This window comes from Stenotrophomonas rhizophila, assembly GCF_003651185.1.
GTDB lineage: Bacteria > Pseudomonadota > Gammaproteobacteria > Xanthomonadales > Xanthomonadaceae > Stenotrophomonas > Stenotrophomonas maltophilia_Z.
On record NZ_RCDC01000004.1, the window covers coordinates 1,770,699 to 2,619,287 of the forward strand.

Here is an 848,589-nt window from a genome sequence, read left to right on the forward strand (position 1 = left end):
GAAACCGAAACCGATCTGTTCGGCGAGCAGGCCGTGCTGTGCGGTGGCGCTTCGGCCCTGGTGCAGGCCGGTTTCGAAACCCTGGTCGAAGCCGGCTACCAGCCGGAAATCGCCTACTACGAAGTACTGCACGAACTGAAGCTGATCGTGGACCTGTTCTACGAAGGCGGCATCACCCGCATGCTGGAATTCATCTCCGAAACCGCGCAGTACGGCGACTACGTCAGCGGCCCGCGTGTGATCGACGCCGGCACCAAGGCGCGCATGAAGGACGTGTTGACCGATATCCAGAACGGCACCTTCACCAAGAACTGGGTGGCCGAGTACGAAGCGGGCCTGCCGAACTACAACAAGTTCAAGCAGGCCGACCTGGAGCACCCGATCGAGAAGGTAGGCAAAGAACTGCGCGCCAAGATGGTCTGGTTGCAAAGTCAAGCCGCGTAAACGCGCGGCTCCCCCACCCGCTTTCGTAAAGGTCACCGCATGAATACCTCCGCTCACAGCACCGCGCCCCGCAACGGCGCACGCTGGTTGACGCAGGCCCTGGAAGCCGAGGGCGTGCATACGCTGTTCGGCTATCCGGGCGGCACCATCATGCCGTTCTATGACGCCCTGGTGGACTCCGGGCTGAAGCACATCCTGGTCCGCCATGAGCAGGGCGCGGCCCTGGCCGCCAACGGCTTCGCCCGTGCCAGCGGCCGGGTCGGCGTCTGCGTCGCCACCTCCGGCCCGGGCGCCTCCAACCTGGTCACCGGCATCGCCGATGCGATGCTCGATTCGGTGCCGATGGTCTGCATCACCGGCCAGGTCGCCACCCCGCTACTGGGCACCGACGCGTTCCAGGAACTGGACGTGTTCGGGCTGACCCTGCCGATCGTCAAACACAGCTGGCTGGTGCGCTCGGTCGATGACCTGCCGCAGGTGGTCGCCGATGCGTTCCGCATCGCCCGCGAGGGTCGCCCGGGGCCGGTGCTGATCGATCTGCCCAAGGACGTGCAGGTGGCCGATGCGTCGCACCTGCCCGACCACGTGCCGTCCACGGTGGTCGCACCGCCGGCGCCGAATGACGACGCCATCGCGCAGACCATCGCCGCCATCGCCGGGGCCGAGAAGCCGGTGATCTATGCCGGGGGTGGCGTGGCGCTGGGCGATGCGGTGGAGGACTTCCGTGCCTTCGTCGAGGCGACCCGTATTCCGACCGTGCTGACCCTGCGCGGCCTGGGCGCGCTGCCGCCGCAGCATCCCCACTACCTGGGCATGCTGGGCATGCACGGCACCCGCGCGGCCAACATGGCCGTGCAGGAAAGCGATCTGCTGGTGGTAGTCGGCGCGCGTTTCGATGACCGCGCGACCGGGAAGTTGAACGAGTTCGCCCCGTTTGCCCGCGTCGTGCATATCGATGCCGATGCGTACGAGATCTCCAAGCTGCGCACCGCCGACATCGCGGTGCCGGGCAATGTCGGTACGGCGCTGCGCGCACTGACCGCCGCGGCCACCGCCCCGGCCACGCAGGAGGCCTGGGCCAAGCGCTGCCAGGGCCATCGTGAACGCTTTGCCCCGCGCTACGACGCACCGGGCAAGCACATCTACGCCCCGGCACTGCTGAAGCGCCTGAGCGAGCTGGCGCCGAGCGATGCGATCATCGCCTGCGATGTCGGCCAGCATCAGATGTGGGTCGCCCAGCATTGCCGCTTCACCCACCCGCGCAACCACCTGACCAGCGGCGCGTTGGGCACCATGGGCTTCGGCCTGCCCGCGGCGATGGGTGCGCAGTTCGCCTGCCCGGATCGCACCGTGGTGCTGGTCTCCGGCGATGGCAGTTTCATGATGAATGTCCAAGAGCTGGTCACCATCGCCCGCTGCCGCCTGCCGGTGAAGATCGTGCTGCTGGACAACAGCTCGCTGGGCATGGTCCGCCAGTGGCAGGAGCTGTTCTTCGCCGAGCGCTACAGCGAGATCGATCTGTCCGACAACCCGGATTTCGCCGCGCTGGCGCAGGTGTTCGGCATTCCGGCCACGCGCATCGAAGCGCGTGACGATGTCGAAGGTGGCCTGGCCGCGATGCTGGCCCAGCCCGGCCCGGCCCTGCTGCATGTGGCCATCGATGCGCGTGCCAACGTGTGGCCGCTGGTGCCGCCCAACAATGCCAACAGCACGATGCTGGAAAGCAACCCCGCTCATCAGTCCCAGGAGTTCCCCAATGCAATACCGGCTTGACCTGGTGCTGACCCCGGCCGAAGGCGCGCTGCTGCGCGTGATCGGCATGGCCGAACGCCGCGGCTTCGCGCCGCGCGCGATCGCCGGTGCGCCCAATGCCGCCGACGATGGTCGCTGGCACCTGCAGCTGGTGGTGGACAGCACGCGTCCACCGGAGACGCTGCGCCGCCAGATCGAGAAGATCTACGACTGTGTGTCGGTGCGCATCAGCGCACTGGAGCCCGGTACTGGAGTATCCGCATGAACGCCCGCACCGTTGCATCGGTGCCGGTACGGAGGTGCCTTCTTGGTCGTACGTCGCACCGTGCGCCGTGGCAGCGCGCGTCGCTCTGGAACGATCACCATGGCCGGGTGCGTGATGCCGGCTAGCCGTACCCCGCAGGAACCGGACGTAGGCGATGTAAGCGTCGCCGATGTGCTGGCCGCGCAGGCACGGCTGCGCCGCTTCCTGCCGCCCACGCCGCTGCATTACGCCGAGCGTTTCGGCGTGTGGCTGAAGCTGGAGAACCTGCAGCGCACCGGCTCCTACAAGGTGCGCGGTGCATTGAACGCCCTGCTGGCCGGGCGTGAGCGCGGCGACGACCGCCCGGTCATCTGTGCCTCGGCCGGCAACCACGCTCAGGGCGTGGCGTGGGCCGCCTACCGCTTGAACATTCCGGCGATCACGGTGATGCCGCACGGTGCACCGGCCACCAAGATCGCCGGGGTCGCCCACTGGGGCGCCACCGTACGCCAGCACGGCGAGAGCTACGACGAGGCCTACGCCTTCGCCCGTGCCCTGGCCGAACAGCACGGCTACCGCTTCCTGTCCGCCTTCGACGACCCGGACGTGATCGCCGGCCAAGGCACCTTGGGCATTGAGCTGGCCCCGCATGCGCCGGACGTGGTGATCGTGCCGATCGGTGGCGGTGGATTGGCGTCCGGCGTGGCGCTGGCGCTGAAATCGCAGGGCGTGCGCATCGTCGGTGCACAGGTGGAGGGCGTCGATTCGATGGCCCGCGCCATCCGCGGCGACGTGCGTGAGATCGCCCCGGTCGCCACCCTGGCCGACGGCGTCAAGGTGAAGATTCCCGGTTTCCTGACCCGCAAGCTGTGCAGTGCACTGCTGGACGATGTGGTGATCGTGCGTGAAGCCGAGCTGCGCGAGACGCTGGTGCGGCTGGCGCTGGAAGAGCACGTCATCGCCGAAGGTGCCGGCGCGCTGGCACTGGCCGCCGGTCGCCGCGTCGCCGGCAAGCGCAAGTGCGCGGTGGTCTCCGGTGGCAACATCGATGCGCTGGTATTGGCCCAGCTGCTGGCCGACATCCGTCCCCGCCCCCCGCGCAAACCGCGCCGCCGCGCCAGCGAGCGAACACGCCCGCCCCTACCAACCGTGCTCGCGACATCCCCGATTTCCGCTTCGAATCCTACCTCTGCCATCCCATCCGACCTTGCCGTCGAGGAGACCTCCTGGTGACCATGCCCAACTCCCCCCGAATCAGAATTTTCGACACCACCCTGCGCGACGGCGAGCAATCGCCCGGCTGCAGCATGAGCCCGCAGCAGAAGCTGGTGATGGCCCGCGCACTGGACGAACTGGGCGTGGATGTCATGGAAACCGGCTTCCCGGCCAGCTCCCAGTCCGACCGCGAAGCGATGGCGATGATCGCCCGCGAAGTGCGACGCCCGACCCTGGCCGTGCTGTCGCGCTGCCTGGCCGCCGATATCGAAACCTCGGCCAAGGCGCTGGAGGCCGCGGCGAACCCGCGCCTGCATGTGTTCCTGTCGACCAGCCCGCTGCACCGCGAGCACAAGCTGCGCATGACCCGCGAGCAGGTACTGGAGTCGGTACACAAGCACGTCAGCCTGGCCCGCAGCTACGTGGGCGATGTGGAGTTCTCCGCTGAAGATGCCACGCGTACCGAGGAAGACTTCCTGATCGAGGTCGCCCGCGTGGCCGTGGCCGCCGGCGCTACCACCATCAACCTGCCCGACACCGTGGGCTTCACCACGCCGGAAGAGATCCGCGGCATGTTCCAGCGCGTGATCGCCGGCGTGCCGGACAGCGACCGCATCATCTTCAGCGCGCACTGCCACAACGATCTGGGCCTGGCCGTGGCCAACTCGCTGGCTGCCATCGAAGGCGGCGCGCGTCAGGTCGAATGCACCGTCAACGGGATCGGCGAGCGCGCGGGCAACTGCTCGCTGGAAGAAATCGCGATGGTGCTGAAGGTCCGCAATGCCTTCTACGACGAAGACACGCGCATCAACACCCCGCGCATCGTGGCCACCTCGCAGCTGCTGCAGCGCCTGGTCGGCATGCCGGTCCAGCGCAACAAGGCGATCGTCGGCGCCAACGCCTTCGCCCACGAGTCGGGCATCCACCAGCACGGCATGCTGCGCCACCGCGGCACCTACGAAATCATGCGCCCGGAAGACGTGGGCTGGGAGTCCTCGCAGATGGTGCTGGGCCGCCACAGTGGCCGCGCCGCGGTCGAACAACGCCTGCGTGCGCTGGGCTTCTTCCTGTACGAGGAGGAACTGAAACACGTTTTTGAACAGTTCAAGGCGCTGTGCGAACAGCAGCGCGTGGTCACCGACGCCGACCTGCAGACCCTGATGCAGGGCAGCGCGACCCAGAACGGCTATCGCCTGGCCTCGATGACCATCAGCGATGTGGGCAGCCGCGCCAACGCGCTGGTCGAGCTGTCCGATCCGGAGGGCAACCGCGTTGCCGAGACGGCGCAGGGCGATGGTCCGGTCGATGCACTGTTCGGCGCATTGTCGGCCGCCACCGGCGTGCAGTTGATGCTGGACAGCTACCACGTGCACAGTGTGGGCATCGGCGCCGATGCGCGCGGCGAAGCCAACCTGAGCGTACGCCACGAGGGTGTGGAGTACGAAGGCACCGGCACCAGCCGCGACATCATCGAAGCCTCCGCACTGGCGTGGCTGGAGGTGGCCAACCGTCTGCTGCGCCAGCGCAATGCGACGGCCGAGCAGCCCGCGACCACCGCCGCGGCCTGAGCACCCCATTACGTATCCCGAACTGCAGCAAGGCCAGTCCATGACCCCAGCTCCCCGCACCCTGTACGACAAACTGTGGGATGCCCACGTCGTCGTTCCCGAGACCGACAGCGCGCCCGCCGTGCTGTACATCGACCTGCACCTGATCCACGAAGTGACCTCGCCGCAGGCCTTCACCGAACTGCGCGAGCGCGGCCTCTCCCCGCGCCGACCGGACCGGACCAAGGCCACGATGGATCACTCCACCCCCACCCTGCCAGCCGGCGCCGACGGCAAGCTGCCCTATGCCAGCGCCGCCTCCGAAGCCCAGGTGGCGATGCTGGCCGACAACTGCGCCACGCACGGCATCGAGCTGTTCGACCTGCAGTCGGCCAGCCGCGGCATCGTGCACGTGATCGCCCCCGAACAGGGCTTCACCCAGCCGGGCATGACCATCGTCTGTGGCGACAGCCACACCTCCACGCATGGTGCATTTGGCGCGCTGGCCTTCGGTATCGGCACCAGCGAGGTCGGCCATGTGCTGGCCACGCAGTGCCTGCTGCAGCGTAAAGCCAGAACGATGGCGATCACCGTCGATGGCGCGCTGGCCCAGGGTGTCGGCGCCAAGGACGTGGTGCTGCACATCATCGGCGTGATCGGCGTCAACGGCGGTACCGGTCATGTGCTGGAGTTCCGTGGCAGCGCGATCGACGCGATGGACATGGAGCAGCGCATGACGTTGTGCAACATGTCCATCGAAGCCGGGGCACGTGCCGGCATGGTCGCCCCCGACCAGATCACCTTCGACTGGGTGGCCGCCACCCCGCGTGGTCCCAAGGGCGCTGACTTCGATGCTGCCGTGGCCGCGTGGTCGCAGCTGCGCAGCGATGAAGGTGCGCGCTTCGATGTCGAGGTCCACATCGAGGCCGCCGACATCCGTCCCACCCTGACCTGGGGCACCCACCCCGGCACCGCCATCGCCGTAGACCAGCCGATCCCGGCGGCCAACGACGCGGCCGCGCAGAAGGGCCTGGACTACATGCACTTCCATGCCGGGCAGACCCTGGCCGGCACCCCGGTGGATGTGGTGTTCGTCGGTTCCTGCACCAACGGCCGCCTGAGCGACATGCGCGAAGTGGCGCAGGTGCTGCAGGGCCGCCGCGTCGCCCCGAGCGTGCGCATGCTGGTGGTGCCGGGCTCGGAAATCGTCAAGCGCCAGGCCGAAGCCGAAGGCATCGATGTGGTGGTGCGCGCGGCCGGTGCCGAATGGCGCGAGCCGGGCTGCTCGATGTGCATTGCCATGAACGGCGATCTGGTCGCGCCGGGGCAACTGGCGGTCAGCACCAGCAACCGCAATTTCGAAGGCCGCCAAGGCCCCGGTTCACGCACCCTGCTGGCCTCGCCGATGACGGCCGCCTGGGCGGCGGTGAACGGCCGCGTGGCCGACCCACGCGAACTGTATGCCACGCTGGAGGTGGCCTGATGAGCGGCTTCCGTACCCTGACCTCGACCAGCGTGGTGCTGCGCGAGACCAACATCGACACCGACCAGATCATTCCGGCGCGCTTTCTGTCCACCACCGAGCGCGTCGGCCTCGGCAAGCACGCCTTCAATGATTGGCGCTGGCAGAGCGAGGGCGTACCAAACCCGGCGTTCGCCTTCAACCAGCCGCACAACGCCGGCCGCAGCATCCTGCTGGCCGGCCGCAACTTCGGCTGCGGCTCCTCGCGTGAGCATGCGCCGTGGGCCCTGACCGACCTGGGCCTGCGCGCCATCGTCAGCAGCGAGATCGCCGATATCTTCCGCGGCAACTCGCTGAAGAACGGTCTGCTGCCGATCGTGCTGGACGAAGCCGATGTGCAGACGCTGATGCAGCGCCCGGATGACGCATTGACCATCGATGTAGCCGCGCGCGAACTGCGCACCCCCGATGGGCGCGTGTATGCCTTCCCGCTGGACGGCTTCTCACAGACCTGCCTGCTGGAAGGCGTGGACCAATTGGGGTATCTGTTGGGCCGTACCCCTGACATTGAACGTTACGAGAGTGAACATGCACGCTGAGATTGTCGTATTGCCGGGTGACGGCATCGGTCCGGAAGTCGCCGCTGCCGCCGTGGCGGTGCTGGAGGCCGTCGCCACCCGTTTCGGGCACAGCTTCGGGTTCCAGGAACACGACATCGGTGGCATCGCCATCGATCGCCACGGCGAGCCGCTGCCGGCCGTCACGCTGGACGCCTGCCGCAAGGCAGACGCCATCCTGCTCGGTGCGGTCGGCGGGCCGAAGTGGTCCGACCCGAATGCCAAGGTCCGCCCGGAGCAGGGCCTGCTGGCAATCCGCAAGGCGCTGGGGCTGTATGCCAATCTGCGCCCGGTGCGCACGCATGCGGCCGCGCTCGGTGCCTCGCCGATCAAGGCCGAGCTGCTGGAGGGCGTGGACTTCGTGGTCGTGCGTGAGCTGACCGGCGGCATCTACTTCGGTGAGAAGACCCGCACTGCCGATACCGCCAGCGACCTGTGCAGCTACAGCGTGGGCGAGATCGAGCGCGTCATGCGCAGCGCATTCCGGCTGGCACAGACCCGCCGCGGCAAGGTCACCTCGGTGGACAAGGCCAACGTGCTGGAGACCTCACGCCTGTGGCGTGATGTCGCTGCGCGGATCGGCCGCGAGGAATTCCCGGACATCGCCTTGGAGCACCAGCTGGTCGATTCGATGGCCATGCACCTGCTGGCCAAGCCGCGCGAGTACGACGTGATCGTGACCGAGAACATGTTCGGCGACATCCTCACCGACGAAGCCTCGATGCTGGCCGGCTCGCTCGGCCTGCTGCCGTCGGCCTCGCTGGGCGAGCCGGGTGCGGTCGGCATCTACGAGCCGATCCACGGCTCGGCGCCGGACATCGCCGGCAAGGGCATCGCCAATCCGTACGCCACGATCTTCAGCGCCGCGATGCTGCTGCGGCATTCACTGGGGCTGGACGACGAGGCTGCTACGGTCGAGGCAGCGGTGTATGCCGTGCTGGATGACGGCGTGTTCACCGCCGACCTTGCAGCCAAGGGTTTCGCGGTGAGTACCGCCGCAGCGACCGACGCGGTCCTTGCCAAGCTGCAATGATCGCAAAGGACGCGGCCTGAGGGCCGCGTTCCTGTATTTACATCCCGCACGGCCTCCCTGTCCCGTCGGTCACGCCGCTGCCAGCGGCCGGCCCCCAACAAGGAAAGCCCTTGAATCATCGTTCCTCAGACGACTTTCTCAACCACGTGGCCCAGCGTGATCCGCATCAGCCGGAATTCCTGCAGGCCGTGAAAGAAGTGATCCAGAGCCTGTGGCCGTTCCTGCAGCGTCACCCCCGCTACCTGGAACACGGCCTGCTGGAGCGTCTGGTAGAGCCGGAGCGGGTGATCCAGTTCCGCGTGGCCTGGGCCGATGACGCCGGCAAGACCCATGTGAACCGCGGCTGGCGCGTACAGCACAGCTCGGCGATCGGCCCGTTCAAGGGCGGCATGCGCTTTCATCCGTCGGTCAACCAATCGATCCTGAAGTTCCTGGCGTTCGAGCAGACCCTGAAGAACGCGCTGACCACCCTGCCGATGGGCGGTGGCAAGGGCGGCTCGGATTTCAATCCCAAGGGCCGCAGCGACACCGAGGTGATGCGCTTCTGCCAGGCGCTGATGCTTGAACTCCATCGCCACCTGGGCGCAGACACCGACGTACCGGCTGGCGATATCGGCGTGGGCGCGCGCGAGGTCGGCTACATGGCCGGCATGATGAAGAAGCTCACCAACAATGCCGCCTGCGTGTTCACCGGCAAAGGCCTGTCCTACGGTGGCAGCCTGATGCGTCCGGAAGCGACCGGCTTCGGTACGGTCTACTTCGTCGAGCAGATGCTGCACCACGCGCGGCGCGATACGGATGGCGCGAAGGTGTTGATTTCCGGCGCTGGCAACGTGGCCCAGCATGCCGCGATCAAAGCCATCGAACTCGGCGCGAAAGTACTCACGCTCTCCGATTCGGGCGGTACCCTGTACGCGCGCGGGGGCTTCGATGAGGAGGCGCTGCAGGAGGTGATGGACCTGCGCAACGAGCGCCGTGGTTGCCTGTCCGAACTGGCCGATGACGCACGCTTCGAGTACCTGGACGGCAAGCGCCCCTGGCACATCCCTGCCGAGATCGCCCTGCCCTGTGCCACCCAGAACGAGCTGGACGAAGACGATGCCCGCGCCCTGGTCGACAACGGGGTGCTGTGCGTGGCCGAAGGCGCCAACATGCCATCGACACTCGAGGCCATGGAGGTCTTCCTCAAGGCGGGCACCCTGTATGCGCCGGGCAAGGCCAGCAACGCCGGCGGCGTGGCCACCTCGGGGCTGGAAATGAGCCAGAACGCGCAGCGCCTGTCGTGGCATCACGCCGATGTCGATGAGCGTCTGCACGGGATCATGAAGGACATCCATGCCAACTGCGTGCGCCACGGCAAGCGCGCCGATGGCAGCGTGAACTACGTGGATGGCGCCAATATCGCCGGCTTCGTCAAGGTGGCCGATGCGATGCTGGCGCAGGGCGTTTACTGAGGGCAGGTGGGTGAAGCGGTGCAGCGGTGTTCATCCGCTGCGCCCTGCAGCATTTCCCGCCGCAGCGGTCAATGCGCCGAGCGGACCTCGCTCGTCATGCACCCAGCCAGCACGGCGCCGCCATCGGTGGATATCACGCTGAATGCCTGCACGCGCGTGTATCCGGACGACGCCTCCCGGGATGCTTCGCGCATCCAATGCCCTTCCGCCTGACGATCCGCCGCGCCCAGGCCAATGGCATCGAGCACCGCCTTCAGCCGCGCATCGCCCATGTCGGCTGCGAGATAGCCGCCATACGCGAGGACGAGCGACGTCGCAGCCAAGCCCTTCAACGCCGCCGGCTGCTCCAGGGTGATGACCATGACCGGCATCTCCTGGCCATCGGCAAGGTACTCATGCTCGGCCACCGCGCGGACATTGTCCGGCCATGCGAGCGGCGACAGTTCCGACACACGCTCCCACAGGTTGGCGATGCGCTGCATGGCAGCGTCGTCAGCCCGACATTCGAGCGCGGCGCCAACATCACTTGCCGTGGCCGTCTCGCGCAATCGCGGTGGAACACGCGCCTCGCGCATCGGACCGGGGTAGTCACATCCCACCCGATAGCCCTCACCATCGCTGCTCACCACGATGGCGCCCGGCGATGACGCATCGCCGGATGCCTCTGGTGGCGACCAGACCTGGAACGGCTCACGCAACGTATTCGACCGGTGCCGAAGTCCGTTCTCGCCAACGATGCGCGCACGCTGCCCTGCATCGATGGGGATCGAGAAGCCCATGTCATCCGCCACCACGCGGTGCGTTGTGATGCCGTGTGCCGTCAACGTCACCGGCATGTCGATGAGGGTCGTCGCGTGCTCCTCGTCACCGCTGCGCGTGAAGCTCCAGCCCTTCAGATGGGCCGGTCGTTCCTGCGGTGTGCCATACCGTGCGCCACGCAACGCGGTCGTCACCGCCTGCATCGTTGCCGGTGAGGCACGGCACTCCAGCAGCTCGACGAGATCGCGCTGGAAACTGGCAGCGGGGTTCGCCTGCGCTGGCAACGCGGAAACCATCAGCAGAACGATCGCCGCCGCAGTGGCGAACCGAGAAGAGGAACGTGAAGACATCATGCGCGACCGAAGAAATCCGGTGTGCATTGTGCGCTTGCAGGCACCGCAAAGACGACAGGCATTCGCGTCGCACTGAAAGCATGAAGCCGGCCATCGGCCGGCTTCATCGTCCCTCAGCCTTCGCTGGTCTTGGCCTCGTCCGGCTTCACCCGGAACCACGCCGCATACAGTGCCGGCAGGAACACCAGGGTCAGCACGGTACCGACGATCAGGCCGCCCATGATCGAGATCGCCATCGAGCCGTAGAACGCACTGCGCGACAGCGGGATCATCGCCAGCACCGCCGCCAGCGCGGTCAGCACGATCGGGCGGAAGCGGCGCACGGTGGCATCGATGATCGCGTGCCAGCGGTCATGCCCGGCGTCGATATCCTGCTGGATCTGATCGATCAGGATCACCGAGTTGCGCATGATCATGCCGGCCAGCGCGATCGTCCCCAGCAACGCCACGAAGCCGAACGGCGCGCGGAACAGCAGCAGGAACAGGGTCGCGCCGATGATGCCCAGCGGTGCGGTGACCAGCACCATCGCCGCACGCGAGAAGCTGCGCAGCTGCAGCATCAGCAAGGTGGCCACCACGATCAGGAACAGCGGCATGCCGGCCTTGATCGAATCCTGGCCACGGGTGGAATCCTCCACCGTACCGCCGGTTTCCAGCAGGTAGCCGGACGGCAGCTCGGCACGGATGCCCTCCAGCGTCGGCAGGATCTGCTGCACCACGTCCAGCGGCTGCTTCGCGTCGGCAATGTCGGCGCGCACGGTCACCGTCGGCAGGCGGTTGCGGTGCCAGATGATGCCGTCCTCGAACACGTACTCCAGGCGCGCCACCTGCGACAGCGTCACCGAGGTCCCGCTGGCGGTCGGAATGGCCAGGCTGCCCAGCATGTCCAGCCGCACACGTTCGTTGTCCGGGCCACGCAGCAGCATCTCGATCAGGCGGTTGCCCTCCCGATAGGTGCTCACGCTCATGCCCGACAACGACGTGCCCAGCAGCTGGCTCACCTGCGCGCTGCTCACACCCAGTGCGCGTGCACGGTCCTGGTCGATCACCAGCCGCACCACTTTGCTCGGCTCGCTCCAATCCAGGTTGACGTTCATCACGTGCGGGTTTGCGCGCACCTTGGCTTCCACCTGCCGTGCGATGGCCTGCACCTGCTCGATGTGCTCGCCGGAGATGCGCATCTGCACCGGGTAGCCGACCGGCGGGCCGTTCTCCAGACGGGTCACGCGCATCTGCACGTCCGGGAACTGCGGAATCACGTCCTTGAGCAGCCAGTCGCGGGTCGCCTCACGTGCGGTGGCGTTCTCGGTCAGCACCACGAACTGCGAGAAGTTGGTGGCCGGCAGCTGCTGGTCCAACGGCAGGTAGAAGCGCGGCGAGCCGGTGCCCACGTAGGCCACGTAATTGCTGATGCCTTCGCGGTCCTTGAGCAGCTTTTCCAGCTTGGTCGCCTGCGCCTGGGTGGCCTGCAACGAGGCACCCTCGGCCAGTTCGATGTCCACCATCAGTTCCGGGCGGGTCGAATCCGGGAAGAACTGCTGGGGCACGAAGCGGAAGATCAGCAGCGAGAACACGAACAGCGCGGCCGTGGCGGCGATCACCCACCAGCGATGGCGCAGGCAGACATCCAGGAAACGGCGGAAGCGCACGTAGAACGGACGCTGATACGGATCATGGTCGTGCGCATGCACCTTCGGCGCGATCCAGCGCGCGAACGCGGGATGGCGGTCGGCCCACTGCAGGCGGCGGGCATGCCAGCGCCCTGCCAGGCTGTCCGGCTTGGGCGGCTGCGGGTTGAACAGGTCCGGCAACATCTTGTCGCCCAGGTACGGGATGAACAGCACCGCGGCGATCCACGACACCACCAGCGCGATGGTCACCACCTGGAACAGCGAGCGGGTGTATTCGCCGGTACTGGAAGCGGCCGTGGCGATCGGCAGGAAGCCGGCCGCGGTGATCAGCGTGCCGGTCAGCATCGGGAACGCGGTCGACTCCCACGCGAAGCTGGCCGCGCGCAGGCGGTCGTAGCCCTGCTCCATCTTGGTGGCCATCATCTCCACCGCGATGATCGCATCGTCCACCAGCAGGCCCAGCGCCAGCACCAGCGCGCCGAGGGAAATCTTGTGCAGGCCGATGCCGAAGTAATGCATGACGAAGAAGGTCATCGCCAGCACCAGCGGAATGGTCACACCCACCACCAGGCCGGTGCGCAGGCCGAGCGAGAAGAAGCTCACCAGCAGCACGATCACCACCGCTTCAGTGAGCACCTGCACGAACTCGCCGACGGACTCCTCCACCGCATGCGGCTGGTCGGAGACCTTGCGCAGCTGCATGCCAGCCGGCAGCGTTTTCTGCAGGCGTTCGAATTCGGCATCCAGGGTACTGCCCAGCTTGAGGATGTCGCCGCCGTCTTTCATCGCCACGGCGATGCCGATCGCGTCTTCGCCCATGAAGCGCATCTTCGGCGACGCCGGATCGGCAAAACCACGTTTGATCTCGGCAATGTCGCTCAGGTGCACGGTGCGGTCGCCGGCCTGGATCGGGAAGCTGCGGATGTCCTCCACGCTCTTGAACTGGCCGGTGACGCGCAGCTGCACCCGGTCGGTCGGGGTTTCAAAGAAGCTGGTGGCGGCAATGGCATTCTGGTCGGCCAATGCCTGCTGCACCTGCTGCAGCGACACGCCCAGCGTGGCCAGCTTGGTGTTGGACAGCTCGATCCAGACCTTCTCGTCCTGCAGGCCTTCCAGCTCGATCTTGCCGACATCCGGCACGCGCTGCAGTTCCAGCTGGATGCGGTCGGCGTAATCGCGCATCACCGCGTAGTCGAAGCCTTGGCCGGTCAAGGCGTAGATGTTGCCGAAGGTATCGCCAAACTCGTCGTTGAAGAACGGGCCGACGATTTCGCGCGGCAGGGTCGGCTTGATGTCGCCCACGCGCTTGCGCACCTGGTACCACAGGTCGGGAATCGCCTTGGAGCGCAGGCTGTCGCGCGCCACGAAGATCACCTGCGATTCGCCCGGGCGCGAGTAGGAGCGGATGAACTCGTACTGCCCGGTGTTCAGCAGTGCCTTTTCGATCGGCTCGGTGACCTGGCGTGAGACCTGTTCGGCGGTCGCGCCGGGCCAGTTCGTGCGCACCACCATCACCTTGAAGGTGAACGGTGGATCCTCGGACTGGCCCAGGTGCTTGTACGACCACGCGCCGATGATCGCGAAGGCCAGCATCGCAAACAGCACCAGTGGCCGGTTGCCCAGCGCCCATTCGGAGAGGTTGAAGCGGCGCACGGGATCAGTTCCCCTTGCCGGTGGCAGGCGCGGCAGGCTTGGCCGCCGGTGCCAGCACCGGGCGGTTCTGGCGGTCCACCGCGGTCACCGGCTGGCCCTCGCGCAGCAGATGGCCGCCGGCGGCAACCACCCAGTCGTTCGCGTTCACCCCGCTCAGCACCGGAACGGATTCAACGCCATACGCACCGACCGCCACCGGCGTGGCTTTCAACGTGCGCTTGGCCGGATCGACCACCCACACGCTGCTGCGCCCATCGGCACCGCGCTGCACCGCCGCCAGCGGCAACTGCAGGGTGCCCTGGCGCCCGGCCGCGGCGAACACGCGCGCGCTCTGGCCCAGCTCGACCTCGGTCAGCGCTTCCGGTGCCAGGCTGACGCGGGTGGCATAGGTACGCCCCTGCGCATCGGCAGCCGGGGCGATCTCACGGATCGTGCCGGCCAACAGCTGGCCCGGGCGGTTCCACAGTTCCACCTGTACCGGCTGGCCCACCTGGTAATCGCGGATGGTGCTTTCCGGCAGGGCGATCACGACTTCGCGGCCGCCATCCGCAGCCAGGGTGAACACGGTCTGCCCGGCACTGACCACCTGCCCGGCTTCGGCCTGGCGGCTGGCGATCACGCCGTCGGCCGGCGCGCGCAACTGGGCGTACTCGGCCTGGTTGCGGGCCACGGCCAGATTGGCGCGGGCGGCATTGGCCTGGCCCTGCGCGGCCTTGAACGCGGCGGTCTGGCTGTCGAGTGCGGACTGGCTGACCAGTTGCTGCTCGGCCAGCGTGGCGTAGCGCTTCTGGTCATCACGGGCGCGGATCAGATCGGCTTCGGCAGCGGCCAGCTGGGCCTGCGAGGCGCTGGCCTGGGAGGCGTAGTCGGCAGCATCCAGCTCGGCCAGCAGTTGGCCCTTGCGCACGCGCTGGCCGGCATCGACATGCCGCTTGATCAGGTTGCCCCCGACGCGGAACGACAGCGGGCTTTCCTCGCGGGCGCGGATCTCACCGGGATAGGCAGCCACTTCCTGGCCGGTCACGGTGCCCGGGTGGACCACCAGCACCGGAATCGGCGCAACCGGCTCGGCGTCCTGCTTGCCACATGCTGCCAGCGCGATCGCCAGCAACCCACCACCCATCCATCGCATGTTTTTCATGAGGTCCTGGACCTGAAAAGTAACCCGGAAAAAGCCGCTGGAAACGCTCTGTTCCAGCCGCCTCAATATTGAACCAGCCGGTATAGTATAAATATCGAACCGATTGGTCTAGTATTGATTGGATGACTGATCCGACCTCCTCCACATCGCCTTCCAAGCCGGCCGCCAAGGCCGCCGGGCCGGGGCGCCCGAAGGATCTGGGCAAGCGCGCGGCCATTCTGGAAGCCGCCAAATCGCTGTTCGTCGACCAGGGCTACAACGGGGTCAGCATGGACAGCATCGCCGCGCAGGCGGGCGTATCAAAACTGACCGTTTACAGCCATTTCGGCGATAAAGAGACCCTTTTCACCGAAGCTGTGCAGTCCAAATGTGTCGAGATGCTGCCCGACGAGCTGTTCGTCACCGACATCGAGGGCCCACTGCGCGATCAGCTGATGGGCATCGGCCACGCCTTCTTCAGCCTGATCACCTCCGATGCGGCCGTCGCCGTGCAGCGGGTGATGATGTCGCCCGATACCGATGACCGCATCCGCGAAATGTTCTGGCTGGCCGGCCCGCAGCGGACCACCGATGCACTGGGGGACTTCCTGCGTGCCCGGGCCGCCCGTGGCGAACTGGAGATCACCGACTTCCAGACCGCCGCCCTCCAGTTCCTGACCTTGATCAAGGGCGAGCTGCATACGCATATGATGTGCGGGTTGCGGCCGGCCCCGGCCGAGTGCGATGCCGACGCCCACGTGTGCGCCAGCGTCGACTTTTTCCTGCGGGCGTATGCCCGGCGGCACTAAACTGAATGGACCGGAGGTCGCGGTGACTTCCGGCACTGCGACCCCGGCGCGACGGCAGCGATGCTTTCAGCGCGCCGCCGGCTCCCGGCACCGGTAAAATGGCCGGCCCACTGCGCTGGATATAGAACCTCATGACGATCGATTACTCCCACGCCCGCGAACTGATGGTTGAACAGCAGATCCGCCCCTGGGATGTGCTGGAAATCCGCGTGCTCGATGTACTGGCACGCTTGCCGCGGGAGGCGTTCGTCGCTGAATCGCACCGGGCTCTGGCTTACGCTGATATCGAGCTGCCGCTGGGCAACGGCCAGAAGATGATGAAGCCGGTTATCGAAGGCCGCACGCTGCAGGCGCTGGATCTGCAGCCGGGCGATGAAGTGCTGGAAATCGGCACCGGCAGCGGCTACCTGAGCGCCTGCATGGGCGAACTGGCCCGCGAAGTGCTGAGCCTGGAAATCGATGCCGAGCTGGCCACCACCGCGCGCGCGCGTCTGGACGCTGCCGGCCTGGGCAACAACGTCCGTATCGAAACCGCCGACGCCCTGAGCTGGGACACCGAGCGCCGCTTCGATGCGATCTGCGTCACCGGCGCGGTGGATGTCATTCCGTCACGTTTCGCCCAGTGGCTGCGTCCCGGCGGTCGACTGTTCGTGATCCGTGGCCGGTCGCCGGTCATGGAAGCGGTGCTGGTCAAGGCGGACGGCACCACTGAATCGCTGTTCGAAACCGATATCGATTACCTGCGCGGTGCCGCCCCGGCACCCCAGTTCCAACTCTGAGTCCAAGGAAGCCGCAATGATCCGCCGATCCCTCGCCTTTGCGCTGGCCGCCGCCCTGCTGCCGATGACCGCCTCTGCCGCCGACCTGCTGCAGGTCTACGAAATGGCGCGCAACGGCGATCCGCAGCTGTCGGCTGCCGAGTCGACCCGTCTGTACGACAAGGAAGGCGCTGTGCAGGCACGTGCCGCCCTGCTGCCGCAGCTCAACGGCGAGGCCTCGCTCAACCGCAGCCGCACCAACCCGAACCATGATCTGACCTCCAGCTCGTTCACCACCAAGAGCCGGAACTACACGATCAACGGCAGCCAGACCGTCTTCAACTTCACCCAGTTCGCCAATCTGCGGTCGCAGCGCGAGCTGAGCCGTGCAGCGGATTTCACCCTGGATTCGGCCAACGACGACCTGATCGTGCGCACCTCGGCGGCGTACTTCAACGTGCTGGTGGGCATTGAATCGCTGTCGGCCGCGCAGACCAACGAAGCCGCTGCCAAGAAGCAGTTCGACTTCGCCGACAAGCGCCTGGAAGTGGGCCTGGCCCCGATCACCGACGTGCACGAAGCCCGCGCCCAGTACGACCAGGCGCGCGCCAACACGATCATCGCGCAGAACACGCTGGCCGACGCCTACCAGGCGCTGACCGAACTGACCGGCCAGCCGGTCACCGACCTGCGCGCTCTGCCGGCCGATTTCCGTCCGGAGCTGCCGGCCAAGTACGCCACCATCGATACGCTGGTGAACGAGGCTGTTGCGCAGAACCCGGCGCTGAAGGCGCAGGAACTGAAGGTCAACGCTGCTGAATCCGGCGTCTCGGCCGCCCGCGGCGCGCACTACCCGACCCTGTCGCTGGGTGCCACCGCCGGCAAGTCGGCCAGCTGGGGTGATGTCGTCGGCGACGGCGGCAGCAGCTTCAGCCCGGACCGCCGCACCAACAGCGTCGGCCTGACCCTGAACGTGCCGATCTTCTCCGGCGGCGCCACCCAGTCCGGCGTGCGCCAGGCCCTGGCCCAGCGTGACATCGCCCAGGACGGCTACGAGCAGCAGAAGCGCGCCCTGGACCGCAACACGCGCAATGCCTACCAGACCCTGGTGGCCGGCATCAGCGAAGTGGAAGCGCGTCGCCTGGCCGTCGTGTCGGCACAGAGCGCCTATGACGCCTCGCAGGTCGGTCTGGAAGTCGGTACGCGTACCGTGCTGGACGTGATCCAGAACCAGCGCATCCTGTTCTCCGCGCAGCTGGACTACGCCAACGCCCGCTACACCTTCCTGCAGAACCGCCTGCAGCTGGGCCAGGCGGTCGGCACGCTGGACATCGCCGAACTGCAGGACATCAACCGCCTGCTCACCCAGAAGGCGGCCACGCCGAGCACCACCGTCAACTGATCGACGGCGCAGCGCGTGACAGAAAACCACCCGCATGCGGGTGGTTTTTTTATGCGCGCAGGTTGTTGATTCCGACACATCGTGGGCGTCACACACGCGATCACTGCCGCGGCGATTTCATCGCGTAATGCCTACCCGCGCACAGTCTCCACCGTGAACCGGTCCACAGTCCGGCACGTCGCATGGAAAATGGCTTGACCCCTCGGCATGGGCCGACTAAGGTCCGCCCCGCACCACCTTCCCTTTCCCTCCAGAGGCCCCCTCCTTGGACAGTCATAGTCGATCTCGTTGCTGCTCCTGAGCCGACGGACCCACTGACCCCAAGGTCGGTTCCGTCCGCACAGGACGGGGCCCACCGGCGCAGCTGACACGCTCGCCCGCCTCGCATCATCCGTATCGCCGTTCCACCGACCCCAAGAAGGGTGCCGCTGGCGTTTCCGTTTGCCTGGAGATTGCCCATGCACGTTTCCCGTGTGTTCGCCCTGCCGCTCGTGGCCGTGGCGATGCTTCCGTTCGACACCCGCGCCGCCGCCAGCCTGATGGTGGATGACGCCTCGATCACCGATGCCGGTCGCTGCCAGCTGGAAAGCTGGGGCCGGCATACCGATGCCGGCAACGAATGGACGGCCGTGCCGGCCTGCACCATCGCCGGGACCGAGTGGTCGCTCGGCGTCAGCCATCAACGTGCCACTGCCGCCACGCAGTGGGCCGTGGGCGCCAAGCGCGTGCTGCGTGATCTCGATCAGCGACGCTGGGGGGTGGCGGTCAGTGCGGGCGTAGGCAGCGACTGGCACCGCCCGCGCGCCAACGATTGGAACCTCAATGCCCCCCTGACCGTGGCGCTCGGTGCCTCTGATCGCACGCTGCTGCACCTCAACCTGGGCTGGGCACGCACGGCAGGGGCACGGGGCCGCACCGATGGCGTCGGCCTGGAAATCGTGGCCGCACCGCACTGGTCACTCCTGGCCGAAACCGCCCGCGATGCAACGCGCCAGCGCAGCAGTCAGTTCGGCGTGCGCCACGAACTCTGGCGCGGCGCCAGCGTGGATCTGCTGGCCGGCCGCATGCATCACCAGCGCGATGGTCGATGGCTGACGCTCGGCTTCAATCTCGCGGCCGCACCGTAGTGCCATGCGTGCCGGCTGACGGCAACGATTGACCTCACCCGCCGCCTGCACGCTGCACGCGGCCCACGCCCTGTACCTGCCGCGCCGGACGCAATCCGGTGCGCTGGATGCCTGTACCTCATCACCGCGCGTTGCTCCGTCACGCGCCGCTTTCTGCTGGAGAACCACCATGAACCGCGAAGACCTCCTGTTCTCGATCCGCACCCTCTCGCTCTCCCTCGACGCGGCCGGCTTTGTCAGCATCGCCGCCACCACGCATCCGTCCGACCTCGTCGATGCGCTCGACGCGCTGAGCGTGGACAAGACACTCCCGTTGCTGATGATGCTCGACCCGCAGGCACGCGCCGAGCTGTTCGCGCACTTCACCGAGATACGCCAGGATCAGCTGCTGGCGGCGATGCCGCGCGAGGCGGTGGTGCAGCTGTTCGAACACATGCCCTCGGATGACCGCGCCGATCTGTACAACCGGCTCGGCGATGACGCCAAGCAGAAACTGCTGCCGGCACTGACCAAGGTCGAGCGCGACGACATCCTCAAGATGGCGTCCTATCCGGAGGGCACGGTCGGCTCGGCGACGACGTCCGATTATGTCTGGGTGTCTCCGGAGATGACCGTGGCCCAGGCGCTGGCACATATCCGCGCCACTGCGCTGCACAGCGAAACGGTGAACATCCTGTTCGTGCTCGACCACACGCTGCGGCTGCGCGGCACGGTGGCCCTGCGTGATCTGGTGTTGGCCAACGAGAACCGCACGGTCGCCTCGATCATGCATGAGCAGCCGGTCGCCGCGAAGGCGCACTGGCCCAGGCTGCAGGCCGCCGAACTGATCCGTCGCTACGACCTGCTCGCGCTGCCGGTGACCAATGGCGGGGATCGCATGATCGGCATCGTCACCGTGGACGATGCGATGGATATCGAGAAGGAGCAGGATGCCTCGCAGCTGGCACGCTTTGGCGGCACGGTCAGCGGAAACGGGAACGATCTTGATGTGCGCAGCACGCCGCTGAAGCAGATGTTCCGGGTGCGTGTGTTCTGGCTGGCGATCCTGACCTGCTTCGGCATCGTCACCAGTACGTTTGTCGCCGCGCAGGAGGAGCTGCTGTCGCAGGTGATCGTGCTGGCCGCCTTCATCGCCCCGATCGTGGACATGGGCGGCAACACCGGCAGCCAGTCGGCCACGCTGGTGATCCGCAGCATGGCGCTGGGCGAGCTGAAACTGAGCTGGCGCGATGTGGGGTTCGTGATCCAGCGCGAACTGCCGGTGGCCGCGGCGCTGGGCATCAGCATCGCCGTGCTGGAGGCGATCCTGGCTTACTTCAGCAAGGGTGTGGGCATGGACGTGCTGCTGGTGGTGGGCTCGAGCATGCTGGTGTGCACCGCGCTCGGCGGCATCATCGGCGCGTTGCTGCCGTTCGCCGCACGCCGCATCGGGGCGGATCCGGCCACCCTGTCGGCCCCGATGATCACCTCGGTCATGGATCTGATCGGCGTGTTCATCTACTTCGGGTTTGCGTACGCCTTCCTGGGCGATCTGCTGGTCGCTGCGGGCTGATGGATCGGCAGGCCTGGTCGCCGCGCGTGGCGGCCAGGCGGGCCGCGATCACGCCACCGGCGGCGGCAACTGCGGGGCGATCAGGGCCACGGTGCGCTTCAACGCGCCACGGCCGTTGCTCACCAGCGCACACCCCGCGCGGGCCATGTCTTCGCGTGCCTGCGGATCGCGCAACAGGGTCAGCAGTGCATCGCCGACCCCGCTGGCATCCTCGGCGATCACCACCGCACCGGCTTCGCGCATGCGCCGGGAAATCTCGGCGAAGTTGTGCAGGTGCGGGCCGGTGACAGCGGCCGTGCCCATCGCCGCCGGCTCCAGCAGGTTGTGCCCGCCGATGGCCTGCAGGCTGCCCCCGACGAAGGCCACCTGCGCGCAGCCGTAGAACGACATCAGCTCGCCGAGCGTGTCGATGACGAAGACATCCGTATCGGCCAGCGGCCACTGCTGCTGGCGGCGTGTGGCGACCTTCCAGCCCTGCTCGCGGGCCAGTGCTTCCACCCGCGGGAACCGCTCGGGATGCCGCGGCGCCCACAACAGCAGCACCCCCGGCATCGCCTCGCGCAGGCGACGATGCAGATCCAGGGTGGCCTGCTCTTCGCCCTCGTGCGTGCTGGCGGCGATCCAGACCGGGCGCGTGGCGGGCACCAGAGCATGGAAGCGCGCGATGAAGTCCTGCACGTTCGGGGTGGCGATATCGAATTTCAGGTTTCCCAGCGGCTGCACCTGGTCCGGGCGCGCCCCGAGCTGGATGAAGCGCTCGGCATCATCGTCCGACTGTGCGGCCACGCAGGTCACGGTGCGCAGTGCGCGGCCGATCAGCGGCCGCAGCAGCCGATAGCCACGCAGTGAGCGCGCCGACAGCCGGGCATTGAGAATGTAGACCGGGATCCGGCGGTCGCGGCAGCCGAACAGCAGGTTCGGCCACAGCTCGGTTTCCAGGATCAGCGCCAGGCTGGGCTTGAAGTGGCCCAGGAAGCGGCCGACGCTGCCCGGCACGTCGTAGGGCAGGTACACGTGGTCGACCGCATCCCCCCACAGCGCGCGGACCCGTTCGGAGCCGGTCGGGGTAATGGTGGTGATCACCCAGCGGATGTCCGGGCGCAGCGCGCGCAGGGCATTCACCAGTGGCGCGGCAGCATTCACCTCGCCCACCGAGACCGCGTGCAGCCAGACCCGCGGCTGGCCGCTGGAGTGCGGATAGGAGGCATAGCGCTCATCCCAGCGCTGGAAGTACTCGCGCACCCGGAAGCCCCGCCAGACCAGGTGGTACACGGTGATCGGCAACAGCAGGTACAGCACGGCCGAGTACAGGCCGCGCAGGATCCATTCGACAGGGCTTTTACGCATGCGCAAAGGATACGGGAGCGGCGCGGGGAAGACACGCCGCGCCGCCGTGATGGCCGCGCCGGGACGCATCCGGGCGCATCCATTAGAATCGAGGCATGTCCGATAACGCTTCCACCGCCACCCGGCCGTCCCTGCGCAATCCGCGCCACTGGCCGACCTTCGCCTTCATGTTGGTCGCCTTCGCGATCGCCCGCCTGCCGTGGATGCTGCAGCGCGCGCTCGGGCGCGGCGTCGGCACGGTCGCCTACCGGCTGGCCAGCAGCCGCCGGCGCGCCGCCGAGGTCAACCTGAAGCTGTGCTTCCCGGAGAAGGACGACGCCTGGCGCCAACGCCTGCTGCGCGACAGCTTCGACGCGTTGGGCGTCGGTATTTTCGAATTCGCGCGGGCCTGGTGGGGCAGCATCGACAGCATCCGCCCGCAGGTGCAGATCGAAGGGCTGGAACACCTGCACCGCATGCAGGCCCAAGGCCGCGGTGTGCTGCTGGTCTCCGGCCACTTCATGACGCTGGAGATGTGCGGCCGCCTGCTGTGCGACCACGTGGAGCTGTCCGGCATGTACCGCAAGCACCGCAACCCGGTCTACGAGTGGGCGGTGAAGTTCGGCCGCCTGCGCTACGCCAAGGCGATGTACGCCAACGAAGACATCCGTGCCACGGTGCGGCACCTGAAGAAGGGGGGCTTCCTCTGGTATGCACCCGACCAGGACATGCGCGGCAAGGACACGGTGTTCGTGCCGTTCTTCGGCCATACCGCCTCGACCATCACCGCCACGCACCAGCTGGCGCGGATGACCGGCTGTGCGGTGATCCCGTATTTCCACCGTCGCGAAGGCGGCAAGTATTTTTTGAAGATCGGCGCACCGCTGGAGAATTTCCCCAGCGAGGATGTCGAGGCCGATACCGCCCGCGTCAATCAGGCCATCGAGGCCATGGTGCGCGAGGCGCCGGACCAGTACCTGTGGATCCACCGTCGGTTCAAGCGCCAGCCCGGTGGCCGGAGCGATTACTACCAGTGATGGATGACGCGGATGCCTCCGGGCATCTCAGCAGGCGGCGTGGATCTACCTGCTTGACGGGCCCCTGCGACGCTACTGGGCCTCATCCTTCGCCAACAGACTGCCCGCATACAGCGCGGCCAGCAGCAGCGTGAGGCCGCCCCAGAAGGTCGAATAGAACGCCAGGTGGGTGTTGAGCGGGAACACCGTCACCGCCAGCGCGAGCATCGCCGGGCGCGCGCGCTCACGCGCCTCGGGAGGTGCAAAACGCCACGCGCGCCACGCCTGGGCCACGGCCGCCAACCACAGCAGCAGGCCGAGGATGCCCGTTTCGGCGAGGATCTCGAGCACGATCTGGTGCGCGTGCAGGGCCGGGCCGGCGCCCCACACTTCCCGGGCGGCCGGGTCCGGATTGCACGCGGGGTAAGCGTCGCGGAAACCACGCGCACCGACGCCGTTGATCGGATGCTCCTCGATCATGCAGGTTGCTGCGGCCCATATCTGGGCCCGGCCGGACAATGCCTGATTGACGCCGTCGTTCTCGCCTTCCCACGCCATTGCGGTACGCGCGATGCGGTCCCCTACCTGCGGCACGGTCACCGCCAGTGCCACCGCCGCCACCGCGCCGACCGCAACGCAGGCCAGCAGCCCGCGCACACCGATCAGCCGCCAACCGGAGAACACCAGCACCAGTGCATAGGTCAGCCACGCCGCGCGCGAACCGGCCAGGACCAGCACGACACCCACCGCGGCGGCCACCAGTGACCAGCCGAGAATGCCGGCACGCCGTGCGGCGGCGAACAGCAGGAACGGTGACAGGCTGGCCAGCACCTGGCCGAACTTGAGGTTGCACGGGCCGAGCACGCCGCTGAGGCGATCGACCGCCGCCATCTCCTGCGGTGAGCACAGCCCGTGACCGCTGACCGCCCACTTGAGCTGGTCCATCGACCAGAACAGCGGGCTGCTGCCGATGATCGCCTGCGCCAATGCATCCACGGTCCACAGGCCGGTGATCAGCGCCAGCCCGCCCAGCGTCAACGCGCGCCGCTGCGGGGTCGCCACGGCAATGGCCACCAGCCACATGAACGGCAGATAGCGCAGGCCGGCAGCCGCCTTGCGCCACGCGGTGCCGGGGTCGATCGCATCGAAGGCGGAAAACGCCTGCGGCAGCCAGTAGCCCAGGAACAGGATGCTGGTCAGTGCCCACGCAGGGCTGCTGAGCAGACGCTGTTTACCCTGCAGGCGCAGTTGCACCATGCGCACCGCCGCGTACAGCGCACCCAGCACCAGCACGCCCTCGGCGATCCCGGGCAGCGGCCACAAGGCGACGAACGCAATCACCCACCACGGCGCCCAGCGGCCCGCGCGGGAGCCCGGCGAACCGGGAAGGACGGTGGGCTCAGCCGATGAGGGAGGTATAGAGCTGGAGCGTGTCACGCTGCATCGCCTGCAAGGTAAACGGGATCCGCGTCGGCAGTGAGGGCGGCTGCAGCAGCAACTGCTGCGCGCGCGCCAGCAGTGCATCGGCGTCGCCCAAGGGTACCGCGCCGGAGGGTTGCAGCTGAGTCAACAACTCGCCGACGCCGCCATGGTTCCAGCCCAGCACGGGGCGGCCCACCGACAGCGCTTCGACCACGGTGCGGCCAAACGCTTCGGCTTTGTCCGACACCTGCAGTACCAGGTCGCTGGCCGCATAGGCCTGCGCGATGCGTGAGGTCGGTGCAGTCATCAGCACCGCATCGAACACGCCGAGACTGCGCGCCTGGGCGTCCAGCTCGGCGACATAGGATTCGCGGCCGGGCTCGCGCGTGCCTGGCATCCACAGCGTGGCCGGCACGCCGGCAGCGTGCAGCCCGGCCAGCAGCGTCAGCGCGTGGCGATGCCCTTTCAGGCGGGTGCCACGGCCCGGCAGCAGCAGCAACGGTGCCTCGCCGGCCAGCGCGGGATGCTGCTCGGCCACGGCCAGGCGCGCACGCCGATCCTGCCGGCCCACGCGCGGGAACTGCGCGACATCGACACCACGGGGTATCACCTGCAGGCGCTCGGCCGGCACGCTGGGGTAGTGCGTGCGCACGAACTCACGCACGCTGTTGGACACGCAGATCACGCGCTCGCCGCTGGTCATCACCGCGCTGTAGCGGCCCGGCGAGTTGAGCCCGTGCACGGTGGTGACCCAGTGCGGGCGGGTGGCCGCCGGCAGGTTGCGCACGGCGTACAGGCCCAGCCAGGCCGGCAACCGCGAACGCGCGTGCACGATATCCGCGCCCACCTCGTTGAACAGGTTACGCAGGGTCAGCACGTGGCGCAGCGTCAGCAGCGACTTGCGGCCGATGTCCAGGGTCAGGTGTTCGGCGCCACTGGCGAGCAACGGCTCGACCAGGCGCCCACCGGCGGACACGACGATGGCCCGGTGGCCGGCGGCAACCAGGGCGGAGGCGATCTCAAGGGTGGAGCGTTCGACCCCGCCGGAGTGCAGCGCCGGCAGCAGCTGCACCACGGTCAGTCGGCGCACAGTGTGGTCCGCGGATCAGTCGGCGAGCACGAACACGGCGCCGCAGTACGGGCACGCGGCCTCGCAGTTGGGCTCGTCTTCGATCGGCAGGTACACGCGCGGGTGCGAGTTCCACAGCGCCATTTCCGGCGTCGGGCAGCTCAGCGGCAGGTCGCTGCGGTGCACGGTGTAACGCTTCTCGGCATTGGCGGGCGCGGTGGCGGTATGGCTCATGGCGTGGACACACAAAGGGGGTTGCGAGACCGCCGATTCTAGCATCTGGCGACCGCCGAAGGCCGCTGGAGCGGAGGGCACCAGGTTGAAGCGCTGGCCATCCGGGGGGAGAACCACCGGACCTTTTAAATCGATCCAAATCCATTGTCAATATTTCGAAATGAAACGAATTTGCCGTATTTAGATCGAACTAATTGCACTTGTCACAGCCAGTTGTCGTGATGCAGGATCAGCGGGTACCGATCATCGACCCGATCGCCTGCCCGACCCCACCGGACATGCATCGCCTCTTTCCTGCCGTCCACGATGGCTGGGGCGACGCCGTCCGCCGTGGCCATCGATGCGGGTCCTGCCTGCCGCCTGCCCTCCCCGGGAGACCCTTGCATGACCCTGTCCGACCTGCGCCCCGTCCGCCGCGCCCTTCCCCTCGCCCTGGCACTGGCCTGCGTATCGATCGCCCTGCCGGCCGCCGCGCAGGGCCTGCAGACCTCCTTCGAGCCGGGCCAACCGGCCCCGGCCGCGGCGGCCGGCGACGGCGCCCTGCAGGTACGGATCGGCAGTGGCCCAGCCGCCCCCTATGCCGCCAAGCCCGGCGTCGGCTACAGCGGCCTGCACGCGCTGCACTACGCCAGCGCCGGCGGCCAGGCGCGCCGCCAGCTGTTCACGACCGACCTGGCCATCGAAGCCGATACCACCCTGTCCTGGCTGGTGCTGCCCGAGATCGTCGGCAAGGACACCGTGGCCTCGACTTACGTCTCGCTCGATCTGGTGCTCGACGACGGCACCCGGGTCTCGGCGAGCGCTGCGCGCGATCATCACGGGGTGGCACTGGGTGCGCGTGCACAGGGCGACTCGAAGACGCTGTACCCGCAGCAGTGGGCACGCAAAGCCGTTCGTCTGGGCGATACCCCGGCCCTGCGCGGGCGTCGCGTGGTCGCGCTGGAGGTGGAGGTGGCCAGCGCCGATGGCGCACCGGTGGCCGGCTGGATCGACGATGTCCGCCTGGACACGCAACCGCGCAGTACGCCGCAACGTCCCTCGGATTGGGTGCTGACCACCCGCGGCACGCAGGCCAATGGCACCTTCTCGCGCGGCAACAATTTCCCGGCCACCGCCGTGCCGCACGGCTTCAATTTCTGGACGCCGGTGACCGATGCCGGCTCGCTGACCTGGCTGTACCGCTGGAACGAACAGAACGACGCAGCCAACCGCCCTGCCCTGCAGGCGCTGGCGCTGAGCCACCAGCCCAGCCCGTGGATGGGCGACCGCCAGACCTTCCAGGTGATGCCATCGGCGACCCGTGGCGTGCCCGAAGCCGACCGCAGCAAGCGTGCGCTGAGCTTCTCGCGCGAGAACGAGCAGGCCCGCCCGTACCGCTATGACGTGCGCTTCGACAACGGCATCGCCGCCTCGATCGCACCGACCGACCACGCCGCCGTCTTCCGCTTCGCGTTCCCCGAAGGCGGTGATGCCAATCTGCTGTTCGACAACGTCGACGCACGCGGCGGGCTGACGCTGGATGCGGCCACCCAGACACTCTCCGGCTATACCGATACGCGCAGTGGCCTGTCCACCGGCGCCACGCGCATGTATGTGGTGGCCAGCTTCGACCGCCCGTGGCGCAGCAGCGGCACGGTGAAGACCGGCCGCCCGACCGGCTACATCAAGTTCGATGCGGGTGCCGAGCGCCGCGTCACCATGCGCATCGCCACCTCGTTGATCTCGGTCGAGCAGGCCCGTCATAACCTGGCCCTGGAAGTGGCCGCTGCCGACGATGTGGATCGCGTGGCCGCGCGTGCGCAGGAAGCGTGGGACCAGCGCCTGGCCCGCTTCGATGTGGGCGATGCCAGCGACGACCAGAAGACCACCTTGTACTCCAACCTGTACCGCCTCTACCTCTACCCCAATTCCGGCCATGAAAACGCCGGCACCGCAGCGGCGCCGGACTGGCGCTATGCCAGCCAGGCCAGCGCCTCGGATGAGAACACCGACGGCAGTGCCACGCGCAGCTTCGCGCCGGTGCGCGATGGCAAGGTGTACGTCAACAACGGCTTCTGGGATACCTTCCGCACCACCTGGCCGGCCTATGCGCTGTTCACCAAGGACGACGCCGGCGCGCTGGTGCAGGGTTTCATCGAGCAGTACCGCGCCGGTGGCTGGGTCGCGCGCTGGTCCTCGCCCGGCTATGCCGATCTGATGGTGGGCACCAGTTCGGACGTGGCCTTCGCCGATGCGTGGCTGAAGGGCATCGGTGGCTTCGACCCGCAGGAGGCCTACGCTGCCGCACTGAAGAACGCGACCGTGGTGCCGCCGGACCGCCATGTCGGGCGCAAGGGCATGGACCGTTCCACGTTCCGTGGCTATGCCACTGCCGACGTGCATGAGGGCATGTCGTGGACGATGGAAGGCGCACTCAACGATTTCGGCGTGGCCAACATGGCCGAGGTCCTGGCCAAGCAGGCCGATACGCCGGCTGCGCGCGAACGCTATGCGACCGAGGCCGACTACTTCCGTCACCGCGCCGGCACCTACGCCACGTTGTTCGATCCCGCCGCAGGCTTCTTCCAGGGTCGCAAGCCGGATGGCAGCTGGCGTCTGGACGCCAAGGACTACGACCCGCGCGTGTGGGGCCATGACTACACCGAATCCAACGGCTGGACCTTCGCCTTCACCGCCGCGCACGACGGTGAAGGCCTGGCGGCCCTGTACGGCGGCCGCGCGCAGTTGGCGGCCAAGCTGGATACCTTCTTCGCCACGCCGGAAACCGCCGATGCGGCGTTTGCAGGCTCCTACGGCGGCACCATCCACGAGATGACCGAAGCGCGCGATGTGCGCATGGGCATGTACGCGCACAGCAACCAGCCGGCCCACCACATCCCATGGATGTACCTGTATGCCGGGCAGCCGTGGAAGACCCAGCAGCATGTGCGCGAGATCCTCTCGCGCCTGTACCTGGGCAGCGAGATCGGCCAGGGCTACCCGGGCGATGAGGACAACGGCGAGACCTCGGCGTGGTACCTGTTCGCCTCGCTGGGCATCTACCCGCTGCGCATGGGCGCACCGGAGTACGTGATCGGCTCGCCGCTGTTCCGCCATGCCCGCGTGGCGCTGCAGGGCGGCGCGGTGCTGACCGTCAACGCGCCGGAGAACTCGGCCACCAACATCTACGTGCAGTCGCTGAAGGTCAACGGCACGCCGTGGACCAAGACCTGGCTGCCACACGAGCTGCTCGCCAAGGGCGCCACGTTGGACTTCGTCATGGGCCCGGAGCCCTCGCGCTGGGGCACCGGCCCGGACGATGCGCCGCGCTCGCTCACCGCGCGCGGCCAGCAGCCGTCCCTGCTGCATGATCTTCTGGGCAGCGGCGCGACTGCCCAGCTCGGCGATGGCCGCGCGGCCGCCGCGGTGATCGATGACGATGCGGCCACGGCACTGCCGTTGGGCGTCTCGAGCACGATCACCTTCAGCAATGTCGCAGCGGGTACGCCCGCGATGTACACACTGACCAGTGGCAACGGCCCGATCCGCGGTGGCGAGTGGACGCTGGAGGCACGCACCACCGGTGGCCGCTGGGTGCAGGTCGACCAGCGACGTGGCGAAGCCTTCGCCTGGGCAATGCAGACCCGACCGTTCCGCATCGCCCAGCCGGGCCGCTACGCCGAGTACCGGCTGCGCATCGGTGCACCGGGTCGCCTGCAACTGGCGGAAGTCGAACTGCTCGCACCGGCGGCGACGCGATGAGGACTGCCCTGCCGATCCCCCGTTGCCTGCTGACCGCCGTGCTCGTCACCGCCGGGCTTGCCGATGCGCACGCGTTCGAGACCACGCAGACCCGCGAGGACGTGACCCTGCACTACCGCGACGCCAGCGATGCGCTGGCCGCGCCGGTGCGCGAGCGCATCATCGAGACCTTCTTCGGCGCGTATCTGCGCGAGCGCGCCGATTTCCATCCGGCCGCACCGACGCAGGTCGGCATCGTGATCGACCCGGCTTACGACGGCATCGCCTTTGTCGGTGAGAAGGCGCAGGCGGCGACGATCACGATCAACCCGGCCTGGTTGCACACGCACCCGGGCGACATCGATCTGGTCACCCACGAGGCGATGCACATCGTGCAGGGCTACCCGGAGTACGCCAATGCGCGCGTGCCGGGCTGGCTGGTGGAAGGCATCGCCGATTACGCCCGCGACCGCTACGGCAAGGACAACGCCGCAGCCGGCTGGGCATTGCCGACGCAGGTCAAACCGGAGGAGAACGTCGATACGGGCTACCGGGTGACCGGTGCGTTCCTGGCCTGGAGCGAGGCACAGCATCCCGGGCTGGTGAAGGCGCTGGATGGTGCCCTGCGTGAGGGCCGCTATACGCCGGCGCTGTGGGAAACACTCAGCGGCGTGGCGTTGCCGGCCTTGTGGGCGCAGTACGTGCAGACACGCTGATTACTGTCTGTGGCCGGTCGGCGTCTGCCAGGAGCCGGCCAGCGGCCGGCACTACCGGTCCCAACGGTGCCGTCTTCAGCGCGCGCCGACCAACCCGGCGTAGAGCGCGAATAGCTGCTGGAAATACCGCTTCGTGCGTCGATGGCGCATGACACCGTTCCCGTGGCTGATCGTGGAGGATCTGGTCGGGCCCAGGGTGGCGACGCCCCCACCGGAGCGCCGCCACGGCCGGGCCGCGTAGGGGTATTGGGCGCTTGGGACGTTGCAGGACGGTGACCGCCGTGCGGCGCGTGTGTGGCAGATGCATGCACCACAACGACCGCAGGCCGAAGGCAAACATGGCCTGCCGACCAACGGTCGGCAGCTACCGGTTTCGCTGCCCGAAACGAGAACGCGCCCCGAAGGGCGCGTTCTGGCAACTCAGAGGAGGAAAGAACGCCTTACGCGTTCTTCTCCGCCTCCAGCTGCTTGCGGATCTGCGCATCCACGGCCGCGATGGCGGTCATGTTGAGCACGCGGCGCGAGGTCGCGCTGGTGGTCAGGATGTGCACCGGCTTGGCCACGCCCATCAGGATCGGGCCGATCGCCACGCCGTCGGTGAACACGCGCACCAGGTTGTAGGCAATGTTGGCCGCTTCCAGGTTGGGCAGCACGAACAGGTTGGCACGGCCCTTCAGCGTGCTGTTGGGCAGCAGCTTCTGGCGCAGGGCTTCATCCCATGCGGTATCCCCCTGCATTTCGCCATCCACGTTCAAGCGCGGGTTGCGCTTGAGCAGCATCTCGCGGACCGCCCGCATCTTCAGCGCGTCCTTGGAGTCGTGGCTGCCGAAGTTGGAGTGCGACAGCAGCGCCACCTTCGGTTCGATGCCGAACAGCTTCATGCGGTAAGCCGCCTGCAGCGTCGCCTCGGTGATCTGCTCGGCGGTCGGGTCTTCCTGCACGTGGGTATCCACGAAGAAGAACACGCCCTGCTGGTTGATCACGCCGGTCATCGCCGAGGTCGAGGTCACCTTGGCTTCCAGCGGCAGCACGCTGCGCACGTAGCCGAGCTTCTTGTGGAAGCGGCCGACCACGCCGGTCAGCATCGCGTCGGCTTCGCCACGCGCCACCATCACTGCGGCGATCAGGGTCGGGCGCGAGCGCATCAGGTTCTTGGCCGCAGCCACAGTCACACCACGACGGCCGGTGAGGTTGTGGTAGTACTGCCAGTACTCGTTGAAACGCGGATCGTCGTTGATGTTGGTGATGTCGAAATCGACACCGGCCTTCATGCGCAGGCCCAGGCGTTCGACGCGGGCCTCGATCACGTCCGGGCGGCCGATCAGGATCGGCTGCGCCAGGCCTTCATCGACCACGTTCTGCACGGCGCGCAGCACCACTTCTTCCTCGCCTTCGGCGTACACCACGCGCTGCTTGTCCGAACGCGCGCGGTCGTAGACCGGCTTCATCATCAGGCTGGTGCGGTAGACGAACTGGGCCAGCTTCTCGCGGTAGGCGCCCATGTCGGCGACCGGACGGGTAGCCACGCCGGAATCCATCGCGGCCTGCGCCACGGCAGCCGACAGCTCCACCAGCAGGCGGCGGTCGAACGGACGCGGAATCAGGTAGTCACGGCCGAAGCTCGGGGTCTCATCCCCATAGGCCGAGCCCAGGTCGCTGGCCTCGCGGCGTGCCATCGCGGCGATCGCGTGCACGCAGGCGATCTTCATTTCTTCGTTGATCGCGGTCGCGCCGACATCCAGCGCACCGCGGAACAGATACGGGAAGCACAGCACGTTGTTGATCTGGTTCGGGTAGTCCGAACGACCGGTACCGATCAGCGCGTCCGGGCGGACCGAACGGGCCACTTCCGGCATGATTTCCGGGGTCGGGTTGGCCAGCGCGAAGATCACCGGATCCTTGGCCATGGTCTTGACCATGTCCGCGGTCAGGATGCCCGGGGCCGACAGGCCCAAGAAGATGTCCGCGCCATCGACGATCTCGGCCAGCGTGCGCTTGTCGGTATCACGCGCGTAGCGCGCCTTCTCCGGGTCCAGATCGGTGCGGCCGGTGTGGATCACGCCGTCGCGGTCGAAGGCCAGGATGTTCTCTTTCTTCAGGCCCAGCGAGACCAGCATGTTGACGCAGGAGATACCCGCTGCGCCCATGCCGGTGGTGGCCAGCTTCACGTCTTCGATCTTCTTGCCGGTGACGAGCATGGCGTTGAGCACGGCCGCGCCGACGATGATCGCGGTGCCGTGCTGGTCGTCATGGAACACCGGGATGTTCATCCGCTCGCGCAGCTTGCGCTCCACGATGAAGCACTCCGGCGCCTTGATGTCTTCCAGATTGATGCCGCCGAAGGTCGGTTCCAGCGAGGCGATGATGTCGACCAGCTTGTCCGGGTCGTTTTCATCGATCTCGATGTCGAACACATCGATGCCGGCGAACTTCTGGAACAGCACGCCCTTGCCTTCCATCACCGGCTTGCCGGCCAGCGGGCCGATGTTGCCCAGGCCCAGCACGGCGGTACCGTTGGAAATGACGGCGACAAGATTGCCGCGGGCGGTCAGTTCACTGGCCTGCTGCGGGTCGGCCATGATCGCCTCGCAGGCGTGCGCCACGCCCGGGGAGTACGCCAACGACAGATCGCGCTGGGTCAACATCGGCTTGGTCGCGGTGACCTTGATCTTGCCGGGCGGCGAGAGCCGGTGATAGTCGAGGGCTGCCTGTTTGAAATCTTCGTTGGACATCGCTTTCTGCAGATGAATGGGCGAGAGGAACAGGGGATCATACCCCCGTTGGCGTGGACGGACCTGTCGCTACGCTGTCGCGGTCATGCTGCAACCGCACATATTCCAGCACCGCGCACCGGGCCTTCAAAATAAAACATGGCCGTGACGCCCCGGCAGGAACGGCACGACCATGCACCACACAATCAGGTCATCGGGCTCAATGCGCCGGGGCCGGCAGCGTGTCCGGCAGGTCGGCCACGACCAGCGGCGGCAGCTCGGCCTCACGGCCATCGAGCACCATTGCCAGGCGGTCGCGATCCAGCGCGTTTTCCCAGCGCGAGACCACCACGGTGGCCACCGCATTGCCGATGAAGTTGGTCAGCGAGCGGCATTCGCTCATGAAGCGGTCCACGCCCAGGATCAGCGCCATGCCGGCCACCGGCACTTCCGGCACCACCGCCAGGGTGGCGGCCAGGGTGATGAAGCCGGCACCGGTGACGCCAGCGGCGCCCTTGGAGCTGAGCATCGCCACCAGCAGCAGGGCGATCTGGTGGCCCAGGGTCAGTTCGGTGTTGGTCGCCTGGGCGATGAACAGCGCCGCCAGGGTCATGTAGATGTTGGTGCCGTCCAGGTTGAACGAGTACCCGGTCGGGACCACCAGGCCCACCACGGACTTGCTGCAGCCGGCCTTTTCCATCTTCTCCATCAGCGAGGGCAGCGCCGATTCCGAGGAGGAGGTACCCAGCACCAGCAGCAGCTCGGCCTTGAGGTAGCGGGCCAGCTTGAACACCGAGAATCCGCACAGGCGGCACACCACGCCCAGGATCACCGCCACGAACAGGAAGGCGGTCAGGTAGAACGAGCCGACCAGCCAGGCCAGGTTGACCAGCGAGCCGACCCCGTACTTGCCGATGGTGAAGGCGATCGCGCCGAACGCACCGATCGGGGCGGCCTTCATCAGGATGTGGACCAGGCGGAACACCGGGGCGGTCAGCGCCTCCAGGAAGGTCAGCACCGGGCGGCCCTTGGCGCCGGTCAGGGCCAGCGCGATGCCGAACAGCACCGCCACGAACAGCACCTGCAGGATGTTGCCTTCGACGAAGGCGCTGACCAGGGTGGCCGGGATGATGTCCAGCGCGAAGCCGACCAGGGTCAGCTCATGCGACTTCTGCACATAGCCGTTGACCGCGGTCTGGTCCAGATCGGCCGGGTTGATGTTCATCCCCGCGCCCGGCTGCACCACGTGCGCCACCACCATGCCCACGATCAGGGCCAGCGTGGAGAAGAACAGGAAGTAGGCCATCGATTTGGCGAAGACCCGGCCCACGGTGCGCAGGTGGGTCATGCCGGCGATACCGGTGACGATGGTCAGGAAGATCACCGGGGCGATGATCATCTTCACCAGCTTGATGAAGGCGTCGCCCAGCGGCTTGAGCGATTCGGCGAAGGCCGGCTCGTAATGGCCGAGGATGGCACCGAGAACGATCGCCACCACCACCTGGAAATACAGTTGGCGGTAGAACGGCAGCGGCTTGGCCGCCAGCGGGGCGGTGGTGGGAACGTGCATGGAAAGCTCCGGCAGTGTCACGAAGGATGCCGGACGCGCTGGGCGGCATCTGGCGTGGCCTTTTTACGCCCGCATCTCGCCAACGCAGATAACCTATTGGTACTAGCCCCCCGGTTCAGCTGGCCGGACTGCCTACACTGCCCAGGCACCGCGCCCCCACGGCGGCGGGTGGCCCGGCAGCGGATCAGGGGGAGAGACCCACAGATTTGCCGTCCGCGGCCGTTGTTGTTCTGCCCCACCCTTATCTAGCAGCTACCGCCCATGCGCCCTACGCCCCTGTTCATCGCCCTGGCCCTGACCACCGCCCCGCTCGCCGCCACCGCGGCCGACTGGGACAACTGGCCGACCAAGACCACCTTCAGTGACGGTACCGAGCTGGCAGCCACTGCCAACATTGCCTACGACCTCAACGACTTCTCCGGCGGCAGTGGCATCGACGATGCCGACGCCGTGCGCCGCAAGGAATTCGGCGCGACCCTGAAGAAGAAGGGCGTGTACGACGCCATGGTCTATTACGACTTCCAGGCCGACACCTGGCTCGACGTGTTCGTGCGCTTGGAAAGCAAGGCCTTCTTCGGCAGCGACATCGGCCGCTTCCGCTTCGGCTACATGAAGACCCCGGTCGGCCTGGATGCCGGCACCTCCTCGCGCGCCGGCAGCTTCCTGGAGACCGCCCTGCCCGTGCAGGCGTTCTACGAAGGCCGCCGCACCGGTGCCGAATGGGTGCTGGAGCGCCCGCAGTACCTGCTGCAGGCCGGCGCCTATGGCGGCAAGGACCTGCAGGGCGACAACCCCGGCACTACCCAGGCCGTGCGTGCGGTGTGGACCCCGGTCAAGGCCGCGGGCGACGTCGTGCACTTGGGCCTGGCCTATTCGCAGGAAAACCCGCGCGGTTACCGCGATGGCCGCGATGTTTCGCACCCGGCCAGTGCCCGCCTGCGCGCGCGCCCCGAAGCCGGCTTGACCGATATCCGCCTGGTCGACTCCGGCGCACTGACCACCGCCGACAAGATCGTGCGCACCGGCCTGGAAGGCATCTGGATCCGCGGCCCGTTCTCGCTGCAGGGCGAAGCGCTGCAGACCACGGTCAGCCGTGACGGCAAGCCGGATTACACCGGCAACGGCCAGTACGCGATGGCCAGCTGGATCCTGACCGGCGAATCGCGCCCGTACAACGCCGGTGCCGTGGCCAACGTCAAGCCGGCCCACGACTACGGCGCGGTGGAGCTGGTAACGCGCTACAGCCGTATCGATCTGGACGATGCCGACGTGTTCGGCGGCCGCCAGCACGATTGGACCATCGGCGCCAACTGGTACCTGACCTCGCACTTCAAGTTCCAGGCGAACTACGTCAAGGTCGACGCCAGCCGTCGCGGCGTGCGCAGCCAGCCGGAGATCTTCGAGCTGCGTGCCCAGATGCACTTCTGAGCCCGCCCGGCGGACGCGTTGATGCGCGTCCGCCCTGCCCTGCCTAGACTGACGGCATGTACCGCGTCTCCCGCTATCGTCCCTGGCTGCTGCTCATCGTCCTGATGCTCGGCGGCACGGCGCTGTGCGCGCTGCTGGCCGGGCGCTATGCCCAGCAGCGGGCACTGGACGATGAAAGCCTGCAGGTCCGCCGCCAGCTCGGGCTGTATGCCCAGACCCTGCAGCAGCGCATTGATCGTTTCGGCACCCTGCCGCAGGTGCTGGCGCTCGACCCGGACCTGCACCAGGCGGTCTCGCACCCCTTGAGCGCCGCCGAACGACAGCGGCTCAATCTCAAGCTGGCCCAGGCCAACAATGTCACCCGCGCCTCCACCCTGACCCTGATCGACCGGCACGGCATTGCCGTGGCCGCCAGCAACTGGGACCAGCCGACCAGCAACGTCGGCGAGGACTACAGCTACCGCCCCTATTACCAGCAGGCGATGGCACACGGCAGTGGGCACTTCTACGGCATCGGCATGACCACGGCCGTGCCGGGCTACTTCCTCTCCCAGGCGATCTACGACGCCGGCGGCAGCGTGCTGGGCGTGGTCGCGATCAAGATCGAACTGCGCGCGCTCGAACAGGAGTGGCTGCAGAGCCCGGACATCGTGCTGGCCACCGATGCCCACGATGTGGTGTTCCTGGCCAATGGCGATGCCTGGCGCTACCGGCTGCTGCGCCCGCTCGGCCCGCAGGAACGCAACGAGATGCTCGCCACCCGCCAGTACGCGGACCGCTCACTGCAACCCCTGCAGGCACGCACCGTGGAAGTACTGGCCGATGGCGGGCGCATGGTCCGCGTGGAGCAGCCTGCGCTGCCACGGCCGGTGCTGTGGCAGACCCTGGCGCTGAACGAGCCGCAGTGGAAGCTGCACCTGCTGCATGACGCCAGCGCCAGTGCCGCGGTCGGCCGGAGTGCTGCGCTGGCCGCCGGCGGCATCTGGCTGGCACTGTGTTTCCTGGGCCTGTTCGTGCAGCAGCGCCGGCGCCTGGCCGCGCACCGGCAGCGCAGCCGGCGCGAGCTGGAGAGTGTGCTCAAGCAGCACGCGCAGGAACTGCGCACCGCCCAGGATGGCGTGCTGCAGGCAGCGCAACAGGCCGACAGCGGTCTCAGCCGCAGCCTGGCGCACCTGCCGCAGGGCGTGGTGGTGATCGACAACGAGCAGAAGCTGGTCGCCTGGAATGCACGGTATCTGGAGCTGTTCCGCTTCCCGACCGGGTTGATCCGGGTCGGCCGGCCGATCGAGGAGATATTCCGCTACAACGCACGCCGCGGCCTGCTCGGCCCGGGGCCGATCGATGAAGCCATCGAGCGTCGCCTGAACCATCTGCGCAGCGGCCGCCCGCACATGCGCGAGAGCGAAAAAGACGACGGCACGGTGCTGGAGATCCGCGGCAACCCGCTCCCCGATGGCGGCTTCGTCACCAGCTATGCCGACATCACTGCCTACAAGAACACCGCACGCGAGCTGCGCTCGCTGGCTGATGCGCTGGAACATCGCGTGGCCGAGCGCACCCGCGATCTGGATGAAGCGCGCCGGGAAGCCGAGCGCGCCAATCGCTACAAATCGCGCTTCGTGGCCTCGGCCGTGCACGACCTGCTGCAACCGTTGAACGCGGCGCGGATGTTCGTCTCAGTGCTGCGCGGCAAGCTGCAGGGTGACGCCCGCGAGCTCAGCGAGCACGTGGATGCCGCACTGGCCGCGCAGGACGGCATCCTCAACAGCCTGCTGGACATCTCGCGGCTGGAATCGGGCGCGCTGCAGACCCATGTGCGCCCCTTCGCACTGTCACCGCTGCTGGAAACGCTGGCCCGCGAGTTCGGGCTGGCCGCCGACAGCCGCGGCCTGCAGCTGCACTGGGTGGATACGCGTGCCGTGGTGGTGAGCGATGAAGCGCTGCTGCGCCGCATCCTGCAGAACTTCCTCTCCAACGCGCTGCGCTACACCCCGCGCGGCCGCGTGTTGCTCGGCTGCCGCCGCGATGGCGATCAGCTGCGCATCGAAGTGCACGACCAGGGGCCCGGTATACCGGAGAGCCTGCAGAGCGAGATCTTCGAAGAATTCCGCCGGTTGGATGACGGTGTGGACCAGGAACGCGGGGCCGGGCTGGGTCTGGCGATCGTGGAGCGGATCGGCCGTCTGCTCGGCCATCCGATCCGGCTGCGTTCCACCCTGGGGCGCGGCAGTGTGTTCTCGATAAGCCTGCCGTTGGGGGCGGCAGCGGACGTGGTGGCCGCACCGGCGCCCGCGGTCGCCCCGGTGGTCGATAGCGGCGATGACAGTCCGTTGCGCCACTGCCGGGTCTGGAGCATCGACGATGATCCGCGCGTCTGCGCCGCCACCCGCGCGCTGTTGGAGCGCTGGGGCTGTGAGGTGGAACTGGCCGATGGGCCGCAGGCCGCGCTCGAGATCGCCTCGGCGTTCAATGTGCCCAAGCTCCTGCTGCTGGATGTGCGCATGGGCCAGTGGCACGGACCGGACCTGTACGAACAACTGTGCGACCTGTGGCACGCGCGCCCGCCGGTGATCCTGGTCACCGCAGAGCGCGACGATGCGCTGCGCGCGCAGGCCGCGGAAAACGGCTGGGGGTTCCTGTCCAAGCCGGTGCGCCCGCCCGCGCTGCGGGCCCTGATGACACAGCTGCTGCTACGGCATCGCAGCTGAGCACGCGCCGCTAGACCCCTGCGCCCGCATCCCCTTCCGGCTCCAGGGCCTTCACCAGCACCGCCGCCTGTGTGCGGCTGTGGCATTCCAGCTTCTTCAGAATCGCGGTGACGTGCACCTTGACCGTGTTCTCGGCCAGGCCCAGCTCGTAGGCGATCTGCTTGTTGAGCAGGCCATCGGCCAGGCACAACAGCACGCGGAACTGCTGCGGGGTGAGCTGCGCCAGGCGGGTGGCCAGCAGCGCATCGGATTCGGACCGTTCTGCCGCCATCGCCGGGAACCACACCCCGCCATCGAGCACCGCCGCCACTGCCTGGCCCAGGGTCTCGGCCGGGGCCGACTTGGGAATGAAGCCGGCTGCGCCGAATTGCTGCGCACGCCGGATCACCCGCGGGTGGTCATTGGACGACACGATCACCACGGGCACATCCGGATGCCCGCCGCGCACGTGCAACAGCGAGGAGAACCCGCGTGCGCCGGGCATGGTCAAATCCAGCAGGACCAGCTCGATCTCCGCATGCTGGTCCAGCGCTGTCTCCAGCGTGGCGGCGCTGGCCACTTCGATCACAGTGACCTGTGGCAGCGCCTGGCGAAGCGAATGCACGACCGCGGCACGCAGCAGGGGATGGTCGTCGGCGACCAGAACGGTGATGTCACTCATGCGCCGATTGTAATGAGGTTAAACGGCCAGCGGAGGCATCCCCAGCATCCCCGAGGTGCCAACCCAACCCTGCCTACACACGTTGAGCGTCTGGAGAAAAGCCCCCTTCGTGTTGAAGGGGGCGCGCCAGCGGCGCGGGGTTGAGGTGGAATGCGAGGGCAGCAGGGACGGCGAGGCCGTTGTCGGCCTCACCGTCCCTGCTGCATGCTGCCGCGCCACGCGTCCAGGAACTGGCGCCGCTTGAGCCCGTCCAGGTACACCAGCAAGCCCGGGCCGAGCTGGATCGGGCGGTAGCTGCGCTCTGGCGACGCCCCCCGGCGCTGGCCCGCCGCCGGCAGGATCGGCATCAGCCGCGCCTCGCGCGAGAGCACCTCCTGCCCGCGGGGCGACAGCAGGTAGTCCAGGAACCGGCGGGCTTCCCCGGGGTGCTGGCCGCCACGCGGAATCACCGCAGTACGCAGCATCACCAGGGTGTAGTCCTCCGGCTCGATGATGCCCAACGGTGCACCGGCATCGATGCGGGCCTGCGCATACGATCCCAGCACGTTGTAGACCAGCGAAAGTTGTCCGCTGCTGACCCGGTCCAGCAGCACGCCGGTGCGCTCCTCCAGCTGCACCCGGTTGTCGCCGAGTGCGCCCAGCAGCGCGCCGGCCATGCTGCCGCGCTGACCATCCTGGGTAGCGAGCAGATACCCGACGCTGCTGCGCTGCACGTCGTAGGTGCCCACCCGGCCCAGCAGCGGTGCATCCGGCGCACGCAACAGCTCCAGCAATTGGCGGCGCGTGTGTGGCACGCGCGCCGCCGGCAGCATGCGCGTGTTGTAGACCATCGCGACCGGCTCGTAGCTGATCCCGAACGCCTCGTGCCGCCACTGCGCCCACGCGGGCAGCGCATCAGTCTGTGCCGAGCGATGCGACAGCGCATGCCCGTCGTTGACCAGCTTGGTCTGCAGGTCCATGCCGCTGCTGATCAGCATGTCCGGTGCGGTCGAGCTTCTGCGGTCACGCAGGTAGCGCGCGTACATCTCCTGCGCGATCACGTCCTCATAGACGATCTCGGTGCCCGGGTGCAGCCGCTGGTAATCGGCAATGACAGTCGCAAACACCTCGATATCGGTGGAACCGTGGATGCGCAGCTGCGCGGTCGGCGTGCCCTGCGCGGGAAAGCGCTGCACGTCGCCGGGATCGGCGGATGCAGTGACAGCGACCACCATCAGCAGCAGACCGGTCAGAACGTTCATGCGTGCCTCCTCGGCAGCCGGATGGTGGCGATCAGGCCGCCGTCCACCCGGTTGGACAGATCGATGCAGCCGCCATGGCTGTCCACCACCCGCTTGACGATCGCCAACCCCAGCCCCGCCCCTCCGGCCGCCGCGCCTTCGCCCCGCGCGAAGCGCTCGAACACGCGCTCGGCATCGGCGGGTGCAATACCGGGGCCATGGTCGGCAATGGTCAACACGCAGTGGCGCTCCTCGGTGGTCAGGGCCACCTGCAACGCGCCGTCACCACCGTATTTGAGCGCATTGTCGATCAGGTTCTTGATCGCTTCGCGCAGCAGCAGTGCATCGCCGCTGACCCACGCCGGATCGCTGGTCACCGCCAGCTGCACGCGGGGGGCCGGCAACGCCTGTGGCACCGCCTCGTGCAGGGCCTGGTGCGCGATCTCGGCCAGGTCAACCAGCGCGAAATGCTGCAGGTTGGCGCGATGGATCACGCTGGCATCGCTGAGCAACTGATTGAGCAACCGGCTCATGTGCGTGGCATTGCGCTCGATGGCCTCCAGGCTGCGGCGCATGTCCTCAGGGTCTTCGTCGTCCAGCGCCAACTGCGCCTGCGCACGCAGCGCGGCCAGCGGGGTGCGCATCTGATGGGCCGCCTCGGCCATGAACGCCCGCAGGGTTTCATTGCTGTTCGAGAGCCGGCCCATGAAGTGATTCAGCGCGCCGACCATCTGGTCCATCTCCTGCGGTGTGGTCGCATCCAGTGGGCGCAGGTCGGAGGGTTCGCGTCTGGACAACTCGCGTTCGACCCTCACCAGCGGGCGCAGCGCACGGTGCACCCCCAGCGCGACCAAGGCCAGCGACAACAGCGACAACACCACGATCGCCACCAGCGCGCGGGTCACCATATCTTGTGCCAGCGCCTCGCGCGCCCGCCGGGTCTGCCCCACCTGCACACGCACCTCCGCCTGCGCGGAGGGTGATGAGACCCGTCGTGAGACCACCACGAAGCGCACCGTTTCACCGCTGTAGGGGGCGTCGAACAACTGCGGGCGATCGGTCGGCGTGCGCGGCGGCGCGGGCAGGTCGTCGTAGCCGGTCACGGTCTGGTTGCGCGCATCGAAGACGCGATAGAACACGCGGTCTTCCGGTGCCATCGCCAGCAGGTCGAGCGCGGCATACGGCAGATCGACCTGCCACTGCGCGTCCACCAGCGCCACCGAATCAACGATCGACAACGCCGAGGACACCAGCAGGTGATCGTAGGAGCGGTTGGCGGCACGCTGGCCATAGTCACGCGCACCAAAGAACAAGGCGACGGCGAACAGCGCCATCAACCCGCCCAGGTACAGCCACAGCGTGCGCCGGATCGAGGATGGCGCGCGGGCCTCAGTCACCATCGGGACTGCCCTCGGCCGCCGCATCGTGCGCCTCAAGCAGATAGCCACTGCCGCGCACGGTCACGATGCGCAGGGGTGCCTGGGCCAGCTTTCGGCGCAGGCGCCCGACATACAGCTCGATGGCGTTGGGTCCGGCCTCGTCATCGAAGCCGAACAGCCCGTTGCCGATCTCGTCCTTGCCGACCACCTGCCCGAGCCGGCCCATCAGGATCTCCAGCAGCCGGTATTCGCGGTTCGGCAGCTCGATCGGCTGACCGTCCAGGCTGACCCGGTGCGCGGCGTTGTCGAACTGGAAGCCACCGATCTGCACCACCTCGCTGGCCTGCCCACGGGCACGCCGCAACAGCACACGGCAGCGCGCTTCGAACTCGCGGAAATCGAACGGCTTGCCGAGGTAATCATCCGCGCCCACGTCCAGTGCCTGCACGCGGTCCTCGATGCCATCACGTGCGGTGAGCATCAATACCGGCGTGCTGTCACCGCGCTCGCGCATGCCGGCCAGCACGCGCAGCCCATCCAGTTTCGGCAGGCCGATATCGAGCACGACCAGATCGAAGGTCTGGTAACGCAGCACGCTCGCCGCGGCCAGTCCATCGCTCTGCCAATCCACGGCATGGCCACTGCGGCGCATGCGGCGGACGATCGCGTCGGCCAGGTCCGGGTTGTCTTCCACCAGCAGGATGCGCATCGGTCGGGATCGGAAAAGGTGCGGGAATGCTAGCGCGTGCGAGCCCCGCCGTGCGCTTCGCTGCGGTGCAGCACTGGCTGACAGGTGGATGACAGCATCCCGGCACTAGGCTGCGCCATCGCGTCATCACCGAACATCCGGTACCTGGGAGGGTCCATGGAACTGAACGCACTGCGCTGGTGCCTGCCGGCCGCCTGCACGCTGTTGTGGGCCGCGCCCGCCTGGGCCGCCGACGACGGCGATGACGACCGGCCGGTCACCGCGACCCTGGGCGGCCGCCTGCACCTGGATTTCGCCGACTTCGACAACGACCGTCGCGGCACCCCGAACAAGGACGACACCGAGATCCGCCGCGCCTGGGTGGATGTCTCAGGCAGGTTCTTCGCCGTCGACTACAAGCTGGAAGCGGATTTCTCCGGTGACCGGGTCGAGGCCAAGGATGTGTTCGTCAGCCGCAGCTTCGGCGATGCCGGCAAGCTCACGGTGGGCCAGTTCAAGCAGTTCTTCTCGCTGGATGACCGCACCAGTTCCAACTACGGCAGCTTCCTGGAGCGCGGCAATGCCGGCACCACGCTGGCGCCGCTGTACCGGCTGGGCGCGTCCTGGCAGGCTGCGCGCGGCGACATGACCTGGGCTGCCAGCGCGTACAGCCTGGAAAGCATCGACGCATGGCAGGTCAAGGGCCGCGCCGCCGGTGGCCGCGCCACCTGGGCACCCGGCGCCACGGCCGGTGATGTCCTGCACCTGGGCCTGTCGCTGGCGCATGAGCGCTACGACAACCCGGGCACGGACGGCGTGCCTGCCCTGCGCATCCGCCCGCGCCCGGCCGGTCATCTGTCCGACAACAGCCGCCTGACCCTGGTCGATTTCTCGGCCGGCCGCGACACCGACGTCAACAAATGGTCGCTGGAATACGCGCAGGTGCGTGGCCCGCTGTCCTGGCAGGGCGAGTTCAGCGGCGCCACGTTCGATGACGGCAGCCAGCGCGGCAAGGTCCTGGCCGGCTACGGGATGCTCAGCTGGTTCGTCACCGGCGAATCGCGCGTGTACGACCGCAAGACCGGGCGCTTCGGGCGGGTCAAGGATTTCCAGCACGCCGCCGGCGCGTTCGAACTGGCACTGCGCTATGACCAGATGCGCGGCGACCAGCACCTGATCGGCCAACCCGACCTGCGCGACGGCCAGACCGAGGCGTGGACGCTGGGTGGCAACTGGTACATGCGCCCGAACCTGCGCTTCATGCTCAACCTGATCGAAAGCCGCAACCGCGACCGCCTGGCCGAGGCCACCGTGGACCGCACCCGCGCGGTCACCGGCCGCCTGCAGTACGACTTCTGATGCCCACTTTCCGCACCGTTTCTTCTGGAGAATGCAGATGATGCTGAGCATCCTCGGCTTTGGCATGGTCATTACATTCATGTACTTGATCATGAGCAAGCGGCTCTCGCCGCTGGTCGCCCTCATCACCATTCCGATCCTGTTCGCGCTGATCGGCGGCTTTGCGGCCGGCATCGACGACATGATGCTGGAAGGCATCAAGAAGATCGCGCCGACCGGCGTGATGTTGATGTTCGCCATCCTGTACTTCGGGGTGATGATCGATGCGGGCCTGTTCGATCCGCTGGTGCGGATCATCCTGCGCTTCGTCAAGGGCGACCCGATGAAGATCGTGCTCGGCACCGCCATCCTGGCGATGCTGATCTCGCTCGACGGTGATGGCTCGACCACGTACATGATCACCGTGTCGGCGATGCTGCCGCTGTATCAGCGCCTGGGCATGAACGCGTTGAACATGACCTGCGTGACCATCCTCGCCGGTGGCGTGATGAACCTCACCCCGTGGGGCGGCCCGACCGCCCGCGCCGCCACCGCGCTGCATGTGGACCCGGCCGACGTGTTCGTGCCGCTGATCCCCTCGATGGTGATCGCCTGTGCCGGCGTGCTGGTGTTGGCCTGGTACCTGGGCATGAAGGAGCGCCGTCGTCTGGGCGTGGTGACCCTGCCGCAGGGCGGCAGCTGGATGGACAACAGCGTCTCCGATGATGGCAACACGCTGCCGACGGTGGAAGACGCCGAAGACACCAAGCGCCCGAAGCTGCTGTGGGTCAACCTGGGCCTGACCATCGCGCTGATGACCGCGCTGATCCTGGGTGTGCTGCCGATGCCGGTACTATTCATGGTCGGCTTCGCGATCGCCCTGGTGATCAACTACCCGAACCTGGCCGAGCAGCGCCGCCGCGTGGTCAACCATGCCGGCAACGTGCTGTCGGTGGTCTCGTTGATCTTTGCGGCGGGCATCTTCACCGGCATCCTCAACAACACCGGCATGGTCGAGGCGATGTCGCACAGCTTCCTGGCGATCATCCCCGACAGCTGGGGGCCGTACCTGGCGGTGATCACCGCGCTGGCCTCGATGCCGTTCACCTTCTTCATGTCCAACGACGCCTTCTACTTCGGCGTACTGCCGATCCTGTCCGAAGCGGCCGGCAACTACGGCATCACCCCGGTGGAGATGGCGCGCGCCTCGCTGGCCGGCCAGCCGGTGCATCTGCTCAGCCCGCTGGTGCCCTCGACCTACCTGCTGGTCGGCCTGGCCAAGGTGGAGTTCGCCGACCACCAGAAGTTCACCCTGAAGTGGGCGATCGCCATTTCGATGCTGCTGATGTTCGGTGGGCTGCTGTTCGGCCTGTATCCGCTTGCGTCCTGACCCGCCTACCAAGGAGCGTTCCGCCATGACTCTTCGCATCGCTTACGTCACCAGCGCCATGGGCAGTGTCGGCACTGCCATCTGCCAGAAACTGGCCCGCAACGGCCACACCGTGGTGGCCGGCTGCGCACCCAATTCCCCGCGCAAGGCCGCCTGGCTGCGCGAGCAGCGCGAACTCGGCTTTGATTTCATCGCATCGGAAGGCAACGCGGCGGACTGGTCGTCGACCGTGGCGGCGTTCGCGAAGGTGAAGGCCGAGGTCGGCGAGATCGATGTGCTGGTCAACAACGCCGGGGGCAGCCGCGATGTGCTGTTCCGGCAGATGAGTCCGGACGATTGGAACGCGGTGATGGGCTCGAACCTGCATGCGCTGTTCAACATCACCAAGCAGGTGATCGATGGCATGAGCACGCGCGGCTGGGGCCGGATCGTGAACATCGGCTCGGTGAGTGCGCACAAGGGCCAGATCGGCCAGGTGAACTTCGCGACGGCGAAGGCGGCGATGCATGGCTTCAGCCGGGCGTTGGCCAATGAGGTGGCGACGCGGGGTGTGACGGTGAATACGATTTCGCCGGGGTATATCGCGAGTCAGTCGATCAGCAGTTTTCCGCCGGATGTGTTGGATCGTCTGGCAGGTTCGGTGCCGATCCGGCGGTTGGGCAAGCCGGAGGAGGTGGCGAGTCTGTGTGCGTGGTTGGCATCGGACGATGCGGCGTATGTGACGGGTGCGGATTATGCGGTGAACGGTGGTCTGCACATGTTCTGATGGTTTTGCGCATCCCACGTGATGCGTGGCCTCCCCCACGAGGTGAGCCGCGATGCTGGTTGGCATCGCGGCTTTTTTTCTTCCGGGATTTCGGGAACGTTGGGCTACTTGCAATGGCAATGGCAATGGCAACAGAAACAGCAACTGCAACTGCAACTGCAACTGCAACGGTGGGGCAAAAGCCGGACTGCAGGCCCGTGTCGCGCTGGGCAGGCACGGGTGGGTTGGCGGGACCCGCTGCAAGTACGTCCATGTAAGCTCGTGTGTTGCCATCCATGGCAACACACGGTCCCGCCAACCCACCCGTGCCTACCCTTTGACAGTGAGCTGGTGCGCAACGAAAAAGCCGGCGCTTGGTGCCGCCGTTGCATTGGCTTGGCTTGCTTGGATTCGTTCGCTTCGTTGACTTCCTTGGACCGCTTGCCCTGCTTGGACCGCTTGCCCTGCTTGGTCCGCTTGCCCTGCTTGGTCCCTTGGTCCGCTTGGCTCGCTCGGTTCGATTGATCTGCGTAGCTTTCCCAGCTGAGGTGGCTCAGCTCGAGTAGCCTCGGCCTTGTCCGTCTGCGGCGTTGCGTTGCTTCGCCATGGCCACCAACCAACTGTCGGAGGCGTGGGGTGTGTGGGTTGGCGGGACCGTTGTGCCGCATGGATGCGGCTCACGAGCCCCCATGGACGGGCTTACGGCGCGTCCCGCGAACCCACACACCCCACGCCTGGCCCAGTCATCTGGGAGGCAAAGCCACCGACCAACGGTCGGTGGCTACCCATGCCCAAGCAAGCGGAGATCAGAACTCCGCAGCCACCGTCATGAACACCTGGCGCGGCGCGCTCGCGTGGATCGCATAGCGCGTGCCGGACGGATCCGTCGGCGCGAACGAACTGAGCTGGCCGGCATACCGCTTGTTCGTCAGATTGGTCGCATTGAGCGACACCTTGATATCGCGCAGCCCCATGCCCGGCCCGAACGAATACCCCATCCCCGCATCGAACGTCGTCACACCCGGCACCGACTGATCGTTGGTGTAGGTGTAATAACGCTTGCCCGTGTACTTCGCGCGCAGACTCGCGAAGAAGCCATCGCGGTTCCAGCTGATCTCACTGGAGGCCATGCGCTCGGGGGTGTCCACCGTGATCTTGCCGGCCACCGGCACGATCGCACCGCCCGAGGTGTAGTCGTCCTCGTAGGTGGTCTTGTTCCACGAGAGCGCGTTGTACCACTGCAGGCCATCCATCGGCTTGAGGATGAAGGTCAGTTCCGCGCCGCGGCTTTTCACCGAGCCCACGTTGATGAAGCGCGTGATGCACTCCGGGCGCGTGCCCACTTCGATGCTGGTGCAGGGGTTGAGCGAGAGCAGGCGGTTGTCGAACGTCACGTGATAGGCCGCGAGGGAGGCCTGGTACTTTTCGCCGAAGGTACGGAAGCCGGCTTCCAGCGTCTTGGACTTCTCCGGTTCCAACCCGGCGCTGGCCGCGAAGGACTCTGGCGAGACCTGCAGCGGGCCGCCGCTGCCACCACCGACGAAGGCGGCGATGTTCTCCGAGTAGGAGGCGAAGACTTCCTGGTTCGGGCTCAGCTTGAAGCCGATGCCGGCCTGCGGCAGTACCGATTCCTTGGCGGTCAGGGTGCCGGAGGCGTAGCTGGCTTCGGTGCCCGGCTTGGCGTTGGCGGTCATGCGCGTGTTCGGGCTCTTGATGCCCACATCCACGGTCAGGCGGTCGTCCAGGAAGCGCATGCGGTCCTGCACGTAGAACTGGCGCGTGCGGATGTCGAAGTCCTGGTCGAACAGGCGGCGGTCCGGATGGTTGAGGTAGCCGTCATCCAGGAACGGGCCGGTGATGTAGTAGAAGTTGCGCTCCACGTTGTGGTCGTTGCGCTCGTACCACAGCCCCGCTTCCAGCGAATGGATGCCCCATTGCCAGCTCAGTGCGGCGGTGATGCCCTGGCGGTTGATGGTGTAGTTGGTGCTGCGGATGGAGATCGGGAGCATCTCCGGCGTCCCCGGGTTGGAGGGCTGGCCCGGTGCCCACCAGTGGCCCTGGCCGCGGTTCTCGTGGTGGTAGCCAAGCAGCTTCAGGCGGGCGCTGTCGCCCAGCGCGAGGTCGGCATCCAGCGAGTACAGGTTGTCGTCGCGCAGCGCGCGGCTCTGGTAGTACGCGTCATCGATGCTGTTGACGCCACCGGTGAACGCGCACTTCTGCGCGTTGTAGGTGCCCGGTGCGCAGTAGGCGGCGGCGACCGCGCGATCCCAGTCCGGCGCATAGATGTTCCAGTCCCAGCCGAGGCCACGCGCGAGCATGCTCTTGGACAGGTAGGCGTAGTTGGCCTGGCTCACGCGCGAGGTGGCAGCGAAGGCACCGAAGCGGTTGTCACCCACGGTCCAGATCGCCTTGGCGTTGAACTGGCGGGTGGTCTGGTTCTGGTTCGGTTCGGCCCACATGTCCGAATCCTGATGCACGCCGGACACATAGGCCGAGAAGCCGTTGATGTCGCCGGTGTCCACGCGCAGGTAGCCGCGGCGCTGGTTGTCATCGCCGACGGTGACGCTGGCCTTGCCGCCGAACTCGGTGGACGGGTCCTGCGAGAAGTACTGGATGGTGCCGCCGAGGTTGCTGGTCGAGGCGACGCCCAGCGAGCCGATGCCCTGCGACAATTCTGCGCCGGCGAGATTCTCGGCGATCAGCGCACGGGCGATGCTCAGGCCGTTGTAGTTGCCGTAGCTGTTGTCGCCCAGTGGAATGCCGTCCAGCGTGTAGCCCAGGCGGCTCTTGTCGAAGCCGCGCAGGCTGATCGTCTGCGACTCTTCGTTGGCGCCGAAGGCATCGTTGGACTGCACGGATACACCCGGCAGGCGATCGAGGATCTTCTGGCCGCTGGTGCCGGGCGGCAGCACTTCCTTGTCCACGGCCGTGATGCGCTGCACCTGGCGGGTCTCGCCCTGGCCGATCACCGAAACGGTATCCAGGGTCTGCGCGCTGAGCGCGACGTTGGCAGCGGCGGTGGCGTCTACATCGGTAGCGTGGGCGTTGGCAGCGCACAGCGCGAGCGCCACCGCGATCGTCAGGGGTCGGGTAAGCATGGTCGTCCGTTACATGGGGGAAGATGACCTGCGCAACGCAGGTGCATGACCAGCATGCGAGCGGAAGATGAAAGGATCTTTACGATGCGGGTCATCGCAGATGAATTGCGATGCAGTGCTCACTAACGCATGGGAGCGCGCGGAGGGAGCGCGAGGCAGCCGGCCAGCGGCCGGCACTACTCTGGGGCGAGCTGATCCATGCGGATGCGGTTGGCGAACAGTGAGAATGCGAGCATGCCGGCCAATCCGTTCGCGCGGCTGACCCAATGCGGCAGCCAGCGCGGCGGGCGCAGGATGCCTTCTTCAAACAAGGGGGCGAAGGCGATCGCGTCGGTCAGCGACATCTTGCCGGCGAACAGCCACCGGCAGACCTGCAGGCGGTCTTCGGCGAGCATGTGGCGGAAGAAGGTATGCACGGAGACCAGCCCGCGCAGATACACCGTGTCCTTGGTGAAGGCCGCGCCGCCGCTCGGGGGTACCCCGCGGAACACGCGCTGGGCGGAGGCGAAGCTCTCTTCGTTGTTCTGGCCGGCCTCGCAGAAGTAGCGGAACACCTCGATGAAATCGGCCCCTTCGCGCGCCATGGCGATGGCTTCGGTGCGCAGGCTGATGCGCTTGAGGCGCTCGATGTCGATGCTGCCGGTGATCTGCTCGGCAAAGGTCGCCAGCCCTTCCTGGGTGGCGGTGACCCGCGGCGAGGACAGCGCCAGGCTGGGCAGGTGCGGCTGCTCGCGGCCGTTGAGCGCGGTCAGCGAATGCACCAGCGCCTCGTGGTGGAACAGCTGCGCACGGTCGTAGGCGCTGAAGCGTGCGCTGGTGCGCAGGCGAATCCGGTTCGGGCCGGCCGCCGCCTTGGAGATCAGGTCGGGATCCAGCTGGACGCTGATGATGCGTGACTCAAAGAACGCATCCAGATCACTCTGCAGCTGCAGTTGCAGCGCGGTGGCCGAGACCGGCACCTGTTCTTCCGGCGCGAGCAACTCGTGGTCCAGTTCCTGCGCGATCTGGATGAAGTGGCGGGCGGCATCGCGGGTGCTGGGGCCGTTGCCCGGCAGCGGCTGCTCGGGCGCGCCGAACAGCTCCACCGAGTAACGATCCACCTCGGCGGTGCCCAACGATTCCAGCAGGCCGGCGGCCTGGTCCCAGCTGTGCGCCGAGCGCTGCACGTACAGGCCGATGGGATGGTCGGGATCGCATTGCGCGCTGATCGCGGCCAGCCGATGGCGGGTATCGGTGAAATCGAGCTTGGGGTAGTCGACCTGCGGCAGCACCGGCTGACCGCGGGCGACGCTGGCCAGGAACGGCGCCTGCAGCGCGGCCGGCCAGCTGGTCAGTCCCAGCAGTTTGATCCCGCCCACCGCCTCGACCAGTTGGGCATCGAGCGCGGTGTGGTGGGCGACGTCACGATCCACGGTCATTGGCGTGTCCATGGGCGGACAGTAGCAAAAGCTATCGCCGGCCGCCCTTCCCGCCCGGGCGCCATTGCGCACCCTTGCCGACGTGCTTGCGCTCGATGGCCTGCTGCGCCTGGCGCACGGCCAGCTTGGCCGCGGCGGCAGCCACTTCTTCTTTCAGCTTGAAGTAGTTGAGCAGGCGCTCTTCATCCAGCGTGCCGTCATCGATGGCCGCGCGGATCGCACAGCCCGGCTCACGCTGGTGGGCGCAGTCGCGGAAACGGCATTGTGCCGACAGGGCTTCCACGTCGGAGAAGCCGCCTTCGCTCAGGGCCTCCTCGCCGGTCGGCTTGAGCTCGCGCATGCCGGGTGTATCGATCAGGCAGGCCCCGGCCGGCAACGGAATCAGTGCACGGTGGGTGGTGGTGTGGCGGCCGCGCGAGTCGTTGACGCGCACATCGGCCGTCTTCATGCGCTCATGCCCAAGCAGCGTATTGGTCAGGGTCGACTTGCCCGCACCGGAGGAGCCGACCAGTACCACGGTCTGGCCAGCGGCGAGCCACGGCAACAGGGCCGAGGCGCTGGCCGGGTCCTTGCCGTTGATCGCCAGCAGCGGAATGTTCTGCGCAGCCAGTTCTTCCAGCACGTCCAGAGCATCCTGGCTGTACTCGGTCTGGTCGGCCTTGGTCAGCACCACCACCGGCTGTGCACCGCCCCCGCCGACCAGCAGCAGGTAGCGCTCGATCCGGCGCGGATTGAAGTCCGCATCCAGCCCGCAGACGATGAACACCGTATCGATGTTGGCCGCGATCACCTGCTGGTGGTAATGCTCGCCGGCCGCGCCGCGCTTGATCGCGGTGCGCCGGGGCAGCAGGGCAACGATCTTGATGCCCTCAAGCAGCACCCAGTCGCCGACCGCCGCGCGCTCGTGGCTGGGGAAGCGTGGGCGCTGCCATTCCGGCGGGGATTCGGTCTTGATCGCCGCTTCCGGCGCATCGGAGACGATGTACCCGGTGCGATGCTGCTCGATCACCCGGCCCGGGCGCGCCTGCGGGAACTGCTCGAACAGGGCCTGCCAAGCCGGCAGTTCGGGGCCGCCCGGCCAAGGCCAGCCAATGGTCTGCAGGGCAAGGTAATCACTGGGTTCGCTCATCGTGCCCATTCTAAAGGGTGTGGCCACCAGGCGTCGCCGCGGGGGACCGGCGCAGGCGTGGACGGACGGAAATCCTTTCATCTGCAACTGCCTTGCAGGGCCGGGCGTTGGGCCGGAAACGCTTGCCCTGCAACGCAACAATTCCGCTACCATGCGGTTTCCATGCCTGAATGACGGCCCGTTCATGTCCACGCCCCCGCTGAAGCCGCTCGCCACTCGCGAGCGCCTGTCCGAAGTCCGCTACGAGATCCGGGGCGAACTGGCGCGACGAGCGCGGGAGCTGGAGGCCCAGGGCCGCAAGCTGATCAAGCTCAACATCGGCAACCCGGGCAACTTCGGGTTCCGCGCGCCTGAGCACCTGCAGCGTGCGATCGCCGATGACATGGGCCGCACTGATCCGTACACCCACCAGCAGGGCCTGCCGGAGGCGCGCGAAGCCATCGCCGCCGCCTACGCCCGTCGCGGCGCACCCGATGCGCACCCGGACCGGGTGTTCATCGGCAATGGCGTCAGCGAGCTGATCGACCTGTCGCTGCGCGCCCTGCTCAATCCGGGCGATGAAGTGCTGGTGCCCTCGCCGGATTACCCGCTGTGGTCGGCCGCGACCATCCTCAACGATGGGCGCCCGGTGTATTACCGCTGCGCACCGGAGAACGGCTTCCAGCCAGACCCGGTCGAGATCGAGGCGCTGGTGTCCTCGCGCACCCGCGCGATCGTGCTGATCAACCCGAACAACCCCAGCGGCGCCAGCTACTCGCGCGAGCTGCTGGAGCGCATCGTCGCCATCGCCGCCAAGCACAACCTGCTGCTGATGGTCGATGAGATCTACGACCAGATCCTCTACGACGACGCGCAGTTCCATGCGGTCGCGCCACTGGCCGGCGAGCATCCGTGCATCACCTTCAGCGGCCTGAGCAAGGTGCATCGCGCCTGTGGCTGGCGCGTGGGCTGGGCGATGCTGTCCGGCGCGGCCGAACGGCTGGGCGAGTTCCGTGCGGCGATGGACCTGCTCAGCGCGCTGCGCCTGTGCGCCAACGTGCCGGGCCAGTACGCCATCGATGCGGCGGTCAACGGGCCGGACACCATCTCGCCGCTGTGCGCACCCGGTGGCCGTCTGTATGAAACCCGCCGCGCGGTGATCGAGGCCTGCAACGCCAGCGAGCATCTGTCGCTGGTGGCTCCGGCCGGCGCGCTGTACGCATTCCCGGCGGTGGTCGGTGCGGCGGCACGCAGCTTCGATGACCATGATTTCGCGCTGGAACTGATGAACGAAGAAGGCGTGCTGGTGGTCCCGGGCTCGAGCTTCAACGTGCCTTACCGCCACCACTTCCGCGTGACGCTGCTGCCCGAGCCGGAGGTGATGCGCGATGTGTTCGCCCGCATCGACCGCGCCCTGGCACGCCGTGCCGAGGCCAACACCAAGGTGGTGCCGCTCAAGCCGCGCAGCGCGGTGGCCTGATGGGCCTGCCGTACCTGGCGCTGGGCGATTCCTACACGATCGGCGAAGGTGTCGAGCCGGCCGGGCGCTGGCCGATGCAGTTGGCCGCGGCCCTGCGCGATATCGGCGTGCCTGTGGATGACCCGACCATCATCGCCACCACCGGCTGGACCACCGATGAGCTTGAGGCCGGCATCGACGCCGACGCACCGCAGGGGCCCTTCGAGCTGGTGAGTCTGCTGATCGGGGTCAACGATCAGTATCGCGGGCGCAGCGTGGACGAGTACCGCCCGCGTTTCACCGCCCTGCTGCAGCGCGCGCTCGCCTTCGCCGGCGACCGTGCACCGCGCGTGCTGGTCCTGTCGATCCCGGACTGGGGCGTGACCCCCTATGCCATGGCGTCCGGCCGCGACCGCGTGCAGATCGGGCAGGAACTGGATGCCTACAACGCTGCCGCTGCAGCGATCTGCGCCGAGCATGACGTGGCCTTTGTCGACATCACGGACCTGAGCCGCCAGCTGGGCGGCGAGAGCGTCATGCTGGCCGAAGATGGTCTGCATCCGTCCGCCGCGATGTACACGCTGTGGCACCAGCGCGCGTTCGAAGTGACGCGCGTGCTGTGGGCGGAGCCGACCCGCTGAGCGAGGCCGCGCTGCCGCTGGGCAGGGAGCAGGCCCGCCGGATCGCCACGGCGTTCCTGCCGGCACAGTGGTTCGGCAACCGTCGCGATTATTACTACAGCCGCGGCAAACTCGGCAGCGATCCACTGTATCCCGGCGTGCTCGGCGCATTGAACGATGCCCCTGCCGTGCCCTTGCTGGATATCGGCTGCGGCCTCGGGCTGCTGGCCCACGTGCTGCGCGAGCATGGCAATGCATTGCCGTATCACGGCCTGGACATCGACGCCGGCAAGGTCGCACGCGCCGAACAGGCCAGCGCCCGCGCCGCGCTGCCACAGGCACGGTTCACCTGCATGGATGCCAGTGCCGCCCTGCCCGCCCACCTCGGCAACGTCGCGTTGCTGGACGTGCTGCAGTACCTGCCCGCGCCCGCGCAGGCGCAACTGCTGCACGATGCCGCCGCGCGCGTGGCCCCCGGGGCGCGGCTGGTGATCCGCACCACGTTGGCTGACCACAGTGGCCGCGACCACGCCACGCGGATCACCGACATGCTCGCGCATCTGGTGGGCTGGATGGGCACGCGCCCACGCCACTACCTCGACGCCGAGAGCCTGCACACCCCGCTGGAAACCGCCGGGCTGCACCTGCGGATGACACCGCTGTACGGCAATACCCCGTTCAACAACTGGCTGATCGTCGGCGATCGTCCGCTCGCTGCGTAGTCGCCGTGGCTCGCGCCGCCGACCGCACGCGCGCATACTCGCCCCCCTTTCCGGCACGGAGCCGCCCATGCAAAGACAGACTCGACATTCCGCGCTGGGCATCGCCGCGCTGATCGTCAGCGCCTGTGGCCTGGTGATGCTGCTGCTGAGCATGCATTACGCGCATGCGCCCGAACACGCGGCCATGCGCGAGCTGCCGTGGTCGCTGGCGGCGCTGCTCGGCAGCAGTGTCGGCCTGGCCATCCTGGCCCTGCTGCTCGGCCTGGGCAGCGTGCTGCAGCCGCGCCGGCGCCGCCTGTTCGGCATCATCGCGCTGCTGGTGACGCTGGGTCTACTGATCGCACAGCTGTCGCTGGGCGGTTGGATCCGCGACCAGTGGCATGCCTCGCATCCGCCAACAGACGCCGCGGCCGCGCAGCCCCTCGCCCCCTGATTCCCCGTTTCATCGCATCGACAAGGAGCCCTGATGCACCCCCCTCATTCCGGCATGGGTATTGCCGCGTTCATTACCGCCCTGTGCGGTGCCGTGTTGATGCTGGGCCTGATCGTCGTGGCCGGCGTTATCGAAACCACGACCCCCGGCGGCATGGAGGAGACCTCGATGTCGGCGATCCTGGTCGGCCTCAGCCTGATGTGCACCGCGCTGATGCAGCTGGTGGCCTTCGGCCTGGGCGTGGCCGGTGCATTGCAGGCAGACCGCCGCCGTGTGTTTGCGATCCTCGGCCTGGTGATCTCGATCGGCAGCATCCTCGGTGTGGTGCTGCTGATGATCATCGGCTCGCTGAGCTGATCCCGGCCTGCGCCGGGTACCGAGCTGGCGTCAGTCCGGCAGACCCGCGTGCAGGCCACGTGCCTGCACCGCCTGCAGCACCGCCTCGATGATGGCCAGGTTGTGGCCATGAGCGGCGCCCTCGTGCAGCAGCACGATACTGCCCGGCGCCAGATCACGGGTGATCCGTTCGACCACCTGATCGGGCCTGCACTCCACCCCGTCGAAACCGCGCGCGCTCCAGCCGACCCGGGTCAGCTGCCACTGTTTCAACGCAGGGGCCACGAATGGATTGGTCATCCCGACCACCGAGCGGTACCAGCGCGGTGGCGTGCCGGCGATTGCGGTGAGGGCCTGCTGGCATTGCGCGATCTCCGCGGCCATGGCCTGTCGCCCCAGCCGCCAGAAACGCGCTTGCGGGTGGCGGTGGCTGTGGTTGCCCAGGCTGTGCCCGCGGGCCAGCATCGCGCGGACCAGGTCCGGCTGCGCCTGCGCGCGTTCACCGACCAGGAAAAAGGTCGCCCTGGCCTCGTAGCGGTCCAGCAGATCGAGCACCGCCGGGGTGTCCGCCGACGGGCCATCATCGATGGTCAGCCAGACCTTGCGGGCATCGCCGGGCAGGCGGCTGAGCACGGGGGCGTAGAAGCGGCTGTTGGGGAGGAACACCGGCACCATGAACAGGGCATGGGTCGCCACCATCAGCGGCAGGCCGTAGCGCCAGCCCCAGGCGGCCCAGACCAGCACCACCAGCAGCTGCGACAGCACCAGCCACGGCAGCCAGCGCCAGGGGCGGCGGGGAATGCGATACAACGTTTCCGGTACGGTCATGCCCCATGATGCCATGCCGCGTAGAATAGGCGGTTCGCATATCCGGACCCTGACCGTCATGTCCCTTGATCCCGCCCTGCGCTCGCGCATCGAATCCATTCTCAACGCCAACCGCGTCGTGCTGTTCATGAAGGGTCAGCCGAGCATGCCGCAGTGCGGTTTCTCGGCTAAAGCCGTCGGCGCCCTGCAGGACCTCGGGGTGGAGTTCGACCACGTCAACGTGCTGGCCGACGCGGACATCCGCGAAGGCATCAAAGCCTATGGCGAGTGGCCGACCATTCCGCAGCTGTACATCGATGGCGAGCTGATCGGTGGCAGCGACATCATCCTGCAGATGGCCGGCAACGGTGAGCTGAGCAGCGTGCTCGGGCTGGCCGCACCGGACCGCACCCCGCCGCGCATCACCGTGACCCCGGCCGCCGTGGAAATGCTGCGTGGCGCGCTGGCCGATTCCCCGGGTGCCTCGTTGCAGCTGGGCATCGACGCGCGCTTCCAGCCGAACTTCCAGCTGGCCCCGCACGATGACAACGCGATCGCCGCCGAGTCCAACGGCCTGCGCGTGCAGTTCGATCTGGCCAGCGCCCGCCGCGCTGAAGGCATCACCATCGACTGGGTCGACGACATCCGCGGCAAGGGCCTGGCGATCGACAACCCGAACGCGCCCAAGGCCGTGCAGGAACTGAGCGTGCGCGACGCCGACGACCAGCTGCGTGCCGGCAGCATCACCGTGGTCGACGTGCGCCCGGCCGACGAACGTGCGATCGCGGCGATCAACGCGCCGTTCGAGACCTTTGACGGCGACAACCGCGCCCGCCTGGAAGCCCTGCCCAAGGACACCGCGCTGGCCTTCCTGTGCCACCACGGTGGCCGCAGCGCACAGGCCGCCGAGCAGTTCCGCGCCCTGGGCTTCACCAAGGTGTCCAACATCACCGGCGGCATCGACGCCTGGTCGAACGAGGTGGACAACGGCGTGCCGAAGTACTGATCTTCAGCATGTTGCGGGAAAGAAAAACGCCGGCATTGCCGGCGTTTTTTTGTTCGTGGCGCCGGTGGCGTCCATCCACCGGTCAACCCGCAAACCCACCCTCGGCCAGGTAATCCAGCTCCTCCGGCGTCGGCATCCGCCCCAGCACCGCATTACGGTGCGGGAAACGGCCAAAGCGGCGGATGATGTCGCGATGCAGTTCGGCGAACTGCAGGTATTCCTTGTCGCCCAGCGCATCGAACATCGCCACCGAACGCTCCTGGTCCTGCGGATCCTCGGAGTGTTCGAACGGCAGGTAGATGAAGGCCCGCAGCTTGGGCACCAGCTGCAGGTCCAGCCCTTCCTCTACCGCACGCATGGCGTAGTGTCGCGCCAGGCCATCGGTGGCATAGGCGTGCGCCGTCTCGCGGAAGCAATTGCGCGGGAACTGGTCGAGCAGAATCATCAGCGCGAGTGCACCGTCGGCACTGCTCAGCCAATGCTCGCGGGCGCGGCGCGCGGCGGCGAAATGCTCTTCCTGGAATTGCTGGCGAAACCGCGCATCGAACGCGTCATCGCGCGCGAACCACTGCTGCGGTCCGGCGTCTCGCCAGAACTCCACTACTTGTGCCGCCACGTCCATTCACTACCCCTGTGGATGACACGCCCCAAGACGTCCATCCGTTCCATTGCCGTTACTCGTCAAAACGCAGGTGGCGGACCGACTTGCCGTTGCGCCGTATCAGCTTAAGCGCCTCGATACCGATCTGGATATGGTTCTCGACGAACTGGGAGCTGACCTTGGCATCGGAGACCTCGGTCTTCACGCCGTCGGGAATCATCGGCTGGTCGGACACCAACAGCAAGGCCCCGATCGGAATGTGGTTCGCAAAACCGGCCGCGAACAGGGTCGCCGTCTCCATGTCGATGGCCATGCAGCGCATCACCCGCAGCTTCTCCTTGAAGGCCTCGTCATGCTCCCAGACCCGACGATTGGTGGTGTAGACGGTGCCGGTCCAGTAATCGTGGCCGAGGTCGCGAACCATGGTCGAGACTGCCCGCTGCAGCGCAAAGGCCGGCAGGGCCGGGACTTCCGGCGGCAGGTAGTCGCTGGAAGTGCCCTCGCCGCGGATTGCAGCGATGGGCAGGATCAGGTCGCCCAGCTGGTTTTTGCGCTTGAGCCCACCGCACTTGCCCAGAAACAGCACCGCCTTGGGCATCACCGCCGACAGCAGGTCCATGATGATGGCCGCGTTCGGGCTGCCCATGCCGAAGTTGATCAGGGTGATGTCGTCGCTGGTGACGCTGGCCATCGGCCGGTCCGCGCCCTGGATGGGGGCGCCGGTCAGCTGGGAAAACGTATGCAGGTAGCCACCGAAGTTGGTCAGCAGGATGTGCTGCCCGAACTGCTCCAGGGGCACGCCGGTGTACCGCGGCAGCCAGTTTTCGACGATGTCCTGTTTGGTTTTCATGGGGCTGTTCCGACAAACGACAGGCGACAATTCTGCGAGACCAGCCGGGCGGCGTCGAGCGTTGCCGCTCAATCGGGGTGGTCGATCCCATCGGCCCTGCCCTTGAGGACAAGGCAGGCCAGCAAAAGCACGGCGGCCGGTATGGCAAGCAGCAGGACAAGGGCCGTCGGCGCACCAAAGGCCCAGAGCGAGGCGGCAAAGGATATGGACGATATGCCGACCAACGGAAAGGCGTACTGGATCCGTTTGATCACCAGGTAGCTGGCGGTGGCCGTCAGCAGGGAGAGTGCTGCGAGGAGGATGCGCGCTTCTTTGGGCAGCCCGCTGGGCGACTGCTCGAAGAATCCGGCCACCAGCATGAGGCCGGACGCGAACGCCAGAACGACGAGCAACAGGTAGTAATGCCTGGCGTGCTTGCGATCAAAGCCTTCGGTTACGTTCATCGACACTTCCTTGTGAATGCAGGGTCGCACGGGTGACCTACGCGAGCCGCGCCAGTCCGACCATTCCACGTTGGACGATCGCGGCGCAAGTGGCGATCGCGATCTTGCAGCGGCGGGCAGGAAAAAGGCGGCCAATGGCCGCCTTTTTCCGTTTACCGGTAGCGCTGGGTCAGAACTGCACGGACCAGCGCGCGGTGACGCTGCGGTCGCGGGCGTCATCACCGAAGGTGCCGTTGTAACCCAGTTCCAGCTGGTTGCGCGGGCTCAGCCAGGCCGACAGGCCGAGCTCGGCCACCACGGCGTTGTCGGCGATCGCCGCACCGCTGACAGCAAAGCTGCTGCCGCCCGTCCAGGCCAGATCGGCGACCTGGCTGCGGTCACCGGAGGCACGACGGTAGCCGAGGCCACCGCGGACGTGCAGCCAGCTTTCCTGCTGCCAGGACGTCTTCAGGCCCTTGTCAAAGCGAACACCGGCGGTCGCCACGTTGGTGCGGGTGTCGGCGACCTGGCCGTTCAGTGCCGCAGCGCCGCCCTGTTCGGAGATGCGGTCCACGTCCACTTCAACGCGCGCGAACTGCAGGTACGGCTCCAGGCCAGCTTCGCGCCCACCAAAGCGGTACGCGCCTTCGATGAAGCCCTGGCGGGTGGTGGCGTCGTACGTGGCCGACAGCGCGTCCTGGTAGCCGGCAAACGTCAGCTGACGCTTGCTGTCCACGTCATGACGGGAATAACCCAGACCGGCGCGCAGACCGAACGCCCCCCACTGGTTGCCCACGTAGGCGCCAAAGTGGGTGTTGTCGATCTCCGAACGGGCGCCGCGACCGGCCGCCTGCTTGATGTCGGTCCGGCCGGTACCGACCAGCCCGCCGACCTGCCAACCCCCGCCGAACACATGATCGGCACCGACCAGCAGACCGTTGCTGTTGGAATCGGTGCGCGCGGCATTGGCATCGCCATCGAGCTTGCCGCTGCCGCCGATCGCCTGCACCCACGCCCCGCCACCGGCGGCCTCATCAGCGGCGCCGGGCGAGCGCGCGCCCACGGCACGGCTCAGCGCCGCATCACGCAGGTAGCGGCTGCTTTCCACCAGCGCCATCGGCGTGGCGGCATGGAGCTCACCACTCAGCGCATCCAGTGCCGCACCAACCTGGGCCGGGAACAGCTGGGTCAGCGGCTTGGGCAGGCCCTGGTTGATGGCCAGGCCATCGGCGCTGGTGGCCACGGCGATCTGGTTCGGCGTGACCGCGGCGCTGGACAGTGCGTTGCCGCGGGCGACGTCGATGCGCAGGCCATTGGCGCTGTAGCCCAGACTGAACGTCAGGAACGGCGAGAAGGCCGAGAAGTCGGTCGTGGCGAACTGGCCGTTGATGCCACCGGCGGCCTGCAGGAAGTTGAACTGCTCGCCGAGGTAGTACACGCCGGCTTCCGGCAGGGCCTTCAAGGTGCCATCCAGCGTGGCGGTGCCGGTGACGCGCAGCAGATCGCTGCGGCTGCCCGGGGCCAGCTCGGCCTGGTAGACGCCACTGGCGGTCTGCACATAATCGCCGTTGATGGTCAGCGTGCCGATCGAGTTGCCCGGCGCGATGATGCCCTCGACGCGCGTGCTGCCCAGCGTACCCACGCCCTTCAGCGTGCCCTTTGCGCCGACCACGGTCGAGCCATCCTGCTGCACGCCGTTGAAGGACACGGTGCCGGCGGTGACGAGCAGGTCTGACCCGTCCAGCAGCGCACCGGCATTGACACCAGTGGTGCCGGCCGAGGTCAGCGTACTGTCGACCAGACGGCCATTGAGCACGAAGCTGCCGCCGCTGCCGACGGTGGTGCCGGCGTCCTGCTGCAGGCCATTGAAGGTGACCGAACCACCGGTCACATTGAGTGCCGAACCCTCGAGCACGCCGGTGGTGGAGATCACGCTGCTGCCCCCCAGGCTGTTGAGCGTGGTGGACACCAGGCTGCCGTTGAGCAGGAACTGGCCGCCCTGCACGTCGACCGACCCTGTCAGTGCGTTGGCGCCGTCCAGCTCCAGCATGCCGTCACGCACGATGGCGCCGTTGAAGCGGTTGTCGCCGCTCAGACGCAGCCAGCCGATGCCGGACTTGGTCAGCTTGCCCGGGCCGCCGATGTCATTGGTCCAGTCGTCCCATGCATCGCCTTCCCACACCTTCAGGCCGCCGGCCTTCTGGTTCATGACCACGTCGGTGTCCACGCGCAGCATGCCGTAGCCTTCGATGGCGGTCTTCAGATCGACCATGCCCCAACCGTAGATCGCATCCACGCCCGGCGCGCCCAGATCACGCGCGGTGGTCAACAACACGTCGCGTACCTGCGCGTTGTCCAGGTACGGGAAGCGCTCCATCAGCAGACCAAGCGCACCCGTGATATGGGGTGCCGCCATCGAGGTACCGGTCTTGTAGCCGTAGGTATATTCGGGCGCTTCGCTTTCGATCAAGAAACGCAGGTAGTCCTCGGTCAGCTCCATGCGACCGTTGATCTCGCCGGACACAATGGTGCTGGCGATGTTGGTACCCGGCGCGGACAGGCACCAGTTGGCAGCAGCACCGCAGATGCTGGAACTGGCATCAATGACGTAGTCCGTTTCCCCAACAGTGGGGCGACGGACGTTCGCAACGGCCAGCCAGTACGGCTCGATCTCAGGGTTCCAGCGCGGCAATGCTGCCGTGATGCCGGCCATGCCCCCGGCTGAGTTGCCTGCCGACCATACCTGGATCAGCTTGGAACCCGATGCACCCTCCGTCTCACCATAGATACTGCCGTAAACACCGTAGTCCGCACCGATTGCAGCGTACTGCGTGTCCAGACTGCCTACCGTCGCGTGCCGGGTCGAGATGCCCCAGCTGTGGTTGAGAACGCGCACGCCCTGTGCCTCGGCTTGTGCGTACATGTCCAGTGTCGCCACATCATCCGGGTCCGTGCGATACAGCGCACGTGGCCTGTAGAAGTTGTCCGGGTCAAGGCGCCATTCGTAATACGTATCGCCGAAGACACGGGCTGCCGTCAGGTTGGCACCAAATGCCACACCATGCATTCCGGTGCCATCGCGGTTTGCACCCACGGTCCCCAGCACGTGCGTGCCGTGGTCGGCGTAGCTGAAACCATATGGCTGGCCCGCGGCGATCAGGCGGTCGGCAAGCGCTGGAGGCACGCCGGGCCCCAGGCCGTAGTAGTTGTACCCGGGCTGGTCGCCGCGGGTGCTGCCGCAGGCACCTTCGCCGGCCACGATGCTCGGGTCGGCGCAGCCGCCGTTGCCGATGGTGATGCTGGAGGTGTTGCGCCCGGCGAACTCGTCATGGGCAAGAGCAGAGCCCGAATCGAACACCCCCAGGCGCACGCCCTGACCGGTCAGCCCACGTGCGTAGGCGTAATCGGCCCCCATCGCAGCCAAGCCCCAATCGGCGTTGAATTCATCGCTATGCCAACTTGCCACATCACCCGGCTTGCCCAGGATAGGGCTGGCGGCCTCGGCGCTGACGCGCGGACTGGGAAGGGACATGTTCTGGCCAGGAGCGCCGATCGGTGCGGCGAACATGGCCGCGAGCGAGGTGCTCTGCTGATTGCGGCCTACCGCGGCCTGCTCGGCGCGCTGCTGCTGGTAACGGTCCAGGACATCGCTGGCGGGACTGGCCATGGCCGGGGCGACGATGGCGGCGAAAAGGGTGCCGGTGATGGCCGAGGCCAGCAGGGTCGGCGACAGGCGACGAGAGGCCGCGCGGGACTTCGAGTGCAGAGTCATGAACAGGAAACTTCCTTGATCTGGTTCTAGGTACAGGGTCTGAAACTAGGTGGCACCACCACGTTGCCGCCGGTGCAGGTCGGCCCAACGCTCTCTTTGAGCCTACCCGAAAAGTTCATGAAAAGTTCACAATTGCTTCTCATAACAGTGCTAGGTCTCATTTGCTAAAAATATGCAAAAGGTCACTTGGCAAAGCACCCGCGTCCCGGATAGCGTCGAGGAATTGTGTCCATGCGGCTTGGGGGAGAACCATGCAGAAGTTGTTGAGCGTCGGCGTTGGCCTGGCGTTGATGTCGATCGTGTCCGCGCCGGCGCCCGCCGCGTCGCGTTTCCTCCAGGATCCCTACCCCAGCACCTACGCACCGATCGCCTCGGCGCCGGTGCTGATCAGCAACGCCACGGTGCTCACCGGCACCGGCGTGCGCCTGGACAACGCCGATGTGCTGTTGCGGGGCGGCCGCATCGCAGCAGTCGGCACCGGCCTGAGTGCACCGGCCGATGCGGTCCGCGTCGACGGCCAGGGCAAGTGGGTCACCCCCGGCATCATCGATGTGCACTCGCACCTGGGCGTGTATCCCAGCCCGGGCGTCAGCGCGCACAGCGACGGCAACGAGATGACCGCGCCGGTCACCGCCAATGTCTGGGCCGAACACTCGGTGTGGCCGCAGGACCCCGGCTTTGCCGCGGCACTGGCCGGCGGCGTGACCTCGATGCAGGTGCTGCCCGGCTCGGCCAACCTGGTCGGCGGCCGCGGGGTGACGTTGAAGAACGTCCCCGCAACGACCTACCAGGCCATGAAGTTTCCCGGCGCGCCGTGGGGCCTGAAAATGGCCTGCGGCGAGAACCCCAAGCGCGTCTACGGCGGCAAGGGCACCGCGCCGGGCACGCGCATGGGCAACGTCGCCGGTTACCGCGCGGCCTTCATCGATGCCAGCGAATACATCGCCAAGAACACCCCCAAGCAGCCGAAGAAGAAGCGCTGGTTCAGTGGCGATGACAAGGGCGACAGCGCCGGTGACAGTGGCGGCAAGCGCGATCTCAAACTGGATACGCTGGCCGGCGCCATCCAGGGCGACATCCGCGTGCACATCCATTGCTACCGCGCCGATGAGATGGCCACGATGCTGGATCTCTCCAAGGAATTCGGCTTCAAGATCGCCGCGTTCCACCACGCGGTGGAGGCCTACAAACTGGCCGACCGGCTCGCCGAGGAAGGCGTGTGCGGTGCGCTGTGGGCCGACTGGTGGGGCTTCAAGATGGAAGCGTTCGATGGGATCCAGGACAACATCGCCCTGGTCGACCGACCGGCCAACAGCTGCGCGATCGTGCATTCCGATTCCCCGGAGGGCATCCAGCGCCTGAACCAGGAAGCGGCCAAGGTGATCGCCAACGCACGCCGCGCCGGCATCGAGATCGCCCCGGAGCGCGCCATGATGTGGCTGACCTCCAACGCCGCGCGCTCGCTGGGCGTGGAGAAGCAGACCGGCAGCCTGGAGGCCGGCAAGATGGGGGATGTGGTGGTCTGGAACGGGAGCCCCTTCAGTTCCTACGCGCTGGCCGAAAAGGTCTACGTCGATGGCCATCAGGTCTATGACCGGCAGGATGTGAGGCGGCAGCCGCTGTCGGACTTCATGCTCGGCCAGGAGGCACGCCCATGAGCCGCCGCGTCTCCATGCGCCTGCTTCCGCAGGCTCTGCTGTTGCTCGCCGGTGCCTGCATCGCACCGGCGTTGTTCGCGCAGGATCTGCTGATCCGCAACGCCACCGTGCATACCGCCGCCGCGCGCGGCAGCCTGGAACACAGCGATGTGCTGATCCAGGGCGGCGTGATCCGTGCCGTCGGTCCGGGCCTGTCGGCGCCGGCGGGCGTGGCCGTGGTGGAGGCCGCGGGCAAGCCACTGACCCCGGCGTTGTTCGGCGGCATCACCGACATCGGTATCGAAGAAGTGTCCGGGGAATCGGCCACGGTCGACAGCACGCTCAAACTGGAAGACCAGCCGCTGCGCCCGGAATTCGACGTCACCCTGGCCTTCAATCCGGACTCGGTGCTGATCCCGGTGGCGCGGCTGGATGGCATCGGCTTCACCCTGCTCGGGGCGAACACCGGCGGCGGCTTCATCGCCGGCCAGGGCGGCGTGATGCGGCTGGACGGCAGCGCCGATCCGGTCGGCCCGCAGGCGCTGTTCATCCGCCTAGGTGCGTCCGGCGCAGAGTTGACCGGCACCTCGCGTGCCGCGCAGTGGATGCTGCTGGAACAGATGGTCAGCGAGGCGCGTGGCCGCGTGCCCGCAGACTCTCCGCATGCCCTGCTCACACCTGCCGGACGCGCCACGCTGGCGCGCTACCTGGCCGGCCACGGCCGGATCGTGGTGCAGGTCGACCGCGCGGCCGATATTCGTCAGCTGCTGCGCTGGGCCGCCCGCGAGAAGGTCAAGATCGCGATCGCCGGCGGTGCCGAGGCGTGGCGTCTTGCCCCGCAGCTGGCCCAGGCCGGCGTGCCGGTGTTCGTGGATGGGCTGGGCAATCTGCCGAGCAGCTTCGACCAGCTCGGCGCGACCCTGCAGAACGCGGCGCGACTGAAGGCGGCCGGCGTGCCGGTCAGCTTCGCCCAGCGCGATGATGCCTCGCACAACGCGCGCAAGATGCGCCAGCTGGCCGGCAATGCAGTGGCCAACGGGTTGCCCTGGGAGGATGGCCTGGCGGGCCTGACCCGGGTGCCGGCGCAGGCGCTGGGCATCGGCGACCGGCTTGGCACCATCGAGCCGGGCAAGCTGGCCGATCTGGTCCTGTGGGAAGGCGATCCGCTGGATGTCGGGCATTACGCCGAGCAGGTCTGGCTGGGCGGCCGCGCGATGCCGATGCGCTCGCGCCAGACCGAGCTGCGCGACCGCTACCAGGCGCCGGCGTCGAGCGAACCGCGCGCATACTCGCGCTGAGTCCCTGCACAGGGCCGCTGCCTGCGGCGGCCCTGCATTCGGCGGCACTACCGTCCGCAACGTGAGCACCCGATCATGGCCCTGCGCTGGTATTTCGATTTCGTCTCACCGTTCGCTTACCTGCACTGGCAGCAGCTCAAGGCCCTGCCGCAGTTCAAGAGCATTGTTCCGGTGCCGATCGCCTTCGGCGCGGTGCTGCACCACCTGGGCAATCTGGGCCCTGCCGAGATCCCCGCCAAACGGCTGTTCACCTATCGGCAGGCGCTGTGGCAGGCCCGCAGCGCCGGGGTGACGCTGCGCTTTCCGCCGGGCCACCCGTTCAATCCACTGGCTGCCCTGCGCCTGTGCCTGGCCGCCGGGGCCACTCACGAGACGGTCGACCTCCTGTTCAACTGGATCTGGCGCGACGGCCACGCCGGTGACAGTGCGGCCGCGCTCGCCCTGCCCGGCGCGATGCTGGACATCGCCGATGTTGCCGCGGCGATCAGCGAGCCGTCGGTCAAGGAAGCGCTACGCCGCAACACGGATGCGGCTTTGGCGGCCGGCGTGTTCGGCGTCCCGACGCTGGCGATCGGCAGCGAACTGTTCTGGGGCAACGATGCCCACCCGCTGATGCAGGCGGTGCTGGCCGATCCAGGCCTGCTCGAGACGGGCGAATGGGCGCGGATCCAGCACCTGCCGGTGGCCGTGGAACGCAGCCGTTGAGCCCGGGTCGGCTCCCCGGTCAGGCAAGGCGAGCCGTTTTGCGATAGCGTTCACGTTTCCGAACCTACAACCTGCCGGAGGGGCACAGGATGCGCATCGGAATCGTGGTCGACTCTGCGTGCGATCTGCCGCAGGATTTCATTGAACAACACAACATCGTGCTGCTGCCGATCACCGTCCGCATCGGCGAGGCCGTGCTGGCCGACCATCGCGACGAACAGGCGACACTGAGCTTTCTGCATGCCCATGTGGCCGAGCACGGCGCCGAAGCGGAGACCATTCCGTTCAGCGTCAACCAGATCCGGGACCTGTTCCTGGGCAAGCTGGTGATCGATTACGACCATGTGTTCTGCATGACGATCACCAAGACCCGCAGCCCGATCCACGACAACGCGATGCAGGCCAGCTTCGCGATCCTCAACGACTACAAACCGGTGCGGCAGGCGGCAGGCTTCAACTCGCCGTTCGCGCTGCGCGTGCTCGACACCCAGAACCTGTTCGCCGCGCAGGGCGTGACCGCGGTGGAAGCGGTGCGCCTGCGCGACAGCGGTGCAAGCGTGCAGCAGATCCGCGAGCGGCTGGAGCTGCTGGCCAACAACGTACACGGCTACATGATCACCCGCGATCTGTACTACATGCGTGCGCGTGCGCGGCACAAGGGTGACCGGAGTGTGGGCCTGATCAGCGCGGCATTGGGCAGTGCGCTGGACATCAAGCCGGTGCTGCATGGCTACCGCGGCGAGACCGGCCCAGTGGCCAAGATCAAGGGCTTCGACAACGCCGTGCAGAAGCTGTTCGACTTCGTCGGGCAGCGCGTCAAGACAGGCCTGATGACGCCAACGGTGTGCATCAGTTACGGCGGTGAGCTGGCCGACCTGCAGGCCCTGCCCGGTTATACCGCGCTGCGCGAGACGTGCCAGGCGCATGGCGTGGATGTGTTCGAGGCGGTGATGAGCCTGACCGGCATGGTCAACGTGGGCAAGGGCGCGGTGACGATCGGCTTCGCCGACGGCCCACATACCTTCAGCGGCTGAGCGCACTGGTCAGCATCGCAGCGGCCATGCCACGATCCGGGCACGGCCGCTGGTTCTGCACGCGGATTGCACCGCGTCTCTGCCAGCCTTGCCGCATTCAATGGAGGTAACCATGCCAGTTAGTTATGACATCAGCCTGCCGGACCCGGCCAAGGCACGCGGCAACGATCCGGACTTGTCCTTCCACGCCCAAGGCGCGGCAGGGTTGGCCGAGGAACTTCAGACTGCCCTGCGTACCACGGTGCTGTTCGACCGCTGGCGCGCCAAGCAGGACGATCCCGACGCGGTCGACCCGCAGTGGGGCGTGACCGATCCGGCCGCTACCGTGACCGGCGCGCAGGATGATCTGCGGATCAACCTCTGCGCCACCACCAGCATCGACAGCGACGTGTTCAAGCAGCGCCTGCGCATGCTGGCCGGCAGTCACTGGGAACTGCGCAACGTACGTTGAGCCATGTTGCCCGCCCCGCTGGCAGCCGACGCGCTGCCAGCGAGCGCCGCGCCGGCATCGCCATCGTCCCACCCACCGCCCAGCGCGCGATACAGATCCACCCGGGCGATCGCGGCCGCCGCCTGGCTGCCGGCCAGCGCCGCCTGGTTGTCCAGCGCAATGCGCTGGGTGGTCAGCACGTCCAGCATGTCGATCACACCGGCCTGGTACTGACGACGCGCAGCGACCAAGGCACGATCACTTTCCTCCACCGCCACCTGCAGCGCCTGCCCGCGTCGCTGCTCCGCGCTGTACCCGTCCATCGCATCGTCCACATCGTGCCACGCCTGCAGCACCGTCTTCTGGAACTGCAGCGCGGCCTGGCGTTGCTGCAACCGGCTCAGAGCGAGGTTCGCTTTCAACCTGCCGCCCTGGAAGATCGGCAGACTGATCGCCGGACCGATGCTGAAACGATGGGCGTTCCAGCCGTCCAGGTCGTCGAGCTGTTTGGCCTGGAAGCCGGCATCGCCAGTGAGGGTGATGCGCGGCAGGAAGTTGGCCTTGGCCACACCGATGCCAGCCGTCGCCGCGTGCAGGGCCGCTTCGGCGCGGCGGATGTCCGGGCGGCGCTCGACCAGGTCGCTGGGCAGGCCAGCCGCCATGCCGGGCAATGCCGGCCAATCGCGCCGTGCGTTTTCCAGCTGTGCGTCCAGCGCCTGCGGTGAGCGCCCCAGCAGCAGGGCCAGCGCATTGCGCAGCTGCGATTGCCGATGCTGCAATGGCGCCACCCGCGCCTCCAGCGCTGCCACCTGTGCGGCCGCACTGGCCACCTGCAGGGTGGTCGCCACGCCCTGCTGCTGGCGGGCCAGGGTCAGCCGCTGCACGTCACGGGCGATGTGCAGGTTGTCCTCGGTGATCGCCAGCAGCTGACGCGTCGCGCGCAGCTGCAGATAGGTACCGGCGGTTTCGGCCATCACCGCGGTCTGCACCGCGTGCCAGTCTTCGTTGGCGATCTGCACGCGGGCATCGGCGATCTCCACCTGGCGCCGCACACGACCCCAGAGATCCAGCTCCCAGCTCAGGCCGATACCGGCCTGGAACAGCCCGTAGTCTTCGCGCCCGGCATTGCCGGACGGATCGTTCAACCCCACTTCGCTGTTGCGCGCACGGGTGGCACCGACCGTCGCGCCGACGGCCGGGGCGCGGTCGGCGGCACTGATTCCGCGCAGCGCGCGGCTCTGCGCGACGCGGTTGGCGGCCAGCTGCACATCCAGATTGGCCTGCATGGCCTGGCTCGCCAGTGCCGCCAGCAGCGGATCCTCGAAGCCGTTCCACCACGCCGCGTCATCAGCGAAGGCCGCCGAGGTGATCACTCTGCCCTCCCACTGCGCTGGCAGGTTGGCCTCGGGCCGCACGAAATCCGGGCCGAGGGTGCAGGCGGCCAGTGCGGTGCACAGCGCGCTGCCCGCCATCAGGCGCAACGTCTGCCGCATCATCATGCGCCCTCCCCCGGCAGCCCACGCGCGCCGCTGTCCAGATCCACGCGCGCCTCCACCGACATGCCGGCGCGCAGCTTGCCGGCCAGCGGTTGGCCTTCGTCGAGCACGATCTTCACGGGTATCCGCTGTACCACCTTGGTGAAGTTGCCGGTGGCGTTCTCCGGCGCGATCGCAGCGAAGGTCACCCCGGTTGCCGGGGCGATGCTGTCGATCCGGCCGTGCAGCGGCTGGCCGGGGAACACATCCACCTGCACGTCTACGCGCTGTCCAGCGTGCATGCGCGTCATCTGCGTTTCCTGGAAGTTGGCGACGACGAATGCCTGCTGCAGCGGCACCACCGCGAGCACCGGCGTGCCCGGGGTGAGGTAAGCGCCCACGCGCACCGCGCGGCGGCCGACCATGCCATCGATCGGCGCACGCAGCTCGGTATGCGACAGATCCAGTTCGGCACGGGCCTGTGCGGCGTCGGCCCGCTGCACGGCGGCCTGCGCGGACTGCACGCTGGCGGTCAGCAGCGCGGTGCGTTGACGCGCATTGAGCACGGCGGCCGTGCCCTGCTGCAGATGCGCGCTGGCCACCGCCTGGCGCGACTGCGCCTGCTGTGCGTTCTGCACGGTGCCGGCACCGTCGCTGGCCAGCGCGTGATAGCGGCGCTGATCGGCCTGGGCGAGGCTGAGCTCGGCGCGGCTGACGTCCACACTGGCCTGGGCCTGATCGATCACCGAACCCTGCTGCGCCAGCGCGGCCTGCGCATTGGCCAGTTGCGCCCGTGCATTGGCCAGATCGGCACGCGCGGCCGCCAGCGCTACCTGATAGTCGCGGTCATCGATGCGCGCGAGCACATCGCCGGCCTTGACCGTCTGGTTGTCCTGCACGCAGACCTCGCTGACGAAGCCCGCGATCTTCGGCGCGACCACGGTGAAGTCCGCGGTGACATAGGCGTTGTTGGTGGATTGATGGCGGCCATCGTGCAGCAGCCACCCGGCGCCACCGGCGAGCAGCAGCAGGCCGGCAGCGATGACGAAGGGAACGGAGTTGCGATGCAGGGACACAGGGGAATTCCTTGAATTCAAGCCACGGGACGTGGCGGATACATGCGTGTGGGCAGCCACGGAATCAGCGCGATCAGCGCCACCGCCACCCACGCGACGAGGAGATAGAGATCGGCCGAGGTCAGCGCGACCACCTGCGCATGCAGGCGTGCGCCCAGCCCTGGCACAGTGGTGACATCAAGCCAGGTCGCGTTGCCGATCCGGTCAACCAGCGCGGTCGAGTGCAGATGGCTGCGCGCGGTGGTGACCGCCTCGAGCAGGCCACCGGCGAGCACCGCGGCGAAGCCTTTGACGGTGTTGAACCACGCTGAGGCGAAGGGGCCATCGGTCGGCGCCAGGCTGCCGGTGGCGAGCATCAGCAGCGGCAGCACCGCCATCGGCTGGGCGATGACCTGGATCACCTGCAGCCACACGAAGTTGTCGCGGTGCCAATCGGTGGTCAGCTGCGCACCCAGGCCACAGGCCAACGCCAGCAGGCCCAGGCCGACCGCCTGCACCCAGCGGCTGTCCACCCGGCGCTGGTTGAGCAGGGTCGCCACCAGCGGCAGCGCGATCAGCTGCGGCAAAGCGACCCACAGCAGCATCGGCGCGGTCTGCAGCGGCCGGTAGCCCTGCACCTTGGCCAGGAAGCTGGAGGGAATCATGATCACCGCCAACAGCACGAACAGCACGCCACCCAGCGTGATCAGCGCGTAGCTCAGATTGCGGTTGGCCAGCAGCTGCAGCTTGAAGAACGGCAGCGGGTGCGACCATTCGTTGTAGAAGAACAGCGCCAACAGGCCGGTACCACCGCCGAGCAGCAGGCAGATCAACGGCGAGGCGAACCAGTCCAGGCGCGGCCCCTGCACCAGGCCGATCACCAGCATCACCAGCGCAGGGAACCCGAGCGCCAGGCCGACCCCGTTGAACTGCGCGAAACGCTCCCACCGCAGCGGGTCCTGCGGCAGGCCCCAGGCCACCATGCCCAGCGCGGCCACACACCACGGCACGATCTGCCAGAACGCCCAGTGCCACCCCACGTAGTCCACCCACAGCGCGGCCATCGGTGTGCCCAGGCTCGGCCCGAACGTGGCCGTCAGCGCATAGCCGGCCAGGCCGTACAACTTGATGCCCGGCGGCAGGAAGCGCAGCGCCACGCTCATCAGCAGCGGTGGCAGCGCGCCGCCCGCCAGCCCCTGCAGCGCGCGCAGGATCAGCAACGAGGGCAGATCCGGTGCGAACGGACACAGCACGCCCAGCACCATGAAGGCGCCGATCATCACCAGTGCGAAGCGGCGCAGCGAAAAGGTCACCGCACACCACGGCGCAAACGCCATCGCGCTGACCGACATCGCCGTGTACAGCGCGATGATCCAGCTGCCGTCATCGACACTGAACCCCATCGCGCCCCGGATGTCGGCCAGCGCGACCTTGGTGACGTTTTCGTTGATACCGGAGATCAGTACAGCCAGCAGCACGCCGCACAGGCCCACGGCCAGACGCAGGCCGAACACCGCCTGCGCAGGCGGTGCAGCTGGCACGGCAGTTGCTGCCGGCAACGGGGCGGCAACAGCAGTCATCGAACACCACCCGGGTATCGGGGATGCAGCGGGAACAACACGGACATGGGGCCACTCCACGACGGGGAGCGGCAGTCTAGGCAGCGCCGATGCTGCGAAAAATGCTGCGCCGGCCATCGCTGGCGTGCATCCCACGCACGCCTCACCGGTTGCCGTGCAGGCGGCCGTGGCCGCAGTGCGTCAGGCCTGCGTGGACTCCGCGTCGCACATCGCCTTGATGCTGCGACGCAGCCAGCGATGCGCCAGATCGCTGTCCAGGCGGGGATGCCATGCCTGCACGACAATCGCGCTGCGGACCGGAATCGGCAGTTCGAACAGGCGCAGCGGCACCCCGAGGCGTTCCAGCCGGCCCAGCATCACGCTGGGCATCTGCGGCAGGATCAGGTCCGAATCGGCCGCGGCGAAGATCGCCGAGTGGAAGGTCGGCATGATCTGCGCGACGCGCCGGGTCAGCCCCAGTGCTTCCAGGTCCTCATCGATCGGGCCATACCAGCGGCCACGACGCGATACGGCGATGTGGTCGAAGGCCACGAAGCGCTCGGCAGTGATCTCCCCGGCAAAGATCGGGTGGCCCTCATGGGCGGCACCGAAAAACGAGGTACTGAACAGGTTCTGCACCTTGGTATCGGCGCTCAGCTTGCTGACAGCACTGATGTGCAGATCGATCCGGCCCTGCGCCATCGCATCGTCGTCCCCATCGCCCTCGGGCACGAACCGCAGCACCGAACACGGCGCCTGCGCCTTGAACAGCTCGCGCATGCGGCCCCCATAAGTGCCGACAAACACATCGTTGGCGCGGATGCTGAAGGTGCGCTCCAGCGTCAGCATGTCGACCTCGCGGCCGGCGTTGAAGACCAGGTGGGCCTGCTCGATCACCCCGCGCACCTGCTCACGCAGCTGCAGCGCGCGCGGGGTCGGGGCCAGGCCACGGCCGGCGCGGACCAGCACCGGATCGCCGATCGCCTCGCGGATGCGGCCCAGGGTACGGCTCATCGCCGGGGCACTGAGGTTCATCCGCCGCGCCGCGCCCACGACGCTGCCCTCCTCGATCAGGGCATCCAGGGCAATGAGCAGGTTCAGATCGGGCATGGTCACGGCAGTATCACCTTCAACGTGTGGCGGTGACTTTACTGCAATCCAAAACCCGGATTGGTGCGCCAAACGCACGGCTCCGCTGCGGCGCACGGCATGGGTCCAGCGCCGACGGTGCGCCACCCTAGCGCCCCCTCTGCCGAGAATGCCGATGTTCACCAAGATCCTCGTCGCCCTGGATGGCGGCCCACAGCACGCCCAGGTACTGGCCCTGGCCGGGTCGCTGGCAGGGCCTTCCACCCGGTTGCACCTGCTGTGCGTGCTGGACCCCGCCTTCGCGCTGGCCGATGACGCGCCGCGCGCCGACCATGCCGAATATCCGGCCGCCGATGACCAGGTCCACCAGGCGCAGCGCCTGCTTGCCACCGCCCTGAACAGCCTGCGCGAGCGCGGTATCGACGGCATAGGCCACCACCCGGCCGGCGAGCCGGCGCAGGTGATCCGCGACCATGCCCGCCAGCACGGCTGCGACCTGATCGTCATCGGCCATCGCCACCTGTCGCGGCTGGAACGCCTGCTGGACCGCTCTGTCGGGCAATGGACGGTGGACCATGCGCCCTGCCCGGTGCTGGTGGAAGTGCGCGGTGGCGATGCCTGAGCGAACCCCGGCGTGCGGTCAACCATCGGCCGCGGCCGTGCCCTGGCCCGGCGGCGGGCGCTGATCGCGCTCAGCCCGGTTCGCCGCCCGCGTCCACCCGATTGCGCCCGCCCCGCTTGGCGGCGTACAGCGCGGCATCCGCCGCCGCCAGCAGCTCGGCAGGATCAGCTTCCAACACCCTCGGCACGGTCCCGACGCCGATGCTGATCGTCACCGGTCGTCCCGGCTCAGCCGATGGCAACTGCAGCTGCTCCACCGCATGGCGCATGCGCTCGGCGAGTGCAGGGGCGCCCTCCAGCGGCGTCGATGCCACCACCACGGCGAATTCCTCACCGCCATAACGGGCAACCAGATCCGTGCTGCGCACCGCGCACCCCGCCAACGTTGCAGCGACCAGGCGCAGGCACTGATCGCCGGCCGGGTGCCCGAAGCGGTCGTTGAACGCCTTGAAGCAGTCGATATCGACCATCAGCAGCGCAATGCCCTGCCCGCTTCGCCGCGCCCGCTCCCACGCGTCACGCAGACTCTGGTCGAACTGGCGTCGGTTGGCCAGGCCGGTGAGGCTGTCGATCCGCGACAGCGCATCGAGCTGGTCCTGCCGCGCGAACGAACGCATCTGCATCAACACGCTGCGCAGGCCCGACCCCACGGTGGCCAATGCAAACCCGGCCACGGCCAGATAGGGATGCTCGCGGACCATCAATGCCGACACCACCATCAACGACAGTGCCAGGATCAATGGGCTCCCGGCGCGAACGGCCATCACCAGCGCGCGCGGCACACGCACTTCACTGCCTCGGGAAGGCCGCAGCGCCATGATCGCCAGCAACAGGAACGGCACATCGATCAGCAGATCGCCCAAGCCGCCGTAGCTGTCCTCGGTCTCGACATGGTTGATGTACGCGGCAACGCCCAGGTACACCCAGGCGAACACGCACAACGTGCGGAAGAACACGCGCCGCGAGGGATCTTCGCTCGCCCGCCAGCGCAGCAGTGCAAAGCCGGCGATGAAGATGTTCTCCACATCGAACATCAGCCGCAGGTGTGCGATCCCGTCCTCGCCCGCATCGCTGAGCGTGGCGAACGAGAAGGTGTAGACAAAGAACAGGTAGCCCAGCAGCAGCGCGAGCAGCGCATCGATCAGACTGAGATACCACGGCTCCTGCCGGGGATGGGCCATCGCGAACGTGAGCGGCACGCCGTACAGCACATACAGCAGCATGCTCAGCCCCGGCGTCGCATCGGCATTGCCGCGCCCGACCTCCTGATACATGTTCAGCACCATGCCGGCCGCCCACAACCCCATGCCCAGCGCCATCGCGACCCAGCCGACGATCGACGCGCTGCGGCGCCCCCGCCACACACAGGCCAGCCCTGCCAGCAGGGGCGCCCCGATCAGGAACGCATAGGACACCGGCAGCGCATGCGCGGGCAGCAGCACCAGCGCGATGCCATGGCACAGCAGGTACAGCACCGACAGCCAGACCACCATGCGGCGTCCCATTCCGATGCGGCGTTGCGACCAACATACAAGGTTGCCCGGCACCTGGGGATCAATTCATCCCGCGTTGACGGCGTGCGCGCGGCAGGGCGCCGGGCAGCGGCGGCTATTCTTCCTCGAGCTGCTGGAAACGTTCCGCCAGGAAATCGATCAGCGCGCGTACGGAGGGCAGCAGTCCGCGCCGTGAGGGGAACACCGCATGGATGATCTCCCGCCGTGGCGCCCACGCGGGCAGCACATGCACCAGCGTGCCTGCGGCGATCTGGTCGCACACCATCATCCGCGGCAGCTGCACCACGCCCACGCCCGCCACCGCGGCTGCGCGCAGGGTCAGCATGCCGCGGGTGACCAGACGCGGCCGATGATGGATGTCCGCGCGCGTGCCGTCCGGGCCGAACAGATTCCAGACGTGCTCGTTCTGCGGCAGGCCCAGTTCCATGCTCGGCAGTGCGGCGAGATCGGCCGGCACCTGCGGCAGGCCCAGCCGCTCAATCAACGACGGGCTGGCGACCAGGCACTGGCTGCGCTCGGCCAGCACCCGCATCACCAGCTCGGTGTCCTGCAGCGGCGGTGGCCGCACCCGGATCGCGATATCGATGCCCTCGGCAATCAGATCGACCCGGCGGTTGGTGGCATCCAGCTGTATCTCCACCCCTGGGCACTGCGCCAGGAAGGCCGCGATCATCTCGCCGACACGCGTGTCCAGCAGCGCGACCGGGCAGGCCACCCGGACAATGCCGCGCGGCTCGCTGCGGGTGAGTTCGATCGCTTCCTGGGCGGCTTCGGCTTCCACCAGCATCGCCTTGCAGTGCGCGTAGAACGTCTGGCCGACCTCGGTAACCGAGAAGTGCCGCGTCGAACGCTGGATCAAGCGCACCCCCAGCCGCGCTTCGAGCAGCGCCACCCGGCGGCTGAGTTTCGACTTGGGCACGCCCAGCGCCCGCCCCGCCGGCGCGAAACCGCCGTGATCGACCACCTGGGCGAAATAGTAGAGGTCATTGAGATCCTGCACGGCCGCCACCAGCGTTCACCAGATAGGACTATGAGGATAGATTCTGCCGACTACCGGCGCCAGTGTCCTGAATCCATCATCTCCTCCATCAGACAGGGGCCTGGCCCCGGAGGAGTACGACATGAAGAAGATTCTCGGCATCTACAGCGCCCCGAAGGCGCATTGGGTGGGCGACGGCTTCCCGGCCCGGACCCTGTTTTCCTATTCCAGCCACGGCCAGCAGGTCAGCCCGTTCCTGCTGCTGGACTACGCCGGTCCGATGGCGTTCACCCCGGCCGCGCAGCCCCGCGGCGTTGGCCAGCATCCCCACCGCGGCTTCGAGACGGTCACCATCGTCTATGAGGGCGAGGTCGAGCATCGCGACTCCACCGGCGCTGGCGGCACCATCGGCCCGGGCGATGTGCAGTGGATGACCGCCGCCTCCGGCATCCTGCATGAAGAGTTCCACTCCCACGCCTTCACCCGCACCGGCGGCACGCTGGAGATGGTGCAGCTCTGGGTGAATCTGCCGGCCAAGGACAAGATGGCCGCGCCTGGCTACCAGACCCTGCTGGACGCGCAGATTCCGTCGGTGGCCTTGCCGGACCAGGCGGGCCGCGTGCGCGTGATCGCCGGTGAGTTCGACGGCCAGCATGGCCCCGCGCGCACCTTTACGCCGATGGATGTGTGGGACCTGCGGCTGCTCCAGGGGCACAGCGCCCACCTGCCGGTGCCCGAAGGGCGCCACGTCGCCCTGGTCGTGCTGCGCGGCAGCGTGCAGGTCAATGGCAGCCAGACCGTGCACGAGGCGCAGCTGGTGATGCTTGATCGCGATGGCAGCGCCCTGCGGATCGAGGCCAACAGCGATGCCACGGTGCTGGTGCTCAGTGGCGAACCGATCGACGAGCCGATCGTCGGTTATGGGCCCTTCGTGATGAACAGCCAGGACGACATCCGCCAGGCCTTCGCCGATTTCAATGGCGGCCGCTTCGGCCAGATCGCGCACACGTAATCCCGGCGAAGTGCTGGATTCACAGCGCGATTGACGCATCCCCCGTCCTCCGTGGCGATGGTCGTTGCCATCGCCATGACCCGGCCGCCCAGCGGCCTCCCCACGCCCAGGAGTATTCCCATGGCAAGCGAACCCATCCGTGACCCTGTCACCGATCACCTGCTGACCCCGCAGAACGCCGCCTTCATCATCATCGACTACCAGCCGGTGCAGGTGAACTCGATCGCCTCGATGGACCGGCAGTTGCTGGTCAACAACATCGTGGGCACCGCCAAGGCCGCCGTCGCCTACGGGCTGCCGCTCGTGCATTCCACGGTCAATGTGCGCAGCGGCCTCAACAAACCGCCGATTCCGCAGCTGCGCAAGGTGCTGGCCGACCATCCCACCTACGACCGCACCACGATCAATGCGTGGGAAGACACCACGTTCCGCGAAGCGGTGCAGGCCACCGGGCGCCGCAAGCTGATCATGACCGCCCTGTGGACCGAAGCCTGTCTGACCTTCCCCGCCCTGGATGCCCTGAAGGAGGGCTACGAGGTGTACGTCGTGGTCGATGCCGTTGGCGGCACGTCCCTGGCCGCGCATGACGCCGGCCTGCGCCGCATCGAACAGGCCGGCGGCAGGATGATCAGCGTCCCGCAGCTGTTCTGTGAGCTGCAGCGCGATTGGCAGCGCCAGGACACGGTGCCGGCGTTCATGGATCTTTTCATCCAGACCGGCGGCACTGCCGGCATCCAGTTCTCCTACGATCGCCAATGAGCGACGCAACGGCCACGCTCCTGCGTGGCCGTTGGGCGGGCATCACCCGTGCAACGCCTTGGCGTGATGCGCGATGTGCTCGCCGATGAAGCTGCTGATGAAGTAATAGCTGTGGTCGTAACCGGGCTGCAGGCGCAGCGTCAGCGGATGACCGGCCGCCGTGCAGGCCGCCTGCAACCATTGCGGCTGCAGCTGGGTGTCGAGGAACTCATCACCACCGCCCTGGTCCACCAGCAACGGCAGGCGCTCGGTCGCGGTGGCGACCAGCTCGCTGGCATCCCACGCCGCCCAACTGGCGCGGTCCTCGCCGAGGTACGCGGCAAAGGCCTTCTGGCCCCACGGCACGCGGGTCGGCGCGACGATCGGCGAGAACGCCGAGACGCTCCTGTAGCGGCCCGGATTCTTCAATGCGATCACCAGCGCACCATGACCGCCCATCGAGTGGCCACTGATGCTGCGCGCGCCCGTCGTCGGGAAATGCGCCTCGATCCATGCCGGCAGTTCCTCCACCACGTAGTCGTACATGCGGTAGTGCGCCGCCCACGGCTGCTCGCTGGCATTCAAATAGAAGCCAGCGCCCTTGCCCAGGTCGTAGCCTTCGGCATCGGCGACGTCATCGCCGCGCGGGCTGGTGTCCGGCACGACCAGGATCACGCCATGCTCGGCGGCGTAGCGCTGCGCACCGGCCTTGGTGATGAAGTTCTGTTCGTTGCAGGTCAGCCCGCTGAGCCAGTACAGCACCGGCAGTGGCTGCGTGGCAGCCTGCGGCGGCAGATACACGGCGACGTTCATGTCGCAGCCCAGCACCTGCGAGGTGTGGCGGTACACGTCCTGCCAACCGCCGGATGCGGCGCGATGTTCGATGCGTTCCATGGTGATTCTCCGTAGGGGCGGCGCGGACCACGCGCCGCCCGTAGTGGCTCAGAAATGCACAACCGAGCGGATCGACTTGCCTTCGTGCATCAGATCGAACGCGTCGTTGATCTCGTCCAGGCCCATCGTGTGGGTCACGAACGGGGCCAGCTCGATGTCACCCTTCATCGCATCTTCGACCATGCCCGGCAGCTGGGTACGGCCCTTGACGCCACCGAAGGCCGTGCCCTTCCAGGAGCGGCCGGTGACCAGCTGGAACGGACGGGTCGAGATTTCCTGGCCCGAGCCAGCCACACCGATCACCACCGACTGGCCCCAGCCACGGTGCGCGCATTCCAGCGCCGCGCGCATCACGTTGACGTTGCCGATGCATTCAAAGGTATGGTCCACGCCCCACGTGGTCATCTCCACGATGACCTGCTGGATCGGCTTGTCATGGTCCTTCGGGTTGATGCAATCGGTCGCGCCGAACTGCTTGGCCAGTTCGAACTTGGAGGGGTTGGTATCGATCGCGAAGATACGGCCGGCCTTGGCCTGGCGCGCGCCCTGGATCACCGCCAGGCCGATGCCGCCCAGCCCGAACACCGCCACCGAATCGCCTTCCTGCACCTTGGCGGTGTTGTGCACCGCGCCGATGCCGGTGGTCACGCCGCAGCCGAGCAGGCAGACGTGTTCCGGGTTGGCTTCCGGATTGATCTTGGCCAGCGACACTTCAGCCACCACGGTGTACTCGCTGAAGGTGGAGCAGCCCATGTAGTGGTAGATCGGCTCGCCGTTGTAGCTGAAGCGGGTGGTGCCATCGGGCATCACGCCCTTGCCCTGGGTGGCGCGCACGGCCACGCACAGGTTGGTCTTGCCCGAGGTACAGAACAGGCACTCGCCGCACTCGGCGGTGTACAGCGGGATGACGTGGTCGCCCGGCTTGACGCTGGTGACGCCCTCGCCCACTTCGACCACGATGCCGGCACCTTCATGGCCGAGCACGGCCGGGAACAGACCTTCCGGATCGTCGCCGGACAGGGTGAACGCATCGGTGTGGCAGACGCCGGTGTGGGTGATCCTGACCAGCACTTCGCCCTTCTGCGGCGGAGCGACGTCGATCTCGACGATCTTGAGCGGTTCGCCAGCGGCGAAGGCAACGGCAGCACGGGATTTCATGGGGAGCACTCCAAGGCAGGGAACAGAATGTGGCAGCACGCGGTCGTCCGCGCACTCATTTGAGGTAGGACCGGATCAGCATGCTCATCTCGCGCACGCGCTCGTCGCGCTGCGCATCGGATTGGGCCGGCTGCCCGAACTCTTCGCGCAGATGCGCTTCCATCACTTCGGACATCAGCCCGTTGACGGCACCGCGGATTGCGGCGATCTGCTGCAGCACCGGCCCGCACTCGGCCCCGGCCTCCAGCGCGCGGTCCAGCGCATCGCACTGACCACGGATCCGACGGACCCGGGCGAGAACGCGCTTTTTTTCCTGCGGTGAATGGGGCATGGGAGCAAGGCCGGTTAACTATACTGGGGGTGAGTATACAGGATCGAAGCATCCAGGCCATTGACAGGCGTTCCGCTTGACATGAACAATCCAGGCAGAACGCCGCACGTGCCAGCCGGCGTCATGGACGACATCACATTTGCCATGCAGGTTCACCTTCGGATGCCAACGCGACGCGCAGTGTTCCCTTACCTTTTCCTCCTTGCCGGCGGTGCGTTGCTGCTTCGCGCCATGCATGTGCTGTCATCGCCGCTCGCAGGCACCACGGGACAGGCAGCGGCCTATGCCGATGGATACGCGGCCGGACAGACGGTTGCCGGCGCGCTGCTCGTGGCTGCTGCCGTGAGTCTCATTGCACTGGGTTGGCGCAGGCTGCGCTGCTGACCCGTTCGTGGCATCAGCCTGGCAGGCCCAGGCGCTGACCTACCCGCGCAGCAGATCAATGAACGCCCGAAGCGCGGATGACATCTGCCGCTGCCGCGGGTAATACACCGCAAAGCCCGCGAACGGTTCACTCCAGTCCTCCAGCACGGCGACCAGCCGACCGTCGTCCAGATACGGACGCGCGGAATCCTCCAGCACGTAGGCCAACCCTAGCCCGTCCACCACCGCCTGCAGGATGGTGTTCTGATCGCCGAGGGTGAGTCGCCCCGGCACATCGATTTCCAGCGCCTGGCCATCGCGTTCGAACTGCCACTTGTACAGATGGCCGCTGGCGAAGCGGAACCGCACGCACTCGTGGCGGATCAGATCGCGCGGATGCCGGGGTATCTCGCGTCCTTCAAGGTAGGCCGGCGCACCGACGATCAAGCCGCGCAGTGCCGGCCCGAGCGGCACGGCGACCATGTCTTCGGGTACCGATTCATGCAGGCGCACACCGGCGTCGTAACCGCCGGCGACGATATCGACCAGACCGTCATCCTGGGCCAGCTCCAGACGCACATCCGGATGGGCCAGCAGGAACTTCGCCAAGCGCGGGCCGAGCTGGGTCTGGACGGCGGCGCGGGTGGCATTGATGCGCAACAGGCCGGCCGGTGCGGCACGGAAATGGTTCATCTCCTCCAGCGCGTCATGCACCTGCCCCAACGCAGGCTGCAGGCGTTCGAGCAGGCGCTGGCCGGCTTCGGTGAGGGCGACGCTGCGGGTGGTGCGGTGGAACAGGCCCACGCCCAGGCGCTCTTCCAGCGCGCGTATCGCATAACTGACCGCCGAGGTGGACAGAGCCAGCTCGGCCCCCGCCTTGCGGAAGCTGCGGTGGCGGGCCACGGCGGCGAAGGCTGCCAGATGGGTCAGGTTGTCAGTGGCCATGATTATCCAGTCTTACTTGATGAATCATGCCGATATCCTGACTTTTTGTGCACGGGATCGGGGCGTATTGTAAAGCGCCTTTCTACAAACCTGCCAAGGATTCCCCCATGTCCCTCGCCCATGGTTATGCGGTGCACGACCAGACCGCGCCGCTGGTACCGTTCTCCTTCGAACGTCGCGCGGCCGGTCCCGATGACGTGCGCATCGAGATTCTCTTCAGTGGCATCTGCCACTCCGATCTGCACCAGGCCCGTGACGACTGGGGTGGTTCCAAGTTCCCGATGGTGCCGGGCCACGAGATCATCGGCCGCGTGACCGAGGTCGGCGCCAACGTCACCGGCTTCAAGGTCGGCGACTTCGCCGGCGTCGGCTGCATGGTCGATTCCTGCCGCCACTGCGCCGCCTGCGATGAAGACCTGGAGCAGTACTGCGAGAAGGGCGCGACCTTCACCTACAACAGCACCGAGCGCGAGAGCGGCCAGCCGACCTTCGGCGGTTACTCCGACCACATCGTGGTCGAGCAGCGCTTCGTGGTGAAGGTGTCCGCAACGCTCGACCTCAAGGCCGCCGCGCCGCTGCTGTGCGCCGGCATCACCACCTATTCGCCGCTGCGCCACTGGAAGGTCGGCCCCGGCCAGAAGGTGGGCGTGATCGGCCTGGGTGGCCTGGGCCACATGGGCGTGAAGTTCGCCAAGGCGATGGGCGCCACCGTGGTGATGATCACCACCACCCCGGAAAAGGGTGCCGATGCCAAGCGCCTGGGGGCCGACGAGGTGCTGGTCTCGCGCGATCCGGCGCAGATGAAGGCACATGCGGGCAGCTTCGATTTCCTGCTCAACACCATCCCGGTCAGCCATGACACCAACCCGTACATGTCCCTGCTCAAGCGCGATGCCACGATGTGCCTGGTCGGCGTGCTGACCGAGCTGGATCCGCCGCTGATGGGCGCTTCGGTGATGTTCGGCCGCAAGCACATCACCGGCTCGGCGATCGGCGGCATGGCCGAAACGCAGGAGATGATGGACTTCTGTGCCGAGCACAACATCGTCAGCGATGTGGAAGTGATCGACATCAAGAGCGTCAACGAGGCCTGGGAGCGCATGGCCAGGAACGATGTGCGCTACCGCTTCGTGATCGATATGGCCACGCTGGAAAAGGCGGGCTGATCCCGGCGCAGCCACACATGAAAAACCCCGGCAATGCCGGGGTTTTTTTGTCAGCTGTACGCGTGTGCCCTTGGCAAATGTCCCCAGGCCGCGGAGCGGCCTCCTCCTGTGCTTTGCCCAGGGGCATACCGGCCGCTACGGGCCTCGGCGTGCGGTAAGCAGGGGGAAGCCAAGCGTGGGGCGCTGGTCGGTGGGTCGGGCGCTGGGCGCCCATGCCCTTGGAGGCAAAATAAAGGAGGAGGGGGCGGCCGCAGGCCGACGCCGGGGGACATTTGCCGGAAAGGGCATGGGCGCCCAGCGCCCGACCCACCGACTACCGCTTTCGCCCGCTCAGTACGCAAATTCCTTGAACAGCGGATCGATGTTGCCGCCCCACTCGCCATGGAACAGCGCCAGCTTGCGATCGGCCGGGGTCAGCCCGGAATCGACGATCTCCTGCAGCACCTCCAGGAACTTGCTTTCGTCCTGACCATCGGCATTGCGCGCGGCGCGGCGCTTGAGGCCGGCCACGGCGATCTTCAACGCTTCGCGCGACAGATCCAGCACGGTGCCGTTGCGGAACGGCAGCTTCAACCCATGGCGCGGTACGCCATCGCGCAGGACGTTGCGCTCGACCAGGCTGAAATCACGGACCAGATCCCACGCGGCATCGAGCGCGGCATCGTCATACAGCAGGCCTACCCAGAACGCGGGCAGCGCGCACAGGCGGCTCCACGGGCCGGCATCGGCGCCGCGCATTTCCAGGTACTTCTTCAGGCGCACTTCCGGGAAGGCGGTGGTCATGTGATCGGACCAGTCGCGCAGCGTGGGCAGCTGGCCCGGCAGCACCGGCAGCTTGCCGACCATGAAATCGCGGAAGCTCTGGCCGCTGGCATCGTGGTACTTGCCCTCGCGGTAAGAGAAGTACATCGGCACATCGAGCAGGTAGTCGACATAACGCTCGTAACCGAAGCCGTCTTCGAAGACGAAGTCGAGCATGCCGGTGCGGTCGTTGTCGGTGTCGGTCCAGATGTGCGAGCGGTAGCTCTGGTAGCCGTTCGGCGCACCTTCGGTGAACGGCGAATCGGCAAACAGCGCGGTGGCGATCGGCTGCAGCGCCAGCGACACGCGGAACTTCTTCACCATGTCCGCTTCGGTGGCGTAATCCAGGTTGACCTGCACCGTGCAGGTGCGGGTCATCATGTCCAGGCCGAGCGTGCCGACCTTGGGCATGTACTCGCGCATGATCTTGTAGCGGCCCTTGGGCATCCACGGCATTTCATCGCGCGTCCACTTCGGCTGGAAGCCCATGCCAAGGAAGCCCAGCTGCAGTTCGCCAGCGACCTGCGCCACTTCATTGAGATGGGTGCCGGTTTCCACGCAGGTCTGGTGGATGGTCTCCACCGCCGCGCCGGACAACTCCAGCTGGCCGGCCGGTTCCAGGGTCACCGAGGCGTTGTCGCGCAGCAGCGCGATGGTGCGTCCGTCTTCCTGCACCGGATCCCAGCCGAAGCGGGTCAGGCCGTTGAGCAGCGCTTCGATGCCGCGGTCGCCGTCGAAGGTGGGCGGGCGCAGGTCATCCAGGCGGAAGCCGAACTTCTCGTGCTCGGTGCCGATGCGCCACTGCGCCTGGGGCTTTTCGCCGGAGGCCAACGTGGCGACCAGTTCATTACGGTCGGTGATCGGCGTCTCGGCGACGTGGCTGGGGCTCGACAAGGGGAGGCTCGCAGAATTCTGGTCAGGGCGGGGATGTGGGGTTCACGCCCCCGCATCGCAAGGGCGCACTATATCGTGGCGTCCCCTGCCGTCGTGTCACCGTGACGGTTTTCTGCATCCTACTGGCATGGGCTTGACGCTGCGCCGGCCCCGCCGCGGCTGCGAGTCATTCCGCCGTTGGCCGCCGCCAGCCCCTACACTGATTCGATGAGTCGATCCCGACATCCGGAAGTCCATCGCTCCGACCGCGTCGGTTGGCTGCGCGCCGCTGTGCTCGGCGCCAATGACGGCATTGTCTCGGTGGCCGGCCTGGTGGTCGGCATCGCTGCCAGCGGCGCCTCGGCTTCCACGATCCTGGCCACCGGCATCGCCGGGACCGTGGCCGGCGCGATGTCGATGGCGGCCGGCGAGTATGTCTCGGTGCAGTCCCAGGCCGATACCGAGCGGGCCGACCTGGCCGTGGAGAAGCGCGAACTGCACGACGACCCGCATAGCGAGCTGGAAGAGCTGGCCGCGATTTACCGCCATCGTGGGCTGAGTTCCGACCTGGCGCATGAAGTGGCCACCCAGCTCACCGCGCACGACGCGCTGGGAGCGCATGCCCGCGATGAGCTGGGCATCACCGAGGAGCTGCGGGCGCGCCCGATGCAGGCGGCCCTTGCCTCGGCCGGCGCCTTTGTCAGTGGCGCCGCGCTGCCGGTGCTGACCGCCCTGCTTGCACCGCATGCGCTGGTCGGCCAGGCCACCACCGTGGTGACGCTGTTGGGGCTGTGCCTGACCGGCACCCTGGCCGCGCATGCCGGCGGTGCCTCGCGCCTGCGTGGCGCGCTGCGCGTGACCTTCTGGGGCGCGATCGCGATGGCGGCGGCCGCCTTGGTCGGCCAGCTGTTCAACGTGGCAGGCTGAGTCATGTCCGCACCCATTGATACCACCACCTCGCTGCTGGCGACCCTGGCCAGCCTGGCCGACTGCCAGCGCGCGGATGGCTATGCGTGCATCACCGCACGCCGCGAGCATGGCGCCTCCTCCGTGGAGATTCCGCAGCCGCAGTTCGCGATCCTGCTGCAGGGGCGCAAGCAGGTGCGTACCGCGCAGCAATCGCTGGAATTCGCACCGGGCGATCTGTTTCTGATCACGCGCCGCTGCCGCATCGATGTGGTGAACATCCCCGATCCGCACAGCGGGGTGTACCTCAGCGCGATCGTGCCGATGTGCGCCGAGGCACTCACGGCCGCCCGGGCGCTGTGGAACGAGCCGCTGCCGCAGGCCGGTGATGCACTGGCCAGGCTGCCCCTGGCCGAGCATGGCGCAACCCTGCTGCAATGGCGGCAGGCGCTGGAACACGGCCACTACACCGAAGCACGCCTGGCCCTGGCCTCGCTGGCCTTGGCGTTCTGCCGGCGCGGGCACGGCAGCCTGCTGGTTCCCCCCGAACCCAGCGTGGGGGAGCGCATCCGCGATCTGATCGCTGCCCAGCCCGAGCGCGATTGGCAGTCACGCGATTTCGAAGCGCACCTCGGCCTCAGCGGTGCCACGCTGCGGCGGCGCCTGGCCAGCGAGCAGTCCAGCGTGCGCGAACTGATCACCGATGCGCGGCTCGCGCATGCGATGAGCCTGCTCTACACCACCCGGCTGCCGTTGAAGACCGTGGCCGCGCGCGTGGGCTACCGCTCGCTGGGCAGCTTCAACAAGCGCTTCGCCGAACGCTATGGGCTGGAACCAGCGGCGATCGGCAACAGCTGAGCGCGAGCGGATCGCGCGGCATTCTGAGCGGAACGCAGCAGACAGGACGCGCAGCATGGAGGCACCGCGGCGCAGCCGCCCTGTCCGGAACCTGTCATGCCCTTCCCCCGCGTTCGCACGCTCGCCTCCGCCGTGTTGCTGGCCGTTGTCGCCAGCCCCGCCTGGGCCACCACCACGCACACCCCGCGCGAGCAGGTACCCGGCGTGTATCACCAGACCATCGGCACGCTGCAGGTCACCGCGCTGTTCGATGGCACGGTCGCGCTGGGCCGGCAGGAACTGGTCGGGATTGCCCCCGGAGCAGTCACCCGCCTGCTTGATCACCGCTACGTCCCCGAGGATGGCAAGGGCCTGCAGACCGCGGTCAATGCCTACCTGGTGCAGCGGGGCGATCACCTGACCCTGGTCGATACCGGCACCGCGCAATGCTTCGGCCCCGGCCTGGGCCAGGTGCTGGGCAACCTGCGCAAGGCCGGCTACGACCCGGCGGATGTGGATGAAGTGGTGCTGACCCACGCGCACCCGGATCACCTGTGTGGCCTGCTGGATGCGCAGGAGAAGATCGCCTATCCGAATGCCACGGTGTGGCTGTCGGCCGCGGACGCGGCGTACTGGCTGGATCCGGCCAGCGAGGCAACCGCGCCGCAGGGTGTGCGCTTTGCCTTCGCCTTGGCGCGCAAGGCGGTGGCGCCGTATGAGGCGAGCGGGAAACTGAAGCGCTTTGCACCTGGCGACACATTGCCGGCGGGCATCACCGCATTGGACAGCCACGGCCATACGGTCGGCCATGTGTCTTACCGGATCGATGGTGGCACCGGCCAGCAGTTGCTGGTGTGGGGCGACATCGTGCATTTCCACGCGGTGCAGTTCGCGCAGCCGCAGGCCTCATTCGAAGCGGACAGCGACCGCGTGGCCGCGATCGCCAGCCGGCGCCGGATGATGGCGCAGGCCGCGGATCAGGGCTGGTGGGTAGCCGGCGCGCACCTGCCGTTCCCGGGGTTGGGGCATGTGCGCCGCGAGGGAGAGGCATTCGCCTGGGTGCCGGGCGAGTTCGCGCCGTTGCCGGCACGATGACAGCGGAATGGCGGCAGAGGGACGGCAAGGATCCGCCCGGATGGCGGCGACGGTAGATCCACGCATGGCGTGGATCTACGGGCGAGCGGTCAGCTCGCTTCCGGCGCCGGCTTGTTCAGGCCCAGCCAGCCGCCGATGATCCCACGGGCTTCATCCACGCCCTGGCGGGCGGGGCCGGAGAAGGTCTGCACGCTGACGGTATCGCCGAAGGAGGACTGCAGCTCCTTGCGCACCTTCTGCAGCGCGATGCCCTGCTGGCCACGGCCGAGCTTGTCGGCCTTGGTCAGCAGCGCGTGCGCCGGCAGGCCGCGCTGCACCGCATAGGCGAGCATCTGGCGGTCGTAGTCCCTCAGCGGGTGACGGATGTCCATCACCACCACCAGGCCACGCAGGGCCTCGCGGGTACGGAAGTACTGGTCGATGAAGGCCTGCCAGTGCGCCTGCAGGTCCAGCGGGACCTTGGCGTAGCCGTAACCGGGCAGATCGACCAGTTTGGCCTCCGGGGTGACCTCGAAGAACACCAGCTGCTGGGTGCGGCCGGGGGTCTTGGAGACCCGGGCCAGGCTGTTCTGGCGGGTCAGGGCGTTGAGGGCACTGGACTTGCCGGCGTTTGAGCGACCGGCAAAGGCGACTTCCGCGCCCACGTCCTCCGGCAATTGCCGGGTGTTGTGGGCCGAAAGCAGGTATTGGGCGCGTTCGAGGAGCAATGACATGGGCATAGGATCGCATGTCCGGGCCCGATCCGCGCTGTCTGCGCTCGGTTTTGCTGCACCCTGCGTTGACCGTGGCGGGAAACGGCGTTGATAATCGGGCGATCCCCGTGGTTGCGGTCCCGCAACCGCCAGGCCGGTCCACACGGAGCTTCCGCATGCGCCATGCTCGCGTTCTTGCCGTTTCCGCACTTGCTGTCTCGCTGCTCGCCGCCGTTGCCGTTGCCCAGACCTCGATCACCCCGTTGCCGGACAACGGGCCGATCAAGACCGCCTCGCTGGAGGTCGATTTCAGCAAAACCACCTGGGGCGATCCCAAGGCCGGGCAGACCAAGGCCGCGGCCTGCGCGGCCTGCCATTCGGCCGACGGCAACTCGACAGTGGAGATGTACCCGAGCATCGCCGGCCAGAGCGAACGCTACAGTGCCCAGCAGATGGCCCTGATCGCCAATGGCCAGCGCACCTCCGGGGCCTCGGCGGCGATGGTGCCGTTCGTGCAGGACCTCACTCCGCAGGACATGCGCGACATCGGCGCCTACTTCGCCACGCAGAAGGCCACGGCCGGCATCGCCGACGATGGTGCGGTGACCGAGGGCCCGTACGCCGGCAAGAAGTTCTACGAGATCGGCCAGCAGCTGTATCGCGGCGGCGACGCCGAGCGCGGCATCCCGGCCTGCATGGCGTGCCACGGCCCCACCGGCGCCGGCAACCCCGGCCCGGCCTACCCGCATATCAGTGGCCAGCACGCGGCGTATGTCGCACGGCGGCTGCAGGAGTACCAGGCCGGAACCACCCAGGAAACCGACAAGGCCCACTTCCAGATCATGGCCACGATCGCCAAGTCGTTGACCGAGCAGGAGATCCAGGCTTTGGCCAGCTACCTGCAGGGGCTGCACAACCGGGCAGATGACGTCGCCGCTGCGGCCACGCCGCTCGCCGGAGGCACGCAGGCACCACCGTAACGACCGCCCACGCCGCAGCGCATTCCCTTGGTCGGATGACGGATGCGGCCACCCCGGCCGGCGGGGTATGTTCACTGGCACGCCGGCGACTGGGCCGGCGTCGTTTTTTCTGTATGGAGATGGATGTAGATGACGTTGATGCCCCGCCTGATGTTGTTGCTGCTGGCCCTGAGCCCGTTGACCACCCTCGCCGCCACCCCGACACCGCTGGTGGAGGGCAAGGATTACGAACGGATCGCCGACGCCGGTCCGTTCGCGCCGCTGGCCGGCAAGATCGAAGTCGTGGAGATGTTCGGCTACACCTGCCCGCACTGCGCGCACTTCGAACCGCAGCTGGAAGCCTGGGCCGCCAAGCTGCCCAAGGATGTCCGCTTCACCCCGGTGCCGGCCGCTTTCGGGGGCGTGTGGGATTCGTTTGCCCGCGCCTACTACGCTGCCGACCAGCTGGGTGTGGCCAAGCGCAGCCACCGCGCGATGTTCGATGCCCTGCATGAGAAGGGATCGCTGCCGATGCAGAACGTCTCGCCGGATGAACTGGCCGCGTTCTACCAGGGCTTCGGCGTGGCCCCGGCGCAGTACATCACCGCGCTCAAGAGCGACGCCGTGGATGCCAAGGTCAAGGCCGCCCGTGCCTTCGCCCTGCGCACCAAGGTGCCCGGCACGCCGACGCTGATCGTCAATGGCGTGTACCTGGTCAAGGGCGACTCGTTCGAGTCGATGCTGCGCAACGCAGATGCCCTGATCGCCCGTGCGCGCAGCGGCAAGGCGCTCTAACAGCGCTCGCTGAACCATCACGCACCGTGCACGCGGGACGCTCGTTTCCGCGTGTCATCATGCTTCCCTGGCCGGTGCTCCCAGCATCGGCCCCACCATGCTCATCCGCTGGAGATGCTTCGATGAAGACCCGTTTCGCCATTACGCTCATGGCCCTGCTGCCGATCCTGGCTGCCTGCAAGGCCCAGGACGGTACCGCCAACACCACCGCCCCGGCTGAGCCGGCCGCACCGAGCAGCACCCCGGCCACCGAAACGGCCCCCCCGAGCGAGCAGGCCCCGGCCGCCAGCGGTGAAACTGCCGCCGCCGAGACCGCCGCTGCCGAAGCCACCACCCCGGCGCCGGCGCCGGCCTCGTCGCGCCCGACCGGCCCGGAGCCGGTTGCCGGCACCGACTATGTGGTGATCGAGAACGGCCAGCCGTTCCAGCCGGCCACCGGCAAGATCGAAGTCGCCGAAATCTTCGGTTACGTATGCCCGGCCTGCGCCGCGTTCCAGCCGCTGATCGGGCCGTGGAAGGCCGGTCTGCCGAGCGACGTCAATTTCGTCTACGTGCCGGCCATGTTCGGCGGTACCTGGGATGACTACGGCCGTGCGTTCTATGCCGCGCAGGCGATGGGCCTGCAGGAAAAGACCCACGAAGCCATGTACGCCGCGATCCATGCCGAGCAGAGCCTGAAGGGCGAGCGCGGCCGTGATTCGGTCGAGGACATCGCCAACTTCTACGGCAAGCACGGCGCCGACCCGAAGCAGTTCGCCGCGATGATGGGCAGCTTCGCCGTCAACGCCAAGACCAACTCGGCCAAGCAGTTCGCCCAGCGCAGCAAGATCTCCGGCACCCCGTCGGTGATCGTCAACGGCAAGTACCTGGTCAAGGGCAAGGGCTTCCCGGACATGCTGCGCATCGCCGATCACCTGATCGCGCGCGAACGCGCCGGCAAGGCCAACTGAGCCAGCGATAGCGAACCGTCGTGACCTTCCCCCACACGCGGACCCTGCGCCTGCTGACGGCCAACATCCAGGCCGGTTCGAGCACCCGCCGCTACAGTGACTACGTGACCCGCAGCTGGTCGCACGCACTGCCGGCCGGGCGCAAACGAACCAGCCTGGATGCCATCGCGCAGATGGCCCGCGAACACGACATCGTCGGCCTGCAGGAAGCCGACCCCGGCAGCCTGCGCTCGGGCTTCACCAACCAAACCCACTACCTCGCCGAGCGCGCGGGCTTCAATTACTGGAGCCACCAGCCCAACCGCCGCATGGGCGGGGTGGCCTCCAGCGCCAACGGCCTGCTCAGCAAGCTCGAGCCGGTCGAGGTCCAGGACCACGCCCTGCCCGGCCGGATCGGCGGGCGCGGCGTGCTGCTGGCCAAGTTCGGTGAAGGCAGCCAGGGCCTGGCGGTGGCGGTGGCGCATCTGTCGTTGGGGACCAATTCGCGCATGTCGCAATTGGCCTTTATTGCCGATCTGCTTGCCGACCACCCCAATGCCGTGCTGATGGGCGATTTCAACTGCCTGGCCGAACGCCCGGAAATGCAGGTGCTGTACCAGAAGACGACGCTGCAGCCGCCGGGCTGCGTGGTGCCGACCTTCCCCAGCTGGCGCCCGGACCGGGCGATCGACCACATCCTGCTCAGCGACGGCCTGCAGCAACGCAGTGCCGAAGCCGTACCGGCCGCGTTCTCCGATCACCTCGCCCTGGCGATGTCGATCGACGTGCCCAGCAGCGCGCTGCGCTGACGCAGGTATACCCGCCGCCCTTGCGCGGCGGGGCTGATGGCGGTGTAAACAGGCTGTCCACAGCGCCTGTGCGATAAATCCCGCCGTCTGCCGCTCCGGCACCGGGAGTATCCCCCACCCCATGAGTACCGTGGAGCCGCCTCTGCCCGAGGTGCGCACGCTTCGACCCGTGTTCCTGCTTGCCGCCACGATCGTGGCGGCATTCGCCATTCTGGTCACCGTGTTTCCCATCGATGCCGGCGTGATGCTGCTCGATGCCCAGACCTGGGCCTCGCGCAATGTCGGCTGGTATTACCTGCTGGCGATGACCGTGTACCTGGTGTTCGTGGTCGGCGTGGCGCTGTCCGGCTATGGCAACGTCAAGCTGGGCGCGGACCATGACGAGCCGGAGTTCAGCTATCTGTCCTGGGCCGGCATGTTGTTCGCCGCCGGCATCAGCATCACCCTGTTCTTCTTCTGCGTCTCCGAGCCGCTGACCCACTACCTGTTGCCGCCGCAGGGCGGCACCGGCAGCGGCGAGGCCAGCGCGCGCCAAGCGATGCAGCTGCTGTTCCTGCATTGGGGCCTGCACGGCTGGGGCGTGTTCGCGCTGGCCGCGATGGCGCTGGCCTACTTCGCCTACCGCCACAACCTGCCCCTGGCGCTGCGCTCGGCGCTGTATCCATTGATCGGCAAGCGCATCAACGGGCCGATCGGCTACACCGTGGATGCCCTGGGCATCGTGGCCACCGTGTTCGGCCTCGGCGCGGACATGGGCTTTGGCGTGCTGCATCTCAACGCCGGCCTGAACACTTTGTTCCCGGTGCCGCACGCCGCCTGGGTGCAGGTCGGGCTGATCGTGCTGATGATGGGCGCGGCGATCACCGTGGCCGTGTCCGGGGTGGAAAAGGGCGTGCGCTGGATGTCCAACATCAACATGCTGCTGGCGATCTCGCTGCTGCTGTTCATGCTGTTCGCCGGCCCCACCCAGTACCTGCTCAATGCCTTCATGCAGAACATGGGCGACTACCTGGGCAACGTGGTCGGCAAGAGCTTCGATGTGTACGCCTACGGCGGGCGCCCGGACTGGCTGGGCAACTGGACGGTGTTCTACTGGGCCTGGTGGATCGGCTGGGCGCCGTTCGTAGGCTTGTTCATCGCGCGCATCTCGCGCGGCCGCACCATCCGCGAGTTCGTGCTCGGCGTGCTGCTGATCCCGCTGGGCTTCACCCTGGCCTGGCTGTCGATCTTCGGCAACAGCGCGCTGGATCAGATTCTGCACCACGACCAGGTGCACCTGGCGCAGATGGCGGTGGAGAACCCACCGACCGTGTTGTACGCGCTGCTGGAAAGCTACCCGTGGAGCCGCACCGTCATCGCGGTCACGGTGATCGTCAGCTTCATCTTCTTCGTCACCTCGGCCGATTCCGGCACGGTGGTGCTGTCCACGCTGTCCTCGCAGGGCGGCAATCCGGAAGACGACGGTCCGCGCTGGCTGCGTGTGTTCTGGGGCGTGATGACCGGTCTGGTCACCGCCGGGCTGCTGCTGGCCGGCAGCATGGATGCGCTCAAATCCGCGGTGGTGCTGGCCTCGTTGCCGTTCTCGGTGGTGTTGCTGCTGATGCTGTGGGGCTTGACCCGTGCACTGGGCGAAGAGTCGCAGCGCAAGAAGGCCTCGCAGTACTCGCCGATCCCGTTGATCGGGCAATCGCGGCATCAGCGCGGCTGGCGCCAGCGCATCACCCAGGCGGTGCATTTCCCGGTCCGCGACGAGGTGTACCGGTTCATGGATACCGATGTGAAGCCGGCGATCGAAGCCGTCGCGGCGCAGCTGCTCGAACAGGGCCTGGATGTGCAGACGAAGTTCGAGCCGGGTCACATGGAGCTGCTGGTGGACCATGGCGAACAACAGGTCTTCACCTACCAGGTGATCATGCGCGGCTACCTCACGCCTTCGTTCGCCGCGCAGCGCTTCCGCAACCAGCGTTACTACCGCGCCGAAGTGCACCTCTATGAAGGTGGACAGGACTACGAGCTGTTCGGCTACAGCCGCCAGCAGATCATCAACGACATCATCGATCAGTACGAGCGTCACCTGCAGTTCCTGCATCTCACGCGTTGACGCACTGATCTCCCGCTGCAAAGGAGTCATCGACATGCCTACCCTCCCCGACCAGCTGCTGTACATCGGCGGCCGCTACGTTCCCTCCCAGGGCGGAAAGACCTTCCAGGTCATCAACCCGGCCAACGGCGAGCTGCTCGCCAATGTCCACAGCGCCAACAGCGACGATCTCGACGCTGCCGTGGAGAGCGCCCAGGCCGGCCAGAAAGTGTGGGCCGCGCTGACCACCGTGGAACGCTCGCGCATCCTGCTGCGGGCGGTGGCACTGCTGCGCGAGCGCAACGATCCGCTGGCCGAGCTGGAATCGCGCAACACCGGCAAGGCCCTGAGCGAAACGCTCAGTGTGGACGTGGTCACCGGCGCGGACGTGCTGGAGTACTACGCCGGCGTCATGCACGGTCTCGAAGGCAGCCAGGTGCCGCTGCGCGAGGCGAGCTTCTTCTACACCCGGCAGGAGCCGTTGGGCGTGGTCGGCGCGATCGGCGCTTGGAACTACCCGATCCAGATCGCGCTGTGGAAGGCCGCCCCGGCGCTGGCCGCCGGCAACGCAATGATCTTCAAGCCCAGCGAAGTGACGCCGTTGACCGCGCTGAAGCTGGCGGAGATCTTCACCGAGGCCGGTCTGCCCGATGGCGTGTTCAACGTGTTGCCCGGCGATGGTGCCGGCGTCGGTTCGGCCCTGACCGAGCACCCGCTGATCGAGAAGATCTCCTTCACCGGCGGCACCGCGACCGGCCGCAAGGTGATGGCCAGTGCCTCCAGCTCCACGCTCAAGGACGTCACCATGGAGCTGGGCGGCAAGTCGCCACTGATCATCTGCGCGGACGCCGATCTGGACCTGGCCGCCGACGTGGCGATGATGGCCAACTTCTACAGCTCCGGCCAGGTGTGCACCAACGGTACCCGCGTGTTCGTTCCGCGCAGCGCGCTGGCCGCGTTCGAAGCCAAGCTGCTGGAACGGGTCCAGCGCATCCGCATCGGCGACCCACTGGCCAAGGACACCAACTTCGGCCCGCTGGTCAGCGCCGCCCACATGCAGCGCGTGCTGGAGCACATCGGCAGCGGCAAGGCCGAGGGTGCACGGCTGGTCTGCGGCGGCGAACGGTTGACCGACGGCGCGTTGGGCAAAGGCTGCTATGTGGCACCGACCATCTTCAGCGATTGCCGCGATGACATGCGCATCGTGCGCGAAGAGATCTTCGGGCCGGTGATGAGCCTGCTCGCCTATGACGACGAAGACGAAGCCGTGCGCCGCGCCAACGACACCGATTACGGTCTCGCCGCCGGTGTGGTGACGCCGGACCTGGCGCGCGCGCATCGGGTGATCCACCAGCTCGAGGCCGGCATCTGCTGGGTCAACAGCTGGGGCGAATCGCCGGCGCAGATGCCGGTGGGCGGCTACAAGCAATCCGGCGTCGGCCGCGAAAACGGGCTGGCCACGCTGCGCGCCTACACCCGCACCAAATCCATCCAGATCGAGCTGGACCGCTACGCGTCGGTGTTCTGAGCCGGCCTTACCAGGAGACACCGCGATGAAGCGCGAATACGACTACATCATCATCGGCGCCGGGTCGGCCGGCAACACGCTGGCCGCGCGCCTGACCGAAGACGCCGGGGTCAGCGTGCTGCTGCTGGAAGCCGGTGGGCCGGACTACCGGATGGATTTCCGCACCCAGATGCCGGCCGCACTGGCTTATCCGCTGCAGGGCCGCCGCTACAACTGGGCGTATGAAACCGAGCCGGAGCCCTACATGGACAACCGGCGCATGGAGTGCGGCCGCGGCAAGGGCCTGGGCGGTTCCTCGCTGATCAACGGCATGTGCTACATCCGCGGCAACGCGATGGACTTCGACCAGTGGGCCAGCTTCGACGGCCTGGAGGACTGGAGCTACCACGACGTGCTGCCGTACTTCCGCAAGGCGGAAACGCGCGACATCGGGGCCAACGATTACCACGGCGGCGACGGGCCGGTCAGCGTGGCCACGCCGAAGAACGGCAACAACGTGCTGTTCCACGCGATGGTCGAGGCCGGTGTGCAGGCTGGCTACCCGCGTACCGATGACCTCAACGGCTACCAGCAGGAAGGCTTCGGCCCGATGGACCGCACGGTGACCCCGCGCGGACGCCGCTCCAGTACCGCACGCGGCTATCTGGACATGGCCAAGGACCGTGAGGGACTGGAGATCGTGGTGCACGCCACCACCGACCGCATCCTGTTCGCCGGCAAGCGCGCGGTGGGCGTGCGCTACCTGGCCGGCAGCAGCGCCGAGCCGATTGACGCCACCGCCCGCCGCGAGGTGCTGCTGTGTGCCGGTGCGATCGCCTCGCCGCAGATCCTGCAGCGCTCCGGCGTGGGCGCGCCGGCATTGCTGGCCGCCCTTGGGGTGCCGCTGGTGCACGACCTGCCCGGCGTCGGCGAGAACCTGCAGGATCACCTGGAGGTGTACATGCAGTACGCCTGCAAGAAGCCGGTCTCGCTGTACCCGGCGCTGCAGTGGTGGAACCAGCCGGCGATCGGTGCGGAATGGCTGTTCGCCGGCACCGGCATCGGTGCCAGCAACCAGTTCGAAGCCGGTGGTTTCATCCGCACCCGCGAGGAGTTCGACTGGCCCAACATCCAGTACCACTTCCTGCCGGTGGCCATCAATTACAACGGCACCAATGCGGTCAAGGAACACGGCTTCCAGGCGCATGTGGGCTCGATGCGCACGCCCAGCCGCGGCCACGTGCATGCCAAGTCGCTGGACCCGCGTGAGCATCCCTCGATCCTGTTCAACTACCAGTCCACCGACCAGGACTGGCAGGAGTTCCGCGATGCGATCCGCATCACCCGCGAGATCATCGCCCAGCCCGCCCTGGACGAATACCGCGGGCGCGAAATCAGCCCGAGTGCCGAGTGCCAGAGCGATGCCGAACTGGATGCCTTCGTGCGCGCCCATGCGGAGACCGCGTATCACCCGTCGTGCTCGTGCGCGATGGGCACCGATGCGATGAGCGTGGTGGATGGCCAGGGCCGCGTGCATGGCATGGAAAGCCTGCGTGTGGTCGATGCCTCGATCATGCCGCGGATCATCACCGGCAACCTCAACGCCACTACGATCATGATCGCCGAGAAGATCGCCGACCGGATCCGCGGGCGTGCACCGCTGCCGCGCAGCACGGCGGCCTATTACGTGGCCGGGGACGCACCGGCCAGGCGCTGAGGGCATTACGCCGGCGCACCCGGCAACGGCACCACCACCCGCTTCGCCGTCAACGTGCTCCCTACCGAGGCCACCACGGTGCAGCCGATCGCCGCCCATTGCAGCGTGGTCAGGTGCTCGGCCAGCAGCCCCATCGCCAGCAGCGCCGCGACGGCCGGCTCCATGCTGATCAGGATGCCGAAGGTCTCCTTCGGCAGCCGCTTGAGCGCCATCATCTCCAGCGACATCGGGATCGCGCTGGAGACGATCGCCACGCCGAGGCCGAACAGCAGGATCTTCGGATCCAGCAGTGCCATGCCCGCGTGCGCCACGCCCACCGGCACCACCACCAGCGCCGCCGCGCACAGCCCCAGCGAGACCGTGTGCCCGGCCGGCAGATGCCCGGCGCGCTTGCCGAAGATGATGTACATCGCCCAGCACACCGCCGCGCCCAGCGCGAACATCACCCCGACCGGGTCCAGTGGCTCACCATGGCCCAGCGGCAGCAGCAGCAACAGCCCGACCAGCGCGCAGCCGACCCAGACGAAATCGACCGGCCGCCGCGAGGACCACATCGCCACCGCCAACGGCCCGCAGAATTCGATCGCCACCGCGATGCCGAACGGAATCGTGCGCAGCGCCATGTAGAACAGCAGGTTCATCACCCCGAGCGTGATGCCGTAACGGACGATCGCCCCGGCATCGGCGCGCGAGGTGGTCCAGCGCCACGGCCGGAACACCATCAGCAGCACCAGCGCCGAGAAACCCACGCGCAGCGCGCTGGTGCCCTGCGCACCGATCAGCGGGAACAGCTGTTTGGCATACGAGGTGCCCACGGCCAAGGAGGTGACCGAGCCGAGCACGGCAAGGGCGGGGAAGAAGCTGGAGAGGCGGGAGGTCGACATCCGCACAGGATATTGCGCAACGGCCGAAGGAGATGCTCAATTGCAGGGGCCTTCCTGCATGTTTCACTCACCATGTCCGCCTTCCCCTACCCCCCTGACAGCTTCGACCGCGCCATCCTGGCGATCCTGCAGCGCGACAACGCCACCCCACAGCGCGAGATCGCCGAGGCGGTGAGCCTCTCTGCCCCGGCGGTGCAGCGACGGATCAAGCGCCTGGAAGAGACCGGCATCATCCGTGGCAACGTCGCCGTGCTGGACCAGGCCCGGCTGGGCCGGCCGCTGACGATCATGGTCGAGGTCCGGGTCGCCAGCGAGCAACCACATCGGGTCGCGCCGTTCCGTCGCCGCGTGCAGGAGGACCCCGCCGTGCAGCAGTGCTACGCGATCACTGGCGACGCCGATTTCCTGCTGATCCTGACCGCCACCTCGATGGAAGAATACGAAGCGATCAGCGAGCGGCTGTTCGGCAACGACGACAACATCGAGCGCTTCCGCACCGCGGTGGCGCTGAGTACGCTCAAGCGCAGCCTGGCGGTTCCCCTCGCCGAGTGATCCGGGTCAGCGCGTGGCCGCCAGCGCGGCATCGAACAACGCCGTCGCTTCCGTGATCGCGGCCCCGTGGGTGGCCTGCTTGTCCGCCACCACCTGGCAGAGTGCACCGACGCGGGTCTGGCCCAGGGCGGTGCAGCTGGACAGGAAGTCGTAGTGCCCGACCGCGGGCAAGGTGGTCAGCCTCGCCTTCGGCAGTCCTGCGGCCGCGATGTCGCTGTTGGTGGCCGGTGAGGCCACCGTGTCGGCCGCACCGACGATGATCGATACCGGCTGGCTCACCTTCTCCAGTTCCTCCGGGGCGAAGGCCTGCACCATGGCCGGCGCGATCAGCACTACCGCACGTACCCCGGCAATGGCGCGGTCCTCACCGGCCTTGGCCACCCACGGGGCCAGTTCCGGTGTCGCCGCGGCGGTCATCCGACGCGCCAGGGTCAGTGACGGAGTCTCGGCCTGCGGCGCGCAGACGCCGTCGTCAGGATGCGCGCGGCAGAACGCCAGCAGCCGCTGCAGATCCGGGCGTGCGCCCGCGGCAACCAAGGCAGTGAACCCGCCAGCCGAATAGCCCGCGATGCCCAACCGCGTGGCATCGATCTCCGCCGCCAGCGCGGGGTCGGCCTGCACGGCAGCCAGCGCGGCAGCCAGGTCATCCACACGGTTCCACATCAGGATGCTGCCGGCCTCGGTCATCGGGTCCACCCCGTTGTTGCCGGGATGATCCACCGCGATCACCACATATCCGGCCCGCGCCATCGCGGTACCGAACCAGCCCATCATCCGTGCGCTGCCGCCGTTGCCGTGCGAGAGCAGCAGCACCGGCCAGCGTCCGTTGGCGATGGCGGCATCGGCGGCGGCCGTGCCCACCTCGAACAACGGCGCATCGGGCGGGCCGATCGTCAGCGCGGTTTCCTGCGCCCCGGGCTGTGCCGGGTACCACACGGTGTAGCGCACGCTGTCGCGGTGGTCGGCATCGCGCACGGCCGCACTGGGCGTATGTGCAACGCCGTGCCGCTCGCCGACGGGCGGCACGGCCCCAGCGGCAAACAGGGGCAGGCAGAGCGCCAGCAGCGCGGCACAACAACGGGCGGTCATTCGCATGGGTCACTCTCCTTGGGGTGCAACGTGTCGGCCAGCGGCAGCCAGATCTCCACACCGCCGTGGCCACTGCGGTCATCGAAGCGCGTGTCGTAGCGCTCCAGGTCCGGTGCGTCGGCCAGGGTCAGGCCGGACGCCGGCAGATAGTCATTCAACAACCAGAACCAGGTGGAGCGGATCGCGGAAATGTGCGCGGCATGCCAGGCCACCAGGTACTCGCGGGGCGCGATCGATATCGCCTGGCAGCCGGCGGGCACGGGCGCGGATGCACTGATCTCCACGCCGGCGATGTAGTCAAAGCCACCATCAACGTCATTGTTGCCGCACACACCAAAGGCGATCTCCGCGCCCAGCCCATGCGCCTCGTCCAGGCGCTGCCATTGCGAAGGAATCGATGCGACGATCGCGGCGGTGTGGCGCGCACCGATCCCGGCCACGCGCAGTGCGCCACGGTGCACGCGATGCGGTTCGATCATGCAGGGTGTCGAGGAGTCGATCAGTTTCAATGCCTCGACCAGCACCACTCCGCCCAGCCCCTGCTCCCGCACCTGCTCGGGCGATCGCCCAAACTGCTCGGAGAATGCGCGGGTAAAGGCTGCATGCGAGGCGTAACCAGCAGCGATGGCCACCTCCAGGATGCCATCAGCCCCGGCCGCCAACTGATATGCGGCGTGGGTCAGCCGGCGGCCACGCAGATAGCGCACCACCGAGGTGCCGGTGCTGAGCTGGAACAGCCGCGAGAGATGGAACGGCGACACCCCCACCACGCGGGCGATATCGGCCAGCGACGGGTTTTCAGCGAAGTGGCTTTCGATGTACCACAGGGCCCTGCGTGCCGCACCCATACCGCCAGATCCATGCCGATGAACGGGACCGCAGCGTAACCCAGCGCGCGCTACGCCATTTGATCGTTCTTGCTGTCCGCGGCAACGCGCCGCGCGTGTTGTCTCAGCCCCTCACCGCCGCTTCGATGGCCGCCACGTCGATCCTGCGCATGGTCATCATCGCCTCGAACGCGCGCCGGGCCACGGCGGGGTCCTTGCTGGTCACCGCGTCGGTCAGTACCCGCGGCGTGATCTGCCAGGACAGACCCCATTTATCGCGACACCAGCCACACGCACTTTCCTCGCCATCGTTGCCGACGATCGCAGCCCACAACCGGTCCGTTTCGGCCTGGTCATCGGTGGCGATCTGGAAGGAGAATGCTTCGCTGTGTTTGAACGCCGGCCCGCCGTTGAGCCCGATGCAGGGGATGCCGGCGACGGTGAAATCGACGGTGAGCACATCGCCCTGTTTGCCGGAGGGAAAATCGCTCGGCGCGTGGTGCACCGCGTGCACCGCACTGTCAGGGAAGGTGGCGGCGTAGAAGCTGGCGGCGTCCAGCGCGGTACCGTCGAACCAGAGGCAGATCGTGTTCTTGCTGACCATGGGCGTCTCCTGGAGCAGAGGATGGATTGCGCCCGCTTACGGTAGGCGCGCCGGTGTTAAGCCTGCGCGCGGGTGCCGCGTGGGTGTGCCGTGGATAGCGACGGCCCATGCTGCTCGCCCCCGCGTGCTGACCCCCGCCAAGATGAATACGCAGATACCCTGCCCACCATCATCGGGATCGATGAGATCGAATGCGGTTGATGATGCGAATGATTGCCATTACCATAGTGTGATCCGGGTCGCGCAAGGGATGCGTACCCGTGAACAGTTATCGAGCCCGCGCCGGGTCACCGCCCCCGCCAGCCGCTTCCTGCCCCCACCCCGCTCCGCCGCAGGCCACCCAGGACGCCGGCCATGCCCGTTGCCGTCTTTCTGGAAACGCCGATGCCCCGCTACGCCCACGTGCTGTCCCGCCCGTCGATGCACCGTCGCCCGCTGCCGCAGGCCTTGATGGTGGCCCTGTGCGCCCTTGCCGTTGCGCCTGCGTTCGCGCAGGATGCGACCCCTGACGCCACCACCACCCTGGACAAGATCGTGGTCAAGGGCGAGCGCGCCGAAGGCTATTCGGTCCGCAGGACCTCGGCCGGTACCCGCTTCGATCTGGCCCCGCGCGAGATCCCGCAGTCGGTCAGCATCATCAGCCACCAGCGCATCGAGGATCAGAACCTCGATGACATCATCGACGTGCTGGCCAACACCACCGGCGTGAGCAGCACCCAGTCCGATACCGAGCGCACCGAGTTCTACGCGCGCGGTTTCTACATCGACAGCTACCAGTTCGACGGCCTGCCGACCCAGATGGTGCAGAACTGGAGCTACGGCGATTCCGGCCTGGATTTGGCCCTGTACGACCGCGTGGAAGTGGTGCGTGGCGCCACCGGCCTGCTGTCCGGCGCCGGCAACCCGTCCGCCTCGGTGAACCTGATCCGCAAGCACGCCGACAGCGCCGAGCTGACCGGCAACCTGTCGGTCAATGTCGGCAGCTGGGGCCGCACCCGCAGCACGGTGGATGTGACCACCCCGCTGAACGCCAGCGGCTCGGTGCGTGCGCGCGTGATCGGCAGCTACCTGGATACCGAATCGCAGATGGACCGCTACGACCAGCACAAGACGCTGGGCTATGCGGTGATCGATGCCGACCTGACCCCGGATACCCAGCTGAGCGTGGGCTATGACTACCAGCAGAAGCGCGCGAACGGCGCGACCTGGGGTGGCTTCCCGATGTGGTACTCCGACGGCACCCCCACACCGTACGACAAGACCTTCAGTGCGAACCCGGGGTGGACCTACTGGGATACCACCAGCAAGCGCCTGTTCGCCACGCTGGAACATGCTTTCGCCAATGACTGGAAGGTCAAGGTCGGTGCGACGCACGACAAGACCAATGCCAACGACAAGCTGTTCTACCCGTCCTACACCGCCTTCGACAAGGTCACCGGCAGCGGCATCACGCCAATGGCCGGCCTGTACAACACCGAGCGCAAGGTCGACAGCGTGGACGGCTTTGTGGAAGGCCCGTTCCAACTGTTCGGCCGCGAACACCAGTTCATGGCCGGCCTGAGCTACAACAAGCGCGAGTACGCCAACTACGGTGACTTCCAGGTCGGCGGCACCAATACCGCGTGGGGCCCGATCGACAACTATCTCAACTGGACCGGCAACATCCCGGAACCGAACTGGAACCCGCTGAGCCTGGCCAGCCAGGGCACCATCACCCAGAAGGCCGGCTACGCGGCGACCCGCCTGTCGTTGGCCGATCCGTTGAAGCTGATCCTGGGTGCTCGTTACACCGATTGGAAAAGCGAGGGCGAAGACGCGGACCGCTCGCACAAGGTCACCACGCCGTATGCCGGCCTGGTCTACGATCTCAACGACACGTATTCCACCTACGCCAGCTACACCGAGATCTTCCAGCCACAGACGCTGCGCACCAAGGCGGGCAGCTATCTGGACCCGGTCGATGGCAAGAGCTACGAGGTGGGCGTCAAGGGCGCGTGGTTCGATAACCGCCTGAACGCCTCGCTGGCCGTGTTCCGCATCGAGCAGGACAACGTCGGCCAGGCCACGATGGACAAGGTAGACGGTAACGAACTCGAAACGGCGTACATCGCCGCGCGCGGCACCGTCAGCCGCGGCGTTGAGTTCGAACTCAACGGTGAGCTTGCCCCGGGCTGGAACGCAACGTTTGGTGCGTCGCGCTACGTGGCCAAGGACATCAACGACGCGGACATCAACACCAACCTGCCGCAGACCACGCTCAAGCTGTTTACGAGCTACACCCCGCAGTCGCTCACCGCACTGACGGTCGGCGGCGGTGCCAACTGGCAGAACCGTATCTACTACCCGATCCCGGGGCTTGGCCGCTTCGAACAGGAAGGCTACGCGCTGGTGAGCGCCTTCGTGCGCTACCGCATCTCCCCGGAGTTCAGCGTGCAGGCCAACCTCAACAATCTGCTGGACAAGAAGTACCTCTCGCAGATCACCGGCTACGGTGCCTACGGCGATGGTCGCAACGGGTCGATCACGTTCAACTGGTCGTTCTGATCGGTCATTGATCGTAACGCTTCAACAAAGGAGAACCGGGCATTGCCCGGCTCTCTGCGTTTTGCACGATGCGCAACGGACGCGCGGCGCCGCACGGCCAGACCTCGGTAGTGCCGGCCGCTGGCCGGCAGCCTCATGAACGATGAAAGTCCTGCCTGGTTGCCGGCCAGCGGCCGGCACTACGGCCTGGCGCGCAGCAGCGCCAACCCGAACCCGATGAAGATCGTGCCGACCACGCGGTCGAACACCTTGCGCAGCCCCGGCTTGGCCAGATAACCGGCCAGCCCGCGGCCGCCGGCGGCGTACACCCCGTACCAGAACATCTCCATCACCGCGAAGGTGCCCACCAGGATCACGAACTGCGGCAGCTGCGGCTGGGTGAGATCGACGAACTGCGGCAGGAACGCCGAGGCGAACAGCAGCAGCTTCGGGTTGCTGATGCCGATGATGAATCCATCGCGGAACAGCACGGTGCGTGAACTGGGCACCAGCGCCGAGGTGCTGCCGACGTCGATCGGCGCATCACCGCGGCGCCAGGCCTTGATCCCCAGGTACACCAGGTACGCCACGCCGGCGTAGCGCAACACGTCGAACACCATCGGCGAGGCCTTGAGCACCGCGCCCAGCCCGGCGGCGGAGATCGCCAGGGCCAATACCAGCGCGGTCAGGCAGCCGGCCATCGCCGCGATACTGCGGCGGAAGCCGACGCGCACGCTGCGGGTCATCACGTGCAGCATGTTCGGGCCGGGCGTGCCGCACAGGACGAACACGGTCACGGCGAAGATCCACCAGGTATGCAGGTTCATGGCAATACAGTTCGAGAGAGAGGTAGTGCCGGCCGCTGGCCGGCAGCGCAATGATGCCTGACGGAAACAGCATCGGCAGGCCGGACTCGCGAGATGGCCGGTCCTCGCAACCGGGTTGTCCGCCCGGAACGCACCGGGGCGCCCTCACGGCGCCCCGGCGTGTCATCTCCGCATCAGCCCGCGATCAGAACCGCAGGTCCGCGCGTACGTACCAGTAGCGCCCGCGCGGGATGTCGTAGGTGGAGGCGTCATAGCCGTTGAGCGAGCACGACAGGCAGATCGGCGGATCCTTGTCGAACACGTTGTTCAGGCCGGCGCTGAGTTGCAGGCCCTTCATCCAGTCGATCTTGTAGCCCACCTGCATGTCGTGGAAGGTGGTGGCCGACAGTTCGTTGGTGCCTTCGGCCTGGTTGCTGCAGATCGGGAAGGCGGCCACGTCGCCGCACGCCTCGGTGAGCTTGGAGATGTGGCGCACCGTCCAGGAGGCGTTCCAGTTGGACAGGTTCCAGCTCAGCGTGGCATTGCTGGTCCATTCCGGGATCGAGCTGTCGGCCACTTCCACGCCGGGCTCCTGCGGCTGCTTCTGCCCGGCGGCCCCCAACGCCTCATAGCGGCCGACGAAGGTGTTCTGCCAACCGAGCTTGAACTGCCCGATCTCCGTCTGCGGCAGCGTCCAGAACAGATCCACATCCCAGCCATCGGTCTTGATCGAACCCAGGTTGGTCAGCCGGTTGTTGAAGCTGCTGACCGCCCCGGTGGAGGCGCGCGTGATGCCACTGCAGTACAGCGGGTCCAGCGTGTCCACGCACAGATCAAGCTGGGTCTGCGCGTTGATCGCCTGGATCGCGCCTTCGATGTGGTGGCGGTAGAACGTCAGCTCGACATCGAAGCGCTCCGACCAGGACGCATTGCTGCCGAACCACGGGCTCCACACGAAGCCGGCGCTGAAGCTGCGCGAGCGCTCCGGATCCAGTTCCGCGTTGCCGCCGGTGGTGACCGAGATCTGCGAGTTGGCCTGCTGGAAACCGCCCGGCACGCCGAGTGCGGCACAGTTGGCGGCACTGCCGCGCGGCGGCGTGCCCCCCAGCCCGACCGAGCAGGGATCGAACAGCTGCAGATCGGCACGCGCGGCCGAGCCATACAGCTCGCCGATGGACGGTGCGCGGAAGCCTTCGGCGTAGCTGGTGCGCAGCACGAAGTCATTGGTCACCTGCCAGCGCAGGCCGTACTTCGGGGTGAACTCGCCACCAAACGTGGAGTAATCCGAGTAGCGCCCCGCAAGGCTCAGGTCGAGTTTTTCGCCGAGCGCGCTCTTGGCGAAGATCGGCACGCTCAGCTCCAGGTAGGCCTCGTTGACATCGTAGGAACCGGCGGTCGGCAGCGAGGGCACGCCGTTGTAGTGGCCGATCACGGTCAGCGGATCCGGATCGTAGCGGCCCTCGTACTTGCGGTACTCATAGCCGGTGGCGAACGAGACCGGGCCGGCCGGCAGGGTGAACAGCTCGCTGCTCAGGTTGGCGGTGAACAGGCTCAGCTCGTTCTGGCTGCGGTCACGCACTACTGGCTGGATCCAGCGCAGCATCTCCGGGGTGATCGAGCCGACCCCACCGAAAATGTTCAGCGGTACGCAGCCGGGGGTGGCCGCACAGATCGCCGGATCGCCCAGCGCCATGTTGACCTTGTAGATGTCGTAGCTGCCGTAGTTGGTCTGCTCGGCCTTGTTCTTGCTGTACATGCCGTTGAGGTCCCAGAACCAGCTGCGATCCGCGGCCTGGAACTGGCCGACCAGGCCGGTGGCGAAGTACTGGGTGTTGACCTCCTGCTCGAACACGCGCGCGCCGCCTTCAACAGGGCGACGGCCGATCAGGCTCATGTTGCCCGAGGCGGCCAGATCGAAGCCGAACGGGTTGTACGGGTTGAGGCCGGAGACCACGATGTTGTCGGCCAGCGGGTTGCCGGTGGCGCCATCGGGGCCGAAGAACAGCGGCTCCGGACCGGCCTGGTTGGTGGACTCGCGGCGATTGCCAAGCGCCTTGATATACCACTGGATGTCGTCGGTGAGATCGAAGCGGAACTGGCCGAAGATGCCTTTCCGCTCGGACGGGGTGAGCACCAGGTTGTACTCGGCGAAGTTGAAGCGGTCGGCCGAGGTGAAGCAGTGATAATCATCACTGCGGTCGCAGCCGGCGCTGCCGTCGTAACGCGGGCTGCTTACGCCGGTATTGGGTACGATGTCCTGTACCGCCCCGGTGGCGGGATCGACGAACTTGAAGCGCCCCTGCGGAATGCCACCACTGCCGAAGGCCAGCCCGGTGCCGGGAATCGGGAAGCGCGACTGCTCGCGATCGCGCGCATACACCGGGTCCTGCTTGGTCCAGCTCGCCCCCAGGAACAGGGTGTAGCGGTCACCGCTGGTGCCCCAGGCCAGGTCCACGCCCTTCTGGGTGCCATCGCCCTTGGTGTACTCGCCATAGTTCATCGTCACCTGAGCGCCGTCGAATTCACGGCGGGTGATGATGTTGACCACACCGGCGATCGCGTCGGAGCCATACAGTGATGAAGCGCCGTCTTCGAGCACTTCGATGCGCTCGACGATGGCCAGCGGAATGGTGTTCAGATCGGTCGCCGCGCCCACGCCGGACGCGGAAGATTCATTGACCCAGCGGATGCCATCGACCAGCACCAGCACGCGCTTGGCGCCCAGGTGACGCAGATCGACCTGGGCCGACCCCGCACCCACGCCACTGCCATCGGGTGGGAAGCCGAAGTTGCCCGAGGAATTGAATTTCGCATTGAGCGCCGAGCCGGAGCCGGTCAGCTGCTGCAGCACGTCGCCGATCGAGGTCAGGCCGGTGCGCTCGATCTCGGTGCGGGTCAGGGTCTGGATCGGCACCTGCCCTTCCACTTCGGCCCGCTTGATACGGCTGCCGGTCACTTCCACCCGGTCCAGATCCGTCGTACTGCGTGGCGCGTCCTGCGCGCTGGCCAGGGCCGGTGCAGCCAGCAGCAGGCACAGCGATACGGCGACCGCCAACGGGCGGTGATGCAGGTTGTTCATTCGCTCTCTCTCCAAAGGAATGTTGGGCGGGACTGCCGCTCCCCCCTGCATGGCGGCAGTGTCTCCTTTGTAAACAACCTGTAAATGTGAAGGAGTGACGTGCGCCTCGCTTTCACGGGGAATCGACAAAGCCGACTGTGCGCGGGCGCGGCTATGGGGCAGCATGTGTGCGGTCTGTGCGAGCGCACATGCTGCTGTTTTCGAGGGATATTGACGGCATCCGGGGCGGTCGTCGTGCCGCTGCTGCGCGAACGCCGTCCGCGTGATGTCGGGAATCTGGTGACGACTGGGAACCTCGGCGATTGCGCTGGCCAGCGCTTCGGAATCGGCTTCCGTGCGCAGCCGTCGAGGGTCGTTGGCATGGCGTCCAGATGCGCCGCCGCACGTCGATGCGATGGGGTTTCGAGCGGCGCGTGTTTCCAACGTCCCTGGTCACCGGGGGAGCGATGGACCGGTGTGCGAATGGACCGCCCCAGCGGCGCCCGTTCATCCTCGAGTCGGATTGCCCTCACCGCCTTTCACCGGCCCCCGTTATGCTTTCCGCATGACTCGACTTCCCCTCTATTTCTTCAGCGCGACCGTCCTGCTGGCCTGCACCGGGGTCAGCCCGGTGGCCGATGCCCAGAACCTGGATGCCCAGCGCGCGCAGCTCAAGGCCGTGATCGACAATGCCGAGCGCGGCCAGTTCGATCCTGCCCAGGCAGCGGCACTGAGCAAGCACCCGCTGTATGGCTGGGTGGAGTTCGCCAATCTGCGGCGCAACATCGATACCGTCAGCAACGTGCAGGCGCAGGATTTCCTGAAGCGCTACAACGGCCAGGCGGTAGCCACCAGCTTCCGCAACGTATGGCTGCCGGCGGTGGCGCGGCGCCAGGACTGGCCGACCCTGCTGGCCAACTGGACCGACACGACCAACGTCGGCCTGCGCTGCGCCCAGCTCAATGCACGCCAGGCTACCGGCAAGGCCGATACGCAGTGGGTCAGCGAGGCACAGGCGATCTGGCGCAGCACCGGCAAATCCTTGCCTGATGCCTGCGACCCCGTGTTCGCGGTGCTGGATGCCAAGGGCGGCATGAATGCCGAGCTGCGCTGGGCACGCATCGATGCCGCTGCCGATGAGCAGCAGCCGGCGGTGATGCGCAGTGCCGCGCGCGGGCTACCGGCCGCCGATCTGACCCTGGCCAACACCTATGCCGCCTTCGTCGACAAGCCCAATGCCAGCGCGCTGAACTGGCCGCGCAATGAGCGCAGCCGGCGGATCGCCACCGATGGCTTGGCCAAACTAGCCAAGGCCGACCCGGGGGCCACCGAACAGCAGCTGCCGCAGTACGCCGACGCGCTGCAGCTGAGCGCCGCGCAGCGCGCGCAGGTGCTGTACCAGATCGCGCTGTGGACGGTGGCCTCCTACGGTCCGGACTCCGCCCGTCGCCTCAATGCGGTGCCCGAATCGGCGTATGACGAGCGTCTGCACGAATGGCGTGCGCGCGAAGCGCTGTCGCGCGGCGACTGGCCGGCGGCGCTGACCGCGATCCGCAAGATGGGCCCGACCCAGCGCGCCGACTCGCGCTGGCGCTATTTCGAAGCGCGCATGCTGGACAAGACCGGCAAACGCAGCGAAGCGCAGGCGGCCTTCCGTGAGGCCGCCCGCGCGGCCACCTTCCATGGCTTCCTGGCGGCCGACCAGCTCGGCCAGAACTACACGCTGTGCCCGTGGGAACCCAACGACAGCGCCCAGGCGCAGGCGGCGGTCGCGCGTGACCCGGCGATCGTGCGGGCGATGGAACTGTTCAAGATCGAACGGGCGGGATGGGCCGTGGCCGAGTGGAACGATGCGCTGAGCCGCTATGACAACACGCAGCGCCGCCTCGCCGTGGAAGTCGCCCGCGACAACGGCTGGTTCGACCGTGCGGTGTTTTCGCTCGGCAAGACCCCGGACGAGCAGCGCCTGTATTCGCTGCGCTTCCCGCTGCACCACGACGACAGCATCCGCCGCGAGTCCGCACGCAATGCCATCGATCCGGCCTGGGTGGCCGCGGAAATCCGCGCCGAGAGCATCTTCAACCCGAAGGCCCGCTCACCGGCCAACGCCATGGGCCTGATGCAGGTCCTGCCCGCCACCGGTGCGGCAGTGGCCAAGTCAATCGGCCTGACCAACTACGGCGGCGCTGCCAGCCTCTACGACCCCGATACCAACATTGCCATCGGCACGGCCTACCTGCGCCAGCTGATGAACAAGTACGAGGGCCTGCCCTACGTCACCATTGCCGCCTACAACGCCGGCCCGACCCCGACCGCCCGCTGGCAGTCGCAGCGTCCGGGGTTCGATCCGGACATCTGGATCGAGACGATCAGCTACAAGGAAACCCGCGAGTACGTCGCGCGCATCCTGGCCTTCAGCGTGATCTACGACTGGCGCTTGAACGGTGACGCGCTGCCGGTGACCGACCGCATGAACGGCCGCCTGCAGGCCAAGCGCAAGACCTTCGCCTGCGCGGCCAACGCCGACAAGGGCGGGGATTGAGCGGACTGACGATTATCATGGCCGCATGAAGATCTATCTGGTGGGCGGCGCCGTGCGTGACCGCCTCTTGCAGTGTCCACCCGGCGACCGCGACTGGGTCGTGGTCGGGGCCACCCAGGCGCAGATGGACGCGCAGGGGTACAAGGCCGTGGGCCGCGATTTCCCGGTATTCCTGCATCCGGATACCGGTGAGGAATATGCGCTGGCCCGCACCGAGCGCAAGTCCGGCCGCGGCTACCGCGGCTTCGTGGTCGATGCCGATCCCGCTGTGACGCTGGAGGAGGACCTGCAGCGTCGCGATTTCACCATCAACGCGATCGCCTGCGATGAAGCCACCGGTGCGTTGGTGGATCCGTATGGCGGCGTGGGTGATATCCAACAGCGCGTGCTGCGCCACGTCGGCCCGGCCTTCGTCGAGGATCCCCTGCGGGTGCTGCGTGCGGCCCGCTTCATGGCGCGCTTTGCGCCCCTCGGCTTCACCGTCGCCGCCGAGACGATGGCCCTGATGCGGGAGGTCGCCGCCAGTGGCGAGCTCGATGCGCTGGTGCCCGAACGCGTCTGGCAGGAGCTGAGGCGTGCCCTCGCCTCCGCGCGGCCGTCCGCGTTCCTGCGCACCCTGCATGACGCCCAGGCACTGGGTGCGATCCTGCCCGAGCTGGAGGCCCTGTACGGTGTGCCCCAGCGCGCGGAGTTCCATCCGGAAGTCGATACCGGCGTGCACCAGGAAATGGTCAGCGACATGGCCGCGCAGCTGGCCCCGGGCGATGACCTGATCGGCTTCGCCGCGCTGACCCACGACCTCGGCAAAGGCCTGACCCCACCGGCCGAATGGCCGCGGCACATCATGCATGAGCAGCGTGGCGTCGCCCCGCTGCGTGGAGTGGCCGAACGCCTGAAGGTGCCGGTCGATCACCGCCAGCTGGCCGAAGCCGTCTGCCGCGACCATCTCAACGTGCACCGCATCGATGAGCTGCGCGATGCCACCGTGCTGGAGCTGCTCGGCCGCTGCGATGGGTTCCGCCGGCCCGAACGCATCGCGCAGATCGCGCTGTGCTGCGAAGCCGACAAGCGCGGCCGGCTGGGCTTCGAGGCCAGCGACTACCCGCAGGGTGAAACGCTCAAGCGCCTGCACCAGGCAGCGCTTGCCGTGCAGGCGCGCGATCTGGATCTGACCGGGCTGAAGGGGCCGGCGGTGGGGGAAGCGCTGGCCAAGGCGCGGGTGAAGGCCATCAGCGCGGTGCGTACACGCTGATCGACGGCTGGGATGACGCCTCAGGTGGCGCTGGCGCACGCCGGTTGCGCCAGCAGCCAGTCCCTTGCGGCCGCCGCAGCATCCTCGCCCTCACCGATCACCACATCCGGCGCGATCTTCCTGCCATCGCCCTGGCCGTTGCGATCGACCATGACGTTGCCGGTGACCAGCAAGGCGCTTCCATCAGGCAGCAGCTCGGTCCGGTTACCCGTGGAGACGCCTGCCGTGGGCTGGCCGAAGCTTCGGGTGTTGGCACGCCCACGGAACGCCAGTGCCGTCGCCTCTCCCGCGCTGGCGGTGCGCGGCCCGAACAGCACCGCCACCGGTGCGCCGGGATGACGCAGCCGATACGCGGCCGCGCCAACATCCAGCAGGTTCTTCTGCTCCAACCACACCGCGCCGCCGTGCAAGAACCAGGACCGCTCCGAGCCGGCCGTGGTGAACGCACCTACCCGCGGTGCATTGCCGCCCGCGTCTTCCAGCAAGGGCGCCAGGCCGAGCAACATCGGCCACATGTTGCCGCCGGTGTTGCGCCGCAGGTCGACCACCCAGCCGCATCGCTCCGCGCGGTCCTTGCTGCGGATGGCGTCCTGCAGCGTGCCTGCAAACGCAACACTCGCCCGCTGCCAGGCCACGCTGTCGCCCGGTCCACCACCGCTGAAGGCGCCCACCGTCATCCAGCCGATGCGCCGGCCGACCGTATCCATATCGCGCTGCTGGTCAGTGCGTTGCTGCTTGGCGCGGTGCTCGTGTGTGCGCTGCGTTGCCGGCGGTGGCTGGGATCCCGCCACGGTGGCGCGGCTTGAAGAGGACTGCAGCAACGGGTAGCTCGCCGGCAGCCACCGCCCATGCCCCCCACTGCTCACGGCAATGGCATCGCGCAACAGCGGCCAGGTCTTGGCGGGATCAGCATCGGGAGCCTGCAGGCGGGTGCGCAGCGCCTGCCAATCGACCTTGTCGCCGTACAGCGCCTCGCGCTCCAGCACCGCCACGATCCGCAGCTGTACCGGTGGCGCAGGCATCTCCTGTGCGTTCGCCATCGGTGCAAGCAGCACACCGGCCAGCAGCGCCGGGCGCGTACAACGAGACCGCAGGAACATCACCATCGCGCTACATCCGTGTAGTTGAGCAGGCCGCAGCATATCGCTGCACACGGCCACAAGAACAGCGCGCGTCCTCCGCCCTGGCGACCGGTCAGCCCGAAATGAGGGCACGCCACCCGTGGCGGGCAGCGTGCCGGGGATCAGCCAGCGCCCACAACCGCCTCACCAATCAAACCGCACGCCGATATTCCCCTCGATGCTCTTGCGCTCCTTCTGCGCGCTGCTTTCCAGATCGCGCGTGTAATCGGCCACCGCAAACGCGCTGACATTGGCATTGAAGCGCGCGACCACACCGACGCCGACTTCCAGTGCGCGCGAGCCCTGCTGGTTGGTGAGCCGGTTGTCGCCGAAGTCGATGCGATCTTCGCCGTCCAGGGTCTGCCAGTAATTGAGCTTGGCGTACGGCTGCCACCCATTGCCGGCGATATCGTAATCGGCGGCGAGGCGAAGGCCGACGCGCCCGGTCCAGGCATTGTCGGCCTTGAAGCGGACCGCCGACACCCGGTCACCGGCATCGTCGATCGAGGTGCGCTGCCAGATCACCTGTGCCTGCGGCTCCAGCCACCATACGGACTGCCCGAGCTGCAGCAGCGGCTTGCCCACTTCCAGCGACGCGGTGGTGCCATCGCCACGCACGTCGATGCCCAGCCCGCGCGCCGACGTGGCCTCACCGTCGTAGCGGCTCTGAAGGACCACCGCATCCAGATACCCGCCTTCGCTGCCGACGCGGGTCCAGTACAGGCCCACGTGCTTGTCATCCAGGCGGGTACGGCCGACGGCCACGTTGTCCCAGCCGATCGCAAAGCCGTTGACGTTGCCCTGCGCGCGGGTGCGGCCGACGAATACACCGACCTGATCGCGGTGGTTGTCATCGCCGTTGGCGTACAGGTCCAGGCCGGCCTGGATGCCCTGGAGATCACCGTCGAAACTGGGCTTGGCATCGCCCTCCCAGTGCTGCTCATGACTCTGCCCGATCATGCGTGCCCAGGCCGAGCGGAAGCCGCCCTGCCCGGCCTGCACGCGCTGCTCGCCCTGGCGCTCGTGGAAGGTGCCCAGGCTGGCCAGGCTCGTCTCGCGCAGCAACGGGGGCACCACCGAGTAGACCGGGGTTTCCACCCGGTACAGCGGAATGATGTCGCCCTCTGCCGGACGCGCGTCCGGCGTTGGCGGTACCGCCAGCGGACCGGGCACCGGTGGCACTTCGGTAGGCACCGGCGGCGGCGCCTCCGGCTGCGCGGGTGCCACCGGCGCAGGAGCCGGCGGCGGGGCCGGGGGCGGCGGCTCTGGCGCGACCGGATCCGGATCATCCGGCGGGTTCACGTCCGGGGGCGGCGGCGGTGCCGGCGGCACTGCCGGCGGCGGGGTGCCGATGGCTTCGGGCGGCGGCGGCGGCGGTGGCACCTCGATGGTCGGCGCCGGCGCCGGCGCCGGGGTCGCCGAGGCGGTAACCGTGGAGCGCAGGTACCAGTTTTCACCGCTGCCTCCACTCACACCGCCCTTGAACAGGTAGTACTCGTAAGCACCTGCGGCGACCGGGCTGTACAGCGCGAACGCGTTGGCGGCAGTGCTGGCCCCGTTGGTCGCCTGCACCACCATGATGCCGTCGGCGACCGTGGCCGCGCCGGTGCCGCCAACGTTGAGCACGCCGATACCGGTGGTGCCGCTGGCGCTGCCGTTGGCGATCACCAGCTTGTCCGACAGCGAACTGTCATCGCCCAGCACGGTCTGCAGGTACAGCGCGCCTCCGTTGCCCACGTAGTTGCCCACGATGGTGAAGGCATCACCCACGCGGCTGCCGCCGTTGCTCAGGTCGATGCGACCGGCGTTGGTCACCGTGGCCAGCTGGCCGGCGGTGAACGGCACGATGCTCGCGTCCAGGCCACCGGCGAACAGCGTGCTGGTGGCATCGATGTCCAGCGTACCGGTGCCCGTGCCGCTGTCACCCAGGGTCAGGTTGCCGTCGAAGGTGAGCTGGGAATCGTTGGCCAGGCCGATCTGCTCCCAGTTCGCGAAGCGCGCCACACCATCGGTCTTGACGTTGTCCATGCTCAGCGCGTCGGTGCCGTTGCCGCCGTCGAACAGGGGCAACGCCCCGAGATGGGACGCGTTGAGGTTGGCCAAAGTGGCAACGTCACTGCCTTCGCCCATGTCCACCGCGCCGTAGACCACACCGCCGCCGGACCAGGCCAGCCGATCGTTGCCGGTGCTGGCACGGATTTCGCCGCGCACGGTGCCGCCGGTGATGGTGATCGAATCATCGCCGCCGCTGACGCTGATGTTGCCGCCGATGTAGCCCTCGGAAAGGATGATGGTGTCGTTGCCGAAGCCGGTGACGAGGTTGCCGTCGATGGTGCCGCCGGACATGTCGAAGGTGTTGTTCTCCAGCTTCATGTTGACCCGGCCGATGCGCCCGCCGGTCATCTCGGCATAGTCACCATCGTCGAAGCCGCCGATGATCTGGCCGCCGGTCATACGGAAGCGGTCGGTGCCATCGCCCTGCAGCAGTGCGCCGATGGTGCCGCCGGTCATGACGAACACGTCCCGGCCGCCGCCCTGCTGCACCGTGCCGGTAATGGTGCCGCCACTGATTTCGATCTGGTCGACATCGTCGCCCTGGTCGACCGAAGCCAGCGTGCCGCCGGTCATCAGCAGCACATCATTGCCGGCGCCCTGGCTGACCGCGCCGACGATCTGCCCGCCTTGCATCTCCAGGCGATCATCGCCCAGACCCTGCGCGAGCGTGCCACCGATGCTGCCTCCCGGCCGCATGATCGTGGTGTCGTTGCCGGCCCCCTGGTCGACGTTGCCGACGATCACGCCGGCAACATCCAGCAGATCATCACCGTCGCCGAGCAGCGCCGCGCCGTTGAGCCGGCCATTGACGATCAGCGACTGTGTGCCACTGGCACCGATCACGTTCGCCGTGCCACCGCCCTGCCGTTGCAGCACGCCATCAATCTGAAGGGTGGTGGCGTTGGCCATGGTCAGGCTGGCGGTCTCCAGCGTGTTGCCCAGCACCAGGGTGCCGCCGTTGAGCCTGCTGGCGCCCCCCACGCTGTTGAGGCCGGTCAGGGTGAGCGTGCCGCCACCGGTCTTGTCCAGCGCGCCGGTGCCGTTGATGCTGCCGGCATAGGTGCCATCGTCGGGCTGGGTGAAGCGGACCAGACCATTGTTGGTCACGCCGGGCGGCAGGCTCTGCGCCCGCGCTTCCAGGATGCCGGCCGGATCGACGATCACCGGGCCGGTGTAATTGGCGTTGTTGCCGGTCAGCGCCAGGGTGCCCTGCGCCACCGTGGCCACGGTCACCCCGGTGATGGTGCCGGTCAGTGTCCACTTGCCCGCATCATTCTTGGTCAGCGACTCGAAACCGACGAAATTGCCCGGCAGCGTGGAATCACCCATGCCGCTCAGGAAGATCGCGTCGTTGCCCGCTCCTCCGCTGAAATTGCCGGTGATCGACGAGCCGGTATACAGGCGCAGGATGTCATTGCCACCGGCCAGCGAGATGTTGCCGATCACCTGGCCACGGTTGGTGAAGTCAAGCGCGCCGTTGCCGGAGCCACCGATCACCGTGTCCGGTGCCTGGATGATGCCGGTCTCGGTGTTGATCACGGTGTTCAGCCCAGTGGTGTTCTGCGACCAGATCGCCACGGCGTTGTTGGCGCGGATGGTGCCGCTGTTGACGATGGTGTTGCCCGCGCCCTGGAAGTTGATCACTTCGGCACTGCCTTGGCTGCCCAGCGCCAGCACTTCGCCGCCGGCATCGACGGTCAGGGTGCCGCCGGTGCGGAATTCCAGTGTGTCGCCGCCCGCGCCGAACAGTCCCGGCGCGCTGACTGCAGTGGCGCTGACGGTCGCACCGGTGCCGACGTGGATGTTGGCGTTGTCGCGCAGCGAGATGGCGTTGGCGTCACCCACCACCAGCTTGGCACCGGCCTGGACATCCACCGTGCGTCCATCCTCGATGGCGATGTTGCCGTTACCGACGCGGGTCACATAGGGATTGGGTGCGGCCGTGGTGCAGGTGGTGGTGGTGCCGACGGTAACGCAGTCCGCCTGTGCGCCGAACGAGGCCAGGACGATGGCGCTGCCCAGCAGGCCGCGTGAACGGAGCAGCACGGCGATGCTGAGCGCGAGGGGGTGGAGAGTGGACCTGGGCATGCGGCTTCCTCTGGACATCACGGAGGGCGGCGGCGGCATGACAGGTCATCGAAGCCCCCTGCTCCTGACTGCACGCATCACCATGAAATTCACGACGGCAGCGGACGCTGCCTGGGACTGCATTTCCGGCGGGACAACATCGAGGAGGGGACAGACGGCGCGCGGCAAATGGGCCACGGCCAGGAACAGGCGGTTTCGTGAAGTACGCAGATGTGTGCCGGTACTTTTACTGGTCAACCGTGATGTGAACGTAAAATTCAGGCAGGGGATCGCCCGCATTCGCCGCGCGGTGAGCGAGTCTGCAGAGATCGCTCAGATCTTCAGATAGACACGCCGGCGATCCAGCACCCACACCACACCCCACCAGATCGTCACGAAGCCCACCGCGCACGCGAGCGAGGCCAGCTTTGGTGCCTCCGGCAGCGCGCTCTGCAGGGCATGGAACGCCCAGGCCCACGCACCGGTTGCAGCGAGCACCAGCGCCATCGCCGAGGAGCCAAGATAGGCGGCGATCGCATTCACACCAAAGCGTCGCCCCAGCGCAGGCATGCCCCAGCGATCGATCAACAGATGGGCCAGCAGCAGCGCAGCCGCGGACAGACCTGCGGTCCACAGCACGAAGCTGGGGGTCCACAACTGCTTGTTCAGGGGCAACCACAGCGTGGCCAGGCCGCCGACCGCCAGGCAACCCGCCGCCAGCAGCGTCAGCTGCGGTGCCCTGCCGGCACGCAGCCACGCGCCGGCGCGCAGGCCCAGCAGGGTGGTGGCGATCGCCCCGAGGCTGCTCAGCAGGCCTTCCGGGTCATGGCCCAGCCCGGTGAGCGCGGAATACTTGTAGAGGAACGGGGCGAACAGCGCCGTATCCAGGCGGCTGGCCGGGTTGACCCACGGCGCCATGGAGGTGGCCGACAGCAGGATCACCGCATAGGTGGCCAACAGCCCGACGATCAGCGCCCATTGCGTGCGCGCCCGCGTGTAGACCGCCAGCACGCCGACCACCGCCACGCACAGGGCGATCCGCTGCAGCACGCCCCACAGGCGATACGCCGGCAGTTCGAACAACCACCACGCCAGCAGGTGCAGCAGCGCGCCGGCGATCAGGATGCGCAGTGCGCGTTGCAGCACCCCGCGCACCAGCGCCGGACGCGTGGCCGGCTCGGCCGCGCGTGGCGCCAGACTGAACGCCATCGAGACACCGGCAATGAACAGGAACAACGGGAAAATCAGGTCGGTCGGGGTGAAACCATGCCAGTCCGCGTGCAGCAGCGGTGCGTAGACATGGCTCCAGTCGCCCGGGTTGTTGACCAGCAGCATCGCCGCGACGGTCAGGCCGCGCAGTGCGTCGATCGAGCCCATCCGCCCCGACGGTACGGCACTCATACGTCTTCGCGCTGTCCGGCGATCCATGTGCTGCGCACCTGCAGCGCGTCATCGAGCAGCACCAGATCGGCGTGATGTCCTTCGGCGATGTGCCCGTAGCGGTCATCCAGATTCAGGAACTGCGCAGGGTAGGTCGACGCCATGCGCGCCGCTTCGGCCAACGACACGCCCAGCAGCTGCACGCTGTTGCGCACCGCCGTGGCCATGTCCAGCGCCGAGCCGGCCAGCGAGCCGGCAGCATTGCGCACCACCCCATCCACCGCAGTGATGACCTCGCCGTACAGTTCGTAACTTGGGTCTGCCGCACCCACCGGCGGCATCGCATCCGTGACCAGCATGACCTTGCCGCGCGGCTTGGTCGCCAGCGCCACACGCAGGCTGGCCGGGTGCACATGCACACCGTCGGCAATGATGCCGACCCAGCTGTCGCGGTCTTCCAGTGCCGCGCCGACCGCACCCGGCTCGCGACCGGTCAGCGGTGACATCGCGTTGTACAGATGGGTGAAGCCACGGATACCGGCCTCCAGGCCGGCACGTGCCTGCTCGTAACTGGCGGCGGTATGACCTGCCGCCACCACCACGCCGCGTTCCACCAGCGCGCGGATGCTCTCCAGCGGCACCCGCTCGGGCGCCAGCGTGAGCAGGGTGACGCCGTTGTCCAGCGAGGCGGCCAAGGCGATCTCGGCGGCATCGGGCACGCGGAACTTGTTCGCGTCATGCGTGCCCTTGCGCGCCGGGGCGATGTACGGGCCTTCCAGATGGATGCCGAGTACGCCTGGCACGCCCTCGCTGATCGCCTGGCGGGTCGCCGCGATGGCCGCGCGCATCACCTGCACGTCGTCGCTGATCAGAGTCGGCAGCAGACCGGTGGTGCCGAAGCGGCGGTGCGCCTGGGCCAGCGTGCGCAGCGTGGCGACATCCGGGCTGTTGTTGAACAGCACGCCGCCACCGCCATTGACCTGCGCATCGATGAAGCCGGGCAGCAACCAGCCGCCGCCCAGGTCCACCTGCTCATCGGCCTGGCCGAGCATGGGCGCGGCATCGGAGACCAGCGCGGTGATCCGGCCGCTTTCGATCACCACCGCCAGATCATCGCGGAAGTCGTCACCGGCCAGGATGCGGGCATTGCGCAGGACAGTTTTCATCAGACGGTTTCCGTCACCTTGTTCAGATGCGGCGGCAGGTCCGGGTTGTGACCACGGCGCAGCGCCAGCGCATTGATCGCACGGTAGAAACTCTGGATGGTCAGCAGCGGGGCGCACGCCGGGTGCGGCGCGACCGGTAGCGGCAGGTCACCGCCGACATCGGCCAGCCACACCTGCGCATCGCGCGCGGCGAACTCGCTCAGCACCGCGCGGGTGCCAGCGCCGGTTTCATCCGGCTGGGCGAAGGCCAGCACCGGGAAGCCCGGGCCCACCAGCGCCATCGGGCCATGCTTGACCTCGGCCGAGCTGTACGCCTCGGCGTGCAGGCCACAGGTTTCCTTGAACTTCAGCGCCGCTTCCTGCGCGGCGGCCAGGCCAAGACCGCGGCCAAGCACGAACAGATTGTGGGCCGGCACCAGGCCGTCGGTCAGCGACGACCAGTCGCTGTTCCAGGCCTGACGCAGCGCATCGGGCAGCGCGCGCAGCGAAGCGATCAGCCCCACATCCTGGGTCCAGTACGCCACCAGCTGCAGGATCGCCGACAGCGAGGCCAGGTAGCTCTTGGTCGCCGCGACGCTGCGCTCGGCACCGGCGCCCAGCGGGATCACCGTCTCGGCCAGCTGCGCCAGCGGCGAATCCTCGACATTCACCAGCGCCACCACGCGTGCGCCGGCCGCACGCGCGGCCTCGGCGTTGCGCAGCAGGTCCGGGCTTTTGCCCGACTGCGAGATCACGATGTACAGCGCGCCGCGCAGCTTCAGGGGTGCTTCGTAGACCGAGCCCACCGAGGGCGACGCCGAGGCGGTGACCAGCCCGAGGCGCGTTTCCAGCAGGTACTTGGCATAGGTGGCGGCGTGGTCGGAACTGCCCCGTGCGCAGGTCACCACGAACGGCGGCGGCGCCGCGCGCAGGCTGGCGGCCAGCGTCTCCACGGCCACCTGGTTGCGCGCGAACTGCGCGGCGATCACATCGGCAGCCTCGGCGGCTTCGCGGTACATCAGGGTGTCGTGGGGGGCAGGCAGGGACATGGGGACTCAGGTCGTTTCAGGAGAAGGAAGCCGTGCACCCTGTGGGCGCATCGGCGCGGTGGAACCACGCACCACCAGCTGCGGCACGAAGCCCTGGTTCTGCAGCTGCAACGGCGCGTCGTCGTAGGCATCGCTGCGCAGCTGCGCGATCAGCAGGCGCGCGGCATGCCGGGCGATGTCTTCAGTGGCCTGCTTGGCAGTGGTCAACGGCGGCCAGGACTGGCGCGAGAACGGGCTGTCCTCGAAACCGGCGATGGACAGGTCGTAGGGCACGTTCATGCCGGTGGATTTGGCGGCCGCCAGCACGCCGGCGGCGATTTCATCGTTCGAGCCGAAGATCGCGGTGGGCGGTTCGCGCAGCGCCAGCAGGCGGCGCGCCCCACGGAAGCCGTCGTCGAAGGTGTAATCGCCCTGCACCACCAGGTGCTTGTCGATGGTCATGCCGTAGTCGCGCAGCGCGGCCTCGTAACCGGCATAGCGCTCGCCACTGGAGCGGTGCGAGGTGCCGCCCCAGAGAAAGCCGATGCGCTGGTGACCCAGCTGGATCAGATGCTCGGTGATTTCATAGGCGGCCTCGCGGTCGTCGACGAACACACAGGCGCCGTCCTGCGGATCGGCCGTGGCGGCAATGATGCGCACCAGCTTGATCCCGCGCGCGGTGAGCGCGGCCACCAGATCCTTGCGCTCGGACATCGGTGCGGTCAGCACCAGCCCGGCCAGGCGCGAACGCTGCACCCAGTCGGCCAGTTCCTCGGCCAGCATCGGCGAGCTGGAGTCGCAGGGATGGATCTGCAGCCCGAACCCGGTCTCTCGGCAGGCCGCGAGCACGCCGTTCTGCACGCCGATGATGTGGTACGGATTGGGGTTGTCGTAGACCAGCCCAACCACCAGCGTGGTGCCGGTGCGCAGGTTGCGCGCGGCCGGATCGGGCTCGTAGTCCAGCTCGGCGATCGCACGCAGCACCCGCGCACGCGTGGCCTGCATCACCGAGGGCTCGTTGTTGATCACCCGCGAGACCGTCTTCAGCGATACCTTGGCCCGTTCGGCGACATCCTTGATGGTCGCTCTACGCATCGTCTTTTCCTGGCTGACCGGTTGAGCGTCCATGATCGCCGATCACTGCCCGTCGCGGGACAGCCCGACGCGGTGGCCGCGCATCGAATAGAACAGGATGTACAGGTAGCAGGGCACCATCAGGCCGGCGAACACCCACTGGAAGTCGAAGTGCTGCTTGAGCACGGCGAACAGCTGGGGAATGATCGCGCCACCGGCGATGGCCATCACCAGCAGGGCCGAGCCGGTCTCGGTGAAGCGGCCCAGGCCGCGGATCGCCAGCGGGAAGATCGCCGGCCACATCATCGCGTTGGCAAAGCCCAAGGCCGCCACGAAACCGACCGAGACATAGCCGTGGGTCAGCAGCGCGCCGATGCAGAACACCACGCCCAGCACCGCCGAGATGCTCAGGTAGCGCGACTGTGAGACCAGGTGCGGGATCAGCGCCAGGCCGGCCAGGTAGCCGATCAGCATCGCGCCCAGGGTGATCGAGGTGAACATCTTGGTCTGGTCCAGCGGCAGGTCGAAGCCGTGGCCGTAAGTGCCGATCGCATCGCCGGCCATCACTTCCACGCCGACGTACACGAACAGGCACAGTACGCCCAGCCACAGGTGCGGGAACTGGAAGATGCTGGTGCGCTCGGCCACCCCTGGCGCGCGGGCCGGCGTGGCATTGGCTTCGGCGGTCTTCAGTTCGGGCAGCGGCGAGAACAGCACGCCCACCGCCAGCAGCACCAGCAGCCCGGCCATGGCCATGTACGGCAGCTGGATCTTGGCGGCGAAGTCATTGAGCAGCACCGTCTTGGCGGCCGCATCGGCGACCTTCACCTGGGCATCCAGATCGCCGATACCGTGCAGCACCAGCGTGCCGATCAGCACCGGGGCGAGCATGCCGGCGATCTTGTTGCAGATGCCCATCAGTGCGATGCGCCGGGCCGCGGTCTCGATCGGGCCGAGGATGCTGATGTACGGGTTGACCGCCGTCTGCAGCAGGGCAAGGCCGCTGCCGATGATGAACAGGCCACTGAGCGCGCCCGGGTACCAGCGCTGCTGGGCGAAGTGGGCGAACACCACCGCACCGGCCGCCATCACCAGCAGGCTCAGGCTCAGGCCCTTCTTCATCCCGGTGCGCTTGAGGATCCACGAGGCCGGCAGGGCCAGGAAGAAATACGACAGGTAGAAAACCATCAGCACCAGGAAGGCGCCCACCTCATCCAGCTCGAAGGCGAGCTTGACGAAGGTGATCAACGGGCCGTTGAGCCAGGTGAAGAAGCCGATCAGGAAGAACAGCACGCCGATGATCAGGATCGAGGTAAGCACGCTCGAACGCGCGGAGGCAGCAGGCACGGCAGACATCAAGGAGGCTCCTGCATCGACGGCGCCGGAGCGGCATCGGAAGAGTGGCTGGGAACAACGTTGTCACATTTATTCGTTGCAGCCGCCAGGTTTGTCAACAACTGGTTCACGCCAGCGCCGCGCATTTTCCGTTGCTGCACCTGCGCAATCTGGCGGCAGCGCTCGCCGCGGGCGGAGCGGAGCCCGTATTAACGGCAGTTTGCGAAAACATGACGGCAGTGTGATGAAAACGTTTTCCCGCGCAAACCCACGTTGCGGCGCAGCATCGAAAGTGTGAGGTTATCGTTGACATCGTTGTCAGAACGATTACAGACTCCGCCTCAATCGCCGGGGCAACCCTGGCCACGCCCAACCGATGGAGTCCGTGTGACCAACGCCGCCCACGCTGTTCCGGCCCATGCCCCGCCCGCCGCGACGCCGCCGTTCCTGGCCGCCGACGTGGGTGGCACGCATGTCCGGGTTGGCCGGGTCCAGGCCAGCGCCGATCCGGCCCATCCGGTGGAGCTGCTGGACTACCGCAAGTTCCGCAATGCGGATTACGCCGGCCTCAGCGCGATCCTGTCCGACTTCCTGGCCGATGGCCCGCGCCCGACGCATTGCGTGGTCGCCACCGCCGGCTATGCCCGCGACGACGGCACGGTGATCACCGCCAACCTGCCCTGGCCGTTGTCGGCACGGCAGATCGAGCGCGATGTCGGCCTGGACCAGGTGTACATCGTCAATGACTTCGAGGCCGTGGCCTATGCCGCCGCCCAGGTCGATGCCAGCGGCGTGCTGCAGCTGACCGGCCCGGCCACCGCCCCGCGCGGCCCGACCCTGGTGGTCGGCCCCGGCACCGGCCTCGGCGCGGCGGTGTGGATCCCGACCCCGCACGGCGCCGTCGTGCTGGCGACCGAAGCCGGCCAGCCGACCCTGGCCACCACCACCGAACTGGAGATGGCGATCGTGCGGCAGATGCTGCGCGACCGGTCGCATGTCTCGGTCGAGCAGGCGCTGTCCGGCCCCGGCCTGATGAATCTGTATCGCGCCCTGTGTGCGTTGAGCGGCCAATCGCCAGCGCTGACCACCCCCGATGCGATCACCGCCGCCGCCATGGCCGACCAGGACCCGCTCGCGCGGCAGAGCCTGGATGTGTTCTGCGGCCTGCTCGGCAGCACCATCGGGGACATGGCGCTGCAGTACGGCGTCACCGGCGGTGTCTACCTGGCCGGCGGCATCCTGCCGCAGATCCGCGACTTTCTGTTGAACAGCACCTTCGTCGAGCGGTACCTCAACAAGGGCCCGATGCGCGAGGCGCTGGAACGTATTCCCGTGAAGGTGGTCGAGCACGGGCAGCTGGGCGTCATCGGCGCTGCCAGCTGGTACCTGGGCCATAGGGACCACCCGACCGCCTGACGGCGCGCCGGGAAAGGCATTACGTAGTACGCAGCACCCATGGCACGCCCCGGTTTAGGGCGCGCGGAAAAGTCGTACCAGACGCAAGAAGACACGCCGTCGCCGGCGAACCATCGGATTGATGAGGAGAGACATCATGAACCATCGCAAGAGTCTGCTTTCGGCAGCCATTTTCAGCTGTCTGGTGTTCGGCGCGCAGGCGCAGGAAACCTCCAGTACCCCCACCGACCTGGACACCGTCAGCGTCGTCGGCATCCGCGCCAGCCTCGAAAAGTCGCTGGATACCAAGCGCAACAACGTGACCATTTCCGAGGCGATCACCGCCGAGGACATCGGCAAGTTCCCCAGTACGAACGTTGCAGAAGCGCTGTCTCAGCTGCCCGGCATCTCGCTGGACCGCCGCTTCGGCCAGGGTGAGCGCGTCAGCATCGACGGCACCGACCCCAGCCTCAACCTGTCCTTCCTGGACGGCCACCCGGTCGCCCAGGCGATCTGGCTGTACGGCGAGCAGCCCAACCGCGGCTTCGATTACACCCTGCTGTCGCCGCTGATCCTGGGTCGCATGGAAGTCATCAAGTCCTCCGAAGCGCGCCTGACTGAAGGCAGCCTGGGCGGCACCATCCTGATGCACACCCGCCAGCCACTGGACATGCGCGCCAACGAAGTGGCCGCTTCCGTGGGCTACAGCTACAGCGACCAGGCCAGCAAGGGCAAGCCGAACGCCTCGGCCATCTACAGCTGGAAGAATGACGAAGAAACCTTCGGCATCAACGTGGCCGCGCAGCACTATGAAGAGCGCGTGGACCGTCAGGGCATAGAAGTGTTTGGTTACGCCAAGGCGTCCACCTTCACCAACGCGTCGGGCGTGGACCCGAATGCGGACGTGCCCAATTCGGTCAACGCGGCGTGGTTCCAGCAGGACCGCAAGCGCGACAGCGCCGTGGTCAATCTGCAGTTCAAGCCGACCGACGAACTCGAGTTCAACCTGAGCGGCCTGTACATCAAGGAGAACTTCGACAACTACAACCAGTCGATGTACTCCTTCCTGACGTGGAATCCCGGCACCGTAGGTGCGGTGAACCAGCTCGGCGACGTGCGCAACGGGGTGGTCACCAGCGGTCACTCCAACGCCAGCGCGACGGCCAACAGCGGCACGGTGATCTACGACAACAACGTGCGCGAATCCGAAGTGACCACCAAGGGCCTGGACCTTCGCGGTGCCTGGAAGGGTGAAGGCTGGGGTATCAGCGGCCAGGCTGGCCAGAGCAAGTCCGAAAACAAGGATCTGGCCCAGTACTTCATCGAACCGTTCTACAACGGTGGCTTCAGCTGGAACCTGGACAAGGGCATCACCTTCGACAACCCCGATGCCGCCCGCAATCCGGCCAACTGGGGCTCGGCCGGCGGCTGGTTCGGCAACAACGGCATCTTCTCCACCGACAGCAAGGACACCTACGCACAGCTGGACTTCAATGTGCAGTTCGACAGCATCTTCAACCAGCTGCAGTTCGGCGTTCGCCACGGCAAGCACGAAGAGAGCTTCGATCTGAACGTGTATGGCGGCGTGCGTCCGGGCACCCTGGCCGACGTCGGCACCATCGGTCTGACCGACATCCAGGGCTTCGCCGATGGCCAGGGCCGTCATATCCAGGCCGGCCGCGACAACGTGCTGAACTGGGTCAAGGGCAGCCCGCTGGACTTCGCCAACCCGGATCCGGCCAGCTATCTCAACAACAGCTGGGCGCTGGAGCAGACCAACAATGCCGCCTATGCGCAGTTGAACTTCTCCAATGGCCCGGTACGCGGCAACGTCGGTGTGCGCTACGTGGATTCCAAGACGGCCGGCAGCGGCTTCGTCTACGGCGGTACCCCCACCCTGACCGATCTGGACAGCAAGTGGCAGACCCAGACCAAGAAGGAAGACTTCCTGCTGCCCTCGGTCAACCTGGTCTACGACACCGACAGCGACTGGGTGTTCCGCTTCGGCGCCAGCAAGGTCATCGCGTGGGCGCCGTACAACCAGATGGTGAACAACACCTTCCTCAACGACACCACCCTGACCGGCAGTGGCGGCAACGCGGCCCTGTCGCCGTATGAGTCCTGGAACTACAACCTGTCGGCCGAGTACTACTTCGCTCCGCAATCGGTGGTGGCCTGGTCGCTGTTCTACAAGAAGATCGACAACTACATCGATACCAGCGCCGTCACCGAGCGCCAGTACAACTCGATCCGCGATACCTCGCCGGCCACCTGGGCCAACGTCGTGGGCACCAACGGCTGTGCGGCCGACGGCTATTGCGACTACAGCATCCAGCGTCCGCGCAATGCCGGCAGCGGTCACGTCAAGGGCTTCAACCTCAGCTACCAGCAGCCCTTCGGCGAAAGCGGCTTCGGCCTGACCGCCAACTACACCTACGCCAACGGCGAAAACAATTCCGGTGATGCGCTGCCCTACCAGTCGCGCAACTCGGTTGCGTTCAGCCCGTACTACGAAAAGGGTCCGATCAACGCCCGCCTGACCTACAACTGGCGTGACAGCTACCTGGCCGGCGGCTACGTCGCAGGCTCGGCACCGGCCAGCGTGGACGACTACGCCGAGCTGGGCGCCAGCTTCGGCTACACCTTCAACGAGAACTGGTCGGTCACCGTGGACGCCCAGAACCTGCTCGATGAAGAGTACTTCCAGTACCTTGGCGACAAGGATCACCTGGCCTCGCGTTACAAGAGCGGCCGCCGCTACATGGCCACCCTGCACTTCAAGTTCTGATCGCCTTGGCACTATGCTGAATGCCTGAAACGGGCCCGGATTTCCGGGCCCGTTTTCACAGGTGGAACCCGATTCGCTACAAAGGAATGACCCGATGCACACCCGCACCCGTCGTACCTCGCTGTCGCTGCTGTCCTTCGCACTGGCACTCTCCCTCGCACCGCTGGCCCAGGCCGCCGACGCACAGGCACCGGCTGGCCCGAAGGCCCTGCCCGGTTCGCTGATGCTGATCCCCGCGCCCGCCAGGGTCGATCGCATCGACGGGGCCGGCTACACCGTGACCACCGCCACCCCTGTGCATGCACAGGGCCAGGCCGCCGCCCGCGTGGCTGCACAGTTCGCCACCCTGCTGCGCGACAGCGGTGGCCCGGCGGTAACGGTCAGCGAAGGACGCGGCAAGGACGGCATCCGCTTCGTGCTCGACGCCACGCTCAAGACCGGTGCCGAAGGCTACCAGCTGCGTTCGGACGCGCGTGGCGCTACCGTGCAGGCCGCCACCGAGGCCGGTCTGTTCTACGGTGCGGCAACGCTCTCGCAGCTGCTCACCGGCGGCAGCGATGGCACGCTTCCGGCGCTGCGCATCGATGATGCGCCCCGTTTCAGCTGGCGCGGCCTGATGCTCGATTCGGCCCGCCACTTCCAGAGCCTGGATGAGATCAAGCAGGTCCTCGATGCGATGGCCGAGCAGAAGCTCAACACCTTCCATTGGCACCTCACCGATGACCAGGGCTGGCGCATGGAGATCAAGCGCTACCCGAAACTGACCGGCGTCGGCAGCTGCCGCATTCCGGCCGGCGACGGTGGCCGCGATCCGGTCACCGGCGCCGAGCGTCCCTACTGCGGGTTCTACACCCAGGAACAGATCCGCGAGGTGATCGCGTATGCCGCCGCGCGCCATATCCAGGTGATCCCGGAGATCGACGTGCCCGGTCACGCTACCGCGGCGATCGCGGCCTATCCGGAGCTCGGCACGATCGACACCCCGCTCAAGCCGCTGAGCGAATGGGGCGTGTTCCCGAACCTGTTCAACACGGAAGACAGCACCCTCGAATTCCTTGAGAACGTGCTGGAAGAAGTCATCGCGTTGTTCCCGGCCAAGTACGTGCACGTCGGTGGCGACGAAGCGGTCAAGGACCAGTGGGAAGCCTCCGCGCGGGTGCAGGCGCGCATGCGCGAAGTGGGCGCCGGCGATGAGATGGAAATGCAGAGCCACATCATCAAGCGCCTGGAGACCTTCCTGGAACACCACGACCGGCGCCTGATCGGCTGGGATGAAATCCTCGAGGGCGGCCTGCCGCCGGAAGCCACGGTGATGTCCTGGCGCGGCACCGAAGGCGGCCTCAAGGCCGCCAGCGAGGGCCACGACGTGGTCATGTCGCCGGTGACCGACATGTACATGGACTACCTGCAGACCAACTCGGAGAACGAGCCGCCGGGCCGCCCGGCGACGATTCCGCTGGCCCGCGTGTACGGCTTCGAGCCGGTGCCGGACGCGCTGGCCAAGGACAAGCAGCACCACATCCTCGGCCTGCAGGCCAACATGTTCACCGAGCACACGCGCAGCTACGCGCGCCTGCAGCACAACCTGTTCCCGCGCTTGGCCGCGGTGGCCGAGACCGGCTGGTCGCCGCGCGAGCGCCGCGACTATGCGGATTTCCTGGCGCGTCTGCCGGCGCAGCTGAAGCGTTACCAGGCGATGGGCATCGCGTATGCGCAGACGCCATTCCAGGTGGAACTGGACAGCACGGACGACCGCGCCGCCGGCACCGCGACGCTGGCCCTGCGCACCCCGCTCGGTTACGACATCCACTACAGCGTGGACGGCAGCGCGGTCACCGCGCAGTCACCGCGCTACACCGCCCCGCTGCAGCAGCCGCTGCCGGTGGCACTGCAGGCGGCGACGTTCTTCAACGGCGAGGCGTTGGCCAAGGCGGCCAGCCGCTTCGACATCACCGCCGGGTCGCTGCTGTCGCGGACCGACGAACATCTCGCGCAGTGCCCGGGCGAAGGCCAGCTGCTGCTGCGCCTGGAAGACGACGGCCCGGCCGATGGCGAGCGCGCGATCTTCAACGTGGACATCTTCAACCCGTGCTGGTTGTGGAAGGACGCGGATGTGGATGGCATCGCCACGCTCCGCATCCGCGCCGGACAGATCCCGTACTACTTCCAGCTGGCCCACGACGAGCCGAACCGCCGCTTCGCGCCCAAGCGCAGCGCGCATGGGGAAATGGACATCCTCGGCGGCCAGTGCGATGGCAAGCCGCTGGCCAGCGTGGCACTGCCGGCCGCGCCGGGCGCCGATGGGTTCATCACGCTGGAGGCGGCGCTGCCGCGCTCGCTCAAGGGCACGCAGAATCTGTGCGTGCGCTTCACCGGTGATACCCGGCCGACCATGTGGGTGCTGGATGAGATGACGCTGTTGCCGCGGTAATCGGGGCACCGGGGTGCCGGCCAGCGGCCGGCACTCCCCGTCTTGGGTCGCCGGCGTCACACGCATCAACCGCGCAGGCGCACCAGCAGATCGCGCAACGGGGTGAACACGATCGCCATGCCGGCCAGCACGCCGACGCTGTTGGCCAGCGCGTCCATCGGGTCGGCCATGCGGTTGACGGTCAAGGCGCCCTGGGCGAACTCGATGCCGATGCCCAGCGTGACCAGGCCGAGCGCGGCCCAGACCAGGGCCGCGCGACGCTGGTAGATCTGCACGGCGGATGCGGCCAGCAGAAAATACGCGAGGAAGTGCTCGACCTTGTCGCTGTTTTCCGGCAACGGGATCGGCGGCGGCGGGATCAGGCAGACCACGATCGTGCCCAGCACCGCCAGCCACCACAGCGCCAGCCAGAACCGTGGCCAGCGCAGCGGTTTAAGCACGGGTGTCGCCGCCACCTTACAGACGCCAGGTCAGATCGCCGAGTTCGAAGGCGGGTTCGAAATCGACATCGCGCTGGAAGCCCATCACCTGGAAGCGCTCGCCCATCTCGGTCGGCAGCGTCAGCTTTTTCACCTGATCGCGCAGGCGTACGCGGCCGATCTCGTCGGTGCGCGCGTCGGCTTTCTCCAGCAGCGTATCCAGCCCGTTCCCGAGCAGGAAACTGGCCTGCGTGCAGTAACCGGCCAGTTCGAATCCGGCCCCGGTGCCCGACTCGGCCAACGCGGTGAAATCCACCGAGGCGGTCAGGTCCTGCAGGCCCGGCCAGCGGTACAGATCGTTGTGCACGTGGTGGCGATAGAACGCGCGCACCGTGCCGTCGTCGCGGTCGTCCTGGTAATACTCGTTGCGCGGGTAGCCGTAATCGACGAACAGCATCGCGCCGCGCCTCAGGCCGCCGGCGATCGCCTGGATCCAGTACGGCAGCTGCGGCAGCAGTTCGGAACGGTACCCATCGGCGAAGGGCTTCTGACGGTAGTGCTCCACATGCCGCACCGCCGCGGTGAGCATCGCATCGGCCGGCTGCGCGCCGCGCACGAAGGCGCCCTGCGCATCCAGCTCGACGGTTTCCTCGTAGACCATGCCATCGCGCGCGAGGAAGCGCGGCGTCGGCAAGGCATCGATCACTTCATTGGCAAACACCATGCCGTCCCAGTCGTCATCGAACGGGCCGTCCAGCCATTCCACCAGGGCGAACACCGGCGGGATCAGCGCCATTTCCAGGCGCTCGCGCTGGCGCTCGCGCAGGTCCGCGCTGGGCTCCAGGATCGCGTAGCGTTCAGGCAGTGCATCCAGTTCCAACATGCGCTTGAGCAGCACTTCGGCGAACGCGCCGCTGCCGCCACCGACTTCCATGAAACGCGCTTCCGGGCCGAGCTGCTGCATTATCGGGGCGATCGCATTGGCCAGGGTCGCGGCGAACAGCGCGCCGATCTCCGGCGAGGTGGTGAAATCGCCGGCGGCACCGAACTTGCTCGCGCCGGCGCTGTAATAGCCCCAACCGGGGGTATACAGGCTCAGCTCCATGAAACGGGAGAACGGCATCGCGCCGCCGTTGGCGAGGATTTCAGCACGCAGCGCCGCAGCCAGCTCGTCGCTGTGGGCCAGGGCGTCGGATTCGGGGGTGGGCAGTGGGGAATGCATGGCGCGGGCGATTGCGGTGACAATGCACAGCATAGCCTGAGCAGGGAGTACCCCCGATGACCGATACCGCGCCCGTGGCGCTGATCACCGGCAGCGCGCGCCGGATCGGCGCGGCCATCGCCCGCCAGTTCCACGCCTGTGGCTGGTCGGTGGTGCTGCATGCCCACACCTCCACCACCGAGCTGCAGCAGATGGCCTTCGACATGGACATGCTGCGGCCGGGCAGCGTGCTGGCCCTGCAGGCGGATCTGCGCGATGCCGATGCCCTGCCCGACCTGATCGACCAGACCGTGGCCCAGTTCGGCCGGCTGGACACGCTGGTCAACAACGCCTCCAACTTCTACCCCACCCTGCTCGGCCAGATCACCGCCGCGCAGTGGGACGACCTGTTCGCGGTCAATGCGCGCGCGCCGCTGCTGCTGGCCCAGGCCGCCGCGCCGCACCTGCGCCGCCAGCAGGGCAGCATCGTCAACCTGACCGATCTGCACGGCACCCAGCCGATGCGCGACCACCCGGTGTACGCGGCCGCCAAGGCAGCCCTGGAAATGGTCACCCGCTCACTGGCGCTGGAGCTGGCGCCCAAGATACGGGTCAACGCGGTCGCCCCTGGGGCCATCCTGTGGCCGGAACAGGGCAAGGACGATTTCGCCCGGCAGGCGCTGCTGGCGCGCACGCCGCTGGCCCGCACCGGCACGGTGGAGGAGATCGCCGAGGCGGTGTACTGGCTGGCCACCGAGGCCGCGTTCGTCACCGGGCACACGCTGCGCGTGGATGGCGGGCGGACGTTGTCGTAAACGCCGATTGCCCCGCCCGGTAGTGCCGGCCGCTGGCCGGCTCCGCATGAACCGAGCGTGGGCGCAGTGCCGGCCAGCAGCCGGCACCCCCCGGTGCATCGATCAGCCGGGCAGCAGGTCCATCGTGTCGAACGGCTCGCCGAACTGCCGATGCGCGCGCCACAGCGCCTCCAGGGTCAGTCCGCTGACCGGATCGCGGAAGTCCGGGGCGATGTCGGCCAGCGGCTTGAGCACGAAGGCGTGCCTGAGCTCCGGGCGCGGGATGCGCAGGTGGCCGGGGCCTTCCACGATCAGGTCGCCGTAGAACACCACATCGATATCCAGGGTGCGGTCGCTGAAGCGCGGGCCGCTGCGGTCGCGGCCGTGGGCATCTTCCAGCGCGTGCAGCCAGTCATCCAGCGTCTGCAGCGGCAGCTCGGTCTCGATCGCCACGGCGTTGTTGAGGAAGTCCGGGCCGTCGAAGCCGACCGCGGCAGTGCGGTAGGCCGGCGATACCGCGATCGCGCCGAAACGCGCGCGCAGCGCCTCCACCGCGGCGTGAAGGTGCTGTTGCGGCTGCAGGTTGCTGCCCAGGCTCAGGAGCGCAGTGGTCATGGTATTCAGCGTACGTGGGGCGATTCCACACGGGGGCAACATGCCCAGCGCATAGAATCGGGGTGCACATCATAGGACACCGACATGACCTATTGCGTCGGCATCGAGGTGGACGAAGGCCTGGTCTTCGCCGCCGACACCCGCACCAACGCGTCGCTGGACGACGTGCGCGTGCACCGCAAGCTGCACGAGTTCGAGTTTGCCGGGGAAGCCGCCTTCGTCATCATGGCCGCGGGCAACCTGGCGACCACCCAGCTGCTGATCTCACGGCTGCGCCGTGATGTGGAGGAACAGCGCCCGGAAAACCTGCGCGCCTACCGGCATCTGTTCGAGGTGGCCGAGTACGTGGGCCGGGTGCTGCTCGACAGCCAGGTCAAATCCAGCACGCATGAGGCGGGCCAGGATGGCATCGTGACCCAGGCCACGCTGATCCTGGGGGGCCAGATCGGCGGCGAGCATCCGGGGCTGTACATGATCTATCCGCTCGGCAATGCGATCGCGGCCTCGCCGGAAACCCCGTTCCTGCAGATCGGCGAGTCCAAGTACGGCAAGCCGATCCTCGACCGCATCCTGCGCCCGCAGACGCGGCTGGAAGACGCTGCGCGCACCGCCATCGTCTCGCTGGATTCCACCATCCGCTCCAACCTGTCGGTCGGGCTGCCGGTGGATCTGGTGCTGATCCGCAAGGATGACCTGCGCATCACCCAGCGCATGCGCCTGGCCGGCGACAGCCCGCTGTACGCGGAAATCCACGGCAACTGGTCCTTCAAGCTCGAACAGGCCGTGGCCAGCCTCCCCCGGTTCCCCTGGGAGGCCTGATCAGGCGGTTTCCAGCGCCTCGGCGACCGAACGGAACACCTGCTGCATTTCCAGCGGCTTGCGCAGCACGTGCACATTGATGCCCGGCGGGAACACTGCCAGCGGCACGGTCACCTCGGCTTCTTCCAGCACCAGCGCCGGCCCGCGATAGCCCAACGTAGCCATCTCGCCCAGCAGGTGGCTGGCCGAGAGCAGCTTGGAACCGGCATCGGCGATCACCAGTGCCGGCATGCTCTCCTGCTGCATCCAGCGCAGCGCGGCCGCACCATCGGAAGCCAGCTGCAGGTGATAGCCCTGGCTGGACAACGCGTTGCCCAGCAGCGACAGCCGCGTCGCCTCACCGTCCACGACCAGGATGGACTGGCCGGTACCGGCGGCGATCGGCCCATCGACCGTAGCGGCGGTGTCGGCGATCTCGCGCATCGGCAGCAACAGATCGAAGCGGGTGCCGACACCCGGCTGGCTGTCGACGTGGATGCTGCCGTGTGCGCCTTCAATGATGCGCTTGCACGAAATCAGGCCCAGGCCGGTGCCGGTGGCCTTGGTGGTGAAGAAGGGATTGAACAGATGCGACAGGGTATCGGCATCCATGCCGATGCCTTCATCGGTCACCGAGATCCGCAACCAGTCCTCGCCATGCGTATCGGCGGCGGATGCCGCGCGCAGGGTCAACCGGCCGCCGTCCGGCATGGCCTGGATGGCATTCAACGCAAGGTTGAGCAGGACCTGCTGCAGCTCGGTGTAGTTGGCATCCACCGCCAGGCCGTCGGCCACCTCCAGGTGCAGGGTGACCTTGGCGGGCAGGTTGCTGCGCAGCAGCAGCTCGACCCCTTCGAACAGGTGGACCAGGCAGATGTGTTCGCTGCTGTTGCGCGAACCGCGCACGAAGGACAGCATCGATTCGGCCATCTCATGCCCGCGCCGGCCACACTCGGCGATGATGTCGGCCAGATGGTGCAGCTGCGGATCGTCGGTGCGTGCCTTCATCAGGTCCGGCATGATCAGCAGCGGCTGCAGGATGTTGCGCAGGTCGTGGCTCAGGCCGGCTGCCAGCAGCGACAGGCTTTCCAGACGCTGCGCGCGCATCAGCTCGGCTTCCACCCGCTGACGGTCGATCGCGCTGCGCGCTTCGCGCACGGCACGCGCCACCGCCGAGGGCAGGCGCGCCGGCTGGTGCTTGATGATGTAATCGTTGGCGCCCTGGTGCAGGGCGGCCACCGCGTTTTCCTCACCCATCGTGCCGGACACGAAGATGAAGGGCACCTCGGGCAACGCGGCGCGCACGATCTGCAGCGCTTCATTGCCGGAAAAGCCGGGCATGCTCAGGTCGGACAGCACGATGTCCGGCGCGGCGCGCTCGAGCGCCTCACGCAGTTCCTGCGCGCTCTCGACCCGCTCGAAGCTGGCCTCCAGGCCAGCGTCGAGCATCTGCTCGCACATCAGTTCGGCGTCTTCCGGCGAATCCTCGATCAGCAGGATCCGCAGGGCACCCAACGCAGGGCCGGTCAGCGGCATGGTCTTACTCGACCTCCGGTGCCTGGTTGATCAAACCCCAGAACTTGCCCAGGGTCTGCACCGCGCCGAAGAACTGGTCCACGTCCACCGGCTTGACCACGTAGGCGTTCACGCCCATGTCCCAGCTGCGCGCCAGATCGCTTTCCTCGCGCGAGGATGACAGGATCACCACCGGCAGCCGCTTGAGCTCCTCGGTGTTGCGGATTTCCTTGAGCACTTCCAGGCCATCCATGCGCGGCATCTTGATATCCAGCAGCAGCACGGCCGGCAGGCCTTCGTCGCGGTTGGCGAAGGCACCACGGCGCAACAGGTAATCCATCGCTTCCACGCCGTCTTCGACGTGCACGATCGGGTTGGCCAGGCGAGCCTCCTTCAATGCGTCGATGGCCATCTCGGCGTCGGCGGGGCTGTCCTCGGCAAGGAGGATGGTACGGAGAGCGGTCATGCGGCGGAGCCCTTGTTGATTGCGTCGAGCGCGGGTGGAAGAACGAAGTGGAACGTGGCGCCCTGATCGACCACCGACTCGGCCCAGATGCGGCCCCCGTGGCGGGTCAGCACCCGGCGGACACTGGCCAGGCCGATGCCCGTGCCGGGGTAGTCACTGGCCTTGTGCAGCCGTTGGAACACCCCGAACAGCTTGCCGGCGTAAGCCATGTCGAAGCCGGCGCCGTTGTCGCGCACGGTGAACAGATGGCTGCCGTCCGGCTGCAGTTTGTAGTCGACCTCGATCCGGGCCGGCTCGCGGTTGGAAGAATACTTGATCGCGTTGCCGAGCAGATTCAGCCAGACCTGCCGCATCATGTTTTCATCGGAAACAATGATCGGCAGCGGCGCGATCTTCCAGTCGATATGGTGCGGCACCCCGCTGCTCTCCGACTCGCTCTGCTGGTTGGCATCGAGCATGGCGCGGGTGTCGGCCACCAGCGACTGCATGTCCACGGCCTGCAGCCGCATCGCCGCCCGGCCCAGGCGCGAATAGACCAGCAGGTCGTCGATCAACGCGGCCATGCGCTTGGCCGAATTGGAAATCACGCCCAGGTAATGCAGGGACTTTTCGTCCGCGCCCTCGCCCAGGTGACGGGTCAACTTGTCCGAGAAGCCGGCCACGTGACGCAGCGGCGCGCGCAGATCGTGCGAGACGGAGTAGCTGAATGCTTCCAGTTCGCGGTTGACCTCGGAGACCTGCTCGACCTTCCCTTCCAGCTGGCGGTTGAGCTCTTCCACCCGCAGCTGCACGGCGCGCTGGACGGTGACATCGCTGACCGTCATCAGCACCACTTCGTCATCCTTGTCCGGCAACGGCATGCGCCGCGCGTTGATCAGCATGATGCGGACCACGTCATCGGCGGTGCGCTGTTCGTGCTCGTAGTCCCACAGCTCGCGGCCGCGCAGCAGCACATCGGTCAGGCGCTGGCGGACCACCGCATCGGCCCAGGCACCGTCGCCGATGCTGTCCAGCGGCAGTCCTTCGGGCGAGGCCTCCTCGTCCAGCCCATACAGTTCGGCGAACGCGGGGTTGTGCATCTGTACCCGCAGGCTGCGGTCGAGCAGCACGATCGGCTCGCGCACGGTATGCAGCACCGAGGCCGCGCGCTCGGCCGCGCGCAGCGAGGCACGTTCGGCAGAGAGGCGGTGGCGGATCTGCCGCTGCAACAGCCACAGCACCAGGCCGAGCAACAGCAACTGCACCACCAGCGCCGACCAGGACACGAACTCACCCTGGCGCTGCTGTGCGGCAAACAGCGAGGAGCGCTGCTTGAGCAGCTGCTCCTCGGTGGCCTGCAGTTCTTCCACCAGGCTGCGGATCGGGTAGCGCGTGGTCAGGTCGGCCACCAGCTGGCGCTGATCGGCATCGGGCGAGGAACGGGCCAACTGTTTGGCCAGTTCCATCCGGCGCTCGAGCATGGACTGGATGCGACCGATCCGGACCAGCTGATCGGGATTGTCGCGGGTCAGCTCCGCCAACCGCGCCAGCCGCCCGGGAATGTCGTCGGCCTGGGCCAGCCGCTCACGCAGGCCGGGGGCATCGATGCCCTTGGACATCGTCAACGCCGCGGATTCGACATCGCGGACATCGGCCTGGAGCTGGTAGACCGCCACCCCGACATCCTGGGTATGGGTGACCCAGTTCATCGCATCGATGTTGTCATTGGCCAGCTTGCGCAGGGTGAGCCACGGCACCACGATGATGGCTACCGCCGCCAGGGCCAAGGCCGGCAGACGCCAGCGGTCCCAGATTTGATCACTGAACACCAGCGCCATAGTCCCTCGTCAGCTCGATGCCATCGACGACCCGGCCCAGGCGGCAGCGCCGGCCCGCGCAGCCCCATCGGCAATGGCGAAGCGTTGAATATACTCCACCCCTTTGTGAATACGGGGCAGGCGGCCTGCCAAAAAAAAAGCGCGCCCGAAGGCGCGCCCTGTTCAGCGATGTAGCGATGGGGCTCAGCGTGCGGCGGTCGCAGCCACCTTCAGGTTGGCAGCATCGACGCGCTTGACGCCCTTGATCTGCTGGGTCACGCGTACGGCCTTGTCATGCTCGGCCTGGCTGGCCACGGTACCGGTCAGGGTGACGACGCCATTGACGGTCTCCACCTTCACTTCAGTACCCGGGACGTTCTTGCTGGTCAGCAGGTCGGTCTTGACCTTGGTGGTGATCCAGCTGTCGGTGACCGGCTCGGCCGAATCGTGCTTGTCGGCATGGGTCATCGCGGCATGATCGGTGGTCTTCGGCGGATCCTTGGCCATGGCAGTCGAGGTGCCCAGCACCATGCCCAGGGCCAGCGAAGCAGCAAGCAGATTACGGGTCGTGTTGGTCATGTTCGAATTCCTTTGCGGATGTGCAGCCAGTGTCCGTGCACGGCCGTGGACGGGACGTGGGCGCCGCATAACGTTGCCGTGAACCACTCAGGTTGGCGCCCGATCGTTCAGATTTCCGCCGCGCGCGCGCAGCCGTTACGCTGTCCTGCCCCGTTATGTTGGAGCGCACCATGGCCGCCACACTTCAGGTCGCCTTGATCGGCTACGGGCTGGCGGGCAGCGTGTTCCATGCGCCGTTGATCCTGCATACGCCAGGGCTTGCACTGCACAGCATCGTCAGCTCGCAGCGGGATCGCCTGCTGCGCAGCTTCACCGATGTGCGCATCTGCAATGACCCGCAGGCGGTGTTCGATGACCCGGCGGTGGATGCGGTGGTGATCGCCACGCCCAACGATGCGCATGCCCCGCTGGCGCGCGCCGCACTGGCGGCCGGCAAACATGTGCTGGTGGACAAACCGTTCGCACTGTCCGTGGCGGAGGCCGAATCGGTGGTGCAGGCCGCGCACGACGCCGACCGGGTGGTGACGGTGTTCCAGAACCGCCGCCACGATGCCGACTTCCTCACGCTCAAGCAGGTGATCGACAACGGCAGGATCGGCCGCGTCGCCGAATGCCATTCCCACTTCGACCGCTTCCGCCCACAGGTGCGCGAACGCTGGCGCGAAAGCGATGCGCCCGGCAGCGGGCTGTGGATGGATCTGGGGCCGCACCTGCTGGACCAGATGCTGCAGCTGTTCGGCGGGCCCGGCGCGATCAGTGTGGACCTGATGGCGCAGCGCGAGCACGCGCTGGGCAACGACTACTTCCATGCGGTACTGCATTACCCCCGGCATCGCGCGATCCTGCATGCCGGCTCGCTGGTGGCCGCCTCCGGCCCGCGCTTCATCGTGCATGGCGATGCCGGCAGCTATCTGAAGGACGGGCTGGACGTGCAGGAAGATCAGCTGCGGCGCGGCATTGCCCCGGGCGCCCCGGGCTGGGGACTGGATCCGCAGCACGGTCACCTGGTGCGGATCGATGCCGACGGGCACACCCGGCGCAGCACCGTGGACAACGTGCCCGGCGATTACCGGGCGTTCTATGCGGCCTTCCGCGATGCGATGCTGGGCGTGGGCGAAGCGCCGGTCAGCACTGCGCAGGCGCTGCAGCTGATGCGCCTGCTGGAGGCGGGCGCAGAGAGTGCACGCAGCGGGCGGCGGGTGACCCTTTGAGTCGGCCACGCCAGCCCACGCAGATCTCCGCCATGCGTGGATGCGGGCCGGACGATGGGGTTCGGCCCGCATCGATGGGTCTTACGTGGTCTTGATCGCGTGACCGCCGAACTCGTTGCGCATCGCCGCCAGCAGGCGGTCGCTGAAGGAGTTCTTCTCGCGCGAGCGCAGGCGTTCGAGCAGTGACAGCGTGATCACCGGGGCCGGCACATCCAGATCAATCGCCTCGGCGACGGTCCAACGGCCTTCGCCGGAGTCTTCGACATACGGTGCGATGCCGTCCAGCTGCGGGTTGCGGCCCAGTGCGTCGGCACTGAGATCAAGCAGCCACGAACGCACCACGCTGCCGTGCTGCCAGGCCTTGGCCACCTGCGCCAGATCGAGGTTGAACTCGGTCTTGTGCTGCATCAACGCGAAGCCTTCCGCATAGGCCTGCATCATCCCGTACTCGATGCCGTTGTGGACCATCTTGCAGAAGTGCCCTGCCCCGCTTGGCCCCACATGCGCCCAGCCACGGTCCTCGCCCGGCGCCAGCGTGCGGAAGATCGCCCCGATCCGTTCGACCGCCGCCGTGTCACCGCCGATCATCAGGCTGTAGCCCTCCTGGAGGCCCCACACGCCACCGCTGGTGCCGCAGTCGATATAGGTCACCTCCTCGCCCTGCAGCTGTTCGCTGCGGCGCATGGAATCCTTGTAGTACGAGTTGCCGCCGTCGATCACCACATCGCCTTCGGACAGATGCGGCGAGAGTGACGCCAGGGTCTGGTCGACCACGCCGGCCGGCACCATCAGCCACACCACGCGCGGGACCGGCAGCGCGGCGAGCGTCTCGGCGATCGAGGCACTGACCTGGAACCCACGCGCGGCCGCCGCGCTGCGGGCGGCCTCACCCGGATCGACGCCGATCACGTGGTGGCCGCCCCGGTGCAGCCGCTCGGCCATGTTCGCGCCCATGCGGCCCAGCCCGATCATTGCAATATCCATGAATCACCTTTGCTCAGTTGTCGTGTTGTCTTGCAGGAACGCTGGCGGCGGGGCATCGCACTGGCGAAGGCGTGCGTCGATCCAGCGCCGATACAGCGTGGTATGCAGGTTGTGCAGCCCCAGTTCGATCGCGAACGGTGTACGCGGATTGCGATCGAGCAGGCGTGCGATGTGGTACCCGATAGGACGTATACCCCGAGGATGCACGTAAATCAGGAACCCCTGGTAGAACGGATCGTCCAGCAAGGCATCCAGTTCCTTCAGCAACGGTTGCTGCTCGGCCGGTACCTCGCGCCGCCAGATCGGATCGCGCTCGATCAGCAGCCGCTCGAACCGGCGCGGTCCCGGGCCCGGCATGCGCTGGGCCAGCGCCCAGATGCGCCGGTTGATCCGGTCGTAGTAGGCAAAGCCCTCGTGCTCGCGCAGCGCGCGTGCCGCCGCATCACTGACATCGACCACCACGAAGTTCTCGGCCTGGTTGTTGATGTCGTCCAGGTACTTCCGCTCGAACACGTGCTCGATGAAGCCGGGCGTGCCGACGAAGGCCTGCCGCCCGCGCAGGGCGGTCTTCTTCGCCTTGCCATCGGCCAGGAACTCCCCGGCATGCCGGCCGAGCAGGATGCTGTCGGTCTCGTGCAGGGTCAGGAAGGTGCCGATGGAGAGCTCATCGGCCGAGAACTCGCGATCGAACGCGGCATCGCCGTACAGCTCGCGCTGGGTCGCCAGTTGCGCGACCTGGCGGCCGACCCCGCACTCGGCCCGCACGCGGCCCTCGTAGAAGGTCTGCAGCGCCGCACTGTTGGCCCCGGCCGGCTGATAGCCGCGGCCGAAGCTGCGGAAGCGCTCCCAGCCCTTGGCCTGCGCGCCGCCGGCACCGAAGCCGATCCAGCCCAGCTGCAGCGCCGAGAAGCGGAAGCCGTCGTTGTCCTGCAGCGCGGTGGTGGCGCGGCGGGTAGCGGCGCCAAGCTGGAAGGCGTACGCACATACGGTGGCCGGGTCATCGAACAACGTGGGCAGCCAGGCCTGCCGCTGGTCCGCCGACCACTGCCGCGGCAGCTGCACACGCAGGTCGCCGGCGCTCTGGGCCTGGCGCAGATCGGCGCGTTCGCAGACCGGACCACCGTGCACCTTGGGGGCGTCGATGTCGGCTGCAGCGATCTGCCAGCCAAGCTCCTCCAGCACGCCCTGCGCACAGGACGACGCGCTCCACGCGCTGCCCGCCGGGATCAGCCCCAGCAGGAACGCAAGCGCATGGCGGCGCCAGCGCCGCGATCCTGTTGCCATGACCTGCCGCACCGCCGCCCGCTCAGCGCAGCGATGCCGGGGTATCGCTCACCACCGTGGCAGGCGTGGCCTCCACCGCCGCAGCCGGGGCTGTCGCGGGCGCCGCGGCCGGCGTGGGCTCGGGCACGGCCGCGGCCGGCAAGTACTGCTGCAGGCGCTCGAAGAAGCGGCGGTAGAAGGTGGCGTCCTGCACGGTGCTGCTGGCCACTTTCACCAGCGAGTCGTCATTGCTGCCGAACGGCAGCGACACCGAGCCCAGCGCGCCCACGCCGACGCTGGCCGAGGTCGGGCTCTTCTTGAGCGCGTAGCGATCCTGCACGGCACTGACGAATACCAGCGCCTGGTCGCCGCGCGGCGCACAGGAGATGCGCAGCACCAGTTGCTCGTGCTCTTCATCCTTGGGCTGGAAGTTCTTGTTGCCCTCCACTGCGTCATCGCCGGCGCGGGCGATCGCGTAGCCCTGGCTGAGCAGGGTACGGCGTGCGGCCTCGCAGGCCTGGGCAGGCGGGCCGGGCACGGTGCGCGAATAGGTATCGCCGGAGTCGAAGGACTCCCGGATCAGCGTGCTGTCAGCGGCGCGGCCGCCACAGGCGGTCAAAGCGGCGAGCCCCGCCAGCAGCGGGATCGAACGTACACGACGAAAGCGCATGGCCGCTCCTGCGGAAATCCAGCCTCCAAGGATAGACCTGCGCACGTTGGCAGGAGGTGGATACGCACAGGCCGCCCCGAAGGGCGGCCTGTGGAGTTGTCACCGGTTCAGCTGCGGCAGCCGTGGCGGTCAGTCCGCCCAGCGGCCCACACCGGTCGACTGCGGCAGCACCTGGGCCGACAGCGGGCGGTCGGCTTCCAGCAGGTTGACCGCATCGGCCAGGATCGCGGCCGACTCGCGCAGCAGCGGATCCGGACGCTTTTCGGCCGCCTTCTCACGGGCGGCATCCTTGACGATGTCGCGCTCGTTGCCGGTCAGACCGTCGTCATTGCTGTCATCGGCCAGCGGATCCAGATCCAGGCCCAGTTCCTTGCGGATGGCCTGGCGGTCGGTGCGCTGCTTGTCCTGCTTCTCACGCTCGGCGCGGCGCTCGGCCTCGTTGAGCGAGATGTACTTCTTGGCCTTCTCGGCGCGGAACTGCTCGACATCCTCGTTCCACCACTGGAATTCCTTGTCGGCAGCGATGCGCGTGTCGTGGCGGCTTTCCAGCTTGGGCAGCAGCGGGCCGAAGTTGCCGTACTGGGTGTGCGGCACGGCGGCGATGCGGGTCCACGGCAGCGCGTTGTCGTAGGTGCTTTCGCCGTACTCGCTGGCGTCCACGCTGGCCGGGAAGGCCAGATCGGGCACCACCCCCTTGTGCTGGGTGCTGCTGCCGCTGACGCGGAAGAACTGGGCGATGGTCAGTTTGACCTGGCCGAAGCGCTGGGTCTCGCCACTCGGCCAACGGTCGAGGTCGACGATGTTCTGCACGGTGCCCTTGCCGAAGGTGGTCTCACCGATCACCAGGCCGCGGCCGTAATCCTGGATGGCGCCGGCGAAGATTTCCGAGGCCGAGGCCGAGCCACGGTTGATCAGCACGGCCAGCGGGCCGTCCCACGCCACCACTTCGCTGCGGTCGCTGTTGACGGTGACGCGGCCACCGGACTCGCGCACCTGGACCACCGGGCCCTGTTCGATGAACAGACCGGTCAGTTCGATCGCTTCATCCAGCGAACCACCGCCGTTGTTGCGCAGGTCCAGCACCACGCCATCGAGTTTGTCGGCCTTGAAGCCGGCCAGCAGCTTGGCCACGTCACGGGTCGCAGAGGCGTAGTCGGCGGCGTTGCGGCGGCGGCCTTCGAAATCCTGGTAGAAGGTCGGCAGCTTGATCACGCCCACCTTGCGCTCGGGCTCCCCATCCTTGGCCGGGATGGTCAGGGTCTCGCCCTTGGCGGCCTGTTCGGCCAGGCGCACCTTCTGGCGGGTCAGCACCAGGGTGTGGTGCTTGCCGTCGACGCCCTCTTCGGCCGGAATGAATTCCAGGCGCACCTGGGTATCGCTCTTGCCGCGGATCTTGGCCACCACATCATCGATGCGCCAGCCGATCACGTCTTCCAGCGGACCGGACTTGCCCTGGCCCACGCCGACGATGCGGTCGCCCGGCTTGAGCGTGCCGTTGACGGCGGCCGGACCACCGGCGATGACCTCGCGGATCACCACCATGTCGTCCTGGCGCTGCAGCTGCGCGCCGATGCCTTCCAGCGACAGCGACATCGCCTGGTTGAAGTTCTCGGCGGTGCGCGGAGTGAAGTAATCGGTGTGCGGGTCCACCGCGCTGGTGTAGGCGTTGAGGAAGAACTGGAACACGTCCTCGCCCTTGAGCTCATTGACCGACTTTTCCAGCGTGGCGTAACGCTTGTCCAGCGTCTTGCGGATCTCGGCCGGCTGCTTGCCGGCCAGCTTCAGGCGGAGCCAATCGTTCTTGACCGACTTGCGCCACAGATCGTCCAGCTCGGCGCTGCTCGCGGCCCACGGCACGTCCTTGCGGTCGTACTCGAACTTCTCATCGGTGCTGAAATCGAAATCCGTCTTGAGCAGCTTGCGCGCATAGCCGACACGCTCACCTACGCGCTGCTTGTAGACCGCGAACACCTGGAACGCCGGCTCCAGCTCGCCGCCGCGGATGGCGGTGGCGATGTTGGCCTCGAACGGGGCGAAGCGGGTGATGTCGGCCTGGGTGAAGAACTGCTTGCTGCTGTCGAGCGACTCCAGGTAGCGCTTGAAGACGTCCTTGGAGGTCGCGGCATCGAGTGCACGCGGCCGGTAGGCGTATCGGCTGTCCGAAAGCAGTCCGTAGACCAGCTTGGAGGTGGTCACCTGGTCGGCCGTGGCCGCCGAGGGCAGCGCGGGCGAATCGGCGTAGGCGGCCAGTGCCATCGGCGCGGTGAGCGCCAGGGCCATCAGGAATGCGGGGGCTTTGAATTTCATGGACTAGCTCGTGGCACCTTGCCAAGGGAGAGACTGCGTGCATTACAGACACCACGACAGTGCCGAAAGTTGCCGCGTTTGTCACCGGGGCCTTCAGCCTACCGAGGCCGTTGGAGAAATTTGTGAATACCGGGCAGAACGGCGGGCAGGCACAGGCCTGCGGCCATCCGCGGTTCAGGGCCGCGGCCGGGGAAAGACGGGAGGGATTGGCAGAACGGGCCCCGAAGGGCCCGCTGGATCAACCGGCGACGCCGGCGTCGGCCGCCTGGCGGTCGGCGTGGTATGACGAGCGCACCATCGGCCCGGAGGCGACGTGGCTGAAGCCCAGCGCATTGCCGTACTCCTCCAGCGCCTTGTACTCCTCGGGGGTCCAGTAACGCAGCACCGGGTGGTGATGTGCGGTCGGCTGCAGGTACTGGCCGATCGTGATCATGTCCACGTCGTGCTCGCGCAGGTCGCGCAGCGTGGCCTGCACCTGCTCCAGGGTCTCGCCGAGGCCGAGCATGATGCCGGACTTGGTGGCGATCTCCGGGTGCTGGGCCTTGAACTTCTTGAGCAGGGTCAGGGACCACTGGTAGTCCGCGCCCGGGCGCACATTGCGGTACAGATCCGGCACGGTTTCGATGTTGTGGTTGAACACATCCGGCGGGTTGGTCGCCAGGATCTCCAGCGCGCGCTCCATGCGGCCCTTGCCGCGGAAGTCCGGGGTCAGCACTTCGATCTTGGTCTTGGGCGACTTGGCACGGATGGCACCGATGCAGTCGGCGAAGTGCTGGGCACCGCCGTCGCGCAGGTCATCGCGATCCACGCTGGTCACCACCACATACTTCAGGCCCATGTCGGCCACGGTCTGGGACAGGCTGGCCGGTTCATTGGCGTCCGGCGGCTTGGGCCGGCCGTGGGCGACGTCGCAGAACGAGCAACGGCGGGTGCAGACCTCACCGAGGATCATGAAGGTCGCGGTGCCGTGGCTGAAGCACTCGTGGATGTTGGGGCAGCTGGCTTCCTCGCAGACCGTGACCAGGCGGTTCTCACGCAGCTTGGCCTTGAGGTTCTGCACGGCGTTGCCGGAGGGAATCCGCACGCGGATCCACGACGGCTTGCGCAGCACCGGCACGTCGGCGAACTGCACCGGCGAGCGGCCGATCTTGTCACCGCCGATCTGTTTGACGCCCGTCTGCAACGGGGCGGCGGACGGCGTGTCGCCCTGCACAACCTGCAGGGGAATGAGGCGAGCGGTGGTTTCAGTCATGGCCTTGGTCGGCGGCGTTCACGCCGCGTCAGTCAAATCGGGTAGTTCAGCGGCCGGCTCGAGGTCCAGGCCGAACTGGCGGGCCAGATGGCCCAGCAGCACCGGCGTGACGGCCGCCATGCCGGACGGTCCCCCCAAGTCTACCACCGAGGTCACCTGCAGCCCTTGATAGCCACAGGGGTTGATCCGGCGGAACGGTTCCAGGTCCATGGCCACATTGAAGGACAGGCCATGGAAGGTGCAGCCGCGGCGGACGCGGATGCCGAGCGCGGCCACCTTGGCCCCGCCCACGTAGACCCCGGGCGCGCCCTCCAGGCGCTCGGCGCCGATGTTCCAGTCGCCCAGGGTGTCGATGATGGCCTGTTCGATGCGGCACACGTAGTCGCGCACGCCGATTCCCAGCCGCCGCAGCTGCAGCAGCGGATAGATCACCAGCTGGCCGGGGCCGTGGTAGGTCACCTGGCCGCCGCGGTCGACATGAAGAACCGGAATATCGCCGGGGGCGAGCACGTGCTCGTCCTTGCCGGCCTGGCCCAGGGTGAACACCGGGTCGTGCTCGACCACCCACAGTTCATCGCGGGTGGCATCGGTGCGGGCATCGGTGAAGCGCTGCATGGCGTGCCAGACCGGGGCGTAGGGCTGGCGGCCGAGGTCACGCACGATGGCCGGTTGCGGCGCCCGGTCGCCCGGGGCCGCGGCAGTGGCGCAGCTGGCTACAGCGTCCACTTCACTTCCGGGTGGTCGCGCAGCGCGTTGTGGGCGGCATCGTACTGTTCGCGGTTGTCGGCCTTGAACACCAGTCGCACGGACACGTACTTGCCGTTGGACGAGTGTTTCCAGCTGACCCGTTCGGTCAGTACTTCCAGCCCGGCGAGCTCGAGCAGGCGTGGCAGTTCGCGTTCCAGGTCGTTGCCGGCCGCGCCCATGGCGCTGAGTTCGAACTGGCCGGGGAACTGGAAGCCGTGGTCGGGGTTGTCAGACTTGATCTCCATGACCGGGATTATGGGGATGCCCGCGCCCGAACCCAAGCGTTGCTTGATCGTGCGCACAGCGGTACCGAACGGCACGTGAAAAGGCCTGTATCGCCACTGATACGCAGCAGTGCGTGCGCAGCGCTGTTCACGACATCACGCTCTGACTACGCTGTATCGGCTTAAGAAAGCATAAATCCCTGTCTGGTATCCCATGTCCCTGAAGCCCTTCGCGCTGCCGGCCGCCCTTGCCGGTCTCCTGGCCTTGGCCGCCCCTGCCGCCCATGCCGCGACTCAATGCGGGCCCGATGCGATGCGCGAGCATCCGCCCCAGGTCAACTTCCGCGTCGACAACGATCTGTTCGGCGGCAAGGACCAGGATCAGGGCTATACCAATGGCGCCCAGATCACCCTGGTCTCGCCAAATCTGGTCGATTACACCGACGATCCCTGCCTGCCGCGCCTGGCACGCTGGGTCAACAGCCATCTGGAGCGGCTGCACCCGGGCGAGTTCGAGCAGCAGAACATGATCTTCAGCCTGGCCCAGGGCATTTTCACCCCGACCGATTTCACCCGGAAGGACCTGATCGAGGACGATCGCCCGTATGCGGGCGTGCTGATCGCCAGCTTCGGGTACAACGCGCGCCGCGGCGACCGGCTGCAGACGACGCAGCTGGCGGTGGGCGTGGTGGGGCCGTGGGCGCTCGGCGAGGAGGTGCAGAACGCGGTGCACGAGCTGCTGGGCGACGAGAAGTTCCAGGGCTGGGACAACCAGCTGCACAACGAACCGGTGTTCATGCTGACGCATGAGCGGATGCGACGTTGGCCGGCCGATGCCAGCGAGAACCTGGGCGGCTGGGGCTGGGATGCGATCAGCCATTACGGCGGCGCGGTGGGCAACCTGGCCACGCACGTCAACGCCGGTGGCGAGGTGCGCTTCGGCTGGAAGCTGCCGGACGATTTCGGCAGTACCCCGCTGCGCCCCGCCGGTGAGAACACGGCGCCGACGCGCGGCGGCAAGCCGAGCGGGTGGTCGTGGCATCTGTTCGCCACGACCGATGCAGCGTGGGTGATCCGCGATATCACGCTGGACGGCAATACGTTCCGCAACAGCCACAGTGTCGACAAGCGGCATGTGGTCGGCCAGGCCGGGTACGGGCTGGCGGTGATGCGTGGGCGCTGGAAGTTCGCGCTGGCGCGCTACCACAGCACGCGCGAGTTCGATGGGCAGCGCGAGGCGCCGGTGTTCGGCAGCTTTACGATCAGCCGGTCGCTGTAACGCCAGAAATGAAAAGACCGGCTTTCGCCGGTCTTTTTTCTTAGTGCGGTCGAATCGGATTACTCCGATTCCCACCACATCCAGAAGCTGTCCCACAGGCGCTTGAAGAAGCCGGCTTCTTCCACGGCGGCCACGGCCACCAGCGGGGCCTGGGCGACGACCTGGTTGTCCAGCATCACCTTCAGGGTACCGACCTGCTGGCCGGCGGTGAACGGGGCTTCGAGGGTCTTGGGCACATCGATGCTCGGCTTGAGATCGTTGTAGCGGCCACGCGGGACGCTGACCAGCATCGGCTGGGCCACGCCCAGCTGCAGCGTGGCGGTCTTGCCCTTCCACACCTTGTGCTCGGCCACGACCTTGCCCGGCTCGTACATGCGGTGGGTTTCGAAGAAGCGGAAGCCCCAGTTGAGCAGCGCCAGGCTGTCATCGGCGCGCTGCTTTTCCGAGCCGCCACCGAGGACCACCGCCACGAGACGCTGGTCGCCGCGCTGAGCCGAGCTCATCAGGCAGTAGCCGGCTTCGGAGGTATGGCCGGTCTTGATGCCGTCCACGCTCTGGTCGCGCCACAGCAGCAGGTTGCGGTTGGGCTGGGTGATGTTGCCGACGGTGAATTCCTTCACCTTGTTGTAGGCGTAGGTTTCCGGGTAGTCACGCACCATCGCGCGACCCAGCAGCGCCAGGTCGTAGGCGGTGGTGTGGTGGCCCGGGGCGCTCAGGCCATGGGCGTTGACGAAGTGGGAATCCTTCATGCCGATCTTGGCGGCATAGCTGTTCATCAGCGAGGCGAAGGCCTCTTCGCTGCCGGCCACGTGTTCGGCCAAGGCGATCGCGGCATCGTTGCCGGACTGGATCGCCATGCCCTTTTCCATGTCTTCCAGGCGCGCGGTCTGGTTGACCGGGAAGCCGCTGTAGCTGCCGTCGGTGCCGGCGCCGCCCTCGCGCCAGGCGCGTTCGCTCATCATCACCTGGTCGTCGGTACGGACCTTGCCGTTCTTGACCTCGGCGGCCACGACATACGAGGTCATCACCTTGGTGATGCTGGCCGGGGCCAGTTGTTCGTGCACGTTTTCACCGGCCAGGACCTGCCCGGTGGCGTAATCCATCAGGATCCAGGCCTTGGAGACGCTGGGCTTCGGAGCCGGCGGCGTGGCCACGGTGGCCGGTGCGGCGGCGGCGGGAGCAGGCGCCGGTGCCGGGGTCGGGGTCGGCAAGGGGGTCTGGGCGGAAACCATGCCCACGAACAGGGTCGTGGCCATGGCAGCGGCGGCAAAGCGGAATTTCATCGGACAGCAAGCTCCTGGAGGGGCGCCAAGGGGTGGATGAGGGATAACGGGCATTGTAGGCCCAAGGAGCGGCGGCACGCGCTGGCGTGCCGCGGGCAGCGGAAGGCTCAGTCCTTCACGATCTGCGGCGCCCCGAAGCCCAGACCGGCAATCCGGCCGGCAAGTTCCGAGGCACTGGCGTGGTCGGGGGCCGGCACGCGCAGGCGCCACAGGGTGCGCCCGCCACTGACGATGTCACTGATGCTGGCCCCGGCGATACCCGCCGAGGACAACTGGCCAAGCGCGCGGGTGGCGTTGTCGCGGCTGGCGAAGCTGGCGACCTGCAGCAGCACGCTGCCGAGCACCTGCTGGGAGAGCGTCGCACTGGGCGCCGGTGCCGGGCGCGCTGCAGGTGCGGCGGCGGGCAAGGCGGCCACCGCGACCGGGGCGCTGTTGACGCTGGCGGCCTGGGTGGTGGCAGGCTTGCCGGTCGCCACGCGCACGCCGTTGTCGCGCATCCAGTGATCGAAGTTGTCGGCGTTGCCCGGCTTGGCCGAGTCGGCCACGCGGTAGCGGTACTGCTCGCCGGCCGGCTTGGCGGCGGCGGCGGGCGTGGCCGTGGCGGCCGGCAGCTTGCCGACCAGGGCATCCATATCGCTGGCGCGGCGTGCCGCGGCAGCGCTGGCCGTGGTGGCGGCTGCCGCAGCGGCGGCGACCTCGCGGCGCTCGCGGCGGCTGGGCTTGTCGGCCAGCAGGTTGTCATCCCCCGGGGCCAGCGCGCGTACTTCAACGTTGCCGGTGCCACGCTGGGTGATGCCCAGGCGCACGGCGGCGGCATAACTGAGGTCGACGACGCGGCCATCGTGGAACGGGCCGCGATCGTTGACCCGCACGATCACCGATTCGCCGTTGTCCAGGTTGGTGACCCGGGCGAAGCTCGGCAGCGGCAGCGTCTTGTGCGCGGCGGTGAAGGCATACATGTCGTACACCTCGCGGTTGGAGGTCAGGCGGCCGTGGAACTTGGCGCCGTAATACGAGGCGGTGCCCTTCTCGGCATAGCCGCGGGTCTTGTCCATCACCTGGTATTGCTTGCCCAGCACCACATACGGCGATTTGTTGCCGATCGGCGAGCGCGGCAGATCGACCACGTCCGGCTCGGGGATGCAGGCCACGTTCGGGATGTAGGTGGGGGTGCTGTCATTCACGCCGGGCTTGTACAGGCCGCCGGCGCGGTAGTCACCGCGCGTGCTCGGATCTTCCGCGGCCGCCTTGTAGGGCGACCCGTCAGGACAATGCGCCGGGCGTCCGCCCTTGCCCTGCACCACCGCGCCGGACGGTTTGCTGCTGCTGGCGGTGCTGCCACCCGGTTTCTTCGGCGCACTGCTGCAGGCGGCCAGTGCCAGTATCAACAGACCCGGGATCAGCCATCTGGAGCGTGCGATCGTGTTCATGCCGGCGGCAACTCCTGTCCGGCGATGGCCTGGGACAACTGGTACACGGCCATCGCGTACATTTTCGAGAGGTTGTAGCGGGTAATGGCGTAGTAATTCTGGAAGCCCAGCCAGTACTGCTTGCCGGTGCTGCCTTCCAGCGTGATCGGGGTCGCGGTCAAGCCGGCCGCGACCGGGACGCTGGGCTGGTAACCGCGCTGGGCCAACTGGGACAAGGTCCAGGTCGGCGCCCATTCGGTCGGATTGAATTCTTCACGACCGGCCTGCAGCCTGGCCGGCACGGCAACCGGGCCACCGCGCACCCAACCGCCCTTCTTGACGAAGTAATTGGCGATCGAGGAGAAGACGTCGTCGTAGCTGTTGAACAGATCGCGACGGCCATCGCCGTTGCCATCCACCGCATAGTCCAGATAGCTGGACGGCATGAACTGGCCCATGCCCATCGCGCCGGCGTAGCTGCCCTTGATCGCAGTGATGTCGAGCTTCTCGTCGCGGGTCAGCGCGAACAGGCGCGCCAACTCGTCGCGGAAGAACAGCTCACGGCGCACTTCGCGCTCCAGCTTGGCCGGATCGCCGCTGCGCGGGTACTTGAAGGCCAGCGTGTACAGCGCATCGAGCACACGGTAATTACCGGTATTGCCGCCGTAGCTGGTTTCCACGCCGATGATCGCCACGATCACTTCGGCCGGCACGCCGGTGCGCTGCTGCACGCGCATCAGCTCTTCGCGGTGCTGGGCGAGGAATTTCTTTCCCCCCTCGATCCGCGCCTGGCTGATGAACATCGGCCGGTATTCGTTCCACGGTTTGACCCGCTCGGCCGGGCGCGACATCGCGGCGATGATCGGATCACGGATCTGCGCCTGGGCCAGGGTTGCCTGGATCTGCGCGGCGGGAATCCCGTAGCGGGCGGCGGTGTCACGCACGAAGTTGGCGCGGGCCACCTCGAAGGACACTGGGGTCAGATCGACCGGGGCAGCATTGGCACCGGCGGCTTCGGGGGCGGCTTCGGCGGGCCCCTTGTTGCCGGCGGCCGGCGTAACCGGGACACCCGAGGCCTGCGGCGTCGGTGAAGGAGTCTGCGGCTGGGTCGCACAAGCGACCAAACCGAGCGTGAGCATGCAGGCCAGGGAGCGTCGAATCATCGCGGCAGGTTAGCAGGTCATGGATGAATTAAAACCCCTAAGGCCATGAATCTCAACGGATTGCCTGAGTTTCTTTGCGACCGTTAAGCCCGCGTGTAGAGAGGCCCTGCCTCCCCTGCCCATTCATAGTCTGACGAAGGTGCCGTCGCCGTCTCGAACGCGCGGCGATGCGGCAAGGCGCATGGCTGGCTCACCGCAGCCGCCCGGCGAAGGGCCATCGAGCAACGCACGTCTCACTTTTGAGAAAGACGCAGAACGCACAAGAGGTCCGCCGGTTGCGTCCCCATCCCCGCAGACGCAACCGGCCAAACCGGACCCGATCGGCAGCGGCGCGGCGCGCATCTCCCCAGCGCGTGCCTCGCCCCTCTGCCTGTTGGGTCAACTACTCCCCGCCAGACTCCCCCTCCGCGATGCTTGGCTCAGCGCGTCGTTGTTGGCGGGCCGCCATTGTGCAGGCCGTTTACGACAAGTCCATTGATCGAGATCAAGTCACTTCATATCTGTGCGCCACTTCTCACTTTTATCTCCGCGCGTTGACAACGTTTGCACCTGAAACCGTTTTCGTGTGCTTGGGGTGCGCAATCGCGGCCGCACCGGCAACTCACGTCGCGTGCACCGGCTGATGCTGGCGCGCCGCCATCACCAGCCCGAAGCTGGCCAGCAGTGAGACCGCCGAGGTGCCGCCATAACTGATCAGCGGCATCGGCACGCCGACCACCGGCAACAGGCCGGAGATCATGCCGCCGTTGACCAGTACATAGACGAAGAACACCAGGCCGGTGGTGCCCACCAGCAGGCGCGAGTAACCACAACGCGACTGGCTGGCGATCCACAGGCAGCGCGCAGTGACGAACAGGAACAGGCTGAGCACCACCGCCACGCCGACCCAGCCGAACTCCTCGGCCAGCACCGAGAAGGCGAAATCCGTGGTGTATTCGGGCAGGAAATCCAGCGTGGCCTGGGTGCCCTGCCCCCAGCCTTTGCCATGCAGGCCGCCCGAGCCGATCGCGATCTTGGACTGGATGATGTTCCAGCCGGTGCCCAGCGGATCGTTCTCCGGATACAGGAAGGTCAGCACGCGATCCTTCTGGTATTGCCGCAGCAGGCCGAACCAGGCCAGCGGCGCGGCCACCGACAACCCCCCCAGCGCGACGGCCATCCACCACCAGCGCAGGCCGGCCAGCAACAGCGCGAATACCCCGCTGGCGGTCACCAGCGTGGCGGTGCCCAGGTTGGGCTGCAGCAGGATCAGCACCGCCGGGCCGCCGATCAGCAACGCGGCGGTCAGCACCGCGCGCGGCCGTGGTGGCAACGGCTGCTTGTGCAGGTACCAGGCCATCATCATCGGCAGGCTGAGCTTGAGCAGCTCGGAAGGTTGCAGGTAGAACACGCCCAGGTTCAACCAGCGCTGGCCGTACTTGCCGGTGCCGACCACATACACGGCCAGCAGTGGCAGCAAGGACAAGGTGTAGATCCAGGGCGACCACGCGCGCAGCGTCACCACCGGCAGCCGCGACAGTCCCCACAGCGCGGCAAGCCCGGCGCCGTAGCGCATCGCCTGCGCATGCACGGGCCCGTCCACGCTGTGCAGGACGGCCAGGCCGGCCACCATCAGCAGGCACAGCGCGCCCACCAGGGGCAGATCCAGGGTTTGGAAAAAGAAATGGAACACGGCGCGTGCGCGCTGCAGTAGTTCGACCATGCGGACGACTCCTGTGGATGACGCGACGCACAGCAGGAGGCGACACGGCGAACAGAAAGCGGACCCGCTAGGCGGGCCGGCGCGAGCGCAGGACCGTAACACGCGCGGGCGACGCAATCCTTAGCCGATACGTACCGCCGGGCCACGGCGCACGCATCGCGTGCGCTCAGCCGTAGCCGCCGTGTACCGGATTGTGGCGACGCACCGCCATCACCAGCCCGAAGCCGGCCAACAGCGAGACCGCCGAGGTACCGCCGTAACTGATCAACGGCATCGGCACGCCGACCACCGGCAGCAGGCCGGAAATCATGCCGCCGTTGACCAGCACGTAGACGAAGAACGCCAGCCCGGTCGCGCCGGCCAGCAGCCGCGAATAGGTATCGCGCGACTGCGAGGCGATCCACAGGCAACGCCCGATCACCACCAGGTACAGTGCCAGCACGATCGCCACGCCGATCCACCCGAACTCCTCGCTGAGCACGGAGAAGGCGAAGTCGGTGGTCTGCTCGGGAATGAAGTTCAGGTGCGACTGCGAGCCCTGCCCCCAGCCCTTGCCATCGAAGCCACCCGAGCCGATCGCGATCTTGGACTGGATGATGTTCCAGCCCGCGCCGAGCGCGTCGCTTTCCGGATCCATGAACATCATGATGCGGTCCTTCTGGTACGGCCGCAGCAGCCAGAACCAGGCCACCGGCGCGGCCGCGGCCACACCGCCGACCGCCACGCCTACCCACCACCAGGGCAGGCCGGCCAGCAGCAGCACGAACGCGCCGCTGGCAGCGATCAGCACACCGGTGCCGAAATCCGGCTGCAGCATCACCAGCCCGGTCGGCACGCCGATGATCACCGCACTGGTCAGCACGGTGGAGAAGCGCGGCGGCAGCGGCATGCGGTGCAGATACCAGGCCACCATCATCGGCAGGCTGACCTTGAGCAGCTCGGCCGGCTGCAGGTAGAACACTTTCAGATCCAGCCACTGGCGGCCGTACTTGCCGGTGCCCAGCACGAACACGGCCAGCAACGGGATCATCGAGACTGCGTAGATCAGCGGCGTGGCCGAACGGATGCGCAGGATCGAGATCCGCGAGATCGCCCACATCGCGCCCAGGCCAACCGCGAAGCGCGCCCCCTGGGCGAACACCAGGCCGTCGCCTCCGGCGCTCTTGAGTACGGCCAGGCCCATCAGCATCAGCGCGGCCAGGGCCAGGCACAGCACCCAGTCCAGCGAACTGCTGAAGCGGACGGCCATGTCGACCGCCCAGCGCAGGAAGACCTTCATCGTGGCCGCTCCGGTGCGGTCGGGGGTGGAGTGGCACTGGGGACGGGTGCAGCGGGGTCCGGCGCGGGCGCAGGCGCAGGCAGGCCCACCACCACCGGCATCAACTCCAGCGCAGCCACGGCGGCATCGCCCGCCTCGCGCACGGCGCCATCGCCGCCATCGAAGGCGGTGATGCCGATCGCGGTGGTACCGCGCTCGCTGTCCAGCGGCTCCAGGCCGTCGGGCATCTTGCCCAGCAGCCAGGCATCGAAAATCTTGCGTGCGATCGGTGCAGCGGCCGAGCCACCGTAACCGCCGCCTTCGACCGCGATCGCCACGGCGATCACCGGATGGTCGGCCGGCGCGAAACCCACGAACAGCGCGCGATGGCGCAGATGCAGCGGCAGGCTGCGCGGATTGACCGCCGCCGTACCGCGCCGGCTGATCACCTGTGCGGTACCGGTCTTGCCCGCCATCACGTACGGCGCGCCCGCGGCTGCCCGCGCGCCGCTGCCGCCCGGCTGCATGGTGCCCATCATGCCCTCGCGCACCGCCTGCAGATTGCCCGGCGTAGGGCTGATCGGCTTGCTCTCGCCCGGCGGCGTCGCCGTCCAGTCGGCATCGAAACCGGCGCGCTGCTGCATCACCAGGTGCGGCTGGCGCAGCTGGCCATCGGCGATGCCCGCCACGCCATGCACCAGCTGCAGCGGGGTGACCTTCCAGTCGCCCTGGCCGATGCTGACATTGACCGTATCACCGGGATACCAGCGCTCTTTGCGTGCCTTGAACTTGGCCGCCGGCGAGGGCAGGATGCCGCCGATCTCGCCGGTCAGATCGATGCCGGTCGGTGCGCCGAACCCGTAGTAGCCCATGTAGTGGTCGAAGCGATCGATGCCCAGATCCAGCGCCAGCCTGTAGTAGTACGTGTTGACCGACTGGGTGATCGACTTGCGCAGATCGGTCCAGCCATGGCCGCCACGGTTGGCATCGCCCCAGCCGCGCGAGGTGCCCGGCAGATAGAACATGCCGGTGGACAGGATCTTGTCTTCGGGCTTGCGCACGCCACTGTCCAGGCCGGCCAGGCCGATCAGCGGCTTGATCGTCGAACCCGGCGCGACGCCACCCAGGACCAGGCGGTTGAACTGCGGCCGCGAGGGATTGTCGTTGAGCGCCTTGAAATCGGCATGCGAGATGCCGTTGACGAACAGGTTGGGGTCGTAGGACGGCAGGCTGACCATCGCCAGCACTTCGCCGGTGCGCGGGTCCATCGCCACCGCCGCACCTTCAAACTCGCCGAAGGCGGCGACCATCGCGCGCTGCAGATCGGCATCGATGGACAGCCGTAGATCGCTGCCCGACTGCGCCGCGACCCGGCCGATGGTGCGGATCGCGCGGCCCTGCACGTTGGTTTCGACCTGCTCGTAGCCGACCTTGCCGCGCAGCTGCTGCTCGTAATAGCGCTCCAGCCCGGACTTGCCGATATGGGTCAGCGCGGCATTGCCCTCGCCCAGCATCTCCAGATCCTTGTCATCGACCCGGCCGACGTAGCCGATGATGTGCGCGAACAGATCGCCGTACGGGTAGCGGCGGGTCAGGTACGGCTCCAGCTCCACGCCGGGGAAGCGCCAGCGGTCCACCGCGAAGCGCGCCATCTCCTCATCGGTGACACGCAGCTTCAGCGTGACCGGCAGGAAACTGCGACGTGCCTTGCGCGACTTGTTGAAGGTCTCGATATCTTCCGGGCTCAGCGCGAGGATCTTGGACAGGCCCGCCAGCGTGGCGTCCATGTCCTTGACCTTGTCCGGGGTGATGTCCAGGCGGAACGCCGGCACGTTTTCGGCCAGCAGCCGGCCGTTGCGGTCGTAGATCATCCCGCGCCCCGGCACCACCGGCCGCGGCTTGATCCGGTTGGCCTCCGAGCGCGTGGCGTAGATGTCGTGGTCCATCACCTGCAGCTTGAAGTACCACCCTCCCAGGCCGAACAGGCATACCAGTACACCGAGGAAGCCCAGCGCGGCACGGCGCCGGAACTGTTCTGCCTCGGCATGCGGATTCTTGGCCTGGCGGCGCATGTACATGTCAGCGCCCGCGTCGCCCGAAACGCAGCGCATCCAGCAGCACGAACACCAGCGGCCACAGCGCCATGCCCAGCAGCGGGGCCCACCAGTACGACCACGGCAGGGTCGGCTCGCCGACCACGATGTGCACCACCGCGCTGACGATGCGGTCGTTGAACAGCAGGCCACCGATCGCCAGGATCTGCTGGGACATCGGGAAGAAGCGGATCCGCGCGCGGAAGCGCTGCAGGATGAAGGTCAGGATCACCAGCCGCAGCGCCTGCTCGCCGAGCACGCCGCCGTAGAGCAGATCGGCGATCACGCCGCTGGCGAAGGCGATGCCCAGCCCGACCCGGTCCGGTGTTTCGATCACCCAGTAGGCCAGCACCAGTGCCAGCCAGTAAGGACGCAGCGGCTGCAGCAGCGCCGGAAGCGGCAACAGGCCCAGCAGCAGCGCCACGACCAGACTCACCGGCAGCACCCAGGGTTTGTCGCGCAGGCGGCTCATCGTTGTTCCTCCGGCGGCGCGGCGCCGGTTTCAGGCGCGGGCGCAGGCGAGGCTGCGGGGCGACGCGGAGTCACCGGTACCGGCGCGGATGGACCGGGCCGGTTGGCCTGCGGTGCATTGGCGGGCGCCGTCGCAGGTGCCGTGGAGCCCGGGGATGAACCCGCCGGGGTGGCACTGGCCGGCGCTGCGGTGCCTGCCGGCGCGCCGGCCTGCAGCGGCAGCGCGGCCGGGCCACCGGCTTCGCCCGCATCACGGCGCAGGTTCGGCGGAATGCGGATCGCCTCGCCCGGGCGCAGCAGCAGCACATCGCGGCCACGGTCGAGCTGGGCGGCCGGCTTCAGCACACCGACCAGGAAGGCGTGGGTGTCATCCGGGCGCAGCGCGGTGATGCTGCCGACCGGGAAGCCGGCCGGGAAGCGCCCGCCCAACCCCGAGGTGACGATCTCATCGCCCACTTCCACCCCGGCACTGAGCGGAATGTCGCGCAGTTCCAGGGTGTCGCCGCGGCCGTAGACGATCAGGCGCACGCCGTTGCGGGCCACGGTGACGGGCACGGCATGGTCGGGATCGGTGAGCAGCAGGACGGTCGCGCTGTTGCCGGTGGTGGCGATCACCTGGCCCATCAGGCCACCGGCATCGATCACCGCCTGGCCGACATGCACGCCATCGCGGGTGCCGGCCGCCAGCACCAGGCGCTGGCGCACCGGGTCCAGGTCGATATCCAGGATCGGCGCGAGCTGCACATCCAGGCCACTGCGCTCGGCCACGTTGAGCAGTTCGCGCAGCTGGGCGTTGTCCAGCGCGGCGGTCTGCAGCCGGGTCAGGCGCGCATTGGCGATCAGCAACTGGTTGCGCAGCTCGCGGTTCTCGGTGACGAGCTGGCCGTGGCTGGCCGCGTTGTCCTTGACCTGGGTGCCGAGCCGTCCCGGCAGACCGGCCAATGCCCATACCGGCTGCACCAGCACGTTGGCCTGCGCGCGCAGGCGCGACAGCCAGCCGGCCTGGTCATCAAGCACGATCAGGGTGATGGCCAACGCCAGGTAAGCGAGCAGGCGCAGCGGACTGGCGGCATCGCCCTGGCGGGAGGCTACGGGAGGACCGGCGTAAGGCGGCACAGGCGTCGACTGGAAATAGTGTGGATGAAGCGCGCGGAACAAGAGCGCAGCGGGAACAGCATGCGACAACGCCCCGGCGAGGTGACGCCCGGCAAGCGAAGCTTGCTGGAGGCATCACGCCGCAGAGGCGCGTCTACGATACACGGCCGGTACGGCTTACTCCGGCGCAAAGAACTCGTTGCCGTGCATGTCCACCAGCTCCAGCGCACGACCACCACCGCGGGCCACGCAGGTCAGCGGGTCATCGGCCACCTGCACGTGCAGGCCGGTCTCCTCGGAGATCAGGCGGTCCATGTCACGCAGCAGGGCGCCACCACCGGTCAGCACGATGCCGCGCTCGGCGACGTCGGCGCACAGTTCCGGCGGGGTCTGCTCCAGCGCCAGCTTGACCGCGCTGACGATGCCCGAGAGCGGCTCATGCAGGGCTTCAAGCACTTCGTTGGAGTTGATCTTGATCATCTTCGGCACGCCCTCGGCGAGGTTGCGGCCGGAGATTTCCATCTCGATCACTTCCGCCTGCGGGTAGGCGCAGCCCAGCTCGACCTTGATCCGCTCGGCGGTCGCTTCACCGATCAGCATGCCGTGGTTGCGGCGCACGTAGTTGGTGATCGATTCGTCGAAGCGGTCGCCGCCGATACGCACGGAGGCCGAGTAGACGATGCCGTTGAGCGAGATCACCGCCACTTCGGTGGTGCCGCCGCCGATGTCGATGACCATCGAGCCGCGCGCTTCGGTGACCGGCATGCCGGCGCCGATCGCAGCGGCCATGGGCTCTTCGATCAGGAACACATCACGCGCACCGGCCTCCTCGGCCGATTCCTTGATCGCGCGGCGCTCGACCTGGGTCGAGCCGGCCGGCACGCAGACCAGCACGCGCGGGCTCGGGCGCAGGAAGCGCGACTTGTGGACCTTCTTGATGAAGTGCTTGAGCATCGCCTCGGTGTAGGTGAAGTCGGCGATGACGCCATCCTTCATCGGGCGGATGGTGGTGATATGGCCCGGGGTACGGCCGAGCATCTGCTTGGCCTCGGCGCCCACGGCAGCCACGGAACGGGTACCACCGATGGCACGGTCCTGGCGCACGGCCACGACCGACGGCTCGTTCAGCACGATCCCCTGCCCACGCACGTAGATGAGGGTGTTGGCCGTGCCCAGGTCGATGGACAGGTCATTGGAGAACATGCCACGCAGTTTCTTGAACATCTGGGAGTTGATCCTGAGGGGTGTCGCGCCCAACGCGGGATGGCGAAAAAATGGGCAGAATTCGAGGCCGACAAGCCTAGCAATCCCCCTGTGCGCGAGCAAGGACAAATCTGGCCGAAAGCCAGCCTTCACGGCCATTCAGGCCAATCCGGACAGCCCGGGTTCTGGCCCAAAGCCGCCCTACCCGTTAACCTTTGCGCCGCAGGGCGCCGCAGGGCGCCGTTTCGTTGCCCGCCCAACGGGCCTCAAACCCCCTTCCGCATAGGCCTTACTCGATGTCCGCTTTGATCTGTGGTTCTCTTGCCTTCGACACCATCATGGTGTTCCCGGACCAGTTCAAGAATCACATCCTGCCGGACAAGGTGCACATCCTGAATGTGTCGTTCCTGGTGCCGCGCATGCGTCGTGAATTCGGCGGTTGCGCCGGCAACATCGCCTACAACCTGTACCTGCTGGGTGGCGAGCCGATCCCGATGGGCACGGTGGGTTCGGATTTCGGCCCGTACCGCGAGTACTTCCAGGGCCTGGGCATCGACCTGAGCCGGGTCAAGGTGATCGATGAACTGTTCACCCCGCAGGCGTTCATCACCACCGATCACGACAACAACCAGATCACCGCCTTCCACCCGGGCGCGATGATGCGGTCCTACGAGAACCACGTGAAAGACGTGCCGGGCGTGACCCTGGGCCTGGTCGGCCCGGATGGGCGCGAGGGCATGATCCAGAACTCGCAGGAATTCTTCGAGGCCGGCGTGCCGTTCATCTTCGACCCGGGCCAGGCCATGCCGCTGTTCAACGGCCCGGAGCTGCGCACCTTCATCGAGCAGGCCGACTACGTCGTCGTCAACGACTACGAATCCAACCTGCTGCAGGAGCGCACCGGCTGGGATGAAAAAGCGATCGTGAGCCGGGTCAAGGCCTACATCACCACCCGTGGCCCCAAGGGCGCGGTCATCCACACCCCGGAAAAGACCTATGACATCCCGCCGGCGCACGAGCGCCGCGTGGTCGATCCGACCGGCTGTGGCGATGCGTTCCGCGCCGGCCTGATCTACGGCATCGAGAAGGGCTACGACTGGCTGACCATCGGCCGCATGGGCAACCTGATGGGCGCGCTGAAGGTCGAGCACCCGGGCACCCAGAACCAGCGCTTCACGTTCGATGAGTTCAATGAGCAGTTCAAGCAGCAGTTTGGTTACGCGTTAACCGCGTAACCAAACTGCCCGCGCATTCCACCTGATCCCCGCGCCTTCGGCGCGCCCCCTTGAGACGACTGCGCCTGTGGCGCAACCGTCCCGCGCATTCCACCTGATCCCCGCGCCGCTGGCGCGCCCCCTTGAGACGACTGCGCCTGCGGCGCAACCGTCCCGCGCATCCCACCTCATCCCCGCGCCGTTGGCGCGCCCCCTTGAACACCAAGGGGGCTCTCCACCAGACGGGGATCGGGGGGATGAGGGTAGAGCCAGGCCATGCCTGGCTGCTTTCCGGCTCCATCGCCCGCGGATCATGCGGCAGGCACTTGCCGCTGCAGTCAGGCCGAAACCCGGCTCTCTTCCCATGTCGCCAGCACCTGCCCGCAATCGGCCAGGTGCCAGCAGGCCATGCCCGGCCAAGGGTTGTCCGGGGTGTTGACCAGCAACGTGCGGGTGCCGGCGGCACGGCCGCATTCCAGGTCGAAGCGATGGTCGCCGACCATCACCATCTGGGCGGGAACGGCCTGCCAGCGCGCAACGAAGTACTGCAGCCCGGCCGGTGATGGCTTGGGCTCGGCTTCGTCACGGCCGATGATGTCATCGGTGGCGAACACCCCCCCGACACCGATCGCCTGCAGGGTCACCTCGGCGAGTTCGCGCGCGTTGCGGGTCAGGATGCCCAGCCGGCAGCCCGCGGCGTGCAGGGTGCGTACCAGGGCCACCGCGCCGGGGGCGGCCTGTGCCTGCTCGGCCAGCGTACGTTCGTGTGCGAGCAGCCACGCATGCTTGGCCGCGGCCTCCTCGGCAGGCAGCGCGGCCAGATGGGTGAGGATGTCATCGTCCGGTGGAATCGCGAGGTCACGCTTGATGCGCTGGAAATCGTGCACCGCCACGGTCAGCGTGCCGTCCAGGTCAAACACCCAGTGACGGATCGCCGGCAGGCCCCTCACTGCCACCACGACGGCATGCGGCTGGCATCCACACCACCGGTTTCGAACACGGCCGTGCGCGTGCCACCGGCCTTGACCGGGAACTCGATGCTGATCACCTTGGCCTTGCGCGCCAGGTTCCACAGCGCTTTCTGGTCGGTGATGAACATCGCGATCGCTTCATCGGTATCCGGGCGCCAGGCGGCCATGGAGACCGGCTTGCCATCGTCGACGGTCACCTTGACCTGGCACTTCGGGCAGCGGAAATCGCCGGCCTGCAGCACGAGGTACGCATGGCGCTTCCATTCGGGATGATCGCGGAACACCAGCTGCACCGGCTTGGCACCGCTGCCATCCACGTCCACGCGCTCCTTGCTGTAGATCTGCGCCGAGGACTGGATGCCCTTGGTGCCGACCGGGATCTGGTTGTACTGCCACAGGGCCTGCAGACGGCGCGTTTCGCGCGCGGCCTCGGCCTTGGCCTTGACCTCGGCGTAGCCCGGTTCGATCCGGGCGGCGACGTCGGTGTCCTTGTACTGGTCCAGCAGCGAGCCACCGTGGATGCGGGCACGTTCCCAATCCTGCGCGGCGACCGCCATGTCGTACTGCTTGGCTACGCCTTCGGCCTTTTCTTCCTGCTGCGCCTTGGCGGCGGCCGCAGCGGCCTGCTGCGCCTGGCGCTCGGCTTCGGGGTTGCTGCACGCTGCCAGCGCAAAGGCGCAGGCCGCTACCAGGATCAGTCGCTTCATTGGGTGCTCCGTGTTGGACGATGGCGCGCAAGGCGCCTGCGCCTACTTTATCGCCAAGCGGCGCACGCCGGTGTGGCACCGATGGGCAGCGATTTCACTCCGTGCTCGGCTGTCCTTCGCGCCACCAGTGGGTGGACGGTGCCGGTGCGCGGATATCCAGACGTTCGCCCATGTGCGGCGCGGTCAGGGGCACGCCCTGTTCCTGCGCCAGCGTGGTGATGCGCTCGAACGGTTCCGTCCATGGGTGCAGGGCCAGATCGAAGGTGCCGTTGTGGATCGGCATCATCACCTTGCCGCGCACGTCCAGGTGCGCCTGCAGGCTCTGTTCGGGCTGCATGTGCACGTCCGGCCAATCCTCGCCGTAGGCCCCGGTTTCGATCATGGTCAGATCGAACGGGCCATAGCGCTCACCGATCCGGGCGAAGCCGTCGAAATAGCCGGTGTCACCGCTGAAGAAAATCCGGGTACGCCCGGTGTCGATCACCCACGAGGCCCACAGCGTCCGGTTGCCGTCGGCCAGGGTGCGGCCGGAGAAGTGCTGGGCCGGCGTCGCGACGATCTTCAGGCCTTCCACGCGGGTGTCCTGCCACCAGTCCAGCTGCACGACCTTCGCCGCCGGCACGCCCCACGCGATCAGGCGGTCGCCCACGCCGAGGGCGGTGACGAAGTGCTGCACCTTGGGCGCCAGCGCCTGGATCGCGTCGTGATCGAGGTGGTCGTAATGGTCATGCGAGACGATCACGCCGGTGATCGGCGGCAGTTCGTCGATGGTGAGCGGGGGCGCATGGAAGCGCTTGGGGCCCATGAACGACATCGGCGAGGCACGCTCGGAGAACACCGGGTCGGTCAGCCAGAAGTGGCCGTCCAGCTTCATCAGCATCGTCGAATGCCCCAACCGCCACAGGCTGTCGTCCGGTGCCTCGAGCAGGGCTTGGCGGGTCAGCGCCTGCACCGGGATCGGCGCCAGCGGGCTGGCATCGGCCGGCTTGTTGAACAGGAAACGCCACATCACCCCGACGGTGCGGAAGAAGCCGAGGTCGGTCTTGCCGGTGGGGTTGTGGAAGCGGCCGTCGCCGAATTGCGGCGACTGGTCATAGGCGGCCGCCGGGCGGGCACCGCAGGTCAACAGGCCAATGGACATGGCGATCAACACCGTCAGAAGGAGGAGGACACGAGGCAGGCGACGTTTCATGCGGGGCTTGCCCTGGAAAGTACACCGGCGAGTTTACTTGCCTTTTCCGAAAAGTAAACTGAACGGTGTAAAATAATCCGCATGACCGCCCCCGACCGCCCCAGCCGCCTCACCGACCGTAAACGCGAGGCCATCCTCCGCGCCGCGGTGGCCGAGTTCCGCGAATTCGGTTTCGCCGGCACCAGCATGGATCGCATCGCGGCCACGGCCGAGGTGTCCAAGCGCACCGTGTACAACCACTTCGCCAGCAAGGACGAGTTGTTCGCCGCGATCCTGTGGCAGCTGTTCGAAGCCAGCCAGGCGCTGGATGTCGTGCCGTACGATCCGGCGCAGTCGCTGCGCGAGCAGCTGCTGGTCTTCGCGCAGCGGAAGATGCGCCTGCTCGACGACCCCGGCTTCATCGATCTCTCCCGGGTCGCGATGGCCGAACTGGTCCATGCCCCCGAGCGCGCGCGCGCGATGATGGACAAGCTGGCCGAGAAGGAAGAAGGCCTGACCGGCTGGATCCGCGCGGCCCAGGCCGATGGCCGGCTGCGCACGGACATGCCGCCGGCCGAGGCTGCGCACCAGTTGCAGGCGATGCTCAAGGCCTTTGCGTTCTGGCCGCAGATCACCTTCGGCCAGCCACCGCTGGCGCCGGCGCAGCAGCAGCAGGTGATGCACGATTGCGTGGACATGTTCCTGGCGGTGCGCGCGGTGTGACATAGGCTTCCACGCAAAGAAGCATGCCTTATCCAGTCGCGGAGGCTAGTTGGTCGGGCTCGGCTCGCGGTACGCAGGCAGGCATAAAAAAACGGCGGGTTTCCCCGCCGTTTTTCGTTCAACCGATGCGTCGGGCGATTACGGCTTGGCCGTGCCCGCCTCGGCCTTGTCCAGCATGTCCTGCACCGAGCCCGTGGTGATCGGGTGGTAGCCCGGCTTGGCCTTGGCGAAGGCCGCCTTGGCGAAGGCCAGGCCTTCCGGCGTCTTCACCAGTTCGGCGTAGATCGGCATGATCAGCTTGCGACGGCCAACGCGCTCGATGAACGCGCCGGCGGCGTCGTTCGCTTCGCTGTAGCCGCTGCGGATCGTCAACGGATACCAGCGCATCGCGATCTCGCCGTTGGCAGTACCGGTGAAGTGGTAGGCCTTGTCCAGCGCGGCCAGCTTCTCCACCGGCAGGGTCTTGCCCAGGCCGTCGATGAAGTGCACCCATTCCTGGGTGCCCCACTCGCCGGTGATCTGTGCGTTGGGCAGCGTGTTGCTGCCCTGCCAGGCGATGCGGGCGGTATCGACGATGGAGAAGTTGCGCGAGCGGGCCTTGGTCGCGAACGTCGGAATGCCCGGCTCGTCCAGCCATGCCTTCAGCTCGGCGTCGCTGACGGCGCCGGGCTTCTTGGACAGCAGGTTCTTCTTCAGGTACTCGACGAACTGGTCGGTGTTCGCGCTCTGGAAAGCATGGTCATCGAACCAGCCCCGCAGGAACGGATCGAAAGTCTCGCGGCCGAAGCGCTGTTCCAGGAACTGCAGGAACCATGCGCCCTTGACGTAGGCGACCTGGCTCAATGCCTCGTCCGGGTCACGCTCGCTCAGCGGCGGCAGGGCGAGGGCCTGGTCGGCCGCGCTCATGTCCTTCACTTCGGCGAGCAGATCGTTCTGGTCGATCTCGCGCTCCATCTCGGCCATTTCCTGGCCGTACAGCGCCTCGGTGATGCGGCCCTGCACGTAGGTGGTGAAGCCCTCGTTGAGCCAGATGTCCTTCCAGCTGGCGTTGGTCACCAGGTTGCCCGACCAGCTGTGCGCCAGTTCGTGGGCCACCAGCGAGACCAGCGACTTGTCGCCGACGATCACGGTCGGGGTAGCGAAGGTCAGGCGCGGGTTTTCCATGCCACCGAACGGGAACGACGGCGGCAGCACCAGCATGTCGTAGCGGCCCCAACGGTATTCGCCGTAGAGCTTCTCGGCAGCGCCGATCATTTTCTCGGTGTCTTCGAACTCCTTGGCGGCCTTGCCGACCATGGTCGGTTCGGCCCACACGCCGGAGCGGCCGGAGATCGGCTCGAACACCAGGTCGCCGGCGGCGATGGCCAGCAGGTAGGACGGGATCGGCTGCGGCATCTTGAAGGTGTAATCACCATCACGCGCGGCCTTGGGATCGTTGTCGGCGCTCATCAGCACCATCACGTCCGGGCGCGAGACCACGTGCGCGCTGTAGGTGAAGCGCACGCTCGGGGTGTCCTGCAGCGGCACCCAGGAACGGGCGTGGATCGCCTGCGACTGGCTGAACATGAAGGGCAGCTTCTTGCCCTCGGTCATCGACGGCTCCAGCCACTGCAGGCCCGAGGCGGTCGGTGCGGTGTGATAGGTGATCACGACCTTGGCCGGCTGATCCGGGGTCTCGATGCTCAGCTTGCTGCCGAACACCTTGTCGGCCGGCGCCAGCACGAACGGCAGCGGGGCAGCCTTGCCGTCGGCGGCGATCGCCTCGACCTTCTCCACCGTCAGCTCGCGGGTGTCCAGCACCAGCTGCTTGGCGGCCTTGTCCTTCCACTCCAGCGTGTAGGTCGCGGTGCCGCCGATCTGCTTGCTGTCGAAATCCAGCTTCAGGTCCAGCGCGATGTCCTTGACGACGACCTTGTCCGGCTCGGCGTACGAGCTTTCATCGTGGCTGCGGCTGTCGGCTTTCATGGCAGTGCTCGCCGGGGCGGTGGCAGTGGGATCGACGGTCGGAGCCGCCGGTTCTTTGGAACAGCCGGACGCCAGGGCGACGGCCAGGGGAATCAACAGGAACGGAGATCGCATGAACGGGACCGATCAGGGTGAAACGACCAGTTTACCCCCTGTCCCCGGCGCCCGCGCAGGCCATGCGTGCCGGTTCGCGCATTCAGTCCTCGGCGCGCAGCAGGCGCCCGCCCCCGGCGTACTTGGCCCGGTACATCGCCGCATCGGCGCGCCGGTAGGCCTCGCGCAGGTCATCGCCGGGGCGATACCCGGCCGCGCCAGCGCTGGCGCGTACCGGCGGGTCACCGGCACGCGCGGGCGCGGCCAGCTGCGCCAGCCAGCGCGTCACCCGCTCGCCGGCCTCGTTGCCATCGGCGTGCACGGCCAGCAGGAACTCATCACCGCCCCAGCGCCCGATCCAGTCGGGGCCGCGCAGCCACTGTCGCGCGGTCTCCACCAGCCGCACCAGCACCTGGTCGCCGGCCAGATGGCCGTGGGCGTCGTTGATCGGCTTGAGGTTGTCCAGATCGACCACGAACAGGGTCAGCGGACGCGCCTTCTCGCTGGCCCAGGCGGCGGACTCAGCCAGCGCCTGCTCGCAGCCGCGCCGGTTCAGGGCCTGGGTGAGCGGATCGAGCAGCACACTGCGGCGCAGATCACGCAGGCCGGCGTCCACGCCATGCAGATTGCGGTTGATGCTGCGCAGCAGCCGGCCGATCTCATCGTGGCCCAGATCGGGCAGATGCGGCAGGCGCTGCTCGTCGTAGTAGGCCTCCAGTGCATCGGCGGCCTGGCGCAGCGGCGCCATCAGGCGGTACAGCGCCATCATCGCGATCGCCGTGCCGAGCAGCGTGGCCAGCAGCACCACCCCGACCACGGTCCACATCATCCCGCGCTCATAGTGGCCGGTGGCGGCCATCCACAGCAGCAGGACCAGCAGCGGAACGTGCAGGCCAAGGAACACCACCGCCATCAGCTTGGCGGTGAACGAGCGGGGAAACACACGGGCAAGCCCGCGGTACAGACGCATGGCAGGCCCTCTTCGACAGCCTGCGTGCAGTGTGGCCGAGCTCCCTCAGCGGGAACCGGACCTCTGTCTCAAAGTTTGTAGCCGGAGTGAATCGAAACGATGCCACCGGTCAGGTTCTTGTAATGGCAGCGCTCGAAACCGGCCTCGGCCATCATTGTCTTGAGCTGCTCCTGCGGCGGATGCTTGCGGATGCTCTCGGCCAGGTACTGGTAGCTGTCGCCATCCCGCGCGAACAGCTGGCCCAGCTTGGGCAGGATCTTGAACGAGTGGAAATCGTAGATCGGCTTGAACCAGTCGGCGGTGACTTCGGAGAACTCCAGCACGCGCGCCTGGCCACCCGCCTTGAGCACGCGATGCATCTCGCGCAGGCCGGCTTCCTTGTCGGTGACGTTGCGCAGGCCGAAGGCGATCGTGACCAGATCGAAGCTCGCATCCGGGAACGGCAGCGCCTCGGCGTTGCATTGCACGTAGTTCAGGCCTGCAACCAGGCCACGGTTGGTCAGCCGGTCACGGCCGACGGAGAGCATGCCGGCGTTGATATCGCCCAGCACCACTTCACCCTCATCACCCACCCGCTCCTTGATCAGCGCGGCGATATCGCCGGTGCCGCCGGCCAGATCCAGCACGCGGTCGCCCGGCTTCACCTGCGCGGTGGCGACGTAGTAGCGCTTCCACGCCCGGTGGATGCCCAGGCTCATCAGATCGTTCATCAGGTCGTAGCTGCGCGCGACCGAGGTGAACACTTCGCCCACCAGCTTCTGCTTGTCCTTGGCAGCGACATCGCGGAAGCCGAAATGGGTGGTGCCAGTCTTGTAGGGGGATTCGCTCATGGGGACGATTATCGCACCGCCGGCGCCGTTGCGGCAGGCCGCCCACTATCATGGGGGCCTTCACGTTCCTGGATTGCGCATGATCACCACCCCCGACTACGCCGCCCTGCTCGAAACCGCCATCGCCGAAGCCCGCCAGGGCCTGGCCGAAGGCGGCATCCCGATCGGCGCCGCGCTGTACCACAACGATGGCCGCCTGCTCGGCTGCGGCCACAACCGCCGCGTCCAGGAAGGCGACCCCTCGGTGCACGGCGAAACCGATGCCTTCCGCAAGGCCGGCCGCCAGCGCCGCTACCAGGACACCATCATGGTCACCACCCTGGCCCCGTGCTGGTACTGCAGCGGGCTGGTGCGCCAGTTCAACATCGGCACCGTGGTGGTGGGCGAGTCGGTCACCTTCCAGGGCGGCATCGCGTGGCTGCGCGAGAACGGGGTCAAGGTGATCGACATGCAGAGCCAGGCATGCATCGACCTGCTTGGCGGCTTCATCAGCGCCCATCCCGAGGTCTGGAACGAAGACATCGGCGAGTAAGAAAGGCCACCGTTCCGCGCGGATCCGCCCGGAACCCGCCCGCGTGATGCCGATACGCAGCGCGCGGGCGCTGCAACGTTCTGAATGCTTCAGTGAGCGAGGCGGGGCGCAACGCCCTGTGCCACGGATGTATGCGTGCGACACCCTCACGTGCCGCACACCGCCGTGGGACATCGCCAACACGCCGCACTAACAACCGCGCTGCATGAACGCCTTAAGGTGGTTGCACAGGGGGCACCATCGTCGAGGAGACGTCATGCATGCCCAAACCCGCCGCACCTCCTCCGTCGAACCTGCGTTGATGGACGCGTGGGAAAGACTGCAGGTGCACTACGCACGCCACCACAACGCCGCGCCTTTCTGGGATGCCTACCAGGCGATCCAGGATGAGTTGACGCGGTCCCATCCGCATCATCGCGTCGCGGTCTGCAACCGGCTGGCGACCCTGGCCGAACGCCTGGGCGTGGTCCACCACGCGCAGCTGCTGGGCGAGCCACGGGGCGAACGCCGCCACACCGGCTCCACATCGCCATGACATCACATGCACCGCGCCCTACGCCATCATCCAGATTCCCTTCTTCCCATATTGAAGTGACCATGTCCTCCGCCCAGATCTCCATCCCTGCCGTCATCGATGTCGACGCCGAAGTCAGCTACTGGCGCCAGCGTCACGCCGACGGCAACCTCGGGACGGGCTCATTCGGCCATTACGTGCCGTGGATCAAATTCGCCTGCGATTCGCTGATCACGCAACCGCGTGCCAGCGATGAGCAGCGCGATGAAATGTTCCAGACCCACTACGCGCTGCAGATCATGCCGCGCCTGTCCGAAGAACAGGCTCGCCAGTTCGTCGACCAGTGCTGGGAACACGTCTACCATGCCGGCCGCCAGGACCTGTCCTCGCGCCCGCGGCTGCATGCCCGCGTCTGACCCGCGCCGGCTGCACAGCGCCTGCACGGCGCCCCTCCAATGATGCAGGCACCTCGGCTCCCACCTGTCGTGCCTCATGAAACTGCGCAGTCTCTTCAACCTTGTCGCCAAGAAGGCGTCCTATGCGGCGGGAACGCCGTGGACCTTCCTGGCGGCGGTCACCATTGTGGTCGTCTGGGCCCTGAGCGGGCCGATCTTCACGTTCAACGACACCTGGCAGCTGGTGATCAACACCGGTACCACCATCATCACCTTCCTGATGGTGTTCCTGATCCAGCACAGCCAGAACGCGGATACCGCTGCGATCCAGATCAAGCTCGATGAGTTGATCCGCGCGACGAAAGAGGCCAACAACGAACTGCTCGATCTGGAAGAGCTGGACGAAGAACGCCTGGAAGAAATCCGCCGCGAGTACGAACGGATGGCCCGCGAAGCCGGCAGCGCACTGGATCGCGCGCGCCGCTGCCACGGCGATGGCCGGGCAGACGATCCCTGAGCGGCACAGGTGCGGCAACGTGGCCGCACCCGCGTGGATCATTCACCCGCGCTCGTGCCAACCGCCGCCGAGCACCTTGTACAACGCCACCTGGTTGGATTGCTGGGCCAGCTGCGTGCTGACCAGCGACTGCCGTGCGGTGTACGCGGTACGGCGTGCATCCAGCAGGGTCAGGAAGCTGTCCAGGCCGGCGTCATAGCGTGCCTGCGACAACTGCTGCGCCTGCTCCGCGGCAGCCACCAGCGCCTGCTGCGACGACAACTGCGCATCCAGACTCTCGTTGAGCGCCAAGGCATCGGCCGCCTCGCGGAAACCGACCTGGATCGCCTTCTCGTACTGCGCCAGCGCGATATCGCGGTCCGCCGTGGCCATGCCCAGATTGGCGCGCAGCTTACCGCCCTGGAAGATCGGCAGGGTGAGCTTGGGAATGAAGCTCCACACGCGTGTGCCGCTGTCGAACAGACCCGACAGCTCCGACGAGGCCGACCCGATGCTGCCGGTCAGGCTGATCGACGGGAAGAACGCCGCGCGCGCCGCACCGATGTTGGCGTTGGCCGAGAGCAACACGTGCTCGGCGGCCATCACGTCCGGCCGCTGCAGCAGCACATCGCCCGGCATCCCGGCCGGCAGCGGCCGCACGCTGGCGACCTCGGTCACCTCCGCCTGCGGCAGCAGCGCGGCATCGACCGGCCCACCGGCCAGCAGCACCAGTGCATTGCGGTCCTGCGCGACCTGCCCGGCAAAGCGCGCCACATCGGTGCGCGCGGTTTCCACCAGGGTGCGGGTCTGGCTCAGTTCCAGCGCCGAGGCGCCGCCGAGCTGGCGGCGGGCCTCGGTCAGGCGCAGCGAGTCCTCATAGGTCGCCAGCGTCGCTTGGGCGATCCGCAGCTGCTCGCTGTCCGCGCCCAAGGTCAGCCACGCATTGGCCACCTCGGCCACCAGCGACAGCTGCGCACTGCGGCGGTTGGCCGCTTCGGCGAAGTACTGCTGCAGCGCCGCCTGGCTGAGGTTGCGCACGCGGCCGAACAGATCCAGTTCGAACTCGACCACGCCGAGGTTGGCACTGAACTGCTCGGTCACCGGGGCATCGCCGCCACTGCGGGTCATCTGCCCCTGCACACCGACCGCCGGCACGCGGTCAGCGCGCTGGATGCGGTACTGCGCCCGGGCACGCTCGACATTGAGCACGGCCACGCGCAGGTCGCGGTTGTTCTCCAGGGATTGAGTGATCACCGTCTGCAGGCGCGGGTCGACGAAGAAATCGCGCCAGCCGATGTCGGCCACCTCCATCGGTGTGGCGGTCTCCGCCCCCGCGGTGGCCGTGCCCGGCCACTGCGAGGGAATCGCCGGGGCAACTTCGGTGCTGCGTGGCTCCAGCGTCGAGCAACCGGACACCACCAGGCTCACCCCCAGCGCCAGGCTGGCCATCATGAGCTTACGCATCGGAACCTCCGGCGTTCTTGCCGTACTTCTTGCGATTGAACACGCGCTGCACCACCACGAAGAACAGCGGGATGAAGAACACACCCAGCACCGTGCCGACCAGCATGCCGCCCAGCACGCCGGTACCGATGGCCTGCTGTGCGCCGGAACCGGCACCGGAGGCGATCGCCAGCGGCAGCACGCCCAGGCCGAAGGCCAGCGAGGTCATGATGATCGGGCGCAGACGGTCACGCACGGCGTGCATCGTCGCCTCGATCAGGCCCGCGCCCTTCTCCAGGTTTTCCTTGGCGAACTCCACGATCAGGATCGCGTTCTTACTGGTCAGACCCACCGTGGTCAGCATCGCCACCTGGAAGTAGATGTCGCGCTCCATGCCACGCATGGTGTTGGCCAGCACTGCGCCGAGGATGCCCAGCGGCGCCACCAGCAGCACCGAGGTCGGTACGCTCCAGCTTTCATACAGCGCGGCCAGGCACAGGAACACGATCAGCAGCGACAGCGTGTACAGCAGCGGCGTCTGCGAACCGGCCTGGCGTTCCTGGTAGGACAGCGCGGTCCACTCGATGTCGAAACCGGCCGGCAATTGCTTGGCGAGCTTCTCCACTTCGTTCATCGCATCGCCCGAGGCCACCCCTTGCGCCGGCTCGCCCTGGATTTCCATCGCGGACACGCCGTTGTAGCGCTCCAGGCGCGGCGAACCATAGTCCCAGCGCTGGCTGGCGAAGGCCGAGAACGGCACCATCTCACCGGCGGTGTTCTTGACCGACCACAGGTTGAAGTCTTCCGGGTTCATGCGGAACGGCGCATCGGACTGCACGTACACGCGCTTGACCCGGCCACGGTCGATGAAATCATCGATGTAGCTGCTGCCCCACGCCGCCGCCAGCGTGGTGTTGACCGCCTCCAGCGACAGGCCCAGTGCACTCGCCTTGCCGACGTCGATGTCGATGCGCAGCTGCGGGGTGTCTTCCTGGCCGTTGGGGCGCACGTTGGCCAGCAGCTTGCTCTGCCCAGCCATGCCGAGCAGCTGGTTGCGTGCGTCCAGCAGCGCCTGGTGACCGGCACCGCTGGTGTCCTTCAGGAAGAAGGTGTAGCCCGACCCGATGCCCAGTTCCGGCATTGCCGGCGGCGGGAAGGCGAAGATGAAGGCATCCTTGATTCCGCCCAGCGCCGCCATCGCCCGCCCGGTGATCGGCATCGCGCCCTGATCGGCATCGCGGTCCTTCCAGTCCTTGAGCTTGACGAAGGCCATGCCCGCGTTCTGGCCCATGCCCGCGAAGCTGAAGCCCTGCACCGAGAAGATCGACTCGATCGCGTCGGCCTCGTTCTCCATGAAGTGCTTTTCGAGCTTGTCGATCGATTCCAGCGTACGTTCCTGGGTGGCACCGACCGGGGTCTGCACCAGCGCCATCAGGATGCCCTGGTCTTCATTGGGCAGGAACGAGCTGGGCAGGCGCATGAACAGCAGGCCCATCACCAGGGCGAGCGCAGCAAACACACCCATGAAGCGCCACGGACGGCCGAGGATGCCGCGCACGCCACGCTGATACTTCGCGCTGGAGCTGTCGAAGCCACGGTTGAAGGCGTTGAAGAAGCGACCCGACCAGCCCTTGTGGGCCACGTGGTGCTCGCCCTTCTTGAGCGGCTTGAGCATGGTGGCGCACAGCGCCGGGGTCAGCACGATCGCAACCAGCACCGACAGCGCCATCGCCGAGACGATGGTGGCCGAGAACTGGCGGTAGATGACGCCGGTGGCGCCGCTCATGAAGGCCATCGGCACGAACACCGCCGACAGCACCAGGCCGATGCCGACCAGTGCGCCGGTGATCTGGGTCATCGATTTGCGTGTCGCTTCCAGCGGTGACAGGCCCTCTTCGGACATGATCCGCTCGACGTTCTCCACCACCACGATCGCGTCATCGACCAGCAGGCCGATCGCAAGCACCATCGCGAACATGGTCAGCATGTTCACCGAGAAGCCCAGCGCGGCCAGGATGCCGAACGTGCCCAGCAGCACCACCGGCACCGCGATCGTCGGGATCAGGGTCGCGCGGAAGTTCTGCAGGAACAGGTACATCACCAGGAACACCAGCACGATCGCTTCGATCAGGGTCTTGATCACGCCCTTGATCGAGACCTGCACGAACGGCGTGGTGTCATACGGCACCACCGCCTTCAGGCCGGCCGGGAAGTTCGGGGCCATTTCATCCAGGGTGGCCCGCACACCGTTGGCGGTGGCCAGCGCGTTGGCGCCGGTGGCCAGGGTGATCGCGATACCCGAGGAAGGCTTGCCGTTGTAGCGGGTGACGAAGTCGTACGATTCCGCGCCCAGCTCCACGCGGGCCACGTCGGCCAGGCGCAGTTCGGCACCGTCCTGCGCGCTGCGCACGATGATGTTGCGGAACTGCTCCGGGGTCTGCAGGCGGTCCTGCGCGTTGATGGTCGCGTTGAGCTGCTGGCCCTTGATCGACGGCGCGCCGCCGAGCTGGCCGATGGCGACCTGCGCGTTCTGCGCGGTGATCGCCGCGATCACTTCGGCAGTGGACAGCTTGTAGGTGTGCAGCTTGTTGGGGTCCAGCCAGATGCGCATGGCGTACTTGCCACCGAACACCTGGATGTTGCCCACGCCCGGCACGCGGCTCAGCGGATCGACGATGTTGGAGCCGACGTAATCGGAGATGTCGTTGGCATCCATGCTGCCATCTTCAGAGACGAAGCCGAGCACCTGCAGGAAGCCGCTGCTCGATTTGGCCACGTTGATGCCCTGGCGCTGCACTTCCTGCGGCAGCAGTGGCATGGCCAGCTGCAGCTTGTTCTGCACCTGCACCTGGGCGATGTCCGGGTCGGTGCCGCTCTGGAAGGTCAGCGTGATCGTGGCCTGGCCATTGGAGGAGCTGTTGGAGGAGAAGTAGATCAGGCCATCCAGGCCCTTCATGTTCTGCTCGATGATCTGCGTCACCGAATCCTCGACCACCTTGGCCGATGCACCCGGATAATTGGCGCTGATCTCGACGGCCGGCGGTGCCACTTCCGGGTACATCGACACCGGCAGCTTGAGCACCGCCAGGCCACCGGCGAGCATGATGATGATCGCAATCACCCACGCGAAGATGGGGCGATCAATGAAAAAACGTGCCATGGAATTCTCCGGTTACTGCTGGGCGGCGGGAGCCGCCGGCGCGGCGGCCGGCTTGGCCGGGGCCGCGCCCATTTCGGTGGCCTGCACGGGCATGCCCGGCTGGATCTTCTGCAGGCCTTCGACGATGACCTTGTCACCCGCCTTCAGCCCGTCTTCCACCAGCCACTTGTCGCCGAGCGAACGGCTGACCTTGACCTGCCGCACTTCGACCTTGTCGTCCTTGCCGACCACCATGGCGCTGGTATCGCCCTTGGGATCGCGGGCGATGCCCTGCATCGGCACCAGGATCGCGTTGTCGCGCACGCCGCTGCCGACCTGGGCACGCACGTACATGCCCGGCATCAGCACCTGGTCCGGGTTCTCGACCTTGACCCGCAGCGCGTAGCTGCCGGTGGTCGGGTCCACGCTGACTTCGGAGAATTCCAGCGTGCCCTTGTGGTCGAACTCGGTGCCGTCATCGAGCAGGATCGTCACCGGCAGGGTCTGGTTGTCCTGCAGGCGGCCGCTGGCCAGCTCGCGGCGCAGCTGCAGCAGCTCGCTGGCGGACTGGGTCAGATCGACATAGATCGGGTTCAACTGCTGCACGGTGGCCAGTGCTTCGGCCTGGCCGGCGCTGACCAGTGCGCCCTGGGTGACGGACGACTTGCCGATGCGGCCGCTGATCGGCGCGGTGATGCGGGCATAGCCCAGCGTCACGTTGGCGGCGTCCAGCGAGGCACGCGCGGCGCCCACATCGGCCTCGGCCTGCTTGAGCGCGGCGATCGCGTTCTCGTTGTCCTGGATGCTGACCGCCTCGACCTTGGCCAGCTCGCCGATGCGCTTGGCGCTCAGGCGTGCGGCATTGGCGGTGGCTTCGGCGCGGGCCAGCTGGGCACGGGCGCTGTTGGCCTGGGCGCGATAGCTGGCGTCATCGAGCTGATACAGCGGCTGGCCCGCAGTGACCAGGCCGCCTTCGGTGAACAGCCGCTTGGCCACGATGCCATTGACCTGCGGGCGCACTTCGGCGACCAGGAAGGCATTGGTGCGGCCCGGCAGTTCGCGGGTCAGGCCGACCTGCTCGGCCTTGAGGGTGGCCACGGTCACCTGGCCGGGGCCGCCCTGCGGACCCTCCTGCTCACCACCGCCACAGGCGGACACGGTCAGGGCGATCGCGAGGGACAGCGCGAGAAGACGGTACGGGGTTCTGGACATGGCGGTAGGGGCTCGCAGACGGAAAAAGGGCGCGCCTGCAGCCCAACTTCCGATAAAAGCGAAGAATGACGACAAACAGGCAGCAAATGACGGCAAATATCCGAAACGAGACCCGCCGGCGCGCGCAGGCAGTCCTCGCTGAGGATCAGTGGGGCGCAAATATACATACATGCATGTTTGTTTGTAAAGCGGTACAATTCAGGCCGGTTTCATCCAGCAACTGCACAGCGCAATGGCCAGAAAAACCAAAGAAGAGGCGCAGGCCACCCGCGAGGGCATCCTCGATGCGGCCCAGGTCTGTTTCCATGAATACGGGGTCGCCGGCACCAGCCTGGCGATGATCGGCGCGCGCGCCGGATTCACCCGCGGCGCGGTGTACTGGCACTTCAAGAACAAGGCCGAAGTGCTGACCGCGATGATCGACCGTGAGCGCGTGCCGTTCATCGAGCGGATGCGTCGCACCACCTCGGCCAAGCGCAGCACGCCGATCCTGGACCTGCGCTCGGCGCTGCTGGTCTCCTTCCGGGAGCTGGCCGAAGACGAACGCCTGCGCAATATGATGGAAATCATGCTGCGCAACGATCTGTCTGTGGAAAGCCAGGCAATGCAGGCGCTGCAGCTGGAGGCATCGCGTGAGGAGCTGGGCATTTTCGCGGCCGCGTTCCAGCGCGCGCGGGAGTTGGGACAGCTGCGCGAGGGGGTGGACGTGGACACGGTGGCGCGCATCGTGAGCACCAGCCTGACCGGGGTGCTGTATAGCGCGATGCTGGAACCGGAGCTGTTCGAGATCCAGCGCGATGGCGCGCAGACGCTGGATGCGATCCTCAGCGCATTCGTGCAGCCGGGTGTATTCACCCCGGGCGCCCCGCCGACCGCCCTGCCAACCGACGACGACGCCTGAGGCGAAGGACGGGTTGGTCGAGCGCTGGGCAAAATCAAGGAGGAGGCCGTCGCCGCCAGGCGGCGGCCGGGGGACATTTGCCGAGGGGCCTGCCGGCCGCTGCGGCGCCCTCACGCTCGCGGCAGCCCCAAACGGAGACAGCGTTTGACAGAAGAAGCAAAAAAAACGGCGACACCGAAGTGCCGCCGTTCTTCCTACCACCCGATCGTTGCGTGCCGTTACAGGATGTAGCGGCTCAAGTCCGGATCCTGTACCAGCTCACCCAGGTGCGCGTCGACGTAGGCTTGGTCGATGCTGATGGTCTCACCATCGCGGTCCGGGGCTTCATAGCTCAGCGTATCCAGCAGGCGCTCCAGCACCGTGTGCAGGCGGCGCGCGCCGATGTTTTCCTGGCGCTCGTTCACTTGGAAGGCGATCTCGGCCAAGCGGTCCACCGCATCGACCGTGAACTTCATCGAGACGCCTTCAGTCTGCAGCAGCGCTTCGTACTGCTTGGTCAGCGCGGCCTTCGGCTCGGTCAGGATGCGCACGAAGTCCTGCTTGCTCAGCGCGCCCAGCTCCACGCGGATCGGGAAACGACCCTGCAGTTCCGGGATCAGATCGCTGGGCTTGGCCAGGTGGAACGCACCGGAGGCGATGAACAGGATGTGGTCGGTCTTGATCGTGCCGTACTTGGTGGACACGTTGGAGCCTTCCACCAGCGGCAGCAGATCGCGCTGCACGCCTTCGCGCGAGACATCGCCACCCCCGACGTTGTCACCGCGCTTGGCGACCTTGTCGATCTCATCGATGAACACGATGCCGTGCTGCTCGCAGGCTTCGATCGCCGCGCTGCGGATGTCGTCTTCGTTGACCAGCTTGCCGGCCTCTTCCTCGATCAGCAGCGGGCGCGCGGCCTTGATCGACAGCGTGCGCTTCTGCGCCTTCGCGCCGCCCATGCTGGAGAACATCTGGCGCAGCTGCTGGCCCATTTCTTCCATGCCCGGCGGGGTCATGATGTCCATGCTGACATTGGCCGACACTTCCAGTTCGATCTCGCGCTCGTCCAGCTCACCGTTGCGCAGCATGCGGCGGAACTTGATGCGGGTCTCGTTGTCCTGCGCGGACGGCTCATTGCGCGCGGCTTCGGCATCGAAGCCGATACCGGTGCTGCGGCGCGGCAGCAGCGCATCGAGGATGCGGTCTTCGGCGCGCTCTTCGGCCTGGGTGCGCACGCGCACCTTGGCCTGCTCGCGATACAGCTTGACCGCGGTATCGGCCAGGTCGCGGATGATCTGCTCCACGTCCTTGCCGACGTAGCCGACCTCGGTGAAGCGGGTCGCCTCGACCTTGACGAACGGCGCATTGGCCAGCGTGGCAAGGCGACGTGCGATCTCGGTCTTGCCGACGCCGGTCGGGCCGATCATCAGGATGTTCTTGGGCATGACTTCGTTGCGCAGTTCGGCCGGCAGCTGCATGCGGCGCCAGCGGTTGCGCAGCGCGATGGCGACCGCGCGCTTGGCATCGTGCTGGCCAACGATGTGCCGGTCCAGTTCCTGCACGATCTCGCGCGGGGTCATGGTGGCGGAAGAAACTTCAATCTTGTGCGGCATGGGTGTGCTCACGAGGATATGGGGTGGAATGACGTATCACCGGCCTGCCTGGCAGCGACGTAACGCTGATGTGGAGCCACGCCATGCGTGGCTGACCGAATACCGCAGCCACGCATGGCGTGGCTCTACCGAGCGTTGACCCTCCGGGTCAAAGCTCCTCGACCACCACGTTGCGATTGGTGTAGATGCAGATGTCACCGGCGATGTTGATCGACTCGGTGGCGATCGTGCGGGCATCCAGTTCGGTATGCGCCATCAGCGCGCGGGCGGCCGAGAGGGCATAGGAGCCGCCGGAACCGATCGCGATGATGCCGTCTTCCGGTTCGATCACATCACCGGTGCCGCTGATGATCAGCGAGGTGTCCTTGTCGGCGACGGCGAGCAGCGCTTCGAGCTTGCCCAGGCGGCGCTCGGTGCGCCAATCCTTGGCCAGTTCCACCGCAGCGCGCTGCAGCTGGCCGTGCTTTTCCAGCTTGGCCTCGAACAGCTCGAACAGGGTGAAGGCATCGGCGGCAGCGCCGGCGAAACCGGCCAGCACCTGGCCCTCGCGACCCAGCCGGCGTACCTTGCGGGCGTTGCCCTTCATCACCGTGTGGCCGAGCGTGACCTGGCCATCGCCGGCGACGGCGACATGCCCATTGCGCCGCACCGAGATGATGGTGGTGGCATGAAATACGTTGGGGTTCTGACTGGGGTCCATGGAGCCTCCGGGGTGACAAAGACTGAGGTGGGGTCGCTGCCCGACGCTTCAACCCGCCCTGCCCTGCGCCCGGATGCCGCAGCGGATCGATTCAGCTTTCGTTGCCGCTCTTGCGGCGCTTGGCACGCGGGTGCGCAGCGTCGTAGACCTTGGCCAGATGCTGGAAATCCAGGTGGGTGTAGATCTGCGTGGTGGCGATATCGGCATGGCCGAGCAGCTCCTGCACACCGCGCAGATCACCGGAGGACTCCAGGATGTGGCTGGCGAAGCTGTGCCGCAGCATATGCGGGTGTACGTGTTTGAACAGGCCCTGGCGCTGGGCGAGCTGGCGGATGCGGATCTGCACGGCGCGCTGGGTGATGGGGCCGCCTTTGCGCCCCGGAAACACCGGTGCGGTGGCCGCGCCGCCGCTGTCGGCCCGCCAGCCCTGCAGCGCGGTGCGCGCGTGCGAACCGAACGGCACGCGGCGCTCGCGGTTGCCCTTGCCCAGCACGTTGACCAGGCCCGTATCGAAATCCAGGTCGCGCCAGATCAGCGCGCACAGTTCGCTCAGGCGCAGCCCGGAGGAATAGAACAGCTCCAGCAGCGCGCGATCGCGCAGGCCGAGCGGTGCATCGGTGGGCAGTTCGACCAGCTGCACGGCTTCATCGGCATCGAGCACCTGCGGCAGTTTGCGCGGCGCCTTGGGTGCTTTCAGGCCCGTGGCCGGATTGGCGGCGATGCGGTGGTGCTTGAGCAGCCACGCGTAGAAACTGCGGCACGCCGAAAGCCGGCGCTGCAGCGAGGTGGGCGACAGCCCGCGGCGGTGTTCGGCAGCGATGAACTGGCGCAGCTGCGCGCTGTCCAGCGTATCGATCACCGCCCCCTGGCCCTCCGACCACGCCGCGAGTGCATCCAGATCGCGACGGTAGGCATCCAGCGTGTGCGCCGACATGCGGCGCTCCACTTGAAGGTGCGACAGGAAGTCCTGCGCGGTGCTCACGACGACTCCGCTCAACGGGCTGTCAGGGCGACGGGAAACGCTGCAGCGCAACGACCAGCGATTCACCCATCATGCGCAGGAACAGCGTGCCCATACCCGGGTAGAACCGATTGCCGTCATGGCTGCCGACCGCGATCAGGCCGACACCCGGCAGCGGCAACAGCGCGCTGGACTGCACTTCCTCGGCGCGGCCGGCGTACAGCACGGTGTTCTTTTCCGGTTGCAGGCGGCCGCAGATCGGTTCGCCATCCTTGAGGCAATCGCGGAACACACCCAGCAGCGGGCTACTCTCCTCGATCACCTGCAACCACGGCGCCTGTTCCAGCCCGGCGACGGGATGCAGCACGATCAGCCGGACCAGATCCCCGGCGAAATCCTCTTCCAGCGAGGCGGCCATCGCCCGCAGAGTGTCCGCCGCCGAGTCCTGTTTCATCAGTGCCAGGGTCAGCTGGTGCGTGCGCACGGCCAAGCGCTCGTTGATCTGCGCGTTGGCGGCCAGATCGGCCAGCCGTCGCGACAGCTCACGGTTCTTGTCGCGCAGCACCTCCAGCTGATAGCTGGCCAGTGACGCGGTGGGGCCGTCATCGCGCGGCACCACCAGGGTCAGGGCCAGGTCCGGGAACTGCTTCAGGAAGGTCGGATGCCGACGCAGCCAGGCGGCTACTTCGTGCGACCCGATTTTCTCGGCGGTCTCGCTCATGCGTTCCACTCTCCATCAAAGACGAAGGCTGCGGGTCCAGACATCACGATCTGTGCATCGTCGGCCGGCCAGCGGATGCGCAGGTCGCCGCCGGGCAGCGACATCGTGGCATCGCGCTGCAGGCGACCGCGCTGCATCATCACCACGGCCGCGGCGCAGGCGCCACTGCCGCAGGCCAGGGTTTCGCCGGCGCCGCGCTCGTACACGCGCAGGCGCGCGTGCTGCGGACTGAGCACCTGCACGAAACCGACGTTGACCGATTTCGGGAACGAGGCGTGCTGCTGAAGCAAGGGACCCAGACGCTCGACCGGGGCGGCATCCACCAGGCCCACTTCGATCACGGCGTGCGGGTTGCCCATCGAAACCGCGCCGAAGCGCACCGTGTCGCCCTGCAGCGGCAGCAGATATTCCTCGCGGGCGCGGGCGAAGCCGATCAGCGGCACGTTCTCCGGCTCGAACCGCGGCACGCCCATGGCTACCGCGTACTGGTCTTCGCCCAGCCGTTCGACTGCATGGGTGGTGACCGGGCTATCGATCGCGAAGGTGCTGCCGGTGGCGGCGCCATCGCGCACCAGCCAGGCCGCCACGCAGCGCGCGCCGTTGCCACATTGCTCGGAGCTGCTGCCATCGGCATTCCAGATCCGGTACGAGGCGACCGAGCCGTCTGCCTTGGCCGGCTCGATGGTCAGGATCTGGTCGCAGCCCACGCCGGTGTGGCGATCGGCCAGACGCGCGGCCAGCGCAGCATCCGGCGGCGCGCGGCCATCGCGCAGGTCCAACACCACGAAATCATTGCCGGCGCCATGCATCTTGGTGAAGCGCAGCGCCGCGGCGGTGTTCGACTTACTCATTCCCGTCATTGGCCTTCAGCGCCGGGGCTTGAACGGGATCAGGAACCACCGGGGAATCGGTATCGGCATCGGCGGCCGGCGGCGTGGCGTCGTCGGCGGCCGGTTCAACCAGCTGTTCTTCGACCGGGACCGGCTTCTGCGGCAGGACCAGCGGGCCCTTGTTGCCACAGGCCGACAGCACCAGCAGCGCCGAGGCGGCCAGCGTCAGGGAGATGAGGGTACGGGGAGATGTCTTCATCCTCCGAGTATAGCCGCGGTGTTTGGGCGCTTGGGTGCCGGCTGGATGAACGGGCAGCGCAGCAATCACACCCTTGGCGGCAGCGGCCGGGACCACAGCCACAGCGCCACGCAGGTCATGCTGCCGATGGAGAGCCACTTCACCCAGGCGATCGGCACGCACCACAGCATGATGCCCGCGCACACCGCCATGGTCAGGGTCGCCATTCCTTTGCCGCGGCGGCTGACCGCGCCGTGCGCCTGCCAGTTGCGGATCGCCGGGCCGAACTGCGGGTGCGCCAGCAGGCGGTTGTGCAGGCGCTCGGAGCCACGCGAGGCGGCCCAGGCCGAGATCAGGATGAACACGGTGGTGGGCAGGCCCGGTACGAAGATGCCAACGATGCCGGTGCCCAGGCTGACATAGGCAAGCAGCCACCACGCCCAGCGGAAACGCACCCGTCGCCGCTCAGCCGGCGCGTCGGAAACCATGGGGCGTTCGGACCGGGACATGGTGCCAGCATAGCGACCCGGACGGGCCGCCGCGATGGCGGCCTCACTACGCTGGCCGACGACACCGGATCGCCGGCCAGCGACCGGCATTACCGGCCCTGGGTCACGCCAAGCTGGTCGAGCACGAACGCGTACGACTCGGCCAACTCGTGGTACCGCTGGAAGCGGCCGGATTTGCCGCCGTGGCCGGCGTCCATGTTGGTACGGAACACGATCGGGAAGTGGCCGGTGTTGTCATCGCGCAGCTTGGCCACCCACTTGGCCGGCTCCCAGTACTGCACCTGCGAATCCCACAGGCCAGTGCCGACGAACAGGGCCGGGTACGCCTGCTTGCTGACGTTGTCGTACGGCGAGTAGGTGAGCATGTAGTCGTAATACTCGCGCTGCTCCGGGTTGCCCCACTCGTCATACTCGTTGGTGGTCAGCGGGATGCTGGCGTCGAGCATGGTGGTGACCACATCGACGAACGGCACCTGGGCGACCATCACGCGATAGTCCTGCGGCGCCTGGTTGGCCACCGCGCCCATCAGAAGGCCACCGGCGCTGCCACCGGAGGCGGCGACGCGATCCTTGGCGGCATAGCCCTGGCGGACCAGTTCGCGGGTGACATCGACGAAATCGTTGAACGTATTCTGCTTCTTGAGCAGCTTGCCGTCCTCATACCACGCACGGCCCATTTCCTGGCCGCCGCGGATGTGGGCGATGGCATACACCACGCCGCGATCCAGCAGGCTGACCACGGTCTGGTTGAAGCCCGGGTCCATCGACATGCCGTAGCTGCCGTAGGCGTACTGGTACAGCGCGCCGGTGCCGTCCTTCTTGAAACCGTTGCGGTACACCAGCGACACCGGCACCTTGACGCCATCGCGGGCCGTCACCCACACGCGCTCGGTGGTGTACTGCGACGGGTCATAGCCGATCACCGGCTGCTGCTTGAGCTGGCGGCGTTCACCGGTGACGGTGTTGAGCTCGTAGGTGGTGGTCGGCGTGGTCAGCGAGGTGTAGGCGTAACGCAGCCACGGGGTGTCGTGCTCGCTGTTGGCGGCCAACCCCATCGAGTAGGCGGGCTCATCCGCCTTGACGTAATCCTGGCGGCCATCCGGGAACAGCAGGCGCACGCGTTCCAGGCCGTTGGAGCGCTCGGCGATCGCGGTGAAGCCGTCGAACAGTTCGAAGCCTTCGATCAGCACGGCGTCATCGTGCGCGACCCAGTCTTTCCACTGGCTGCGCGCGGTGGCATCGCTGGGCGCGGTGACGATCTTGAAGTTCTTCGCGTCCGCAGCGTTGGTGCGGATCACCCAACGGCCGTTGAAGTGGTCGGCATCGTATTCCACGTCGCGCGCACGCGGCGCCAGCACCGTGAACGCCTGCGGATCGGCAGCCGGGGCGTAGCGGGTTTCCGAGCTCACCGTGCTGTGCAGCTCGATGGTCAGGAAACGATCATCGCGGGTGCGGCCGACGCCCATGTAGAAGCTGTCGTCCTTCTCTTCATACACGAGCACGTCGCTGCTGGCCGGAGTGCCCAGGACGTGCTTTTTGACGCGCACCGTGAGCAGGGTGTCCGGATCATTCTCGACATAGAACAGGGTGCGGTTGTCATCGGCCCAGACCACGTTGGGCGAGACGTTCTCGATGCGATCCGGCAGCACCTCACCGGTACGCAGGTCCTTGAAACGGATCACGTACTGGCGGCGGCCGACATCGTCTTCGACCCAGGCCAGCAGGTGGTTGTCCTGGCTGACATCGGCATCGCCCACGTTGAAGTAGCCCTTGCCCTCGGCCATCGTGTTGATGTCGAGCAGGATTTCTTCCGGCGCTTCCATGCTGCCCTTGCGGCGCGCCTGGATCGGGTAATCCTTGCCGGTTTCGAAGCGGGTGTAATACCAGTAGCCGCGGTCACGCGAGGGCACGCTGGCATCGTCCTGCTTGATGCGGGCGACGATCTCCTTGTACAGGGTGTCTTCCAGCGGCTTGAGCGGGGCCACCACCTGATCGGTATAGGCGTTCTCCGCATTCAGATAGGCCAGCATCTTCGTGTCTTCGCGCTTGTCGTCGCGCAGCCAGTAGTAATCGTCGCTGCGGGTCGCGCCAAAGGGAGCCTTCACCGTGTGCGGGTGCTTCTCGGCGTCGGGCGGGGTCAGCGCGGGGGCGGCGTGCACGTTGGAGGTCATGAGGCTGGCAACCAGTAAACAAAGGGCGGGTTTCACGAGATAAGGCTCCTGGCGGGGGAATGCAATGGCGTCCGTGTCCGTGCAGTCTGTGCTGGCGAGTAGGCCAGCAGCAAGCCTGTCGTTGGTCACTGCGCCTATCATCAGGCCATGGATACTTCCCGCACGCCCCCGACCGGCACCGGCTACAGCCGCCGCAGCCAGGACATCGAACCCTTCCACGTGATGTCGCTGCTGGCCCGCGCGCAGGCGCTGGAGCAGGCCGGCCACGATGTGATCCACCTGGAGATCGGCGAGCCGGACTTCACCACCGCTGCACCGATCGTGCGCGCCGGCCAGGCCGCCCTGGCAGCCGGCCACACCCGCTACACCGCGGCCCGCGGCCTGCCCGCGCTGCGCGAGGCGATTGCGGGCTTCTACCAGGACCGCTACCAGGTGCAGATCGACCCCGAGCGGATCCTGGTCACCCCGGGTGGCTCGGGCGCGCTGTTGCTGGCCAGCAGTCTGCTGGTCGATCCCGGCAAGCACTGGTTGCTGGCCGATCCCGGCTACCCGTGCAACCGGCACTTCCTGCGGTTGGTGGAAGGGGCCGCGCAGCTGGTGCCGGTCGGGCCGGAGACGGCCTACCAGCTGACGCCGGAGCTGGTGGCACGGCAGTGGAACGCGGACAGCGTCGGTGCGCTGGTCGCCTCGCCGGCCAATCCGACCGGCACCGTGCTCTCGGCGGCGCAGCTTGCCGCGCTGTCGCAGTCGCTGAAGGCACGCGGCGGGCATCTGGTGGTGGATGAGATCTACCACGGCCTCACCTACGGCATGGACGCGGCCAGCGTGCTGCAGGTCGATGACGAGGCGTTCGTCCTCAACAGCTTCTCGAAGTATTACGGGATGACCGGCTGGCGCCTGGGCTGGCTGGTCGCGCCGCCGCAGGCGGTGCGTGAGCTGGAGAAGCTCGCGCAGAATCTGTACATCAGCGCCTCCAGCATCGCCCAGCATGCCGCGCTGGCCTGTTTCGAGCCGGCGTCCATCGCGATTTTCGAACAGCGCCGCGCCGCGTTCCGCGCGCGTCGCGATTACCTGCTGCCGGCGCTGCGTGCGCTCGGCTTCCGGATCGAAGTGGAACCGGAAGGCGCGTTCTATCTCTACGCCGACGTGAGTGCGTTCACCGATGACGCGCAGGCGTTCTGTGCGCATTTCCTGGAAACGGAGCATGTGGCGTTCACCCCAGGCCTGGACTTTGGCCACCACCGCGCCAACGCGCATGTGCGGCTGGCCTACACGCAGGACGTGCCGCGCCTGGAAGAGGCGGTGCGCCGGATCGCGCGCGGGCTGGAGACATGGGTGCGTTGAGCGGCCCATAAAAAAACGCCACGCATCGCTGCGTGGCGCTGAAAATGGGGTGGAGCCAACCTGACGCCCCACCACCCGGAGTCCACCCCAGGGGGCTACAACGTCCGCGGCAGGCTCACTCCCTGCCGGCTGCTCGACTGCCCCTGGCTGTCGAGCACCCCGAGCTTACTTGGAGAGTTGCTCCCACAGGAAGCTATAGGCCAACGCCGACATATGCGCGGCCTGCGCATTGTTCGCCGCGCCGCCGTGACCGCCTTCGATATTCTCGTAGTAGGTCACGTCCTTTCCGGCGTCGATCATCATCGCCGCCATCTTGCGGGCATGCGCCGGATGCACGCGGTCATCGCGGGTGGAGGTGGTGAACAGCACCGGCGGGTAGGTCTTGCTGGCGTCGAACAGGTGGTACGGCGAGAAGGTCTTGATGAACGCCCAATCGGCCGTGTCTGGATTGCCGTATTCGGCCATCCACGACGCGCCGGCCAGCAGGTGGCTGTAGCGCTTCATGTCCAGCAGCGGCACCTGGATCACCACCGCGCCGAACAGTTCCGGGTACTGGGTCAGCATGTTGCCGGTGAGCAGGCCACCGTTGCTGCCGCCCTGCACGCCCAGGTGCTTGGCCGAGGTGATCTTGCGGCTGACCAGATCGCGGGCGACCGCGGCCATGTCTTCGTAGGCCTTGTGACGGTTCTGCTTGAGCGCCGCCTGGTGCCAGCGCGGGCCATACTCGCCACCGCCACGGATGTTGGCGACCACGTATACACCGCCCTTCTCCAGCCACGCGCGGCCCATGCCACCGGAGTAGGACGGGGTCAGCGAGATCTCGAAGCCACCGTAGCCGTACAGCAGGGTCGGGTTGGAGCCGTCCAGCTTCATGTCCTTGCGGTGCACCACGAAGTACGGCACGCGGGTGCCATCCTTGCTGGTGGCGAAGTGCTGCTCGATCACCTTGCCGTCGGCGTTGAAGAACGTCGGCATGGTCTTGAGCACTTCAGGCTGCTTGCCGATCTCGGCGATGGCCAGGGTGGTCGGGGTCAGGTAATCGGTGACGGTCATCCACACCGCATCGCTGTCATCGGCGTCGACCGCACTGACGGCCACGGTGCCGAACGACGGCGCGCCGGTGAAGGCCGTCGTCTTCCAGCCGCTGTCGCCCGGCGTCAGCACGCTCAGGCGGCTTTTGACGTCGTCCAGCACGTTCAGGACCAGATGGTTCTTGGTCCAGCTGGTGCCGGCCAGCGAGGTGGTGTCGGTCGGCGCGAACAGCACGTCGAAATCACGCTTGCCGGCGAGGTAATCGTCCAGCTTGGTGGCCAGCAGCGAACCGGCGGTGTAGGTCTTGCCGCCAACGGTCCACGGCTCACGCAGCTCCAGGGTCAGCCATTGTTTGCGCAGGCCCTTCTCGGCCGAGTTCGGCGCATCGATCTTGGTCAGCGTGCCATCGTCGGCGCGCAGGTAGATCTCGTTGTTGTAGAAGGCCAGCGTGCGGCTGACCAGGTTGCGCTCGTAGCCGGGGGTATCGTCGTGCATGGCCGCGATGTACATGTCATCGGGCTTGCCCTCGTACACCATCGAAGCGGAGGCCATCGGGGTGCCGCGCTTCCACAGCTTGGCCACGCGCGGATACCCCGAGGTGGTCATCGTGCCGGCACCGAAATCGGTATAGACGAACACGGTGTCACGGTCGATCCAGTTCAGGCCACCCTTGGATTCGGGGCGGAAGAAGCCGTCCTTGATCCAGGTCTTGTTGGCCAGATCGAACTCGCGGGTGACATCGGCATCGGCGCCGCCGCGCGACAGCGCGATCAGGCAGCGCGAATAATCCGGGCGCAGGCAATCCGCGCCGTGCCAGACCCAGTTCTCGCCCTCGGCCTTGTTCAGTGCATCCAGATCCAGCACGGTTTCCCACTGCGGCGAGGCCTTGCGGTACTCGGCCAGGGTGGTGCGACGCCAGAGGCCGCGCTCGTGCTGCTTGTCCTTCCAGAAGTTGTAGTAGTAGTCACCGATCTTCTGCACGCCCGGAATCTTGGCGTCGGAATCGAGCACCTCGCGGATGCTGGTCTCCATCTGCTTGAACGCCGGGGTCGCGGCCAAGCGGCCTTCGGAACTGGCGTTCTGTTCCTTGACCCACGCCAGCGGCTTGTCGCCGGTGACGTCTTCAAGCCAGGCGTACTTGTCCGCCGGGGCGTCAGCGGCCATGGCAGTTCCCGCCGCCCCGGCGGAGATCAGACCTGCCACCAGGCAGGCGGAAGCGAATCGTGACATTGGAGCTCCAGACAGTCATAGCCTTGGGACGCTATCACACCGGCTGGCCGCGGCTCACGTGTCGAAGGTCAGGCCGCGCCGGACGCGCGAGCGGGCGGCTGCGACGTCGCGCCTGCGGGCCCCGGCGGCGGCGCGCGCCGTGGGTGAGCAGGCCGGCCAGCGGCAGGCGGAAGCGATGCAGGCTCCACCAGGCCATCAGCGGCATGCCGATCAGCCACATCGGCAGCCAGCCGATCCACTCGCTATGCCCCCGCGCGGCGGGCCAGACCAGGACCAAAGCCATCCCGGCAAGGACGGCCTGCCTGACGCAGCGCAGCACGCGGGGATCGGGACGGTCGGACGAACGTGGGGAAGACGACAGGGTCATGACACAGCTCCGTGCGAAAGTGATGCGTCACCTTGCCGCGCCGCCATCTCAAGGGCTGCGACCTTGCAGGGGACGCGACAGGTGGGATGTCCGGCGAGCGGCTGCATGAATCGGTCACACAACCGCTGCGCCGGCATTGACGTTCTCCGCTGTCCCACCCACCATGCCTCTGCCAGCCACTGGAGCCACCCGCCGCATGTCTTCGAACCGCCCGCTTCGCGCTGTCCTGTTGGTCTCCTCGCTGGCATTGCTGTCAGCCTGTGCGTTCCGCCATGAGACCAAACCGGAACCCGCGCCGACCCCGGTCGCGGTCGACAGCGCCAATGCGCCGATCGACCTGCAGCGGTTCATGGGCACCTGGTATGTGATCGGCCGCGTGCCGAACCCGGTCGAGCGTGGCCACGTCGGCAGCGTCAATCAGTTCCGCCTGCGCGGCGACCAGAAAGTATCCATCACCTACCGCTACCGCGATGGCTTCTCCGAGCCGCAGCAGGAACTGACCGTCCGCGCCTCGGTGGACGAGAAGAGCGGCAACCACAACTGGCGCACCTGGTTCTACAAGATCGTGCCGACCCATACCCGCGTACTGGAAGTGGCGCCGGATTATTCGTGGGCGATGCTCGGCTACCCGGGCCGCGAGATGGCCTGGATCTTCGCGCGCCAGCCGGACATGGACAAAGAGCTCTACAAGGAGCTCGCCACCCGCCTGCGTGACGATTACGGGGTCAACACCGACAAGCTCAAGCGCGTGCCGCAGCACCCCGAGCAGGTGGACCGGCTGGGCTTTGAAGTGCCGAACGTCCGGTAAGGGCGGCGGTCAGGCCGCCTCGCGCGGCTGCACCCTGCGCTCGATTTCCTGACGGGTCGGCAGCGTCTTCAGATCGTACTCGGCCTGGAGGGCCAGCCACGACGCGGCGTCGAGGATGGCGTACCGACCAACGGTCGGTACCGAGCGGTTATTTCCGGCTGTAGTGCGAGACCAGGCGGTCGCCGATCATCTGCAGGATCTGCACCAGCACCAGCAGCAGGACCACGGTGACCAGGGCCACGTCGGTGTGCGAGCGCTGGTAGCCATCGCGGAAGGCCAGGTCGCCCAGGCCGCCCGAGCCGATCGCGCCCCCCATCGCGGTGAAGCCGATCAGCGCGATCACCGTGACCGTGGCGCCGGCGATCAGGCCCGGTCGCGCTTCGGGCAGCAGCACCCGGGTGACCAGCTGCCACGTGGTGGCGCCCATCGCCTGGGTTGCTTCGATCACGCCACGGTCCACTTCGCGCAGCGCGGTTTCGACCAGGCGCGCATAGAACGGCGCCGCGCCGATCACCAGCGGCACGATCGCGCCGCGGACGCCCAGCGAGGTGCCCATCATCCACAGCGTGAGCGGGATCAGCACGATCATCAGGATGATGAAAGGCACCGAGCGCAGCAGGTTCACCAGCAGCGCCAGCGCCCCATACAGCACCGGCTTGCGGTGCAGCTGCGGCGAGCCGGTCAGGAACAGCAGTACGCCCAGCGGCAGGCCGATCAGCAGCGTCAGCGGCAGTGAGCCGCCGAGCATCAGCAGGGTATCCAGCGTGGCCTGGCCGATATCGGCCCATTTGCCGGCGTCGAGATGGCGGAAGAACCCGCCTGCGGTGGCCAGGATCATCGGCGCAGCTCCTCAAGGTGGACACCGGCAGCGACGAAGCCCGCCTGCGCGGCCTGCACATCGCCCCCGACCAGCGACACGGTCAGCTGGCCATACGGGGTGTCCTTGATCCGGTCGATGCGGCCGGACAGGATGTTGTAGTCCACGCCGGTCTCGCGCGCGATGCGCCCCAGCAACGGTTCGTAGGTGTCGGCGCCGAGGAAGGTCAGGCGCACGATGCGCCCGGCGACAGCCTCGAAGTCCTTGTGCAGTTCGCCCTCGTCGACCTGCTCGGACTCGCTGACGAAGCGGAGGGTGGTCGGGTGCTGCGGGTGCAGGAACACCTCGGTGACCGGGCCGGTTTCGACCAGGTGGCCGGCATCGAGCACCGCGACGCGGTCGCAGACGCGGCGGATCACGTCCATCTCGTGGGTGATCAGCACGATGGTCAGGCCCAGCTCGCGGTTGATCCTGCCCAGCAGCTTGAGCACCGAGGCGGTGGTCTGCGGGTCCAGCGCACTGGTGGCCTCATCGCACAGCAGGATCTGCGGGCGGGTGGCCAGGGCGCGGGCGATGCCGACGCGCTGCTTCTGGCCACCGGACAACTGCGCCGGATACTTGTTGGCGTGCGCTTCCAGGCCGACGGTACGCAGCAGTTCGTCCACGCGCGCGTCGATCTCCGCGCGCGGCGTGCCGGCCAGCTCCAGCGGGAAGGCGACATTGGAGGCTACGGTGCGCGACGAGAGCAGGTTGAAGTGCTGGAAGATCATGCCGATCTTCCGGCGCAGCACCCGCAGGCCCTCGGCATCGAGCGCGGTGACATCCTCGCCGTTGATCAGCAGCCGGCCGCCGGTGGGCTCCTCGAGCCGGTTGATCAGCCGGATCAGGGTCGATTTGCCCGCACCGGAATGGCCGATGATGCCGAACACTTCGCCGGCCTCGATGGTCAGGTCCAGCGGCTGCAGCGCGGCAATCGCGCGGCCGCCGACGGCATAGGATTTGTGCAGGCGCTGGAACTCGATCACTTCGCGGTCAACCGGGCATCGACGGGAGGGGGCGTGCAGCCTACCAGCGCGGGGCGGCCCTGACCCGTGCGGTTGCGCGGAATGATATTCCGTTTGGTTCTAAGAGGCCGTGATCCGGCCAGCCAGCGGGCGCCGGCCGGGCTCAGGGGTGGTCCAGCGGCCGGGGCGGCTGGACCCGGCGCACCCGCTCACGGTGCAGCAGGTACAGGCCCGAGGCGACGATGATCGCCGCGCCCAGCCAGGTCACCTGGTCGGGCAGCACGCCCCAGAACAGCAGGTCCCAGCCGATCACCCAGACCAGCCCGGTGTACTCCAGCGGCGCGATCATCGAGGCTTCCCCCAGCTGGAAAGCACGGGTCAGGGCGACCTGCCCCCCTGCCCCGGCCAGGCCCATGCCGGCGATCAGCGCGGCATGGCCCAGTTGCAGCGGCTGCCAGTCCGGGATCGCCAGCAGGCCGGCGCCGACGGCCATGATCACCAGGAACCACACCACCATCGACTGCGGGGTGTCGGTACGGGTCAGCATGCTGACCGTGATCGCGGCCAGGGCATAGGCGGTGGCGGCCAGCAGCACCATCAGGCCCGGGAAGGAAATGATCCCGCCGACACCGGGGCGCAGCACGACCAGCACGCCGACCAGGCCGATGCCGATGGCGATCCAGCGGCGCGGGCCCACGTGCTCGCCGAGCAGCGGCACCGAGAGCGCGGCGATCAGCAGCGGGGCGACGAAGTAGATGGTGTAGGCGGTGGACAGCGGCAGGCTGCGCAGGGCATAGACGAAGCAGCCGATCATCACCATGCCGAGCACGCCGCGCAGCAGGTGCAGGACCCAGCGCCTGGGCACCAGCGAGCGCGGGCCGGCGGTGGCCAGCACCCAGACCAGCACGAACGGCAGCGAGGCCGCGCCGCGCAGGAAGGTGACCTGCAGGGTGGGATAGCTGGCCGACAGCTGCTTCATGCCGGCATCCATCAGCGAAAAGCAGGCGACGGCGATCAGCATCCAGGCGACGGCGCGGGTGGGGGATTTCTGCGTGTTCATGGCCCATTATCGCCGGCTTGGCCGGCCCGTCCATGGCGGCTTGATAGAATGGGGGCATTCACCCGTTGGAGTTTGCCCATGCCCTCTTTTGACGTTGTTTCCGAAGTCGACACCCACGAGCTGACCAACGCGGTCGACCAGGCCAACCGCGAGCTGTCCACGCGTTTCGATTTCAAGGGCGTGGACGCGAAGTTCGTGCTGGAGGACAGCGTGATCACGCAGTCCGCGCCGAGCGATTTCCAGCTGCAGCAGATGACGGACATCCTGCGTCAGCGCCTGACGGCGCGGAAGATCGATGCGGCGTGCCTGGAGTTTGGTGATATCGAAAGCAATCTGGCCGGTGCGCGGCAGAAGATCACGGTGAAGCAGGGGATCGAGCAGAAGGTGGCCAAGAAGATCGCAGCGACGATCAAGGAGGCCAAGTTGAAGGTGGACAGTCAGATCAATGGCGACAAGCTGCGGGTGACGGGCAAGAAGCGCGATGATCTGCAGGATGCGATGGCGCTGTTGCGGAAGGAGACCTTCGAGGTTCCGCTGCAGTTTGATAACTTCCGCGATTGATCTTGGCCGGACGGCTGTAGCGAAGGGCGCCAGCGAAGGGCGCCGCTGTTTGTTGCCGAGGGGCTTTCGTTGTCTTTGGCGCTGGCAGCTCATCGCAGAAGGCTGGCGATTCATTGGCGAGGGCTGCGGCGGGTAGGGCCTGGCCTTGCCCGGACCCGCCGAACCCATCCATGGGGGCTCATGTCGCGGCATCCATGCCGCTCATGGTCCGGGCAAGGCCAGGCCCTACCCGCCGCCCCGACGCTTTCTCGGCGGACGGGCGAGCAAAGCGGTAGTGCCGGCCCGTGGCCGGCAACCTCGTTGCGCAGATCGAAAAGATGCGGCTTCCGGCGTGTTTACCGCCGGGCGCTGGTTACTACGCGCGAATCAGCTTGTACAGCGTCGTGCGTGAGATGCCGAGCTGACGTGCGGCGGCACTGACGTTGCCCTGGTGGGCAGCCACGGTCTCGCGGACGTGCTGTGTGTTCTGCGCGCGCAGTGATGCGTTCGTGGCGTTGGCATGCTGCACATCGAGCTTCACGCCGGCATGCGGTGCGAGCGGTCCGCGCAGGTACTGGACGTGCACGGCGGTGTCGTCATCCAGGCGGACGCGGTGGGCGGGGCCGCTCTGCAGCAGGCGGCGGCGCTGGTGGATGCTGGCGCCGGCGAACAGGCCCTCGAGGGTGAGCAGGGGCAAGGCTCCGCGTCGTGGGAGTCCGAACAGGCGGCGGGCCACGCGGTTGGCGGCACGCACGCGGCCGTCTTCTTCGATGGCCAGCAGTCCCTGCAGCGGTGAGTGCAGCCAGCGGGTGTCGTGTTGCACGGCCAGCAGGTGGCAGGGACGGTGGTCCTGCATGAGGCGGTTCTCGGCCGACAGCGCGGCCTGGCGGAAGTAGCCGTGCAACAGCTCGGCATCGCGCTCGCCGGTGCCGGTGATATCCAGTGCGCCCAGCACTTCGCCATCCAGCCCATGCAGCGGGACGCTCAGGCAGAACACCGAGGCGAAGCGGTCGAGATAGTGCTCGTTGCCGCGCACCAGGGCGGGCGCGTCTTCGGCCAGGCTGCAGGCCGGTGCGGTGGTGCCGATGTCGATTTCGCGAAGGCGGCGACCGATCTGGATCGGGCGCAGTACCGGGACGTCGGCCAGGCCGTGTTCGCGCTGGGCGATGACCAGGCCATCGGCGTTGACGCAGAACAGGGTCCATTGGCGGCCACCGAAGGCGGCCCAGAGGTGGTCCATGTCCTCGCGCACACAGCGTGCGAGGCGGCGGTCGGCAGGGTCGTCCAGGCGCGTGGCAGCCGCGGCAAGAGGCGCGTAGTACGGCTCCTGCCGCGGCTGCACCCCGGCCTGGCGCGAACGCTCCCAGGAGCGCTGCACCGGCGGGCTGACCACGCTGTCCATCAGCGCGCCGCCCTCGGCGAAGCGCTGACGGGCGGCGGCCAATACCTGCTGCTGTTCCAGAACCATCGCGGCCATCGGTCGATCTCCACCTCGGACCGACAGCCTACTCCCGCAAAGCTGACTGGTACGTCGTCGCAGGCATGCACGCCTGCGACGGACCGTTTCACCCGCCGATGGTCAGGATCGGCTTGAGGGTGACACCGCGGGTGCTGTCCTCGGCGGCCTGGTTGATCTGATCCAGCGGGTAGAACTTGACCAGCTTGTCGAACGGGAAGCGGCCCTGCTGGTACAGCTGCACCAGCTGCGGAATGAACACCTTGGGCACGCTGTCGCCTTCGACGATGCCGCGGATGCTGCGCCCGCCGAGCAGCAGGTTGTTGACGTCGAACTCGGCCTTGGTGCCCAGCTTCGGCGCGCCGACCACGCCGATCACCCCCAACCCGCCGAGTGCCTCGATGCCCTGCGCGAGCACCTCCGGACGACCGGTGGATTCCAGTGCGAAGTTCGCGCCGCCGCCAGTGATTCCGCGCACCGCTTCAACCACATCGACCTCGCGGCTGTTGATCACGTGCGTGGCGCCCAGTTCCTTGGCCAGCTCCAGGCGCGAAGGCACCACATCGATGGCGATGATGGTGGTCGCACCGGCCACGCGTGCGGCCATTACCGCGCTCAGCCCGACCGCGCCGGCACCGAAGCTGGCGAAGCTGCTGCCGGCGGTCACCTTGAGCGAGTTGATCACCGCACCGGCACCGGTCTGGATGCCGCAACCAAGCGGGCCAAGCAGCTCTATCGGCGCATCATCGGGCACCTTGATCGCGTTGTTTTCGCGGCTCAGTGCGTAGGTGGCGAAGGAGGACTGCGCGAAGAAGTGATCGTGCAGCGGGTGGCCGTCCGGATCCTGGATCGCGGTGGAGCCGTCCAGCGCACCGCCACCGAAGTTCAGGCCGAAGAAATCCTTGCAGTAGGCACCGTGGCCGCCGCTGCAGGGGTTGCAGTGGCCGCAGGCGCCGTAGGTCAGCACGACATGGTCGCCAACCTTGAGGTCCTTCACGCCCGGGCCGAGTGCTTCGACGATGCCCGCGCCTTCATGGCCGAGCACCGCCGGCAGCGGCACGGGGTAGTACTGGTCCCGCACGATCAGGTCGGTATGGCACAGGCCGGTGGCGACCACGCGGACCAGCACTTCATCGTCCTGTGGGCCACGGATGCGCGCCTTCTCGATCGTGAAGGGCTGTTCTTTTTCGCGCACCACGGCCACGGTGATGTCGCGCAGTTCTGCTGTTGCAGTCATGAGGTTCTCCTGGATCAGATCGGGTACGCGGGGGCTTCGCCCTTGACGGTCATCCACTGCCACTGGGTGAACTCGTCGATGTTGGACGGGCCACCGATGCTGGTGCCGTTGCCCGAGGCGCCGACGCCACCGAAGGGATTGATCACTTCATCGTTCACGGTCTGGTCGTTGATGTGCAGCAGGCCGGTGCGCAGCCGTTCGCCCAGCTTCAGCGCGCGGCCCACGTTGCTGGACACGATCGCCATCGACAGGCCGTACTCGCTGTCGTTGGCCAGCTCCACCGCCTCGTCATCGGTATCGAACGGCACCACGACCGCGACCGGCGCGAAGATCTCTTCGTGGAAAGCCGGGTTGTCGCGGCTCACATCGCTGAGCACGGTCGGCTCGAAGTACAGATCCTTGTAGCCACCACCGGTTGCCAGGGTGGCACCGGCGGCCTGCGCCTGGGCAACGATGCGCGCGGCGTGGTCGCGCTGCTGGGCATTGATCAACGGCCCGATCGCCACCTCGCCGTCGGCCGGATTGCCGACCTTGAGCGATCTGGCCTTGGCCACCAGCTTTTCCAGGAAGCGCGCATGGATGCTGCGCTGGACCAGCACGCGGCCGGTGGCCATGCAGATCTGGCCCTGGTGCAGGTAGACGCCCCACGCCGTGTTGGCGATGGCCAGATCCATGTCCGCATCGTCGAGCACGATCAGCGAGTTCTTGCCGCCCAGTTCCAGCGACACCTTCTTCAGGTGTTTACCCGCCGCTTCACCGACCTTGCGCCCGGCAGCGGTGGAGCCGGTGAACTGGATCATCGCAATGTTCGGGTCACTGGTCAGCGCCGCGCCGGCCGCGCCATCCCCCGGCAACACGTGCAGCAGGCCAGCAGGCAGGCCAGCCAGTTCGAACAGGCGTGCGATCACGAAGCCGCCGCACACGGCGGTGCGCGGATCGGGCTTGAGCACCACCGCATTGCCCAGCGCCAGTGCCGGCGCCACCGCACGCATGGCCAGATACAGCGGGAAATTGAACGGCGCAATCACACCCACCACGCCCAGAGGGCGGCGGCGCGCCAGATTCAGACGGCCCGGTTCGGACGGCAGCACTTCGCCGATGCTGCGCGAGGGCAGTGCCGCCGCTTCATGCAGCGCCTTGGTGTTCACCTTGGCCTCGAAGCCGGCCTTGAGCTGGGTGGAGCCACTTTCGCGGACCAGCCACTGCACGATCTCGTCATTGTGCTCTTCGGCCAGTTGGGCGGCGCGGCGCAGGATCTGCGCGCGGGTGTCATACGGGGCACTGGCCCAGTCGCGCTGTGCGTTGGCGGCGGTGGCGGCGGCGCGCGCGATCTGCGCCGGGTCGGCCATCGCGATCTCGCCGAGGCGTTCGCCGGTGGCGGGCTCGACCACGTCCTGGGTGCCAGCACCCCGGCTCCACTGACCCTCGAACAGCTTGCCGGACCACGTGGCCGTCGGCAGGAATGCGTGTGTTGCCATCACTGAGAACTCCTTGCGTCGTGTACCCGGCCATTGGATACCTGCGGCGGGCCACTGCCTATTGGCCGTTGGCTCGATCACTGCAAGTGATTGCCGGATAAGGATTTATCAGGATGACGGGTGTCCAGTTAATGGACAGTGGAGCCGAGCATCCGCCCGCTTCACCGCCGCGCCGTACAATCAACGGCCCCAGCCAGCGACACCGCCCGCCATGAACGATGCTTCCCCCACTGCCACCCACGACCCCATTGCCGAGACCCGGAAATGGCTGGAGCAGATCGTCATCGGCCTGAACCTGTGCCCGTTCGCCAAGGCGGTGTACGTGAAGGACCAGGTGCGGTTCGTGCTCAGCGATGCGACCACCCCGGAAGCCCTGGTGGAAGAGCTGGCCGAAGAGCTGATCCTGCTGCGCGATACGCCAGCCGAACAGATCGACACCACGCTGATCGTGCATCCGGACGTGCTGACCGATTTCCTGGACTACAACGACTTTCTCGACAACGCCGATGCCGCGATCGAGGCACTGGATCTGCAGGGCATCCTGCAGGTGGCCAGCTTCCATCCGCAGTACCAGTTCGCCGGCGCGGCGCCGGATGACGTGAGCAACTACACCAACCGTGCGCCCTACCCGACCCTGCACCTGCTGCGCGAAGACAGCGTCGAGCGCGCCGTCGCCGCGTTCCCGGATCCGGACGTGATCGTGGAGCGCAACATCGACACGCTGGACAAGCTCGGCATCGAAGGCTGGACGCGCCTGCTGGGCCGCAACGACATGCCGCCGTGCCACTGACTCCGGCCATTCTCGACTGGCCGGCACAGCCGCTGCGCGATCGCGTGGTGCTGATCACCGGTGGCGCGCAGGGCGTGGGCCGCGGCATCGCGCAGTCGGTGCTAGGCGCCGGCGGCAGCGTGATGATCGCCGACCTGGATGCCGATGCCGGCAAGGCGTGTCTGAAGGAGTGGGCACTGCCGGAGCGCGCGGCGTTCCAGCGCGCGGATGTGGCCAGCGAACGCAGCGTGCAGGCGCTGATCAAGGCGACGCTGAAGCGCTTCGGCCGCCTGGATGGCCTGGTCAACAATGCCGGCATCGCCAGTGCCCACGGCACGCCCTTGGCGGAGATGCCGCTGGCCGAGTGGCAGCGCCGCCTCTCCAGCCTGCATGGCGCTTTCCTGTGCAGCAAGCACGCCCTGCCCGCCCTGCGCGAGCATGCCGGCGCGATCATCAACATCGCCTCGACGCGTGCGTGGCAGTCCGAACCGGACAGTGAAGCGTATGCCGCGGCCAAGGGCGGGCTGGTCGCCTTCACCCATGCGCTGGCGTTGAGCGAAGGCCCCGCCGTGCGGGTCAACAGCATCAGCCCCGGCTGGATCACCACCGACGCCTGGCAGGCGCCCTCACGGCGGCGCACGCCAACGCTTTCCCGCCGCGATCATGCGCAGCACCCGGTCGGCCGCGTTGGCCAGCCGCCGGACATCGGCGCGCTGGCGGTATTCCTGCTCTCGGACCTGGCCGGTTTCATCACCGGCCAGGACCACATCGTCGACGGCGGCATGAGCCGGAAGATGATCTACGCGGAGTGAGCCACGTGCCGCCCGATCACGCGGCCGCAGTCACACCATCCCGTTATGCCGCAGCAGCGCGTCCACCGTCGGCGCGCGCCCACGGAACGCGGCGAAGTTCTCGGCGGCACTCCGGCTGCCACCCCGCGAGAGCACCTCATCGCGGAACCGTTGACCGGTCTCGGTCACCTTGTCCGGCGCTTCCTCGAACGCGGCATAGGCATCGGCGCTGAGCACCTCGGCCCACTTGTAGCTGTAGTAGCCCGCCGCATAGCCACCGGCAAAGATGTGGCTGAACTGATTGGGGAAGCGATTCCAGGCCGGCGGCCGGTTGACCGCTACTTCATCGCGCACCCGCTCCAGCAGCGCCTGCACACTGTCCTGGGTCGGGTCGAACTCGCTGTGCAGCTGCATGTCGAACAGCGCGAATTCCAGCTGACGCACGGTGAACATGCCGCTCTGGAAATTGCGTGCGGCCAGCATGCGGTCAAACAGCGCACGCGGCAGCGGCTCGCCGGTGCTCACGTGTGCGGTCATCGCCTGCACGCGGTCCCATTCCCAGCAGAAGTTCTCCATGAACTGGCTCGGCAGTTCCACCGCGTCCCACTCCACGCCGTTGATGCCGGCCACGCCAAGCTCACCGATGCGGGTCAGCAACTGATGCAGGCCATGCCCCATTTCATGGAACAGCGTGGTCACATCGCTGTGGCTGAAGGTGGCCGGCTGGCCCTCGGCACCCTTGCCGAAGTTGCAGACCAGGTACACCAGCGGCGTCTGCACACCGGCCGCGGTCTCGCGGCGGTTGCGGCAATCATCCATCCACGCGCCACCGCGCTTGCCTTCGCGCGCGTACAGGTCCAGATAGAACTGCCCCACCAGCGCGCCCTGCGCATCGACCACCCGGAAGAAACGCACGTCCGGATGCCACACCGGCGCACTATCCGGCTGCACCTCCAGGCCATACAGGCTGCGGATCACACTGAACAGGCCATCGAGCACCTTCGGTTCGGTGAAATACTGCTTCACGTCCTGCTCGGAATAGCTGTAACGCGCCTGCTTCAGCTTTTCCGCAGCAAAGGCCAGGTCCCATGCCTCCAGCGCCGGCATGCCCAGTTCGTCGCGGGCGAACGCCTCCAGCTCGGCACGGTCGCGCTGCGCGTACGGCTTGGCGCGCGCGGCGAGATCGCGCAGGAAGCCCAGTACCTGAGGCGCATCCTCAGCCATCTTGGTGGCGATCGAATACTCGGCGTAGTTGGCGAAGCCCAGCAGTGCGGCCAGCTCCGCACGCAACGCCAGCACGCGATCGATGTTGCCGCTGTTGTCCAGCGCGGCATCGCCGAACTCGGAGGCGCGCACCGCGTTGGCGCGATACAGCGCCTCGCGCAGCGGGCGATGTTCGGCGTAGGTCTGCACGGGGATGTAGCACGGCATCTGCAGCGTCAGCTTCCAGCCGGCCAGGCCGTCTTTCTCCGCCGCGCTGCGGGCAGCGGCGATCACGTCGTCCGGCAGGCCAGCCAGTTCGGCGCGGTCGTCCACGTGCAGCGACCAGGCATCGGTCGCATCAAGCACATTCTGCGAGAACGTCGCCGACAGCGCGGACAGCTCCTCGCGGATCGCGCTGTACCGCGCCTTGCCGGCGTCATCGAGTTCAGCGCCACCCAGGCGGAAATCGCGCAGCGCGTTCTCCAGCACCTTGCGACGTGCCGGGCCGTATTGCGTCGCTTCCGGCGTGGCGGCTAGGGCGCGGTACTGTTGGTAGAGCGCCAGGTTCTGGCCCAGTGCGCTGCCGAAGCGTGTCACCTTGGGCAGGGTTGCGTTGTAGGCCTCGCGCAGCGCCGGGGTGTTCACCACGGCCTGCAGGTGGCCGACCTGGCCCCACGCGCGCCACAGGCGCTCGGTAGCGTCGTCCAGCGGCTCGGCGAAGCTTGCCCAGGTCACCGGGGAGACGGTCTCGGCGGTTTTCACCGCGGCCTCGGCGTCGGCCAGCAGGGCATCGATCGCCGGGGCGATGTGCTCGGGCTGGATCGCATCGAAACGCGGCAGGCCGGAAAAATCGAGCAGGGGGTTGGTGGGGGTCACAGGCATCTCCAGACAACGGGGCCGCTGCAGCGGCATCACCCCACGATATGGCATTGCCCCCCGCCCCGCACAAGGCCCCGGCGTACGCCGATGGGCCAGGTTCACGCCAGAGCCGGTGCCGCGCTCAGTACAGCGTTTCCAGCGAGACGCAGGGCAGCACCGGCAGCCCCTGCCCGGCCACTGCGGCCGCGAGCACCGTATCGGCGCCATCCACGTCGATGCCCTGCGTCGGATACCACGCGGGGTTGTAATAGCTGTGTGCGTAACGATCGCCGCTGTCGCACAGGATGGTCACGATCGAGCCGCTGCGGCCTGCCTGACGCATCAGCTGCGCGGCCTGAAGCACGCCGATGAAATTGGTCCCGGTCGAGCCGCCGACACGACGGCCCAGCTGGCGGGTGACGTGGCGCATCGCGGCCAGGCTCAGCGCATCGGGCACCTTGACCATCGCATCGACACTGGTCGGAATGAAGCTCGATTCCACCCGCGGCCGGCCGATGCCTTCCACCCGCGAGCCCCCATTGCAGGTCAGCTCGCGCCAGGGCTGGCCGGCCAGCGCGGCGCAGTAGCCGTCGTAGAACACGGAGATTTCCGGGTCCGCACACAGGATGCGGGTGTCATGCCGGCGGTAGCTCACATAGCGGCCCAGCGTGGCCGCCGTGCCGCCGGTACCGGGGCTGCACACGATCCACTCGGGCACCGGATGCGGCTCCTCGGCCATCTGCTTGAAGATCGATTCGGCGATGTTGTTGTTGGCGCGCCAGTCAGTGGCACGCTCGGCGTAGGTGAACTGGTCCATGAAGTGGCCACCGGTTTCGCGGGCCAGCGTTTCCGAATCGCAGTTCAGGTCGCAGGCGCGCTCCACCAGATGGCAACGGCCGCCGTGGAATTCGATCGCCGCGATCTTCTCCGGCGAGGTGGTGGCCGGCATCACCGCGATGAAGGGCAGCCCCAGCAGGCGCGCGAAGTATGCCTCGGACACCGCCGTGGAACCGCTGGACGCCTCGATCACCGGGCGCCCCTCGCGCAGCCAGCCATTGGCCAGCGCATACAGGAACAACGAGCGCGCCAGGCGATGCTTCAGGCTGCCGGTGGGGTGGCTGGACTCGTCCTTGAAATACAGGTCGATGCCCTCGAACCCGGGCAGGTCCATCGGAATCAGGTGGGTATCGGCCGAACGGTTGAAATCGGCGTCGATCTTGCGGATGGCCGCGGCTACCCATTCACGCTGGGACATGGATGAACACTTGAAGGAAGGCTGAGCAGATTCTACTGCGTCCGTCCCGGCGGTACCGGAATGGCCGGGTTTGCCGGGCGGCGATGCTATGGTGAGCGCCGGTCCCGAACCTGCCTCCGCCCTGCGCTTGCCTCGCTCCCTGACGCTCCTGCTGCTGTGCCTGACGCTGATCGCCAGTGCGGTCGGTTCGGCGTGGGCCGCCACGGCCATGGCGATGCCCACCGCGGTGGCCTGCAGCAGCGCTGCCGAGCGCAGCTGCCATGACACGGCCCCGGGGCTGCACGCCGACGAAGACGTCGGGCAGCCCGGCCCTGCCGCCGGGTGTGTGGACGATGATCACTGCGACTGCCCACAACAGGGCACAGTGCTGCTGCCCGCCGCGCTGCCGTTGCTGATGGGCCTGCCGCGATCCACGGCGCCCCTGCCCGCCATTGCCGGCCGGAGCAGCCTCGCACCCGACCGGCGGATCCGCCCTCCCATCGCCTGATCCGCCGCTGACGGCCGGCCACCTCACGGGCGACCGATGCCGACGCTGCCTGCCTCGTCTGCCGCCCGCCGCACAGCGCGAGGGTGGCGACCGCATGCACCTCGCCATGGCGAAACCGTCAGCAGCGCGCCACTGCAGTCATCGCATCGCCTCCCCACCCCGACCGCGATGTCTGCGACGTGGCCCGGCCCTCCGTCTGCAGCCCCGTCTCCGTCCACCTTTTCAATCATCTTCTCGAAGGATTCCCATGCGCCTGTTCACCCTGCTGCCCGTAGTCGCCCTGCTTGCCGCCGCGCCGACCGCACTGGCCCAGTCGGCCCACGCCGGACACGATCACCACGCCGGCCACGCCAAGCCCCCCGCTGCGACACCGACCAGCAAGCACGCGGCCGCGTTCAAGCAGCTCGACCGTGACAACGACGGCTTCATCCGCCGCAGCGACCTGCCTGCCGAGCATCCCTTGCTGCCGCACCTGGACATGAGCGATCGCAACCGCGATGGCAAGCTCGATGCGAAGGAATTCGACACCGGCATGAACATGCTTTGACCCCGGCGACCGCGCACGGCAACGCTGCCGTGCGCGGCCATCTCCATAGAAAGGAAACGTCATGAACTTCTTCAACAGGACCGCGCTGCCGGCCCTCGCGCTGTTCAGCACCACCCTGCTGGTCAGCGCCTGCCAGGCAGCGCCCGGTACCACCACCGCAGGCACAGCGTCGGTGTCGCCGCCCTCCGTCGCGGCGGCAACGCAGGACCTGCCCCTGATCACCGTGCACAAGAGTCCGGACTGTGGCTGCTGCGGCGTATGGGTCGAGCACGGCCGCGCCGCCGGCTTCCCGGTGCGGGTCAACGACACCGAGGACATGCTCGCCATCAAGCAGCGCCTGGGCATTCCCGACGAGATGCTCTCCTGCCACACCGCCGAAGTGGAGGGTTACGTGGTGGAAGGCCATGTTCCGGTCGCCGATATCCAGCGCCTGCTGAGCGAACGCCCCACGGCGCGCGGCCTGGTGCTGCCTGGCATGCCGATCGGCTCGCCTGGCATGGAATCGCCGGATGGCTACCGGCAGTCGTTCACGGTCGGATTGCTGGAACAGGACGGCAAGGTCAGCGGGTTCTCGCAGCACCCCTGATCCGCATCGCCCTGCCGGCACACGGCCGGCAGGGCCTGACCGATCAGATCTTGAAGTCGTCGTAGGCGATCCGCGCCTCGTCGACGCCCAGCCGCTGCAGCAGTTGGCGCGTGGCCGCCAGCATCGCCGGCGGTCCGCACAGGTAGAACTCGCAGGCGGACAGCTCCGGATGCGCCTGCAGCAGATGCGCATGCATCACCTCGTGCACATGAGCCGCCGCGCCATCCCTGCCTGCCCACGCACCGCCGGCCTGCTCCGACCACACAGGGTGCCAGCTGAAGTTGGCATGCCGCTGGGCCAGCGCCTGCATCTGCAGGTCATACGGGCAATCGCGTGCGTTCCGGGCGCCGTACCAATAGTGGATACGCTCCTGCCCTCCTTCGCCGAGCCGCTGGTGAATCATCGCCCGCAGCGGTGCCATGCCGGCCCCGGCACCGATGAACACCTTCTCGCGCGCGGCCCCACTCAAGGCGAAATCACCGAAGGGGCCGCTGTAGCGCACACGGTCACCCTCGCGCAGCGTGTACAGATACGTGGAGCCCTTGCCCGGCGGATGCCGCTTGTTGTCCTGCCAGCCGGGACTGAACCGTGCAAGCAGCAGCAGCCGCCCCTGCACATCGCCCACGGGCGAGGACAGCGAGTACGACCGGCGCACCTCGCTGCGGTTGTGCAGCGTCGGCGGCAGCGACAGCCTGTCCCAGTCCTGCCGGTGTTCGGCGGGATGCCACAGCCCGCTGCGCGCCACCGTGTACTCGGGGACATGCAGCTGCAGATAGCAGCCCGGCTGGAACTGCGCATCGGCCGGATGGTCGGGGCGCAGATGGATCTCGCGCAGGAACGGCGTCACCGCCTCCACCTTTTCAACGGTTGCCCAGTGCTCGGTCCAGAGGCTGGCACCACCGGCGACTTCGATCTCCAGATCCTCATCCACCGCCAGGTTGCAGGCCAGTCGGCTGCCCACCTTGAGCTTGGCCGCCGGCAGGTGCGCACGATCGGCCGCGGTGGCCCGCGACGCCGCCCCACGCACGCGGACCTCGCACAACCCACAGCTCTGCCCACCGCCGCAGTTGGAGGGGAGGTGGACACCTTCGCGGGCCAGCGCCACGTACACACTGTCGCCGCTGGCCGCGGTGACCGTGCGCAGATGCGTGCCACCGGGCGCGAACACCGCCAGCTGGCGTCGGCGCCGCCAGCGCCGCGGGATGAACTCGCGCAGGTGAACGCTGGCCACCAGCAGCCACAGACCGGTCAACGACAGCCACAGCCCCCCGATGCCCATGCCGACCACAAGGGGATTGTTGAAGTTGGCGCGCTCGGTGTAATCCATGATGTGCAACATCCAGAAGATGTCGAACAGGCGCCAGGTATCGTTGCGGTGCTCCAGCACCTGGCCGCTCTGGGCCGAGACGTACACCGAGGTACCGGCCTCATCCCCGAAATCCACGCGCCAGACCGGATCGGGATGGGCGCGTGTTTCCAGCGTTTTCTCGAGATGGACCGGATCGGCCGGCACGCCACTGCCGCGATACGAGGCCTGTGCCAGCCGCAGGGCCCAGCGCGGGTCGATCTCGATGCGCTTGCCGCTGTGCGCATCGATCAGCTCGGTGCCCTGGGGTGACAGCAACCGGTACACCGGCTGGTCCAGCAGCCAGCCGGTATCCAGTGTGGCCGCCTCGTTGCGTGCGGCCCGCAGCGCCTCGGCCGGCGCCAGCGTCGTGGCCGGCCAGGCCGGCAGCGCGGGCTCGGCCGCGCGGTGCGCGGTGCCGTTGATCTTCTGCGGGTCCAGCAGGCTCATCATCAGGCCGCTGCCGAGCCAGAGCAGGAACTGCAGGCCGACGATCAACCCGAGCCATCTGTGCAGCGTGCGCATCCACGGTGTCATGCCGACCTCCGCGAACCGAAGCTGTAGAACAGCAGCCACACGCCACTGAGCGCGAAGCCAAGCCCGGCGATGGCAGCGATGCGCAGCAGCAGGTTGTTGACGTCCGTGCGGTTTTCGTAATCCATGATGTGGAACATCCACAGGAAGTCGAACCAGCGCCACAGGCTGTGCCGGCGCGCCAGCAGATCACCGCTGGCCGGCGACAGGTAGAGCGTGGTGTCGCCGCGGTCGGCAAAATGCACCGCCCACATCGGCACCGGCCGGGTCTTCGCTTCGGCGGGGGCCCGGGTGATCCATTCCACGCGGCTGACCTGCCCGTCTCCCTGATACAGCGATTGCGCCAGTGCGATCGCCTGGTCCCGGTCCAACGGCGGCAGCCGCTCGCCGGTCCGCGCGTCCACCAGGAATCTGCTGGTGGCGTCGCGTACATCGAACACCTCTCGCTCCAGGACATGCGTGAGCCGGAACGAACGCAGCCCGGGATAACGCGTGGTCAGCTCGGCCGGGGCGACCCGTTCGCTGGCGCGTGGCAGGACCTCGCCATGCGCATGCGCCAGGTGATCGCCATGGATCACGTCCAGCGGCACCACCGTCATGTAGACGCCACTGAGCATCCACAGCAGGGCCTGCACGCCCACGATCAGGCCGATCCATTTGTGGGCACGTCGTGCCCAGAATGCGGGTTTCATCGTCTTCATCCTCTCTCAGGAACGGCGCCCCGCCGGCGAACCGGCGGGGCGCACGCAATCACCAGCGATAGCCGATGCGGGCATACCAGCGACGACCCAGCAGGTCATAGGTCATCGTGTCGGTATTGGCGTCGGTGTAGCTCTGGATGAAGGGCGCCTTCTTGTCGAACGCGTTGTCCAGACCCACGGTCAGGTCCAGGGCGGGCGTCGCGGCGTACTTGGCCTGCAGGTTGTGATACACCACGCTCGGCGCGTGGTCGCCAATCGCGCCACGCGCGGCATTGATGTCGTCGGTGCGGCCGATGTACTGCGCGGTCCAACTGCCCGACCATGCCTCACGCGAGAGATTCACTGCGCCCAGCGCGCGCCATTTCGCATAGCTGCCACGGCCACCGGTGATCTTGCCGGCGTACTCGATCACCGCCGCGCCGGCGTAGGGACGCACGTCGTAGCGATGCAGGTAGGAGGCATCGATGCTGACGCTGGCATCGACCCCGGCCAGCCCGAACTCGTACAGCGCGCCGAGGTCGACGCCGGTGGCGCGTTCGTTGGCGGCATTGACCGGCTGCGAGGACAGGAAATCCACCTCGCCGGTGCGCGGGTTGCGGGTGAAGTTGCTGGCATCGCAGAACGGATGCGCCAGGCCTGGCGTGTTGTAGCAGATCGCCAGCTTGGTCGAGCCCGCCACGCGCTGGATCGCATTGGTGATACGGATGTTGTAGTAGTCCGCGGTCAAGGTGAGCCCGGACAGGAACGTCGGTGTCCACACCACGCCCGCGGTGACCGAGGTCGCGTCTTCCGGGCGGAGCTGCGCGTTGCCCCCGGAGGTGGTCAGGATGGTATTGCCCGGCTGCACGTAGTTGGCCGGCACCCCTGCCGCCTGGCAGTTGCCCCGCACTACCGAGTCGGCCGGCAGGCTGCTCCAGCGGCTGCACGGATCGGTGGTGGTCAGATTACCTTCGGAGATGCCCCCGAAGAGTTCGGGAATGTTCGGAATACGGAACGCGGTCGCATAGGTACCGCGCAGTTTCAGCGTGGAATTGACCTGCCAATCCAGGCCGACCTTGTAGTTCATGTCACGGCCGAACAGGTCGTAATCGGACAGGCGTGCGGCCAGGTTGAGGTACAGCGAATCGGCGATCACGCTGTCCTGCAGCAGCGGCACCGCCAGTTCCACGTACGCCTCCTTGGCGGTGTACTCGCCGGAGATCGGGTCCTGCTGGTTGGTGTTGCCGATGCCCAGGGCGGTCAGCACATCCGGGTTGCGCCAGCCACGCTCCTTGCGCACTTCCACGCCGGTGGCCACGCCCACCCAGCCGGCGGGCAGCTCCACGAGCTGGCCGCTGAGGCTGGCGGTGAAACTCTTCTGTTCGTTGCCACCGGTATCGCGCGAGGTGTAGAGGATGTAATCCAGCACCTCCCTGGAGAGATTCCCGTAGCCCAGGTAGTTGCCGCACGGAATCGCGGCCCCCGGCAGGGGGCTGCAGATGGCCCGGTTCAACGTCTGCTCGACGCGATCCAGGTTGGCCACATTGTCCGAGCCGTCCACACCGGTGTTGCGGCCCAGGTTGAAGGCCGTCGACCAGTCCCAGCCCACGCCGAACTGCCCCTGCAGACCCACGACGGCGCGGTAGGTATTGGTCTCCTGCGAGAAGTGTCGCGGGCCGGCTTCTTCCAGGCGCCGGCGTTGCAGCAGCAGATCCTGCCCGGTGGGATTGGTCGGGTGGTTGGCAGCGATGTTGATGGGGCGATAGACCCCCAGCGAACCGGCGGTGGCCAGCTGAACGGACTGGCGGTTGGTGTACATCAGTTCGGTGAACACCCGCACGCTGTCACTCAGCTGATTGTCGCCGAACACACTCAGGCTCAGCCGCTTGATCGGGTTGACCGCGTTGAGCGTGGGATTGCCGTTGTAGTTGTGCTTGGCCGCGTTGTAGGTTTCAAACAGCGGATCACCCGGGTTCTGGCGGAAGTTGATGCGCGCGCCATCGGCCAGCAACGCGCGCCCGCCGATCGTCGCCGAACTGCCCGAACAGACCAGCTTGCCGCCCGATTCGATCAAGCCACACGGCGCGCGCGAGGCCATGTTCACGGTGCCGCCTTCGGCGTAGTTGATCCCGGCAATCAACGAGCCACGCTCGCCGGTCACGCCCCAGGCCAGATCGACCGCCGTGTCATCCCCATCGCCCCGGGTGGTTTCGCCATAGCGTACCGAGGCCTGCACCCCGTCGAAGCCCTTCTTGGTGATGATGTTGACCACGCCGGCCACCGCATCGGCACCGTAGATGGCCGAGGCACCGTCCTTGAGCACTTCAACGCGCTCGATCAGCGCCACCGGAATGATGTTCAGGTCCACTGAACTGTTGGCCCCGGTGCCGCCATTGACGATACGGCGGCCATTGAGCAGCACCAGCGTGCGGTTGATGCCCAGGCCGCGCAGGTTGACCTGGGTCGTGCCGTAGCCGTTTTCGGCCCAGTAGGCGTTGCTCTGGCTGCCCGCGAAACCGGCCGAGGCCGGCAGGCGCTGCAGCAGGGTATCCACCGAGGTGGCGCCCGAGCGCTGGATGGTTTCGGCATCGATCACGCTGACCGGGCCGACGCCGGACAACTGGGCGCGCTTGATGTGGCTGCCGGTCACCTGGACCGTATCCAGGGTGCGTGCGCCGGCCTGGCCGGGCTGGCTTTCCTGCGCGTGCAGCGATGGGGTGACGGCCGCACTCAGCAGCGTGCCGATGGCCAGGGCCAGGGCATGGGTCTTGACGTACATGTTCTCTCTCCCGCTTGGGGTCTTGTCTGGTGGCAAGATCCGCGGGCCACGATGGCCACGGCGGATCACATCAGGCGCCGTATCGACGCCGGAACGACAAGATCAGGCGATGGGAGGTCGGAAGACGCGCGAGAGCTTCCGGGGCGGAACCTCCAGCGGCGGGAACAGCGTGTCCATCGAAATCGGCGAATGCCGCGTGGCGAACAGCGTGGTGGCCGAAGGCGGATAGAAGGTCAGCACGCAGACGCAATCGCAGGCCGCGCGGTCCGCGCAGTCGGCATCCCCGCGGTGTTTGCTGCGCTCGTGGTTGCCATGCGCGGCCAGCGCCGGTGCGGCGTCCTGCGGGGGAAGGTCGCAGGCCTCGCCCGCCGTACCGTCCTGCGCGGCCACCAGTGAACCGCTGCCGCTCATCGCATGCAGGGCCATGCGCGTGCTCGCCCACGCACCGAGGACGCCATCGGCACCCAGCAGAGCGATCAGCAGCAATGGCAGCATCAAGCGGTAGGACATGGGGCGCTCAACAGCCTCGGTTTATTTGTATATACAAAACATTGAATAGCGCGTCGGTCGGGGCGCGTCAACTCCCCTCCCCCCTTTACGACGTCGGCGTCTCCCTTGCCGGCTGCGCGTTTCCCCACGCAGATATCCGTCCTGTCGGCCTCTGCCAGCTCCCTTCCCGCCGATGCCACCCGCATCGACCCGGTTCACGCGCCAGCGTCCATCCTGCGTTGCAGCATAGCCAGCGCGCACGTCGCCGCCAAGCGCCACCATGCCTGTTCGGGTGCGATGTCGCCTCTATTTTTACAAGCAACGATGGATATCGATCGCTCGTTACACATGCAACTTTTTGCGTGGCCCTGTCAGGCGCTTGTCCAGACCTCACCCGCGTTCCGTAAACTTGTCCGCACGCGCGTCATCGCGCTTCTTTTCATCGTGACAGGACCTCTCCCATGACCCTTCCCGCCTCCCTCCGCGAGCACCCCGGCGTCGCTGCCGACGTGCCTGCCGAGACCGCTGGCTTCGTGTTCAACCACACCATGCTGCGCGTCAAGGACGCCACCGCCTCGCTGGATTTCTACACCCGCGTGCTCGGCTTCCGCCTGATCGACCTGCGCAACTTCCCCGAGGCCGAGTTCAGCCTGTACTTCCTGGCGCTGCTGCCGGCCGGCACGCAGATCCCCGAGGGCGACGACGCGCGTCGCGTGTGGATGGCCGGCCTCCCCGGCGTGCTCGAACTGACCCACAACCATGGCACCGAAAACCAGGACGGCCCGGTCTATCACAACGGCAATACCGACCCGCGCGGCTTTGGCCATATCTGCGTGTCCGTGCCGGACATCCAGGCCGCCTGCAAGCGCTTCGATGAACTGCAGGTGCCTTACCAGAAGCGCCTGGAAGACGGCCGCATGAAGCACCTGGCCTTCATCAAGGATCCGGACGGCTACTGGGTGGAGATCATCTCCAACACCCCGATCGCCTGATCCCGAACGCACCGCGACGCGCCTGCCTCCATCGGCGCGTGGCGGGCGCTACGGCTGGACCTGGAACTCGAACGCCGCATAGAACGGCGCCTGCGGTGGTATGAACAGGGTTTTCCCCGCAAACCCTGCGTCCACACAACGCGCGACAGCCGCGTCGCCTTCGCGCCACGTCCGCACCACTTTGCCCTGCGCATCCAGCTGCAACACCACGGTGAATGCGGCAAGTGTCTCCGGCGCGGGGGTCGGCATGCAGCGCGTGAAGGCGGCACCCCCAACCTCGCTCATGCTGTCCAGCATCTCCGTGTAGGCCGCCGGGGTCAGGCTGGCCTCATCGCGCTGCGCCCATGCACGCACCTGGTCGTAGCCCGCGTCGCCGGCGACCGCCTGCGCCATCATCACCATCCACAGCATCGTGCCTCCTCCGCCTGCGCGTTCATGACACCAGCGCGCAGCGTAGGTCAGCGCGCGGGCGGGCGGAAGGGCCTGGGCCGACACAGGCCGGCGCCTGGTCAGCAAGGTCGACACCGCGCCCATGCCACGCGGGGCCTGCGGTGGTATACCTGCGCCCGTCCCACTACCCAATGGAGTCGGTATGGAAACGATGGAACTGCACCGCGGCCGCCTGATCGATCACCTGCAACTGGTGGTCAGGGATCTGGCCGCCAGCCGCCGCTTCTACCAGGCCGTGTTCGACACGATCGGCATCCCGATCGCCGGTGAAGGCGATACCTATTTCTGGGCCGATGAGCTGTTCGTTTCCACGCCGGACAGCGAGGCGGCGCTCGGCCAGCTCACCGGTCGCCACCATCTCGCCTTCCAGGCCCGCGACCGCGCCACCGTCGAGGCCTTCCACCGGGCGGCACTGGCCAACGGTGGCAAGGACAACGGTGCGCCGGGCGAGCGGCCCTACCACCCCGGCTACTACGCCGCCTTCGCACTGGACCCGGATGGCAACAACATCGAAGTGGTGTTCCATGGCCCGGCCATCTACAGCGCGGACTCGGTGAAGGTGACCTTTGAAGGCTGAGGCGTAACCTGAATTCTTCAGGGAGTATCTGATGCGTCTCACTGGATGAGATCGTGCCCCGGTACGGTCTTTCCATGGAGACGATCCGCAAACTGGCCATCCTTGCCGATGCCGCGAAATACGATGCGTCCTGCGCCTCCAGCGGCGCGGGCAAGCGTGATTCGCGCGCGTCCGGCGGCATCGGCAGCACCGAGGGCATGGGCATCTGCCACAGCTACACGCCGGATGGCCGGTGCGTGTCGCTGCTGAAGATCCTGCTCACCAACTTCTGCATCTACGACTGCGCGTACTGCGTCAACCGCGTCTCCAGCAACGTGCAGCGGGCGCGCTTCAGTGTGGAGGAAGTGGTCGCGCTGACGGTGGATTTCTACAAGCGCAACTACATCGAAGGCCTGTTTCTCTCCAGCGGCATCATCCGTAATGCCGATTACACAATGGAGCAGATGGTGGAGATCGCGCGGGTGCTGCGCGAGGAGCACCGGTTCGCCGGGTACATCCATCTGAAGACCATTCCCGAAGCCTCGCCGGAACTGCTCGCCGCCGCGGGGCGCCATGCCGATCGGCTGTCGATCAATATCGAGCTGCCGACCGAGGCCGGGCTGGCCAGTTTCGCCCCGGAGAAATCGCTGCCATCGATCCGGGGGGCAATGGGCGAGCTGCGCTGGCGCATCGAGGAGGCCAAGGAGGCGGGCAAGTCCGATGCAGGTACCGCCGCGACATCGGCCGCTTCACCGATGCCGGCACCCGCTGCGCGTGGCCGCCGGGCGCGCGCACCGCGCTTCGCGCCGGCCGGCCAGAGCACACAGATGATCGTCGGTGCCGACGGTGCCAGCGACCAGCAGATTCTCGGTGCAGCGGACAACCTCTACGGCAACTACCGGATGCGCCGGGTCTACTACTCCGCCTTCAGCCCCATCCCCGATGCCAGCAAGGCACTGCCGCTGCAGGCACCGCCGCTGGCACGCGAGCACCGCCTCTACCAGGCGGACTGGTTGCTGCGCTTCTACGGGTATGGCGTGGACGAGATCACCAGTACCACCCAGGGCGGCATGCTCGATCTGGACATCGACCCGAAGATAGCTTGGGCGATCCGCCATCCCGAGCGCTTTCCGGTCGATCTCAACCTCGCGCCCAAAGAGCTGCTGCTGCGCGTGCCGGGCCTGGGCGTGCGCAACGTCAAGCGGGTGTTGATGGCACGCCGCCATGGGCGCTTGCGGGTAGCCGATGTGGCACGCCTGCGCGCGCCGATGAGCAAGCTGCTGCCGTTCGTGCAGCTGGCCGACCACCACCCGCGCAAGCAGCTGGATGACCCGGTCACGCTGCGCGCGCGCCTGGCGCCGCCGCCGAAGCAGGGCTCGCTGTTCGATGCGGTTGCCGCACACTGAAATGGCGCGATGGAGCGTTCGCATTGACCCGCCGTGGTCGCTGCAGGCGTGGCGCGATGCCGCGCGCCTGGCCTTGCGCCACGCCGTGGCACCCGAGCAGCTGGACTGGCTGCACGGCGAAGAAGCCTCGCTGCTGGATGCCCCGTCGCTGCAAGGCACCGACGCAGAGGCCGGCGCACCGCACGACGCTCCTACCTATGTGGCCAAGGTGTTCGTCGAACTGGCCGCTACGTGCCTGTGCCACCGCGACCCGCAGCGCTTGTCGCTGCTGTATCGCATGCTGTGGCGCATCGCCCACGGCGAGCGCAGCCTCCTCTCCAACCCCACCGACCCGGACGTGCTGCGCGCGATGGCGCTGAGCCAGGCAGTACGCCGCGACTCGCACAAGATGAAGGCCTTCGTGCGCTTCCGCGAGGTGCCGGGTCAACAGGATGCGTTCATCGCCTGGTTCGAGCCGGAGCACCACATCGTCGATCGCGTCGCTCCGTTTTTCGCGCGCCGCTTCGCCGGGATGCGCTGGGCGATTCTCACGCCGGGGCGCAGCGCGCACTGGGATGGCCAGGCGCTGTCATTCGGCCCCGGCGGCCGGCAGAGCGATGCGCCAACCGAGGATGCGCGCGAGGAGTTGTGGCGGACCTATTACGCCAACATCTTCAATCCGGCACGGCTGAACACCCGGATGATGCAGCAGGAGATGCCGGCGAAATACTGGAAGCATCTGCCCGAAGCCACGTTGCTGCCGCAGCTGGTGCGTGATGCCGGTGACCGCGTGCAGGAGATGCACGATCGGCAGGCGCAGGCACCGCGGCGACGCATTCCTGTACCCGCCACCGGCGCGCCAGCAGTCACGGACACTGCACCGGCCACGCTCGGCGCACTGCGCGATGCTGCCTCGGCATGCCGCCGCTGCCCGCTATGGGAACCGGCCACGCAGACGGTGTTCGGTGAAGGGCCGCCGAACGCATCGATCATGCTGGTCGGCGAGCAACCCGGCGACAGCGAGGACCTCAGCGGCCACCCGTTCGTAGGCCCGGCAGGACAGCTGCTCGACCGTGCGCTACGTGAGCTCGGCATCGAGCGCAGCGCGCTGTACCTGACCAATGCGGTCAAGCACTTCCGCTTTGAACGGCGCGGCAAACGGCGCATCCACAGCAAGCCGCAGCTCACCCACGTCAACGCCTGCCGGCCGTGGCTGATGGGGGAAATCGAGAAAGTGCGCCCGCAGGTGATCGTCTGCCTGGGCGCCACCGCGGCCACGGCCGTGTTCGGTGCGGGCTTCAACCTGATGGCGAACCACGGGCGCTGGCACGTCCTGGATGACGGCACGCGCGCCTTTGCGACGGTGCATCCATCGTGGGTGCTGCGGCAACCGGACGGTGAGGCGCGCGATGGCGCCTATCGGTTGCTGAAGAATGACCTTGAGCAGCTCGTCGAGATCAACCGCAAGCACTGACCTCGTACGGGGTTGCCGGCCAGTGGCCGGCAATGCCCGTCAATGTCGATGGCGCTATCTCAGTGCGCGGCCATGTAGATGTCCTGCAGCACCGCCTTTTCCAGCTCCAGTTCGCTGAGGAGATTCTTGACGATATCGCCCAGACTCAGGATGCCGACCAGCTTGGCGCCCTCGGTCACCATCAGGTGACGATGGCGGGAGTACGTCATCAGCGCCATGGCCTGTTTGAGCGTCGCGTCCGGACCGATGCCTTCCAGCCCGGCCGACGGCAGGCTGGAAATGACCCGGCGGCCCGCCTGGGGGCCATCTTCCGCAAGGCTGCGCACGATGTCCTTCTCGGACACGATCCTTACCGGCGCATCATCTTTCATGACCACCAGGGCGGCGATCTTGTGCGCGCTCATTTTGTGCGCGGCCGCACCGATGGTGTCTTCCACATCGATGGTGACGATGGCTTCTTTCTTGGATTGCAGGAGTTCGCGGACGTTCATTCTTGTTTCCTGTTACAGGTTACTGAAGTCGAGAGATGCGCCTGGTTGCAGCGAGGTCGGTGGCAGTGCCACGCGGTCCTCGGTCACTCGATTCTACGACCGCACCCTGGGCCAGGAGTTTGCAAATCTGGGACGGTTCGTCGTGGAAAGCGTGAACGACCCTGAGAATGGCACCGTGACTAAAACCGTCGCTGAATGCCGCCGCAGGGTGAGACTAAAGTTCCGGTACCGATTGCCGGGTAGCCACCCCATGGGGTGGCTCTGCAACAGGCTGATCGCACAAAAAAAAGGGTGACCCCGCAGGGCCACCCTGGATACGTGTCAGCGCCGCGTCGGCGGCGGACACATCACTCCACCGTCACGCTCTTGGCCAGGTTGCGCGGCTTGTCCACGTCTGTCCCGCGGGCCAGTGCGGTGTGGTAAGCCAGCAACTGCACCGGGATGGTGTGCACGACGGCGCTCAGCGCGCCCACATGGCGTGGGGTGCGGATCACATGCACGCCGTCGGACTCGACGAAGTTGCTGTCCTGGTCGGCGAACACGAACAGCTCACCACCGCGCGCACGCACTTCCTGCATGTTGGATTTGACCTTCTCCAACAGGCTGTCGTTCGGGGCGATCACCACCACCGGCATGTCCTCATCCACCAGCGCCAGCGGGCCGTGCTTGAGCTCACCGGCCGGATACGCCTCGGCGTGGATATAGGTGATCTCCTTGAGCTTGAGCGCGCCTTCCAGCGCGATCGGGTAATGCAGGCCACGCCCCAGGAACAGTGCACTGCTCTTGCGTGCGAAGCGTTCGGCCCATGCGGCGATCTGTGGCTCCATGTTCAGCGCGTGCTGCACGCTGCCCGGCAGGAAGCGCAGCTGCTCCAGGTAGTCCGCTTCCTGCACGGCATCGATGCGGCCATGCAGCTTGCCCAGCACCACGGTGAGCTGGAACAGTGCCGCCAGCTGCGTAGTGAAGGCCTTGGTCGAGGCAACACCGATCTCGGCACCGGCACGGGTGTAGCAGACCAGTTCACTGGCGCGCGGAATCGCACTCTCGGGCACATTGCAGATCGAGAGCGTATGCAGATGGCCGAGCGACTTGGCGTACTTGAGCGCTTCCATCGTATCCAGCGTTTCGCCGGACTGGGAGATGGTGACGATCAGGTGCTTGGGATTCGCATAGGCGGCGCGGTAACGGTATTCGCTGGCGACTTCCACGCTGCACGGCAGGCCGGCAATCGCTTCGATCCAGTAACGCGCGGTCAGGCCGGCGTAGTAGCTGGTGCCGCAGGCAAGGATCTGCACGCCTTCGATACCCGACAGCACGGCTTCGGCATTCTTGCCGAACAGGGTCGCCGGGAAGCCACCGGCGTCGATCGCCGCTTCGATGGTGTCGCCCAGCGCGCGCGGCTGCTCGTGGATTTCCTTCTGCATGAAGTGGCGGTACGGGCCCAGCTCCAGCGACGCCAGCGACACATCCGACAGGTGCACCTCACGCACGATCGGCTGGTTGTGCTCGTCGTAGACCTGCACGCCGTCGCGGCGGATGTCGGCGGTGTCGCCCTCTTCCAGGAAGATCACCGTGCGGGTGGCCTGGAGGATCGCCGAGACATCGGAGGCGACGAAGTTCTCGCCCTCGCCCACGCCGACCAGCAGCGGGCAGCCCATGCGCGCGCACACAAAGTGCTCCGGCTCGGCACGGCTCATCACCGCCAGCGCGTAGGCACCGGTCAATTCCTTGACCGTGCGCTGCAGCGCCGCCAGCAGGCTGTCGCCTTCCTTGAGGTGATGGTGCATCAGGTGCGCGATCACTTCGGTGTCGGTCTGCGACTCGAAGGTGTAGCCCAGCGCGCGCAGCTTCTCGCGCTGTTCTTCGTGGTTCTCGATGATGCCGTTGTGGACCAGTGCCACGCCGTGGCTGATGTGCGGGTGCGCATTGGCCTCGGTCACGCCACCGTGGGTGGCCCAGCGGGTGTGGCCGATGCCGAGCAGCGATTGGAAACCTTCGCTCGTGGCGGCCTTCTCCATCTCGGCCACCCGGCCGGTACGGCGCACACGACGGACATCAGGCTCGGCGGCGGCGGTATCGATCACGGCAATGCCGGAGGAGTCGTAGCCCCGGTATTCCAGTCGCTTCAGGCCTTCGATGAGGACCGGTACCACGTCGCGATGCGCGATCGCTCCCACAATGCCGCACATAGATTCAGATCCCAGCTGGTTAGCCTCGCATTCTAGCGTGGCCGCCCCGGCGGCTTGGGCGCTGTCGGCTTAACGAAAGTGTCCGGTCCGGTGTCCGCGGACACGCGGACACGCCGCCCCGATCGCAAGCCCTTGTTTTGAAAGGGTGAAAAGTTGGCACGAAGTCTGCTTTGGTACTTCACAACCCAACCGCGAACGAGCCCCATGATCCGCGACACTTCCGCCCAGGACCAGACCCTTTCCTCGCATGCCGCGCCCGCCCCGTGGAAGCGCTGGCTGTGGCCGGCGGTCGCCGCCCTGGTCGTGCTGCTGGCGATCGGCTTCGCCGCCCGCGCCTGGCTCGGCGCCAGCCGCTCGTTCGACAGCGCACGTGTCCGCGTGGCCGAGGTCACCCGGGGCGACATGGTCCGCGACATCGCTGCGGACGGCCGTGTGATCGCGGCCAACAACCCGGTGCTGTATGCGATCTCCGCCGGCAACGTGGATCTGAAGGTCGTGGCCGGTGATGTGGTCAAGCAGGGCCAGGAGCTGGCCGTGATCGACAGCCCTGAGCTGCGCAGCAAGCTGGCCCAGGAACAGGCCACGCTGGCCGGGCTGCAGGCCGAGGCGAGCCGCGCGAGCCTGGATGCCACGCTGGCCCGCGCCACCGCCCAGAAAGACACCGACCAGGCCGTGATCGAACGCCAGGCCGCGGTGCGCGACCTGGAGCGCTACAAACGCGGCTTCGATGGTGGCGCGGTGCCGCAGGTGGATGTCGCCAAGGCCGAGGACACCGTCAAGAAGAGCGACATCCAGCTCGAGCACGCCCGCAAGGACGCCATGCTCAAGGCCCAGGGCGCCGATCTGGATGCGCGCAACAAGCGCCTGCTGGCCGACCGCCAGCGCGCCGTGGTCACCGAAGTCGAACGTCAGGTCGACGCGCTCACCCTGCGCGCGCCGTTCGATGGCCAGGTCGGCCAGGTGCAAGCCACCCAGCACACCAACGTCGTCGCCAATGCGCCGATCCTGGGCGTGGTCGACCTGTCCCGCTTCGAGATCGAGATCAAGGTGCCGGAGAGCTTCGCGCGCGAGCTGTCGATCGGCATGCCGGCACAGCTGACCGGCGGCAGCGGCCAGTTCGCCGGTGAGATCTCCGCGGTGTCCCCGGAAGTGGTCGCCGGTGAGGTCAACGCCCGCATCCGCTTTGCTGACAAGCAGCCACAGGGCCTGCGCCAGAGCCAGCGGATGCAGGCACGCGTGCTGCTCGATACCCGCCGCAACGCACTCAAGATCGAACGTGGCCCGTTCGTCGAACAGGGCAACGGCTACGCCTACGTCATGGACGGCAGCAGTGCGGTCCGTCGCCCGGTCAAGCTCGGTGTGAGCAGCTTGGGCGAAGTGGAAATCCTCTCTGGCCTGCAGCCCGGCGATCGCGTCGTGGTGTCCGGCAGTGATCTGTTCGGCGACGCCGAGCGCGTCTCCATCAACTGATTCAGTCCCTTTCGATCTTCTCGACCCTCAAAGGAAAACAGCCATGCTTGAAATGCGCTCGGTCGCCAAAGTCTTCCGCACCGAACAGGTGGAAACCCATGCCCTGCGGTCGCTGGACCTGCATGTCCGCGAAGGGGAGTTCGTCGCCGTGACCGGTCCGTCCGGTTCTGGCAAGACCACCTTCCTCAACATCGCCGGCCTGCTGGAGACCTTCACCAGCGGCACCTATCTGCTCGATGGCCAGGACGTCAGCCAACTCGGTGACGACGCCCGCAGCCGCCTGCGCAACCAGAAGATCGGCTTCATCTTCCAGGGCTTCAACCTGATCTCCGACCTGAACCTGTTCGACAACGTCGATGTGCCGCTGCGCTACCGCGGCATGCCCGCGGCCGAACGCAAGCAGCGCATCGAGCACGCGCTTGGCCAGGTGGGCCTGGCCTCGCGCATGAAGCACTACCCGGCCGAACTGTCCGGTGGCCAGCAGCAGCGCGCCGCGATCGCACGTGCACTGGCCGGCAGCCCGCGCCTGCTGCTGGCCGATGAACCGACCGGCAACCTGGACAGCCAGATGGCCCGGGGCGTGATGGAGCTGCTGGAAGAGATCAATTCCAAGGGCACCACGATCGTGATGGTCACCCACGATCCGGAACTGGCCGCGCGCGCCAAGCGCAACGTGCACATCGTCGATGGCCAGGTCACCGACCTGCTGCGCGATCCGGTGCTCGCCACGCCGCGCCCCGCGGTTGCCGCCGCCATCGCCAACGACTGAGGCCGGCCATGATTGCTTACTACTTCCGACTGGCCCTGCGCAGCTTCCGGCGCAACAAGGTGCTGACCGCGCTGATGGTGATCGCCATCGCGCTGGGTATCGGCGCTTCGATGACCACGCTGACCGTGTTCCATGTGTTGTCCGGTGATCCGATTCCGCAGAAGAGCGACCGGCTGTTCAGCGTCCTGGTTGATCCACAGCCCCTGCTCGGTTATCAGCCCGGAGAAGAGCCCGCCGATCAGCTGACCCGATTCGATGCGGACAAGCTGCTTCGTGAGAAGCATGCCAAGCGCCAGGCGATGATGACCGGCGGTGGCGTCACCATTGAGCCGGACAGCAGCACGCTGCGCCCGTTCAGCACCGATGCGCGCTACACCTCGAGCGATTTCTTCCCGATGTTCGATACCCCGTTCCTGTACGGCCAAGGGTGGAAGGAGACTGAGGATGAAGGTCGCGGCCGGGTCGCGGTGATTTCCAAGACACTCAACCAGAAGCTGTTCGAGGGCGCCAACAGCGTCGGCAAATCGGTGCGCGTCAACGGCAACACCATGACCGTCGTTGGCGTGCTCGGCGACTGGCACCCCAATCCGCACTTCTATGATCTGTATACCGGTCGCTACGGCGACAGCGAGGACGTCTTCCTGCCGTTCTCCACGGCGATCGAGTTGAAGTTCGACCGCAACGGCAGTATCGACTGCTTCGGTCGTCGCAACGAGACCGATCCCACCGGGCCCAGCGCAAGCTGCACCTGGATCCAGTACTGGGTGGAGCTGGAAAACCCCGGCCAGGCCGCAGAGTACCGCCGCTACCTGGAGAACTACTCCGATCAGCAGCGTGCTGCCGGTCGCTTTGAACGACCCAACAACGTGCGCCTGCGCAATGTCATGGAATGGCTGGACTTCAAGAAGGTCGTCCCCGGTGATGTGCGCCTGCAGTTGTGGCTGGCGATGGGCTTCCTGCTGGTCTGCCTGATCAACACGGTGGGCCTGCTGCTGGCCAAATTCCTGCGTCGCAGTGGTGAGATCGGGGTACGCCGTGCGCTGGGTGCCAGCCGTGGCCAGATCTTCCTGCAATCGTTGATCGAGGCCGGCACGGTCGGCCTGGCCGGGGGCCTGCTCGGCCTGGTACTGGCGATGGTCGGGCTGTATGCAGTGCGCCAACAACCCGTGGACTACGCCAAGTTGGCCACGCTGGATGGACAGATGCTGCTGATGACCTTCGCGCTGACCCTGGTCGCCAGCCTGCTGGCTGGATTCCTGCCGGCGCTGCGCGCCATGCAGGTCACGCCCGCCATCCAACTCAAATCGCAGTAAGGATCCGGAGCACACCATGGATATCCGTCCCATCCTCTCCACCCTGCGCCGGCACAAGACCGCCGCGGCACTGATCGTGCTGGAGATCGCCCTGACCTGCGCCATCGTCTGCAATGCGCTGTTCCTTATTGGTCAGCGCATCGAAAAGATCAACCAGCCCAGCGGCATCGCCGAAACCGAACTGATCGAAGTCAGGCTGGGCGGCATCGGCCCCCAGGTCAACGCCGTGGCACGTACCCGCGAGGATCTGGCGGCGTTGCATGCGCTTCCCGGCGTCAAAAGCGCAGTGACGCTGAATCAGATCCCGTTCCGCAACAGCTCCTGGAATACCAGCCTGGGCCTGGTCCCCGACCAGGAGCGCCCAACGCTGAGCTCCTCCCAGTACTTCGCCCGGGAAGGTGCGCTGGATACGCTGGGCGTGGAGCTGATCGCCGGTCGCGATTTCCAGCCCGATGAATATCGCGATCTGGAAGAGGTCAAGAACGACGAAGTCGCGGCGGACAAGGGCTCGGCGGTGGTTGTCACCAAGGCAATTGCCGACAAGATGTTCCCCGGCGGCGATGCACTGGGCAAGACGATCTACAGCGGCTCCATGCCGCTGCGCATCATCGGCATCGTCAAGGTGCTGGCCCGCCCGACGGCACGTGATGGTGACACGCAGTTCTCGATCGTGCTGCCGCTGCGGACCACCTATGACGAGGGCTTCTACCTGGTGCGTGTCACCGATCCAACCCGCCGCGACGAAGTGCTCAAGTCCGCCGTCGCAGCCCTGGAGCGGGTGGACGCCAGCCGCCTGGTGCACGGCAAGTACACCTACGAGGAACAACGCAACAAGTACTTCGCCAATGACCGCGCCATGGTCGGCCTGCTCATCACCGTGTGCGTGGCATTGCTGGTCGTCACTGCACTGGGCATCGTCGGCCTGGCCAGCTTCTGGGTGCAGCAGCGCACCAAGCAGATCGGCATCCGCCGTGCGCTGGGGGCAACCCGCAGCCAGATCCTGCGCTACTTCCAGACCGAGAACTTCCTGTTGGCCACCGTGGGGATCGTGTTGGGCATGTTGATGGCCTACACGATCAACCTGTGGCTGATGAACAACTACGAGCTGCCGCGCATGCCCATCAGCTACCTGCCGATCGGCGCGGTGCTGCTGTGGCTGCTCGGCCAGATCGCTGTCTTCGGCCCGGCCCGTCGTGCCGCCGCCGTCCCCCCTGCCGTTGCCACCCGGAGTGCCTGAAATGCGCCAGACCAAACTCGCTACCCTGTTGTTCTCCCTCCTGCTGGCCAGCGCTCCCGCGCTGGCCGCCACCCAGACCGATACCGCGCGCCTGGAGTGGCGCGATGACAGCCACCACCTGGTGGTGGATGCCCGGGATGGCATCGTGCGCGTTACCACCACCGAGCCAAGCACCTATTTCGGCGTGCGCAGCGGCGATCGGATTCTGCGTGTGGATGGCCAGCCCGTCCGGCGCATGGCCGACCTCACCCATGCACTGGTCGGCAACAAGGCCACCCGGGTGCCCGTCGTCGTGCTGCGCAAGGGCGACCAGGTGACCGTCGATGTCAACACCGCCGCCTGGAGCGACGTCCTGGCAGTGCAGACCCCGCCCATCCCCCAGGCGCCTGGCGCCGGCAACTGAGCCAAGCGCGCCGGGCCATCTGCCCCTTGGCCCGGCGCTCCGGTACTCTTGATTCCACTTCCGGCCCTACGCTGACGCATGCCCTCGATCCTGATCATTGACGACAACGCCAGCGTCGGCACCGCCCTAGACGTGCTGTTCTCGCTGCACGACATCGAGGCGCTGCATGCGATCTCGCCCGAACAAGGGCTGGCGATCCTGGAACAACAGCCGGTGGATCTGGTGATCCAGGACATGAACTTCACCGAAGACACCACCTCCGGCGAAGAAGGCGAAGCATTGTTCCAGCAGATCCGCGCGCGCCATCCGGATCTGCCGGTGATCCTGTTGACCGCCTGGACACATCTGAGCAGTGCGGTCGATCTGGTCAAGGCGGGCGCCGCGGACTACCTGGCCAAGCCATGGGACGACCGCAAGCTGCTGATCACGGTCAACAACCTGCTGGAGCTGTCGGAAACCCGCCGCGAACTGGACCGCCGCCGCGACCGCGAGCAACGGGATCGCTCGGCGCTGGAGGCCCGCTACGATCTGCGCGGCGCCGTGGTGGCCGATCCGGCCAGTGAGCGTGTGGTCAACCTGGCCTGCCAGGTGGCACGCTCGGCACTGCCGGTACTGATCACCGGCCCCAACGGCGCAGGCAAGGAGAAGATCGCCGAGATCATCCAGGCCAACTCGCTGGTAGCCAAGGGGGCGTTCGTCGCGCTCAACTGCGGCGCGATTCCGTCCGAGCTGATCGAGGCGGAGTTGTTCGGTGCCGAGGCCGGTGCCTACACCGGTGCCAACAAGGCACGCGAAGGCAAGTTCGAGGCCGCCGATGGCGGCACCCTGTTCCTGGATGAGATCGGCAATCTCTCTGCCAGTGGACAGATGAAACTGCTGCGCGTGCTGGAAACCGGCCGCTTCGAACGACTGGGCTCCAACCGCGAGCGGCAGGTCAAGGTGCGCGTCATCAGTGCGACCAACGCCGATCTGCCCGCGATGATCCGCGATGGCCAGTTCCGCGAGGATCTCTACTACCGCCTCAATACCGTCGAGCTGGCGCTGCCACCGCTGGCCGAGCGGCCCGGCGACATCCTGCCGCTGGCCGAACGCTTCCTGGACAGTGGCAAGCCACTGTCCACCGCTGCGGCCACCGCGCTTCAGCGGCATCCCTGGCCGGGCAATGTGCGCGAGCTGCGCAACGTGCTGCAGCGCGCCCAACTGTTCGCCACCGGACCGCGCATCGAGGCAGGCGACCTCAACCTGCCGCGCGCCGCGGCCCCGCGCGCGGCCAGCCCGACCGTGGACCCGGACCGCAGCCGCATCGAAACCGCACTGGCCCACAACCACGGCATCATCGCCCAGACGGCGGCCGAGCTCGGGCTCAGCCGCCAGGCGCTGTATCGGCGCATGGACCGTTACGGCATCCCGCGCGAATGAAGCGGCGCTCGTTCACCTTCCGGCTGTTCCTGCGCCTGCTGCCGGTGCTGGCACTGGCGGCTGCATTTCCGTGGTATCTGGCGTTCTGGCTGGACCATGGCTGGGCGGTTACGTGCATCTCGGTTGTCGTGCTGCTGGCGCTGATGTGGTGGAGCCTGCGCCGCGCGACGGCGCCGATCCGCTCATTGCTGCGCGCCCTGTCCGGCACCACCAGCAGCTACCGCGACGGCGAATACAACTTCGGCATCTATTGGCCCTCCAATGATGAGCTGGGCGATCTGGTCCAGGCCCACCGCGAACTCGGCGATGTGCTGCGTGCGCAGCGCCAGGACCTGGTCCAGCGCGAGCTGCTGCTGGACACCATGGTGCAGAACACGCCGGTGTCGATGCTGTTGCTGGCGCACGGCGGCGACGGCGTGCAGCGCGTGGTGTTCTCCAACCTGGCGGCGCGCAAGCTGCTGCACAACGGTTGGAAGCTGGAAGGCCAGCGCATGGACGACGTCATGGCGACGATGCCGATCGAGCTGCGCGATGCCATCGCCCGCGGGGGCGACAGCCTGTTCGCGGTGCGCGGGGAAGGCCAGGACAATGATGATGAACGTGATGAAGACGACGAGCAGATCTATCACCTGTCCCGCCGCAACTTCCATCTCAACGGCCGCCCGCACGACCTGCTGTTGATCCGCCTGCTGACCGCTGAGCTGCGCCGTCAGGAAGTGCAGACCTGGAAGAAGGTGATCCGGGTGATCAGCCACGAGTTGAACAATTCGCTGGCCCCGATCGCCTCGTTGGCGCATTCCGGTGGCGAGCTGGTCCGGCGCGGCAAGACGGAACGGCTGGAAGAAGTGTTCACTACCATCGAAGAGCGCGCCCGCCACCTGGAAGGGTTCATCCGGGGCTACGCGCGCTTCGCCAAGCTGCCGCAGCCGCAGTTGCAGACCGTGCAGTGGAACCTGTTCCTGACCGGCCTTCAGCACCAGATCCCGTTCCGCATGGCCGGAATTCCCGATGATCTGCACAGCCGGGTGGACATCGCCCAGCTCGGGCAGGCGCTGTTGAACCTGCTCAAGAACGCGCATGAAGCCTGCGCGGACGCCGAACCACCGAATGAGGATGTCGAGCTGCGCCTGACCCGCCTGCCGCAGTGGCTGCGGCTGGAGGTATTGGACCGCGGCAAGGGCATGAACGAAGCGGTGCTGCAGAACGCGTTGATGCCCTTCTATTCCACCAAGCGCAACGGCACCGGCCTCGGCCTGGCGCTGACGCGCGAGATCGTCGAAGCGCACGGCGGCCGCATTTCATTGCAGAACCGCCGCGAAGGTGGCCTGTGCGTGGCGGTGTTCCTGCCTGCCGACACCCGCTAGCGCCGGCCGCAGGCCGGCACTACTTCTTCGTGGGGCGCTTCCAGCCGTCGATGGTTTCCTGGCGTGCGCGTGCGACGGTCAGCTTGTCCGCAGGCGCGCCACGGGTGATCACCGAGCCGGCCGCCACCGTGGCGCCCTCGCCGATCACGACCGGCGCAACCAGCGAGCTGTTGGACCCGATGAAGGCACGGTCGCCGATGGTCGTCTGCGATTTGTTTACGCCGTCGTAGTTGCAGGTGATGGTGCCCGCGCCGATGTTGACCTTGCTGCCGATCACTGCATCACCCAGGTAGGTGAGGTGGTTGGCCTTGCTGCCCGCGCCGAGCACGACCTTCTTGGTTTCCACGAAGTTGCCGACGTGCGCGCCCTCCGCGAGGACGGTACCTGGACGCAGCCGGGCGAACGGACCGATCTCCGCCGCGCCTTCGCTGATCACCCCGTCCAGATCGCAGTGCGGCTTGACCACGGTGCCCGCGGCCAGGCTGACATCCTTGAGCCGGGTGAACGCACCGATGCTGACGCCATCGCCCAGCACCACGCGTCCCTCCAGGATCACGTTGACGTCGATCTGCACGTCACTGCCCACGGTCACCGTGCCACGGATATCCAGCCGTGCCGGGTCCAGTACGCGCGCGCCCTGTGCGCACAACGCACGCACTTCACGCAGCTGCCAGGCGCGTTCGAGCTGGGCCAGCTGCCACGGGTCGTTGGCACCCTCGGCGTCCTGCGGATCCTGCACGAACGCCATCTCGGCCGGGGTGTAATCGCTGGCTGCCGCAGCAAAGATGTCGGTCAGGTAGTACTCGCCCTGCGCGTTCGCATTGGAGAGCTGGGACAACCAACGGCGCAGTGCCGTGGATTCGGCGGTGATGATGCCGGTATTGATGGTGCGGATGCTGCGCTGTTCGTCGGTGGCGTCTTTCTGCTCGACGATCGCGCCGACCTTGCCCTCGGCATTGCGCACGATGCGGCCATAGCCGGTCGGATCGGCCACCTCGGCCACCAGCACGGCCAGGCGGCCCGGCTGCGACAGCAGGTGGCGCAGCGTCTCGCCGCGGATCAACGGCACGTCGCCGTACAACACCAGAACGGTTGCCGCATCCGGCACTTCCGGCATGGCCTGCAGCACGGCATGCCCGGTGCCCAACTGCTCGCCCTGCTCGGCCCAGCGCAGGTCAGGCTGATCGGCAAATGCCTGGCGCACCGCTTCGCCGCCATGGCCGTACACCACGTGGATCGCTTCAGGCTGCAGCTGGCGTGCGGTGTCGATGACGTGGGCGAGCATCGGGCGCCCGGCGATCGGCTGCAGCACCTTGGGCAGGGCCGACTTCATGCGCTTGCCGGCGCCGGCGGCCAGGATGATCACGTGCAGGGGCTGGGTCATGGGTAGATCACGTTCCGGGAATCGTTGATGGGAATTCTAGTGCGACGCTCGTTAACATGTGGGATTGTCCGCACCCGGAGTGCACGTGAGTCTCCTCCGCCAAGGTAGCCGCTATCTCGTCGTGGGCCTGATCCAGCTGGTGTTGGACTGGGCCGTGTTCGTGGCTGCCACCGCATTGGGAATGCCAGCCGCACCCGGCAACCTGCTGGGGCGCGTGAGCGGCATGCTGCTCGGCTTCTGGCTCAACGGCCGCTACACGTTCGCCCACGATGGTGAACACCGTCTGGGCTGGCCGCGGTTCGTGCGCTTCGCGCTGCTGTGGGCGGTGCTGACCGGGATCAGCACGCTGCTGGTGACGCTGACCGCCGAGCACATGGGGCTACGCTATGCGTGGCTGGCCAAACCCTTGGTCGAAGGCGCACTGGCCGGTCTGTCGTTCCTGCTGATGCGGACCCTGATCTTCCGCTGATCCGGCGTACCGGGAGGCAGGCAAAAAAAACGCCGGCAAGCCGGCGTTTTCCCCTTCGCGGATGGCGCCGTCGCGCCGCCCCGCTTAGTGCTTGAGGTTCTTGCGCAGGCGCTCAAGCGCCTGCAGCTGGGCGGACACTTCCGCCAGGCGCTGCTGCGCTTCGGCCACTTCCATTGCTTCACCACGGTTGGCCAGGATGCGCTCGGCTTCTTCCTTGGCCTTGCGGACCGAGGCTTCGTCGATGTCCTGGGCACGGATCGCGGTGTCGGCCAGCACGGTCACGACCTGCGGCTGCACTTCGAGAATGCCGCCGGAGATGGCGAAGTCGATCTGCTCGCCGCTCGGCGTGGTCACCACCACCTTGCCCGGCTTCAGGCGGGTGATCAGCGGGGCATGCTTGGGCGCGATGCCCAGCTCACCCAGCTCACCGGTGGCCACGACCAGGGTCGCCTCACCACGGAAGATTTCCTGCTCGGCGCTGACGATGTCGCAACGGATGGTGCTCATGAAACTCTTCTCGCTTTAGGGCGGGCTCGCGCCCACCGCAGGATGTCCTCAGCGGTGGGCCTGCGCCCACCCCGTGTGACGGGTCGGGACGGGCATCTCGCCCGTCCCCGCCGCATCAGGCCTTTTCAGCCATCTTCTTGGCCTTCTCGACCGCTTCTTCGATGCTGCCGACCATGTAGAACGCCTGTTCCGGCAGGTGGTCGTATTCGCCATCGACGATGGCCTTGAAGCCACGGATGGTGTCCTTCAGCGACACGTACTTGCCCGGCGAACCGGTGAACACTTCGGCCACGTGGAACGGCTGGCTGAAGAAGCGCTCGATCTTGCGGGCGCGGGTCACGGCCTGCTTGTCTTCTTCGGACAGTTCGTCCATGCCCAGGATGGCGATGATGTCCTTCAGTTCCTTGTACTTCTGCAAGGTCTGCTGGACGCGCTGGGCGGTGTCGTAATGCTCGTGGCCGATGACCAGCGGGTCCATCTGGCGGCTGGTCGAGTCGAGCGGATCCACGGCCGGGTAGATACCCAGCGAGGCGATCGAACGCGACAGGGTCACGGTCGAATCCAAGTGGGCGAAGGTGGTGGCCGGCGACGGATCGGTCAAGTCATCGGCGGGCACGTAGACGGCCTGGATCGAGGTGATCGAGCCGTTCTTGGTGGAGGTGATGCGCTCCTGCAGGACGCCCATTTCCTCGGCCAGGGTCGGCTGGTAACCCACGGCCGACGGCATACGGCCCAGCAGTGCCGACACTTCGGTACCGGCCAGGGTGTAGCGGTAGATGTTGTCGACGAACAGCAGCACGTCCTTGCCCTTGCCGTTTTCGTCCTTCTCATCGCGGAAGTACTCGGCCATGGTCAGGCCGGTCAGCGCGACGCGCAGACGGTTGCCCGGCGGCTCGTTCATCTGGCCGTACACCATCGCGACCTTGTCCAGGACGTTGGAGTCCTTCATCTCGTGGTAGAAGTCGTTGCCCTCACGGGTACGCTCACCCACGCCGGCGAACACGGACAGACCGCTGTGCGCCTTGGCGATGTTGTTGATCAGTTCCATCATGTTGACGGTCTTGCCGACGCCGGCGCCGCCGAACAGGCCGACCTTGCCGCCCTTGGCGAACGGGCACATCAGGTCGATGACCTTGATGCCGGTTTCCAGCAGCTCGGTGGCCGGGGACTGGTCTTCGTACGACGGCGCGGCACGATGGATTTCCCACGTGTCGCTGGCGGTGACCGGACCGGCTTCGTCGATCGGGCGACCCAGCACGTCCATGATGCGGCCCAGCGTGCCTGCGCCGACCGGCACCGAGATGGCGCGTTCGGTGTTGGTGGCGACCAGGTTGCGCTTCAGGCCGTCGGTGGAGCCCAGCGCGATGCAACGGACCACGCCGTCACCCAGCTGCTGCTGCACTTCCAGCGTGATTTCGGTGTTGTCCACCTTCAGCGCGTGGTACACCTTCGGCACCGACTCGCGGGGGAATTCGACGTCGACGACGGCGCCGATGATCTGAACGATCTTGCCCTGACTCATTGCTGCAATCCTCTAATGTGTGCTTTGACTGTGCGCGTCAGACTGCTGCCGCGCCGCCGACGATTTCGGAGATTTCCTGGGTGATCGCTGCCTGGCGGGCCTTGTTGTAGACCAGCTGCAGGGTTCCGATCAGCTTGTTCGCGTTGTCACTGGCCGACTTCATCGCGACCATGCGGGCTGCATGCTCGGACGCGACGTTTTCCAGCACCGCCTGGTACACCAGCGACTCGACGTACCGCGTCATCACGTGCTCGAGCACGGTCGCAGCGTCGGGTTCGTACAGGTAGTCCCAGTCGTGATGCGCGACCTGCTTCTCAGCAGCCGGCAACGGCAGCAGCTGATCGAAGCTGGCTTTCTGCGTCATCGTATTGATGAAGCGGTTGTAGACCAGGTACACGCGGTCGACCTTGCCGTCGGTGAATGCATCGAGCATCACCTTGATCACGCCGATCAGCTGTTCCAGGTGCGGCACATCGCCCATGTGGGTGACCGTGCCGACCATGTTGACCTTGACGCGACGGAAGAAGGTCGACGCCTTCTGGCCGACGGTGACCACATCGATCTCGGCACCCTTGTCCTGCCACTGGCGCACTTCGCCCAGCATCTTGCGGAACAGGTTGTTGTTCAGGCCGCCGGCCAGACCGCGGTCGGACGAGACCACGATGTAACCGACGCGCTTGACCTCGTCACGCTGGACCAGGAACGGATGCTGGTAATCGGTGCTGGCCTGGGCCAGGTGACCGATCACCTGCTTCATCGCCTGCGCATACGGACGCGACGTCTTCATCCGCTCCTGCGCCTTGCGGATTTTGGAGGCCGAGACCATTTCGAGCGCACGCGTCACCTTGCGGGTGTTCTGCACGCTCTTGATCTTGGTTTTGATTTCGCGTCCGCTTGCCATCTCTTATTCCCGTAGAGCGAAGGGGTGCTCCGCTTTGTCACAGTGAAGCGGGGCAACGCCCCGCTCTACATGCGGCTTACCAGCTGCCGGTGGTCTTGAACTCGGTGATGCCCTTCTTGAAGGCAGCCTCGATATCGTTGTCCCAGCCGCCGGTCGCGTTGATCTTGTTGATCAGCTCGCCCTGGGTGTTGGCGAAGTGGGCATGCAGACCTTCTTCCAGCGCCAGCAGCTTGTTGACCGGCACGTCGTCGAGGTAACCCTCGTTGACGGCGTAGATCGACAGCGCCTGGTTGGCGATGGACATCGGGGCGTACTGCTTCTGCTTCATCAGCTCGGTGACGCGCTGACCGCGCTCAAGCTGCTTGCGGGTGGCTTCGTCCAGGTCCGAGGCGAACTGCGCGAACGCCGCCAGCTCACGGTACTGGGCCAGCGAGATACGGATGCCGCCGGACAGCTTCTTGATGATCTTGGTCTGGGCCGCACCACCGACGCGCGACACCGAGATACCGGCGTTCACGGCCGGGCGGATGCCCGAGTTGAACAGATCGGTTTCCAGGAAGATCTGGCCGTCGGTGATGGAGATCACGTTGGTCGGCACGAAGGCCGAGACGTCACCGGCCTGGGTTTCGATGATCGGCAGCGCGGTGAGCGAGCCGGTCTTGCCCTTGACGGCGCCGTTGGTGAACTTTTCCACATACTCTTCGGACACGCGGGCAGCGCGCTCGAGCAGGCGGGAGTGCAGGTAGAACACGTCACCCGGGTAGGCTTCACGGCCCGGCGGACGCTTCAGCAGCAGCGAGATCTGGCGGTAGGCCACGGCCTGCTTGGACAGATCGTCGTACACGATCAGCGCGTCTTCGCCGCGGTCCATGAAGTACTCACCCATGGTGCAGCCCGAGTAGGCGCTGATGTACTGCATCGCGGCCGATTCGGACGCGGTCGCAGCGACCACCACGGTGTGCGCCAGGGCGCCGTTCTCTTCCAGCTTGCGCACGATGTTGGCCACGGTCGACGCCTTCTGGCCGATCGCGACGTACACGCACTTGATGCCGGTTTCTTTCTGGTTGATCACCGCATCGATGGCCAGGGCGGTCTTGCCGGTCTGGCGGTCACCGATGACCAGCTCGCGCTGGCCGCGGCCGATCGGGATCATCGAGTCGACGGACTTGTAACCGGTCTGCACCGGCTGGTCGACCGACTTGCGCCAGATCACGCCCGGCGCAACGCGCTCCACCGGCGCGGTGGCCTTGGCCGCGATCGGGCCCTTGCCGTCGATCGGCTCGCCGAGCGCGTTCACGACGCGGCCCAGCATTTCCGGACCGACCGGCACTTCCAGGATGCGACCGGTGGTCTTGGCGACGTCGCCTTCGCGCAGGTTCTGGTAATCACCCAGCACCACGGCGCCGACCGAGTCGCGCTCCAGGTTCAGGGCCAGTGCGAAGGTGTTGTTCGGCAGTTCGATCATTTCGCCCTGCATCACGTCGGCCAGACCGAAGATGCGCACGATGCCGTCGGACACGCTGGTCACGGTGCCTTCGTTGCGCGATTCCGCGGCCAGCTTGACCTTCTCGATGCGGTTCTTGATCAGTTCGCTGATTTCGGAGGGGTTGAGCGTGGTTGCCATCGTCAAGTCCTAGTGCCGGCGATCACGCCGGACGTTAAATGAATTCAGTTAGCGAGCGCGGTCTGCAGGCGCGACAGCTTGCCCTTGAGCGAGCCATCGATGACCACATCACCGGCGTCGATCACGGCACCGCCGATCAGCGACGCATCCACTGCGGTCGTCACATCCACCTCGGCGCCGAAGCGCTTGCGCAGCGCGGCCTTGATGGCGTCCAGTTCGGCGCCGGACAATTCGGTGGCCGAGGTCACCGTGGCCTTGACCACGTGTTCGGCTTCAGCGCGCAGCTGGTCGTACATGCCGGCGATTTCCGGCAGCAGCGGCAGACGGTGCGCATCGGCCAGGATGGCCAGGAAGCGACCGAAGGTCTCGCTGGACGATTCCGGCACCAGCATCGCGACGGCATCGCCGCGATCCAGTTCCGGGTTCGACAGCAAGGCCGCCACGCGCGGGTCGGCAGCTACGTGGGCGGAGAACGCAAGCGCGTCCGACCACGGCGCGAACGTGCCTTCGTCGCGCGCGGTCGCGAACGCGGCGCGGGCATACGGGCGTGCAAGCGTGAGGGCCTGGCTCATCGATCAGATCTCCGAGGCCAGCTCGTCGAGCAGCGCCTTGTGGGCGTTGGCGTCGATTTCGCGCTTGAGCAGCTTTTCGGCACCGCTTACGGCCAGCGCGGACACCTGCTTGCGCAGATCTTCACGGGCACGGTTGGCGGCAGCGTCGATCTCGGCGTAGGCCAGATCTTTCTGGCGGTTGGCTTCGACGATGGCTTCATTCTTGGCGGCATCAACGATCTGGTTGGCGCGTGCATGGGCCTGATCGATGATCTCGTTGGCCTTGGTGCGCGCATCCTTCAGTGCATCGTTGACCTTTTCCTGGGCCTGGGCCAGGTCTTTCTGGCTGCGGTCAGCAGCGGCAAGGCCTTCAGCGATCTTCTGCTGACGCTCTTCGATGGCGTTCATCAACGGCGGCCAGATCTTGGTCGCGATGATCCAGATCAGTCCGGCAAACGCCAGTGCCTGGGCAACGAGGGTAAAACCGATATCCATGGGGTTCGCTCAATCTGGGGTGATGGGGTGGTTGCGCCGCCCGAAGCGGCGCAGCCGTCCTTCATCCGCGATCAGGCGCACAAGGCGCCTGATCGTTTCGCTTTCGCTGGATCAGCCCGCAACGGCCGGCAGACGTGCAACGAACTCGCCGATGGTCGGGTTGGCAAAGGCCAGCAGCAGGCCGACGGCGACCGAGATGATGAACGCGGCATCGATCAGGCCGGCGGTGATGAACATGCGGACCTGCAGCACCGGAATCAGTTCCGGCTGGCGCGCGGCCGATTCCAGGAACTTACCGGACATGATGGCCAGACCGAGACCGGCACCCAGCGCGGCCAGGCCGATCATGATGCCGACGGCGAGGACGGTGGAGCTCTGGACTTGGGCGAGGTTGGTCAGGACGGCGAAGTACATGGTTTTCTCCTGGAACTTTGGATAACTAAGGGTTTAGAAACAAACGGATGAAGGGTGAAGCGAAACTCAGTGAGCGTCTTCCGACAGGCTCAGGTACACGATGGACAACATCATGAAGATGAACGCCTGCAGCGGAATCACCAGCAGGTGGAACAGCATCCAGCCCAAGCCGAATGCACCGCCTGCGATGGCACCGGCGATACCCGCACCGCCCAGCACCCAGATCAGCAGGAAGACGATCTCACCGCCGAACATGTTGCCGAACAGTCGCATCGCCAGCGAAATCGGCTTGCTCAGCCACTCGACGATGTTGAGGATCAGGTTGAACGGGAGCATCCACTTGCCGAACGGCGCGGTCAGGAATTCCTTGGTGAAGCCACCCAGGCCCTTGGAGCGCAGCGCGAAGAACAGCATCAGGAAGAACACGCTGATCGACATGCCCAGGGTGGCATTGACGTCGGCGGTGGGAACCGGCTTCCAGAACGCGTAATCATGCGGATGGGCGGCGCCCATCATGCCGGCCACCCACTGGGTGAAGGCATTCATCGGGTAGCCGATGAAATCCGCAGGAATCATCTTGATGAGGTTCATCAAGAGGATCCAGAAGAAGATGGTGATCGCGATCGGGGTCACCAGCTTGCTGGTGCCGTGGTAGGTGTCCTTGGCCTGGCGGTCAACGAACTCCAGGCAGATCTCGATGAACGCCTGCCACTTGCCCGGGACGCCTGCGGTCGCTTTGCGCGTGGCCATCCAGAAGGCGAACACCATGATCAGGCCCATCAGGACCGACGTGGCGATAGTATCCAGATGCAACGCCCACGGGCTGTCACGCATCACCACAAGATTCTGCAGGTGATGTTGGATGTAGGAGGTGGGAGTTAGCGCCTCGCCTGCCATGTGTCCGGAACCTTGAGTTAAATAAATTGGATCAGCGCCTGGCCAGAGCCAGGACCTGGAACATCAACCCGACGGCGATACCGGCCAGCAGCGCCAGTGCAGGCAGCTTGAAGACCAGGAACCCCACCATCAGGACGCCGAATACGAGCACCCACTTTGCCACCACCGCCAGGATCAGGCGGGTCATCGCCGAACCTGCCGCCTGCACCCCGCCGCCCAGCGCCATCCGCGCGGCGACCCAGCCGGCTGCAGAAACCGCCACACCGGAGAGCAGCGCCCCCAGAGCGGCCTTCGGGCCTCCCCACAGCAGCAGGGCAAGAGCCAGGACAGCCACTGCAGCCAGCGGGTAAACCGCTGCGCGCAGCATCAGTCGCCGACCCGCGTCAACGGAGTTCAGCACGTGAATGTCCTGCATGGTTGTGAGTAGGAAAGGCCGAGGCAGCAAGCCAGCGCCTCGTCGAGCCGCCAAATTATAGCAATGGGACAATTTGAGAGACAACCGCTGCCTGTTCATCCCGGATGTAAGCCCGCCGTTGGGGGGTTGTGGAAACCTGTTCCACCCTCGGGCCAATCCCACTGCGCAAAGAGGCGCCCGATGCGGCAGTGCAACATGTTGAACTTTGGTCGCGCACCCGGGTCAGACCCATCAGCCTGCCGTTGAATCCTCGTCGGCGTCCCGCGCGCAGGCCAGTACAGGGTGGCCCCGAAGCCCTCTCCGGGGCCACCCTCTTTTTGCGGTGCTGCCTGTGTGATCCAGAATCAGGCCCAGCGCGGCCGGTCGTGAACGGTGATTCCATCCGAAAACGGCCACGGGGCAGACCTGTGTGCCCTCTGTCTGCATGAACGGTACACACTGCGTCCACCATACCTTCACGAATGGTGGACGTCGCAGTGGGCAATGTGACGGCACATCACTAGAACCACCGCAAGGACCCCCGATGCGCCCGATGCTCTCCCTGCTTGCCGTGCCAGTCGCTCTGGCCGCACTCTCCTACGCCGCTCCGTCCCACGCCGCCGAAGGCGATGACCGCTTCGCCCTGCGCCTGGGTGCGATGCAGATCGATTCGGACAACACGATCCGTGGCAACACCAACATCGCGGGTCAGGACGTTGGCTTCTCCGAAGATTTCGGCCTCGGTGGCAAGGAATGGGAGCCGCGCATTGACGGCATGTTCCGTATCAGCAACCGCCAGCGCCTGCTGTTCAACTACTTCAAGTACGACAAGGATCGCCGCGAGACCCTCGATCAGGGTGTCAGCTTCGGCGATACCACTGTGCCGGCCGGCAGCTTCATCAAGGGTGAGCTGAAGTACCAGGTCGCCAGCCTGGTGTATGACTACTCGGTGGTGGACACCGAGAAGTTCGACCTCGGCCTGCAGCTGGGTGCCGAGTACGCCAAGGTCAGCACCAAGGCCTACGCCGATGTCGGCGACCTGTACCAGGGCGAGTTCCTGGACGAGAAGGCCGACGGTGTGGCGCCGGTGGTCGGTGCACGCTTGAGCTTCACGCCGTCCGAGAAGTGGATGATCACCTTCCAGGGCCAGTACCTGAACACCAAGTGGGGCAACTTCGACGATTACGACGGCGACCTGAGCCGCGCCAATGCGATCGTCGATTACCGCTTCACCAAGAACTTCGGCGTGTTCGCCGGCTACGACTGGTTCAAGCTGGACGTGGACCAGAGCGGCAGCGATGGCACGATCGGTCTGAAGCAGGAGTTCAAGGGTCCGGTGGCTGGCGTCAGCTTCGTCTTCTAAGCCCTTCGCACTACCTCTCTCCAAGCGCGGCCTCCGAAATATCGGGGGCCGCGTTTTTTTTGTGCGCTTTGTTTTGGGGAGCAACTGCGGGTTGTTTGGGGGTCGGGCACGGACACCCTGTCGTGCGAATGTCCCCCGGCGACGGCCTGTGGCCGCCACCTCCTCCTTGATTTCGCACCACAGGGTATCCGTGCCCGCCTCGACAAATTCCGGTGGTGGCCTGCAGGAGAGCGTCAGGCGCTTCGTTCCGCAAACCGGGCCCCGCCGCGGCCGGTAGGCCGTTGGGCAAAATCAAGGAGGAGGCAGCCGCCGTGAGGCGGATGCCGGGGGACATTTGCCCAACGGCCTACCGGCCGCGGCGGGGCCCGGTTTGCGGAACGAAGCGATCCCGAGCGAAGCTGGATCGACAACACCAGCAACAAAAAACCCCGGCGTTCACCGGGGTTTTTCGTTGAACCGGAGCCACCACCCAGGGCGGTGATCGACCGATTATTTCTTCTTCGGCATGTACAGATCGGTGATCGTGCCGTCGTAGATTTCCGCGGCCATCGCCACCGATTCGCTCAGCGTCGGATGGGCGTGGATGGTGTGGCCGATGTCTTCGGCCTCCGCACCCATCTCGATCGCCAGGCCGATCTCGGCCAGCAGATCACCCGCGTGCACGCCGACGATCGCACCACCGATGATGCGGTGGGTCTCTTCGTCGAAGATCAGCTTGGTGAAGCCCTCGGTACGACCGATGCCGATCGCGCGGCCGCTGGCGGCCCACGGGAACTTGGCCACGCCGACCTTCAGGCCCTTGGCCTTGGCTTCGGTCTCGGTCACGCCGACCCACGCGATTTCCGGATTGGTGTAAGCCACCGACGGAATCACCCGCGCCACCCACTCCTTCTTCTCGCCGGCGGCCACTTCCGCGGCCAGCTTGCCCTCGTGCGTAGCCTTGTGGGCCAGCATCGGGTTGCCGACGATGTCGCCGATCGCAAAGATGTGCGGCACATTGGTGCGCATCTGGCGGTCGGCCGGGATGAAGCCACGGTCGGTGACCTGCACGCCAGCCTTCTCGGCATCGATCTTCTTGCCGTTCGGCGAGCGGCCCACCGCGACCAGCACGCGGTCGAAGGTGGTGGCGTCCAGGCCCGGCTTTTCGCCTTCCACCGCCGCTTCGAAGGACACGGTAATGCCGGTCTTGTCGGCCTTGACGTCGGTCGCCTTGGTCTTCAGGTGGACCTCGACGCCCTGCTTCTTCAGGCGATCGGCCAGCGGCTTGACCAGGTCCTTGTCAGCGCCCGGCATCAGCTGCTCCATGAACTCGACCACGGTCACCTTGCTGCCCAGCGCCGCATACACCGTCGCCATTTCCAGGCCGATGATGCCGCCACCGACCACCAGCAGCGACCCCGGCACGTCGGCCAGTTCCAGCGCATCGGTGGAATCCATCACGCGCGTGTCGTCCCACGGGAAGTTCGGCAGCTTCACCGCCTGCGAACCGGCCGCGATGATGCACTGCTCGAAGCGCAGCAGCTGGGTCTTGCCGTCGTCGCCGACGATCTCCAGCTCATTGGCCGAGACGAACCTGGCCAGGCCCTGCACGGTGCGCACCTTGCGCTGCTTGGCCATGCCGGCCAGGCCCTTGGTCAGCTGGGTGACCACCTTTTCCTTGTAGCCGCGCAGCTTGTCCAGGGTGATGGTCGGCTTGCCGAACTCCACGCCGAAATCACCGGCGTGGGCGACTTCATCGATCACCGCGGCGGCGTGCAGCAGCGCCTTGGACGGGATGCAGCCCACGTTGAGGCAGACGCCGCCGAGGCTGGCGTAACGCTCGACCAGCACGGTGTCCACGCCCAGGTCGGCCGAACGGAAGGCAGCGGTGTAACCGCCCGGGCCTGCGCCCAGCACCACCATCTTGCACTCGATATCGGCCGGCTTGCCCGACGACAGCGCCGGCTGCGGCGCGGCCGGTTCGGCCGGGGCGCGGTGCGACGGGGTCACCGGGGGCTTGCTGGCCGGAGCGGCCTCGGCCTTCGGCGCTTCCGCCTTGGCCGGCGCGGCAGGCGCGGCGGCCTCGCCTTCGGCTTCCAGCAGCAGCACGACGTCGCCTTCGGAGAGGTTGTCGCCGAGCTTGACCTTGATTTCCTTGACCACACCGGCGGCCGAGGACGGCACTTCCAGCGTTGCCTTGTCCGATTCCAGCGTGACCAGACCCTGGTCCTTCTTCACCGTGTCACCCACGGCGACCAGCAGTTCGATCACCGGGACACCGCTGTAATCGCCGATGTCGGGAACCTTGATTTCAATTGCGGCCATTCGTGTTCTCCTGGTGCTCAGCCGGCCTTGCCGCCGAGCAGTTGCTGCAGTTCGTCGAGCGACTCGTCCAGATCTTTCCAGCGACGGTCGAGCTTCTTTTCCTTGGTGTCGCTGGCTTCGATCAGCAGCGCCACCTGTTTCATCATCAGCCGGCCCGCGCCGCACGCCGGCCGGGTGCCGCTGTAACGCTGGCCATCCACGGTGAAGGACAGCACGTCACCGTCCAGCACCGGCGCCTTGCGGTCGCCGGGCACCTGCGCGGCCAGCGCGGCCTGCCAGCTGTGCAGCAACCGCTGCGCCAACGGCGCCGGGATGCTGACCTGGTACTGGTCCGGGGCCTGGTCCACACGCAGTTCCACACCGCCCTGGCGGGCGCCGCTGTTCCAGGTGTAGACGCGCTTGTCGGCCCGGCTGTAGCGCAGGGTCCATGCCTGGTCCTGGGAGCCGGGCAGCAAGGCGACGCCGGTCTCCACGCCACTCTTGGGCAGGCTCACCAGTGACAGCGCAGGCTGCACCGTGCCATCGAACAGGGTTTCCACCGCCTGGCCATAGTTGCCGACCGCCGGTGGCCAGCCATGGCCCAGGTCGGACGCGCATTCGCGCGCGCCCGCCTGCGCCATCGGCAGCGCCATCAGCAGCCCGGCCAGGACCAGGCCCTGCTTCACAGCAGGACGCGCCGCATGTCGGCCAACACCTGCGAGAGGTAGGTGGTGAAGCGGGCAGCCAGCGCGCCGTCGATGACGCGGTGGTCATAGCTCAGCGACAACGGCAGCATCAGCTTCGGGGCGAACTCCTTGCCATTCCAGACCGGCTGGATCGACGACTTGGACACGCCCAGGATGGCCACTTCCGGTGCATTGACGATCGGGGTGAACGCCGTGCCACCGATGCCGCCCAGCGAGCTGATCGAGAAGCAGCCACCGCTCATGTCGGCCGGGCCGAGCTTGCCGTCGCGGGCCTTCTTGGCCAGTTCGCCGGACTCCTGCGCGATCTGCACCACACCCTTCTTGTCGACGTCGCGGATCACCGGCACGACCAGGCCGCTCGGCGTATCGGCTGCGAAGCCGATGTTGAAGTACTTCTTCAGGGTCAGGTTCTCGCCGCTGGCATCCAGCGAAGCGTTGAACTCCGGGAACTTCTTCAGCGCCGCGGCGCTGGCCTTGACCAGGAAGGCGAGCATGGTCAGCTTGATGCCGGCCTTCTCGTTTTCCTTGTTCAGCGCCACGCGCAGGGCTTCCAGCTCGGTGATGTCGGCCTGCTCGAACTGGGTGACATGCGGAATCATCGCCCAGTTGCGGGCCAGGTTCGCACCCGAGATCTTCTTGATCCGGGACAGCGGCTGGACCTCGACCTCACCGAACTTGCTGAAGTCGACCTTCGGCCAGGGCAGCAGGTTCAGACCGCCACCGGCCGCCACAGTACCGCCGGTGGCAGCGCCGCCGCCGGCCAGGGCCGACTTGACGAACTTCTGCACGTCGGACTTGGTGATGCGGCCCCCCTTCTCGGTGCCGCTCAGCTGGTTCAGGTCCACGCCCAGCTCGCGGGCGAACACGCGCACGGCCGGCGAAGCGTAGGGCACCTTCTGCGGCAGCACGCTGTCGGCGTTGAAGGCCACCGGCGGGCTGGTCGGCGAGCCACCCGACGGGGCAGCGGCGGCCGGGGCCGGCTGGGTCGGCTTGGCAGCGGACTGCTCGATATCACGGGCGGCCAGCTTGTCCGGCTCGGCCTGGGTGGCGACCGGCTCGACCTTGGTCGCGGTCTCGGCGGCTTCGGCCTTGGCAGCGGGGGCCGGGGCAGCAGCAGCGGCCGGCGCAGCGGCGGCTTCGCTGACTTCGATCAGGGCCACAAGCTTGCCCTCGGAGAGGTTGTCGCCGATCTTGACCTTGATTTCCTTGACGATACCGGCCACCGAGGACGGCACTTCCATCGTGGCCTTGTCCGATTCCAGCGTCACCAGACCCTGGTCTTTCTTGACGGTATCTCCAACGGCGACCAGCACCTCGATTACCGGGATATCGCTGTAGTCACCGATATCGGGGACAAGTGCTTCCTTGATTTCGGCCATGGGGAAAACTCCGGCAATCTGGTGTAGGGAATCGCCTATTGTGGGGGCTTCGCGCGCCAGCGCCAACCAGCTTGGCGAATTTTCAGCGCCGCTGTCCCGGGACAGGCTGTTGCAGGCATCTGCTTTGGCCGGATTGGGCTTGGCACAGTGCAAAGTGGAATTTTCCAGTCGGTACCGTATTGTCCGGCGCTGTCCCCGCCTCAGCGCCGGATGGCATCGGCCAGCGGCTGCCATGCCTCCACCAGCCGAGGCAACGGCCACGCCGCGTTCGCCGGGCTGGTGGAGGGCAGCGACCAGACCGGCACCTCGTGCGCCGCATCAAGCAGCGCCGGCACGATGAAACGCTGGAACGCCCGGTACGCGGTGCCGCCATTGCAGGCGATCGCGCGCAGCGCAGGCCATCCGTCGATCAGTACCCCAAGCGCATTGGGCACTTCACTGCCGCGCACGATCGACGCATCCAGGCTGCCGCGTCGCTCGCACTGCCCGATCACATCCCACACGCCCACACCGCGCGCGTTCAATGCGCGCACGCGATCCGGATAAGGAAGCGCCGCGTCGATCCCGCACAGCACGCCCATCAGCGGCCAGAAACGATTGCGCGGATGGGCGTAGTACTGCCCTGCCTGCAGCGATGCGACACCCGGCATCGAACCGAGTACCAGCACGCGGCAGTCGATGTCCAGCTGCGCAGGGAAGCCGATGCACGTTGTGGTTTCCATCACACCATCACCAGATGAATGAATGTCAGGCATCGCATCATCGCCCGTAAATGCAGCGGTTTCGCACTGATCGCTGAATGGAAACAACTAAATTTTAACGTGCGTCGGATGCGATTCATATTGCGGGGACTACGGTTGCCTCGCCCCACAACACCGGGGCCCAGAACAAAAACATCCTGAGGAGATTCCCCCATGCGCTCCATCCGTACCCTGACCCTGGCTACCCTGACTGCTCTTGCTTTTGCGCCGGCTGCTTTCGCGCAGGACAGCACTGTTGATACCGCTTCTGGCAAGCACTTCGCCGTGGTCGGCGGCGTGTCGCTGCTGCAGCCCAAGAACGATCCGCTCGATGGCGTGCGCAAGGTGGACGGCGGCCCGGCCCCGACCCTGAGCTTCAGCTACTACATCAACGACAACTGGGCCGTGGAACTGTGGGGCGCAGCCGACAAGTTCGATCACCGCGTGCGCGGCACCGATGGCGCCCGCCTGGGCACCGTCGAGCAGCAGCCGATCGCGCTGAGCGGCCAGTACCACTTCGGCCAGGCCGACAACGTGTTCCGTCCGTTCGTGGGCGCCGGTTACTACGAGTCCAACTTCAGCAATGAAGACCTCGCCAGCGACATCGGCCATATCGGCGTCAAGACCGCCAAGGGCGCGATCGGCACCGTCGGCGTGGACATGAACATCAACAGCACCTGGTTCGCCCGTGCCGATGCCCGCTACATGCATTCGCGCCCGGAGCTGACCGTCAACGGTGAAGGCACCGGCGACAAGGCCAAGCTGGATCCGTGGACCGTGGGCTTCGGCATCGGCGCGCGCTTCTAAGCACGCCGTTCCACTTCCACGCAATAAGTACAACGGGCCCCTCGCGGGCCCGTTGTCGTTGTGGGGCCTGCAACGTGGGGCCTGAAACTTTCATCGGGCGTTGCCGGCCGGTGGCCGACACTGGGGTGACGATGGACCGGACCGGTCCGCCCCGGGGAGCCGATGAGCGAATCCTTCGACGTGCTGGTGGTGGGCGGGGGCATCAACGGCGCCGGCATCGCCCGCGACGCAGCAGGACGCGGCCTGTCGGTCTGCCTGTGCGAGCAGGATGACTTGGCCGCGCACACTTCCAGCGCCAGCACCAAGCTGATCCATGGCGGCCTGCGCTACCTGCAGCAGGGCGAGTTCGCGCTGGTACGCAAGGCGCTCAACGAACGCGAAACGCTGCGCCAGCTTGCGCCGCATCTGATCGCCCCGACCCGCTTCGTGCTGCCGCATGCACGCCATCTGCGCCCGGCGTGGATGCTGCGCACGGGCCTGTGGCTCTACGACCACCTTGGCCATGCCAATCCCCATTTTCCGCGCTCGCAGCGCATCGACCTGCAGCGCGATCCGAGCGGCGCTGCATTGCAGCCCGCCTACCGGACCGGCTTCACCTACGCCGATGCACGCGTCAACGATGCCCGGCTGGTGGTGCTCAACGCGCTCGATGCGCATGAGCGCGGCGCCGACATCCGCACACGCACCCGCTGCGAACAATTGATCCGCCACCACGATCACTGGTGGGCCGTACTGCGCACCGCCAACGGCGACGTGCAGCGCCTCCGCGCGCGCTGCGTGGTCAATGCCAGTGGGCCGTGGGCCGGCACTGTGCTGGAACGGGCCGGACTCGATGCCCCGTTGGGAGTGCGGCTGGTGCAGGGCAGCCACCTGGTGGTGCCGCGCCTGTTCGCCCATGACAGTGCGTACCTGTTCCAGCAACCCGACCAGCGGGTGGTGTTCGCGATTCCGTTCGAACAGGACTTCACCCTGATCGGCACCACCGATACCGACTACGACGGCGACCCGGCGCAGGTGCAGCCCCGCGCCGACGAACAGGCCTATCTGCTCGAGGCGGTGAACCGGTTCGTGCGCGTTCCGGTGCGCGCCGAGGACATCGTCTGGCGCTACAGCGGGGTGCGCCCCCTGTTGGCCGATCATCACCGCGATGCATCGCGGGTCACGCGCGACTACCGGCTGGCGGTGGATACGGCCGGCGCGCCGCTGCTGAGCGTGCTGGGCGGCAAGCTCACCACCTACCGCGCACTGGCCGAGGACGCGCTGGGGCGGCTCGCACCCGCGCTGCCGGAGATGGGCGCGGCGTGGACTGCCGGTGGGCCACCGTTGCCGGGGGGCGATGGCGGCACCGCCATAGAGGTGGCCGAGGCGCTGCAGCGTGACCACCCTCGCCTGCCCCCTGCCCTGCTGCAGCGCCTGGCCCGCAGCTACGGCACCCGTGCGGTCGGGCTGCTCGCCGGCGCACAGACACTCGACGCGCTGGGCCAGGACCACGGCGGCGGCCTCTACGACCGCGAACTGGACTACCTCATCGCGCACGAATGGGCCCGCACCGCTGACGACGTGCTGTGGCGCCGAAGCCACCTGGGCTTGCGCGTGGGCGCGGCACAGCGAGAAGCGCTGGCCGCCAGCCTGCAGGCGCGTGTTTCGATGCCGTAGGCTGTACGCCTGTCACGCCTCACGGCATCGATTTCCACGGAGCAGACCATGGACAAGCACTACGTGCTCGCCATCGACCAGGGCACGACCAGTTCGCGCGCCATCCTGTTCGATCATGCCGGGCGCATCGCCGGCAGCGCGCAACGCGAGTTCACCCAGATCTTCCCGCAGCCGGGCTGGGTGGAGCATGACCCGCGCGAGATCCTGACCAGTGTCTACACCACGATCACCGAGCTGTTGAACCGCTACCAGGTGGACCCGCGCACGATCGCCGGCATCGGCATCACCAACCAGCGCGAGACCACGGTGGTCTGGGACAAGGCTACCGGGCAGCCGATCCACAACGCCGTGGTGTGGCAGTCGCGGCAGAGCCATGCGATCTGCGAACAGCTCAAGGCCGATGGCCACGAGCCGCTGATCCGGCGCAAGACGGGGCTGTTGATCGATGCCTATTTTTCCGCGACCAAGATCCGCTGGATCCTCGATCACGTCGAGGGCGCACAGGCACGTGCTGAACGCGGCGAGCTGCTGTTCGGCACCATCGACAGCTGGTTGATCTGGAACCTCAGTGGCGGCCAGGCGCACGTCACCGATGTCACCAATGCCGCGCGCACGCTGCTGTTCGATATCCATGCGCTGCAGTGGGACGATGAACTGCTGGCGCTGTTCAACATCCCGCGCGCGATGCTGCCGCAGGTGCGCAGTTCCAGCGAGGTGTATGCCACCACCCAGGCGCAGTTCTTCTTCGACCAGCACCTGCCCATTGCCGGCATCGCCGGCGACCAGCAGGCCGCGTTGTTCGGCCAGGCCTGCTTCGAGCCGGGCATGGCCAAGAACACCTACGGCACCGGCTGTTTCATGCTGATGAACACCGGCGAGAAGGCAGTGGTATCCGAGAACGGCCTGCTGACCACCATCGCGTGGGGCATTGATGGACGTGTGGAGTACGCACTGGAGGGCTCGATCTTCGTCGCCGGCTCGGTGGTGCAATGGCTGCGCGACGGGCTGCGGATGTTCGGCAAATCCAGCGATTGCCAGGCCTATGCCGAGCGTGCCGCGGACAATGGCGGCGTGTACCTGGTACCCGCGTTCGTGGGGCTTGGGGCGCCGTACTGGCGCAGCGATGTGCGCGGCGCGATGTTCGGGCTGACCCGCGGCACCACCAAGGAGCACTTCATCCGCGCGGCGGTGGAATCGATGGCGTACCAGACCCGCGACGTGCTGGCGGCGATGCAGGCCGATGCGGGGATCGAGCTGAAGGAACTGCGCGCCGATGGCGGTGCGATCGCCAATGACTTCATGGCGCAGTTCCAGAGCGACATCCTGGGCGTGCCGGTGCTGCGCCCGCAGGTGGCCGAAACCACCGCGCTGGGCGCGGCCTATCTGGCCGGGCTGGCCACCGGGTTCTGGCGCAGCCGGGCGGAGATCGCCGAGCAATGGGCGGTGGACCGCCGCTTCACCCCGCAGATGCCGGTGGATCAGCGCGAGGCGCTGTACAGCGGCTGGCAGCAGGCGGTGGAGGCGACGATGGGCTTCCGCGTGGGCTGACGCCCGCGTCGGCGATCATTGCCGCGCGGGTGCGGCCAGCCACGCATGGCGTGGCTCTACCGTGGGTGCCGGTCAGAATGCCGGGAGGACCGCACCCTTGTACTTCTCGGCGATGAAAGCCTTCACTTCCGGGCCGGTCAGGGCCTTGGCCAGCTGCTGCACGCGGGCATCGTCCTTGTTGTCCGGGCGGGCGACGAGGAAGTTCACGTACGGCGAATCCTTGCTTTCGATCGCCAGCGCATCCTGGGTCGGGTTGAGCCCGGCATCCAGCGCGTAGTTGGTATTGATCAGGGCCAGATCGACCTGGTCCAGCACGCGCGGCAGCATCGCCGAATCCAGCTCGCGGAACTTGAGCTGCTTCGGGTTGGCGATGATGTCGCGCTGGGTCGCCAACGCATTGGTCGGGTCCTTGAGCGTGATCACGCCAGCCTTGTGCAGCAGGATCAGCGCGCGGCTGTTGTTGCTCGGGTCGTTGGGGATCACCACGTCGGCACCGTTGGGCAGCGCATCAAGCGATTTGAAACGACGCGAGTACGCACCGAACGGCTCGATATGCACGCCGATCACCTTGACCAGGTCGGTCTTGCGGTCCCGGTTGTAGGCGTCCAGATAGGGCTCGGTCTGGAAGTAGTTCACGTCAACCTGCTTCTGCACCAGCTGGTCGTTGGGCTGCACGTAGTCATTGAAGACGCGCACATCCAGGGTCAAGCCTTCCTTTTCCAGGATCGGCTTGACCACGGCGAGGATCTCGGCGTGCGGCACCGCGGTGGCGGCAACCACCAGCTTCTTGGAATCGTTGGCCGGCTTGCCGCAGGCAGCCAGGGCCAGCGAGGCGGCGAGCAACGGGAGCAGCAGGTACTTTTTCATGGGGGCAGCGGGATCCATAAGGGCAGCAACGCCCCACGATACCGCACGCCCCGGCCCTTGCGGAATCCGGGGCATATGACCCCACGGCATGAGCCGATGCCGGCCCGGCCGGCTTACTCGTAACTGGTCAGTGCCAGTGCCAGCAGCGCCTTGGCCTGTTCGCGCAGCATCACCGGCTCTACGATTTCCGCGTCCGAGCCGTAGTGCAGCACGTCCATCAGCAGTTCGCGCGAGACGCTGTAAGGCAGTTTCAACTCATAGCGGCCATCGGGCAGGAAGCGGCCCTGCTGCTTGGAATGCCAATGCTCATCGGCCACCCAGCGTGCGGCCTTGGCACTGAACACGATGGTGGCCCAGCCCTTGGGCGGCCCGGAGAAGATGCCGTAGCTGGCGCCCAGCTGTTCGTCCAGCTCGGTCTCATCCACATCGCGCGCGGTGGTATCGATCACGCGTGCCTTGTAGATGCGGTCCACCGCGAAACTGCGCAGGCCTTCGCGGCCGTGATCCCACGCATCCAGGTACCAGTTGTCGCGGTAGTGGGTCATGCGCTGCGGCGACACGGTGCGCTGGGTGGCCTCATCGGTGGAGCGGGCCCGGTACTCGAAGGCCAGCTGCTTGCGCTCCAGTACCGCCGAGGCGACGGCGCGGAAGCTGGCTTCATCGAACTTGCGGCCGCGGTGCGGAATCACCCGGACCCGGTCAACCGGCCAGGTCGAGACGCCGGCCTGTGCGGCCAGCAGGCCTTCAATCCGCTGCTGCAGCGGGGCCAGCACCGAGGACAGCACGCCGCCCCCCGTGCGCGAGAGCAGGTGCTGGGAGGCCAGCAGCGCGTGCAGTTCTTCCGAGCTGAGCCACAGGCCCGGCAGCTCGAAGCGGTCGCTCTCGTCGGCCTGGTAACGGAAGCCCGCCTCGCCGTCGCCTTCCACCGGGGCCATCAGCGCATCGCGCAGGAAGGCCAGGTCGCGGTAGACAGTCGCGCGGGAACACTCCAGTTTTTCCTGCAGGGCCGCCACCGTTACCGGGTAACGGGCGGACTTGAGCAGGCGATGCAGGGCGTTGATGCGTTCATATCGGTCCATGACCCGATTATGTCCGAGTCGCCGTCGTTGTGGCGGCTTCGGCTGCATCTTCGGCTATCGTGGGGCCCCCACCGCCTGCTGCCGCCCGTCATGCGCCTGTTGCCCGCCCTTGCCCTGTCCGCCGCCGCCCTGCTGCTCAGTGGCTGCGGACGCAGTGAAACGCCCGCGGCTGCGGTGCCTGCCGCGGCCGCACCGGCGGCCGACCCGGTCGGCACCGTGCTGGCCGCCAGCCAGCGCTTCGGCCAACTGCACAGCTTCCACGCGGTGATGAAGATGCAGGGCCCGCGCGCCCTGGAGGCGCAGATGGACTACGTGGCCCCGGACCGCTATCGGCTGATCACCGACGATGGCCCGCAGACCATCATTGGCGGCACGTTCTTCCTGCAGCGTGCCGGCGAAGTACGCCAGATCCCGGTGCCCGAAGGGATGCTGGCCCAGTGGCGCAATCCATTGCCGGCCGATCTGGAGCCGGCACAGCTGCAGGTGCGCGACCTCGGCGAAGACCGCGCCGGTGGCCAGCGCGCGCACAAATACGAGGTGCGCCATGCAACCGCCGCGCCGGATGGCCTGCTGTACTGGGTCAATGCACAGGGCCTGCCGGTGCAGATCGAGCGCAAGGGTGAAACCAACGGGCAGCCGTTCCGGATCACCGTGACCTATTCGCGCTTCGACGACGCCTCTCTGCGCATCGATATTCCCTGAACAGGGGCCGAGGCCGAACGTGCCCTAAAGCCGGGGCCCGTCGCCGAATGTGACGCTGAACGCATCAAGTATCATCCCCCCCTTGTTGTCCCTCCCCCTTGTCCGATCACGGAGAACCGTTGATGTCCCTGCGCGTTTCGTTGCTTGTTCCCCTGCTGCTCTGCGCCCCGGCGGTTTATGCACAGGACGCTGCCGAACTGGCGGCGATGACCTCCCCCTGGAGCGGCAGTGGCGGTGAACTGGGCTTTGCCTCGGCCCGCGGCAACAGCAATACCGAGAGCTTCAACGGTCGTCTGCGCCTGCGCTACACCGACGATGACTGGGTGCACAGCATGGATCTGTTCGGCCTGCGCTCGCGCTCGGAATACACCGATACCAACGACGACGGCACCACCATCCGCCGCCGCAACACCACCGCCAACCGCTACACCGGCAGTGCCGGCAGCGCGCTGCAGCTGGGCGAACACCGCCAGATCACCGCCACGGTGCGTTACGAGCGCGACGATTTCGCCACCTACGACCGCCAGAGCTCGTTCGGTCTGGGCTACGGCACCCGCATCATCGATGCCGAGCGCTTCTACATGGATGCGCAGATCGGCCCCGGTGTGCGCCGCACCCACAACACCGAAGACGACGCGACCCGCACCGGCCTGATCGGCCGCGGCCTGTTCGATCTCAAGTACACGCTGACCCCGAACACCGACCTGGTGAACACGCTGCTGGTCGAATCGGGCTCGTACAACACCTTCGCGCAGAACGATTTCGGCGTGTCGGTGAGCATGAACGAACATCTGGCGCTGAAGGCCGGCTGGCAGGCGCGCCACAACAGCGACGTCGCCGATGACAAGCGCAAGACCGACACGCTGACCACCATGAACGTGGTCTACAAGTTCAAGTAATCGCTGCGGGCGCCTGTGCGCCCGCCGTCGTGATGTAGTGCCGGCCGCTGGCCGGCTCATCGCGTACCTTGTGCAGCATGGACTGCCGGCCAGCGGCCGGCACTACGCGCCTCAGACCGCGAGCAGCTCCCCGGCACCGGCATCGAGCAGGCCACGCGCCACGCGCTGGCCCAGCGCCTCCGGATCACTGGCCGGGCCACGCGCTTCAGCGCGCACGATGCGGCCATCGGCCACACCGCCGACCAGGCCCTGCAGGAACAGATCCTCGCCTTCCCATTGCGCAAAGCCGGCGACCGGCACGTGGCAGCTGCCGTGCAGTGCACGGTTCATGGCACGCTCGGCTTCCACACAGGCACGTGTGTCGGCATCGTCCAGCGCTGCGAACAGGCCCATCACCTCCGCGTCCTCACCGTTGCATTCCACCGTCACCGCGCCCTGTGCCGGGGCCGGCAGCCAGTCCGGTGCCGCCAGGCGCGCCACGATGCGGTTGCCCAGGCCGAGCCGCTCCAGCCCCGCCACGGCCAGCACGATCGCGTCGTAGCCGCCGTTGTCCAGCTTGGCCAGGCGCGTGTTGACGTTGCCGCGCAGGTCCTGCAGCTCCAGGTCGGGGCGCAGCGCGCGCAGCTGGGCCTGGCGGCGCAGCGACGAGGTGCCTACCCGCGCGCCGATCGGCAGCGCGTCCAGCGAGGCGTACAGATTGGAGATGAAACCATCGGCCGCGTCATGACGGGTCAGCATCGCCGGCAGCGCGAACGGTGCATCCAGCTCCATCGGCACATCCTTGAGCGAATGCACGGCGCAGTCCGCTTCGCCACGCAGCATGGCCAGTTCCAGTTCCTTGAGGAACAGGCCCTTGCCGCCGATCGCGGCGAGCGAACGATCCAGCACCTCGTCGCCGCGCGTGCTCATCGGCACCAGCACCACCTCCAGACCGGGATGCGCCTGGCGCAGGCGGTCGGCAACATATTCGCTCTGCCACAGGGCAAGCGGGCTCTTTCGGGTGGCGATGCGCAGGGTCTTCATGGCGCCATTATCGACGCACAGGGGCGTATCGACCAACGGTCGCGCACAGCCCCGCCTACAGGTACTTGAGGTCCTGCTTCAGGCTGGCCACGCAACGGCGGCTGACTTCCAGCGGCCCGTGGCCATGCCGCAATACCGCCTGGACCTGGCCTGCGCCATTTCGTCGCAGCTCGACCAGTTCGTGCCGGGCGACCAGGCAATTGCGGTGGATGCGCACGAAGCGGTTGCCGAATTCCTCTTCCAGCGACTTCAGCGACTCCTCCAGCAGGTCTTCGCCGCGGGCGTGATGCACCACGACGTATTTTTCTTCGGCCTGCAGGTAGTGGATGTCCTCGACCGGGATCAGCCGCAGGCTGCCGCGCAGGCGTGCGCACAGCAGGGTACGCGCCTGCTGGCTGGCGGGGGTCGCCGGGCCACTGCGGCCGGCGAGGAAGGTGCGCGCACGCTCCAGCGCGGCCGCCAGGCGCTCGGGGCGCACCGGCTTCATCAGGTAGTCGATCGCGGCTGCCTCGAAGGCGGACAGCGCATGCGCGTCGTACGCGGTGCAGAACACCACCGCCGGGCGTGGCTCGAAGGTGGCCAGATGGCGCGCGGCTTCCAGCCCGTCCAGGCCGGGCATGGCGATGTCGAGCAGGACCAGGTCCGGTTGCAGCTCGGCGCAGGCGTGCAGCGCCTGTTCGCCGTTCTCGGCCTCGGCCACCACCTCGATGCCGGCCTGGTCAGCGAGCAGGGAGCGCAGGCGCTCGCGGGCCAGCGGTTCGTCGTCGGCGATCACCACCTTCAAGACAGTTTCCTCACTGGACCGGGACCGTGATTTCGCAAGCATAGTAGCCGTCGGCCCACGCCCCCGTCATCCGCGCGGCCGGGCCGAAGCGCCAGGCCAGGCGATGGGCGATGTTGCGTTGTGCATGCCCGGCGCCCTGCAGGAGCGGCAGCCCGCGCGTGGCCGGGTCCGGTGCCGGGTTACGCACGCGGATGCGCAGATTCGTGCCGTCACTGGACAGTGCCAGCACGATCGTGCCACCGGCGGGCACCCGCGAGATGCCATGCAGCACGGCATTTTCGACCAGCGGCTGCAGTACCAGCCGCGGCATCGGCAACGACCAGGGCAGCGGCTCGTCGCGCAGCCAGATCACTTTCAGCCGTTCGCCCAGCCGTAGCGATTCGATCGAAAGATAGCGCTCGGCCAGTTCGCACTCGGCCTGCAGGGTGGAATCGCCATCGCCGGCACCGAGGGCTGCGCGGAACAGATCGGACAGATCCAGCACCGCGCGCTCGGCCACGTCCGGATCACGCCGCAGCAGGCTGGCGATCAGGTTCATGCTGTTGAACAGGAAGTGCGGCCGGATCCGCGCCTGCAATGCATCCGCCTGGGCCCGTGCGTTGGCCAGCATCTGCGCGCTGCCGCGGTCGCTGACGTAGAAGTAGCGCAGCGCCAAGGCAGTGATCAGCGCGGTCATCGCCGCACTGCCCAACGTGAACCGCCAGAAGCCGACCGCCTGGGCAAAGCTGCTGCCGCCGAGCACGCCGTACAGCGCATGCACGATCGCCGCGCACGCACCGGCGATCAGCCCGGTCATCAGCACCACCAGCACCATGCCCGGCACTTCGGGCAAGCGCGAGAGCACCGCGCGCACGCTGCACAGGCTGACCGTCACTGCCAGCGCCAGCCACAACGCGAAGCCGCTGGCGGACAGGAAGTCCGGCAGCGTCCAGTGGCGACTGCCATCGGGGGCCAGCGCCACCACGACGACCACCAGCTCGGCCAACCCCAGCATCGCCGCCAGCCGCGGCAGGCGGCACAGCTCGGGCAACCAGGACTGCTGGCGCGGGTCGCTCATGGCGTCAGGCGGCGAAGCGCGCCTCGAGCCAGTCGCCCAGCGCCTGCAGTTCCTCGGCGCAGACCTGGTGGGCCATCGTGTAGGTGTGCCACTGCACCGGCAGGCCGAGCGCGCTCAGCGTCTGCGCGGTGTGCTCGGCGATCGCCACCGGGATCACCGGATCCTGGGTGCCATGGGCCATGAACACCGGCACGCTGATGGCATCGGCCACGCGCGCGGAAGCTGCCTTGGCCGGATCCGGCAGATAGGTGGACAGTGCGATCAGCCCGGCCAGCGGACGGGTGCGACGCAGCAGTGCACTGAGGATCACCGCCCCGCCCTGCGAGAAGCCGGCCAGCAGGATGCGTTCGGCCGGAATGCCGCGGGCGACCTCGCGCTCGATCAGCAGCTCCAGTTCCACGATCGAGGCGTCCACGCCGGCGCTGTCCGCGCGCGAACGGAAATCCATGCTGACGATGTCATACCAGGCGCGCATCGGCACGCCGTTGTTGATCGTGATCGGCTGCACCGGCGCATGCGGGAACACGAAGCGGATCGCCGGCCAGTGCGGGCGCACCAGTTCGGGCACGATCGGGGCGAAGTCATGGCCGTCGGCACCCAGGCCATGCAGCCACAGCACCGACCACTGCGGGTCGGCGCCGGTTTCGTTTTCCACGGTATCCAGCATCAGGCGGCTCCAGTACGTTCAAGCCGCATTATGACCGCGGCCCGCGGCAATGGGGCGGCGATACCTGGATTGCCGTGATCAGCCGGCGGGATGTGCCTCGGCCGCAGCACGGCGCAGCTCGGCCGCGCGCACCAGCACCTTGGGCGGTGCCGATTCTTCCGGGATTTCCATCAGGCCCAGCCGGTGCATCCAGACGCCAGCGGTGCGCGAGGAGGTGAAGCCCACCACCGGAATCGCCAGCACCATGCCGATCACCACCGGTGCCATCCATGCGGCCAGCGAGGGCGAGACCGCGTAGGCCAGCGCGCCCATGAACAGGCCGAACACACTCAGCCCGCCGTAGCCACGCGCCAGCGCCAGCCAGGACACGCCGCCATCGTCGCGCTGCTGCGCGTCCCAGCCCGAGTCCTTGCCGGCCAGCACCTCAGCCACACCGCGCGACTGCACGTACATCACCACCGGTGCCATCAGCGCGGCGAGGATGGTCTCCAGCAGCATCGAAATGAAGGCGCGGATCGTGCCACCGCAGCCACGGCGTTCGACCGGCTCCAGCAGCATCGCCAGGTAGCCCAGTACCTTGGGCGAGAGCAGCACCACCATGGTGATCGCGAACATGCGGATCACCTGGGTCTCATCCTGGTGGCGCCAGTAGACACCGGGCGAGAGATGCAGCACTTCATTGAGGTCGATGCCGCCCTGGAACAGCGGAATCGCGATGCCGATCAGCATCAGCATCGCCCACATCGGCGCGGTGAAGTAATGCCCGATGCCGACCAGCATGTGCATCCGGCTGACCCAGTGCAGGCCCTTGGAACCAACCACCTTGGCGTGCTGCAGGTTGCCCTGGCACCAGCGGCGGTCGCGGACCAGCAGATCGGTCAGGGTCGGCGGGCCTTCCTCATAGCTGCCTTTCAGGTAGGGCACCATGTGGGTGGCCCAGCCGCCACGGCGCATCAGCGCGGCCTCGACGAAATCGTGGCTGAGCACGTGCCCACCAAACGGCTCCTTGCCCGGCAGCGACGGCAGGCCGGCCTGCTCGGCGAAGGCCTGGGTGCGGATGATCGCGTTGTGGCCCCAATAGTTGCTCTCCGCGCCATGCCACCACGCCACGCCGCGGCCGATCACCGGGCCGTATACGCGCCCGCCGAACTGCTGCATGCGGGCAAACAGGGTGCGCCCACCAACCACCGCCGGCAGGGTCTGGATCAGACCAACATCCGGGTTGTGTTCCATGCCCGCGACCAGGCGCACGATGGTGTCGCCGGTCATCAGGCTGTCGGCGTCCAGGATCAGCATCTGCGGGTAGGCACCGCCGAAACGGCGGACCCAATCGGCGATGTTGCCGGCCTTGCGTCCACTGTTGTCGCCGCGGCGACGGTAGAAGATGCGGTCATGGCCGCCCACCGCATCGCACAGCGCGTGGAAGGCCGCTTCCTCGGCCTGCCCGATGTCATCGCGGCGGGTATCGCTGAGCACGTAGAAATCGAAATTCGCCAGCTGGCCGGTCTCGGCCACCGACTCATAGATCGCCTGCAACCCGGCCAGCAACCGGCGCGGATCTTCGTTGTAGGTGGGCATCAGCAGCGCGGTGCGCGTATGCACGGTCGGCAGCGGCGCGTCCGGATCGATGCCGAGCTTGTAGCCCCGATCGAATACCGCGGTCAGGAAACCGGCCACGGCCCCGGCGAAGGACAACGCGATCCAGGCGAACAGGCCCACGAACAGCACCAGCAGGCAGGCTTCCAGCACACTGATGCCATTGACGGCGAGCACCTTCCACATCATCCGGCTGGCGGCGGCGGTCATCGCCGCGGTACCGCCCAGGATGTAGAAACGACGCAGCCCGATCATCCGCGGTGAGGTGCGCTGGCGCGGAACCTGCAGCTGCCCTTCGCGCAGGGACTGCTCAGGCATCGGCAACGGCGACTCGGCCGGCAAGGTCGCCCGGCCGGCGTCCAGCGGGGCGTTCAGGGTCTGGGTACTCATGCGCGGTGTCCCTGTGCAGGGCGTGCCAGGCCGGGGGTGCCAAGTGTGGAAAGGGGCATCCTGAGCCCGGCGTACACGATGGCACGCATGCGTCCTGTCGGCGCGGGCCGGAGACCGGCACGCAGCGTATGTCTGTGACTACCGGAACCCACGAACTCTCCAAACCGCTTGAGACGAAAAATGCGGCTCAGTCTAGGGCGCGAATTGTAAGGTGCGCGCGAAGGGCGGCGCGGGGATTTCTCCGCATTCAGCTTTTGGATCGAGACAAGTGGAGGCCCCCTCGCGGCCAAGGGCGCGCAGGCCCTGTGCCATGGGCTTCTGCCCATTCAGCTTGCTGGCGGCGCCGATCAGCCCCCTACTGCAACGCGACCGGTCCTCATCGCCTGCGCAGGATCAGGCGGCGCCGGTGGTGCGCAGTTTTTCTGCCCTCGAGGGGGTCGGGCCGGCAGCGTTGACAGGCGCGGCAGCGGCTCAGGCGGCGGTGGCGGCGATGGCCAGGTCGGTCTCTACCGGCGGGCGCGACAGCGCGCGCGCGCTCACCTGGGAAAACTGCAGCTGGGCGAGCAGGTGTTGCGCCTGGGTGGCAACCGGGCACGGGGTAATCTGCGGCCCTGCTTGCGGGCGCTCGGGGGACATCACATCAATGGACATGGTCTGGCATCTCGTTGACTTCTCATTTCCCACGGGGCTTCCTGCCGCGCGGATTGCGCACCCTATCGGAAAACCGGGACGAATGTGTGACGGTCCGCGCAGTCCCTGACAGGCGGCATGTAGAGCGTCGAAAAATTGGCGCGGATCAAGAGCTTGCGGCTATCATGTAATCGTTTTCAACACACGATTCGGATATGGATTCCAACACTGCTTCCCCCTACAGCCCCAAGTGGCAGTTCCGCTTCAACTTCTTCGAACAGCACGGCGCCCCCAATTCGCCAACCTTCAAGGCCGCGTACAAGACGCTGCCGTTCGGCCAGAAGATCAAGGTCAACTTCAACTTCTTCGCCCTGTTCTTCAGCTGGATCTACCTGCTGATCCTGGGCATGTGGCGCAAGGCGCTGACCATCCTGGGCATCACCCTGGTGCTGATGGTCGTCGTGGCCTTCCTGCCGGACGTGGTCGGCCGTGCGATCGGTGTGGCCTGGTCGGTGCTGATCGCGTTGACCACCAACTATTCGTACTACCTTGAAAAGGTAAAGGGCGATACCAGCTGGAACCCCTTCGCCGGCATGCGCTGGTAAGGCAGCACGCAGGCGTGGATAAGAGCCCGGTCATTGACCGGGCTTTTTTGTGGCGCGTCGGCCGTGGGCGTCGATCACCACCTCGCCATCTTCCTTGCGGAACGGCGCCTGCACCGGCGGCAGGATCTCCAGCACGGTCTCCGAGGGCCGCGCCAGGCGCACCCCCAGTTCGGTCTGCACGAACGGCCGGTTGATCAGGATCGGATGGGCCAGCATCGCATCCAGCAGTCGGGTGTCGTCCAGCGTTGGATCGGCCAGGCCCAGTGCGGCATACGGGGTGCCTTTCTGGCGAAGCGCATCGCGGACCTGCAGGCCGGCAGCGGCGATCAGTGCGATCAGACGCTCGCGATCCGGCGGAGTGCACAGGTACTCCACCACCTCCGGCGCCACGCCGGCATGGCGCATCAGGGCGAGCACATTGCGCGACGTCGCGCAGGCCGGGTTGTGATAGATCACCGCCTTCATGCGCGGTCTCCCACGGCAAGCGGCAGCGTCGCGGCCGGCTCCACCACGCCGGCATCGCGGGCCAGCTGCGCCGCCTGCGCGTCGTCCTTGCGCTCGCTGTAGCGGTCGGTGAGGTAATCGCTGTTGTCACGGACCAGCAGGGTGAACTTGACCAGCTCCTCCACTACATCCACGACACGGTCGTAGTACGCCGAGGGTTTCATCCGCCCCTGCGCATCGAACTCCTGCCAGGCCTTGGCGACCGAAGACTGGTTGGGGATCGTCACCATCCGCATCCAGCGCCCGAGCACCCGCAATGCGTTGACCACGTTGAAGGACTGCGAGCCGCCACACACCTGCATCACCGCCAGGGTGCGGCCCTGGGTGGGGCGTACGCTGCCTTCGGACAACGGCAGCCAATCGATCTGGTTCTTGAACACGGCGCTGAGGGTGCCGTGGCGCTCCGGGCTGATCCAGACCTGGCCTTCGGACCACTGCGACCAGGCGCGAAGCTGCTGGACCGTGGGGTGATCGGCGTCCACCGCATCGGCCAGCGGCAGTCCGTGTGGGTCAAACAGACGGACCTCGGCGCCCAGGTGCTGCAGCAAGCGCTCGACTTCCCTGGCCAACAGGCGGCTGTAGGACTGGGGACGCAGCGATCCATACAGCACCAGGATCCGGGGCGGGTGGGCACTGGCGGGCCCGGCGAACCGGCTGGGATCCGGGAGATCGACCGCCGCACAGGTCAGGTTGGGCAGCAAGGACATGAGGTTGCTCCGGCTTAATTGTTCGACTATTCTAGAAACATGGAACATAAAACTGCAACCCACGCCCTGGCCGCCCTCGGGCATACCACCCGCCTGAGCGTTTTCCGCCTGCTGGTCCAGGCCGGCCGGGGTGGCCGCCTGCCCGGGGAAATCGCCGCCGACCTCGGCCTGCCCGGTGCCACGCTGTCCTTCCACCTCAAGGAACTGAGCGCGGCCGGTCTGGTCAGCGCGGAGCCGCGTGGGCGCAGCATCTGCTACCGCGCCGACTTCGAGGCGATGAACGGCCTGATCGGCTACCTCACCGAGAACTGCTGCGCCGGCGAGGCGGACTGCGGTTCCGCTGGCCCATGCGCGCCGTCGTGCTGATCCGTTGGTTGCCGGGCCCATCGCGATGACGACACCTGCCACGCCACGCCTGTCCTTCCTGGACCGCTGGCTCACCCTGTGGATCTTCGCGGCGATGGCGGTTGGCGTGGCCCTGGGCACCCTGTTCGACGGCCTGCCCGCCGCGCTGGACGCCATGACCATCGGCGGCACCAACCTGCCGATCGCCGCCGGCCTGATCCTGATGATGTACCCGCCCCTGGCCAAGGTGAAGTACGAGGCGCTGCCCGCCGTCTTTGCCGACAAGCGCGTGCTGGCGCTGTCGCTGCTGCAGAACTGGGTGGTGGGGCCGGTGCTGATGTTCGCGCTGGCCGCACTGTTCCTGCACGACCGGCCGGAGTACATGACCGGGCTGATCCTGATCGGCCTGGCCCGCTGCATCGCGATGGTGCTGGTCTGGAACCAGCTCGCGCGCGGGGACAATCAGTACGTGGCCGGCCTGGTCGCGTTCAACTCGCTGTTCCAGATCGCCTTCTTCAGCGTCTATGCGTGGCTGTTCCTGACCGTGCTGCCGCCGTTGTTCGGGCTGCAGCGCAGCGTGATCGATGTCAGCACGTGGACCATCGCCGGCGCGGTGCTGGTGTATCTGGGCATTCCCTTCGCGGCCGGCTATCTCGGGCGACGGCTGCTGCTGCGGGTGCGCGGGGCTGACTGGTATGAAACGCGCTTCCTGCCCGCCATCAGCCCGATCACCTTGATCGCACTGCTGTTCACCATCGTGGCGATGTTCAGCCTCAAGGGCGGCGATCTGGTGCGCATTCCGCTGGATGCGGTACGCATCGCCATCCCGCTGACGATCTACTTCTTCGTGCAGTTCCTGCTGAGCTTCTTCATGGGCCGCTGGATCGCACGCGACTATCCGCGCACCACCGCCATCGCCTTCACCGCGACCGGCAACAACTTCGAACTGGCCATCGCCGTCGCGATTGCCGCCTTCGGGCTGGGTTCACCGGTCGCGTTCGCCGCCTTGATCGGGCCGCTGGTGGAGGTGCCGGTGTTGATCGTGCTGGTCCATCTGGCGCTGCGGCTGGGGCGTCGCGGTTTCCAGCCACCACCGGCAGCCTCCGACGGAGCGTGAAGCAGCCACATCATCACCATGCGTTTTCCCACCGCGGATCACCCTGCCCGCACCTGCCCGCACCTGTCCGCCGGAGTCCGCAATGTCCACGCATCCCAACAGCGAACGACTGGAAAAAGCCGCCCGGTGGCTGGGCCGCCAGACCCATGACCTGGACGCGATCGCCAAACGCGTCATCGGCCGCCAGGCGGTCATCGACGATCCCAACCAGCGCCTGGCCGAGCAATCCACCTTCGGCGAACGGCTGGCCGACCAGGTCGCGCGGTTCGGCGGCTCGTGGCGCTTCATCCTGCTGTTCGGCGCAGCCCTGCTGATCTGGGTGGTGCTCAACACCGAGGTGCTCGGTGCGACCGCGTTCGATCCTTACCCTTACATCTTCCTCAACCTGATGCTGTCGATGCTGGCCGCGCTCCAGGCGCCCGTGATCATGATGAGCCAGAACCGCCAGGCGGAAAAAGACCGGCGCATGGCCAGCTACGATTACGAAGTGAACCTCAAGGCCGAACTGGAGATCATGGCATTGCACGAGAAGGTCGATACGGTCAGCAACCAGATCCTGCTGCAGGTCCTGCAACAGCAACAACAGCAGATCGATCTGCTGACCGAACTGGTGGCGCGCGGCAACCGGGAAGGCTGAGCCGATCCGGCGCGGTCATGCCAGGTGCAGATGACCCTGGTAGAGGCCCCACGCCGCCCAGCCGGCAACGACGATCACGGCTGCCACGATCACCTGCTCGGCCCGGGTGAACAGTTGCTGCCCATGCTGGTGCTTGGCGGCCGCGAACATGGCAATGCCCGGGGCGTACAGCAACACCGACAGCAGCACCTGTGACAGCCCACCGGCATAGACCAGCCACAGCGCGTATACCGTGGCCAGACCGGCCACCAGCAGATCGCGGACCCGCAGCCCGGGCTGTCCGCCATAGGTTTCCCCGCGCAGCGCCAGCAATGCACCGTAACCGGCCGAGAACAGATACGGCACCAGGCTCATCGATGCCCCCAGCAGCACCAGGCTGGTATAGGTGCCTGCACTGAAGAGGGTGATGATCAGAAACAGCTGGATCAGCCCGTTGGTGAGCCACAGCGCGTTGGCGGGCACCTGCCGTGCGTTCTCGCGCCCGAGGAACGCCGGCATCGTGCCATCCCCCGCTGCCGCGTACAGCACTTCGGCGCACAGCAGCACCCATGCCAGCAATGCCCCCAGCACCGAGACGATCATGCCGATGATGATCAACGTGGCGCCCCAGGGCCCGACGATGGCCTCCAGCACGAAGGCCATCGAGGGATTGCGCGCCTGTGCCAGCGCCTCTTGGCGCAGTACGCCCATCGACAGCAGATTGACCAGCATCAGCAGCGCGAGCACGCACACAAACCCGATGATCGTCGCGCGCCCGACATCCGAACGCTTGGCCGCGCGCCGCGAGTAGATGCTGGCACCCTCGATGCCGATGAACACCCAGACCGTGATCAGCATCATGCCCCGCAGCTGCTCACCCAGGCTGCCCAGTTCCGCCGTGCCCCAGAACTCGCCGGTGAAGATATCGGCCTTGAAGCCCACGGCGGCGATGATCAGAAACACCACGATGGGCACGATCTTGGCGACAGTGACGACCGCATTGACCAGGGCCGCCTGGCGGATGCCACGCAGGATCATTGCGTGCATCGCCCACAGCAGCACGGAGGCGCATGCCACCGCCTGCCAGGTATTGCCCTCGCCGAAGGCCGGCACGAAATAGCCCAGGCCGCTGAAGATCAGCACGAAGTAGCTGACATTGCCGAGCAGCGAGCAGACCCAGTAGCCCCACGCCGCGGAAAAGCCGATGTAATCGCCGAACCCGGCGCGCGCGTACGCATAGATACCGGTATCCAGCTCGGGCTTGCGGTTGGCCAGGTTCTGGAACACGAAGGCCAGCATCAACATGCCCAGGCCGCTGATCATCCAGCCGATCAAGGCCACACCCGGGCCGGCGCTGCGCGCGATGTTCTGTGGCAGTGAGAAGATGCCGGCGCCGATCATCGATCCGACCACCAGGGCAGTCAACGCGGTCAGGCCGAGCCGGTCGGAACGAGAGGTCATGTGCTCACCATCGGCAAACAGAATAGCGCCGATTACCAACGCCCGGCGGTGAGCACCGGGTGAACCGGCCCTGCCGGCGCGCCGGTCCGGATCAGAAGGTCTGCCAGTCCTCGCCGACCAGTGCCGCCGCAGGCACGCGCGCAGCGGTCCGCGCGGGGGTGGCACGACGCGCCGGTGTGCCCGCCGCCGCACTGGCCTGCAGGCGGAAGATCGCCACCGCCGTGCCCAGCTGCTGCGCCTGCTCTTCCATCGCGCGCGCGGCCGCCGTCGCTTCCTCCACCAGCGCGGCATTCTGCTGGGTAGTCTCGTCCATCTGGGTGATGGTCTGGTTGACCTGTTCGATACCGGCGGACTGTTCCTTCGAGGCTGCCGAGATCTCGGCCATGATGTCGTTGACCCGGCGCACGCCGGTGACGATCTCTTCCATCGTACGGCCGGCGGTCTGCACCAGGGCCGAGCCCGCGCTGACCTGGGTGACCGAGTCGTCGATCAAGGTCTTGATCTCCTTGGCCGCCCCGGCGGAGCGCTGCGCCAGTGCGCGCACTTCGGTGGCCACCACCGCGAACCCCCGGCCCTGTTCGCCGGCACGGGCGGCTTCCACCGCAGCGTTCAGCGCCAGGATGTTGGTCTGGAACGCGATGCCGTCGATCACCGAGATGATCTCGGCAATGCGCTTGGACGAGGCCTCGATGCCCGCCATGGTGGTCACCACCTGGCCGACCACCACACCGCCCTGCGAAGCCACCTCGGCAGCGCCGGCGGCGAGCTGGTTGGCCTGCACCGCGTGGTCTGCATTCTGGCGAACCGTGGAGGTGAGTTCTTCCATCGATGCGGCGGTCTCTTCCAGGCTGGCAGCCTGCTGCTCGGTGCGGCGCGACAGGTCGCTGTTGCCTGCGGCAATCTCGCCGGCGGCGAGGTTGATGCTGCCGGTGGCCTGCTGGATGCGGCCGACGATGTCGGTCAACTGCGCTACCGTGGTATCGGCATCGTCACGCATCCGCGCGAACACGCCATGGAACTCGCCGCGCATGCGCGCCGTGAGATCACCCGCGGCAATGGCACGCAGCAGCGCGGAAATCTGCTGCAGGTTGTCATCGCTGACCTGCATCATGGTGTTGAGGTTTTCGACCATCGCGCGGAAGTCGTGGTCAAAGCGCACCACATCGCCACGCTGGCTGAAATCCCCCACCGCCGCCGCCCCGGCCAGATCCCCGATCTGGGTATTGATGGCGCGCAGGTTGGCCTTGGTGGTATCCATTGCAGCAGTAAAGGCGGCCTGCTCGCCGGGCAGGCGGTCCATGTCCGGGCTCAGGTCACCGACCGCGTAGCGCTGCATCACTTCGACCAGGCGATGCGTGACCGCGATGTTGGCGCCCACCAGCTGGTTGGTGTCTTCCACCATCTTGCCGTACTCGCCCGGGAAGGTCTGCGCGTCCATGCGGTAGCTCAGCTCGCCCCCCTCATGTCGCTGGGCCATCTCACCCTGCGCGGCCATCACCGCGCGCAGCTGGCTGCGCATGCGCTGCATCGATTCGAGCAGGCGGCCGACTTCGTCATTACGCGCGGGCGGCAGCGGTGTATCCAGACGCCCCTCGGCCACCTCTGCGGACAGGCGGACGGCATCGGCCAACGGACGGATCGCCTGACGGCGCAGCAGCACGTACACGCTGCCGCTGAGCACCAGTGCCGCACCCAGACCAACGGCCAGGATGATCCACAGCAGCGCACGTGCCTGCGCAGTGATCAGCGCATGCGGCACGATCACACCCAGCGCGAAATGCTCTTCGCTGCCGCCGATGCGCAGCGGCACGTAGGTCTTCACGTTGCCTGCCGCATCCGGTTCGAAGGCATCAAAGGTCTTGTCTGCCTTGACCGCCGCCAGTACCTGCGTGGTCAGCGCATCCTCGCGGCGCTTGCCGATCTCGCTGGCGTCCTTCGCGGCCAGCACGATGCCGCCGGGCGAGATCAGTTCCACATGGCCTTCCTCCATGGGGCGCAGCGCGGCCAGGTGCTTCTGCAATGCGGCCAGCGCGAAGTCCACCGTCACGACCCCAAGGAAGCTGCCGTCATCGATCACTGGGGTGGACAGCGTGGTCATCAGCACCTTCTGACCGCCGATCTCGTAGGTGTAGGGCTCGGCGACGGTCTGCCGCTTGAGCGCCTTCGGCTTGAGATACCAGTCGCCATCGCCGGGCACGTCATAGCCGGTCAGCGCATCCTGCATCGGCGCGCCGTCGTGCCAGGCCCAGTAGCTCATGAACCGGCCGGTATCATCGTGTGCCTCGGCGCCGACGAACTCGGCATCCTTGCCATCGAAGGCGTCGGGTTCCCACAACGTGCCGAAGCCCACCCATTCCGGGTGCACCTGCACCTGCTGGTGGATCACCGCAGACACCGTCGCCCGCGACAGCGTTCCCGCAGCGCGCTGCACCAGCAGGTTCTGCGCCAGCGCCTGGCTGGTGGCGAAAGCACTGGAGAGATCACCACTCACCCGCAGCGCTTCGGCCTGGGCCTCGCTCTGCATGGTGTGGCGGGAGGCATCCACCAGCGACGCGCTGGCTTCGCGATAGCTGATGGCAGCGGTGACACCGAAGCAGAGCATGGCGATCAACGCCGTACCCAGCATCAGTCGGTTGGCGATGCTGCCAGGGCGCTTGGAAGCAGTGGGGCGGGACACGGGCATGGGGGCGGTTCCGGAAAAAGGGCATACCGGCGGACGCAGTCACGCGCCGCCACGGAAACACGCAGTCCATTGCGGGCCGGCACGCACGCGGTGCAATCACGGCGCGGCCAGCAGGGATCGATGCAACGTCGGATCAGCACAGGCAGCCCGCCGCCACTCCCGGGAGGGCTGGTCCTGTGCTGGGGGTCACCGCGTCGTACGCCACGGTGCCACCGCCCTGCCCTGTGGAGATGCCGCCTGCCCGCACCGTGACGGAGCTGGCCCAGAGAAGGGACTCAGCTGGATAACGGCGTCATCGGCGCGATGTTTAGCGCGGCTTCCTGACCGTGTTCAGTGAACGCCCGCACCACGCTCGCCGCGCCCCAGCCGCTCCACCAGCGTCTGGCTGGCCGCGTTGAGTCCGATCACCTCCACCTGCGCCCCGCGTGCGCGCAGTTTGCCGGTCACCCGTTCCAGCGCGCCCACGGCGCTGAGGTCCCAGAAGTGCGCGCTGCTCAGATCGATGGTCACGCGCTCAGGCACCTGCAGCAGGTCGAAGGCCGCCGCGAACTGCCCGGCCGAGGCGAAGAACACCTGCCCGCTGACCGTGTAGACACGGGTGCCGTCGGCCGTGTCGGCCTCGGCGATGTCCAGCATCCGTCCCACCTTGCGGGCGAAGAACAGCGCCGACAGCAGCACGCCGGTCAGCACCCCCTTGGCCAGATCGTGCGTGGCCACGGTGACGACCACCGTGCCCAGCATCACCACCGAGGAGCTTTTCGGATGCAGCCGGAACTCGGCGAACGAGCGCCAGTGGAAGGTGCCGATGCTGACCATGATCATCACCGCGACCAGCGCGGCCATCGGAATCTGCCGGACCCAATCCGCACCGTAGACCACCAGCAGCAGCAACAGCACGCCCGCCACCAGGCAGGACAATCGGCCACGGCCGCCGGAGGACACATTGATCACCGACTGCCCGATCATCGCGCAGCCGCCCATGCCGCCGAACAGCCCAGCGGTGATGTTGGCCAGGCCCTGCCCGGCGCACTCACGGTTGCGCTGGCTGGGGGTGTCGGTCATGTCTTCCACAATCTGCGCGGTCATCATCGACTCCAGCAAACCGACTACCGCCAGCGTGGCCGAGACCGGCAGCAGGATGCGCAATGTTTCCAAGGTGAGCGGCACGTCCGGCAGCAGGAAGGCCGGCAAACTGTCCGGCAGCGCGCCCATGTCGCCCACGGTGCGGATGTCCAGGCCGAGCCAGATCGACAGTGCGGTCAACACCACGATCGCCACCAGCGGCGAGGGCACCGCGCGGGTCAGCATCGGCAGCAGATAGATGATCGCCAGGCCGGCCGCGCATACGGCGTACACCGTCCATGGCATCCCGATCAGCTCGGGCAACTGCGCCAGGAAAATCAGGATGGCCAACGCGTTGACGAAGCCGGTGATCACCGAGCGCGAGACGAAGCGCATGAGTGCACCGAGCTTGAGCGCGCCGGCGACGATCTGCAGCAGCCCGGCCAGGATCGTCGCAGCCAACAGGTACTGCAGGCCGTGGTCGCGGACCAGATCGACCATCACCAGCGCCATCGCGCCGGTGGCGGCGGAGATCATGCCCGGCCGGCCACCGGCGATGGCGGTGACCACCGCGATGCAGAACGAGGCGTACAGGCCAACCTTGGGGTCGACCCCGGCAATGATGGAAAAGGCGATCGCTTCGGGAATCAGCGCGAGGGCAACCACGGCGCCGGACAGCAGATCACCGCGGATGTTGCCGAGCCATTGCTGGCGCAGCGGGTAGGACACAGACATGGACAGACTCCACGCACCGGCGATGCGCACGGCGCGTTGTGTGATGAAGACAAAGCACTCCCTGAGCCAGCGCAGAGGCCGGCGCGTCGTCAACGCGGTATCAGGGTGGCGTCATCACAGGGGTCCTGCCGGGGCAGCGGAAGCGGCGCGCAGGATAGCGCAGTCCTCCGATGGTCTCAAACACGGGCCGCCAGTTCACCTCGCGCGTTGCCTGCCCAGCGCGACGGTGCCTGCCCGGTCACCCGCCGGAACGCCGCGGCGAACTTGCCGGGGTTGGCATAGCCCATCGCCAAGGCGACCTCGGTGACGCTGCGGCCGGCCAGCAGCATCGGCTTGGCCGCCTCCATCCGGCGCCACGTGAGGTACGCGTAAGGCGTCATGCCGGTTGCGATCCGGAAGCCGCGGCTGAATCCGCTGGCCTCCTGCCCGACTTCCTGCGCCATGCGGGCAACGCCCAGATCGTCGCCGAGATGGGCATCGATCAGTTCCTGCACGCGCTTGAGGTGCGTCGGCGACAACGCGCGTCGCGTCGCGGGCGCCGCAACCGGCAGACCCGCCAACCGCTTCAGCACCAGGTCGACACCGTGCTCAAAGAACGCGGCAGAACCGGCATGTGCTTCGGCGCAGTGCCACAACGCCCCCATCACCGAGGCGATCACCGGGTCCTCCTGCAGCGCCGACGCCGCCCAATGCAGCTGCTCCACGCGCACACCGCGACCCTGCAGATGCCGCGCGTCGATCGCCAGGCCCAGCAGCGCCAGCGCTGGGCTGCGGAATTCGCCCGGGCAGTCCGGCAACACCACAGTGAACGCGCCTGCCCGCCAGGGCTGCGCGATGCGTCCAAGCGCCGTGCGCTGATACAACGCGCCACCGCCCGCCGTGAGCAGCCCGATGCGCAACGCACTGCCCTCACCCATCGCGCCCTGCGCCGCGGCGAACGTATGGCGGAGCATCAGCACCGAGCCGTCGGCATTGCCCACGCACGCGTCCAGCGGACCGCCACTTTCGGACGCCACGCGTGCAGCCAGGGCAGTCGTTGGTGAGGAAAAGGCGCAGGTCATCGGGTGTCCCGTTCTGGAGCGGCCGCTCCGGAAATGGAGCAGCGGCACCTGATTGTTACACAATAACATTCGCGATTCCTCCCCATCACCGTGGTGCGCGCCACCACCCCAGAGGCTCCTCGTGAAACACGCTGTACTTGCCGGCGCCGTGCTCGCCGCGCTTCAGTTGCTGCCCAGTGCGCCCGCCCAGGCCCAATCCACCCCGCCCGCCACGGCCACCGAGCTGGACGGCATCATGGTGACCGGCAGCAAACGCGATACGCCCTACCTCAAGAGCGACATGTCGGTCACCGTGCTCAACCGCGACGCACTCAAAGAAGCGCACGTCACCGAGTTCCGCGACCTGGACAAGCTGGCCCCCAACGTGAAGTTCAACGTGATGGGCCAGCTCAGCGACATGTTCATCTCCATTCGCGGCATCGAGTCCAACCCGTTTCTGGTCAACCGGGCCTCGGTCTATATCGATGGCATTCCGTTCCGCGAGCTGAGCAACGCGGTGTTGAACCATGTGGCGTCGGTGGAGATCCTGCGCGGGCCGCAGGGCACGCTCTACGGCGCCAACAGCGAATCCGGCCTGGTACTGGTGCGCACGCGTGCACCGTCGGCAACCACCGAGGGCGAGGTCAATGTCGGCGTCACCTCGTTCGGCAACGGCCACGGCAGCAGCGTGGATGGTTTCCTCGGCGGCGCGCTGGGCAACAGCGACCGGTTGTTCGGCTCGGTGGCGTTCATGGCCTCGGATGAAGACAGCCACCTCAAGAACCTCACGCCCTTCAACGGGGTCAACGGCAAGGTCAAGGAGACCTATCTGCAAGGCAAACTGCGCTGGGAGCCGACCGATACGCTGGCCATCAACGCGATCGCCTACCACCTGGGCACGCGTGCACCCGGGATGTTCGAGTACGAGTACCTGCCGCTGGATGTCGGCCTGTATAACCGTACCTACGGCGATCTCTACAACGGCGGCCGTCGTACCGGTGACTTCACCTACATCAACGATGCGCCCAAGCGCACCACAAAGAACGAAACCGTCGCCGGGACCAGCGCGCAATGGCAGTTGTCCCGCGGCACCCTGGATGCGGCATTGTCATATCGCCAGGAGGAAGACACCTCCGCCGGCTACGATTTCGACATGACTGCGACGCCCGCGCTGGCCGGCCGCATCTACGACAAGCAGCACAGCTGGAACGGCGAACTGCGTTTCAGCTCCCCCAGCGATCAAGCGCTGACCTACATCGCCGGCATCTCCACCTACCGGCACCACAAGGACTCCATCCTGGGCACGCTGGTCGGCCCGCCGTTGCGCGGCCTGGGCAGCTATGACCTCGCACCGCTGCAGGGCTCGGATGGCCAGGACTACAGCGTGTTCGGCACCGCCAGCTACACCCCACCCTCGCTGCCGAAACTGACCGCCAGCCTCGGTCTGCGCCATGAGCAGGCCAAGCGTTCCACCCGCCAGCGTGAAGGCACGCTCGACCTTGGCCCGGGCGGGCTGGTGTTCTATCGCGATGCCGAACTCGCACATACGTTCACCGCCACGCTCCCGCGCGTCTCACTGCGCTACGACGCCAGCGACACGCTCTCGTTCTACGCCGCATCCGCCAAGGGCTACATTCCGGGCGGCTTCAATCTGGCGGCCGCACAGAGCGACGTGGTCAACGACAAAGTGCTGCGCTACGAATCGGAAATGATGTGGAGCCACGAGCTCGGCTTCAAGAAGAACGTGCTCAACGGGCGCGGGCATATCGGTGGCGCGGTGTTCCACATCACCTCGGACAACTGGCAGGAGATCCAGCTGGCCACCGATGCCAACGGCCGGCCGATCTCCTCCGACTACGTAGGCTCGGATGCATCCATCCGCTCGCGCGGTGTGGAGCTGGAAGGCGCGCTGGAGGTCCTGCCCGGCCTGACGCTGATGGCAAATGCGGGTTACGTCGACGCCGAGTACCGCAAGCTGTTCGTCGGCGTCAATGAGAGTCTGGCCGGCAACGACGTCAAACTCACTCCGCAGTACACGGCGTATCTTGCCGCACGCTACCAGCACCGCTCCGGGCTGTTCGCGCGCGTGGAATCCTCTTTCAATGGCCGCATGGCGCTGGACGAACGCAATCGCGCCTACCAACCGGCGGTGGCCATCCTCGGCGTACAGCTCGGCTACGAAACCGGGCCGTGGAGCACGCGCGTGTACGTCGACAACCTGACCAACAAGCGGCGCATCAACGGGTTGATCTTCGACAACCTGGCGTTCGGCCGTGACGGCAACTACTACGGTCCCATCGACCGCCCGCGCATCGTCGGTGCGCAAATCGGCTATCGGTTCTGAGGCAGCGTGGAGGGGGCCGCGGGCGGTGCCCTCCTACTCCTTGAGAACGTCCTGTGCATCCACGATATCCACCCCCGAGACCTGCCGCAGCCAACCATCGAACCAAGGCTTGTGCGAAGCGCCGACGATGGAGAGCACGCGGGAGCCCGGGTGGTCGCGCACGACCTCGAGAATGTTGGCGACCATGCGCAGATTGCGGATCTCCCAGCCCTGCACCCAGATCTGAGGGTAGTGCTGCGGTGACACGGCGGCCAGCGTCGGGCGCACGTTGGACTCGGCGAGCACCTGCAGCGCCGCGGGCTCATTGACGCTGCGATACAGCGAGAGCAGATCGTTGGACGCGATGAAGGCCGCTTCGCGTTCCGTCATGGCATCGAACGTGGGGCCATACCCACTCCACGCCTGCTGGAGCGCCGCGCTGAACGCCTTGCGGTCCGCGATCTGATGATTGTCACCGGTATGGTCGTCGACCGCGTACACGCGCTGCAGGCCGAGCCGCGCGGCCAGGACCGCGGCGATCTGGTAGCTCTCGTTCTTGCGCGCTTGAATCTGCTTGAGCAGCTCGACCAGGGTGCCATCCAGGCCATCGCCCGCGCGTCGCTCGGCCACGGGCAGCTGCAGCCACTGCACGTACGCAGACGCCCGTTCGCCAGCGGCAAGGAACAGGGCGGCCAGTTGGCGACGCTGCGCAGGCGTGGGCGACGCCGGCCAGGTTGCGAACGTCTTGTTGACCTGCACGATCGCGGCAGGCACATCCAGCCCCGTAGCGGTCTTCGCGGTCTCCGTGCTGGCGCAGTAGTCATCGCCGTAGACCGCCGCATGGCGCTTGGCCAGGTCACACTGCTCGCCGCTGATGGCTTCGATGGTGATGTAGCCGGGCTTGAAGGCTGCGAGCCTGTCCAGCAGCGGATACAGTGCTTTGGGATCGAAGGCCTCGTGCTCGCTGAGGTGGACGCTGCCCAGCACGAGGACGTCGGTGCGTGGGCCGACCATGTCCTTGTCCAGGTTCGCCAGGTCGATCTGCGCCTGGGCGCAGAACGGGGTCAGGGCCATCACGCAGGCCGACAACACGCGTTGCTTCATGCATCACCCCCGGGGAAGTCCGTGACAGCCTTTCTAGCAGGCAGATGCGGCGCCGGCCACGTGCCGGATGGCATAGGGGTCCAAAGGCGCTGTGCGAGCGTTCTTTCCGGCTTATGGGCTCCAGCACCCAGTTCCCGATGCCGCCTACGGACAAAAATAGTAGGATTGAAGCAACCAACGGAAGGTCTTACGCATGGGCAGTTTCAGTATCTACCACTGGATCATCATCGGCGGCTTGATGCTCATCCCGGTCGCCATCGCAGCGGTGATCGCCATCGTCGTCCTCAGCCTGCGAAAGAAGTCACCCAACCGCTGACGAGCGCCCCCTGCCGGGTCAGAATGGCCGGCTCCCCGGGTATTGCGGGGTGACTCAAGGGATCCGGCATGGCGACAAGAAACAACACGGTCGAGTGGATCACGGGGGTATTGCTGCTCATCTTCTTTGCCATGCTGTTCGGTATCCCCAACAGCTCACCGTGGTTCGGGCTGGTGTTCGTGTACCTGATGGCCGCCGCGCTGTTCATCGTAGGCAGCATGCTGTGGAGTGCGTTGCGCAGCCGCCGCGCAGCACTGGCATTAGGTCGCATGCCACCCACGCGCGCACTGCACACCCGCGAGGCGAAAGCGCTGGAGTGGTTCGGCCAACCCGAGCGCATCGTTTGGCGCATGCCGCGCGGGAACGTGATCGATCTGATCAAGGCGACACGGGCCGCAGGCAGCCGGCCGGTAGTGCGCACACTTCGCGGGCCGTATCGCGTGATGGTGCGCGCCCGGCATCACGAGCGGCATGACTTCATCGGCGATGTGGAGGTACTCATGCTGCCGGGGGCGGATCGCTACCTGCGCGAGAACAACGAGGCCGACGTGTTGCTGTGCGGAAGGTTCGCGGTGGTGCTCGCGTTGAATGGTGCGTGGCGGATCGACCAGGCGCCATCGCTGTTGCGATGACGCGCGTGCGCATCGCGTTGTCGTTCAATCAGTAGCGCGGCTTGATTGGCTCACTGGAATCCAGGTACCCCGCGGCGAGAGCCTTCTCGCAGGCGATATAGCCTGCGTTGACGACGCGCCCCTGCGCGTTGAAGACCACATAGTAGGGCGAGGTGTTGCCGCGGTTGCGCAGGAGATAGTTGTAGCAGACGCCGTTGATGCCGGGCACCACCATTGCATCCAGCGGCCGTCCCGCGGCGCTCAGGACTGACTCGCGGGTCGCCCCCTGCTGCAGCGAACTGATCACGACCGGATTGCCGCGGTCATATTGAAGAACGCTGGGCATGCATGCGGACAGACCCGCGCAGACACCACACGCCAGCAGGATCGCCTTGGTCATGGGGGCGGCGCTCACTGCCGGCGCGCACGCGCTGCCGCCGCGTTGGCGTCGCGGATGCGCTGGTTGCGCGCCTGCTTGTCATAGTCATCCTTTGCCTGCATCACGCCACCGGCCGCCTGGATCCAGCTGCTGGTTGTGCATCCGGACACAAGTAATGTCGCGGCAAGGGCTGCCGGGATAATGAGAAACTTCATGAATCAACCTCTCTGAAAGCCATCGACACGTGGCCGATGGAAAGCTGCGCCGCACGACCGGCAAGCGCACATGAAGCGATGCGAAAAACTAAATCGCGAAATCGGTGAAGCCATTACTGGCGCCGCAAACCGGGGCGGAACGATAGTTGACACACAATTAACAAAAACGAAATGTGCCGTGCTTCTATTTTTGTATATTCCTATTCCATGCGATTTCATGCCCAGTGCAGGACGTCGCGACAGAAGTTTCCGGTGAAACCTTCAATGACGCACTGCCCACGGGCTCATGGGTGTTGGCATCTGATCCTGGCCGCAGCATGCTGAGAGCAGCAGATGCCTTATAAATCTAAGCTCAGCCGACGCTGGGTTTTCAGGGGACCGGATACACGATGAAACGCAAGGTAGTTGTAGTGGCGTCTGTCATGATTGTCGCGTTGTCAGGAACGATGCCAGTGCCACGACGACATACGAACTGGTTGAAACAAATCTGCGTTGTCAGATTGATCGCGAGGCCTCCGCCACCACGGGTCACGTCAGGAGTACGACCGACGAGCTCTGCAAGGATCTTTGGCTTGAGCCGCTGAGTCGTGAAGAGGTGTTCACCGCGATCACCCATGCCGCCGAGCATGGAAACATCCGCGCCCAGCTCGATTACGCGCTATACGCTTCGAGGATTTTTGAAGACGAACATAACTCGCTGGATCCGGATCTGATCCGTGACTACAAGCAGAACACCGTTAGATTCCTCGAGTCCGCGGGAGCGGCCGGCGAATCGAACGCATATGTGCGTTTGAGCGACATCTACAAGAACGGCACATTGGCCTCGAAAGACCCGGTCATGGCCTATGCATACGCGGAAGCATACTTCCGCACAGGTTCAAGTCGCTATGGCGCCTCGTTCTTGAACAATGCCGCAGCTGGTCTGGACGGCGCCCAATTGCGCCGCGGCAAGGAACTCGCAAATCACCTTCTCAACAAAAGAAGTGCGTCGCCGTGACTATGGAAGAAGCTGTCGCACCTGCGAATCGGCAGTGCGGTTGATGCCAAGTGCCTGATTCGATGGTGGGCCCACCAGGATTCGAACCTGGAACCAAAGGATTATGAGGCCTCTATGGGGCTTCCATGACCTTCCATGAGCGGACCCGCTTTAAGCTAAGTGGTTGATTTTCTCAGGCTATGCGACCACCTGCGCCCATCATCGTCCACCTCTTTCCAGGGACAAACGGTCACCGAGCGGTCACCAATGGGCGCAATGAAGGGAATGCTTACAGCGAAGGGGCTCGCCGCTCTGCCGGCGGGCGAATGGGCTTCCGATCCGGCCCCGCGCGGAGCGGGCTGCCTGGACGTTCGCAAGCTGGCAGGCGGGCAGCTGCGATTCTATTACCGATACACCAAGGCCAACGGCCAGCGGGACCGCCTGCTGATCGGCACCGGCCTGGCACTGACCGCGGCGCGCGAGTCAGCGGCGGCGTTGTCCCGCCGGTATCAAGCCGGCGAACGGGATCTGCGCGATGCGATCGCGGCCGAGACAGCTGCAGCGGAACGTGCGAAGGCCGACGCCTTGGCCGAGTCGACGCGCCGCTCCGGAGCAACCCTGGGCGCGCTGATGATGGCTTACGCCCAGAGCTTGGAGGATGCCGGCAAGGTCTCCGCCGCAGCAACCCGCGCTGCCATCAGGCGCCACATCGAAGAACCGTGGCCGGCCCTGTGGGCGCGTCCCGCTTCTGAGCTCGAATTGGATGATCTGCTCCCCATCCTGTCCCGCATGGTGCGCGGCAAGAAGCTGCGCGAAGGCGGCAAGATCCGTTCGTACCTGCGTGCGGCCTATGCGGCGGCGATCGCGGCAAAGCAGGATGCGGCCGCCCCTGATGCACTGCGCGCGCTCAACGTGTCCAGGAACCCCGCGCGCGACCTTGCGACCCTCGACAGCGGACAGCCGCGCGACCGGGTGCTTTCGGTGGCCGAGCTTCGCGCGTACTGGCGAAGGATCGAGGCCATACCCGGACGGCAGGGCGCGCTCCTGCGCTTCCACCTGCTGACCGGCGGCCAGCGCATCGCACAGCTGATCCGCTTGCAGTGGTCAGATCACGCTCACGACGCAGACACCGGTACCGGGTCCGTGCGCCTGCTCGACATCAAGGGCCGGCGCCGGCTCCCTCGAGTGCATCTGGTGCCCTTGCTCCCACGGATGGCCATGGATCTCGCCACCCTGCGAGGAGATAGTGACGGGCCACACCTGTTCTCGCTCACCGCCGGGAAGACGCCCGCCACCTATGACGAGTTGCGAGGAATCATGGACCCAGTCGTGGCAAACATGGTGACCGCCGGTGAGCTGGCATCGCCGTGCACCCCAGGTGACCTGCGCCGCACAGTGGAAACGCGGCTCGCGGCGCTGGGCCTGTCCGAAGAGGTTCGTGGTCACCTGCAGTCACACGGCCTGAGCGGCGTCCAGAAGCGGCACTACAACTTCTTTGAGTACGATGCGGAGAAGCGCGCTGCCGTTGAGGCGCTGCTGGATCTGCTCACCGGCAAAGCAGCAGCTGTGGTGTGTTCAAGCGGCTAGGCACAAGACTTGCCTTCCGCGCGAGCTGACGTGGGATCCTCTAGGCACAAGCCAATGCAATTGCCGAACTCGTCACTATTTTCAATAGATACAGTTACTTAAGCATCGCCCTCCCCAGCGGCCAGGTCTTCAGGAGGCCGTGACCAATTTCACACAAAAAAGTGTCAACTTATGTGTAAAATGGCGTCACCCCCGAGGAACTGACATGGCCAAGCTCTCTAAGGCTCCCGTCTTCTACACCGTCGTGCAGGTGCTTCACAGCCCCATCCTTAAGTTGGATGCTCTGATACCTGAGCTCCAAGATCAGCTCCGTAAGGAGGGGTTCCCAGGATACTCAGCGTCAATACAGACTGGCTTTGAGGTGAAGGCCGATCCGACCGGGACGACTGAGCCAAAAATCAGCCAGAAGCAGACGATCGCGCATGTGTTTGCTTCAAGGGATTCCACTCATTCTATCGTGCTACGCGAACAGTCACTTTCGTATCAAACGGTTGAGTTTGATTCCATGTCTGTATTTGAGCGCGCACTGGCAAAAGCAATTGAGGTTACATCAAGGATTCTCGAGCCAGACTCGTATACGAGGATCGGCATGAGGCTTCTGGATGCAGTGGCGCACCCTAGCGACGACCTCACTCGTTACATCCGCCCAGAGTTTCTTGGTCTTGTCGGCACATTGGGAGATGAATGGGATGCAGACTACACATTCAACGAAACGTTACTGATTAAAGAAGAAAGACGTATCAAGGCCAGAGTATTATCTAGATCCACACAACTTTCCTATCCAGCGGATCTCATACATATTGCACCCCCAATTCCCGAAAGATTTCGTGGCATTGAAGGTGTGCATGCAATGATTGACTCGGACGCAATCTTCGGAGGACAGAATGGGTTTGCTAGAGAATTCGATGGCGCGGAAATTTTAACTCACCTCAAGGCACTAAAGTCCGACTTGAGCGAAGTTTTTAGGTCGATAGTTACACCAGAGGCATTGGAGGACTGGAAATAAAATGGCCTTCATCAAACATAGCAAAAAAACTAAGAATCTTGCCACGGCAGCCATTTTTGCTGGCGTCATGATGACTGGCACCGGTGGCAGTCTTTATGCCGGCACTGATCCTCACGGCTATATGGTGCCTGGGGTCGAGCGAGTCGAAGACCATGGGAGTAACAGCCAGGTACGACGTGAGGTGGTCGCACCGATCCGCGACCAATTGGAAGTCATTACCAAAGGACTTCAGACAACCAGCGCAAACTTGGCAAGAGCCATGGGCGTTTCACGAACCACCATCTATAACTGGATGAAGGATAACTCCGCACCTGGCTCTGCCGTGCAGATCAAGCTGGATCAACTGGCAGATGCTGGGCGCAAGCTGTCCGAAGCGGGCATTCCAGCCAAGAGCTCACTGGCACTATCCATACACTCAGGAAAGAATTTTTGGGAGGCGTTTGCTGCTGGCTCTTCAGCAGATGCGCTCATTAAGAATATTCTTGCATCGCACCAGGAACGCGCTAGTCAGCGGGAACTGATTGCTGCTCGATTGGCTGAGAAGAGGTCGCGAGGTAGCCTTCGCCGACTGGATGATGTCGACCTGACCTGAGCCGCTAACATGAGCGAAGAAAGGAATCTAAGTTGGTGGCAAGGAGCCCTAGCGATGCTAGATGGCACGCTAGGGGTTTTGATTAGCCATGACTGCGACATCGCGGCTGAAAGTTCCGTTGAGCCGAAGATCGAGTGGATCCCGGCTACGGCTTCGTCAACGGATGGATCTAAAACTTACGGAAAGAATCCGCGCATTCTCGAGCTTTCCTGCGGAGCAAACACCGGCAGCGCCCAATGCTTGCACTTCGACGTGCGCAGCAAGACGACACCTGACAAGCAACATTTTTTCCAGAATGCTGCCCTTTTTGAGCAACAATTTTCCGCTGACCAACTAGTGATTCTGCGCAGATGGCTTTCCGCGCGCTACGGAAGGTCAGCATTCCCTGACGCGTTCGAATCCGCAATGGATCGGGTCAGATCTAAGGTTGACGAACTTTCGAAGAAGAGCGGAGGTGGCATTCGCGCACTCTATTTCGACGTCGATGATGGGCACATGACTGAGCGCGAGACGGAAGGCGATCCGTACGAACTCTTGGTCTACGTAGTCTATCCTATGGAGACTCCGATCAAGATAGCTGAAGAATTCGCCACCAAGCTGTCAGCTATTTTTAGCAGCAAGTTCAAGACTAGCGGCGTGTGGAATGGCATTGAACTAGTTTCTTGCGACGCAATATGTGAAGATAATTTTTCGCTCCTTCTTGCCAACAGCACTAAAACTTGGCGCGTCGATCATAGAAGCTTGGCAACTCCGGGAGCGTCTGTTCCAGAACCGGATAGGTGAGCTAAAGGATTCGCCAAAAGCTCAGAAGGGAAGATCTTCTATCAGTTCCGAGATGGAATAAATGCCCGCTGCGCGTTGTTCGTCGCTAGCGGTTGCCCTCAACCGTCGCGCGCTCTGCCGACGGCGAGCACGAGCTCGCCAACTCCCCGAGGTGTCCCGTTCAAGGTCCGATGCACGCTGCAGCTTGGCCTCTGCCTGGGCCTCCAATGAGGCCTGATCCTTCTGCCTTTTCGCCATTGCAGCAGGATACCGGGGCGCTGTCGCGCAGGTCGCGACTGGCGCGGAGCCGGCACCATGGCGGCGGAACACGTTTAGCAGCGGCCGGACCCGCCCTCACAGCCAGTCATTAGTAATTGTACTAATATGCGTTCCGTCTCGACTCGTGAGACAAGCCGCTCCCAGAGTACGCCCCATGCAGTCCCTCCCCTTCCCCCACACCTTGGCGTGGCCCGTCGGGCCCGCCCTGATCGACGGCCCGGCGCAGTTCGTGCCCCTTGCCGCCGCGCGCGCGCGGCTGGGCTTCCCGTCGCCGGCCGACGACTTCATGGACGAGGCCATCGACCTGCACCGCCTGCTGGTGCGCAACCCGGCCGCCACCTTTCTCTACCGCGCCGATGGCTGGTCCATGAGTGGCGCCGGCGTGAGCGACGGGGACATCCTGGTGGTGGACCGGTCGGTTACTCCGCAGGCCGGTGACCTGGTCATTGCTATCTGGGACGGGAACCAGCCCAGCTGCAAGGTGCTTCAGCTGTTCGAGAGCCACATGGAGCTGCACTCGGCCAACCCCGACTTCCCGCCCATCGTGCTCGAGCAACCCACCGAGGTTGAGGTATTCGCCGTCGTGGGGGTCGTCCGCCAGATCAAGCGCCGGAGCTGCCATGTTCGGGCTCGTTGACGGCAACAACTTCTATGCCAGCTGCGAGCGCGTGTTCCAGCCGGCGCTGCGCGGCGTTCCGCTGGTGGTGCTGAGCAACAACGACGGGTGCGCGATCGCGCGCTCGGCCGAAGCCAAGGCGTTGGGCATCAAGATGGGCCAGCCGGCTCATGAGCTGAAGCACCTGGTGCGCCGCCACGGGCTTCAGATGCGCTCGGCAAACTTCGGTCTGTACGGCGACATGAGCGCCCGCGTCGTGACCATCCTGCGCGAAGCCGCGCCCCGGGTGGAGGTCTACAGCATCGATGAGAGCTTCATCGACCTTGAAGGTGTGCGGAACCGAGAACGATTCGCCCGGGATCTGCGGCAGCGCGTGCATCGGTGGACCGGCATTCCGAACTGCATCGGAATCGGCCCCACGAAGACCTTGGCCAAGCTGGCCAACAAGGTGGCCAAGGGCGCAGACGGCGTGATTGACCTCGGGGAAGCCCGTTGCCGCGACGCGGTGCTGCGCACGTTTCCGGTCGGCGATCTCTGGGGTGTAGGGCGCCGGCTGGCGCCGCGGTTGGAAGCCATGGGCATCAGCACCGCCGCTGCGCTGCGCGACGCGCCGGCGGACGACATCCTGGCCGCCTTCGGGGTGACGCTGGCGCGCACTCAGCGCGAGCTTCAGGGGCATCCCTGCATGGAGCTGGAGGAAGTGGAGCCGGATCGCCAGCAGATCATGGTGAGCCGATCATTTGCAGACCGCGTGGAGGACCACGATGCAGTTGCCCAAGCGCTGGCCACCTTCGCTGTGCGCGCATGCGAGAAGCTGCGCGCTCGGGGCCTGGTCACCGCCGGCGTTTGGGTGTTCGCCCATTCCGACGTGTTCCGGCCGGAACTGCGGCAGCACAACGCAAGCAGGACTGTTGGCCTGCCTGCGTCAACCGCGGACACCACCATTGTGCTGGGTGTCGTGCGCAAGTTGCTGCGCGGCCTGCTCCGCGACGGCATCGGATACAAGAAGGCAGGGGTGGCGCTGCTCGACTTGGCCCGCCCGGATGAGCTGCAGGCGGATCTATTCGGGCCGACGGTGGTCGGCAACGAGAGGCTGATGGTCACCTTGGACCGGATCAACCAGAAGTTCGGGCGCGGCACCGCCGGCCTTGGCGCATCGGGTTGGCAGGCGCGGCCAGCGTGGGGCATGCGGCAGCAGATGCTCTCGCCGAACTACACGACCTCCGTGCACGAGATCCCGCCGGTGCGCTGCTGAAGGCGGCGCTGCCCCGCAAAGGGCACTCAAGCGGGCCGTCTGCCCGCCACTGCAGGACTCTATCCGGATTACGGCAGGCCGAAACCGTTCTCCAAATTTTGCATCACCAGATACTTTACGATCAGCGACACGATCCCTCCAGAAACCATCTTGAAGTCCCACTCAGGGCCTTTGGTACCAAAGTCAATTTTCTCGCCGCCACGGCTGTGGACCCGGATAGATGACTTGCGCATTTCATAGAATTCCGGGTCAACGGCGGCCCGCGCCGTTTCGTACTTGTCGACCAGGTTGTCGATGTCAGGCTGCTTCAGGGTCCAGCCGGCCCTGTGGGCGAACTTGTTCCTGATCTGATTGAGCGCCGTGGCTGCAAAGCACAGCTCCTTCGGAAAACCCAGCGCGGCCGCCAGCGCGACCTTATGAGAGAAATTCTGAGGAAGAGAACCAGCGACCTCCCACATGTCGTCGGCAACATTCGCCACGAGGAAAAGCTCGATTTGTTGCTCGACCTGGAGCTGCGCCCTCAGAACCGCTCCGAGCACGTCTTCCGTTTCTAAGGCGGCCACCAAATGCTCCAGCCCGGCCAGAGACTCCACCTCGATTCGCTTCGCCATTCATGTCTCCCAATGATGTGCCGACAAGGCACGCAGGGGCAGCGTGACATGGCAGTCCCTTATCGTGTCAAGGACGCGGGAGATTGCTGCAGCAATAACCACTCCGATCATAGGCCCCCGTCGAGCAACCGCGCGGCGCTAGGGCGGCATGCCCCTACACGCGCTGGGCACGGGCGGCAGGGCTACCCTCCGGTCATGTGCGGAAGATTCGTCCAGCTGCCCGTTGTCGACCTCGGCCTGCCCGGCCTGGCGGACCTTGCCCCGGGCTTGGCCGACATCCAGCCGAGCTTCAACCTGGCGCCGACGCAGCGCGCGTCCGTGATCCTCGATCGCGGCACCGGCCTGCAGGTCACCCGGCTGTCGTGGGGCCTGCTGCCCTTCTGGGCCAAGGCCAAGAAGCTGCAGGGCTCCACGATCAACGCCCGCATCGAGACGGTGGCCACCAAGCCGGCCTTCCGGTCCGCGTTCAAGAAGCGCCGCTGCCTGATCCCCATGGCCGGGTACTACGAGTGGTCGGTCAACGCCGAAGACGGCAAGAAGGATCCGTGGTTCATCCACGCGACCGGGCAGCTGCTGGCGGCCGGCCTCTGGGAAGACACCAGCCCCCTGCTCGACCCGGACAACCTAGGCACCTTCACTGTGATCACCGGCGACAGCAGCGGCGTGTCGGCCGATATCCACGACCGCATGCCGGTGTGGCTGACGGCAGGCCAAGCCGATGAGTGGCTGGCGGCCGCGCCCGACGACGCGATGGCGATGCTGCTGGCCAGCGAGCCGCCGGCGATGGAGGCCTATCGCGTCAGCCGGGCAGTAAACACCCCGCGCAACAATAATGAACAGCTGCTGGAGCCCGTGAGCTAGCTGGCTGCCGGATGCGCCTACCGCCCCTTCTGCCCGCTATAACACGACGGCGAGGGACTCGCCCTCACCGCCGGTCTGCTCGTCAACAGGCGCCGTCTCCGCATCCCACACTCGCTCGGTGGCCGCCTTGATCATCGCCATCAGCTTCCAGCCGGGCTCCACCAGCCCTTCGCCGGTGAATGGGTCGGTGATGGCGTATTCGCCACCGATCAGCCCCGCTATATCGTGCCGGATCGTCCGCTCATACCCGCGCGTGTTGACCATTCCGGTCTCCCGATCCCAGTCCACTCGCTCGAAGTGGAAAAGCACCGGGCCGGTGTTGGTGCGGAAGTCCCACTGCACATCGATGCGGGTGGCGAACATCTCCACCGCGTTGTTGCCGCTTTCCGATTGGATCAGAGACACGTCGGTTACTCCATGGATTCGATGGACTGATACTGAGATTGGAGAGCCAGCGGCGTTGGACCGGGATTGCTGACACTGTGTCCACGCCGGTCGTAACTCACCACACGCGTGCGGAAGCTTGTCTGGCGGGCGCTGGCCACGTCGGTGGCGAAGATCTGTCCGCTGATCGTCTGAGTGATGAATGACGCTGCCCCCTGCTCGTTGAACACGTCATCGCTCCCGCCCAACGTCAACCGCGACAGCTCGGTCCAAGTGGGGTCGCCAGCAAAGTTGCGCTCCAGCACCACCACCGCCGAGGTGCTGCCTGGCCCCAGGGTGATCACCGATGACGCCCCGTTGTACTGCTGCTGGTATTGGTACTGAAAGCGGCCACCCACCTGCACCTCCCGGCCCAGCCTGCCGAGGTAGCCAGTTTCCACCGCTACGCCCTGCGCCACAGTCGTGCTGCTCTTGAAGCCGCGCGAGATGCCGCCGGTGTAGAGCGCGCCGGCGATGAAGACGTTGCCGGACGTATCCAGCGCGAACTTGGCGTTCGCCTTGACCACCGTGGCCGGGTCGCTGCCCTGCCCGTAGTACATGACCAGGTCGCCCAGGTTTCCGAAGGGCTTGCCTTGGGCCAGGATATAGCCGCTGTTGGCCCAGCGCTGGACGGTGCGGCCGCCCTCCCAGGTCATGCTGCCGGTGCCGTTCGGATCGGTGATGTTGAAGATGTCTGCAACGAAGTCGATCTTGCCGATCAGACCGTTGTTGACCGAGGTCATACCGATGGCCCGGTTGTTGACGTCCAGCGCCCACGTGTACTTGGCGTACAGCACCGACTGCCCGTTCTCCAGCTGGGTTGCCCGGGTCTCAAGGATCTGCGTGGCGCTGGCGGCCAGTTGCACGGCCGTGTCGTCGGTCCAGAGCGTTGGGGTCAGTCCAAGCTCCAGCTTCATGCGCCGGATCGAGTTGTTGGCGTTGGTGTTCTCCCAGATGGGGCGGCAAACCAAGTACGTCGTCCCCGCAGGCGCGGCGATAGCGATGTAGACCTGTTGCCACTGTCCGACGATCGATGGATCGCTGAGAGCCGAAACCGCTCCGATGTAGCCATCCGCGCTGTACGCCGCGACTTCGAGCCGAACCGTGCCGGCATTACTGTTGCGGTACACCTCGCCGCTGAACACGTAGACGCCCTGGCCCGTCTGCACCGTCTGCGGGCTGGCCGTACCGCCCGAGATCGGGGGAGCGTACATGTAGTTGCCGTAGCGCGGCTCATTGACGATGCCGAGCCCACCCGGCTGTGCCCAATAAGTGAATCCGCGCGCAAAGGATGAGTCCTTCAGCATGTTCGGCGTGCCACCCAGCTTGGCCGTCACTTGGGTGATTGCACTGCCCTGCGCATCCACCCGGCCGTCAAGCTGCTCGACCTTCGACTGGATGATCGCCACGGTCCCGGCCTCAGCCTTGCCGCCCAGCACAGCGTTGGTCTGGTCGATCCGCCGACCCAGCGCCAGGGACACATTGGTCTGAGCCTCATCCAGCTGCCGCACATAGGCATTGGTTGCCAAGCCCGGTAGCGCAGCCTCCAACACGTTGGTTCGCTCCGCAATGGCCTCCACCCGGTTAGCGACCAGGTTGATCTGTTCGGCCACGCTCGCCGCTGTCGCCAACGTGCCATTCCCGGCCGGCATGCGGACCAACAGTGCATCCAGGCGCGCGGCCTCGGCCTGCAGGTCTGTAGCGTTCTGCGTAGACATCCTGATGGCAGCGGCCAACGCATCGCCTACCGAGGTGTACTCGCCGATCGCCTGCCACACCGCTGGATCGCTGGCGGGCTCCACACCGGTGCTCTCAACCAACGCCCGGTACAGCACGCCAGCTCGGCGCACGAAATCACCGACCGGGTATTCGGCGTCGGTAGTCCATTCGTCCGCACCGACGATGTCTTCCAGAATCCCGTTGAGCGCGGCCACCTGGGCGTCGGTGTAGGCGCGCGCCGCGGCCACGGCTTCAGTGGCAACGCGCAGATCCTCGGCGATGCGGTCGAGGATCTCCTGGGTGATCTTGTTGTTCGCCGCCAGCGCTTGCTGGTAGGTCTCATCAATGCGGCCGTCCAACCCGTCGATGACCTCGCCGAGATTGGCGAGCAGTGTCTTCCGGACGACACGGCTCGCCTCGGAGAGCGCGCCGGAGGTGTTCCGCGACCGACATGCAAAGATCCATTCGCCCGCCGGCGGCAGGACCGCCTCGAAGGCTGCGGCGTGGTAGCCGTCGTCACCCAGCGGGGTCATCTGATCCCAAGCTGGGGCGGCCACCTGTCCGGCGCTGTAGCGGATCTCGACGCCAGCGAAGTCCGCAGACTGCACGGTGTCGTTCAGAAATCCCCAGGTGTACCGCCGAACGCCGCCGCTGATCTCGGCAACGTCGAAGATGTCAACGAGCACCGGCGGCACATCTGCACCGCGCGTCGCGTACATCGCGGTAACCGCGACACCAGCATTGCCTTCGGGGCTGTACGGTCGAACGGTGATTGGGTAGACACCTGCCTGAGGGATACGCCAGGTCGCGGTGCGCGTGCGGGTGGTGGCCACCTGCTCAAGCTCGCTATTCCGATCCAAATCGGACAGCACGATAGTCTCGCCCACCGGGCCGGATACATCGAAGCTCGCGGAGAGCTCAGTGAAGACCGTGTCGCCCTGCACAACCTGCTGTTCGGTGATGCGCAGATTGCTGGCCACCGGCCGGGTCTGCAGCAGAGAGCCATTGGGCGCCGGGATGTACTGGCCAGACTCGACGTACCGCCAGAATTCCGGGCCCTCCGGCACAACCGAAACCGATGCGCCCTTGAGGTCTGACTCTGGCTCGATGCCTACCACGCGCACGCGGTAGCCCGGTGTTTGCTTGAAATCGAAGATCCAGATGGTGTCGTGGGCCGGGTTCTCGGCGGTGTTGCCCGGCAGCGGTGCGTCAGCCGGCCAAGGATCAGCCAGCCGGATTTGATTCGTTTCGCCGGCGAACATAGCGACGCGGAAGACGCGGTAGACCAGCTCGCCAGGAACGCGCAGCCCGATGAAGCTGTTGCCCGTGGCTGGCGCGCGCACCTGATCGTCCAGCGTCAACACCACGGTGGAACCATCCAGGGTGGCGGACACCAGCCTGCCGCCGAAGCCCCACTGCGTCAGGTCGTGCTGCAGCGCCAGCACCGACATGCGTCGGTAACTCAGGTGCTCGATATCGGTGCTGAAGGAGATGTCCTTGTACTGGTACAGGGACTGCGCCAAGTGATACCGCGCCATCTTGGCCGCGTGTTCCTCGGTGGTGATGCCCTCGCCCGATACCTGGGCCGGGTTCAGCATGGTCTGGACGCCTGGCGCAGTCACCCTGAGCGTCTTGCTCGACCAGTCCGAGCGATCCACGTAGGTGAACTCGATACCATCGGCCGCATTGGCCAGCGTGTAATCGATCTGGAACTGCCCCTTTTTGATCGTGGCCATATTGACCACGCCCGACAGCGGCTGCTCATCCGCCGCCCATACGACCGACAGTCGACCGGCCGCCCAGGTCACGTTGCCGAAGCCTGCGAGCGCGATCGCTTGCACCACGTCGTCGTGGCTACGCGTGTCACGAATCACATTGTCGTAGGTGTATTTGGACGCTGCGCAGTGCAGCATGAACGCCTGCAGAGCCGCGATGTCGATCTGGGCGTCCAGCAAGCCCAACCCCGCGATCAGGTTCCCGGCTGGATCGCGAATGCCGCGCGCGTACGCAAGGATCTGGGCGCCAGGGTTACTCGATTCTTCGGTGACCCACTGGCTGCCCTTCCACACCGGGATCGGCGCGGCATAGGCCACACAGCGCAGTTCGTCAGGAGCACCGTTCAGCTGACCGGTGGCCTTGATGCGAATGCCGATACGGGGAATACCCGCGTAGCTCGCCGCGTCGGTCTGGATGCTCTTCAGCGCCGACCACGTGAAGTCGCTGGTGGCCCCCGAGCCGTCCGTGTTACGACCCGCAATGCGTGCGCGCACCTCGTACTGCCCAGCCTCAACGTCCAGGGCGTAAGTGCGCCGCTGCTGCTTCTGGCTCTGGCTGATCAGCGCGAAGTTGCCGAACACGCGCCAGTCGCTCGCCCCAACTGCTCGGTACTGGACTTGGATCGTCTCCTGGTTGTCTTTCGGCTTGCCCTTGCTGGTGGTGTCGAACAGCATGTAGTCGAAGTCGAGCTGCAACCGGATGGTGCTGGCCGAGCTGGTGCGCTGAACCCATGCGCTGGGCTTACCTTTCTCCGCATCGAGCGCGCCGCCGGGAAGCGTGTCGACGTTGCTGTAAAGCGGGATCCTCTCTTCCGGCATGCCGGGAAAGCCGCTGTGCCAGACCTGTACACCTTCAAAGGTCGAAAGCAGAGCCTCGCCATTGAACATCGCATCCACGCGCGCCACATTGATGCCCGGCGTCAGCACCATCGCCATGAACTGGTCGTTGGCCTCGTAGAATGAGTACGGCTGGCTAGCGATGTCCGGCGCAATACGGATGCTCCCCAGCACCAGCGGCAGCGGTTCATACGGCCGCGCTTGGTTGCGTGCCGAGCCAATCGTGTAGACGGTGGCCGCATCGCTTTCGTACTGCTTGGGCTTCTTCGGCCCCAAGACCTTGTTGATCAGCAGCGACCCGACCGCATAGATCGCGGCTTGCGCCATCCCGGCCGCCATAGCGCTGTAGCCGGCGGCCACCATGGCCGTGCCGACACCTGCAGTGAAGATAGTCAGGGCGACCATGGCGACGATCAGCAGCGCCGTACGCCCGACGGTTCCACGAACCTCGATGACTGTGCCGCCCTTAGGCCTCACCTTGTCGATGATCTGGTGGGGCACGCGGACGCCGTTGATCCGTACCTCCCACGCGTCGCTCCCGTAATCGGGCACCGTCCTGACCAGGAAGTGCCCCAGCGTTTCCCGCGGCAGCAGCTCAGCGGCGATCCGCTGCTGGCCCTCCAGGGTCACCGGGTGGGGGGTGACGACCAGCGACGGCGGGCACGCAGCGAGCGCGTTCAATTCAGCCATTCGTAAAACCCCTCGATTCTCAGCCCGAAGTCGGGCAGATCACGGACGCGGTGCAGGACCGCGCAGCCGTTCTTCTCATTGGCGTGGAGCACCCACGCCTCATGGGCAAGGAAAAAGAAAACCCCGGCATGGCCGGGGCGTTTCTGAAGTACTTCGATCATCAGCACCAAATCGCCGTCCCTCGGCGGCCCCTCTCTGGGCTTGGCGAACGGCTTGGACAGCTCGCCAAGCTCGGCGGCTCCCTGCGCACCCCGTGGGCGCCGGCCAGGCACCACCACCTCACGGCCGAAGAGCTCCCGCTGGACGAGCATCACCAAGTCGGCGCAGTCGAAGTCGTCGGCGTTATACGGCAGGCCGACGAAGTGCTCCACCTCGACCAGCTTCACGTGAAGATTCCCGGGAGCGTGAACTGGTTCGCCCTGAGCTTCACCGCCTGCTGGCGCATGATGTAGTCGACACCGCACTGCGCCGATGCCGTCGCTCCAGTGATGGTCACGCTGCTCACCGGCAGGAAGTAGTCGCGCTCGATCGTGTTGGGATCTGTACGATCGGAGACCATCAGCCTAGCCATCAGCACCTCGTTGGGACCGATGGACTCGAGGTCTTCGGAGATGCCGCGGCCGACGTTGTCCACCACCAGCTGCGCGCGAGGGGTCTGGCCCTTTGTGTCGTTCGGTAGCTTGAAGTCGAATGGGGCTCCGAGGTAGACCACACCCTGGCTGGTCCAATCCTGAGTGTCGTTGACAATGCGCAGGGGGTTGGGGAGAGAAGGCGCGGAGATCTCGAGAAACAACAGGATTCCGGCCGTGTCGGTCACACGCTGCCGGCGCTCTGTAAAGGTAGTCATCGCAAGTACTCCACCACCGCGTCCATCCGGTAGTCACCGGGTAGCTTTTCATCAGGCACCAGATCGCCCAGCGCACCGTTCTCGAACCTGGCCGTGATCTGCTTGCCCGTGAACGGGTGGATCATCGTGAACCAGCCAATGCGCTTGATATCAGCCATGTACCAGGTGTCGAAGGCTTCCACATCCTCGACGCTGCTGAAATAGAGCACCATCGCTTGCTTTATCAGCACCTGCGTGTTCAACAGGCGCTGCTTTGGCACGCCGCGCTCCATTTCGGTCCTCAGTACAGACGGGTCAAAGGAGCGCTTTTGCCCTTCGAACATCACGCGGGCTACGCTCGGAAGGGAAGCCATCAGACACTGTCCTTCAGGCCAAACCGGCCTTTCATACCTGCATAAGTTGCGCCCGTTCCACCGGCGACGCGGCCACCGATGAAGCTGTCGACCTGGCCAAGCAGAACGTCAATATCGAAGCCACCCTGTTCGTTGTGGCTGGCCGATGCAGTGGTGCCTTCTGGCGCGTTCAACACACGAACGTTGATGGATCCGCCGTACGAACCGGAGGGTGCACCTCCGCCGACAGGGCCGCCGTCTGCGTAGCCGCGCAGGCCCTGCCGCATGGCCTCAACGATGCCAACGCCGCCGGCGCGGGCAACGTCGGCCTGGGACCAGACCACTTCGCCCTTGTGCACGACGCCCGCAGGCTCGTTCACGCCACCATTTCCGGTGTATCCGCCGGAGGAATACCCACTGCCCAGGCGCATCTTCTGGAACAGCTCGTTGTTGATGCTGCTCGTACCGGAAGTGACGGCCTGATTTCCAGCGGCAGAGACACCACCGCCCCACATGCTGGCGAAGGCATTGGCGATGCCCATAGTGGCTTGCCGGGCGGCAATTCGAGCCAGGTCGGCCAGTACCGATCTGGTGAGGTCGGAGAAACTCAGCTTGCCAGTGGTCGTGAACTTTACCCAGGCGTCTTCGAATCCACCGATGACGCCGCCCACCGCGCTGCCCATCTGCTGGGCGTAGTTCCTCGCCTCCTGCTGATAGTTGGCCCACGCAGCGGCTGCCCCGGACAACCAGTTGCCTTCCGCCTGGCGCAGGTCCTCATAACCGTCCTTGATCAGCTGCAGCCGGTCGAGCGTCTTCGCGTGAAGAAGCGCCTTCTCCTCCTCAAAGGTCACTTGGTCGATCTGGTCAGCGTTCCGCTGAAGGCTCAGTTCCCTGAGCTTGTCCGCTTCATCTGCGATGGCGTCGTTGATGCGCTGCTGAATCTCATACTCTCGATCACCCATCCCGACGCGTTGTGCCTGGGTTGCAAGCTGTCGTGCAAGAGCAGAGTTGCTTGCATCGAGTGCACTGGCGTAGGCCTTAACCGCATTCTCACGAGCCTTCGCGGTCTTTTCCTCCTCGGTCTTGAGAACCTCCAGAGCTGCGGCGCCCTCGATGCGCACCTTTGCAAGCCGCGCCTCCAATTCACCTATCTGACGGTTCACACCGATAGCGTCCTTGCCCCCTACCGTCTGCTTCTGCAGGTAGTCGATCTGTTGCTGCAATGACTTTGCCTGCGCGTCGGTGCTCTCCTGTGCGAGATCGCGCATCCGGCTGTAGTACTCGGAAGCAGAAATCTCTCGAGCCGAGAATTGTGCACGCAGCAACTGCGTGCCAGCAGTAATCTGGGCCTGCTCGGCGATCAAGTCATCTTTGTAACCTTGCAAGCCTGCAGCGCGCGTGGCCGAACCGTTTCCTGCCTTCGGCTTCTCCTTGTACTTCTTCTCAATTGCCGCAACTGCGGCCGCTCGGCGTTCCTCGATTGCCCGTACCTCATCCAGAAGGCCGGATGCCTGTGCCGTGCGACGGGCAACCTCAGCCTCGCCATTGATGCGTTGGACCTCTTCGCGCTTCTTGTCCTCTTTGGTGGCCTGAGCGCCGATGATGGTATCCATTTCGGCGACGAAGTCCGTCGATGCTGCTTGCGCAGCCTTAACCTCCGCGTCTTTCCGCTCCTTGATCAAGTCGGTGGCCAGTGCTTTGATTTTGGCAGACCGATCCTTCACATCCTTCTCGAGAGCCGAGATGACCATGGGATTTCGAGCCCTGGGGTCATCCGATGCCACCAGTGCATTCAGCCGGGCGACGTCACGACGGTTGTCTGCAAGCATCTTCTGCATTTGGTCGGCCTGCGGACCAAAGCCGGCATTCACCTGCATCGCGTTCCAGGCCTTTGTGGCTTCCGTCCACAAGTCCTTGAAGCCACGGATCACGGGGTTCTGGCTGGCGCGAACCTTTGCCAGCGCCATGACGGTTTCGTCTGCAGCTGCGCGGGTGATTACCGTCACCGCGTCTTGGTTACGCCCCTGCTCCTGCAGCGCCTTGACCTGCTCATAGAGCGCCACGGTCATGAAGTTGACCTGCTCGTTGAGCTTCTGGGCATTCTTGACCGGGTCTTCAGCCAACTTCGCATACAGCGCGATGGTGTCCTCCAGCGCCTGCCCGCTGATCTCCTTCATGGCCACCGCGGCGTTCGCAACGGCCTGAAGGTTCTGCGCGGCGATCTTCCCGTTCGATCCGACGGCCTGCGCCGCCTCCGCGCCGGCCCCCGTGGACACCTTGAGCGCATCGCTGGTCTTCTGCGCCATGTTCACCAGCGTCAGCGTCGTTGCAGCGGCCTCGTTGCGCGACAGCACCAGCGCTTTGGTGTACGCCTCAGTCTGCTTCTCTGCGCTGTACCAAGCCACTACCACCAGGCCAACCGCAGCGGCGGCCACGGTGTAGGGAGTGACCATTCCCATCAGCGCCGACGACACGCCCTTCAGGGCCGGCCCGACACCGCCGAAGCTGTCCTTGATCTGGCCACCCTGCTGCACCAGCACCGTGAAGAACGGCATTCCGCCCTGCAAACTGGTGAAGATGTCGGTGAACTGCGCCGGCAGCTGCCTCATCGCCTGCGCGGTTTGGCCGGCGGAGATGCCCAGGTCGGTGATGTTGTTCTTTACCGGCAGCGGCCGGGCCGCTTCGGTACGCACCTCGCGCAGCTGCCGGGTAAGCACGCCCAGCCCCTGCCTGATGTCAGCCAGGTCCGCACTGATGCGGACGCGCAGATTCGCTGAAGGGTCAGCCATGAGTGGTGGTTCCTTGTTGCTGCTGCGCCGGGGCCTGGCCGCTCAATGCGGTCAGGTATTTCTGCCAGTCCGCCGGCTCCGCACCCATCGCCATGCGTGTGGCCACGGCGAATTGGGCGACTCGATCAAGGTCATCCTGAGCGGCGGCCTCCATGAAGCCGCGCAGCTGCGCCAGGGTGTATGTGACTACTTCCGGTAAACGGTGGCCGCGGGCGATCAGGAACTGGACGACGTCGCCGAGTCCGTACTCTCTTCCGCCAGCGGTTCGGCCTGCATCAGAAGACGACGCAGGCGATGGGCGAAAAAATCGCGATTGAGCCCGACGACTGCCTCGAGCAAGTCGGCGACTTCGTCAAGGGTGCCTCCGGCGATCCATTCCCCGTCACGGCCAACAGCAACGGCCAGTGCACCAGCAAGGTCTGCGCTGTCCTGCTCGAGCAGGTCCAGCAAAATGGCACCGGTGGCGGCGGCCGGTGCTGTATCGACCGCGCCGACCATCATCGCCACCCGGGCGATGATGGTGCGGCTGGCCGTGATGAAGGGCCCGATCTGCTGCAGGCGCAGGGGCGTCACCTGCACCTGCTCGCCGCGAAAGCGCACGGTGCGGGTCGGCGGGATAATCACGTCCAGTTCCGACACGGCTTACTTCTCCTGCTGCCAGTAGAAGTAGGCCGACTTGTCCGAGCCGGTTGCCTTCGACGCATCCTTGAGCAGTGCACCGGGGACGCTGCCGGCACCGAACTCGTTACCGATCAGCCCCATGCTCTCGATCACACCGCCGGTGACCTTGTGTGCGACCAAGCGCACCATCTTGCCGCCACGGGCTTCATTGGCGCCATAGAACTGCATCTCGTAGAACTTCTGCGAGGTGACCGCCGCTTCCACGTGGCCCAGCTCTGCGTTCTTGAAGGTGACCTTGATGTTTGGCGTGCCGGCCACGGACGGTGCCACGATGGCCGATCCTGCCGGAATGAACAGCATGCCGCGCTCGAAACGGTAGTCCTTGCCTGCCTCGTAGATCGTGGCGCCGGTCACCGGCTTCACGGCGGTGACTTCAGACGCCAAGCGCGACAGGGGCGCATAGCTCCCCGGCACGGCCAGCACCAGCTCATCGGGGACGGTGCCAGCGGCAATGCTGCTGGCCTTGCCGCGAGTTGCCCGGGCGAAGTTCTCCGGATTGAAGTCGTGGAAGGTGTAGTTGAGGTTGTAGCCAGTCACCCGATCGACGCGGCTGGCCGTGCCGCCGCCCGGATTTTGGTAGTCAGCCAGCTCAAGGGTGTTGGTCTGGGGCGCGACGGTGTATGCAGAAACGTTGCCGATCTCCAAGAACGGATCGGCCGTGTTCCACTCGCGGATCACGATGATGCCGCTGCCCAGGTAGCTGTAATCTTCGGCCATGGTGGCTCTCCAGTTGGGTTGCCGCTGTGCGGCGGGTTATTTCTTGGGGATGTGGGACTGGTAGGTGAGCAGTGCGCCCACCCAGCCGGCGCTGGCCTTCTCCGGCATCAGCGGCTCCATGCCGACGTAGACCGGCACCTGGATGCCTTCGGGGAAGTTCCGGGCCACTTCGCGGCTGTCCATCGCCGCCTCGATGTCGGTCACCAAGTCGTCCAGCGCCTGTTGGTAGCCCTCCGTGCTGGCCGGCACCTTGGCGATGACGCTCACGGTCGTCAGCCGGTGCGTGGTGGTCTTGGAGGGGGTCTCGGGGCGCTGCTGCTTCTCGATCACGGCCGTCAGAACTGCCTGGGTGTCCTGGTCGCCGGGTGTCGGTTCCAGCGTCCACCCGGCACCGGCGTCGGTCAGGTAGCCGTTCTTGGTGCTGATCATCTGCAGCGTTTTGCCCATGGCTACCAGCAGCTGGCGCCGGGGGCTGGGTATAGGCTCAGACATTGGCCACCTCCCACACCGCCGTCGACTCGTCGGCACGGATCTTCTGCACCAGCTTCAGCCGGCGGCCGGTGCCATCGATACTTACCACGCCACCCGCCCGCGGAGTGACCTCGGCCAGCTGCAGCGTGACCCGGTCGATGGTGGTCGCGATCGGCGCCACATCGTCCGGTGTGAACTGCTCAACGCCCTCGTCGAGCAGCACCGTGCACGGCACGCCTGCGCAGGTGCCCGGCTCGTGGTAGTGGGCAGCATCGGCGACGCCGGTTGCGCGGAAGGCTCCGAACGCGATTGCGTCGAATGCCTGCATGAAAGCTCTCTGGTTCAAGGCAAGGGCCTCGCGGTTTCCATGGCCTTCTCCAGCTCGCGCTTCAGGAAGAACGGCATCAGGCGCTTCCAGGTGTCCTCGGCCATGCCGAAGATGTCGTATCGCGGGGTGTAGGCGGCTGTGTTGGTGAAGATGAAGATGGAGCGGACGCCGGATCCGCGCCCGATCCGCTCATAGATGCCCGGGCGCAATGCACCGCGGCGTTTGGTGATCACGAAGTACTCGCCATCACGGTTGTTGCTCTTGCCACGCCGCCGCTTCCGGCTGACGGTGGTCTGGTTCTGGTATCGGTCACGCTGGGCGCCCAGCTGGGACAGAATCTTGGTGACCTGGCCGGCGGGCACGTTGCCGAACTGGTTTGCCTGAGCGCCGCGCCCCATCACCGCAAACTGCGTGGGTGACAGCAGGCCACGGCTCTGCAGCAGGCGCTCGAAGCCCTTCCGGCGCCGCTGGCCGCCATCTACCTCGGCCAGAAGATACTTGGCCGGCGGGGTGCCCTTGAATGCCTCGTCTCGAATGAAGATCTCAGCGTACGGCTGCGCCTTGGTTGCCTTGCGATACATCGCCGCATTGACCGTCAACGGCGTCGGCCGGTCGAACACCCGCGGCGCCTGCCGCTTCCAGCGCTCACGGATCTCGTAGGCAACCTTGTTGGCAGCCTGCGACGCGGCGTATGGAAGCTGCGACTTCTCCAAGTCGCTCAGCTGACGACCGAGCGCATTGTCGGGGTCGACCCCGATCCTGATCTGGGCCATACAACCTCCTGCCCGGCCCGCCGAAGCGGGCCAGGCACTACTGGCTTACTTCGAGCCGGCCTTCAGGCGGATCACCGCGTCCGGTCGGGTGTTGATGTTCAGCGGGTTGGACTGGCTTTCCAGCTCGATGCCCTTGTCCATCCGCAGCTTGGCGGTCTTGCTGTAGTACGGCAGACCGACGCCGCGCACGGTTTCCAGGTAATCCGCAGGAGCGAAGCGGGTCAGGAACATGTCGGGCACCCCCAGCGGGAAGGCGATCGCTTCGCCATCGGGAATGGCCAGCTTGCCGCCCGTGCTGCCCGGCAGCTCTTCGAACACGACGTCGCCGAAGACGAAACCCTTGCGCAGATCCGTGCGAAGCGCAGCGCCGTCCTGCCAGCGCTTGTAGGCCTCTTCGACGTCCGGGTGGTCCACCAGTGAATCGAAGAAGCCAGCGCTGCACAGCACGTGGACGCCGGTGTACGGCACCCCGCCGAGCTTTTCCTCGATCGCACGCTTGATCGAGACCGCCTTGGTGCGGACCTTGGTATCCTGCTTGTTCAGCTCCATGCCGATGATGATCTGCTTGACGCCGAACTCGTCGTAGAAGTCCACGATCAGCGAGCCATCGGCGTCCATCAGCTTGCCCTGCAGCGCACCCAGGCGGTGATACTCGATGGTGTAGTCCAGATCGCGCTTGTGCAGCGCCTGCAGCCGGTTAACCACGGCTGCGACGTTGTTGCCTTCCGCATCGTTGATCGGATCCCAAACGCCCAGCAGCTGATCGGCCATGACCGTGGAGCGCTGCGGAAGGTGGGTGGTTTCCAGCAGCTTCACCTTGCCGCGGTCCAGGCCCTTGGGCTGGCCCGGCGCGCCGCGCGGCACGTTGGGCACCAGCACCAGCTTGTTGTTCTCGATGCCGATCTTCACGATCGTGGTGCCGACCAGGCCTTCTTCTTGGAACAGGCGCATATCGCCCAAGCGAGTGACGATGCGCGGCAGGTTGTTGATGTAGGCGTTGAGGGCATCGAAGCCCAGCACGCCCAGTGCCAGAAGGGTTTGCAGATCCATAGTTGTCTCTCTCTTGGGTAAGGGGTACGAAAAAGGCCCCGCCGAAGCGGGGCCTTGTTGGGGGCGGGTGAGGGGGCCTGCGGGTTACGCAGCGGCGACGGTGATGGTGTCGCTGGTGGCTTCGTCCAGGTCCGCGGCGGTCACCTTCAGGGTGTAATCGCCAGCAGCGCTCAGCGTCGCGGCGTCCCAGGTGATGACGCCGCCCACGGCTGCCTTCGCGCCGCCGCCGGTCAGGTTGCCGGTGCCCGTCGCCTTGGCGAGCGTGGCGCTGACGGTGCTGCCGGTGACCAGGGCGCCGAAGACGTCCTTGACGTGCGCGACGACTGGGCCAAGCGCCACACCAGCGGTGCCGGTCAGCGGCGCAGACACGAACACCAGGTGATCCGCAGCATTCGATGCGATCGGCTGCTGGGTCCAGCGAGCGATGATGCCGGACTCGGCCAGGCCCAGTGCGGCCAGCAGCTTCTGGTCAGCGGTAACGCCGCTGGCCCACACCAGCTTTTCGCCGAACACTTCGGCGTCGCGCGCGATCGCCGCGCCCTTGACGGCAAGCGCCGCGGAATCGGTGCCGGTGTCAATCGGGCCATACAGCACCTTCACCGCGTCGGTGCCGTTGGCAGCGACGGTATTGTCCGCCTTGAGCAGGGTGCCGGCGGGCAGCATGCCCTGCCCGGCAGGCAGATGGATCAGTTCGCGGCTGCGCTCGCCGCCCGCTTCGGACAGCAGGAATTCGCCGGTACGGGTGCCGGCCAGGGTGATTTCCATCGTCAGTTACCTCGTTGCTTGTAGATGTGATTGGGGTTCAGCTGCGCCTTGACGTCGGCGGCACGTTGGTCGGCCATAGAGGCCGGGTGGGCGGTGATGACCTGAGTGTTGCGGCCTTCCTCCGCTTTCATCGACAGCAGCTGTGCACGCACCGTGTCGAGGTCGGTGTTCTTCTCGATGAAACTGGCTGCGAGCGTGTCATCGCCACGCAGTGCAGCAGCGCACGCGTCCTGGACTGCGGTCGCGTACTCAATGGCGCTGGCCGCCGGCTCGCCCGCCTGCGGGGCCCGACGCAGCACGGCGACAGCGAGTGCCGGCGGCAGTTCACTTGAGGCGACCGCTGCGGCCAGCGCCGCGGCCGGGTTCTCCACCACGGCCGCAGGCGGTGCGAGGCTGGCTTCGGGCGTCGGCGGCGTGGCCGTTGCATCCTCGGTGTCATCCGGGTCCGGGTCACCGGGCGCCTGCGGCGCAGCCGCTTCGCTGGCGCCGAGGTGCGCGATGAGGTCGTGCCAGGTGCCGAGCCGCGTCGCAAAACCAACCGTCACGGCGGCCTGGCCACGGTAGGTGGCCGCTTCGGTAGCGCGCACGGCCCCCGCGTCCATGCCGAGGTTGCGCGCCACGGTATCGACGAACAGCGTGAGCAGGTCCTCCAGATCGGCCATCGCCTCGGCATGCGCTTCCTCGCTGAGCGGGAAGTTCGGGTTGAAGTCGACCTTGCGGGCGCCGGCGAACAGCGGGGTCACCTTCAGCCCGATCTGGGCGTTGTTACCGCTCCAGTCGTGGTGATAGCAGACCACGCCTACCGATCCGACGCCGCCGGTACGGCTGATCCAGATCTCGTCGCATGCCGATGCGAGGGCGAAGCCGGCGGAGTACGCATGGTCATCAACCAACGCGTACACCGGCTTTCGTCCACGCGCCTCAAAGATGTGGTCCACCAGGTCGAAGCAGCCCGATGCCATGCCACCGGGCGTATCCAGCCGGAGGATGATCGACGTCACGGCATCATCGTTGAGCAGCTCATCGAAGGTGTCGCGTACCGCCGCATAGCTCACCGGCCCCGGGCCGCTGGCGCCGGGCATCGGCCGGTTCACCATCGCACCGGACAGGTTGATCACGCCGATCAGGTTCAGTGCGACCCCTACCGGCTGCCCATCGGAGCCGGCCACTTCGAAACGGTCAGCCTTCAGGACGCTGTCGTCGCTGGTGACCTTCCCTTCCAGATAGCCGCCGACCAGTGCCTCACCGATGGTCGACTGCACCAGCAGGGGCTGATTGAGGACCGCGGCTGCGAGCGATGCCACCACGGGTGCACGGCTGCCGCGACCCAACATTCGGGCCAACAGGCCAGGCTTACTCGTCATCGTCATTCCCTTCATCGTTGTTGGCACCAGGGGCGCCGGGTTCATCGTCCTGCCGGGCACCGGAGGCATTCGTGCGCCTCGGGTCGCTGTCATAGCGAAGCCCGGCCGCGTCTGCGCGCTCGTTGTCCATCGCCTGCTCGGCATCGACCTGTTCGGGATCCTCGCCAGCGCTCAGCACCACCTTGCTGCGCGACTTGAAGCCGGCCCGTACTGCTTTGAGTTCGGAGGTCACGTCCTGCACCGGGTGGCTCCAGGGCCAGCCCTCGGGCACCCACAGGGTTTCGGTCACGTCATCACGCAGGGCCGCATACCGCGGCACCTTCAGCAGACCCGACAGCACCGCCTGGTCGATGAAGGCGTCGCGCACCCGCTGGCAGAACATGGGGATCATGAAGAGCCACTGGTCCTGCTCGATGACGCGACGGAATTCGTTGAGGATCAGGCGCAGAGCCCGATCGGAAACGTTGCGCAGGTCGCCGGTGAGTACCTCGTAGGGCACATCCTGGCTAGCGCAGATCGCCAAGAGATGACCGCGCAGGAACTCGGCATAGTCCGAACCAGCACTGGGCGGCTCGGCGAAGGTGATCTTTCGACCGGGCGGCAGCTCCTGCATCGTGCCCGGCTCAAGACCACCGATCGCGGTGCCGTCGGCATCCTCACCGGTGATCAAGTCACCGACCGCATCCCCTTCTTCGCCATCCGCATTGGCATCTGTGGTGATAAAGCCTGCAAACAGGTTGGCCAGGGCCTGCCGTTCCAGCACCGCATCATCAAGGCGGTCCAGGTTGAACATGCGCAGCAGCGCCGGCGCCGAGCTCGGCACGCCACGCATTGCACCTGCCCGGTTCGGCCGGTACAGGTGCAGCACCTGCTCCGCCGGCACGCGCACCAACTCGTTACCGTTGACGGTCAGCTGCATGTCTCCGGGGTGTTCCCGGTACATCCAGTACGCCACGCGTCGGCCGATGCTATCGACTTCGATGCCCTGCCGGATCACGTTGCCGTTGCTGGCCACGCCGTTGTAGTACTGCGGGCATTGCTCCGACTCGATCAGCTGCACCTGCAGCGGCACCGGCAAGCTGTCTTCGGGTCGCCGGTAGCGGATGCGGGCAAACACCTCGCCAGCCTCCTTCCACTCACGCCAGGCCAGCGCCTGCAGCCCGCCCCAGCCGAGCACGCCGTCGGCATCGGCGTACTTGCCCCAGCGCTCCCACAGCTTGGTGAGCTTCTTCTTGTGCTCCTTCGTGCCCCATATCGGTTTCGCCTGGATGCCGGTGGCGATGCCGTTGGACACGCTCTTGTTGAGCGCACTGACCATCCACGGGTCATTGCGGGCAAGGTGCCGCGCCCTGGCGAGCAGCGTGGGCAGGCCCAGCAATGCAGCATTGGGCCCCAGCGAGGATGGCCGGAAGGTGCGGAGGCGGCGGCCGTTGCCGGCGGCGCGGTAGCTGCTCTCGGCGGTATCAGACATTGCCGGTCCCCGATTGGTAGAGGCGCACGATGCGTCGACGCCGTGGTGCCCCTGCGGCCTGGCTAAGCTCATCGCGCATCTGCTTCAGCAGGCGACGCATCTCAACCAGGCTCTGGTAGGTCACGGTGCGGTCGGCATATCGGACGCTCAGCACGCCGGCCGCGATCGCGGCCTCCAGTTGCTCGACTTGCTTGTTGGTGAATGCCATTTCAGCGTCCCAGATACTTGCTTCGGATGACGCGGCGGGTGCGAGTGCGCGGCATTGGCGCCGGCGCAACGTCGTCTGCCCTCACGTCTGGGTTGTCGTCCCACGGCGCGGCCCATGGCGGCGGCGCGGTCCAGTTGATGGCCGGAACCTTCAGCCACAGCGCCATGCCCTCGGCATAGCCGCAGAGGTCGAATGCCTCGTTTCGGCGCTTGGCCAGGTTCTCCCAGCCCTTTGCCGTCCTCGATTCGGCCGTCAGCTCGGCGTAGAACGCCTCTGGCAGCCAGTCGGGGAAGTGGTAGTAGCCCGGGCCCGGCTCTGCCCGCTTCACGTTGGCGTCTACGGTGTCCTTCAGCCGGTCCACGTTGAGCAGCAGCTGGGGCACGTCGCCCTTCGACCCCGACTTTCGATCCCGGCGCTTGCTGCTGTCGGGGAAGGTTTCGCGGAACAGGCCACCCTCGCGGCGCGCATCGCCCTTGATCAGCCTGACCCTGGCGTGCAGCTTCCGGGCCTTGAGCGAACGCCAGAACTCCAGCGCGCGCACCGAAGTGCCCGACTTGCCACCCCAGTCAATGCCCACAGCGTGGATCGGCATGCTGCGGCCGGTGCCGTCGTCCAGCGGGTAACGCCGGCTGATGACCTTCTCGACCAGCCGCTCCCAATCTTCCAGGTACTTCGGCGGGTCCAGCGGCAGGAAGCCGCCCGAGCCGTCTTCGCGCTTGGAGGTGCGCAGAGTGAAGGAATCCACCACCCATCGCTCCAGCTGCCCGGTTTCGCCAATGCCGAAGCCCAGTACCAGCACGACGAAGCGGTTGGCCTGAACGTCGACCTCCCCCAGCAGGAACCGGACACCGACAGGGACTGCACCAACCGGCCAAACCTCGGCCCGCTCCTGCATCTCGTTCGGGTCACTGGCCGACCGTGCCGCCATCGGCACGTAGTTGATCGCGCCATCGACGTTGTGGGTGGTCTTCAGGGGCCGCTCTTCACCGGTAGTGGCGAAGGTGCGCAACGCCTGGAGGTAGCGCTCGATCAGCGATTCCCACGACTGGTAGGCCGCAGCGACACCCCCCAACCAGTAGCTGGCGATGCGTGCCTCCGGCCGTTCACCGGTGACAGTTCCGTCGGCGTGCACGAGCTGACCTTCAGCAGCCCAGACACCGGCGCGATTCATCCCGTCCTTCCACCGGTGCTGCAGGCCCACGCCACAATGCGGGCAGTGCAGCAGCGAGTAGTGCCGCGCCATCTTCTGCACGTCGTCTAGCACGACCCGCTCGAGCAGTTCCTCCATCGGCGGCAACGCGAACCCGTCGTAGCCTGGTGCCGCCTGAAACCGCTCCCCGCACTCCGGGCAGGGCCAGTACCAGCGGCGCCGGTCGCCACGCGCATACAACGCGGCGATGCCGGCGGCCGGTGGACCTTGGTGCGGATGCAGCGGCTTCCAAGCGCCGTCGGCGTAGTCCGTTGCCGGGCTCGACTCTGCCACCACCATCCCGGCCGACATATAGGTCTGCGTACGCTTCAGCCCCAGACCGAAGCATTCGTCGATCGTCAGGTCGCCGGTGTAGTTGTCGACGTCCGTCATCAGGACGTCGTGGATGTCCTTGCCCGATAGCACCGACACAGACGGCCAGCCCATGCGCAGCGACATTCCCGACCGGAAGAACTTCAGCAGGATGTTGTCGTCATGGGCACGCGGGCTCAGTCGGGATCGCAGTTCCGGGCTGGCGGCGATGCTGCGAGCGATACGTGTCTTGCTGTAGTCCTCGGCTGCATCCTTGGACATCTGCACAACCATGGCGTCGGCCGGGTTGCACGTGATCAGGTACGCCAAGCGCGCATCGATGAGCGATATCGTCTTGCCCGAACGCGCCGGCCCGATGAACACCACCGCCTCGTAGTGTCGGCTGCCGGTGGTGTCCAACGGCTCAACCATGTAGGGCGAGGTGTCCGGATCCCAGGAACCGGCTGCGCCGGCGGCGTTGGCCACCTGTAGAACCCGCGCACCCTCGCTCACCCTAATGCGGCGAGGTGGCCGGATCATCTCGGCAACGCCTTGGCGCACGCTACGCGCTGTCGCGTACGTCGTCATCGGTGATGCCCTCGTACATGGATTGGCGGACGCGATCGCACTCGTCCTGGACCTTGACCACCTGCTCTGGTGTGAGCCCTGCCTTTCGCTCGAGCACATCAGGGAGGGTGTCGAAGAACTGCACGATCTTCTTCACCAGCTCGGCATAGTCGGCCTCGACCTCCGCGGCCGGCACCAGCTGCCCGATGGTCGATTCGACCTTCAGGCGCTCGTTCTCCGACTGGTAAAAGGCGCGCCGCTCCATCGGCGGCAGGTCGCGTGGATCCACCACACCTTCAGCGCCGAGCGCCGCGGCGCCAGGATTTACCAGCGCGGAGGCTGCATCGGCCAAGCGGTAGACGTCGTGCCCCGCCCGCTTGGTCAGCGGCGGAACGCCGGCCTCCTTCAGTCGCTTGCTGGCAGTGCGGCGGTCCATTCCGAACTCATCAGCCAGCCGGGCCACGGACCAGCCTTTGGTGAATTCGTGGATGTCAGCCATGTCCTACCCGATGCACAGCCTATTCAGGCGTGAAAATGCGGTTTCTCCCGGGAAAATCCGCCAAAAGGTGGCCTGTGGTGGAGCACCCTAGAGGCCGAAATACTGTCTTTTACCGGGGTCCGAATTCCCCCCGGTGGCTGTGGATAACCCCGGGGGCCCCGCCCCATTCAGCCTTCTGTGGATATCTTGTGGATATTCAGCATATTCGTTCAGTTTCGCCTTCGCGCTAACCAGCGTGAAACCATTTCGTGAAACATTAGTGCTCGACCGGGGTCAGCGGCACCGTCGTCCCCGCCAAAGCGTGGGTGCAATCGCTCAAGAACTCGATCTGCCCTTCGCGCACGAACGAGTGGCAGGTGTGGCACATGCTGACGCCGTCTTCGTCGGGGTGGTGTTTGTCGCAGTGCTCCGGCCCAAGATGGCGACGCTTTTCCTGCTCGTGCCATTCGGATTCGTAGCAGCAACCGCCACGCGCCAAGATGGACGGCGATAGGGTTGGACTCTCCACGTCGCCGTTGAAATGCCACGTAGTGCCGGCGCCCCGCACAGGGAGGTTGTGGTACAGCCTGCACCCCGGGCACTTGAAGGACACGTGCCCATCCTCAAAACTCACCAGAGGGCTCACCGGATCATCTCGGCACGGTCTGCGGCGATGACGGCTTGGCATGCTCTGAGCTGGTCGTCGGCGTCTCGGCCGATTCCAATAGCAGGGCCCGCAACCGTGACTCCGAGGTCGGCGGGCGCATCACGTTGGACGGCGCCGGGGGCAGCTTCGGACAGGCGACCGGTGTGACAGGTGGCGAGGTCGTGGCGCAGCCGGACAGTGCCAGCACGCAGCTCAGCCACAACAGCAGCAGGGACGGTCTCGGCCGCAGCGCGGTCTTCTTCATACTTCGCTCCGATGGTGGCCATGCGGTGGCCTTGGGTGTGCTCAACCTGTCGGGCATCATTCACGTGGGTGGCGAATGCCTCGGCGCCAGCAGCACGCTGATTGGCTTCTTTGCCCTCGGCGCGATCGCCCTTCCACGACCAGCCAGCAGCGAACCCACCCCCGGCGATGAGTGAGGTCCAGACGATGAAGGCGACGATGGCGGCTGCGGTCCGGTTCATCACTGGCCCTCACACATACGGCGCTCATCGGCGCGACGGTTGGCCAGGCCTTGCACCCGCTTGCCGCCAGCAAAGACCCATCGATCAAGCTCGGCGCACCACATTTTGGCAGGTTGGCCAGCGTTGATCTTGCGTACCAGCGTCGAGCGGCAGGCTGCCCCCACACCAACGTTGTAGGTCCAGCTCAGGACCGCCGCCCACTCATTCTGGCGCAGCGGCATGTCGATACAGGCGGTAATGCCGGCCATGTACTGTCCGAGACGACTGCTGAGCTTCTCGGTGCACTCCTGCTCGGTGTAACGGGCTTTAGCTGGACGGCCGGTATCCCCGTAGCAGTAGGTGGCCACCCCGACCATGTCCACGTAGGGCTCGGGCGAGTAACCCTCCCACGGTTTGACAAGGGCGGTGGCGGTCAAGGCGATAACTGCAGCCGCGCTGCCGCCAATTATTTTGGCTTTCATCCGATCACCCCGCCACTTCGCGCCTGGCGCCATTCCCTGACCCACTTCCAGACCAGGTAGCCGATCTGACCCACCAGGTAGATTGCGGTCAGCACCAGCACTGCCTTGTCCAAGGTCAGGCCTGATGCGACGGCCGTAGCCACCGTTACCGGTGGCGTCACCTTCAGGGCTGCGGTCCCCACCGCGTCAATGATTTCTCCCCGCATGTCGGTTCCATGGTTGATACGGTTCGGCATGAAGCCCTCCCCGATTGGTCAATAGGTGCCCGCCCCGCTGCCGGCTTGGCGCAAGGGTTGATCCGGTCTGGAGGCGGGCAAAGGTATGCCGGGCAGCAGCCCGGTCAGGTTGTGTAGATCAGTTCGGTGCGTTCAACCCCAGCCCCGCCGCCGACCGTGTATCTGATCGGAACGCTCAGGCGGTGGAATCGATCAAACAGCGCACACATGGCCGGGTGGTCGTTGATGGTCAGGATCGCCTTACCCTTCAACGCACTCATCGCCTCGGCCAGCTGCTCGTACTCTCCCAAAGGAAAACCTTGGCCGTAGCCGGTTGTCTGCCAGTAGGGAGGATCGAGGAAAAACAGCGTCTCGGGCCGGTCGTACTTTTCAATGCAGCGCTGCCAGGGCAACTGCTCGATCACCACGCCATGCAGGCGCATATGGGCATCGCTCAGATCCTGTTCCAGACGGAGCAGGTTGATGCGCTTCGCGCCAGTCGGGCCCACCCCGAGTGTCTGACCTTCCACCTTACCGCCGAAGCTGAGCTTCTGGAGGTAGTAGAACCGGGCTGCGCGCTGGATATCGGTCAGCGTATCTACGTTCTGCAGCTGTGCCCACCGGTACATCTCGCGACTGGTCAAGGACCAGCGGAAGTGACGAACGAACTCATCCAGGTGGTTGGCCACAACGCGGTACAGCCGTACCAGTTCGCCATGGGTGTCGTTGAGCACCTCGATCTTAGCGGGCGTTCGTTCGAACAGCATCGCAGCGCTGCCAGCGAAGGCTTCAACGTAGCAGGAGTGGGACCGATCGTTGATCAACGGCAGCAGGTGTTTCACCAGGCGCGTTTTACCGCCCGGCCAAGGAAAAAGAGTCTTCGTGTTCATGTCTCAGCTATTGCGACAATTGTTAAGCAAACTGCACGCGCTCTCCGGAGAGCGGCAGGGCTTAGGCCAATGGCACGCGGCTGAAACGCGTGTACTGCGGCGGCGCCTCGGTGCTGGAAGGCATCGGGGCGCCGCTCTGTTTGATGGTTGGGTTTCACACCCCAGAAACGACGAACCGCAGGTCACTGGACCTCCCGAGTCCAGGCCTGCGGCCGTTGAGCGCGGGTTGATTGGAACCTCTCCCACGGTAGCTACTGTGGACTAAGTCTGGTTCCCGCTGCAACTGCGGTAAGGTTTCTTACCGCATTCGGGCGAATGCGGTAAGGTTCGCGGCGAATGCGGTAAGGTTTGTTAACGTTATCGCGCCGGCATACGCTCGCATCACCGGCAACACGTTCGTAATCGCACAAATCAGCTCGCAAATTCAGAAGAGTGTCTTCGTGATTTTCTTCACCCCAGCAACAAGATCGCTAACTTGTTCCATCGTAGGCTCCACCGCTTTGCTGTGGTCGCAAAGATTCCTAACATCTCCCAGATGCTGGATGAACCTCCACTGCGGAACATCTGTTACACCTGCACTCTTCAGCAACTCATTGAGATCAGATATTCCGGGGGCCTTCTTGGCAACTTTGATCGCGTGATTTGAGCAGACTTGAGCCAAATGACGCTCCAGCACGACACCCGCCATCGCTCCCGCTGCGCGAGTGAATCTCTGCTTTAGTAATGCCCCAGCAGCGTCCAGTTCAGAGTCAAATAAATCAGCTTGAACAAGCTGACTTATATCGAAAAGAGAGCTCTCAAATCTAGGCTTCACAGAATTGAGAATGGCTAGTTGCTGTTGAAAATGCGGTATCGCCGCGTCAACTCCGACAATCTTTTCACGCCCCCTTGTGATCTCAAGGCCCTGGAGTGCGTCCTCGATACGATAGCTTTCAAAGCCAACCGACTTCCGCGTTTTTGGCTTTTCATAGTGCCGTACGAAGTCAGCGAGACGATCCGGGAGCAACTGCCGGATCAGGCTCAACGCCTCCGAGTACCACGCTTGGTATTCCGATCTGAAATTCGGAACACCTTTTAGGAACTCCTCAGCGCCCTTTCCTAACTGCTTATTTACCTCTTTATCGAACTCTTCACGATGTGCATATCGTTGAATACCATTAAAGAGATTATCACCTGTTGCGATCAACGCGTCCAAGTCCTTCTTGTACCGCTCCAAATTCGAGATCATGGCCACTCCAGTTCGTAGGCATATCCAACCGCCCTTCTCGTTCACGGGATCACCGAGACCTGCCAGCTCCTTGGCGACTGCCCACCTTGATAACTTCTTCGCCCTACCACTACAGAAGCTCTCCGAATGATTGTAGCGCTGCGTGACCTCGGGCTGCCATCAGCTAGATGGAGATCCCTCAAGCCGAGGCTCTGCGTCGTTACTTAAAGAGCCTGTGAAGTCTGACTAGAGGCTGCAGAGTGGAGAAGAAGCTATATAGGCTGACAGGTACTGAAGCATCAACCATTCAAAACGTTTCAATTGAAAATCCTGGCACTGAACTCTCTCCGGCCATCTTCAAGCGCCTGGCGCAGCGTTGCGGCCGCGATCCCGTACACACGGAGATAGTCCCCCTTCCGCATCTTCGCCGCTTTGGCCGCATCCTGTGTCGCGATCTTCCCTTCGGGCCACACCAGATCGTTCACCGCGTCCTGCAGCACCATACGCATGCGCCAGCGGTCAGCCGGGTCATCCATTCGAAGCTCGGGCTTTGCGCCTATGCGGCGCTGCCACTGGATCTGTCGCATCACCCTCCTGGCCAAAGAACGCCCCAGCGACGACAGAGACACTCCCTGCCCTCGCAGCGCCACCGCCAGCACGGCCTGCTTGGCGACAGAGTCGCGCATCATGCCTACTGCGCCAGCGATGTCAGCAGCCGTCAGCGTCGGCATGGTTGACCTGCCGTCCGATGGCTCGCGGAAGCTCCCTCCGACCAGCATGCGGGCGATCAGCTCGAGTGGATCACGCTGCAGGGTGGGGTCTGCCGCAGATACTCGGCCACGAGCCGCTCTGACCACCGGAGGTGCCGACAGCAAATGGGGCTTGTGCCCCCATGCCCGGGCCGCCTGATCTTCTGCATCGGCCCCGACGCAAAGCTCACCATGGGCGCTGCAGCGCGCGCAGACCACCTGCGCGGTGCGGCGGCTGCCGACACTGCCACGCGCGCGCATGCGCACTTCGTGACTGCCGCAGTTGCCACACGGCGTCAGGTCCACCGCGGGCGCCGCCACTGCCGACATCAGGCCACCTCGCAGTTGCTGACCCAGCGGGACCGGCCGTCCTGCCAGACCTCCCACAGGCTGCCGTCGACCTGGCACCTGATGGGGCCCTCCTTTCCTTCCAGGTACAGGTGGTGGGTTGCCTCGTCCAGGCTGAGGAATTTGGGAATCATCGGGAGGTCTCCATGGTTGTAACGTTGGTTGTTTCCAGGGCCGCGCCCTGTTGTTGAAGGAATTGCTGGGCCAGCGCGCGCAGCTGGTTCTCGCCTACGTCCAGACGCTCCACCAGATGTTCGCCTGGGCTGCGCACGCCCTCGATCTGTTCGCGCTTCACCCCGAGCACGTCCGACACGATCGGGTCGCTGCCGCTGTCGGAGAGCAGGAAATACGCCATGACCGGCTCTCCTTGGCCATCGCGGTGCACACGGCCGATGCACTGCTCGTGGACGCCGGGCGACCAATCCAGCTCGCCGAATACCGCGGTGCTGCAAACGTGCTGCAGTCCATCGATGCCCGCGCCAGAGCGGAGGCTGATCAGCATCACCTGACTGTCGCCGGCGATGAATGCCTCCTTCGCCGCCTGTTTCTGGTTCGGAGACTCGCTGCCGGTGTACATGACCGGGTTGTACGCAGCCAGCTTCTCCTGCCAGATGCTGTAGACCTCCCGGTGCCACCCGAACAGCAGCACCTTCTGGCCGCTCTCCAGAAGCAGCCTGACGAACTCGGCCACGTAGGGGGCCTTGGCCACGCCCGTCGCTTGCCGCAGCAGCCGGTCGAATTCGCCGGCGGCCTGCATCTTCTCGCCGCGGTACTGCTCGTTGGCCCGCAGGATGATCCGCGCCAGCGCAGCGGCGTCGCCGGTGATGGCGTCCAGCGCCTTGGCGTCGGCCTCCACCTCGTGCGGGATCTTTGACAGCGCCGGCAGTTCGCGCCCTACTTCTTTGCGGGTGCGGCGCAGCATGATCCCCTGCCGCCGCAGGTACTGGCCAAACTGCTCTGCGTCCTGCAGCTTGGCCTTCTCCCCGGGCGCGGAAATGCACCATTCCCGGAGAAACTCGTCATAGGTGCCCAGGCAGCCCGGCAGCAGCGGGTCGACCACATGGAAGAACTCGCACCCGTAGTTGTAGATCGGGGTGGCGGTCAGGCCCATGCGCAGCCTTGCTCGGCTGGCGAGGTGGCGGCAGGCGCTGTGGATGCTGCTGTCCGGGCTGCGCAGCTGCTGGCATTCTTCGAACACCACGTACTGCGCGATCTCGCCCAACGTCTCAGCCCAGCCCCGGAGCTTGTGGTAGCTGACCAGGATTACGTCCGGCAGCGTGTCCCACAGATCCTTGATCCGCTGCTTCGGCTGCCGCACGAGCGGGTACGGCGCACCTTTCCTGATGTGGTGCACGCGCAGCTGCGGCGCGAACTCGGCCAGCTTCTCCGGCCAGTGGTTCGGCAGCGCCGCCGGGTACACCACCACCGCCGGCAGGTTGCCCGGCGCGGCCATCGGGCAGATGCCGGTGACCGTCTTGCCAAGGCCAAGATCGTCGGCCAGCAGTAGGCCGCCACGGATGGACAGCTGCGCGCCCGCGACGCGCTGGTACTCCCGAGGCGGCTTGGCCAAGGTGAACTCTGGTATCTGCACGCGGCCGGCCAGCAGCTCGCCCAGACTTCGCTCCATGTCAACATGCTCGGCGGCCAGCAGCTGCAGCGCGCGCTCGGTGTCGGCATCCATCGACAGCGGGTAGCGCTGCGTGAACCACTGCAGCTCCCGGCTGTTCTCTGGCGTGGCCGACAGGTCGATGTGCTCTGCGGCGTGCTGGCGCACCCGGGGAAACACGCGTTTCATGCGCGCGCGCACCTGCGGCTCGCAGATCACCCGCCAGGTGCTGCCGGCGGCGCTGTACAGGAGGGTTCCATAGGTTGTCTGCATCACAGTGCCTGCCTCTTCAGGCGGATGATGTTGAAGGGCTTGCCGTGCCACGCCGGCCGGGCCACCAGCGGGCGTTCGCCCCAGCGCTCTGTGGTGACCAGCAGCACCCCGCGCACCTGCGGCAGTTTGATGTAGCGCCCCACCTGCCGCAGGGCATCGGCGAGCGAGCCGGCCACCTTCACCTCGATCACCAGACCGTCCAGCCAGAAGTCAGCGCGGTTGCTGGCGTCCAGCCGGTACTCGCGCACGTGCGCGTGGCCCGCTCTGTCCAGGACGGTGGCCAGAACCTCGTGCAGCTGGATCTCAGACCCGTAGCGATACCCGAAGCCGGCCAGCAGCCGGCCAATGCCCTTTAGCTGCAACTGCTCTTCCATTGCGGTGCCTGGCTTCATCGGTGCCAACTCCCGCTGCGTGATGATCGGACCGCCCATCACTTCACCCCTAGGGCAGCGCGCGCCTTGGCGTACTTCGCCCGCAGGCGAGCCGCCGTCTCCGGATCCAGCAGAACCAGTCGCGATTCGTCGCTGTTGTCGGCGATATCCGCCAGCTTCACCTTGAGCGACAGAGGGTTCTGCCGAATGCTCCAGTAGTAGAACGCCTCGCTCTTGTTCACGCCGCGTGTCAGATCGAACACAGCCTCCACCACGTCCTGCGGGAACAGCATGACGCTGGTCGCGAAGGCCGGCTGATCCTCTAGTACGTCGTGGAGCCATGCCACCATTTCGGCGGCGTCATCGCCGGCGACCGCCGCTGCGACCCGAGCCACATGCTCGATGTATGGCCGGCCAGCCTTATCGGTTTGGGTGGCATGTGCCTCTTCCGACAGCCAACGAGCCTCATTCACCAATGCGTTTTCCATCAGGTCACCTCCGCAGCCAGCTGCAGCCCGGTCGCCGCGTCGGCCTGCGCCCAGGTCATCTGTCCCCGGTCGATGCTCTCGGCCAGCCGCGACAGACCCTTTGCGGTCACCAGCACCTGCTCGTGCACGCGATCAGGCTCTCCTTCCCTCCGCTGCACGCTGGCCTTGTGCGTCAGCACGCCCTGCTGCAGACGGGTTTGGTAGGCCAGCCAGTTCTTGCTGCAGGCGCGGCGGTAGATCCAGCCATGCTCGGCCAGCCAAGCGAACAGCTGGCGCGGCTGCACCTGCAGCATCTTGGCCGCGGTGCTGATGTTGAAGGCGCCATCGGCTTGGCTCAGCCGCAGCAGCGCGCGCACCTGCGGCTCCTGGTACTGCACGCGCGCTTCGAGGATCTCGGCCTTCTCGCTGTAGGACAGCAGCAGCGCGCGCAGCGTCGCCGGGTCGGTCAGCGCCTGCATTGGGTCAGGTGCGGGCGCGCCTGCCACCAGCGCGTCGTACGCACGGATCACCCGCAGGCTGAAGCTGGGGCTGATCCACATGGCGTAGGCGTAGACCAGCTCGCGCACCACGTAGCTGCCACCGTAGCGGCCGGCCACCGAGTGCACGGGGTAAACCCGGGAATCCCCGGATTTGACCAGTTCGGCCACCAGTTCCTCGGTCTGCTTCAGGCGCTGCCAGTCGCTGGGCTGGTGCCGCTTGGCGCCGCCGGCGGCCTGGTGCAGATCGTTAAGGCAGAACCTGCCCACGTCGTCGCGGCGCACGCTTGCGCCGCCAATCATCATCGCGTTCAAGAGAACACCTCCGTTTTCCAGCCGCCGCCGGGGGCGCGCTGGACTGCCAGGAATCGGAACGGGTACATAGCAGCGGCCACCTTCACCTTCACGCGTGCGTCTTCCTCCCAGAAACCCTTCACCTCATGTGCCTCCAGATCTCCGGCGGCCGTCATCACGAAGAAGTCGATGGTCAGGTGCGTCTTCTCGGCCAATTTCAGCTTCACGGACTCGAAGCGGAACCACGCGATCGCGCCAGCGGCCAGCTGCAGCTTCAGGTGTGCGGCGTAGGCCTCTTCGGTCTTGTTCATCTCACCCGGCACGTGGCGCGGCCTGCCGCGCGCGACCTTGCCGGCGGCGTTGCCGCTGGCGGATGGCTGCGCGGCGGCCGGGGGCCGGTAGGCACGCGCCGCGGTGGGTTGCGGCGCCACCGCTGTGCTGGCTTCGACCAGGCGCCGCATCCCCTCTGGCATCTCCTGGGTATTGGCGTAGCGCAGCGAGCGGCGCCCCTTCGTCTTCGGAACCATCAGGCGGACGCCTCTGAAGCGGCCCATACGCGCATCGCGCGCTGGCGGAATGCCTCGAATTCGTGTCGCGCACGCTGCTGTGTGGCTTGGTGCTCACGGTCCATCTGCTCTAGCATGCAGTCGAACTCGACGTTGAGCAGGCCCACCAGCTGCTGCATGGTCAGTCCACCGCGAGTGCGATGCGTCGGTGCCAGTGCCAGCTGCGGCATGGCCAGCTGCTGCTGGCCCGAGGGCGGAAGCGGCATGTTGTCCACGCGGCCTGCATCGGTCACTGCCCAGGTGGCCACAGGCCGACCATCGCGGCCACTGGCGCGGTTCTCGCAACGACGAACAAGCCCCTCGCGGTCCAGCTCACGCAACAGACCGGCCGCGGCAGCGGTGGTGAGCAACATGGCCTCGCGCGGCGCGCCTGCCTCCAGTGCAGCGTTGCCCATCAGTTCCAGCGCCTCAGCTGCGGTGCTGTCGCCATGGATGCCCAGGCAGAACAGGACCAGCTGCCGCTGGTAGGCGCGGATGTCAGTCGGCTCCATGCATGCCTCCGAATCCCAGCTCAGCGGCGGCCTGTGCCATGGCACTGCGCGCCGCATCGCGATCGCGCACAACCTGCGGCTCGGGCTTCGGCGCGGGCAGCGCGGCCACCGGCGCGGGTACGGCGCCGCCGTCCATGACGTGCTTCACCGCCCGCTCGTAGGCGTTGGCCAGCATGCGCTGCTGCACCGCGCCGCTCTCGGCTGTGGCGTAGGCGTGCAGGTCCAACCTAGACCGCACCAGTACGGTGAATCCGCTATGGGCCTGCCCGGGCCGCATTTGGCCATCAACCTCGGCAAGGGCCGGGATACCAAGGCACATCGCACGGAACTGCCCGGGGTTCGGCGGCCACTGCAAGGCGCTGCGCAGGCAGTTGGCCAGGCCGTCTGCCACCTGGCGCGGGGTGATGCCGGTCAGCACCTGGAACCACAGTTCGCCTGCTGTGGTCAGGCCGCCAGCGTTGTTCACCGGGGAAGAGCCGTTCTCGCGCACCCACTTCCCGGGGAACATGCCAGCCATGCGCTCCCATACCGTCCACAGGGCACTCACCGCGCGCTGATCCGGGTCAGTGCTGGACGAGTTCGAAGTCGGCGTCGATGATGTCGCCGCCTGGTCCGCCAAAGCCGACAGCTGCCGAGCGCTGTTCGAATTTGCGTCGCTGCTCTGCGACGTGATCGGCAGAACCGAGCTGAGAGTTTGCATTGGGGCCTCTGGTGTTTGTGGGGTTCGTCGGCGTTGCGCCGGCGGCTTTTCGGCTTCGAGCGGTCTGGATTGCCCAGGGGAAGGGCTTGGCGACAGGCGGGGAACGGGTCATCCCCTCGGCTGCGGTGTCGCCCAATTCCTCCGGGGTCACGCCTTCAGCCAGCGCGGCGAGAAGGTCGGGATGACTGGGGTTGGTCGAGTGGCAACCTGCCTGACGCATCAGCAGGCACGCACGCCCCGCATCGGTCACACCGCTCAGAGATCTTTGAGCGTGCAGTGATGTATCTGGAGTAGTAGATATGGGGTCTGGGGTCTGGTTACCCGTGTTCACACCTGTGATCACACCCCCTGTCACGCGTGACGCAGCGTGACTTGTCACGCGTGACAGGCAGTCGGAAGTCACGCGCTCGTCGCCAGTCACATGCGTGAGGTGAAGCGCCTTCAGCTGCGCCATGGTGGCCATACCGTCTGGCACGACGCCCGCATTGCGGAGATCTTCGAACAGCATCGTGCGTCTGGCGCGAGTGCGCGCCTGCCGCTCGGCTTCGCTGTTCTTCCTGTCCTCCCGGCGCCCCTGCCCCTCCGCGATGCGGACCTGAGCGGTGGCGATCTGTTCGTCGCAGCGCTTGCTGTGCCGCAGGCCATCCTCAGCCACCGGGAAATAACGCTCGGCCACCTTCTTCACTGCGGCCTTGTCGCCCGAAGTGATGGCACCGGCGATGACGTACAGCTCCGCCAAGCTTTCCGGCAGCGCCTGCTCTTCCGAGTAGTAGGCGAGCATCAGTTTGAAGTAGACACCGTGGTCGGTCAGGGACAGCCGCGTTGTGTCCTTGAGGTAGTCGCCGGGGTACATCTCGAAATAGATCACACCCGATCCCCCGCGCCGCGCAGCAACTGCGCCTCCTTTGGGCGGCCTGCGAAGGGCGCACGGTCGTCTGGCAGCTTTTCCCGTGCAGCAGCAGGATCGTGCACGTCCTGCAGCGCGGCCAGCCACCGGTAGGCGGTAGCGCGGGAGAGGCCGAACTGCGCCTGTAGCGCATCCACCTGAAGTGGCAGCGGCTGCTCTTTAGCCCACAGCACCACGTCCACCATGGGCAGCAGCTGCACCACGTTTTCAGGGATGCGGCGGCCGGCGGCATCGAACTCGCCGACCACGGCGATCGCCCAGCTCACCATGACTGCCGTAGTCATTGGCGCCCACCACCGACCGCGCGCGGTGCCAGATCCAGCAGGTGGCCGGTGACGTAGCGCTTCGCGGTGATCAGCTCGGCTTCCAGCTGCCCCATCTCGTCCAGCGCGCGGCGCAGTTCGGGGATGTCCTTCGGGCAGATGCGGCCGTCGGCCAGGATGTTGGTCAGCGCTTCCAGAGTGTGGCCAAACTCGACCGACAAACGGGCCACAGCCAGCACGCCAGCATGCGGTTCCATCATCGGGATCCGCGCGCCCAGGAAGCCATAGCGCTGGGCCAACTCGCGTGAGCAGGCGTCGCGCCACTGCGGCGGCAGCGCGCGCACCCAGGACTCTTCCAGATCCACTGGCATCTTGACCGTGCCATTGCGGATCCGGCCAACCAGCTGGGCGTTCGCCTTCAGCGCGCGCTCGATGCTGTCGGCGTCATCGCCCGAGTGGAACTGAACGTTGCGCTCGCTGGGGGCCACGTCTGCCTGGTATTGCTCGGCGATTGCCTGAGCCAGACTCGTATCGGTGTGGCCGCTGTTGCGGATAGCGTCGGTCGTGTGGCGGAACACCACCGCCGACCGCGGTTCTTGGTACTGAGGATCAGGCTTCATTTACGCACCTCGGGAGGCGATGCAAAGTGGTCGCCATGGACAGGACGACCCACAAATTGAGTTGGGGTAGCGCACTCCCGGCGTTAAGCTTGTTGTGCCAACAACACAGCACGCAGGGAGTGCGCCATGGAAAACGATCAGGTTTTCAAGATTCCGCTGGAACCTCAGCCCGGAAAAACAACCACCATCAACAACCCCAACGGACGGGACGTGGACGTTACGGTTCACTTCCACTCAGGCTCGTCGGTTACTTTTCTTCTGCTGGCGAACGGATCTTTTTCGTTCATTACTCAGGGCGACGTGGGCGAGATCGACATGCATGTCAGGCCCACGCTCTCCGGGCCCACGTCCGTCAGCTGAGCGAATGGTGTAGTTGCCCTCTGGTGCCTCTTCCAAGGTCCAACCAGGGGGCATCGAAACGGCCACATGCGAGCCAGCTCGAGTCCTCCTTGCAGCGGGGGCTTTCGGTGGTGAGCGAGAGGACCCGGCTTGCGGTGGAAGGCCCGAGGAAAGAACAACCTCGCTGAGCTGCCGGGGGGTCATTCCGTCAGCTAAGGCAGAAGCGAGATCACTGGGTTGCGACGAGTGGCGGGGAGCTTCAGTGCGCATCGCTCAGGCCCCCTCTACCGGGACGATGCGATCTGCGTCTGGGTCAACAATGGCTACGCCAGGCGCATCAAAGATGTCCGGGCGAAGCTCACTTCGAGAGACTTGCCCGCCGCTCTGCTCATCAAGCCTTCGAGCCAGCGCGCCATCAAAGCGCGTCCGCTTGCTCAAGGCCTTTCGTAGATAGCCAATCGTCGTTCCAGCCTTGACGGCAAACGCTGCCTGATCATCTGGTGCCAAGGTGCCGAGGTAAGCGCGAAGTGTGTCCATAGGCGACGACTTTACCAGAAGGTAAAGACAATGCAACACCATTTGGTCAATTACCAGCAGGTAACCGAAACTTGCCCAATGAGTACTGATGACTCCCCTACCGTCGCCGCCCGCCGCGAGCGCCTCCAGCAGTGGATCGCCGAGCACCACGGCGGCAGCCAAGCTTCCTTTGCTGCCGCCACCGGCATCAATCAAGGTGAGCTATCTGGACTGCTGAAGCGAAAGTCGTTCGGCGAGAAGCGCGCATCTTCGCTGCAAAAAGCTGCCGGGATGCCTGAGGGTTACCTGACTTTTCCCTTGAACCAGATGGACCACAAGCAGCCAACCCGTCAGGTCTCAGAGGTTGCGACAAGTAACGAATATGTTCGCGTCCAACAATTGGACGGGGAAGCGGGGATGGGAGAAGGAAGGATCAACGACGATTTCCCGGAAGTGATTCGCTCTATGGACTTTACGGCGAGCTACATTCGTTCGATCGTAGGATTTGTCCCACAGCCTGGACGTCTGGTTCTCGTGACCGGCCGCGGGGATTCGATGCTCCCTATCATTCAACCGGGCGAAACGCTTCTCGTGGACTCCGGCGTTCAAGTCTTCGATGGCGATGGCATCTACCTGATCAATACAGGCAATGGCCAGCAGGTTAAAGGCCTGCAGGACAGAGGCACCGCCGTGTACGTGGTAAGCGCGAATTCGGCTTTGTATCCAGCGTTTCCAATGCCTTCTGGCGCCACAATCGGCGGAAAGGTGTACCTCCGAAATCGCATTGAACGGTTCAACTGAAGGAACGAGATATGGCGTTGGTCGGCTGCCAGGAATGCGGCAGAGAAATTAGCGACAAGGCTGCGGCCTGCCCGGGCTGCGGCGCACCTCAGCGAGTCCCACCCCACGTACCTCCCCCGGGAGCTCGACCACAAGCTATGCAAGATGTGCCGGCCACCAAAAGCCCGCCATCTTCGCAGCTTCCTGCAAGCAGCCGAGCGATGTACATCGTCCTCTCCCTTCTTTTCGGCACAGTGGGCTTCAACGATTTCTACATTGGAAAGTTCGGCCTCGGCACGGCCAAGATCGCCGCTCTAGGCGTCTCTCTTGTGATGGAACCTATTGTTTTTGCTGCGCTCTTTTGCCTGCTAGCTCTTCTCTCGATCTTGCAAGCCTTCACAGTTAGACGCGATAGTAAGGGCACACCACTGGCCTGAGATCAGCCCAGTAGAAATTTTTTACCTTTTGGTATTGCTTAAAATTTACCATTTGGTAATCTGCATCCGTCTCTTACGCCGGATGCAGCTATGCAGATCTCAAAGCGCCACCGCTTGGCCGTACGCCTGGGCTTGCCAACCCTCGCCTGCTTCATCGTCTTGGCCGTTGCGGCCTGGGCCGTTCCCGGCGAAGCGCCGGCAGCGGATGGCGCTGAGGACGCCCCCGACAGGCTGGTGATCACCAGCCCGCGAATCTGCGCAGCCTTGGCTGTGTACGAATTGGCCGCCGCCGACGATTGGGCCCTGCGCGCCACGGTGGCAAACACCAGCCTCAACGCTTTCCGCGACGCGAGTCGTGTGCCCGACTGCGCGCCCGGCATCACCAAAGCCCTCACCCAGAACTTCCAGCCTGCACGCTGGCAGCTAGCCCTCGACGCGGCCGATGCCGTGCTGAGCGGCTCCTACCAGGTTTCCCCCGCGGCATGCGTCCGGGCCAATGCGGTTTTCCCCCTGCCGACCGCAGACGGCAAATTGCCGAGCACGCACGCCGTGCTAACCCGGGCGCAGTGCGTGATGCACGACCTGGCTTTCATCGAGGTGGCGCCGTGATCACCGGCCTTCGCACTGAGCCGCGCGCCGCAATGGTCGGCGGCGCCCGCCTGCCACTCAGTCCTACCGAGTCAAAGGTGCTGCAACTGATCATCGATGCGGGCGAAGCTCCCATCAGCCGCGCCTCGCTGGAAGAGAAGTTGTACGGCGCCAACACCCGCAAGTCGAACACGGTGGAAGTAACCATCTGCCGCCTGCGCCAGAAGCTGGGCCAGCACGGCTACCGCATCAACGCCACCCGCAACCGCGGCTACACGATCAGCCAGGACGGTGCCGCATGATCGCCGCCATTACCTACCCGCTCGCCGAGCGCGCGGCTGGAGCAGCGAAGGCCGTAGCCACCGCCGCCGCCAGCATGGGCTTCTCTCCCAATCAGGCAGCAGCTGCCGCAGACGTTGCCGCCTTGGCCGTGCTGGATCGCCGAGCCAGCGCCGGCCGGGCCATCGCCGACGTGCGAAAGAATCTGCGCCGAATGCTGCGCGCCCAAGGCGGTGCCGCATGAGCCGCCAGTACCGCGACAATCGCCTAGCGCTGGATACCAGTCTCTCGGTGCTGGAAGACGCAGCAATGGGCGCCTTTAACGCCGGCTGGGACGCATATCCGCCGGGTGCGCTCTGCGTCGTTCGATCGCAACGCTATGGCCATGCCCCTGTCGAACGGGAAGCACTGATCGTTGGCACCACCGTCGACTTGCACGTGACCTGCAACGGCAAGCCTTGGGCATCGGTAAGTGTACGAACGAAGAACCTGAAAACCGGCAAGTACCGCGTTTTCTACCCATCTGTCGAAGTCGCCGGTATGCCGAGCATTCGCGTCGAAGGTGGTGACTCGTGACCGAGCACGACTTCATTGAACACATGCGCATCGGCATCCCGCCCCTCGCGCGCCCGATCGCGCCTGCAGCCCACCGGTGCGAATGCGACCCGACCAACAACCATATGTGCGACGACTGCGAGGCCGTCGACCACGCGCTGCGCCAGCACGCCAGGAGCGAGGACCACATCGAATGAGAGCGCCTGCAATCAAGCTGCCGGCCCCGGCCCTGAACCAGGACCAGCGCGCGGCATTGGATCGTGCCAAGAGGCCGCGCCGGCACCCGTACCGCATCCACCAAGCCAGCGGCCAGGCTCTGCGCGATGCAGCGGAGCGACTTGAGCGCATCGCGCCGGGCATGCACAGGCTGGTGCGCTGATGGACGGCCTGCATCTCTTGGGCGGCGGTCATGACGCCGTGTTCGCCCGCACCGTCCGACCGACCGCAGAGCAGCGCATGGAGCGGTACCGGGCTGCACTGGTCGCTCACCCTGATCGCTTCCATGGATTGCGCGTGCAGTTCGGCGAGATGCACCAGCGCGCGCTCAAGGCCGGCCACCGGATCAATTACGCCGGATGGCAGAAGCGTATGCCTGCCCTCTGGCCGCGAACGCAATCTCGCTGAGCCGTCGGCGTCACGGACCGACGCCATCCAACCCATCCGGATCGACCGGATCAACAACGACCTCAAGGGCAACTCCCGATGACCCATAAGGATTATGAACCCGGTGCCGTTCCACCCACCGGTGCAGCAAACAGCCCGACAACGCCGGCAGTGCGGCATGCACAGGGAGCCAATGAGCACTCCCACCAGCCGGCGGACAACGCCCCGACCATCGTTGTCGATTTCGCCCAAGAGCCCGAGTTCCCTGAGAAGCCGAATGGCGATGCACCCAAGGTCGAAAACGTTCGGCACCAGGTGGCCGCCTATGTGGACGGCTACGGGCTCGCTAAGAGCACCCTCCCCGCTCGCGTCGTGGTGAACGCTGCGGACCTGAGGCACTGCGTCCGCCGGATCCTGAGCCGCATGCAGCGACCGCGCCGAGATAAAGCCAAGGCCGATTGGCTGGAACGCCGCAAGGCCGGATCGAAGGAGAAGTGGCGCGACGCGCGCCCCGCACCGCTCACCGCCGCAGCACTGACCTGGCGCGGCATCCCCATCGAAGGCGTCGGATACACCCGCCACCGCGCCGTTGACAAGACCTGATCTGGAGATCACATGTTCCTTCGCAACCTGATCCTGTTCCGCTTTCCGACCGCCATCGATTTCTCCGAAGTGGATGCGCTGCTGCCGCAGATGCAGCTGAAGCCGGTTGGCCCACTGGAAATGACCTCACGCGGGTTCATTTCACCGTTCGGCCGGGAGGAAACCGCCGTCCTGTCCCACCGCATCGGCGACTGGCTGTGGCTCACCGTCGGCACCGAGAAGAAGATCCTGCCTGCCTCGGCGGTCAACAACCTATTGGCAGCCAAGATCGAGAAACTCGAGCAGACCGAGGGGCGCAAGCCGGGCGGCCGTGAGCGGAAGAGTATGAAAGACGACCTCCTGCACGAGCTGATGCCGCTCGCCCTGATTACCTCTGGCCGCACCGACGTGTTCTTGGACATGAAACGCGGGGTCGCGTTCGTGGATAGCAGCAGCCGCGGCAACGGCGAGAGCGTTATCTCTGATATCCGCGCCCTGCTGGGCTCCTTTCCTGCCATGCCACTGAACGCCGAAGTCCCCACCCGATCGGTGCTGACCGGCTGGATCGCTGGCGAGCCCCTGCCGGAAGGCCTGAGCCTGGGCGATGAAGCCGAACTGCGTGATCCCGTCGAAGGAGGCAGCGTAGCCCGCCTGCAGAAACAGGAGCTGCTGAGCGATGAGATCGGCCGTCACCTGGACGCGGGCAAGCAGGTCACCAAGCTTGCCTTGGTCCTGCAGGACAACCTGTCTTTCGTGCTGGGCGATGACCTGATTTTGCGGAAGCTGAAGTTCCTGGACGGCGCGCTGGACAAGCTGGCCGATGCCGACGTGGACGGCCGGCGCGCGGAACTGGATGCGCGCTTTGCGCTGCAGACCGGTGAGTTGGGCCAGCTCTTCGACGTGCTGGCCGCCGCCTTCCGCATCAGCAGCGCGGGCGCCTGAGCATGCAGACGCCGACCGTCGCCTCTACGGTGCGCGCCATGCGCCGCGCTGGCGCCGCCGGCGAGCCGGTGCCGGCGGAGGTAGCGGCTGCCTGGGCAAAGGTCTTCATGGAGCAGCTGTATGGCTCGCAGAAGCCGGTCCGCTACGAATGCCGGCGGCGCGGCAGCAGAGAGCCCTGGGAAGAGGCCGAGCTCGAGGACGTGGCCAACCCGCGGCGCCGCAATCTGATCATTCGCGCGCTCTACCTGCACCCGCCGGTCGGAAGGCAGGAGCACCGGTGGCCGCCCGGAAGCAACGGTGATGGCCGATGCCTGGACTGCGACGAGGCCGAATGGCTCGCAGGGCCGGACTGCCGGCCGCACGCCCCGCTCCGCGACCACCGCTCATCCGTGCCCTTCCGCATCACCTGGCTGATCGAGCCGCTCGAAAAGCTCCAGTACCTGACTAAGTTCCTCGGCCCGACAGACCGCGCCAAGTGGCGCAACGAAACCACCTACCTCATCGACCGCATCAGAGACCACGAGAAGGGAAGCCAGCCATGACAACCGAGAAGCCCGCCGCGCCACTCAGCACCAGCGATGGCGCCCGCTGCTACATCGCTCACTTCTTCGCGCGCGAGATGCGTCGACACGACTTCACTACCTACATCGCGACTGAACTGGCTGCCGACTTCGCATGCGCGCTGGCCCAGTACCTCGCCGCAACTGGCAAGCAGCCGGTTGGCGAGGTGCAGGGGGATGCGCGGGCAAAGTGGCTGGAGGTTCGTGGTCTGGCCGCGGGCATCGTCAAGAATCTCGAAGCATTCGCCGCATCGCCGCACAAGGCGGCATGGTGCGGGGCGCTGGATGATTCGCTGTCGTTCGCTGATCAGATCGAAAAGGATGCGGCCGCCGCCCTCGCTGCCCGCCAGCCGGTTCGCATCTACGGTTGCTGCGCGCAGCCGGAGGGTGAGCTGCACACTGCCGAATGCCCGAACATGCGTCACCTCGCCGCCCGCCAGCCGGGGGCGCAGCCGCCTGTCGGGCAGGTACGCACAAGGGTCGATGGTGGCTTCATCGCCGAGCTGTTCCCTGGCGTGGCGGATCGCGTGAGCAACATGGCACCGCTTTATGTCGCTGCGCCCGCGCAGGGCATCGACCTGGGGCCGTTCCGCACCCAGGTTGCCGAGTTGCTGCGCATGGAGTTCGATCTGGAAGTCGCAGATCCGGAAGACCACCGGCACGACGATGGGGCAAGCGAAGCCGAACGGATCGCCAGCAAGATCGCGGCCCTGATCGACCAGCGCGATGCAGCGCCGGGGGTGGGCAATGGCTGAGTTAGTTACTCATCCTCAGGGAGCGATTCCACCACTTTCAGTGCTTGGTTTTTCGCAAGGATCAGCGCCTCGCCAGGATACGGACAAATGTCCGTGCTTCCCCGGGCAACCGAACGGTCGAAATTGCACTGATGAGCATGGTAAATCGCCCAATGCCCAGTCCATTGGCCCGCAGCACAACGCTGCTCGCCAGTCGCACTCCAGTGAACAAGATATGGACCAACGAGCTCGTACATCTGGCAGTTCCTCCCTGATTGACGTCGGCGTCCACGACTGTGCCGCCACGCCTTCGAGTTGCCTATTCACTAGCCAGTGTAGGAAAAGTCCGTCACAGACACTGCAGGCTTGTGATCACCCTACCACCCTGGCCACCGTCAAGCCGCCGCGTGACCGGCGCACCAGGCTGCGGGAGGACGTGTAATGCGCGAGCGACCCATCCTGTTCAACGGCGCCATGGTGCGCGCCATCCTTTCTGGCGCGAAGACGCAGACCCGGCGCGCGGTGAAGGGCGTCGCGCTGGACTGGCTCGGCAAGGCCCAGTTCACGCCCGAGTACGTCGCCAGTCCGGGCAACGACCTTTGCCCCTTCGGCCAGCCCGGCGACCGGCTGTGGGTGCGGGAGAGCTTCACCGACCTGCGCGGCACTGGTATCGAGCATCGACCCAATATTGATGGCCCCATCCAGCGCTATGCCTATTCGGCAGACACGCTGCCGGGCTCGCCTGGCGATTACGCCCGAAAGGACTACGGGATCAAGTGGCGGCCCAGCATCCACATGCCGCGCGAAGCATGCCGCCTGGTGCTGGAGATCACCAACGTGCGCGTGGAGCGGCTGCATGACATCAGCGAGGCCGACGCGCTGGCCGAGGGGATCGATCGCGAGGCCATGAACGGTTATGCGCGCACCGGCATGCACAGATCCGCAGGATTCGCCTTCCGCGACCTGTGGACCAGCACCGGCGGCGGCTGGGTCAGCAACCCGTGGGTGTGGGTCATCGAGTTCAACAAGATCAACGAGGTTTCCAATGGCTGATGGCTCCCGCTCGTTCAATTTTCCGCTGCCGCAGCGCTCGCGCCTGCGCGCCGGTGAGATCGTGGTCGATCTGTTCGCCGGCGGCGGCGGCGCCAGCGAGGCGCTGAAGCAGGCGCTGGGCCAAGACCCGGCGCTCGCCTACAACCACGACGCGCTGGCGATCGGCATGCACGCGGCGAACCACCCGCTCACCAGCCACCACCGCGAGGACATCTGGCATGCGGACCCGCGCGTTGACGTGGCCGGCCGCGCGATCGGATGGTTCCATGCCTCGCCGGACTGCACGCACTTCAGCCAGGCTAAGGGCGGCCAGCCGCGCAGCCGGAAGACCCGTGCGCTGTCCTGGGTTGTGATTAAGTGGATCGGCATGCTGCTGCGCGCTGACCTGGTCAACGGCACCAACACCGCGCCGCGCATCTTCTCCATGGAGAACGTGTGGCAGATCCTGACCTGGGGCCCGCTGATCGCCAAGCGCTGCAAGACCACCGGTCGTGTCCTGAAGATGGACGGCACCGTTGCTGAGCGCGGCGAGCGTGTGCCGGTCGAGCATCAGCAGCTTGTGCCGGACAAGAGCCGCACCGGCCGTACCTGGCGCCAGTTCGTCGCCGCGCTGCGTGCGCTGGGCTACGTGGTCGAATGGAAAAAGCTGGTGGCGAGCGACTACGGCGCCGGCACCAGCCGGGTGCGCCTGTTCCTGCTGGGCCGTCGCGACGGCGAGCCGATCGTGTGGCCTGCGGCAAGCCACGGCACCGCGCCGGGCCAGAAGCCGCGCGTATCGGCCGCCGACTGCTTGGACTTCAGTATTCCCTGCCCGTCCATCTTAGGGCGCAAGCGGCCGCTGGCCGACGCCACGATGCGCCGCATCGCCAAGGGCACCATGCGCCACGTCATCCAGTCTGCGGACCCGTTCATCGTGCCGGTGACACACCAGGGCGCCGACCGCGTCCATGGCGTGCACGAGCCGCTGCGCACCATTACCGCCGCCAATCGCGGCGAGCTGATGTTGGCGATGCCGGAACTGGCGCCCTTTATCACCGAGCATGCCAACGCCAGCACCCAGCGGACCATGGATGCGAGCGACCCGCTGCGCACGATGTGCGCCGGGGTGAAGGGCGGCCACTTCTCGGTGGTGACACCGATCCTCGCCGGCGTCGGCGGGCGCGCTGGCCAGTCCGAGCCGCGGTCAGGTGGCGATCCGCTGCACACGACGACCGCCAAGGCCGACACCGCGCTGGTGGCGCCGCACCTGGTGAAGTTCCGAGGCGACAGCATCGGCACGCCCGCCACTGAGCCAGTGCCAACGATCACCTCGGGTGCCGGCGCCGCCCGCCCGGCTGGCGCTGCGCACGCGCTGGGCGTATCCACCGCCTTCATGGTCCAGGCCGCGCACGGCGAAGGTCGACCAGGCGGTGCACAGCGCTGGGGAGCTGGCAGCAAGTCCGCCGATCTGCCAGTTGGCACGGTGACCGCCAGCGGAAACGGCGGCCAAGCGGTTGCAGAGGCAGAGCTGGCAGAGCTATCGCCCGAGCACCACGAGGGCGCGCTGCGGGTGGCCGCCTTCTTGGTCAAGTACTACGGCACCGGCGCCAACGTGCCGAGCCTGACCGATCCCGCCGACACGATCACCACGAAAGACCGGCTGGCGCTGGTCACGGTGGTCATCAAGGGCACGCCCTACGTCATCGTCGATATCGGCCTGCGCATGCTCAAGCCGCACGAGCTGTACCGCGCGCAGGGCTTCCCGGTGGGCTACATCATCGATCGCACTGCCAACGGCACCCCGCTGACCACCAGCGCGGCCGTACGCATGGTCGGCAACAGCGTCAGCCCGCCGCCGCTGCGCGCCCTGGCAGAGGCAAACCTGGACCAGGTGGCGCTGCCGCTGGCGGAGGTGGCCTGATGAACTCCATCACCCAAGCCAAGCAAAAAGCGCGCGTGTTGATCGGAGAGGCGCGTACTCGACGGCAGCTTGGACTCGACCTGGCACTTGGAGACGTCCCATGAGCCCCGGCCCCAAAGCCGCATCCGTACGCGCCGCCCTGCGCGGCGCCGCCCCCGCGCACGTCACAGTGCGCGACATGATCCGCCGGTACTGCCGCGAGCACGGGAAGCAGTTGTCCTGCCTCGCGCCCGCATGGGACTGCAAAGTACTCAGCGTATGGCGCGTGTTCGGCCGCAGCCGGCCTCTGCTTCCGCGCCAAGTTGAGGGGGTGATCACCCTGCTGCAGCTGGATGAATTCGACGCCAACGATCTGCGCCTCCGCGCCGCGCGCGAGGCCGGCTGGAGTATCGACCCATCGATGCTGCTGCAGGGGGATGTTTGAGCAATCGCAGAAGCACGTGCAGATCCATCGAAATGCATAGGAAGGAGGAAGAGCCTTGAATAATGAGCACATCGCCACGGAGAGCCGATCTCCACTGGCCCACCAGCAGCGCACTGCGATCGCGGTTGCAGCAGCACTTGAAACCGCCCTCACCAGTGCGGAACAGTGCGCCGGCGGCGGATGGTCGCTGACTTTCACGTTCGTGGGAGAGCCGCAGCTGCAGGCCGCCCGCGATGCTTGGCGCGCTTACGCCGTCGCCACGATCGACACGCCGGCTCCGCTGGCGGAAACAGCGAGCCAGAGGCTGACGGCCCAGATCGGCCTGGCCCTATTCAACGACCCAACCCTGGATCTGATGCAGATCGCAAACCAGGTGAACATCGCCCGCGCGGCGTCACAAGCCGCGCTGCTGCCGATATTCCCATCTGAAGAAACGGAGGCTCGTCATGGGCGCAGCTGAAACTATCCCCGAAGTCCTGCTGAAGCTCGAGCAGGTTGAAGCCCAAACCGGGATGAAGAAGAGCTACATCTACCGCGAGATGGAAAAGGGGACGTTCCCACCCAAGCACAAGATCGGAGGCGGAACGCGCTGGTATCAGAGCGATGTTCAGCGGTGGATCCACGCACGCCGTCGCGCCCCTCTGTGGACCCCGGAGAACGCGGTGCAGGTGGCGGCCAACTGTGACGGCAGCGGAGCCTAAACGGTCACCGAGCGGTCACCGGACGGCGCAGGCTTGACGACGAGGGCACTGCGGTTGATCCTAAGTGCCTGATTCGATGGTGGGCCCAGAAGGATTCGAACCTTCAACCAAAGGATTATGAGTCCTCTGCTCTAACCGTTGAGCTATAGGCCCTTGCGGCCGCACAGTGTAGTGGAGGCCCGCAGGCGCTTTCCACTGCAGGGTGTCACATCAGCCGAAACGCCGCCCCATCGCCTGCACCCGACGCGCATTCTCCGCCGCCAGCTCACGCAGCCCGCCCGAGCGCAGCAGCGCCGAACCCGCCACGCGCTGCCAGTAGTCCACCGCCAGCGGCGCTGCCCAGTGCAGGTGCGCGAGCTGGCCGCTGCGCTCCGGCGCGATGGAGGCGAGCGGCGTAGCCGCACGCAGCACCCCTGTGCGCGAGGGTGCCAGTGACATCGGCAACATGTCATACGCGGGCGCCAACGGCAGCGGGCCGCGATCGACCAGGTGGAAACCCAGATTGCCCTGATGCATGTCGCTGTTGCCGATCAGCCGGCCGAACGCGTGCAGCCTTCCCATCGCGGCCTGCGTGTCGCGATCGACCCAGCCCTGCGTCAGCAGCGCGGCGGCGGCGGTCCCCCAGTCCACGGTCACGTCACCGACGAAGGCCGAGGACAGCGCCAGCAGCGAGACGAAGCCGCGCCGGCCCAGCACGTCGACGGTGCGGTCGAAGCGCTGCACCTCCAGGAACGTATGCGTGTCGGTCTGGAGTATCTCGGACACCGCTGCGGGCACGCCCCCGTCGCGCAGGCACTGCAGGGCGAGGTGCTCGCAGACCAGCAGGTCTGCCCAGCGTTCGGCGGCCTCGCCTGCGGTGGGCTGCGCGAACTTCACCAGCGCCGCATAGCGCCCTCCCTCATGCTCCACCGTGGCAGTGAACTTCGGTTGCTCGCCACCCGGCGACGATCCGACGTCTTCGCCTTCCAGTGCCGCTGCGGCGCGCTCGGGATAACGACGTGCGCGCTGCCCCGCCAGGACGTGATCGCCAGGCGCATCAAGCGCGCGCAACGCCATCTGCACGGCATCGCCGCCCAGCAGGAGGTCACCGATCTCGGTGCCGCCTGCACGTACCAGCGCCTGGAGGGTGTCACCCAATTGCCATCGATTGAGGTCGTCGGGGACGCCCAGGTCACGCCCGCGACGATGCGCGAACGTACGCCCGAGAAAACCCTGTGGCCGCAGGTCGTCCAGGTACCACGGCAGCCCCGGGAAGTGGCCATCGACGGTCTCGTCTGGCGAACGGGTCAGATTGGGGCGTGCGGCGGTGGTCGCCACGTGGAAGGTCTCGCCCGTGAGTGCCACGACCGTGCCCAGTTCTTCAAGGGTGGCGTCCGGCCCCAGCCGGAACAGCGGCCACTCGCTGCCCGCGGCGGTCTGCTGGCGGACGGCATAGGCCGTGGCGCGGGTGCGGCCAAGTCGCACCAGGCGGTCCCCGGCCTCGGCGACAAGACGACTCAACGTTGTCCGGGTAACCCCCAGGCGATCGACGAGATCGGCAGCTGAGACGACCTCGCCAGCAGGCAGGTTGTCGAACAGCGTCTGGAGCTGGACGGTACGGGGACGGGCCATGGCCTGAGTTTCGGGACGAGTTAAGTTACGAATCTATACGCCAATCTTCGGCGAACCGCAACCCCATTTAACTTATAAGCCATTGATTGAAATAACATCACCCCGGAGAACACCGAGAAAAAATCCGCAATTAAGTTACGAAACACGCAACGAAATCACCAAATCAGCCTAGCGATCCCAACCCCGCCGAACAGCCGCTCCATTCGCTGTGCCGCCGCCCAGTTCGAGTACACCACGCGGCGCCACCTGCCCCAAAAAAACAAACCCCGCTTGCGCGGGGTCTGTCGGGTTTCAACGCGATGCGCCGGTATCGATCAATCGATATCCAGGAAGCTGCGCAGCTGCTCGGACCGGCTCGGGTGACGCAGCTTGCGCAGCGCCTTCGCTTCGATCTGGCGGATACGCTCGCGGGTGACGTCGAACTGCTTGCCCACTTCCTCGAGGGTGTGGTCGGTGTTCATGTCGATGCCGAAGCGCATGCGCAGCACCTTGGCTTCCCTCGGGGTGAGGCCGGCCAGCACGTCGCGCACGGTTTCAGACAAGTTGATGTTGGTGGTGTTCTCGATCGGGGACTCCACGTTGGTGTCCTCGATGAAGTCGCCCAGATGGGAATCCTCGTCGTCGCCGATCGGGGTTTCCATCGAGATCGGCTCCTTGGCGATCTTCATCACCTTGCGGATCTTGTCTTCCGGCATGTCCATTTCCTTGGCCAGCTCCTCCGGCGTAGCCTCGCGGCCATACTGCTGGAGCATCTGACGGGAAATGCGGTTCAACTTGTTGATCGTTTCGATCATGTGCACCGGGATACGGATGGTGCGCGCCTGATCGGCGATCGAACGGGTGATGGCCTGGCGGATCCACCAGGTCGCATACGTGGAGAACTTGTAACCACGGCGGTATTCGAACTTGTCCACGGCCTTCATCAGGCCGATGTTGCCTTCCTGGATGAGGTCGAGGAACTGCAGGCCGCGGTTGGTGTACTTCTTGGCGATCGAGATGACCAGGCGCAGGTTGGCTTCGACCATTTCCTTCTTGGCCTTGCGTGCACGCGCTTCGCCGTAGGCCATGGCGCGGCTGATTTCCTTCAGCTCGTCCAGTTCCAGCCAGGTGGTCTTCTCGATGTCGATCGTCGCCTGCTGTTCGGCGATGATCTGATCCTTCACGTCACGCAGGGCCGAGGACCACTTCTGCTTGCGCTTCAGTGCGTCTTCCACCCACTCCAGGTTGGTCTGGTTGCCTTCCCACGAGCGGATGAAGTCCTTGCGCGGCATGCGCGCGGTCACGGTCGCCAGGTTCAGCACGCGGCGTTCGTGGGACTTGATCGAGGCCATGACGTCGCGCAGCTGCTTGACCAGCACATCGGTCAGCGGCAACGGCAGCTTCAGGGTCACGAAGACGGCGGCCATGTCGTCGCGCAGCTTGGCCAGCGGCTTGCGGTCGCCCTTGGCAGCGGCCTTCTTGAACGCGGTATACGCATCGCTCAGGGCCTGCATGCGGCGTGCGACTTCTTCCGGATCCGGACCGGTCGGGCCGGCCTCTTCCTCGACGTCGTCGCCGTCATCTTCTTCATCGGCGTCATCGTCAGCGTCGTCGCTGGTGTCTTCGGCCACGGCCGGGGCCGGGACTTCTTCGACCAGGTCGTTGAAGCCGACGATCACTTCGGCCAGGCGCTTCTTGCCTTCCTTGTGCGCGTCGTAGTCGGCCAGCAGCGATTCCACCGATACCGGGAAGGTACCGAGTGCGGCCTGGACCTGGCCCAGACCTTCTTCGATGCGCTTGGCGATGGCGATTTCGCCTTCGCGGGTCAGCAGCTCGACGGTACCCATTTCGCGCATGTACATGCGCACCGGGTCGGTGGTGCGGCCACCTTCGGTGTCGAGCGCGCTCAGCGCGGCAGCGGCTTCTTCGGCCGCGGTGTCATCGACTTCGCGGTTGCCGGTGTTGCCATCGTTGAGCAACAGGGTTTCTGCATCGGGCGCAACTTCATGGACATCAATGCCCATGCCGTTGATCATGCCGATGATATCTTCGATCTGCTCCGGGTCGACGATGTCGTCGGGCAGATGGTCATTGACTTCGGCGTAGGTCAGGTAGCCCTGTTCCAGGCCCTTGCTGATCAGAAGCTTGATGTCGTTTTGCTGGGCAGGACGTTCGTTGGCCATGTAGTGCTCGCGCCACCGGCTGGGAGAGGGAATAGAACCTAGCATTATACCAGCCCGGCGCCCCGCGTTCCCGGGCGGTGGTCCCGGGGCTAGGGTCTGAGCAGGAAGGTCACGGGACCATCGTTGACCAGGCTGACAACCATATGGGCACCAAACTGGCCGGTTTCCACCCCCGGGGCGTGTTTTTGCCTGCAGATCTCGACCAGTCGGTTGAATCCGCGTTCAGCCTCCGCCGGCGGCGCGGCGGTACTGAAGCCCGGCCGCATCCCGCTGGATGTGTCGGCCGCCAGGGTGAATTGGCTGACCAGCAGCACTCCGCCGCCGGTATCACGCAGCGACCGGTTCATTTTTCCGGTCTCATCGGCAAAGACACGATAACCAAGCAGGCGATCGGCCATCCGGGCGATCTGGGCCTCGGTGTCACCTGGCTCCATGCCCACCAGGGCCAGCAGGCCGGGGCCGATCTGACCGACAACGGCCTCATCGACACGGACGCTGGCTTCGCTGACGCGCTGGATCAGAACAAGCATGGACAAGGCTCCGCTAGCTGAAGGCGGACTACCTTAACGTGCCCGCGCGCCGACAGGCTGGTCGCCAGCGGCTAGACTTTGCGGTGATGAAACCGCACACCACCGCCCGCCTGGCCTACCGCGCCGCTGCCCTGTTCACCCGCCTGCCCTGGCCCTGGTTGCGTGCCTTCGCCAGCGGCCTGGCCTGGCTGTGGATCCGTCTCAATGCCCGTGAGAGCCGCGTCACCCGCCGCAACCTCGAACTGGCCTACCCCGAAATGGACGAGGCCGAGCGCACCGTGCTCCACCGCGAGGTGCTGCGCTCGACCGCGCTGCAGGCCATCGAGACCCTGCGCCTGTGGACCCAGCCACGCGATCGCAATCTTGCGCGGTTGACCGAGCGCCACGGCGAGGCGCTGTACGACGCAGCCCTGGCCGCCGGCAAGGGCGTGATCGTGGCGGCCCCGCATTACGGCAACTGGGAGCTGCTCAACCAGTGGCTGGCCTCGCGCGGGCCGATCGCGATCGTCTACAAGGCCCCGGATGAAGCAGTGGGCGATGCCTTCCTGCAGCTGGTCCGCGGCGGCGACAACGTCCAGCAGGTCCGCGCCGAAGGCCCGGCCGTGCGCCAGTTGTTCAAGGTACTCAAGGACGGCGGTGCCACCGGCATCCTGCCCGACCAGCAGCCCAAGGCCGGCGACGGGGTGTTCGCGCCATTCTTCGGGGTGGAGGCGCTGACCATGACCCTGGTCAACCGACTGGCCGAGCGCACCGGCGCGACCGTGCTGTACGGCTGGTGCGAGCGGATCGGCCCGGGCATGGCGTTCGCCCTGCACATCGAGGCCACCCCGCCGGCCGTGGCCGATCCGGACCCGCGCACCGCGGCCACCGCCCTCAATGCCGGCATCGAACGCATCGCCCGGCGCGATCCGGCGCAGTATCAGTGGACCTACAAGCGCTATACGCTGCGCCCACCGCAGAGCGGCGAGGACGACCCCTATGCCACCGAGGACCATCCGCACTGACTGCGACGCAGCGTCGCGCCCTTGGTGCGATTGAATCGCCGCGATCCGTCCCCACTGTGGAAACCACGATGTCCCCCACGGCCCCTGACATGTCCCCTGCTTCTTCCCTGTTCGGCGATCCGGCCGCGATCCGCTGCGAGCGCGCGGTGGCCGAACTGCGTGCCGGCCGCCCGGTGGTGATCGACGATGGCCACGGCCAGCGCCTAGCCTTCATCGCGCTGGACAGCAGCACCCGCACGAGCTTCAGCGCCTTTGCCGCGGCCGCGGAAGACCGGCACTACCTGTTCCTCACCGCCACCCGCGCCCGCGTGCTCGGGGTGAGTGCCGACCGTGGCGCGCGCGTGCCGCTGGCCGGCATCGATTTCGATGCCCTGCCCTCGCTCAGCTACCTGCGCGACCCCGGTGCGATGCCCCCGGGCTGGACCGGTGGCGAAGCGCTGGACGACGGCGCGGTGGAAATCGCCCGCCTCGGCCTGCTGTTGCCGGCGATGGTCGGCGTGCTGTTGGCCGCCGATGACCGCCGCTTCGACGACTGCGCGCAGGTCTCGCTGTGCGATCTCAGCCAGGGCGCCGAACAGGCCGCGCATGCGTATGAGCTGGTGGCCCGCTCGCCGGTGCCGCTGCGCGAGGTCGGCATGACCGAATTCGCGGTGTTCCGCGGTGGCGTGGCCCAGCGTGACCAGGTCGCGATCATCGTGGGCACCCCGGATCTGTCCGCCGTGGTGCCGGTTCGCGTGCATTCCTCCTGCCTGACCGGCGATCTGTTCGGTTCACTCAAGTGCGACTGCGGCGACCAGCTGCGGCGCGGCCTGCGCAAGCTCAAAGAGCTCGGCGGCGGCGTGCTGCTGTACCTGGACCAGGAAGGCCGCGGCACCGGCATCGCCGCGAAGATGCGCGCCTACGGCTACCAGCACGATGGCCTGGACACGATCGACGCCGATGCCCAGCTCGGCTTCGGTGCCGATGAGCGCCGCTACGGCAGTGCCGTGGCGATGCTGCAGGGCCTGGGCGTGAGCCGCGTGCAGCTGCTCAGCAACAATCCCACCAAGGCCCAGCGCCTGCGCAATGCCGGCATCGACGTGGTGGACTGCATACCGGTCACCGGCGACATCACCGCCGAGAACGAACAGTACCTGCGCACCAAGGCCGAACGCGCCGGCCATCTGCTCGATGTCGACGCACTGATCCAGGCCGCGCAATAGCCCACGGCAACCTGCTACCGTCTGCGCCACGGGCGGTTGCACCTGTACGCATGCGCCCGGCCCGTTCCCCAGCCGAGCGCCCTGCCTTGTCCGATCTTCTCGACACTCCCGTGCCGCCGCCCCTGCCGCCGTTGCCGCCTGCCCCCGACTGGCAGGCGATGCCGCTGCGTTCGGCCTCGCTGGCCGCGTTCGGTGGTGCGGTCGCTGGCGCACTGATGATCGGCGGCGTGTTCGGCACGCTCTGGGTGGTCTTTGATCTGCCGGGCCGCTGGTGGGGCGCGGCCGGCATGGTCGCGCTCGGCGCGCTGATCGGTGCGGCTCTCGCGTTCCGCCGCCAGCGCCGCACCTATTGGCGGCTGGATGCCCAAGGCCTGGGCTTGCGCCGCGACCTGCTCTGGCAGAACGAAACCCGTGTCCCCACCTCGCGCGTGCAGCACCTGGATCTGCGCCGTGGGCCGATCGAACGGAGCGCCGGGTTGAGCACGCTGGTCGTGCATACCGCCGGCAGCCGCTTCAGTGCGGTCACGCTCAGTGGGCTGGACAGCGCCGATGCCGAGCGCCTGCGCGACACCCTGGCGCACCAGCTGGACCAGGACGACGACGCGCTGTGAGTACCCCGCCGCCGCTTGATGCCGCGCCGGAGCAGCGGCTGCATCCCTGGTCGTGGCTGTTCGTGCTGCTGATGCAGTTGCGCCAGGGTTTGGTACCGCTGATCGCACTGGTGGTGTTCGGCCAGCGCGGCGACCGCGATGAGCTGTGGCTGTCACTCGGCCCGGTGATCGCCGTGGTCGTGCTGGTCGCGTATTCGGTGCTGCAGTACCTCACCTATCGCTACCAGATCGGCACGAGCGCGATCACGGTGCGCAGTGGTGTTTTCGCGCGTAATCGCCGCGAGATTCCCTTCGCCCGCATCCACAACGTGGTGGTCCACCAGAACCCGCTGCACCGCCTGTTCGGCGTCGCCGAACTGAAGCTGGAATCGGCCGGTGGCCATCGCCCCGAAGCGGAAATGCGGGTGCTCAAACTCGACCAGGCGCTCGCACTGGAGCGTCTGGTACGCCAGCGTGGCCAGGCAGTGCCGGCCACGGCCGAGGGCGACGCCGCTGCGGCCGAACCAACCGAGGATGTGCTGCTCGCCCTGAGCCCGGGCGAGGTGGTCCGTATCGGCCTGCTCTCCAACCGCGGCTGGGTGGTGGTGTTGGCAGTGCTGGGCGCGATGGTGCAGTTGTTCCCGCGTGGCAGCGTCTCCGATGTCATCGAAGCCGGCGGCCGCCAGGCCTTTGGTTATGCCAGCCACCTGCACCCCGGGATGTGGCTGTGGGCGATTGCCGCGGCGCTCGCCGTGGCGGGCTTCTGGGTCATGCTGCGGGTATTGTCGGTGGTGCTCGCGCTGCTGCGTTATTACGGCTTCCGGCTCAGCGAGCACGAGCGCCGGCTGACCGTGGCCAGTGGGCTTCTGACCCGCATGCGCACCAGCGTGGCGCGGCGCCGGATCCAGGCGTGGACGCTGCGCGAGAGCGCGCTGCAGCGCTGGTTCCAGCGCCGGCAACTGCGTATCGATATTGCTGCCGGCAACCCCGGCGAAGGCGAGCGCCGCGACCTGCGTGAGCTGGCGCCGCTGGCGACGCCGGCCGTCTGCGATGGGCTGGTCCAGCATCTGCTGCCGCACCTGCAGTGGCCGCCGGCGCGCTGGCAGCCGGTGCAGATGCGGGGCTGGTGGCGGCTGTGCCTGGGCGCACTGTGCCTCGTTCCGCTGCTGACGGCGGCGGCGATCTGGTACGGCGGGCCGTGGGGGGCGCTGGTGTTGCTATGGCTGCCGTGGTCGGCGTTCCGCGCGCACCGGCAGATGGCCCGCATCGGCTATCACCTGGATGACGACTACATCGCGGTGCGTGGCGGCTGGTGGCAGCGCTGGTGGCGCTTTGCCGAGCTGGACAAGCTGCAGGCACTGCGCCTGACCCGTTCGCCGCTGGACCGCCGGCTGGGCACGGCCAGCGTGTGGCTGGATACCGCCGGCGCAGGCATGGGCACGCCGCTGGTGCTGCAGTACCTGCCGGAAGCGGAGGCGCGTGCGGTGTACGAGCGGTTGGGCCGTGCGTTGGCGAAGCGTCGCCTGCGCTGGTAGGGGCGCAACCACGCCTGGCGTGGATCTACCTGGTGAAATGCGTCCACGCATGGCGTGGATCTACCTGATGGCGCAAACGCTGGCTTATCGCTTCGCCGGCCCCCAATAGCCGAGCTCCTTGCGGATCTGCAGGCCCCGCGTCCACGCACCGAACGGTTTGCGCTTGAGCGTGCCGAGCTCACCGGACAGGAAATCCTCGGTCGCCGCGATCACCCGCTCAGAGGAATACCCATCGCGGAACGGATGGATGGCATCGGCGTAGCGACGGATTTCGGCCATCAACGCCGGGGTGGGATCCAACGCCTGGGCCAGCATCGCCGGCAGTTGGGTGGCATCGTCGAAATCGATCATGTGCGGCTGCGGAACCCGGTTGCGGAAGGTCACCACCGGTTTGTGCTGCACGATGAACTCGGAGACGATCGAGGAGGTATCCGAGACCAGCACATCGGCCGCGCGCTGCGCGGCCATCACCTGTTCCGGTTCGATGAAGCGCGCATGCGGGCCGGCCAGCGCGCGGTAGCGCTCGAACAGCGCCGGCGCGCACTTGGGATGCAGGGTCAGCAGCCAGTAGTGCTCGCCGCGGGCGATATCGGCCGCGATCTGCTCGTACAGATGCGGCGCGGCGCTCAGCCGCTCGGTGAAGGTCGAGCCGAACAGGATCACCGGGCGGCCCTGTGCCGGCACGCGCAATCCCGCGCTCAGGCCGCCGTCATCGCGGAACAGCGGATCGAGCTTGGGCCAGCCGGTCTCGGCCACGGCGAAGTGGCCCTCGCGCGCGGCCAGCTCGCGGAACGGAGTAGTCGTGGCCGGGCCCTGGGTGCAATACAGATCGAACAGGCCGCGCACCCGGAAGTGGCCGCGGGCACTGTCGCGCTTCTGCACGTTGAAGCCGTGGAAGACCTGCACCTTGGCCCCGGCAATGAACGGCGGCACCCAGTTGGCGGCGCTGAACACCGCGCGCGGACGTAGTGCCAGCGCGTCTTTCAGGCCTGCATTGGGCACGCCGGGCAGCGACGCGCCAGCGGCGCCATCGGCGAACCAGGCCGACACCGATTGACCGGATGCGTGCAACGCCTGCGCCAGAGGGGCGAGAATGGGCAGCGCATAACGCTCCGTCGCAAACAGCAGGTACTCGGCCATCATGTCCTCCTCGACCGCTCCCACTGAACGGCCTCGCATTTCGGCCTGCATTATCGCGTTCAATGAAGCCGACCGCATCGGCGACTGTCTGGCCTCGCTGGCCTTCTGCGACGAAATCGTCGTGGTGGACTCGCAGTCCACCGATGCCACCGTGGCGATCGCGACAGCCGCCGGGGCGCGGGTGCTGCAACGCCCGTTCGATGGCTTCCGCAGCCAGAAGGCGTTCTGCGTCGAGCAGGCCGCGCATGACTGGGTGCTGTGCCTGGACGCCGACGAGCGCATCAGCGGGACCCTGCGCGAGGCGATCCTGTCCGCCCAGGCCAACGGTTTCGCCGGCCACCACGGCTACCGGTTCGCACGGCTTTCCGAGTACTTCGGCAAGTTCCTCAAGCATGGCAACGCCTACCCGGACCGGGTCCTGCGCCTGTTCGACCGCCGCCATGGCGGCTGGCGCGGCAAGCGTGAGATCCATGAGGCGGCCAGCGTCGATGGCGCGGTGGGCACCCTGCGCGGCGACCTGATCCATTACCCCTACCGTTCGCTGGAGCAGCAGCTGCTCAAGACCCAGCGCTACGCGCGGATGATGGCCGAGCACGAGTTCGCGCGGGGCAAGCGCGCCACCCTGCCCAAGCTGATCCTGGCCCCGACGTGGCGGTTCTGGCGTGGGCTGCTGCTGCGCGGCGGCTTCCGCGATGGCTGGCACGGCCTGGTCTATGCCTATGTGCGCGCCAACTACGTGCGCCAGAAGACCATCATGTTGTGGATGCTGCAGAACGGGCAGCCGGTGACCGATCCGCCGCGGGATCAGCCAGGCGCCTGAGCTTTGGCCTGTGCCAACGCCACCCGGCGGGTATGGCCCTGGACGATCGACAGCCCGGCCAGCAGGCCGACGATGGTGACGTAGAAGCTGGCCGTGATCTGGTGCGCGAACATCGACTGGGTGATCCCGCACAGCACATAGGTCACTACCACCATGATCCCGGCAGCGGCCGGGCCACGGAAGGCCTGTTCGCCGCTGCGCCGGTGCAGGCCGGTAAATACCCACAGCGGCACACCATAGATGGCCAGCAGCAACAGCAGGCCCGGCACGCCCTGCGTCGCCGCCCACTCGGCCAGGTCATTGTGCGCGTGGCCCAGATGGCAGCGCTGTTCGGCCGGATCATCCCGGCACACCGGCAGGCGCTGCATGGCGCTGTCGAAATGGCCGATGCCCACGCCGGTCAGCGGATGATCGAGGAAGGTCTCATAGGCCACCTGCAATCGCTCCACGCGCGCGCCGGCCGAGGAGTCGCTGTCTCCGCGCTCCATCCGCACCACGTCGTGCTTGAGTTCGGTCAGGCGGACCTGCTCGCGCAGGCTCGGGATGGTCAGGATCAAGGTACCGGCGATCGCCACCAGGGCCAGCAGCACACCCAGCCGCGCAGGCCCGGTACGCCAGCGCAGGCTCATCGCCATCACCACCAGCAGTGCCAGCAGCGCCAGCCAGACGCCACGGCTGCCGCTGAGCACGATGGTCACGCAACCGGCGACCATGCCCACGATCACCCAGGTCCAACGTTTGTGTGGCCGGCAGAACACCAGCAGCACCATCAGCACCAGCACGATGTCGGCCAGTACGATCGCGTTGGTGCTCAGATCAGCGCGTGGCGCGCCGCCGGCCACCTGCAGGATCGCCAGCACCATGGTACCGAGCAGGCCGGCCAGCGCCCCGCCCCACAGCCAGCGGATGTCCGGCCGCAGTGCACAGACCCACAGGGCGATCCAGGGGATCACCACGAACCGTGAGCGGTTGTCGATGTCGCGCAGGCCCTGCTCGAACAGATAAATCGAGAGCAATGCAAAGGCAATCGCGGCCACCACCAGCCAGGTGAGGGCCTTCACCGGCCGCCCGGCCAGGCCCCGCGCGCGCCACAGGTAATCCGGCGCCAGCAGCGTGCTCAGCAGCAACAGGATGCCGTAGGGCAGCAGGTTCTGGGGCAGGGTCAGCACCAGCGCGGGCATGCAGAACAGGCCCACGGTGGCGATCCAATGGGCCACACCGGCACGCCCCTGCAGCGGCGGCAGGGAAACGGGCGTGGTCGGCTCGGATGCAGCGGAGAACGTCATTGCCAACCTCGATTGCCACACGCAGGCATGCACGCCCGTGATTGCACTGGACGCCACCGGCGCCCACGGAGCTGCCGCACCTGCCCGACCAGGCCGCCAGCATTGCAGAATTCACTCATCGCCGTCGATCCGGTGCAGCGCGCGTTCGCGTTTTTGTTCTTCGGCGCTGGCCACGCAGGCACCGTGGATATCGCCGGGCCTTACCAACCACCAACGGCGGCGGTTGGCGACCCCGGCCAGCTCTGCAGTGGTGCGGTCCACGCACGCCAGCAGCGCGTCTTCCTGCACCAGCAACCAGCGCTGCTGGGGCTGGGCGGCCTGCCAGGCGACCCCGTCGGCGAGCTGCCGGTCCCAGCGCCGGTTGAACCCGAACGTGGCGGCCTCACGGTCAGCCATCAGCAGGTTCTGCTCCTTCCACGCGACCAAGCCGAGTTCCGCCTTCGGGCCGATGCGCTGGCCGACCTGCTGCATCAGGCCACGTGCCGAGCTGGAGTCGTTGAACAGCGGGTAGCCGATCAGCCCGAACGCCACCCAGGCCATGGTCAGCGTCGCCACCACCGCCAGATGGAAGCGGCGTACGCCGGCGATGCACAGGGTCAGCACGGCCCAGCAGCCCAGCGCGACCGCGACCCAGCCCAGGCCGGAGGTGACGGCGGTATCGATGCCGCGGTCGAGGATCAGTTTGCGCTCGAACCCCGGCTGCCCGACCAGCATCGAGATACCGATGCCGAGCAGGCCGGCGGCCAGCAGCGCCACGAAGCCGCCCAGCAGCCACTGGAAGGCGCGCTTGCGCAGCAGCCCCGGCAGCAGCGGTGCCAGCGCCAGGCAGAACATCGGCAGCGCCGGCAGGATGTAGACGTCACGCTTGCCGTTGGGGATCGAGAAGAACAGCACGATCAACAACCACCACACCAGCGGCAGCAGGTAGCGCGCATCACGCCGCTGCAGGCGACGGCGCCAGGCCGGGATCGCCCAGGGAATCGCCAGGAAGGCCGGGATCCACATCGACGGCATCGTGCCCAGGAAATACCACCATGGCTGATGATGATCCCAGGATTGCGCGTAGCGCTTGGCGGTCTGCCGGAACAGGATGTCGTCCAGGTAGGCGCGATATTCGGCCGACCCACTGCCCAGCGCAGTCAGCACCATCGGCACCAGCCACAGGGCGATCGCCAGCGCGAACGCCAGCGGCCCGGCCCAGAACCGCCAGTCGCGGACATGCAGCTTGACCCGCGGCCAGCCCAGCACAGAGGCCACGGCGGCCGGCACGATCATCAGCAGCGCGATCACGCCTACGCCCTTGGTGATCACCCCCAGCCCGGCAGCGAACCAGCCCAGCCACCACCAGCGCCACGCAGGGCCACTGAGCAGATGCCGCAGCAGGCCGTAGTTGGCCAGGGTGATGAAGAACACCACCAGCGGATCGATCTGGGCTTTCTTGGACTGGAAAGTGAAGTGCAGCGCGAACAGCAGCGCCCAGGCGGCGTACAGCCCGACCCGCCGTGTCCACAGGCGGCGGCCCAGGTCATAGACGCAGGCCAGGGTGCCCAGCGCGGCCAGCAGCGAGGGCAGCAGGAAGGCCACCCGCCAGTCGCCGATCAGCGAGTACAGCGCGGCCTGCGACCACATCAGCAGCGGCGGCTTGTCCGAATACAGCTCGGTGCCCCGATGCGGGAACAGCCAGTCGCCGCTCTCCACCATCTGCTTGGCGACCAGCGCAAAGCGTGGCTCGTCGGACGGCCACGGATCACGCATGCCCAGGCCGGCCCCCAGAACGAGCAGGGCCATCAGGGCAAGCAGCCAGAACTCTCGGGATGCGCGGTTTTTTAGCATGGGGCGGAATTCTAGCCGGGTTCGGATCAACCCTTCTTTAGCAGACGCGCATAGAAGAAGCCGTCAGCACCTTCCTCACCGGGCAGGCGCTGGCGCCCGGCCCAGGAGTCGTGGCCATACGCCTCGCCCAGCGGCAGGAAGCCCGCATCCCGGGTGCGCTGCAGGAAGGATTCGACCTGGAACTGGTTTTCATCGCGCAGGATCGAGCATGTCGCATACAGCAGGGTTCCGCCCGGGGTGAGCATCGACCAGCACGCATCCAGCAGGCGCGCCTGCAGGGCGATGAGTGCATCGATGTCGGTCGCGCGGCGATGCGCCAACACATCCGGCTGGCGCCGGATGATGCCGGTGGCCGAACAGGGGGCGTCGAGCAGGATGGTGTCGAACAGCTGCCCGTCCCACCAGCTGGCCGGATCGGTCGCATCGCCCGCCAGCACCTGCGCGTTCTGGCCCACGCCGGTGCGTGCGAACGTTTCGCTGATGCGCTTGAGCCGGCGCGCATCGATGTCCAACGCCAGCAGCTGCAGGGTCGGATCGCGCTCCAGCAGATGGGCGGCCTTGCCGCCCGGTGCGGCGCAGGCATCAAGCACCCGCGAACCCGGGCGCGGCGCCAGCGCATCGGCCACCTGCTGGGCAGACAGATCCTGCACCGACAGCGCGCCATCGGCGAACCCGGGCAGCGCGGAGACCGCGACCGGCACCGGCAGGCGGATCGCATCGGCACCCACGCTCGATGCCTCCGCCTCGATACCGGCGGCCGCCAACTGCTGCAGCATCGCCTCACGACTGCTGTGCTGGCGGTTGACCCGCAGCCACAGCGGCGCGGCCTGCAGGCTCGCGGTGAACACCGCGTCGGCCTCGTCCGGCCAATCCTGTTCGATCTTCTCGGCCATCCACAGCGGGAAGGCATCGCGCGCAGGCAGCGGCGGAATGCCTTCGCGCTGGGCGCGGCGCAGCAGTGCATTGACCATGCCGGCCTGGCGATCACGGCCCATCGCACGCGCGGCGTCGACCGTGGCCGAGAGCGCGGCGTGCGCCGGCAGCTCCAGTGCGTCCAACTGGGCGAAGCCGACCAGCAGCAGCGCGCGCAGTTCGTCTTCGCGCACGCTCAGCGGCCGCGGCATCCATTGCGCCAGTGCAGCGTCATACGCGGCACGGCGACGCAGCACGGCAAAGCACAGCGCCTCCAGCAGCGCGCGGTCGCGGCTGTCGTCCAGGGTCGGCAAGGCGGTGGCCAGTTCGGCCTTGAGCGAACGGCCGCGGCCGATCACCTGGGCCAGCACGCGCGCGGCCAGCACGCGGGTGGGCACGCCGGGGGCGGTATGGGCGGTGTAGGGGCCTGCAGGCTTGCCGGAACGCGCGGTGGTCATCTCAGGCACCCACGCCGAGATCGCGACGGGCATTGAGGTAGTCGGCGGCGGTGATCGCCTTGCCGCCCTCACGCTGCAGCACGCGCAGGCGCAGCGCACCCTGCCCGCAGGCGATGTCGATGCCGTCACGCGAGGCGCCCAGCAGCGTGCCCGGGGCCTTGCCCTGGTTGTCCTCCAGCGCGATCGCGCCATGGATGCGGACGCGTTCGCCGGCCAGCATCGCCTCGGCGATCGGCCACGGATTGAACGCGCGTACGGTGCGTGCCAGCACGTGGGCGTCCTGCGCCCAGTCCAGACGGGCTTCGGCCTTGTCCAGCTTGTGCGCATAGGTCACGCCGGCCTCCGGCTGCGGCTGCGCGATCGGCTTGATGCCGGCCCGCAGCAGGCCCAGGCCATCGGACAGCACCTGCTCACCCAGGGCGGCCAAACGATCGTGCAGCTGACCGCCGGTATCGTTGGGGCCGATCGCGATGTGCTGCTTGAGCAGCACCGGGCCGGTATCCAGCCCGGCGTCCATCTGCATCAGGCACACACCGGTTTCGGTATCGCCGGCCTGGATCGCACGCTGGATCGGCGCGGCACCGCGCCACCGCGGCAGCAGCGAGGCGTGCACGTTCCAGCAGCCATGGGTCGGGATGGTCAGCACCGCCTTGGGCAGGATCAGCCCATAGGCCACCACCACCATCAGGTCCGGCGCCAGGTCGCGCAGCTGCTGCTGGGCTTCGGGGGTCTTGAGGCTCTCCGGCTGGAACACCGGGATGCCACGTGCGATCGCGTCCAGCTTGACCGGCGAGGGGGCCAGGCCACGGCCACGGCCAGCGGGACGATCGGGCTGCGTGTACACCGCGACCACTTCATGGTGACGGGCTGCGGCACGCAGCGAGGACACGGCGAACGCCGGCGTACCGGCAAAGACAATCTTCATGGTGACCCCACTAACAGAACGTAAAACGGCGCCGATGTGCGGCGCCGCGCGACAGGACACGTCGCGCGGTCATCCCGCGCGGCGGTCGCTGCAATCACCTCAGGCAACGTGCTTGCGCTGCTTGGCCAGCTTCTTGCGCACCATCTCGCGCTTGAGCGGCGAGAGGTAATCAATGAACAGCTTGCCGTCCAGGTGGTCCATCTCGTGCTGCACGCAGACAGCGAGCACGCCGTCGGTGGTCAGTTCCTGGGCCACGCCGTGGCGATCCAGGTAACGCACGGTGATCTGGTTGGCGCGGGTGACGTCGGCAAAGATGCCCGGCACCGACAGGCAGCCTTCCTGATAGACCTGGCCGCCTTCGTTGGCGACGATCTCAGGATTGATGAACACCATCGGGGTGTCCTTCTCTTCACTGACGTCGATCACCATGAAGCGCTTGTGCACGTCCACCTGGCTGGCGGCCAGGCCGATGCCCGGGGCGTCGTACATGGTGTGGAACATGTCATCGATCAGGGTCTGGAACGCCGGCGTGGTCACGTCAGCAGCATCGATCAACGCAGCCTTGGTACGCAGGCGCGGATCGGGAAATTCGAGAATGGGCAGGAGGGCCATGGCAAATACCGGTAGGGGGCGCCGGTCGAAGCGGCGTACAGGGCGATTCTATCGCCAACGCTTGCCCCGCGCCCCGGTTTCTGGACTATAGTGCGCGAACCTGTTGGGGAATCAGGCACCACATCTATGTTTGAACGAACTCGTACGGTCGTCGCCGTAGCGATGCTGACCGTCGCTACCTATGCTACCGCCGTGGAAATGAATGGCGGGCACCCGGATACCTATGTCGTGCGCAAAGGGGACACGCTGTGGGACATCTCGGCGCGTTTCCTGCAGAAGCCCTGGCTGTGGCCGGAGATCTGGCAGGCCAACCCGCAGGTCAAGAATCCGCACCTGATCTACCCGGGTGACGTGCTCAGCCTGGCCTATCTGGACCGCGTCGTGGCCCAGCCCGGCCCGCGCCAGGAGGCCCCGATCAACGGCGTCCCGCTGGAGCAGGTGGAGCCCTTCCTGAAGCAGCTGAGCGTGGTGGACGAGGTCAAGTCGCTGCCCTACGTGGTCAATCTGGAAGAAAACCGCCTGCGCGCGACCACCGGCCAGACGGCCTATGTGCGCGGCCTGGAGAATGCCCAGGTCGGCCAGCGCTACGCGGTGGTCCGCCCGACGGTGCAGTACGCCCTGCCCAAGCCGACCGAAGACCTCGATGCCCGCGGCGATACCACGCCCGGCAGCGGCAACCTCTGGAAGACGTTCATCGTGCCGAGCAAGCGGCACCAGACGCTGGGCTACGAACTGGCCCAGATCAACGTCGGTACGGTGAGCCGTGTGCAGAGCGGCAGTGTCGAGGTGACCTCGCTGGTGCTGCAGGGCCAGGTGGACGGCCGTGAAGTCCGCGCCGGTGACCGCCTGGTTCCGGTCGAGGCCCGCCCGTACGACCTGCAGTTCGTGCCGCATGTGCCCGCGCCGCAGGCCGTCGATCTGGACGTGCGCGTACTGGCCATCGCCGACACCTTCACCTCCGGCGGCCCGCGCGATGTGATCGCGATCTCCGCCGGTAGTGCCAACGGGGTCGACAACGGCACGGTGTTCTCGCTGTGGCGCCAGGGCCGCCATGTGGCCCACCGCATGGATTACCCGAACTCGTCGCGGATGGACGATTCGCTGACCAGCGGCGCCGGCCGGGTCACCCTGCCGGACGAGTACGCCGCCCATGCGATGGTCTTCCGCACGTTCGAGAACGTCAGCTACGCGCTGGTGATGGAAGGCGTGAAGCCGGTCAGGGTCGGCTATTCGGCACTGCATCCCGATAAGCAGTAGACGCGGCGGAGTCCTACCCTGCCATGCGACGGCGCCCTAGGGCGCCGTCGTCATTTCCGGGCCAGGGTATCGGGATGCCCATTCCCTGCCTTGCCTCATCCACCGCCCTGCTCACCCTGGTCCTGGCCGGGGGCGCGCTGCCGCCTCGCCTGCGCCTGCTGCGCCAGTTTTCCGATGCGGCGGCCGCCCTGCGGGCCGGCCCGACCGCCTGGCGGGCTGCCGGCTGTACGCAAGCGCAACGCGCCCGGCTGGCGTTGCCGGACGAACGCTACCTGGCACATGCCCTGGCATGGCTGGCCGAGGAGCACCATCACCTGCTCGGCGTGACCGATCCGGACTATCCGGCACTGCTCACCCAGATCGAGGAACCCCCGGTGGCGTTGTTCGTGGACGGAGACCCGGCGCGGCTCTGGCACCCGGCGGTGGCGGTGGTCGGCAGCCGCTCGCCCACGGCCGGCGGCCGCGAGCATGCGCATGCCTTCGCCACCGCGCTGGCCGGCGAGGGCTGGTCGGTCATCAGCGGGCTGGCGGCCGGCGTCGATGCCCACGCCCATGACGGCGCATTGCAGGTCACCGGTGGCATGACCGTGGCCGTGGTCGCCACCGGCCTGGACCAGACCTATCCGCCCCGGCATGCCGCGCTGCATGAACGGATTGCCGGCATCGGCGCGGTGGTCAGCGAGTACGCCCCGGGCATGCCGGCAACCCAGGCGCACTTCCCCGCACGCAACCGGATCATCGCCGGGCTCAGCCTGGGCACCGTGGTGATCGAGGCCGCCGAGCGCTCCGGCGCCCTGATCACCGCGCGCTGCGCGGCCGAGGCGGGCCGCGAGGTGTTCGCCCTGCCCGGCTCGATCCGCAATCCCCGCGCCCGCGGCTGCCATCGGCTGATCCGGCAGGGCGCAGCGCTGGTGGAGGCCCCGGCCGAGGTGACCGCCGGGTTGGCCACGCTCGCCCAGACCCTGGCCGGGGCCTTGCGAACCCGCTTGGACGCCCCCACTGAACAGGCACGACCGGCGCCCGAGCGCGCCCCTTCCTACACCGACCCCGACTACCAGTGCTTGTGGAAAGCCCTGGATCACGACCCAACGGGTATGGATTCATTGATCCAGCGCAGCGGATTGACGGCGGCCCAGCTGTCGGCCATGCTGCTGGTCATGGAACTGGATGGAAAGGTAATGGCCGCCTATGGTCGCTACTGTCGAAAACCCTAGTTTCTTCACCTCCACAGCGTCGTTGACGCAGGCCGAGGGGCAATGAAAGAGAGCATTCTGGATGTCCTGCTGTACCTGTTCGAACACTATTTCAGCGAAGACGCGGACCTCATCCGCGACCGCGACTCCCTCCAGAACGGCCTGATCCAGGCCGGCTTCAGCCCCACCGAGATCAACAAAGCCTTCGACTGGCTGGACGCGCTCGCCGAGCAGCGCCCGGCCGTGGTGCTGGGCCGCGTCAATGGCCCGGTGCGCATTTTCCATGGGCCCGAGCTGGACAAGCTCGACGTGGAAGGCCGTGGCTTTTTGATGTTCCTGGAGCAGCACGGCATCCTCGATGCCAGCCAGCGTGAGCTGGTGCTCGACCGTGCGATGGCGCTGGACCAGGACGAACTGGACCTGGACGACCTCAAGTGGGTCGTGCTGATGGTGCTGTTCAACCAGCCCGGGGCCGAGGCCGCGTACGCCTGGATGGAAACCCAGATGTTCGTGGACGAGCCGGAACCGCTTCACTGACCTTACACTGAGCGCCTTGCGCATTCAGGAGTGGGCCGGTGGACCAGTGGTTCTTTGCAGAAGGAAACAGTCAGCAGCGCGGTCCGCTGCCTGCTGACGAGCTGATCGCGCTCTACCATTCCAGCCGCATCGGACTGGATACGCTGGTCTGGCGCGACGGCATGGCCCAGTGGCAACCGCTGGAAACCGTGGCGGCCGAGATCGGCCTGGACATCGCCCCCGCTGCCGAAGCGGTGGAAGTGATCGCGCCCGGCCCGACCCTGCCACCCGCACTCCCGGCTGCGCCTGCGGCGTCGGCCGCGCCTGCCGATCCCGCCCCGCCCATCACGCCCACCGCCGCCCCACCGCCCCGCCAGGGTCTGAGTGGCTGCGCGGTCGTGGGTATCGTCGCGGCCGTGGTCGCGGTGCTGGTGCTGATCATCGGCGGCGCACTGGCGGTGCTGGCCGTGCCGGCCTACCGCGATTATGTCGCCCGCGCCAAAGCCACCGAGGCGATTGCCGCACTGGAACCGATCAAGGCGGCCGTGGCCGAATTCGCCAGCGAACATGGCCGCTGCCCGGTCAACGATGACGAGGGCTTCCAGCCGGCCGAAAGCTACGCTGACGGTGCGGTCGGCGCCGTGCGGATCGGTCGTTTCGACAATGGCCACTGCGGCGTGGAAGCCGAACTGACCGTGCCCGGCAGCACCTCGCTGGACGGCAAGCTGCTGTGGCTGGATTACGACGGTGAGCAGCAGCACTGGGAATGCAGTGGCGAACCGGAAGACAAGTACCTGCCGCAGCACTGCCGCGGCTGATAACGGACACACGTCCATGGATGCATCCAACAGGGGATTGAAGCAATGACTGAGTGGTATTTCGCCGATGGCCAGGAACGTCAGGGGCCGCTGAGCGCAGAGGAGATGCGCCAGCGCTTCCAGCGCGGTGACATCACCCTGACCACGCTGGTGTGGCGGGAAGGGTTCGCGCAGTGGGCACCGCTGTCCGAGGCCGTCGATGAGCTGCAGCTGCAGAATCTGGCCGGCGCGGCCAGTACGGTCGGCAGTGGCATCGACCTGCGCGGCGATTACACCGCCATCGACAATGGCACCGCGCCACTGCCGGGCACCGGTGGCGGCACCTACTCGCCGTACACCGCGCCCGCCGCGGCCACCGGCTACGCCAACACGGCCGTGGTCCATGGCCAGGACGTGGTCTATGCCGGTTTCTGGAAGCGCTACGCCGCCTACTTCATCGATTACATCCTGCTCACCGTGGTCACCCTGCCGCTGAGCATGATCATCAACGTGATGGGCGCCAGCGCGGGCAACGAAGGCGTGCAGGTCGCGCTGACGCTGGTGGTGATGCTGCTCAGCATGGTGATCAGCATCGGCTACTACGCCGGCTTCCACGCCTCGCGCGGTGGCGCCACGCTGGGCAAGATGGCCGTCGGGATCAAGGTCGTGCGCGGCAATGGCGAGCGGATCAGCTTCCTGCGCGCCTTCTGCCGCTACCTGGCGACCATCGTCAGCAGCCTGATCCTGATGATCGGCTTCATCATGGCCGCCTTCACCGAGCGCAAGCAGGCATTGCACGACATGATGTGCGACACCCTGGTGGTGGACAAGTGGGCCTTCACCGAGCACCCCGAGCTGCAGCAGCGCGGCCTGGGCACGGTCACCATCGTGATCCTGGTCATCGCCGCACTGGCCGTGGTGGCCCTGTTCGGCGTGATGATCGCGATGATCGGCGTGATCGCCTCGATGTCCTGATCTGAGCAATCCTCACACCGGGCCGCTTGACACAAGCGGCCCCGGCGTGATTCCACTAATAGGCAGAAAGCTGAACGCCCGGCCCACCCCCGGGCGTTCGGTTTATGTATATCGCCCGCGCCGCTTCACTAATGCGGCCATTTGCTCCACCCTAGCGGCCCTCCCCGGGGCCCTGCCCATAGAATCCTGACGCCATGCCCAAGCACCTGCTCATCGTCGAATCGCCCGCCAAGGCCAAGACGATCAACAAATACCTCGGCAAGGACTTCACTGTCCTGGCCTCGTATGGGCATGTGCGTGACCTGGTGCCCAAGGAAGGCGCGGTTGATCCCGACAACAACTTCGCGATGCGTTACGACCTCATCGAGAAGAACGAAAAGCACGTCGATGCCATCGTCAAGGCCGCCAAGGGCGCCGACGACATCTTCCTGGCGACCGATCCGGATCGCGAGGGGGAAGCGATCAGCTGGCACATCGCCGAGATCCTGAAGGAACGTGGGCTGGTCAAGGACAAACCCATGCAGCGCGTGGTCTTCACCGAGATCACTCCGCGCGCCATCAAGGAAGCGATGGGCCACCCGCGTGAGATCGCTGCCGATCTGGTCGATGCGCAGCAGGCACGCCGTGCGCTGGATTACCTGGTCGGTTTCAACCTGTCCCCGGTGCTGTGGCGCAAGGTCCAGCGCGGCCTGTCCGCCGGCCGCGTGCAGAGCCCGGCGCTGCGCATGATCGTCGAACGCGAAGAAGAGATCGAAGCCTTCATCGCCCGCGAGTACTGGAGCATCGATGCGCTGTGCGCGCATCCCTCGCAGCACTTCAATGCGCGCCTGATCAAGCTGGACGGGCAGAAGTTCGAACAGTTCACCGTGACCGACGGCGATACTGCCGAGGCCGCGCGCATGCGCATCCAGCAGGCCGCCCAGGGCGCCCTGCACGTCACCGACGTGGTCAGCAAGGAGCGCAAGCGCCGCCCGGCGCCGCCGTTCACCACCTCCACGCTGCAGCAGGAAGCCTCGCGCAAGCTCGGTTTCACCACGCGCAAGACCATGCAGGTCGCGCAGAAGCTGTATGAAGGCATGGCGATCGGTGAGGAGGAAGGCACCGTCGGCCTGATCTCGTACATGCGTACCGACTCGGTGAACCTCTCGCAGGACGCGCTGGCCGAGATCCGCGACGTGATCGCGCGCGATTACGGCATTGGCTCGCTGCCGGACCAGCCGAACACCTACCAGACCAAATCCAAGAACGCCCAGGAAGCGCACGAAGCCGTGCGCCCGACCTCGGCGCTGCGCACGCCTGCCCAGGTGGCGCGCTTCCTCACCGATGACGAGCGCAAGCTGTACGAGCTGATCTGGAAGCGCGCCGTCGCCTGCCAGATGATCCCGGCCACGCTCAACACCGTCAGCGTGGACCTGTCGGCCGGCAGCGAGCATGTGTTCCGCGCCAGCGGCACCACCGTGGTCGTGCCCGGCTTCCTGGCCGTGTACGAGGAAGGCAAGGACAACAAGAGTGCTGACGACGACGATGAAGGCCGCAAGCTGCCGGCGATGAAGCCCGGCGAGCGCGTGCCGCTCGAGCGCATCCTGGCCGAACAGCACTTCACCCAGCCGCCGCCGCGCTTCACCGAAGCGGCGCTGGTCAAGGCGCTCGAGGAGTACGGCATCGGCCGCCCCTCGACCTATGCCTCGATCATCCAGACCCTGCTGTTCCGCAAGTACGTGGAGATGGAAGGCCGCAGCTTCCGCCCGTCCGATGTCGGCCGTGCGGTGTCCAAGTTCCTGTCCAGCCACTTCACCCAGTACGTGGATTACGACTTCACCGCCAAGCTCGAAGACGAGCTCGATGCGGTGTCGCGGGGTGAGGAAGACTGGATCCCGCTGATGGCGCGGTTCTGGGAACCGTTCCACAAGCTGGTCGGCGAAAAGAACGAATCGGTCGACCGCGCCGAAGCCAGTGGCGCGCGCGAACTCGGCACCGACCCCAAGACCGGCAAGCCGGTCAGCGTGCGACTGGGGCGCTTCGGGCCTTACGCGGCGATCGGCAGCACCGCCGAGGACGCCGAGGACAAGCCCAAGTTCGCCTCGCTGCGCCCCGGCCAGTCGATGCACACCATCTCCCTGGAAGACGCGCTGGAGCTGTTCCTGATGCCGCGTGCGCTCGGCCAGGACAAGGAGGAGGACGTCAGCGTGGGCATCGGTCGCTTCGGTCCGTTCGCCAAGCGTGGCAGCACCTATGCCTCGCTGAAGAAGGAAGACGACCCGTACACCATCGACCTGGCCCGCGCCGTGTTCCTGATCGAAGAGAAGGAAGAGATCGCGCGCAACCGGATCATCAAGGAATTCGAGGGCAGCGAGATCCAGGTGCTGAACGGTCGCTTCGGCCCGTACATCAGCGATGGCAAGATGAACGGCAAGATCCCGAAGGATCGCGAGCCCGCCTCGTTGACCCTGGCCGAAGTCCAGACGCTGATGGAAGAAACCGGCAAGCCGGTGCGCAAGGGCTTCGGCAAGAAGGCCGCCAAGAAGGTCGTGGCCAAGAAGGCACCGGCCAAGAAAGCCGCTGCCGGTGAAGCGACCAAGAAGACCGCCACCAAGAAGGCGGCGGTGAAGAAGGTCGCCAAGAAAGCCACGGCGAAGAAGGCCACCAAGAAGGTGGCCAAGAAAGCCGTGAAGAAGGCCGTCAAAAAGGCCTCCTGACCGCCCAGGTTGACCCCTCCCGCCACGGCGGGAGGATAATGCGGGCCATGCACCCGGGTTGCCTGTCATGAACGAACTCACTGTGGACACTGCCCTGCCTGCGCTGCGCGCCGGCGGCGTGATCGCCTATCCCACCGAAGCGGTCTGGGGGCTGGGCTGCGATCCCGCGCACGAGGCTGCGGTGATGCAGCTGCTGCAGCTCAAGCAGCGCCCCGTCGAGAAGGGGATGATCCTGGTCGCCGCCGATCCGGCCCAGCTGGAGGGCTGGGTGCGGATGGAGGCCCTGCCGCTGGATCGCCAAGGCGCGGTCCTGGCCAGCTGGCCCGGTGCCAACACCTGGATCCTGCCCGCCGGCGAACGTGCGCCGCGCTGGATCACTGGCGAACACAGTGGCATCGCGGTGCGCATCAGTGCCCACCCCCTGGTCGCCGCGCTGTGCCGCGCCTGGGGCGGCCCGCTGGTCTCCACCAGTGCCAACCTCGCCGGCGAGCCACCGGCACGCACACGCGCCGACCTGGACCCGCGCCTGCTGGCGTTGCTCGATGGCCTGATCGATGGCCAGACCGGTGGCCTGGCACAGCCCACGCCGATCCGCGATGCGCTCAGCGGCCAGGTATTGCGCAGCTGAGCCGCCTTTTGCGCGCAGGCGGGCAAACCCGCACACTGGCCGCATGACCCTGCGCCCTGCTCTGTGGTTGTCCCTGCTCACGTTGCTGAGCCCTGCCGTGCCCGCCGCCGCGCAGAGCGACAACGTGCGCGTCTACCGCTGCGTGGGCAGCAACGGCGCCGTGTCGCTGCAGGACGCGCCATGCCGCCAGGGCCGGCAGGAAATCCGCGACCTGCAGCGCCCGCGCGACCCGGCCCCGCAGGTCGTGCGCAGCGACCGCGCGCCCGAGCCGATGCCTGCCCCGCGCGCACCCGAGCGCGAAGTGCGCTACGTGCACGTGCAGCCGCCGCAGCCGATGTACGAGTGCACGACCAGCGACGGCGATACCTACGTCAGCGACAGCAACGAAGGCAATCCACGCTGGGTGCCGATCTGGACCGAGGCCTATCTGCCGTATCCACCCGGCCCGAGGCCGCCGTCGGGTGGCTATCCCCCCTCGCGCCCGCTGCCACCGATCGCACCGATGGGCAGCGGTTCGGTGAGCAGCCGTGGCGGTGCGGTCTCGGTGACCGGCAGCGGCGCGCGGGTGGGCGGCAGCATCAGCATCGGCGGCGGCAGCTCGCACTGGCAGGGCGGTGAGTATCCGCACCCCGGGCTGGGCAACAGCGTGGTGGTGCCGGCCGGCAACGTGCTGGTGCGCGATGAATGCCATGCGCTGCCCGCGCAGGAAGTCTGCTCGCGGCTGAAAGACCGGCGCTGGGACCTGATCCGCCGCTACAACAGTGCGCTGCAGGGCGAGCGCGATGCGCTGACCCGCGAGCAGCGCGGGATCGACGCGCGCCTGGACCAGGACTGCGGCGGGGCATGAAACGGTTCCTGCTGCTCCTGTTGCTTGTGACCCTGCCCGCTGCGGCGGACGAAGCGGTGTTCTTCCGCTGCACCGATGCGGGCGGCAGCCTGACCATCCAGAGCGTGGCCTGTCCCGCTGGCAGCGAGCAGCGCATCCAGCGGATCAGCGCGCCGGTGCGTGCCCCGGCAGCCGTGGAGAATGCGCCGGCTGCGCCCGCCCCTGACTACCGCATGCCACCGCTGCCGCAGGACGGCGACGAAGACAGCGGCCTGCTCGACAGCGCAGCGCTGCGCCCGGCAGCCCCGGCGCAGGAGCCCGACGACGCCAGCCCACCTAAACCGCCGCTGCCGGAGATCTACCAGTGCGTTTCTGCCGATGGCGGTCGCTACCTGCATGAGCGCGAGCCGGCCCCGTCACGCTGCGAATCGCTGGCCCTTACCGGCCTGGGGGGCAGCCATGCGCCGAGCAACGCGGCCAGCTGCGAAGTGGTGCGCGATGCCTGCGAGCCGGTAACGGAGGCACAGCGCTGCAGCAGTTGGCAGCAGCGCTTGCGCGATGCGCGCGGCCGTGAGCGCTTCGCTGCGCCGGAGAACCAGGCTGCGGCGAGCGCCGAGCGCGCGCGCTTGGAAGCGGTGTTGGCCGACAGCGATTGCCCGGTGCCGTGACCCGGTTTTCCCCTGATCGCGACTGGAGTTACCGAGCGCCATTACCGCGTGTGACACGTGCCCTGATCGGTCGTGCCGGCCGCTGGCCAGCTCAGAACCCGTAGCGCAGGAACCCACCGTCCACCGCGATGCACTCGCCGGTGACATAGCTGGAGGCCGGCAGACACAGGAAGCCCACGGCGGCAGCGACTTCTTCCGGCTCGCCGATGCGGCGCATCGGCGTGCGGTCTATCACCTGCTCGTAGTAATCCGGATCGGACAACGGCCCGGAGGTGCGCCGGGTGCGGATGTACCACGGCGCCACGGCGTTGACGCGGATGCCGTCCTCGGCCCACTCCACCGCCAGGTTGCGGGTCATCTGGTGCATCGCGGCCTTGGTCATGCCGTACACCGCGCCGCTGCGCACGTGGGTCAGGCCGGACACGCTGCCGACGTTGACGATCGCCGAGGCCGCGTGCCGCGCCAGCAGCGGGTGCGCATACCGCGACAGCTCGAACGCCGAGAACAGGTTGGTCTCGAAGATCCCACGCCACTCGTCTTCGGTGTATTCGGTGGCCGGCTTGCTGATGTTGCCACCGGCGTTGTTGACCAGGATGTGCAGTCCATCGCTGTGGTCTTCCACCCAGTCCAGGATCTCGCGGCGGTCCTCGTCATCGGCGACGTCGGCAGCCAGGCCATGGATCTCACGATCCGGGAAGGCATCGGCCAGTTCATCGCGCGCCATCTCCAGCGCATCGGCATCGCGGCCGACGATCAACATGTCCGCACCGAAGCCCAGCAGTTCGCGCGCGATCGCCAAGCCGATGCCGGCGCTCGCACCGGTGATCAATGCGGTCTGTCCATCCAGTCGCCAACGTTGCGCGCTCACGTGCGTCTCCTGCGGGGATCCATGGGATGCGGCACCCACGGTGCGGCCCGGATAGGATAACGCGTGACGGCCGGCCTACCGGACGCCATCACGCGCGATGCGCGGGGCGGTGGGACACTGATGTTCCGCTACCGGCTCACCGAGGGAGGTTGCCATGACGATCCGTACTGCCCTGCCGCTGCTCGCGATCATCGCGCTGAGCGCCTGCAACCGGCCAGTGCCCCCGGCACCGGACACACCACCGGAACCGCAGGCCACTGAACTGCGCGATGCGATCCAGACACCGATCGACCGCGCCAAGGCGGTCAGCGATACCCTGCAGCAGTCCGCCGATGCCCGCGCCGCCGAAGCCGACCGCGCCAGCGGTGACACGCCACCGCCCAGCCCCTGATCCCATCGGCCGGATGGCAGAACGCCCGGCACAGGCCGGGCGTTCGGGTGTCACACAGTACCGCTGAGGCCGCTTACAGGCCGCAGAAGCAGTACACCAGCGTCTTGACCGGCGCGGCGTTGTTGCGCGGGTCGCGTGCGGCGTCTTCGACGAAGCGCAGCTGGGTGTCCAGCTCCGGCATCGAACGGGCCAGCATCAGACGGGCCATGCCCGATTCGCCCAGCATCCAGGCACCGGCATGGCTGCCGGCGAAGCCGCTGAGGAACTGCGCGAACGGCGTGGCCGCCTTCTCGATGTAACGCACGCGGAACTTGCCGGCCTCACCAAGCTTGGCGCGGCTGGCGGCGTCAGCCACCGCAGCCTTCAGGCCACCGAAGTCATCGACCAGCCCACGTTCCTTGGCCTGCGCACCGCTCCACACCCGGCCGCGGGCGACTTCATCGACCGCTTCCACCGGCTTGTTGCGCGCGGCGGCGACCTTGCCGGTGAAATCGGCGTAGCCCTTGTTGATCACCGACTGGATGACCTGGCCCACAGCCGGGTCCATCGGGCGGGTGATGTCGAACGCACCGGCGAAGCGGGTGGTGCCCACGCCATCGGTATGCACGCCGATCTTGTCCAGCGAGCGGGCCACGTTCGGGATCATCCCGAAGATGCCGATCGAACCGGTGATCGTGGAGGGGTCAGCATAGATGCGATCAGCATTCATGCTGATCCAGTAACCGCCCGAGGCGGCCAGATCGCCCATCGAGACCACCACCGGCTTGCCGGCTTCCTTCAGCGCGACCACTTCACGGCGGATCTGCTCGGAGGCGAACACTTCACCGCCCGGCGAGCTCACGCGCAGCACCACGGCCTTCACGTCCTTGTCGTCGCGCGCTTCGCGCAGCAGGGCCGAGGTCGACTCGCCACCGATGCGGCCGGCCGGCAGATCGCCACCGGAGATTTCACCGGATGCCACGATCACCGCCACCTGCGGACGCGAATCCACCGGCGAACGGCGGCCATCGAGCACGCTCAGGTAGGCATCCAGATCGACGTTGCGGTAGCCACCGTCAGCGTCGTCGTCGGCGATGCCGCGCTCGGTCAGCAGGGTGTCCACTTCCTCGCGCGTCTTCAGGCCGTCCACCAGCTTCTGCTGCAGGGCGAACTTGGCCAGGTCGCCACCGGCGGCGGCGATGCCTTCGGGCATGGTGTCGATGCCGGCGGCCAGCTGTGCCGGGTCGAGCTTGCGCGCCTTGGCGATATCGGCCAGGTAGCGCTGCCACACATCGTTCATCCAGAACAGATCGGCTTCCTTGGCCTGCGGCGAAGCGGCATCGAGCACATACGGCTCGGCGGCCGACTTGTACTCACCCACCTTGAACAGGTGCACGTCCACGCCCAGCTTGTCCTGCAGGCCGGTGCGGAAGTACTGGCGATAGCGGCCCAGGCCCTCGAGCACCACGCCGCCCATCGGGTCGAGATAGACCTCGTTGGCCTGCGAAGCGAGCAGGTACTGCGACTGGCTCATGTTCTCGCTGAAGGCCACGACCTGCTTGCCGGCAGCGCGCAGTTCCTGAAGCGCAACGGTCACTTCGCGCATCGAGGCGAAGCCGCTCGGCTGCAGCTTGTCCAGCTCCAGCACCACACGCTCGATCTTCTTGTCGGTCTTGGCCGCCTCCAGCGCGCGGATCAGATCACGCAGCTGGATTTCTTCGGCGCCCTTGTCACCGACGGCCTTGCCCAGCGCGCGGCTGACCGGATCAGCGCTGAACTGCTCGACCAGCCGACCTTCCGGTGCGATGACCAGGGTGGTGCGGTCCTGCAGCGACGCCTTCGAGGTCGCGCTCTTGCCCATCGCGACGATGAACAGGATCAGGATCAGGAACAGCAGGCCGAAGAACACCAGGTTGAGGATGAGCCGGCGGGTAAAGTTCATCACATCCCACAGCCCGATGAAGAAGCTGGCGACGGGATTGCGACGCGCGGGTTGGTTCATGGGGGTAACTCCAGAGTGGCTTCTTGCCGTGGTGCCAGAATAGCCGTTGCCGGGCGCGCCGGCATCGGACACAAGTCAGGGTGTCGATGGGAGGCCGGCGCGGGCGCTGCTCACACGCAGGCGCCAGGCCATGAGGATCGCGGCGGCGGTCAGACCCAGGATCAGGCCCAGCCACATGCCCTGCGGGCCCATGCCCAACCCCAGTCCCAGCCCGGCGCCGAGCGGCATGCCCAGGCCCCAGTACGAGAACATGGCGATGAACATCGGCACGCGGGTGTCCTTCAGGCCGCGCAACGCGCCGGCCGAAAGCACCTGGATGCCATCCGGGAACTGGAACGCGGCCGCATACAGCAGCAGGGTCGAGGCCAGTGCAGCCACGCCCAGATCGTTCGTGTAGACCCCGACGATGGCGTCATGGCCAAGCAGCAGCACCAGCGCCGACAGCGTCTGTGTGCCCAGGATGATCAGCAGCCCGGCGATCGCCGCGCGGCGCACACCCAGCCCGTTGCCGCTGCCGACCGCATGGCCGACCCGCACCGTGGTGGCTTCGGCCACGCCCATCGGGATCATGAAGCACAGCTGGGCCACATTGATCGCGATCTGGTGCGAGGCCGCTTCGGTGGCGCCGAGGCGGCCGATCAGCAGCGCGGTAACGATGAACAAGCCGCCTTCCATCAGCACGGTGATGCCGATCGGCAGGCCGGTCCGCAGCAGCTCCCAGATCGCGCTCCAGCGCGGCGCTTCGAAGTGCGAGAACAACTGCAGGTGGGCGAAGCGCTTGGTCTTCCACAGGTAACCGGCAAAGCACAGCGCCTGCAGCCACATCATGATCGCCGAGGCCATGCCCAGGCCTTCGGCGCCCAGCTCGGGGAAGCCGAGCTTGCCGTAGCAGAGCACGTAGCCCAGCGGCGCCAGCACCAACAGGCCGCCAAAGCCGAGCAGCATGGTCGGCAGCGTCCAGTGCATCCCCTCGCTGAGGTAGCGCATGCAGAAGTACAGGGTCAGTGCCGGGCCACCCCAGCGCACCGCATGCAGGAACGCGGTCGCGCCGGGCACGATATCCGGCGCGATGCCGAACGCCGGCAGCAGCGGCGGCACTACCGTGAGGAAGGTGAACATGATCAGCCCCAGCCCCAGCGCCAGCCACAGCGCCTGGCGGAACAGCGGACCGATCTCGCGCTCGCGGCCAGCGCCGTGCAGCTGCGAAACCGAGGCGGTCAGCGAGATCAGGGTGCCGATCGGGATCAGCATCGGCAGCCACAGCAGTGCCGTGCCGATGGTGACGGCCGCCAGGGTGTCGGTACCGTGGTGACCGGCAATCACGTTGTCGACGAAGGAGATCAGGCCGGTGGAGACATGGCCCAGAACCAACGGCAGCGCGAGCAGACCGGTGGCGCGCACTTCCCGGGAGAGGCGCGGCGTGGAGGAAGCGGTAGACATGGGAGTCACAGACGTCAACTACGGTCGCGCGCGGAGGGCACAGGCACCGGGTTGCGGCCCGCCATCTTACGCGCGCGGCCGGGGAAAAGCCGCGCTTTCAGGTAAACGGGCGGAAGCCGTCAGTGGCCCACGTTCTCGCGCAGCCAGCTGTCCCGTGCGGCCGGCGCCACGCCCAGGAATTCGGCGCGCACGCGGTCGCGGTCCTGCGGTGGGGTGCGCTGGGCAACCAGGGTCAGCTGGGTGAGCTGGGAGGGCGTGAGCTGGCGCAGCACCGCCAGGGCGGTCGGGCGCTGTTCGGCGGGCAGATAGCCGAACAGGCCCTGCAGCTTGGTGAACTCGTGGCCGAGCTGCGGGCCAAGCAGCCAGCCGTCGCGGAAGCGCTGGTCCTGTTCGGCGAAGCGCTGGCGAAGCGCCTGCTGCTGCGCCGGCGGCAACGCCGCCACGCGCGCCGCCGCGGCACGGACACGGGCACGCTCGCTTTCGCTCATGGCCTGCCAGGCCGCGTAGCGGCTGCGCAACTCGCGCAGTTGGGCCGGATCCAGCGCTGCGGGGGTGGTCGGGATCGCCGGCGCCGTGGCGCTGGGCGGGGCCGGCACCGCCAGCGGCACCTCCACCCGGTTGGGGGCGGCGTTGGCCGCACTGGAGAGCCCGAGGGCGATCAGCAGGAAGGCAGGCTTACTCATCGGCGGCAGCCGTCTCCAGGCCGGCGGTAGCGGGTTCGGGGCGGCTCGGCTGGGCCTGCGATTCGTCCACCGGTACCGGACCGCCAGCAGCAAACCAGGCGTACAGATCGGCATCGCGGGCGGTCGGCAGATCCGGATCGGCCAGCATCGCCGCGTCCGTGGCCGCGTAGGGCGAGGCGGTCGGCGCCACGGTCGGCAGGTCAGCCGCCGGCAACGCTTCGACCTTGACAGGGCCGGCATCGGCGACGGCACCTTCGGGGGTATCGGCCAGGGGCTCGCCACCCTGACGGGCATGTTTCCACCACGCCGCGCCGCCGAGCAGCACGCCGGCAGTGACGGCCACGATCAGCACGCCCTTCCACGGGAAACGATGGCCGCGCTGGCGCTTGACCGGACGGCGCTGGGCGGGGGCATCGGACTTGACCGGCGTGCGCCAGGAGGCGGCATCGGGTTGCTGGCTGGCCGGGGCGGCCACCGGCTGCTGCAGGCGCTGCAGCCGGCTGGCGGGCAGATCGCGGATACGCAGCTGCACCTGCTCGGCCAGCGCGCGCCAGCCTGCGGCATCGGGGTTGCCATGGACATCGCGCGGGCAGGCATCGGCCAGTGCGTGCTGGTAGTCGGCCATGGGCAGATCCAGGATCTGCGCGGCCGCGGCTTCATCCAGCCCGCCACCGATCCGCAGCAGGAACGCCAGTCGCGCCGGCGCGGCCAGCCCGGCCAGGTGCTCCAACGGGGCAGGCCAACGGCCTGCGGCCGGCTCGCGCAACGGCGCGCGGTGGACCAGCAGCGACCAGAACCGCTCCGGCCACTGGGCCATGGGCAGGTCGCTGGCGATTCCGGCGAAGGCACGCATGACGGCGACCAGCGCCTGTTCGGCGACGGTCGGGTCGCCGCACTGCAGCTCGGCCACGACCAGGGCGCGGCGTTCAACGCCACGAAGAAACGCCGACAGCGCGCCGGCTGCGGTAGAAGAAACGGGGGCGGGCGCAGCCGTCATAGCAACTCCATCATTGTGTGGAAATGATAGCGATTGCGTCACTCCAGCGGCGCGCGGATGTTCATTTCCTGTGAGCGGCCACGGTCCGCAAAGCCTTCCGGCGCAAAAGGTTGTGCACAGCACCACGTAAAACCGGGGTGGAACCACCCGTGAGCCCCGCGTCAAGTCTGTTTCAACTTTGTTTCACAGCTATCTTGTTGTTTTTATTGCTTATTGTTGCTTGGCTATTTTTTGACCAACCTGAGCAGAACGTCGGAAGTTCCTGACGCAAGGCGGTCACATACGCAGTGGCACACAGACTTATCCACAGAAGATGTGGATAAGCCTGAATCTCCAATCAAGTCGGATATTTAGGTGGGATTTATGATTCGGCGCGTACCCGGCTGAGACGGTGAATGGGCGTGATCCGCTCCGCCCCTGCCCGCTACACTGCCCCGATGACCTCCTCGTCTTCGACCCTGCGCGTCGCCCTGCCGGTGCCGCTGCCGCAACTGTTCGACTACGCCCCGCCGCACGGGCCGGCCCCGGACCCGGCGATGACCGGGCAGCGGGTCCGGGTGCCGTTCGGCTCCCGGGAGCTGGTCGGCGTGGTGGCCGGGATAGGCCAGGTCGAAGACCCCGACAGCCTGCGCGCCGCGATCGAGTGGATCGACACCACGCCCCTGGTGACCGGTGAGCTGTGGCGCTCGCTGCAGTGGCTGGCGCGCTACACCCATGCCCCGCTGGGCGAAGTGATCAGTACGGCCCTGCCCGGTCCGCTGCGGCGGGGTGAGGCCGTGCCGGACACCCATCAGTGGGGCTGGCAGCTGACGCCGGCCGGCCACGACCCGCAGCCCAAACTGCGCAGCGGTACCCGCCCGCAACGCCTGGCAGCGTGCCTGGCCGAGGGCGTGGTGAACGAAGACCGCCTGGATACCTTGATGGACGACTGGCGCAGCGCTGCCCGGTCGCTGGCCAAGCGCGAGCTGGTCGAACGGATCGCGCTGGCGCATGCACCGGCCGTCGCCTCGCCGGCCAGCGGCCCCGCGCCCAATGCCGAACAGGCCGAGGCGATCGCCGCGATCACCGCCGCCGACGGGTTTGCCGCCTACCTGCTCGATGGCGTGACCGGCAGTGGCAAGACCGAGGTCTACCTGCAGGCGATCGTGGCGTGCCTTGCGCGCGGCAAGCAGGCGCTGGTGCTGGTGCCGGAGATCGGGCTGACCCCGCAGACGCTGTCGCGCTTCCGCAACCGCCTGGGCATTCCGGTGCATGTGCTGCACTCCGGCTTGAACGACAACGAGCGCGCCCGCGTGTGGGCCGCCGCCGCGCGAGGCGAAGCACAGGTCATCGTCGGCACGCGCTCGGCGGTGTTCACGCCGCTGCCGAATGCGGGCCTGATCGTGATCGACGAAGAGCACGACGGCAGTTACAAACAGCAGGACGGCATCCGCTATCACGCACGCGATTTCGCGCTGGTGCGCGGCAAGGCACTGGACGTGGCGGTGGTGCTCGGCAGCGCCACGCCGTCGCTGGAATCGCTGCACAACGCGCATGCCGGCCGTTACACCCACCTGCGCCTGAAGCAGCGCGCGGGCGCCGCGCGTCCGCCGGTGGTGCGCGTGCTTGATGTGCGTAAACGCCCGCTGCGCGATGGGCTCTCGCCGGAAGTACTGGCCGGCATCACCCAGCATCTGCAGGCCGGGCACCAGGTGCTGGTGTTCAAGAACCGCCGCGGCTATGCGCCCGTGCTGCTCTGCCATGACTGCGGCTGGACCGCGCCGTGCCAGCGCTGCGATGCGCCGATGACCGTGCATGCCGGCGGCCGGCGCCTGCAGTGCCACCACTGTGGCGCACGCCAGTCCGCGCCGCTGGCGTGCCCGGACTGCGGCAGCCTGGCGCTGCAGCCGCAGGGCATCGGGACCGAGCGGCTGGAAGAACATCTGGTCGAGGCCTTCCCGGAGTTCCCGGTGATCCGCATCGACCGCGGCACCACCGGCAAGCGTGATGCGCTGGAAACCCAGTTGGCCAAGCTCGGCGATCGCGCGGGGATTCTGGTCGGCACGCAGATCCTCGCCAAAGGTCACGACCTGCCGAAGCTGACCCTGGTGGTGGTGGTCGGCATCGATGAAGGCCTGTTCTCGGCCGACTTCCGCGCCAGTGAAAAACTCGCGCAGCAGCTGATCCAGGTCGCCGGCCGCGCCGGGCGTGCGGTGGATGCCGGCGAGGTCTGGTTGCAGACCCACCACCCGGGGCATCCCCTGCTGGAGACGCTGGTCAACGGCGGCTACCACGCCTTTGCCGATGCGGAACTGCAGCAGCGCGAGGCGGCCGGTTTTCCGCCCTTCGCGCATCTGGCGCTGCTGCGTGCCGAAGCGCAACAGGTGGAGCATGCCAACGCGATGCTCAGTGCCGTGCGCGCGCTGATTCCCGACGACGCGGCAGTGGAACGCTATGGCCCGATGCCAGCACCGATGCCCCGCCGCGCCGGCTACCAGCGCACCCAGCTGCTGCTGTCCTCACCCGCGCGACGCCCGCTGCACGGCGTGCTGGATCAGGTGACGCCGCAGATCGCCGCGCTGCCGCAGGCACGCAAGGTGCGCTGGTCGCTGGATGTGGATCCGATGGATCTGTATTAGGCCGGCAGGTGCCGACCGTGGGTCGGCACGGCCGCTCAAGTCAACGCGGTCATGACCCCACGCTGATACGCCGGCCGCTGTTTCAACCGCTCGTACCACGCGGCCAGATGCGGCAGGTCCGGGCGCTGGATCGGCATCTCGAACCAGGCATAGATGAAGGCACCCAGCGGGATATCGCCCATCGCGAACTGCTCACCGGACAGATACGGCTGCCGCGACAAAGCCTCATCGGCCATCGCCAGCAACTCGCCGGAGCGCACCAGTGCCGCTGCGATGCGGGCCTCGTCCCGATCAGCAGGCGGGGTCCGCAGGGTCCCCCAGAACAGATCGCGGAACACGCCGGCGAAGGTCGAGGTGGTCCAGTCCATCCACTTCTCCGACTGCGCGCGCGCCACCACATCTTCCGGGTACAGCGTGCCCAGCGCGTAGCGCGCGCAGAGATAGCGCACGATCGTGTTGGATTCCCACAGCGGCAGGCCCTGGTCCTCGATCACCGGCACCAGCCCGTTCGGATTCATCGCGCGGTACTCCGGCGACTGCGTACCACCGAAGGCACCGCCGACCTCGATCGACTCGTAGGGCGCCCCGATCTCCTCGGCACACCACAGCACTTTGCGCACGTTGCTGGAATTGCGACGGCCCCAGATGTTCAGCATGATCGGATTCCCGTATCGTTCGATGCGCGGCAGCGGGGTCGCGCGGTGCCGCTACGATACGCCCAACGGCGGGCCCACCGTCATGTCATGGATGAAAAACAATGATCCTCTACGCACTCGAAATCGTGTTGCTCATTGCCGGGATCGGCACGCTCGTGGTCGGTTATCGCCGCCACCATCGCAATCTGCTGCTCAGCGCCGCGCTGTTGCTGCTGGCCAGCGGCATGCTGCCTGACGCCGTGCGAGGCTTCTCCGATGGCTTCAACGGCAGCACGGCCCGCCCGTTGGCCGTGCTGCTGCGCTGAGGCCGGCGGTCACTTCGCCGCCTTCGCCGCACTCTTCTTGGGCAGTGCGCGCACATAGGTCGACTTGCCCTCTTTTTTCATCTCGAACAGGCCCGTCGCGGCCAATAGATCGCTGAGTTTGCTGTACCCGTAATTGCGCGAATCGAACGAGGCCTGGTTGCCGATCTGGCTGCCGACCGGGCCGAGATGCGACCAGCCATCCTCGGCTTCGGCCGAGGTCACCGCGCGGCGCAGCATCTGCACCAGCCGGGTATCGTTGCGCAGCTCCGGGCCGCTCTTGCGCGGGCGGGTTTCCTCGTTGTCCTGCTCCACCTCCTGATCGGCCGCATGGGGTTGGCCCAGCGCCTCGATGTAGGTGAACTTCGAGCACGCGTTGACGAACGGCTCGGGCGTTTTCTTCTCGCCGAAGCCGTACACCTTCACCCCGTCGGTCAGCAGGCGCATCACCAGCGGGGTGAAATCCGCATCGCTGGAGACGATCGCAAAGCCATCCAGATTGCGTGCGTACAGCATGTCCATCGCGTCGATCACCATCGCCATGTCCGAGGCATTCTTGCCACGGCTGTAGGCGAACTGCTGGATCGGGCGGATCGCGTACTCGTGCAGCACGGACTCCCACCCTTTCAGCCGCGGGCTCTTCCAGTTGCCGTAGGCACGGCGGACATTGGCCACACCGTAGCGGGCGACTTCAGCCAGCACCGCATCGATCTTGGAAGAGGGTGCGTTGTCGGCATCGATCAGCAGGGCGATGCGCTTTTCCGGTTCGGACATCTCGGTCTCCTGGGCGGGATCGGATCGGCCATCGGGCAAGCGCGATGGCCCCTGAACCCAGTATCGGCCATCGACGTGAACATCGCGCTTCACGTGCGACCATGGGCCGCATCACGAGACGACCTGCGCCGCCCCCCTCCGGCGCCCGCCAAGGAGTGAAGCATGACCCGCGATCCCACGCCCCACCTGCTCATCATCGGTGGCGGTTTTGCCGGCCTCTGGGCCACCCGTGCCCTCGCCTCGGCGCACGTGCGCATCACCCTGGTGGACCGTCGCAACCATCATCTGTTCCAGCCGCTGCTCTACCAGGTGGCCACCGCAGGCCTGTCCGCGCCGGATATCGCCGCGCCGCTGCGCCACATCCTCGGTCACCAGCGCAATGTCGAAGTGCGCCTGGGTGAAGTGACCGGCATCGACAAGGCCGCGCGCACCGCGACGCTGGCCGATGGCACGCAGATTACGTACGACACCCTGATGCTGTGCACCGGCGCCACCCATGCCTACTTCGGCCACGACGAATGGGCCGCCGATGCGCCGGGCCTGAAGACGCTGGACGATGCCATCGCGCTGCGCCGCAAGCTGCTGCTCGCCTTCGAGCGCGCCGAGGCCGAACCCGATCCCGCGCGCAAAGCGGCGTGGCTGAGTTTCGCCGTGGTCGGTGGCGGCCCCACCGGCGTGGAACTGGCCGGCACCCTGGCCGAGATCGCACGGCATACGCTGCGCAATGAGTTCCGCCATATCGATCCCGCCTCGGCCAAGGTCCGCCTGGTCGAAGCCGGCCCGCGCGTGCTGTCCACCTTCCCCGAGGTGCTCTCGCTCAAGGCGCGGCGGCAGCTGGAAAAGCTGGGCGTGGAAGTGCTCACCGGCACGCCCGTCAGCGACATCAATGCCGAAGGCTTCCAGCTTGGCGAGCGCTTCGTCGAGGCCCGCACCGTGGTCTGGGCCGCCGGTGTCGCCGCCTCACCGCTGGCACGTACGTTGGAGGTGCCACTGGACCGCGCCGGCCGCGTGCCGGTGCAGCCTGACCTTACCCTGGAGGGCCACCCGGAGATATTCGTTGCCGGTGACCTGGCGGCACTGACCCAGGCCGACGGCAAGCCGGTGCCCGGCGTCGCGCCGGCGGCCAAGCAGATGGGCAAGCACGTGGCCACCACCGTCCAGGCACGCCTGGCCGGCAAGCCCGCGCCGGGTGCGTTCAAATACCAGGACTTCGGCAACCTGGCGACCATCGGCCGCATGGCGGCGATCGTCCACCTCGGCCGGCTGCAGCTCTCCGGCGTGCTGGCCTGGTGGTTCTGGCTGGCCGCGCACGTGTTCTTCCTGATCGGCTTCCGCAACCGCGTGGTGGTGCTGTTGAACTGGGCGGTGGCGTACTGGAGCTATCAGCGCAGCGCGCGGATCATCTTCGGCGATGCACAGGACGATCGCCGGCCGAAACGACCGCCCACGCCCTGATCATCCCTGCGACAGACATCCCCAGCCATCCACCTGGCCGCTGTAGGAGACCGCCTCGCTGGCCAGCAGACCTTCGAAGCCGGCGATGTTCTGGTGGGTCGGCAGCATCAGCGGATGCACCACCACCTGCCACGGGTAGTCATCGTTGCCGTCGTAGGCGGCGAAGGACACCTTCTGGTCGTTCTTGAGCAGGTGCACGGCGAAGGCGATCGCCACATCCTGGGTCGGGAAGATCAGCGCGAAATCCACCTCGCGCGGAATCGTCAGATCATCGCCGTCCTGCAGCATGTTCCAGAGCACATCGCCATTCTCATCTTCCGGGTACAACGACAGATCGCGGGACATGGCACTCCAGGGCTTGGGCAAGCGGATCAACGAACGAGGGTCGATGGTATGCCGCCAACGAAGGCCCGAACAACCCGCACGCGGGGCTACGTGGGATCGGGCAGCGCCAGCCACGCCAGCTTGCGCTCGCGCGGTTGCCGCTTGAGCTGCCACTCGGCCTTCGACGCCGCCGCGCGGTCCGGGTAGGCGCGCATCGCCAGCACCTTCACCGGCGGGTTGGCCCGGGTGTATTTCGCCCCTTTGCCGGCCAGATGGGCCTGGAAGCGCGCGTCCACGTCGTTGCTGATGCCGGCGTAATAGCTGCCGTTGCGGCATTCAAGCAGGTACAGGTACCAGAGGGCGGGTTCAGCGGGCATACCGGGATTATCCCCCGGCACGGGCCCGGCGGCTGCTAGAATCCGCCCCGGATGCAGGAGAGAGGCGCCGCGCTGGCGCCCGCCGAAGGCGCAGGCTCCCATAATCGCTCAGGCCGGTGGCTGCACAGCCACCAACCATGCATCCGACACGCCGATCTGGAGAGAGGTCTTCAATGACCCGCCGAAGGGGCACGTGGCTTTGGCCACCGAACTCTCAGGCAAAAGGACAGCGGGAGCGGCAACGGAATCCCACCCCACGACAGTGCAGCGGCGCTGGCGTGAGGCGTGTGCGTTTCCGTCCCCCGCCTGACGTGTTTCCCGGAGCCCCCCATGCTGCTCTCCCTGATCTACCTCATCGCCATCTCGGCCGAAGCCATGACCGGCGCGCTGTCGGCCGGTCGCCGCCGCATGGACCTGTTCGGCGTGGTCATCATCGCCTGCGTCACCGCGCTCGGCGGCGGCTCGCTGCGCGACATCGTGCTCGGCCACTACCCGCTGGGCTGGGTGAAGCACCCGGAGTACCTGGGCTTCACCATCTGCGCGGCACTGATCGCGACCTGGGTGGCGCGCTGGATGCATCACTTCCGGCGCACCTTCCTGGTGCTCGATGGCCTGGGCCTGATCGCGTTCACCCTGATCGGCTGCGCGGTCGCGCGCGAGGGCGGGCACACCGTGCCGATCATCCTGATCGCCGGCATGCTGACCGGTGCGTTCGGCGGCGTGCTGCGCGATGTGTTGTGCAACGAGGTGCCGCTGATCTTCCAGAAAGAACTGTATGCGGTGATCACCCTGCTCACCGGCGCGGCCTACCTGGCCCTGCTGGAACTCGGCGTGTCGCTCAACGCGGCCACGCTGTGGTGCCTGGGCGGCGGCTTCCTGTTCCGCCTGCTGGCCATCCACTTCAAGTGGGAAATGCCGAAGTTCGTGTACCGCGACGAGGTGCATTGACGCACCCGCGGGCATGACCAAGGTCACGGGAGCTTGAGCGGCCCGGCCCTGTATCATGGCGCTCCCGTTCCATTCGAACGGCATCCAGCCACGCGGCGGTGTTCCACCCGCTGCCCCGCCAGACACCCTCTCCCCCGTTGACCTGCCGCCGTCGGCCGGTCCCCATGGACGCACTGCTCCGGTGGAGGGTGCGCAGGATGCGTATGTCCGCTTCAACGCCCCCGTCGTCTCGCCGTCGTTTCGCCACACCGCTGTTGATCGCTGCCGGTGTCGGCCTGGCCGCCATCGCTGCATGGAAACTGCTCTCGCCCGCCCCCGCCGCCGGCCCGTCCGGGGGTCCGCAGCCGACCCCGGTGCGTGTGGCCACCGCGACGCAGGAAGACCTGGTGGTGCGCCTGAAAGCGCTGGGCACGGTGACCCCGCTGCATACGGTGAGCATCCGCAGCCGCGTGGATGGCGAGCTGCTGCGGCTGGCATTCTCCGAGGGCCAGCACGTCACCGCCGGCGAGCTGCTGGCCGAGATCGATCCGCGCCCGTTCCAGGTGCAGCTCTCGCGTGCGCTGGGTACCCAGCAGCAGAACCTGGCCGAGTTGGACAATGCCGAAAGCCAGCTCAAGCGCTTCGCCGAACTGCAAAGCAAGCACTTCGTCTCCGCGCAGGACCTCAGTGATCAGCAAAGCAAGGTCCGCCAGCTGCAGGGCCGCCGCCAGACCGACCAGGCGGCGGTGGATGAAGCACGCCTGCAGCTGCAGTACACCCGCATCACCGCACCGGTGGCCGGGCGCATGGGCCTGCGCAACGTCGATGTCGGCAACCTGGTGCGCAGTGGCGATACCGAGCCGCTGGCCACCATCACCCAGACCACCCCGATCAGCGTGCTGTTCACCGTGCCCGAGCCGGACCTGCCGGCGGTGGTGGCTGCCGCACGCGCCAATCCCCGGCTGACCGTGGAAGCCTGGGACCGCGAGGAGCGCACTGCACTGGGCGACGGGGTGCTCTCCAGCCTGGACAACCGCATCGATACCGCCACCGGCACGCTGAAACTGCGCGCGCAGTTCGCCAATACCGATGAATCACTGTTCCCCAACCAGTTCGTCAACGTGCGTCTGCAGGTCAGCAGCAGCGATGCGGTGGTGATTCCCAATGCCGCCGTGCAGTTCGGCAGCAAGGGCAGCTACGTCTATGTGATCGCGGCCGATGACACCTCATCGCTGCGCACCGTGGTGCTCGGCCCGGCCGATGGCGAACGCGTCTCGGTGCGCGAAGGCCTCAAGGCCGGCGAGCGCGTGGTGGTGGAAGGCATCGACGGGCTGCGCGAAGGCGCCAAGGTCGAGGTGGTGGAGCAGGACCCGCCACGGACCGGCGCATGAACCTCTCGCGCCCCTTCATCGAGCGCCCGGTCGCGACCACGCTGCTGATGGTGGCGCTGCTGCTGTCCGGCGTGATGGCCTACCGCCTGCTGCCGGTCGCGGCACTGCCGCAGGTCGATTACCCGATCATCCAGATCACCACGCTGTATCCCGGCGCCAGCCCGGATGTCACCACCAGCGCGGTCACCGCGCCGCTGGAACGCCAGCTCGGGCAGATTCCCGGCCTGAAGCAGATGTCCTCGACCAGCTCCGGCGGCGCGTCGGTGATCACCCTGCAGTTCTCGCTGGAGGTCGCGCTCGGCGTGGCCGAGCAGGAAGTGCAGGCCGCGATCAACGCCGCCGACAGCTTCCTGCCCGACGACCTGCCGGTGCCGCCGGTGTACCGCAAGGTCAACCCGGCTGACACCCCGATCCTGACCCTGGCAGTGACCTCGCAGGGCCTCTCGCTCCCGCAGGTGCACGATCTGGTCGATACCCGCATGGCGCAGCGGCTCTCGCAGCTGCCTGGGGTCGGGCTGGTCAGCCTCGCTGGTGGGCAGCGCCCGGCGGTGCGCATCCAGGTCAATCCGTCCGCGCTGGCCGCCAACGGGCTGAGCATGGCCAGCATCCGCACCGCGATCGGCACGGCCAACGTCAACCTGCCCAAGGGCAGCTTCGACGGGCCGACCCGAGCGATCATGCTCGATGCCAACGATCAGATGCGCTCGGTGGCCGAGTACCGCGCCCTGATCCTGGCCTGGAAGGATGGCGCACCGCTGCGTCTGGGCGACGTGGCCACCATCGAAGACGGCGCCGAGAACCGCCAGCTCGCCGCGTGGTCGGGCACCACCCCGGCCGTGCTGATCAACATCCAGCGCCAGCCCGGCGCGAACGTCATCGCCGTGGTCGACCAGGTGCGTGCGCTGCTGCCGCAGCTGCAATCCTCGCTGCCGGCCGGTGTGGATGTGGCCATCCTCAGCGATCGCACCGAATCGATCCGCGCGTCCATCCGTGGCGTGCAGCACGAGCTGCTGATCGCGATCGCGCTGGTGGTGATGGTCACCTTCCTGTTCCTGCGCAACATCCCGGCCACGATCATTCCCAGCATCGCGGTCCCGCTGTCGCTGGTCGGCACGTTCGGGGTGATGCTGCTGGCCGGCTTCTCGCTCAACAACCTCACGCTGATGGCGCTGACCATCGCCACCGGTTTCGTGGTGGACGATGCGATCGTGATGCTGGAGAACATCGCCCGTCATCTGGAGCGCGGTGCCACGCCGATGCAGGCAGCACTGAAGGGCGCCAGGCAGATCGGCTTCACCCTGATCTCGCTGACCCTGTCGCTGATCGCGGTGCTGATCCCCCTGCTGTTCATGGCCGACGTGGTCGGCAAGCTGTTCCACGAATTCGCGATCACCTTGGCGGTGGCGATCGGCATCTCGCTGCTGGTCTCGCTGACGCTGACGCCGATGATGTGCGCGCGCCTGCTCAAGGCCGGCCACGCCACCCGTCGCGATGCCGATGGGCAGGAATCGGCGCAGCAGGGCGACCCGTTCGACCGCGTGGTGGCGGTCTACGATCGCCAGCTGCACTGGGTGCTGCAGCGCCAGCCGCTGATGCTGGCCGCCACTGTCGCCACACTGGTGCTGACGGCGCTGCTGTACGTGTGGGTGCCCAAGGGCTTCTTCCCGGTGCAGGATGCCGGGCTGATCCAGGGCATCAGCGAGGCACCGCAGTCGATCTCCTTCCAGGCGATGGCGCAGCGCCAGCAGGCGTTGTCGGCGGCGTTGCTGGAGGATGAGGACGTGGCCAGCCTGTCCTCGTTCATCGGCGTGGACGGCAACAACGCCACGCTCAACAGCGGGCGTCTTCTGATCGAATTGAGACCGCACGCACAGCGCGATGCCGATGCGCAGGCGATCATCGCGCGGCTGCAGCAGCGCGTGGCGCATGTCCCGGGCATCAGGCTGTATCTGCAACCGGTGCAGGAACTGGGCATCGAAGACCGGATCAGCCGTACCCAATACCAGTTCACCCTGACCAGCCCGGATATCGCGCAGCTGGAGACGTGGACGCCGCGCCTGCTCGCGCATCTGCAGCAGGCACCGGCACTGGCCGACGTCGCCAGTGATCTGCAGAACCAAGGCCTGCAGGCGCATGTGGTGATCGACCGGGTCGCCGCGGCGCGGCTGGGGATCAGCGTGGAGACCATTGCCGATGCGCTGTACGACGCGTTCGGGCAGCGCCAGATCTCGACCATCTTCACCCAGGCCAACCAGTACCGCGTGGTGCTGGAAGCGCGCCCCGACGTGGCTTTCGGCCCGGATGCGATCGCCCGCCTGCACGTCACCGGGCCGGACGGGCGGCAGGTGCCGCTGGGCGGCATCGCCCGGATCGAACAGCGCCCCGCGCAGCTGCTGATCAACCATGTCGGCCAGTTCCCGGCGGTGACGTTCTCCTTCAACCTCGCCCCGCAGGCATCGCTGGGCGAAGCGGTGCAGGCCATCGAAGGCGCACGCGCCGCGATCGGCCTGCCGGCCAGCGTAGAGCTTCGCCTGCAGGGGGCGGCCGATGCGTTCCGCGCGTCGCTGTCCAGCACGTTGTGGCTGGTGCTGGCGGCGGTGGTGGTGATGTACCTGGTGCTGGGCGTGCTCTATGAGAGCTTCATCCATCCGATCACCATTCTCTCCACCCTGCCCTCGGCCACGGTGGGCGCGTTGCTTGCGTTGCTGGTCAGCGGGCGCAGCCTGGACCTGATCGCGGTGATCGGCATCGTGCTGCTGATCGGGCTGGTCAAGAAGAACGCGATCATGATGATCGACTTCGCGCTGGAGGCCGAGCGCGAGCACGGCATGGCGCCACGTCAGGCGATCCACCAGGCCGCCCTGCTGCGCTTCCGGCCGATCCTGATGACCACGCTGGCCGCGCTGTTCGGCGCGATCCCGCTGATGTTCGCCAGTGGCTCGGGCGCGGAGCTGCGCCAGCCGCTGGGCCTGGTGATGGTGGGCGGGCTGATCGTCAGCCAGGTGCTGACCCTGTTCACCACGCCGGTGATCTACCTGTTCTTCGAGCGCTTCCGCCAACGTCCCGCACCGGCTGCCGACGCGGCTGACGAGGCGCTGGCGTGAGTCCGCTGTCGCGGGCGATCGGCTGGTTCGTGCAGCATCCCGTCGCCACCGTGCTGCTGGCGGTGGCGGTGGTGCTGGCGGGCCTGCTCGGGCTGCGCCTGCTGCCGGTCGCGCCGTTGCCGCAGGTCGACTACCCGGCGATCAACGTCAGCGCGAGCCTGCCCGGCGCGAGCCCGGAATCGATGGCGGCCAACGTCGCCACGCCGCTGGAACGTGCGCTGGGCACCATACCGGGGCTGACCGGGATCGACTCGGCCAGCACCCAGGGCTCGACCCAGGTCGAACTGAAGTTCGCACTCGGCCGCAACGTGGACGATGCCGCGCGCGATGTGCAGGCCGCGATCAACGCCGCGCGCGCGCAGCTGCCCAGCGGCATGCCGGGCATGCCGCAGTACCGCAAGGTGAATCCATCGCAGGCGCCGATCATGGCGCTGGCGCTGAGTTCGGACAGTCTCGCGCCGGGCCAGATCTACGACGTGGCCTCCACCGTGATCGCGCAGAAGCTGGCGCAGATTCCCGGTGTCGGCGAGGTGCAGGTGGGGGGCAGTTCGCTGCCGGCGGTGCGCGTCTCGCTGGATCCCAATGCACTCAACCATCACCGCATCGCGCTGGACGACATCGCCGCGGCGATCCGCAACGCCAACGCGCTCAAGCCACTGGGCACGGTGGCCAGCCAGGCCCAGCAGTGGCAGCTGGAAGCCACCCTGCAGCTGCGTACCGCCGCCGAGTACCGCCGCCTGATCGTGGCCATGCGCGATGGCCGGCCGGTGTACCTGGAGGATGTGGCCGGGATCCGCGAAGGCGTCGAAGACCGCTACGCCAGCGGCTTCCACAACGAGCGCCCGGCGGTGCTGCTGATCGTCAGCCGCCAGCCGGATGCCAACATCATCGAGACCGTCGACGCCATCCAGGCGCAGATGGACACACTGCAGGCACTGCTGCCGGCCACCATCGACATGCAGGTGGTGATGGACCGTTCGCCGGTGATCCGCGCCACCCTGCGCGAGGCCGAACTGACCCTGCTGCTGGCCATCGCCCTGGTGGTGCTGGTGGTCCTGGCCTTCCTGGGCCACTGGCGTGCGGCGCTGGTGCCAACCGTGGCGATTCCGGTCTCGCTGCTGGGCGCGCTGGCGATCATCGCCCTGCTCGGGTTCTCGCTCAACACGCTCTCGCTGATGGCGCTGATCGTGGCGGCGGTGCTGGTGGTCGACGATGCGATCGTGGTGCTGGAAAACATCGCCCGCCATCGTGAGGAGGGCGCTTCGCCGATGACCGCCGCGCTGCGCGGCGCCGGTGAAGTCGGAGCCACGCTGCTGTCGATGAACATCGCGCTGGCCGTGGTGTTCATCTCGATCCTGTTCCTGGATGACTTCGTCGAGAAGCTCTTCCGCGAGTTCTCGCTGACCCTGGTGGCGGCGATGGGCGTCTCGCTGCTGGTTTCGCTGAGCCTGACCCCGATGCTGTGCGCACGCCTGCTCGGGCAGCCCCGGCCGGGCCCCGGCAATGTGCTGCAGCGCGCTGGCACCGCGCTGTTCGAACGCCTGCGCGGTGCCTATGTGGGCAGCCTGCAGACGATGCTGCGCTGGCTCGCGCTGCCGCTGCTGCTGTTCGCCGGCGTGATCGCGCTGAATGTGTGGCTGTTCCAGCAGGTGCCCAAGGGCATCGTGCCCAAGCAGGACACCGCGCAGCTGCGTGGCTTCGCGCGCGGCGACGACGGCCTCTCGTTCCAGGTCATGCAGCCCAAGATCGAGGCCTACCGCAAACTGCTGCTGGCGGACCCTGCGATCAGCGACATCATCGGGTACATCGGCGGCCGCAGCGGGGTCAACAACGCCTTCATCATGATCAAGATGAAGCCGCTGGCCGAGCGCAAGGTCTCCAGCCAGCAGGTGATCGACCGCCTGCGCGCCAACATGCCGAAGATTCCCGGTGGCGGCATGTTCCTGTGGGTGGACCAGGACATCAAGCTGGAAGGCAGCGGTGACAGCGGCCAGTACGAGTTCCAGCTGCTCTCCGGCGAACTGGAACCGCTGCGGCACTGGACGCCCAAGGTGGCCGATGCACTGCGCGCCCTGCCCGAGCTGGTCGATGTGGAATCCAAGGGCGATGAAGGCATGCGCCAGGTGGTGCTCGACATCGACCGCGATGCCGCCGCCCGCCTGGGCGTGGACATGCGCATGATCGCCTCGGTGCTCAACAACGCCTTCAGCCAACGCCAGGTCGCTACGCTGTACGACACCCTCAACCAATACCGCGTGGTGATGGAGCTGGACCCGCGCTACACCCAGGATCCCTCCACGCTGCAGCAGATCCATGTGATCGGCAAGGACGGTCAGCGCTTGCCGCTGTCCTCGATTGCCAGCTGGTCCTACGGCATGGCACCGGACCGCATTTACCACAGCCAGCAGTTTGCCTCGGTCTGGATCGAGTTCGCGCTGGCGCCCGGCGTGACCCTGGACCAGGCGGTGAAGGCGGTGGACCGCGCGATGGCCGGGATCATGCTGCCCACCCACGTGCAGGCCAGGCTGAGTGGCGAGGCCGGTGGCTTCGAGAAGCTGCGCGAGCGCCAGCTGTGGTTGATCGTGGGCGCGATGCTGGCGGTGTATCTGGTATTGGGCGTGCTGTATGAAAGCTTCGTGCAGCCGCTGGCGATCCTCTCCACCCTGCCCTCGGCCGGCGTTGGCGCCTTGCTGGCGCTGATGGCCTTCGGCAACGAGTTGAACCTGATCTCGCTGCTCGGCCTGTTCCTGCTGGTGGGCGTGGTCATGAAGAACACCATCCTGATCATCGACTTCGCGCTGTCGGCCGAACGCGAGCGCGGGCAGTCGTCGTATGACGCGATCTGCGAGGCGGCGCGGCTGCGGTTCCGCCCGATCCTGATGACCAGCGTGGCCGCGTTGCTGGGCACGTTGCCGCTGATGCTGGCCACCGGCGAAGGCTGGGAGATGCGCCAGCCGCTGGGCATCGCGATCGTCGGTGGTCTGCTGGTCAGCCAGTGGCTGACCCTGTACACCACGCCGGCGATCTATCTGGCGTTGGCGAGGCTGCGGCGCGCCTCATGATCAGCGGGTGCGCGACGCACTGCGGGTAACGCCACGCCATGCGTGGCTGCTTCTGCATATGGTGTTGCGGCGCTGCGGTACTCAGCGCAGCCACCCAAGGGGTGGCTCTACCCCCGGCTCAAAGCAGATTCATGCCGCTTCGCTGATCCGCGCCGCCCGCCGCGCACGCACCGCTTCAGCGAGGCTTTCCAGTACCTCCAGCGAGCTGTCCCAGCCGATGCAGCCATCGGTGATGCTCTGGCCGTAGGTCAGCGGCTGGCCGTCGACCAGGTCCTGCCGGCCGGCCACCAGATGGCTCTCGACCATGACGCCGACGATGCGCTCTTCGCCATTGGCCAGCTGGGCGTTGATGTCGGCGATGACCTTGGGCTGGTTTTCCGGGTTCTTGCTGCTGTTGGCGTGGCTGGCATCGATCATGATGCGCGCGGCCAGGTGCGACTTGGCCAGGGTCTGGCTGGTCGCTTCAACGTGGTCGGCATCGTAGTTGGGCGTCTTTCCGCCACGCAGGATCACGTGGCAGTCCGGATTGCCGGCAGTGGCCACGATGGCGGTGCCGCCTTCCTTGGTGACCGAGAGGAAGTGATGCGGGTTGGACGCCGCACCGATCGCATCGGCGGCGATCTTGATGTTGCCGTCGGTGCCGTTCTTGAATCCGACCGGGCAGGACAACCCCGAGGCCAGTTCGCGATGTACCTGGCTTTCGGTGGTGCGTGCGCCGATCGCGCCCCAGGCGACCAGGTCGGCGATGTACTGCGGCGAGATCACGTCGAGGAACTCGACGCCGGCCGGCAGGCCGAGCTTGTTGATGTCGCGCAGCAGACCACGCGCCACGCGCAGGCCCTTGTTGATGTTGAAGCTGCCATCCAGGTCCGGATCGTTGATCAGGCCTTTCCAGCCCACCGTGGTGCGGGGCTTTTCGAAGTACACGCGCATGACGATTTCCAGCTCGTCGGCGTAAGCGTCGCGCAGCGGCTTGAGGCGCTGGGCGTACTCGATGGCGGCCACCGGGTCGTGGATCGAGCACGGGCCGATCACCACCGCCAGGCGGTCATCGCGGCCGTGCAGGATCTCGTGCAGGGCCGCGCGGGAGGCGCTGACCGTATCGGAGGCTTCGTCGTCGCAGGGCAGCATCGCCAGCAGCTGCGCCGGCGGGGTCAACGGTTCAATCTTGCGGATGCGCAGGTCGTCGGTATGGGGGGGCATGGGGTAACTCCTTGGAAGTGGGGGTCCCCAGCGCGGCGGCAACAAAAAAGCCGCCAGGTGCGCTGGCGGCTTTCGGGAATGCGTCTGAAATTTTCTTCAGGGTGAGCGCATGCCTTCCTCCGCCGGTGGCTTCGGAAAGTAATACCAAAAGTAGGAATTGGCGGGGCGTGCGTTCATTGGGGAGTATTGATAACACAGGGGTTTGGAGGTGCCAACTGTTTCATTCGCAACTGCGATGACCATTCAGCCGCTGCCGACCCGGCATGCACCATCACTCCCGCGGCAACGCCGCCAGCTCAGCCAGGTGCTGCTGCAGGGTGCCCGCTGCGCCCACCGCGTGCGTGGTGGTGAAGTACTCGTGCCAGCCGGTGGCCCCGATCGCGGCGAGCAAGGCATCGGCGTCGAGCCGTTCGGCGCACTGCCACACCGCATAGAACTGCTCGGCCGTGGTGTGCGGCACCTCCTGCTCGATACGGCCCATTGCTATCGGCGTGACGCGGGCGGGATCCACGTTCTGCATGCCCGCGCCGATGCGGGCGAAGAGCGCCCCGCGCGATACCGGGTCCAGCGCGGTCCAGGCAGGGGTGGCGGTGTACAGCTCGATCAACATGTGCGACATGGCATTCCTTGAGGTCAGAGCGAGCGCAGTGCGCGCTTGCGGATATAGGTGTTGGCCGGATCATCGGCATGCCGCTGCTGCCATTCGCTGCACAGCGCGCGGACCCAATCGGGCTGGCTTTTGCCGGCGTCGTTGAGCCAGTTGCCTACCGAATCCTGCACGTAGCGCGAGGCGTCATGGCACAGCGCCTGCAGCAGCGGCAGGGCGTGGTGTGGCTCCTGCTTGAACAACGCGATGTGCGCGGCCCATACGCCACGCGGGCGCAGTGCTTCGCAGGCGAAGCGGCGTACGTTGGGTGAAGCGTCGGTGGTCCAGCCGTGCAGGTGCGTGAGCACGCGCAGCGGCTCGGCGACGACGTGGGGTCGCACCCCCAGCCATGCCCACTCGCGCACGCCGAAGTGCGCGTCATCGGCCAGCGCGCGCAGCGCATCCAGCTTGTGCTCCAGTGACAACGCCGGGTCGCTGCCGATCAGATAGCAGGCCCAGCCACGCACCGTGTCACTGGCATGGCGTGACCACTGCGCGTGATCGCCGTGACCATGCACGCGCAGCAGAGTGGCCGCGCCCTGCATGCGCAGGGTGATGCCGCGCTTGGCGGCGTTGCGCATCGGGGTGATCGCCGAGGCTGGCAAACCGGGTGCGACATTGGCCATCAGCTTGGCGAAATCGACGGCCAGCACTTCGGCCAAGTGCGTGGCTTCGGTTTCACCGCGATCCAGCTGTCCGCGTCGCTCGCGGGTGACGGCCGGTTTCATGCGGCACGTCCTGCGTCAGTGCGCGACCACACGCGTTGCAGCAGCGTGCCGAGCGTGCGCCGTTCCCTGGGGCTGATATCGGCGAACAGCGAGGCGATCCAGTGGGTCTGCTGGTCGAACAGTTGCGCGGCAAGCGCTTGGCCAGCCGGGGTCAGCCGCACGTGGATGCGGCGTTTGTCGTCCGGATCACTGTGGCGGCTCACCAGGTGCTCGCGCTCCAGGCCATCCAGCAGGCCGGTCACGGTGGCACGGGTGACACCGGCGCGCTCGGCCAACTGGTGCGGCGACAGTGCCGTGTCCGCGCCGCGCAGCAGGAACAGCAGCACGAAACGTCCTTCGCTCAGGCCCCGCGGTGCCAGACGACTCGCGCAGTCCTGGTCGATCGCGCTGGCCAGCGACAGCACCTGGAAACACAGCGCCAATTCCCCCGTATCCGGCTGGCCACGACGTTCCAGCTCGGTCAGGAAAGCCTGGTGTTTGATTTCCAGCATGCAGGCAGATCCGGAATAGTACGGCGGCTAATTATACCGCTGCTGCGACTTGTCTGACACCCCGCCGCGCTTTACCTCGCCCCGAGGACAGGCGAAGATCCGGGCCAGGATCACCCACAAGGATGCGTCGATGACCCCTTCCCAAGCTGACGCGATTGCCCAGGCCATCCTGCGGCCGGACAACAAGCGCGTGGCCGTCCAGCAACGTCAGCGCGTGCAGGCACAGCATCTGGCGCGGCAACGTGTTGCCGTTGCCGTCAGCCTGGTCGGCATGGCGCTGGGCGCGGCGGCAGCGATTTGGCTGCCCATGGCGTACGCGCAGGGAATGTTGGTGGGCGGCGCACTGTCCTTCCTGCTGGCGCATCTCGGCCTCGCTTGGCGCGAGCGTCGGCGCGCGGTGCGTTCTCCGGCCTGACAAATGCCGCGCCGTCCCTCATGGCGCAGCGGAGGGCATGCCTACCAGCGCGTGCCGGCCGGCAGCGCCCCGTCATGCGAAGGAAACAACGGCAGTACGTACTCGGCCAGTTCCTGCAGCACCTCGGCCGCCGGGCGCTGCGAGAACTGGATGCCGAGCGCAGCATGGTTCACGCCGGCACGCTGCCACTCGCCCAGCAGATCGATCAATCCGTTGCGGCCGGTTCTCAGCGTGTAGCCGCCATTGAGCGGCGTGCGGGGATGGTTCGGGTCCTCGACCAGATCCAGCCATTCGTTGGTGACATGCGGGCGGAAGCCACCGTCGGGGATGAGACGGCGCCATGCCTGGATCTTGTCGGCCAGGCGCTGCGGTCCGCCCGCGTGATGGGTTGCCTCGGGATAGGTCAGCCAACCATCGGCATGCTGCCCAACCCAGTCCAGTGTCTGGCGCGAGGTGCCGGTCACCAGCAGGGGAATCGCGCCGGACACCGGCTTGGGCAGCAGCTCTACGCCCTGCAGCGCGCCCAGTGCCGCGTCGATATGCAGGGGACCGTGCTGCAGCAACTGGCGGACATAGCCCACCGATGCGGCGAAGCGCTCGCCGCGGTCCGCATGCGCCAGGCCATACGCCGGGAATTCGACCGGACGATCGCCGGAGGCGATGCCCAGCACCAGCCGCCCACCGGACAGCTGGTCGATGGTGGTGGCCGACTTGGCCAGATCGATCGGGTGGCGCAGCGAGAAGATCGCACTGCCCGTGGCCAGCGCCAGCCGCTTCGTGCGCGCCGCCAGGAAGGCCAGATAGGTAAACGGATCGAACACCTGCCCGGCGTCGCCGAACAACGGGTCGAACAACGGTACATTGCGTACCCAGGCCGCAGCGAAGCCGTCACGGTCGAGCTGGCTCACCAGATCCGCCTGCCCGGCCAGCACCTGCATGTCGCCTTGATAGAAACGCAGGGGCAGGAACACACCCAGCGTCAGCGTCCCCTCGCGGAACATGCGCTGGTAACCGGCATGGCGGGCGAACGCCGGTGCGGATGCGCCGGTCTGCGGCGCCTGCACCGCAGTGATATCGGTCGAGAGGGTCATCGTGGTCGTTCCTGGGTCAGGGGCCGGTGGCCGGTTCGGGGAGCTGCACGCCGCGCTGCACCGCGGGCCGCTGTGACATGCGCAGGTGCCATGCACTCAAGTGCGGGTAAGCGCTGAAATCGAAGCCGATGAGCCGAGCGATATGGGTCCAGCCATAGCCGGCGATATCGGCGATTGAATACGCCTCGCCTGCCAGCCATGAGCGGCCTGTGAGGTGCTGGTCCAGGGTGGCGAAGAACTCGGCGCTCAGGCGCCGGTAGCGTTCGATGGCGGGTGCGTAGGGCGCGTCGGCGAACATCTCGACATGGACACGCTGCCCCAGGATCGGCCCGACGCTGGCGGAGTGGAACATCAACCAGGTGATGGCCTCCCAGCGCGCGCGTGGCGCGTCGGGCAACAGCCGTCCGCTCTGCTCGGCCAGATACAGCAGGATGGCGGCGGATTCGAACACGGTGATACCCGTCGCCTCGTCGACCAGCACCGGAATGCGGCCGTGCGGATGCAGTTGCAGGAAATCGGGATGGCGGTGCTCACCTTCGTCGATACGTACGTGATGCAGTACGTAAGGGATGCCGAGTTCTTCCAGCGCGATGGTGATCTTGAAGCCGTTGGGCGAGCTGTCGGTGTACAGGTGCAGCGAAACGGGGGACACAGCGGTCTCCTTGGCAGGCGGAACAGCGGGCGGGGTTCGCGTAGCAGTGTTGGATCAATGCAGCTGGACTAAACGACATCGATTCAACATGATCACGATGCTACGCAGGCCAACGCGCTCTGTAGAACGATTCTTCCTGCACTGCCAAGAGAGAAAATCTAAGGTCATGGGTGCCGTCCTTCCCCTGCTCGCGCTGCGCGCCTTCGTCGAAACCGGTCGTCATGGCAGCCTCAAGGCCGCTGCTGCGGTCATGGGGGTTACCCCGGGGGCGATCAGCCAGCAGCTCAAACTGCTGCAGGCGCGCACCGGCGTTGTGCTGTTTACCCGCACCCCTCACGGGGTCGCACTGACCCCGGCCGGCGCACAGGTGCACCCGGCCCTGCTGCGCGCGTTCGATCAGATCCAGGACAGCATGGCCACGCTGGACGCCATCCACGCGCGGCAGACCCTCACCCTCAGCACCGTGCCCAGCTTCGCCGCGTCCTGGCTGGTGCCGCGGCTGGGCCGGTTCACCGAACGCCACCCGGCGATCGAAGTGCGTGTGGAGGCCTCATCGGCGCTGGCGAATCTGCGTCGCGATCGCATCGACATCGCCATCCGCCACGGCCTCGGCGAGTATCCCGGCCTGGTCTCACGCCCGCTGGCGGCACCCGTGCTGTTGCCGGTGGCCTGCCCGGCGCTGCTCGCCGAGGGCCGGCCGATCCACTCGGCCATGGACTGCCTGCAGTACCCGCTGCTGCAGGATTCCGACCGCAGCGACTGGTCGCTGTGGTTCCGCGCGCTCGGTCTGCCGCCCGATCCGCGCATCGAACGTGGCCCGGCGTTCGATGATGACGTGTTGCTGATCCGCGCCGCAGAAGCGGGCCAGGGCATCGCGCTGGTGCGTGACCTGTATGTGGAATCCGAAGTCGCCAGCGGGCGGCTGGCCGTCGTACTGGATCAGCCGTGGCCAACGCAGTTTGCGTACTACGCCGTCACCCTGCCCGGCGCCGAGGAGAACCCGGCCATCGCGGCATTCCTGCGCTGGCTGGAGGATGAGATCCAGGCGCCGACCAGCGCGCTGTGAGCCCGTGATACGCGCACAAAAAAACCCCGCCTTCCGGCGGGGTTCTTCGTACTGCGTTGGCGCATGGCGGGTACCGACCAACAGTTGGTACCTACCGCTCCGATGCGTGCCGACCGAAGGCCGGCATCTACATCAGAAGTCCATGCCGCCCATGCCACCCATACCGCCCATGCCGCCGCCAGCTGCGCCAGCGCCGTCATCCTTCTTCGGGGCTTCGGCAACCATCGCTTCGGTGGTGATCATCAGGCCAGCGATCGAGGCTGCGTTCTGCAGCGCCGAACGGGTCACCTTGGTCGGGTCCAGGATGCCGAATTCCAGCATGTCGCCGAATTCGCCGGTGGCGGCGTTGTAGCCGAAGCTGCCGGTGCCTTCCTTGACCTTGTTGACGATCACGGACGGCTCTTCGCCAGCATTGGCCACGATTTCGCGCAGCGGGGCTTCCATCGCGCGCAGGGCGATCTGGATGCCGTGGTTCTGGTCTTCGTTGGCACCCTTCAGGCCGCTCAGCGCGGTGACCGCACGAACCAGCGCAACGCCGCCGCCCGGGACCACGCCTTCTTCAACGGCTGCACGGGTCGCGTGCAGGGCGTCGTCGACGCGATCCTTCTTTTCCTTCATTTCGATTTCGGTCGAGGCACCGACCTTGATCACGGCAACGCCGCCGGCCAGCTTGGCCACGCGTTCCTGCAGCTTCTCGCGGTCGTAATCCGAGGAGGTGTCTTCGATCTGGGTCTTGATCTGGGTGACACGCGCTTCGATGTTGGCCTTCTCGCCGGCGCCATCGATGATCGTGGTGTTTTCCTTGGAGACCTGCACCTTCTTGGCGCGGCCCAGGTCCTTGATCGTCGCCTTTTCCAGCGACAGACCGATTTCCTCGGAGATCACGGTGCCGCCGGTCAGCACGGCCATGTCTTCCAGCATCGCCTTGCGACGATCGCCGAAGCCTGGTGCCTTGACGGCCACGACCTTCACGATGCCACGGATGGTGTTGACCACCAGGGTCGCCAGCGCTTCGCCTTCGATGTCTTCGGCGATGATCAGCAGCGGCTTGCCGGCCTTGGCGACGCCTTCCAGCACGGGCAGCAGGTCGCGCACGTTGGAGATCTTCTTGTCGTGCAGCAGCACGTACGGATCATCCAGGTCAGCGGTCTGCGACTGCTGGTTGTTGATGAAGTACGGGGACAGGTAGCCACGGTCGAACTGCATGCCTTCCACGACGTCCAGCTCGTTGTCCAGGCCCGAGCCTTCTTCAACGGTGATGACGCCTTCCTTGGTCACGCGGCGCATCGCTTCGGCGATGATGTTGCCGATCGACTCGTCCGAGTTGGCCGAGATCGTGCCGACCTGGGCAATCGCCTTGTCGTCAGCGGTCGGCTTGGAGATGTTCTTCAGCTCGGCGACGGCGGCGATCACGGCCTTGTCGATACCGCGCTTGAGGTCCATCGGGTTCATGCCGGCAGCGACGGCTTTGGCGCCTTCGCGGATCAGGGCCTGGGCCAGCACGGTGGCGGTGGTGGTGCCGTCGCCGGCGTCATCGTTGGTGCGCGAAGCAACTTCCTTCACCATCTGCGCGCCCATGTTCTCGAACTTGTCAGCCAGTTCGATTTCCTTGGCGACGGAGACGCCGTCCTTGGTGATGGTCGGCGCGCCGAAGCTCTTTTCGAGCACGACGTTGCGGCCCTTCGGGCCCAGGGTGGCCTTGACGGCATTGGCGAGAACGTTGACGCCGCGAACCATGCGGGCGCGGGCGTCTTCACCGAAACGAATATCTTTGGCAGCCATTGCGATTACCTTTTTATGTAGAGCCGGGCGATGCCCGGCTGCTTGAACGGGAGGAAGTGCGGAAGCGCCGGCACGGGGCCGGCCGCATCACTCAGCCGACGATGGCGAGGATGTCGTCTTCGCGCAGGACCTTGAACTCGACGCCTTCGGACTTGTAGCTGCTGCCGGCGTACTGGCCGTAGATGACCTTGTCACCGACCTTCAGCGACGGCGCGCGCACGCTGCCGTTGTCCAGGGGCTTGCCCGGGCCGACGGCCACGACTTCACCCTTGGTCGACTTTTCCTTGGCGGAATCCGGAATCACGATGCCGCCGGACGAGATTTCGTCGGCTTCGATCGGCTTGACTACGACGCGGTCATGAAGCGGCTTGATGCTCATGTGAGACCCTTTTAAGTTGTTGATTGGTCTAGGAAAGTCTGGCGATGTTAGCACTCGCACAGGGCGACTGCCAGCCACGCTCACGAAAAAACCCGACGGTGCGGGACAGAGCAGAGATGGTGCTGGCCCCACCCCTTTCAAGGGCAGGCGGCCGGTTTTTTTTGCCGATCCGGGCCCGCGCGTGATTGTTTGACGCAGTTCTCAATGCGAAAGGTCGAATCCGACAGACCAATCGATGTGTCATCTGGATTGCGTAGATTCGAGCGGCACTGACCAATCACAAGGAGCCGTAGATGAGGTTGCTGACGCCGCTGTCCCTGGCTTGCCTGCTGGTGCTGGCCACCAGCCCGGCCCGGGCCGATGTATTCATCAATGAACTGCATTACGACGACAGCACCCCCGCCGGGGACGTCGGCGAGGCGATCGAAGTGGTCGCCACCGCCGGTGAAGACCTGTCCGGCTACCGGCTCTACCTCTACAACGGCAGCAACCCTTCGGCTGCCGCGGTCTACGCCAACAACGCGGTCCCGGCCGGCACCGCCAGCTGCGGCAGCGCCCGGCTGGCCACCGTCAGCTACCCGACCAACGGGATCCAGAACGGTCCCAACGACGGCATCGCCCTGGTCGATGCCAGCGGCAAGGTGGTCCAGTTCCTCAGCTACGAGGGCACCATCACCGCCGCCGGGGGGCCCGCGGCAGGCCTGACCAGCCAGAACATCCCGGTCAGCGAGACCAACAGCACCGCCCCGGGCACCTCCCTGCAGCTGACCGGCAGCGGCAGCCAGTACGCCCATTTCACCTGGGCCGAATCGGCCACGCAGACCTTCGGCGCCTGCAACCACGGCCAGACCTTCAGCGGCGGCGGCCCGACCGGCCCGAATTCCGCGCCCTCGGTCACTGCCACCACCCCCGAGCAGGGCGCCAGCACCTTCCCGGCCGCCGCCGACCTGAGCGTCACCTTCAGTGAGCCGGTCACCCTCTCCAGCGGCGCATTCGCGCTGAGCTGCGGCCAGTCCGGCACGGTCGCGCTGAGCCACCCGACCACCGGCACCCGCTTCACCCTGGCCACCAACACCGCGCTGGTGGCGGGGGAAGCCTGCCGCTTCGACATCCGCGCCACCCGCGTGAAGGATGCCCAGGGCGCCCACCCGGCCGCCGATACACGCATCGCCTTCACCGTGGCCACCGCCACCACGCCCGATCCGGGCAACCCCGGCACGCCCGGGGAGTACTACGCCCGGGTCAACACCTCCACCCCCAGCCAGCTGCGCTGCTCGCTGCACGAGACCATCAAGGGTCACACCGCCTATCCCTACAGCGGCTCGGGCACCAGCACCTGGACCATCCTGGAAATCGCCGACGAAGATCCCAACAACAGCGGCAAGATCCTCGATGCCTACCGCAACCGCAGCTACACCAAGGTCAGCGGGCGGGCGGGCACCGGCAGCGGGCTGACCTACAACCGCGAACACACCTGGCCCAACTCGCTGGGCTTTGCCAGCACCACCGGCGACAAAGGTCTGCCGTATGCGCCCTACACCGACACCCACATGCTGTATCTGACCGATGCACAGTGGAATGCGGACCGCGGCAACAAGCCCTTTGCCACATGCGACAGCAACTGCGGTGAACGCGCGACCGAGGCCAACAACGGATTCGGCGGCGGCAGGGGTGGCTACCCGGGCACCTCCAACTGGGTGCGCACGCCGGATGGCAATGGCGGCTCGTTCGAAGTGTGGGGCCACCGCAAGGGCGATATGGCACGTGCGGTGATGTACATGGCGATCCGTTATGAAGGCGGTAAAGATGCCAAAACCGGGCAGTCCGAGCCGGACCTGGAGCTGACCGACGACCGCAGCAGGATCGTCAAGACCTCGGCCTCGCCGGCCTACATGGGCCTGCTCTCGACCCTGATCGACTGGCACCTGTCCGACCCGCCGGACGCGGCAGAACGCGCTCGCAACGAGGTGATCTTCAGTTTCCAGGGCAACCGCAATCCGTTCATCGACCACCCGGAGTGGGCCACCCCGACGCTGTTCACCTCGGCCAAGCCGGCCACCTGCCAGCTGGCCAACTGAGCCCGGCCGACCGGCGCCCCCTCGCGGCGCCGGTCGGACCATTGGCCTCTGGCGGTCCTATACTCGGCGGTCATGTCGATTGCCGATCCCGTCTTCCTGCTGTTCACCACCTGCCCCGACGTGGCCTGCGCCGCGCGGCTGGCACACGCGCTGGTGGACGAACGCCTGGCCGCGTGCGTGACGCGCCTGGACGGGGCGCATTCGACCTACCGCTGGCAGGGCGAGGTCACCGAGGACCATGAGGTCCAGTTACTGATCAAGACCACCGGCAGCCGCCTGGACGCGGCGATCGCGCGTGTGCAGGCCCTGCATCCGTATGAACTCCCCGAGTGCATCGCGGTCGAAACCCGCGCCGGCCTACCGGCGTACCTGGATTGGATTCGGGCGCAGACCCGTGAGGAAAGTGATTGATGACGCTGTTTCGTCGTGTTGCCGCGCTGTGCGCATTGTTCGTGGTCTCCCTGCCGGCCTGGGCGGTCAGCGAAAAAGATCTGCTCCCGGTCGATGAGGCCTTCGGGCTGACTGCGCAGGCGCGCGACCGTGATCGCGTGGAGATCAGCTGGAAGATCGCCCCGGGCTATTACCTGTATCGCCATCGCACCACGGTCAAGGCCGCTGCCGGCTTCGATGCCGAGGCATTGCAGCTGCCGGCCGGCAAGAAGCATCACGATGATTTCTTCGGCGAGGTGGAGACCTACCGCGAACGCCTGACCGGCGTACTGCCGGGCAAGGCCGCCGACGGCACCGACACCGTGACGCTGGAAGTGCGCTACCAGGGATGCGCCGATGCGGGCGTGTGCTACCCGCCGCAGAAGCGCACGCTGCAGGTGAAGCTGCCGGCCGGTGGCAGCGGCGCTGGCACCGCCCCCGCCCCCGCCGCCAGCGCTGCCGCTTCCCCGTTCAACACCCCGTTGGCCGGCAACACCGGCAGTGGCCTGCGCCTGCCCGGCACCAGCAACACCCAGGCGCTGCCGCTGCCCTCCGAGCGCGCGTTCGGCTTCGATGCGATCGTCGGCGATGGCAACACCGTGCTGCTGCGTTTCACGCCGGCGCCGGGCTACTACCTGTATCGCGACCGCACCTCGCTGGCGCTGGAAGGCGCGCCGGGCATCCGCGCGGACAAGCCGACATGGCCGGCCGCCAAATCGCATCGCGATGAGCACTTCGGCGATGTGGCGGTGTATTTCGACCAGATCGACGTGCCGTTGCCGCTGCGCCGCAGTACGGCCAGCGCAACCGATGCGACCCTGGTGATCACCTTCCAGGGCTGCCAGACCGATGGCATCTGCTACCCGCCGATGACGCGCCGGGTGAAGCTGGCGCTGCCGGCAGGCACGATCAACGCCAAGGCGAATGACGTCGCGCAGAAGACCGAGGTCATCGCGCCCCTGCCCAATCGCGACAAACGCGCACAGGCCCGCGGTGATGCCGGCACCGGCACCCAGCCGATGCTGATCCGCCCGAACGAACCCGCCCTGGCCGTGCCGGGCGACACCGCCGCCACCCCGGATGCCAGCGCGGACAACGCGCAGCGCACCCCGCCGCCGGTCGCCCCGGCCGCCGCACCGGGCAACCTGCTGGTGCTGCTGCTGTTCGCCGTGGCCGGTGGCCTGATCCTCAATCTGATGCCCTGCGTGCTGCCGATCCTGTCGCTGAAGGTGCTGGGCGTGGCGCAGAGCGGCGAGAGCCGCCAGCGCGCGCGCAGCCATGCGCTCTGGTACACCGCCGGCGTACTGGTCGCCTTCGCCGCCATCGGTGCACTGGTCATCGCGCTGCGTGCGGCGGGCCAGGCCGCGGGCTGGGGCTTCCAGCTGCAGCACCCGTGGTTCATCGCCGCGCTGGTGTACCTGATGTTTGCCGTGGGCCTGAGCCTGTCGGGCGTGTTCACCCTGGGCGGCAGCATGGGCGGGGTCGGCCAGTCGCTGGCCTCGCGCAGCGGCCCGGTCGGCGATTTCTTCACCGGCGTGCTCGCCTGCGTGGTGGCCAGCCCGTGCGTGGCCCCGTTCATGGGCCCGGCGCTGGCCTACGCCTTCGCTGCCCCCGGCCTGCAGGCGATGCTGGTGTTCCTGGCGCTCGGCCTGGGCCTGGCCCTGCCGTTCCTGCTGATCGGATTCGTGCCATCGCTGGCCCGCCGCCTGCCGCGCCCCGGCGCGTGGATGGAAACGCTCAAGCTGGTGCTGGCCTTCCCGATGTACGGCACCGCGATCTGGCTGCTGTGGGTACTGGGCAAGCAGCGCGGCGTGGATGCGATGGCGCTGGTGCTGGGCGGCCTGGTGATCCTGTCGCTGGCGCTGTGGTGGTTCGAGCGCAGCCGCTGGCGCAGTCAGCGTGTGGGCGGCCTGTTGGCCCTGCTGCTGGTCCTTGGCGCGCTGTACCCGATCTGGGGCGTGACCCGCATGGCGCCGCCGGCCAAGGCCGCGCAGCCGGCCAGCGACAACGTGGTGGAGTACTCGCCGCAGATGCTTGATCGCCTGCGCCAGGACAACCGCGTCGTGTTCGTCAACATGACGGCCGACTGGTGCGTGACCTGCAAGGCCAACGAACGCGCCGTGCTGGGCACCAACGCGTTCCAGGACACCCTGCGCCGGACCAACGCGGTCTACATGCGCGGCGACTACACCAATGTCGACCCGCAGATCACCGCGTTCCTGGATGAGCACAAGGCCGTCGGTGTGCCGCTGTATGTGGTCTATGGCCCGGGCGCACCGCCGACCGTGCTGCCGACGGTACTGACCCAGGCGCTGGTGGAAGAAGCGCTGCTGCGGACCGCGCGATGAGCCTGCGGCCACCACGGCGGACGGTCGTGGTGGTCGTGATCGCGGCCGTGCTCGGGATTGGCGCCGGCGTCTGGTTCGCCGGGCATGACGAGCGCCCGGCCAATGCCCCGCCACCGCCACGGCCGGTGGTGGTCGCGGCCCAACCGGGTGATCCGATGCCCGCGATCACCCTGCCGGACCTGCAAGGGCACCCGCAGCACCTGGCCAGCTTCCACGGGCGTCCGCTGCTGATCAACGTCTGGGCCAGCTGGTGCGGGCCGTGCGTGGAGGAAATGCCGGCGCTGACCACGTTTGCCGATGCCCAGGGCGCTACCGGCGTGCAGGTGCTCGGGCTGGCGCTGGATACGCCCGAGGGCGTGCGCGATTTCCTGACCCGCATCCCGGTCGCCTACCCGATCGTGCTCGATACTCCCGGCCCGGCCGACGCCAGCGTGCGTCTGGGCAATGCGCAGGGCCTGCTGCCGTATTCAGTACTGGTCGATGCGCAGGGGCGCATCGTGAAACAGAAGCTGGGGCCGTTTGCGGCCGGTGAGATCGAGGCCTGGGCAACGCACTGAGCCTGCTTGGCCGAGGTGACCGTCTGATCGAGAGGCCGTACTGGCCCGACCTGGGCTATTGACCGCCCCAGCCCTGCACCCAACAATGACGAGATCCATTCTCATCCACTGCCGGGCCCGCTTCGCCTTGCCGCCGGAACCGCCCGCATGTTGAAGACCTTTCTTTTCCAGCTGCATTGGCTGCTGGGCATCACTGCCGGCACCGTGCTGGCGGTGATGGGCCTGAGCGGGGCCACGCTGGCCTTTGAAGACGAGATCATGCGCGCGGCCAATCCTGCGCTTGCGCAGGTCGTGCAACGCCATGCGGCCGGCGAGCAGCCAGTGGCGCTCACCGAGCTGTTGCCGCGGTTGCAGCAGGACATGCCAAAGCCGTTGCAGCGGCTGCGCGTGGATGCGACCGGGCAGCGCCTGTCGGTGGCGCGTTTCGAAGGCGGCCAGGCGAACTGGCGCTACTTCGATCCGTACACCGGCAACGTGCTCACCGAACTGAGCGGACTGGATTTCTTCGCCTTCGTCGAAGACCTGCACCGCCACCTGGTCAGCGGCGAGCGGGGCAGCCTGATCACCGGCAGCTGCGCGATCGCGCTGGTGTTCTTCTGTCTGTCGGGGCTGTACCTGCGTTGGCCGCGACGCTGGTGGCACTGGCGCACCTGGCTGGCGGTGGAGTGGTCGCGCAGCGGGCGAAGTTTCCTGTGGAGTCTGCATTCAGTGGTCGGCACCTGGGTGCTGCTGGTGTACCTGATGATCGCGTTGACCGGGCTGTGGTGGTCGTTCGACTGGTACCGCAAGGGCGCAACTGCATTGCTGGGCGGCCCCGCCGCCGAGCAGAACCAGCCGCGCACCAGCGGCGGCCCTCTGGATCTGGGCAAGGTGCAGGCCACCCTGTACGGGTTGGAGGGCGTGCGACGCGGTTACATCGACCTGCGCTTCCCGGCCAAGCCAGGCCGTGCGCTGACCGGCCGCGTGCAGGGAAGCAGCACGGCGCACGACCGCGCGCAGGACATCCTCCAGCTCGATCCGTCCACAGGCGCCCTGCTCTCCTACGAGCCTTACAGCAGCAAGACCGCCGGCGGCAAGATCATCGTCAGTGTGTTCGCGTTGCACTCGGGCAGCTTCTTCGGCCTGCCCGGGCGGATCATCGTGATGCTGTCCAGCCTGGGCATGCTGGTGTTCTTCATCACCGGCTGGATGTTGTACCTGGACCGCCGCCGCAAGAAGCGCGAGGTGCGTGCCTCACGCCTGCCTCTCGCCGCGGCCATCGGCACCGGACAGCCGTGGCTGGTCGCGTTCGCCAGCCAGAGTGGGTTTGCCGAGCAGCTGGCCTGGCGCGCTGCCGCCCAGTTGCAGGCGGCCGGCCTGCCGGTGCAGGTGCGTCCGCTCGCGCAGGTGGACGCGGCACTGCTGACCACCACAGACAAGGCGTTGTTCGTCATCAGCACCTTCGGCGATGGCGAAGCGCCGGATGCGGCGCGTACGTTCGGGCGACGGGTGTTGGCGCAGTCCACCTCGCTGCAGGGCCTGGCGTACGCCGTGCTTGGGCTCGGCGACCGCGAGTACACACGCTTCTGCGGTTTCTCGCGGCAGGTGGACAGCTGGCTGGCGGCGCAGGGGGCGCAGCGGCTGTTCGCCAGCATCGAGGTGGACCGCACCGACGCCGTGCCGCTGGCGCACTGGCAGCAGCAGCTGGGTGTGCTGACCGGGGTAGAGGATCACACCCCCCTGCCGGCACCCGTTGAGCTGCACCCCTGGGCGCTGGATGCGCGCGCGCAGCTCAATCCGGGCAGTGCCGCCGGGGCGATCTGGCAGGTGTCACTGCGGCCGCTGGCGCACGCCCACTGGCAGGCCGGCGACATCCTGGAGATGGCGCCGCGCCACGCGCGTGCGCATGTGCTGTCGGTGCTGGCCCGCAACGGTCTGGATCCGCAGGCGCCGGTGACGGTCGATGGACGCATCACCGCATTGGTCGAGGCGGCTGCCGCGCGTGTGCTGCCTGAGACAGCGGAAGCGGTGGACGCCGCTGCAGCACCCGATGCTGCCCGCTGGCTGGCGCGACTGCCTGCGCTGCCGCATCGCGAATACTCGATCGCCTCGGTGCCCGGCGATGGTGCCGTGCAGTTGGTGATCCGCCTGACCGATCTGCCCGATGGCCGCCACGGACTGGGCTCGGGCTGGCTGTGCGTGCATGCCACCAAGGCAGACAACATTCATGCCCGCGTGCGTCGCAACAGCGGCTTCCATCGCCATCCCGAGCACGCCCCGATGCTGCTGATCGGCAACGGCACCGGCATCGCCGGCCTGCGCAGCCTGCTGCGTGAAGCCGACGCGCAGGGCGACCGCGGTCACTGGCTGGTGTTCGGCGAACGCACCCGCGCGCACGACTTCCTCTATCGCGAAGAGATCGAGGCGTGGGAGGCGCAAGGCCATCTGAGCCGCGTGGATCTTTCGTTCTCGCGCGATGCCGATGGCGGCGGTTATGTGCAGGATCGTCTGCGCGCGGCACCGGAGGCCCTCCGCGCGTGGGTAGATCTTGGTGGCAGTGTCTACGTGTGCGGCTCGCTGCATGGCATGGCCGAAGGTGTCGATGCCGTGCTGCGCGGGGTGCTGGGCAACGATGCGGTCGATGCCCTGCTCAACGACGGACGCTACCGCCGCGACGTGTACTGAGCAACGCCGCGCCGCTCAGGGAAACCAGCGGCGCAGATAGCGCGCGGTGGCGCCGTGCCTGGCGCGACTGACCTGGGCCGGCGTGCCTTCGGCCACGATCCTGCCACCCTCCTCACCCGCGCCCGGTCCCACATCGATCACCCAGTCCGCATCGGCCACCACCCGCAGGTCATGCTCGACCACCACCACGGTGTTGCCGGCGTCGACCAGGCCGTGCAGCTGCGTCATCAGCTTGTCCACATCGGCCGGGTGCAGGCCGGTGGTCGGCTCGTCCAGCACATACAGGCTGTTGCCGTGCTGGCTGCGCTGCAGCTCTGTCGCCAGCTTGATCCGCTGCGCCTCACCGCCGGACAGTTCCGTGGCCGGCTGGCCCAGGCGCAGATAGCCCAGGCCGATATCCCGCAGCAGTTGCAGCGGCCGCTGCACCGGCGGCTCGTCGGCAAAGAACGCCAACGCCTCCTCCACCGTCATCGCCAGCACCTGCGCGATGTTGCGACCGTTCCACTGCACTTCCAGGGTCTTGGCGTTGTAGCGCTGCCCATGGCAGGTGGGGCATGGCGCGTAGACGCTGGGCATGAACAACAGTTCGACGTGGACGAAGCCCTCGCCTTCGCAGGTCTCGCAGCGGCCGGCGGCGACATTGAAGGAGAAACGGCCCACGCTGTAGCGGCGTGCCTTGGCCGAGCGCGTGCCGGCAAACAGACGGCGCACATGATCGAACAGGCCGGTGTAGGTGGCCAGGTTGGAACGCGGCGTGCGCCCGATCGGCTTCTGATCCACGTTGACCAGACGTTTGATCGCCTTGGCCCCGTTCAAGCGGCCACGGGTGCGTTCGATACGGCTGGGCTGCGGCAGGTCGCTGTCGGTCTCTTCGATCACCGGCTCCTGCCCCAGATGCTCGCCGACCAGTTCAACCAGCGCCTGGCTGACCAGACTGGACTTGCCCGAGCCGGAGACACCGGTCACCGCCGTGAACGCGCCGAGCGGGAAGCGCGCGTCCACGCCACGCAGATTGTTGCGATGGACGCCCTGCAGGCCCAGCCAGCCGGACGGCGCGCGCGGCGTGCGGCGCGGGCCGTCAGCGTTCTGGAACAGATACGGCGCGGTGACCGAGGCCTCCACCGTACGCAGCCCCTCGGGCGGACCGCTGTAAAGCACCCGGCCACCGTGCTGGCCCGCACCCGGGCCGACATCCACCAGCCAGTCCGCACGGCGCAGCATTTCCAGATCATGCTCCACCACGAACAACGTGTTGCCGCCGGCCTTGAGCTGGGCGAGCGCGTCGTACAGGGCCTCGCCATCGGCCGGATGCAGGCCGGCGGTGGGTTCATCCAGTACGTACACGACGCCGAACAGGCTGGAGCGGATCTGTGTCGCCAGGCGCAGGCGTTGCAGTTCGCCTGGCGACAGCGTCGGGGTCGCGCGGTCCATCGACAGATAGCCCAGGCCCAGCGACTGCAGCGTGCCGATCCGTTCGACCAGATCGTGCGCGATGCGCTGGGCCGCGATGCGTTTCTCCTCGGAAAGATCTGGCGTGCGGCGCACATCGCTGCCGCCCGCATGCGCGTTGCCACCGGCGGCCACCCGCTTGGCCGTGGCCTGGCGGCCGGCGCTGCGGCTGCGTGTGGCGGTGGCGGCCGCTACCTGGAAATGCCCTTCCGCCGCCGGACGCAACGCCTGCGCCATGGCACTGAGCGGCAGCCGCGACAACGTGCCGATATCCATGCCGGCAAACGTCACCGAGAGCGCTTCGCGCTTCAATCGACGGCCATCGCAGACCGGACATTCGGCGCCGATCATGTAGCGCGCCACCCGCTTCTTCATCATCGCGCTCTGCGTGGTCGCAAAGGTGTGCAGCACATAGCGCCGGGCACCGCTGAAGGTGCCCATGTAGCTCGGCTCCTCCTTGCGCCGCAGCGCGGCACGGGTTTCGGCCGGGGTAAAACCGGCGTAGACCGGCACCACCGGCTGCTCCTCGGTGAACAGGATCCAGTCGCGCTGTTTCCTGGGCAGATCGCGCCAGGGGATATCCACGTCGTAGCCAAGCGTGACCAGAATGTCGCGCTGGTTCTGTCCATGCCACGCCGGCGGCCACGCAGCGATGGCGCGTTCGCGGATGCTCAGCGAGGGATCGGGCACCATCGACTGCTCGGTCACTTCATACACGTAGCCCAGGCCATGGCAGTTCGGGCAGGCGCCCTGCGGTGTATTCGGTGAGAAATCCTCGGCATACAGCATCGGCTGTCTGGCCGGATACGTACCTGCGCGCGAGTACAGCATCCGCAGCAGGCTGGACAGCGTGGTCACGCTGCCGACGCTGGAACGCACGCTGGCGGTGCCGCGCTGCTGTTGTAATGCCACGGCCGGCGGGAGACCTTCGATCGCATCCACATCCGGCACGCCGACCTGATCGATCAACCGGCGCGCATACGGCGACAATGACTCCAGGTAGCGCCGCTGCGCCTCGGCATACAGCGTACCGAACGCCAGCGAGGATTTGCCCGAGCCGGAGATGCCGGAGAACACCACCAGCGCATCGCGGGGGATATCGACATCCACGTTCTTGAGGTTGTGTTCGCGTGCGCCCCGAACGCGCACGAAGGCATCCGGAGCAGTGGGGGGCGACGGCCGGCGCGTGGATTTGTTCATAGATGAACAATAGCGAAGCACAGCGCCGGCTCATTGCCGGTGAAGACCGGTGAGCGCGGCGTTGACGCGCCTGTCAGGCCATGGCCCGCACGCGCGGCGCCGACGGCGGCGGAGTGACGACGAAGGCATCCACCGCCTCGCCCAGCAGCGAGGCCTGGCGATCCAGTGCGCGCGCCGAGGCTGACGCTTCCTCCACCAGCGCCGCATTCTGCTGGGTGCTGCCATCCATCTGCAGCAACGTCTGGCTCACCTGCTCGATGCCCGCCGTCTGCTGCTGCGAGGCCGCGGAGATGCTCGCCATGATCGCGGTGACCCGCTGCACACTGCCGACGATCTCGCCCATCGTCGCACCCGCGCTGTCGACCTGCCGGGTGCCCGCATCAACGCGCTCGACCGTGGCTTCGATCAGCTGCTTGATCTGGCGCGCGGCGTCGGCACTGCGTTGTGCCAGCAGGCGCACTTCGCTGGCCACTACCGCGAAGCTGCGGCCCTGCTCGCCTGCGCGCGCGGCTTCGACGGCGGCGTTGAGCGCCAGGATGTTGGTCTGGAACGCGATCCCGTCGATGACGCCGGTGATCTCCCCGATCCGGTGCGACGACAGCGCGATGTCGGCCATGGTGGTCACCACCTGCGCCACCGATTCTCCACCCCGCGCCGCGACCTCGGCCGCGCGGATCGCCAGCTGGTTGGCCTGCTGCGCCGAGTCCGCATTCTGCCGCACCGTGGCCGCCAGTTCCTCCATCGAGGAGGCGGTTTCTTCCAGATGCGCCGCCTGGCGCTCGGTGCGGTCGGAGAGATCGTGGTTGCCGGCGACAATTTCGCCGGCGGCATGGTTGATCGCCAGCGACGCCTGCTGGATGCGCGCGACGATGTCGGTCAGCTGCATCACCGTGGCGTTGGCGTCGTCACGCAGGCGCGCGAACACACCGTGGAAGTCGCCCTGCATGCGTACGCGCAGATCGCCCTGCGACAACGCCGAGAGCAGCCCCTGCACTCCGGACAGGTTGCTCTGGAAGGTATCGAGCAGGTGGTTGATGCTGAGCGCGAGCGTCTTTACGAAGCCCTGTTTGTCCTCGACCGCGATCCGTCCATGCAGTTCGCCCCGCGCGGCCGCATCGACCAGCGCGGCCACCTCGTTCTCCACAGTGGTTTCCAGCGCGCGGCTGCGCCACTCCACCGCCGCGCCCAGCAGCTGGTCGTGCTCCACGATCGGGGTGATCACCAGCTGATAGCGGATGCCGGCGTGCTCGATCTCCCGGCTGGCACGCTGGCCGCGCTGCAGCATGGGCAACAGACTGGCGAAGGCCGGATGCAGGGCGGCCGCGGGTTGGCCGCTCCAGTCCGCGTGCGTGAGCTGCAGTTCGGTGAGCAGCGCGTGGTTGAGGAAGCCGATCCGCCCTTCACCGTCGAGCACCATCACGCCGGTCTGCGCACTGTCCAATGCCTGGCGGGCGCGGGTGTTGTCGCGTGCCACCGCGCGCTCGGCCTCGATCCGCTCGCGCAGCCGTTGCTGCATGTGGCGCAGGCGCGCGGCGAGCTGGCCGATTTCATCGTGCGGGTTATGGAGCGGCAGGACGGTGTCCAGTCGATCTTCGGCAATGTCCTCGGCGAAGCGGAGCGTATCGGTGATCGGCTGGCGGACCGCCCGCAGCACCAGCAGCAGCGTGGCGATCAGCACGGCCGCCACCAGCAGCAGGGTCAGCGCGAACACGATGCCCATGGTGCTGGCCCGCGCGGCCTGTCGCTCGCGCGCCGCCGCCAATGCCTGCGCCTGCGCCTGTTGCAGCGCCTGCAGCCCGGGGCCGATCTGCGCGGCGCTCTCGGCCAGTGACTGCGCTTCCACATCCAGCCCGATGCGGGCGGCCGTGTAGGCCAGCAGCGCCCCTTGATATGCCTCCATCTGCGTTCGCAGTGCTTCCTGCGTCTCTGCATCCAGGCGCGCCTCTGCCAGGGACAGATCGAACGGCAACTTCTGTTCGCTGGCACGATCGGTGTGCGCCGCGTCACCGGTGAGCAGCAGCAGGCTTTCCTCGCGCCGCATCTTCTGCAGCTGGGCGATCAACACCGGGCGCGCGCCGGCCTCGACACTGGCCTCCAGCGTGGCAGCCGCCGCCTCCAGCTGCGCACGCAGGCCGGCATCGCCACGCCCCATCTCATCCACCCGGGCATTCAATGCGGTGATGCCCTCGGCGAAATCACCCGCGCGGGCGGCCAGCTCGCGTAGTGCCCCGGCGCTACCGGCGTCGTGGGGATCGCGCTGCAGCTCGGCCAGGGTCGCCTGCAGGCGCTGCTGCGCGGCCTGCAACGCCTCGCGATCGCTGCCATCGAACGTGCTGGCATAGCGGGTCTGCAGGCGCCGCGCATCGGCGATCTCGGTCGCCAGCGTGGCCGCCAGTGCGGCCTCCTGCTGGTGCGCGGCGAAGGTTTGGGCTGCACGCTCGGTATCATGGCCCGTCCAGCCGTAGACCACGGCGACCGCCAACAGGCCCAGGCCGCAGATCAGCAGGCTGGCCCTGAGTTTCTGTGCCACGCTGAGGCGACCGAGCGCGGCCAGCCGGGGCGGCTGAGCGAGACGGAAGCCGAACCGATCGCCCAGACGGGCGACGAACAAGGACAGGCGGCGGGGGACGACCGACATCACGTACTCCAGGCGGAAGGACGCATCGGTATCGGCGGGATCACGCTGAACTTGAGGGCCGATCTCAGCGAGCGGCCAGAGCTTCGCCAATGGATCCCGTTGTACCGGCGCCAGACGACGAAGGGATGACGATCAGGGCCCCCGTGCTCACATGGCGCGTGAACGTGCGACAGTGAAGGACGGGACAGCACCTTCACGGCGACTGCGCTGAACTAGGACTGGGATCGCGGCCGGGGGCCGCTGCAGGACCCGGGGTGCGTTACCGCACATCCGGTCGACCAAGATGCATGACGCCATACCGCACGGAGAGAGACCGCCATGAATGCCGCCTTCAAGATCTTTCTGCTCGCCGGTGCACTGCTGTACGGCCTGCCGGGGCTGGTGTGGTGGGTGAACCATCGGCGCGCCAAGCGGGCGCGGCTGGCCCAGGGCGTGGTCAGCGTCGAGGCCCGCGCGCCATGAGCGGCGGAACCGGTACGAGCGCGGCAACGCACCTGACCGACGAACAGCGGCAGATCCTGCGCGACATCAACGCCACGCGTCCGGTCAGCGATGAAGCCGCCAACTGGGCCGTCAAGGCCGGCTACGCGGCCCAGGCGGAAGACGGCGACATCGATTTGACCCAGGCCGGTCGCCACGTGGTGGACTCCAGCACGCTGTAGCGCGCTGAACCATGCACAGTGCGTTGACGTGCGCTGAGCAAGCCACGGGAGGGAAAACTGGCGCAACGCCGGTCTTGTATGACAGCAGCACTATCGCCTTGCCCGCTTGAGCCTGTCGGGCTCCCGCTCCGTCCATTCCATCCGGCGGCCAGCAAGGCATACCACCCCTGCTGCGACCGCGAAGGCACCGGTGAGCCAGAGATTGGCGGTCAGACCGAGCCGATCCAGTGCTTGGCCGCCCACCCACGCCCCGGATGCGATCCCGACATTGAAAGCACCGACATAGAGTGCGGAGGCGATTTCCATCGCCCTGGGCACGGCCTTCATCATCCACGTCATCAAGCCCACCGATACCCCGCCGTAGGCCAGCCCCCACGCCAGCAGCGCCATGGCACCGCCCAGGCGCGACTCCCCGATGGTCAGGAACAGCGAGGGCGCCAGCACCAGACCCGCCGCGATCAGCGACACCGTCAGCCTGGTACGTCGTGCTGCCGCGATGCCGGCAAGGAAGTTGCCGGCCATGCCCGCGGCGCCGTAGCCGAACAACAACAGCCCCACCCAGCGCGCGTCGAATCCCGAGACCGACATCAGCAGCGGCCGAACGAAGGTAAAGGCGATGAAGTGCCCGGCGACCAGCAGGAAGGTCAGCAGCAACCCAAGCTGCAGCCCGCGGTTGCCCAGTTGCTGAGCGAACTGGCGCACGCTGGTCGTGCCGGACGGCGGCAGCCCGGGCATCACGGCCAAGTGCAGGGCAAGGACGGCGGCCCCCAGCAGCGCCATGCTGCCGAACGCCCAACGCCATCCCAGCAGCGCCCCGATCAGCGCGCCAAGCGGAACGCCCAGCACGGAAGCAGCCGCCACGCCGCCAAAGATGAGCGATGTGGCCAGGCCGACCGATCGCGTTGCCACCAGCCGCACCGCCAGCCCGCCGGCAATGGCCCAGATGCCGCCCATGCACAGCCCGACCAGCACGCGGGCCGCCAGCATCCAGCCCAACGTGGGGGCGAAGGCCGCACCCAGATTCGCGATTACCAGCAGGACCAGCAGCCCGCACAGCAGCGAGCGTCGATCCACGCTGCCGGCGCTGATCACCACCAGCGGTGCGAACAGCGCTGCCAGCAGTGCGGGCAGCGAGATCATCAGCCCCGCAGCGCCGGTGCTGGTGTCCAGCGCTTCGGCGATCGGGGTCAGCAGGCCGACCGGCAGCATCTCCGTGGTGACGACCGAGAGGGTGGCCAGACTGACCGCGGTGACCGCCCACCACGGGTGGCGCGGTGTGGATTGCGCCTGCATCAGCAGATCCCCGGGTTGCGTGGCTCACGCGAACGCAACACGCCGTGCGCGAACGCCGCCGCCAGCAGCACCGCTCCTCCCGCACACAAGGCAACCAGGTACCCGGCGCGCGGCCCGTGTGCATCCACCCCGTAGCCGGCGATCGCCGCGCCCAGCGCCACGCCCACGTTCAGCGCCGCCAGCAGCCAGGTCATGCCCTCGGTGAGCTGGCCCGGCGGGACCTGTTGCTCGATCAACGACATCGCCACGATCATCGTCGGGGCGAAGAACACACCCGCCGCGAAGACCGTCACGGCGAGTGCGGCGATGCTTCCCACCAGCAGCAGCGGCAAGGTGGTCAATGCGGTCGCGATCCCGCCCAGCAGCAACAGGCGGGGCAGTGGCGTCTGCAGCTTGAGCGCACCGAACAGCACCCCGGACAGGCAGGAGCCGGCGGCATACGCACACAGCACGACGCTGGCGGCGGCGGGCTGCCCCACGTGCGCGGCGAAGGCGACGCTGACGATATCGACGGTGCCCACGATCACGCCCATCGCGACCATCAGCACGGCCAGCCACCGCACGCCCGGCAGACGGATGACGGACGCAGCAGGCGCGGCGTTGGGTACCACTGCCTCGATCGGGGGCTCGGTCCTGCGCTGCGCGATCAACGCAAGCGCGCCGATCGGCAGCAGCACAGTAGCGGCGAGGACACCCGCCTGCGGAAACAGCGAGACCGCCAGGCCTATCGATAACGGCGGCCCGACGATGAAGGTGACCTCATCGAACACGGTTTCCAGCGCGTACGCGGTCTGCAGGCGCGGCTGCCCGCGATAGATCGCGGTCCAGCGCGCGCGCACCATGGCCGACATGCTGGGCATCGCCCCGGCCAGCAGTGCCCCGAGGAACAGCACGGCCGCCGGCGCTTCCCACCATGAGGCCGCCAGCAGCATCAGCAGGCCGATTACGCTGACGCCGGTGGCCATCGGCACGACACGGCGCTGTCCATGCCGGTCCACCAGACGGGATACCTGCGGCGACAGCAACGCATACGTCAGCACGAACGTCGCGGCCACCGCGCCGGCCAGTGCATAGCTGCCGCGCACCTGGGCCAGCAGCGTGATGATGCCGATGCCGGTCATCGGCAACGGCAGCCGCGCCAGCAGCCCCGCCAGGGCAAACCCGGTGGTACCGGGCGCAGCGAACAACTCTCGATAGGGACCGGTCACAGCGCGTTTCACTGGCTTTCCACCTTTACATACACAACGTATGTTTAAAATCCTATATACATACGCTCCGGATGTAAACAGAGATCCGCCCCACCACCAAGGAGATATCGATGGTCCGTCGCACCCGCGCCGAGATGGAGCAGACCCGCGCCACGCTGCTGGCGACGGCCCGCGTGGTCTTCAGCGAGCGTGGCTACGCCGGGACCTCGATGGACGACCTCACCGCGCAGGCCGGGCTCACCCGTGGCGCGCTGTATCACCACTTCGGTGACAAGCAGGGCCTGCTCGCGGCTGTCGTCGATCAGATCGACGCCGAGATGGACGACCGCCTCAAGGCGATCTCCGACGCCGCCGAGGATCCCTGGGCGGGCTTTCGTCTTCGCTGCATGGGGTATCTGGAGATGGCACTGGAGCCGACCATCCAGCGCATCGTCCTGCGCGATGCGCGGGCGGTGCTCGGCGGCGCCTCGCCGGAATCGCAGCGCCACTGCATCGATTCCATGCAGCGCCTGCTCGAACATCTGATCGAGCAGGGCTTGGTCGCCGCGGCCCATCCACAGGCCCTCGCCTCCCTGGTGTACGGCAGCCTCGCCGAGGCGGCGTTCTGGATCGCCGATGGCGACGATGGCGATACCCGCCTCGCACAGAGCGTGGCTGCGCTGGACCTGCTGCTGCGTGGGTTGCGTGCCACCGCGTAGCACTGACCGCTCATCCGGTCAGGCCGCCATTGGATCCGGTCCCTGACCGCAGGTCATATATCGCTCCCTGTGACCGCGAGGCCGACGCGTTCTTCAAAGGCGCGCCGGCACCGGCGCTTCACTCGGTCGCGCAAGGAAGGCGATCAGCGCGAACAGCGACCAACCCAGCACGTGCAGGAGCCAGAACCTGAGGGTCACCGCATCGATCCGCTGGAGGGAAGCCGTACGCTGCCCGATCCGGCTGGCACGTCCCGCTCAGCGCCGGCGCGACGTCGCGCGCGGCTGCAGCGCGTCCAGGGCGCCTGCGTTGCGGCGCGCCCAGTCGTAGATCAGTTCGATCGGTTCCACCAGTTGCCGTCCCAGCGGGGTCAGCGTGTAGTCCACCGAGGGCGGCACGGTGGGGTACTCGGTGCGCAGCACGATCCCGGCATGCTCCATGTCACGCAGCGTCTGGATCAGCATCTTCTTGGAGACGGCCGGCAGGCTGCGGTGCAGCGCGTTGCTGCGGGCGGTGCCGTCATGGCGCACGGACAGGGTGTGCAACACCATCGAGGTCCACTTGGTGCTGAACAGCTCCAGCACCCGCCGGGGGGCGCAATCCTCTCGCCAGTGCTCTTCGGGGGTACCCGTTTTCATGTGTGGTTACCGTTTGGTGCCTTCTTTCGAGGCGTACCTCGATATCCTAAGGTGTGCGCCTGTAAAGCCATGAAAGAGGCGACATCGTGAGGCAGAAAGCGTTGGTGGTCGGTGCAACGGGCATCGTGGGCAGTGCACTGATACAACGGCTGCTGCAGGAGGGCTGGGACGTCCACGGCCTGGCCCGCCGGCCCGATTCGCTGCCCGCCGGCGCCCACGGCGTCTGCGCCGACCTGCGCGATGCGCAGGCCACGCGTGCCGCGCTGTCCGCACTGGCCCCCACGCATGTGTTCATCACCACGTGGTCCCGGCAGGCCAACGAGGCCGAGAACATCCGGATCAACGGCGCGATGGTGCGCCATCTGCTGGATGCACTGCAGCCGGCCGGCAGCGTGCAGCATGTGGCGCTGGTCACGGGCCTGAAACACTACCTCGGGCCGTTCGAGGCGTACGCGCAGGGCAACCTGCCGCAGACGCCCTTCCGTGAGGAACAACCGCGTCTGCCCGTGGACAACTTCTACTACGCGCAGGAAGACGAGGTGTTCGCCGCCGCCGCCCGCGATGGCTTCCACTGGAGCGTGCATCGCCCGCATACCGTGATCGGCGCGGCGGTGGGCAATGCCATGAACATGGGCACCACCCTGGCCGTGCACGCAACGCTGTGCCGGCAGACCGGGCGCCCGTTCCAGTTCCCCGGCTCCCTCGCGCAGTGGGACGGGCTGACCGACATGACCGATGCCGGGCTGCTCGCGCGGCACCTGCTGTGGGCAACGCAGACACCGGCCGCCGCCAACCAGGCCTTCAACGTGGTCAACGGGGATGTGTTCCGCTGGCGCTGGATGTGGGGCCGGATCGCCGCGTGGTTCGATATCGAGGCCGTGCCGTTCAGTGGTCAGGTCCGTCCGCTCGCCGAGCAGATGGCCAATGATGCCGCGCTGTGGTCGTCGCTGGCCGCCACCCACGGCCTGGCCGCGTCTGACATCCACCAGCTGATCTCGCCCTGGCACACCGATGCCGATCTCGGGCGCCCGCTGGAGGTGGTGACGGACATGTCCAAGAGCCGCCGGATGGGGTTCCTGGATTACCAGCCCAGTGACGATGCGTTCTTCGAGCTGTTCGCACGGCTGCGGGCAGCGCGGTTGATTCCCTGAGGCGCTGCCGCACAGCGCTGGGAGGGTTCCACAGCGATACCCCGCAGCGATACGCTAGGGCGGCCGCCCCCCGCTGACCCCGAGTGCCGCTTGAGCTCTTCTCCTTCCACCGGTACCCACGGCGAACGCGATGCCGAGCGCGTCAAGCTGGCCCTGGCCGCTGGCGCGATCATCGGCACCTGGTTCTGGGATGTCGCCCAGGACAGCCTCACCGTCGACGATGCCCTCGCCCAGGCGCATGGACTGGACCCCGCGCTTGCACGCACCGGGCTGCGCCTGGAGCAGGTGGTGTCTGCCGTTCACCCTGAGGACCGCGCGGGTCTGGCGGAGGCGATCGCCGAAGCCGTGCGTCGTGGTGGTCGCTATGCCCACCAGTACCGGACCCGTGGCACCGATGGCGCCTATCGCTGGATCGAGGCCATCGGTCGGGTCGACCTGGACGCCGATGGACATGCAATCGGGTTTCCCGGCGTGCTGATCGACATCGATGAACGCAGGCGGGTGGAGGCGGAGCGTGACCAGGCGCAGACCCTGCTGCGTTCGTTCGTGGAGGCCGCACCGGGTGTGGTGTACGCCAAGGACCGCCAGGGCCGGATCCTGATGGGCAACCGCGGCACCACGGAACTCATCGGCATGCCGCCCGAGGCCTACGTGGGGCGCACCGATGCCGAGCTGCTCAGCGACCCCGTCCAGGCCGCCATGGTCATGGCCACCGACGAACGGGTCATGGCCAGCGGACAGACCGAGCAGCTCGAAGAAGAAGTGAGCTTTCCCGATGGCCGGCGCGCCTACTGGCTGTCCACCAAATCGCCGTTGCGTGATGCCGACGGTACCGTGGTGGGCGTGGTGGGCACCTCGCTGGACATCACCGATCGCAAAGCCGCCGAAGCCCGCCACGTTGAAGTGGAGGAGCGCTATCGGCTGGCGGCCCATGCCACCAATGATGCGATCTGGGACTGGCGCATCTCCGATGGCCACGTCATCTGGAACGAAGCGCTGACGGCCCTGTTCGGCCATGCGCTGAGCGAGACCAGTGCGCAGTGGTGGCTGGACCATATCCATCCTGATGACCGCGCGCGCGTGGATACGGACATCCATGCCGTGATCGAAGGCGGTGGCACGACCTGGAACAACGAATACCGGTTCCGCCGCGCCGATGGCAGCTACGCCGCCGTGCTCGACCGCGGCACCGTGCTGCGTGGCGGGATAGGCGAACCGCTGCGGATGATCGGCGCGATGCTGGACCTGACGGTCCGGCAGGAAGCCGAAGCAGCGCTCGCCAAGAGCGAAGAACGCCTGCGTTTGGCCACGGAGGCCGGCGATATGGGCTTCTGGGATGTCGATCTGGTGCGCGATTCACTGATCTGGCCGGCACGGACCAAGGCGATGTTCGGGATCTCGCCCGAGGTCGCGGTGTCGATGCGCGACTTCTACGATGGCATCCACCCCGAGGATCGGCTGGCCACCACCACGGCCTTCGCCGCTGCGGCCGATCCAGCTCAACGCGCCCTCTACGACGTGGAGTACCGCACCGTTGGCAAGGAAGACGGTCTCGTGCGCTGGGTGGCGGCCAAGGGGCGCGGTCATTTCGAAGGGGACCGCTGCGTGCGCGTGGTGGGCGTGGCGATCGAGATCACTGCGCGCAAGCTGGCCGACGCGCGTCTGCAGGAATTGAACGAACATCTGGAAAGCCGCGTTCTCGACGAGGTGGCTGAGCGCACCCGCGTGGAGGATGCCCTTCGGCAGAGCCAGAAAATGGAGGCAGTGGGGCAGCTCACTGGCGGCATCGCGCACGACTTCAACAACATGCTCGCCACGGTGATCGGCCCGCTGGATCTGCTGGCGATGCGCATGGGCGACAGCGATCCGCGCGCCAAGCGCTACATCGACATGGCCATCGACGGCGCCACCCGGGCGGCCCAGCTCACCCAGCGATTGCTCGCGTTCTCGCGGCAGCAGCCCTTGCAGCCGGTGCCATTGGATGTGAACCACTTGATCGCCGGCATGTCGGATCTGCTCGTGCATTCGCTGGGCAGCAGCATCCGCTTGGAGACGGTGTTGGCCGCGCAGGTGTGGTGCACCTTCGCCGATGCCAACCAGCTGGAGAACGTGATCCTCAATCTGGCCGTCAATGCACGTGACGCGCTCCCCGGCGGGGGACGCCTCATTGTGGAGACCGCCAACTGCACGATCACCGCAGATCACCGGACGGCGGCGGAAGACGTTCCCGACGGCGAGTATGTCCGGATCACCGTGGCCGACAACGGCAGCGGCATGCCGCCGGAGGTGATCGCCAAAGCATTCGATCCGTTCTTCACCACGAAGAAGGTGGGGCAAGGCACGGGACTGGGACTGTCGCAGGTGTATGGCTTCGTCAAACAGTCGGCCGGTCACGTGAAGATCCGCTCTGCCGTCGGGCAGGGAACAACGGTGACCCTGTATCTGCCGCGCCTCATTGCGGACATCGCCGCCGCGCCTTCGCCGGCAACCAGCGGTACCGCTCCGCTGAGCGGGGGCCGCGAACGTGTGCTGATCGTGGAAGACGAGCCCGGCGTCCGCCAGTTCTCCATCGATGCGTTGAGCGAGCTGGGCTACGCGGTGCTCGCCGCCGACGGTGCCGCCACCGCGCTTGCCCTGCTCGACAGCCATCCCGACATCGCGCTGCTGTTCACCGATGTGGTGATGCCCGAGGTCAACGGGCGGCAGCTGGCCGATGCGGCCCTGAAGCGGCGCCCGGATCTGAAAGTGCTGTTCACCACCGGCTACAGCCGCAATGCACTGGAGCACGACGGCGTACTGGACCCCAGCGTCCACCTGATCGGCAAGCCGTTCACGCTGGAGGAGCTGGCCCTGCGGGTGCGCGCGGTGCTTGCCGAGGTACGCTGATGGATGGGGTAGTGCACGCCCTTGATCCGGCACGGATCAGGCAGCCTGCTGGCGCCTGCTTACCTGTGCTCTCCCCGACCGCTGTCCTGGCACAGGCCAGCGACCATGACGCGGTAAACCAGGTCATGCAGAAACATGGAGCGGCCAACGCACGTCGCCGGCGTCATGAGTTTTCATCTTTCACGCTCACGTACAGCGTAGGCACGGCCTTCATGAAGTCCCCCAGTCGTCCCATCTGGATCTGCAGATCATCGGGGATGACGTCGGCCGCAGCGTCGAGCAGTGCCTGGCAGTGCTGCTCGAACGGTGCGACCACGCGACGTCGTGGCTCGAGCATGAAGGAGTAACAGGCCTGGCTCGACCACGGCGGGGGCGCCAGCGCGTAGTGCGAGCTGCCCAAGGCAAACAACGGCGCGTGGCGCTCGTCTGACAGCGACAGCGTGACCTCGTTGAGATTCACCTCCTCCCGGGTGTGGGTGCGCTGGATCGCCCAGGCATCGAGCGTGTTGCGGCCCGGCACCGGGCCCACGGTGCCGTCCACGGCGCCCGCCAGCAGGGACAGCGCGGCATCCACGCTCACACCGTAGTGATCCAGCATGTGAGGTTCCAGCGCCATCCACAGCTGTATCGCGCCGGCCACCGGACCATACGCGTGCAGGATGTCTGCAGGTGCCAACGCCGGCAGCAGCGTGGACTGCACCAGGTGCGCGAGTTCCTCCACGCTGCGTGTGGCGCTGCTGACGGTCAGGAACAGATACGGCGCCATCCCCGCCCGCTCGGGCTCCAGCATGGGCACGGCCGGCTCCCCCTCGACCGCATTGCCACGCGCGCACGAGGGCAACAATGCGGCGCCCGCAAGCGCGGCCAACAGCAGGCGCCGCCGCGCCAGAAAATAAGTGTCATCCATCTGCAAAGAATACACAGGGGTAAAAGCGACCCGCTTGACGGGCCGCGTATTTTCTCAATACTGCGCCAATGCTCAGCCAACACTTTCTCTTCTTCTTCGCCATGCTGGGCGCCTTCAATGGCATCGTCGCGGCCTCGGTACTGTGGTGGCGCGCGAAGGGCGAGCCCACCCAGCGTTGGCTGTCGCTGCTGATCCTGATGGTGGGTGTGCGAACGGGAAAGTCCGTCGCCTTCCACTTCTGGCCGGACATTCCGCTGGTCGTTCTCCAGCTGGGGCTGACCGCCTGTTTCCTGATCGGCCCCTGCCTCTACTTTCTGGTGCGCTCCAGCCAACGCGACGCTGCCGGAACCGATCGCGCGGGCGGGTGGCATCTGGCCGTGTTGCTGGTGCTCGCCGTGGCAGTGAATGTCCTGCTGCCCTACACCCGCAACATCGAACTGTGGCGGCACGTCATCACGCCGGGCATCAACTATGCCTGGCTGGGCTATCTGCTGCTCACCACCGTGCAGGTGTATCGCCACCGTGCACGGCTTCGGTCCTCGCCGTCCGCCACGCTTCTGCTGGGGGCGCTGGGGGGCATCTGGATCATCTGGATCGCGTACTACACGGCGGGATACACGTCGTACATTGTCGGCGCGCTGTCCTTCACCTTCGTTCTGGCGGTAAGCGTTCTGGTCGGGCTCCGCCTGCGCTCGGGGCGGGCAACGATCGAGCCCTATCAGGACCGTCGGATTCCCGCGTCCGACGCCGCCGTTCAACTCCAGGCCCTGGCCGAGCTGATGGCGCGCGAGCGGTTGCATCTGGACCCCGCCCTGACCCTGCCCCGCCTCGCCCGCCGGCTTGGCATGCCCCAGACCCGGCTGTCGCAGCTGCTCAACGACAACAACCAGACCTCGTTCAAGCAGTACCTGACCCAGCTGCGGGTGGTCGAAGCCAAGGCGATCCTGCAGCAGCAGCCTCCCAAGCCGCTGGATATCGTGGCGCAGGAAGCGGGCTTCCAGTCCATGTCGACCTTCTACAGCGCGTTCAAGAAGTGCGAGGGCGTCACCCCGGCGGCCTACCGCACGGCCGCCACACACTCCTAGAATCGATTTCCGCACTCCGGAAAGACACTGCACGACATTGATTTGAAAGAGATTGGATAGGGTGCTGGCTCCTTCCTGCGAGTCAGCGCCATGCAGTCGTTACGTACCCTCGCCACCTTCGTATTGCTCCTGCTCAGTGTCTGGCTGGGCGGCACCTGCACCACCGACGCGGCGCCGCGGACCACCGTCCCCGCGGCCATGGGACAGCCCGCCAGCGGCCAGCAGGACCGCATCCTGTTCATCCTCGCCAGCGCCAAGGTGCATGGAACTTCCACGCTCCCGGCCAGCGTCAGTTTTGGCGAGGTGGTGCATGCCTGGGATGTCTTCCATGCCGCCGGCTACGCGGTGGACTTCGTGTCACCCGATGGCGGCGCCGTACCCATTCTGGATGACTACGTCAGCGACGACGTGGCGCACCGCCTGGACGATGCCCGGATCATGCGCGGACTGCGCGGCACCGTCACCCCGGCACAGATCGATCCCACGCAGTACCGGGCGGTGTACTACGTGGGCGGCAGCAATGCCATGTACGGGGTCGCCGAGAACGTGGCGCTGCAGCGCATTGCCATGCGGGTCTACGAGGGCAACGGCGGGGTGATCTCGGCGGTCTGCCACGGCACGGCCGGCATCGTGAATCTCCAGCTTGCCGGCGGCCAGTACCTGGTCTCGGGCAAGCGCATCAGCGGCTACCCCGAAGAGCACGAACGCCAGGATGCGCCCTACTTCAACCAGTTCCCGTTCTTGATCCGCCAGACCGTCGTGTCCCGCGGCGGTGCCTTCCGGACGGTGGAAAGCGATGACCCGCATGTCGAAGTCGATGGCCGGCTGGTGACCGGGCAGAACTACGCCTCTGCCACGCCGGTGGCGCAGGCCGTGGTCGAGGCGCTTCGCATCCACACCGTGCAGGCGTCCAACCAGGCAGCCGCTCAACCCTGATCTCCCACACCCCTGAGGAAACACCATGAAAGTATCGATTCGATCCGTCGGCCTTGCCGCCAGCCTGTTCCTGCTGCTCCCCACCTCGGCCATGGCGCAGAGCACCGATCGTGAGGCGGTGGACAAGGTCATGCAGACCTTCATGCGCGCCTACATCACTGCCGACAATACGTTGGCCAAGGACGTCTTCCGGGCAGACGGGGTGATGATCGGCTACTCCGAAGCCCGTGGCAGCGCGCTGCAGATGCGGACCGGGGAACAGTTCGCCGAAGGCTTCAACGGCACGCCGGCGGCCAACGAGGCCCAGCGCAAGCGCCGCTATGAAATCGTGGACATGGCCACCAACCTGGCGGCCGTCCGCGTGATGCTGGATTACCCCGGCTGGGACGGCGTGGACTACGTGGTTCTGCTCAAGACCGATGGCCAGTGGAAGATCATGAGCAAGTCCTGGACCGGCCAGATCAAGCCCTGAGCTGGAATGCGCGAACCTGACGCCCATCGCTTCCGGGTGTGGACCGGAAGCGATGAAGCGTCCGAAGCATCAGCGCTCGCCGCGCACCCCAGCCAGTGGATCGCCACAACGCGAGGTGGCGTCGCGATGACGCTGTTGCGCGCACTCACGCGCCCCCCTGCCATCGGCATCCACCTGCGACACTCCGCCGCCGCCCTGCCCGCCAAACCGCACCTGCACGCCGATGCTGTTGCTGCGCAGGCTGTTGCGACCCTGCTCGTGACCGAGCAGCAGCGAGAACATCCAGCCGCTGTCCAGCTGCAGGTCCACGCCAGCCCCGATGGACAAGGCATCGTCGTTGTAGCTGCGCATCGCCAGGACGTAATCGCTCGCGTTCGGGCGCTGCACATAGTTCATCGTGGCGTCGCTGCGGTTCTCCAGCGCCTTGCGATACTCCACGTTCCAATGCGGACGCCAGCTGACGCGCTCGCCCTGGAAGGCATGGTTGCCCTCGATGCCCAGCGCGACACTGCTGTTGTCGATGTCCTGACGACCGTAGGTCAGATCGAATGCATCCAGACCATGCTCGCGATAGCCATCCAGTCTCGCGCGGTGCCCATCGTAGCGGCCATAGCTGGTCAGCGTGGTGCCGCGGGCACTGCGATGCTCGTAACCAAAGGTAAGTGAGCCGAACCACTGGTCACCCTTGCGCGAGCCGTGCGCCGACGCGCCGACCACCTCATTCCAGCGATTCACATCGAAATCCAGCCGGCCGCTGGCCAGCATGCCGTCGAAGAACACGTGCTGGCCCGCGCGCCACAGGCCGTAGACGGCCAGCGAGCGCTGGTCCGCATCGGTGCTGGACGGGCTGTTGTTGAAGTCGTTGTCCTGACGCCCCCAGCTGCCGGCAAGTCCCAGCAGCACGTTCTCGCCAATGGCCCGATCCGCACCCACCGTGATGCCGCCGGTGTTGAAGTCGAACCCGCCGCTGCCGCGCCCGGCCTTGCCGAAGGTCGCCGTACCGGCTGCCCACGCACCCCAGCCCTCGGGCAGGCGCGGAAGACCGTTGACCATGCTGTCGGCCGCTCTGTTCAGCGGTACCGAGATACCCGGCACACCAAGGCCGCCTGCGTAGGCCAGGGCGACGTTGAAGCTGGAGGCATTGCTGCCGACCCGCACCTGGCGCAGGCGGTCGCGGATGTTGCCCTGCTGCACCTGGGCAAAGCGGATGCTGGCATCGGCCTGCGCCTGCAAGGTGCCGACAACCTGCGCATCGGCGGTCGGATCAGGGCGCGCCGCCACGACCAGCCGGACCTCGATCGACGCTGCTGCGTAACTGCCGCTTGCCGCCTGTGCTGCGGTCAGCACCGCACTGCCCTCACCCACCACGGTCACCCTGCGGCCATTGACCGTGGCGACGGCCATGTTGGAGCTGCTGAAGGTGAACGCGCCGGGGCTGGTGCTCTGCGGCAGGGCCAGCTCGAAGTCCGATTCGCCATACACCTTGCTCAGATCGTCCTGCCAGGTGATCTCCGGGGTGGCCATGCCGATGTTCACCTCCAGCTGCAGCTGCGTTGCGGCGGCACGCAATGCGTCGCCGGCCTGATTGGCGGTCAACACGCAGCGACCGGCCGATACCATCGTCACGGTGTCGCTCTGCACAGCGCACACCGAAGGGGTTGTGCTGGCAAACACAATGGGATTGCCGGAGTCACCGCCGGTGGCGGCGACACGGAAGCTGCCGCCCACGCTGTAGACGGGATCTGCCGGTGTTGCGGTGAAGCCGGTGATGGTCTGTACGGCCGCCGCCACCACGAACCGGTAACTCCGCTGACCGCTGAAGCCATTGGCGTCGGTCACCTCCACGTCGAAATCGAAGGTACCGGCGGACGTAGCTTCACCGGAGATGTCCCCGGATTCGGCGAGCAGCAGCCCTGGCGGCAGGCTGCCGGACCGCAGCGCAAAGCGGTAGGGCGCTGTCCCGCCACTGGCGGTCAGGCGCTGGCGATAGTCCTGCCCGCCATCGGCGGGCGGCAGCTGCGGCTGGTCAAGCACCAGGGTCGGCGCATCCACCACGAGGGTGTAGCTGCGGCTCGCGGTGAACGGCCCCGTGCCGATGCTGCTGTCCGTCACCAACACCGTGAAGCTGAAGGAGCCTGCTTTGTTGGGGATACCGGACAGTTCGCCGCCGGGCGACAACTGCACGCCGGCCGGCAACGCGCCACCGGAGACCGCATAAACGTAGGGACCGGTACCGCCGCTGGCCGACAGAACGTGACGGTAGGCATTGCTGGCCGTGGTCGACGCCAGCGAAGCAGGATCCAGCGCCAGCGTCGGTGCGGACACCGTGATATCTACCGCAGCTGCTGCGGAGGTGGTGTAGGCATCGCTGGCGCGGTAGGTGAAGCTGTCCGGACCTGCATAGCCCATGGCCGGCACGTACTCGATATCCATGCCGTTGACCGTCGCCGTGCCATGGCTGGGGGCGGTGACCACCGCTACAGCGGTCGGTGTACCTGTGATCGGCAGCGTGATCGTGGTTGCCGCCGCACCGTAGGCGACGGTGGCCGTGGCGGGACCGGCAACCAGGGCAGGTGCCGGCGTGACTGCATTGGAGGCCGCTGAAGCCGAACCCGTACCGGCGCCGTTGGTGGCGGTCACCGTGAAGGTGTAAGTGACACCCGGCGTCAGGCCGTTGAAACTCAGCGGCGAGCCGCTCCCCGCGACGGTGGCACCGCCAGGCATCGCGGTGGCGATGTATCCACTGACCGGCGCGCCTCCAGCGTTGCCGGGTGCGGTGAATGTCACGCTTACCTGGCCGGCGCCGATGACCGTCGCGGTGCCGATGTCCGGCGCGGAGGGGACAACTGCATTGACCGTAAACGTTCGGGTGACCTGGGCCGCCGGCAGATAGCTGCCGTTGCCGGCCTGGTCGGCATGCAGGGTGCAGGTACCTGCACCCACGAAGGTCAGCGTGCCGCCGGTAGTGATCGTGCACACCCCGGTGGTGGACGAAGTGAACGTCGGGGTCAGTCCGGAATCCGCCGTGGCGGTCAAGGCCGGCGTTGTGCCGAAGTTCTGCGTTCCCGGGTTGTTGAACGTGATGAGCTGCGCGGCCTTGGGGGTTACCGCGCTGGACGCCGTCGAGGACGGGCTCGCGCCGGCGGCATTGTCTGCCGTGACCGTAAAGGTATACGCGACCCCGTTGGTCAACCCGGTAACCACCATTGGCGAGCTCGCTCCATTCACAGGGGCGACGTCGGCCGGACTGACGGTGACCGTGTAGCCGGTGATGCTGGCGCCGCCGGTGAACACAGGCGGCACGAACGCGATGCTGACCTGGGTATCACCGGCAGTGGCCGACGGAGCGGGAGGGGCGCCCGGCGCCACCGGAGCGACAGTGAATGACTGGCTTGCCTGGGGTGCGGCCAGGTAGCTGCCATCGCCGCCCTGGTCGGCGTTGATGGTGCAGGTGCCTGCGGAAAGGAACGTCAGCGCGCCGCCGGTCGTGATCGTACACACTCCGGAGGTGGCGGATCCGAAGCTGACCGTATAGCCGGCACCGGCGCTGGAGGTGGCGGTCAGGGTCGGCGTGGTGCCGAAGTTCTGCGTGCCGGGGTTGTTGAAGGTGATGGTCTGCGGCGCTGCAGGCATCACACTGTTGGACGCCGCCGATACGTCACCTGTTCCCGCTGCGTTGCTCGCGGTGACGGTGAAGGTGTACGCCACGCCGTTGGTCAAGCCGGTCACCGTGACTGGTGAACCGGCGCCGGTCGCAATGACCCCGCCCGGGTTGGCTGTCACCGTGTACACGGTGATGGCGCTGCCACCCGTAAAGGACGGTGACGTGAACGTGACCGTGGCCTGGGTGTTGCCGGCGGTGGCCGTGCCGATGGTCGGCGTACCTGGCACCACCGCATTGACGGTGAAGGTCTGCGTCACCGTGGTAGCCGCATTCCATGCGGGACTACCCGCCTGATCGGCGTCGATCGTGCACACGCCGGCACTGAAGAAGGTCAGTGTGCCGCCCGAGCTGACGGTGCACACCCCACCAGTGGACGAACTGAACACAGGAACGAGTCCCGAGGTTGCCGTCGCCGAGAGCGCTGGCGACGTGCCCATGGTCTGAGTGCCCGGATTGCCGAACGTGATGGACTGGTTGCCCTTCGGGGTCACCGCGCTGGTCGCGCCGGAGGCTGCGCCAGTGCCGGTTGCGTTGATTGCCTTCACGTCGAACGTATAGGCGGTGCCGTTGGTGAGGCCTGTGACCACGATGGGTGACGTGGTGAATCCGTTGCCACCTGCGGTGGCACCGCCAGGGCTGGCGGTCACCAGATAGCCGGTGATCGCCGAGCCGCCATTATCGGCCGGCGCGGTGAATGCCACGGATACCTGGGCATCGCCAGGCGTTGCTGCGCCGATGACCGGCGCGCCGGGAGCGACAGGCATCGCCACGGTGTGGGTCACACCGGACAGGTAAGGCGCAACACCGGTGTTGCCCGCGGCATCGGCAATGTCCGTCGCGCCATTGAGATTGACCTTGAGCGTCCCCGAACCCGCGATGCTGCCAACGTTGACGTTGACCGACGTCCCGGAACTCGCCGACACACTCACGATACTGCCGCTGGCACTGCCCGTGCCGACGAGTGTGAAATCGTCCGTGGACACATTCGACACCGTCTCATCGAAGGTCACCGTGAATGCCATCGCCGCGTCGCTTGCGGCGGGCGATCCCACCGGCGCGATGCTGTTGACCGAAGCAATGCGATTGTCGACCGTCGCGTTGCTGGTATCGGCCGTGGTGGTGGTGTTGCCGGCATTGTCCGTCGCGGTCAAGGTGACGTTGCGGTTGCCGACCCCATTGATGGCGCCACCGACGATCGTATAGGTTGCCGTCCAGACGCCGCTGCTGTTGACGGCGGTGACAGCGGCGCCGCCACCGAACTGGCTGAAGTTCACGCTGACTGCGCTGATCGTATCGCTGTTGTTATCCCCACCCGCCGTGTTGTTCCAGACGGCAGTGACGGTGTCGCCGAGTTTGTAGGCACCACCAGTTCCCGATGCACCGCTGATGTTGATGTTTGCATTGGCCAACGTCGGGGCGATGGTATCCACCGTGGCATTGGTGGTGTCCGCACGGGTGGTGCTGCCACCGCCATTGCTCGCGGTCACGCTGACGTTGCGGTTGGCGGCGTCGATGAAACCGGCCGTGAGGGTGTACGTCGCCGTCCAGATGCCGGCGCTGTTGATGGCCGCGACGGCCGAACCACCCCCGAACTGGCTGAAGTCGACGGTCACCGCGCTCACGCCGGCATTGTTGTCGCCGCTCGCGCTGTTGTTCCACGTCGCGGTGAGGATATCGCCGATCTTGTATGCGCCGCCGGTACCGGTCCCGCCACTGATGCTGATGCGTGCGTCGCTGATGGTCGGGGGTGCCGGCGCCTGGCAGGTCACCGTTGCGGTGAAAGTGCCGCCGCCCGTGCCCGACCACAGGTACACCTGGTAGTCGCTGAAATCGGCTGGCACGGTGTGCGTGGCGTTGAGATTCAACTCATTGTTCTGCGCCGCGTAGTTTTCGCCCACGTCGGTAACATTGTTTCCCTGCCATAGGGTGAAGCCACCGCCTCCCGCTCCAGCGGTCGCATTGGTACTGCCCGAGGACGTCACTGTGTAGTGGATTCGCTCGCCTTGGGCGACCTGATAGTCCGCTTGATAATCGTCAATACCGCCGCTGACCGTGATGCCGTTCCCCCAGTAGTTTTGAATCGCCTGGCAGCCACTGGACAGCGCCGCCATCGCAGGCGCGGTTACGGCAAGGCCGCAGAACGCTGCGGCGAACAGGGTGAAGCGACGCAGAGTGCGGCGCTGTTGGGATTTGGGACACACGCCAGCGGCCCGGCAGGCAGACACGATCAACGACACACGACACCCCTTGTTGCCTTGTAGTGCCTTTCCGCGGAAAGGCCGAAAACAGCACAACCGCCCCGGGAGTCCCCCAAGAGCGATTGCCCGCCTGGATAGTTGTGATCCTTCCCCTACCGCTGCCCGGTTCCTTCCAGGCAGGTCACGCGCTGCAATCTTTGTTCCACCCGTGACCGCCACGAACTACACAGCGGTCGCCGAGCCGGCCATCCCACCGGCCGATCGGGCACGCGCTTTGCGCGCCATGCGGAGATATCGGCCACGTTGCCTGAACCTGTAGCGTCGTTCCGATGCTGTCTGGGGGAATGCGTGGCTAACCAGCCCCACGTGTCTCCGCAGCGGCGCCCGAGGCCGCGCGGGCTGCGGACACCGTGCAACCGCAACGGTCCCGCACAACTTTCAAACATCCGCTTGAAACGCGCGTAACTTCGTCGAACTGGACACGATCCACCAGTTCCGCCAGACTCCGCCCTTTCCTGTTGTTCGGCACCCATGGCGAAACTGCTGGTCCTGCATGGCCCCAACCTCAACCTGCTCGGCACGCGCGAGCCGGGGGTCTATGGGCACACCACGCTGGCGCAGATCGACCAGGCCCTGCTGGCCCGGGCGCAGGCCGCCGGCCATGCCGTGGAGAGCCTGCAGTCCAACGCCGAGCACGTGCTGGTGGATCGGGTGCAGGCTGCCCGCGATGACGGCACCGCCTTCATCCTGATCAACCCGGCCGCGTTCACCCACACTTCGGTGGCCCTGCGCGATGCGCTGGCCGCGGTGGACGTGCCGTTCATCGAGATCCACCTGTCCAACCCGCATGCGCGCGAGCCCTTCCGCCAGCACAGCTATTTCAGCGACAAGGCGGTCGGGGTGATCTGTGGGTTCGGGGCGGACAGCTATCGCTATGCGATGGATGCGGCGCTGACCCGGTTGGCGGCTGCTTCGGCGTGATGACGCTGCCGCGTGTCCTGGCCAGCGTCGCGCTGTGGGGCTGCCTGTGTGGCGGCGCCAGTGCCGCGGATCGCAGCGCGGAAGGCATCGACTGTGCGCGGCCCAGCGGCACCATGGAATCGGATCTGTGCGCCTCGGACGTGGCCAGCGCCGCCGATACCGAATTGAACGCGGTGTACGCCCAGGCGCGGCAGCAGTTGCGCAGCCAGGCGGCCGAAGGCGCCTGCACGCACTGCGCCGATGCGGAAAAGCAGCTGATCCTGGCCCAGCGCGCGTGGATGCAGCTGCGCGACCACGATTGCGACGCGGTCTACGCCTTCAACGCTGATGGCACCTCGCGCAATGGCGCGCAGATGCACTGCCTGACCACCCTCGCGCGCGACCGTACGCGGCAGCTGCGCGATTTCTACGAATTGCTTTGACCCGAGCGCACCGCGCTTCCCACCACACTGACACCACGAGCCAAAGAGGCCCCTATGGATCTCCGCAAAATCAAGAAACTGATCGACCTGCTGGAAGAGTCGAACCTCGCCGAAATCGAAATCAAGGAAGGCGAAGAGTCCGTGCGTCTGTCGCGCGCGCCCGTCTCCGGCTACGGCATGGTGCAGGCCCAGCCGCAGATGATGATGGCCCCGGCACCGGCCCAGGCTGCCGCACCGGCGATGCCGATGCAGTCGCCGACCGAAGCCTCCACCGGTGGCACCGCCAAGGCCGGCAACGCCCTGCCCGATGGCCACGTGCTGCGCGCGCCGATGGTCGGTACCTTCTATTCGTCGTCTTCGCCGGACAAGCCGGCCTTCGTGTCGGTCGGCCAGGCGGTCAAGGCCGGTGAAACGCTGGCGATCATCGAAGCGATGAAGATGTTCAACCCGATCGAAGCCGATGTCTCCGGCACCATCGTCGCCATCCTGGGCGAAAACGGCCAGCCGGTCGAATTCGACCAGCCGCTGTTCGTGATCGGCTAAGGATTAGTCCATGCTCGACAAAGTCGTTATTGCCAACCGAGGGGAGATCGCGCTGCGCATCCTGCGCGCGTGCCATACCCTGGGCATCCGCACGGTGGCTGTGCATTCCACGGTCGACCGCAACCTCAAGCACGTGGCCATGGCCGACGAGTCGGTCTGCATCGGTCCGGCACCGTCCTCGGAGAGCTACCTCAACATCCCGGCCCTGATCGCCGCGGCGGAAGTCACCGACGCCCAGGCCATCCACCCGGGCTACGGTTTCCTGTCGGAAAACGCCGACTTCGCCGAGCGCGTGGAAGAATCCGGTTTCATCTTCATCGGCCCCAAGGCCGACACCATCCGCCTGATGGGCGACAAGGTGGAAGCGATCCGCGCGATGAAGGCGGCCGGCGTGCCGTGCGTGCCCGGCTCGGGCGGCCCGCTGACCGACGACATCGTGGCCAACACCAAGATCGCCCGTGAGATCGGCTACCCGGTCATCATCAAGGCCTCCGGTGGCGGTGGCGGCCGTGGCATGCGCGTGGTGCATGCCGAAGCCTCGTTGAAGGCGGCGATCGAGACCACCAAGTCCGAAGCCAAGGCCGCTTTCAGCAACGATCAGGTCTACATGGAGAAGTTCCTGGAGAATCCGCGTCACGTGGAAATCCAGGTGCTTGCCGATGGCCAGGGCAACGCCATCCACCTCGGTGAACGCGACTGCTCCATGCAGCGCCGCCACCAGAAAGTGGTGGAAGAAGCGCCGGCACCGGGCATCACCGCCGAGCTGCGCGAAGAGATCGGCAAGGTCTGCGTGGAAGCCTGCATCCGCATCGGCTACCGCGGCGCGGGTACCTTCGAGTTCCTGTTCGAAGACGGCCGCTTCTACTTCATCGAAATGAACACCCGCGTGCAGGTGGAACATCCGGTGACGGAGATGGTGACCGGCATCGACCTGGTCTGCGAGCAGCTGCGCATCGCCGCCGGCCAGAAGCTGACCATCAAGCAGAGCGACGTGGTGCTGACCGGCCACGCGATCGAGTGCCGCATCAACGCCGAAGACGCTGAAACCTTCGTGCCGAGCCCGGGCCAGATCACCGCGTTCCATCCGCCGGGTGGCCCCGGTGTGCGTGTGGATACCCACATCTACAGTGGTTACCGCGTGCCGCCGAACTATGACTCGATGATCGGCAAGCTGATCGTGCACGGCCCGGATCGCGAGACCGCGATCGCGCGCATGCGCGTGGCGCTGAGCGAACTGGTCGTGGACGGCATCAAGACCAACGTCGCGCTGCAGCAGCGCATCATGCGCGACAAGGGCTTCCAGGCCGGTGGACAGAACATCCACTACCTGGAAAAGCGCCTGGCCGAACGCAAGAACAAGTCGATCGCGTTGACCTGATCGGTTTTTCCACGCGGCATGCAGGACAGCAGAAAGGCGGGGATCTCCCCGCCTTTCTGTTTGCGCGAACCGCGCTGCCAGAGGACACAAACGCGGTAGGGCCAACCCGTGGTCGGCGTACGCGTGACATGCCGCCTGATACCGCCGCCACGCATGGCGTGGCGCTACAGGCGCGCTTACGGCTTGGCGGTATCAGCCGCGGTGACCTGCGAATGCTTCACCGGCTCCACGCCCAGCGACGAGGTGGGGTCCACGATCACCATCGTCTCGGTGGACCCATCCGGCCACACCACCTGGAAGGTACTGCCGCTGGGCAGCGAAGCGAACGGCATGCCACTCTGCGCGCGATACACCGCAGCGACCTGACTGGCGCCGGCACGACGCACTTCGGCATCGGCCTTGACCGAGGTCAACTGTACTTTGGACAGGCTTCGGTAACGATCGTCATAGGTGTCGATCATCACCAGACCCACCGCCCCGGCCGAGTACGCAACAAACAACGCCACCCAGAACCAGAATTTGGCACCGTGCAGGATTCGACGGTAATTCATCGCCCATTCCTCTGCTTGACCAGCTCTTCGACCAACACGTTCATTTTCCCCGCACCTTGCCGCGATACCGCGGCGTCATACACGAAAGTGGCAAAGTCCTGCCCACCGTCCTGCGAACAGATCCCTCCGTTCGCGCAGAAATTGTTCATCAGCACACTATCCGACCCGCACGCCATGCCCAGTTCGCAGGCCGCCAGCCGCCAGGCCAGTTCGCTGAACTGATCGCCGGCCACCATGCCGCTCATCGCACTGTCGCCACTGGCACGCTGCCCCATGCCCGGCGCCAGTGCCATGAAGGCTTCCGGATCACGCGACTCCATCACCCGCTCGACCAGCCCGCGGCGGTAGTCCGGTGCGGTTTCCAGTGGATGGCCTTCGGCGAACAGCGATGCCTCGGCCGCCAGGTTACCGGCCTTGGCGGCCTGCAGACGCTGACGCATGATCAGGGACCGGCCCAGATTGTCGCTGCTGACGAAGCCGGCGCAACGGCGCGAAACACGCTGGCGCGCGGTCACCATCGATACAGACGCTTTCATGCCCAGCCCGGTCAACACGTCGTTGTCGAGTTGGTAGCCCCCCGGATCCATGGCGTACGTGGCGCAGTAATCGTACACACGGCTGACCATCCACCCGGCCTCGGCATTGCCGTTGGCGGCCTGCAGCTGCAGGCGCTGCGCATAGGCAAACAGATCGGTATCGCCTTCGATATCGGCGCGCAGGTCCAGCGGCAGGCCAGAGGCCACGGCCGTGCCACGTTCGCTGCCAAGCAGGCGCCGGGCGAGCTGCCGCGCTTCGGCCGGCACCGCGGTGGGCCCGCTGCCGGCCTGCGGCTCATCCAGATGCGACGCGGCCTGATCGGTATGCAGTACCCGATCGCCCGCGCGGTAGCCCACCACCCCGAGCAACGCCAGGGCTGGCACGACCAGCAACCAGGTTTTGAGGGTGGGCACGAGCGCCATGGGCAGGACGTCAGAGGCTGTCAGCGATAGACGGCAGAAATGCAAGTTTAGCAAGCAGCCGCAACGCTGTCTGAACGGGTCGTCGGGCCGATCTTACCGGCCGGCGAGACGGCCTCCCCGCGGTACCGCCGGGACCCGCGGCCCGCACTGGTCTAACATGCACGGTTTTCCGCCGGTCCCTGCCCCCATGCCCTTCCTGGAACTCACCCTGCACTGCACCGAAGCCACCCAGCCGCGCTATGAGAATGCGCTGGACGACGTGGGCGCGCTGGCGGTGACCCTGCTCGATGCCGATGCCGACACCAGCAACGAGCGCGCGATCCTGGAACCGGGTGTGGGCGAGACCCCGCTGTGGAACGACCTGGTGCTGACCGCACTGTTCCCGGGCGATACCAATGCGCTGGCCCTGTTGGCCGCGCTGGATGCGTTCGACCCCGGCCTGGACTGGGCCGATGCCAGTTTCCGCGCCGTGGCCGACGAAGACTGGGAACGCGCCTGGATCGACCAGTTCCAGCCGATGGCCTTCGGTGATCGCACCTGGATCGTGCCGTGGAACCATGAACTGCCAGAGGCCGCACAGGCCGAGGATGCCGCCGTGGTTCGTCTGGACCCGGGTCTGGCGTTCGGTTCGGGCACCCACCCGACCACGGCCCTGTGCCTGCGCTGGCTGGACGGCCTGGCCGCCGAGGGGGCGCTGGCCGGCAACACCGTGCTCGATTTCGGCTGCGGCTCGGGCATCCTCGCCCTGGCGGCGCTGAAGCTGGGTGCCGCGCGCGCGGTCGGCGTGGACAACGACCCGCAGGCAGTGCTCGCCACCGGTGACAACGCCGAGCGCAACGGCCTGCAGGAGCGCGTGCAGGTCTATCTGCCGGACGACGAGCCGCAGGCAACGTACCCGGTCGTGGTGGCCAACATCCTCGCCTCGGCACTGGATGCACTGGCCGATGTGCTGGCCGCGCGCGTCGCCCCGGGCGGCCGCATCGCGCTGTCGGGCATCCTGCATGGGCAGGAAGGCGAACTGCTGGAACGCTATGCCCCGGCCTTCGAACAGCTGGCGGTGGCGCAGGACGGCGACTGGATGCGCATCACCGGCGTCCGCCGTGCTTGAATAGCCCGACTCCTGCCCGGTCCCGTGCCCATGTCCGAGCCCCCGATGCCGCCGCGACGCCCGATCGCCACGTTCCTGCGTACGTCGCCGGAGGCGCCGGCCGATCCGGCTGAGCCGCCTTCCGTGACCCACGATGAGGCGTCGGCAATGCCGACGTCGCCCGTGGACGATGGCATCGCGCCGTTGGCGGTGGAACAGGTGATCGATGCACAGCCGGTGCACGCGCCGCAGCGCCCGGCACCGGCGTTCGAACTCGACCTGCCACCTCCATCCGAACGCGCGCCCGTGGGCGACGCCGGGTCAGCGGCTACGTCGCCTGCTGACACGGCAGCGCCATCGATAGCGCCGCCGGATGATGACGACACCCGCACGGGAGTCGCGCGCAGCACCGCCACGGCGGCCCTGCCGCCGCCCGAGGCGATCACCACACCGAGCTTCCTGCGCCTGCCCGGTGCGCGCCTGCGCACGCCGCGCTGGCAGTGGGGCATGGTTGCCGGGCTGGCCGCCGTGCTGCTGGTGCAGATCGCCGTGGCCGACCGCGCCCGGCTTGCCGCCGATGCGGGCACCCGCCCCTGGATTGCCGCGCTATGCGGCGCGCTGCGCTGTTCATTGCCAGCCTGGCGCGAGCCGGCGGCCTTCAGCATGCTCAGCCGCGATGTGCGCCCGGTTCCGGGCCAGGCCGGCGCGCTGCAGGTGCAGGCCAGCATCCGCAACGACGCACGCTGGGCCCAGGCCTGGCCGTCGCTGCGGCTGTCGCTGTCCGATGCCGATGGCCGTGTGATCGGCACCAATGTGTTCGCGCCGGCCGACTATCTGGACCGCGCCACGGACCCGGCCGCCACGCTGGAACCGGGGCAAAGTGCGCAGATCGCCTTCCGCGTGCGCGAGCCTGCCGCGTCTACCGTCGCATTCACCTTTGAGTTCCTCTGAGGCGTCGCCGGGGGGCCCGGAGCGTGGCAGGCGACCGACGCACGCGCTAGACTGGCCCCATCACCCTTCCGCCGTGGGCTGTTGTCCGCCCCGGCTCTTGCACCGGGAAACTCCTTGAACGCTGTCCTTTCTCGTCCTGACAACAGTCGTGGCGCGCCCAAGCCACCCCTGCGCGAACACGTGGCCCAGTCGGTCAGGCGCTACCTGCGGGACCTGGATGGCTGCGATGCGGACGATGTCTACGAGATCGTGTTGCGCGAAATGGAAATCCCGCTGTTCGTGGAAGTGCTCAACCACTGCGAAGGCAACCAGAGCCGCGCCGCGGCGATGCTGGGCATCCACCGCGCCACCCTGCGCAAGAAGCTGAAGGAATACGGCATCGCCACCTGATGCCGGTGGGCAGGCGCGTAGTGCCTGGCGGGAGAAGGCCGGATCGAGCAGCGCTCGGTGCCGGCCTTCGTCGTTTCTGGGGCCATGCCAGCGCCACTGGCCTACAATATGCCCCCGCTCCGCTTCGATCTCCTGCCCCCATGAGTTCCGATCTGCTGCCCGTGCGCCGGGCCCTGCTGTCCGTTTCCGACAAAACCGGTCTGATCGACCTGGCCCGCGCCCTGGCGGCGCGCAACGTGGAGCTGCTCTCCACCGGTGGTACCGCCAAGGCGATCCGCGAGGCCGGCCTGGCAGTGAAGGACGTTGCCGACGTCACCGGCTTCCCGGAAATGATGGATGGCCGGGTCAAGACCCTGCACCCGATGGTGCACGGCGGCCTGCTCGGCCGTGCCGGGCTGGATGACGCGGTGATGGCCGAACACGGCATCGGCGCGATCGATCTGCTGGTGCTGAACCTGTATCCGTTCGAGGCGGTCACCGCCAAGGCGGACTGCGCGCTTGAAGATGCCGTGGAGAACATCGACATCGGTGGCCCGGCGATGTTGCGTTCGGCGGCCAAGAACTTCGCCCGCGTGGCGGTGGCGACCGATCCGTCGCAGTACGCCGAACTGCTGGCCGAACTGGACGCCAACGACGGCAAGCTCTCGGCGGCCAAGCGCTTCGCCTTCTCGGTGGCCGCATTCAACCGCGTGGCCCAGTACGACGCGGCGATCAGCAATTACCTTTCTGCCGTGACCACCACCGACACCGCCGTGCCGGTGCGTGCGGAATTCCCGGCGCAGATGAATTCGAACTTCGTGAAGGTGATGGACCTGCGCTACGGCGAGAACCCGCACCAGAGCGGCGCGTTCTACCGCGACCTGTACCCGGTGCCGGGCACGCTGGCCACGTTCCAGCAGCTGCAGGGCAAGGAACTGAGCTACAACAACCTGGCCGATGCCGATGCGGCGTGGGAATGCGTGCGTCAGTTCGACGTGCCGGCCTGCGTGATCGTCAAGCACGCCAACCCGTGCGGCGTCGCCGTGGGTGCCGGCAACGGCGATGCCTACGAGCTGGCCTACGCGACCGACCCGACCAGCGCCTTCGGCGGCATCATCGCCTTCAACCAGCCGCTGGACCTGGCCACCACGCAGGTGATCCTGGACCGCCAGTTCGTTGAAGTATTGATCGCCCCGGATTACGAGCCGGCGGCGTTGGAATACGCCACGAAGAAGGCCAACGTGCGTGTGCTGCGTATTCCGCACGGCGACGGGCGCAACAACTACGACACCAAGCGGATCGGTTCGGGCCTGCTGATGCAGAGCGCCGACAACCGCGGCATGAGCCGCGACGAACTGACCGTAGTGAGCAAGCTGGCGCCGACCGACAAGCAGTTCGCCGATCTGCTGTTCGCCTGGAAGGTGGCCAAGTTCGTCAAATCCAACGCCATCGTCTACGCCAAGGACAACCGCACCATCGGTGTCGGCGCCGGCCAGATGAGCCGCGTCTACTCGGCGCGCATCGCGGGCATCAAGGCCGCCGATGCGAACCTGGTGGTGGAAGGCTCGGTGATGGCCTCCGATGCGTTCTTCCCGTTCCGCGACGGCATCGACGCCGCCGCTGCGGCCGGCATCAAGGCGGTGATCCAGCCGGGTGGCTCGATGCGCGACAACGAAGTGATCGCCGCGGCCGACGAACATGGCCTGGCGATGGTGTTCACCGGCGTGCGTCACTTCCGCCACTGATGCCCGGATCGACACGGATGTCTCCACGGCAACGCCACCGCCTTGCAGCGGTGGTGATCGCCACTGCTGCAGGGTTGGCTGGCTGTACGCCGGCCAGTGAACCCGCACCGCCGCAGCCAGTGCCCGATGCGGCCGCGGCGAAAGCCGCCCCGCACGCCCACGTCAGCCGCACGGAGCGCCTGCAGGCCTTCCTGACCGAGCGCTACGGCAAGGCCGCCAGGCTCTCAGGGACATGGCGTGGCAGCTGGACCCAGGACGGCGACACCCGCCTCACCGATTGGCATGTGTGTGCCGAGCAACCGGTGGTGACCGGCGACAGCTGGCAGCAGCTGTTGGCTGTCTGCGGCTCACCCCTCGAGAATGCCCACCCGGACCCGGGCGCGATCGACTTCTTCGTGCTGCGCCCCGAGGCGGACCGCTTTGCCGTGGCCGCCGAGCTGACCGGGCAGAACTTCGGCAGCCAGGGTGAACCCGGCACGGTGCAGATTCTCCGCGCCGGCAGCGACTTCTACGGTTTCCGCATCGAGCATGGCTGGTTCGGCCAGGGCTATTCGCTGATCACGCAGACGCTGGTGCTGCCTGGCCCGAGTGGGCTGGTGGAGGCCGGCGGGGTGCGCAGCCATATCGACAACAACGCGGCCTACGACTGCGACGATGCCGATGCGGAACCGGAGTGCCAGGCGCGGCTGTTCAACCTCGATTTCACCTTGTCCTTCGACAGCCGCGATCCGGCGGCGCGACAGTGGCCGCTGGTGATCGAAGAGACCGGCCTGGGGTGTGGCGGGCAGCCGGTGCGGCGCGAACATCGCTTCACCCTGGACCCGAAAGCGTGGACGTATGCGTTCCCCGAGGCGCTCCAGCGCGAAGGGTGCGAGTGATCCGTTCGTGGGCACTGGCAGGTGTGGCGCTCGCGCTGCTGGCCGGTTGCGAGCGCACACCTGCGTCTTCCGAACCCGCCAAACCACAGCGTGTGCTCAATACGACGCCGCAGCCGGAAGACATCGTCCGGGTCAGGGGCGATCACACCCAGCGCCTGCTGGCCTTCCTTCGCACGCGCTATGGCGACAAGGCCGGCCTGGATGCGCCGTGGAAGGATGCGTGGGAAGACACCGAGGTCGAGGCGCTGCGCCCGGTCACCCGCAGCGTGTGCGCGCGTGACACGGTCACGGCCGACGATCATGAGCAGACCCTGCTGGCGGTGTGCCAGACCCTGGACGACGCAGCCACGGTCGAGCCGGGCCGGGTCGATCTGTATGTGCTGCGCGTGGGCAAGGACGACGAAGAGGCCAACCGCGGCGGCATGTTCGCCCCACTGCCGGCCAAGGATCCGCTGCTGGTAATGGCCCAGCGCCTGCAGGGCCCATACGGGCGCCACGGCGCACCGGGTACGGTCCAGATCGCGCAGCTCGGCCCGCAACGCCGTGCCTTCCTCATCACCCATGAGGAACACCGGCGCGGCCATCGGCGCGCCTGGCGCAGTTACATCGCCGAGCACAACCATCGCCTGCGCGATGTCGCCCAGTACCGCGATCACCTCGACAATCTCGCCCTGCACGGCTGTGACGGCAATCCGGCCGACTGCGGCAAGGGCGTGTTCGCGGTCGATTTCAGCACGACGGTGGGCGACAGCAACGCCGTGGATGGCTACTGGCCGCTGACGGTGCGTGCCAGCGGCCACGACTGCACGGGCCCGGCGACCGAGTTCTACCACCTCATCTTCGATGCCCGGCAGCGCGCGTATCCGGTGCCGGAAGACCTCCAGCGCGACGGCTGCGCCGACAGCTGAGGCCGTGGGTTGCCACGGCGACCGACCGCCCGAATGCACCCGCCGCCCGCACCGCGTAAAATCACGTTCCTGCCCTCTTACGCGAGAACTGCATTGAAGATCCTGGTCATCGGCGCTGGCGGCCGCGAACACGCCCTGGCCTGGAAGCTGGCCCAGTCCGCGAAGGTCCGTGAGGTCATCGTCGCCCCCGGCAATGCAGGCACCGCCACCGAGCCCAAGTGCCGCAACGTGGACGTCAAGGTCACCGATCTGGACGGCCTGCTGGCACTGGTGGGCACCGAAGGCATCGGCCTGACCGTGGTCGGCCCGGAAGTGCCGCTGGTGGCCGGTGTGGTCGATCGCTTCCGCGCCGCCGGGCACCGCATCTTCGGGCCCACCGCCGCCGCCGCGCAGTTGGAAGGCAGCAAGGCGTACGCGAAGGACTTCCTGGCCCGCCACAAGATCCCGACCGCGTTCTATGCCGTGCATACCGACATCGACCCGGCGCTGGCCTACCTGCGTGAGAAAGGCGCACCGATCGTGGTCAAGGCCGATGGTCTGGCCGCCGGCAAGGGCGTGATCGTGGCGATGACCCTGGCCGAGGCCGAGGACGCGGTGCGCGACATGCTCTCCGGCAATGCCTTCGGCGATGCTGGCGCACGCGTGGTGATCGAAGAATTCCTGGACGGCGAAGAAGCCAGCTTCATCTCGATGGTGGACGGTAAGACGGCACTGCCGATGGCGACCTCGCAGGACCACAAGCGCGTCGGCGACGGCGACACCGGCCCGAACACCGGCGGCATGGGCGCGTACTCGCCGGCCCCGGTGGTGACCGACGAAGTGCATGCGCGCGTGATGCGCGAGGTGGTCAACCCGACCGTGCAGGGCATGATCGCCGACGGCATTCCGTTCACCGGCTTCCTCTATGCGGGCCTGATGATCGATGCCAGCGGCGCGCCGAAGGTGATCGAGTTCAACGTGCGCTTTGGCGACCCGGAAACCCAGCCGGTGATGCTGCGCCTGCAGTCGGACCTGGTGGATCTGGTCGAAGCGGCGATCGATGAGCGCCTGGACACCGTGGAGGCGCAGTGGGATCCGCGCCCGTCCCTCGGCGTGGTGATGGCCGCCTCGCCGTATCCGGAAACCCCGATCACCGGCGACGTGATCCACGGCCTGGAAGCGGTCGCCGCGACGGCCAAGGTGTTCCATGCCGGCACCACGCTGGACGCGCAGGGCCAGGTGCTCAGCGCCGGCGGCCGCGTGCTGTGCGTGGCGGCATTGGGCGGCACGGTGGGCGAGGCACAGCGCAACGCCTACGCCGGCATCGGTGCGATCCACTGGGCCCATGAGTTCCACCGCCGCGATATCGGCTGGCGGGCGATTGCGCGCGAGCAGGGCTGACCTGGCACGGTCGGGGCCACGACCGATCGAAGCACTGCCCTGAGCGCCAGAAAGCAAAAAGGCCCGGCATCAAGCCGGGCCTTCTCGTGTGATCACGCCAGTCACTGCATCACGCAGTAAACAGCGCCTTCATCTTCTTCAGGGCGTTCGCCTCGACCTGGCGGATGCGCTCGGCGGACACGCCGTACTCATCGGCCAGCTCCTGCAGCGTCACCTTGCTGTCCGCGTCCAACCAGCGACGGCGGATGATGTCGCGCGAACGCGCATCCAGCTCGGCCATGCCTTCGCGCAGCAGCTGCAGCTGATTGTCTTCGCTGTCCATCCGCTCATACGCCATCGAAGGATCTTCTTCGTTGGCCCGCAGGTAGGCCGCCGGCGACGGCGGTGCATGATCATCATCGTCATCGCTGGAGAGATCGAAACCGATATCGCGACCCGACAGGCGCGACTCCATCTCGAGCACTTCGCGCTCGGACACGTTCAGGTCCTTGGCCACTGCGCTGACTTCGGCCGCGTTCATCCAGCCCAGGCGGGTCTTGGACTTGCGCAGGTTGAAGAACAGCTTGCGCTGCGCCTTGGTCGTGGCGACCTTGACGATGCGCCAGTTCTTGAGGATGAACTCGTGCATTTCCGCGCGGATCCAATGCACCGCGAACGACACCAGGCGAACGCCCATGTCCGGGTCGAAGCGCTTCACCGCCTTCATCAGGCCGATGTTGCCTTCCTGGATCAGGTCGCCCAGCGCCAGGCCGTAGCCGTTGTAGCCGCGGGCGACGTGCACCACGAAGCGCAGGTGGGAATGGACCAGCTCGCGCGCGGCATCCAGATCCAGCTCGTCGCGGAAGCGGCGGGCCAGATCCTGCTCGTCATCGACCGACAGCACCGGGATCTGGTGCACGGCACCGATGTAGGCGTCCAGCGAACCGAGCGCACTGGGAATCGGGAGATTGTTTGCCACAAGGGCAGTAGAGGTGTTCTGGCTCATAGCACTCATCTTAGCAGTCCCGGAATTGGACTGCTAAAGGGGAAAGAAGTTCCAGCGTTCTGTTGATGGGATGCTGGTACAGATTGCCCGTCTAACGTACCGCGAAATGATGACAGTGGCGAGAGCCCGGGAAAGAGGCAACAAACCCCATTAAATCAACAGGATAGGGCGATGAATCGGGGGGTATCGCGTGTTTTCTGGCTGAACAGCCCGCAGGAAACGCCCATTCATCCTGGAAAGGTTGCCGGCAGTTCAGCCAGGCATGGCCTGGCCCTACCCCCCTGCCCCCACCGGAGCCGACCGCCAACACCGCGATCCCCGGTAGTGCCACGCCATGCGTGGGAGGCCCGAACCCACCGACGCCTAGTAATACCCTGCCATGTTCAAGAAAAACCCCTTCTGGTCGTACTTCAGCTCGGTCATGTCATCGCTGAATTCGGTGAAGTTGTAGCCCACCCCGACCTTGAAGTTCTCCCCCACCCGGCGGTCCACGCCCACCAGCCAACCTTTGCGCACGCCGCCGTCGCGCACTTTCAACCACCGGTGCTCGGCCAGGCCTTCCCACTGCGCGAACAGGCGATAGCGCAGCTGCAAGGCAGCGAAGTCGGCACGGCTGTCCAACCACGCCCCCTCACCGCGCCCGGTGCGGTAGTCACCCCAGCGCGAAGCCAGCTTGCCGGCCACTTCCCAGCGCGCGCCCAGTTGGCGGATCCCTTCGAGCGAAAGGATCTGCGAACGCTGGTCGTACAGGTTGCCGCCCTCCTGCCCGAGCGAGGCCACGTCGTAGAGATAGGTGAACTTGCCGAAGCCGGCCCAGCGCGTGTTGTCGTGCGGGCGCCAGGCGAAGCCCATGTTGGTCTCCACCAGCTTGGCATCGGCTAGGCGGTCAATGCGGTCTTCGGTATCGGCGTAGTTGGCGCGCAATGCGAAACGCCAGTCTTCGTTGAGCTTGTACAGCAGGCGGTTGGTGGTCACCCACTGCTCGCGCTGTTCGGCGCCACTGTCGCGGCGGTACTCCAGCTTGCTGTTCCACTGCGCCACCGCATCGGTGCGCCCGCCACTGACGCTGTAGGCGCGGCGGTCGACACGGCCGACGGTGGAATCCAGCTCGCCGTCCATGATCGTGAAGCCCAGATTCCAGCCCTGCGCGGGGTAGAAATCCATGCCGAAGGTATGCACGATGCCCGCGCTGTCCTGGCGGCGATCCTTCAGATACTGGCTCTCGTTGTAGACGTTGACCTGGTTGCTCAGCCGCCAGCGCTGGCCCAGCGTCCAGCCACTCTGCAGGCCGGTATCGAACAGCGGATCGGTGCCGGTGCGGTCGGTGCTGTAGCTGTAACTGCCGTAGAGGCTGTGATCCGGTGCCATGCGGTACTCGCCATCGACCTTGGCACCATGGCCGCGGCTGCCACCACTCACTTCCGCACCGACACTACTGCGATCACCGAACAAGTACCGCGCGCCGAGGGTCAGCAGGTCGTTCTTCTCGTAGGCACCGCCGTCATCGTCCAGCGTGACCTGCCCGGTGCCGTACAGCTCCCACGACGCGCCGAAGCGCTGGCGGTAACCGATCGCAGCGAGCAGTGCATCCACGCTCTGCAGTTCCTGCTCCTCGCGCACGCGGCGCAGTTCACCGGTCAGCTGGCCGTCGTTGCCCAGCCGCCATTCGGCGGTCAGCTGGCTCTGCTCCAGGGCAAGTTCGCCCTGCTCGGTGCGGGTGTGGCGGCCGTACAGGCTGAGGTCGTCGGTGAGGTAGCCGAGGAACTCGGCGCCGTACTCCTGGATCGGCAGGCCGGTGTCCTGGCGCGCCACCGAGAAGCCGGCATCGACGTCGCGCCACCACGCCCCCAGGCTCCAGTCCTGCGTGGTCCAGCCCAGCTCGCGCAGGTTGGCCCGCGCTTCCACTGCGCTGGCGGTGCCCGAGCGCCGGCCTTCGTACGGGTTGCGGCGGATGAAACTCAGGCCACCGTTGTCCGAGTAGAACACCGGGGCGGCGGTCGCTTCGGTGCGGGTCTGCTCCATCTTCAGATAGGTGCCACGCCCGGCCTGCAGGGTGAGGTCAGCGCCTTTGAGGCTGTAGTTCTCACCGCTGCGGTTCTCGTCGATCCAGGTGCCGCCGATCGCCACGTGATCGCCGATCCACTGCCGGCCGCGCGCACCGTAGGTCACGTCATCGCTGCTGAAACCCAGCGGCACGTATTCGTAGTCCACCAGCAGCAGCTGGTCGTAGCCATCGAGCGGCATGTCGCGGGTGATGCTGCGCACGTTCTCGCGGGTCAGCTGCGCCAGCGGACGGGTCAGGATCAAACGGCCCTGAAGATTGTCGATTTCGTAGTCCACGCCTTCCTGCAGCGTGGCGCGCGTTTCGGTGCGGCCGGTGGTGCGGTCGCGCACTTCCAGCACCACCTGCTCCGAACCGGGCAACACGTCGGTATGGCGCAGGTAATACAGGCTGCCGCCGGTGCCGAGGAATTCACTGTGGCCCGGGGCGGACTGCGCCTCGGAGCCGAACACCTTCACCTGCGAGCGCGCCTCGCCCAGCGGCGTGGCCTCCAGCGAACGCCAGTTCAATGCACCACCGTAGAGCGAGCGCACGTACTGGCCATACTCGGTACCGGTGATGCCGGTGGCGTAGTTGCCCCACACGGCCTGGCTCTGGTCCCAATCCACGCGCAGGTACAACCGCCCCTGCGTATCCACGTCGCGGTAGGTGGTGGAGTCATCGCCATACACCGGGTAGTACAGATCCGGATCCAGGCGGCGGAACACGTCCTGTGCGTCGGCCTGGGTGAAATCGCGGAACAGATACTTCAGCTCACGGTCCTGCGTGTCGGCCTGAGCAGTGACCAGGTATTTGCCGCGCAGCTTGCCCTTCAGATAGAACGCCAGCCGGCCTTCGCTGAGGAAGCTGTCATCGTCACGATCATCGGCGGCGAGCGGCTGCAGATTGCCGCTGGCGCTGTTCTTGGAGACGGTGACATCGGCGATGGCGACCAGGAACAGGTAGCGGCCGGTGACATCCACATCCAGCTGACGCTGCGCGGAGGGTGCATCGCGTGATTCGACACTGACGTCGTAGCGATGCTCACCCACCGGCTCCAGGAACTCGGCCGCGAACTTCTGCTCCAGATCGACCGGGAAGTCCTGGCCGTTGATGCGCACGCGGCTGTTGGGCTCCAGGTTGCGGCCATACAGGCGCACGCGCGACCCGTGGATGGGGATGTTCTGCAGGCGGAGCATGCTCTGCCCATAGATGCTGTTGCTGAGCTGCAGGTCCTGCGCGCTGTCGCCATCCAGCGCCTGGCCAAGTGTCTTCTGCACGCTCTCGCGGGTGATCTGCAGGCCACGGTCGAAATCGGCCGGGGTCACCAGTTGGATGCGCTGGAGGCGGGTTTCATCGAACGCACCACCAGTGCCGTAAGCGCGCGCCACGTAGATCAGCTCATCGCCGGTACGCAGCTTGATCTGCGGCGGCAACTCACCACTCCACTCCGCGTCGCCGACATAGTCGGCCGGCAGCTCGATGCGGGCCAGCGGCGTGACCAGATCCGTGTCGGTGCCGCGATACAGCGTCACCTCCAGTTTTTGGATGAACGAGGCGTAGTTGTTGTAGCTGTGGAAGCGCAGCGGGCGGATCACCCGGCCGTTCTCGAACGGCACCGTGGCGGCCGCCTGCACGCTCAGGCTGGGCGGGACCATGGTCGGGTCTTCGGTGGCCCACACCACGCCGCCGTTGGGCAGCTCGGCCATGAACTGGCCCCCACGCGCAGCGACATCCGGGGTGACTGCCGGCGATGCCGGCACCGCGCCGGCCGCGGGAAGCTCCGCGCGGCCGGGTAGCGGCAGCGCCGGCTCGCTGTCATCGAGGATGCGCAGCAGCAGCCCGTCATCGTTGCGGCAGCTGTCGGCCTCGCAGCGGATCGGCGCGGGTGTCGGCGCCGGTGTGACCGGCTGGGCGGCCGCCGGCAGTGCCAGCAGCAACACGCTGGCCAGGCCGAGGGTGAGGCGGCGGGAGATCGGGCTCGGAATCAGGGTCATATCCATGTCAGCGCCCCTCCCCGGTCGTGCGGCCGGGACTGGCAGGCTCGGGGGGATCGTCCACGCGCAGGCGATGCAGTACGCGTCCGTCGGTGCCCAGCACCTCGACCGTGGTTGCCGTGGCGATCGGGCCCGGCAGCTGTGGGCGTAGTGCCTCACGCAGCACCTGTGCACGCTGCAGGGCGAGCGGCACCTGCCCGGCGGCAGCGCTGAGCTGCAGGCGCCCGCCACCGCGCGATATCAGTGCTTGGGCGGCCGTTGTGATCACCGGCGCGCGGTCGGCGTCCAGCCGTGCCGTGCCGGGGGCGAACAACGCGTCGCCGAGTTCGATCCGCGCGGGGCGCGATGCCGGGGCGGCCGGCGGCGCGGTCGGGTTCGATGCGGTTGTGCTCAGTGCACCTTCGGGCATGCGCACGCCGAAGTCGAAGCGCACCGGCAGCCCGGGCGTGATGCGGCGGACCAACGGATTGGGCGTCGTGAAACGCGCACCGGCGGGCAGCGTGGAGGGATCCACCTTGAGGATGAAGTTGCGCCCGCGCGCCTCGCCACCGGGGATCCCGACCAGGTGGTAGCGACCGAAGGCGTCGGTTTCCATCAACAGGCCTTCCACCGCTGCGATGCGCACGCCGGGAATGCCGCGCTCAGCGTCATCCTGGATGCCGTTGCCGTTGCGGTCGTCGAACACGCTGCCCACGATCAGGCTTTCATCGAGCAGCGGATCGGTGGTGATCTCCACCTCGGCCGAGGCGACATTGCCGATCGTGCGGTTCTCGCCGTCGATGGCGGTGATGCGGTTGGTATGCACGCCGGTGCCGGTGCCCGCACCGACACGCAGGTAGTACACCACCGTCGCCCGCTCACCCGCCGCCACATCGATGCCATCGATGCGCAGCGGCTGCACGCCACTCGTGCGTGCATCGTTGTCGGCATCGATCACCGCGAAGCCACCGCGCACGAAGGTGAAGCCCGGCGGCAGCGTATCCAGCAGCGTGGCGCCGTTGGCATCCACCTCGCCGACGTTGTCGATGGTGACGGTGTAGCGCACCAGGTCACCGATCTGCGCACTGCGTTTGCCGGCCACCTTGGTCAGGCGCAGCACGGCCTGCTGGCCGGCCACCGTCACCGCGACATTGGCCTCGGCACACAACGGGGCCGGGATGGACACGTCGCACACCCGGTAGCGGAAGCTGTCGGTGCCCGCAAAGTTCGCCGCCGGCGTGTAGGTGCACAGGCCGTTGCCGCATTGCGCGGTACCGTGCGCCGGTGCCACCGCGACCTGCAGGGAGGCCGGATCCAGCGGCGCGGTGCGGGCGCTGTCATTGGCCAGTACATCGATCACCTGCGGCCCGGCGGTTTCGGCGGTCATGGCATCGTCGGCCAAGGTGAGTACGTTCGGGTCCACCATGACCGTGACCGTCGCACCCGCGCACATCGCCGGATCAGCCACGTCGCAGACCTGATAGTCGAAGCTCTGCTCACCGGAGAAGTTGGCCAGTGCAGCGAAGCGGATGCGGGCACGCGGCATCACCGTTGCGGTGCCGTAGGGCGGCGCTGCGGTGATGGTCACGCTGACCGTGTCCGGATCGATCGGCGTGCCGTTGACCCGGTCATTGCCAAGCACGTCGATCTCGATCACCCCGTCCTGCGGAATCTCCACGCGATCATCCGTGGCATCCACGCCGGGTTCGCCCGCGATGACGGTCACGGTCACGTTGCCGGTGTCGCAGACGGTGGGCTGGTTGAGCAGGCAGATCGTGTAGGTCGTGCTGTAGCTGCCGGGGGCCTGCCCGGCGGCAACATCCACCCAGCCATCGGCGCTGAAGCGCAGTGCGTTGGTGGCCACCGGCGCGAAACTCACCTGGGTGGGATCCAGCGATGCGGTGTTGAACGTGTCATTGGTGAACACGTTGAGCAGGCGCACGCTGCCGGTCGGACCGACCGGACCGCCGCTGTCGTCCACCGCCAGCAGAGCACCGATGGGGCCTTGTATCCGCACGGTGGCGATCGCGGTGGTGCAGTTGGTCGGCACGCCGTTCTCGCACAACTGATAGGCCAGCTGCACCTGGCCGGGCTGCACGCCCGCCGCGACCATGATCTGGCCCTGGTTGTTCATCGTGTAACCGGGCGTGCTGCCGGTCAGGCTGGCCACCACGCTGCCGACCGGCGGCGGGGAGACGTTGTTGATGCTGTCGTTCTCCAGCACCGAGCGGGCGATGGTGCCGCCCACGGCCGGGTCCACCGGGGTGCCGGTGAAGTCATCATTGACCGCCAGCACCACGTTGACCGAGGCGGTCAGGGTGAGCGTCACGGTGGCATCGCCACACTGCGCGCCGTACGGCGCGGGCAGGCAGACGCGGTAGGTGAAGCTCTGTGGACCGGTGACGCCTGCCGGCGCGGTGTAGGTGAACGTGCCATCGGCGTTGAACACTAGGCCCGGCAGGGCACCGCTTGTCAGGGTATAGACCGCACCAGGCGCGACGTTGTCATTGAGGCTGACATTGCCCGAGAGCGGCACACCGGCAGGCACGGTGAAGCTGTCGTTCTGCGGGACCGGTGTAACGGCCACGACGACGGTAGCGGTCGTGCAGTTCGTCGGCGAGGCGGCCTCGCAGATCTGGTAGGTGATCGTGCTGGCACCGGAGAGGGCGCCAACGGCCACCGCGATCGTGCCATCCGGATTGATGCTGAAGCCGGCCGGTGCACCGATCAGGCTTAGCTGCACCGCGCTGCCCGGCGGTGGGCTGACACCGTTGAGCTGATCGTTGTCGAGCACGCTGAGCGATGACGAGCTACCCGGGACAACATTGGTGAGCACGTCATCACCGGCCACCAGGGTGCCGTTGTTGATGTTGATGGTGACCGAGGCGATGCCGCAGAGCGTGGCATCCGGCGCGGGCAGGCAGGTCTGGTAGATGAAGCTGACCGGACTGGGCGTGCCTGCCGGCGGCGTATAGGTGAAGCCACCATTGCTGGCCAGGGTCAGGCCCGGCAGCGGCGTGCCCTGCACGGTGTAGAGCGCACCGGGGGGCATGGCGTCGTTGCTGGCCACGCTGTTGCTGAGGGTCTGCCCGACCTGCACCGAGAACACGTCGTTCTGCGGGGCGGGACTGACGACCACAGTGACGCTGGCGGTATCGCAGTTGCCCGGCGCGGCGGCTTCGCAGATCTGGTAGGTGATCGTCGTGGCACCGGAGGTCGTGCCACTGGCCACCGTGATCGTGCCGGCGGATGTGATGCTGAAACCGGCCGGTGCGCCGACCAGGCTCAGCAGTACATCCGCCGCGGCCGGCGGCGAGACGCCATTGAGGCTGTCGTTGGCCAGCACGCTGCCACTGGAGGTGGTGCCGGGTGCCACGCCGGTGAGCGTGTCATCGCCAGCCACCAGCAGGCCGTTGTTGATGTTGATGGCAAGGATCGCGCCGCCGCACAGGCTGCCGTTCGGCGCCGGCAGGCACACCTGGTAGGCGACGCTGACCGGGCCGGTGACACCCGCGGCCGGGGTATAGGTAAACGTGCCGTCGGTGTTGAAGACCAGGCCGGCCGGCGCAGTGCCCTGCAGGGTGAACACCGCACCCGGCGGCGTGGTGTCGTTGGCGGCGACCGTGTTGCTCAGCGTCTGTCCGGCCTGCACCGCGAAGGCATCGTTCTGCGGTGCCGGAGTGACGACCACGGTGACGCTGGCGGTATCGCAGTTGGCCGGCGCCGCCGCTTCGCAGATCTGGTAGGTGATCGTGGTCGAACCGGACACCACCCCGGTGCCCACGCTGATCGTGCCGTCCGGCGAGAGGGTGAAGCCACCCGGCGCGCCGACCAGGCTCAGCACCACGTCGGCGGCCGCCGGCGGCGAGACGCCGTTGAGGCTGTCGTTGGCGAGCACGCTGCCGCCCGTGGTCGCACCGGGCAGCACGCCGGTGAGCGTGTCATCGCCGGCGGTGAGCGTGCCGTTGTTGACGTTGAGTGTGACCGTGGCCGTGCCGCACAGGCTGCTGTTCGGTGCTGGCAGGCACGCGCGGTAAACGAAGGTCACCGGGCTGGGCGTGCCGATCGGCGGCGTATAGGTGAAGCTGCCATCGGTGTTGAACGCAAGCCCGGCGGGCGGCGTGCCCTGGATCGCCAAGGTGGACCCCGGCGGCAAGCTGTCATTGGTCGCCACACTGTTGCCCAGACTCTGCCCAGCCTGCACCGAGAAGGCATCGTTCTGCGGCGTGGGAGTGATGATCACCGTCACCGTGGCCGTGGCGCAGTTGCCTGGCGCGGCGGCCTCACAGATCTGGTAGGTGAGCGTGGTCGCGCCTGCCATCGTGCCGGTGGCCACGCTGATGGTGCCGCTGGGCGTGATCGCGAAGCCGGCGGGCGCGCCCACCAGGCTCAGCACTACGCTGGCCGCGGCCGGCGGCGAGACGCCGTTGAGGCTGTCATTGGCCAACACGCTGGCCGCCGAGGTGGTGCCGGGGGCGATGCCACTGAAGGTGTCATTGCCGGCCAGCAGCGAACCGGTGGTGATGTTGAGGGTGACCGTGGCTGTGCCGCACAGGGTCGTGTTCGGCGCCGGCAGGCAGGCCTGGTAGGTGAAGGTCACCGGCCCGGTGGTGCCACCCGGTGGGGTATAGGTGAACGAGCCATCGGCATTGAAGGTCAAGCCGGCCGGCGGCGTGCCCTGCAGCGCCCAGGTCGCGCCGGATGGCAGGTTGTCATTGCTGGCCACGCTGTTGCCCAGCGTCTGCCCCAGCTGCACGCTGAAGGCGTCGTTCTGCGGCAGCGGCGTCACCACCACGGTGACGCTGGCGGTATCGCAGTTGCTCGATGCAGCGGCTTCGCAGATCTGATAGGTGAGCGTGGTCGGGCCGGCGGTCACCCCGCCACCGACGCTGATCGTGCCGTCCGGGTTGATCGTGAAGCCGGCCGGTGCACCGACCAGGCTCAGCAGCACATCGGCGGGCGCCGGCGGCGAGACACCGTTGAGGCTGTCGTTGGCCAGCACGCTGCCGGCCGTGGTCGCGCCCGGCAGCACACCGGCAAGCGTGTCATCGGCGGCGACCAGGGTGCCGGTGTTGATGTTTAGCGTGACCGTGGCGGTCGCGCACAATGCCGCATTCGGTGCCGGCAGGCAGGTCTGGTAGGTGAACGTGACCGGACCGGTGGTGCCGAGCGGCGGGGTATAGCTGAACGTACCATCGGCATTGAACGCGAGGCCCGCCGGAGGCGTGCCCTGCACGGCCCAGCTCGCGCCCGTCGGCATGCCATCGTTCGCCGCCACGTTGCCGTTGCTGATCGTGCCACCGGCCTGCACCGCGTAGGCATCGTTCTGCGGTGCCGGACGGATCACCAGCGCAACGGTGGCGGTATCGCAATTGGACGGCGCGGCGGTTTCGCAGATCTGATAGGTCAGCGTGGTCGCGCCGGCGACGACGCCGATCGGCACGTTGATCGTGCCATCAGCGGCAATGCTGTAGCCGGCCGGCGCGCCGACCAGGCTCAGCTGCACGCTGGCCGGGGCTGGCGGGCTGACGCCGTTGAGCGCATCGTTGCCGAGCACACTGGGTGTGGCACTGCCGGGCGCGATGTCGACAAAGCTGTCGTCGGCCGCCGCCAGCGTGCCCAGGTTGATGTTGAGCGTGACCGTCGCCGTGCCGCAGACACCGGCATTGGGGGCCGGCAGGCAGGTTTGATACGTAACGGTCACCGCACCGGTGGTGCCCACCGGCGGCGTGTAGCTGAAGGTGCCGTCGCCATTGAACACCAGCCCGTTCGGCGGCGTGCCCTGCACGGCCCAGCTGGAGCCGGCCGGCATGCTGTCGTTGCCGGCAACGCTGCCGTTGACGAGCGTGCCGCCGGCAGGCACGGAGAACGCATCGTTCTGCGGGGCCGGCGTGATCACGATGCGGATCGCGGCGGTGGCGCAGTTGGTCGGCGAAGCCGTCTCGCAAAGCTGATAGGTCAGTGCCGTGGCCCCGGCGGTAACGCCGGCGGGAATCTGCACGGTGCCATCGTTGTTGATGACGAAGCCGGCCGGTGCACCGAGCAGCAGCAGCTGCACCGTCGCCGCAGCCGGCGGACTCACGCCATTGAGCGAATCGTTGTTCAACACGCTCGGCGTGGCCGCCCCCCCGGTGACCGGCGCGGCGAAGATATCGTCGTTGGCGACAACGGCGTTGACGGCGATGGTCAAGGTGGCCGTGGCGGTGCTGCAGATGGCGGCATCCGGTGCAGGCAGGCAGGCCTGGTAGGCGAACGTGACCGGGCCGACGGTACCGGCCGGCGGCGTATAGGTGAAGCTGCCGTTGCTGTTGAACACCAGGCCCTGGGGCGGCGCGGCCACGCTCCACGTCGAGCCGGCCGGCATGTTGTCGTTGCCCGACACGTTGCCGCTGTTGGGCTGACCGGCCTGCACGGCGATCGCATCATCGACGGGTGCCGGACGCACCACCAGGGCGATGCTCGCGGTGGCGCAGTTGTTCGCCGCGGCGATTTCGCAGACCTGGTAGCTCAGCGTGATCGCGCCGGTAGGCGCGTTGCCCGCGACCGAGACCGTGCCGTTGGGGTTGATCGTGAATCCGGCCGGCGCGCCGACCAGGCTCAGCGAGACGCTGGAGGCCGGTGCCGGGCTGACGCCGTTGAGCGCATCGTTGTTCAACACACTGGGCGTTGCACCGCCTGGCGCGATCGCACCGAAGCTGTCGTCGCTCGCGACCAGCGCGCCGTTGTTGATGTTGAGCGTGACCGTGGCGGTGCCGCAGATGGCCGTGTCCGGTGCGGGCAGGCAGGCCTGGTAGGTGAAACCGGTGGGGCTGGTGGTGCCGGCCGGCGGCGTGTAGCTGAAGCTGCCGTCGACATTGAAGGTCACACCGGCCGGCAGTGCGCCCGGCACACTGTAGAGCGACCCGATGGGCATGTTGTCGTTGCCCGACACCGTGTCGTTGATCGTCTGGCCCGCCTGCACGGCGAATGCATCGTTGACCGGCGCAGGCGCCACCACCAGCGCGATACTGGCGGTGGCACAGTTGGACGACGCAGCGGCTTCGCAGATCTGGTACGTGAGCGTGGTGGCGCCGGCGGCGGTCCCGGCAGTGACCGTGACCGCGCCATCGGTGGCGATGGCGAAACCGGTCGGCGCACCGATCAGCGACAGCACCACCTCGGCCGGCAGCGGCGTGGCCGAGTTGAGCGTGTCGTTGGCCAGCACCGACGGCGAGGCGGCACCGGGCGCGAGCGGGGTGGCAAACGTGTCGTCCAACGCTACCAGCGTGCCGCTGTTGACGTTGAGGGTGACGCTGGCCGTCGCGCAGACGCCTGCATCCGGTGCCGGCAGACAGACCCGGTAGGCAAACGGGATTGCGCCGCTGAAGCCGACCGGGGGCGTATAGCTGAAGGTGCCGTCGGCCGCGAGCACGAGGCCATCCGGCGGGATGTTGAGCACGGTGAACTGGGCACCCACCGGCGCGTTATCGTTGCTGGCCACCGAGCCGTTCAGCACCTGGCCCGAGGGCGTGGACAACGCATCGTCCACGGCGGACGGCGCGACCACCACGCGTGCGGTGGCGGTGGCGCAGTTGGATGGCGCCGCCGCTTCACAGAGCTGGTAGGTCAGGTTCTTCACCCCTGCAGGCGTGCCCGGCGCCACCGTCACCGCGCCCTCGGCGGTGATGGCCACGCCGGCCGGCGCGCCCTGCAACGACAGCAGCACATCGGCAACCGCCGGCGGCGTGCTGCCATTGAGCGCATCGTTGGCCAGCACCGAGGTAGTGCTGCCGCCGGTGACCGGGTTGATCGGCGTGGTGCTGAAGTCATCCGGATTGGCAGCGAGCGTACCTGCGTTGACCGTGATGGTGGCGCTGGCGTTCGCGCACAACGCAGCGTTCGGTGCTGGCAGGCAGACCTGGTAGGCGAATGTGACCGGGCCCGTAGTGCCGACCGGTGGGGTGTAGGTGAAGCTGCCACTGCCGCTGAACATCAGGCCGGCCGGCGCGGTGCCGGTGACGGTGAACTGCGCGCCCGCCGACACGTTGTCGTTGTCACCCACGTTGCCGTTGAGCGCCTGCCCGGCCGCCGTGGAGAACGTGTCATTGGTGGCCGACGGGGTTACCACCAGGCGGATGGTCGCGCTGGCGCAGTTGCCGGGCAGCACCGCCTCGCACACCTGGTAGGTCAGTACCGTGGCGCCGCCCGTGGCGCCCACGGGCACCTGCAGCAGGCCGTTTGCATCGAGCGTGTAACCGGCCGGCGCGCCGATCAGGCTGAGCAGTACGCTGCCCGCCGCCGGCGGCGTAGTGCCATTGAGGCTGTCGTTGAGCAGCACGCTGGTCGCGCTGCCACTGCCGGGTGCCAGCGGGGTGGCGCTGAAGTCGTCGTCCAACGCCACCAGGGTGCCGGCGTTGACGTTGATCGTGGCACTGGCGCTGCTGCACTGCGTGCTCTCCGGTGCCGGCAGGCAGACCGTGTAGGTGAACGCGACCGGCCCGGTGACGCCGGCCGGCGGGGTGTAGAGGAAGCTGCCGTCCGTCCCGAACTGCAGTCCGGCCGGCGCCGCTGCGGTCAGCGTGAACACCGCGCCGGCCGGCGCGTTGTCGTTGCTGCCGACGGCGCCTGCCAGCAACTGTCCCACCGGGGTGGAGAAGATGTCGGCGGCGGCGAGCGGCGACACCACCAGGCTTATCTGCGCCGAGTCGCAGTTGCTCGGCAGCGCCGCTTCACACAGCTGATAGGTGAGCGTCACCGCACCAGCCGGCACGCCGCTGCCGATCGTCAGTGTGCCGTCGGCCAACAGCGTGTAACCCGCCGGCGCACCGACCAGGCTGAGCAGCACATCGGCCGACGCCGGCGGTACCGCACCGTTGAGGCCGTCATTGCCCAGCACCGATCCGGTACTGCCACCGGTGACGGGATTGATCGGCGTTGCGCGGAAATCATCGTCGTTGGCGACCAGGGTGCCGGCATTGACGTTGATCGTCGCAGTCCCACCCGAGCAGACCGCGGTGTCCGGCGCCGGCAGGCACGCCTGGTAGGCGAACGTCACCGCGCCCTGGGTTGCCACCGGCGGGATGTAAGTGAAGCTGCCGTCGGGGTTGAACACCAGCCCTGCCGGCGCCGTGCCGCTGAGGCTGAAGCCCGCGTTCGCCGGGACGTTGTCATTACCGGCCACGCTTGCACTCAGCGCCACGCCGACCTGTGTACTGAAGGTGTCGTTGACCGCCACCGGAGCCAGCAGCAACTGCACCGACGCGGTAGCGCAGTTGGCGGGCAATGCCGCTTCGCACAGCTGGTAGGTGAAGGTCACCGCACCGGCCGCTGCGCCGCCGGGAACCGACACTGTGCCGTTGCTGTTGATCACGTAGCCGGCTGGTGCACCGATCAGGCTCAGGATCACCTGCCCCGGCGCCGGCGGGATCGCGCCGTTGATGGTGTCGTTGCCGAGCACGCTGTTGGTGGTGCCGCCGGTGGCGGGAGTGAGGATCGCGCTGCGGAAATCATCGTCGTTGGCGACCAGGGTGCCGGCATTGACGTTGAGGGTGACCGTGGCGGTATCGCAGACGGCGGCCAACGGCGCGGCCAGGCAGGCCTGGTAGGTGAAGGTGGAGGTGCCGGTGTACTGCGCCGGCGGGGTGTAGGTGAAGCTGCCATCGGCGTTGAACACCAGCCCGGCAGGTGTCGCGCCGGTCACCGCATAGGTGGTGCCGACAGCGACGTTGTCGTTCACTGCCACGTTGCCGCTGACCGGCGTGGCCACCTGCGTGGTGTAGGCATCGGCCACCGCATCCGGAGCGATCACCACCGCGATGCTGGCGGTGGCGCAGTTGCTGGTTCCCGCCTGGCACAGCTGGTAGGTGAGGCTGACCGCCCCGGCCGGCGCGCCAGCGGGCACCTGCAGCTGGCCATTGGGCTCGAGCGTGTAGCCCGCCGGCGGTGCGTTGATCAGCGACAGCGTGGTCTGCGCCGGCAGGATGGGCGCGCCGTTGACAGTGTCGTTGTCCAGTACGCTGGCGGTCAGCCCGCCGGCACTGGTCAGGGGCGTGCCGGTGAAGTCATCGTTGCCGGCCGCGATGGCGGCCGCGCCAACGTTGAGGGTCACGTTGGCTGCATCGCACACGCCCGCATTCGGTGCCGGCAGGCACGCTTGATAACGGAAGGTATCCGGCCCGGTAAAGGCAGACTGCGAGGTGTAGCTGAAACTGCCGTCGGCAGTGAGCACTACCGTGCCGTGCGCGGCCACCGCAAGCAGGCTGAACTGGGCGCCAGTCGGCACGTTGTCATTGCCCGCGACACTGCCTGCCAGGGCAATACCTGCGACGGCCACGAAAGCATCGTCCACCGCATCGGGCGCGACCACCAGCTGCACGTTGGCAGTGGCACAGTTGGTCGGCGCGGCCAGTTCGCAGAGCTGGTAACTGAAGCTCACCTCGCCGGCCGCAGCACCCACCGGAACCAACACCTGTCCTGCCGCGTTGACGGCGTAGTTGGCCGGCGCGCCGGTAAGGGCCAGGGTGACCGCGGCGGGCAGGACCGCCGCACCGTTGAGGGTGTCGTTGCCGAGCAGGCTGATCGTGGTGGTGGTGCCCGGCTGCAGCGGCGTGGTGAACACGTCGTTGACCGCGGCGATCTGGTTGGCCTGCACGTTCACGCTGACCGTGGCGGTATCGCAGACGGTCGCGTTCGGCGCCGGCAGGCAGACCTGGTAGGTGAAGGAATCCGGCCCGGTGTTGGCGTTGATGGGCGTGTAGCTGAAGGTGCCATCGGCGTTGACCACTGCGGTGCCACGGGTGGGCGCGGTGCCCAGCGTGTAGGCCGAACCGCTGGCGATGTTGTCGTTGCCGGCCAGACTGCCGGTGGCCGGTTGTCCGCCACCGGGTGTGGTCACCGTGTCGTTGACCGCGTCGGGGCTGATCACCAGGTTGGCGGTGGCCGTTGCACAGTTGGCCGGCAGCGCGTTTTCGCAGAAGCGGTAGGTCAGGGCCAGGGGACCGGCTGCCGCAGTGGCAGGCACCTGGATGGCGCCGTTGCCGGTGATGGCAAACCCGGCCGGCGCACCGACCAGCGTCATCGTCACCTGGGCCTGCGGCACCGCGCCGCCGTTGAAGGTGTCATTGGTCAGCACGCTCGGGGTGAGCCCGCCAGCACCGGACGGCAGGGGCGTGGTGAAGGTGTCGTCAGCGGCCACCAGGGCATTGGCATTGACCACGATCGAGGCGGTCGCGGTGGCGCACACGCCGCCATCCGGTGCCGGCAGGCAGAGCTGGTACTGGAACGAGGTCGCCGCGGCGATGCCACCGGCGGGCGCATAGACGAAGCTGCCCTCCGCGTTGAGGGTGAGCCCGGTCGGCGGCGTGCCGACTGCGCTGAAGGTTGCGCTGGCAGGTGCGTTGTCGTTGCTGGCCACGGAGCCGCTGAGCGACGCTGCGCCACCGGTGGCGTTGAAGCTGTCGTTCACCGCGGTCGGACCGATGATCACGCTGGCTGTGGCGGTGGCGCAGTTGGTCGGCGAGGTGTTTTCGCAGATCTGGTAGGTCAGTGTGGTCGCCCCGGCGGCCGCACCCGCGGGCACGGTGATCACGCCTGCGCTGTTGATGGTGAAGCCGGCCGGTGCGTTCTGCAGCGCGATGATCAGATCGGCTCCATTCACCGGCGCGCCGTTGAGCGTGTCGTTGCCGAGCACGGTGGGCGTGCTGCCGCCCGTGGTCGAGGAGATCGGCGCAGTGAAGGCATCGTTGTTGGCGACCAGCGCGTTGGCCTGTACCGGCACGGCCGGCGTGGTGGCGCTGTTGTCGCCCGGCGTCGGATCGGTGGTACCGGTGGGCAGTACCAGCGACACGCTGTTGGCCGGCACCGTGGCCGGTGTGCTGGTGGGTGCGGTGCCATTGACCAGCAGCACCACGCTGTCGCCGACCGCGACATTGACCTGCACGTTGATCGCGTTGCCACTGCCATTGCCCTGTGCACACGAGGAGGCGGCGGTGGTGGCCTGGCAGGTCCAGCTGACATTGGTGAGCAGCGCGGAGACGGTGTCGACCACGCCCACGCCCGAAGCCGCCGACGGGCCGGCGTTGTTGACCTGGATGCGGTACTGCACCGCCCCCCCGGCGGCGACCGGGGTGGCACTGAGCAGGGTCTTGGTGACACTCAGCTGGGCCTGCAGCGCCAGTGCGTTGCTGTCGGTCGCACTGTTGTTGCCCAATGCGGGATCGGCCACGTCGGTCGGTGCGGTGACGGTGGCGGTATTGTTGAGCGGGTTGGGATAGCTCTGCGCCAGCAGCGGCGGCGGCATCAGCAACGCGAGCAGGGCCACCGCGCATGCGATGCGGGCCGAGGCCATCCCTGCCCTGCGGTGTTTGCCGGTTGCTGCCATGCGCTCGTCCTCGAAGCCAGTGGTCCCATCCATCCCCTGCGCGGGTCAGCCCGCGCTACCCGCCGTACTGCACCGGGCGCTAGTACGCGCCCGGGTTGCTGCTGAAACTGACCGGTACGCTGATCGTGGCCTGCCCGCCGTTGATCAGGTTCACCCCGACATTCACCGCGTTGGCGCCCACCGCGCCGCCACTGGCCGCTGCGCAGGTGCTGCCACTGGTGGCGCTGCAGGTCCAGGCGCCACGCAGCGTGGTGCCGCCGGGCAGGCTGTCGGTGACCACGGCGTTGGTGACGGCATCCGGGCCGTCGTTGCGCACCAGCAAGGTGTAGGTGGCGGTGCCGCCCGGTGTGTAGCTGCCGCTGCCGTCGGTCTTGGTGATCGACAGATCCGCCTGGCGCGTTCGATTGGTGATCCGGCAGACCAGTGTCACCGCGGTGGCGGTCATCGCTGGCGCCTGCAGCGTGAAACTGCCGCCGCTGCCCGAGGACACCACGGTGTTGTTCTGGTCCGTGCACTGCCAGGTGCTGGCATAGCGGGTCAGCGTGGTGCCGGCTGCGGCGGCTTCGGCCAGGGCGTAGCTACCGCCGGGGACAGTGATCACCGCCGCGGTGGCACCGTTGTTGCCGACATTGGTGGCCGAACCGACGGTGCTGCCGTTGTAGGTGATGGACAGATTGAACCGCCCGCTATCGCTGGTCGGCTGCAGGTCCTTGACCAGCTGCACTGTCGCCGCGCACGCCTGGGTAATGCCTTCCACGGTGAAGACCGCTTGGCCGATGCGGATGCCGAGCAGGCCCAGCAGGTTGTCGACCACCCCGCCGAGCACGGCGGTCAGTACCGGCGTGACCAGCGCATTGACCTGCGTGCGGATCGGGGTGAGCAGCACGTTGACGATGCCGTTGACGAGGTCCGCCACCGGCAGCGGCAACGCGATGCCACCCAGCAGTGTCACCGTGGGATTGCCGCTGGTGACCTGGATGCTGAGTGAATTGACCAGGGTGGAGACCATGGTCGCCGCACTGACCGTGCCGGCATTCAACGTGCGTGTCTGCGGATACGGGCCGGTGAAGCTGGCGCTCTGCAGCCCGGGGGTGGCAGTGGCGAAACTGCGGATGCTGACCGTCAGCGGGACGGTGATGTCAGCGATCGGCGTGAGCAGCCCCAACACGTTGGCCGACACCCGCACCCGCACGCTGAGCGAGGTCAGCGTGGCCGCACTCAGCGCTGTATCGGTCAGCACTGTGCTGCGGTTGAAGAACGTCGCATCGCTGATCTGTCCGACATACAGGTTCACCAGGCCCGGCCGCGCCTGCAGCGTGACCGCGTTGCCGACCAGGTTGATCGCCGAGATCGACCCTTCCGCGCGAGCGACATCGGCGTAGACCTGCAGATGCAGGACATCGGCAGTGACGCTGGTGTTGGACAGGCTGACGCCCAGCAGATTCAGCCCATTGAGCGCTGCCGAGAGCGTGCCGGTGTTCAACCCCTGTACCAGATCCAGATCCAGCTTGATGCGGATCGCCGCGCTGTGGAAGGCAGCCCCTGCGGCACCGCAGGTGTAGACCGGCGGTTCCACCGCCTGCAGCCACAGGCGCACATTGGCGACGCCATTGAGGCCGAGCGCAGCGGTGTTGACCGTGATCGGGGCAGGTGTGGTGAGGACGTTGCGGAAGTTGTAAAGCTGCACGCCGCCAGTGAGCAGGTCCAGCACGTTGAGCCGCACGGTCGCCAGCGAGCCGGTCGGGAGCGCGATCTGCAGGATGTCCGCCAGGCGGATGCTGCCGCTCGTGCCCGCCACGCCGAGCGGCAACGCGTTGAGCACGTTGGCGGCCGCGGTCTGCCCGTCGGCCTGCAACACCTGCACCATTGCCGCACGCAGTTGCCCCAGGGTGATATTGGCGTTGAGCACTTGGCTGGGGTCACTGACCACCACGCCGCCGTTGAGCTGGGTCAGCAGCGCGTTGAGATTGATGTTGGCGCCGGCCAGGTTGTTCCAGTCGGCCACGCTGAGATTCAGCGTGGTGCCAGGCAGCAGTGCGCCGAACAGCAGATTGAGGATGGGGCTCTGCGTGGAATCAATCGAGGCCAGGCGGGGCCCGGCGCTCACGCACGCACCGGCCGTGCAGGCCGATTGCGCACTGGCAGAAGAAATACCCGCACTTAATGCGATCAACATCACAAATAACAGCGAAAACGCCCTCAAGCTGAATCGCCGTAACGCTGACTTCACACCAGTAACTCTATCCATCGGCCATCCCCTGCGTCCTGGCCGAAGCGGTCTTTCACGGGCCGGTGGGTACCGACCATGATCGACAGGGCATCGGCCTGCTTCCGATGTTTTGGATGTCCCGGCGCATCATGGCCGGCTTGAGGGATTAACTACGTGCACGGATGAAAACCGTCAAACCGGCCACATCGTGCACAGGGGGAAGTTTCACTGTCGCCCGTCGGATTATCGGTGGAGCGATTGCAGCGACAAGGCCGGCAAGCAGTTCTGTACAGGCGGAGAAAAGAATCACTGCCCGGTAAGTATCGATAACCATCCACTGTTCAAGGAACGAGAGAGGGGAAGGCCATGTTGGCGATGTCGGATCGGATTCGCGCAGCACGCACCAGCGCAGGGATGTCACAAACGCAGTTGGCAGTGGAAACCGGGGTCAAGCGCAGTGCCGTAGCGCAGTGGGAACGCCGTGGAGGTACCCACCCGAGCGTGTCGCATCTGGCACATATCGCCATCTGTACGCGAGTGCGCTTCGAATGGTTGGCCACAGGCCGCGGCGTGTGCAAAGCCAGCGGGGAGGAACTGACGGTGACCGCGCCCGCACAGGATTACGTGCGCGATGATCTGGAGGGCAACGTTCTGTCGCTGCTGCGGCGCCTGCCACCGCGCAAGCGGCAGGTAGCGCAATCCATCATCGAGATGCTGGCCGTCTAGACGACGACCGCCAGTGATTACGCCGCCGGCTCCAGCGCGGCACGCGGCGGCAGCGACCAGTCGATGCGATCGTGGCCACGGCGCTGCAGGTATTCGTTGGCCATCGAGAAATGGCGGCAGCCGAGGAAGCCGCGATGCGCCGACAGCGGCGAAGGATGCGGCGCCTTGAGCACGCGGTGCCGGCCGGTATCGATGACCTTGCCCTTCTGCTGGGCGTAGCTGCCCCATAGGAGAAACACCAGGCCTTCGCGCTCGCGGTTGAGGGTGTCCACCACGTGATCGGTGAAGCCCTCCCAGCCGCGCCGTTGATGCGAGCCGGCGTTGCCCGCTTCCACGGTCAGCACCGCATTGAGCAGCAGCACCCCGCGGTGCGCCCACGGCAACAGGCAGCCATGGTCCGGGCGCGGAATGCCCAGATCGGCCTCGATCTCTTTGTAGATGTTCAGCAGCGATGGCGGCACCGGTACGCCCGGCATGACCGAGAAACTCAGGCCATGGGCCTGGCCATACCCGTGATACGGATCCTGGCCGAGAATGACCACCTTGACCTGATCGAAGGGCGTGGCGTCGAACGCGGCGAAGATCTGCGGGCCGGGGGGAAACACCTGGGCACCGGCGGCCTTGCGCTGGCGCAGGAACGCGGACAGTTCCCGCATCTCCGGGCGCAGCAGGTAATCACCGATACGCGTCTTCCAGCTCGCTTCGAGCTGGATGCTGGGCACTACATCGTCATTCATCGCACGACAGGCTTTTCGTTGAGGCGGGACAGGCGCAGCTGGAACAGCACCTTGGTGATGAGCAGACGCTCTTCGATCGGCTTCTGCACCAGATCGTTGGCACCGGCCTGGAGCAGGCCGGACTGGTTGTGCGGGTTGCCGTCGCCGGTCATGACCAGCACCGGCAGGCGGCGCTTGCCATAGCCGAAGTCCACGCGCACGCGCTGCACCACATCGCGGCCACTGAGCTCGCCCTTGAGCGTGACATCGGTAAGCACCAGATCGATGCGGTGGCTGCTGCGGCCTAGCGACTCGGCGGTGAGCAGCGCGAACGCATCTTCGGCCGTCAACACGTGCAGCACGTTCAAGCCCTGCCGTTCGAGCATGCGCTTGGTCGCCTCGGCGACGACGCGGCTGTCTTCGACATACAGGATCGTCGCGCCCGGAATGGTCTCTGGCTGCACATAGCCACGGATGAAGGTGGCCAAGGCTTCGTGACCGAGCGCCTTGTCGAAATAATCGGTGACGTACTCGGTGAAGCGGCGCTGCTCCAGATGCTGCTGCGCATCGCCGGAGACCACGATCACCGGCACGTAGGCCTGGCCGGCCGCGTCGCGCACGATGCGCGCCAGGTCGAGCCCGTCGCCATCGCTCAGGGTGAGCGAGGTGGTGACCAGGCTGACCGGTCCGGCATCCAGCGCCGCACGCGCCTCGGCGATGCTCGCGCAGCCCACCACGTCCACTGCCGGCAGTTCGCGTTGCAGCACATCGGCAATCAGCTTGCGGACCAGCTTGGAGCCGTCGACGACCATCACGCGCGGTGCGTCGTCGGCGAGGTGCTTGAGGGCTTGCGGACGCATGCGGGCCTCAGGTTTCGGTCGGGCGGGTCTGGCGCAGGAAATGCCCCGTCACCAGCCAGGCGCCCAGCCAGCCCAGCACCACGGTGCCGAGCAGCACGAACGAGGAATGCAGCAGGTCCAGCCCGTGCAGCACGAACGGGCTGCCGTAACTCTGCGAGAGCGCGGCCAACGGCGGGCGCAGCGCCAGCCCGGCCGCACCGATCAGCGCCAGCGCGACGGCACCGGCCCCCAGGCCGTACCACGCGCCCAGATACAGGAACGGGCGGCGGATGAAGCCATCGCTGGCGCCCAGCAGCTGCAGCACGCCGATCTCATCGCGGCGGGCCTGGATGTCCAGGCGCACGGTGTTGCCGACCACCAGCGCGGCACCGAGGCCGAGCAGCACCGACAGCACCTGCACCAGGCGCGTACCGAAGCCCAGCCAGCCATCCAGGCGTTTGCGCCACAGCGCATCATGCTGGACCAGATCGGCCTGCGGCAGGCCTTCCAGCGACTGCGCCAGGCGCGCGTCGTCGGCACCCTCGCCCGGGGTGACGATCAACAGGGTCGGCAGTGGATTGTCATGCAGCGCATCGATCGCTTCACCCAGCCCGGCACTTTCGCGCAGCTCGGCCAGACCCTGCTCCGGGGTCTGCACGGTGACGTTGGCCACATCGGCGCGGCCGCGCAGGGTCTCGGCGACCTGGCGGGCCGCATCGGTACCGGCATCGGTCTTGAGGAACAGGTTGATGTCGCGCGACTGCTGCACGCTGCCGGCGAAGTGCTTGAGGTTGTCCAGCGCGATCGACAGGCCCAGCGGCAGGGCCAGCGCGAGCGCCATCACCATCACGGTGAGCAGGGTCGCCCACGGCTTGCGCCACGCACGGCCGAGGCTGAAGACCACGCTGTGGCCGTGATGGTGCAGCCACACGCCCAAGCGCGACGGCGCGGCGGTTTCTTTGGTCACCGGAGTAGTCATTCGGCCAGGTCCTGCGGCGAGATGTCATCGACCAGGCGGCCGTGATCCAGGATCAGCACGCGCTTGCGCATGCGCCGCAGCAGGGCCAGGTCGTGGCTGACCACCAGCACGCTGGTACCGCGATCGGGCAGTTCGGCAAACAACGCCATGATTTCCGCCGCCAACGTGGGATCGAGATTGCCGGTGGGCTCATCGGCGACCAGCAGCGTGGGCTCGCCGACGATCGCACGGGCGATGCCGACGCGCTGCTGTTCACCGGCCGACAGCTGCGAGGGCAGGGCTTTTTCGCGGTGGCCCAGGCCCATGCGTTCGAGTACCGAACGCACGCGCTTGCCGATCTCGTTGCGGCGGGTGCCGCGCAGGATCAACGGCAGGGCGACGTTCTCGGCGATGCTGCGGTCCATCAGCAGGCGATGGTCCTGGTACACCGCACCGACCTCGCGCCGATGCCGCGGAATACTCCCGCCGCGCACCTTCAGCAGGTTGCGCTCATTGAAGATCACCGCGCCGCGGCTGGGCCGCTCGTCGAGATGGATCAACTTGAGCAGGGTGCTCTTGCCCGCACCGGAATGGCCGGTGACGAACAGCATTTCCCCGGGGGCGACATCGAAGCTGACGTCCACCAGTGCCTGGTGGCCGCCGGCATATTGTTTGCTGACATTGTCAAAACGCAGGACGCTCATTCCCTGATTATGCAGGACGAGGGTGGCGCGTAGGTAACGGCAACCTGATGGGGCGCTGATCGGTAGTGCCGGCCGCTGGCCGGCTCCCCGTACTGCCTGCACCGTGCAGCGCCGGCCAGCGGCCGGCACTACCCGTGAATCGGCAACAGGATCAGCTGCCGGAGAGCATCCGGCGGATCTTGCGGCCCAGGCGCGTCAGGAACGAGGCGCCCGGATCGGCGGCAGGCGTGCCGCGCATCGGCTTGGCCGTCACCTGCACCGGGGTCACCGGGCCGGTCGCTGCGGCGCCCTCGGCACCTTCGACCGGACGGCCGTGGCGACGACGACGACGCTTGCGCGGCGCGCGCTCACCTTCCACCGCCGGGCTGCCATCGGCAGACGGCGCGGCGGTCGGGGCCAGCTGCGGCTTGACCTCGGCATCGACGGCGGCGACCGGCGGCTCGCCTTCCACGCGCGGCTTGCGCTCGCGACGCGGCTTGCCATCGGCACTGCGCTCGCCCGGTGCACGGCGTTCGCCACGGCCACCGGCCGGCTTGCCGCCACGGCTGCTGCCACCGCCACGACGCTGCTCTTCGGCGGCACGCGCTTCGCGTGCTTCGCGGAAGATCTGGCCGACGCTTTCGTTCTCGTCGCCCTCGGCATCACCCTCGCCTTCCGGCGACGGTGCACGCGGCGCGCGCGGGATCGGGGTCAGGATTTCGCTGGTGACCGGCTCGACCGGGATCTTCTGCTCGATGTAAGCCTCGATGTCCGGCAGGCCCATCGCGTAGCGCTCGCACGCAAAGCTGATCGCATCGCCTTCTTCGCCCAGGCGCGCGGTGCGGCCGATGCGGTGCACGTAGTCTTCCGCATCGAACGGCAGATCGTAGTTGTAGACGTACTTGATGCCGTCGATGTGCAGGCCGCGGGCGGCGACATCGGTGGCGACCAGGATTTCCAGCTGACCCTTCTGGAAGCGGTTGAGCAGGCTCTCACGCTTCTTCTGCGGCACATCGCCGGACAGCACGCCGACGCGGTAACCGGCCTTTTCAAGCGAACGCGCCACGCGCTCGACGAACACCTTGGTGTTGACGAACACCATGGTGCGGGCGCCTTCGCTGCGCGAGAGCAGGCCCAGCAGCAGCGGAATCTTCTCTTCGTCGGCCGGGAAATAGATGCGCTGGCGCACGCGGGCGGCGGTAATGGATTCGCTCTCCACCACCAGCTTCTGCGGCTCGTTCATGTGCTCGTAGGCCAGCTCCAGCACGCGATGGCTGAGCGTGGCGCTGAACAGCAGCGTCTGGCGCGTGCTGCGCTCGGGCATGCGGCGCAGCAGGAAGCGGATGTCCTTGATGAAGCCCAGGTCGAACATGCGGTCGGCTTCGTCGAGCACGCAGATTTCGCAGGCATGCAGCGAGACCACCTTGTGCTGCTTGACGTAGTCGATCAGGCGGCCCGGGGTGGCGATGATCACGTCCACGCCCTGCTGCAGGATCTCGCGCTGTTTGTCGTAGTCCACACCACCGTAGACCAGCGCGAAGCGCAGGCCGAGGTCGGAGCCGAACTTCACGGCATCCTTGTGGATCTGGATGGCCAGCTCGCGGGTCGGGGCCAGGATCAGCGCGCGCGGGTCTTCCGGCTTGCGATCGGCCAGTGCCGGGCGGGTCAGCAGGCGGTTCACCACAGCGACCAGGAAGGCCAGCGTCTTGCCGGTGCCGGTCTGGGCCTGGCCGGCGACGTCGCCGCCGGGCAGCGCGACCGGCAGGGTCAGCGCCTGGATGGGCGTGCAACGGGTGAATCCGGCTCCTTCAAGGCCGGCCTGCAGGGCCGGATGCAGCTCGAAGGAGGAGAAGGTCAAATCGGTCAGCGGTTTGTCGCTCATGAGTCCGTCTTGGTAAGGCCAGCCGGCAGAGGTGCGGGTGGCTTGCATCATCTTGGGGGGCACCGTCGCAAACGGCCCCTGCGCCGGGATTGGCGGGGCCGGACTCGGGTCCAGGGCGCCGCGCAATGCCCCAGTTTAACGCAATGTCGGCGGCAAACCGGGATCACCCGTCTCTCGACCCCGTGAGAATGCCCGCCCGGCGCGCCATTACAGCGCGTTGGAGCGGCTCGCATGCGCTCTGCACCTCGTATTCACCCGCCCTGCCGCCGGTTGAACGGCGCGGCTGGCGGGGCTGGAACCGTCGTCCTGGCCCCCGCATATCAACCGGGATCGTCGCGATAACGCAGGTGGGCGATCACGGGACGCTTCTTTCCAACCAGCGTCTGTCCGGTCACGGCGATAGCGGTACACTGCGCCCCGTGAGCGTCCAGGCACCCGCCGAACGCACCGCTGGCCGCCCGCGGCCACGAGGCACCAGACGAGGGTGACGCCCGGTTGGCGTTGCCCAAATTCAACTTCCTCCGGCCCTGCCGGGTGCATTACCAGACGAGAAACCAAGATGAGCGACAAGGTTGTACATGTCGGCGACGCCGACTTTGATAGCGCAGTGCTGAATTCCAAGGAACCGGTGCTGGTCGATTTCTGGGCCGAATGGTGTGGTCCCTGCAAGATGATCGCCCCGGCGCTGGATGAACTGGCCGACGCCTACAACGGCCGCGCCAAGATCGCCAAGGTCAACGTGGATCAGAACCGCGCCCTGGCTGCCAAGTACCACGTGCGCTCGATCCCGATGCTGCTGGTATTCAAGGACGGCGAAGTCCAGGCGCAGCAGATCGGTGCCGTCGGCAAGGCCCAGCTGGCCGGCATGCTCGACAAGGCCCTGGCCTGATCGCAGCGGGCAGCCGGCACCGTCCGGCTGCCACGCGGGCCCGTCGCCCGCATGAATGACCCTGCCCCACCCGGCTTGCGCGCCGCCGCGAGCCGGTGTTAGTGTCGGCATATCCGGCCGCATTCGCGCGCCGCATCTTCTGGACGCAGTTTCCTTCCAGATCCTTTCCCAACGTTCGCCGCCCTGCCGGGCGCTCGCACCTTCTAGCGAGGAATCCAGCACTTGTCCGATATCATTACTTCCGAACCCGGGAGCGCCGACGCGCCCGCCGAGAAGCGCGTGCGCAAGCCGCGCGTCGCCAAGGCCGCCGCCAACACCGCTGCCGAAGCCGGTTCCCCCCCTTCACAACCCGCTCTGCCTCTGGCTGCCGCGTCTGACGCGCCGGCGCCGGCTGCCGCTCCTTCGGCGGCCCCGCAGGCATCGGCGCCGGCAGCTTCTGCCGGTGGCGACGCATCGCCCTCGCAGGGCGGTGGTCAACAGGACACCGGCGACGGTGGCCAGCGCAACCAGAATGGCCGCAACCAGAACCCGCAGGGCGGGCAGAACCCGTACCAGCAGGGCCAAGGTCAGGGTCAAGGTCAGAATCAAGGCCAAGGCCAGGGTCAGGGCCAAGGCAACCGCCGCGACCGTTTCCGCAATCGCCGCGACCGCAACCGCGGTGGCGATCGCTACAACGACGACGGCATGCCGCAGGACAACGGCGAACAGCAGCCGTTCGTGCGCAGCCAGCAGGCCAACGTGCCCGAAGGCTTCCCGGTCTATTCGCTGAGTGACCTCAAGCGCATGCCGGCACAGAAGCTGCTGGAAATCGCCGAGCAGCTGCAGATCTCCGAAGGCGTGGCCCGCGCCCGCAAGCAGGACGTGATCTTCGCCCTGCTCAAGGTGCTGACCCGTCATGGCGACGGCGTCGCCGCCGATGGCGTGCTGGAAATCCTGCCCGACGGCTTCGGCTTCCTGCGCGCAGCCGAAGCCAGCTACCTGGCCGGCCCGGACGATACCTACATTTCGCCCAGCCAGATCCGCCGCTTCAACCTGCGCACCGGCGATCACCTGTCCGGCCGCATCCGCTTCCCGAAGGACGGCGAGCGCTACTTCGCGCTGTCGATCGTGGACACCATCAACGGTGAGCCGCTGGAAGCGTCCAAGAACAAGGTGCTGTTCGAGAACCTGACCCCGCTGTTCCCGCGCAAGCGCTTCACCCTGGAACGCGGCAACGGTTCGTCCGAAGACATCACCGGCCGCATCCTCGATCTGATGGCACCGCAGGGCAAGGGTCAGCGTTCGCTGATCGTCTCCCAGCCCAAGGCCGGCAAGACGATGATGATGCAGCAGGTGGCCACGGCGATCACCACCAATCATCCGGACGTCCACCTGATCGTGCTGCTGATCGATGAGCGTCCGGAAGAAGTGACGGAAATGCAGCGCACCGTGCGCGGCGAAGTCATCAGCTCCACCTTCGACGAGCCGGCCGCCCGTCACGTGCAGGTCGCCGAAATGGTGATCGAGCGTGCCAAGCGCCTGGTCGAGCACAAGAAGGACGTGGTGATCCTGCTCGACTCGATCACCCGCCTGGCACGTGCGTACAACAACGTGGTGCCGAGCTCGGGCAAGGTGCTGACCGGTGGTGTGGATGCCAACGCCCTGCACCGCCCCAAGCGCTTCTTCGGCGCGGCGCGTAACGTGGAGGAAGGCGGCAGCCTGACCATCATCGCTACCGCGCTGGTCGATACCGGCAGCAAGATGGACGAGGTGATCTACGAAGAGTTCAAGGGCACCGGCAACAGCGAAGTGCACCTGAGCCGTCGTATCTCCGAAAAGCGCGTGTTCCCGGCGATCGACATCAACCGCTCGGGTACCCGCCGTGAAGATCTGCTGATCGAACCGGAACTGCTGCAGAAGATCTGGATCCTGCGCAAGCTGCTGCATCCGATGGATGAAATGGCTGCGATGGAATTCCTGCTCGACAAGATGAAGAACACCAAGTCCAACGACGAGTTCTTCGGTTCGATGAAGCGCTGATCGGCGCATCATCCGGACAGGAAAAGGCCCCGCATTGCGGGGCCTTTTTCATTACGGGACTCAGGGACAGGCCACGGCCCCCTCCACCCCGGCACTGTTGGTCGACACCCGCACCTGGGTGAACGCCGCCGCGAACGGCTTGTCCGCCGTCACCACGAACGGCGCTTCCACCGCCCCCAGATCCACCCCGTGCCTGGCAAAGCACGCCAGCGGTACGGTCACGGTCTGCTTCTGCCCCGGCGCCAGTCTGGCCAGCACCGGGGCGATATCCACGCCGCCCTCGCAGCCCGTGCCGCACTGCATGGTCACCTTCACCGGTGAAGCCGGACGGTGCAGCAGCTGTACGTCGAACTGCAGCGCACCCTGGGTGCGGGCCAGCGCGCCCAGGTTGCGACGCGAGCTGCTGCGTGCCAGCAGTTGCGCCGGTGCCAGCCAGGTCACTTCCTTCGCGTCCTGCTGAGTGTTGATCTGCACGGTGCGCACCTGTACCACGGGCGCGGCGGTCGGCCAGCGCAGCGTGGCATTGAGATCGTTGCCCAGCGGCTGGGTCGCGCCGCCGGCCGCCACATGCAGCGCGAACGGCGGCGTGTCAGCCCGGTTGAAGATCGGCAGGGTGGTCACTTCGCCACAGTTGTCCGGGTTGGCTTCGGGCAGGCGGGCAACCTTGCCCGGCGTGCGATAGCTCAGGCCGTGGCCCAGCGCGAACAGGGGGGGCTGCTTCGGATCCGGGCGGTCGATCGGCGCCGGGCAGGGAACGCCCGGCCACGGGAAGCTCAGGCGCCCGCGGAAGTCATGCGCGGGCCTGCCGTCCTTGCCGGCCACCAGCACATCGGTGATGCCCTTGCCCTCGGTGCCCGGCAGCCACGCCGCCACGAAGGCCTGCGATTGGTTGAGCAGGTCGTTGGTGTACATCGGGCGCCCGGAGAAGTACACGGTCACCACCGGCTTGCCGCTGGCCTGGGCCGCGCGCAGCACCGCCAGATCCTGCGGATAGGCGCGGCTGTGGCTGACCGAATCAGAGGCCAGGATGTCGCCGTTGGTCTCGGCATACGGCGTCTCGCCGATCACCGCCACGACCACATCGAACCCGGTCGGATCGAGCGCCGTCGCATCGGCGCTGTAGGCAACCCGCTGTGTGCCCAGCTCGGCACGCAACGCACCGAGCACCGAATCGGCATGGGGGAAATCGGCATTGCGGTTCTCGGTGCCCTGCCAGGTCAGCGACCAGCCGCCGGACTGGTCGGACAGGTTGTCGGCACTCTTGCCGACCACCATGACGCGTGCATCGCGGCGCAGCGGCAGCACCTTGGCATCGTTCTTGAGCAGCACCAGCGACTCGCGCACCGCCTGGCGCGCCAGCTCACGGTGCTGCACGGCAGCGACATCACCGGCGTAGCGGCTGTCCGACGGCTTGTGATCGAACAGGCCTGCACGCAGCTTCACGCGCAGGATCCGGGTGACCGCGTCATCGATGCGCGCCATCGGGATCTCCCCGCTCTCCACCTGGGCCAGCGTGTTGGCGATGAAGGCCTTCCAGTCGTCGGGCACCATCACCATGTCGATGCCGGCGTTGATCGCCTGCGCGCAGCTGTCGTTGCGGCACCCGGGTACCTGGGCAATGCCGTTCCAGTCCGAGACGACGAAACCGTCGAAGCCCATCTTCTCTTTCAGCGCACCGGTCAACAGAGCTTTGTTGCCGTGCATCTTGCCGTAGTCGACGCCGCCACTGCGGTCGTTCCAGCTGTTGAACGAGGCCATCACCGTCTGCACGCCTTCGCCGAGCGCGCCGTAGTAGCCCTGCCCGTGCACGTTGATCATCGTGGCCTTGTCGACCAGCGCCTCGCCCTGGTCGCGGCCGTTGTCGGTCGCGCCATCGCCGATGTAGTGCTTGGCAGTGGCGACTACGTTGCCGTCATCGCCGAAGCGTCCCTGGGCGCCCTTGACGTAAGCCTGGGCGAATTCGCGGATCACGTGCGGATCGGAGGAATAGCTTTCGTAGGTGCGGCCCCAGCGCGGATCATGCGCCACCGCCAGGGTCGGCGCGAACACCCAGTCGATGCCGGTCGCGCGCACCGCGTGTGCGGTGGCCTGGCCGATCCGCTCGATCAGGGCGGCATCCCCCGCCGCGCCCAGACCGATGTTGTGCGGGAACAGCGTGGCACCGTAGACGTTGTTGTGGCCGTGCACCGCATCGGTGCCCCAGATCACCGGGATCGGCGTGCGTGCATCGGTGGCCAGCGAGGCCGCGCGATACGCATCGGCCAGCTGCAGCCACTGTGCCACCGTGGCGTGCTTGTCCATGCCCGGCCAGGAGCCGCCACCATTGAGAACCGAGCCGATGTAGTACTGGCGGACCTCATCGGGCGTGATCATCTTGATCTCGGGCTGGGTCATCTGGCCCACCTTCTGCGCCAGCGTCATCTGCGCCACGATCTCCCGTACCCGCGCCTCAAGCGCGGCATCCGGACCGATCGCGCTGGTCACGTGGGGCCAGTCCTGCAGGCGTTCACCGGTGGCCGGTGCGGCACCGGCCGTCGAGGCCAGCGCGGCCAACAGGCAGGTGGCGAGAATCGTCTTGTTGAAGCTGGTCACTGGACATCTTCCTCTGATGAAATACGCGCGAACGGGACGGGCGCGACCGCAGCCGGGCACCGCTCGCGCTGCGATGTCGATGGCCGGCAGGGTAGCGATGCTGCGTCGGTCAGCGCCCTTGTCTGACAGCGCTGTCATATAAGCCCATGGCAACGCTGTCAACCGCCTGCCGGCAGGGTTGCAGCCGAAGTCCCGCTGCAGCAGGGATCGCCGGCGTAGCGCGTGTCCGACCCTCCCGTGAACTGCTGCATCGCGGCATGGAAAAACACGAACCCGCCACGCACGCCGCCGGCATGGCAACATCCGCCTGCATCGGCAACATCGATGTGACACACGCGCACTACCATCGGCATCTGCCCGCCCGCCCCTCCAAGAGGAACCCCCGCACCATGCGTAGTCGTATCGAGGATGTCGCCGCCGTTGCGGGTGTATCGATCAAGACGGTGTCCCGCGTGCTCAACAACGAGCCCAACGTGCGCGCGGAAACCCGTGATCGCGTGCTGGCCGCGGTGGCCCGCCTCGGCTACAAGCCCAATCTCTCCGCGCGCAGCCTGGCCGGTCAGCGCTCGTATGCGCTGGCGCTGGTCTACAACAACCCCTCGCGCAATTACCTGATGGAAATCCAGAACGGGATGCTGGAGGCCTGCCACGCCAACCACTACAACCTGATCCTGGGCCCGGTCGGCACGGCGCGCCGTACCCTGCCCGATCTGGCCGCGCTGTTCGAGAATTCGCGCCCCGACGGCGTGGTGCTGATCCCGCCACTGACCGACGACGCCGTGGTGCTGGCCTATCTGGACGAGCACGAGATTCCGTATGCCTCCATTGCGCCGCGGCACCCCGAGGGCTGCATCGGCGTGCGCATGGACGAGACCACGGCGGTGATTGAACTGATCGGCCATCTGGTCGCGCAGGGCCATCGCCGCATCGGCCACATCAAGGGCCCGCGCGCGCACGGCGCCTGCCAGTGGCGCCACGCCGGCTATCGCCAGGCGTTGCGCCAGTATGCAATCGAGTACGACCCGGCGCTGGTCGTCAACGGCCAGTTCTCGTTCGAATCCGGCATCGATGCGGCCAACGCACTGTTGGATCTGCCAGAGCCGCCCACGGCGATCTTCGCCGCCAACGACGACATGGCCGCCGCCGTGTTCCGCGTCGCCGGCCAACGCGGCCTGCGCATCCCCCGGGACCTGTCGGTCTGCGGTTTCGATGACACCCCGATTGCCGGCCACATCTACCCGGCACTGACCACGGTGCGGCAGCCGACCGCCGCCATGGGGCGGCTGGCCACCGAGCAGTTGATCGATCGCATCCGCTCGCCGGAGGCCGGCACCATGGTCACCGTCGATCACGCGGTGCTGGTGCGCGAATCCACGCACCCACCGCGTCGCCGCTGACCGCCTGCCTCAGCCGCTGTGGCGTGAACCGCGCCACGCGTAGAACGCAATGAACAGGTAGCACAGCATCGGCAGCAGGAAAGACACCTGCAGCCCATGATGGTCGGCCAGCCAGCCCATCGCCAGCGGGATCACCGCCCCACCGACGATCGCCATCACCAACAGGCTCGATGCCTGGCCGGTCAGCGTACCGAGGCGGGCAATCGCCAGCGCGAAGATGGTCGGGAACATGATCGAGTTGAACAGGCCGATGCTGACCACGCTCCACTTGGCCAGGTTGCCGGTGCCCAGCATCGTCACCGCCAGCAGGGCCATCACGATCAGCGCGAAGACCCCCAACATGCGGCGCGGATCCAGACGGGTCAGCAATGCCGCACCGAGCAGACGCCCGACCAGCGCACCGCCCCAGTACAACGATACGTAACGGGTGGCCTCCTGCTCGGTCAGCCCCTCACCGATACCCGGCATCGAGAGGAAGTTGACCAGCACGCTGCCGATCGACACTTCCGCACCCACATAGAAGAAGATCGCCAGCACGCCATAGCGCAGGTGGCGGTGGCGCAGCGCATCGCGCAGGCGGCCCCTGCCGGTGGCAGCCTCGCCTTCCACGCCGGGAATGGTCGGCAGGCGGAACATCCAGATCGCCACTGCCAGCACGAACAGCGCCACTGCCAGGCCGAAGTACGGCACCTGCACCGATTGCGCTTCAGCAGCGCGATACGCGAGCGCTTCAGCGTGCGGCAGCAGCGCCAGTTCATCGGCCGTACGCGGCGCGGCCGAGAGGATCAGCAGGCCACCGAACAGCGGCGCGATGGTGGTGCCCAGCGCATTCATCGATTGCGCCAATGTCAGCCGGCTGGAACTGGTCTGTTCCGGCCCGAGCAGCGCAACGTAGGGATTGGCGGCGACCTGCAGCACGGTGATGCCGGTGGCCAGCACGAACAGCGCCCCCAGGAACAGACCGTATACGTGCGCCTGCGCGGCCGGCCAGAACAGCAGCGCACCGACACCGGCAATGGCCAACCCGGCCACGATGCCGCGCTTGTAGCCCACCGCCGCGACCAGGCGCCCCGCCGGCAGTGACATCAGGAAGTACGCACCGAAGAAGGTGAACTGGACCAGCATCGCCTGCACCCAGGTCAGCGCGAATGCCGCCTTGAGGTGCGGGATCAGGATGTCGTTGAGGCAGGTGAGGAAGCCCCACATGAAAAAGATGGCGGTGACCACGGCCAGTGCAACGCCATTGCTTTGCACATGTTGTCCGCGGACGGCAGCAGGAGTGTCCATTGCATGTCCTTCCAGATTGGGAGTGCCGGCCAGTCGGCGGCCAGACATGGAACCTGCTTGGACCGCGATTGTCCAGCGCTGTCAGCAATCGGATCGGGCGGTCGGCCCATGCAGCGGCGCACGCACCCGAATGCCTTCGCGCAGTTTCGTTCTGCACTGCACAACGGATCAGCATCGCCAATCCGGCTGCGCATGTCCCGGCAGAATCGGGCCACAGCACCGGCGTTGCAGTGTTTCCGCCGCACGCGCGGCCGTCCCGACTGCAACGCACGACACCCGTCGCTGCCGGTCGCAAGCGCATCGCCACGTGCGTTTGTTGACAACGCTGTCAACCATGGCTCCAATCCGGGCCGTGCGCACTGGACCCCGCGCCGACACAACGCAGAACCGCCACGATCGAATTCCCTGGGGAGGGATCATCATGAAGACGTACAAGGCCGTACCCCGCAAGGCGATGCTCACCTCCGCACTTCTCGCTGTCCTGGCCGGCCAGGCCTGGGCGCAGGATCCCGCGGCCCGAGAGAACACCACGACGGCCCCCGATGGCGTCGATCCCACCACGCTCGATACGGTGCAGGTCACCGGTATCCGTGGCAGCCTCACCTCGTCGATGAACCTCAAGCGCGACAGCCAGGGTGTGGTCGACGGCATCGTTGCCGAGGACATCGGCAAGTTCCCGGATACCAACCTGGCCGAATCGCTGCAGCGCATCAGCGGCGTCTCGATCGACCGCACCGCCAGTGGCGAAGGCTCCAAAGTCACCGTGCGCGGCATCGGCCCGGACTACAACCTGGTGCTGCTCAACGGGCGGCAGATGCCGGCCTCCAATCTCGGCGCCGGCGGCGCCGGCCTGAACAGCTCGCGTTCGTTCGATTTCGCCAACCTGGCCGCCGAGTCGGTGTCGGCGGTGGAGGTCTACAAGACCGGCCGTGCCGACAATCCGGCCGGTGGCATCGGTGCGACGATCAACATCAAGACGATGCGCCCGTTGGAATCCGAGCCGGTGATCAGCCTCGGGCTGAAGGCGGTCAACGATTCCTCCAACGACAACCTGCCGCGCACGCTGCAGGGCTCGAAAGTGACCGGCGAACTGTCGGGCATCTTCAGCCAGACCTACGCCGATGGCCGCTTCGGCGTGGCGCTGAGCGCCAGCCACCAGGAACGCGACTCGGGCTTCAACCAAGCCACCGTGGCCGAGGGCTGGGCGACCTTCCGCGGTAATGAAGCCAGCGACTGGCGTGCCTTGCCGCTGCCGGGCCAGGGCTATTCGGACCGCATCACCAACCGTCCGGATCCCGACGACATCTACGGCCGCCCGCAGAACACCGCGTACAACGTCAATGGCGTACAGCGCCAGCGTACCAACGGCCAGGCCACGTTCCAGTGGAAGCCGGCCGACAACATCACCACCACGCTGGACTACACCTTCGTCGAGAACAAGGTGCAGCAGCAGCGCAGCGAGCTGTCGGTCTGGTTCAACTACGGACCGGGCGACAGCACCTGGACCAATGGCCCGATCGCAGCACCGATCATCTACAGCGAAGACATGACCGGCTCGGACGTCTCGATGGGCGGCATGAAGCTGGCCACCAAGAACTCGATGGACTCGCTCGGCTTCAACGTCGATTGGGAAGTCAACGACGCACTGGAGCTGTCCTTCGACGTCCACAACTCGACCGCCGAATCGCAGCCGGACGGCCCCTACGGCTCGGCCGGCGTGCTCGGCGTGGCCGCCTTCGTGCGCGGCACCACCACCGTGGACTACAGCGGCGACCTGCCGATCATCCACATGGACCTGCCGCCGGGCGGCGTGCAGGCCTCCGATGCGCTGGTCACCGGCTCGGTCTTCCAGAACAGCTACAACAAGTCCAAGGTCGAGCAGTACCAAGGCCGCGGTACGTTCAAGTTCGCCGATTACTCGGCCTTGGATTTCGGCGTCGGCTACACCCAGGTGGAGAACCGCTCGGCCTCGGCGATCATGCAGCGCAACAGCTGGGGTGGCCTGGGCAATCCGTCGGACTACGATGACAACATCTGGTACGCCGACGACATGAGCCGCTACTTCAAGGCGTTCTCCGGCCACAACGATCCGCGCATGACCGGCCGCTTCCTGGTGTTCGATTTCGACCGCCTGCGTGCGCAGGCTGCCGGGGTCGCCACCGATGCCGAACCGGCCTGCCCGACCTGCTATGTCGCCCCGACCGAGTACTCCGAGGACATCCGCACCACGGAGAAATCCAAGAGCGCCTACGCGCAGTACCGTACGACGTTCGAGTGGTCGATGCCGCTGCACGTGGCCGCCGGTGTGCGTTACGAGCAGACCGAAGTGGAATCGCAGGCGCTGGTCCGCCTCCCGACCGGGATCAGCTGGGGCTCGGCCAACGAGTTCAACGTCACCTACGACGCCAACGGTACGTTCGTCGGCGGTACCGGCAAGTACAACTACGTGCTGCCCAACCTCGATCTGAAGCTGGACATCAACGATGCGCTGGCGCTGCGTGGCAGCTACAGCCGCAGCATCGGCCGCCCAGGCTGGACGCAGATCCAGAGCGGCTCCCGGGTGGACGACATCGTGCGCACCCAGGGCGGTACCGGCTCGCGCGGCAACCCGGGGCTGGAACCGCTGGTCTCGGACAACTTCGACCTGTCGCTGGAGTGGTACTACGGTGAATCCAGCTACGCCTCGGTCGGCTTCTTCCGCAAGAACATCAAGAACTTCATCAGCAACACCATCGTGCGCGAGAACACCGGCACCCTGCACACACCGGTGGGCGGCGCGTACTGGAACGAGGCGCTGGGGTCGGGCTGCGGCGCCACCGACATGCCCTGCATCCGCGATTACATCTTCACCAACCATGCCGGCGACCCGGGCGTGACCTACACCGGCCGCAATTCGGCCGGGCAGATGACCGGCACCATCGTCGGCCAGCCGGGCGACCCGGTGGCCGGGTTCGACACCACCGTGCCGGCCAACCAGCACTCCGATCACCTGGATGGCTGGGAACTGGCCGTGCAGCACCTGTTCGGCCAGTCAGGCTTCGGCCTGGCGGCCAACTACACCAAGGTGAAGTCCGGCCTGACCTTCGATAACTACAGCCTGGGCGACCAGTACCCGATGATCGGCTTGAGCGACTCGGCGAACCTCGTGGCGTTCTACGAAAAGAATGCCTGGCAGGTACGTGCGGCCTACAACTGGCGCGACAAGTTCCTCAACGGCATCGGCGGCCAGGGCCCCAATCCGAACTACACCGAAGCCTACGGCCAGCTCGATCTCAACATCAGCTATGCGGTCAGCGACCAGCTGACGCTGAGTCTGGAGGCGATCAACCTGACCGACGAGACCATGCGCACCTACGCACGCCATTCCAACATGCTGCGCTACGCCACCCAGACCGGGCCGCGTTACATGTTCGGCGTGCGCTACAAGTTCTGACTCGGTTGTTCCGACCTGCAGCACCGAAAGGCCGCGCTCACCCCGCGGCCTTTCGCTTCCCGCACCTCCACGCTACCGTGGGTACCACCCGCCCCTGCTGACAGGATGCCGATGTCCGCCATGCCCGGCCCGATCGAAGAACTGCATGATCTGGATCCGGCGCAGCTGCACACGCAGTTGCCCGGCTGGACGACACCGAAAGTGATCCGCGGGCTGGTGGCGCAGTGGCCGCTGGTCAGCGCGGCGACGCAGTCCGCACAGGCCGCGGTCGCCCATCTCAAACAGTTCGACCACGGCACGATGCCGGTCACCGCTACCACGGCGCCGCCGGAGGCCAAGGGGCGTGTGTTCTACAACGCAGACATGAGCGGCTTCAATTTCCGCCGCGAGCAGATTCCGTTGAAGGTCGTGCTCGACACCCTGCTCAAGTACGCCACCGCGCCGACGCCGCCATCGATCTACGTCGCCTCGACCACGCTGGACAGTTTCCTGCCCGGCTTCCGCCAGGCCAATGCGCTGGCGCTCGGCGTGGACGATCCGCTGGCCAGTATCTGGGTCGGCAACCGCTCGCGTATCGCCGCGCACCAGGACGTGCCGGACAACCTGGCCTGCGTGGCTGCCGGCCGCCGCCGGGTCACCCTGTTTCCGCCGGCGCAGGTGGGCAATCTGTATATCGGGCCACTGGACTTCACGCCGGCCGGGCAGGCCGTCAGCCTGGTCGACTTCGCCGCACCGGACCTGGAACGCTTCCCGCGCTTCAGCCAGGCGCTGGCCCACGCGCAGGTGGCCGACCTTGGCCCCGGCGATGCGGTGTTCATTCCCTCGTTGTGGTGGCACCACATGGAGGGGCTGGAGGCGTTCAATGTACTGGTCAATTACTGGTGGCGGCCGGTGCCGGCGTGGCGGGATGCGCCGATGAACGCACTGATGCTCTCGTTGCTGGCCATCCGCGATCTACCACCGGCGCAGCGTGCGCATTGGCAGGCGATGTTCCAGCACTACGTCTTCGAGGCCGATGACCACACCGCCGCGCATATTCCCGAAACGGTGCGCGGCGTGCTCGGGCCGCTCGACCCGGCCGGCGCCGATCATCTGCGCGGCGTGCTGCGCAAGCGCCTGGAGCGCTGAACGGGCCACCACGGCGGCGCCGACTTCACCCACGTGGGGGTGTAATCCGCAATAATCGCCGCCCAACGAGTTGTTGACCGCCCGGGGGCGGGGTCGTGCGCTCCTGACTGTTTCGCTGCTGCCGTTCCATCCGCATGTTCGGGTTGGTGCTGCACCCTGCTGCCCGTGAACCGCATGCGTCCGTTGTCCACCCGCCTGAACCTGGGCAAGTTGATCCTCGCCCTGGCCCTGCTCAGCGCGCTCATCGCGCTGGCCAATACCCTGCATGCCAGCTACCGCGTGCAGCGCGAGCAGCTGATCGGCAATACGCTGGAAGCCAACCGTGTGTATGCCAGCAAGCTGGCCGAGTCGACCCAGAACTTCGTTCTGTCAGCGCAGCAGCAGGTGGCCTACAGCGCCACCCTGCTCGGCCAGCGTGTGCACGATCGCAGCGAACTGGAAGCAGAAGCTGCACGTCTGCAACTGCAGACCAACAGCTTCAACTCGGTGCTGATCGTGGATGCCGGCGGTACCGTGCTGGCGACCTCCCCGCAGAGCCTGGCCCTGCAGGGCGTACTGCTCAAGAGCGCCGGCAACCGCGATGCCCTGGAGCGCCGCGTGCCCTTCATCAGCGACCCCTACCAGGCCGCGACCGGGCGCCTGGTGGTAGCGATTTCGCATCCGATCTTCTCAGCGCAGGGAAGGTACCAGGGCTATGTCAGCGGCACGATCTACCTGCGCCAGCGCAGCATCCTGCAATCGCTGCTGGGCAAGCACTATTACCGCGATGGGTCGTACCTGTACGTCGTCGACCGCAACGGCCGCATCCTGTACCACATCGAACAGGACCGGGTCGGCCAGTTCGCGCTGGAGAACCCGGCCGTGCAGGCGGTCACCCGGGGCCACTCCGGCGCGCAGCAGGTACGCAACAGCCACGGCGTGCAGATGCTGGCCGGGTACGCGCCGGTGCCGAGCGTCGGCTGGGGCGTGGTGGCGCAGCGGCCGACCGCGGCCACGCTGGCCTCACTGTCCAAGCTGATGTCGGCGGTGATCTGGAATGCGATTCCGCTGGGCATCCTGTCGCTGCTGATCACCTGGTGGTTCGCGCGGCGCATCTCGCTGCCGCTATGGCAGCTGGCGCGCAACGTGCAGAACCGCGACACCGGCATCGCGATCCGCCACGTCACCGGTATCCGCGCCTGGTACTACGAAGTCGCCCAGCTCAAAACCGCCCTGCTGTACAGCTTCAACCTGCTGCAGGACCGCATCGGCAAGCTCAACCGCGCCAGCATGACCGATCCCCTCACCGGCCTGCAGAACCGGCGCGGCCTGCAGCAGGGGCTGGAAGACTGGCAGGCACGCGGCCAGCCGTTCGGGATCATCGCGCTGGACATCGACCGCTTCAAGAGCATCAACGACCGCTTCGGTCATGCGGTCGGCGATGCGGTGATTCTGCGCATCGCGCAATTGATGCGCGATGGCTCACGCGACACCGATCTGCTCTGCCGCAACGGCGGTGAGGAGTTCCTGATCCTGCTGCCGGGCATCGCTGTCCTCGATGCCGCGCAGGTGGCCGAGCGCCTGCGCATCCAGGTGGCCGCCGAGGTAGTCGAGCAGGTCGGCACGGTCACCGTGTCGCTGGGCGTGGCCCACTACCCGACCTATCACGATGATCCTCAGCAGGCGCTGCGGTTGGCCGACAAGGCCCTGTACATGGCCAAGGAACAGGGCCGCAACCGCACCGTGGTGTACCCGCAGCCCGACGGCCCGGCTACCGGTTGAGGCAAGGGTCAGGTGCCCAGCGGGGTACGCAGGCGCGGCGCGTTGGGGTCGCCGGCCAGCGTAGCCGAACCGTCGGTCAGCAGATCCGGCGAGAAGCCGGCGCTCTCCGGGCGCGTGGACCACGGGATGGCGTTGCGCGGCCCTGGAATGTAAGCGCGCCACTGCGCCAGGTCGTCAGGCATGGCGGTGTCGATCGCGAAACTGACCGGCACGCGGTAGGTGCGGAACGGCGCCTCCAGGCTGGCGTCCTCTGCGCTCAGCGGAAAACGCCACTTGCGCGCGGCATCCAGCGATGCCTTGCCCAGGCGCCTGCGGGTGAGATCCATCTGGGCCGCCGTCCCCGTGCTTCTCAGATTCACCTGCTCGGCGAACTGGTCGACCACACGCCCTTCGCGGTCAACCTTCAGTGCGAGGTACACGGTGCCCTGCCCCCCCACGCGGAAGACTTCGGCGGGGTAGCGCGGGGGCGGCGTATGGGCCTGGGATTTGATCTCACGTCCCGAGGCATCCTTCGGGGCGCCATCGAAATGTGCACTGATCAGTCGCACGTTGAACGTATCGTTCGCACCCGGTTGCGCGACGACACGCACGGTCATCCGCGCGTCCATCGCTACCGGGGCGCCGTCACGCACATTCGGCTCGAATTCCCAGTTCTTCACGGTGTCGCGCACCAGCGTGGCCACTGCCTCCGGAAGCATGTCCTGCTTGTCGATCTCCAGCGCAGTGATGCGGCCGTCGTCGCCAATGGCGAGGGTGCCCTCGACACGCATGCCCATTTCCACCGGCACATCGGCCGACGGCTTGGCCGCGTGCGCTGGCGCTGTTGCCAACACCAGTGCCACGGCGATTCCCTTGATGATGTCCATCCTGCTGTTGCTCCTTATACGATCCATCGTGGTCGATATCGTCAGCATAACGACTGCTGATCCCGTGTCCAATCGCATCGCTGGATCAGCACCAGCGCCCATGCCGCTGTCCGGGCGCGCAGTGGCGATCCTGCAGACAATCAGGCCAGCCGCAGCGCCCCGGCATACGGCGGCGTGTCCGGAAAATCACCGCTGGCAAAACCTGCCTGCAGCTGTTGCCACCACACGGGATCAAACAGATGGCCGAAATGCTCGCGCACGGCCGCCAGCTCGGGCGCCGGCAACCCCATGAACATCCAGAACCGCTCCGCAAATACGTCACGCGGGCCGATCTCGAACCACGGTTCATCAGCCAGCGCTTCCTCCTCATTGCGCGGCGCCGGCCACGCACGGAAGTTGCACTCGGTGACCAGGCACAGCTCGTCGTAGTCGTAGAAGACCGCGCGCCCGTGGCGTGACACACCAAAGTTCTTCGGCAACATATCGCCAGGAAAGATGTTGTTGCGCGCCATGTCGGTGATCGCCTGCGCGTAATCGAGCGCGGCGACACGGCGTGCCTCGGCGGTCTGCTCGCGCAGGTACAGATTGAGCGGCCGGAAACGCCGCTGCACGTAGCACAGCGCGATCACCAGTTCGTCGCCGTCCTCGCGCACACTGCTGGCACACTGGGTCAGCAGCTCCTCGCGCAGCGCCGCGGAGAATCGCGCCCGCGGAAAGCGCAGGTGCCGATACGGCTGCGCATCAAGCAACCGGCCGACGCGGTCCAGGGTGAACACCAGGGCGTACTTTTCTTCGACCTGGTGCCGGGTCATGGTTTTCGGCCACGCGAAACGGTCCCGGATCAGCTTGAACACCAGTGGATAGCTGGGCAGGGTGAACACCGCCATGACCATGCCGGGCGTGCCGTCGGCATGCACCAGCTGCTCACCGGGCTGTTCGTGGAAGTGACGGAAGAACGTGCGATAGCGTTCGGTCTTGCCCTGCTTGGCACGCCCGAGCACGGTGTAGATCTCATCGACCGGCTTGCCCGGCAGCAGGCTGCGCAGGAACACCACCGCATCGCCCACCGTGGCCAGATCGGCCTGGAAATAGCTGCGCGAGACGCCGAACAGATGCGCGACGTCACGGCGCCGGCTCAACACCGCATCCACGCGCAGGCCGCGCTCGTCATGGACCAGCGCGATCACGCAGGGCGAGAAGCGATGCTCACCGAATACGCGCCCCACCAGATAGGCGCGACGCTCGCGATAGAACACGGTGTCGAGCAGTTCAATGCTGCGCACCGGGTAGTCGCCCCAGTGCGCCAGATCGTCCTGCAGGCGCACTGCGATCGCGGCGGCACAGCGCAGCTGGTGCGCGTACGGCACGTCGAAGCGATAGTCCCCCAGTACGCGCATGAAGGCATCGGCCGGGCGCGTGGGGGACAAGGTATAGCTGTGCCGCGCGACGGGATGGGTGATGGCGTCGGAAGGTTCGACATCCATCGCCATGAACTCGATCGCCCCGTCCACGCCGCGGGTGGCGAACAGCCGGCGTGCCAGCGTGTTGTAGAACGTCTTGTACAGTTCGGCGTCGATCAATCCGGCCAGCAGCGCGGCATACGCCGCGCGAACCTCCAGCCACAGCGCGCGCTCGCCCACATGCTCACCGACTGCGCGGCGCAGGGTATCGACGGTCTCGGCGATGCACTGGTCATACAGCGCGATGCGCTCCACGGCGTCCTGCCGTGCACCGGCCCAGTCGCGCTGTTCGAAGCGCTGCCGCGCACGCCGCGAGATCGCCGCGAAGCGCGCGTGGTAATCCTCGAACCCATCGCGGATCAACCGCGCGAGTCCGGGCGGCGTTGCGCTCATGCGGCGGCCCCGGCGGGGCATGGAGAGCTCTGGCAGGAACAGCGACCGTGCATACATCCACTTCCACAGGACCTGCTGCCACCATACGGCAGCGACCGGGCGCTTGCCCAGCGGGCGCCCACAAAAAAACCCGCGCCGAAGCGCGGGTTCTTCATCGATCACCGCAGCCGCGGGACCGCTTCGTTACAGCGCAGACAGCGCGCTGTTGAAGGTGGTGCTCGGACGCATCGCGGCGCTGGCCTTGGCCACGTCCGGACGGTAGTAGCCGCCGATGTCGACCGGCTTGCCCTGCACCGCCGCCAGTTCACCCACGATGGCCTGCTCGTTGTCGGCCAGTGCCTTGGCCAGTGGAGCGAAGCGGGCCTTCAGCGCAGCATCGTCGTCCTGCGCGGCCAGGGCCTGGGCCCAGTACAACGCGATGTAGAAGTGGCTGCCGCGGTTGTCGATGCCACCGAGCTTGCGCGACGGCGACTTGTCGTTGTCCAGGAACTGGCCGTTGGCCTGGTCCAGGGTCTTGGCCAGCACGGTCGCGCCGGCGTTGTCGTAGCGGTTGCCCAGGTGCTCCAGCGAGGCCGCCAGCGCGAGGAACTCGCCCAGCGAATCCCAGCGCAGGTAGTCCTCCTCCACGAACTGCTGCACGTGCTTGGGCGCCGAACCACCGGCACCGGTCTCGAACAGGCCGCCACCGGCCATCAGCGGCACGATCGACAGCATCTTGGCGCTGGTGCCCAGCTCCATGATCGGGAACAGATCGGTCAGGTAATCGCGCAGGACGTTGCCGGTCACCGAGATGGTGTCCTCACCCTTGCGGATGCGGTCCAGCGAGAAGGCGGTCGCGTCCACAGGCGCCAGGATGCGGATGTCCAGGCCGTTGGTGTCGTGGTCCTTCAGGTAGGTCTCGACCTTGGCGATCACCTGCGCATCGTGCGCGCGGGCGGCATCCAGCCAGAACACCGCCGGGGTGCCGCTCAGGCGGGCGCGGTTGACGGCCAGCTTCACCCAATCCTGGATCGGGGCGTCCTTGGTCTGGCACATGCGCCAGATGTCGCCGGTCTGCACGGCGTGCTCGAACACCACGGTGCCCGCCTCATCGGTGACGCGCACGGTGCCGTCGGCCGGGATCTGGAAGGTCTTGTCGTGCGAGCCGTATTCCTCGGCCTTCTGTGCCATCAGGCCGACGTTGGGCACCGAGCCCATGGTGGCCGGGTCGAAGGCGCCGTGGGTGCGGCAGTCATCGATCACGGCCTGGTACACACCCGCATAGCAACGGTCGGGGATGACGGCCTTGGTGTCCTGCAGCTTGCCGTCGGCATTCCACATGCCACCGGAGTCGCGGATCATCGCCGGCATCGACGCATCGACGATCACATCGCTGGGCACGTGCAGGTTGGTGATGCCCTTGTCCGAATTGACCATGGCCAGGCCCGGGCGCTTGCCGTACTCGGCGGCCAGGTCGGCCTTGATCGCTTCCTGGGTCGCTTCGGGCAGCTGCGGCAGGCGCGCGAACAGATCGCCGATGCCGTTGTTCGGATCGAAACCAGCCTGCTTGAGCACGTCGGCGTGCTTGGCCAGCACGTCCTTGTAGAACTCTTCGACGACCACGCCGAACATGATCGGGTCGGACACCTTCATCATGGTGGCCTTCAGGTGCAGCGAGAACAGCACGCCCTTGGCCTTGGCATCGGCGATCTGCGCCTGCACGAACGAGGCCAGCGCATTGCGGCTCATCACCGCGGCGTCGACGATCTCACCGGCCTTGACCGCGGTCTTTTCCTTGAGCACGACGCTGCTGCCGTCGGCCTTGAACAGTTCGATCTTCAGGCTGCCGGCAGTGGCCAGCGTGGCGGACTTTTCGCTGCCGTAGAAATCACCGCCGTCCATGTGCGCGACATGCGACTTGCAGTCCTTGGACCACTTGCCCATGCGATGCGGGTGCTTGCGGGCGTAGTTCTTGACCGACAGCGGCGCGCGGCGATCGGAGTTGCCTTCGCGCAGCACCGGGTTCACCGCGCTGCCCTTGACCTTGTCGTAGCGCGCCTTGATGTCGCGCGAAACGTCGTCGGTCGGCACGTCCGGGTAGTTCGGCAGTGCGAAGCCCTGGTCCTGCAGTTCCTTGATCGCGGCCTTCAGCTGCGGCACCGAGGCGCTGATGTTGGGCAGCTTGATGATGTTGGCGTCCGGGGTGGTCGCCAGCTGGCCCAGTTCGGCCAGGTGGTCGGCTTCTTTCTGGTCGTCTTTCAGGTAATCCGGGAACAGGGCCAGGATGCGGCCGGACAGCGAGATGTCGCGGGTTTCCACGGCGATGCCGGCGGTGGCGGTGTAGGCCTCGACGATCGGCAGCAGCGACTGCGTGGCCAGGAACGGGGCTTCATCGGTGAGCGTGTAGAGAATCTTGGGCGTGTTCGACATGGGGGATCAGGGCTCTCTTGCAGATCTCGTGAATGATGGCCGACGGCAATGCCGGGCCGCGTGCAACCGTGTCGCGTGCAGGGCCTCGCACAGCCTGGCCCGCACTTTCCCCGGGGACCGCGCCAACCAACGGCGCGCACGGCGGGAAACCCCTGCATTGTCGCGTTTTCAGCCCCCCGGAGCAAAGCCGTCCCATACGCAAACGTACTGGAACGCTGTGGTCCGGCAAGCGCCCATAAAAAATGGCCGACGTCAAGCGTTTGGTGAAACCAGCCGAATGGTTGGAGGCCTATACGGGAGGCGGGGTTAGCTCCATTTCGGACCGCTTTGCGGGGCTGCCGCTATGTGGACTAGGAGCCACATAGGAGCGTCGCAGCAGAAAGCCGGGGCATACTGCATCGGGAGCGAATGCCAGCGGGCGGCAGGCTTGCTTGGCCAGCATAACTAAATCGGTCATGAACCTTCAGAAACAGAGAACCCTGCAACGTTGAGCAACCGATGGCCCCCGAGCCGATGGCGGCCAAAAGCGACGGGGTGGTCATGACGACTTCAAGGCGACGAGCCTGTCATGACTGATCATGCCGCCGGCCATTGCGGCCACAAAGAGTGCAATCGGAAGAAGTCCGGTGCCTAGACCTGCGATGGCGGGACCGGGGCAGAAGCCGGCCAAACCCCAGCCGATGCCAAAGATCGCAGCGCCGAGCAGAAGGCGCGGGTCGATCGCCGCCCGTCGTTCGGGCAGGTGGAAGTGGCTGTCGAGCGCGGGGCGAACGAGCCGGCGCTGCAACAGAATGCCGGGCACGGTCATCGCCACCGCGCCACCAAGCACGAACATCAGGCTCGGATCCCAATGGCCGCTACCAACATCGAGGAAGGCGAGGACCCGGGCGGGATCGATCATGCCAGACAGGGACAGGCCAAAGCCGAAGAGCGCGCCGGCAAGGATCGCGACAACCGTGCGCATCAGAAGCAAGCCATTCATCGGAAAACTCCAGCGACAGTCGCTGTGAATATCCCGGCGGTTATGAAGACGGCGACGGCAGCGATGGAACGGGCCGAGAGGCGGGCCAGTCCCACGATGCCATGGCCGGAGGTACAGCCCGACCCCATCCGCGTGCCGAAACCCACGAACAGCCCTGCGACGATGGCAAGCGGCCAGGAAGCAATCATGGTCATGGACGGCCAGCCGCCGAAGATCAGCGAGTAGAAAACGGGTCCAAGCACGAGACCGATCACGAATGCACCATTCTCGATAAAGCGCTCGCCCTGGAGCCATCGTCCGACGATACCGCTGATACCCGCGATACGGCCATTGGCGATCAGCAACAGGACGGCGGAGAGGCCGAGCAGCATGCCGCCGAAAAGAGGTTGCCAATATGCGGTCATGTCCGGTCGTCCTGAGCACAGAATATTGTGTAGAGCGCACTCACGAGTTGCGCCGCCTTGGCCTCGGTCAGCCGATAGAAAATCTGCTTGGCCTCACGCCGCGTTTCTACGATGCCTGCCTCACGCAGCACGCCGAGTTGCTGGGACAGCGTCGGCTGGCCGATCCCGACCTGCTCCTCCAGACCACCGACGGAATATTCGCCTTCGACAAGCGTGCAGACGAGCATGAGGCGCACGGGATGCGACAGTGTCTTGAGCAGGGCGGCAACCTCGCCGGCTCGTTGCTCCAGCGCATCGCGGGCCATTCCGCCCCGCATTCCGGTTCCGGACGCGCTCACCACACGGCCCCCTCCAGGGCGTCGAGCGGAATTTTCAGGTAGCGCCTGCCGTTCGCTTCAGGCTCCGGCAGGTGTCCGCCGCAGATGTTCACCTGAAGTGCCTGCAAGATGAGCTTGGGCATCGGCAGCGTCCGGTCGCGCGCCTCGCGCAGTCTGACGAAGCCGGCCTCATCGATGCCGGAGACATGGGCATTGGTTCGCTTCTGCTCGGCGACAGTACTTTCCCATCGCGGATGACGGCCGTCTGGCTGGTAGTCATGGCCGGTGAACAGACGGGTCTGATCGGGCAGAGAAAGGATCGTCTGGATCGAACGCCACAGCGCTTTTGCATCGCCGCCAGGAAAATCTGCCCGCGCGGTGCCAGAGTCCGGCATGAAGACAGTGTCGTGTACAAAGGCCGCGTCGCCGATCACATACGTAATGGATGCCAGCGTATGACCCGGCGAAAAGATCACGCGGCCCTCGATCGACCCGACCATGAAGCGGTCTCCATCGACAAACAACCGATCCCATTGAGAGCCATCGGTCTTCAGGGCCGGCCAGCCATAGACTTCCTTCCAGAGCGCCTGCACGTCGCCGACACGGGCACCGATCGCCGTCGTCGCGCCTGTCTTGTCCTTGATATACCGCGCAGCGGAGAAATGGTCCGCGTGAGGGTGGGTATCGAGAATCCACTCGACCGTGAGTTCCTGGGCCTCGATACAGGCGAGGATGGCGTCGGCATTCATCGTGCCGGTCGCGCCTGACTTCTCGTCAAAGTCGTGAACCGGATCGACGATGGCGCAACGCTTCGTCGTCGGGTCGGAGACGACATACTGCACGCTTCCCGTCCGCGCATCGAAAAACCCCTTGATCTGCGGAATTCGCGTCGCGTCCTTGTCGAGCCACCCAACGGCGTCCGACAGGTCGAAGCCGTAATCCCTGCCGAATGCCTTGACCGCCTCGCGCGCCATGCGACCGTCGAGCGCTTCGCCCAGGGCGTAGAGCGTCAGCGCTCGCTTCCCGCTCTTGCAATGGGCAACGACCGGTCCATTTGCTTCGTTCATGGCCGCTTGAAAAGCGCGGATGTCGACTTCCGTGATCATCTCTCCGATGACTGGCACGAAGCTGTAGGAAGGGCCCGCCGCCATCGCCGCCGTCCGTTCAGCGGCATTGCCGAGCTGGCCCGGGTCCTCGCCGTCCGGGCGCGCGTTGATGACCGCCACATAGCCCTGATCACGAAAAGCGGTGAAGGACGCCAGATCGGGCTGGGCAGTTATCGACAATCGGTCGTTGATTTTGAGGATTCGCATCGGACTCACGTTCGGACTCATTCATGATGATATACATTATATAATAATGTATATCAGAAGACACAAGCGCTTTGAGCAAGCTCAGGTGCCAATGGGGCAGAGTTCTGACAGGAAGGCATGCCGAAAGGACTGAGGCTGACCAAATCGTTGCTCACCCACCAACGGTTGAGTAGGTTGACCGTCGCCGCCTCGGTCTTTCAGGGGTTGCCGCCCGCCGGTTTTCCGGGAGCGCCAGCACATAGACCTTGTATGACGGTGTCCATGAGCCATGTAAGGCGGGGCTGCCAATCTTCGGTAGCGTCGATCTGCCAGATTCCCGCAATCGTTAGAAAAAACTTGTCCGTTGTGATGCCTGGCCGGATGGTTCCGGCCTCATCATTCGCATCGAGCAGCATTTGAGCCGCCGCGATCACTGGCGCATAGCCATCGTTTGCCATGTACTCCTTGGAACTCGCTACGCCCCGAAGGGCGCCCGCCAGTCCAGTCTTCGTCATCGCATACTCGGCAAGGCGGTTCATCCACGCCCTCAATGCCTGGTCAGGCGGGAGGGTCTTGAGCAGCTGCTTGGCGAACTCGGTGACTTGCAGCATCTCGTGGCGATAGACCTCTATCACCAGTGACTCCCGGGTTGGGAAGTGCCGGTAGAACGTCGCCTGCCCCACCCCTGCCTTCTTCGCGATGACGCTTAGCGGCACATCGGCCGAACGAACCAGTTCCCCGAGCGCCACCGACAGGATGCGGTCTCGATTCTGCTTTGCATCAGACCTCTTACGCTTTTCCACGCTCACCCCATCCACGAATTCGTTGACAAACGGACAACTGTCCGATTACATTCCTTAAACGGACTAGTGTCCGATTTCGATTCTACTGTCATTTGATACTTGGGAGATATCCGTGAAGACCAGCGGCAACACTATTCTCATCACCGGCTCTACGTCTGGCATCGGGCTTGGCCTGGCGCTCAGGCTTCAGCAGGCGGGCAACAAAGTCATCATTTCGGGAAGGAAGAAGGCGCTTCTGGAACAGATCAGAGCGGACCACCCTGAATTGGATGCCATCGAAATCGATGTCGCAGACGCCGATTCGATCGTTCGGGCAAGTCGCGAGGCCGCTGAGCGCTACCCGGATCTGAACGTGGTGATCAACAACGCTGGCGTGATGCCGAGCGAGCGTGTCTTGGAGGCGGATTCTCTGAAAAGAGCAGAAGAGGCCATTGCCATCAACCTGCTTGGTACGATCCGGATGACCTATGCGTTCTTGCCCCAGCTTGCCGGCAACAATGACAGTGTCATCATCAACGTCAGCTCGGCCCTGGCATTTGTCCCTTTCCCAGCCGCGATGACGTACAGCGCGACCAAGGCAGCCGTACACTCATTCACCGAAAGCTTGCGCGTTCAGCTCGCCCAGACCAACGTTCGAGTGGTTGAGCTGGCGCCACCGGGGGTGCGCACAAAACTCTATGGTCAGGGCAATGACGAGCATGCCATGCCTCTTGATGAGTTCCTTGATGAAGCACTAGCGCTTCTCCATGTGCAGGAGACGCCTAAGGAAATCGTCGTGGAGCGCGCCCAGTTTCTTCGCCGGGCCGAGGCGAATGGAAGCTATGATCAGGCCCTGGAGATGCTTTCCGCCGTAGAGTTCTAGGATCGAGGCGAAAGCCCTGGCTGCTCAGTACGACGCTATGTTCGTACTGAGCTTCACTCAGCATCTTCGTCCGGCGGAAGTGTCCATCCGGATCTAAACGTCTCAATCAGCGTCGCACATGTTGCGGCATCCGCTTCCGATGAGCCTGCATCCGCCTTCGGTTGATGACAAGATGCCCATAGGCAAGGTTGCTGAACCCTCGGTGCGATTCATGCAGCTGCGCGGTCGTATTACACGAGTAACCACTGCTTCCCATGCCTTCGCATACAGCCTGCCCGGGAATTCAACGTAGCCCGCTAGTGTTGCTCGGCTCGGTGGCGGTACTTCAGCGTACACCGTGCGGCGAATGAGTCCCCATTTTTCGAACAGGCGCAGTTGGCTGGTCAGTTCCTTCTGCGTGATCGGTGCCATCGCTCGCTGCAAATCACTGAAGCGCACAGCGGCGTCGATACCGGCCAGCCGTGACAGATTGATGGCCCACATGCCCGAGACGTAGTCACATGCCGCTGGCCGGCGAGTTTCGCCGCATTTCGGCCCACTCGATCAAGGCCTGCATCGACGGACCAAGCGCGTATCCCATTTCGCTAAGCTGGTATTCCACCTTCGGCGGTACTTGCGGATACACCGTGCGTTGCACGATGCCGTCCTGCTCCAACTGCTTGAGCTGTTGAATCAGCATCTTCTGGTTGATGCCGTCGATCAGCTTTTCCAGTTCGGAGAAGCGCAGCGCGCCCTTAGCGGCAAACAGCTGGCAAATGATGACGATCTTCCACTTGCCCTCAAGAACCCGCAGCGCCTCTGTCGTCGCCTCGACCCATTCCAGCCGCTTCTGAGGGTCTTCGCAGTCCCATTCACGCTCTTTAAACACATGATCCTCGGTTCGTTACTCACCTTTTAGTGGGTACTTATTATTATCGCACAAGCCCTCTGAAATCGGTGTTTTATGTAATTGTGAGGAAAGCACCATGAAGATCGGGATCATCGGCACAGGCAACATTGGCGCCTCCCTGGCCAGGAAGCTGAGCGCGGCAGGACATGAAGTGCGTGTCGCCAACTCGCGGGGGGTGGAGGGCGTTCGGCAGTTCGCCGACGAAATCGGTGCGAAGGCAGCAGACATTCGCGGAGCGGTCGATGGCGCCGAGGTCATCATTCTTTCGATTCCTTTCCCGGCAGTGCAGACGCTTCCTGCAGATCTTTTCGACGTTGCCGCAACGGATGCCGTCGTCATCGACACCGGCAACTACTACCCCGACATGAGCGACCCGCACATCCCGGAAATCGACGAAGTGATGCTCGAAAGCGTGTGGGTATCCCAGCAGATCGGGCGCCCGGTCATCAAGGCCTTCAACAACATCCTAGCTTACACGCTCGCAGAGCTGGGCCAACCAGAAGGGACGCCCGGCCGCATTGCCGCCGCTGTGGCCGGGGATGATCAGCCCGCCAAAGAAACCGTGCTGCAGCTGGTGAATCAAACGGGCTTCGATCCGGTTGATGCTGGTTCTCTTGCAGCGTCGTGGCGCCAGCAGCCATGCACCCCTGCGTATTGCTGCGACTACGACGCCGATGCGATGCGCGTGGCACTGGCTAAGGCAGTCCCCGGGGCGGCGATCGCCGTGCGTGATCGGATGCCGGAGTTCTTCGCCAAGCTCGGCGCCGCTCCCACGCATGCCGATATCGTCGCGGCGAACCGTGCGACCAACACCGTTACCAACGCCGACTGAGTTTGCCGCCGACCATGCAGCAAGCATCAAGAACGACGGGAGCACCATGGCCAGACAGATGATCATCGGCATGCATTTCGGCAATGGCTACGGCTCGCAGCCTGGCGCGTGGCGGATGCCGGGTGTCGATACCCGGAGCTACACGAACTTCGACAACCAGGTGCGCTACGCGCAAGCGGCTGAACGGGGCAAGTTCCAGTTCCTGTTCGCCCCGGACCTTCCGTCACTGAAGGGCGACGTGGACAGCGAACCGCCGCAGATCACCATCGAGCCGATGATCACCCTCGCCGCGGTCGCACGCGGAACAACACGCATCGGCTTGGTCGCTACCGGCTCAACCACGTTCAACGAGCCGTACAACCTGGCCCGCCAGTTCAAGGCACTCGACCTTGTGAGTCATGGCCGCGCCGGATGGAACGCGGTGCCGACAAGTGATCCAGCAATCGCTGCCAACTATGGTCGTGAGTTGCCGCCACGCGCAGAGAAATATCAGCGTCTGCATGAGTCCGTCCAAGTCGTGCAGGTGCTGTGGGGCAGTTGGGAGCAGGATGCCTGGCTGCACGATGCGGCGTCGGGTCGCTTTGCCGACCCGGCAAAGATCCAACCCATCCACCTGCGTGGACGACACGTCGGCTCCAGTGGGCCTCTGCCGCTTCCGCCATCCGAGCAGGGGCAGCCAGTGATTTTCCAGGCAGGCGGCGGAGATCAGGGGCTGGTCGTCGCGGGCCGCTATGCCAGCGGCGTGATCGGCGCGACGTATACCATCGAAGATGCCCGCGCCCAGCGCACCGCACTGCGCGACGCCGCCGAGCGTGCTGGCCGTAACCCTGACGAGATCAAGTTCTTCCCAGGCCCGATGACCACCATCGCGCGAGACCGGCGTGCCGGACTGGATCGCCGGATTGCGGTGAGCGGGCATACGTTCCCGCAGCGGGTTGCCTATCTATCGCAGATGCTCAATCTACGGCTGGATGCAGACTCGCTCGACAAGCCACTGTCGCAGGCACAACTCGCCGCCGCGCGCCCGTCGCCTTTCGATCCCCGCTCAGCCCATGCACTGAAGGTCGCGCGCGAGGGTTGGAGCCTGCGCGATGTGCTGGCCCATGGGGTGATCGACTATCACCCCGTGATCGCAGGCCCGGCTGTCGAAGCGGCTGATCACATGCAGGCGTGGTTCGAGGCAGGCGCGGCGGATGGCTTCTGGTTGTCGCCCGATGTGTACGAGGACGGGATCGACGCCTTCGTCGATGGCGTGGTGTCCATCCTGCAAGAGCGTGGGCTGTTCCATCGGGATTACGAGGGCGCAACCCTGCGGGATTACCTTGGTGCTCCCTCTCAATACGGACTTGATCCGCGCACCATGCAACAACGCTGATCGGCTGAACGTCAGCGGTGAGGGCGCTTCGTCCGGCGTCATTGCGGTTCAATAACCGGCCAAGCTCAACGTCTGTTCGAATTGAGAAAGAGCGCTCCTCATGATGAAGCGCTACGGCCGCAAAGAGATACCTCATTTGGCGCGAGTTCGGATTGTCCCCGCCCAAACAATGCCAGCGCCAAGCGGTTTATGTAAACGGCACAGACCTCCAGAGCGAAGAAAGCGCAGCCTTGGGCTGCGCTTCCGAGCGACGGACGTGAGCGGAAACAGACGGCGTCAACTTGGCTTCGGCGACGCGGTCTTGCCCGCGCCTCCCTTCCTGAACCCTCAATCCCCTGCGACGAACGCCTCCAGCATGTGCGGAACCAATGTCACCGCATCGACCGCTTCGCCATAGGCCTGCGCGTGCAGTGCGGCGTAGCGGTCAAGATCGGCTTTCAGGCTGGCCGGGCAGGCCGGGCAGGCAGACAGGCAGGCAGGCAGGCAGGCAGGCAGGCAAAGGTCAGCTTCGTGGATTCCGTTTTTGGCAGCGATCCGAGCCGCAGCTTGCGCGTCGTCATCGTGAAGTCCCCCTGTTGAAGAAAAGCGGAGGGTACGGTCGGCGACCACGCCCATTGAGCGGTCCAGTTGGATCAGTCGCCAAGTACGTCCTGGCTCGCGGCTTCAAAGTCAGTGAGCCAAATCGCGCGTGGGTCACGGACATCACTTACATCCGCACGTACGACGGCTTCATGTACTTGGCGGTGGTGCTTGATCTCTTTTCGCGCTAGGTCGTTGGATGGGCAACCCGGCCAACTCAGCATACCGATTTGGTTTTGCAGGCGCTGTTGGCTGCAGTGTGGCGGCGCAAGCCTGCCCCTGGGCTTCTGCTTCACTCCCACCAGGGAACGCAGTTCACCAGTGAAGATTGGCAGAGCTTTCTGCGTAAGCACGACATCGTGTGCAGCATGAGTCGGCGAGGCAACCGCTATGACAACGCAGCGATGGAGAGCTTCTTCCAACTGCTGAAGCGGGAGCGAATCAAGCGAAGAATCTACAGCAATAACGACGAGGCACGTGCCGATGTCTTCCAGTACATCGAGATGTTCTACAACCCAAAACGGCGACAAAGCTCCAACGGTGGTCTGTCCCCGGTAGAGTTTGAGAGGCAGTACGCACTAAACGGCTAACGACTGTCTACAAAACCTTGGGCGATTCAGCCTCGCTGCTGGCTGTGATGGGAAAAGCAGTACTCAGCCAACCCTCGGCAATGCACGCATTGCAGGCTGCCGCGCGCAGATTGTTCGACTTCCTAACTGAGCGCGACAACCTGGCGTTCGGCCTTCTCATCAGGATCGAAGCAGCGCGTTTGCCGTCAATACGGCAGCGCTGCGCCGATTGGATATCGATCATGGAGGAGCCGCTGGTCGTACTGATCGCGCGCTGCCAGGCAGACGGAGTCATCACACGTTCGAGCAGCGCTGAGGTACTTTCCGAAACTCTCAGCGACCTGATAGATGGCGTCGCCGAACGGCTGCGCAACGAGTCAATCCTGCGCGAAGATGCAGACTTGCCAGCATTGTTCAGGAGGCGGTGGGAAGCACTCTTAGCCTACGCAACCGCCTGATCCACCTTAAGGAAGAAATAGTGTGCGGCGATTGCGGCTGGATCGGTGCGGCACAAGGGACTCAGGTAGAGATTCCGGGGCAAGGCTGCGCAGCCGGCGGCAAGCTGATGATCCGGCATGCTCCGGCTATCGCGGCACTCTCTTAGAAGCGAACCGCTTAATCTACACCCAAGCCGCGTGCAGCCGACGTTGTAAGCGCAATCCTATCTTCCACCACTCAAAGTGTGCTGCGGGCCGCGAGATCTGGGCGAAGCACGCAATTCGGACTTGGTCACTGACGCCATCGCTTCACTAACGCCTTACAAGATCAATTGAGAAAGTGCATCCACTTGGAACATGGCTGGCTGTCCGCCTTAGTCGACAAACCTTGTGTTGTGCCTCCCAAGACGTGACGCCGGAGGGGCGGTCGCTATTACAAACGTAAGCGATGCCCCCGCCTAATAAGCGGCCCCATGCAGTGGCGCCTGCGGCGAGATGTTTGGCTAAGGGGCGACCCCGGCAGGTGCCCCATCCCCTTCTTGCCGAACTGGTGACCTAGTCTGCGACCAGCCTCCGCCCAAAACCTTGTACAGGGTGACGCGATTGGCCTGCTGTGCCAAAGATGTCTGCAGACGACTCTGCTGTGCCGCATAAGCGGTCCGGCGCGCATCCAACAGGGTTACAAAACTGTCCAGTCCGGCGTCATAGCGCGCCTGCGACAGAGCCCTCGACTGTTCCGCAGCAACCATCAACGCTTGCTGCGAGGTGAGCTGTGCATCGAAACTCGCACTCAATGCCAACGCGTCGGCAGCTTCGCGAAAGGCGACCTGGATCGCTCGCTCATACTGGGCCAGCGCGATGTCCCTGTCTGCGTTGGCCATCGCCAGTCCTGCCCGAAGCCGTCCGCCTTGAAAAATGGGTAAAGTGATGGTGGGCAGGAAGCTCCACGTGCGACTATTACCCTCAAAAAGTCCGGACAGCTCACCGGAGGCGCTACCAAAGAATCCTGTTAAGCGGATACTGGGAAAGAATGCGGCGCGCGCGGCACCGATGTTAGCATTGCCCGCCAACAGGATGTGCTCGGCAGCCATGATATCCGGGCGTCGCAGAAGAACATCACTGGGCATACCTTCAGGGGCTGGCGACACACCGATGAGGCGAATTTCTTCACTTGTGGCCGGCAGCCATGTCTCATCCACGGCACTTCCGATCAACAGCGCAAGCGCATTGCGATCCCGTTCAACCTGCCCACGGAGCCGTGCCGCGTCAGTGCGGCCAGACTCTACAAGGGTGCGCGTCTGTGCCAGTTCCAACGCCGAGCTACCGCCGCGCTCGAAGCGTGCCTGCGCCAGGCGAAGGGACTCGTTGTAGCTTGCTACCGTCGCCTCGGCGATGCGGAGCTGCTCGCGGTCGGCGCCGAGAGTCATCCAAGCGGTCGCTGTTTCGGCGACCAGGCTCAACTGAGCGTTGCGCCTGTTGGCCGCGACGGAAAAATACTGATGCAACGCCGCTTCGCTCAGGTTTTGTACGCGACCGAACAGATCGATTTCAAAGTCGGTGACCCCAAGGCCCGATGTGAACTGGTCGGTCAGCGGCATGTCGCCCCCTACGCGCTCCAGCTGCCCCTGCACCGACACTCCGGGCAGGCGATCAGCACGCTGGATACGGTACTGGGAGCGCGCGCGCTCGACATTGAGAACGGCTACGCGCAGGTCGCGGTTATGGCTGATGGCTTGGTCAATGACCTGCTGAAGCCGGAAATCGGTGAAGAAATCCCGCCATCCAAGTTCAGCGACATCGGCTGTTTGTGTCTGGACGCCACCCGCAGGCCACTGCGACGGAATCGCAGGCGTCACGTCAGTGTTACTGGGTACGAGGGTGGCGCAACTAGTCAGGCTAAGCGCGGCGGAAAGCGCCAGCAACAAGGGATTTGCTTTCATTGGTTCACCTCTTGACTGGCGGACGGCCAGTCGCATGAAGGGCTACAGCGGAGCGGCGCCGACCATCGGTCACCGTCCCCGATGGGTTCACATCCTAGGCATCGGGTGATCCGTCCACCGCTGGATCCTTCGCCCTTCTCTTGCGCAGGTTGCGATTAAACAGCTTCTGCACCATCACGAAGAACAGTGGGATGAAGAAGAGACCGAGCACCGTACCGACGACCATGCCTCCCAGCACACCGGTGCCGATGGCCTGCTGCGCTCCCGAACCGGCACCCGAGGCAATCGCCAGCGGGAGAACGCCAAGGCCGAAGGCAAGCGAGGTCATAATGATGGGGCGCAGGCGATCACGCACCGCATGCAGGGTAGCCTCCATCAAGCCGACGCCGCGCTCCATGTTCTCCTTGGCGAACTCGACGATAAGAATCGCGTTCTTCGAAGTAAGCCCGACCGTCGTCAGCATGGCAACCTGGAAGTAGATATCACGCTCCATACCACGGAACGTATTGGCCAGCACCGCGCCCAGGATACCCAGCGGCGCGACCAGGAGAACCGAGGTTGGTACGCTCCAGCTTTCATAAAGGGCAGCCAAGCACAGGAACACGATCAGCAGGGACAGCGAATACAGCAACGGCGTTTGCGAGCCGGCCTGCCGCTCCTGGTAGGACAACGCGGTCCATTCGATTTCGAAGCCAGCCGGCAGGTCCTCCGCAATCCGTTCGATCTCGAGCATGGCATCCCCCGACGACACGCCTGTCGCCGGCTCGCCCTGGATTTCCATCGCCGGCACGCCGTTGTAACGCTCCAGGCGCGGTGAGCCGTAATCCCAACGCTTGGTGGCGAAGGCACTGAACGGCACCATATCACCTGCGATGTTCTTGACCGACCAGACGTTGAAATCATCCGGGTTCATGCGGAACTCCGCATCCGACTGAACATACACGCGCTTGACGCGACCACGATCTATGAAGTCATCGATATAGCTGCTGCCCCACGCGGCGGCCAGCGTGCTGTTGATCGATGCGGTGGACAGGCCGAGCGAATTGGCTTTTTCCACATCCACATCAATTCGCAGCTGGGGGGTGTCTTCCTGTCCGTTGGGTCGGACATTGGCCAGCAGCTTGCTTTGCCCAGCGCCGCCCAGCAACTGGTTGCGCGCGGCAAGTAGCGCTTCGTGCCCCTGCGAGCTGTTGTCCTTCAGGAAGAAGGTGTAACCCGAGCCGATACCCAGCTCAGGCATGGCCGGCGGCGGGAACGCAAAGATGGTCGCATCCTTGACCTGCGATAGCGCGGCCATCGCACGACCGGTGATCGGTCCCACACCCTGATCGTCATTACGATCCTTCCAGTCCTTGAGCTTCACAAACGCCATGCCGGCGTTCTGGCCCATGCCGGCAAAGCTGAAGCCCTGCACCGAGAAGATGGACTCCACTGCCTCCGCTTCATCGTTGATGAAGTGATCTTCCATGCGCGCAATTGATTCCAGCGTGCGCTCCTGGGTTGCACCGACCGGGGTCTGCACCAGTGCCATCAAGATGCCCTGGTCTTCATTGGGCAGGAAGGAACTCGGCAGGCGCATGAACATCACGCCCATTACGATCACCAGCGCGGCGAAGATGCCCATCGAACGCCACGGCCGTGCCAGGATGCCCTTGACGCCGCGCTGGTAGCTTTCACTAGACCGGTCGAAACCGCGGTTGAATCCACCGAAGAAGCGCCCCGACCAGCCCTTGTGTGCCACATGGTGGTCGCCCTTCTTCAGTGGCTTGAGCATGGTCGCGCACAGCGCGGGGGTCAGCACGATCGCCACCAGCACCGACAGCGCCATCGCCGACACGATCGTCGCCGAGAACTGCCGGTAGATCACGCCGGTCGAACCGCTCATGAAGGCCATCGGCACGAACACCGCCGACAGTACCAGGCCGATGCCCACCAGCGCACCCGTGATCTGGTCCATAGACTTGCGCGTGGCCTCCAACGGGGAAAGCCCCTCTTCGGCCATGATGCGTTCAACGTTTTCCACCACGACGATCGCATCATCCACCAGCAGGCCGATGGCCAGCACCATCGCGAACATGGTCAGCATGTTGACCGAGAAGCCAAGTGCAGCCAGTACGCCGAAGGTGCCCAGCAGCACCACAGGCACGGCGATGGTGGGAATCAAGGTGGCGCGGAAGTTCTGCAGGAACAGGTACATCACCACGAACACGAGCACGATGGCTTCGATCAGGGTCTTTACCACGCCCTTGATCGATACCTTGACGAACGGCGTGGTGTCATAGGGGACGACCACTTCCAGGCCAGCCGGGAAGTTGCTCTTCAGATCGTCCATGACCGCATTGACACCCTCGGCGGTCTCCAGCGCATTGGCGCCGGTTGCCAGCGAAATGGCGATGCCTGAAGACGGCTTGCCGTTGTAGCGGGTGACGAAATCGTAGGTCTCAGCGCCCAGCTCGACGCGGGCCACGTCGCTCAGGCGCAGTTCGCTACCGTCGGTACCACCGCGGACCAGGATCTTGCGGAACTGTTCCGGGGTCTGCAGACGGTCCTGCGCATTGATGGTTGCGTTGAGCTGCTGGCCCTTGATCGCAGGTGAGCCGCCAAGCTGGCCAATGGCCACCTGGGCGTTCTGCGCGGTGATGGCCGCGATGACCTCATCCACCGACAACTTGTAGGTATGCAGCTTGTTTGGGTCCAACCAGATGCGCATCGAGTACTTGCCGCCGAACACCTGGATGGTGCCAACGCCCGGGACGCGGCTGAGGGGGTCAACGATGTTGCTGCCGACGTAGTCGGCAATATCGTTGGCGTCCATGCTGCCGTCGTTGGAAACGAATCCTAGGACCTGCAGGAACCCGCTGCTTGATTTGGCTACGTTGATACCCTGCCGCTGCACGTCCTGCGGCAGCAATGGCATCGCAAGCTGCAGCTTGTTCTGGACCTGCACCTGTGCGATATCAGGGTCGGTGCCACTTTCGAATGTCAGTGTGATAGTAGCGCGTCCATTGGACGAGCTGTTGGATGAGAAGTAGATCAGGCCGTCGAGGCCCTTCATGTTCTGCTCAATGATCTGGGTAACAGAGTCTTCCACCACCTTGGCCGAGGCACCAGGGTACGTGGCACTGATCTCGACGGCGGGCGGGGCGACTTCCGGATACATCGACACCGGAAGCTGAGTCACCGACAGGGCGCCTGCAAGCATGATGATGATCGCGATGACCCACGCAAAGATAGGGCGATCGATAAAGAAACGTGCCATTTAGGTCTCCGATTACTGCTGCTGTGCCGGAGCTGGAGCCTGGGTAGGCTGCGCGTCCTGTCCATCCGCTGAGGATTGCGTCGGTGCCGCGCCGCGTTCGGTGGCTTGGACAGTCGCGCCGGGCTGGATCTTCTGAAGCCCCTCGACGATTACCTTGTCGCCGGCCTTCAGGCCGTCTTCGACCAGCCATTTGTCACCGATCGCTGCGCTTACCTTGACTCTCCGCGCTTCCACCTTGTTGTCCTGGCGGACAACCATTGCAGTTGTCTCACCCTTGGCATCCCGCGCGATTCCCTGCATCGGGACCATGAGTGCGTTGTCACGCACGCCGCCGCCGATCACGGCTCGTACGTACATTCCGGGCATCAACACCTGGTCGGGGTTGTCCACTTTCACACGCAGCCCGTAGCTGCCGGTCGTCGGGTCCACGCTAACTTCAGAAAATTCCAGTGAACCCTTCTGCGGGAACTCCGTGCCGTCTTCGAGCAGAATAGTAACCGGGGTCTGTTGGTTGTCCTTCAGACGTCCGGCCGCCATTTCACGTCGCAATTGCAGTAGTTCGGATGCGGACTGGGTCAGATCAACGTAGATCGGATCCAGTTGTTGGATAGTTGCCAGTGCGTCCGCCTGTCCGACGCTCACCAGCGCACCTTGGGTCACGCTAGACTTGCCGATGCGGCCGCTGATCGGGGCGGTGATGCGCGCAAAACCAAGGGTGACATTGGCTGCATCCAGCAATGCCCTTGCAGCACCTACGTCCGCAACGGCCTGCTTTTCGGCTGCCTCTGCGTTCTCCAAGTCCTGGCGGCTGACCGCGTCCACATGCGCGAGAGCAGTGATGCGCTTGGCGCTAAGGCGTGATGCGTTGGCGGTGGCCTCTGCTCGAGCCAATTGCGCCCGCGCATTGTTTGCCTGCGCACGGTAGCTCGCGTCATCAAGTTGGTATAGCGCCTGCCCTGCCTCGACCAGTCCACCTTCGGTGAACAGTCGCTTTCCAACGATGCCGTTCACTTGGGGCCGAACTTCGGCGATCAAGAAAGGACTTGTGCGCCCAGGCAGTTCACGGGTCAATCCGACTTGCTCGGCTTTCAGAGTAGCTATGGTGACCGGAATCGGCCCGCCTTGAGATTGTTCTACCTCGCCGCCGCAGGCCGATAGAACAATGCTGACGGCAAGCGCCAAAGGCAGGAGAAGGTGCTTTTGCAACATGGGGAGGGCTCCGCAATGACGTAAAGGTGACAAACGAAAACGCGCGCTTGAGGCACGCTGCTAGTTGAGATGAACCGCAGCCCGGGGCTAACGGACTAATTTCAGCACGCAACTATACATACACGCATGGATGTACGCAAAGCGCTATGATTGGTTTTCTGTATCCCGCATTTGAGGGCACGTATGGCTAGAAAAACCAAGGAGGACGCCCAAATGACCAAGGACAGGATCCTAGAAGCTGCCTTGGATTGTTTCCATGAGCACGGTGTACCGGGTACTACCTTGGCGATGATCGGAACGCGCGCCGGCTATACCCGCGGCGCCATCTACTGGCACTTTGAGAACAAGACCCAGATTCTCCAAGAGCTGGTTAGCCGTGAGCACGTCCCCTTCGCTGACAGACTTCGAGCAGTCGCGTCCACTGAGCAGCCCAACCCCACTAGCGCGCTCAGGGCAGCGCTGCTGTTGTCCGTAAAAGAGGTGGCCGAACAGCCGCGCTTACGCAGCATGGTAGAAGTCTTGATGCGCAGCGATCTGAGCGACGAGAGTCGAGCCTTGCAGTCTCTGCAGGTCAGGCTGTTGACGGAAGAGCGGGAGATCGTCGCCCGCGTCTTCGAAAGAGCTGCGTCACTGGGTCAACTACGCAAAGGGGTAAGCCCGGCGGATGTTGCACGCACGATGATGTGCTGCCTGTCCGGCCTCATGTACAGCGCGATGCTGGAACCAAACGTTTTTGATCTTGAACGCGACGGTGCTCAAATCTTTGATGCCATCCTGAGCGCCTACGTCCATGTCGGCACGATCAGTGATTGACACATGAAACCAAGGCCGAGTTGAGGCCGACGTTAAGGCGCACACGTGCAATGAGGACGACCGCGACCCCCATCAAGCTTGCTTAACAGAAGCCATGTAGCCGCGACCAATGCTCGCAATGGAGCATGCTGCCCGATCCACATTCCGCCCAGGCGCCAAGTCTGCCCACGGCCGTACGTCTCTTGAGGTTGAAGCAAAGACTTCAACCCTCTGTCCTGCAGGTTGTCCCCGTCCCGGTGAGACATTGCAATGTTCAGCTCAGTGCCCCGCCATCCCCACAGCTCGTACAGCTCCAGCGTCGCAGACAGGCTCAGCTGCCCCGCGTGCGCTCCCGCTGATGGCCCAGCGCGTCCTACGTTTTAACGTCCTCGCTGGTATATCGCATCGCGAGATCGACACCTCGTTCTGCAAATCTCGAACCGCTGCCACCCCAATCCCCGAAGAGGTACCGATCCTGCTCAGCACCGCCAGTGGCTGCCCAGGCTGATGGAGAAGCCAACGCTATCAGCGAGCAAAGCCCACGGGACGTCCGTTTGATCACGTCAGACAGCCCTGCTCGCGAGGGCGCCTCCGCACGCGGCGAAACACCAGCCATGCAACAAGAACGAGGGCCAACGCACCGGCAGCAGCGAGCCATGGGACCAGCTTGCGAATCAGCGGCACCGGCCCTCCCGCGCGAAGCACGGTCACCTCTTCCGCTGTCACGCGCATCTCTGGGTTGCCGAACCGTTGAGACACGTAATTAGCCACCGCAGCCACTTGCTCATCGGTCATATCGTGCGCAAAGCCAGGCATGGCAGTCGGCCCGTCTGATCCCTGTCGATGCACGCCGTCCAGAATGGTCATCACTAGATTGTTCGGCGTGGATGCTCCAACGGTCGTATTGTGGGTGAGCGAGGGGTAGTAATTGTCGCCTGTGCCTTGGCCATTGGGCTGATGGCAACTGGCACAGGCATTGGCATACAGTCGAGCGCCGTCGGTGACCCTGTCGTACTCGGTGTAACTGCGGCTGGCCAGCAGTTCCTTACCATTCGGCGTGGTCCTGGCGGCGTCCTCAAGGCTGCGATGGCTCTGGGGGTCATCGAAGTTGTAGCCGGCGGGTAGCGCCGCAGGGCCGTAGCTGTAAGCGGGCCGCTTTTCCCCTTTTACCGAAGCAGCAGGCACTTGCTTCAGATACATGGCCATGGCCTGGAGATCGCTCTCATCCAAATGACGGAGGCTGTGCTCGATGGCTTCGGCCATGCCGCCGGCCGCTTGTCCCTTGCCCGGCACGTGCCCTGAGGAGAGATACTTCACCAGTTCGTCTTCCGACCAACCACCGATGCCGGAGATGGGATCGGACGTGATATTTGGCGCCACCCACCCCGCCACTTCGCCGCCGGAGAGGTACCGACTGTTATCGCTCGCCATTAGTGCATTGCGAGGCGTGTGGCAGCTGCCGCAGTGACCCAGGGTATCAACCAAGTATCGCCCACGTTGCACTGTGTCGTCAGTCGCCGGGGCCTTTGCGGACGTGTCGGGCTTGTCCAGGAACAGCAAGTTCCATGCCCACATCAAGCCCCGAAACTTAAATGGAAACCCGAGATCGGTAACGTGCGCGGCCTCGGTATCGACGGGCTCCACCCGTGCGTTGAGGTAGGCATACAGCGCATGAATATCGTCGTCGCTAATTCCTGCGTAGTCCGTGTAGGGCATCGCTGGGTAGAGGCGACGACCGTCGGCCGCGACGCCCTGGCGCACCGCGCGGGCGAACTGCTCCTCTGACCAACGCCCGATTCCGGCGACTTTGGAGGGCGTGATGTTGGTGGCATAGATCGTCCCCATGGGCGATTCAATGGTGTAGCCCCCCGCAAACGGCTTCCCACTCGTCCCATTTGTATGACAGGCGATGCAATCGCCCGCGCGCGCGACATACTCTCCGCGCTTAATCAGCGCGGCGTCCTGAACGGAATCAGCGGCCGCCGCGTTGAACGTAAGGAAGGCCCCCACTACGAGCGCCACCGGCATCAATGCTGTCATTCTCTCCATGACTTCAAATCTCCTTTGCGATGATGTCGCTCGAACGCATCGCCAGAGCGGCTCCGGTCATGGTTGGGTTGTTGGCTTGCGACGCAGGCATGACGCCTGTGGTGGCCAAGAACAGGTTCTCGTGATCGTGCGTTCGACACTCGTGATTGACCACAGAATCCCTGGCGCTCTCGCCCATGATGACCGTGCCCATCGGGTGATCCCGGTTCTCCCATACCGAGGTGTTCTTCGAGAACACCTCGGCACCGAGGAGCTTCTGGAAGTTGAGGAAGTCCAGCTTGACGACCTCTCCGGCCGCCCGAACGTAGTCGTCCACGCTGTAATGGATGTCCAGCAGCGGAAGGCCAAATTTGTCCCGGTTCCGACCATGCAGCGAAACACGATTACTTGGGTCGGGAAGGCTTTCAATGTTTGAAGAAATGGGCGTCCAACGTGCAGCCATGTGGCGGATGCGCTCGTCCAACTCAGGCCCCATGACTCCTTCGCTGAGCAATCTCTGGGTGATCGGCACATTCCCCACAAAGTTCCCGATTTCGTAGCGGATGGCACCGTGCTTGGACCGCCATGGGCCATCTCGCCACTTCAACACGTCGCCTTGCTGCACGGGACCACGGCCAGACCACAGGGGCTCGTCGGCCAGCAGATTGAGCGAGAACGCGTTGTGGTCCATGAGGTTGCGCCCAACCATGTCCGACGAGTTGGCTACGTCGGACAGCAGAAGCAGCCGCGGGGTCTCGATGGCGTGCGCAGCGATGATGAAGTACCGCGCCGTCAGCCGTGTGCTGTTGCCGTGCGGATCGTGGTAATGCACGGCCACGATTTTTCGTCCGTCCGGGCCTTTCTCGATCCGATAGACCGCTGCGTTGTCAATCAGCTTCGCGCCTGCCCTTTCCGCCATCGTTGAATGCCGATCGCCGCTGTACTGGGCCCCGATAGGGCAGATGGGCGAGCAGTTGTTGTTGCCCACGCACGCAGGGCGCTCGCCGTAGGGATCGGTCGCTCGTCCGTTGGGCTGGTAAGTGAAGGGATATCCCCCCACTGCCACCCGTTGTGCAAAGCGTTGGGAGTAGTAGCTCAGCTCCTGCGGACGCACGGGATACGGAATGCTTCGCGGGGGGTATGGGGCGGCGTTGTGGCCGCTGTAGTCCGCGTCGTCATCCCCTGAGATTCCCATTTCCACTTCCACCCGGGAGTAGTGAGGCTCCAAGTCGTCGTAGCTCAGCGGCCAGTCGCGGCCAACGCCGTAAAGCGACTTGAGCTTGAAATCGTTGGGAAGGATGCGCCAGCAGGCACCACCCCAGTGCCAAGTCGTTCCCCCCACCAGTCGAAGCATGCCCGGGATGTACTCTACGGGCCCGCTGTTTTCAATGTAGCCAGGGTTAAATGACGTTCTCGCCCATTCCTCATTGGGATAGGGCTGGTTGCGGTTGCCACCGTTCGCGCTGACGTTGCCCGAGTTGCGGAACGCTTCCACGATTTTCCAACGTGGAACGCGCGGACCTGCCTCAAGAAGGATGACGGACTTTCCTTGCCGGGCAAGGTTGTGGGCGGCCACGCCGCCGATAACGCCGGATCCGACGACAATGACGTCGGCATCGTAAAGTGTCTGTGCCATGGGTTGTTCTTGGCTCCGGAGCGGTCGAACGCTCCAGCTGGGGAGAGCAGGAGGGGAGTCAGTCGGTCAGGACGCTGGGGGCTTGTCCTTCCAGAATCCAGGCCCTCCCCTGGCATAGGTGGGAATCACCGTGACATCCATGGTCGGACGCCACATCAGCGCTCCTTCGTATGTAATAAATGCTGGGCCGTCCTCCGAACGATCCATCACCTCGCCTACCACGCCCAAGTACCATGCGCTGACAATAGCCAGGGCGGTAACCTTGAGGGCGGCGTCGGCAAATACCGGCGATTGCTGCCAGCCGGCCATCGTCGTGAGCTTGCCTTGTCGAAGTGCTGCATCAAGCTTGGCGAACCGCGCCTCAAAGCCCTTTTCCCGAGAACACAGCGCCGCCCAGGCCTCCTCGGCCATCGGAGGCTGGATTGGGTGGCCAGTCAGGAGGCGCGAGGCCTCTAAAAAGCCCTTGGGCATTGCGGTTCTATCGCCAGAGGTGAGCGGCTGGCCTGACCAGCGTATGCCTCCGGCAGCGACCGCCCCAGCTAGGCCCAGCAGCGAAACGCCCAGGAACGCCCGGCGCGAAGCCGATTGCTTCCGCCACTTAATACCGCTGAATTCTTCGTTCATTCCGTCCTGCCCGGCACTATGAGAGCGCGATCATTTTAAACCAAGAAAAAAGGGCCGCTGCCACAAGAGTCAGCCCAACCCCCTCAACGCTGTACCAAACCGCACCGCGACTAGAGCGTATACGCCAAAATGAGAGCGCGACCATTTGCCGTACGGGTGACGATAGGCCAGCTGCAATGGGGTGTCAAATCTTTCGCCTCGACACATTGACCGCAATCCCGATATCCTTCCGGGCGCCGTTGGAGCTGAACAGGAGCATTCGTGGGCCGATACGCCACGCTTGAGGACGTCGCAAAGGCTGTTGGAATGTCGCGCGCTCAGGTCTCCCGGGCGCTTCGGGGAGATGCGAACGTGCGCCCTGCAACCCACGATCGAGTGGTAAAGGCCGCCGCCGCACTGGGCTACCGGCCCAACCTCGTTGCTCGCAGCTTGGCGTCCGCGCACAGCAACACTGTGGGCTTGGTGGTGGGCGAGCCCATGAACCCCTTCCACATGCAGCTGGCCCAAGCCTTGGACGGCGAGCTGATGAGGGCTGGAATGGATTCGGTCGTTTCCTTGCGTGCTTTGGACGATGCATCCAGCTTGGCCGAAGGAGATCGCTTTACTTCGCTTCGCGCGGCTGGGCTTTTCCTAATCAGCACTCCCTTCAACGAAAGCGCCCTGAGCGAGCTGGCCCGACGCCTTCCCTGCGTCTTCTTGGGCAGCAAAGTCTCTACACCCGGCATTTCGACTATCAGCGTAGACGACGAGGCGGGCGCTCGAATCGCCGTTGGACACCTGATTGAGCTTGGGCATCGCCACATCGCGCACATCGGCGGTGGGCCGGAACCAGCGGTTGCAGAGCGCCGAGACACCTACTTGACAGTCATGGCTGAGGCAGGCTTGGAACCTGTGCTTCAGTTGGCTCGCAACGACACAGAATCGGGCTGGAAGGGCGTCCACGCCCTTATGCAACGCCCTAACCCTCCGACGGCCATCTTTACCGCCAACGACTTCATCGCCATTGGGGCCATCAACGGGCTCAATGCTCTGGGGCTGCGAGTGCCCGACGATGTTTCCATCATCGGGTTTGACGACATCCCGGCCGCATCAAGCGAGACGTTGTCGCTGACAACGCTGCGCCAGGATTTCCGAGAGCAGGCACGGTGGGCTTTCAGCTCGCTCCAAATGGCCATGCGCGATCGTGCAGCGCCAGCCAGCCAGATCGTCTTGCCGGTGCAGTTGATTCGACGCGGCTCCGTTCGAGCCATAGGGTGATCGCTGCCCTGCCCTAGCAAGTCCACGGCCCTGCTTTGTTGCGTGCTCAACGTGCAGCGACCGCAGAGCATGGCCGTGGTCGGTCACACCAAGATTTGAGAAAGGCCGTCTCGGAGGAACGAGCCGGCTGCCCACCCAGCTTCTCCACATGACTGGTCGCCCAGTAATCTCTCACGAGCCAGACCATACGCGCGCACCAGCGAGCACATTTTCGGCTTGGGGCTGTGCGTTTCGCAACTACTGGTGCATCAGCTTTCAGCGATGACCATCATTGCCCTCGACTATGCTTTGGATCACGCCCTTTAGAATGCGGACTAGGACTTTTCGGTCAGGCATCTGGCCCGTCGTTGCCCGTAGCATCAGGCCATTAAAGACCGCTGAGACGATCATCATTCGCGCCTTCATCTCAGCGCGGTCAACCCCATCTGGAAGCCCCACCTTCTCGGCTGCTGCAAGGAACTGCCGAACGACCACTGAGTCGGACTGGCGCAGAATGCGGTTGATCTGGGGATTTCGCGCGCCTTCTGCCGCTAGTTCAAGATGGAGTTGGACATATTGCGGATCCACAAATCTGTCGACCGAGTCATCGACCAGTCTCATGAGACGCTCCGCAATGGTCCCACCAATCTTATCGACTTCAAGCTTTCGCGCCAATTGAGAAATGTCGTGCTCCTCTCGCTTGGCGATGGCCTCAACGATAGCGTCTTTGTTAGCAAAGTAATGATAGATGTGGCCAGGGCTCATCTTGGCCGCGTCCGAGATGCGCGCGATGCTCGTGCCGTGGAACCCGTTCTTGCGGAAACACACCGAAGCCGCCTCAAGCACCTGCTGGCGTCGAGCCTCAGCCTTGTCAATTCCTGCCGGAGTGTCACCGATCTTTGCCATGAATGGAACCTCTATGCCCGGGAAATGAGACCACATGTCGCGGCTAATTGTAGTACGATTGGCCGTAATAGAATGATCATTCTATTTACACGCAGGCCGGCCGGCGTTAGCCACGCCAGTCAACACCGATCCTCTTTGGAACGAGAAGAATGCCCACCATGAAAGACATCGCCGTTCTGTTTGACGAGAGCCACTACGGACTGCACGTCCTAGACGCAGCCGCGCGATTGGCCGGCCGACAAGGCGGCCACCTCATCGGCGTGACGGCACTCAATCATGACCCTGTTCCAATACATGACGGGTTTGCCAAGGGTGGAGCTCTGACAGAGGTTGTAGCTTTGCGTCAATCCTCCATGGCCGCCAGAGTGCTGAACTGCGGCCAAAACCTCACCAAGGCGGTGCAGCAGCACGGCGTGGATGGCGAGCTTCGGGTTATTTCATATGTTGAGTCAAGCAGCGAATCGTCACTCCACGCTCTCTATTGCGACCTCTTGGTTCTGGCTAGCCCAGATATCCCCGGGACCCCGCAAACTTGGTCGGCGCAGTCGATGCTTCGACATTCTGGAATCCCTATCCTGATCGTTCCCCGTGCATGGCAGGATCGAGAAATCGGTCGAAGGATTGTCGTCGCTTGGAACGGCAGCAGACAGGCACGGCGTGCCATTGCTGACTCACTGCCCTTGCTAACCAAGGCAGAGGAGGTCAAGCTTCTGATCGTCGACCCGGAGAGAACCTCAGATCTCCTTGGAGACGAACCTGGTGCGGACATGGCCTCGTTTCTTGCTCGTCACGATGTGCGCGTGGAACTTGTGCGTCTACCGGCCCAAGGCGCTCGAGTTGCCGATGTCATCCTCAACTATGCAGCGGCCTCCGGCGTAGATTTGGTCGTCTTCGGTGCTTATAGCCACGCACGCTTGACAGAGTCATTGATGGGCGGGGTCACGAGAACCTTGCTTGCAGGAGCTTCCATTCCGCTGTTCGTGTCTCAGTAAAGCCTCTGTCAAGGACGCCCCTGCCTCAATTTATTCGTGTTGCGACCATACGCAGTGAACACCTCGCAATGCGCCAGGAAAAAATCGGCAGCCCATCTGCCGCTCTATGCCGCCCCGGCGTAGGCCCGACGGGCAGTTGAAGACCGAGCCTACGTCTTCCGCTTGACCCGATCCGGAGCTTCGTCCCGAGACTGCAATGGCGAAGTTCATCGCACTGTAAATGCCTGGCGACACGGTTAGGCAGGATGTCCTTCTTGCAAATGACACCAGCGCCGAAGGCGTGCGGCAGTTTCCACAGCTCAATGACCTTGAACCGCCAACTGTGTCTGGCGCGATTGTCGGCGTGAATTTGTTGATTCCAGCCGCAGGAATCGCCTAGCTGCCTAAGCGTGTACTCGATGATGTTCCAAACGTCATGGTTGTGATCGACACGAGCAACGACTACCCCGGCATGCGCGATAGCCGCATTCATAAAACCGACCATGCAACTCCCGAGAGCGTTTAGGTCTCGGCAACGATCGGTCTGCCGGTTACGAAGGCCTGGACGATTCAGAAACGATTGCCAAGTCGGGCAATCCTAAGGTTGCTTCGAGTCGCTTGGCAACCGCCGTAGCTGTCGACGACGAAGGGCACAAGGCGATCGCCAGTGAGTTGTTCGATGCGGCCGATTTCGGCTCCCTTGACGCAGGCCTGCTGGCCGAATCTTGGCGTCAGCGGCCGGCGATGCAGCATCCTGCTGCGGTCGGTAACCGGCCCCGCGATTCGCAAGAAGTTCAAGCGTTCCCCATGGTTGAGTAGGCAGGTGGCCAATCTGGCGATTGGACGCCCGTGTCTTCATGCAGTGGTCGCAGCCGAGGCCAAGGGATGTGCCTTAATCAGGCGAGCCGCAGGAGAAGCTTGCCGCGTCATCGATGCTGCCCTTGCCGTCATAGCGCGCAATCTGCGGGAAGGGGCAGAGCGGACGGGTGCGCACGACCTGGCCTTGCTTGTTGAGCTTCGACGCGATGACCTCTGCTGGCGCAATCCCCTTCTCCACCCAATCCTGCACTGGCTTGAGCATGTTGAAGACGTCGGGACCATCGCCGCCTGAGCAATGGCCTACCCCCGGAGCAACGTAGTAGCGCACGAACTCATCTGCCGACGTCTGCCCCATGGTCCTAACGACATCCTGGTAATACTCCGTCGCTGCGACAGGTGAAAGCAGCGGGTCGGCTTCACCCATATACATGATCAGCTTGCCCCCGGCACGCTTGAGCGACGAGAGGTCCGGATTTTGGTGGCTTAGCGCCCAGCTCAGCTTCTTCATGGCGTAGTCATAACCTTCTTCCAGCTCGAGCGACTTGCCCGGATCGTAGGCTGGGTCCTCGTAGACAAAACCCGACCAGAATTCGGCGTTCGCGGATGTTCCCCAAGAACCACCTGGCGCAAAGCTCGTCGCCCCCAAAAACATAAGTTCCTGCTCGGCCCCGGGCATAAAGGGGTCGGCGAGCCGGTCGCCATTTTTCTTGCGGACACCCGTGTAGATCTCGTCAAGAGCACTGGCTTGCCCTTTGGTAAGGCAGTCGTCTCGATCGCCGCCCGTACATAGAAGCTTTTTCGTATCGACCTTACATTGATCGGCCTGGCTGATCAGGCCATCTTTCAAACCGTCCCTTGCGTCGCACTGTTGCAGCACCGCAGCGTGAATGAACGGAATTTTCGCCGGTGGGATGCGTGCCGCCGGATCGCGCACCTGCCGCAGAATATAGGCGGATCCCGATGTCAGCCCCCGGACCCAGTCCCGCGCCGCGTTGCCCGAGACGATCCCGTCATAATCCTCATACCAGCGCTGGGCGTTGACCATCCCCATCGAGCCACCGCGTGAACAGCCGTTCCAATAGGAATAGTCAGGCTGCTTGCCGTAGAAAGACGCTGCGATCCGCTTCGCGCCAGTCGTCGAGACATGGACCGCCCGATAACCGAAATCGGCAACCTTCTGCGGCTGCCCTGCGGCCCACATCAACGAAGCGGGCGCAGAGCGATGGCCGTAATCTGTCGCCATGGCCGCATAGCCCTGATCCATCGCCTTCGACAGACCGCTGAGCGATATGGCACCGCCGAACCCGCCCGCGCCTACCCCATAGAAGCGGCCGTTCCAGTTTGCCCGCACAGGCAGCCACGCCTCGTAATAGATCTCGGACTGGTCAGGCTTGGCGAGGACCTCCACCCGGCAAAATGGCTTTGTGGTGGGTGGCGGCGGCTTCACCTCCCCGCTCCCGTAATCAGGCTCGGTAATCTTGAAAGGGGCTTGAACCAATGTCGCGCTGGTCACGCTGATGTCTGGCCCAAGATTGATATTCTTGAGCGCAGCGCAGCGCCCAGCCTCGCCGTCCTGCCCGCTAGGCGTAGCGGCTTGCACCGGGCCAACGGCGCCAGCCGCCAGGGTTAATCCAGCGAGGTAAAGACTGACGCGCTTATTTGGCATAAAGCTCCCCAATATATATGTAGTTAGTGATTATCGAATGACTTTAAGATGTAGTCAGGACGCCGCACATATCTGACACAAGTGCCAGCGGCATATCGAGCTGTATGTCTTAGCCTCCCTCAGTCAGGAACCTTCTACGCGGAAAGCATCTGAAGAGCCTTGTCGTAGTTGCCAGTCGCCTGCGCAGTGCGGAAAAATCTGGCACGTTCCACGATGATTTCCTAAGGCGTGGGTTCTTCATGCAAAAGGGTGAGGGATCTCATCCAAAAAGTCTTCGATAGGAAGGCTTACATGTAAATGGCACGATTCAACGCGACAAGGGTTTCAGCTGGGCTATTGCTGATGTTCTCCAGGCCAAAGCGCTCCTGGATGACCGCAGACGCCAGATCGCGCCGCTTGGGCAGACGTGATTTTTCCGCCGAGGCCAGCGCGGCTCCCATATCGCCTTTTTTGAGATTGGTGCAGTAGACCGGCGATCCGGGCTGCTGACGCCAGGATTCCGAGAGCGGGCCCGCGTCGAACGCATCCAGCCCGGTCTCCTCGACCAGGCGCATCGCCACTTCCCGGTCCCTCGCCCGATCAGCGGCCACGGGAATGGCGATCCGCTCAGGGCTTCCGGCCGCCGCACCCAATTCAGCGAAGGCACGTGCACCGATCGCGTTCCAAGCCTTGGCAATCGGTCGGCCGAGTTGCTCCACCACCCAGAGGCTTTCCACCTGTCCGGCTTCGATGGCATCAATGACGCCATCGCGCATCGGATAGTAGTTGGCGGTGTCGATCACCACGGTGTCCTCGGGGACGCCCGCAAGGAGAGATTTGATCTCCGAGTGGCGCGCAAATGGGATCGAGAGAATGATCACGTCCACGTCCTTCGCCGCGTCCTGGGCGGTCGTTGCCCGGACACCGGGGGTCAGAATCAGTGGATCGATCGTCTCGGGGCCGCGGGAATTGGCCACCTTGATCTCATGACCGGCCTCGCTCAACTTGCGCACGAGCGTTGTGCCGATATTGCCAGTGCCCAGAATGCCTATCTTCATGATCATTTTTCCTTTCGCTTGAAAAGTTGATTGCTTGATTGCTTGGTCACCGCGATGCGGTTACCTCGCGGTTGCGTACGACCTGCTGATGATCGACCGGGCCGCTATTCAGCGAGACTCGCTCCGATGACGCCGATGTTCATAACGGTTCCTTTCAAATGATTTTTAGTTATCTCAATGCTTTAGACGCGAATCGACGCCGTACTGTGCGGGTGCGCCAAGGTGTTCGCGCAGGGTGCTTCCCTCATATTCCCGATGGAACAATCCGCGATCCTGAAGGATCGGCACAACGCCATCGACGAAGGCATCGATTCCGTCGTCGTATACGTCCGGTGATATCCAGAAGCCATCGGCTGCGCCGGCTTCGAACCATTCCTGCATGTGATCGGCGGCCTCCACGGCAGGCCCGGCAATGACCGGGTGATAGTCGATCACGCCATGGGCCAGTACATCGCTTACCGACCAGCCCTGACGCGCGATCATCAGTGCATGCGGCGAGCGGGGATCGCCCGGCGATGGTCGCGCCGACGCCAGTTGCGCTGCGGAAAGTGGCTGGTCGAGCTGGGCCGGATCGAGGTGCAGGCCGAGCATCTGGCCCAGATACCCAACGCGCTGCGCGAAGTGGCGGCCGGTCAGTGCAATCCGGCGATCCAGGCCAGCGCGTCGGTCGGCGGCGATCGTGGTTATCAGACCAGGAAAGAACTTCACTTCGTCCGGATTGCGGCCCGCGCGCTGGGCAGCGTCGCGTAGCGCTGTGCGCTGCGCGCGGGCTTCTTCAATGGTGTAGGTCGCCCCTATCACTCCGCTGGCGTAGCGTCCGGCTACTTCCAGACCGTTGCCTCCGCCTCCCGCCTGAAAAATCACCGGCTGTCCCTGCGGCGATGGCGGAAGCGGCAAGGGGCCTCTGGAACCGACATGCCGGCCGCGTAGATGAATCGGCTTTATCCTGGCCGCGTCTGCAAAACGACCGGACGCCTGATCATGGATCCAGGCGCCTTGTTCCCAACTTCCCCACAGGGCCTGCACGATCTGGATGAATTCATGCAGCCGCTCGTATCGCTCGCCGCGAGGCAGCACCTGGCGGCCATAGTTGGCGGCCGCGGCAGGATCGCTGGTAGGCACCGCGTTCCACCCGGCGCGGCCCTGACTCATGAGATCCAAGGCCTTGAACTGGCGGGCCAGGTTGTAGGGCTCGTTGAACGTGGTGGAGCCGGTGGCGACCATCCCGATCCGCTGGGTTTCGCGCGCGACCGCCGCAAGCACCATCATCGGATCCATGGTGATCATCGGAGATTCAGTCTCAACATCGCCCATCAACGCTGCAAAATCGGGAACGAACAGGAACTGGAACTTGCCCCGCTCGGCAGCTTGGGCATGACGCACCATCGCATCGACACTGGTGTAAGCCGTCGGAGACACGCCGGGCATCCGCCATGCGCCCGGCTGTGAACCATAGCCGTTGCCAAAATGCATGCCTATCGTCATCTGTCTGGTCATCTTATCCTCGCGTCGCTTACCGAAGGTGCATTCATGTTGGATGGCAAGACCACACCGTTTATCGTGTTGGGCTGCACCTGCCTTAAATTATACGGAGAGTCCCTCCGGTACTCAAGGAGTCAAGAATCGCCATGTTTGACACAAGAGCCGTTCGCGAACCGCGCAAGGACGCCCAGCGCAATCGAACGCATATCCTTGATATAGCGCGACAAGCGTTTGCCGAAGAAGGCATCGAGGTGTCGATGGATGCGATCGGCAAAAAAGCGGGCGTAGGCCCAGGCACCCTGTATCGACATTTTCCGAGCAAAGAAGCGATATTAGCGAGCCTGCTCAGTCGTCATCATGCAAGCCTGGACGAACGACGGGCGACCATCGTGGCGCAGGAAACCAATACCGGGCGGGCACTGGAGCGCTGGATTGACGCGCTCGGCGACTGGATGCTGGCTTATCACGGCCTTCCGGAGCCGTTGCGGGCGGCCTGCCAGGTCGATTCCGCGTTGACCCCGACATGCCTACAGGTCATCGAGACAACCGAGGCTATCCTGCAGGCAGCACAGAATGACGGTCATGCGCGTCGAACGCTGCGTGGGCGAGACATCTTTCTGGGGGCACTGGCGGTCACCTGGGCGAGCGGTGTAAACGCGGCTGACGAAGGAACACGAGCCGTTTTACGTGATGTATTTAAAAAGGGCTGGTCGAGCGACTAAGAGTAACGAACGGCTGATTGCAGATTGGGCTGACTAGCGTCGACGACCCGCGTCCCAGAGCAAGCCAACTGAGTCGGAATTCACAAATTGGGGCATGCTGTTCGAGAGATCGACTTGCTGCTCAACTTTAAGTCCCTATCGAAATTGAAGCGCCCCCTAAATCTTCTACAGAACAGTGGATTAGCTCTGCTTTCGGTGACACGTGGTAGCAGATTTTGGGCCAAGGGAGCCACATAAGTGTGTCGCGGTAGGGGACCGGGGTGAGCTGGCAGGGGTACGATTGACACCAGCCCGCAGCTATCCAGGACAAGGGGAAGCGGCATCGTCAGCTTGGCTTCGGAGGCGCGGCCTTGGCCGCGCCTCCCTTCCTGAATCCCCGGTCGCCGGCGATGAACGCCTCCAGCATGTGCGGGATCAGCGTCACTGCATCGACGGCCTCGCCATACGCCTGCTCGTGCAGCACTGCGTATCGGTCGAGGTCGGCTTTCAGGCTGGCCGGGCAGGCAAACGTCAGCTTCGTGGATTCCGTTTTCGGTAGCGGCCCCAGCCGCAGCTTCTTGGTCGCGCTCATTGTGAAGCCCCCCGATTGAAGAACAACGGCTGGTAGGGCCGCAGCACCAAGTCGCGGTTGGCGATGATGCGAACCGGCAGGCCCGGCCGCTCGGTCAGCGTCGGCTGGATGTTCATGTTGCGCCGGGTTATCTCCTGGCCGACCTGATTGATGCTGTCTTGCGCGCTGTCGCGCCCGGCGATGATGACGCGATCACCGTTCTGGCGGTTCTCCGGCGCGGCCAGCTCGGCGCCGACGCCCAGCAGCGTGGTCAACGCCGCGCCAGCGAAGATGCGGCCCCAGTGGTAGTCCACGTTGTCTTCCAGCCCGGCATAGCCGGCCGGGTCGGCTCCGACCAGGTTGTCGAGCGTGAGCGAAGACGTGTCGGGCAGGATGATCCGGTTCCACACCACCTGCACGCGGCTCTGCCCGTAACTCACCTGGCTGTTGTAGCGGCCCAGAATGCGCGAACCCTGCGGGATCAGCAAAAAGCGCCCGGTAGCCGTGTCATAGACAGGCTCCGTTACCGTGGCGATCACATCGCCCGGCAAATCCGACTTGATGCCCGTCACCAGTGCGCCGGCGATGACTGTCCCGGCCATCACCTGATACGGCGAAGCCGGCATTTGCAGATTGCCGGAATTACGGGTTTTCGCAGTTCCGGTTTTCTGGAATGCCTCTTTCTGGTCTTGCCGGTTCTGCACGGCGGTGGGGTCGGCGGGTTGCGCCGCTGTGGAGGCCGGCCCGGCCGCCATCGGATCGAACGCCGAATTGGCGGCGAAGCCCGGCGCAGCGGCGGCCTGCGACTGCGCCACCGGCGCGGCCTTTTGCGTGCCAGAGCGGAAGAACACCGATGAACCCGCGGCCGCTTCGGCTTCCTTGCGCAGCGCATCGTTCGGGTCGTTGTCAGGGGCCGCGTAGGCGGCCGTCACCGGCTGCTGCGACTTCACGATGGCCGGACCAAGATCGCCCGGCAGCGGCGGCCCCAATTCGGGCACCGTGGGCACCGTGGGCGGCGAGGCCGGCGAGGCCGGCGGCAGCTTGGAATAGTCCGCCGGCAGCGCGTCCAGTCCTTCGGACTTGGAGACGCGATCGACGTTGTAAAGCTCGGTCTGCTCGTTGGCCCCGCGCCGCTGCGGTTGCAGCGACCACATCAGCGCGCCGAGCACGGCGACCGACAGGCCGCCGGCGAGGATGGCCAGCGTGCGCCGGCTCAACCGTGTGACCGGGCGCGGCTGGGCACGCAGCGCCACCGCCTCGGGCACGATCTTGCCCGCCGCCTGCGGCGCGGCGAGGTCGGGAGTGTCGTCCTGGCTCATGATCAGTTCCTCCGCGTCACGCCGTCAGTGCGCTCGATCCGCACCACGTCACCACCATCGCCGCCCAGGCGCAGTTCGGCCGCACCAAAGAGGCGATCCACGATGTAGTACGGCGAACGGAAACGATAGTTGACGAGCTGGCCGTCACCCTGCGCGCCGATGACGAACAGCGGCGGCAGTTCGCCCTGGGCGATGCCAGGCGGAAACTGGATATAGACCTTCTCGCCATCGTCGAAGGCGCGCTGCGGCTTCCACGGCGGATTGCTGCCGCTGATCGCGTAACGGAAGCGGATCTTCTCCAGCGCCAGGCCGGTATCGACCGGCGCGGCGGCGCTGGCCGCCTGCGACTGGCGCTGCAAGGCCAGCATCCGGTCTTTTGGGTAGTCCCATGACACCGACGCCATCCATACCTTTTCCGTTGAGGTCAGTTCCAGCAGGTACGTCCGCCGGCTGGTGGTGATGACCAGATTGGTTTTCAGGCCCGAGCGGGTGGGCTTGACCAACACGTTGACGCGCAACGCCTCGCCGCTGCCGCTGGACGTGTCGCCGACGATCCAGCGCACAGTGTCGCCAGCGGCGACCGTCACCAGTTCCTCGCCGGGCTGGAGCGAAACCACGGTGACGCGCCCCGGCGCCGCATAGACCTGATACAACGCGCCGTCGCTGTACGGCCACACCTGAATCGCATTGACGTAGCCCTCGCGGGTCGGCGCGATGCGCGCTTCTGCATTGGCGCGCGATACGCGCACCTTCTCGTCGGTCGGCTCCGGCACGGTCGCTGCCTCGTCAACCTCCGGCAGCGGCTTCAACTGCGCCGGCAGCGCCAGCGGCTCGGGCACGGCGACAATTTCGACCGGCTTGGGCGGTTCGGGCAGCGGCTGCGCCTGCACCGGCTCATCGAGCGAGATGGTCGGCGGCGGCTTACCTTGCGAGGCGCAGCCCGGCAATGACGACGTTGTGGCCGCGGACATCAGCACGAAAGCGTAAAAGCGGAAAGGCACATTCATGGTTTGGCTCCTTCGGAAGAATCCAGTTCGCGGCTCCACGACAGGCCGTTGACGTAGATCCCCAGCGGGTTCTTGCGCAGGCGCTGTTCGGTGCGCGGGGTTTGCAGGACGGTAGAAAGCACGGCGTTCCAGCGTTCGGTACCAGCGGGCGCGCCATTGACGAACCGCTGTTCTGTCCAGCGGACGTTGAACGAGGCATCGCTGGCGCGCGTGACGCTGGTGATCTGCACCGTCACCGACTCGCGGCCGACGCGGGCGAACGGATCGTTCTTGCTCGCGTAGTCGTTAAGCACGGCCGCGCCCTTGTCGGTGGTGTAGTCATAGGCATCGAGCCAGTTCTGCCGCACCACGATGGGGTCGATGGACAGCGAGCGCACCAGCGTCACGAAGCGCGCCAGGTGATGCGCGATCTGCGCATCGGCGGGCCGGTACGGCGTGGCGGCCTCGCCCACGGTACGCACCTGGCCGGATTGATCGACTTCGATGACGTAGGGGGTCACGATGGACTGCGCCGAGCGCCACACCAGGCCGCCGGCCATCAGCAGCGCGAGCGTGAGGCAGCCGAAGGCCATCAGCCGCCAGTTCTTCGCCTGTACGCGCGATGAGCCGATGCGCTCGTCCCACACTTGTGCGGCGGCTTGATACGGAGTGGCAGGCTGCGGCGTATCGGCATAGCGCACCTGCGGTCGTTTGAATCGCATGGTTAGTTCTCCTTGTGAGTCCCTTTAGTCGTCGGAGCCGCGCAGGCTCGGGCCTTGCCCGGAGCCGCCGCCATCGCCACCGCGCAACGTGTGTGCGGCAGTGGTCGTGGCATGGGTGATCTGCTGGCGGCGGTGCATCCGCTTGGCCCAGGCGGGCTGCTCTTGCTTCTGCGAGCTGGCGGCGCCGTCGGCGGCCGCCTGACCGGAGCCAGCCGCACCGGACGCAGCGCCGCCACCGGCCTCTGTGCCGTTCCATCCAGCACGGAAAGAGCCGGTCATCTTCTGCGCAGCGCCGGACGCGCCGGATGCAGCGCTGCGCCCGGCAGACTGCGCGCCGGTCCTGGCGACATTGCCCAAGCCGGCCATTGCGCCCTTGGCCCCGCCGCCCGCAGCGGCGGAACCGGCCTGGAATGCCGAGCGGGCGCTACCGGCCGCCGAGGTGGCGGCCCGCGCACCGGCGCCGGCCAGCTTGGCTGCGGCGGGTGCCATGCGTGCGCCGGCCACTACGGCGCCACCTACCCCGGTTGCGGCAGCACCGATGGCAACGGCCGTGCCGGCGGCACCGACGGCGGCACCGGCCATCGCGCCTGCGCCAAGCTGCGGCGCACCGGACACAAGGCCGTTTGCGACGCCTGGCCCATAGATGCCCAGCGCCAACAGCGCGAGCGAGGCCAGCATCACGACAAGCGCATGATCGATGGAGGGCTCGTCGGGGTGAACCTGGAACTCGGCGAACAGGCCCGAGCCGATGCCGACGATGACGGCCAGCACCAAGACCTTGATGCCCGACGACACCACGTTGCCGAGCACCTTTTCGGCGAGAAACGAGGTCTTGTTCCAGAGTGCGAACGGCACCAGCACGAAGCCGGCCAGCGTGGTCAGCTTGAACTCGATCAGCGTGATGAAAAGCTGGATCGCCAGCACGAAGAAACACAGGATGACGGTGAGCCAGGCGAGAAACATCACCACGATGGGGTCGATGTTCACGAAGACTTCGGGGAAGCCCGCCATGTCGCCGATCTGGTCGAGGATCGGCGCGCCGGCGTCGATGCCAGTCTTGGCCAGCCGCCCCGGTTGCAGGAAGTTCTCCATCGTCATGGCCGAGCCGGTGGCCGTCAGGCCCAGCCCGGCGAACGAGCGGAACACGATGCCGGCCAGCCAGTTGAAGTTGCCGATGATGTAGGCGAAGGCACCGACGTAGAGCACCTTGCGCAGCAGCTTGGCGATCACGTCCTCGCCCTGGCCGCTGGCATGGCTCATGGCCCAATACAGTCCGGCGATGGTCATGTCGATGACGATCAGCGTGGCGGTCAAGAACGCCACTTCACCTTGCAGCAGACCGAAACCCGAGTCGATGTAGCGCGAGAACGTATCGAGGAAGCGGTCGATGATGGTCACGTCGTTCATAGCGCGTCCTCTCCCATGGGTTCATCGAAGCTCGCCGGAATCGGCGGCAGCTCGGCCAGCGTCCGGTATTCGTCCGGCCCGGCCTGACCGGAGAAAAAGCGCCGCCGGAAGGCGTCGGCGGCGGCGCGGCAATCGTCTTCGCCCACGGCCTGCCGGTCATCCGCGCACTGCGCACGCAACGCTTTGAGCCGGACGGGATCGGCGGCCAAGGCGTCGGCCAGGTTCTCGGCCCGTTGTTCCTCGGACGACTGGCCGCACGCGGTCAGCAGCAGGGCTAGCAGCGAAACCGATAGGACAGGAACGCATCGCATAGCCGCCTCCCGTCAGTTGTTGTAGAAATTGATGGACTGCGGCGTGTACGGTGTGCCGGTGCCGAGGAAGCGCCGGCGCACTTCGCGGGCGCGCTCGGTGGCCGCCGCCTGCCGCGCCATTTCCAGCGACGCCGCGCGGTCTTGCGTGATCTGGAGCTGCTGGGACTGGATCGACTGCTTGGCCTGCAAGGCAAGAAGCTGGTTGGTCGCCTGCTGCGCCTGCAAAGCGCCGGTGGCCGACTGGCTCTGGCTCACGAGCTCGGCCAGCGCGCTTTCGTCTTGGGCCAGGTTCTGCGACACCTGTGCCTGCATCCGCATCGCGGTATGCAAACCATCGAGCGTGTTCTTCCAGCGTTCGCGGGCGTCTTGAGCCATGCGGTCGCCGCTGATGGTCGCGGCGTACTGCTCCGGGTACAGACGGGCGAACGCGGCATCCATGCTCTGCACGTCGTAGGCCAGCCCCTGCGCCTCGGCGATCAGGCGTTCGGTATTGGCCAGCGTGGAGCGCAGCCGGTTGACGATGTTGAAGTCCAGACTCGCGAGATTGCGCGCCTGGTTCATCAACATCTGCGCCTCGTTCTGCAGTTGATTGATCTGGTTGTTGATCTGCTCCATCGTGCGGATGGCGGTAAGCGTGTTCTGCACAAGGTTGGCGGGGTCGATGAACGTGAGCGCCGATGCGGGCTGCGCGGTCAGCAGCGTCAGCGACAGCACGGCGGCCAGGGATACGGAAAGCACACGGGTCGTCATAGCGAAACCTCCAGCGGTTGAGAAGCGAAGAAAGAAGCCGCCGCCGGTGAGGACGGCAGCAGGTCGGCGGCCCAGTCGAGGCCGCGATGGCGCAGCCACGCGCCGGCGAAGCCGGGAGCGCCGGCCTGCGTCAGTACGCGGTCAATGTCGCGCTGATCTTGCGGAGTGGAAGCGCCCGCGAACGCGAGCGCGGCCGGCCCCAGGTCGAGGTCGAACAGGCGATTGCCGAGGCGCGATTGGTAGTAGTAGTCGCGCTTGGGCTGTGCGGTGGCGACGATCTCGATTTGCCGGCTGTTGAGGCCGAAGCCCTCGTAGATCGTGCGAATCTGCGGCTCGGTCGCCTGCGGATTGGGCAGAAAGATCCGACTTGGGCAGCTCTCGATGATCGCGGGTGCGATGCTCGAATCTTTGATGTCAGCGAGCGACTGCGTGGCGAATATCACCGACACGTTTTTCTTGCGCAGCGTCTTCAACCATTGGCGAATGCGCGCGGCGAAAGACGGCTCATCGAGGAACAGCCACGCCTCATCGAGAATCAGCAGCGTGGGAGCACCGTCGAAACGCTCATCGAAGCGGGCGAACAGGTAGCGCAGCACCGCTTGCACGGCGGCGGGGCTGTGCATCAGTTCTTCCATCTCGAAGCCCTGCACGTCACCGAAGCCGAGACGATCGGAGTCCGCGTCCAGCAGCTTGCCGTGCGCGCCACCGAGCACATAGGGCGCGAGTGCCTGCCGCAGCGCGTTCGATTGCAGCAGCACGGACAGCCCGGTGAGCGTGCGTTGTTCCACCGGCGCACCGGCCAGGCTGCCCAGCGCCGACCAGATGATCGTCTTCTCGTCGGGGCCGACCGTGACACCTTCGTGCAGCAGGCGGCCCTCCACCCATTCCCCCGCCCAGGAGCGATAGCTTTCCCGGTCGATACGCGCGAGTGGCTGGAAGGCAATGCCGCCATCGGCGCCTAGGTCGTAGTGCTCGCCGCCCAGGCCCAGGATGGTGGCGCGCATCGAGCGGCCCATATCGAAGGCGAACACGCGCGAGCCGCGATAGCGGCGAAATTGCTGCACCAGAATGGCAAGCAACACCGACTTGCCCATGCCAGTCGGGCCGGCCACCAGCGTGTGGCCTACGTCGCCGATGTGCGTCACCAGCCGGAACGGCGTGGCGCCATCGGTGCGGGTGACAATCAATGGCGGGCCGTGCAGGTGGTCGTTCTTTTCCGGCCCGGCCCATACGGCGGACAGCGGCATCATGTGCGCCAGGTTCAGCGTCGAGACAATGGGCTGGCGGACATTCGCGTAGGCATTGCCGGGGATGGACGACAGCCACGCATCCACGGCGTTCAGCGTTTCGGGGATGGTCACGAAACCCCGGCCCTGGATGACGCGCTCCACCATGCGCAGCTTTTCGTCGGCCGCAGCCGGGTCGGCATCGAGCACCGTCACCGTTGCAGTGAAGTGGCCGAAGGCCACCTGATCGCCACCCAGCTCCTGCATCGCGGCATCCGCGTCGGCCGCCTTGTTGCTGGCGTCGGTATCAACCAGGGGCGATTCCTGCTGGAAGATGGTTTCGCGCAGCAACGCCACCACGTTCTTGCGCTTGGCGAACCATTGGCGGCGCAGGCGGCCCAGCTCCTTTTCCGCTTCGGCTTTATCCAGGCAGAGAAAGCGCGTACTCCAGCGGTAGGCGAAGCCCAGGCGGTTGAGGTCGTCCAGCAGGCCCGGCCAGGTCGAGGTCGGAAAGCCCCGCACCGACACCACGCGCAGGTGCTGGTCGCCCAGCATCGGTGCCAGGCCGCCGACCAGCGCGGAGTCGGCCAGCAGCGCGTCGATATGGAACGGCACTTCGGGCACCGCCAGCGGATAGCGCCGCGTGGACACCGTGGCGTGCAGGTAGGTCAGCGTCTCGGCGTCATCGAGCCAGGCGATCTCCGGCATCACGCCATCGAGCAAGTCGAAGACACGATTGGTTTCCGCCACGAAGGCATCGAGCCGGCCGCGCCAGTCCACGCCGTCGCCCGGCGAGTTCTCATAGAGCAGCTTGGCCGCGCGGGCGCGGGATTCCTCCGGCGGCAGGTAAGCCAGCGTGAGGTGGTAGCCGCTCTCGAAGTGATACCCCGATTCCTCGAAGGCCGCGCGACGTTCCTCGTCCACGAGCCAGGACAGCGGTTCGGGAAAGTCGGAGTGTGGGTAGTCCGCCGCCGGTCGGCGCTCGGCCTCAATGAACAAGGCCCAGCCCGAACCCAGCCGGCGCAGCGCGTTGTTGAGCCGCGCCGAAGTGGCGATTAGTTCGCCTAGCGTGGCACTGTCCAGATCAGGCCCGCGAAAGCGCGCCGTGCGCTGGAAACTGCCGTCCTTGTTCAACACAGCGCCCGGCGCGATCAGCCCGGCCCACGGCAACCAGTCAGCGAGCAAGGCCGGGCGCTGGCGGTATTCGGCAAGGTTCAGCATGGCGGCGTCCCCTATACGTCCAGCAGCGGTTTGTGCTTGATATGCCGGGCGAAGACCTGCATGAACTGCGGATCCACCCGCGCACCCCAGACCGCCAGCGAATGGCCGACGATCCAGAGCACCGCACCGGGAATCCACAGTTGCAGGCCCAGCCCGACGGCGGCGGCTAGCGTGCCGTTGGCAATCGCCACGGTGCGCGGCGCACCGCCCAGCAGGATCGGCTCGGTCAGCGAGCGATGCAGCGGGATCTCGAAGCCGGACGCGAAGCCCGGCGCTCCTTCGTTGGCGGTGCTCATACGACGGCCCCGCCGGAGAACGAGAAGAACGACAGGAAGAACGAGGACGCGGCGAACGCGATGGACAGGCCGAAGACGATCTGGATCAGCTTGCGGAAGCCGCCGCTGGTATCGCCGAAGGCCAGCGCCAGGCCGGTGGAAATGATGATGATGACCGCGACGATGCGTGCCACCGGCCCCTGGATGGATTCGAGGATGGAGGTCAGCGGCCCTTCCCAGGGCATCGAGGAACCGGCGGCCTGCGCGGTACCGGCCGTCATCAGCATGACGGCGGCCAATAGCAGGCCGTGCTGCGCCGGCGCGGCCAGACGCCTCAGGCGCGCGAAGGCCGAAGCCGGATCTACGGAAATGCGGAAAGCATGGATGTGCATCTGCGTCATGGCAGTTCTCCAGAGGGTTCAGGGGACGGGGAAGGAACTGGCGGCAGCTCGGGAAACGGCGTTTCCAGCGCATCCGCCATGCGATAGCCCACGCCGTCGAAACCGACGACGCGGACGATGCTTTCGACGTGGCGCTTGCGGCCACGCCCGGCGATGTGGATGACGACGTTGATGGCCTCGGCGATCAACGCTCGCGGCGGATTCACCGCCACTTCAAGAATCAGTTGCTCCAGGCGCAGCAGCGCGCCCAGCGCGGAACCCGCATGGATGGTGGCGATGCCACCCGGATGGCCGGTGCCCCACACCTTCACCAAGTCCAGGGCTTCGCCGCCGCGCACCTCGCCGACGATCACGCGATCAGGGCGCAGGCGCATCGTGGCGCGCACCAGCTCCTGCATCGACACGACGCCTGCGCGCGTGCGCAGCGGCACATGGTCGCGGGCGGCGCATTGCAGCTCGATGGTGTCTTCGAGCACCAGCACGCGATCGCCCGTGGCAGCGATTTCCGCGAGCAAGGCATTGGCGAGCGTGGTCTTGCCGGTACTGGTGCCGCCGGCGATCAGGATGTTCTGCCGCTCGCGCACGGCGCGGCGCAGGAAGTCCGCCTGGCCGGCAGTCAGAATGCCGTCGGCCACATAACGATCCAGGCCGATGATGCTCACGGCCCGCTTGCGCAGCGCGAAGGCTGGCCCCGGTGCGGCCGGCGGCAAGATGCCCTCGAAACGCTCGCCCGTCTCAGGCAATTCGGCGGTCAAGAGCGGTTGACCGCGATGGACTTCCGCGCCGACGTGCGCGGCAACAAGCCGGATGATGCGTTCGCCGTCGGCTTCGGGCAGCTCGACGCCCAGCGGTGCGCGGCCCGACGACAGCCGATCTACCCACAGGGTGCGATCAGGGTTGAGCATGATTTCCACCACGTCCGGGTCTTCGAGCGCGGCGGCGATCAGCGGCCCCATTGCCGTGCGCAGCATCTGGATGCGGCGATCCTGTGAAGTGCTGGCCGACGAGCGTGGTTCGGGCGGGGTCTGCGGAACGGCGCTCATGAGGCACGCTCCGTAGCACGTTCATGGGCTTCGGCGAGCGCCGCCGCGTCATCCATCCGCATCGGATCGGGATGCAGTTCTTCCACCACGTCGCGCACCAGGCTCCGGCCGCGCAGCAGGTGCCTGCCGAGCTGTTCGATGAATTGCTCGAAACGCGCCTTGCCCTGCGCGCGGGCCGCGTCCTGATGCGCCTCGGGCACCGGCGTGCTGACGGTCAGGAAGTAGCGGATGAACAGCGCCAGCGTTTCGATTTGGATGTTCTGGTCGCGCTCCAGTCGTTCGGCCTGCCGCGACAGGCGATCCAGTCGCTTGGCGATGGCGGCCTCGCGCTGGTCGCCCGCGTCCGGCGACAGCCAGGACGCCAGCGCTGCCGCGACGATGGACGACTTGGACACGCCTTTCTTGGCGGCTAGTTCTTCCAGACGCTTGGCGTGCTCGTGCTGGATGAACAGGTTGAGGCGGTATTGGCTCATAGGTCGATTCCGTCGTTAGGGTCGAGAGAGGCCAGCCGGGCCGTGCGCTGCATGGCCGGATCGAACTGGCCGGGAAGCGGCAGCGGCAGGTCGTAGTCGTCATCGAGCAGCGCCAAATCATCGGGCGCATCCAGCTCGGGGTCGTAAGCGACGGATTCGGAGAGTTCGGGTTGGCGGCGCGGGCCGCCGTCGTCGGTGCCGCCCGGCTCATCGGCGGATGTCGTGGCTGATGCGACGGGCACGGCTGGAATCGCTAGGCCGCTCCAGTCGTCGGCGCGTGCCGGTGGCACGTCGGCGTACTGCCCGGCCGCCAGCGCGGGCGGTGACAGCACACGCTGCTTGAAATTGGTGTCGGCGTAGTAGCGCAGCTTCTTGGCCTTGATCGGCGCCATGCTGGACACCATCACCACGGATTCATCGGGCGGGAGTTGCATCACTTCGCCCGGTGTCAGCAGCGGTCGGGCCGTTTCCTGCCGCGACACCATCAAATGCCCGAGCCAAGGCGCGAGTCGGTGGCCGGCGTAGTTGCGCTGCGCGCGCAGCTCGGTCGCGGTGCCCAGCGTTTCCGAAATGCGCTTGGCGGTGCGTTCGTCGTTCGTGGCGAACGTCACCCGGACATGGCAGTTGTCCAGAATCGAATGGTTCTGGCCGTAGGCTTTGTCGATCTGGTTGAGCGACTGCGCGATGAGGAAACTGCGGATGCCGTAGCCGGCCATGAAGGCAAGCGCCGTCTCGAAGAAGTCGAGCCGGCCCAGCGCCGGAAACTCATCGAGCATCAGCAACAGCTTGTGGCGGCGTTCGATGCCATCGCTGCCATCGAGCGATTCGGTGAGGCGTCGCCCGATCTGGTTCAAGATGAGCCGGATCAACGGCTTGGTGCGGCTTATGTCCGAAGGCGGCACCACCAGGTACAGCGACACAGGTGACTCGGACGCGATCAGGTCGGCGATGCGCCAGTCGCAGCGCGACGTGACCTCGGCCACAGTGGGGTCGCGGTACAAGCCCAAGAAGCTCATCGCGGTGGAGAGCACGCCCGACCGCTCGTTGTCCGACTTGTTGAGCACTTCACGCGCGGCGGACGCGACAACAGGATGCGGCGCGTCACCGAGATGGCGCGTGGTCATCATCCGGTGCAGCGTCAGCTCGAACGGGCACGCCGGGTCGGAGAGGAAGTTGGCGACGCCGCGCAGCGTTTTGTCTTCGCCGGCGTAGAGCACATGCAGGATGGCGCCGACCAGCAGCGCATGGCTGGTCTTCTCCCAATGATTGCGCTTCTCCAACGCACCTTCGGGGTCAACGAGAATGTCCGCGATGTTCTGCACGTCGCGCACTTCATGCGCGCCGCGCCGCACTTCTAGCAGCGGGTTGTATGCGGCTGACTTCGCATCGGTGGGGTTGAACAGCAGGCAATGCGAGAAGCGCGAACGCCAGCCGGCGGTGATCTGCCAGTTCTCGCCCTTGATGTCGTGGATCACTGCCGATGCAGGCCAGGACAGCAAAGTCGGCACCACCAGGCCCACGCCTTTGCCAGAGCGCGTGGGCGCGAAGGTCAGGACGTGTTCCGGGCCTTCATGGCGCAGGTACTGTCCATCATGCAGGCCGAGAAAGACGCCGGCCGACTGCATCAGCCCGGCCTTGCGAATGTCGGCGGTGTTGGCCCAACGCGCCGAGCCATAGGTCGTGACCAGACGAGATTGCCGCGAGCGCCACACTGACATGGCGATGGCAACCACTACGGCGACCAAGCCGCTGCCGCCCGCAATGGCGCCGCCCATGTCGAAAACATGCGGCGCGTAGGCATCGAAGAAGAACCACCACTCGAACAGCCGCCACGGGTGATAGACCGGCGTACCGAAGAAATCGAACCAGGGCGAGCCAAGGCGTAGTTGGTAGGCCAGAGTGGCGGCAGTCCATTGCGTTGCACTCCACACACCCGCGATCACGATGCTGAAAACAACCGCGATCTGCCCGAACAGCACTCCCTGAGCTTGCATTGACTGGCCTCCGATTTCCTCTGCGCTGATTCCTCGTTCACACGCGGCACAAGGACGTGCCGCATGACGCGAGAATCGGTGCTGGGTCGGTGCCGGTCAAAGACCGTTATCGGGAGAAAAGTCTAGAAAAAAGGAAGAATTCGCGCAGCGTCGAGCCAAAGAAAAACGCCGCAAGCGCAGGCGCATTGCGGCGTGTATGGCGAGAAAACGGAATATGTTGTTGAATCGACCGCGATCAGAACTTAGGCGGCTCCTTCGGCGGTGTGTACGGGGTCTTGCCATCGCCGTAGAACCGCTTGCGCGTAGCCTCGGCGACTCGATTGCACAGCACGTCGCCAAGCCTGGCGCGATCAGTCTTGCACTGCTGGCGCAGCTCCTTCAGCAGTGCCGGATCGGCGGCAAGTTCCTCCACGGTCGGCACCTCGGCCTGCTTGGGCGTTTCCGATTGGCCGCAAGCGGTTAATGCCACGGCCAGCAAGAACGGAATGGAGTTTTTCATCATGCGGGTTCCTCCAGGGAGTCGGCATCAAGACCCGGCGTGGGCCTGCTACCTTCGGGTGATTCGATGGCCTGCACACGGTCGATGAAGCGGGCGAGCATTTCCGAAGGCTCGCCTTCCGGACGCAGCAAGTAGGTCGTCAGCAGCGGTGAACGGCCTGTCAGTGGCCGTGCCACTACGCCAGGTTCCTGGCTGGCCAAGATGTGCGCGCAGCCCGTCAGCCCCAGGGCGATGCCTGCGGACACCAGCGCCATCATCAGGTCGCAGGACGCCACCCGTTCAGCCACCAGCGGTTCCATGTCCACACGGCGCAGCACACGATCCACCTGCCGGGCATGGCCCTCGCACGCCTGCGGATCGCACAGCACCAGGGGATAGCGCAGCAGTTCTTCCAAAGGGATGCGCTTGTGGGCCAGCAGGGGATGCCGTGCCGGCACGGCCACCATCAGCGGATCACTCCATACCGGCTCGGCAATGAGGCCATCACCGACCTCATCAGCGCGCGCAAAGCCCACGTCGTACAGGTCGCCGTGCAGCCCTTTGATCTGTTGCGACAGCGGCACCTCGAAGAAGCGGATCTCAACCTCGGGTTCTTCCTGCCGACACAGTGCCAACAAGGCCGGCAGACGCGAGGGCGTCATACCGTCGGATAGTGCAATGCGCAATTGGCTGTGGAAACCGTTGGCGGCGGCCTTCACGCTGTCGCGCGCTTGCTGCAAGGCAGAGAAGACACGCGGCACATGCTCAAAGAATAGCTTGCCCGCACGGGTCAGCCGAGTGCTGCGCGTGGTGCGCGCGAACAGCACCACGCCCAGTTCTTGTTCCAGTTCCTTGATGGCGCGCGACAGCGGCGATTGCTCAATGTGTAGCTTCTCCGCCGCACGGGCGAAATGGAGTTCTTCGGCTACGGCCAGGAAGCAGCGAAGATGCCGAAGCTCCATCATTCACCTATCCATGAAGTCTTGCGCCCAGGAACTCGGGACGTCGCATCTGCCAGAGCATCCAGGCAATTCCCAGCCCCACGGCCACCGCACCGACCCAGGCGGTACTGGTCAGGCCCATCATCTCCAGACTGGCACCCCCCAGCAGCGAACCCAAAGCGATACCACCATTGAAGCCGGCGATGTTCAGACCTGCGGCCACTGCTGGCGCTTGCGGCGCGTGGATATGCGACAGTCCGATCACACGTGCTTGCAAGGCTGGCACCGCCGCATAGGTCAACGCACCCAGCAGGCCCGTCAGCAATACCATCAACGGCAGAGACGCGGCCGAGAACCAGATCGCCAACAGCACCACAGCCAGGCCGATCAGGACGATCATCACGGCGAAGTCCGCACCCTTGCGGTCGGTCAGGCGTCCGCCCCAGATGTTGCCAATGGCGGCCATCACGCCATAGCCCAGCATCAACAGGCTGGCCGTGCTTTCGCTGACGTTCGTCACTTGCAGCAGGATCGGCGAAATGTAGGTGTAGAGCGCGAACGACCCGGCATACGCCAGCACGGTTATGCCGGCTCCAGCCAGCAGGCGCGGATTGAACATCGCTTTTAGGCCATCCATCGCGTCGGCCTGCACTGAGGCGTCGTCCCGATCCGTCGGCATCAAGGCCAGTAAGCCGAGGAAGCCAATCGCGCCGCTCGCGGCTACTGCCATGAAGATGACTTGCCAGCTCAACACGCTGCCCAGGTAGGTGCCGAGCGGAACGCCCAGCGCCAGGGCCAGAGTCAAGCCGCCAAATACCACGGCCACCGCCGCACCGGCCCGATGCCGGCCCGCCAGTTGGGTTGCCACGCTGGAGGCCACGGCAAGAAATACTCCATGTCCCAGGCCCGACGCGAAACGGGCTACCAACATAGGCGTCAGTGCATCGGACAGGCTGACCACCGCATTGCCCAGCGTGAACAGGCCCATCGCCACCAGCAGCAGCCGCTTGCGCGGCCAGCGTGTGGCGAGCGCCGTCAGGCCCGGCGCACCGATCACCGCGCCCAGCGCATAGGCCGTAACCGCCGTGCCGACCTGGCTGACGCTGGCATGCAGATCCGCAGAAATGGTGGACACCAGGCCGATGGTGACGAACTCTGTGAAGCCCAGGGCGAACGCGCAAAGCGCGAAGACATAGATGACGAAAGGCATGCGCTCGTTCATGGCTCAGGCCCGATCCACGGATGCCGCCGCCAGCAGCGGCAGCATCGCTTCTGCCACGCCCTTGGCCGACGCCGGGTTCTGCCCTGTCACCAGCCGCTCGCTCACCACTACCAGTGCCTGGAAGTTCGGCGCGGGCACATGCCGGGCGCCACGCTCCTGCAGGGCGTCGGCCAGCAGGAACGGGACCGTGTCGTACAGACTAACCGCGCGTTCCTCGTCATTGGTGAAGGCCGATACCTCCTTGCCTGCGACCAGATAGCGACCGTCGGACAACTTGACATTCACCAGCCCGGCCGGGCCGTGGCAGACGGCCGCGACCACGCCGCCACGCTCGTAGATGCGCGCCGCGATGGCCGACAGTTCGGCGTTGTCGGGGAAGTCCCACATCGTCGCGTGGCCGCCGGCGTAGAAGATCGCGGCGTAGGCATCGGGATCGACCTGCGCGGGTGCCAAGGTGTTCTCGGTGGCACCGCGCAGCGCCGCGTCGTTCCAGAACGCGGCATTGATCGGATCGTCCAGGTCGAGTCCATCGACGTGCGTCTTGCCGCCCTTGGGGCTGACGAAATCGACCGCATGGCCGGCGTCGGCCAGCACCCGATGCGGATGCGTGACCTCGGACAGATAGAAACCGCTGCGCGCGGCGTCGGCGGCGCCCGCCGGTCCCTTGCGGTCGTGGCTGGTCAAGACGAAAAGAATGCGTTGGGTCATCGGAGGCTCCTGCAAGCGAGTCGAGCACACCGCCGAGCGCCTCCGGCGGAGGCGTGCGCGTTGCGGCATGCGAAGTAAGGAACCTCATTCTGGTGAATCCGGTATATCCTTTAAATGACCAAAATAGACAAACACTTTCCCCGGAATGACCCAAATGGCCCTGCGCAACCTCGATGACTTGGCGGTGTTCGTGCATGTGGTGGAGCGCCAGAGCTTTTCCGCCGCCGCACGCGACCTGCATCTCGCACCCAAGACGGTCAGCAAGCAGATTGCCCGGCTGGAGCAGGCCTTGGGCACCACGCTGTTCGAGCGCAACACCCGCAACCTGCGCATCACCGGCGAAGGCCGCGCCATCGCCGAACGGGCGCGGGTCGCCCTGGCGGTGCTGGAAGAAGTGCAGGAACTGGCGACCGGCGGCAGCCAGGAACTGAGCGGCACCATCCGCCTGACCGCGCCCACGCCGTTCGGGCGCAAGTTCGTGGCCCCGGCTATCCACGATTTCTGCCGCCTGCATCCCAGGGTCGGCTTCGACCTGCGCCTGTCCGATCAAGTGCAGGATCTGTATAGCGGCGACCTCGACCTGGCGATTCGCATGGGCGAGTTGGCCGATTCGCGTTTGGTGGCGCGGCGCGTGGCCGACAACCGGCGCATCCTGGCGGCGTCTCCCGCCTACCTGAAAGCGCATGGCAGTCCCGCGCAGCCGGAAGAACTGGAACGGCACAACTGCCTGGTGTTCGCTTATCCGGGCCTGCTGCAAAGCACCTGGCCGCTGCGCAAGGGCCGCCGGGAGAAGCCTGTCGCGGTCAGCGGTACGCTGTGCAGCGACAACGGCGACGTGCTGCATGCGTGGTGCGTGGCCGGGCTGGGCATCTCGCTGCGCGAGACCTGGGACATTCACGAGGAACTGCGCGACGGGAGGCTGGTACGCGTGTTGCCGGACTGGGAAGCCACGCCCTCGAAGATCAGCATCGTGCGGGCACGGCGCGAACCCGTGCCGCACCGACTGACGGCGTTCAGTGATTTTTTGTTTGATCGCTGGCAGCAAGCGCCATGGGATCATTGATCTCATTCCCCGCTGCTGGCTGATCCCAGACATCTCTATCGGCGGCTAAGCTTCATAGAAAATCTCGTAGCGCGCACCTTTGCGCTTGATGTGCCCGAATCCAAGCTCGCCAAGGTGCATGCCAGCGATAAGGATTCTGTCCGAGCTAACAACATCCAACAGTTTTGATCGTGTTTCGGCGGAGAGAATCGGATCTTGGTCGAATGCAATTGATACGTCGGGACGAGCAATCTGGATCTGGGGGAAATGAACGATATCCCCCCAAACCAGCAGCCTACGATCATGGGATTCGATGCGATAACCGGAATGCCCTGCGGTATGTCCCAGAAGGGGCATCGCACTGATACCAGGGAGAACTTCGCTATCAACAAACGTGCGCGTCTTCTCCCGATACTGATCGAACACCTTCCGAGCAAACAGAAAGTTGCCACGAGCTCGCTCACTCGCTCGACTGAGGTTGCCATCGTCCTCCCAGAAAGAGACCTCATGCTGGTGGACCACCAACTCTGCAGCGGGAAAGACTGCTTCCCCTGACGAGTCAAGCAGCCCCCCAACATGGTCGGGGTGTGCATGGGTCAGAAGAATGGTGTCAATGTCAGAGGGCTGCACACCAGCAAGTGCGAGATTCGCTATCAACTTTCCACCCCATTGCTTGAACCCACCAGCTCCCGCGTCGATGAGGATCGTGCGACCCCTTCCACGCACCAGGTAACAGTTGATGTGGATCGAGGATGGGTCGCTCACGCCTGCGTCCTGCTGCAACTTGGACGCCTCCATAGGATCGATATTGGAGAGCAGATCTAGACTTGCGGAAAGGTATCCGTCACTGATCGCCGTGATCGAAAACTCGCCGATCTGCTGGCCTGGAAATTTCATCTTGTTCATTGCGGAGCTCCTTGCGCGTAATCAGTTCCGCGCGTAGATGGCGGGGGCCGGATAGCCGAAGCAACGGATGCGCGCCGTTAGCCCCGTATGGCGCTTTATGGCCTCATCCAGTCGCGCCATGAAGGCGTCCATGACCGATGGCGTCCTGAACGGTTCGAGGCGGTACTTGATTTCCGCGTAAGCAGGATGCCCGCGCCCCTGGTGAGCAGCGACATAGATGAAATGCACGTTGTCCAGCGCAGCCCGGAGGACGTCCGTGCAAAGCGCAGTGCATCGTTCGGTGAGTTCCGCCAGATTCGCTTCGGGCGGCATCTTTTTCGCCTGGATGAAGATCGTCAGGTTAGGCATGTCGGTTCTGCCCCTGCGTCTGGGGCACTGCGCCATCGCCACTCGTCAATTGCGCGGTCATCGGGGCATAGAGGTGCACGTCCTTCGGAAGGGTTTCCACATTGAGACTGATGGAGCTATCCAGCTTCGCCAGCCACCTGTTTTCAGGAAATTTATCCAATGCGACGGCCCGCATCAGGTCAGGCTTGAGCCCCATCTCGATGAGCGGCTCGGGACCGACTGCGCTCACGATCAGATGGTCTCCTTCACCGATGGCAGGCGCGCGTTCAAGGCCGCCATAAAGATTGCGGTGCCAATCGGTGATGTGCTGCTGCCATCGTGCGAAGTTGCCGCCACCCTTCTGGCGGTACTCATCGTCCTCAAGCACAGCCAGACCGTCGATCGAGTGCATGGCAAGGTAGACGGGGCAACCAGCGCTCAACGCCTTGAATCGCTGCGAGGTATGGAACCCGCTTACTGAAATAAGCGCGGGCAGCTTTTCCAGGCTGTAGAAATTATTCCACTCCGCTTCGCTGGCTGGGTCGGAAAAGCTGCACTCGACGGTATAGATCATGGGTGACTCGTTACCGGACTTCTTGTACGTCCGGCCCTCTTTGTTGATGTTCCGTCATGGTATGACCTTGATCTCGGCGCATAAAACGATTATTCGGTATGCTTCAGTGACAAAACATCAAGCTAAACCGATCACAAGCTTTAAGCTAGGAACGCTCATGCGAAGGAAGATCCCCAGCAGCACGGCACTGATGGCCTTCGAAGCGGCCGCCCGCCACGGCAGCTTTGCGCGCGCGGCAGAGGAACTGTCTTTGACTGAAGGAGCCATCAGTCGCCAGATTGGTCGGCTGGAAGCCTTCCTCGGAGTCACGCTGTTCGAGCGGGTCGGCAATCGGGTCCGACTCCTGCCCAACGGGGAACGCTACGCGGCCCAAGTTCGCGAATCGCTTGACCGCCTTGATCGGGACAGTCAGTACCTGATGGGGCAGCCGAACGATGGCGCAAGCCTGGACATCGCCACCATCCCGACCTTCGCGATGCGATGGCTCATTCCTCGCTTGACACGATTCCAGCAAAAGCATCCGAACATCACTGTGCATTTGGCCGAGCGCATGGACCCCTTTGTCCTGGCCGGGAGCGGATTTGATGCTGCCATCCATTTCGAGCACCCAGCGTGGACGGGCATGCGGACTCACCCCCTTTTGCATGAAGTGCTGGTTCCGGTTTGCCATCCTGGACTTCTGACAGGACGCAAACGAACAAGCGCCCTGGACGAATTACCGCGCCTGCACCGACGACAGAACCCCGAAGCTTGGCTTCAGTACTCCCAGGAGACGGGAACCCCGCTGACCAATCCTGCCATTGGTGCGCGCTATGACCTTCATGGAATGTTGATAGAAGCCGCATTGGCCGGCCTCGGTGTTGCGCTAGTACCGCGCCTCTACGTTGAAACCGAACTTGCGCTAGGAAGTCTGGTCGCCCCGTGGCCGGAGGGGAAAACCATTTCCAAAACCTTCTGCCTCATCCTCCCCGAGCCCATCGGATTGAGCAGAGAGCCAATACAAGCGTTTGCTCAATGGCTGCTCGACGAAGCGAAGCAGGGAACACCGGTTGACTCGTAGGAAATATCCTTTCTCTATTGTTATCAGATAGACGGGCCACGTTGCCGCCCAATCTCCCAAAGACACACCGCCGCCGCGCACCATCGCGGCAAGCTGCTGCCCCAACCGCTGCTCGATCACCGGCCGCCACGGCACCAGAATGAACCCCATGCCGTCGATCAAAACTTGGGCAGCTCCTTCGGCGGTTTGTACGGGGTGTTGCCATCGCCATAGAACCGCTTGCGCGTGGCTTCGGCGACTCGATTACACAGCACATCAACAAGCCTGGCACGATCGGTCTTTCACTGTTGGCGCAGCTCCTTCAGCAGTGCCGGATCGGCGGCCAGTTCTTCCACGGTCGGCAGGTCGGTCGTTTGAAGCGCGTCGGACGGGCCGCAGCCCGCCAGCACCGCCGCTAGCAGGAACAAGATGCGCCTTCTCATGGTTTGGATTCCTCGGTGGGATCGAGGGAATAGCTTGGCGCTGGCCTAGTAGCCTCGGGAGAGTCGATGGCCTGGACGCGGTCTATGAAGCGGGTCACCGCTTCCAAAGGTTCTCCCGCCGGGCGCAGCAGATAGGTCGTCAGCATGAGCGAACGCCCTGCCAAAGGCCGTGCCACGACTCCTGGCTCACGGCTGGCTGCGATGTGTGCTGCACCCGTCAGCCCCAAGGCGAAACCGGCGGATACCAGCGTCATCATTAGGTCGAATGAAGCCACCCGTTCGACCACCAGCGGCTCCATGTCCACGCGACGCAGCACGCGCTCGATTTGCCGTGCATAGCCTTCGCATGCCTGCGGGTCGCCCAACACCAGCGGGAATCGAAGCACTTCTTCCAGCGGAATCCGCTTGTGCCTGAGCAAGTCATGCCGTGCCGGCACAGCCACCATTAGTGGATCACTCCAAGCCGCCGCTGCCACGATGCCGTTGCCAACCTCATCGGACTGTGCGAAGCCTATGTCGTACAGGTCATCGCGCAGCCCTTTGATTTGCTGCGAAAGCGGCACCTCGAACAGGCGGATATCGACCTCGGGTTCATCCTGGCGGCACAGCGCTAGCAGCGACGACAGACGAGACGGCGTGATGCCGTCTGACAGTGCGACGCGCAACTGGCCGTGGAAGCCATTAGCCGCCGCCTTCACGCTTTCGCGTGCCTGCTGCAAGGCGGCGAGGACGCGCGGCACATGATCCAAGAACAGGTTGCCCGCGCGGGTCAGCCGCGTGCTGCGCGTGGTACGGGCGAACAGCACCACGCCCAGCTCTTCTTCTAGTTCCTTGATGGCGCGCGACAAGGGCGACTGCTCGATGTGCAGCTTCTCCGCTGCGCGGGCGAAGTGCAGTTCTTCGGCGACGGCTATGAAGCAGCGCAGATGGCGAAGCTCCATATCGCTTGGCTTCCATTGGTTGTTGTTTCGCTCATTGACTTGCCTCAAGATTTCAAAGATTTGCCTTGCTAATCGGCTGACCGTCGCAGCGTCAGAATGCAGACCACGGCGGTTAGGACTGAGAGCACGGCCAGCACAGCAAAGATGCTGTGGAAAGCAGAGGTATAGGCATGACGTGCAAGCTCGTTGATCGCCCCGTCCATCGCGCTGACAACGCCGGCAGAAGGACTGTGCGCGGCGCCGGCTCCGATCTGGCCGGCGATCGCTGTGACGTCCTGCGGTAGCGACAGCGAGTCGGCCTGCGCCGCTGCACGCAGGTTCGCGGCCGTTAAGCCGATCAACACGGCACCGATGGCGGCGATGGCGATCGCTTCTCCCGCCACGCGCATGGTAGTGAAGATGCCGGCCGCCATTCCTGCGCGCTCCTTGGGCACCACACTGACAGACAAGGCGTCCATCAAACCCCACGGCAGGCCATTGCCGACGCCGATCAGCAGCATGGGGATCGCCATCGCCCACAAGCTCCCGTCAGGCGACAGGCCCATCAACAGCCAGGCGCCAAGCGCGGAGATGAGGAAGCCGATGCCGGACAGCAGACCGGGCGAGACGTGCTGGGCCATTCGCCCGGCCAGTAGCGGCACCACCAGCATCGGTGCGGTCAGCGGTAGGATCGCAAGGCCAGCCGTGAAAGCATCGCGTCCCTGTATGACGATGAACCAGATCGGTACATAGACGATCAGGGCGATGAAGCTGAACCCGGTTGCCACCGGCAGCAACTGCACGCCGATGAAACGCGGGTAACGGAACAGGGAGAGTTCGAGCATGGGACGCGGACGCCGCAGTTCCACGGCGACGAAGGCGCCGAGCAGCAGAGCAGTGCCGCCCAGCAGCGACAGCACGCGCAGGCTCGCCCAGCCGTCCTGCGGCCCGCGCACGATGCCGAAGGTCAGCGAGACCAGGGCGGCCGTGAACAGCATGGTGCCCGGCCAGTCGATGCCTTGCGCCTCCGGGTCACGGGATTCCCTGATCCGTCGCGTACCCAGCATCAGGATCAAGGCCGCGATCAGTGCGATGGCGAAGTAGAGCGAGCGCCAACCCAGGTGCTCGATCAAGAACCCTGAGGCCATTGGTCCGAACGCAAGACCAACGCCGAATGCGGTGCCAAGGAGGCTGAAAGCCCGAGTGCGCTGCGCGCCCTCGAACTCCTGTGCTAGCAGTGAAGTGGCCGAAGTCAACACCAGGGCCCCGCCGACGCCTTCGGCGGCGCGCAGCAGATTGAGCAGCAGCAGGCTGGGGGTCAGGCTGATCAGCAGCGACGTGACGATGAATATCCAGAGTCCTGCCACGAAACAACGCTTGCGCCCAATCTGGTCACCGATGGCACCCGCGGCCATGACGCAACTACCGAATGCGATGGCGTAGGCGTTAACGATCCAGCTCAAGCTGGACTGATCGCCGCCTAAGTCGCGCCCGACCGCCGGAGTAGATATCGCCGGACCAGTGAAAACCAGAGGAATGATGATTGCAGAGACGCAGATCGCCGCCAGTATCTTGTATCGGTCCTCTACGGCGACCGCCGAACGTGTCTTTTCCATTGCAACTCCAATACGCCCTCCGTCCACGCCGGATGTGCATAGAGCCGAGGGCTTGACGATTGCCCTGCAGGTTAATTAATTCATTGAAAGATGATAATATGGCTTGAACACATATGACTGCTGCAAATAATGCAGATATGAACGGAACCGAGTTCGAGCAGATCACAGCTTTTTTGGCCACCATCGAGCATGGCGGCTTCACCGCTGCCGGCCAGGCGCTGGGGCGTGATGGCTCCATCCTCTCGCGACGCGTCACGGCACTGGAAAAGCGCCTAGGTGTGCGCCTTATGGAGCGCACCACGCGAAGACTGGCATTGACGGAAGCAGGCGAAGCCTTTCATCATCGCATGCGCGGTGCACTGCACGCTTTGCAGGAAATAGAGCGTGACACCGAAGCAGCAGCGGTCGGCGTGCGTGGCACGTTGCGTATCGCCTTGCCGGCGACCTTCGGCCGGATGTGGGTTGCCCCGATCCTTCCCGTTTTCCTCGCAACCTATCCCGATCTGGTCGTGGAAACGGCTTTCGAGGATCGTTACGTCGATCTGATTGCGGAGTCCTTCGATGTGGCTGTTCGCATCGGAACATTGACCGATAGCAGGTTGGTTGCACGCAGGCTCGCGCCATCGCGCCGCATGCTTTGTGCGTCACCCGCCTATCTGCAAGCACACGGTGCGCCTATTCGGCCTGCCGATCTTGGCCAGCACGCTTGCCTGGGGTTCTTCCGCCTAGTCTCGCATCCTCTTTGGCATCTGCGCGATGGCGACAAGACGACTGCAATTCGGATCGCAGGTCCACTGGTCACAGACGATGCCTATAGCCTCGTACAAGCGGCCGTCTCCGGCACGGGCATCGCAATGGTGTCCGACTGGTTGGCTGGCCCGGAACTGTGCAGCGGCCGGCTGGTGCCGGTGCTGCCCGATCATCCCGTGGAGAACGACGAGACGATTTACTTGGTGCATCCATCCGCGCGACTGGTTCCAACCAAGACACGGGCGTTCGCTGACTGGATTTTGGGGGAGCTTGGCACGAGTCCGTGGCTGAGCCAGGGGTCAGCCGACTGACGGCCCTCTGGATCGTCCAACCTCCCAGGACACTCCACCACCGCGCATCGTGACCGCAAGTTGCTGCCCGAGTCTCTGCTCGATCACCGGCCGCCACGGCACTAAGCTGAATCCCATGCCGTCATCCAGCATCGCGTAGCGCCCGCTGGCGAGCATGACGGAACGCCGGTAGATACCAGCGACGCGCTGCCCATCGGCTGCCGGGCGATGCTCCAGGCCAGTCTCGGCGGCAATGTCCTTGGCGACGTGACCCAGCTCCCGATTGCGCAGCGTGCCCAGGAGGTTCCGAGCGAGGATCACACGCTGCCCGCGCCGCTCGGCGAGCCCTTGCTCTTCGAGGAAGTCGGCACGTTGCTGCATGGCCTGCTTGGCCTCGCCGCCAAAGCCTAGGTCGCCGAGCCCCTTGCCGCCACCGATCAGTTGCTGGTCGAGCCAGGTAGCGCCGATAACGCGAGCCTGCCGCTCAATCGGCAGGTGCGATTTCAACTCCACCGATACGCCGCCAAGCCGTTGCACGTCGTGCTGGCGGCCACTTTCGGCCAGGTCGTCCGGCACCTTCCATAGCCCTTCGGCCACGCGCTCCACGATGCCGGAGCGGCGCAGGGCTTCCAGCCGACGGACGTGGGCGGCGATGACTTCCTGCGGGTCGCGTCCGGGCTTGGCCCGGCCCCGTTCGATTGCCAGGTGATGGTCGGTGCGGTACAGGCCATCGCTCGCCAGCGCAGCGATGTTCTTGTCGGCGGCGCGCACGTCGGCCGAACCCTTCACTTCCACCACCGCGCCCGTGGGATAGTTCGCCAGCTCGTCGCGGGCATTGAGCGCGACGTAGTGTGCCTTGCCGTCCACGCCGTCGATGACCAGATAGCCCCGGTCGTGCAGCTCGTCGGCCAGCCCCTTCGCGGCCACGCGGCCGATGATGCTGCGGCCATCGTCGCCCGGCTCGAACACCGCCAGCTCGCGCGGCTGGCCGCTCATGGCCCGCTGCATGGTGCGGATAATGTCGCCACGCTCGCCCAAGGCGCGCAAGGTCTTCTCGGCATCGTCATGAATGGCCCAGGTTCCGGGCTGCTCTTCGTCGGCCAAGCCCAGGCGCTGCAAGCGTTGCAGGCGGCCGATCAACAGCAGGCGCTTGCGTTGCGAGTTCGGCTCGTTGAAGCGTTCGATCTGCACGCGGCCATCCTCGCCGGTCTCGCGTTGCAGCGTGCGATCCAGGCTCGTCCACCGCTCCTGTTCCACCTCGCGCCCCAAGGTCTGCTGAATCTCCAGTTCAGTGCGCGGCCCCAGCCATTCGGTCGCCAGTTCGGCGGCGCGATGGCGGAAGCCGTGGGCGATGTAGTCGCCCGCGATGATGAGGTCTTTGCCGGTGTCGTCGCGCCCGCGCACGATCAGGTGAGTGTGCGGGTTGTCGGTGTTCCAGTGATCAACCGCCACCCAATCCAGCCGCGTGCCCAGGTCGGCTTCCATACGGTTCACCAGATGCCGGGTGTAGGTGCGCAGGTCGTCCAGTTCCGCGCCGTCTTCGGGCGAGACAATGAAGCGGAAATGGTGCCGGTCGTCGGCGCAGCGTTCCTTGAAGGCATCCAGGTCGGCTTCGTCGGCCTGCGGCCCGTAGGCCCGGCCCGGTTCGCCATCGCGGCCCGCGCCGTCGCGCTCGATGTAGCGCAGGTGCTTGGCGAGAGATTGCGGGCTGGCGTTGCGCTGATTGACCAGCAGGGTCTTGATGGTCACGCGCCGCGACACGGGCGTCAGCTTCGCCCCGGCGAAACGTGCCGCCGTGTGGCCGCGCCCCAGACGCGAGCCGGGCCGCTGGCCGGCGTGCGCACCGTTGCTGCCAGTGGCAGGACGGCGCACCGCCGGCTTGCCGCCGCTGGCTTTGCCAGCCTGCTTGAGCACCTTGGAAACGAAGCTCTGGCCCTGGCCCTTGCCCCGGTTCTTCGGGGCGCTGGGGCGCACGTGGAAATCGTCTTCGCCGCGGTCCGTCATGGCTGCGCTCCCCGAAAGCTACGGCGTGTCGTGTCGGGCGAAGCACGCATACATGCCTGCATTGGCGCGGGCCTCGCGCCCCACGCGGCACGGCGGCGATGCCGCCGCGTGCCGCGCCACCCCAACGTGCAGACAGGCTTTCGACGCGGCCCGGTGCCGTGTCCTTTTGTCTTGCCTTCCTCCTTTGCCCTTCGCTGTCGCTCCGGGCATCGTCGGCCCGGGGACGCTGTGCTGCTTGCAGCCAGCCCGCCGGCGAACGCGCCAATGGCCACAGGCCGGACGCGTTCGAGGCAAGACGGCTGCACGTTGGACGGCTGCGCCGAAGGCAGCGCAAAGTGCGGTGCGAATGCACCCGCACTGTACGCGCGACGACACGGCGATGAACAGCAGGACGACACGCCCGATGGCACGATGAGATGCGCGGCGACGTGCAGCGAATCGGCGGCCTTCATGGGCGTGTCTCCAGCCAGACCGGATGCGCAACGCCGATCACGGCGGTTGCGCTGACCGGGCCGAAATAACGGCTGTCGAACGACGCCCAGTTGGTCACGCTCAAGAGGAACAGTTCGCCTTCAGCCAGCGGGCGGCAATGCGGCCAGGATGGCAGCGACCGGCGCAGCCGATCAGCAGGCAACGCGGCGGCCACAGGCACGCCGTCGATGCGAACCTGACCGGCGACGATGCAGACGTGTTGCGGTGCGACCGCGCCCACACGTTTGAGCAGCGGAACGTTAGCCGGCAGGTAGCCGCGCTGCGCAGCAAGTGCGCCAGCGTTGGCAGGCAATCGGGTCAGGACGATGCTGCCCACTTCCAGCCGACGTGGCAGCGAGGCGGGCCGATGGTCGAGCAGATCGACGCGATACCAGCCGACCGGAACGCTGTCGGATGGGTTGTAGATCAGGCGCGGCAGCGGTCGCACGAATGCCGCCCAGGCCAGCGCAGCAAGGCCGACGGCGGCGAAGCACGCCAGCACGATGCGAGCGCGCAGGCGCGAACGAGGACGCGGCGCGGCTTCGGGCGTGCATGCGGTGGTGGAATCAGCGGTCATGGCAGCGCCCTCCCGGCCAGCCAGGCGGCGTGCCGTTCGGCGGTGTATTCGGGCAGCGCCAGGCAGGCCGCCACACGGTTGCCCAGCGTGCGCCAGTACGCGGGCGACACGTCGATGGAGGCGATGCCCAGTGCCTCGATGGCGTCGATGCGTTCCAACACGGCACGCACCGCGTTCTCGCCTTCGGCATGCAGCAGCAGGCGCGCTCCGGGCCGCACGCCGGGGATACGCTGCAAGGCATCCAGCGGCGTGCCAGCCTGCATCACCATGAGCTGCCAGCGGATCGTGCCGTAGTCGTTGGCTTGCCAGCGGATGCGGCAGAACATCGAGCCGGGCAGGAACATGGCGCAGCGCCGCCAGCGGTCGAGCTGGAGCGTGCGCGCCGGTTCGCCGAAGCGCAGGTAGAGCTTGAAGCGCGGTTCGATGTAGGCCAGCGATACGCGCGTCAGCGGCTCGTTGCCGGCCTGGCCGGCGAGTACCGCGAGCGACGGCGCAGCCGGAGGCGATGCGGCAGCCGTGGCCGTGTTCGCGGCGGGTGCAGCGGATGCGTTCATGGCGTGTTCTCCGTGCGGGTCTCGGGAAACTCCCGCTCCAGCAAAGCGCGCAGCAGTTCGGCCACCGTCACGCCCCGCGTGAAGGCCGATACCTTGATGCGTGCCCGCAGCGCGGGCGTCACGTCGAGGGTCAGGCGGGCGGTGTAGAGGTCGCCCTTGTTGAGCGCATCGGCGTCGCCCTGGCGAATCCACGCTTCGGCGTGCGGATTCGCCGGTGGGCGCGCACCGATGCCGACGCGCTTGCTAGCACGCGAACCGTTGCGGGTGGTGCTGTCGCTGCTCATGCCGGCCACCGCAGCAGTTCATCGACCAGCGCAGCGATCTCGCGTGCGGCGGCGCTGTCGGGCGCGGCTTCGCGCGCGAGCCGGCCAGCGGCCACGCTGTCGGCAAAGACGATCCTTTGCCGAACCTCGGCGCGCAGCGCTGGCAGCGGCTGTTCCGCCAGCGATTGCCGCGCTTCGCGGCCGATGATGGTGGTGCTGACGCGCCGGTTGATGACGAAGGCCGCGCGCAGCGCAGGCCGGAACACCTGGGCCTCGCGGATCAATGCCACCATCTCGGCGCTGGCCCACAGGTCGTAGGGGCTGGGCTGTACCGGGATCAGCACGCGCTCGGCCGCCAGCAACGCGGAGCGCGCCAGGGCGGCGATGCGCGGCGGCCCGTCGATGATGACGTGATCTGCGCGGCGGGCGAGTTCTGGCGCTTCCTGGTGCAGCGTCTCGCGGGCGAGGCCCACGGCGCTGAACAGCCGGGGCAAGCCTTGCTGGCTTCTGCGCTGCGTCCAGTCCAGCGATGAACCCTGCGGGTCGGCATCCAGCAGGATGACCGACTGCCCGCGCATCGCCAGTTCGCCCGCGATGTGCGTGGCGAGCGTGGTCTTGCCGACGCCCCCTTTCTGGTTGAGCAAGGCGACTATCATGGCGCGACCCTCCGATCTGGAAAGCCAGCGTGGTTTTGCCTTGCCGAACGGGGTTGGTTTTGGGGCTGTTCTTGCCTTCGGGACGGCGGCGCTTTTTGCCTTTCGGCAGTTGTCCACCGAAACGACGCTTCTCTACTAAAAGTTAGAGAATTTAAGTTAGTAATGTTAGAGGGCACGCAAACCCAATGCCGGTGCGGGTTTGCGGCCGATTGGCACGCCTGATAGCACGATAGTCCCACGTCCGATAGCACGATACCCCGCACGCCTGATAGCACGACACTATTCACAGCTTGTCCCGACGTTATCCCCGTGCCGTGTACGGCACGGGCCGGAACGTCAGCAGTTCGGTGTTGTCGTCCAGCATCCGTTCGATGCCCAAGACGTAGCCGGGCAGCGATTGCCGAGCGACCAATGCGCGCAGGTCGCAGGCGAAGTCGTAGGGCTTGGCGGTACTGCCGGATTTCTGGTGCAGGTAGCGGAAGTCGAACTGCCAGCCGTATTCCTGCCTGCCGCCGTGCTTGCGCACCAGGCGGTACAGCCAGCGTTCGATGCCGCCCGTGAGCCGGAAATACGCCGGGTCGATGGTCAGCACCAAAGCAGCATCGAGCACGCCTGCGTAGAACCAGTCCGGCAGGATCAGTTCGATGCCCAGCGGTGTGCCGCTGGCGTCGGCCAGCTCCTTCCACTCGTTGATCCACGAGAAGCGGTGCAGGCGCCTTCCTGTGGTCTCGCGGATGGACGTGGCCACGGTGGTCGATTGCAGCCGGTCGAGCGCCGCCTTCAGGCGTTGGTAGTCGCGCAGTGACTTGCCGCGCCCGATGAATCGCAGGATCTCGTAAGGGGTGGCGTGCATCAGCCGCGACGGCTGCAGGCCCGCGTCCTTCGCCTCCACGATCTGGCTGGCGGCCCAGATCAGGATGTCGGCATCCCAAATCGTGGCGATGCCATGCTCCTGCGTGCCCTCCACGCGGATCGTCACGTTGCCGGCGCGGAAGTCGATAGGCTTGACCCGCTTGGATTTCGCCAACGAGAAGAACGGATAGGCCATCAAATCCTGGCTGTCGCGCGGCGCCATGTCGCCCGGCAAGGCGCGGAACAGGTCGAGCTGTTCGCGCTCCTGCATCGGCCGCTGCCGGGGCGGCAGCGCGGGACTGGACACGACGACGGACACCCGTGAACCGACGATCAGCGGCGATCACGGTAGTCACCCGCATGGCGCTCGGCGTACTCCGGGTCGGAGGTGGCATCGAAGCTGCGCGCATCGGCCCAGGCGTCGAGGTCGGCCACGGCGTACATGACGCGGCGCCCAAACTTGCGGAACTTCGGCCCACCGCCGATCACGCGCTGTTTCTCCAGCGTGCGGGGCGACAGGCGCAGGTAGTCGGCGGCCTCGTCGTTGGTCAGGTAGCGTTGGGGCTGCGCGGGCGCAGCGACAGCAGCGGCGGCAGGCCGCAAGGGAGCGGGTCGCATGGGATGGTCCTCCATCAAGCCCGGCCACACCACGCAGCCGGATAGAGGCACTTTCAAGAAAGCGAGGCTTCCTGCTAAGGGACGAATTGCAGGGAGCGCAAAACGTCCCCCCTAATGCGGTGCAACTGGCGGAAGCTGCGCCAGGCTGCGATAGCCGCCGCGCATCAGCGCCTCGCCACGACGCACCAGCCGCCGCACGCGGGCACGCAAGGCGCTGTCTTTGTGCCAGTCGGCGGAGACGGCATTCGCACCGAACAACCCTTCGGCGACCTCGCGCAAGGACGCGCCCGCCAGGGTCGCGTCGAGCGCCTGCAAGGTGTGCAGTTCCAGCAGCGCAGCGGGCGCGGGCCGGGAACGGGCCGCTGCCGCAGGCGCAGCTACGGTCGCCACGGCCAAGGCATCCAGCCCGGCCGCCAGCGCGCGATAGCGTGCGCAGGGTGTAGCGCAAGCGCGGGTGGCGTAGAGGTAGGCCATGCCGTCTTCCAGGCCCGGCGCCAGCGCGAGCCGCATGCAGCAGCCGGGCCAGTGCGACACCAGCACCAGACGCTTGCCGTCGTGGATCAAGTGTTTGCGACCGGGGAGGCGCCAGAACTCGAAGGCATAGGCATCGGGCGGCGGATCGGCATCGGGGTATAGCTGCACCACGGCGTCATGATCGGGGAACCAGGCCGGATGCGCGTCGCGTGCATCCAGGGCCGGGTCTTCCCACAGGCGCAGGCCCCAGCGCTGTGCTGCGTCCGGCCAGCGGCGACGGCGCAGCCAGTCGCGGCGGTAGTCGGGATTGCGGCGCAGGTACTCCCAGGCCAGGGCCGGGCCATCAAGATGCAGCGTGTAGAGATACGCGGCGGTCGGATACCAGTGTTCTCGATGTTCGGCGCTCGGGCCAGCCATGACGCAACCTCCTGTCAGTCAGCAGGAACGTCGCCACGGTTTTCGATGTGCGGGAGCTATCGGTTCAACATCAAAGCGTCATCGTTATCGGGTTAAGTTGCTCTTCTGGTGTCAAGACCGATTGGCTCCGCTGCATTGCGAAAATCGTCTGAATGCGACGGCTGCGCCGCCAGGAATCGACGGTCAGCAGCGGATACCGTGCCGCAGTCCGCGTCGAAGACCATGACTGTTTGCAGCAGGGTCGCACTGCTTCGGTGCAAGAGTGAGGATTGAGACCTGCACGGTCTTGAGTAAGACGGAAATAGTCACAATGCGCCCCGGCTGGACGGGCTGCGCATGGCTCGGTCAGTCAGGGATCGAGCCGTTTTCTTCGGCCAGCCGCAGGTACTCCGACAGCCGCCGCACTGGCTGGAAGTAGCGATCACGCATCACGGGTTGCTTGCGCGGCCCGACGATGAACGCCAGATCGGACAGCTTGACCGTGCCCAGCGCCGGCATCCCGATGCCGAGGTCGATCAGGCCATAGGCCGTGTCGCCATCCACAGGATCGAGCGACACCAGCAGCCAGGTCGCATGCGCGTCCGGGGTGAACAGCCTCACCACGGGCAGCGGGTCGAGGTGCTGGCCGGCATCGCGTGCCGCGCCGTGGGCCAGCAGCCGGGCGCGTTCATCGGCGGTGACAAGTGGCAGGGTCATGGTCGGAATCCCCACGAAACCGAGGATGCGCGGACGCGCTTTTGTGCCGAAGCGCAGAACCGCCGAACCGTATCCATGCATCCGTGCGCAAGCACCGATACGCAATCCATCGCATCCGTAGAAGAACGGATGCGCACCAGCGGAATTGTAGAAAGCCGGAAAGACACGGATGCGGTTCCCTGAATTTGGAGCCATCCGCAGATGCGGATTTCCGTAAAGGCAAGAAAGCGTAGAACAACACCAAATGCGCACTATAGTTTGTAGCGCTATAGTGCGCAATCGGATGTCATCTTGGTTTTCTAAGGAAAACCACAGGTGGCGGCGAAACACTCATTGGCGACGGCAATACGGACGGTCAGAAAAGCGCGCGGCTTGAGCCAGGAAGCGTTCTCCGACGTCTCCAGCCGTACCTACCTGAGTTTGCTGGAGCGCGACCTGAAAAGCCCGACCATGCACAAGCTGACCGAGCTGTGCGAGGTCATGAACGTGCATCCGCTCACGTTGCTGACGCTGGCCTATGCCGGCGAGGACAAGCGCAAAGTCCAACAGCTTCTGGTACAAGTTCAGAAGGAACTGGATGCAATCCTTTTTGGTGAATGACATGACCGAACCTCGCAACTTCGACCACCTCTGGCGCGACCGCAACGACACCTCGCGACAGCGCGTACCGCGCGTGCTGATCCGGGTGTTCGTCGGGCCAGGGGAGCTTGAGCGCAGCGTGCGTTTCTATGAAGAACTGCAAGGCGTGACAGCCGACGGTGGCTTTCCCTTCCCTGAAGCGGGTTTGCGCCTGGCGATGGTCGGTGCGTTCCTGCTGATTGAGGGAACGCCTCAAACATTGGCACCTTTCACGTCGACCACGGGCACGCTCCTGGTCGATGACGTACAGCCTTACTACGACAAGCTAGTGGCTGCCGGCGCAAAGATCATCTTTCCTTTGCAAGTCGTTCCCACAGGCGCCGCATTCAACGCGGTTCACCCGGATGGCACGGTTGTCGAGTACGTCCATCATCGACCCGACCCACAGGGCCGGTAATCAGCGGCGAACGCTGGAGCCAGGTGCGCAAGGATGCGCCCAGCCGCAAGGGCGGGGCGCGGTGGGCGGCCGTCAGGCCGCCTTGGGCTGGCTGCGCGACCAGATCAGGTCGTGCGTGCCGTCCTCGCCTTCGATCAGGCGGGCATAGACCGTTGCCGGGAACGAAGGATCGTCGAGGGACACGGACACATAGGAGCGTCCGGCTTCACTGAGTTTCCGCCACCCCGCGCCGATGTCGTGTCCAGCCGCCTGAAGGCGGAAGTCAGGGGCGTTCTCGGTGTCGCCCTTGTCGTTGGGAACCAGCTTGACCTTGACGTTCAAGGTCAGGGTGCGGAGCGTGCCGGTGAAACCGTCTTTCTCTGCGGTGAAGGTGCCGATGTTAGCCATGATTTTTCTCCTTTCGGGTTGAACAAGGTCGCGCCAGTGCGTCCTTGTTGTGATCCGGCCGGCGGGGGATGGGCTGGCCGCACCGCGCAGCGGTCGCAACACCGTGGAGAACCTGGAAGCGAAAAAAATTTGCCGCGCGAGGAATGCGCGCAGCGCAGGGGAAATTGTTTTCGTTGGAAGGTTGCGGCCATGAAGCCCAAGGCGCAGGCGCGCCACCGCCAGGATTCACGACAAGCCAAGGACGCACGGGCCGCCCACTCCCAGATGGAGACATGGCCGATTCGGCATCCCCGCATGACGGCTTCACCGGCTCGTGCCCTGACACGGGCCAGGTCAATGCCTCGATGACAAGGCCAGAGCGCCCCTACCGCAGCTCGCGGCACACGCTTGAGGCGTGGCGTGGAACCTCCATCGGAAAGCCGGGCGGTATGTCGGTGAACCGTCCTTCGTGACGTACAGGCAACGAACCGCCAGCGTCGAGGACGGCACACTTTCGCACAACCTGCCGCAGCAAGCCGGGGCGTAGCCCCACACGCCCGCCCTTACGGCGGGGCGCTCAACACCCGACAAGCACAGCGCGTAGGCGTGAAGGATCGAAGCCGAAGGGCCGTGACGGCATCGCCGGCACGGGGCACAGCCCGAGAGCCTGGCGGCACTTCGTGCCGGCACGCTCCCAGTTCATGCCTGGACGTTAAAGCTCAAGGCCCGCAATGCGGGCGCGATCAGCGCTTCGAGTTCGGCGCGGTTCGCGCCGTCCCTGGCGTGGAACGAGATCATCTGCGTGACGCCGTGAAGGAACGCGGCACATTGCAGGGTATCGAACCGAGAAGGCAACTCACCGGCAGTACGGGCACGTTCGAGACGCGCACGAATCAGCTCGCGCGTCTTGTCGCGTGCCGCTCTGAGGTACCCCCGCGCTGTTTCGTTCTCCGGCAGGCAGTTCACCACGCCGAGAATCAGCAGGCAGCCCCCCGGCCGTGCCGATAGGGCCACGTCGATGCTGGCGCGAAGCATGCCCTCAACGCCATCGCGCAAGGTGGCGCCGCTGTCCAGCGCCTGCCGTGGATTTGCCCCGACCGTTGCGATGTAGTGGTCCACCGCTTCGCAAAAGGCCGCCTCCTTGGAGCCGAAGGCCGCATAGAAGCTCGGCGGCGCGATGCCCGCCGCCGCCGTCAGATCGACAAGTTGCGCGCCTTCGTAGCCGCGCGCCCAGAAGACTTCCATCATCGCCTGAAGGGCGACATCACGGTCGAAGCGGCGTGGGCGACCACGTTGGGCCATGACTTCTCCATTTATTTAATTCCTACTACAATATTCTACGGGTCCGGCCCATCATGGGCAACCTGAGCATCTACTACAAAGAAAGGATCGAGCCATGTCTGCATCTCCCCCCGCCATCGTCGAAGAATTTTTCCGCCGCGCCGGTACGGGCGAACCCGTCGAAAAGATCGCCGAGCTGGTCAGCGAACAGGTCGATTGGTTTGTGGCGGGCGACACGAACGTCGTGCCGTGGATCGGCCGCAAGGTTGGCAAGGCAGGCGCGGCGGAGTTCTACGCCCAGATCCGGGAGCAGATCGCATCCGAAGCGTTCGAGGTGAGCGAGATCCTTTCGCAAGGCAATCGGGTGATCGCGCTCGGAAAGCTGGCTTCGCGCGTAGTGCGTACCGGCAAGCTGATCGAATCCGAATTCTGCTTCGACTTCATCGTCGAGAATGGCGAGATCACCCGGTTCCGTCTGTTCGAGGACAGTTTTGCCGTGGCGCAAGCCGCGACCTAATGCGGTTCACAAGTCCTCCCACTGGCGCTGATTGCCGTACTGCGCGCAAGACCATTGCGCGCTCGCCCCGTCGCCGCCTGGCCGAAGGCGGCGACGGGGCGACTTTGTTTTGGACGTTGGAACCGGGCGCGGCCACCGCCGCGCCCGGTTCTTGAACATCGGCCCCAAGGCGAAACGGCTTGGGGCCGATGCGGATTATTCTTTCGTTTCGACAATCCACCACACGGCACGCGGCAAGGCTCGGCCCGTGATGAGGTGCAGGTCGGTCAGGTCGGCGCGGGCTGTCCAGCCACGCGGCGGACGGTAGCCGCGCATGTCGCCTTCGCCATGCCAGCGGCGGGCGCGTACCGTGCCGGGGGCATAGATCGCGGACATGCGGGGGCGGTTTACGGGTTGGGGGTTCATGGTCGGCATCCTCGGCATGAAGCGCCCCGGTCGGAACCGGGGCGCTTGTCTGCGGCGCAGGGTCACGCGGCCAGTGCCTCGGCCTGCGGCTGCTCATCTGCCTCGGCTGCGGCTTCCTCCGGCGCTTCGGCTGCGGTCGCCGCATCCTGCGCGGCCTGCTGCGGTTCTTCAGCCCGGAAGATGGCGGGCATCCAGCCGGTACCAACGGCCAGTCGTTCGGCTTCGCCAGCAATGTCGGCCTTCTTCAATTTCGCCAGCCGGGTGACGTGCGCGGGTGCGAACTCGCCCACAGCTTCCAAGATTACGGCCTTGGAAACGTGCTTGAAGTAGCCTTCACCGGTCGGCTTCCACCATGCCGCCATGTCCAGCCCCACGGCCTGCGCCAATTCCGCGCCGGGCTGCTGCTGCGTAGCGCTAGGCGTCACCACGTCCACCGTGGCCGCGACGCATACGGCCAGCAGCCGCACCAGTTCATCCTGCGACTTCGCCAGCAGCACGGCGAACAGTTCGGCGCTGTCCTGCGGCAAGGCTTCGCCTGCCACCTGTTGCAGTTTGCGTAGCGCCATGGCGGCGGGCGATTCGGGCCAGTCCGGGGCCATGCCTTCCAGCCGGTCTTGTGCTTTCAGGCTCACGCCCAGCGGCAAGTCGTGGCCGTAGTGGCTTTCCTGCAAGACGGCTTGCACCATGCCATGCACCACGGCGGCCAGCGCGGCTTGCGGATGCCGAGCCACCTCGATTTGCAGCGCGGCGGTACGGTGGGCGCTCAACCGCTGCGCCAGCCGGTCGGACATGGCGGTGGTCTTGGGCTGCTCGGCGTTCTCGCCTTCGGCTTCGTTCGCGGCATCCGCGCCACCGAAACCCTGCCGCAAGCGTTCCAGCGTGCGCAGCGCCTTGGCTTCGGCTTCGCGCATCAAGCCGCGATGCACCACGGCTTCGCCGCTGCGGTCGATGGTGACGATGGCACCGGCTGCCGCCTTCACGTTCGCGCCGTAGTCCTGCAAGCCATCTTCCAGCGCCTGCAACTGCTCGCCCAGGGCTTCGCCGTCCTCCTGCAAAGCATCGGCCTTTTCCTCGTCGTCGGCGTCCAGCGCGGCATCCACGGCCTCGGCCAGTTCGTGCAGCTTGGCTTGCAGCTTCTCGATGCGTGCGGCTTCGCGCTTGTTCGGTTCGCGGCGTTCCCTCGGGGCGCGTTGGAAGGCGTGCAGGTCGGCATGGGTCGTGCCGGGTGTGGCATCCACCCATGCCCATCCCTCGGTCTTTACCTCGGCGGCGATGCATACCAGCTTGTCTTGCGCCAGCCGTTCCAGCAGCACGGCATCAGTCAGATACACGCCCGCATCGCCTTCCGCGAACAGGTCACGGCGGATGCCGCCGCCTGCGGCGTCGTAAGTGTCCAGCCCGACGAAGCGCACCAGCGGATGGCGGTAGGCGTCGATTTCGCGTTCGGTCAGACGGTCGCGCAGCGCGGACGGCTGGCGCTGCCACGTTGGCGCATCGTAGAAGGCGCTTTCCTGTGCGGTATGGTCGTCGGTGATGGACAGGGCCATCAACTGATCGAGCGCGACGGCATCGGCGCGATAGTCGGCCAGCAGGCGCGGCGACACGTTGGCGAGTTTCAGGCGGCGCTGCACCACCAACGGCGTGACGCTGAAATCCGCCGCTATGTCCTCGATGCTGCGGCCCTCCATCACCAGCGCGGCGAATGCCTCGAACTGGTCGGCGGGGTGCATGGCTTCGCGCTGCACGTTCTCGGTCAGGCTGGCCGTGCGGGCGGTGCCATCGGCCACCAGCAGGCAAGGCACTTCCCATTCCTTGCTGATGCGGTGTTTCTTCGCCAGCAGCTTGAGGGCTGCAAGGCGACGGCCACCGGCGGCGACTTCGTAATGCTCGCCATCGGCAGTGGCAATCACGATCAGGTTTTGCAGCAGGCCGACACGCTGGATGCTGGCGGCGAGTTCTGGAATCGACATGCGCGGGCTCTTGCGCACGTTGCGGCCAGTGGGACGCGACACCAGCCGCGACAGCGGAACCAGAATCAGGTTCTTGGTCGGGTCGGCCACTTCCAGTGGGGCGGCGGTTTCGATGGCGTGGGCTTCGATTTGGGTAACGGCGTTCATGGTGATAACTCCTACAGGTTCGGGGATGCAGCAGCGAAGAAAGCGGCAAGGGCTGCTGCCTGCCCCTGCCGCGTCGGGGTTCAGGCTTTCAACTGGCGCATGCCATCAGCCAGCAGCCAGAGCGCGCGATTCAGTCGGATGTTTTGGTCGATGCCCTGCACCGGGCGAGTTTGCTGGCGGCGTCCGTTGGCGCTGCGCCCGCGCAAGCCGCCTTGGGTCAGGTTTTCTTGCGTGCGGTTGAACACGCTCCACAAGTCCGGGCGGCGGTCGTCGAAGCGGCGCGGCATCAGGATTTGCGATTCCGTGATGGGCGCGGGCTTATCGGGGTCGTCGTATTTGAGGGCCAGCGCGGCACGGGCGAACACTTCGGATTCGCCATCGTTCAAGGTGATAGCGTGCATGGCATCGCGGGATTCCTTCACCCGGTCGAAACCGCGCAACACCTCATAAGCGCCCTCGATGACGAAACCGGCCACGTCGCCTTTGTGGGGCACGCGCACATCGGCCACGGTGTCGCCGCAGACAAGGCCATTGCTGCAAACGAAACGGAACATTCCAGCCAGCATCTGATAACTGCTGGTGCCGTCATGCGAGTTAAGAAGCACAATTTCATTGGCTTCCGCGCCGTTGATCTGGCTCGCGTGCCGCAGGCGCAGCATGTGTTTTGTGTGCTCGCGCTTGCCTTCATCACGCACGCGGGTCTGGCACGCCATGAAGGGTTGAAATCCCTCCTTGCGAAGCTCGGCCAGCACGGCGGACGTGGGGATGTAGGCGTACCGCTGCGAACGGCTTTCATGCGGGGCGTCCGCGAAGATGGACGGGGCCACGCGGTGAATCTGGTCATCGGACAGCGGGTAATCGCTGCGCAGCGACGGGGAACGGGAAGCGAATCGGGATGCGAGTTGCATTGCATTTCTCCTGACGAAAAAGGTTTGCTGTTCAAACCGCACACCGGATTCCTAGATTCGGAGCCCAGCCTTTCGGCTGTTCGGTGCGGTCGGCACGAGGAACCCGGTTGGCCCTGTTGCCACCGTCTTTCCTGAGTTCGTCGCCCGCGACGGTCAGGAGCGCGCGGACGGGGGCCGTCAAGGAAACAAGCGCAGGGTTGGTGCGGCCCGCAGGCGCAGCCGAGGACACGGCCCTGCGCGCCTTGACGGCACACGGCCGCGGGCTACAGTCGCGGACAAGGTGATGAGGTCAGGAAAGATGGCTGGACAGGCAACGGCCATCCCTTTATGCCGACGGCACGCAAGCGAAGCGCGCAGGCCCGAAGCTGGAAGCCGGGCCGGAGGCGTCAGGGATGTGGAAGGCTGGCGATAGCAAGTCCCGTCAGGGATGAGCGAATAGCGAACCTGGAGCAGCGCGGTCCGCGAAGCGGAGACGCACTGATGTATTTCGCTTATTATTCTTATGAATGAGCTAGCTGCTTTTGGCTAGAGTTGGACATTGCCACTGGCAAGACGCGAACACTCCGCCATCTTTCGGCGAATATTGCTTCTTATAAATTCTAAAAAATTAGCGGAGGATTTTCGTGCATCTTCACTCGTATCGCCTCAGAAACTTTCGACGTTTGAAGGATGCTCATATTGAACTGGCTGACGACATATCAATATTCGTAGGATCGAATAATAGTGGCAAAACGTCGGCGACTCAGGCCATCCACGCATTCGTCGCGGGTGGAAGGGATCGTTTCAGCCTCTATGATTTCAGCTCTTCGTGCTGGAAAACTTTCGATGAAGCTGAAAATATCAACCTGACCGACCCGCTTCCCGATGGTTTCTCGCTTCCAAGCATAGACCTTGATCTCTGGTTCGAGGTTGCAGCGCCAGACCTCTATCTAGTAATTCCCTTGCTTCCGAGTACGGCGTGGGAAGGAACCAAGGTCGGCATACGAGTTTCCCTGACCGCTCGAAGCTTCATTAACCTCATTCAAAACTACCAAGAAGCTAAGGCCAGAGGTACTGAACAGGCTGCGGAACTACCGCCAGAGTCCCAATATGTCCCCTGGCCTCGCTCCATGACGGACTATCTCCAGCGCGAGTTCAAGAGCGAATATGAGCTGCGCTACTTCATCTTGGACCGCACGCAATTTGATGAAAACTTCCGTGAAATCGGCGCTTATGTTCCAGATGAGCTAGGTGGCGAGCCAGGTGGCGGAACGATTCTGAAATCGCTTATTCATATCGACAACCTCGGGGCTCAGCGACACCTTTCTGATCCTAATCCGGAAGCCGGCGGCAGATCGGAAGATCTGTCAAAGCGTTTGAGCCGTTTCTACAAGCGCAACCTTAATCAGAGGCAAGACGATCACACAGCCCTTAGGGCGCTGTTCGAATCCGAGCAAGCGCTCAATGTTCACTTAGATGGGGTATTCAAGCCGACGCTTGATCGGCTCGCCAAGCTTGGCTATCCAGGCATCAATAACCCGCGACTGAAGATTATGTCGGCGCTGGATCCCGCCCACGTCATGAGCCAGGACGCGCGGGTCCACTACCAGATCGGAGATGGCGAAGACACTGCCACCCTTCCCGACAGTTATAACGGGCTTGGGTTTAAGAATTTGATCTACATGGTTGTGGAGATTCTTGACGCCCAAGCCAGGTGGGCGACGATGGACAATCGCCCCCCATTGCACCTGATTTTCGTGGAGGAACCAGAGGCCCATCTTCACGCCCAACTCCAGCAGGTCTTCATCCGCAATGTTCTTGAGCTTCTCAATATAGAGGGCGACGATGGAAGTATTTTTGGCAGTCAAATGGTCGTCACGACCCACTCGCCACACATTCTTTACGAGCGAGGCTTCAAGCCAATCCGCTATTTCCGACGCAAGAAAGTCGGCAAGGAACAGTTGACAGAAGTTCTAAATTTATCGGCGTTCTACCAAGCTCAGCCAGACGATCGTGATTTTCTAGAACGATATTTAAAGCTGACTCACTGCGATCTCTTTTTCTCAGATGCCGCTATTCTCGTAGAAGGCAATGTTGAGAGATTGCTCCTGCCCGTAATGATTCGAAAGGTCGCGAGGACTCTCCGATCAGCTTGTCTATGCATTTTGGAGGTTGGCGGCGCCTTTGGGCACCGCTTTCAGTCGCTTATTGAGTTTCTCGGTCTGACAACGCTGATCATCACTGATATTGATAGTGTTGCCCTTGTGGCTCCGGCGGCCGGCGAAGATGTGGATGACGAAGAAGTCGAGGAGTTCGAGGTTCCAGCCGACGCGGAAGAAGACGTCGCTGTGCAGGCCCAGGATAATGGGCAAGATCCAGTCGGTGAGCCTATAGTCCCAGCGCCTAAGAAGAAATACGGCAAGGCTTGTTTGCCCAGTGAACCGAACGCTGCGACTTCGAATCAAACCCTCATCAAATGGCTTCCGGGGAAGCTCACAATCGAAGACTTGCGTAACGCCTCTGAAGCGGACAGAACTCACGTGCTCGAAGACGATACGAAGGTTCGCGTGGCCTATCAGACTGAACGGACTGTCACTTGGAACGGAGCCACTGAAACCCTCCGCGGGCGCACACTTGAGGAGGACTTTGGCCTTGAAAACCCGGAGTGGTCCCAAGCCGCAGCGAGGAAGCCCCTTGGTCTGATTGTGAAGGGCGGGGCCGCTGGTCCTGCCGCTCTTGCTAAAGGCCTTCATGAGAAGGTTTCGCGGAAGAGTTTCGATAAAACGAAGTTCGCACTCGCCGTTCTCACTGAAGACGAGAATGCGTGGCATGTACCTGCTTACATCCGTGATGGGCTTGTCTGGCTGAAGGACGAAGTACGGATCGAACTTGAGACTGTGCTGCCCGACGCCGTTCTCATCGCCGAAGATGTCGCGATAGGGGGCGAGCATGAGTAGCCGTGCAAATAAGCCGGACACCCAGGCAGACATCGATCTGCGAAACTGCCTTGGAGACGTTCCGCCGCGCAGCTTCATAATGAAGGCCGGCGCCGGCTCCGGAAAAACCACGTCTCTGATTAAGGGGCTATCGTCGGCCATCCGAATACACGGTGATAAGCTGAGGAAATTCCGCCAGCGCATTGCCTGCATTACCTACACCGAGATCGCAGCCGGAGAGATATGGAGGGATGTCGGCAGTGATCCGCTGGTTCACGTTTCGACGATCCACAGCTTCATGTGGCTGCTAGCTAAACCGTTTCAGAACGACATTCGCGTATGGGTGTCTGGGCGCATCACGGAGAAAATTGAGGCGCTTGAACAGAAACAGGCAACCTATGGCCCCAGGGTTCAACAGCGAACAAAGGACAAAGACACCCGAGACCTGGAGCGCCTTCGCAGGCAGTCGGGGCGGATCGCCGCAGTCAAAGGCTTCCGGTACGGAACGGGTAGCGACTACGTAAAGGGAATTTTGGGGCACGACGACATTTTGAAGCTTGTGCCGTACCTCATCGCTGAGCGCCCTCTCTTTCGAACCCTTCTCGCGCGCCAGTTTCCTTTCGTATTTGTGGACGAGAGTCAGGACACGACCACCGAAGTCATAGAGGCATTGAAGATCGTTGAGCGCGAGCCTGGCGTTACATTTTGCCTCGGCTTCTTCGGCGACCCGATGCAACGAATTTATGCTACGGGAACCGGGTTGGTCGAAGCGGCACCGAACTGGGCCGACATTCCGAAGCCAGAGAATTTTCGGTGCTCAACTAAGGTGCTGAACCTGGCAAACGCCATTCGGCGCGATGGTGATGACCTCGTTCAGGTTCCAGGCCAACGTCTAGGCCCTGAAGGCATCGTTCCAACTCCTGAAGGGTCGGCCCATCTTTTCGTCTTACCGGCGGACGATACGCGAGATGCCAGTCTGATTCGGGTGCGCGAATGGATGGCGGCACGAACCGGTGATGATCATTGGCGAGCAGGTGATGATGACCAAGAGCGGGTAAAGCTTCTCGTCATTGTTCACCAGATGGCCGCAAAGCGCTTAGGGTTCGGAGAGCTTTACACGGCACTTAATTCCAAAGCGCCGACAGCATTCAAAGAGGGCTTTCTGGATGGCTCTGCATGGCCTCTTTCACCGTGTGTGAAATTTCTGATTCCGATAGCGATTGCCCATACAGAAAGCCGGCAACTCGAAGTGATGCGACTGATCCGAGAGTATTCGCCCCTTCTTGAAAAAGGCGATCTCGCTGGAGCGAACGTCGCAGAGCGGCTTAAAGCACTTAGAGAGCTTGTTACCTCAATTGCAGAAGGCATAGCCGGGAATTCCAACGTAATGATCGGCGACCTTCTGAAGCAAGTGTACGCCGCAGGGTTATTAATCTTCGATCCCCGGCTAGCATCTTACTTGGACCCGGAAGCAGCTCCACCTGCCCAGCCCGCAGAAGGGGTGGACAATGACGACGACCGAGAAGACGATGAGTCCGATAAGGAAATGGCCTCAATGGATGCTTTTTTAGCGTGTCCTGCTAGACAGCTTCTGGCGTACCAGACCTACATTTCAGAGCGCTCACCTTTTTGGACTCAGCAAGGCATCAAGGGGGCTGAATTTGATAGGGTGCTCGTCGTGTTAGACGATGCGGAGAGTACCCATTTCCAGTTTTCTTACGAAAAATACCTGGGCCTCAAAGCGCTTTCGGATACCGACCGAAAACACATCGAGGCAGGTGAAGAAACGACTGTGGATCGAACACGCCGTCTTTTCTATGTGAGCTGCACAAGGGCGTTGAAAGACCTAGCGGTCGTTCTCTTCACGGCCGATCCTGAGCAGGCAGAGGCGCACCTGCGTCGGCTTGATCTTTTTGAAGATGAGGCAATCCACACTGGGGCCGTTTTCGTGGCAGCATAAGTGATGCTCGCTCGGATGATCGCCCAAGGGAATGGCCGCCGCCGCGCTTAGACTTTTACTGCGAGTACACCGTTATACGGGAGCTTGGCGGCATCAGTATGCGAACCTACGCGCCCACGCTTATGAACGAATCTTCTGGCTCAGATAGTGAAAGATCGTTCGGACGGCATTAACGACCAATGCACCCTCAGCCAGCCCGACGATATTCTCGTTAGGGTGGGCAACGCTCCCATGGTTGCGAAGGGTATTGAGCGCATCGAGAACAGAAGCAAATGATGCCAAAACTCTTCCTATTTCGCCGTCATGCTCGCCCAATGATTGCAGCGCAGGATGTTGGATACGAAGCGCCTTATATGCCTGCGTAAGAGTTGCGTCATCGGCGAGCGTTATCGCACTGTCCTTGCAAACGGATTTCAAGTATCCGTGCATGGCCGTGTGAAGCCTGTCGATCGCACTTGGTGCTCCTGAAGTGGCAAGCAAGTTATCAGAGTCTGCCAGAGCACGACGCACGACATCAGAAGCCGAGATTGCAGGCAGCACAGCGGGTACATGGCCCGTTTGATAGCCCAACTCAATGAGTTTGCTTGGCTGGTCCCGTTCTAGATGTGGATGAACCTTAGGGTGTTCTACGACTGCGACCAAAGCCCGCATATCGTTATTGACAAAATACTGAAGAGCCTGGAAGACACAGGCGCCGTAGTCATCATCCCCAAATCCCAAGCTTCGGAGCAGCCGGCCATGCCCCTGGATATAGTCGTGAAACCCTGTCAGGTAGCCAAGCTCATGCCAGTCCGTCGCATTGAACTCCGATACGATGGCGCGTTGCATGGCAAGCATGAGTGAACCGCGCCACGCTGAATCTTCTAATAGTTGATGGTTCATTTCGCCCCCTTGAAATGAACAATTTACCTCAGCTTTGGGTTAATAGAACTCAGTCTCTGTTTTCGTCCATGCCGCGTTGCTCAATCTGCAACTTCGCCCGCTGCGTTGCCTGTTGCAGCCGCTCCACTAGCACGCCCCTCGGCGGCAAGGCAGTCAGGTACTCGGCGACGTGGATGCCCGACTTGTCCAATTCCAGCAGCTCGATCTGCTCGGACTTCTTGCCGGTGCAAAGAATGATGCCGAGCGGCGAGGATTCCTCCGGCTCCCGTTCGTGCTTATCGAGCCAACGCAGATAGAGCTCCATCTGCCCCTTGTACGCCGCTTTGAACTCCCCGACCTTCAATTCCACTGCTACCAGCCGTCGTAGCTTGCGGTTGTAGAACAGCAGGTCAAGGTGAAAATCGTCGTCGTCGATCTGGATGCGCTTCTGCCGGGCGACAAAGGTGAAGCCCACGCCCAACTCCAGCAGGAAGGACTCCATCTCGCGGATGATTGCTGCCTCCAGATCGCCTTCCTGCCAAGTGTCGCGCAGTCCCAGGAAGTCCAGGATGTACGGGTCACGCATGACCAGGCTGGGCGAGATGCGCTGCGCGTCGCGCATGGCCGCCAGCTCCTGCGCGATCATCGTGTCCGGCTTCTTGGACAATGCCGTGCGTTCGTACAGCATCGAGTCGATGCGTTCGCGCAGTGTCCGAACGCTCCAGCGTTCGACGCCGGCCATCTGCGCGTAGTAATCCCGCTGCATCGGCTCCTTGAGCGCCAGCAGCAGGACGAAATGGGACCAACTCAATTGTCGCGACAGCGTCGCGACAATTCGTTCCTCCGGGAACGTGGCGGCGAACTTGACCATCCGGCGCAGGTTCTTCTCCCCGAAACCCCGCCCGTAGTCACGGGCAAGCTGCTCGGCCAGCGTCGGCAGGATTTCCTCGCCGTAGCCGGCCCGCTGCCCGGCCAGTACTTCCGTATGGATGCGCTGGCCGATGCGCCAGAACAGCAAGGTCAGCTCGGCATTGACCGCCGAGGCGGCGCGCTGGTGCGACACCTCGATCAGTGCCCGGATGTCGCCCAGCAGCGCCACCGGCGCTGCTGGCGACGCGACTGACGCCTTGCGCCGGGTCATGCCGCCACCTCCTTGGCTTCTTGCATCCCGGTGATCGTCTTGCGCCGATTCGCTACCAGTTCGGCCGCGTCTCGCACCGGCTTGTCCTCGGTGTGGACATAGCGCATGAACATGGCCACGGTCTTGTGTGCCGTCAAAGCCATGCCGACCTTGACCGGGATGCCGGAGTTGGCAATGTCGGTTGCTGATCGGTGGCGAATGCCGTGCGTGCCCACATGCGTGGCGCCAGCCGCCTTGAGCGCGCGGCTCCAGCCACCGTAATATTCGCCTACGGTCATGTGCTTGCCAGGGTGGCGCGGAGATGGCAGCACATAGGGATTGCCTTCCTGCCGCGGTGCCGTCGAAAGCAGCCGATAGGCTTCCTCGCTCATGGGCTTGGACATGCCGCCGGTCTTGCTATCCGGCCAGACTACTCGCCGGTTTTTCAGATCTAGCCAATCCCATTCGAGCTTGACGATTTCGGAGCGGCGGCCCGCGAATTCAAATTGCAAACGTATCGCTAGGGGGATGACATAGTTCACCAACCCCTCGGCCTCGATCCGGTCGATATGTCGGAACAGCTTGCCCATGTCCTCGTCGCTGATGAGGTGGGTAGCCTTCCCGTTGGGGAACATCGGGACGTGCCGGCACGGATTGGTGCCGTCGGGTCGGAAGCCCCATACTTCGGCCAGATTGAACATCCGGCGCATGACGCTGAAGGCACGGTTCGCCTCGGCCGGCTTATGGGTCATCTTCTTCATCATCCCAGCTACATCAGGGCGCTTCACGTCCTGAACCTTCAGCCGTCCGATCATCGGGACGATGCAACGGTCGATGACGCCCTGATAACCGTCTTGGGTGCTGGGCTTGTTGCGCTGCCTGGAGTAATCCTCCATGAACTTCGTGCACAACTCCTTAACGGTGGGCGCTTGGCGTGCCGTCGCTTTCTCTGCGGCGGGGTCGCCACCCCGACGAACTTGGGCCAGCCACTCCTGCGCCAGCGAACGAGCCTGCTCGACGGTCAGTTCTCCGTATTGGCCCAACGCAGGCTTGCGGCGCTCGCCAGCGTTCGTCCGATACTGGAGCATGAACACCTTACGGCCCGCTGGGGTAACCTTGCACAAGAAGCCGGGGACTAGCGTGTCCCGGAGTTCGACGGCTTGCACCTGGGGTTGTGCCGCATCGACAGCGGACTTGGTGAGTTTGATCTTAGCCATGATGACTCCTCGGAAAGACCTGGATTCCAAGGGCCGGATAGGAGTCAGGCGGTCGGAAGTCAGGTCAGGTTTCGGAAAGCACCGGCATATGTTGAACTCGCCTAAGTTATTGATAAACCTGCTGTATCTGGCTGTGGCGTAGTCCAGCGAATTTCGGTGCTGGAGTCATGGTGAAATAAAAAAGACGCAGCCTCGCGGCTGCGTCCATCGTGAGCCTGTTGCCGGGAGAGAGTCGGCGTCTGGGCTTACTTGACCTCAAACTCCTGCGGCGATCCAGCCGCCTTACCATCTACCATGACTTCCGCGCGGTACTTGCCCGCCGGCCAGCCATTGGCATTCTTGAAGGAAATATTGGTGGTCTCAGCACCGGTGGTATTCACCACCTGGTTCTGCTCACCGGCCACCTGGCCGTTCTGGAAGGTCAGCTTGGCCGCCACGTTGGCGTTGTTGGCGCTGCCATCGGTGCGGATCGAGACGATGATGTCGTCTTTCGGCGCGAACAGCGCGACCGAGGTGACGGTCTTGTCGGCTGCGGCGGTCTTGCCAACGGTAACGGCCGAAACGTTCACGCCTGCTGCAGCGGTCATCGGCTGCGGCGCGGCTTCCGTCATCGGCGCCGGGGCGGCCGGCGTCATCGCAGCGGGCTGCGCGTTGTTGTCAGCGGTGTCTTCTTTCTTCTTGCAGCCGGCCAGGGCCACGGTGGCCAGAAGCGCGGCGAGGACGGCAGTACTGATGGACGACTTCTTCATGTGAGGTTGCTCCCTTGTAGGTGATGGGCAGTACAGCGGATCAGGCTTTGGGCGGCAGTTTCAGGGTCTGGCCCGGTTGGATCTTGTCCGGGTCGTCCAGTACATCGCGGTTGGCCTCGAAGATGCGCTTCCACGCATTGGCATCGCCCAGTTCCTGCTTGGCGATCTTGGAGAGCGAATCGCCCTTCTGCACCGTGTAGGTGCCCCCGACCTTTTCCGCAGTGGTATCCACCGAGGAGGTCACGCCCGAGAAATCGACCTGATCGACTTTCTGCGCGGTGGTATCAACGCTGGCGCTGACACCGGAAAAGTCGACTTTCTTATCGGTACTCATCCATACACTCCCGTCTTGATTGACGACATGGGAGGCACGGTGTCACAGCCCTTGTTAATGGGGCATGGCGTGGATGTGAAGACGCGCGGAACGCCTACTGGCGCAGGTCGCGGACGGTGCGCGCCGGTGCGGCGATGCCCGGGCTGGCCCGCCACGGGTTGATGTCCAGCCCACCGCGGCGGGTGTAGCGCGCTTCCACTTCCAGCCACTGCGGCTGGCAGCGCTGGGTGATCTCGCTGAAGATCCGCTCCACGCACTGCTCGTGGAACTCGGCGTGTTCGCGGTAGCTGATCAGGTATTTCAGCAGGCCGTCGCGGTCGATCTTCGGGCCGCGGTAGCGCACGCTGACACTGGCCCAGTCCGGCTGGCCGGTGACCGGGCAGTTGGACTTGAGCAGGGCCGAACTCAATGTTTCGGTGACCACCTCATCGGCATCGGCGAACAGGAACTCCGGGGCCGGCGGGCCGTAGCGCTCAATGGTCACCTCGCGCTCGTCCAGCGACTCGCCCTCGGGCTCTTCCACCAGCGGCGGCACCCCGAGCACCACCGTCACCACCGCCCCGGCACACGCCGACAGATCGCGGGTGATACACAGGCGCGCGGCCGCGTCATCCTCGAAACGCGTGCTGTTGAGCGAGTTGAGATACAGCTTGAACGACTTGGATTCGATCAGGTTCGGCGAGGTGCACGGCACGCTGACCGTGGCCACGGCCACACGCGGCTTGCCGCGCCCGTCCAGCCAGCTCAGCTCATAGGCCTGCCAGCGGTCATGGCCGACGAACGGCAGCGCCGCTTCGTCCAGGCCGATCTCCTCGCGGGCGCCGCGGCGCGGGATGGGGAAGAGCAGGCCGGGATCGTACTGCGACGGGTAAGCAACCTCGCGACCGAGGCTGGAGTCCTGGGGGGTATTCATGCCGCCATTTTACGCCGGTAGGCGCGCGGCGTCCGGCGGCGAAAACGAAGGGCCCCGGCCAACGGCCGGGACCTACCGTCGTTTCACCCCGCCGCAGGCACAGCCGGCGTCCCGTTGAGATAATCCAGGCTCACCTGCAGCAGCGCGCGCAGGCCCACATCCAGCGCCTTTTCGTCGAGCAGGAACTTAGGCGAATGATTGGCCGGCGCCGTGGCCGGATCGATCCCCTCGCTGGTGGAGCCGACGAAGAAGAACATCCCCGGCACCTGCTGGGCGTACAGCGAGAAGTCCTCGGCCCCCATCTGCAGCGGCGGCTCGTACACATTGCCCTCGCCCACCACGGCCTGCAGGCTCGGCAGCATCCGCGCGGTCAGCGCCGGATCGTTGACCGTGGCCGGGTTGCCCTCGGACTCGTAGATCTCGGTTTCCGCCTTGGCCCCGTGTGCGGCGGCGGTGTGCTCGGCCATGTTGCGCAGGTCGGCGAAGATCTGCTGGCGCATGCCTTCGTCGAAGGTGCGGATGGTGCCGACCATCTCCACTTCATCGGGAATGATGTTGTAGCGGATGCCGCCCTTGATCGCGCCGAAGGTCACCACCGCCGGCTGCTTGGAGAGGTTGGCACGGCGGCTGACGATGGTCTGCGCGGTGCCGACCAGGTCGGCGGTGGCCACGATCGGGTCCACCCCGTTCCACGGCGCCGAGCCATGGGTCTGGCGGCCGATCACCTTGATCCCGAAACGATCCGACGCCGCCATCAGCGGGCCGCCACGCACCGCGATCTGGCCGGCCGGCACGCTGGAGAACACATGCAGGCCGAACACTGCTTCGGGCTTGAAGTCCTTGAACAGCCCTTCCTTGAGCATCATCGCCGCACCGCCCTCTTCCGGCGGCGGCGCGCCCTCTTCGGCGGGCTGGAAGATCAGCATGACCTCACCGGGCAGGTTCGCGCGCATCTTCACCAGCGCATCGGCCACGCCCAGCAGGGTGGCGGTATGGGCATCGTGGCCGCAGGCGTGCATCACTCCGACCGTCTCACCACGGTAGGTGCTGGTAGCCTTGGAGGCGAACGGCAGGCCGGTCTGCTCGGTCACCGGCAGCGCGTCCATGTCCGCGCGCAGGGCGATCCGGGGGCCGGGCTTGCCGCCCTTGATGATCGCCACCACGCCGTGGTGGGCGATGCCGGTCTGCGGCTTCAGGCCCATCGCGCGCAGGCGCTCGGTCACCTTGGCCGAGGTGCGTTCTTCGCGATTGGACAGCTCCGGGTGCTGGTGGAAGTCGCGGCGCCAGTCGATCACCTGGGCCTTGAGGCGGGTCGCGGCGGCGGCCACTTCCGGGCGTTCGGCGGGGGCGGCAGCAGCCAGGCCGGGGGCGGCCAGCAGCAGGGCGGACATCAACAGCGACAGACGGGGCATTGAAGGTCTCCACGGGTCAGAACGGCGGTCGAACCTGAATGTAGGGCATCAGCGCCGGACGCGCTGTAACTTTCTGCCCCGGCAAACGTTCATGCAAGGAACCTCACCCGTCACATCCGGTCTGATCGCCCGTCCCATCCGTCATGCATGAAAGGCCACGGGCGACGAGTATGCTTTGCGCCTAGCCAACCGGGCCCCCGCCCTCCGCCAGCCCCCTCAGGAGTTATTGAATGTCGCGTTTCTGGAAGATCGTGCTGCTGGTGGTCGCAGTGCTGGTGGTTGCCGTGGTCGGAATGCGCCTGATGGGCGGCAAGAAGGGGGATGCAGGCGGCCCGGCAGCCGAAGGGCGCCAGGGCGGTGATCCGGCCAATGCCGGCCCGGTCCCGGTCACGGTGATCGATGCCGTCCGCCAGGATGTGCCGGTCTACGCCAGCGCACTGGGCACGGTCGCGGCGATGAACACCGTCACCGTCAGCCCGCAGGTCGGCGGCCAGCTGATCAGCCTGAACTTCAAGGAAGGCCAGGAAGTGAAGAAGGGCGACCTGCTCGCGCAGATCGATCCGCGCACCCTGCAGGCCAGCTACGACGAAGCCGCGGCCGCCAAGCGCCAGAACCAGGCCCAGCTCGCCACCGCCCGCTCCAACTACCAGCGCTCCAATTCGGCCGAATACCGCCAGTACGTGGCCAAGACCGACCTGGATACCCAGCGCAACCAGGTGGCCCAGTTCGAAAGTGCCGTGGCCGCCAACGAGGCCAGCATGCGCGCCGCCCAGGTGCAGCTGCAGTACACCCGCGTGACCGCCCCGATTTCCGGCATCGCCGGTATCCGTGCGGTCGACGCCGGCAACATCGTCAGCGCCGGCACGGCGTTGGTGACGCTGACCCAGATCCACCCGATCCATGTCGTGTTCAACCTGCCCGAGCGCCAGCTGCCGGCCGTGCGCCAGGCCCAGGCCGCCGGCCCGGTGGACATCGCCGCACTGGACCGCAACGACGCGCACGTCCTTACCGACGGCGGAAAGCTGGATGTGGTGGACAACCAGATCAGCAGCGACAGCGGCACCTTCCGCGCGCGCGCCCTGTTCGACAACGAAGACAACTCGCTGTGGCCGGGCCAGTTCGTCAATGTCCGCATGCAGCTGCGCACCATCGCCGGCGGCGTGGTGATCCCGACCCAGGCCGTGATGCGCGGGCCGGACGGCGAATACGTCTACATCGTCAAGCCGGACAGCACCGTGGCCATGCAGACGGTGAAGAGCGGCGTGGAAGTCGGCGACAGCCAGGTGCAGATCACCGAGGGTCTGAAGGGCGGCGAGCGTGTCGTGAGCGAAGGCCAGTTCCGGCTCAAGCCAGGCGCCAAGGTGACCGCGCTCAAGCCGGGCGAAACCCCGGCCGCACCCACCGAAGCCGAGCTCAAGGCCGCCCAGCAGCAGGGTGGCGGTGGACGCCGCGGTGGCGGTCCGCGCTGATCGCGCCCGCCCCACGTTCCTGACGCCGGCCCATGCGCCGGCGTTTGCCTGATCCAACGCAGCACGACGCACCAGCAAGGACCCGCCCGTGGGCTTTTCGACGATTTTCATCCGCCGCCCGATCGCCACCTCGCTGCTGATGGCGGGCCTGCTGCTGCTCGGCATCCTCGGCTACCGCCAGCTGCCGGTGTCGGCGCTGCCCGAGATCGATGCGCCCAGCCTGGTGGTGACCACCCAGTACCCCGGTGCCAACGCGGTCACCATGGCCTCGCTGGTGACCACGCCGCTGGAGCGCCAGTTCGGGCAGATATCCGGGCTGGAGATCATGACCTCCGATTCGTCGGCGGGGCTGTCCACGATCATCCTGCAGTTCTCGATGGACCGCGACATCGACATCGCCGCGCAGGATGTGCAGGCCGCGATCCGCCAGGCCACCCTGCCCTCCTCGCTGCCCTACCAGCCGGTCTACAACCGGGTGAACCCGGCCGACGCGGCGATCGTTACCCTCAAGCTCACCTCCGACACGCGCCCGTTGCGCGACGTCAACAACTACGCCGACTCCATCCTCGCCCAGCGCCTGTCGCAGGTGCAGGGCGTGGGCCTGGTGTCCATCGCCGGCAACGTCCGCCCGGCCGTGCGCATCCAGGTCAACCCGGCGCAGCTGTCCAACATGGGCCTGACCCTGGAAGAACTGCGCAGCGCGCTGACCCAGGCCAACGTCAACGCGCCCAAGGGTTCGCTCAATGGCAAGACCCAGTCCTACTCGATCGGCACCAATGACCAGCTGACCAGCGCCGCCGAGTACCGCGACACCATCATCAGCTACAAGAACGGCCGCCCGGTGCGCCTGTCCGATGTGGCCAACGTGATCGACGGCGTGGAGAACGACCAGCTGGCCGCGTGGGCCGATGGCAAGCCGGCGGTGCTGCTGGAAGTGCGCCGCCAGCCGGGCGCGAATATCGTGCAGACCGTGGAGCGCATCCGGGCGCTGCTGCCGCAGCTGCAGAACGTGCTGCCGGCCGACGTGCACCTGGACATCTTCAACGACCGCACCGAGACCATCCGCGCCTCGGTGCATGAAGTGCAGTTCACCCTGATCCTCACCATCGGCCTGGTGGTCGCGGTGATCTTCGTGTTCCTGCGCCGCTTGTGGGCCACCATCATCCCCTCGGTGGCGGTGCCGCTGTCACTGGCCGGCACCTTCGGTGTGATGGCGTTTGCCGGGATGTCGCTGGACAACCTCTCGCTGATGGCGCTGGTGGTGGCCACCGGCTTCGTGGTCGACGATGCGATCGTGATGATCGAGAACATCGTGCGTTACATCGAACAGGGCAAGAGCGGGCCGGAAGCGGCCGAGATCGGCGCGCAGCAGATCGGCTTCACCGTGCTCTCGCTGACCATCTCGCTGGTGGCGGTGTTCCTGCCGCTGCTGCTGATGCCCGGCGTCACCGGCCGCCTGTTCCACGAATTCGCCTGGGTGCTGAGCATCGCGGTGACGCTGTCGATGCTGATCTCGCTGACGCTCACCCCGATGATGTGCGCCTACCTGCTCAAGCCCGATGCGCTGCCCGAAGGCGAGGATGCGCACGAGCGCGCCGCCGCGGCGGGCAGGACCACCGTGTGGTCGCGCACCGTCGGCCTGTACGAGCGCAGCCTGGACTGGGTGCTGGATCACCAGCCGCTGACCCTGGCCGTCGCCGCCGGCGCACTGGTACTGACCGTGGTGCTGTACATCGTGATCCCCAAGGGGCTGCTGCCCGAGCAGGACACCGGGCTGATCACCGGCGTGGTGCAGGCCGACCAGAACATCGCCTTCCCGCAGATGGAGCAGCGCACCAAGGCCGTGGCCGAAGCGCTGCGCAGCGATCCGGCAGTGACCGGTGTCTCGGCCTTCATCGGCGCCGGCACCATGAACCCCACGCTCAACCAGGGCCAGTTGTCGATCGTGCTCAAGGAGCGCGGCGACCGCGATGGGCTCGACAAGATCCTGCCGCGGCTGCAGAAGGCCGTCGCCGGCATTCCCGGTGTGGCGCTGTACCTCAAGCCGGTGCAGGACGTCACCCTGGATACCCGCGTGGCCGCGACCGAGTACCAGTACTCGTTGTCGGACGTGGACAGCGCGCAGGTCGCGCTGCAGGCCACCCGCCTGACCGAGGCGCTGCGCCAGCGGCCGGAACTGGCCGACGTGGACAACAACCTGTCCAACCAGGGCCGCGCGCTCGAGCTGACCATCGACCGCGACAAGGCCAGCGTGCTTGGCGTGCCGATGCAGACCATCGACGACACCCTGTACGACGCCTTCGGCCAGCGCCAGATCTCCACCATCTTCACCGAGCTCAACCAGTACCGCGTGGTGCTGGAAGTGGCCCCGGAGTTCCGTACCAGCACCGCGCTGATGAACCAGCTGGCGGTGGCCTCCAATGGCGCTGGCGCACTGACCGGCAGCAATGCCACCAACTTCGGCCAGGTCACCTCGTCCAACTCGTCCACCGCCACCGGCATCGGCGCGCAGAACACCGGCATTCCGGTCGGCGCCGGCAACATCATCCCGCTGGCGGCGCTGGCCGAGGGCAAGGTCACCAGTACCCCGCTGGTGGTCAGCCACCAGCAGCAGCTGCCCGCGGTCACGGTGTCGTTCAACATCGCGCCGGGCTGCTCCCTGTCCGATGCGGTCAAGGCGATCGAAGAGACCAAGGCCGGCCTGGACATGCCCTCGCAGGTCCATGCGCAGTTCATCGGCAAGGCCGCCGAGTTCACGGGCAGCCAGACCGACGTGGTGTGGCTGCTGCTGGCCTCGCTGGTGCTGATCTACATCGTGCTGGGCGTGCTGTATGAGAGCTACATCCATCCGTTCACCATCATCTCCACCCTGCCCCCGGCCGGCGTCGGCGCCCTGCTGGCACTGATGGTGTGCGGGCTGCCGTTGTCGGTGGACGGTATCGTCGGCATCGTGCTGCTGATCGGCATTGTCAAGAAGAACGGCATCATGATGGTCGACTTCGCGATCGAGGCCCGGCGCACCGGTGCCAACGCGCATGAAGCGATCCGTCGTGCCTGCCTGCTGCGCTTCCGCCCGATCATGATGACCACCGCTGCCGCGATGCTCGGCGCATTGCCGCTGGCGCTGGGCACCGGCATCGGCTCGGAACTGCGCCGCCCGCTGGGCATCGCCATCGTCGGCGGCCTGCTGCTCTCGCAGCTGGTGACGCTGTACACCACGCCGGTGATCTACCTGTACATGGAGCGCTTCTCCGAGCGCCTGCGCCAGCGCCGCGAACAGCGTGCGCTGCGCCATGGCCATGGCCCGGTGCAGGAGCCGCAGGCGTGATGATGAGCACCGCAGGCCGTTGCGGAGGCGTTCGATGAACATCTCCGGCCCGTTCATCCGCCGCCCGATCGGCACCGCCCTGCTGGCCATCGGCCTGTTCGTGGTCGGCGTGATCTGCTACCTGCAGTTGGGCGTATCGGCACTGCCGAACATCCAGATCCCGGTGATCTTCGTGCACGCCAACCAGGCCGGCGCGGATGCCACGACCATGGCTTCCACGGTGACCGCGCCGCTGGAACGCCACCTCGGCCAGCTGCCGGGCATCGACCGCATGCGCTCGTCCAGCTCGGAAGGCAGCTCGCTGGTCTTCATGATCTTCCAGAGCGACCGCGACATCGATTCGGCCGCGCTGGATGTGCAGACCGCGATCAACTCGGCCCAGGCCGACCTGCCCGCCGGGCTGGGCACGCCGATGTTCCAGAAGGCGAACCCGAACGATGACCCGGTCATCGCGATCGCGCTGACCTCGGAAACGCAGTCGGCTGATGATCTCTACAACGTCGCTGATTCGCTGCTGGCCCAGCGCCTGCGCCAGATCACCGGCGTGTCCTCGGTGGATATCGCCGGTGCTTCCACGCCGGCCGTGCGCGTGGACGTCAACCTGCGCCTGATGAACGCCCTCGGCCTGACCGCCGATGACCTGCGCAACGCGGTGCGCGCGGCCAACGTGACCTCGCCGACCGGGTTCCTCACCGATGGCAACACCACCACCGCGATCATCGCCAACGACTCGGTGGCGCGCGCAGCCGACTTCGCCCAGCTCGTCATCAAGACCGCCGACAACGGCCGCGTGATCCGCCTGCAGGACATCGCCAACGTCTACGACGGGCAGCAGGATGCCTACCAGGCCGCGTGGTTCAACCACAAACCGGCGGTGGTGATGTACGTGTTCACCCGCGCCGGTGCCAACATCGTGGAAACCGTGGACCGGGTGAAGGCGCAGATCCCGACCCTGCGCGACTACCTGGAACCGGGCACCACGCTCACCCCCTATTTCGACCGCACCCCGACCATCCGCTCCTCGCTGCATGAAGTGCAGATCACCCTGCTGATCGCACTGGCGATGGTGGTGCTGACCATGGCGCTGTTCCTGCGCCGGCTGGCCCCGACCCTGATCGCGGCAGTGACCGTGCCGCTGTCGCTGGCCGGTGCGGCACTGGTGATGTACGTGCTGGGCTTCACCCTGAACAACCTGAGCCTGCTGGCGCTGGTGATCGCGATCGGCTTCGTGGTCGATGATGCGATCGTGGTGATCGAGAACATCATGCGCCACCTCGATGAAGGCATGACGCGCATGCAGGCCGCCCTCACCGGTGCGCGCGAGATCGGTTTCACCATCGTCTCGATCACCGCCTCGCTGGTGGCGGTGTTCATCCCGCTGCTGTTCGCCAAGGGCATGATGGGCGCGTTCTTCCGCGAGTTCACCGTCACCCTGGTGGCGGCCATCGTGGTCTCGATGGTCATCTCGCTCACCCTGACCCCGGCGCTGTGCAGCCGCTTCCTGAGCGCGCATGCCGACGCCGGCGCACCCAGTCGCTTCGGCCGCCTGCTCGATGCCGGCCACGACCGCATGCTGCGGATCTACGTCAAGCTGCTCGACTTCTCGCTGCGTCATGCATTGCTGCTGTCGCTGACCCCGTTGCTGCTGATCGGCGCGACCATCTTCCTGTTCGGCGCGGTCAAGAAGGGCGCGTTCCCGCCCCAGGACACCGGCCTGATCTGGGGCCGCGCGAACTCCAGCGCCACGGTCTCCTTCGACGACATGGTCAACCGCCAGCGGCGCATCACCGACATGCTGATGGCCGACCCGGCGGTGAAGACCGTGGGCGTGCGCCTGGGCAGTGGCCGCCAGGGCTCCAGCGCGCAGTTCAGCGTTGAACTGAAATCACGCAAGGACGGGCGCCGCGAAACCACCGCTCAGGCCCTGGCGCGCCTGAGCGCCAAGGCCGACCGCTACCCCGATCTGCAGCTGCGCCTGCGTGCCATCCAGGATCTGCCCAGCAATGACGGCGGGGGGGCCAGCCAGGGCGCGCAGTACCGCGTCTCGCTGCAGGGCAACGACCTGGCCCAGCTGCAGGAGTGGCTGCCCAAACTGCAGGCCGCGCTGAAGAAGAACCCGAAGCTGGCCGACGTGGGCACCGACGTGGACGCCGCCGGCCTGCGCCAGAACATCGTGATCGACCGCGCCAAGGCCGCACGCCTGGGCGTCTCGGTCGGCGCCATCGACGGCGCGCTGTACGGCGCCTTCGGCCAGCGCCAGATCTCCACGATCTACTCGGACATCAACCAGTACAGCGTGGTGGTCAACGCCCTGCCCGAACAGACCGCGACACCGGGCGCGCTGGACCAGATCTACGTGCGGGCCGGCAATGGCGAGATGGTGCCGATCACAGCGGTCGCCGAACAGGTGCCAGGGTTGGCGCCGTCGCAGATCACCCACGAAAACCAGTACACCACGATGGACCTGAGCTACAACCTCGCCCCCGGCACCAGCATGGGCGAGGCCAAGGCGATCATCGACAGCACGGTCAATGGCATGCGCATGCCTGGCGACATCCGCCTGGCCGAGGATGCCGGGTTCGGTTTCGATTCGGACCCGATGGCGATGCTGATCCTGGTGATGGCGGCGATCATCACCGTCTACCTGGTGCTGGGCATGCTGTATGAAAGCCTGATCCACCCGGTCACCATCCTGTCCACGCTGCCGGCGGCGGGCGTGGGCGCGCTGCTGGCGCTGTATGGCACCAACACCGAGCTGTCGGTGATCTCGATGATCGCGCTGGTGCTGCTGATCGGCATCGTCAAGAAGAACGCGATCATGATGATCGACTTCGCGGTGGTGGCGCAGCGCGAGCATGGCAAGACGCCGCTGGAAGCCGCACGCGAAGCCAGCATCGTGCGCTTCCGCCCGATCATGATGACCAGCATGGTGGCGATCCTGGCCGCGGTGCCGCTGGCGATCGGGCTGGGCGAAGGCTCCGAACTGCGCCGCCCGCTGGGCATCGCGATGATCGGCGGCCTGCTGTTCTCGCAGAGCCTGACCCTGCTCAGCACCCCGGCGCTGTACGTGATCTTCTCGTGCCTGCGCGAGCGCTGGGTGGCTCGCCGGGCGCGGCGCCGTGAGAAGCGTGCGTTGAAACGGGCCGCTGCCGCGCGATGAAGGCAGTGCGTCTGCAGTGAGTGGGCCCTGCGCGGCGGGGTACCGACCATGGGTCGGCATCCCGCCGGATTGACGCCTCCGGCCCAAAGGAGAACAATTCGCATCAGCCACGGTCCTGCACTGCCCCCCGCGATGCCCCGCTGCCGCTGACGCGGCACGCCTGACGACTCAGCCACCCCTCTATTTCCGCCTTCTTCTGATCGCGGACGGTGTGCTGCTGTCCGCGGAGGACCCCCACAACATGCGCCAGTCTGTGTCTTCGCTCCCGGCCGTGGTGCCGGGCCGCCGTGCCCTGCGCCCGGCCCTGCTCGCTCTTTCCCTGGCCGCGGCCTGCACCGCCCACGCCCAGTCCGCACCGGATGGCGGCGTCCGGACGCGCTCGGCCACCGACCTGGATGCGATCAAGGTCACCGCCGAACGCACCCATACCGACACCGGCGCCCTGGGCGACCGTGCCGTGCGCGATACCCCCTTCGCGATCTCGGTGGTCGGCCGCGAGGACATCGAGAAGCGCCAGGTGGTCTCGCTTGGCGAGGCCTTCCTCACCGATCCGTCCGTGGTCACCCAGGTCAGCGCCTACGCCAGCGGCTGGAGCTCGCCGATCCGCAACCGCGGCATCGATCTGAGTTACGACAGCTACCGCGTCAACGGCCTGCAGGTCTCTTCGTGGGGCACCGAGTGGCCGCTGGAAGTGATGGAGCAGGTGGAACTGCTGAAGGGTCCCGGTGGCTTCATGTATGGCTTCGGCCAGCCCGGCGGCATCGTCAACTACGTGACCAAGAAGCCGACCGAGGTCACCACGCTGTCGGCGCAGCTCGGCTGGCGCGAGGCGGGCATCGTCAGCGGCCAGGTCGATGTGGGCGGGCGCTTCGGCAACGAAGACATGTTCGGCTACCGCTTCAATGCGTACCAGGAGAAAGGCGAGACCTTCAACGGCGGCGAGGTGAACCGCAAGGTCGGCGCGCTGTCGCTGGATGCACGCTTGAGCGACCGCCTCACCTGGACCTTCGACGGCGTGTTCCAGTCGCGCGATCTCAGCAACGAATCCCCGCAGTACTACTTCATCGGCCTGACCGAGCTGCCGCGCCCGCTGGCCGGCGACATCGACAACAGCATCGACGGCAGCTACTACGACACCCGCTCCAGCCTGCTCTCGACCGCGTTGAACTGGCAGATCAACAGCGACTGGAAGGCCAGCCTGAGCTATGGCGTGACCACCTCCTGGAATGACGTCAACAAGATCTTCGCCTACATCGATGACGTCAACGGCGACTACGACATCAACACCTACGAGCTCGGCGGCAAGAGCGAGTGGAAGCTGGCCCAGGCCATCGTGCAGGGCCGCTTCCAGACCGGCCCGCTGTCGCACCAGGTCGTTGCCGGCGTCTCCCACCAGACTGGGCTGGGCTGGGACCGCCCGTACGAATGGAACACGCTCGGCCGCGGCAACATCTATCAGCGTCCGACGCTGCGCCATGATGCGGTCGGCTCACGCGTGCTCAGCCGCGGCAGCGAAACCGTGCAGCAGGCGGTGTTCGTGAGCGACACCGTCAGCTTCGCCGATGGCTGGTCGCTGCTGGCCGGCGCGCGCTACAACGACTTCGAAAACAAGGGCGCGTACCACACCTATCCGGTCACCCCGACCTACGCCCTGATGTACAAGCCGACCGATGCCGTGACGCTGTATGCCAGCTACGTCGAATCGCTGGAAGCCGGCAGCCGCGTGGGCAGCGATTACATCAACGCCGGCGACGTGCTCGACCCCACCATCAGCAAGCAGTACGAGATCGGCGCCAAGATCGAGTACCCGCGATGGAGCGCCGATGCGGCCGCCTTCCGATTGGAGCGCGGCGCGAACATCGACCTGATCACGTCCGCCGGCAAGCTGCTGGTGCAGGACGGCATCACCCTGTACGAAGGCGTGGAAGTCAGTGGCGATGTGCGCCTGACCGATGCCTTCACCCTCGGTGGCGGCGTGACCTGGCTGGACCCGACCTACGACAAACTCTCGCCGGGCAGCGCCAGCCAGAAAGGCAACCGCACCGCCGGCGCGGCCCGCTGGCAGGGCGTGCTGCACGCCGACTACAGCATCCCGCAGATCGAGGGCCTGAGCGTGTACGCACTGGCCCGCTACTACGGCGACGTCTATTACGACGCCGACAACACGCTCAAGCTGCCCGACTACACGCTGGTCAACGCCGGCGTGGGCTACCGCATGCAGGCCGCCGGCCACCCGGTCACCTGGCGCGCCGGCGTGGAGAACCTGGCCAACAAAAAGTACTGGTCCAACGCAGGCGTGGGCCTGCCGCGCACCTTCGCGGTCAGCGTGCGGTTCGATATGTAAGCCGGATGCATGCGGGTAGTGCCGGCCGCTGGCCGGCTCCTCGGCATTGTCGGAAGCCGGCCAGCGGCCGGCACTACCAGTGCCATTCCAACCCACGTAAAGGTGTCCCCTTCACCCCGCTCCGGCAATAATGGCGGCCTGCCTTCCGCCGAGTCGCCATGCCTTCGTTCGAAACCCGCGTCAGCCGCCTGTGGGCGCATGAAAAGGCCAGCTATGGCCTGCGGGTGTTCATCGCGTTGTCCGCGGCGATGGGGCTGTGCTGGTACCTGGACCAGCTGACCGCGCTGCCCGGCGTGTTCCTGGGCATCATCGCCAGCGCGATCGCCGAGACCGACGACAACTGGTGGGGCCGGATCAAATCGGTGGCGCTGTCGCTGCTGTGCTTCGTGGCCGCCGCCGCCGCGGTCGTGCTGCTGTTCCCGCATCCGTGGTGGTTCATCACCGCATTGGCGGTGGCGACCTTCGGGCTGACCCTGCTCGGCGCGCTCGGCGAGCGCTATGCCTCGATCGCGCAGGCCACGGTAACGCTGGCCATCTACACCATGATCGGGCTGGAGCAGCACGGCGCGGCCGATCTGTCCCAGGCGATCAATGCGGTCAGTCACCTGCTGGCCGGTGCGGTCTGGTACGCGTTGCTCTCGATCCTGTGGACCGCCCTGTTCGCCAATCGCCCCGTTCGCGAGCGGGTGGCGCGCCTGTACCTGGAGCTGGGCCGCTACCTGCAGCTCAAGGCCGATCTGTTCGAACCGGTGCGCGATGCCGACGTGCAGAAGCGCCAGCTGGCCCTGGCCGAGCAGAACCGGCGCGTGGTGGAGGCGCTGAACATCGCCAAGACCGCGATCCTGGCGCGCTTTGGCCGCTCCGGCCGGCCCGGCGTGCAGTCCGGCCTGTACCTGCGCCTGTATTACATGGCCCAGGACTTCCACGAACGCGCCAGCTCCTCGCACTACCCCTACGGCGCCCTGACTGAAGCGTTCTTCCACAGCGACGTGCTGTACCGCTGCCAGCGCCTGCTTGCGCTGCAGGGTGAGGCCTGCGCCAACCTCGGCCAGGCAATCCGCCTGCGCCAGCCGTTCCAGTACGGCGAGCGCACCAAGCAGGCCACCGCCGACCTGACCGATTCGCTCACCTGGCTGCGCGCCCAGCACAACCCGCAGTGGCAGCGTCTGCTGGCCTCGCTGGAACTGCTCGGCCACAACCTGCAGAGCATCGAACGTCGCCTGTCCGAGGCCGAGAAATCCGAGTCCACCCTGGACAACGTCGATACCCGCCTGCGCGATACCAACCCGCACACCCTGCGCGAGATGGGCGTGCGCATCCGCCAGCAGCTCACGCCCGGCTCGGTGCTGTTCCGGCATGGCCTGCGCATGGCGCTGGCGCTGATCGTCGGTTTCGCCGCGATCCGGCTGTTCAACGCCCAGAACGGCTCGTGGGTACTGCTCACCATCGTGTTCGTGTGCCGCCCACACTTCGGTGCGACCCGCCAGCGGTTGGCGCAACGGATCGCCGGCACGCTGATCGGTCTCGTGCTGACCTGGGCGTTGATGCAGCTGTTCCAGGACCTGCGCATCGAACTGCTGATCGCGCTGCTCTCGGCACTGCTGTTCTTCTTCACCCGCAGCGATCGCTACCTGGTGGCCTCGGCGGCGATCACGGTGATGGCGCTGACCTGCTTCAACCTGATCGGCGATGGCTTCCTGCTGATCTGGCCGCGCTTGGTGGATACGCTGCTGGGCTGCGCGATCGCCGCGGCGGCCGCCTTCCTGATCCTGCCCGACTGGCAGGGCCGGCGCCTGAACCTGGTGATGGCGCGTGTGCTCGACAACTGCGCCAAGTACCTGCACGCCGTGCTCGGCCAGTACGGCAGCGGCATGCAGGACGACCTGGCGTACCGTATCGCGCGCCGTGACATGCACAACGCCGATGCGGCGCTGTCCACTGCGTTGTCGAACATGCTGCGCGAGCCTGGTCACGTGCGCCGCAATCTGGATGCCGGCTTCCGCTTCCTGGCGCTGTCCAACACCCTGCTCGGCCATCTCTCCGCACTGGGCGCCCACCGCACCCAGTTGGACAGCTACGGCCAGGATCCGCTCGCGCTGTCTGGCGGCGAACGGGTGCAGCAGGCGATGCAGCAGATCGCGCGCGCGCTGGAGCAGCGCGAACCGGTGGCCGAAGACGCCAACGAGGGCGACCGGGCCCTGGCCGAGCAGCTGGAGCAGATCCCGGACGACATGCCGCCCAAGCTGCAGCTGATCCGCACCCAGATGGGGCTGATGCTGCGCCTGCTGCCCAAGCTGCGCGGTGCCGCCAACGAGGCCGCGCGCACGCTGGGGTAGGTATCGACCGTTGGTCGCTACGGATGTTGAACGTCTTACGACCCACGGTCGTGAGCGACCGCCCCGGGGCGGTGCGCCCCGCTGCCATGCTGCGCCAACAGGGAGAATGCTAGGCTGCGCCGGTTCGCAAGGAGTCTCCATGTCCGGCCATAGTCAGTTCGCTCTGCTCAGGCAACGTCGTTTCCTGCCGTTTTTCATCGTCCAGTCGCTGGGCGCGTTCAACGACAACGTCTACCGCCAGGCAATCATCGCGCTGCTGTTCTTCCTCGGCACGCCGATCGAAGAGCGCTCGCTGTATACCAACCTGGCGCCGGCGATCTTCATCCTGCCGTACTTCCTGTTCTCGGCGCTGGCCGGGCAGATCGCGGAGAAGCTGGAGAAATCGCGGCTGATCGTGATCACCACGACCATGGAAATCGCGATCATGTCGCTGGCGGCACTCGGTTTCCTGACCGAGAGCATGCCGGTACTGCTGGTCGCGCTGTTCTGCACCGGCATGCAGTCCACCCTGTTCGGGCCGGTGAAGTACTCGGTGCTGCCCTCGATCCTCAAGCCCGAGGAGCTGACCGGCGGCAATGGCCTGGTCGAGATGGGCACCTCGCTGTCGATCCTCACCGGGATGATCGCCGGGGGCCTGATCTTCGCGCTGTCCGGCAGCCATGGCCCGATCGTCGCCGCGACCGCCGTGATCGTACTGGCCGTGGCGGGCAACCTCACCGCGCGGATGATCCCGAAGGTCGATGCCGGCGCGCCGGATCTGAAGATCAACTGGAATCCGCTGCCCGAGTCGCTGGCGGTGCTGCGCATGGCCAAGAAGCAGAAGGCCGTGCGCAACGCGATTCTCGGCGTGTCCTGGTTCTGGTTCGTGGGCACCATGCTGACCTCACAGCTGCCGACCTATGCCGAGGTCAACCTCGGTGGCGGCTCCCTGCTCTACATCTTCGCGCTGGCGCTGTTCTCGCTGGGTACCGGCACCGGTTCGCTGCTGTGCGAAAAGCTGTCCGGGCGCACCGTGGAGATCGGCCTGGTGCCGCTGGGCGCGTTCGGCATGACCGCCTTCATGCTCGACCTGTACTTCGCCCGCGTCGGCGAAGCCGCCGCGGCCGGGCTGTCGATCTGGCAGTTCGTGCAGGCCCCGGGCAGCGCGCGCATCATCATCGATCTGATCGGCATCGGCCTGTTCACCGGCTTCTTCGTGGTGCCGTTGTTCGCCCTGATCCAGAGCCGCACGGCCAAATCGGAAATGTCGCGCGTGTTCGCCGCGCTCAACATCCAGAACTCAGGCTTCATCGTCCTGGCCGCCGGCCTGGGCCTGCTCACCCAGCGCGTGCTGGACTGGACCATCCCGCAGCTGTTCCTGGCCCTGGCGATCGCCAATGCCGTGGTGTCGATCTACATCTTCACGATCGTGCCCGAGTTCCTGATGCGCTTCCTCAGCTGGGTGATGGTGCGCGCGCTGTACCGGCTGCGTCCGCACGGCATCGAAGCCAACGTGCCGGACGAGGGAGCGGCACTGATCGTATGCAACCACGTCAGCTACATGGACGCGCTGATCCTGTCGGCGACCCTTCCGCGCCCCGTGCGCTTCGTCATGTACTACAAGATCTTCAACATCCCGGTGATGCGCTGGATCTTCCGCACCGCCAAGGCGATCCCGATTGCCGGCGCACGTGAGGATCCGGCGTTGATGCAGGCCGCGTTCGATGAGGTGGACAAGGCGCTGGCCGAGGGCGAGCTGGTCTGCATTTTCCCCGAGGGCGCGTTGACCCGCGATGGGCAGATGGGCGCGTTCAAATCGGGCGTGGAGAAGATCCTGGCACGTCGCCCGGTACCGGTCGTGCCGATGGCGCTGCGCGGAATGTGGTCGAGCATGTGGAGCCGCCGCGACACGCGCCTGGGCCGCATGCGTGTGCCACGCCGTTTCCGCGCGCATGTCGAGGTCGTCGCATCTGCGCCGATCGCCGGCGAGGTCGCCACCGCGCCGATGCTGGAAACCCAGGTCAGGCAACTTCGCGGCGATCAGGCATGAGCCCCGCCCTGCCTGCATGTAACCGTATACATAGAGGCAGGCACATCGGTTAGATTACCGCCCGGGACACCTCGTACGCACCCACCCACCCAAGCAAATGGAGTTTCGCTGATGAATGCCACCGCCCCCCTGCCGCCCGCCCCGGGCAGCATCCCGAACCACCTGATCTGGTCGATCGTCGTCACCATCCTGGCGTTCTTCGTGTGCTGCCTGTCGTGCCTGAGCTTCCCGGGCATCGTCACCGGTGTGGTCGCAATCGTGTTCGCCAGCAAGGTCAACGGCCTGCTCAACCAGGGCGACCTGGAAGGCGCACGTCGTGCCTCCAAGAACGCCAAGATCTGGGCCTGGGTCACCACCGGCTTCCTGATCGCCGGCGTGGTGCTGTTCGTGATCTCGCTGGCCTTCATGGGGGTGGACGGTTACATGGAACAGATGCAGCAGTTCCAGCAGCAGATCGAAAGCGCCAGCTGATGATCGCGCTGCACGGCAGGCGCTGGTTGCTGGCGGCGTTGCCGCCGGCCGCATTGGCGGCCGGTGCGGGGGTCTGGATGCTGCGGCACTACGACCCCAACAGCGCCAGCAGTCCGTTCCCGCCGTGCAGCTTTCTGGCGGTCACCGGGTATTACTGCATCGGCTGCGGGCTGACGCGTGCATTGCACGCGCTGGCCCACGGCGATGTGGTCACCGCGTTCTCGATGAATCCGCTGGCCATGCTGATGCTGGCCATCGCCCCGCTGGTACTTGGTTGGGCACTGGGCTGGCGGCCACGCGCGCTGCAGCCGTTGATCACGCTGCTGATGAAGCCCGCCTTCTGGCTGATCCTACTGCCCGCGTACTGGATCGCACGCAACCTGCCATGGGTGCCGTTTACCTGGTTGGCGCCGGGCTGAGCCGGACCGCTAGGTGACCCAACCGGCGATCACCAGCAGCGCCAGCACCGCCATCCACAGCAGCAGCATGCGCCACACCAGGCTCATCGCATCGCGCAGCTCCGGCAGACGACGCCACACCGGCACCATCCCCGCATCACTGTAATCGTGCGCATCCTCGCGCAGCTCGGCGCTCACGCTTGCCCGGGCGACCGCACCGAGGAAGTGTGTCGAGGCCGACCACTGATTGCCGTGCGCCTCGCGCCAGGCCTTGAACGCGGTATCGAAATTGCCGACCAGCGCCATCGACAGCGACATCAGCTGCGCGACCGGCCACTCCAGCCAGGCCAGCACGCCGCGCGCACCGGCGACCGCTTCCACGCTGGCCAGCGAGCGCATCGGGCCAACCGCCAGCAAGGCCAGCAGGCGATACAGCAGCGCGCCGACCGGGCCCAGCAGCAGGAACCAGAACAGCACCGCGAACCAGCGCCTCAGCGCGTTGAGCACGGTTGCTTCGACCAGCGAGGGGACGTCTTCCTGCAGGCTGCCACCGGCGGACTGCAACTGCGCGATCGCCAGGTGGCGTGCGTGGGGGTCATCGGCGTCGATCACCGCCTCGACATCGCGGTCCAGGTCGCGCGGGCCCCAGCACATCACCAGCACCAGCACGCCCAACAACAGCGACGGCAGGCCGTAGACGCGGTCATCGAACAGCCACTGCAGCAGGCCCAGCGCTGCCACGAACGGCAGCACCGCCAGCCAGGCGCCCTTGCGGCCGCGCCAGACCCCGTCGTCGGCGGCGTGCCGGCCCAACCACTGCAGCCAGCGCCGGTACAGGCCGAAACGCCGCAGCGCGACGGCCGCGCCCGGCGCGACATGGCCCAGGGCCAAGGCAACCAGCACGGCGACCAGGGTGGTGAACATGTAAGCCTCCGGCTCGGGACGTGGGACGCGCCGCTACTATGCCTTGCGGCCCAGCAATTCCCCGGGCCGTTGGTAATGTACCGCGCCGCGTGTTCAGCCTGCGGCAACGGCAGGCGACGGTCAGGCGATCTGCTGGCGGTACCAGTGCTCGATCAGGCTGCGCGAGATCGAGATCGGCGGCGACAGGCGGATGCCTTCGCCGTCATCCTCGACATCCCGGGCCAGGGCGGCGCCCACTTCCTCGGCGGTGAACCAGCGCGCATCTTCCAGCTCGCCGTTCACGGTCGGTACGCCGTCTTCGGCCGTGGCGGCGAAGCCCAGCATCAGCGCGCCCGGGAACGGCCATGGCTGGGTGCCCAGGTAGCGGCACTCGCGCACGCGCACCCGGCTCTCCTCGAAGACCTCACGGACCACGGTCTGCTCCAGGGATTCACCCGGCTCGACGAAGCCGGCCAACACCGAATAACGGCGCGGGGCCCAGTTCGCCTGGCGGCCGAGCAGCAGCCGGCCCTGGTTCTCCACGGCCACGATCACCGCCGGATCGACCCGGGGGTAGTGTTCGGTGGCGCACTGGCCACACCGGCCGACGAAGCCGCCGCGGCTGAAGGTCACCGCGCCGCCGCACACCCCGCAGAAGCGGGTGCGCGACTGCCAGTAGGACATGCCCCGGGCGTAACAGAAGGCGGTGGAATCGGCGATGGACCAGGTCGCGGCGGACTGGCGCAGGTCGACCCGCTGCGGCGCCGTCACCGACAGCCCGGCGGCCTCCATCGAGAACCACGCCTGCTCGCCGCGCAGGCCGAGGAAGATCGCGGTGCCCGGGCCACCGCCCAGATCCGCGCCGGTCAGCGGCAGCGGCTGACCATCGTGGCCGGCCAGCGCGGTGCCGTCCTGGTCGAGCACCAATACACGCGCGTCCGGCCACAGGCGCAACAACGCATCGGCGTCATCGCGCAGGGTATCGGCGCGCTCCAGCGGCTCGCTGACGAAAGCGAAACCGGAAAGCTGCGAAGAGAATTTGGACATCGCAAGAGCCTGCCCACATTCGGCGGGACTGGCAAGCGGCAACCGACCATCAGGCCGGTTGCGCGCACATCACATGCTGAAACTGCTGCCGCAGCCGCAGGTGGTCTTGGCGTTCGGATTGCGGATCACGAACTGCGCGCCGGTCAGGCTTTCGGTGTAATCCACCTCGGCGCCCATCAGGTACTGCAGGCTCAACGGATCGACCAGCAGCGTGACGCCGGCGGTATCCACCGCCAGATCGTCCTCGGCGCGGTTCTCATCGAACTCGAACCCGTACTGGAAGCCGGAACAACCGCCGCCTTCGATATAGACGCGCAGGGCGAGGGCAGCGTTGCCCTCATCCTGGATCAGCTCCTTGACCTTGGCCGCAGCGGCCTCGGTGAAGTTCAGCGGACGGTCCAGGGACTGGTAGTTCGGCGCGGCGGCGGGAGCGCCGGGCAGGGAAACAAGCGTGCTCATGCCCCCAGCATGGGGGTGCATGAGCACGGTTTCAAGTTGTCGCGCGGGCGCGATTCAGGCCATCGCCTCGGCCAGCTTCTTGCGGGCCGCAGTGTCCTTGCCCTTGCCCTGGTCCGCATCCCCCGACGGCGGCGGCAGGGCCATCTGCGCCGAGGTATGGATCAGGCGGCCGGTCAGCTGGGCGCCGGCGTGCATTTCCACCACCTGGTAATGGATGTTGCCGGTCACGCGGGCGCTCGGGGTCAGCTCGACCCGCTCGGTGGCGTGCACATCGCCATCCAGGCGGCCGCTGATGACCACCACCTGGGCGCGGATCTCGCCCTCGATGGCACCGTGCTCGGCCACCGTCAGGGTGGCATTGCTGGCGCCGTCCTGGGCGATCACCTTGCCCTGGATGGTGCCTTCCACATACAGGCCACCGCTGAATTCCACGTCCCCGCGGATCACCACCTGCGCGCCGATCAGCGCGTCCACGACCAGATGTCCGTCGCGGTTGGATTTGTTGCTGCCAAACATGGGCTTACTCCCCTTCTTTTGCCGATGCCGCCGGTGCTCCGGCCTGCTTCCAATCGAATACCTGGGTGGCGCCCCCCGCGCCCGATCCCAGCGTGACCCGCACACGTTGCGGGGTGAAGCCTGGTGGCAGCATCACGCTGCCGGTGAGCTGCTGGAAATACCGGAAGGAATAGTCCTGGCCCGGTACCTTGGTGCGCTGGTGCAGCTCGTCCCAGCTGACCGAGGTCAGCTTGCCGTCCTTGACGCCTTCCACCGTGAAGCGCATCTGCCCCTGGCTGATCGCCCCGCGGTTCAGGTTCTGGGTCAGCACCACGGCGTACTGCCAGGTGCCGCCGGTCTCCGGCGAGAACTCCACCGAATGGGTGTTCAGCCCCTTGCGCTGGCTGGTCGCTCCGACCAGGCGCTCATAGAAGGCCACGTCGGCGCGCAGGCCGGCGATTTCTTCATCGCGCTCGCCCAGCGAGGTCTGGACTTCGTTGTTGGCGGCGCGGCTGATGCGGTCGGAGGCCTGCAGGGTCGCCTGGCGCTGCTGCAGTTCGATGAGCTGCTGCTGGAGGCGCTCGTTGCGGGTCTCGGCCGCCTTGAGCTGGGTGCCGACGTCACCGCCGGGCGAGCCCAGCCAGGCGCCAAGCAGCACGGCAAGGATCAGCGACAGCAGCCAGGCCCCGCCCAGCACCAGCAGGCGCTTGCGGTCCTGCACGGGCGGCGCGCCCGGCCGGCGGATCTGGATGCGGGAAGGTGTGGGTTTATTCATGGCAGTCCTGGGCGACCGCGCCTGCCGGCGCTGTCGCAACGGCCCCTGTCTGGAACGACGGGCTAGTGTAAGTCAGGGGAAAGACCTTGTCCGCGCAGGGCCGGGATCGAGGCAGTGGCGTTCATGGACGTCATCCCCGATAGTGTGCGCCTGTGCACATTCTGCAGCCGGAGCGCGTGCCATGACCGAAGCCCACCTGTTCGTGATCGGCATCCTGCTGGCCTGGCTGGCCGGCATCCGCGTGTACCTGACCGTGTTCGGCGTCGGCCTGGCCGGCCTGCTCGGCTGGGTCGACCTGCCGCCCGCGCTGCAGGCCACGGAGTCCTGGTGGGTGCTGGGCACCTCGGCCGTGCTGGCCATCGCCGAATTCTTCGCCGACAAGATCCCCGGGGTCGACTCGGTCTGGGATCTGGTCCAGACCCTGGCCCGGGTCCCGGCTGGTGCGTTCCTGGCCGCCGCCACGCTCTCGCCCAGCGGCGAGCTCAGCGGCACCGCGCTGGTGGCCGGCGCCGGCGTCGCGCTGGCCAGCCACGGGCTCAAATCCGGTACCCGCGCCCTGCTCAACACCTCGCCCGAACCGGCCAGCAACTGGATCGCCTCCGCCGCCGAAGACACCGTGGTGGTCGGCGGGCTCGCGCTCGCGCTGGCGCACCCATGGCTGGCGCTGATCCTGGTGGTGGCGTGCAGCCTGATCGGCGCGTTGATCGTCTGGATGATCTGGCGGACGCTGTGGAAGGGCATGCGCTGGTTGATGCGGCAGGCCGACAGTGGTCAGACGCAGGTCAAACCGGGAACCCTGCCACGGTGAGGCGTGCCCTGCCTTCGGGTGTTCATCGCATAATTGCGGCGCAGACTGGGAGTACTGATGGCCGTTCACGACAACGTTGTTGCATCCGCCCGCGCCGTGCGCGCTGAAACGCCGCCGGCCGACCACTGGCAGCGCTGGCAACGCCAGGGCTCACCCGCACCCGTGATGCACAGCAATGTCGTCGCACTGACGCCGGCGCCGGCCAGCCCGCCGCCCCTGCTCCCCCCGATGCACGCCGAGACCGGCAGCCTGCCGCCGGCCGCCATCGACGCTGCGTACCGCGTGCTGATCGTCGAAGACGACCGCTCGCAGGCCCTGTTCGCGCAAAGCGTGCTGCACGGCGCCGGCATGCAGGCGCTGGTGCACAGCGATGCCGAGGGGGTGCAGCAGGCCATCGCCGAGCATCGCCCCGATCTGATCCTGATGGACCTGCACCTGCCCGGGCTGGATGGGATGCGGCTGACCGCACTGATCCGCCAGCAACCCGGCCAGCAGCTGCTGCCCATCGTGTTCCTCAGTGGCGACCCGGATCCGGAGCGCCAGTTCGAGGTGCTCGACAGCGGCGCCGACGATTTCCTCAGCAAGCCGATCCGCCCGCGCCACCTGATCGCCGCCGTCTCCAACCGGATCCGCCGCGCACGTGCGCAGGCCGCCTCGCAGGCGGGCAACGGCAGCGCACCGGCGATGAACAACCCCGAGACCGGCCTGCCGACCCGCCATCATGTGATGCAACAGCTCGGCGCCTCGCTGGCGCACCGCGATCAGGGCGGTCTGTTCTTCATCGAGATCGCCAGCGCGCTGGGCCTGCGCGAGCGCTACGGCTATGCCGCGTTCGAACGGCTGATGACCCAGGCCGGCCAGCGGCTGGCCGATGCCGCCCAGCCCCACCTGCTGGCACGTTTGAACGACAACAGCTTCCTGGTGCTGGCCCGCGGGGCCGACGAGGCCACGCTGGATGCGATGGCGCATGCCCTGCGCGAGCAGTTGTCCACGCGCGCGTTCGTGATCCGCGATGACGAATCCGTGCACCTGCGCGGCGTGGTCGGTCATGCCCAGCTCTCGCCGGGCTTCTCCGATGCGGGCAGCGCACTGGAAGCGGTCGAACGCACCACCCTGCAGGCACGCCTGCTGACCGCCGGCGTGGCCGCCTACGTGCGCCGCGAAGATGTGGCCGCGCAGGAACACCTGGCGTTGCTTGAAGGGCAGCTGGAACTGGCCTACCAGCCGATCGTCGCCGTGGCCGGTGGCAACACCGCGCAGTACCAGGTGCTGCTGCGGCTGCGCCAGGCCGATGGCAGCGTGCTGGCCGCCGGGCAGGTGATCCCGGCCGCCGAAGCGGCCGGGCGCATCGCCGATCTGGACCAGCAGGTGCTCGACCATGCGCTGGGGCTGCTGGATCTGTATCGCCACGCCGCGCAGCCGTTGCACCTGTTCGTCTCGCAGTCGCTGCGCACACTGGCCCGTGATGCCTTCGGTGACTGGCTGCTGGAATCGCTGGCGAGCCGGCAGATCGACGGCAGCGCGCTGGTCATCGACGTGCGTCTGCCCGATGCCCTGATCCACACCGTCACCCTGCAGCAGTTCTGCACGCGCATGCATGCGGCCGGCGTGCGCTTCTGCCTGAGCCAGTTCGAGCCGGGCGATGAGGCCAATGCATTGATGGCGCAGCTGCCGCTGGCCTATGTGCGCATGGCCGCGCGCTTCTCCAACAGCCACACCAACCAGCACACGCGCGACGAACTGCGCGCGGCGATCGACCTGGCGCACCGCGCCGGGCTGCGCATCATCGGCCAGCAGATCGAAGACCCGCAGGCCGCGGCCGCGATGTGGATCGGCGGGGTCGATTTCATCCAGGGCAACATGGTCCAGTCCGCCGGCAGCGAACTGAACTTCGACTTCCAGAACTCGGTGCTCTGAGCATGGGACGCCACGGACGGCCAGCCCCCTCCTCCACCCCGGCCTCGCTGTGGATCAGCGCTGCGGCGGCCGCCCTGTGTGCCACTGCCGCGGTGATGGCGCGCATCGGTGCCAATGGGCCATGGATCGACATTGCCGCCGGCACCGGCGTGCTGGCACTGATCGCCGGCATCCAGGCGGTACGCCGCTGGCGTGACGCGCAGGACCAGCTGGAGAGGCTGCAGCGGGGCAATGAGGCGCTGGTGCTCGAGCGCGATCAGCTGCAGCAGCGCCGTCAGCAGCAGAACCAGCTGGAACAGGAACTGCTCAGCGCCAAGCAGGCCGCCGAAGCCGCGGCGCTGGCCAAGGGTGAGTTCCTGGCCACCATGAGCCACGAGATCCGAACGCCGCTCAACGGCATCCTGCCGATGCTCGATCTGATCGCGCGCGGCCAGCTCGGCAGTGACCAGCGCCAGATGCTGCAGACCGCAGCGACCAGCTCACAGCAGCTGCTGAGGATCGTCGATGACATCCTCGATTACTCCCGGCTCGAGGCCAAGGGCCTGAACCTGGAGATCACCACGTTCAACCTGCGCGAGCTGCTCGAAGGGCTGGTGCAGTTGATGCAGCGCGCCGCCGATCCGAAAGGCCTGCAGCTCTTGCTCGAACTCGACCCGGCGGTACGCCTGTCCGTCCGTGGCGACCCGGTGCGCCTGCGCCAGGTGCTGAGCAACCTGCTGGTCAACGCGATCAAGTTCACCGAGCGTGGCCAGATCCGGCTGCGCGTGCTGCGCCAGGGCGAGACCAACGCGCAGCACCAACTGCGGTTCGAGATCGCCGACAGCGGGATCGGCATCGACGACGCCCTGCAGGCGCGCCTGTTCCAATCCTTCAGCCAGGCCGATGCCTCGACCACGCGCCTGTATGGCGGTACCGGGCTGGGCCTGGCCATCTGCAAGCGCATCATCGACCTGATGCATGGCCGCATCGGCGTGCAGTCCACCGTGGGGCGCGGCGCTACGTTCTGGTTCGAGATTCCGCTGCTCAAGGTGATCGGTGATCTGCCTGCCGTCGGCAACACGCGGCGCGCCCTGCTGATCACCCGCGATGCGGTGCTCGCCCAGCGCATCGAGCGGGTGACCCAGCTCCATGATCTGCGCCTGCACACCGTGGAGACCAGCGCCGAAGCGATCGACGCCCTTCGCGCCCCACAGCGCCCCGGTATCGACCCGGCCCTGGCCTGGGTGATCGCCGACACCGACGGCCTGCGCCATGGCACCCAGGCATTGCAGAAGGCGGTGGCCGGGAACGAACAGCATCCCGCTGCGCAGCTGCTGTGGCTGTATGGCGATGAGGCGCCCGCGCCCGAGGCGCTTGGCCCGGGACCCGCCCTGTCGCGGCAGGGCGCTGACAGTGAACTGCACGCGCTGCTGCGCCCGGTGGTGCCCAGCGCGCGCCCGGCCGCGCTGCTGGCCGAGGTGGAGTACGCAGGCTCGCCCACGGCACTGCCGCAGTTCCCGCTGCGCGTGCTCCTGGTGGAAGACAACAGCGTCAACCTGCTGGTCGCGCAGCGGCTGCTGCAGGTGCTGGGCTGCGAGGTGGAGACCGCCACCGAAGGCGAGCAGGCACTGGAGGCACTGCACGCCCGGCCGTTCGATGTGGTGCTGATGGATTGCCAGATGCCGGTGCTGGATGGCTACGACGCCACCCGCCGCTGGCGCGCGCACGAGGCCACACGGGGCGCGGCACGGCTGCCGATCGTGGCGATGACCGCCAATGCGATGGCCGGCGACCGCGAGCGCTGCCTGCAGGCCGGCATGGACGATTACCTGTCCAAACCGATCCACCGCGAAACACTCCAGGCCGTGCTGGCTCGCTGGGGAAGCGTGATGGCCGACGACCCGGCCGTGCAGCCACCGTCCCTGCCCGAGCAGCAGCCTTCACCGCCCGCGGCGCTGCCAGCACGCGACGAGGCGCCGGCCCCGGTGCTTGATCAGGACGTGCTGGATGAACTGCTGGAGGTTATTGGTCCCGATACCGCGCGCATCATCGGCGTGTTCCTGGATGACACGCCACCGTTGATCCGCCAGCTGCAGGACGCCTCGGTCGCAGCGGACCTGGACCAGCTGCGCGCGTTGGCGCACAGCCTCAAGTCGGCCAGCGCCAATGTGGGTGCGATGGCGCTGTCGGCAGCGGCCTGGCGGATCGAGCACGATGCCCGCGCCGGCACGCTGGAGCGCCCCGCCGTGGCGGTGGCGCTGTTGATCGCCGAGTTCGCGCGTGCACGGATCGCGCTGGCCGGCTATCACGCCCGCCTGCGCGCCCCGCTGCAGGGCTGACTCAGTCTTCGATCTTGGTCAGCAGGTAGTTCGGTTCGCCGATGCGCTCGATCAGATCCAGCTGGGTTTCCAGCCAGTCGATGTGCTCTTCCTCGGACGCGAGGATTTTCACGAACAGCTGGCGGCTGACGTAATCGCCGATCGAATCGGCATACGCCACAGCCTCGCGCAGCGTGACCACGCCGTCGCGTTCCAGGCTGAGGTCGCACTGCAGGATCTCGGCCGGGTTCTCGCCGATGCGCAGCTTGCCCAGCGCCTGGAAGTTCGGCAGGCCTTCGAGGAAGAGGATGCGGTCGGACAGGATGTCCGCATGCTTCATCTCTTCGATCGATTCCTTGTACTCGTGATCGGCGAGTTCCTTCAGGCCCCAGTTCTTCAGCATCTTGGCGTGCAGGAAGTACTGGTTGATCGCGGTCAGCTCGTTGTAGAGGACCTTGTTGAGGAATTCGATGACTTTGGCGTCGCCCTTCATGAGCGTGCTCCTGCTGCGTGGAATCGCGGGCACTGTAGCGCGTCGTGCGCAGGCATGAAGGAACGCGAATCGTGCTCAGTTGCGGCCCGCTACCGGGCGGCCCGAGCTCAGGCGGCTTGCAGGCCGAGAACCGGCAGTGGCAGGTCGTGGGTGGCGCTGAACTTGACCAGCAGGTCGGCCGCCATGTCCAGGCAGGAACCGCAGGTGGCGCCGCAGCCGGTGCGCATCGTCAACTCGGACACGCTCACGACACCGCTCTGGGCGGCTTCGCGGATCTGATGGTCGGTAACCCCGTTGCAGATGCAGACGTACACGTGCGGACTCGGCAGGCAGGCCCGGATCGGCCTGCTGCTATTCCAATCGAAATGCGAATGGTTGTCAATTTCGAACCTGAATCATTCTCGATACGGTTCAGAGCCGCCAGCAGCGCTCAGACGGCGCCCGGCTCGCCCTTGGCTTTGCTGCGCGGCCAGTAGCCGCCCCCCCGCTTGGGCGTGGTGCGCTTGCGCGGCCGATCGTGACCGGCGGCGTTGCCCGGCATCCAGGCTTCCTGGGCGGACTTGGGCATCGTTTCCACCCCCGTCCCGGCCACCCCCCGTGCCAGCGGCGCCAGATGGCGCAGGGCACGTGCATAGACGCCCCGCTTGAACATCACCACATGCTCCACCGGGTACCAGAAATCGACCCAACGCCACTGGTCGAACTCGGGGCTGTCCGTATGGTCCAGGGTGACGTGGGATTCGTCCCCGGCCAGCCGGAGCAGGAACCACACCTGCTTCTGGCCGATACAGACCTGCCGTTCATTGCGGCGGATGGCCCGTGCCGGCAGCCGATAGCGAAGCCAACCCGGCGTCGCCCCGAGCACTTCAACGTGCTCCGGCAACAACCCGGTTTCTTCCTGCAACTCGCGATACATGGCTTCGACAGGCGTCTCGTCGGTGTTCATGCCGCCCTGCGGGAACTGCCAGCCATCCCGGCGCACACGTCGTGCCCAGAAAACCTGCCCATCCTGCCGCATCAGCACAATACCGACGTTCGGTCGATAGCCGTCCGGATCGATCACGATGCGGACTCCTAGAAAAATCTACTGATCGGGACTGTGCCACGCCCGCTGCCCACTCACAAGCGCGGTGAAAAAGTGTTGACAGATTCCGAATACATCTCCAGAATTGCCGGCTCCCTGAGGCTATGTAGCTCAGCCGGTTAGAGCACAGCACTCATAATGCTGGGGTCGGTGGTTCGAGTCCACCCATAGCCACCAAGTTCGCTTGGTTTTTCAGGGAGAAAGTGCAATAATTGCACGCACATTTTGCCCCGTCGCCAAGCGGTAAGGCACCTGACTCTGACTCAGGCATTCGGTGGTTCGAATCCATCCGGGGCAGCCAAACAAACAGAAAAGGCCGATCGAAAGATCGGCCTTTTCTGTTTGTTTGGGCGTTTGTCCGGGCGCGAAGCGCCCGGACCCCACACCTTGCGCAGCACGGTGTGGGCGCCAGCCCTCCCCTGCCACATCCCCGCGCCTGACGGCGCGCCCCCTTGTACTCCAAGGGGGCTGTTTCACCAGAGAGAGGACGGCCAGCCGACACCCCGCCCATGCCGGGCCGCGAGAGTAGCCGACCAGCGGTCGGCACTACCGCCCCTATGAAACAGCGGCGAGCGCAGCAGTGCCGCCGGAAGCATCGCCATCCCTCGCTGCATCCACCTGACAACCAAGCGATCTGCGGGGACGAAACCCACCCCCCGGAAACGACAAAAGCCCGGCCGAAGCCGGGCTTTTGCGTACCTCCCAGGGGGATCCCGAAGGATCCCACGCCAGGCGCGATGGATCAGCGCTTGGAGAACTGGGTGGCGCGACGTGCCTTGTGCAGGCCGACCTTCTTACGCTCGACTTCACGGGCGTCACGGGTCATGAAGCCAGCCTTGCGCAGCTCGGACTTCAGGGTTTCGTCGTATTCGATCAGCGCGCGGGCGATGCCCAGACGGATCGCACCGGCCTGACCCGTGGTACCACCGCCAGCGGCGGTGACCATGATGTCGAAGGTTTCGGTGTTCTTGGTCAGTTCCAGCGGCTGACGCACGATCATGCGCGCCGTCTCACGGCCAAAGAACTCGTCCAGCGGACGGCCATTGACGGTGATGTTGCCGGCGCCCTTGCGCAGGAACACGCGGGCGGTGGAGGACTTGCGGCGGCCGGTGCCGTAGTTTTGCGTGATAGCCATGATTAGATATCCAGAACCTGAGGCTGCTGAGCGGCGTGCGGGTGCTCGGAACCCGAGTACACCTTGAGCTTGCGGTACATGGCGCGGCCCAGCGGGCCCTTCGGCAGCATGCCCTTGACGGCGGTCTCGATGACACGCTCCGGGTGGCGCTCAAGCGCCTGGGCCAGAGTTTCGGTCTTCAGGTTGCCGATGTAGCCAGTGAAACGGTGATACAGCTTGTCCTGCAGCTTGTTGCCGGTGACGACAATCTTTTCTGCATTGATGACAACCAGGTAATCACCGGTATCAACGTGAGGGGTGTAAACCGGCTTGTGCTTGCCGCGCAGACGGCGGGCCAGCTCGGTGGACAGACGGCCCAGCGTCTTGCCGGATGCGTCGACGAGATACCAGTCGCGCTGGACGGTCTCGGACTTTGCAGTGAAAGTGCTCATGAAAGAACTCTAGTAGGTCGGGCTCATTACGGCGCAGTACGGCCGGAACTCTGCCACGCGTTGTGAAGAGGCGGGATTGTACTGGCCATGCCCGCCACATGCAAGTTGACCGGATCCCGGCTTGGCACACCGGTCCGCGGGGGCGAGAATCGACAGTCCCCCGCCGCGACACCACCTGCCATGACCGCGCTCCGCCAGATCACGCCGCTCGACCACCTGCTGACCGAAGCCCAGCGGGCCCTGGATACCGTGTTCGGCAACCCGCCGGCCAGCCGCCCCTACCCCGCCGAGGCCACCCCGGACGTGCAGATGGCCGACCCCGAGCGCCGCCACGCGGCCGGGCTGATGCGCATCAACCATGTCGGCGAGGTCTGCGCCCAGGGCCTGTACTTCGGCCAGGCCGCGGTTGCCCGTGAGCCGGAAACCCGCGCCCACCTGCTCGATGCCGCCCAGGAAGAGACCGACCATCTGGCCTGGTGCGCCCAGCGCCTGCGCGAGCTGGACAGCCGCCCCAGCCTGTTCAACCCGATCTGGTATGCCGGCAGCTACACCATCGGCACCCTGGCCGGCCTGCGTGGGGATGGCTGGAACCTGGGCTTCGTGGTCGAGACCGAACGCCAGGTCGAAGCCCATCTGGACGAACACCTGGACACCCTGCCCCCGGCCGACCTGCGCAGCCGTGAGGTGATCAAGGTGATGAAGATCGACGAGGCCCGCCACGCCGACCACGCCGAGCATGCCGGCGCGCGGAAGCTGCCCGCACCGATCCCGTCGGTGATGGCGCTGGCCTCCAAGGTCATGAAGACCATCGCGTACCGGTTGTAACGGCGTATCGACCAACTTGTAACGGCGTATCGACCAACGGTCGATACCTACCGGAACGGCGCGCGCGGCATGGGTTGCGGGCCGGCTTGCCACCGGTAGCGCCCGACCGTTGGTCGGGCGACGATCAGGCAGAGACCAGCTTCAGCCCGATCACACCGGCCACGATCAACGCGATGCAGGCCAGCCGCGACGGCGAGGCGCTGTCGCCGAACAGGAAGATGCCCAGCATCGCCACGCCCAGTGCGCCGATCCCGGTCCAGATCGCATAGGCCGTGCCGACCGGGATGGATTTCATCGCCTGGCTCATCAGGTACAGGCTGACCAGGGCGGCGGCAACGGTGGCCAGGGTGGGAAGGGGCTTGCTGAAGCCTTCGGAGTACTTCATTCCGATGGCGAAGCCGATCTCGAACAGACCGGCAACCAGGAGATAGATCCAGGGCATGGGGGGATTCCTTGGGTTAACAAAAGCAAAACGGCCCGGTGTTTTCACACCGGACCGTCGTCGGTAGCTGCCGTGGAACCGGGTTTTGCGCAAACACCGGTTTCACAGGGCGGGCCGTCCCGCCTGAACGAGGCCGTCCGGGCGAGGCCCGGACGACATCGCGACGTGCGTTACTCGGCCAGATTGCGCCCATGGAACAGCTCTTCGATCTCACGACGCAGCAGCGCCTCGATCTTCATGCGTTCCTTGAACGACAGGTTCTTGGCCTTCTCTTCGAACAGGTACTGGTCCAGATCGAAGTCCTTCAGGTGCATCTTCGTGTGGAAGATATTTTCCTGATAGACATTGACGTCGAACATCTCGTAACGCGACTTGATGTTCTTGGCCAGGAAGTTCTGGATCGAGTTGATCTTGTGATCGATGTAGTGCTTCTTGCCCTTCACGTCACGAGTGAAGCCACGCACGCGGTAATCCATGATCACGATGTCCGATTCCAGACTCTCGATCAGGTAGTTCAGCGCTTTCAACGGGGAAATCACGCCACAGGTGGCCACATCGATGTCCGCGCGGAACGTGGCGATGCCCTCCTGCGGATGGGTTTCCGGGTACGTATGGACAGTGATGTGGCTCTTGTCCATGTGGGCAACCACGGCGTCGGAGATCAGCTCCTTGCCGGCCTGCTTCTTGTCGATCACCGGCTCTTCCGAGATCAGGATCGTCACCGAGGCACCCTGGGGGTCGTAGTCCTGGCGGGCCACGTTCAGGATGTTCGCGCCGATGATCTCGGCAACGTCGGTCAGGATCTGAGTCAGCCTATCGGCGTTGTACTCTTCATCAATATATTCGATGTAACGCTGACGCTCCTCTTCGGTGCGGGCGTAACAGACGTCATAGATGTTGAAGCTCAGCGCCTTGGTGAGGTTGTTGAAACCCTGCAACCTCAGGCGAGGCAACGGCTTGACCACGGCGGTCGATCCTGTGTGTGGTGGGAAAGAAGTAATTATGGGGCAAAGTGATCGGGGGCGAAACTTGCATTGAAACGAGTACCTGTGCTCGGTTTGCCCTTAACAATTCGGATCGTTAAGCTCCCGGCACATAGCCGTGAATTCTTCATGAGCAATCGGAGCGCCTCAACGTGTCAACTGTGCGCCTTGCCACAAGTCCATTGGCCCTGGATATCGCAACAATCGATCGCTTCCTGGCCCACAGCCACCGCCGCCGTTACCCCGCCCGTACCGACGTGTTCCGTCCAGGCGATCCGGCCGGCACCCTCTACTACGTGATCAGTGGCTCAGTCTCAATAATGGCTGAGGAAGATGACGATCGTGAGCTGGTGCTGGGCTACTTCGGCTCGGGAGAATTCGTCGGTGAGATGGGGCTGTTCGTCGAATCGGACCGGCGCGAGGTGATCCTGCGCACCCGCACCCCGTGCGAGCTGGCCGAGATCAGCTACGAGCGCCTGCATCAGCTGTTCCTGGGCCCGCTCTCGGCCGATGCGCCGCGCCTGCTCTACTCGATCGGCCAGCAGCTCTCCAAGCGCCTGCTCGACACCAGCAGGAAAGCCAGCCGCCTGGCCTTCCTGGATGTGACCGACCGCATCGTGCGGACCCTGCACGATCTTTCCCGCGAGCCGGAGGCGATGAGCCACCCGCAGGGCACGCAGCTGCGCGTCTCGCGCCAGGAACTGGCCCGCCTTGTCGGTTGCTCGCGTGAAATGGCCGGCCGCGTGCTGAAGAAGCTGCAGACCGACGGGCAGCTGCATGCCCGCGGCAAGACCGTCGTTCTGTACGGCACCCGCTGATCGGGCCTTGGTCGTGCCGGCCGCTGGCCGGCAACCCTGCCCATTTGCCGCTAGGCTGTCGGCATGGAGCTTGGCAGCGAATTCTATTGGTTCATCCTGATCGGCCTCGGCGCGCAGCTGATCGATGGCGCGCTGGGCATGGCCTTCGGGCTGGTGTCCTCTTCGGTGCTGCTCAGCATGGGCCTGCCGCCCGCCGCGGTCAGCGCCAGCATCCATACCGCGGAGGTCTTCACCACCGGGGCCTCCGGGGTCTCGCATCTGGTCGCTGGCAATGTGGACCGCCGGTTGTTCCTGCGCCTGGCGTTGCCCGGCGCCGTCGGCGGGGTGGTTGGCGCCTACGTGCTGACCCAGCTGCCCGGCGACGTGATCCGCCCCTTCATCTATATGTATCTGCTGGTGCTGGCGATCTTCATCCTGCTGCGTGCGGCCGGCCGGATGCTGCCGGCCCAGGAAGTGAAGCGCGTCCCGCTGCTGGGCTTCGTGGCCGGCCTGCTGGATGCCAGTGGCGGTGGCGGCTGGGGCCCGGTGGCGACCTCCACCCTGCTCGCCCGCGGCGGCCAGGCGCGCACCACCATCGGCACGGTCAATGCCGCCGAGTTCGTGGTGACCTTGGCGGTGTCGATCACGTTCCTGCTGACCATGGGCGTGCAGTACCTGAACATCGTGGCCGGCCTGTTGATCGGCGGGATGATGGCCGCGCCGGTGGCCGCGATCCTGGTCAAAAAGGTCAAGGAACGCTGGGTGCTGGTGGCCGTTGGCGTGCTGGTGCTCGGCATCAGCCTGTTCCAGATCGGCCATGCGATCGTGCAGTGGCGCGCAGGCTGAGCCGGACGCGACACCTTTTCAACCCTTCCCGGGTGTTTTCAGCGCCGGATCAGACCGGGTCGCCGGCCCGGTCGACACAGCCCCAGTTGAGCACCGGGGTACCCGGCGGCAGCACCTGGCGGAAATAGTCCACCCGTGACGCCTTCGGATTGACCACCACCGGTGCGGCAGCGGCCAGCAGCAACGGCAGGTCGGCGCTGCTGTCGGAATAGGCGACATCGATCTCGCCATAGCCGCGCTCGCGCAGCATCCGCATCTTTTCTTCGTTGTGGCAGTGGCGGGTGGCGATGACCGCGCCCAGGAACGGGCCGACCTCACTGCCGATCACCGGCACGCCCTGATGCGCCACGAAGGCCAGGATCGCGCGGGCCAGTTCCGGCGGTGCACCGGTAGCGACCACCACGCGGTCGCCGGCGGCGCGGTGACGCGCGAACACCTCCAGCGCGACCGGCAGCAGGCGGCGGCGGATATCGGCCTCGTGCTTGAGCACGTAGCGGTCGATCACCTTGTTGAACTCGCGCGCCCGATGCAGGCCAAACGTGGCGATCCAGACATAGCCGGAGATGCCGCGGCGGCGGGTGGGCAGGAAGGCCACCAGCGGGCCGAGCAGCGGCGTGGCGACCAGGGCGGCCAGCAGCCGCAGCGGGTTGCGCTTGATCAGCCAGGCGAACAGATGGCTGCCGGAATCGCCGTCATACAGGGTGTGATCGAAATCGAAGACCACCAGCGGGGCGTCGTCGCGCGGCGTTGGGTAGATCGCTGTCATGCGCTGAAGAATAGCTGACGCAGGCCCTCGCCGGGCTCTTCCACGCGCATGAAGGCCTCACCGACCAGGAAGGCGTTGACCCCGGCCTGACGCATCACGCTGACATCGGCCGGGCCGAGGATGCCGCTTTCGGTGACCAGCAGGCGGTCGCGCGGCACGGCCTGGCGCATGTCCAGCGTGGTCCGCAGCGACACCTCGAAGGTGCGCAGGTTGCGATTGTTGATGCCGATCAGCGGCACCGGCACCTGGATGGCGCGCTCGAGCTCGTCGATGTCGTGCACTTCCACCAGCACGTCCATGCCCAGCTGCATGGCCAGGTCGGACAGCTCGGCCAGCTGGCGGTCGTCGAGGGCGGCCACGATCAGCAGGATGCAGTCGGCGCCGAGCACGCGCGCTTCGTACACCTGGTAGGCGTCGATCACGAAGTCCTTGCGCAGCACCGGCAGCGTGCACGCTTCACGCGCCTGCTGCAGGTAGGCGTCGCTGCCCTGGAAGAAATCCACGTCGGTCAGCACCGACAGGCAGCTGGCGCCGCCGAATTCGTAGCTCACCGCGATATCCGCCGGATGGAAGTCCGGGCGGATCACGCCCTTGGACGGGCTGGCCTTCTTGATCTCGGCGATCACGGCCGGGTTGCCGGCGGTGATCGAGGCGCGCAGCGCATCAGCGAAGCCGCGTACGGGCGGCGCCTGCTCCACGCGCGCGATCAGTGCTTCAAGCGGCAACTGGGCCCGGCGTGCGGCGACTTCTTCGGCCTTGCGGGCCAGGATGGTATCGAGGATGTCGCTCATGTCATTGGGGGTCCTGGAGGCCGGCCATTATCGACCAGCCCCGCTGAATTCGGAAAACGCGGGCTCAGACGGCCCCGCGGATGCGGCGGGTGGCGGCGACGTACTGCTCCATCCGCGAGCGCGCACTGCCATCGGCCAGCACCGCACGGGCACGGGCCAGACCATCGGCGATGCTGTCGGCGACACCGGCCACGTACAGCGCGGCGCCGGCATTGAGCGCCACGATATCCAGCGCGGGGCCGGGCTGGTTGTCGAGCACACCGCGCAGCATCGCGATGGATTCCGCCGGGCTGTCCACCTTGAGGTTGCGGCTGGCCGACATCGCGATGCCGAAATCTTCCGGATGGATCTCGTACTCGCGCACCTTGCCGTCGCGCAGTTCGCCCACCAGCGTCCCGGCGCCGAGCGAGATCTCATCCATGTTGTCGCGGCCCCACACCACCAGCGCGCGTTCGGCACCGAGTTCGCGCAGCACGCGCGCCTGGATGCCGACCAGATCCGAATGGAACACGCCCATCAACACGTTGGTCGCACCGACCGGATTGGTCAGCGGGCCAAGGATGTTGAAGATCGTACGCACGCCCATTTCGCGGCGCACGGGTGCGACGACCTTCATCGCCGGGTGGTGCATCGGCGCGAACATGAAACCGATGCCGGTTTCGGTGATTGCGCGCGCGACGTCCTCCGGCTGCAGATCGATGATCGCGCCCAGCGCCTCGACCGCATCGGCACTGCCGGACTTGGAAGAGACACTCCGGTTGCCATGCTTGGCCACCTTGGCCCCGGCCGCGGACACCACGAACATCGCGCAGGTGGAGATGTTGAAGGTGTGCGAGCCATCGCCACCGGTGCCGACGATATCCACCAGATGCGTTCTGTCTTCCACCGGCACCGCGCGGGCGAGCTCGCGCATCACGGTGGCGGCACCGGCGATTTCGCCGATGGTTTCCTTCTTGACCCGCAGGCCGGTCAGGATCGCGGCGGTCATCACCGGCGAGACTTCACCGCGCATGATCTGCCGCATCAGGTCGACCATTTCGTCGAAGAAGATTTCGCGGTGCTCGATGGTGCGCTGCAGGGCTTCCTGGGGGGAGAAGGTCATGCGGGGTCCTTTGTGATGCAGGTGCGGCGCGCTCAGCGCTGCAGGAAGTTCTTCAGCAGGGCGTGGCCATGCTCGGTGAGGATCGACTCGGGGTGGAACTGCACGCCCTCGACCGGATGTTCGCGATGGCGCAGGCCCATGATCTCTTCGATCGAGCCGTCCGCGTTCTCCGTCCAGGCGGTCATTTCCAGGCACGCCGGCAGCGTGGTCTTGTCCACCACCAGCGAGTGGTAGCGCGTGGCCTGGTAGCGGTCCGGCAGGCCGGCGAACACGCCCCTGCCTTCATGGCGGATCGGCGAGGTCTTGCCGTGCATGATGTTGCCCGCGCGGATCACATCGCCGCCGTACACCTGGCCGATGCTCTGGTGGCCCAGGCACACGCCCAGGATCGGCGTGGTCGGGCCAAGCCGACGGATCAGCTCCAGCGACACCCCCGCTTCGTTGGGCGTGCACGGGCCAGGCGAGATCACGATGCGTTCGGGCGCGAGCGCGGCGATCTCATCGACGCTCAACGCGTCGTTGCGCACCACCTTCACCTCGGCGCCCAGCGTCTGCAGGTACTGCACGAGGTTGTAGGTGAAGCTGTCGTAGTTGTCGAGCATCAACAACATGGTCAGGGTCCGTCTTGAATGAGGAAAATGGCGTACACGTTCTCGGTGTACGTAATGGGCGCGGCGGTGAGCAGTTCGCCGCCCGACGACGCGCGATAGCGCGATCCGGTCACAGCCACCTTGTCCAGCGTTGCGCTTTCCCCGCCGTAGCCGAAGCCATCCCGGCCGGGCGTGCCCCAGGTGCCGGCCTGCACGCCATAAGCGAAGTTCGGCGCGACGTCGGAAATGCTGTACAGACCGGTGATCTTCGTGCCGTAGGCGCCAGCCAGGCCCTTGGCCGATTCGCGCGTCTGCGCGGCGGCCTCGGCCTTCAGGTCGCCACGCAGGCGGCTTTCACCCGAATACGTGGGTTCAGCGGTACTGACCTGGACCTCGCGGCTGGCCTTCAGTTCGCCCAGGAAGGCTTTCAGCGCCTGCGCGTCCGGGAACTCGGCCTTCAGGTCGCGCCGGGCGGCGGTGCCGTTGAACACCTCCTCATCGTTGCGATAGCGCGTAGATGGCGCGATGCTCAGGTTGGCGGCGAGCACGCTGCCGTCGATGGCGCCATGCTGGGCAAACAGCTGCAGCACCCGCTCAGCGTTGGCCTGTACGCGGGCGCGGGCGGTGTCGGTCTGCATGTCGATAGATTCCAGCGCCACCTTGACCGTGAAGCGGTCCGGCATCACCGTGCGGGTGGCACTGCCCTTGACCAGCAGATGGGGCTGCGAGGGAAGGGTATTGGCCTGCGCCCATGCGGACCCGGCCACCACGGCCAACGTCGACGACAACAGCAATGCGCTCAGCAGCTTCATGCGGTATTCCTTGTCAGAAGGGTGCAAAGGGAGCCGCGGCCAGGCCACGGCGCGGGAAACTCACAGGCCCTTGGCAGCCTGCGCCACGGCACGGAACAGCGCGCGGCCCTTGTTCATCGTCTCGTCCCATTCCTTGCCCGGGTCCGAGTCGTAGACGATGCCGGCACCGGCCTGCACGTGCAGGCGGCCGTCCTTGATCACCGCGGTGCGGATCGCGATGGCGGTGTCGGCATCGCCATGCCAGCCGATGTAGCCGATGCTGCCGGCGTAGACGTTGCGCTTGATCGGTTCCAGCTCGCGGATCACTTCCAGCGCGCGGATCTTCGGCGCACCGCTGACGGTGCCGGCCGGGAACGTCGCGCGCAGCACGTCGGCATAACTCAGGCCCGGCTGCAGTTGCCCGGTGACTTCGCTGACGATGTGCATGACGTGGCTGTAGCGTTCGATCACGAACTGCTCGCCCACTTCCACCGTGCCGGCCTTGGACACGCGGCCGGCATCGTTGCGGCCGAGATCGATCAGCATCAGATGCTCGGCACGCTCCTTGGGATCGGCCAGCAGCTCAACTTCCAGTGCGTTGTCTTCTTCCACCGTGGCGCCGCGCGGGCGGGTGCCGGCGATCGGACGCACGGTGACCTCCCCGTCCTGCAGCCGCACCAGGATCTCCGGCGAGGAGCCGACCACCTGCACGTCGCCGGTATCGAGGAAATACATGTACGGCGAGGGATTGAGCGCACGCAGCGCGCGGTACACATCCACCGGGCGCGCCTTGAACGGCACGCTCAGGCGCTGGCTCAGCACGACCTGGAAGATGTCGCCGGCGCGGATGTATTCCTTGGATTTGTCGACCGCGGCAATGAAGCCTTCGCGGGTGAAGCCGGAGACGAAATCGTTCTCGTCCAGCACGTCGCGCGTGATCGGCGCGGGGTAGCCGGCGCCGGGGGCGCGCAGCTTGGCGACCAGCGCATCCAGCTTGGCCTGGGCGTCCTCCCATGCACCGGGCTGACCCGGATCGGCATGCACGATCAGGTACAGACGGCCCTTGAGGTTGTCGAACACCGCCAGTTCTTCGGAGTGCAGCAGCAGGATGTCCGGCGTGCCCAGCTCATCGCGGCCACGCGGCGGTGCCAGGCGCGGTTCGATATAGCCGATGCACTCGAAGCCGAACCAGCCGACCAGGCCACCGGTGAAGCCCGGCAGACCCGCCAGCTTGGGCACCGAGTGGGCGCTGCGCAGCGCCTCGACCTCGGTGAACGGGTCGGCGACCTCGCGGGTTTCCACCACGGTGCCGGACTCGCTGATGGTCAGGGTATGGCCGTGGAAGGCATACACCCGGCGTGCCGGCAGGCCGATGATGGAATAGCGCCCGAAGCGTTCGCCGCCCTCGACCGATTCAAACAGATAGGTATGCGGGCCGTCGGCGAGCTTCAGATAGACCGACAGCGGCGTGTCCAGGTCGGACAGCACTTCACGGACGACGGGGATGCGGGTGTGGCCTTCAGCGGCCTGCTGCTGGAACTGCTCGAGCGTAATCAAGACGACTTTCCTTCCGGGAAACGGCGGTGGCGGGACGGACGACGGCAACAGGCCACCATCGCCACCAACGGCGAGCGGAAGAAAGGGTATGCGGGGTCGTCAGAATGGACACCCGGCGACTGTACCGCATTGACGGCACCGGATGGAACCCGGCGCCGCCCACGGCATCAGCCCCGCGACAGCAGCGGGCTGTCCAGCGCCACATGCAGGTTGACCCGGCCCGGCACGCAGTCGATGCGGAAGTGCCGGGCCTGGACCGGCTCGCCATCCAGATTGAGGGTCAGCGGCACGTCGGCCTCGATCTCCACCCACGGCGCCTGCACACGCTCGGCCACCTGCTCCAGCGCGCCGCGCTTGCCACCCTTGACCAACGCGGCAAAGGTGGAGGCGACCTCCCCGCTCAACTCGGGAATCACCGTGATATCGAGCAGACCATCGTCGATCAACGCCTCCGGGCACAGCACCTGCCCGCCGCCGGCCTGACGGCCATTGCCCACGCCGAGTGCGATGAAACCACCGGCCCATTCGAACCCCGGCGCCCGGACACGTGCCTGGATCGGATCGATCCGCCCCAGCCGCGATACCCCCGTGACCAGGTAGGCCAGCCCACCGAGCACCTTCTTCAAGCCCTCATCGGTCTCCACCGTGACCTCGGTGCCGAAACCGCCACTGGCCACGTTCGCGCACCACCACACCTTGCCATCGGCATCGATGCGCAGCAGGTCGACCGGGCGTGCCGGGGCGTGCGTGATCAGCTCCAGCGCCGCCAGCGGTGCATCGGGAATCTCCGCCGCGGTGGCGAAATCATTGGCCGTGCCCAGCGGCAGCAGCCCCAGCGACGGCAATGCATCGGCCCCCTCTTCCCGGTGGGCCAGTGTCTCGGCCACCTCACTGAGGGTGCCGTCGCCGCCGGCCGCGATGATCGTGTCGACCCCATGCGCGATGGCTTCGGCCACATAGCGCTCGGCATCGCCCGATTCCCAGGTCACCCGCACCTCCAGCTGCACCCCGCGCTCACGCAGCGCCGCCACCGCCTCGCGCACACCCTCATTGCCGGTGGCCTTGCCGTTGAGGATCAAACGCCAATGGGGACGGCTCATGCGGTACTTCCAGGGAGTGGGGAAGCGAAGGCTAGCAGCGGACGGCGTGGCCGCCGGTGAACGTCATCAAAGCGTCACCACGGGCCCGGAGAATGGAAGGCCATAGCAAGGAAGATGGATGGAGGCAGGATCAGCCTCCCGCTATTCCTAGGGCCGCATCAGCAATGGTGCGGTCTTTTTTTGAGGACAGCTCAGCCTGCGGCAAACACCCGCAACGCCTCGCCTTCCATCCGGTATACCGTCCACTCGCTCTGCGGCTTCGCGCCGGCGGCTTGGTAGAACTGGATCGCCGGTTCGTTCCAGTCCAGCACCGACCACTCGAAACGACCGCAGTTTTCGGCCACGGCGATGCGCGCGATGTGCTGCAGCAGCGCCTTGCCGGCACCGCTGCCGCGCTTTTCCGGGCTGACGTACAGATCTTCCAGATAGATCCCGTTACGGCCCAGCCACGTCGAGTAGTTGTAGAAATACACCGCATACCCGATCGCCACGCCGTCGGCTTCGCAGATCAGCGCGTGCGCCTTCGCCGCCGATCCGAACAGGCTCGCGCGGATGCCCGCTTCGTCGGTCTGCACCGCCGACTCGGCCCTCTCGTAGATCGCCAACTCGCGGATGAAGCGCAGGATCAGCCCCGCATCCTCGGCGGTGGCCACGCGGATGGTCACGGCAGCCACCGAGCCCATGGCTCAGCCCCGCGCCGCGGCGACGTTGCCGCGCATCTGCGCGATGATGTCCTGGTAGCTGGTCTTCGCATTGAAGATCGCCGAGCCGGCCACGAACGCATCCGCACCGGCCGCCGCGATGGCGCCGATGTTGTCGGCCTTCACGCCACCGTCGATCTCCAGGCGGATGTCCTTGCCGCTGGCATCGATCTTCTGGCGGATCGCGCGCACCTTGTCCAGCGCCGAGGGAATGAACGCCTGGCCGCCGAAGCCCGGATTGACCGACATCACCAGCACCAGGTCCAGGTCATCGAGCACCCAGTCCAGGATGTCCACCGGCGTGGCCGGATTGAGCACCACGCCCGGCTTGCAGCCCAGCGAACGGATCAGCTGGATCGTGCGGTGCACGTGGCGGCTCGCCTCCGGATGGAAGCTGATGTACGTCGCGCCGGCCTCGGCGAAATCCGGAATGATGCGGTCCACCGGCTCCACCATCAGATGCACGTCGATCGGCGCGGTCACGCCGTGCTTGCGCAGCGCCTGGCAGACCAGCGGGCCGATGGTCAGGTTCGGCACGTAATGGTTGTCCATCACATCGAAATGCACCCAGTCGGCACCGGCCGCGAGCACGTTGTCCACTTCCTCGCCCAGGCGGGCGAAATCGGCGGACAGAATGGAGGGAGCAATGATGCAGTTGGACATGGCCGGGGCCTTCAGGAGGTTGAAAGGGGGCGCCGCGCGGAATCAGCGCTTGCGCAGGGTCTTGATGCGGTCGTAGGCGGCATTGAGCTGGCGCGACTTGCGCTCGGCCTGCTGGCGCAGCTCCGGGGCAGCGCCGACCACCTTGTCCGGGTGGTACTGGGACATCAGCCGGCGGTAGGCCAGGTCGATCTCGGCATCGGTCGCCTCGGAGGTCAGCCCCAGCTCGCGGTAGGGGTTTTCCCTGTTCAGCCGGAACCAGTCGGCATCGAAGGCATGCCCCAGCAACAGCCCGAACGCGGCCCCGAACAGCGGATTGGGCCTGCACAGCAGGGCGCCAGCGATGAATCCGAGCAGTTTTCCGTACCAGCGCATGGTGGTCTGGGCAGCCAAGGCGACAAAGGATCCTCATTTTACGTCACAGCGGGCCCAACCCGCTTTACACTAGGCCGCCCGCTGTCTGTGCGGGCCCTCCGGGTCCCCTGGACAGCTGTCATGACGAAGCCTCAGGAGTGCCCGTGCCGACCACGTTGTTGCAATCCGATCTCCCCGGCCTGCCCTTGCGCCATCGCGGCAAGGTGCGTGATGTTTTCGACATTCCGCGCGACCGGCTCCCCGCCGGCACTCCGCCGGGGGACTACCTGCTGATGGTCGCCACCGACCGTCTGTCAGCCTTCGACGTGGTGCTCCCCGATCCGATCCCCGGCAAGGGCGAAATGCTCTGCCAGGTCTCGAACTTCTGGTTCGCCAAGACCGCGCACCTGATGCCCAACCACCTGACCGGCATCGATGTCGCCAGCGTGCTGCCCGAAGGTGTCGATCCGGCCCTGTACGCCAAGCGCGCGGTAGTCACCCGCAAGCTCAAGCCGGTTCCGGTCGAGGCGATCGCCCGCGGCTACCTGATCGGCAGCGGCTGGAAGGACTACCAGCGCACCGGCAAGATCAGCGGCATCGAGCTGCCGGATGGCCTGCGCCAGGCCGAACAGCTGCCCGAACCGATCTTCACCCCCTCGACCAAGGCCGCCGTCGGCGACCATGACGAGAACATCGATTTCGATGCGATGGTGAAGGCGGTCGGTGCGGACCTGGCCGAGCGCGTGCGCGATGCCACCCTGCGTATCTATGCCTTCGCCGCCGATTACGCCCGCGAGCGCGGCATCATTCTGGCCGACACCAAGTTCGAGTTCGGTACCGATGCCGATGGCCGTCTGTACATCATGGACGAGATGCTGACCCCGGATTCCTCGCGCTACTGGCCGGCCGACGAGTACGAGGTGGGCACCAGCCCGCCGAGCTACGACAAGCAGTTCGTCCGCGACTACCTGGAGACGCTGGACTGGGGCAAGACCGCCCCGGGCCCAAGCATCCCGGCCGAGATCATCGAGCGCACCCGCGCCAAGTACGCCGAGGCGCTGCAGCGCCTGGCCGGCATCTCGGTCGACTGACCGGCACGGCGTTCCCCGGCCCTGCGCCGGGGAACGCGGTCTCCGATGCCGCGGCCATGTCGGGCAGCCGATGGAAGGCAGCCGACCAACGGTCGGCTCTACCGGCGGTATGCTCTGCAGATCCTGGGAGGGAACATGGCCACCACCACCGTCGCACGCCCGATCGACCGCTATTTCGCCAGTTATTCCGACGACCACCGCAATGCGCTGAACCAGCGCATCCACGTCGTGGCCGTCCCGGCGATCGCATGGTCGGTGATTGCCCTGCTGTGGTGCCTGCCGCCGCTGATCACCTGGTTCCAGAACGGAATCTGGGCCGGCCTGGCGATGTTCGCCGCCTGGTGCTTCTACAACCGCCTGTCGCGCACGCTGGGCTACGGCATGCTGGCGTTCTTCTTCGTCAGCGGCTGCGTCTGCCGGCTGCTGGAAGCCGAAATCGGCCTGGTGAACCTGTTCTGGCTGGCCCTGGGCGTCTTCGCCGTGGCCTGGGTCGCGCAGTTCATCGGCCACAAGCATGAAGGCCGCAAGCCGAGCTTCCTGACCGATCTGGTCTACCTGCTGATCGGCCCGCTGTGGGTGCTGGCCAAGCTCTACCGCCGGATGGACTGGCGCTACTGACCGGTTTTTCCTGAACGAGCGGGCGCGCTCACCGGCACTCCACGCCGGACCGTCCAGCATCGTGCCCAGTGACCTTTCGAGCGACGGTCACCGTTCATCTTCGTGCACATCCACGCGGTCCCGCAGGCCCTGCGACGACTGGTTCCAGACCCGTTTCGACGGGCGCCGGGAGGCCACAGTCGGCAAAGTCGCCAGCGGGTCTCCATACGGCCGCCGACGCGCCCGAATGGGACCGCGCGCCGCCCTGAAAAAATGAATCAGCGCACGTTACATGCAATTGAGGGCGTATTCGGGTGTATCGGCAGCAATTGCCTGCCTGTTAGACTGAACGACCTGCTCGTGAATCCCGCATTCCCTGCATGAATCCTAGTCTGCTCCTGCTGCTCGCCCTGCCCTTCCTGATGGCAGTGGCCGTCGCTTCATTCCGCCGCACCTCCCGCTCCACGGCCGCCTGGGTAGCCGCGGCCGCTCCGCTGGGAGGACTGGCGCTGTTGGCGACGATGACCCCGGCCGTCATGGACGGCGGGATCGTCCGCAGTTACGGGGAGTGGATACCGCAGATCGGCCTGGCCTTCTCGCTGCGCCTGGATGGCCTGGCCTGGATGTTCGCCGGGATGGTGCTGGCGATCGGCGCATTGGTGGTGATGTACGCCCACTACTACCTCAGTGCCCGCGACAGCGCCCACCGCTTCTACTGCTACCTGCTGCTGTTCATGGGCGCCATGCTGGGCATGGTGCTCTCGGGCAACCTGTTGCTGTTGATGGTGTTCTGGGAAATGACCAGCATCAGCTCGTTCCTGCTGATCGGCTTCTGGTCGCACCGCCAGGATGCCCGCGAGGGCGCCCGGATGGCCCTGGTGGTCACCGGCGGCGGCGGTCTGGCGCTGCTCGGCGGCGTGCTGCTGATCGGCCGCATCGTGGGTAGCTTCGAGCTGGATGCGGTGCTCGCCGCCGGCGATCTGATCCGCGCCAGTTCGCTGTACCCGTATGCCCTGTTCCTCGTCCTGGCCGGCATCTTCACCAAGAGCGCCCAGTTCCCGTTCCACTTCTGGCTGCCGCACGCGATGGCCGCGCCGACGCCCGTCTCGGCCTACCTGCATTCGGCGACGATGGTCAAAGCCGGCGTGTTCCTGCTGGCGCGGTTGCACCCGGCGCTGGCCGGCACCGATCTGTTCTTCTATACGGTCAGCGGCATCGGGGCGATCACCCTGCTGATCGGCGCCTGGAACGCGATCTTCCAGCATGACCTCAAAGGCCTGCTGGCCTATTCGACGATCTCCCATCTGGGCCTGATCACCATGCTGTTCGGCCTGTCCACGCCGATGGCGGTGGTGGCCGGCGTGTTCCACATCCTCAACCACGCCACCTTCAAGGCCTCGCTGTTCATGGCCGCCGGCATCATCGACCATGAGACCGGCACCCGTGACATGCGCAAGCTGGGCGGGTTGCGGCGGTTGATGCCGATCACCAGCGCGCTGGCGATCATCGCCTCGCTGGCGATGGCCGGTATTCCGCTGCTCAACGGCTTCCTGTCCAAGGAAATGCTGTTCGCCGAAGCGCTGACCGCGGGCGGCCCGGAAACCATGCGCGTGGTGATGTCGATCGCCGCGCTGCTGGCCGGCGTGTTCGGCGTGGCCTACAGCCTGCGCTTCGTGCACGACACCTTCTTCGGCAACGGCCCACACGATCTGGACCGCGTCCCACATGAGCCGCCGCGCTTCATGAAGGTGCCCGTGGAGATCCTGGTCGTGGTCTGCGTGGCCGTCGGCGTCGCCCCGGCGATCACCATCGCCCCGGTGCTGCATGCGGCCGCCTCCTCGATCCTGGGCGCGGCGATGCCGGCCTACAGCCTCTCGGTCTGGCACGGGTTCAACACCCCGTTGATGATGAGCATCGCCGGCGTGATCGGCGGTATCGCGCTGTACTTCGGCCTGCGCCGCCTGATCAACCTGCATGCGGTGGTCAGTCGCAGCATCGGCCGCAATATTTTCCACAAGCAGCTGGACCTGGTGTTCGGCTTCGCCCACCGCCTCACCCAGGGCCTGGCCAACGGCAGCCTGCAGCGCATGCTGATGGCGCTGGTGGTGGTGGCGATCATCGTCGCCGTGGCACCGTTCGTGGCCAACCCGGCCTCGCCCAACTGGCCCTCGCCGCAGCCGATCCCACTGCTGGGCTGGGCGCTGTGGCTGGTGATGATGGCCTGCGCGCTGGGCGCACTGTTTGTCTACCGGCAGCGCCTGCTGGCGGTGCTGGTGGTGGGCGGCGTCGGCCTGATGGTCTCGCTGACCTTCGTGTTCCTGTCCGCGCCGGATCTGGCCCTGACCCAGCTGCTGGTGGAGATGGTCACCCTGGTGCTGATGCTGCTGGGCATGAACTACCTGCCGATCCAGTCGCCACCGGAGAAGTCGGTCTGGCGCAAGCGGCGCGATGCGGTGATCGCGATCGTCGCCGGTGGCGGCCTGGCCGCGATGGCCTACACCGCCATGACGTTGCCGCCCAACACCATGGCCGGCGAACTGCTGGCGCGTGCGCTGCCGGAAGCCTATGGGCAGAACGTGGTCAACGTGATCCTGGTCGACTTCCGTGGCTTTGATACCTTCGGTGAAATCACCGTGTTCGGCATCGCCGCGCTGGTGGTGCACGCCATGCTGCGCCGCTCGCGGATGGCGCCGGAACAGATCATGCCCGGCCCGCCGATCAAGCTGCCCGTACCGGCCGATCTGGCCCAGATCATGTTCCCGCTGACCCTGACCGTCTCGATCTTCCTGTTCCTGCGCGGCCACAACGCGCCCGGCGGCGGCTTCATCGCCGGCCTGGTGCTGGCCGTGCCGCTGCTGATCCAGTACGTCATCCAGGGCACCACCTCGGTGGAATCGCGCTTCGGCTTCGATTACATCCGCTGCATCGGTGCCGGCCTGCTGATCGCCATCCTCAGTGGCTGCGCTTCGATGCTGTTCGGCGTGCCGTTCCTGACCAGCGGCCATCTGGACCTGCACATTCCGCTGATCGGCGAGGTACCGCTGGCCAGCGCGATCGGCTTCGATACCGGCGTGTACCTGGTGGTATTTGGTGGCGTGATGCTGATGCTCTCGATGATGGGCACGATCAAGCCCTCGCGCACCCGCAATGCCCGTAAAGGCGAAATCGATCCCAACCGCCGTTCGGCAAAAACCGGGGAGATGCACTGATGGAACTGGCTCTGGCAAGCGCCATCGGCGTGCTGAGCGCGATCGGCATCTACCTGTTGCTGCGCGCGCGCAGCTTCGATGTGATCCTCGGCATGACCTTCCTGTCGTATGCGACCAACCTGCTGATCTTTGCCGGCGGCCGGCTGGTGCAGGGCAAGGCGCCGGTGCTGCGTGAGGGCATCGAGAGCGATCTGGGCAACTACACCGATCCGCTGCCGCAGGCGCTGGTGCTGACCGCCATCGTGATCGCGTTCGCGATGACGGCGGTCAGCATCGTGCTGGCGATGCGCAGCCGCAGCGACAACCACAGCGACCACGTAGACGCGCACGAAGAAGAAGAGCTTCCCGCCGATACCGCGCCGGGCCGGGAGGGCGGCGCATGAACCATGCGGTGATCCTGCCCATCCTGATTCCGCTGTTCGGCGCGGCCTGCTCCCTGTTCGTCGAGCATCGCCGCTACGGGCCGAAGGTGCAGCGCACGGTGGCGTGGACCACGCTGACCGCGCTCGCCGCAGCCGTCGCGCTGCTGTTCGCGCAGACCGCTGACGGCAGCATCGCGGTGTACCTGCTGGGTGACTGGCCCTCGCGGCTGGGCATCGCGCTGGTGGCCGACCGCCTCTCGGCATGGATGCTGGTGACCACACTGCTGCTGGCCATCCCTTGCCTGCTGCACGCCTGCTCGGGCTGGGACCGCCGCGCGCCGCACTTCCATGCCTTGTTCCAGTTCCAGCTGGTCGGCCTCAACGGCGCGTTCCTGACCGGCGATATCTTCAATCTGTTCGTGTTCTTCGAGGTGATGCTGATCGCCTCCTACGGCCTGCTGCTCAGCGGCGGGCGCGGCCTGCGCATGCGCATCGGCCTGCACTACGTGGTGTTCAACGTCACCGCCTCCACCCTGTTCCTGATCGCACTCGGCCTGCTGTACGCCTCGCTGGGCTCGCTCAACATGGCCGAACTGTCGCAGCGCATCGCTGAAGTGCCGGCCTCGCACCTGACCCTGGTCAAGGCGACGATGGGGCTGTTGCTGCTGGTGTTCTGCAGCAAGGCCGCGCTGATGCCGCTGTACCTGTGGTTGCCCGAAGCGTATGCGCGTGCGCCGGCCGCGGTGGCCGCGCTGTTCGCGATCATGACCAAGGTCGGCCTGTACGCGGTGCTGCGGGTCAGCACCCTGTGGTTCGGCGAGGGTGCCGGCCCGATGGCCGGCTACGGCAGCGAATGGCTGCTCTGGGCCGGTGTGGCCACCCTCGTGCTGGGCGGCCTGGGCGTGCTCGCTGCGGCACGCCTGCGCGTGCTGATCTCCTACCTGGTGGTGGTCTCGGCGGCGACGCTGTTCATCGCGTTCTCGGTGCGTACGCCCGAAGTGCTCTCGGCCGGCCTCTACTACTTGCCGCACAGCACCTTCGTGGCCGCCGCGCTGTTCCTCATTGCCGATCTGATCCGCCGCCGCCGCGGCGGTGCCAGCGATCGCAAGGAAGTCATCGCGCCGATGCCGGGCAAGGAAACGCCGGCGGTGCTGTTCCTGATCGGTGCGGTGTCGGTGGCGGGCCTGCCGCCGTTGTCCGGCTTCCTGGCCAAGGCTGCGCTGCTGGCCGGCATGCCGGCGCAGTACACCTGGGCGGTGTGGGCCGCGGTGCTGGGCAGCAGCCTGATGGTCATCGTCGGCCTGACCCGTGGCGGCATCCGCCTGTTCTGGCGCGTGCCGGTGGTCGAAGAAGGCGCACCCAAGCCGCGCAAGGCGCCGACGCGCACCGTGGAATTGTTCGCCGCCGCGCTGCTGCTCAGCTATGGCATCGCGATGAGCGTGTTCGCCGGCCCGCTGATGCAGCACACCGATGCGATGGCCACCCAGTTGCTGCAGCCCCAGGACTATGTGGGTGAACTGCGCGCCACCACGCCGGAGATCCGCCAGCCATGACGCGCAAGCCTTCCCTGTACAAGCGCATTCTGCCCTCGCCTTCGCTCAGCGTGATGGTCGTGGCGTTCTGGCTGTTGATGTCCGACAGCTTCACCCTGGGCCAGTTCGTGCTTGGCATGATCCTGGGCGTCGTGGTGCCGCTGTTCGCCGCCCGGCTGGACCGCGAGTTCGCGCGGATCGGCTCGCTCAAGCCCCTCCCCAAACTGTTGTTCGTGACCCTGTGGGACATCCTGATCTCCAACATCCGGGTGGCGATCCAGGTGCTGGGGCCGGAGCGCCGCATCCACCCCGGTTTCATCTGGCTGCCGCTGGATATCGCCAACATCCACGGCATCGCCGCGCTCACCAGCATGATCACGTTGACCCCGGGCACGGTCTCGGCCGCGTTGTCCGATGACCGCAGGTATCTGTTGGTGCACGTGCTGCATCTGGATGATCCGGATGAACTGGTCCGGCAGATCAAATCCCGCTACGAAGCCCCGCTGATGGAGATTTTCCCATGACCGGATACATGTTCATCCAGACCACGATGGTGGTGTGCATGCACGTGGTCGGCCTGGCCATGCTGCTGGCCACCTGGCGCCTGCTGCGCGGCCCCACCGTGCCCGATCGCATCCTTGCGCTGGACACCTTGTCGGTGACGGCCATCGCTGAACTCATGTTGTTCGGCATGTACCTCAACTCGGCGGTGTATTTCGAAGCCGCGCTGATCATCGCCATGCTCGGCTTCGGCAGCACGGTGGTGCTGAGCAAGTTCGTGCTGCGCCGGGACATCGTCGAATGATCACCTTCATCCAGATCGTGCTGTCGATCCTGCTGCTGTTCGGCTGCTTCTTCATCCTGGTCGGCGCGCTCGGCCTGGTGAAGCTCTCCACCTTCTTCAAGCGCCTGCACGCACCGACCAAGGCCAGCACGCTGGGCGTGGGCTGCGTGCTGGTCGGCTCGGTCTGTTATCACATCTTCCTCGGCGAAGACCCGCAGCCGCGTGAGCTGCTGATCACCGTGTTCCTGTTCATCACTGCACCGATCAGTGCGCACATGATGGCCAAGGCCGCGTTGTCGCTGCTGATGGAAACCCGGCCGGACCTGCCGGGCCACAAGACCGCCAAGGAAGAACAGTTGCCGCCGCCGGAGCCGCGCCATCCGGGCGACACCGAGGGTGCCAAGGCCCCCGTTTCCCGGGACAGCCAGTAGAGCCGACCGCTGGTCGGCTGCAGGCATCCTGCCGGAGGGCAGCCGACCCACGGCCGGCGCTCCGTAGTGCGACGTTCAGCCGCCCCAGACCAGCGCCAGTTCCAGTGCCACCCACCCCAGGAACGCCACCACCAGCACCGCGCCTTCGCGCCGGCTGATGGTCAGGTCACCGCGCAGCATCGGGTAGAGCACCAGCACGAAGGCGATCGCCGCCGGCAGCTCCAGTTTCACGAACGATCCGGGCAGCGCCAGCGGGCGCAATGCGGCCATGCCGCCGACCACCACCAGCAGGTTGAACAGGCTCGAGCCGATCACGTGGCCCAGCACCATGTCGCCCTGACCACGCCGGGCGGCGGCAATGGCTGCCGCCACTTCGGGCAATGCGGTGCCGATCGCCACCGGCAGCAGGCCGACCAGCAACGGTGACCAGCCCAGCCCGGCGCCAAACACCGGCGCGGCCTGCACGATCCAGCGCGCGCCGAAATAGAGGCACACACCCGCGAACAGCAGCCGCAGGAGGTTGAGGAACAGTCCCGTGCGGGTCATGGCGTAGCCGGCGATGCCCTCACGCACCGGTTCGACTTCCAGCCGCGCGCGGCGCAGCAGGAACACCAGCAGGCCGACAAAGGCGAGCAGCAGCACGGCCCCTTCCCAGCGTGCGATCACGCCATCCAGGCCGAACAGGATCAGCAGCGCACTGGCGGCGGCAAGACACACCAGCAAGGGCGAGAGCAGCCGCGCACGGACCAGCAGCGGCGCAGCGAGCGCCGCCAGGCCCAGGGTCAGGCCGAGGTTGACGATGTTGCTGCCCACCGCATTGCCCAGCGCGAGTTCTTCCGCGCCGACCACGAAGGCACGGGCGTTGACCACCAGCTCCGGCAGCGAGGTGCCGAAGGCCACCAGCAGCAACCCGGCCACGAACGGCGACGCGCCGAAGCGCTGGGCCAGACCCGAGGCGGCCCGGACGATGGAGTCGCCGCCCAGTGCCAACAGCACCAGGCCCAGCAAGAACCAAACAGTGGCAGCGATCATCTGGTGCTCCCCGGTGACAGATGTGAGCCGATTCTAGGGCCAGCCCACGCCAAACAGTGAAGGCCCGCCCCGGCCCTGTGGCCGGCGCGGTGCCGATGGCTCAGGAGCAGCCTTCCACGTAATCGACCTGCGGGGTCTTGCCGACCCGCCATGCGGTCACATTGCCATCGCCGTTGATCTCGAAGTTGACCAGCGCGCCGCCCTCGGTGGCCGGGCGCACGCGCAGGTTGTGGCCCTGCTCGTCGTACTTGTGCGGGGTCAGGTCGCCGCGATCCGGGTACAGCGTCTGCAGCTGGCCGAGCGACATGCCGACCTTGCCGCCACCGGGGGCGACGATGCGGTCGTTGCGCACGTCGTACCGGACCAGACGCTTGCCTTCGATCATGAAGATCACGTCTTCGGCCTGCGCGCCTTCCGGCCGCAGCGCATGGCAGTAATCGTCAGGGACGTCGCCCTGCAGGGGTGTCTTCCAGGCTGCCCGGACCTCGTCCAAGGTGCTGCCCAGCGCCACCGGGCCGTAGCCATCCAGCCGTGCCGGACCCTGCGTCACCGTGCCCGGGGCCGCCGTGGCAGGCGCTGCCGGCGCGGTGTCCGCCGCCGGTGCAGGCACGGCCGCCTCGGCATCGGCCGACGGCGTCTCCGGCGTGCGCTCGCACGCGGCCAAGGCCAGCACCATCCCCACTGCCATCACGCTTCCCAGCTGTCTCATGCCTGCATCCTCCCGGTGAATGGGCGCAGCCTAGCGCGAGCGCCGTGTGGGCGGCATGCACAGTGTCGCTGTCATCCGCGTTTCACCTGCCGCGTTCAGGCTCGGCCTGCACCGCATCGACCCCGCCCCCATGCAACCGCAGAAGACCGACCTCGCCCGCACCGCCCTGCAGGCCCACCGCGCGCCCCTGGACATGCGCCAGCGCCGGCTGTTGATCCTGTGCGACGGCCAGCGCGACCTGGTGCAGCTCGGCCAGCTGGTGGGCCCGGAAACCCCGGCGATGGTGATCCAGCTGATCCAGAGCGGGTATCTGGTGTTGAGTGCGGTGACACCGACCGCGGTGCCGGTGCCCGTGACCGAACGCCGCCGCTCGCTGGTGGCCGCCCGCATCTATCTGCTGGACATCCTGGAACTGCAGCGTCATCCGCAGGCGGCAGCCCTGTTCCACACCCTGCAGCAGGCCCGCAGCGACGACGCGGTCATGGCGGCGCTGCAGACCGCATTGGACGCGCTGCCAGGCCTGACCTCCACCGGCTATGCCGAGCGGGTGCGGCAGCGGTTGCTGGAGGTGCTGCCGAAGGAGCATGCCGAGCGCTTCCAGATCGCGCTGGTTTGAGCCTGCGTCAGCCCGAGAAATTCGCCTTCAATCCCTGCCAGCAGTGCTGGTACCCGCGCTGGCGATGCGCCGCGTCCATCGCCTGTGCGGTGGGGCGGATCACGCCGCGGGTTTCGAACATGAAGGCCATGGTGTCCTTGATCACGTCCGGCCTGCTCAGGTCGGCCGCGGAGGCCTTTTCGAAGGTCGCCGCATCCGGGCCATGTCCGCTCATGCAGTTGTGCAGCGAGGCACCGCCGGGCACGAAGCCTTCGGCCTTCGCATCGTAGGCACCGTGGATCAGGCCCATGAATTCGCTGGCGATGTTGCGGTGGAACCACGGCGGGCGGAACGTGTTCTGCGCGACCAGCCAGCGCGGCGGGAAGATCGCGAAGTCCATGTTGCTGGTGCCCGGCGTGTCGCTGGGCGAATGCAGCACGAGGAAGATCGAGGGATCGGGATGATCGTGGCTGATCGAGCCGATCGTGTTGAAGCGGCGCAGATCGTAGCGGTACGGCGCGTAGTTGCCGTGCCAGGCGACCACGTCCAGCGGCGAATGATCGATATCCGCGCGCCACAGCTGGCCCTGGAATTTGGCAATCAGTTCGAACGCGCCGTCGATGTTCTCGAACGCGGCATGCGGCGTTTCGAAGTCACGCGGATTGGCCAGGCCGTTGGACCCGATAGGGCCCAGGTCGGGCAGCTTCAGCAGCGCGCCGAAGTTCTCACAGACGTAGCCGCGTGCGTCGCCATCGGGCAGTTCGACACGGAAGCGCACACCGCGTGGAATCACCGCGATCTGCTGCGGTTCGATCTCGATCACGCCCATTTCGGTGAGCAGGCGCAGGCGGCCCAGCTGCGGGACGATCAGCAGCTCGCCATCGGCGTTGTAGAAATAGCGGCCCTGCATGTCGCGGTTGGCGGCATACAGGTGGATGCCCACGCCATGGTGGGCGTCGGGCGAACCGTTGCCCCCCATCGTGTACAGCCCCTCGATGAAATCCGTGGGCGTGCTGGGCAGCGGCAACGGATCCCAGCGCAACTGGTTGGGCGAGACCGCGCCCTGCGCGACGTCGCCGTGCAGGTGGGGCTGGCTAAAGGGGGTGAACTCGCCGTGGGTCACCGCGGGGCGGATGCGGTACACCCAGCTGCGGCGGTTGCTCCCGCGCGGCGCGGTGAACGCGGTGCCGGACAGCTGTTCGGCATACAGACCATGGGCGACACGCTGCGGCGAGTTCTGCCCCACCGGCAGTGCACCCGGCACCGCCTCGGTGGCGAACTCGTTGCCGAAACCGGTCTGATAGCCGCGCGATGACATCGGGTTGTTCATGGTCCTGCTCCGCCGGGGGCGTGGATGGCAAGGGAATACGGCCGATGGCACCCGCGCGGGCGCGGATGCCACCGTTGAAGCGTAACGCGGGTGGCGGCCGAGTGCCTTACAGCACGCCGCGCTTCATCTGGTCGCGCTCGATGCTTTCGAACAGCGCGGTGAAGTTGCCTTCGCCGAAGCCTTCGTTGCCCTTGCGCTGGATGATCTCGAAGAAGATCGGGCCGATGCAGTTGGTGGTGAAGATCTGCAGCAGTTTGCGCTGCTTTGTCTCCGGGTCGGCATCGATCAGGATCTTGTTCTTCGCCAGTCGGGCCACGTCTTCACCGTGGTTGGGCACGCGCATGTCGATCACATCGAAATACGTGTCCGGCGTATCCAGGAACTCCACGCCCTGGGCGCGCATCGCCTCCACGGTGTCGTAGATGCTCTCGGTAAAGCAGGCGATGTGCTGGATGCCCTCGCCCTTGTAGGCGTCGAGGTATTCGTTGATCTGGCTCTTCGGATCGGACGATTCGTTGAGCGGGATGCGCACGATGCCGTCCGGGGCGGTCATCGCCTTGGACACCAGGCCGGTCTTGAGGCCCTTGATGTCGAAGTAGCGGATCTCGCGGAAGTTGAACAGGCGCTCGTAGTAATCCGACCACTGCTGCATGTTGCCGAAGTACAGGTTGTGCGTCAGGTGGTCGATGAAGGTCAGCCCGAAGCCCTTCGGGCGCGGGTCCACACCCTCGATCGGCGCGTAATCGGTATCGAACATGCTGCCGTTGGCGCCGTAACGGTCGACCAGGTACAGCATGCAGTCGCCGATGCCCTTGATGATCGGGGCGGCGACGGCGCGGGTCTCGGGCTTGAAGTCGATCGCTTCGGCACCGTTGCCCAGGGCCATCTGGTAGACCTCATCGCCCGGCTTCTTGAAGCGGATGGCGAAACCGCAGGCGCACGGGCCGTGCTTCTCGGCGAAGTCCGATGCGAACGAATCCGGCTCTTCGTTGACCAGGAAATTCACGTCGCCCTGGCGATAGACCGTGATCGCACGCTGCTTGTGGCGCAGCACGGCGGTGAAGCCCATCTTGCGGAAATAGTCGTGCAGTTCCGCGCCACGGCCGGCCGGGGCGGCGAACTCGACGAACTCGAAACCATCGATGCCCATCGGGTTTTCGAAGGTGGTGACCTGCATGCCCGGATCGGGTGCGAAGGACGCGGTGCTCGTTTGGCTGGTCATGCTGTGGCTCCAAAGCAGTCCGCATCGGAAAAAACCAGGTGCGGTAGGAAGGCAGACCCGCGAGAATGCGGAGTCCGGAACGTAGGTTATAGTTTCACATGAAACCACCATCAAGGTGCACCGCAGCATGAGCCCGCCCGATCCCAGCAGTCACAGCATCCGCGCATCGCACGCCCTGCTCGATCTGGAGCAGTTCCTGCCGTACCGGCTGAGCGTTCTGTCCAACCGCGTCAGCGGCAACATCGCCAAGCTGTACGGCGACCGTTATGGCCTGGCGATCCCCGAGTGGCGGGTGATCACGGTCCTGGCGTTGTATCCGGGCTCGTCGGCCAGCGAGGTGTCCGATCGCACCGCGATGGACAAGGTCGCGGTCAGCCGCGCCGTGGCCAGACTGCTCGAACGGGGCTTCATCAAGCGTGAAACCCATGGCGATGACCGCCGCCGCTCGGTGCTGGCGCTGTCGGCGGCCGGATTCGAGGTGTACGAGACCATCGCGCCGCTGGTGATCGACATCACCCGCAAGCTGATGTCCGTGCTCAGCGAGGACGAAGAACAGATGCTGGAGACGCTGATCCTGCGCCTGGCCGGGGAAGGCCTGCAGCGGATGGACGAGTAGCCAGCGACCGTTGGTCGTTGCGGCTCAGCTCAGGTGCTTGCGCCGCGCATGCACCCACGGCGCGGCCAGCGCGCCGATGGCACCGCCGGCAAACCCCAGCGAGGCGGCCACGGCGGCCGCTTCGATCGCACCCGGCAGAGCCAGCGCGGCGACCACCAGCAGCAGCGATGGCAGGCCGATGAAGGTGGCCATGAAGTAGCGCCAGCGCGGTGACCACGTACCGACCTGGAGCAGGCTGACCGGCATCCAGGCTTCGCCTGAGGCGTCCTGGGCAACCTTCGCGGCCACCTTGCCCAGGTCCGCTTCGACCGGCCCCTTGCCACCACGCGCGGCAGCCAGCATCGCGGCCACCTCGTCAACCGCCGGGAAGCTGGTCGGCCAGGTCTGCGGGGCGTTGACCCCGTAGGCAGTCAGCAGCGGCACGCTGATCCAGGGTGCCAGCAAGGGCCGTACCTTGCGGCGGTCCATCACGCACCAGATCTGGGTCATGCCATGCGCGGTGACGCTGTACAGCGCCAGCTGCGCCGCCGCCGGATAAGGCAGCAGGTGCACGCGGGCGGCCATGCTGTCGTAGCCCATCTCACGCAGGAAGCCCGGGCGGGTACGTCCCTCGTGCGCCCAGGCCAGGCCGAGCGCGCCGACCAGATACACCTCGGCCGGATCCTTCGTGCCGGCGGTGGCGCGGTCATCGCTGGCCAGGAAGAACGCCAGCGATTTGGGTTCGGCGACATCGAGCTGGTCCCAGCGCCCGGCGTCGCCCAGCACATGTTTGAGCGGCAGGCGCGCCGGGGCGGTTTCGTCCTTGCTGGCGTTCTGCAGGAACGGCACCACGCTCAGCACGAAGCCCTGCAGGTCCACGCCGCGCAGGCCGCTGCCCTGCCACTCGGCCGGGATCAAGCCGGGCAGCGTGCCCTGGCGTGCCAGCGTGTCCAGCTGCGCCTTCTGCTCCACCAGTTTCTGCACGGCCGCCTTGAGCAGCACGTTGTCGGGCACGGAGACCATCGGCAGGCGGTAGCGGATCGCGCCCGGCGCCGGCGTGTCGGCCTCCAGCGCATCGGGTGCGGTGTGGTCATCGAGCAGCACATCGACCGGCGGCAGGCTCACGCCGGCCGGCGCATCAAGAGAGACTTCGGTGGTGCTGTCGCTGGTGCCCGGCTGCATGCGTCGATTCCGTCGGTTGTCCGCCACGAACAGCGCGGCATGAGGTCCTTGGGGGTAGCGGCAGGGCAGCGGACAAATTGAGGGCAAAAAAAAAGCCGCGGAATCCGCGGCCTTTTCCAGATCACGACGCTTTGGGTGGCGCCCATTGCTTCATGAAGGCAAAGAAGCGGCCACGGTCGTAGCCCTTCTTCTGCCCCTTGTCCGCTTCCAGCTCACCGGTGAACTGCGAATGCAGCAGCGTGCCGTCGGCATCGAGCACGAACAGGTGCGGGTAGCCCTTCACTGGCGGGAACTGCGACAGGAACGCCGCGTTCTCGTTCTCTTCGCTGTAGTTGACCTTCATCCAGACATAGTTCGCATCGCGGAAGCGGCGGATCTCCGCATCCCCTTCGATGAACCCATCCATCAGATGGCACCACGGGCACCACTCACCGCCCACATCCAGGATGATCCGCTTGCCCCCGCGCTGGGCCTCGACCTTGGCCGTGGCCAGATCGGCAACCGGATCGCGGGCGGGATCGAACTGGGCGTTAAGCGCCGCGATCGCGGCGATGTCCGCCGCGGCCGGGGTGTTGCCCGAGGCCACCGGTGCGCCGGGATCGGCGACCGGGGCCTTCTGCTCGGACGTATCCAGCGGCTGCGCAGGCGCCGCGGTAGGCGCCGACGACGGCGAACAGGCGGCCAGCAGGCCGGCCACGATCATCGACATTCCCGCGGCTTTCATGCGCATCGCCTTCCTCACTTGACGCCGTGCATCAGCTTGTTGATCAGCGGGGCGACCAGGAACAGCACCACGCCGGAGATGATCAACGCCCAGAAGCCGAACGTGTAGCCCTTCAGCGCCGATTCCACGGTCATGCCGCCTTCGCCGCTGACCACGCCGGCGAAGATGCCCGACATGTTGTTGCCGATGCCGGTGGACAGGAACCAGCCACCCATGCCGAAGCCAACCAGGCGCACCGGGGCCAGCTTGGTCACCATCGACAGGCCGATCGGCGACAGGCACAGCTCACCGACGGACTGGATGACGTAGACCATGAACAGCGTCCAGAACGGAATCTTGCCATCCACGACCATGCTCGACAGGGCGACCATCAGCAGCGCGAACGCCGCACCGTTGAACAGCAGGCCCAGGCCGAACTTGCGCGGGATCGACGGGTTGGCGCGGCCCAGCTTGATCCAGATCCAGGCAATGATCGGGGCCAGGGTGATGATCGCCACCGAGTTGACCGACTGGAACCAGGCGGTCGGGAATTCCCAGCCGCCCAGATTGCGGTTGACGATGTTGTCGGCCAGGAAGGTGAACGAGCTGCCGGCCTGTTCGAAGAACATCCAGAACATCACGTTGAAGGTGAAGATGATCAGCATGGCGATCACGCGGTCGCGCTGGACCTTGCCTTCGCGGATGCCTTCAACCAGCAGCAGGATCGCCAGCGCGATGAACATCGCGCCCAGGATCCAGGCCAGCGCGGTGGCGCCGGTGGAGAGCAGGAAGAACGCGATCGGGATCGCCACGATCGCACCGATGAACACCATCACGATGCGGCCATAGCCCTCTGCACCGGCCGGCGGGGCGCCGATGCCCTTCAGGCCGGCGCGGCCAACGTAGAACCAGGCCAGGCTGATCAGCATGCCGATGCCCGAGGCGATGAAGACCATCTTGTAGGACGGCATCGCCTGGGTGCCGAACACGCGCTCGGCCAGGTACTGGGTCAGCACCGGGGCGATCATCGCGCCGATGTTGATGCCCATGTAGAAGATGGTGAAGCCCGAATCGCGGCGCTCATCCTTCAGGCCGTAAAGCTTGCCGACCATGGTGGAGATGTTCGGCTTGAACAGGCCGTTGCCGATGATGATCGTGGCCAGGCCCAGTTCGAAGATTTCCTTGTTGGGCATGGCGACCATGAACAGGCCGGCGGCCATGATCACCGCGCCGGTCAGGATCGAGCGTTGGTAGCCCAGCACCCGATCGGCGACGTAGCCACCGAAGATGGCGGCGGCGTACACCAGCGCCAGATAGGCACCGTAGGTCCGGCTGGCGGCGGCCTGGCCGGCCGAATCACCGTCGAAGAACTGCGCGACGATGTACAGCACCAGGGCCCAACGGATGCCGTAGAACGCAAAGCGTTCCCAGAACTCGGTCATGAACAGCATCCACAACGGGCGCGGATGGCCCAGCGTGGTCTTGAACTCCGGCAGCGCCGGATCGGGAACGGATTTCGCGGCGGCGTCTACGCTCATGCGGGATTCCTGGGTTCGGTGGAAGACATGCACGTCCGATGTGCGAAAGCAGCGCGGGAGAATCCCAGACCAACCACGTTCACGTCAAATACACGCTGATGTGGACCGCTGGCAGCATGGTCGCTGAACTTGCATCTGCAACTTCCGGGCAAAACCCGGCAGCGCAGCAACGGCGGGGCCTGCCGCACCGTACGGCGGATGCGGCAGGTAAATATGAATAGGCTTATTGCGGTCGATGCCGGATCAGGCGTCCGGCGGCATCGGGTCGTCGTTGCGGATCGTGGTGCGCACCTGGAACAGCTCCGGGAAGAAGGTCAGTTCCAGCGCCTGGCGCAGGAAGCCGACCCCGCTGGAGCCGCCGGTGCCGCGCTTGAAGCCGATCACCCGCATCACGGTCCGCATGTGGCGGAACCGCCACAGCTGGAAGGCGGTTTCCAGATCGACCAGGTCTTCGCACAGCGCGTACTCACGCCAGAAACGGTCGGTGTTCTGGTAGATCCGCTCGAACACCGGGTGCAGCGCATCGTCGGCCACGTGCGGCTGTTGCCAATCGCGCCCTTGATAGCCGGCCGGGACCGGATGGCCGAAGCGAGCCAGGTAGCGCAGGAACTCCTCGTACAGGCTGGGGGCATCAAGCACCTCCTGCAGCTGGGCCTGGCCGGCCGGGTCATGCGAGAACACCTGCAGCATCTGCGCGTTCTTGTTGCCCAGCAGGAACTCGATGTAGCGGTACTGCAGCGACTGGAAGCCCGACGACGGGCCCAGCACATCGCGGAAGCCCATGTACTCCGAAGGGGTCAACGTCTCCAGCACCGACCACTGCTCGGTCAGCTGGCGCAGCACCTGCTTGCTGCGCGCCAGCACCTTCTGGCATTGCCAGACCTCGTCGCGCTTGAGGTGAGCGATCGCCGCGCGCAGCTCGTGCCCCAGCAGCTTCAGCCACAGCTCGGAGGTCTGGTGCTGGATGATGAACAGCATTTCGTCATGGTGCGGCGGGTTGGACAGCGGCTGCTGGGCCGACAGCAGCTGATCCAGGCGCAGGTAACCGCCGTAGGTCAGCCGCCCCTCCAGATCGGTGTGGATACCAGCTTCGAGATCGCGTTGGTTCTTGTCGACGGACATGGCAGGGACCGCTAAAGGGGCTGAAAGGGTAGCGCAGTGGCCGGGGGGGCCGCGCATCCGGCCGTCAGCGGCTCAGCGCGCCGCCAGATCGGCCGAACCCACGATCCTGACGCCGGGCGTCGGCACCAACGCCGCCTCGACCAGCGCGGCGGCGATGCTCCCGGCCGGATTGATCCGCCAGGCGCGCGGCAGGAGCGGACCGAGCACGCCCAGCACCACGCTGGCCAGATGCTCACCGGTACGCCGTTCGGCACGCTCGCCCCCGATCAGCCCGGGCCGGACCAGGGTCAGCGACGGGTAGCCCAGCTCCCGCAGGTCCTGCTCCAGCCGGCCTTTGACCTGGTTGTAGAAGATCCGCGCGCCCGCATCGGCGCCCATCGCCGAGTTCAACGCGAAGGCATGCGCGCCGCGGGCGCGTGCCTGCTGTGCCACGGCCAGCGGAAAATCATGGTCGACCCGTGCGAACGCCTCCTGGCTGCCGGCCTGTTTGATCGTCGTACCGAGCGCGCAGATCACGGCATCCACCGCCCACCAGTCGGCCTCGCCCGGCAACTGTGCGAAGTCCACCACCGGGTTGAGCAGCGCTGCATCCGTGGTATCCAGCGCGCGGCGGGTCGGGGCGATCACCGCATCGCAACGGGGGTCGTCCAGTAGTTGCCGCAGCACATGACTGCCGACCAGTCCGGTCGCCCCCACCAGCATCACCTTCATCGCACTCTCCTGCCGTCGCCGTGCTTACCATCCTGCCATGCATGACCGGTTCAAGGCCGGCCCCACTGCGCCGATACTGTTCCCACCTCTCCACCGCTCCGGCTCCGGCCGTGCCCTGCAAGGATCTGCCGCATGACGGACCCGCACGACGCTCCCCCCAGCCCCGGCACCGCCGTCGGGCGGCTGCTGTCGCGGCGGCAGAGCGTGGGCACAGGGGTGGAGGCCGCCAGCGAGCCGGCGCCCGGCCCCAAGGGGGGCAGCAGCGCGATGCTGCAACGGTTGTTCGCCGGCATCGATGCGCCCGAGCCGCTGCTGGCCGCGTTCGCCAATGGCATGTCCACCCTGCCCGGCGAGCTGGGCGACATGGGCCTGCGCCTGCAGTCGGCGCAGCGCAGCGCGGATTGGGTCAGCTATGGCCGCGCGATGCGCCAGCTGATCGACAAGTACATCCGCACCATCGAACAGGAGACCCCGGATGGCCAGCCCGACAGCCTGCGCCTGCGCGAGCTGCTGCGGCATACCGTCGGGGTGACCGTGGCCAGCCTGCTGCAGAACATGCCCGAACTGCGCGAGGAGCCGGTGCAGCTGGCCGGTGAACTGCGCCACTGGCATCCCGGCCAGCCGCTGCAGCCGATCGAACAACGGCTGCGCGAGCTCTCGCACCAGATCGGCGTGCGCAGCGATGGCTGGCAGGAACAGCAGGAGCTGCTGCTGAGTCTGTTCGATCTGCTGTTGGACAACATCAGCGAGCTGCTGGATGACAGCAGCTGGCTGCACGGCCAAGTCCACGCGGTGCGTTCGCTGATCGGCGGCCCGCTGGATCGCGATTCGGTCGAACAGGCGCGTGCCAACCTGCGCGAGGTGATCTACAAGCAGGGGCTGCTCAAGCAGGGCATCGTCGAATCCAAGGCGGCGATGAAGAACGTCATGGGGGGCTTCATCGAGCGCCTGGACGGCATGGCGGTGAGCACGGGCGAATACCATGACCGGATCAGCAGCTACGCGCTGGCCCTGAAGGAAGCGCGCAGCATCGCCGACCTCAACCAGTTGCTGCAGGACGTGCTGCAGGACACCGGCCGGGTGCAGGATCAGGCCCTGCAGGCGCGCGACCACCTGGGCAATGCACGCCGTGAAGTGGAACAGGCCGAACAGCGCATCGCCGAGCTGGAGCAGGAGCTGCGCGAGGTCTCCGGGTTGATCCGGACCGATCCGCTGACCGGTGCGCTCAACCGCCGCGGTCTGGATGAGCTGCTGGAGCGCGAACTGGCGCGTGCCGCCCGCCACGGCCATCCGCTGGCGCTGGCCCTGCTGGACCTGGACGATTTCCATCAGACCAATACCCTGCATGGCCATGCCGGTGGCGATGCGGTGCTTCGCCACCTGGTGACCGTCTGCCAGCTGCACCTGCGCAGCAGCGATGCCATCGCCCGGCTCGGCGGCGATGAGTTCGTCCTGCTGCTGCCGGAAACACCTGCAGCGGACAGCATGTCCACCCTGCTTCGGCTGCAGCGTTCGTTGGCGCAGCGGCCGCTGCCGTTGGACGAACAGCGCGTGCCGGTGCATTTCAGCGCCGGGCTGGCGCAATGGCAGCCGGGCGAACCAGCCGAGACGCTGCTGCGGCGTGCCGATGCGTCGCTGTATGCGGCCAAGCGGGCCGGCAAGAACCGCGTACTGGCGGCCGAGCCACCGCGCTGAGCCCGCGCCTGTGATATTCCGCGCACCGGCGCGAATCACCCGGGTATGGACATGACACGGCCCGCTACCGACATTGATCTGCGCCCGCGCTTCGCCGCGCTGCTGGAGCAGCACCGCGGCATCGTGCTGAAGGTGGCGCGCGGCTATTGCCGCCACCCTGAGGATCGGCTCGATCTGGTCCAGGAGATCAGCGTGCAGGCATGGGCGGCATTCGAGGAATTCGACCCGGCGCGGGCGCGCTTCTCGACCTGGCTGTACCGGCTTGCGCTCAACGTGGCGATCTCGCAATGGCGCCGGCAGCAGCATCGGCAGCGCCACCACGCCGCGCTGGACGACGACCTGCCCGCCGCGGACGACCGTGCACCCCCCGAGCAACGCCATGCCCTGCATCAGCTGGAGGTGGCCATCCATGCGCTGCCGCCACTGGACCGTGCCCTGATGCTGCTGCACCTGGACGATCACGACCACCGGCAGATCGCCGAGGTGCTGGGCATCAGCGTCGCCAACGTCTCCACCCGCCTGCACCGCCTGCGCCAGCAACTGCGCACGCGCCTGAACCCCACCGACTGAGAGCCCCGCCATGCAACCGGATGACCTCAAGCACCTGTGGAACAGCGTCGGCACCCCCACCGATGCGCAGGAAACCTTCGCGCTGGAAGCGTGGCGCAGCCATCGGCAACGCAGCGTTCAACGCCAGCTCGGCCTCTTCAGCCTGTGGCAGGGGCTGCAACTGGTGGTCTGGCTGGCCGTGGCGGTGTACTGCGGCAGCCAGTGGTGGCAGCAACCTCCGTTGGCGGTGATGCTCAGCGCGTTGGCGCTGCATGCCTATTGCATCGCGGTGATCATCGCCAGCATCACCCGCCTGCATCGCCGCCGGCAGTTGCAGCCGACGCAGACGGTGCTGGCGCAATCGCAGCAGCTGGCCGCGCTGCGTCGCCACACCGCGCTGACCGAGCTGCTGCTCGGCCTGCCGTGGTGCTGGCTATGGTTGGCCGTGCCGGTGCTGGTGGCCTGGCAGGCCTGGGGCGTGGATCTGGGCGCCTTTGCCGCGCCGTGGCTGCTCGCCTCGCTGGGCGCGGGGACGCTGGCCATGCTGGCCGCCTTGATCCTTGCCCGCCGCTGGGCCCAGCGCGCACCGGCCTCGCCGTGGCTGCAGCGCGTGATCGATGCGCTGTCCGGCCGCCGGCTGGCCCACGCACACGCCGAGCTGGAGGCCCTGCGCGGCTGGGAGCCGGCCTGATGGGGTCGCCCCTCAGTGCGCGGGCTTGGCCCCGCGCAGCTTCTGGAACCCGGTCACCGCCGCCAGGACCACCGCGCCGATCACCACGCCGACGATCACGTTGCCCAGCGCGTTGATCAACCAGCCCCAGCTGCCATCGCCGCCCATTGCCAGAATGGCGTGGTGCAGCGGCGCGATGCTGTGCACCAGGATGCCGCCACCGACCAGGAACATCGCTGCGGTACCGGCCACCGAGAGGAACTTCATCAGCCACGGTGCGGCCACCAGCAGGCCCCGGCCGACCGCCGCCAGCGCCGCGCCCTTGCGCGACAGGTACAGGCCCAGATCGTCCAGCTTGACGATGCCGGCGACCAGGCCGTAGACAAACACCGTCATCGCCAGCGCGATCACCACCAGCGCGCTGACCTGGTTGAGGAACGGCGCGCTGGAGACCACGCCCAGCGACAGCACGATGATCTCGGCCGACAGAATGAAGTCGGTGCGGATCGCGCCCTTCACCTTGTCCTTCTCCCACGCGACCATGTCCACCTTCTCGTCGGCCAGGGCCTTGGCCCGCTCGGCCTTGCGCTGCTCGTCCTCATCGCGCGAATGCAGGAAGCGGTGCGCCAGCTTCTCCACGCCCTCGTAGCAGAGGAAGGCGCCACCGATCATCATCAGCGGGGTGATCGCCCAGGGCAGCCAGGCGCTGATCGCCAACGCGGCCGGCACCAGGATCGCCTTGTTGACCAGCGAGCCCTTGGCCACCGCCCACACCACCGGCAGCTCACGGTTGGCGCTGACGCCGGTCACCTGCTGCGCGTTCAGCGCGAGGTCGTCGCCGAGCACGCCGGCGGTCTTCTTCGCCGCCACCTTGGTCAGCACCGACACATCGTCCAGCAGGGACGCAATGTCATCGAGCAACGCGAACAGACTGGCACCGGCCATGGTGGATCCAAAGGAGGAAGCGGGAGCGCCGATTCTGACCGATCCGGCCCCTGTCGCGGTAGCGGGGGCGGATTCACCGGCCCACCACTGCCACCCGGCCACACTGCCGGTGATCGTCGCCCCGGAGTCCTGCTTGAATACCACGCCCGTCGTCCCCGGTTCGCCGTCGCTGGTCAAGGGCATGAACCGCCGCAGCCAGATTCTGCGCCTGCTGTTGCGCTACCGTAATTCCGGCGTGTTTTCCGGCATGAACCTGGACGCAGGCGCGGTCCACGATGTGCCACCGGAGGGCAACCCGGAGCAGTTCGTCACCGACCTGGAATCGCTGGGGCCGACCTTTGTCAAGCTGGGGCAGATGCTTTCCACCCGCCCGGACATGGTGCCGGTGGAGTTCGCCACGGCCCTGGAGCGCATGCAGGAGAACGTCGCGCCGATCCCGGTCGAGCGCGTTGCGGCGATCATCGAAAAGGAACTGGGCGCGTCGGTATCCAAGCTGTTCGCCAGCTTCGACCCGGTGCCACTGGGCTGCGCCTCGATCGCCCAGGTGCACCGCGCCGAGCTGCACGATGGCCGCCAGGTGGCAGTCAAGGTGCAGAAGCCGGAGGTCGCCGCGCAGCTGCGCTCGGATCTGGAGGTGCTGCGCAGCTTCGCGCTGGCCGCTGACCACCTCACCCAGGTCGGCCGCCGCGTGCGCCTGCGCGACTGGCTCAATGAGTTCGCCAAAACCCTGATGCAGGAGCTCGACTACCAGGCTGAGGCCGAGAACCTTCAGCGCTTCGGCCAGCACCTCAAGCCGTTCAAACCACTGTGGGTGCCGCAGCCGATCTGGGATTACTGCAGCCACCGCGTGTTGACCATGGAGCTGGCCCAGGGCGTTCGCGTGGACATGATCCCCGATGTGCGCCGCACCGAGCAGCCGATGGCGCCGCTCGCTGCGGCATTGATCCGTGGCTATGTCGACCAGATCTTCGTGCACGGCGAGATCCACGCCGATCCGCATCCTGGCAATCTACGCGTCACGCCGGCCGGTCGCCTGGCGATTTTCGACCTGGGGATGGTCGCGCACATGCCGCCACGCCTGCGCGAGCGCTTGTTGAAACTGCTGTTCGCGGCGGTGGATGGGCGCGGCGAAGAAGTCGCCGATGAAATCATCGGCATCAGCACACGGCTGGAGTTCTTCGATGAGGAACGCTATCTGCGCGAGACCGGGCAGATCATCGCGCGATATGCCGCCAACAGCAGCTTCTCCGAGGGCCGCGTGGTGTTGGACCTGGTCCGCATCGCCACCGCCAGTGGCCTGCGCACCCCGCCGGAGCTGAGCCTGCTCGGCAAGGCGCTGCTGAATCTGGAAACCGTGTGCCGGCTGCTGTCACCGGACCTGGATACGCGCCGCATCGTGGAGAAGCAGCTGCAGCACGTGATGCGCGCACGCCTGAAGAAATCACTGTCCGCCGCCAATCTCGCCAGCGAGGCGATGGAGATGCAGCAGCTGCTGCGCGATGGGCCGCGCAAGATGACCGACATCCTCGCGCTGCTCGCCGAGAACCGCCTGCAGATGAAGGTCACCGGGCTGGAAGAATCACGCCTGATGGAAAACCTGCAGAAGATCGCCAACCGCGTCTCTGCCGGCATCGTCACCGCCGCCCTGATTCTTGCTGCGGCGATGATGATGAAGGTCGATACCGGCTGGCATCTGTTCGGCTATCCAGCCATCGCATTCACCTTGATGTTGATCGGTGTGTTCCTGGGATTGGGCATCATCCTCAGTGCGTTGATTTTCGATCGTCGTGCGCGCTCGAAGGAAGAACGCGGGCACCGCTGACGCACCTGTCGCGCGTACCACGCATTCAGACCCAACGGAAAACACCGCGGAGAACGCACGATGCACTGCAGCATCGTGCGCATGTCTTCACGTGTGTTTTACGTCGCATATCGCAGTGCGATGCGTGTGTCGGAATGTCGTTTTCAACAAACATTTCAGTCAGGTTCGTGCAGGCATGATCGAGTCATCGGCTTGTCATGCATGTGTGGTTGGGACAGCCGGTCGGATGGGACATACGTCGTCATGACGTCCATCACCACCTGTCTCCACTGCCAAAAGTGCTTATGCTCTGGATCCTGCTGCTGTCTCTGTTGCTGCTCGCCTGGCTGTTCCTCGCATCTGACACATGGGTGTGGTGGAAGGCAAGCCTGATGTCATTGCTGCTGCTGACCCTCAGTGCGTGGTGGTTGATCAACAAGTTGTCCGGTGATGGTCTCAATGCCGCCACCCTGTACCACCTCGGTGCGGACATGGAAGGCGCCGGCATCGCCGATTTCAAGCACTACATCGCCGGCTTCATCGCACTGGCCCTGCTCTCGTTGTCCCCGCTGCTGCTGGCGCGCTTCCGTCGTCGGGATCGCCCCGCACATGGCAAGGCCGTGTTCGCCGGCTTCATGGCGATGTGGTTCGTCGCGATCGTGGTCAGCCCGCTCTACAGCGATGGTCAGCGCCTGTACCAGCAGATGCGCCCGGTCGACTACAGCATGGTCAAGGCCGAGTACCGGGTGCCACAGCAGCCGCTGACCAAGCCGCGCAACATCGTGTGGATCTACGGCGAAAGCCTGGAACGCACCTATCTCAATGAAACCACCTTCCCGGACCTGATGCCCAACATCAACCGGCTGGCCGCGCAGTCGCTGGATGTGCGCGGGCTGGTCTCGGCCGAGGGCGGTGGCTGGACCATCGCCGGGCTGGTCTCCTCGATGTGCGGCGTGCCGTTGACCACCGCCAAGGAAGACGAGAACAGCATGGGCCGCATGGGCAGCTTCCTGCCTGAAGCGGTCTGCCTGGGCGATTACCTCAAGCAGCAGGGCTACACCAATCACTATCTGGGCGGGGCCAACGGCCAGTTCGCCGGCAAGGGCCAGTTCCTGGCCACGCATGGCTTCGATACCGTCGACGACCTGGCCTGGTTCAAGCAGCAGAAGATCACCCGCGCGCACTTCTCGCCGTGGGGCGTGCATGACGATGTGCTGCTGGACAAGGCATACGACCGCTTCGTGCAGCTCTCGCGCAAGGGCGAGCCGTTCATGCTGACCACGCTGACCATGGACACCCATCACCCGGCCGGTCACCTGCCCGTGGCCTGCAAAGGCACCCGCTACCAGAGCGAGCACGGCAACATCGGCATGCTCAATGCGCTCAAGTGCACCGACGGGCTGATCGCCAAGCTGGTCGACCGTATCCAGGCCAGCCCGTACGGCGAAGACACCCTGATCGTGATCGCTTCCGATCACCTGGCCATGCCGAATGATCTCAGCCACATCCTCGCCAAGCAGGACCGCGAGAATCTGCTGCTGTTCCTGGGCAAGGACATCGCCCCGCGCCAGCTGACCGCGCCGGCCGGCTCGACGCTGGATTCGGGCGCCACCCTGCTGAGCCTGATCGATCCGGCCATCGATTCGATCGGCTTCGGCCGCTCGCTGCTGCACCCGGAACGTTCGGACAGTGCGAGTGCGGCGGTGTTCCGCGACAACGGCAAGGACTACCCGCGTTACCTGGCGTTCTCGCGCTCGCTGTGGCTGGGCGACAAGACCCGCCAGCTACGCATCGATGACGACAACCAGGTGGTGATCGGCCTGCAGCATGTGCAGCCGCCGGTGCTGCTGGAGTACGACAAGCATTGGGATCTGAAATCGGTCTACCTGGAGAACACCTCCAAGCAGTTCGATCTGGCCGATCCGTCCAATACGCTGGCCTACGTGGATCGCTGCACCGCGTTCGAGGATGGCTCGGCCGATGGCGACTGGTGCGCGATGCTGGTCAACCAGGACAAGGGCATCAAGCTGTTCCGCGATGACCAGCTGCGCGGTGGCGTGGCGGTGGATGGCCCGCTGGATCCGTTCAACGGCCCGCGCCCGAGCATCCGCCAGGCGCACATGATCACCCAGAAGGGCCGCCGCACCCGCGCCGGCCAGTACATGGTGCAGCTGGTGACCAAGCAGTCACCCGACCGCGGCTTCTGGATCGAAGCGGTCTCCTCGCAGCGCAAGGTGGTGGTCGCCCAGCAGTGGGTACAGCCGGATGCCGAGGGTCGCATCAACCTGAGCTTCGGCCTGGACCACGAGGTCGATGATCTGGAAGTGCGCGCCTGGTTGAACCACGCCGAGAAGCTGGCCGTGGATACCTTCGCGCTGGTGCCGTCGCGCCGCGGCAACCGCGGCTGATGAGGTAACCCGGCCGGCCTCGGCGACCGTCGGCTGTCCCTATCGGTAGTGCCGGCCGCTGGCCGGCTCCCGGTTCTTTCTGCATCGTCTATCTGCCGGCCAGCGGCCGGCACTACCTGCATCGGGACGGTACCGACCATCGGTCGGCATCCGTCCGTCATCGGTTGCGCTTACGCGTGCGGGTCAGGCGCCGCCGGATCCCGCACCAGATGGATATCCGTCGGCGAGGACAACGCGATCCCGGCGGCGGCAAACGTCTGCAGCATCGTGAAGTACAGCTCGCTGCGCGCGCCGTACACCGCACGCGGGCCTGACACGTAGGCGAAGCTGTTGATCGCGATCTGCCCATTGGCGATCGAATCGATGAACACCGACGGTGCCGGGTCGCTCAGCACGCCCGGGTGATCGGTGTAGGCATCCAGCAGGATCTGCCGCAACGCCGCCACATCGGTGTTCAACGGCACCGAGAACTGGATCTGGATCCGGCCCTGCGCGTTGCCCATCGTCATGTTGCGGATGGTCTTGGTGATCAGCTCGGAATTGGGCACGATCAAGGTGGACTTGTCGCCGACCTGGATCTCGGTCGAACGCACGCTGATCCGCTTGATGTCGCCTTCCTGGTCGCCCAGCTTGACCCAGTCACCGATCTTGACCGGCCGCTCGGCCAGCAAGATCAGGCCCGAGACGAAGTTCTGGGTGATCGCCTGCAGACCGAAACCGATACCGACCGAGAGTGCGCTGACCACCAGCGCCAGCTTCTCGAAGCCGATGCCCAGCGCGGTCAAGCCCCACAACACCGCGGCGATGATGCCGAGGTAGCGGGTCACGGTGCTGATCGAGTTGCGTGCGCCGGCGTCCAGTTCGGTCTTGGGCAGGTAGGTATCGCTGAGCCAGCGTTGGAACGCCTGCATCACCGCCCACACCACCAGGAACACCAGCACCGCGTACATCACGGTGCTCGGCCTGAGCGTGGTCTCACCGATCTTCAGCCCGCCGGACAGCGAATCCAGCCCACCGAGGAAGGCGTTGAGATTGCCGAACGGTGCCGCCAGCGCCAGCAGGCCAAGCACGATCACACCGACCCGCAGCACCGCCGAGAGCAGCACGCCGGCCTGCTCCACCCGCGCCTCGCTGAGCCCGGTGGTCAATACGATGGTCTGTCCGGCGCGGCTGCTGGGCGCGAGCACCCAGGTGGCCAGGTCATCGGCAAACTTGAGCAGCAGCGAGACCGCCATGAACACCACCGCGACCCAGACCAGCTGCTGGGCCACGAACAGCGCGAAGTTGAGATACCCCAGCAGTGTGGCGATCACCGCCGCGGCCACGGCGATGTGGCCGACCAGGCGCGCCAGCACGATCCAGCCACTGCGGCGAGGCGCCCCCCGCACCTTGCCATCACCACCAGCGCGGGGATCGGCCCGTGCTTCGGCCTCGGCGGCTTCGGCCGCCTGACGGTTGTGCATGCGCGCCAGCGAGGTCAGGATCGCGATGATCAGCCCCAGGTAGGTCAGCGCCATCAACCCATCGGCGGCCACCGTGGTCACCTCGCTGGTGCGGGCTGCACGGTCGAGGGCGACCAGCATGATGCTCAGCCAGGTCAGGCCGGCCGCGCCCCAGGCGTACTTGCGCAGGCGCAACGCCGCGCTGTCATCCAGCGACAGCAGCCGCCACGACGGGCGCTTGGGGACCAGCAGACAGGCACTGAGCGCAGCGATGAAGGCGGCCACGAAGGTGGCTACCTCGAAGGTCTCGGCCACCTGCTGCAGGCGCGGCGGGATCGCGCCGATCGCGTCCAGCGATTCCACCAGGGCCACCGCCGCCAGGCCCGGCAACAGCGTGCCGACCAGCAGCAGCCATACCGCCAGGCCGGAGCGGCGCAGGCGTCCATCGGGTGCACGCTCGGAGGCGGCAAAGCGGCGCCCCAGCGCGCGCAGCCACAGCCGCAACGGGAAGAACAGCACCAGTGCGACCGCCAGGCCGATCAAGGGCGCGTTCCAGCCATGCTTGGCAATGGCTTTGCGGGCCGCGTCTTCGCCCAGGCGGTAAAGAATGGCCAGGCGGTGCACATCGTCCGGCACATCCTTGGCGAAGCTGCGCCACAGCGCAGGTGACAGCGGCGAGGCGACCTTGCGGCTCAGCTGTTCGCTGAACTGGGTGACCCGCATCTTCTCGATGCGCTCGCCGAGCTGCCTGGCATCCACTGAGAGCAGCTTGGCGCGGGCGATCTGCGCGGTGATGTCAGCCTTCTGCTGGTTCAGCGCCTTGCGCTGCCGGCTCACTTCCGGCGGCTCGACGGTGCCTTCGGCGACCTGGCCAAGCTGCTCGAGCCGCGCATCCACCTGCTGACGCTGCGGGTCGAGGGCGCTCTGCAGGCCGTCGGCATCGCGCTGGACGGCCAGGGCGCGGTCGGACAGCGCCTTCAGGGTTTCAGTGGTGCCCGCATCCTCCAGCGCGTCACTGGTGGCGCGCAGCTCTTTTTCGGCCTGGATCAGTTGTTTGGCCGGATCCGGGGGCGGATCCGTGGCCTGCCCGAGCGCGACCGGCGCGGCGCCGAGCCAGGTGAACAACAGCAGCCAGCCCAGCGACCGCACCACAAACGAAGAATGACGAAGCGACACGCCAGCACCAACGGTTCGCGCGGACCACCGCGCCTGCCCGCGACTATAAACCGGGCCCCGTTCAGAACAGGTATGCGGGCGCTCAGTACTTCAGGCGGAGCTCCTCGACCTGCGGCTGCAGGCGGGCATACCAGTCCTGGAACTCTTCCTCGGTGATCTCCTCGGGCGCGTAGACCGCGATCTCATCCCAGGCGTGATCGGTCGGCAACGGCTGCCGCGGCCCGGCGCGCAGGGTGTAGGTCACCCCCTCGTGGTCGAGCACATCGTCGGCGGTCTCGCGCTGCTGGCGGGCAACGCCGGTTTCGCTCTTGAGCAGAATCACCTGGTACATCCGCATCTCCATCGCTGTTGAAAGAAGCGCTGATGGCGCTCCGGCCCAGCATAGCGCCGCCCAGGCGGTCGGAGCATGACGCATCGGCAACGCACCGTTCTCGACGCCGCACTCGCCCCGGCTTCACCCGGCCGTGGCAGCAGCCGCGGCATCGTGGAATCGCATTCCCACCAGCCGTTGCCCATGACCCCACATCCCGACCTGAAAACCGTTCCCGACCTGAAGCTGCCGCGATACCTGGGCACCTGGTACGAGATCGCCCGCCTGCCGATGAAGCACGAGCCGGAAGGCTGCACCGATGTGTCCGCGCATTACAGCCTGAAAGACAACGGCCACGTCGCCGTGGTCAACCGCTGCCGCATGGGCAACGAGATCGAGCAAGCCGACGGTGAGGCCTGCCCGGTCGATAACGACACCGCGCGGCTGGAGGTCAGCTTCCTGCCCAAGGGCCTGCGCTGGCTGCCGTTTACCAAGGGCGACTACTGGGTGATTCAGATCGCACCGGATTACAGCGTCTCGCTGGTCGGCAGCCCGGACCGCAAGTTCCTCTGGCTGCTGGCGCGCACCCCCACACTCGACCGCACCACGCAGGAGCACTACCTGGCCCAGGCACGGCTGCAGGGCTTCGACCTGACCGAGCTGATCCAGACCCCGCACACCGGCCACCCCACCGCCTGAGGCTGCCATGGATCTGAAGAGCGGGTATCCGTTCTGGGCCGTGCGCAACGGCCTGATGCATGCATTTCCCCCGTTGGAGAAGGATCTCAACTGCGAGGTGCTGGTCGTCGGCGGCGGCATCAGTGGCGCGCTGATTGCGGACGAGCTGTGCGCGCACGGCCATGATGTGGCGCTGATCGAACAGCGCGACATCGGCTGGGGCAGCACCGCCGCCAGCACTGCGTTGCTGCAGTATGAGATTGACACGCACCTGATCGACCTGGCCCAACGCTACGGCGAGGACGCGGCGGTGCTGGCCTATCAGGCCTGTGCCGAGGCGATCCCGGCCATCTGCAAGGTGGCCGCGCCGTTCCGCGATGTGGACTGCCAGCGCATGGCCAGCCTGTACTACGCGAGCAAGCGCGGGCACCAGGCGGTACTGGCCGAAGAGTGCGCACTGCGTGCCAAGCACGGCTTCGATGTGCGCTGGCTGGACAGCGAGGCGGTCCAGGCCGAGTACGGCATCCGCGCACCGGGCGCGATCCTCAGTGCGCTCGCCGCACGCATCGACCCCTACCGGCTCACCTACCGGCTGCTGATGCGGCTGCACACGCGCGGCTGTGGCGTCTACGACCGCACCGTGCTCGATACGCTCACCCCGACCCCGCGTGGCGTCACCGCGACCACGCTGGGCGGCGCGCGCATCCGTGCCCGCCACGTGGTGCTGGCCACTGGCTATGCCGGGCAGCGCTGGTTGAAGCCCTCGGTGGCCCGCAACCGCAGCAGCTATGCCTTCATCACCGATCCGATCCACCCGGACCTGCTGGGCCCGCTGCGCGGGACCATGGCCTGGGAATCGGCGCGCCCCTATCTCTATCTGCGCAGTACTGGCGACAACCGGCTGCTGATCGGCGGTGAGGATGACGCCATCGATCTCCCGGCGCGGCGCGACCGGCGGGTGGAGAGCAAGACCGTCACGCTGCTCAGGAAGACCGCCAAACTGTTCCCGCACCTGCCACTGCAGCCGGCCTTCTCCTGGGGCGGCACCTTCGCCGAGACCCACGATGGCCTGCCGTTCTTCGGCCCCCACCCGCAATGGGGGCCACGGGTACTGTTCGCGATGGCCTACGGCGGCAACGGGATCACCTACTCCATGATCGGCGCCGGACTGCTGCGGGCGCGGATCGAACGCCGCCGGCATCCGCTGTCCACGCTGTTCGGATTTGACCGGTTGCGCTGAGTTCCCCTTGCAACGCACGCCATGACAGGCATCATTCAAACTACGGCTGCTAGCGTCAGCGCTGTCGGCCGTCCCGCCTGTCTGCTCCGGAGCCTCTCATGACCCGCCTGCTTCCCCTGCTGCTGTGCCTGTCCCTGCCCGGTGTGGCGCTGGCCCAGTCTGCCGCAGGCGCCACCGGCCCGCAGTCCTCGACCGGGCTGGACCTGAGCATCCCGGACGCCCCGCTGCAGTACCTGAGCGATCAATCGCTGCGCGGCGACCCGCCCGGCACCTTCTACGGCGACCGCACCGGCCGGCGCTCCACCGAGCGGGCCGCCAACGGCATCGCCCACGTGACCGATGACAAGCTGCGGGTCAACGGCAGCTTCACCACCGGCATCGGCTATTCCGAGAATTACGGCAACAGCCATTACAACGCAGCCGAGCTCAATCTGAGCAAGAACTACACCACGGACGAGGGCAACACCCGCAACGTCAACGTCAATATCCGGGTGAGCGAGGGCAAGGGCCCCGGCTTCTTCGGTCCGTATGGCTATGACGGCTTCGGGGGTTATGGCGGTTACGACCGTGGCCCGGGCTACTGGGATTACCCGGCGCGCTGGTAAGCGCTGCAGCCCCCAGGCAATGACGCGGACGGCCGGGGAAACCCGGCCGTTCGTACATCCAGCGCGCGGTGGCGCGGCCGGATCAGTCCCACCAGCCATCGCGCTTGCTGGCGAGCACGCGGCCATCGTAGCCACTCATGCGCACTTCCACGCGCTGGTTGCGGGCGTTGTGCGCATCCAGGGTCCAGGTCGCGCCATCGCGCTCGATCGATTCGATCTGCGTCAGCCCGGCCTTGCCCGCCAGCGCCAGGATCTGCCCGGCGTCCAGCACGGCGCGGCCATCGCGCGGATCGAAGATCTCGCCCTGGGTGTCATCGATGATCACTTCATCGACCGTGCCGTCCTTGCGGGTCACGTCCGCTTCCCACACGCCATCGTCGTGCTCCAGCTCATGCACCTGGGTATAGCCGGCCGCGCTCAGCTTGGCCTGGACCTGGGCGGCCGACAGGTTGGCGGCAAAGGCCGGGGTGGCGAACAGCGCAGCGGCCAGGGCGGTAGCGGCAATCATCGTCTTCATGGGAATCCTTGAGGGGGCACCGGTCCATTCCGGCGCCGCCAGTCTGGCCACCGCGCCTAACCAGACCATGAGGGCGACTGTTAGATACTGTTTAGACCGCCCCGGTATACCGGTGGCCTGCCCTTCGCCTGCGTGCCCGCATGTCTGCCCTGTCCCTGATGCTGCCCCTGCTGCTGACCCTCGCCCCGCAGGACCCAATGCGGGTGCTCGACGGTGGCAGCCGCCAGCAGGACAGCGTGCGCCAGGCGGTGCGGCAGGGCCGCTTCGTGCCGCTGGAACAGGTGGTCGCCGATGCGCTGCGTCGCTACCCCGGCAAGCTGATCGAGGTGGAACTGGATGACGGGAAATACGAGGTCGAGATCCTCGGCCCGGATGGCGTGGTGATGGAGCTGGATTACGATGCCGCCACCGGCCGCCTGCTGAAAATGGAAAAAGACTGATGCGCGTGCTGCTTGCCGAAGATGACGCCCTGCTCGCCAGCCGGCTGCAGACGCTGCTGGAAGAGGCCGGCTACGTGGTCATCCACAGTGCGGAGGGGCGGGATGCCGAGTACCAGGGGCAGATCCAGGACATCGCCGCGGCCGTGGTCGATCTGGGCCTGCCGGGCCTGGACGGGCTGAGCGTGATCGAACGCTGGCGCCAGGCCGGGCGCGATTTCCCGGTGCTGGTGCTGACCGCCCGCGCCCGCTGGCACGACAAACTGGCCGGCTTCGATGCCGGCGCCGATGACTACCTGACCAAACCCTTCCAGCCCGAAGAACTGCTGCTGCGCCTGCGCGCCCTGATCCGCCGCAGTGCCGGCCACGCGCATCCGCGCCTGCAGTGCGGCCCGCTGGTGCTGGACGTCAACGCCGGCCGCTTCGAGCTGGACGGCGCGCCGCTGGCACTCAGCGCGCAGGAGCACCGCATCCTCAGCTACTTCATGCATCACCCTGATACCGTGTTGAGCCGCTCCCGGCTGGGCGAGAACGTCTACGAAGACGGCTTCGATCCAGACTCCAACACGCTGGATGTGCTGATCGGCCGCATCCGCCGCAAGCTCGGCAGCGAGCTGATCCACACGCATCGCGGCCAGGGCTTCCGCCTCTCGGCAACGCCATGACCACCGGCTCGCTGCGCACCCGCCTGCTGGTGGCCGGTGGCCTGGGCCTGGTGCTGGTGTCGGCCTTGGCGACCTGGTGGCTGGGCGCGATGTTCGAGCGTTCAGCGCGGACCGCGATGGATGAGCGCCTGGGCAACGATCTGATCGCGGTGCTGGCACTGGCCGAAAGCGATGCCAACGGCCAGCTGCAGTGGCGCGACACGCTGGCTGACGAGCGCTACCGCCGCGTGTTCTCCGGCGACTACTGGCAGGTGCTGGACCAACAAGGCCGCCCGCTCGGGCAATCGCGCTCGCTGTGGGACGGCTCGCTGGCCGCGCCAAGCGCACTGCGACCGGGTCCGGCGCAGGCCTTCGATGCTCCCGGCCCGCTGCAGCAATCCCTGCGCGTGCTGGCCCAGCAGGTCACCCTGCCCCGCGCCGCCGCGCCGGTGATCGTGATGGTCGCCACCGACCGCAGCCCGTTGGATGCCCAGGTCGCCAGTTTCCGGCAACGCACCGCGCTCGCGCTGGCCGTGCTCATCGCTGTGTGGTTCGGCGTACTGGTGACCCAGGTGCATTACGGCCTGCGGCCGCTGGCCGAACTGGGCCGCATTGCCGGGCAGGTCCGCAACGGCGAGAACGTGCGCTTCCCGCAGCAGGGCCTGGTGAAAGAAGTCGCGCCGCTGGCCGGCCAGCTCAACGCGCTGCTCGACCATCATCAGCGCATGGTGGTACGCGCACGCCGCAGCGCCGAAGACCTGGCGCACGCGCTGAAGACGCCGCTGACCGTGCTCACCACCGAGGCCGAGGGCGACGGCAGCGACTGGCGCCAGACCCTGCGCAGCGAGACCGCGCGCATGCAGGCCAGCATCGATCGTTACCTCGCTGCAGGCCTGGGCGCCGACAGCCAGCAGCGCACGCCGGTGGCGCCGGTGGTGAGTGCGCTGTGCGGGCTGATGCAGCGCGTGCATGCCGCGCGTGGGCTGCGTTTTACGTGCGACAGCGACACCACGGGGGTATTCGCCGGTGCGCGCGAGGATCTGGAAGAGATGCTGGGCAACCTGCTCGACAATGCGGGCAAGTGGGCCAGTCACGCAGTGCGCGTGGAGGTGGCACCACGGGAGGGTCAGCTGCGCATCACGGTGAGTGATGACGGTCCCGGGCTTCCCGCGGAGCAGCTGCAGCACGTGCTGGAACGCGGCGTGCGGCTGGATGAGCGCGCGGCCGGGAGTGGGCTGGGATTGTCGATCGTGGCCGACATTGCCGAGAGTTACGGTGGAACGCTGGTGCTGGCCAATGGCGCGCCGGGGTTGCAGGCGACGTTGACGTTGCCGGCAGGGTAAGAGCTGCCCTCGCTGACGGCATTGCTTGTGCCGTTGGTAGTGCCGGCCGCTGGCCGGCTCCCCGACCCTGCGTGGTGCCGGCCAGCGGCCGGCACTACCGGTCATGCGTAGCGGATCGGAGGCTGCACGAGATCCACGCGTAGCGTGGATTCACCTGCCGGCGTGCATCCACCAGCAATCAATGGCATCCAGCACGATGTGGATGATCAGACCGATACCGAACAGCCGCGTCTTCTTCGGCACACACAACCCCGCGTATACCGCGATCGCTGGCGCCGTGTGCAATGGATGGAAACCGATGCTGCAGCGGTTCGGGGCGTAGATCGGGTCGGCCAGCAGGTGGTCCAGATCGATGATCCAGCCCAGCAGCATCAGCACCCAGGCGGACATGAAACGCTTGCGCCAGAACATCCACGCCAGCACCGCTGGTACGGCCGCATGCAGGAACAGATGAAAGATCGCGCGGGCGCTCATGGGGTTTCCAGGTGCCTTGAAGGAACCGACGGGCCGTGACCGACGCTACCGACGACCGGGTGAGGCCCGAAGGCCATCACCCGTCGCCACCGGCTTACGCCAGGGGCTCGTCGGACAGGTACGTGTAGCCGGTCAGACCGGCTTCCAGTGCCTCGGCCAGTTCCTGCGCGCGCTCGGGCGAGAGCTTCGCCGCCGCCACGCGCTCGGCATAGCTGGCGCGCAGATCGGCCAGGCTGTAGCCCACGTAGTCCAGCATCACATCGGTGGTATCACCGCGGCGCTGCTGGGTGATCGCGTAGCCATCGGCATCGGCCAGCACTTCCACCGCGTCGGTATCACCGAACAGGTTGTGGATATCGCCGAGGATTTCCTGGTATGCGCCCACCATGAAGAACGCGATGCGGTAGCTCTCCCCGGACTTCAGCGCATGCAGCGGCAGCGAGGTATCCAGGCTCTCGTTCTCGACATAGGTTTTCACCATGCCGTCCGAATCGCAGGTCATGTCCGCGATGATGCCGCGGCGCTCGGGCTGCTCGTTCAGGCGCTCGATCGGCACGATCGGGAACACCTGGTCGATCGCCCAGGCATCCGGAATCGATTCGAACACGCTGAAGTTGACGAAGTATTTGTCGACAAGACGTTCGTTCAACTCGTCCAGCGCCGGGCGATGGCTCTTTTCGTCATAGCTCAGGCGGGCACGCACGGCATGGGCGATGGCGTAGAACAGATCGTCGATACGGGCGCGCTGCGGCAGGTCGATCTGGCCCAGCGCATAGCTGGACAGGCCTTCGGCATGGAAGTGCTGCGCTTCCTGGAACAGCTCCACCGCCGGGCGCTCGTCGAGCTCGGCGTGGATCTCGCGCAGGTGGCGGATCGCCGCCGGCTCGTCGTCGTGCTGGTCCGGCACGCGGCCTTCCTGCGCCTCTTCCACCTCCGAGACGTTGGCGATCAGCACCGCGTGGTGCGCGGTCATCGCGCGGCCGCACTCGGTGACGATCCGCGGCGGGGTCAGGCCGTGCTCCTCGCAGGCATTGGCCAGCGGCTGCACGATGTTGCTGGCGTAGGAGTTCAGGCCGTAATTGATCGAGCAGAAGCTGCGCGAGCGGGTGCCTTCGTAATCCACGCCCAGGCCACCGCCGACGTCCACGTGGGTGATCTTCGCGCCCAGGCGCGAGAGCTCCACGAAGTAGCGGGTGGCTTCGCGCATGCCATTGGCGATGTCGCGCACGTTGGAGATCTGCGAGCCCATGTGGAAATGCAGCAGGCTCAGGCAATCGGCGTATTCGGTATCGCGCAGCGACTTCCACAGGTCCAGCAGCTGGCGCGGCGAGAGGCCGAACTTGGCCTTGTCGCCGCCGCTGTTCTGCCACTTGCCCGCGCCCAGCGAGGCCAGGCGCATGCGCACGCCCAGGCCCGGCTTGACGTCCAGCGCCTTGGATTCCTCCAGCACCAGCTTCAGCTCGGAAGGCTTCTCGATCACGATGAAGGTCTGCAGGCCCAGCTTGCGGCCGATCAGGGCCAGGCGGATGTACTCGCGGTCCTTGTAGCCATTGCAGACGATCAGCCCGCCCGGGCGCGACAGCGCCAGCACGGCCATCAACTCGGGCTTGCTGCCCGCTTCCAGCCCGAAGCCCTCGCCGTGGTGACTGGCCAGAGTGCCGGCCACGCCACGGTGCTGGTTGACCTTGATCGGGTACACGGCGGTGTAGCCGCCCGGGTAGTCCCAGTCGGTCTGCGCCTGCGCGAACGCGGCCTGCAGCTTGCCCAGGCGCTGGCCCAGGATGTCCGGGAAGCGCACCAGCAGCGGCAGCTTGGCGCCGGCCTCGCGGGCGGCATCCACGATCTTGGGCAAGGACACCACCGGGCCGTCCTGGCCAGTCGGTCTCACCACCATGTGTCCTGCCTGATCCACGTCGAAGTAACCATCCGCCCAATGCGGAATCGAGTAGGTCTTGCGGGCTTGGTCGAGGGACCAATCGGTCATTTCAGTGGGCCTGGTTGGTAAAAAAGGGGGTGCATGATAACGCCTATGTGGCGACAGCTCCGTTATCATGCGCGCCCGCGCCCGTGCTCAGGCTTGAAACCTGAACGGGCCAACCCGTCCGGACGTGGCTTGCGCCACGCGGCACCGCCGCCAGCCCGGCTCCAACACCCATCCGAACAGGACTGCTATTCCATGACTGACAACAACAACTGGTACATCGAACACTTCGAGCGCACCGGCTCGGCCATCGGCTACCGCCTGACCGGCAAGCTGGATGAAGTGCAGTCGCCGTTCCAGAAGATCGAGATCTTCGCGACCACCGATTGGGGCAACCTGATGACCATCGATGGCGCCATCATGTTGACCAGCAAGGACAACTTCTTCTACCACGAGATGATCAGCCACCCGGTGCTGTTCACCCATGCCGCGCCCAAGCGCGTGGTGATCATCGGCGGCGGCGACTGCGGCACCCTGCGCGAAGTGCTCAAGCACGAAGGCGTGGAGAGCGTGACCCAGTGCGACATCGACGAGCAGGTCACCGTGATGGCCCGCAAGCATTTCCCGGAACTGTGCGATTCCAACGACGATCCGCGCGCCGAGCTGATGTTCGACGACGGCGTGGCCTACATGGCCAACTGCCCGGCCGGCAGCGTGGACGTGGTGATCGTGGACTCGACCGATCCGGTCGGCCCGGGCGAAGGCCTGTTCAACAAGGCGTTCTACGAGAGCTGCTTCAAGGCCCTGAAGGACGACGGCATCCTGGTGCAGCAGTCCGAATCGCCGCTGATGCAGCTGGACCTGATCAACGAAATGCGCGCCGAGATGGGCAAGGCCGGCTTCGGTTCGTTCAAGACCCTGCCGTTCCCGCAGCCGTGCTACCCGACCGGCTGGTGGAGCGTGACCCTGGCCCGCAAGGGCGAGAGCAGCTTCGATTTCCGCCAGGCCGATTCGGCCGCCAAGTCGTTCGATACGCTGTACTACACCGCCGCGCTGCACACCGGCGTGCTGGTGACCCCGCCGTTCGTGGCTTCAGCCCTGAAGGGCTGATGCGTTAAGCGTCGGTTTCGATCGTTGCCGCGCTTCGCGCGGCCAGCCGACCAACGGTCGGCTCTACCGGTCGCCTTCGGCCCGGGTGTTGATCGGCCGGCCCCGGCAATGAAGGCGTAGGCACCGACCGTTGGTCGGTGCGCCCTGAAACCGCGATGCATGCGGACAAACAAAAAACCCGCGCTGGCGACAGCGCGGGTTTTTTGCGTTTACGGTAGTGCCGGCCGCTGGCCGGCAACCTCATGAAACCAAGGCCTCAGATCGCCCAGATCCCCGCGATCACCGCCACCACCAGGCCCCACTTGATCACCTGGTAGGCGACCACGCTGCGCTCGCGCAGCGCCTTGGCCTTCAGGCGCACCTTGTAGACGCTGCCGAAGGCCTTGTTGACGCCACCGGTCGGGTCACCCGGCAGGTTCGGCGAAGCACCACCGGCCAGCAGCGTGGAGGCCACCGCGCGGTTGAACAGGCCCGGCAGGCCGAAGCGCAGCGGGCGGGCGATATCGCAGAACAGGATCACGCGGTCGTCCGGTGTTTCGTTGTGTGCGTGGTGGATGTAGGTCTCATCGAACATCATCCACTCGCCATCGCGCCAGCTCTTGCGGATGCCGTCCACTTCGATATAGCAGGCGTCGTCGTTCGGCGTGGCCAGGCCCAGGTGCAGGCGCAGCGAGCCGGCGAAGGGATCCCGGTGCGGGCGCAGTTCGCTGCCGGAGGGCAGCTGGGCGAACATCGCCGCGCGCACGTCCGGCAGCGATTCCAGCAGCGCGGTGGTCTTCGGGCACAGCGCCTTGGCCGACGGGTGCGACGGGCCGTACCACTTCAGGTAGAAGCGCTTCCAGCCGCGGCGGAAGAACGAGTTGAAGCCGGCATCGTTGAAGGTACTGGAGGCGGCGATCTTGTCCGCATCGCGCAGGGCCAGCGCTTCGTCGCGGATCATCTGCCAGTTCTGGCGCAGCGGCTCGAGCTGCGGGAATTCCTTGGCCGGGTCGAGGAACGGCGTGGTCGGCACCTTCGAGAACGCGTACATGATCACGTTGATCGGGGCCATGAAGCTGGAGTGGTCCAGCAGCTGGCGCGACCAGCGCGCGCGCACCTTGCCGCGGTAATGGATGTACAGCACGCAGGCGATGAACAGCCCTGCCAGCACGATCTTGATCATCAGTCTTCCTCCGGCATGGCCGGACCCGAAATGGTGGGGGCGATGCACGGTAGCGACCGGCATCGAAAGGGCGGCAGAAGGCGGGGACGTGCCGGAGAGGGGCGGCCGCCGATGTCGCGAGCAACAGCATATGGTCGGCAGCGCCTGCGTCGCGGTCAAGCATGGGCTGAGCGATGTTCAGCGCGGCGTGGCTCAACGGCCCCCCCAGCGGAAGGCTGCGGGTGCTTGCCTGCGCTGGGAGCAGGCGGGCGCGCGGAGCGCCTGAGGTCCGTCGAATGGCCCCCTGCACGGGGCGCACGGCAGCCGTGCCTGCCCTGCACTCTCCAGCAATGGCAGCCAACCGGCTGATTGAAAACGAAATTCTTCCAAGCGATACAAGATTGTCCGCTTCAGCGTGACGAACTGTTCCACGCTGGGCTACGACATTTCTCCGACATCATCTGGATTCGTGTACTGGCGAGTACTAAAATTAACGAAATCTTTAGTTCCCCACAGTAAGCAGCACCGGTACGCCTGACGCATTGCGCCGACCGCCGGGTCGCACAGACCCCTATGAACACAATTGTTGCCCCGTGTGTCGATGACACCGCCCCCGCCGAGCTGCTCAAGCGCGGTGAACGCCTCTTGGAACCCGACGTCTACCGCACCTGCCTCAATGGCCAGCCCGCGGTGGTCAAGGATTACACCCGGTATCGCGGCACCCCGCTGTCGCCGATCGCCCGCCTGCTGGTCCGCCGCGAAGCGCGCATCCTGCAGCGCCTGAGCGGCTGGAAGCACGCCCCGGCCCTGCTCGGCACCATCGGCGGCCTCGCGCTGGGCATGGAGTTCATTCCCGGCCAGACCCTGAGCGCGGCCCAGTCGGTCGGCATCGAGGTCTTCGAGCAACTGCAGTACGCGCTCACCCGCCTGCACGCCGCCGGCATCACCCACAACGATCTGCACGGCACCAACGTGATGGTCAGCGGTGGCGTGCCGGTGCTGGTCGATTTCACCTCGGCCTGGCGCAGCCCGCGCTGGCTGCCGGTGCACCCGGTCTCGCGCCAGCTGCGCCGCAGCGACATGAAGAACCTGCTGAAGATGCGCCAGCGCCTGACCGGCGAGCGCCCCAGCGCTTCCGAGGCGGCCCAGGTGGCCGACCCGCGCTGGGTGGCCGGCGTGCGCGTGGCCTGGAAGCGCTTCTACCGCTGGTTCAAGGGCCACGCCTGATCGCGGGTGCCCCCGGGAAAGCCGGCGCGCGTTACAGCGCGTCGGCGTCCAGCTCACCGGTGCGGATGCGCACCACGCTGCCCAGGTCGTACACGAAGACCTTGCCGTCACCGATCTTGCCGGTGCCGGCGGCTTTGACGATGGCTTCCACCACCTCTTCGACCTGATTGTCGACGACCGCCACTTCGATCTTCACCTTGGGCAGGAAATCGACCACATACTCCGCCCCGCGGTAGAGCTCGGTGTGGCCCTTCTGCCGCCCGAAGCCCTTGACCTCGGTGACCGTGATCCCGGTGACGCCGCGCTCGGCCAGCGCTTCGCGCACGTCGTCGAGCTTGAACGGCTTGACCACCGCCATGACCATCTTCATCCGTCTGCACTCCTGTGTTCCAGGCTGCGAGGATAACGCCTGTCCGCCGGTGAACGCGATGCGCGCAGTCCGTGCCGCCGGCAGCGTGGCGGCTTATCCTTGGCACATACCCCGCGGAGCCGCAGCATGATCGACCTCAACCACCTCGATGACCTCGCCCGCCGCCTGAGCGACATGGTCCCCCCGGGCCTGCGCCAGTCGCGCGAAGAACTGCAGGCCACCTTCAAGACCGCGCTGCAGGCCGGGCTGGGCAAGCTGGACCTGGTGACCCGCGAGGAATTCGACGTGCAGCGTGCCGTGCTGCTGCGGACCCGCGAGAAGCTGGAGGCGCTGGAGAAGGTGGTGGCCGAGCTGGAAGCGCGTGGGGCGGCTGCGCCTCGCGAGTGAGGCAACGCCAGGATCTGCGGAGGCGGCAGCGGCTGCCCTCCATCCACGATGCGACAAGGACGTCCGAATGAGTGAACAAGGTTCCCAGATGCTGGCTATCGCCGGTACCAGCCTCGTGGCAGTGATCGTCGCCATGTACCTGATGCGCTTCATCCGGATCGACGGCGCGTTTGGCCGCAGCGCCTACCGCGTCGTCTTCTCCGTGCTGGCTGGACTGCTCGCACCGACACTGGTTGTCGGTGGCCACGGCGCGCTGCCTGCCCCGTTCATCGCCTGCCTCCCATTGCTCGCGCACAACACCACGTCCATTGCCGCGCTGGAGCTGGGCGGGTACGGCCTGCTCGCCATCGGTACGGGCATCAGTGGTGGAGAAATGTGGGTCTTCACCCTGCCGACCCTGCTGGTGTTTGCACTGATGATGGCGTTGCCCTGGTCGAGCGCGAAGCGTCGCCGCAGCCGCGCGAGGGGATAACGCGCGTTACACGTCCTGCAGCACGAACCGCTCGATCGCCAACGCAACGCCATCCTCGGCGTTGCTCGCCGTCTCGAAGCGCGCCGTCTGCTTGACCGCCGGAATCGCGTTGCCCATGGCGACGCTGGTGCCGGCGAACTGCAGCATGGTCAGGTCGTTCTCCTGATCGCCCACCGCCATCACGTTGGCGCGGTCCACGCCGAGGTGCGCGGCCAGCTTCTCCAGGCTCGGGCCCTTGCCGGCGCGGTGATCGAACACTTCCAGGAAGAACGGCGCGCTCTTGAGCACCGCGAAACGGTCGGTCAGTTCCGACGGCAGGCGCTGGATGGCGGCATCCAGTACCTCCGGCTCGTCGATCATCATCAGTTTGATGAACTGCATCGCCGGGTCCATGTCCGCCACCCGGCGATACGACAGCGGCACGTTCGACAGGTGCGAATCGGCCACGGTGTAGATACTGATGTCCTGGTTGGGCGTGTACATGCGGCGGCCATCGAGCGCCTGGAAGTGGATACCGAGCTCGCGTGAGATCCGCTCACAGAACACGAAGTCCTCGAAACTCAGCGGAAACTCGATGACGCGCTGGCCGCTGCCGATGTTCTGCACCACGGCGCCATTGCAGGCGATGCAATAGTCCTGCTCGCTCTCGATCCCCAACTGCTGCAGGAACGGCGCCATCCCCGACACCGGACGGCCGCTGGCCAGCACCACCTGGACGCCCTGCGCGCGGGCGCGGGCGATGGCCTGCATCACCCGGGGCGTGAGCGTGTGCGCGGGGTCGAGCAGGGTCCCGTCCATGTCGATGGCGACCAGTTCGATGGGGCCGGAGCGGTGGTGCATATCCATGGTGTTCGACGGCGTAGTGCGTGGGGGCATCCAGTCTAGCGGCAGTGCCGGACACGGGGGCGGTGCTTGCCTACCCCACGGCGCGGCAAGTGCTGATGGGTCAGGTGCTCCGTGTGCTGCCATTGTGCTTGGCATGCCGCAGACCCCGGAAACAACCGCATGAGCCTTGCACTGGTGCACAGCCGTGCCCGTGCCGGCGTCAAAGCGCCGGCCGTAAGGATCGAGGTATTCCTGTCCGGCGGGTTGCCGCATACCCAGATCGTGGGGCTGCCGGCCGCCGCCGTGCGGGAATCGCGCGACCGCGTGCGCGCCGCCCTGATCTGCGCACGCTTCGAGTTTCCGCAGCGGCGCATCACCATCAACCTGGCCCCGGCCGATCTGCCCAAGGAGGGTGGGCGATTCGATCTGGCCATCGCGCTGGGCATTCTCGCCGCCAGTGGCCAGATCGATGCGCAGTCCTTGGACAAGTACGAGTTCCTCGGCGAACTGGCCCTGACCGGCGAACTGCGCGGTGTCGACGGCGTCCTGCCTGCGGCGATCGCTGCCGCCCGGGACGGTCGCAGCCTCATCGTGGCCGCCGCGAACAGCGAGGAAGCCGCGCTGGCCCAGCACGCCGACGTACGCGTCGCCCGCACCCTGCTGGCGGTCTGCAGCGCCCTTGAGAGCGGCACGCTGCCACCTGCCGTGGCGGCTGACCCACTCCCGGCCGGCACTCCCGACCTGCGCGACGTGCGCGGCCAGCTGCAGGCGCGCCGGGCGCTGGAGGTGGCGGCGGCCGGCGGGCATCACCTGTTGCTGCTCGGCACGCCCGGCTGCGGCAAGACCCTGCTGGCCTCGCGCCTGCCCGGCATCCTGCCCGCCGCCAGCGAGCTGGAGGCCCTGGAAGCGGCCACCATCGCCTCCTGCAGTGGCCAGGGCCTTGATGCGGGGCGCTGGAGACAGCGGCCCTACAGAGCGCCGCACCACACAGCCAGCGCGGTCGCGCTTATCGGGGGCGGCTCGCATCCTCGCCCTGGCGAGATATCGCTGGCGCACAACGGCGTCTTGTTCCTGGATGAACTCCCGGAGTGGAGTCGACACGCGCTGGAGGTCATGCGCGAGCCGATCGAATCCGGGGTTGCCGTCGTCAGCCGCGCTGCGCGTACCGAGCGTTTTCCTGCGCGGTTTCAGCTCGTTGCGGCGATGAACCCCTGCCCCTGTGGCTGGGCCGGGGATCGCAGCGGGCGCTGTCTCTGCACCGAAGAGGTCATCCGTCGCTACCGCGGGCGTGTCTCCGGGCCATTGATGGACCGCATCGACCTGCATGTGGAAGTGCCGCGGCTGGACCCGCGCGAGCTGCGCGATGACGCGCCGCTTGGCGAGGACAGCGCGAGTGTTCGCGCCCGTGTGGTGGCCGCGCGGGAAGTGCAGTTGCTGCGAAGTGGCAAGGCCAATGCACAGCTGCTGCCGTTCGAGCTGAGCGAGCACTGCCGGCTGTCACGGGAGGATCAGCAACTGCTGGAGGATGCAGTGGAGCGGTTGCAGCTGTCAGCGCGCTCGATGCATCGCATCCTGCGGGTGGCGCGGACATTGGCGGATCTGGGCCATGCGCAGGACATCGCGACGGCGCATGTGGCGGAGGCGATCGGGTATCGGCAGTTGGATCGGGGTGGGGTCGCTCAGTGCTAGTCGTTCCGCGGCCAACACGGAAGTGAATGCTTCCGGACTGACGCAATGCCGACAGCGACTAAGGCACTCATCGACGCCCCACCGATTGCATGAATCAATATTGGCGCCATGTACGGGCACCTTGCGATAGCCACAGGCGACCATGCACAGGCCGCTATGATTCAACGACCAAGGTGGACTGGAGTCCGTATGGAGCACCCGCACTCGCGCATCGAGATTGACGTGTCATACCAGCTCGCCGAATACCGGCAGCTGCTGCATGACGTCATCGCGATGGACATGGCGACCGGGAACGCGCAGACCCATCCTGCCAACCCGTGGAACTGGCCGATCATGCAGAAGGTCGTCCTGGCCATTGTGGTCCCGCCGATCTTTGCCTGGAAGATGCTCCGCGTTGGTCGCTGCCTGTTCGTCCTCAGTGCGGCAGGCATCTCGCGGACAAGCAAGGGCATTACTGCCTCGCGAACCTGGGACCAGGTCAAGCGCGTCCAGCGGCTACAGGCCGCCTACCTCATCGAACTGCTGGAGGGCGGCGCGATGCCCATTCCTTTCCGGGAGATGGACACGGAGCAACGCCAGCAGTTTGAGCAGTTGCTGACGTCCATTCCCGTGGTGATCCTGAAACCGGCTCGATAACGGATTGGCAGCTGCGTCAGTAAGCCCGCTCCGACCCCACCGGCACGATCCCTGACGGATTGAGATGCCAATGGCTTATTCATGAGCCTTCAACCCCGCTGGATCATCGCCTGATGCCGCCAGCGAGTTGTATTTCGTACAAATTGCATTGAGACGGCACGCCCTGCACGCAAGAATGCTGTTCTTGCTGACCCAACCCATGATCGAGCGTGATCCTGCACCCTCCCAAATCACCACCTGCTTCGGGCGTTCGATCCGGTGTACCACTGTCGGTACTGGTCGCCGCGCTCTGTATTTCCCAGGCTGCCCAAGCCATCGATACGTCCAGTTGCACTGAACTCTGGTTCGACACCACGAAGGACGGCGGCAGGTTGATCCAAAGAACACCGGATCGCATTCAGAGCTGCACGGGGAAGAAGAACGACGACCCGGCACGGGACACCGGCTTCCGTTTCGCCAATGGCATGTTCTACCAGTACTCCACCCACCGTAAACGCAGCAGTCCGTGTTCGGCCAACGGTGTGGGCAACATGGGACAGATACTAGATCCTGTCTGCTGGGTGCCAAGTAAACTCCAAGTCCACCGTACGGAGATAGTGCGGACCTTCTGGCTGGTCAGCTCACGAGTGCAGCCACCTGAACTGCCACCAAGTAGCGATAGGACAACCGCTCATCCACTTTAGAGCTGAAGCTGTTGAGTGCATTTGAAAGAACTTACGGGCAAGCCGGTCCCCCTGGCAGGGTTGGACACGGCCACCGAGCGGTGGCCTCAGTAACCCCATTCCGGCCCCACCGGCACGATCCCCGACGGATTGAGATGCCGATGACTCCCGTAATAGTGGTGCTTGATGTGCTCGAAATTCACCGTATTCGCCACCTCGCGAATCGCCATCATCCGCGCCACGAACGCATGCAGACCAGCGAAGTCTGCAATGCGCCGCATGTTGCACTTGAAGTGCACGTAGTAGACCGAATCGAAGCGGATCAAGGTGGTGAACAGACGGATATCAGCTTCGGTCATGGCATCGCCCACCAGCCACTCGCGTTGCTGAAGGCGCTCGTCCAACCAGCTGAGTGAATCGAACAACGGGCCAACAGCCTCCTCATAGGCCTTCTGCGTTGACGCAAAGCCCGCCTTGTACACACCGTTGTTGACGGTCGCGTACACACGCTCGTTGACCTGATCGATCTCGGTGCGCAGCGCAATCGGATAGAAATCGCCGGCCTTCGCACCCAACCCGTCATAGGCAGTGTTGAACATGCGAATGATGTCCGCCGATTCATTGCTGACGATCGTCCCACGCTCCCGATCCCACAGCACCGGCACGGTCACCTTGCCGGTCATCCCAGGTTTGGCGGCGGCATACAGTTCATGCAGATAGCGTGCACCGCGTTCGGGCTCCGGCGTTACCTGCGGGCCGGGCTCAAAGGTCCAGCCCTGATCACCCATGTGCCAGTTGACCACCGACACCGGCACCAGATCTTCCAAGCCCTTCAGCGCGCGCACGATCAGCGCGCGGTGTGCCCACGGGCAGGCGAGACTCACATACAGGCGAAACTCCCCAGGCGCGGCTTTGACACCAGGCTCGCCATTCGGGCCAGCGCTGCCGTCAGCGCTCAACCAATCGCGGAAGGTGGATTCCTCGCGCTTGAAATGACCGTCCTTGTCAGCGGCACCCGCGGTGCCTTCCTGCCATGTTCCATCGACCAGCATGCCCATCGCGGGAGTACTCCTCTGATAGCGGTGTGTGATGCGCCGGTGGTGTGTGCCGGCTTCTACAGCGGGTTGTAGCAAACGCATCGGCAATGCCCGGTGATGGGCCCTCGCAGCGGGTGCATGTTTCATCGCGTTCATCGCCGCAGCACACGCAGCTGCGGCAGAATGTCGATGTATTTACGCGAGACTCCCACCATCATGCGTATCCACCAGATCGATCTTCCCGTGTCCGATGTCGCCGCCACCGTGGCGTACTTCCGCGATGAACTTCAGTTGCCGGTCGAGGGCTCGGCCGTGCGCATCGGCTGGAGCACCCTGCAGCTGCAACCCGCAGGATCGAATCCGGTCGGCGGTGTGCACCTGGCCTTCAACGTCCCAGCCAATCGATTCGAAGCGGCCACCGACTGGCTGAAAGCACGCGCCACCCTGCAGCGCGATCTGAAGGGCCATGACCACTTCACCTTCGATGGCCGCTGGGATTCGGAGTCGATCTATTTCACGGGGCCGGACGGGCTGATCCTGGAGTTGATCGCGCGGCGGCGCCTGCCTGCCGGCGAACGCCAGGGCGCGTTCCATGGCAGCGAGATGACCTGCATCAGCGAGGTCGGCCTGCCCGCTGAAGACGTGGCTGAGGTGCAGGCAAAGGCCCAAGCGGCGTTCGGGCTGGAGCCGCTGTCACAGCCCACGCCGCACTTCGCACCCCTCGGCGATGACGAAGGTCTGTTGATCGTGGTCGATGCGACGCGCCGCTGGTTCCCCGAGCAGAAAGTGCTGCCGAATGCGCGTGGCCTCCGCGTGGTGCTGCATGACGTGGTGCCTGGCGCGACTGTGGAAGACGCAGCACTGGGTTGGCACCTGCGCTCGGCCTGAGCAGGCCGCAGACGAACGAAGCCCCGCCGGAGCGGGGCTTCAGTTCCCATAACAGCCGGCTGGGCTCACTCTTCCTCGTCCTGCTGGGCGCCCTGCTGCTGGTTCTGGTTGCGCTGCTGCTGTTCCTGCTGCTGTTGCTGCTGCTGGCCGCGACCACGTTCCTGCTGCTCACCGCGCTGATTCGGGTTCTGCTGGTTCTGCTGAGCCATTTCGATTCTCCGGTCGCCGCAAACGGAATGTCGCGGTCGGGGCCATCCTCTGCAGCGCGAGGTTAACGACGTGTGGGGGTTTGTATACGAATTCGTCAACGTCTCCACGCCAACGTTTTCTGCAGGTACAAACCCCATGTCGCAGTAAGCGTTGGCCCGCATATGAACGGTTCGAATTCCCTTATGCCACCATCCCCCAAACGCCCCGGAGCGTGACTGAACAGGGCATCCCCGATCCTGCGGGTGGAGATGACGCGCAGATGACGATCACGGCATCACCGGCGGCACGTAGGTCAGCGTCATGCCGAGCAGCCACAGCAGGCCAAGCACCAGCGGGATGTGCACCAGCAGCTGGATGAAGGTGAAGCCGACGATGTCACGCGCCTTCAGCCCGAGCACGCCCAGCAGCGGCAGCATCCAGAACGGGTTGATCAGGTTCGGCAGCGCCTCGGCGGCGTTGTAGACCTGCACCGCCCAGCCCAGGTGGGCCTTGAGTTCGTTGGCCGCCTGCATCACGTAGGGCGCTTCGATGATCCACTTGCCACCACCGGACGGCACGAAGAAGCCGAGCACCGCCGAGTACACGCCCATCACCAGCGCGAAGGTGTCGGTGGTAGCGATATGCACGAACAGGGTGGACAGGCGATGCGCGAGGGTCTCATCGCCACTGCCGGTGGCGTGGGTGAGGATCATCGCGATGCCGCCATACAGCGGGAACTGGATCAGCACGCCGGTGGTGCTCGGTACGGCCTTGGCCACGGCGTTGAGGAAGCTGCGCGGGCGCCAGTGCAGCAGCAGGCCGAGCGAGATGAGCAGGAAGTTGTAGGTGTTGAGGTTGGCGATGGCGGTGACCACCGGCTTGCTCGCGAACTCGCCGAACAGCCAGCCGAACGCGAGCAGCGAGAGCAGCACGGTCAGCAGCGGGCTGTACTCCAGCCACTCGCCGGGGCGGGTGCGCGGCTGCAGCGGCTCGGCCTCGGCGCGGGCAGCGCCTTCGAAGTCCTTGGCGGTGCGCGCGGTGGCGGCGCCGGGTGCGGTCAGCCAGGCAATCAGCAGCGACACCAGGATCAGCGCGGATGTCAGCGCGATCGACTGCCACAGGAAGATGGTCTCGGTGAAGGGCAGCACGCCGGTGATCTCGACCAGTCCGGGCGGCATGCTGGCCGGGTTGGCCTGCAGCTGGGCGGCCGAGGAGCTCAGGCCCATCGCCCAGACCGCGCCGAGGCCAAGGTAGGCCGAGGCACCGGCGGCGCGGTAGTCCATGTTGAGTGCTTCGCGACGCGCCAGCGCGCGGACCAGCAGCCCGCCGAACACCAGCGAGAAGCCCCAGCTGAGCAGCGAGGCGAGCATGCTGATCAGGCCGACATAGACCACCGCGCCACGGCCGGTCTTGGGCACACGGGCCAGCAGCTCGATGAAGCGCGCCACGATCGGTGCGGTGGCGACCGCATAGCCACCGATGACCACGAAGGCCATCTGCATGGTGAAGGGGATCAGGCTCCAGAAGCCTTCACCGAATGCCGTGGCGGTGGCCTGCGGGGTCGCGCCGAAGCCCATCGCGGCGGCCGCGACGATGACCACGCCGAGCACCGCGAACACATAGGCATCGGGGAACCATTTTTCCGCCCAGGCGGCCGAGCGCAGTGCCGCGCGCGCCATCCAGCCGTCCTGCACCACTGTCGATGTGCTCATTGCCCCGCCCTCCCCGATCATTCATTGGGAGCGATTCTGGGCGTTGGGAACGGCGCTGTCAGTCGCCTAATGGTCGTAGTGCCGGGCGCTGCCCGGCTCTGCGAGGTGATCGGGAGCCGGCCAACGGCCGGCACTACCACTGCGCGCGTTACGAGTAGCACCCGATCGTTGGTCGGGTGGCCACCTCAGCGCACCCCCAACGACACCGCGATGCCGGCGAACAGCGCGGCGCCGACCCAGTTGTTGTGCAGGAAGGCCTTGAAGCAGGGGTCGCGCTCGCGCTTGCGGGCAATCCAGAACTCGTAGGCGATCAGCCCGGCGGCAACGCCGACGCCGAGGCCGTAATAGACGCCCAGCCCGGCGCGCAGGCCGACCAGCGCCATCGTGCCCAGGAACAGTGCGTAGAGAATCCCCTGGATGACCAGGTCCAGATCCCCGAACAGGATCGCGGTGGAATGCGAGCCCATCTTCAGGTCGTCATCGCGGTCGACCATGGCGTACCAGGTGTCATACGCGGTGGACCACAGGATGTTGGCGCCGTACAGCAGCCAGCCGATCACCGGCACCTCGCCCTGCACCGCGGCGAAGGCCATCGGGATGCCCCAGCCGAAGGCCATGCCGAGATAGACCTGCGGCAGGTGGGTGTAGCGCTTGAGGTAGGGGTAGCTGGCGGCCAGGAACACGCCGATGAAGCTCATGCCGATGGTGAGCCAGTTCAGGGTCAGCACCAGAGCGAAGGCGACGATCATCAGCCCTGCGAACAGCGCCAGCGCCTCACGGCCGGACACGGCCCCACTGGCCAACGGGCGGTCCTTGGTGCGCTTGACGTGCGGGTCCAGCCAGCGGTCGGCGTAATCGTTGATCACGCAGCCGGCCGAGCGGGTCAGCCAGACGCCGGCGGTGAACACGAACAGCGTCCACAGCGGCGGCAGCCCGCCGGAGGCCAGCCACAGCGCCCACCAGGTGGGCCAGAGCAGCAGCAGGGTGCCGATCGGGCGGTCGGCGCGCATCAACTTCCAGTAGTGCCGCCAGCGCGACGGGGGCGCCGCCTCGGGCGCTTCAAAACGTTCGTAAGCCATCGGTAAAGGATACCGCCTGGGCTGGCCGGGCGCGCCGCCGCCGGGCGCATCGGTGCAGGGGGCAGACCTGCGCGGCGTTTACGGATAGAATGCTCCTCCCGCGCCGCTTTGGCGGTCCGTGGCCCCATCAGGCGGCCCGGCGGGACGCAGGACACAACGCGCTCGTAGCTCAGCCGGATAGAGTAGTGGCTTCCGAAGCCATTGGTCGGGGGTTCGAATCCCTCCGGGCGCACCATCTGAACGTCTTACACCGTCCTATGAAGGCCGAATTTTCCTTTCAAATCAAGGATGTCGGCCTTTTTTGTGTCTGTTAGCGTCCCCGCTGAAATGCCGGCGTAAGCTCCCCCGGCAGCCAGACACCCGATAAGTAGAACTTTCTGGCATCTTTAACCAGCCAGGAGGTTGCATGCGCACATCAAAATTCACCGAGACGCAGATCATCACGATCCTCAAGCAGGGCGATGCCGGGCTTGCGGTGAAGGATTTATGTTGCCAGGCCGGCATGAGGCAGTGCGTTTCCCCACCGAGGTGCACGCGCGCCCCCTGAGCCGGTCCTGTGGTTACGTGGGTTTGTCTCGTGCGGCCTGGTATGCGCCGCCACTGGACTGGACCGTGCGCGATGCGGAGTTGATCTCGGCATTGGCCAGGCTGGTTGAGGAGCGGCCCAGTCGAGGTTTCTGGAAGTGCAGCGATCAACTACGCAAGAAGCGACCGGACTGGAATCCGAAGCGGATCTATCGGGTATACAAAGCGATGAAGCTCAACATGAGAAGAGCGGCCAAGCGCCGTCTGCCAAAGCGCGAGCGGGTGCCCCTGTATGTTCCCAGGCATCCAGATACCGTCTGGTCCATGGACTTCATGAGTGACGCGTTGGCCTGTGGCAAACGATTCCGAACGTTCAATGTGGTCGACGACTTCAACCGCGAGGTGCTGCATATTGAGGTGGATACATCACTCAACTCTGGTCGCTTGGTGCGCGTGTTCGAGCAGCTCAAACGTGATCACGGATTACCGCAGGTTCTACGGTCGGACAATGGCCCTGAGTCCCTGGGCGAAGCATTTACCCAGTGGGCCAAACTCAGCGGCGGCGCGCTGCGATACATCCAACCTGGCAAGCCCAACCAGAACGCCTTCATCGAACGCTTCAACCGCACGTTCCGTGAGGAGGTGCTGGACCAGCACCTCTTCGCACGCCTTGAGGACGTACGCGAGGCAGCGCATTGGTGGATGATCGATTACAACGAGATTCGTCCACATGACTCGCTCAGCGGCATGAGCCCCGTCGAGTACCGTACCGCTCACGCCAGAAGCTCTACTTTAGAAATGTCTGCTTGACGGGGGAACTTACGGCATCATCCGCGCACTGCGCGGGTGATGGTGCTGGGCCTTCGCATCGTCGGCTGGGCCGTCAACGCCACTACCGGACCCGCTTTGCATGCTGATCTTCCTCAGACCCTGACACGGCGGCATGCTCTAAGGTAAGTCAGCAGCAGGCTGCCCAGCGTGTCCTCAGCGAATGCAGCCAGTGGGAGAGCGAGGCCGTGCTCATCGTGTGCTGAGAGAACGCGATTGAATCTATTGATGGAGTTGAAGTCAGGATCATCCGCGGACGGTTGCGACTCCGGTCATTCGGTGCGCTCTGGCGCATACCATGCGAATCCCTGGTTGGAGGCTAACACCCGAGTTAAACTGCGCCGCGCAATGGAATCCCCTTGTATGAATTGCTAGGTTCCATTCTCGTAAAGGTCGGCGACATCTTCTTGGGAGAAACCAAACTCCACAATCCGAAGTAGACCTCCGGCAATTGCAGGTTGGAATTCCGAGAATAGGCGAGAAATCTGACTCGGTCGCGCTTCCTCGCCAGGCATGGTTACTAGCACTAGCGCCATGAAGACGTTAGACTTCTTTAAGGCTTTGTAGTGACTTAGCTTGGTGAGCATCACATACAGACGCTCTTTGAAGAAGATCACGCTGTACTGTGACACGACTCGAATCTCAACGAAAATCTCCGAATCTAGGGAGTTTAGGTAGGCATCGAAAATTGGAGATGAAGTGCTAACAGGATCCAGCACCTCAATCTGAGCCATTAGCTTCGCTTCTCGAACCACAGGAAATTGCTCCAAGTCATTAGCTTTGAGAAATCTCTCTATTGCTCTCTGTTCGAGCTTTCGTCGATCAAGTCTTGGGACGGCCGCTCGCGGAGCGGGCTCTTCCGGCGCGGCCTGTTCCGCATCTTGCTTTTCTTGGACCTCCGTCTCCTCGGCTGCTCTAACCGTGAACATCCGAGCAAGATCTTGAGGTAAACCAACTATGTTGGTGCTTGTTTGCCTTTGTGAGACAGTCGTGGCAATAGAAATTACCTGCGAGCGCAACTCACGGTTCTCAGTCTTCAGATCCGAGACTTCAGCCTTCTTCTTGTCGACTTCGCGAGAAAGTGAAAGTAGCGACCCTATTGAGAAGGCATTGAAGCTCTCGCTAAGAACTAGAACGACAAGCAGGGCCAGAACTAAAAGCACGCCGAGACCCAAGTCGCCGGCGGGTTGTAGATAGATAAATCTGTAGCCAATCCCAGCCGCTAGGAATATGCACAGCGCGATTATAAGTCCGCGGACGAACCAGTTGGTCCCTTTCAATTGACGCCTCCTTACAAAAGTGATGCAGACCGTGTCATGGTTGAGCCGAAAGCTTTTCCTTCCGCCTCTTAACCTAGTCCCGTAGAGATTACCCTCCATGACCCTCCACCACTACACCACTGCCACGACTCTTCCGCTAATCTTGGCCAATCGGTCCTTGCGCTTCACTCGCGCTGATCTGCTGGATGACGCCTCTGAAGTTCCATTTCACATGGCTTTGCTTGACCAGCGCAAGTTCTTCGTCAGCTCATGGTCGCGCGGCACCCATGGCGAGGCAGGCATGTGGGCACGGTATGCGGACGCTGATCGCGGCGTGCGGATCTCTTTGCCGGCGATTCGATTTCCTTGGTCGACGCTGAGCGTGGACGTGTCCCGCGCAACAGGCCTGATCAAAGAGGATGGCTCTCCCCGGATTATGGGATTGCGCATACGGGACGTCTACGCTCCATATGCGCAGAGGACACTATTCGGGAACGGCTACGTGATCGTGCCGTTGGGTACGAAAATGGAGACGACGTTCGGTTCTGATGTCCTGTACGCCGCCGATCCGATCGGGGAGGTCAGGCGCCGGGTGAAGCTGACCGATGAAGGCCTGAACCTCCAAGGTGATGCGACGTACGTGGCGCGAGTCAAGGGCATTGCATGGGCGGATCAGGCTGAGCACCGGTTTGTCATCAGCGCGGTGAAAGGGCCTGCGATGGATTACGGTACGGATGCGAGCAGTTACATCGCCGCCCTGCTGGATAGTATCGAAGCCGGCGCGGCCACAGGCTTTGCCGACTACAGTACCGAAGTACGCTATATCGATGTGCCGCTGGCAGAAGATGCGTTTGACGGGTTGGTGGTTACAACTGGGGCGGCGATGCCGTCCACCGTACGCGACGATCTTGAGCGCCGGGTCAAAGACTTGGTACCGACTGCCGTGTTCGAACAGTGCGCGCTGAAAGTCAGGCCGAAGCCCTGACCAGCCATGCCCCCGCAGCGTAGGTTATGCACACTGCCCGTTTTTCGTTGCCATGATGCGCTGTCGTAGAAATGCGCATGCGAGAAGTCCGCTCTCGGTCGGTAGGAGATGCTTATTCCTAGTGTGAAGTCGGCATGCTGATCAGCCAGCCGCATAGGGCCACCCAGCAGGCAAACTGCGCTGGGGCGTCCTGGCCTACGACGATTGCTGCATAGCTCCTCAGAGAAGAAATTCCTGAGCGCTTAGCCAGCCAAGCCCACGTTGTTGATAGAGCTTCCAATGGCGGGGTGGAGTGTGATGTGGAACGGGCGATCAGATGTCAAAGAGAGCAGTTCTACAGGCGCGCAGGCGTTACCACTGTACCACCTGTTACCATCGGCCGGCTGCCCCTTGAATACTACTAAGGCACTGATTTATATAGATAACATTGCCGCCGTTATCACTGTTAACGCTGTTACCGGTGCCTTCGGAATATCAGGAAAAACAATACAGCCCTGCAGAGTGAGCAATGAGTGCAAGGCGTTGTACCACAAGGGATTCTCCCGCGAGCGGCCAGTATCGGCGCAACGATGACTTGTTACCAGTAATCGGTTACCAATCATCATTAAATAGCGTTTCTGAAACACTCTATAGGTTGGGAGTTTCTTGATGGACCTATCGGACACCTGCTTTACTCGCTGCTTCAGCCATACTCTTCCCACCCAACCGCGCCCCCTTTCCAACACGCAGTGTTATTCCCTTTGGTGCAGGGTTTCGCGGGTAGACCGCTCCCATCCTGATCACCCTCAATGCGTTGCCTGGCCTGCCCGTGGCCGAGTGCAGGTGGTGCGGAAAAAGCAGCCTACAAAGCCCGCAGGCGTGGCGGGGAGACAACTGCGCGCGCCGGGGCATGCGTGCCCGGAACCGTTCACCAACGCCCGTCCCCAGCTTGCGCCCTGCGGCGCGGCTGCAGCCCGCTGTGGGACGTCACGCACTGGGCCGACCTCCGCCAAGCCGTAGCGCCGCCGTGCCGCACAGAGCGCCACAGGCTGCTAGATTGACGCCATGACTATTGCGCTCGTTTCGATCGTTGCCTTGGGAATGCTGGCTGCAACCGGCGGCCTGTTGGCGTGGGCGCTGAGCGCCATTTGCTCGTTTATAGCTGCGCTTCTGAAGCCGTCTGGTTGAAGAGCATGCCTGGAAGGTCCAGGTAGCGTCGACGTCGCGGCTACTCCGGCTTTATGTAGTCGCATTGAAGGTTGACCGGCTGCGGCATCCAGTCATAGATATATTCCTTCTCGTCAAGATCTGCGCAGCTAATAAGAAGCACGTTGGAGGATGGGTTGGTGACCACCTTCCTCGCGTAATAGCGCCACTGCCAAGGCTCCTTACCAGGTACAAGCCGCGAGACGTTGATCAACCCACAATCGCCGGCTGGCTCAGTGTCAGCCACGATCCATGCTTGAAGAGCGCCGTTCGAAAGCTGGGGCTTGAAAGTCTGACTGAATTGATAGGACCTGATTAGGCAAGTGCGCTGCTCTTGGTCCAATGACAGAGCAATGGCGCTCTTCATTCCGTCAAGCGAACGGGAAGCACACGACGATGCAATGAGGTTGGACCACTGAAGCATGTCCTGCCTTTCATTGGCCCCGATCTTCTCCAGCGGCTGCAATTTTTCCGCCTCTATGCGAGCGGCAGGCTTGCCCTGCAGCGCATTGGAGATGTCTGTAGCCATCGCACACAGCTCTTTCCACTGTTTGGTGTCATAAATTCCGGCTGGGCTCGTCCTGTAATCCTTGGCCAAGGACGCTTCCAACTCAGCTGCTTCCTTGGCAAGTCTTCGGCGCGCTTCCTCGGGCTTTGTCTGCTGCCGAATTCCTGTTTGAAGAAATGTGCAAGTCATCAAGCTATCGCGTGGTGGGGAGCATTCAAAATTCAACCACCCGCTTTCTTCCGTGTTGTAGACACGACCGCTGCTGGGAAAATCGAGTTCAGCAGCGCAAAGGGGGTCGGCAGCTGCGAGCGCAGCGAACATGCTTAAAGCCGCTCCAATAGATTTCGCAGATTTCATCAGACCCTATCCCAAAAGAGCGTGGCTAAAACTAGCAGAGCCTGCCCTTGCCGGACAACGGAATGGCTTGGCCACTACCGCCACCCGCGCCCTCATTGACTGCTGACTGAGCGTCATGTCGCAGGTGGACTGCCCAATCTGGTGACGGTAGCTTTGGCGGTAGCTGCATTGCGACCAACCGCCAAAAGCCTTCTGCGGCAACACTTTTAGGCCTTTGTTAGGATCCCTCCGGGGCACCATCCTTGCCATCTTCCCTTCGTTTATCACCCTGCCTGTGCTGATCGTGCACGGCGGTGGCTGCGCCATCGCCTGGGCTTACCCGGACAATGCGCGCACGGGCGGGCCGGTACACATCGGTACCGGCCCTGGGACGTCAACCTTCCTCAGTACGTCCCATCAAACGCGAAGATCGGCTTGCGCTGTTTCCACAGCCCGGCGGTGAAATCCGGGAATTCCAGCGTCTGGAAGCTGTTGGCGATGGACTGCTCGGACAGCGGCGTGATCGCGCTCCAGGTGATCGCGTCGTAGATGTCGATCGGCATCGGTGCCTTGGCCTTGAGGGCTTCCACGAAGGCATGGATGACGAACCAGTCCATGCCACCGTGGCCGGCGCTGGCAGCGGTAGCGGCATGCTGCTTCCACAGCGGGTGCTCGTACTGGTCCTGGTAGGCCTGGAACGGTTCCCACTTGTGCGGCGGGCTGCGGCCTTCGATGTGGATGGACTGGTTCACATCCATCCACAGGCCCTTGGTGCCCTGCACGCGGAAGCCCATCGAGTACGGGCGCGGCAGCGAGGTGTCGTGCTGCAGCAGGATGGTTTCGCCGTTTTCGCAGGCCAGGGTGGTGGTGACGATGTCGCCGAGCTTGAAGGCCACCTTGGTGCTCGGGTGGGTCGTGCCACCGCTCTTGGCCACGGTGTACTCGTGCAGGCCACGCGCCTTGCTGGCAAACGCGTTGATGTGGGTGAAACGGTTGCCACGGTTGATGCCGGTGTACATCGCACACGGGCCGATGCCGTGGCTGGGGTACAGCTCACCGTTGCGCTTCACCGAATGCTCGGTGCGCCAGCGTGCTTCGGACCAGCCCTTGGCACCGAACTCCACGCCGCTGTCATACGGCTGGCTGGGATCGCCGGAATTGAACTTCACCCCGCGCAGGTCGTGCTGGTAACCGCCCTGCAGGTGCACCAGTTCCCCGAACAAGCCCTGGCGCACCATCTGCAGCGCCGCCATCACATCGCGGCGATAGCAGACGTTCTCCAGCAGCATGTACGGCGTGCCGGTGGACAGCTGGGTCTTGAGCACGTCCCAGTGGTCCTGCAGGGTGATGCCGGCGACCACTTCGCAGCCCACCGCGACCTTGGCCTGCATCGCCGCGATCGCCATCGGTGCATGGTATTCCCAGGGCGTGGCGATGATCACGCCGTCCAGGCCGCGCTGCTCGATCAGCCGCTTCCAGGCGTTGACGTCGCCGTCCTGGCCGTACGCCTTGGGCGCCGGCTTGCCGGCCTTGGCCACCATGTCCATGCCGCGCTTGAGCATGATCGGCTCGATGTCGCACAGCGCGACCACCTCCACGTCATCGCGGCGGACCAGTTCCTTCAGCAATACCTGGCCGCGCATGCCGGTGCCGATCAGGCCCAGCCGCACCTTGCGCGCGCGTGCCCAGGCGGGCGTGTTGGGCAGCAGGCTGGTGGCGGCGACAGCCGCGCTGGCGGCGATGAATTCTCTGCGTTTCATGGACAGTACCTCGTGTGAAGATCGCGCCGGCCGGGACCGGCGCGGGGGAAGCATCAGAACTTATAGCCGACGGTGAGACTGTAGCCGCGACCGAAGATGGTGGCGTAATCGCTGGAATCGCCGAGGAAGCTGTTCGGGTCATAGAACGGCAGGCGGTCGAACAGGTTCTTGATGGTGAAGCCGACGTTCCAATGCGCATCCGGGCGCCAGGCCACGCTCAGGTTGGCGGTCCACCACGACGGGGCGCCATCGCACTTGCTCTGCTCCACCGGCAGGTAGCCGGCGGTGCAGGTCTGCGGGTTGTTGTCCTCCTCGTCGATCTGCTGCAGCGCCCACTTGGTGCCACCCACGTAGTTGACGAAGACACTGGTGGTGACCTGTTTGTAGCTCCAGTCCGCGTTCAACGTGGCGCGCAGCCGCGGGTTGTTGTAATAGCCGACCAGGTCGCCGTAGTACCAGCCGCTTTCATCATCCAGGTAGGAGCGGTTGCGGTTGGCGATGGTGGCGGCCACACCGATATTGAGGTTGCCCCACTCGCCCAGCGAGAATCGGCTGCGCGCATCGATGTCGAAGCCGTCGATCAAGGTCTTGCCACGGTTCTTGTACTGGCCCACCACGCTGGCCACGTTGCCCACGCTGTAGCCGGGCAGCGTGCCGGGACAGGCCACGCCGCTGGCCGGGTCGGCGCACATCGCCGCCAGGGCGGCCAGGTTGGCGCGGTCGCTTTCGGTGATCGGCGAACGCGTGGAGGAAATGATGTCTTCGTCGCGGGTGAAATCCGGGGCGACGATTTCATTGCTGCGGTAGATGAACCAGTAATCGGCCGACACCGACAACCATTGGGTCGGCTCGTAGACGAAACCGAGCGTGGTGATCTTGGCCTTCTCCGGCTTCAGGTCCGGGTTGGGCTGGGTCATGCGCGCCACCGTGCGGCTGCAATCAGTATTGAGCAGGGAGTTGCCGAGGTCGACGTCCCCGCCGCGCTGCGACCGCAGCAGGAGGTTGGCGATGGCGTTGGTCTCGTTGCAGCGCACTTCATCACGGTAGCCCCCCAACTGGGCGAACACGCCACCGTTGCCGGACTCGGCCAGGCTGGGGGCGCGGAAGCCGGTGGAGTAGGTGCCGCGCAGCATCAGCTGATCGAACATCTGGTACTTCAGGCCGATCTTCGGGGCCAGGTTGGCGCTGAAGTCCGGGTACTTGTCCACGCGCAGCGCGGCGTCCAGCTCCAGCTTCTCGGTGAGCGGCGCCACCGTCTCGGCGAACAGCGCATAGGTATTGCGCTTGCCGTCGAACCACGAGCCGCCCTGCTGGGTGATCAGGCCGTTGGCCGCATCCGGGTTGCCCGGGGTGTAGAAGGTTTCGCGGCTGGCGTTGAAGCCGAAGGCCGCACGCACTTCACCGGCCGGCATCTGGAACAGCGGGCCTTCGATCTTGCCGTCCAGCGTATGCAGGCGCGTCCAGGACTGGATGTCGAAGGTCGGGAATGCTTCACGGATCAGGGCGGCGTTGGCTTCGCTGATCTCACCGAACTTGTACGCCGGGTGATCGGAAATGATCACACGGCCGGTGCCCGGATCGACCGAGTACGGGCCGAAGGCCTTCTCGAAGCCGGCCAGGTTGACGTTGGTGGTCTGGTAGGTGACCGAGTGGCTGCCGGCCGTGGCAAACGCGGTTTCCCAGTTCCAGTCGCCGATGTCACCGCGCAGCCCGGCCACCACGCGGTAGCTCTGGTCGGTGTTGCGCTGGCCGAAGTGGTTGGCACCCACGTCCTGCAGCAGGTACTGCAGGCCGACCACGCCGCCCATCAGTGCCTTCAGTTCGGGCGAGGCGTTGTTGTATTCGTTGTTCGGGCCCAGGTAGGGATACAGGAACTGGTTGACCGTGGTGCCGGTGTTGCGCGAGAACCAGCTGGTCGGGTTGCCGGTGGTGGTGCCGTAGGCGCGCGGCGTACCGCCGTTGGCGGTCAGGTCGATGTCGGTGTAGGTGGCCTCGGCGAAGGCTTCGGTGCTGTCGCCGATCAGGAAGTGCGCGTTGACGTACGCCGTGTTGCGCTCGGATTTGGCGCCGGCGTCGATCTCGTTGTTCATCCACGTTTCCCAGATACAGCGGGGGCCGGCCGCTTCGCTGGTGAGCACGTTGTTGCAGCCCGGCGCGGCCTCCTGCACACGGCGGCCGGTGACCGGATCGAAGGCGAAGTAGCTGCCCGGGTTGAACTCGCCCGGCTTGCTGCCGGTGCCCAGGCGCAGGTTGGGCAGGTAGTTGGGGTTGTTGACGTAGTACTGGTCGGGCCGCTTGTCGTAGAAGTCGCTCAGCGGGATCGCATCGCGCCGGTACAGATTGACCGAGGCGTAGACGTTGTAGCGGTCTTCATCCAGATCGCCGAAGCCGGCGGTGATGCTGCCCTGGTGCTCGCCGTAGGAGCTGATCCGCGAGGATTTGTCCGTGGTGAGATTGATCTCCGCGCCCTGGTAGGAGCGTTTGGTGATCACGTTGATCACGCCGGCCACCGCATCGGTGCCGTACACGGCCGAGGCGCCGTCGGTCAGGACTTCCATGCGTTCGATAGCTGCGGCGGGGATCGCATCGATGTTGACGAACTGGGTCTGGAAGCCGGCCGGCGCGCCGTAGTAGGACAGACGGCGGCCATTGAGCAGCACCAGCGTGCCCTGTGCGCCGAGGCCACGCAGGTTGGCCTGCGAGGCACCATCCGAACCGGTGAACAGCGAGCGCGAGTCCTGCTGGCCCGGCCGCGCGGCGGGCAGGTTGTCGAGCACCTGCAGCAGGGTGCGCGCGCCCATGTTCTCGATGTCCTGCTTGCTGATCACCTGCACCGGCGAGGCGGTTTCCACATCACTGCGGCGGATGTTGGAGCCGGTCACCTCGATGCGCGACAGCTCGGTGGCTTTCGTATCGGGTGATGCGTCCTGGGCGCTGGCACTGCCGACCACCGCGACGGCCAGGCCGAGTGCGATGGACAAGGGGGTGGCGGTGATGCGGCGATGGCGATGGCGTTCGGTCAACATCTTTGGCTCCTTGTTCGATCCGCAGCGTGGGGCTGGCGGTGGATGGGTGTTTTCGGGCAAACGTCCCCCGTGCCGCGGCCAGACGGCCGCAGACGGGAAACGGGAGAGAGCGGTGTTTCGACAGGCGGTTCGGTTACGGCGACACGATGCTGGCGGTATCGCCCTCCTGTCCGATCAGGGCGGCATTGGCCCAGTTGCCACAGACCTGCGCGGGGTGATCGCCCTGCGCCCCGAGCGTGCGCAGACTCAGCCGCTGCAGGCCGCGCACGTCCAGCTCCGGTTTGACCACGCCGGGTGCGGTGACCAGCCCGCTGTCGTACAGCAGCCGACCGTCACCCCACACCTGGAACTGCATGCCGCCGGCGGTGCGGCACTGATCATCGATCCCGAGGTCGGCGCGCAGCAGGCGCCAGCCGCCGCCCAGCTGCAGATCGATCCGGCTGCTGGCGTTGACGCCCAGGCCGCGGCGGAAATGCAGCCCGTTCATGCGCATCTCCGCCTGCCCACCGAGGGCGCGGTCGGCAGCCACGCTGGCCTTCAACGGGGCCGGCATGGGCAGCGCGGAGAGATACAGCTGCTGCGCGGGACCCTCCGGCTGCGGATGCTCCAGCACGTGGAAGGTGGACAGCACGATCGGGCCGACATCGCGCGGCTGCAGCGCATCCACTGCACGCGCCACGCTGCCCTGCGCCGCGGTCACCATCGGGTCGGCAGCGCTGGCACCGTCGCCTTCCGGGTTCTGCGTGCTGAGCACGCGGAAGCGCAGCAGGCGGCCGGCATGGGCGGGGAAATCGATCTGCTGCATGCCTTGCTGCAGGGTCAGGCGGCCACGCTTGATCGGCTCACCCCACTCGCCATTGCTGTCGGCCATGTAGATTTCGTAATCGCGGATCTGCCCGCTCTTCCAATGCTGGTCGTTGCGTGGCGCCAGTTCGATGCCGTCGATCAGCTTGCGTTCGCCGAAGCCCAGCACCCACTCGTGCGCACCGGTCTTGACCGCCTGGTTGCGCACGGTGCGGAACCACGTGGCCGGATCATCGTCGAAGGCCTTCTCCATCTCGTAGCCCTGCTCCTCGGCCGGGCGGTTGACCACCAGCAGGCTGTCGGAGGGCAGCGCGCGGCCCAGCTCGGGCGCGGCCGGGAATGCATCGTCGGCCGGTGCGGCAGCGATCGGCAGCTCCAACTGCAGTGCGAGCGGCTGGCGGATGTCGGTCGGCGCAGTGCGTACGTGCAGGGTGCCGCGGCGCTCGGCCGCATCGAAGTACCAGCCCTCGCCTGCGGCCTGCCACGCCGCCGCATCGGCCAGCATCGGCAGCGCGCGGCCGTCCAGCGTCACCGCCGCCGGGCGCTGGCGGCTGAGCACGCGCAGTGCATAACGGCGCTGCGGCAGCTGGCCGGCGTACTGGCCCTGCACCGCCTCGATGCGCACCTGCACCGGGCCAGTCCCCTGTGCCGGGGCCTGCACCGTGATCGCCTGCGTGCTCGATTCGCCCTTCTCATAGCGGCGGGTGGCGCCATCATCTTCGTACAGCGTGTACTGCGAGGTGCCCTGCGGGTACAGATCGAAGGTCACTTCATCGAGCGGCTTCTCACCGTCGTAGAGCATCGCCGGGTACATCGGGATGATCGCGCCGGCGCGCACGAACACCGGGATCGTGGCCAGGTCGACCGGGCGGTCCAGCGAGCGCCCCTCGGCGCCGGCGAGCAGCTGGCGGCCGTCCCAGTAGTCGATCCAGCGGCCCTGCGGCAGGTGGATGTCGCGGCGCCAGCCTCGGCTCGCAGCCTGGCTGCGGTACACCGGGGCGATCAGCAGCTCGCGGCCGAGCAGGAACTGGTACTTGTGCGCCTCGGTATAGGCCTGCGGATCCTGCGGGTAGTCCCACATCAGCGCGCGCAGCAGCGGCGCGCCGCTGGTCGCCGCATCGTGCGCCAGCCCGTACATGTACGGGGTCATGCGCATCTTCAGCTTGAGGTAGTCGCGGTTGACGCTGCGGTAGGGCTCATCGAACCACCACGGGTGCTTGCGCGCATTGCCGGACCAGCCGGACATGCCCATCAGCACAGGGGTGAAGCTCTTCCACTGCAGGTCGCGGGTGAACGTCTCAGCGCTGCCGCCGAAGATCGCGTCCACGTCGCCACTGGCGTAGGCCATGCCGGACAGGCCCGAGCCGATCAGGGTCGGAATGTGCCAGCGGATGTAATCCCAGCTGCTGCTCTGGTCGCCGGTCCAGGCCACCGCGTAGCGCTGGATGCCGCCCCAGCCCATCACCGTCCACAGGAACGGGCGCGAGTCGGAATTGTTCAGGATGCCGTTGAACGCGGACTGGTTGGCATCCATCGCGAACTGATAGCCCTTGCCGGTCCAGGCCACGTCCAGCTTCTGCACGCGGCTGCCCGCAGTACCGACTTCCCAGGCGATCTTGTCGACGCCGTTCTCGGTCCACAGGCCGGTCTTGAAGCCGTACTTGGCCAGGCCCTGCACGGTCTCGGGCAGCTTCTTGTAGCCGCAGCCGTAGCCATCGTTGGGCAGGATCCAGCCGCCGGGCATGTCGTGGTCGCGGTACTGCCGGGCCACGCTGTCCACCACATCCGGCGTGGTGCCGGTCGGGCCGTCGCTCCAGCCCTCGGGCACGCTGCCGGGCTTCTTGATGTTGTCGCCATCGTTGTAGCAGTCGGCGTCGCCATAGGAGAACGCCCAGCGCGGCAGCAGGCCGGCGCGGCCGGTCAGCGTGGTATAGCGGTCCAGCAGCGTGTGCAGGCTGGGCCCGACGAAGTAGTACGCATCGAAGCGGTCTTCGCGGTGCAGCAGCGTGGCCTGGTCGGCCTGGCGCAGATCATAGGTGCCGTCGCTCCACGTGTTGCGCAGCATGCCCCAGCCCCGCGAGCTCAGCAGCATCGGCGCCGGGTTGGGGCGATCGCCTTCTTCCCAGCCACCGGAATACGAGACCTCCAGTTCGCGGCCCTTGAACTCGAAGCGACCGTTCTGCTGGCCGCCGCCGTAGAAGTGCTCATCGCCTTCGCTGGAGAGCACCTGCATGCTCTGGTCCTTGTCCAGGTCCAGCGGCTGCAGTTCGTGCCACAACGCGACATCGCGTTCGCCGTCGCGGCGATCCAGCGACAGGCGCAGTGGCTGGCGCTGGATGCGCAGCACCAGGGCGTCGGTACGGATACGCACCTCGTTGCCATCTTCCTCCACCTCGAAGGCGACCTTCGCGGCCGGCTGCGGCAGTACGATCGGGGCAGCCTTGTCGCTGGCATCGGTGAGCGTGCCGTTGCGGCCGGCGCGCACACGCAGCACGTCATCGCGCAGCAACTCCACGCGCAGGGTGGCGCCGGTATCCGTGCTGAGTGTCCAGCCGGCGGTGCCGTCGTTGGCGGGGGCGGCGCTGATCGCACGCAGGTTGCCCACCGGCTCAGCGTTGGCAGTGGCAGCCAGAGCTACTGCAGTAAGCAGTGCGATCGTCAGACCAGTGCGTCGAAACCGGAAGTCCACCTTGCCCCCAAGCCCGCGGTCAGCGGGAAACTGAAACCAGTGCGGCCGACTCTAGGGCAGGGTCTCGAAAGATGTCAACAAATTGCAAAGAAAAAGGAAGGATATTTAAACACAAACGAAAGATGTGGCGGCGCGACACTTTCCAAACGCCACCTGAATACGCGTTTGTTGCCGCCTGAAACCTTGGTGCAGCGCGGCATCCACGGCCACCCATGGCGTTCAGACACCGATCGAACAGCGAAAACTGTGACCCACCGACCTTTTCTTTATCTTTCGATATTTGACATTTCGAAAGAAAACGAAGAAGGTGCGGTCGCCCAACAGGAATTGCGAATGGACGCTTCTCTGCTCCCTGATTTGCCCACGTGGCAGCGCCTCGGTGGCGCCTATACCGCCGAAGAAATCGCCCAGCAGCCCCGCGTGTGGGCCGCGCTGGCCAGCCTGCTGGAGGCTGCGCAGGTACGCATCGATGGCTTCCTCGGGGAGGCCCTGCGCGATCCCAGCCAGTTGGTGATCTTCACCGGCGCCGGCAGCTCGGGCTTCATTGCCGAGATGGTGGCCGACCAGATCAATACGCAGTGGCCTGCCGAGGTGCGCGCCGTGCATACCACCAGCCTGCTGACCCATCCGGCGCTGTACCTGCGCCGCGACCGCCCGACCCTGCTGGTGTCGTTCGGGCGCAGCGGCTCCAGCCCGGAGAGCGTGGCTGCGGTGGATCTGGTCCGCGACCAGGTGGAGCACGCGCGCTTCGTCGATATCACCTGCAATGCCGAAGGCGAACTCGCCACGCGTGGCCACGGCCGCAGCGATACGTTGTCGCTGCTGATGCCGCCGGCCAGCTGTGATCGCGCCTTCGCCATGACCAGCAGCCTGAGCTGCATGCTGTTGGCCGCGCTGAGTGCGTTCGACAGCGCCCCGTGGGCAACGCGCCTGGAGCGTCTTCGCACGTTGGCCCGCCAGGGCGAGCGTGCGCTGGATGCCTGGGATGGCGCGGTGGCCACCCTCGCCCAGGCGCCGTATTCGCGTGTCATCTATCTCGGCAGCGGTCCACTCGAAGCGGTTGCCCGCGAGGCCGCGCTGAAGGTGCTCGAACTCACCGCCGGCCGCGTGCTGGCGCTGGCCAATACGCCGCTGGGGTTCCGCCATGGGCCCAAGTCCACCCTCAACGGCGAGACCCTGGTGGTGATGCTGCGCAGCGCGCAGCCGCTGGCCCGCCGTTACGAGCAGGACCTGTTGAACGAACTGCGCCGCGACGGCATCGCCGGGCGGGTGCTGTCGATCGGGCCGGAGGATGCGGACCGCGCCGACGGCGACTTCGTCCTCGCCGCACCCGCCTTGCCGGATCCGTGGCTGGCCCCGCTGTGGCTGCTGGTGCCGCAGTGCTATGCGCTGCAGCGTTCGGCCGCGCTCGGCATGACCCCGGACAATCCCTTCCCCGACGGCACGGTCAACCGTGTGGTGCAGGGCGTGACCATCCACCCCCACGGCTGAGCACGCATGCAGACCTGGTACGGCATCGACATCGGCGGCACCAAGATCGAACTGGTCGCGTGCGACGCCACGCTGAGGGTGCACCACCGCCAACGCGTGGCGACGCCGACCCGCGACTACGCCGCGTTCCTGCAGGCGATCGTCGATCTGGTCGAGGCGGCAGACGCCGCACTCGGCCAGCGCGGCCTGGGGGTCGGCATCGGCCTGCCCGGCGTGCGTGATCGCGTCAGCGGCCGCCAGCTCAGTGCCAACGTGCCCAGCCTGACCGGTCAGACGGTCGGTGCGGACCTGCAGGCACGTCTGCAGCGCCCGTTGGAGCTGGGCAATGACCTGCAGTGTTTTGCCTTGTCCGAAGCCCATGACGGCGCCGCCGCAGGCTACCCCAGTATGTTCGGGGCGATCCTCGGCACGGGGGCGGGCGGTGGCTTCTGCGTCGGCGGCCGGCTGATCGCCGGGCACAACGGCATCGCCGGCGAGTGGGGCCACTGGAGCCTGCCCGCCACGCTGCAGCAGCGCCACGACCTGCCGGTGCTGGACTGTGGCTGCGGCCTGCGCGGCTGCCTGGAGCGTTACGTGTCCGGCAGCGGCCTGGCGATGATCCATGAACGCCGCGGTGGCGACGCGCTGGATGCCGCCGAGGTGGTCGCACACGCGCAGGCCGGCGATGCCATCGCGCAGCAGGCGCTGGTCATCCACCGCGATCTACTGGGCTACAGCTTCGCCAGCTTGATCCTCGCGCTGGACCCACACGTGATCGTGCTCGGCGGCGGGCTGTCCAAACTGGAGCAGCTGTACCGCGATCTGCCCGCCGCGATCGCGCCCTACCTGTTCGACGGCGTACGCGTGCCGCCGATCCTGCCGCCCACCTTCGGCGATGCCGGCGGTGCGCGGGGCGCGGCCCTGCTCGCGCGCCAGCACCACCCTTCCCCCTGAACATCGCCGTTACTGGAGTTGCCATGTCCGCCGTCCAATCGTTGATCGCCGCCCATCGCCAGGGCCACCCCGTCGGGCTGTACAGCGTGTGCTGCAGCAACGCGCAGGTGCTGCTGGCGGCGATGCAGGTCGCGCAGCGCTACGACACCCTGCTGCTGATCGAGGCGACCTCCAACCAGGTCGATCAGTTCGGCGGTTACACCGGCATGACCCCGCCGCAGTACCGCGACTACGTGCTGCAGCTGGCGCGCGATGCCGGCTTCCCGGCCGAGCGGCTGGTGCTCGGTGGCGACCACCTCGGTCCCAACGCCTGGCAGAAGGGCCCGGCAGCAACGGCGATGGCGAACGCGCGTGACCTGATCGCCGCCTATGTCGCCGCCGGTTTCCACAAGATCCACCTGGACTGCAGCATGTCCTGCGCCGATGACCCGACCCCGTTGCCGGACGCCATCGTCGCCGCACGCTCGGCCGAACTGGCGCGGATTGCCGAGCGCGCGGCGGCCGAGCACGGGCTGCCGCCACCGGTCTACGTGATCGGCACCGAGGTACCGATTCCCGGCGGTGAAGCCTCGCTGGCCGGCGGCCTGCAGGTGACCACGCCGGCGGCCGCAGCGACCACGTTGGCAATTCACCGTGAGGCGTTCTCCGCCCCGGACCTGCTGCCGGCCTGGGAGCGCGTGATCGCGATGGTGGTGCAGCCCGGCGTGGATTTCGACCACAGCAGCGTGCACTACTACGACCCGGCCGCCGCCGCGGAGCTGTCGGCCTTCGTCGAGCAGCAGCCGGGCATCGTGTTCGAAGCACACTCCACCGATTACCAGACCGAAGCCGGCCTGCATGCACTGGTCCGTGATCACTTCGCGATCCTGAAAGTCGGCCCGGCGGCGACCTATGCGTTCCGCGAGGCGGTGTTCGCGCTGGCGATGATCGAGCGCGAACTGCTGCCCGCCGCGCAATGCTCGCATCTGATCGAGGTGCTGGACCGCTGCATGGTCGACAAGCCCGCCAGCTGGCGCAGCTACTACCAGGGCGACGAACACGAACTGCGCCTGCTGCGCGCGTACTCGCTCAGCGACCGCAGCCGCTATTACTGGGGCGAGCCAGCGGTACAGGCGGCGCTGGACACGCTGGTCGCCAATCTCACCGCGCACGCGCCGCCGCAGATGCTGCTCAGCCAGTTCATGCCCGAGCAGCTCAAGGCGATCGAGGCCGGTGAGCTGCAGCCGTCGCCGTTGGCGCTGATCCAGCACAAGGTGGCGCTGCGCCTGGCCGAGTATGCCCGGGCCTGCAATCGCAACCGCTCAGGGGCGGATAACGAAACCCGGCAGGCCAAGGAGCTTTCGGAACGGTAAGCTTCGGCTTTCCCTTTCGAACGGAATCGCCCCCATGCGAAACACACGGCAGCGCCGCCAGCAGATCCTCCAGACCCTGGTCGAGCACGGCAACGTGCAGGTCAGCGAGCTGGTGGCGCGCTTTGCGGTCTCGGCGGTCACCATCCGCGCCGACCTGACCCACATCGAATCGCAGGGGCTGGCCACGCGCACCCACGGGGGCGCGACGCTGGTGCGTACGCCGCCGCAGGAACAGGACATCCATGAAAAGGACGCCCTGAACCTGCCGATGAAGGACCGTATCGGTATCGAGGCGGCCAAGCTGGTCAAAGCCGGCGACAACATCATCATCGACTCCGGCTCGACCACGATGACCCTGGCGCGGCACCTGCGCGGGCATCGCGATGTCACGGTCATGACCAACGGACTCAACATCGCCTGGGAGCTGGCCAACGCGCCCGGGGTGGAGCTGCTGCTCACCGGCGGGCTGCTGCGCAAGCAGTCGCTCTCACTGCATGGCACCCAGGCCGAGGCGAGCCTCAACACCTACAGCTTCGACACGCTGTTCCTGGGCGTGGATGGCCTGGACCTGCAGTTCGGCCTCACCACCCACCATGAGGCCGAAGCCAGCCTCAACCACCGCATGGTCGAGCGCGCGCGCCGCATCGTGGTGCTGACCGACGCGTCCAAGTTCGGCCGGGTCAGCCTGCACCGCATCGCGCGACTGGACCAGGTCCATACCATCATCACCGACGGAAGCATCGAGCCCGAGTACCTGGAAGGGCTGCAGCGGCTGGGCGTCGAAGTGATCATCGCCGAGTCCCCGCCTTGACCGAGTCCCGCTCCCTGCACGGCCGCCTGCTCACCGACACCGGTTGGGTCCGCGGCGATATCCATTTCGACCAGCGCATCACCGCCATCGATACCGCGCACGCCGATCCGCGGAATGACGATGAAGTCCCGCTGATCCTGCCGGGCTTCATCGACCTGCATGTGCATGGCGGCGCAGGCGTGGACATCATGCAGGGCGGCACGACTGCGCAGACGGTGGCACGCGCGCATGCCCGGCACGGCACCACGGCGCTGCTGGGCACCACCATGACCGCGCAGGAAGACGACATCACCCGCGCGCTTGAGGGCCTGTCCACCGCGATCGCCACGCGCGCACCCGGCATGGCCCGCGTGCTCGGTGTGCACCTGGAAGGGCCGTTCATCAGTGCGCAGCGCCTGGGCGCCCAGCCACCGCTGGTGGTCGAGGCGACGCTGGCCGACGTGCAGCGCCTGCATGCGATCGCCCCGATCAAGGTACTCACCCTCGCCCCGGAAATCGGCCAGCACCTGGCGCTGATTCCCGCGCTGAGCGCGCTCGGCATCCGCGTACAGCTCGGCCACAGCGCCGGCAGCTATGAGGACGGCGTGGCCGCATTGAACGCCGGTGCGGCCGGCTTCACCCACCTGTTCAACGGCATGACCGGCGTGGATCACTACCAACCCGGCATCGCCACCGCCGCGCTCGCGCATGCGCAGTACGCTGAACTCATTCCCGATCTGCAGCACGTGCATCCCGGCGCGATACGCACCGCGCTGCGCGCGATCCCGCGCCTGTACTGCGTCACTGATGCGACTGCGGCGACTGGCATGCCCGATGGCGAATACGCGCTTGGCGTACAGCGCGTGCACAAATGCCTGGGCTGCGTGCGGCTGTCGAGCGGCTCGCTGGCCGGCAGTGCGCTGACCATGGACCAGGCGCTGCGCAATCTGGTCTCGCTCGGCCTGGACATCGCCGATGCCTCCCACCGCCTGTCGCGCTACCCGGCCGATTACCTCGGCATCGACGACCGTGGCCGCATCGCGACCGGTGCCTGGGCAGACCTTGTGGTGCTCGATCACGACCTGCGCGTGCGCGGCGTGGTGGTGGAAGGCGATGACATCGCGCTCGACTGAGCGTTGACTCCCCGCGCCGCCATGGCGCACGCACTTGCAGACAGGACCGGCACGATGAACGATGTTTCCGCAGCCATGCCCGTGCACGCAGGCGCCTCCGCGCCACGCTGGCCGGTACGCTATCTGTTGTTCATCGGCGGCATGGGGGGGCTGCTCTACGGCATCGACATCGGCATCATCGCCGGTGCCCTGCCCTATCTGGAGGCCACCGCCACCGCGAGCTGGCACCTGACCAGCCAGCAGTTGGGCTTCGTGGTCGCCGCGGTGCTGCTCGGCAGTGTGCTGTCTTCACTGTTCGCCGGGATGGTCGCCGACCTGATCGGCCGCCGTGGCGCGATGCTGCTGGCCGGCGTGCTGTTCACCGCCAGCATTCCGGTGATGGCCCTGTCCGATGGCTATGGCGCGCTGTTGATGGGGCGCCTGCTGCAGGGCATCAGTGGCGGGCTGATCGGCGTGGTGGTACCGCTGTATCTGGCCGAAGTGCTCAGCCCGGAACGACGTGGGCGTGGCGCGGCGATGTTCCAGCTGCTGCTGACCATCGGCCTGGTGCTGGCCGCGGTGATCGGGCTGTACCACGCGCATGCCGTGGATGCCGCGACCGCCGCCGTGCGCCATCTACCCGGTGCGGAGCAGCAGCGCCTGCTGTTCGACATCAAGGACCATGCGTGGCGTACCATTTTCTGGAGCTGCCTGCTGCCGGGCCTGGTATTCACCGGCGGCGTGCTGCTGATCAGTGAATCCCCGCGCTGGCTGGTGCGCCGTGGCCGCATCGACAAGGCGCGCCGTGCCCTGCAGCGTACCGTCGCCGCGGGCGAGGTGGAGCCGACCCTGCAGCGCATGCGGGCGCCGGACGAGCTCCAGATCGGCCGCAACGGCAAGCGCGACCCGCTGCTCAGCCGCCGCTACGTGTGGCCGTTCGTGCTGGCCTGCCTGGTGCTGGCCTTCACCCAGGCCACCGGCATCAACTCGGTGCTGGCCTACGCCGTCAACATCCTCAACCAGGCCGGCCTGCCCGGCTCGGTGGCCAACGGCGCCGATGTGGCGATCAAGCTGCTCAACGCGGTGATGACCGTGGTCGCGCTGGTACTGGTGGACCGCAAAGGCCGCAAGTTCCTGTTGATGCTTGGCAGTGGCGGCATCACGCTGTCGCTGCTGGCCGCTGCACTGTTGTTCGTGCAGAGCGAGCGTGGGCGGCTGGACGTGCACGCCACGCTTCAGCAACAGGTGAGCGGCACCACCCTGTCGCTGCCGCTGGATGCCGCGCAATGGCAGCGGCTGGATGGCAACGCCGGCGCCGCGCCGCAGCAGCTGACCGTGTCGTATGCCTACGGCGGCTTCAGCAACGTGCGCTCACTACGCAGCGACAACCCGATCGACGCCACGCTGCAGATCCGTCGCGAAGACGCGGTGTCGGCCGACAGCGTGATCGGCCGTTTCTTCCGCACGCTGCATCTCAACCCGTTCCCGGACCCGGCGCAGGCCGCCAACGCGCCGCTGGTGATCGAACGTGCGGTGATCGGCCCGGTGCCCTCGCCCACCCACGGCTGGCTGGTCGCCGGCTGCATTCTGCTGTTCGTCGCGTTCTTCGCGGTGGGCCCGGGCGTGTGCGTGTGGCTGGCGCTGTCCGAGCTGATGCCGACCCGCATCCGCTCCAACGGCATGAGCATCGCCCTGTTGATCAACCAGTTCGTCTCCACCGTGATCGCCGCGATCTTCCTGCCCACGGTCGGCCATCATGGTTACGCCAGCATGTTCTTCTTCTGGGCCGGCTGTACGGTGCTGTACTTCCTGATCGCCGCGTTCTGGCTGCCGGAGACCAAGGGCAAATCGCTGGAGCAGATCGAGGCGAATTTCCGCTGAACGGTCCGCAGCCCGACTTGGGGCTCAGGGAGCCTTGCCCGTGATCTCCGTATACAGCCGGTGCGCTTCTTCCGTGCTGTCCAGCCCGCTCACCTGCATGGTCTGGGCGAAGGGGCCGGCAATGACGGCGACATTGAGGACCTGATCGCCGACAGTAAACGCCACACGCTTGGCGACGCGCGCTTCGGTCGCCGCAAGGATGCGTGGTGCCGCGTCATCCGTGAAGCGCAGGATCAGGGTCCCGTGGCCGGTATGACCGTCGCTGCCCACGGCCACCGTGGCGATGTCGGCCGTGGTGATGAAGGCCGGCTCGATCAAGGGCAGCGCGTTGCCGTCGCGGTCCTTGAGCGTGGTGACGCCGGGGCGTTGGGCATCCTCGGCCACCTCCCGCATCTGGATGCGTGCGTTCGTCAACGGTGCGACGCCCGCCGTCGTCTCGGGCGCGGCGGGTGCAGGCGGCGCCTGGGTGCAGGCGCTGAGGCCGGACGCCAGCGCCATCGTGACGATCAACAGGGTGCTGCGCATGCGTATCTCTCCATCAGGAAGGACACGAGTATCGCCGCTGCGCGTGCTCAGCGCAGGCGGCGGATGCGCCAGGCGACCACGATCTGCAGCACGCCGTAGAGCAGGCTGCCGATGCCGATCCACAGCGTGGTGACGGCAATGCCTGCAATCGGGTTGGCCACCATCATCGCGCCGAGCACGATCGCCAGCACGCCGCTGAGGATCAGCAGCCACTCGCCCTGGATTTCCTTGCGCACCCGGATCGCGAACACGATGCGGTAGATACCGGCGACGATCAGCCAGGCGGCCAGCAACAGGATCAGCACACTGGCCGTGGCCAGCGGGTTGAGCACGGCCAGCACACCGAATACCACCGAGGCCAGCGCGTAGACCAGCAGCCACCCGCGCGGCACGCCACTGCGGCCGAACAGCGCGAACAGGCTGATCAGGCCTTCCACCAGCGCCATCACGCCGATCGCCCAGGCCAGTGCGGTGGCGGCCGAGAGCGGCCGTGCGATCGCGACCAGACCGAAGACAACGGCGACCACGCCGTACAGCATCAGCACCCACCAGCTGCGGCCGATGGCAGTGAGAAGCGGCGAGGTGCGCGGATCCGGCGGCAGGTTCATGGGACGTCCTTGCGAGGGTGATGACACCCCGATGGTACGTCCTCGCAGCGTGCAAGGCGCGGCAACGGCGCTCACGGCACGCGCGCACAGACCCAGACCTGCATCGGGCCGGCACCGGCGTACTGCAGCGCGCGCAGCGCGGCATCGGTGGTTGCCCCGGTGGTCATTACATCGTCGACGATGGTCAGCCCGGCCGGTGGATGGCCGCGTACCGCGAACGCATCGCGCAGGTTGCAGCGCCGGGCATCCGCATCCAGGTTCGATTGCGCCGCGGTCTCGCGGGTCCGTTGCAGCCCGTTCCAGAGCGGGCAGCACAGCCCGCGCGCCAGCGGCTTGCTCAGTTCCAGCGCCTGGTTGTAACCGCGCTGGCGCAACCGGCGGCGGTGCAGCGGCATCGGCTGCAGCGGCCCGGCCAGAAACGGCGGCACGCGCTGCAGCATCAGTTGTGACAGCAGCCGGCCGGCGGCCAGGTCCTGGTGGAATTTGAACCGGATCAGCAACCGGTCGATCGGCGGCGCATACAGGAACGCGGCACTGGCCGCCGCCTGGCGGGGATACTCGTCCACGCAGCGCTCGCAGTGGTCCCCCGCTGCGTCACCGGGATCGGTCGCCGCCAACGGCAGGGCGCAGCGACGGCAGGCGCGGTCGTTCCACGGTAGCGCCTGATGGCAAGCGCGGCACAGATCCATCCCGTCCTCGCCCGGGCACTCGCAGACCAGGCAGCGCAGCGGGAGGATGTGCCAGCCGAGCCAGCCCAGGGCGCCGTAAACTTTTGATAAGTCCATGTGGTTGACAGATGGGGGCGGCCTCACCAGACTGCCGCCCTTTCGTTCCACTATCTGTCAGGACACTCCCATGGCTTCTGTCATCCGACACGACTGGCACCGCGAGGAACTGCTGGCGCTGTTCGCGCTGCCGTTCCCGGCGCTGCTGCACCGCGCGGCCAGCGTGCACCGCGAGCAGTTCGATCCGGCGGAAGTCCAGATTTCGACCCTGCTCTCGGTCAAGACCGGCGGCTGCCCGGAAGACTGCGCGTACTGCCCGCAGGCGCAGCGCTACAGCACCGGGGTGGACGCACAGAAGCTGATGGCCACCGACGATGTCGTCGCCAAGGCCCGCCAGGCCAAGGCCGCCGGCGCCTCCCGGTTCTGCATGGGTGCGGCCTGGCGCTCGCCCAAGGACCGCGATATCCCCAAGGTGGCGGCGATGATCCGCGAGGTGAAGGCACTCGGCCTGGAGACCTGCGCCACCTTGGGCATGCTCAGCGGCGCGCAGGCCACCGCCCTGCGCGAGGCCGGGCTGGACTACTACAACCACAACCTGGACACCGCGCCGGACTACTACGATTCGATCATCCACACGCGCCAGTACCAGGACCGCCTGGACACGCTGGCGCACGTGCGCGATGCCGGCCTGAAGACCTGCTGTGGTGGCATCGTCGGCATGGGCGAGACCCGCGAGCACCGCGCCGGCCTGCTGCTGGCGCTGGCCACCCTGCCCGCCCACCCAGATTCGGTGCCGATCAACCGCCTGGTACAGGTCGCCGGCACGCCGCTGCATGGCACCGCCGAGCTGGACCCCTTCGAGTTCGTGCGGATGATCGCGGTGGCCCGCATCGTGATGCCACGTGCAATGGTGCGGCTCTCGGCCGGACGCGAGGCGATGAGCGACGAGCTGCAGGCGCTGTGCTTCCTGGCCGGGGCCAACTCCATCTTCCATGGCGAAAAGCTGCTGACCACCGGCAACCCGGACACCGGGCGCGACCTGGCCCTGTTCGCGCGGCTGGGCCTGCGCCCGATGCCGGTCACGGTGGATGCCGACGGGCACGACCACCCGGGCACGGTGCACGCCGACATCACCGCCGGCGGCGGCTGCGGGCGGGCGGCCTGAGCCCCGAGCAGCGGGCCCGGCAACCGGGTACGCTAACGGCCCACCCGGACCCCCTGACGACCATGGCCCGTCCTGACCTGCACGACCGCATCCAGGCCCTGCGCAAGCTCCGCGACGCGCAGGGGCGCCTTCGCGTGCGCCGCGTGGTGAGCCGGCGCGATGGCGTGCGGCTGGACGTCGATGGCCAGTGGCTCACCGGTTTCTGCAGCAATGACTATCTGGGTCTGTCGCAGCAGTTCGGCGTGGTCAGCGCACTGCAGGATGCGGCCGCGCGCGAAGGCACCGGCGCCACCGGATCGCACCTGATCTGCGGCCACCACGTGCTGCATGAAGCGCTTGAACAGGAAATGGCCGATTGGCTCGGCTATCCGCGGGCGCTGCTGTTCGGCAGTGGCTTCGCGGCGAACCTCGCGGTGCAGCAGGCCCTGCTCAGCGAAGAAGACGATGTGTGCGTACAGGACCGCCTCAACCACGCCAGCCTGCTCGATGCATCGCGCCTGGCCGGTTGCCGCCTGCGCCGCTACCCGCATCTGGATACCGAAGGCGCGCTGCGTCAGCTCAAGCACGCGCCCAGCGGCGCGGCGATGCTGGCCACCGACGGCGTTTTCAGCATGGACGGCGACATTGCCCCGCTGCGTTCCCTGTCGTTGGTGGCGCGCATGCAGGAAGCGCTGCTGTACGTCGATGACGCGCACGGCATCGGTGTGGTCGGCGAACACGGCCGCGGCTGCGTGGCCGATGCGGGCCTGGGCGTGAACGATGTGCCGCTGCAGCTGGCCACGCTCGGCAAGGCGCTCGGCGGCAGCGGCGCGGTCGTGCTCGGCGACGAGGCGATGATCCAGCACCTGGCCGAAACCGCGCGCCCCTACATCTACACCACCGCCGTGCCGCCGGCGCAGGCGGCCGCCGCCCTGGCCGCGGTGAAGCTGGCCCGCCGCGATGAGTGGCGCCGCGAAAAGCTCACCGAACTGATTGGCATCTTCCGCACCGGCGCCCGCCAGCACGGCCTGGAACTGATGCCATCGGATACCCCGATCCAACCCCTGCTGTGCGGCGCCGAATCGACGGTGATGGGCATGGCGGCCGCGCTGGAAGCCGCCGGTTTCCTGGTCAGCGCGATCCGTCCGCCCACCGTACCGGAGGGCAAGGCGCGCCTGCGGGTGACCCTGTCCGCCCTGCACACACCTGCCGAGGTGCGCGCACTGGTCGATGCGATCGCGCACGCCCGCGACACTGTGGTGCAGCCGCCATCGCTGACTGCCGTGACCGCGTGACAGCGCTGGGTTGAGCATGCAGATCGATGTCATCGGCCAGGGCCCCGCGCTGGTCCTCATCCACGGCTGGGCCCTGCACGGCGGCGTGTTCGCACCGTTGGTGGACCGCCTGTCGGCGCACTTCCAGCTGCACCTGGTGGATCTGCCCGGCCACGGCGCCAGCCGCGCTGACACCACGCCGCTGCGCCTGCCGTACGTGGTCAATGCCATCGCCGCCGCCACGCCGCCGGCGGTCTGGTGCGGCTGGTCGCTAGGGGGGCTGTTCGCGCTGCATGCTGCCGCGACCCTGCCCCAGGTGCGTGCGCTGGCGATGATCGCCGCCACGCCGCGTTTCGTGCGCGGCGACGACTGGCCGCATGCGGTGGAGCCGGCGGTGTTCGAACAGTTCGGTCAGGACCTCGCGCAGGATTATCGCGGCACGCTGGAGCGCTTCCTCGCGCTGGATGCGATGGGCTCCGAACACGCCCGGCAGGAACTGCGCACGCTGCGCGGGATGCTCGTCGCGCGCGGTGAGCCTACCCCACGCGCATTGCAGGAAGGCCTGCGCCTGCTGGAGAACACCGATCTGCGCGGCGCCCTGGCCCAGCTGGGCAAGCCCAGCCTGTGGCTGGCCGGCCAGCGCGACCGGCTGGTCTCGGCGCGCGCCATGCAGGCTGCCGCCGCGCTGGCGCCGGGCGCGCAGGCGCATGTGATCGCCCGGGGCGGGCATGCCCCTTTCCTCGGCCATACCGACGAGGTGGCCGCGCAGCTGCAACACTTTGTTGCCGCGCTGCCTTGACCTGTTCCGGCCGCGCATCGCCGATCATGTACGCCTGCCTTTCTCCACAGGACTGACCCCATGGATCTTGGAATCGCCGGCCGTTGGGCCCTGGTCTGCGCCGCCAGCAAAGGCCTCGGGCTGGGCTGTGCACGCGCACTCGCCCGCGAGGGCGTCAACGTGGTCATCGCCGCGCGCGGTGAAGCGGCCCTGGAACGCGCCGTGCTCGAACTGCAGGGCCTGCCGGGCGCACGCAGGGTGATCGGCGTGGTTGCCGACATCACCACGCCGGAAGGCCGTACCGCCGCGCTGGCCGCCTGCCCGCAGGTCGACATCCTGGTCAACAACGCGGGGGGCCCGCCGGCGGGCGATTTCCGCCAGTTCACCCGCGGGGACTGGATTGCCGCACTGGATGCCAACATGCTGGCCCCGATCGAGCTGATCCGCACCACGGTGGATGGCATGATCGAGCGTGGTTTCGGCCGCGTGGTCAACATCACCTCCTCCTCGGTGAAGGCCCCCATCGACATCCTCGGGCTGTCCAACGGCGCGCGCTCCGGCCTGACCGGGTTCGTGGCCGGGCTGGCACGCAAGACCGTCGCCCACAACGTCACCCTCAACAATCTGCTGCCGGGCCAGTTCGATACCGATCGCCTGCGCGGCAACTTCGCGTACCTGGCGCAGCAGCAGGGCATCGATGCCGGCCAGCTTGCCGAGCGCAAACGCACGCATATTCCCGCCGGCCGCTTCGGCACCGCCGATGAGTTCGGTGCCGCCTGCGCCTTCCTGTGCAGCGCACAGGCCGGCTACATCACCGGGCAGAACCTGCTGATCGATGGCGGCGCCTACCCGGGCACCTTCTGAGTCCACCGCACCACCGTTTTGAGCCGTGAGTACCCCATGACGTCCAGCTTCGATCCCCATCACGTCCGCCGCGCCTTCTCGCGCGCCGCCAGCAGTTACGACGCCGCCGCGGCACTGCAGCGCGAGGTGGAAAAGCGCCTGCTCGAATCGCTGGATTACCTGGAAAACCGCCAGCCGCAGGTGGTGCTCGATGTCGGCAGCGGCACCGGCCATGCCAGCGCTGTGATGAAGAAGCGCTGGCCGAAGGCCCAGGTGATCGCGCTGGATCTGGCCCAGCCGATGCTGCGCGAGGCGAAGAAGCAGGCGGGCTGGTGGAAGCCGTTCTCGCGCGTGTGCGGCGATGCGCAGGCGCTGCCGGTGCTGGACCAGAGCGTGGATGTGATCTTCAGCAACCTGTGCCTGCAGTGGGTGGAGGATCTGCCGGCGGTGTTCGCCGGGTTCCGCCGCGCGCTCAAGCCCGGGGGCCTGCTGCTGGTCTCCACGTTCGGGCCGGAGACCCTGATCGAACTGCGCGATGCGTTCGCCGCCGCCGACGAGGTGCCGCATGTCAGCCGTTTCGCACCGATCGCACAGTTCGGCGATGCGCTGATGATGTCCGGCTTCCGCGATCCGGTGCTGGACCGCGACCTGTTCACCCTGACCTACGACGACCTGACCGCACTGATGCGCGAGCTGCAGGCGATCGGCGCCACCAACGCGCGCCAGGACCGCCGCCACACCCTGACCGGGCGCGGGCGCTTCGATGCCGCGCGGGCCGCCTACGAGCCGCTGCGGCGCGAAGACGGCACGCTGCCCAGCAGCTGGGAAGTGATCTACGCGCACGCCTGGGCGCCGGAAGGCGGCGCGCCGATCCGCGAGCGCGGGCACGATGTTGCCACGGTGCCGGTCTCGGCGATTCCGATCCGCCGCAAAACGCCCTGAGCCGACCGCACTGATCGCGTAGAGCCGACCACGGGTCGGCGCTACGACGGGAACAGATCGCGATGGAAGAAGTAGATTTCCTGCGCCAGGAACCGCCAGCTGGTGTGGAAGCTGCGGAAGCGCGTGCTCGGCGTGGACGAGGCCAGCGCATCGATGCCCAGCTCGCGGCACAGGCGCAGCGCGCGGGCCATGTGCAGCGGGTCGCTGACGATGATCACGCGGTGCAGCTTGCGCTGATCCATCAAGCGCCGCGCCTCGATCAGGTTCTGCCGCGTGGTGCGTGAGGCGGTCTCGATCAGGATCGCATCGTCGGGCACGCCCTGCTTGAGCGCATAGCGGCGCGCCACCTGCGATTCGGAAAAGCGCGCGCCGGTGCCGCCGTAGCCACCGGTGAAGATCAGCAGCGGCGCATAGCCCTGCTGGTACAGGTCCAACCCGTGCCGGATGCGCTCTTCGAACACCGGCGACGGCTTGGCGTCATAGGCCGCCGCGCCGAGCACGATGATCGCATCGGCTTTCTGCGCCTGGTCGCGCTCGCCGATCCAGACGATCCACGCGGTGACCCCGAGCAGCCACACCGCCAGCACGATGCACAGCCGCCACAGCCACCCGAACACACCCACCCGCGTGCGCCGGCTCATGCCGCACCCCACGGCAGGGCATCCAGATCGACATTGCCACCGGACAGCACCACGCCGACCCGTTTGCCGGCAAAGCGCGCCGGTTCGGCGAGGATCGCCGCCAGGGCGATGGCCGAGGACGGTTCCACCACCTGCTTGAGCACCTGCCAGATCTGCCGCATTGCGGCGACGGTGGCCTCATCGGCGACGGTGATGACCTGCGCCGCGCCCTGCAGCAGGGCGAAGTTGGGCGCGCCGAGCGTCCCGCGCAGGCCATCGCAGACGGTGTCGGGGGTGAAGTCGATGCGGCGCTCGCCAGCCGCCAGCGAGCGTGCGGTATCGGCCGCGCCCAGCGGTTCGGCCAGAACCAGCCCGGTTGCCGGGGCGACCGCCTGCAGCGCCAGCCGCGTGCCCGAGGCCAGGCCGCCGCCGCCCACCGGCACCACCATCATGTCCAGGCCCTCGCTGGCGTGCAGCAGCTCCAGCGCCGCCGTGCCCTGGCCGGCGATCACCTGCGGGTCGGTATACGGATGCACCAGGGTCGCCCCGGTTTCGGCCTGGACCTGGGCGCACATCGCTTCGCGCGCGGCGATCGAGGCATCGCAGCGCCACAGCGTGGCCCCGTGACGGCCGATGTTGGCCAGCTTGGCGGCCACCGCGCCCTCGGGCACGACCACGTGGCAGGCGATGCCGCGGGTGCGCGCAGCCAGCGCCAACGCCGCGCCATGGTTGCCGGAGGAGTGGGTGACCACCCCGCGCCGGGCCTGCGCCTCCTCCAGCGCCCAGACGGCATTGCAGGCACCGCGGAACTTGAACGCCCCGCTGCGCTGCAGATGCTCGGCCTTGAAGAACACAGTGGCGCCGGTCATCGCATCCAGCGTGCGCGAGCGCAGTACCGGCGTCACGCAGGCGTGCACGGCAATGCGCGCCGCCGCCGCCAGCACGTCGTCAACACAGGGCAAGGGTGAATCGCTCATGACGCAAGATTAACGTATGCCCCATGCCCACACCCGTCCGGATGAACGTGTCAGCATGGCAACCATTCATTCGGATCGGGCTGAGTTAAGGGCCGATTCAATGCCCTGGGCTGAAGCTGGCCCTACAGCCCTTTGGGGGGACCCCATCATGAAAATGCGCCTTGTTCTTGCCGGTGGCCTGTTATTGGCCCTGTCCGGCTGCGCGACGTACGACTATGTCGGCGGTGGCGGCGGCAATGGCTACTACCACGGCGCACCCTCGGTCGAGTATCGCTACCCGGCCGGCTATCCCTACGGCTACGGCAGCGGCTATTACGGCGGCGGTGGCTATTACGGCTACGGCGGGTATGGCGGTGGTTACGGCTATCCGGTGTATCGCCCGTACCCGAACTATCGCCCGCCGCACAATCATCGGCCGCCGCCGCGCCCCGGCAACGGCAACGGCAACCCCACCCGTCCGCCGGATCGCCCGCGTCCGAACAACGGCGGCTCGCCGTGGCGGAACATGGATTCGGTGGGTGGCCCGCGCCGCCCGCAGCAGCAGCAACAGCAGCGCCCCTCCCCACCGCCCCAGGCACGCCCGGCCCAGGCCCCGCGTCCCTCTGCGCCGAGGATGAACGGTTCCCCGTGGCGGAATCTCAACAATGCGAACCAACGCACAGTTGAGCCGTGAGATGGCTTGATTTTCACGCGCCCGGCAGTTCACTCTAGTCGGGCAGTGACAGTCACGGTCACAAAGTGCCAAAAGCGACAAGTGACGTCACATTCGGCTCTATGTCGATATCCGCCAGGAACATCTGGATCCCCCCTGTTCCGGCCCTGTCGGATGTCGGCACCTACAACGCAGAAGGCCCCGCCAATGGCGGGGCCTTTTGTATCTGGCGCCCAGCCAGCCGCCGCGCGCCGGCAAAAAAACAGGGCCGGCAGTCCCCCGACTACCGGCCCCTCTGCTTCCCCACGATGCGCTTGGACCGGCCCCTGTTCCAATTCCGGTCCGTTACGCACAAGGCGCATGCCATCCTGGGTGCTATTGGGTTATCTGCAGAAAACGTGCCAACTTGAGGGTGGATTTCATCGCCCCCGACGAATGGCGCTAAAATCGCCACCCGCGCCCTGCCTACAGGGCAGACCCTGGGCCGCCCGGCCCCGTCCCGAGTTCCTCCGCCAATGACTGACTCCTTCTATCGCTACGACGTCATCGTCATCGGCGGCGGCCACGCCGGCACCGAAGCGGCGCTGGCGGCCGCGCGCAGTGGCGCGCGCACCCTGCTGTTGACCCACAACGTGGAAACCATCGGCGCGATGAGCTGCAACCCGGCCATCGGCGGCATCGGCAAGGGCCACCTGGTCAAGGAGATCGACGCCCTCGGCGGAGCGATGGCGCATGCCGCCGACCGCGCCGGCATCCAGTGGCGCACGCTCAATGCCTCCAAAGGCCCGGCCGTGCGCGCCACGCGCTGCCAGGCCGACCGCAATCTGTACCGGATGGCGATCCGCCAGATCGTCGAAGCCCAGCCCAACCTGACCGTATTCCAGGCGGCGGTCGATGACCTGATCATCGAAGGCGATGCCGTGCGCGGTGCGATCACCCAGACCGGGCTGCGCTTCAGCGCGGCCGCGGTGGTGCTCACCGCCGGCACCTTCCTGGCGGGCAAGATCCACGTTGGTGAAACCCAGTACGCCGCCGGCCGCATGGGCGACCCGCCGGCGACCACGCTGGCCGCGCGCCTGCGCGAGCGCCCGTTCGTGATCGACCGCCTCAAGACCGGCACCCCGCCACGCATCGACGGCCGTTCGCTGGATTACACCGTGATGGAAGAACAACCCGGCGACGATCCGCGCCCGGTGATGTCCTTCCTGGGCAGCGTGGCCGAGCACCCGGCGCAGGTCAGCTGCTGGATCACCCATACCAGCGAGCGCACGCACGAGATCATCCGCAACGCCCTGCACCGCTCGCCGCTGTACAGCGGCCAGATCGAAGGCATCGGCCCGCGCTACTGCCCCTCCATCGAGGACAAGGTGGTGCGCTTCGCGGAAAAGGCCAGCCACCAGATCTTCGTCGAGCCCGAAGGGCTGGACGTGGTCGAGATCTATCCCAACGGCATCTCCACCTCGCTGCCCTTCGATGTGCAGCTGGAGCTGGTCCGCAGCATGCGCGGTTTCGAGAACGCGCACATCACCCGCCCCGGCTACGCGATCGAATACGACTTCTTCGATCCGCGCGGGCTGAAGAACACGCTGGAGACCAAGTCCGTCAGCGGCCTGTTCTTCGCCGGCCAGATCAACGGCACCACCGGCTATGAAGAAGCCGCCGCGCAGGGCCTGCTGGCCGGGCTCAACGCCGCGCGCTTCACCCGTGACGACGCCGGCTGGTGCCCGCGCCGCGATGAGGCCTACCTGGGTGTCCTGGTCGACGATCTGATCACCCACGGCACCAACGAGCCCTACCGCATGTTCACCAGCCGCGCCGAATACCGGCTGCAGCTGCGCGAGGACAACGCCGATGTGCGCCTGACCGGCCTGGGCCGCGAGCTGGGCCTGGTCGACGAGCGCCGCTGGGCCGCCTTCCAGACCAAGCAGGATGCCGTGACGCAGGAAACCGCACGCCTGCGTGCGCTGTGGGCGACGCCAGGCAATGCGCTGGGCCGCGAAGTGGAGGCCACGCTGGGCGTGGCGGTCAGCCGCGAAACCAATGTGCTGGACCTGATCAAGCGCCCGGAACTGGACTACGCCACGCTCATGCAGGTGCCGTCGCTGGGCCCGGCCGTGGCCGATGCCAAGGTCGCCGAACAGGTCGAGATCGGCGTGAAGTACGCCGGCTATCTGGACCGCCAGCGCGACGAGATCGAACGCCAGCAGCGCCACGAGAACACCGCGATCGCGGCCGATTTCGATTACGCCGGCGTACGCGGTCTCTCGGCGGAAGTGCAACAGAAGCTCGAGCGCGTGCGGCCGCAGACCCTCGGCCAGGCCCAGCGCATCCCCGGGATGACCCCGGCGGCGATCTCGCTGCTGCTGGTGCACCTGGAGCGCGCGCGCCGTACCCGCGCCGCGTAACGGAAAGAAAAAACGGCGCCCGGTATCATGACCACGCGCCCAGCAGGGCGCGTCATTGTCTGGAGTCCGCATGTCCCCGATCCGCCCCTTCCTCGACACACTGCCGATGCTCGGCGAGCGCGTCTACATCGATCCGGCGTGCACGATCATCGGCGATGTGGTGCTGGGCGATGACGTCTCGGTGTGGCCGGGCACGGTGATCCGCGGCGATGTGAACCACGTGCGGATCGGAGCGCGCAGCAACATCCAGGACGGCACCATCATCCACGTCAGCCACCACAGCCCGTTCAACAAGGGCGGCTACCCGACGATCATCGGTGAGGGCGTCACGGTCGGCCACGGCACCATCATCCATGCCTGCACGATCGGCGATTACTGCCTGATCGGCATGGGCGCCTGCATCCTGGATGGCGCGCAGGTAAGCACGCACGGCTTCCTCGGCGCCGGCGCGGTGCTTGGCCCGGGCAAGGTGGTCGGCGAAGGCGAGCTGTGGCTGGGCAACCCGGCACGGCTGGCGCGCACGCTCAGCGACAAGGAGATCGAGTCGCTGCATTACTCGGCCGATCACTACGTGCGCCTGAAGGACCAGTACCGGGGTTGATTGCGGCCACCCCGCTGGGCATCGGGATCCGTGCGCGGTAAAGTCCTCAGCCGACCAGGAAGCAGTCGAGAACCGCATGCCCCCGCTGGCAGACCGGAGAGGAATCCGGCGTCCCCTGTGGCCTTCCGTACGATCCACCGTGATGCGCCGCCGATGAGCGCGCCCATGCTGGATACCTACCGGGAGGTCATCACCCCCGAAGGCGTGCCTCTGCACCTGCCCGTGGCCGGGCCGTTGCCGCGTGCGCTGGCCTGGGCCATCGACTTCGTGATCCGCATCGGCGCGTTGATGATGCTGAGCATTCCGCTGGCGTTCCTCGGCGGGTTCGGCCAAGGGCTCTACCTGGGCCTGATGTTCCTGCTGATGTGGGCCTACACCATCGTCCAGGAAGCCTGCTGGGGCCGCACGCTGGGCAAGCGCGCGATGGGCCTGCGCGTGGTGGCGGGCGATGGCGGCCCCATCGGCTGGATGAGCGCGATCACCCGCAACCTGCTGCGCACCGTGGACATGCTGCCGTTCGGCTATGCGCTGGGACTGCTGTCGAGTCTGTTCGATACCCATGGCCGCCGTCTCGGTGACCTGGTCGCGGGAACCGTGGTGATCCACCAGGGCGCAGCGCCGTTGGGAGGTACCGTACCGGTCGGCAGCGTGCTGGCCCCGCCGCAGCCCCTGCAGCCGGCCGAACAGGCCGCCGTGGTCGCCTTCGCCGAGCGCGCGCCGCGGCTGTCGGTGCCGCGCCAGCAGGAACTGGCCGACATCGCCTCGCCGCTGACCGGGAGCCACGGCCAGGTCGGCGTGCTGCGCCTGTATGCGATGGCCAACTGGCTGCTGGGACGGCGATGAGACAGGAGCAGTTCGTCGCCCGCTACCAGGCCGAGTGGCAGGCGCTGGAACACTGGCTGGCCCAGCGCGGTGAGCGCCCGCGGCAGGCGCGCCGGCAGCCGGCCCACGAGGGCCTGGACGATGGCGATTTCCCGCAGCGCTACCGCCGCCTGTGCCAACAGCTCGCGCTGGCGCGCCGACGCGGTTACAGCCCGCAGTTGGTCGCACGCCTGCAGCAGTTGATGCAGCAGGGCCACACGTTGCTCTATCGCACGCCACGTCCGCAGTGGCAGCGCGCACTCGCCTTCCTGTTCGCCGATTTCCCGCAGCTGGTGCGCAGCCAGGCGCGCAGCATGTGGGTGGCCGCCGCATTGTTCGTGGTGCCGCTGGTGGGCAGCTTCGCGCTGATCCTGTGGCGCCCCGAACTGATCCATCTGCTGATGGACAACGCGCGGATCGCCGAATTCGAACGCATGTACGACCCGGCCTCACCGAACCTGGGCCGCGACAGCGGCACCAACTGGACGATGTTCGGCTACTACATCATGAACAACATCAGCATCGGCCTGCGCACGTTCGCCTTCGGGCTCATTGCCGGCGTCGGCACCGTGTTGGTGATGCTGTTCAACGGCGTCGGCATCGGATCGGTCGCCGGCCATCTGCAGCACGTCGGCCACGGCGATCCGTTCTGGCGCTTCGTGGCCGGTCACGGTGCCTTCGAGCTGACGGCGATCGTGATCGCCGGCGGCGCTGGATTGCAGCTGGGCATGAAACTGCTCGCGCCCGGCCGCCGGCGGCGCATCGATGCGCTGGTCGAGGGCGGCGTGATCGGGGCCAGGCTGTGCGTGGGGGTCGCGGCGATGTTGCTGATCGCCGCCTTCATCGAAGCGTTCTGGTCCTCGATCGCGGCGGTTCCGGCGTGGGGCAAATACAGCGTGGCGGCCGTGCTGTGGACCACCGTGTTCGTGTGGTTGTGGCGCGGCGGACGCGGAGCGGCCGATGCAGATTGATCGCCTCAACGTCGTGCTGCGCGCACGCTCGGGCTGGGAAGCCATGGAGCTGGGCATGGCGCTGGTGCGCCGGCATGCCGCGGCGATCTGGGCGCCCTGGGTCATCGTGTCGCTGCCGGTATTCGTGCTGCTCAACGCGCTGGCCTGGTGGACCCACAGTTTCGGCTGGGCCTGGTTGGCGATGTGGTGGCTCAAGCCGTTGTTCGAGCGCATCGCGTTGTATGTGATCTCGCGCGGGGTGTTCGGCGATGCGTCCACCACCCCGCAGACATTGCGCGCGCAGCGCACGTGGGGCTGGGAGGGCTTCTGGGGCTATCTCGGCTGGCGGCGCCTGAGCCCGCTGCGTTCGGTGCTGCTGCCGGTCAATCTGCTGGAAGGCGCGGATCCGGCACATCGTCGCCAACGTCGGCGCGCCATCGCCGGGGGTGCGATGGGCCATGCCGTCCTGCTGACGCTGGTGTGCATGGTCTTCGAGATCGTGCTGGTGGTCGGCGGCATCGCCGCGGTGTTCCTGTTCATTCCGGTGGACCTGCTGTCCGAGTCCTGGCGCGCGGCGTGGGAGCTGGCCAAGCAGGACATGCCGGCCTGGATGCAGCTGGGCGTGAACCTGCTGTTCTGGTTGGCCGCCACGCTGATCGGGCCGTTCTATGTCGGTGCCGGCTTCGGCCTGTACCTGGACCGGCGCACGCAGATGGAAGCATGGGATGTGGAGATCGCCTTCCGGCGCCTGCATGCACGGTTGCAGCGCGCTGCGCCGCTGCTGGTCCTGGCCCTCGTGCTGGTCTGGCCAGGCGCGGCACTGCACGCCCAACAGGCGCCGACGCAGTCGAACACCAAGGGTGCGTTGCCGGTGCCGGCCGAGGACGCTCCGTCACCTGCGCAAGACGCCGATGCGGCTTCGGACGCCGACGGTAGCGAAGACGATGACGCCGATGACCCGCCGCGTACGTACGACAACGATCCGGACAACACGCCCCCGGTCATCTTTGGCGCTGAAGCGGTGGATACGGCTGGCTTCCGACAAGCCGTGCAGCGCGCGTATGAAGACCCGCTGCAGAGCCCGACCCGCGAGGTCACCGAGTGGACGCGCATCGAAAGCGATGCAACCGAAGCGGAGAAGGCAAAACGTGAGGCTGCGGCCAAGGCCACTGGCCAACGCGGCAGCAAAGGGCCGCTGTTGCCGGCCCGGATCGCCGAATGGACGCTGTGGGCGGTGGTCGGGGTCATGGTGTTGCTGCTGCTGGCCACCGCACCGCGCTGGCTGCCGTGGCTGCGCGGCTCCGGGCAGCGCCGTCGTGCGAAGGCCGCAGCGGTCATCGAAGAACCAATCCGGATACCGGACGTCGTGCCGCCCGATCCGGCGTCGCGTGCGCGTGCCCTGTGGCAGGAAGGACGCCCCCGCCAGGCGCTGGCGCTGCTGTACCGCGCCAGTGTGGAATCGATGAGCGAGCGCGCCGGGATCACGCTTCCGCCGGGTGCCACCGAAGCGCAGTGCCTGCGTGCCTCGCGTCGGATGCCGGTCGAGGCCGACCGCAGCCTGTTCGCGCGCATCGTGCGGATCTGGCAGTACGCGGCGTATGCCGGCCGATTGCCCAGCGATGAAGACTTCGATGCGCTGGCCACGATTCTGCAGGCCCAGTTCGGGTGGCGCGCGTGAGCGTCCGTCTGCGCTGGCTGCTGATCGTCCTGGGCCTGCTGGTGATCGGCGTGCCGCTGGCGATCCTGTTCCTGCGCACCCACGAGCGGGTGACGCACACAGAGCACCTGCCGCCACAGGGCGAAGCCAGCTACAACCCGCTGTACGTACTCGGCCAGGCGCTGCGTGCGGACGGGCTGACCGTGCAGTCGCGGCCACGCCTGGACCTGACCCGGATGCCGCTGGAACCGGGCGATACCGTGGTGCTGCTGCAGGACAGCGCGGAAGTGCCCGCACCTGCCGTAGCAACGCTGATGGCCTGGGTGGAGCGTGGTGGGCACCTGATCGTGCGCACGCCACCGGTGGGCAAGGACGCCGCCCGCAATGGCCCGCTGCTGGACGCGCTCGGCGTGGACAGCGCGGGCTACGGGAGCTATTGCCAGCAGTTCCACGTGCGCGATGACCCGCAGCATGTGGAGTTCTGCACCGGCCGTCGCTTCGCGGTGGAGCCAGCCGCGGGCATGGCGGTCGAGCGCGAGTGGGGCACCGCGGCCGACCTGGTCTTCGCCCGCCTGCGCCACGGCCGGGGGCACATCGATGTGTTGGCCGACATGGCCTTCATGCAGGGCAAGGGCCGGCCCAACCCGGCCGCCCCGCCGAACGCCGCCAACGCCCTCGTTGATGGGCTGCACGACAAGGCCCACCGCGACCTGACCCGCTACGTGCTGGCGCCCAACTATGGCAAGGGCACGATGTGGCTGGTCTACGCCTCGCGCCCGCCGTCGTTGTGGAACCGCGTGTTCTACCTCGGCTGGCCGGTGTGGGCGCCGTTGCTGCTGGCGCTGCTCGGCTGGCTCTGGCAGCGCGCGCAGCGCCTGGGCAGTGAGCTGCCCTCGCCTGCCGCGGAACGCCGCTCGCTGCTCGAACACATCCGCGCCAGCGGCGAACACCTGCTGCGCTTCGGCAAGGCACCGCTGTTGTATGACGCGGTCCGCCGCGCGTTCCTGGCGCGTCTGCGGCGGCGTTCGCCGAGTGCGGCCGCACTGACCGGCGAGGCCCGGGTGCAGGCCGTCGCCAGCCTGCTGCAGTGGTCGAACGAGCGCGTGCAGACCGCCTTGACTCCACCCGCTTCCCACGACGTCGCCGGCCTGCGCGACCGCATCCGCCTGCTGATCCAGATGAGAAACCTGCTATGACCGAGCCGACGCTTCCGCCGCCGCTGTCCCCTCCCGCCGTGACGCCGTCGCCATCGCCGTCGCCGTTGTCCGAGCGCGTCGATGCCGTGCGCGAGGCCGTGGGCCGCGCCTTCATCGGCCAGCCCGAGGTGCTGGACCAGATCCTGATCGCGCTGCTGGCCGGCGGCCACGTGCTGATCGAAGGTGTGCCCGGGCTGGGCAAGACCCTGCTGGTGCGCGCGCTCGCCCAGGCGCTGGAGCTGGATTACGGCCGTGTGCAGTTCACCCCGGACCTGATGCCCAGCGATGTCAGCGGCCATGCGGTGTATGACCCGAAGACCGAGAGCTTCAAGATCCGTCGCGGCCCGGTGTTCACCAACCTGCTGCTCGCCGATGAAATCAACCGCGCCCCGGCCAAGACCCAGTCGGCCCTGCTGGAAGTGATGCAGGAAGGCCAGGTCACCATCGAAGGCAAGGCGTTCGCGCTGACCCCGCCGTTCCTGACCCTGGCCACGCAGAACCCGGTCGAACAGGAAGGTACCTACCCGCTGCCCGAAGCGCAGCTGGACCGTTTCCTGCTGAAGGTGCTGATCGACTACCCGACGCTGGACGATGAGAAGCGCATGGTCGATGCGATCACCACCGGCCGCAGCGCCGCCGATTTCGATCTGTCGCAGGTGCCACGCGTGCTGAACGCGGCCGAGGTGGTCGCGTTGCAGCAGGCGACCGCTGCAATCACGGTCGACCCGGAAGTGATCGACTACGCGGTACGGATCGTCGCCGCCACGCGGCAATGGCCGGGTATCGCGCTGGGTGCCGGCCCGCGCGGGAGCATCGCGCTGGTGCGTGCGGCGCGTGCGCAGGCGGTGCTGTCCGGCCGTGATTTCGTCACCCCCGATGACGTGCGCGACATCGCCAGGCCGGCGCTGCGCCATCGCATTGCGCTCGCGCCGGAACTGCAGATCGAAGGACAGAGCGCCGACGACGCGCTGACCGCGCTGCTGGCCAAGGTGGACGCACCGCGCAAATGAGTGGGCGCGTCCTCCATCGCGAGCGACCGGCATGAGGCCGGGCGCACTGCTGCTGGCATTGCTGGCCGGCTGGGGCCTGCTCGGCGTGCCGGTGGTGATCGGCACCTGGCCGCACGCGGTCTGGTGGGCGATCGGTGGTGGTGTGGCGCTGATCGCGCTGGTGGACCTGCTGCGCCTGCGTCGCCAACCCTCGCCGAGTGTGCACCGCGAGCTGCCGGAGTCGCTGGCACTGAATGTCGAGCGTGAGGCGACGCTGCGGCTGGAATCGAGCCGGCACCAGCGCGTGGAGGTATTCGATCTGGTGCCCGGCGGCTGGAGCCTGCAGGGCCTGCCACGGTCACTGGCGCTCAAACCGTTGGTCACCAGCAGCGTGGCGTACCGACTGACCCCGACCGCGCGTGGCCGTTTCGTGTTCGAGGGGGTGCACCTGCGCATGCACAGTGCGTGGCGGCTGTGGCATCAACGGCGGCAGCTGCCGCCGGCGATGACGGTGCGCGTCTACCCCAACTTCGCCCCGCTGACGCGCTTCGCCTTGTTCAGTGCCGAACAGGCCTCGCGCCTGGTCGGCGCGCACCTCAAGCGCCGCCGCGGCGAAGGCACCGATTTCCACCAGATGCGCGAGTACCGCGTCGGCGACAGCCTGCGCCAGGTCGACTGGAAGGCGACCGCCCGCGCGCGCAAGCTGATCTCCCGCGAATACCAGGACGAGAAAAACCAGCAGCTGGTGCTGATGATCGACACCGGCCGGCGCATGATGGCCAGCGAAGGCGGGCTGTCGCACTTCGATCATGTGCTCAATGCGGCGCTGGTGGTGTCCTACCTCGCGCTGCGCCAAGGCGACGGCGTGGGCCTGTTCGCGGCCGGGGGCGACAGCCGCTGGGTCGCGCCGAAACGTGGCATGGGCACCATCGATACCCTGCTGCGCGCCAGCTACGATCTGCAGGCGCAGCCGGTCGCCACCGATTACCTCGCCGCAGCCACCGAGCTTTCACTGCGTCAGCGCCGTCGCTCGCTGGTGATGCTGGTCACCAACGTGCGCGATGAGGACATTGAAGATCTGCTCGCGGCCGTGCGCCTGCTGCAGCGCCAGCATCTAGTCTGCGTGGCCAGCCTGCGCGAGCGCGCGCTGGACGATGCGCTGGCCCAGCCGGTGGAGAGCCTGCAGGACGCTGCCCAGGCCGGTGCGATCGCACGTTACCTGCAGCAGCGCAGCGACGCACATGACGCGCTGCGCAGCCACCGGGTGATGGTGCTGGATGTCACCGCCGAGGCCCTGCCTGGCGCGCTGGTGGAACGCTACCTGGCGGTCAAGCGGGATGGGTTGTTGTAACGATCAGAGATAGATGCGCGTCGGCGCTTCGTCGATGATCGCGTGCGGTACGAAGCGGGCGCTGTCGCGGGTGATCCGGCTGTTGTCTTCGCGGATACCCATGCCACAGGCCTGGTCGCCCACGATCCAGCTGCCGATCAGCGGATAACCGCCATCGAACGCGGTGAGCGGATGCGCGGCCTGGCGGATCGCCGGGCCGGTGTACGGGCCTTCGCTTTCCTGCCAGCTGCCATCGGCCAGGTGCATCGCCACGTTCGCGCCCTCGCGCGAGAACAACGGCTTGCGGACCCAGCCGCGCGGCAGCTCGCTGCCATCGTCGAACTCGGCGGCGAGCAGGTTCGGGTGGCCGCGGTGACGCTGCCACAGCAGCGGCAGCACGCCCTTGTTGCTGAGGATCGCCTTCCATGCCGGTTCCAGCAGCTGCACGCCCGAAGCGGGCAGCGCCTGGCCGAACGACTCGGTCATCAGGTCTTCGAGCGGATACAGCTTGAACAGGCTGCCGATCACGGTGTCGTCGAGCGCGGTGAAGCGCCCGTCCTCGGACAGGCCGATATCCTCGATCGCGATCGCGTCGCCACGCAGGCCGGCCTGGGCCGCACAGTCGCGCAGGTAGGCGACCGTGCCCTGGTCTTCCTCCGACGCACCGACAGCACTGAAATACAGCGGCGGCGGCAGCTGCGCGGCCAGTTCGCCGAAGCGTTCGACCAGCGCCTCATGGATCGCGTTGAACTGATCGGCATGCGGTGGCAGCCGGTTCTGGTTGCGCTGGTCCTCCAGCCACTGCCACTGGAAGAACGACGCTTCGAACAGCGAGGTGGGCGTGTCGTAATTCAGCTCGTAGAGCTTGGCCGGGCCGGTGCCGTCGTAGGCGAAATCCAGCCGCCCATACAGGTGCGGCTCGCGGCGGCGCCAGCTGTCAGCGATCCAGTCGCGGAACAGCGGCGGGATCGCCAGCTGGTCCATCAACTGCTGGCTGCCCACCACCTCGTCCACCAGGTCCATCGCCATCGCATGCAGCTCGGCACTGGGGTCTTCGATGTCCTGTTCGATCTGGCGCAGGGTGAAGGCGTAGTACGCGGTTTCATCCCAGTACGGCAGACCATCGATGGTGTGGAAACGGAAACCCGACTCTTCGGCCCGAGCGCGCCATTGGCTGCGCTCGGCGATACGCACGCGCTGCATCGATCAGCCGCCGACGCTGCTGCGGTTGCTGCTGGTGTTGCCGAAGCCACCGCGGCTGGCGGTGACCGCCCGGTTCGGGGTGGCATTGACCGGGGCCAGGCCGGCCTTGCCGGCGCCGATGCCGCTGGCGGTGTTCATGCCGCCGGTCGACGGACCGGGGCGTGCCCAGCCCTTGGCCTTGTCCTGATAGGCCGGGCTCGCCGCCGGCTGCTGGGCCAGGCCCGCGCCGCCACGGTTGCTGAGCATCTGCGACATGAAGAAGCCCATCATCATCGGGCCGATGAACGAATGGCCGGTGGAGGTCTTCTGTTCCACGCACTGCTCGGCGTTGTATTCGGCCTCGCAGGCTTCGCGCGTGGCGTATTTGGGGGCGGCATCGGCCGACTGCTTCTGCGCCTCGGCAAACGCGTTGCGGCAGCTGGACGGATCGCCGGTGGCTTCGGTACAGGCCTGCACCGAGGTGTAGAGCCCTTCCTGCACCTGCACGGCCTCGTTCTTCTGGCAGGCGGTGAACAGCAGCGGCGCAGCGCTCATCAGCAGCAGCGCAGTAGTCCTGGAACGTTTCATGGCGTCATGCCCCCTAGTACGGTTATCTCCCCAATCATGCCTGATCGGGGCGAACAACCAAAACCGGCAAAGTCCAAAACATGAACAGCGTTTCAGCATTCGCTCTGGGCGGGGCCGCGGCAGCGGCGAAGGTGGTTGCAAACGCAACCGGAATTTTTCGGCAGAATCGAGGTGAAACGCGCCCCCACGGCCCGCCAGATCCTGCCAGCCACCATGCCTGAATACCGCTCCCGCACCTCCACCGCCGGCCGTAACATGGCCGGCGCACGCGCCCTGTGGCGCGCCACCGGGATGACCGATGGCGACTTCCACAAGCCGATCATCGCCGTCGCCAACTCGTTCACCCAGTTCGTGCCCGGCCACGTGCACCTCAAGGACCTGGGCCAGCTCGTGGCGCGCGAGATCGAGCAGGTCGGCGGCGTGGCGAAGGAGTTCAACACCATCGCGGTGGATGACGGGATCGCCATGGGCCACGACGGCATGCTGTATTCGCTGCCCAGCCGCGAGATCATCGCCGACTCGGTGGAGTACATGGTCAACGCGCACTGTGCCGACGCCCTGGTGTGCATCTCCAACTGCGACAAGATCACCCCCGGCATGCTGATGGCCGCGCTGCGCCTGAACATCCCGGTGGTGTTCGTCTCCGGTGGCCCGATGGAAGCCGGCAAGACGCGCCTGTCCGAGCACAAGCTGGACCTGGTCGATGCGATGGTGATCGCCGCCGATGAAAGCGCCAGCGACGAGAAGGTCGCCGAGTATGAGCGCAGCGCCTGTCCCACGTGCGGGTCGTGCTCGGGCATGTTCACCGCCAACTCGATGAACTGCCTGACCGAAGCACTGGGCTTGTCGCTGCCCGGCAACGGCTCCACGCTGGCCACCCACGCCGACCGCGAGCAGCTGTTCCGCCGCGCCGGGCGCCTGATCGTGGAGCTGTGCCATCGCTGGTATGGGGGCGAAGAAGCGGGTGCATTGCCGCGCGGCATCGCCACCCGCGAAGCGTTCGAGAATGCGATGACGCTGGACATCGCCATGGGCGGTTCCACCAACACCATCCTGCATCTGCTGGCCGCGGCACAGGAAGCGGAGGTGGACTTCGATCTGCATGCCATCGACGAACTCTCACGCCGTGTGCCGCAGCTGTGCAAGGTTGCGCCGAACACACCGAAGTACCACATGGAGGATGTGCATCGCGCGGGCGGTGTGTTCGGCATCCTCGGCGAGCTCGCGCGCGGTGGCCTGCTGCATACCGACGTGCCGACCGTGCACAGCCGCACCCTGGCCGAAGCGATCGCGCGCTGGGATGTCGCGGTGAGCACCGATGAGAAGGTCCACGATTTCTTCCGCGCAGGGCCCGCCGGCATCCCGACCCAGGTCGCGTTCAGCCAGGCCACGCGCTGGCCGACGCTGGACGTGGACCGTGCCGAAGGCTGTATCCGCGCCGTCGCGCATGCCTATTCGGCCGAAGGCGGGCTGGCGGTGCTGCGCGGCAATCTGGCCGTCGATGGCTGCGTGGTGAAGACCGCCGGCGTCGATGAATCCATCCACGTGTTCGAAGGCAACGCGCGTGTGTTCGAGAGCCAGGACGCCGCTGTGCAGGGCATCCTCGCCGATGAAGTGGTCGCCGGCGATGTGGTGGTGATCCGCTACGAAGGACCGCGCGGTGGCCCGGGCATGCAGGAAATGCTGTACCCGACCAGCTATCTGAAATCCAAGGGCCTGGGCAAGCAATGCGCCCTGCTCACCGACGGCCGTTTCTCCGGTGGCACCTCGGGCCTGTCGATCGGGCATGCCTCGCCGGAAGCGGCCTCGGGCGGCACCATTGGCCTGGTCCGCAACGGCGACCGCATCCGTATCGACATTCCCGCACGGCGCATCGATCTGCTGCTCGATGACGCCACGCTGGCCGCACGCCGCGCCGAACAGGACGCGCTCGGCTGGAAGCCGCGCGAGGCGCGTCCGCGCAAGGTCACCGGTGCACTGAAGGCGTATGCGTTGCTGGCCACCAGTGCTGACAAGGGCGCGGTGCGCGACCTGGCGAAACTGGAGGACTAGCTCCACGCCACGCGTGGATGGGTGCAGTTTCAGGCTGCGGCGCGTTCTGATCGGAGAGCAGCCACGCATGGCGTGGCTCTACCGTTTCGCAACGCAACGCCCCGTTGCAAGTGTCGTGTACCGCTACCCGATCACCCGCTTGAACGGCGGCAGTGAATCGATGATGCGCTTGCCGTAGCGGCGGGTCAGCAGCCGCGAGTCGAGGATGATCACGCGGCCGGTATCGGTGGAGGTGCGGATCAAGCGGCCGGAGAACTGGGTCAGCGTACGCAGGGCGTGCGGGATCGCGATCAGGTTGAAGGCGTTCAGGCCACGGCTTTCGAACCACTCGCTCAGCGTGGAGGTCTGCGGGTCGGTCGGCACCGCGAAGGGCACCTGGGTGATCACCACCGTGGTGCAGGCCTCGCCGGGCAGATCGAGGCCCTCGCCGAAGGAATTGAGCCCGAACAGCACCGAGCCCTCCCCGGCCGAGGTGCGCCGCAGGTGCTCCTCGATCATTTTCTGCTTGGCGGTCTCGCCCTGCACCAGCACGTGCTTGCGCTGCGCGGCCGGCATCAGCTCGGCCACCTTCTCCATCTTCCAGCGCGAGGTGAACAGCACGATGCTGCCCTTGCCCCAGTCCAGCTCCTTGACCAGGTACTTCGCGATTTCCTTGGGGTGACCTTCCTTGTCATCCGGGGTCACCGGGAACGCTGGCACGATCAGCTGGGCCTGGTTGGGCAGATCGAACGGCGAGGCCAGCGAGACCATCTCGGCTTCGGCCGGAATGCCGTTGTCGATCGCCAGCGCCTGGAAATCGCCACCGCCGGTGAGCGTGGCCGAGGTCATCACCACCGAATCCACTTCATCCCAGAGCAGCTTGCGCAGCACGTTCGCGGCCGAGACCGGCGAGCCATGCAGGACCAGGTCGCCATCGCGCGAGAGGGTGATCCAGCGCGCGGTCGGCGGCTGGCCCTCCTTGTCTTCGCGGCGCCAGCCGGTCCACAGATTGTGCTGCTGCTCGATCATCTCCAGCGCCATGCCGAGGTTGCGCTGCAGGCGTTCGCGCGCGGCATCCTCGGGCTTGCCCTTGGCGACCTGCGTCAGCGCGGCATGCGCCCAGTTGAACAGCGCGCGGGTGTCGTCGGCGATGGCCTCGATATCGGGCATCCAGATCTCCGGCAGGCGGCCGTTCGGGGCGCGCCACATCGGCTCCTGGGCGGCCGGGTCCGGCCGCCAGCTGCGGTCGATCACATCGCGGAAGGCTTTGAGCTGCTTGCTGACCTTGGCGGCGGCTTCGATGGCCTCGTTGGGCAGCAGGTTGCCCAGCTTGTCCTTGTCCACCGCGCGGTAGGACGCAGCGATCAGCACCTGCAGGCGGCCGGTGCGCTTGGCCATTTCGTCCAGCGCGAGGCTGGCCGCGCCCTGGTCGATGGCGACGTTGCCGATGTGATGCCCTTCATCAAGCACCAGCAGCATGTCCGAGGGCGGCGCGATCAGCGGCTGGCCGTTGTCGCTCTCCCCGATCGACAGCGCCGACAACAGCAGCGCGTGATTGGTCACCACGATCTGCGCCTCGCGCACGGTGTTGCGCGAGCGCAGTACCGCGCACTGCGCCGAGTAGGCGCACTTGCGCCCGGCGCAGCCCGAGGCGGGCGTGGTGATGCGCGAGCGCAGGGTGTTGCTGATCGTCTCCGGCGCGTTGTCCAGGTCACCGTTCCAGCGGCCTTCGAGGAAAGCCTTGCTCAGCGACTGCGCCAGGTCCATCTCGATCGGCGCCAACGGGCGGTCGAACAACGGCTGTTCGTCGTCGAACATGCCTTCCTGCGCGCCGTCGCCATGTGCTTCTGCCGCGTTGCGGGTGCACAGGTAGCGGGTGCGGCCCTTGGCCAGCGCCACGGTGGCTTCGATGCCGGTGGCCTTGAGGAAATTGGGGATGTCGCGCTCGACCAGCTGCGACTGCAGCGCCACGGTGCCGGTGCTGATCACCAGCTTCTTCTTGGTCGCCAGCGCGATCGGCACGCCGGCGGTCAGGTAGCCCAGCGACTTGCCGACACCGGTCGGCGCTTCGACCACGCCGACGCCGCCGCTGTGCGAGAGCGCACGCGACACCACGCCGATCATCTGGCTCTGCGAACGCCGGGTGCTGAAGCCGGGCGTATTGGCCTGCAGCTTGGCGTAGGCATCGCGGATGCCGGCCTTGAGCTCGTCGTTCAGGGCGCGGGGGGCTTCAACTTTTTCGGTCACGCCGGGGGACTGCCTGACTGGATCACAGTCCCCATTTTCTCACGACCCGGGGGCCGTGACCGGCGCCATTTTCCGCGACGGTTCATATCCGTGACGCGGCCCACGCCAACGCTGTGGGCCGCGACAGCCTGCTGCACCTGCTCAGCGCGGCGGCAGCGGCGCAACGGGCGGAACGGCGTGGCCGCGCAGCGCGCGGGTCATCGCCCAGACCAGCAGCACCAGCGCAAGCGCCTCGAACAGATTGAGTGCGAAGTGGCCGGCACCGAGCAGCTTGGACATCAGCTGCAGGTTCTCGTAGTTGCCCTGCTGCACCATCCACATCGGCACCAGGTTCAGCACCAGGCCGGCCAGGGTGGTCAGCGCCATCACGCCCAGTGCGCCCAGGGCCACGCTGCGGATCGCGCCGCGCGGGGTATCCACCACCCAGACCACGGCGATTGCCAGCGCAATCAGCACCGGCAGGCGCACGCCCACCATGGTCAGCATCGAGATCAGCAGATCCATGTCCACCGGCTCAGTCCTCCCCGGCCAGCGGCGCCAGCTGGGTGCGCAGCTCGGTGTAGACGGCGTCGGTCTGCGGGCGCACGGCGTGCCACTGCAGGAAGCTCTCCGCCGCCTGTTCGACCAGCATGCCCAGGCCATCAACGATGTTGCGGCAGCTGGCCGAGCGCGCCCACGCAGTGAAGGCAATCGCAGCCTCGCCGTAGTTGAGATCGACCGCGGTGGTCATGCTGTTGACCAGCGACAGCGGCAGCTTGAACTCCGCGGCGCGGTCGCGGCCGGCCGAGGTGGCATTGATGATCAGCTCGAAATCACCCAGTTCGCGGATGTCTTCCCAGTAGCGGGTGATGGCGCGGCCCGGCTCGCCCATCGCATCGATCAGCGCGTCGGCGCGCTCCGGGGTGCGGTTGACCACCACCAGCTCCAGGATGCCGGCATCCAGCAAGGCCGGGGCCACGCTGCGGGCCGAACCACCGGCGCCGATCAGCAGGGTACGGCGGCCACGCAGGTCCAGGCCGTGGCGGTCGGTGAGGTCACGGACCAGGCCGATGCCATCGGTGGTATCGCCATGCCAGCGGTCGCCCTTGCGCAGCAGCGTGTTGACCGCACCGGCGCGGCGCGCGCGCGAGGTCAGCGTGGTGCACAGCGCGAAGGCGGCTTCCTTGTGCGGCGCGGTGATGTTGGCGCCCACGCCACCCTCGGCAGCGAAGGCCTCCAGCGCTGCCAGGAACTCGGCCGGCGATGCCTCGATCGCACGGTAGTCCAGCGCCAGGCCTTCCTGCCGGCCGAACGTGGCATGGATGTGCGGCGACTGCGAATGCGCGATGGGCTGGCCGAATACGGCGTAACGGTCGGTCATGGGTTTCCTGCTCCGGGCCTAGAATGGAACGCAAACCCCAACGGACGCGATGATGCGCATTCCATTGTCTCTGCTCGCGCTGAGCGCCAGTTTACTCTGCACACCCGCCGCGATGGCGCTTTCCGAATTCGGCATCGAGGGCATGGGCGTGGTCTCGACCAAGGCCAACGAAGCCCAGGCCACGATCGCGCCGGACGGCCAGCGCATCGTGTGGGCCAGCGACCGCGCCGGGGCCAGCGGCGGCTGGAACCTGTGGCAGGCGGTGCTGCGCGAAGGGCGCTGGCAGGACCCTGCCCCGCTCGCGCTCAACAGCGCCGACGACGAACGCGACCCGTACTTCAGCCACGATGGCCAGTGGCTGTACTTCGCCTCCAACCGCCGCGGCGGCCAGGGCGGGTTCGATCTGTACCGTGCCCCGGTGGCCACCGATGGCACCTTCGGGACCGTGCAGGCCCTGCCGGCGCTCAACACCCGCACCGATGAACGTGCCCCCGCGCTGCGTCCGGATGGACGCACGCTGCTGTTCTCGCGCAATGGCACAGCCACCCAGGGCGGCTTCGATCTGTATCTGGCGCCCGTGCAGGGCGAGGGATTTGGCACGGCGCAGGCCCTGCCGGCCCCGCTCAATACGGCCGCCGACGAACTCGGGGCCGCCTGGCTGGACAATGCGGGCGCGCTGGCCTTCACCCGCGCAAGCCGGGGGCATTCGCAGGTCCTGCTGGCGAGCTGCGATCACCGCCAGGCGGCGGTGCCGCTGACGCTGTCGTTCAATACCGCCGACGGCCAGACCGGCGCGCCGGTGGTGGACGCGTCCAAGCCTTCGGAGATGGTCCTGGCTGGCATGGCACGCGCACCGCGTGCCGGCGGGCTGGACCTGTACCGGATCAAGGCGCCGTCAGCACCGCGAGGTGCCGGCTGCGGTTGACGCCGCGGTCGCCGAAAGGCCGCCACGCATGGCGTGGCGCTACCCGTGATCGTGCTGGCCGAGCGCTAGTGCGCCTGCAGCAGCGCCGCGCGTTGCTGCTCGTACTGCGCTTCGCTGATCTCGCCGTGATCCTTGCGCTGGTTCAATGCCGCCAGCTGTGCCTGCAAGGCGGGCGACAGCTGCGCCTCACGGGCAATGCGCGCGGCGGCGGAGGGTTGCTCCGGCGCCTGCCGCGCGGCGCGGCGCACACCACGGATCACCAGCCCGATGACCACGGCAAAGGCCAGCACGCCGGCCGTCCAGGTCACCCACTGTAGCCATCCCATCGTCTGCATCATCCTCGTCCTGTATCGGGGTGGGCGCGTATTGTCAGCGTTCGCGCAGCCAACGCGCCACCTGCGGGGCGAAATAGGTCAACACGCCATCGGCGCCGGCGCGCTTGAAGCCGATCAACGATTCCATCACGCAGGCCCGCTCGTCCAGCCAGCCATTGGCGAAGGCGGCCTTCATCATCGCGTACTCGCCACTGACCTGATAGGCGAAGGTCGGCACGCCGAACTGCTGCTTCACCCGGCGCACCAGGTCCAGGTAGGGCATGCCCGGCTTGACCATCACCATGTCCGCACCCTCTTCCAGGTCCAGCGCGATCTCACGCATGGCCTCGTCGCCGTTGGCCGGGTCCATCTGGTAGGTCTTCTTGTCCGCCTTGCCGAGGCCGTTGGAGCTGCCGACCGCGTCGCGGAACGGACCGTAGAACGCCGAGGCGTACTTGGCCGAGTAGGCCATGATCCGCACGTTGACGTGGCCGGCGGCATCCAGCGCACGGCGGATCGCACCGATGCGGCCATCCATCATGTCCGACGGGGAAATGATGTCCACGCCGGCTTCGGCGTGCGACAGCGACTGCTTGACCAGCGCCTCCACCGTGATGTCGTTGAGCACGTAACCCTTGTCATCAATGATGCCGTCCTGACCATGCGTGGTGTACGGATCCAGCGCGACATCGGTCATCACGCCCAGCTCGGGGAAGCGCGACTTCAACGCGCGGATGGCGCGCTGTGCCAGACCATTCTCATCCCACGCCGCGGCGGCATCGAGCGACTTGCCGGCCGGATCGATCACCGGGAACAGGTCGATCACCGGGATGCCCAGTTCCAGCGCTTCTTCCGCCACGTTCAACAGCTCGTCGATCGACAGCCGCTCCACGCCGGGCATCGAAGCCACCGGCGCGCGGCCGGCCAGCTCGTGCACGAACACCGGATAGATCAGGTCGTCGGTGGTCAGCGTGTTCTCGCGCATCAAACGACGCGAGAACTCGTCGTGACGCATGCGGCGGGGGCGATAGTCAGGATGTGCCATGAGAAGCTCCGGAACGGAAGGCAGGAATTACTGCAGCAGGTACTGCCGCGGTTGCAGGGGCTCGGGCAGCGGCTGGACGCCCAGGCTGTCGAGCAGATCGATTTCGACGGTGCGCACCATCGCATCCAGCGGCAGGTCGTTGGATTCCAGCCCGAACGGCTCTTCCATCTCCTCGCCGAGCTGGTCCAGGCCGAAGAACGCATACGCCAGCACGGCCGAGACCACCGGCGTTGCCCAACCCAGCGAACTGGCCAGGCCGAAGGGCAGCAGCACGCAGAACAGCCACGCGCACCGGTGCAGCAGCAGCGTGTAGGCGAACGGCAGCGGCGTGGTCAGGATGCGCTCGCAACCGGCCTGGATGCTGGACAGCGCATGCAGGCGTGTTTCGAACTGCGTGTAGAGGTACGAATCCAGCTGACCGGCGCGCAGCGCCTGGGCGAGATCGGCAGCGATCATCGCCAACAGTTGATCCGGTGCATTGAGGCGCTGGCCGAACCGCGCGCGATCGGCCTCGGGTACCCACGGCAGCGCCGCCAGCGCCATGTCGCGGCCACGCAGGCGGGCCGCCAGCGCATGCGCGAAACCGATGCACAGCCGGCACACGCGATCACGCAGCGCCGTATCGTCGACCAGCAGCGCCTGGCACAGGCGGGCCAGGCTGCGTGATTCATAAATCAGCTGGCCCCATAGCTTGCGGCCTTCCCACCAGCGCTCGAAGCAGGCGTTGTTGCGGAAGCTGAGGAAGATCGACAGCACCAGGCCCAGCAGGGTGAACGGTGCCACCGACACGCGCTCGATGCCCGGCGGGTGCCACAGCTCGGCCAGGGCCGCGACCGCGACCGCGACCGACAGCAATAGGATCGCCACGACCTTCGGAGCCACCGCCGGAACGATGGAGCCGCGCAGGATGTAGAGCAGTTGCCAGCCGTGGGGACGAGGACGAATGATCATCGGTGCAGGGAGAGCGCCCGGACGGGCGTGGACCGCCGGCAGAGCCGGATGCGGCAGCCGGTCATTCTACGCCGATGGTACCGGGCGGCCGTGAGCTGCGACGGTCGGTCGCACCCGCACGGCTCAGATGATGCCGCCACCCAGCCCGAGCCGGACGATCCCCACCACCACCACGATGCCGTTGAGCACCAGCCCGGTCCAGGCCCGGCCGCGCTTGCTGGCGTGGGTGAACAGGATGCCGATGGCGGCGATCACCGCACCCACCGCAGCAAACGGGATCAGGAACCAGTTGCCCCAGCCCAATAGCGGGATCAGGGCCACAATCATCCAGAGCAGCGCGACGATGCCCCACAACAGACTGATCAATCCCATGCCCGGCTCCTTGAGGTGAATGCGTGGCCCACCATAGCGGTTCCCGGCGCAGGCGCAAGCGGCAGCGAGACGCCGTTGGCGGGGGCCTCACCGGGGCGGTGCTAGGGTGCATTGGCAGGGGTTGGGACCGATTCAGTCGCCAGCACCGATCATCCCAGCCATGACACACAGGGGTAACGCCATGAACATCCGATGCGCTGCATTGCTGGGCCTGGCGCTGCTCAGCGCCGGCTGCGCCAGCACCTCCAAGGTCATGCTCGGCCAGGCGCGTGCCCCGGTCGATCCGGCCACGGTGCAGATTTATTCCACGCCGCCGGCAGGGTCACAGGAAATCGCCCAGCTCGAATCGGCCAGTGCGGTCGGTTTCGGCACACAGGGCCAGACCGATGCCGCGGTCATGCGGCTCAAGCGTGAGGCCGCCGCCCTCGGTGCCAACGGCGTGATCCTGATGGGCGTGGGCTCCAGCGGCTCGCCAGTCGGCATGTCCGTCGGTGCGGGCAGCTACGGCTCGCACGTGGGCGGTGGTGTGGGCATCGGCATCCCGACCACGCAGAAGCGCGCGGCCGGTGTGGCCATCTGGGTCCCGAATCCGCCGCCGGCGCCGCGCCTGCCGACGCAGACGATCACGCCGCAGCGGTAACGAAGGCCGCGGTAGACCACGACCGTTGGTCGTGGCTGCTGGGATAGCGCACCGACCAACGGTCGGTGCCTACCGCAAACGCGTCAGCGCTTGGCCGCGCTTTTGTACTTCGGCACGAAGACGTCATTGACGGCCTTGGCCAGCTGGTCCGGCGGCAGCAGGCCCTGGTCGAGCAGGAAGTTGTTGAACGCCAGCCGGTCGAAGCGATCGCCCAGCGCCAGCTCGGTCTGCATGCGCAGCTCAAGAATCCGGGTGTAGCCGTAGAAGTAGCTGCCGGCCTGGCCGGGCATGCGCACCATGTAGCGGTCCAGCTCCTGCGTGGCCATCGCCTTGGACAGGCCGACCTCATCGATCAGCACGCGCTCGGCGTTGGCCCGGTCGATCTGACCCAGGTTGAGCATCGGGTCCAGCATCGCGCGTGCGGCCCGCAGCAGGCGGAACTGCAGCGCGATCAGCTGACCGTCCAGCGGCTCGTACGGCACCATCTCCGCTTCGGCATACAGCGCCCAGCCTTCCACGTTGACCGAATTGAAGGCGAACATCGTGCGGGCCAGCGAGATGCCGCGCTCGACCATCGCGGTGAACTGCAGTTCGTGGCCCGGGCGGCCTTCATGCGCGCTCAGCGTCCAGGCGGCCGAGCCGAAGTTGAAATCGTCGTACTGCGCGGCCTTGTCGCCAGCGGCCGGGTTGCCCAGCGGCAACACGAAGGTGCCCTGCTGCCCGGTATTGCCGACCAGCGGCGCCGGCAGGAAATGCGGTGCCGGCGAGGCGGCGCTTTCGGCAGCCGAGCCCAGGCGCATCTGCATCGGGCGCTGCGGCACATCGACGATCTTTTCCTTGCGGATGATCGGGTCGATCGCATCGATCACGCCGCGGTAGTGGTGCTCGAGCTGATCGTCGGGAATCTTGTCGCCCTTGAGCGCACGTACCACGGCCACCGGGTCGGTGCTGTCGGTGACCTTCAGGCCCTTGGCCTGCACTACCAGCGGTGCCAGCTGGCGCATCGCCGAGCGGGTTTCCATGAATTCCAGCTGGGCCCGCTGCATCAGCAGCGCCGGGGCGATGTCGATGCCCACGCGCTTGAGCTGGTACGCATACAGCGGCTCGGGCAGACGCGCATCGGTGCGGGCCTTGGGCAGCACCTCGCGGCGGGTCCAATCGCGGTACTCGCGCAGCTGGCTGGCGATGGTCTGCAGCGCCTGCTCGGCGCCGGCCACCTTGTACTTGCCGAACAGCTGCTCGATGCCGGTGATGTAGGTGTCCACATTGGCCAGCGACTGCTCCACTTCGATCTTAGTCGGCTGCAGCAGGGTCTTGTCGCCCAGGCGCTCTTCATAGCGCTGGCGCGACAGCGTGGTCACCGGCTGCGTGCCCGGGGCAAGCCCGGCGTAGGCCTTCAGGCGATCCAGCGCCTTGGCCCGGCGCTCGGTGGGCACCTGGTCGGACAGCAGCAGGTTGAGGCCGCTGAACACCGTCTGCGGGGTGTCGCTCCACGGCAGCAGGTACTTCTCGTTGAGTTCGCTGCCTTCGATGTTCTGGTTGGCAGCGGCGATCATGATCGCCAGGTCCTGGCGGACGTTGGGATCGCGTTCGGTGGCGAGCTTGGCCTGCAGTTCACCGCGGGCCTTGGTCATCGCCGCGCGGTAGCGAGCACCGTTGTCGGGGCCGAAATCGGCCACCTTGTCGTCATAGCCGGGTACGCCGAAGAAGCCGGTCTCTTCCGGCTGGAACGGGCCCTGCGCATCGAGCAGGATCTGCGCCAGCGTGTTGCTGCGGGTGACCCAGGCCGGCGAGGCGGCGGGCTTGGCGGCAGCCGGGGCGGCCAAGGCCGGCGGGGCCGACAACGCGGCGGGAACGGTCAGGGCCAACGCGACAGCGAGGACAAGCGGCTTCATGCAGGAACTCCAGGGCAGGATGCCTGCGACCCTACGCACTTGGCGGGCCGGGGGCAATTGGCCGGAGGTCATGCCCCGCCGGGAGGCTGGCCGGCGGTGTCGAGAATGAACGGGTCGACAGGATATGGGTCGCGCACCGTGGGTGCCTCATTGGGAACCCGACGCAGATCGATGCGCAACAGTAGATCCCCAAATAGCTGATACAGCACGTGGCCCCGTGAAAAACTGGACATGAAGTCGCCGTTGCCCAGTTCGGTGATGTCCACGGTGCTCGGTATTCCCCCAGGCCCGCGCACCCCGATGATCGTTCCTGTCCAAAGTCGCCGCGATGTGGACGAGCGCTGGACAACATGTGTGCTGCCTTCCGCCACATACAGACGAACATCCTCCGGCTCGGTGGCGATGAGGGACGTACGTTCGATAACGAGCACCTCGTCGAACAGATCGACCTGGATCCGATCGGAGGCCAGTGCGGTCCGGTCCACCTTGACCCTCCGTGCCCAGTCGTACATTCCGGTGGAGTAGCGCTTGCGCGCCTCCGGCCCGGGGCCCCATCCATCGGCGGGCACCTCGATGAACGGTACCGCCGCCCACGTCGTCGACGCCAGCAACACACCACAAAGCGCGATCAACCAACCACACAGGATGCGTTTCACGTCTCCACCTCGCTTGGAGCATTGCCGGACATTGCCCGACCCGGCTTTCCACGTTTCAACGCTGGCATGATGAATGGAATTTCACTAGCTAACGCTAGGCACATTGCGTAGTTCTCTCGCCTGTAGGCAATGATCAAGGGTCTGGATAGAAGGCCGCAATCGTGGCACGCGTCTCGTTCAGCACGCGAACGTTGTGATGTTGCCGCGCCGTTCCGGCGGGTAGTCCATTGTGACTTCCGCTTGGCGAAGACCATCGATTGATGCGACCGCATTCGCGGTCGCTGCAATCGTAAGCCATCACTGTCCGCCAACGATCAGGCGTGTTCAGCGGCGCCTGATAGCCGTGGCCATATTCGAATTTCGGAGGATGGACGGAGGCATGCGCCAGGTCATGATCGGCGCCAAGCAAGTGGCCAATTTCATGAGCAAGGCTGTTCTTCTCGTCTGCAAGGCAGTTCCGCTCCACCACCGCAAACGCCGTCTCCTTCGTTGCCAGCAAGCGCTGTGCCTGGCCGCAAACAGTAGGTGCGTCGTCTGTATCGACGATCATCAAGATGAGATCCGCTTTCTCCATCTGCCGCATTCTATGGACGAGCCAGAGCGGCCCTTCGATGCCTAACGCTAGATCGTCCAGCGCCTGCAACACGGTCGATTCGGCATATCCGGGGAGCGCATTTCCCGCCCGCTGCAGGTCAACGAGAACTCCGCTCTCTCGAAATCCTTCATTTGCATGTGCGACAGCTCTTTGCATCATGCTAAAGATCTGCTCTCTCCCATCCGCCAGTGATTTGTTCCCATAGCCGAAGGCGACCCGGATAGTGGATCGCTCATCGGACTGAGTGACTTGGTCGAGAATGAGCGGATCCACTGGATATGGGTCGCGCACCGTGGGTGCCTCGTTCGGCAGCCTCCGCAGATCACTGCGCACCAACAGGTCCCCGAACAGTTGGTAACGAAGATGACCTCGGGTGAAGCTCGTCATCAACTCGCCATTTTCCATTTCGATGACGTGGACAATCTGGGGCATGCCCCCTGCACCACGCCCACCGACCACTTCACCCACCCACAGGTGCCGCGACGACGTGGCTTCACGATGGACTTCCCGTCCCGTTCCGATGGCCTGATAGAGCGGTGTAATGTCCGTCTCACTATTGGCAGCGCGCATACGGTTGACGACGAGAATGCCGTCAAACAGATCGACCTGAAGCTGGTCAGCCGCCAGCGCAGCACGGTGCACCTCTACCCGCCGGGCCCAGTCGAAAATGCCCTTGGAGTAGCGCTTGCGCGCCTCCGGTCCAGGGTCCCATCCGTCGGCGGGCACCTCGATGAACGGTACCGCCGCCCAGGTCGTCGGCGCCAGCAACACGCCACACACCGCGATCAACCAACCACACAGGATGCGTTTCACGTCTCCACCTCGCCTGCAGCGTTGCCCGACCGGGCAGGTGCATCGAGGCTAACGGCAGCAGGTGCGCGGAACGCCGCGCGGCATCACGGTATCAACGAAACCATCCGTCATCTCGGATTCGAAAGGCTGACGCTTCCAAGCCACCCCTCAAAGACGGAGCGACGGTGGGCACTCGCCCTTGGCCCGGCACTCGGCCAGCGCGCAGCGCTCGGCGGCCTCGGCATCATCCAGCGCGGTCAGATCGATGGCGTCGTTGGCATCGGTGACCACATACAGCATCGGGTAGTCCCAGTGCACGCCACTGCGCTTGGCATTGAGGAACAGGCGGCCCTTCCCTTGTGGACCGCTCACCCCGATCACGAACTGGCTCTGGCCATTGGAATGCATCGAGCCGGCCGGCAGGTAGCCATCGCGCAGGGGCTCACCCAGCGCTTCGACCAGCTCGACGTTGCAGCGCGCGCGGCGCATGGCCTCCTGGTAGGGCGTGCTGGATTTGCTCCAGTACGCCCACTGGGACAGCGCGAACCACACCGCGCCCGCTGCCGCCGCCATGCCGACCACCACCGCCACTGGCATGGCCCAGCGCCAGTGGCGTCGCCACCAGCCGGTGGACACGGTGGTACCAGGAAGTGCGGGCGGCAATGTCATCGGCAAACTCCTTGTCAGGCCGGTGGCAGGAACGGCGGATCAGGGCGCCAAGCAGCGCCCCAGGAAATCCTCGGCCAGGCGGTAGCGGTGCAGCGCATTGCTGCCCGACAGGCCGTGCTTGGCACCGGGATAGGTCATCAGTTCAAACGGCTGGCCGCGCTTCTGCAACGCGCTCATCAACACGGTGGAGTTGGTGAACAGCACGTTGTCATCGGCCATGCCGTGGATCAGCAGCAGGCGCGAGCGCAGGCCGTCGATATGCGCCAGCACGCGCGCTTCTTCATAGCCCTTGGGATTGTTGCCCGGCAGGTTCATGTAGCGCTCGGTGTAGTGGGTGTCGTACAGGCCCCAATCGGTCACCGGTGCACCGGCCACGCCGCAGGCGTAGCTGTCGGAGGCCTTGGCCAGGAGCATCAGGGTCATGTAACCGCCGTTGGACCAGCCCTGCACGCCGATGCGCGCCGGATCGACCCAAGCCTGCTGCTTCAGCCAGGCCACGCCGCGCAGCTGGTCGGCCACTTCCACCGTGCCCTGCACGCCGTACAGCGCACCGCCGAAATCACGGCCGCGACGCGGGGTGCCGCGGTTGTCCAGCGAGAACACCACGTAGCCCTGCTGGGCCAGGTACTGGTTGAACAGGTGATCGCCACGGCCGGGCCAGCTGTTGGTGACCGTCTGCGAGGCCGGGCCGCCGTAGACATACACCACCACCGGGTAGCGCTTGGCCGGATCGAAACCGGTCGGCTTGATCAGGCTGTAGTGCAGCTCGGTCTTGCCGTCGGCGGCGGTCAGGGTGCCGAACTCGACCGGGCGCTGCGCATCGAGATAGTGCGCGTAGGGATGTGCCGGGTCTTCAAGATTGTTCTCGACCAGGGTGGCGATCTTCTCGCCGTTGGCACGGTGCAGCGCGATCTGCGGCGGCGTGGTGGTGTTGGACCAGCTGTCCACGTAGACGCTGGCGTTGCGCGCGAAGCTGGCGGTATGCATGCCCGGGGTCTGCGACAGGCGCTGCGGCGCGCCACCCTGCAGCGACACGGCGTACAGCTGGCTGTCGCGCGGGCTGTCCACGCCGGCGCGGAAGTAGACCTTGCCGGCGTCTTCGTCCACGGCCAGCAGTTCGTCCACCGGCCAGTGGCCGGCGGTCAGCGCGGTGACGGTCTTGCCGTCATCGGAGATGCGGTACAGGTGCTCGAAACCACTGCGCTCGGACGACCACACAAAACCGCCCTGCTTGAGGAAGCGCAGGCTGTTGTGCAGCGGCACCCAGGTCGGCGACGTTTCGGTCACCAGGGTGCGCTGCTGGCCGCTGGCCAGTTCGGTCTGCACCAGTTCGAGCGTCTTCTGATCGCGCGACTGGCGCTGGAAGGTCAGGTGCTTCGGGTCGCGCCAATCGACGCGGGCCAGATAGATGTCGGGGTTGCGGCCGAGGTCGATCCAGCGCGGCGGGGCGTTGCGGCGCGGGGCGATCACCGCCAGTTTGACGGTGACGTTGTGGTCGCCGGCGGCCGGGTAGCGCTGCTCGATCATCTCGGTGCGGTCGGCATACATCTCGTAGCGCTTCTGCACCGGCACCGGGGACTCATCGATGCGGGCGAAGGCGATGGCCGAGTCATCCGGCGCCCACCAGTAGCCGGTGTGGCGATCCATTTCCTCATCGGCGACGAACTCGGCCACGCCATTGCCGATGGTGTCGCTGCCATCGCGGGTGAGCTGGAGCTGCTGGCCGCTCGCCAGGTCGATCACCCACAGGTTGCGGGCGCGCACGAAGCTGACGAAGCCGCCCTTGGGCGAGAGCTTGGCATCGGTAGCGAAGCCTTCGCCGTGGGTGAGCTGGCGCACCGCGGCCTTGCCCTGCTTGCTCAGGTCGTACAGGTACAGCTCGCCGCCGAGCGGGAACAGCAGGGTGCGGGCGTCCGGCGACCACTGGTAATCGACGATGCCGGTCATCGCGGCGATGCGCTGGCGCTCGCGGCGCGCCTTTTCAGCGTCGCTCAGGGTTTCCGTGCCGGGCAGCACCACCTTGGAATCGACCAGCAGATGGGTCTGGCCGCTGGCGATGTCGTACGCCCACAGGTCCAGCTGGTTGCGGTCCGCATCCTTGCCGCGCAGGAAGCTGACCTGCGAGCCATCCGGGGCCACCTTGGGTTTCATCAGGGTCGGGCCGGACAACGGCAGCGGGCCGGTGATGGCATCCAGGGTCAGTTTTTCAGCGTGGGCGATCGAGGTCGAGGCGAGCATCAGGGCGAGCGAAGCAAACAGGTGGCGCATGGAGGGTTCCGGGAGCGTCTGGGCAGTCCCCGGCCAGGAAAACGGCACGGGGAACGCTTCATCCTAACCAAAACCGCTCCGATCGTGCCGGGGATGGCGGGTATCCTGCCGCGCCAAGCGTGCCGGAAAGCCGGCCAGCGGCCGGCATGACCGGGCAGGCGACCAATGCGTCAGCGTTGGCCGAACAGGTGCTTGCGCTCTTCCTCGCTGAGCGGCTTGCCGGCCTGCGGGTTCACCTGCTCGCGCAGGGCATACGCGCGCTGGGTGGCCGGTCGGGCGGCGATCGCGTCATGCCAGCGCTTGAGGTTCGGGAAGGCGTCAAAGTCCACCGGAAGCGTGTCGTAGGCCCCGATCCACGGATAGCTGGCCATATCGGCGATGCTGTAGTCATCGCCGCCGAGGTAGGCACTCTGCGCCAGGCGCTTGTCCATCACCCCGTGCAGGCGACGCACTTCGTTGTTGTAGCGCTCGATCGCATAGGGAATCTTTTCGGGCGCGTAGACGTTGAAATGGCCCATCTGCCCGCTCATCGGGCCGAGCCCGGCCATCTGCCAGAACAGCCATTCCAGTACCGCCACGCGGCCGCGGGTGTCGGCCGGCAGGAAGCGGCCGGTCTTCTCGGCCAGGTACAGCAGGATCGCGCCGGACTCGAACACGCTTTGCGGGGCGTCGCCGTCGGTGGGCGGGTGGTCGACCAGCGCCGGCATCTTGTTGTTGGGTGAGATCGCCAGGAAGGCAGGCGTGAACTGGTCCCCGGCGCCGATGTTCACCGGCTGGATCCGGTACGGCAGCCCGGTTTCCTCCAGCATCAGCGTGACTTTGTGGCCATTGGGGGTAGGCCAGTAGTACAGATCGATCATGGCGAGGGCTCGCGAAGAGAGAATCCCGAGTCTAGTCCGTCACTCGGCTTGGCAGGGTCAAGCCGGACCGTTACGCTGCGCCGTCCCCGCAACGCAGCATTCCAGCATGAGCTCGACCTCGAAATCCCCGAACGCCCTGTCCACCCTCATCTTCGCCTCGCGCTGGCTGCAGGTGCCCCTGTACCTCGGCCTGATCCTGGCCCAGGGCGTCTATGTGTTCCTGTTCGGCAAGGAACTGTGGCACCTGCTGCACCAGGCAAACCAGATGGGCGAGCAGGAAATCATGCTGCTGGTGCTGGGCCTGATCGACGTGGTGATGATCTCCAACCTGCTGGTGATGGTGATCGTCGGGGGTTATGAAACCTTCGTGTCGCGTCTGCGCCTGGAAGGTCATCCGGACCAGCCGGAGTGGCTGAGCCACGTCAACGCCAGCGTGTTGAAGGTTAAGCTGGCGCTGTCGATCATCGGCATCTCCTCGATCCACCTGCTCAAGACCTTCATTGGTGCCGGCAACCTGGGCGCCCTGCCCGCCTGCAACAGCGAGGCGTACCTGAAGGCCGTCGCCGCCGTGGGCGATGTCATCAAGTGCTCCACGATGACCTCCGACGGTGTGATGTGGCAGACCATCATCCATGGCGCCTTCATCCTCTCGGCGATCGGCATCGCCTACACCGACAAGCTGATGAGCGGCACGCCAAGCAAGGCACTGTCTCACTGAGGCTTGCACGGCAGCGGCGGCATCGGTGAGGATGCCCCCTGCCCTGGACGCCTGGCCCCCGGGCCGGGCGGGGTGATGCTAGATTGCACACCTGCGGGTCCGCCGTGGACGTCGGGAAACGTCCATGGCCTTCGGTCGGCCTGACCGCATCAGGCTCTACGTATCGTCGTCTTCAAAGGGGAGTTGGATGTCGCACGTCAAGACTCATGGCCCGGCGCGGCTGTTCGCGCCGATGATCCTGCTGGTGGCCCTGTCCGCCTGCTCGGGCAAGGACGAGACCGTACCGGCGACGCCGGCGGCCCCTGTGGCCCCCACTGCTGCCCCGGCCGCACCGGCGGTGTCGGCCAAGGTCCAGTCGATGGGCACCGAGGAACTGCGCGAGCTGGCCAGCAAGGCGCTGCGCGAGAACCGCATGTACGCCCCGGCCGGCGACAATGCCATCGAGTATTACCTGGCGCTGCGCGACAAGACGCCGGATGACGCCTCGGTCAAGAGCGCGCTGACCGATCTGCTGCCCTACACCCTGATCGCCGCCGAGCAGAACCTGGGCCGCGAGGACTTCGCCGAGACCCAGCGGCTGGTCGCGCTGATCGAAAAAGTGGACCCGACCGCCCCGGCGTTGCCGCGCCTGAAGCAGGGCATCAGCGGCAGCATGCAGACCGCCCTCAAGCGCACCCAGGAAGAGACCGACAAGGTCAAGAAGGACGCCGAGACCCGCGCCAAGCAGCTGGTGGAACAGCAGAAGCTGGCCCAGCAGCAGACCACCGAAGCCGAGGCCGCACGGCAGATCGCCGCGCAGCAGGAAGCCGCGCGCCGTGATACGCAGGATGCCGAGCGCCAGGCCACCGCCCGTCGCGAGGCCGAACAGCGCCAGCAGCAGGCGGCCGCCCAGCAGGCGGCGGCGACCCGCCAGGCCGCCGCCGCACCCAGCCTGCGCCCAGTCAGCACGCCCGCCCCGCGCTACCCGGCCGACGCCCTGCGCTCGGGCATCTCCGGCGAAGTACTGGTCGAACTCACGGTCGGCACCGACGGCTCGGTGACCGCCGCTCGCGTGCTGCGCGCCACCCCGGCCCGCGTGTTCGATCGCGAAGCGCTCAATGCGGTCAAGCGCTGGAAGTTCGAACCGGTCGGTGCACCAGTCACGACGCGCCGTACGCTTGCCTTCGCGCCGGAAGGCGGCTGATCGCGGCGTCACGTTGGATGACGAAAGGCCCGGAGCGATCCGGGCCTTTTTTTTAACGGGGACGGGGGTAGTTAATAACAGGGACGGAGGTAGTTAAGCGGAGGTAGTTAAGCGCGCTTCTCTTACGGCTGCGTGCACCACAGGCCTAGCTCTTTTTCCTGCGTGGGTCTGCAAGGTAACGGTTCGCCATCAACGTTGCCGACCATGCCCCGTTCCGCTCGCTTGGTTCTCCCCGGCATTCCGCTTCACGTCATACAACGTGGGGTCAATCGCGCTGCACTGTTCATCGACGATGAAGACCGGCGTCACTACCTGCGCCTGTTGCGCAATGCCTGCCGCAAGCAGGCGGTTGCCATTCACGCGTTCGTGCTGATGGGCAATCACGTCCATCTTCTGATCACACCGTCTACAGTGGAGGGGCTGGCCCCCGCCATGCGGCAGTGTGGGCAGAACTATGTGCAGTACTTCAACAAGCGACATGTGCGGAGCGGTACGTTGCTGGAGGGCCGGTTCAAATCCTGCCTGGTGGATTCCGATGGTTACCTGTTGATGGTGCATCGATACATCGAGCTGAATCCGGTACGGGCCGCGATGGTGGCGTTTCCAGAGGAATATCGATGGTCCAGCGTTCGGGTGTACCTCGGCCTTGAGCACAACCCGATGCTGACACCACATCCCTGTTACACCCTCCTGGGCCCGACGCCGGAAGCGCGTGCGAATGCATACAGCGAATGGCTGCGGGCCAGCATTCAACCAGACGAACGAGAGCGGATCGTGATCTACGTCGCGCAGGAGCGCGCGTTGGGCAGCCCGCGCTTCCAAGACATGGTGGGACGGGCATTGCAGAGGTCCGTGGTCTGCAGGCTTGCGGGAAGACCGGTCAAGGAGACGGGCGACTAGCAGACTATCGGTCAGCGTCCTGGTACCACCTGACGCCCCCGAATTAACTACCTCCGAATTAACTACCTCCGTCCCTGTTATTAATTACCTCCGTCCCCGTTAAGAAGAAGGGCCCCTTTCGGAGCCCTTCGTCGATCAACCCGAAATCGCCAACCGCTCCTGGTGGTAGCGACGCACTGCGGCATACCAGAACAGCGCCGCCAGACCGAAGCCCGCGCCGAGGTAGACCGCCCACATCTGCGGGCTGATCGCTTCGTGGCGGATGATCTTGAGCAGCATCTGGTTCTGCGCCAGGAACGGCACCGCGAACTGCCACAGCTCACTCTTGATCGGGTACACCATCAGCGCATACCCCGGCAGCATCGGCAGCAGCATCAGCCAGGTCATGTGGCTCTGGGCTTCTTTCATGCTTTTGGCGGCGGCCGAGAGGAAGGTCAGCAGCGACGTGCCGATGAACAGCATCGGCAGCATGATCAGCAGCATCTGCAGCATCGGCAGGAAGCCCATGTTGAGCTGCCGGCCTACCCCGCCGGAGGAGAGCTGCGCACTGATCTTGAAGGCCGCCAGGGTCAGCAACAGCGACGCCACACCGACCGCGCAGGCCGCAGCGATCTTGCCGCTGACGATCGCACTGCGCGGTGCCGGGGTGGCGAGCAGCGGCTCCAGCGATTGCCGCTCACGTTCGCCGGCCGTGGTATCCATCACCAGGTAGGCGCCGCCCAGGAACGAGGTGATGGTCAGCAGGATCGGCAACAGCACCGACAGCATCATCCCGCGCTTGGCTTCGGCGGTGGCCAGATCCTGTGCGGCAACGTCCAGCGGTCGCGCCACCTGCGCATCGATGCCGCGGGCCAGCAGGCGCAGCGCACCGACCTGCTGGCTGTAGCCGCCCAGTGCCGCCTCCAGGCGACTGCTGGGAATATCGGCGGCGCGGCGCGTACTGTCCTTGATGATCTCCACCAGCGCCGGGCGGCCGTCGGCCCAGTCCTTGCCGAAGTCTGGGCTGATGCGCAGCGCCACATCGATCCGCTGGCTGCGGATCGCCTCGGTGAGGTCTTTCGGTGCCTCGGTCGCATTCAGACCCTGCGACGCCAGGAAACGCACCAGATTGGGGGCATGCTCGCCGCCGATCATCGGAATTTCCAGCGGCTGCTCGATCTGCGTCTTGACCCGGCTTTCGGCCAGCTTGCTCATGCCCAGGATCAATACCGGGTACAGCAACGGCCCCAGCAGCAGCGTCAGCGCGAGCGTGCGGCGGTCACGGGAGAGATCGCGCAGTTCCTTGCGCATCACGGTCAACAGCGTGGCGAACGAACTCATGCGTGCAATCCTTCTTCGGTACCGATCGCCTTGACGAAGGCATCTTCCAGGTTGCTTTCCCCGGTCTGTGCGCGCAGCTCATCGGCGCTGCCGGCCGCCATCACCGTGCCCTGCGCGATGATCACCACGTGGTCGCACAGCGCAGCCACCTCCTGCATGATGTGGCTGGAGAAGATCACGCAGCGGCCTTCGTCGCGCAGCCCGCGCAGGAACCCGCGCAGCGCGCGCGTGGTCATCACGTCGAGCCCGTTGGTGGGCTCATCCAGGATTACGTTGCGCGGGTCGTGCACCAGCGCGCGGGCGATCGCGGTCTTGGTGCGCTGGCCCTGCGAGAAGCCTTCGGTCTGGCGGTCGAGGATGTCGTCCATCTCCAGCGCCGTGGCCAACACCTTGGTGCGCTCACGGATCCGCGCCGCGCTCAGGCCGTGCAGCTGGCCGAAGTAGGCGATGTTCTCGCGCGCGGTCAGGCGCTTGTACACCCCGCGCGCGTCCGGCAGGACCGCCAACTGACGACGCACCGCGACCGGGTCCACCGCTGCGTCGATGCCATCCACCAGCACGCGCCCCTGATCGGGCTTCATCAACGTGTACAGCATGCGCATGGTGGTGGTCTTGCCGGCACCATTGGGGCCGAGCAAGCCGGTGATGCGGCCATCATCGGCCTGGAAGCCCACGTTCTGGACGGCCTGGATCAGGCCGGTCTTGGTCTTGAACGCTTTATGCAGATTCTCGGCGACGATCATGCGCGCACCTCCCAGGTGCGGTACGAAGTACGGTTCATGGGGCCCACCCGTTGAACGAGGTGAAGGCGGGCACCGGGCTGAGGGTATCCAGGCAGGTGGCGTCGAGGGATTTGGCGTCGGCCGTGTCGATGAACTGCCCGAGGATGCGCGGCATGCAGCCGGCGTTGATCGTGCCGTGGCCCTGCCCCTTGGCGAGCAGGTGACGGCCGTTGGGCAGCTGCTTGACCACCTGCTCGGCGTAGCGCGGCGGTGTGACCGGATCGAACTGGCCCGACAGCAGCAGCACCGGCAGCGTCGAGGCGAACGGCGCGGTGAAATCCTTTGGTCGCGAACCGGCGTTCCAGGCCGGGCACGCGGCGAAGAACATGCGCGCCACTTCCGGGCCCAGCACGCGGTCGCCCTGCGCGCCTTCCTGATAGCGATCGGCATCTTCGGCGCACAGCACCGACCACTGCATGCCTCGGTTCATCTGCACGCCGAGGGTGCGGCTGGCCATCTTGCTCAGCGACATCAGCGGTGCATATCGTCCTTGGGCAGCTTCATCCAGCATGACCGGCAGCAGCGAGGACAGCTCGGGCATGTACGAGAACATGAAGGCCAGGGCGGTGACCGAGTCGGCGGTCAGTACGCCATGCTCTGCCTGACCGGTGCCCGGGTTGCGGTACTCGACCTCGACCGGGGCCTTGGCCAGGGTCGCCATGACGTTGCGCAGCTGCGTGCGGGTATCCACCGGGAAGCGCTTGGCGCAGATCGGATCCTGGCGGCACTGCGCCGACTGCAGGCTGATCGCATCTTCGAAGGTGTTGGCGAAGTCACCGCCAACCACCAGATCGTTCGGCACCACACCGTCGATCACCACCGTGCGGGTGTGCTGCGGGTAGCGCGCGGCGTACTGCTGTGCCACGCGGGTGCCGTAGGAGCCACCGACCAGGTTGACCTTGTCCACGCCCAGCGCCTTGCGCACCGCATCCAGATCACCAACGGCCTCGGTGGTGGTGTAGAAGCGGGTGTCGGCGCGGCCGGTCAGCGACTGCGCGCACTGGCGGGCGTAGTCCTCGATCAGCGTGCTGCTCGGCGCCGCATTCTCGTCCAGCGGCAGTTCCTTGCCCTGTGCGTCCAGGCAGCTCAGCGGATTGGACTTGCCGGTACCGCGCTGATCGATCAGGAAGATGTCGCGCTGCTTGCGCACGTCGCGCAGTGCCATGTTGACCGGTGCGGCAACCTCCGTCGCGGCCTGGCCCGGGCCACCGGCGACGAAGAAGACGGGGTCGCCGTTGCCCGCGCCATCGTTGCCGGCGCCCAGCCAGGCGATGTTCAAGCCGATCCTGCGACCGTCCGGTGCCGCCGGGTTCTCCGGCACCTGCAGCGTGGTGCATTGGGCTTCGACATTCGCGCTGGCCTGCGCGCTGGTCAGGGTGCAGGGCTGGAACGCCAGCGTCCCGTAGAGGCGCTCTGCCGCTTTGGGCGTCGCCTCCGGGGCAGCCTGGCAGGCAGCCAGCAGCAGGACTGCTGCGCTGGCCAGGGGACGGCAGGGAAGTCGCATGGTCGATCTCGTCCTGGAGTGAAGGGTCTCAGCATGCCATGACGACCGGGCGGCGCGGATGTGACTACACGCGTTGAGGCCGCCGTTGCGCCCGGTGCACGAAGATCTTCCTGTGGACCCGCCGAGCGGCGTCAGTCCACCAGGATCGCCGCTGCGCTGATGGTGCGGTCGCGGCCCTCGGCTTTGGCACGGTACAACGCGGTATCGGCGTCGCCGAGCAGGCGTGCGATGTCGTCACGGCCCGCATCGATGGCGAGGCCGATGCTGGCCGTGACCGGCACCAGCAGGCTCTCCACGCGGGCCGGTGATTCGCGCAGCGAACGCCGGATCCGATCCGCACACTGCAGTGCCTGCGCGGCATCGGCTCCGGGCAACACCACAACAAACTCCTCACCGCCATAGCGCCCGAGCAGGTGCTCGCGGTCGGCCACGCAGCCGGCCAGCACGTCGGCCACATGCCGTAGCACCGCATCGCCGGCCAGATGCCCCCAGCGGTCGTTGATCTGCTTGAAGTGGTCCACGTCCAGCAGCAGCAGGGCCAGCGGTCGCGGCGTGCGGCGCACCACCTGCAACAGGTTCGCGCCATCAGCGAGCACGGCACCGCGGTTGAGCAGGCCGGTCAATACGTCGGTGCGCGCCAGCCGCTGCAGATCGACCAGCATCCGTTCCACCAGCAGCAGCACCAGGGCGAAACAACGCGCCAGCTCCAGAATCAGGCCGGCCAGATACGTGGCGAATACCGGCGAACCGGCGCGCATGATGTCCTCGCCCGCATCCGGCGCCACCGGCAGGAACAGGCGTACCAGGTACAACAGGGCCTGCGCGGCGAACACCGCCGCTGCCAGCCGGCAGCTGGTGCGCTGGGCAGGCGGCGCGTGGCGCAGCAGCAACCACGCCATCCAGGCGTTGAGCAGCACCGCGAATACACTGAACACATTCAGCCGGATGACCAGGCTGGGATGGACCACCAGGAAAAAGGCGATGGCGCCGAGATACGTGGTGGCCAATGCCAGCGGCTGCCACCCGGGCAGCCGGCGGCCCAGATGGCGCGCCACGCCATACAGCATGAGGACACCGGACAGCGCGACGGCGACATTGCCGACGAGGATGCCCGCAACCTGCGGCAGATAGGGCCGCAGCGCCACCAGCGTCAGGCTGACCGACAGCATCCACAGGCTGGCCGTCCACAGCCGCAGTGCCGGTTGCCGCCGCAGTACCAGCAGCAGCAGTGAAAAGCCCATGGCGATGCCCAGGCACAGCAGGAAGCCGAGCACGGCGATGGTGGGGAAATCCAGGGGCATCGGGTCAGCCAGGCGGAAGCGGCGCGCGGCGCATCTTACCGCCCGCCGCGCGCCGATGCCGCTGGCGGCCCTGCCCTGAGGCACGGCTGCCGGGGACTACTTACTGCTGACGTACTTCTCGCGCCGCACCTGCGGCGTGGGCAGGCCGGCAGCCTTCAGAACCTCGAACGTCGCATCGACCATGTCCGGGTTGCCGCACAGATAGGCGATATCGGTGGCCGGGTTCGGGGCGAATTCGGCCAGATGCTGCTGCACGTAGCCGTGGCGCACGTCCGGATGGGGGTTCTCCGGCAGCTCGCGGGACAGGCACGGCACGTAGCGGAAGCCCGGATGGGCAGCCGCGAAGGCATAGAAGTCCTCGCTGTAGAGCAGTTCGGCCGGCGTTCTGGCGCCCTGTAGCAGGACCACCTCGACCCCGCGTTCGGCCATGGCGGTCGCCAGCAGCGGCAGCATCGACCGGTACGGGGTGACCCCGGTTCCGGTGGCGATCAGCAGGTAGCGGGCGTTGTGGTCGCCCGGCTGCAGGCAGAACCGGCCGAACGGGCCGCTGGCGCTTACGTGACCCCCGATGTCCAGGCCCTCGAACAGGGCCGTGGCGGCGCCGCCGGGGACGAAACTGACCGCGATATCGACCGCATCGCCCGCGCCGAGCGCATGATCATGAATGGTCGCCAGCGAGTAACTGCGCTTGGTGGCAGTGCCGTCGGCGTACTCGAAATGGACCTGGATGAACTGACCGGGCTGGAAATCCAGCGGCTGGCCGTCATCACGCAGGAACTGGTAATGGCCGATGGTGGGCGCCAGCATGCGCCGGTCGACCAGTTTGAGGGGGAATTGGGCAGGCACGACGTTTCGGGACAGTGTGTAGCCGGGGCGAGCCCTCGGGGTCTTCTATAATAGCCGCTCCCCGCCCCTATCCAGCGCCAGCCCTTAGGCGCGAAGGCAAGAGCTTGGCTTCCCAGAACACTCCCGCGCCCACCGCCGCGCCCGCCCTGCGGGTGCGTGACCTCCGCAAAACCTATGACAACGGCACCCAGGCGCTGAAGGGCGTCTCCCTGGACGTGGCCCCGGGCGACTTCTTCGCCCTGCTGGGCCCCAACGGCGCCGGCAAGTCGACCCTGATCGGCATCATCAGCTCGCTGGTGAACCTCAGCGAAGGCCAGGTCGAGGTCTTCGGCAGCGACCTGGTGCGCAACCGCAGCGCCACCATGCGCCTGATCGGCCTGGTCCCCCAGGAGATCAACTTCAACCTGTTTGAAAAGCCCTTCGACATCCTGGTCAACTACGCCGGCTTCTATGGCGTGGCGCGTGCCGAGGCCGAGAAGATGGCCGAGGAAGAGCTCAAGCGCGCCCACCTGTGGGAGAAGGCGCAGGTGATGAGCCGCACCCTGTCCGGCGGCATGAAGCGCCGGCTGATGATCGCCCGCGCGATGATGACCCGCCCACGCCTGCTGATCCTGGATGAGCCGACCGCCGGCGTGGACATCGAGATCCGCCGCGACATGTGGCGCGTGCTCAAGGAGATCAATGCCGCCGGCACCACGATCATCCTCACCACGCACTACCTGGAAGAAGCCGAGCACCTGTGCCGGAACCTGGCCATCATCAACCATGGCCAGATCGTCACCCAGGGCCCGATGCGCGAGCTGCTGGCCAAGCTGGACGTTGAAGGCTTCCTGTTCGACATCGACGGCAGCCTGCCGGCCCAGCTGCCGGAGATCGACGGCGCGATCCTGATCGCCACCGACAGCCACACGCTGGATGTGGACATGCCGCGTGCGATGGACCTCAACCGGGTGTTTGACGCCTTGAACGCTGCCGGCATCCGCGTGCGTTCGATGCGCACCAAGAGCAACCGCCTGGAGGAGCTGTTCGTGCGCCTTACCGGCAACCAGGAGAACGTGGCATGAGCAGCATCCCGACCCCGGTCATCACCGACGGCCAGCGCAACCGCATCGCCCTGATGACCATCGTGCGCCGCGAAGTGGCGCGCATCCTGCGCATCTGGGGCCAGACCCTGGTGCCGCCGGCGATCACCATGACCCTGTACTTCCTGATCTTCGGCGGGCTGATCGGCTCGCGCGTGGGCGAGATGGGCGGCTACAGCTACATGCAGTTCATCGTGCCGGGCCTGGTGATGATGAGCGTGATCCAGAACAGCTACGGCAATATCAGCTCGTCCTTCTTCGGCGCCAAGTTCGGCCGCCACGTGGAAGAGCTGCTGGTCAGCCCGATGCCGAACTGGGTGATCCTGTGGGGCTATGTGTCCGGTGCTGTACTGCGCGGCCTGATGGTCGGCGTGATCGTGCTGATCATCGCCATGTTCTTCACCCCGGTGCGCATCCCGCATCCGCTGGTGACGCTGACCACGGTGCTGCTGGGCGCGACGATCTTCTCGCTGGCCGGCTTCATCAATGCGGTGTACGCCAAGAAGTTCGATGACGTGGCGATCGTGCCGACCTTCATCCTGACCCCGCTGACCTACCTGGGCGGCGTGTTCTATTCGGTGAAGCTGCTGCCGACGTGGGCCGAAGCGGCCACGCACGCCAACCCGATCTTCTACATGGTCAACGCATTCCGCTACGGCCTGCTGGGCACCAGCGACGTGCCGCTGTGGGTGGCCTACGCGCTGATGATCGGCTTCGTGGTCGCACTGACCGCGCTGGCACTGTGGCTGCTGAAGCGTGGTGTGGGGATGCGCAGCTGATGCGCATCCTGATCCTCGGCGCCGGCGGCACCGGCGGGTACTTCGGTGGTCGCCTGGCCCAGGCTGGCGTGGACGTGACCTTCCTGGTGCGCCCGGCGCGCGCGGCGCAGCTGGCGCGCGAGGGCCTGGTGCTGCGCAGCCCGCTGGGCGATGCGACGTTCCCGGTCAAGCACGTCACCGCCGACGCGCTGCCCGCACTGGCGAGCGCCGAGCCCTTCGATCTGGTGATCCTGAGCTGCAAGGCTTACGACCTGGCCAGTTCGATAGAAGCGATCGCCCCGGCGGTCGGCCCGCGCACCACGGTGCTGCCGATCCTCAACGGGCTGCGCCATTACGCCGATCTCGATGCGCGCTTCGGCCGCGATGCGGTGCTGGGCGGGCTTTGCTTCATCAGCGCGACCAAGGCCGCCGATGGCGCGGTGGTGCATCTGGCACCGGCCGCAAAACTGACCTTCGGCGAGCGCGACGGCACCGGCAGCAGCGCGCGCGTGCTGGCGCTGGCGGCGGCCTGCGTACAGGCGGGCGTGGACCACGTCGCCACCGATACCATCGGGCAGGAGCAGTGGATCAAGTACACCTTCCTGACCACGCTGGCGGCGGCGACGTGCCTGATGCGCGCCGATGTCGGCACGATCGTGGCCACCGATGATGGCGCGGCGATCGTGCGCGGCCTGTACGAGGAGTGCGTGGCGGTGGCCGAGGCGGCCGGCGAGCCGATTCCGGCCAAGGCACGCGGGATCGCGCTGACCGCGACCACCCAGGCCGGCTCGGCGTTGAAGGCCTCGATGCTGCGCGATCTGGAAGCCGGCCAGCAGGTGGAGGCTGAGCACATCGTCGGCGACATGCTGGTGCGTGCACGCGCAGCCGGACAGGCGGCGCCGCTGCTGGCGGTGGCCTATGCACACCTGCAGGCCTACCAGCAGCTGCGCAGCGCCTGAGCACGATGCCTACCGCGCCGCCCGCCCGCGTGCTGGTGCTGGGCCTGGGCTACAGCGGCCGGCATCTGGCCGCGCTGCTGCACGCGCACGGCGTGGCCTGCAGTGGCACGGTGCGTGATCCGGCGAGTGCGCCGGAGGATGGGCTGCTCCGCCACCGTCTGGTGGCAGGCGAATCGATCAGCGCGGGCCTGTGCGAGGCAATCCGCACGGCCGAGGCCATCGTCTGCGCCGTGCCACCCGATGCGGAGGGCGACCCGGCGTTGCGCCTGCTCACCGATGCGCTGAGTGACAGCCCTGCCCTGCGCTGGGTGGGCTATCTCTCTTCGACCGCGGTGTATGCCGACCGCGCTGGCGGCTGGGTCAACGAGACATCCACTGCCGATGCGACCGATGAGACCGCCCTGAAACGTCTGCACGCGGAACAGCAGTGGCAGGCCCTCGCGCAGGCCCGCGGCATCGCCTCGGCGATGTTCCGGCTGCCGGGCCTGTACGGGCGCGGGCGCAATGCGCTGGTGCAGCTGGCGCAGGGCAAGGCGAGGCAGGTGGTGCGGCCGGGGCAGGTGTTCAACCGGCTGCATGTGGAGGACCTGGCCAGCGGGTTGCTCGCGGCAATGCAGCCCGCCGAAGGCCATGCGCTGTATCTGCTCAGCGATGACGAACCGGCGCCGTCACAGGATGTGCTGGCGTATGCCGCGATGCTGAGTGGGCTGCCGCTGCCTGCCGCGCAGGCGTGGGACGCACCGGAGGTGGCCGCCTCCCTGCGCCGCTTCTACAGCAGCAACAAGCGCATCGATGGCCGCGCCACGCGCGCGGCACTGCAGTGGCAGCCACGCTTCACGACCTACCGCGAAGGGCTGGACGACGCGTGGGCCCACGGCGACGGACGCCCTGCGCTGCGGTAGCCCACGACCGGTACCTACCTTCTCAGGCCGCGCCAGGCAAGCGGAAGAACGCGCGCGTAGCCGCCGTCGCATTGGCGGCCGTGGTCGCCACGTCTTCCCCACGATCGCGGGCCAGCTCTTCAACAATGTGCGACAGGAACATCGGCTCGTTGCGACGGTCCTTTGGCAGCGGCTTGAGCGTGCGCGGCAGCAGGTACGGTGCGTCGGTCTCGATCATCAGGCGGTTGGCCGGGATGTGCTTGACCAGCTCACGCAGATGGGCGCCGCGGCGCTCATCGCACAACCAGCCGGTGATGCCGATGTACCAGTCCTGGTCCAGGTAGTCGAACAGTTCCTGGCGCTCGCCGGTGAAGCAATGCACCACCGCCGGGCCGAGCTTGCCGTCGAAATTCTTCATCTGCGCCATGAAATCGGCATGCGCGTCGCGCTGGTGCAGGAACAGCGGCTTGCCGTTCTCGGCGGCGAGCTGCAGCTGGCGCTCGAAGGCACGGTGCTGCGCCGGGCGCGGCGAGAAATCACGGAAGTAGTCCAGCCCGCACTCACCGACCGCCACCACCTCGGCATGGGCGTGCAGCGCGCGCATTTCCGCGTCGCATTCGTCGGTGTATTCCACCGCATGGTGCGGGTGCACGCCAGCGGTCGCGTACAGGAACCCCGGATGCTGGCGGGCCAGATCCAGCGCCATCGGCGAATGCTCGCGGCTGGCGCCGGTGATCACCATCTGCACCACCCCCGCCTCGCGCGCACGCGCCAGCACGGCGTCGCGGTCGCGATCAAAGGAATCGTGGGTGAGGTTGGCGCCGATATCGATCAGTTGCATGGGGCTGCTGCAGGACGGGAAACCCGGCCATTGTACCTGCGCCCCGGCAGGCTCAATCGGACGCCCCGCGCGCGGGGCGATCATGGCGCTCCCACCGCGTAGGCAGGCCGAACGCTGCGCAGTCGCGGCACGTCAGCGCGCCATCGGCGGTGGCGTCGAAACGCAGGCGGCGCGCGGCATTGTCAGCACACTCAGCGGTATCGTCAAGCAGCAGCGCGAAGCCATCCGTCCGCCGGCACAACCCCAGAATGTCCTTGCGACGGTCCAGCGTGCTGCCCGCCAATGCCTTCAGCGTGATGTAAGCCACGTCGTCGGCCAGCTGCAGGCTCGGATACACCGCTTCGCGCAACGTGCCATCGGCCAGTGCGCGCTGGATCGCAGCGTCATCGCTCAACCCCGCCGGCAGGTAGCGCGCCTGGATCTGCGCCCGCACGAGCACGGCCCAGTGGTTGCCATCGTAGGGTGCGTGCAGCGCCGTGTCCGCCTCGGCGGTGGCGGGCTCGGCAGCGATGGCAGCGAACGGCGCCATGGCGCCTGCGATCAACAACGACAGCACGCGTAGAGCGCAGCGCATCGGGGTATCCATGGGGTCAGGGCGGCACAGGGGAACACGCCCGCCGCGCGCTGGCAATGCGCTGCGCAGCGGACGCCGTATCCTTGTGCCATGAGCCCCCCGATTTTCCCAATCTCCACACTGCTGCCGCAGATCCTGACCACGCTGGAGCGCGGTACGCGCCTGGTGCTGGAAGCGTCACCGGGCGCCGGCAAGACCACCCAGGTGCCGCTGGCTTTGCTGGATGCGCCGTGGCTGGAAGGCCGCAGGATCATCATGCTGGAGCCACGCCGCGTGGCCGCCCGCAGCGCCGCGCAGTTCATGGCGCGTCAGCTGGGCGAGAACGTCGGTGAGACCGTCGGTTACCGCATCCGCTTCGAGAACAGGATCTCGACGCGAACCCGCATCGAGGTGGTGACCGAAGGCATCCTCACCCGGATGCTGCAGGACGACCCGCTGCTGGAGGGTGTGGGCGCGCTGCTGTTCGACGAATTCCACGAACGGCATCTGGCCGCTGATCTGGGCCTGGCCCTGGCGCTGGACGTGCAGTCCCAGCTGCGCGAGGACCTGCGCATCGTGGTGATGTCGGCCACGCTGGATGGCGAGCGACTGGCGCAGTTTCTCGATGCGCCGCGCCTGAGCAGTGAGGGCCGCAGCTTCCCGGTCACGATCGCGCACTTCCCCGCCCGCCGCGACGAGGCACTGGAACCGCAGGCACGGCGCGCGGTGGAGCAGGCCTTGGCCGAGCATCCTGGCGATGTACTGGTGTTCCTGCCCGGCCAGCGCGAGATCGCGCGTGTTCAGACGGCGCTGCAGTCTGTGCTCGACCCGGCCGTACAGGTGCTGCCGCTGCACGGCGAACTGCCGGTGGACCAGCAGTCGCAGGTGCTGCAGCCCGATCCCGGCGGTCGGCGCCGCGTGGTGCTGGCCACCAACGTGGCCGAGTCATCGGTGACCCTGCCCGGCGTGCGGGTGGTGATCGACGCGGGTCTGGCACGCGAGCCGCGTTACGACCCCAACAGCGGTTTCGCGCGCCTGGACGTGGTGAACATCGCGCAGGCCTCGGCCGATCAGCGTGCCGGCCGTGCCGGCCGTGTCGCCGAGGGCTGGGCGTGGCGCTTGTGGCCGCAGTCGCAGCGGTTGGAGGCACAGCGTCGGCCCGAGGTCGCGCAGGTGGAACTGGCCTCGCTGGCACTGGAACTGGCTGCCTGGGGCAGTGACGACCTGCGCTTCGTCGATACACCGCCGGCCGGTGCACTGGCCGCCGCGCGTGAACTGCTGCAGCGCCTGGGCGCGCTCAGCGACAGCGGCACGCTGACCCCGCTGGGCCGGCGCATGCTGACCCTCGGCACGCATCCGCGCCTTGCGGCGATGCTGATGGCGGCAGGCAGTGGTGTCGAGCTGGCCCTGGCCTGCGATCTGGCCGCGCTGGTGGAAGCGCGCGATCCGCTGCGCCAGGGCGGTGATGCACTCGCCGCGCGCTGGCGGGCGCTGGCGGCGTTCCGCCACGGGCGGGCACCCCACGACGCCAACCGCGGCGGCCTGGCCACGATCGATGCCGCCAGCAAACAGTGGCGGCGACGCCTGCGCTGTGATGCCGCGCCCCCTTCGTCAGTCGAAGCGCATCAGCTCGGCGACCTGCTCGCACATGCGTTCCCGGACCGGATCGCCGCCCGCCATCCCACCGATCCGCTGCGCTACCTGCTGGCCAACGGCCGCAGCGCGCTCCTGTTCGATCCCAGCGACCTGCGTGGTGAGCCGTGGCTGGTTGCCGTTGAACTGCGCTATGAGGCACGCGACGCGTTGCTGCTGCGCGCCGCGCCGGTGGACGAGAACCGCCTGCGCCGTGACTTCCCGGCGCGCTTCACGCAGGACGACGTGGTGCGTTGGGACGGCGAAAAGCGCGCACTGGTCGCCCGCCGTGAGACCCGCTTCGATCGCATCGTACTGGACAGCCGCTCGGCCGGCCGCGTGGACCCCGCCCACGCCGCGAAAGCCCTGACCGAGGCCGTCGCCGAACTCGGCCTGGATGCCTTGCCGTGGACGGAGGGCCTGCGCCAATGGCAGGCGCGTGCGCTGGCGGTGCGCGCGTGGATGCCGGAACTGGCGTTGCCGGACGTCTCCGATGCAGCGCTGATGGCGACGCTGCCGACCTGGCTGACGCCCGCGTTCAACGGCAAGACACGCCTGGATGCCCTCGACGAATCCAGCCTCGGCGAAGCGCTGAAGTCACCGCTGCCGTGGGCGCAACGCCAGCTGATCGATCGCCACGCCCCGGTCCGCATCACCGTGCCCTCCGGCATGGAGCGCCCGATCCATTACACAGTGGATGCCGACGGCATCAGCCCGCAGGCGCCGGTGCTGGCGGTCAAGCTGCAGGAGCTGTTCGGCCTGAGCGATACCCCGCGCATCGCCGATGGCCGCATTCCATTGACGCTGCACCTGCTGTCCCCCGGCGGCCGCCCGCTGCAGGTGACCCAGGACCTGCGCAACTTCTGGGCGAACACCTACGCCGAGGTGAAGAAGGAAATGAAGGGGCGGTATCCCCGGCATCCGTGGCCGGACGATCCGTGGACGGCGAACGCGACACACCGCGCCAAGCCGCGCGGCACGTGAGCACGCCGCCCCCTTCCTCACCCGATGCGCGCATTCATGGCTGTCACCTGACCATCGCCCGGCACGTGGCTCGCGCAGCGCGGGGAACCGGCTACAGTCGTGATCCGGCCGTGGCAAATGGATAACACGCCCTACACGGCCACCGCGCGACACTGGATCAGAACCTTTAGGCAAGGACCCCCCATGAGCAGATTGACTGTGATTACCGACCGCGCCCTCGAGCGTGCCCTGGACATCGCCAGCACCGCCGGTGACGGCCTCAAGCATGCCGGCAGCAACCTGCGTCACTTCGGGCCGCAGGCGACCGACTGGATCAAGACTGGCGCCGCACTCGGTGCGGTCAAGACCGGCAGCAAGGTCGCCGCCAAGGTGGTGCGCCGCAATCCGGCCGTGACCATCGCCGCTGCCGCTGTCGGCGTGGGGCTGCTGGGCTACGCGCTGTACCGCAAGCAGCAGAAGAAGAAGCTTGCCAATGGCGGCGTGGTGAACGGCCAGGCGCAGCGCATCAGCGCACGCAACCGCCGCAACGAGACCGTGGTGGACGAAACCAGCGATATCGGCAGCGACGCCTGATCCGCTGACGCGTTACCGCACGCGCATCGAAACCGCCGGTCTCTGCCGGCGGTTTTTTATTTTCCGATCTCGCGCCATTGGCCGGGTTGAAGATCGCCGATCGCATGTGCGCCCATCGAGACACGCACCAGGCGCAACGTGGGCAGTCCGACCGCCGCGGTCATGCGTCGCACCTGCCGGTTGCGGCCTTCGCGCAGCGTGATCGCCAGCCAGGCATCGGGCACCGTCTTGCGGAAGCGGACCGGTGGCGTGCGCGGCCACAGCTCAGGCGACGGTTCCAGCCGTTCGACACCGGCCGGCAGCGTTGGCCCATCGTTGAGCAGCACGCCACGGCGCAGCGCCTGGACCTGCTCATCGGTCACCGTGCCTTCGACCTGCACCCAATAGGTTTTGTCGGCCTTGTGCCGCGGATCGGTCAACTGGTGTGCCAGGCCGCCGTCATCAGTGAGCAGCAGCAGGCCTTCGCTGTCGTAATCCAGCCGGCCAGCCGCGTACACCGCTGGTGGCAGCCCGAAGCCAGCCAGGGTCGCGCGTGGCGGCTGGCTGCGGTCGGTGAACTGGCACAGCACGTTGAACGGTTTGTTGAAGGCGATCAGCATCGGGGCAACAGCGGCGGTGGGATGGCCCATTGTCCCATCCCCGTGCCGCTGCCGCGATCCGCGCGAACGTCAGCCGATGACGTTCACCTTGAGCAGGACGCGCGGGCCATGGCCTGCGCGGGTCGCTTACTTGCCCGGCTTCACGAAGCGCAGCGTCATGCGGTCACTTTCGCCGATCGCCTGGTACTTGGCCTCATCGGCCGCGTCATGCTGGTTGGTCGGTGGCAGCGTCCACACGCCGTTCGGGTAATCCTTGGTGTCGCGCGGATTGGTGTTGATCTCGCTGCTGCCGGCCAATTCGAAGCCGGCGGCCTTGGCCATCGCGATCACCTGCGGCTGGCCCACGTAACCGGTCTTGTCGTCTGCCGGCACATCGGCCTTGGCACGATGCTCCACCACGCCGAGCACGCCGCCCGGCTTGAGCACCGAGAAGAAGCCCTTGAACATGCCTTCCGCCTGGCCGCTGCTGCGCCAGTTGTGCACGTTGCGGAAGGTCAGCACTACATCGGCCGAGTTGGCAGGGCCGAACACCGGGGCCTTCGGGTCATAGGCGACCACACGGCTCTTGCCGAACACCGCGGCGTCGCCGGCAAATTTCTTGTCCAGCCCGTCGCGGCTGCGCTGCTGGTAGTCGCGGCCACGTCCCTCCGCCACGGCCATCGGATCGACCACGGCAGCGACGTACTGGCCCTTGTCGTGCAGCAGCGGCGCGAGGATCTCCGAATACCAGCCGTTGCCCGGGGTGATCTCGATGACCGTCTGGCCCGGCGCGACACCGAAGAACGACAACGTCTGCGCCGGATGGCGGTAAGCATCGCGCTTGACGTTGGCCGGATCGCGGCGGCTGTCCTGCACGGCCTTCTGCACGGCCGGGGTGATCGCGACCTGCGCGTTCGGACCGGCGGGCTTGATCGCCATCGCGGGGGCGGCAAGCATCAGGGTGGAAACAGTGAACAGGCAGGCACAGGTCAACGAACGGGCTTTCATCGGCGAGCTTCCGGTAGCGGGATGCCGCGAGCCTAGCAGCGAAGCGTGTACAGGTGTTCACAAAACGTTAGTGCGACGCAGCATTCCGGAACACTGTTTTGTGCCTGCTGCCGCAACGCTGTCACCACCCCGGCCGTATGCTGTGGAAACGATTCCCAGGGAGAACATCACCCATGACTGCTACGCGCGAACTCGGTCGTTCCGGCCTCCATGTCGCCCCCATCGCCTTCGGCGGCAATGTCTTCGGCTGGAGTGCGGACGAGAAGACCTCCTTCGCCCTGCTCGATGCCTTCGTCGATGCCGGCTTCAACCTGGTCGATACCGCCGACGTCTATTCCGCCTGGGTGCCCGGCAACCAGGGCGGCGAATCGGAAACCATCCTGGGCCGCTGGTTCAAGCACAGCGGCAAGCGCGACAAGGTGGTGCTGGCGACCAAGGTGGCCAAGTGGTCCGAACACCCCGGCCTGTCGGCCGACAACATCACCGCCGCGGTGGAGGATTCGCTGCGCCGCCTGCAGACCGACGTGATCGATCTGTACCAGGCGCACGAAGATGATGAATCCACGCCGCTGGAGTCCACGCTGGCCGCCTTCGGTCGCCTGATCGAACAGGGCAAGGTGCGCGCGATCGGTGCCTCAAATTACAGCGCCGAGCGTCTGCGCGATGCCTTGAGGGTATCGGCCGACTACAAACTGCCGCGCTATGAAACGCTGCAGCCGGAGTACAACCTGTACGACCGTGCCGGCTACGAATCCGGGCTGGAAGCGGTGGTGCGCGAAGCGCAGTTGGGCGTGATCAGCTACTACTCGCTGGCCAGTGGCTTCCTCAGCGGCAAGTACCGCAGTGCGGCCGATGCGGGCAAGAGCAGCGCGCGCGGCCAGAGCGTGGTCGACAAGTACGTCAATCCGCGCGGGCTGCGCATCCTCACCGCGCTGGACGATGTAGCCAGCGCGCATGGCGTGAGCCCCTCGCAGGTGGCGATCGCGTGGTTGATCGCGCGCCCGGGCATCACCGCGCCGATCGTCAGCGCCACCAGTGTCGAGCAGTTGAAGGATGTGCTGGCGGCCGCGAAGGTCGCGCTGTCGGCGCAGGATGTGCAGCAGCTGGATGCGGCGAGCGCCGAACAGGCCTGAGCCCAGAGGTCTTTGCCACGGACAGCCGCCGCAGGGCGGCTGTTTCCGTTTGGGGCGGGCGTTCCGCTCCCGGACCGGCCGAGCCCCTGATGTTATCGGCTGGCCCGGCTATCCTCGGCGACGAGCGCATGGTGCATGCTCACTCCGGCGCGCACGCCTTCGGCGCTGGCCAGGCTGATATTGCCCACCAGCGTTGCATCGCCCGCCGCGTAGATGCCGGGCACGCTGGTCTGCTTGCCAGGTTCCACCTGGACCAGCACGCCGATCGGGCTGTCCTCCAGCGCACAGCCGAGCTGCTCGACCAGCGGTGCCGCCATGTGCTGCCGCGCGGTGACGAACAGCGCGCGCAGTTCAACCCGGCGACCATCGGCGAGCACGGCGGCACTCAGGGCCGGCGCCTCGCCTTCCAGGCCAACCACCGCCGCATGCTCGATGCTGACGCCGCGGCGCTGCAGCGCGGCCAGGTCGTCGGCCTCCACCGTCATGCCGTGCGCGAACAGGGTGACGTCGCCCCAGTCCGCCAGCAACGCGGCCATGGTGGCGGACTTCTCATGCCCGCCCAGCAGCCCGATCGCGCCGCCGCCGATTTCGTAGCCGTGGCAGTACGGGCAGTGCACCACGCTGTGGCCCCAGCGCTCGGCCAGGCCGGGCAGTTCGGGCAGTTCGTCGCGGATGCCGGTCGCCAGCAGCAGCTTGCGCGTGGCCCAGCTGTCACCGTTCTCGGTACCGACCACGAAGCCATCCACGGTCGGTTGGGCGGTGGTGACCGTGTCACTGATCCACCGCACCGTGGGGTAGTCCAGCAGCTGGGTCTTGGCGTTGCGCAGCAGCTCGGCGCCGGCGATGCCGTCCTGGCCGAGCACGCCGTGCGAATGCGCGACGAAGCGGTTGCGCGGCAGGCCGCTGTCGATCACCAGCACCTCGCGGCGGGCGCGCGCCAGGATCAGGGCGGCGGACAGGCCGGCGAAACTGCCGCCGACGACAATCGCATCAAAGGTCATGGGGAACTCCTGCAGCGTGGTGGGCCAGATGGCGGGCGAAGGCCTCGCCCAGGGTGGCCAGGGTGGTGTCGTGCAGGCGGGCCTCGAGCAGGGCCTGGGCCTGGCGGTAACTGTCGTCGAGCGCCTCGTTGACCACGCGCTGCACCGGGCAGCCGCGGCCGGTCTCGCGGGCGCCGGTGTGCAGCAGGGCAGGCGCACCGATGGCCACGTACACGTCATACAGCGTGATCTGCGCAGGTTCCCGGGCCAGCTGGCTGCCGCCGCCATGGCCACGCACGCTGGTGACCAGCCCACCCTTGTGCAGGGCGGACAGCAGGCGCCGGATCACCACCGGATGGGTGGGCAGGCAGGTGGCGAGCTGCTCGGAGGTGCGCGGGCCGTCCTGGCCGACCAGATGGGCCATCACGTGCAGCGCGTCGGAGAACTGGTTGCTGGCTTTCATGTAACAACGATAGTTACATATCAGTTGCCTGTCCAGTCCTGTTTTGTTCCATGCATGACCATATTTCATCTACACGCCATCATCACAACATTTAATGGAACGGTAACCGTGATTGGCGTCGCACTTCAGCCTGTTCCTGACAGACCGATACCGCATCGCCCTTCCTCACTTTTGATCTCTCATGACGTCCTCCGCACCGGCGCGTCCACGCGCCCTGAGTCTTCAATTCAAACTGCTGGGCGCGCTGTCGCTCGGCTTGGTCATCATCGTGCTGGCCGCCTTGGCCGGCCTGGGTTCGGCCTGGCGCAACCTCTCGGCCGAGGTGCCGGTCGAGGTGGCTCGCAAGGCACAGGCCGAGCTGTTGCAGCGCGAGTTCCGCCTGCAGGTGCAGGAGTGGAAGAACGTGTTGATCCGCGGTGCGGACGACGCACAACGCGAACGCCACCTGGCAGCCTTTGATGCGGAAGGACGCCGCATCGAAGCGTTGGCCGGTACGCTCGCCACCAGCCGCGACGAACAGACCCGCACGCTGGCCAACCAGTTCCTGGCCGAGCACCGCGCACTGGACGCTCGCTACCGCGGCGCGCTCGAGGCGTTCGCGGCCAGTGGTTATGACACCCAGGCCGGCGATGCACTGGTGCTCGGCGCCGACCGGGCCGTGGGCACTACGCTGGATGCGCTGGCCGCGCGTGCCAGCGAACGTGCCGAGTACGAAACCAACGCCACCTCCGAACGCGCACGCGCCGCGCTGGTCGCCTCGGCCATGGTCACGGCGCTGGCGGCGCTGATGCTGTTGGCGGTGCTCACCCTGTGGCTGCGCCGCGCGGTGATCGCGCCCGTGGTTGCGGTGGAAGCGGCCGCGCGCGCGGTGGCACGCGGTGATCTGGAGCATGCCGTGGTGGTGCGCAGCGGCGACGAGATCGGTCGCCTCGGCACCGCGATGCGCGAGGTCACCCAGACCCTGAAGGACGTGCTGGCCGCACAGGCGACGATGGCGCAGCGCCACGATGCCGGTGAGATCAGCTACCGCATGGACGCGAGCGTGTTCCCCGGCGGCTACGGCCAGATGGTGCGCGACACCAACACGCTGGTCGCCAACCATATCCAGGTGAAGCTGCGCGCGATCGAGATCATGGGCCATTACGCGGTCGGTGATCTGTCGGTGGACATGGAGCGCCTGCCCGGCGAAAAGGCGGTGATCACCCAGGCGCTGGATACGGCCAAGGCCAACCTCGGTGCGATCAATGCCGAGATCAAGCGGTTGGCCGCAGCGGCTGCCGTAGGCGATTTCAGCCAGCGCGGCGATGAAGCGCGCTACCAGCACGACTTCGGCGAGATGGTGGGCGGCCTCAACCGCCTGATGCAGACCACCGAGCAGGATCTGGGCGAGGTCTCACGCGTGCTGCAGGCGATCGCCGGCGGTGATCTCAGCGCGCGCATGCGGGGCGATTTCCACGGCGTGTTCGCCCGCATGCGCGATGACATGGCGCGTACCACCGGTCAGCTGACCACCATCGTCGGCGACATCAAGCAGGCCGCACAGTCGATCCAGACCGCCGCGGGCGAGATCGCTGCAGGCAACAGCGACCTGTCGCGCCGTACCGAGCAGCAGGCAGCGAATCTGGAGGAGACCGCCGCCTCGATGGAAGAACTGACCTCCACGGTGCGCCAGAACGCCGAACACGCACGCCAGGCCAACCAGCTCTCGATCAGTGCCGCCTCCGTCGCCTCGCAGGGCGGTGAGGTGGTCGGCCGGGTGGTCACCACGATGGGCGCGATCCAGTCCTCGTCGCGGCAGATCGCCGAGATCATCAGCGTCATCGACGGCATCGCCTTCCAGACCAACATCCTCGCGTTGAACGCAGCCGTCGAAGCGGCACGTGCCGGTGAACAGGGCCGCGGCTTTGCGGTGGTCGCCAGCGAAGTGCGTACGCTGGCGCAGCGTTCGGCCGGTGCGGCCAAGGAGATCAAGGCGCTGATCGATCAGTCCGTCGCCGATGTCGACAGTGGCGCAGCACTGGTACGGCAGGCCGGGCAGACCATGGGCGAGATCGTCGGCAGCGTGCAGCGCGTCACCGACATCATGGCCGACATCGCCGCCGCGTCGCAGGAGCAGTCGGCCGGCATCGAACAGGTCAACCAGACCGTGGTGCAGATGGACGAAACCACGCAGCAGAACGCGGCCCTGGTGGAGGAAGCCTCCGCGGCGGCGCGCAGCATGGAAGAGCAGGCCGTGGCCTTGAATGCCGCGGTGGATGTGTTCGTGCTGGATGCCGGGCGCGGGGCGGTGAGCGGATTGGCGCGCGCGGCGTGATGCAGCCGTAGTGCCGGCCAGCGGCCGGCACTACCGGGCGTAGGGGGTGCCCACCATGGCCTGCGCCAGGTGATCCAGGAACGAGCTGATCCGCGCCGAGACTGCCGTGTTGCGGTAGTACACGGCGTGGATCGGCTGGCGGACCTCCACGGTGAGGTCCGGCAACAGCTGCACCAGGGTGCCGGCTTCGCGGTCGCGGTGGGTCATGAAGTCGGACAGGCAGACGATGCCCACCCCTTCCAGCGCGAGCCGGCGCAGCGTTTCGCCGCTGGAGACCGCCACCGCCGGGCGCACGTGCAGCAGCGCGTCGGTCGCGCCGGGCAGCGGCCAGTGATTGAGTGAATCGGGCTCGTTGAAACCCAGCAGGGTGTGCGTGCCCAGTGCCGCGACATCGCGCGGGGTGCCGTGCTGCTGCAGGTAGGCTGGGCTGGCCATCACGCGCAGGCGGCTGTGCGCCAGCGGCCGTGCATGCAGGGTGGAATCGGCCAGTGGCCCGATCCGGATGGCCACATCGGTGCGCCGCTCCAGCAGATCGATGTAGCGCTCGCTGCTGTTGAGCTCCAGCGCCACCTCGGGATAGCGCGCGCGGTAGCTCGCCACCAGCGGGGCGATCACGTGCAGCACGAACGGCATCGCCGCATCCACACGCAGGCGCCCGGCCGGGCGTTGACGCCGGGCGGCGATCTGCTCCTCGGCCGCTTCCACCGAGGCCACGATCGCACGGGCCTGGGCCAGGAAGGCGTCGCCTTCCTCGGTCAGCTGCAGGCGACGGGTGGTGCGGGTCAACAGCGTGGTGCCGAGTTTCTCCTCCAGCCGGCCCAGTGCCCGGCTGACACCGGACGTGGTCTGGCCAAGCTGTTCGGCGGCGGCGGTGATCGACCCGCTGTCGATCACCGCGATGAAGGCCTGCATCTCATCGAGGGTGGTTTTCATGGCGGCGGCCGGGCGGAAGGGGCCCATTATTGACCATGGGGCAACAGTGATTGGCGTGAAGGCCGCTTTTTCCGCAAGAGTACGGCGCGCAGACTGCGCAGCCTTGCTCCCCACCGGTATCCGTCCATGTCCCGTGGTATCCCCTTGGCCTTGTTGGCGTTGACGCTGGGTGCGTACGCCATCGGCACGACTGAATTCGTCATCGTCGGGCTGATCCCGACCATCGCCGCCGACCTCGGCGTCACCCTGCCCTCGGCCGGCCTGCTGGTTTCGCTGTATGCGCTGGGCGTGGCGGTCGGTGCACCGGTGCTTACCGCGCTGACCGGGCGCGTGCCGCGCAAGACCCTGCTGGTCGCGCTGATGCTGCTGTTCACCCTGGGCAACGTGATCGCCTGGATGGCCCCGGGCTATGGCTCGCTGATCGTGGCGCGCGTGCTGACCGGCCTGGCGCATGGTGTGTTCTTCTCGATCGGCTCGATCATCGCCACCTCGGTGGTGCCCAAGGAAAAGGCCGCCAGCGCGATCGCGATCATGTTCACCGGCCTCACCGTGGCGCTGGTCACCGGCGTGCCGCTGGGTACCTTCATCGGCCAGCACCTGGGCTGGCGCGCCACCTTCCTGGCCGTAGCCGGGCTCGGTGTGATCGCGCTGATCGGCAGCCTGCTCTTCGTCCCGCGCAACCTGCAGCGCAGCGCACCGGCCACGTTCGGCCAGCAGCTCGCCGTGCTCGCGCAGCCGCGCCTGCTGCTGGTGTATGCGATCACCGCGCTCGGTTACGGCGGCACCTTCCTGTCCTTCACCTACCTGGCCTCGATCCTGCAGGACGTGACCGGTTTCTCGGCCAATGCGGTCAGTGGCGTGCTGCTGGTCTATGGCGTGTCGGTGGCGATCGGCAACCTGTGGGGCGGCCGCCTGGCCGACCGCCGCGGCCCGATCCCGGCGCTGAAGCTGATCTTCGCGTTGCTGGCCGCGGTGCTGTTCGCGCTCACCTTCACCGCTTACAACACCTGGCTGGTGCTGCTGACCGTGCTCGCGCTGGGCGCGGTGGCGTTCGGCAACGTGCCCGGGCTGCAGGTATACGTGGTCAAGCAGGCACAGCGGTTCGCCCCGCAGGCCGCCGATGTGGCCTCGGGCCTGAACATCGCCGCGTTCAACGTCGGCATCGCGCTCGGTGCTTCGCTGGGTGGCCTGGTGGTCGATCACTTCGGCCTGATGCACACCCCGTGGCTGGGCGCGCTGGTGGTGATGGGCGCCTTCGGCCTGACCGCATGGAGTGGCCGCCTGGACCGCCGCGATGGGGTTGCCGACCGCGCCGAAGGCATCGCCGTGAGTGCGCATTGATCGCTCCCGGCAGCGGACCGACGGTCGGCAGTACGCGACAACAGCCGACCCACGATTCGTTTCACGCAACCGCAGCCGACAAACGGTCGGCTCTACGTCGCTTTACGGTGCACGGCGTAGCCTGCACCTCACCCCCATGAAGGAGTTTCCATGAGCATTCCCGCCTTCGGCCTCGGCACCTTCCGCCTGAAGGGCCAGACAGTGATCGACTCGGTGCGCAACGCACTGGACGTCGGCTACCGCGCCATCGATACCGCGCAGATCTACGAGAACGAAGCCGAGGTCGGTCAGGCCATCGCCGAGTCCGGCGTGGCGCGCGATGATCTGTTCCTCACCACCAAGATCTGGATCGCCAACTTCCACCACGACGCGCTGCTGGAGAGCCTGCGCGAGAGCCTGCGCAAGCTGCGCACCGACCATGTCGAGCTGACCCTGATCCACTGGCCGTCGCCGAAGGACGCGGTGCCGATGGCCGAGTATCTCGGTGCACTGGCCGAGGCCAAGTCGCAGGGCCTGACCCGCCAGATCGGCATCTCCAACTTCACCATCGCCCAGACCCGCCAGGCCATCGCGATCCTCGGTGCCGATGCGATCGCCACCAACCAGATCGAAGTCCACCCTTACCTGCAGAACCGCGCGTTGATCGCGTTCCTGAAGGAACAGGGCATCCATGTCACCGCGTACATGAGCCTGGCCTACGGCGAAGTGCTCAAGGACCCGGTGATCCAGGCCATCGCCGCGCACCACCAGGCCACCCCGGCCCAGGTCGCGCTGGCGTGGGCGTTGCAGCAGGGCTTCGCGGTGATTCCGTCCTCGACCAAGCGCGACAACCTCGCCGGCAATCTGCTGGCTGCGGAACTGCGCTTGAGCGATGAGGACATGGCGCAGATCGCCACGCTGGACCGCGGACATCGCCTGGCCAATCCGGAGGGGATCGCGCCGGCCTGGGATTGATGGACAGCGCCCGACCGCTGGTCGGGCGCGGGATGGTGCGTGCCGGCCGCCGGCCGGCACCTACCGGAGCAACCAGTCCCGCATTGCCGCGCTGACTTCGTCGGGCTTCTCCATCGGGGCCAGATGGCCGCAATCGGGCAGCACCACCAGGGTTGAATCCGGCACCAGCGCGTGCATCGCCTCGCTGATCGCCAGCGGGGTGATGCGGTCGTTCGCACCGCACACGATCAACAGGGGATCGCGGTACCCGGTCAGCACGTCATGGCCATCCTCCCGGTCCAATGCGCTCTGGCGCAGGAATACGTCCGCACCCAGCCGTGCGGTCATGTCGCGTACGCGCTGTACCAGCACGTCATCATCCAGCCGCGAGGCATCGATGTAGCTGCGCATCAACGTGTCACCGAAGCCGTGGAATTTCCCGGGCAGGCGTACGCTGGCCCGCTGGGTCTGGCGTTGCTTGGCGCGCTCGGGCGAGTCGGCATGGATCGAGGTATCGACCAGGGCCAGCCGCAGCACCCGCTCCGGCGCGGTGCGCAGGATCGCCTGCGCCACGAAGCCGCCCAGTGAAAAACCGGCCAGGGCGAAACGCGCCGGTGCCTGCGCCAGCACGTCCTCGACCACCGCCTGCATCGTCTCGCCGCGGGTCTGGTCGCCGACGATGCACGCGGCGATATCGGACAGGTCGGCGATCTGCGCGCGCCAGAGTTCAGCGTCGTTGAGCAGGCCGGGGAGCAGCAGCAGGGGGATACGATCAGTCATGCCGTATTGTCGCCCCGCCCACGTGCCCGCGCCGTACCGCGATCGGCTCAGTGCGTTGCAGGATCGGGCGCCTGCGGCACCTGCACATCCTGCACCGGCAGGGTCACCACCATCACCGTCGAATCGTCCGGGTCGAGCCGGGTCTTGAAGCCCAGGCTCTGGCACATCGCCAGCATGGTGCTGTTCTCGCGCAGCACCTGGCCTTCGATGATGTTCAGGCCGAGCCACTGCGCGTACTCGATCATGATCGCCATCAACCGCCAGCCGATGCCGTGGCCCTTGAGGTCGGAGCGGATCAGGATGCCGTACTCGCCACGGTCGTAGTCTGCATCGGCATGCAGCCGCACCGCACCGAGCATGTCGCCGCTGCGCGGATCGATCGCCACCAGCGCGATGGAGCGCGCGTAGTCGAGCTGGGTCAGGCGCGCGATGAACTCGTGGCTGAAATGCTTCACCGACTGGAAGAAGCGCAGGCGCAGGTCGTCATCGGTAACGCGCGCAAAGAAGGCGCGGAACAGCGCGTCGTCCTCGGGGCGGACCGGTCGCACGAAGGCGGGGGCGCCGTCGGACAGGGTAATGGTGCGCTCCCATTCCTTGGGATACGGGAACACCGCGAAGCGCGGATGGCCGCGGCCCTTGTGCAGCTTGCGCGAGGGTTCGATCGCCACGCGCGAATCGAGTGCGATCACCCCGTCGCGGTCGGCGAGCAGCGGATTGATGTCGAGCGTGCGGATCTCGGGAATGTCGGCGGCGAGCTGGGCCAGCTTGACCAGGATCAGCGCGACCGCGCGTTCGTCGGCGGCCGGGACATCGCGGTAGGCCTTCAGGATGCGCGACACGCGCGTGCGCCCGATCAGTTCGTGCGACAGGCGCAGGTCCAGCGGTGGCAGGGCGATCGCCTTGTCGTCGATGACTTCGACCGCGGTGCCGCCACGGCCGAACACGATCACCGGGCCGAAGGTCGGGTCGTCGGCGATACCCGCGATCAACTCGCGCGCCTTGGGCCGCACGATGGTCGGCTGCACCAGCACGCCATCGATGCGCGCATCGGGTCGCTTTTCGTGCGCGCGCGCGATGATCGAGGTCGCCGCCGCATGCACGGATTGCAGGGTACTGAGGTTCAAGCGCACGCCATCCACATCGGACTTGTGCGGGATATCGGCCGAGAACACTTTGATCGCGACGGTGGCGCCCTGCTCCAGCAGCGGCTGGGCCAGGTCCATCGCCTCGTGGGCATCACGGGCCTGCATCACCGGCGCGGACGGAATGCCGTAGGCGCTGAGCAGCTGGTGGGTGGCGATCGGGTCCAGCCACTGCTGGCCGGCGGCAAGTGCGGCCTCCACCAGCGCGCGGGCACCGGCGGTATCGACCACGAAATCCTCGGGCAGGCTGGGCGGGGTTTCCATCAACGCGGCCTGCGCGTCGCGGTAGCGCACCAGATGCTGGAAGCCGCGGACCGCCTCGGCTTCGGTCGGGTAGGTCGGCACGCGCGCGGCATTGAGCGTGGCCGTGGCACGATCGTCGTTGCCCAGCCACACCGCGAACACCGGCTTGTCGCGATGGTGGCGCGGGCGCAGGCCGAGCGTGCGGGTCAGCGCCCGCGCGGCATCGGCCGAGGAGGTGAACGCGGTCGGCACGTTGACCACCAATACCGCGTCGTTCTCGGTATCGGACATCAGCGCTTCGATCGCCGCGGCGTAACGGTCGCCGTCGGCATCGACCACGATGTCGACCGGATTGCTGCGCGACCAGCCCTGCGGCAGCACCGCATCGAGTTGTGCGACGGTGGCCGGCGACAGCTCGGCCAGGCTGCCGCGCAGGGCCAGCAGCTGGTCCACCGCCAGCCGCCCCACCCCGCCGCCGTTGCTCAGGATCGCCAGGCGACGCCCGGGGAAGGTGCCGAGCCGGCCCAGTGTTTCGGCCGCGGTGAACAGCTCATCCAGCGCGCTGACGCGCAGCAGGCCCGCGCGGTTGAATGCCGCCCCGTAGACCGCATCGGCGCTGGCCAGCGCCTGCACGTGCGTATCGGCATCGGGATTGATGCGGATGTGACGGCCGGATTTGACCACCACCACCGGCTTGGCACGCGCGGCGGCACGCGCGGCCGACATGAACTTGCGCGCATCGCGGATGTGCTCGACGTACAGCAGGATCGCGCGGGTGCGGTAATCGGTGGCGAAGTAATCCAGCAGGTCGCCGAAGTCGACATCCAGGGTGTCGCCGAGCGAAACCACGGCGGAGAAACCGACCGAGCGCGCCACGCCCCACTCCACCAGGGCCGCGGCAATCGCGCTGGATTCGGAGATCAAGGCCAGGTCACCGGCCTGCGGGAAGTGCGCGGCGATGCTGGCGTTCAAGCGCGCATGCGGGGCGATCACGCCCAGGCAGTGCGGGCCCAGAATGCGCAGGCCCTTGGGCCGTGCTGCCGCCTCCACCTGCGCGGCCAGCGAGCCCGGGCCTTCGCCCAGGTTGGCAGTGAGGATGATCGCCGCGCTGACACCGCGCTCGGCGGCGGTGGCCACCACCTGCGGCACGATGCTGGCCGGGGCGGTGATGACCACCAGCTCCGGCACCCAGTCCAGATCCTTGAGCCGCTTCACGGTGCGGATGCCATCGATCTCGCTGTAACGCGGATTGATCCAGGCCACGTTGCCGGGGAAGCCGGTGTCGCGCAGATTGCGCATTACCGCGCGGCCGGCGGAGCGTTCACGCGGGCTGCCGCCGATCACGGCGACCGACTGCGGGCGGAAGACGGCTTGCAGGTGGTAGGTGCTCATGCGACCAGACAGTAACAGGGACGGGGGTGATTAATAATCACCCCCGTCCCTGTTATTAACTACCTCCGTCCCTGTTAAAGGAGGGTGCCGCGCAGGATCATCGCGGCGATGCTGAAGTAGATGACCAGACCGGTGACGTCCACCAGCGTGGCCACGAACGGGGCCGAGGCGCTGGCCGGGTCGAAGCCCAGGCGCTTGAGGATGAAGGGCAGCATCGAGCCGGACAGCGAGCCGAACGTGACGATGCCGACCAGTGCCGCGCCGATGGTCAGTGCCAGCAGCTGCCAGTGCTCGCCGTAGTCGTGCAGGCCCAGCAGCTGCCAGGACACGATGCGGATGATCGCCAGCACGCCCAGGATCGCCCCCAGGGTGATGCCGGTCGGCACCTCGCGCAGCGCCACCTTCCACCAGTCGCGCAGGCGCAGCTCACGCAGGGCCAGGCTGCGGATCAGCAGCGAGGTCGCCTGCGAGCCGGAGTTGCCGCCCGAACTCATGATCAGCGGGATGAACAGCGTCAGCACCACCGCGCGCGCCAGCTCGTCTTCGTAATGCTGCATCGCGCTGGCGGTCAGCATTTCGCCGAGGAACAGCACGCTCAGCCAGCCGGCCCGCTTGCGCAGCATCTCGAAGAAGCCGATCTGCATGTACGGCTTTTCCAGCGCCTCCATGCCGCCGAACTTGTGCACGTCCTCGGTGGATTCTTCGATCAGCGCATCCAGGATGTCATCCACCGTGACGATGCCCAGCACATGGTGCTGCGCGTCCACCACCGGGATCGCGAGCAGGTCGTGGCGGCGGATCAGCTGCGCCACCTCTTCCTGATCCAGCTGCACATCCACCGTCACCGGCGGGTTGACCTGGGCGACGTCGAGGATGGGCTCCTCGGGCAGCCCGGTGATCAGCCGGCGCATGGTGACCACCTGCACCAGCGCGCGGGTGTGCGGGTCCAGCACATAGATTGCGTAGACGGTCTCGCGGGTGCGCTCCACTTCGCGGATGTGCTGCAGGGTGCGGCCAACCGTCCAGTCCGAGGGCACGCTGACGAACTCGGTGGTCATCAGCGCGCCGGCGGTGTGCGCCGGGTAGCTCAGCAGCTGCTGGATCGCCTTGCGCGCCTCCGGGCTGAGCAGCGGGATCAGGCGTGCGCGCTCGTCCTCGTCCAGTTCGTGGACGATATCGGTGGCGCGGTCATCGGCCATCAGCCCGAGAAGGGCTGCGGCGCGGGCCACCGGCATGGCCGCTACCAGATCGCCGCCGCGGTTGAGCTCGGGCTGCTCGAGCATCTTCACCGCGCGCGGCAACGGCAACGCGGCCAGCGTGTCGGCGGCGCGCGACAGGCTCAGCGTGTTGAGGAATTCCACCGCGTCGGCGGTGTTGAAATTATCGAGGGGTGCGCTCAACGAGGCGGCATCGGCCACCGGGCGCAGCAGGTCTTTCTGGTTCATCGTATTCGCCTGTGGGTATCGCATTGCGCGACGCCAACGCTGGCGAACCGACCCGTGTCAGGCGGTGGCCATCGCTGGCGTCGAGCAAGGTCGACTTCTACTGTCGCTGGACATGGGTTGGGGACTCCGGAAGGGTTTACTGCCGACGGCGGACGCCAGCAGCGGCGGGCAGTCTGGACCCGGGTGTGACGCAGGTCAACCCTTGTCCGGGATGCCGTTCCGGTGGCAGTCGCCTTGGGCGCCCATGGCGGCCGCATAATACTGCGTGGCCCTGGCCACAGGCCCCGGCCGCCCCGGGGAGGCTTTCCACCCGCACGGCACACACCCCCATGAGCAGGTTCCCCCATGCATAGCGGCGCGCTCGAGCTGGCCCTGGTGCTGCTGCTGGCTGCAGTGATCGCGGTACCGGTGTTCAAGAAGCTCGGCCTGGGCGCCGTGCTGGGGTATCTGGCGGCCGGCGTGGTGCTCGGCCCGGATGGCCTGGGTTTCGTGCAGGATGCCGACCGCATCCTCAGCGCCGCCGAGATCGGCGTGGTGATGCTGCTGTTCGTGATCGGCCTGGAGCTGTCGCCCGCCCGCCTGAAGGTGATGCGCCGCTCGGTGTTCGGCGCTGGCGCGCTGCAGGTCGCGCTGAGCGCGCTGGTGCTGGGCAGCCTGTTGATGCTGGATCACTTCCAGTGGAAGAGCGCGTTGATCGTCGGCATCGCGCTGGCACTGTCCTCCACCGCGGTCGGGCTGCAGTTGCTGTCCGAGCATAAAGCGATCAACAGCGATTACGGGCGCCTGGGTTTTGCCATCCTGTTGTTCCAGGACCTGATCGCGATCCCGTTGCTGGCCGCGATTCCACTGCTCGGCGGTGCGCGCAACGACACCCTGCAGTGGAACGACGTGGCCATCGCCATCGGCGCACTGGCGGTGGTGATCCTGTGCGGCCGCCCGGTGCTGCGCCGGCTGTTCAACATCATTGCGCGCACCCGCAGCCCGGAGGTGTTCACCGCCACTGCGCTGCTGGTGGTGCTGGGCACCGCATGGTTCATGCAGGAGGCCGGACTGAGCCCGAGCCTGGGTGCGTTCCTGGCCGGTGTGCTGTTGTCCGATTCGGAATTCCGCCACGAGCTGGAATCGCAGATCGAGCCGTTCAAGGGCCTGCTGCTCGGCCTGTTCTTCATCGCCGTGGGCATGGGCATCGACCTGGACCGCATCGTCGCCGAGCCGATGATGATCGCGGCAGGCGTGGCGATCCTGCTGGTGGTCAAGTTCGGCCTGCTGTTCGGCATCGGCAAGCTGGCCAAGCTGCGGACCCGCCACGCGGTGCTGCTGGGCAGCGTGCTGTGGCTGGGCGGCGAGTTCGCGTTCGTGGTGTTCAACGAGGCCCAGCGCGCGCACCTGCTTGGCAACGCCAACCATGATCGGCTGGTGGCGATTGTCGGCCTGTCGATGGCGATCACGCCGCTGCTGATGATCGGCCTGATCCGCCTGCTGGGCCGCGACGAGGGCCCCAAGACGCCTGCCCAGCCCGCCGACAAGGTCGACATCACCGATGTGCAGCCTCAGGTGATGATCGCCGGCATGGGCCGCTTCGGCCAGGTGGTCGCGCGCCTGCTGACCGCGCAGAAGATCCCGTTCGTGGCGCTGGAATCCAATCCGGATACGGTCTCGGACCTGCGCCGCTTCGGCAACAAGCTCTATTACGGCGACCCGACCCGGCCGGAAATGCTGCGCGCCGCCGGCGGCGAGCACATCCGCGTCTACGTGGTCACGCTGGATGATCCAGACGCCAACATGCGGGCCACGCGGCTGATCCGGCGCATGTATCCCGATGCGGTGGTGCTGGTGCGCGCGCGTAACCGCCAGCATGCGTGGCGGCTGATGGACATGTCCGCCGAGCCGTTCCGCGAGGTGTTCGGGACGAGCCTGGAACTGAGCGAACGGATGCTGATCGCGCTGGGCATGTCGGTGGAAACCGCACGCAGCCATGTGCAGCGCTTCCGCGAGCACGACGAGAAGCTGCTGCGCGATCAGTACCTGGTCTACGACGACGAGGCGGCGGTGATCCAGACCTCGCGCGATGCGCGCGCGGACCTGATGCATCTGTTCGAGGCGGATGCGGAGAGTGAGGGGAAGGGTGTGGACGGCAACCCACCGCGTTGATGAACCTGCAGGTGCACCTGCCCGTGCCTCATTGAGCGCTGCCGGCCAGCGGCCGGCACTACCAGGCGGGGCTCAGCCGTTATCGCGCAGGAACCGGGCCATCGAAGACACGCCCGGCACCAGCGGTTCGAACTCCCCGGCGACGTCGATGAAGCCGCGCATCACCGCGATCTCGCGCGGGCTGCGGTTGAGCGCATCGCGCACGTCCGGGTCGGCGCCGGCACGCAGCAGGCGCTGTACCAGCAGCGGCAGGCCGTGCAGCGCCGCCAGATGCAGCGGACCGAAACCGCGCGGATCGCGCACCTCCAGCGAAACGTCTTCGTCGAGCAGGCGTTCCACCGCGGCGAGCACGATCTGCTCATCGCAGGCGGTACCCGGTTCGGCGCGTGCGCCAAGCAGCAGCAGCAGCGGCGTGACCGAGCCGGCGGCGGCCAGGTCCGGTTCGGCACCGGCCAGCAGCAGGGTGTCGAGCAGCGCCAGCAGTCGCGCCCGGTCGCGCGCACTGAAACCGTACAGCGCAGCGCAGTGCAACGGGCCAAGCTGCTGCGCATCGCCCGCGTGCACGTTGGCACCGGCGGTGAGCAGGCGCGAGACGATGTCGGGCAGGCCCAGCGCCGAGGCAAGCATCAGCACCGTGACGCCGCCCGGCAGGCGGTATTCCAGTTCGGCACCGGCATCGAGCAGGGCCGAGACGATATCGATCTGGCGCATGCTGACCGCCGCCGACAGGGGCGTCGCACCGCTGGCCGCGGCGTGCTGCGGATTCGCGCCACGGGTGAGCAGCAGGTCGACCACGGCCAGGTGCCCGCCCCCGGCGGCACGCAGCAGCGCGGTGCAGCCTTGGGCGTCGACCACATCAACGGCGAAACCGAGATCGATCAGGCGACGTACGGCATCGGCGTCACCGGCCATCGCGGCCGCCGGCAGGTCGCCGTCGCGCAGCGCGCGGCGCGGCAGCGGCCACACCCGCCAGTCCAGCCAGTCGGCCAGATCGCGGCGGCCGATCGACAGCGCCACGCCCAGCGGGGTCTGGCCGTCGGCGGCGCGGGCTTCGGGTGAGGCGCCCTGCTGCACCAGCAGCTTGATCGAGCCTTCGCGCGCGAGCGCGGTGGCCAGATGCAGGGCGGTCATGCCATGGCTGTCGCGTGCTTCGCGGTCCACGCCTTGAGTGAGCAGGGCCTGCTGCAGCCGCAGCCAGCCCAGCCGCACGGCCAGCGACAGCGGCGGATCGCCGGCCGGCGATGGCGCGAACGGATCCGCGCCGCGGTCGAGCAGTTCAAGCGCAAGCTGTTCCAGCCCGCGCGAGGCGTGGTCGTGCTGGGCGCAGGCGCTCAGCAGGCGTGCCAGGCCACCGCGACCGGCCGGGGACAGGCCACGGCGCAGCAGCACCTGCAGCGCCGGCACCGCGTCGATGCCCCGCGCCAGCAGCGCGAACATCGGGGTATCCCCGCAGGCATCCAGGACTTCCGGCGCCGCGCCGTGCGCGAGCAGCCAGTCCAGCGCCTGCGGATCCAGCGCCAGTTCGGCGTCGTGCAACAGCGCACCCAGTTCCTCCGGCGCACACAGGCGGGCCAGCGCGGCCATGCCCTCCACGTTGCCGAAGCTCAGCGCTTCGCGCAGGAGCTCCAGCGGTGGGCGATCCGGCAGCGAGGGCGAGGCCGCATCGCTGTCGCCGGACATCACCAGCCCGTCGCTGACCGCGGAAGGCAGCGGATAGGCGGGATCCAGCAGCGAGACGATCGCCCAGCGCCCGGCGCCAGCAGCGATATCCACCGCACGACGGCCCTGCGGATCGGCCACATCGACGGCGATGCCCAGGTCACGCAGGCGACGGATCAGCAGCGGCGAGACGTTCTCGGCCATGCAGGCCAGCAGCACCGCGTTGCGGCCTTCGCCATCGACCGCATTGAGATCGGGGTGGTGCGGCAGCAGGTGTTCGACCACGCCGGCACGGCCACCCCGCGCGGCTTCCAGCCACGGGGTACGCGCCAGTGCGTCGCGGGCTTCCAGGTTGGCACCGGCAGCAAGCAGCACGTCGATGATGTCGACATGGCCGGCCAGCGCGGCTTCGTGCAGCGCGCTGCGGCGCTGGCGGTCGCGCGCATCGGCGCGGGCCTTGTGCTTGAGCAGCAGCTGCACACCGGCCGGATCGTCTTCTTCGGTGCCCGCAGCGGCAAGCAACACGGGCGTGCCCTCGGCCGGCTCGGTCTTGGCCCCGCGTTCCAGCAGGAACTTGGCCAGGCGCCAGTTGCCGACCTGGCAGGCCACGGCCAACGGTGACCAGCCATCGTCGTTCAGCGCATCCACTTCGGCGGCGGCATCGCGCAGCAATGCGGCGACGCCGGGATCGGAACTGCGCGCGGCGTGATGCAGGGGGGTGTTGCCTTCGCTGTCCACCGCACGCGGGTCGGCGCCGTTGGCGAGCAGAGTCATCACCGCCTCGGGGCGGCCGTGCCAGCTGTCGCGGGTGGCGGCCAGCAGCGGGGTCATACCGCGGTGCGGGGCGTTGACGCCGACGCCGCGGGCGATCAGTTCACGCAGCAGACGCAGGTCGGGCAGCACCGCGGCGAGCACGGCAAGGCTGCGCTGGTCGCGCCAGGCCGGATCGGGCAGCCCGTGCGGATCGGCGCCGGCCTGCAGCAGCTGCAGGGCGCGATCGACCCGGCCGCTGCGCGCGGCGTCATACAGCGCCGGCTGTTGTTCATGCAGGCCGATCGATTCGAGCGGCTTGGGCTCGGCGTAGGGCTCGGCAAAGGGCTCGTCGCGGTCACCGCGCGTCTCGGCCGGCATCGGCGCGCCCAGGGTCGTCGCCGGTGCGATCGCCTGCAGCAGCAGGTGCGCCAAGGGCGACAGCAGCACGACCGCGGCGGCGATCGGCCAATGCAGCGCGTCCGACACCAGGCCCGGCCACGCCGGCAGCACGACCAGCGCGCACACCAGCACCACCAGTGCGGCCACGGCCAACCCGCGCCAGGCGGTCAGGTCGCGCCCGGCCAGGGTCTGCCAATGGCGGGCCAGGCTACCTTCGCTGCGTTCCACGTCATTCCACAACGGCCAGGTCCGCCAGACCCCGAGCAGCGCGGCACTGACCGCCACGCTCAGGCCAAGCACGGCGGCCAGGCTGCCGCTGTCGTGCAGTGCGCTCAGCGGCCAGGCCACCAGCAGGGTCAGCAGCAGCGGGCCAAGCGACCACAGCGCCAGCAGCGCGGGCGCGTCATGGCGGGCCACCTGGGGCAATGGCTGCAGCGGGCGCGTCCGGCGCCACCACGATACCGCCAGCGCGAACGCCGGCTGGGCCAGCGCGGCGCACACCGCACCGGGCACCCCACCGACGGCCGCGGCCAGGGCCAGCAGCACACCAAGCGCGGCCGCAGAGGCAACAGCGCGGGGGCGTTGGGATTCAGTCATTGCGTCGCGCGAACCGGACCGGCGCCAACGGGGGCGGCGGCAACTGCAGGTGGAATCCACGCTCGGTCAGGTTCTGGCGCACTTGTGCGGCATCGGCCTGGGCGAGGCGACGGTCGGGAGTCAGGGCCACTTCGAGAACGAACTGGAACGGCGCCAGCGAGGCCTTCACCGCGTCAGGGATGACCGAGAAGTCATCACGAACGGCGAGATAGACGAAGCTGTCCTGCTTGCGTTGGCTTTTATAGACGTAGGCTTGCATGCCGCAGGGCTTTGCCCAGGGTAGTGAATGACATTGATTGTGGAGGAAAGCTGGCACAGGTGAAAGCTGCGTGCACTGTCCCCTGTCGGTTTTCCGTCGCGCGACAGCATCAGGTTCATCAATGTCGCGATGTCGTTCAGCTGGGCGCCGCTGCAGTCTGCCCATACCGCCGTGATGAATGCGTGGCCGCGGCGGGTCTGTCGGTGCCCACGGTCGTCCCATTCCGCAGACCACCGCCCACAAGGCGGTGGTCTTTCGGCTTACTTCACCTTGGCGTAGGTGCCCTTCAGCGCCACGCCGGCCAGGATCGTGCCCGCATAGCATTCGTAGTTGGTGGTGCTCTTGAACTCGTTCTTCTTGTAGTAGCTGACGATGTCGACCACGGCGTTGGCGCCGCGCGACTTGGCGCCGTCCTGCAGCGCGCGCAGCGCCGACAGGGCCACCCAGCGGCAGGCTTCGGCGTCGCTCTTGTTGGCCGCGTTGGTCTTCTTGTTGGTGACATCCTCGCCCAGGCGCTGCAGCACACTGACGTTCTCGCCGGCCAGATAGAACTTCACGCTGCCGTCGATGCCCACATTGCGGGCTTCGGCGGAATTGACCAGCTCATGCAGCGACTGCTCCACGCGGGTATCGCGGGCCTGGGCGGTGCTGGCGACAGCCAGCAGGGCGGTGGCGGCCATCAGGGTAAAACGACGCATTCAACTTTCTCCTTGTTGGGGACGCGAGGGGTTTACGGAAACGGCCGGCCCGCACGGCAGGCCGGAAACAGCGGTCAGTCCTGCCAGCGGCGGAAAATCAACGAGGTGTTGATGCCACCGAAGGCGAAGTTGTTGCTCATGACGTGGTCGGTCTGCAATGCGCGCCCTTCGCCGTCGATGTAGTCCAGCGCGCCGCAGCGCGGATCGACCTCGTGCAGGTTCAGGGTCGGGGCGAACCAGCCGTCGCGCATCATCTCGATGCTGAGCCAGGCCTCGAAGGCGCCGCAGGCCCCGAGCATGTGCCCGACGTAGCTCTTGAGCGAGCTGATCGGCATGCCCGGGCCGAACACCTGGTGGGTGGCCTGGGTTTCAGCGATGTCGCCGTGCTCGGTGGCGGTGCCGTGCGCGTTGACGTAGCCGATCCGATCGGCAGCCAGGTCAGCATCTTCCAGCGCCAGCCGCATCGCCTGGGCCATGGTGCCGGCGCTGGGCTGGGTGACGTGCTGGCCGTCGCTGTTGGTGCCATAGCCGACCACTTCGGCCAGGATCGTGGCACCGCGTGCCTGTGCATGCTCCAGCTCTTCCAGGATCAGCGTGCAGGCGCCCTCGCCCAGCACCAGGCCATCGCGGTGCGCATCGAACGGGCTGGGCGTGGTCTGCGGCGCATCATTGCGCACGCTGGTGGCGAACAGGGTGTCGAACACCGCCGCGGCGGTGGCGTCGAGCTGCTCGGCACCGCCGGTGACCATCACCGTCTGCTTGCCGCTGCGGATCGCTTCATAGCCCGAACCCACGCCCTGGCTGCCCGATGTACAGGCGCTGGAGGTGGTGTAGACGCGGCCGGACAAGCCGAAGAACACGCCGATGTTCACCGGCGAGGTGTGGCTCATCATCTTCAGGTAGGTGGTGGCGCTGATGCCTTCGGTGGTGTGCTCATGGAGCATGCGGCCGAACTCGGCGGTGGCCTCGTGGCTGCCCGAGGACGAGCCGTAGGCCACGCCGGCCATGCCACTGCGCAGCACCGGATGGCCGAGCAGACCGGCTGCCTCCAGCGCCAGCTCGGTGGCGCGCACCGACATCACCGCCACCTTGCCCATGCTGCGGGTGGTCTTGCGGTTGTAGTTGGCGGGCAGTTCGAAATCTTCAGCCGGTGCAGCCAGGCGCGTGTTGAGGCCATCGAAGACCTCCCACTCGGGGATGTAGCGCACCGCATTGGTCCGCGCCTGGAGGCGCGCGCGGATGCTCGCCCAATCCTGCCCGAGCGGGCTGATGGCAGCGGCGCCGGTGACCACGACACGACGATCGGGGCGGGCCATCAGACCATGCCTCCGTTGACCGAAATCACCTGGCGGGTGATGTAGCCGGCCGATTCGGAGAGCAGGAAGGACACCGCCGCAGCGACCTCTTCTGGCTGGCCCAGGCGATTGGCGGGAATCAGCTTGAGCGCGTGCTCGACCACTTCTTCATTGACCATCTCGGTCTCGATCAGCCCGGGGGCCACGCAGTTGACGGTGATCGCGCGGCTGGCCAGCTCCAGCGCCAGCGCCTTGGTGGCACCGATGATGCCGGCCTTGGCCGCACTGTAGTTGGTCTGGCCGCGGTTGCCGACCAGGCCGGACACCGAGGACAAGGTCACGATGCGGCCCGGTTTGCGCCGGCGCACCAGCGGCATCACCAGGGGGTGCAGCACGTTGTAGAAGCTGTCCAGGTTGGTGTGGATGACCGCATCCCAATCCTCGGCCGGCATCGCCGGGAAGGCGCCGTCGCGGGCGATGCCGGCGTTGCAGACCACCCCGTAATACGTACCGTGCTCGGCGATGTCCGCTTCCAGCGCAGTGCGCGCGGCATCGCGGTCGCTCACGTCGAACATCAGCACCCGGGCCTGCCGGCCCAGCGCCTGGATCTCGGTCACCACAGCCTGCGCGTCTTCGATGCGGCTGCGGCAATGCACCACCACGTCGAAGCCGTCGCGCGCGCAACGCAGCGCCACGGCACGGCCGATGCCACGGCTGGCGCCGGTCACCAGCACGGTCAAATTCCCTGTCATGCCTCTCCACTCTCCAGATAAGCCGCTGCATCCGTAGGTTGGAACACGGAAACGTTGGCAACTGCCACTTCGATATCGCCCGCCAGGATCCGGCAGGCGAACATGCCCAGGCCATTCTCGCCCAACAGCTCGCAGTTCGCCTCCACCCGCAGGCAGCTGCCGGCGGCAAAGTACGGCTGGTGGGCGGTGTAACGACGGCTGCCGAGCAGGAAGCCGATCGAGGGTTCCGCACCGGTCTGCCAGGCGCGGCACCCAGCCCAGGCGGCGATCGCCTGGGCCATGTATTCGACCCCGACCCAGGCGGGCACGCCGTCGGGGGTGCAGAACAGGCCCTGCGTCGGGACGTCCACCTCGACCGCGATGGACTCGTCCTGCCAGGCCACGACGCGGTGGATCAGGCGCATGCTGTCGCGGTGCGGAAGCACGGCGTTGATGTCGGGGGGCAGCGGCATGCTCATCCCTTGGCCAGTGCCAGCACGGCATTGCTGCCGCCGAAGGCGAATGAGTGACTGAGCACGTGCTGCAGCGGCTGCGCGGCACGCGTCCCCGGCGCCACCAGCGCCAGTGCCGGCAACGCGTCATCGGCCTGCCCATCCCACCAGTGGGTGGGCAACTGCTGGTCGGGGTTGTCGGCCAGTGTCATCCAGCACAGGGCCGCTTCGATCGCGCCGGACGCACCCAGCGTGTGCCCAGTCAGCGGCTTGGTCGAGCTGGCCGGCACCTGCGTGCCGAGCACAGCGGCGACCGCCTGGCTTTCCATCGCATCGTTGTGGCCGGTGGCGGTGCCGTGCAGGTTCACGTAGTCGATCTGCGCGGCCGTCAGGCCGGCCCGTTCCAGCGCCTGCTGCATCGCATCGATCGCCCCGCGTGCCTGCGGATCCGGCGCGGACATGTGGTGCGCATCGGAGGATTCCCCCCAGCCGGAGAGCCGCACCGGGCCCGGCTCACGGGTCATCAGGAACAGCGCCGCGCCTTCGCCGATGTTGATGCCGTTGCGGTTGACGGAGAACGGATTGCAGCGCGCCGCCGAGACCGACTCCAATGCGCTGAAACCCGCCACGGTGAACCGGCACATCGAATCGGCGCCACCGGCCACTACGGCATCGACCGCGCCGGCCTGCAGCAGGCGCGCGGCCGACATCAGCGCCTTGGCGCTGGACGAACAGGCGGTGGAGATCGTCCACGCCGGGCCGGTGCTGCCGATCCGCTCGCGCACGAAGCGCGCGGCGGTGCCCATTTCCTGCTGGGCGTAATGGAAATCGGCCGGCCACACGCCGTCGCGGTGATGCGTACGCAGTGCGTTCTCCGATTCGCCGATGCCCGAGGTGCTGGTGCCGATGATCACCGCCACACGCGCGGCACCAAAGCGCGCCACCGCAGCAGCCACGCCCGCGCGGATCTGCTCCAGCGCCGCGTCCAGCAGGCCGTTGTTACGGCCACGCAGGGCCACCGGCAGGGCGGACAGGTCCGACAGCGGCGCATGCACTTCGCCGAGCGCCAGCGTGCGCCCGGGGAGGATCGCAGCGTTGTCGCGCAGGCCACCCGGCTGCGCCGCGAACAGGCCGTCGCGCACCTGGGCGCGGTCGGCACCCAGCGCGCAGATCACGCCCAGCTCGTTCAGATAGACCGCGCTGCTGCTCACTCTTGGCCCTGCCCCATGTCCATCGATTCGATCACCAGTTCATAGCCCTCGGCCAGGTTGCGCAGGCGCACGCGGCCATCGGGCAGCGTGTCGCGCACCAGCCAAGGCGTGCCGCCCTGCACCAGGCTGCGCACGCCATCGGTCTCCTGCAGGGTCCAGCCGGCGGGCAGCGCGGCGCGGATCGCCGCCGCCGGCCACAACGCGAACTGCAGGTCGTCCAGCACGCGTTCGCCGCGCACCTGCGGTGGCAGCCATGGCGCGCGCGTCTGCTCCAGGTGCTGCCCGTCCCAGACCATGCGCACGCCGGTCTGGCCCATCGCCTGCACGGCCAGCCGCACCTGCTCGGCGTCCACTTCCAGCAGCGCATCCAGCTCGCGCGCGTGGCTGCCGAAGCGGAACTGCAGGCGCTGCTGCAGCTGCACCGGCTGCGGCAATGCCGATGGCGCCAGCTGCAGCGTGGGCAGCTGCACCAGCGGTGTGGGCATGCGGGTGCTGGCACACGCGGCCAGCAGCAGGCTCAGCAACAGGGTCAGGATCAGGCGCTGCACAGTTCCTCCAGCACGCGCAGGCGCCGGCCCGTGGCATCGGCGACATACGGGTTCTGCGTATCCCAGGCGTAGCCGGCCAGGATCGAGGAGATCATGCGCCGCACCTCCGGCTGCGGATCGGGATGGTAGATGATCTTCTGGAAGCCACCGGCGTACCAGGCTTCGACAAAACGACGGAAGGTCTTCACCCCGGCACGCAGCGGCACCGAGAACGCCTGCTCCCAATCCACCGTCTCACCGGCATGCTCGCGCGCCAGGCACGCGCTGGCCAGCTGCGCCGACTTGAAGGCAATGGTCACGCCCGAGGAGAACACCGGGTCCAGGAACTCGCCGGCATTGCCCAGCAGCGCATAGCCCTCACCCCACAAGGAGGAGACGTTGGCCGAATACCCGGTGATGGTGCGCACCGGCAGCACCGCCCATTCGGCGTTCCTGAGCAGGCGGGTCAGGTTCGGGTCTTCGCCGACGATGGCCTGCAGCTTCTCCAGATCGGTACCGGCGTAGCGCTCGAAGAAGCTCGGCTCGGCGACCACGCCCAGCGAACAGCAGCCGTTGGAGAACGGAATCGTCCAGTACCACACGTCCACGTGCTCAGGATGGGTGGTGATCAGGATCTTGTTGCGGTCAAACCCCGCGCCGGCCGGAATGTGGTCGCGCACGTGGCAGAAGATCGCGCCGCGCACCGGGAAGTTCGACGGCGACTCCAGTTTCAGCAGGCGCGGCAGCAGCCGGGCGAAACCACTGGCGTCGAGGATGAAACCGGCCTCGATGGTGTATTCGCTGCCATCCGGGCGGCGCACCTGCACCTGTGCCGGGCGGCCAGGCTGTACCGAGAGCACTTCATCGCCGAAGCGCAGCGTGGCGCCCATGCGCTCGGCACCGCGCGCCAGCACATCATCGAAGTCGGCGCGCTGCACCTGGTAGGTGGTGCCCCAGCCCGGCGAGAACTTGTCGCGGAAATCGAACTCGGTGGTCGCTTCGCCGCGCACGAACGCGGCACCGTTCTTGTACTGGAACCCGGCCTGCACCACGTCCTGCAGCAGCCCGGCGGCCTCGATGTACTCCATGCTCTGCGGCAGCAGGCTCTCGCCGATCGAGAACCGCGGGAACTGCTGGCGCTCCAGGATCAGCACCTGGCGGCCCTGCTGGCGCAGCATCGCAGCGGCCACGGAACCGGCCGGACCGGCGCCGATGACCAGGATTTCAGTACGTTCCACGTGCGGATTCATCGGTACATCCTTGATCAGATCAGGTGAGGAAAACGCGGTCGCTCAGTGTGGGGCGTCGTGCGGCGGGGGGCGGAACAGCGGCGAAATCAGCCAGACCAGGCCGATGCCGAACAGCAGGGTCAAGCCGAACGCGCGCAGCGCCGGCGTGGCCGACAGCCCGAGCAGGCCGAACGACAGCCAGGTGCTGGCCGCGCCAACGCACACGGCCAACCAGGCACTGGCATCGCCGCGGTGCTCGATCAGGAAGATCCCGTAGTCGATGCCCATGCCAAGCAGCAGCATGAGCGCGAGCACGTTGAACAGCTGCAGCGGTTGCCCGAACAGGCCCAGCAGGGCCAGCGTCAGCGCACCGGCAACCAGGGTCGGGGCGAGCACGCGCCAGGCCTGCCCGCGGTAGCGCCAGTACAGCACCGCGAACACCAGCGCGATACCGATCAGCAGCAGGCCGCTCATCAGCTTGCGGTAGTGCTTGAGCAACTGCGAGAAATCGGCGGTACGGTCGACCCAGCGCACACCATCGATGCCCTTGGCCTGTGCTTCCAGCAGGGCCAGTGCATCGGCGCGGGAGAGGTCATCGACCATCACCACCGACGCCACGCCCTGCCCGACCGTGCCCAGCCACAGGTGGCGGAACGGCATCGCCGCCGGCGATGCGAGGAAGGCTTCGGCCTGCAGATCCTGCGCGGCATAGGCGGGGCGCAGCAGCGGCTCACCCACGGCCTCACCGACCTGGGCCAGCACCTGCGGCTCGACCTTGGCCGTCAGCGCGGCATCGGCCTGCTGGCGCTTCTGCGAAGGCAGCCAATCGCTGATCGCACGGTAGCCGCCGATCTGCTTGTCTGCTTCCAGCACGCGCAGGCGGTCGATCAGCGCTTCTTCGCGCTCGAGCACCTGCTGGGCGGTGTCACCCTGGACCAGATAGAACTGCGCCGGGCTGGGCATGCCCAGCATCTGGCTGATGCGGATCTGCTGGGCGATCAGCGCCGGTGGCGAGGACTGCAGGCTGCGCAGGTCGTCGTTGGTCTGCAGGCGCGCGATGCCGATCGCCGACAGCAACGTCACCACGCCCAGGAACATCGCCGCCTTGCGCCCATGCAGGCGCGGCCAGCGCTCCAGCGTGGCGCCGAGCCAGCGGGCAAAGCCGGTGCGACGGATTTCGCCGCCATCCAGCCACGGGAACCAGAAGATCACGGTCAGGAACGCGGCCGCCAGGCCCACCACCGAGAACAGCGCCATCTGGCGCAGCCCCGGGAACGGGGCCAGGCCCAGCGCGAGATACGCCAGCGCGCTGGTCAGCAACGCCAGACACAGGCCCGGCAGCAGATGCCGCAGCAGTTTCCAGCGACGGTCGGCCGGCTCGGCCTGGCGCGAGGCGAACCAGTGGATGCCGTAGTCCTCGGCAACACCGACCAGTGACGCACCAAACACCAACGTGAGCACGTGCACCTTGCCGAACGCCAGCACCGTCACCGCCAGCGCGACACCGCAGCCGATCAGCAGCGAGGCGGCCACCAGCAGGATCGGGCGCAGCGAGCGGAATGCCAGCCACACCAGCAGCAGCACCGCGGCCAGCGAGCCCCAGCCGATCGTGTTGATTTCCCAGTTGGCCTGCACCGCAGCGGCCTCGGCATGCAGCGGCACACCGGCACGCAGCACCTCCAGCCCCGGCGCCTGCCTGGCGGCGGCCTCGGCGGCGGTATCCAGCAGCAGATCGATATGGCGCTCGCCATCGAGCTGGAACGCCGAGCCGACTGTGTCGTACTGCACGATCGACCAGTGCTTGCCATCGGCCTCCAGCAGGCCGTCGTCGCCCATCTGCAGGCCCGAGCCCAGCGCGCGTTCCTGCCACCACTGCGGCCACAGCGACAGCGGATCCTGGCGCCACTCGGTCAGGCGCGGTGCGCCCATCGGGCCGTACAGCGCCGCCAGCGCCGACTCGGCCAGGCCCTGGGTGGGTTCGTTCTGCAGCCGCTCGCGCTGTGCGCTGGTCAGCAGGCGATCGCGATACGGTGCGTAAAACGCACGGGCCTGATCGAACCAGCCCTCGATCGAGCCGCTCTCCTGGAGCAGGGCCTTGCCGTCGGCGCTGTCGCGCAGGGTGGCGCGGAAGGTCGCCTCGGCCGCCTTGGTCTGCGCGGCATCGGTGCTGCCCAGCAGCACCACGATCTGGCGCGCATTGGCATCGGCGATGCGCCGGGTGACATCGGACAACAGACGGTCATGCGCGTCCTGCGGCAACAGCGCGAGGATGTCGGTGTCGATCCGCGATTCGCTCTTCCACAGCTGCCACTGCTGCACGCCCAGGCCGACCAGCACCAGCAACCAGGCGATGGCCAGCCAGCGCCAGATGCGCTGCAGTCGGCCGTTCGAGGTCAGCACGTCATTCAAACCTGCGACCCTCGTCGGTGCTGAGCGTGGCCGGCGTATCGCTCATGCCGGCAAACTGGATGCGGGTGACATCCTGGTTGGCCTCGTTGATCTGGACCTCGCGCACGTAACGGTCGCCGCTCAGGGTGAGCTGCGCGAACACCTTGCCGAGCATCGCCGAGCGCGGGGTCAGCTGCATTTTCCAGGCGTTGCCGGGCAGCACCTCGACCTTGACCGTGAACTGCGCCGAGAGCGCCTGCGCATCGCCACTCATCAGCGCGAACATGATCGCGTTGACCGAGCGCATCGCCGGTTGCTGACGGCCATCCAGTTCGACCCGGCTGCTGCCATCGCTTTGCCGGCTGAGGATGCGGTCCCGGGTGACCACCACCTCGGACGGGAACGGCTTGAGCGTGGTCCAGATCACGCCGTGATCCTGGGCCAGCACGAAGCGGCCCTGCGAGCGAAGCGGGTTCTTGAAGCCGGCGACCTGCTTCTCCTGGGAGAACTCGCCACGCAGCACGTCGACCTTGGCTACGCGTTGTTTGACGGCCTCCACATCGGTGGCGGCAAGCGCCGGGGCGACCATGGCCAGCATCACCAGCACGCACAGCGTGCGCAGGAAACGGTTCATTGCGGTTGCACTCCCAGACGCTCCCACAGCACCGGCGGGCACAGGTAGAGCATTTCATTGGTGGCCGCGTCGACCGCGACCTGGATGGTGTGGGCGCGGGTCAGCGTGGTACCGCTGTCCGCATCCAGGATGTCGTAGGCGATCTTCAGGCGGTTTTCCCACTCGGTGATCGTGGCGCGCACGCGCAGCGCCTGGCCGTACAGCAGCGGCCGGATGTACTTCACCCGCGCATCGACCACCGGCCACAGGTAGCCGGAATCACGCATCTGCGGATAGTCATAATCGTGGCGCTGCAGCAGTGCGCAGCGCGCGATCTCGAAATACTTGAAGTAATTGCCGTGCCAGACCACTTCCATGGCGTCGCAGTCATGGAAGGCCGGCGACAGCGTTACCTCGAAGCTCAGATCAGGCGTCGACATACAACTCCCAGCGCTGTGCGCGGATGTCATCCAGCAGGGCGCGCAGCTCGCCATCCAGCGCGCGGTCTTCCTCGATCAGGGCAATGCGCTCGGACAGGTCCTGGTACATCGCAGCCAGATCGCCGTGCAACGTCGCCTTCATGCCGACGCGCTCGCGCAGCGCCACGCCCTGGCGGGCAGTGATCAGCAGCGCGGCGACGACCTGTTCGGTCAGTTCGATCACGCGCAGGCAATCGCGCGCGGCGATGGTGCCCATGCTGACCTTGTCCTGGTTGTGGCATTCGGTGGACCGCGAGAACACCGAGGCCGGCATGGTCTGCTTGAGCGCTTCGGCGGTCCAGGCCGACACGCTGATCTGCAGCGCCTTCAGGCCATGATTGATCGCTGCACGCTCACCGGTGGCGGCCGACAGATTGGCCGGCAGGCCGTGGTTGAAGCGCGCGTCCACCACCAGCGCCATCTGCCGGTCGAGCAGATCGGCCAGGTTGGCAATGGTGTTCTTCAGGGCATCCATCGCAAAGGCGATGTGGCCGCCATAGAAGTGCCCGCCATGCAGGATGCGCTCGCCCTCGACGTCGATCAGCGGGTTGTCGTTGGCGCTGTTGAGTTCGGTTTCGATCAGCTGGCGGAAGAACGGCAACGCGTCCTGCACCACGCCGATCACATGCGGCGCGCAGCGCAGCGAGTAACGGTCCTGCAGGCGCTGTTCGTTGCGCGGCGGGCGGTCGCTGTGCAGGTCCTGGCGCAGGCGCGCGGCGATCTGCATCTGGCCCGGGTGCGGCTTGGCGGCAAACAGCATCTCATCGAAGTGGTGTGCGTTGCCGTCGCTGGCCAGCACGTTGAACGCGGTCAGGCGCGTGGCGAGCCTGGTCAGGTAGTCGGCGCGGTCATACGCCAGGCAGGCCAGCGCCGTCATCACGGCGGTGCCGTTCATGATCGCCAGGCCTTCCTTGGGGCGCAGCCGCAGCGGGGCCATGCCAATCTCGGCCAGCACCTCGGCGGCCGGGCGGCGCGCCCCCTGGTACATCACCTCGCGCTCGCCGCACAGCACCGCGGCCACGTAGGACAGCGGGGTCAGATCGCCACTGGCACCGACCGAACCCTCGGCCGGAATCAGCGGCAGCACGTCGTGGCGCAGCAGGGTGGCCAGGCCCTGCAGCAGCGGGTGGCTGACGCCGGACATGCCACGCACCAGCGAGGCCAGGCGTGCAGCGATCACCGCGCGGGTCTCCTGCGGATCCAGGAAACGGCCCAGGCCACAACCGTGGTAGGTGAACAGGTGATGCGGCAGCTCGGCCACCAGCGCCGGCGGAATGTTCACCGTGCACGAATCGCCGTAGCCGGTGGTCACCCCGTAGATGACACCATCTTCGCGCAGCAGGCGATCAAGGAAATCCGCGCCGCGCTGGATATGCGAGGTGAATGCCGCATCGTCGGTGACGACGGCCTGTGCCTGCCGCTGCGAGAGCGCGACCACGTCTTCGATGGTCAGCGGCGCATCGCCGAAGCGGACGGAGGGTGTCTGATCGGCCTTACTTGCCATGCGATGCCTGATCCCAGAAGGGGAAGAAATTGAACCAGTCCAAGGGTGCCTGGGTGACCTGAACTTCCAGCCACCGGGCGAAATCTTCAGCCTGCGCAGTCAGCGCGGCGTCACGCGAACCGCGCGGCAATACGATGCGCTCGGTGAAGTGCTCAAAACGCACGCGGTAGCCTGCGCCGTGGTGCAGGCAGGCCATGGTGTAGACCGGGCACGCCAGCGCCGCAGCCAGCACGTAGGCGCCGATCGGGAACTGCGCGGTGTGGCCGAGGAACGAAGCCGGTACCGTGCGACCGCCGCGCAGCGGCACGCGATCGCCGACGATGGCCACGAAGCCACCCGCCTCGACCCGGCGCTGCAGCTCGACCGCGGTGGCCGGGCCCATGTCCGTGACCTGCAGCAGTTCCACCGAGGCCAGCGGATCGAGCCGCTGCATCAGCCGGTTGAAACGCTGCGCGTGCGCGGTGTGCACCAGCACGGTGATGTGGAAGCCGGGCACCTGCTCAGCCAGCACCTGGCACAACTCCAGGCACCCGATGTGCGCGGTGAGGATCAGGCCGCCTTCACGGCGCGCGATCTTGTCCAGCACCAGGTCGCGCTGCAGATAGATGCGCTCGGGTGGGTAGCGACCGCCCAGGCCCAGCAGCTTGTCGAGCATGGTGTCGGCAAACAGCGCGAAGTGCTTCAGGCTCTGCCAGCGGCCCGGCGGTGCGGAAAACACGCCGGTATGCGCCTGTAGACGCTGCAGGTACTGCAGCGAGGATTGGCGTGCAACCCGGTTGGTCAACCAGTGGCAGAGCACCACCGGGTAGACGCACAGGCGGAACGGCCAGCGCCCGAACCAGCGGTGCACCCAGCACAGAAACAGCACGCCGGCGGCCGAGGTCGACTCGCCGATGTCGGCCCAGTGCGGCGCGCTCTCAGGTGCAGGCGTGGTCATGCGCGAGGACCTGCGATGCGCTGCCACAGCAGCCGCGGCGCGCGCCACAGCATCCCGAAGAACAGGCGCGCGTGCATGCGGCTGATGCGCACGTTGTCGCGCCACACATCGAAGTGCGAGACGCCATCGCTGGGATAGGTCACCGCGGTCGGCACATTGATCACCTTCACCCCACGCCAGAACAGCCGCACCAGGATCTCACTGTCGAAATCCATGCGCCGGCCGATGGTTTCCTCACCGATCAGGCGCGTCACCGGTGCCAGCGGATACAGGCGGAAGCCGCACATCGAATCGCGGATCTGCAGCGACAGCGTGTTGATCCAGACCCAGATGTGCGTGGCATAGCGGCCGTACAGGCGCGCCTTGGGCACGCTGGCATCGTAGGCGGGCGTGCCACAGATCACCGCCTCCGGCTGCGCCTGCGACAGCGCGACGAAGCGCGGGATATCGCCGGTGTCGTGCTGGCCATCGGCATCGATCTGCAGCACATGGCTGTAGTCCAGACGCGCGGCCTCGGCGAACCCGTCCAGCATCGCGCCGCCCTTGCCTTGGTTGACCGCCAGCCGCAGCAGCGTCACCTGCGGTGCGTGCGCGCGCGCCAGGGCATCGAGCACCTGCGCGCAGTCCAGATGCGAACCATCGTCAACCAGCAGGCATGGCAGGCCACTGGCCAGCACGCCCTGCACCACCGCGCCGATCGCGTGCGCGTGGTCGTAGACCGGAATCACCACCAACGGGGCGAAGGCAGGCCTGCTCATGCCACTGCCCGTGTCATCACGCATCGCCGAACACCACCCGGCCGCTGGCATGCACGCCATGGTCGGAGACATAGCGGAAGCTCATTGCCGATTTCGCCGCATCCCAGCCCAGACTCAACTGCAGGCAGTCGCCGGGGCGCGCCACATGCTGGAACTTCACCGCGTCCATCCGTACGAACCGCGGCGGCATCGTGAAGGCGCTGCGGCCGTAGTGGATCGCCCAGTCCAGCTGAACCACGCCGGGCAGGATCTTCGCCTGCGGGAAATGCCCGTCGAACGCTACCAGGTCAGGATCCAGAACAAACTGCAGCGACGCGATGGTGTCATCGCGCTGCTGCCACTCGGCCGTCGGCATCAACGGGCGGAACAGCGCCGCCAGTGCCGCGGCGGTGACCTTGCCCTGCGCGTTGACGGGGAGGTCGTCGATGAAGCGCCAGCGGCGCGGCCGGGTCACGGCGTCATGGCTGCGGGCCAGATGCGCGCTGAGCTGCTGCGCCTGGCGGCGGCGCTCGGCGTCGTCCCACTGCGCGACCCCGGTCGCCTGCGGCACCACCACGGCGGCCAGTTGCTCGCGCGCGCCCGGCAGCACCAGCACGCGCACGTCCTGCACCGCCGGGTGCGCACGCAGCTGCTGCTCCAGGGCATCCAGCGAGACGCGGCGCTCTTCGATCTTGACGATGCGATCGGCGCGCCCGAGCAGGCGGAAGCTGTGGCCGTCGTCGGCCACGGCACGGTCCTGGGTCAGCCACCAGTCCTCGCTCGCCAGGTGCGGCGAGCGGACCGCCAGGCAGCCCTCGTCGATCCGCCAGGCGACGCCGGGCAACGGATGCCACTGCGGCCGCGCTGCACTCCAGCGCCGCCACGCAACGCCACCGGTCTCGCTGCTGCCGAAGACTTCAGTCGGGGCCACGCCCATCAAGGCGCGCACCTGCAGCGCCGCCTCGGTCGGCAACGGACCCCCAGAGGAGAACACCGCGCGCAGCTGACCGTCCAGCGAGGACCAGTCCAGCTGCTCGGGCAGGCGTTTGAGATGGGCCGGGGTGGCCACCAGCACTGATGGCTGGCCGCCCAGCGCGCTGATCAGGTCTTCGTGGAAGAACCGGCGCGGCTGGATCGCGCGCCCGGCCACCAGCGGCCACAGCACCCGGAACAGCAGCCCGTAGATGTGCTGGTGGGAGACCGTGCCCTGCACCTGCGCACCGTCGAGCTGCTCGCCGAAGGCGGCCTGCAGCGCATCCACCTCGCGGGTCAGCTGGCGCATGCGTTTGACGATGGCGCTCGGCGCGCCGGTGCTGCCGGAGGTGAACACCACCAGCTCCAGCACCGCTTCGTCCAACGGCTGCAGCACCTGATCCGGATCGGCCGCCGCATCGGGCTGCAGCGGCGCATACCGGGCCGGCACGTCGCCGGCGAACCCGGCCACGCACGGGCTCAGCCCTTCCAGCGTGGCCGGCAGGTTGTCGCCGCCCAGGAACACCCGCTTGCCGGCATGCCAGGCACCCAGCAGAGCGGCGGCGAAGCTCAGCGTGTCATCGAAATACAGGGCCCAGTCGGTGCCGGGCGCACGCGCGAACGCCTGCTGCCAGCCGAGCACCTGCGCGCGGAACTGCGGGTGCTCCACCACGGTGTCGCCGGCGATGCCGACGATGCGGCCCGGCCGCGGGGCCAGCGCCAGCCGGTCCAGTGCGATCCACTCAGCCATGGGCATGCGACGCCTTGACCCGTCGCCGGACCAGCCATTCCCCGCCAAACAGAGCCCCCATCATCACGTACGCCAACACTCCGTTGTAGAACGCCCACACTTGGTTGGACGCCCACAGCGCCGTGGCCAGGGCCAGACTTCCGTTGAGAACAAAGAACCCGCACCAGATCCAGGTCACGCGGCGGGTGTAGATCACGGCGAACGGCGGCAGATCCGGCTCGCTCAGCCGCGCCAGGCGCTCCACGGCACTCGGCCCGAAGCGCAGGCTGGTGGCGAAGATCACCAGCATCACCGCGTTCACCAGCGCCGGGTACAGCTTCAGCGGCAGCGCCTCGTTGAAGGCCGTGGCCACCAGGGCGAGTACACCGGTGCCGAGTGCGGCCACCCACCACACCGCCTGGCGGGTGGTCAGCGCGCGCAGCGCGGCCAGGGTGAACAGCAGCAGCGACAACCAGCGCGGCTCGAACCGGCCCAGCGACAGGTAGACCACCAGCGGGTATGCCAGCGACAGCAACGCAAACGCCGCGACGCGTACCCGGACCATGGTCAGTCTTCAGCGATGGCCGTCAGGCGGCCGCTTGACCGGGCAACAGCCCGTGCACCACATCCACGATGTCCTGCACGGTGCGCACCTGTTTGAACGCTTCCGGCTGCAGATTGCGGCCGAGCAGCGGCTTGAGCTGCACGATCAGGTCGACCGCGTCGATGCTGTCGATGTCCAGGTCGTCATACAGCCGCGCCGCGGGCGTGATACGGCTCGGCTCGATCTCAAAGCTGTCCTTGAGGATCTTGACGATGCGCTCGAAAAGTTCGTTCTTGGTCATGGGTAAATCCTGACGCGCCGTTAGGACGGCTGGCGTGCGGCGACAAACTCGCTCAGGGCACGCACGCTGGAGAAATGGCGACGGGTCTCTTCCGAATCGGCTGACAGGCTGACACCGTACTTTTTCTGCAGGGCCAATCCAAGTTCCAGCGCGTCGATGGAATCCAGGCCCAGCCCTTCAACGAACAGGGGCGCGGCGGAATCGATGTCTTCGGGAGTGATGTCTTCCAGTGAAAGCGATGAAATGATCAATTCCTTGATCTCGTGCTCAAGTGCTTGCACGGGTCGGGTCTCCAGCGAAGTCGAAGTAATGGGCAAGATGATCGGTCACACGCCGGGCGGCCAAGGCATCCCCCCTGGGCGCATCGCCGATCTCGTTCAGAAACGGGGCAATCGGGAGATCCTCCCCGACTTCCAGCTGAACGTGAAATCGCCGTGATGGCACACGATACCATTTCTGGCCCTTGGTCAGGGTCGGCGGGGTGCAGGTGATCCGGACCGGGGTGATGTCCAGCCGGCCCCGCACCGCGATGTTGGCCGCCCCGCGCTGCAGGCGCAGCGGCTGGCCCGGCACGGTGCGCGTGCCCTCCGGGAAGATCACCAGGTTGCCGCCGGCCTGGACCGCGGCGATGCAGTCATCCACCAGCCCCGCCCCGTCATCATTGGAGACGTAGCCGGCGGCCCGGACCGGGCCGCGCATGAACGGATTGCGCGCCACGGCCTGCTTGACCACGCAATCGGCATTGGGAAGCTGGGCGATCAGCAGCACCACGTCGATCAGGGTCGGGTGGTTGGCCAGGATCAGCAGGCCGTTGCGCTGCAGGCGTTCGCCCCCGCGGATCTCATAGGTCATCAGCCCCAGCCGGTGCATCAGGCCGACGTGGGTGGCGAAGCTGCCTTGGACCAGGCGGCGTGCCAACACGCGCCGGCGCACCGGCTCGCGGATCAGCAGCAACGACAGGAACAACAGGCCGCCCAGCACCAGCCCCCCGATCCCGAAGGCGGCAAAGCTCAGCCCTGTCCCCAGCACCCGCCAGGCATGGTTGATCCGGGCCGGCCAGCGCTCAGCCATGGCGTTGCCAGGCCCAGCGTTGGCCATCGGCGTCCAGCGCCAGCGCCGGTGCACCGGCCAGCAGGAAGCGCAGCACGTCCAGGCCATGCGGCAGCGCCTCGGAGGGGCGGTCTGCACCACCGTCGCCCCAGCCCAGCGACAGCCGGGTGCCCGGACCGTCGGCCGGCCCCAGCCGCCAGCACCACGCGAAGAACGGGTCGGGTTCGTCGGCGAAACCCGCGTAGACCGGCGGCAAGGCGGATTCATAGACCACCAGACGCACCTCCGGCGCGCCATCGGCCAGCAGCCCGAAGGCCTCGATGCAGGCGGTCTCGACGGTGGCGCGGCCGGCGGCGAGGGCCAGATAGTTTCCCCGATGCCCACGGGCGATCGAATACAGGGCGCCGATCGCGTTGTGCACCGACAGACCAAAGCCGGTGGGCGACATCGGCTGGTCCGCGCTCAGGGTATTGAGCAGTTCCATCGAGCGGGCCACGTCGCCATGCCGCGAGGCGAACACCAGTGGCACCTGGCCACCGTCGTCAGGCTGCTCGCACCAGCAGGCGGTCTGGATCGCCATGCGGCCCAGCCGCTCGATGCGGCGACGCTGCATGGCCGGCACTTCGGACAGTGCCGGGGTGTCCTCACCGGTTGGCAGCCAGGGGGCGTTCGCCCACGCCTGCCACTGCTCGCGGGTGGTGATGCCCGGCGCCCACGCCGCCCAATCAATTACAGAAAACTCAATCATTCCCGCCAACGTGATGGATGGGTACCAAGAGAAGGCCGTCGACATCGCCTGGCACCGGTGGCGGTACCGAGAAAGGAGCGCACGCTATCATGACACTCTCGGCACTGGCAGCATTCACATCCTGAAATGAGCAACATGATCGACAACGCAACAGCTCCGGCAGTCGCTATTCCCTCCTCCGGACCTGCGTTGTTCCATGTGGCCTACGTCCCGGCCGCGCAGCGCGATGCCGCGCTGGCCGACCCGCAGACGCTGGCCGTGTTCGGCTTCGGCCTGCCCCACGCCGCGCTGGATGACCCGCGCTGGCTGCAGGTACCGCTGGCCGAGCAGGGCCCGGCGCAGATCGAGGTCTGGCGTGGCGGCACGCCGGTCGCGCACGGCACCACCGAGGGGGTGCGCTGGTCGCACACCGACAGCCTGCTGTTCGGGGTGCTGGAGATCGACGAGGTCGACAGCGATATCGAGTCGGCCGCGGCCGAGGCCTATGCGCGGATGAGCGCGTTCCTGTCGCGCTGCGGCTATCCGCATCTGCTGCGCACCTGGAACTATCTGGACGCGGTGACCGAGGGCGATGGCGACGATGAACGCTACCGACGTTTCTGCGTGGGCCGCGTGCGGGGCCTGCGTGAACTGGATGAAGCCGCACTGCCGGCGGCGACCTGCATTGGTCGTTTCGACGGTGAGCGCCGGCTGCAGGTGTATTGGCTGGCGGCGCGCGAGCCGGGCCAGCCGCTGGAGAATCCGCGCCAGGTGAGCGCGTTCCGTTATCCACGCCAGTACGGGCCGCAGTCGCCGAGTTTTTCGCGGGCGCTGCTGCCGCCGTTGGCCACAGGCCTGCCGTTGCTGCAGTCGGGGACGGCGGCGATCGTGGGGCATGTGTCGCAGCACACGGGGGCGGTGGATGAGCAGTTGCGGGAGACGCTGAGGAATCTGCAGAGTCTGGTGGATACGGCGCGCGGTCAGCGGCCATCGCTGTCACCGGTGCTGGGGGCGACGTCGGTGCTGAAGGTGTATGTGCGGCGCGCGGAGGATATGGCGGCGGTAGCGGCGCAGATGGCGGCGCTGCCGACGGCGCCGCCGTTCGTGGTGTTGCACGCCGAAGTGTGCCGTGCGGAGCTGCTGGTGGAGATCGAGGGGCTGCACGGCTGAGTTCGCGGCGGCTGTCGTTCCCTTCGCCGGCTGCAGGCCCCTGTAGAGCCGACCGCTGGTCGGCTGCCCTTGACCCTTCTTTTACGGTTGGCTTTTGCAGACTCTGCCGGGCGAGGGCGGTCAGACCCTGCAGGGACCGTTGGAGCGGCATGGATGCCGCTCACGAGCCCCCATGGATGGGTTTACGGCGCGTCCGAGCAGGGTCTGACCGCCCTCGCCCACACGGAACCGGGAATAGCCACCGCGCTTTCCTCAGTGATACCCCACATCCGCCCGCACCTTGCCGCGGAACACCCGGTACGACCACGCCGTATAGCCCAGGATCACCGGCAGCAGGATCACCAGCCCGACCAGGCTGAAGCTCAGCGACGAGGCCGACGCAGCGGCCTGCCACAACGTCATGCTCGGCGGCAGCAGGTACGGCCACATGCCCAGCACCAGGCCGATGAAGCCGAGCACGAACAGGGCCAGCGTCAACAGGAACGGCGGCAGATCGCGCTTGGGGTGCATCGCGCTGCGCCACAGCGCGGTGGCCACGGCCAACGTCAGCAAGGGCACCGGCGAGAGCCACCAGAAGTTGCCATCGCTGAACCAGCGCGCCATCAAGCGCGAATCCAGGAACGGCAACCATGCGCTCACCAGGCCCATGAACACGATCACCGCCACCACCAGCGGGCGGGTCAAGGTGCGTGCGAAGGCCTGCTCGCGGCCCTCGGTCTTGAGGATCAACCAGGTACTGCCGAGCAGCGCGTAGCCGAATACCACGGCTGCGCCGGTCAACATCGAGAACGGGCTGAACCAGCTGAACGCGCCGCCCACATAACGGCCATCCACGACCTGCAGGCCCTGCACGAGTGCGCCGAGGATCACGCCCTGCGCGAAGGCGGCCAGCAGCGAACCCAGGCCGAAGGCCACGCTCCACAGCTTGCGCGAGCGGTGCGCCTTGAAGCGGAACTCGAAAGCCACGCCGCGGAACACCAGCGCGACCACCAGCAACAGGACCGGCAGGTACAGCGCCGACAGCAGCGCGGCGTAGGCCTTCGGGAAGGCGGCCATCAGCCCGGCCCCGCCCAGCACCAGCCAGGTTTCGTTGCCGTCCCAGATGGGGGCGGCGGTATTCATCATGATGTCGAGCTGCTCCTCATCCTCGGCCATCGGCGCGAGGATCCCGATGCCGAGCACGAAGCCATCCAGCACCACGTACATCAACACACCAAAGCCGATCACCGCGAACCATGCCACCGGCAGCCAGGTCGTCATCTCCATCTCAGCGCTCCTCCAGCGGTTCATCGGCACCGGACAGCGGCCGCGCCGGGGTGTGGCTGCCGGCATCCAGCGCCGGGGCCGGGTCATGCGGCTTGGGACCGGTGCGGATGATCTTCACCAGGTACCAGACGCCCCAGCCGAACACGAACGCATAGCCGACGATGTACACGCCCAGCGAGAGCGCCGTCATCCACGCACTCTGCGGACCCACGGCATCGGCCGTGCGCAGCACGCCATAGACCACCCACGGTTGCCGGCCCATCTCGGTCACGAACCAGCCGGAGATCAGCGCGATGAAGCCGCTGGGCAGCATCCAGTTCCAGCCGCGGATCAACCAGCGCGACTGCAGCAGCTTGCCGCGCCACCACTGGAACGCCGAGACCCAGGCCAGCAGCAGCATCAGCGTGCCCAGCCCGATCATCACCCGGAACGCGAAGAACACCGGCACCACCGGCGGCCGATCGCTGGCAGGCACCGAGGTGAGCGGATCGAAGGTGCCGTCCAGCGAATGGGTGAGGATCAGGCTGCCCAGGCGCGGGATCGCGATTTCATAGTCGTTGCGCTCGGCCTTTTCATTGGGCACCGCGAATACCACCAGCGGCACGCCCTTGCCCTCGCCTTCGGAATGCCAGTGCGCTTCCATCGCCGCGATCTTCATCGGCTGGTGCTTGAGGGTGTTCAGGCCATGCATGTCGCCGACGAAGATCTGTACCGGCACCGTCAGCGCGGCGAAGCCCACCGCCGCCAGCAGCATCTTGCGCCCAGCCTCACGGTGCACGTCCTTGCGCAGGTACCACGCGCCCACACCGCCAATCACGAAGCAGGTGGTGATGAACGAGCCCAGGGCCATGTGCGCCAAGCGGTACGGGAAGGACGGGTTGAAGACGATCTGCCACCAGTTCTGCGGGTGCACGATGCCATCGACCATCGCGTAACCGGCCGGCGTCTGCAGCCAGCTGTTGGAGGACAGGATCCAGAATGTGGAGACCAGCGTGCCCAGCGCCACCATGCAGGTGGAGAAGAAATGCAGGCGCGGCGAGACCTTGCCCCAGCCGAACATCATCACGCCCAGGAAGCTGGCTTCCAGGAAGAACGCGGTGAGCACTTCATAGGTCAGCAGCGGGCCGATCACCGTGCCGGCGACCTCGCTCAGCCGTGGCCAGTTGGTGCCGAACTGGAAGGCCATGACGATGCCGCTGACCACGCCCATGCCGAAGGAGACCGCGAAGATCTTCTGCCAGAAGAAATACAGTTCGCGCCAGACCGGATTGCCGGTGCGCAGCCAGCGCGATTCGACAAAGGCCAGCCAGCTGGCGGTACCGATCGTGAAGGCCGGGAACAGCACATGGAAACTGATGACGAACCCGAACTGGATCCGGGACAACAACAACGCGTCCAAGAGACGCCTCCGACTGGCTCTGAAATCCGCACCAGTCTGGGCCTGTATCCGTGAAAGGCACATGCGACCCGGTGACGCGCTGCTTCACTTTGTCGCAGGCGGCGGCACCGGCCAGCACGGTCACGCGCGTGATCGTCTTGAACATCGAATCGCTCCTTGAAAGGGATGTCTCCCGTGAACCCCGGGGTTCATGGCCACCGTAGAGCCGGTTCCGGGCTGTCGACGCGCTGCTGTCCTGCAGGGGGCGGGGCAAGGCAGCGCAAGGCCTGCGCCGTCCGGGCGCAGGTCGGGATCGCCCTTCGCCGCGCGTGGAAGCATCACTGGCGGGACGACTTTGCCGATCCCGGCCATGGGCCGGTGCCATGACCTGTGGCCCCTTCCCGCGCCCCTTGCGGCTGCTACGCTTGCCGGGTTTTCCTCATTGGTGCCGCCCGCAATGCCCAGAACGCTGCCGTTGTCCCTGTTGCTGCTCGCCGCCCTCGGCGGTGCTGCCCATGCGGCGCCGACGCCGATCACCATCGAGCAGGCCATGGCCGACCCGGACTGGATCGGTCCGCCGGTCGAGAGCGCGTGGTGGTCCTGGAACAGCCAGCAGGTCGAGTACCAGCTCAAGCGCAACGGCAGCCCGGTGCGCGATACCTTCCGCCAGCCGGTCGCCGGCGGTGTGGCCGCACAGGTTGGCGATGACCAGCGCGGCACCCTGGATGTGGACAGCCCGGTCTACGACAGCGCGCGCCAGCGCTCGGCCTTCGTGCGCAATGGCGATGTGTTCGTGCGCGACCTGCGCAGCGGCGCGCTGAGCCAGCTGACCCGCAGCACCGAGAAGTCCGGCGCGGTCAATTTTGCCCGCGACGGCGGCGTGATCTGGCGCACCGGCCAGAACTGGTTCCATTGGACCGCCGCCGCCGGCGTGCAGCAGGTCGCCAGCCTGAAGGCCGAGAAGAATCCGGACGACGCGCCCAAGGCCGATACCCTGCGCGAGCAGCAGCTGCGCACCCTGGCCACGCTGCGCAACGACCGCGCCCAGCGCGAGGCACTCAAGGCGCAGGAAGCCAGCTGGCGTCGCGCCGATGGCACCCGCGCGCCGGGCCCGGTGTATCTGGGCGCGGATGTGGAGATCGTCGACAGCGTGCTCTCACCCGATGCGCGCACCTTGATCGTGGTCACCAAGCCGAAGAGCTTCGATGAAGGCCGCGGCGGCAAGATGCCCAAGTACGTGACCGAATCGGGCTACGAAGAGTTCGAGGACACCCGCACCCGCGTGGGCCGCAACGACCCGGAGCCGAACGCGCTGTGGCTGGTCGATGCCGTGGCCGGTACGGTCAAGCCGCTGTCGATGGACGGCCTGCCGGGCATCGGCACCGACCCGCTGGCCGCACTGCGCAAGGCCGCTGGTAAGGACGCCCTGAAGGGCAACCGCCCGGTGGAAGTGCTCGGTGGCCCCGGCGCGCCCGGCATCCGCTGGAGCGCCGATGGCCAGCAGGCCGCGATCATGCTGCGCGCCAACGACAACAAGGACCGCTGGATCGCCAGCGTGACCCCGTCCAGCGCCAAGCTGGAGATGCGTCATCGCCTGACCGACAGCGCCTGGATCAACTGGAGCTTCAACGATTTCGGCTGGTCCAACGACAACCGTACGCTGTGGCTGCTGTCCGAAGAATCCGGCTATTCGCACCTGTACACCCAGCAGGGCACGGCCAAGCCGCAGGCACTGACCGGTGGCAAGTGGGAAACCTCGATGCCGGTGCCCAGCGCCGACGGCCGCGGCTTCTACTTCCTGTGCAACCAGCAATCGCCGGGCGATTACGAAGTGTGCGCGGTGGACACCGCCAGCAAGCAGGTGCGTGAGCTGACCTCGCTCAACGGCGTGGAGGACTTCTCGCTGTCCCCGGACGGCCAGCAGCTGCTGGTGCGTTACTCCGGCGCCTACCTGCCGACCCAGCTGGCCGTGGTGCCCGCCGCCGGTGGCCAGGCCAAGGTGCTGACCGACACCCGCACCGCCGAGTTCAAGGCGCGCGAGTGGATCCAGCCCAAGCTGGTGCAGGTACCGTCCAAGCACGGCGCCGGCGTGGTCTGGGCCAAGTACTACGGCCCGGAGACCTTCGAGCCGGGCAAGCAGTACCCGATCGCCATGTTCGTGCACGGCGCCGGCTATCTGCAGAACGTGCACCAGCAGTACCCGGCCTACTTCCGCGAGCAGATGTTCCACAACCTGCTGGTGGAGAAGGGCTACGTGGTGCTGGACATGGATTACCGCGGCAGCGCCGGCTACGGCCGTGACTGGCGCACGGCGATCTACCGCAACATGGGCCACCCGGAACTGGAAGATTACAAGGACGGCCTGGACTGGCTGGTCGCCACCAAGCAGGGCGACCGTGACCACGCCGGCATCTACGGCGGTTCCTACGGCGGCTTCATGACCTTCATGGCGCTGTTCCGCTCGCCGGGCACGTTCAAGGCCGGCGCCGCGCTGCGCCCGGTGGTCGACTGGCACCAGTACAACCACGGCTACACCGCCAACATCCTCAACACCCCGGACATCGACCCGGAGGCGTACCGCAAGTCGTCGCCGATCGAATACGCCGACGGCCTGCAGGATCACCTGCTGATCGCGCACGGGATGATGGACGACAACGTGTTCTTCCAGGACTCGGTCAACCTCACCCAGAAGCTGATCGAGCTGCACAAGGACAACTGGACGATCGCGCCGTACCCGCTGGAACGCCACGGCTATGTGCGTGCCGATTCCTGGCTGGACCAGTACAAGCGCATCCTCAAGCTGTTCGAAGAGAACCTGAAGTAATCCAGCGATGACGTCGGTCCCCACTGACGTGCAGCACGCCGCGGCGACGATCGATATCGTCGCCGCGGTCGTTTTCGATGCCGGCGGCCGCGTGCTGGTGGTGCGCAAACAGGGCTCGGAGACCTTCATCCAACCCGGCGGCAAGCCCGAGCCCGGTGAAGCACCGTTGGTTGCCTTGGCGCGCGAGCTCAAGGAGGAACTCGGGGTCACGTTGGACCCGGCCACTGCCGTGCCGCTGGGCCGGTTCGAGGCCTGGGCGGTGCACGAAACCGGGCACCGCGTGCGGGCCAATGTTTACCTGGTGACGGTCACCGGTTCGCCGCGCGCGCAGGCGGAAATCGCCGAACTTGCGTGGGTGCCGCTGCGCCCGCCGCATGGCCTGCGCTTGGCACCGTTGAGCGCAGACCATATCCTGCCCGCGGCCGCGACCGCGGTGGCTGCGACCTAGACGTCGCGGCCTGCCCAACCAGGACACCGGATGTCAGCGTCGCTTCCCCCGCCATTGCCTTCCTGCACGCCACACCCCAGCGGGGATGGTGCGCCTGGATTTCTCGCCCCCCTGCTCAAGTCCGTGCTGCTGGTCTGCCTGGTCACGGCCGCGCTGTGGGCGGTGCTGGCACTGATTGCGATACCCCTGTCGGGCTCGGAGGCGCTGCAGGCGCTGCTGACCGATGAAAACCTCCACTGGCTGCCCGGCTGGGTGCATTGGCTGCTCACCCACCCGGTGCTCGCCAACGTGCTGCTGTGCGTATCGAGCCTGGTGGGCGTCCTGGCGTGCTGGGGCATGCTGCGGCGCTGGCGCTGGGCGTGGGGATCGTTCGTGGCGCTGCTCGCCATCACGGCCGTGCTCAATGGGGTGGTGGTCTGGGGCGTCGACGATGCCTTCCGCCACCTGCTGGCGCAGCTTCCGGCGGAGACCTATTCGCTGGAGATACTGCAACTGCGCAGAGACCTGCGGGTACTGCGCGTGATCTGGGGCGTACTGATGGGCCTGACCGCTGCAGCGTTCGCCGTGCTGCATGGCTGGCTGATCGTGCGCCTGTGCGCGCCCGATGTGCGTGCACTGTTCCGCCGCTGAGATGTTTCCCGCAGCGCCACGGTGCGCTGCACGACCTGCAAGGATGATCGTGTGACTGTTTCCCTCCCCCTTCTGCGCCGCCACGGCTGGCGCACGACCCTGTTCACCCTGCTCACGGCGGTCAGCCTGCCGGCGGCCGCGGCAACGCAGACGATGGTGTGCGGCATGTTCGTGTCCGAGGACACCGGCACCACGCTGACCCTGCACAGCGCGAACGAGGGCGTGCGGCAGATTCCCGGGCGGGCACCGGAGCCGTACGTGCTCAGCCGCCTCGGCGACGAGCTGAAGCTGGCCGACCTGGACAACGGCGGCGTCGGCTCGCTGACCCTGGAAGACAGCGGTCGGCGGCTCAGCGATCGCTTCAATACGTACCGCCTGCAGAAGGCGGCCAGCTGTCGCCCCGCCGCGATGTTCCCGCCCGGATCGTGCCGGGCCGAGATCGGTACCTGCCTGAACGACACGCTCTTCGCCAGCAACGACCGCCTGCGGCAGTGGTGCCGTGAGGATGTGCCGGCCGCCTGCAAGCGTCTGCTGGCCAATTTCCAATCCGAGGCGCGCGAGGCCAGGACGCTGGCGGCGACCCAGGACGATGCTCCGGAGCTGCCTGAGCCGGAGGTCTGCAAACCCGCGTCCGCGGCGTACGACCAGGCCGCCTGTCTGGAGGCCGCGCGCGATGCCATGGGGCAAGCCTTGGCCAAGGCGCTGGTTGGCGGGCTCAGCGCAGCCAAGGCGTCACCGCTGCCGGCCGCGCAGCTCGATGAGATCACCACCCTGTGCCGGGCACAGACCGGCGGCACGTTCTGCGCCAACGCTGCCGAGGCGTTGTGGGACGCGGGCCGCCTGATCCCGGCCCGCGATGCACTGCAGCGTGCGTGCACCGTGGGCAAGGACCCGCGCGCCTGTGAGCATGCAGCGCCGCTGAGCACGCTGGATGCCAGGGCACTGACCCCGGTGGCAGCCACCGCCCTGCCCTGCGGCAGCTATGTCGCCAGCCAGGGCCTGATGGACCATCTGCCGTTCGGCGATGGCGGCATGATCGACAGCGGCTTCGGCGGCAAGCTGCGCGCGCGGCTGGTCGATGGCGACATCCGTGTGCGCCATGACCAGGGCGATGACTTCGTGTTCAAGCGCCTGGCCAACGGCAACCTGATCGGCATGGACAGCTGGAACCGCTTCAGCTACTACGAGCGCACCGGCGAAGCCCAGCAGTGCAGTGCACCGGTGGTTTTCGTCGAAACCCCGCTGCCGCAGGATTGCCCGACGCTGGGCCGCGAGGGCGGTGCCCAGGCGTGCTGTGCGGCGGGCAAGCTGCAGGGCTGCAATGCCGCCGGTCATCAGCTGGCGCTGCGCAATCGCTGGGCCGAGGCGGCGCCGTTCTACAGGACGCTGTGCACCGCCGGCGTACGCGAAGGCTGCGAGAATCTGGCCACCGTCTACGAGCACACCGGTGACGAGCAGCTGCCCGCGCAGATGGCCTCGATCTGTGCCAAGGATGGCAAAGGCACCCACGTGGCCTGCGATGTGCACGCGACCCGCAACTGGGGGCTGATGCAGGTCAGTGCCGGCCTGGAACAGATCGCCGAACGCATGGCAGCCGAGCCCGATGCCGAGGCAGGCGACGAAGCACCGGCCGAGGCGCCCGTCCCGGCGAAGAACAGCAAGAGCAGCACCCGCAAAAGCGGCCACTGAGCGCCAGTGAGCACACGCAGGCCGTGCACCGGCCTGCGGTAAAGTAGCGCCCATGAACGACTTCGACCGCGTCCGCGCGTATCTGACCGACCTGCAGGACCGCATCTGTGCGGCGATTGAAACCGCCGACGGCCAGGCCCGCTTCACCGAAGATCTCTGGCAGCGCGCGGAGGGCGGCGGTGGCCGGACCCGCATCCTGCGCGATGGCGCCGTGTTCGAGCAGGCCGGGATCGGGTTCTCCGATGTGGCCGGCACGCGCCTGCCGCCATCGGCCTCGGCGAACCGGCCGGAGTTGGCCGGTGCATCATGGCGCGCGACCGGCGTCTCGCTGGTGTTCCATCCGGCCAATCCCTACCTCCCGACCACCCATGCCAACGTGCGTTACTTCCGCGCCGAGCGCGATGGCGTGGCGGTGGCGTCCTGGTTCGGCGGTGGCTTCGACCTCACCCCGTTCTACCCGATCGACGACGACGTGCGGCACTGGCATCAGGTGGCGCACGATCTGTGCGCGCCCTTCGGCGAAGAGCGCTATGCGGCGCACAAGCGCTGGTGCGATGAGTATTTCTTCCTGCGCCACCGCAATGAGACGCGTGGCGTGGGCGGGTTGTTCTTCGACGATCTGCACGGCGATTTCGAGCGTGATTTCGCGTATCTGCGTGCGGTCGGCGATGGTTTCCTGGATGCCTATCTGCCGCTGGTCGAGCGCCGCAAGGACACGCCGTACGGCGAGCGCGAACGCGAGTTCCAGCTGTACCGGCGCGGCCGCTATGTCGAGTTCAACCTGGTCTACGACCGCGGCACCCTGTTCGGGCTGCAGAGCGGTGGGCGCAGCGAAAGCATCCTGATGAGCCTGCCCCCGCGCGTGCGCTGGGAGTATGGCTTCCAGCCGGAGGCCGGCAGCGATGAGGCGCGTTTGGCGGATTACCTCGTCCCGCGCGACTGGCTCTAACGGGGACGGAGGTAGTTAAGCGCACGCGCTTAACTACCTCCGTCCCCGTTATTTCTTCGGCACGATCGTGATGTGCCCGTTGATCTCCAGCACCGCCAGGGCGACGTCATCGATCGTCAGGCAGCCCTGCTGACGCATCGCTGCGTCCAGATCGGCCGGGGTGACGAGCTCACGCTTGAGCACGGAATCGAGCACCTTGCCATCGCGGGCGATCAGGATCGGCTCGCCTTCGACCAGGGTTTCCACGCGCCGGCTGCGCGTGCTGAGCCAACCCACGCCGTAGTTGATCGAAATCAGGGTCGCCGCCAGCAGCAGCCCGCCGCCCAGGGAGGTGTCTTCGCCGAGCAGCGCGTTCTGCACCGCGTTGCCCAGCAGCACGATCAGCAACACATCGAACGGGGTGATCTGGCCCAGCGCACGCTTGCCGGAGAGCCGGACCATCCCCAGTACCACCGCGTACACCACCACCGCGCGCAGGATGAATTCCCACCACGGCATGGCCAATGCAAACAGGTCGCTCATTGCCTCTCCCCGAACTGGTCCGGCCAGCATGGGCCGGCGCCCGGCGCGAGGCAATGGCCTGACGGCGTGGATGGCCGCTTTTCGGCGCCACAAATAAAAAGCCCCGCCAACCAGGGGGAGGTTAGCGGGGCCGGGGAACGGGCGCTTGGGGAGGAGCCCCCGTTCCGAGATCTGCTCCAGGGGATGGGAGAGATCCACAACAGGCATTGCGCCTGTCGAGGTCTATAAAAGCACTCCGAACATTGATAGTTCGTGAAGGGGCCCAATTAATCCGGACCTCCTCCCAGAAACATTCATCCAACAGTCAGATTATCGTGGCGCACTGAACCAATTCAGCCTTTTGACTGTGATTCAGGCCTCAATGCGCCTCATCCCAGTTGTCGCCCACGCCCGCATCCACCACCAGCGGCACACGCAGTTCGGCGGCCGAGGACATCAGTTCCACGACTTTCAAACGCAAGGTATCGAGGAAACTACTTTCGGTTTCAAAGACGAGTTCATCGTGCACCTGCAGAATCATCTTGGCCTGGTCGCTGTGATCCTCCAGCCAGCTGTCCACCTTCACCATGGCGCGCTTGATGATGTCCGCCGCGGTGCCCTGCATCGGGGCGTTGATCGCGGCCCGTTCAGCACCGGCCCGCAGGCCCTGGTTGCGGGCGTTGATGTCGTTCAGGTACAGGCGGCGGCCGAACAGGGTTTCCACATAGCCCTGTTCGCGGGCCTGCTGGCGCATCCGCTCCATGAAATCGCGCACGCCCGGGTAGCGGCTGAAGTACAGCGCCACGTAATCCTGGGCCTGGCCGCGGTCGATGCCCAGGTTGCGGGCCAGCCCGAACGCGCTCATGCCGTACATCAGGCCGAAGTTGATCGCCTTGGCGGCCCGGCGCTCGTTGGAGGTCACCTCCTCCAGGGAGCGGCTGAAGACTTCCGCCGCCGTCGCCCGGTGCACGTCCACGCCCTGCTCGAAGGCCCGCACCAGGCCGGGGTCCTCGGAGAGGTGGGCCATGATCCGCAGCTCGATCTGCGAGTAGTCGCAGGCCAGGATCTTGCGGCCCGGCGGGGCCACGAAGGCGCGGCGGATGCGACGGCCATCCTCGGTGCGGATCGGGATGTTCTGCAGGTTCGGGTCCGAGGAGGACAGCCGGCCGGTGGCGGCGCCGGACTGGTGGTAGCTGGTGTGTACCCGCCCGGTGTCCTGGTTGATCATCTCCGGCAGCTTGTCGGTGTAGGTGCTGCGCAGCTTGGCCAGCCCGCGGTACTCCAGGATCACCCGCGGCAGCTCGTGCTGCTCGGCGATCGCCTCCAGTGCCTCTTCGTTGGTGCTGGGCTGGCCCTTGGGGGTCTTCACCAGCGCCGGCAGCTGCAGCTCGTCGAACAGCACGGCCTGCAGCTGCTTGGGCGAATCCAGGTTGAAGGTGCGCCCGGCCAGCTCGGTGGCTTTCTGCTGGGCGGCCAGCATGCGTGAGCCCAGGTCCTGGCTCTGCCGGCGCAACTCGGCCATGTCGATGTGCACGCCATTGGCTTCGATGCGGGTCAACACCGGCACCAGCGGCATCTCGATGTCACGGTAGACGCTGTCCAGCGAGGGCGTGGCCCGCAGCTGTGGCTGCAGCGCGTGGTGCAGGCGCAGGGTCACGTCGGCATCTTCGGCGGCGTAGCGGCAGGCTTCGTCCAGCCCCACCTGCGAGAACGAGATCTGTTTGGCGCCCTTGCCGGCCACCTCCTCGAACTTGATCGTGGTGTAGCCCAGGTAGCGCATCGCCAGCGAGTCCATGTCATGGCGCGTGGCGGTGGAATTGAGCACGAAGCTCTCCAGCATGGTGTCGTCGTGGTACCCCTGCACGTTCACGCCGTGGCGGCGCAGCACGTGCAGGTCGTACTTGCCGTGCTGGCCAAGCTTCTTCTTGGAGGGGTCTTCCAGCGCCGGGCGCAACGCCGCCAGTACCTGCTCAGGCGGCAGCTGGGCCGGCGCGCCGGGGTAATCGTGGCCGACCGGGATATAGGCGGCCCGGCCCGGCTCGACCGCCAGGCTGATGCCGACCAGGTTGGCGCGCATGGCGTCCAGCGCGTCGGTCTCGGTATCGAAGGAGATCAGCTCGGCATCGGCCAGGCGCTGCACCCAGGCGTCGAGCTGCTCGCTGGTCAGCACCATCTCGTACTCGCCGGGGGCGGACAGCGCCGGGTCGACCTGCACCACCGCCTCATCCGGCATAGCACGCGCGTAGCCGGCCGCGGTGCCACGCAGGCTGACCGGGGCATCGCTGGCAGCGGCCGGGGCCGGCACGGGGCCGCCCAGCTCCTTGAGCGCCTGGGTGAAGCCGTAACGCAGGTACAGCTCGCTCAGCGACGGCACGTCCGGCTCGCGCAGCGGCAGCGTCTGCGCCGACACCTCCAGCGGTACGTCGGTGCGGATCGTGACCAGCTCGCGGTTGAGCGGCAGGCGCTCCAGCGCCGCGCGCAGGTTCTCGCCGATCTTGCCCTTCATGGTCGGGGCCGCGGCGATCACGCCATCCAGGTGCTGGTATTCGGCCAGCCACTTGGCGGCGGTCTTGGGGCCGCACTTTTCCACGCCGGGCACGTTGTCCACAGCGTCGCCCATCAGTGCCAGCAGGTCGACGATCTGGTCGGCGCGCACGCCGAACTTCTCCATCACCGCCGCGTCCGAATCCATGCGGCTGCCGGTCATGGTGTTGACCAGCTCGATACCCGGGCGGACCAGCTGGGCGAAGTCCTTGTCGCCGGTGGAAATGGTCACCTGCAGGCCATCGCGGTGACCCTGCAGGGCCAGCGTGCCGATCACATCATCGGCTTCCACGCCGGGGATGCGCAGGATGCTCAGGCCCAGCGCCTCGACGATGCGGCACATCGGCTCGATCTGCGGGCGCAGGTCGTCGGGCATCGGCGGGCGGTTGGCCTTGTAGTCGGCATACAGGTCGTCACGGAAGGTCTTGCCGGGCGCATCGACCACGAAGGCGACGTACTCGGGGCGCTCCTTCAGCGTGGCGCGCAGCATGTTGACCACACCGAACAGCGCGCCGGTGGGTTCACCGTGTGCGTTGGTCAGCGGCGGAAGCGCGTGGAACGCGCGATACAGGTAACTGGACCCGTCAATCAGGACTAATCGGCTCATATGACGATTCTACGCGCCCGGCCCTGACCGTCGTCGGCACCGGCCTCACGATCCATCGGGCATAATCAGGCCCTCTTCGCCCAAGGACTCCCGGCCCATGAAGATTCTGTTGCTCGCAGGCGTGCTCGCGCTGGCTGGCTGTGCCACCGGCGGCGGCAGGCCCCCGGTCGATGTCACTGGCGCCGATGTGGTCAAGACGGTGCAGGACAACGGCGACACCATCGAGGAATACCGGGTGGGCGGCCAGTTGCGGATGGTCAAGGTGACCCCGTCGCGCGGTGCCCCGTTCTACATGTACGACCAGAACGGCGATGGCCGCATGGACAGCGACAAGGACGGCGTCTCGCCGGTGTACTGGAAGCTCTACAGCTGGTGATCCCGGGCGTCGACCGCACTGCTGCCCCGTGACCGCACGGGGCCGGCAAGGCGCTGCCCCCCGTCCCCGCTTGCCCACGCTCGATGACGACACCCGAACGCCGCCACGATCCGAATCCGGCTGAACTGCGCGCCGGCCTCACTGCAGAGCAGCGCCAGGCAGTGGAGACGCTGGAGCATTTCGGCTGGCAGCTGCGCTTCGTGCGCCGCCCGCTGTTCCGCGACCCGATCCCGGTGCTGTTCGACCGCAGCGGCGAGCGTTATGTGGTGCTGCAGCCGGACGGCACGCTGGATGAATCGCAGACGTTGAAACTGCGCGATTGAGGGGCATTGCCGGCCAGCGGCCGGCACTACCGCTTTCCCGTTATCGGATGACCAGCACCGGTACCGTGCTGCGTGCCAGCACTTCGGCGGTCTGGCTGCCGAGCAGCACGCGGGTCACGCCTCGGCGGCCATGCGAGGTCATCACGATCAGGTCGCTGCCGCGTTCGGTGGCGGTATCGATGATGCCGTCCGCGGCGTAGCGGTCCAACACGTGCACGGTCGCCGTACGCAGGCCCTGCGCTTCCGCAGCGGCCTTGGCCGGCTGCAGCACCTTCTGCGCGGTCTCTTCGCGGTCGGCTTTGTATTCGGGCGTGTTCATGTAGCCCACGCTCCAGCCCATCGCGTCATACATGCCGACCGCCCATGGCTCGGAGACGGTCACGATATCGACCTCGGCATCGAGGTCCTTGGCCAGCTCCAGGCCCTTGGCCAGGCCTTTCTCGGCCAGCTCCGAACCATCGGTGGCAATCAGGATGCGCTTGTACATGGCAGAGCTCCTTGGGGTGGCAATGGGAACATCACCATTGCACACCCGATGTGGACGCGGTGCCTTGAGCTGGATCAATCGCCGTGGGCGCGCGCAGGCACCCTCCGCGCCGGATTGCCCACCACGGTCGCGCCCGCCGGCACATCGCGGGTGACCACACTGCCCGCACCCACCACCGCGTCATCGCCGATGGTGACGCCGGGCAGCACGATCGCGCCGCCCCCGATCCAGACATTGCGCCCGATCCGGACCGGCTTGGCCGACTCCAGGCCTTCCGCCCGTGCCTGCGGATCACGCGGATGGTCGGCGGCATACAGCTGCACTGCCGGACCGATCTGGGTGCCATCGCCGATGCTGACCTCGGCCACGTCCAGGATCACGCAGTTGTAGTTGAGGAACACGCCCTGCCCCAGGCGGATGTTGTAGCCGTAATCGCAGTGGAATGGCGGCCGGATCACCGCACCCTCGCCGACCGCACCGAGCTGCTCGCGCAACAGCGCGCGGCGCACGGCCGGGGTTTCGGCCAGGGCGGCGTTGTAACGGACCATCCACACCTTGGCCGCGGCCATGTCCGCCTGCAGCGCCGGATCACCGGGGCGGTAGGGCAGCCCGGACAACATTTTTTCCTTTTCGCTCGGACCCATGTGGCCTCCCTCAGACAGAGGGTGATGATGCCGGTTGGCCGCTCGCGTGTCAGTGCATGCCGCGTCGCGTGCCCAACAGCGCCACCAGTGCGAAGACGATGCCACTCAGCCAGAACCACAGCGTTGCCTGGCCGATGCACACCCCGCTGGGCTGCGGCTGGCAGCGCAGGCGCAGCAGATCGAAATCGCCGCCGTCGGCCAGGCAGGTCTGCGCGTGCTGGAACAGGGCCAGCACCGGCTCGGCCCAGCCTGCCGACCATGTCAGCAGGACCAGTGCAGCAAGCAGATACGGAATTCCCTTGTTCACGAGTGCGCTCCCAGCGGACAGGGGCAGACTCTGGGCGCCGGCCGGGGGAGCGACAAGCGCCACGCGACGAACTGTGTGAAATCCGGGATGAGCCGGGGGCGATCGGGGATGAAGCGAGGCGCTCTGGTCCACCACAACGCGGATAGCGCAGGCATGCGCTGCCTGGGATGCCTGTGCTGCAGCGCAGGACGGAGACCGGCAGCGCCCATGACAGACTTCACGCATGCGCCCTCTGCTCATCGCCCTGCTGTGCTCGCTGGCCCTGCTGCCGCTACCCGGCCTTGCCGCCGCGCCGGGTCCGGACCGCGTCCTGATCTTCAGCCGCACCGCCACGTTCCACCACGACTCGATTCCTGTGGCCGTGGCGGCGCTGCGCGAGCTGAGTGCCGAGGCCGGCATGACGGCGGACCCGAGCGACGATCCCCGGGATTTCCGCCCCGACAACCTCGCCCGCTACCGCGCCGTGGTCTTCGCCAATACCACCGGCGATGTACTCGACGACACGCAACAGGCGGCGATGGAGCAGTTCATCCGCAACGGCGGCGGCTTCATGGGCGTGCACGCCGCGGCCGACACCGAGTATGACTGGCCGTGGTACGGCGAACTGGTCGGCGCGTGGTTCCACAAGCACCCGGAGGGTCTGCAGGACACGCGGGTGCAGCCTGAGCGTGACGGCAAGCCGTCAGGCCCGTCGTGGCCGATCCGCGATGAGCTCTACAACTACCGGCGCAATCCGCGTGGGATGGTGCAGGTCATCGCGACGGTGGACGAAGCACGCTACGACGGCGGCACCATGGGCGCCGATCATCCCATCGCCTGGTGCCGGCCCTTCGATGGCGGCCGCAGCTGGTACACCGGGCTGGGCCATGATGCTGCGGTGTACGCCAATCCGGATGTGCGGGCGCAGCTGCGCCGTGGCCTGCGCTATGCAGCAGGCCACGCGCCGGACTGCTGATCAGGCGGTACGCACCACGCGTGCGCCCTGGCACAGCGGGTAGCTCGCCAGCAGATCGGCGATGCGCCCGTGCAGGGTGTCGAACGAGGCGCCATACAGATACAGCGCCGTCTCGGTCGGGCCCTGCCACCAGCTGCAGATCTCGCCGTGGCCGTCGATGCGCTCGACGATCTGTTCGAACACATAGTTCGAATCACACTGTTCGTAGACCTCATCGGGCAGATCGGTGCCGTTGAGATACAACGCCAGGCCTTCGGTGACGCCGAACGGCTGATCGGGGGCGCCTTCGCGCTGGATCAGCGAGCCCTTCGGCGCTCCCAGCTGCTCCAGCAGCTCGATCACGCCAGGCAACGAGGCCGGATCGTTCAACGCGACCTCGATATCGCCGTAGTCCACTTCACCGTCTTCGGTCAGCGCGGTGCCACCGCCGGTGATCTCGCCCAGCTCGGCACTGCCCAGCAGCGCATCCAGCGGATCTTCGAACAGCTCATGGCGATGCTCGGGCTGGAGCTTGGCGTTCAACTTGACGGTGAGGTGCAGCGGCGAATCGGTCATGGCGGGGGCCTGCTCGAAGAGGATGGCGCCATTGTAGTGCCGGCCGCTGGCCGGCTCCCGACAAGGTATGCCGCCCATTGTAGTGCCGGCCGCTGGCCGGCTCCCGACAACGCCGCAGCAGGCAGCTGCCGGCCAGCGGCCGGCACTACCGGATGACGAGCGCTGCTCAGAGCACCGTCAGATTGGCATACGCCATCACCAGCCACTTGCTGCCGGCCTCGATGAATTCGACCTGCACGCGGGCGTGCTGGCCGCTGCCTTCGTAGTCGGTGACCATGCCTTCGCCGAACTTGGGATGGTTGACCATCGCGCCCAGCTTGAGCGGCGGTGCTTCCAGCGCGGCGTGGCCCATCACCCGGTTGGCGCCCAGCGAGGTGCCGCGCGAGACCTGCACCTTGGGGCGCACTTCGTTCACCAGCTCACGCGGGATCTCGCGCAGGAAGCGCGAGGGCACGTTGTAGTTGTCCTGGCCATGGATACGGCGCGATTCGGCGTAGCAGAGCACCAGCTTCTGGCGCGCGCGGGTGATGCCCACGTACGCCAGGCGACGTTCTTCTTCCAGCCGGCCGCTTTCTTCGAGCGAGCGCGCGCTCGGGAACAGGCCGTCTTCCATGCCGGCCAGAAACACCAGCGGGAACTCCAGGCCTTTGGCGGCATGCAGCGTCATCAGCTGCACGCCTTCTTCGCCGGCCTGGGCCTGGCCTTCGCCGGCCTCCAGCGAGGCGTAGGCGAGGAAGGCGACCAGCTCGCTCATGTCCTGGGTTTCTTCGACGTCATCTTCGCGACGCACGAAGCGCGAGGCCACCGAGACCAGTTCGTCCAGGTTGTCGGCGCGCGATTCCGAATCCAGCGCGTTGCGGCTTTCCTTGGACCAGTGCTCACGCAGGCCCGAGCGCATCAGCACGTGGTCGATGCGTTCGGCCAGGGTCATCGTGTCGGCTTCGGCCTGGAGCTGGTTGACCAGCACCAGGAAGCCGGCCAGCGCGTTGCGTGCACGTGCAGCGAGCGTATTACCCTGGGTGGTCAGCATGGTGGCCTCCCACAGCGAGATCGCGTGGGTACGGGCCAAGCGGCGCACTTCATCCAGGGTGCGGTCGCCGATACCACGCGTCGGCGTGTTGACCGCACGCTCGAAGGCGGCGTCATCGTTGCGGTTGGTCATCAACCGCAGGTACGCCAGCGCATCCTTGATTTCGGCACGTTCGAAGAAGCGCATGCCGCCGTACACGCGGTACGGCACCTGCTCGGAGAGCAGCGCTTCTTCGAAGGCACGCGACTGTGCATTGCTGCGGTAGAGCACGGCGACGTCGCCGTAGCTGCCACCATCGCGCACCCACTGGCGCGCGCGCTCGACCACGTAACGCGCCTCGTCCATCTCGTTGTAGGCCGCGTACAGATCGATCGGATCACCGTCGCCGCTGTCGGTCCACAACTCCTTGCCGATACGGTCCGGGTTGTGCGCGATCACCGCATTGGCCGCACCGAGGATGTTGGCGGTGGAACGGTAGTTCTGCTCCAGGCGGACGGTCTGCGCACCCGGGAAATCCTTCAGGAAGCGCTGGACGTTCTCGACCTTGGCGCCGCGCCAGCCATAGATGGCCTGGTCGTCATCGCCGACCACGAACACGTGGCCGATATCGCCGGCCAGCACGCGCACGAAGGCGTACTGGATGGCGTTGGTGTCCTGGAACTCGTCCACCAGGATCTCGCGGAAGCGCGAGCGGTAGTGCGCCAGCAGCGCCGGGTTGTCGCGCAGCAGTTCATGCGCGCGCAGCAGCAGCTCGGCGAAATCGACCAGACCGGCGCGGTCGCAGCGCTCCTGATAGGCGATATACGCCTGGCGCATGGTTTCCAGCCACGCGTCATGCGGCTCGGGCTGGATATGCTGCGGGCGGCGGCCCTCGTCCTTCTGCTCGTTGATCCACCAGGCGATCTGCTTCGGCGGGAACTTGCCGTCATCGATCTCCAGCTGCTGGACCACGCGCTTGACCAGCCGCAGCTGGTCGTCCGAATCCATCACCTGGAAGCTGTCGGGCAGCTTGGCGTCCTGGAAATGCAGGCGCAGCAGGCGATGGGCCAGGCCGTGGAAGGTGCCGATCCAGGCACCGCGGCTGCCCTGCGACAGCTGCAGGTCGATGCGGTGACGCATCTCGCCGGCGGCCTTGTTGGTGAAGGTCACCGCAAAAATGCCATGGGTCGGCACGCCGCAGACTTCATTGAGCCAGGCGATGCGGTGGATAAGCACGCGGGTCTTGCCGGAACCGGCACCGGCAAGCACCAGATGGTGGCCGGGCGGGGCGGACACAGCTTCGCGCTGGGCGGGGTTCAACCCGTCGAGCAAGTGGGAAACATCCATGTCCCCATTTTACCCTCGGGCGGGGCGCTCCGGGCCGTTACCCGGCACCCGGATCGAACGGGTTCAGCCGCGCGCGGCCTGTTCGGCCTGCACGCGCAGTTCCGGGATCGCCAGACTCTCCCACAGGGTGCCGATGCGCAGGCTGCCGACCACCCGGATCGCAGGCTGCGGCTGGCCATGGCCATCGATCAGGGCACCGTCGTCCACCGTGGTCTCCAGCCCAAGGCCGTGCGGGCCCGGGCGGGCATGCCCGTCCGCCAGCAGCTGCTGGATCAGCGGATTGCGCATGGACAGCGCGCGGGTCTCCACCCCGGTGGCGTTGATCACCGCGCCCACGGTCAGGGGCGGCAGGCCACCGTCCGGGCTGCGGCCGTGCAGCTGCAACCCACGTTCCTGCACCAGCAGCGTATCCAGCCGGGCCCGGTGGCGCTGCAGCTGGCCGCTGCGCTCCAGTTCGGCGACCTGGGCATGCACCGATCCGGCGATGCGATGGCGGTGCACGTCCCAATAGCGCACCACGTGACGCAGGAAACGGCGCTGGTCGGCCTCGCCCAGGCTCAGCCACAACGCCTGGCCCATCGGCCGGATGCGGTCCATCACGCTCTGCCATGGAATGCCCTGTGCCACGGCGGCATCGGCCTGCGCGCGCAGCTCCCGCACGCGCTGGCGCAGCGACATCGGCAGCAGCGGCTGCGGATCGAAGGTGACCGCCGCGCCGTGGGCGTGTGGCAACGGCAGCAGCGCATGGCGCGACAGCACGTAGATGCGCCCGCGGTGACCGGCGGCGGCCAGGGCGACCACACTGTCGGCCATGCTCAGGCCCGAGCCGACGATGGCCAGGTCGTCGTCGCCGGCCAGCACACGCACGCCGTCGTAGTCCCAGGCCTCCACCGCCTGCGCGGGCGGCAGTGCGTCGGCACCGGGTACCGGCAGCGGACGCATGCTGTTGCCACAGGCCAACACCACGCGCTGCGCGCGCCACGTCACGTCATCGTCGAGCCGCAGCTGTACGCCGTGGCCGGTCCGCTCCAGCGCGAACACCGGCTGCTCGACCACCTCCAGCACCGCCACGCTGCGCTCGCACGCCTGTTCCAGGCGCTCACGCAGGTAAGCGGCGAAATGGCGGCGCGGCACGAACTGGTCCGCCAGCACCTCGCGCGGTACCTCGGCAATCGCCTGGCTGTCGATCAGGTAATCCAGGAAATCCGCAGGCTGATCGGGCAGCCCGCTCATCTTGCCGGCCGGCACGTTGAGCAGGTGCTCAGGCCAAGGCGTGGCGTAGGCGATGCCTTCGGCCAGCGCCGAAGCCGGCTCGAACAGCACGATGCGTGACGGTCGCGCAGCATGGCGCAGGGCCTGCAGCGCGACGAGGACGCCGGCAGCGCCGCCGCCGACGATGGCCAGATCACACTGGCGGTGGGTATCGGACGCAGTCATGCATCGATTGTAGGCGATGCGCGTGGACCGGCCGTCCACGTGCGTCACAGCGGGCTACATCAACGCATCGGCCAGCCGTGCGATGCCTTCTCGGCTGCGCTTCCACGCCGGCCGCTGGCGCCACGTCGCCAGATCGAGCGGACGGGACTGTTCCAGATAGTCCGCTTCGATCTGCGCCAGCTGGCGCACCATGCCGGCGTCGTAACAGAGCATGCCGATCTCGGCATTGAGCGCGAACGAGCGGATGTCCAGGTTGATCGAGCCGACCAGGGCGATGTCTTCATCGACGGTCAGGTGCTTGGCATGCAGGAAATGCGGTTCGTACAGCGCGATGCGCACGCCGCTGCGCAGCAGCTCATCGTAGTAGGCCTCCTGCGCCCAGGAGGTCAACCGCTGGTTGGTACTGGCCGAGAGGATCAGCTGCACCTGCACGCCGGACAAGGCGGCGATGCGCAGCGCACTCAGGGTCGCCTCATCCGGCACGAAGTACGGCGTGACCAGCACGATGCGCCGGCGCGCCAGATGGATCAGCGCGTTCACCGCATCGCGCGCGTTGCTGAAGGGATACGCCGGGCCACTGGGCAGCAGTTGGGTCGGCACATCGGCCGAGCACACCGGCACCGCGGTGAGCACATCCAGGCGCTGCCCGGTTTCCATGTACCAGTCGCTGGCGAACACCGCTTCCAGGTGCGCCACCACCGGCCCGCGCACGCGCGCGACCAGCTCCTTGTTCGGGAACCCGGCGACAAACTGCGCGCGCGCCAGGTTCTGTGAGCCGATGTAGCCGACGCGGTTGTCGATCACCGCGATCTTGCGGTGGTTGCGCAGGTCCATGCGGCCACTGCGGCGCCAGCGCAGCCCACCGGGCAGCATCGCGCGCACATCTACGCCGAGGGCCTGGAGACGGTGGCGGTAGTGGCGCAGCCCACGCTTGGCCCCCACTGCATCCAGCAGCACGCGGCAGTGCACCCCGCGTGCGGCGGCCCGCTGCAGCGCCTGCACGATGGCCTCGCCGACGGCATCGTCGAACATCAGGTAGTACAGCAGGTGCACACGCTCGCGCGCCTGGTCGATGTCTTCGATCAGGGCCTGCAGCGAGGCGTCGTAATCATTGAGCAGATCCACCGCGTTGCCGTGGATGGGCATGAAATCGCCTTGGCGCTCGATCAGCGGCACGATCTCGGCGGTGGCCGTCTCCGGTGGGGGCGTCCAGCGCAGCGGCGGCTGCAGGGCCTGCTCCTCGCGGATCACCTGGGAGGCCTCGGCCTGGCGCTGCACGCGCTGGCGCGACAGCCACGGGTGGCCGAACAGCAGATACAGCGGCAGCCCGAGCAGCGGCACGAAGCCGACCAGCAGCAACCAGCTGCGCGCGGCACCGGGCGTGGTGCGGCTGGGAATCCACAACAGCGCGGCCAGCCGGATCAGCCAATCCAGCATCAACAACCACGAACCCAGCAGCCACTCGAACAGCATCGCGTCGCCCGTCGGGAGGGGAAACGCATTCTGCCATGGGCGGCTGTGCCGCCGGGGTGACCGGTGCAGCCGCTGCGGCCCGGCACCGTGCATCGCCGGGGCAACAAAAAACCCGCCACGAGGGCGGGTTTTTCGTCGGGAAGCTCAAGAACCCTTGCGGATTACTTGATCTTGCCTTCCTTGTACAGGACGTGCTTGCGCACGACCGGATCGTACTTCAGGAATTCCATCTTCCCGGGGGTGTTCTTCTTGTTCTTGTCCGTCGTGTAGAAGTGGCCAGTGTTGGCCGTCGAAATCAGACGGATCTTATCGCGCTTGCCTGCCATGATCGTTTACTCCTCAGACCTTTTCGCCGCGCGAACGCAGCTCAGCCAGAACGGAGTCGATACCGTTCTTGTCGATGGTGCGCAGGGCATGCGCGGAAACACGAAGCTTGACCCAGCGGTTTTCGCTGGCAACCCAGAAGCGGCGCTCGTGCAGGTTGGGCAGGAAACGACGACGGGTCTTGTTGTTGGCGTGCGAGACGTTGTTACCCGTCTGCACTCGCTTGCCGGAAACTTGGCATACGCGGGACATTGCGCACCTCGATAAAAGTAGTTGTCAGCCCATAGCCCGGGCGACGGCGGCCTCGGCGGTTTCCCGCCACACGTCATGAGAATCAAAGGGTTACGCTGTCGAGGGCGGGCCGGATGACGGGTTCCCGGCCGCCGATCCAAAGGTTTTTGGACACAGCGAGCCGCGCATTATGCCCGCTTGGCCCTGATGGCGCAACCGAGGCCGGCAGGGCCTGCCGGCCCGGTCGCTCATGCCAGAACGGCGCGGCGCGGCCGCCCGGCGGCCGGGGTGCTGGCCGCGATCGGCTCGCCCGAGGCCGGCACCGCCCGTTCACGGCCCCAGGCGCGGATGTTCTCGATCTGCTCCGGTGCGGTCCGCGACAACGGCACCACGTTCTGGAAACTGCGCCGGAACAGCGCATCGGTGACCACGGCATCGCCCTTCAGGTAGGCCTCTTTCACCACCTCACGCACCGCCGATTCCAGGTCCGAGCCGGCAAAGCCCTCGGACAGTTCGACCAGCTCGTCGAGCAGCGCCGGCGCCAGTTCGCGCTGCTGCAGGCCCCGGCGGGCGTAGATGCCGATGATGTCGCGGCGTTCCGGCGCGGTCGGCAGGTCGACGAAGAAGAGCTCGTCGAACCGGCCCCGGCGCAGCAGCTCCGGGGGCAGCTTGGACACATCGTTGGCGGTTGCCACCACGAACACGCGGGTACGGGCTTCCTGCAGCCAGTACAGGAACTGGCCGACCAGACGGGTCGAGGTGCCGCCGTCGCCGCCCCCGGTGGCACCGGCCAGGCCCTTTTCGATCTCGTCGATCCACAGCACGCAGGGCGCCACGTGATCCGCCGTGGCAAGCGCTTCCTTGAGGCGGCCTTCGCTCTGGCCCAGGTACTGGCCGTGGATGGTGGACAGGTCCAGGCGGTACAGCGGCAACTGCCAGTCCTGGGCAATGGCCTTGGCCGACAGCGATTTGCCGCAGCCCGGTACGCCGACCAGCAGCACGCCTCGCGGCGGACGGATGCCGCGCTCGCGCAGATCAGCGGTCAGCAACGGCCGTTCGCGTGCCAGCCAGCTCTTGAGGCCACCCAGGCCACCCACACTCAGATCGCCCCCGCGCACCGGCACGCGCTCGATGCCGGAAATGTCGGCGAAGATGCGGTCCTTGGCGTGCATCAACTCGACCAGATCATTCTTGTCGATACGCCCGTTGACCAGCAGCGTGGCGATGATGTTCTCCGCCTCCAACCGCGAGATGCCGGCCAGGATGGCCGCCGCCTGGCGGATGTCGGCGTCGTCCCACTCGATCTGGAACTGGCTGCGGTACGGATCGATCTGTTCGTGAATGATCGCCGCCATCTCGTCTTCGGTGGGCGGCGACAGCACCAGCGACATCCCCAGGCGCTGCAGCTGGCCGAACACCGGTTTGCTGGTGACCACAACCAGCGAGCCACCGTGGTCGGCCGCCAGCATCGCCACATCGATCAGTTGCCGCGCCGAGGGCGTGTCGTCCTCCAGGTCGGACACTTCGGTCAACACGAAACTGAGGTTCTGCCGCTGCGCCATCTGCTGGCTGGCGAAGTCGACCGCGCCGATGACCGAGCGGTCTTCGTTGACGATCCGCCCTGTCGCCAGCTCGCGCGTTCCCTGCGAGAGCGTGTGTACATAGAACGGCGCACTCAGCGCACCGGCGACGTCACGCAGGATATCCAGCACCCGCGCGCGTTCGGTGCTGCGGATGGAGATGAAGGGCACGCGCGCTTTCAGGTAGCGGGTCAGCGTGGCATGGAACTCGCGGGTATCGCTCATGGATTCAGATCATCAAGGTTCGCCGGCGGCCCGCTACAGCGGGGCCATCGGCAGGTGAAGCAGACGGGAGTGGCGGCGGCGCGGCAGCATCCAGCGCGGCCGGCCGGTAGTGGCACAGGCTGTTGTAGCGCACCGCGCGCAGGGTGCGGTCGCAGCGCAACGTGCGTGCGTTGGCTTCCAGGTCGGCCTGCATCCTGGCGGTGATGCGGACCAGTTCATCGCGCAGGAACGCGCGCAGCGATTCAGGCAGCGTCGCCAGCGAGGCCAGTTGATGCAGCACGCTGAAATGCCGACGCGCGTCCAGCAGCGCGCGCACCAGGGTCACTTCATCGGCCCGATCCCCCAGATCGCGCTGCAGACGAGCGCTGCATTGCTTCAGCCGCAGGTCGAGCAGCGTGGTCACCCGGTCGGTGAACAACTGCGCCACGCCGGGGGTCCAGTCCAGCCGCCCGGCTGCCATGGCCGCGAGCGCCTCGGCTTCGCGACCCCCTTCGCTGAACGCATCCAGGACCTGGCTCCATTCGGCATAGGTGCGCGGAACCGGCAGTGTCATCCGTGCGAGGCGCGTTTGCGGCGTACGAAACCGGTCTTCGGCAGCAGGTCCCAGCCAGGCAGGGCACCGGCAAGCGCATCCGGGGCGGCAACGGTGATTGGCGGCGCGGCCACCGCGGCGTTGTTCAGCGGCGGTGGAAGGGCGTCCTGGGCGGGCAGCGGCGGCGGCACGGCGGAAGCATCGAGCAGGGAACGGGTCATGGTCGGGCCTCAGCGGTGGCGGCAAGAATGCGGCGGGTAGTGTCATGACCGCCAAGGGTGAACTGCTCGGGCGTGATCGACTCCAGCAACGCGGTCAACTCGGCAGACTGGGCATCGCGCGCGGCGAGATCACGCCGCACTTCCACGACTTCGGCCATGCAGGCCTTGAGCGCGTTCTGCAGTTGCTCACGCTGGCGCGCGAAGTCGGCACGGACCGTTTCGCGGGTCTTTTCCAGATTCTTGTAGGCCATCCCGACCCAGAGCAGCATCAGCGCGGCGATCACCATGCCGATGACGTTGCCAATGGTCATCACCAGCAGCAGGACACCCAGCACCAGGACAGCCCAATGCTGGAAGCGCAGCTTCACGCCGGCCAGCGCCTGGGCCAGCCCGGTGTCAACGTGCGCATTGAGCGAGGTCTCCAATTCAACCTGGTTGCTGCCATCGCGGGTGCTGCCCTGCCAGGCATCCAGCGTGACCTCCACCTCGGTCGGGATCGCCTGGCGGATGCTGGCAGTGAGATCCTGGTGCGCTTCCAGAATCCAGCTGCGCGACTGGGCGGTGGCAAAGCGCTGGGTGGCGCGCGAGGCCTGCGAGGTTTCCGGATGCATCGCAGCGTTGGTGAGCAACTGGGTGAAGCTGATGCGGTGCTCCAGTGCCGGGTCCTGCAGCTGGAAGCGACGGTCGGCCACGGGGCGGTCACCGTTCTCATCGATGATCAGCTTGCACAGGGCCTCATCGCGCCGCAGCGGCAGCTCTTCGGCATCGAAGTGCGAGACCAGCTTGGTCAGCAGCGCATCCACATCCGCCGCCAGCCCGGCCGTGGCACGTACATCGCCGCTGAACACACTCTGGAAATGCCGGGTGACGGCCGCGTGGGTCGCCGTGGCATTGAGCGAGTCCTGCAGGGCCGGCCAGGTCGGGCTGAAGCGCTGCAGGTGCGGGTAGCGGGCGCTGTCGTCGCCATTGGGGGTCTTGGAGCGCAGCGCGTCGATCCACTGGCTGCGCTGGGCCTCCACGAAGCCGGCCCGCTGGGCCAGTTCTTCGATCCATTCATTGGTGCGGGCCACACAGATGCGGGCGGTCTCCACGCCGAACACACCGCCGGCGATCGCGTCGATCAGCACCACGGTCTGGCGGTCCAGTTCCACCGGGTTCTGCATGCCCAGATAACGGTCCATCCACTGCTGGGCGGCCGACAGGCGACCCGCGCGGCGGCTGACGAGAGAGAACAGCAGGCTGGTTTTCTCGTCATCGCGACGGATGGCCTCGGCCAGCGCACGCTGCGCCAGATCCTGCTGGTCATTGAGCCACGCGGCCAGCGCCACCAGTGCCGGGGCCAGCCAGTAGCCGGGCGCCGCCAGCATGAGGTTCTCACTGGCGGCACGGATGGTGTCCTGCCGGACCAGGCTGATGTCGGCCGCCTGCAGGATGCCGGTGGTCTGGCGGCGGACCTCGGCGTAGTGGCCGAACCGGTTTTCCAGCTCCTGGCGGATCTTCACCTGCCGGGTTTCGGCCAGCGACAGTTCCTTGGCTTTCAGGTCCGCCGCGACGAAATCCATGAACGCTTTTTCCAGGCGCGCCAGTTCGCTGCGGGTGGCACCCACATCGCTCTGGATCGCGTGGGCCTGGGTATGCAAAGCGTCCAGATCCTGCCCCAGCGAGCGCAGGCTGCTGTTGATGGCGGACAGGTCCGCCATATGGATGATGCGTTGTGTGCTCATGTCGTTCCTTCGATGACGGCGGTCTGGCCGGAGTCGCTGACGGTGACCATCCGGTTCGCGTACACCTCGATGAAGGCGTAGGACGGATGCAGGGCCAGCGCGCGTGCCCGTTCGAGCGTTAGCGGCAGGGTGTGGCCGATCTTGAAGTGCTCGATGATCTGCCCGGTCATGTCCAGTGTATGGACCTCATAGGGATGACCCAGCATGCAACGGCTGACGATGCCGAGCAGGCGATCCTCCAGGGCGATCTCGCCGAGCTCCGCGGCGACCAGCTGCTTCAGCGCCGCCAATGCGTCGCGATCGTGCACGTGACCGCCGACATCGACCCTGGTCATGGCCTGCACGTACGCGGGCGATCGCTTCTGCCGGAGGCGGCTGTCGAGCGAGGCCGCACCCAGCGTGGTGGTGCGTGCCTGAGAGCGCGTGGCGACAGACAGGCCCGCGGTAGCGGCCTCCTTGCCAAACAACAGATTGCGAGCCATTCCCTGCTTCCTGCGACACCGCGAGCGCGGTCGTTCCGAGGCGGAAAGTAGCAGAGATGCCGTGCCGTTCCAATGCGATGCGCGCGTGAACGATGCGGTCGTCACCGGTGCCTGCGCTAGGCTGGGCACCTGAGAAGGACAGCCCGCATGAAGATTCCCGCAATGACCTGGCGTGCCGTCTTCCCGAAGTACCGCCCATGAAGCTGCTCGCCCTGACCTACGGCACCGAAGGCGACACCCGCCCGCTGGTGATGCTCTGCCATGGATTGATCGCCGCGGGCCATGAGGTGCTGCTGCTGGCCGAGCGCGGCACGCTGGGCAGCGCGCGCGAGCTGGGCGTCCCGCATGCCGCGCTGGAGGGCGACATCCATGGCGAGGTCGTGGCGCTGGTCTCGCGCGGTAACGCCCGTCTCGCCGCCTCGCGGGGTCTGGCGCGGATGGCGCAACGGCACGTGCCCGGCTGGATGCGTCAGGCCGATGCCGCTGCCGCCGGATGCGATGCCGTGCTGACCGGCGGGCTGGCCGCTTTCGTCGGCCTGACCGTGGCCGAGCACCACGGGCTGCCGGTGATCGGCACCGGGATGATCCCACTGACCCCGACCGCCGGCTTCCCCTCCCCGTTCCTGCCCCGGCTGCGCCTGCCGGGGGTGCTCAACCGGCTCAGCTACACCCTGGTCAACCACGCGGTGTGGCGTACCTTCCGCCGCCCGATCAACGCGGCCCGCAAGGCACTGGGGATGCCGAGGCGCGCCTCCCCCTGGCGGGATCTGCCGATGCTGTACGGCATCTCGCCCAGCCTGCTTCCCCCGCCGCCGGACTGGCCGGACAACCACAAGATCTGCGGCCAGTGGCGCGCGCCCGAGCGGGGCTGGCAGCCGCCGCCGGATCTGCAGGCCTTCCTGGACGCCGGCCCCGCCCCGGTCTACCTCGGCTTCGGCAGCATGACCGGCTTTGATCGCGACCAGGTGCTACCCGCGCTGCTGGCGGCCTTGGCGCCGCGGCGGGTGCTGCTGTTCCCCGGCTGGGCCGGGCTGCCCAGTGCTCCCCTGCCGCCCAACGTGTTCGTGATCGGGCCGACCCCGCACGAGGCGTTGTTCCCGCGCTGCGCGCTGATCATCCATCACGGCGGCAGCGGCACCACGCACTCGGCCTGCCGTGCCGGTGTGCCCTCGCTGGTGATGCCGTTCGCCGCCGACCAGTTCTTCTGGGCAGATCGGCTGCACGTGCTGGGCGTGGCACCGGCAGCACTGTCGCCGAAGCGGTTGAACGCCGCCCGGCTGGCCAGTGCCATTGCCGTTGCCGAGCGGGCCGACACGCGCTCGCGTGCCGTCGCGCTTGGCCGGGCGATGACGGTCGAAGACGGCGTGGCCGCTGGCGTCGCGGCGATCGAGGCGTATCTGTCACCTCGATGACCGCGACCATGGCGTGCACGGCGGATGGCGTGCCGCCTGCGGGTTCACCCGACCAACGGTCGGGCAGCGCCCGACGACCCGGTGCTACCCAGCGACCGGTGCGGCGGCGTCCTTCCGGTGCAGCCACCGGTACAGCACCGGCAGCACCAGCAGGGTCAGCAACGTCGACGAGACGATGCCGCCGATCACCACGGTGGCCAGCGGACGCTGCACCTCTGAGCCCGCGCCGACGTTGAAGGCCATCGGCACGAAGCCGAGCGAGGCCACCAGCGCGGTCATCAGCACCGGGCGCAGCCGGCCCAGGGCACCGTCGCGCACCGCCTGCGGCAACGGCATGCCGTGCTCGCGCAGGCTGCGCACGAAGCTGATCATCACCAGACCGTTGAGCACCGCCACACCGGACAGCGCGATGAAGCCCACGCCGGCCGAGATCGACAGCGGAATGCCCCGCAGGGCCAGCGCGAGCACGCCGCCGGTGAGCGCCAGCGGCACGCCACTGAACACGATGGCCGCATCCTTGACCGAGCCGAACGCCCAGAACAGCAGTGCGAAGATGATCGCCAGCGTCACCGGCACCACGATCGACAGGCGCTGGCTGGCCGAGATCAGCTGCTCGAAGCTGCCGCCGTACTCGATCCAGTAGCCGTTGGGCACCTGCACATCGCGCCCGATCGTCTGCTGCAGCTCGCCGACGAACCCGCCGAGGTCGCGGTCGCGCACGTTGGCGGTGACCACGATCCGGCGCTTGCCGTTCTCACGGTTGATCTGGTTCGGCCCTTCGCTGTTGCTCAAGGTCGCCAGCTCACGCAACGGCACCGTGCGTGCGCTGCCACTGGTCCAGCTGCCTGCTCTGCTGGATTCATCGGCCGCATCCGCAAGCGCGGGTTCCAGCGACACCGGCAGGTCCGCCAGTGCGGCCGGATCCTGGCGCAGTGCTTCAGGCAGGCGTACCACGATGTCGAAACGACGGTCGCCTTCGAACAACTGCCCTGCCACCTGGCCGCCCACCGCGGTGGCCACAGTCGACTGCACCTGGCCCGGGTTCAAGCCATACCCGGCCAACGCGGTGCGGTTGGGGGTGACGGTCAGCAGCGGCAGGCCGCTGGTTTCCTCCACCCGCACGTCGGCCGCGCCCGGCACCGTGCCGGCCACCGCCGCGATCCGCTTGCCGACCGACAGCAGCGTGTCCAGATCGTCGCCGAACAGCATCACCGCCACGTCGGCACGCACGCCGGAGATCAACTCGTTGGTGCGCATCTGGATCGGCTGGGTGAACTCGTAGTTGTTGCCGGGGAGCTGCTCGACCGCCTCCTCCAGCTCGGCCAGCAGTGCCGCACGCGATTTGCGTGGATCCGGCCAGGCCTTGCGCGGTTTCATCATGATGAAGGTATCAGCGACCGATGGCGGCATCGGGTCGGAGGCGACCTCCGGCGTGCCGATCTTGGAGAACACCTTGTCCACCTCGGCGAACTGCACCAGCCGGTTCTCGATCTGTTTCTGCATCTCGATGGACTGGGTCAGGCTGGTCCCGGGGATGCGCATGGCGTGCATGGCGACATCGCCTTCGTCCAGGTTCGGCACGAACTCACTGCCCAGCCGCGTGGCCAGCAGTCCACAACCGATCACCAGCACCAGCGCACCGGCGACCATCCAGCGGCCGCGCCGCAGGGCAAAGGCCAGCATCGGTTCATAGCGCCGGCGCACCCAGGCCATCAGGCGGTTTTCCTTCTCCTGCACGCGGCCGCCGAGGAACAGCGCGATCGCGGCGGGTACGAAGGTCAGTGCCAGCACCATCGCACCGGTCAGGGCCAGCACCACGGTGATCGCCATCGGGTGGAACATTTTTCCTTCCACGCCGGTGAGCGCGAAGATCGGCAGGTACACCGCGGTGATGATGCCCAGCCCGAACAGGCTCGGGCGGATCACCTCCGCGGTGGCGCTGGCGGTTTCGGCGAAGCGTTCATCGCGGGTCATGTCGCGGCCGAGCGCGTGCTGGCGTTCGCCGAAGCGGCGCAGGCAGTTCTCGATGATGATCACCGCCCCGTCGACGATCAGGCCGAAATCCAGCGCCCCCAGGCTCATCAGGTTGGCCGAGACGCCGCCACGGGCCATGCCGGTCAGCGTGAACAGCATCGCCAGCGGAATCACCGCGGCCGTGATCAACGCCGCGCGGAAATTGCCGAGCAGCAGGAACAGCACCACGATCACCAGCAAGGCGCCTTCGATCAGGTTCTTGGCGACCGTTGCGATGGTGCGGTCGACCAGCGCGGTGCGGTCATAGCTGGCGGTGACGGTGACGCCCTCCGGCAGGCTGGCCTGTGCCTGCTGCAGACGCGCCGCCGCGGCCTGGGCGACGTCGCGGCTGTTGGCCCCGATCAGCATCACCACGGTGCCCATCACCACTTCATGGCCGTTCTGGGTGGCCGCACCACTGCGCAGCTCCGGTCCGTCCTGCACCTGGGCGACGTCGTGCACGTGGATCGGCACGCCTTCGCGGCGGGCCAGCACGATGTTGCCGATCTCCTCCAGGTTGGCGACCTGGCCGGGAATGCGCACCAGGAACTGCTGGCCGTTGCGTTCGATGTAGCCGGCGCCGACGTTCTGGTTGTTGGTCTCCACCGCCTGGGCCACGTCCTCCAACGTGAAGCCCAGCGCGCGCAGCCGCGCCGGATCCGGGGTGATGTGCACCTGGCGCTGGAAGCCACCGATGGTGTTGACCTCGGTCACGCCGGGCACGTTGCGCAGCTGCGGCCGGATCACCCAGTCCTGCAGGGTGCGCAGGTCGGTGGCGGTGTACGCCGTGCCATCGGCCTTGCGTGCCTTGGGATCGGCATCGATGGTGTACATGAAGATCTCGCCGAGGCCGGTCGAGATCGGTCCCAGCTGCGGATCCAGGCCCTCGGGAATCTGCGATTTGACCTGCTGCAGGCGTTCGGCGACCTGCTGGCGGGCGAAGTAGATGTCGGTGCCGTCCTTGAAGACCACGGTCACCTGCGAGAGCCCGTAGCGCGACAGCGAGCGTGCCTGCTCCATCGCCGGCAGGCCGGCCATCACCGTCTCCACCGGGTAGGTGATGCGCTGTTCGGTTTCCAGCGGCGAGTAGCCGGGGGCCGCGGTATTGATCTGCACCTGGACGTTGGTGATGTCCGGGGTGGCGTCAATCGGCAGCTGGGTGAAACTCCAGCTGCCGATGACGATCAGCACCAGGGTCAGGGCCATCATCAACCAGCGATGGGCGATGGCGGCGCGGATGATGCGCTCAAGCATGGTGGCGCCCTCCGGATGCGGGGCGCGGCAGCACGTCAATGTTCATGCGATGCCCCTGCCTTGCCGATGTCGGCCTTGACCACGTAGCTCTGCTCGACCACGACGTCTTCGCCGACGGTCAGGCCGCTGAGTACTTCGACCCTGCCCGCATCGCGCGCACCCAGGGTCACCGCACGCGCGGTGTAGGTATCTCCTTCGCGCACGAACACCACGTCCTTGCCATCCATCGTCTGCAACGCGCTCAGCGGCACCACCTGTGCGGCCGGCGTGGTGGCCACCACGATGCGCGCCTTGACCGCGGCACCGGGCCGCCATTGGCCGTCATCGTTGCGCAGCGTGGCGCGGGCGACCGTGCTCTGGCTGGCGGTGGCGGTGCCGGGCAGCACGCGTTCCAGCGTGGTGGCCTGGCTCACGCCGTCGGTCATGCGTGACACAGTGACCGGCACGCCGGCGGTGATGTGCTGGGTGTCGTTGCCGAAGATATGCAGGTCCACCCACAGCGTGGACAGATCGCCGACCTCGAACAACGGCGTGCCCTCGCCCGCCACTCCACCCACCTGCGCTTGGCGCGCGAGCACCACGCCACCGATCGGTGCGGTCACGGTGTAGGTGGTCAGGCTCAGGTTGCTCTCGATGCTGGCCAGCACCTGACCGGCGCGCACGCGGTCGCCGACATTGGCGCGTAGCGAACGGATCGGACCGGGGAAGCGCGCCATCACCTGCGCGACGCGGCCATCGACCGGGGTCAGCAGGCCCTGCACGTCGTGCTCGTCGGCAATGGTGCCGGCGACGACAGGTGCCACGCGGATGCCCGCCTGCTCGGCCATGGCCGCGGTGATGGTGGTGCTTTCCGGTGCATCGTGATCGTCATGATCATCGTCATGCCCGGCCTCGCCATGGCCGGCGTCCGTCGCGGCCGCCTCGGCCGGCGCCGCAGCGGGGTCACTGCTGCCGCAGCCGGTGAGCGCCATCAGCGCGATCAACAGGCTGGCGGCCAGCGCGGTACGGGTCTGGAAAAGGGTCATCGGCGGTCCTCCGTGGACACGGTGTCGGTTGCGGCGACCATGCTCTGGCCGGTCAGGCGCTGGAGTTCGATCAGGGCGGTCTGTGCGGCGATGGCCGCCTCACGCTGGCGCTGGCGTGCGTCGATCCGCATCGCCTGCAGCTGCGCCCATTCCATGTAACTGATCGCGCCGGCACGCCAGGCCTTCTCGGCAGCGTTCTCGGCACGCTGCAGCTGCGGCAGCACGTCGCGCGCCATGCGGGTGACTTCCAGCCGCGAGGTCAGGTAGCGGCCGTGCGCTTCGGCGAGGGTGGCGTACAGCTGCAGCGCGCGCGCGTCGCGCTCCACGCTGTTGAGTGCCAGTTCGGCCTCGGCCGCGCGGATCTCCGGGTCGGCACGGCGCACGCTGCCCAGCGGCAGGCTGAAACCGGCCACCAGGGAGGTGTCGCGGGTATCGCGGCTGTTGCGCACGCCCACCTGCCAGCTGACATCGGGCCGTGCCTGGGTGCGGGCCAGCTGCACCTGCGCTTCGCGGATGCGGCGCTCACCGGCCAGCACCGCCAGTTCCGGGGTGCGCTGCAGTTCCTCGGCGAGCACGGCGAAGTCCTGCAGCGCGGGCAGCTGCATCGGATCGCCGGTGACCACGTCGAAACCGGGCTCGCGCTGGCGCCACAACGCCGACAGCGACGCACGTGCGGACTGATCCATCTGCTGGGCGCGATCGCGGTCCAGTTCGGCCTGGGCCAACATCGCCTGCGCGGTCAGCAGCACCGATTCGGGCGAGGCGCCGGCCTGCAGGCGCAGCCGCGCGGCGGCGACGGCGCGCCTGCGCTGCTCGATATCGGTCTCGGCAATGCGCAGCTGCTGGCGCGCGTCGGTCACTGCCAGGTAGCGGCGGGCGACCTCGGCCATCAGGTCCAGGCGCGCGGTTTCGCGCTGCGGGGCCAGGCTGTCCAGGTTGGCCTGGGCCACGGCGCGGCGGGCATCCAGCTTGCCACCGCGTTCCAGCACGCCGGCCAGGGTGACGGTGACTTCGGCGGCATCGAAGCCGCGGGTATCACCGCTGCCGAGTGCGTTCTCCAGCTCCACGCCCACGGTCAAAGGGGGCGACAGGCCGGCCGCGTCACGGCGGGCTTCCCACACCGGGCGCTGGGCCTGCGCCAGACGCAGGTCGGGGTGGTACTGGGCGACGCGCGCGATGGCGTCGTCGAGGGTCAACGGTGCAGCAGGTGTCGTGCCCTGTGCGTACACGCACGGCACGAACGCAATGGCAGCCAAGGCTGCCAGACGCATCCACATGGGAGTCTCCAGAAAGCGATCAGAGGGCAAACGGCGGCGCGCGGCCGCAGGGCATCAGATCGCTATCGGAGGACGCAGCAGGTTCTCGGGCGGTTGGGTGCGCAGTTGCGCGATCAACCCGGCAGGGACCCCATGGCTGGGGGCTGCCGGCAGACTCCAGGCCATCGCGGCCATCGGCAGCACGCCGCCATGGCCATGGCAGTGGCCGCAATGCACCAGGGCATGCAGCCAGTCTTCGTTGCCGTCGTCGTCGCTGGATGCAGCGCCGGCCGTGTCATCGGCCGTGCCGTGCAGCTCGCTGCTGTCTGCGTGCACGGTCAGGTGGATATCGGCCAGGGCCGAGGCCAGCGAGCTGCCGAACACGCCCACACCGACCACCACCAGCATCAGCAGGCGGAGCAGCAGGGACGGACGCGGGCGGGCACGACGGAACATGGCCCGCAGGGTAGCCGGGCGTGAAGCCGTTACACAATCGCAGCCCGGCCGCTTGGTTCACGTTGGCCGGGGCCGGCACGATGGCCGGCCCCGCGCACCTCAGCTGGCGGCGGCCTTGCGCTGGGCGATGAAGGCCTGGATCTGCGCCTCCAGCACCGGCAGCGGCACCGAGCCCTGGCTGAGCACGGCGTCGTGGAAGGCCTTGACGTCGAAGCGGTCGCCCAGCTCCTGCTCGGCCTGCGCGCGCAGGCGCACGATCGCGATCTCACCGAGCTTGTAGCTCAGCGCCTGACCCGGCCAGGAAATGTAACGATCCACTTCGGTGGTCACTTCGTGCTCGCTCAGCGCGGTGTGGTCGCGCAGGTAGGACAGCGCCTGCTCGCGGGTCCAGCCCTTGTGGTGCACGCCGGTATCGATCACCAGACGCGCGGCGCGCCACATTTCGTAGGTCAGGCGGCCGAAATCCTCGTACGGCGTTTCGTAGATGCCCATCTCCACGCCGAGCTTCTCGCAGTACAGGCCCCAGCCTTCGCCATAGGCGGAGATGTAGTTGTTGCGGCGGAACGCGGGCTGCTCGCCCTGCTCTGCCGCCAGCGCGCCCTGCAGGGCATGGCCCGGATCGGACTCATGCAGGGTCAGCGCCGGCAGGTTGTACAGCGGCCGCGCCGGCAGGTTGTAGGTGTTGAGCCAGTAGGTGCCCATGCCGCCGCGGCCGGCGGTCCAGAACGGGGCGATGTCCGGCGGCACCGGCACGATGGTGAAGCGCGCGCGCGGCAGCGTCATGTACTTGCCGATCACGCCATCCACGCGCTTGGAGATCCACGCCGCACGATGCAGCAGCTCATCCGGGGTCTTGGCGTAGAACTGCGGATCGGTACGCAGGAAGGTCAGGAACTCGGCGAAGCTGCCCTTGAACTCGACCTGCTGGATGATGCCGTTCATCTCGGCCTGGATGCGTGCGACTTCCTTCAGCCCGATCTCGTGGATCTGCTGCGGGGTCAGGTCCAGCGTGGTGTATTCGTGAATCTGCTGCTTGTAGTACGCCTTGCCGCCCGGCATCGCCTCGGCGGCCAGGGTGGTGCGCGCCCGCGGCACGTACTCGCTGACGAAGAAGGTGCGCAGCTTGGCGAACGCCGGCACCACGCTGCCGCCGATGGCCTGGCGGGCCTGTTCCTGCAGCTGTGCCTGCTCGGCGGCCGGGATGCTGGCCGGCAGCTTCTTGAACGGGGCGTACAGCGGCGACTGGGTCGGGTCCTTCAGTTCGGACACGGTGGCGATGGACACCTCGCGGCCATCGAGCACCGCACGCGGCACGCTGAAACCGCGCTTGAGGCCGGCACGCATGTTCTCGGTCTGCTGCTCGAAGTAGCGCGGCACATCGTTCAGGCGTGCGATGTAGTTGCGGTAGTCCTGCGCGGTCTTCATCTCGCGCCGGGCCATGAAGGACAGGTTGGACCAGAACGAGGAGTCCGCGTTGAACGGCATTTCGTAGGCGCGCAGACGCACCTCGGCAGCCAGGTTGAACACCTGGTCGCGGTAGATCGCGTAGTTGATGCGGTTTTCGGCCGAGAGCGCCTGGGTGTCGAGCTTGTCCAGCTGGGCCAGGACGTCGTCCCAGACCTTCAACCGGCCCTGCTGCGCGGCGGCGCCGACATCGGGCATGCGGGTGGCATTGGCCGGGCCGTCACCGTCTTCGCTGGCCTCACCGCCCCCGGCTTCGCGCCAGGCCCATTCCTTCTCGTAGATCGCGCGGAACTGCGCATCGGCAGGGCTTTCAGTGGCCAGGCTGGCCGGGGCGGCAGCCGGGGCAGCCGGAGGAGCAGCCAGGGCAGCGCCGGCGGGAAGGGCCAGGGCGAGCAGCAGCGCAGCAACGAGCGGTGATTTCACGGTCAAGGGTTCCCGAGGGACGGCAAACCCCGATCATGGCACCAAGCCGGCGGGCGGTGCATGGATCAAAGGTCCTGCCCGCCCCTAGTGCGTCGCCTTGTCCCGCTTCCACCCACGGTGCGCGATATCCAGCTTCAGGCTGTACAGCGCGGTGAAGGCCGGGAACAGATTCTGCAGCACGCCCACCGAGTCCTGTTTGGCCGAGAACAGGAAGTAGCTCAGCGTCATCAGGCTGCCGACCACGCTCATGTACCAGAACAGGCGTGGGATCACCGGCTTGCCGGCGCGGCGCGAGGCCACGAACTGGACCAGCCAGCGGCCGCCGAACATCAGTGCGCCGGTGTAGCCGATCAGCTTCCAGCCGGTCACATGCAGGCCGGTCCAGTACAACCAGGTCAGCGGCTGATCGAGCCAGTGCAGTTCCATCAGCGTTCTTCCACGGCGGTGCGCTTGCTGCGCGTGATCAGCCAGGCCACCCCGCGCAGATCACGGATGCCGACCAGGGCGCGGCCGAGATTGTTGTACTTGGAGACCCCGGCGGTGCGGTGCCGGTGATTGACCGGCACGCTGGTGGTCTTCCAGCCGGCCCGCTGCATCAGCGCCGGCAGGTAGCGGTGCATGTGGTCGAAGTACGGCAACTCCAGGAACGCAGCGCGCTCGAACAGCTTGATGCCGCAGCCGGTATCGGGGGTATCGTCGCGCAGCATGCGCGCGCGGATCGCGTTGGCCCACTTGCTGGCCCAGCGCTTGCTGCCCGAATCCTGGCGATTCACCCGCCACCCGGCGAACAGTTTGACCTCGGTGGCGGCCGCGGCACGGGCCGCAAGCAGCTTGGGGATGTCGGCCGGGTCGTTCTGGCCGTCACCATCCAGGGTGGCGATCCACGGCGCGCGCGCGTGCTTGACGCCGTTGCGTACCGCGGTGCTCTGCCCGCTCTGGGTGACGTGGTGCAGCACCCGCAGCTCCGGCGTGGAGGCCTTCAGGGCCTGCAGCACCGCCAGGGTGTCGTCGCGCGAGTGGTCGTCGATATAGACGATTTCAAAATCGACCTGCCCGCGCAGTGCGGTGGTGATCTCGTGGATCAGGGGCGTGACGTTGTCGCGTTCATTGAAGACCGGGACGACGACCGACAACTGGGGTTGGCTCATGGTCGGGCTCTGCGAATGGCCAGGATCGAAAAAGAGCGCGCATTTTCCGCACCCGAGGTTATCCGAAGATGAATCGGCGCGTGTGTGTCAGGCGTGATCGCCGAAATACTCGCGGCACCAGGCCACCACCGGCGGCAGACCGCGCTCGATCGGCATCGCCGGTTCATAGCCGAAAGCGTCATGCGCACGCGTGGTATCGGCCATGGTGCGGACCATGTCGCCGGGCTGCATCGGCTTGTAGACCTTCTGCGCCGGGCGTCCGGCCGCCGCCTCGATGACGCCGATGAAGTGCTCCAGCTCGATCGGCGTGTGGTTGCCGAGGTTGAACACCCGGTGCGGCACCGTTTCGCTGGACGGATGCGCCAGCGCGCCGAGGATGCCATCCACGATGTCGGAGACATGTGTGAAGTCGCGCTGCATTTTTCCGTCGTTGAACACGTCGATCGGCCGCCCGGCCAGGACCGCGCGCGAGAACAGCAGCGGTGCCATGTCCGGGCGGCCCCACGGGCCGTACACGGTGAAGAAGCGCAGGCCGGTGGCGTGCAGGCCATACAGCTGGGCATAGGTGTAGGCCATCAGCTCGTTGGCGGCCTTGGTCGCGGCGTACAGCGAGCGCGGCTTGTCGATGCGCTGGTCTTCGGAAAACGGCGGGGTCGCCGAATCGCCGTACACCGAGCTGCTCGAGGCGTACACCAGATGGGCCACGCCGCGATGGCGGCACAGTTCCAGCATGTTGACGAAGCCGGTCAGGTTGCTGTCGACGTAGGCATGCGGGTTTTCCAGCGAATAGCGCACGCCGGCCTGTGCGGCCAGGTGGATGACGCGGGTCGGCTGGACCTCGTCGAACAGCGCGGCCAGGCCGTCGCGGTCGGTCAGGTCGAGCACGCGGATGTCCGCCTCCGGGCACAGCGCAGCCACGCGATCGCGCTTGATCTGCGGATCGTAGTAATCGTTGTAGTTGTCCAGGCCGACGACGCGCTCACCGCGCTCAAGCAGGGCCTTGCAGGTGTTGGCGCCGATGAAACCGGCGGCGCCGGTCACGAGAATCGTCATGGGGTCTGTCCGTCATGCAGCCACGTATCAATACAGTGTTTTGCCGGAACGCACGCGTGGCGATCCGCGCATCCCGGTGGCCCGCCTCACCAGAGGCTGAGCGGCGCTTCCTTGGCCAGGGTGGCCTTGCGTTCCTTGCTGAAATCCCACCACGGCCGCGGCGCCTCGCCCTGCATGAAACGCAGCACCGACAGAAATACATCGATCACACAGGGGTCGTGCATCACCCCGGTGCGCAGACACAGCTGCGCGTACATGTCGTAGGCATCGCGACCGCGCAGATGCGCTGGCACGCGGATGCCGATCAGACGGAGATCTTTCTCACAGGCCGGCCCGACATTCGGCAGGTCGGTCAGACGCAACAGATGGTTGCGGTCGACCTTGGTGGGGTTCATTGGTTGGGGGAAATCCTCTGACGCCTGCGGGGGACTCAGCCCTTCTGTGCGCGAAGTCGGTCGAGCACGCCATCCAGCGTGTCCAGGTCGGTGTAATGGATGATCAGCTTGCCCTTGCCGCCACGGCCATGGGCGATCGCCACGCGGGCGCCCAGCGACTCGGACAACTCGGTTTCCAGCGAAGCGATATCGGCCTGCGGCGCGGCGGCGGTGGGCTTCTTGCGCAGCGCGCCGGGCACTTTGCCAGCAGCGAACTGCTGCGCGCGGTGTTCCACTTCGCGCACCGACCAGCCCTGGTCGGCCGCTTCCTGGGCCAGCTTGCTGGCCAGTTCCGGTGCCAGGGTGAGCAGCGCGCGGGCATGGCCCATTTCCAGCCGGCGGGTTTCCAGCAGCAGGCGGATCGCGATCGGCAGCTCCAGCAGGCGCAGCAGGTTGGACACCGCCGCGCGCGAGCGGCCGACGGCCTGGGCGGCTTCGGCATGGGTGAGGGCGAACTCGCTGATCAGCCGCTGCAGCGCTTCGGCTTCTTCGAGCGGATTGAGGTCTTCGCGCTGGATGTTCTCGATCAGCGCCATCGCGATGACGGTGCGGTCTTCCAGCTCGCGCACCACCACCGGTACTTCATCCAGACCGGCCAGCTGCGACGCGCGCCAACGGCGTTCGCCGGCCACGATCTCGAAGCTGTCCGCGCCCAGCTGGCGGACCAGGATCGGCTGGATCACGCCCTGCGCCTTGATCGACTCGGCCAGCTCGGCAAGCTTGGTCTCGTCCATGTCGCGGCGCGGCTGGTATTTGCCCGGCTGCAGATGACCGACCGGCAGCTTGCGCAGGCGTTCACCCGGCAGCGGTTCGACCACGGCCGCCGCCTGCACCTGTGTCACCGCCCCCTTGGGCCCCAACAGCGCGTCGAGGCCACGGCCGAGGCCGCGTTTCTTGCCGAGGGCAGGCTTGGTGCTCATCAGGCGGTCTCCATGGCCTTGTCGGCCTTCTTGCGTTGGTTGTTGCGACGGATGATCTCGCCGGCCAGGCCGAGATAGGCAACGCCACCGCGCGAGGCACGGTCGTACCCGACGATGCTCTGGCCATGGCTGGGCGCCTCGGCCAGGCGCACGTTGCGCGGCACGATGGTGCGGAACACCTGCTCGCCGAAGTGCTCGGTCAGCTCGGCCGACACGGCATTGGCCAGGTTGTTGCGCACATCGAACATGGTCCGCAGCACCCCCTCGATCTCCAGCGCGGGATTGAGGTTGGCACGCAGCGCTTCGATGGTTTCCACCAGCGCGCTCAGGCCTTCCAGCGCGTAGTACTCGCACTGCATCGGCACGATCACCGAATCGGCGGCGGCCAGCGCGTTGAGCGTCAGCAGCGACAGCGCCGGCGGGCAGTCGATCAGGATGTAGTCGTATTCGTCACGGATCGGGGCCAGCGCGCGCTTGAGGCGCTGCTCGCGCTCGCTCTGGTCCATCAGCTGGATCTCGGCGGCGGTCAGGTCGATGTTGCCCGGGAGCAGGTCGAAACCTTCCGGCGTCTTGACCCGGACCTCGGCCGCGGTGCTTTCGCCCAGCAGCAGGTCACAGGTGGAGGCGGCGACTTCGCGCTTGTCCACGCCGCTGCCCATGGTCGCATTGCCTTGGGAATCGAGGTCGACAAGAAGCACGCGCTTGGGTGCAGCAGCCAGGGAGGCGGCCAGATTGACGGCGGTCGTGGTCTTGCCGACGCCACCTTTCTGGTTGGCGATGGCGATGATGCGGGCCATGCGGGTGAGCCTCATCGGCAGGGAGTGGGACTGGTCATTATGCGTATATGGGGCGTGTCATGCACTGTGAGATGCGTGGCAGGCACGCGCCGCAATGCCGCAGCGACGCCCACGGGCACGCCGACGGCGCCGCATGGGGCCATCGCGGGAAGGGGCGGGACGACCGTGGGGCGGGCGCTGCGGGCAGCGAAGTCACCGGCTCACGGGCCGATGACCACCACCAGATGACGTTCGCCGGTCAATCCAGGGACGCTCAAGGGCAGCACCTGCTCGACCGACCAGCCGGCCGGCAGCTGCGCGATCTCGTCGTGCGGGTACACGCCTTTCATCGCCAGCAGGCGGCCGCCCGGGCGCAGCAGATGCCCACCGACCCGGATGATCCCGGCCAGGGTATCCATCGCGCGGGCGGTCAGATGGTCGTAGGCGGCCGGTTCGGCCAGCGACTCGGCACGCGACTCGGCCACGCGGGCGTTGCCCAGGCCCAGCTGGCGCACGGCCTCGCGCATGAAGCGGGCTTTCTTGCCGTTGCTCTCGACCAGGGTCACCTGCAACTGCGGGCGCGCGATCGCCAGCGGGATGCCCGGCAGCCCGGGGCCGGTGCCCAGATCGGCCAGGGTGCCGGTCTCCAGGTACGGCTGCATCGCCAGCGAATCGAGCAGATGGCGGGTCACCATCTCCAGCGGATCGCGGATGGCGGTCAGGTTGTAGGTGCGGTTCCAGCGGTCGAGCAGGGTCAGGTAGGTCAGCAGCGGTGGTGCCAGCGCGGCGTCCAGCTGCATGGCGGCCAGGCCGCGCTCAAGCGCATCGGCCACGCCAGCGGGGAGGGTGTGTTCTGTCATGGCACCATTATCGCAGGTCGGTAGAGCCGACCGTTGGTCGGCTGCCCATCTCACATCGCATGCCAGGCCAGCGCGGCGCGGAAATGATCGGCCGCCTGCCACTCGTGCAGGTGCCAGCGCTCGGCCGGGCCCAGTTCCGGATCACACCAGGCCAGGTGCAGGCCACCGTCGATGCCGGGCGCGAGCTGCAGCCGGTGCAGACCGAAGGAGATGCCCTGCCCCTGCGCCTTCAACAGCGCTTCCTTGGCGCACCACACGCGGAAGAACCAATGGTTGCGGGCGTTCTCGTCCAGCGATTCCAGCCAGGCGATCTCGGCCGGGTGGAAGAAGCGCTGCACGATGTCCAGCATCCGTGGGCGCGGGCGCAGGGGTTCCAGGTCAACGCCGAGGCGGACGCCTTCACCGAGAGCGACCAGCAGCTGCCCGTGGCTGTGGCTCCAGCCGGTGCCGACATGCGCCAACGGGCCATGCAGCGCCGGCCGGCCGCGCGGGTCGCGCTGCAGCGGCAGGTCCTCCGGCGCCCCGCCCAGCTGCTCGGCCAGCAGCACCCGGGCCTGAGGCTCGCCCCGGGTGCCCGGCACATGCGGCAGGCGCCAGACCGTGACCGGGCCGAAGCGCCACGGGCCGTCCAGGGTGGCCGGCAGGGTCATGCGAACACCCCGAAAAGAGCACTGCACGGTGACTTCACGGCACGTACCGTCAACTGGCCCGGTGCCATCCACTTATTGGGAGTCAACGTCATGGGCATCATCATCTGGTTGATCGTCGGCGGTATCGTGGGCTGGCTTGCGAGCATCATCATGCGGCGCGATGCACAGCAGGGCATCATCCTGAACATCGTGGTCGGCATCGTCGGCGCGCTGATTGCCGGCTACTTTTTCGGCGGTGGCATCAATGAAGCGATCACCATCCGCACCTTCCTGTACTCGTTGATCGGCGCCGTGATCCTGCTCGCGATCGTGAATCTGTTTACGCGTCGAAGCGTCCGGTAACGAACGCACGTACAACGTGTGATCGACAGGGCCCGGCACTGCCGGGCCTTGTTGTTTCCGCGGTCAGCCCAGCTGCACCCAGGCCGGGGCGTGGTCGCTGGGGCGCTCCCAGGTACGCGGCTCACGGTCGATGCCCGAGCCCAGCGCGCGCGCCTTGAGCGCGTCGGAGACCAGGGTCAGGTCGATGCGCAGGCCGAGGTTGCGACGGAAGCCGGCCGCCCGGTAGTCCCACCAGCTGAACACGCCCTCTTCCTCGCTGTGCAGGCGGAAGGCATCGTGCAGGCCCAGATTCAGCAGCTTGTTCAGGGCACCGCGCTCGGCGGTGGAGGTCAGGATGTGGTTCTCGTTCCAGACCAGCGGGTCGTGCACGTCGCGGGCATCGGGCGCGATGTTGAAGTCACCCATCACCACCAGCTCCGGGTACCTGGCCAGCTCGGCCTCGACCCAGGCATGCACGGCCTCAAGCCAGCGCAGCTTGTAGGCGTACTTGTCGGTGCCCACGTCCTGGCCGTTGACCACGTACAGGTTGATGATGCGCACGCCGTTGACGGTGCCGGCGATGGCACGCTTCTGCTCATCCTCGAAACCGGGAATGCCGATCTGCACGTCCTGCGCCGGCTCGCGGGAGAGCAGCGCGACGCCGTTGTAGGTCTTCTGCCCGGCAAACACGCTGCGGTAGCCCAGCCCGGCCAGCACCGCGTCGGGGAACTTGTGGTCCTCCATCTTGGTTTCCTGGATGCCGACCACGTCCGGCGCGAACGCCGTGAGCCATTGTTCCAGGTGCGGCAGGCGCACGTTGAGCGAGTTGACGTTCCAGGAGGCGATTTTCATGCGGGCATTCTACCTGTGGCGCGCGCCGGGCAGCCACGGTAGTGCCGGCCGCTGGCCGGCAGCCTCACGTGCTCGGGGCACGCAGATTTTTGCCACACGTCTGCGTCCCCCGCTAGGCTGTGAGTCACCCCAGTAGCGTAGATATCCCATGGATGCAGATGCTTTCGTAGCAAAGTGGTACGCCGAGAAAGTGCGCCTGCTGGCCGCTGTATGGACCCCAGGCACGGCGTCCGCGGCAAGGGTCGCCGCGATGGAGCTGTCGCCCGATCAGACCCGGCAGTTGCGGGAGATGCTCGATGCGTTCACCACCGACGCGCTGTACACCCTGCTGCTCGGGCTGGATGGCAGCGCCGCGCTGGGCGGTGACCAGCGCCACTACCCCCTGCTGGACGAGGACGGTTCGGTGATCGCCGAGGAAGGCGAGCTGGAAGCTGCGGCCTATGCGTGGTTCCACGACGGCCGGTCGTCGCAGGCGGGGCGTTGAGGGTGCTTTGCGCCACATGACGTGATTGACCCGCAGCGTCACTCGCCAGCGGAGGCGCCGGGGCCAGCGGCGCAACACATTGTCCAGTGGGCAAGGGGATATCACGCTGTAAATGTCGCAGCTGCCTCGATTTCTGTAGGTGCTTTCGCACATCAAGGCGAGGAGCTTCCCCACTTGTATCGTTGTCGACCGGAGGAAGATTCTCGACATGCCGCCCGTGACTGCAACATATGCCCGAAGGAGTTCCGACACCCCATGCCCATTGAATTCGCCTTCCACGCGCTGAACTACAAAACGCTCGCTGCGGTGCTGCTGATCGGCGTCGTCCCGCTGCTGTTGGTCGGCATGGCGGTCTACTTCTTCGGGCAGGACAGAATTTCCCAGATAGCCGCACTCGGCGCCACCTCACTTGCCGTCATCATCGGCCTGCTTGGCGTCTGGCAACTCAGCGCGATCCGACTGACGGCGGACGCCACGACCCTGACCGTGGGGGGCGGCGCGTACACCGTATCGGTCCCGATGGCGCAGATTGATCTCTCCGCTGCACGCCGACGGCTGCCCGGCAGCAACGACACCCCACTGACCTTGCGAACCAATGGCATCGGCATGCCGGGCCTCTCACTTGGGTGGTTCCGCACCAGCAACGGGAAGGCATTTGCCGCGGTGACGGATCCGGACAGGGTGGTGATCCTGCCGACGACGGCCGGTTACACGCTGCTGGTCTCCCCGGAGGATCCCGACGCGTTCCTGGCCGCGCTCAGGCGTCTTTAGCGGGCGTCCATGCCGGCGGCCCTCACCGCACCATCGCCTTCAACATCCCGGCGATCTTCGAATACGGCGGCTTGAGCAGATCGCTGGCGGCCCAGCGCGACTGCCACAGGATCGGCAGCTGCTTGCTCATCGCATCGAAACCGGCGCGCGCGTGATAGGCGCCCATGCCACTCGGGCCAACGCCGCCGAACGGCAGCCCATTGACCGCGAAATGCAGCAGCGTGTCGTTGACGGTGACGCCGCCAGCCACGACCTGCGCCAGCACCCGTTCCACCTGCGTACGTTCGTGACTGAAGACGTACAGCGCCAACGGGCGGTCACGGGACTGCACGTCCGCGATGGCAGCGTCCAGATCCGGATACGCGCAGACCGGCAGGATCGGACCGAAGATCTCTTCGCGCATCAGGGCCAGATCGGCCGGCGGATCGAGCACGATGGTCGGCACGATCAGCCGCTCGCGCTGCGCACGCTCGGGATCGACCGTGGCCAGTTCGATCACCGGCACGCCCCGCGCGCGGGCTTCATCGAGATAGCCACGCAGGCGCTGGTACTGGCCGTCGTGGATGATGCGCGTGTAATCGGCGGCGTCGCTGAAATCGCCATAGCGCGCCTGCACCTGGGTCTGCAGTTGCTGCACCAGTTCGCGCTGGCGATGGCCGTCGATCAACACGTAGTCCGGGGCGATGCAGGTCTGGCCGGCATTGAAGAATTTTCCGGTGGCCAGGCGCGCGGCCGCCTTCTCCAGCGGGTAATCGCTGCAGACGATGGCCGGGGATTTGCCCCCCAGCTCCAAGGTCAGCGGGGTGAGGTGCTCGGCGGCCGCCGCCATCACCTTGCGGCCGATGGTAGTGGAGCCGGTGAACACCAGGTGGTCCAGCGGCGAGCCGGCCACGGCGCTGGCGAGGTCTCCATCGCCCTGCACGACCGCCACCCGATCCGGGGCGAACACGTCGGCCAGCAGCGACTGCAGGAAGGCGCTGGTGCGCGGCGTGTGCTCGGACGGCTTGAGGATCACGTGGTTGCCGGCGGCGATCGCGGTCGCCAGCGGAATCAGGGCCAGGTTGACCGGATAGTTCCAGGGCGAGATCACCCCGACCACGCCCAGCGGCACCGGCCGGGTCTGGGCGCGCGCCGGCCAGAACCGCCAGCCGACGCCGACCCGGCGCGGGCGTATCCAGCCGCGCAGGTGGCTGCACAGGTGATCGATATCGCCCAGCACGGTCATGCCGTCGGCGATCAGTGATTCGTGGGTGGAGCGGTGGCCGAAATCGGCCGAGATCACCGCGGCCATCTCCGGCAGGCGCGCCTTGAGGGCGGCGCGCAGGCGCTGCAGGTCGTCGCGGCGCTGTTCCAGCGTCGGGCGGTTGGCCTGCCAAGCAGTACGCAGGGTCTGCAGGATCGCGGGAAGCGCGGCGGGATCGGTGTGGGCATCGCTCATGGGCCGACTATAGCGGCAGGCTGCGTGACAGCGGGTCAGGGTAGTGCCGGCCGCTGGCCGGCAGCCTCACACGCTTCTCCGTAGGTTCATCGGGAGCCGGCCAGCGGCCGGCACTACCCCGGACACAGAAGGGGCCGCGATCTGCATCGCGGCCCCTTCGTCTTGCCATGTGGATCACCGTTACTTGGTGATATCCACATCCTTGGTTTCATGCAGGAACAGGCCACCGACCACGACCGTCATCAACGCGATGATGATCGGGTACCACAGGCCGTAGTAGAGGTTGCCGGTACCGGCCACCAGCGCGAAGGAAATCGCTGGCAGGAAGCCACCGAACCAGCCGTTGCCGATGTGGTACGGCAGCGACATCGAGGTGTAGCGGATACGCGTCGGGAACAGCTCGACCAGGTAGGCGGCGATCGGGCCGTAGACCATGGTCACGTACAGCACCAGCAGCCACAGCATGAAGATCGTGCCGGGGATGTTGATGCGCGCGTTGTCAGCCTTGGCCGGGTAACCGGCGGCACCCAACGCACCCTTGAGCTCTCCGCCGAAGGCATCGCCCTTGGCCTTGAGTTCTTCCTTGGTCAGGCCTGCGGCCTCGTAGGAGGTCACGGCGGTGGTCCCGACGTTGACCGTCGCCAGCGTACCGGCCGGTGCCGGCTTCACTTCATACGGCACACCGGCCTTGGTCAGGGCCGCGGTGGCCACGTCGCAGGAGCTGGTGAACTTGCGCAGGCCGACCGGATCGAACTGGAACGAGCAGGTGTTCGGATCGGCATTGACCAGCGCCGGCGAGTTGGTGCGGGCTTCTTCGATGGCCGGGTTGGCGAAGTGGGTCAGGCCCTTGAAGATCGGGATGTAGGTGATGGCAGCCAGCAGACAGCCGGCCAGGATGATCTTCTTGCGGCCGATACGGTCGGACAGCCAGCCGAAGAAGATGAAGAACGGCACGCCCAGCGCCAGCGCTGCGGCGATCAGCAGGTAGGAGGTGGTGGGGTCGACCTTGAGCATGCTGCTCAGGAAGAACAGCGCGTAGAACTGGCCGCCGTACCACACCACGGCCTGGCCGGCTGCGGCACCGAGCAGGACCAGCAGCATCAGCTTGAGGTTGCCGTCCTTGAGGCTGTCGCGGAACGGGGTCTTGGAGCCCTTGCCTTCGGCCTTCATCTGCTGGAACAGCGGGGATTCGCTCAGCTGCAGGCGGATCCACACCGAGATGCCCAGCAGCACGATCGAGACCAGGAACGGAATACGCCAGCCCCAGGCTTCGAACGCTTCATTGCCCAGGAAGTAGCGGCAGGCCAGGATGATCAGCAGCGACATGAACAGGCCGAGCGTCGCGGTGCACTGGATGAAGCTGGTGTACAGGCCACGCTTGTCGGCCGGCGCGTGCTCGGCAACATAGGTCGCGGCACCACCGTATTCGCCACCCATCGCCAGACCCTGAGCCAGACGCAGGATGATCAGGATCACCGGGGCGGCGAAACCGATCGAGGCGTAGTTGGGCAGCACGCCGACCAGGAAGGTCGAGATGCCCATGATCAGGATCGTGACCAGGAAGGTGTACTTGCGGCCGATGCGGTCGCCGAGGCTGCCGAAGAAGGCCGCACCGAACGGGCGCACGAAGAAGCCGGCCGCGAACGCCAGCAGGGCGAAGATCATGCCCGTGGTTTCATTGACGCCGCTGAAGAACTGCTTGGCGATGATCGCGGCGAGCGAACCGTACAGGAAGAAGTCGTACCACTCGAAGACGGTACCCAGGCTGGACGCGAAGATGACCTTCTTGTGTCCTTGGGTAAGTTGGGCTTTCGTTGGTGCGGGTGTGGTGGACATAAGACGCTTCCCCTCCGAAGCAATCGTTGTGGTGTGCCGGCTGTACGCCGGCACGCGTTTTTTGTTTTAGAAGCTGTATTTCGTCGTGAACTGCAGGCGGCTGATATCGCCCTTGCGGCCATCCTCGATCTCGCGCACGCCGTACATCAGCTCGGCGCCGACATCGACCTTGGGCATCGGCGTGTAGAACACGTTGCCGCGGATGCTCTGCACGCTCTTGGTGACCAGCGGGCCGAGGCTGCCGTCGTTGTCGTAATCGCTGCGCGCGTAGATCAGGTTGGTGCGCAATTTCGGGGTGAAGGCGTGGCGCCAGCCCACATAGCCGGCCAGCACGCCGGTCGGGTTGAGTTCGTCGCGGGCGATGTCATACGCGGTATCGGCGGTGACACCTAGGCCGATGTAACGTGCGATGCCTTCGCCACCGGTGACCTGGTAATGCAGCGTATCGGTCGGGCCCATCACCCATTTGCCGCCCAGGGTGAGGCCGCCGGCGATCTTGTCCGCATCGGCACCGGTGGTCTGGTTGTCGACCTTCAGCTGACGGACCACGCCGCCGACACCGAAGGTGCCCCAGTCACCCTTCCAGCCATAACGCAGGGTCAGATCCGGCAGCGCGCCGCGATCGGAGTTGCTGGATACATTGGTCCACGCGCCGGTGACCGGGTTGCGGGTGCCGGTGAGCAGCGTGGTTTCCGGGTTTTCCAGCGCGACGCTGAAGCCGCCCTGGGTGTAGCGGATCTGTGCCTGGCGCACGAAGATCACGCCATCGGTCGGGCCGACGAAGTCCGCCGCTTCCGGCAACGACGCGGCGTCCATGAAGTTCGACCAGGTCTGGCCGGCCATCCAGTTGTTCCAGTACATGTAGGCGTGACGCAGGGTCGCACCGTAGGTATTGGTCGCGGTCTGGTTGCCCAGCGAGTTGCCGAAGAAGTCCATCTCGAAGAACGCACCGGACTTGTTGCCGGCCTCGCTGACATTGTCGATGCCAAGATTGAAGCGCGAGAACTTGGCGTGGGCGTTGTAATCCACGTCCGAGCGCTTGCCGCTGCCGCCGGCACCGGCCACCGGGGTCTGGCCCGGCAGATACAGCGCGCGGCCGGTGGCATCGTCGGCCAGCTGGCCATCGCCGGTCTGGGTGGCCAGGAAATCGGCCTTGATGAAGCCGCCGATCTTGACCGTGGTACCCGGCGCGGCGCCCGGGGTGATGGTGGTGACCTGGATCGGCTGCTTGCCGGCCGGCACCGTGGCCGCCACCGGTTGCTGTGCCTGGACCGTGCGCACGGCGGTGACATCGGTCTGGGCCTGGCTGATCTGGACCTGCTGTTGCTGCTGGTTGTTCAGCAGCAGCTGGACCTGGCGCTCCAGCTCGACGACGCGTGCTTCCAGGGCTTTCTCTTTTGCGGTTTCGGCGAACGCCATGCCTGGCGCGATCAGTGCGACGAACATGGCGGCGGCCAACGGCCGGCGTGTCGTCCTCAGCAAACGGTGGCTCATGTTGCCCTCTCTCCCGGGTGGCAAGGTGATGCCGCGCATGGGGCACGGTCGAGCCGAGGGTGCGGCGCGTTGACGCACCGAAGCTATTGGCCATTAGTCGTACTCGCCCCACGCGGCGAGTACGACCCGGGCGCCGGCAGGCGACCGGCAGGTGCCGCAGGCACCGCGCAGGTACCGACCGTTGGTCGGTAGGCCTTGCCTCACGACCAACGGTCGTGAGCTGCCGGGGTTGGCTCCCATGTCATATCGGGCGGGTCGGCGTTCGACCATGGTCTAACCACCTCGACACCGCGCAGGCAGGTGGATGCGGCAAACTGAGGGGGAGAGGTCGCCGTTTATGCTGCGACCGCACAACCCAAGTCAACGTGCAAGTGAGGGTGCCATGGCTGATCTTTACCCCGTCGACGCCGCGTTCGCCGCGGCATCGCGGATCGACAAGAACACGTACCAGCAGCTCTACCGTGAATCGGTGGAGCATCCGGATGCCTTCTGGGGCAAGGCCGCCGAGCGCCTGGACTGGTTCAAGAAACCGACCCGCATCAAGAACGTCAGCTACCAGCTCGACGATTTCCGCATCAAGTGGTTCGAAGATGGCGAGCTCAACGCCAGCGTCAACTGCCTGGACCGCCAGCTCGACAAACGCGGCGACAAGATCGCCCTGCTGTTCGAACCGGACAGCCCCGATGCGCCGGCGCAGGGCGTCACCTATCGCGAGTTGTATGAGCGCACCTGCCGCCTCGGCAACGCACTGCGCAACCTCGGCGTCAAGAAGGGCGACCGGGTCACCATCTACCTGCCGATGATCGTCGACGCCGCCGTGGCCATGCTGGCCTGCGCGCGTATCGGTGCGATCCACTCGGTGGTGTTCGGCGGCTTCGCCCCGAACTCGATCGCCGACCGCGTCATCGACTGCGGCAGCAAGCTGATCATCACCGCCGACGAAGGTCTGCGCGGTGGCAAGAAGATTCCGCTCAAAGCCAATGTCGATGCGGCGCTGAAGCTGCCCGGCACCACCACCGTGGAAACCGTGCTGGTGGTCCGCCACACCGGCGGCGCGGTGGACATGCAGGCCCCGCGCGACCGCTGGTTCCACGATGTGGTGGACCCGCAGCCGGCGCAGTGCGAGCCCGAGCGCATGAACGCCGAGGATCCGCTGTTCATCCTCTATACCTCCGGCTCCACCGGCAAGCCCAAGGGCGTGCTGCACACCACCGGCGGTTACCTGCTGTACGCGGCCTACACCCATGAAGCGGTGTTCGACCTGCGCGAAGACGACATCTACTGGTGCACCGCCGATGTCGGCTGGGTCACCGGCCACAGCTACATCGTGTACGGCCCGCTGGCCAATGGCGCGACCTCGGTGATGTTCGAAGGCGTGCCGAACTTCCCGAACACCTCGCGGTTCTGGGAGGTGATCGACAAGCACCAGGTCACCATCTTCTACACCGCGCCCACCGCGATCCGCGCGTTGATGCGCGAAGGCGATGCACCGGTCAAGCGCACCTCGCGCAGTTCGCTGCGCCTGCTCGGCAGCGTCGGCGAGCCGATCAATCCGGAAGCGTGGCGCTGGTACTACGAGGTGGTCGGCGACAGCCGCTGCCCGATCGTGGATACCTGGTGGCAGACCGAAACCGGCGGCATCCTGATTTCGCCGCTGGCCGGGGCGGTCGATCTCAAGCCGGGCTCGGCCACCCTGCCCTTCTTCGGCGTGCAGCCGGCGCTGGTCAATGCCGATGGCGAGATCCGGGAGGGGGCCACCGAAGGCAACCTGATCATCCGCGATTCGTGGCCGGGCCAGATGCGCACCGTCTATGGCGACCATCAGCGCTTCATCGACACGTATTTCCGCACCTACCCGGGCAGCTATTTCACCGGTGATGGTTGCCGTCGTGACGAGGATGGCTACTACTGGATCACCGGCCGCGTGGACGATGTGATCAACGTCTCCGGGCACCGCATCGGTACCGCCGAGGTGGAAAGCGCGCTGGTCTCGCACCCCAAGGTGGCCGAAGCGGCCGTGGTCGGCTTCCCGCACGACATCAAGGGCCAGGGCATCTATGCCTACGTGACGCTGATTGCCGACGAGACGCCGAGCGATGAACTGCACAAGGAGCTGGTGGCCTGGGTGCGCAAGGAGATCGGTCCGATCGCCGCGCCCGACCATCTGCAGTGGGCGCCGGGCCTGCCCAAGACGCGCTCGGGCAAGATCATGCGCCGCATCCTGCGCAAGATCGCCGAGAACGCACCGGACCAGCTCGGCGACACCTCGACCCTGGCCGATCCGTCGGTCGTGGCCTCGCTGGTGGAAGAGCGGAAAGTGAAGTAAAGGTCGCCACATCGCATTCGCGCTGTCGCTCCCACGATCCGCCAGTGGATCGTGGGCCCCGCCTCACCAGCACCCACACCCCGCCGCTTCGCGGCCGCCCCCTGACTCAGGGGGCTGTCATCTCGATACACTTTTTCGTTGCGTCGCTGCATTCCTCCGCAACATGGCCCCCACCATGACGACCCTCCTGATTGCCGATGACCATCCGCTGTTCCGCGAAGCCCTTCGCGGTGCCGTGCAACGCGTCATCCCCGGCGTGCAGCTGTACGAAGCGGACAGCGTGGAAGCGCTGTACCAGCTGGCCGACCAGCACACCGACGCCGACCTGGTCCTGATGGACCTCAACATGCCCGGCGCACAGGGCTTCAACGCGCTCGTGCATATGCGCGCCCTGCACCCGCAGCTGCCGGTGGTGGTGGTGTCCGCCCGCGAGGAGCCGACCGTGATGCGCCGTGCGCTCGACCATGGCGCCTTCGGCTTCATCCCCAAATCCGCCGATTCGGACACGATCGGCCATGCGCTGGGCACCATCCTGGATGGCGAGACCTGGGCACCGCCGGAAGCGCACAACGTGCCCCAGACCGGGCGCGAGGAACGCGAGATCGGCCAGCGCCTGCGCGAGCTGACTCCACAGCAGTTCCGGGTGCTGCAGATGCTCGGCGCCGGCCGCCTCAACAAGCAGATCGCCTACGACCTCAACGTGTCCGAAGCAACGATCAAAGCCCACGTCACCGCGATCCTGCGCAAGCTCGGTGTCACCAACCGCACCCAGGCGGTGCTGATGGCCGGCAAGCTGGCCATCGATGACGAACAGATCGTGCTGCCGCCCGAAGAAGAGTAGGCGTTATAGCCGGAGCTATGAATTCCAGCGTTACCTGCGCAATTCGCGGCAAACGCTCCACGCCGCAGGCCCGGTGCTAAGCTTCGCGTCCCCTTGGGGAGTAGCCGGATTCCTGCTGAAGGAATCGCCCGTATCAACATACTCGGCCAGTGCGCCGTGGTGCGGGCAACCATCTTGGTTGGCGAGACCAGCGGTCCGCGTGCGCAACGACAGGTTGGGCGCGTCCGCGGTCCGTTGCTCGCTCTCGCCCGACCTGTCGCGTACCCCAATGTCCCCCATTTCGATCCTGCTGATCGGCTTTGCCATGTCCACCGATGCCTTCGCCGCGGCGATCGGCAAAGGCGCGGCCATGCGCAAACCGCGCTTTTCCGACGCCTTGCGCGCCGGCCTGATTTTCGGTGTCATCGAAGGCATCACGCCGGTGATCGGCTGGCTGCTCGGCCGCGCTGCACTGGAGTATGTGGAGGCCTTCGATCACTGGATCGCGTTCGGCCTGCTCGGTGCGCTGGGCGTGCACATGATCATCAATGGCCTGCGCCCCGACGAGGGCGCCGAGGAAGAAGACACCAGCAAACACCACGGCTTCTGGCGCCTGGCGGTGACCGGTTTCGCCACCAGCATCGATGCAATGGCGGTCGGCATCGGCCTGGCCTTCCTCGACGTGCATATCGGCGTGATGGCGCTGGTCATCGGCCTGTGCACGCTCACCATGGTGACCTGCGGCATCATGCTCGGCCGCGTATTGGGCGGGATGGTCGGCAAGCGCGCGGAGATCGTCGGCGGCGTGATCCTGATCATCATCGGCTCCACCATCCTGTACGAACACCTCAGCGGCGCCGTGGCCTGATCGGCAGTCACGCCCGCCCCGCGGCTAGAGATCGCCGCGGGTGTCGTGGAAGGCGGCCAGGAACGCGCGCAGCGAGGCCGGCTTGATCGGCTTGGTCAGCAACCGGTAACCGCGGTCACGCGCCATCCGCTTGAGCTCATCGCGGCCGTCGGCGGTCAGCAGCGCACCGGGGATCGCGCGCCCGGCCTTCTGGCCCAGGGCCACCAGCGTGTCCAGCCCATCCAGGCGGTCATGCAGGTGGTAATCCACCAGCATCACATCCGGCCGTTCAACCACTTTCTCCAGTGCCTGGTCGACGGTGCTGGCGGTGATCACCTGCACCTGCCAACGCCCCAGCAACGCCCGCATGCCATCCAGGATCTCCTGGTCGTTGTCCACGCACAGCACGCGCATGCCCGCCAGGGAATCGGCGCGGGTGACCGGGCTCGGTGCCGGCGGTGCTTCTGCGGTTGGCAACGCAGGCGCCGCCACGAGGGGCAGCAGGATCGAGAACATGCTGCCGCTGCCGACCCGGCTGCGGGCGTTGAGGCGGTGATCGAGCAGGCGCGAGATACGCTGGCAGATCGACAGGCCCAGCCCCAGGCCCTGCTCGCCCCAGTCGAACGGCTGCTGGTAGCGATGGAACTCATCGAAGATCTGCTGCATGTGGTGTTCGGGAATGCCCGGGCCGGTATCCCATACCTGCAGTTCCACTTCCGGCCCGCGATGGCGCACCGCCAGCACGATGCGGCCCTGGCGCGTGTAGCGCAGCGCATTGGCCAGGAAGTTCTGCAGCACGCGGCGCAGCAGGCGGCGATCGCTGCGTACCCAGGCCGGCCGCGCGAACAGATCCATGCGCAACCCACGGCCGGCCGCGACGGGCGAGTACTGCGCCGCCAGCTCGCGCATCAGCAGGCTGACGTCGAAGTCACCGATCACCGGATGCAGGCCACCGGCATCGAGACGGGAGACATCCAGCAGGCCATCCAGCAGTTCCTCGGCCGCACGCAACGAGGCATCCACGCGCTCGGCCAGATGCCGTTGCTCTTCGTTGTTGTGGTGACTCTCACGCAGCGCTGAAGCGAACAGGCGGGCAGCATTGAGCGGCTGCAGCACGTCGTGGCTGATCGCGGCCAGGAAGCGCGTCTTGGACTGCTGGGCCACCTCGGCTTCATGCGAACGCTCGGCCACGCGCTGCTCCAGCGTTTCGTTGGCTTCCAGCAGCGCGCGCTCGGCGTGCTTGTAGTCGGTGATGTCGTTGTAACTGGTGACGTAGCCACCGCCGGGCAGCGCCTGCCCGCGCATCTCGATCACCTTGCCGTCGCTGCGGGTGCGCTCGAAGATGTGCGGCGAGCCGGCGCGCATGTAGCCGATGCGGCGGTTGATCTGCAGCTCGATGTCGCCCTCGCCGAGCTCACCGCGCTCGGCGTTGTAGCGGATCAGGTCGGCGACCGGCCGGCCCACGTAGAGCATCCCGTCGGGGTACCCGAACATCTGCTGGTAGCGGCGGTTCCAGGCGGTCAGGCGCATGTCCGGATCGACCACGCTGACCCCCGCGCTGATGTTCTCCAGGGTGGTGGAGAGAATCTCGCGGTTGAAGCGCAGTTCCTGCCCTGCCTCGTCGAGCACCGCCACCACCTCGCCCAGGTCCATGCCCGAACCGCGCAGCAGACTGGTCAGCAGCAGGCGGGCCGACGCCGCGCCGATCGAGGCCGCCAGCAGCCGCTCGGTGAACTGCACCCAGGCACGGTCCGCCGGCGCGGAGGCCTGCAGCTCGCGGTCCATGGCCTGCGCCTGCTCGAAGAACGATCGACGGGCGTGGCGGTCGCCCACCACGCGCGAGGCCAGCGCCAGCAGATCACCGACATGCACGTTGCCCGGCCACGCACCGGCCACGGACGGGCGCTGCGCGTAGGGGTCCAGGAACGGCGCCGCACGCAGCCGTTCATCCACGCCCGGGCGCCAGCGCACCGAGACCAGCACCATCGCCGCGACATTGACCAGCAGCGACCAGAACGTGCCGTGGGTCAACGGATCCCAGCCGCTCATGCCGAACAGGTGCTGCGGCTGCAGCCAGCCGATCCCGAACGGGCCCTGCACCAGCCACGCCGACGACATCCAGCCGGCCTGGGTCAGCGCCGGCAACAGCAGCGTGTATACCCAGGTGCCGAAGCCGAGCAGCATGCCCACTTCCACGCCGCGGCGGCTGGCACCGCGCCAGTACAGCCCGCCGATCAGCCCCGGGGCGAACTGCGCGACCGCGGCGAAGGCCATCAGGCCGTAGGAGGCCAGGGTACTGTCGTTGCTGCTGCCGCGGTAATAGCTGTAGGCCACCAGCGCCAGCAGCAGGATGGCGGTGCGGCGGATCCACAACACGCGCGAAGCGACATCCGCCGCTTCTTGATGATCGCCACTGCGGCGCAGCAGGACCGGCATCACCAGATCGTTGCTGACCATGGTGGCCAGGGCGATGGAGGCCACGATCACCATGCCGGTCGCCGCCGAGAAGCCGCCGACATAGGCGACCAGCGCCAGGAACTTGCGGCCCTCGGCCAGCGGCAGGGCCAGCACCATGCTGTCGTCGGCGACGCTGCCACCGGTGCCGAACAGGGTGACGCCGGCGGTGGCGATCGGAATCACCATCGCTGAGATGATCACCAGGTACGCACCGAACATCCAGCGCGCGCGGCGGATGTCGCGCACGTCACCACATTCGACCACCGCCACATGGAACTGGCGCGGCAGGCAGATGATGGCCAGGAAACTCAGCAGCGTCTGGGAAATGAAGCCGACCGGTGGCAGGCCGGTGAACAGCGTATGCGCCGACTCGATCACCGCATCGGTGCGGTCGTTGAGCCACAGGTAGGCGAACAGGCCCAGCGCGACCATCGCGATCAGCTTGATCATCGATTCCAGCGCGATCGCCAGCATCATGCCGTGGTGGTGCTCGGTGGCATCCACCTGGCGGGTACCGAACAGCGTGGCGAACAGCGCCATCAGCAACGCCACGTACAGCGCGGGATCCGTGAAGAAGCCGGTCGGGCCCACGTTGCCGGTCAGCACCTGCAGGCTCATCGCGACGGCTTTGTACTGCAGGGCCAGGTACGGCACGATGCCGATCAGCGCGATCACCGCCACCAGTGCGGCCAGGCGGCGCGAGCGGCCGAACCGCGAGGAGATGAAATCGGCGATGGAGACCACGTTCTGGCTGCGTGCGATCAGCGCCAGGCGCTCGATGATCCGCCAGCCGAATACCCACAGCAGCAGGGGCCCCAGGTAGATCGGCAGGTAGCCGATGCCATTGCGCACCGCCGTGCCGACCGCACCGTAGAACGTCCATGAGGAGCAGTACACCGCCAGCGCCAGGCTGTAGACCACCGGGCGCAGCCACGGGCGATCCGGGTACATCGGGCGACGGTCGCCCCACCACGCCACGCCGAACAGCAGCGCGGCGTAGGCCACCGAGACCAGCAGAAGGATCCAGCTAGAAACCACAGGGTTGTTTCCGCGAGCGCAGCCCGCAGTGTAGCGGCTGGGCCACGCCCGTCGTGGTGCTCATGCCGTGGCCCGCTGGCGGGCGGGAAGCCGGATCCCGATCCGGGTCCCTGCCCCGGGTTTACTGTCCACCTCGACCTCGCCGCCCGCCGCGCGGACCAGGCTGGCGGTCACCGCCAACCCGAGCCCGGTGCCCTCACCCATCGGCTTGGTGGTGAAGAACGGTTCCAGGCAGTGGGCGCGGACCTCCGCACTCATGCCCTGGCCGGTATCGCTGACCCGGATCAACAACTCACCACTGGCGGGCAGGTCGATCAGGGTCAGATCGAACCGGCCGCCATCGGGCATGGCCTGCTCGGCATTCACCGCCAGGCTGAGCAGGATGGACTCCAGCTGCGCCGGATCGAAGTGGATCTGGCCGGTGGCGCCGTCGGTGGCGACGCGGCACTGCACGCGGTCGCCGAACACCTGCTGGAGCATCGGCTCCATGGCCATGACCGTGCCGGCCGCATCCAGCAGCTGGGGGCGCCCCGGGTCCAGCCGGCTGAAATCCAGCAGCCGCCGGCTGACGGTGGCGGCACGGCGGGTCGCCGACTGTGCGCCTTGCAGGGCCTCCTGCAGCGCCTCCTCACCGGTACTGCGGCGGGCCTTGGCGAGATATCCCTGGATCAGCGCCAGCACGTGATTGAAGTCATGCGCGATGCCACTGGCCAGGCGCCCGACGTTCTCCATCTTCATCGCGTGCACCAACTGCTCGCGCGAGCGCTCTTTCTCCTGGATCTCCAACTGCAGTTCATCGCGCTTGCCGGCCAGCTCGGCGCTGCGCTGCCGTGCCACCTGCAGGCTCTCGCGCAGCCCGGTCACGCTGTGGTGCAACAGCCAGGCTCCCAGCCACGTTCCGAACACAGCTATCGCCAGATCGTTCACCGCAAGCAGGACACGGTCCGGACGGAACATCAGGCTGGAGGCATCCACCCACGCCCCCGCCACCATCAACCCGCTCAACCAGGCGGTGGCCCACCCCAGTGGCCGCCGCCCCAGTACGGCGGAGACCAGCAGCACCGGCAGTATCACCACCAGCTGCAGCCGCGATTGTGCCGCCAGCCCCCAGTACGTGTAGGCCAGGGTCGCCAGCAGCAACTCGCCGATCACGAACACAGCGGCTGCCCGCAGCGTGCGACCTGCGTGGTGCTCCAGCAGGCAAACCAGGCACAGCAAGGCGTGAAGGCCGGCGATCAACGGCACCATCACATCCAGGCCGATGCCCATGCGCAGCGCTATCCAGACAGCCATGCACAGGTGGAACAGACCCACCATGTGCAGCAGCCCGCGCAGCATGGCATCGGTACGGCGCCCCAGCGAGGGGGATACGCCGGCGACGGGCACGTCGCGGGGAGAGGGAGGCGGAATGGGCATGTGTGGCAGAATACAGGCCGAAAGCGACAGCAGCCGGCCCCGAGGGGTCATCCAAATGCGTTGCCGCCTGCCTGCACTCGACCGGGAAGTCGTTGCTCCTATGCGTACGTTGTCGCTGGTCCGTCGCGGACTGTCCGCGCTTGTCTGCCTGTTCGCATTGGCCCCGTCCGCTGCGATGGCGCAGCGTTCCGCCGACACGGTGCCGCTGACCGCGCAGGTCGAACAGTGTCACGCCTTGTTGACCAGTGAGCCACGCCTGTCGCTGAGCATGGCGCGCAGCCTGCTGGCCACCCCCTCGCTGCCCGCCTCGATCGAGATCGGTGCGCTGGGCTGCCTGGGCATCGCGCTGCGCTCGCAGGGCCAGCTGGGCCAGACCCTCGATCTGCCTGACAGGCTGCAGGCCGCCGCTGCGCGCGCCGATGCGGGCAAGGAAGACAGGCTGCGGGCGCACTCCATGGCCGCACACCTGCTGCTCTGGCGTGGCGAGCACAGCCAGGCCCTGACGCTGACCAACACCTTCCTTGAAGACGCGGTGCGCGAGCGTGACGTGCAGGGCCAGATCGCCGCGCTGATGCAGATCGCCATGATCCGCGGCGATGCAATGGGTGACGCACAGGGGGCGCTGACGTATCTGCAGAAAGCCACGGTACTCAGCCAGCACATGCGCCGGCCGCCCAACCCGGGCGATCTCATCCTGTATTACAACTATGGCTACGCACTGCTGCGGATGCAGCGGCATGAGGAAGCCAACACGGCCTTCAGCCGGGCCGAGGCGATCGGCACGCGGCTGGGCGGGCAGGAGTTGTTCCTGTACCGCATCGCCAGCCATCGCGCTGAAGTCCAGCGTCTGCGCGGCCAGTTGGCCGACGCCGAGGCCCGGTTCCGCAGCGTGCTCAGCTGGCAGGCAAGGCAAGATCCCCAGGGCCACATCGTGACACTGCAGCGGCTTGCCCGGCTGACCATCGACCAGCACGGTGCCGAAGCCGCACGTCCGCTGGCCGAGCAGGCCCAGATGCAGGCCGAACGCGGTCAGTTCAACGATGAGATCCGCGAGGGCATGGACCTGCTGGGCGACATCCATATCCTGCTGGGCCACCGCGAACAGGCCCTGGGCTACGCGCGCCAGGCACGGGCGATCGACAGCGCGCGCAGCAAGGGTGACATCCTCAACCAGTTGGCCAAGCTGCAGGCCACTGCCGAGCGCAGCATCGATCCGGCCGAGGTCAATGCGGTGCAGGATCTGGACCGCGTCCGTGTGCTTCGCAACGGCGCGCTGATCGCCCTGCTGGTGGTCGTCACGGTCGCCACGGTGCTCCTGTTGCGCATGCGGCGGCAGCGGCAGCGATTGGCGCTGCTGAGCAGTACCGACTGGGTGACCGGTACAGTCAACCGCCGTGAGGCCGAGCGGCTGCTGAGCCTGGAGTTGGCCAAGGCCGGAGGCGGGCAGCGCAGCGTGGTGATGCTGCTGGAACTGGACGCTTTCAAGGCGCTGAACGAGCAGCATGGCCAGGCAGCGGGGGATGCCGTGCTGCGTGCGGTGACCCGATGCCTGCGCCAGCACAGCGACCGCCATGATCGGATCGCCCGCTGGGCGGGCGGCACCTTCCTCGTGGTCCGTCACGATACCGCCGCCGCAGCGGCCCAGGCGCTGGCCAATCGCCTGCGCGCGGCGATCGAACGGCTGGTGGTGGATATCGGCCCGGGCCAGCACCTGACGCTCACCGCCACTCTCGGGGTGGCCCCCCTGCCGCTGTTCCCCACTGCACCGGCTACGCTGGAGGACAGCCTGCGCGCAGCCGATCGAGCGCTGCAGAGTGCCCGCCGCAGTGGCCACAATGCCTGGGCCATGCTCTGGGGCGAAGAAGCTGGCCGTGATGTGGATCTGTACAGCCTGCTGCACGACCCCGCACGGGCGATGGCCTGCGGCTGGGTGTCATTGGCCGGAAGCCGGCCGATGGCCTGGCTTCCGCCACGCCAGGAGCCTGCACGTCCCGCAGTGGATCAGGACGTGCAGACCGGCCGCGGACAGCGCTGATCGCGCAGGCGGATCAGCGCGTCACCTCGAACCGCACCTCCACCCGCCGGTTCGGCAACAGGCATTCCAGCAGCGCGGCCCGCGGGCGCACGCCATCGCATTGCTGCACCTGCTGGGTATCGCCCTTGTACTCATAGCGGATGCGATCCGGATCGATACCCCGCCCGATCAGCAGCTCGCGCACGGTACGGGCACGCCGCTCGGACAACGCCTGGTTGGCATCGAAGCCACGCCCCTGCATGCGGTCGGCATGACCCACCAGGGTCACACCGTCCAGCTGCAGTGACTCATCGGCGATGCTGGCCAGCGCGCGGTCCACGCTTTCCAGCGAGTAGGTGCGGATGTCGCGGTACGCATCACGGTCGAACTCGAACAGCACATTGGCCACCAATGGCCCCGGCGCAGCGACGATGGCCGGGGCGACGTCGCACTGGCGGGCCAGCGCCTCGGCGTCATTGACCAGTTCCTCGGCGATCTGGATATACGGCTTGGAATGGCGCCACTGCTGCTGGTTGAACTCATTGCCGGCATGCACCAGCTCGACCTCACCACAGGCGACCTGCTGCTGCGCGCACACGAAGCCCGGCGCACCGTGCAGTACCCGCAGGCGCTGCCACAGGTCATCGCGCAGGTACTTGGCGTTGTTCACCAGCGGCGTATCGGTGGGCAGCGGCGAGACGCCCTGCTCCATGCCGATGATCAGCTTCTCCGATTCGGTCAGCGCCTGCTGCGGGAACGCACTGCGATCGTTGCGGCTGTACTCGTGGAAGGACACGTCCAGCCAGCACTGCGCCTTGGACAGGTGGTAGTCGCGGATCGGCCGCCCACCGTCATTGAGCGCTTGGATGCGGCCCTGGGTGGCCTCATAGGTGCCATGGTCGGCATGGATCGCCTCATCGGTGATGCGCTGCTGCTGCGGCACCAACTGCGCCTGCTGCGCGCCGGCGGGACCGGCCACGGCAGCCAGAAGGGCCGCGGCAAGCAGCGACGGAGCAATACGGTCAATCGGGGAAAGGGTCGTCATCAGGGCATCCTCAGCGTGCCGGGTCGCGGTAGCGGACGGGGTCCGGCCGGAAAAGGTCTTCATCGAACTTGAAGCGCAGGCGCAGGAACACGCCCTGCTGGGTGTACTCGTAACCGTTCAGGTCACGATCGCCGGCGAAGCCGCTCCAGTTGTAGCCGGCCGACAGCCACAGGTTCTGCCGCAGCAGGCGGCCGACCTCCATGCCGTAGGCGTACTGGTTGGCACCGCTCTGCCCACGGAAGGTGGAGCCCAGCACGCCGATATCCCAGTTCTCGGTGATGTCGTACACCACGCGGCCGGAGAACAGCATCGCGCGGAAGCGGCTGTTGACCCGTGCACTGTCGGTGTAGGCGAACTGGTCCTGTTGCCACTTGCCGGCCACGCGGCCGGTGAACCACCACGGTCGCGACGGGTGCCAGTCGGCATGCGCCGAGACGATGTGCGCGCGGGTGCGTACGTCCTGGCTGCTGCCATCAATGGTGTTGCCGTCGGACAGGGTCAGGCCGCTTTCATCGCGCTCCAGCTTGTACTCGTAGCGGGCCAGCGCGTTGATCCGGTTGCGGTCGACATCGCGGTAGGCCACGCCGAGCTGGAAACGATCCTGCAGCACATCGCCGCGGGCCTCGTAGCGGGTGCTGAGCAGATAGTTGCGCGCCAGCAGTGTCCAGTCACGGCTGAGCTTGCGGGCGAGCATGAACTGCAGCAGCGTGGTGTTGAACGCCTCGTTGGCCTCGGTATCGGGCACGTCTTCGGAGATGCGGTGCTCGGCACGGATCGCCCCGCGCCACAGCGGGTTGGCGCTGTAGTCCAGCGCCAGTGCCAGGCCGGTGCTGTCCCCGGTGCTGCCGTCGATCACCTTGACGTGCTCGGCCGAGCTGGCCAGGCGCAGGCCTTCGCGGATGTCCCAGTTGTTGCGGATACCCGAGGCGGCCTGCACATCGCGGCCGCTGATCGAGTCACGCAGGCGGTACTCGCTGAAGGTCTGGGTATCGCGCAGGTAGCTGCTGTCGATACCGAACACCAGCGCATCGGCTTCACGGTCGGTGGTGGTGATGCCGTAGGCGCTGGTCAGGCCGGTCTGCTTCTCATACCGGCCATACACGCGGCTGCGTTCGAACACCTGGTAATCCAGGCCGGCCGCCAGCCGCTTGCGGTCCTCGCCGCTGACGCTGTGCTCCACTTCCGCACCCGCGCTGAGGCGATCGCTCAGGCGGTAGCCCAGGCCGAACCGGGCACTGTCCGATTCCAGCTCGGTGCCGACCGGCAGGTCGCTGGTAATCGGGCTGCCACTGCTGCTGCCGTTGATGACCATCAGGCCGGTCAGCGGATCCAGCGCCTGTTGGCCGTAGCCCAGTGCGCCGCCACCGGATCCGGTCGCAAACCCACCGGTGAGACCGCCAGCATTGCCGAACGGCACCCCGGACGACCACGGCGAGGTCACGCCGATGGTCTCGCGGATGCTGCGCACGCCCAGGTCCACGGTCAGCCGTTCGGTAGCACCGATGCGTACACCGGCACCGCCGGCGTCGCGCTTGCCGCCATCGGGGTTGCGGTCCTCGCTGCGCAGGCCTTCCACATACAGTTCCAGCCGCGGGCCCACCCGGTATGCCAACCGCGCGTTGTACTCGCCACGGCCACCGTACAACGGTGCGGCCGGGTTGTTGAAGGCCGGATCGGTACGTGCGGCGAATACGCGGGCGTCGAGCTTGTCGGCGCTGTGCGCGAACTCCACCCGCCAGGCATCGCCCTCGACCTCCCCGGTGATGTCCTTCAGGCCCTGCGAGGTGATCTGGTTGATCGAGTTGGTGTTGACCTCGCTGCGGGTGCGCGCGAACTCGGCGACCAGCAGCGTGTTGGCGCCGAACCGGTAGCTCGCGTTCGCGCTGCCCATCTTGAACTCCGCATAGGGATTGCGGTCATCGACCGCCGCCGCGCCGACCTCGAGCTGCTCGGTGAGTTTGACCTGCGCATCGGCGCCGACCACCCAGAACTTCTCGGTGCCCTGGTCCAGCTCATAGGTGATGCGCAGCGACACCGGATTGAGATCGCTGTCGAAGGCCGGCAGGAACTGATTGAGCAGGATGCGGCCGGAGAACGGTTCGAAGCTGTAATCGACCAACCGCGCGAGCGAGCGCACCGAGGTGATGCGGGTGGGCTGGTTGCGATCGCGCACGATCACCTCCACCCGCTCGCTGCCTTCCAGCACGGCGTTGTTGCGCAGCGCATACGGGCCACTGCCCTGGCTGCGGAACTCCTCGATCACCTGGCGCAGCGAATCCTGCATCGCAAACACGTTGCTGCGCACGCGCTCGCTTTCGAAATGCCAGCCCAGGCCGGTAGCGGTGCGGTTGTAGGTGCCCAGGCTGCGCTGCGGGATCGCACCACTGCCGCCGATGCCGGTTGCGGTGGCCAGCGTATCGCCGGTCTGGAAGTCGCCGTACAGCAGGTAGCTGCGCTGGTTGTCGATGCGCACGTAAAGACGCTCGGCCGAACGCGCATCGAAGCCGCGCAGCGAAGAATCCCCGTAGACCGGGTAGAACTCTTCGGGCTGGATATCGCGCAGCAGGCGACCACGGGTGTCCTTGTCCGAGTCGTAGGCGGCGGTGAGCAGGTACTCGCCCTTGATCCGGCCCTTGACGAAGAACGCGGTGCGCGCGGCGGCGTTGGCCTTGCCGTTGTTGAACTGGCGTTCCCAGCGGCGGATGTCACGGTCGAAGGCATCGTGATGCTCCACCGGCGAGATCAGGCCGGCGTTGCTGCGCCGGCGGAAGTTGACCACGCCTTCGATCAGACCGGTGGCCAGCAGCTCACGCATTTCCGGCAGGAACCCGATCGTGCCCTGCGCCGTCTCGGCGCCGGCAGTGATGCGCAGCACCACGTCCTGCGGCTCATGCGGGGCAAGCAGGTCGAATTCGGCCACGCCATCGACCACCTGCAGCTGGATGCCCGGAGTGACCTTGTCGGCGTCCAGCGCGCCCGGACCGAGTTCATCGGTGCGCGAGCCGGGCAGGCGGATGCGGCCACCACTGGTCTCGATCGTGGCATAGGTGGTGCCGGCCAGCGCGCGGCCGGCGGCGTCCAGCAGCTGCACACGCACATGCACGGCGCTCTGGCCATCGGCCGGTACGCCATCACGGTCCAACTCGACCAGGATCCGGTCGAGCGTGCCCGGCACCGCGCTGTCCAGCGCGCGCGGGGCAGCATCGGTACTGGCCGGGCTGCGCGGGTACAAGGTGCTGGCATCGCCCAGCACCGGCGTGAAGCGGCCGGGGCTGCCGACGCTCTGCGCCATGGCCGGCACGGCAGCCAGGGCGCAGGCGAGCAGGCTCAGGCGCGGCAGGCGGGACAACGTCGCGACGCGGCTCATGGCTGGCCCTCCGTCGAAGCGCCGGCAGCGGGCGGATGGGCTCTGGGTTGCACGATCGGTCTCTGGTTGGCCGAGTCGGTCGCCTGTTGCGGCGCCCGCGCGGGTTTGCTGTCGAAACGCAGCGGCGGCTGCCCGGTCTCGGTCTCCGGCGCACGCACCTCACCCTGGGTACGGCGGGCCTTGACCTGCTCCAGCACCGGGTTGGCACAGCTGCCTTCGATGAAGTCAGCACGGTGCAGCTCACCGTTCTTGAGGTCCAGGAACAGGCTGTCGGCATCGCCCAGGTTGCGGTTGCTGCTGGTGGTCAGGCGCGCGCCGAGCGGCAACGTGCTGGCATCCACCTTCAGCGTGTGGCTCTGCGGCGGCAGGCCGCAGTAGCTGTACTTGCCCTCCGAATCGCTGATCACCCAGGTGCCGTCGGAGAAGTACAGCCGCACGCCGGGGATGCCCAGTTCTTCGCGGTCCTGCACGTGGTTGTTGTTGCAGTCCACGAACACCTTGCCGAGCACGCAGGCCTGGTCGGTGAATACACCGCCGGTGACGCGCACGCGGTACTCGGCACGGTTGGACGGCAATGCACCCGGCAGCGGCGTGAGGCTGCCGGTGTCGATGCAGCCGCCACTGAAGGCACAGCCGAACGCCTGTGCGCGGTTGATGCCATCGCCCTGCTGCGCGCCCACGCCCACCCGCACGCGGTAGGTCAGCACGATCTGGCCACCGACCGTGATCGGGCCGACATCAAAGCCCAGCAACGGGCCCGGCTTGCCGGACGGATCGGTGACGGCGCGGCCATCGGCACGCGCGGTGCCGTCGATGTAGGTGAAGCCGCGCGGCAGGCGATCGATCACGTTGACCGTGCGCAGCGCGCTGCCCGCGGTCTGGCGGATGGTGATCGTGTACTGCACGGTGTCGCCGATCTCCGCGGTCTGGCGGTCACCGTTCTTGCTGATCGCCAGGCCGGTCGCTACCGCGGTGTCCAGCGGCAGGTGGTTGTTGATGATGGCCGCGGTGTCCGAGCCGGCGAACAGGCCGAGGTAGTACTGCGTCGCCATGCCGACCGCACCGGTCGGTGCCAGACGATTCGGCTGCACCAAGTGGTTGGCACCGGCGCTGCCGGCCGGCGACAGCGAGCCGCCCTGCGGTGGGATCAGAGACGAGACGAACTGATAGCTGCCCGGCGGCGTCACGGTGAGCTGGAATTCGCAGCGGGCCGGCGCGGCCGGGCCGAAGGCGAACTGATAGAAGCCCTCGCTGCCCACCGTCATCGAGATCGCGCTGCCTTCCAGGCGATAGCCGCCGCTGCCGGCATTGAGCACCGAGGTGCGCGGGTCGTAGCCGGCACACAGGCCGACCGGCGCCAGGGTCACGATCGAGCCCGGAACCGGGTCGCGGGTGGTGGCGTCGTAGACCACGCCCGACGGATCCACCGGCAGGCTCTGCTGCGGCAGGTGCTGGCCCGGGCGGAGCACGACTTCCAGCTGGCTGGTGCCGTTCTCGTTGATCCGGCAGGCGCTGACCCCGGCGCGCGCGATGGCGGCCGGTGCGTCGCAGGCTTCCTGGATCCCGGCCACGGTTTCGCGGGTGACCGGATTCGGCCACAGGATGTTGGAGGTCGGATCGCGGAAGCGGATGTTCCAGGTCACGCCCGGCACCACGTCGCCGAAGCGGTAGCTGCCGTCGGCACCGGTCGTGGTGGTCTTCACCACCTGGCCGCTGGCCGGGTCGACCAGCTCGACGACCCACGATGGCAGGCGCTTGTCGCCGCCGTCCAGCAGCTGGTCATCGCTGCCGATGTCGTACCACACCGTACCGCCGACCGAGGCGGCCAGCTGGACGGCATTGGGCACGCGGCAGGCGTTGAACTGGATCGTTTCCACGCACTCGGGCAGCTGGGTCACATCGCCCTCGAACGCGCCGCGCTCGGCCGGGGTCGGTGCGCGGAATTCATTCTCGCCACCGCCTTCGACCAGCACCGCATTGTTCACGGTACCCGCTTCCGCGGCGGCAGCACCGACCAGCACCTGCACCTCGATGGTGTCCACCGAGGTGGCGCCGGCGGCCAGCACCTGCTGGCTGCGGCAATCGAAGCGGGTGTCGCCCACTGCGCCGGTGCAGACCCAACCGGTCCCGCTCGGCGCCGCCGCCAGGGTCAGCCCCTGCGGCAGCCGGTCGTGCACGGTGTATTCGCCGCGCGACGACTGCTGCCCGCCATTGCGCACCCGGAGGGTGTACGTGGCGATGTTGTTGACGGTGAAGCGTGCGCTGCCCGCGGTCTTGGTGACCAGCATGTCCGGCGAATCGCCGATCTCACCGAAATTGTTGTCGATCGAGTCCCCGCCCAGCGGCAACACGATCTGGCTGACCGCCGAGGGCACCGTGTCGCGGCCGGTGGCCACGCCGGTGACGACACCGTCCACGGCGCCGGCACTGGTGATGCCGTTGAGGGTCTGCGGCGGCTGGGTCGGCTCGGTCACCGTATAGGTGCCCGGACGCAGCTCGTCGAAGCGATAGCGGCCTTCGGCATCGGTGGTAAGCGTGATCGAGACCGCCTGGCCCAGATCATCGGTGCCGGTCAGCACCACGGTGACGTTGGCGATGCCGCCCTCACCTGCGTCGACCACGCCGTTGTCGTTGCTGTCGTTGTAGACCCGGCCGGCGATGCTGCCGGTCGGGATCTCACCGAAGTTGTTGTTCACCGACTGCTGGTTCACGCCCAGCACCACGCCGGTGATCTTCGACGGCGTGCTGCCCGGCGCGGTCACGCTGCCACCGGTGCTGCCGGCCACGGTACGGCCGTCACGGGTGCCCGCCGGCTGGTCCGGCTCGGTGACCGTGTAGGTGCCCGGCGGCAGGTCGCTGAAGCTGTAGTTGCCCTCGGCATCGGTCACGGTGTCGCGGGTGATCGGATTGCCCACCAGGTCGGTGCCGGTCAGGGTGATGGTGACGTTGGCCAGACCGGTTTCGCCGGGGTCGACCACGCCATCGTTGTTGCGGTCGATCCAGACCTTGCCGCTGATGCCGCTGTTGAGCGGAATCTCACCGAACAGGTTGTCCACCGAGGCGATGCCCGGAGTGGACAGATCGATCGTGCTGATGCGGCTGGGCACGGTGGTCACCGGCGTGGCGGTGCCACGGCTGACACCGTCGACGGTGCCCGCGGTGGTGATGCCGTTGCTGGTGCCGGTCGGCTGCTGCGGTTCGGTCAGGGTGTACGTGCCCGGGCGCAGATCGGCGAAGGCGAAACGGCCATCGGCGTCGGTCTGCACGCTGCGCGTGACGCTGGCGCCGGTGTCGTCGGTGCCGGTCAGCTCGATGGTGACCCCTTCGATGCCGGTTTCGGCGGCGCCGCTCTGCGCACCATTGTTGTCGGCGTCGAAGAACACCGTGCCGGAGATCGACACCGGCAGCACTTCACCGAAATTGTTGTTGATGGAGGCCTTGCCTGCCGGCAGCACGACCGCGCTGATCGCACTGGGTACGCTCGCCACCGGGGTGGCGGTGCCGACCGCGGTGCCGTCGATGGTGCCGGTGGCCGTAATGCCATTGATCGTGGCGACACCGTTGAACACCGGCTGCGCAGCCTGCTGGGTCACCGTATAGGTGCCCGCCAGCAGGTCGTCGAAGCGGTAGCGCCCGTCGGCATCGGTCGCGATCGCCGCGACCGGCTGGCCCAGCACATCCACGGTGCCGCCCGGCAGCTGCACCTGCACGTTGGGCAGGCCCGGTTCGCCGGCGTCCTGCACGCCGTTGTTGTTGCGGTCCAGGTAGACGGTGCCGGAGAGCGCGGCAGCGCGCTCGCCGAAGTCATTGCCCGTGGAGCCGGTCACGGGCAGGTTGGTGATCGTGATCAGGTTGCCCGGGGTTTGGCGACCCTCGGCCAAGCCGGTCGGCTGGGTCTCGGTGATGCGGTAATCCTGGCCGGCCACGGCGCCGGGATAGCTGTAATGGCCATCGGCATTGGTCACCAGCGTTTCGGTGGTGTCGTCGGCGGTGCCGAACACACCGTCCGGGCCTGCACCCACGATGATCACCTGCACGCCGGGGATACCGACGTCGCCTGCATTGTTGTCGCCGTCATCGTTGCGGTCCAGGTAGACCGTGCCGCTGATCGGGGCGTTGGCCAGCTCACCGAACAGGTAGCCGGTAGCGTCCTGTCCAGCGTCGATGGCGATGCCGGAGATCACGTTGGGCACGGCGGTGCTGCCCGGCGTGGCGGCGTTGCCGGCGGTGTGCTTGCCGTCCAGGTACGTGGCCGGCTGGGTTTCCGTCAGCGTGTAGCCGGTGCCCGCCTGGGCCGGCAGCAGATCGCTGAAGCGGTAGGCGCCATCGGCGTCGGTGGTCGCGGTCAGGGTGACCGGATTGCCGAGCACATCGGTACCGGTGAGCGTCACGATCACGTTGGCGATCGGGTTCTCGCCGCTGTCGCGCAGGCCGTTGTTGTTGCCGGCGGCCGCGTTGGAGAAATCTTCGTAGACCGAGCCGGCAATCGAGCCGAGCTTCTCACCGAAGTCATTGCCGCTGGAACCGGTCAACGGCAGCGCGGTGATGTCGATCTGGTTGCTCGGGTTCTCGGCCGCATCGGCGTAGCCCTGCGGCTGCGTTTCAGTGATCCGGTAGTGCTGCCCCACGACCAGGTTGTCGAAGGTGTAACGGCCCTGTGCATCGGTCTGCACGGTGATCGGCGGCAGATCGTCGGCGGTGCCATAGAGGCCGTCCGGGCCTGCGCCGGTCAGGGTGATGGTGACATCCAGCAGGCCACCATTGGGCTGCGAGCCGCGGCCGCCGGCGTCACCGGCGTCGAAGTCGCCATTGCCGTTGCGGTCCAGGTAGACGTGGCCGGAGATGGACGTGATCGCGTCTTCGCCGAAGTTGAACGCGGTACCGTCGTCGCCACTGGACAGATCGATGCCGACAATGCGGTCCGTCGTGGGCGCATCGCCGCTCGCGCCGGTGGTCACCGTGCAACTCGTGCAGGCGACGCCGCCGATCAGCCCGGGATTGATCGCGCTGGGGCGGTTGCGATAGCTGCCATCCGGCAGCACTTCGCGCAGCGTATAGACCTGCAGCGGGTCCAGCCCGATGAAGCTGTAGCTGCCGTCATTGCCGGTGGTGCGGGTGTCCAGCACGGTGCCGGAAGCATCGAGCAGCTCGATGGTGGCGTTGGCGATCGGCGCATCACCGGCATCGCGCACATTGCTGTAGTTGCTGTCCACGTAGACGACGCCGGACAACGACGGGCGACGCACTTCCGGGAAGTTGTAGCGCACGGCATCCACGCCCGCACCCAACGCGATCGTGGTGTAGACCGAATCGGCGCTGGTGACCGGCGTTACCGCGGCGAAGACACCACCAGCCGACGGCGCCTGCGCGCCCGTTGACGGCGGCGCAACCGGACCGTTGACGTAGGCGGTCGGCTGGCTCTGGGTCAGGGTGTAACCGGCGGTACCGGCCGGGGCCAGGTTCTCGAAGCGGTAGGCGCCCTGCGCGTCGGTGGTGGCATCCAGCGAAACAACATTGCCGTATGCGTCTTCACCACTGAGGTGCACGGTGACGCCGGAGATCAGCGGCTCACCACTCTGCAGCGTGCCACCGTTGGCACCGTCGCGGTCGCGGTCCTGGAATACCACGCCGGCCAGCGAGGAACGCACCACGGTGTGGGTGGTGGTGTCCTCGTTGTTGCCCGGCTCCGGATCGAGCTGGTCGCTGGTGGCCTTGGCGGTATTGAGGCCATTGCCGTTGGCCGGAAGCGTGGTCCAGCGCGCGGGAATCAGCACGCGCACCTGCCCGTCCAAGGCCAGGTCGCCCATGCGGCAGGTGACGGTGCGGCCCACCAGCAGGCAGTTGCCGAGGCCGGTGGTCTGCACGCCCGGGTCCGCAGTGGCGCCGCGCTTCTGCCAGGTGATCGCAGCCGCGCCGCCGAGCACTTCCAGCCCTTCGGGCAGGGTATCGGTGACGACCACGCCATCGCCGTTGAGCGGGTTGGTACCGCTGCGATCGCGCGAGAGGCTGTGCCCGGGGCCGTGATTGATCACGTCCAGCACGAACCAGAACGGCTGGTGCAGGCTGACGGTGCCTGCCGCCGCCGGCAAGGCCTGGGCGGGGTCGGCATTCGGGGCAAGCACCACGCTGGACTTCTTCATTTCCAGGTCCGCGCGGGTGCGGATGCTGGTTTCCTGGGTGGCGGTGTTGTTGCTGGTGTCGCTCTCTGCTTCAGAGGACCGTGCGGTGACCGAGTTCTTCAGCGTTTCGCCGGTCGCCGGCGGTGCGGTCATGTACTGGTAGACCAGATACAGATAGCTGGTCTGGTTGGCGGTGATGACGCCTTGGTCGGCCGTGGGGACACCGGCGCTGGGCATGGTGCAGGAAATGGTCTGCGGCCCGGTGCTGGGATTGGTGCTGCCAGCAGCCACCGAGCAGCGGGAGCCGACCGGCTCCAGAGCACCCTGCGGACCGGCGATGTTGCCGGTTTTGCTGCCGACCAGGCTCACGCTGGCGCCGGGCGGCGGGCTGATGGTGTCATCGATCATCGTATGCGTGGCCAGCGAGGGCCCCGCGTTGCGCACGCTGATCTGGTAGTAGATGTAGTTGTTGGTTTCCATCCCGGTGCGGGAGTCGAAGCCCAGCGGGTCCACCGCGCCGATGAAGTTCTGGTCGATCTTGTTGACAATCAGATCCACGCGACCGGCGTCGAAGGGCAAGGTGGCGTCCTTGGTGTCGTCGTCGGTGCGGCTGTTGTAATCGTAGGTACGGCCATTGGCATCGGTGCCGCTGGACGGGTCCGGCGTCCCATCGCCATTGAGGTCGAAATGGAAGCCACCGGTGTTGGTGAACTGGCGTCCGGTATTGCCACTGTTGACGTTCGGGCGGATCTCCACCGTCATCGTTTCCGTGGAGTTGTTGGCCATGTCCTTGGGCGTGCAGGTCAGGCGCAGCGTGGCCGGTGCGCCACCGGTGTTGAACCAGGAGGTGCCGCCGGGCGCCGGTGCGGAGCTGACCGACGGGTCGGTCGTGGTGACCTTGCACGCCTTTTCCGCTGCGTCCGAACCGGTGCGCAGGGCGGAAAGCAGCACGAAGCCGGCATCGTTGGCAGGCAGCGTGAACAGGTCGCTGAAGACCACACCGCGTGCCGTCGATGGCCCCATGTTCTGGTAGGTGATGCGATAGATCGTGTTGACGCCGGCGCGCCCGGGAGTACCCGAGGTGATGTCCTTGCGGGTGGTGGCGACATTGGCCACCGCATCGATCTGGACCCAGTCCGAGGCGGTGTTGTTGCTCTGGTCGATCTCGCCGAGCGCGCCGGGGATGGCCGGATTGATACGGACACCGGCCGTATTGCAGAAGCGACCCGGCAGCAGCGGCTGACCGCCGCACGTGCCGGCCGGCTGGTTCTGACTGTCGAACAGGCCGCGGTTGACGGTAAAGCCTACGACCGCGGTCTCGTTGCGGCCCAGCACCGTGGTACCCGCATCGCACACCCACGCGCTGCCAATCAGGCGGCAGGTCCAGCCTGCCGGCGTGGCGTCCGCAGTCACCGTGGTGATCCCGTTGACGAAGCCCGGGATCGGATCGTTCACCACCACGCCAGTCGTGGCTGCGCCGCCGTTGCGGATGGTCAGCGTGTAGCTCACCGAGGCGTCGCTGTTGCGGATGATGTTGTCGGCCTCGCCCGTCGCGTTGGTCTGCTTGGTGATCGACAGGTCGGCACGGTCGTCGGTGGCACGGCTCTCGCCACCGGCGCAGTCATTGGTGTCGTTCGGGTCGCGATCGATGCCGCCGGCGGTACCCGGCTCGAGCGAGCCGCCGCTGCCACCGGTGCAGGCGTCGTTGCGCAGCGCCCCGGCGGTGCGCGCCAGGGTCTGCAGCGCCAGTGCGGGCGCGTTGGCATTGACAGCCACCGGGTAGCCGGTGGCCAGGGTGCAGGTCACCGTTTGTGCCCGACCGACGGCCCAGACACGGTCGACGCTGCAGCTCCACCGCCCCACGACCACCGAGGTGCCGGGCAGGATCGGCTGCCCGCTGGCATCCACCCACTCCTCGCCGGGTGCCAGCGTATCGACCACCTGCAGATTGCTGGTCACCGTGCGCGGCCCCAGGTTCTGCACGCCCAACGTGGACGTCATCATGCTGTCGCTGCGCACGCCGGCGCCGTTCCACACCGGCACCAGCAGCGGGGCCTTGGACTTGCTCATGCGCAGGTCGGCGCCATCGGGAATGACGGTCAGGCCAACGGTGCCACTGTTGTTGCCCGGCACCGGGTCCGGCGTGGCCGCACGGATCTCTGCCGTATTGCTGACCACCCCACTGCTGTTGGTACCGGTCGAGGGCACCTGCGCGGTGATGGTGATGATCGCCTGCGCACCCGGCGCGAAGCTGCCGGCCAAGGTGCAGGTGCGTGCGCTCGCTCCGGCATTGCTGATGCAGGTCCAGCCGGCCGGCGCCACGCCACCAGTGATCACGAATCCTTCCGGCATCGCGTCGGTCACCACTACGCCGGTGGCCGCACTCGGGCCATCGTTGCGCGCGGTCAGGGTATAGGTCACCACCGAACCGGCTGCCGCCGGGGCCGGCGAGACCGACTTGGACATCGCCAGGTCGGCACCGGCGGTGACCGCGGTGGTCACCTGCGCGGCATTGTTGTCCGGCACCGCATCGGGTACCGAGCCGGCATTGACCACGGCGGCATTGACGATGTTGCCGGTGCCGACGTTGACCTTGCCGCGGAACTGATAGCTCGCGCTCGCGCCCACGGCCAGGGTGCCGTTGTAGGTGCCGTCCTGCGCACTGAAGCTCCAGTCCGCACCGCTGGGCGTACCGACCAGGGTGACGTTGGGTGGCAGCGTGTCCACCACCCGGAAGCCGGTGGTGGTGCTGGGACCGTTGTTCTTGACGGTGAGGGTGTAAGTGACCTCGCCGCCGCCGATCACCGGGTCGGGCGTGGCGGACTTGCTCAGCGCCAGATCGGCCGCTGCCTGGATGGTCGTGGTCTGGTTGGAGATGTTGTTGCCGGTATTGGTGTCACCGGCAAAGAAGGGGTCATTGCCCGGCAGCGTCACGATCGGCGTGGTCGCCGGCGGCAGTGCGGCGGCGAAGCCGATCGCTGCATGCAGGCTGATCGTGGCCGGCTGGGTCTGCAGCGTGGTGACCGGCAGCTTGAACTGGTACGGCGCGCCGGACGCGGTCAAGGTGGGGTTGGTGCACACCACGCGGGTCGTGCCGGCACTGCCGGGCGAGGCGCTGCAACCGGCCGGTGCCGGGCTGCCCAACGCCGTGCCGACCGGCAGGTCGATGATCGTGACGCTGCCGGCCGCATTGTCGTTGGCACCGTTTTCGACCTTGATGTTGTAGATCACCGTGGTGCCCGCAGGTACCGGGTCGTAACCGGTATCGGAGAAATCGGTGATCTGCAGATCGATCGCCAGGGCAGACAGCGGCAGGACCAGCAACAGGGTCGCCAGGGTGGCGCGCCACCAGCCCAGGCGGGCGGATGTGTCTGCGCGCTCGAACGGCGTCACCGCCGCGCAGATGGCTGCGCGATCGCTATGGCTGGACATGCGTTGTTCCCCTGTTCCGGTCTCTGCTGCTTTCAGAGGGAACGCACTGCGCTCCCGTGACGTGATGCGACCTGACCGTGCACGACTGTCGTCATTGGCACGCTCAGGCGGGGCGCATTGTGGTTGTGCGGCATCGGCAAGTCAGTGCCGCCCGCTCACGCTGGCTCACACTTGCTCACACGGGGAAACGCCGGGTCAGGCGGTCAGCAGGTAACCCTGTCCACGCAGGGCGCGCATCGGCAGTTCCGCGCCGGTGGCCGCACGCACGCGCGCGCGCAGGCGATGCACCAGCACGTCCAGCCGATGCGGGTCGAAGTCCCAAGGGGTATCGGTGATGCGTTCGATCAGCCGCTCGCGGGTGATCGGCTCACCCGCCGCGTCGAACAACAGTTGGAGTGCAGCACGCTCCATGGCGGTCAAGGCGAGCGTCTGCTGCGTGGGCGACTGCAGCGTCCAGCCATCGGCAGAGAGCTGCCAGGCCCGCTGCACCTCCGTGACGGTCTGCACGGCCGGGCGCCCTGCGGACAAGCGACGACGCAGGCTGAGCAGCCCGGCGGCCAGCACGTCCAGGTCCAGCGGTTTCACCAGGTACACATCGGCCCCCTGGGTCAGGCCATGCGCCATGTCGTGCGGACTGCCACGCCCGGTCAGCATCACGATGCCGATATCGGCGGCCTGACGCAGGTGGCTGGCCACCGTATACCCGTCTTCGCCGGGCAGGCCGACATCGAGCACGACGATATCGCAGCGATCATGCAACAGCGCGCGGTAGAGCGCCTCTGCACTGCCCAGGCCCCGCACCGCGGCACCGCGCCACTGCAGGTCATCGAGCATCAGGGCCAGCAGTTCCGGGTCGTCCTCGACCACCCAGACGGTCAAACCGTCCAGTTCCTTGTGTGCCGCTGGCAGCTGCGCGCCGCCGCGGTTGTCCTGGTCTGCCGTCACGTGACCGCTGCCTCCCTTCACCGGCCTGCAGTCTAGCTGCCGCCCGGAAACGAGCCAAATGCGATAGCGCCCGCACCCCGATCGACGGATGCCAACGCTTGGAAACGGCTGTTGCCGGTCACGGCCGTGGATCGTGACCGGCCCTGTCCTTTACTCGGCCGGAACGCCCATTTCCTTCAGCAGCTCCGGCGCCGGGTAAACCTTGGCCAGCAGCCAGCGCAGGTAGCGCATGTCCACGTGCACCGCGCGCTTGAAGCGCGGGTCGAACCACCAGCTGGCGCTGACCGACTCCCAGTTGCTGTCGAAGTTCAGGCCGATCAGCTCGCCCTTGGCGTTGAGCACCGGCGAGCCGGAGTTGCCACCGGTGGTGTCCAGGTTGGTCAGGAAGTTGACCGTCTGGGTCTTCAGCACCGGATCGGCGGTGGAACCGAAATCACCCTTGGCGATCGCGTCCAGCAGCGGCTTGGGCGCATCGAACGGATAGGCGTTGGTGTTTTTCTCGACGATGCCGGCCACGGTGGTCACCGGGTCGAAATGCACGGCATCACGCGGCGACAGTGCCTCGACCTTGCCGTAGCTGATGCGCAGCGTGCGGTTCGCGTCCGGGTAGACCGCGCGGCCCTGCTTGGCACGCCAGGCGAACAGCGCCTGCATGTACGCCGGGCGCAGTCGCAGCTGCTCGCCTTCGCGGGTCTTGCGCTCGTCATCCAGGCGCAGTTGCGCGGCGACCAGCGGGCCAGCCAGATCGATCAAAGGATCGCGTGCGAGCGCCTTGCCCTCTTTCGCCGCGGCAAAGCGCGACAGGCGCTCGGTTTCCTCGCCCAGGTGCGTGTTGGCGTACAGCGTGTCCAAGGTCTTGGCGAGCGCGGCCGGGGTGCGGCCGAAGGCCGCGTCGAACGCGGGCACGCGCTGCGCGTCGGGCAACTGCTGGTAGCGGGTCAGCAGCGTGGTCAGCAGGGCTTTTTCGATGGCCGGATCGTAGCGGCGCTGGACCTGCTTGAGCACGCCCTCGATCAAGGCCAGATCGCGCTGCTGGTAGCCCGTGTCACGCTCGGCATCGGGCTTGGCCGATTCGATGCGCAGGCGCTCCAGGGTCAGCGCCGAGCGCAGCAGCTGGCTCTGCGCCGCGAGCAGATCGAGCAGCAGATCGCGCTCGCCCACCGAAGCACCGCCGGACAGCGAGGTCAGCAGCGACTGGATGTCGCCCCGGTACTTCGCGTCGGTGGCCTGCAGCATCGCTGCCTCATCGGCGGCACGCTGCGCCTTGGCATCGCTGCGCAGCAGGCCTTCCAGCTCGCCAGCGGCGCGCTTGCGGTTGTTCTTCAGCGACTGCAGCTGCGAGGCGTAGCGGGTGCGTGCCTGCGCGTCCTTTGCACTGGCCGCTTCGATGGTGTCGATCATCTGCTGGAACACCGCCACGCGACGCGGCAGCACGGCATCGATCTGGCTGGCGAATTCCGCGGCGGTACGATGGCGGTAGGTGATGCCCGGATAGCCGGCCAGCATGGCGTAATCGCCGGTCTTGGGGCCGTCGATCGCCATCTTCAGGTGTGCCGGCGGGTGGTACGGCACGTTGTCCACGCTGTACGGCGCGGGCTTGCCGTCCTTGCCCACGTAGGCACGCAGCAGGGTGAAATCGCCGGTGTGGCGCGGCCACATGAAATTGTCGATCTCATCGCCGTAGTTGCCGATCGCGCGCGGCGGCGCGTAGACCAGGCGCACATCGCTCAGCTCGAGCTGGCGGATGCGATAGAAATCGGTGCCGTAGTACATGTCCGCCACGCTGCAGCGGATGTTGCCTTCCTTCTCGCAGTCAGCCACCAGCTGCTTGCTGGCGCGGTCCACCGCATCGAAGTACGCTCGCCCGGTCTTGCCGCGCGCATCGCGCAGCACTTCATCGGTGACCTTGTCGAACCCGACCGTGACCAGCACGCGGAAATCGGGGTTGGCCGCGCGCTCATCGCTGCGGCCGGTGGCGATGAAGCCCTCGTTGATCAGGTTGTGCTCGGGCGAGGTGTTGTACTGGATCACGCCCATGGCCACATGGTGGTTGGTCAGCAGCAGGCCGTCGTCGGAGACGAACGAACCGGTGCCGCCACCGGCACGCACGACCGCACTCAGCGGCGGCGCGGTGACGTTGGCCAGGTCGCCCGGGTTGCCCTTGAAGCCGGCCGCCTTCAGCGGTTTGGCCAGGTCCGGCAGCTGGGTCGGCATCCACATGCCTTCGTCGGCATGGGCGCCGGCGGCGAGGGTCAGGCCAAGCGCCAGCGCGGCGGTGAGGGGTTTGCGTGAAGACATGGGCACATCCGGTACGTCAGAACAGCCAGAGACCTTAGCCACTGAGGCCCGGCAGGGCAACGGCCGATGGTCAGGGGCGCCTGGACCGTCGGCCGTGGCTTACTTCTCCCGCCGCCAGTTCAGCGACCCACGGTTCTCCACCGTGCTCGACTCCAGCTCCACATCGAAGCCACGGCGCAGCAGGTACTTCAGCGTCAGCACCGAGCCACTGCCGACCAGCGAGACGCCGTAGCCGATGTACAGCTTGGGCGAGATGTACTTGCCAAAGCCGATCACCGAGCCACCCAGCGCGCGCGACTGGCTCACGCCGGCGTCGTCCAGGCCGAGCTTGGCGCCCAGCTGCGAGGCGAGCAGGCCGCTGCCGGCCGACAGCGCCGCCGAGGCCGCGTTGACCTGCTGGGTCTGGTCGCTGCTGGCACCGGTGAGGCTGCGTCCCAGCACCAGATAGGCCAGTGCTTCGGACTGCGACATCGCCGGTTCCGACCACACATCCACACGTGGCGACTGCGCCCGCCCGGTCACGTCGATGCCGGCGGTGACATCGCCGACGGCGCGCTGGGCACGGATGTTGATGCGCGGATCGGAGACCGCGTTGTAGTTCCAGTTCAAGTTGCCGCGGGTGATGGTCAGGTCCTGGCCGTAGGCCTTGTAGCGCCCACTGACTTCCAGCCCGCCGTTGGCGGTCATCTCACGCCCGGGGCGTGCCCACACCTGCATCTTGCCGGTCAGCGCCCCCTTCAGGCCGAACCCGGCCATCTTGACCTTGTCGCCCAGGCTCACGGTCAGGTCCATGTCCAGCGGCGAGCTGGGGCCCTCTTCCGGATCGACCGGATCCAGCACCACCACGTCTTCGGAGACCGAGGTACCACGGTCCAGGCGCTCCAGGTCCAGATCCGCTTCAGGCACGTGCACGGTCCCGCGCAGCTGCATCGCGCTGCCGGCCAGGGTGAAGTCCAGGTTCGGGTTGGCGATCACGCGCAGCTCGCTGGTGTTGGCCAGCAGCACGTTTTCGCCGTGGATATGCAGCTGCAGTGGCTGTGCATCGCCGAACCACGACAGCCCGCCATCCACGTACAGCGTGCCTTTGCCGGAGTTGGCCTGCGCGCTGATCTTGGCCGAGCCATCCGGCTGCGCGGTGAAGCTGCCCTTGCCTTCGGCAAAGGTCAGGCCGAGCGCGGGGAACTCGCCGTTGAACTTGCTCAGCGTCGCCTCACCGCCCAACGACGGCGTACCACGCGTGCCGCGCAGACTGACGTGACCTTCGATCAGGCCGGTCGGGCGCACGATGTCGGGCGAGAACAGTTCCAGCCAGTACAGCCGCGCGATGTTCATGTACAGCTCGCCGGTCAGCGGCGCGTTGGCATCCCAGCCGGTCTGCACCTTGGCATCGACGAAGCCGTCACCCTGGAAACCGACACCGAGCTTGGCGTTGATCTGCTGCGGGGTCATCTCCAGGTTCACCGAGAACTGGTCATAGCGCACCAGCTCGCCACGCGCGTTGTCGCCCAGGCGTACCCCGCCTTCGCGCGAGGTGACCGAAGCGCTGCCTTCCCACGCGTTGCCGCGCGGCCGGATGCGCCCATCCAGATTCACTTCACCGCGCAGGAAGATGCGGCGTCCGGACTGCGGTGGCAGCCACGGCTGCACCAGCGCCAGCGGCAGCGCATCGCCGCGCACCAGCAGGCCTTCGCGGGGCCAGTTCGCACTGGCGCACAGCGCGCCGCCCGTGGCGGCACCCAGGCACGCATCGCTCAGGGTGAAGTTAGTGCCCTGCACGCTGAAGGTGGCCGGCGCGCGCAGGCTCCAGGCATCGCCCTTGACCGGTGCGATACGCAGCGCGGTCAGATCACCGCGCCAGGCCTGGCCCTGCTGGCGCACGCCGCCTTCCAGCGCGACAGCACCCAGCTCGTTTTTCGTCTGTGCATCCAGGCGCAGATGGGAGAGGCTGCCGCGGGCATTCACGTTGAGCGTGTCCAGCAGCATGCCGACCTGGATCTTGCTGCCCTGCACCGCCAGCGTGCCGCTGTCGCCCTGCCACGGCAGGCGCCCCTGGATGCTGATCGCCTCGGCGCTCCAGTCGTCCCAGCGCAGGCCACTGCCGACCAGATCGGCGGTGATGTCCGGTGCGGTACGCGCGCCCTTGATCAGCACGTGGCCGCGCAGGCTGCCGCTGCTGTTGGGCAGCAGGTCGTCCAACTGCACCGGCTCCAGCTGCGCATCGATATCCAGGCGGTCGCCCACCGAGCCTTTGGCGGTCAGGCGGCTGTTGCCCAGCGCCAGCCGGAGGTTGCCCTCGCCCTGCTCGCCGCGCAGCGCGAACTTGCCCTGTGCATCCAGCGCACGCTTGCGCAGCGTGCCCTTGATGCCGGGCACATCGACGGTGGCTTCGTAGCTGCCAGCGGTACCGGCCGGACTGCCGGCCGGCGGCGGCAACTGGCGGCCCTTCGATGCAAACGAGCCGGACAGCTTGCCGTCCCAGCCCGGTGCGAAGTAGCCCGGATCGAAGCCGGCCAGTTTGGCGGCCACGTCCCAATCCAGCTGCGGGGCCCAGGCCACCTGGCCGGTGACATCCAGCGAACCGCCCGGGGTGCTGGCCTGGAGCTGCTTGATCACGGCGGCCTGGTCATTGCCGCGCACGTCGAACTGCAGCTCGGCGACCTGTTTCTCGCGTTCCACCGAGGCACGGCCAACCGCCGCCCACGCCTTCAGCGTGCCGGCCAGGCCCATGCGCGCTTCTTTCAGCGTCACCGGCACCGGCGCAGCGGCGCCCGGGGTGGTGGTATCGGCGGCGGGTACGAAGGTGAGGTCGTTGGCGACGATGGAGAAGCGCAGGCTCGCGTTTTCCTTGTCGGTGAAATCGGCGATGCCTTCCAGCCGCGCCTGGCCACCAAAGCCCTTCACCTGCAGCGGCGACACGGTCAGCACCTGGTCGGCCAGACCCACCTTGGAGGGCGCCAGTTCCACCGCGATGTCGCCCTGCTTGAAGCTGCCCTGCAGATTGGCCTGGCCACCCTTGCCATCGGCCTGCACATCCAGCGCCATCGGCGTGCTGGTGCTCGCGTCCATCTCCGGCACCAGCAGCGCCAGGTCCAGTTCCTTGCTGCGCGCAGCGAGTTTCCACACCGGGTCGGTGCGGCCATCGAACACCAGGCTGGCCTGCAGCGGCGCCGGTGCATTGCCGGCGATCGCCACTTCCATATGCCCCAGGTCGCCGCGTGCGACCAGGCCCAGCCGCGCCGGGGTGCGCCCGCGCGGCGCCGGCATCAGCGCGCCGATGGTGATATCGGTGTCGTAATCGCTGCGCGGCAGGTACCGGCCATCCACGCGGAAATCGCCCATGTCGCTGTCGACCTTCAGCTGGGTCGCGCGGAATTCGCCATTGGCGATTTCCACGCCACCGCGCACCTTGGCGATGTCGATCAGCGGCTGCTGCGCCTGGGTGATCCGGAAGCCATCGATGATGATGGTGTCGGCCTGGATCGCCAGCGGCATTTCAATCTGCGGCAGCGAGTCCGGCCACGACGGCAGCTCGAACGGTTCATCACTCTTGGCCAGGTTCAGCGTGGCGTTCTTGATCTGCAGCGCATCGAGCTGCAGCTTGCGCCCCAGCAGCGGCCGGATGTCCGGATCCAGGTAGGCGCGTTCGGCGGTGAAATGGATGTCGTCGTAACGGAAGTCCAGGTCGTGCAGCACCAGCGGCCCGGCGACCGGGCCATCCACCTTGCTCCAGGTGAGCGAGGCGCCGACCGGCAACCGCGCGACCACCTGGGCCAGCAGCACATCACGGCCGGCCACGGTCTGCAGCAGCCAGTACACCAGCAGCAGGGCCAGCAGCACCAGGCCGAGCACGGTGAAGCCCGACCACGCCCAGAAGCGGCGCTTGCGGTAGAAACGCACGCGCGGCGGCGGCGGGGTGGCAGGTGCGGACGGCGTCGGCGTACTCACAGGTCCGCTCCGATGTTCAGGTACAGCTGGAACTGCGAATCCGGGTTGTTCAGGCCATGCGCGATATCCACGCGCACCGGGCCCACCGGCGATTTCCAGCGCACGCCGAAGCCCACGCCGGTATGCAGATCGATCGTATTGTCGAACGCGCTGCCGGTGTCGACGAACACCGCCGCACCCCACGGCCCGCCCTTGAAGTAATGCTCATACTCGGCCGAGCCGACCACCAGGTTCTTCGCGCCGAGCGCGTATTTGTCCGGTGGTGCAGTACGCGGGCCGACTTCGCGGAAGGCATAGCCGCGGATGCTGCGGTCGCCACCGGCGAAGAAGCGCAGGCTCGGCGGCATCGCGACCAGATCGCTGGTCCAGGTGGTGCCACCTTCGCCGCGCAGGATCAGGCGGTCGCTGTCGCCGATCGGCACATACCAGCGCAGCACCATGTTGGCCTGCACGAAGCTGGTGTCCGAGCCGGCACCTTCGACGCCGCCACGCAGCGTTGCACTGCCGCTGATGCCGCGGCGCGGGAACATCTCATCATCCACGTTGACGTAGTCGGCCACCAGCTGCGGGTAGACCAGCGTGGAGGTGTTGTAGACCGCATCGGTGAACTCGGTGCCCGAGGCGTAGCGCCAGCGCTCACGCAGGGCGTTGATCGAGGCGATCGCGGTCCAGTTCTCGTTGATTTCGCCACTGCGGCTGGCCGAGAGTTTGAAGTTGCGCAGGTCGATGTAATCGGTCTGCTCGTCATAGGCGCTGGCGGTGAACGCATACCAGCCGTCGAGCCAGGCAAAGCCCGGGATGCGGTAGCTGGTGACCAGGCTCTTGCGCTTCTGCGCATAGTCGAGCTGGGTGTTCATCTTGTGGCCGCGGCTGTTGAGGAAGCGCCGCTCCAGGCCACCGCGCACACCGGCGCCGCTCTCACTGCCGTAGCTCAGGCCGGCGGTATAGATCGTGCGCTTGGCGCGGGTCAGGTTGACGTCCACCGGCACATCGCCGTTGTCATCGGCCTGGTCCGGGCGCGGCTGGATGTCGATCACGCTGAAGTAATCGAGCTTGGTCAGCGATTCGCGCAGGCGGTCCAGTTTGCCTTCGTGGAAGTAACTGCCTTCGTCCCAGTACACCAGCGGGTCGAACAGCTTGTCGACGAAGTAATCCTGATGGAAGCGGATCTCGCCCATGTTGTAGCGGCGGCCACTGTCCCAGGTCAGATCGACGTCGGCCGCGTTCTCGGCGCGGGTGATCTGCACCTGGCGCTGGGTGAAGTCGGCATCGAAATACCCGCGCTCGGCCAGGCGCCGGGTCACCCGGATCTTGCTGGCTTCGTACTCGGTGTGCTCGAACCGCTGGCCTTTGCGCGGCTTGAAGTTCTCCAGGTCTTCCTGGAGGTACTGGTCCAGCTGGGCCGGGCCGGTGATGTCGATGTGCTCGCGGCGGACCAGGGTCGGCGGTCCCTTCTCGACCTGGATCACCACGCGCAGGTTCTCGCCTTCGCGCGGGCTTTCCACGGTGATGGTCGGGTTGTAATACCCGAACGGCTCCAGCGCCTCGCGGGTCTGGCGCTCGGCCTGCGACAGCAGATACTCCAGCCGGGACTCGCCCTGCGGCTTGCCGATGGTGTCGTACAGGGACAGCGAGACCTCGATGTTCTCGATCATCTCGGCATCGTCGCCCTTGTCCAATCCTTTGATGTCCACTTTCTCGATGGTCCCCCGTGCATGTGCCACCGAGGCGGTGGCAAGGGACAGGAACATCAGCGGAAGGGCGAATTTCGTTGGCTGCATGGCGACAGCATAACGGGCCATCGCGAGCATGCGAAATCGGCGTGGCCGTTTCAGAACGGCGGTGAAGAAGCCGTTAAATTCCGCGAGAAAGTCGTCAGCGTCGTGTCAGCCCTGATCGATGACAGCACGGTGTCGGACAGAACCGTCCGCGACGCCCCATGACGCACCCAGCGCGAACGAAGCGCTGCACGCGCCACGCCTGAAAACGCAGAAGGCGCGAACCGCCGAAGCCGTCGCGCCTTCTGGTGAGCCTCGGGGCGTCCTGCCCCGCAGCATCAGTTGGACAGGTGTTCGATCGCCGCCACGCTGCCCAGGCGGTCGCCCAGGCGCTTGAGCAGGGCCAGGCGATTGGCCCGCAGCGCGGGGTCCTCCGCATTGACCATCACCGCATCGAAGAACGCATCCACCTGCGGGCGCAGGCGCGCCAATCGGTTCAACACGCTCACATAGTCCTTGTGGTGCAGGCTGGCGTTGCTGTCATCGATGGCCGCTTCCACCGCTTCGGCCAGTTCGCTTTCGGCCGGCTCGGCCAGCAGCGCCGGGTCGATCATCCCCGGGATCTCGCCCTCCGCCTTGCGCAGGATGTTGCGGATGCGCTTGTTGGCCGCGGCCAGCGCCTCGGCTTCGGGCAGCGCAGCGAAGGTGCCGATGGCATCGATGCGGCGGTCGAAATCGTACAGCGAGGCCGGCTTCAGCTCGGCCACCGCGTTGAAATGCGTGGCCGGCACGCCCTTGTCGGCGTAGTAGCCGCGCAGGCGGTCGATGATGAAGTCGTACAGCTCCTGCGGCAGCGCCTCGGTCTTGCGTTCGGCACTGGGCTGCACGCCTGCCGGCAGGCCGGCGATGGCGGTACCGATCAGCGCGCGCAGATCCAGGTCGAACCCGCTTTCGATCACCGTCCGGGCCAGGCCAAGCGCGTTGCGGCGCAGCGCGAACGGATCCTTGTTGCCGGTCGGCTTCAGGCCCGCGGCGAAGCCACCGGCCAGCGTATCCAGACGCTCGGCGATGGCCAGCACCTTGCCCAGCGGCGACAGTGCGATGTCATCCCCACCGAAGCGCGGCTGGTACGCCTCGTCGATGGCCAGCGCGACCTCGGGCGACTCCCCGCCGACCACGGCGTAATGCCGGCCGGCAATGCCCTGCAGTTCCGGGAATTCATTGACCATGCGCGACTGCAGGTCGTTCTTGGCCAGCACCGCAGCACGCTTGGCCAGCACCGGCTCGACGCCCACCTGCGGCGCGATGGCCTCGGCGAGGGTGGCCACACGGGTCACCTTCTCGGCCACCGAGCCCAGCTTGGCCTGATAGGTGACGGTCTTCAGGCCATCACCCATCGCTTCCAGACCCTGCTTCAGATCTTCATCGAAGAAGAACTTGGCATCGGAGAAGCGCGGACGGATCACGCGCTCGTAGCCCTTGGCCACTTCGGCCACGTCCTTGGACTCGATGTTGGCGATGCCGATGAACTTCTCGGTCAGCTTGCCGCTGGCATCGAGCACCGGGAAGAACTTCTGGTTGATCTCCATCGTCTCGATCAGCGCTTCCTGCGGCACCGCCAGGAACTCGCGCTCGAAACTGCACAGCACCGGCGCCGGCCACTCGACCAGGTTGACCACCTGCTCCAGGTTGTCCGGGGTGATGCGTGCCTGGCCACCGGCCTGCGCGGCAGCGGCGTTGACCTGCTCGACGATGCGTTCGCGTCGCGCGTCGGCATCGACCAGCACATAGGCGGCCTGCAGCGAAGCGACGTAGTCCTCCGGCGCGCTGAGCCACACGGTCTTGTCATGCATGAAGCGATGGCCGCGGCTCATGCGGTCGGCCTTCAGGCCCAGCACCTCGGCCTCGATGATGTCCGGGCCATGCAGCAGCACCAGCCAATGCACCGGGCGGGCGAAGCCGTAGGTGTGGCTGCCCCAGCGCATCGGCTTGGGGATCGGCATCGCGGCGATCGCCTCGCGCAGGATCTCCGGCAGCAGCGTCGCGGTGCGCGCGCCCGGCGTGGTGGAGCGGTGCACGAAGCGCTCGCCCTTGGCATCGCTGGTGCGCTCCAGCGCGGTCCAGTCGATCCCGGCCTTGGCCGCGAAACCCTGCAGCGCCTTGGTCGGCTGACCCTCGGCGTCAAGCGCGATGTTCAGGTACGGGCCCAGCACTTCGCTGTGCTGTTCCGGCTGCTCAACGGCCACGCCGGGCAGCAGCACGGCCAGGCGGCGCGGGGTCGAGAGTGGCTTGGCATCGCCACGTTCGATGGCCACGCCACGCTTGCTCAGGCCGTCGACGATGCCATCGAAGAAGGCCTGGGCCAGGCCCGGCAGCGCCTTGACCGGCAGTTCTTCGGTACCCAGTTCAATCAGCAGCGGCTGCATCGTGCTCATGCCTGCACCTCCTTGGCGGCGACGGCTTCGAGGCGCTTGGCCTCGTACAGCCTGGCCACGGCCTGGGCCAGCGCGCGCACGCGCAGGATGTAGCGCTGGCGCTCGGTCACGCTGATCGCGCGGCGCGCATCCAGCAGGTTGAACGCATGGCTGGCCTTGCAGACCTGCTCATACGCCGGCAGCGGCAGGCCGACATCGACCAGCTTCTGTGCTTCCTTTTCGCAGGCATCGAAGCGGTGGAACATTTCGTCCACGTCGGCGTATTCGAAGTTGTAGGTGCTCTGCTCGATCTCGTTCTGCAGGTACACATCGCCGTAGGTGACCGGGGTGCCATCCGGACCGTAGGTCCAGATCAGGTCATAGACGTTGTCGCAGTTCTGCAGGTACATGCACAGGCGCTCCAGACCATAGGTGATCTCGCCGAGTACCGGCTTGCACTCCAGGCCGCCGGCCTGCTGGAAATAGGTGAACTGGGTGACTTCCATCCCGTTCAACCACACTTCCCAGCCCAGGCCCCAGGCGCCCAGCGTCGGCGATTCCCAGTTGTCCTCGACGAAGCGCAGGTCATGCACCAGCGGATCGATGCCCAGCGCCTTGAGCGAATCCAGATACAGCTGCTGGATGTTGTCCGGGCTCGGCTTCATCGCCACCTGGTACTGGTAGTAGCGCTGCAGGCGGTTGGGGTTCTCGCCGTAGCGGCCGTCGGTCGGGCGGCGCGAGGGCTGCACGTACGCGGCATTCCAGCTTTCCGGACCGATCGAGCGCAGGAACGTGGCCGGGTGGAAGGTGCCCGCACCGACCTCCAGGTCCAGCGGCTGGATCAGCACGCAGCCCTGCTGCGCCCAATACTGGTTGAGGGTCTGGATCAGGCCCTGGAAAGTGATCGGAACGTTCGGGATCGCGGACATGCGGCGGATTCTTGCCTGCAGAAGGGGTGCGCTAGTATAGCGACCGACCGCACGGGCCTTCCGTGCCTGGGGAAATGGAGGATGGATCCACGCCTGCCTGCGGCGTCTGCCAGCGTCCCTGCGGGGGGCGTCTCCCTGCCGCACGGCCGCCTGGATTTCGACCAGGTCGCCGCCGCCCTGGTCGCCGATGGCCTGGTCGCCGCCGCCGATCTGGAGCGCATCCGCTTCTCCGCCCCGGGCGCACGCAACGCCAGCGAGGTCCATCCGCTGGTGCTGCTGGCCAACCTGAAGCTGGGCGCCAGCGGCGGTGGTGAGCTCGGTCTGGAGCGCCTGAGCGAATGGCTGGCCCAGCGCGCGGGTGTGCGCTACCTGCGGGTGGACCCGACCCGGGTCGACGTCTCGGCGGTCACCGCCCTGGTGTCCCACGCCTATGCCCGCCGCCACCGCTTCCTGCCGCTGGCGGTGGACAGCGAGCGCGTGCTGGTCGCCACCAGCGAGCCGCTGGCCCAGGAATGGCTGCGCGACCTGCAGCACCTGAGCCGCCGCCGGATCGAGCTGGCGATGGTCAACCCGCTCGACCTGCACCGCTACACCATGGAGTTCTACGGGGTGACGCGCTCGGTGCGCGGCGCCCGTGGCGATGTCCGCGGCGAGACCAGCAGCACCCTGCCCAGCTTCGAGCAGTTGGTGGAACTGGGCCGCGCTGGCGACGTCAACGCCGACGACCAGCACATCGTGCACATCGTGGATTGGCTGCTGCAGTACGCCTACGAGCAGCGCGCCTCGGACATCCATCTGGAGCCGCGCCGCGACATGGGGCGCATGCGCTTCCGCATCGATGGCGTGCTGCACAAGGTGTTCGAGGTGCCGCCGGCGGTGATGACCGCCGTGGTCAGCCGGATCAAGGTGCTGGGCCGGATGGACCTGGCCGAGCGCCGGCGTCCGCAGGACGGCCGCATCAAGACCCGTTCGCCAGGCGGGCGCGAAGTGGAAATGCGCCTGTCGACCATGCCCACCGCATTCGGCGAAAAGTGTGTGATGCGCATCTTCGACCCGGATGCCGCGTTCAAGAGCATCGACCAGCTCGGCTTCAGCCCGCAGGAGGCGGCCGGCTGGACCGCCCTGGTCGAGCGCCCGCACGGCATCGTGCTGGTGACCGGGCCCACCGGCTCGGGCAAGACCACCACGCTGTATTCCACGCTGAAGCGGCTGGCCACGCCGGAGGTGAACGTCTGCACGGTGGAAGACCCGATCGAAATGATCGCGCCGGAATTCAACCAGATGCAGGTGCAGACCAACATCGACCTGGATTTCGCCAGCGGCGTGCGCACCCTGCTGCGGCAGGACCCGGACATCATCATGATCGGCGAGATCCGCGACCTGGAAACCGCGCAGATGGCGGTCCAGGCCTCGCTCACCGGCCACCTGGTGCTGTCCACCCTGCATACCAACGATGCGCCCTCGGCGATCACCCGCCTGCTCGACCTGGGGGTGCCGCATTACCTGCTCGCCTCCACCCTCAACGGGGTGCTGGCCCAGCGCCTGGTGCGCACCCTGTGCACCCACTGCAAAGTGCCCACGGCGCTCTCGGCCGAGCAATGGGCGGTGCTGACTGATGCCGATGCGGCATTACCTGAGGCGCCCACGCCATATGCACCGGTCGGCTGCATCGACTGCCGGCGCACCGGTTTCCTCGGTCGCGTGGGCCTGTATGAGTTGCTGCCATTGGGTTCCAGCCTGCGCCGGCACATCCGCGCGGACATGGATCTGGCCGCCTTCAACCGTGCCGCACGTGCTGAAGGGGTACGAACCCTGCGCCGCGCGGGGCTTGAAAAGGTAGCGGCAGGGCTGACTACAATCGAGGAAGTCCTCTCGGTCCTGCCTCCCCCGGATGAATTCCGCCCCGTTCCTGATTCTTGAAACCGGCCAACCCGTCGCCTCGCTGCGCCGCTACGGGCGGTTTTCGCACTGGATCCGGGTCGCGGCCGGGCTGGATGCCGACGAGACCGTGGTGGTCGATGTCGAACATGGCGGCACCCTGCCCAGCCACCGCGATTTTGCCGGCGTGATCGTCAGCGGTTCGGCCGCCTACGTCACCGACCGCGCCGAGTGGAGTGAACGCAGCGCACAGTGGCTGCGCGAAGCCGCCCACGACGACCGCCCGGTGTTCGGTATCTGCTACGGCCACCAGCTGCTCGCCCACGCGCTGGGCGGCGAAGTCGCCTACAACCCGGCCGGGCGCGAGTCCGGCACGATCGAGCTGGCGCTGGATCCTTCCGCAGTCGACGATCCGCTGTTCGGCGGCCTGCCGGCCCGCTTCCCGGCCCACGCCACCCACCTGCAGACGGTGCTTCGCGCGCCCGAGGGCGCGGCGATCCTGGCACGCTCGGCGCAGGACAACTGCCACGCCTTCCGCTGGGGCGCACACGCCTGGGGCGTGCAGTTCCATCCGGAGTTCGCCACCCACCACATGCGCGGCTACGTCCGCGCCCGCGCCGAGTGCATCCGCCAGCACGGTGGTTGCGCGCGCAGTGTCGCCCGCGACGTCAGCGCCGCGCCGCTGGCCCGCCAGCTGCTGCGCCGTTTCGTCCGCCAGGCACGCAACGCCTGAGCCCCGCGCGGGGGACGTCATCCGGGCGCAACGCAGCGTCCGCGCCGCGCCGGGCGGCCTTCAGGTCACGCGCCGGGAAAACAGGGATAATCGACCGCAATCGGGCGTTCGCGCCTTCTCCCCTGTCCCGGAATGTTATGAGCGAGATTCGCAAGCTGCCGGCCTCCGCCGGCGCGGAATGGCTGGTGTCGGGTTTCACCCTGCTGCGCAAGGCGCCGCTGGCGCTGGGCCTGCTCGGCGTGATCTGGGCCGTGGCCGCGTTGCTGGTGATGTCGCTGGCGATGGTCAGCCCGGCGCTGAGCACGCTGGCGCAGCTGTTGATGGCACTGGCCGGCCCGCTGTTCTTCGGCGGCCTGGTGTGGGCCGTGCGCGAAGTCGACCAGGGTCGCGTCGCGCAGCCGTCGCACCTGCTGCAGGGCCTGCATGAAGGCCGCGCCTTGAACCTGCTCGCCTCGCTGCTGCCGCAGCTGGTGGCCGGCCTGTTCCTGGGCGTGTTGTTGCTGGTGCTGATCGGCAGCAGTGGCCTGCAGCACTTGAGCGAGGTGATGGTGCAGCTCAACGCGATCAGCCAGTCCGGCGCGCAGCCGGACCCGGCGCAGATCGAAGAATTGATGGCGAGCCTGCCGGCGATGCGCATCCTGCTCTGGCTGGCACTGGTGGTGGTGACCTTCCTGGCGATGGCGCTGGCGCTGTTCACCCTGCCGCCGCAGGTGATGTTCGAGCACCGCAACGGCCTGCAGGCGATGCGCCTGAGCCTGCGCGCCTGCCTGCACAACGTGCTGGCGATGCTGGTGTTCTTCCTGCTCGCCTTCGTGGCGGTGTTTGCGATCTACTTCGGCGTCATGCTGGTGGCGCTGATCGCGCAGTTGATCGGCGGCACGATGCTCGCGCTGTTCGTGGCGCAGCTGCTGCTGATGGGCGTGGTGATGCCGGTCTTCGCCGGTGCCATCTACACCGCGTGGAAGCAGATGTTCGGCCAGCAGGGGCCGCAGACCCCGCCGCCGATGCCGGGCCCGAACAACGTGTTCGCGGCCTGATACAGACAAAACCCCGGCCTTGGCCGGGGTTTTTGTTTGTGCCTTACTCCGGCTGCTCTTTCCCGCCCGGGCGTGGCACCAGCCAGCGCGCGGCGTGGATGCCCAGCTCGTAGAGCAGGCACATCGGGATGGCCAGCATCAGCTGCGAGACCACGTCGGGCGGCGTCAGCACCGCGGCCAGCACGAAGATGCCCACGATCGCATAGCCGCGACCTTCCTTGAACTGCTGCGGCGTGATCCAGCCGAGCAGCACCAGGATCACCATCGCCACCGGCAGCTCGAAACTGGTGCCGAAGGCGAAGAAGATCGCCAGCACGAAATCCAGGTACGCCGTCGCATCGGGGGTGATCGCAATCACCTCCGGGCGGAACGTGGTGAGGAAGTGGAACACCGCCGGCAACACCAGGAAATACGCGAACGCGCAGCCCAGATAGAACAGCAGCACCGACGAGGCCAGCAAGGGCACCGCCAGGCGTTTTTCGCGGGCATACAGACCCGGCGCCACGAACGACCACAGCTGGAACAGCAGCCACGGCACGGCGATGAACACCGCCACGAAGAACGTCAGTTTCAACGGCGCGAAGAACGCGCCGGCCGGATTGGTCGCGATCATCGTCTGCCCGTTCGGCAGCTGCGAGATCAGCGGTTCGGCGATCATCGTGTAGATCTGCCGCGAGAACGGCATCAGGCCCAGCAACACCACGCCCAGGCCGATCAACGCGCGCACCAGGCGTGCACGCAGCTCGATCAGGTGTTCGACCAGCGAACTCTCGTTGCTTTCATGCTCGCTCATCGCGGTGCCTCGTGGTTCGGCGGCGTGGGCACAGGCGCAGGCGTAGGCGGCGCGGTGTCAGTCGACGGCGGCAGAGCCGCCGGGACGTCCGCACGCGGTGCGCTGCCATCAATGCCCGGCGGCGCCATCGCATCGCGCGGCGGCTCGGCCCCCTCGGTGGCCACCACATGCTGGGCCACGCTGGCCGGGGAACCCGGTGCGGGGCCGGTCATCACCGGCTCGTCCTCGGCAGCCGCGGCGACGTCATCGCCGTGCCGCGCCACGTCCTGGCGCATCTGCTCGGCTTCGCGGCGCACCGCTTCGCCACTGGCGCGCAGCTGCGACTCGGTATCGCGCATCGAGGTTTTCACATCATCGAACTGCCGCTTGATCTCTTCGGCGTGCAGTTCACGCTCGAGTTCCTGCTTCACCGAATCCCACTGGTTGCGGGCACGGCGCACCCACAGCCCGGCGAAGCGGGCTGCCTTGGGCAACCGCTCCGGGCCAAGCACCACCAGGGCCACCACCGCGATGACCAGCAGTTCACTGAAACCGATATCGAACACGCCAAGCCGCCCGGATCAGCGCGGGTCGCGGTCGTGCTCGGTCTGCGACGTCGTCGAGTCCTGCGGACGCGAACTGTCGCTGAGCTGCGCGTTCGGCTTGTCCTCGTCGCGCATGCCCTTCTTGAATTCCTTGACGGCGCTGCCAAGGTCCTTGGCGCCGCTGGTCAGTTTCTTGGTGCCGAACACCAGCAGAACGATGACCAGCACGACCAACCAATGCCAGATGCTGAAACTGCCCATGACTCGCTCATTACGTAGTGATCAGACGGTTGAGCATAGCGCACCGGCGGTAAGCCGGCGCGCGTGACAAAAGTCAGTTGCCGTCCAGCGATTCGGTACGGACTTCACCGTCGCCGACCGGCTGGAAGCCCTGCTGCGGGGCCGGTTGCGCCGGCACGGACTGCAACGGGGCGGTGGTCGCGCCAGCGGCGGCCGGGGCCGGCGCCTGTTCAGGTCGAACCGGCACGGCAGCGGCGCGCGGGGCGGGGGCCGGTGCAGGCGCGCTGCCTGCGGTGCCGCGCTTCTCGCGGGCGGTGTAGGTGGCTTCTTCCAGGCGATCACGGAAGGCGACCACGTCCACCGACGGCGGCTCGCCGACACGGCCTTCAAAGACCATGCGCGGCGTGGTGTTGCTGCCGTAGGCATCTAGGTTGGCGGCATCGTCGATCTGCAGCACGGCGCCATCCAGTGCCACACCGGCGAACAGCCCGCGAGCGCGCGACCAGGACCAGATTTCGGCCTTCAGCTGGCCATCTGTGGCGGCGGCAGCGTTGCGGCCGACCGGACCGGCGGCGACGCCGGCATCGGCGCCCAGGGTGAACTTGCCGTTGACGAGATTGTCCAGGCTGCGATCGTTGCGGAATACCAGCACGACATCGGAAGACTGCACACCGGCCTGGAAGCCGATGCTGCCGCCGGTGAGCTTCACGAACACCGGGTTGGACCAGCTGCCATCCGGCGTCTTGACGGACATCAAGCCGTGGCCGCGACGGCCGCCGATCACCAGACCGGCCTTGATCGTGTCGGGAATGACAATGACCGCGCGACCTTCGTCGAGCAGCTTGTCGGGAATCCCCTGCTCGGGGATGTCCTGGATTTCATTCAGGACGCGCACGGCATTGCGGGCGCGCTGGTCCTCCTGTGGCCCGGCCATGGCCTGGGTCGACAGCAGGCTGGCGGAGATCAGCAGAACAAGGCTGAGGCGGCGCATGGGTGGGCTCCAGAAAGTCGATTCATACAAGATAGCGGCAGGTACGACCGGGGTCGATACGCTTCTCGACGTTAGAAGGCCGGCGATGAATCGGCAATGAGTATTCCGGGCTATCGATATGCCTGCCAGATCGCGTTCATCATCCAAATCCATCCCGCCAATCGCGCAGACCTGCGAGAATGGCGGCATGCTCGACGCACCCGACACCGCCGTGCTGGCGGTCAATCTAGGCACGCCCGAGACGCCAACCGCCCCGGCGGTGCGTCGCTACCTGGCTGAGTTCCTCAGCGACCCGCGCGTGGTCGCGATTCCGCCGTTGTTCTGGAAACCCTTGCTGTTCGGGCTGATCCTGCCATTGCGCAGTGGTCGCTCGGCCGCCAAGTACGCCCAGGTCTGGCTGCCGGAGGGCTCCCCGCTGATGGTCTACACGCGCCGGCTGGCCGAGGCCATGCAGGGCCTGATGCCCGACCTGCGGGTGCGCCATGCGATGCGCTATGGCGCCCCGGCGCTGCCGGCCGAGCTGGACCGGCTGGCCGCCGAAGGCATGAAACGGATCGTGGTACTGCCGTTGTATCCGCAGTATTCGACCACCACCACCGCCTCGATCGAGGACCAGGTGCGCGAGTGGCAGCCGAAACATCCCGGCGTCACCGTAACCCTGGTGCGCGATTACGCGGTCGACCCGGACTGGGTCGCCGCCGTCGCCGGCAGCATCCGCCAGTGGTGGGAACAGCACGGCCGTGGCGAGAAGCTGGTGTTCTCCTTCCACGGTATTCCGCAGCGCCTGGCCGACGCCGGCGATCCGTATCCGCAGCGCTGCGAAGCCAGCGCCCACGCGATCGCCCAAGCCCTGGAGCTGGCCGACGATGCCTGGCAGCTGACCTACCAATCGCGTTTCGGCCGTGAGAAATGGCTGCAGCCCTATGCCGAACCCACCCTGTGGGCGATGGCCGAGAACGGCGTGCGCAGCATGGACGTGGTCTGCCCCGGCTTTGCCACCGACTGCCTGGAAACCCTGGAAGAGGTGGCGATGGGCTTTACCGAGACCGTTGCCGAGCGCGGCGCGACAATGCGCTACATCCCCTGCCTCAACGACGCGCAGGCGCATGCACTGGCGCTGTCGCGGCTGAGCATCGCGGCGCTGGCATGACGCTGCAGCCGTTCTCGCTGCCGGTTGCCGGCAGCACGGTGGCCGGCCTGCGGTCGGCTGAGACCGGCGGCACGCGTGTTCTGGCGCTGCATGGCTGGCTCGACAACGCCGCCAGCTTCGTACCGTTGGCGGCGCAGCTGCCGGCGCTGGCGCTGGTGGCGATCGATCTGCCCGGCCACGGCCACAGCGCGCACCTGCCGCCCGGCACGCAATACAACACGCCCGGTGCGATCTGCCACGTGCTCGACGTCGCCGATGCGCTGGGCTGGGACCGCTTCGTGCTGCTCGGCCACTCGATGGGCGCCGGCATTGCCAGCCTTACCGCGGCGGCCGCCCCCGAACGCGTCGAGCGCCTGATCGCGATCGAGGCCCTCGGCGGCCTGCGGGGCCCGGAGAATGAAACCGCACAGCGCCTGCGTGAGCATGTGCGTGCCGCGCGGGCGCTGCCCACCCGCAAACTGCGCGTGTTCCCTGATCTGGCCGCGCCGATCCGCGCCCGTATGATGGCCAACCAGCTCAGCGAGCGGTGTGCGCGCCTGCTGGTCGAGCGCGGCGTCAAGCCTGTTGAAGGGGGTTTGAGCTGGTGCAGCGATCAGCGCCTGATGCTGCCCACCGCGATGCGCCTGAGCGAAGCACAGATCGACGACCTGCTCACCGCGATCGAATGCCCGACCCAGGTGATCTACGCCACGCCAGCGCAGTCGTATTACCCGGAGCCGTTGCGCAGCCAGCGCATCTCGCTGCTGCGCGAAGGCCGCTTGGCCGTGTTCCCGGGCACGCATCATCTGCACATGGAGCATCCCCAGGTGGTGGCCGAGGTGATCCAGGGCTTCCTCGCCGGGTAAGCCCTGCACGGTGCGACACACGGTCGCACTCAACTTATCCCGGCAGCGACCGATACCGATGATGCAGGCCGATCTTCATTGGCCGCACTGTCGTCGCTTGCTCCGCCGTTGCGAAGCCGCGCATCACCCAGGCTTCCAGGGAACGTCGTCGCAATGCCGGATTGGCCGTGCCATCGCCCACAGGACCGGGCCATGCCGGCGGTGATTGCCACCGCCGACGCGGCGTTTTCCGCTGCGTGCTCTCTGCGCGCCTCCCTGCTTCTTTCCGCTGCCGCACCCACCGCTTCGCCGGTGACGGGTGTGGCATCCGCCTGCGCGCGATCACGCCGCGGGCTTTCCGCTTTCTGATGATTCTGGAGCCGCCATGTCCGCCATTCCCGATGCCTCGTCCCGCCCGCCCGATCTGCTGCGCACGCGCATGTCCCGGCCGTCCGCTGACGCGGCCTGTCTGGTCACCGCAGGGGTACTGCTTGCCGCCGCCGTGATCGCTGCGATCTGGCAGCGGCAACCCTGGGCGCTGCTTCCCGTCGCGATCGCAGCCGCACTGTTGGGCCTGCTCGCGCTGCGTGTGCGGCAGCAGGGCGATGCACTGCGGCAGGCACAGACGCGAGCGCTCTCGCTGGCTGCGGAGGCAGCACGCGCGCAGGCGCGTGATCGCGTCGAACACACGCACGACGCCCAGGTCCGGCAGGCGCTGGATGTCTCCCGCACCGCAATGATGATCGCCGACAACGACCACGTGATCCGCTACGTGAACCAGTCGGTGGTGACCCTGCTGCGCAACCAGCAGGACAGCCTGCGTGAGGCCTTCCCCGACTTCGATGCCGAGCGCCTGGTCGGCAGCAGCATCCACCGTTTCCATGCGAATCCGGACCGCATCCGCGCCATCCTCAATACGTTGATGGCCACCCATCACGGGCGTGTGCGGATCGGCCCGGTGCATTTCGCCCAGGTTGTCACGCCGGTATTCGATGCGAAGGGCCAGCGCCAGGGCTTCGCGGTGGAATGGCATGACCGTACCCACGAACTGCTGCTGGAACACGCCGTGGCCGATATCGTCGAGGCGGCCAGCAAGGGCGATCTTGATCGCCGGCTGCAGGCCACGGACGGAGGCGCGAGCTTCCTCAACGGCCTGACCGGCGGCATCAACCAGCTGCTGGACAGCGTGGGTGGCACGGTCGGTGAGATCCGCCGCGTGCTCTCGGCGCTGGCCGATGGCGATCTGGACCAGCGCATGCGGGGCGATTTCCACGGGTCGTTCCAGGCCATGCAGCGCGACGCCAATGCGACGGCGGAGCAACTGACCGCGATGGTCGAACGGATCAAGCAGTGCACCGGCTCGATTTCGCTGGCCGCCAGTGAGATCGCCAGTGGCAACGATGATCTGTCCGAGCGTACCGAACGCCAGGCTGCCCATCTGGAGGAAACCGCCGCCTCGATGGAGGAGCTGACCTCCACCGTGCGCCAGAACGCCGAACACGCGCGCCAGGCCAGTGCGTTGGCGCACGGCGCGCATGATGTCGCCACCCGCGGCAGCCAGGTGGTGAGCGAGGTCGTGACCACCATGGACGCCATCCAGACCGCCTCTCACCGCATCGGCGACATCACGCGGGTGATCGACGGGATCGCCTTCCAGACCAATATTCTTGCCCTCAACGCCGCCGTGGAAGCAGCACGCGCAGGCGAGCAGGGCCGCGGCTTCGCGGTGGTTGCCAGCGAGGTACGGAGCCTGGCACAACGGTCGGCCGAGGCAGCCAAGGAGATCAAGGGGCTGATCGATGCCTCGGTCGTGCAGGTCACCGACGGCGCGCGCCTGGTCCAGGACGCCGGGCAGACCATGGGCGAGATCGTGAGCAGCGTGGCCGGTGTCAGCGGCATCATGGCCGAGATCTCTTCGGCCTCGCAGGAGCAGGCTGCCGGCATCGATCAGGTCAACCGGACGGTGGCGCAGATGGACGATGCCACCCAGCAGAATGCGGCGTTGGTCGAAGAGGCGAGTGCAGCCGCACGGCTGTTGGAAGCGCAGGCTGCCGACCTGACCCAGGCAGTCGCCGTGTTCCGTCATCAGGAACAGGCGTACCGCCCCGCCGCGGTGGCCTGATCGGCGTCAGTCCAGCACGCGTCTCGGCGCGCCCTGCAGCCAGGCGGCGATGTTCTCGACCGCCTGGCCGAAATAATCCCGGTAATTGCGCGCGGTGACATAACCCAGGTGCGGCGTCGCCAGTACGTTGGGCAATGTGCGCAGCGGGTGCCCGACCGGGAGGGGCTCGATGTCGAAGACATCCAGCCCGGCGCCAGCGAAGCGTTTCTGCGCCAGTGCCTGGATCAGCGCGTGTTGATCGATCAGGCCGGCACGTGCGGTGTTGATCAGGTAGCCGTGTGCCGGCAGGCAGGCCAGCGTGGCCGCATCAACGATGCCCCGCGTGCGCTCACCCAGCACCAGGTGCAGCGAGACCACATCACTGTCAGCGAACAATGCCTGCTTGGACGCCGCCAAGTGCACGCCCGCGGCCTGCGCACGGGCGGCATCCAGGTTCGGACTCCACGCACTGACCTGCATCCCGAATGCCTGGCCGATCCGCGCCACGCGCTGCCCGATCTTGCCCAATCCCAGCAGCCCCAGCCGGGCACCATGCAGGTCCCGGCCGAGCGTCTGCTGCCACGGCCCGTCCCTGCGCAACGCGTTGGCCTCAGGCACCAGGTGCCGCATCACCCCCAGGATCAGCGCCCAGGTCAGTTCCACGGCCGGTTCGGGATGGCTGTCGGTTCCGCACACGACCACGCCCCGCGCCTTCGCGGCGGCGACGTCGATTGCGGCGTTGCGCATGCCGCTGGTAACCAGCAGACGCAGGCATGGGAGCTTGGCCAGCAGCTCGGCGGTGATCGGCGTGCGCTCACGCATCACTACCAGTATGTCGGCGTCCTGCAGTGCGGCCACCAGCGCATCGCCCGTGTGGGATGTCGTCAGCGTACGTATCTGCACCGCATCGCCGAGCCGGTGCCAATCGGCGGACGATGTCGCCACGCCTTGGTAGTCGTCGAGAATCACGCAGTTCAGCGGCATGGGGGCGTCCTTCATCAGCAGCCATGACGATACGCCCGCGCGGCGGCGCGCTCTACAGACAGGTACGACCGCTGCCGGCATGCCGTGCCCGCGTTGTGGGCAGGCGCTGTGGCCAAGCTGCCCCCAGGCAGGCACGGAATCGTAGACAAAAAGAAAACCCCGCTGCGTGAGCAGCGGGGTTTTCGGGGTAAAAACCCTGGCGATGACCTACTCTCGCATGGCTTAGGCCACACTACCATCGGCGCAGCTGCGTTTCACTTCCGAGTTCGGGATGGGATCGGGTGGTTCCACAGCGCTAATTTCACCAGGGAGACAGTTGGAGCGTCGCCATCCTAAAGAAACGAATAAGGCGCCTGCCTCTCGTAAGTCTTGTGACGTAGCGTGCACTTGGGATCTATCGACATGTCATGTCGGCCAAGGCAACTTGAGGTTATATGGTCAAGCCACACGGATCATTAGTATCAGTTAGCTCAATACATTGCTGTACTTACACACCTGACCTATCAACCACATAGTCTATATGGT

Annotated in this window: 743 protein-coding genes, 5 tRNA genes, 2 rRNA genes, 7 pseudogenes and 2 riboswitches (1 of these 759 cut by a window edge); of the genes and pseudogenes, 310 read left to right on the top strand and 447 right to left on the bottom strand. The window is 66.6% G+C overall.

Annotation, left to right across the window (positions count from 1 at the left end):
* The 9 genes from ilvC to gdhA form a co-directional block, all read left to right on the top strand.
* Positions 1 to 444: the end of a ketol-acid reductoisomerase gene (ilvC, locus tag BCL79_RS07875; protein ID WP_121039599.1), read on the top strand. Its footprint begins 531 nt before the window's first position; only the last 444 of its 975 coding nucleotides appear in the window; its start codon lies off the left edge, out of view; its stop codon occupies positions 442 to 444.
* A gap of 39 nt (positions 445 to 483) precedes the next feature.
* Positions 484 to 2,217 carry an acetolactate synthase 2 catalytic subunit gene (gene ilvG / locus BCL79_RS07880; RefSeq protein WP_121039602.1) on the top strand — a complete coding sequence of 578 codons (1,734 nt, stop codon included), beginning with the start codon at positions 484 to 486 and terminating at the stop codon, positions 2,215 to 2,217.
* A complete protein-coding gene (locus tag BCL79_RS07885; protein WP_070473596.1) occupies positions 2,201 to 2,461 on the top strand; it encodes an ACT domain-containing protein in 261 nt (86 codons plus the stop codon). Before ilvG ends, BCL79_RS07885 begins: the two co-directional genes overlap by 17 nt.
* Positions 2,462 to 2,575: 114 nt before the next feature.
* A complete protein-coding gene (locus tag BCL79_RS07890; RefSeq protein ID WP_121041216.1) occupies positions 2,576 to 3,673 on the top strand; it encodes a threonine dehydratase in 1,098 nt (365 codons plus the stop codon).
* A 2-nt stretch (positions 3,674 to 3,675) separates the two neighbouring features.
* Positions 3,676 to 5,223 carry a 2-isopropylmalate synthase gene (locus tag BCL79_RS07895; RefSeq protein ID WP_121039605.1) on the top strand — a complete coding sequence of 516 codons (1,548 nt, stop codon included), beginning with the start codon at positions 3,676 to 3,678 and terminating at the stop codon, positions 5,221 to 5,223.
* A 40-nt stretch (positions 5,224 to 5,263) separates the two neighbouring features.
* A complete protein-coding gene (gene leuC, locus BCL79_RS07900; protein WP_121039608.1) occupies positions 5,264 to 6,685 on the top strand; it encodes a 3-isopropylmalate dehydratase large subunit in 1,422 nt (473 codons plus the stop codon).
* Complete coding sequence (gene leuD / locus BCL79_RS07905) at positions 6,685 to 7,263, top strand: 3-isopropylmalate dehydratase small subunit (protein WP_088432620.1); 579 nt, start codon at positions 6,685 to 6,687, stop codon at positions 7,261 to 7,263. The genes leuC and leuD overlap by 1 nt, the downstream gene beginning before the upstream one ends.
* The gene (gene leuB / locus BCL79_RS07910; protein ID WP_121039611.1) at positions 7,253 to 8,314 is read left to right on the top strand and encodes a 3-isopropylmalate dehydrogenase; all 1,062 of its coding nucleotides are present in this window, start codon (positions 7,253 to 7,255) and stop codon (positions 8,312 to 8,314) included. Before leuD ends, leuB begins: the two co-directional genes overlap by 11 nt.
* Before the next feature lie 110 nt (positions 8,315 to 8,424).
* Positions 8,425 to 9,768 carry an NADP-specific glutamate dehydrogenase gene (gdhA, locus tag BCL79_RS07915; RefSeq protein ID WP_121039614.1) on the top strand — a complete coding sequence of 448 codons (1,344 nt, stop codon included), beginning with the start codon at positions 8,425 to 8,427 and terminating at the stop codon, positions 9,766 to 9,768.
* Between the two features lie 68 nt (positions 9,769 to 9,836).
* Here gdhA and BCL79_RS07920 read toward each other — a convergent pair whose 3' ends face one another.
* The 3 genes from BCL79_RS07920 to BCL79_RS07930 form a co-directional block, all read right to left on the bottom strand.
* A complete protein-coding gene (locus tag BCL79_RS07920) occupies positions 9,837 to 10,877 on the bottom strand; it encodes a hypothetical protein (protein WP_147433869.1) in 1,041 nt (346 codons plus the stop codon).
* A 116-nt stretch (positions 10,878 to 10,993) separates the two neighbouring features.
* A complete protein-coding gene (locus tag BCL79_RS07925) occupies positions 10,994 to 14,164 on the bottom strand; it encodes an efflux RND transporter permease subunit (RefSeq protein WP_121039619.1) in 3,171 nt (1,056 codons plus the stop codon).
* A 4-nt stretch (positions 14,165 to 14,168) separates the two neighbouring features.
* Entirely contained in the window at positions 14,169 to 15,305 is a 1,137-nt protein-coding gene (locus BCL79_RS07930) for an efflux RND transporter periplasmic adaptor subunit (RefSeq protein ID WP_121039622.1), read from the bottom strand.
* Positions 15,306 to 15,427: 122 nt separating this feature from the next.
* Between BCL79_RS07930 and BCL79_RS07935 the strand changes: the two genes are divergently transcribed.
* The 5 genes from BCL79_RS07935 (at position 15,428) to mgtE (BCL79_RS07955) (ending at position 20,932) form a co-directional block, all read left to right on the top strand.
* A complete protein-coding gene (locus tag BCL79_RS07935) occupies positions 15,428 to 16,093 on the top strand; it encodes a TetR/AcrR family transcriptional regulator (RefSeq protein ID WP_121039625.1) in 666 nt (221 codons plus the stop codon).
* A 131-nt stretch (positions 16,094 to 16,224) separates the two neighbouring features.
* Entirely contained in the window at positions 16,225 to 16,872 is a 648-nt protein-coding gene (locus BCL79_RS07940; RefSeq protein ID WP_019183799.1) for a protein-L-isoaspartate O-methyltransferase family protein, read from the top strand.
* A 16-nt stretch (positions 16,873 to 16,888) separates the two neighbouring features.
* The gene (locus BCL79_RS07945; protein ID WP_121039628.1) at positions 16,889 to 18,253 is read left to right on the top strand and encodes a TolC family outer membrane protein; all 1,365 of its coding nucleotides are present in this window, start codon (positions 16,889 to 16,891) and stop codon (positions 18,251 to 18,253) included.
* A 458-nt stretch (positions 18,254 to 18,711) separates the two neighbouring features.
* Entirely contained in the window at positions 18,712 to 19,380 is a 669-nt protein-coding gene (locus BCL79_RS07950; protein ID WP_121039631.1) for a hypothetical protein, read from the top strand.
* A gap of 169 nt (positions 19,381 to 19,549) precedes the next feature.
* Entirely contained in the window at positions 19,550 to 20,932 is a 1,383-nt protein-coding gene (gene mgtE / locus BCL79_RS07955; RefSeq protein ID WP_121039634.1) for a magnesium transporter, read from the top strand.
* Positions 20,933 to 20,980: 48 nt separating this feature from the next.
* Here mgtE (BCL79_RS07955) and waaA read toward each other — a convergent pair whose 3' ends face one another.
* Positions 20,981 to 22,279 (bottom strand): lipid IV(A) 3-deoxy-D-manno-octulosonic acid transferase, encoded by a 1,299-nt coding sequence (gene waaA / locus BCL79_RS07960; RefSeq protein ID WP_121041223.1) that lies wholly within the window; start codon positions 22,277 to 22,279, stop codon positions 20,981 to 20,983.
* A 95-nt stretch (positions 22,280 to 22,374) separates the two neighbouring features.
* Here waaA and BCL79_RS07965 point away from each other — a divergent pair, with 95 nt between their 5' ends.
* The gene (locus BCL79_RS07965) at positions 22,375 to 23,295 is read left to right on the top strand and encodes an LpxL/LpxP family Kdo(2)-lipid IV(A) lauroyl/palmitoleoyl acyltransferase (protein WP_121039637.1); all 921 of its coding nucleotides are present in this window, start codon (positions 22,375 to 22,377) and stop codon (positions 23,293 to 23,295) included.
* Between the two features lie 72 nt (positions 23,296 to 23,367).
* On the opposite strand, the gene BCL79_RS07970 is transcribed toward BCL79_RS07965, so the two are convergent.
* The 4 genes from BCL79_RS07970 to BCL79_RS20465 all read right to left on the bottom strand — a co-directional run bounded on the left by BCL79_RS07970 (position 23,368) and on the right by BCL79_RS20465 (position 26,337).
* A complete protein-coding gene (locus tag BCL79_RS07970; protein ID WP_121041225.1) occupies positions 23,368 to 24,693 on the bottom strand; it encodes an O-antigen ligase family protein in 1,326 nt (441 codons plus the stop codon).
* Complete coding sequence (locus tag BCL79_RS07975) at positions 24,674 to 25,786, bottom strand: glycosyltransferase (RefSeq protein ID WP_121039640.1); 1,113 nt, start codon at positions 25,784 to 25,786, stop codon at positions 24,674 to 24,676. Before BCL79_RS07975 ends, BCL79_RS07970 begins: the two co-directional genes overlap by 20 nt.
* 15 nt (positions 25,787 to 25,801) lie before the next feature.
* The gene (locus BCL79_RS07980) at positions 25,802 to 25,999 is read right to left on the bottom strand and encodes a zinc-finger domain-containing protein (protein ID WP_019183790.1); all 198 of its coding nucleotides are present in this window, start codon (positions 25,997 to 25,999) and stop codon (positions 25,802 to 25,804) included.
* Between the two features lie 203 nt (positions 26,000 to 26,202).
* Positions 26,203 to 26,337: a hypothetical protein gene (locus tag BCL79_RS20465; protein ID WP_259462119.1), complete on the bottom strand. Its 135-nt coding sequence runs from the start codon at positions 26,335 to 26,337 to the stop codon at positions 26,203 to 26,205.
* A 46-nt stretch (positions 26,338 to 26,383) separates the two neighbouring features.
* Here BCL79_RS20465 and BCL79_RS07985 point away from each other — a divergent pair, with 46 nt between their 5' ends.
* The gene (locus BCL79_RS07985) at positions 26,384 to 29,740 is read left to right on the top strand and encodes a GH92 family glycosyl hydrolase (RefSeq protein WP_121039643.1); all 3,357 of its coding nucleotides are present in this window, start codon (positions 26,384 to 26,386) and stop codon (positions 29,738 to 29,740) included.
* Positions 29,737 to 30,435 carry a basic secretory protein-like protein gene (locus BCL79_RS07990; RefSeq protein WP_121039646.1) on the top strand — a complete coding sequence of 233 codons (699 nt, stop codon included), beginning with the start codon at positions 29,737 to 29,739 and terminating at the stop codon, positions 30,433 to 30,435. The genes BCL79_RS07985 and BCL79_RS07990 overlap by 4 nt, the downstream gene beginning before the upstream one ends.
* A 440-nt stretch (positions 30,436 to 30,875) precedes the next feature.
* On the opposite strand, the gene BCL79_RS08000 is transcribed toward BCL79_RS07990, so the two are convergent.
* Positions 30,876 to 33,167, bottom strand: coding sequence for an NADP-dependent malic enzyme (locus BCL79_RS08000; RefSeq protein ID WP_121039652.1), 2,292 nt, complete (start codon positions 33,165 to 33,167; stop codon positions 30,876 to 30,878).
* Between the two features lie 199 nt (positions 33,168 to 33,366).
* A complete protein-coding gene (locus tag BCL79_RS08005) occupies positions 33,367 to 34,716 on the bottom strand; it encodes a dicarboxylate/amino acid:cation symporter (RefSeq protein WP_121039654.1) in 1,350 nt (449 codons plus the stop codon).
* Between the two features lie 261 nt (positions 34,717 to 34,977).
* Here BCL79_RS08005 and BCL79_RS08010 point away from each other — a divergent pair, with 261 nt between their 5' ends.
* Positions 34,978 to 36,144, top strand: coding sequence for an OprO/OprP family phosphate-selective porin (locus BCL79_RS08010; protein ID WP_121039657.1), 1,167 nt, complete (start codon positions 34,978 to 34,980; stop codon positions 36,142 to 36,144).
* Positions 36,145 to 36,200: 56 nt separating this feature from the next.
* Positions 36,201 to 38,852, top strand: a complete 2,652-nt coding sequence (locus BCL79_RS08015) for a hybrid sensor histidine kinase/response regulator (RefSeq protein ID WP_121039660.1) — start codon at positions 36,201 to 36,203, stop codon at positions 38,850 to 38,852.
* 10 nt (positions 38,853 to 38,862) lie between these two features.
* Here BCL79_RS08015 and BCL79_RS08020 read toward each other — a convergent pair whose 3' ends face one another.
* The 4 genes from BCL79_RS08020 to BCL79_RS08035 form a co-directional block, all read right to left on the bottom strand.
* A complete protein-coding gene (locus BCL79_RS08020) occupies positions 38,863 to 39,513 on the bottom strand; it encodes a LuxR C-terminal-related transcriptional regulator (protein ID WP_121039663.1) in 651 nt (216 codons plus the stop codon).
* Between the two features lie 188 nt (positions 39,514 to 39,701).
* Complete coding sequence (locus BCL79_RS08025; RefSeq protein WP_121039666.1) at positions 39,702 to 40,754, bottom strand: ABC transporter substrate-binding protein; 1,053 nt, start codon at positions 40,752 to 40,754, stop codon at positions 39,702 to 39,704.
* Entirely contained in the window at positions 40,751 to 42,133 is a 1,383-nt protein-coding gene (locus tag BCL79_RS08030; protein WP_183073700.1) for a sensor histidine kinase, read from the bottom strand. The genes BCL79_RS08025 and BCL79_RS08030 overlap by 4 nt, the downstream gene beginning before the upstream one ends.
* On the bottom strand, positions 42,123 to 42,821 hold the full coding sequence (locus BCL79_RS08035; protein ID WP_121039669.1) for a response regulator transcription factor: 699 nt from the start codon (positions 42,819 to 42,821) through the stop codon (positions 42,123 to 42,125). The genes BCL79_RS08030 and BCL79_RS08035 overlap by 11 nt, the downstream gene beginning before the upstream one ends.
* A gap of 156 nt (positions 42,822 to 42,977) precedes the next feature.
* On the opposite strand from BCL79_RS08035, the gene BCL79_RS08040 reads away from it, so the two are divergent.
* The 3 genes from BCL79_RS08040 to phbB are packed head-to-tail and all read left to right on the top strand — an operon-like array spanning position 42,978 to position 46,294.
* Positions 42,978 to 44,159, top strand: coding sequence for an OprO/OprP family phosphate-selective porin (locus BCL79_RS08040; protein ID WP_121039672.1), 1,182 nt, complete (start codon positions 42,978 to 42,980; stop codon positions 44,157 to 44,159).
* A gap of 40 nt (positions 44,160 to 44,199) precedes the next feature.
* On the top strand, positions 44,200 to 45,528 hold the full coding sequence (locus BCL79_RS08045) for a CitMHS family transporter (RefSeq protein ID WP_070473693.1): 1,329 nt from the start codon (positions 44,200 to 44,202) through the stop codon (positions 45,526 to 45,528).
* 25 nt (positions 45,529 to 45,553) lie between these two features.
* Entirely contained in the window at positions 45,554 to 46,294 is a 741-nt protein-coding gene (gene phbB / locus BCL79_RS08050; RefSeq protein ID WP_088432597.1) for an acetoacetyl-CoA reductase, read from the top strand.
* A gap of 785 nt (positions 46,295 to 47,079) precedes the next feature.
* Here phbB and BCL79_RS08060 read toward each other — a convergent pair.
* The 3 genes from BCL79_RS08060 to rsgA all read right to left on the bottom strand — a co-directional run bounded on the left by BCL79_RS08060 (position 47,080) and on the right by rsgA (position 51,927).
* A complete protein-coding gene (locus BCL79_RS08060; RefSeq protein ID WP_121039678.1) occupies positions 47,080 to 49,371 on the bottom strand; it encodes a TonB-dependent receptor in 2,292 nt (763 codons plus the stop codon).
* Between the two features lie 176 nt (positions 49,372 to 49,547).
* Positions 49,548 to 50,789, bottom strand: coding sequence for a flavohemoglobin expression-modulating QEGLA motif protein (locus tag BCL79_RS08065; protein ID WP_121039681.1), 1,242 nt, complete (start codon positions 50,787 to 50,789; stop codon positions 49,548 to 49,550).
* 31 nt (positions 50,790 to 50,820) lie between these two features.
* Positions 50,821 to 51,927: a ribosome small subunit-dependent GTPase A gene (gene rsgA, locus BCL79_RS08070; protein ID WP_121039684.1), complete on the bottom strand. Its 1,107-nt coding sequence runs from the start codon at positions 51,925 to 51,927 to the stop codon at positions 50,821 to 50,823.
* A gap of 175 nt (positions 51,928 to 52,102) precedes the next feature.
* Between rsgA and BCL79_RS08075 the strand changes: the two genes are divergently transcribed.
* From BCL79_RS08075 to BCL79_RS08095, 5 genes are all read left to right on the top strand, one after another.
* Positions 52,103 to 53,377, top strand: a complete 1,275-nt coding sequence (locus tag BCL79_RS08075; protein ID WP_121039687.1) for a pyridoxal phosphate-dependent aminotransferase — start codon at positions 52,103 to 52,105, stop codon at positions 53,375 to 53,377.
* The gene (locus BCL79_RS08080) at positions 53,377 to 53,997 is read left to right on the top strand and encodes an SGNH/GDSL hydrolase family protein (RefSeq protein WP_121039690.1); all 621 of its coding nucleotides are present in this window, start codon (positions 53,377 to 53,379) and stop codon (positions 53,995 to 53,997) included. The genes BCL79_RS08075 and BCL79_RS08080 overlap by 1 nt, the downstream gene beginning before the upstream one ends.
* 17 nt (positions 53,998 to 54,014) lie before the next feature.
* Positions 54,015 to 54,698, top strand: coding sequence for a class I SAM-dependent methyltransferase (locus BCL79_RS08085; RefSeq protein ID WP_183073757.1), 684 nt, complete (start codon positions 54,015 to 54,017; stop codon positions 54,696 to 54,698).
* A 67-nt stretch (positions 54,699 to 54,765) separates the two neighbouring features.
* Entirely contained in the window at positions 54,766 to 55,131 is a 366-nt protein-coding gene (locus tag BCL79_RS08090; RefSeq protein WP_121039696.1) for a hypothetical protein, read from the top strand.
* 33 nt (positions 55,132 to 55,164) lie between these two features.
* Positions 55,165 to 55,488, top strand: coding sequence for a hypothetical protein (locus tag BCL79_RS08095; protein ID WP_121039699.1), 324 nt, complete (start codon positions 55,165 to 55,167; stop codon positions 55,486 to 55,488).
* Positions 55,489 to 55,518: 30 nt separating this feature from the next.
* Here BCL79_RS08095 and BCL79_RS08100 read toward each other — a convergent pair whose 3' ends face one another.
* Complete coding sequence (locus BCL79_RS08100) at positions 55,519 to 56,295, bottom strand: polysaccharide deacetylase family protein (protein ID WP_121039702.1); 777 nt, start codon at positions 56,293 to 56,295, stop codon at positions 55,519 to 55,521.
* 58 nt (positions 56,296 to 56,353) lie between these two features.
* Between BCL79_RS08100 and grxD the strand changes: the two genes are divergently transcribed.
* On the top strand, positions 56,354 to 57,280 hold the full coding sequence (gene grxD / locus BCL79_RS08105; protein WP_121039705.1) for a Grx4 family monothiol glutaredoxin: 927 nt from the start codon (positions 56,354 to 56,356) through the stop codon (positions 57,278 to 57,280).
* Between the two features lie 82 nt (positions 57,281 to 57,362).
* Here the strand turns inward: grxD and BCL79_RS08110 are convergent, their stop codons facing one another.
* From BCL79_RS08110 to BCL79_RS08125, 4 genes are all read right to left on the bottom strand, one after another.
* Positions 57,363 to 57,902, bottom strand: a complete 540-nt coding sequence (locus tag BCL79_RS08110) for a DUF924 family protein (RefSeq protein WP_121039708.1) — start codon at positions 57,900 to 57,902, stop codon at positions 57,363 to 57,365.
* 52 nt (positions 57,903 to 57,954) lie between these two features.
* Positions 57,955 to 58,731: an AMP nucleosidase gene (locus BCL79_RS08115; RefSeq protein ID WP_088432404.1), complete on the bottom strand. Its 777-nt coding sequence runs from the start codon at positions 58,729 to 58,731 to the stop codon at positions 57,955 to 57,957.
* 68 nt (positions 58,732 to 58,799) lie between these two features.
* Positions 58,800 to 59,174 carry a hypothetical protein gene (locus BCL79_RS08120; RefSeq protein ID WP_121039711.1) on the bottom strand — a complete coding sequence of 125 codons (375 nt, stop codon included), beginning with the start codon at positions 59,172 to 59,174 and terminating at the stop codon, positions 58,800 to 58,802.
* Between the two features lie 169 nt (positions 59,175 to 59,343).
* The gene (locus tag BCL79_RS08125) at positions 59,344 to 62,685 is read right to left on the bottom strand and encodes an autotransporter domain-containing protein (RefSeq protein WP_428999449.1); all 3,342 of its coding nucleotides are present in this window, start codon (positions 62,683 to 62,685) and stop codon (positions 59,344 to 59,346) included.
* Between the two features lie 491 nt (positions 62,686 to 63,176).
* Here BCL79_RS08125 and BCL79_RS08130 point away from each other — a divergent pair, with 491 nt between their 5' ends.
* The 5 genes from BCL79_RS08130 (at position 63,177) to BCL79_RS08150 (ending at position 68,050) form a co-directional block, all read left to right on the top strand.
* On the top strand, positions 63,177 to 64,583 hold the full coding sequence (locus tag BCL79_RS08130) for an amidohydrolase (protein ID WP_121039717.1): 1,407 nt from the start codon (positions 63,177 to 63,179) through the stop codon (positions 64,581 to 64,583).
* Between the two features lie 14 nt (positions 64,584 to 64,597).
* On the top strand, positions 64,598 to 65,860 hold the full coding sequence (locus tag BCL79_RS08135; protein ID WP_428999450.1) for an amidohydrolase family protein: 1,263 nt from the start codon (positions 64,598 to 64,600) through the stop codon (positions 65,858 to 65,860).
* A 72-nt stretch (positions 65,861 to 65,932) separates the two neighbouring features.
* Entirely contained in the window at positions 65,933 to 66,565 is a 633-nt protein-coding gene (locus BCL79_RS08140) for a 2-hydroxychromene-2-carboxylate isomerase (RefSeq protein ID WP_121039723.1), read from the top strand.
* Between the two features lie 89 nt (positions 66,566 to 66,654).
* Positions 66,655 to 67,599 (top strand): DegV family protein, encoded by a 945-nt coding sequence (locus tag BCL79_RS08145; protein ID WP_121039726.1) that lies wholly within the window; start codon positions 66,655 to 66,657, stop codon positions 67,597 to 67,599.
* 112 nt (positions 67,600 to 67,711) lie between these two features.
* Complete coding sequence (locus BCL79_RS08150) at positions 67,712 to 68,050, top strand: hypothetical protein (protein ID WP_121039729.1); 339 nt, start codon at positions 67,712 to 67,714, stop codon at positions 68,048 to 68,050.
* Here the strand turns inward: BCL79_RS08150 and BCL79_RS08155 are convergent.
* The 4 genes from BCL79_RS08155 to BCL79_RS08170 all read right to left on the bottom strand — a co-directional run bounded on the left by BCL79_RS08155 (position 68,023) and on the right by BCL79_RS08170 (position 73,234).
* Positions 68,023 to 69,525, bottom strand: a complete 1,503-nt coding sequence (locus tag BCL79_RS08155; protein WP_428999451.1) for an efflux transporter outer membrane subunit — start codon at positions 69,523 to 69,525, stop codon at positions 68,023 to 68,025. The two genes, BCL79_RS08150 and BCL79_RS08155, sit on opposite strands and share 28 nt — an antisense overlap.
* The gene (locus tag BCL79_RS08160; protein WP_121039735.1) at positions 69,525 to 70,580 is read right to left on the bottom strand and encodes an HlyD family secretion protein; all 1,056 of its coding nucleotides are present in this window, start codon (positions 70,578 to 70,580) and stop codon (positions 69,525 to 69,527) included. Before BCL79_RS08160 ends, BCL79_RS08155 begins: the two co-directional genes overlap by 1 nt.
* 17 nt (positions 70,581 to 70,597) lie before the next feature.
* The gene (locus BCL79_RS08165) at positions 70,598 to 72,139 is read right to left on the bottom strand and encodes an MFS transporter (protein ID WP_121039738.1); all 1,542 of its coding nucleotides are present in this window, start codon (positions 72,137 to 72,139) and stop codon (positions 70,598 to 70,600) included.
* 180 nt (positions 72,140 to 72,319) lie between these two features.
* Entirely contained in the window at positions 72,320 to 73,234 is a 915-nt protein-coding gene (locus tag BCL79_RS08170; RefSeq protein ID WP_121039741.1) for a LysR family transcriptional regulator, read from the bottom strand.
* A gap of 148 nt (positions 73,235 to 73,382) precedes the next feature.
* Between BCL79_RS08170 and BCL79_RS08175 the strand changes: the two genes are divergently transcribed.
* A complete protein-coding gene (locus BCL79_RS08175) occupies positions 73,383 to 73,829 on the top strand; it encodes a universal stress protein (RefSeq protein WP_121039744.1) in 447 nt (148 codons plus the stop codon).
* 70 nt (positions 73,830 to 73,899) lie between these two features.
* On the opposite strand, the gene BCL79_RS08180 is transcribed toward BCL79_RS08175, so the two are convergent.
* Entirely contained in the window at positions 73,900 to 75,321 is a 1,422-nt protein-coding gene (locus tag BCL79_RS08180) for a GGDEF domain-containing protein (protein WP_121039747.1), read from the bottom strand.
* Positions 75,322 to 75,436: 115 nt separating this feature from the next.
* A complete protein-coding gene (locus BCL79_RS08185) occupies positions 75,437 to 76,342 on the bottom strand; it encodes a LysR family transcriptional regulator (RefSeq protein WP_121041229.1) in 906 nt (301 codons plus the stop codon).
* 121 nt (positions 76,343 to 76,463) lie between these two features.
* On the opposite strand from BCL79_RS08185, the gene BCL79_RS08190 reads away from it, so the two are divergent.
* The gene (locus tag BCL79_RS08190; protein WP_121039750.1) at positions 76,464 to 77,333 is read left to right on the top strand and encodes a pirin family protein; all 870 of its coding nucleotides are present in this window, start codon (positions 76,464 to 76,466) and stop codon (positions 77,331 to 77,333) included.
* 120 nt (positions 77,334 to 77,453) lie between these two features.
* Positions 77,454 to 78,092, top strand: coding sequence for a hydrolase (locus BCL79_RS08195; RefSeq protein WP_121039753.1), 639 nt, complete (start codon positions 77,454 to 77,456; stop codon positions 78,090 to 78,092).
* Positions 78,093 to 78,134: 42 nt separating this feature from the next.
* Here BCL79_RS08195 and fghA read toward each other — a convergent pair whose 3' ends face one another.
* The 3 genes from fghA to BCL79_RS08210 are packed head-to-tail and all read right to left on the bottom strand — an operon-like array spanning position 78,135 to position 80,454.
* Entirely contained in the window at positions 78,135 to 78,965 is an 831-nt protein-coding gene (gene fghA / locus BCL79_RS08200) for an S-formylglutathione hydrolase (protein WP_121039756.1), read from the bottom strand.
* A 48-nt stretch (positions 78,966 to 79,013) separates the two neighbouring features.
* Positions 79,014 to 80,123 carry an S-(hydroxymethyl)glutathione dehydrogenase/class III alcohol dehydrogenase gene (locus tag BCL79_RS08205; RefSeq protein WP_121039758.1) on the bottom strand — a complete coding sequence of 370 codons (1,110 nt, stop codon included), beginning with the start codon at positions 80,121 to 80,123 and terminating at the stop codon, positions 79,014 to 79,016.
* A gap of 55 nt (positions 80,124 to 80,178) precedes the next feature.
* Positions 80,179 to 80,454, bottom strand: coding sequence for a metal/formaldehyde-sensitive transcriptional repressor (locus BCL79_RS08210; RefSeq protein WP_019183747.1), 276 nt, complete (start codon positions 80,452 to 80,454; stop codon positions 80,179 to 80,181).
* Positions 80,455 to 80,577: 123 nt separating this feature from the next.
* Here BCL79_RS08210 and BCL79_RS08215 point away from each other — a divergent pair, with 123 nt between their 5' ends.
* Positions 80,578 to 80,838, top strand: coding sequence for a hypothetical protein (locus BCL79_RS08215; protein WP_121039761.1), 261 nt, complete (start codon positions 80,578 to 80,580; stop codon positions 80,836 to 80,838).
* A 39-nt stretch (positions 80,839 to 80,877) separates the two neighbouring features.
* Here the strand turns inward: BCL79_RS08215 and BCL79_RS08220 are convergent, their stop codons facing one another.
* Positions 80,878 to 81,762, bottom strand: coding sequence for a LysR family transcriptional regulator (locus tag BCL79_RS08220; protein WP_121039764.1), 885 nt, complete (start codon positions 81,760 to 81,762; stop codon positions 80,878 to 80,880).
* 107 nt (positions 81,763 to 81,869) lie between these two features.
* Between BCL79_RS08220 and BCL79_RS08225 the strand changes: the two genes are divergently transcribed.
* Complete coding sequence (locus BCL79_RS08225) at positions 81,870 to 82,928, top strand: NAD(P)-dependent alcohol dehydrogenase (RefSeq protein WP_121039767.1); 1,059 nt, start codon at positions 81,870 to 81,872, stop codon at positions 82,926 to 82,928.
* A 330-nt stretch (positions 82,929 to 83,258) separates the two neighbouring features.
* On the opposite strand, the gene BCL79_RS08230 is transcribed toward BCL79_RS08225, so the two are convergent.
* Positions 83,259 to 84,623: a glutamate--cysteine ligase gene (locus tag BCL79_RS08230; RefSeq protein ID WP_121039770.1), complete on the bottom strand. Its 1,365-nt coding sequence runs from the start codon at positions 84,621 to 84,623 to the stop codon at positions 83,259 to 83,261.
* A 207-nt stretch (positions 84,624 to 84,830) separates the two neighbouring features.
* On the opposite strand from BCL79_RS08230, the gene BCL79_RS08235 reads away from it, so the two are divergent.
* The 3 genes from BCL79_RS08235 (at position 84,831) to BCL79_RS08245 (ending at position 87,440) form a co-directional block, all read left to right on the top strand.
* A complete protein-coding gene (locus tag BCL79_RS08235; protein ID WP_121039772.1) occupies positions 84,831 to 85,529 on the top strand; it encodes a VIT1/CCC1 transporter family protein in 699 nt (232 codons plus the stop codon).
* 3 nt (positions 85,530 to 85,532) lie between these two features.
* On the top strand, positions 85,533 to 86,366 hold the full coding sequence (locus tag BCL79_RS08240; RefSeq protein ID WP_121039775.1) for a helix-turn-helix transcriptional regulator: 834 nt from the start codon (positions 85,533 to 85,535) through the stop codon (positions 86,364 to 86,366).
* Between the two features lie 96 nt (positions 86,367 to 86,462).
* Positions 86,463 to 87,440, top strand: a complete 978-nt coding sequence (locus BCL79_RS08245; RefSeq protein ID WP_121039778.1) for an MBL fold metallo-hydrolase — start codon at positions 86,463 to 86,465, stop codon at positions 87,438 to 87,440.
* A gap of 89 nt (positions 87,441 to 87,529) precedes the next feature.
* On the opposite strand, the gene yihA is transcribed toward BCL79_RS08245, so the two are convergent.
* On the bottom strand, positions 87,530 to 88,153 hold the full coding sequence (gene yihA, locus BCL79_RS08250; RefSeq protein ID WP_121039780.1) for a ribosome biogenesis GTP-binding protein YihA/YsxC: 624 nt from the start codon (positions 88,151 to 88,153) through the stop codon (positions 87,530 to 87,532).
* Positions 88,154 to 88,308: 155 nt separating this feature from the next.
* On the opposite strand from yihA, the gene BCL79_RS08255 reads away from it, so the two are divergent.
* The 7 genes from BCL79_RS08255 to betA all read left to right on the top strand — a co-directional run bounded on the left by BCL79_RS08255 (position 88,309) and on the right by betA (position 96,928).
* A complete protein-coding gene (locus tag BCL79_RS08255) occupies positions 88,309 to 89,112 on the top strand; it encodes a c-type cytochrome (RefSeq protein WP_121039783.1) in 804 nt (267 codons plus the stop codon).
* A gap of 129 nt (positions 89,113 to 89,241) precedes the next feature.
* Positions 89,242 to 89,886, top strand: a complete 645-nt coding sequence (locus tag BCL79_RS08260) for a thiol:disulfide interchange protein DsbA/DsbL (RefSeq protein ID WP_121039786.1) — start codon at positions 89,242 to 89,244, stop codon at positions 89,884 to 89,886.
* Between the two features lie 122 nt (positions 89,887 to 90,008).
* Positions 90,009 to 90,836: a thiol:disulfide interchange protein DsbA/DsbL gene (locus tag BCL79_RS08265; RefSeq protein ID WP_121039789.1), complete on the top strand. Its 828-nt coding sequence runs from the start codon at positions 90,009 to 90,011 to the stop codon at positions 90,834 to 90,836.
* Positions 90,837 to 90,886: 50 nt separating this feature from the next.
* A complete protein-coding gene (locus tag BCL79_RS08270) occupies positions 90,887 to 91,624 on the top strand; it encodes an endonuclease/exonuclease/phosphatase family protein (RefSeq protein ID WP_183073759.1) in 738 nt (245 codons plus the stop codon).
* 121 nt (positions 91,625 to 91,745) lie between these two features.
* Positions 91,746 to 93,725, top strand: coding sequence for a choline BCCT transporter BetT (gene betT / locus BCL79_RS08275; RefSeq protein ID WP_121039795.1), 1,980 nt, complete (start codon positions 91,746 to 91,748; stop codon positions 93,723 to 93,725).
* A gap of 34 nt (positions 93,726 to 93,759) precedes the next feature.
* A complete protein-coding gene (betB, locus tag BCL79_RS08280) occupies positions 93,760 to 95,232 on the top strand; it encodes a betaine-aldehyde dehydrogenase (protein WP_121039798.1) in 1,473 nt (490 codons plus the stop codon).
* A 25-nt stretch (positions 95,233 to 95,257) separates the two neighbouring features.
* Positions 95,258 to 96,928, top strand: a complete 1,671-nt coding sequence (gene betA / locus BCL79_RS08285) for a choline dehydrogenase (protein WP_121039801.1) — start codon at positions 95,258 to 95,260, stop codon at positions 96,926 to 96,928.
* A 5-nt stretch (positions 96,929 to 96,933) separates the two neighbouring features.
* On the opposite strand, the gene BCL79_RS08290 is transcribed toward betA, so the two are convergent.
* Positions 96,934 to 97,812, bottom strand: a complete 879-nt coding sequence (locus tag BCL79_RS08290; protein ID WP_088432509.1) for an EamA family transporter — start codon at positions 97,810 to 97,812, stop codon at positions 96,934 to 96,936.
* A 72-nt stretch (positions 97,813 to 97,884) separates the two neighbouring features.
* On the opposite strand from BCL79_RS08290, the gene BCL79_RS08295 reads away from it, so the two are divergent.
* Positions 97,885 to 98,364, top strand: a complete 480-nt coding sequence (locus tag BCL79_RS08295; protein WP_121039804.1) for an Lrp/AsnC family transcriptional regulator — start codon at positions 97,885 to 97,887, stop codon at positions 98,362 to 98,364.
* A 6-nt stretch (positions 98,365 to 98,370) separates the two neighbouring features.
* On the opposite strand, the gene BCL79_RS08300 is transcribed toward BCL79_RS08295, so the two are convergent.
* From BCL79_RS08300 to BCL79_RS08310, 3 genes are all read right to left on the bottom strand, one after another.
* A complete protein-coding gene (locus BCL79_RS08300) occupies positions 98,371 to 99,459 on the bottom strand; it encodes an alpha/beta hydrolase family protein (protein ID WP_259462120.1) in 1,089 nt (362 codons plus the stop codon).
* On the bottom strand, positions 99,450 to 100,301 hold the full coding sequence (locus tag BCL79_RS08305; protein ID WP_121039807.1) for an AraC family transcriptional regulator: 852 nt from the start codon (positions 100,299 to 100,301) through the stop codon (positions 99,450 to 99,452). Before BCL79_RS08305 ends, BCL79_RS08300 begins: the two co-directional genes overlap by 10 nt.
* 103 nt (positions 100,302 to 100,404) lie before the next feature.
* A complete protein-coding gene (locus BCL79_RS08310; protein WP_121039810.1) occupies positions 100,405 to 100,884 on the bottom strand; it encodes a VOC family protein in 480 nt (159 codons plus the stop codon).
* 384 nt (positions 100,885 to 101,268) lie between these two features.
* Between BCL79_RS08310 and fhuE the strand changes: the two genes are divergently transcribed.
* A complete protein-coding gene (gene fhuE, locus BCL79_RS08315) occupies positions 101,269 to 103,428 on the top strand; it encodes a ferric-rhodotorulic acid/ferric-coprogen receptor FhuE (protein WP_183073760.1) in 2,160 nt (719 codons plus the stop codon).
* 179 nt (positions 103,429 to 103,607) lie between these two features.
* On the opposite strand, the gene BCL79_RS08320 is transcribed toward fhuE, so the two are convergent.
* Both BCL79_RS08320 and BCL79_RS08325 read right to left on the bottom strand, forming a co-directional pair.
* A complete protein-coding gene (locus BCL79_RS08320) occupies positions 103,608 to 104,234 on the bottom strand; it encodes a LysE family translocator (RefSeq protein WP_121039813.1) in 627 nt (208 codons plus the stop codon).
* A gap of 184 nt (positions 104,235 to 104,418) precedes the next feature.
* Positions 104,419 to 107,292, bottom strand: coding sequence for a TonB-dependent receptor (locus tag BCL79_RS08325; protein WP_121039816.1), 2,874 nt, complete (start codon positions 107,290 to 107,292; stop codon positions 104,419 to 104,421).
* A gap of 544 nt (positions 107,293 to 107,836) precedes the next feature.
* Here BCL79_RS08325 and BCL79_RS08330 point away from each other — a divergent pair.
* Together BCL79_RS08330 and BCL79_RS08335 are read left to right on the top strand one after the other, a co-directional pair.
* A complete protein-coding gene (locus BCL79_RS08330) occupies positions 107,837 to 109,813 on the top strand; it encodes a transglycosylase SLT domain-containing protein (RefSeq protein WP_121039819.1) in 1,977 nt (658 codons plus the stop codon).
* Between the two features lie 25 nt (positions 109,814 to 109,838).
* Positions 109,839 to 111,065 (top strand): multifunctional CCA addition/repair protein, encoded by a 1,227-nt coding sequence (locus BCL79_RS08335; protein ID WP_121039822.1) that lies wholly within the window; start codon positions 109,839 to 109,841, stop codon positions 111,063 to 111,065.
* A gap of 20 nt (positions 111,066 to 111,085) precedes the next feature.
* On the opposite strand, the gene BCL79_RS08340 is transcribed toward BCL79_RS08335, so the two are convergent.
* Entirely contained in the window at positions 111,086 to 112,171 is a 1,086-nt protein-coding gene (locus BCL79_RS08340) for a S41 family peptidase (RefSeq protein ID WP_259462121.1), read from the bottom strand.
* A gap of 159 nt (positions 112,172 to 112,330) precedes the next feature.
* Entirely contained in the window at positions 112,331 to 116,329 is a 3,999-nt protein-coding gene (locus tag BCL79_RS08345; RefSeq protein WP_259462122.1) for an autotransporter domain-containing protein, read from the bottom strand.
* On the opposite strand from BCL79_RS08345, the gene BCL79_RS08350 reads away from it, so the two are divergent.
* Entirely contained in the window at positions 116,328 to 116,657 is a 330-nt protein-coding gene (locus BCL79_RS08350) for a hypothetical protein (protein ID WP_147433870.1), read from the top strand. The genes BCL79_RS08345 and BCL79_RS08350 overlap by 2 nt on opposite strands.
* Here BCL79_RS08350 and BCL79_RS08355 read toward each other — a convergent pair.
* From BCL79_RS08355 to BCL79_RS08375, 5 genes are read right to left on the bottom strand one after another with little or no spacing between them, the layout of a single operon-like run.
* The gene (locus BCL79_RS08355; protein WP_121039828.1) at positions 116,642 to 117,709 is read right to left on the bottom strand and encodes an acyltransferase family protein; all 1,068 of its coding nucleotides are present in this window, start codon (positions 117,707 to 117,709) and stop codon (positions 116,642 to 116,644) included. The two genes, BCL79_RS08350 and BCL79_RS08355, sit on opposite strands and share 16 nt — an antisense overlap.
* Positions 117,706 to 118,854, bottom strand: a complete 1,149-nt coding sequence (gene nagA, locus BCL79_RS08360; protein ID WP_121039831.1) for an N-acetylglucosamine-6-phosphate deacetylase — start codon at positions 118,852 to 118,854, stop codon at positions 117,706 to 117,708. Before nagA (BCL79_RS08360) ends, BCL79_RS08355 begins: the two co-directional genes overlap by 4 nt.
* Complete coding sequence (locus tag BCL79_RS08365; protein WP_121039834.1) at positions 118,854 to 119,882, bottom strand: SIS domain-containing protein; 1,029 nt, start codon at positions 119,880 to 119,882, stop codon at positions 118,854 to 118,856. The genes nagA (BCL79_RS08360) and BCL79_RS08365 overlap by 1 nt, the downstream gene beginning before the upstream one ends.
* 6 nt (positions 119,883 to 119,888) lie before the next feature.
* Positions 119,889 to 120,956 (bottom strand): LacI family DNA-binding transcriptional regulator, encoded by a 1,068-nt coding sequence (locus BCL79_RS08370; protein ID WP_088432334.1) that lies wholly within the window; start codon positions 120,954 to 120,956, stop codon positions 119,889 to 119,891.
* A gap of 42 nt (positions 120,957 to 120,998) precedes the next feature.
* Complete coding sequence (locus tag BCL79_RS08375; protein WP_121039837.1) at positions 120,999 to 122,291, bottom strand: sugar MFS transporter; 1,293 nt, start codon at positions 122,289 to 122,291, stop codon at positions 120,999 to 121,001.
* Positions 122,292 to 122,657: 366 nt separating this feature from the next.
* Here BCL79_RS08375 and BCL79_RS08380 point away from each other — a divergent pair, with 366 nt between their 5' ends.
* The 3 genes from BCL79_RS08380 to BCL79_RS08390 all read left to right on the top strand — a co-directional run bounded on the left by BCL79_RS08380 (position 122,658) and on the right by BCL79_RS08390 (position 128,884).
* A complete protein-coding gene (locus BCL79_RS08380) occupies positions 122,658 to 123,686 on the top strand; it encodes a glucokinase family protein (RefSeq protein ID WP_121039840.1) in 1,029 nt (342 codons plus the stop codon).
* A gap of 136 nt (positions 123,687 to 123,822) precedes the next feature.
* Entirely contained in the window at positions 123,823 to 126,453 is a 2,631-nt protein-coding gene (locus BCL79_RS08385) for a TonB-dependent receptor (RefSeq protein ID WP_121039843.1), read from the top strand.
* Positions 126,454 to 126,547: 94 nt separating this feature from the next.
* Positions 126,548 to 128,884: a family 20 glycosylhydrolase gene (locus BCL79_RS08390; protein ID WP_121039846.1), complete on the top strand. Its 2,337-nt coding sequence runs from the start codon at positions 126,548 to 126,550 to the stop codon at positions 128,882 to 128,884.
* A 65-nt stretch (positions 128,885 to 128,949) separates the two neighbouring features.
* On the opposite strand, the gene BCL79_RS08395 is transcribed toward BCL79_RS08390, so the two are convergent.
* Both BCL79_RS08395 and BCL79_RS08400 read right to left on the bottom strand, forming a co-directional pair.
* The gene (locus BCL79_RS08395) at positions 128,950 to 129,339 is read right to left on the bottom strand and encodes a VanZ family protein (RefSeq protein ID WP_121039849.1); all 390 of its coding nucleotides are present in this window, start codon (positions 129,337 to 129,339) and stop codon (positions 128,950 to 128,952) included.
* A 1-nt stretch (position 129,340) separates the two neighbouring features.
* Entirely contained in the window at positions 129,341 to 130,525 is a 1,185-nt protein-coding gene (locus BCL79_RS08400; protein WP_121041239.1) for a class I SAM-dependent methyltransferase, read from the bottom strand.
* Between the two features lie 56 nt (positions 130,526 to 130,581).
* Here BCL79_RS08400 and BCL79_RS08405 point away from each other — a divergent pair, with 56 nt between their 5' ends.
* On the top strand, positions 130,582 to 131,319 hold the full coding sequence (locus BCL79_RS08405; RefSeq protein ID WP_121039852.1) for a pteridine reductase: 738 nt from the start codon (positions 130,582 to 130,584) through the stop codon (positions 131,317 to 131,319).
* 102 nt (positions 131,320 to 131,421) lie between these two features.
* Here the strand turns inward: BCL79_RS08405 and folK are convergent, their stop codons facing one another.
* Positions 131,422 to 131,913, bottom strand: a complete 492-nt coding sequence (folK, locus tag BCL79_RS08410) for a 2-amino-4-hydroxy-6-hydroxymethyldihydropteridine diphosphokinase (RefSeq protein WP_121039855.1) — start codon at positions 131,911 to 131,913, stop codon at positions 131,422 to 131,424.
* Positions 131,914 to 131,997: 84 nt separating this feature from the next.
* Between folK and BCL79_RS08415 the strand changes: the two genes are divergently transcribed.
* Positions 131,998 to 132,732 (top strand): 20S proteasome subunit A/B, encoded by a 735-nt coding sequence (locus BCL79_RS08415; protein WP_121039858.1) that lies wholly within the window; start codon positions 131,998 to 132,000, stop codon positions 132,730 to 132,732.
* Here BCL79_RS08415 and BCL79_RS08420 read toward each other — a convergent pair whose 3' ends face one another.
* The 4 genes from BCL79_RS08420 to BCL79_RS08435 form a co-directional block, all read right to left on the bottom strand.
* Complete coding sequence (locus tag BCL79_RS08420; RefSeq protein WP_121039861.1) at positions 132,733 to 134,247, bottom strand: ATP-binding response regulator; 1,515 nt, start codon at positions 134,245 to 134,247, stop codon at positions 132,733 to 132,735.
* Between the two features lie 4 nt (positions 134,248 to 134,251).
* Positions 134,252 to 134,692, bottom strand: coding sequence for a response regulator (locus BCL79_RS08425; RefSeq protein WP_121039864.1), 441 nt, complete (start codon positions 134,690 to 134,692; stop codon positions 134,252 to 134,254).
* Positions 134,689 to 136,509 (bottom strand): sensor histidine kinase, encoded by a 1,821-nt coding sequence (locus tag BCL79_RS08430; RefSeq protein ID WP_121039867.1) that lies wholly within the window; start codon positions 136,507 to 136,509, stop codon positions 134,689 to 134,691. Before BCL79_RS08430 ends, BCL79_RS08425 begins: the two co-directional genes overlap by 4 nt.
* 183 nt (positions 136,510 to 136,692) lie before the next feature.
* Positions 136,693 to 137,067 (bottom strand): BON domain-containing protein, encoded by a 375-nt coding sequence (locus BCL79_RS08435; RefSeq protein ID WP_121039870.1) that lies wholly within the window; start codon positions 137,065 to 137,067, stop codon positions 136,693 to 136,695.
* 170 nt (positions 137,068 to 137,237) lie between these two features.
* Here BCL79_RS08435 and BCL79_RS08440 point away from each other — a divergent pair, with 170 nt between their 5' ends.
* Positions 137,238 to 138,278, top strand: a complete 1,041-nt coding sequence (locus BCL79_RS08440) for an oxidoreductase (RefSeq protein ID WP_121041241.1) — start codon at positions 137,238 to 137,240, stop codon at positions 138,276 to 138,278.
* Positions 138,279 to 138,359: 81 nt separating this feature from the next.
* Here BCL79_RS08440 and gnd read toward each other — a convergent pair whose 3' ends face one another.
* The 7 genes from gnd to BCL79_RS08475 form a co-directional block, all read right to left on the bottom strand.
* Positions 138,360 to 139,262, bottom strand: a complete 903-nt coding sequence (gene gnd, locus BCL79_RS08445; RefSeq protein ID WP_121039873.1) for a phosphogluconate dehydrogenase (NAD(+)-dependent, decarboxylating) — start codon at positions 139,260 to 139,262, stop codon at positions 138,360 to 138,362.
* Between the two features lie 3 nt (positions 139,263 to 139,265).
* On the bottom strand, positions 139,266 to 140,546 hold the full coding sequence (locus tag BCL79_RS08450) for a hypothetical protein (protein WP_121039876.1): 1,281 nt from the start codon (positions 140,544 to 140,546) through the stop codon (positions 139,266 to 139,268).
* A gap of 22 nt (positions 140,547 to 140,568) precedes the next feature.
* Positions 140,569 to 141,195 carry a DUF2242 domain-containing protein gene (locus tag BCL79_RS08455; protein ID WP_121039879.1) on the bottom strand — a complete coding sequence of 209 codons (627 nt, stop codon included), beginning with the start codon at positions 141,193 to 141,195 and terminating at the stop codon, positions 140,569 to 140,571.
* Positions 141,196 to 141,324: 129 nt separating this feature from the next.
* Positions 141,325 to 143,502, bottom strand: a complete 2,178-nt coding sequence (locus BCL79_RS08460; RefSeq protein WP_121039882.1) for a carboxy terminal-processing peptidase — start codon at positions 143,500 to 143,502, stop codon at positions 141,325 to 141,327.
* Between the two features lie 238 nt (positions 143,503 to 143,740).
* On the bottom strand, positions 143,741 to 144,754 hold the full coding sequence (gene lipA / locus BCL79_RS08465) for a lipoyl synthase (protein ID WP_121039885.1): 1,014 nt from the start codon (positions 144,752 to 144,754) through the stop codon (positions 143,741 to 143,743).
* 18 nt (positions 144,755 to 144,772) lie between these two features.
* A complete protein-coding gene (lipB, locus tag BCL79_RS08470; RefSeq protein WP_121039888.1) occupies positions 144,773 to 145,480 on the bottom strand; it encodes a lipoyl(octanoyl) transferase LipB in 708 nt (235 codons plus the stop codon).
* A complete protein-coding gene (locus BCL79_RS08475) occupies positions 145,468 to 145,746 on the bottom strand; it encodes a DUF493 family protein (RefSeq protein ID WP_121041243.1) in 279 nt (92 codons plus the stop codon). Before BCL79_RS08475 ends, lipB begins: the two co-directional genes overlap by 13 nt.
* Positions 145,747 to 145,939: 193 nt before the next feature.
* On the opposite strand from BCL79_RS08475, the gene BCL79_RS08480 reads away from it, so the two are divergent.
* Complete coding sequence (locus BCL79_RS08480; protein WP_121039891.1) at positions 145,940 to 147,004, top strand: lipid A deacylase LpxR family protein; 1,065 nt, start codon at positions 145,940 to 145,942, stop codon at positions 147,002 to 147,004.
* 59 nt (positions 147,005 to 147,063) lie between these two features.
* Here BCL79_RS08480 and BCL79_RS08485 read toward each other — a convergent pair whose 3' ends face one another.
* From BCL79_RS08485 to BCL79_RS08525, 9 genes are all read right to left on the bottom strand, one after another.
* A complete protein-coding gene (locus tag BCL79_RS08485; protein ID WP_121039894.1) occupies positions 147,064 to 148,287 on the bottom strand; it encodes a D-alanyl-D-alanine carboxypeptidase family protein in 1,224 nt (407 codons plus the stop codon).
* A gap of 107 nt (positions 148,288 to 148,394) precedes the next feature.
* Positions 148,395 to 149,717, bottom strand: a complete 1,323-nt coding sequence (locus tag BCL79_RS08490) for a septal ring lytic transglycosylase RlpA family protein (RefSeq protein WP_121039898.1) — start codon at positions 149,715 to 149,717, stop codon at positions 148,395 to 148,397.
* Entirely contained in the window at positions 149,714 to 150,859 is a 1,146-nt protein-coding gene (gene mltB / locus BCL79_RS08495) for a lytic murein transglycosylase B (protein ID WP_121039901.1), read from the bottom strand. Before mltB ends, BCL79_RS08490 begins: the two co-directional genes overlap by 4 nt.
* A 601-nt stretch (positions 150,860 to 151,460) precedes the next feature.
* Positions 151,461 to 152,561 (bottom strand): rod shape-determining protein RodA, encoded by a 1,101-nt coding sequence (gene rodA, locus BCL79_RS08500; RefSeq protein ID WP_121039903.1) that lies wholly within the window; start codon positions 152,559 to 152,561, stop codon positions 151,461 to 151,463.
* A 166-nt stretch (positions 152,562 to 152,727) separates the two neighbouring features.
* Positions 152,728 to 153,840 carry a rod shape-determining protein RodA gene (rodA, locus tag BCL79_RS08505; RefSeq protein WP_121039906.1) on the bottom strand — a complete coding sequence of 371 codons (1,113 nt, stop codon included), beginning with the start codon at positions 153,838 to 153,840 and terminating at the stop codon, positions 152,728 to 152,730.
* A complete protein-coding gene (gene mrdA, locus BCL79_RS08510) occupies positions 153,837 to 155,897 on the bottom strand; it encodes a penicillin-binding protein 2 (RefSeq protein WP_121039909.1) in 2,061 nt (686 codons plus the stop codon). The genes rodA (BCL79_RS08505) and mrdA overlap by 4 nt, the downstream gene beginning before the upstream one ends.
* A 1-nt stretch (position 155,898) precedes the next feature.
* Positions 155,899 to 156,384, bottom strand: a complete 486-nt coding sequence (mreD, locus tag BCL79_RS08515) for a rod shape-determining protein MreD (RefSeq protein ID WP_019186042.1) — start codon at positions 156,382 to 156,384, stop codon at positions 155,899 to 155,901.
* Positions 156,381 to 157,499 (bottom strand): rod shape-determining protein MreC, encoded by a 1,119-nt coding sequence (gene mreC / locus BCL79_RS08520; protein ID WP_121039912.1) that lies wholly within the window; start codon positions 157,497 to 157,499, stop codon positions 156,381 to 156,383. The genes mreD and mreC overlap by 4 nt, the downstream gene beginning before the upstream one ends.
* Before the next feature lie 156 nt (positions 157,500 to 157,655).
* A complete protein-coding gene (locus BCL79_RS08525) occupies positions 157,656 to 158,702 on the bottom strand; it encodes a rod shape-determining protein (protein ID WP_019186044.1) in 1,047 nt (348 codons plus the stop codon).
* A gap of 275 nt (positions 158,703 to 158,977) precedes the next feature.
* Between BCL79_RS08525 and BCL79_RS08530 the strand changes: the two genes are divergently transcribed.
* Positions 158,978 to 159,916: a carbohydrate kinase family protein gene (locus BCL79_RS08530; protein WP_121039915.1), complete on the top strand. Its 939-nt coding sequence runs from the start codon at positions 158,978 to 158,980 to the stop codon at positions 159,914 to 159,916.
* Between the two features lie 317 nt (positions 159,917 to 160,233).
* On the opposite strand, the gene BCL79_RS08535 is transcribed toward BCL79_RS08530, so the two are convergent.
* From BCL79_RS08535 to BCL79_RS08545, 3 genes are all read right to left on the bottom strand, one after another.
* Complete coding sequence (locus BCL79_RS08535; RefSeq protein ID WP_121039918.1) at positions 160,234 to 160,854, bottom strand: HAD family hydrolase; 621 nt, start codon at positions 160,852 to 160,854, stop codon at positions 160,234 to 160,236.
* The gene (locus BCL79_RS08540) at positions 160,842 to 161,573 is read right to left on the bottom strand and encodes a hypothetical protein (protein WP_121039921.1); all 732 of its coding nucleotides are present in this window, start codon (positions 161,571 to 161,573) and stop codon (positions 160,842 to 160,844) included. Before BCL79_RS08540 ends, BCL79_RS08535 begins: the two co-directional genes overlap by 13 nt.
* A gap of 94 nt (positions 161,574 to 161,667) precedes the next feature.
* Entirely contained in the window at positions 161,668 to 162,753 is a 1,086-nt protein-coding gene (locus BCL79_RS08545) for an MBL fold metallo-hydrolase (RefSeq protein WP_428999452.1), read from the bottom strand.
* 93 nt (positions 162,754 to 162,846) lie between these two features.
* On the opposite strand from BCL79_RS08545, the gene BCL79_RS08550 reads away from it, so the two are divergent.
* Positions 162,847 to 163,467 carry a TetR/AcrR family transcriptional regulator gene (locus BCL79_RS08550; protein WP_121039927.1) on the top strand — a complete coding sequence of 207 codons (621 nt, stop codon included), beginning with the start codon at positions 162,847 to 162,849 and terminating at the stop codon, positions 163,465 to 163,467.
* Positions 163,468 to 163,605: 138 nt separating this feature from the next.
* Here BCL79_RS08550 and BCL79_RS08555 read toward each other — a convergent pair whose 3' ends face one another.
* The 3 genes from BCL79_RS08555 to ubiE all read right to left on the bottom strand — a co-directional run bounded on the left by BCL79_RS08555 (position 163,606) and on the right by ubiE (position 167,325).
* Positions 163,606 to 165,546 (bottom strand): M1 family metallopeptidase, encoded by a 1,941-nt coding sequence (locus BCL79_RS08555; RefSeq protein WP_121039931.1) that lies wholly within the window; start codon positions 165,544 to 165,546, stop codon positions 163,606 to 163,608.
* Positions 165,547 to 165,628: 82 nt separating this feature from the next.
* Positions 165,629 to 166,495: a GGDEF domain-containing protein gene (locus tag BCL79_RS08560; protein ID WP_121039934.1), complete on the bottom strand. Its 867-nt coding sequence runs from the start codon at positions 166,493 to 166,495 to the stop codon at positions 165,629 to 165,631.
* A 68-nt stretch (positions 166,496 to 166,563) separates the two neighbouring features.
* On the bottom strand, positions 166,564 to 167,325 hold the full coding sequence (gene ubiE, locus BCL79_RS08565) for a bifunctional demethylmenaquinone methyltransferase/2-methoxy-6-polyprenyl-1,4-benzoquinol methylase UbiE (protein ID WP_121039937.1): 762 nt from the start codon (positions 167,323 to 167,325) through the stop codon (positions 166,564 to 166,566).
* Between the two features lie 79 nt (positions 167,326 to 167,404).
* On the opposite strand from ubiE, the gene BCL79_RS08570 reads away from it, so the two are divergent.
* The 4 genes from BCL79_RS08570 to BCL79_RS08585 all read left to right on the top strand — a co-directional run bounded on the left by BCL79_RS08570 (position 167,405) and on the right by BCL79_RS08585 (position 169,283).
* Complete coding sequence (locus tag BCL79_RS08570; RefSeq protein WP_121039940.1) at positions 167,405 to 167,857, top strand: nucleoside deaminase; 453 nt, start codon at positions 167,405 to 167,407, stop codon at positions 167,855 to 167,857.
* A gap of 256 nt (positions 167,858 to 168,113) precedes the next feature.
* Positions 168,114 to 168,392 (top strand): hypothetical protein, encoded by a 279-nt coding sequence (locus BCL79_RS08575; RefSeq protein WP_121039943.1) that lies wholly within the window; start codon positions 168,114 to 168,116, stop codon positions 168,390 to 168,392.
* 62 nt (positions 168,393 to 168,454) lie between these two features.
* Positions 168,455 to 168,787 (top strand): hypothetical protein, encoded by a 333-nt coding sequence (locus BCL79_RS08580; protein WP_019186055.1) that lies wholly within the window; start codon positions 168,455 to 168,457, stop codon positions 168,785 to 168,787.
* Between the two features lie 76 nt (positions 168,788 to 168,863).
* On the top strand, positions 168,864 to 169,283 hold the full coding sequence (locus tag BCL79_RS08585; protein ID WP_121039946.1) for a low affinity iron permease family protein: 420 nt from the start codon (positions 168,864 to 168,866) through the stop codon (positions 169,281 to 169,283).
* Between the two features lie 42 nt (positions 169,284 to 169,325).
* Here the strand turns inward: BCL79_RS08585 and BCL79_RS08590 are convergent, their stop codons facing one another.
* From BCL79_RS08590 to smeD, 3 genes are read right to left on the bottom strand one after another with little or no spacing between them, the layout of a single operon-like run.
* Positions 169,326 to 170,726: an efflux transporter outer membrane subunit gene (locus tag BCL79_RS08590; protein WP_121039949.1), complete on the bottom strand. Its 1,401-nt coding sequence runs from the start codon at positions 170,724 to 170,726 to the stop codon at positions 169,326 to 169,328.
* On the bottom strand, positions 170,719 to 173,865 hold the full coding sequence (smeE, locus tag BCL79_RS08595) for a multidrug efflux RND transporter permease subunit SmeE (RefSeq protein WP_121039953.1): 3,147 nt from the start codon (positions 173,863 to 173,865) through the stop codon (positions 170,719 to 170,721). Before smeE (BCL79_RS08595) ends, BCL79_RS08590 begins: the two co-directional genes overlap by 8 nt.
* Before the next feature lie 12 nt (positions 173,866 to 173,877).
* Positions 173,878 to 175,056: a multidrug efflux RND transporter periplasmic adaptor subunit SmeD gene (gene smeD, locus BCL79_RS08600; protein WP_121039956.1), complete on the bottom strand. Its 1,179-nt coding sequence runs from the start codon at positions 175,054 to 175,056 to the stop codon at positions 173,878 to 173,880.
* 232 nt (positions 175,057 to 175,288) lie between these two features.
* Between smeD and BCL79_RS08605 the strand changes: the two genes are divergently transcribed.
* Positions 175,289 to 175,957, top strand: coding sequence for a TetR family transcriptional regulator (locus BCL79_RS08605; RefSeq protein ID WP_121039959.1), 669 nt, complete (start codon positions 175,289 to 175,291; stop codon positions 175,955 to 175,957).
* 218 nt (positions 175,958 to 176,175) lie between these two features.
* Here BCL79_RS08605 and hslU read toward each other — a convergent pair whose 3' ends face one another.
* The 8 genes from hslU to BCL79_RS08645 form a co-directional block, all read right to left on the bottom strand.
* Positions 176,176 to 177,549, bottom strand: coding sequence for an ATP-dependent protease ATPase subunit HslU (gene hslU, locus BCL79_RS08610; protein ID WP_121039962.1), 1,374 nt, complete (start codon positions 177,547 to 177,549; stop codon positions 176,176 to 176,178).
* A 148-nt stretch (positions 177,550 to 177,697) separates the two neighbouring features.
* Positions 177,698 to 178,249, bottom strand: coding sequence for an ATP-dependent protease subunit HslV (hslV, locus tag BCL79_RS08615; RefSeq protein ID WP_019183676.1), 552 nt, complete (start codon positions 178,247 to 178,249; stop codon positions 177,698 to 177,700).
* 91 nt (positions 178,250 to 178,340) lie between these two features.
* The gene (gene xerC, locus BCL79_RS08620; RefSeq protein ID WP_121039965.1) at positions 178,341 to 179,231 is read right to left on the bottom strand and encodes a tyrosine recombinase XerC; all 891 of its coding nucleotides are present in this window, start codon (positions 179,229 to 179,231) and stop codon (positions 178,341 to 178,343) included.
* Positions 179,232 to 179,253: 22 nt separating this feature from the next.
* Positions 179,254 to 179,931 carry a DUF484 family protein gene (locus BCL79_RS08625; protein WP_121039968.1) on the bottom strand — a complete coding sequence of 226 codons (678 nt, stop codon included), beginning with the start codon at positions 179,929 to 179,931 and terminating at the stop codon, positions 179,254 to 179,256.
* The gene (gene dapF, locus BCL79_RS08630) at positions 179,928 to 180,782 is read right to left on the bottom strand and encodes a diaminopimelate epimerase (RefSeq protein WP_121039971.1); all 855 of its coding nucleotides are present in this window, start codon (positions 180,780 to 180,782) and stop codon (positions 179,928 to 179,930) included. Before dapF ends, BCL79_RS08625 begins: the two co-directional genes overlap by 4 nt.
* A complete protein-coding gene (gene lptM, locus BCL79_RS08635) occupies positions 180,775 to 181,020 on the bottom strand; it encodes an LPS translocon maturation chaperone LptM (RefSeq protein ID WP_121039974.1) in 246 nt (81 codons plus the stop codon). The genes dapF and lptM overlap by 8 nt, the downstream gene beginning before the upstream one ends.
* Before the next feature lie 65 nt (positions 181,021 to 181,085).
* Positions 181,086 to 181,508 (bottom strand): YbaN family protein, encoded by a 423-nt coding sequence (locus tag BCL79_RS08640; protein ID WP_121041245.1) that lies wholly within the window; start codon positions 181,506 to 181,508, stop codon positions 181,086 to 181,088.
* Between the two features lie 89 nt (positions 181,509 to 181,597).
* On the bottom strand, positions 181,598 to 183,715 hold the full coding sequence (locus BCL79_RS08645; RefSeq protein ID WP_121039977.1) for a S9 family peptidase: 2,118 nt from the start codon (positions 183,713 to 183,715) through the stop codon (positions 181,598 to 181,600).
* A 111-nt stretch (positions 183,716 to 183,826) separates the two neighbouring features.
* Here BCL79_RS08645 and BCL79_RS08650 point away from each other — a divergent pair, with 111 nt between their 5' ends.
* Positions 183,827 to 185,023 carry a pyridoxal phosphate-dependent aminotransferase gene (locus tag BCL79_RS08650; RefSeq protein WP_121039980.1) on the top strand — a complete coding sequence of 399 codons (1,197 nt, stop codon included), beginning with the start codon at positions 183,827 to 183,829 and terminating at the stop codon, positions 185,021 to 185,023.
* A 165-nt stretch (positions 185,024 to 185,188) separates the two neighbouring features.
* Here BCL79_RS08650 and BCL79_RS08655 read toward each other — a convergent pair whose 3' ends face one another.
* Both BCL79_RS08655 and BCL79_RS08660 read right to left on the bottom strand, forming a co-directional pair.
* Positions 185,189 to 187,285 (bottom strand): prolyl oligopeptidase family serine peptidase, encoded by a 2,097-nt coding sequence (locus tag BCL79_RS08655; protein WP_121039983.1) that lies wholly within the window; start codon positions 187,283 to 187,285, stop codon positions 185,189 to 185,191.
* 34 nt (positions 187,286 to 187,319) lie between these two features.
* Positions 187,320 to 187,646: a hypothetical protein gene (locus BCL79_RS08660; protein WP_226956616.1), complete on the bottom strand. Its 327-nt coding sequence runs from the start codon at positions 187,644 to 187,646 to the stop codon at positions 187,320 to 187,322.
* 202 nt (positions 187,647 to 187,848) lie between these two features.
* On the opposite strand from BCL79_RS08660, the gene BCL79_RS08665 reads away from it, so the two are divergent.
* Positions 187,849 to 188,460, top strand: a complete 612-nt coding sequence (locus tag BCL79_RS08665) for a lipocalin family protein (RefSeq protein WP_121039989.1) — start codon at positions 187,849 to 187,851, stop codon at positions 188,458 to 188,460.
* 148 nt (positions 188,461 to 188,608) lie between these two features.
* Here BCL79_RS08665 and BCL79_RS08675 read toward each other — a convergent pair whose 3' ends face one another.
* From BCL79_RS08675 to BCL79_RS08685, 3 genes are all read right to left on the bottom strand, one after another.
* The gene (locus tag BCL79_RS08675; protein ID WP_121039992.1) at positions 188,609 to 189,298 is read right to left on the bottom strand and encodes a methionine ABC transporter permease; all 690 of its coding nucleotides are present in this window, start codon (positions 189,296 to 189,298) and stop codon (positions 188,609 to 188,611) included.
* Positions 189,295 to 190,302 (bottom strand): methionine ABC transporter ATP-binding protein, encoded by a 1,008-nt coding sequence (locus BCL79_RS08680; protein WP_121039995.1) that lies wholly within the window; start codon positions 190,300 to 190,302, stop codon positions 189,295 to 189,297. Before BCL79_RS08680 ends, BCL79_RS08675 begins: the two co-directional genes overlap by 4 nt.
* A 142-nt stretch (positions 190,303 to 190,444) precedes the next feature.
* Positions 190,445 to 191,341, bottom strand: a complete 897-nt coding sequence (locus tag BCL79_RS08685) for a DMT family transporter (RefSeq protein WP_121039998.1) — start codon at positions 191,339 to 191,341, stop codon at positions 190,445 to 190,447.
* A gap of 78 nt (positions 191,342 to 191,419) precedes the next feature.
* Between BCL79_RS08685 and BCL79_RS08690 the strand changes: the two genes are divergently transcribed.
* On the top strand, positions 191,420 to 191,902 hold the full coding sequence (locus BCL79_RS08690; RefSeq protein ID WP_121040001.1) for a YajQ family cyclic di-GMP-binding protein: 483 nt from the start codon (positions 191,420 to 191,422) through the stop codon (positions 191,900 to 191,902).
* 355 nt (positions 191,903 to 192,257) lie between these two features.
* Here BCL79_RS08690 and BCL79_RS08695 read toward each other — a convergent pair whose 3' ends face one another.
* From BCL79_RS08695 to BCL79_RS08705, 3 genes are all read right to left on the bottom strand, one after another.
* Entirely contained in the window at positions 192,258 to 193,358 is a 1,101-nt protein-coding gene (locus BCL79_RS08695) for a helix-turn-helix domain-containing protein (protein ID WP_121040004.1), read from the bottom strand.
* An 88-nt stretch (positions 193,359 to 193,446) separates the two neighbouring features.
* Positions 193,447 to 194,574 (bottom strand): NAD(P)-dependent alcohol dehydrogenase, encoded by a 1,128-nt coding sequence (locus BCL79_RS08700; RefSeq protein WP_121040007.1) that lies wholly within the window; start codon positions 194,572 to 194,574, stop codon positions 193,447 to 193,449.
* A gap of 14 nt (positions 194,575 to 194,588) precedes the next feature.
* Positions 194,589 to 196,052: a benzaldehyde dehydrogenase gene (locus tag BCL79_RS08705; protein WP_183073705.1), complete on the bottom strand. Its 1,464-nt coding sequence runs from the start codon at positions 196,050 to 196,052 to the stop codon at positions 194,589 to 194,591.
* Positions 196,053 to 196,263: 211 nt separating this feature from the next.
* Here BCL79_RS08705 and BCL79_RS08710 point away from each other — a divergent pair, with 211 nt between their 5' ends.
* Positions 196,264 to 196,842, top strand: coding sequence for a DUF1415 domain-containing protein (locus BCL79_RS08710; protein WP_121040013.1), 579 nt, complete (start codon positions 196,264 to 196,266; stop codon positions 196,840 to 196,842).
* Complete coding sequence (locus BCL79_RS08715; RefSeq protein ID WP_121040016.1) at positions 196,833 to 197,633, top strand: SDR family oxidoreductase; 801 nt, start codon at positions 196,833 to 196,835, stop codon at positions 197,631 to 197,633. The genes BCL79_RS08710 and BCL79_RS08715 overlap by 10 nt, the downstream gene beginning before the upstream one ends.
* Positions 197,634 to 197,663: 30 nt before the next feature.
* Here BCL79_RS08715 and BCL79_RS08720 read toward each other — a convergent pair whose 3' ends face one another.
* Positions 197,664 to 199,697 (bottom strand): M3 family metallopeptidase, encoded by a 2,034-nt coding sequence (locus BCL79_RS08720; RefSeq protein ID WP_121040019.1) that lies wholly within the window; start codon positions 199,695 to 199,697, stop codon positions 197,664 to 197,666.
* A gap of 118 nt (positions 199,698 to 199,815) precedes the next feature.
* Positions 199,816 to 200,928 (bottom strand): PLP-dependent cysteine synthase family protein, encoded by a 1,113-nt coding sequence (locus BCL79_RS08725; protein WP_088433788.1) that lies wholly within the window; start codon positions 200,926 to 200,928, stop codon positions 199,816 to 199,818.
* Between the two features lie 127 nt (positions 200,929 to 201,055).
* Between BCL79_RS08725 and BCL79_RS08730 the strand changes: the two genes are divergently transcribed.
* The 3 genes from BCL79_RS08730 to BCL79_RS08740 all read left to right on the top strand — a co-directional run bounded on the left by BCL79_RS08730 (position 201,056) and on the right by BCL79_RS08740 (position 202,548).
* Positions 201,056 to 201,415, top strand: a complete 360-nt coding sequence (locus BCL79_RS08730; protein ID WP_183073706.1) for a CopL family metal-binding regulatory protein — start codon at positions 201,056 to 201,058, stop codon at positions 201,413 to 201,415.
* Between the two features lie 247 nt (positions 201,416 to 201,662).
* Complete coding sequence (locus BCL79_RS08735; RefSeq protein ID WP_183073707.1) at positions 201,663 to 201,962, top strand: hypothetical protein; 300 nt, start codon at positions 201,663 to 201,665, stop codon at positions 201,960 to 201,962.
* A 61-nt stretch (positions 201,963 to 202,023) separates the two neighbouring features.
* A complete protein-coding gene (locus BCL79_RS08740) occupies positions 202,024 to 202,548 on the top strand; it encodes a DUF411 domain-containing protein (RefSeq protein ID WP_183073708.1) in 525 nt (174 codons plus the stop codon).
* 43 nt (positions 202,549 to 202,591) lie between these two features.
* Here BCL79_RS08740 and BCL79_RS08745 read toward each other — a convergent pair whose 3' ends face one another.
* The 4 genes from BCL79_RS08745 to BCL79_RS08760 form a co-directional block, all read right to left on the bottom strand.
* The gene (locus BCL79_RS08745) at positions 202,592 to 204,430 is read right to left on the bottom strand and encodes a 2Fe-2S iron-sulfur cluster-binding protein (protein WP_121040027.1); all 1,839 of its coding nucleotides are present in this window, start codon (positions 204,428 to 204,430) and stop codon (positions 202,592 to 202,594) included.
* Entirely contained in the window at positions 204,427 to 205,119 is a 693-nt protein-coding gene (locus tag BCL79_RS08750; protein WP_121041249.1) for a PepSY domain-containing protein, read from the bottom strand. Before BCL79_RS08750 ends, BCL79_RS08745 begins: the two co-directional genes overlap by 4 nt.
* Positions 205,120 to 205,177: 58 nt before the next feature.
* Positions 205,178 to 207,886 (bottom strand): TonB-dependent receptor, encoded by a 2,709-nt coding sequence (locus BCL79_RS08755; protein ID WP_121040030.1) that lies wholly within the window; start codon positions 207,884 to 207,886, stop codon positions 205,178 to 205,180.
* 102 nt (positions 207,887 to 207,988) lie between these two features.
* On the bottom strand, positions 207,989 to 208,396 hold the full coding sequence (locus tag BCL79_RS08760; protein WP_121040033.1) for a CopL family metal-binding regulatory protein: 408 nt from the start codon (positions 208,394 to 208,396) through the stop codon (positions 207,989 to 207,991).
* A gap of 440 nt (positions 208,397 to 208,836) precedes the next feature.
* Between BCL79_RS08760 and gloA the strand changes: the two genes are divergently transcribed.
* The gene (gene gloA, locus BCL79_RS08765; RefSeq protein ID WP_088433782.1) at positions 208,837 to 209,367 is read left to right on the top strand and encodes a lactoylglutathione lyase; all 531 of its coding nucleotides are present in this window, start codon (positions 208,837 to 208,839) and stop codon (positions 209,365 to 209,367) included.
* A gap of 48 nt (positions 209,368 to 209,415) precedes the next feature.
* Here gloA and BCL79_RS08770 read toward each other — a convergent pair whose 3' ends face one another.
* Entirely contained in the window at positions 209,416 to 209,778 is a 363-nt protein-coding gene (locus BCL79_RS08770; protein WP_121040036.1) for a hypothetical protein, read from the bottom strand.
* Between the two features lie 181 nt (positions 209,779 to 209,959).
* On the opposite strand from BCL79_RS08770, the gene BCL79_RS08775 reads away from it, so the two are divergent.
* From BCL79_RS08775 to BCL79_RS08785, 3 genes are all read left to right on the top strand, one after another.
* Entirely contained in the window at positions 209,960 to 210,394 is a 435-nt protein-coding gene (locus tag BCL79_RS08775; protein ID WP_121040039.1) for a VOC family protein, read from the top strand.
* A gap of 74 nt (positions 210,395 to 210,468) precedes the next feature.
* On the top strand, positions 210,469 to 211,779 hold the full coding sequence (locus BCL79_RS08780; RefSeq protein ID WP_121040042.1) for a putative DNA modification/repair radical SAM protein: 1,311 nt from the start codon (positions 210,469 to 210,471) through the stop codon (positions 211,777 to 211,779).
* 1 nt (position 211,780) lies between these two features.
* Positions 211,781 to 213,232 carry a UdgX family uracil-DNA binding protein gene (locus BCL79_RS08785; RefSeq protein ID WP_121040045.1) on the top strand — a complete coding sequence of 484 codons (1,452 nt, stop codon included), beginning with the start codon at positions 211,781 to 211,783 and terminating at the stop codon, positions 213,230 to 213,232.
* Positions 213,233 to 213,291: 59 nt separating this feature from the next.
* Here the strand turns inward: BCL79_RS08785 and BCL79_RS08790 are convergent, their stop codons facing one another.
* On the bottom strand, positions 213,292 to 213,723 hold the full coding sequence (locus BCL79_RS08790; RefSeq protein ID WP_088433777.1) for a CBS domain-containing protein: 432 nt from the start codon (positions 213,721 to 213,723) through the stop codon (positions 213,292 to 213,294).
* Between the two features lie 347 nt (positions 213,724 to 214,070).
* Positions 214,071 to 215,912, bottom strand: a complete 1,842-nt coding sequence (gene glmS, locus BCL79_RS08795; RefSeq protein ID WP_121040048.1) for a glutamine--fructose-6-phosphate transaminase (isomerizing) — start codon at positions 215,910 to 215,912, stop codon at positions 214,071 to 214,073.
* Between the two features lie 204 nt (positions 215,913 to 216,116).
* Between glmS and BCL79_RS08800 the strand changes: the two genes are divergently transcribed.
* The 7 genes from BCL79_RS08800 to BCL79_RS08830 all read left to right on the top strand — a co-directional run bounded on the left by BCL79_RS08800 (position 216,117) and on the right by BCL79_RS08830 (position 223,887).
* Entirely contained in the window at positions 216,117 to 217,382 is a 1,266-nt protein-coding gene (locus BCL79_RS08800) for an efflux RND transporter periplasmic adaptor subunit (protein WP_121040051.1), read from the top strand.
* 43 nt (positions 217,383 to 217,425) lie between these two features.
* Positions 217,426 to 218,151, top strand: coding sequence for an ABC transporter ATP-binding protein (locus tag BCL79_RS08805; protein WP_121040054.1), 726 nt, complete (start codon positions 217,426 to 217,428; stop codon positions 218,149 to 218,151).
* Positions 218,152 to 218,159: 8 nt separating this feature from the next.
* Positions 218,160 to 219,464, top strand: coding sequence for an ABC transporter permease (locus BCL79_RS08810; RefSeq protein ID WP_121040057.1), 1,305 nt, complete (start codon positions 218,160 to 218,162; stop codon positions 219,462 to 219,464).
* Positions 219,465 to 219,480: 16 nt separating this feature from the next.
* A complete protein-coding gene (locus BCL79_RS08815; protein WP_121040060.1) occupies positions 219,481 to 220,701 on the top strand; it encodes an ABC transporter permease in 1,221 nt (406 codons plus the stop codon).
* A 1-nt stretch (position 220,702) separates the two neighbouring features.
* Positions 220,703 to 221,104 (top strand): PDZ domain-containing protein, encoded by a 402-nt coding sequence (locus BCL79_RS08820; RefSeq protein ID WP_121040063.1) that lies wholly within the window; start codon positions 220,703 to 220,705, stop codon positions 221,102 to 221,104.
* Between the two features lie 78 nt (positions 221,105 to 221,182).
* The gene (locus tag BCL79_RS08825; protein ID WP_121040066.1) at positions 221,183 to 222,523 is read left to right on the top strand and encodes a sigma-54-dependent transcriptional regulator; all 1,341 of its coding nucleotides are present in this window, start codon (positions 221,183 to 221,185) and stop codon (positions 222,521 to 222,523) included.
* The gene (locus BCL79_RS08830) at positions 222,520 to 223,887 is read left to right on the top strand and encodes a sensor histidine kinase (protein ID WP_121040069.1); all 1,368 of its coding nucleotides are present in this window, start codon (positions 222,520 to 222,522) and stop codon (positions 223,885 to 223,887) included. Before BCL79_RS08825 ends, BCL79_RS08830 begins: the two co-directional genes overlap by 4 nt.
* 19 nt (positions 223,888 to 223,906) lie before the next feature.
* Here BCL79_RS08830 and glmU read toward each other — a convergent pair whose 3' ends face one another.
* The gene (gene glmU / locus BCL79_RS08835) at positions 223,907 to 225,271 is read right to left on the bottom strand and encodes a bifunctional UDP-N-acetylglucosamine diphosphorylase/glucosamine-1-phosphate N-acetyltransferase GlmU (protein ID WP_121040072.1); all 1,365 of its coding nucleotides are present in this window, start codon (positions 225,269 to 225,271) and stop codon (positions 223,907 to 223,909) included.
* An 85-nt stretch (positions 225,272 to 225,356) separates the two neighbouring features.
* Between glmU and BCL79_RS08840 the strand changes: the two genes are divergently transcribed.
* Positions 225,357 to 225,740 (top strand): GtrA family protein, encoded by a 384-nt coding sequence (locus BCL79_RS08840; RefSeq protein WP_121040075.1) that lies wholly within the window; start codon positions 225,357 to 225,359, stop codon positions 225,738 to 225,740.
* Between the two features lie 84 nt (positions 225,741 to 225,824).
* Here the strand turns inward: BCL79_RS08840 and BCL79_RS08845 are convergent, their stop codons facing one another.
* From BCL79_RS08845 to BCL79_RS08885, 9 genes are all read right to left on the bottom strand, one after another.
* Positions 225,825 to 226,247, bottom strand: a complete 423-nt coding sequence (locus BCL79_RS08845; protein ID WP_019183637.1) for a F0F1 ATP synthase subunit epsilon — start codon at positions 226,245 to 226,247, stop codon at positions 225,825 to 225,827.
* A gap of 115 nt (positions 226,248 to 226,362) precedes the next feature.
* Complete coding sequence (atpD, locus tag BCL79_RS08850; protein WP_121040078.1) at positions 226,363 to 227,769, bottom strand: F0F1 ATP synthase subunit beta; 1,407 nt, start codon at positions 227,767 to 227,769, stop codon at positions 226,363 to 226,365.
* A gap of 37 nt (positions 227,770 to 227,806) precedes the next feature.
* Positions 227,807 to 228,670: a F0F1 ATP synthase subunit gamma gene (gene atpG, locus BCL79_RS08855; protein ID WP_088433765.1), complete on the bottom strand. Its 864-nt coding sequence runs from the start codon at positions 228,668 to 228,670 to the stop codon at positions 227,807 to 227,809.
* Between the two features lie 76 nt (positions 228,671 to 228,746).
* Positions 228,747 to 230,294: a F0F1 ATP synthase subunit alpha gene (gene atpA, locus BCL79_RS08860; protein ID WP_088433869.1), complete on the bottom strand. Its 1,548-nt coding sequence runs from the start codon at positions 230,292 to 230,294 to the stop codon at positions 228,747 to 228,749.
* 44 nt (positions 230,295 to 230,338) lie between these two features.
* A complete protein-coding gene (locus BCL79_RS08865; RefSeq protein WP_088433764.1) occupies positions 230,339 to 230,866 on the bottom strand; it encodes a F0F1 ATP synthase subunit delta in 528 nt (175 codons plus the stop codon).
* Between the two features lie 3 nt (positions 230,867 to 230,869).
* Positions 230,870 to 231,340 carry a F0F1 ATP synthase subunit B gene (locus BCL79_RS08870; RefSeq protein ID WP_088433763.1) on the bottom strand — a complete coding sequence of 157 codons (471 nt, stop codon included), beginning with the start codon at positions 231,338 to 231,340 and terminating at the stop codon, positions 230,870 to 230,872.
* 111 nt (positions 231,341 to 231,451) lie between these two features.
* Entirely contained in the window at positions 231,452 to 231,754 is a 303-nt protein-coding gene (gene atpE, locus BCL79_RS08875; RefSeq protein ID WP_088433762.1) for a F0F1 ATP synthase subunit C, read from the bottom strand.
* 66 nt (positions 231,755 to 231,820) lie between these two features.
* Positions 231,821 to 232,651, bottom strand: coding sequence for a F0F1 ATP synthase subunit A (gene atpB, locus BCL79_RS08880; protein ID WP_121040081.1), 831 nt, complete (start codon positions 232,649 to 232,651; stop codon positions 231,821 to 231,823).
* A 31-nt stretch (positions 232,652 to 232,682) separates the two neighbouring features.
* Positions 232,683 to 233,051: a hypothetical protein gene (locus tag BCL79_RS08885; RefSeq protein WP_172407534.1), complete on the bottom strand. Its 369-nt coding sequence runs from the start codon at positions 233,049 to 233,051 to the stop codon at positions 232,683 to 232,685.
* A gap of 538 nt (positions 233,052 to 233,589) precedes the next feature.
* On the opposite strand from BCL79_RS08885, the gene BCL79_RS08890 reads away from it, so the two are divergent.
* Positions 233,590 to 234,408, top strand: a complete 819-nt coding sequence (locus BCL79_RS08890; protein ID WP_121040084.1) for a hypothetical protein — start codon at positions 233,590 to 233,592, stop codon at positions 234,406 to 234,408.
* A gap of 489 nt (positions 234,409 to 234,897) precedes the next feature.
* On the opposite strand, the gene lpdA is transcribed toward BCL79_RS08890, so the two are convergent.
* From lpdA to BCL79_RS08910, 4 genes are all read right to left on the bottom strand, one after another.
* Positions 234,898 to 236,712, bottom strand: a complete 1,815-nt coding sequence (gene lpdA, locus BCL79_RS08895) for a dihydrolipoyl dehydrogenase (protein WP_121040087.1) — start codon at positions 236,710 to 236,712, stop codon at positions 234,898 to 234,900.
* A 17-nt stretch (positions 236,713 to 236,729) separates the two neighbouring features.
* Positions 236,730 to 237,377 (bottom strand): hypothetical protein, encoded by a 648-nt coding sequence (locus BCL79_RS08900; RefSeq protein ID WP_428999418.1) that lies wholly within the window; start codon positions 237,375 to 237,377, stop codon positions 236,730 to 236,732.
* Complete coding sequence (gene aceF, locus BCL79_RS08905; protein WP_121040090.1) at positions 237,374 to 238,777, bottom strand: dihydrolipoyllysine-residue acetyltransferase; 1,404 nt, start codon at positions 238,775 to 238,777, stop codon at positions 237,374 to 237,376. Before aceF ends, BCL79_RS08900 begins: the two co-directional genes overlap by 4 nt.
* Positions 238,778 to 238,977: 200 nt before the next feature.
* Complete coding sequence (locus BCL79_RS08910) at positions 238,978 to 239,499, bottom strand: DNA-deoxyinosine glycosylase (RefSeq protein ID WP_121040094.1); 522 nt, start codon at positions 239,497 to 239,499, stop codon at positions 238,978 to 238,980.
* Between the two features lie 192 nt (positions 239,500 to 239,691).
* Between BCL79_RS08910 and BCL79_RS08915 the strand changes: the two genes are divergently transcribed.
* The 3 genes from BCL79_RS08915 to glpK all read left to right on the top strand — a co-directional run bounded on the left by BCL79_RS08915 (position 239,692) and on the right by glpK (position 243,528).
* Positions 239,692 to 240,324 carry an OmpW/AlkL family protein gene (locus tag BCL79_RS08915; protein WP_019183623.1) on the top strand — a complete coding sequence of 211 codons (633 nt, stop codon included), beginning with the start codon at positions 239,692 to 239,694 and terminating at the stop codon, positions 240,322 to 240,324.
* Between the two features lie 162 nt (positions 240,325 to 240,486).
* Positions 240,487 to 241,980, top strand: a complete 1,494-nt coding sequence (gene glpD / locus BCL79_RS08920; RefSeq protein ID WP_121040098.1) for a glycerol-3-phosphate dehydrogenase — start codon at positions 240,487 to 240,489, stop codon at positions 241,978 to 241,980.
* Positions 241,981 to 242,028: 48 nt separating this feature from the next.
* Complete coding sequence (glpK, locus tag BCL79_RS08925) at positions 242,029 to 243,528, top strand: glycerol kinase GlpK (protein ID WP_121040100.1); 1,500 nt, start codon at positions 242,029 to 242,031, stop codon at positions 243,526 to 243,528.
* Positions 243,529 to 243,600: 72 nt separating this feature from the next.
* On the opposite strand, the gene BCL79_RS08930 is transcribed toward glpK, so the two are convergent.
* Positions 243,601 to 244,395 (bottom strand): MetQ/NlpA family ABC transporter substrate-binding protein, encoded by a 795-nt coding sequence (locus tag BCL79_RS08930; protein WP_121040102.1) that lies wholly within the window; start codon positions 244,393 to 244,395, stop codon positions 243,601 to 243,603.
* Positions 244,396 to 244,508: 113 nt separating this feature from the next.
* Positions 244,509 to 245,474, bottom strand: coding sequence for a helix-turn-helix transcriptional regulator (locus tag BCL79_RS08935; protein WP_121040104.1), 966 nt, complete (start codon positions 245,472 to 245,474; stop codon positions 244,509 to 244,511).
* Positions 245,475 to 245,564: 90 nt separating this feature from the next.
* On the opposite strand from BCL79_RS08935, the gene BCL79_RS08940 reads away from it, so the two are divergent.
* A complete protein-coding gene (locus BCL79_RS08940) occupies positions 245,565 to 246,176 on the top strand; it encodes a hypothetical protein (RefSeq protein WP_121040106.1) in 612 nt (203 codons plus the stop codon).
* A gap of 122 nt (positions 246,177 to 246,298) precedes the next feature.
* Positions 246,299 to 247,075 (top strand): DUF481 domain-containing protein, encoded by a 777-nt coding sequence (locus BCL79_RS08945; protein WP_121040108.1) that lies wholly within the window; start codon positions 246,299 to 246,301, stop codon positions 247,073 to 247,075.
* Positions 247,076 to 247,186: 111 nt separating this feature from the next.
* Here the strand turns inward: BCL79_RS08945 and hemC are convergent, their stop codons facing one another.
* The 6 genes from hemC to BCL79_RS08975 form a co-directional block, all read right to left on the bottom strand.
* The gene (hemC, locus tag BCL79_RS08950; RefSeq protein WP_121040110.1) at positions 247,187 to 248,098 is read right to left on the bottom strand and encodes a hydroxymethylbilane synthase; all 912 of its coding nucleotides are present in this window, start codon (positions 248,096 to 248,098) and stop codon (positions 247,187 to 247,189) included.
* Positions 248,099 to 248,153: 55 nt separating this feature from the next.
* A complete protein-coding gene (locus tag BCL79_RS08955) occupies positions 248,154 to 248,882 on the bottom strand; it encodes a LytR/AlgR family response regulator transcription factor (protein ID WP_121040113.1) in 729 nt (242 codons plus the stop codon).
* A 10-nt stretch (positions 248,883 to 248,892) separates the two neighbouring features.
* Positions 248,893 to 249,939 carry a sensor histidine kinase gene (locus BCL79_RS08960; protein WP_121040115.1) on the bottom strand — a complete coding sequence of 349 codons (1,047 nt, stop codon included), beginning with the start codon at positions 249,937 to 249,939 and terminating at the stop codon, positions 248,893 to 248,895.
* A 4-nt stretch (positions 249,940 to 249,943) separates the two neighbouring features.
* A complete protein-coding gene (locus tag BCL79_RS08965) occupies positions 249,944 to 250,609 on the bottom strand; it encodes an alpha/beta hydrolase (RefSeq protein ID WP_183073762.1) in 666 nt (221 codons plus the stop codon).
* A gap of 75 nt (positions 250,610 to 250,684) precedes the next feature.
* A complete protein-coding gene (mdoH, locus tag BCL79_RS08970) occupies positions 250,685 to 252,592 on the bottom strand; it encodes a glucans biosynthesis glucosyltransferase MdoH (RefSeq protein ID WP_121040119.1) in 1,908 nt (635 codons plus the stop codon).
* Positions 252,593 to 253,063: 471 nt separating this feature from the next.
* Positions 253,064 to 253,243 (bottom strand): hypothetical protein, encoded by a 180-nt coding sequence (locus BCL79_RS08975; protein WP_121040121.1) that lies wholly within the window; start codon positions 253,241 to 253,243, stop codon positions 253,064 to 253,066.
* Positions 253,244 to 253,437: 194 nt separating this feature from the next.
* On the opposite strand from BCL79_RS08975, the gene BCL79_RS08980 reads away from it, so the two are divergent.
* Positions 253,438 to 253,827: a DUF2628 domain-containing protein gene (locus BCL79_RS08980; RefSeq protein WP_088433745.1), complete on the top strand. Its 390-nt coding sequence runs from the start codon at positions 253,438 to 253,440 to the stop codon at positions 253,825 to 253,827.
* A gap of 30 nt (positions 253,828 to 253,857) precedes the next feature.
* Here the strand turns inward: BCL79_RS08980 and arsC are convergent, their stop codons facing one another.
* Both arsC and arsH read right to left on the bottom strand, forming a co-directional pair.
* Positions 253,858 to 254,292: an arsenate reductase (glutaredoxin) gene (arsC, locus tag BCL79_RS08985; protein ID WP_121040123.1), complete on the bottom strand. Its 435-nt coding sequence runs from the start codon at positions 254,290 to 254,292 to the stop codon at positions 253,858 to 253,860.
* The gene (gene arsH, locus BCL79_RS08990; RefSeq protein WP_121040125.1) at positions 254,289 to 255,038 is read right to left on the bottom strand and encodes an arsenical resistance protein ArsH; all 750 of its coding nucleotides are present in this window, start codon (positions 255,036 to 255,038) and stop codon (positions 254,289 to 254,291) included. Before arsH ends, arsC begins: the two co-directional genes overlap by 4 nt.
* A gap of 39 nt (positions 255,039 to 255,077) precedes the next feature.
* On the opposite strand from arsH, the gene BCL79_RS08995 reads away from it, so the two are divergent.
* From BCL79_RS08995 to BCL79_RS09005, 3 genes are all read left to right on the top strand, one after another.
* Entirely contained in the window at positions 255,078 to 255,404 is a 327-nt protein-coding gene (locus BCL79_RS08995) for an ArsR/SmtB family transcription factor (RefSeq protein ID WP_121040127.1), read from the top strand.
* 25 nt (positions 255,405 to 255,429) lie between these two features.
* Complete coding sequence (gene arsB / locus BCL79_RS09000) at positions 255,430 to 256,500, top strand: ACR3 family arsenite efflux transporter (RefSeq protein WP_121040129.1); 1,071 nt, start codon at positions 255,430 to 255,432, stop codon at positions 256,498 to 256,500.
* An 82-nt stretch (positions 256,501 to 256,582) separates the two neighbouring features.
* Positions 256,583 to 257,137: a DUF1003 domain-containing protein gene (locus BCL79_RS09005; RefSeq protein ID WP_121040131.1), complete on the top strand. Its 555-nt coding sequence runs from the start codon at positions 256,583 to 256,585 to the stop codon at positions 257,135 to 257,137.
* 15 nt (positions 257,138 to 257,152) lie between these two features.
* Here the strand turns inward: BCL79_RS09005 and arcD are convergent, their stop codons facing one another.
* The 4 genes from arcD to BCL79_RS09025 all read right to left on the bottom strand — a co-directional run bounded on the left by arcD (position 257,153) and on the right by BCL79_RS09025 (position 264,073).
* Positions 257,153 to 258,577 (bottom strand): arginine-ornithine antiporter, encoded by a 1,425-nt coding sequence (gene arcD, locus BCL79_RS09010; RefSeq protein WP_121040133.1) that lies wholly within the window; start codon positions 258,575 to 258,577, stop codon positions 257,153 to 257,155.
* A gap of 91 nt (positions 258,578 to 258,668) precedes the next feature.
* A complete protein-coding gene (locus BCL79_RS09015; RefSeq protein ID WP_121040135.1) occupies positions 258,669 to 261,260 on the bottom strand; it encodes a methyl-accepting chemotaxis protein in 2,592 nt (863 codons plus the stop codon).
* Positions 261,261 to 261,590: 330 nt separating this feature from the next.
* Positions 261,591 to 263,057 (bottom strand): SulP family inorganic anion transporter, encoded by a 1,467-nt coding sequence (locus BCL79_RS09020; RefSeq protein ID WP_121040137.1) that lies wholly within the window; start codon positions 263,055 to 263,057, stop codon positions 261,591 to 261,593.
* Between the two features lie 176 nt (positions 263,058 to 263,233).
* On the bottom strand, positions 263,234 to 264,073 hold the full coding sequence (locus BCL79_RS09025) for a helix-turn-helix domain-containing protein (RefSeq protein WP_121040139.1): 840 nt from the start codon (positions 264,071 to 264,073) through the stop codon (positions 263,234 to 263,236).
* Between the two features lie 166 nt (positions 264,074 to 264,239).
* Between BCL79_RS09025 and BCL79_RS09030 the strand changes: the two genes are divergently transcribed.
* A complete protein-coding gene (locus BCL79_RS09030; RefSeq protein ID WP_121040141.1) occupies positions 264,240 to 266,441 on the top strand; it encodes a TonB-dependent receptor in 2,202 nt (733 codons plus the stop codon).
* 33 nt (positions 266,442 to 266,474) lie between these two features.
* On the opposite strand, the gene BCL79_RS09035 is transcribed toward BCL79_RS09030, so the two are convergent.
* The gene (locus BCL79_RS09035; RefSeq protein WP_259462123.1) at positions 266,475 to 267,524 is read right to left on the bottom strand and encodes a DUF5694 domain-containing protein; all 1,050 of its coding nucleotides are present in this window, start codon (positions 267,522 to 267,524) and stop codon (positions 266,475 to 266,477) included.
* 193 nt (positions 267,525 to 267,717) lie between these two features.
* Between BCL79_RS09035 and BCL79_RS20470 the strand changes: the two genes are divergently transcribed.
* Both BCL79_RS20470 and BCL79_RS09040 read left to right on the top strand, forming a co-directional pair.
* A complete protein-coding gene (locus BCL79_RS20470; RefSeq protein ID WP_259462124.1) occupies positions 267,718 to 267,840 on the top strand; it encodes a hypothetical protein in 123 nt (40 codons plus the stop codon).
* Positions 267,841 to 267,908: 68 nt separating this feature from the next.
* A complete protein-coding gene (locus BCL79_RS09040; protein WP_147433871.1) occupies positions 267,909 to 268,472 on the top strand; it encodes a hypothetical protein in 564 nt (187 codons plus the stop codon).
* A gap of 28 nt (positions 268,473 to 268,500) precedes the next feature.
* Here the strand turns inward: BCL79_RS09040 and BCL79_RS09045 are convergent, their stop codons facing one another.
* Complete coding sequence (locus BCL79_RS09045; RefSeq protein ID WP_070471870.1) at positions 268,501 to 268,851, bottom strand: outer membrane protein assembly factor BamE; 351 nt, start codon at positions 268,849 to 268,851, stop codon at positions 268,501 to 268,503.
* Positions 268,852 to 268,862: 11 nt separating this feature from the next.
* Complete coding sequence (locus BCL79_RS09050; protein WP_121040147.1) at positions 268,863 to 269,045, bottom strand: hypothetical protein; 183 nt, start codon at positions 269,043 to 269,045, stop codon at positions 268,863 to 268,865.
* Between the two features lie 595 nt (positions 269,046 to 269,640).
* Between BCL79_RS09050 and BCL79_RS09055 the strand changes: the two genes are divergently transcribed.
* Positions 269,641 to 270,042, top strand: coding sequence for a hypothetical protein (locus tag BCL79_RS09055; RefSeq protein WP_121040149.1), 402 nt, complete (start codon positions 269,641 to 269,643; stop codon positions 270,040 to 270,042).
* A gap of 63 nt (positions 270,043 to 270,105) precedes the next feature.
* Here the strand turns inward: BCL79_RS09055 and BCL79_RS20295 are convergent.
* Positions 270,106 to 270,189, bottom strand: a tRNA-Ile gene (locus tag BCL79_RS20295).
* A gap of 117 nt (positions 270,190 to 270,306) precedes the next feature.
* Between BCL79_RS20295 and BCL79_RS09060 the strand changes: the two genes are divergently transcribed.
* From BCL79_RS09060 to BCL79_RS09080, 6 genes are all read left to right on the top strand, one after another.
* Positions 270,307 to 271,608 carry an integrase gene (locus BCL79_RS09060; protein WP_121040151.1) on the top strand — a complete coding sequence of 434 codons (1,302 nt, stop codon included), beginning with the start codon at positions 270,307 to 270,309 and terminating at the stop codon, positions 271,606 to 271,608.
* Between the two features lie 205 nt (positions 271,609 to 271,813).
* Positions 271,814 to 272,614: a TIGR04255 family protein gene (locus BCL79_RS09065; protein WP_121040153.1), complete on the top strand. Its 801-nt coding sequence runs from the start codon at positions 271,814 to 271,816 to the stop codon at positions 272,612 to 272,614.
* A gap of 1 nt (position 272,615) precedes the next feature.
* Complete coding sequence (locus tag BCL79_RS20070) at positions 272,616 to 273,206, top strand: hypothetical protein (RefSeq protein WP_147433873.1); 591 nt, start codon at positions 272,616 to 272,618, stop codon at positions 273,204 to 273,206.
* 9 nt (positions 273,207 to 273,215) lie between these two features.
* Positions 273,216 to 273,989: a hypothetical protein gene (locus tag BCL79_RS09070; RefSeq protein ID WP_147433874.1), complete on the top strand. Its 774-nt coding sequence runs from the start codon at positions 273,216 to 273,218 to the stop codon at positions 273,987 to 273,989.
* A gap of 412 nt (positions 273,990 to 274,401) precedes the next feature.
* Positions 274,402 to 274,884, top strand: a complete 483-nt coding sequence (locus tag BCL79_RS09075) for a LexA family protein (protein WP_121040158.1) — start codon at positions 274,402 to 274,404, stop codon at positions 274,882 to 274,884.
* Positions 274,868 to 276,118 (top strand): Y-family DNA polymerase, encoded by a 1,251-nt coding sequence (locus BCL79_RS09080; RefSeq protein ID WP_121040160.1) that lies wholly within the window; start codon positions 274,868 to 274,870, stop codon positions 276,116 to 276,118. The genes BCL79_RS09075 and BCL79_RS09080 overlap by 17 nt, the downstream gene beginning before the upstream one ends.
* A gap of 68 nt (positions 276,119 to 276,186) precedes the next feature.
* Here BCL79_RS09080 and BCL79_RS09085 read toward each other — a convergent pair whose 3' ends face one another.
* On the bottom strand, positions 276,187 to 276,729 hold the full coding sequence (locus tag BCL79_RS09085; RefSeq protein ID WP_121040162.1) for a hypothetical protein: 543 nt from the start codon (positions 276,727 to 276,729) through the stop codon (positions 276,187 to 276,189).
* Positions 276,730 to 276,924: 195 nt separating this feature from the next.
* Between BCL79_RS09085 and BCL79_RS09090 the strand changes: the two genes are divergently transcribed.
* The gene (locus tag BCL79_RS09090) at positions 276,925 to 277,590 is read left to right on the top strand and encodes an SOS response-associated peptidase (protein ID WP_121040164.1); all 666 of its coding nucleotides are present in this window, start codon (positions 276,925 to 276,927) and stop codon (positions 277,588 to 277,590) included.
* A 36-nt stretch (positions 277,591 to 277,626) separates the two neighbouring features.
* On the opposite strand, the gene BCL79_RS09095 is transcribed toward BCL79_RS09090, so the two are convergent.
* The 37 genes from BCL79_RS09095 to BCL79_RS09265 all read right to left on the bottom strand — a co-directional run bounded on the left by BCL79_RS09095 (position 277,627) and on the right by BCL79_RS09265 (position 309,432).
* Entirely contained in the window at positions 277,627 to 277,995 is a 369-nt protein-coding gene (locus BCL79_RS09095) for a hypothetical protein (RefSeq protein ID WP_121040166.1), read from the bottom strand.
* 5 nt (positions 277,996 to 278,000) lie between these two features.
* Positions 278,001 to 283,034, bottom strand: a complete 5,034-nt coding sequence (locus BCL79_RS09100; protein WP_121040168.1) for a host specificity factor TipJ family phage tail protein — start codon at positions 283,032 to 283,034, stop codon at positions 278,001 to 278,003.
* Entirely contained in the window at positions 283,022 to 283,420 is a 399-nt protein-coding gene (locus BCL79_RS09105) for a peptidoglycan endopeptidase (protein ID WP_121040170.1), read from the bottom strand. The genes BCL79_RS09100 and BCL79_RS09105 overlap by 13 nt, the downstream gene beginning before the upstream one ends.
* Positions 283,417 to 283,881 (bottom strand): DUF1833 family protein, encoded by a 465-nt coding sequence (locus tag BCL79_RS09110; protein WP_121040172.1) that lies wholly within the window; start codon positions 283,879 to 283,881, stop codon positions 283,417 to 283,419. Before BCL79_RS09110 ends, BCL79_RS09105 begins: the two co-directional genes overlap by 4 nt.
* On the bottom strand, positions 283,878 to 284,234 hold the full coding sequence (locus BCL79_RS09115) for a hypothetical protein (protein WP_121040174.1): 357 nt from the start codon (positions 284,232 to 284,234) through the stop codon (positions 283,878 to 283,880). The genes BCL79_RS09110 and BCL79_RS09115 overlap by 4 nt, the downstream gene beginning before the upstream one ends.
* A complete protein-coding gene (locus BCL79_RS09120; protein WP_121040176.1) occupies positions 284,234 to 287,002 on the bottom strand; it encodes a phage tail tape measure protein in 2,769 nt (922 codons plus the stop codon). The genes BCL79_RS09115 and BCL79_RS09120 overlap by 1 nt, the downstream gene beginning before the upstream one ends.
* A complete protein-coding gene (locus BCL79_RS20300; protein WP_183073709.1) occupies positions 286,995 to 287,156 on the bottom strand; it encodes a hypothetical protein in 162 nt (53 codons plus the stop codon). Before BCL79_RS20300 ends, BCL79_RS09120 begins: the two co-directional genes overlap by 8 nt.
* A 62-nt stretch (positions 287,157 to 287,218) precedes the next feature.
* Positions 287,219 to 287,641 carry a hypothetical protein gene (locus tag BCL79_RS09125; protein ID WP_121040178.1) on the bottom strand — a complete coding sequence of 141 codons (423 nt, stop codon included), beginning with the start codon at positions 287,639 to 287,641 and terminating at the stop codon, positions 287,219 to 287,221.
* A 3-nt stretch (positions 287,642 to 287,644) separates the two neighbouring features.
* Complete coding sequence (locus tag BCL79_RS09130; RefSeq protein ID WP_121040180.1) at positions 287,645 to 288,400, bottom strand: hypothetical protein; 756 nt, start codon at positions 288,398 to 288,400, stop codon at positions 287,645 to 287,647.
* Between the two features lie 36 nt (positions 288,401 to 288,436).
* Complete coding sequence (locus BCL79_RS09135) at positions 288,437 to 288,892, bottom strand: hypothetical protein (protein WP_259462125.1); 456 nt, start codon at positions 288,890 to 288,892, stop codon at positions 288,437 to 288,439.
* Positions 288,885 to 289,199, bottom strand: coding sequence for a head-tail joining protein (locus tag BCL79_RS09140; protein ID WP_121040184.1), 315 nt, complete (start codon positions 289,197 to 289,199; stop codon positions 288,885 to 288,887). Before BCL79_RS09140 ends, BCL79_RS09135 begins: the two co-directional genes overlap by 8 nt.
* 14 nt (positions 289,200 to 289,213) lie before the next feature.
* Positions 289,214 to 289,972: a hypothetical protein gene (locus tag BCL79_RS09145; RefSeq protein ID WP_121040186.1), complete on the bottom strand. Its 759-nt coding sequence runs from the start codon at positions 289,970 to 289,972 to the stop codon at positions 289,214 to 289,216.
* Positions 289,973 to 290,017: 45 nt separating this feature from the next.
* Positions 290,018 to 291,022, bottom strand: a complete 1,005-nt coding sequence (locus BCL79_RS09150; RefSeq protein ID WP_088433714.1) for a major capsid protein — start codon at positions 291,020 to 291,022, stop codon at positions 290,018 to 290,020.
* Positions 291,023 to 291,106: 84 nt separating this feature from the next.
* Entirely contained in the window at positions 291,107 to 291,787 is a 681-nt protein-coding gene (locus tag BCL79_RS09155) for a head decoration protein (RefSeq protein WP_121040188.1), read from the bottom strand.
* 2 nt (positions 291,788 to 291,789) lie between these two features.
* Complete coding sequence (locus BCL79_RS09160) at positions 291,790 to 293,151, bottom strand: S49 family peptidase (RefSeq protein ID WP_259462126.1); 1,362 nt, start codon at positions 293,149 to 293,151, stop codon at positions 291,790 to 291,792.
* The gene (locus BCL79_RS09165) at positions 293,141 to 294,622 is read right to left on the bottom strand and encodes a phage portal protein (RefSeq protein ID WP_121040190.1); all 1,482 of its coding nucleotides are present in this window, start codon (positions 294,620 to 294,622) and stop codon (positions 293,141 to 293,143) included. The genes BCL79_RS09160 and BCL79_RS09165 overlap by 11 nt, the downstream gene beginning before the upstream one ends.
* Positions 294,615 to 294,830 (bottom strand): phage head-tail joining protein, encoded by a 216-nt coding sequence (locus BCL79_RS09170; protein WP_088433711.1) that lies wholly within the window; start codon positions 294,828 to 294,830, stop codon positions 294,615 to 294,617. Before BCL79_RS09170 ends, BCL79_RS09165 begins: the two co-directional genes overlap by 8 nt.
* A 1-nt stretch (position 294,831) precedes the next feature.
* Complete coding sequence (locus BCL79_RS09175) at positions 294,832 to 296,817, bottom strand: phage terminase large subunit family protein (protein WP_259462127.1); 1,986 nt, start codon at positions 296,815 to 296,817, stop codon at positions 294,832 to 294,834.
* Positions 296,818 to 296,893: 76 nt separating this feature from the next.
* Positions 296,894 to 297,397, bottom strand: coding sequence for a DUF1441 family protein (locus tag BCL79_RS09180; RefSeq protein WP_121040195.1), 504 nt, complete (start codon positions 297,395 to 297,397; stop codon positions 296,894 to 296,896).
* Between the two features lie 256 nt (positions 297,398 to 297,653).
* On the bottom strand, positions 297,654 to 297,989 hold the full coding sequence (locus BCL79_RS09185) for a DUF6527 family protein (RefSeq protein WP_121041257.1): 336 nt from the start codon (positions 297,987 to 297,989) through the stop codon (positions 297,654 to 297,656).
* 29 nt (positions 297,990 to 298,018) lie between these two features.
* The gene (locus BCL79_RS09190; protein WP_121040197.1) at positions 298,019 to 298,507 is read right to left on the bottom strand and encodes a lysis system i-spanin subunit Rz; all 489 of its coding nucleotides are present in this window, start codon (positions 298,505 to 298,507) and stop codon (positions 298,019 to 298,021) included.
* Positions 298,507 to 298,968 carry a lysozyme gene (locus tag BCL79_RS09195; protein WP_121040199.1) on the bottom strand — a complete coding sequence of 154 codons (462 nt, stop codon included), beginning with the start codon at positions 298,966 to 298,968 and terminating at the stop codon, positions 298,507 to 298,509. Before BCL79_RS09195 ends, BCL79_RS09190 begins: the two co-directional genes overlap by 1 nt.
* Positions 298,965 to 299,204, bottom strand: a complete 240-nt coding sequence (locus tag BCL79_RS09200; protein ID WP_259462128.1) for a hypothetical protein — start codon at positions 299,202 to 299,204, stop codon at positions 298,965 to 298,967. Before BCL79_RS09200 ends, BCL79_RS09195 begins: the two co-directional genes overlap by 4 nt.
* A gap of 104 nt (positions 299,205 to 299,308) precedes the next feature.
* Positions 299,309 to 300,073, bottom strand: a complete 765-nt coding sequence (locus BCL79_RS09205; RefSeq protein WP_121040203.1) for a DNA adenine methylase — start codon at positions 300,071 to 300,073, stop codon at positions 299,309 to 299,311.
* A gap of 424 nt (positions 300,074 to 300,497) precedes the next feature.
* Positions 300,498 to 301,301, bottom strand: a complete 804-nt coding sequence (locus tag BCL79_RS09210) for a hypothetical protein (RefSeq protein ID WP_121040205.1) — start codon at positions 301,299 to 301,301, stop codon at positions 300,498 to 300,500.
* 296 nt (positions 301,302 to 301,597) lie between these two features.
* Positions 301,598 to 302,290 carry a hypothetical protein gene (locus BCL79_RS20075; protein WP_183073710.1) on the bottom strand — a complete coding sequence of 231 codons (693 nt, stop codon included), beginning with the start codon at positions 302,288 to 302,290 and terminating at the stop codon, positions 301,598 to 301,600.
* A 68-nt stretch (positions 302,291 to 302,358) separates the two neighbouring features.
* Positions 302,359 to 302,511, bottom strand: coding sequence for a hypothetical protein (locus BCL79_RS20305; RefSeq protein ID WP_180847022.1), 153 nt, complete (start codon positions 302,509 to 302,511; stop codon positions 302,359 to 302,361).
* Positions 302,508 to 304,256: a DEAD/DEAH box helicase gene (locus tag BCL79_RS09220; RefSeq protein WP_121040209.1), complete on the bottom strand. Its 1,749-nt coding sequence runs from the start codon at positions 304,254 to 304,256 to the stop codon at positions 302,508 to 302,510. The genes BCL79_RS20305 and BCL79_RS09220 overlap by 4 nt, the downstream gene beginning before the upstream one ends.
* The gene (locus BCL79_RS09225) at positions 304,256 to 304,687 is read right to left on the bottom strand and encodes a hypothetical protein (RefSeq protein WP_259462129.1); all 432 of its coding nucleotides are present in this window, start codon (positions 304,685 to 304,687) and stop codon (positions 304,256 to 304,258) included. Before BCL79_RS09225 ends, BCL79_RS09220 begins: the two co-directional genes overlap by 1 nt.
* Positions 304,687 to 305,115, bottom strand: coding sequence for an HD domain-containing protein (locus tag BCL79_RS09230; RefSeq protein ID WP_121040211.1), 429 nt, complete (start codon positions 305,113 to 305,115; stop codon positions 304,687 to 304,689). The genes BCL79_RS09225 and BCL79_RS09230 overlap by 1 nt, the downstream gene beginning before the upstream one ends.
* Positions 305,115 to 305,897 carry a phage antirepressor KilAC domain-containing protein gene (locus tag BCL79_RS09235; RefSeq protein WP_259462157.1) on the bottom strand — a complete coding sequence of 261 codons (783 nt, stop codon included), beginning with the start codon at positions 305,895 to 305,897 and terminating at the stop codon, positions 305,115 to 305,117. Before BCL79_RS09235 ends, BCL79_RS09230 begins: the two co-directional genes overlap by 1 nt.
* A gap of 5 nt (positions 305,898 to 305,902) precedes the next feature.
* Positions 305,903 to 306,412, bottom strand: coding sequence for a hypothetical protein (locus BCL79_RS20475; protein ID WP_259462130.1), 510 nt, complete (start codon positions 306,410 to 306,412; stop codon positions 305,903 to 305,905).
* Positions 306,412 to 306,942, bottom strand: coding sequence for a hypothetical protein (locus tag BCL79_RS09245; protein ID WP_121040215.1), 531 nt, complete (start codon positions 306,940 to 306,942; stop codon positions 306,412 to 306,414). The genes BCL79_RS20475 and BCL79_RS09245 overlap by 1 nt, the downstream gene beginning before the upstream one ends.
* Complete coding sequence (locus BCL79_RS09250) at positions 306,929 to 307,489, bottom strand: hypothetical protein (RefSeq protein ID WP_259462131.1); 561 nt, start codon at positions 307,487 to 307,489, stop codon at positions 306,929 to 306,931. The genes BCL79_RS09245 and BCL79_RS09250 overlap by 14 nt, the downstream gene beginning before the upstream one ends.
* A 16-nt stretch (positions 307,490 to 307,505) precedes the next feature.
* On the bottom strand, positions 307,506 to 308,510 hold the full coding sequence (locus BCL79_RS09255; protein WP_121040217.1) for a YdaU family protein: 1,005 nt from the start codon (positions 308,508 to 308,510) through the stop codon (positions 307,506 to 307,508).
* Complete coding sequence (locus BCL79_RS09260) at positions 308,507 to 308,833, bottom strand: hypothetical protein (RefSeq protein ID WP_147433876.1); 327 nt, start codon at positions 308,831 to 308,833, stop codon at positions 308,507 to 308,509. Before BCL79_RS09260 ends, BCL79_RS09255 begins: the two co-directional genes overlap by 4 nt.
* A complete protein-coding gene (locus BCL79_RS09265; protein WP_259462132.1) occupies positions 308,830 to 309,432 on the bottom strand; it encodes a hypothetical protein in 603 nt (200 codons plus the stop codon). Before BCL79_RS09265 ends, BCL79_RS09260 begins: the two co-directional genes overlap by 4 nt.
* A 126-nt stretch (positions 309,433 to 309,558) precedes the next feature.
* Between BCL79_RS09265 and BCL79_RS09270 the strand changes: the two genes are divergently transcribed.
* Positions 309,559 to 309,792 (top strand): hypothetical protein, encoded by a 234-nt coding sequence (locus BCL79_RS09270; RefSeq protein ID WP_102788552.1) that lies wholly within the window; start codon positions 309,559 to 309,561, stop codon positions 309,790 to 309,792.
* Positions 309,793 to 310,044: 252 nt separating this feature from the next.
* Here BCL79_RS09270 and BCL79_RS09275 read toward each other — a convergent pair whose 3' ends face one another.
* Positions 310,045 to 310,308 (bottom strand): hypothetical protein, encoded by a 264-nt coding sequence (locus BCL79_RS09275; protein ID WP_121041265.1) that lies wholly within the window; start codon positions 310,306 to 310,308, stop codon positions 310,045 to 310,047.
* Between the two features lie 78 nt (positions 310,309 to 310,386).
* Between BCL79_RS09275 and BCL79_RS09280 the strand changes: the two genes are divergently transcribed.
* From BCL79_RS09280 to BCL79_RS09330, 13 genes are all read left to right on the top strand, one after another.
* On the top strand, positions 310,387 to 311,088 hold the full coding sequence (locus BCL79_RS09280) for a S24 family peptidase (protein ID WP_121041276.1): 702 nt from the start codon (positions 310,387 to 310,389) through the stop codon (positions 311,086 to 311,088).
* Between the two features lie 200 nt (positions 311,089 to 311,288).
* Positions 311,289 to 311,504 carry a hypothetical protein gene (locus tag BCL79_RS20385; RefSeq protein ID WP_220668898.1) on the top strand — a complete coding sequence of 72 codons (216 nt, stop codon included), beginning with the start codon at positions 311,289 to 311,291 and terminating at the stop codon, positions 311,502 to 311,504.
* Positions 311,505 to 311,594: 90 nt separating this feature from the next.
* A complete protein-coding gene (locus BCL79_RS09290) occupies positions 311,595 to 312,113 on the top strand; it encodes a hypothetical protein (RefSeq protein WP_259462133.1) in 519 nt (172 codons plus the stop codon).
* Entirely contained in the window at positions 312,110 to 312,394 is a 285-nt protein-coding gene (locus BCL79_RS09295) for a winged helix-turn-helix domain-containing protein (RefSeq protein ID WP_147433877.1), read from the top strand. The genes BCL79_RS09290 and BCL79_RS09295 overlap by 4 nt, the downstream gene beginning before the upstream one ends.
* Positions 312,391 to 312,615, top strand: a complete 225-nt coding sequence (locus BCL79_RS09300) for a hypothetical protein (RefSeq protein ID WP_121040227.1) — start codon at positions 312,391 to 312,393, stop codon at positions 312,613 to 312,615. Before BCL79_RS09295 ends, BCL79_RS09300 begins: the two co-directional genes overlap by 4 nt.
* The gene (locus tag BCL79_RS20080) at positions 312,612 to 312,947 is read left to right on the top strand and encodes a hypothetical protein (RefSeq protein WP_147433878.1); all 336 of its coding nucleotides are present in this window, start codon (positions 312,612 to 312,614) and stop codon (positions 312,945 to 312,947) included. Before BCL79_RS09300 ends, BCL79_RS20080 begins: the two co-directional genes overlap by 4 nt.
* Positions 312,944 to 313,123, top strand: a complete 180-nt coding sequence (locus BCL79_RS20085) for a hypothetical protein (protein WP_147433879.1) — start codon at positions 312,944 to 312,946, stop codon at positions 313,121 to 313,123. The genes BCL79_RS20080 and BCL79_RS20085 overlap by 4 nt, the downstream gene beginning before the upstream one ends.
* Positions 313,120 to 313,305, top strand: coding sequence for a hypothetical protein (locus BCL79_RS09305; protein ID WP_121040229.1), 186 nt, complete (start codon positions 313,120 to 313,122; stop codon positions 313,303 to 313,305). The genes BCL79_RS20085 and BCL79_RS09305 overlap by 4 nt, the downstream gene beginning before the upstream one ends.
* Entirely contained in the window at positions 313,305 to 313,550 is a 246-nt protein-coding gene (locus BCL79_RS09310; protein WP_121040231.1) for a hypothetical protein, read from the top strand. The genes BCL79_RS09305 and BCL79_RS09310 overlap by 1 nt, the downstream gene beginning before the upstream one ends.
* A 78-nt stretch (positions 313,551 to 313,628) precedes the next feature.
* On the top strand, positions 313,629 to 314,132 hold the full coding sequence (locus BCL79_RS09315; RefSeq protein WP_147433880.1) for a hypothetical protein: 504 nt from the start codon (positions 313,629 to 313,631) through the stop codon (positions 314,130 to 314,132).
* Positions 314,133 to 314,144: 12 nt separating this feature from the next.
* Entirely contained in the window at positions 314,145 to 315,053 is a 909-nt protein-coding gene (locus tag BCL79_RS09320) for a recombination-associated protein RdgC (RefSeq protein WP_121040235.1), read from the top strand.
* Between the two features lie 2 nt (positions 315,054 to 315,055).
* A complete protein-coding gene (locus tag BCL79_RS09325; RefSeq protein WP_121040237.1) occupies positions 315,056 to 315,595 on the top strand; it encodes a hypothetical protein in 540 nt (179 codons plus the stop codon).
* A complete protein-coding gene (locus BCL79_RS09330) occupies positions 315,592 to 316,368 on the top strand; it encodes a hypothetical protein (protein WP_121040239.1) in 777 nt (258 codons plus the stop codon). The genes BCL79_RS09325 and BCL79_RS09330 overlap by 4 nt, the downstream gene beginning before the upstream one ends.
* 5 nt (positions 316,369 to 316,373) lie before the next feature.
* Here BCL79_RS09330 and BCL79_RS20090 read toward each other — a convergent pair whose 3' ends face one another.
* Entirely contained in the window at positions 316,374 to 316,604 is a 231-nt protein-coding gene (locus BCL79_RS20090; protein ID WP_147433881.1) for a hypothetical protein, read from the bottom strand.
* Positions 316,605 to 316,788: 184 nt separating this feature from the next.
* Between BCL79_RS20090 and BCL79_RS09335 the strand changes: the two genes are divergently transcribed.
* The 5 genes from BCL79_RS09335 (at position 316,789) to BCL79_RS09355 (ending at position 320,425) form a co-directional block, all read left to right on the top strand.
* Positions 316,789 to 317,400, top strand: coding sequence for a hypothetical protein (locus BCL79_RS09335; RefSeq protein WP_121040241.1), 612 nt, complete (start codon positions 316,789 to 316,791; stop codon positions 317,398 to 317,400).
* Complete coding sequence (locus BCL79_RS09340) at positions 317,393 to 319,300, top strand: DNA cytosine methyltransferase (RefSeq protein WP_121040243.1); 1,908 nt, start codon at positions 317,393 to 317,395, stop codon at positions 319,298 to 319,300. The genes BCL79_RS09335 and BCL79_RS09340 overlap by 8 nt, the downstream gene beginning before the upstream one ends.
* Positions 319,301 to 319,400: 100 nt before the next feature.
* On the top strand, positions 319,401 to 319,724 hold the full coding sequence (locus tag BCL79_RS20480; protein ID WP_259462134.1) for a hypothetical protein: 324 nt from the start codon (positions 319,401 to 319,403) through the stop codon (positions 319,722 to 319,724).
* A 55-nt stretch (positions 319,725 to 319,779) separates the two neighbouring features.
* Positions 319,780 to 320,184 carry a hypothetical protein gene (locus BCL79_RS09350; protein WP_121040246.1) on the top strand — a complete coding sequence of 135 codons (405 nt, stop codon included), beginning with the start codon at positions 319,780 to 319,782 and terminating at the stop codon, positions 320,182 to 320,184.
* Positions 320,171 to 320,425, top strand: a complete 255-nt coding sequence (locus BCL79_RS09355) for a helix-turn-helix transcriptional regulator (RefSeq protein WP_121040248.1) — start codon at positions 320,171 to 320,173, stop codon at positions 320,423 to 320,425. The genes BCL79_RS09350 and BCL79_RS09355 overlap by 14 nt, the downstream gene beginning before the upstream one ends.
* A 77-nt stretch (positions 320,426 to 320,502) precedes the next feature.
* On the opposite strand, the gene BCL79_RS09360 is transcribed toward BCL79_RS09355, so the two are convergent.
* The 4 genes from BCL79_RS09360 to dtd all read right to left on the bottom strand — a co-directional run bounded on the left by BCL79_RS09360 (position 320,503) and on the right by dtd (position 324,728).
* Positions 320,503 to 320,578: transfer RNA gene (locus tag BCL79_RS09360), tRNA-Ile, on the bottom strand.
* Positions 320,579 to 320,635: 57 nt separating this feature from the next.
* Entirely contained in the window at positions 320,636 to 322,036 is a 1,401-nt protein-coding gene (yjjJ, locus tag BCL79_RS09365) for a type II toxin-antitoxin system HipA family toxin YjjJ (protein ID WP_121040250.1), read from the bottom strand.
* A gap of 314 nt (positions 322,037 to 322,350) precedes the next feature.
* Positions 322,351 to 324,198, bottom strand: coding sequence for an RNA polymerase sigma factor RpoD (gene rpoD / locus BCL79_RS09370; protein WP_121040252.1), 1,848 nt, complete (start codon positions 324,196 to 324,198; stop codon positions 322,351 to 322,353).
* A gap of 89 nt (positions 324,199 to 324,287) precedes the next feature.
* The gene (dtd, locus tag BCL79_RS09375; RefSeq protein ID WP_121040254.1) at positions 324,288 to 324,728 is read right to left on the bottom strand and encodes a D-aminoacyl-tRNA deacylase; all 441 of its coding nucleotides are present in this window, start codon (positions 324,726 to 324,728) and stop codon (positions 324,288 to 324,290) included.
* An 86-nt stretch (positions 324,729 to 324,814) separates the two neighbouring features.
* Here dtd and BCL79_RS09380 point away from each other — a divergent pair, with 86 nt between their 5' ends.
* From BCL79_RS09380 to BCL79_RS09395, 4 genes are all read left to right on the top strand, one after another.
* Positions 324,815 to 325,732, top strand: a complete 918-nt coding sequence (locus tag BCL79_RS09380) for a lauroyl acyltransferase (protein WP_121040256.1) — start codon at positions 324,815 to 324,817, stop codon at positions 325,730 to 325,732.
* 68 nt (positions 325,733 to 325,800) lie between these two features.
* The gene (ribA, locus tag BCL79_RS09385) at positions 325,801 to 326,934 is read left to right on the top strand and encodes a GTP cyclohydrolase II RibA (RefSeq protein WP_183073711.1); all 1,134 of its coding nucleotides are present in this window, start codon (positions 325,801 to 325,803) and stop codon (positions 326,932 to 326,934) included.
* Positions 326,935 to 326,984: 50 nt separating this feature from the next.
* Positions 326,985 to 327,545 (top strand): PH domain-containing protein, encoded by a 561-nt coding sequence (locus BCL79_RS09390; RefSeq protein WP_428999419.1) that lies wholly within the window; start codon positions 326,985 to 326,987, stop codon positions 327,543 to 327,545.
* Complete coding sequence (locus BCL79_RS09395; protein WP_121040262.1) at positions 327,542 to 329,059, top strand: PH domain-containing protein; 1,518 nt, start codon at positions 327,542 to 327,544, stop codon at positions 329,057 to 329,059. Before BCL79_RS09390 ends, BCL79_RS09395 begins: the two co-directional genes overlap by 4 nt.
* 84 nt (positions 329,060 to 329,143) lie before the next feature.
* On the opposite strand, the gene BCL79_RS09400 is transcribed toward BCL79_RS09395, so the two are convergent.
* Positions 329,144 to 330,202 carry a CDP-glycerol glycerophosphotransferase family protein gene (locus tag BCL79_RS09400; RefSeq protein ID WP_121040264.1) on the bottom strand — a complete coding sequence of 353 codons (1,059 nt, stop codon included), beginning with the start codon at positions 330,200 to 330,202 and terminating at the stop codon, positions 329,144 to 329,146.
* Between BCL79_RS09400 and BCL79_RS09405 the strand changes: the two genes are divergently transcribed.
* The gene (locus BCL79_RS09405; RefSeq protein ID WP_121040266.1) at positions 330,201 to 331,019 is read left to right on the top strand and encodes a glycosyltransferase family 2 protein; all 819 of its coding nucleotides are present in this window, start codon (positions 330,201 to 330,203) and stop codon (positions 331,017 to 331,019) included. The two genes, BCL79_RS09400 and BCL79_RS09405, sit on opposite strands and share 2 nt — an antisense overlap.
* Here the strand turns inward: BCL79_RS09405 and BCL79_RS09410 are convergent.
* From BCL79_RS09410 to def, 5 genes are all read right to left on the bottom strand, one after another.
* Positions 331,004 to 332,305, bottom strand: a complete 1,302-nt coding sequence (locus BCL79_RS09410) for an O-antigen ligase family protein (RefSeq protein ID WP_121040268.1) — start codon at positions 332,303 to 332,305, stop codon at positions 331,004 to 331,006. The two genes, BCL79_RS09405 and BCL79_RS09410, sit on opposite strands and share 16 nt — an antisense overlap.
* 111 nt (positions 332,306 to 332,416) lie before the next feature.
* A complete protein-coding gene (locus tag BCL79_RS09415) occupies positions 332,417 to 334,138 on the bottom strand; it encodes an ArnT family glycosyltransferase (protein ID WP_121040270.1) in 1,722 nt (573 codons plus the stop codon).
* A gap of 26 nt (positions 334,139 to 334,164) precedes the next feature.
* A complete protein-coding gene (rsmB, locus tag BCL79_RS09420) occupies positions 334,165 to 335,508 on the bottom strand; it encodes a 16S rRNA (cytosine(967)-C(5))-methyltransferase RsmB (protein WP_121041282.1) in 1,344 nt (447 codons plus the stop codon).
* A 1-nt stretch (position 335,509) separates the two neighbouring features.
* Complete coding sequence (fmt, locus tag BCL79_RS09425; protein WP_121040272.1) at positions 335,510 to 336,433, bottom strand: methionyl-tRNA formyltransferase; 924 nt, start codon at positions 336,431 to 336,433, stop codon at positions 335,510 to 335,512.
* A gap of 99 nt (positions 336,434 to 336,532) precedes the next feature.
* A complete protein-coding gene (gene def / locus BCL79_RS09430; protein WP_121040274.1) occupies positions 336,533 to 337,045 on the bottom strand; it encodes a peptide deformylase in 513 nt (170 codons plus the stop codon).
* Positions 337,046 to 337,171: 126 nt separating this feature from the next.
* On the opposite strand from def, the gene BCL79_RS09435 reads away from it, so the two are divergent.
* The 9 genes from BCL79_RS09435 to BCL79_RS09475 all read left to right on the top strand — a co-directional run bounded on the left by BCL79_RS09435 (position 337,172) and on the right by BCL79_RS09475 (position 346,601).
* Entirely contained in the window at positions 337,172 to 338,302 is a 1,131-nt protein-coding gene (locus BCL79_RS09435) for a LysM peptidoglycan-binding domain-containing protein (protein ID WP_121040276.1), read from the top strand.
* 74 nt (positions 338,303 to 338,376) lie between these two features.
* Positions 338,377 to 339,516: a DNA-processing protein DprA gene (gene dprA, locus BCL79_RS09440; protein ID WP_121040278.1), complete on the top strand. Its 1,140-nt coding sequence runs from the start codon at positions 338,377 to 338,379 to the stop codon at positions 339,514 to 339,516.
* A 42-nt stretch (positions 339,517 to 339,558) separates the two neighbouring features.
* Positions 339,559 to 340,032 (top strand): DUF494 family protein, encoded by a 474-nt coding sequence (locus tag BCL79_RS09445; RefSeq protein ID WP_088433666.1) that lies wholly within the window; start codon positions 339,559 to 339,561, stop codon positions 340,030 to 340,032.
* Between the two features lie 38 nt (positions 340,033 to 340,070).
* Positions 340,071 to 340,829 carry a pilin gene (locus tag BCL79_RS09450; protein WP_121040280.1) on the top strand — a complete coding sequence of 253 codons (759 nt, stop codon included), beginning with the start codon at positions 340,071 to 340,073 and terminating at the stop codon, positions 340,827 to 340,829.
* Positions 340,830 to 340,874: 45 nt separating this feature from the next.
* Positions 340,875 to 341,783, top strand: coding sequence for an RDD family protein (locus BCL79_RS09455; RefSeq protein ID WP_121040282.1), 909 nt, complete (start codon positions 340,875 to 340,877; stop codon positions 341,781 to 341,783).
* A gap of 194 nt (positions 341,784 to 341,977) precedes the next feature.
* A complete protein-coding gene (locus tag BCL79_RS09460; protein WP_121040284.1) occupies positions 341,978 to 344,479 on the top strand; it encodes a DNA topoisomerase I in 2,502 nt (833 codons plus the stop codon).
* Positions 344,480 to 344,546: 67 nt separating this feature from the next.
* Positions 344,547 to 345,107 (top strand): Sua5/YciO/YrdC/YwlC family protein, encoded by a 561-nt coding sequence (locus tag BCL79_RS09465; protein ID WP_121040286.1) that lies wholly within the window; start codon positions 344,547 to 344,549, stop codon positions 345,105 to 345,107.
* Between the two features lie 49 nt (positions 345,108 to 345,156).
* Positions 345,157 to 345,954 carry a DUF4124 domain-containing protein gene (locus tag BCL79_RS09470; RefSeq protein WP_428999453.1) on the top strand — a complete coding sequence of 266 codons (798 nt, stop codon included), beginning with the start codon at positions 345,157 to 345,159 and terminating at the stop codon, positions 345,952 to 345,954.
* Positions 345,951 to 346,601: a DUF4124 domain-containing protein gene (locus BCL79_RS09475; RefSeq protein WP_121040290.1), complete on the top strand. Its 651-nt coding sequence runs from the start codon at positions 345,951 to 345,953 to the stop codon at positions 346,599 to 346,601. The genes BCL79_RS09470 and BCL79_RS09475 overlap by 4 nt, the downstream gene beginning before the upstream one ends.
* A 91-nt stretch (positions 346,602 to 346,692) precedes the next feature.
* Here the strand turns inward: BCL79_RS09475 and BCL79_RS09480 are convergent, their stop codons facing one another.
* Positions 346,693 to 347,469: an SDR family oxidoreductase gene (locus BCL79_RS09480; RefSeq protein ID WP_121040292.1), complete on the bottom strand. Its 777-nt coding sequence runs from the start codon at positions 347,467 to 347,469 to the stop codon at positions 346,693 to 346,695.
* A gap of 154 nt (positions 347,470 to 347,623) precedes the next feature.
* On the opposite strand from BCL79_RS09480, the gene BCL79_RS09485 reads away from it, so the two are divergent.
* Positions 347,624 to 347,860: a hypothetical protein gene (locus tag BCL79_RS09485; protein WP_121040293.1), complete on the top strand. Its 237-nt coding sequence runs from the start codon at positions 347,624 to 347,626 to the stop codon at positions 347,858 to 347,860.
* 73 nt (positions 347,861 to 347,933) lie between these two features.
* Here the strand turns inward: BCL79_RS09485 and sppA are convergent, their stop codons facing one another.
* From sppA to BCL79_RS09505, 4 genes are all read right to left on the bottom strand, one after another.
* A complete protein-coding gene (gene sppA / locus BCL79_RS09490) occupies positions 347,934 to 349,841 on the bottom strand; it encodes a signal peptide peptidase SppA (protein ID WP_121040295.1) in 1,908 nt (635 codons plus the stop codon).
* Positions 349,842 to 349,916: 75 nt separating this feature from the next.
* The gene (locus BCL79_RS09495; protein WP_121040298.1) at positions 349,917 to 351,281 is read right to left on the bottom strand and encodes an MATE family efflux transporter; all 1,365 of its coding nucleotides are present in this window, start codon (positions 351,279 to 351,281) and stop codon (positions 349,917 to 349,919) included.
* 119 nt (positions 351,282 to 351,400) lie between these two features.
* Positions 351,401 to 351,964, bottom strand: a complete 564-nt coding sequence (locus tag BCL79_RS09500) for a DUF3106 domain-containing protein (protein ID WP_121040300.1) — start codon at positions 351,962 to 351,964, stop codon at positions 351,401 to 351,403.
* Positions 351,957 to 352,961, bottom strand: a complete 1,005-nt coding sequence (locus BCL79_RS09505) for a hypothetical protein (RefSeq protein ID WP_121040302.1) — start codon at positions 352,959 to 352,961, stop codon at positions 351,957 to 351,959. Before BCL79_RS09505 ends, BCL79_RS09500 begins: the two co-directional genes overlap by 8 nt.
* A 437-nt stretch (positions 352,962 to 353,398) precedes the next feature.
* Between BCL79_RS09505 and BCL79_RS09510 the strand changes: the two genes are divergently transcribed.
* Positions 353,399 to 355,579 (top strand): primosomal protein N', encoded by a 2,181-nt coding sequence (locus BCL79_RS09510; RefSeq protein WP_121041284.1) that lies wholly within the window; start codon positions 353,399 to 353,401, stop codon positions 355,577 to 355,579.
* A 35-nt stretch (positions 355,580 to 355,614) separates the two neighbouring features.
* On the opposite strand, the gene BCL79_RS09515 is transcribed toward BCL79_RS09510, so the two are convergent.
* A complete protein-coding gene (locus BCL79_RS09515) occupies positions 355,615 to 356,235 on the bottom strand; it encodes a glutathione S-transferase family protein (RefSeq protein ID WP_121040304.1) in 621 nt (206 codons plus the stop codon).
* Between the two features lie 101 nt (positions 356,236 to 356,336).
* Between BCL79_RS09515 and BCL79_RS09520 the strand changes: the two genes are divergently transcribed.
* On the top strand, positions 356,337 to 356,540 hold the full coding sequence (locus BCL79_RS09520; protein ID WP_121040306.1) for a hypothetical protein: 204 nt from the start codon (positions 356,337 to 356,339) through the stop codon (positions 356,538 to 356,540).
* Between the two features lie 9 nt (positions 356,541 to 356,549).
* Here the strand turns inward: BCL79_RS09520 and BCL79_RS09525 are convergent, their stop codons facing one another.
* Positions 356,550 to 357,311 (bottom strand): NYN domain-containing protein, encoded by a 762-nt coding sequence (locus BCL79_RS09525; protein WP_121040308.1) that lies wholly within the window; start codon positions 357,309 to 357,311, stop codon positions 356,550 to 356,552.
* Positions 357,312 to 357,473: 162 nt separating this feature from the next.
* Between BCL79_RS09525 and BCL79_RS09530 the strand changes: the two genes are divergently transcribed.
* Complete coding sequence (locus BCL79_RS09530) at positions 357,474 to 358,766, top strand: NAD(P)/FAD-dependent oxidoreductase (RefSeq protein ID WP_121040310.1); 1,293 nt, start codon at positions 357,474 to 357,476, stop codon at positions 358,764 to 358,766.
* On the opposite strand, the gene BCL79_RS09535 is transcribed toward BCL79_RS09530, so the two are convergent.
* Both BCL79_RS09535 and BCL79_RS09540 read right to left on the bottom strand, forming a co-directional pair.
* Complete coding sequence (locus BCL79_RS09535) at positions 358,767 to 359,111, bottom strand: ribonuclease E inhibitor RraB (RefSeq protein ID WP_121040313.1); 345 nt, start codon at positions 359,109 to 359,111, stop codon at positions 358,767 to 358,769.
* Positions 359,112 to 359,197: 86 nt separating this feature from the next.
* The gene (locus BCL79_RS09540) at positions 359,198 to 359,467 is read right to left on the bottom strand and encodes a GIY-YIG nuclease family protein (RefSeq protein ID WP_121040315.1); all 270 of its coding nucleotides are present in this window, start codon (positions 359,465 to 359,467) and stop codon (positions 359,198 to 359,200) included.
* A 44-nt stretch (positions 359,468 to 359,511) separates the two neighbouring features.
* Positions 359,512 to 359,605, top strand: a riboswitch (glycine riboswitch).
* Positions 359,606 to 359,613: 8 nt separating this feature from the next.
* Positions 359,614 to 359,705, top strand: a riboswitch (glycine riboswitch).
* Between the two features lie 92 nt (positions 359,706 to 359,797).
* Between BCL79_RS09540 and BCL79_RS09545 the strand changes: the two genes are divergently transcribed.
* The 4 genes from BCL79_RS09545 (at position 359,798) to BCL79_RS09560 (ending at position 367,951) form a co-directional block, all read left to right on the top strand.
* A complete protein-coding gene (locus BCL79_RS09545; protein ID WP_121040317.1) occupies positions 359,798 to 360,415 on the top strand; it encodes a trimeric intracellular cation channel family protein in 618 nt (205 codons plus the stop codon).
* A 203-nt stretch (positions 360,416 to 360,618) separates the two neighbouring features.
* A complete protein-coding gene (locus tag BCL79_RS09550) occupies positions 360,619 to 361,785 on the top strand; it encodes an MdtA/MuxA family multidrug efflux RND transporter periplasmic adaptor subunit (protein WP_121040319.1) in 1,167 nt (388 codons plus the stop codon).
* The gene (locus BCL79_RS09555; RefSeq protein ID WP_121040321.1) at positions 361,782 to 364,889 is read left to right on the top strand and encodes an MdtB/MuxB family multidrug efflux RND transporter permease subunit; all 3,108 of its coding nucleotides are present in this window, start codon (positions 361,782 to 361,784) and stop codon (positions 364,887 to 364,889) included. The genes BCL79_RS09550 and BCL79_RS09555 overlap by 4 nt, the downstream gene beginning before the upstream one ends.
* Positions 364,886 to 367,951 carry an efflux RND transporter permease subunit gene (locus BCL79_RS09560; RefSeq protein WP_121040323.1) on the top strand — a complete coding sequence of 1,022 codons (3,066 nt, stop codon included), beginning with the start codon at positions 364,886 to 364,888 and terminating at the stop codon, positions 367,949 to 367,951. Before BCL79_RS09555 ends, BCL79_RS09560 begins: the two co-directional genes overlap by 4 nt.
* 129 nt (positions 367,952 to 368,080) lie before the next feature.
* Here BCL79_RS09560 and aroG read toward each other — a convergent pair whose 3' ends face one another.
* The 4 genes from aroG to BCL79_RS09580 all read right to left on the bottom strand — a co-directional run bounded on the left by aroG (position 368,081) and on the right by BCL79_RS09580 (position 371,019).
* Positions 368,081 to 369,154, bottom strand: a complete 1,074-nt coding sequence (aroG, locus tag BCL79_RS09565; RefSeq protein ID WP_121040325.1) for a 3-deoxy-7-phosphoheptulonate synthase AroG — start codon at positions 369,152 to 369,154, stop codon at positions 368,081 to 368,083.
* A 271-nt stretch (positions 369,155 to 369,425) separates the two neighbouring features.
* A complete protein-coding gene (locus tag BCL79_RS09570; protein WP_121040327.1) occupies positions 369,426 to 369,773 on the bottom strand; it encodes a DUF6616 family protein in 348 nt (115 codons plus the stop codon).
* A gap of 14 nt (positions 369,774 to 369,787) precedes the next feature.
* A complete protein-coding gene (locus BCL79_RS09575; RefSeq protein ID WP_121040329.1) occupies positions 369,788 to 370,528 on the bottom strand; it encodes a DNA alkylation repair protein in 741 nt (246 codons plus the stop codon).
* Positions 370,525 to 371,019, bottom strand: a complete 495-nt coding sequence (locus tag BCL79_RS09580; protein WP_121040331.1) for a MarR family winged helix-turn-helix transcriptional regulator — start codon at positions 371,017 to 371,019, stop codon at positions 370,525 to 370,527. Before BCL79_RS09580 ends, BCL79_RS09575 begins: the two co-directional genes overlap by 4 nt.
* A 49-nt stretch (positions 371,020 to 371,068) precedes the next feature.
* Here BCL79_RS09580 and BCL79_RS09585 point away from each other — a divergent pair, with 49 nt between their 5' ends.
* Positions 371,069 to 371,434 (top strand): hypothetical protein, encoded by a 366-nt coding sequence (locus BCL79_RS09585; RefSeq protein ID WP_147433882.1) that lies wholly within the window; start codon positions 371,069 to 371,071, stop codon positions 371,432 to 371,434.
* A gap of 41 nt (positions 371,435 to 371,475) precedes the next feature.
* Here the strand turns inward: BCL79_RS09585 and BCL79_RS09590 are convergent, their stop codons facing one another.
* Together BCL79_RS09590 and BCL79_RS09595 are read right to left on the bottom strand one after the other, a co-directional pair.
* Positions 371,476 to 372,525: an LLM class oxidoreductase gene (locus tag BCL79_RS09590; protein WP_121040335.1), complete on the bottom strand. Its 1,050-nt coding sequence runs from the start codon at positions 372,523 to 372,525 to the stop codon at positions 371,476 to 371,478.
* A gap of 16 nt (positions 372,526 to 372,541) precedes the next feature.
* A complete protein-coding gene (locus BCL79_RS09595; protein ID WP_121040337.1) occupies positions 372,542 to 373,177 on the bottom strand; it encodes a glutathione S-transferase family protein in 636 nt (211 codons plus the stop codon).
* Between the two features lie 166 nt (positions 373,178 to 373,343).
* Between BCL79_RS09595 and BCL79_RS09600 the strand changes: the two genes are divergently transcribed.
* The gene (locus BCL79_RS09600; RefSeq protein ID WP_121040340.1) at positions 373,344 to 374,243 is read left to right on the top strand and encodes a LysR substrate-binding domain-containing protein; all 900 of its coding nucleotides are present in this window, start codon (positions 373,344 to 373,346) and stop codon (positions 374,241 to 374,243) included.
* 132 nt (positions 374,244 to 374,375) lie between these two features.
* Here BCL79_RS09600 and groL read toward each other — a convergent pair whose 3' ends face one another.
* On the bottom strand, positions 374,376 to 376,025 hold the full coding sequence (gene groL / locus BCL79_RS09605) for a chaperonin GroEL (RefSeq protein ID WP_019183552.1): 1,650 nt from the start codon (positions 376,023 to 376,025) through the stop codon (positions 374,376 to 374,378).
* Positions 376,026 to 376,116: 91 nt separating this feature from the next.
* A complete protein-coding gene (locus tag BCL79_RS09610) occupies positions 376,117 to 376,404 on the bottom strand; it encodes a co-chaperone GroES (RefSeq protein WP_019183551.1) in 288 nt (95 codons plus the stop codon).
* A gap of 293 nt (positions 376,405 to 376,697) precedes the next feature.
* Between BCL79_RS09610 and BCL79_RS09615 the strand changes: the two genes are divergently transcribed.
* The 5 genes from BCL79_RS09615 to BCL79_RS09635 all read left to right on the top strand — a co-directional run bounded on the left by BCL79_RS09615 (position 376,698) and on the right by BCL79_RS09635 (position 384,480).
* Positions 376,698 to 378,482, top strand: coding sequence for an endonuclease (locus tag BCL79_RS09615; RefSeq protein WP_121040342.1), 1,785 nt, complete (start codon positions 376,698 to 376,700; stop codon positions 378,480 to 378,482).
* 72 nt (positions 378,483 to 378,554) lie between these two features.
* Positions 378,555 to 378,893, top strand: a complete 339-nt coding sequence (gene cutA / locus BCL79_RS09620; RefSeq protein ID WP_121040344.1) for a divalent-cation tolerance protein CutA — start codon at positions 378,555 to 378,557, stop codon at positions 378,891 to 378,893.
* Positions 378,893 to 381,259: a protein-disulfide reductase DsbD domain-containing protein gene (locus BCL79_RS09625; RefSeq protein WP_183073712.1), complete on the top strand. Its 2,367-nt coding sequence runs from the start codon at positions 378,893 to 378,895 to the stop codon at positions 381,257 to 381,259. The genes cutA and BCL79_RS09625 overlap by 1 nt, the downstream gene beginning before the upstream one ends.
* On the top strand, positions 381,256 to 381,816 hold the full coding sequence (locus BCL79_RS09630) for a TlpA family protein disulfide reductase (RefSeq protein WP_121040348.1): 561 nt from the start codon (positions 381,256 to 381,258) through the stop codon (positions 381,814 to 381,816). Before BCL79_RS09625 ends, BCL79_RS09630 begins: the two co-directional genes overlap by 4 nt.
* Before the next feature lie 147 nt (positions 381,817 to 381,963).
* Complete coding sequence (locus BCL79_RS09635; RefSeq protein ID WP_121040350.1) at positions 381,964 to 384,480, top strand: PepSY-associated TM helix domain-containing protein; 2,517 nt, start codon at positions 381,964 to 381,966, stop codon at positions 384,478 to 384,480.
* A gap of 15 nt (positions 384,481 to 384,495) precedes the next feature.
* Here the strand turns inward: BCL79_RS09635 and BCL79_RS09640 are convergent, their stop codons facing one another.
* Positions 384,496 to 387,129: an excinuclease ABC subunit UvrA gene (locus tag BCL79_RS09640; RefSeq protein ID WP_121040352.1), complete on the bottom strand. Its 2,634-nt coding sequence runs from the start codon at positions 387,127 to 387,129 to the stop codon at positions 384,496 to 384,498.
* 73 nt (positions 387,130 to 387,202) lie between these two features.
* Positions 387,203 to 389,767, bottom strand: coding sequence for a methyl-accepting chemotaxis protein (locus BCL79_RS09645; RefSeq protein ID WP_121041287.1), 2,565 nt, complete (start codon positions 389,765 to 389,767; stop codon positions 387,203 to 387,205).
* A 318-nt stretch (positions 389,768 to 390,085) separates the two neighbouring features.
* Here BCL79_RS09645 and BCL79_RS20310 point away from each other — a divergent pair, with 318 nt between their 5' ends.
* Both BCL79_RS20310 and BCL79_RS09650 read left to right on the top strand, forming a co-directional pair.
* Positions 390,086 to 390,229 (top strand): hypothetical protein, encoded by a 144-nt coding sequence (locus BCL79_RS20310; RefSeq protein WP_179459899.1) that lies wholly within the window; start codon positions 390,086 to 390,088, stop codon positions 390,227 to 390,229.
* Positions 390,226 to 390,429 carry a hypothetical protein gene (locus tag BCL79_RS09650; protein ID WP_121040354.1) on the top strand — a complete coding sequence of 68 codons (204 nt, stop codon included), beginning with the start codon at positions 390,226 to 390,228 and terminating at the stop codon, positions 390,427 to 390,429. The genes BCL79_RS20310 and BCL79_RS09650 overlap by 4 nt, the downstream gene beginning before the upstream one ends.
* Before the next feature lie 90 nt (positions 390,430 to 390,519).
* On the opposite strand, the gene BCL79_RS09655 is transcribed toward BCL79_RS09650, so the two are convergent.
* Both BCL79_RS09655 and BCL79_RS09660 read right to left on the bottom strand, forming a co-directional pair.
* Complete coding sequence (locus tag BCL79_RS09655; RefSeq protein ID WP_121040355.1) at positions 390,520 to 391,722, bottom strand: MFS transporter; 1,203 nt, start codon at positions 391,720 to 391,722, stop codon at positions 390,520 to 390,522.
* On the bottom strand, positions 391,722 to 392,930 hold the full coding sequence (locus BCL79_RS09660; RefSeq protein ID WP_121040357.1) for an MFS transporter: 1,209 nt from the start codon (positions 392,928 to 392,930) through the stop codon (positions 391,722 to 391,724). Before BCL79_RS09660 ends, BCL79_RS09655 begins: the two co-directional genes overlap by 1 nt.
* Positions 392,931 to 393,040: 110 nt before the next feature.
* Here BCL79_RS09660 and BCL79_RS09665 point away from each other — a divergent pair, with 110 nt between their 5' ends.
* Positions 393,041 to 393,628 (top strand): TetR/AcrR family transcriptional regulator, encoded by a 588-nt coding sequence (locus tag BCL79_RS09665; protein ID WP_121040359.1) that lies wholly within the window; start codon positions 393,041 to 393,043, stop codon positions 393,626 to 393,628.
* A 255-nt stretch (positions 393,629 to 393,883) separates the two neighbouring features.
* Here BCL79_RS09665 and BCL79_RS09670 read toward each other — a convergent pair whose 3' ends face one another.
* On the bottom strand, positions 393,884 to 394,264 hold the full coding sequence (locus tag BCL79_RS09670) for a winged helix-turn-helix transcriptional regulator (RefSeq protein WP_121040361.1): 381 nt from the start codon (positions 394,262 to 394,264) through the stop codon (positions 393,884 to 393,886).
* An 83-nt stretch (positions 394,265 to 394,347) separates the two neighbouring features.
* Here BCL79_RS09670 and BCL79_RS09675 point away from each other — a divergent pair, with 83 nt between their 5' ends.
* Both BCL79_RS09675 and BCL79_RS09680 read left to right on the top strand, forming a co-directional pair.
* The gene (locus BCL79_RS09675) at positions 394,348 to 395,415 is read left to right on the top strand and encodes an SDR family oxidoreductase (RefSeq protein ID WP_220668923.1); all 1,068 of its coding nucleotides are present in this window, start codon (positions 394,348 to 394,350) and stop codon (positions 395,413 to 395,415) included.
* A gap of 90 nt (positions 395,416 to 395,505) precedes the next feature.
* Positions 395,506 to 398,301 carry a PAS domain-containing hybrid sensor histidine kinase/response regulator gene (locus BCL79_RS09680; RefSeq protein WP_259462136.1) on the top strand — a complete coding sequence of 932 codons (2,796 nt, stop codon included), beginning with the start codon at positions 395,506 to 395,508 and terminating at the stop codon, positions 398,299 to 398,301.
* Between the two features lie 163 nt (positions 398,302 to 398,464).
* Here the strand turns inward: BCL79_RS09680 and BCL79_RS09685 are convergent, their stop codons facing one another.
* The gene (locus tag BCL79_RS09685) at positions 398,465 to 399,208 is read right to left on the bottom strand and encodes a hypothetical protein (RefSeq protein WP_121040365.1); all 744 of its coding nucleotides are present in this window, start codon (positions 399,206 to 399,208) and stop codon (positions 398,465 to 398,467) included.
* 68 nt (positions 399,209 to 399,276) lie between these two features.
* Between BCL79_RS09685 and BCL79_RS09690 the strand changes: the two genes are divergently transcribed.
* The 3 genes from BCL79_RS09690 to BCL79_RS09700 all read left to right on the top strand — a co-directional run bounded on the left by BCL79_RS09690 (position 399,277) and on the right by BCL79_RS09700 (position 401,701).
* Positions 399,277 to 400,293 (top strand): AraC family transcriptional regulator, encoded by a 1,017-nt coding sequence (locus BCL79_RS09690; RefSeq protein ID WP_121040367.1) that lies wholly within the window; start codon positions 399,277 to 399,279, stop codon positions 400,291 to 400,293.
* A 90-nt stretch (positions 400,294 to 400,383) separates the two neighbouring features.
* Entirely contained in the window at positions 400,384 to 401,229 is an 846-nt protein-coding gene (locus tag BCL79_RS09695; protein ID WP_121040369.1) for a type 1 glutamine amidotransferase domain-containing protein, read from the top strand.
* A 25-nt stretch (positions 401,230 to 401,254) separates the two neighbouring features.
* On the top strand, positions 401,255 to 401,701 hold the full coding sequence (locus tag BCL79_RS09700) for a nuclear transport factor 2 family protein (RefSeq protein WP_121040371.1): 447 nt from the start codon (positions 401,255 to 401,257) through the stop codon (positions 401,699 to 401,701).
* A 69-nt stretch (positions 401,702 to 401,770) separates the two neighbouring features.
* On the opposite strand, the gene BCL79_RS09705 is transcribed toward BCL79_RS09700, so the two are convergent.
* On the bottom strand, positions 401,771 to 407,566 hold the full coding sequence (locus BCL79_RS09705) for an autotransporter domain-containing protein (RefSeq protein ID WP_147433883.1): 5,796 nt from the start codon (positions 407,564 to 407,566) through the stop codon (positions 401,771 to 401,773).
* Between the two features lie 528 nt (positions 407,567 to 408,094).
* Here BCL79_RS09705 and aroQ point away from each other — a divergent pair.
* From aroQ to accC, 4 genes are read left to right on the top strand one after another with little or no spacing between them, the layout of a single operon-like run.
* On the top strand, positions 408,095 to 408,544 hold the full coding sequence (gene aroQ, locus BCL79_RS09710; RefSeq protein WP_121040375.1) for a type II 3-dehydroquinate dehydratase: 450 nt from the start codon (positions 408,095 to 408,097) through the stop codon (positions 408,542 to 408,544).
* Positions 408,544 to 408,966 carry a lysozyme inhibitor LprI family protein gene (locus BCL79_RS09715; protein WP_121041291.1) on the top strand — a complete coding sequence of 141 codons (423 nt, stop codon included), beginning with the start codon at positions 408,544 to 408,546 and terminating at the stop codon, positions 408,964 to 408,966. Before aroQ ends, BCL79_RS09715 begins: the two co-directional genes overlap by 1 nt.
* A gap of 54 nt (positions 408,967 to 409,020) precedes the next feature.
* Positions 409,021 to 409,509 (top strand): acetyl-CoA carboxylase biotin carboxyl carrier protein, encoded by a 489-nt coding sequence (gene accB / locus BCL79_RS09720; protein ID WP_121040377.1) that lies wholly within the window; start codon positions 409,021 to 409,023, stop codon positions 409,507 to 409,509.
* A 10-nt stretch (positions 409,510 to 409,519) separates the two neighbouring features.
* Positions 409,520 to 410,887 carry an acetyl-CoA carboxylase biotin carboxylase subunit gene (gene accC, locus BCL79_RS09725; protein WP_121040379.1) on the top strand — a complete coding sequence of 456 codons (1,368 nt, stop codon included), beginning with the start codon at positions 409,520 to 409,522 and terminating at the stop codon, positions 410,885 to 410,887.
* Positions 410,888 to 411,063: 176 nt separating this feature from the next.
* Here the strand turns inward: accC and BCL79_RS09730 are convergent, their stop codons facing one another.
* Both BCL79_RS09730 and BCL79_RS09735 read right to left on the bottom strand, forming a co-directional pair.
* Positions 411,064 to 411,438 carry a hypothetical protein gene (locus BCL79_RS09730; RefSeq protein WP_121040381.1) on the bottom strand — a complete coding sequence of 125 codons (375 nt, stop codon included), beginning with the start codon at positions 411,436 to 411,438 and terminating at the stop codon, positions 411,064 to 411,066.
* On the bottom strand, positions 411,435 to 412,397 hold the full coding sequence (locus tag BCL79_RS09735) for a hypothetical protein (protein WP_121040383.1): 963 nt from the start codon (positions 412,395 to 412,397) through the stop codon (positions 411,435 to 411,437). Before BCL79_RS09735 ends, BCL79_RS09730 begins: the two co-directional genes overlap by 4 nt.
* A 187-nt stretch (positions 412,398 to 412,584) precedes the next feature.
* On the opposite strand from BCL79_RS09735, the gene prmA reads away from it, so the two are divergent.
* From prmA to purD, 7 genes are all read left to right on the top strand, one after another.
* A complete protein-coding gene (gene prmA, locus BCL79_RS09740; RefSeq protein ID WP_121040385.1) occupies positions 412,585 to 413,505 on the top strand; it encodes a 50S ribosomal protein L11 methyltransferase in 921 nt (306 codons plus the stop codon).
* 30 nt (positions 413,506 to 413,535) lie between these two features.
* The gene (locus BCL79_RS09745) at positions 413,536 to 414,435 is read left to right on the top strand and encodes a DUF3426 domain-containing protein (RefSeq protein ID WP_121040387.1); all 900 of its coding nucleotides are present in this window, start codon (positions 413,536 to 413,538) and stop codon (positions 414,433 to 414,435) included.
* A gap of 114 nt (positions 414,436 to 414,549) precedes the next feature.
* On the top strand, positions 414,550 to 414,825 hold the full coding sequence (fis, locus tag BCL79_RS09750) for a DNA-binding transcriptional regulator Fis (protein ID WP_038685853.1): 276 nt from the start codon (positions 414,550 to 414,552) through the stop codon (positions 414,823 to 414,825).
* 140 nt (positions 414,826 to 414,965) lie between these two features.
* On the top strand, positions 414,966 to 416,549 hold the full coding sequence (gene purH / locus BCL79_RS09755) for a bifunctional phosphoribosylaminoimidazolecarboxamide formyltransferase/IMP cyclohydrolase (RefSeq protein ID WP_121040388.1): 1,584 nt from the start codon (positions 414,966 to 414,968) through the stop codon (positions 416,547 to 416,549).
* 17 nt (positions 416,550 to 416,566) lie between these two features.
* Positions 416,567 to 417,427, top strand: a complete 861-nt coding sequence (locus BCL79_RS09760; RefSeq protein ID WP_121040389.1) for a hypothetical protein — start codon at positions 416,567 to 416,569, stop codon at positions 417,425 to 417,427.
* Entirely contained in the window at positions 417,424 to 418,335 is a 912-nt protein-coding gene (locus BCL79_RS09765) for a hypothetical protein (protein WP_121040391.1), read from the top strand. Before BCL79_RS09760 ends, BCL79_RS09765 begins: the two co-directional genes overlap by 4 nt.
* Before the next feature lie 93 nt (positions 418,336 to 418,428).
* The gene (purD, locus tag BCL79_RS09770; protein WP_121040393.1) at positions 418,429 to 419,715 is read left to right on the top strand and encodes a phosphoribosylamine--glycine ligase; all 1,287 of its coding nucleotides are present in this window, start codon (positions 418,429 to 418,431) and stop codon (positions 419,713 to 419,715) included.
* Between the two features lie 109 nt (positions 419,716 to 419,824).
* Here purD and rpoH read toward each other — a convergent pair whose 3' ends face one another.
* The 4 genes from rpoH to BCL79_RS09790 form a co-directional block, all read right to left on the bottom strand.
* Positions 419,825 to 420,700 (bottom strand): RNA polymerase sigma factor RpoH, encoded by an 876-nt coding sequence (gene rpoH, locus BCL79_RS09775; RefSeq protein ID WP_019183519.1) that lies wholly within the window; start codon positions 420,698 to 420,700, stop codon positions 419,825 to 419,827.
* A 363-nt stretch (positions 420,701 to 421,063) separates the two neighbouring features.
* On the bottom strand, positions 421,064 to 424,744 hold the full coding sequence (locus tag BCL79_RS09780; RefSeq protein ID WP_259462137.1) for a TonB-dependent receptor: 3,681 nt from the start codon (positions 424,742 to 424,744) through the stop codon (positions 421,064 to 421,066).
* A 1-nt stretch (position 424,745) separates the two neighbouring features.
* A complete protein-coding gene (locus tag BCL79_RS09785) occupies positions 424,746 to 437,108 on the bottom strand; it encodes an Ig-like domain-containing protein (protein WP_121040395.1) in 12,363 nt (4,120 codons plus the stop codon).
* 46 nt (positions 437,109 to 437,154) lie between these two features.
* On the bottom strand, positions 437,155 to 439,182 hold the full coding sequence (locus BCL79_RS09790; protein ID WP_183073713.1) for a DUF11 domain-containing protein: 2,028 nt from the start codon (positions 439,180 to 439,182) through the stop codon (positions 437,155 to 437,157).
* 477 nt (positions 439,183 to 439,659) lie between these two features.
* On the opposite strand from BCL79_RS09790, the pseudogene BCL79_RS20485 reads away from it, so the two are divergent.
* Positions 439,660 to 439,842 (top strand): annotated as a pseudogene (locus BCL79_RS20485) (helix-turn-helix domain-containing protein); the annotation flags it as partial.
* Positions 439,843 to 439,884: 42 nt separating this feature from the next.
* Positions 439,885 to 440,010: a hypothetical protein gene (locus BCL79_RS20490; protein WP_259462162.1), complete on the top strand. Its 126-nt coding sequence runs from the start codon at positions 439,885 to 439,887 to the stop codon at positions 440,008 to 440,010.
* A 17-nt stretch (positions 440,011 to 440,027) separates the two neighbouring features.
* Here the strand turns inward: BCL79_RS20490 and ung are convergent, their stop codons facing one another.
* The 5 genes from ung to rhlB form a co-directional block, all read right to left on the bottom strand.
* Entirely contained in the window at positions 440,028 to 440,747 is a 720-nt protein-coding gene (gene ung / locus BCL79_RS09800) for a uracil-DNA glycosylase (protein ID WP_121040401.1), read from the bottom strand.
* Positions 440,744 to 441,586 (bottom strand): response regulator, encoded by an 843-nt coding sequence (locus BCL79_RS09805; protein WP_121040403.1) that lies wholly within the window; start codon positions 441,584 to 441,586, stop codon positions 440,744 to 440,746. Before BCL79_RS09805 ends, ung begins: the two co-directional genes overlap by 4 nt.
* Before the next feature lie 7 nt (positions 441,587 to 441,593).
* Entirely contained in the window at positions 441,594 to 442,544 is a 951-nt protein-coding gene (ftsX, locus tag BCL79_RS09810; RefSeq protein ID WP_121040405.1) for a permease-like cell division protein FtsX, read from the bottom strand.
* On the bottom strand, positions 442,541 to 443,227 hold the full coding sequence (gene ftsE, locus BCL79_RS09815) for a cell division ATP-binding protein FtsE (RefSeq protein ID WP_121040406.1): 687 nt from the start codon (positions 443,225 to 443,227) through the stop codon (positions 442,541 to 442,543). The genes ftsX and ftsE overlap by 4 nt, the downstream gene beginning before the upstream one ends.
* Positions 443,228 to 443,378: 151 nt before the next feature.
* The gene (gene rhlB, locus BCL79_RS09820; protein WP_428999423.1) at positions 443,379 to 445,139 is read right to left on the bottom strand and encodes an ATP-dependent RNA helicase RhlB; all 1,761 of its coding nucleotides are present in this window, start codon (positions 445,137 to 445,139) and stop codon (positions 443,379 to 443,381) included.
* Between the two features lie 508 nt (positions 445,140 to 445,647).
* On the opposite strand from rhlB, the gene trxA reads away from it, so the two are divergent.
* On the top strand, positions 445,648 to 445,977 hold the full coding sequence (trxA, locus tag BCL79_RS09825) for a thioredoxin TrxA (protein WP_019183509.1): 330 nt from the start codon (positions 445,648 to 445,650) through the stop codon (positions 445,975 to 445,977).
* A 222-nt stretch (positions 445,978 to 446,199) separates the two neighbouring features.
* Positions 446,200 to 447,996 (top strand): transcription termination factor Rho, encoded by a 1,797-nt coding sequence (rho, locus tag BCL79_RS09830; RefSeq protein ID WP_121040410.1) that lies wholly within the window; start codon positions 446,200 to 446,202, stop codon positions 447,994 to 447,996.
* 60 nt (positions 447,997 to 448,056) lie between these two features.
* Here the strand turns inward: rho and BCL79_RS09835 are convergent, their stop codons facing one another.
* Positions 448,057 to 450,588, bottom strand: a complete 2,532-nt coding sequence (locus tag BCL79_RS09835; RefSeq protein WP_121040412.1) for a glycoside hydrolase family 3 protein — start codon at positions 450,586 to 450,588, stop codon at positions 448,057 to 448,059.
* Between the two features lie 389 nt (positions 450,589 to 450,977).
* Here BCL79_RS09835 and BCL79_RS09840 point away from each other — a divergent pair, with 389 nt between their 5' ends.
* Entirely contained in the window at positions 450,978 to 451,985 is a 1,008-nt protein-coding gene (locus BCL79_RS09840) for a LacI family DNA-binding transcriptional regulator (protein WP_121041295.1), read from the top strand.
* A 9-nt stretch (positions 451,986 to 451,994) separates the two neighbouring features.
* Here BCL79_RS09840 and BCL79_RS09845 read toward each other — a convergent pair whose 3' ends face one another.
* A complete protein-coding gene (locus BCL79_RS09845) occupies positions 451,995 to 453,272 on the bottom strand; it encodes a sugar MFS transporter (RefSeq protein ID WP_183073714.1) in 1,278 nt (425 codons plus the stop codon).
* Between the two features lie 421 nt (positions 453,273 to 453,693).
* Here BCL79_RS09845 and BCL79_RS09850 point away from each other — a divergent pair, with 421 nt between their 5' ends.
* From BCL79_RS09850 to BCL79_RS09860, 3 genes are all read left to right on the top strand, one after another.
* On the top strand, positions 453,694 to 456,705 hold the full coding sequence (locus tag BCL79_RS09850; protein WP_121040416.1) for a TonB-dependent receptor: 3,012 nt from the start codon (positions 453,694 to 453,696) through the stop codon (positions 456,703 to 456,705).
* Between the two features lie 111 nt (positions 456,706 to 456,816).
* The gene (locus BCL79_RS09855; protein ID WP_121040418.1) at positions 456,817 to 457,833 is read left to right on the top strand and encodes a cupin-like domain-containing protein; all 1,017 of its coding nucleotides are present in this window, start codon (positions 456,817 to 456,819) and stop codon (positions 457,831 to 457,833) included.
* Positions 457,834 to 458,007: 174 nt separating this feature from the next.
* Positions 458,008 to 459,594, top strand: coding sequence for a sensor domain-containing diguanylate cyclase (locus tag BCL79_RS09860; protein WP_121040420.1), 1,587 nt, complete (start codon positions 458,008 to 458,010; stop codon positions 459,592 to 459,594).
* A gap of 8 nt (positions 459,595 to 459,602) precedes the next feature.
* Here BCL79_RS09860 and BCL79_RS09865 read toward each other — a convergent pair whose 3' ends face one another.
* From BCL79_RS09865 to BCL79_RS09900, 8 genes are all read right to left on the bottom strand, one after another.
* On the bottom strand, positions 459,603 to 460,460 hold the full coding sequence (locus tag BCL79_RS09865) for a protein tonB (protein WP_121040422.1): 858 nt from the start codon (positions 460,458 to 460,460) through the stop codon (positions 459,603 to 459,605).
* A 140-nt stretch (positions 460,461 to 460,600) separates the two neighbouring features.
* Positions 460,601 to 462,313, bottom strand: coding sequence for a bifunctional isocitrate dehydrogenase kinase/phosphatase (gene aceK, locus BCL79_RS09870; RefSeq protein ID WP_121041297.1), 1,713 nt, complete (start codon positions 462,311 to 462,313; stop codon positions 460,601 to 460,603).
* Between the two features lie 183 nt (positions 462,314 to 462,496).
* Complete coding sequence (locus BCL79_RS09875) at positions 462,497 to 464,722, bottom strand: NADP-dependent isocitrate dehydrogenase (RefSeq protein WP_121040424.1); 2,226 nt, start codon at positions 464,720 to 464,722, stop codon at positions 462,497 to 462,499.
* A gap of 538 nt (positions 464,723 to 465,260) precedes the next feature.
* Positions 465,261 to 465,704 (bottom strand): YeeE/YedE family protein, encoded by a 444-nt coding sequence (locus tag BCL79_RS09880; protein WP_121040426.1) that lies wholly within the window; start codon positions 465,702 to 465,704, stop codon positions 465,261 to 465,263.
* Positions 465,701 to 466,108, bottom strand: a complete 408-nt coding sequence (locus tag BCL79_RS09885; protein ID WP_121040428.1) for a YeeE/YedE family protein — start codon at positions 466,106 to 466,108, stop codon at positions 465,701 to 465,703. Before BCL79_RS09885 ends, BCL79_RS09880 begins: the two co-directional genes overlap by 4 nt.
* Positions 466,105 to 466,413: a sulfite-sensing transcriptional repressor BigR gene (gene bigR, locus BCL79_RS09890; protein ID WP_259462138.1), complete on the bottom strand. Its 309-nt coding sequence runs from the start codon at positions 466,411 to 466,413 to the stop codon at positions 466,105 to 466,107. The genes BCL79_RS09885 and bigR overlap by 4 nt, the downstream gene beginning before the upstream one ends.
* A 29-nt stretch (positions 466,414 to 466,442) precedes the next feature.
* Positions 466,443 to 467,738: a bifunctional sulfur transferase/dioxygenase Blh gene (gene blh, locus BCL79_RS09895; RefSeq protein WP_121040432.1), complete on the bottom strand. Its 1,296-nt coding sequence runs from the start codon at positions 467,736 to 467,738 to the stop codon at positions 466,443 to 466,445.
* A 197-nt stretch (positions 467,739 to 467,935) separates the two neighbouring features.
* Complete coding sequence (locus BCL79_RS09900; RefSeq protein ID WP_121041299.1) at positions 467,936 to 468,520, bottom strand: TetR/AcrR family transcriptional regulator; 585 nt, start codon at positions 468,518 to 468,520, stop codon at positions 467,936 to 467,938.
* A gap of 112 nt (positions 468,521 to 468,632) precedes the next feature.
* Here BCL79_RS09900 and BCL79_RS09905 point away from each other — a divergent pair, with 112 nt between their 5' ends.
* A complete protein-coding gene (locus BCL79_RS09905; protein ID WP_121040434.1) occupies positions 468,633 to 469,382 on the top strand; it encodes an SDR family oxidoreductase in 750 nt (249 codons plus the stop codon).
* Between the two features lie 102 nt (positions 469,383 to 469,484).
* Here the strand turns inward: BCL79_RS09905 and BCL79_RS09910 are convergent, their stop codons facing one another.
* Together BCL79_RS09910 and BCL79_RS09915 are read right to left on the bottom strand one after the other, a co-directional pair.
* Positions 469,485 to 469,865, bottom strand: a complete 381-nt coding sequence (locus tag BCL79_RS09910; RefSeq protein ID WP_121040436.1) for a winged helix-turn-helix transcriptional regulator — start codon at positions 469,863 to 469,865, stop codon at positions 469,485 to 469,487.
* A gap of 13 nt (positions 469,866 to 469,878) precedes the next feature.
* On the bottom strand, positions 469,879 to 470,250 hold the full coding sequence (locus tag BCL79_RS09915; protein ID WP_121040439.1) for a winged helix-turn-helix transcriptional regulator: 372 nt from the start codon (positions 470,248 to 470,250) through the stop codon (positions 469,879 to 469,881).
* A 97-nt stretch (positions 470,251 to 470,347) separates the two neighbouring features.
* Between BCL79_RS09915 and BCL79_RS09920 the strand changes: the two genes are divergently transcribed.
* The gene (locus tag BCL79_RS09920; RefSeq protein ID WP_121040441.1) at positions 470,348 to 471,103 is read left to right on the top strand and encodes an NADPH-dependent F420 reductase; all 756 of its coding nucleotides are present in this window, start codon (positions 470,348 to 470,350) and stop codon (positions 471,101 to 471,103) included.
* Between the two features lie 46 nt (positions 471,104 to 471,149).
* Positions 471,150 to 472,478, top strand: coding sequence for an NtaA/DmoA family FMN-dependent monooxygenase (locus BCL79_RS09925; protein WP_121040443.1), 1,329 nt, complete (start codon positions 471,150 to 471,152; stop codon positions 472,476 to 472,478).
* Positions 472,479 to 472,805: 327 nt separating this feature from the next.
* Here the strand turns inward: BCL79_RS09925 and BCL79_RS20585 are convergent.
* Positions 472,806 to 473,038 (bottom strand): annotated as a pseudogene (locus BCL79_RS20585) (DUF2274 domain-containing protein).
* Between the two features lie 30 nt (positions 473,039 to 473,068).
* Here BCL79_RS20585 and BCL79_RS09935 point away from each other — a divergent pair.
* Positions 473,069 to 473,647 (top strand): annotated as a pseudogene (locus BCL79_RS09935) (IS3 family transposase); the annotation flags it as partial.
* 17 nt (positions 473,648 to 473,664) lie between these two features.
* The gene (locus tag BCL79_RS09940) at positions 473,665 to 474,084 is read left to right on the top strand and encodes a hypothetical protein (protein WP_147433884.1); all 420 of its coding nucleotides are present in this window, start codon (positions 473,665 to 473,667) and stop codon (positions 474,082 to 474,084) included.
* Positions 474,085 to 474,566: 482 nt separating this feature from the next.
* Here the strand turns inward: BCL79_RS09940 and BCL79_RS09945 are convergent, their stop codons facing one another.
* The 3 genes from BCL79_RS09945 to BCL79_RS09955 all read right to left on the bottom strand — a co-directional run bounded on the left by BCL79_RS09945 (position 474,567) and on the right by BCL79_RS09955 (position 480,471).
* Positions 474,567 to 476,003: an efflux transporter outer membrane subunit gene (locus BCL79_RS09945; protein WP_121040447.1), complete on the bottom strand. Its 1,437-nt coding sequence runs from the start codon at positions 476,001 to 476,003 to the stop codon at positions 474,567 to 474,569.
* A 94-nt stretch (positions 476,004 to 476,097) separates the two neighbouring features.
* Positions 476,098 to 479,262 (bottom strand): multidrug efflux RND transporter permease subunit SmeE, encoded by a 3,165-nt coding sequence (gene smeE / locus BCL79_RS09950; protein WP_121040449.1) that lies wholly within the window; start codon positions 479,260 to 479,262, stop codon positions 476,098 to 476,100.
* A gap of 12 nt (positions 479,263 to 479,274) precedes the next feature.
* A complete protein-coding gene (locus BCL79_RS09955; protein ID WP_121040451.1) occupies positions 479,275 to 480,471 on the bottom strand; it encodes an efflux RND transporter periplasmic adaptor subunit in 1,197 nt (398 codons plus the stop codon).
* 213 nt (positions 480,472 to 480,684) lie between these two features.
* Here BCL79_RS09955 and BCL79_RS09960 point away from each other — a divergent pair, with 213 nt between their 5' ends.
* Positions 480,685 to 481,284: a TetR family transcriptional regulator gene (locus BCL79_RS09960; protein WP_183073715.1), complete on the top strand. Its 600-nt coding sequence runs from the start codon at positions 480,685 to 480,687 to the stop codon at positions 481,282 to 481,284.
* Positions 481,285 to 481,316: 32 nt separating this feature from the next.
* On the opposite strand, the pseudogene BCL79_RS20590 reads toward BCL79_RS09960, so the two are convergent.
* The 4 genes and pseudogenes from BCL79_RS20590 to BCL79_RS09980 form a co-directional block, all read right to left on the bottom strand.
* A pseudogene (locus BCL79_RS20590) lies at positions 481,317 to 481,604 on the bottom strand (carbohydrate porin); the annotation flags it as partial.
* A 217-nt stretch (positions 481,605 to 481,821) separates the two neighbouring features.
* A complete protein-coding gene (locus tag BCL79_RS09970; protein WP_121041302.1) occupies positions 481,822 to 483,303 on the bottom strand; it encodes a c-type cytochrome in 1,482 nt (493 codons plus the stop codon).
* A gap of 13 nt (positions 483,304 to 483,316) precedes the next feature.
* Complete coding sequence (locus BCL79_RS09975; protein WP_121040457.1) at positions 483,317 to 484,927, bottom strand: GMC family oxidoreductase; 1,611 nt, start codon at positions 484,925 to 484,927, stop codon at positions 483,317 to 483,319.
* A 66-nt stretch (positions 484,928 to 484,993) separates the two neighbouring features.
* Positions 484,994 to 485,551, bottom strand: coding sequence for a sugar dehydrogenase complex small subunit (locus tag BCL79_RS09980; RefSeq protein WP_121040459.1), 558 nt, complete (start codon positions 485,549 to 485,551; stop codon positions 484,994 to 484,996).
* Positions 485,552 to 485,812: 261 nt separating this feature from the next.
* On the opposite strand from BCL79_RS09980, the gene BCL79_RS09985 reads away from it, so the two are divergent.
* Complete coding sequence (locus BCL79_RS09985) at positions 485,813 to 486,808, top strand: LacI family DNA-binding transcriptional regulator (RefSeq protein ID WP_220668900.1); 996 nt, start codon at positions 485,813 to 485,815, stop codon at positions 486,806 to 486,808.
* Between the two features lie 255 nt (positions 486,809 to 487,063).
* Here the strand turns inward: BCL79_RS09985 and BCL79_RS09990 are convergent, their stop codons facing one another.
* Positions 487,064 to 487,693 carry a TetR/AcrR family transcriptional regulator gene (locus BCL79_RS09990; RefSeq protein ID WP_183073716.1) on the bottom strand — a complete coding sequence of 210 codons (630 nt, stop codon included), beginning with the start codon at positions 487,691 to 487,693 and terminating at the stop codon, positions 487,064 to 487,066.
* 158 nt (positions 487,694 to 487,851) lie between these two features.
* Between BCL79_RS09990 and BCL79_RS09995 the strand changes: the two genes are divergently transcribed.
* Entirely contained in the window at positions 487,852 to 488,685 is an 834-nt protein-coding gene (locus tag BCL79_RS09995; RefSeq protein WP_220668901.1) for a universal stress protein, read from the top strand.
* Between the two features lie 597 nt (positions 488,686 to 489,282).
* Entirely contained in the window at positions 489,283 to 489,483 is a 201-nt protein-coding gene (locus BCL79_RS10000; protein ID WP_121040467.1) for a hypothetical protein, read from the top strand.
* A 73-nt stretch (positions 489,484 to 489,556) separates the two neighbouring features.
* Here BCL79_RS10000 and BCL79_RS10005 read toward each other — a convergent pair whose 3' ends face one another.
* The 3 genes from BCL79_RS10005 to BCL79_RS10015 form a co-directional block, all read right to left on the bottom strand.
* Complete coding sequence (locus BCL79_RS10005; RefSeq protein ID WP_121040469.1) at positions 489,557 to 491,149, bottom strand: tannase/feruloyl esterase family alpha/beta hydrolase; 1,593 nt, start codon at positions 491,147 to 491,149, stop codon at positions 489,557 to 489,559.
* A gap of 287 nt (positions 491,150 to 491,436) precedes the next feature.
* Positions 491,437 to 492,225, bottom strand: a complete 789-nt coding sequence (locus BCL79_RS10010; RefSeq protein WP_259462158.1) for an NADPH-dependent F420 reductase — start codon at positions 492,223 to 492,225, stop codon at positions 491,437 to 491,439.
* A 135-nt stretch (positions 492,226 to 492,360) separates the two neighbouring features.
* Positions 492,361 to 493,683: an NtaA/DmoA family FMN-dependent monooxygenase gene (locus BCL79_RS10015; protein ID WP_121040473.1), complete on the bottom strand. Its 1,323-nt coding sequence runs from the start codon at positions 493,681 to 493,683 to the stop codon at positions 492,361 to 492,363.
* A 131-nt stretch (positions 493,684 to 493,814) separates the two neighbouring features.
* Between BCL79_RS10015 and BCL79_RS10020 the strand changes: the two genes are divergently transcribed.
* The gene (locus tag BCL79_RS10020; protein ID WP_121040475.1) at positions 493,815 to 494,390 is read left to right on the top strand and encodes a TetR/AcrR family transcriptional regulator; all 576 of its coding nucleotides are present in this window, start codon (positions 493,815 to 493,817) and stop codon (positions 494,388 to 494,390) included.
* 325 nt (positions 494,391 to 494,715) lie between these two features.
* Here the strand turns inward: BCL79_RS10020 and BCL79_RS10025 are convergent, their stop codons facing one another.
* The 17 genes from BCL79_RS10025 to BCL79_RS10105 all read right to left on the bottom strand — a co-directional run bounded on the left by BCL79_RS10025 (position 494,716) and on the right by BCL79_RS10105 (position 510,417).
* Positions 494,716 to 494,961, bottom strand: coding sequence for a DUF2274 domain-containing protein (locus BCL79_RS10025; protein WP_121040477.1), 246 nt, complete (start codon positions 494,959 to 494,961; stop codon positions 494,716 to 494,718).
* Complete coding sequence (locus tag BCL79_RS10030; protein ID WP_121040479.1) at positions 494,958 to 496,259, bottom strand: TrbI/VirB10 family protein; 1,302 nt, start codon at positions 496,257 to 496,259, stop codon at positions 494,958 to 494,960. The genes BCL79_RS10025 and BCL79_RS10030 overlap by 4 nt, the downstream gene beginning before the upstream one ends.
* Before the next feature lie 2 nt (positions 496,260 to 496,261).
* Positions 496,262 to 497,266 (bottom strand): P-type conjugative transfer protein TrbG, encoded by a 1,005-nt coding sequence (gene trbG, locus BCL79_RS10035; RefSeq protein WP_121040481.1) that lies wholly within the window; start codon positions 497,264 to 497,266, stop codon positions 496,262 to 496,264.
* Positions 497,263 to 497,967 (bottom strand): conjugal transfer protein TrbF, encoded by a 705-nt coding sequence (gene trbF / locus BCL79_RS10040; protein ID WP_121040483.1) that lies wholly within the window; start codon positions 497,965 to 497,967, stop codon positions 497,263 to 497,265. Before trbF ends, trbG begins: the two co-directional genes overlap by 4 nt.
* A 24-nt stretch (positions 497,968 to 497,991) precedes the next feature.
* A complete protein-coding gene (trbL, locus tag BCL79_RS10045; RefSeq protein WP_121040485.1) occupies positions 497,992 to 499,374 on the bottom strand; it encodes a P-type conjugative transfer protein TrbL in 1,383 nt (460 codons plus the stop codon).
* Complete coding sequence (locus BCL79_RS10050; RefSeq protein ID WP_121040487.1) at positions 499,371 to 499,685, bottom strand: hypothetical protein; 315 nt, start codon at positions 499,683 to 499,685, stop codon at positions 499,371 to 499,373. Before BCL79_RS10050 ends, trbL begins: the two co-directional genes overlap by 4 nt.
* Positions 499,686 to 499,697: 12 nt before the next feature.
* Positions 499,698 to 500,435, bottom strand: a complete 738-nt coding sequence (gene trbJ, locus BCL79_RS10055; RefSeq protein ID WP_121040489.1) for a P-type conjugative transfer protein TrbJ — start codon at positions 500,433 to 500,435, stop codon at positions 499,698 to 499,700.
* A complete protein-coding gene (gene trbE, locus BCL79_RS10060) occupies positions 500,432 to 502,882 on the bottom strand; it encodes a conjugal transfer protein TrbE (protein WP_121040491.1) in 2,451 nt (816 codons plus the stop codon). Before trbE ends, trbJ begins: the two co-directional genes overlap by 4 nt.
* Positions 502,883 to 502,893: 11 nt before the next feature.
* Positions 502,894 to 503,178 (bottom strand): VirB3 family type IV secretion system protein, encoded by a 285-nt coding sequence (locus BCL79_RS10065; RefSeq protein WP_121040493.1) that lies wholly within the window; start codon positions 503,176 to 503,178, stop codon positions 502,894 to 502,896.
* Complete coding sequence (locus tag BCL79_RS10070; RefSeq protein ID WP_121040495.1) at positions 503,175 to 503,558, bottom strand: TrbC/VirB2 family protein; 384 nt, start codon at positions 503,556 to 503,558, stop codon at positions 503,175 to 503,177. Before BCL79_RS10070 ends, BCL79_RS10065 begins: the two co-directional genes overlap by 4 nt.
* Positions 503,555 to 504,529 carry a P-type conjugative transfer ATPase TrbB gene (gene trbB, locus BCL79_RS10075; RefSeq protein ID WP_428999454.1) on the bottom strand — a complete coding sequence of 325 codons (975 nt, stop codon included), beginning with the start codon at positions 504,527 to 504,529 and terminating at the stop codon, positions 503,555 to 503,557. The genes BCL79_RS10070 and trbB overlap by 4 nt, the downstream gene beginning before the upstream one ends.
* 68 nt (positions 504,530 to 504,597) lie before the next feature.
* Complete coding sequence (locus tag BCL79_RS10080) at positions 504,598 to 505,074, bottom strand: CopG family transcriptional regulator (RefSeq protein WP_042043506.1); 477 nt, start codon at positions 505,072 to 505,074, stop codon at positions 504,598 to 504,600.
* Complete coding sequence (locus BCL79_RS10085) at positions 505,071 to 507,068, bottom strand: conjugal transfer protein TraG (protein ID WP_121040499.1); 1,998 nt, start codon at positions 507,066 to 507,068, stop codon at positions 505,071 to 505,073. The genes BCL79_RS10080 and BCL79_RS10085 overlap by 4 nt, the downstream gene beginning before the upstream one ends.
* Before the next feature lie 235 nt (positions 507,069 to 507,303).
* On the bottom strand, positions 507,304 to 507,567 hold the full coding sequence (locus tag BCL79_RS10090; protein ID WP_121040501.1) for an EexN family lipoprotein: 264 nt from the start codon (positions 507,565 to 507,567) through the stop codon (positions 507,304 to 507,306).
* On the bottom strand, positions 507,567 to 508,508 hold the full coding sequence (locus BCL79_RS10095) for a LysR family transcriptional regulator (RefSeq protein ID WP_121041304.1): 942 nt from the start codon (positions 508,506 to 508,508) through the stop codon (positions 507,567 to 507,569). Before BCL79_RS10095 ends, BCL79_RS10090 begins: the two co-directional genes overlap by 1 nt.
* A gap of 7 nt (positions 508,509 to 508,515) precedes the next feature.
* On the bottom strand, positions 508,516 to 509,709 hold the full coding sequence (locus BCL79_RS10100) for an MFS transporter (protein ID WP_121040503.1): 1,194 nt from the start codon (positions 509,707 to 509,709) through the stop codon (positions 508,516 to 508,518).
* Between the two features lie 3 nt (positions 509,710 to 509,712).
* Positions 509,713 to 510,417 (bottom strand): type 1 glutamine amidotransferase domain-containing protein, encoded by a 705-nt coding sequence (locus BCL79_RS10105; RefSeq protein WP_121040505.1) that lies wholly within the window; start codon positions 510,415 to 510,417, stop codon positions 509,713 to 509,715.
* Positions 510,418 to 510,571: 154 nt separating this feature from the next.
* Between BCL79_RS10105 and BCL79_RS10110 the strand changes: the two genes are divergently transcribed.
* Positions 510,572 to 511,480, top strand: coding sequence for a LysR family transcriptional regulator (locus tag BCL79_RS10110; RefSeq protein ID WP_183073717.1), 909 nt, complete (start codon positions 510,572 to 510,574; stop codon positions 511,478 to 511,480).
* A 45-nt stretch (positions 511,481 to 511,525) separates the two neighbouring features.
* Here BCL79_RS10110 and BCL79_RS10115 read toward each other — a convergent pair whose 3' ends face one another.
* From BCL79_RS10115 to BCL79_RS10125, 3 genes are read right to left on the bottom strand one after another with little or no spacing between them, the layout of a single operon-like run.
* A complete protein-coding gene (locus tag BCL79_RS10115; protein WP_121040509.1) occupies positions 511,526 to 512,365 on the bottom strand; it encodes an MBL fold metallo-hydrolase in 840 nt (279 codons plus the stop codon).
* 21 nt (positions 512,366 to 512,386) lie between these two features.
* Positions 512,387 to 512,713, bottom strand: a complete 327-nt coding sequence (locus tag BCL79_RS10120) for a hypothetical protein (protein WP_121040511.1) — start codon at positions 512,711 to 512,713, stop codon at positions 512,387 to 512,389.
* On the bottom strand, positions 512,706 to 513,266 hold the full coding sequence (locus tag BCL79_RS10125; RefSeq protein ID WP_121040513.1) for a sugar ABC transporter: 561 nt from the start codon (positions 513,264 to 513,266) through the stop codon (positions 512,706 to 512,708). The genes BCL79_RS10120 and BCL79_RS10125 overlap by 8 nt, the downstream gene beginning before the upstream one ends.
* A 61-nt stretch (positions 513,267 to 513,327) precedes the next feature.
* On the opposite strand from BCL79_RS10125, the gene BCL79_RS10130 reads away from it, so the two are divergent.
* Positions 513,328 to 514,326, top strand: a complete 999-nt coding sequence (locus BCL79_RS10130) for a LysR substrate-binding domain-containing protein (RefSeq protein WP_220668903.1) — start codon at positions 513,328 to 513,330, stop codon at positions 514,324 to 514,326.
* A 158-nt stretch (positions 514,327 to 514,484) separates the two neighbouring features.
* On the opposite strand, the pseudogene BCL79_RS10140 reads toward BCL79_RS10130, so the two are convergent.
* The 3 genes and pseudogenes from BCL79_RS10140 to BCL79_RS10150 all read right to left on the bottom strand — a co-directional run bounded on the left by BCL79_RS10140 (position 514,485) and on the right by BCL79_RS10150 (position 517,284).
* A pseudogene (locus tag BCL79_RS10140) lies at positions 514,485 to 514,748 on the bottom strand (entry exclusion lipoprotein TrbK).
* Entirely contained in the window at positions 514,745 to 515,689 is a 945-nt protein-coding gene (locus BCL79_RS10145; protein WP_121040515.1) for a LysR family transcriptional regulator, read from the bottom strand. Before BCL79_RS10145 ends, BCL79_RS10140 begins: the two are co-directional and overlap by 4 nt.
* Positions 515,690 to 515,757: 68 nt before the next feature.
* Complete coding sequence (locus tag BCL79_RS10150) at positions 515,758 to 517,284, bottom strand: MFS transporter (protein WP_121040517.1); 1,527 nt, start codon at positions 517,282 to 517,284, stop codon at positions 515,758 to 515,760.
* A gap of 113 nt (positions 517,285 to 517,397) precedes the next feature.
* On the opposite strand from BCL79_RS10150, the gene BCL79_RS10155 reads away from it, so the two are divergent.
* Positions 517,398 to 518,345, top strand: a complete 948-nt coding sequence (locus BCL79_RS10155) for a LysR family transcriptional regulator (RefSeq protein ID WP_259462139.1) — start codon at positions 517,398 to 517,400, stop codon at positions 518,343 to 518,345.
* On the opposite strand, the gene BCL79_RS10160 is transcribed toward BCL79_RS10155, so the two are convergent.
* The 5 genes from BCL79_RS10160 to parA all read right to left on the bottom strand — a co-directional run bounded on the left by BCL79_RS10160 (position 518,334) and on the right by parA (position 522,849).
* The gene (locus BCL79_RS10160) at positions 518,334 to 520,328 is read right to left on the bottom strand and encodes a relaxase/mobilization nuclease domain-containing protein (RefSeq protein WP_121040521.1); all 1,995 of its coding nucleotides are present in this window, start codon (positions 520,326 to 520,328) and stop codon (positions 518,334 to 518,336) included. The genes BCL79_RS10155 and BCL79_RS10160 overlap by 12 nt on opposite strands.
* Positions 520,329 to 520,776: 448 nt before the next feature.
* On the bottom strand, positions 520,777 to 521,376 hold the full coding sequence (locus BCL79_RS10170; RefSeq protein WP_121040525.1) for a S26 family signal peptidase: 600 nt from the start codon (positions 521,374 to 521,376) through the stop codon (positions 520,777 to 520,779).
* Entirely contained in the window at positions 521,373 to 521,930 is a 558-nt protein-coding gene (locus tag BCL79_RS10175) for a DUF2840 domain-containing protein (RefSeq protein ID WP_121040527.1), read from the bottom strand. The genes BCL79_RS10170 and BCL79_RS10175 overlap by 4 nt, the downstream gene beginning before the upstream one ends.
* Complete coding sequence (locus BCL79_RS10180) at positions 521,927 to 522,214, bottom strand: chromosome partitioning protein ParB (protein ID WP_121041310.1); 288 nt, start codon at positions 522,212 to 522,214, stop codon at positions 521,927 to 521,929. Before BCL79_RS10180 ends, BCL79_RS10175 begins: the two co-directional genes overlap by 4 nt.
* Positions 522,211 to 522,849, bottom strand: a complete 639-nt coding sequence (gene parA, locus BCL79_RS10185; RefSeq protein ID WP_121040529.1) for a ParA family partition ATPase — start codon at positions 522,847 to 522,849, stop codon at positions 522,211 to 522,213. The genes BCL79_RS10180 and parA overlap by 4 nt, the downstream gene beginning before the upstream one ends.
* On the opposite strand from parA, the gene BCL79_RS20315 reads away from it, so the two are divergent.
* Positions 522,848 to 522,988: a hypothetical protein gene (locus tag BCL79_RS20315; RefSeq protein WP_183073768.1), complete on the top strand. Its 141-nt coding sequence runs from the start codon at positions 522,848 to 522,850 to the stop codon at positions 522,986 to 522,988. The two genes, parA and BCL79_RS20315, sit on opposite strands and share 2 nt — an antisense overlap.
* A gap of 162 nt (positions 522,989 to 523,150) precedes the next feature.
* On the opposite strand, the gene BCL79_RS10195 is transcribed toward BCL79_RS20315, so the two are convergent.
* The 4 genes from BCL79_RS10195 to BCL79_RS20390 all read right to left on the bottom strand — a co-directional run bounded on the left by BCL79_RS10195 (position 523,151) and on the right by BCL79_RS20390 (position 525,906).
* Positions 523,151 to 523,972 carry a replication initiator protein A gene (locus BCL79_RS10195; RefSeq protein WP_427832875.1) on the bottom strand — a complete coding sequence of 274 codons (822 nt, stop codon included), beginning with the start codon at positions 523,970 to 523,972 and terminating at the stop codon, positions 523,151 to 523,153.
* A 62-nt stretch (positions 523,973 to 524,034) separates the two neighbouring features.
* Positions 524,035 to 524,319: a helix-turn-helix transcriptional regulator gene (locus BCL79_RS10200; protein WP_031772739.1), complete on the bottom strand. Its 285-nt coding sequence runs from the start codon at positions 524,317 to 524,319 to the stop codon at positions 524,035 to 524,037.
* 111 nt (positions 524,320 to 524,430) lie between these two features.
* Complete coding sequence (locus BCL79_RS10205) at positions 524,431 to 525,210, bottom strand: DUF2285 domain-containing protein (RefSeq protein ID WP_121040533.1); 780 nt, start codon at positions 525,208 to 525,210, stop codon at positions 524,431 to 524,433.
* 345 nt (positions 525,211 to 525,555) lie between these two features.
* Positions 525,556 to 525,906 (bottom strand): DUF2958 domain-containing protein, encoded by a 351-nt coding sequence (locus tag BCL79_RS20390; RefSeq protein WP_220668904.1) that lies wholly within the window; start codon positions 525,904 to 525,906, stop codon positions 525,556 to 525,558.
* A 315-nt stretch (positions 525,907 to 526,221) separates the two neighbouring features.
* On the opposite strand from BCL79_RS20390, the gene BCL79_RS10215 reads away from it, so the two are divergent.
* Positions 526,222 to 526,506, top strand: coding sequence for a helix-turn-helix domain-containing protein (locus tag BCL79_RS10215; RefSeq protein WP_121040537.1), 285 nt, complete (start codon positions 526,222 to 526,224; stop codon positions 526,504 to 526,506).
* 1 nt (position 526,507) lies between these two features.
* A complete protein-coding gene (locus tag BCL79_RS10220) occupies positions 526,508 to 526,942 on the top strand; it encodes a VOC family protein (protein WP_121040539.1) in 435 nt (144 codons plus the stop codon).
* 72 nt (positions 526,943 to 527,014) lie between these two features.
* Here the strand turns inward: BCL79_RS10220 and BCL79_RS10225 are convergent, their stop codons facing one another.
* A complete protein-coding gene (locus BCL79_RS10225) occupies positions 527,015 to 527,329 on the bottom strand; it encodes a DUF736 domain-containing protein (protein ID WP_121040541.1) in 315 nt (104 codons plus the stop codon).
* Between the two features lie 678 nt (positions 527,330 to 528,007).
* Entirely contained in the window at positions 528,008 to 528,610 is a 603-nt protein-coding gene (locus BCL79_RS10240; protein WP_121040544.1) for a TetR/AcrR family transcriptional regulator, read from the bottom strand.
* Between the two features lie 94 nt (positions 528,611 to 528,704).
* Here BCL79_RS10240 and BCL79_RS10245 point away from each other — a divergent pair, with 94 nt between their 5' ends.
* Positions 528,705 to 529,106: a nuclear transport factor 2 family protein gene (locus BCL79_RS10245; RefSeq protein WP_121040546.1), complete on the top strand. Its 402-nt coding sequence runs from the start codon at positions 528,705 to 528,707 to the stop codon at positions 529,104 to 529,106.
* 195 nt (positions 529,107 to 529,301) lie between these two features.
* Here BCL79_RS10245 and BCL79_RS10250 read toward each other — a convergent pair whose 3' ends face one another.
* The 3 genes from BCL79_RS10250 to BCL79_RS10260 all read right to left on the bottom strand — a co-directional run bounded on the left by BCL79_RS10250 (position 529,302) and on the right by BCL79_RS10260 (position 532,536).
* Positions 529,302 to 529,511: a hypothetical protein gene (locus BCL79_RS10250; RefSeq protein WP_220668905.1), complete on the bottom strand. Its 210-nt coding sequence runs from the start codon at positions 529,509 to 529,511 to the stop codon at positions 529,302 to 529,304.
* Positions 529,512 to 529,573: 62 nt separating this feature from the next.
* On the bottom strand, positions 529,574 to 531,571 hold the full coding sequence (locus tag BCL79_RS10255) for a ParB N-terminal domain-containing protein (protein ID WP_428999425.1): 1,998 nt from the start codon (positions 531,569 to 531,571) through the stop codon (positions 529,574 to 529,576).
* Positions 531,572 to 531,708: 137 nt separating this feature from the next.
* Positions 531,709 to 532,536 (bottom strand): DUF932 domain-containing protein, encoded by an 828-nt coding sequence (locus BCL79_RS10260; RefSeq protein WP_121040552.1) that lies wholly within the window; start codon positions 532,534 to 532,536, stop codon positions 531,709 to 531,711.
* Between the two features lie 623 nt (positions 532,537 to 533,159).
* Here BCL79_RS10260 and BCL79_RS10265 point away from each other — a divergent pair.
* Together BCL79_RS10265 and BCL79_RS10270 are read left to right on the top strand one after the other, a co-directional pair.
* Positions 533,160 to 535,472 carry an ATP-dependent nuclease gene (locus tag BCL79_RS10265; RefSeq protein ID WP_121040554.1) on the top strand — a complete coding sequence of 771 codons (2,313 nt, stop codon included), beginning with the start codon at positions 533,160 to 533,162 and terminating at the stop codon, positions 535,470 to 535,472.
* The gene (locus BCL79_RS10270) at positions 535,465 to 537,411 is read left to right on the top strand and encodes a UvrD-helicase domain-containing protein (RefSeq protein WP_121040556.1); all 1,947 of its coding nucleotides are present in this window, start codon (positions 535,465 to 535,467) and stop codon (positions 537,409 to 537,411) included. Before BCL79_RS10265 ends, BCL79_RS10270 begins: the two co-directional genes overlap by 8 nt.
* 120 nt (positions 537,412 to 537,531) lie before the next feature.
* On the opposite strand, the gene BCL79_RS10275 is transcribed toward BCL79_RS10270, so the two are convergent.
* The 7 genes from BCL79_RS10275 to BCL79_RS10305 all read right to left on the bottom strand — a co-directional run bounded on the left by BCL79_RS10275 (position 537,532) and on the right by BCL79_RS10305 (position 544,017).
* Positions 537,532 to 538,293, bottom strand: coding sequence for an abortive infection family protein (locus tag BCL79_RS10275; protein ID WP_183073718.1), 762 nt, complete (start codon positions 538,291 to 538,293; stop codon positions 537,532 to 537,534).
* A gap of 49 nt (positions 538,294 to 538,342) precedes the next feature.
* Positions 538,343 to 539,413, bottom strand: a complete 1,071-nt coding sequence (locus tag BCL79_RS10280; protein WP_121040560.1) for a PDDEXK nuclease domain-containing protein — start codon at positions 539,411 to 539,413, stop codon at positions 538,343 to 538,345.
* Positions 539,410 to 540,609 carry a tyrosine-type recombinase/integrase gene (locus BCL79_RS10285; RefSeq protein WP_121040562.1) on the bottom strand — a complete coding sequence of 400 codons (1,200 nt, stop codon included), beginning with the start codon at positions 540,607 to 540,609 and terminating at the stop codon, positions 539,410 to 539,412. The genes BCL79_RS10280 and BCL79_RS10285 overlap by 4 nt, the downstream gene beginning before the upstream one ends.
* A gap of 245 nt (positions 540,610 to 540,854) precedes the next feature.
* Entirely contained in the window at positions 540,855 to 541,358 is a 504-nt protein-coding gene (locus tag BCL79_RS10290) for a hypothetical protein (protein ID WP_121040564.1), read from the bottom strand.
* A gap of 40 nt (positions 541,359 to 541,398) precedes the next feature.
* Complete coding sequence (locus BCL79_RS10295; RefSeq protein WP_121040566.1) at positions 541,399 to 541,692, bottom strand: LysM peptidoglycan-binding domain-containing protein; 294 nt, start codon at positions 541,690 to 541,692, stop codon at positions 541,399 to 541,401.
* Positions 541,693 to 541,786: 94 nt separating this feature from the next.
* The gene (gene queF, locus BCL79_RS10300) at positions 541,787 to 542,605 is read right to left on the bottom strand and encodes an NADPH-dependent 7-cyano-7-deazaguanine reductase QueF (RefSeq protein ID WP_121040568.1); all 819 of its coding nucleotides are present in this window, start codon (positions 542,603 to 542,605) and stop codon (positions 541,787 to 541,789) included.
* 83 nt (positions 542,606 to 542,688) lie between these two features.
* Complete coding sequence (locus tag BCL79_RS10305) at positions 542,689 to 544,017, bottom strand: M20 family metallopeptidase (protein ID WP_121040570.1); 1,329 nt, start codon at positions 544,015 to 544,017, stop codon at positions 542,689 to 542,691.
* A 230-nt stretch (positions 544,018 to 544,247) separates the two neighbouring features.
* Here BCL79_RS10305 and BCL79_RS10310 point away from each other — a divergent pair, with 230 nt between their 5' ends.
* From BCL79_RS10310 to BCL79_RS10345, 8 genes are all read left to right on the top strand, one after another.
* Positions 544,248 to 545,486 (top strand): efflux RND transporter periplasmic adaptor subunit, encoded by a 1,239-nt coding sequence (locus tag BCL79_RS10310; protein WP_121040573.1) that lies wholly within the window; start codon positions 544,248 to 544,250, stop codon positions 545,484 to 545,486.
* A gap of 88 nt (positions 545,487 to 545,574) precedes the next feature.
* On the top strand, positions 545,575 to 548,814 hold the full coding sequence (locus BCL79_RS10315) for an efflux RND transporter permease subunit (RefSeq protein WP_121040575.1): 3,240 nt from the start codon (positions 545,575 to 545,577) through the stop codon (positions 548,812 to 548,814).
* Positions 548,815 to 548,848: 34 nt separating this feature from the next.
* A complete protein-coding gene (locus BCL79_RS10320; RefSeq protein WP_121040577.1) occupies positions 548,849 to 551,974 on the top strand; it encodes an efflux RND transporter permease subunit in 3,126 nt (1,041 codons plus the stop codon).
* 241 nt (positions 551,975 to 552,215) lie between these two features.
* On the top strand, positions 552,216 to 554,318 hold the full coding sequence (locus BCL79_RS10325) for a TonB-dependent siderophore receptor (RefSeq protein ID WP_259462140.1): 2,103 nt from the start codon (positions 552,216 to 552,218) through the stop codon (positions 554,316 to 554,318).
* Between the two features lie 158 nt (positions 554,319 to 554,476).
* On the top strand, positions 554,477 to 556,654 hold the full coding sequence (yccS, locus tag BCL79_RS10330; RefSeq protein ID WP_121040579.1) for a YccS family putative transporter: 2,178 nt from the start codon (positions 554,477 to 554,479) through the stop codon (positions 556,652 to 556,654).
* Positions 556,655 to 556,793: 139 nt separating this feature from the next.
* A complete protein-coding gene (locus BCL79_RS10335) occupies positions 556,794 to 558,683 on the top strand; it encodes an MFS transporter (protein ID WP_121040581.1) in 1,890 nt (629 codons plus the stop codon).
* Positions 558,684 to 558,794: 111 nt separating this feature from the next.
* Positions 558,795 to 559,154, top strand: coding sequence for a CD225/dispanin family protein (locus tag BCL79_RS10340; RefSeq protein WP_121040583.1), 360 nt, complete (start codon positions 558,795 to 558,797; stop codon positions 559,152 to 559,154).
* Positions 559,154 to 559,573, top strand: a complete 420-nt coding sequence (locus tag BCL79_RS10345) for a DUF2752 domain-containing protein (RefSeq protein WP_121040585.1) — start codon at positions 559,154 to 559,156, stop codon at positions 559,571 to 559,573. Before BCL79_RS10340 ends, BCL79_RS10345 begins: the two co-directional genes overlap by 1 nt.
* A gap of 9 nt (positions 559,574 to 559,582) precedes the next feature.
* Here BCL79_RS10345 and ampE read toward each other — a convergent pair whose 3' ends face one another.
* The 5 genes from ampE to BCL79_RS10370 all read right to left on the bottom strand — a co-directional run bounded on the left by ampE (position 559,583) and on the right by BCL79_RS10370 (position 563,231).
* Positions 559,583 to 560,476 carry a regulatory signaling modulator protein AmpE gene (gene ampE / locus BCL79_RS10350; RefSeq protein ID WP_121040587.1) on the bottom strand — a complete coding sequence of 298 codons (894 nt, stop codon included), beginning with the start codon at positions 560,474 to 560,476 and terminating at the stop codon, positions 559,583 to 559,585.
* 120 nt (positions 560,477 to 560,596) lie between these two features.
* Positions 560,597 to 561,502, bottom strand: a complete 906-nt coding sequence (gene nudC, locus BCL79_RS10355; protein ID WP_121040589.1) for an NAD(+) diphosphatase — start codon at positions 561,500 to 561,502, stop codon at positions 560,597 to 560,599.
* Between the two features lie 69 nt (positions 561,503 to 561,571).
* Entirely contained in the window at positions 561,572 to 561,961 is a 390-nt protein-coding gene (gene erpA, locus BCL79_RS10360) for an iron-sulfur cluster insertion protein ErpA (RefSeq protein WP_019185327.1), read from the bottom strand.
* Between the two features lie 54 nt (positions 561,962 to 562,015).
* Positions 562,016 to 562,477, bottom strand: a complete 462-nt coding sequence (locus BCL79_RS10365; RefSeq protein ID WP_121040591.1) for a bactofilin family protein — start codon at positions 562,475 to 562,477, stop codon at positions 562,016 to 562,018.
* 4 nt (positions 562,478 to 562,481) lie between these two features.
* Positions 562,482 to 563,231: a DUF6776 family protein gene (locus tag BCL79_RS10370; protein ID WP_121040594.1), complete on the bottom strand. Its 750-nt coding sequence runs from the start codon at positions 563,229 to 563,231 to the stop codon at positions 562,482 to 562,484.
* Between the two features lie 181 nt (positions 563,232 to 563,412).
* Between BCL79_RS10370 and BCL79_RS10375 the strand changes: the two genes are divergently transcribed.
* From BCL79_RS10375 to BCL79_RS10385, 3 genes are read left to right on the top strand one after another with little or no spacing between them, the layout of a single operon-like run.
* Positions 563,413 to 564,039 (top strand): DUF4126 domain-containing protein, encoded by a 627-nt coding sequence (locus tag BCL79_RS10375; protein ID WP_121040596.1) that lies wholly within the window; start codon positions 563,413 to 563,415, stop codon positions 564,037 to 564,039.
* A gap of 57 nt (positions 564,040 to 564,096) precedes the next feature.
* Entirely contained in the window at positions 564,097 to 565,956 is a 1,860-nt protein-coding gene (locus BCL79_RS10380; protein ID WP_121040598.1) for an EAL domain-containing protein, read from the top strand.
* A gap of 2 nt (positions 565,957 to 565,958) precedes the next feature.
* A complete protein-coding gene (locus BCL79_RS10385; protein ID WP_121040600.1) occupies positions 565,959 to 568,274 on the top strand; it encodes an ATP-binding protein in 2,316 nt (771 codons plus the stop codon).
* A gap of 1 nt (position 568,275) precedes the next feature.
* Here BCL79_RS10385 and bfr read toward each other — a convergent pair whose 3' ends face one another.
* The 3 genes from bfr to BCL79_RS10400 all read right to left on the bottom strand — a co-directional run bounded on the left by bfr (position 568,276) and on the right by BCL79_RS10400 (position 569,809).
* Positions 568,276 to 568,746 carry a bacterioferritin gene (bfr, locus tag BCL79_RS10390; RefSeq protein WP_121040602.1) on the bottom strand — a complete coding sequence of 157 codons (471 nt, stop codon included), beginning with the start codon at positions 568,744 to 568,746 and terminating at the stop codon, positions 568,276 to 568,278.
* A gap of 107 nt (positions 568,747 to 568,853) precedes the next feature.
* Positions 568,854 to 569,060 carry a (2Fe-2S)-binding protein gene (locus BCL79_RS10395; protein WP_121040604.1) on the bottom strand — a complete coding sequence of 69 codons (207 nt, stop codon included), beginning with the start codon at positions 569,058 to 569,060 and terminating at the stop codon, positions 568,854 to 568,856.
* 116 nt (positions 569,061 to 569,176) lie between these two features.
* A complete protein-coding gene (locus tag BCL79_RS10400; RefSeq protein ID WP_121040607.1) occupies positions 569,177 to 569,809 on the bottom strand; it encodes an RNA pyrophosphohydrolase in 633 nt (210 codons plus the stop codon).
* Between the two features lie 121 nt (positions 569,810 to 569,930).
* Here BCL79_RS10400 and BCL79_RS10405 point away from each other — a divergent pair.
* A tRNA-Met gene (locus BCL79_RS10405) sits at positions 569,931 to 570,007 on the top strand.
* A 49-nt stretch (positions 570,008 to 570,056) separates the two neighbouring features.
* Positions 570,057 to 570,131: transfer RNA gene (locus tag BCL79_RS10410), tRNA-Gln, on the top strand.
* 441 nt (positions 570,132 to 570,572) lie between these two features.
* Here the strand turns inward: BCL79_RS10410 and rpsI are convergent.
* Both rpsI and rplM read right to left on the bottom strand, forming a co-directional pair.
* Positions 570,573 to 570,965, bottom strand: a complete 393-nt coding sequence (gene rpsI, locus BCL79_RS10415) for a 30S ribosomal protein S9 (protein ID WP_019185318.1) — start codon at positions 570,963 to 570,965, stop codon at positions 570,573 to 570,575.
* A gap of 2 nt (positions 570,966 to 570,967) precedes the next feature.
* Positions 570,968 to 571,396 carry a 50S ribosomal protein L13 gene (gene rplM / locus BCL79_RS10420; RefSeq protein WP_038685795.1) on the bottom strand — a complete coding sequence of 143 codons (429 nt, stop codon included), beginning with the start codon at positions 571,394 to 571,396 and terminating at the stop codon, positions 570,968 to 570,970.
* A 180-nt stretch (positions 571,397 to 571,576) separates the two neighbouring features.
* Between rplM and coq7 the strand changes: the two genes are divergently transcribed.
* A complete protein-coding gene (gene coq7, locus BCL79_RS10425) occupies positions 571,577 to 572,221 on the top strand; it encodes a 2-polyprenyl-3-methyl-6-methoxy-1,4-benzoquinone monooxygenase (protein ID WP_121040609.1) in 645 nt (214 codons plus the stop codon).
* A 124-nt stretch (positions 572,222 to 572,345) separates the two neighbouring features.
* Here coq7 and sugE read toward each other — a convergent pair whose 3' ends face one another.
* Together sugE and speD are read right to left on the bottom strand one after the other, a co-directional pair.
* Positions 572,346 to 572,663: a quaternary ammonium compound efflux SMR transporter SugE gene (gene sugE, locus BCL79_RS10430; protein ID WP_046273055.1), complete on the bottom strand. Its 318-nt coding sequence runs from the start codon at positions 572,661 to 572,663 to the stop codon at positions 572,346 to 572,348.
* Between the two features lie 170 nt (positions 572,664 to 572,833).
* Positions 572,834 to 573,628, bottom strand: coding sequence for an adenosylmethionine decarboxylase (speD, locus tag BCL79_RS10435; RefSeq protein WP_019185315.1), 795 nt, complete (start codon positions 573,626 to 573,628; stop codon positions 572,834 to 572,836).
* A gap of 170 nt (positions 573,629 to 573,798) precedes the next feature.
* Between speD and crp the strand changes: the two genes are divergently transcribed.
* Positions 573,799 to 574,464, top strand: coding sequence for a cAMP-activated global transcriptional regulator CRP (crp, locus tag BCL79_RS10440; RefSeq protein WP_088433580.1), 666 nt, complete (start codon positions 573,799 to 573,801; stop codon positions 574,462 to 574,464).
* 63 nt (positions 574,465 to 574,527) lie between these two features.
* Positions 574,528 to 575,289, top strand: a complete 762-nt coding sequence (locus BCL79_RS10445) for a sulfite exporter TauE/SafE family protein (protein ID WP_121040611.1) — start codon at positions 574,528 to 574,530, stop codon at positions 575,287 to 575,289.
* A 49-nt stretch (positions 575,290 to 575,338) separates the two neighbouring features.
* Here the strand turns inward: BCL79_RS10445 and BCL79_RS10450 are convergent, their stop codons facing one another.
* From BCL79_RS10450 to BCL79_RS10495, 10 genes are all read right to left on the bottom strand, one after another.
* Positions 575,339 to 576,055, bottom strand: a complete 717-nt coding sequence (locus BCL79_RS10450) for a haloacid dehalogenase-like hydrolase (RefSeq protein ID WP_121040613.1) — start codon at positions 576,053 to 576,055, stop codon at positions 575,339 to 575,341.
* On the bottom strand, positions 576,052 to 576,846 hold the full coding sequence (gene trpC / locus BCL79_RS10455) for an indole-3-glycerol phosphate synthase TrpC (RefSeq protein WP_121040615.1): 795 nt from the start codon (positions 576,844 to 576,846) through the stop codon (positions 576,052 to 576,054). The genes BCL79_RS10450 and trpC overlap by 4 nt, the downstream gene beginning before the upstream one ends.
* Positions 576,847 to 576,910: 64 nt before the next feature.
* Positions 576,911 to 577,948, bottom strand: a complete 1,038-nt coding sequence (trpD, locus tag BCL79_RS10460; protein ID WP_121040617.1) for an anthranilate phosphoribosyltransferase — start codon at positions 577,946 to 577,948, stop codon at positions 576,911 to 576,913.
* A gap of 32 nt (positions 577,949 to 577,980) precedes the next feature.
* Positions 577,981 to 578,559, bottom strand: a complete 579-nt coding sequence (locus tag BCL79_RS10465; RefSeq protein ID WP_121040619.1) for an anthranilate synthase component II — start codon at positions 578,557 to 578,559, stop codon at positions 577,981 to 577,983.
* Positions 578,560 to 578,561: 2 nt separating this feature from the next.
* On the bottom strand, positions 578,562 to 579,350 hold the full coding sequence (locus BCL79_RS10470; RefSeq protein WP_121040621.1) for an SIMPL domain-containing protein: 789 nt from the start codon (positions 579,348 to 579,350) through the stop codon (positions 578,562 to 578,564).
* 60 nt (positions 579,351 to 579,410) lie between these two features.
* Positions 579,411 to 580,886, bottom strand: a complete 1,476-nt coding sequence (gene trpE, locus BCL79_RS10475; protein WP_121040623.1) for an anthranilate synthase component I — start codon at positions 580,884 to 580,886, stop codon at positions 579,411 to 579,413.
* 167 nt (positions 580,887 to 581,053) lie between these two features.
* Positions 581,054 to 581,986 carry a lipid kinase YegS gene (gene yegS, locus BCL79_RS10480; protein ID WP_121040625.1) on the bottom strand — a complete coding sequence of 311 codons (933 nt, stop codon included), beginning with the start codon at positions 581,984 to 581,986 and terminating at the stop codon, positions 581,054 to 581,056.
* Between the two features lie 191 nt (positions 581,987 to 582,177).
* Positions 582,178 to 582,660 (bottom strand): GNAT family N-acetyltransferase, encoded by a 483-nt coding sequence (locus BCL79_RS10485; RefSeq protein WP_121041314.1) that lies wholly within the window; start codon positions 582,658 to 582,660, stop codon positions 582,178 to 582,180.
* Positions 582,661 to 582,672: 12 nt separating this feature from the next.
* Positions 582,673 to 583,350: a ribulose-phosphate 3-epimerase gene (rpe, locus tag BCL79_RS10490; protein ID WP_121040628.1), complete on the bottom strand. Its 678-nt coding sequence runs from the start codon at positions 583,348 to 583,350 to the stop codon at positions 582,673 to 582,675.
* Positions 583,351 to 583,392: 42 nt separating this feature from the next.
* A complete protein-coding gene (locus BCL79_RS10495) occupies positions 583,393 to 583,722 on the bottom strand; it encodes a J domain-containing protein (RefSeq protein ID WP_121040630.1) in 330 nt (109 codons plus the stop codon).
* Positions 583,723 to 583,865: 143 nt separating this feature from the next.
* Here BCL79_RS10495 and BCL79_RS10500 point away from each other — a divergent pair, with 143 nt between their 5' ends.
* From BCL79_RS10500 to BCL79_RS10535, 8 genes are all read left to right on the top strand, one after another.
* Positions 583,866 to 584,792, top strand: coding sequence for a phosphoribosylaminoimidazolesuccinocarboxamide synthase (locus tag BCL79_RS10500; RefSeq protein WP_019185298.1), 927 nt, complete (start codon positions 583,866 to 583,868; stop codon positions 584,790 to 584,792).
* A gap of 135 nt (positions 584,793 to 584,927) precedes the next feature.
* Positions 584,928 to 585,410 carry a DUF962 domain-containing protein gene (locus BCL79_RS10505; RefSeq protein WP_121040632.1) on the top strand — a complete coding sequence of 161 codons (483 nt, stop codon included), beginning with the start codon at positions 584,928 to 584,930 and terminating at the stop codon, positions 585,408 to 585,410.
* 359 nt (positions 585,411 to 585,769) lie between these two features.
* Positions 585,770 to 588,598 carry a monovalent cation/H+ antiporter subunit A gene (locus BCL79_RS10510; RefSeq protein ID WP_121040634.1) on the top strand — a complete coding sequence of 943 codons (2,829 nt, stop codon included), beginning with the start codon at positions 585,770 to 585,772 and terminating at the stop codon, positions 588,596 to 588,598.
* The gene (locus BCL79_RS10515) at positions 588,598 to 588,981 is read left to right on the top strand and encodes a Na+/H+ antiporter subunit C (RefSeq protein WP_121040636.1); all 384 of its coding nucleotides are present in this window, start codon (positions 588,598 to 588,600) and stop codon (positions 588,979 to 588,981) included. Before BCL79_RS10510 ends, BCL79_RS10515 begins: the two co-directional genes overlap by 1 nt.
* Positions 588,978 to 590,513, top strand: coding sequence for a monovalent cation/H+ antiporter subunit D (locus BCL79_RS10520; protein ID WP_121040638.1), 1,536 nt, complete (start codon positions 588,978 to 588,980; stop codon positions 590,511 to 590,513). The genes BCL79_RS10515 and BCL79_RS10520 overlap by 4 nt, the downstream gene beginning before the upstream one ends.
* Complete coding sequence (locus BCL79_RS10525; protein WP_121040640.1) at positions 590,510 to 591,016, top strand: Na+/H+ antiporter subunit E; 507 nt, start codon at positions 590,510 to 590,512, stop codon at positions 591,014 to 591,016. The genes BCL79_RS10520 and BCL79_RS10525 overlap by 4 nt, the downstream gene beginning before the upstream one ends.
* Positions 591,013 to 591,297: a K+/H+ antiporter subunit F gene (locus tag BCL79_RS10530; protein WP_070472350.1), complete on the top strand. Its 285-nt coding sequence runs from the start codon at positions 591,013 to 591,015 to the stop codon at positions 591,295 to 591,297. Before BCL79_RS10525 ends, BCL79_RS10530 begins: the two co-directional genes overlap by 4 nt.
* Positions 591,294 to 591,707, top strand: coding sequence for a Na+/H+ antiporter subunit G (locus BCL79_RS10535; RefSeq protein WP_121040642.1), 414 nt, complete (start codon positions 591,294 to 591,296; stop codon positions 591,705 to 591,707). Before BCL79_RS10530 ends, BCL79_RS10535 begins: the two co-directional genes overlap by 4 nt.
* Positions 591,708 to 591,782: 75 nt before the next feature.
* On the opposite strand, the gene BCL79_RS10540 is transcribed toward BCL79_RS10535, so the two are convergent.
* Both BCL79_RS10540 and BCL79_RS10545 read right to left on the bottom strand, forming a co-directional pair.
* On the bottom strand, positions 591,783 to 592,739 hold the full coding sequence (locus BCL79_RS10540) for a sodium:calcium antiporter (protein ID WP_121040644.1): 957 nt from the start codon (positions 592,737 to 592,739) through the stop codon (positions 591,783 to 591,785).
* Positions 592,740 to 592,839: 100 nt separating this feature from the next.
* Positions 592,840 to 593,421 carry a hypothetical protein gene (locus BCL79_RS10545; protein WP_183073765.1) on the bottom strand — a complete coding sequence of 194 codons (582 nt, stop codon included), beginning with the start codon at positions 593,419 to 593,421 and terminating at the stop codon, positions 592,840 to 592,842.
* A gap of 157 nt (positions 593,422 to 593,578) precedes the next feature.
* Here BCL79_RS10545 and BCL79_RS10550 point away from each other — a divergent pair, with 157 nt between their 5' ends.
* Positions 593,579 to 594,064: a hypothetical protein gene (locus BCL79_RS10550; RefSeq protein ID WP_121040648.1), complete on the top strand. Its 486-nt coding sequence runs from the start codon at positions 593,579 to 593,581 to the stop codon at positions 594,062 to 594,064.
* A gap of 7 nt (positions 594,065 to 594,071) precedes the next feature.
* On the opposite strand, the gene hmgA is transcribed toward BCL79_RS10550, so the two are convergent.
* Together hmgA and hppD are read right to left on the bottom strand one after the other, a co-directional pair.
* Positions 594,072 to 595,373: a homogentisate 1,2-dioxygenase gene (gene hmgA / locus BCL79_RS10555; protein ID WP_121040650.1), complete on the bottom strand. Its 1,302-nt coding sequence runs from the start codon at positions 595,371 to 595,373 to the stop codon at positions 594,072 to 594,074.
* A 106-nt stretch (positions 595,374 to 595,479) separates the two neighbouring features.
* Entirely contained in the window at positions 595,480 to 596,550 is a 1,071-nt protein-coding gene (hppD, locus tag BCL79_RS10560; RefSeq protein WP_121041316.1) for a 4-hydroxyphenylpyruvate dioxygenase, read from the bottom strand.
* A gap of 172 nt (positions 596,551 to 596,722) precedes the next feature.
* Here hppD and BCL79_RS10565 point away from each other — a divergent pair, with 172 nt between their 5' ends.
* Positions 596,723 to 597,211 carry a MarR family winged helix-turn-helix transcriptional regulator gene (locus BCL79_RS10565; protein ID WP_088433561.1) on the top strand — a complete coding sequence of 163 codons (489 nt, stop codon included), beginning with the start codon at positions 596,723 to 596,725 and terminating at the stop codon, positions 597,209 to 597,211.
* A 24-nt stretch (positions 597,212 to 597,235) separates the two neighbouring features.
* Here BCL79_RS10565 and BCL79_RS10570 read toward each other — a convergent pair whose 3' ends face one another.
* From BCL79_RS10570 to BCL79_RS10590, 5 genes are all read right to left on the bottom strand, one after another.
* On the bottom strand, positions 597,236 to 598,372 hold the full coding sequence (locus BCL79_RS10570; protein WP_121040652.1) for a hypothetical protein: 1,137 nt from the start codon (positions 598,370 to 598,372) through the stop codon (positions 597,236 to 597,238).
* 121 nt (positions 598,373 to 598,493) lie between these two features.
* A complete protein-coding gene (locus BCL79_RS10575) occupies positions 598,494 to 599,102 on the bottom strand; it encodes a thioredoxin family protein (RefSeq protein ID WP_121040654.1) in 609 nt (202 codons plus the stop codon).
* 8 nt (positions 599,103 to 599,110) lie between these two features.
* Positions 599,111 to 600,613: a peptide MFS transporter gene (locus BCL79_RS10580; RefSeq protein ID WP_121040656.1), complete on the bottom strand. Its 1,503-nt coding sequence runs from the start codon at positions 600,611 to 600,613 to the stop codon at positions 599,111 to 599,113.
* A 243-nt stretch (positions 600,614 to 600,856) separates the two neighbouring features.
* Positions 600,857 to 601,735 carry a tryptophan 2,3-dioxygenase gene (locus tag BCL79_RS10585; protein WP_121040658.1) on the bottom strand — a complete coding sequence of 293 codons (879 nt, stop codon included), beginning with the start codon at positions 601,733 to 601,735 and terminating at the stop codon, positions 600,857 to 600,859.
* 72 nt (positions 601,736 to 601,807) lie between these two features.
* Positions 601,808 to 602,446, bottom strand: a complete 639-nt coding sequence (locus BCL79_RS10590; RefSeq protein WP_121040660.1) for an NAD-dependent epimerase/dehydratase family protein — start codon at positions 602,444 to 602,446, stop codon at positions 601,808 to 601,810.
* Positions 602,447 to 602,578: 132 nt separating this feature from the next.
* Here BCL79_RS10590 and BCL79_RS10595 point away from each other — a divergent pair, with 132 nt between their 5' ends.
* The 3 genes from BCL79_RS10595 to BCL79_RS10605 are packed head-to-tail and all read left to right on the top strand — an operon-like array spanning position 602,579 to position 605,381.
* Positions 602,579 to 604,141, top strand: coding sequence for a GGDEF domain-containing protein (locus BCL79_RS10595; RefSeq protein WP_121040662.1), 1,563 nt, complete (start codon positions 602,579 to 602,581; stop codon positions 604,139 to 604,141).
* A 45-nt stretch (positions 604,142 to 604,186) separates the two neighbouring features.
* Positions 604,187 to 604,711, top strand: coding sequence for an RNA polymerase sigma factor (locus BCL79_RS10600; protein WP_121040664.1), 525 nt, complete (start codon positions 604,187 to 604,189; stop codon positions 604,709 to 604,711).
* Positions 604,712 to 604,721: 10 nt separating this feature from the next.
* Positions 604,722 to 605,381, top strand: a complete 660-nt coding sequence (locus tag BCL79_RS10605; protein WP_121040666.1) for a hypothetical protein — start codon at positions 604,722 to 604,724, stop codon at positions 605,379 to 605,381.
* A 12-nt stretch (positions 605,382 to 605,393) separates the two neighbouring features.
* Here BCL79_RS10605 and BCL79_RS10610 read toward each other — a convergent pair whose 3' ends face one another.
* Positions 605,394 to 606,305, bottom strand: coding sequence for a DUF808 domain-containing protein (locus BCL79_RS10610; protein ID WP_121040668.1), 912 nt, complete (start codon positions 606,303 to 606,305; stop codon positions 605,394 to 605,396).
* A gap of 178 nt (positions 606,306 to 606,483) precedes the next feature.
* On the opposite strand from BCL79_RS10610, the pseudogene BCL79_RS10615 reads away from it, so the two are divergent.
* Together BCL79_RS10615 and BCL79_RS10620 are read left to right on the top strand one after the other, a co-directional pair.
* Positions 606,484 to 608,127: pseudogene (locus BCL79_RS10615) on the top strand (ABC1 kinase family protein); the annotation flags it as partial.
* Positions 608,128 to 608,411: 284 nt separating this feature from the next.
* Positions 608,412 to 610,514: a phosphoglycerol transferase I gene (locus BCL79_RS10620; protein WP_121040670.1), complete on the top strand. Its 2,103-nt coding sequence runs from the start codon at positions 608,412 to 608,414 to the stop codon at positions 610,512 to 610,514.
* Between the two features lie 170 nt (positions 610,515 to 610,684).
* Here the strand turns inward: BCL79_RS10620 and BCL79_RS10625 are convergent, their stop codons facing one another.
* Together BCL79_RS10625 and BCL79_RS10630 are read right to left on the bottom strand one after the other, a co-directional pair.
* The gene (locus BCL79_RS10625) at positions 610,685 to 613,132 is read right to left on the bottom strand and encodes a DUF3772 domain-containing protein (RefSeq protein WP_183073720.1); all 2,448 of its coding nucleotides are present in this window, start codon (positions 613,130 to 613,132) and stop codon (positions 610,685 to 610,687) included.
* 82 nt (positions 613,133 to 613,214) lie between these two features.
* Positions 613,215 to 613,463, bottom strand: coding sequence for a hypothetical protein (locus BCL79_RS10630; protein WP_121040674.1), 249 nt, complete (start codon positions 613,461 to 613,463; stop codon positions 613,215 to 613,217).
* 183 nt (positions 613,464 to 613,646) lie between these two features.
* Here BCL79_RS10630 and BCL79_RS10635 point away from each other — a divergent pair, with 183 nt between their 5' ends.
* From BCL79_RS10635 to BCL79_RS10645, 3 genes are all read left to right on the top strand, one after another.
* Positions 613,647 to 614,141, top strand: coding sequence for a lipocalin family protein (locus BCL79_RS10635; protein WP_121041318.1), 495 nt, complete (start codon positions 613,647 to 613,649; stop codon positions 614,139 to 614,141).
* A gap of 7 nt (positions 614,142 to 614,148) precedes the next feature.
* Positions 614,149 to 615,360, top strand: a complete 1,212-nt coding sequence (locus BCL79_RS10640; protein WP_121040676.1) for an NAD(P)/FAD-dependent oxidoreductase — start codon at positions 614,149 to 614,151, stop codon at positions 615,358 to 615,360.
* A 98-nt stretch (positions 615,361 to 615,458) separates the two neighbouring features.
* Positions 615,459 to 615,965 (top strand): hypothetical protein, encoded by a 507-nt coding sequence (locus BCL79_RS10645; RefSeq protein ID WP_121040678.1) that lies wholly within the window; start codon positions 615,459 to 615,461, stop codon positions 615,963 to 615,965.
* An 82-nt stretch (positions 615,966 to 616,047) separates the two neighbouring features.
* Here the strand turns inward: BCL79_RS10645 and BCL79_RS10650 are convergent, their stop codons facing one another.
* Positions 616,048 to 616,482, bottom strand: coding sequence for a PepSY domain-containing protein (locus tag BCL79_RS10650; RefSeq protein WP_121040680.1), 435 nt, complete (start codon positions 616,480 to 616,482; stop codon positions 616,048 to 616,050).
* A gap of 140 nt (positions 616,483 to 616,622) precedes the next feature.
* Between BCL79_RS10650 and BCL79_RS10655 the strand changes: the two genes are divergently transcribed.
* Genes BCL79_RS10655 through BCL79_RS10665 form a run of 3 tightly spaced genes read left to right on the top strand, consistent with a single transcriptional unit; the run spans position 616,623 to position 618,906 of the window.
* Positions 616,623 to 616,922, top strand: coding sequence for a PepSY domain-containing protein (locus BCL79_RS10655; RefSeq protein WP_121040682.1), 300 nt, complete (start codon positions 616,623 to 616,625; stop codon positions 616,920 to 616,922).
* On the top strand, positions 616,922 to 617,584 hold the full coding sequence (locus BCL79_RS10660; RefSeq protein WP_121040684.1) for a response regulator transcription factor: 663 nt from the start codon (positions 616,922 to 616,924) through the stop codon (positions 617,582 to 617,584). Before BCL79_RS10655 ends, BCL79_RS10660 begins: the two co-directional genes overlap by 1 nt.
* Positions 617,581 to 618,906: a sensor histidine kinase gene (locus BCL79_RS10665; RefSeq protein ID WP_121040686.1), complete on the top strand. Its 1,326-nt coding sequence runs from the start codon at positions 617,581 to 617,583 to the stop codon at positions 618,904 to 618,906. The genes BCL79_RS10660 and BCL79_RS10665 overlap by 4 nt, the downstream gene beginning before the upstream one ends.
* Before the next feature lie 150 nt (positions 618,907 to 619,056).
* On the opposite strand, the gene BCL79_RS10670 is transcribed toward BCL79_RS10665, so the two are convergent.
* Positions 619,057 to 619,380 (bottom strand): DUF6122 family protein, encoded by a 324-nt coding sequence (locus BCL79_RS10670; protein ID WP_121040688.1) that lies wholly within the window; start codon positions 619,378 to 619,380, stop codon positions 619,057 to 619,059.
* Positions 619,381 to 619,474: 94 nt separating this feature from the next.
* The gene (speA, locus tag BCL79_RS10675; protein ID WP_121040690.1) at positions 619,475 to 621,364 is read right to left on the bottom strand and encodes an arginine decarboxylase; all 1,890 of its coding nucleotides are present in this window, start codon (positions 621,362 to 621,364) and stop codon (positions 619,475 to 619,477) included.
* 192 nt (positions 621,365 to 621,556) lie between these two features.
* Here speA and speE point away from each other — a divergent pair, with 192 nt between their 5' ends.
* Positions 621,557 to 622,411, top strand: coding sequence for a polyamine aminopropyltransferase (speE, locus tag BCL79_RS10680; RefSeq protein ID WP_121040692.1), 855 nt, complete (start codon positions 621,557 to 621,559; stop codon positions 622,409 to 622,411).
* A gap of 256 nt (positions 622,412 to 622,667) precedes the next feature.
* Here the strand turns inward: speE and BCL79_RS10685 are convergent, their stop codons facing one another.
* Complete coding sequence (locus tag BCL79_RS10685) at positions 622,668 to 623,573, bottom strand: aspartyl/asparaginyl beta-hydroxylase domain-containing protein (protein WP_183073721.1); 906 nt, start codon at positions 623,571 to 623,573, stop codon at positions 622,668 to 622,670.
* A gap of 552 nt (positions 623,574 to 624,125) precedes the next feature.
* Between BCL79_RS10685 and BCL79_RS10690 the strand changes: the two genes are divergently transcribed.
* A complete protein-coding gene (locus BCL79_RS10690) occupies positions 624,126 to 624,779 on the top strand; it encodes an RIO1 family regulatory kinase/ATPase (RefSeq protein ID WP_121040694.1) in 654 nt (217 codons plus the stop codon).
* A gap of 31 nt (positions 624,780 to 624,810) precedes the next feature.
* On the opposite strand, the gene BCL79_RS10695 is transcribed toward BCL79_RS10690, so the two are convergent.
* Positions 624,811 to 625,149 carry a P-II family nitrogen regulator gene (locus tag BCL79_RS10695; protein WP_070472404.1) on the bottom strand — a complete coding sequence of 113 codons (339 nt, stop codon included), beginning with the start codon at positions 625,147 to 625,149 and terminating at the stop codon, positions 624,811 to 624,813.
* Between the two features lie 126 nt (positions 625,150 to 625,275).
* Here BCL79_RS10695 and ubiK point away from each other — a divergent pair, with 126 nt between their 5' ends.
* Positions 625,276 to 625,536, top strand: coding sequence for a ubiquinone biosynthesis accessory factor UbiK (ubiK, locus tag BCL79_RS10700; protein ID WP_121040696.1), 261 nt, complete (start codon positions 625,276 to 625,278; stop codon positions 625,534 to 625,536).
* 88 nt (positions 625,537 to 625,624) lie between these two features.
* On the top strand, positions 625,625 to 626,008 hold the full coding sequence (locus tag BCL79_RS10705) for a hypothetical protein (protein ID WP_147433885.1): 384 nt from the start codon (positions 625,625 to 625,627) through the stop codon (positions 626,006 to 626,008).
* A gap of 6 nt (positions 626,009 to 626,014) precedes the next feature.
* Here the strand turns inward: BCL79_RS10705 and yidA are convergent, their stop codons facing one another.
* Positions 626,015 to 626,854, bottom strand: a complete 840-nt coding sequence (gene yidA, locus BCL79_RS10710; RefSeq protein WP_121040700.1) for a sugar-phosphatase — start codon at positions 626,852 to 626,854, stop codon at positions 626,015 to 626,017.
* Positions 626,855 to 627,013: 159 nt separating this feature from the next.
* Here yidA and BCL79_RS10715 point away from each other — a divergent pair, with 159 nt between their 5' ends.
* A complete protein-coding gene (locus BCL79_RS10715) occupies positions 627,014 to 628,522 on the top strand; it encodes a YifB family Mg chelatase-like AAA ATPase (RefSeq protein ID WP_121040702.1) in 1,509 nt (502 codons plus the stop codon).
* Positions 628,523 to 628,711: 189 nt separating this feature from the next.
* The gene (locus BCL79_RS10720) at positions 628,712 to 629,158 is read left to right on the top strand and encodes a YcxB family protein (protein ID WP_121040704.1); all 447 of its coding nucleotides are present in this window, start codon (positions 628,712 to 628,714) and stop codon (positions 629,156 to 629,158) included.
* 769 nt (positions 629,159 to 629,927) lie between these two features.
* Here the strand turns inward: BCL79_RS10720 and BCL79_RS10725 are convergent.
* Positions 629,928 to 630,878 (bottom strand): glutathione S-transferase family protein, encoded by a 951-nt coding sequence (locus tag BCL79_RS10725; RefSeq protein ID WP_121040706.1) that lies wholly within the window; start codon positions 630,876 to 630,878, stop codon positions 629,928 to 629,930.
* 195 nt (positions 630,879 to 631,073) lie between these two features.
* On the opposite strand from BCL79_RS10725, the gene BCL79_RS10730 reads away from it, so the two are divergent.
* Positions 631,074 to 631,745 (top strand): VOC family protein, encoded by a 672-nt coding sequence (locus BCL79_RS10730; RefSeq protein WP_121040708.1) that lies wholly within the window; start codon positions 631,074 to 631,076, stop codon positions 631,743 to 631,745.
* 65 nt (positions 631,746 to 631,810) lie between these two features.
* Here the strand turns inward: BCL79_RS10730 and BCL79_RS20320 are convergent, their stop codons facing one another.
* The 3 genes from BCL79_RS20320 to ubiA all read right to left on the bottom strand — a co-directional run bounded on the left by BCL79_RS20320 (position 631,811) and on the right by ubiA (position 634,725).
* Positions 631,811 to 631,954 (bottom strand): hypothetical protein, encoded by a 144-nt coding sequence (locus BCL79_RS20320; protein WP_183073722.1) that lies wholly within the window; start codon positions 631,952 to 631,954, stop codon positions 631,811 to 631,813.
* A 267-nt stretch (positions 631,955 to 632,221) separates the two neighbouring features.
* Positions 632,222 to 633,613, bottom strand: coding sequence for a short-chain fatty acid transporter (locus BCL79_RS10735; RefSeq protein ID WP_121041322.1), 1,392 nt, complete (start codon positions 633,611 to 633,613; stop codon positions 632,222 to 632,224).
* A gap of 218 nt (positions 633,614 to 633,831) precedes the next feature.
* Positions 633,832 to 634,725, bottom strand: coding sequence for a 4-hydroxybenzoate octaprenyltransferase (ubiA, locus tag BCL79_RS10740; protein WP_121040710.1), 894 nt, complete (start codon positions 634,723 to 634,725; stop codon positions 633,832 to 633,834).
* Between the two features lie 158 nt (positions 634,726 to 634,883).
* Between ubiA and BCL79_RS10745 the strand changes: the two genes are divergently transcribed.
* Both BCL79_RS10745 and BCL79_RS10750 read left to right on the top strand, forming a co-directional pair.
* Positions 634,884 to 634,960, top strand: a tRNA-Arg gene (locus BCL79_RS10745).
* Between the two features lie 171 nt (positions 634,961 to 635,131).
* Positions 635,132 to 636,060 (top strand): annotated as a pseudogene (locus BCL79_RS10750) (IS3 family transposase).
* 389 nt (positions 636,061 to 636,449) lie between these two features.
* Here BCL79_RS10750 and BCL79_RS10755 read toward each other — a convergent pair.
* Entirely contained in the window at positions 636,450 to 637,358 is a 909-nt protein-coding gene (locus BCL79_RS10755; protein ID WP_121040712.1) for a hypothetical protein, read from the bottom strand.
* A gap of 97 nt (positions 637,359 to 637,455) precedes the next feature.
* Between BCL79_RS10755 and BCL79_RS10760 the strand changes: the two genes are divergently transcribed.
* Both BCL79_RS10760 and BCL79_RS20495 read left to right on the top strand, forming a co-directional pair.
* Positions 637,456 to 638,322 carry a hypothetical protein gene (locus BCL79_RS10760; RefSeq protein WP_121040714.1) on the top strand — a complete coding sequence of 289 codons (867 nt, stop codon included), beginning with the start codon at positions 637,456 to 637,458 and terminating at the stop codon, positions 638,320 to 638,322.
* A gap of 1,044 nt (positions 638,323 to 639,366) precedes the next feature.
* A complete protein-coding gene (locus tag BCL79_RS20495; protein ID WP_259462141.1) occupies positions 639,367 to 639,489 on the top strand; it encodes a hypothetical protein in 123 nt (40 codons plus the stop codon).
* A gap of 40 nt (positions 639,490 to 639,529) precedes the next feature.
* On the opposite strand, the gene BCL79_RS10765 is transcribed toward BCL79_RS20495, so the two are convergent.
* From BCL79_RS10765 to BCL79_RS10780, 4 genes are all read right to left on the bottom strand, one after another.
* Positions 639,530 to 640,372 carry a hypothetical protein gene (locus BCL79_RS10765; RefSeq protein WP_183073724.1) on the bottom strand — a complete coding sequence of 281 codons (843 nt, stop codon included), beginning with the start codon at positions 640,370 to 640,372 and terminating at the stop codon, positions 639,530 to 639,532.
* A 383-nt stretch (positions 640,373 to 640,755) separates the two neighbouring features.
* Positions 640,756 to 642,111, bottom strand: coding sequence for a Gfo/Idh/MocA family protein (locus BCL79_RS10770; RefSeq protein ID WP_121040718.1), 1,356 nt, complete (start codon positions 642,109 to 642,111; stop codon positions 640,756 to 640,758).
* 53 nt (positions 642,112 to 642,164) lie between these two features.
* A complete protein-coding gene (locus tag BCL79_RS10775) occupies positions 642,165 to 645,137 on the bottom strand; it encodes a TonB-dependent receptor plug domain-containing protein (protein ID WP_121040720.1) in 2,973 nt (990 codons plus the stop codon).
* A 133-nt stretch (positions 645,138 to 645,270) separates the two neighbouring features.
* Positions 645,271 to 648,630, bottom strand: coding sequence for a TIM-barrel domain-containing protein (locus BCL79_RS10780; protein WP_121040723.1), 3,360 nt, complete (start codon positions 648,628 to 648,630; stop codon positions 645,271 to 645,273).
* 333 nt (positions 648,631 to 648,963) lie between these two features.
* On the opposite strand from BCL79_RS10780, the gene BCL79_RS10785 reads away from it, so the two are divergent.
* The 6 genes from BCL79_RS10785 to BCL79_RS10810 are packed head-to-tail and all read left to right on the top strand — an operon-like array spanning position 648,964 to position 656,189.
* Positions 648,964 to 650,121: an SIS domain-containing protein gene (locus BCL79_RS10785; RefSeq protein ID WP_121040725.1), complete on the top strand. Its 1,158-nt coding sequence runs from the start codon at positions 648,964 to 648,966 to the stop codon at positions 650,119 to 650,121.
* A gap of 6 nt (positions 650,122 to 650,127) precedes the next feature.
* Positions 650,128 to 651,054 carry an ROK family protein gene (locus BCL79_RS10790; protein WP_121040727.1) on the top strand — a complete coding sequence of 309 codons (927 nt, stop codon included), beginning with the start codon at positions 650,128 to 650,130 and terminating at the stop codon, positions 651,052 to 651,054.
* A gap of 23 nt (positions 651,055 to 651,077) precedes the next feature.
* Positions 651,078 to 652,406, top strand: a complete 1,329-nt coding sequence (locus BCL79_RS10795; protein WP_121040729.1) for a D-tagatose-bisphosphate aldolase, class II, non-catalytic subunit — start codon at positions 651,078 to 651,080, stop codon at positions 652,404 to 652,406.
* Positions 652,407 to 652,440: 34 nt separating this feature from the next.
* Positions 652,441 to 653,217, top strand: coding sequence for a DeoR family transcriptional regulator (locus tag BCL79_RS10800; protein WP_121040731.1), 777 nt, complete (start codon positions 652,441 to 652,443; stop codon positions 653,215 to 653,217).
* Positions 653,214 to 654,329 (top strand): N-acetylglucosamine-6-phosphate deacetylase, encoded by a 1,116-nt coding sequence (nagA, locus tag BCL79_RS10805; protein WP_121040733.1) that lies wholly within the window; start codon positions 653,214 to 653,216, stop codon positions 654,327 to 654,329. Before BCL79_RS10800 ends, nagA (BCL79_RS10805) begins: the two co-directional genes overlap by 4 nt.
* Positions 654,330 to 654,383: 54 nt before the next feature.
* A complete protein-coding gene (locus BCL79_RS10810; RefSeq protein WP_121040735.1) occupies positions 654,384 to 656,189 on the top strand; it encodes an MFS transporter in 1,806 nt (601 codons plus the stop codon).
* 24 nt (positions 656,190 to 656,213) lie between these two features.
* Here BCL79_RS10810 and BCL79_RS10815 read toward each other — a convergent pair whose 3' ends face one another.
* The 3 genes from BCL79_RS10815 to BCL79_RS10825 form a co-directional block, all read right to left on the bottom strand.
* On the bottom strand, positions 656,214 to 656,714 hold the full coding sequence (locus BCL79_RS10815; protein ID WP_121040737.1) for a SecDF P1 head subdomain-containing protein: 501 nt from the start codon (positions 656,712 to 656,714) through the stop codon (positions 656,214 to 656,216).
* A gap of 47 nt (positions 656,715 to 656,761) precedes the next feature.
* Entirely contained in the window at positions 656,762 to 657,322 is a 561-nt protein-coding gene (locus tag BCL79_RS10820) for an HdeD family acid-resistance protein (protein ID WP_121040739.1), read from the bottom strand.
* A gap of 71 nt (positions 657,323 to 657,393) precedes the next feature.
* Positions 657,394 to 658,107 carry a ComF family protein gene (locus tag BCL79_RS10825; protein WP_121040741.1) on the bottom strand — a complete coding sequence of 238 codons (714 nt, stop codon included), beginning with the start codon at positions 658,105 to 658,107 and terminating at the stop codon, positions 657,394 to 657,396.
* 70 nt (positions 658,108 to 658,177) lie between these two features.
* On the opposite strand from BCL79_RS10825, the gene bioB reads away from it, so the two are divergent.
* From bioB to bioC, 5 genes are all read left to right on the top strand, one after another.
* Positions 658,178 to 659,212, top strand: coding sequence for a biotin synthase BioB (gene bioB / locus BCL79_RS10830; RefSeq protein WP_121040743.1), 1,035 nt, complete (start codon positions 658,178 to 658,180; stop codon positions 659,210 to 659,212).
* 62 nt (positions 659,213 to 659,274) lie between these two features.
* Positions 659,275 to 660,486: an 8-amino-7-oxononanoate synthase gene (gene bioF, locus BCL79_RS10835; RefSeq protein ID WP_121040745.1), complete on the top strand. Its 1,212-nt coding sequence runs from the start codon at positions 659,275 to 659,277 to the stop codon at positions 660,484 to 660,486.
* Between the two features lie 16 nt (positions 660,487 to 660,502).
* Positions 660,503 to 661,264, top strand: coding sequence for a pimeloyl-ACP methyl ester esterase BioH (bioH, locus tag BCL79_RS10840; RefSeq protein ID WP_121040747.1), 762 nt, complete (start codon positions 660,503 to 660,505; stop codon positions 661,262 to 661,264).
* A 60-nt stretch (positions 661,265 to 661,324) separates the two neighbouring features.
* Positions 661,325 to 662,107, top strand: a complete 783-nt coding sequence (locus BCL79_RS10845) for an SDR family oxidoreductase (protein ID WP_121040749.1) — start codon at positions 661,325 to 661,327, stop codon at positions 662,105 to 662,107.
* A 36-nt stretch (positions 662,108 to 662,143) separates the two neighbouring features.
* On the top strand, positions 662,144 to 663,028 hold the full coding sequence (gene bioC, locus BCL79_RS10850; RefSeq protein WP_121040751.1) for a malonyl-ACP O-methyltransferase BioC: 885 nt from the start codon (positions 662,144 to 662,146) through the stop codon (positions 663,026 to 663,028).
* A gap of 41 nt (positions 663,029 to 663,069) precedes the next feature.
* On the opposite strand, the gene BCL79_RS10855 is transcribed toward bioC, so the two are convergent.
* Together BCL79_RS10855 and BCL79_RS10860 are read right to left on the bottom strand one after the other, a co-directional pair.
* Positions 663,070 to 663,681: a YdcF family protein gene (locus tag BCL79_RS10855; protein WP_183073725.1), complete on the bottom strand. Its 612-nt coding sequence runs from the start codon at positions 663,679 to 663,681 to the stop codon at positions 663,070 to 663,072.
* Positions 663,666 to 664,625 (bottom strand): pyridoxal-phosphate dependent enzyme, encoded by a 960-nt coding sequence (locus BCL79_RS10860; protein ID WP_121040755.1) that lies wholly within the window; start codon positions 664,623 to 664,625, stop codon positions 663,666 to 663,668. The genes BCL79_RS10855 and BCL79_RS10860 overlap by 16 nt, the downstream gene beginning before the upstream one ends.
* 148 nt (positions 664,626 to 664,773) lie before the next feature.
* On the opposite strand from BCL79_RS10860, the gene BCL79_RS10865 reads away from it, so the two are divergent.
* The 9 genes from BCL79_RS10865 (at position 664,774) to BCL79_RS10910 (ending at position 675,287) form a co-directional block, all read left to right on the top strand.
* Positions 664,774 to 665,298, top strand: a complete 525-nt coding sequence (locus BCL79_RS10865) for a hypothetical protein (RefSeq protein ID WP_121040757.1) — start codon at positions 664,774 to 664,776, stop codon at positions 665,296 to 665,298.
* A 494-nt stretch (positions 665,299 to 665,792) separates the two neighbouring features.
* The gene (mnmG, locus tag BCL79_RS10875; protein WP_121040762.1) at positions 665,793 to 667,682 is read left to right on the top strand and encodes a tRNA uridine-5-carboxymethylaminomethyl(34) synthesis enzyme MnmG; all 1,890 of its coding nucleotides are present in this window, start codon (positions 665,793 to 665,795) and stop codon (positions 667,680 to 667,682) included.
* A gap of 70 nt (positions 667,683 to 667,752) precedes the next feature.
* A complete protein-coding gene (locus tag BCL79_RS10880) occupies positions 667,753 to 668,283 on the top strand; it encodes a gamma carbonic anhydrase family protein (protein ID WP_121040764.1) in 531 nt (176 codons plus the stop codon).
* Positions 668,284 to 668,436: 153 nt separating this feature from the next.
* Complete coding sequence (locus tag BCL79_RS10885; RefSeq protein ID WP_121041324.1) at positions 668,437 to 669,126, top strand: RDD family protein; 690 nt, start codon at positions 668,437 to 668,439, stop codon at positions 669,124 to 669,126.
* On the top strand, positions 669,123 to 670,115 hold the full coding sequence (locus BCL79_RS10890) for a stage II sporulation protein M (RefSeq protein WP_121040766.1): 993 nt from the start codon (positions 669,123 to 669,125) through the stop codon (positions 670,113 to 670,115). The genes BCL79_RS10885 and BCL79_RS10890 overlap by 4 nt, the downstream gene beginning before the upstream one ends.
* Positions 670,105 to 671,772 (top strand): DUF4129 domain-containing protein, encoded by a 1,668-nt coding sequence (locus BCL79_RS10895; RefSeq protein ID WP_121040768.1) that lies wholly within the window; start codon positions 670,105 to 670,107, stop codon positions 671,770 to 671,772. The genes BCL79_RS10890 and BCL79_RS10895 overlap by 11 nt, the downstream gene beginning before the upstream one ends.
* On the top strand, positions 671,769 to 672,947 hold the full coding sequence (locus tag BCL79_RS10900; protein ID WP_121041326.1) for a DUF4350 domain-containing protein: 1,179 nt from the start codon (positions 671,769 to 671,771) through the stop codon (positions 672,945 to 672,947). The genes BCL79_RS10895 and BCL79_RS10900 overlap by 4 nt, the downstream gene beginning before the upstream one ends.
* Complete coding sequence (locus BCL79_RS10905) at positions 672,944 to 673,957, top strand: AAA family ATPase (RefSeq protein ID WP_121040770.1); 1,014 nt, start codon at positions 672,944 to 672,946, stop codon at positions 673,955 to 673,957. Before BCL79_RS10900 ends, BCL79_RS10905 begins: the two co-directional genes overlap by 4 nt.
* Positions 673,958 to 673,988: 31 nt before the next feature.
* Entirely contained in the window at positions 673,989 to 675,287 is a 1,299-nt protein-coding gene (locus BCL79_RS10910) for a DUF58 domain-containing protein (protein WP_121040772.1), read from the top strand.
* A gap of 3 nt (positions 675,288 to 675,290) precedes the next feature.
* On the opposite strand, the gene BCL79_RS10915 is transcribed toward BCL79_RS10910, so the two are convergent.
* Entirely contained in the window at positions 675,291 to 676,469 is a 1,179-nt protein-coding gene (locus BCL79_RS10915; RefSeq protein ID WP_121040774.1) for a glutathionylspermidine synthase family protein, read from the bottom strand.
* Between the two features lie 3 nt (positions 676,470 to 676,472).
* Complete coding sequence (locus tag BCL79_RS10920; RefSeq protein ID WP_121040776.1) at positions 676,473 to 677,036, bottom strand: DUF1190 domain-containing protein; 564 nt, start codon at positions 677,034 to 677,036, stop codon at positions 676,473 to 676,475.
* Positions 677,037 to 677,249: 213 nt separating this feature from the next.
* Between BCL79_RS10920 and ilvD the strand changes: the two genes are divergently transcribed.
* Positions 677,250 to 679,088 (top strand): dihydroxy-acid dehydratase, encoded by a 1,839-nt coding sequence (ilvD, locus tag BCL79_RS10925; RefSeq protein WP_121041328.1) that lies wholly within the window; start codon positions 677,250 to 677,252, stop codon positions 679,086 to 679,088.
* Positions 679,089 to 679,211: 123 nt separating this feature from the next.
* Here ilvD and dinG read toward each other — a convergent pair whose 3' ends face one another.
* The 3 genes from dinG to aroE all read right to left on the bottom strand — a co-directional run bounded on the left by dinG (position 679,212) and on the right by aroE (position 682,674).
* Entirely contained in the window at positions 679,212 to 681,314 is a 2,103-nt protein-coding gene (gene dinG / locus BCL79_RS10930; protein ID WP_121040778.1) for an ATP-dependent DNA helicase DinG, read from the bottom strand.
* A gap of 141 nt (positions 681,315 to 681,455) precedes the next feature.
* Positions 681,456 to 681,818: a hypothetical protein gene (locus tag BCL79_RS10935; RefSeq protein WP_121040780.1), complete on the bottom strand. Its 363-nt coding sequence runs from the start codon at positions 681,816 to 681,818 to the stop codon at positions 681,456 to 681,458.
* A gap of 10 nt (positions 681,819 to 681,828) precedes the next feature.
* A complete protein-coding gene (gene aroE, locus BCL79_RS10940; protein WP_121040782.1) occupies positions 681,829 to 682,674 on the bottom strand; it encodes a shikimate dehydrogenase in 846 nt (281 codons plus the stop codon).
* A 52-nt stretch (positions 682,675 to 682,726) separates the two neighbouring features.
* Here aroE and BCL79_RS10945 point away from each other — a divergent pair, with 52 nt between their 5' ends.
* Complete coding sequence (locus tag BCL79_RS10945) at positions 682,727 to 683,599, top strand: TolB family protein (protein WP_121041330.1); 873 nt, start codon at positions 682,727 to 682,729, stop codon at positions 683,597 to 683,599.
* 65 nt (positions 683,600 to 683,664) lie between these two features.
* Here BCL79_RS10945 and BCL79_RS10950 read toward each other — a convergent pair whose 3' ends face one another.
* From BCL79_RS10950 to BCL79_RS10965, 4 genes are all read right to left on the bottom strand, one after another.
* The gene (locus BCL79_RS10950; protein WP_121040784.1) at positions 683,665 to 683,937 is read right to left on the bottom strand and encodes an SHOCT domain-containing protein; all 273 of its coding nucleotides are present in this window, start codon (positions 683,935 to 683,937) and stop codon (positions 683,665 to 683,667) included.
* A gap of 31 nt (positions 683,938 to 683,968) precedes the next feature.
* The gene (hemB, locus tag BCL79_RS10955; RefSeq protein ID WP_121040786.1) at positions 683,969 to 684,958 is read right to left on the bottom strand and encodes a porphobilinogen synthase; all 990 of its coding nucleotides are present in this window, start codon (positions 684,956 to 684,958) and stop codon (positions 683,969 to 683,971) included.
* A 27-nt stretch (positions 684,959 to 684,985) separates the two neighbouring features.
* A complete protein-coding gene (locus BCL79_RS10960; protein WP_121040788.1) occupies positions 684,986 to 685,909 on the bottom strand; it encodes a bestrophin family protein in 924 nt (307 codons plus the stop codon).
* 123 nt (positions 685,910 to 686,032) lie between these two features.
* Positions 686,033 to 686,281 carry a hypothetical protein gene (locus BCL79_RS10965; protein WP_019185442.1) on the bottom strand — a complete coding sequence of 83 codons (249 nt, stop codon included), beginning with the start codon at positions 686,279 to 686,281 and terminating at the stop codon, positions 686,033 to 686,035.
* A gap of 181 nt (positions 686,282 to 686,462) precedes the next feature.
* Between BCL79_RS10965 and BCL79_RS10970 the strand changes: the two genes are divergently transcribed.
* Positions 686,463 to 686,921 carry a hypothetical protein gene (locus BCL79_RS10970; protein ID WP_019185443.1) on the top strand — a complete coding sequence of 153 codons (459 nt, stop codon included), beginning with the start codon at positions 686,463 to 686,465 and terminating at the stop codon, positions 686,919 to 686,921.
* A gap of 83 nt (positions 686,922 to 687,004) precedes the next feature.
* Here BCL79_RS10970 and BCL79_RS10975 read toward each other — a convergent pair whose 3' ends face one another.
* The 6 genes from BCL79_RS10975 to BCL79_RS11000 all read right to left on the bottom strand — a co-directional run bounded on the left by BCL79_RS10975 (position 687,005) and on the right by BCL79_RS11000 (position 694,656).
* Positions 687,005 to 688,816: a DUF885 domain-containing protein gene (locus tag BCL79_RS10975; RefSeq protein WP_183073726.1), complete on the bottom strand. Its 1,812-nt coding sequence runs from the start codon at positions 688,814 to 688,816 to the stop codon at positions 687,005 to 687,007.
* 68 nt (positions 688,817 to 688,884) lie between these two features.
* Positions 688,885 to 689,472, bottom strand: a complete 588-nt coding sequence (locus tag BCL79_RS10980) for a hypothetical protein (protein ID WP_147433887.1) — start codon at positions 689,470 to 689,472, stop codon at positions 688,885 to 688,887.
* Between the two features lie 133 nt (positions 689,473 to 689,605).
* Positions 689,606 to 690,880, bottom strand: coding sequence for a M12 family metallo-peptidase (locus tag BCL79_RS10985; protein WP_147433888.1), 1,275 nt, complete (start codon positions 690,878 to 690,880; stop codon positions 689,606 to 689,608).
* A 147-nt stretch (positions 690,881 to 691,027) separates the two neighbouring features.
* Positions 691,028 to 691,528, bottom strand: coding sequence for a cytochrome c oxidase assembly factor Coa1 family protein (locus BCL79_RS10990; protein WP_121040796.1), 501 nt, complete (start codon positions 691,526 to 691,528; stop codon positions 691,028 to 691,030).
* 39 nt (positions 691,529 to 691,567) lie between these two features.
* Positions 691,568 to 693,796: a S9 family peptidase gene (locus tag BCL79_RS10995; RefSeq protein ID WP_121040798.1), complete on the bottom strand. Its 2,229-nt coding sequence runs from the start codon at positions 693,794 to 693,796 to the stop codon at positions 691,568 to 691,570.
* Positions 693,797 to 693,966: 170 nt separating this feature from the next.
* Complete coding sequence (locus BCL79_RS11000; RefSeq protein WP_121040800.1) at positions 693,967 to 694,656, bottom strand: glutathione binding-like protein; 690 nt, start codon at positions 694,654 to 694,656, stop codon at positions 693,967 to 693,969.
* Positions 694,657 to 694,762: 106 nt separating this feature from the next.
* Between BCL79_RS11000 and BCL79_RS11005 the strand changes: the two genes are divergently transcribed.
* The 3 genes from BCL79_RS11005 (at position 694,763) to BCL79_RS11015 (ending at position 697,457) form a co-directional block, all read left to right on the top strand.
* A complete protein-coding gene (locus BCL79_RS11005) occupies positions 694,763 to 695,374 on the top strand; it encodes a TIGR00645 family protein (RefSeq protein ID WP_121040802.1) in 612 nt (203 codons plus the stop codon).
* Positions 695,375 to 695,561: 187 nt separating this feature from the next.
* Positions 695,562 to 696,557 carry an energy transducer TonB gene (locus BCL79_RS11010; protein ID WP_121040804.1) on the top strand — a complete coding sequence of 332 codons (996 nt, stop codon included), beginning with the start codon at positions 695,562 to 695,564 and terminating at the stop codon, positions 696,555 to 696,557.
* Positions 696,558 to 696,761: 204 nt separating this feature from the next.
* A complete protein-coding gene (locus BCL79_RS11015; RefSeq protein ID WP_121040806.1) occupies positions 696,762 to 697,457 on the top strand; it encodes a transposase in 696 nt (231 codons plus the stop codon).
* A gap of 135 nt (positions 697,458 to 697,592) precedes the next feature.
* Here BCL79_RS11015 and BCL79_RS11020 read toward each other — a convergent pair whose 3' ends face one another.
* From BCL79_RS11020 to BCL79_RS11040, 5 genes are all read right to left on the bottom strand, one after another.
* Positions 697,593 to 698,777: an ABC transporter permease gene (locus tag BCL79_RS11020; RefSeq protein WP_121040808.1), complete on the bottom strand. Its 1,185-nt coding sequence runs from the start codon at positions 698,775 to 698,777 to the stop codon at positions 697,593 to 697,595.
* Positions 698,774 to 699,520: an ATP-binding cassette domain-containing protein gene (locus tag BCL79_RS11025; protein ID WP_121040810.1), complete on the bottom strand. Its 747-nt coding sequence runs from the start codon at positions 699,518 to 699,520 to the stop codon at positions 698,774 to 698,776. The genes BCL79_RS11020 and BCL79_RS11025 overlap by 4 nt, the downstream gene beginning before the upstream one ends.
* A gap of 34 nt (positions 699,521 to 699,554) precedes the next feature.
* The gene (locus BCL79_RS11030; RefSeq protein ID WP_121040812.1) at positions 699,555 to 701,063 is read right to left on the bottom strand and encodes an alpha/beta hydrolase; all 1,509 of its coding nucleotides are present in this window, start codon (positions 701,061 to 701,063) and stop codon (positions 699,555 to 699,557) included.
* Between the two features lie 131 nt (positions 701,064 to 701,194).
* Positions 701,195 to 702,364 carry a GGDEF domain-containing protein gene (locus BCL79_RS11035; RefSeq protein WP_121040814.1) on the bottom strand — a complete coding sequence of 390 codons (1,170 nt, stop codon included), beginning with the start codon at positions 702,362 to 702,364 and terminating at the stop codon, positions 701,195 to 701,197.
* A 96-nt stretch (positions 702,365 to 702,460) separates the two neighbouring features.
* Entirely contained in the window at positions 702,461 to 703,210 is a 750-nt protein-coding gene (locus BCL79_RS11040; protein WP_121040816.1) for a ferredoxin--NADP reductase, read from the bottom strand.
* Between the two features lie 104 nt (positions 703,211 to 703,314).
* Between BCL79_RS11040 and BCL79_RS11045 the strand changes: the two genes are divergently transcribed.
* Genes BCL79_RS11045 through BCL79_RS11060 form a run of 4 tightly spaced genes read left to right on the top strand, consistent with a single transcriptional unit; the run spans position 703,315 to position 706,911 of the window.
* Positions 703,315 to 704,274, top strand: coding sequence for an ABC transporter ATP-binding protein (locus BCL79_RS11045; protein ID WP_121040818.1), 960 nt, complete (start codon positions 703,315 to 703,317; stop codon positions 704,272 to 704,274).
* Positions 704,271 to 705,071 carry an ABC transporter permease gene (locus BCL79_RS11050; protein ID WP_121040820.1) on the top strand — a complete coding sequence of 267 codons (801 nt, stop codon included), beginning with the start codon at positions 704,271 to 704,273 and terminating at the stop codon, positions 705,069 to 705,071. The genes BCL79_RS11045 and BCL79_RS11050 overlap by 4 nt, the downstream gene beginning before the upstream one ends.
* Complete coding sequence (gene panE / locus BCL79_RS11055; RefSeq protein WP_121040822.1) at positions 705,071 to 706,009, top strand: 2-dehydropantoate 2-reductase; 939 nt, start codon at positions 705,071 to 705,073, stop codon at positions 706,007 to 706,009. Before BCL79_RS11050 ends, panE begins: the two co-directional genes overlap by 1 nt.
* Before the next feature lie 5 nt (positions 706,010 to 706,014).
* Entirely contained in the window at positions 706,015 to 706,911 is an 897-nt protein-coding gene (locus BCL79_RS11060) for an epimerase (protein WP_121040824.1), read from the top strand.
* Between the two features lie 22 nt (positions 706,912 to 706,933).
* On the opposite strand, the gene BCL79_RS11065 is transcribed toward BCL79_RS11060, so the two are convergent.
* Together BCL79_RS11065 and BCL79_RS11070 are read right to left on the bottom strand one after the other, a co-directional pair.
* Entirely contained in the window at positions 706,934 to 707,731 is a 798-nt protein-coding gene (locus BCL79_RS11065; RefSeq protein WP_121040826.1) for a TatD family hydrolase, read from the bottom strand.
* A 52-nt stretch (positions 707,732 to 707,783) separates the two neighbouring features.
* Positions 707,784 to 708,305, bottom strand: a complete 522-nt coding sequence (locus tag BCL79_RS11070) for a hypothetical protein (RefSeq protein ID WP_147433889.1) — start codon at positions 708,303 to 708,305, stop codon at positions 707,784 to 707,786.
* A 90-nt stretch (positions 708,306 to 708,395) separates the two neighbouring features.
* On the opposite strand from BCL79_RS11070, the gene hrpB reads away from it, so the two are divergent.
* On the top strand, positions 708,396 to 710,900 hold the full coding sequence (gene hrpB / locus BCL79_RS11075) for an ATP-dependent helicase HrpB (RefSeq protein WP_121040830.1): 2,505 nt from the start codon (positions 708,396 to 708,398) through the stop codon (positions 710,898 to 710,900).
* 183 nt (positions 710,901 to 711,083) lie between these two features.
* The gene (locus tag BCL79_RS11080; RefSeq protein ID WP_121040832.1) at positions 711,084 to 711,473 is read left to right on the top strand and encodes a hypothetical protein; all 390 of its coding nucleotides are present in this window, start codon (positions 711,084 to 711,086) and stop codon (positions 711,471 to 711,473) included.
* Positions 711,474 to 711,529: 56 nt separating this feature from the next.
* On the opposite strand, the gene BCL79_RS11085 is transcribed toward BCL79_RS11080, so the two are convergent.
* Both BCL79_RS11085 and BCL79_RS11090 read right to left on the bottom strand, forming a co-directional pair.
* Complete coding sequence (locus BCL79_RS11085; protein ID WP_121041332.1) at positions 711,530 to 712,072, bottom strand: pseudouridine synthase; 543 nt, start codon at positions 712,070 to 712,072, stop codon at positions 711,530 to 711,532.
* A gap of 126 nt (positions 712,073 to 712,198) precedes the next feature.
* Positions 712,199 to 713,059: a class I SAM-dependent methyltransferase gene (locus BCL79_RS11090; protein ID WP_121040834.1), complete on the bottom strand. Its 861-nt coding sequence runs from the start codon at positions 713,057 to 713,059 to the stop codon at positions 712,199 to 712,201.
* A gap of 173 nt (positions 713,060 to 713,232) precedes the next feature.
* Here BCL79_RS11090 and BCL79_RS11095 point away from each other — a divergent pair, with 173 nt between their 5' ends.
* Complete coding sequence (locus tag BCL79_RS11095; RefSeq protein ID WP_121040836.1) at positions 713,233 to 714,192, top strand: aldo/keto reductase; 960 nt, start codon at positions 713,233 to 713,235, stop codon at positions 714,190 to 714,192.
* A gap of 92 nt (positions 714,193 to 714,284) precedes the next feature.
* Here the strand turns inward: BCL79_RS11095 and BCL79_RS11100 are convergent, their stop codons facing one another.
* Entirely contained in the window at positions 714,285 to 715,193 is a 909-nt protein-coding gene (locus BCL79_RS11100) for an NAD(P)/FAD-dependent oxidoreductase (RefSeq protein WP_121040838.1), read from the bottom strand.
* Positions 715,183 to 715,635, bottom strand: a complete 453-nt coding sequence (locus BCL79_RS11105; protein ID WP_121040840.1) for an Rrf2 family transcriptional regulator — start codon at positions 715,633 to 715,635, stop codon at positions 715,183 to 715,185. The genes BCL79_RS11100 and BCL79_RS11105 overlap by 11 nt, the downstream gene beginning before the upstream one ends.
* Positions 715,636 to 715,816: 181 nt before the next feature.
* Between BCL79_RS11105 and BCL79_RS11110 the strand changes: the two genes are divergently transcribed.
* Positions 715,817 to 717,949, top strand: a complete 2,133-nt coding sequence (locus BCL79_RS11110; protein ID WP_121040842.1) for a methyl-accepting chemotaxis protein — start codon at positions 715,817 to 715,819, stop codon at positions 717,947 to 717,949.
* Positions 717,950 to 717,979: 30 nt separating this feature from the next.
* Here the strand turns inward: BCL79_RS11110 and BCL79_RS11115 are convergent, their stop codons facing one another.
* Positions 717,980 to 718,882 carry a LysR family transcriptional regulator gene (locus tag BCL79_RS11115; protein ID WP_121041334.1) on the bottom strand — a complete coding sequence of 301 codons (903 nt, stop codon included), beginning with the start codon at positions 718,880 to 718,882 and terminating at the stop codon, positions 717,980 to 717,982.
* Between the two features lie 126 nt (positions 718,883 to 719,008).
* Between BCL79_RS11115 and BCL79_RS11120 the strand changes: the two genes are divergently transcribed.
* Positions 719,009 to 720,223: an MFS transporter gene (locus BCL79_RS11120; protein ID WP_121040844.1), complete on the top strand. Its 1,215-nt coding sequence runs from the start codon at positions 719,009 to 719,011 to the stop codon at positions 720,221 to 720,223.
* A 150-nt stretch (positions 720,224 to 720,373) separates the two neighbouring features.
* Positions 720,374 to 721,177, top strand: a complete 804-nt coding sequence (gene dkgB / locus BCL79_RS11125; RefSeq protein WP_121040846.1) for a 2,5-didehydrogluconate reductase DkgB — start codon at positions 720,374 to 720,376, stop codon at positions 721,175 to 721,177.
* 60 nt (positions 721,178 to 721,237) lie between these two features.
* Here dkgB and BCL79_RS11130 read toward each other — a convergent pair whose 3' ends face one another.
* The 3 genes from BCL79_RS11130 to mgtE (BCL79_RS11140) all read right to left on the bottom strand — a co-directional run bounded on the left by BCL79_RS11130 (position 721,238) and on the right by mgtE (BCL79_RS11140) (position 726,158).
* Positions 721,238 to 721,936, bottom strand: a complete 699-nt coding sequence (locus BCL79_RS11130) for an alpha/beta fold hydrolase (RefSeq protein ID WP_121040848.1) — start codon at positions 721,934 to 721,936, stop codon at positions 721,238 to 721,240.
* Positions 721,937 to 721,983: 47 nt separating this feature from the next.
* Entirely contained in the window at positions 721,984 to 724,713 is a 2,730-nt protein-coding gene (locus BCL79_RS11135; protein ID WP_121040850.1) for a bifunctional acetate--CoA ligase family protein/GNAT family N-acetyltransferase, read from the bottom strand.
* Positions 724,714 to 724,787: 74 nt separating this feature from the next.
* Positions 724,788 to 726,158 (bottom strand): magnesium transporter, encoded by a 1,371-nt coding sequence (gene mgtE, locus BCL79_RS11140; protein ID WP_121040852.1) that lies wholly within the window; start codon positions 726,156 to 726,158, stop codon positions 724,788 to 724,790.
* 345 nt (positions 726,159 to 726,503) lie between these two features.
* On the opposite strand from mgtE (BCL79_RS11140), the gene BCL79_RS11150 reads away from it, so the two are divergent.
* On the top strand, positions 726,504 to 728,309 hold the full coding sequence (locus BCL79_RS11150) for a monovalent cation:proton antiporter-2 (CPA2) family protein (RefSeq protein WP_121040854.1): 1,806 nt from the start codon (positions 726,504 to 726,506) through the stop codon (positions 728,307 to 728,309).
* A 72-nt stretch (positions 728,310 to 728,381) separates the two neighbouring features.
* Here BCL79_RS11150 and BCL79_RS11155 read toward each other — a convergent pair whose 3' ends face one another.
* From BCL79_RS11155 to BCL79_RS11255, 21 genes are all read right to left on the bottom strand, one after another.
* Positions 728,382 to 731,717 carry an ankyrin repeat domain-containing protein gene (locus tag BCL79_RS11155; protein WP_121040856.1) on the bottom strand — a complete coding sequence of 1,112 codons (3,336 nt, stop codon included), beginning with the start codon at positions 731,715 to 731,717 and terminating at the stop codon, positions 728,382 to 728,384.
* Positions 731,710 to 731,976 carry a YcgL domain-containing protein gene (locus BCL79_RS11160; RefSeq protein WP_121040858.1) on the bottom strand — a complete coding sequence of 89 codons (267 nt, stop codon included), beginning with the start codon at positions 731,974 to 731,976 and terminating at the stop codon, positions 731,710 to 731,712. Before BCL79_RS11160 ends, BCL79_RS11155 begins: the two co-directional genes overlap by 8 nt.
* 260 nt (positions 731,977 to 732,236) lie before the next feature.
* On the bottom strand, positions 732,237 to 732,674 hold the full coding sequence (locus tag BCL79_RS11165; RefSeq protein ID WP_121040861.1) for an excinuclease ATPase subunit: 438 nt from the start codon (positions 732,672 to 732,674) through the stop codon (positions 732,237 to 732,239).
* A 74-nt stretch (positions 732,675 to 732,748) separates the two neighbouring features.
* A complete protein-coding gene (locus BCL79_RS11170; RefSeq protein WP_121040863.1) occupies positions 732,749 to 733,990 on the bottom strand; it encodes a beta-ketoacyl-ACP synthase in 1,242 nt (413 codons plus the stop codon).
* Complete coding sequence (locus BCL79_RS11175; RefSeq protein ID WP_121040865.1) at positions 733,990 to 734,721, bottom strand: 3-ketoacyl-ACP reductase FabG2; 732 nt, start codon at positions 734,719 to 734,721, stop codon at positions 733,990 to 733,992. Before BCL79_RS11175 ends, BCL79_RS11170 begins: the two co-directional genes overlap by 1 nt.
* Positions 734,718 to 735,173, bottom strand: a complete 456-nt coding sequence (locus BCL79_RS11180) for a hotdog family protein (protein WP_226956608.1) — start codon at positions 735,171 to 735,173, stop codon at positions 734,718 to 734,720. Before BCL79_RS11180 ends, BCL79_RS11175 begins: the two co-directional genes overlap by 4 nt.
* A gap of 2 nt (positions 735,174 to 735,175) precedes the next feature.
* Positions 735,176 to 736,363 (bottom strand): beta-ketoacyl-ACP synthase, encoded by a 1,188-nt coding sequence (locus tag BCL79_RS11185; protein WP_121040869.1) that lies wholly within the window; start codon positions 736,361 to 736,363, stop codon positions 735,176 to 735,178.
* On the bottom strand, positions 736,360 to 736,911 hold the full coding sequence (locus tag BCL79_RS11190) for a DUF3261 domain-containing protein (protein ID WP_121040871.1): 552 nt from the start codon (positions 736,909 to 736,911) through the stop codon (positions 736,360 to 736,362). The genes BCL79_RS11185 and BCL79_RS11190 overlap by 4 nt, the downstream gene beginning before the upstream one ends.
* Positions 736,899 to 738,140: an NAD(P)/FAD-dependent oxidoreductase gene (locus BCL79_RS11195; protein ID WP_121040873.1), complete on the bottom strand. Its 1,242-nt coding sequence runs from the start codon at positions 738,138 to 738,140 to the stop codon at positions 736,899 to 736,901. Before BCL79_RS11195 ends, BCL79_RS11190 begins: the two co-directional genes overlap by 13 nt.
* Before the next feature lie 42 nt (positions 738,141 to 738,182).
* Positions 738,183 to 740,528 (bottom strand): MMPL family transporter, encoded by a 2,346-nt coding sequence (locus tag BCL79_RS11200; RefSeq protein WP_121040875.1) that lies wholly within the window; start codon positions 740,526 to 740,528, stop codon positions 738,183 to 738,185.
* Positions 740,521 to 741,141 carry a LolA family protein gene (locus BCL79_RS11205; protein ID WP_121040877.1) on the bottom strand — a complete coding sequence of 207 codons (621 nt, stop codon included), beginning with the start codon at positions 741,139 to 741,141 and terminating at the stop codon, positions 740,521 to 740,523. The genes BCL79_RS11200 and BCL79_RS11205 overlap by 8 nt, the downstream gene beginning before the upstream one ends.
* Positions 741,138 to 741,560, bottom strand: coding sequence for an acyl-CoA thioesterase (locus BCL79_RS11210; RefSeq protein ID WP_121040879.1), 423 nt, complete (start codon positions 741,558 to 741,560; stop codon positions 741,138 to 741,140). Before BCL79_RS11210 ends, BCL79_RS11205 begins: the two co-directional genes overlap by 4 nt.
* Positions 741,547 to 743,103 (bottom strand): HAL/PAL/TAL family ammonia-lyase, encoded by a 1,557-nt coding sequence (locus BCL79_RS11215; RefSeq protein WP_121040881.1) that lies wholly within the window; start codon positions 743,101 to 743,103, stop codon positions 741,547 to 741,549. The genes BCL79_RS11210 and BCL79_RS11215 overlap by 14 nt, the downstream gene beginning before the upstream one ends.
* Positions 743,093 to 744,040, bottom strand: coding sequence for an acyltransferase (locus BCL79_RS11220; protein ID WP_121040883.1), 948 nt, complete (start codon positions 744,038 to 744,040; stop codon positions 743,093 to 743,095). Before BCL79_RS11220 ends, BCL79_RS11215 begins: the two co-directional genes overlap by 11 nt.
* Positions 744,037 to 744,798, bottom strand: coding sequence for a glycosyltransferase family 2 protein (locus BCL79_RS11225; RefSeq protein ID WP_428999431.1), 762 nt, complete (start codon positions 744,796 to 744,798; stop codon positions 744,037 to 744,039). The genes BCL79_RS11220 and BCL79_RS11225 overlap by 4 nt, the downstream gene beginning before the upstream one ends.
* Before the next feature lie 16 nt (positions 744,799 to 744,814).
* Complete coding sequence (locus BCL79_RS11230; protein ID WP_121040887.1) at positions 744,815 to 746,500, bottom strand: AMP-binding protein; 1,686 nt, start codon at positions 746,498 to 746,500, stop codon at positions 744,815 to 744,817.
* A complete protein-coding gene (locus tag BCL79_RS11235) occupies positions 746,493 to 747,044 on the bottom strand; it encodes a hypothetical protein (RefSeq protein WP_121040889.1) in 552 nt (183 codons plus the stop codon). Before BCL79_RS11235 ends, BCL79_RS11230 begins: the two co-directional genes overlap by 8 nt.
* Positions 747,045 to 747,066: 22 nt before the next feature.
* Entirely contained in the window at positions 747,067 to 747,324 is a 258-nt protein-coding gene (locus BCL79_RS11240) for an acyl carrier protein (RefSeq protein WP_019185496.1), read from the bottom strand.
* A gap of 20 nt (positions 747,325 to 747,344) precedes the next feature.
* The gene (locus tag BCL79_RS11245; RefSeq protein ID WP_019185497.1) at positions 747,345 to 747,605 is read right to left on the bottom strand and encodes a phosphopantetheine-binding protein; all 261 of its coding nucleotides are present in this window, start codon (positions 747,603 to 747,605) and stop codon (positions 747,345 to 747,347) included.
* Positions 747,592 to 748,395: a lysophospholipid acyltransferase family protein gene (locus BCL79_RS11250; protein ID WP_121041337.1), complete on the bottom strand. Its 804-nt coding sequence runs from the start codon at positions 748,393 to 748,395 to the stop codon at positions 747,592 to 747,594. Before BCL79_RS11250 ends, BCL79_RS11245 begins: the two co-directional genes overlap by 14 nt.
* Positions 748,388 to 749,122: a beta-ketoacyl synthase chain length factor gene (locus tag BCL79_RS11255; RefSeq protein ID WP_121040891.1), complete on the bottom strand. Its 735-nt coding sequence runs from the start codon at positions 749,120 to 749,122 to the stop codon at positions 748,388 to 748,390. Before BCL79_RS11255 ends, BCL79_RS11250 begins: the two co-directional genes overlap by 8 nt.
* Positions 749,123 to 749,257: 135 nt before the next feature.
* Between BCL79_RS11255 and BCL79_RS11260 the strand changes: the two genes are divergently transcribed.
* Entirely contained in the window at positions 749,258 to 750,271 is a 1,014-nt protein-coding gene (locus BCL79_RS11260; RefSeq protein ID WP_428999455.1) for a pteridine-dependent deoxygenase, read from the top strand.
* Positions 750,272 to 750,523: 252 nt separating this feature from the next.
* Here BCL79_RS11260 and cydB read toward each other — a convergent pair whose 3' ends face one another.
* Together cydB and BCL79_RS11270 are read right to left on the bottom strand one after the other, a co-directional pair.
* Positions 750,524 to 751,537, bottom strand: coding sequence for a cytochrome d ubiquinol oxidase subunit II (gene cydB / locus BCL79_RS11265; protein WP_121040895.1), 1,014 nt, complete (start codon positions 751,535 to 751,537; stop codon positions 750,524 to 750,526).
* A 1-nt stretch (position 751,538) separates the two neighbouring features.
* Positions 751,539 to 752,936 (bottom strand): cytochrome ubiquinol oxidase subunit I, encoded by a 1,398-nt coding sequence (locus BCL79_RS11270; protein WP_121040897.1) that lies wholly within the window; start codon positions 752,934 to 752,936, stop codon positions 751,539 to 751,541.
* Positions 752,937 to 753,372: 436 nt separating this feature from the next.
* On the opposite strand from BCL79_RS11270, the gene BCL79_RS11275 reads away from it, so the two are divergent.
* The 5 genes from BCL79_RS11275 to hemF all read left to right on the top strand — a co-directional run bounded on the left by BCL79_RS11275 (position 753,373) and on the right by hemF (position 759,455).
* A complete protein-coding gene (locus BCL79_RS11275; protein ID WP_183073727.1) occupies positions 753,373 to 755,739 on the top strand; it encodes a S9 family peptidase in 2,367 nt (788 codons plus the stop codon).
* A gap of 28 nt (positions 755,740 to 755,767) precedes the next feature.
* The gene (locus BCL79_RS11280; RefSeq protein WP_121041339.1) at positions 755,768 to 756,187 is read left to right on the top strand and encodes an NUDIX hydrolase; all 420 of its coding nucleotides are present in this window, start codon (positions 755,768 to 755,770) and stop codon (positions 756,185 to 756,187) included.
* Positions 756,188 to 756,310: 123 nt separating this feature from the next.
* Positions 756,311 to 756,817, top strand: coding sequence for a hypothetical protein (locus tag BCL79_RS11285; protein ID WP_121040901.1), 507 nt, complete (start codon positions 756,311 to 756,313; stop codon positions 756,815 to 756,817).
* A 51-nt stretch (positions 756,818 to 756,868) separates the two neighbouring features.
* Positions 756,869 to 758,506 carry a hypothetical protein gene (locus BCL79_RS11290; protein WP_121040903.1) on the top strand — a complete coding sequence of 546 codons (1,638 nt, stop codon included), beginning with the start codon at positions 756,869 to 756,871 and terminating at the stop codon, positions 758,504 to 758,506.
* 52 nt (positions 758,507 to 758,558) lie between these two features.
* Positions 758,559 to 759,455, top strand: coding sequence for an oxygen-dependent coproporphyrinogen oxidase (gene hemF / locus BCL79_RS11295; protein WP_121040905.1), 897 nt, complete (start codon positions 758,559 to 758,561; stop codon positions 759,453 to 759,455).
* 48 nt (positions 759,456 to 759,503) lie between these two features.
* Here hemF and BCL79_RS11300 read toward each other — a convergent pair whose 3' ends face one another.
* The gene (locus BCL79_RS11300) at positions 759,504 to 759,977 is read right to left on the bottom strand and encodes a DUF421 domain-containing protein (RefSeq protein ID WP_121040907.1); all 474 of its coding nucleotides are present in this window, start codon (positions 759,975 to 759,977) and stop codon (positions 759,504 to 759,506) included.
* 358 nt (positions 759,978 to 760,335) lie between these two features.
* On the bottom strand, positions 760,336 to 763,107 hold the full coding sequence (gene polA / locus BCL79_RS11305) for a DNA polymerase I (RefSeq protein ID WP_121040909.1): 2,772 nt from the start codon (positions 763,105 to 763,107) through the stop codon (positions 760,336 to 760,338).
* A gap of 97 nt (positions 763,108 to 763,204) precedes the next feature.
* On the opposite strand from polA, the gene BCL79_RS11310 reads away from it, so the two are divergent.
* Both BCL79_RS11310 and BCL79_RS11315 read left to right on the top strand, forming a co-directional pair.
* The gene (locus BCL79_RS11310; RefSeq protein WP_121040911.1) at positions 763,205 to 763,483 is read left to right on the top strand and encodes a DUF2782 domain-containing protein; all 279 of its coding nucleotides are present in this window, start codon (positions 763,205 to 763,207) and stop codon (positions 763,481 to 763,483) included.
* 83 nt (positions 763,484 to 763,566) lie between these two features.
* Positions 763,567 to 763,806 carry a hypothetical protein gene (locus tag BCL79_RS11315; protein ID WP_121040913.1) on the top strand — a complete coding sequence of 80 codons (240 nt, stop codon included), beginning with the start codon at positions 763,567 to 763,569 and terminating at the stop codon, positions 763,804 to 763,806.
* Between the two features lie 40 nt (positions 763,807 to 763,846).
* Here the strand turns inward: BCL79_RS11315 and BCL79_RS11320 are convergent, their stop codons facing one another.
* The 3 genes from BCL79_RS11320 to BCL79_RS11330 form a co-directional block, all read right to left on the bottom strand.
* Positions 763,847 to 764,293 (bottom strand): universal stress protein, encoded by a 447-nt coding sequence (locus tag BCL79_RS11320; RefSeq protein WP_121040915.1) that lies wholly within the window; start codon positions 764,291 to 764,293, stop codon positions 763,847 to 763,849.
* Positions 764,294 to 764,367: 74 nt separating this feature from the next.
* Positions 764,368 to 764,937, bottom strand: coding sequence for a sugar O-acetyltransferase (locus BCL79_RS11325; RefSeq protein WP_121040917.1), 570 nt, complete (start codon positions 764,935 to 764,937; stop codon positions 764,368 to 764,370).
* Positions 764,938 to 764,986: 49 nt separating this feature from the next.
* Positions 764,987 to 765,244, bottom strand: a complete 258-nt coding sequence (locus BCL79_RS11330) for a hypothetical protein (protein ID WP_121040919.1) — start codon at positions 765,242 to 765,244, stop codon at positions 764,987 to 764,989.
* Positions 765,245 to 765,467: 223 nt separating this feature from the next.
* On the opposite strand from BCL79_RS11330, the gene BCL79_RS11335 reads away from it, so the two are divergent.
* Positions 765,468 to 766,199: a ThuA domain-containing protein gene (locus BCL79_RS11335; protein WP_121040921.1), complete on the top strand. Its 732-nt coding sequence runs from the start codon at positions 765,468 to 765,470 to the stop codon at positions 766,197 to 766,199.
* Here the strand turns inward: BCL79_RS11335 and BCL79_RS11340 are convergent, their stop codons facing one another.
* The 11 genes from BCL79_RS11340 to BCL79_RS11390 all read right to left on the bottom strand — a co-directional run bounded on the left by BCL79_RS11340 (position 766,200) and on the right by BCL79_RS11390 (position 777,339).
* Positions 766,200 to 766,754: a hypothetical protein gene (locus tag BCL79_RS11340; protein ID WP_121040923.1), complete on the bottom strand. Its 555-nt coding sequence runs from the start codon at positions 766,752 to 766,754 to the stop codon at positions 766,200 to 766,202.
* A 166-nt stretch (positions 766,755 to 766,920) separates the two neighbouring features.
* The gene (gene uvrD / locus BCL79_RS11345; protein ID WP_121040925.1) at positions 766,921 to 769,110 is read right to left on the bottom strand and encodes a DNA helicase II; all 2,190 of its coding nucleotides are present in this window, start codon (positions 769,108 to 769,110) and stop codon (positions 766,921 to 766,923) included.
* 63 nt (positions 769,111 to 769,173) lie between these two features.
* Entirely contained in the window at positions 769,174 to 770,565 is a 1,392-nt protein-coding gene (locus BCL79_RS11350) for an FAD/NAD(P)-binding protein (protein WP_121041341.1), read from the bottom strand.
* Between the two features lie 36 nt (positions 770,566 to 770,601).
* Positions 770,602 to 772,020, bottom strand: a complete 1,419-nt coding sequence (gene cls / locus BCL79_RS11355; RefSeq protein ID WP_121040927.1) for a cardiolipin synthase — start codon at positions 772,018 to 772,020, stop codon at positions 770,602 to 770,604.
* Positions 772,021 to 772,181: 161 nt separating this feature from the next.
* Entirely contained in the window at positions 772,182 to 772,349 is a 168-nt protein-coding gene (gene rpmG, locus BCL79_RS11360; RefSeq protein WP_172407465.1) for a 50S ribosomal protein L33, read from the bottom strand.
* A gap of 10 nt (positions 772,350 to 772,359) precedes the next feature.
* Positions 772,360 to 772,596: a 50S ribosomal protein L28 gene (rpmB, locus tag BCL79_RS11365; protein WP_019185625.1), complete on the bottom strand. Its 237-nt coding sequence runs from the start codon at positions 772,594 to 772,596 to the stop codon at positions 772,360 to 772,362.
* Between the two features lie 227 nt (positions 772,597 to 772,823).
* Positions 772,824 to 774,380, bottom strand: coding sequence for an AAA family ATPase (locus BCL79_RS11370; RefSeq protein ID WP_121040929.1), 1,557 nt, complete (start codon positions 774,378 to 774,380; stop codon positions 772,824 to 772,826).
* 4 nt (positions 774,381 to 774,384) lie between these two features.
* Positions 774,385 to 774,933 (bottom strand): hypothetical protein, encoded by a 549-nt coding sequence (locus BCL79_RS11375; RefSeq protein WP_121040931.1) that lies wholly within the window; start codon positions 774,931 to 774,933, stop codon positions 774,385 to 774,387.
* Positions 774,930 to 775,133: a hypothetical protein gene (locus BCL79_RS11380; RefSeq protein WP_121040933.1), complete on the bottom strand. Its 204-nt coding sequence runs from the start codon at positions 775,131 to 775,133 to the stop codon at positions 774,930 to 774,932. Before BCL79_RS11380 ends, BCL79_RS11375 begins: the two co-directional genes overlap by 4 nt.
* Positions 775,130 to 776,857: a hypothetical protein gene (locus BCL79_RS11385; protein WP_121040935.1), complete on the bottom strand. Its 1,728-nt coding sequence runs from the start codon at positions 776,855 to 776,857 to the stop codon at positions 775,130 to 775,132. The genes BCL79_RS11380 and BCL79_RS11385 overlap by 4 nt, the downstream gene beginning before the upstream one ends.
* Positions 776,854 to 777,339: a hypothetical protein gene (locus BCL79_RS11390; protein ID WP_121040937.1), complete on the bottom strand. Its 486-nt coding sequence runs from the start codon at positions 777,337 to 777,339 to the stop codon at positions 776,854 to 776,856. The genes BCL79_RS11385 and BCL79_RS11390 overlap by 4 nt, the downstream gene beginning before the upstream one ends.
* A gap of 197 nt (positions 777,340 to 777,536) precedes the next feature.
* Here BCL79_RS11390 and BCL79_RS11395 point away from each other — a divergent pair, with 197 nt between their 5' ends.
* On the top strand, positions 777,537 to 778,751 hold the full coding sequence (locus tag BCL79_RS11395; protein ID WP_121040939.1) for a glycosyltransferase: 1,215 nt from the start codon (positions 777,537 to 777,539) through the stop codon (positions 778,749 to 778,751).
* Positions 778,752 to 778,835: 84 nt separating this feature from the next.
* Here the strand turns inward: BCL79_RS11395 and BCL79_RS11400 are convergent, their stop codons facing one another.
* The 13 genes from BCL79_RS11400 to BCL79_RS11460 form a co-directional block, all read right to left on the bottom strand.
* Positions 778,836 to 782,018: an efflux RND transporter permease subunit gene (locus tag BCL79_RS11400; RefSeq protein WP_121040941.1), complete on the bottom strand. Its 3,183-nt coding sequence runs from the start codon at positions 782,016 to 782,018 to the stop codon at positions 778,836 to 778,838.
* A 35-nt stretch (positions 782,019 to 782,053) separates the two neighbouring features.
* A complete protein-coding gene (locus BCL79_RS11405; RefSeq protein WP_121040943.1) occupies positions 782,054 to 783,043 on the bottom strand; it encodes an efflux RND transporter periplasmic adaptor subunit in 990 nt (329 codons plus the stop codon).
* A complete protein-coding gene (locus BCL79_RS11410) occupies positions 783,040 to 784,320 on the bottom strand; it encodes a TolC family protein (protein WP_121040945.1) in 1,281 nt (426 codons plus the stop codon). Before BCL79_RS11410 ends, BCL79_RS11405 begins: the two co-directional genes overlap by 4 nt.
* A 54-nt stretch (positions 784,321 to 784,374) precedes the next feature.
* Complete coding sequence (locus tag BCL79_RS11415; protein WP_121040947.1) at positions 784,375 to 784,755, bottom strand: DUF2946 family protein; 381 nt, start codon at positions 784,753 to 784,755, stop codon at positions 784,375 to 784,377.
* Positions 784,756 to 784,854: 99 nt separating this feature from the next.
* Positions 784,855 to 786,642, bottom strand: coding sequence for a DUF885 domain-containing protein (locus tag BCL79_RS11420; RefSeq protein ID WP_121041343.1), 1,788 nt, complete (start codon positions 786,640 to 786,642; stop codon positions 784,855 to 784,857).
* Between the two features lie 84 nt (positions 786,643 to 786,726).
* Positions 786,727 to 787,068, bottom strand: a complete 342-nt coding sequence (locus BCL79_RS11425; protein ID WP_121040949.1) for a lipid-A-disaccharide synthase N-terminal domain-containing protein — start codon at positions 787,066 to 787,068, stop codon at positions 786,727 to 786,729.
* Positions 787,068 to 787,790: a glycosyltransferase family 2 protein gene (locus tag BCL79_RS11430; protein ID WP_121040951.1), complete on the bottom strand. Its 723-nt coding sequence runs from the start codon at positions 787,788 to 787,790 to the stop codon at positions 787,068 to 787,070. The genes BCL79_RS11425 and BCL79_RS11430 overlap by 1 nt, the downstream gene beginning before the upstream one ends.
* An 87-nt stretch (positions 787,791 to 787,877) precedes the next feature.
* Positions 787,878 to 788,843, bottom strand: a complete 966-nt coding sequence (locus BCL79_RS11435) for an SDR family NAD(P)-dependent oxidoreductase (protein ID WP_121040953.1) — start codon at positions 788,841 to 788,843, stop codon at positions 787,878 to 787,880.
* An 86-nt stretch (positions 788,844 to 788,929) separates the two neighbouring features.
* Positions 788,930 to 789,238, bottom strand: a complete 309-nt coding sequence (locus BCL79_RS11440) for a helix-hairpin-helix domain-containing protein (RefSeq protein WP_019185615.1) — start codon at positions 789,236 to 789,238, stop codon at positions 788,930 to 788,932.
* Positions 789,239 to 789,273: 35 nt separating this feature from the next.
* Positions 789,274 to 790,197, bottom strand: coding sequence for a ParB/RepB/Spo0J family partition protein (locus BCL79_RS11445; RefSeq protein WP_121040956.1), 924 nt, complete (start codon positions 790,195 to 790,197; stop codon positions 789,274 to 789,276).
* Positions 790,197 to 790,994, bottom strand: a complete 798-nt coding sequence (locus BCL79_RS11450) for a ParA family protein (RefSeq protein ID WP_019185613.1) — start codon at positions 790,992 to 790,994, stop codon at positions 790,197 to 790,199. Before BCL79_RS11450 ends, BCL79_RS11445 begins: the two co-directional genes overlap by 1 nt.
* Before the next feature lie 200 nt (positions 790,995 to 791,194).
* Positions 791,195 to 791,833: a 16S rRNA (guanine(527)-N(7))-methyltransferase RsmG gene (gene rsmG, locus BCL79_RS11455; RefSeq protein WP_121040958.1), complete on the bottom strand. Its 639-nt coding sequence runs from the start codon at positions 791,831 to 791,833 to the stop codon at positions 791,195 to 791,197.
* Positions 791,834 to 791,883: 50 nt separating this feature from the next.
* Positions 791,884 to 792,483 carry a 4'-phosphopantetheinyl transferase family protein gene (locus tag BCL79_RS11460; RefSeq protein WP_121040960.1) on the bottom strand — a complete coding sequence of 200 codons (600 nt, stop codon included), beginning with the start codon at positions 792,481 to 792,483 and terminating at the stop codon, positions 791,884 to 791,886.
* Between the two features lie 90 nt (positions 792,484 to 792,573).
* Here BCL79_RS11460 and BCL79_RS11465 point away from each other — a divergent pair, with 90 nt between their 5' ends.
* Positions 792,574 to 792,825: a GlsB/YeaQ/YmgE family stress response membrane protein gene (locus tag BCL79_RS11465; protein ID WP_121040962.1), complete on the top strand. Its 252-nt coding sequence runs from the start codon at positions 792,574 to 792,576 to the stop codon at positions 792,823 to 792,825.
* A 63-nt stretch (positions 792,826 to 792,888) separates the two neighbouring features.
* On the opposite strand, the gene xth is transcribed toward BCL79_RS11465, so the two are convergent.
* Positions 792,889 to 793,656, bottom strand: a complete 768-nt coding sequence (xth, locus tag BCL79_RS11470) for an exodeoxyribonuclease III (protein ID WP_121040964.1) — start codon at positions 793,654 to 793,656, stop codon at positions 792,889 to 792,891.
* Between the two features lie 148 nt (positions 793,657 to 793,804).
* Here xth and BCL79_RS11475 point away from each other — a divergent pair, with 148 nt between their 5' ends.
* Together BCL79_RS11475 and BCL79_RS11480 are read left to right on the top strand one after the other, a co-directional pair.
* The gene (locus tag BCL79_RS11475; RefSeq protein ID WP_147433890.1) at positions 793,805 to 794,140 is read left to right on the top strand and encodes a hypothetical protein; all 336 of its coding nucleotides are present in this window, start codon (positions 793,805 to 793,807) and stop codon (positions 794,138 to 794,140) included.
* A gap of 255 nt (positions 794,141 to 794,395) precedes the next feature.
* Complete coding sequence (locus tag BCL79_RS11480) at positions 794,396 to 794,911, top strand: PH domain-containing protein (protein WP_121040968.1); 516 nt, start codon at positions 794,396 to 794,398, stop codon at positions 794,909 to 794,911.
* 22 nt (positions 794,912 to 794,933) lie between these two features.
* On the opposite strand, the gene BCL79_RS11485 is transcribed toward BCL79_RS11480, so the two are convergent.
* The 3 genes from BCL79_RS11485 to BCL79_RS11495 form a co-directional block, all read right to left on the bottom strand.
* The gene (locus BCL79_RS11485) at positions 794,934 to 796,349 is read right to left on the bottom strand and encodes a coniferyl aldehyde dehydrogenase (RefSeq protein ID WP_121040970.1); all 1,416 of its coding nucleotides are present in this window, start codon (positions 796,347 to 796,349) and stop codon (positions 794,934 to 794,936) included.
* A 180-nt stretch (positions 796,350 to 796,529) separates the two neighbouring features.
* Entirely contained in the window at positions 796,530 to 798,185 is a 1,656-nt protein-coding gene (locus BCL79_RS11490; protein WP_121040972.1) for an MFS transporter, read from the bottom strand.
* Between the two features lie 66 nt (positions 798,186 to 798,251).
* Positions 798,252 to 799,679, bottom strand: coding sequence for a DcaP family trimeric outer membrane transporter (locus tag BCL79_RS11495; protein ID WP_121040974.1), 1,428 nt, complete (start codon positions 799,677 to 799,679; stop codon positions 798,252 to 798,254).
* Positions 799,680 to 800,061: 382 nt separating this feature from the next.
* Here BCL79_RS11495 and acs point away from each other — a divergent pair, with 382 nt between their 5' ends.
* The 3 genes from acs to BCL79_RS11510 all read left to right on the top strand — a co-directional run bounded on the left by acs (position 800,062) and on the right by BCL79_RS11510 (position 803,693).
* Positions 800,062 to 802,005, top strand: a complete 1,944-nt coding sequence (gene acs, locus BCL79_RS11500; RefSeq protein ID WP_121040976.1) for an acetate--CoA ligase — start codon at positions 800,062 to 800,064, stop codon at positions 802,003 to 802,005.
* A gap of 175 nt (positions 802,006 to 802,180) precedes the next feature.
* Positions 802,181 to 802,846 (top strand): response regulator transcription factor, encoded by a 666-nt coding sequence (locus BCL79_RS11505; protein ID WP_121040978.1) that lies wholly within the window; start codon positions 802,181 to 802,183, stop codon positions 802,844 to 802,846.
* 268 nt (positions 802,847 to 803,114) lie between these two features.
* On the top strand, positions 803,115 to 803,693 hold the full coding sequence (locus BCL79_RS11510) for a manganese efflux pump MntP family protein (RefSeq protein ID WP_121040980.1): 579 nt from the start codon (positions 803,115 to 803,117) through the stop codon (positions 803,691 to 803,693).
* Positions 803,694 to 803,717: 24 nt separating this feature from the next.
* Here the strand turns inward: BCL79_RS11510 and BCL79_RS11515 are convergent, their stop codons facing one another.
* Positions 803,718 to 807,167, bottom strand: coding sequence for a hybrid sensor histidine kinase/response regulator (locus BCL79_RS11515; protein WP_121040982.1), 3,450 nt, complete (start codon positions 807,165 to 807,167; stop codon positions 803,718 to 803,720).
* 60 nt (positions 807,168 to 807,227) lie between these two features.
* A complete protein-coding gene (locus BCL79_RS11520) occupies positions 807,228 to 808,583 on the bottom strand; it encodes a sensor histidine kinase (RefSeq protein WP_183073728.1) in 1,356 nt (451 codons plus the stop codon).
* A 100-nt stretch (positions 808,584 to 808,683) separates the two neighbouring features.
* Here BCL79_RS11520 and BCL79_RS11525 point away from each other — a divergent pair, with 100 nt between their 5' ends.
* Positions 808,684 to 810,618, top strand: coding sequence for a GGDEF domain-containing protein (locus BCL79_RS11525; protein WP_183073729.1), 1,935 nt, complete (start codon positions 808,684 to 808,686; stop codon positions 810,616 to 810,618).
* Between the two features lie 13 nt (positions 810,619 to 810,631).
* On the opposite strand, the gene BCL79_RS11530 is transcribed toward BCL79_RS11525, so the two are convergent.
* The 9 genes from BCL79_RS11530 to glyQ form a co-directional block, all read right to left on the bottom strand.
* Positions 810,632 to 811,642 carry an OmpA family protein gene (locus BCL79_RS11530; protein ID WP_183073730.1) on the bottom strand — a complete coding sequence of 337 codons (1,011 nt, stop codon included), beginning with the start codon at positions 811,640 to 811,642 and terminating at the stop codon, positions 810,632 to 810,634.
* A gap of 10 nt (positions 811,643 to 811,652) precedes the next feature.
* Positions 811,653 to 815,009 (bottom strand): Ig-like domain-containing protein, encoded by a 3,357-nt coding sequence (locus BCL79_RS11535; protein ID WP_121040990.1) that lies wholly within the window; start codon positions 815,007 to 815,009, stop codon positions 811,653 to 811,655.
* Positions 815,006 to 824,560 carry an SdrD B-like domain-containing protein gene (locus BCL79_RS11540; protein ID WP_121040992.1) on the bottom strand — a complete coding sequence of 3,185 codons (9,555 nt, stop codon included), beginning with the start codon at positions 824,558 to 824,560 and terminating at the stop codon, positions 815,006 to 815,008. The genes BCL79_RS11535 and BCL79_RS11540 overlap by 4 nt, the downstream gene beginning before the upstream one ends.
* Positions 824,561 to 824,755: 195 nt before the next feature.
* A complete protein-coding gene (locus tag BCL79_RS11545; protein WP_121040994.1) occupies positions 824,756 to 825,505 on the bottom strand; it encodes a response regulator transcription factor in 750 nt (249 codons plus the stop codon).
* Positions 825,506 to 825,655: 150 nt separating this feature from the next.
* A complete protein-coding gene (locus tag BCL79_RS11550; protein WP_121040996.1) occupies positions 825,656 to 827,803 on the bottom strand; it encodes a S46 family peptidase in 2,148 nt (715 codons plus the stop codon).
* Between the two features lie 99 nt (positions 827,804 to 827,902).
* Positions 827,903 to 831,748, bottom strand: a complete 3,846-nt coding sequence (locus tag BCL79_RS11555) for a translocation/assembly module TamB domain-containing protein (protein ID WP_121040998.1) — start codon at positions 831,746 to 831,748, stop codon at positions 827,903 to 827,905.
* Positions 831,745 to 833,550, bottom strand: a complete 1,806-nt coding sequence (locus BCL79_RS11560) for an autotransporter assembly complex protein TamA (RefSeq protein ID WP_121041000.1) — start codon at positions 833,548 to 833,550, stop codon at positions 831,745 to 831,747. Before BCL79_RS11560 ends, BCL79_RS11555 begins: the two co-directional genes overlap by 4 nt.
* A 254-nt stretch (positions 833,551 to 833,804) precedes the next feature.
* Positions 833,805 to 835,901 carry a glycine--tRNA ligase subunit beta gene (gene glyS, locus BCL79_RS11565; RefSeq protein WP_121041002.1) on the bottom strand — a complete coding sequence of 699 codons (2,097 nt, stop codon included), beginning with the start codon at positions 835,899 to 835,901 and terminating at the stop codon, positions 833,805 to 833,807.
* A complete protein-coding gene (gene glyQ / locus BCL79_RS11570; RefSeq protein ID WP_102788722.1) occupies positions 835,898 to 836,809 on the bottom strand; it encodes a glycine--tRNA ligase subunit alpha in 912 nt (303 codons plus the stop codon). The genes glyS and glyQ overlap by 4 nt, the downstream gene beginning before the upstream one ends.
* 81 nt (positions 836,810 to 836,890) lie before the next feature.
* On the opposite strand from glyQ, the gene BCL79_RS11575 reads away from it, so the two are divergent.
* The 3 genes from BCL79_RS11575 to BCL79_RS11585 all read left to right on the top strand — a co-directional run bounded on the left by BCL79_RS11575 (position 836,891) and on the right by BCL79_RS11585 (position 840,457).
* Positions 836,891 to 838,729, top strand: coding sequence for a GspE/PulE family protein (locus tag BCL79_RS11575; protein WP_121041004.1), 1,839 nt, complete (start codon positions 836,891 to 836,893; stop codon positions 838,727 to 838,729).
* Positions 838,701 to 839,420, top strand: coding sequence for a glutamine amidotransferase (locus BCL79_RS11580; protein WP_121041006.1), 720 nt, complete (start codon positions 838,701 to 838,703; stop codon positions 839,418 to 839,420). Before BCL79_RS11575 ends, BCL79_RS11580 begins: the two co-directional genes overlap by 29 nt.
* A gap of 137 nt (positions 839,421 to 839,557) precedes the next feature.
* Entirely contained in the window at positions 839,558 to 840,457 is a 900-nt protein-coding gene (locus tag BCL79_RS11585) for a BPSS1780 family membrane protein (RefSeq protein WP_070470085.1), read from the top strand.
* A gap of 43 nt (positions 840,458 to 840,500) precedes the next feature.
* Here BCL79_RS11585 and tatC read toward each other — a convergent pair whose 3' ends face one another.
* From tatC to BCL79_RS11605, 4 genes are all read right to left on the bottom strand, one after another.
* On the bottom strand, positions 840,501 to 841,250 hold the full coding sequence (gene tatC / locus BCL79_RS11590; RefSeq protein ID WP_102788725.1) for a twin-arginine translocase subunit TatC: 750 nt from the start codon (positions 841,248 to 841,250) through the stop codon (positions 840,501 to 840,503).
* Entirely contained in the window at positions 841,247 to 841,795 is a 549-nt protein-coding gene (gene tatB, locus BCL79_RS11595) for a Sec-independent protein translocase protein TatB (RefSeq protein ID WP_121041008.1), read from the bottom strand. The genes tatC and tatB overlap by 4 nt, the downstream gene beginning before the upstream one ends.
* 15 nt (positions 841,796 to 841,810) lie before the next feature.
* Positions 841,811 to 842,035, bottom strand: coding sequence for a Sec-independent protein translocase subunit TatA (gene tatA, locus BCL79_RS11600; protein WP_121041010.1), 225 nt, complete (start codon positions 842,033 to 842,035; stop codon positions 841,811 to 841,813).
* 73 nt (positions 842,036 to 842,108) lie between these two features.
* The gene (locus tag BCL79_RS11605) at positions 842,109 to 843,005 is read right to left on the bottom strand and encodes a lipid-binding SYLF domain-containing protein (protein ID WP_121041012.1); all 897 of its coding nucleotides are present in this window, start codon (positions 843,003 to 843,005) and stop codon (positions 842,109 to 842,111) included.
* A gap of 187 nt (positions 843,006 to 843,192) precedes the next feature.
* Between BCL79_RS11605 and hemH the strand changes: the two genes are divergently transcribed.
* The 3 genes from hemH to BCL79_RS11620 all read left to right on the top strand — a co-directional run bounded on the left by hemH (position 843,193) and on the right by BCL79_RS11620 (position 847,101).
* The gene (hemH, locus tag BCL79_RS11610; protein WP_121041014.1) at positions 843,193 to 844,155 is read left to right on the top strand and encodes a ferrochelatase; all 963 of its coding nucleotides are present in this window, start codon (positions 843,193 to 843,195) and stop codon (positions 844,153 to 844,155) included.
* The gene (locus BCL79_RS11615; RefSeq protein WP_121041016.1) at positions 844,152 to 845,000 is read left to right on the top strand and encodes an alpha/beta fold hydrolase; all 849 of its coding nucleotides are present in this window, start codon (positions 844,152 to 844,154) and stop codon (positions 844,998 to 845,000) included. Before hemH ends, BCL79_RS11615 begins: the two co-directional genes overlap by 4 nt.
* Positions 845,001 to 845,364: 364 nt before the next feature.
* Entirely contained in the window at positions 845,365 to 847,101 is a 1,737-nt protein-coding gene (locus tag BCL79_RS11620) for a methyl-accepting chemotaxis protein (protein WP_121041018.1), read from the top strand.
* Positions 847,102 to 847,107: 6 nt separating this feature from the next.
* Here BCL79_RS11620 and BCL79_RS11625 read toward each other — a convergent pair whose 3' ends face one another.
* The 3 genes from BCL79_RS11625 to BCL79_RS11635 form a co-directional block, all read right to left on the bottom strand.
* Positions 847,108 to 848,064, bottom strand: coding sequence for a D-2-hydroxyacid dehydrogenase family protein (locus tag BCL79_RS11625; protein WP_121041020.1), 957 nt, complete (start codon positions 848,062 to 848,064; stop codon positions 847,108 to 847,110).
* Between the two features lie 194 nt (positions 848,065 to 848,258).
* Positions 848,259 to 848,373: ribosomal RNA gene (gene rrf / locus BCL79_RS11630) — 5S ribosomal RNA — on the bottom strand.
* Between the two features lie 125 nt (positions 848,374 to 848,498).
* Positions 848,499 to 848,589: ribosomal RNA gene (locus BCL79_RS11635) — 23S ribosomal RNA — on the bottom strand; the annotation flags it as partial.

Coding starts and splice junctions, on each gene's coding strand:
- ilvG (WP_121039602.1), top strand. CDS start 484: ATGAATACCTCCGCTCACAGCACCGCGCCCCGCAACGGCGCACGCTGG.
- BCL79_RS07885 (WP_070473596.1), top strand. CDS start 2,201: ATGCAATACCGGCTTGACCTGGTGCTGACCCCGGCCGAAGGCGCGCTG.
- BCL79_RS07890 (WP_121041216.1), top strand. CDS start 2,576: ATGCCGGCTAGCCGTACCCCGCAGGAACCGGACGTAGGCGATGTAAGC.
- BCL79_RS07895 (WP_121039605.1), top strand. CDS start 3,676: ATGCCCAACTCCCCCCGAATCAGAATTTTCGACACCACCCTGCGCGAC.
- leuC (WP_121039608.1), top strand. CDS start 5,264: ATGACCCCAGCTCCCCGCACCCTGTACGACAAACTGTGGGATGCCCAC.
- leuD (WP_088432620.1), top strand. CDS start 6,685: ATGAGCGGCTTCCGTACCCTGACCTCGACCAGCGTGGTGCTGCGCGAG.
- leuB (WP_121039611.1), top strand. CDS start 7,253: ATGCACGCTGAGATTGTCGTATTGCCGGGTGACGGCATCGGTCCGGAA.
- BCL79_RS07920 (WP_147433869.1), bottom strand. CDS start 10,877: ATGTCTTCACGTTCCTCTTCTCGGTTCGCCACTGCGGCGGCGATCGTT.
- BCL79_RS07930 (WP_121039622.1), bottom strand. CDS start 15,305: ATGAAAAACATGCGATGGATGGGTGGTGGGTTGCTGGCGATCGCGCTG.
- BCL79_RS07935 (WP_121039625.1), top strand. CDS start 15,428: ATGACTGATCCGACCTCCTCCACATCGCCTTCCAAGCCGGCCGCCAAG.
- BCL79_RS07940 (WP_019183799.1), top strand. CDS start 16,225: ATGACGATCGATTACTCCCACGCCCGCGAACTGATGGTTGAACAGCAG.
- BCL79_RS07945 (WP_121039628.1), top strand. CDS start 16,889: ATGATCCGCCGATCCCTCGCCTTTGCGCTGGCCGCCGCCCTGCTGCCG.
- BCL79_RS07950 (WP_121039631.1), top strand. CDS start 18,712: ATGCACGTTTCCCGTGTGTTCGCCCTGCCGCTCGTGGCCGTGGCGATG.
- mgtE (WP_121039634.1), top strand. CDS start 19,550: ATGAACCGCGAAGACCTCCTGTTCTCGATCCGCACCCTCTCGCTCTCC.
- waaA (WP_121041223.1), bottom strand. CDS start 22,279: ATGCGTAAAAGCCCTGTCGAATGGATCCTGCGCGGCCTGTACTCGGCC.
- BCL79_RS07965 (WP_121039637.1), top strand. CDS start 22,375: ATGTCCGATAACGCTTCCACCGCCACCCGGCCGTCCCTGCGCAATCCG.
- BCL79_RS07980 (WP_019183790.1), bottom strand. CDS start 25,999: ATGAGCCATACCGCCACCGCGCCCGCCAATGCCGAGAAGCGTTACACC.
- BCL79_RS20465 (WP_259462119.1), bottom strand. CDS start 26,337: ATGGCCACGGCGGACGGCGTCGCCCCAGCCATCGTGGACGGCAGGAAA.
- BCL79_RS07985 (WP_121039643.1), top strand. CDS start 26,384: ATGACCCTGTCCGACCTGCGCCCCGTCCGCCGCGCCCTTCCCCTCGCC.
- BCL79_RS07990 (WP_121039646.1), top strand. CDS start 29,737: ATGAGGACTGCCCTGCCGATCCCCCGTTGCCTGCTGACCGCCGTGCTC.
- BCL79_RS08000 (WP_121039652.1), bottom strand. CDS start 33,167: ATGTCCAACGAAGATTTCAAACAGGCAGCCCTCGACTATCACCGGCTC.
- BCL79_RS08005 (WP_121039654.1), bottom strand. CDS start 34,716: ATGCACGTTCCCACCACCGCCCCGCTGGCGGCCAAGCCGCTGCCGTTC.
- BCL79_RS08010 (WP_121039657.1), top strand. CDS start 34,978: ATGCGCCCTACGCCCCTGTTCATCGCCCTGGCCCTGACCACCGCCCCG.
- BCL79_RS08015 (WP_121039660.1), top strand. CDS start 36,201: ATGTACCGCGTCTCCCGCTATCGTCCCTGGCTGCTGCTCATCGTCCTG.
- BCL79_RS08020 (WP_121039663.1), bottom strand. CDS start 39,513: ATGAGTGACATCACCGTTCTGGTCGCCGACGACCATCCCCTGCTGCGT.
- BCL79_RS08025 (WP_121039666.1), bottom strand. CDS start 40,754: ATGAACGTTCTGACCGGTCTGCTGCTGATGGTGGTCGCTGTCACTGCA.
- BCL79_RS08030 (WP_183073700.1), bottom strand. CDS start 42,133: ATGGTGACTGAGGCCCGCGCGCCATCCTCGATCCGGCGCACGCTGTGG.
- BCL79_RS08035 (WP_121039669.1), bottom strand. CDS start 42,821: ATGCGCATCCTGCTGGTGGAAGACAACCCGGACCTGGCCGACGCGATC.
- BCL79_RS08040 (WP_121039672.1), top strand. CDS start 42,978: ATGGAACTGAACGCACTGCGCTGGTGCCTGCCGGCCGCCTGCACGCTG.
- BCL79_RS08045 (WP_070473693.1), top strand. CDS start 44,200: ATGCTGAGCATCCTCGGCTTTGGCATGGTCATTACATTCATGTACTTG.
- phbB (WP_088432597.1), top strand. CDS start 45,554: ATGACTCTTCGCATCGCTTACGTCACCAGCGCCATGGGCAGTGTCGGC.
- BCL79_RS08060 (WP_121039678.1), bottom strand. CDS start 49,371: ATGCTTACCCGACCCCTGACGATCGCGGTGGCGCTCGCGCTGTGCGCT.
- BCL79_RS08065 (WP_121039681.1), bottom strand. CDS start 50,789: ATGACCGTGGATCGTGACGTCGCCCACCACACCGCGCTCGATGCCCAA.
- rsgA (WP_121039684.1), bottom strand. CDS start 51,927: ATGGGCACGATGAGCGAACCCAGTGATTACCTTGCCCTGCAGACCATT.
- BCL79_RS08075 (WP_121039687.1), top strand. CDS start 52,103: ATGTCCACGCCCCCGCTGAAGCCGCTCGCCACTCGCGAGCGCCTGTCC.
- BCL79_RS08080 (WP_121039690.1), top strand. CDS start 53,377: ATGGGCCTGCCGTACCTGGCGCTGGGCGATTCCTACACGATCGGCGAA.
- BCL79_RS08090 (WP_121039696.1), top strand. CDS start 54,766: ATGCAAAGACAGACTCGACATTCCGCGCTGGGCATCGCCGCGCTGATC.
- BCL79_RS08095 (WP_121039699.1), top strand. CDS start 55,165: ATGCACCCCCCTCATTCCGGCATGGGTATTGCCGCGTTCATTACCGCC.
- BCL79_RS08100 (WP_121039702.1), bottom strand. CDS start 56,295: ATGACCGTACCGGAAACGTTGTATCGCATTCCCCGCCGCCCCTGGCGC.
- grxD (WP_121039705.1), top strand. CDS start 56,354: ATGTCCCTTGATCCCGCCCTGCGCTCGCGCATCGAATCCATTCTCAAC.
- BCL79_RS08110 (WP_121039708.1), bottom strand. CDS start 57,902: ATGGACGTGGCGGCACAAGTAGTGGAGTTCTGGCGAGACGCCGGACCG.
- BCL79_RS08115 (WP_088432404.1), bottom strand. CDS start 58,731: ATGAAAACCAAACAGGACATCGTCGAAAACTGGCTGCCGCGGTACACC.
- BCL79_RS08120 (WP_121039711.1), bottom strand. CDS start 59,174: ATGAACGTAACCGAAGGCTTTGATCGCAAGCACGCCAGGCATTACTAC.
- BCL79_RS08125 (WP_428999449.1), bottom strand. CDS start 62,685: ATGTCCCTTCCCAGTCCGCGCGTCAGCGCCGAGGCCGCCAGCCCTATC.
- BCL79_RS08130 (WP_121039717.1), top strand. CDS start 63,177: ATGCAGAAGTTGTTGAGCGTCGGCGTTGGCCTGGCGTTGATGTCGATC.
- BCL79_RS08135 (WP_428999450.1), top strand. CDS start 64,598: ATGCGCCTGCTTCCGCAGGCTCTGCTGTTGCTCGCCGGTGCCTGCATC.
- BCL79_RS08145 (WP_121039726.1), top strand. CDS start 66,655: ATGCGCATCGGAATCGTGGTCGACTCTGCGTGCGATCTGCCGCAGGAT.
- BCL79_RS08150 (WP_121039729.1), top strand. CDS start 67,712: ATGCCAGTTAGTTATGACATCAGCCTGCCGGACCCGGCCAAGGCACGC.
- BCL79_RS08155 (WP_428999451.1), bottom strand. CDS start 69,525: ATGATGCGGCAGACGTTGCGCCTGATGGCGGGCAGCGCGCTGTGCACC.
- BCL79_RS08165 (WP_121039738.1), bottom strand. CDS start 72,139: ATGACTGCTGTTGCCGCCCCGTTGCCGGCAGCAACTGCCGTGCCAGCT.
- BCL79_RS08175 (WP_121039744.1), top strand. CDS start 73,383: ATGTTCACCAAGATCCTCGTCGCCCTGGATGGCGGCCCACAGCACGCC.
- BCL79_RS08180 (WP_121039747.1), bottom strand. CDS start 75,321: ATGGTGGTCTGGCTGTCGGTGCTGTACCTGCTGTGCCATGGCATCGCG.
- BCL79_RS08190 (WP_121039750.1), top strand. CDS start 76,464: ATGAAGAAGATTCTCGGCATCTACAGCGCCCCGAAGGCGCATTGGGTG.
- BCL79_RS08195 (WP_121039753.1), top strand. CDS start 77,454: ATGGCAAGCGAACCCATCCGTGACCCTGTCACCGATCACCTGCTGACC.
- fghA (WP_121039756.1), bottom strand. CDS start 78,965: ATGGAACGCATCGAACATCGCGCCGCATCCGGCGGTTGGCAGGACGTG.
- BCL79_RS08205 (WP_121039758.1), bottom strand. CDS start 80,123: ATGAAATCCCGTGCTGCCGTTGCCTTCGCCGCTGGCGAACCGCTCAAG.
- BCL79_RS08210 (WP_019183747.1), bottom strand. CDS start 80,454: ATGCCCCATTCACCGCAGGAAAAAAAGCGCGTTCTCGCCCGGGTCCGT.
- BCL79_RS08215 (WP_121039761.1), top strand. CDS start 80,578: ATGGACGACATCACATTTGCCATGCAGGTTCACCTTCGGATGCCAACG.
- BCL79_RS08220 (WP_121039764.1), bottom strand. CDS start 81,762: ATGGCCACTGACAACCTGACCCATCTGGCAGCCTTCGCCGCCGTGGCC.
- BCL79_RS08225 (WP_121039767.1), top strand. CDS start 81,870: ATGTCCCTCGCCCATGGTTATGCGGTGCACGACCAGACCGCGCCGCTG.
- BCL79_RS08235 (WP_121039772.1), top strand. CDS start 84,831: ATGAGTCGATCCCGACATCCGGAAGTCCATCGCTCCGACCGCGTCGGT.
- BCL79_RS08240 (WP_121039775.1), top strand. CDS start 85,533: ATGTCCGCACCCATTGATACCACCACCTCGCTGCTGGCGACCCTGGCC.
- BCL79_RS08245 (WP_121039778.1), top strand. CDS start 86,463: ATGCCCTTCCCCCGCGTTCGCACGCTCGCCTCCGCCGTGTTGCTGGCC.
- yihA (WP_121039780.1), bottom strand. CDS start 88,153: ATGTCATTGCTCCTCGAACGCGCCCAATACCTGCTTTCGGCCCACAAC.
- BCL79_RS08255 (WP_121039783.1), top strand. CDS start 88,309: ATGCGCCATGCTCGCGTTCTTGCCGTTTCCGCACTTGCTGTCTCGCTG.
- BCL79_RS08260 (WP_121039786.1), top strand. CDS start 89,242: ATGACGTTGATGCCCCGCCTGATGTTGTTGCTGCTGGCCCTGAGCCCG.
- BCL79_RS08265 (WP_121039789.1), top strand. CDS start 90,009: ATGAAGACCCGTTTCGCCATTACGCTCATGGCCCTGCTGCCGATCCTG.
- betT (WP_121039795.1), top strand. CDS start 91,746: ATGAGTACCGTGGAGCCGCCTCTGCCCGAGGTGCGCACGCTTCGACCC.
- betB (WP_121039798.1), top strand. CDS start 93,760: ATGCCTACCCTCCCCGACCAGCTGCTGTACATCGGCGGCCGCTACGTT.
- betA (WP_121039801.1), top strand. CDS start 95,258: ATGAAGCGCGAATACGACTACATCATCATCGGCGCCGGGTCGGCCGGC.
- BCL79_RS08290 (WP_088432509.1), bottom strand. CDS start 97,812: ATGTCGACCTCCCGCCTCTCCAGCTTCTTCCCCGCCCTTGCCGTGCTC.
- BCL79_RS08295 (WP_121039804.1), top strand. CDS start 97,885: ATGTCCGCCTTCCCCTACCCCCCTGACAGCTTCGACCGCGCCATCCTG.
- BCL79_RS08300 (WP_259462120.1), bottom strand. CDS start 99,459: ATGCGAATGACCGCCCGTTGTTGTGCCGCGCTGCTGGCGCTCTGCCTG.
- BCL79_RS08305 (WP_121039807.1), bottom strand. CDS start 100,301: ATGGGTGCGGCACGCAGGGCCCTGTGGTACATCGAAAGCCACTTCGCT.
- BCL79_RS08310 (WP_121039810.1), bottom strand. CDS start 100,884: ATGGTCAGCAAGAACACGATCTGCCTCTGGTTCGACGGTACCGCGCTG.
- fhuE (WP_183073760.1), top strand. CDS start 101,269: ATGCCCCGCTACGCCCACGTGCTGTCCCGCCCGTCGATGCACCGTCGC.
- BCL79_RS08320 (WP_121039813.1), bottom strand. CDS start 104,234: ATGAACCTGCATACCTGGTGGATCTTCGCCGTGACCGTGTTCGTCCTG.
- BCL79_RS08325 (WP_121039816.1), bottom strand. CDS start 107,292: ATGAACAACCTGCATCACCGCCCGTTGGCGGTCGCCGTATCGCTGTGC.
- BCL79_RS08330 (WP_121039819.1), top strand. CDS start 107,837: ATGACTCGACTTCCCCTCTATTTCTTCAGCGCGACCGTCCTGCTGGCC.
- BCL79_RS08335 (WP_121039822.1), top strand. CDS start 109,839: ATGAAGATCTATCTGGTGGGCGGCGCCGTGCGTGACCGCCTCTTGCAG.
- BCL79_RS08340 (WP_259462121.1), bottom strand. CDS start 112,171: ATGGTGATGTTCCTGCGGTCTCGTTGTACGCGCCCGGCGCTGCTGGCC.
- BCL79_RS08350 (WP_147433870.1), top strand. CDS start 116,328: ATGCGGCTTCCTCTGGACATCACGGAGGGCGGCGGCGGCATGACAGGT.
- BCL79_RS08345 (WP_259462122.1), bottom strand. CDS start 116,329: ATGCCCAGGTCCACTCTCCACCCCCTCGCGCTCAGCATCGCCGTGCTG.
- BCL79_RS08355 (WP_121039828.1), bottom strand. CDS start 117,709: ATGAGTGCCGTACCGTCGGGGCGGATGGGCTCGATCGACGCACTGCGC.
- nagA (WP_121039831.1), bottom strand. CDS start 118,854: ATGAAAACTGTCCTGCGCAATGCCCGCATCCTGGCCGGTGACGACTTC.
- BCL79_RS08365 (WP_121039834.1), bottom strand. CDS start 119,882: ATGTCCCTGCCTGCCCCCCACGACACCCTGATGTACCGCGAAGCCGCC.
- BCL79_RS08370 (WP_088432334.1), bottom strand. CDS start 120,956: ATGCGTAGAGCGACCATCAAGGATGTCGCCGAACGGGCCAAGGTATCG.
- BCL79_RS08375 (WP_121039837.1), bottom strand. CDS start 122,291: ATGTCTGCCGTGCCTGCTGCCTCCGCGCGTTCGAGCGTGCTTACCTCG.
- BCL79_RS08385 (WP_121039843.1), top strand. CDS start 123,823: ATGAACCATCGCAAGAGTCTGCTTTCGGCAGCCATTTTCAGCTGTCTG.
- BCL79_RS08390 (WP_121039846.1), top strand. CDS start 126,548: ATGCACACCCGCACCCGTCGTACCTCGCTGTCGCTGCTGTCCTTCGCA.
- BCL79_RS08400 (WP_121041239.1), bottom strand. CDS start 130,525: ATGCATTCCCCACTGCCCACCCCCGAATCCGACGCCCTGGCCCACAGC.
- BCL79_RS08405 (WP_121039852.1), top strand. CDS start 130,582: ATGACCGATACCGCGCCCGTGGCGCTGATCACCGGCAGCGCGCGCCGG.
- folK (WP_121039855.1), bottom strand. CDS start 131,913: ATGACCACTGCGCTCCTGAGCCTGGGCAGCAACCTGCAGCCGCAACAG.
- BCL79_RS08415 (WP_121039858.1), top strand. CDS start 131,998: ATGACCTATTGCGTCGGCATCGAGGTGGACGAAGGCCTGGTCTTCGCC.
- BCL79_RS08420 (WP_121039861.1), bottom strand. CDS start 134,247: ATGCCGCTGACCGGCCCTGCGTTGGGTGCCCTGCGGATCCTGCTGATC.
- BCL79_RS08425 (WP_121039864.1), bottom strand. CDS start 134,692: ATGACCGCTCTCCGTACCATCCTCCTTGCCGAGGACAGCCCCGCCGAC.
- BCL79_RS08430 (WP_121039867.1), bottom strand. CDS start 136,509: ATGGCGCTGGTGTTCAGTGATCAAATCTGGGACCGCTGGCGTCTGCCG.
- BCL79_RS08435 (WP_121039870.1), bottom strand. CDS start 137,067: ATGACCAACACGACCCGTAATCTGCTTGCTGCTTCGCTGGCCCTGGGC.
- BCL79_RS08440 (WP_121041241.1), top strand. CDS start 137,238: ATGGCCGCCACACTTCAGGTCGCCTTGATCGGCTACGGGCTGGCGGGC.
- gnd (WP_121039873.1), bottom strand. CDS start 139,262: ATGGATATTGCAATGATCGGGCTGGGCCGCATGGGCGCGAACATGGCC.
- BCL79_RS08450 (WP_121039876.1), bottom strand. CDS start 140,546: ATGGCAACAGGATCGCGGCGCTGGCGCCGCCATGCGCTTGCGTTCCTG.
- BCL79_RS08455 (WP_121039879.1), bottom strand. CDS start 141,195: ATGCGCTTTCGTCGTGTACGTTCGATCCCGCTGCTGGCGGGGCTCGCC.
- BCL79_RS08460 (WP_121039882.1), bottom strand. CDS start 143,502: ATGAAATTCAAAGCCCCCGCATTCCTGATGGCCCTGGCGCTCACCGCG.
- lipA (WP_121039885.1), bottom strand. CDS start 144,754: ATGACTGAAACCACCGCTCGCCTCATTCCCCTGCAGGTTGTGCAGGGC.
- BCL79_RS08475 (WP_121041243.1), bottom strand. CDS start 145,746: ATGGAGATCAAGTCTGACAACCCCGACCACGGCTTCCAGTTCCCCGGC.
- BCL79_RS08480 (WP_121039891.1), top strand. CDS start 145,940: ATGTCCCTGAAGCCCTTCGCGCTGCCGGCCGCCCTTGCCGGTCTCCTG.
- BCL79_RS08485 (WP_121039894.1), bottom strand. CDS start 148,287: ATGAAATTCCGCTTTGCCGCCGCTGCCATGGCCACGACCCTGTTCGTG.
- BCL79_RS08490 (WP_121039898.1), bottom strand. CDS start 149,717: ATGAACACGATCGCACGCTCCAGATGGCTGATCCCGGGTCTGTTGATA.
- mltB (WP_121039901.1), bottom strand. CDS start 150,859: ATGATTCGACGCTCCCTGGCCTGCATGCTCACGCTCGGTTTGGTCGCT.
- rodA (WP_121039903.1), bottom strand. CDS start 152,561: ATGGTCGAACTACTGCAGCGCGCACGCGCCGTGTTCCATTTCTTTTTC.
- rodA (WP_121039906.1), bottom strand. CDS start 153,840: ATGAAGGTCTTCCTGCGCTGGGCGGTCGACATGGCCGTCCGCTTCAGC.
- mrdA (WP_121039909.1), bottom strand. CDS start 155,897: ATGTACATGCGCCGCCAGGCCAAGAATCCGCATGCCGAGGCAGAACAG.
- mreD (WP_019186042.1), bottom strand. CDS start 156,384: ATGAGCCGCCTGCGCGACAAACCCTGGGTGCTGCCGGTGAGTCTGGTC.
- BCL79_RS08525 (WP_019186044.1), bottom strand. CDS start 158,702: ATGTTCAAGAAACTGCGTGGCATGTTCTCCAATGACCTGTCCATCGAC.
- BCL79_RS08530 (WP_121039915.1), top strand. CDS start 158,978: ATGTCCGCTTTGATCTGTGGTTCTCTTGCCTTCGACACCATCATGGTG.
- BCL79_RS08540 (WP_121039921.1), bottom strand. CDS start 161,573: ATGAAGCGACTGATCCTGGTAGCGGCCTGCGCCTTTGCGCTGGCAGCG.
- BCL79_RS08550 (WP_121039927.1), top strand. CDS start 162,847: ATGACCGCCCCCGACCGCCCCAGCCGCCTCACCGACCGTAAACGCGAG.
- BCL79_RS08555 (WP_121039931.1), bottom strand. CDS start 165,546: ATGCGATCTCCGTTCCTGTTGATTCCCCTGGCCGTCGCCCTGGCGTCC.
- BCL79_RS08560 (WP_121039934.1), bottom strand. CDS start 166,495: ATGCGTCTGTACCGCGGGCTTGCCCGTGTGTTTCCCCGCTCGTTCACC.
- ubiE (WP_121039937.1), bottom strand. CDS start 167,325: ATGAGCGAATCCCCCTACAAGACTGGCACCACCCATTTCGGCTTCCGC.
- BCL79_RS08570 (WP_121039940.1), top strand. CDS start 167,405: ATGATCACCACCCCCGACTACGCCGCCCTGCTCGAAACCGCCATCGCC.
- BCL79_RS08575 (WP_121039943.1), top strand. CDS start 168,114: ATGCATGCCCAAACCCGCCGCACCTCCTCCGTCGAACCTGCGTTGATG.
- BCL79_RS08580 (WP_019186055.1), top strand. CDS start 168,455: ATGTCCTCCGCCCAGATCTCCATCCCTGCCGTCATCGATGTCGACGCC.
- BCL79_RS08585 (WP_121039946.1), top strand. CDS start 168,864: ATGAAACTGCGCAGTCTCTTCAACCTTGTCGCCAAGAAGGCGTCCTAT.
- BCL79_RS08590 (WP_121039949.1), bottom strand. CDS start 170,726: ATGCGTAAGCTCATGATGGCCAGCCTGGCGCTGGGGGTGAGCCTGGTG.
- smeE (WP_121039953.1), bottom strand. CDS start 173,865: ATGGCACGTTTTTTCATTGATCGCCCCATCTTCGCGTGGGTGATTGCG.
- smeD (WP_121039956.1), bottom strand. CDS start 175,056: ATGTCCAGAACCCCGTACCGTCTTCTCGCGCTGTCCCTCGCGATCGCC.
- BCL79_RS08605 (WP_121039959.1), top strand. CDS start 175,289: ATGGCCAGAAAAACCAAAGAAGAGGCGCAGGCCACCCGCGAGGGCATC.
- hslU (WP_121039962.1), bottom strand. CDS start 177,549: ATGCCGCACAAGATTGAAGTTTCTTCCGCCACCATGACCCCGCGCGAG.
- hslV (WP_019183676.1), bottom strand. CDS start 178,249: ATGGACCCCAGTCAGAACCCCAACGTATTTCATGCCACCACCATCATC.
- BCL79_RS08625 (WP_121039968.1), bottom strand. CDS start 179,931: ATGAGCGAGACCGCCGAGAAAATCGGGTCGCACGAAGTAGCCGCCTGG.
- dapF (WP_121039971.1), bottom strand. CDS start 180,782: ATGAGTAAGTCGAACACCGCCGCGGCGCTGCGCTTCACCAAGATGCAT.
- lptM (WP_121039974.1), bottom strand. CDS start 181,020: ATGAAGACATCTCCCCGTACCCTCATCTCCCTGACGCTGGCCGCCTCG.
- BCL79_RS08640 (WP_121041245.1), bottom strand. CDS start 181,508: ATGTCCCGGTCCGAACGCCCCATGGTTTCCGACGCGCCGGCTGAGCGG.
- BCL79_RS08650 (WP_121039980.1), top strand. CDS start 183,827: ATGGATACTTCCCGCACGCCCCCGACCGGCACCGGCTACAGCCGCCGC.
- BCL79_RS08655 (WP_121039983.1), bottom strand. CDS start 187,285: ATGTCACGATTCGCTTCCGCCTGCCTGGTGGCAGGTCTGATCTCCGCC.
- BCL79_RS08665 (WP_121039989.1), top strand. CDS start 187,849: ATGTCTTCGAACCGCCCGCTTCGCGCTGTCCTGTTGGTCTCCTCGCTG.
- BCL79_RS08675 (WP_121039992.1), bottom strand. CDS start 189,298: ATGATCCTGGCCACCGCAGGCGGGTTCTTCCGCCATCTCGACGCCGGC.
- BCL79_RS08685 (WP_121039998.1), bottom strand. CDS start 191,341: ATGAACACGCAGAAATCCCCCACCCGCGCCGTCGCCTGGATGCTGATC.
- BCL79_RS08690 (WP_121040001.1), top strand. CDS start 191,420: ATGCCCTCTTTTGACGTTGTTTCCGAAGTCGACACCCACGAGCTGACC.
- BCL79_RS08695 (WP_121040004.1), bottom strand. CDS start 193,358: ATGGCCGCGATGGTTCTGGAACAGCAGCAGGTATTGGCCGCCGCCCGT.
- BCL79_RS08700 (WP_121040007.1), bottom strand. CDS start 194,574: ATGACTGCAACAGCAGAACTGCGCGACATCACCGTGGCCGTGGTGCGC.
- BCL79_RS08705 (WP_183073705.1), bottom strand. CDS start 196,052: ATGGCAACACACGCATTCCTGCCGACGGCCACGTGGTCCGGCAAGCTG.
- BCL79_RS08710 (WP_121040013.1), top strand. CDS start 196,264: ATGAACGATGCTTCCCCCACTGCCACCCACGACCCCATTGCCGAGACC.
- BCL79_RS08720 (WP_121040019.1), bottom strand. CDS start 199,697: ATGCCTGTGACCCCCACCAACCCCCTGCTCGATTTTTCCGGCCTGCCG.
- BCL79_RS08725 (WP_088433788.1), bottom strand. CDS start 200,928: ATGTCCCAGCGTGAATGGGTAGCCGCGGCCATCCGCAAGATCGACGCC.
- BCL79_RS08735 (WP_183073707.1), top strand. CDS start 201,663: ATGCGCCTGTTCACCCTGCTGCCCGTAGTCGCCCTGCTTGCCGCCGCG.
- BCL79_RS08740 (WP_183073708.1), top strand. CDS start 202,024: ATGAACTTCTTCAACAGGACCGCGCTGCCGGCCCTCGCGCTGTTCAGC.
- BCL79_RS08745 (WP_121040027.1), bottom strand. CDS start 204,430: ATGACACCGTGGATGCGCACGCTGCACAGATGGCTCGGGTTGATCGTC.
- BCL79_RS08750 (WP_121041249.1), bottom strand. CDS start 205,119: ATGAAACCCGCATTCTGGGCACGACGTGCCCACAAATGGATCGGCCTG.
- BCL79_RS08755 (WP_121040030.1), bottom strand. CDS start 207,886: ATGTACGTCAAGACCCATGCCCTGGCCCTGGCCATCGGCACGCTGCTG.
- BCL79_RS08760 (WP_121040033.1), bottom strand. CDS start 208,396: ATGTCCTACCGCTTGATGCTGCCATTGCTGCTGATCGCTCTGCTGGGT.
- gloA (WP_088433782.1), top strand. CDS start 208,837: ATGACCCTTCCCGCCTCCCTCCGCGAGCACCCCGGCGTCGCTGCCGAC.
- BCL79_RS08770 (WP_121040036.1), bottom strand. CDS start 209,778: ATGCTGTGGATGGTGATGATGGCGCAGGCGGTCGCCGGCGACGCGGGC.
- BCL79_RS08775 (WP_121040039.1), top strand. CDS start 209,960: ATGGAAACGATGGAACTGCACCGCGGCCGCCTGATCGATCACCTGCAA.
- BCL79_RS08780 (WP_121040042.1), top strand. CDS start 210,469: ATGGAGACGATCCGCAAACTGGCCATCCTTGCCGATGCCGCGAAATAC.
- BCL79_RS08785 (WP_121040045.1), top strand. CDS start 211,781: ATGGCGCGATGGAGCGTTCGCATTGACCCGCCGTGGTCGCTGCAGGCG.
- BCL79_RS08790 (WP_088433777.1), bottom strand. CDS start 213,723: ATGAACGTCCGCGAACTCCTGCAATCCAAGAAAGAAGCCATCGTCACC.
- glmS (WP_121040048.1), bottom strand. CDS start 215,912: ATGTGCGGCATTGTGGGAGCGATCGCGCATCGCGACGTGGTACCGGTC.
- BCL79_RS08800 (WP_121040051.1), top strand. CDS start 216,117: ATGATCCGCGACACTTCCGCCCAGGACCAGACCCTTTCCTCGCATGCC.
- BCL79_RS08805 (WP_121040054.1), top strand. CDS start 217,426: ATGCTTGAAATGCGCTCGGTCGCCAAAGTCTTCCGCACCGAACAGGTG.
- BCL79_RS08810 (WP_121040057.1), top strand. CDS start 218,160: ATGATTGCTTACTACTTCCGACTGGCCCTGCGCAGCTTCCGGCGCAAC.
- BCL79_RS08815 (WP_121040060.1), top strand. CDS start 219,481: ATGGATATCCGTCCCATCCTCTCCACCCTGCGCCGGCACAAGACCGCC.
- BCL79_RS08820 (WP_121040063.1), top strand. CDS start 220,703: ATGCGCCAGACCAAACTCGCTACCCTGTTGTTCTCCCTCCTGCTGGCC.
- BCL79_RS08825 (WP_121040066.1), top strand. CDS start 221,183: ATGCCCTCGATCCTGATCATTGACGACAACGCCAGCGTCGGCACCGCC.
- BCL79_RS08830 (WP_121040069.1), top strand. CDS start 222,520: ATGAAGCGGCGCTCGTTCACCTTCCGGCTGTTCCTGCGCCTGCTGCCG.
- glmU (WP_121040072.1), bottom strand. CDS start 225,271: ATGACCCAGCCCCTGCACGTGATCATCCTGGCCGCCGGCGCCGGCAAG.
- BCL79_RS08845 (WP_019183637.1), bottom strand. CDS start 226,247: ATGAGCACCATCCGTTGCGACATCGTCAGCGCCGAGCAGGAAATCTTC.
- atpD (WP_121040078.1), bottom strand. CDS start 227,769: ATGAGTCAGGGCAAGATCGTTCAGATCATCGGCGCCGTCGTCGACGTC.
- atpG (WP_088433765.1), bottom strand. CDS start 228,670: ATGGCAAGCGGACGCGAAATCAAAACCAAGATCAAGAGCGTGCAGAAC.
- atpA (WP_088433869.1), bottom strand. CDS start 230,294: ATGGCAACCACGCTCAACCCCTCCGAAATCAGCGAACTGATCAAGAAC.
- BCL79_RS08865 (WP_088433764.1), bottom strand. CDS start 230,866: ATGAGCCAGGCCCTCACGCTTGCACGCCCGTATGCCCGCGCCGCGTTC.
- BCL79_RS08870 (WP_088433763.1), bottom strand. CDS start 231,340: ATGGATATCGGTTTTACCCTCGTTGCCCAGGCACTGGCGTTTGCCGGA.
- atpE (WP_088433762.1), bottom strand. CDS start 231,754: ATGTACTTCGCCGTCCTGACCAACCTCGCCCAAGTCCAGAGCTCCACC.
- atpB (WP_121040081.1), bottom strand. CDS start 232,651: ATGGCAGGCGAGGCGCTAACTCCCACCTCCTACATCCAACATCACCTG.
- BCL79_RS08890 (WP_121040084.1), top strand. CDS start 233,590: ATGCGCCCGATGCTCTCCCTGCTTGCCGTGCCAGTCGCTCTGGCCGCA.
- lpdA (WP_121040087.1), bottom strand. CDS start 236,712: ATGGCCGCAATTGAAATCAAGGTTCCCGACATCGGCGATTACAGCGGT.
- aceF (WP_121040090.1), bottom strand. CDS start 238,777: ATGGCCGAAATCAAGGAAGCACTTGTCCCCGATATCGGTGACTACAGC.
- BCL79_RS08910 (WP_121040094.1), bottom strand. CDS start 239,499: ATGGAAACCACAACGTGCATCGGCTTCCCTGCGCAGCTGGACATCGAC.
- BCL79_RS08915 (WP_019183623.1), top strand. CDS start 239,692: ATGCGCTCCATCCGTACCCTGACCCTGGCTACCCTGACTGCTCTTGCT.
- glpD (WP_121040098.1), top strand. CDS start 240,487: ATGAGCGAATCCTTCGACGTGCTGGTGGTGGGCGGGGGCATCAACGGC.
- glpK (WP_121040100.1), top strand. CDS start 242,029: ATGGACAAGCACTACGTGCTCGCCATCGACCAGGGCACGACCAGTTCG.
- BCL79_RS08930 (WP_121040102.1), bottom strand. CDS start 244,395: ATGAAAAAGTACCTGCTGCTCCCGTTGCTCGCCGCCTCGCTGGCCCTG.
- BCL79_RS08935 (WP_121040104.1), bottom strand. CDS start 245,474: ATGGACCGATATGAACGCATCAACGCCCTGCATCGCCTGCTCAAGTCC.
- BCL79_RS08940 (WP_121040106.1), top strand. CDS start 245,565: ATGCGCCTGTTGCCCGCCCTTGCCCTGTCCGCCGCCGCCCTGCTGCTC.
- BCL79_RS08945 (WP_121040108.1), top strand. CDS start 246,299: ATGTCCCTGCGCGTTTCGTTGCTTGTTCCCCTGCTGCTCTGCGCCCCG.
- hemC (WP_121040110.1), bottom strand. CDS start 248,098: ATGAAGACCCTGCGCATCGCCACCCGAAAGAGCCCGCTTGCCCTGTGG.
- BCL79_RS08960 (WP_121040115.1), bottom strand. CDS start 249,939: ATGAGCGACCCGCGCCAGCAGTCCTGGTTGCCCGAGCTGTGCCGCCTG.
- mdoH (WP_121040119.1), bottom strand. CDS start 252,592: ATGAGTACCCAGACCCTGAACGCCCCGCTGGACGCCGGCCGGGCGACC.
- BCL79_RS08975 (WP_121040121.1), bottom strand. CDS start 253,243: ATGTCCATTGATGTGATGTCCCCCGAGCGCCCGCAAGCAGGGCCGCAG.
- BCL79_RS08980 (WP_088433745.1), top strand. CDS start 253,438: ATGGATTCCAACACTGCTTCCCCCTACAGCCCCAAGTGGCAGTTCCGC.
- arsC (WP_121040123.1), bottom strand. CDS start 254,292: ATGAAGGCGGTGATCTATCACAACCCGGCCTGCGCGACGTCGCGCAAT.
- arsH (WP_121040125.1), bottom strand. CDS start 255,038: ATGTCCTTGCTGCCCAACCTGACCTGTGCGGCGGTCGATCTCCCGGAT.
- BCL79_RS08995 (WP_121040127.1), top strand. CDS start 255,078: ATGGAACATAAAACTGCAACCCACGCCCTGGCCGCCCTCGGGCATACC.
- arsB (WP_121040129.1), top strand. CDS start 255,430: ATGACGACACCTGCCACGCCACGCCTGTCCTTCCTGGACCGCTGGCTC.
- BCL79_RS09005 (WP_121040131.1), top strand. CDS start 256,583: ATGTCCACGCATCCCAACAGCGAACGACTGGAAAAAGCCGCCCGGTGG.
- arcD (WP_121040133.1), bottom strand. CDS start 258,577: ATGACCTCTCGTTCCGACCGGCTCGGCCTGACCGCGTTGACTGCCCTG.
- BCL79_RS09015 (WP_121040135.1), bottom strand. CDS start 261,260: ATGCCCGTGTCCCGCCCCACTGCTTCCAAGCGCCCTGGCAGCATCGCC.
- BCL79_RS09020 (WP_121040137.1), bottom strand. CDS start 263,057: ATGTCTGTGTCCTACCCGCTGCGCCAGCAATGGCTCGGCAACATCCGC.
- BCL79_RS09035 (WP_259462123.1), bottom strand. CDS start 267,524: ATGAAGCAACGCGTGTTGTCGGCCTGCGTGATGGCCCTGACCCCGTTC.
- BCL79_RS20470 (WP_259462124.1), top strand. CDS start 267,718: ATGGGCAGTTTCAGTATCTACCACTGGATCATCATCGGCGGCTTGATG.
- BCL79_RS09040 (WP_147433871.1), top strand. CDS start 267,909: ATGGCGACAAGAAACAACACGGTCGAGTGGATCACGGGGGTATTGCTG.
- BCL79_RS09045 (WP_070471870.1), bottom strand. CDS start 268,851: ATGACCAAGGCGATCCTGCTGGCGTGTGGTGTCTGCGCGGGTCTGTCC.
- BCL79_RS09050 (WP_121040147.1), bottom strand. CDS start 269,045: ATGAAGTTTCTCATTATCCCGGCAGCCCTTGCCGCGACATTACTTGTG.
- BCL79_RS09060 (WP_121040151.1), top strand. CDS start 270,307: ATGCTTACAGCGAAGGGGCTCGCCGCTCTGCCGGCGGGCGAATGGGCT.
- BCL79_RS09065 (WP_121040153.1), top strand. CDS start 271,814: ATGGCCAAGCTCTCTAAGGCTCCCGTCTTCTACACCGTCGTGCAGGTG.
- BCL79_RS20070 (WP_147433873.1), top strand. CDS start 272,616: ATGGCCTTCATCAAACATAGCAAAAAAACTAAGAATCTTGCCACGGCA.
- BCL79_RS09070 (WP_147433874.1), top strand. CDS start 273,216: ATGAGCGAAGAAAGGAATCTAAGTTGGTGGCAAGGAGCCCTAGCGATG.
- BCL79_RS09075 (WP_121040158.1), top strand. CDS start 274,402: ATGCAGTCCCTCCCCTTCCCCCACACCTTGGCGTGGCCCGTCGGGCCC.
- BCL79_RS09080 (WP_121040160.1), top strand. CDS start 274,868: ATGTTCGGGCTCGTTGACGGCAACAACTTCTATGCCAGCTGCGAGCGC.
- BCL79_RS09085 (WP_121040162.1), bottom strand. CDS start 276,729: ATGGCGAAGCGAATCGAGGTGGAGTCTCTGGCCGGGCTGGAGCATTTG.
- BCL79_RS09090 (WP_121040164.1), top strand. CDS start 276,925: ATGTGCGGAAGATTCGTCCAGCTGCCCGTTGTCGACCTCGGCCTGCCC.
- BCL79_RS09100 (WP_121040168.1), bottom strand. CDS start 283,034: ATGGCTGAATTGAACGCGCTCGCTGCGTGCCCGCCGTCGCTGGTCGTC.
- BCL79_RS09110 (WP_121040172.1), bottom strand. CDS start 283,881: ATGACTACCTTTACAGAGCGCCGGCAGCGTGTGACCGACACGGCCGGA.
- BCL79_RS09115 (WP_121040174.1), bottom strand. CDS start 284,234: ATGGCTTCCCTTCCGAGCGTAGCCCGCGTGATGTTCGAAGGGCAAAAG.
- BCL79_RS09120 (WP_121040176.1), bottom strand. CDS start 287,002: ATGGCTGACCCTTCAGCGAATCTGCGCGTCCGCATCAGTGCGGACCTG.
- BCL79_RS20300 (WP_183073709.1), bottom strand. CDS start 287,156: ATGGAGGCCGCCGCTCAGGATGACCTTGATCGAGTCGCCCAATTCGCC.
- BCL79_RS09130 (WP_121040180.1), bottom strand. CDS start 288,400: ATGGCCGAAGATTACAGCTACCTGGGCAGCGGCATCATCGTGATCCGC.
- BCL79_RS09135 (WP_259462125.1), bottom strand. CDS start 288,892: ATGTCTGAGCCTATACCCAGCCCCCGGCGCCAGCTGCTGGTAGCCATG.
- BCL79_RS09140 (WP_121040184.1), bottom strand. CDS start 289,199: ATGCAGGCATTCGACGCAATCGCGTTCGGAGCCTTCCGCGCAACCGGC.
- BCL79_RS09145 (WP_121040186.1), bottom strand. CDS start 289,972: ATGGCCCAGATCAGGATCGGGGTCGACCCCGACAATGCGCTCGGTCGT.
- BCL79_RS09150 (WP_088433714.1), bottom strand. CDS start 291,022: ATGGATCTGCAAACCCTTCTGGCACTGGGCGTGCTGGGCTTCGATGCC.
- BCL79_RS09155 (WP_121040188.1), bottom strand. CDS start 291,787: ATGGAAATCACCCTGGCCGGCACCCGTACCGGCGAATTCCTGCTGTCC.
- BCL79_RS09160 (WP_259462126.1), bottom strand. CDS start 293,151: ATGACGAGTAAGCCTGGCCTGTTGGCCCGAATGTTGGGTCGCGGCAGC.
- BCL79_RS09165 (WP_121040190.1), bottom strand. CDS start 294,622: ATGTCTGATACCGCCGAGAGCAGCTACCGCGCCGCCGGCAACGGCCGC.
- BCL79_RS09170 (WP_088433711.1), bottom strand. CDS start 294,830: ATGGCATTCACCAACAAGCAAGTCGAGCAACTGGAGGCCGCGATCGCG.
- BCL79_RS09180 (WP_121040195.1), bottom strand. CDS start 297,397: ATGGCTGACATCCACGAATTCACCAAAGGCTGGTCCGTGGCCCGGCTG.
- BCL79_RS09190 (WP_121040197.1), bottom strand. CDS start 298,507: ATGAACCGGACCGCAGCCGCCATCGTCGCCTTCATCGTCTGGACCTCA.
- BCL79_RS09195 (WP_121040199.1), bottom strand. CDS start 298,968: ATGAAAGCCAAAATAATTGGCGGCAGCGCGGCTGCAGTTATCGCCTTG.
- BCL79_RS09200 (WP_259462128.1), bottom strand. CDS start 299,204: ATGCCGAACCGTATCAACCATGGAACCGACATGCGGGGAGAAATCATT.
- BCL79_RS09205 (WP_121040203.1), bottom strand. CDS start 300,073: ATGAACACGAAGACTCTTTTTCCTTGGCCGGGCGGTAAAACGCGCCTG.
- BCL79_RS09210 (WP_121040205.1), bottom strand. CDS start 301,301: ATGATCTCGAATTTGGAGCGGTACAAGAAGGACTTGGACGCGTTGATC.
- BCL79_RS20075 (WP_183073710.1), bottom strand. CDS start 302,290: ATGCGCGCGCGTGGCAGTGTCGGCAGCCGCCGCACCGCGCAGGTGGTC.
- BCL79_RS20305 (WP_180847022.1), bottom strand. CDS start 302,511: ATGATTCCCAAATTCCTCAGCCTGGACGAGGCAACCCACCACCTGTAC.
- BCL79_RS09220 (WP_121040209.1), bottom strand. CDS start 304,256: ATGCAGACAACCTATGGAACCCTCCTGTACAGCGCCGCCGGCAGCACC.
- BCL79_RS09225 (WP_259462129.1), bottom strand. CDS start 304,687: ATGGGCGGTCCGATCATCACGCAGCGGGAGTTGGCACCGATGAAGCCA.
- BCL79_RS09230 (WP_121040211.1), bottom strand. CDS start 305,115: ATGGAAAACGCATTGGTGAATGAGGCTCGTTGGCTGTCGGAAGAGGCA.
- BCL79_RS09235 (WP_259462157.1), bottom strand. CDS start 305,897: ATGATGATTGGCGGCGCAAGCGTGCGCCGCGACGACGTGGGCAGGTTC.
- BCL79_RS20475 (WP_259462130.1), bottom strand. CDS start 306,412: ATGGTTCCGAAGACGAAGGGGCGCCGCTCGCTGCGCTACGCCAATACC.
- BCL79_RS09245 (WP_121040215.1), bottom strand. CDS start 306,942: ATGGAGCCGACTGACATCCGCGCCTACCAGCGGCAGCTGGTCCTGTTC.
- BCL79_RS09260 (WP_147433876.1), bottom strand. CDS start 308,833: ATGACTACGGCAGTCATGGTGAGCTGGGCGATCGCCGTGGTCGGCGAG.
- BCL79_RS09265 (WP_259462132.1), bottom strand. CDS start 309,432: ATGAAGCCTGATCCTCAGTACCAAGAACCGCGGTCGGCGGTGGTGTTC.
- BCL79_RS09270 (WP_102788552.1), top strand. CDS start 309,559: ATGGAAAACGATCAGGTTTTCAAGATTCCGCTGGAACCTCAGCCCGGA.
- BCL79_RS09275 (WP_121041265.1), bottom strand. CDS start 310,308: ATGGACACACTTCGCGCTTACCTCGGCACCTTGGCACCAGATGATCAG.
- BCL79_RS09280 (WP_121041276.1), top strand. CDS start 310,387: ATGAGTACTGATGACTCCCCTACCGTCGCCGCCCGCCGCGAGCGCCTC.
- BCL79_RS20385 (WP_220668898.1), top strand. CDS start 311,289: ATGTACATCGTCCTCTCCCTTCTTTTCGGCACAGTGGGCTTCAACGAT.
- BCL79_RS09290 (WP_259462133.1), top strand. CDS start 311,595: ATGCAGATCTCAAAGCGCCACCGCTTGGCCGTACGCCTGGGCTTGCCA.
- BCL79_RS09300 (WP_121040227.1), top strand. CDS start 312,391: ATGATCGCCGCCATTACCTACCCGCTCGCCGAGCGCGCGGCTGGAGCA.
- BCL79_RS20080 (WP_147433878.1), top strand. CDS start 312,612: ATGAGCCGCCAGTACCGCGACAATCGCCTAGCGCTGGATACCAGTCTC.
- BCL79_RS09305 (WP_121040229.1), top strand. CDS start 313,120: ATGAGAGCGCCTGCAATCAAGCTGCCGGCCCCGGCCCTGAACCAGGAC.
- BCL79_RS09310 (WP_121040231.1), top strand. CDS start 313,305: ATGGACGGCCTGCATCTCTTGGGCGGCGGTCATGACGCCGTGTTCGCC.
- BCL79_RS09315 (WP_147433880.1), top strand. CDS start 313,629: ATGACCCATAAGGATTATGAACCCGGTGCCGTTCCACCCACCGGTGCA.
- BCL79_RS09320 (WP_121040235.1), top strand. CDS start 314,145: ATGTTCCTTCGCAACCTGATCCTGTTCCGCTTTCCGACCGCCATCGAT.
- BCL79_RS09325 (WP_121040237.1), top strand. CDS start 315,056: ATGCAGACGCCGACCGTCGCCTCTACGGTGCGCGCCATGCGCCGCGCT.
- BCL79_RS09330 (WP_121040239.1), top strand. CDS start 315,592: ATGACAACCGAGAAGCCCGCCGCGCCACTCAGCACCAGCGATGGCGCC.
- BCL79_RS20090 (WP_147433881.1), bottom strand. CDS start 316,604: ATGTACGAGCTCGTTGGTCCATATCTTGTTCACTGGAGTGCGACTGGC.
- BCL79_RS09335 (WP_121040241.1), top strand. CDS start 316,789: ATGCGCGAGCGACCCATCCTGTTCAACGGCGCCATGGTGCGCGCCATC.
- BCL79_RS09340 (WP_121040243.1), top strand. CDS start 317,393: ATGGCTGATGGCTCCCGCTCGTTCAATTTTCCGCTGCCGCAGCGCTCG.
- BCL79_RS20480 (WP_259462134.1), top strand. CDS start 319,401: ATGAGCCCCGGCCCCAAAGCCGCATCCGTACGCGCCGCCCTGCGCGGC.
- BCL79_RS09355 (WP_121040248.1), top strand. CDS start 320,171: ATGGGCGCAGCTGAAACTATCCCCGAAGTCCTGCTGAAGCTCGAGCAG.
- yjjJ (WP_121040250.1), bottom strand. CDS start 322,036: ATGGCCCGTCCCCGTACCGTCCAGCTCCAGACGCTGTTCGACAACCTG.
- rpoD (WP_121040252.1), bottom strand. CDS start 324,198: ATGGCCAACGAACGTCCTGCCCAGCAAAACGACATCAAGCTTCTGATC.
- dtd (WP_121040254.1), bottom strand. CDS start 324,728: ATGCTTGTTCTGATCCAGCGCGTCAGCGAAGCCAGCGTCCGTGTCGAT.
- BCL79_RS09380 (WP_121040256.1), top strand. CDS start 324,815: ATGAAACCGCACACCACCGCCCGCCTGGCCTACCGCGCCGCTGCCCTG.
- ribA (WP_183073711.1), top strand. CDS start 325,801: ATGTCCCCCACGGCCCCTGACATGTCCCCTGCTTCTTCCCTGTTCGGC.
- BCL79_RS09390 (WP_428999419.1), top strand. CDS start 326,985: ATGCGCCCGGCCCGTTCCCCAGCCGAGCGCCCTGCCTTGTCCGATCTT.
- BCL79_RS09405 (WP_121040266.1), top strand. CDS start 330,201: ATGTCCTCCTCGACCGCTCCCACTGAACGGCCTCGCATTTCGGCCTGC.
- BCL79_RS09400 (WP_121040264.1), bottom strand. CDS start 330,202: ATGATGGCCGAGTACCTGCTGTTTGCGACGGAGCGTTATGCGCTGCCC.
- BCL79_RS09410 (WP_121040268.1), bottom strand. CDS start 332,305: ATGACGTTCTCCGCTGCATCCGAGCCGACCACGCCCGTTTCCCTGCCG.
- BCL79_RS09415 (WP_121040270.1), bottom strand. CDS start 334,138: ATGCTAAAAAACCGCGCATCCCGAGAGTTCTGGCTGCTTGCCCTGATG.
- rsmB (WP_121041282.1), bottom strand. CDS start 335,508: ATGACCACCGCGCGTTCCGGCAAGCCTGCAGGCCCCTACACCGCCCAT.
- fmt (WP_121040272.1), bottom strand. CDS start 336,433: ATGAAGATTGTCTTTGCCGGTACGCCGGCGTTCGCCGTGTCCTCGCTG.
- def (WP_121040274.1), bottom strand. CDS start 337,045: ATGGCCCTCCTGCCCATTCTCGAATTTCCCGATCCGCGCCTGCGTACC.
- BCL79_RS09435 (WP_121040276.1), top strand. CDS start 337,172: ATGTTTGAACGAACTCGTACGGTCGTCGCCGTAGCGATGCTGACCGTC.
- dprA (WP_121040278.1), top strand. CDS start 338,377: ATGCCCATTCCCTGCCTTGCCTCATCCACCGCCCTGCTCACCCTGGTC.
- BCL79_RS09445 (WP_088433666.1), top strand. CDS start 339,559: ATGAAAGAGAGCATTCTGGATGTCCTGCTGTACCTGTTCGAACACTAT.
- BCL79_RS09455 (WP_121040282.1), top strand. CDS start 340,875: ATGACTGAGTGGTATTTCGCCGATGGCCAGGAACGTCAGGGGCCGCTG.
- BCL79_RS09460 (WP_121040284.1), top strand. CDS start 341,978: ATGCCCAAGCACCTGCTCATCGTCGAATCGCCCGCCAAGGCCAAGACG.
- BCL79_RS09465 (WP_121040286.1), top strand. CDS start 344,547: ATGAACGAACTCACTGTGGACACTGCCCTGCCTGCGCTGCGCGCCGGC.
- BCL79_RS09475 (WP_121040290.1), top strand. CDS start 345,951: ATGAAACGGTTCCTGCTGCTCCTGTTGCTTGTGACCCTGCCCGCTGCG.
- BCL79_RS09485 (WP_121040293.1), top strand. CDS start 347,624: ATGACGATCCGTACTGCCCTGCCGCTGCTCGCGATCATCGCGCTGAGC.
- sppA (WP_121040295.1), bottom strand. CDS start 349,841: ATGAACCAACCCGCGCGTCGCAATCCCGTCGCCAGCTTCTTCATCGGG.
- BCL79_RS09495 (WP_121040298.1), bottom strand. CDS start 351,281: ATGTCTACCGCTTCCTCCACGCCGCGCCTCTCCCGGGAAGTGCGCGCC.
- BCL79_RS09500 (WP_121040300.1), bottom strand. CDS start 351,964: ATGAGTAAGCCTGCCTTCCTGCTGATCGCCCTCGGGCTCTCCAGTGCG.
- BCL79_RS09505 (WP_121040302.1), bottom strand. CDS start 352,961: ATGACGGCTGCGCCCGCCCCCGTTTCTTCTACCGCAGCCGGCGCGCTG.
- BCL79_RS09510 (WP_121041284.1), top strand. CDS start 353,399: ATGACCTCCTCGTCTTCGACCCTGCGCGTCGCCCTGCCGGTGCCGCTG.
- BCL79_RS09515 (WP_121040304.1), bottom strand. CDS start 356,235: ATGCTGAACATCTGGGGCCGTCGCAATTCCAGCAACGTGCGCAAAGTG.
- BCL79_RS09520 (WP_121040306.1), top strand. CDS start 356,337: ATGATCCTCTACGCACTCGAAATCGTGTTGCTCATTGCCGGGATCGGC.
- BCL79_RS09525 (WP_121040308.1), bottom strand. CDS start 357,311: ATGTCCGAACCGGAAAAGCGCATCGCCCTGCTGATCGATGCCGACAAC.
- BCL79_RS09530 (WP_121040310.1), top strand. CDS start 357,474: ATGACCCGCGATCCCACGCCCCACCTGCTCATCATCGGTGGCGGTTTT.
- BCL79_RS09535 (WP_121040313.1), bottom strand. CDS start 359,111: ATGTCCCGCGATCTGTCGTTGTACCCGGAAGATGAGAATGGCGATGTG.
- BCL79_RS09540 (WP_121040315.1), bottom strand. CDS start 359,467: ATGCCCGCTGAACCCGCCCTCTGGTACCTGTACCTGCTTGAATGCCGC.
- BCL79_RS09545 (WP_121040317.1), top strand. CDS start 359,798: ATGCTGCTCTCCCTGATCTACCTCATCGCCATCTCGGCCGAAGCCATG.
- BCL79_RS09550 (WP_121040319.1), top strand. CDS start 360,619: ATGTCCGCTTCAACGCCCCCGTCGTCTCGCCGTCGTTTCGCCACACCG.
- BCL79_RS09555 (WP_121040321.1), top strand. CDS start 361,782: ATGAACCTCTCGCGCCCCTTCATCGAGCGCCCGGTCGCGACCACGCTG.
- aroG (WP_121040325.1), bottom strand. CDS start 369,154: ATGCCCCCCCATACCGACGACCTGCGCATCCGCAAGATTGAACCGTTG.
- BCL79_RS09570 (WP_121040327.1), bottom strand. CDS start 369,773: ATGTCGCACATGTTGATCGAGCTGTACACCGCCACCCCTGCCTGGACC.
- BCL79_RS09575 (WP_121040329.1), bottom strand. CDS start 370,528: ATGAAACCGGCCGTCACCCGCGAGCGACGCGGACAGCTGGATCGCGGT.
- BCL79_RS09580 (WP_121040331.1), bottom strand. CDS start 371,019: ATGCTGGAAATCAAACACCAGGCTTTCCTGACCGAGCTGGAACGTCGT.
- BCL79_RS09590 (WP_121040335.1), bottom strand. CDS start 372,525: ATGACCCTCTCGACCGATATCACTGCGGTGCAGGCGCCGCAGACCGGC.
- BCL79_RS09600 (WP_121040340.1), top strand. CDS start 373,344: ATGGGTGCCGTCCTTCCCCTGCTCGCGCTGCGCGCCTTCGTCGAAACC.
- groL (WP_019183552.1), bottom strand. CDS start 376,025: ATGGCTGCCAAAGATATTCGTTTCGGTGAAGACGCCCGCGCCCGCATG.
- BCL79_RS09610 (WP_019183551.1), bottom strand. CDS start 376,404: ATGAGCATCAAGCCGCTTCATGACCGCGTCGTAGTCAAGCCGATCGAA.
- BCL79_RS09615 (WP_121040342.1), top strand. CDS start 376,698: ATGAGGTTGCTGACGCCGCTGTCCCTGGCTTGCCTGCTGGTGCTGGCC.
- cutA (WP_121040344.1), top strand. CDS start 378,555: ATGTCGATTGCCGATCCCGTCTTCCTGCTGTTCACCACCTGCCCCGAC.
- BCL79_RS09625 (WP_183073712.1), top strand. CDS start 378,893: ATGACGCTGTTTCGTCGTGTTGCCGCGCTGTGCGCATTGTTCGTGGTC.
- BCL79_RS09630 (WP_121040348.1), top strand. CDS start 381,256: ATGAGCCTGCGGCCACCACGGCGGACGGTCGTGGTGGTCGTGATCGCG.
- BCL79_RS09635 (WP_121040350.1), top strand. CDS start 381,964: ATGTTGAAGACCTTTCTTTTCCAGCTGCATTGGCTGCTGGGCATCACT.
- BCL79_RS09640 (WP_121040352.1), bottom strand. CDS start 387,129: ATGAACAAATCCACGCGCCGGCCGTCGCCCCCCACTGCTCCGGATGCC.
- BCL79_RS09645 (WP_121041287.1), bottom strand. CDS start 389,767: ATGTCGGTCGTCCCCCGCCGCCTGTCCTTGTTCGTCGCCCGTCTGGGC.
- BCL79_RS20310 (WP_179459899.1), top strand. CDS start 390,086: ATGAATGCCGCCTTCAAGATCTTTCTGCTCGCCGGTGCACTGCTGTAC.
- BCL79_RS09650 (WP_121040354.1), top strand. CDS start 390,226: ATGAGCGGCGGAACCGGTACGAGCGCGGCAACGCACCTGACCGACGAA.
- BCL79_RS09655 (WP_121040355.1), bottom strand. CDS start 391,722: ATGCAGGCGCAATCCACACCGCGCCACCCGTGGTGGGCGGTCACCGCG.
- BCL79_RS09665 (WP_121040359.1), top strand. CDS start 393,041: ATGGTCCGTCGCACCCGCGCCGAGATGGAGCAGACCCGCGCCACGCTG.
- BCL79_RS09670 (WP_121040361.1), bottom strand. CDS start 394,264: ATGAAAACGGGTACCCCCGAAGAGCACTGGCGAGAGGATTGCGCCCCC.
- BCL79_RS09685 (WP_121040365.1), bottom strand. CDS start 399,208: ATGGATGACACTTATTTTCTGGCGCGGCGGCGCCTGCTGTTGGCCGCG.
- BCL79_RS09690 (WP_121040367.1), top strand. CDS start 399,277: ATGCTCAGCCAACACTTTCTCTTCTTCTTCGCCATGCTGGGCGCCTTC.
- BCL79_RS09695 (WP_121040369.1), top strand. CDS start 400,384: ATGCAGTCGTTACGTACCCTCGCCACCTTCGTATTGCTCCTGCTCAGT.
- BCL79_RS09700 (WP_121040371.1), top strand. CDS start 401,255: ATGAAAGTATCGATTCGATCCGTCGGCCTTGCCGCCAGCCTGTTCCTG.
- aroQ (WP_121040375.1), top strand. CDS start 408,095: ATGGCGAAACTGCTGGTCCTGCATGGCCCCAACCTCAACCTGCTCGGC.
- BCL79_RS09715 (WP_121041291.1), top strand. CDS start 408,544: ATGACGCTGCCGCGTGTCCTGGCCAGCGTCGCGCTGTGGGGCTGCCTG.
- accB (WP_121040377.1), top strand. CDS start 409,021: ATGGATCTCCGCAAAATCAAGAAACTGATCGACCTGCTGGAAGAGTCG.
- accC (WP_121040379.1), top strand. CDS start 409,520: ATGCTCGACAAAGTCGTTATTGCCAACCGAGGGGAGATCGCGCTGCGC.
- BCL79_RS09730 (WP_121040381.1), bottom strand. CDS start 411,438: ATGAATTACCGTCGAATCCTGCACGGTGCCAAATTCTGGTTCTGGGTG.
- BCL79_RS09735 (WP_121040383.1), bottom strand. CDS start 412,397: ATGGCGCTCGTGCCCACCCTCAAAACCTGGTTGCTGGTCGTGCCAGCC.
- prmA (WP_121040385.1), top strand. CDS start 412,585: ATGCCCTTCCTGGAACTCACCCTGCACTGCACCGAAGCCACCCAGCCG.
- BCL79_RS09745 (WP_121040387.1), top strand. CDS start 413,536: ATGTCCGAGCCCCCGATGCCGCCGCGACGCCCGATCGCCACGTTCCTG.
- purH (WP_121040388.1), top strand. CDS start 414,966: ATGAGTTCCGATCTGCTGCCCGTGCGCCGGGCCCTGCTGTCCGTTTCC.
- BCL79_RS09760 (WP_121040389.1), top strand. CDS start 416,567: ATGTCTCCACGGCAACGCCACCGCCTTGCAGCGGTGGTGATCGCCACT.
- rpoH (WP_019183519.1), bottom strand. CDS start 420,700: ATGAGCCAGAACACCTCTACTGCCCTTGTGGCAAACAATCTCCCGATT.
- BCL79_RS09780 (WP_259462137.1), bottom strand. CDS start 424,744: ATGGATATGACCCTGATTCCGAGCCCGATCTCCCGCCGCCTCACCCTC.
- BCL79_RS09785 (WP_121040395.1), bottom strand. CDS start 437,108: ATGGATGGGACCACTGGCTTCGAGGACGAGCGCATGGCAGCAACCGGC.
- ung (WP_121040401.1), bottom strand. CDS start 440,747: ATGAATGACGATGTAGTGCCCAGCATCCAGCTCGAAGCGAGCTGGAAG.
- BCL79_RS09805 (WP_121040403.1), bottom strand. CDS start 441,586: ATGCGTCCGCAAGCCCTCAAGCACCTCGCCGACGACGCACCGCGCGTG.
- ftsX (WP_121040405.1), bottom strand. CDS start 442,544: ATGACTACTCCGGTGACCAAAGAAACCGCCGCGCCGTCGCGCTTGGGC.
- ftsE (WP_121040406.1), bottom strand. CDS start 443,227: ATGAGCGTCCTGCGTTTTGACAATGTCAGCAAACAATATGCCGGCGGC.
- rhlB (WP_428999423.1), bottom strand. CDS start 445,139: ATGATGCAAGCCACCCGCACCTCTGCCGGCTGGCCTTACCAAGACGGA.
- trxA (WP_019183509.1), top strand. CDS start 445,648: ATGAGCGACAAGGTTGTACATGTCGGCGACGCCGACTTTGATAGCGCA.
- BCL79_RS09840 (WP_121041295.1), top strand. CDS start 450,978: ATGCGTAGTCGTATCGAGGATGTCGCCGCCGTTGCGGGTGTATCGATC.
- BCL79_RS09845 (WP_183073714.1), bottom strand. CDS start 453,272: ATGGACACTCCTGCTGCCGTCCGCGGACAACATGTGCAAAGCAATGGC.
- BCL79_RS09850 (WP_121040416.1), top strand. CDS start 453,694: ATGAAGACGTACAAGGCCGTACCCCGCAAGGCGATGCTCACCTCCGCA.
- BCL79_RS09855 (WP_121040418.1), top strand. CDS start 456,817: ATGTCCGCCATGCCCGGCCCGATCGAAGAACTGCATGATCTGGATCCG.
- BCL79_RS09860 (WP_121040420.1), top strand. CDS start 458,008: ATGCGTCCGTTGTCCACCCGCCTGAACCTGGGCAAGTTGATCCTCGCC.
- BCL79_RS09865 (WP_121040422.1), bottom strand. CDS start 460,460: ATGGACATCATCAAGGGAATCGCCGTGGCACTGGTGTTGGCAACAGCG.
- aceK (WP_121041297.1), bottom strand. CDS start 462,313: ATGAGCGCAACGCCGCCCGGACTCGCGCGGTTGATCCGCGATGGGTTC.
- BCL79_RS09875 (WP_121040424.1), bottom strand. CDS start 464,722: ATGTCGAACACGCCCAAGATTCTCTACACGCTCACCGATGAAGCCCCG.
- BCL79_RS09880 (WP_121040426.1), bottom strand. CDS start 465,704: ATGAATGGCTTGCTTCTGATGCGCACGGTTGTCGCGATCCTTGCCGGC.
- BCL79_RS09885 (WP_121040428.1), bottom strand. CDS start 466,108: ATGACCGCATATTGGCAACCTCTTTTCGGCGGCATGCTGCTCGGCCTC.
- bigR (WP_259462138.1), bottom strand. CDS start 466,413: ATGGCCCGCGATGCGCTGGAGCAACGAGCCGGCGAGGTTGCCGCCCTG.
- blh (WP_121040432.1), bottom strand. CDS start 467,738: ATGCGAATCCTCAAAATCAACGACCGATTGTCGATAACTGCCCAGCCC.
- BCL79_RS09910 (WP_121040436.1), bottom strand. CDS start 469,865: ATGTGGGCCATCAATCTGTCACGGCTGGCCGGTATCGACGCCGCTGTG.
- BCL79_RS09920 (WP_121040441.1), top strand. CDS start 470,348: ATGAAGATCGGGATCATCGGCACAGGCAACATTGGCGCCTCCCTGGCC.
- BCL79_RS09925 (WP_121040443.1), top strand. CDS start 471,150: ATGGCCAGACAGATGATCATCGGCATGCATTTCGGCAATGGCTACGGC.
- BCL79_RS09945 (WP_121040447.1), bottom strand. CDS start 476,003: ATGAAAGCAAATCCCTTGTTGCTGGCGCTTTCCGCCGCGCTTAGCCTG.
- smeE (WP_121040449.1), bottom strand. CDS start 479,262: ATGGCACGTTTCTTTATCGATCGCCCTATCTTTGCGTGGGTCATCGCG.
- BCL79_RS09955 (WP_121040451.1), bottom strand. CDS start 480,471: ATGTTGCAAAAGCACCTTCTCCTGCCTTTGGCGCTTGCCGTCAGCATT.
- BCL79_RS09960 (WP_183073715.1), top strand. CDS start 480,685: ATGACCAAGGACAGGATCCTAGAAGCTGCCTTGGATTGTTTCCATGAG.
- BCL79_RS09970 (WP_121041302.1), bottom strand. CDS start 483,303: ATGACAGCATTGATGCCGGTGGCGCTCGTAGTGGGGGCCTTCCTTACG.
- BCL79_RS09975 (WP_121040457.1), bottom strand. CDS start 484,927: ATGGCACAGACACTTTACGATGCCGACGTCATTGTCGTCGGATCCGGC.
- BCL79_RS09980 (WP_121040459.1), bottom strand. CDS start 485,551: ATGAACGAAGAATTCAGCGGTATTAAGTGGCGGAAGCAATCGGCTTCG.
- BCL79_RS09990 (WP_183073716.1), bottom strand. CDS start 487,693: ATGGCAAAGATCGGTGACACTCCGGCAGGAATTGACAAGGCTGAGGCT.
- BCL79_RS09995 (WP_220668901.1), top strand. CDS start 487,852: ATGAAAGACATCGCCGTTCTGTTTGACGAGAGCCACTACGGACTGCAC.
- BCL79_RS10005 (WP_121040469.1), bottom strand. CDS start 491,149: ATGCCAAATAAGCGCGTCAGTCTTTACCTCGCTGGATTAACCCTGGCG.
- BCL79_RS10015 (WP_121040473.1), bottom strand. CDS start 493,683: ATGACCAGACAGATGACGATAGGCATGCATTTTGGCAACGGCTATGGT.
- BCL79_RS10020 (WP_121040475.1), top strand. CDS start 493,815: ATGTTTGACACAAGAGCCGTTCGCGAACCGCGCAAGGACGCCCAGCGC.
- BCL79_RS10025 (WP_121040477.1), bottom strand. CDS start 494,961: ATGAGCGCGACCAAGAAGCTGCGGCTGGGGCCGCTACCGAAAACGGAA.
- BCL79_RS10030 (WP_121040479.1), bottom strand. CDS start 496,259: ATGAGCCAGGACGACACTCCCGACCTCGCCGCGCCGCAGGCGGCGGGC.
- trbG (WP_121040481.1), bottom strand. CDS start 497,266: ATGAATGTGCCTTTCCGCTTTTACGCTTTCGTGCTGATGTCCGCGGCC.
- trbF (WP_121040483.1), bottom strand. CDS start 497,967: ATGCGATTCAAACGACCGCAGGTGCGCTATGCCGATACGCCGCAGCCT.
- trbL (WP_121040485.1), bottom strand. CDS start 499,374: ATGAACGACGTGACCATCATCGACCGCTTCCTCGATACGTTCTCGCGC.
- BCL79_RS10050 (WP_121040487.1), bottom strand. CDS start 499,685: ATGCGATGCGTTCCTGTCCTATCGGTTTCGCTGCTAGCCCTGCTGCTG.
- trbJ (WP_121040489.1), bottom strand. CDS start 500,435: ATGACGACCCGTGTGCTTTCCGTATCCCTGGCCGCCGTGCTGTCGCTG.
- trbE (WP_121040491.1), bottom strand. CDS start 502,882: ATGCTGAACCTTGCCGAATACCGCCAGCGCCCGGCCTTGCTCGCTGAC.
- BCL79_RS10065 (WP_121040493.1), bottom strand. CDS start 503,178: ATGAGCACCGCCAACGAAGGAGCGCCGGGCTTCGCGTCCGGCTTCGAG.
- BCL79_RS10070 (WP_121040495.1), bottom strand. CDS start 503,558: ATGACGCAGATGCACATCCATGCTTTCCGCATTTCCGTAGATCCGGCT.
- trbB (WP_428999454.1), bottom strand. CDS start 504,529: ATGCTGCGCACGGCAATGGGGCCGCTGATCGCCGCCGCGCTCGAAGAC.
- BCL79_RS10080 (WP_042043506.1), bottom strand. CDS start 505,074: ATGAGCCAATACCGCCTCAACCTGTTCATCCAGCACGAGCACGCCAAG.
- BCL79_RS10085 (WP_121040499.1), bottom strand. CDS start 507,068: ATGCAAGCTCAGGGAGTGCTGTTCGGGCAGATCGCGGTTGTTTTCAGC.
- BCL79_RS10090 (WP_121040501.1), bottom strand. CDS start 507,567: ATGAAAAACTCCATTCCGTTCTTGCTGGCCGTGGCATTAACCGCTTGC.
- BCL79_RS10095 (WP_121041304.1), bottom strand. CDS start 508,508: ATGGAGCTTCGGCATCTTCGCTGCTTCCTGGCCGTAGCCGAAGAACTC.
- BCL79_RS10100 (WP_121040503.1), bottom strand. CDS start 509,709: ATGAACGAGCGCATGCCTTTCGTCATCTATGTCTTCGCGCTTTGCGCG.
- BCL79_RS10105 (WP_121040505.1), bottom strand. CDS start 510,417: ATGACCCAACGCATTCTTTTCGTCTTGACCAGCCACGACCGCAAGGGA.
- BCL79_RS10110 (WP_183073717.1), top strand. CDS start 510,572: ATGGCCCTGCGCAACCTCGATGACTTGGCGGTGTTCGTGCATGTGGTG.
- BCL79_RS10115 (WP_121040509.1), bottom strand. CDS start 512,365: ATGAACAAGATGAAATTTCCAGGCCAGCAGATCGGCGAGTTTTCGATC.
- BCL79_RS10120 (WP_121040511.1), bottom strand. CDS start 512,713: ATGCCTAACCTGACGATCTTCATCCAGGCGAAAAAGATGCCGCCCGAA.
- BCL79_RS10125 (WP_121040513.1), bottom strand. CDS start 513,266: ATGATCTATACCGTCGAGTGCAGCTTTTCCGACCCAGCCAGCGAAGCG.
- BCL79_RS10130 (WP_220668903.1), top strand. CDS start 513,328: ATGACCTTGATCTCGGCGCATAAAACGATTATTCGGTATGCTTCAGTG.
- BCL79_RS10145 (WP_121040515.1), bottom strand. CDS start 515,689: ATGGAGCTTCGCCATCTGCGCTGCTTCATAGCCGTCGCCGAAGAACTG.
- BCL79_RS10150 (WP_121040517.1), bottom strand. CDS start 517,284: ATGGAAAAGACACGTTCGGCGGTCGCCGTAGAGGACCGATACAAGATA.
- BCL79_RS10155 (WP_259462139.1), top strand. CDS start 517,398: ATGACTGCTGCAAATAATGCAGATATGAACGGAACCGAGTTCGAGCAG.
- BCL79_RS10160 (WP_121040521.1), bottom strand. CDS start 520,328: ATGACGGACCGCGGCGAAGACGATTTCCACGTGCGCCCCAGCGCCCCG.
- BCL79_RS10170 (WP_121040525.1), bottom strand. CDS start 521,376: ATGACCGCTGATTCCACCACCGCATGCACGCCCGAAGCCGCGCCGCGT.
- BCL79_RS10175 (WP_121040527.1), bottom strand. CDS start 521,930: ATGAACGCATCCGCTGCACCCGCCGCGAACACGGCCACGGCTGCCGCA.
- BCL79_RS10180 (WP_121041310.1), bottom strand. CDS start 522,214: ATGAGCAGCGACAGCACCACCCGCAACGGTTCGCGTGCTAGCAAGCGC.
- BCL79_RS20315 (WP_183073768.1), top strand. CDS start 522,848: ATGGCGCGACCCTCCGATCTGGAAAGCCAGCGTGGTTTTGCCTTGCCG.
- parA (WP_121040529.1), bottom strand. CDS start 522,849: ATGATAGTCGCCTTGCTCAACCAGAAAGGGGGCGTCGGCAAGACCACG.
- BCL79_RS10195 (WP_427832875.1), bottom strand. CDS start 523,972: ATGCAGGAGCGCGAACAGCTCGACCTGTTCCGCGCCTTGCCGGGCGAC.
- BCL79_RS10200 (WP_031772739.1), bottom strand. CDS start 524,319: ATGCGACCCGCTCCCTTGCGGCCTGCCGCCGCTGCTGTCGCTGCGCCC.
- BCL79_RS10205 (WP_121040533.1), bottom strand. CDS start 525,210: ATGGCTGGCCCGAGCGCCGAACATCGAGAACACTGGTATCCGACCGCC.
- BCL79_RS20390 (WP_220668904.1), bottom strand. CDS start 525,906: ATGACCCTGCCACTTGTCACCGCCGATGAACGCGCCCGGCTGCTGGCC.
- BCL79_RS10220 (WP_121040539.1), top strand. CDS start 526,508: ATGACCGAACCTCGCAACTTCGACCACCTCTGGCGCGACCGCAACGAC.
- BCL79_RS10225 (WP_121040541.1), bottom strand. CDS start 527,329: ATGGCTAACATCGGCACCTTCACCGCAGAGAAAGACGGTTTCACCGGC.
- BCL79_RS10240 (WP_121040544.1), bottom strand. CDS start 528,610: ATGGCCCAACGTGGTCGCCCACGCCGCTTCGACCGTGATGTCGCCCTT.
- BCL79_RS10245 (WP_121040546.1), top strand. CDS start 528,705: ATGTCTGCATCTCCCCCCGCCATCGTCGAAGAATTTTTCCGCCGCGCC.
- BCL79_RS10250 (WP_220668905.1), bottom strand. CDS start 529,511: ATGAACCCCCAACCCGTAAACCGCCCCCGCATGTCCGCGATCTATGCC.
- BCL79_RS10260 (WP_121040552.1), bottom strand. CDS start 532,536: ATGCAACTCGCATCCCGATTCGCTTCCCGTTCCCCGTCGCTGCGCAGC.
- BCL79_RS10270 (WP_121040556.1), top strand. CDS start 535,465: ATGAGTAGCCGTGCAAATAAGCCGGACACCCAGGCAGACATCGATCTG.
- BCL79_RS10275 (WP_183073718.1), bottom strand. CDS start 538,293: ATGAACCATCAACTATTAGAAGATTCAGCGTGGCGCGGTTCACTCATG.
- BCL79_RS10280 (WP_121040560.1), bottom strand. CDS start 539,413: ATGACCCGGCGCAAGGCGTCAGTCGCGTCGCCAGCAGCGCCGGTGGCG.
- BCL79_RS10285 (WP_121040562.1), bottom strand. CDS start 540,609: ATGGCTAAGATCAAACTCACCAAGTCCGCTGTCGATGCGGCACAACCC.
- BCL79_RS10290 (WP_121040564.1), bottom strand. CDS start 541,358: ATGAAGAAGTCGTCCATCAGTACTGCCGTCCTCGCCGCGCTTCTGGCC.
- BCL79_RS10295 (WP_121040566.1), bottom strand. CDS start 541,692: ATGAGTACCGATAAGAAAGTCGACTTTTCCGGTGTCAGCGCCAGCGTT.
- queF (WP_121040568.1), bottom strand. CDS start 542,605: ATGAATACCCCCCAGGACTCCAGCCTCGGTCGCGAGGTTGCTTACCCG.
- BCL79_RS10305 (WP_121040570.1), bottom strand. CDS start 544,017: ATGCCCCGTCTGTCGCTGTTGATGTCCGCCCTGCTGCTGGCCGCCCCC.
- BCL79_RS10310 (WP_121040573.1), top strand. CDS start 544,248: ATGTCGCGTTTCTGGAAGATCGTGCTGCTGGTGGTCGCAGTGCTGGTG.
- BCL79_RS10320 (WP_121040577.1), top strand. CDS start 548,849: ATGAACATCTCCGGCCCGTTCATCCGCCGCCCGATCGGCACCGCCCTG.
- BCL79_RS10325 (WP_259462140.1), top strand. CDS start 552,216: ATGCGCCAGTCTGTGTCTTCGCTCCCGGCCGTGGTGCCGGGCCGCCGT.
- yccS (WP_121040579.1), top strand. CDS start 554,477: ATGCCTTCGTTCGAAACCCGCGTCAGCCGCCTGTGGGCGCATGAAAAG.
- BCL79_RS10335 (WP_121040581.1), top strand. CDS start 556,794: ATGTCCGGCCATAGTCAGTTCGCTCTGCTCAGGCAACGTCGTTTCCTG.
- BCL79_RS10340 (WP_121040583.1), top strand. CDS start 558,795: ATGAATGCCACCGCCCCCCTGCCGCCCGCCCCGGGCAGCATCCCGAAC.
- BCL79_RS10345 (WP_121040585.1), top strand. CDS start 559,154: ATGATCGCGCTGCACGGCAGGCGCTGGTTGCTGGCGGCGTTGCCGCCG.
- ampE (WP_121040587.1), bottom strand. CDS start 560,476: ATGTTCACCACCCTGGTCGCCGTGCTGGTTGCCTTGGCCCTGGGCCAT.
- nudC (WP_121040589.1), bottom strand. CDS start 561,502: ATGTCCAAATTCTCTTCGCAGCTTTCCGGTTTCGCTTTCGTCAGCGAG.
- erpA (WP_019185327.1), bottom strand. CDS start 561,961: ATGAGCACGCTTGTTTCCCTGCCCGGCGCTCCCGCCGCCGCGCCGAAC.
- BCL79_RS10365 (WP_121040591.1), bottom strand. CDS start 562,477: ATGTTTGGCAGCAACAAATCCAACCGCGACGGACATCTGGTCGTGGAC.
- BCL79_RS10370 (WP_121040594.1), bottom strand. CDS start 563,231: ATGAATAAACCCACACCTTCCCGCATCCAGATCCGCCGGCCGGGCGCG.
- BCL79_RS10375 (WP_121040596.1), top strand. CDS start 563,413: ATGACCGAAGCCCACCTGTTCGTGATCGGCATCCTGCTGGCCTGGCTG.
- BCL79_RS10380 (WP_121040598.1), top strand. CDS start 564,097: ATGGCCGTTCACGACAACGTTGTTGCATCCGCCCGCGCCGTGCGCGCT.
- BCL79_RS10385 (WP_121040600.1), top strand. CDS start 565,959: ATGGGACGCCACGGACGGCCAGCCCCCTCCTCCACCCCGGCCTCGCTG.
- bfr (WP_121040602.1), bottom strand. CDS start 568,746: ATGAAGGGCGACGCCAAAGTCATCGAATTCCTCAACAAGGTCCTCTAC.
- rpsI (WP_019185318.1), bottom strand. CDS start 570,965: ATGGCTATCACGCAAAACTACGGCACCGGCCGCCGCAAGTCCTCCACC.
- rplM (WP_038685795.1), bottom strand. CDS start 571,396: ATGAGCACTTTCACTGCAAAGTCCGAGACCGTCCAGCGCGACTGGTAT.
- coq7 (WP_121040609.1), top strand. CDS start 571,577: ATGACCGCGCTCCGCCAGATCACGCCGCTCGACCACCTGCTGACCGAA.
- sugE (WP_046273055.1), bottom strand. CDS start 572,663: ATGCCCTGGATCTATCTCCTGGTTGCCGGTCTGTTCGAGATCGGCTTC.
- BCL79_RS10445 (WP_121040611.1), top strand. CDS start 574,528: ATGGAGCTTGGCAGCGAATTCTATTGGTTCATCCTGATCGGCCTCGGC.
- BCL79_RS10450 (WP_121040613.1), bottom strand. CDS start 576,055: ATGACAGCGATCTACCCAACGCCGCGCGACGACGCCCCGCTGGTGGTC.
- trpC (WP_121040615.1), bottom strand. CDS start 576,846: ATGAGCGACATCCTCGATACCATCCTGGCCCGCAAGGCCGAAGAAGTC.
- trpD (WP_121040617.1), bottom strand. CDS start 577,948: ATGACCTTCTCCCCCCAGGAAGCCCTGCAGCGCACCATCGAGCACCGC.
- BCL79_RS10465 (WP_121040619.1), bottom strand. CDS start 578,559: ATGTTGTTGATGCTCGACAACTACGACAGCTTCACCTACAACCTCGTG.
- BCL79_RS10470 (WP_121040621.1), bottom strand. CDS start 579,350: ATGAAGCTGCTGAGCGCATTGCTGTTGTCGTCGACGTTGGCCGTGGTG.
- yegS (WP_121040625.1), bottom strand. CDS start 581,986: ATGAGCCGTCCCCATTGGCGTTTGATCCTCAACGGCAAGGCCACCGGC.
- rpe (WP_121040628.1), bottom strand. CDS start 583,350: ATGTCCAACTGCATCATTGCTCCCTCCATTCTGTCCGCCGATTTCGCC.
- BCL79_RS10495 (WP_121040630.1), bottom strand. CDS start 583,722: ATGCGCTGGTACGGAAAACTGCTCGGATTCATCGCTGGCGCCCTGCTG.
- BCL79_RS10505 (WP_121040632.1), top strand. CDS start 584,928: ATGGCCACCACCACCGTCGCACGCCCGATCGACCGCTATTTCGCCAGT.
- BCL79_RS10510 (WP_121040634.1), top strand. CDS start 585,770: ATGAATCCTAGTCTGCTCCTGCTGCTCGCCCTGCCCTTCCTGATGGCA.
- BCL79_RS10515 (WP_121040636.1), top strand. CDS start 588,598: ATGGAACTGGCTCTGGCAAGCGCCATCGGCGTGCTGAGCGCGATCGGC.
- BCL79_RS10520 (WP_121040638.1), top strand. CDS start 588,978: ATGAACCATGCGGTGATCCTGCCCATCCTGATTCCGCTGTTCGGCGCG.
- BCL79_RS10525 (WP_121040640.1), top strand. CDS start 590,510: ATGACGCGCAAGCCTTCCCTGTACAAGCGCATTCTGCCCTCGCCTTCG.
- BCL79_RS10530 (WP_070472350.1), top strand. CDS start 591,013: ATGACCGGATACATGTTCATCCAGACCACGATGGTGGTGTGCATGCAC.
- BCL79_RS10535 (WP_121040642.1), top strand. CDS start 591,294: ATGATCACCTTCATCCAGATCGTGCTGTCGATCCTGCTGCTGTTCGGC.
- BCL79_RS10540 (WP_121040644.1), bottom strand. CDS start 592,739: ATGATCGCTGCCACTGTTTGGTTCTTGCTGGGCCTGGTGCTGTTGGCA.
- BCL79_RS10550 (WP_121040648.1), top strand. CDS start 593,579: ATGCAACCGCAGAAGACCGACCTCGCCCGCACCGCCCTGCAGGCCCAC.
- hmgA (WP_121040650.1), bottom strand. CDS start 595,373: ATGAACAACCCGATGTCATCGCGCGGCTATCAGACCGGTTTCGGCAAC.
- hppD (WP_121041316.1), bottom strand. CDS start 596,550: ATGCAGGTCACCACCTTCGAAAACCCGATGGGCATCGATGGTTTCGAG.
- BCL79_RS10565 (WP_088433561.1), top strand. CDS start 596,723: ATGAGCCCGCCCGATCCCAGCAGTCACAGCATCCGCGCATCGCACGCC.
- BCL79_RS10570 (WP_121040652.1), bottom strand. CDS start 598,372: ATGCAGCCGGGCACCAGCGACAGCACCACCGAAGTCTCTCTTGATGCG.
- BCL79_RS10575 (WP_121040654.1), bottom strand. CDS start 599,102: ATGCGCATGAAAGCCGCGGGAATGTCGATGATCGTGGCCGGCCTGCTG.
- BCL79_RS10580 (WP_121040656.1), bottom strand. CDS start 600,613: ATGAGCGTAGACGCCGCCGCGAAATCCGTTCCCGATCCGGCGCTGCCG.
- BCL79_RS10585 (WP_121040658.1), bottom strand. CDS start 601,735: ATGTCCGTCGACAAGAACCAACGCGATCTCGAAGCTGGTATCCACACC.
- BCL79_RS10590 (WP_121040660.1), bottom strand. CDS start 602,446: ATGAAGGTGATGCTGGTGGGGGCGACCGGACTGGTCGGCAGTCATGTG.
- BCL79_RS10595 (WP_121040662.1), top strand. CDS start 602,579: ATGACGGACCCGCACGACGCTCCCCCCAGCCCCGGCACCGCCGTCGGG.
- BCL79_RS10600 (WP_121040664.1), top strand. CDS start 604,187: ATGGACATGACACGGCCCGCTACCGACATTGATCTGCGCCCGCGCTTC.
- BCL79_RS10605 (WP_121040666.1), top strand. CDS start 604,722: ATGCAACCGGATGACCTCAAGCACCTGTGGAACAGCGTCGGCACCCCC.
- BCL79_RS10610 (WP_121040668.1), bottom strand. CDS start 606,305: ATGGCCGGTGCCAGTCTGTTCGCGTTGCTCGATGACATTGCGTCCCTG.
- BCL79_RS10620 (WP_121040670.1), top strand. CDS start 608,412: ATGCTCTGGATCCTGCTGCTGTCTCTGTTGCTGCTCGCCTGGCTGTTC.
- BCL79_RS10630 (WP_121040674.1), bottom strand. CDS start 613,463: ATGTACCAGGTGATTCTGCTCAAGAGCGAAACCGGCGTTGCCCGCCAG.
- BCL79_RS10635 (WP_121041318.1), top strand. CDS start 613,647: ATGACCCCACATCCCGACCTGAAAACCGTTCCCGACCTGAAGCTGCCG.
- BCL79_RS10640 (WP_121040676.1), top strand. CDS start 614,149: ATGGATCTGAAGAGCGGGTATCCGTTCTGGGCCGTGCGCAACGGCCTG.
- BCL79_RS10645 (WP_121040678.1), top strand. CDS start 615,459: ATGACCCGCCTGCTTCCCCTGCTGCTGTGCCTGTCCCTGCCCGGTGTG.
- BCL79_RS10650 (WP_121040680.1), bottom strand. CDS start 616,482: ATGAAGACGATGATTGCCGCTACCGCCCTGGCCGCTGCGCTGTTCGCC.
- BCL79_RS10655 (WP_121040682.1), top strand. CDS start 616,623: ATGTCTGCCCTGTCCCTGATGCTGCCCCTGCTGCTGACCCTCGCCCCG.
- BCL79_RS10660 (WP_121040684.1), top strand. CDS start 616,922: ATGCGCGTGCTGCTTGCCGAAGATGACGCCCTGCTCGCCAGCCGGCTG.
- BCL79_RS10665 (WP_121040686.1), top strand. CDS start 617,581: ATGACCACCGGCTCGCTGCGCACCCGCCTGCTGGTGGCCGGTGGCCTG.
- BCL79_RS10670 (WP_121040688.1), bottom strand. CDS start 619,380: ATGAGCGCCCGCGCGATCTTTCATCTGTTCCTGCATGCGGCCGTACCA.
- speA (WP_121040690.1), bottom strand. CDS start 621,364: ATGACCGATTGGTCCCTCGACCAAGCCCGCAAGACCTACTCGATTCCG.
- speE (WP_121040692.1), top strand. CDS start 621,557: ATGACTGACAACAACAACTGGTACATCGAACACTTCGAGCGCACCGGC.
- BCL79_RS10685 (WP_183073721.1), bottom strand. CDS start 623,573: ATGATCAAGATCGTGCTGGCAGGGCTGTTCATCGCCTGCGTGCTGTAC.
- BCL79_RS10690 (WP_121040694.1), top strand. CDS start 624,126: ATGAACACAATTGTTGCCCCGTGTGTCGATGACACCGCCCCCGCCGAG.
- BCL79_RS10695 (WP_070472404.1), bottom strand. CDS start 625,149: ATGAAGATGGTCATGGCGGTGGTCAAGCCGTTCAAGCTCGACGACGTG.
- ubiK (WP_121040696.1), top strand. CDS start 625,276: ATGATCGACCTCAACCACCTCGATGACCTCGCCCGCCGCCTGAGCGAC.
- BCL79_RS10705 (WP_147433885.1), top strand. CDS start 625,625: ATGCTGGCTATCGCCGGTACCAGCCTCGTGGCAGTGATCGTCGCCATG.
- yidA (WP_121040700.1), bottom strand. CDS start 626,854: ATGGATATGCACCACCGCTCCGGCCCCATCGAACTGGTCGCCATCGAC.
- BCL79_RS10715 (WP_121040702.1), top strand. CDS start 627,014: ATGAGCCTTGCACTGGTGCACAGCCGTGCCCGTGCCGGCGTCAAAGCG.
- BCL79_RS10720 (WP_121040704.1), top strand. CDS start 628,712: ATGGAGCACCCGCACTCGCGCATCGAGATTGACGTGTCATACCAGCTC.
- BCL79_RS10725 (WP_121040706.1), bottom strand. CDS start 630,878: ATGGGCATGCTGGTCGATGGAACATGGCAGGAAGGCACCGCGGGTGCC.
- BCL79_RS10730 (WP_121040708.1), top strand. CDS start 631,074: ATGCGTATCCACCAGATCGATCTTCCCGTGTCCGATGTCGCCGCCACC.
- BCL79_RS20320 (WP_183073722.1), bottom strand. CDS start 631,954: ATGGCTCAGCAGAACCAGCAGAACCCGAATCAGCGCGGTGAGCAGCAG.
- BCL79_RS10735 (WP_121041322.1), bottom strand. CDS start 633,613: ATGGCGCGCGCGGCACTGCGCTCGGCCGCCTGGGCGGAAAAATGGTTC.
- ubiA (WP_121040710.1), bottom strand. CDS start 634,725: ATGGCTTACGAACGTTTTGAAGCGCCCGAGGCGGCGCCCCCGTCGCGC.
- BCL79_RS10760 (WP_121040714.1), top strand. CDS start 637,456: ATGACCCTCCACCACTACACCACTGCCACGACTCTTCCGCTAATCTTG.
- BCL79_RS20495 (WP_259462141.1), top strand. CDS start 639,367: ATGACTATTGCGCTCGTTTCGATCGTTGCCTTGGGAATGCTGGCTGCA.
- BCL79_RS10765 (WP_183073724.1), bottom strand. CDS start 640,372: ATGAAATCTGCGAAATCTATTGGAGCGGCTTTAAGCATGTTCGCTGCG.
- BCL79_RS10770 (WP_121040718.1), bottom strand. CDS start 642,111: ATGAAACGCAGAGAATTCATCGCCGCCAGCGCGGCTGTCGCCGCCACC.
- BCL79_RS10775 (WP_121040720.1), bottom strand. CDS start 645,137: ATGTTGACCGAACGCCATCGCCATCGCCGCATCACCGCCACCCCCTTG.
- BCL79_RS10785 (WP_121040725.1), top strand. CDS start 648,964: ATGGACGCTTCTCTGCTCCCTGATTTGCCCACGTGGCAGCGCCTCGGT.
- BCL79_RS10790 (WP_121040727.1), top strand. CDS start 650,128: ATGCAGACCTGGTACGGCATCGACATCGGCGGCACCAAGATCGAACTG.
- BCL79_RS10795 (WP_121040729.1), top strand. CDS start 651,078: ATGTCCGCCGTCCAATCGTTGATCGCCGCCCATCGCCAGGGCCACCCC.
- BCL79_RS10800 (WP_121040731.1), top strand. CDS start 652,441: ATGCGAAACACACGGCAGCGCCGCCAGCAGATCCTCCAGACCCTGGTC.
- BCL79_RS10810 (WP_121040735.1), top strand. CDS start 654,384: ATGAACGATGTTTCCGCAGCCATGCCCGTGCACGCAGGCGCCTCCGCG.
- BCL79_RS10815 (WP_121040737.1), bottom strand. CDS start 656,714: ATGCGCAGCACCCTGTTGATCGTCACGATGGCGCTGGCGTCCGGCCTC.
- BCL79_RS10820 (WP_121040739.1), bottom strand. CDS start 657,322: ATGAACCTGCCGCCGGATCCGCGCACCTCGCCGCTTCTCACTGCCATC.
- BCL79_RS10825 (WP_121040741.1), bottom strand. CDS start 658,107: ATGGACTTATCAAAAGTTTACGGCGCCCTGGGCTGGCTCGGCTGGCAC.
- bioB (WP_121040743.1), top strand. CDS start 658,178: ATGGCTTCTGTCATCCGACACGACTGGCACCGCGAGGAACTGCTGGCG.
- bioF (WP_121040745.1), top strand. CDS start 659,275: ATGGCCCGTCCTGACCTGCACGACCGCATCCAGGCCCTGCGCAAGCTC.
- bioH (WP_121040747.1), top strand. CDS start 660,503: ATGCAGATCGATGTCATCGGCCAGGGCCCCGCGCTGGTCCTCATCCAC.
- BCL79_RS10845 (WP_121040749.1), top strand. CDS start 661,325: ATGGATCTTGGAATCGCCGGCCGTTGGGCCCTGGTCTGCGCCGCCAGC.
- bioC (WP_121040751.1), top strand. CDS start 662,144: ATGACGTCCAGCTTCGATCCCCATCACGTCCGCCGCGCCTTCTCGCGC.
- BCL79_RS10860 (WP_121040755.1), bottom strand. CDS start 664,625: ATGAGCGATTCACCCTTGCCCTGTGTTGACGACGTGCTGGCGGCGGCG.
- BCL79_RS10865 (WP_121040757.1), top strand. CDS start 664,774: ATGAAAATGCGCCTTGTTCTTGCCGGTGGCCTGTTATTGGCCCTGTCC.
- mnmG (WP_121040762.1), top strand. CDS start 665,793: ATGACTGACTCCTTCTATCGCTACGACGTCATCGTCATCGGCGGCGGC.
- BCL79_RS10880 (WP_121040764.1), top strand. CDS start 667,753: ATGTCCCCGATCCGCCCCTTCCTCGACACACTGCCGATGCTCGGCGAG.
- BCL79_RS10885 (WP_121041324.1), top strand. CDS start 668,437: ATGAGCGCGCCCATGCTGGATACCTACCGGGAGGTCATCACCCCCGAA.
- BCL79_RS10890 (WP_121040766.1), top strand. CDS start 669,123: ATGAGACAGGAGCAGTTCGTCGCCCGCTACCAGGCCGAGTGGCAGGCG.
- BCL79_RS10895 (WP_121040768.1), top strand. CDS start 670,105: ATGCAGATTGATCGCCTCAACGTCGTGCTGCGCGCACGCTCGGGCTGG.
- BCL79_RS10905 (WP_121040770.1), top strand. CDS start 672,944: ATGACCGAGCCGACGCTTCCGCCGCCGCTGTCCCCTCCCGCCGTGACG.
- BCL79_RS10910 (WP_121040772.1), top strand. CDS start 673,989: ATGAGGCCGGGCGCACTGCTGCTGGCATTGCTGGCCGGCTGGGGCCTG.
- BCL79_RS10915 (WP_121040774.1), bottom strand. CDS start 676,469: ATGCAGCGCGTGCGTATCGCCGAGCGCAGCCAATGGCGCGCTCGGGCC.
- BCL79_RS10920 (WP_121040776.1), bottom strand. CDS start 677,036: ATGAAACGTTCCAGGACTACTGCGCTGCTGCTGATGAGCGCTGCGCCG.
- ilvD (WP_121041328.1), top strand. CDS start 677,250: ATGCCTGAATACCGCTCCCGCACCTCCACCGCCGGCCGTAACATGGCC.
- BCL79_RS10935 (WP_121040780.1), bottom strand. CDS start 681,818: ATGGATCTGCTGATCTCGATGCTGACCATGGTGGGCGTGCGCCTGCCG.
- aroE (WP_121040782.1), bottom strand. CDS start 682,674: ATGACCGACCGTTACGCCGTATTCGGCCAGCCCATCGCGCATTCGCAG.
- BCL79_RS10945 (WP_121041330.1), top strand. CDS start 682,727: ATGCGCATTCCATTGTCTCTGCTCGCGCTGAGCGCCAGTTTACTCTGC.
- BCL79_RS10950 (WP_121040784.1), bottom strand. CDS start 683,937: ATGATGCAGACGATGGGATGGCTACAGTGGGTGACCTGGACGGCCGGC.
- hemB (WP_121040786.1), bottom strand. CDS start 684,958: ATGGCACATCCTGACTATCGCCCCCGCCGCATGCGTCACGACGAGTTC.
- BCL79_RS10960 (WP_121040788.1), bottom strand. CDS start 685,909: ATGATCATTCGTCCTCGTCCCCACGGCTGGCAACTGCTCTACATCCTG.
- BCL79_RS10965 (WP_019185442.1), bottom strand. CDS start 686,281: ATGGGATTGATCAGTCTGTTGTGGGGCATCGTCGCGCTGCTCTGGATG.
- BCL79_RS10970 (WP_019185443.1), top strand. CDS start 686,463: ATGAACATCCGATGCGCTGCATTGCTGGGCCTGGCGCTGCTCAGCGCC.
- BCL79_RS10975 (WP_183073726.1), bottom strand. CDS start 688,816: ATGAAGCCGCTTGTCCTCGCTGTCGCGTTGGCCCTGACCGTTCCCGCC.
- BCL79_RS10990 (WP_121040796.1), bottom strand. CDS start 691,528: ATGACATTGCCGCCCGCACTTCCTGGTACCACCGTGTCCACCGGCTGG.
- BCL79_RS10995 (WP_121040798.1), bottom strand. CDS start 693,796: ATGCGCCACCTGTTTGCTTCGCTCGCCCTGATGCTCGCCTCGACCTCG.
- BCL79_RS11000 (WP_121040800.1), bottom strand. CDS start 694,656: ATGATCGATCTGTACTACTGGCCTACCCCCAATGGCCACAAAGTCACG.
- BCL79_RS11005 (WP_121040802.1), top strand. CDS start 694,763: ATGAGCTCGACCTCGAAATCCCCGAACGCCCTGTCCACCCTCATCTTC.
- BCL79_RS11010 (WP_121040804.1), top strand. CDS start 695,562: ATGTCGCACGTCAAGACTCATGGCCCGGCGCGGCTGTTCGCGCCGATG.
- BCL79_RS11015 (WP_121040806.1), top strand. CDS start 696,762: ATGCCCCGTTCCGCTCGCTTGGTTCTCCCCGGCATTCCGCTTCACGTC.
- BCL79_RS11020 (WP_121040808.1), bottom strand. CDS start 698,777: ATGAGTTCGTTCGCCACGCTGTTGACCGTGATGCGCAAGGAACTGCGC.
- BCL79_RS11025 (WP_121040810.1), bottom strand. CDS start 699,520: ATGATCGTCGCCGAGAATCTGCATAAAGCGTTCAAGACCAAGACCGGC.
- BCL79_RS11030 (WP_121040812.1), bottom strand. CDS start 701,063: ATGCGACTTCCCTGCCGTCCCCTGGCCAGCGCAGCAGTCCTGCTGCTG.
- BCL79_RS11035 (WP_121040814.1), bottom strand. CDS start 702,364: ATGCCCCTGGATTTCCCCACCATCGCCGTGCTCGGCTTCCTGCTGTGC.
- BCL79_RS11050 (WP_121040820.1), top strand. CDS start 704,271: ATGAGCAGCATCCCGACCCCGGTCATCACCGACGGCCAGCGCAACCGC.
- panE (WP_121040822.1), top strand. CDS start 705,071: ATGCGCATCCTGATCCTCGGCGCCGGCGGCACCGGCGGGTACTTCGGT.
- BCL79_RS11060 (WP_121040824.1), top strand. CDS start 706,015: ATGCCTACCGCGCCGCCCGCCCGCGTGCTGGTGCTGGGCCTGGGCTAC.
- BCL79_RS11065 (WP_121040826.1), bottom strand. CDS start 707,731: ATGCAACTGATCGATATCGGCGCCAACCTCACCCACGATTCCTTTGAT.
- BCL79_RS11070 (WP_147433889.1), bottom strand. CDS start 708,305: ATGCGCTGCGCTCTACGCGTGCTGTCGTTGTTGATCGCAGGCGCCATG.
- hrpB (WP_121040830.1), top strand. CDS start 708,396: ATGAGCCCCCCGATTTTCCCAATCTCCACACTGCTGCCGCAGATCCTG.
- BCL79_RS11080 (WP_121040832.1), top strand. CDS start 711,084: ATGAGCAGATTGACTGTGATTACCGACCGCGCCCTCGAGCGTGCCCTG.
- BCL79_RS11085 (WP_121041332.1), bottom strand. CDS start 712,072: ATGCTGATCGCCTTCAACAAACCGTTCAACGTGCTGTGCCAGTTCACC.
- BCL79_RS11090 (WP_121040834.1), bottom strand. CDS start 713,059: ATGAAAGCCCGTTCGTTGACCTGTGCCTGCCTGTTCACTGTTTCCACC.
- BCL79_RS11095 (WP_121040836.1), top strand. CDS start 713,233: ATGACTGCTACGCGCGAACTCGGTCGTTCCGGCCTCCATGTCGCCCCC.
- BCL79_RS11100 (WP_121040838.1), bottom strand. CDS start 715,193: ATGACCTTTGATGCGATTGTCGTCGGCGGCAGTTTCGCCGGCCTGTCC.
- BCL79_RS11105 (WP_121040840.1), bottom strand. CDS start 715,635: ATGAAAGCCAGCAACCAGTTCTCCGACGCGCTGCACGTGATGGCCCAT.
- BCL79_RS11110 (WP_121040842.1), top strand. CDS start 715,817: ATGACGTCCTCCGCACCGGCGCGTCCACGCGCCCTGAGTCTTCAATTC.
- BCL79_RS11115 (WP_121041334.1), bottom strand. CDS start 718,882: ATGAAAACCACCCTCGATGAGATGCAGGCCTTCATCGCGGTGATCGAC.
- BCL79_RS11120 (WP_121040844.1), top strand. CDS start 719,009: ATGTCCCGTGGTATCCCCTTGGCCTTGTTGGCGTTGACGCTGGGTGCG.
- dkgB (WP_121040846.1), top strand. CDS start 720,374: ATGAGCATTCCCGCCTTCGGCCTCGGCACCTTCCGCCTGAAGGGCCAG.
- BCL79_RS11130 (WP_121040848.1), bottom strand. CDS start 721,936: ATGACTGATCGTATCCCCCTGCTGCTGCTCCCCGGCCTGCTCAACGAC.
- BCL79_RS11135 (WP_121040850.1), bottom strand. CDS start 724,713: ATGAGCACCTACCACCTGCAAGCCGTCTTCCGCCCGCAGTCGGTCGCC.
- mgtE (WP_121040852.1), bottom strand. CDS start 726,158: ATGAACCAGAAAGACCTGCTGCGCCCGGTGGCCGATGCCGCCTCGTTG.
- BCL79_RS11150 (WP_121040854.1), top strand. CDS start 726,504: ATGCATAGCGGCGCGCTCGAGCTGGCCCTGGTGCTGCTGCTGGCTGCA.
- BCL79_RS11155 (WP_121040856.1), bottom strand. CDS start 731,717: ATGACTGAATCCCAACGCCCCCGCGCTGTTGCCTCTGCGGCCGCGCTT.
- BCL79_RS11160 (WP_121040858.1), bottom strand. CDS start 731,976: ATGCAAGCCTACGTCTATAAAAGCCAACGCAAGCAGGACAGCTTCGTC.
- BCL79_RS11165 (WP_121040861.1), bottom strand. CDS start 732,674: ATGCGTCGTTTTACCCTGATGGCCGCCACCGCCCTGCTGGCTGTCGCC.
- BCL79_RS11170 (WP_121040863.1), bottom strand. CDS start 733,990: ATGGCCCGCCCCGATCGTCGTGTCGTGGTCACCGGCGCCGCTGCCATC.
- BCL79_RS11175 (WP_121040865.1), bottom strand. CDS start 734,721: ATGACAGGGAATTTGACCGTGCTGGTGACCGGCGCCAGCCGTGGCATC.
- BCL79_RS11180 (WP_226956608.1), bottom strand. CDS start 735,173: ATGCCGCTGCCCCCCGACATCAACGCCGTGCTTCCGCACCGCGACAGC.
- BCL79_RS11195 (WP_121040873.1), bottom strand. CDS start 738,140: ATGAATCCGCACGTGGAACGTACTGAAATCCTGGTCATCGGCGCCGGT.
- BCL79_RS11205 (WP_121040877.1), bottom strand. CDS start 741,141: ATGAACCGTTTCCTGCGCACGCTGTGCGTGCTGGTGATGCTGGCCATG.
- BCL79_RS11210 (WP_121040879.1), bottom strand. CDS start 741,560: ATGTCGACGCCTGATCTGAGCTTCGAGGTAACGCTGTCGCCGGCCTTC.
- BCL79_RS11215 (WP_121040881.1), bottom strand. CDS start 743,103: ATGGCAAGTAAGGCCGATCAGACACCCTCCGTCCGCTTCGGCGATGCG.
- BCL79_RS11220 (WP_121040883.1), bottom strand. CDS start 744,040: ATGACCACGCCTGCACCTGAGAGCGCGCCGCACTGGGCCGACATCGGC.
- BCL79_RS11225 (WP_428999431.1), bottom strand. CDS start 744,798: ATGAGCAGGCCTGCCTTCGCCCCGTTGGTGGTGATTCCGGTCTACGAC.
- BCL79_RS11230 (WP_121040887.1), bottom strand. CDS start 746,500: ATGGCTGAGTGGATCGCACTGGACCGGCTGGCGCTGGCCCCGCGGCCG.
- BCL79_RS11235 (WP_121040889.1), bottom strand. CDS start 747,044: ATGGTCCGGGTACGCGTCGCGGCGTTTGCGTTGCTGTCGCTGGCATAC.
- BCL79_RS11240 (WP_019185496.1), bottom strand. CDS start 747,324: ATGACCAAGAACGAACTTTTCGAGCGCATCGTCAAGATCCTCAAGGAC.
- BCL79_RS11250 (WP_121041337.1), bottom strand. CDS start 748,395: ATGGCTGAGCGCTGGCCGGCCCGGATCAACCATGCCTGGCGGGTGCTG.
- BCL79_RS11255 (WP_121040891.1), bottom strand. CDS start 749,122: ATGATTGAGTTTTCTGTAATTGATTGGGCGGCGTGGGCGCCGGGCATC.
- BCL79_RS11260 (WP_428999455.1), top strand. CDS start 749,258: ATGATCGACAACGCAACAGCTCCGGCAGTCGCTATTCCCTCCTCCGGA.
- cydB (WP_121040895.1), bottom strand. CDS start 751,537: ATGGAGATGACGACCTGGCTGCCGGTGGCATGGTTCGCGGTGATCGGC.
- BCL79_RS11275 (WP_183073727.1), top strand. CDS start 753,373: ATGCCCAGAACGCTGCCGTTGTCCCTGTTGCTGCTCGCCGCCCTCGGC.
- hemF (WP_121040905.1), top strand. CDS start 758,559: ATGAACGACTTCGACCGCGTCCGCGCGTATCTGACCGACCTGCAGGAC.
- BCL79_RS11300 (WP_121040907.1), bottom strand. CDS start 759,977: ATGAGCGACCTGTTTGCATTGGCCATGCCGTGGTGGGAATTCATCCTG.
- polA (WP_121040909.1), bottom strand. CDS start 763,107: ATGAGCCGATTAGTCCTGATTGACGGGTCCAGTTACCTGTATCGCGCG.
- BCL79_RS11310 (WP_121040911.1), top strand. CDS start 763,205: ATGAAGATTCTGTTGCTCGCAGGCGTGCTCGCGCTGGCTGGCTGTGCC.
- BCL79_RS11315 (WP_121040913.1), top strand. CDS start 763,567: ATGACGACACCCGAACGCCGCCACGATCCGAATCCGGCTGAACTGCGC.
- BCL79_RS11320 (WP_121040915.1), bottom strand. CDS start 764,293: ATGTACAAGCGCATCCTGATTGCCACCGATGGTTCGGAGCTGGCCGAG.
- BCL79_RS11325 (WP_121040917.1), bottom strand. CDS start 764,937: ATGGGTCCGAGCGAAAAGGAAAAAATGTTGTCCGGGCTGCCCTACCGC.
- BCL79_RS11335 (WP_121040921.1), top strand. CDS start 765,468: ATGCGCCCTCTGCTCATCGCCCTGCTGTGCTCGCTGGCCCTGCTGCCG.
- BCL79_RS11340 (WP_121040923.1), bottom strand. CDS start 766,754: ATGACCGATTCGCCGCTGCACCTCACCGTCAAGTTGAACGCCAAGCTC.
- uvrD (WP_121040925.1), bottom strand. CDS start 769,110: ATGGATGTTTCCCACTTGCTCGACGGGTTGAACCCCGCCCAGCGCGAA.
- cls (WP_121040927.1), bottom strand. CDS start 772,020: ATGCTGTTCGAGTGGCTGCTGGGTTCGTGGTTGTTGATGCTGGATTGG.
- rpmB (WP_019185625.1), bottom strand. CDS start 772,596: ATGTCCCGCGTATGCCAAGTTTCCGGCAAGCGAGTGCAGACGGGTAAC.
- BCL79_RS11370 (WP_121040929.1), bottom strand. CDS start 774,380: ATGAGCGATACCCGCGAGTTCCATGCCACGCTGACCCGCTACCTGAAA.
- BCL79_RS11375 (WP_121040931.1), bottom strand. CDS start 774,933: ATGACACTGCCGGTTCCGCGCACCTATGCCGAATGGAGCCAGGTCCTG.
- BCL79_RS11380 (WP_121040933.1), bottom strand. CDS start 775,133: ATGACCCGTTCCCTGCTCGATGCTTCCGCCGTGCCGCCGCCGCTGCCC.
- BCL79_RS11385 (WP_121040935.1), bottom strand. CDS start 776,857: ATGAGCACACAACGCATCATCCATATGGCGGACCTGTCCGCCATCAAC.
- BCL79_RS11390 (WP_121040937.1), bottom strand. CDS start 777,339: ATGGCTCGCAATCTGTTGTTTGGCAAGGAGGCCGCTACCGCGGGCCTG.
- BCL79_RS11395 (WP_121040939.1), top strand. CDS start 777,537: ATGAAGCTGCTCGCCCTGACCTACGGCACCGAAGGCGACACCCGCCCG.
- BCL79_RS11400 (WP_121040941.1), bottom strand. CDS start 782,018: ATGCTTGAGCGCATCATCCGCGCCGCCATCGCCCATCGCTGGTTGATG.
- BCL79_RS11405 (WP_121040943.1), bottom strand. CDS start 783,043: ATGACCCTTTTCCAGACCCGTACCGCGCTGGCCGCCAGCCTGTTGATC.
- BCL79_RS11410 (WP_121040945.1), bottom strand. CDS start 784,320: ATGTGGATGCGTCTGGCAGCCTTGGCTGCCATTGCGTTCGTGCCGTGC.
- BCL79_RS11415 (WP_121040947.1), bottom strand. CDS start 784,755: ATGTTCCGTCGTGCCCGCCCGCGTCCGTCCCTGCTGCTCCGCCTGCTG.
- BCL79_RS11425 (WP_121040949.1), bottom strand. CDS start 787,068: ATGGAACTGCACTGGCTCGATCAGCCGCTGACCTGGTTGTACTGGACC.
- BCL79_RS11430 (WP_121040951.1), bottom strand. CDS start 787,790: ATGAGCCAACCCCAGTTGTCGGTCGTCGTCCCGGTCTTCAATGAACGC.
- BCL79_RS11435 (WP_121040953.1), bottom strand. CDS start 788,843: ATGACGATTCTCGTGACCGGCGCCGCCGGTTTCATCGGCGCCAACACC.
- BCL79_RS11440 (WP_019185615.1), bottom strand. CDS start 789,238: ATGAACCCCACCAAGGTCGACCGCAACCATCTGTTGCGTCTGACCGAC.
- BCL79_RS11445 (WP_121040956.1), bottom strand. CDS start 790,197: ATGAGCACCAAGCCTGCCCTCGGCAAGAAACGCGGCCTCGGCCGTGGC.
- BCL79_RS11450 (WP_019185613.1), bottom strand. CDS start 790,994: ATGGCCCGCATCATCGCCATCGCCAACCAGAAAGGTGGCGTCGGCAAG.
- rsmG (WP_121040958.1), bottom strand. CDS start 791,833: ATGACAGAACACACCCTCCCCGCTGGCGTGGCCGATGCGCTTGAGCGC.
- BCL79_RS11460 (WP_121040960.1), bottom strand. CDS start 792,483: ATGACCCTGCCGGCCACCCTGGACGGCCCGTGGCGCTTCGGCCCGGTC.
- BCL79_RS11465 (WP_121040962.1), top strand. CDS start 792,574: ATGGGCATCATCATCTGGTTGATCGTCGGCGGTATCGTGGGCTGGCTT.
- xth (WP_121040964.1), bottom strand. CDS start 793,656: ATGAAAATCGCCTCCTGGAACGTCAACTCGCTCAACGTGCGCCTGCCG.
- BCL79_RS11475 (WP_147433890.1), top strand. CDS start 793,805: ATGGATGCAGATGCTTTCGTAGCAAAGTGGTACGCCGAGAAAGTGCGC.
- BCL79_RS11480 (WP_121040968.1), top strand. CDS start 794,396: ATGCCCATTGAATTCGCCTTCCACGCGCTGAACTACAAAACGCTCGCT.
- BCL79_RS11485 (WP_121040970.1), bottom strand. CDS start 796,349: ATGAGCGATGCCCACACCGATCCCGCCGCGCTTCCCGCGATCCTGCAG.
- BCL79_RS11490 (WP_121040972.1), bottom strand. CDS start 798,185: ATGTCCACCACACCCGCACCAACGAAAGCCCAACTTACCCAAGGACAC.
- BCL79_RS11495 (WP_121040974.1), bottom strand. CDS start 799,679: ATGAGCCACCGTTTGCTGAGGACGACACGCCGGCCGTTGGCCGCCGCC.
- acs (WP_121040976.1), top strand. CDS start 800,062: ATGGCTGATCTTTACCCCGTCGACGCCGCGTTCGCCGCGGCATCGCGG.
- BCL79_RS11505 (WP_121040978.1), top strand. CDS start 802,181: ATGACGACCCTCCTGATTGCCGATGACCATCCGCTGTTCCGCGAAGCC.
- BCL79_RS11510 (WP_121040980.1), top strand. CDS start 803,115: ATGTCCCCCATTTCGATCCTGCTGATCGGCTTTGCCATGTCCACCGAT.
- BCL79_RS11520 (WP_183073728.1), bottom strand. CDS start 808,583: ATGCCCATTCCGCCTCCCTCTCCCCGCGACGTGCCCGTCGCCGGCGTA.
- BCL79_RS11525 (WP_183073729.1), top strand. CDS start 808,684: ATGCGTACGTTGTCGCTGGTCCGTCGCGGACTGTCCGCGCTTGTCTGC.
- BCL79_RS11530 (WP_183073730.1), bottom strand. CDS start 811,642: ATGACGACCCTTTCCCCGATTGACCGTATTGCTCCGTCGCTGCTTGCC.
- BCL79_RS11535 (WP_121040990.1), bottom strand. CDS start 815,009: ATGAGCCGCGTCGCGACGTTGTCCCGCCTGCCGCGCCTGAGCCTGCTC.
- BCL79_RS11540 (WP_121040992.1), bottom strand. CDS start 824,560: ATGTCCAGCCATAGCGATCGCGCAGCCATCTGCGCGGCGGTGACGCCG.
- BCL79_RS11550 (WP_121040996.1), bottom strand. CDS start 827,803: ATGTCTTCACGCAAACCCCTCACCGCCGCGCTGGCGCTTGGCCTGACC.
- BCL79_RS11560 (WP_121041000.1), bottom strand. CDS start 833,550: ATGGCCCGTTATGCTGTCGCCATGCAGCCAACGAAATTCGCCCTTCCG.
- glyS (WP_121041002.1), bottom strand. CDS start 835,901: ATGAGCACGATGCAGCCGCTGCTGATTGAACTGGGTACCGAAGAACTG.
- glyQ (WP_102788722.1), bottom strand. CDS start 836,809: ATGTCCGCGATCCCGAACGTTCCGATCACTTTCCAGGGCCTGATCCAG.
- BCL79_RS11575 (WP_121041004.1), top strand. CDS start 836,891: ATGGATCCACGCCTGCCTGCGGCGTCTGCCAGCGTCCCTGCGGGGGGC.
- BCL79_RS11580 (WP_121041006.1), top strand. CDS start 838,701: ATGAATTCCGCCCCGTTCCTGATTCTTGAAACCGGCCAACCCGTCGCC.
- BCL79_RS11585 (WP_070470085.1), top strand. CDS start 839,558: ATGAGCGAGATTCGCAAGCTGCCGGCCTCCGCCGGCGCGGAATGGCTG.
- tatC (WP_102788725.1), bottom strand. CDS start 841,250: ATGAGCGAGCATGAAAGCAACGAGAGTTCGCTGGTCGAACACCTGATC.
- tatA (WP_121041010.1), bottom strand. CDS start 842,035: ATGGGCAGTTTCAGCATCTGGCATTGGTTGGTCGTGCTGGTCATCGTT.
- BCL79_RS11605 (WP_121041012.1), bottom strand. CDS start 843,005: ATGCGCCGCCTCAGCCTTGTTCTGCTGATCTCCGCCAGCCTGCTGTCG.
- hemH (WP_121041014.1), top strand. CDS start 843,193: ATGCTCGACGCACCCGACACCGCCGTGCTGGCGGTCAATCTAGGCACG.
- BCL79_RS11615 (WP_121041016.1), top strand. CDS start 844,152: ATGACGCTGCAGCCGTTCTCGCTGCCGGTTGCCGGCAGCACGGTGGCC.
- BCL79_RS11620 (WP_121041018.1), top strand. CDS start 845,365: ATGTCCGCCATTCCCGATGCCTCGTCCCGCCCGCCCGATCTGCTGCGC.
- BCL79_RS11625 (WP_121041020.1), bottom strand. CDS start 848,064: ATGCCGCTGAACTGCGTGATTCTCGACGACTACCAAGGCGTGGCGACA.